An 887523-nucleotide genomic window follows, 5' to 3' on the forward strand; every position below is an offset into this window, starting at 1 on the left:
GCCAACGCCGCCAACTACGACGCACTCGTGTTGCCCGGTGGCGTCGTCAACGCCGACCACCTGCGGATGGACACCGACGCGGTGGCGTTCACGAAGGCGTTCTTCAGCCAGCACAAGCCCGTCGGCGTCATCTGCCACGGCGCCTGGATCCTGGCCGATGCCGACGTTCTCGGCGGCCGCACGATCACCTCCTACCCGAGCCTGCGTGCCGATCTGCGCAACGCCGGCGCCACCTGGGTGGACGAAGAGGTCGTGGTGGACCAGGGGATGGTCTCCAGCCGGACGCCGGACGACCTGCCCGCGTTCAACGACAAGCTGGTCGAGGAGATCGGCGAGGGCCAGCACTCCGGCCAGACGCCCTAAGGGCTCGCGAACAGGCCCAGGCTCCCCACTGACCCTTCCGGGAGCCTGGGCCGCTTCGTGTGCAGACGCCTCTCAGGCAGGGCGCACGTGCTCGACGTCGCCGGCGTGCACCACTCGCTCGCCCTCCGGCGTGCGGACCCGCAGGGCGCCGTCGGCCGCCAGGCCGGTGGCTTCGCCGTCGTGGATCCCTCCCCCGGGCAGCGTGACCCGCACGTGCGTGCCCAGCGTGAGGCAGACCGGTGCCACCACCGCCGCCGGATCGGCACCGGCCTGCCAGGACTCGATCAGCGCGGCGAGGTGGTGGTGAATGGTGCGCGCCAGGTCGGGGGCGCTCGCGCGCACGCCGAGCTCCTCGGCCGCGCCGGCCCAGGGCACCGGAAGCCCGCCCGTGACGAGGTTGGCGCCGATGCCGACCACCACCCCGGACCGGTCCGGGGTCACCTCGCTGAGCACCCCGGCCACCTTGCGCAGGCAGCCCCACTCCGCGAGCACCTCGGGCCCGCCGTAGTGCACGACGTCGTTCGGCCACTTCAGCCCGCACGCCACCTCGTGCGGGGGTGCTGCGCCGTCGGGCTGGAGCTCGTGCAGGGCCTGCACGACGGCGACCCCCGCCAGCAGCGGCACCCACCCCCACCGCTCGGCCGGCAGCGACGGGCGCAGCAGCACCGAGAACGTCAGCGCCGGGTGGGAGTCGGTGGTCCAGGTACGCCCGGCCCGGCCCCGCCCGGCGAGCTGACGGGTGGCGAGCAGGACCGACAGGTCCGGCCACGCGTCCGGGTCGGCGCTCGCGCGCGCCATCAGCTCCGAACTGGTCGACCCGACTTCCTCGACGATCTCCCACCGCGGCTGTGAGCTCATGGCGCCAGCCTGCCACTTCGAGCCGTCGGCGCCCACCTCCCCGGGGTCGAAGAATTGACCCATTCTCCCTCGAAGGGCCGAATATTTGACCCTTGCTCGCTCAAGGGTCAAATACTCGGCCCGCGGGTGATCGCGCTCCGGCGGAGTTGTCGATGTCCCACAAATCCGACGCCGGCACGCGCGCCGCCACCGTCACCCCCTTGGCGACCAGGCACAACTACAGTGCAGGGTGTGAGCACTTCCGAAACCCCCGCCGACACCTCCACCACGGCCGGCAAGCTCGCGGACCTGGACAGCCGCCGGGCCGCTGGGCCCGAAAAGCTGGCCGAGATCGCCGTCGAGAAGCAGGGCGCCCGAGGCAAGAAGTCCGCCCGCGAGCGCATCGACGCGCTGCTGGACGAGGGCAGCTTCACCGAGCTGGACGCCTTCGCCACGCACCGTTCGGTGAACTTCGGCCTCGACGCCAAGAAGATCTCCGGTGACGGCGTCGTCACCGGCTACGGCACGATCGACGGCCGGCAGGTGTGCATCTACTCCCAGGACTTCACCGTCTTCGGTGGCTCGCTCGGGGAGGTGCACGGGCAGAAGATCACCAAGGTGATGGACCTGGCGATGCGCACCGGGGTGCCGCTGATCGGCATCAGCGACGGCGGCGGGGCGCGCATCCAGGAAGGTGTCGCGGCGCTGACCCAGTTCGCGGAGATCTTCCGGCGCAATGTGGCTGCCTCCGGGGTGATCCCGCAGATCTCCCTCATCCTCGGGCCCAGCGCCGGTGGGGCCGTGTACTCCCCCGCGCTCACCGACTTCATCATCATGGCCGACCAGACCTCGAACATGTTCATCACCGGCCCGGACGTGATCCGCTCCGTGACCGGCGAGGACGTCGGCTTCGAGGCGCTCGGCGGGGGGCGCACCCACAACGAGCGTTCGGGGGTGGCGCACTACCTGGCCGCGGACGAGGACGACGCCTTCGACTACGCCAAGGCGTTGCTGCACTACCTGCCCACCAACAACCTCACCGACCCCGAGACCTTCGACGCCCCGGCCGACCTCGAGCCCACCGAGGCCGACGAGGCGCTCGACTCCCTCGTCCCGGACTCGGACAACCAGCCCTACGACATCCACACCGTGATCGAGACCGTCCTCGACGACGGTGAGTTCCTCGAGGTGCAGGCGCTGTTCGCCAAGAACGTGGTGGTCGGGTTCGGGCACGTCGAGGGTCACCCGGTGGGCGTGGTGGCCAACCAGCCGCTCGCGATGGCCGGCACGCTGGACATCGCCGCCGCCGAGAAGGCCGCCCGCTTCGTGCGCACCTGCGACGCCTTCAACATTCCCGTGCTGACGTTCGTGGACGTCCCCGGCTTCCTGCCCGGCACCGACCAGGAGTGGAACGGGATCATCCGCCGCGGAGCCAAGCTGATCTACGCCTACGCCGAGGCCACCGTGCCGCTGATCACCGTCATCACCCGCAAGGCCTACGGCGGGGCCTACATCGTGATGGCCTCCAAGCAGCTCGGGGCCGACCTGAACCTCGCCTGGCCGACCGCACAGATCGCCGTCATGGGCGCCGGCGGAGCCGTGAACATCCTGCAGCGGCGCACGCTGAAGGAGGTCGCGGACAGCGGCGGCGACGTCGAGGCCGAGCGCACGCGCCTGGTCGACGAGTACACCGAGGCCATCGTCAACCCGTGGGACGCCGCCCAGCGCGGCTACGTCGACGCCGTCATCCGCCCGGCGCAGACGCGCGAGCAGATCGTCAAGGGCCTGCGGGCCCTGCGCACCAAGCGCGCGTCGCTGCCGGTCAAGAAGCACGGGAACATCCCGCTGTGACCGGCCAGAACGGCACGAGCAACGGCAACGGTCACTACGCCGGGATCGGGGAGATCCCCTCGGACATGGTGCGGGTCATCAAGGGCGCCCCGGACGAGGCGGAGCTGGCGGCGCTGGTGGCCGGGATCGTCGCGGCCCGGGCGGCCGCTGCGCACGAGGAGATCGACGACGGCGCCCGCACGGCCGTGTGGACCGACCGCGCCCACCAGCTCGGCCACCCCGCCCGCCCCGGGCGGGGTTCGTGGCGCTGGAGCGCCATCCCCCGCTGACCCCCTCACCCGCTCGGCGTCGGCAGCTCGCGCACGTCCGCTTCGCTGCATCCTCGACTTCCTCGCCCGGCCGCGAGTTGCCCCGAATTGTCGGTTCCAGTCGGGCGCTGGCGACAGTTCGGGGCAACGCGGGAACCGGCGACGGTCAGCGCGACGGCCCTGAGAACATCTCCCCGAACCCGAGCCCGGCGAGGTGCTCGCGGGACATCGCCAGCGACTCGAACGGGTCCCTGCCGTAGGTGGCGTCCTGTTCGATCAGCAGGTGGGCGGCGCCGGCGGCGATGCCGGCATACACGACGGCGGCCCAGTCCAGCGTGCCCTGACCCACCTCGGCGAACTGCACGGGTTGGTTCAGGTGCTGCTGGACCGCCGAACGGTCACCGGCCGCGAGCGCCTCGAAGGCCTCGGCCGCGGGCAGACCCACCCGGAAGTCCTTCAGGTGCACCAGGTCGACCGCACCGGCGAAGCGCTGGAGCGTACGGACCGGGTCGTGCCCGCCGCGCTGGACCCAGTGGACATCGAGTTCGAGCCACATCGCGGGCGCCTCGGTGCGGATCGTCTCCAGCACCTCCCGCCCGCCCAGGTGCGCGAACTCGAGATGGTGGTTGTGGTAGGACAGGCGGATCCCGTCGTCGGCCAGGCGCCGGGCCATCGCCTCGGCGTCGCGGCAGAACTGCACCAGCGCCTGCTCGTCCCGGAGGGCGGCCAGCGGCAGCATCCCGATGCGGATGCGCTCGGTGCCCAGCCGGCGCGCCGTGTCGCGGAGGTGCTCATAGTCCTCGAGCAGGGAGGGGTTGGCACCGCCGCCCGCCTCCATCGTCCCCGACAGCGCCGCGTAGCCGAGGCCGAGCTCATCACGCGCTCGCTCGAAGACCGCCACGTTCTCCGCGGTGAGCGGGACCTGGGAGACCTCGATGTTCGCCAGCCCGATCCCGGCCAGCCGCTCGAGCACCGGCGCCAGCCCGAGTGATTCCACCTGCTCGCGCACGGTCATGAGCTGGACACCGATGCGGGCGGTCTGTGCGGTCATCGGGCCAGTCTGGTCCGCGATCGCAGCCGCAGGAAGCAGTTGCCCTCGGTTGCCGAGGGTGCCCGCCCCCGATCGATCGCTTCCCCTGACCGGGCCGACACGAATGCGTGCCTCGCCGCAGCATGCTGCCGCAGCATGACGCAGCCGTGTCGCTCCGGTCAGGCGCGCCCGGTCATTGCGCTGGGAGTGCGCCGCCCCGGCCGGGTACCGTGCCCGTCATGACCGACCCAGCAGGTTGGCGCGCCCGCACGCGCACCGACGAGATCGCCGATTCCTACGTCCGCACCCTGACCGGGCTCAGCCCGATGTTCGCCACCGAGGCCGGTTTGCCCGGCCGCGAGGACAGCCTCGACGACTTCTCCCCGGCGGGGCACGCCGCGTTCACCGACGCCGCGCGCGCCACCCTGGCCGCCCTGGACGCGATCGAGCCGGCCGACGACGTGGACCGGGTGACCCAGCACGCGATGCGCGAACGGCTCGGGCTGGAGATCGAGCTGGCCGAGGCCGGTGAGCACCTCGCCGACCTGAACGTCATCGCCTCCCCGCTGCAGAGCATCCGGGAGATCTTCGACCTCATGCCCACCGACTCCTCCGACGACTGGCGCACGATCGCCGCCCGGATGCGGGCGGTACCGGCCGCCGTCGAGGGGTACGTGCAGTCCCTGCACGAGGGTGCCGCCCAGGGCCGGATGGCCGCGATCCGGCAGGTGGAGGCCGGGATCACCGAGGCCGAGGGCCTCGCCGGGGACGACAGCTTCTGGCAGCAGCTCGCCGACGACGCCGCCGTCGGCGGCAGGATCCCGCCCGAGGACGTCCAGGTGGCCCTGCACGAGGGCGCACTCGCGGCCCGGGCCGGCTACGCCGGGCTCGCGCACGCGCTGCGCGAGCTGGCGCCGCTGGCACCGGTGGAGGACGCCGTCGGGCGCGAGCGGTACGAGCGCTTCTCGCGCACCTTCGTCGGAGCGGCGGTGGACCTGGACGAGACCTACGAGTGGGGGCTGTCCGAGCTGGAGTCGATCGTGGCCGAGCAGCAGGTGCTGGCCGAGAGGATCAGCGGGCCCGGTGCCACCATCGAGCAGGCGATGGCCGAGCTCGACGCCGATCCCGCCCGCACCCTGCACGGCACCGACGCCCTGCGCGAGTGGATGCAGGCCACCGCCGACGAGGCCGTCGCAGCGCTGGCCGGCACGCAGTTCGACATCCCCGACCCGGTGCGCACCATCGAGTGCTGCATCGCCCCCACCGAGAGCGGCGGGATCTACTACACCCCGCCCAGCAGCGACTTCTCCCGCCCCGGGCGGATGTGGTGGTCGGTGCCGCCGGGCGTGACCGAGTTCGCCACCTGGCGGGAGAAGACCACCGTCTACCACGAGGGCGTGCCCGGTCATCACCTGCAGGTCGGGCAAACCATCCACCGCGCCGCCACCCTCAACGACTGGCGCCGGATGGCCTGCTGGGTCAGCGGTCACGGGGAGGGATGGGCGCTCTACGCCGAACGGCTCATGCAGGACCTCGGCTTCCTGGACGACCCGGCCGATGCGATCGGGATGCTGGACGGGCAGCGGCTGCGCGCCGCCCGGGTGGTCATCGACATCGGCGTGCACCTGGGCAAGCCGTGCCCCGAGAAGTGGGGCGGCGGGACCTGGGACGCCGAGAAGGCCTGGCCGTTCCTGGACGCCAACGTCAACATGCCTGAGGGCTTCAAGCGATTCGAGCTCAACCGCTACCTCGGCTGGCCCGGGCAGGCCCCCTCCTACAAGGTCGGCCAGCGGCTGTGGGAACAGCTGCGCGAGGAGACCCGCGCACGGGAGGGCGCGGAGTTCGACCTGGCGCGCTTCCACCGCCGCGCCCTGGACGTGGGGTCGGTCGGACTCGACACGCTGCGGATGGCGCTGCTGGGCTGAGGACCACCCGCCCGCTCCACCCGAGCCCCGACGGCGTAGGGTCAGGCCTTGTGAGCGCACCCACCCTGATTCTCGCCTCGGCCTCCCCTGCCCGGGCGGCGCTGCTCCGCGCCGCCGGCGTCGAGCCCGAGATCCGCCCGGCGGACGTGGACGAGGAGGCGCTGCTGGCCCACGCCACCACCTCGGCCGGCCTGGCGGCCCTGCCCGTACCGGAGGCGGTGGCGCTGCTGGCGCGGGCGAAGGCCGAGGCCGTGGCGAGCCGGCCGGCGACCACGGCCCGGGCGACCGGGCCCGAGGGCGAGGGCCACGACGGCGAGGCGCCCTCCGCCGTCGTGATCGGTTGTGACTCGCTGCTCGAACTCGACGGCACGGCCTACGGCAAGCCCCGCGAACCGGCGGTCGCACGTGAGCGCTGGCAGCGCATGCGCGGACGCTCCGGAACGCTGCACACCGGGCACCACCTGATCTATGGCGAGGAGCGTGCCCATGCGGTCTCGAGCACGGTGGTGCACTTCGCCGATCTGACCGACGCCGAGATCGACGCCTACCTCGCCACGGGCGAGCCGCTGGTGGTCGCCGGCGCGTTCACACTCGACGGGTTCGGCGGCGCGTTCGTCACCGGCGTCGAGGGCGATCCGCATGGGGTGGTGGGCCTGAGCCTGCCCTTGGTGCGGGTGCTGCTGGCGGATCTGGGGCTGGCATGGACCGGCTTCTGGAGCGCGCGCCCATGACGAGCCGATGACCAATCCCGGAACCAGCCTTTGTACACCTCGAACTACTCGCGAGGACACACGCGCCGCCAACACCCACCGAAGTTGTGGGAATCCTACAACTGGCACCCGGAGCCCTTGACTCCTGGAACAGACTTGCGCCACACCCGCCGCGCAGTTGGGTCACATCAACCGGCGGGTACTAGCGTGGGCTGACGCCCATCGCGTCGCTGATCGCTGGTGCCCGACGCGATCACCAGTCCTGGCCCGGAACGAGGAGAGTGCATGTCGACGAGCGCAGCGCCGGAAGCATCGACAACCAGATGCGGCAAAGTGCTCATCGCCAACCGTGGCGAGATCGCCGTCCGGGTCGCCCGGGCCTGCCGTGACGCCGGCCTGGCCTCGGTCGGCGTCTACGCCGACTCCGACCGCGACGCCCAGCACGTCCAGCTGGTCGACGAGGCATTCGCCCTGCACGGGTCCCGTGCCGCCGAGACCTACCTCGACGTCAACAAGATCCTCGACGTGGCCCGCCGCTCCGGCGCCGACTCCATCCACCCCGGCTACGGGTTCCTCTCCGAGAACGCCGACTTCGCGCGCGCCGTCATCAGCGCCGGGCTGACCTGGATCGGGCCCCCGCCGGACGCGATCGACGCCCTCGGGGACAAGGTCAGCGCCCGCCACATCGCCCAGCGCGCCGGTGCGCCGCTCGTGGCCGGCACCCCGGACCCGGTGGCCGATGCGAGCGAGGTGCACGCCTTCGCCGCCGAGCACGGGCTGCCGATCGCGATCAAGGCGGCCTTCGGCGGCGGCGGGCGCGGGCTGAAGGTGGCCCGCACCGCCGAGGAGATCGACGCGATGTTCGAATCCGCGGTGCGCGAGGCCACCGCGGCGTTCGGGCGCGGGGAGTGCTTCGTGGAGCGCTTCCTCGACCGCCCGCGGCACGTGGAGACCCAGTGCCTGGCCGACAACCACGGCACCGTGGTGGTGGTCTCCACCCGGGACTGCACCCTGCAGCGCCGCCACCAGAAGCTGGTGGAGGAGGCACCCGCTCCCTTCCTCACCCCCCAGCAGGACGCGCAGCTGCGGGAGGCCTCGATCGCCATCCTCACCGAGGCCGGCTACCGCGGCGCCGGCACCTGCGAGTTCCTCATCGGCACCGACGGCACGATCTCCTTCCTCGAGGTCAACACCCGCCTGCAGGTCGAGCACTGCGTCAGCGAGGAGATCGCCGGAATCGACCTGGTGCGCGAGCAGTTCCGCATCGCCGACGGCGAGGAGCTGGGCTACACCGAGGTCACCACCCGCGGGCACTCCTTCGAGTTCCGCATCAACGGCGAGGACCCGTTCGGAAACTTCCTGCCCTCCCCCGGCACGGTCAACACGTTGCGCTGGCCCTCGGGGCCTGGGGTGCGGGTCGACTCCGGCATCGTGGCCGGTGACACGATCTCCGGCGCCTTCGACTCGATGCTGGCCAAGGTCATCGTCACCGGCGCCACCCGCACCGAGGCGCTGCAGCGGGCGCGCCGAGCGATCGGCGAGACCGAGGTGACCGGCATCCCCACGGTGCTGCCCTTCTTCCGCGCCGTGCTTGCCGACGCCGAGTTCGCCGCCGACCGGCTGGAGGACTTCGGCGTCTACACCACCTGGATCGAGAACGAGTTCGCCTCCCGTCTGGCCGCCCAGGCCCAGGCACCGGCCTCCGGCGCAGGCCCCGCACCTGCCTCCCCGGCCGAGCCCGAGGGCGAGGTGGAGCGGGTCGTCGTCGAGGTCGGCGGCAAGCGCCTGGAGGTCGTGCTGCCCGCCGGGCTCAGCATCGGCGGCGCGGGTAAGGCAGGCAAGGCGCGCCGCCCCGCCCGTCGCTCCAACGGGCGGTCCGCAGCCGCCGCGGTCGGCGGGAACTCCCTCGCCTCCCCGATGCAGGGCACCATCGTGAAGGTGGCCGTGGCCGACGGCGAGCTCGTGGCCGAAGGGGACCTGGTGGTCGTGCTCGAGGCGATGAAGATGGAGCAGCCGCTCGTGGCCCACCGCGCCGGCCGGGTGCACGGCCTGAGCGCCGCCGTCGGTCAGACGGTGAGCTCGGGCACGGTGATCTGCCAGATCGACGTCATGCCGGAGTCCGGGGACTGAGCCTGCGGCGGTCGTGGGCCCGGCACGTAGGCTGACGACGTGACCCACCCGCGCCCCCACCCCAGCCGCCCGGCCGACTGGCGCCCGGAGGGCCCGTGGGAGAGCTGGGTGGACTGCGGGTGCGGCGCGCGGCACTGGGGACGCGCCGGGGCCGCCGGCCTGCTGATCCTGGACCCTGGTGAGGGCAGCGGGAACGCAGGGGACGCCGTCGGGCGGGTGCTGCTGCAGCACCGGGCGAACTGGACGCACCACGGGGGCACCTGGGGCGTGCCCGGTGGCGCGCTGCGCCCGGACGAGACACCGTGGGCCGGCGCCGTGCGCGAGGCCCGCGAGGAGGCCGGTATCGAGCCGGACTCGCTGACGCTGCTCGCCACCCGGGTGCTGACCCACCCGGACTGGAGCTACACCACCGCACTGGCGCGGGCCACCGGGCCCCTCACGCCCCGTCCCACCGACGCCGAGAGCGCCGAGATCGCCTGGGCGGCGATGACCGAGGTGACCGAGCGGCCGCTGCTGCCCGCCTTCGCCGAGGCCTGGCCCGAGCTGAGCGGGATGCTCACCCGCCGCCCCGCACTCGTGGTCGATGCGGCGAACGTGGTCGGATCGCGCCCGGACGGGTGGTGGAAGGACCGCGCGGGCGCGGCCTCACGCCTGCTGGCGCGGCTAGAGGCCCTGGCCCACGACGGCGTCCCCGCCCCGGTGCTGGGCCTGCCCGGAGACCTGTGGTGGCCCGAGATCGTCCTGGTCACCGAGGGTGCGGCGCGCGGGGCCGGGCCCGGGCAACGGGTGCGGGTGGTGGCCGCGAGCGGGGAGGGCGACGACGAGATCGTCGCCCAGGTGCGAGCCCTACGCGAGGCCGGAGCCGATCCGGTGGTGGTGGCCACGGCCGACCGCGGGCTGATCGCCCGCGTGAGCGCGCTCGGGGCCGGGCACACCGGACCGCGCAGCGTGTAGCAGCGCTCGGACGTGGGCCCTCAGGCGGGGCGTGCTCGGTAGGCTGGCCCCATGACACGCACCGCCTGGGGAATCGGACTGGCCACCATCACCGACGACGACCAGACGCTCGACGTCTGGTACCCGAAGCCGGGGCTCGGTGACGAACCGGCGCAGAGCAGCGGACCCTACGGTGTTCCCGCCGATCTGGCCTCGCTGGCCACGATCGACCGGGCCCGCGGCACGCGGCAGGTGGTCGAGCACCGCAGCATCGACCTCGATACCGCACCGGCGGACGCCGCCGACGCGTACCTGCGCCTGCACCTGCTCTCCCACCGGCTCGTCCAGCCGAACTCGATCAACCTCGACGGGCTGTTCGGGGTGCTCTCGAACGTGGTGTGGACCTCCGCCGGGCCCTGCTCGGTGGCCGACTTCGAGAAGACCCGGCTGGCGCTGCGGGTGGCCCACAAGGGCGCGCCGATCACCGTCTACGGCGTGGACAAGTTCCCCCGGATGGTCGACTACGTCGTCCCCACCGGGGTCCGGATCGCCGACGCCGACCGGGTCCGGCTCGGCGCCCACCTGGCCTCCGGAACCACCGTGATGCACGAGGGCTTCGTGAACTTCAACGCCGGGACGCTGGGGGCCTCCATGGTGGAGGGGCGCATCTCCCAGGGGGTCGTGGTCGGGGATGGCTCCGACATCGGCGGTGGCGCCTCGATCATGGGCACCCTCTCCGGCGGCGGCACCCACCGGATCGCGATCGGAGCCCGCTGCCTGCTGGGCGCGAACGCGGGGCTGGGGATCTCCCTGGGCGACGACTGCGTCGTCGAGGCGGGCCTGTATCTGACGGCGGGCACGAAGGTGACGCTGGCGGGGTCCGGGGATGTGGTCGCGGCACGCGACCTCTCGGGCACCCCGAACCTGCTGTTCCGCCGCAACTCGACCACCGGCGCGGTGGAGGCGATCGAACGCAGCGGCGCGGGGATCGCGCTGAACACCGCGCTCCATGCCCAGTAGCTCACGGAGGCGGCGAGCGGCAGGGCGCACGGTCGCGCTGCTCGCCGCGCTGGGCCTGGTGGTCGCCGGTGGCGTGATCGTCCTGGACCGCGTGAGCGACGCGCCGCCCACCGTGCAGCGCTGCCTGGCCTCCGACGGCGACCGCGCCGCCGCGCTGGATCCGGAGCAGTCGGACAATGCGGCGATCATCGCCGCGATCACGGCCGAGCGCTCGCTGCCGGCGCGGGCGCTGACGATCGCGCTGGCCACGGCCATGCAGGAGTCACGCATCCGCAACCTCGACTACGGCGATCGCGACTCCCTGGGCATGTTCCAGCAGCGCCCCTCCCAGGGCTGGGGCACCGAGGAGCAGGTGCAGGACCCGTACTACGCCACCGGCGCCTTCTACGACGGGCTCGTCCAGGTGGCCGGCTACCAGGACATGGAGATCACCGTGGCGGCCCAGGAGGTCCAGCGCTCGGGGTTCCCCGACGCCTACGCCCAGCACGAGACCATGGCGCGGCTGTTCGCCTCGGCGCTGACCGGCTACACCGAGGGCGGGGTGATCTGCCGGCTCTCGCCGGCCAGTCCGGTGGAGCAGGCCGAGCTCGGCCAGGTGCTTCCGGCGCGGATGGCGGTGGACCTGCCCTCGCTCACGGCGGAGCGGACCGAGCACGACGGCGCAGCTCACCTCCTGGTGGACGCCTCACCCCTGGGCAGTCAGACCGAGCGGCTGGGCTGGACGGTGGCGGCGTGGGCGGTGATGACGGCCGAGGCCACCGGCGCCTCGGAGGTGGCGGTGGCGGGGCAGCACTGGGTGCGCGCCGACGGGACCGACGCCGAGTGGAGGCCGGTGCCGGAGGGGCACCCGGCGGCGGATGACCCGGCCGGGACGGTGCGGGTGAGCTGAGGGGGCTCTGAGGAGGCAGCGCCGCCCTGGGGCGCGGGTTTGACCGGCCGTTCTGCGGATCAGGAGCCGAGGGGGTGCCAACCGGCGAAGCCGGGAAGGGGAACGTTCGCCAGCACGGCCGCGGCGATCGCTGCCATGATGAAGGCCCAGCCACCGCGCAGGCGCCTGTCCTGCTCCAGACCTGCCGGGGCCGGTTCGCGCCCGGTAGCGGCGCGGCGCCCGCCGTGCCACAACGGCCCGGGCTCGGTCAGTAGGAACACCATCCACAGCAGCGGTATCGCCGAGGCGAGCCAGAACCAGGCCCACCGGGTGGCGAACCTGGGTTGGGGTCCGGTGGCCAGCGCGATCAGCAGGCCCGCGGCGAGGAACAGTCCCGGCACGGCCACCCAGCCGCCGAACACGTGGGCCAGGTAGCCGTTGGTGTCCACCTGACCGCGCATCGGCGCCACCTCGGTGACCTCGACCCCGGCGGCGCGGGCGCGTTCGGCCAGGCCGGCCGCCTCGTCGAGATCCGGCTGATCGGGGGCGGTGGCGCGCCCGGCGTCGGCCTGCCGATACTCGTACTGCGTGGCGAAATCCAGCAGTCCCGTATCCCAGCGCACGGTGAAGCGGCCCTGGATGGCGCCGTCCCCGGGTGTGGGGCGTTCGATCTGCATCGCCGTGACACGGCCCGCGTCCAGATCATCCTGCAGCCGGGCCATCGAGCTCGGGACCGGGCGGGTGACCTCGTTGCTCAGGAGCAACGCCATCAGGATCAGCAGCACGATCCGTATCGCCACACCGGCGCGCGAGGAGTCGCCCGCCGGCGCCGTGCGCGCGTCGAGCACCTGTGATCCCGCGCCCCCGACCATCGGTCCACGGTAACGCCGGTGCGCCGTCGACGACCAGCGATCTGGGGATCTGGAGGCCCGAAAATCAGGGTCGATCGCGAGAAGGGGTCAATTCTTCGGCCCCTGGAGGGGCCGGTGGCGGCGAGTGGCGGCGAGTGGCGGCGGCGAGAGCCGGTGGCGGCGGGGCCGTGACCCCGCCGCGCCTCAGCGCTCGCTGATCGGGGTGTAGTCCCGCGCGGTGTAGCCGGTGTAGACCTGGCGCGGACGGCCGATCTTGGTGGTCGGGTCGTTCATCATCTCGCGCCACTGGGCGATCCAGCCCGGCGCGCGCCCGACGGCGAACAGCGGGGTGAACATGTTCGTCGGGAAGCCCATCGCCTTGTAGATCAGCCCGGTGTAGAAGTCCACGTTCGGGTAGAGCTTGCGCTGGATGAAGTAGTCGTCCGAGAGGGCGATCTCCTCCAGACGCATCGCGATCTCGAGCTGCTCGTCGCTCTTGCCGAGCTTCTTCAGCACCGTGTCGGCCACGCCCTTGACGATCGCCGCGCGCGGGTCGTAGTTCTTGTACACCCGGTGGCCGAAGCCCATCAGGCGGACGCCCTTCTCCTTGTTCTTCACGCGGGTCATGAACGTGTCGACGTCGTCGTCGCTGGCCTGGATCTCGTTCAGCATCGCCAGCACGGCCTCGTTCGCGCCGCCGTGCAGCGGGCCCGAGAGCGCGCCGATGCCGGCCGAGACGCTCGCGTACAGGTTCGCGTGCGCCGAGCCGACGATCCGCACCGTGGAGGTGGAGCAGTTCTGCTCGTGGTCGGCGTGCAGGATCAGCAGCAGGTTCAGCGCCTTGACCAGCTCGGGGTCGGTCTCGTAGTCATCGCCGGTGGCGAAGCACATCCGCAGGAAGTCCTGCACGTAGTCGAGGGAGTGGTCCGGGCCGATCATCTCCTCACCGCGGGAGCGGCGGAAGGCGTAGGCCGCGATCGTCGGCATCTTCGCCAGCAGCAGCACGGTGGCCAGCTCGACGGCCTCGGCGTCGAAGGGGTCGGCGCTCTCGGGGTAGTAGCCCGGCAGCGCCGAGACCGCGGAGGAGAGCACCGCCATCGGGTGCGCACCCTGCGGGAACGCGCCGATGAGGGCCGTGAAGTTGTCGTGCAGGTGGGTGTGCCGCTCGATCCGCTCACTGAAGGCGGAGAGCTCGTCGGCGCTGGGGAGCTCACCCTTGATGAGCAGATAGGCGACCTCGAGGAAGGAGGACTGCTCCGCGAGCTGCTCGATCGGGTAGCCGCGGTAGCGCAGGATGCCGGCGTCACCATCGATGTAGGTGATCTTCGACTCGCAGTTCGCGGTGTTCATGAACCCCGAGTCGAGCGTGACGAGGCCGGTCTCCTTGAGCAGGTTGGAGATGTGGACGCCGTCGTTGCCCTCCACTGCCGGAACGCGCGCGAACTCCAGTTCGTGGTCGTCCACACGGAACGTGGCGGGGGTCAGAGTGGCGTCGGACATGAGTGTCCCTTCCTAGCGTCAAGAAGATCGTGGCGTTCGGGCTCCCAATCGAGTCCGATAGCAGAGATTCCCCCCACAACGTACCTGCGGATCACGGCGTTCGGGAAATCCTCGGAGGTTTCTCTCGTCACAGGCTCAGCCGGCTCACAGCCTGCTCGATCTGCGCGTCCGGCGCCGTCAGCGCCACCCGCAGGTGTTCGCCGCTCGCGGCGCCGTAGAACACACCCGGGCCCGCCAGGATGCCCCGGTCGGCGAAATCGCCGAGCATCGACCAGCAGTCGCCGGCGCCCTCCTGGCGCACCCACAGGTACAACCCCGCCTCGGAGTGGTCCACCACGTACCCGGCCCCGGTCAGGGCTGTCAGCAGAGCCTCCCGACGGCGCAGGTACCGCTCCCGCTGGGCCTGCACGTGCGAGGGGTCACCCAGGGCAGCGATGGTGGCGGCCTGCACCGGCGCCGGCACCATCATCCCCATGTGCCGCCGCAGCTGCAGCACAGCGTCGACGAGGCGGGCATCCCCGGCGGCGAAGGCCGCCCGGTAGCCGGCCAGGTTGGACTGCTTCGAGAGCGAGTACACCACCAGCAGGCCCGTGTGGTCGCCGCCGCTGACGTCCCGCTGCAGCAGGCACGGAACTCCCGACCCCACCCACGGCTGCGTCCACGGCAGCTCGGCGTAGCACTCGTCCGAGGCGACGACGGCGCCCAGCTCCCGGGCGGCCGTGACCACCTGCCGCAGGTGCTCGGCGGGGAGCACGGCCCCGGTCGGGTTGGAGGGCGAGTTGACCCAGACCAGACGCACGGCAGGGTTGCCCGCCCAGGCTTCGGCGTCGTCGGCCACCAGCACCTGCGCGCCGGCCAGGCGCGCCCCGACGGCGTAGGTCGGGTAGGCCACCGAGGGCACCACCACGATGTCCTCGGCGCCCAGGCCCAGGAGCGAGGGCAACGTCGCCACCAGCTCCTTCGAGCCCACGGTCGGCAGCACGCCGTCCGGATCGAGGTTCGGCACACCCCGGCGGGCGGCGAACCACGCGGCCACGGCCTCCCGCAGCGCCGGGGTGCCGTGCGCCGTCGGGTAGCCGGGGGCGTCAGCGGCCGCGGCCAGCGCCTCGCGCACCACCGCCGGGGTCGGGTCGACCGGGGTCCCGATGGACAGGTCCACCAGGCCGTCCGGGTGCTCGCGAGCACGTTCGCGGTAGGGAACCACCGCGTCCCACGGGTACGCCTCCGTCAGTTGGACGAAGCCCACGAGGCCTACTCGGCCTGCGGCGGCAGGGCGCTGATGATCGGGTGGTCCTTGGGGATCAGGCCGAGCTTGGCGGCGCCACCGGGCGAGCCGATGTCGTCGAAGAAGTCGACGTTCGCCTTGTAGTACTCGGCCCACTGCTCGGGCACGTCGTCCTCGTAGTAGATCGCCTCGACGGGGCAGACCGGCTCGCAGGCACCGCAGTCCACGCACTCGTCGGGGTGGATGTACAGGGACCGTTCACCCTCGTAGATGCAGTCCACAGGGCACTCGTCGATGCAGGCCTTGTCCTTGACATCCACGCATGGCTGCGCGATCACGTACGTCACGAGCGTCTTCCTTCCGTCACGGGGGCGCTGGCCGCACCAGAGGTGAGACCAGGCGGTGAGCACCGCGGTGCGTATGCGGGCACCGTCGTGCTCTGTGCCTAGTATCCAGCATGTACCCGGTGCCTAGCGATCTGGGGGCCGGTCCGCTCCGAGGAATGAGACACATCGATGCCCGAACGTCCCCCCGAGCCCGGCGGCTGGCGCTCCTGGCGGCCGGGTGAGCGCGTGGTGGTGCGCTTCCGCCTGCCCGAGGGTGGCCTGACCGATGCGCTCGGGGAGGTGGTTCGGGTCGGTCCGGGCGGGCTGGCGATCCGCACCCGCCGGGGCGTGGTGGACGTCCCCGCCGAGGCGGTGATGCTCGCCAAGCGGGTCCCGCCGCCCCCGCCGCGGCGCCGCTGACACGCTCGGTCCCGACCGCTACTCCTCGTCGGAGTCCTCATCGTCGTCGTCGGGCTCGTCCCGTGGCTCCTCCCCGCAGACGACGCGGTTCCACGGCGAGTAGGTCCAGCTGTAGGAGTCGTCCTCGACCATGTCGCCCCCGCGGGTGACGGTCCGGCTGACGCTCACGCTGAAGCCCTGCTGCCCCCCGGGCTCGGGGTGGCACTGGGGGTCGGGGTTGTACAGCGTCTGCGGCTCGGTGAAGTTGTACCGGCCGCTGACGTCGATGTTCACGTCGAAGACGTCAGTGCCCCACATCGTCACCACGACCTCGGAGTCGGTGACGTAGGCCTGGATGAGCACCCCGTAGCCCGTGTTGTTCTCGAACACCATGTCGATGCTCGGGTCGAAGACGGTCGCCTCGCGGCCCTCCGGATAGCGGGAGAACCAGCGCGAGTGCGGCTGGTGGGTGATGTCGGTGAGACCCGACTCGTAGGCGGCGTTGAACGTGGTGGTGGACACCTGCGAGAGGCCGCCACCGATGGCATCGCTGTGGAAGCCGTTGACCACCACGCCCGAGACCGTGTAGCCGTTCGCGGTGCTGATCGGGCGGAGTGCGTCGAGCAGCGAGAACTGCTCGTCGGGCAGCAGCAGCGTGCCGTTGATGTGGGAGGTGCCCGCGACCAGGTTCTCGGTACGGACCGGATCAAAGGGATAGGGAGTGCGGTAGGTGCCGATCACCTCGGTCACCCCGAGCTCCTCGGCGTCCTCGGTGGAGAACTCCGGCTCGGTCTGGGCCAGCTCGACGGCGGCGGTGCGCTCGTCCGCCTCACTCGCCACCGCAGCATCGGTCACCGCGGCGGCCAGCTCGGCCGGGTCCAGGCCGGTGCCGGTGACGGCGGGCACGATGGTGGGTTCGCCGTCGGAGAGCACGATCCGGGCGTCCCGCGGGCTCTCCCCCACCGAGTCCAGGCGCTCGGTGATGAGGTTCGCGAGGGGTTCGCCGTCGAGCACCAGCTCGAGCGCGCCGTCCTCGGCCTGCACCGAGGCGGCGGCGACGAGCTCGTCCGGGCTGAGCTCGGTGCTCTCCTCGTTCACCTCGACCGTGACCGGGCCGGAGAGCATGGGCTCGACCTGGGTGGTCATGGCCGTCTCGACGACGTCCTCGTCGATGGTCGGTGGGAGCTCGGTGGCGGGCAGCTCGATGGGCTCCTCGGTGCGCAACCAGTGCTCGGCGACGGTCTCGGCAGCGGCGTCGATGTCGACCCCGGCACCCACGACGGGCTCGGTGATCACCGGCTCACCGTCGTCGAAGGCGATGGCGCCCTCCACCGGCGGCTCGTCCAGGTTCTCGGCCAGGCCGTTGAGCGCGGAGGTGAGCTCGTCCTGCTCGACGTCGAGGATCGGGTCCTGCTCGCCGAGACCGAAGAGGTGCCCGAACACCCGGCGCGGGTGAAGGCTGAAGCCGGTGACGGAGTCGACCGTGGCGGCCGCGTCGAGTCTCAGCCCGGCGCCGGCCGGGTCGATCTCGGCGGTGACCTCGCCGAAGCTCACGTCCACCGGGGCCTGGGTCTGCTCCGACAGGCTCTCGGTCAGGACCCGCTCGGCCTCCTCCCCCGGCAGGCCGGAAAGGTTGACGCCTGCGACGGTGGTCTCGCCCGGGACACGGTCGCCGAGGAACCAGGCACCGGCCACGTATCCGCCCGCGAGCAGCACCAGGGCCGCGGCGGCGATGAGCACGGCACGGCGCCCGCGGTGTCGCTTCTTCTTCGTGGGTGTCACGGCGCTCTCGTCGGGGGTGGGGTCAGGCTGCGCGTCGAGCACGATCGTCTCGCGCTCGTCATCGGGGTGGTCCGGAGCAGCGGCCTGGTCCTGCGCCTCGGCCTGGTCCGGGGCCTCGGGCTGCTGCGCGCGGCTCGGCTCGGAACCGTCGGCCTCGCCGGCTCCCGACGTCTCTTCGTCCCGCACGTTCACGTCCTCCTGCTCGCCCCCGCCGTCACCGGCCGCCCGCCGCAGTCTATCGGCGCGGACCGCACAAACCCTGTGACCGAGCCCACCCGCGCGATCACAAAGTGATCACGCCTCACTCGATCGTGAGCATCCGGCTCAGCCGGTGCACCAGCGCGCCGGTACGGCCGGGGTTGACCCCGGAGGCGAGCACCTCCCCGACGACGACCTCGTGCGAGCCGGCCGGCTGCGTCCACGAGGTCTCGGCCTCCACCCAGGCGACGGCGTCGTCGAGGATCGCCGCACCGCTGCGCTCCCCGCGCCGGAAGCCGACCCGATCGAGCTGGTTGCGGGTGGGCCGGCCCGGACTGGCCAGCCAGTCCGCCTGGGCCCTGCCCGAGCTGCTCATCACGCTGATCGCCCATCGTGGGGCCGATTCGAGCGCCTCCCGGAACCGGGAGTCCTGGTGGACGCAGCACAGGATCGTCGGCGGATCCAGCGAGACCGAGACCACCGAGGTGGCGGTGATGGCGATGTCGTGGCGGTCCCGTACGGCGAGCACGCACACGCCGGCGGCCAGCTGCGCCATCGCGGTACGGAACTGCTCGGCGTCAGTGCCCGTCACGGAACCACCTCCGTGGCAGCAGCGCGGGCACCGCGGTCACCACCACGGACCCGACCAGCCAGATCGTGCCGATCGGCTCGTCGGTGACGATCACATCGCCGCCGGGGCCCAGGTAGGTCAGCGCCAGCACGGTGGCGACGACGGCGACGGCGTGGACGAGCACCCCGAGACGGTCGGCGAAGGCCCGGCTCAGGGTGCCGGAGCAGATGATCGCGAGCAGGCTCAGCATCACCCCGAAGGGCGGTTCCCAGCGGTGGAAGGCGGTGGCGGCGGCCGCCATCACCACGCCCAGGAGACCGGTGAAGGCCCGCATGAGCAGCACATACCAGCCGGGCACGTGCTCGTGCTCTCCCGCGCCGTCATCGGGCTCGTCGGTGACGATCGCCGGTACCTCGGCCGCCGCGAGCGCGCCGCGCAGCGAGGTCGGGCTGCCCCACCCTGGCGCCACCGCCAGCCCCACCTCGGCCTGCAGCGGCTGCAGTACCTCGTTGCTCAGCGCGAACCAGCCGACCGCGCTGCCCCGATCGGCCGGGGAGCCGACCGGTCCGCCGTCGATCTCGGAGACCAGGCCCACGTCCTGGACCTGGCTGCGGTGGGCGCGCATCGCAGCGGCGACCCGGTCGGTGACCTCGGAGGTGTCGACCACCAGATCCACCTGCGCGTCGGGCCGCACGATGCTCGCCAGTTCGGCGTCGGGGTCGGCGACCGCGAGCGAGCGTCCCAGACCGGTCATCCGCGGGCGTGCCGGGCTGCGGGACAGCCAGGCCGCGGCGGCGCGGGCGGAGGACTCCGCACGGACCACCCAGGCGACCACGGGCACGCGCCACGGTTCCAGGCCGGCGCACGGGTCGTCGTCGGCGATCGGCTCCAGGTCCTCCTCGAGGGCCAGCTCGACGGCGCGGGCCACGATCTCGTGCATGCGCACGTGGTCGGGGTGGCCGTAGCCGCCGCCGGGCTCGTCCGAGAGCACGAGATGCGGGCGCATCCGGCGCATGTGCGCGGCCAGCAGCCGTGCGGCGATCTCGCGGTCCTGCTTGGTGAGGGCGTCCCGGCCGGCGCCCGGGTCGGCGACCGCCCGGACGTGGGAGTCGCCCTCCCACTGCATACCGGAATCGGTGTACCGCTCACGACGGCGCCCGGTCAGCCCCGGGAGGGCGTCCAGGAAGGTGTGGCCCGCCACCCCGAGCGCCGCGAGCGCTCCGGCCAGCTCGCCCTCGCGCACCTGCGCCAGCGCGGGCCCATCACCCTCCAGGTGGGCGATGTCGCCGGGAATCACCTCACCGCGCTCACCCCGGTTGGCGGTGACGACGTGCACCTCGGCGCCGCGTGCGAGCCACGCCAGGATGCCGCCGCCGGTGATCGTCTCGTCGTCCGGGTGGGCGAACCCCGCCAGCACGCGGAGGCGGTCGGGTTCGGGGTCAGCAGTCACAGCATCATCCTCCCCCACGTCGCAGATCGTGCAGAACCGAGCCCGATGGGCCGAATATTTGACCCTTTCGCGGCTCGGGGATCAAAGATTCGGCCCATGGAGGGGCCGGTCGGCGCTACCGGTGCTACCGGTACTACCGGCGCTCAGACCTTGCGCCGCGCGGCCTTCGTGCGCTCGTTCTGGTCCAGGATCACCTTGCGGATGCGCACCGACTCCGGCGTGACCTCCACGCACTCGTCGTCGCGGGCGAACTCCAGCGACTCCTCGAGCGTGAGGGTGCGCGGCGGGGTGAGGTTCTCGAAGGACTCCGAGGTGGCCGAGCGGATGTTGTTGAGCTTCTTCTCCTTGGTGATGTTGACGTCCATGTCATCACCGCGGGAGTTCTCGCCGACGATCTGCCCTTCGTACACCTCGGAGGTGGGCTGGATGAAGAAGCTGCCGCGCTCCTGCAGGTTCAGCATCGCGAACGGGGTGGCGGCCCCGGCCCGGTCGGAGACCAGCGATCCGGAGGTGCGGAACTCGATCGGCCCGGCCCAGGGCTCGTAGCCCTCGGAGATGGTGTGGGCGATCCCAGTGCCGCGGGTGTCGGTGAGGAAGCGGGTGCGGAACCCGATCAGGCCGCGGGCGGGGACCAGGAACTCCATCCGGATCCAGCCGGTGCCGTGGTTGGTCATGGTCTCCATGCGCCCCTTGCGGGCGGCGAGGAGCTGGGTGACGGCGCCGAGGTACTCCTCCGGCACGTCGATCGTCATCCGCTCGACCGGCTCGCACAGCTTGCCGTCGATCTCCTTGGTGACCACCTGCGGCTTGCCGACGGTCAGCTCGAAGCCCTCGCGGCGCATCTGCTCGACCAGGATCGCCAGGGCCAGCTCACCGCGGCCCTGCACCTCCCAGGCGTCCGGCCGGTCGGTGGGCAGCACCTTGAGCGAGACGTTACCGATGAGCTCGCGGTCGAGCCGGTCCTTGACCTGCCGGGCCGTGACCTTCGCGCCCTTGACGCGGCCGGCCAGCGGGGAGGTGTTGATCCCGATCGTCATCGAGATCGCCGGGTCGTCCACGGTGATCAGCGGCAACGGCCGCGGGTTCTCGGGGTCGGTGAGGGTCTCACCGATGGTGATCTCCTCGATACCGGCCACCGCGACGATGTCGCCGGCGCCGGCGGACTCGGCCGGCACCCGGTTCAGCGCCTGGGTGCGCAGCAGCTCGCTGATGCGCACGTTCTTCATGGTGCCGTCCCTGCGGGCCCAGGCGACGGTCTGGCCCTTACGGATCGTCCCGCCGCGGATGCGCAGCAGCGCGAGACGGCCCAGGAACGGGGAGGCGTCGAGGTTGGTCACGTGCGCCTGCAGCGGAGCATCGGCGTCGTAGGTCGGCGCCGGGATCTTCTCCAGGATGGTCTGGAACAGCGGCTCCAGGTCCTCCGAGTCGGGCAGCTCGCCGTCGGCGGGCTGGTTCACGCTGGCCCGGCCGGCCTTGGCCGAGGCGTACACGACCGGAACGTCCAGGATGGCGTCCAGGTCGAGGTCGGGGACGTCGTCGGCCATGTCGGAGGCCAGGGAGAGCAGCAGGTCCTGGGACTCCGAGACCACCTCGCTGATCCGCGAGTCGGGCCGGTCGACCTTGTTCACGACCAGGATCACCGGCAGGTGCGCCGCGAGCGCCTTGCGCAGCACGAACCGGGTCTGGGGCAGCGGCCCCTCGGAGGAGTCCACCAGCAGCACGACACCGTCGACCATCGACAGTCCGCGCTCGACCTCGCCGCCGAAGTCGGCGTGGCCGGGGGTGTCGATCACGTTGATGATGATCTCGGGGTGACCGTTCGACGCGGCCGAGGGCCCGGAGTAGGCGATCGCGGTGTTCTTGGCGAGGATCGTGATCCCCTTCTCCCGCTCCAGATCGCCGGAGTCCATCGCGCGTTCATCGACGTGATCGTGGTCGCCGAAGGCACCGGACTGCCAGAGCATGGCGTCGACCAGGGTGGTCTTACCGTGGTCGACGTGGGCGACGATGGCCACGTTGCGCAGATCGGTGCGGGAAGCGAGGGTGGGCACACTCATACGTCGTTCACTCTCAGGTGTGGGAAGTGCGCCAGATCGCAGACCGGGTGCAGGCGCGCGCGCCCGGCCGGGCGCTGCCACCCAGTCTACTGGCACGGGGAGGACCAGCCGGGACACCGGCTCTCGCCGGTGCCCGGCGCACCGCCGGAGTGGTCAGCCGAGACCGTCGCCGTGCCGCCCGTGCCCGCCATGCCGCCCGTGTTCCGCCTGCTCCTGCGCCGCGAGCTCGGCAGCCGCCTCGGCCAGCAGCTGGTCACGACGCTCGCGCCGCACCTTCTGCTCCGCCGGGTCCGGCACCGGCACGGCCGCGATGAGCCGCTGCGTGTAGGGGTCCTGCGGGTCGTGCACGATCTGTGACGTGGGCCCGATCTCGGCGAGCCTGCCGTGGTGCATCACCGCGATGCGGTCGGCGAGCATCTCCACCACGGCCAGGTCGTGGCTGATGAACAGGCAGGCGAAACCGTGCTCGCGCTGCAGCTCGGAGAACAGCTCGAGCACGTTCGCCTGCACCGAGACGTCCAGGGCCGAGGTCGGCTCGTCGGCCACCAGGATCGCCGGTTCCAGGCTCAGCGCACGCGCGATACCCACGCGCTGGCGCTGACCACCGGAGAGCTCGTGCGGGTAGCGGTTGCGCATCGAGCGCGGCAGCTCCACCTGATCGAGGAGCACGTCGATCTTCTTGGTGAGCTCGGGGCCCTTGATCCCGGTGTGCAGGTAGAGCGGCTCCCCGATCGACTCCCCGATGGGCAGCCGAGGGTTCAACGACGAACCCGGGTCCTGGAAGACGATGCCCACGCGCTTGCGCAGCGCGCGCAGGTCCTTCGGGGTGATCCCGACCATGTCTCGGTCGTCGATCCGCAGGCTGCCGCCGGTCACGGGCAGCAGCCCCACCACGGCGCGCCCGATCGTGGTCTTGCCCGAGCCCGACTCCCCCACCAGGCCGACCACCTCGCCGGCACCGATGGTGAGGCTGACGCCGTCCACCGCGCGGAACGCCGGCGTACGCCCGCGCTTGGGGTATTCGATGATGATGTCCTCGGCGACCATGACCGGTTCGCCGGTCAGTCCGGCCGGCTGCTGCCCGGCCTCGACGCCGGGCGCACGCTGCTCCCGGACCTCGGCCTCGCGCGCGACGCCCAGGTGCGGGACCGCGCCGAGCAGCTGCTTGGTGTACTCGTGGCGGGGCCGGCCGAAGATCTCCTCGGCGGTCCCGCTCTCGACCACCTCTCCACGGCGCATCACGATGATCTTGTCGGCCATGTCGGCCACCACGCCCATGTCGTGGGTGATGAGCACGATGCCGGAGTCGATGCGGTTGCGCAGGTCGCGCATCAGCTTGAGGATCTCCGCCTGTACGGTCACGTCGAGAGCCGTGGTGGGCTCATCGGCGATCAGCAGCTTCGGATCACACGCCAGCGACTGGGCGATCATCGCGCGCTGGCGCTGACCACCGGAGAGCTGGTGGGGGTAGGAGTTGAACCGGGTGGCCGGGTCGGGCATCTCCACCAGGGTGAGCAGCTCGATCGCGCGCTCCTTGGCGGCGCTGGGGCCCATGTCGAAGTGGGTGCGCAGCGTCTCCACGATCTGGAAACCGATCGGGTACACCGGGTTCAGCGCCGTCATCGGCTCCTGGAAGATGACCGCCATCTCGTTGCCGCGGATCCGGCGCATCGGTGCCCCGGTCAGGCCGATCAGCTCGGTCTCGCCGAGCTTGGCGCTGCCGGTGGCGCGGCCGTTGGCCGGCAGCAGGCCGAGCAGCGACATCGAGGACTGCGACTTCCCGGATCCGGACTCACCGACGATCGCGAGCACCTCACCGGGGTGGACGTCGTAGGAGACGCCGGTGGCCGCGGGGAACCACTCCCCCTCGACGAAGAAGTCGACGCTGAGGTCGCGCACCCTGAGGATCGGCTCGGCGGTGGCCACGGGCTGCTCCGGGGCTGTCTGCGTGCTCACGCGGCAGGCTCCTTCCGATGGTGCTGGTCATGCCGGCCGTGTCGGCCGGCAGGACGGGCGAATGAGACCATGTGGCGATGGGAGCCACGCTCACGTTCCGGTCCCCCGTCGGGCGGCCACTGACGATCGCGATCGGCGGTGCGGGGGTGCTGCTGGTCGGGTACGCGGCGGTGGTCGACGGCCCCGTCGCGCTCTGGCAGGCGGGCCCGACGGCGGCCCTGGTCCTCGCGCTCGTCTGGGCGCTGTTCTGGGCTCCGCAGGTCCAGGTGGCCGACGGCGGCATCACCGTGGTCAACATCCTGCGCACCGCGCACGTGCCCTGGCCGGAGTTCACCGAAGCCGAGACCCGCTGGTCGCTGCAGATCAAGGCCGCCGACCTGGCCGTGACCGCCTGGGCGGTGCCCGCCAGTAGCGGCACCGGGACGCGGCTGACGGCCCGTCGTCGTCGGGCCGCTGAGGAGCCGCTGGTCGCCGGCCGCGGCGCCACCGGACCCACCGGGCACGGAGCCGAGGCCGCGGCCCTGGCGATCGCCGACCGCCACCGCGCACTGACCGAGGCCGGTCACCTCGCCGGCGCACGCCGTGGCGTGCTGCCGGCGACGATCCGCTGGAACCACCCGCAGGTCGTCCTGCTCCCGGCGACGGCGGCCCTCGCCCTGGCCTCCTGGCTCACCTGAGCGGATCGCCTCACGCGCGATCACGCGCATGTCCACGGTCCTGATCACGGCGGTGCCCACTGCGCTGATCACGGGGCGATCGCCGAGCTGCTCTGGTGCTCGCGCCGGGCGGCCCTGGCCATCGCACGCGCCGAGGGCAACCGCTTCTGGCGCGGGTCGAAGGCGTCCCGCAGGCCGTCACCGATGAAGTTGATGCACAGGGCGATGGTGATGATGAACAGGCCCGGCCACCAGAACAGCCACGGGCGGGTGCTGAACGAGCTCTGGTACTCGCTGATCATCCGGCCCAGGGAGATGGTGGGCTCCTGGATCCCGAAGCCCAGGTAGCTCAGCGCGGTCTCGAGCAGGATCGCGGCACTCATCAGCAGCGTCACGGTCACGATCACCACACCCATCGCGTTGGGCAGGATGTGCTTGAAGATGATCCGCGAGTTGCTGGCGCCGGCCACCCGCGCGGCGTCGACGAACTCGCGCTCGCGCAGCGTCAGGAACTCCCCGCGCACGAGGCGGGCCAGGGTGGTCCAGGTGATCAGACCCAGAACCAGGGCCAGCGGCACGGCGCTGGGCGATCCGACCAGCTTGCCCAGCACGGCGCCGATCACCAGCAGCGGCATGGTGATGAACAGATCGGTGATGCGCATCAGCAGCGTGTCGGTGAAGCCTCGGAAGAAGCCGGAGAGTGCGCCGACCAGCACGCCGACCGCCGTGGCGACGCCTCCGACGATCACCATGATCACCAGCGAGGTCTGCACCCCCTTCATGGTCCGGGCGAAGATGTCGCGGCCGATGGTGTCCTGCCCGAACGGGTGGTTGCCGATCGCGAACCCGGCCTCGCTCCACGGCATGGAGAGTGTGGGTGCGCCGCCCGGGTTCTCCACCGCCATGGTCTCGACCGGGTTGTACTGCCACCAGCCGCCGAGATACCAGCCGAAGACCGGGAAACCGATGGACGTCAACCCCAGCAGAGCCACCAGCAACAGCACCACGAGGGCCACGATGGCGCCGCGGTGGTGGAAGAAGCGCTCGCGGACGATCCTGCCCTGGGACTTGCCCTCGACGGCCTTCAGCTCGATGGCGTTCTCGGCCTGCTCGGCGGGTTCAGGTTGGGTACTCATGCGTTCACCCGGATCCGTGGGTCGAGGACGGCGTAGATGAGGTCGGCGACGATGTTCGCCACGATGGCGAGGGCCGCCACGATGACCAGGTAAGCCATCACCGGTTCGATGTCGTTCTCGTCGAGGTGGCGTAGGAACATCTGCCCCATCCCGGGCCGGTTGAAGATGTTCTCCGTGATGATGGCGCCCCCGATGAGCGTGATGATGTCGATGGGGACGATCGTGGCCATCGGGATGAGGGAGTTGCGGAACCCGTGCCGCATCACCACCGTGCGCTCGGTGAGGCCCTTCGCGCGGGCGGTGCGGATGTAGTCCTGGTTCATCACCTCCAGCATGCTGCCGCGGGCGTAGCGGGTGTAGCCGGCGAAGGAGAGCAGCATCAGGGAGATCGTCGGCAGCAGCAGGTGGGTGTACTGGTCCAAGGTGGTCACCCAGAAGTCACCCTCGAGGTTCGGGGTGCGATCACCGATGGTGGCGATCGGGCGCCCCCGGATGATGTTGGAGGCGGTGTAGTTGTCCCAGACCTGCATCACCCGGTCGATGAAGATGAGCGCCGCCACGGGCACCGCCGTCAGGGCACCCGTGCGGGCTGAGATCCGCCAGTCCGGGCCGCGGAAGAGCCACCCGACGGCCGCGCCGACGAGCGCAGCCACCACGGCCAGTCCCAGCACGGTCGCCCAGTTCAGCACGCCCCAGGCACCCAGGTAGTAGAACCCGAACTGCATCGGGTACCACAGCGCGATGCCCAGCACGGCGACCGTCAGCGCCGTGTAGAGGGCGCGACGGTTGCGCAGCCCGGTGGAAAGGGTGGTCACGCCGAGCGCGATCGCGAGCGAGCTGATGGTCAGCAGCACCGGGCCGATGTTCGGCTGACTCCACCAGTCGGTGAGCTGGATGTAGAGCAGCACCGCGAGCGTCACGCCGGCGGCGCCGCCGGCGACCGTGAGTCTGCGCCGCAGGCTGCCCCCGAAGGCCAGCGACCACAGCAGCCCCATGACCGCGGCGATCACGATCATCACCGGGATGGCGATCAGCGGGTCGCGCAGGAAGTCGTTGTAGCCGATGGCCCCCCACTGCTTGAGCAGCACCGCGATCCAGAAGGAGGGCAGCGAGTACAGCAGGAAGGACAGGAAGGTGATGAGGTAGTCGAAGCTGGTGTACTGACGCAGTGCGGAGATGATACCGACGGCGATCCCGAGGAAGATCGCCAGGAAGGTGGCGGCGGTGACCAGCTGGATCGTGGAGACGATCGCGGAGGCGAGGATGTCGATGACGTCTCGCCCGGTGGTCCACGCGGTGCCCATGTCTCCGGTGACGAAGGCGCCGAGCCACCACAGGTAGCGCAGCAGCACCGGCTCGTCGAGGTTGAGCAGCTCGATGCGCTGCTCGATCTGCAGTTCCTTGTTCGGGTCCGTGCTCAGCCGCAGGTTCTCCAGCGGGTCGATGGTGATGTCGACCAGCACGTACATCAGCAGCGAGGACACGAGCAGGATGCCGATGCCGATCAGCACACGGCGCACGATGAAAGTCAGCATGAAGGAACCTCGTCAGGCGGCCCGGGGTCGGCCCTGGTCCGGGGAGTCTACGCCGACTCACCGCCAGTGATGGTCGCCCGCCGGGCGTGGCGGGTGGTGCGGGCAGACCTGGGGGTGCCGGCCGGAGCCGGCACCCCCAGGTCTCACGTCAGTGACGCGATCAGGACTCGTCGTCCTCCGCTGCCTCGTCACCCGTCAGGTCCGTCTCCCACTCCCAGAAGTTCCAGAAGATGGTCGGGGAGATGGAGATCGGGTCCACACCCTGCAGGCGGGCGTTGAAGCCGTGCACGCCCGGGTGCTGGTAGATGGTCACGCCGAACCCGTCCTCGACCAGGATCGACTCGACCTCGGCCAGGATCTCGGCCTGCCGCGCCTCGTCGGTGGTGACGGCGAGCTCGTCGTACAGCTCGTCCACCCGCGGGTCGGAGAAGTCACCGAAGTTGTTCCCGCCGCCGTCCTCGAAGTTGGCACGGGACTCGCTCACCGCGGTGGAGGTGGACTGCCACCCGAACATCGAGGCGTCGTAACCGCTCGGGTCGGACAGCAGCGAACCCCAGTCGGCGCTGGACTGGTCATTGATCTCGAACAGACCATCCTGCTGCACCGACTCGGTGAGCAGGGCGAGCTGCTCCTGACGACGGACGTTGTCCGCCGCGGTCATGATGCGCACCTCGACCGGGGTCTCGACCCCGGCGTCCTCGAGGAGCTGGGCAGCGCCCTCGCGGTCGAGCTCGAGCGGGTACAGCTCGTCCATCGCGTTCGCCTCGACGACCTGGTCGTAGTTCGGCGAGCCGGGGATCTGGGTGTAGGAGGAACGGACCGACGCCTCGGGGTTGAGCGGCGAGATGATCCGATCGACGATGTCCTGACGCGGGATGAGCTTCAGGAACGCCTGGCGCACGGCCAGGGCCGTCTCCTCGTCACCGTCGTAGGTGGCCGGGTCGAACGGGCCGCCGTTGGTGAACATCAGGTCGACGTGCTCGTAGGTGCCGCCCTCGCCGGTGAGCACCTCGAAGTCGTCGCCGAGTGCTTCCAGCGCCTGCAGCGTGTCGGCACTGGCCTGCGGGGAGATGAGGTCGAGCTCACCGTTCTCCAGCGCCTGCACCTGGGCCATCGGGTCCTCGCTGTAACGCACGGTGAGGGTCTCGATCTGCGCCTGGTGGTCGCCGGCGTAGTTCTCGTTGGCCTCGAGCGTGACGTACTGGTCACGGACGAAGTCGGTCATGATGTACGCACCACTGGACAGGTACAGGGACTCGTCGTCCGGCAGGGTGTCACCGAAGGCGAAGCCGTTGTTCCAGAAGTCGGAGATCGGGGCGAGCGCCTCGGCGTCCTCGTTCGTGACGGCCTCGACCAGGGCGTCCTTGGCCTCCTGCGCGTCCTCGATCTCGAGGGCGTGCATGGCTACCACGTGCGCCGGCACACCGACACCGATGTTGGACTCCCAGTCCGCGAAAGGCTCGGAGTAGACCATGGTGATGGTCTTGCCGTCCTCGGAGATCGTCGGCGTCTCCTCGATCAGCCCGATCGTGCCGGAGGTGAAGTTGAAGAAGACGTTGTTCTCGATCTCCTCCTGCGGGACCTCGTCACCGGCGTTCTCGGAGTCCTCCGGGTACAGCCAGACGACGTTGCCCTCCTCGTCGAAGGACTGCACGAACTCGGCGGTGTTCAGGTGGCCACTCAGGGCGGCCCAGCTCAGGAGCATGTCGGCGGCGTCGACCGGCGTGCCGTCGGACCAGGAGGCCTCGTCAGCGAAGGTGTACTCGACGGTGAGCGGGTCCTCGCTGGTCACCTCGTAGGAGGCGAAGGACTCGTCCGGGACCAGGTTGAGGTCGCCGTCGTAGTAGTTCACACCCGAGTTCATCAAGTACAGGATGTTCGCGTTAGCGGTGGCGTTACCCGTCGCACTGTCAGCGTTGTACTCGTAGAAACCCTGGTTCCAGCCGACCGTGACAGCGGTTCCGGTGTCGAGGCCGTCGTCTGAGGACGAGGTGTCGGGGGTCTCGCACGCACTCAGCACGAGTGCGCTTGCTGCCAACGTGGCAGCGACGGCGGTGATGCGCCTGATCTTCACAGTTCCTCCTTTGGATGGCGGGGAGCCCCCCGCCCCGGACCGGGGTCCGGAACGACCTGGTGGGTCGGACGGGCGAACGTTCGCCATGGACACGGGAACTGTACACACGCGTCAGTGCGCGACAGCCCTCCCCTGACAATCTTGTATCCGCATCGTTACCTAACGGACACACGTCTGTCCATAGCGCCCATTTGACCCGGCCATTGCCCTCGGTCAGCCCGCCTCGCTCGCAACGCATTCCTGAGCGCGGTGCCGGGGCCGTCCCAGTCGTTGACACGTCGCGGCAGAACGTCCGCGCTGGTCAGCGAGACAACGAGGACTGGGTCTCATATGGTGAAATCCAATTCTACTGAATGAGACGGCATTTGCAGCGCGTCTTCCGTCCACCTTCCTCCCGTGATCTTCCGTGCACCGCAGCAATACGTACCTGTGCTGCACAACAACGACCACGGGCGCCGTTCTCGGCGAGGTCGACGCCCGGATTCCCCGGCGCCGCGGAACGGGTGGGCCGACCGGAGACGCTGCGTGCCGGCAAGGACGGCGGCGGCAACAGGCGCCAGGCCCCGGGGAGGCGATATCTTGATGTCGAGCAATCAGCACCGCACTCCACGACGGGACCCTTGAATGTCGACCATCATCTACACCCACACCGACGAGGCACCGCTGCTGGCGACCTACTCGTTCAAGCCGATCATCGAGGCCTACGCCGCCACCGCCGGTGTCGACGTCGAGACGCGCGACATCTCCCTCTCCGGCCGGATCATCGCCGCCTTCAACGACGTCCTGCCTGCCGAGCAGCAGATGGGTGACGCGCTGGCCGAGCTCGGCGAGCTGGCGAAGACGCCCGAGGCCAACATCATCAAGCTGCCCAACATCAGCGCCTCCGTGCCCCAGCTCAAGGCGGCGATCGCCGAGCTGCAGCAGCAGGGCTTCGACCTGCCGGACTACCCGGACGAGCCGAAGACCGAGCAGGAGAAGGACACCCGCGCGCGCTACGACAAGGTCAAGGGCAGCGCCGTGAACCCGGTGCTGCGCGAGGGCAACTCCGACCGCCGGGCACCGATGGCCGTCAAGGAGTACGTGCGCCGCAACCCCCACCGCATGGGCGAGTGGAGTGCGGACTCGAAGACGAACGTCGCGACGATGGGCGCCGACGACTTCCGCTCCAACGAGCAGTCCGTGGTGATCGAGCGCGAGGACACCCTCACCATCCGTCACGTCGCAGCCGACGGCACCGAGCGCACCCTGAAGCAGTCGGTGCCCGTGCTCGCCGGTGAGGTCGTCGACGCCACCGTGATGCGCGCCGAGGCGCTCGACGCCTTCCTCGCCGCGCAGATCCACCGCGCCAAGGACGAAGGTGTGCTGTTCTCCCTGCACCTGAAGGCCACGATGATGAAGGTCTCCGACCCGATCATCTTCGGCCACGCCGTCCGTGCCTTCCTGCCCGAGGTCTTCGCCACCCACGGCGAGCAGCTGCAGGCCGCCGGCCTGAGCCCCAACGACGGGCTCGGCGCCATCCTCTCCGGCCTCGACGCGCTCGAGGCGAGCGTGGCGCAGGAGGTGCGGGCCGCCGTCGAGCAGGGCCTGGCTGCCGGCCCCGCGCTGGCGATGGTCAACTCGCACAAGGGGATCAGCAACCTGCACGTGCCCAGCGATGTGATCGTGGACGCCTCGATGCCGGCCATGATCCGCACCTCCGGGCACATGTGGAACGCCGACGACGCCGAGCAGGACACCCTCGCGGTGATCCCTGACTCCTCCTACGCCGGCGTCTACCAGGCCGTGATCGAGGACTGCCGCGCGAACGGCGCCTTCGACCCCACCACCATGGGTTCAGTGCCCAACGTCGGCCTGATGGCGCAGAAGGCCGAGGAGTACGGCAGCCACGACAAGACCTTCGAGATCGACACCGCCGGCCGCGTGGAGGTCGTCAACGCCGCCGGCGAGGTACTGCTCAGCCACGAGGTCTCCCCCGGTGACATCTGGCGCGCCTGCCAGACCAAGGACGTGCCGATCCGCGACTGGGTCAAGCTCGCCGTCACGCGCGCCCGCGCCACCGGCGACCCGGCCGTGTTCTGGCTGGACGAGACCCGCGCGCACGATCGCAACCTCATCGCCAAGGTCAAGGAGTACCTCGGCGATCACGAGCTGGACGGTCTGCAGATCGAGATCATGTCCCCGGTCGAGGCCACCCGGTTCTCGCTCGAGCGCATCCGCCGCGGCGAGAACACCATCTCGGTGACCGGGAACGTGCTCCGCGACTACCTGACCGACCTGTTCCCGATCCTGGAGCTGGGCACCAGCGCCAAGATGCTCTCGGTGGTGCCGCTGATCAACGGCGGTGGCCTGTTCGAGACGGGCGCCGGCGGCTCCGCTCCCAAGCACGTGCAGCAGCTCGTGGCCGAGAACCACCTGCGCTGGGACAGCCTGGGCGAGTTCCTGGCCCTGGCCGAGAGCTTCGAGCACCTGGGTACCTCCACCGGCAACGCCCGGGCCAAGGCACTGGCCGACACGCTCTCGCGCGCGACGGCGACGTTCCTGAACGAGAACAAGTCCCCCAGCCGCAAGGTCGGCGAGATCGACAACCGCGGCAGCCACTTCTACCTCGCCCTGTACTGGGCGCAGGAGCTGGCCGGCCAGAGCGAGGATGCCGAGCTCGCCGCCGGGTTCGCCGAGATCGCGCAGTCGTTGCAGGACAACGAGGAGGCCATCACCGCGGAGCTGCTCGCCGTGCAGGGCGCCGCGGCCGAGATCGGTGGCTACTACCGCCCCGATGACGCCATGGCGTCCGCGGTGATGCGTCCCTCGGAGACGCTGAACCGGATCGTGGCGACGCTGGCCGACAGGGTCTGAGCAGACCGTCCCGCACGCAGACCCCCGTCGATCGCTGCGATCGACGGGGGTCTGCGCATGTTCGGAGAGCGGCTACTCCTGCTCCGGTGCCGCCTCGGTGTCGCCGGAGCAGTCCTCGGCTTCGCCGGCCACCGCACCACGGCGCCGGCCGGCCAGGACAGCTGCACCGAGGGCGGTGGCCGCCAGGGCGCCGGCTCCGAGCGGGAGCATCGAGCTACCGGTGTTCGCCAGCCCGCCACCCGAACCACCGGTGGAGCCGGTCGAGCCCGGATCGGTCGGGGTCACCGTCCCCGTGCCGGTGGTCGCTGTGGGTGTCGGCGTCGAACCGGAGCCGTCATCGGTCGGCGACGGCGACGGCTCCGGCTCATAGACGAAGGTCACCGTGATCGGCACTTCGGCAATGGTGCCGGTGGCGTTGTCCGGGATCTCCGGATCCAGGTATCCGGACAGTGCCAGCGGCTCAGCCTCGTAGGACTGCCCGATCTCACCCTCGATGATCACCGGGTCGGCGATCGGCTCGCCCTCGGTGTCCAGGTGCTCGACCGTGACGGGCTCGGCCGTGGCGAGGCTCGCGAAGACGATCCGGTGCTCACTGCCCGGAGCAATGTCAGCATCCACCGCCAATTCCAACGGGCTGGTGGCGACCACCTGTACGGAGTCGTCCGCGTTCACGAGCGTGCCGGGTGCGTCCATGTCGAAGGAGACGCTCAGGGTGCCGCCGGACTTCGTGGGTTGTGAGACCACGATCTCGGTGCGGAAGGCGCCGGCTGCGGCCCTACCTCCGGTCGCGTGCGGCGCACGCCGGTGGGCCACCGCGCAGGGCCCGCTCACCGTGTAGCCGGCGAACGTGCCCTCGGCGAAGAAGTGCCCCATCCGGGTTCCGTCGGAGGCCTCGATCAGGTGCGCGGCCGGGTCCGCCAGCAGGACCGTCACGGTCGGCTCGGCCGCTTCGGCCACGATCGTGCCGGCCTCGGCGAGGGGGAGGACCTGGTACGCGTACCAGTCATCGTCGCCGGTGTGCTCCCGCTCGATGCGGACGTAGGCGCGGCTCACCTCCTCATCGGTGCCGCCGGTGTCGGATCCGTCGTTGATGGTCTGCCAGCTGCCGGTGCGGGTCTCGGCCCGGACCTGCCAGGCGGGAACCTCCTCTGCCCCCACGGGCGCAAGCGCCACGACGCCGGCATGGTTGGCCACGTGCACGGCAGAGGCCGGCCGGGGGGACTCCTCGAGCGTGACGTCCTCGCCATCGACCTGCACGGCGGGGACCTCCCCCACGGGGAAGGACCGGTTCTCGGCGATCGTGCGCGCCCCGGTGCCGGAGCTGTCGGTGATGCCCGAGCCCACACAGACGACCCGGTCGGGCAGGTAGAACCAGGACTTGTTCGCGCGCAGATTGTCCGAGAAGTTCTGCAGGTCCATGGCCGTCGTCCCGAGCTCGCCGGCGAGCGTGAGACCACCGGCGTAGGCATTCTGCGCGCGCGGGATGCCCGTGCCGTCCCCCAGGCCGGACTCGCGCTCCTCACCGGTGACCGTGGTGCCGGGCAGCGCGTACGGATCCACGGTGGGCCAGAAGTCGGCGGAGTACTGGGCGGAGTCCTCGCGGTGGTAGAGGAACATCATCCCGTCGCCCTGGTACCAGCCGAGGTTGTTCTCGCGGTTGCCCCACTCGTAGCGGCCGATCCTGGACGAGGACGTGTTCACGACGGCGGCCCAGTCACCCCGGTGGTGGACGATCCGCTCCTGGTGGTAGGTGTTCGTCGTCCCGGTGCGCGGACCGGCGGCTGTCACGTCATCGTTCTCGGCGACGGCCAGGCTGCGCGCGGTCGCGGCGAGCGTCTGGGTGTTGGTGGCCAGCGGCTGGTCCTCGGTCCGCTCCAGCCAGCCCTTGACCATGGCCTGGTAGCGGGTGGCGTCCGCCTCCGGGGCGGAGTCGGCCAGGACGAGCACCGCCGAGGCGATCGCGAATCCGGAGTGGAAGTCCTGGCCCTGCTGGCGCGAGACGGCGCGGCCACGGGTGGTGTCCATGGTGCGTACGTCCCACTGGAAGGGGGCGAAGGTGAGGTCGATCGACTCGAACAGGTTGTTGACGTCCGGATCGGTCACCGCCCACTCGCTGCCGGCGAGCAGGGCCAGCACCTCCGCCACTCCGGTGATCGCCACACCGCCATAGGTGCCGGAGTAGGGCAGGTAGCCGTGCTGGACGAAGGAACCGTCGTCGTAGAAGCCGTCGCCGGAGGTGACCCGGCCGAACACGCTGTTCGCGCCGTCTCCGGCGACATCGGAGAGCGCGTCCCGCCCCAGGATGACGTCGTCGACATCCTCGTCGATCAGGCCGCGCATGATGCACGAGAGCGCCTTGTCCACGCGGTTCGCGCCCGTCTCCTTCAGGGTGGGGTAGTCCCGCCGGACGTTGGGATCGGGCGCGTGGAACCGGATCGCGGCGATGAGCAAGTCCACCGCCTCCGCGGGAGCGTCGTCACCCAGCAGGATCAGCGTGTCGGCCAGCTGGCGCGGGAGCCCGATCTCCCAGAACCACCAGTTGCCCGGCCGGCCTCGGTCGGCGCGGTACTGCCCGGAGAGGAACCAGAGCGCTCCCTGCAGGTCCGAGCGGAGGTCGGGATCCTGGTAGTACTCGCTCCCGGCCGACGCCCACGCGGTGGCCAGCATCGTGATCCGGTTCGCCGTCACCCCCATGTTGCCGACCTCCGCCGTGTTCGAGGCGGCGCCGATCCGCAGGTCCGGCCAGAGGCCCGTGCGCCCGGTAGTCCGGACGAAGGTGTCGACGAGCTCACTGACCTCGGCATCGATGCTCGCCCGCTTCTCGGCCAGCTCCGGATGGGTGGCGGCGACCTCACCGCCGGTGAGGAACTCCCGCCGTCGATCGACCAGTCCGTCGAAGGGCTCGGCCGCGAGCGCCGCCGAGCCGGTGCCGATCGTCCCAGCTGCAGCCAGCGCCGCTGCCGTGCCGACCAGGAAAGTCCGACGCGATGCCGTGAGATTCATTTTCATGGCTCCGTTACCTAGGTGAAAATTGCTCACTCGCACCGTAATGGAACAGCCACCGCTGGGCAAGCGCCTTCCGGACGGCCGGACGTCGAACACCCCGTCCGAGGGCAGCGGCGGATCCGGCAGCACCGCCACGGCCTCGACCTCGACGAGCTGGGCGTCGCAGCCGAGCACGGTGACGCCCATCAGTGTGGACGGGACGTCACGGTCGCCGAACGCGGCCCGGACGACGTTCCACACCCGGACCAGGTCGGCCTGGTCCGAGGAGGCCACGAGCACCCGATGGGAGACGACGTCGGTCAGATCCGCGCCGAGGTCCGCCAGGGCCTGTCGCAGGTTCGCGACGACGGCGTGAGCCTGGGCTTCGTAGTTGCCGGGCGCGATAATGAAGCCATCCGGGTCGAGCGGGCAGGCGCGCCCGCCTGCGATCAGGCCTGGGAAAGTCCCCGCTCGGTCAGCACGTCACCGAGGATCCGCACCGCCTTCGGCCCGACTCCGTGCATGGCCAGCAGCTCGGTCTCGGAGAGCGCGGCCACCTGCTCCATGGTCGTGATCCCCGCGGCGGCGAGCGCCCGGGTGGCCGGCTTGCCGATGGCGGGCAGGTCGGTCGCGGCCGTCCCCGCCACAGCGGCGTCGTACCGCTCACGCAGGTCCGGTGGGGCGCAGTGCCGCCACGCCTGGGCCACCAGGCCGTTGAGCGCCTGTCCATCCACATCCGCGAGCGGCAGGAGCACCCCGGTCACGAAGGGGCCACGACTGACCGCCTCACTCCCGGGCCGGCCGGCTACCACCTCGCGGACCACCTCGGGGGGTAGCCGCAGTTCGGCCTCGTCCTTCACGACGCGGGCGAAGGTCGTCCCGCGCACGGTGAAGGCGGGTGCTCCGTCGCCGGTCTGCTCCTCCGCCTCGGGCAGGTCCAGCGCTGCTCGACGCAGGCGAGCCGGGGTTGTCATGTCGTCGATCGTAGACACTCGCGGATCACTGCGGAACGTGCAGGCCCCGGTCGATGAGCCAGGCCAGGAAGGTCTCGGCGTCGACCACCGCCTTGTCGTACTCGCGCGCCTTACGCGCCTTCCCCGACTGGGTGCCCGCCTCGGCCGTGACCAGGACGTCCGTGCGCGTCTTGGTCACCGACGGCACGGGACGCAGACCACCCCGGATCGCGAGCGCCTCCATCTCCTCGCGGCCCAGCGGGCGCCCCGACGGCGTGAGCACCTCTCCGGTGAAGCAGACCCGAGCTCCCTCCACCAGCGCCAACCCGGGATCGGGCCGGGTACGAGCCCTCGCCTCGAAGCCCTCGGCCAAGCGCGTGCCGAGCACGGCGTCGACCGCGCCGACCCGGCGGATCAGGTCATCGGTCACCGGCACACGCGAGAGCGCTCGCTCCACCTGGGCCGCCATCGTCTCGCGCAGGGGACCGGACATCTCCGGCGTCGGGGAGGCGCCGGCGTGCGGTGCCCGCCCGAGCAGCGCGGCAGCCACCGGCACACCGGCGCGCAGCAGCTCGGTGAGGGCAGGCAGGTGCACGATCTCGGGGGTGGGCACGTCGTCCTGACTCAGCAGGTAGGCCTGGGCCACGAGGTCGGGCGAGGGCTCGCCGAAGGCGTCCCCCGCCTCGGGCGTCATCTGCATCGCCCGGAACGAGCGCAGCGCCCGGCGCGCGCGATCCAGCGCGCTCACAGCCTCGCCGCCGGCCGCCGGCGCGGGCACGTCGACGCCGAGCGGGAGCACGCACGCCGTCCCCAGGCGCTTGAGCTCAAAGTCGAGGAGCGCCACGGTCTCATCGATCCGGGGCCCGACCGGGATACATCCCTCCAGCAACGGGGCGAGGATCGCCCACGCCTCGGTGAGGGTCGGCGCGAGGGCGACGTCCGCCGTCGTGATGCCGTACTGCGCGCGTGCCTGGGCGAGGTCACGCTGCGGGTTGACCAGGGTGCTGACCGCGGTGCCGTCCTCGAAGGCCATGGCGATCTCCACCGGGCGGGGCCGGGACATCCGGCCCTCCTCCCCCACGGTGAGGATCCCGATCCCGCAGTACCGGGCGTGGGTGGCGCAGGCGCTCGCGGGCCGCAGGAAGCGGGCGATGCGGCGATCGGTGCGCAGGTCCTTGGCCAGCACCGGTCGGTGCAGCACCAGGCCCGCCATCGAGGTGCACCTGCTGAGGGCCACATAGACCTGGCCGTGGGAGAAGACGCCACCGGAGAGGTCGACCACCATGCGGTCGAGGGTCTGGCCCTGGCTCTTGTGGATGGTGATCGCCCAGGCGAGCCGGAACGGCAGCTGGGTGAAGGTGCCGATCAGTTCGTGGCGCATCGCGCCGTGCTCGATCACCGGCCGGGTGGAGTCCCAGGTGTGGTCGCTCACGCGCGCCGACTCACCGCTGGTGAAGGTCACGGTGACGGCGTACCCGTGGGCCTCGACCTCGACCGCGTCGATGCGGCCGAGGGTGCCGTTGACCCAGCGGTTGGCCGGGTCGTTCGTGAGCATCATCACCTGGGCGCCGACCTTGAACCGCAGGATCTCGTCCGCGGGCGGGTCCAGCAGCGAGAGGTCCCCGTAGCGCGCGGCGTGGCTGACATGCTCGGGGGTCTCGAGGCGGTCGAGTCGCTGACGGTTGCGCGCGGCGACCAGTCGGTTCGTCGGTGCCAGGGTGAGCCAGAACTCGTCCTCGGGGGGTTCGAAGGAGGCGTCGGTGCGGGCGTTGAGCGCGTCCAGCGCCTGCCCGACGAGGACGCCCTCGCGGATGGCGTTGAGGGTGGCGGTGAGCTGGTCGTCGCCGAGCTGACGGAACACCGTGGTCAGCGCCAGGGTCGGGAACAGGTCGGCGTCGAAGGAGTCGGCGGAGAAGAAGTAGGGCGTCTCGTACCGGGTGGCGAAGTGGTCGGCCTCTGCTGCGGTGACCACCGGAGGCAGCTGGTACAGGTCACCGACGAGCACCAGCTGGACCCCGCCGAAGGGCTCCCCCGGGCGGGGCCCGAACCTGGTCAGCGCCGCGGCGAGCATGTCGAAGGTATCGGCGCGGATCATCGAGGCCTCGTCGACCACGAGGGTGTCCAGCCCGGCGAGGGTCGCGGCGAAGCGGCCCGGCCGGTAGGAGCCCTCGCGCACGTCGGCCAGCGAGGTGGTGGGCGTGAGCCCGAGCAGTCGGTGGATGGTGTAGCCGCGTACGTTCAGTGCGGCGATCCCGGTGGGGGCCGCCACCACCACCCGCCGCGCGGTGGTGCCCAGGAAGTGGCGGACCAGGGTGGACTTCCCGGTGCCGGCCTTACCGGTGAGGAAGAGGTTCTGCCCGCCCTCGAGCATCTCCAGGGCGCGGGTGAACTCCTCGGTGAGGACGAGCCCGGACCGGCTCACCGCTCGTACCGGAGCGCGAGCGAGACGGCCACCACATCACCCTCGCCGACGCCCTCGGCTCGCTGGACCGCCACCTTCACCGGGAGCAGGTAGCGGCCTTGCCTCGGGAACAGCGCCGTGGTGAAGGTGGTCGCGCCGATGGTCGCCTCGACGGCCACCTGCCCCCAGTACTCCAGGCCCTGGGCGGCGGCCTTGATGTCCGCGGAGAGGTCGGGGTCGATATCGACGAACAGGAACGGGGCCGGGCCACGCCATGCGATGATCTCGCCCTCGAAGTCCCAGTCCATGGAGGCCGATTCTAGGACCTCAGCGCGCTCCGGCTCCCGGCGCCCGGAGCACGAGCACGGAGTCCTCGATGTCGATCTTCCGGCCCTCGCGCACCACCGAGCGGGGGCGCTGCTCGGCGACGAGGACCTCGAACCCGTCCGGGACGGCGGGCAGCAGATCGGCGGCGAGGAACATCGCCTTCGCGTGGGCCTCGCTCTGCGGCATGTGCGTGCCCGTCGGCGCGTGCCCCACCACGAGCAGGTGCCCACCGGCGGCCACGGCGCCGGCCAGGCGCCCCACGACGGCGACCATTCCGCCGTCGGGTGGGTGCAGGTAGTGGGTGGTCACCAGATCGAACTGAGCGCCGGTGGCCTCGAACGTGCGGGCGTCCGTCTGCCAGAAGTCCACGCGCTCGGCCACCCCTGCGTCCTCCGCGTGCTGAGCCGCGCGAGCCAGGCCGTTGGCGGAGAAGTCCGCACCGGTGACCTGCCAGCCCTGCTGGGCGAGCCAGATGACATCGCCGCCCTCCCCGCACCCGACATCGAGCGCCGTACCGGGGGCCAGGCCGGCGGCGACGTCCACGAGCTGCGGGTTCGCGCTGCCGCTCCAGTGTGAGCCGTGACCGGCATAGCGCTCCTCCCAGGCCGGCGGCTCGAAGTAGGAGTCGATGTCGGTGGACTCGTGCTGGGCGTGCTGGGACGAGGAGGTCATACCGACATCCTGGTTCTCGGAGACGTTCATGGCAACCAGCTTTGCCGTTTCGGCAACAACTTCAGCCAGCGCGGCACCTCGGCGCAGTAGACCCGGTAGGCGGACCCGAACTGCTTCTCCAACGCCCGCTCCTCGGTGCGGATCTGCGTCCGGTCGATCACCAGGACGAAGAGTGCGAGCGGGATCGTCGCCGGCCACGAGCCGCGGCGGAGCGCGTGAGCCACCAGCAGGCCGGCCATGCCCAGGTACATCGGGTTGCGCGTGAGCGCGTTCGGGCCGGAGGTGACCAGGGTGCTGGTGGCCGCGGGGTCCAGCGGGCTGATCGTGGTGCGGTGGGAGCGGAAGTTCAGGGCCGCCGTCATCGGTAGCGCGATCGAGCCCAGGGCGAGGACCGCCGACGCCACCCGCCGCGGCCGTGACGGCGACGCCGGCCGGCGCGAGAGCAGCCGCTGCAGCCCGGCCGCGGCGGCAAGGATGACGGGCGGAGGCAGGTGCGGGCCGGACGGGCGGCGGTCCTGGGATGTCATGGGCCGACTGTAGGCATCCCCCGCCCGGCCGGCAGTCTCAGTTCAGATCGGTTCCGGTCTCGCGCACGCCCAGCGCCCACACCGCCTCGGCGGCCTCGTCGTCGAGCGCGAGCGCCGTCGGGCGCTCCACCTGCGGCCGGCCGCGCATGGCGCGGAAGCCGTCCGGGCCCAGATACGTCACCGGGGCGTGGCCGGTGACGGCGGCGGCCAGGACCGGCCGGGCGCCGTCGGCGGCGGATTGGGCGAAGAGCGAGCAGACGGCACTGACCGCCCGGTCGAGCAGGGGGACGCCGGTGGCGTTCTGCAGATTGGTGAAGGCCCAGCCGGGGTGGGCGAGCTGGACGACGGCGTCACTGCCTGCGGCCTGCAGCCGCGGCTGCAGCGCCCGGCCCCAGAGCATGTCGCACAGCTTCGACTGCGCATAGGCGGCGGCGATCGTCCAGCGGCGGTGGCGGAAGTGCGGGTCGGCGCCGTCGAGGTGGCCGGAGCGGTGGGCATTCGAGGCCACCACGACGATGCGCTCACGCGCCCGGGGCGCGAGCAGGTTGGTGAGGGCGAACGGGCCGAGGAAGTTGGTGGCCAGCATGAGCTCGAAACCCTCAGCGCTCTCCCGGCGCCGTGAGGTGACGGCGCCGGCGTTGTTCACCAGCACGTCGATCGGCTCATCGATGGTGTCGGCGAAGGCATGGACCGAGCGGAGGTCGGCCAGATCGAGGCGCCCCCCGACCGCGTCCGCCCCGGATTCGCGGAGCTCGGCCAGCAACTCCTCCCCGCGGCCGGCGTGCCGGGCGGGAACGATGACTCGCGCACCGGCGCGGGCCGCGGCCCGGGCGACCTCACGCCCGACGCCGTTGGTGGCGCCGGTGATCAGCCAGGTCCGGCCGCTCTGGTGGCCGGCGCCGGGTCGATCGGGGGCAGCATCGGTAGCCATGCTGCGACTGTAACCACGCCTGGGCCAGGGCGTGGGCCCGCGCGCGTGTGCTCCGGCTAACCGATCTGATACACCATGCCCCGGTGCTCCGCGGCAAGGTCGGTGACGAAACGCTGAGCGCGGCGAAGGTACTCGCGGGCGTACTCGAGATCTCCGGCTCGTCGCAGTCCTGGTGCGATCCGATCGACGCAGGCGCTCACCTGGGACTCGTCGATGCCGGCCAGGTCTCGAGCGATGGCCGGGATCTCCTCGGGCGAGAGTGTCCGGATCCACGGGTCCCACCCCTCGGCGTGCATCCTCACCTCGCCCTCGAACATCCGGTGCGCCGGCCTGGCCGCTCCGTCTGGCGCGGTGAGGCTCTGCAGCAGCGGCCAGGCCTTGTCGAGGTAGAGCATGTCTCGCGGAGGAACTCGCGGCTGCCCGGTGACCGGGCTCTCCGCGGCGCCCGGCACCAGCCCCCAGGCGTCGGCGAGGGGGTCATCGGAGAGAATGCACAGAGGGTCTGCGAATGCCCGCTCGGTCATGTCGTCGTCGAATGCGTAGGCGTAGTACCTGATTCCCATGGGGCAACGATGTCGCGATCGCCCTCCGGAGGCGGAGCGGCACCTCGCCCCTGTGGACAGCCCTGCATCGGGAGCGCACGTCACGACTCATCGCGACGGTCGACGCGGCCCGCCCAGCACGCCGGCGAGCGCCACGGCCGCCCGGTTCCCCGAGACCAGCGCGCCCTGGATCGACCCGGTGTCGCGGTGGTCGCCGGCCACGAACAGCCGCTCGCCGATGCGCTGGGGGCGGCGGGCCACCAGCGGCGGCGGCAGTTCCGGCAGCGTGTGCGGCACGACATGGTGGGCAACGACGTCCCAGCTCCGGGTGGAGGTCCGGTAGAGGCGCGCGAGATCGGCCCGGACCGCGGCCTCGTCCGCCTGCCCGTCGGGCCGGTCCAGCAGCGTGGTGGCCTCGATCAGGTGCTGACCCGCCGGCGCGTAGGACGGTGCGGCGTTGCTGATGACGGCGGTGTGCCAGATCGGTCCGGCGGGGCCGCCTCCGCGGCGTGAGGCGTCGAGCATCAGGAACGAGCTGTCCGTGGGCACCTCGGAGGTGCGCCACCACCAGGTCGTCAGCCCGTGCGTCGTCGGAGTGGGTTTGTCAACGAGCGCCAGGTCCTGCGGGCCGACCGCGACGATGGCTGCCCGGGCACGCAGCCAGCCCGAATCGGTGGTGACCTCCACGCCGTCGGCACTCTCACGGACCTGGCGCACCGGGTCGGCGAGGCGGACCGGGGAGCGCAGGGCGGCGGCCAGCTGCTCCGGGAGGGCCTGCATCCCCTCCCGCGGCAGGCCGGGGGTGGCGAGAGCGAACGAGCGCATCAGCAGCTTGACGTAGTTCGCCGACGCCCCGCCGCTGGAGTCGGCGAGGACGCCGGCGAGGAAGGTGTCCAGCACGTCCCGGCGCAACCGCCCCGTCAGTCCGGCCCGGTCGAAGGAGGCGGTCAGGGTCTCGTCCTGGGCGGCACGGGAGGCGGTGGTGGCGCGCAGGAGGGTCGGGCCGAGCCATCGGGTCAGGGCGGCGAGGTCCCCGAGCGGCAGGTGCGGGCTACGCAGCGTCTCCAGCGCGTGTTGGGGGTGGCGCATCGGGTGCGCCAGCGTGGTCGTGTTCTCGCCGTCGCGGACCACGACGCCGGTACCGAATCGCTGCAGGCCCAGCGCCGCCGTGTCGATCCACCGGCGCACCGCGGGGTAGGCAGGGTTGAGCAGCTGGAAGCCGTGGTCACAGCGGAAGCCGTCGATCACGTCGGTGCGCACCCTCCCGCCGACGGCGTCACCCGCCTCGAGCACGGTGACGGCGAGCCCTTCGCGTTGCAGACTGCGGGCGGCCTGCAGACCCGCGAGACCTGCTCCGACGACGATGACGTCGGCGTCCATGCGTCTCCCTCCGCTGGCGGCCCGGTCAGTCTACGGCGGCAGGGAGCCGGGAGGCGGGGTGCCCTACAGTGGTGGCGTGCTCCGGCGACTGCTTGCCCGCGTCTTCTGGTTGCTCAGCCGATGGCGGCTGGACTCCCTGCCCAGGCCCGATCGGCCGAGTCTGCTGATCGGTGCGCCGCACACCTCCAACTGGGACTTCGCGTTCATGCTCGCGATCGCCTGGCGGCTGGGCATCCCGATCCGATGGCTGGGCAAGGCAAGCCTGTTCCGCGGGTGGAAAGGGCCGATCATGCGGGCGCTCGGCGGGATTCCGGTGGACCGTTCCGACCCGAGCCGGGTGGTGGCCGAGGTGGTGCAGCGCCTCACCTCGGGCGAGGTGTTCAGTCTCGTCGTCACGCCCGACGGCACCCGCAAGGGGCAGACCCATTGGAAGTCGGGCTTCTACCGGATCGCCCGCGAGACCGGCATGCCGGTCACCCTCGGTTTCATGGATCGCACCACGATGACCTCAGGCCTCGGCGAGACGTTCCACCTCACCGGTGACGTCTCCGCCGATATGGACCGCATCCGTGCCTTCTACGCCGACAAGTCGGGCTTCCACCCGCAGCATCGCGTGGAGCCGCGGCTGCGGGAGGAGAGCCAGGAGTACTGAGGAAGTGAACGGTCTGCGCTGTCCCCCGGGGCCCGGGGCACCGGATGGGCTGACGGTGCCGGAGGCAGAAGTGGTCGAGCAGTTCTCCCGGTCCTCCGGTCCGGGCGGCCAGGGCGTGAACACGACTGATTCGCGGGTTCAGCTCAGCGTGGACCTCTCGACCACGAGCGCCCTGGACGAGACGCAGCGCGCGCGGGTGCTGGCGCATCTGGCGCCTCGGCTGACCGGGACGGTGCTGACGATCGACGCCTCCGAGTACCGGTCACAGCACCGCAACCGCGCCGCCGCCCGGGAGCGGCTGGCGGCGGTGCTGCGCGAGGCGGTGACGCCACCGGTGGTACGCCGGCCCACCCGACGCACGCGTGGTTCCCAGCGCCGTCGGCTGGAGGCGAAGCGGCAGCGCGGGCAGACCAAGCAGACCCGGCGCCGGCCCGGGATGGAGTAGACCGCGCCCTCCGTGACCGGCGCGACACGGCTGGGGGGACTCCGCGGCGCCATGGCCCCGCACTCCACGTATCCGTGTCGATCCGGTCAGCGGGTCGGCTGCTCGCGCTCGATAGGCGGCCGGCCCCGACTATTCCGGTCCGGATCGATCGGGCACAGCTCCTGGTGCCAGCCGGGCGGCAGCGCCCACGCCGGTGGTGCGGCGGCCGTGAGCATCGCAGGATGGAGCGATGGCTGAGAAGACGGTGGAGCGGAGTGAGGACGGGCGATGGATCGTCGTCGGGGGGCGGCGGTGGCGTGCCGAGGATCCGGCGTTGGACCCGGGGGTGGCCGGGCAGCTGCGCTCCCATCTCGGACGTGCACGGTCGGCGGTGCGCACAGCCACCGACGACGAGACTCGACGTTCAGCGCGTGACCGGGTCCAGCTCGCCAAGGAAGGGCTCGGTGAGCGCGGTACCGCCTGGTGGGAGCTGCCCGCGGCCGACCGGGCCCGGCGCGCGAGCGAGCGCCTCTCACGGCTCGACGAGCTCGCGCCGTCGATCAGCCCCGATCCGGAACCGCCGTCTCAGGCAGGCCGAACCGGCTGAACAGTCGCGCGTCGAAGAAGGCGACGACGTGGCTGATCCCCGTCGGGGCGAGGGTGAGCACCTGCAGATTGAACGCCCGGTGCACGCCGTCCTCATCGGGCATGTAGAGGCCGAAGGCCGGCTGACCATTGGCCGCAGTGGGCACGAGGAGATGGTCGCCGGGGCCCTCTGCAGGGCTTTGCGCATCGACCATCCGACCGATGACCTCGGCCCCGCGGAACCACGAGGGGAACGGTGGCATCTCGTAGACAGCGTCCTCGGTCAGCACGGCCACGAGCCCGGGGATGTCGTGGGCGTGCATGGCCGACACGAAGCGGTCCAGCAGGTCACGCTCCCTCCCCGGGCTCAGCTCCTGGACATCGGTCTCGGTGGGCCGGGCGTGAGCGATCTGGGACCGCGCACGCTGGAGCAGACTGTTGACCGCGGCCGGTGTCGTCTCGAGCATCGCGGCCACGTCGGCGGCGCTGAAAGCCAGGACATCGCGCAGCACGAGGACCGCGCGTTGGCGCGGCGCCAGGTGCTGCAGGGCGGCGATGAACGCCAACCTCACACTGTGGCGGCGGGTGACCGTGGCGAGCGGGTCCGCGGCGGCGCCGAGGTGGCCGCCGAGGAGGGTGTCCGGAATCGGCTCCATCCAGGGCAGCTCGGGCCACTCGGCCAGGTGCGCGGCCGGGTCCGCACAGGGGCCGCCCAACCCGGCCGGTAGGGCTCGGCGGCCGCGGTTCTCCAGTGCGCGCAGGCAGGAGTTGGTCGCGATCCGGTACAGCCAGGTCCTGATCGAGGAGCGGCCTTCGAAGGTGCCGTATCCGCGCCAGGCGCGCAGGAATGTCTCCTGGACGGCGTCCTCGGCGTCGTGGATCGATGCCAGCATCCGATAGCAGTGAGCCAGCAGCTCTGGACGGTACGGCCTGATCCGACCGTTGAAGTCGTCAACCCCCAGCGTCATGACAGCGTCACACTCCTCGAGGTCGCCGCACGGGAGGTGCGGAGCAGGACGGCGGCGCACAGCGCCCCTACGGCAGCCAGCGCGGCGAGGACGACGAGGGCGGCTGCGAGCCCTCCGGTCAGCTCCGACGCCGACGGCGCCCCCGTGCTCGCGCGCGTCGCGACGCCGATCACGATGGCCGAGGCAAGCCCTGCCCCCATCGTGGTCCCCACCGCGAAGCCGGTCTCCGCGAGCCCTGCCGCCACGCCCGAATCGTGCTCGGCCACACCCGTCAGTGCCGCGATCTGGCCGGCGACGAACGCGGCCCCCATGCCCGCACCGAACACGACCAGCCCCGCGAGTAGATCCTCGACGAGGGTGCCGTCGACGGACAGCCGACTCAGCAACAGGCAGGCGGTCATCAACAGGATCATTCCCCACGAGGCGACGAGTCGGAACCCTGTCCGCGTGACCAGATGCTGTCCGGCGACCACCCCGAGGACCGAGGTGACGGTCATGATCGCCATCGCCAGGCCGAAGTGCAGTGCCGAGAAGCCCAGCACCTGCTGGGCGTACAGCGTCACCACGATCAGCAGCCCGTCGACCGCAATGCCGGCGATGACGATGACCAGGTTGCCTCCGACGAGGGTGCGCGAGCTGAAGATCCGCATGGGCACCAACGGTGCCGAACTGCGTAGTTCGATGACGACGAACAGTGCTGCGGCCACCGACGCCCCGGCGCAGAGCATCAGCGCGAAAGGGCTGATCCCGTGCGCTGTGATGTGGAACAGGGCCAGGAGGGCCAGCACCAGGGCGGCGGTTGCCGCGAGCGCTCCCGGCACGTCGAGCCGCTGTGTGCTGCGCGTGCTCTCAGGCAGCAGGACCGGGCACAGCGCCACCACGATCAGGCACACGGGGACGTTGCTGAAGAAGATCCAGGCCCAACCCGCCCAGTCGGTGAGCACACCTCCCAGCAGCAGCCCGACGGTAGCCCCGGCCCCTCCGAGGCCGCCCCAGATTCCCAGGGCCTTGTTGCGGTCCGGGCCGTCCGGAAAGACCTGCATCAGGACCGACATCCCTGCGGGCGTCATCACCGCCGCACCCACGCCTTGAGCCACCCGCGCGGCGATCAGCACCTCCGGCGACGGGGAGAAGCCGCATGCCAACGAGGCGGCAGCGAACACTCCCACGGCGATCGTGAACATGCGTCGGCGGCCCAGGTGGTCGGCCAACCGCCCGCCCAGGAGCAGCAGTCCACCGATCGCCACCCCGTAGGCGGTGATCACCCACTGAACCTCCGCGGGCGCAAACCCCAGGTCGATCGCGATGACGGGTAACGCCGCATACACGCTCGTGGAGTCCAGTACGCCCATGAACATCGCCATGCACACCACAGCCAGGACCCACCACCGACGCGGCGTCGCGGCAGATTGATACTCGGTCGTCATCGTCGTCCTTCTCCGGCCATCGCCGTAGCGGGCCATCCGTGCCGTCAGGTCTTCTCCTTGGGGTAGATACCTGGCGACGCGGATAGTCATCGCTCGGGACCGACGCAGCGGTGGTGAGAGGGAGCGTCGCGATCGGTGCACGCTGCGCGGATCGACCGATGGATCCGCGCGATGTCAGCCGTCACGCCGATGCGGTCATGTGCTGCTCGTTCTCAGGAAGGACGTCGGCGGGATCAGTGTCGCCGATGCGAACGTCGGAGAACACCATGGGGAGGCCCTGGGCGGTCAGCAGGTTCTGCGCGTCCATGAGCTGGGCGTGCACGTGCGGCTCGCTGCTGTTGCCGGAGTTTCCGCACCGACCGATGACCTGACCCGCTCGCACGCGCTCGCCCGGTCCCACCGTGAGCGAGCCTTGCTGGAGGTGCGCGACCAAGGCATGCACGCCGTCGTCGCCGCGGATCGTGACGTGGTTGCCGACGATCCACCCCGGCCCTCCGATCTCGCGCAGCATGCCCTCGAGCATCATGTAGACCAGCGTCAGGTAGTTCGACCGTGCCCGGTGATCGCGACGCCACCCGGATGCGACGACAACCTCGCCGTCGATCATCGCCCGCACGGGCTCGCCGAACGCGGGGTATGCCTGCGAAGCGCGGAACGCCTCGCCCCCGAACGCCGGGCGCGCACGGCCGTCATCCGGATCTGCGACGAGATCGATGGCGTACGCCTGCCCGTAACCGCGCACCCCGTGGCTCGGGACCTTCGATGCCGGACTGTTCACGGCAGCCCAGCGACCGACCACGGGCGCACGGACAGCACGCGCCTCGCGACCGGCCGCCTCGTGTCCCGGAGCCAGGAATGTGCCAAGGGCGGCCAGCACCAGGCCGATCGCAAATCCGGCGAGCGTGATCGCCCAGACCGTCACCTGCAAAGAACGCAGTTCCTCAGGAAGGGCCTGGCCGAACACCGCGAGCAGGAGCAGGATCAGCATCGAAGGAAACAGGATCAGCAGACGCCGGGAGTACAGCGCCTTCATGAGCCTCATCGCTGCGCCGCCATCACGACCGCGAGGACCGGAACGACGCGTGCCGCCGGCACCTCGTAGCTGCCGCGCCCGGACTGCCTGACCCAGCCCGCGCTCACGAGCTGACGGAGGTGGTGATGCAGCTGCCCCGTCGTGCCCAGCCCCTCGAGCGCGGCGAGTTCGGCGGTCGCGTGCGTTCCGTTCAGGATGTGACGGGTGAGTTCGAGGCGCACCGGATGCGCAAGCGCGCTCAGCGCTGAGGCCGAGTCCGACCAGTCGGTCTCGAGCAACCCTGCCGACGACGCGCCTTGCTGCCACTCCGCCGCGCCGTCGGGCAGGGCCACCGAGCCGACGAGCATGACGGCACCCGGAGCTCGACCCGGATCGGACGCGATGCGTTCTCGGAGTCCGGCCAGCGCCCAGAAGACGTCCGGATCAGTCGATGATGCCGGCGCGGGTGGGGACGTCCGCTCGAGGTCGGCCACACGCGCTTCGAGTGCCGCGAGCGCCGTCCGCAAATCTGAGATCTCATCAGCCACAGGCACGAAAGTACGCTAGCTCGTACTTACGCACAAGAGGTGAGTCGAGATGAGGCGTTACGGCGAGGGCGTCTGATTGAGAGCGAAGATCAGAATGGGGATGTCGAGCGCCACATGGATCACGAAGGCCCAGAAGAACCCCCTGGTCTCCTGCATGGACTTCGCCAGGACGAACCCCAGGAAGGCCGACATGGTCGCACCGACGACGCCGTTGGGTGCAATACCTCCGTAGTGGTAGGCGCCGAAGACCACGGAGCCCATGAGCAGCCCGTACGTCCGTGAGCTGGTGTCGTTCTCACCCATGGTGACGAATGGCAGTCGGAAGATCGTCTCCTCAGTGAAGGCGTTCATCGCCGCGAGTGGAAGCACCAGGGCGAGGTGGGCCCAGCGGAACGTGAACCCGCCGGGGAGGAACTGGAAGAACGTGACCGTCGCGACGATCGCGACCATCATGAGACCCAAGAACCAGCCGTCCGACTCCCATCGCCCTCCGCCAGGCTGCGCGAAGAATGGACGCATCGCACCGGTGCGGTGGAGGTTGAGGTAGCGGAGTCGGACCTTTCCCGCGAACACAAACGTCACGAGCAGGGCCAGCCCTACCACCGGCAAGGCACTGAGTTGGTAGTTCAGCATCCGGTTCGCGTACTCGCTCTCGAGTGGGCTGAAGCCGAACAAGGGCGCGTCGATAACCAGACCCAGCAGGCCCGCGATCACGACGATGACGACGGAGAAGACGCCGAGCTTCACGAACCGCTTCACCTGGTTGCCACCATCGCGCGCTTCCTCCGGCACGCTCACCCCGCTCGCGAACATCGCACGATCGTACTAATATTAGTACGTGAGTACAAGAGATGGTTCAGCGCCCGCACCACGCAGCACCCTCGGCGGACACGCACGACAGACACAGATCGAGCGCGCAGCCGCCGAAGTGCTGTCCGAGGTCGGCTACGCGGCGGCGTCTGTGGGTCGCATCGCGCAACGGGCGGGGGTCAGCAAAGGGGTCATCACCTATCACTTCGCCAGCAAGGACGAGATCTTGCGCCGGGTGGCTCTGACTCTGTTCGAGGACTGCGCCCGGCACATCGCGACCAGCGTGTCCGACGAGATGTCCCCCGTGGCACGTCTGCTCGCGCAACTCCGCGCCGAGCTGGAGTTCTTCTCCTCGAGGCGCATCGAGTTCCGCGCGATGGTCGAGGTCATGTCCAACCATCGCGAGCACGGCTTCATCCATGCGTTCGAGAACATCTCGACGCAAGAAGCCGCAACGCTCGCCGACCTGCTCCGCCAAGGCCAAGCCGAGGGGCAGTTCCGAGCCTTCGACGCCACCGAGATGGCCTACCTGATCGAGGCCGCCAAGAATGGGGCGCTCGACCGGTGGGCGTCCGACGAGACATTGGACCTCGCCCCCATGACTGCGACGATGCTCGACTTCATCGAGCACGCCGTGCGCGCCTGAACGTCCGCGTCTCGATCAGCGTTCGAGCGGGACGGGGAGCCGCCTCTTCGGGCGCGCAGCAAGACCGAGCGTACTGGCGAAGGAATCCGGATCCCTCTCGGCGTCATCGCAGTCGGAACCAGGCCTGGCAGTACGGCATCGACCCCTACGGCCTTCTACTGCCGCTGACCCGTGACGTCGGGACTCGCGACATCCGCGCCCAATGAGGAAGTCACTTTCTCGGCACGACGCTCCACGCATCGGTGACGACGACGTGGTCATCTTCGACGTAAGCCCGCGCTACCGCTTGGCCGATGCCGCGACCTGCACCCGTGACGATCACGACAGCACGCCGGTCGGCGGGCACAACGTCATGCTTCGTCAGGAGGCACCTCGCTTCCCGGTGCGATCACGTCGACTCCGGCAGACCTCGCCGCCTCACCGAGTCGGCGGTCATATGTGAGGATCGCTTCAACGTCGAGACGCATTGCCGCTTCAAGGTGCAACGCGTCCAGAGTACGCAGCTTTGGCATCGGCAGGAACCCCGCGGACCGATACGTGGCCCTGTCAAGTGCCGCGAGCGACACGCCATCGAGGATCGCACTGACCTTCGCCTGATCCCGCCCTTCCCTCACTGCCATGCGACGCAGCTCAGTCTCGAGCAGATCACTCGAGACGAGCCTGGAAGGCGTCTGGTCGAGCCAGTCCGCCAGCGCCCGGGTTTCGGGTTGTGCGACCAGGAGCGCTCCGAGTGCAGAGGTGTCCGCGTAGACGAGCGGAACGTCCGTCACGTCCGATCCTCGCGCAACTCATCGAGGATCCGGATCATCGGGCGGTCATCCTCGGACGGCTGCGGTGTCAGCGCCGCCCAGCCACCGACGCGCTTGGCTGGCCGGGCGATGGGCAACGTGGGTGCCGGGGCATCGAGAGGGATGATGCGGCCGACGGCGACTCCGCCGTTGGTCAGCACGAAAGAACGACCCTCGCCGACCGCGCGAAGCACGCGCCCGGACTCGTTCCGCAACTCGCGCTGAGACAGGCTCTCGACCTGCGGCTCACCCATGCTCACGCAGTGAGCGTAGCACCCGCGCTACACATTGAAGCGGAACTCCACGACATCGCCGTCGGCCATCACGTAGTCCTTGCCCTCGATCCGCACCCGGCCGCGGGACTTGGCCTCGGCCATGGTGCCGGCGGCGACCAGGTCGTCGAAGGAGACGACCTCGGCCTTGATGAATCCTCGCTCGAAGTCGGTGTGGATCACGCCGGCGGCCTGCGGAGCGGTCCACCCCTTCCCGATCGTCCAGGCGCGGGATTCCTTCGGGCCGGCGGTCAGATAGGTCTGCAGGCCGAGGGTGTCGAACCCGACCCGGGCGAGCTGCTCCAGCCCGGGCTCGTCCTGCCCGCTCTCGGCGAGCATCTCGGCAGCCTCGTCGGGCTCCAGCTCGACGAGCTCGGCCTCGAACTTCGCGTCGAGGAAGATCGCGCGTGCCGGGGCCACCAGCTCGCGCAGCTCGGCCTGCATGGCCTCGTCGGCGAGGCCGTCGTCGTCGGTGTTGAAGACGTAGATGAACGGCTTGGCGGTCATCAGCCCGAACTGCTTGATGATCCCGGCGTCCAGGCTGGCTCCGCCGGCGGAGATCGTGGTCCCGGCCTCCAGCAGCGCGATGGCGTCCTTGGCGGTGTCGAGCACGGCCTGCTCGGTCTTCTTGCCCCGCACCTCCTTCTCGAGCCGGGGCAGCGCCTTCTCCAGGGTCTGCAGATCGGCCAGGATCAGCTCGGTGTTGATCGTCTCGATGTCGTCCTTGGGCGAGATCTTGCCGTCCACGTGCACCACGTCGGGGTCGGCGAAGGCACGGGTGACCTGGCAGATCGCGTCCGCCTCGCGGATGTTGGCGAGGAACTGGTTGCCGAGCCCCTCCCCCTCGCTCGCCCCGCGCACGATGCCGGCGATGTCGACGAAGGAGACCGTCGCCGGGACGATCTTCTCGCTGGAGAAGAGCCCGGCGAGCGTCCCCAGGCGCTCGTCCGGCAGCGGCACCACACCCACGTTCGGCTCGATCGTCGCGAACGGGTAGTTCGCGGCGAGCACGGTCGCGCGGGTGAGCGCGTTGAACAGGGTGGACTTGCCGACGTTGGGCAGGCCAGCGATACCGATAGTGAGAGCCACGGGAAACCAGTCTACGGCCGCCCGGAGGTGCTCAGGCCTGCGCCATCACCTGCTGCATGATCTCCGGGGTCCGGCGGTCGAACCAGCGGCCGCCCACGCGCACGCCGAGCACGGCCACGGCAAGCCCTCCGGCGACGCCCACCACGAGCGCGACCCATCCGAATGCCGGGCTGATCGCCAGCGTCATTACCCCGAGCACGAGCACCGGCAGGGAGAGTGTGAACGAGGCCAGCATGCCGACCATCTGCGCCACCAAGGTGGCCATCGCCGCACCCTGCGGCTGCTTGAGCGGGCTCTCGCCCGGCTTCGGCACGGGGTAGATGAGCCGGGCCGAGGCCACACTGGAGACCCCGAGCGTCACCCCCAGCGCTCCGTAGCTCACCCCGAGCACCATCGGTGCGAGGTCCCACCGGCCGGTGACGACGAAGGTCGCGACGGCGAAGACGGTCACCACCAGCACACCTGGCACGCCGATCGCGAGTGCCCGTCCGGCCCGGTCCGCCCGGCCGGAGACGCCGGTGGCCACGTGCAGGGCGAAGGCGCTGCTGTCGTAGGCGATGTCGGCCGAGATGGCGTACCCGAGGATCCATGCGGTCAGGGGCGCGAGGATCAGCAGGATCTCCCCGAACCCGCCGCTGCCGCCCGCCACTGCCAGGATCACCGGCAACAGCGGCACGATCGCCAGCGAGGCCGAGTAGCGCGGATCGCGCAGCCAGTAGGTCAGCGCCCGTGCCGCCACCGCTCCGGTCGGGGTCGCGGGGAGCCGGCCCAGCCAGCCCATGCCCTTGCCCTTGCCCCCGGCGCCGGCAGTAGGAGGGGTCACCAGCGCCCGAGCGAGACCCCGGTCCCACACCAGCACCATCGCAAGCAGGCTGAGGAGGGCGATCGCCAGGCGCACGCCCGCCACGCCCCAGTGCCCCGCCTCGACCGCCGGGGCGATGCCCCACGGCGCACCGAAAGGCGTCCAGCCCACCACCGCAGCGACGTCGGTGACGAGCGAACGCACCTGATCGCCACTGGCGGCACCACCGGCGAGCCTGCTGGTGGACCAGCTGATGACCGGGCCGATCATGACGATCGGCACCAGCGCAGCGACGGCGAGCACCTCACGGGAGCGGCGGGAGTCCAGCAACGGGGCGAGCGCCGTCGTCAGGGCTCGTGCCCCGACCACGCACAGCGCGACGGCGAGCAGGCCACCGATGAGCGCGACGGGGATGAGCGCAGGCGTGCGCCACCAGGCGAAGGCGAGCCCGATGGCCACCAGCACGGTGGCGGCCGCGGGGATCGAGGTGAAGCCGGCGGCAGCGAGGCCGGCGATGAGCCGGCGCCTGGGTATGCCGAAGGACACGAATCGCTGGGGATCGAGCGTCGCGTCGGTGCCGAAGGCGAAGATCGGCACCACCCACCAGGCCACCACAGCGAGGGCGCCGGCGATCAGGACCACCTGCCCGGTGAGGTAGGGGTCCACTCCCCCGCCGGCGACGGCGCCGGTCACCGCCATCCCGATCACGAACAGCGCGTACAGGATCGCGAAGAGGTAGCCGATCGTCTGCCACACGCTCCGGCGGAACGTGTTCGCCAGCAGGGTCAGTCGGAGGCGGACGAAGTGCGCAACCACGCCAGTCCCTCCGTCTGCTGCCGACCGCCGACGAGTTCGACGAACCGGTCCTCCAGCGAACCCCCGGCGCGGACCTCGTCCACGGTGCCGGTGGCACGGATCTGCCCGTTGGCGATCACGGCGACGTGGCTGCACATCCGCTGCACCAGGTCCATCACGTGGGAGGAGACGATCACGGTGGCGCCCGAGTGCACGTAGTCGGCCAGGAGGTCGCGGATGTTCGCGGCCGAGACCGGGTCGACCGCCTCGAACGGCTCGTCCAGCACCAGCACGCGCGGGGCGTGGATGAGTGCGCAGCCGAGGGCGATCTTCTTGGTCATCCCGGCGGAGTAGTCCACCACGAAGGTGTCCTTGTCGGCGGTCAGGTCCATGGCGCGCAGCAGGTCGTCCGCGCGCTCGGCGACGGTCTCGCGGTCCATTCCGCGCAGCAGACCGGAGTAGGTGAGGAGCTGGACTCCGGTGAGGCGGTCGAACAGCCGCACGCCGTCGGGCAGCACACCGAGCTGGGCCTTGCCCCGGTCGGGATCGCTCCAGAAGTCCGCGCCGTTGATCGCCACGGTCCCGGCATCGGGCCGCAGCAGACCGGTGGCCATCGACAGCGTGGTGGTCTTCCCGGCCCCGTTCGGGCCGACGAAGCCGTAGAAGGAGCCGCGGGGCACGTCCAGATCGATCCCGGCCACGGCGTTCTTCTGGCCGAAGCGCTTCCAGAGCCCGCGGATCGACAGGGCTGCCGACGGGTCGGGTGGCGCGGAGGGTGAGCCGGGCGGGTCGGCGTCGGGCACCGGTACGGGTGCGACGCCACCACCCTGCGGTGGGTGCGATGCAGGAGTCTCGGACATGGCAACCAAGGTACGGGTAGGCGGCGACATCGTGATCCATCGCGAGGGGGAGATCTGCCCTCGCCGGGTGCTAGTCGTCGCCGTCGAAGAGTCCGCCGTCGAGAAGCCAGTGATAGCGCAGCCGCAGCGCCCGTTCGCTGCTCGCCACCAGCCCGGCCACCACCAGACCGACGTTGAGCACGGCCGGCAGCTGGATCGGCGAGACGAAGGACCCGATCCGCTCGGCCACGATCGGGATGTGCGAGACCTGCTCGATCACCTGCGGCACACCCAGGACCAGCGAGACCAGCAACACCGTGATGGAGACGGCTCCGATCGCCCGGCTCAGCGCCGGGCGCCTACGCTCGAGCCGGGCACGGCGGCCCTCCGCGGAGGCCGGGTCGGGAACCAGCTGCCGCTCCGGACCGTTGTCGGGCACGTAGTGGCACCTGCGCAGCCCGTACCCGCTGGTCACCACCTCGATCTCGCCGCCGGGCACGCGGAAGAGCGCGGGGAGCTTCGAGCCAGCCCGGTGGGAGCCGTCCCGGTACAGCTGCGCCAGGATCTCACCGTTGGAGTCACCCCACAGCCGTACGTCGACCGACCACCGGTGCGTCCGGCCGTCGTCCTCGGGCAGGTCGAGATGGAGCAGCGCCCGGGACAGCGGCTGCCACCACCGGTAGCGCTGCAACGGATGACCATCACCGGGTTTGACCCTGCGCGCCGCACGGCGACGCCTCCAGCCTGAGAACACGACGGCCACGGTAGCCAGCCGGGCCGCCGGTGCGGATCGGCCGGACGGATGAGACCTGGGGCCACCCCTCCACCTGAGGGTGGTGGCCGGCCCACTCGCCGGGGCAGCGGCGCGCCCGCGGCGGCGATGTCGGTGCCGCGTGGGAACGTGAGGTCATGGACTTCACGCAGCTGATTCTCGGACTGGTCGTCGGGCTCGTGCTCGGCACCGTCGTCGGTGCCGTGCTGATGCGTGCGGTACGCGGCTCGAGCGAGGGCGCCGCGCAGGCGCAGGGGACCGAGGAGATCGCCGACCTGACCCAGCGGCTGCGCTCGGCCGAGGAGGAGGCGGCGCAGGTGCCGGTGCTGACCGAGCGGCTCGCGGCCGCACGCGAGTCCCACGAGCGCGAGCTGCGTGCCGCCGAGCGCGCCGCCGATGAGCGTGCCGACCTCGAACGTGCCGGCTTCGAGCGGGCGCTGGAGTCCGAGCGCACCCGTGCTCGGGAGCGGGTGGAGGAACTGCGTGCGGACAGCAAGCGGATGGCGGACGAGTTCGAGGCGCTCTCGGCGAAGGTGCTCTCCCAGACGCAGGAGTCCTTCCTGAAGCAGGCCGAGGAACGCTTCGCACGCGCCCAGCAGGCCTCCGACGCCGAGCTCTCCAAGCGCGAGGAGGCCGTCAAGTCGCTGGTGGAGCCGCTCAGTCGCACGCTCACCGAGGTCAAGTCGGGGATGGACGAGGCCGAGAAGGCGCGGCTGCACGCGCACTCCACCCTGGCCGAGCAGGTCAAGCAGATGCGCTCGGATTCCGAGCACCTGCGCCAGGAGACGAACCAGCTGGTCACCGCGTTGCGGGCGCCGCAGGTGCGGGGCCGGTGGGGTGAGCTGCAGCTACGCCGGGTCGTCGAGGCGGCCGGGATGCTCGAGCATGTCGACTTCGTCGAGCAGCAGACCCTCACCACCGACGGCGGCGCCCTGCGGCCGGACCTGGTGGTCACCCTCCCCGGCGAGAAGCGCGTGATCGTGGACGCCAAGGTGGCGTTCAACGGGTACCTGGAGGCGATGGAGGCGCGCGAGGACTCGGTGCGCACCTCCCGGCTGCAGGCGCACGCCCGGCACGTGCGCGATCACGTGGACTCCCTCGGCGCCAAGGCCTACTGGGAGCACCTGGAGCACACACCCGAGTTCGTCGTCATGTTCATGCCGGCGGAGTCGTTCCTGCAGGCGGCACTCGAGCAGGACCCGACCATCATGGAGCGCGCATTCGAGAAGAACGTGGTGCTCGCCACCCCCGCCACCCTCGTGGCACTGCTGCGCACCGTGGCCTATACGTGGCGACAGGAGCTGCTCGCCCACGAGGCGCAGCAGGTCTTCCAGGTGGGGCGCGAGCTGCACAAGCGGCTGGGCACCATGGGCAAGCACCTGACCACGCTGGGCAAGCGCCTGAACTCCTCGGTCGAGGCGTTCAACGCCTTCAACCGCTCGCTCGACGCCAATGTGATCACCCAGGCGCGTCGGTTCAGCGCCCTGCAGGGCCTGGACCCTGCGATGGAGTCACACCCGCCGTTGGAGGTGCTGGCCACCACGGCCCAGAAGCCGGACGCCTACGAGGACGAGGCGGTGCGGGATGGGCGCAGCGCGACCGCGCCCCTGCCGCTCGAGGCGCTGACAGTGAGCACCGACCACGAGCTCGAGACGCTCGTCACTGACGCCCAGCGAGACGCGGCGAAGGCCGGCCGGAGCACCCGGGCTACAGGAACGGACCGGGCAGCCAACGACGACTGACGCACGAACTCGTGCGCTCAGCCCGGTTCAGCCGACCGAGACGTCCAGGGAGCGCCTCGACCCGCGAGCAGGTTGCCCGGCCGGGGCGCCGGCCTTCTTCAGGTCGGCGCGCAGCTCGCGCGGCAGCGAGAACATCAGGTCCTCGGTCGCGGTACGCACCTCGTCGATGTCGCCGAAGCCCCACTCCTCGAGCCTGCTGATCACGTCGCGCACGAGGATCTCCGGCACCGAGGCGCCCGAGCTCAGCCCGACACTGCGCGCACCCTCGAACCACGCCGGATCGAGATCCTCGGCCGTGTCCACCCGGTAGGAGGAGCGGGCGCCCGCCTCGAGCGCCACCTCCACCAGCCGCACCGAGTTGGAGGAGTTGGCCGACCCCACCACGATCATCACATCGGCGTCCGGCGCGATCTTCTTCACGGCGACCTGACGGTTCTGGGTGGCGTAGCAGATGTCGTCGCTGGGCGGGTCCTGCAGCGAGGGGAACTTCTCCCGCAGCCGGCGCACGGTCTCCATCGTCTCGTCCACCGACAGGGTGGTCTGGGACAGCCAGACGACGCGCTCGGGGTCACGCACGGTGACCTGGTCGACGGCGTCGGGCCCGTCCACGAGCTGGATGTGCTCGGGGGCCTCCCCCGCCGTCCCCTCGACCTCCTCGTGACCGTCGTGACCGATGAGCAGGATGTCGTAGTCACCCTTGGCGAAGCGCACCGCTTCCTTGTGCACCTTGGTCACCAACGGGCAGGTCGCGTCGATGGTGTCCAGGTTGCGCTCGGCCGCCTGGGCGTGGACCGCCGGGGAGACGCCGTGGGCGGAGAAGATCACGCGGGCGCCCTCGGGCACCTCATCGGTCTCCTCGACGAAGATCGCACCCCGCTTGGAGAGCGTCTCCACGACGAACTTGTTGTGCACGATCTCCTTGCGCACGTAGATCGGGGCGCCATAGTGGTCCAGCGCCTGCTCGACCGCTTCGACAGCCCGATCGACCCCCGCGCAGTAGCCGCGGGGGGCAGCGAGAAGGATGCGCTTAGCAGAAGTCGTCACACATCGAGTCTACGTGTCAGGTCCAGGTCCCGGTCGGCGCAGCCGTGTGGGATCAACCACCCGAAGCGCAGCCCGCCCCTACCCCGCGGACCGGTGGTCGCGCCCCCGGCGGTAGGCCAGCCGGCGCAGCAGACTCTCGGCCGGACCCCGCCAGCCGCGCCGTTCCCACAGGTACGCCAGTGCCGCGAGCGCCGCCCACCCTGCGATCGCCACGGCGGCCACACCCGCGCTGTTCAGCTCGGCCCCCAGTCCCAGACCCCAGGCGCTGAGCAGCGGAGCGAAGATCACCGACTGCCCGAGATAGCTCGACAGCGAACGCTTCCCGACCGCCCTGATCGCCACCAGCGGTGCGCTCGTGGACGCGGAGGCACGCAGCCGTTCGGCCAGGAGGGTGAGCAGCGCGACGTAGCCGAGCCCGCCGAAGAGGCCCGTCAGGGTCTGGGTCAGCATGAAGATCCACGACTGGTGCGCTCCCAGCTCGATGACACCGACGTGGGTGAGGGCGTTCGGGATCCCGCCCAGCACGCCGACGCTCACACCGATCGCGGCCGTACGCCGCAGGAGCCGCCCGTGCCGGCGGGGGTGCTCCAGGATCTGGCGGCGCGCAGCCCAGAAGGCCAGCAGCATCATCACCGGCACCACCAGACCGAAGATGCCCTGCCCGAGCGCGATCACCGGCCAGGTCGCCAACCGCAGCAGGACGGAGGTCAGGTAGTTCTCCTCCCCGCTCAGGGCCGCCGGGTCGGCGAACCCGGACTTCTCGAATGCGGGATCGGCCGGGATGTGGGGCAGCGAGAGCAGCCCCAGCGCCGTGACCAGCGCCAGCAGGCTCGTCAGCACGGCCGCCCAGATGAGCAGGGTCCGGTCCAGGCGCCGGAAGAAGATCGCCACGATGAGCAGGCCGACCAGACCATAGGCGCCGACGATGTCGCCGAACCACAGCAGCGCCGCGTGGACCGCACCGAAGACGACCATCCACCAGTGCCGTCGGCGCAGAATCGCTCGCGCGGCGGCGTCGGTGACGCCGGCCTCCACCTGCCGCCGGTACAGCTGCACGATGCCGTACCCGAACAGGAAGGCGAACAACGGGTAGATCCGGTAGTCGACGCCGACGATCAGCGCGAACTGCACGACGCGGTCGACCGTGGACCCTTCCGTCGGATGGGCCGACGTCATCGCCGAACCGTGACCGTAGAGGAGCCAAGGCGTGTTGGCCAGGGCGATGAGCAGCAGCATCAGGCCGCGCGCCAGGTCCGGTGCGAGGGCTCGCTCGGTTCCGGTCACAGGTCCGCGGGCCGCAGTGGCGATCGACTCGGTCATGCCTGCAGCGTGCCAACCGGGCGGCCGCGCGCACATCCGCCGTCAGGAGGATCTGCCGGCGAGACCTCGATGTCGGCGGGATGGGGCAGGCTAGAGCGATGCAGTCAGCTGAGCCGCCCTCTGGCGCCGCCCCCGTCGGCGATCTGCCCGCCCGGGCACTGGACACCACCGCCGAACAACCCTGGCCGGTCCGGCTGCTCTCGGCGAAGATCGCCGACTACGTCAACAAGATGGCTCCGGTGTGGGTGGAGGGGCAGCTCGTCCAGGTCAACGCCCACAACGCCTCCGCCAGCGCCTACCTGACGCTGCGCGACACCGACGTCGACATGTCGCTGAATGTGACGATGCTCAAGCGCCTGCTGCTCGCGGCCGGAACCGCGATCGAGGAGGGATCGCACGTGGTCGTGCGCGCCAAGCCGTCCTTCTGGACCAAACGCGGCACGCTCAGCCTGCGCGCCACCGACATCCGCGCGATCGGTCTCGGCGAGCTGTTGGCCCGCATCGAGCACCTCAAGCGGATCCTGGCCGCCGAAGGGCTGTTCGACACCGAACGCAAGCGACCGCTGCCGTTCCTGCCCACGCGGGTGGGGCTGATCTGCGGGCGCGACGCCAAGGCCAAGCACGACGTCCTCGTGAACGCCTCCGCCCGCTGGCCGCAGGTGCAGTTCGAGGTGCGGGAGGTGGCGGTGCAGGGTCCAAGCAGCGTCGGCGAGGTGAGCCGGGCCATCGCCCAGCTCGACGCGAATCCCGAGGTCGACGTCATCGTGGTGGCACGTGGTGGTGGTTCGGTCGAGGACCTGCTGCCCTTCTCGAACGAGACGATGGTGCGGGCGGCCGCCGCCTGCCGCACCCCACTGGTGGCCGCGATCGGGCATGAGACGGACTGCCCGCTCCTGGACCTGGTCGCGGACTATCGCGCCTCCACACCCACCGACGCGGCCAGGCGCATCGTGCCCGACATGGCCACCGAGCTCACCCGGATCACCCAGACCCGCGCCCGGATGGCAGGTGCACTGCGCCAGCGGCTCGCGCTCGAGTCCGACCGCCTGACGGCGCTGCGCTCGCGACCTGTCCTCGCTCAGCCACTGGTGCTCGTGACCAGCAGAGCCGACCACGTCCACCAGTGGCGCACCCGGAGCCGGGTGGCCTTCGCCGCGCGGCTGGACCGCGCGGGCGGGGAGGTGTCCAACCTCCGGACGGCGTTGCGCACCCTCTCCCCCGACGCCACCCTCCGGCGGGGGTACGCGGTGCTGCGCCATCAGGAGGGGACGGTCGTGCGCGATCCGGCGGAGGTCGCCGTCGGAGAGGACCTGCGGGCGCTGGTCGCGGGCGGGGAGTTGAGCGTGTCGGTGCGTGGGACCGGCGCCACTCGGGAGAACCGGACGTGATTGGATGTGCCCCGTGACTGCAAGGAACGACGTGCACGACCTCAGCTATGAGCAGGCGCGCGACGAGCTGGTCGAGGTCGTCGCGCAGCTGGAGAGCGGTGCGGCCTCACTCGAGGAGTCGCTGGACCTGTGGGAACGCGGCGAGGCCCTCGCCGACCGGTGCCAGAGCTGGCTCGACGCCGCCGGCGAGCAGATCCGGGCGGTCAGCGAGTCCGACGATGACGGCGAGGCTTCCGAGACCGCTCCCGCAGGGCCCGACGAGCCGGCCGAGCAGGACGAGGAGGACTGACATGGCGCACGCGCTGGTGATCGGCGAGGCCCTGGTGGACGTGGTCCGTACCGCCGACGGCACGGTGACCGAGCATCCGGGTGGATCGCCGGCGAACGTGGCACTGGGCCTGGCGCGGCTGGGACGCCACACGGAGCTGGCCACCTGGCTCGGGCCCGACGCCCGCGGAGAGCTGGTCGCCTCGCACCTGCGCGCCAGCGGCGTGCACCTGGTGCCGGGATCGGAACGCGCCGAGCGGACTCCGACCGCGATGGCCACCCTCGCCCAGGACGGCAGCGCCACCTACGAATTCGATCTCGCCTGGCGCGTGCCCGAGGTCGCCCTCGATGACACGGTCGCGGTGCTGCACACCGGCTCGATCGCCGGGACGCTGGAGCCGGGCGGGTCCGCCGTCGCCGAGATCGCCGCCGCGGCCCGCGAGCACGCGACCATCAGCTACGACCCGAACGCCCGGCCCACGATCATGGGCAGCGCCGAGGTGGCCCGGCCGGTGATCGAACGCCTGGTCACCCTGGCGGACATCGTCAAGGTCTCCGATGAGGACATCGCCTGGCTCTACCCGGGCGCCGACGATCTCGAGATCATCCAGCAGTGGGTGCGCTCGGGGCCCTCGGTCGTCGTGCTCACCCGGGGAGGCGCCGGCTCGGTGGGCGTCAGACTCACCGGCGGGATCGTCGAGGTGCCCGCCCCGAGCACCACGGTGGTCGACACCGTCGGCGCCGGCGACTCCTACATGGCCGGCCTGCTCGACGGGCTGTGGAGCGCGGGGATGCTCGGCGCCGGACGCCGGGACGCCCTGCGCCTCATCGACGAGGAGACGCTGCGTCGGGCCATGACCCATGCTGCCCGCATCGCCGCCATCGTGGTCTCCCGTGCCGGCGCCAACCCACCCACCACCGCCGAGCTGAAGGAGCACGCGTGAGCACCCGCCCGACCACACCTGCCGAAGCATTCGCCGCGCTCACCGAGGGCAACCAGCGATTCGTCGCCGGTGAGATGGCTCATCCCAGCCAGGACGCCCAGCGACGTGCCGAGCTGTCCAGCTCCCAGCACCCGTTCGCGGTGTTGTTCGGGTGCTCGGACTCGCGGCTCTCGGCCGAGATCATCTTCGATCGCGGCCTCGGGGATCTGTTCGTGGTGCGTACCGCCGGTCACGTCGTCGACACCACCGTGATCGGGTCGATCGAGTACGGGGTGGAGCTCGCCGGCGCCCCCCTGGTGGTGGTGCTCGGGCACGACAGCTGCGGCGCCATCGCCGCGGCGCATCAGGCCCTCACGACCGGCGCACTTCCCGGCAACTTCGTGCGCGCCGTCGTCGACCGGGTCATCCCGAGCCTGGTCACCGGAGCCGGCAGCGCCGAGGGAGCCCCGGCACTGGCCCACGAGGCCGGTTCGGTCCGGCTCCCCGCGCCGGAGGACCTCCAGACCGAGCACGTCCGCGCCACCGTGCGCATGCTGCACTCCTACTCGGCCACCCTCGCCGACGCCGTCGCCGAGGGCCGGTGCGCGATCGTCGGCATGGAGTACGCCCTCGGGGAGGGCACCGCCCGGGTGGTGGAGGTGCTCGGCGAGATCTGAGGCGCCGGCTTCAGTCGCGGAAGGTCTCGATCTGCGCACCGAGCTCGATCAGCCGCTCCTGCAGCTGCTCGTAGCCGCGGGCGATGATGTCCACGTTGCGCAGCACCGAGGTGCCCTTGGCAGCGAGCATGGCGAGCAGGATCACGACGGCGGGGCGCAGCGCCGGAGGGCAGCTCACCTCGGCCCCCGACCACCGGGTCGGGCCGGTCACGTCCAGCCGGTGCGGGTCCAGCAGCCGCACATCCGCTCCCAGCCGGGTCAGGTCGGTGAGATGGATCGCCCGGTTGTCATAGACCCAGTCGTGGATGAGCGTGGTGCCCGAGGCGGCGGCCGCGATCACTGCGAAGAACGGCAGATTGTCGATGTTCAGCCCGGGGAAGGGCATCGGGTGGATCTTGTCGATCGGTGCCCGTAGCTCGCTCGGATAGACGGTGACGTCGACGAGCCGCGTACGCCCGTTCGCCGCGGCGTACTCCTCGGATCGGGTGTAGCGCAGGCCCATCTCCGCCAGCGTCGCCAGTTCGATCTCCATGAACTCGATCGGCACGCGCGCCACGGTGATCTCGGAGTCGGTCACGATGCCGGCGGTGAGCAGGCTCATGGCCTCGACCGGGTCCTCCCCGGGGGCGTACTCCACGTCGCGGTCGATGTCGCGCACCCCGTGCACCTGCAGGGTGGTGGTGCCGATGCCGTCGACGCGCACGCCGAGGAGCTCGAGGTAGAAGCACAGGTCCTGGACCATGTAGTTCGGGCTCGCGTTGCGGATGGTCGTCACTCCCGGGTGCCGGGCCGCCGCCATCAGCGCGTTCTCGGTGACGGTGTCACCACGCTCGGTCAGTACGACCGTCGGACCGGGGGCGCGCTCGGTGCTGACGGTGGCCTCGTAGTTCCCGGCGGTGGCGACGACCTCGAGGCCGAACGGCCGCAGCGCGATCATGTGCGGCTCCACGGTGCGGGTCCCGAGGTCGCACCCTCCGGCGTAGGGGAGCTCGAAGGCCTGCTGGCGGCCCAGCAGCGGGCCGAGGAACATGATGATGCTGCGGGTGCGCCGAGCCGCATCGGCATCGATCGCGCCCAGGTGCAGCTCCGCGGGAGGGACGATCTCCAGATCCTTGCCGTCGGCCGACCACGTCGCCCGGACCCCGATCGAGCGCAGCACGTCGACGATCCGGTCCACCTCCACGATCCGGGCCACACCGCGCAGCGTCGTGCGCCCGCGGTTGAGCAGCGAGGCGCAGAGCAGAGCGACCGCGCCGTTCTTGGACGACTTCACCGTGATCGTGCCGGCGAGGCGTTGCCCCCCGGTCACCCGCAGGTGTGCGGCACGCGGGATGCCGATGGAGAGCAGATCGGCGTCGAGTGCGGCGTTGATCCGCGCGAGCAGCTCGACCGATAGGTTCTGACTGCCCTGCTCGATGCGGGCGATGGCGCTCTGGCTGGTCCCCAGACGCTCGGCGAGCTGGGCCTGGGTCAGGCCGCGGTTCTGCCGGGCACCCCGGATCAGGGTCCCGATCTCCGTGAGTGAGGTCTGCGTATCGTCGATCACCGTCATGACAGCGAGAATATCTCGGATCTGAGATATTCGCGGCCCGGTGTGGCGACCATCACGGAACCTTCACGGCCCTTTCACCCACCCCCAGCATAGGTCGACCCGCCCCGGCCGCAAGCCGGGGCGGGTCGACGCAGGGCGGGGGACGTCGTCGCCGGCTGCTCAGGCCCCTTCGAGCATCTCGGTGACCAGCGCGGCCACGGGCGAGCGCTCGGACCGGGTGAGCGTCACGTGCGCGAACAGCGGGTGACCCTTGAGCGACTCGATCACCGCGGCGACACCGTCGTGGCGGCCGACGCGCAGGTTGTCACGCTGGGCGACATCGTGGGTGAGCACCACCCGCGAGCTCTGCCCGATCCGCGACAGCACCGTCAGCAGCACGTTGCGCTCCAGGGACTGTGCCTCGTCCACGATCACGAAGGCGTCGTGCAACGAGCGCCCGCGGATGTGGGTCAGTGGCAGCACCTCGAGCATCCCGCGGTCCATCACCTCCTCCACCACATCGGCGGAGACGACCGCGCCCAGGGTGTCGAACACCGCCTGGGCCCACGGGTTCATCTTCTCCGACTCGTTCCCCGGCAGGTAGCCCAGATCCTGCCCACCCACGGCGTACAGCGGCCGGAACACCATCACCTTGCGGTGCTCCCGGCGTTCCAGCACGGCCTCCAGCCCGGCACTGAGGGCGAGCGCGGACTTCCCCGTTCCCGCTCGCCCACCCAGGGAGACGATGCCGATGTCGGGATCGAGCAGCAGGTCGATCGCGATCCGCTGCTCGGCGCTGCGCCCGTGCATCCCGAAGACGTCCCGGTCCCCACGGACCAGCCGCACCTGCTTGTCCGGGGTGATCCGGCCCAGCGCCGAGCCCCGCGGGGAGTGCAGGACCAAGCCGGTGTGGCAGGGCAGGTCCCGCAAGGGCTCCGAGGCGACCACGTCGGCCACTGCCACCGTCTCCTCGGTGAAGAGCCGGCCCATCTCCTCCTCGGTGAACGAGCCCTCGGCCATTCCGCGGAACCCGGAGTCGACCGCGAGCTGGGCGCGGTACTCCTCGGCACGCATCCCGACGGCGGAGGCCTTGACCCGCATCGGCAGGTCCTTGGAGACCACCACCACCGAGGCTCCTTCGGCCCGCAGGTTCGCCGCCACCGAGAGGATCCGGGTGTCGTTGTCGCCCAGGCGCATGCCCGAGGGCAGGATCGCCGGATCGGAGTGGTTGAGCTCGACCCGGATCGTCCCGCCGAGCTCACCGGCCGGCACGGGGCGGTCGAGGTAACCGTGGGTCTGCCGCAGATCGTCGAGCAGGCGCAGGGCACTGCGGGCGAAGTACCCGAGCTCGGGGTGGTGGCGTTTTCCCTCCAGCTCGGTGACCACGACGATCGGCAGGACCACATCATGCTCGGCGAACCGGTGGATCGCGCGGGGGTCCGACAACAGCACGGAGGTGTCGAGCACATAGGTGATGCGCTCGCCGTCGGGCGAGGAACCGGTGACCGGCAGCGGCGCGGCCTGTCCCTCACCACCCTCCGGCACATCGGGGACCGGGGTGTCGAACGTGAGGGACTCTCGGCTCACGGCTAGCTCCTCCAGCAGGACCTGCCCTGGCGCTCCCGCGACCAGGACCGGATCGGGGTGAGAGCGGCAGGCCCCACATGAGCGCAGGCGGCCGGTGGCTGCACCTGCAAACTCGTCTGCGTCATGGGCTGGCCTTCCGGCGAACGACCGGATGTCGTCCGGTAGGCACAACCTACGACGGCGACCGGTCACCGTCAGCCATAGGCGCGCCGTGTCGGGGCATCAGAGGCAAGAGTTCATACGCCGGTCACGTCGCCCTCACTGCCGGCGCATTCCCGGACTACCGGCCCATCCGGCGTTCCCGGCCGGCGTAGGCACGCAGCGCCCGCAGGAAGTCGACGCGCCGGAAGTCGGGCCAGAACGCCTCACAGAAGTAGAACTCGCTCTGCTCGCTCTGCCACAGCAGGAAGCCACCGAGCCGCTGCTCACCGGAGGTGCGGATCACCAGATCCGGGTCGGGCTGGCCCTTGGTGTAGAGGTGACCGGTGATCGCCTCGGGGGTGATCGCCTCGTCCAGGTCCGCCAGCCCACGGCCGGACTCGAGCAGCTCGGTGATGAGGGAACGCACCGCACCGGCGATCTCGTCCCGGCCGCCGTAGCCGACCGCGATGTTGACGTGCAGACCCTCGACGTCTCCGGTGAGAGCCTCCGCCGCCCGTAGCCGCTGCGCGATCTCCTCGGGCAGCAGATCGAGCTCGCCCACCAGCTGCAGTCGCCACCGTCGCGTGGCTGCGAGCCCGGCCACGGTGCAGGCGATGATCTCGAGCAGATCGGTCACCTCGCGCTCCTCCCGGCGGAGGTTCTTCGTGGAGAGCATCCACAAGGTGACCACGGGGATCTCGACGTCCTCGCACCATCGCAGCAGGTCGGCGATCCGATCGGCGCCCGCCTGATGCCCCTGAGCCGCCTCGAGGCCCGCCGAACGCGCCCAGCGCCGGTTCCCGTCGAGCATGACACCCACGTGGTGCGGCAACCGCGCGCCGTCGAGGGCACGCGTGAGACGGCGCTCGTAGAGGCCGTACAGAAAGGACGGTGGACGCATCGGGTGGTGACCTCCTTCGCAGCACAGCATTGCGGGTGCGGGGGCGCCCGACCAACTCCATCGCTCGCTCACACCGTACCTTCACAGGTCCTCCCGCCTACCTACGCTGACGTAACCTACGATGGCGTAGGAAGCGGGTCCGCCCGCTGCGCCCGCCAGATCAGGAGCACCCATGAGCCCTACCCGAGAGCCCCTCGCGGGCATCCCGCCGGAGATCGCGGTCAAGCCCCGACTGCGCGGATGGATCCACAGCGTCATGGCCCCGATCTCGCTGGTGGTGGCACTGATCCTCGTGCTCGGTTCGACCACCACGACGGCGGCCCTGACCACCGCCGTCTTCGGTCTGACGACCGTGGTGCTGTTCGGTACGAGTGCGATCTATCACCGCGGCACCTGGTCACCGGGCACCTTCGCGGTGCTGCGACGCCTGGACCACTCCAACATCTTCCTGGTCATCGCCGGGACGTACACGCCGCTGGCGGCGCTGCTGCTGCCGGCAGCCACCGCCAGGGTCCTGCTGATCGTCGTCTGGTCCGGCGCCCTGGTGGGCCTGCTGGCACGGATGTTCTGGATGAGCGCCCCGCGCTGGTTCTACGTTCCCGTGTACATCGCGCTCGGCTGGGTGGCGCTCTGGTTCCTGCCGCAGTTCTGGGGCGAGGGCAGCCCGGCCGTGGCGATCCTGGTCATGGTGGGCGGGCTCGGCTACACCCTCGGCGCGCTCGCCTACGGCCTCAAGCGACCCAACCCGGTGCCGGGCTGGTTCGGCTTCCACGAGATCTTCCACACGGGCACCGTGATCGGATACGGCGCTCACGCGGTGGCCATCGCGATCGCCGCCTCGATCCTGTGACCCCGGGCTAGGGTGGGGCGGACCTAACCGAGAGGATCCTGGCCCATGGCCCGCGACTTCAGCGCACCCGTTGCCGACCTGCTCCGCGTGGACGACGACTTCGACCTCACCTCCTTCGACCGGCGGGGCACACCCGGGTGGGAGCACGGCAAGAAGGCGGCCGAGAAAGCCCTCGCCGCGCGGGGCGAGCGACTCTCCGAGCTGCAGGAGCGGCTGTTCGCGGAAGGGCGCGCGGGCGGCACGCGATCGGTGCTGCTGGTGCTGCAGGGCCTGGACACCGCCGGTAAGGGCGGGATCGTGCGCCACGTGATCGGGATGGTCGACCCGCAGGGCGTGGACCTGGCCTCCTTCGGCGTGCCCACCGCGCAGGAGCAGAAGCACCACCACCTCTGGCGGGTGCGCCGGGCGTTGCCGCGCCCGGGGCAGATCGGGGTCTTCGACCGTTCGCACTACGAGCAGGTGCTGGTGGTCAAGGTCGAGGAGCTGGAGCCGCCCGAGCTGCAGGAGAAGCGCTACGCCGAGCTCATCCGTTTCGACCGCCTCACGGCGGCCGCGGACACACTCGTGATCAAGGTGGCCCTGATGGTCTCCCACGAGGAGCAGGGCGAGCGCCTGCTCGAGCGCTTGGACCGCCCCGACAAGCACTGGAAGTACAACCCCGCCGATCTGCACACGCGGCAGAAGTGGGACCAGTACCAGGCGGCCTACCAGGAGATGTTCGAGCGCACCTCCATCGACGAGGCTCCCTGGCACGTGGTCCCCGCCGACCGGAAGTGGTACGCCCGTCTCGCGGTCACCCAGCTGCTGGTCGACGCGCTGGAGTCGATGGACCTGACCTGGCCCGAGGCCGACTTCGACGTCGATGCGCAGCGGACCCTGCTGGCGGAGACCGCCCGGTCCCGCGCCAAGGACGAGCCGCCGGCCGCCAAGAAGTCGGCCAAGAAACCGGCCGCTAAGAAGTCGGCCAAGAAGTCGAAGAAGCCCGCGAAGAAGTAGCGGGGGGCGGAACGGAACTGACGGCCCTGAGCGCCTCCGTGCCAGATGTGGCGCGGAGGCGCTCAGGGCTGTCTGTTCAGTCCCGCCGCGGCACCACCGTGTACCGCCGGTGCGCCAGGCTCGGCACCTGCTCACGGACGTCGCGGACCAGCGCCGGGTCCAGCTCGGCGTGGACGATGGCCGCGGTGCTCGCATCCTCGGTGCCGGCCAGGAGCCGGCCCGTGGGGTCGATCACCTGCGTGCGTCCGCTGCGGCCGTCCCCGCCCTGACTGGCCAGGACGAGGTAGGCCGTGTTCTCGATCGCCCGCGCGCGCACCAGCACGTCGAGCTGGTCCGCCTTCCCCGGGCCGTCCGCCCACGCCGCCCCGACCACGAACACCTCGGCGCCGGCATCGGCGAGCACCCGGAAGGTCTCGGGAAAGCGCAGGTCGTAACAGGTCGCCAGGCCCACCCGCAGGTCGCCCACCTCGATCACGACCGCATGCCCGGACGGGCCGGCATCGAGCACCTCCGACTCCCGGACCCCGAACGCGTCGAAGAGGTGCACCTTCTCGTACCGGGCGCAGGGTGCGCCGTCGGGGCCGACGGCGAAGGCGACGTTGACGCACCGGCCTGCCTGGCCGGAGGGCTCCATCGTGCCGGCCACCACCGTGACCCGCTCCTGCGCAGCCACCGCGGCGATGCCCTGGTGGAAGGCGCCCGACCGGTCCTCACCCAGGCCCGGGTGCAGCCGCGGCGCCCAGCCCGAGGCGTACTCGGGCAGCACCACCAGCTGCGCTCCCGCCCGCGCGGCCGAGCGAATCTGATCGACGGCGAGACGCAGGTTCTCGGCACGGTCCTGAGTCGCGTTGAGCTGGACGGCGGCGACGGTCACGCTCACGACGGACCGCGCTCGCGTGGGGGCTGGGCCGGGGGCGCGTCGTCGGTGGGACCGGCCTGCTGCGCCTCGTCCTCGCTGGCCCTGCCATCCTCCGCGTGCCGGTCCGCCTCGGCCTGCTCGGCCGCCCGGGCCTGGATGCGGCGCATGTGCACGGTGAAGGACCGGGCGATCAGGATGATGACGACGGCGAGGATCAGCAGTACCCAGAAGGCTCCGACGCCGGGGCTGACCATCGTGGGGTCGAATCCGTTCGCGAGCGGCGAGGCGGCCATCATCGCAACCCGTCGAACAGATCGTCCTCGGGCGGGGACGTCGCCACCCGGGAGTGCACGAGTTCGTACTCCTCGATCGGCCAGACCTCACGCTCGAGATCGCGGGGGACGGCGAAGAAGAAGCCGTCCGGGTCGATCTGCGTCGCATGCGCGAGCAGGGCCCGGTCCCGGCGATCGAAGTAGTCGGCGCAGTGGATCCGGGTGGTGACCTTCTCGGCGCGGTCATCCCTGTCCCAGCGGTCCATCCACTCCGCGAACGGGGACTCCAGCCCCTGCGCGAGCATCGCCTCGTGCACGGCATGGATCCGCTCCCGGGAGAAGCCGTGGTCGTAGTAGAGCTTGGAGACCTCCCACGGCTGCCCGGCCTCTGGGAAGCGGTCCGCGTCGGCGGCGGCCTCGAACGCGGCCATCGACACCTCATGGGTGCGGATGTGGTCCGGGTGCGGGTAGCCGCCCTGCTCGTTGTAGGTGGTCATCACGTGAGGGCGGAACTCGCGCACCACCCGCACCAGCGCCTCCGCCGACTCCTCGAGCGGCACCAGCGCGAAGCATCCCTCCGGCAGGGCCGGCAGCGGATCGCCCTCGGGCAGGCCCGAGTCGACGAAGCCCAGCCAGAGCTGACGCACGCCGAGCGCCTCGGCGGCGGCGGCCATCTCCCGGCGCCGGTAGCCGATCATGTCGCGCTGCACCTCGGGGTCGTCCTGCAGGCGAGGGTTGAGCACGTCTCCCCGCTCTCCCCCGGTGCAGGTCACCACGAGGACCTCCACCCCCTCATGGGCGTAGCGGGCCATGGTGGCGGCACCCTTGCTCGACTCGTCGTCCGGGTGAGCGTGGACGGCCATCAGCCGCAAGTTCTCGCCAGGCACAGCTGGATCCTCCGGGGAGCGATGGTGGACAATGGGGGTGCCTCGCCGTGGACCGGCGAGTCACGATGCTCCCTAGTCTAAGGACGTCCGCGTGGTTCCAGCACCGCCTCGGTCAGGAGCCGATGTGCGCCCAGGCGACCGCGACCCCGAGGACGTCGCCGCCCTGATGGCCCGGCGCTACGGCCGCAGCGCCGAGGGGGACACCCGTCGGCGACGCCGGACCTGGGTGGTGGCGGCCGTGTGCGCCGTCCTGGGTCTGTCGGCGCTGGCCATGGTCACGGTCGGCCTGCTCGAGCCCACGGTGAGCTCCCAGGACGTCGGGTTCGAGGTGCTCGACGCCGAGACGGTCCGGGTGACCTTCGATGTCACCCGACCCGCCGGCCGGGAGGCTCAGTGCACCCTGGAGGCGTTGCACACCGGGTTCGGGCAGGTGGGCCTGCTGGAGGTGCCCGTGCCGGTCTCGCAGGGCCACACCGACCGGATGACGGTCGAGATCGCCACCACCGAGCTGGCCACGACGGGCATTGTCCGGGAGTGCCGGCTGCTCGACTGACGCGCCCGGCGCGGAGCGCTGATCGCGCGTGCAGGCACCGGAGCCGCTATGATGACTGTTTCCCGCCGCCCCGGTGCGGCCGCACAAGGCAAGCCAGCCCGGGGGCCGGAACTCCCGCACACCCACATCGAGGTGTGATGCGGTCGAGCGCCGGCCAACGCAGATCGTAGGAGGAAACCGTGTCCGATACCACGTGGCTGACCAAGGACGCATTCGACCGTCTTCAGGCGGAGTACGACCACCTGATCAGTGTCGGGCGGGCCGAGATCGCCGACCGCATCGAGTCCGCGCGCGAGGAGGGCGACCTCAAGGAGAACGGGGGCTACCACGCCGCCCGCGAGGAGCAGGCCAAGCAGGAGGCAAGGATCCGTCAGCTCGACGACCTGCTGCGCACCGCCGAGGTCGGCGAATCACCCGCCGACGACGGCGTGGTCGAGCCCGGCATGGTCGTGACGGCCAAGGTGGCCGGCGAGGAGATGCAGTTCCTGCTCGGCTCCCGCGAGGTCGCGGGCGACACCGACCTGGACGTCTACTCCTCGAACTCCCCCCTGGGCAGCGCCATCGTCGGCAAGAAGGTCGGCGAGAAGGCGTCCTACGAGGCCCCCAACGGCAAGACGATCACGGTCGAGGTCGTCAACGCGACGCCCTTCTCCGGCTGAGGTCGACCCGCACGAACGCCGGTGCCCGCCCGATCATCCGATCGGGCGGGCACCGTCATGTGTGGAGGCGGAGACCGCGGCGGCTCACCCGCGCTCCGGCTCGGGCTTGGCCCCTCTCGACCCGGGCCGCCGCCGGATACGGCGCCGTCTCGGTATGACGGGCACCGGCTCGGGGCGCCCGGCGAGATGGCTCACCACGGTGTTCCCGACCGCGATCACCGGTACGGCGAACAGCGCCCCGACCACGCCACCGATGATCGTGCCGGTGGCCACCGCCAGCAGCACCGCGACCGGGTGGAGCTTGAGCGCCCTGCTCATCAGGATCGGCTGCAGCAGATTCGACTCCGCCTGCTGCACGAGCAACACCACGCCGAGCATCGCCAGCGCGATCAGCGGCCCCTGGTCCACGAGTGCGACCGCGACCGCGATCGATCCGGTGACGACCGCACCGACGATCGGGATGAACGCCCCGACGAACACCAGCACCCCGAGCGGCAACGCCAGCGGCACACCGAGGATCCAGGCGCCGAGCCCGATGCCGACGCCGTCGATGAAGGCCACCATCAGCTGGGTCCGGGCGTAGACGCTGAGGCTGACCCAGCCGCGCTGCCCGGCGCCGTCGACCCGGTCCCAGGTGGCGCGGGGGAAGAGCTGCACCACCCAGTTCCACACGAGCCGCCCCTCCTTCAGGAAGAAGAAGAGGCAGAAGATCGCGATCAGTGCGCCGGCGACGACATGCCCCACCGAGGTGCCGACCGAGAGCGCACCGCTGAAGATCTGCTGCGCGTTCGCCTCCAGCTGGTCCTGGATCTGGGTGATGTAGCTGTTCAGGTCGGCGGTGGACAGTTGCAACGGACCCGTGTTCAGCCAGTCGATGAACTCCTGGATCCCTTGCCAGGCCGTCTCGGCCAGGTCGCGGATGCCGGAGACGATGGAGGCGCCGGCGAGGGTCAGCAGGCCCCCGACCGCGGCGATCGCCACGATCATGGTGCCCACGGTCGCCAGGGTCCGCGGCACCCGCCGGCGATCCAGCCAGTTCACCACCGGGGCGAGCAGCGAGGAGACCAGGACGGCGACCAGCACCGGCACGACCACCGTCTTGATCTGCACCAGCCCGAGCACGACGATCGCGATCGCGAGCACGATGAGCAGGAAGCGCCAGGACCACGCCGCTGCCGCCCGGACCGGCCTGGTGACCGGGGACTCCCGCTCCTCACCCTGCCGGGCACGCTCCTCGTCCGCCACGTCTGGCCCCTTCCTGGTCACAGGGCACAGCGTAGGCACGTGCGCAGGCCGATGCACTGCCGCACCGCGTGTAGCGTGAGTTTCGACCGCGAGACAGCGACCGGCGAGGCCGATGCGAGGAGCCGTTCCCCCCGATGACCCAGCACCTGCCGACCGGACTGGTCGAGGCCGAACCGGATTTCAACGCATGGAGCTTCTGGTCCACGGCGAGCGAGGAGAAGCAGCACGCCCAGCGTGAACGCCTCACCGCCCTGGCCGACGGCGGAGCCGACCTTGCCGAGGGGTGCGTGGTCTCGGAGTGGGCAGCCTGCTTCCCGGACGCGCTCACGCTCGGGCCGCGCTCCTATCTCGCGGCGTTCAGCTACGTCACCGGTGACGTCCACATCGGGGCGAACTCGACGGTCAACGCCTACGCCGTGGTCCGTGGCACCGTCCGCATCGGCGACGGTGTCCGGATCGGTGCCCACACCTCGCTGCTCGGTTTCGACCACACCTTCGCACCCGACCGGCCCGTCCACGAGCAGCCGCTGACCAGCGCCGGCATCACGATCGGCGACGACGTCTACGTCGGCTCCCACGTGAGCGTCGTGGACGGCGTCACGATCGGGGCGCACAGCGTGATCGGCGCCGGATCAGTGGTCACCAAGGACGTCCCGGAGTGGTCGATCATGGTCGGCAACCCGGCCCGGCGCATCCGGGACCGGCGCGGCCCTGGTGCGCCGGCCGGGCCGGGCGGGCCGGCGGACTCCCTCGCCCGGTTCGCCGACCGGGCCCGGGCGGAGGCGCCCGCACTCCTCGCCCGCTACTGGGACGAGGACGCCGGATCCTTCTCGGACACCCCGGGCGCCACGGCGACCGTGCGGGCCCTGTGCGACGCCGTCGAGGTGGCTGACCTGCTCGGACTGGGCACCCCCGACCAGCTCGACCGTGACCGGATCGTCCACGAGCTCACCGCGTCACAGGACCCGGCCACCGGCCTCATCCCCCAGCTCGGCGGCACGGTCGAGGCGACCGGCGCCGATCTCGGCGGCGGAGCCGTGCGCTACCACCTCCTGTGCGCCGGGTACGCCCTCGATCTCCTCGGCGCGCGGCTGACCCATCCGATCCGGATCGTCGACGACCTGCGCGGCGACGCGATGATCGCGGCGCTCGAACGGCAACCGTGGGACGAGAACGCCTGGGGCGCCGGCGACTGGGTGGACTCCGTGGGCACCGCGCTGCTGTGGAACCGGGACTGGTTCGGGCTCACCGGGCCGCTGAGTACGCTGATCGGCTGGCTGCACCTGAACGTCGACCCGCGCTCGGGGACGTGGGGTTCGCCCCGCCCCGGCGATGGGCTACGCCAGCCGGTGAACGGGTTCTACCGCCTCACCCGTGGCACGTTCGCGCAGTTCGGGCTGCCGCTGCCTGCGCCCGAGGCGACGATCGACACCGTCCTAGCCCACGCCCGCGACGACCGGCGCTTCGGCCCCGGGCGCGCGACCGCCTGCGATGTGCTCGACATCGCCCACCCGCTCTGGCTCGCCGGCCACCAGAGTGCGCACCGCCGCAGTGAGGTGCGCGCCTGGGCAACCGCACAGGTTCACCGGCTGATCGAGGCGTGGCACCCGCACGCCGGATTCGGCTTCGCCCAGCGGCCCGACGGCCGCGGTCAGGCGACGCCGAGCCTGCAGGGGAGCGAGATGTGGCTGGCGATCAGCTGGTACCTGGCCGACCTCCTGGGTGGCGCCGGCAGTCTCGGCTTCGAACCGCGCGGCGTCCACCGGCCCTGGGCGCGCTGACCCGGGAACGCGACCACCCGCCCGACCACGGACGAGCCCCCGGCACCTCACGGTTCCGGGGGCTCGTTCGATACGCAGCGACGTCGTGGGTCAGGAGGCGCCGAGGATGTCGACGACGAAGACGAGTGTGTCGTCGCCGCCGATCCCGGCCTGCGGCACACCATTCGGCCCGTAGCCCTCGTGCGGCGGGATGGAGACCAGCACACGGGACCCGATGGGCTGGCCGACGAGGCTGTTGTCCCAGCCGGCGATGACGGTGCCGACGCCGATCGGGAACTGGATGGAGGACCCCCGGTCGTAGGAGTTGTCGAACATCGACCCGCCCCAGACCTGGCCGAAATAGTTCACGTCGATCGTCTGGCCCGCCTCGACGAGCGGACCCTCGCCGGCGCTGAGGACCTCGATCTCGAGCTCGGCCGGAGCCGCGCTCTCGGGGAAGGTCAGGACGGGCTTGTCCCCGAAGGAACCGGAAGCGGTGGGAAGCGTGGCCATCAGATGGATCCAATCAGTGGATGGGTGCCGGACATGCCGAACGGCACGTGCGGCGGGTCTCGAGGCACAAGACCCGCTCCACGTGCCGTCCGGCCGGGGTGCGGGAGTCGATCAGTCGCCGCCGCGCAGGATGGCGAGCAGGCGCAGGAACTCGACGTACAGCCAGATCAGCGTGACGGTGATGCCGAACGCGGCCGCCCAGGCGAACTTGCGCGGGGCGCCGTTGCGCACGCCCTTGGCGATCATGTCGAAGTCCATGATGAGACTCATCGCGGCCAGGATGATCGCGATGGGGCCGATCAGCAGACCGAACGGGATACCCAGGACGGGCACCTCCATGCCACGCAGGCCCCAGGCCGGGACGAAGTCGCTGAAGAACAGCATCGCCCCGAGGTTGACCAGGCAGAACGCCGCGTAGCTGATCACACCGATCATCAGGATCTTGGTGAACTTCGGCGTCACCCGCACCTTGCCGGACTTGAACAGTGCGAGCGTCACACCGAAGGTCACGAAGGTCGCGAGCACCGCCTGGGCGACGATGCCGCCGAACTGGGCCTCGAACACCTTGGAGAGGATGCCGAGGAAGGCTCCTTCGAGAACCGCGTAGGTCAGGATCAGAGCCGGGCTGGGCTCCTTCTTGAACGCGTTCACCAGGCCGAGGATCAGCCCGCCGACGAGGCCGACGATCATCACCGGCATCGCCAGCGCCGGCGGCACCAGCATCCAGGCCGCCGCGGCGGCGAGCACGACCACGCCGACGACGCCCGCAGTCTTCATGATCACGTCGTCGTAGGTGAGCCGGCCGGTCTCGCGCGAGCTCGCATCGGGTGCGTAGTAGGACTGCTCCACACCGGCGAACTGCTGGTCGTAGCTGGTCGGGGTGGCCGTGGTGGCGTACCCGCTGGACTGGGAGCCCTGGGGCACACCGCCGTACGGGCTCACCGCCGCGGGCTTGCTCTTGCCGAACAGCGAGCTGTTCGACAGGTACGGGTTGCTCATCTCGCCTCCTGATCGCGACATCCGGGCGGCGCGCGTGCGCCGCTGCGCCGGTGTGGTCCCATCCTACGTGCCCGCCACTGCCGAGCAGCGGGGGCACCGGGACCCTCTGCCTGTCTCAACGCACGTACAGCGGTTGCTGTTCCCACCGGATGGCACCGGGGCCCGCACTCACCCGGAAGGATGAGACCTCCCCCTCTCGGACGAAGCCGCGCCCCCGGGAAGATCAGCCCCTGGCCGGTCCCCACGGCACCCGTGCGCGGCCTACGGTGGCATCGTCACCCACACGAGAGCGAGGCAGAGCCCCCATGATCGAGGCACGAGGCCTGACCAAGAGGTACGGCGCCAAGACCGCCGTCGACGACATCTCCTTCACCGTCGAGCCCGGCCAGGTCACCGGCTTCCTCGGCCCGAACGGCGCCGGCAAGTCCACCACGATGCGCATGATCGTGGGACTGGACCGGCCCAGCGCGGGCGAGGTGACGGTGAACGGCAAGCCCTATGCCCAGCACAAGGCACCGCTGCGCGAGGTCGGCGCCCTGCTGGAGGCCAAGGCGGTGCACACCGGCCGCAGCGCCGAGAACCACCTGCGCGCCCTCGCCGCCACGCACGGGGTCGGTCGCAAGCGGGTCGAGGAGGTCGTCGAGATGACCGGCCTCGGGGCCGTCGCCCGCAAGCGAGCAGGAGGCTTCTCGCTCGGCATGGGCCAGCGGCTCGGGATCGCCTCGGCGATGCTCGGCGATCCCCGCACCCTCATCCTGGACGAGCCCGTCAACGGCCTCGACCCCGACGGCGTGCGCTGGGTGCGCACGATGGTGCGCTACCTGGCCGACGAGGGCCGCACCGTCTTCCTCTCCTCACACCTGATGAGCGAGATGGCCATCACCGCCGACCGGCTCATCGTCATCGGCCGCGGAAAGATCGTCGCCACCGGGGACGTGCAGGACGTCATCGACTCCGCCACCAAGTCCACCGTGCGCGTACGCACCCCCCGCGCGAGCGACCTGGCGGCTCGGCTGCAGTCCGATGGCGTCACCGTGACCTCCGTGGAGCCCTCGCTCCTCGACGTCGACGGTCTCACCGCCCCGCAGATCGGCGACGCCGCCCTAGCCGCCGGCATCGTGCTGCACGAGCTCACCCCGCAGAGCGCCTCGCTGGAGGACGCCTTCATGACCCTGACGGCCGGCGACGTCGAGTACACCTCGGGCGCCGTGCCCGAGCACCAGACCACCGACACCACCTCCGTCTCCGAAGGAGCGAACCGATGACCGCCGCAGCAGCCACCGAGGCCAGGACCGCCCGTCACGGCGATGCGCTGGCAGGTGCCCACGTGAGCTTCGGGCGCGTGCTGCGCTCGGAGTGGATCAAGTTCACGAGCCTGCGCTCGACCGCATGGACCATGTCCATCACCGTCCTGGTGATGGTCGGCTTCGCGCTGCTCTCGGTGTGGGGCATCACCCAGATCCTCTCCAACCCGGAGATGGCTGCCGGTCCCGGTGGCGAGCCGCTCGTCCCCGGGGAGAACGAGAGCGCCTTCATGGCCACGATGATCGCCAGCAGCTACGTGATGGCGCAGATCGTGGTGGCGGTCTGGGGGGTGCTCGTGGTCTCCGGTGAGTACAGCACCGGTCAGATCCGTTCGACCCTCGCCGCCGTGCCCAAGCGCCTGCCGGTGCTCGCCGCCAAGGGCGTCCTCGTGGCGCTGACCTCGTTCGTGGTCGGCACCCTGGGCACGGTGCTGTCGGTGCTCGCAGTGACCCCGATGCTGAACTCGAACGACCTCGCGCTCGACCTCGGCGACTCCGAGACGCTGCGCATCCTTCTCGGGGCCCCGCTGTACCTGGCGGCCATCGCCCTGCTCGCGCTCGGCTTCGGCTCCCTGCTGCGCCACTCCGCCGGTGGGATCGCCTCGGTCCTCGGGCTGCTCATCGTGCTCCCCGCACTGTCGGCCATCCCGCTCGACTGGGTGGGCGACATCGCGCCGTACTTCCCCGGCGCCGCGGGCGAGCGCATCGTCGCCGAGAACAACCCCGACGCCGTGCTCGGCCCCTGGCAGGGCTTCGGAGTCCTGGGGATCTACGTGGCCGTCATCCTGGCGGCCGCCGCAGTGCTGTTGCGTCGGAGGGACGCCTGAGCACTGCCGGAGGGCCGACGCCGGCGGGTCTCCACCCGCCGGCGTCCGGCCTGCCCGGTCTGACCGGCATGTCCGATCGGGGCGACCAGGGCCTGATGCTCGAGGACCACCTCCGGCGCGGACCGGTCCGCCGCTACTTCGCCGCCCATCCGGTCGCGATGGACGTGGTCGTCGTCGTGATCTTCCTGCTGCCGCACGCCATCCTGCGTGCCGTCATCGAGCCGCGGCTGGCGCCCTACCTCGCACTCGCCGCGGCCGCCGTCGTGCTCCTGTGGCGGCGGCGCCGGCCACGATCCGTGTTCGTCGCTCTCACCGCGCTCATCGGCGTCCACATCGCCGTCGCGGGGGACACCGGCGGGATCGAGGTGGCGCTGGCGTTCTCGCTGTACACGCTCGTCACCGCTCGCGGCCCCAGGACCGGCTGGCTCGCCCTGGCCGTCGCGACCCTCGCCAGCTCGACGGCGCTGCTGCTGTGGGGTGACCCGATCGGGGATGCGGTCACCGCTGCCGGCGATACCCCGCTGCTCGAGCGCGCCCCCTCCATCGCCGGAGCCCTCGTCGGCATCCTTCTCACGCTCCTGGTAGCCCTCGCCATCGGCGTCAGTGTCCGCAGCCGCCGCGATCAGCTGCAGCGTCTCATCGACCAGGCCAACCAGTACCGGCTGGAGCGGGACCAGCGAGTGCAGCTCGCGACGGCCACCGAACGCGCCCGCATCGCACGGGAGATGCACGACGTCGTCGCACACAGCCTCTCGGTGATGGTGGCCCTGGCCGACGGCGCACGCGCCAGTGCGGTCAAGGCGCCCGAACGCAGTGCCGACGCCCTGACCGAGCTCTCCCGGACGGGCCGTTCCGCGCTCGGCGACATGCGGCGCATCCTCGGGGTGCTGCGGGAGGAGGACGCGCGAGCCGCGATGCAGCCGCAGCCCGCCGCACCCGCGCTGGAGGATCTGGTGGCGCAGTTCCGTGCGGCCGGGCTGGACGTCTCCGTCAGCCACACCGGCCCGCCGCTGCCGGGCGACGCCGCCCTACAGCTGACCGTCTACCGCATCGTGCAGGAAGGGCTGACGAACGTGCTGCGCTACGCCCCCCGCGCACGCCGGATCACCGTGGCCGTCGCACGCGCTCACGCCGAGGTGACCATCACGATGCGCAACAGTCGCCCGGACTCCCCTGCCGAACGCCGTCCGGGCCACGGACAGGGTCTGATCGGCATGCGCGAACGGGCCGCCACCTACGGCGGTACCGTCACCGCAGGGCCGGACGAGACCGGTGGCTGGCGCACCCAGGCCACCCTCGTCCTGGATGAGGCCGAGCCGGAGAGCCGGCGCGGCACGAGCAGCGCTGCCGGAACGGACAGGACGGGTGGGTCATGATCTCGGTGCTCCTGGTCGACGACCAGTCGCTGTTGCGGATGGGCTTCTCGATGGTGCTCGACGCCGAGGACGACCTGACCGTCGTCGGTGAGGCCGCCGACGGCGCCACCGGTGCGCGGATGGCCCGCGAACTCCGGCCGGACGTGGTCCTGATGGACGTCCGGATGCCCGGCACGAACGGGATCGAGGCGACCGAGCGGATCGTCGCCGACCGGCCCGAGACCAGGGTGATCATCCTCACCACCTTCGACCTGGACGAGTACGCCTTCGCCGGGCTGCGTGCCGGGGCGAGCGGGTTCCTCCTCAAGGACACCGACCCGGAGGAGCTCGTGGCCGCCATCCGGACCGTGCACGCCGGTGATGCGGTGGTCTCGCCCAGGATCACGCGGAGGATGCTCGAGATGTTCGCGACCTCACTACCCTCCGAGCCTGCGCCGGTGGACTCCCAGCACGCCGCTCCGGGCCGGCCGGGTGGGCTCACCGAGCGCGAGCACGAAGTGCTCCTGGCGATCGCCGAGGGCCTGTCCAACGGTGAGATCGCCACGCGGCTGTACGTCTCGGAGGCGACAGTGAAGACTCATGTGGGTAAAGTGCTTGCGAAACTCGGGTTGCGGGATCGTGTGCAGGCTGTCGTCTACGCCTATGAGAACGGTGTGATCCGCCCCGCATGAACAGCGCGTGCAGGAAAGGGCATTGATGGGTGAGCAGGTCCGCCAGGGGCCGGTCGGCGTCCGCGAGGCAGGGCCGGAGGATGCCGAGTTCCTCGTGGACATGCTCCTCGCTGCCATCAACTGGACCGGCGAGGACCGCTACACGCGGAAGCAGATCCTCAAGGACAAGTCCACCTCCGGCTACGTCGCCGGATGGCAGCGCGACGGTGACCTCGGGGTGATCGCCGTGGATCTGGCCGGACCGAACGGTCTGCAGATCCCGATCGGCGCCGCCTGGGTGCGCCGGTTCCCGGCGCGCAACCCCGGTTTCGGTTTCGTCGCCGAGGACGTCCCGGAGCTGTCGATGGCCGTCATCAGCCACCACCGGGGCCGCGGGATCGGCTCCGGCCTGCTCCGCGCCCTCGCCACCCGGCTGCAGACCGCCGGGATCCCCCGGATCAGCCTGAGCGTCGAGCACGGCAACCGGGCCAGGGCGCTGTACGAACGACTCGGATTCACCACCTTCGCCGAGGGCGAGACCGCCACGACGATGGTGGCCGACGTCGCGTCCCTGACTCAGTCGGTGCGTTCGTAGACCACCTCACGCTCCTCCACGCGGACCACGAACCTGCCCACCACCTGCCGCGTGCTCGTGACGGCATAGACCACCTGCGCGTCCGGCTCCTCCGCGGCCTCGGGTGAGGGCGGCAGCACCACCTGGACGAGGTCGACGCGGTCCGCGTCGGCGACCACCGACCGCAACACCTCGAGCTCGGTGCGATCGGTGCTGCTACCCCCGGAGAGGTCGGCCAGCGCCGCCCAGCGCTCCTCCTCGAGCAGCTGCAGGAAACGGCGCACCGCGCCGGTGGGTGAGGACAGCCCGGCCCCGGAGTCGACCACGGCCCGGCCGTCCTCCTCCTGCCAGGGCGCGAGCATCGTCAGCGTGCCGCCATCCCACACGGCGAGGTAGTCGGCGCTGGTGACACGCGTGGGCGAGTCCGGCCGGTTGACCTCGGTGTCCACCCGCACCCGTGCCACCGGATCGCCCTGGTAGGCACCGACGATCTCGGCGCTGCGCACCTCCACCTGCACCTGCCGCGCCTCCTCCTGTGCCGACCATGCGTGGGCCAGGGCTGCCGCGACCGCCGTCGGCTGCTCCCCCAGGTCGAGGGCCTCGGCCAGCTCGGTGGCAGCGATCGCCGGGGCGGCGCCGCCGGAGACGATCTGCGTGGCCGCGGCATCGGTCCCGAACGCGCGCGCCACCTCCGTCAGCAGATCCACCACGTCCTCGGTGACGGCACCGGTGGAGGTGGTGGCCCCGCCCGGAGCATCCACCGGGTGCACCGGATCCGGGGCGCACGCCGCCATCGCCGCGAGCGAGGCCGTGAGCACGACGGCGGTGCACGCGCGCCGCCAGGTCGGCAGGGGTGGTGGCATCGACGGCTCCTCAGATCGGCGGACGGTCCTTCGCCTCCCAACGTATCCAACCTCGGCGCCGTAGGATCGCAGGGCGCACCATGGCCACGGCGCACCGTCGGGGAGGAGGACCACATGCGCGACCTCGACCCGCCGTCGATCCCTGGCTTCCGGCCGCTGCGCGCCCTGGGTCACGGTGGCTTCTCCGACGTCTACCTGTACGAGCAGCAGATGCCCCGGCGTCAGGTGGCCATCAAGGTGTTGCGTACCGAGTCCCTCACCCCGGCTGTACGAGCCCGGTTCGCCACCGAGGCGCATCTGATGGCGCGCCTGTCCGGTCACACCGGGATCGCCGACATCCTGGCTGCCGATGTGGACGAGGCCGGCGAGCCGTACCTGGTGATGGAGCACTGCCCCGGCGGCAGCCTGGGCGACGTCTACCGCACCCGGTCCATGTCCGTGGCGGAGGTGCTGCGCCTCGGCGTCCGCCTGGCGTGCGCGCTGGAGTCAGCCCACCGACAGGGCATCGTGCACCGCGACGTCAAACCGGCGAACATCCTGCTCACCGAGTACGGCGTGGCCGTCCTCGCGGACTTCGGGATCTCCACCGTCGACGACGCCTTCCCCGGTTCCGCGAGCACGCGACTCGAGCTGGACCTGCAGGAGGAGGCGAGCTCCGCCGTCGGGATGAGCCTGCCCTGGGCGGCGCCGGAGGCGCTGGCCCGGCCGCCGGTCTCCGACGCGCGGTCGGACCAGTACGGGCTGGCGGCCACGCTCTACTCGCTGCTGGAGAGCCGTTCCCCGCACGAGGTCCCCGGCGGCCCCAACGGATCGGCGCACCTGACGGGGCGCATCCGCAGCGGCTTCATCGCGGCGATGGCCCGCACGGACGTGCCGGAATCGCTGCAGACCGTGCTCCGTGCCGCCATGTCCTACGACCCGGGCGCTCGCTACGAGTCCTGTCTCGCGCTGGCGCTCGCCCTACAGCAGGTGCAGCGCGAGATCGGTGAGAGCGTCACCGCGCTGGAGGTGCCGCTGAGCGCCGGTCCGCTGCCGGGACGTGCCGATCCGATGCCGACCATCGTTCCCGGCCACGACCCCGCCCGGGAAGCGGCCCGCTCCGACGGCGGCCCGAGTGGTCCGGGCGGTCCGGGCGGTCCGGGCGGTCCGGCCCCGTGGCCCACCGCGGAGCCGGGCGAGAGCACCTGGGTCCCGGCCGAGCATCCCGCGGGGACCGCTGCCGCCCCGGGGGGTGTCTCGTCCCAACAGGTCACGAACGCCGGCGCCCCGGCCGGTGCGGCGCCGGTCACCGCCATGGCGCCCCCGGTCATGCCGGCGGTCGCACCCGCGGCCCGGACCGCGGGGCGCGTCGCCCTCATCGCCGCCGTCACCTTCGTGGTGCTGGCGTTCGTCGCGGGCGGCAGCATGCTGGTCGACTGGATCTCCATGCCTCACTTCACCGGGCGCGCCGTCGACAACGCCGAGGTGAGCCGGACGGCGGCGGGCGCCTACGAGGTGAGCGTTCCCGAGGGCCTGGAGGCACCCGAGCAACTCGAGAGCCGCATCCTGGAGAGCCCGGTGGACGCCGCGGAACCGGCGCTCGAGGGGGCCGACGAGGCCGTCGTCTCGGTGGACACCGCCCGCTGGACCCCGGGCGGCACGGTCGTGCTGAACCCGCGCGAGGGCGAGACGGCAGGCACGCTCCAGCGCATGGACGCCGAGACGTTGCGCGGTGCGCTGGCCCTGGGCCCGGACGAGGAGATCTCCGCCGGCTCGGTGGTCCTCGCCGCCGCGCCCGCCGCCTACTTCGTGAACGTCACTCCCGAGCTGGGCGTGAGCGCCAGCGAATCCACCCTGGTCCTGGTCTCGATCGTGGAGTGAGCGGCCAGGGCGCGCACGTGCCCCCACAGGGACTCGAACCCTGACTGTGCCGATTTTAAGTCGGCTGCCTCTGCCGATTGGGCTATGGGGGCGGGGCCGTGACGATCCTATGCCGTTCCGGCGCCCACCCCAGGGAGCACTACTTGCGGGCCCCGGCGCTCGCCTTCTTGGCCTCGGGCTTCTTGCTGGTGGCCGCGCTGATGAAGGACTCCCGCGGGCTCTGCAGCGACCCGAGCGCGACCATCTCGCGCCGGAACAGCAGTGCGGTGGTCCAGTCCAGCAGGATGCGGGCCTTCCGGTTGAAGCTCGGCATCGCCCACATGTGATACGTGCGGTGCATGAACCAGGCGATCGGGCCGCGCAGCTTCAGGCCCTGGATGTTCGCGACACCCTTGTACAGCCCCATGGAGGCGACGGTGCCGACGTTCTTGTGGGCGTAGTCCTGCACCTCCTCGCCGGAGAGGTGACGCACGATGTTGTCACCGAGGTGGCGGGCCTGGCGGACGGCGTGCTGCGCGGTCGGACCGCAGGTCGCGCCCGGCTCGTCGGCGGTGAGGTCGGGGACGGCGGCGCAGTCGCCGGCCGCCCAGGCACCGTCGATGAGCTCACCGTCGTCGTCGCAGACCTGCAGCGTCGGGTGCGTCTGCACCCGGCCCATCGAGTCCAGCGGGAGGTCGCTGTCGGCGAGCACCGGGTTTGCCTTCACCCCGGCCGTCCAGACGAGGGTGTCGGAGTAGAACTCGTCGTCGTCGGAGCAGACGATCTTGCCGTCCTCGGCCGAGTTGAGGAAGGTGTTGAGCTTGACCTCGATCCCGCGGGCGCGCAGCTGCTCGAGCGCGTAACCACCGAGTTCGTCGCCGACCTCGGGCAGGATCCGGTGCATCGCCTCGATCAGGACGAAGCGCAGGTCCTCCTGTTGGATGGAGTCGAAGTCCTTGCAGGCGGCGCGGGCCATGTCCTCGACCTCGGCGATCGCCTCGATCCCGGCGAAACCACCGCCGACGAAGGTGAAGGTAAGCATCCGCTTGCGCATCTCGGGGTCCCAGGTGGAGGCGGCCTGGTCCATCCGGCCGAGCACCTGGTTGCGCAGCGCGATCGCTTCCTCGATCTGCTTGAACCCGATGCCGTTCTCGGCCAGCCCGGGGATGGGGAGCACGCGGGCCACCGACCCCAGGCCCACGACGACGTGGTCGTAGGAGACCTCGTAGGTCTCGCCCTCGGCGGGGGTGATGGTGGCCCGGCGCTCGGCGTGGTTCAACCCGGTGACCCGCCCGGAGAGCACCGTGCAGCCCTTCAGCAGCCGCCGGTGGGGGGCGACGACGTGGCGCGGCTCGATCGATCCGGCCGCCGCCTCGGGCAGGAACGGCTGATAGGTCATGTAGGAGCGGGGGTCGACCACCACGATGGCCACCTCGCGCCGACCCATCCGCTTGCGGATCTGCATCGCGGTGTAGAGCCCGACGTAGCCGCCGCCCAGGATGAGGATGCGCGGGACCTTGCGGGTCTTCGACGCAGAGTGTGTGGCCGCCATTTCGCTCATCTCTTCAGTCTAGGACCGACCGGGCGTCCTCGCGTTGTGGGCTTGAACACCGCCTCATCCCGCCCGTCGGCAGCGCGCCAGGACGTCGTCGAGCATGGGTTCGGTCAGCCGCCCGGTGAACGTGTTCTGCTGGGAGACGTGGTAGCTGCCGACGACGGCGATGCCTCGCCCGCCCGGTTCGTTCACCTGCGCCTCACTGGCATGCCCGAAGCGTGGCAGCGGGCGTGGCACGTCCCATCCGAGCCGGCGCAGGGAGGCGAAGGTGGCCTGCCACCCGATGGCCCCCAGCGTGAGGATCGCCGTCAGGTGGGGTGTGAGGAGCTCGACCTCCCGGTCGAGCCACGGGGCACAGGCGCTCTTCTCCTCGGGCGTGGGGGCGTTGTCCGGGGGCGCGCACCGGACCGCTGCGGCGATACGCGCGCCGGTGAGCGACTGGCCGTCCGCCGCATCGATGCTCTCCGGCCGGGAGGCGTAGCCGGCGCGGTGCAGCGCGGCGAAGATCCAGTCCCCGGAGCGGTCACCGGTGAAGACCCGGCCGGTGCGGTTGGCCCCGTGGGCGGCCGGAGCCAGCCCCACGATGAGCAGGGCCGCCTGCTCGTCGCCGAAACCCGGGGCGGGGCGACCCCAGTACGGTTCGCCGGCGAACGCCCGACGGCGCGTGGTCGCCACCTGTTCCCGCCAGGTCACCAGCCGTGGGCACGCCCGGCACAGGCTGGACCGGGCGTCGAGCAGCGGCAGCGAGCGCGCGGACGCGGCGAGGCGGGCGACGTCCTCGGGGGTGCGGGCGCGGGTGGTGCGCGGACAGGCCGGGTCACCGGGCCAGCCGGTACCCGGCGGGACCGGGGACGCAAAGAGCTCTCCGGTGCGCGGGTGCGGGTGGGGGTGCGTCATGGGGTCACCGGTGTCCTCAGGCGTCGGTCACGTCCGCGACGGTGGCCTGCAGGTGCGTGAGGAGGTCCGCGGCGTCGAGGGTGAGGCCGATGCCGTGCCCGCCCCCGCCGATCGAGATGCGCCCGGAGAGGCGCTCGTCGGCGATCACCGGCCACGCGCGGGTGGCACCGAATGGAGTGATCGTGCCGCGCTCGTAGCCGGTGACCTCCTTGGCCGTGGCGGCATCGGGCATCGAGAGGCGGTTCGCGCCCAGCAGGGAGCGCAGCCGCGGCCACGAGATCGAGCGAGTGCCGGGGACGAGGACGAACAGGTAGTCGTCCTCGCCCCGGCGCACCACCATCGTCTTGACGAGGCGGTCCGGTTCGAGTCCGCGCGCGGCGGCGGCCTCCTCGAGGGAGGAGACCGGCCCGTGCCGGGTGATCTCGTGCGCGAGCCCGGCGGCCGCGACGGCCTCGAGCGCGGGCGTGGATGTGTCGGCCATTCCCCGATCATCGCATCCGGTACCGCCCGGCCCGGTGGGCACGGAGCAGGTCAGGGGCCGGCCCGCGCCAGGGCACGGTCGAGGGCCACCCGGACCGTGCCGGCACCGACGCCGTGCTCGCGCGCACAACGCACCAGCTCCTCGGCCTGCGCCAGCACCGCGGGCGGGACCGGGATCGGGACCGCATCCTCGGCCACCCGGGTCCCCCCGCCGCGCCGGGAGACGAGGTGGCCCGAGTCCTCCAGCTCCCGGTACGCGCGGGCCACCGTGCCGGCCGCGACGCCCAGATCGGCGGCGAGCTGACGGATCGGCGGCAGGCGGGCGCCGGCGGGCAGCGCGCCGGAGTGCACCAGGGCGAGCAGCTGACGACGCAGCTGGGCGTACGGCGGGGTGGGGTCGCCGTCGTCGATACGTACCTGCACCGGTCACCGCTCCGATCGCGCCGGCGCAGGCCGGGGCGAGAGCGCGGTGACGAGGAGCGACACGGCGGCCGCCGCCGCGAGCGCACCCGCTGCGAGCATCGCGGCCAGGGCTGCCCTGGAGGTCCACGGCTCGTCGGCCGCGAGCGCGGCGGGCAGCAGACCGAACATCATCAGGCCCGCCGCGGTCGCGGCCACGGCGAGGGAGACCACGACGAGCGTGGCCGCCACCGCACTGGCGCGGGTGGCGTCGTCGGCAGCCTGGTCCGGCGCCTCGAGCGCGCCCCGGGGGCGGGAGACCACCAGCCGGATGTTCACCACCACCAGGATCAGCAGGATCACGAACGCCACGGCGAGCGGAGTGGTGTAGAACGTGCCCGGCCACGGCGTCCGGGTACCGGAGCAGCCAGGCCCGCAGGAGTAGCTCAGGGAGCGGCCGTCCGGGCCGGCGGCCAGGGTGGTGATCACGGTCGCGGCCACCAGCAGGCCGAGACCCAGCCCCAGGAGCTGGGCACCGCGCCGGGGCAGATACCGCCGCACGTCCCGCACCTCCAGGCCGGCGCCACCGTCCCGCAGCGCCGAGCGGGTCACCATCTCGGCGGCGAGACCACCGATCACCCACACGATCGCCACCACGGCCGGCGCGAGTGCGAGCCCCTGGCCGTGCACGCCCAGCGCGGAGACGTCCACCACCATGCGGACGGCCAGGACGGCGGCGGCCACGCGGGCGAGGGTGATCACCTGCCGCACCCGGCGGACACCGTCGTGGCCGGAGCGGGGCGACGTGCCACGACTGAACACCACCACCACCACGATCAGCGATGCCGCGGCGACGAGCACGAATGCCAGGAAAGCCCAGATGGCTCCGGACATCACAGCCTCCTTCTTGTACCGTTGATGTGGCACAAGAATCCACCGCCAGGCATCTTGTGTCAAGTAGGCAGCACAAGATCGACGGCCATTGTCGGTGCCCGGTGGTGGACTGCGGTCCAGGGAGGTGAAGCGCCGATGACGTCATGGCTGGACGGTCCGCTGCTCGGTTTCGACACCGAGACCACGGGCGTGAACCCGTTCCGCGACCGGATCGTCAGCGCCGCCCTGATCGGCCGTGGGCCACGGGGCACGGCCCGGCGCGTCTGGCTGCTCCGGCCCGGCATCCCGATCCCGGAGGAGGCGGCGGCCATCCACGGGATCACCACCGCCCATGCGGCCCGGCACGGGATGGCACCGCGGGAGGCGCTCGCCCAGATCGGCGACGAACTCCTGGCCGCCTTTCGCCGGCGCACCCCGGTGGTGGCCTACAACGCCGCCTTCGACCTGACGATCCTCGAACGCGAGCTGGAGCGGCACGGCCTGCCCACCCTGACCGACGAGCTCGGCGGACCACTGGTCCCGGTGCTGGACCCGCTGCTGCTCGACCGCGGGCTGGAGTCCGGCCGGGCCGGGCACCGCGCGCTGATGAACCTGTGCGGGTACTACGGAGTCCAGGAGAACGGCCGCCTGCACACCGCGGACGTCGACGCCGCCGCCACCCTGGACATCCTCGCCGCGCAGGTTCGCGCCCACCCCGAGCTCACGCATCGGTCGCCGGCCACCCTGCACCAGTGGCAGGCCGGCCAGCACCGCCGGTGGGCGAGCGCCGAGGGCGAGCGCCGGCGTGGCTCCGGCCGGCCCGGCCCGGCACCCGGGTGGCCGCTGCACACGTGCGAGGTCGCCACCGGCGGGGCATCCGACACCTCGCAGCTGCCTGCCTGAGATCGGAATCTCCAGCGCCTCCCGGCGTTGCACCTGGTGGGCAGATCCGATCCCACGTCCGTCTCGAGGAGAGACCATGTCCGCGCTCGCGCGCATCCTGCGATTCACCCGCTCCCTGACCCCCTACTACGTCGGCATCATGCTCGCCGCCATGGTGGTCACCGGGGCGGGGCTCGCCGTGCCGTTCATCACCGGCCGTGCCACCGACGTGATCGTCGACGCCATCGAACGGTCCGGCGCCGGCGACGACGTCCTCGCCGCGACCATCCGCACCGTGGTGCTGCTCGCACTGGCGCTGCTGCTGGCCGAGCTCGTGGACACCGTGGCGAGCAATATCGGCGGCTACTGGGGCGACGTGATGAGCGCGAAGATGCGCACGATCCTGTCCACCCGGTACTTCGAGAAGCTGCTCTCGCTCCCCCAGCGCTACTTCGACAACGAGCTCACCGGCACCATCGTGGCCCGGCTGAACCGGTCGATCGCCGAGATCACGAACTTCATGAAGTCGTTCTCGAACATGTTCGTCACGCTGATCATGACGACCATCGCCGTGTTGATCATCAGCGCGTGGCACTACTGGCCGCTCGCCCTCCTGCTCCTGCTCGCCTACCCTCTCTACCTCTGGCTGACCGCGATGACCTCCACGCGGTGGCAGCGGCTCGAAGGACGCAAGAACGAGCACGTGGACGTCGCCTCCGGTCGCTTCACCGAGGTGGTCGGGCAGATCCGCGTCGTGAAGTCCTTCGGCCGCGAGCGCAGCGAGCAGCACGAGTTCACCCGGCACTTCGATCGCACCGTCGATCTCACCGGCGAGCAGTCGCGGCACTGGCACAGGATGGACGTGATCCGCCGGGCCGCGCTGAACGTCATCTTCTTCGGGCTGTACACGATCATCTTCGTGCGCACCGTCCAGGGGCACTTCTCGCCGGGCGACATGGTGATGCTGGTGCAGCTGATGGCGATGGCCCGCCAGCCCGTGACGAGCCTGAGCTACGTGGTCGACACCGCCCAGCGGGCGATCGCGGGCTCCCGGTCCTACTTCGAGGTGATGAACCTGGAGGCCTCGGCCATCGAACCCGCGGGACGTCACCCGCACGAGGCAGCGGCCGGGAAGGGCGCCGATGGTGCGCTCGTGCGCTTCACCGACGTGCGCTTCGGCTACGACGACGACGCCGACGTCCTCAAGGACATCTCCTTCGAGATCGCCCGGGGCGAGCGAGTGGCGCTGGTGGGCGAGTCCGGTGGGGGCAAGAGCACCCTGATCAACCTCCTCCTGGGTCTGTACGCGATGCGGGACGGGTCGATCGAGGTGGCGGGCGCCGGTCGGGATCTCGGGTCACTTCGGGCGAACATCGGCGTCGTCTTCCAGGACGCCTCCCTGTTCTCCGGCACGATCGCGGAGAACATCGCCTACGGCCGCCCGGAGGCCACGCGGGAGGAGGTCGAGGCGGTGGCCCGGCGCGCCGCCGTCGAGGAGTTCGTCCGCAGGCTCCCCCACGGCTACGACACGGTGATCGGCGAGCGCGGGATGAAGCTCTCCGGCGGTCAGAAGCAACGCATCGCCGTGGCCCGGGCCATGCTCAAGGATGCCCCGATCCTGGTGCTGGACGAGGCGACCTCGGCGCTGGACACGAAGTCGGAACGGCTCGTTCAGGCCGGTCTGGAGCGGCTGATGGCCGATCGCACCTCGCTGATCATCGCTCACCGGCTCTCCACGATCGCCGAGGTGGATCGCATCATCACCCTGCGGGAGGGACGTATCGACGAGATCGGCACCCCGGACGAGCTGGCCGCCTCCGGTGGGATCTACGCCGAGCTGCTGGCGTTGCAGAATGCCTCGACAGCGTCGGCTCGCAAGCGCCTCAAGTCCTACGACGTGGTCGGCTGAGCCCCGCCGTCGGACCGAGGTTCCAGGCACCGACACACGGCGGAACGTCGGTCCGCGCCGGGGAGATCACTCCACACCCGGACCGTGTGTCCCTGCGGCTCAGCGACCGCCGTAGTTCGGCGCCTCGGCCACCATCTGCACGTCGTGCGGGTGGGACTCCTTCAGCCCGGCGGAGGTGATCCGCACGAACTTCCCGCGCGCCTGGAGCTCGGGCACGGTGCGCGCGCCGACGTAGAACATCGACTGACCGAGGCCGCCGGTGAGCTGGTGAGCGACCTGGGCGAGCGGGCCACGGTAGGGGACCTGCCCCTCGATCCCCTCGGTGATGATGTCCTCATCGGAGACATCGCCCTGGAAATAGCGGTCCTTGGAGTAGGAGCGGCGGTCACCGCGTGACTGCATCGCCCCCAGGGAGGCCATCCCGCGGTAACGCTTGAACTGCTTGCCGTTGACGTAGACCAGATCACCCGGGGACTCGTCACACCCGGCGAGCAGTCCGCCGAGCATCACCGAACTCGCCCCCGCCACGAGCGCCTTGGCGATATCGCCGGAGTACTGCAGGCCACCGTCGCCGATCACCGGCACCCCGGCCGGCCCGCACGCCAGCGAGGCCTGGTGGATCGCCGTCACCTGCGGCACGCCGACGCCGGCGACCACGCGGGTGGTGCAGATCGATCCCGGGCCCACCCCGACCTTGACGGCGTCCACGCCGGCGTCCACCAGCGCCTGCGCGCCCTCGCGGGTGGCGACGTTGCCGCCGATCACCTGCACGTGGGCGCATCCGGGGTCGCTCTTGAGCCGGCGCACCATGTCCAGCATGAGACGGGCATGACCGTTCGCGGTGTCGACCACGAGCACGTCGACGCCGGCCTCCACGAGCGCCGTCGCCCGCTCCCAGGCGTCCCCGAAGAAGCCGACGGCGGCCCCCACCCGCAACCGGCCCTCCTCGTCCTTGGTGGCGAGCGGGTACTGCTCGGACTTCACGAAGTCCTTGACCGTGATCAAGCCCTGCAGGCGGCCGGCGTCGTCGACGAGGGGGAGCTTCTCGACCTTGTGCTTGCCGAGCAGCGCCGCCGCATCCTCGGTGGAGATCCCCACGTGCCCGGTCACGAGCGGCATCGGGGTCATGATCTCGCGTACGAGTGCACTCTCGAAGGCGTGGAGCGGCACGAACCGGATGTCCCGGTTGGTGATGATGCCCAGCAGCACCCCGGCCTCGTCCACCACCGGCATCCCGGAGACGCGGTACGTTGCGCAGAGTCTGTCCATCTCGGCCAGCGTGGCGTCCGGCGCGATCGTCAACGGGTTGGTCACCATGCCCGACTCGGACCGCTTGACCAGGTCGACCTGACCGGCCTGATCGGCGATCGGCAGGTTGCGGTGCAGGATGCCGAGCCCGCCCTGGCGCGCCATCGCGATCGCCATCCTCGACTCGGTCACGGTGTCCATCGCGGCCGAGACGAGCGGGATCGCGAGCTCGATCTCTCGTGTGAGGTGGGTCGCGGTGTCGGCCTCGCTCGGGATGACGTCGGTCTCCCCCGGGAGCAGGAGCACGTCGTCATAGGTGAGCCCGACGAACCCGAACGGGTCCTGGGAGGGGGCGGTGGGCTGCATGGCGGGCGGCTCAGTCACGTGGCGATCATAACCGCGTGCCTCTCACCTGCGATCAGCGGCGGGCACCCGCAGCGTCCGGCACCGGGCGCTCGCTGAGCAGGTCGGCGATCTCGTGCACAGCGCCGGCCAGCGTGCGGGCGCGAGGCAGGTCGGCGAACTCCTGCGGTACGCCCGTGAGCGAGATCACGAACGCCGTCCGCCCGGACTCACGCATGGTCTGCACCACCGCGCTGGCGTCGTGCGGGTTCCCCAGCAGCACCGCGAGCCGGACGTGAGCTGCCGCGGAGCCGGCTGAGTCGGCGTCGCGCCTGCGCCGGGCCGGCCGCAGGACGCGGGCCTGGACGCCGTGCACGGCCAGCTCGGTGGCGAGGACGTGCGCATCGAGATGGTGGTCGTGATCGGCATGGATGATCACCGGCGCGTCGGCGCCGGAGTCAGGTGCGACCGACCGCAACGCCGCCAGCAGCGCAGCTCCGAGCACCGACACCGGGTCCCGGCCGGGCTGATCCCCGTGATCGCGAGCCTCCAGCAGGTCCAGTGCCGGGCGCACGAGATTCTGCCAGACACTCAGTCCTTCGCTCTGCCGCACCGCACGAGCGATCATCCGGTGGAGCCGCTGCTCGTCGGCCTCCACCGCCGCAGCAGCCATCGAGAGCGGGTCGAGGACCTCGTCTGCGTGGCCGGCAGTGAGCTCGGGGACCGCGTCACTGTCGGGGTCGAGCCCGCGAGCGACGCGGGCGGCGTCGGCAGGTGCGACGCCGTCGCGAGTCAGCCGGCGCATCGCCTCGAGCCGGTCGACGTCCTCGGCACTGTACCGGCGGTGACGCCCCGCGGTCCGCATCGACGGCCCGAGGCCGTACCGGCGCTCCCACGTGCGCAGGGTCGAGGCTGCGACGCCCAGGCGTTCGGCCACCGCGGCCACCGTGAGTCGTACCGTCACGCGCTCGTCGGGACCGGACTGCGCCTCAGGCACGCCGTCTCCTCTCGTCCCGTAGCTGATCGACAGGTCGACACTACGCCGGAGGGTGGTGCCGAACAACCTGAACGAGGATCCCGCACAACTGTCGCAGCGATCGCGAACAAGTACCTTGAACAACTTCTGCATCACTTGTAGGTTGGGCACCAGGTCGCGCACTGACGCTGGGGATGAGCGTCAGCGACAGCAGGGCCGGTGCCCCATCAACCGATACGGCACCACAGGATGAACGGAAGGGTCAGACCATGGCGGAACTCTCAAGGCTTCCCGGGCCGATCATGGACGTGTGGGAGTGGCAGTATCAGGGCGCTTGCCGCGAGACCGGTGACGAGCAGTTCTTCCACCCCGATGGTGAGCGCGGAGCCTCGCGGCGCCGCCGGGACGCGAACGCCAAGGCAGTGTGCGCCCAGTGCCCGGTCATCGAGCAGTGCCGTGAGCATGCGCTGAGCGTGCGCGAGCCCTACGGGGTGTGGGGCGGGCTGTCCGAGGACGAGCGCAGCGCCATCCTCGCCCAGCGTGCACCAGCAGCGAGCTGAGGCACGATGCGCGGCGCCTGCCGCCGCGCACGCATGACGAAGGCCCCGGTCCATGTCGGACCGGGGCCTTCGCGCTGTCGTCAGTCGATCACTTCGAGACGACGGCCAGCACGTCGCGGGCGCTGAGGATCAGGTACTCCTCGCCGGAGTACTTGACCTCGGTGCCGCCGTACTTGCTGTAGATGACGACGTCACCTACGGCCACGTCCAGCGGGACGCGGTTGCCGTTGTCGTCGACGCGGCCCGGGCCGATGGCCAGAACCTCGCCCTCCTGGGGCTTCTCCTTGGCGGAGTCCGGGATGACGAGCCCGGACGCGGTGGTCTGCTCGGCCTCGAGCGTCTTGACGACGATCCGGTCCTCGAGCGGCTTGATGGAGACCGACACTGCGGACCTCCCCTTCGCATGAGTGGTGAACAATGACAAGGGTCTCCCCCGGCCTCGGTGCCGTCCGCCGTCGCGGGGGTCGGGCATGCACCACAGCACGTGGGTGACGCCCCTCCACGAGGAAGGGGCCTCAGGGAACAATCTAGGCACCGATTAGCACTCGGTCAAGGCGAGTGCTAAACGTGTCGGTCCGCGGTCGGGCCGGGTTCGCCGGCGGCACCCGCTCCCCGCTGCCCGGCCCACCACCGGCGCAGCTGCGCGGGCGGGGTGAGAACGTCCGGTTCCGTGAGCACGAGGCGGAAGTAGTCGTGCAGCACCTCGGCCGCATCGATCACGTCCGGCTCGTAGAGCGCCTGAAGCTGCACCCCGTCCCACAGTGCGACCAGCGTCGCCGCAGCGACGTCGATCTCGATCCCGGGGCGCAGCAGATCCGCGGTGGCGAGAGCGGCGAGCTCCTCGGCGTACTGGCCACGCAGGACCGCGAAGCGTCCGCCGAAGTACTCCCGGGCGGGGTGGTCGGCAGTGGCGGACTCGGCCGTGAGCACCCCGTACAGCCTCACCAGGTGCGGCACGTCCTCGTTCGCGATCGCCTGGCCGACCACGCGGTCGGGGAAGGAGTGGCGGTGATCGCCGACGAAGCGCACCGAGTCACGGTGGCGCATCGTGGCCCAGAGCAGCTCAACCTTGGAGGAGTAGAAGTGCAACAGACTGGACGGGCTCAGATCGGCTCGCGCGGCGATCTGCCGGATGGTCGCGCCCCGGTAGCCACGTTCGGAGAAGACCGCGACCGCCGCATCCACGATCCGGCGGCGGCGCTGAGCCGACTTGCGGTACTCCCCGCGAGGCCCGCGCGCCCCGGCGGGATCGAGCGGGGAGGTGGGCGCAGGGGCATCGGTGTCGTTGCTGGTCATCGTCCCGGCAGGCTACCCGACCAATCTCGAACGGTCGATCGAGTTTGTGTTACGGTGCGATGTCCGGACGTCGACGGCGGACCGGATCGCGGGTGCTCGGCACCTGCGTGGCCCCGATCCAAGCGCCCATGGAGGAGCACGTGACCTTCCCCTCGCACACGTCCTATGACCCGGTCGCCGGCACCCTGGCGCCGGCCCGTTCCTGGCTGCGCAGTGACGCCGGCCGGATCGATCTCGCCGGGGACTGGCAGTTCCGCCTCTCCCCCGGTGTTCCCGGGACCCCGGGCGGTCACGGCGTCCTGGGCGAGGAGTCCCCGACGGCGTTCGCCCGCCCGGACTACGACGCCGGCGCCTGGGACACCCTGGCCGTGCCCTCCCACTGGGTGCTGGCCGAGGACTTCCGGTACGGCACGCCGATCTACACCAACGTGCAGTACCCCTTCCCGGTCGATCCGCCGTTCGTCCCGGACGAGAACCCCACCGGGGACTACCGCCGCACCGTCGAGGTGCCCGAGAGCTGGCTCGCCGGGGGGCACGTGCTGCTGCGCTTCGACGGCGTGGAGTCCCACGCGCGGGTCTGGGTCAACGGCGTCGAGATCGCCACCTTCACCGGCAGCCGGCTCGCGCACGAGCTCAACGTCACCGAGCACCTGCACCCCGGCACGAACACGATCGCCGTCCGCGTGGTGCAGTGGTCGGCCGCCAGCTACCTGGAGGACCAGGACCAGTGGTGGCTGCCGGGGATCTTCCGGGACGTCACCCTCCTGCACCGCCCGGTCGGCGGTATCGAGGACGTCTGGTTGCACGCCGACTACGACCCGGCCACGGGTGAGGGCACCCTGACGGCCGATCTGAGCGCCGCCGCCGACGCCTTCCCGGTCCGGCTCCAGGTGCCCGAGCTGGGCGTCGACCAGACCTGGCAGGATGCTGCCGCGGTGGCGCCGGTCCCGGTGGGAGCGGTGGCACCGTGGTCCCCGGAGTCACCGACGCTGTACGAGGCGACCGTCTCCGGCGCCGCTGAGTCGATCACGGTACGCACGGGCTTCCGCCGCGTGCAGATCGACGGCGACCGCTTCCTCGTCAACGGCCGGCAGGTCACGTTCTCCGGCGTCAACCGCCACGAGATCCACCCCGACAAGGGCCGCGTCTTCGACGAGGAGTTCGCCCGCGAGGACCTGGCACTGATGAAGCGGCACAACGTCAACGCCATCCGCACCAGCCACTACCCGCCGCACCCGCGGCTGCTCGACCTCGCCGACGAGATGGGCTTCTGGGTCATCTGCGAGTGCGACCTCGAGACGCACGGCTTCGAGGCCGGAGGCTGGGTGGACAACCCCAGCGACGATCCCCGGTGGCGCGAGGCCTACCTCGACCGGATCCAGCGCACGGTCGAGCGCGACAAGAACCACCCCTCGATCATCCTGTGGTCGCTGGGCAACGAGGCGGGCACCGGCACCAACCTGGCCGCGATGGCGCAGTGGGTCCACGGCCGCGACGCGACCCGGCCCGTGCACTACGAGGGTGACTACGCAGGGGCCTACACCGATGTGTACTCGCGCATGTACGCCACCGTGCCCGAGACCGAGTCGATCGCCCGCGACGACGACACCAGCCTGCTCGCCCGCGGGGTCACCGCCGGCGACAGCGCCCGCCAGCGCACCAAGCCGTTCCTGCAGTGCGAGTACGCCCACGCGATGGGCAACGGCCCCGGCGCCCTGGATCAGTACCGTGAGCTGGTCGACCGCTACCCGCGCCTGCACGGCGGCTTCATCTGGGAGTGGCGCGATCACGGTATCCGCACGAAGGCTGAGAACGGCACCGAATACTTCGGCTACGGGGGTGACTTCGGCGAGGTCGTCCACGACGGCAACTTCGTGATGGACGGCATGGTGCTCTCCGACTCCACGCCCTCTCCGGGCCTGCTGGAGTTCGCCGCCGTCGAGCAGCCGGTCCAGCTGACCCCCACCGGCGACGGGTCCGCGGTGGTCCGCAACCGCCGCTTCGTGGCCGACACCTCGGACCTGCTCGTGCGCTGGAGCGTCGAGCACGACGGTCACCCGGTGGCCGAGGGAGAGACCCCGCTGGCGGACGAGGACGGAACCCCGATCCCGGCCGGCGGCACGGGCGGACTGCACCTGTTCTCCGAGCTCCCGACGGCGCAGCCCGGCGTCGAGGTCACCGTCACCGTGGCCGTGGTGCTGGCCGAGGCCACGGACTGGGCACCGGCCGGTCACGCGGTGGCACGGGCGCAGTGGCAGGCCGACCGGCCGGCCACCTTCGGTGCCGCACCCGTGCACCCGGCCGCGAGGGCCGCGCTGGCGGACTCGCCGGCCGTGCTGGAGGGCCCCGGCCTGACCACGCTCGCCGGGGCGCTCGTGCGTGGTCCCGAGGTGGAGCTGTGGCGCGCGCCGACCGACAACGACCACGGCAGCAACTCCCACGACGGCGACCGCACCGATCCGGCGGACCGCTCCACCGGGGAGCGCACCCCGCCGATCGCCGACCGGTGGCGGGAGGCCGGGATCGACCGGCTGGTGCGTCGGGTGGTCGCGGTGACCGCCGATCCGACCTCGCACACGATCACCCGTCGCGTCTCGGCTGCCCAGAGCCGGGCAGCTGTCGACGTGAGCGAACGGTGGTCGGCGGTGCGCGGCGAGGACGGTGTCGTCGAGGCGGTGCTCGAGGTGAGCATGACCCCGAACACCGGCTGGCACGAGGTCTGGCCGCGGCTCGGGCTGCATCTGGAGCTGCCGACCGAGGTCGACGGTGCCGCCTGGTTCGGCACTGGACCGCACGACTCCTATCCGGACACGGCCACCTCGGTGCGGCTGGGGCGGTTCAGCGCCGGGATCGAGGACCTCACGGTCGACTACGCCCGTCCGCAGGAGTCGGGCCACCGCGCGGGTCTGCGTGAGCTGGTCCTGCGCCGGGGCGGGGCGGACTGGCTGCAGATCAGCGCCGATCCGGATCCGCTGGGGCGCCGGCCCGGGTTCACGCTCAGCCGCCACAGCGCGCACGAGCTCACTTCGGCCGGGCACCCGCACGAGCTGCCCACCCCGACGGCGCACCACCTCTACCTGGACGCCGCCCAGCACGGCCTGGGCTCGCGCGCATGCGGGCCCGACGTCTGGCCGACGGCCATGCTGCGCCCCGAGGCCCGCACGCTGCGACTGCGGTTCCGGGCCCTCTGAGGAATCCCGCGCGATCCCCCGCCGATCATGGATGGGCGGGGGATCGCGCGGCTCAGCCCAGGCGCTCGCGCAGCCAGCGCACCTGCCGGTGCCACTGGTGGAAGGCCCCGCCCTCGTGGCCGTTGAAGCCGTACACCTCGATCTGCTTGTCCGCGCCGGGGACGGCATTGAACGCTGCGAACACCGTGGACGGCAGGACGACCTCGTCCATGAGCGCCACCGAGAACAGCGCCGGCGCCTGGATCCGCCGGGCCAGCACGGCACCGTCGACGTAGGACAGCGTCCGCAGGACTGACTCGGCCTGGTCGCGGTGGACCGAGAGGTAGCGCGTGATCTCGGTGAACGGCGGGTTCGGGGTGCGGGTGACGGCGCGCGGGAAGTCGCACAGGAACGGCACGTCCGGCATCGCGGCCCGCACCTGCGGCGACAGCGCCGCGGCGGCGATGGCGATGCCGCCGCCCTGGCTGCCGCCGGTGACGGCGATCCGTTCGGGGTCGACGAACGGGAGCCGGGCGACATGGTCGAGCAGCCGGACGGCGTCGGTGTAGACGCGACGGTAGTAGTAGCTCTCGGGCGAACTGATGCCCTGCGTCATGAATCCCGGGGTGGCGGGACCGGAGCCGTGCGGATCGGGGGTGCCGCCGCCGGTGCCCCAGGCGCTCCCCTGCCCGCGGGTGTCCATCAGCACGTGCACGTACCCGGCTGCCGCCCAGGCGAGCTTCTCTCCGGCCAGGCCGCGGCCACCGCCGTAGCCGACGAATTCCACGACCACCGGTCGCGGACGATCTCCCCGGGGCCGGGTGATCCAGCCGCGCACCGGGTCCCCGGCGAAGCCGGGGAAGACCAGGTCCTCGACGACGAGCTCGGTGAGCGGTTCGTCGACCGGCGTCAGGCGTGCCGGCTCCTCGTGGCGGCGCGCAACCGCCAGGGTGCGGGACCAGAACTCGTCCAGGTCGGCCGGCTCCGGCAGATCGGGCGCGTAGGCGCGGAGGTCGTCGAGGGGCATATCGGTGTAACTGAGGGCCATGAGGGCATCCTTCCATCAGTCATCGGATGTCTGGTGCGAGGCGCTGTTGACTTTTTGTTCCTTATCAACACAAAATAGTCGCGCCGATCGAGCACGCACGCCGTGCACGTCGGCGATCCGGTGGGGTGAACAGACGACCCCGCCTGGCACCGACAACGCTGTCCGGAAAGGGAACCCACATGAGTGCACGTCACCGTCGATCACGGCGAGGAATGCGAACAGCCGCAACGATGCTGGCCGGCGCTGTCGCCGTCACCGGGATCGCGGCCTGCTCGCCCGAGGAGGGGGCGAGCACGAGCGGTGAGCCGGTCGAGGTCGAGTTCTGGGGCTGGGTCCCTGGACTCGAGGAGCTCGTCGCAGAATGGAACGGGGACAACCCGGACATCCAGGTCACCTTCCATCGGATGACTGGCGATGACGGTCAGAAGGTCGAAGCCGCCGTGGACGCCGGGGCCGGACCGGACCTGGTGCAGTTGAGCACCCACAACCTGCCGGACTACGTCATCGCAGAACGCGTGCAGGACATCACCGACTACGTGGCCGAGGACGAGAGCAACTACACACCGGCGTCGTGGGCGTCGGTCAGCTTCGACGGGCGCGTCTTCGGGGTGCCTCAGGGCATCGGGCCCGCGGCCACGATGTACCGGCACGACATCTTCGCCGAGCACGGCATCGAGTTCCCCGGCACCTGGGAGGAGTACCTCGATGCAGCACGCGCGCTGCGGGAAGCCGACGATGACCTCTACCTCGCCAATCTCTCGCCCTCGGAGATGGGCCAGTGGGTCCAGGAGATCCAGCAGGCCGAGAGCAGCTGGTACGGCATCACCGACGACGCCTGGACGGTCGGCGTGGATGACGAGGGCAGCCGGCTCGTGGCGGAGCGGTGGCAGACGCTGATCGACGAGGACCTGGTGACCACCGAGCCGATGTGGACCCCGGAGTACTGGTCGCTGGTCAACGACGGCACCATCGCCTCCATCACCTATGCCGCCTGGTTCCCCAGCATCCTCGCGGAGAACGCCTCCGGCCTGGCCGGGCAGTGGTCGGTCGCGCCCATGCCCACCAACACCGGCTCGAACAACGGCGGTGACTCCGGAGGTGCAGCGGTGGTCGTCCTCGCGAACGCCGAAGCACCCGAGGCTGCGGCCGAGTTCGCCAGCTGGCTGAACGGCTCCGACGACACGCAGGAGGCACTCATCACCGAGGGCGGCCTGTTCCCCTCCACCGAGAACGGGCTGTCCTCGCCCGCACTGCTCCAGGAGAACGAGTTCTACGACGACCAGGTGATCAACGAGGTCTTCATCGAGGCCGCCGAGAACACCCCGGCGACGTGGGTGGAGGGACCGAACTTCGGGTTCATCCAGACCACGATCCTGGACGAGTTCGCGGAGGTGGTCAACGGTGAGCAGACCTTCATCGAGGCCCTGGAGATCACCCAGGAGGCCGCTGTCGCCGACCTCGAGAACCGCGGCCTCGAGGTCACCTCGCCATGAGCACGGCCACCGTCGGAGGTTCACGGCGCCGTCGTCACGGCGCCGTGAGCCCCTGGGCCCCGTACCTCTTCGTCGCCCCGTTCGTGCTGCTGTTCGTGCTCTTCCTGGTCGCGCCGATCGCGGTGGCGGTCGTGAACAGCCTGTTCTCACGCCAATCCAGCGGGCTCGGCTTCAGCGGTTCGAGCATCGAGTTCGTGGGCCTGACGAACTTCGCGCGGGCCTTCGCGGACCGCGACTTCATCGAAGGCTTCCCCCGCGTGCTGCTCTACGGCGCGGTCCAGGTCCCGGTGATGATGGCCGTCGCCGCCACCATCGCGCTGCTCTTCGACACGGCGTTGGTGAAGGCACGGCGATTCTTCCAGTTCGCCGTCTTCCTGCCCTACGCCGTTCCGAGCGTCATCGCGGCCCTGCTGTGGGGCTTCCTCTATCAGCCCTCGGTCAGCCCGATCCTGCAGTTCTTCGAGTCGATCGGCATCACACTCAGCCCGCTCGCCTCCACCGTGGTGCTGTGGTCGATCGCCAATGTGGCGCTGTGGTCGCTGATCGGGATCAACATGATCATCCTGTTCTCGGCGCTCCAGTCGGTGCCGCGGGAGATGTACGAGGCCGCCCGTATCGATGGCGCCGGAGAGGTGCGCACCGCGTTGCAGATCAAGCTCCCGATGATCGCCCCTGCGCTGCTGCTGACCACGCTCTCCTCGATCATCGGGACCCTCCAGCTGTTCAACGAGCCACAGGTGCTGCAGACGATCACCTCGAACATCCCCAGCGACTACACCCCCAACATGGCGATCTACGCCACCTCCACCTTGGGCAAGGACCCCCACCTGGCCTCAGCGATGGCAGTCATCCTCGGCCTGGCCACGCTCGTGGTCTCACTGCTGGTGCTCGCCGCGAACAAGCGCACGACGAATCGAGCCAACCATGGTCTCTAGCCCCGTGTCCCTGCGCGAGCCCGCGCCCTCAGCCCCGGTCGCCCCCAGACCCCGGCGGCGCACTGCCTTCGTCCACGGCGACCGCGTCTCACGAGGGTGGATGATCGTGGCCACGGTGATCATGGCGATCGCTGCGATCTACTTCCTGGCGCCGGTCGCGTGGCTGGTGATCGCATCGACGAAGTCCACCGGGGATCTCTTCTCCACCCCGGGCTTCGCGTTCGCGGAGTTCAACCTGTTCGAGAACCTCTACGACCTCAGCACCTATCAGGGCGGGATCTTCTGGCGGTGGGGCCTCAACTCGATCATCTACTCGGTGATCGGCTCAGCCCTGACCACGATGGTCTGCGCGATCACCGGCTACGCGCTGGCCGTCTACCGCTTCCGCGGCAGGTCCGCGCTCATCTCGGTGGTGCTGGCCAGCCTGCTGGTCCCCGGCACCGTCATCGCCCAGCCGACCTACGTCCTGCTCGTCACGCTCGGACTCGACAACACCTACGCCGGGCTGCTGCTGCCGGCGCTCGTCTATCCCTTCGGCGTGCTGCTGTGCTTCATCTTCGCGCAGTCCTCGGTACCGATGGAACTGGTCGAGGCGGCCCGCCTGGACGGTGCCGGTGAGTTGCGCATCTTCGTGGCGATCGGCCTCCGCCTGCTCGCCTCCGGCCTCGTCACGGTCCTGCTGTTCGCCTTCCTCGGTAGCTGGAACAGCTACATCCTGCCGCTGCTCGTCCTCACCGACTCCGAACTGATGCCGCTCACGGTGGGGCTGACCGGATGGAACCAGGCCTCGATCACGATCCCCGGGCTGCAGATCCTCACCGTCGTCGGGTCACTCGTCTCGATCATCCCGATCGCGATCGTCTTCCTCTCGCTGCAGCGGTTCTGGAAGGCGGGACTCACCGCCGGGAGCGTGCGAGGCTGACGACCATGACTGCACGGTTGCGCTATCGCTCCCCGGCTACGCGGTGGCTGGAATGCCTCCCGCTCGGCAACGGCACCCTGGGCGCCATGCTCGACGGGGGCACCGCCTCCACCCGGATCCGGCTGAACGACGAGACCGCCTGGTCCGGATCCCCGGCGAGCGAAGCCTCCGGCGGCCTGCTGGACGCCGAGAGCGCCGCCGCCTGCCTGCGGGCGGCGAGGAGCGCCGTCGAGGAAGCAGACCCCATCGGGGCCGCCCGCGCACTCCTGCCCACCCAGGCGCGGTACTCCCAGACCTTCCTCCCCTTGGCGACGGCGGAGCTCATCCGCGAGATCCCCACCGCCGGCTACCAGCGCGAGCTCGACCTGCGCACCGCCCGGCATCGCACGAGCGGAACCGTGGCGGAAACCGGAGCGGAGAGGTCGGTGGAGGGTGGGGCCGTGGTGGAGACCACCTTCGTCTCAGCACCCCATGGGGTCCTCGTGCACCGGATCCAGGGAACGGCCCTGACCGGGCTGGAGCTGCAGACGCCGCACCAGGTGCTGGAGCATTCCTGCGACGCCGACGGCGGCGAGCTGTTGCTCCGGCTCCCCCGGGACGTGTCCCCGACGCACGAGCCGGATGCCGTCCCGGTCACCTGGGCCGACGGCCCGGGCGACTCGCTCGAGGGCGCCGTCGTGGTGGGGGTGCGACGAGAGGGTGCGACCACCCTGCTGGTGATGGCGACCGAGACGACGTACGCGGGTCTGGGCCGCCCCCCGCACGGCTCGGCGCGCGACGCCGTGGAGGTGGCCAGGCGCCGTGTGCAGGCAGCGCTCGGGCTCGGCTGGGACGCCCTCGCCCGGGCGCACGCCGAGGACTACGAACCGCGGTTCGCGCGCGCCCGGATCACACTCGGCACACCGCACCAGCACGCCGAGGTGGCACACCTGAGCCCACCTGAGCGGGTGCACCGGGCGGAGCAGACGCCCTCCGCCGTGGCCGCCGACCCCGGGCTGCTCACGTTGATGTTCGACCTGGGCCGCTATCTGCTGCTCTCCTCCTCCCGGCCCGGGTCGCTGCCGCCGACGCTGCAAGGAATCTGGAACGAGCAGATGCAGCCACCGTGGAGCTCGAACTACACCCTCAACATCAACGCCGAGATGAACATGTGGGCGGCCCACACCACTCGACTTGAGGAGTGCGCCGAGCCACTGCTCGACTTCGTCGAGGCACTGGCCGAGGCCGGACAGGACACCGCCGCGCGGCTCTACGCCGCACGCGGCTGGGTCGCGCACCACAACAGTGACGCGTGGCTGTTCACCTCCCCGGTCGGAGGCGGGCACGGCGACGTACGCTGGTCCGCCTGGCCGATGGCTGCCCCCTGGCTGGTACGGCACGTCCTCGATGCCGTCGAGTTCGGCGGTATCGACGAGGCCACTGTGCACCGGATGTGGCCTGCCGTGCGCGGCGCGGCAGCCTTCCTCCTCGACCACGTCCGTCACCGTGAGAACGGGGAGTGGACCAGCGCACCGGCCTCCTCACCCGAGAACGCCTACCGGACACCCTCAGGCGAGGAGGCCGCCCTCGACACCACCACGGCCATGGATCTGAGCCTGACACATGCGGCGTACACGACCGCCGTCGAGGTCGCGCGTCACCTGGGCATCGAGGATGAGGTGGTGCACGAGTGCCGTGAGCGGCTGCCGCTGTTGCCCTCCGAACCGGCGGTGGGCGCGGACGGCACCCTCGTCGAGTGGGCCCGCGAGCGCACCTCGACCGATCCACATCATCGGCACGTGAGCCACCTGTTCGGCCTGTACCCCGGTCACGGCCGGTTCTCGGCGCAGGCGAAAGAAGCCGCGGCCCGCACGCTGGCAGCCCGGGGTGATGAATCGTCGGGCTGGTCGTTGGTGTGGAAGGGGCTGCTCTGGGCCCGGCTGGGTCGAGGGGACCGGGTGGAGGCGCATCTGAACCTGCTGCTACGCGATGCCGAATCGCTCTCCGGCGCCTTCGCCGGCGGCGTCTACCCGAACCTCTTCGCAGCCCACCCGCCATTCCAGATCGACGCGAACCTCGGGTTCCCCGCGCTTCTCGCCGAGGCCGTGCTGCACAGTCACGACGGCATCCACCTGCTGCCGGCGCTGCCACCGGCGCTGCCCACGGGGCGAGCGGAGGGGCTGCTGGCCCGGCCCGGGATCGTGGTGGACCTGGCGTGGGCGGGGGGCCTGCTCACGACGGCGCACCTACGTTCGCGCTCCGGTCCCGCTCCGGTGCGGGTGCACTGGGCAGGTCGGGCACTGGATCGGGTGGTGACGCCGGAAGGCATCGAGCTGCAGGCATCCGACTTCGGCGATGACGGGCGACCGTAGGCTGTGGCCGTGGAGACCTCGACACCGCGAGGGTCGAGCTGGCCGGCGGTCCCGGACACCGAACGCCGGGTGCTGCTCGAGCTGCTCGTCCACGGCGCCCTGCCCCGCGTGCGGATCGCCGAGCGTCTGGGCATGTCCCGCACGAGTCTGTCCCGGATCACCCGCACCCTCCTCGATGCCCAGCTCATCGCGGAAGGGTCCTCGGTGCCACTGGGTGGTCGCGGGCGGCCGGCCGAATCGCTCCACCTGCGCCACGACGCCGCCCACTTCGCCGGGATCAAGCTGACAGCCGAGACGATGTACCTGGTGCTCACGGACCTGCGCGCGCAGCCCGTGGCCGAAGTGGAGCGAGCGTTGCACTCGCGTGCCGTTCCGGACGTCGTCGCCCTGATCGCCGACTCGATCACGGAGGCCGCGGCGCGTGGGACCGGACGTGCCCGCAGCACCGGCAGTTCCGGCAGTTCCGGTGTCGTTGATGTCGTCGGCGTCGGTATCGCGGTGGCCGGAGACATCCGACCCTCCGCCGAAGGCCTTCTGCTGCGCCACTCGAACTTCCTCGGATGGGACGCCGTCCCGCTGGGGCAGCTGGTCAGCGCGGCGACGGGCCTGCCGGCGACGGTGGTCAACGATGTGCACGCCCTGGCCGGGGCGCACCACTGGTTCGGCAGTGACGCCAGCCACCGGTCGCTGGTGGTGTTCGGCGTCGGCGCCGGCATCGGTTCGGGTGTGGTGATCGACGGTGTCCTGCACCCGGGCGCGCACGGTCGCGCCGGCCGGGTCGGACACACCCGGATCGGCGGCAAGGGCCGGCGATGTGAGAACGGCCATCTCGACTGCGTGCACAGCTTCGTGACGATCCCGGCCACCGAGCACAACGCCGGCGTGGCACCGGGCGAGCACGCCCTCGCGCTCGCCCGGGCGAGGCGCGGTGAGGAACGCGCACTGCGCGCCTTTCAGGCCGCCGCCCGTGCGCTCGGGGCGGTCGTGGCCGACGCCGTCAACGCCTTCGACCCCGAGGCGGTGGCGATCATGGGCGAGGGTGTGGACATGCTGGATGTCGCACCGGAACACGCACATGCTGCGATGTCGGAGTTCCTCGAGCAGGGCGATCCCGACGATGTACCGGTGCAGCGCCCGCCGTTCACGTTCGGCCTGTACGCGCGCGGTGCGGCAGTGGCAGCGATGCGCGAGCTGCTCAGCAGTTGAGCAGCTCGCGCGTGCCGCTCACACCCTCAGCGCCGTCTTGAACTGCGCCCGGGTGCGCCCGATCGTCTCCAGCAGCACTGCCTCGTCCTGACGGGCGCGGATGCCGGTGTGACCGGTGTAGAGGTCCTGCCGGGCGTAGGCCAGGTTCACCGCCGCCTTCTGGAAGGACGTCATCGCGGCCGCCGCCTGGGGGCCACCGCGGGCCGCCCAGGCCTTCGCCTGGCGGCGCCCCGCCATCGAGGTCAGCATCGTGACCTCCTGCGGCACCAGCCAGCCCGAGGGCACGTACTCGCTCAGCCGCGCCCCCAGCAGCTGCGTCTCCTTCTTGCGCAGCCAGACCAGGATGATCGCCCAGATCACCAGCGGCACCCAGTTCAGGAACAGGAACATCGCGGCCAGGCCGCCCAGTGACCCGGTGTAGCTGGCGGCACCGTTCCACGCCCCGTGCAGCAGGACCGCGCCCAGGTAGCCGAGCGGCATGAGCCACAGCCACGCGTGCTTGCTGCGCTGACGTGAGGCCAGGCCGAGCGCCACCCCGATGCAGGCGGTGTAGATGAGGTGACCGAAGGGCGAGGCGAGCCCGCGCATGATGAACGTGAACGCCATCCCGTCACCGGCACCACCGAGGTACTGGATGTTCTCCACGAACGCGAACGCCGCGGCGATCACCGAGGCGAAGACGATCCCGTCCACGGGGCCGTTGAACTGACGCCGCCGGACCAGGAAGATCAGCAGCACCCCCAGGCCCTTCCAGAACTCCTCGACCACCGGGGCCCCGAAGACGGCCGGCATCACCGCCTCGGGCATCGACGGCGACACGAGGTTGCCGAGGGCGAGGCCGAACGGCAGGTTAAGCAGGCTGGAGAGCCAGACCGCCACCCCACCGCCCCAGACGAAGGCCGCAGCGAGCAGGAGACGCGGCTCGGGCTCCCACCGGTCCACCCAGAGCACCGCGGCGCCGACGATGGCCAGCGGCACCAGCGAGAACAGCGCCGCGACGACGATGTTGCCCACGCCCATACCGAGGGCCATCAGGCCCACGATCGACAGCACGCCGAGCGCCCCAACGGCCAGCAGCAGGATCTCGAACACCACCCGGCGGCGCGGGTGCCTCGGCGGCGCCGTCACCCACGGGTGCTGCGCCGAGGGCGCGTACTGCTCCGACGGCGGCGTGACGGCAACCGGGGCAGGTGCATAACCCGGGTGGCCGCCGTACTGGGTGCGACCCTGCTGTCCGCCGTACTGCGGGTGCGCAGCGCCACCGTAGGCGGCCTGGTACTGCGGTGCGCCCGGCTGACCGTGGTGCGGCTGGGGGGCCTGCCCGTACGCGGCCTGCTGCGGCGGGGAGCCCTGCTGCGGCGGCGCGTACGGCTGGCTCGGCCGCTGCTGCTCGGGCAGGGGACGGTTCGGCGGTTGATAGCTCACAGCGCGAACGCTAGCCGGTCCGGCGACGATGAGCGAGAAGCGGTGGTGGGCCGATCTCCCCGTGCCCATGACAGGATCACAGGGTGGACCGCCGCACTCTCGCCCAACTGCTCTCTCCCGAGGGCTGGGCACTGCTCGCCCAGCTCCCGCCCTACGACGAGAGTCAGGCTCTCCGGCTCGCGGAGGGGCTGCGCGCACGCGGCCTCGACCCCGATCTCGTGGCGGGCGCGCTGACGCAGAGCCGGCTGCGCACCCGCGCCCGCACGAAGTTCGGTGAGTTCGCCGCCGAGATGCTCTTCACCGAGAGCGGCCTCGAGCAGGCCACGCGATTGAGCGTGGCCGCCCGGCACGCCCGCCGGTACTCCGCCGCGGGCGTGCGCCACGTGGCCGACCTGGGGTGTGGGCTCGGCGCCGACGCCATGGCCATGGCCGCCCTGGGCCTGCAGGTACTCGCGGTCGAGCTGGACGAGGAGACCGCGACCCTGGCGACCGTCAACCTGCGCGCCTTCGAGCAGGCCCAGGTGCGGCTCGCGGACGCCACCACCCTCGACCTGGCCGCGGAGGGCGTCGATGGCGTCTTCGCCGATCCGGCCCGGCGGACGCGCTCCGGCGCCCGGGTCTTCGATCCGCGCTCCTACTCCCCCGATCTGGACACCCTGCTCGCGCTGCGGGAGCAGGTGCCCAACCTCGGCCTGAAGGTCGGGCCGGGCGTGCCCTACACGGCGCTCCCCTCCGAGACGCACGCCCAGTGGGTCAGCGTCGACGGCAGCGTCGTTGAGGCAGGGCTGTGGTTTGGCGACCTCGCTCACGAGGGCTCCGGCCGCAGCGCCCTGGTGCTCCAGGGCGACCAGGCCCACACGATCACGGGCCCGGGCGATGCGGACGCCCGCCCGGTGCAGGCGGCCGCCGCCGACCTGGGCACGTTCCTGTACGAGCCGGACGGCGCGGTCATCCGCGCCGGGCTGGTGGCCCAGCTGGCCGAGCAGCTGGACGGGGCCCTGGTGGACGAGTCGATCGCGTACATCACCACCGCCGGTGCTCGCGAGACCCCCTTCGCCACGGGATACCGGGTGCTGGACTCCTTCGACTTCGGCCTGAAGCGACTCCGGGCCTACCTGCGCACGCGGGAGGTGGGGCGGCTGACAATCAAGAAGCGAGGCACCGCCGTCGTGCCGGATCAGTTGCGCCAGCAGCTCGCACTGAACGGGCCGGAGGAGGCCACGATCGTGCTGACCCGGCTGCGGGGCAAGCAGAGCGTGATCGTGGTCGAGCCGCTGCGGGCCTGACCGGCGCGTGGCACCGGCGGGCCGGTGCGGTGCAAGGATGGGCGGGTGACGATCGAGTTCTCCCCCTCCACGCGGTCGACCCTCGGGATCGAATGGGAGCTGGCCCTGGTGGACAGCGACACCGGCGACCTGCGCCAGGTGGCCCAGACGGTGCTCGACGCGGTCGCCCCCGCTGATGGCTCCCAGCACCCGACCATCCGGCAGGAGTTGCTGCTGAACACGGTCGAGATCGTCTCCGGGGTGTGCCGTTCGGTGCCGGAGGCGATGGCGGACCTGCAGCGTTCGACCGCCCTCGTGCGCGAGATCACCGATCCGCTCCGGGTGGAGCTGGCGTGCGCGGGTACCCACCCGTTCGGGCACTGGGGGAACCAGCGCGTCACCGACAAGGAGCGCTATGCCACGCTGATCGACCGGACCCAGTGGTGGGGCCGCCAGATGCTCATCTACGGGGTGCACGTGCACGTGGGGATCGAGTCACGGGACAAGGTGCTGCCGATCCTGGGGGCGCTGCTGACCTACTACCCGCACCTGCTCTCGCTCTCGGCGTCCTCGCCGTTCTGGGACGGACGCGACACCGGCTACGCCTCCAACCGCGCGCTGCTCTTCCAGCAGCTGCCGACGGCGGGGCTGCCGTTCACCTCGATCACCACCTGGGCGGACCTGGAGCGCTACGTCGACGACATGCTGCTCACCGGGGTGATCGACGAGTTCGACGAGGTGCGCTGGGATCTGCGGCCGTCCCCGAAGTTCGGGACCCTGGAGATGCGGATCTGTGACGGCATCTCGAACGCACTGGAGCTCGCGGCGGTGGCGGCGCTGACGCACTGCCTGGTGGAGAAGTTCTCCCGGATGATCGACGCCGGCGAGGAGCTGCCGCGGATCTCACCGTGGTTCCTGGCCGAGAACAAGTGGCGCTCGGCGCGCTACGGGATGGAGGCGATCATCATCCTGGACGAGGCCGGCAACGAGGAGCTCGTCACCGATTCGCTGCAGGCCGTGCTGGCCGACCTCGCGCCGATCGCCGCGGACCTGGGGTGTGCCGCCGCACTGGACGGGGTGCGCGAGATCATCCGCACCGGCGGATCCGCGGCGCGCCAGCGCGTGGTGGCGGCCGGGGGCGCGCCGGGCGACCTGGCGCGGGTGGTGGGGCACCTGGTGGACGAGTTCCACGCCGGGCGGCCGATCGATCCGCGCTGAGGCCGTGCGGGCAGGCTTCAGGGGGACGCCTCGCCGTCAGGGCTCGCCGCGCCGCGATGAGCGCGAGCCCGACAACGGGCCGAATATTTGACCCTATCGGCCTTCAGGGGTCGAACTTTCGTCCCCTGCAGGACCGGACGAAGGCTGCCAGACGAGGCCGTGACCGGATCGACACCGATGCGTGGAGTGCGGGGCCATGCTGCAGCAGACTGACGCATCCGTGTCGATCCCGTCACGGTGATCGGCGGAAAGACGACCTCGCGTCGTCAACGGTCAGGCTTGAACTGCTGGCGTCATCGCTCAGGACCGACCACGCTGGAGCTGGGCGGCGCGTCTGGAGCCGCGGATGACGAGGACCAACAGCACCGCGATGGCGACGATCCCGAGGCCTGGCCCGACGAGCAAGCGGTCCCTGCCCGTGATGAAGTACAGCATCGTGAGTGCCAGTCCGAACGGCACGATCGTTGCGCCGAGAACCTTCTCCAGCGCGGTCCACAGGTTCGACAAGACCAGGGCTGCGAGGACTGCCAGGAGCGGGAGCCACGCGATTGGCGTGAAGGAGAACAACCCGATGATCAACAGCCCGGTCGTGACCGTCGGCGGAACCCAGCGCCCACCGAACTGCTCCCGCCAGCGGTCGAGTGTGTCGGTACCGGGACCGCTCGACACCGCCGCATGTCGCTCCGCCAGCGCCGCCTCGGCCACCTGCCCCGGCGATCCCAGCTCGGACAGGATGCGATTCGCATCTGCCTCACCCGGCTCCCCCGGCACCTCGGCGAGCGCGGCATCGATGTGCTCACGCACCCCGTCGAGCACCCCGGCCCGCTCCACCGGCTCCAGCGCCGCGAGCAGCCGCGCGAGATCGTCCTGATAGCGGGCCAGCCGCTGGGTTGCCTCGGTCATTCGTCGTCCCCCAAGTTGGAATCGACGGCGTCCCGAAACGGTGACCAGGCGCGGATGAACACCTCGAGCGCCTGCTCACCCTCCCCGGTGAGCGCGTAGTACCGGCGCGGCGGCCCGGACGTCGACTCCTGCCAGTGGGTCTCCACCAGCCCCGACTTCCGCAGTCTCGCCAGCAACGGGTACAGCGTACCCTCACCGCTCATCAGCACGCCGTCCGCGCTGAGCCGGCGGGCAATGTCCCGGCCGTAGGAGGCACCCGCGCGCAGGGACGCGAGCACGCAGTACTCCACGGCGGCGCCGGCAGGTACCGAGCGGCTCCGCACCCCCTGGGAGCCCGCATCGGAATCCAGTTTCGGCATTGGAATCCGCGTGTGGAGCGTCAGAACCGGATTCCAATGCCGAAGGTGGATTCCCATGACTGGCGAGTCGATCTCAGTCCTGCCCGGTCCCCTCGTCGCGGGAGCCCCTCAGCAGGCAGTCGCCGCCAGTCCCTCGACCTCGATCGGCAGACTCCCCGGCGCTTCCGCCTCTCCCGTCAGCACAGCGGCCACGGCGTCCATCGCCCCGGCCGTGCGACCGAACGCGGCGATCTGCACGGGGGCGTCGCTACCGGCCAGTAGCCACGGCGCGTCCAGGTCCACGGCCACGTCCGCCCTCCCCGACGGCGTCGCTGCGGTGATCAGCCGGAGGTCGGTGTCCGCGGGCTGCTCCAACGGCACCACCTCCAGGCCGGCGCGCTCCGCCGCAGCGGCGAAACCCTCCCAGTCGTCCGCAGATCCGCCGCGCACGTGGATGCGCGGCCCGGCCAGCGCTCCCGAGCACTCCCCCTGAACGAGGGTCACGGCCGCGGCGCTCAGGTCCGCGGAGGCCTCGGCGCCGGCGTCGGACTGATCGATCTCGACGGCACCGGCCTCCTCGGCCGATTGCTCCTGCCACTGCATGAGCGCGATCACCCGGCCCGCTGCTTCGTCCACCCGCTCGCGGTCCAACGTCCCGTCCTCGAGTGCACTGACAATCCCGTGGTGTGCCTCGGCCACGTCGGTCGGGCCGAGCAACAGGTCCGCGCCGGCCGCGAGCGCCTCGACGGCGATCTCCTCGGCGGTGCGGGTCTGCGTCAGCGCTCCCATGTCGAGGCCATCGGTGATCGCCACCCCGGTGAAGCCCAGCTCCTCGCGCAGCACTCGGTAGGCCTCCGGTGACAGCGACGCCGGCACGCCCGGATCCCACGCCTCGACCGAGATGTGACCCATCATCACCGTCGGGGCACCGGCGTCGATCCCGGCCTGGAACGGCATCAGGTCCCGCTCGGCCAGCGCCTCGGCGGAGGCGGACTGCACCGGCAGGTCCTCGTGCGAGTCCACGGTGAGCGCCCCGTGGCCCGGGAAGTGCTTGAGGCTGGACACCACGGCGCCGTCGGTGAAGCCGTCCACGGCGGCGACCACGGCACGAGCTGCGCGGTCGGCGTCCCCGGCCGGAGCCCGATCCCGGATCACCGGGTCCGCTGCCCCGATCGTCACGTCCGCGACCGGCGCGAAGTCGTAGTTGACCCCGCTGGCCCGCAGCTCGGTCGCCATCGCCTCGGCGGCCGCGGCCACCACCTCGGGATCGTCGGCTGCGCCCGCAGCCATGAACGGCGGGAACGAGGTCCAGTCCCCCGTGTCCGCCGACAACCGCTGCACCAGGCCGCCTTCGTTGTCCACCGACACGATGGCGGGCCAGTCCCGCCCCGACTGCGCCTGCGCCTCCTGCACCGCCTCGGCGGTCGCGGCCACCTGCTCGGTCGAGGCGACGTTGTTCCCGAACACCACGAGCCCACCGAGGTGGTACTCGCTCAGCCTGGCTGCGGCGTCCGCCGGGTCCGTTCCCGGGAAGCGGGCGAGAATCACCTGTCCGGCGACCTCCCCCGGACTCATCCCGGCGGCGACCTCGGTTGCCGCGGCCACGTCGTCCTCGGTCGGGCCCCAGGCGAGCGACTCGGAGGTCGGCGACGGGGAGTCGCTGGGCTCCGGCGTCGGCTCCTCGGTAGGCGAGGCGGACGGGGACGGCGAACCCGAGGGCGCCGCCTCCTGCCCCGTGGGCGAGGTGCAACCCGCCAGTGCGAGTGCACCGGCGGTCGCCAGAGCGGCCAGGCGCGCGGAGGTGGGGAGCCTCATGTAGTCGCCAGCACCTGGGTCAGGGGCATCTGGGAGTCGATGGTGATGTCCAGCTCCGAGGGCGGCAGCCCCGCTGCCACCACGGCGGAACCGAGCGCGGCGATCATCGCGCCGTTGTCGGTGCAGTACCGGATCGGCGGAATCCGCACGTCGATCCCGGCCTCACCGAAGCGCTCCGTGGCGAGCGCGCGCAGCCGGCTGTTCGCCGAGAACCCGCCCCCGATCACCACGCAGCGCACCGAGCGTGCCTCGCACGCGGCCAGGGTCTTGGTGACCAGGACGTCGGCGACGGCCTCGGAGAAGGAAGCTGCGACGTCGGCCGCGGGTACCTCCTCGCCGCGGTCGGTGAAGCCCTCCACCACCCGGGCCACGGCGGTCTTGAGCCCGGAGAAGGAGAAATCGAAGGCGTGGGCGGCCATGTCCTTGGGGCGGGAGAGCCCGCGCGGGAAGGCGAAGGCGGCCGGATCGCCCTGCTGGGCGAGCTTGTCCACGTGCGGCCCGCCCGGGTAGGGCAGGCCGAGCAGGCGGCCGACCTTGTCGAAGGCCTCCCCCGCGGCGTCGTCGAGGGTCTGGCCCAGCTCGACGACGTCGGTGGCGATGTCGCGTACGTGCAGCAGGCTGGAGTGCCCGCCGGAGACCACCAGTCCCAGGAACTCCTCCGGGAAGGGGCCGTCCACCAGCGCGTCGACCGCGACGTGACCGAGGATGTGGTTGACCCCGTACAACGGCACCCCGAGCGCGAGGGCGAGCGACTTGGCCGCCGCCACGCCCACGGTGAGCGATCCGACGAGCCCGGGCCCGGAAGTGACCGCCACCGCGTCGATGTCACCCAGGCTCACGCCGGCCTTCCCGACGGCGGAGCTCAGGGTCGGCCCGAAGGCCTCCAGGTGCGCACGGCTCGCGACCTCGGGCACGATCCCACCGAACCGTGAGTGCTCGTCCATCGAGGAGGCCGTGACGTCGGTGAGGAGCTCGGTCCCGCGGACCAGGGCGATGCCGGTCTCGTCGCAGGAGGTCTCGATGCCGAGCACGAGGGGCGCGTCGTGGTGCACTGATGCCATGAGCGCCAAGCCTACGCCCGCGTGGGGGCGGCGTCGGCGCTAGTCGAGCCCGGTGGCCACCGGCCGTGCTTCGTCGGCCGACCACTGCGACCAGGACCCGGGGTACAGGCGGGCCTCGATGCCGACGGCGGCCAGCGCCGCCACCTCGTGTGCGGCGGTCACGCCCGATCCGCAGTACACCACCACGTCCTCGGCGTCCCGGGCACCGAGCGACTCGAACCGGCGGCGCAGCTCATCGCTGGTGCGGAACTGCTGGCGCTCGTCGAGGTTGTCGGCCGTGGGGGCGCTGACGGCGCCGGGGATGTGACCGGCGCGGGGGTCGACCGGTTCCACCTCACCGGCGTAGCGCTCCTGCGCACGGGCGTCGAGCAGCACCCCGCGTGCGGGGGTGGCGGCGGCCTCGTCGGCGTCGGCGACCGGCATGTGATCGGGCGAGAGCGTGATCGTGCCCGGGGCCACCTGCACCTCCCCGTCCTCCATGATGCCGCCGTTCTCGCTCCAGGCGCGCAGGCCACCGTCGAGGATGCGCACATCCGGCACGCCCGCCCAGCGCAGCAGCCACCAGGCCCGGGCTGCTGACATCCCACCGGAGTCGTCGTAGACCACGACCGGATCGCCGTCATCCAGACCCCACCGCTCGGCGGCGGCCTGCAGCGTCTCCAGGCTCGGCAGCGGGTGGCGTCCGTCATCGCTGCCGGCGGCGGACGCGAGATCGTGGTCGAGGTCGACGAACTGCGCGCCGGGCACGTGCCCGGCCAGGTAGAAGCGCCGCCCGTCCGGCTCGGCGAGCGACCACCGCACGTCCAGCACCGTCAACGGCACGCTGGAGGAGATCAGCTCGGCCAGCTCGTCGGCGGAGATCAGCACCCTGCGGCGCAACGGGTCTGCCTCGGTCATCGCTTGCGTCTCCTCGACTGGCTCGACGATCTCCGCGCCCACGGGGCCGGGACTCCTGCTCGCTCTCAACCGTAACCGCATGACCACCGCGTCCGCCCCCTCGGGCTGGTAGTACCCGCGCCGCACGCCCAGCGCCTCGAACCCGAACGAGACGTACAGCGCCTGCGCCCCGGCGTCGGTGGCACGCACCTCCAGCAGCACGCTCTCGGATCCGGCCGAGCGAGCCCGGCCGATCAGTTCGGCCAGCATCCGCCCGGCGTGCCCGCGGCGGCGGTGCGCCGGGTCGACGCCCACGGTCATCACCGAGGCGTCCACGCCGAGGGCGATGCCGGCGTACCCCACCAGGTGCGAGCCGGTCACGGCCGCCACGTAGGCGCGATCCGGCAGCGCGAGCTCGTCCTCGTAGACCTCCCGGCTCCAGCTCGCCGGTCCGAACAGCACCGGTTCGAGTGCCATCACGGCCGGCAGATCCGAGCGCAGCAGCGGCCGCAAGTCCGCCGAGCCTGCGGCCGCAGTCACCGGCCGGTGGGCTGTCCGGCGGCCACGTGCACGTCCGGCCGGCGCAGGTAGAGGGCGTCGGTGGGCTGGGCCACACCGGCCTCGGCGCGCTGCAGTGCCAGGCGCCCCAACCATGCAGGATCCACGACGGCGGCCCCCGCCCGCGCGGGGTCGCTCACCTGGGCGGCCAGCTCGTCCGGATACAAAGCCAGTCCCCGGCCCACCACGCTACCTGCGCGCACCAGGTCCTCATGGTCGGCGGCCACCTGCGCGGCTGCGGCGACGCCCGGCCCGGCCACGATGTGCACCCCCGCGGACTCCTCGCGCCGGTACCGGCCCCAGTACACCTCGCGGCGGCGCGCATCGGTGGTCACGAGCACCTCCGCACCCCCGGCGGCGTCCTCCAGCGCCGCGGCCGCGATCGCGTCCAGGGAGCTGACACCATGCACCGGCACCTCGCGCGCCTGGGCGAACAGGCGCGCCGTCACCAGTCCCACCCGCAGTCCGGTGAAGGGCGCGGGCCCGGTGCCCACGGCGATCGCACTCACGTCGGAGGCCTCGAGACCACACGACTGCAGGCATCCCACGATCAGCGGGGTGAGGTTCTCCACGTGCCGGCGCGGGTCGTCGCTGCGGGCGGCAGCAAGAATGCGCCCCGCGCTCAGCACCGCCACCGCGGCCCCGTCAGAGGTGTCCAGGCACAGCAGGAGGGAGTTGGGGGTCACGTCCCTACCCTACGACCGCGCCCGGCAACTCGACCCCGTTCCAGCGGGCGCCGACCGGGCGCAGCACCACCCGCCGGGGCTGATCGGCGGCGGCGGCCTGCCCCAGCTCGACGCCCGCGCCCTCGACCCCGCGCGGACGCACCAGGTCGATTTCGAGCCGGTCCTGCGCGAGCCCTTCGACCAGCCCGGCGCCCCACTCGACCACGGTGACCGACTCGGCCATCGAGGAGTCCAGGTCGAGCGCGTCGACCTCGGCGATGGAGGCGAGCCGATAGGCGTCCACGTGGATCAGACCTGGCCCGTCCCCGGTGGGCGCGTGCTCGCGGGCGATGATGAAGGTCGGTGAGGCGACGCGCCCGCGCACGCCGAGACCCTCGCCGATCCCCTGGGTCAGGGTGGTCTTGCCCGCGCCGAGGTCGCCGGTGAGGATCACCAGGTCACCCGCGCGCAGCACCCGTGCCAGGCGACGGCCGAGCTCCCGGGTGGCGGCCGCATCGGTCAGCTGCCTCGCCGTGGCCCCCGCCTCGGCCTGCTTCCCGCTCGCCCGTGCGCTGCCCGTCATCTGCTCATGCTCCTGTCCCTCGGTAGACCCGCGGCACCCGGGGCCCGATCTGCGTGACGATCTCGTAGCTGATCCCCCCGACGGCGTCCGCCCAGTCCTGCGCGGTCGGCTCGCCCTGGGAGCCGCTACCGAACAGCACGGCCTTCTCGCCCGCGGCCACCGGCAGGTCACCCACGTCCAGCACGAACTGATCCATGCACACCCGCCCGGCGATACGCACCTGCCGTCCGGCGACCTGCACCGGTGCGGCGTTGCTCGCCCGCCGCGGGATGCCGTCGGCATAACCCAGCGGCACGGTGGCGAGGGTGGTCAGGGCGGAGGTGACGTAGGTGTGGCCGTAGGAGACGCCCTGCCCGGCCTCGGCCCCCTTGACCACGTGCAGATCCGCCTCCACCCGCATCGCCGGGGTGAGTCCGACCTGGGGCGAGGGGTGTGTCTGCGGCATCGGGGAGAGTCCGTAGACGGCGATCCCGGGCCGCACGAGGTCGTAGTGCGCCTGCGGCACCGCGATGGTGCCTGCCGAGTTCGCCAGATGGCGCACCTCCACCCGGGCACCGGCGGCCTCGGCACGCCGCACGGCCTCGTCGAAGACAGCGATCTGGTCGCTGACACCGGGCTGACCGTCCTCGTCGGCGCGGGCGAGGTGGGACCAGACGCCTACCAGCCGGACGAGACCCTCGGCCTCCAGCCGGAGCGACTCGTGCAGCATCTCGGTCCAGGTGTCCAGGAACGACCCGCCGCGGCCGAGCCCGGTGTCGACCTTGAGGTGCAGCCGGGCGGTGGTGCCGGTGACGCGGGCGGCCGCGGCGATCTCGGCGAGCGCCCAGGGCGCCGGGGCGGAGATGTCGATGCCGGCTCGCAGGACGTCGGCCAGCGGAGCACCGGGGCCGTACAGCCAGGTCAGCACCGGGGCCGTGATCCCGGCAGCGCGCAGCGCCAGGGCTTCGGGCAGCTGCGCGGCTCCGAGCCAGTCGGCGCCTCCGCGCAGCGCCGCGCGTGCCGCCGGCACCAGCCCGTGGCCATAGGCGTCACCCTTGACGACGGCCATCAGTTGCGCGGTCGGCGCACACTCGCGCAGCCGGCCGACGTTCGCCGCGATCGCGTCCAGGTCGACGACGGCGCGTCCCGGGTAGTAGGTCACGGCTCCAGTCTGCCACCGCAGCGTAGCCGCCATGCGCGCTCGCGGGGGCGTCCTCCCGCTCACCGGAGCAGCTGCGCCACCGTTGCCGGCAGGGCCGCCACGAGGTCCGACGGCACGATCGGCCCGCCGGGGTTGGCGTGGTGGGCGGCCAGTCCGTGCACGAGTGCGGCGGCCGCGGCGACCTCGGCGGCCGGCGCCCGCGCTGTGGCCAGCAGCGCGCCGGCGACCCCGGCGAGGACATCACCGGTGCCGGCCGTGGCCAGCCAGGGCGGGCCGTCCGCCTGCGTCAGGAGAGCGCCGTCGGGGTCGGCGATCACGGTGATCGCTCCCTTGAGCAGCACCGTCGCACCGGTGGTCTCGGCCGCGATCCGTGCCCACCGCGCCGGTTCGGCCTCCACCTGAGCCCGGTCCACCTCGTGGCCTCGCCCGCCCAGCAGCTCGGCGAGCTCGCCGGCGTGCGGGGTGAGCACACTGCGCCGCCGCCGGTTGACCTGCGGGTCGGTGGGCAGCGCGGCGAGCGCCCCGGCGTCCCAGACGATCCCCGGTAGCGGCGCATGCGAGCGGGCGGCAGCCTCGTCGGCCTGCGCCACCAGGTGCAGCGCCCGCTCCCGGTCGGCGGCATCGCTCATTCCCGGGCCGAGCACCAGGGCCTGCACGCGCCCGGCGCCGGTGACGACCTCGGGGTAATGATCGAGCACCCGGTCGGCAACCGCGGGCTCGTCGACCAGGTAGCGGACCATCCCGCAGCCGGTACGCAGCGCCGCGCCCACGGTGAGCACCGCCGCACCCGGATAGCGAGCGGATCCCGCGACGACGCCGAGCACGCCGCGGGTGTACTTGTGGTCGCCGACGCCCGGGACCGGCCACAGCCGGGCGACGTCGGCGGGCTCGAGGCGGCGCACGAGCGGTTCCTGGCCTGCGAAGGCGGCACCCAGATCGAGGTCGAGCACCTCGACCCGGCCGGCGAGCCCGGCGGCCGGGGGCAGCAGTAGCCCAGCCTTCATGGCCCCCATGGTCAGCGTGCGGTCGGCGCGTAGCACCGGCCCGTCGACCGGCCCGCCCTCGGCGCCCGTCCCGCTGGGGGTGTCGACGGCCAGCACCCGGACCGCCCGTTCCTGGCGCAGGCCCGCCAACCGATCCACGACGGCGGCGCTCGCCCCCCGCAACCCTCCTCGCGCCCCGATGCCGGCCATCGCATCGACCCAGACCTGGGCGAGGGCGGCCTCGCGGAGCCAGGCGTCGCCGTCGGAGGTCAGCAGCCGGACGCCGCGGCACCGGGCGTACTGCGCCCCCTCGAGGTGGACGTCCTCCCGCACGAGCAGCGCATCGACGCCGATGCCGCGCTCGGCGAGCAGCCCGGCGGCGTAGAGGCCGTCGCCGCCGTTGTTCCCGCCGCCGACGAGCACGAACACCCGGGCGCGATGGCGCGGCAGGTGGGCCAGCTCGGACCGGACGGCCGCGGCGACGCCCTGGGCGGCCCAGCGCATCAGCGGACGGCCCTCCGCCAGAGCCGGTGCCTCGGCGGCGCGGACGGCGTCGGCTCCGTAGCCGCAGATCATGGGTTCCCCTCCGCGATCGCGACCGCCGACGCGATCCCGGCGTCGTGCGAGATCGACAGATGCCACGAGGCCACGCCACGTGCCTGCGCGGCGGCGAACACGGTGCCGCGCAGGTCGACCACCGGTGCGCCTCCGGGTACCCGGTGCACGGTCGCATCCTGCCAGCTCATGCCCCCCGGGGCGCCGAGCGCCTTCGCAATGGCCTCCTTGGCCGCGAACCGTGCGGCGAGCGAGGCCGGAGGCAGCTCGCGCTCGTCCGGGGTGAACAAGCGCTCGCGCAGCCCGGGTGCGCGCTCGAGGGTGGCGAGGAAGCGCTCCACGTCCACCACGTCGATCCCGACACCCACGATCACGCGATCACGTCTCCATCCGCTACTCGACCGTGACCGACTTGGCGAGGTTGCGCGGCTGGTCCACGTCCAGGCCCTTCGCAGTCGCGAGGGCGGCGGCAAAGATCTGCAGCGGGACCACGGTCACCAGCGGCGCGAGCAGCGTCGGGGTCTGCGGCACGCGGAAGACGACGTCGGCGAACGGCTCGACGGCGTCGTCCCCCTCCTCGGCGATCACCAGGGTGCGGGCACCGCGGGCCCGGATCTCCTGGATGTTGGAGATGACCTTGGCGTGCAGCGCATCCCGCCCGCGTGGGGAGGGCGCGATGACGAAGACAGGCTGCCCCTCCTCGACGAGCGCGATCGGGCCGTGCTTGAGCTCGCCGGCCGCGAACCCCTCGGCGTGGATATAGGCGAGCTCCTTGAGCTTGAGTGCACCTTCGAGCGCGACCGGGAAGCCGACGTGGCGTCCGAGGAACAGCACGGTGGGTTCGTCGGCGAGCTCACGGGCGACCCGCGTGACGTGGTCCTCGGTGTCGACCACCTGCTGGATGCGCTCAGGCATCAGCCGCAGCTGCTCGAGGTCCTCGGCGATCTCGTCGGGGAACTTGTTGCCTCGCAGCTGCGCGAGATAGAGGCCGAGCAGGTAGCAGGAGGTGATCTGGGCGAGGAACGCCTTCGTCGACGCGACGGCGACCTCGGGACCGGCGTGGGTGTAGAGGACCGCGTCGGACTCGCGCGCGATGGTCGAGCCGTGGGTGTTGACGATGGCGAGCACCTTGGCACCCTGCTCGCGGGCGTGACGCACGGCCATGATCGTGTCCATCGTCTCCCCCGACTGGGAGACCGCCACGACGAGCGTCTTCTCGCTGACCACGGGGTCGCGGTATCTGAACTCGTGCGCCAGCTCGACCTCCACCGGGATGCGGCACCAGTGCTCGATCGCGTACTTGGCCACGTGCCCGGCGTAGGCGGCCGTGCCGCAGGCGACCACGACGATCTTGTCCACCGAGCGCATCACGGTCTCGGAGATGCGCATCTCGTCCAGGATCAGCTCGCCGGTCTCGCCGATACGGCCGAGGAGGGTGTCGGCCACGGCCTGGGGCTGGTCGTGGATCTCCTTGTTCATGAAGGTCGCGAACCCGCCCTTGACGGCCGCGTCGGCCGACCAGTCGACGGTGAAGCGGCGCGGCTGGACGACCGTGCCGTCGGCCGCGGTGACGACCACGTTTTCGGCGGTGATCGTGACGATCTCGTCCTGGCCCATCTCCATGGCCTCGCGAGTGGAGGCGATGAAGGCGGACACGTCACTGCCCAGGAAGTTCTCCCCCTCGCCCAGGCCGATCACCAGCGGCGAGTTACGCCGTGCACCGACGACGGTGCCCGGCTGGTCGGCGTGCACGGCGAGCAGGGTGAACGCACCCTCGAGCCGTTCGACGACCTGGCGCATGGCGGCGGTCAGGTCGGCCGTCTGCGCGTAGGCCCGGCCGAGCAGGTGGGCGACGACCTCGGTGTCGGTCTCGGAGAGGAAGGTCACGCCGTCGCCCGCCAGCTCGCTCTTGAGGGAGTGGAAGTTCTCGATGATCCCGTTGTGGATGACGGCGAGGCGCCCGTCGGCGCCGAGGTGGGGGTGGGCGTTGACGTCGGTGGGGGCGCCGTGGGTGGCCCAGCGGGTGTGGCCGATCGCGGCGGTGCCCTCCGGCAGCGGATGCGCCTCGAGCTCACCGACGAGGTTGGTCAGCTTCCCGGCCTTCTTGGCCGAGGCGAGACCGGCCGGGGCGGCGATCGCGATGCCGGCCGAGTCGTACCCCCGGTACTCGAGCCTGCCCAGGCCCTCCATGACGACGTCGAGCGGGCGGCTGCTCGCAGCCGCGGGCCCGACGTATCCGACGATTCCGCACATGGGCCCAGCGTAACGGCGAGTACACGGCAGGACGGCAGGAGTGGAAGAGTAGGAACGTGACTGCATCCGACCTCGCTCGGACCGGCGCACCGGTGAGCCCCTACGTGGAGTTCGACCGCAGCGCCTGGAGCCGGCTGTCCTCGTCCACACCGCTACCGCTGACCGCTGACGACGTCGAACACCTCCGTGGCCTGGGCGACCCGATCGACCTGGCCGAGGTGGACACCGCCTACCGCCCGCTCTCCCGGCTGCTGACGCTTTACGTGGCGGCCTCGCAACGGCTGCGGGCGACGACGTCGACATTCCTGGGTGAGCGCACCAGCCGCACCCCGTTCGTGATCGGGATCGCCGGCTCGGTCGCCGTCGGGAAATCCACGGCGGCACGCGTACTGCAGGAGCTGCTGCGCCGCTGGCCGGAGACGCCGAGAGTGGAGCTGGTGACCACCGACGGCTTCCTCTACCCCAACGCCGAGCTCGAACGCCGGGGCCTGATGCAGCGCAAGGGTTTCCCGGAGTCCTACGACCGCCGGGCGCTCATCGACTTCCTCATCCAGGTCAAGGCAGGGGCCGATCGGGTCAGCGCCCCGGTCTACTCCCACCTCACCTACGACATCGTCCCCGGCGGATCGGTGGAGGTCCGCGCGCCGGAGGTCCTCATCGTCGAGGGACTGAACGTCCTGGCTCCGGCACGGGTGACGGCCCAGGGCGAGACCTCGCTCGCGGTCAGCGACTTCTTCGACTTCTCGATCTACATCGACGCCGCGACCGCGGACATCCGCCGATGGTACGTCGAGCGGTTCCTGGATCTGCGCCGGACGGCCTTCGCGGACGAACGGTCCTACTTCCATCGGTACGCCGACCTCGACGACGCCCAGGCCCGCGAGCGTGCCGCCCAGATCTGGCGGTCGATCAACGAACCGAACCTGCTCGAGAACGTGCTGCCCACGCGGGGTCGGGCGACGCTGGTGCTGACCAAGGATGGCGACCACCGGTTGAGCCGGTTCGGCCTACGGAAGATCTGACCGGTGCCTCCCACCGGCGAGACCGTGCGGGTCGAGACCCGCAGCGGCACGGTGCGCGGACAGGCGCGCCCCGCGTCGCTCGCGTTCCGGGGCATCCCCTATGCGGCGGCGCCCGTGGGCGCGCTCCGGTTCGCGGCGCCCGCGCCCCATCCCGGGTGGGACGGCGTGCGGGACGCTCGCACCAACGGGCCGACACCGTCCCTGGGCCCGGTGGGTGAGGGCTACTCGATCCCGGAGCCGGTGGTGGCCGGGGAGGAGATCCTCAACCTCAATGTCTTCACCCCGGGCACCGACGCCCGGTTGCCGGTGTACGTGTGGGTGCACGGCGGTAGCTACGTCGGCGGGTCGCCCGGTGGTCCCTGGTTCGACGGTGCCTCCTTCAACGCCTCGGGCGTGGTCGTGGTCGCGATCACCTACCGGCTCGGGTTCGAGGGCTACGGGGACATCCCCGGGGCGCCGTCGAACCGGGCACTGCGCGACATGATCGCGGCGCTGGAGTGGGTCCAGGAGAACATCGCGCGGTTCGGCGGCGACCCGCGGCAGGTGACGCTCGGCGGCCAGAGCGCCGGCGGTGGCGCGGTCCTGGCCCTGCTCGCCGCGCCGGCTGCTGCGGGTCTGTTCCGCGCCGCGGTCTGCCACTCGGGCCCGCTGCCCGACATCGACGTCGCCACGGCCGCGCGGGTCGGACGCGAGCTCGCGTCGGCCTGCGGGGTCGAGCACAGCGTCCACGGCTGGCGCGAGGTCCCACGGCCGGCCATCGTCGCGGCCGAACGCGCGACCGGCGCGGCTGATCTCGTCTCGGCGCTCACCAATCTGCACCGCATGCTGGCCGGGGTGGAGCCGGTCACGACCTTCGGGCCGGTCCTCGACGGCGATCTCCTCCCCACCAGCGGGGCGGAGCTGCTCGAGTGCGACCCGTCCGTTCCGCTGCTGCTCGGGACGACCAGCCATGAGTTCAACCTGGTGACCGCACCGATCGAGCGGTACCTGGCTCGCGGAGTCGGCGGCGCCGTGCTGATGGGCATGGGGCTGGCGCCGAGGCTCGCCCGTGCCTATCCACGTGCCTTCCCGCAGTGGAGCCCGGCCGAGCTCCTCGGCCAGGCCGTGACCGGCCGGGTCTTCCGCATCCCCGCGGTCCGGGTGGCGATGGCCCGGGAAGCGCAGGCCCGGGGCCGCACCTGGATGTGGGACTTCCGGTGGCGCTCGCCGGTCTCCGGGCGAGCCGTGCACTGCGTCGACCTGCCGTTCGCGTGGGGACGGCTGGAGGCCGAGCGGGTGAGGAGGATCGCCGGCCCACACCCGCCTGACGAGCTGGCCAGGGAGATGCACGCGGCGCTGGTGGCCTTCATCGCCGGCGCTCATGCCCCCTGGCCCGCGTTCGGTCTCGACGCACCGGTGGGCCAGGTCTGGGACTCCCCCTCCTGGACCGCACGGGACCCCTACCGGTTCGAACGCATCGCCGCCGAGGTGGTTGGCTACGCCGGACCCGCGACGGAGCGCAGTACGACGGCGTGAGGGCGTCCTGTCGCCAATGGCGCACCAGCCGTTCCGGGCGCGCCTCCCTCTCAGGGCCGGGAGTGCAGCGCTCCGGTGTCCCCCGACTCCTTCTTCTGCTCGTACTCCAGCACCTGGGCCACCGGGTCGACTCCCCGACGGCGCAGCACCAGCCGGACCACGCCGTCGACGGCGAATCCCAGCACCACACCGAGCGCCACCCCGGCGACGACCCCGAGGATCGGGTTCGCGTGCAGCGCCGCCCCGGCACCGGCGCCCAGAGCGATCGAATAGCCCGCCCACATCACGGCCGCCACACCCGCAATCGGCACGAAGCGGCGATAGGGGTAGCCCACCGCACCGGCCGTCATGTTGACTGCCACTCGTCCGATCGGCACATAGCGCGCCGCCAGGATGAAGACGGCGCCGCGCCGAGCGAGGGCATGCTCGGCCCAGGCCAGGGTCTTCGCACCGCGCCTGGTCCGGAAGATCCGGAACCGGTGGATCGGGAGTTTGGTCCCGATCAGGTAGGCGATGTTGTCCCCTACGAAGGCACCAGCGGCCGCGACCAGCCCGATCAGCCACAGGCTCGGCGCCTCGTGCGAGATCGACAGACTCGTGAGCGCAATGACCACCGACTCGCTCGGGATGGGCGGGAAGAAGCCGTCCACGATGCAGCAGACCAGCAGGACGAGCAGGACCCACGGCGACGCCGCCATCTCCAGGACGGGACCTTCTACAGCTTCTAGCACCGGTGCTCCTCGGGTGTGTATGCGCTCCGACCACCGTACGCAACGCTCGGGCCGCAGGCATCAGGGTCTCCCCCGAATCATCCCTGACGATGTCCCTGACGACGTCCGACCGTGGTCGGATGTGTGCGGCCGCAGCGGCCGGACATCAGAGCACCGCCACCACGCAACAAGGGCCACCCCGTGGTGGGGTGGCCCTTGTTGGAATGGGTGTCCGGCGGTGTCCTACTCTCCCACGACCTCGCGGTCGCAGTACCATCGGCGCTGAGGGGCTTAGCTTCCGGGTTCGGAATGGGACCGGGCGTTTCCCGCCTCGCTATAGCCGCCGTAACTCTATGGAGATGACATGGCACCGCCCGACTCACCCCGCCGAATGGGGGGTGGTGGGGGTGGCGGTCTCTCGGGAACCGCACAGTGGACGCATACACGCAGTGATTATGTATTGTGGTAAGTCATCGGCGTATTAGTACCGGTCAGCTTCACACCTTTCGGTGCTTCCACGTCCGGCCTATCAACCCAGTAGTCTAGCTGGGAGCCTCTCACACCTCGAGGGTGTATGGAAATCTCATCTTGAAGCAGGCTTCCCACTTAGATGCTTTCAGCGGTTATCCCTTCCCAACGTAGCTAACCAGCCGTGCTCCTGGCGGAACAACTGGCACACCAGAGGTTAGTCCGTCCCGGTCCTCTCGTACTAGGGACAGCCCTTCTCAAATTTCCAACGCGCGCAGCGGATAGGGACCGAACTGTCTCACGACGTTCTGAACCCAGCTCGCGTACCGCTTTAATGGGCGAACAGCCCAACCCTTGGGACCTACTCCAGCCCCAGGATGCGACGAGCCGACATCGAGGTGCCAAACCATGCCGTCGATATGGACTCTTGGGCAGGATCAGCCTGTTATCCCCGGGGTACCTTTTATCCGTTGAGCGACGGCGCTTCCACGAGCCACCGTCGGGTCACTAGTTCCGACTTTCGTCCCTGCTCGACATGTACGTCTCACAGTCAAGCTCCCTTGTGTACTTACACTCGCCACCTGATTGCCAACCAGGCTGAGGGAACCTTTGAGCGCCTCCGTTACTTTTTAGGAGGCAACCGCCCCAGTTAAACTACCCACCAGGCACTGTCCCTGATCCGGCTTACGGACCGAGGTTAGATGTCCAGAACGACCAGAGTGGTATTTCAACGTTGACTCCACGAACGCTGGCGCGTCCGCTTCATAGTCTCCCACCTATCCTACACAAGCCGTACCGAACACCAATACCAAGCTATAGTAAAGGTCCCGGGGTCTTTCCGTCCTGCTGCGCGTAACGAGCATCTTTACTCGTAGTGCAATTTCGCCGAGTTCGCGGTTGAGACAGCGGAGAAGTCGTTACGCCATTCGTGCAGGTCGGAACTTACCCGACAAGGAATTTCGCTACCTTAGGATGGTTATAGTTACCACCGCCGTTTACTGGGGCTTAAATTCTGAGCTTCGCCACCGAAGTGACTAACCCGTCCTCTTAACCTTCCAGCACTGGGCAGGCGTCAGTCCGTATACATCGTCTTGCGACTTCGCACGGACCTGTGTTTTTGATAAACAGTCGCTTCTCCCTGGTCTCTGCGGCCTTCCACGCTCACCACCGCTAGGGTGGATCACGCATCCGGCCCCCCTTCTCCCGAAGTTACGGGGGCATTTTGCCGAGTTCCTTAACCACGATTCTCTCGATCGCCTTAGTATTCTCTACCTGACCACCTGAGTCGGTTTAGGGTACGGGCGGCTAGAACCTCGCGCCGAGGTTTTTCTAGGCAGCATAGGATCACCCAATCATCCAGCATACGCTGTCACCATCAGCTCTCAGGCACATGAGGTACGGATTTACCTATACCTCGCCCTACAGCCTTGGACGTGCCAAGCCATAAGACACGCTGGGCTACCTTCCTGCGTCACCCCTGTTACTACGCTTACCTACTACCGGTTCGGGTCGCGCGCTCGGCTCACCCGTCCCCCGAAGGGGATCAGATGAGCGTTGGGCGCTTAGCATCACCGGGCTCGGTATGGGCGGTTCTTCGCCGGTACGGGAATATCAACCCGTTGTCCATCGACTACGCCTGTCGGCCTCGCCTTAGGTCCCGACTTACCCAGGGCGGATTAACCTGGCCCTGGAACCCTTGGTCATTCGGCGGACGGGTTTCTCACCCGTCATTCGCTACTCATGCCTGCATTCTCACTCGTGTGGCGTCCACGGCTGGATCACTCCGCCGCTTCACCCCCCACACGACGCTCCCCTACCCATCCACGCACCTGGACCCACCCGCAAGGGGTAAGCCAAGTCAATGCATGAATGCCACAGCTTCGGCGGTATGCTTGAGCCCCGCTACATTGTCGGCGCAGAATCACTTGACCAGTGAGCTATTACGCACTCTTTCAAGGGTGGCTGCTTCTAAGCCAACCTCCTGGTTGTCTGTGCAACTCCACATCCTTTCCCACTTAGCATACGCTTAGGGGCCTTAGCTGGTGGTCTGGGCTGTTTCCCTCTCGACTACGAAGCTTATCCCCCGCAGTCTCACTGCCACGCTCTCACTTACCGGCATTCGGAGTTTGGTTGACGTCAGTAACCTGGTGAGGCCCATCAGCCATCCAGTAGCTCTACCTCCGGTAAGAAACACGTGACGCTGCACCTAAATGCATTTCGGGGAGAACCAGCTATCACGAAGTTTGATTGGCCTTTCACCCCTATCCACAGCTCATCCCCCCAGTTTTCAACCTAGGTGGGTTCGGTCCTCCACGCGGTCTTACCCGCGCTTCAACCTGGCCATGGATAGATCACTTCGCTTCGGGTCTAGAGCACGCGACTCAATCGCCCTATTCGGACTCGCTTTCGCTACGGCTTCCCCACACGGGTTAACCTTGCCACGTACCACTAACTCGCAGGCTCATTCTTCAAAAGGCACGCTGTCACCCCTGCTAGGGAGGCTCCAACGGATTGTAAGCATTCGGTTTCAGGTACTATTTCACTCCCCTCCCGGGGTACTTTTCACCTTTCCCTCACGGTACTTGTCCGCTATCGGTCACCAGGTAGTATTTAGGCTTACCAAGTGGTCTTGGCAGATTCACACGGGATTTCTCGGGCCCCGTGCTACTTGGGATACTCATCAAGAGGTCACGCGATTTCGTCTACGGGAGTAACACCCTCTATGCTTGGCCTTTCAATGCCATTCGACTATCACGCGACTTTCTGACTCTTTGCCGACCCGGCAGGATCGACCGATGAGTCCCGCAACCCCATGAGTGCAACGCCTGCCGGCTATCACACACCCATGGTTTGGCCTCATCCGATTTCGCTCGCCACTACTCTCGGAATATCTTTTCCTGTGGGTACTGAGATGTTTCACTTCCCCACGTTCCCTCCACACACCCTATGTGTTCAGGTGCAGGTAACCGGGCATGACCCCGGCTGGGTTTCCCCATTCGGAAATCCTCGGATCGAAGTTCGTTTGCCAACTCCCCGAGGCTTATCGCAGGCTACTACGTCCTTCTTCGGCTCCTGGTGCCAAGGCATCCACCGAATGCTCTTAAAAACTTGCCACAAAAATCAAAGATGCTCGCGTCCACTGTGCAGTTCTCAAGCTACCGACACTCACCCACCCGCAGCACCAGCATTACGCCAGCACCCGAGAAGACGGTGCACAACCAACCAACAAACCCCAAAAAGCGAGCTCATTGCCTGGGACACCCAACAGTGTGTTTGCCCCACCCACCAGCGCCCATCAAGGCACCGGTGAAGCGAAGAGCAGTGATCGATGTTCCACCCAAATGCAAAGCACCACCCCCGGAACACTCGCCCGAGGCGTGGCACGCCACCACTCGCGCCCCCAAAAGGACACACGCAGCAGCGAGCTTCACTATGTGAAACTCCTTAGAAAGGAGGTGATCCAGCCGCACCTTCCGGTACGGCTACCTTGTTACGACTTCGTCCCAATCGCCAATCCCACCTTCGACGGCTCCCCCCACAAGGGTTGGGCCACCGGCTTCGGGTGTTACCGACTTTCATGACGTGACGGGCGGTGTGTACAAGGCCCGAGAACGTATTCACCGCAGCGTTGCTGATCTGCGATTACTAGCGACTCCGACTTCATGGGGTCGAGTTGCAGACCCCAATCCGAACTGAGACCGGCTTTATGGGATTCGCTCCACCTCGCGGTATCGCAGCCCTTTGTACCGGCCATTGTAGCATGCGTGAAGCCCAAGACATAAGGGGCATGATGATTTGACGTCATCCCCACCTTCCTCCGAGTTGACCCCGGCAGTCTCCTATGAGTCCCCACCATCACGTGCTGGCAACATAGGACGAGGGTTGCGCTCGTTGCGGGACTTAACCCAACATCTCACGACACGAGCTGACGACAACCATGCACCACCTGTACACCAGTGTCCAAAGAGACCCACATCTCTGCGGGCTTCTGGTGTATGTCAAGCCTTGGTAAGGTTCTTCGCGTTGCATCGAATTAATCCGCATGCTCCGCCGCTTGTGCGGGCCCCCGTCAATTCCTTTGAGTTTTAGCCTTGCGGCCGTACTCCCCAGGCGGGGCACTTAATGCGTTAGCTGCGGCGCAGAATCCGTGGAATGGACCCCACACCTAGTGCCCAACGTTTACGGCATGGACTACCAGGGTATCTAATCCTGTTCGCTCCCCATGCTTTCGCTCCTCAGCGTCAGTAGTGGCCCAGAGACCTGCCTTCGCCATCGGTGTTCCTCCTGATATCTGCGCATTCCACCGCTACACCAGGAATTCCAGTCTCCCCTACCACACTCTAGTCTGCCCGTACCCACTGCAGGCGCGGAGTTGAGCCCCGCGTTTTCACAGCAGACGCGACAAACCGCCTACGAGCTCTTTACGCCCAATAATTCCGGACAACGCTTGCGCCCTACGTATTACCGCGGCTGCTGGCACGTAGTTAGCCGGCGCTTCTTCTGCAGGTACCGTCAGCCGAAGCCTTCTTCCCTACTGAAAGAGGTTTACAACCCGAAGGCCGTCATCCCTCACGCGGCGTCGCTGCATCAGGCTTTCGCCCATTGTGCAATATTCCCCACTGCTGCCTCCCGTAGGAGTCTGGGCCGTGTCTCAGTCCCAGTGTGGCCGGTCACCCTCTCAGGCCGGCTACCCGTCACCGCCTTGGTAGGCCATCACCCCACCAACAAGCTGATAGGCCGCGAGCCCATCCCTCTCCAAAATTCTTTCCAGATACCCTCATGCGAGGAGACCTGAATATCCAGTATTAGACGCCGTTTCCAGCGCTTATCCCGGAGAAAGGGGCAGGTTACTCACGTGTTACTCACCCGTTCGCCACTAATCCACGGTGCAAGCACCGCTTCATCGTTCGACTTGCATGTGTTAAGCACGCCGCCAGCGTTCGTCCTGAGCCAGGATCAAACTCTCCGTAAAAGATTCCATCAACACCCCGACCACGAAGGCCAGAGCATCAACAAACCATACGAAACAAAAATCCCGGCAGATGCACACCCCAACGAGGCAGGGCACACATCAACCAATAAAAAACTGGCATCAATCACTATCAAACACACTGTTGAGTTCTCAAACAACGAACGCGCACCGCCACGATCCCCACGGGGACCCTGATCGGGACTTGTCGCCGACCCCGGCTCTTCAGCAGTGGGAACGACCGGAGGTCCATCCTACCGCATCCGGACCGTCCTACGCACATGGCGGAGGGCCGTCTTTCCGAGGGCTGCTCCGGCGGGATCGGCCACCTTGTCGGTGTCCGTTCCTCCCTGCTCCGGGGCAACGAGTAGATACATTACGCACGCCGCGGGGCCCGGTCAAATCCCGGCCGAGGCGGGGCCGGGGCCGGCTCGGCCGGCCCCGGCAGCGCCCTGCCACGAGCGACAATCGTTGCGCTGGTGCCGATTCGGACGGGTCCGAGGTCGCCGGCGCCGGGCCGCGAAGGCGGTATCGGGGCGCTCCGAGCGATGAGATCGAGGCGGGATGTGCTTCAGCACACACGGGCAGCTCGTCCCGGCACGCGTTGCTCGCCAGACGACGATGCCCGGGACGTCACGGGTGGACGTCTCGGGCATCGGGCGCAGGGCGAGAGCGGGTCAGTCGAGTCCGAGCCGGTCACGGACCACGTCACTCAACATCCCGGCCTCCTGCTCGGCCTGCTCGAGGGTCGCCGCTTCGACCATGACCCGCACCAGCGGCTCGGTGCCCGAGGACCGCAGCAGGACCCGCCCGTGCTCGCCCAGTCGTTCTTCCGCAGCCTCAACGGCCTGATTGACCACCAGGTCCTCGCGCACCCTCGCCTTGTCCACCCCGGGAACGTTCTGGAGGACCTGCGGCAAACGGGTCATCACCCCGGCCAGGTCCGCCAGCGGCCGACCGGTCTGGGCCACCCGCGCAGCCAGATGGAGGGAGGACAGGACGCCGTCGCCGGTCGTGGCGTGCTCGGCCAGGATGATGTGGCCCGACTGCTCCCCCCCGAGCCCGTATCCGCCGGCATGCATCCGTTCGAGGACGTACCGGTCCCCGACAGCGGTCTGCTCGACCGCGATGCCCGCCTCACGCATGGCAAGGAGCAGACCGAGATTGCTCATGACGGTCACCACGAGCGTGCTCGAGGGGAGAGTGCCGGCCTCGTTCATGGCGACGGCGAGGATGCCCATGATCTGATCACCGTCGACGATCGCCCCGGTGTGGTCGACAGCCAGGCACCGGTCGGCGTCACCGTCGAAGGCCACCCCGAAGTCCGCCTCGGAGGCGACCGTGACCGCCTGCAGCTGCTCGGGGTGCGTCGATCCGCACTTCTCGTTGATGTTGCGACCATCGGGCGAGGCGTTGATGACCACCACATCGGCGCCCGCCGCGCGTAATGCTTCCGGGCCCACCACGCTGGCGGCTCCGTTCGCGCAGTCCACGGCGATCCGCAGCCCGGTGAGGTCGGCGTCGATGCTGCCCAGCAGGTGTTCGATATAGGTCTCACGGGCCGACCCGTGATCGGTGGTGACGCGGCCGACGTCGGCCCCGGTGGGCAGGTCCCACTCCTCGTGCAGGCGGGCCTGGATCTCATCCTCGACCTCATCGGGGAGCTTACGCCCCCCACGCGCGAAGAACTTGATCCCGTTGTCGGGCATCGCGTTGTGCGAGGCCGAGATCATGACGGCGAGATCGACCTGATCGGCGTGGGTCAGATGAGCCACCGCCGGAGTCGGCAGGACGCCGAGATCCTCGACGTCGACCCCGGCGCTCGCCAGCCCGGCGATGACCGCGGAGGAGAGGAACTGCCCGGAGATGCGCGGGTCCCTCCCCACGATCGCCCGGGGGCGATGGCCCTGGCGGCGCTCGGTGACCACATGGGCTGCCGTGGCCCCCAGCTGCAGCGCCAGTAGCGCCGTCACCTCGCGGTTGGCGAGTCCTCGGACCCCATCGGTCCCGAACAGTCGAGCCACGCGCTCGTCCTTTCCCTGCGTCGCCCCGGCCGGAGCCGGGCTGGATACACGGAAGGCCCCGGACGACGTCGAGTCGTCCGAGGCCACTACCGCGAGCGCGTCAGCGCTTGGAGTACTGCGGAGCCTTACGAGCCTTCTTGAGACCGGCCTTCTTGCGCTCGGTCACGCGTGCGTCGCGGGTGAGGAAGCCGGCGCGCTTGAGGGAAGCGCGGTTGGAGTCCTCGTCGATCCCGTTCAGCGCCCGGGCGATCGCCAGGCGCAGCGCGCCGGCCTGGCCGGAGGGGCCACCGCCGTCGATACGCGCCACGACGTCGAAGCGCCCCTCGAGGTCGAGCAGCGTGAACGGGGAGTTCACGAGCTGCTGGTGCAACTTGTTCGGGAAGTAGTCCTCGAGCGTGCGCCCGTTGACCTTCCAGGTTCCGGTGCCCGGCACGAGGCGGACACGGGCGACGGCTTCCTTGCGGCGGCCGAGTGCCTGGCCGGGTGCGGTCAGCGAGCTGCCACCACCGGTGGTCGGGGCGGTGCTCTCAGAGGTGTACGAGCTCGGGGCGTCGCCCTCGAACTCCTGGGTCTCGGCGGTCGTCTGGGACACGGTTCTCCTCGTTCAGTGCGTCAGTGGCGCGGACGTCGCGTTACTGCGCGACCTGGGTGATCTCGAAGGTCTTCGGCTGCTGCGCACCGTGCGGGTGCTCGGCCCCGCGGTAGACCTTGAGCTTGCGCAGCTGGGCACGGCCCAGGCGCGTCTTGGGGATCATGCCCCGGATCGCCTTCTCCACAGCCCGCTCGGGGTTCTTCTCGAGGAGCTCGGCGTAGTTGGTCGCCTTGAGCCCGCCCGGGTAGCCCGAGTGGCGGTAGGCGATCTTCTTGTCCCGCTTCGCACCCGTGAGCGCGATCTTGTCGGCGTTCACGACGACGACGAAGTCACCGCCGTCCACGTGCGGCGCGAAGGTGGGCTTGTGCTTGCCGCGCAGCAGTGCGGCAGCGTGGCTCGCCAGTCGCCCGAGCACCACGTCGGTAGCGTCGATGACGTACCAGGAGCGCTCGGTGTCGCCGGGCTTGGGGGTGTACGTACGCACGGTCGTAGCCTTCATTTCTCTGCTGGTCTGCCGGGATCGCCCGCCGCGGCGCTACACGCTCGCGGACCAGGCGGTTCCCTCTGGTCACTTCTACGGTGGTGAGCGTCCTGAAGGTCCCGGAACGGTGAGTGGGAGCACCGACCAGCGTGCATGGACGCACAACGACTCATCAGAGTACTGTGCCGCGGCCGAGCCGGTCAAAGCGGAGCCGAGGGATCTGCGTCACGTCGGCGGCGACGCCGGCAGGGACCGGACTGCACGCGCCGTCCGGGCACGCGTCGCCAGCTGGGTCGGCGGAGGGTAGCCGACCTCCTCGAGCACGAGTCCGCGCGCTGGAGCCACCCCTGCCGCCGGGTTCCGCTGCCCCGAACGCAGCACCTGCGCCGGCCAGTCCACAGGGCGGCGGCCCTCGCCCACCGCCAGGCCGGCTCCGACCAGGGCACGCACCATCGAGTGGCAGAACGCGTCGGCGCGTACGTGCGCGACCACGAGCCCGTCATCATCACGGACCCACCGCAGCTCGGTCAGCGTCCGGATGGTCGTGGCACCGGGGCGCGGCTTGCAGTAGGCCGCGAAGTCGTGCTCACCGAGCAGCAACTGGGCGGCGAGGTCCATCGCGGCGACGTCGAGCGGGCGCCGGTGCCAGGTCACCCACGTCCGCGTCAACGGGTCACGCGCCTCCCCGGAGTCGGCGATGCGGTAGGTGTAACGACGCCAGGTCGCGGAGAAGCGGGCATCGAAGCCGAGGGGCGCCTCCGCGGCCGCGCTCACGTGCACGTCCTCCGGCAGCACCGCGCCCAGGCGTCGTGTCAGCGCCTGTGCCGGCGTGCGCTCGCTACGTCCGGGCGCCGCGAGCCAGGCGTCGAGGGGCACATCCACATGGGCGACCTGGCCGCGGGCGTGCACGCCCGCGTCGGTGCGGCCCGCCACCGTCACGCGGACCCGGTCCAGCCGCAGGACGCGAGCCAGGCCGGCGCTCAGCTCACCCTCGACGGTGCGCCGTCCGGGCTGGGCCGCCCACCCGGAGAACCCCGTGCCGTCGTAGGCGAGGTCGAGCCGCACCCGGACCAGGCCCGGGGGTACCGCATCACGGTCGGCAGGCGCGGCAGGATCGGTGGGCACGGGCACCCCGACAGTTCACCACACCGCGTACAGTCGAGGCGTGCACGAGTCTCCCGCCACCCTCGCCGTCGACTGCGGCGGTGGTGGCATCAAGGCCTCGGTCCTGGACGCCGCGGGCACCATGCACGCCCAGCCCGTCCGGACCGCGACGCCCTACCCGCTCCCGCCGCAGCGGCTGCTGCAGGTGATCGCGGACCTCGCCGATCAGCTGCCCCCGGCGGGCCGCGTGACCGTCGGGATGCCCGGGATGATCCGGCACGGGGTGGTGATCGCGACCCCGCACTACGTCACGCGGGCGGGCCCGCGCACACGCCAACTGCCGGAACTGGTCCAGGCGTGGGCGGGCTTCGACATGCGGGCCGCCGTCTCCGACCGCCTCGGGCTACCCGCCATCGTGCTCAACGACGCCGAGGTCCACGGCGCGGGCGTCATCGCCGGTGCGGGCCTGGAGCTGATGCTCACCTTCGGCACCGGCCTGGGCAACGCCCTCTTCGACGGCGGCACCCTCGCCCCGCACCAGGAACTCTCCCAGGGTCCGGTGCGCTGGGGCCTGAGCTACGACGAATACGTCGGTGAGCACGAGCGCCTCCGGCTCGGCGATGCCATGTGGTCACGACGCATCCGCCGGGTGGTGGAGGTGCTGCGCCCGGTCTACCTCTGGGACCGGCTCTACATCGGGGGCGGCAACTCGCGTCGTCTCGCGCCCGCGGTGCTGGACCGGCTCGACGACGACGTCGTGGTCGTGCCCAACAGTGCCGGCATCATCGGCGGCGTGCGGGTCTGGTCCCTGCGGACCTGAGGGCCCCACCCGGGTCCGGCAAAACCGGTGGCCCGCTCCCCGTACAGCGGGGGCCCCGGTTTGGTTCAATGAGATCCGGCACGCGGGCGAGGAGACGCTGGATGGCGGCTGGCGCGGACGAGGAGGCAGATCCGATCCTGCTGCGCGCGCAGGCCCGGGCCCAGCGCAAGTCGCTCGGTCGACTGTCGGTGCTGCTGCGCCGGAGTGTGCGGCTGGTCTGGGCCTCCAGCCCCCGCCTGTTCCTCGGGCTGCTGGTGCTCCAGGTGGCCGCTGCGGTGGCGCTGGCCGGCCAGGTGCTGGTGGTGCAGGCGGTGCTCACCGCCGTCCTCGCCCTGGAGCAGGAGTCGGGTCTCACGCCCGCCCTGTGGATCCCCGTGGCCGGCCTGGCCGGTCTCACGGCCGCAACGGCCATCATCGGTGCCGTGCAGGGCCACATGCAGCGGATGCTGGGGGAACTGGTCGCGCGGGCGATGTGGGACCAGGTGCTCGGCGTCGCCACCGGGGTGGATCTGGCGAGCTTCGAGTCGCCGGGCTTCTTCAACCGGCTGCAGCGGGTGCAGTCGAACGCCCTCTCCCGTCCCTATCAGGTCACCCAGGGGCTGATCGCCATGGGAGGCGCTCTCGCCGCCAGCGTCGGCGTCGGTGCGGCGCTCGCGACGATCAGCCCGCTGCTCCTGCCCTTGCTGGTGATCGGCGGCCTGCCCGTGCTGCTGGCCAGCCGGCGCGAGAGCAGGCTGGAGTTCGACTTCTCGGTGCGGCAGACACCGTCGTTGCGGATGCGTCAGTACCTCACGCTGCTGCAGACCGGCCGGGACGAGGCCAAGGAGGTGCGGGCGTTCGGGCTCACGAACTGGCTGCACACGCGTTTCGCGGCGGTCTACGACGGGTACCTCGAGCACCTCGGCCAGCACCTGCGCCGCCGCGCGAGGCTGTCGATCCTGGGCAACCTGGCCAGTGCGGTGGTGCTGGTGCTCACGCTCGGCGTCCTCGTCTGGATGATCGTCCGGGGGCAGGTCGACGTCGCCGGCGCCGGCGCCGCGATCGTCGCGATCCGCGTGCTGGCCACTCAGGTGCAGACGCTGTTCGCGGGTGTCCAGCGCATCTTCGAGTCCGGTCTCTTCCTCGACGACCTGCAGGGGTTCCTGCAGCTCGCCCGGCCTGCGAGCGAGGCGGCACCCCGGCCCCCGGCTCCCGCGGCTTTCGCCGTCGTCCAGGCCGACCGCGTGAGGTTCACCTACCCGGGCTCGCAGGAGCCGGCGGTACGCGAGGCCTCGGTGGAGCTGCGCGCCGGTGAGGTGGTGGCCATCGTCGGCGAGAACGGCTCCGGCAAGACGACGCTGGCGAAGCTCGTCGCCGGACTGTACGAACCGGACGACGGCGCGATCCGGTGGGACGGGACCGACATCCGCACCTGGTCGCCGGCCAGCGTGCACAGCAGGATCGCGGTGATCTTCCAGGATTTCGTCCGCTACGCCCTCAGTGCCGAGGACAACGTCGCGGCCGGCGACGTGTCCGGTCCTGCGCACGAGGGGAAGGTGCGCGCGGCTGCAGGAGCCGCCGGTGCGGCCGAGGCGATCGAAGCGTTGCCGCAGGGTTATCGGACGCCGTTGTCGCGACTGTTCGCCGGGGGCCATGACCTCTCCGGCGGCCAGTGGCAACGGGTCGCCATCGCCCGCGGGTACTACCGGGACGCACCGCTGGTGATCCTCGACGAACCCTCCGCCGCTCTCGACCCCCGCGCCGAGGCCCAGCTCTTCGCCAACCTGCGCAGCACGCTCGAGGGCCGGACCGCGATGTTCATCTCCCACCGGTTCTCCACCGTGCGCACCGCCGACCGGATCTACGTGATGGCGGCGGGATCAGTGGTCGAGCACGGCACGCACGAGGAGCTGATGAGGGCCGAGGGTCACTACGCCGAGCTGTTCCGGATCCAGGCAGCCGCCTACCTCCCCACCGAGCCCCCGGGCGGATGACCCAGGCCCTACGGCCTCAGGAGAGCTCGAGCCGGAGGATCCGGTCGTCGTCCGGACCGGCCTCTCCCCGGCCGTCGGTGTTCGAGGTGAGAACCCAGAGCCCGCCGTCGGGGGCGGTGACCACCGTGCGGAGCCGCCCGACATCCAGGAAGGCCTGTGGCTCGCCCGTCTCCCCGTCCGGCCCGAGCGGGACGTGCCAGAGCCGTTGGCCCCGCAGGCCGGCGAGCCAGACGCCGGTGTCGGTCACCGCGATCCCCGACGGCGACGCCTCCTCGGTCGGCCAGGTCACCACGGGATCGATGTACCCGGCCTCGTCCGCCCAGCCCTCGATGTGCGGCCATCCGTAGTTGCCCCCCGGCTCGATGAGATTCAGCTCGTCGAACTCACTGGTGCCGAACTCGGAGGCGTACATGCGGCCGTCGCTGGTCCAGCCGAGGCCCTGCACATTGCGATGACCGTAGCTCCAGACCTCATTCCCGAACGGGTTGCCCGGCGCCGGCTCTCCCGTCGTCGTCACCCGCAGGATCTTCCCGGCCAGGCTGTCGGTGTCCTGCGGGAGGTCGACCTGCCGGGCATCGCCCGTGGTCACGTACAGGTACCCGTCAGGCCCGAAGGCCAGCCGTCCACCGTTGTGATTGGGATCGGACGGGATGCCGTCCAGGATCACCTGGGGGTCGGTCAGCGCGTCCCCGTCCAGGTCGAATCGGACCACGCGGTTGTCCGAGGCGGTGGTGAAGTACAGGTACACGCCATCGTCGGGGCCGAGGGCGAGGCCCAGCAGGCCGTCCTCGTTCTCGTGCTGGACCTCCGGGACGCTTCCGTCCGGGCCGCCGGCGTCGAGGCGCGTGGCACCGTCGTCGTCGATACGGACCACGTGTGCGCTGTCGCGCAGGGTCACGAGCGCGGCGCCGTCGGGCAGGAACGCGAGGTCCCAGGGTGCCTCCAGCCCGGTCGCGATGGTCTCCGCCACGGTGACCTCCATGGTCCCGGAACCACTCTCTGCCGGTGTACCCCCGGTCGCCGTCGGCGCCGGACCGCCCCGGGGCTGCTCGTCCGCGGACGGATCGGTGCATCCCGCGACCGCCACCGCAACCGCCACCAGGACTGTGAAGACGTGGGGCGCGCGCGCCGTGCATACCGTCATGGGAGTCTCCCGCCTGTGCCGGCCGATGGGCTCGGTGCACCTCGACATCGTCCCACCATGTCGCCGTCACCGGCAGGGATATCGGCACCGCATCCGAGCCCGCGGCTCCGGGCCCGACAGTATGCTCGGCTCATGTGTGGGGTAGCCGGGATCCGGCACTTCTCCGCGGAGCCGGTCCCACCCGCCCGGCTGCTGATGATGGCCGACGCGCTCCGGCACCGCGGGCCCGATGACGCCGGTGTCTGGCACGAGGGGCCGGTCGGGTTCGCCCATCGGCGGCTGTCGGTGATCGATCTCGCCGGTTCACCCCAGCCGATGCACAGTGCGGACGGTCGGTGGACGATCGTCTTCAACGGCGAGATCTTCAACTACCGCGCGCTGCGACGTGGGCTGCGCTACCCCTTCCGGACCGAGGGCGATACCGAGACGATCGTCGCCGGGATCGCCGAGGAGGGACTCCCCTTCGTCGACCGGCTGGTGGGACAGTTCGCCTTCGCGCTCCATGACCACCGCGGCGGGGTCGTGCACCTCGTGCGGGACCGGCTCGGAGTGCTCCCTCTCTACTACCACCTGGATCGGGAGCGCCTCGTCTTCGGCTCGGAGATCAAGGCCGTGATCGCTGGGCTGCCCGAGTCCCCGGCAGTCGATGCCGCCGGCCTGGACGCCTATCTCACCGCGCTGTCCGTGCCGGCGCCGCACACCCTCTTCACCGGCGTCTCCAAGCTCCCCGCCGGGCACCGCGCCGAGATCGACGCCACCGGTGAGATGCACCTGGTGCGCTACTGGTCGGTGCCCGAGCCGGACGCCATCGACCTCTGGAGCCCTGACGCGGTGGTCGAGGCCGTCGCCGAGGCCGTGACCGAGGCGGTCCGCGCCAGCCTGGTCGCCGACGTGCCGGTCGGCGCCTACCTCAGCGGTGGAGTCGACTCGAGCCTGATCGCCGCGACCGCCGCAGCGTTGGACCCGGGCCGGGAGCTGCACACGTTCGCCGCCGGGTTCTCCGGCACCGACGACGACGAGCTGCCCTGGGCGCGACGTGTCAGCGAGCTCCTCGGAACCCGCCACCACGAGGTCCTCGTCGACGCCGAGGACTTCGAGCAACTGTGGCCGAGACTGACCTGGCACCGCGACGCCCCGGTCTCCCAGCCGGCCGACATCGCCGTCTTCCGGCTCGCCCAGGCCGCACGCGAGGAGGTGACGGTGGTGCTCTCCGGCGAAGGCGGCGACGAGTTGTTCGCCGGATACCCCAAGCATCGCGCTGCGCGCGCCGCCGCGATGCTCGCCACGGCTCCCGCCGGTCTGCGCGCCGGTCTCGGCAGCCTGGTCGAGGGGCACCTGCCCCGGCGAGCCGCCCGGCACCGTACGGCGGTGCGTGTCCTCTCCGAGCCGACGGCGACCCAGCAGCGCCGCGCATGGTTCGCCCCGTTCACCACGACGGAACGCCGGCGGCTGCTCCAGGGCCTGCCGCAACGCGCGCCCCGAGACGCCGGCGCCGGCGGCACCGACCCGCTGCGCGCGATGCTGCTCGACGACCTGGACTCGTGGCTGCCCGACAACCTGCTCGAGCGCGGGGACAGGATGTCGATGGCCGCCTCGCTCGAGCTGAGGCCGCCGCTGCTGGATCATCGGCTGGTCGAACTGGCGTTCCGGCTGCCATCGCAGTACAAGGTGCGCCGGGGGACGACCAAGTGGGCGCTGAAGGAGGTGGCCCGCAGGGCCCTGCCCGATTCGGTCGTCGACCGCAGGAAGGTGGGGTTCCGTGTCCCCCTCGATGCGTGGTTCCGGAAGGATCTTCGTGACAGCGTGCGGGCCCGCCTCACCGACTCCGGTTCCTTCGTCGCCGAGACCTTCGACCGCGCAGCCGTGCGCGCACTCCTCGAGCGCCACGAGAGCGGACGGTTCAACGAGGAGGCACGCATCTTCGCGCTGCTCTCCCTGGAGGTCTGGCACGAGACGTTCTTCAGGCAACCCGCCGGTGACCGGATCCGCTAGGTCTCAGACGCTGCGGGAGCTGACGTCGCGCTCCCATCGCGGCGCCGTCCCGATCCGTGCGCGCACCCGGGCGAGGCAGATCAACGTGAGGTAGACACCGACGTCCACCAGGCGCGCCGGGTGACGGCGCACCAGGTCGAGCATGTCGTGGAGCTGGGCCCGCTGGCCGGCCGAGATCGGTCCGGCACCGTGCGCGGGTGCGTCGGTGTGCTGCGAGCGGTAGCTCCGACGCAGGATGCGCGTCAGGTCGGCCACTGTGCGGGGCCCGTGCACGATCACCGGATCGGTGGCGACGATCACCACCTCCCGCTCGGTGAACAGGCCGTCGACGAAGAGGTCGTCCGAGACGATCTCCGGGAACTCCCCGAAGCGGGCCCTGCCCTCGCGGGAGAGGCCGTAGCACCCCGCCCCCCACAGCGCGCCCGCGATCGAGGGCAGTCGCTCCCGGACGGCGTACCACCGCCGCACGGACCACCGCGAGCGCGCGACGTCGAAGCGATGCGGTGGGCGCCCGGCGATCGCCCCCGCGGACAGTGCGCGCATGGTCGCCACGGCGGCCCGCCCCGTCAGTTCGACGTCGGCGTCGAGGTAGAGACGCGGCCCGGGTAGAGCGAGACGATCCCCCGCTCGCAGGGCGGCGGTCTTCGACGGCTTCGCCAGTTCGTGGACCCGGACTCCGAAAGCACGCGCGACGTCGGCCGTGGCGTCCGTGCACCCGTTGCACACGACGACCACGTCGAGCAGCCCGTTCCGGACCACCTCGTCGAGGTGCTGCAGCGTGCGGGCAAGGACGGCTTCCTCCTGGTGCGCCGCGATCACCACGGTGCCGAGCGGGGCACTCATCGCGGGCCGCCGGGCAGGGCCGCGCGTGCGGCGGGTGAGAGCAACGCCCGCAGGGCCGCCCGGTTCCGGGGCCGGTGGCAGCGGAGCACGTTGGACAGCACCGCGACGGCGGTGAATGCGGCGGCGGCGGCCCGGCCGTGCCACTTGCCGAAGTAGCGGGTGCGGTTCACCTCCTGCAGGGCGTGCAGGGCATCAGAGGTCCCAGATCCACCGCCGCGGTGACTGACGACCGCCTCCGGCAGGAACCGGATACTCGCTCCCGCCGTACGCAGCCGCCGGCAGTAGTCCGTCTCCTCGGAATAGAGGAAGAACCGGTCGGCGTCCCACGGCCCCACCCTCGCCACGACGGCGGTGGGCACGAGCATCACCGCCCCCGTGGCCCAGTCGACGGTGCCCGGTCGCTCGTAGGCGGCCCGGGTGCGCACCATCTCGCTGAGTGCCCGGGGGCGGGACGGCCACCGGTCACCGAGGAGAGCCTCACCCAGCGAGCCGAGGATGGTCGGCTCCCGGCGCAGGGAGTACTGAATCCGGCCGTCCTCGTCCTCGATGGCCGGGACCACCGCATCCCGCCCACCTGTGGCCATGGCCAAGGACTCGAGCGCACCGGGACCCAGCCGCAGATCCGGGTTGAGGAAGACGATCCACCTCGAGGCCGGTGCGGCCGCCAGGCCACGGTTGATGCCGCCGGCGTAGCCCAGGTTGGCTCCGGCCTCGATGAGCTCGGCCTCCGGACGGCCGGCGAGGATCGGTCGCAGGTCATCGTCGGGGTCGTTGTTGACGACGACGGCGCGCCACGAGAGGGTCCCGGCAGCAGCCGGCACCGTGGCCAGCAGAGCGTCGAGGTCCGAGGCGCTCCGGTAGGAGACGATCACGAGCACGCAGTCGATCACCGCTGCCCTCCTCGCCCACTCCGCGTCGCCGTCCGCCCGTAGTGGCGTGGGCGCGTCGCCATCCACGCGGCCCGCAGCCGCCGGCGCAGTTGCGCCATGAGCGGCGTCGTGACGAACGTGTCACCCGGGGTGGCGAGTTGCAGCGGGCGCGCAACGCTGGTGCCGTCGAGGCGCCAGAGCGCTCCGGTGGCTCCGATCAGGACACACATCACCCCGACGAAGGTGGCGAAGGAGAACGAGTCGAAGGTCGCGCTGGCCACGACGGCGGCAGGCATCGTGACCGCCAGGGTGTGGCCGAGATGCCGGGTCTCCTGGTCACGCCCACGCAGGCGAATGCTGCGGCCGAGCAGGTACGGAAGGACGAAGAACACCAGGAAGCCGGCGACGCCGATCACGCCGCCGGCGATGAGGAACATGTAGACCTGATTGTCCAGGAGCAAGAACTCCTCGGGAGTGACCATCCCGGCTCCCCATCCGAGGAGCGGCCGATCGCGCCACAGTTCCAGCACCGTCGCCGTCCGCTCGATCCGGGCGAGGACGCTCGGATCGTTCTCCGCGTTCGTGAACAGGCCCCTGATCGTGCCGAGCACCCCGCGGTTCAGCACGTGGAACGCCCCGGTGGCCAGCACCCCGATCACCGCGGCGTTGTATCGCTGCCGCCAGGGCCAGATGATCGCCATCAGCACCATCACCACGAAGACCGTCACGATCGCCGAGCGGGAGATGGACAGGGGGATGCCGAGAGCGATCAGGCCCACGGCGGACCAGCGCCACATGCGGGAGTGTCCGGGCGGGGAGAACAGCGCGTAGTGCATCGCGACCGGCAGGACCAGCGCGAGCACGACGCCGAACTCGATGTAGTGGTTCGCCGTACCCGCGACCCGGGGAAAGTCGCCATCTCCGCGCGCGCCGACGTGGATGAGCTCGTAGTTCTGCACCAGCCCCGGAATACTGATGGCGCGGGTCAGATCGAGCTCGGCGAAGAACTGCAGCGCACCGACCAGGGACATCGCACAGGCGAAGACCACCAGCAGCCGCAGGAGTCGATCCAGGTCGCCGCGCGTGCGGATACCGTCCGCGACCGCCAGGGTGACACCGCACAGGGCCGCCATGAGAATCAGCCAGCGGTCGGCGGCGCTCGCCTGGGCCGCCGTCGGGAGGCGATCGAAGCCCACCACGTGCCCGACCAGCTGGACGGCGAGGAAGACACCGACGGCCCAGCGGATCGGCTGCCGTCCTGCCGGAAGGTGATGCGGGCGGATCGCCGAGACGACCCACAGGAACGCCAGCAGTATCCCGATCGCCACGGACGGTCGCCCCACCGCACCCATCCCGCCGATGACGAGGCGCGCGGGGATGAGGAACTGCAGCGCGAGGAAGAGGGCGAGGAGCCCCAGCGTGGTGATCGTGCCACCACGGATCAGCACCGGCACCCACTCCTCGCGCGCCCGCAGCAGCGGGGCCGGGATCCGCAACAGGATCGGTTGCCACCGCGGGGACCCCGGCGCCTCCACGCGCCGGTCAGGACCTGCCATCACCCGCTGACGTCAGTAGCCGGGATGCGGACGCAGCCTGGTCCACCGCGCGGACGACCTCATCCTCGGGCGTCCCGGCGCCTGCCGCTTCCCGTGGTGCGGCCCGCCGCTCGCGTCGTCTGCCGATCCCACGCCTGATGAGCCCCACCATGTCGTCGAAGAGGATCGCGATGAGGACGGAGACGGCGGCGCCGAGCATGGCGACAATCGCCATGTTGCGCATCTTCCCGTCAGCGACCACGGCCGTCACCGACGGCGCCTGCAGGATCTGCACACCCACCTGAGCATCGGCAGGGATGCCGACAGCCCCCTGCCGCTGCGCCAGCTCCTCGCTTGCCAGGTCCAGGACGGCTTTGCCCGTGGCCAGCCCCATCTGGGGGGTCTCTCCCACCACGGAGAAGTCCACGATCGTGGTGCGTGAGCGCGGATCGACCACGTACTGCGAGTTCAGGCCGAGGGACTCGATATGGGCCCGGCTGGCCGGGTTGTCGAGCACGATCGCGAGCACGGTGGCCGTGTCCTCCAGCCCCCCGTAGGGGTTGGCGATCTCCGACTCGACGATTCCCGGCACCAGGATCCCCGTCGCGGTCACCTCGTACTGCGGTCTGACGCTGTCACCGACCGTGACAGTCGCGTAGCCGGTCAACGCAAGCAGTGGCAGCAGGATGTACCAGCGCCGCAGCGCCGCGACCGTGATCCGCCAGACATCCATCGAGGACTCTCCCTCCGGGCAGCGCCATCGCACGCCTAGAAGCCGAGATTACCCGCGGGAGCAGCGCCAGGCAGGCTTCTCACGAAAACTTCGCAATATCTCCGCGCCGTGCTGCAGTCGCGAGCATACTCATCACCATGACAGGGCTCCGTCTCGTCCTCGCGGGAGCCGCCATCGGGAACGGCAACCGTGGCGTCGAGGCACTCGGCCGATCGGTCATCGACGCCGTCGAACGGGACAGTCCGCACACGCTCCTCAGCGTCCTCGACGACGGCTGGGGGGTGCGGCGTGACGGTCGTCGACCGGAGCTGCTCGAGTACGTCGGAGTGCGGCTGTCCCGGCGCTGGCACCGACCGGAGAGCTGGGCGCAGATCCGCCTCGCCCAGGCCCTTCGGCCTCGCATCAACCCTGTGGCGCGGCGGTTCGCCAGAGCCGACGCCATCCTCGACCTGAGCGCCGGCGACAGTTTCACCGACCTCTACGGTCCCGCTCGCCTGGCGATGGTCTGCGCACCGAAGGATGCTGCGCTGCGCGCCGGCCGCCCGCTCGTGCTGCTACCGCAGACCTATGGCCCCTTCAAGACCGCAGCGGGTCGACGCCGTGCGGAGCGCATCGTCCGATCCGCTGCCTTGGCCTACGCACGCGACCCGTGGAGTCACGACCGCCTGCTCGAACTTGCCGGTCGGGATGGGGACGATACCCGGTTGCGTAGCGGCGTGGACGTCGCTTTCGCCTTGGAACCGCGCCTCCCGCGCGCGGAGATCACCGAGCGGATCGAGCAGGTGGGGAGTGAGGGGCCGCTCGCCGGGGTCAACGTCAGCGGTCTGCTGGTCGGCGCAGCGGGGCACGCTCGCTTCGGGCTCGCCGGCGACTACCTCGAGACGATGGTCGCCGTGGTTCGTGGCCTGATCTCGGCGGGAGCCCACGTGCTCCTCGTCCCGCACGTCCACGTGCCGGGCGGGCGGGACGAGAGCGACGTGGCCGCGCTCAGGCTGGTGCTGGAACACCTCAGCGAGCGTGAACGGGTTCGCACCACTCTCCTTCCGCCGCAGCTCGACGCAGCCGAGCTGAAGTGGAGCATCGCCCGGTGCGACTGGTTCGTCGGCAGCCGGATGCACGCCACCATCGCCGCGCTCTCGACGCTGACACCGGCTGCCGCGTACGTCTACAGCGACAAGACCCGGGGCGTCTTCGACACGTGCGGCGTGGGCGATGAGGTGGTCGACGCCCGGCGCACGGCAGGGCGCGATGCGGCGGACCGGATGATCGGCTCCTTCGAGCGCCGGGCAGTGACGAGAACAGTTCTCGAGGACCGCGCGCCCCAGGTTGTCGAGCGGTCACGCGCGCAGCTGCGCGAGGTCCTCGACACGGTCCGCCGATGGCGTGAGAGCCCGCACCGGGCGGTGTCGGCGGGATGAAGGACAGGTCACTCTCGACGATCGGCGCGGTGGTCGATGCCCACCTGTGCACGGGCTGCGGGGTCTGTGCCTATCTTCGCCCCGACGAGCTGGCCATGGCGGACGTCCCCCGCGTGGGCCGGCGCCCCCTGCCCATCGCCGCCGTCACCGGCGGCGCCGGCGGCGCCGGCGGCAACCCTGTCACCGCCTGCCCCGGGCGTCGGCTCGAGCATCCCGCCGGAGCGCTCGACGGCGCCCCCTACGGCGGTGAGTGGGGGCCGGTGCTCGCGCTGTACGAGTGCTGGTCCACCGACCCTGACCTGCGCCATCGGGGTTCCTCCGGGGGCGTCGTCAGCGCCCTGTCCGCCCACGGCGTGACCTCGGGCTCCGCCGTCGGAGTGCTGCAGATCCAGGCCGCCAAGGACGACCCGCTGCAGAACGAGACGGTCCTCAACCGCACCTACGAGCAGATCGTCGGAGCCGCCGGCTCCCGGTACTCCCCCGCGAGCCCGTGCGAGCGGCTCGACCTCGTGGAGGAGGCCGAGGGGCCGTGCATCGTGGTCGGGAAGCCCTGTGACATCGCCGCGGTCCGTACCGCCGGCGAGCTCCGGCCCGCACTCGCCGAACGGCTGGCGCTGACGATCGGCATCTTCTGCGCCGGGACACCCTCCACCGCGGCCACCGGCCAGGTGATCCGCAGTCTCGGTGTGGATCCGGCCGAGGTGAGCAGGCTCGACTACCGGGGTGAGGGCTGGCCCGGACGGTTCCGCGTGGTGACCGCCGGTGGCGACTCGGCCTCGACCACCTACGAGAAGTCCTGGGGCGCACTCACCAAGCACCGACAGTGGCGCTGTCTGATCTGCCCCGATCACACGGGTGAGTTCGCCGATCTGGGAATCGGCGACCCCTGGTACCGCAAGCTCCAGGAGGGCGAGTCCGGTCGATCCTTGGTCATCGTCCGGACCGAACGTGGCCGGGCGGCGCTCGCAACTGCACTGGCAGATGGCGTCGTGGCGGGGCATGAGCTCCCGCTCGAGCGGCTACGGGAGTCACAACCCGGCCTGGAGTCCACCCGGGGGGCGGTCTGGGGACGGCTGCTGACCATGCGTCTGCTCGGTCTGCCGGCCCCCACCTATCGCGGTATGCCTGCGTTCCGGCTGTGGTGGAAGCTCTCGCTCAGGGACAAGGTGACCTCGACCGGTGGCACCTGGCGGCGCGTCCGGGCACGTCGGCTCCGGCGCCCGGAGGTAGGAGCCCAGGAGGCCCAGGAGGCCCGGGAGGGCCGCCGATGAGCCATCGCGCCGACGTCGTCATGATCACCTACCGCAGCGCGGGGTACCTGCACCTGAGCCTGCCTCGCCTGCTGGAGACGCTGGGTGAGCACGACCGCGTCTGGCTGTGGCACAACGGTGACGACGAGGCCACGATCGAGGCGCTCCGGCCGTTCGTGGCGGACGCTCGAGTTCACCGTTACCACCACAGTCGCGAGAACGTGAAGCTCCGCGAGCCGACATCGTGGCTGTGGCGTGACTCCTCGGCACGGTTCGTGTCCAAGGTGGATGACGACTGCCTCGTCGCTCCGGGCTGGCTGGACACCTTCACCGAGGCGCACGACGCGAACCCGCAGTTCGGGGTGATCGGGAGCTGGCGCCATCCGCCCGAGGACTTCCGACCGGAGCTGGCCGCGCGCAAGATCGAGACATTCGCGGGCGGGCATCGGCTGATGCGCAACCTCTGGGTCCAGGGCAGCGGGTACCTGATGCCCCGAGCCCTGGTGGATCGCCACGGGACGATCGGCCCCGAGGAAACCTTCACCGACTACTGCATCCGGACCGCGCGAACTGGTTCCGTGAACGGCTTCTACTACCCGTTCGTGCCCGAGGATCACATGGATGATCCGCGCTCGCCGCACACGCTGATCCGGACCGATGCCGACCTCTCCGCACGGATGCCGTTGTCCGCCGCTGCGAACGGGGTCTCGACGGTAACCGAGTGGACGGAGCAGCTGCGCCGGAGCGCTGCCATCCTTCAGACAGCCTCCCTCGACCCGCGCAGCTACGCGGGCTGGCGTGCCAAGGTCCGGGCGGGGCGCCGCCGTCTCGCGCTCCTGCGGGGGCGCCCAGCCCGTTGGTGACCTACCGGGCCGGCTCTCCGGTGTCGGCCCAGACGTTGGACGAGTCCCAGTCGCTGTTCTGGAGATTGCCGGCCACCCCGAACTTGAAGTCGCGGCCGAACTGGTTGTCGCTGTACGTCGCGCTGTCGACCTCACCCCGGCCGCCACCGTTGATCGTGTAGTTCCCGCCGTTCATCAAGTTCCCGGTGACCAGCAGATTCGAGATCCGGTCGCTCCCGGAGAGCGAGCCGATCTGGATCGCCGAGTTCATCGGATCGTCCGTCGAGGCCACATAGGCCTGCAGGTTGTTGCCGCGGATCGTGACGTCGTCGCCGCTGCGGATCTGGATCGCGTCGTGGTGACCGCCCTGCTGACGCTGCAGGTCATGGATGTAGGAGTCCTCGATCGTGACACCGTCCGCCTGGATCCGGATGCCGTCCTCCGCCGAGTGGATGTCCGCGTGACGGACGGTTCCGCTACCGCTCATGAGGATCCCGATGCCGGTGCTCCCCAGGTTGTCCAGCTCGACGTGCTCGATCAACGTGCCCGTCACGCCACTGCTGACATCGATGGGGTAGCCGCCACCACCACCCTGGACCAGGGTGTTCCGGATGGTCACGTCATCGGCCTCGACGGTGATCGTGCCCCGGACGTGGAGTCCGTCGATGACGGTGCCGTCCTCGGTGATCGTCAGGCTGTCGGAGGAGGTCAGGCTCACCCCGCTCGGGACGCCGGTGCTGCTCTCGTCCGGGAACTCGGATGACGGCTCGGGGCTCGGCTCCGGACTCGGCTCAGGGCTCGGCTCCGGCGTCGGCTCGGGGCTCGGCTCGGGGCTCGGCTCAGGGCTCGGCTCGGGTGTTCCGGGCACGGGGGCTCCCGGTGTCTCGAACGGCTCGCCGTCCACGGTCGAGTTCACGACGTCCGCCGGCTTGCGCTCGGAGAACATGAAGTCGTTGCGGCACCCATGAAGCGCCACTCCCTCGGCGTAGTAGTTGCCGAAGACCACGCCGTTGGTGCGAGTGCGCATGCAGTGCACGTCGGTGTCGAGGATTCGCGTGCCCTCGGCGCCGGGGAAGACCCTGATGCTGTGGTATCCGGTGTAGGCGACGACCGAGTTCTTGATCGTCACGTCGTCGGCCTGCACATTGATGGCACCGCGGACGTACATGGCGTCGACGACAGTTCCCGGTTCGGTGATCGTGATCGTGCCGGAACGCTCCTCAAGATCCGCGACCGCTGCCTCGGTCGGACCGCCGCTGTCACCGGCATCGGTGGAACCGGCAGCCCAACTACCCGCCTCTCGCACCTGGGCCACCGCGGCCGACGGCGCGACGGAGGCCACGGCGGCGACCAGGCCGAGGGAGAGGACGGAGAGGATGGCGGGCGCTCGCCGCCACCTTCTGGGCTGAACAGAGCCGGTTCTGCGAAGTCTGCGCAGGTCATTCTCACGGTTGGCCACTGGCTGGTACTCCTTGGGGTTCAGGGCGATCTCATCACGCAACCGCCTCGGACGTTGTCTGTGCTACTGCGCTGTGTCACCCACACACTGGGGCAACCGCTGTAGCGCAGTCGGGTCCCGGCCCCCAAGAACGACTCCGGCCCAGGACACAGGCAGTACGTCCGGTGACCCGACATGTGCGACCCGGCGAGGGCCGCTTTATTACGAGACCGTAACAGTATGCGTGTCGACTGGCTATTGTCGTCGATCTCTGTATGTGCCCACGGTCACCCATCGGCATGCACCGACACGAACGTGCGTGAGTCACGCAACAAGAGGTGCTCACCGATGGCGGGTGGTCAGGGCCCCAATCGTTGTTCACGGCCTTGATGCTCCGCGATCAGCGCGCGGGCGTCGCGGTCAGCGCGTCGAAGACCCGCACATAGTTCCGCGCCTGGAGTGCCCATGCCAGCTCGGTCTCGATCCGAGCGCGTCCGATGCGACCCATCCGCGCACGGCGAGCCGGATCATCGAGCAGCTCGGCGATCGCGCGCGCGCTCTCGGCCGGGTCCTCCCCCGACACGTAGACAGCTGCACCCGCGGCGCATCGCCTGGTCTCGCGCAGGTCGGTCGCCACCACGGCGACCTCGTGGGCCATGTACTCCAGGGTCTTGTTCATCGTCGATCGGTGGTTGAACTCGTTCTGCGGGTCCGGTGTGACACCGACGTCCGCACTGGAGAGCCACCGCCCGAGCTCCTCGTGGTCCACACGACCGGTGAAGGTCACCCAGCGGTCGAGACCGAGTCGTGAACACTCACCACGCAGACCCTCGAGGCTGTCACCGAAGCCGAGAAGGGCGAACCGGGTATCCAGACGGCCGAGCTGGTGGACGTACGCGTCGATCGCCGCGAGCAATGCTCCGACGCCATCCTGAGGGCCCATGATCCCGACATAGCACACAAGATGATCCGAGGTACCGCGCAGCTCAGGATGGTCCTCGCCCCGACGCATCCGCCCGGCGTCCGGCGTGCTCATCACGACGGCGGTGCGGCGGCGCGGGACCCCACCTCGTGCCTCGGCCACCTCACGGTAGGCAGGGTTGGGCGAGATCACCCGGTCGGCGACGCGATAGGTGCGGCGCTCGAGCCAGAGCAGCGCCCGGTACAGCGGGCCGCGCCTGCCGAAGCGCGCCTCGAACACCTCCGGGCACAGGTCGTGCTGATCGAAGACGAACCTACGGCCCCGCACCTTCCACAGCGCGCCCAGGAGCCAGTACGTGTCGGGCGGGTTGCATGCCTGCAGCACGTCGAAGGGCGCCTCCCGGTTCACCCGCAGGCTCAGGCGCGCGGCCTGCAGCCAGCAGATGACGAACTCCCGCGCGTACGAGAGTGGTCCGCGGGCGCCGACCGGTGCCTGATACGAGTGCACCGCGACACCGTCGATCTCGTGCCGGTCGGCCTCGCCCGGCTCCTCCTTGGGGCAGATCACGCTCACCCGATAACCGGCGTCGAGCAGCGCCGAGCACTCGTTGCGTACCCGACGGTCGAGTCGCAGCGGCAGGTTCTGGATGATGATCACGACGTGCGCCGGTCGCGAGGTGCGGGCGCGGCGGCGCCGGCGAAGCGCGCCGGGCATCAGACCGGCGTCCCGGCTCGCTTCCGCACCACGAACTGGGCGATGTTCTCGATACTGTCCAGATTCGCGGGGACCGTCTCCTGGTCCGCCACCGCCACCCCGAGGTCGTCCTCCAGGAACTCCACCAGCTCGAGGACCCCGGTGGAATCGACCACTCCGGACGACAGGAGCGACTGGGTGTCTTCCGGCATCCGGGCGGTATCGCCGAACAGGAAGTTCGTCACGATGAATTCTCGGATCTGGTTCCGCACTGCGTCTTCCATCGTGTCCTCACTCGCAGAAAAGACTCCCAAGCCGAACACGGTCACGGTATCCTATTCATGCGCAGTTCATCCCGAGAATTCGCGGAATTTCCGGCTCTGACGAAGGAGTGCAGGTGACCCAGCAATCCGCGAACGTCGGTGAGTATCTCCTGCAGCCTGCGCACGCGGACGAGGTCGCCGTCATCGATCGAACGGGAGCGCACACCTATGCACACCTGCACGAGACGGTCCGGGTGCTGGCCCGGCGCCTCACGACATGGAACCTCGAGGCGGGTGCACGGATCGGCCTGCTGAGCAGGAACTCGATGTTCTGGGCCGCCGCCTACCTCGCCATTCTGCGTTCAGGGCACGTCGTCGTGCCCCTTGCGACGACTCTGACACCTCAGGATGTGCTGCTCAAGGCGCAGTTCGTCGGCTGCGAGGCCTTCCTCGTCGACTCGACCCTGACGCGGCGCTTCGCCTCGGTCCTCTCGTCCGCGCGACGTGTCGCCGACGAGACGGCGACGACCGATCCACAGCCGGGCGGACCGGACGTGATCCGTCCCGTCGACCCCGATGACGACGCGGTACTCGCCTTCACGTCCGGCACGACGTCGCGACCGCGCGCGGTGCGGGTGAGCCACCGGAACATCCAGGTGAACACCGATTCGATCGTCCGGTATCTGGATCTGCACGCCCGCGACCGCATGCTCGTCGTCCTGCCGTTCTCCTACTGTTACGGCGCGTCGTTGCTCCACACTCACCTGCGCACCGGAGCCAGCCTCTCGATCTGCGACACCTTCGCCTTCCCGGAGACGGTGGTCGAGGCGATCCGACGCGACCGGTGCACCGGCATCGCCGGCGTCCCCTCCACCTATCAGCTGCTCCTGCGCGCCAGCTCCTTCGCGACCACCAGCCTGCCCACCTTGCGCACCATGCAGCAGGCAGGCGGACGATTGCCGCAGCCGCAGATCGACCGCCTCGCTGCCGCGCACCCCGGCGCGCGATTCTTCGTGATGTACGGCGCCACCGAGGCAACCTCACGCATGTCCTATCTTCCCCCCGAGCTGCGATGGGAGCGTCGGGGCTCGATCGGGCGAGGACTCCCCGACGTCTCGCTGACCGTCATCGACGCCGCAGGCCATCGGGTCCGGCCCGGCGTCGTGGGCGAGATCTTCGCGCACGGTGCGAGCATCACCAAGGGCTACTGGAACGATCCCGCCGGTACAGCCGCGAAGTTCGTCGACGGCGGGCTGCGGACCGGCGACCTGGCCGAGGTCGACGACGACGGCTACATCTATATCGTCGACCGGCAGGATGACTTCATCAAGTCGTGGGGCTACCGCGTGTCCAGCCACGAGATCGAGGACACGGTGGTCGCCATCCCCGGGGTCAGCAGCGCCGCAGCGGTCGGGCGAGCCGACGACGACGCCGGCGAGGCGATCGTCGTGTTCTACGCGAGCCCGCCGGACGCCGCGATCACTCCGGAGGACGTCCTCGCCCACTGCCGCGAGCGCCTGGCGCGGCATCTGGTGCCACACGAGGTACGACACCTTCCCGAGCTCCCGCTCAACCAGAACGGGAAGGTCCTGAAATCGGAGCTGAAATCGTTGGCCGCCGGTTCGTGAACCCCGATCGAGGGAGCTGTCCGTGCACGGGCCCGACCTGATGACTGTCCTCGGCATCGGCACCGATCTCGTGGCCGTCGCACGGTTCGACCGGCTGATCGAGCGCGGCGGGCGCCGGTTCCTCGAGCGCTGGTTCGCCGAGGACGAGGTGGAGTACTGCCTCGCTCGCAGCGCACCGGCGCCACACGCCGCGGCACGATTCGCGGCGAAGGAGGCGGTGTTCAAATCGCTGCGCATCCCCGGCGCCGGGCCTCCACGATGGCGTGAGATCGAGGTGACCCGGACCGCTGCGGGACTGCCAGGGGTGCGAGTGCACGGATCCATCCGGGACCTGGCCGAGCAGGCTGGAGTCGTGACCGTGCACCTGTCACTCTCCCACGACCGAACCTACGCGACGGCTACTGCGGTAGCTCTGACCATGGCTGCGGCAGCAACCGTCACTCCCCCGCGCCGTGACGACCAGTGATCTGATTCACCTCGCGGAAGAAGTCGCTGCGCTGCATCAGGTCCTCGCGCGAGCCGATCGCCGAGACGCGGCCATCGACCATCACGACGATCCGGTCGCACACCGACAGGGTCGACAGCCGGTGGGCGATCAGGATGATCATGGTGTGCTGTTTGATCAGCCGGAGCGACTCCTGCACGAGTTCCTCGGAGCGGACGTCCAGCGCACTGGTCGGCTCGTCCAGCACGAGGACCTCCGGGTCTCCGGCCAACGCCCGTGCGAGACAGATCCGCTGGCGCTGCCCGCCGGAGACCGCACTGGCGCGTTGCCCGATGATCGTGTCGTAGCCCGAGGGCCAGGACATGACGTCATCGTGGATGTGCGCACGCCTCGCGGCTGCCACCACCTGGTCGTCGTCGATCCACTCGCGATAGAAACGGATGTTCTCCCGGACGGTGCCCCAGACGACCTGCGAGGTCTGGGGAACGTAGGCGACCTTCGCCTGCCACTGTGACCGGCTGATCTCCCGGACGTCGCGGCCGTTCACCCGCACGGCCCCCGAGTCGGGATCGCGCAATCGCAGCAGGAGCTGGACGATCGAGGACTTGCCCGCGCCGGAGGGGCCGACCACGCCGATCGCCTCTCCCCGGCCGAGTTCGAAGCTGACGTCGTGCAGGACCTCCTGCCCGGCCCGATAGGCGAAGGTGACGTGCGAGAGCGCCAGGCTCTGGATGCCGTCGAGGCTGTCGGGTCCGTCCTGCTGCGGACTGAGCCGATACCGCTCGAGCGCATCGACGATCTGGTTCATGAACGGCAGCCGCTCATCGATCCCGGTCAGCGAGAACTGGATCTGTTGAGCGTAGGTCAGTGCACGGATGAGCATCAGGATGACAGCAGCGAGTGCTGCGAGATGAGCCATGCCCGAGATCGAGATGGCGATCAGCGCAATCACCAGGAGCAGCAACGCGACGCTGTGGTACAGGGCGGGGACGACGACAGCCAGGAAGCGCGTCCGTGCGTGGGGCCGGCGGACCTCCTCGACCTGATCGCGGAAACCGGACCGGTAGGTCTCGGTCGCGCCGAAGACCTCGGTCTCCTCGGCGATCAGGACGACTTCCTGGACGGTGTTCGTGAACTCCATCTCCTCGGTGCTCAGTTGCTTGGCGTGTCTGCGCAGCTTGCGCGACAACGGGCGGAGCGCGACGAACAGGATGAACGCCGAGGCCATGAGAGCGGCGGCCGCGACAAAGCTCTGCAGGAATGCGGCCACGACCATGGTGAGGAACATGATCGTCGCCGTCACCGCAAGAGCCAGGTTGATCACCGCTTGGGCCGCATTGGTGACGTTGCGCGTCATCAGCATCTGGAAAGCGCCGTCGCGCTCGCTCGCCTTCACCGACCAGGTGCTCGCCGTGAACGACTGGAAGAGCTGATTGCGCAGGTCGGCCAGGACTTTCGAACTCATCTGGGCCGGCACGTACGCGAGCCCGACCTGCAGGCCGGCACGAAGGAGCGCCATCGCGACGGCGATGGCGAACGCAGCAGTGCGCGAGGTCTCCAGGGACAGGCTCCCGAACTGCTGGGTGATCGTCTGATCACCGACCGCGAGCGCCGCAGCCATCGCGGCGATGGCGGCGAGCAACCCGGCCTCGACGAGTCCCGTCACCACCGCCAGCGCGACCAGCAGGGCTATCCGGGTCCGAGATGCCTGGAAGAACGGGGAGAGCCGCCGCCAGGACCGGCGGACACGGAAGAGCGCGCGGATCGGGCCCGGGCGCGACCGGCCCTCACCCGCACCGGCGTCATTCACGGTGCGTGGTCGCTGTCGTCCCGCGTGCGCGGCCCGGGTCGGTGTCGTACCGGTCGATGAACACCTGGATATCGTCGGTCATCATGAACTCCATCGCCTCGATGAGCCGTTCCTCGCTCCAGTCCCACCACTTGATCCGCAACAGCGCCTCGATCTGAGCGGGGGGGAATCTGAAGCCGGCCACCCGGGCCGGGTTGCCTGCGACGATGGCGTAGGGCGGAACGTTCTGGCGGACGACGCTCCCTGCTCCCACCACGACCCCGTCGCCGAGCGTGACGCCCGAGAGGATCACGCTCTCGTGCCCGATCCAGGCGTCGTTGCCGATCGCCACATCGCCGTGTGTGACCGATGTGCGGTCGGCGAGGTACCCGAACGAGTCACTGAAGGGTGGGTAGGCCGGAAAGCGGTAGGTGGACACATAGTCCACGCGGTGCTCACCCCCGAGGAGCACTCTGGTGCCGTAGGCCAAGGAACAGAACTGACCGATCCGCAGCATGCAACCGGGCGTTCGTGACGACACGACGAGATGCCCCCACGTGTAGCGTCCGATGTCGTACTCGCGCAGATCAGACCGCTGATCCAGCCTGCTCGGCGGCGGCAGGGCGCCGGGGCGGCGCCGTTCCAGACGCCGTCGAAGCCTTCCGGCACCGGCTCGGAGCACACGTCCTGCACTCACCGTGGTACCGATCGCGAGCCACGACAGTCGATGGTGGTCGCGGCCGGACATCGCCGGTTGACGCTGTGGTCCACAGTTCTCCTCACGCCCGTGGTGAGACCAGGGGCCATGAAGGCACCTGAGACCCCCAGGCTAGCCGAGCACACGAATCCCGTCCCGAGTTCGGCCACAGTGGTTCGGGCGCACGGCCCACCGTCGCCACCAGGACAGCCGCGAGCGACGCTAGAATCGTGCATGCCCGCTCACGGCCCAGCAGGGAGCCCGACCGCTGCTGAACGCGCCGTGCGGCGCGTCCTCGCCCGGTACGGCTTCGCCGACTCCTCCGTGGAACGCGTGGAGCCGTTAACTCGACGGCTCAAGAACGAGAACTACCGCGTGCGCGCCGGCGACGCCGACTGGGTCGTCAAGTGCCATTCGTCCACGCCGGACCTGCAGCGCCTCGAGCTCGCCCAGACGTTGGAGAGGCGGCTCGCCGACGTCGGGTTCCCGGTGGCCCCGATCCAACAGTCCGACAGCGGTCACACTCTCGTCCAGGAGGGCGGCGCACACTACTCGCTGCACGCCTGGGTCGATGGTCGGCAGACCACGATCGCAGAGCGGGATCGGGTGATCGCACGCCACCCGGGCTTCGTGCCCGGAATCGCCACCGCGCTCGGCACGATGCATGCCGTCGCCGGCACTCTCCCTCGCCCTCCCGGCGAACCACCCGCGGCAAGAGCCGACGACCTGCTGACGGGACCCGCCCGCGCCTCCCGGCGGCTACGACGCCTTCGGCCACGCCCCCCGCTGCTCTCGGCGATGCACATGGTGCGCCTCAAGCCGGGAAAGTCGACCTTCGACCGATGGATCATCGGGAACCTCCCCGGCGTTGCCAGGTCGGCCGACCGGCTCGCCGCCCAGTCCCTGCGCACCTCGCCTGAGCCCATCGCGATCCACAACGACATCAACTGGGAGAACCTCATCTTCGATGAGGACTTCACCCTCCGGGCCCTGCTCGACTTCGACAATGCGATGTATGCACCGCCCGTCATCGAGGTCGGTGCGGCCGCCGTGGTACTCGTGGGAACGCAGCGCAGTCGAGTGGATGCATTCCTCGCGGCATACGAGGACGCCTCACACCGTCGCACGGACCGGGACGCCGTCGAGCTCGCGATGAGGGTGAAGTGCGCCCAATCCATCCTGAACTCGGTCGGTAGCCACCTCGCCGGTCGCGTCGGTGACCCGGACCTGCTGGCGTCGTGGTGTTCCCATCTCCTCGACTCACTACGCGAGCTGGAGCGGTGGTGAGCCGGAGCGCGCCACCGGGGGCGGGTTCACGGCTCACACCTCCGGGACGTCCCCGGCCAGGACGGGTTCCAGATGCAGGTACTCGGTGGCCCGGCGCTTCTGCTCGATGTCGCGGAACACCCGGTCGACCTGTGTCACCGTGAGACCGGCGGCACGGGCGATCTCCTCCTGCGGCACGTCGTTGTTCTTCCCGTACAGGCACAGGTCCATCTGCTCGTGCGGGAGCGAGAAGTAGAACTCCTCCTGCGACTGGGGCAGCGAGTAGGTGTCGGTGGTGGAGGGACGCATCCTGATCTCCTCCGGCACCCCCAGGTGTGCGGCGAGGGCGTAGACCTGGCTCTTGTACAGGTGCGCGATCGGCTTGACGTCCGCAGCCCCGTCGCCCAGCTTGACGAAGAAACCCTGGTCGTACTCCAGCCGGTTCGGTGTGCCCGCCACCGCGTAGTTCAGCCGGTCGGCGTGGTAGTACTCCAGCATCTTGCGCACCCGCTGCTTGAAGTTGGTCGCGGCGACGATCCCCAGATAGGCCTCCCGCGTCAACCGGTACTGCTGCTGCCGGCCGTCGGGGTCGAGCACCACGACCGAGTAGAGCCGGTAGCTGTCGGAGTCCACGACCGAGGGCAGTACGATCTTCGATCGGTAACCGGGCCCGTACTCCGGGCAGACGAGCCGGATGGCCTCGTCCCGGCGGGCATAGGCCCCGACGGCGTCCAAGGTCGCCGAGATCTCCTCGACCACCGAATCGACCCCGAAGGCATCGGACAGACTCGTGCTGATCCTGAGGGTCTCGGGCGAGGACTCCCGCTCGGGCATGTGGATACCGAACACCCGTTCCGGGCCGAGGCCGCGGCACGCGAGCGCGGCGACCACGCTGGAGTCGATGCCGCCCGAGAGCGCGACGACCAGGCCCTTTCTCCGGGTCCGCGCGAGGTAGGCGGTGAGGCGCTCACCGATGGCGGTGGCCGCCGCTTCGAGGTCGAGGTCGAGGGACTCCCGGCCGAAGGACTGCGTCATCTTCTGTCTCCTACCCGTGCACCAGATCGGTCACTGTCATGGGGGCCGCCGGCGCCCGATCCTGATCCGACGAGGCGTCGCCGGCGATGAAGTGTCGGTGGATGAGCTGGGTCGAGAGCACGGCGAGGATCCGCATGTTGTCGGTGTTACTCATCCGCACTCCCCCTGTCCGGCGGCACTTGCCGACCAGCGCGGCGACGGCCCGCGGCTCGAAGACACCCGCGGCCGCGACCGCGTCGCCGGAGGTGACCTGGTCGACCCATGGCTGCCCCCTGCCCGCGAAGAAGCTGGCGGCGTCCGGTGCGCGGTAGGGCTGCTTGGGCCGGGAGAGGATCCGTTCCGGGACCAGGTCCCGGAACGCCGTCTTGAGGATGTGCTTCTCGCTGAGCCCGAGCAGCTTGTGGCGGGCCGGCAGGCGGTTGGCGAGGTCGACCACGTCCGGGTCGAGGAAGGGGAAACGGCCTTCGACCGAATGCGCCATCAGCATCCGGTCGCCCTGCGCCGCGAGGATGTAGCCCGACAGCAGCGTGGACATCTCCAGCCATTGCGCGCGGCTGAGCGGGTCCCACTCCCGGTGACCGGAGGGCATACGCGCGAGGAGCGGTCCGGAGACGTCGGCATCCCAGTCGGGGTGCGGGACGGTCATCCGCAATAGTGCCGCGCTGGTGTCCCATCGTGTCCGGTGGGACATGGCCGGGTCGGCGGTATCGAGGTGACGCCCGAAGAACTCCCGCGCGAAGGCCGGTACCTGACCCGGTGAGCGGGTCAGCCACGGGTACAGCAGCTCCAGACCGCGCGCCCGGACGGTCGAGGCCGGGTTCCTCGCCACGAACTCCCGCAGACGTGCCTCGCGAAAGAGGTCGTAGCCGGCGAAGACCTCGTCCGCACCTTCGCCGGTGACCACGACCTTGTACCCGTGGTCCTGAGCGAGGCCGGAGAGCAGGAACATCGGCGCGGGCGCGGAGCGGAGCACCGGCATCTCGGCATGGCGCACCACCTCAGGGAAGACCGCGCCGATATCCTCGGCACGGACGGTCACCTCGTGGTGCTCGGTGCCGAGGTGGTGCGCCATCGTGGCCTGGAAGGGCCCCTCGTCGAAATCTTCGTCGGCGAACCGGAGCGAGAAGGTCTGCAGCGGCGCCTCGGTGTAGGCCGCGATCACCGCCGCGGTGATCGCGGAGTCGAGCCCACCGGACAGGTACGCGCCCACCGGGACGTCGCTGCGCAGGAACCGCAGCCGGACCGCCGCGATGACGCGTTCGCGCACGTCGGCGGCGTTGCGCTCGAGGTCCTGCGGTTCCTCGCCGCCCCGAGGCGGGAACTCGGGCTGCCAGTACGGCACCGTCCGGTGGCTCCGCTCGTCCACGAAGGCGACGTGCCCTGGCGGGAGCTGTTCGATCCCCGAGAACACCGTGCGGGGGGCGACCGGGCTCCAGAACGTCATCGTCTCGGCCAACCCGAGACGATCGAAGGCCCGGGGCACGCGGGGATCGGCGAAGAGCGCCTTCACCTCGGAGGCGAACAGCAGCCGGCCTCCCACCCGCGTCAGGTACAGCGGCCTCACTCCGAGACGATCCCTGGACAGGATCAGGCGCCGCCGGTCCCGTTCCCAGATCGCGAGCGCCCACTGGCCGTTGAACCGGGGGAAGCACCCCTCCCGCCACTGCTCCCACGCGTGCAGGATCACCTCGGTGTCGCTGCTGGTCCTGAACCGGTGGCCGAGAGCGAGCAGCTCGCGGCGCAGCTCGATGTAGTTGAAGATCTCACCGTTGAAGGTGACCCAGACCGAGCCGTCGCCGTTTCCCATCGGCTGCGCGCCGCCGCCGACGTCGATGATCGCCAGTCGCGCGTGACCCAGGCCCACGTGGTGGTCGCGGTAGATGCCACTGCCGTCCGGGCCCCGATGGGGCAGCCGGGAGAGCATCCGGGTGAGGAGCGCGAGATCCGGGGCACTGTCGAAGGAGAGCTCCCCGACGATGCCGCACATCAGGCCCGGCCGGGGAGCGCCTGCAGGAGCGACTCGACCGACTCGCGACGACCGAGATCGGCCGGGTTCATCACCTCGTCCGGGAGCGTCACACCACAGCCGTCCTCGATGGCCACCGCGATCTCGATCGCCTCGAGCTGGCTCGCCCCGGGCCCGAGCGGGAGCGAGAGCTCGGACAGGATGCGGCGTCGTCGAGCGGTCATCCGATCTGCTCCATCCCAGCGTCGTGGCGGGCACAGTCTAGTGAGGGAAAGAATGACACAACCCCGCGAGGCCGGCACGGAGTTCGTCACCATTCCTCCTGTCCGGCCGGAGTCGATGCGCTACATTCCGCAAAGAGGTCCGGTGCGGTGCCCACCGTCGAGGAACGGGAGTCGTTGATGAGACTGCGAGCGCAGGACGTGAGCTGGCGGGAGATCGACGGCGAGATGGTGCTCCTCGACCTGCGCACGTCGACATACCTCACCGCCAACCGCGTCGGCACCCTACTGCTGCGGCTGCTCTCGGAGCACGAACGCACGGTCGACGAACTCGCCGACGCGCTGGTGACCGAGTTCGAGATCCCGCGATCGAGAGCGCAGGCGGACGTCGAGGCGTTCATCGCCGATCTTCGCACCCGGAAGCTGCTCGCGGGAGTCGACCCGGCGGACGATCCCACGTGATCCCCGTCCGCGAGCTCACCGCCGCCACCGCAGCGGCCCTGTGCGCCTGCGCGGTGGAGGTCTGCCTGCGCACCCTTCCACTGCCACGCACCGCGCGGATCTTCGGGGTGTCGCTGCGGACCACCGGCGGGAGCACGGTGGCCCCACGACAGGCGGTGCTGGGCCGGCGCGGGCGCCTGCAGGCGCGCGCCGTGCAACGGGTGATGCGTCACTGGCCGTTCGACGACACCTGCCTGCGGCACGCCCTCGTCGCGGGCCATCGGCTGCGGCGCTTCGGGCCCGAGCTGGTCATCGGCGTGACGAAGGTGGACGGAGCCGTCCGGGCGCACGCCTGGTTGGAGTTCGACTCCGGCATCTACGATCCGCTCGGCGCGGCTCCGGCCTATCACCCGCTCACCTCCAGCCCGCCGGAGGGGTGATGGCGCTCGCGTCGCTGTACGGGCTGGTGGTCGACAGCGAGATCGACCTGAAGCTGGAGCAGCGCCCCGCCGACGCAGCTCCCGACATCCGGATCCGGATGGTCGCACCGATGGCGGCCACACGGGAGCGTCCGGCCGGGCGCACGCTCCTGCACCGGCAGACCGAGGACGAGGACCTCTTCACCGCCGTGCGCACCCGGGAGGGCTACCTCGTCCGCTTCTACCGGACCTGCGACTTCTCGATCGACGCGGACCTGCGCATCGTCGAGGCACGCCTGGTCCACGGCGCCGACCCGGACACCGTCGGGGTGCTGATCTGCGGCACACTGCTCTCGTTCATGCTCGCCATGCGCGGCGAACCCGTGCTGCACGCCAGCGCGGTGGAGATCGACGGCGTGGCAGTGGCCTTCGTGGGCAGCTCCGGGATGGGCAAGTCGACCATGGCCACCGTGATGTGCGCACACGGCGGGCGGCTGATCACCGACGACGTGCTCCGCCTCGATCTCGGTCCCGAGTCCGGTCCGGCCCGCCCGCGCTGCTTTCTGGGCGGCGCCTCGCTCCGGCTGCGCAAGGCCGCCGGCGATCTCTCCACGCTCTTCGGATCCCCACCGGCACATCGCACCACCGGCGACGGCCGGGCGGCGCTCTCGATGGCCCCCTCGACGGCGGAGGGGCTCCCGCTCGAGGCGATCGTGATCCCGGTACCGAACCACGACCCCGCCCTCGCGGGACCGGAGCTTCTCCGGCTCAGCCGCACTCAGGCGCTGCTCGCCCTCCTGCAGTTCCCCCGGATCGTCGGCTGGGAGGACGCCACCGTCCTCGACCGCCAGCTACAGGACATGGGGGCGATCGCCGCTACCGTGCCGCTCCACGTCGCCCGGGTCCCCTGGGGCCCTCCCTTCTCGCCCACCCTGGCCGCGGAACTGATGGCCGCACTGGCTCAGCCGCGGCCTGCGACCGGTCCGACCCCGGCCCCACCCCCGCCTGGTGCAGCCAGGCCATCTGCGCCAGGAAGAAGCTCGCCGGATGCGGTCGGGGGCTGAGCCACTCGGCCCGCAACCGCTCCTCGTCCACGAAGTCCGGATCGAACCCACCGGGCTGGAACTCACGGGCGAACGCGCGCTCCCGCTCCCCCCACCGGGAGGAGTTGAAGGCCGCCTTGCTCCGCCGGGCGAGCACCTCATCCGGCAGCAGATCCGAGCCGAGGCGGCGGAACAGGCTGGTGCGTCCGCGGAACCCCCAGGCACCACCCTCCCGGGCGAGTGCCCCGACGACGGGCGCCTCGGCGAGCGGATGGCGCATCCGGAGGCCGTACTCGGCAGCGCTCACCACCGCGTTGTCCAGTCCGAGCCTCGTCGCTCGCTGATCGAAGTCCGCCCAACACGAGGCGTCCCAGCGCAACGGGCCCCGGAGCGCCGCCTCGTCCGCGGCGAGAATCTCCCGGGCCGCCGGCCGTAGCCACGGCAGCAGGTCGGGGTCGGCCCAGCGGCGACGGACCTGGCGACGCAGGAGAGCACCCGGCGCCAGCGACATGGCCGCTGCTCGGACGAGCGCGCCGCTCGGACGTCTCCGGCCCCCGTGGACCAGTAGATGGAGGGGGGTGATCCGGCGGCCCTCCACGAAGATGTCCCCGCCCTCGCCGGTGAGGATCGTGCCCGGATCGAGCTGTTCGAAGAACAGCGGTTGCGTGTGCACCGCCTCGGGCCACACCAGACCGCGCCGGCGGAGGTGACGCGTGGCCAGGTCGCCCAGCGTCGAACGCTGATCGGTCACCGGCAGGACGATGCGCTCGGTCAGGCCGAGGTGGCCGAGGACGAGCGCCTGCCACGAGCTCTCGTCGGCACGCTCGTCGCCGGGGTACACGGCGGTCACCGGGATCGGGAGCGGCGCGCCGACGAGCCGGGCCGCCCGCGTCGCCAGGGCCAGCACCAGCGAGGAATCACGTCCGCCGGAGAAGAGCACGTAGCAGGGCCCGGCCCCGAGTGCCCCGGCGACAGCCTGCTCCAGGGCCGCGCGGGTACTGAGCCGGCCGTCAGCGCGGCGCACCTCACGCGAGGGTGGCATCGCACCCAGCGGAGCCGCGACCGCACGCTCGCGGGCGGTCAGGCGCTGGTAGGACATCCCCGCCTCACCCACGTGCGTTCGCCCGCTCATGCCCGCACGGGCACCAGCGCGCCGCGTGCCGGACAACGGCACGCGGCGCGCAGTGGGTGATCAGCTGAACTCACCCGGTGCCGGCAGGGTGATCCTCCAGAGCCGGATCTCATCCGACCAGTCCTGCAGGTTCGCCCCGCCCAGAGTCATCTCGCGCACGCTACCCACTTCGGTGAGCGTGGGAGCCTCATATTTTCCCATGCGTCCTCTACCCTTCATGCTCGTGGTTCGGGCCACGCCTCCTGGGCGGACGCCCAAGCGGTGAGTTCGACACTAGGAGCAACGGGGTTCTCGCACCCGGGTGATCCAGGGGTGAAAAAACCGGCTCGTCCGCCCTCACCCCGGGGTGAGGGCGCCGGTTCAGCACCCCGGACCGGCCGCCGCCTCGACCCGCGCGAGGTAGAGCTCGAGCGCACGGTCATCGGCCAGGACTCGGTCGCCGGGCACTGGGGGCCTCCGGACCAGCACGTGCCGGACGACGCTGCGAGACGAGCCGGCGGCGGTCCGGGCCGCCCCCGGTGCTACCGCCCGGGCGACGAGGCGGGCCAGTCCCGGCTCCTGTCGCGCCCGATCGACGGGGGCGAGGCGCCCGACACCGGCAGTGAGCGCCCGGAACGCCCAGGACATGGGCAGGGTGCGTCCCATCTCCTCCGGGAGGTCGCCGCCGAGCGTGTCGCGGGCGCGGAGCAGCACGAGGCAGACGTGCGGCGCCACCTTCCAGGCACGGGCCCGTCGTCCGACCTCGCCCCAGTCGGTGACGCGTGCCGCCATCCGTTGCGCGTCCACCAGGTAGAGCAGCCGATTGGCGCCGGTCAACGCGGCGTGCAGGCAGACGTGGATGAAGCCGTCCTCCGGGTCGAGCGTCCACCCGGTGGAGAAGCCGAGACGGATCGGCACCCGCCGGGCGAGCAGCTGCTCGGTGGGCACGGCGAGCGTCCGGCGACGTTCGGCCATGTTGATCATGGACCAGTGCAGATCCACGAGCACGCCAGACGGGCTCCGCCAGTGCATCTCACCCGGCGCCTGAGGATTGCGCAGCATGTCGTCGAAGTCGGCAACCGTCCATCCCGCCTCCCGCAACCGCGTGCTGACCGTCCGCAGATCGCCGGCGGCGACGAGCAGGTCGAGATCCTTGTAGCTGCGCAGGCCCACGACGGGGTGGGCGAGCTCGGACAGGACCGGACCCTTGAACACCGCCCAGGGGACGCCGTCGAGCAGGTCACCGACGTGCCCCAGCAACGTGGTGACGTGCAGATGCATCGCCGCCGCCCGGTCCCGGTCCGGCCGGAGCAGGTGCCCGAGCGCGGGTTGGCTGTCGCGGAGGAGGACGTGGGCCAGGGGTGCCAGCCGGTGGAACCGCACGGCGCCGAGGAACTCCTCCGGATCGGCGGCGACCTCGCGCGCGAGGGCGGGGGTCTCGCCCCGGGCGATCGAGACGAGGCTGTGGGAGATCGCGTGCTGCTGCCTGCTCGCGGTACCGCTCCACATCGCAGCTGCTCCTCCGCTCCCGCCACGCCGGCCGGCGCTGTGCGGGTCAGACTAGGTCATGGCCCGGCTGACCGGTGGGGCAACGGTGTGCGGAAGTTCGGTACGCGGCCGCCGCTCCGGCGCTATCCTGCCGACCAGGGCACCGCTCATCCCCAGGGAAGGGGGAGGCTGTGAAAGGCATCATCCTCGCGGGTGGGTCGGGCACGCGTCTGCACCCCCTCACGATCGGGGTGTCCAAGCAGCTGCTCCCGGTCTACGACAAGCCGATGGTCTACTACCCGCTCTCGACGCTCATGCTCGCCGGCATCCGGGACATCCTGGTCATCACCACCCCGCACGAGGCCGCGAGCTTCGAGCGGCTGCTCGGCGACGGATCGCAGTTCGGCATCTCCCTGACCTTCGCCCACCAGCCCTCACCGGACGGGCTCGCGCAGGCCTTCGTGATCGGCGCCGATTTCATCGGCGCGGACCGGGTCGCGCTCATCCTGGGTGACAACCTGCTGTACGGTCCCGGCCTCGGTACCCGCCTCTCCCGCTTCACCGACATCGACGGCGCGGCTGTCTTCGCGTACTGGGTCAGCGATCCGCGCTCCTACGGCGTGGTCGGCTTCGACGCCGACGGCCACGCGACTTCGCTCGAGGAGAAGCCGGCCGAGCCCGCGAGCAACTACGCGGTCCCCGGTCTGTACTTCTACGACAACGACGTCCTCGAGCTCGCCCGGCAGGCCCGGCCCAGCGCCCGTGGGGAGTACGAGATCACCGACATCAATCGCGCCTACCTCGAGCGGGACCGCTTGCAGGTGCACGTGCTGCCGCGGGGCACCGCCTGGCTCGACACCGGGACCTTCGACCAGATGACCGATGCCGGGGACTACGTCCGCACGATGGAGCGTCGCACCGGTCTGAAGATCGGCGCCCCGGAGGAGGTGGCGTGGCGCAAGGGCTTCCTGACCGACGACGAGCTGCGGGCCCGGGCAGCGGGGCTGCGGCGCTCCGGCTACGGCTCCTACCTGCTCGAACTGCTCGAGCGGGAGGGCCGGTGATGCGGCTGCTGGTGACCGGGGGGGCCGGCTTCGTCGGGGCGAACTTCGTCCGTCACGTGATCGAGCACTCCGACCACGAGGTCGCGGTGCTCGATGCCCTGACCTACGCCGGCCACCGCGCCTCGCTGGCGGGCCTGCCCGCGGATCGCGTGCGCTTCGTGCACGGTGACGTCGCGGACGCTCGCCTCGTCGACGGCCTCGTCGGTGACTGCGACGCCGTGGTGCACTTCGCCGCCGAGTCCCACAACGACCGTTCCCTGCGGGATCCGAGGATCTTCCTGCACTCGAACGTGGTCGGCACGTTCACCCTGCTGGAAGCGGTCCGGCGCCACAACACGCGCTTGCATCACATCTCGACCGACGAGGTCTACGGCGACCTCGAGCTCGACTCGCCGGAGCGGTTCACGGAGACCACCGCCTACAACCCCTCCTCCCCCTACTCCTCCACCAAGGCCGGGAGCGACATGCTGGTGCGCGCGTGGTGCCGGTCCTTCGGCGTCCGGGCCACCATCTCAAACTGCTCGAACAACTACGGGCCGTACCAGCATGTGGAGAAGTTCATCCCCCGGCAGATCACGAATGTGCTCCGCGGCCTCCGGCCCAAGCTCTACGGCGGAGGCCGGAACGTGCGGGACTGGATCCACGTCGAGGACCACTCCTCGGCGGTGCTCGCGATCCTCGAGACGGGCCGGCCCGGCCAGACCTACCTGATCGGCGCGGACGGGGAGTGCTCCAACCGCGAGGTCGTCGAACTGGTGCTGGCCCTGATGGGGCGCCCTGCCCAGGCCTACGACCAGGTGGCCGACCGGCCCGGCCACGACCAGCGGTACGCGATAGACGCGACCAAGTTGCGCACGGAGCTGGGGTGGCGACCCCGCTTCGGCGATTTCGAGCGAGGCCTGGCGTCGACGATCGACTGGTACCGCACGCACGAGGCGTGGTGGGCGCCGTCCAAGGAGGACACCGAGGCCTTCTACGCCAAGCACGGACAGTGATGGACCTGGACAAGGAGCTGGGCCTGTCCACCACCCCGATCGAGGGGTTGCTGCTGGTCGAGCTACCGGTGCGGGCGGACAGCCGGGGCTGGTTCAAGGAGAACTGGCAGCGGGAGAAGATGCTCGCCCTCGGCTTGCCGGACTTCGGTCCGGTGCAGCACAACGTCTCCTTCAACGACCGTGCCGGCACCACCCGCGGCATCCACGCCGAACCGTGGGACAAGTGGGTCTCGGTCGCGAGCGGCCGCGTCTTCGGCGCCTGGGTCGACCTGCGCGAGGGCCCGGGGCTGGGCCGGCTCGTCACCGCCGAGCTGGATCCGTCCCGCGCCGTCTTCGTCCCCCGTGGCGTGGGCAACGCCTTCCAGACCCTCGAGGCGGGGACGGCCTACACCTACCTGGTCAACGGCCACTGGCGGGCGGAGGCCACCTACACCGTCCTCGACCTCGCCGATGCCACCGTCGGGATCCGCTGGCCGATCCCGCTCTCGCGAGCCGAGATCTCGGACAAGGACCGTCACCACCCTCCGCTCGCGCGGGTCACGCCCCTCCCGGCGCGCAGGACTCTGGTGCTCGGCGCCGACGGTCAGATCGGCCGCGCCCTGCGGAGCCGGTGGGGCGAGGTCCCCTCGGTCGAGTACACGACTCGCTCCCAGCTGGACCTCACCGACACCGGGCTCGCCGGCGCCCGCCCGTGGCAGGACTGTGGAGTCCTGGTCAACGCCGCCGCCTTCACCGGTGTCGATGCGGCAGAGACGCACGAAGGGCGCCGAGCCGCGTGGGAGGCGAATGCCACCGCCGTCGGCCGCCTCGCCCGCATCGCCACCGACCACCGCCTCACCCTCGTGCACCTGTCCAGCGACTACGTCTACGACGGAACTGCGCCGCCGTACCTGGAGGATGCGCCGGTGAGCCCGATGGGTGTGTACGGGCAGACCAAGGCCGCCGGCGAGCTCGCCGCCGCCACGACACCGCGGCACTACATCATCCGGACCTCCTGGGTCCTCGGAGACGGCCACAACTTCGTGCGCACCATGCAGCGTCTCGCTGCCGCCGGCGTCGATCCGCGGGTGGTGGGTGACCAGTGGGGCCGGCTCACCCTCGCCGATGACATCGCCGCGGCCATCACGCACCTGATGACCACCGGCGCCCCGTTCGGCACCTACAACGTCACCGGATCCGGCCAGGTGCGCTCCTGGGCCGAGATCGCCCAGGCGGTGTTCCGCCTCAGCGGGCACGACCCGGCACGAGTCACCGAGGTGACGACGTCGCAGTACCTCGCCGATGCGCCCCAGCCGACCGCTCCGCGCCCCACCAGCAGCGTGCTCGACCTCACCAAGATCACCGCGAGCGGCTTCCGGCCCACCGACACCGATGCCGCGCTCGTGCGCTATCTCGCCCCCAACGTCCACCAGTGAGGTCAGTACGCTCCCCTACCCCCGAGGACTGCTCGGACGGTCCGCCACAGGATGGTCAGATCCATCATCACGCTCCAGTTGTCGACATACCGCAGATCCAGCCGCAGCGACTGGGCCCACGACAGATCCGACCGGCCGCTGACCTGCCACAGGCCGGTCAGCCCGGGCTTGACCCGCAGCCGCTGGATGGCGTCGTGATCGTAGGTGGCGACCTCCTCACCGAGCGGGGGGCGCGGGCCGACCAGCGACATGTCCCCGCGGACCACGTTCCACAGCTGGGGCAGCTCATCGATGGACATCCGCCGGAGCAGCCTGCCCACCGGTGTGACCCGGGGGTCCTCGCGCATCTTGAACAGGACCGCGTTGCCCTCGCTCGACGCCAGCAGCGCGGCCCGGGCCCTGTCGGCGTCCACATGCATCGTGCGCAGCTTGATCATGGTGAAGGGCGCTCCGTCCAAGCCGGTGCGCGTCTGCCGGTAGAACGCCGGCCCCGGTGAGGAGGCCCGTACGAGCACCGCGCTGATGGCCAGTACCGGCAGCGCCATGACGAACAGCACCACGCCGAGGGTGCGGTCGAGGACCGATTTCGCGGCCCGCCTGGGCCGGCCAGCCCCGATGTCGACGGTGAGGAGCGGAGTTCCGCCGACCGAGTGGAGCCTGACGCGCTCACGTACGACGTCGTCCATGTGCGGGGCGACGACCAGCTCGATGTGGTGGCGCTCGAGCTGCCAGCAGAGTCTGCGCAGCTCGACGGCGCTGACGGTGCCCGCCGCGACGACGACCGTCGAGATGCCGTGCTCGACCACGATGTCGGTCACCCGCTCAAGGGTGCCCAGCACCGGCGCGCCTCGCCAGTCGCCGTCCCGCGCAGGGGCCGCCGGCAGACTGGCCCCGATGATCTCGAAGCCGAGCTCCGGATCCGAACGGAAGAGGTCGACGAGCGGGTCCAGCTGCCCAGGAGCCCCGACGAGCAGAGTCCGCCGGAGCGAGTGCCCGCGACGACGGCGACGCCTGAGCAGCGCCAGTTGCACCCGCCGGCTCAGGACGACAGCAGCCAGGGTGCCGGCGATGGCGGCCACCAGTGGCACCGGCGGTACCTCGACCGACCCCAGGAAGGCGAGACCGATCAGCAATGAGGCCCATGCCCATCCTGCCCGGAGGACGCCGCGATAGCGGTCGCTACCCATCATCGCGCGGCGGCTGTCATATCCGTGGACCATTGCGATCGCGGCCGCGAACACGAGACCGGCGCCGGTCGGGCCACCGATCAGCAGTCCCACCGATGCCACGGAGGACCGCATCGCGATCGCGATCATGAGGGCTGCGATCATGGCGTCGCCGATGGGCAGTGCCCACCGGTACGCGTGACTCCAGGTGCGTTCTGGCTCGATCGTCGAACGAGCGCCGGTCCTCAGTTCAGCCAGTGAGATCGGGACGGTAGGCCCGGGGGAAAGCACCGACCCGCGAGACGAACGATGCACGCCGACCTTGATCACCTGGTCAAGCGACACACCGTCTCACCTCCCTCGCTCGCACCTGGAGTCACGCCCGGCGTTCAGGGGAACGAGGTCCGAGCGGCTCACTGACACTCAAGCAGGTGGGCCCGCCGCTGGCACGGGTGAAGACGAGGTGAACGCGCGGTATGAGGCGCACGCCGTCCAGGGTGATGGAGGGCGACGCCAGGGTGAGGTGAGCCGCTCGTGCCGGGAGCGCGCTAGCGGGAGACGATCACCGTCAGGGAGTGGATCAGGCGGGCGAGGATCTCGGGCTGATCGACCGAGACGATATGGCCGGCACGTGGCACGCGGACCAGCCGCGCGAGTGGTGCCGCCGCTGCGAAACGGCGTTCGTCGAACCGGAAGTGGTCCCATCCGCCGTTGACCAGCCAGACCGGGACCTCCAGCCGCGCGAGATCGGCCAGGGGGCGCACGTCCCGCATCGCGCGAAGCGCCGGCACCATGGCGTCCAGCGCCACACCGCCGGCCGAGACCTCCCGCGCACCCTCCTCCCCGAGGACGAGGCGCGCCATCACCCGGTGCAGCGCCAGACCGCGGTCCGGCAGCCGCGCGATGACAGCGGCGAGCGCCTGGTAGCCGGCCAAGGGCAGCCCGCGGGGCTCAGCACTGCACGAGGCGGCCACGACGCCCAGCACCGGCATCCGGGTGCGGGCGGCCCACCGGAGCGCGAGATACCCCCCGAGCGACAACCCGGCCAGCACGATCGGGCCGCCGGCATCGGAGGCCGCACGGTCGAGCACCCGGTCGCATCCGTCGAGGGTGAAGGGGGTGTCGATCAGGGCGCCATGGCCGGGCAGGTCGGCCGAGATCACCGGGATGTCCCGCTCGCGCAAGCGGCGCTCGACGCCGTCCCACATGCTGCGCGAACTCCGGATCCCGTGCACGAGCACCACCGTCGCAGCCACATCAGGACTGTACCGGTCCGGCACAGCGAAGGGCCCGGCCGGGAGGTCATCCCGGCCGGGCCCTTCGGGAGGCGGCGCAGACCGGTCAGGTCCGCAGCCACCTCGCGATCCTCACGAGGAGGACATCTTTCACTTGGAGTCGGTGGACTCCTCCGCGGTCTCGTCGGACCCCTCGGCCTGAGCCGTGGTGTCCTCGTCGTCGCTGCTCGCGGCGTCCTCGACCTGGTCGTCGCTGCTCGCGGTGGTCTCCGCAGCGGCCTCGTCGGCCGCAGCGTCCTCCTTGACCGCGCGCTTGGTGGCGCCCTCGGCCTCGGCGACCGTGGCCTGCTTGGGGCTCAGCGGCTCCATCACGAGCTCGATGACGGCCATGGGTGCGTTGTCACCCTTGCGAGGGGCGATCTTCGTGATGCGGGTGTAGCCACCCTCCCGCTCGGCCATCGCCGGCGCGATGTCCGCGAACAGGACGTGCACGACGTCCTTGCGGGACAGCACGGCGTGCACCTGGCGACGGGCGTGCAGGTCACCGCGCTTGGCCTTCGTGATCAGCCGCTCGGCAAGCGGGCGCAGGCGCTTCGCGCGGGCTTCCGTGGTGCGGATGCTCTGGTGCTCGAACAGGGACTGGGCCATGTTCGCCAGCATCAGCCGCTCGTGCGCCGGTCCGCCACCGAGGCGAGGACCCTTCGTGGGCTTGGGCATAATGTTTCCTCAGTTCTTCTTGATGGGGCCGGCTGCTCAGTTGTAGGCGTCGAAGTCGTCGCCGTCGTCGTAAGCGCTGGCCACGAGCGTCGGATCGAAGTCGGCGGGGCTGTCCTTGAGGGACAGGCCGAGTCCGACCAGCTTCTCCTTGACCTCGGTGATCGACTTCGCGCCGAAGTTGCGGATGTCGAGGAGGTCCGCCTCACTGCGGGCGACCAGCTCGCCGACGGTGTGGATCCCCTCACGCTTGAGGCAGTTGTAGGAGCGGATCGTCAGGTCGAGCTGCTCGATCGGCAGGGCGAGGTCCTCGGCCAGTGCCGAGTCCGTCGGCGACGGGCCGATCTCGATGCCCTCGGCCTCGACGTTGAGCTCGCGGGCCAGCCCGAAGAGCTCGACCAGCGTCTTGCCGGCGGAGGCGAGCGCGTCCCGCGGTGCCATGGACCGCTTGGTCTCGACGTCGACGATCAGCCGGTCGAAGTCGGTGCGCTGCTCCACACGGGTTGCCTCGACCTTGTAGGTCACCTTGAGGACCGGCGAGTAGATCGAGTCCACCGGGATGCGGCCGATCTCGGCGTCGAACGGCTTGTTCTGGGCCGCCGAGACATATCCGCGACCCCGCTCCACGGTCAGCTCGATCTCCACCTTGCCCTTGGCGTTGACGGTGGCGATGTGCAGCTCGGGGTTGTGGACCTCGACCCCCGCAGGCGGGGTGATGTCGGCCGCGGTGATCGTCCCGGGGCCCTGCTTGCGCAGGTACATCACGACCGGCTCGTCGTTCTCGGAGGAGACCACGATGTTCTTGATGTTCAGGATGATCTCGGTGACATCCTCCTTGACCCCGGGGATCGTGGAGAACTCGTGCAGCACACCGTCGATGCGGATGCTGGTCACGGCGGCGCCGGGGATCGAGGAGAGCAGCGTGCGGCGCATGCTGTTGCCGAGCGTGTAGCCGAAGCCCGGCTCGAGCGGTTCGATGACGAAGCGCGAGCGGTACTCGTCGACGACGTCCTCGGTCAGGGTGGGGCGCTGTGCAATGAGCACGGTGTGTGTCCTTTCGGCGGACGTCCGCTATATGACGTCGCGGGTTTCCCCTCACCCATCCGTCCGGGAGAGAGGGTCCTGCTGTGCTGGTGCGCTGGCTCGGCGAGCCGCCGCAAGCGGGTCAGACGCGGCGGCGCTTCGGCGGGCGGCAACCGTTGTGCGCCTGCGGGGTGACGTCCTGGATCGAGCCCACCTCGAGTCCGGTCGCCTGCAGCGACCGGATGGCGGTCTCGCGGCCGGAACCCGGACCCTTGACGAACACGTCGACCTTCTTCATGCCGTGTTCCTGCGCCTTGCGGGCCGCGGCCTCGGCGGCGAGCTGAGCGGCGAAGGGGGTCGACTTGCGCGACCCCTTGAAGCCGACCTGGCCGGAGGAGGCCCAGGAGATCACGGCGCCGGAGGGGTCGGTGATCGAGACGATGGTGTTGTTGAACGTGGACTTGATGTAGGCGTTGCCCTGGGAGACGTTCTTCTTCTCCTTGCGGCGCGGCTTGCGCGCGGCGGTCGCCTGGCGAGTCTTGGGAGGCATGTGCGTTCTCTTTCTTCGTGAGGTCGTCGGTCCGGCCGGGCCGGCGGTGTCGGGCAGCCCGGGAGCGGACTACTAGCGACCGGCCTTCTTCTTGCCGGCGACGGTCCGCTTGGGACCCTTACGAGTGCGTGCGTTGGTCTTCGTGCGCTGGCCGTGCACGGGCAGGCCGCGACGGTGACGCAGGCCCTGGTAGGCCCCGATCTCGACCTTGCGGCGGATGTCCGCGGCGATCTCACGCCGCAGGTCACCCTCCAGCTGGTAGGTCGCCTCGAGGTAGTCACGCAGGGCGACGACGTCGTTGTCGCCCAGATCCTTCACACGCAGGTCCGGGCTGAGCCCGGTCGCCTTCAAGGTCTCGGCCGCGCGCGTGCGCCCGACGCCGAAGATGTAGGTGAGTGCCACCTCGAGCCGCTTGTCGCGGGGGAGGTCGACACCGACGAGTCGTGCCATTCGTTCTCACTCCTGTGAGTCGCGGAGGTCGTTCGCACCATCACCCCGGGCTACCCCGGGCCCCGGCCTCCGACCGGGGGTGGACCCGCCGGGTTCGGCGGGCGACGATGCGCTTGTGGAGTGCGTCACCGGGAGGTGACGCGGTCGGGCTCTCAGCCCTGGCGCTGCTTGTGGCGCAGGTTCGTGCAGATCACGCGCACGGTCCCGCTACGACGGATGACCTTGCAGTTGTCGCAGATCTTCTTGACGCTCGGCTTGACCTTCATGATGGGTTCCTTTGCCGGGCGCGACTCACCGGACCCGTCAGGGCCGCGGCGCCGGGACCGGCGTGCTCGGAGGGTGGATTACTTGTAGCGGTAGACGATGCGGCCGCGGGTCAGGTCATACGGGCTCAGCTCGACCACCACCCTGTCCTCGGGGAGGATCCGGATGTAGTGCTGTCGCATCTTGCCCGAGATGTGAGCGAGAACCTTGTGACCGTTGCTGAGCTCCACGCGAAACATCGCGTTCGGCAGAGCCTCGACCACACTGCCCTCGATCTCGATGACACCGTCCTTCTTACCCATGTCCTCCACTATCTGCAGTGCTGTTCTGACACCGGCCGCACTCCTCGCGACCTCCGCGGCACCCCACGGTCGATCCGCCCCCAGGACGAGTCGAGCGATGTGTCGCGGACGTCACGGCAGAGCACGCCCAACGAGCGATCCTACTCCATCACGGCCGGAATGAGTAACCGCGGACTGACCCGAACAGTGCGGTCCCGCTCACATCGGCTCAGGAGTGCTAGCGCTCCCGCCGTCGGGATCGCGGCCCTGATCCGCCGCCAGCAGCCCGGACGTCCGCGCTCGAAGGACGGCGGCCTCCCTCGTGTGGACGCCGAGCTTGCTGTAGATCGCTCTCAGATGGGACTTGACCGTGTTGGAGGAGACGTAGAGGCGCTGAGCAATCCTCGAGAGCGTCTGCCCCGTCGCGAGCGCCTCGAGTACCTTGATCTCCTGCGCGCTCAGTGGCACCCGCTCCAGCGGCGGCGGGAACAGGTCCTCGCCGGAGGCGACACCGCAGCGACGCAAGTAGGCGGTCAACCGACTCGAGCTCTCGGCGATGAGCAGCAGGTCGGCGCTGGGAACCGCGCGGAAGGGCCGGATGAGATCGTGCATCTCGCCCACGGCAGCCGCGAGATGCAACGAGGTCGCCGCGGCGGAGTCCTGGCCGGTCCGCAGCTGGGCACAGCAGCGCACGAGCAGGAGGTCCAGCGCCCGCCGCGGGTGGCTCGCGATCCAGTGCTCACAGTCCGCGGCATGGTGCAGCGCCCGATCGAAGTCGCCGGCGTAGAAGGCTAGGCGTGCGAGCACCGGATCCACACCGGCCACCGAGGCAGGCGGGTGCGCGACCAGCTCCAGCCCGTGCTCCAGGTCGCCGTTCAGGACCAGCACGTCGGCCCAGACGGCGTAGACGACCGTGGCCGCCAGGCTCGGCTCGGCCCGGTCGGCCATGGCCTCCCACTGCGCCTCCAGCATGGCCACCAGGTCGGGACCGGACCGACCCTCCCGGGTGGCGATCCGCAGGAGGTCGGCGAGCACCAGCAGCTCGGCCTCGTCGCTGTCGGCCGGGTCGAGGAGGTCGTCGAGCTCGTCGGTGGGCCATCGCACGTCCACGCCACCGTCGAGGTCGAGCACACAGCCCGCGAGCGCGCGCAGGGCCGGCTCCCGGGGCGCGATCGTCGCGATCGTCCCGATCTCCGCGGCGGCCTGCAGCGCGCGGCCGGCCTCGCGCCGCTTCCCGAGCATCGCCAGTGCGAGTGCGCGGTGTACGAGACCGTGCCGCCGCTCCTGCGGCAGCGCCGCCCGCTCGGCCACCTGCACCGCTGTCTGTGCGGCGCGCTCGGCGCCGATGGGATCCACGCGGGCCAGGCGGTGCACGGCGTACTGAGTCAACAGCTGGGGCAGCCGCAACGCCTGCGCGCGGGGCAGACCCAGCTCGAGGCCCTGCCAGGATGGATCGCGGGCGCGGCTCGACTCACGCAGCAGGGCGAGTTCTGCCCTACTCTCGGCCACCTCCGGCGGGAGGATGTCGAGCGCGGCGCGGACCAGTACGGGTCGCGCGCTCAGCTCGCTCCAGTGGTCGGTCAGCAGTGCCTCGACATGACCGGCGTCGCCCGCGCGGCTGGCGTGATGCAGCGCCGAGGCGAGGTCCCCGTCACGTTCGCGCAGGTGGGCCGCGGCCTGGTGTGCCGCTCGGGCGGCCGCGGGGTGCAGGTCGGCGAAAAGGCCGGCGGCTGCCAGACGTACGGTGTCCGGGACACCACCCGAGGGGCCGATCAGTCCGGCGTCGGCCAGCGCCTCGATCACCGCGTGCGGTGAGGTCCAGGACTCGAAGAGGGCCTGGGCGATGCCAGGATCCAGGGTCTCGGTGAGCGAGGCTCGCATCACCATGTCCAGCAACCGGCGCGGTTCCTTCTCCTCGTGCAGAGCCTCCAGGTAGGGAAGGATCGACTGCGGATCGCCCCGCCGGTCGAGGAGGCCATGGCGCAGGGCCATACGCACGAGCACCGGCCACCCCCCGAGATCCCGGGCCAGGGTCTCGGCGCTCTCCGGATCGAGGGGCGAATGCAGGCCCCGGGCGAGCTCGGCCACGGCCGGGCCACCGAGCGCAAGGTCACGGGCACGCAAGGAGACGCCGTCCAGATCGGTCTCGGCCAGCGCCTCGACCGGTCGGGCCACCCGCGAGAGCACGGTCAGCCGGAGAGTGCCAGCCACGCGCAGGATCTCGACCAGTTCCCGATCGACCGTGGTATCGGTGACGTGGTGGAAGTCGTCCACGACCAGGTGCACCGAGCCACCCGGTCCCACGACCAGCCCATCGAGAGCTGCACCGTCCGGTGGGACAGCCTGCCCACCCTCGCTGGCGCCGGGCAGGCCGAGACCGTGGCGCAGCAGGCTCCAGAACTGTCCGCGGGTCGACCCGGCGGGGACGGTGATCCAGGCGACGGCCTCTCCCTGCGCGGCCGACCGCCTCAGCCAGCTCGCCATCGTCGTGGTCTTACCCCAGCCGGGTGGAGCCCGCAGGACCACCATCGGCGCGCCGCCTGAGAGAGCCTGCGCGAGCGCCGTCGGGACGACGACGACGCCGGGTGTGCGTGGAAGCATCGGCCCCGGTCGGATCGGGGCAGCCATCAGGAACCGACCCGCTGCGTTCCCACGTGCCGTAGCTGGTCCCCTCCGCCTGGCCACGCCGGCAGCATCGCCGCGTTCACGGCGCCGTCCCCCGGCGCAGGGCGAGCAGCGCCTCACCCCTGTTGCTCGCCCCCAGCTTCTTGTACACGGCGCGTAGGTGGGTCTTGACGGTGTTGACCGAGAGGCCGAGCTCGTGGGCGATCCCCACGGCCCCGGAATGCTCCGCGAGGGCCCCGAGCACCTGGGCCTCGCGGAAGGTCAACCCGTCGACCACGGCGGATGGAGGCGCGCTGGTGGCCGTGCGCGACCCGGGCCACAGCGCGAGCTCGTCGGGATCACCGGCAGCAAGCGCCAGGAACGCCGCCCGGCCCATCAACAGGAAGGGACGCCGCTGCCCCGTCTCCCGTGCGAGTCCAACCGCGGCGCTGAACGCCTCGGCCGCCCGGCTGGTCTGCCGGATGGCGTGGTGAGCTGCGGCGAGCAGCACGTAGCACTCCATGGTGTAGCGCTGCGTGAGCGCGCCCGAGCGCAACGCTTCGGCCCCCTGCCGGATCACCTCGTCGTAGGCGTGCTCGTCGAGCGCGATCTTCATGTGGCTGACGCAGATCAGCTCCGGGGGCTCGACCCGGGCGGCCACCTGCTGCGCCACATCCGAGATGCCGACGCGCAACAACGCTTCCACCAACGCCTCGGTGAGGAACACCTCCGCACGGGAGCCGCGGCGCAGGTACCTCACGGCCGCTCGGAGCTCGTTCGTGACCGAGACGATCTGATCCCGTGCGCCCACCAGGACCGCATGGTGCGCGCGTACGAAGATGGTCAACGCCCACAGTTCGTCCCGATGCCGGCGCTCCGGCAGGTCCGCGACCCGCTCCGCCGCGTCCTCGCTCGCCTCGTCCACGCTGGCCAGCGCCCGGGCCACCGCGGCAGTCTCAGCGACGACCCCGTCGTCCTGGACGTCGTCACTGTCGAGCTCGGCCAACCATCGCCGCGCGGTGGAGACCTCGCCCAGCACCGCGTGCACGAGCGCCAGACCGGTCGCCCCCAACCGGGCGGCATGCGCGTTGGAGTGATCGAGCAGGGCGACCGCGCGGGCCTGCGAGAAGGCGTACAGTGCGACGTCGAGGTCACCTTGCAGCGTGCTCGCCACGCCCCATTCCAGCAGGACCAGCTGCACGGTCGACTCGTCGCGACCCTCCCGACCAGGACCGAGGAGACCGGCGTGCTGCCAGAGCACCTCGGCGTGCAACGTGGGCGAGTCCACGGTACGGCGCCAACTATGGCGCTGGTCGGGGACAACGTCAGCGTCCAGGTGCTCCACCGCCACCCGCAGGCGAGCGTTCTCCGCCACCAGCGGCGCAGGGAACATCCGTGCCACTCGCCCGAGCAACAGCGGCTCCTCCATAAGCAAGCGGTCCCAGTCCTGCTCGAGCACGTCGAGCGCCCGCTCCCACTCCCCTGCCCTCGCCGCGTGTTCGAGCACCTGCGCCGGCACCTGTCGGCGCTCGGCGTGGCGCATCAACGCATGATGGACCTCGACCTCCAGCTGCGGGTGGTGCTCGCGGACCATCCGCCTCAGCGCCGACCGGATTGCCGGTGCGTAGGAGTAGCGCGGTCCCGCCACTGTGCCCCGCTCGGTGATCAGGCCGGCCATCAGGACGTTGCGCAGTAGTCGGGCGATGTTGCCCTCGGTGACGATCTCGCGCGCGATGTCCAGGTCGAAGTCGTCCGGGATCGCGGTGCGGAGCAGGAAGGCGCGGACCTTCTCGAAGCGCAGGTCGCGCACCATCGTGGCCACGTAGTGCTCGACGGTGTCCCGGTCGATCGTCACCGGGCCACCGTTGCCGTTGGAGCGCACCAAGCCGGCTCGGACGGCGGAGGGCCAGCCTCCGAGTTCCACTGCCACCTGCTGTGCCTCATCCTTGGTGATGTGGGCTCCGAGTCGCTGGGCCAGTCGGAAGACCCCGTCCCCCGTGAGCCGAAGGTCATCCGGGCCGATCACCACAGCATCGACCGACAGCGTTCCGGTCGTCTCGAGCGGGCGCAACGTGCGCCCGGCGACGACGAGGAAGAAGCGCTCGTTGTGCTTGAGTAGGTCGACGAGCTCGTCGTCGATCTCCGCCGGTTCGTGGTGCAGTCCTGCCTCGTGCATATCGTCGATGACCAGCAGCAAGGGCTCGGCGCAGGTGCGGAGCAACTGGGAGACACCGGTGTGCGCGTGCGTGGAGGACTCGAGCAATCCGGCCCCCACCAGGACGGCTGCGAGCTCATCCCAGAAGCCGGCACCGTCGTTGCTCGCGGTGGTCAGAGCAGCGTAGACGGTCCGCGGCCGGTCGGCGCTGGTGTCGAACCATCGCAGCAGGGCACTGGTCTTGCCGTACCCCCGCGGGCCCCGGATGACCGTCAGAGGATACTGTGAGGCCAGACGCTCCAGAACGCCGGCAGGGACCTCAGCATCCTGCGGGAGTCGCGGGACACCGCGAGGACGTTGCGGTCTTGGCAGCGCCATCGTCCTCACCTCCCGGGCTCATGGAGTGACGCTAGCACCAGGCGCCCACATGCACGTGCGGATGAGGGCCGCTCACTCGAGCGGCGCCACCGCCACGCCTCGCCGGCCCAGGGCCCGCGCACCCCCGTCGCGTGCGGTCAGCACCCAGAGCCCGTCCGCATGCACTGCCACGGTGTGCTCGACGTGAGCGGCACGGGACCGGTCGACGGTGACGACCGTCCACTCGTCCTCCAGCACCTCGGTCTCCGCCTCGCCCCGGGCGATCATCGGCTCGACGGCCAGGCACAGGCCCGGTCTGATCTTCGGCCCGCGCTGGGTCGACCGGTAGTTGAGGACGTCCGGTGGCTGGTGCATGGCGCGCCCGATGCCGTGCCCGACGTAGTCGCGCACGATCCCGTAGGAGGCACCGGAGGCTGTGATCGCGTCCTCGATGGCGTCACCGACGACGCCCAGCCGGCCTCCGCCCGCCAGCGCCGCGATGCCGTCCCACATCGCCGACTCGGTCACGGCGATCAGGTCGGCGTCGGCTGCATCTGCGGCGCCGGCCACGGCGGTGAAGGCGGCGTCGCCGTGCCATCCCTCGACGACGGCGCCGGCGTCGACGGAGACCACGTCACCGTCCTGCAGGACCCGGTCACCGGGGATGCCGTGAACGACCTCGTCGTTGACCGAGACGCACAGGACGCCGGGGAACCCGTGGTAACCCAGGAAGTTCGAGCGCGCCCCGGCGTCGGCGAGGACTTCGCGCGCGATGGCATCGAGGTCCCGCGTGCGCACCCCCGGGCTGATGGAGGCCCGCACGGCGTCGTGCACGTCGGCGACCACGAGCCCGGCTCGGCGCATCCGGCGGATCTGGTCCGCCGTCTTCAGTTCGATCGAGGGCCGCCCGAACACGGTGCTCAGGCGAGCGCGGCCGTGAGGCGCTCGGTGACCTCGTCGACCGGGCCCATGCCGTCGACCTGCACGAGCAGACCGCGCTCGGCGTAGACGTCCACGAGCGGCGCCGTCTGCTCGGCGTAGACCTCGAGACGCCGGCGGATGACCGACTCGGTGTCGTCGGCGCGACCCTGCTCGCGTGCACGGTTGAGCAGGCGCTGCACCACCTCGTCGGTGTCGGCGGTCAGCTCGATCACGTGGGTCAGGCCACGGCCGGCCAGCATGCTGTCCAGTTCGCTCACCTGTGCCGCGGTGCGCGGGTACCCGTCCAGCAGGAAACCGTCGACGGCGTCCGGTTCCGCGAGCCGGCCGGCGACCATCTTGTTGGTCACCTCGTCCGGGACGTACTCGCCGGCGTCCATGTACTTCTGCGCGAGCTGGCCCAGCTCGGTCCTGTCGGCGACGTTGCGGCGGAAGATGTCCCCGGTCGAGATCGCCGGAACCCCGAGGTGCTCCGCCAGGCGCGCCGCCTGGGTGCCCTTGCCGGCTCCGGGCGGGCCGAGCAGGACCAGCCGGGTGTTCGTCATCGCAGGAACCCTTCGTAGTGCCGTTGCTGGAGCTGGGAGTCGATCTGCTTGACCGTCTCGAGCCCCACGCTCACGAGGATGAGCAGCGAGGTGCCACCGAACGGGATCGTCGTGCTGATTCCCATCAGCTTGAACGCGATCGTCGGGATCAGCGCGACGATGGCCAGGTAGATGGCGCCCGCCGTCGTGATCCGGGTGATCACGTACTGCAGGTACTCGGCCGTGGGCCGGCCGGCCCGGATCCCGGGGATGAAGCCGCCGTAGCGCTTCATGTTGTCGGCCACGTCATCCGGGTTGAACGTGATCGAGGTGTAGAAGAAGGCGAAGAAGACGATCAGCACCACGTAGACCGCGATGTAGATGTTCTGGCCGGGATCGGCGAGGTTGCTCGCCACCCACTGCACCCACGGGGTCGTCTGGTCCTCGACGAACTGCGCAGCCAGCACCGGCAGCGCCATCAGCGAGGAGGCAAAGATGACCGGGATGACGCCGGACATGTTGATCTTGATCGGGATGTAGGTGCTCGAGCCGCCGTACATGCGCCGGCCCACCATGCGCTTGGCGTACTGCACCGGGATCCGGCGCTGGGACTGCTCGACGAACACGATCAGGCCGATCACCAGCAGCGAGATGACGACGAAGATCGCCAGCTTGATCAGGCCGTCCTCGGCGAGCTGGATCTGGCGGAACGCCGACGGGAAGCTCGAGGCGATCGAGGTGAAGATGAGCAGCGACATCCCGTTGCCGACGCCGCGCTCGGTGATCAGCTCACCGAGCCACATGATCAGGCCCGTACCCGCGGTCATCGTCAGGATCATCAACAGGATCGTCACGACCGAGTCATCCACCAGGATGTCCAGGGTGCAGCCCTGATAGAGGTTGCCCGACCGCGCCACGGTGATGATGGTGGTCGCCTGCAGGATTGCCAGACCGATGGTCAGGTAGCGCGTGTACTGGGTGAGCACCGCCGTGCCCGACTGCCCCTCCTTGTGCAACGCCTCGAAGCGAGGGATGACCACGCGCAGCAACTGCACGATGATGCTGGCAGTGATGTAGGGCATCACCCCGAGGGCGAAGACCGACAGCTGCAGCAGCGCGCCGCCACTGAACAGGTTGACCAGCCCGAGAACACTGCCGTCCGTCCCCGGCTCGGTACAGGCCCGGACGTTGGTGTAGTCGATCCCCGGAGTCGGAACGAACGAGCCGAGCCGGAAGATGGCCATGATCCCGAGCGTGAAGAGCAGCTTCCGCCGCAGATCCGGCGTTCGGAACGCGCGGACGAATGCGCTGAGCAATGGTCCTCCTGGGAGGGATCAGAGGGTTCTCGAGGCCGACGCCACCAGCCCCGGCGAACAAATGACAGGTACCGACTGCCTACCGTACGGCATCGGCGCCGCGGATCGGTCCGGCAGACGCCAGGCCATGGACACGACCATGGCGTCAGACGAGGACGGCGGCGCGGGAGCATTCCCACGCCGCCGTCCTCGAAGAGTTCATGCAGGCCTCAGGCGAGCTCGACGCTGCCTCCAGCAGCGACCAGCTTGTCCTTGGCGGACGCCGAGACGGCGCTGATCCCGGTGATGTCGAGCTTGACGCTCACCTCACCGGTGCCGAGCACCTTCACCGGACGGCCGCCGCGGACGGCGCCCTTCGCGACGAGGTCCTCGACCGTGACCGCCCCACCCTCGGGATAGAGAGTACTGAGCTTGTCCAGGTTCACCACCTGGTACTCGATCCGGAACGGGTTCTTGAAGCCGCGCAGCTTCGGCAACCGCATGTGCAGCGGCGTCTGGCCACCTTCGAACGCGGCGGGCACCTGGTAGCGGGCCTTCGTGCCCTTGGTGCCTCGTCCGGCCGTCTTACCCTTCGAACCCTCACCGCGACCTACACGGGTCTTGGCGGTGTGCGAGCCCGGTGCCGGGCGCAGGTGGTGGACCTTCAGGGGCGCGTGCCCGGCGGCGTTGTCGCCGGATGCCCCGCTCTTCTTCTCGGCCATGTCAGTCAACCTCCTCGACAGTGACAAGGTGCGCCACTGTGGTGACCATGCCGCGGACCTCGGGACGGTCCTCCTTCACCACGGTGTCGCCGATCCGCTTGAGACCGAGCGAGCGCAGCGTGTCACGCTGGTTCTGCTTGCCGCCGATGACGGACTTCTTCTGGGTCACCTTGAGCTGCGTCATGAGGCCACCTCGGTGCTTTCCTTGTCGGCGCCGCTGGCGGCCCGGCCGGCGGCCTGCGCGCGCAGCAGCGCGTGCGGCACGACCTCGTCGAGCGGCAGGCCTCGCCGGGCCGCCACTGCTTCGGGCTGCTCGAGGGCCTTGAGGCCGGCGATGGTGGCGTGGACGATGTTGATCGCGTTCGCCGAGCCGAGCGACTTGCTCAGCACATCGTGGATGCCGGCGCAGTCCAGGACCGCACGCACCGGGCCTCCGGCGATGACTCCCGTACCCGGGGAGGCCGGACGCAGGAGTACGACACCCGCGGCCTCCTCACCCTGCACCGTGTGCGGGATCGTCTTCTGGATCATCGGGACCTTGAAGAAGTTCTTCTTCGCCTCCTCGACACCCTTGGCGATCGCCGCCGGCACCTCCTTGGCCTTGCCGTAGCCGACGCCGACGGTTCCGTCGCCGTCCCCCACCACGACCAGGGCCGTGAAGGAGAACCGGCGACCGCCCTTGACGACCTTGGAGACGCGGTTGATCGTCACCACGCGCTCGACGAAGGTGTTGCGGTCGTCGCCGCGGCGGTTGTCGCCCCCGCCGCGACGATTGTCACGACGGTCGTTGGTGCGCTCGCCGCCGCCGGCGCCGGCGGACGTACCGGTCCTGCTGCGCTGAGGAGCAGCCATCATGCGATCCTTTGCTCGTTGGTGTGCTGAGGGACGGTCACAGGGACAGCCCTCCCTCGCGGGCGCCGTCGGCCACTGCCGCGACTCGCCCGTGATACTTGTTGCCGCCGCGGTCGAACACCGCCGAGGAGAAACCGGCGGCCTTGGCGCGGCTCGCGACCAGCTCACCGACGCGGCGCGCCTTGGCGGTCTTGTCGCCGGAGTCGGCCCGCAGGTCCGCCTCGAGCGAGGAGGCCGACGCCACGGTCACACCCGCGCTGTCGTCGACCAGCTGCGCCACGATGTGGCGTGCCGAGCGGTTGACGACCAGGCGCGGACGCTGGGTGGTGCCGGTGATGCGCTTGCGCACCCGGAGGTGACGACGGGCCCGTGCGGTCCGCTTGCCCTTGCCCTTGATGGACACAGCCATGGCTACTTACCAGCCTTTCCGACCTTGCGGCGGACCTGCTCGCCCGCGTACCGCACGCCCTTGCCCTTGTACGGCTCGGGCTTGCGGATCTTCCTGATGTTCGCCGCTACCTCACCGACCACCTGCTTGTCGATCCCGGAGACCGAGAACTTGGTGGGCGACTCGACGGCGAACGTGATGCCTTCCGGCGGGGTCACGGTGACGGGGTGGGAGAACCCGAGAGCGAACTCCAGGTCCGAGCCCTTGGCCTGCACACGGAACCCGGTGCCGACGATCTCGAGCTTCTTCTCATACCCCTCGGTGACGCCCTGCACGCAGTTGGCGATGAGCGTCCGGGTCAGCCCGTGCAACGAGCGCGACTCGCGCTCCTCGTCCGGGCGGGTGACGACGATCCCGCCGTCATCGTCCCGGGAGACGGTGATCGGAGCGGGGACGTGGTGCGACAGCGTGCCCTTGGGTCCCTTGACCGTGACGGCCTGGCCGTCGATGGCCACGTCCACCCCTTGGGGCACGGCGACGGGGATCTTGCCGATGCGAGACATACTTGTGGCTCCTCCCTCGATCACCAGACGTAGGCGAGGACTTCCCCACCTACGCCCTTCTTGGCTGCCTGCTTGTCCGTCAGCAGACCTGACGAGGTAGACAGAATCGCCACCCCGAGTCCGCCGAGCACCCTGGGCAGGTTGGTCGACTTCGCGTACACCCGCAGCCCCGGCTTGGAGACCCGGCGCACGCCCGCGAGCGAACGCTCACGGTTCGGGCCGAACTTCAGCTGGAGCGAGAGGGTCTTACCCACCTCGGCATCCTCGACGGTCCAGCCACTGATGTAGCCCTCCGCCTGCAGGATCTCCGCGATGTGGGACTTGAGCTTGGAGTACGGCATGGAAACCGTCTCGTGGAACGCCGAGTTCGCGTTGCGCAACCGCGTCAACATGTCGGCGATGGGGTCAGTCATTGTCATCGGGCTGATGCCCTTCCTCGTCGCGGTTTCCTAGTCGGACCTTCGACGTAGTCGATTTACCAGCTGCTCTTGGTCACGCCGGGGAGCTGGCCGGCGAGTGCCATGTCACGCAGGCACACACGGCACAGGCCGAACTTGCGGTACACCGAGTGCGGGCGTCCGCACTTCTGGCACCGGGTGTAGGAACGCACCGCGAACTTGGGCTTGCGGTTGGCCTTCTGGATCAGAGCGGTCTTGGCCACGTCAGTCCTCCTTGAACGGGAAGCCGAGGCGTCGCAGCAGCGAGCGGCCCTCGTCGTCGGTGGTCGCCGTGGTCACGACCGTGATGTCCATACCGCGCACGCGGTCGATCTTGTCCTGGTCGATCTCGTGGAACATCGACTGCTCCGTCAGACCGAAGGTGTAGTTGCCGTTGCCGTCGAAGTGCTTCGAGGACAGCCCGCGGAAGTCGCGGATGCGCGGCAGCGCCAGCGTCAGCAGACGGTCGAGGAACTCCCACATGCGGTCCCCGCGCAGCGTCACGTGCGTACCGATCGGCTGACCCTCGCGCAGCTTGAACTGCGCGATCGACTTGCGGGCCTTGGTCACGCTCGGCTTCTGCCCGGTGATCAGGGTCAGGTCCCGCACCGCGCCCTCGATCAGCTTCGAGTCGCGCGCCGCGTCACCGACACCCATGTTGACGACCACCTTCGTGAGGCCGCCGACCTGGTGCACGTTCGCGTGGTTGAACTCCTCGCGCAGGCCCGGGAGGATCTCCTCGCGGTACTTCGCCTTCAGCCGCGGCAGGGTGGCGACACCCTCGGCGGCTGCCTCGTTGGTCACGGTGCTCATGAGATGTCCTTACCGGAGCGCTTGGCCACGCGCACCCGCTGCGTGCGGGTGCGGCCCTCGCGCTCGACGTCCTCGCTGCGGTAGCCGACGCGGGTGCCCTTCTTGGTCTCCGGGTCGACCAGCATCACGTTGCTGATGTGGATCGGGGCCTCGATGGTCTCGATGCCGCCCGTCTTGGAGCCGCGCTGGCTCTGGGAGACCTTCGAGTGACGCTGCACCCGCTGCACTCCCTCGACCACCACGCGGCTGGTCTCCGGCTGCACCTCGAGCACGCGGCCCTGCTGGCCCTTGTCGCGGCCTGCGAGGACGACGACGAGGTCGCCCTTCTTGATCTTTGCCATGGTCTACAACACCTCCGGGGCGAGCGAGACGATGCGCATGAACCGCTTGTCGCGCAGCTCGCGGCCCACCGGGCCGAAGATGCGCGTCCCGCGGGGCTCACCATCGTTCTTGAGAATCACCGCGGCGTTCTCGTCGAAGCGGATGTACGAGCCGTCCGGACGACGACGCTGCTTGCGCGTGCGCACGACGACCGCCTTCACGACGTCGCCCTTCTTCACGTTGCCGCCGGGGATCGCATCCTTGACGGTGGCGACGATGGTGTCGCCGATGCCGGCGTAGCGACGCCCGGAACCGCCGAGCACACGGATGCAGAGGATCTCCTTCGCACCCGTGTTGTCGGCGACCTTGAGTCGCGACTCCTGCTGGATCATTCGATCTACTCCTGTCGTCGTGCCGGTTCTCGCCCGGGGCGAGCCTGGCCGAACGGATGATGGTCGTCATCCGGGCCCGTCGTGTGGACGGCCCCGGCGGTGGTCACTTGGCCTTGTCGAGGATCTCGACGACGCGCCAGCGCTTGGTGGCCGACAGCGGTCGGGTCTCCATGATCTCGACGAGGTCTCCCACGCCGACCGAGTTGTCCTCGTCGTGCGCCTTGACCTTGTTCGTGCGCTTCATGACCTTGCCGTACAGCGCGTGCTTCACGCGGTCCTCGACCTCGACCACGACGGTCTTGTCCATCTTGTCGCTGACCACGTAGCCACGGCGCGTCTTACGGTACTTGCGCTCGGGCGCCTCGGTGATGTTCTCGCTCATCGTCTTCGCCTCGTTCACTTCGCGTCCGCGGTGGGCGCGGTGCGGATACCCAGCTCGCGCTCACGCAGGATCGTGTAGATGCGGGCGATGTCGCGCCGCACGGTCTTCAGTCGTCCGTGGTCCTCGAGCTGACCGGTGGCCGAGGAGAACCGCAGGTTGAACAACTCCTGCTTGGCCTTCTTCAGCTCCGCGGACAGCCGCTCGGTGTCCATGCCGTCCAGGTCGGCCGGCGTCAGATCCTTCGACCCGATAGCCATCAGACGTCACCACCCTCGCGACGCACGAAACGCGTCTTCATCGGAAGCTTGTGCTGCGCGCGACGCAGTGCCTCGCGGGCAAGCTCTTCATTGACCCCGGCCAGCTCGAACATGATCCGGCCGGGCTTGACGTTGGCCACCCACCACTCGGGTGACCCCTTGCCGGAACCCATACGGGTCTCAGCCGGCTTCTTGGTCAGCGGACGGTCCGGGAAGATGTTGATCCAGACCTTGCCGCCACGCTTGATGTGCCGGGTCATCGCGATACGCGCGGCCTCGATCTGCCGGTTGGTGACGTAGGCGGGCTCGAGAGCCTGGATGCCGTAGTCGCCGAAGGAGATCGTCGTGCCGCCCTTGGCGTTGCCGGAGCGCTTGGGGTGGTGCTGCTTACGGTGCTTGGTGCGCCGGGGGATGAGCATGGCTCAGGCCTCCGTCTCGGAACCGGAACCGCTGGGCGCGGCGCCGGAGGTGGTTGCGGAAGAGTCGTTGGCGGGAGCAGCGGAGCCGCTCGGGCCGCCCTGCGCCCCACCGCGTGCGTCGGGACGACGGCCACGGCCGCCGCGCTCGCCACGGTCGCCGCGCCCACGCGCGCCACCCCGGGGACCCGAGGAGGTCGCCTGCTCGCGCGCGAACTCGCGCTCGGTCTGGTCGCCCTTGTAGATCCACACCTTCACGCCGATACGACCGAAGGTGGTGCGGGCCTCGAAGAAGCCGTAGTCGACGTACGCACGCAGGGTGTGCAGCGGCACGCGCCCCTCGCGGTAGAACTCGCTCCGGCTCATCTCGGCGCCACCGAGGCGACCCGAGCACTGCACCCGGATGCCCTTGGCACCGGCGCGCTGCGCGGACTGCATGCCCTTGCGCATCGCACGGCGGAAGGAGACGCGCGAGGCCAGCTGCTCGGCGATGCCCTGAGCGACGAGCTGGGCGTCGATCTCCGGGTTCTTGACCTCGAGGATGTTCAACTGGACCTGCTTGCCGGTGAGCTTCTCGAGCTCACCACGAAGCCGGTCGGCCTCCGCGCCGCGGCGGCCGATCACGATGCCGGGACGCGCGGTGTGCAGGTCGACGCGGACGCGGTCACGCGTGCGCTCGATCTCCACCTTGGCGATGCCGGCCCGCTCCAGACCGGTCGCCATCAGCTTCCGGATCTGCACGTCCTCGCGGACGTAGTCGCGGTAGCGCTGCCCCTTCTTGGTGGAGTCAGCGAACCAGCGGGAACGGTGATCGGTGGTGATGCCGAGCCGGAACCCGGTGGGGTTGACCTTCTGGCCCATCAGCGAGCCCCTCCCTTGGTCTGTCGCTCGGCCACGATCACGGTGATGTGGCTGGTGCGCTTGAGGATCCGGTTCGCCCGACCCTGCGCGCGGGGGCGGAACCGCTTGAGCGTCGGACCTTCGTCCACGTACGCCTCGGCGATCACCAGATCGTCGCTGTTGAACGGATGAGAGGCCTGGTCCGCCTTCACTCGGGCGTTGGCCACCGCGCTCTCGACTACCTTGCGAACGGTCTCTGCCGCCGCCTGCGGGGCATACGTGAGTACCGCCACGGCCTCATCGGCCTGCTTACCGCGGATGATGTCCACGACTCGCCTGGCCTTCTGGGGCGTGACGCGCACAAATCGCGCCTGCGCCTTGGCTTCCATCGATGTCCTGCCTTCTCAGACTCAGAGTTTCTGGGTGACCCGCGTGTCAGCGACGACGCGCTTTGCGGTCGTCCTTCTCGTGCCCGCGGAACGTACGGGTCGGGGCGAACTCCCCGAGCTTGTGGCCGACCATCGACTCGGTGACGAACACCGGGACGTGCTTGCGACCGTCGTGCACCGCGAAGGTGTGGCCCAGGAAGTCCGGCGTGATGACGGACCGACGTGACCAGGTCTTGATGACGTTCTTGGTGCCCTTCTCGTTCTGGCCATCCACCTTCTTCTGCAGGTGACCGTCTACGAAGGGGCCCTTCTTCAGACTGCGAGGCATCTCGTCGTCTTCTCCCTATCAGCGCTTCTTGCCGGTGCGGCGGCGGCGCACGATGAGCTTGTCGCTCGGCTTGTTCGGACGGCGGGTACGACCCTCGGTCTGGCCCCAGGGGCTCACCGGGTGACGGCCACCTGAGGTCTTGCCCTCACCACCACCGTGCGGGTGGTCGACCGGGTTCATGGCGACACCACGCACGTGGGGGCGCTTGCCCTTCCACCGCATCCGGCCAGCCTTGCCCCAGTTGATGTTCGACTGCTCGGCGTTGCCGACCTCACCGATCGAGGCGCGGCAGCGCAGGTCGACGTTGCGGATCTCACCGGACGGCATCCGCAGCTGTGCGTACGGTCCGTCCTTGGCCACGAGCTGCACGGAGGCACCGGCCGAGCGGGCGATCTTCGCACCGCCACCGGGCTTGAGCTCGACGGCGTGGATCACGGTACCGACCGGGATGTTGCGCATCGGCAGGTTGTTGCCCGGCTTGATGTCCGCACCCGCGCCGTTCTCGATCCGGTCACCCTGCTTGAGCCGCACCGGCGCCAGGATGTAGCGCTTCTCGCCGTCGGCGTAGTGCAGCAGCGCGATGCGCGCGGTCCGGTTCGGGTCGTACTCGATGTGCGCGACCTTGGCCGGCACGCCGTCCTTGTCGTGGCGGCGGAAGTCGATCACCCGGTAGGCGCGCTTGTGGCCGCCACCGATGTGCCGGGCGGTGATCCGGCCCGAGCTGTTGCGCCCACCGCTCTTGGTGAGCGGACGGACCAGCGACTTCTCCGGCGTCGTGCGGGTGACCTCGACGAAGTCGGCGACGGACGAGCCACGGCGGCCCGGCGTCGTCGGCTTGTACTTACGGATTCCCATGAGTTTCGATCCTCAATCTGTGCTAGGCGGGGCCGGCTCAGCCGACCTGCCCGCCGAAGATGTCGATGGTGCCCTCGCGAAGGGTGACGATGGCGCGCTTGGTGTCCTTGCGCTTGCCGAGCCCGAACCGGGTGCGGCGCGTCTTGCCCTTGCGATTGATCGTGTTGACCGAGTCAACCTTCACGTCGAAGATCTGCTCGATCGCGATCTTGATCTCGGTCTTGTTCGAGCGCGGGTCCACCACGAAGGTGTACTTGCCCTCGTCGAGCAGGTTGTAGCTCTTCTCGGACACCACCGGGGCGATGACGACGTCGCGGGGGTCCTTGGTGAGTGCGGTCACTTCTGCTCCTCCTCGGACTCACGTGCACCGGCAGGCGACAGGAATGCCTCGAGCGCAGCGGACGTGAAGACCACGTCGTCGCTGACCAGCACGTCATAGGTGTTGAGCTGATCGGGGTGGATCAGATGCGCGGTCGGCACGTTGCGCAGGCTCAACCAGCTGAGCTCGTCGGCCCGGTCGAGCACCACGAGCACGTGCCGCGAGAGTGCGGCCTTGGCCAGGACGGCGGTTGCTGTGGCCGTCGAGGGCGACTGGTCGGCCACGAACGACTCGACCACGTGCACGCGGTCGGCGCGGGCCCGGTCCGAGAGCGCACCGCGCAGCGCGGCGGCCTTCATCTTCTTGGGCGTGCGCTGGCTGTAGTCGCGCGGCACCGGGCCGTGGACCGTGCCACCGCCGGCGAACTGCGGCGCCCGGATCGAACCCTGACGGGCGCGACCGGTGCCCTTCTGCTTGTACGGCTTCTTGCCTCCGCCTCGCACCTCACCGCGGGTCTTCGCCTTGTGGGTGCCCTGACGGGCAGCGGCCAGCTGGGCGACGACGACCTGGTGGATCAACGGGACGTTGGTCTGCACGCCGAAGACCTCGGCGGGCAGCTCGACGGTGCCGGTCTTCTTGCCGGCGGCGTCGAGGACGTCCACGGTGGTGGCGGTATCAGTAGCGGTGCTCATGAGTTCAGGCCCCCTTCGCGGCGGTACGAACCACGACCAGGCCGCCCTTGGGCCCGGGAACGGCGCCGGAGACGAGCAGCAGGCCCTTCTCCGCGTCGACCGCGTGGATGGTGAGGTTCTGGGTGGTCTGTCGGGCGTTGCCCATCCGACCGGCCATGCGCAAGCCCTTGAAGACACGCGACGGCGTCGCGGCGCCACCGATCGAGCCCGGCTTGCGGTGGTTGCGGTGAGCACCGTGCGAGGCGCCCACGCCGGAGAAGCCGTGACGCTTCATGACGCCGGCGGTGCCCTTGCCCTTGGTGGTGCCGACCACGTCGACCTGGGAGCCGGCCTCGAAGGTCTGGGCCGTCAGCTCCTGTCCGAGCTCGTACTCGCCGGCGTCGGCGGTGCGGATCTCGGCGACGTGACGGCGCGGCGTCACGCCCGCCTTGGAGAAGTGGCCCTTGAGGGGCTGGGTGACCTTGCGCGGGTCGATGTGGCCGAAGCCGAGCTGCACGGCGGAGTAACCGTCGGCGTCGACCGTGCGGATCTGGGTCACCACGTTGGTGCCCACGCGGACCACGGAGACCGGGACGAGACGACCGTTGTCGTCCCACACCTGGGTCATGCCGAGCTTGGTCCCGAGCACGGCCTTGACGACCCGCTCGGACTGCTGGGGAAGTGAAGTCATGGCGGGGTCCTCAGAGCTTGATCTCGATGTTGACGTCCGCCGGGAGGTCGAGGCGCATGAGCGAGTCGACCGCCTTCGGCGTCGGGTCCACGATGTCGATCAGCCGCTTGTGCGTCCGCATCTCGAAATGCTCACGGCTGTCCTTGTACTTGTGCGGAGAACGGATGACGCAGAACACGTTCTTCTCGGTTGGCAGCGGCACCGGGCCCACGACCGTTGCACCAGCGCGAGTCACCGTGTCGACGATCTTGCGCGCCGAGTTGTCGATGACCTCGTGGTCGTAGGACTTGAGCCGGATGCGGATCTTCTGTCCCGCCATGGCGTCGTCTGACTCTCTCTCTTCGTACCGCAACTGACCGACCCCCGCGCTCGGGCGTGTCGCACTTTCCGACACATCCCTCCCGCGAGCACCCATACCGGGGCGCCGGTCGGAAGATGACTTGTGTGGTTCTCCGCCTCGCCACGTGGGCCAGTCGGGATCGAACCGAACAGGATGGCTGCTCATTCGCAAAGCCGGTGCTGATCGCATTTCATGCCGGCACTGGGCCGGCCTGCACGCGTCCACACCTCTGCACGAGGCAACCTGACTATTCTGCCACACGGAGGACTCAGAACCCAAGTCCGCGCCTGGTGGCCTGGCCCACAGCTCCCGCGATGGGCAGGAGAGGGGCCCGCCGGCTGAGCCGACGGGCCCCTCGATGCCGGGATCAGTCCCGGCGGGTGATCACTTGAGGATCTTGGTCACACGACCTGAGCCGACGGTCCGGCCACCCTCGCGGATGGCGAAGCCGAGGCCCTCCTCCATGGCGATCGGCTGGATCAGCTCGACCGTCATCTCGGTGTTGTCGCCCGGCATGACCATCTCGGTGCCCTCGGGCAGCTCGATGACGCCGGTGACGTCGGTGGTGCGGAAGTAGAACTGCGGACGGTAGTTCGAGTAGAACGGGTTGTGACGACCGCCCTCGTCCTTGGCCAGGATGTAGACCTGAGCCTCGAAGTTGGTGTGCGGCGTGATCGAACCCGGCTTGGCCACGACCTGGCCACGCTCGACGTCCTCGCGCTTGGTACCGCGCAGCAGCAGCCCGACGTTCTCGCCGGCATCGGCGGTGTCGAGAAGCTTGCGGAACATCTCGATGCCGGTGACGGTGGTCTTCTGCGCGTCACGGATACCGAGGATCTCCACCTCCTCGTTCACCTTGAGCTGGCCACGCTCCACACGGCCGGTGACGACAGTGCCGCGCCCGGTGATCGTGAAGACGTCCTCGACAGGCATGAGGAAGGGCTTGTCGATGTCGCGCACCGGGTCCGGCACGTTCTCGTCGACGGCCTCCATGAGCTCCTCGACGGACTTGACCCACTCCGGGTCGCCCTCGAGCGCCTTCAGCGCGGAGACGCGCACGACCGGCAGGTCGTCACCCGGGAACTCCTGGCTGGAGAGGAGCTCACGGACCTCCATCTCGACGAGCTCGAGGATCTCCTCGTCGTCGACCATGTCGGACTTGTTGAGTGCGACCAGCAGGTACGGCACGCCGACCTGACGGGCGAGCAGCACGTGCTCACGCGTCTGGGCCATCGGGCCGTCGGTGGCGGCGACGACGAGGATCGCCCCGTCCATCTGGGCCGCACCGGTGATCATGTTCTTGATGTAGTCAGCGTGACCGGGAGCGTCGACGTGCGCGTAGTGGCGCTTGTCGGTCTGGTACTCCTGGTGGGAGACATTGATCGTGATCCCGCGCTGCTTCTCCTCCGGCGCGTTGTCGATCATGTCGAACGCGGCCGCCGTGTTGACGTCCGGGTACTTGTCCGCCAGCACCTTCGAGATGGCCGCGGTCAGCGTCGTCTTACCGTGGTCGACGTGACCGATCGTGCCGATGTTGACGTGCGGCTTGGTCCGCTCGAACTTGGCCTTCGCCACTGGTGTTCCTCCTGGAACTCGGGTAGTTGTACGCAGCGTGGGGGTTCCCAGAGCTGGTGCGTCCTACGGGTCGGGTTGTGATGGGTGATGCGGGTTCGACCTGTGGGACTTACTCGCCCCGGGTCTTCTTGATGATCTCCTCGGAGACGTTCCGAGGCACTTCGGCGTAGTTGCTGAACTGCATCGAGTACACCGCGCGACCCTGGGTCCGGGACCGCAGGTCGCCGATGTATCCGAACATCTCGGACAACGGCACCAAGGCGCGAACCACCTTAACGCCACTGGCGTCCTCCATCGACTGGATCTGCCCACGCCGGGAGTTCAGATCGCCGATCACGTCGCCCATGTACTCCTCGGGCGTACGCACCTCGACGTCCATGACCGGCTCGAGCAGCACCGGGTCGGCGCGCTTGACGCCTTCCTTGAATGCCATCGAACCGGCGATCTTGAATGCCATCTCCGAGGAGTCGACGTCGTGATAGGCGCCGTCGAGGAGGATGGCCTTGACGCCGACCACCGGGTAGCCGGCGAGGATGCCGGTGCCCATGGCGTCCTGGACGCCGTGGTCGACGCTCGGGATGTACTCACGCGGGATCCGGCCACCGGTGACCTTGTTCTCGAACTCGTACATCTCGCCCTCGGCGGACTCGAGCGGTTCGAACGTGATCTGGACCTTCGCGAACTGGCCCGAGCCACCCGTCTGCTTCTTGTGGGTGTAGTCGAACTTCTCGACGCTGCGCCGGATCGTCTCGCGGTAGGCCACCTGCGGCTTGCCGACGTTGGCCTCGACCTTGAACTCCCGCTTCATGCGGTCGACCAGGATGTCGAGGTGGAGCTCGCCCATCCCGCCGATCTCGGTCTGGCCGGTCTCCTCGTTCAGGTTGACCGTGAAGGTGGGGTCCTCGGCGGAGAGCTTCTGGATCGCCGTCGAGAGCTTGTCCTGGTCGCCCTTGGTCTTGGGCTCGATGGCCACGAAGATCACCGGCTCCGGGAACGACATCGACTCCAGGATCACCGGGGCGTCCTGCGCGGTGAGCGTGTCCCCGGTGGTGGTGTCCTTGAGGCCGATGACCGCGTAGATGTGCCCGGCGTGGAGCTCCTCGACCGGGTTCTCCTTGTTCGCGTGCATCTGGAACAGCTTGCCGACGCGCTCCTTCTTCCCCTTCGTGGAGTTGAGGACCTGCGTGCCGGGCGTGCACGTCCCGGAGTAGACGCGGATGAAGGTCAGCTGGCCGAAGAACGGGTGGGCCGCGACCTTGAAGGCGAGCGCGGAGAACGGCTCGTCCTCGGAGGGCTTGCGGATCAGCTCCGTCTCCTCGTCGTTCGGGGCGTGCCCGATCATCGGGGGGACGTCCACCGGCGAGGGCAGGTAGGAGATGACCGCGTCCAGCATCGGCTGCACACCACGGTTCTTGAACGCCGAGCCGCAGAAGACCGGGTAGGCCTGCGAGGTGATCGTCATCTCGCGGATGCCGGCCATCAGCTCCTCGTTGGTGATCTCCTCACCCTCGAGGTACTTCTCCGTGAGCGCCTCGGAGGACTCGGCGACCTGCTCGATGAGCTTGGTGCGGTACTCCTCGGCCTTCTCCTGGAGGTCCTCGGGGATCTCCTGCGTCTCGTAGGCGGCGCCCATGGTCACATCACCCTTGGCGTCACCGGGCCAGACCAGCGCCTTCATCCAGATCAGGTCGACGACACCGACGAAGTCGCTCTCGGAGCCGATCGGCAGCTGCATGACCAGCGGGGTCGCGCCGAGGCGGCTGACGATGGTGTCGACCGTGTAGTAGAAGTCGGCACCCAGCTTGTCCATCTTGTTGACGAAGCAGATGCGCGGGACGTCGTACTTGTCCGCCTGACGCCACACCGTCTCCGACTGGGGCTCGACGCCCTCCTTGCCATCGAACACGGCGACCGCGCCGTCGAGGACGCGCAGCGAGCGCTCCACCTCGACGGTGAAGTCCACGTGGCCGGGGGTGTCGATGATGTTGATCTGGTTCTCGTTCCAGAAGCAGGTCACCGCGGCTGAGGTGATCGTGATGCCGCGTTCCTTCTCCTGGTCCATCCAGTCGGTCGTCGACGCACCGTCGTGGGTCTCACCGATCTTGTAGTTGACCCCGGTGTAGAACAGGATCCGCTCGGTGGTGGTGGTCTTGCCGGCATCGATGTGCGCCATGATGCCGATGTTGCGGACCTTCTTCAGGTCGGTCAGCACGTCCTGTGCCACAGTTGCTCTCTTCTCGTCGGTGCGAGCGCGGTCAAGCGGTCAGCCGAGGGCGCACGGTCGTGACCGTGCGCCGCAGGGCTCACCAGCGGTAGTGCGCGAACGCCTTGTTGGACTCAGCCATCTTGTGCGTGTCCTCGCGACGCTTCACAGCGGCGCCGAGACCGTTGGACGCGTCCAGGATCTCGTTCATCAGGCGTTCGGTCATCGTCTTCTCGCGACGGGCGCGGGCGTAGTCGACGAGCCAGCGCAGCGCGAGCGTGGTCTGGCGGGAGGTACGGACCTCGACGGGCACCTGGTAGGTGGCACCACCCACACGCCGCGAGCGGACCTCGAGCGAGGGGCGGACGTTGTCCAGCGCCCGCTTGAGCACCACGGTCGGCTCGGTCTGGGTCTTCTCCCGCACGCCTTCGAGGGCGCCGTAGACGATGCGCTCGGCGGTGGACTTCTTGCCGTCCAGGAGCACGCGGTTGACGAGCTGGGTGACGGTGGTCGACCCGTGGACGGGGTCGACGGCGAGCGGCCGCTTCGGGGCCGGGCCCTTACGAGGCATTACTTCTTCTCCTTCTTCGCGCCGTAGCGGCTCCGGGCCTGCTGGCGGCCGCGGACACCCTGGGTGTCGAGGGCGCCACGAACGATCTTGTAACGCACGCCGGGCAGGTCCTTCACACGACCGCCGCGGACCAGCACGATGGAGTGCTCCTGCAGGTTGTGGCCGACGCCCGGGATGTAGGCGGTGACCTCGATCCCGCTGGAGAGCTTCACACGTGCCACCTTGCGCAGAGCCGAGTTCGGCTTCTTCGGGGTGGTCGTGTACACGCGGGTGCACACACCACGGCGCTGCGGGCTTCCCTTGAGGGCCGGCGTGGCGTTCTTGCCGGCCTTGGCGCTGCGACCCTTACGGACCAGCTGCTGAATGGTGGGCACTACATCTCCGTCTCGAACGTTGCTGACTGCTCTGGTGATCGCCGGTGCGACCTCGGCGACCCGGCGGGGTGCCGGATGAACCACCCCGGGAAGGCCCCCGCGTTCGGGCGTGTCGCTCCTGTCATGTCCACGGCACGACCCGGCCACATCTGATCTCGGGGGTCGTGCTCGCGTCCACGGAAAGGTGATCCACAGCGCCCTCGACGTCCCGGTCCCCTTCGCAGGAGCCGCGAGACCGCCGGAGCGCGCACGCGAGGGCCCGCCAGAGCGGGCACTGCCGACCAGAGTACTCCGAGCGCAGCAAAAGCGTCAAAGCCTCGGGGCCCGGATGTGGTACGGAACACGGGATGAGAGCCCTGGGAGTGCTATGCCAGCTCCTCGAGCAGCCCGACGGCGTCCGCCGGGCGGCGCAGCAGCAGCACCGGAGGTGCGTCCGCAGCTGCGTGCCAGGCCCGCATCCGCTCGCGCTTGCGGCGCCAGGACCGGAAGTGCCATCGGATGATCGAGTGGCGCGGGGACAGTGCCCGCCCCAGGGTCTCCCGGTTGCCGTTGCACGTGAGCTCGCCGGTGCGGACCCGACGGGCGGTGCGGCGCAGCAGCCTCGCCAGCGACACCAGCCGGGGATAGTCGAGCGCCACCACCACGTCCACGCGCTCGAGGGCGAGCGCGCACTGGCGCCCGTACACGGAGTCGAACACGTAGCGGTCGGCCTCGAGGCGGGGAACGATCCGCCGGTCCAGCTCCTCGGGCGCGACCTGTCCCCATCCGGGGTCCCAGCCGAGCTCGTCGACGAGCGTCAGCGGCAGGTCGAGACGCTCGGCGAGGGCAGCCGCGAGGGTGGACTTGCCCGAGCCGGTCGTTCCGTAGCAGAGCACCCGCCGCGCCGTGCGCACATCCTGCGCCGTCCCCTGACTCACAGTCGAGGACTGTACCCGCCGGGCGGGGGCGGCCGGGCATGCCGATGGCCCGGCGCCCCCTGGGGGCACCGGACCATCGGTGAGGACCTGCTCAGCCGCCGATCAGCGGAAGTCCGCCTCGAAGCCACGGCCGAGGTCGAGCTCCTCGAGCGCGATCGCCTCGCCACCGTCGGAGACGGGGCCGTAGTCGATCTCGTCGTAGCCGAAGCTCGGGTAGATCTCCGCCTTCGCTGCCTCGGTGGGCTCCACCCGGATGTTGCGGTAGCGGGGCAGGCCCGTACCGGCCGGGATGAGCTTACCGAGGATGACGTTCTCCTTCAGACCCAGCAGCGAGTCCGAGCGGCCACTCATCGCGGCCTCGGTCAGCACCTTGGTGGTCTCCTGGAACGAGGCGGCGGACAGCCACGACTCGGTCGCCAGGGAGGCCTTGGTGATGCCCATGAGCTCGGGGCGGCCCGAGGCGGGCTGGCCGCCCTCGGAGACCGTCCGACGGTTCTCGTCCTCGAACCGGCCGCGCTCGGCGAGCTCGCCCGGCAGCAGGTTCGACTCGCCCGAGTCCAGCACGGTCACGCGGCGCAGCATCTGCCGCACGATGACCTCGATGTGCTTGTCGTGGATGTCCACACCCTGGCTGCGGTAGGTCTCCTGCACCTCGTCCACCAGGTGCTTCTGCACCGCACGGGGCCCGAGGATGCGCAGCACCTTCTTCGGGTCCACGGCACCGGCGACCAGCTGCTGGCCGACACCCACCCGGTCGCCGTCGTGCACGTGCAGACGTGCCCGCTTGGTGACCTGGTAGACGAAGTCCTCGCTGCCGTCGTCAGGGGTGACGACGATCCGGCGCGAACGGTCGGTGTCCTCGATGCTGACACGCCCGGCGACCTCGGCGATCGGAGCCTCACCCTTGGGGGTGCGGGCCTCGAAGAGCTCGGCCACACGCGGCAGACCCTGGGTGATGTCCTCGGCACTGGCCACACCACCGGTGTGGAAGGTCCGCATCGTCAGCTGCGTACCCGGCTCGCCGATCGACTGCGCGGCGATGATGCCGACAGCCTCGCCGATGTCCACCAGCAGGCCGGTGGCCAGGGAGCGGCCGTAGCACTTGGCGCAGGTGCCCACCCGGGACTCGCAGGTCAGGACCGAACGCACCTTGAGCTGCTCGACACCGGCAGCCAGGAGCTCGGAGATCAGCACGTCGCCGACGTCCTGACCGCCCTCGCCGAGGACCGTGCCGTCGGGTCCGGCCACGGGCCCGGCGAGGGTACGTCCGTAGACGCTGGTCTCGACGGTGTCCGCACGGCGGACCTCCCCGGTCGTGGACGTCTCCATGATCGGCAGGGTGAGGCCACGCTCGGTGCCGCAGTCCTCCTCACGGATGATGACGTCCTGGGAGACGTCCACCAGACGACGCGTCAGGTACCCGGAGTCGGCCGTCCGCAGCGCGGTGTCGGCCAGCCCCTTACGCGCACCGTGCGAGGCGATGAAGTACTCCAGCACCGACAAGCCCTCGCGGTAGTTGGACTTGATCGGGCGCGGGATGATCTCGCCCTTGGGGTTGGCGACCAGACCGCGCATACCGGCGATCTGACGGACCTGCATCCAGTTACCGCGCGCTCCGGAGGTCACCATGCGGTTGACCGTGTTCGAGGCGGAGAAGTTCTCCCGCATCGCGGTCGCCACCTCGTCGGTGGCCTGGTTCCAGATCTCCACCAGCTCCTGACGACGTTCGTCGTCGGTGAGCAGACCACGGTCGAACTGGCCCTGGACCTTGGCCGCCTTCTCCTCGTAGCGGGCGATGATCTCGGCCTTGGCCTCGGGCGCCTCGACGTCGGAGATGGCGATCGTCAGCCCGGACCGGGTGGCCCAGTAGTAGCCGGCATCCTTGAGGGCGTCGAGGCTCGCGGCCACGACCGCCTTCGGGTAGCGCTCGGCCAGATCGTTGACGATGGCGGAGATCGACTTCTTGTCGGCCACCTCGTTGAAGTACGGGTAGTCGACCGGGAGCGCCTCGTTGAACAGCACGCGGCCCAGGGTGGTGCTCACCAGCGCCGGCTGCCCGGGCTCCCAACCCTCGGGAGCCTCCCAGCCCTCGGAGGACACGACGCCCTCGAGCCGGATGGTGATGTGGGCGTTGAGGTCCAGTGAACCCGCGTCGAACGCCATCATCGCCTCGGCGACGGTGGTGAACGAGCGTCCGGTACCGATCGGCTCCCCCTCCTTCTCGGAGGTCAGGTGGAACAGCCCGATGATCATGTCCTGCGAGGGCATGGTGACCGGACGGCCGTCGGAGGGCTTGAGGATGTTGTTCGAGGACAGCATCAGGATGCGTGCCTCGGCCTGCGCCTCCGCGGACAGCGGCAGGTGCACGGCCATCTGGTCACCGTCGAAGTCGGCGTTGAAGGCGCCACACACCAGCGGGTGCAGGTGGACGGCCTTACCCTCGACCAGCTGCGGCTCGAAGGCCTGGATGCCCAGGCGGTGCAGGGTGGGGGCACGGTTGAGCAACACCGGGTGCTCGGTGATGACCTCTTCGAGGACATCCCAGACCACCGAGCGCGCGCGCTCGACCATCCGCTTGGCGGACTTGATGTTCTGCGCGTGGTTGAGATCCACGAGCCGCTTCATCACGAACGGCTTGAAGAGCTCGAGCGCCATCTGCTTGGGCAGCCCGCACTGGTGCAGCTTCAGCTGCGGCCCGACCACGATGACGCTACGACCGGAGTAGTCGACGCGCTTACCGAGCAGGTTCTGGCGGAAACGCCCCTGCTTGCCCTTGAGCATGTCGGAGATCGACTTCAGCGGCCGGTTGCCCGGTCCGGTGACCGGACGCCCACGGCGACCGTTGTCGAACAGCGAGTCCACGGCCTCCTGGAGCATCCGCTTCTCGTTGTTGACGATGATCTCCGGCGCACCCAGGTCCAGCAGCCGCTTGAGGCGGTTGTTGCGGTTGATGACGCGACGGTAGAGGTCGTTGAGGTCGCTGGTGGCGAACCGGCCACCGTCGAGCTGGACCATGGGTCGCAGGTCCGGCGGGATGACCGGGACGCAGTCCAGCACCATCCCCTGCGGGGAGTTGGTGGTGGTCAGGAACGCGTTGACGACCTTGAGCCGCTTCAGCGCACGGGTCTTGCGCTGGCCCTTGCCGGAACGGATGGTCTCGCGCAGCGACTCGGCCTCGGCCTTCAGGTCGAAGGACTGCAGACGCTTCTGGATCGCGCCGGCACCCATCGCGCCCTCGAAGTAGTTGCCGTAGCGGTCCTGGAGCTGGCGGTAGAGCAGCTCATCGCCCTCGAGGTCGGAGACCTTGAGGTTCTTGAACCGGTCCCACACCTGCTCGAGCCGATCGAGATCGGCGTCGGCGCGCTTGCGCAGCTGCGCCATCTCGCGCTCAGCGGAGTCCTTCACCTTGCGGCGGGCGTCCGCCTTGGCGCCCTCGGCCTCGAGCTCGGCCAGATCCGCCTCGAGGCGCTCGGCCCGCTTGGCGATGGTGAGGTCGCGCTTCTTGGCGATCTCGTCCTTCTCCAGGTCGATCTCGTTCTGCAGGCTCGGCAGATCCTCGTGGCGTCCGTCCACGTCCACCCACGTGATCATGTAGGCGGCGAAGTAGATGACCTTCTCGAGGTCCTTCGGGGCCAGGTCGAGCAGGTAGCCGAGGCGGGAGGGCACACCCTTGAAGTACCAGATGTGGGTCACCGGGGCGGCGAGCTCGATGTGCCCCATCCGCTCACGGCGGACCTTCGAACGGGTGACCTCCACGCCGCAGCGCTCGCAGATGATGCCCTTGAAGCGGACGCGCTTGTACTTCCCGCAGTAGCACTCCCAGTCCCGGGTGGGGCCGAAGATCTTCTCGCAGAAGAGGCCGTCCTTCTCGGGCTTGAGGGTGCGGTAGTTGATGGTCTCGGGCTTCTTGACCTCGCCGTGCGACCAGGCGCGGACCTCGTCCGCGGTCGCGAGACCGATACGCAGCTCGTCGAAGACGTTGACGTCGAGCAATTTTCCTACTTCCTTCGGTGGATCACCGTGTGGAACCAATCAGGTCGAGGCCGCGTCCGGTGCGCGGGCCGAGGGGCCCTCGCACCGGACGCGCCGCTCAGATCTCTTCGACGCTGCTCGCGTCGGGACGGCGGGACAGGTCGATACCGAGCTCTTCAGCGGCGCGGTAGACCTCCTCGTCGGTGTCGCGCATCTCGATGGAGGTGCCGTCGGAGTTGAGCACCTCCACGTTCAGGCACAGCGACTGCATCTCCTTGATCAGCACCTTGAACGACTCCGGGATACCCGGCTCAGGGATGTTCTCGCCCTTGACGATCGCCTCGTAGACCTTGACGCGGCCCGGGACGTCGTCGGACTTGATCGTGAGCAGCTCCTGCAGCGCATAGGCGGCGCCATAGGCCTCAAGCGCCCAGACCTCCATCTCACCGAAACGCTGACCACCGAACTGCGCCTTACCACCGAGCGGCTGCTGGGTGATCATCGAGTACGGTCCGGTCGAGCGGGCGTGGATCTTGTCGTCGACCAGGTGGTGCAGCTTCAGGATGTACATGTAGCCGACGGCGATCGGGGCCGGGAACGGCTCGCCGGAACGCCCGTCGAACAGGTGGGCCTTTCCGGTGGAGTCGATCAGGCGGTCCCCGTCACGGGTCTCCCGGGTGCACTCCAGCAGGCCCTGGAGCTCGTCCTCGTGCAGACCGTCGAACACCGGGGAGGCGACCGGGGTACCCGGCTCCCCCACGCGTGCGTCGTCACGCAGGTGACTCGCCCAGGCGGGCATCTGCCCGTTCTTCGCCTGCTCGATGCCGACGTCCCAGCCCTGCTTGGCGACCCACCCGAGGTGGGTCTCCAGGACCTGGCCGACGTTCATCCGGCCCGGGACACCGAGCGGGTTCAGGATGATGTCCACGGGCGTGCCGTCCTCGAGGAACGGCATGTCCTCGATCGGCAGGATCTTGGAGATGACGCCCTTGTTGCCGTGACGGCCGGCGAGCTTGTCGCCGTCGGTGATCTTGCGCCGCTGGGCGATGTAGACCCGCACCAGCTGGTTCACGCCGGGGGGCAGCTCGTCGCCGTCCTCGCGGTTGAACTCACGCACGGCGATCACCGTGCCGGACTCGCCGTGGGGCACCTTCAGCGAGGTGTCGCGCACCTCCCGCGCCTTCTCGCCGAAGATCGCGCGCAGCAGCCGCTCCTCCGGGGTCAGCTCGGTCTCACCCTTCGGGGTGACCTTGCCGACCAGGACGTCGCCGGCCCCGACCTCGGCACCGATGCGGATGATGCCCCGCTCGTCGAGGTCGGCCAGCACGTCGTCGGAGACGTTGGGGATGTCGCGGGTGATCTCCTCCGGGCCGAGCTTGGTGTCGCGGGCGTCGACCTCGTGCTCCTCGATGTGGATCGAGGAGAGGACGTCGTCCTGCACCAGCCGCTGGGAGAGGATGATGGCGTCCTCGAAGTTGTGCCCTTCCCAGGACATGAACGCCACCAGCAGGTTCCGTCCGAGAGCCAGCTCGCCCTCGTCGGTGGCCGGACCATCCGCGAGCACGGAGCCCTCGGAGATCTTGGCACCCTCCTCCACGAGCACGCGCTGGTTGTAGCAGGTGCCCTGGTTGGAGCGGCGGAACTTGGCCACCCGGTAGGTCATCGTCGTGCCGTCGTCGTTGGCCACGACCACCGCATCGGCCGAGACCTCGGTCACCACGCCGGCCTTGCTGGCCACGATCACGTCACCGGCGTCGACCGCGGCACGACGCTCCATGCCGGTGCCCACGAGCGGGGCCTCGGAACGGACCAGCGGCACGGCCTGGCGCTGCATGTTGGCGCCCATCAGCGCACGGTTGGCGTCGTCGTGCTCGAGGAACGGGATCATCGCGGTCGCGACCGAGACCATCTGCCGGGCGGAGACATCCATGTAGTCGATGTCGTTCACCGGCATGTCGATCGCCTCGCCACCACGAAGCCGCACCAGGGCGGTCTCCTCGGCGAAGCGCCCGTCCTCGGCGATCGGTGCGTTGGCCTGCGCGATGACGTAGCGGTCCTCGTCGTCGGCGGTCAGGTAGTCCACCTGATCGGTGACCTTGCCCTTGACCACCTTGCGGTAGGGCGTCTCGACGAAACCGAACGGGTTGATACGCGCGTAGGTGGCCAGCGAGCCGATCAGACCGATGTTCGGCCCTTCCGGGGTCTCGATCGGGCACATACGTCCGTAGTGCGAGGGGTGGACGTCGCGGACCTCCATGCCGGCGCGGTCACGGGAGAGACCACCCGGGCCCAGCGCGGACAGACGCCGCTTGTGCGTCAGGCCGGCCAGCGGGTTGTTCTGGTCCATGAACTGCGAGAGCTGGCTGGTGCCGAAGAACTCCTTGATGGAGGCCACGACCGGACGGATGTTGATCAGCGTCTGCGGCGTGATCGCCTCGACGTCCTGAGTGGTCATCCGCTCACGCACCACGCGCTCCATCCGGGACAGCCCGGTGCGCACCTGGTTCTGGATCAGCTCACCGACCGCGCGGATGCGACGGTTGCCGAAGTGGTCGATGTCGTCCGTCTCGACGCGCACCTCGATCGGCTCGCCGTGGCGCACGCCCGGCAGCTCGTCCTCGCCCTTGTGCAGCGCCGCCAGGTACTTGATCGTGGCGGTCACGTCGGTGAGGGAGAGCACCGAGTTCTCCAGCGGCGCATCCACGCCCAGCTTCTTGTCGATCTTGTACCGACCGACCTTGGCCAGGTCGTAGCGCTTGCCGTTGAAGTAGAAGTTGTCTAGCAGCGCCGTTCCGGCCTCGACGGTCGGCGGCTCGCCCGGGCGGATCTTGCGGTAGATGTCCAGCAGCGCCTCGTCCTGGGTGTGCACGGAGTCCTTCTCGAGGGTCTCCAGCACGGTCGGGTAGTCGGCGAACTCCTCGCGGATCTCGGACTCGGTCATGCCCAGGGCCTTGAGGAACACCGTGACGGACTGCTTGCGCTTGCGGTCCACGCGCACACCGACGGCGTCGCGCTTGTCGATCTCGAACTCGAGCCAAGCGCCGCGCGAGGGGATGACCTTCGCGGTGAAGATGTCCTTGTCCGAGGTCTTGTCCGGGGTCTGGTCGAAGTACACGCCCGGCGAGCGCACCAGCTGGGAGACGACGACCCGCTCGGTGCCGTTGATGATGAACGTCCCGCGGTCGGTCATGAGCGGGAACTCACCCATGAACACCGTCTGGGACTTGATCTCACCGGTGGTGTAGTTGACGAACTCCGCCGTCACGAACAGCGGCGCGGAGTAGGTGAAGTCCTTCTCCTTGCACTCCTCGGCCGTGTACTTCGGCGGCTCGAAGCGGTGATCACGGAAGGAGAGCGACATCGTCGACCCGAAGTCCTCGATCGGGGAGATCTCGGTGAAGATCTCCTCCAGACCGGAGGTGGTCGTGACGTCGTTGTTGCCTGAGGAGACCGCGGCTTCGACCCGCGCCTGCCACCGCTCGTTGCCGAGCAGCCAGTCGAAGCTGTCGGTCTGGAGACCGAGCAGATCCGGTGCCTGGAGCGGCTCGTGGATCCTGGCGAAGGAGACCCGGCGAGAGGCAGTACGTTGGGCGATAGCTTCAGCGGTCGGAGCAGAAGGGGTGCGCGAGGCAGCCAAGAGGGGTCCTTCCCTACGAATTGTGTGCACACACGCTCACGCCCGCCCACGCGCACCGCTGTCAGGCCCCTCGTGCGATACCTGGCCGGGTGACCGGTTCGGCGACGTCCGAGGTGCTTGAGAGGTGGGCTGAGGCAGACGACAGCGCAAAGCGACAGCATACCCGCGCATGGGGGCACTGTCCAGTCTCGGTCAGAACGGGGCCGAGGTCCCGGACGGCGAGAAGGCCCGCACCATCGGTGCGGGCCTCCTCGCCTGTGGCATGTCAGCCACGCGATCGGCGGGTGGGCCGGGGATCCGGACAGTGCCGGTACCGGCCACCCGCGCGGATCACTTGAGGGTGACGGTGGCGCCGGCGCCCTCGAGCGCCTCCTTGGCCTTGTCCGCGGCCTCCTTGTCGACACCCTCCAGGACCGGCTTGGGGGCGCCGTCGACGAGGTCCTTGGCCTCCTTCAGCCCAAGGCTGGTGAGACCACGCACCTCCTTGATGACCTGGATCTTCTTGTCGCCGACGCTCTCGAGGACGACGTCGAACTCGGTCTGCTCCTCCTCGGCAGCGGCCTCGCCGCCGCCGGCGGGGGCGCCACCGGCCACGGCCACGGCGGCCGGGGCAGCGGCGGTGACCTCGAAGGTCTCCTCGAACTGCTTCACGAACTCAGAGAGCTCGATGAGGGTCAGTTCCTTGAAAGCGTCGATGAGCTCGTCGGTGCTGAGCTTCGCCATGATCGGCGTTCCTTCCTGTTGTGCCTGCTTGCGCGAGACGCGAGAAGCAGCGTTGGGTGGTGGTGTGAGACCAGCCGTCAGGCTGCGGTCTCGTTCGCCTGCTTCTCACGCAGGGCTTCGATGGTGCGCACTGCCTTGGAGGAGGGCGCGTTGAAGAGGAACGCCGCCTGGTGCAGCTTCGCCTTCATGGCGCCCGCAGCCTTGGCCAGGAGCACCTCGCGGGACTCGAGGTCCGCGAGCTTGGTCATGTCCTCGGCGCTCAGGGCGCGCCCGTCGAGGACACCACCCTTGACGACGAGGTTCGGGTTCGCCTTGGCGAAGTCACGCAGCCCTTTCGCCGCCTCGACCGGGTCGCCCTCGACGAAGGCGATGGCGGTCGGTCCGGAGAGCTGGCCGTCGAACGCGTCGACGCCGGCCTCCTTGGCGGCAATGTTGGTGAGCGTGTTCTTCACCACGGCGTAGCTGGTGGTACTGCCGAGCGCCGTGCGCAGCTCCTGGAGCTGAGCGACGGTGAGCCCGCGGTACTCGGTGAGCACCGCCGCCGAGGACTGGCGGAACTTCTCCGTCAGCTCGGCGACTGCTGCCGCCTTGTCAGGCCGTGCCATGAGCCCTCCCTTCCGTGATGGTCCGCTGTCGTCCGCCGCACATGACGAAGGCCCCGCGCAGGATGCACGGGGCCTGAGCTTGCCACCACGCCCGGGGGCGCAGATCCAATCTGCAGAACACGTTCACCTGCGCTGGCTCCGCTGCTGCGGAATTCTCCCCGTCTGGTGACGGGCGACCGGCGGTCTGAGGCAACGGCAAGCATAGCCACCCCAGGCCGGAGACTCCAAATCGGCCGGCCGTGACCCGCGCCACAGCGCAGGGTCCGGCGCACCATCGCCAGGGAGTACATGGCCGGGCGGACAGCCGAGGGCCCGGCCTGCCGAGGCAGACCGGGCCCGTCGGGCTCAGGCGCGGCGTCTCAGACGGCGGCCTCGGTGAGGTTGCGGGTCTTGCTCGCGTCCAGCGGGATGCCCGGGCCCATCGTGGTGCTGAGCACGGCCTTGCTGATGTAGCGGCCCTTGGACGAGGACGGCTTGAGGCGCATGACCTCCTCGAGCACGGACGCGTAGTTCTCGACCAGCTGGGTCTCGCTGAACGAGGCCTTGCCGACGATGAACTGCAGGTTGGCGTGCTTGTCGACGCGGAAGTCGACCTTGCCGCCCTTGATGTCGGTGACGGCCTTGGTCACGTCCATCGTCACGGTGCCGGTCTTCGGGTTCGGCATCAGGCCACGAGGGCCGAGCACGCGGCCGAGACGGCCGACCTTGCCCATGAGGTCCGGCGTGGCGACCGCGGCGTCGAAGTCGGTGTAGCCCCCGGCGACCTTCTCGATCAGCTCGTCGCCGCCGACCTCGTCCGCACCGGCCGCGATGGCCTGCTCGGCACGATCACCGGTGGCGAAGACGATGACGCGGGCTGTCTTGCCCGTGCCGTGGGGCAGGTTGACGGTGCCGCGCACCATCTGATCGGCCTTGCGGGGGTCGACGCCGAGCCGGAAGACGACCTCGACCGTCTCATCGAACTTCGAGCTCGCGGCCTTCTTGGCGAGCTGGATCGCCTCGAGCGGCGGGTAGAGCTCGTCGCGGTCGACCAGCTCGGCGGCCTTGCGGTAGGTCTTGCTGCGCGCAGTCATCTGCTTCTCCTTCGTCTCAGCAGTCGTGGTACGGGCCCGCGCGGGCCCTCCCACTGGCCCGGTGGCGGGGTGCCACCGGGGTCGTTCGCGGTGCCCGACCTCAGTCGGAGACCGTGATGCCCATCGAGCGGGCGGTCCCGGCGATGATCTTCGAGGCGGCCTCGAGATCGCGGGCGTTCAGGTCGGTCATCTTGGTCTCGGCGATCTCGCGGACCTGCGCCTGGCTGAGGGAGGCCACCTTGGCGGTGTGCGGGGTCGCGGACCCCTTGGCCACTCCCGCGGCCTTCTTGATCAGCTCGGCGGCCGGCGGCGTCTTGGTGATGAAGGTGAACGAACGGTCCTCGTAGACCGTGATCTCCACCGGGATCACGTTGCCGCGCTGGGACTCCGTCGCGGCGTTGTACGCCTTGCAGAACTCCATGATGTTGACGCCGTGCTGACCGAGCGCCGGACCGATCGGCGGAGCCGGGTTGGCAGCTCCGGCCTGGATCTGGAGCTTGATGAGGCCGGAGACCTTCTTCTTGGGGGGCATGCGCTTCTCTCTCTCGTGATGGGCCGACGCCGTGGGCGATGACCCGGTTGCAGGATGGTGCGGATCAGATCTTGGCGACCTGGTTGTCAGATCTTGGCGACCTGGTTGAACGACAGCTCGACGGGGGTCTCGCGGCCGAAGATGGAGACCAGCACCTTGAGCTTCTGGCTCTCGGCGTTGATCTCGGAGATCGTCGCGGGCAGGGTGTCGAACGGTCCGTCGGTGACGGTGACGGACTCGCCCACCGTGAAGTCCACCTGCACGGCCGGGGAGGCCGACTTGCCGCCTGCGGGCTGGGCCGAGGGGGCCTTCGACTCGATCGTGCTCGCCAGCATGGACATGACCTCGTCCAGACTCAGCGGGACCGGGGAGTGGGTGTGGCCGACGAAACCGGTCACACCGGGCGTGTGGCGCACCGCGCCCCACGACTCGTCGGTCAGGTCCATGCGCACGAGGACGTAGCTCGGGATCCGGACCCGCCGCACGACCTTGCGGACGGAGTTCTTGATCTCGACGACCTCTTCCATCGGCACCTCGACGCCGAAGATGTAGTCCTCCATGTTGAGGGACTGGATCCGGGACTCGAGGTTGGCCTTCACCCTGTTCTCGTAGCCGGCGTAGGAGTGGATGACGTACCACTCCCCCGGCAGCGAGCGCAGTTCGTCGCGGAAGGCCTCGACCGGGTCCTCCTCCACGGCCTCGGGCTCGACGGCGTCGTCGGTGGCGGTGTCGGTGGTCGCGTCCTCTGCTCCCCCGTCACCGGTTGCGGCGTCGTCGCCGTCGGTGAGCTCGACCGGGTTCTCCTCGGTCACCTCACCGGTGGGCTGAGTCTCTTCAGACACGTCCTGACCTGCTTCCATGGTTCGTTGATCGTTCACCGCTGCCTCAGCCCCGTCCGGGGCCCGCCGACCCTCAGCCGCCGAACGCCCAGAGCACCAGCCGGCCGAAGCCGAAGTCCAGCACTCCGACGTAGATCATCATCACGATGAGGAAGACGATGACGACACCGATGTAGGTGAACAACTCGTTCCTGGTCGGGGTGACGACCTTGCGCAGCTCCTGCACGACCTGCCGGACGAACCGCGCGATCCGGGCGAAGACGTTCGGCTGGACCTGGCGTGCGGCCTCGGCGTCCTTGCGGGACGTCGTCGCCCGCCCCTTGCTCTGCTGCGGTGCTCGGACCGAGCGCGCCGTCCGGCCGGCGGCCGCCGTCGCGGGCTCACTGGGCTCGCTGCCGTCCGCCTCGTCCTCGGAGGCGGCGGCCGACGTCGCATCGGCGCTCGGCTGCTGGATGTCGTCGCCGGTCTCCTCGCCCCTCGCGGCGGAGTCGCGCTCGTCCCGTGGGTCGTCGCCGCGACCGATGTCGTCGGGCTCGCCCGAATCGGCGTGGGGAGGAGTGCTCACGAAAGATGTCCTTGGATAGGCCGGTCGATCAGGTGCTCGAGATGGACGAGGAAGCAGGGCAGGAGGGACTCGAACCCACAACCGCCGGTTTTGGAGACCGGTGCGCTACCAATTGCGCCACTGCCCTTCGGGTCGCAGCCGCCGTCGCGGGATCGCGATCGAGGCGCGAACCAGCGTGGCGGACGTCAACCACCGGAACGAGTGTACCCGGCCGGACGCACCGGGTCGAACTGCTCGCACATGATCCGGGCCACGACCGTGGATACTGGGCCCGTGCGCACCCGACGGCCCCGGATCCGGATGAGTGTGCGCACGCGGGTACTCGCGGCCCTGACGCTGCTCTCGGCGATGGCGCTGACCGCCGCCGGTGTCAGCGCCTACTCTCTGGAACGTGAGCGCAGCGTCGCCCGGCTCGACGACTCCCTGCAGCGCTCGGGCGAGGAGATCGAGACCCTGGCCGCGATCGGCGTCGATCCCGAGACCGGCGAGCCCTTCGCCTCGGTCTCCGCCGTGCTGCGCACCGCGCTGAGCCGGGTGGTGCCGGCGCCGAACGAGGCCCTCGCCGGCCTGATCGACGGCGAGATCACCCACGTCCCCGAGGTGGCGACGTCGTTCCGCATCGAACAGGACCCCGAGCTCGTCGCCGAGCTCGCTCCGACCACCGGCTGGCAGGAGCCCGAGCTGTTCACGGTCGAGACGTCGCTGCGGACCTACCGCGTGCTGGCCCTACCGGTGCGCACCGACCCCCCGGGCGAGGAGGGCGCGATGGTGCTCGCCTTCGACATCGACGCCGAGTACCAGACGCTCAACGACACGTTCCGGACCTACGCACTGGTCGCCGTCGCCTCCCTCGCCTGGACCACGATCATCGCCTGGTTCGTGGTGGGCCAGCTGCTGGCGCCCATCAAGGTGCTGCGCTCGACCGCCGACGAGGTCGGCTCCTCGGACGACCTCAGCCGCCGCATCCCGGTCTCCGGCAACGACGATCTCGCCCTCCTCAGCGAGACGTTCAACCGCATGCTCGCCCGGCTGGAGCAGGCCTTCGCCTCCCAGCGCCAGCTCCTCGACGACGCTGGCCACGAGCTGCGGACGCCGCTGACGATCGTGCGCGGCCACCTCGAGCTGATGGAACCCACCGATGCCGAGGAGGTCACCAGCACCCGGGCGCTCGCCCTCGACGAGCTGGACCGGATGAACATGCTGGTCGAGGACCTGATGACGCTGGCACGCTCGCGCCGTCCCGACTTCGTGACCCTGGCCGAGGTCGACATCGCCCTGCTCACCGACGACGTGCTGGTCAAGGCCTCGCCACTGGGGGAACGCCGCTGGGTGATGGATGCGCTGGCCGAGGTGCAGGTGCCCGCGGACGGGCGGCGGCTCACCCAGGCTCTGCTGCAGCTGGCGTCCAATGCCGTCAAGTTCTCCGACGAGGGGTCCACGATCGGCATCGGTTCCGCCTCCGAGGAGTCGGAGGTCCGCCTCTGGGTCCGGGACGAGGGCTCCGGGATCCCGGCTGAGGACCAGGCGCGGATCTTCGACCGGTTCGAACGGCTCGACCTGACGGCGGACGGCAGCGGCCTGGGCCTGCCCATCGTGGCCTCGATCGCCCAGGCGCACGGCGGCCGGGTCACGCTCGAGTCCGCACCCGGCCAGGGGTCGACGTTCGTCATCCACATCCCCCGCCCCGCGACCGAGGGTCCGGGCAGCCGCGAGATCAGCGACGAAAGCAGGTAACGCACACGTGAGCCAGATCCTGATCGCCGAGGACGAGGAGCGGATCGCCTCGTTCGTGGCCAAAGGCCTGCGTTCGGCAGGCTACGTCCCCACCACGGTCTCCACCGGCGAGCGGGCCATCGACCTGGCGAGCACGGGCGAGTTCGATCTGCTCGTGCTCGACCTGGGACTGCCGGACCGGGACGGTTTCGACGTGCTGCGCACGGTCCGCTCGCTCGGGGTGAGCATCCCGGTGATCATCCTCACCGCACGCTCCTCGGTGACCGACACCGTTGCAGGCCTCGAAGGTGGCGCCGACGACTACATGGCCAAGCCGTTCCGGTTCGAGGAGCTACTGGCGCGCGTCCGCCTTCGCCTGCGCACCGAGAACGGCGGCGGGGAGTCGACCGTGCTCAGCCACGGCGGGCTCTCGCTCGATCTGCGCACACGCAAGGCCCACGTGGACGGCCGCGACGTGGAACTCTCGGCGCGCGAGTTCACACTGGCCGAGACCTTCCTGCGCAGCCCCGGCCAGGTGCTCAGCAGGACACAGCTGCTCTCGCGGGTCTGGGGGTACGACTTCGATCCTGGCTCGAACGTGGTCGACGTGTACGTGCGCTATCTGCGTAAGAAGCTCGGCGCCGCCCGCTTCGAGACCGTCCGAGGCATGGGCTACCGGCTCAGCTGACGCCGCAGGCTGCCGGCAGGGCGATGTGTCCGGACAGCCGACAGCCGGTCCTACCAGGCAGGGGCCTGGTCGGACCGGCAGCGTCACCGATGCGTGATCAGTCGCCGGAGTCGGCCGACGGAGCGCTCTGAGCGGACTCCGGGCTCTGCGCCGACTGCGGGCTCGGGGCCGACGCCGGGCTGGCCGGCGACTGCGGGCTCGGGGCGGAGGCCGGGCTGGCCGGCGACTGCGGGCTCGGCGCCGACCGCGGGCTCGGGGCGGAGGCCGGGCTGGCCGGCGACTGCGGGCTCGGCGCCGACCGCGGGCTCGGGGCGGAGGCCGGGCTGGCCGGCGACTGCGGGCTCGGCGCCGACCGCGGGCTCTGCGCCGACGCCGGACTGGCCGGCGTCTGCGGATCGGCGGGGCTCACCGGCGAGGCCGAGCTGACGGCCGTCGTGGCCGAGGCCGCCGTCACGGCGGTCACCGAGCTCGGGGTGGAGGTCGCCGCGGGGTTGACCACCATCTCCTGGCCACCGGCGCGCGGCAGGGAGCCTGCCTGCGAGCCGGCGACCTCGATGGCCGAGCCGTCGTAGTTGTCGTCGGAGTCCGCCATGGCGGTCACGGCACCACCGGCCACCGCGACGACGCCGAGGGCTCCGGTCACGATCCAGGCATTTCGAGTCTTCATGATGTCTCCTCAAGTGGTGTCCCCTGCGCGGGGACCGGCGTGCTGTCAGGTCTGAGATTTCCGTAGCGCGATGAGAGGGCCAGGAGTGAGCGATGAGAGCCTTCTCATCAGTCGTCACCGCTGCCGGCCGAGGGCGCGCTCCCGGCCGACTCCGGCGAGTCGGGGCTCACGGGCGAGTCGGGACTGACCGGCGAGGCCAGCGGCACACGCTCGGGCGAGGCCGCGGACGGCGGTGAGTCCGCCGTCTCGGGGGGTGCGGTGCTTGAGGACGAACCCGACGAACCCTGCGACGGGGGCTGCACCCGCGTGCTCGGCTCGGCCGGGGAGTCGGCCGTGGCCGCCGTCGCCGTCACCGCGGTGACGGCGGAGTCCGCCTGCGCGCTGCCCGGGTCCGGGTTCTTGTCCGTCGTGGCGGGTGGGGTCTGGTCCGGGACAGAGATGACCACCGCACCGCTCGCGTGCTCGGTCGGAGGCGTCGGGCTCGCCGCGGAGACGGCTGCCACCACGCCCAGGGCTCCCAGCGCCCCGGTCACCATCCATGCGCCACCGTTGCGACTCATCGGATCCTCCTTGCCTCGTCCTGTGCACGTCGCAGCCATGTCTGTGCCGCTCGCAGCCGTGGTTCCCGCTGGTGCGGTGCCGCCCCGGCCACCAGGGAGAGCACCACCGCAGCGGCCCGGGCCGCGAGCGAGGGGGCGTCGACGGTGCGGGCGAAGCCCTCGAACCAGTCCTCGGTCAGCTCGGGCACATGGTGATAGATCCCCGGAGCGAGTGCGGGCAGCACACTCATGTGCCCGAGCAGGGTGGCGAGGTCGTCCTCGCGAGCACCCGGCCCGAGGGAGTCCAGGTCGATGGCTCCCCGCACCCGCCCGCCGGCGGTGAAGACGTTCGCCTCGTAGAAATCGCCGTGGGTCGCCACCATCGTCGGCGCCGGGCGTCCGGCCAGCAGGGTGACGATGCCACCCTCCAGCGCCGAGATCTCCTCGGCACGTGCGGGCAGCGCGGCGCGAGCCGCCTCCGCGTGGAAATCGGCCCGGTCCACCCATGAGGGCCGGCGCGGCAGGTCGAGGACCTCCGCCGGCAGCGTGTCCAGCCAGGCCGAGACCTGCTCTGCGGCCGGCAGCAGGTCCGGGCGCCGGACGGACTCGGCGATCGCCGTCGCCAGCGGTACCCCGGACATCTGCGACAGAGCGATCACGCCGGTATCGGTGACCCCGAGCACCCGCGGGGCGTCAACCGCTGCACGGGCGAGCACCTCGTGGCGCCTCACCAGCCGGTGCGCCCGGGCCGGCGGCAGCACCTTGAGGAAGGCGGTCCGATCGGCGCACGAGGCGCGCAGCACCGCGCGCCGGGTGGGCCGGTAGCCCAGCATCCGGACCTGCGCGGGCCCTCCCTGGCCGACGCCGGCCTGGTGCAGCCAGGAACCGACCGCCACCGGGTCGGTGGCCAAGCGCAGACCGGGCAGGGCGGGGTCGTCGGTGCGACGCCACACGCGCACGTGCCGGTCACCGTCCTGGAGGGTCGCCACGCCGTCGGCCTCGGGGACCGCTGCGGTGCTGGCCACCAACGTCTCCCGCACGAGGGCGCCGGCGTGCGCGTAGCCGACGGTGTAGACCACGCTGACGCCGAGGCCGGGACGGTGGTGGATGGCCTCGACCTCCACCTCGAGACCGTCCACCTCGTCCGGCCCGAGCGCGGCGCGGACCAGCTCGGGGGCCTCGGGCCCCGAGAGCAGGGCCAGATCCTCGGGCACACATATGGTCATGGTGATAGTCGACGCGGGCCGGATGGCGCGAGCGTGAGAATACGATGAGAGAACTCTCATACAGTGGCGGTGTGGCACGCGACCTGCGCACCCTCCCGAAGGCCCACCTGCACCTGCACTTCACTGGATCGATGCGCCCGAGCACCCTGGTCGAGCTCGCCGACGAGGCCGGTGTGCGCATCCCGGAGACGTTGCGCGAGACCGTCGCGGCTCCCGATGCGCTGCGCCTGCCCGCGAATGAGCGCGGCTGGTTCCGGTTCCAGCGCATGTACGACGCATCGCGCGCCGTCGTGCGTTCGGAGGCAGCGATGCGCCGGCTCGTGCGGGAGGCCGTGCAGGACGACGCCGCCGAGGGCTCGCGCCGGTTGGAGATCCAGGTGGATCCGACCTCCTACGCTCCCCACGTCGGCGGTATCACCCCGGCGCTGGAGATCGTCACCGATGCGGCCCGGCAGGCGAGCGCCGAGACCGGGGTCGAGGTCGCCGTCATCGTGGCCGCCTCACGCACCCGGCACCCGTTGGACGCTCGCACCCTCGCCCGGCTGGCGGTCCGGCACGCCGGGGACGGGCCCGGGGAGGTGATCGGTTTCGGGCTCAGCAACGACGAGCGGCGCGGGGTGACCTCGGAGTTCGGCGCCGCGTTCCGCATCGCTGCTCGCGCCGGGCTCGTGCTCGCACCACACGGGGGCGAGCTCCTGGGCCCGGACCACATCTCGCAGGTGGTCGCGCACCTGCACCCGGACCGGCTCGGGCACGGCGTCCGGGCCGCCGAGGACCCCGCACTGCTGGAGCGGATCGTCGCGGAGGGCATCGCGCTCGAGATCTGCCCGGCCTCGAACGTCTCGCTCGGCGTGTTCGCCGACGCCGAGCAGGTCCCGCTGCGTCGTCTGCTGGCTGCCGGCGCCGACGTCGCGCTCGGCGCCGACGATCCACTGCTCTTCGGCTCGCGCCTGCTGGAGCAGTACCGGACGGCCCGGCAGGTGCACGGACTCGACGATCGTGAGATCGCCGAGCTGGCGCGCGGGTCCATCCGCGCCTCGCGCGCGAGCCCCACCTCGCGACGGCAGATGCTGGCCGACGTGGACTCCTGGCTGGCCGGCTCCGGACCGCCCGCGGGTGAGGGAGCGCTACAGCCGGGCTGACACCAGCACCGGTTCGGGTACCAGGTCCACGCCGAACGTGGTCCGCACCCCTTCGCGCACCTCCCGCGCCAGCGCGAGCAGATCCGACGCCCTCGCGCCGCCGCGGTTGGTCAGGGCGAGGACGTGCTTGGTCGACAGCGCAGCCGGGCCCGGCGATCCGTGGCCCTTGCCGAATCCCGAGCGCGCGATCAGCCAGGCGGCACTGGTCTTGACCTGCTCCCCCACCGGGAACCGGGGGGCGTCCTGGGGCAACCGCTGCGCCTGCTCGGCCGTCATCACGGGGTTGGTGAAGAACGAGCCGGCGCTCCAGGTGTCGTGGTCCCGCGCGTCCAGCACCATCCCCTTGCCGCGGCGTAGCTCCAGGACGGCGTCCCGCACCTCCGCCGAGGCCGCCCGCTCGCCCAGGGCGACCCCGAGGGTGGTGGCGAGCTCGGGGTAGGCGATCGGCGCGCTGGTGTCGGCCAGGACGAACTGGAAGCTCACCTCGAGCACCACGAATCGCGGACTCGGCAGCCAGGCGCGGCCGGTGCCGTCGTCGGAGAAGGAGTCCTTCAGCAGCGAGGAGCGGTAGCCGAAGCCCAGCTCGGAGCGCGCCAGCGTGCGGATCCGGCCGGTGCCCCGGTCCCAGGTGCGCACGGACGAGATCACCTCGGCCACCTCCTGGCCGTAGGCACCGACATTCTGCACAGGCGTGGCTCCGGTGGAGCCGGGGATCCCCGCGAGCGCCTCGACCCCACGCCAGCCCTCGGCCACGGCGCGCAGCACCACGTCCTCCCACGGCTGACCGGCGGGCACCCGGATCGCGGCGCCGCCGCAGGCGTCCTGGCTCTCCACCGCGATCCCCCGGCGTCCGTCGCGCACCACCACGCCGGGGAAGCCGTCGTCGGCGGCGAGGACGTTGGACCCACCACCGAGCACGAGCACGGGCTCGCCCGCGGCGTCGGCCGCGGCGACGGTGGCGATGATCTCGTCCTCACTGGCCGCCTCGACGAACCTGTGCACCGGGCCACCGACGCGCAGCGTGGTCAGCTCCGCGAGCCGGACGGCGCTCGAGGCGGACAGGTCGGTCATGGGCGACCACTCTACGGGTCGGCTCTGCGTCCGGCCGGTCGGAGAGGTCATGCCTCGGCCCGCCCGCCGGCGCGGGAGTCCTCGGTCCGCGGCGCAGCGCTCGCGGGCGGCAGCTCACGGGCAGCGGGGATCGCCAGCAGCCCGGCCACGAGCGGGACCATGATCACCAGCAGCGCGTGCCGGGTGCCCACGATCTCGCCGAGGAGGCCGAGCACCCCGGGACCCACGAGGAATGCGGCATACCCGATGGTCGAGACCACCGCCAGCCGCGCCGCCGCCTTGGCCGGATCGTCGGAGGCTGCGCTCATCCCGACCGGGAAGCCGAGGGCCGCGCCCATGCCCCACAGCGCGCCCCCGGCCATCGCCACCGGCATCACGGGCACGAGGGTGAAGATGGCGAGGCCGGCGATGGCCATCGCCGTACACAGCCGCAGCACGACGACCCGTCCGAACCGGTTGAGCAGGGCGGTGCCGAGGAACCGCATCGCGGTCATACCCAGCAGGAAGATCGCCAGACCGATGGCACCGACCTCGTTCGGCGCGTCGAAGCCGTCCACGACGGCGAGCGCGAGCCAGTCGTTGGCGGCACCCTCGGTCAGCGCGGCCGCGAGCACGACCAGACCCACCAGCAGCGTCCGGCGCTCGAACCAGACGCCGGTGAAGGACGCGCGTGCTCCTCGGACCTCCTCGTCGGGCTCGCCGCCGTTCTCGCCGGCGGCGAGGTCGTCGGCGGTGAGGAAGCCGCGGGTGCACAGCAGGACGAGGGTGAGCGCGACGGCGACGACCGTGACCACGTGCAGCGGCACCCCCACCCCGGCGCGGATCACCAGCGCGCCGACGCCGGCGCCCAGCACGGTGCCGATCGAGAACCCGCCATGGAACCAGGGCATGATCGCGCGCTCCAGCCCGCGTTCGACCATCGTTCCCGCGTAGTTCATCGACACGTCCCAGCCGCCGACGCCCATGAACGTCACGAAGAGCCCGGCCACGAGCAGCCACACGGTCCCGGCATGCACGCCCGCGGCCACCACGGTCAGCCCGACGGCCGCCACGACGGCGGTGAGCGCCACGGTCCGTCGAGCCCCGAGGCCGTCGATCACCCGGCCGGTCACGGGCATCGAGAGCAACGACCCGAGCGAGCCGACGAGGATGATCATGCCGAGCTGGCCCTCGCTCAGCCCGAGCTCGTCCCTGACGGTCGGGATCCGGGAGAGCCAGTTCGCCAGCGTGAAGCCGTTGAGGGCGAAGGTCGCCATCACCAGTGCTGCACCGCGGCGCGCCCGCTGCGTGGTGTTCGTGGAGGACATCGGAACTCTCTGGGTGTGGGATCCGCGGCGATCGGAGCCCACCGCGATGCCGGTGGTACGGCGCCTAGGCTATGGTGCGGCCGACCGTGATCACCGGTCAAACGATGAGGAGCACACGCAGCGAATGAGCACCCGCGCCACCCTCACCGACGTCGCGCGCAGGGCCGGCGTGTCCCTCTCGACGGCGTCCCTCGCCTTCTCCGGTGCGGGCCCCATCGCCGAGGCCACCCGGGCACGGGTGCGCCGCGCCGCCGCGGAACTCGGGTACGCCGGGCCGAACCCGGTGGCCGCCTCGCTGCGACGGGGCCGCAGCCGCGTGGTCGGGGTGCTGGTGGGGCGGGACGTGCGGATCAACTTCCGTGACCCGGTGGCCGTGCAGACCCTGGCCGGGGTGGCCAGCGCCCTCGGGGACGCGGCGCGCGGGATGCTGCTGGTCCCCGCGGCCGATGACGAGCTCGCGGGTGGTCAGCACCTGATCCGGCACGGATCGATGGACTCGGCGGTCGTGCTGCACGCGATCGGCCGCGACGCAGCACGCATTCTGCGTGAGCGGGAGGTGCCCATGGTGTGGGTGGACCGCACCGGGCCGGGTGCGGTGTCGGTGCGGGTGCAGGACCGGGCGGGGATGTCGCTGCTCGGCCGGCATCTGGCCGGGCTCGGGCATCGCCGGGTGGCCGTGGCCACGATGCCGTGGACGGTCGACCGGATGACCGGCCCGGTCGACCTCGCCGGGACCAGGCCGCACGCCCGCTACGTCGCCGATCGCCTCGCCGGGCTACGGGACGCCGGGATCGACCCGGTCGCCGGGGAGTCCACGGCGCGCTCGCTGGTGGAGGAGGGGATCCGTGCCGGGCACGCCCTGCTGGATCTGTCCCCCCGCCCCACGGCATTGGTCGGCTTCAGCGATCTGATCGCCGCCGGACTGCTGCTGGCGGCGCAGGAGCAGGGGCTGCGTGTGCCCCAGGACGTCTCGGTGGCGGGCTTCGACGGCGTGGACCTGCCCTGGCTCGGGGACCACCGGTTGACCTCGGTGGTCCAGCCGGCGCGGGAGAAGGGCGAGCACGCCGCCCGGGCGGCCATCATGCTCGCCGACGGCACCCGGCCCGACCCGGTCTCGCTCGGCTGCAGCCTGCGGGTGGGCACGACCACGGGTCCGGTGCCCGGCTGAGGTCCGCCGCCGGTCAATCGCGGCTGACGCCTCAGGCGCTGGGCGGGTGGAGACGGACGTGTGCCTGGCTCTTGCCGAGCACGCTCGTCCCGCCGACGCTGACCAGGAGATCGACCCTGGCCGTGCCGGCGGCCGTGTCGACAGCGCCGATGACGGCACCGATCTCGAGCGTGACCTCGCCGGGATCGGGGACCGGCACCGGTCGGGTGAAGCGCACGCCGTAGGAGAGGAGATCGGCCGGGTCCTCGAGCCAGTCGGTCAGGGCGGCGCAGGCCAGGCCCATGGTGAGCATGCCGTGCGCGATGACGCCCGGCAGGCCCACCTCGGTGGCGAAGCGGTCGTTGTAGTGGATCGGGTTGAAGTCACCGCTGGCTCCGGCGTAGCGCACCAGCCGGTCCCGGTTCACGGCGCGGGCCACGCGGAAGAGTTCGGTGCCCTGCTCGACGGCGGCGGTGAGGCTCGTCATGAGTCCTCCCCACGCACGGCAAGGGTCGAGGTGACCTCGCACACCGGCTCCCCTGCGCCGTCGGAGATGGCGGTGCGGGTGGTGACCATGGCGATCCCGGCACGTTCGGTGATCGAGTCCACGTGCACGGCTGTGTGCAGCAGGTCACCGGCCACGATCGGTCGCCGGTGGGTGAACCCCTCGTTCGCATGCACCACGCGGGAGAAGTCGATCGCGGCGTCCGGATCCTCGATGTACTCGGCCTCGGCGCGTTGGGCGACGATGACCGCGAACGTGCCCGGGGCGACGACGTCGCCGTAGCCGAGCGCCTGCGCGGCCACCGGGTCGGTGTGCACGGCCGAACCGGCACCGACGGCTGCGGCGAACTCGGCGATCTTGGCCCGGGACGCGACGTAGGGCGGGGTTCCGGTGAACACCCGCCCTACGAAGTCTGCGTTGACTGCACTCATCGACGGATGAGTCAGCGCGTCTCGCGGTGGTTGGTCTTGGCGTTGCAGCGGGAGCAGTACTTCGCCAGTTCGAGCCGGTCGGGGTTGTTCCGACGGTTCTTCTTGGTGATGTAGTTGCGCTCCTTGCACACCTCGCACGCGAGGGTGATCTTGGGGCGGACATCCGCGGACTTGGTTGCCATTGCTCTTCCTTACGATGTGCCGACCCGGGCCCGGGCCGCTGGCGGAGCTTGTTGAGTAGCGGGAGCGGGGATCGAACCCGCGACCTCACGATTATGAGTCGTGCGCTCTGACCGTCTGAGCTATCCCGCCGCGTCCTGCCGGCTCGCGCGGCACGGACCGCGCGGCCGGGCACGACCAGAGCCCCGAAAGGGAATCGAACCCTTGACCTTCTCCTTACCATGGAGACGCTCTGCCGACTGAGCTATCGGGGCAGCGGGAACGAGAGTACATGCTGTGCGGCCCTCGGGGGAAATCCGGGGGGCAGATGTGGCGGGGGCCACGTCGGGGCGCCTGCGGGGAGCCGTGCAGCCGGGCTCGCCCGGCGCCGTCCGGCGGGAGGCGGGCGGGTCCCGGAACCACGAAGGGCGCCTCCATCATGGAGACGCCCTGTCGATTGGTGGCGGGTGCAGGATTCGAACCTGCGAAGCATTCCGCGGCTGATTTACAGTCAGCTCCCTTTGGCCGCTCGGGCAACCCGCCGTATGGTCGGTGGACCGGGTGAAACACTACCAACTTCGCCGGCAGTTCGTGACCATCGGCCCGCGCAGCGTGGCCAGTCCCACATGAAGGAGAGCAACCGTGGCGAGCGACTCCTCGTTCGACGTCGTCAGCAAGGTCGACCGGCAGGAGGTGGACAACGCGCTGAACCAGGCCGGGAAGGAGGTCTCCCAGCGGTACGACTTCAAGGGTGTGGGCGCCTCGATCGCCTGGAGCGGCGACTCGATCGTGATGACGGCGAACACCGCCGAGCGGGTGCTCGCGATCCTCGACGTCTTCCAGTCGAAGTTGATCCGCCGCGGGGTCTCCCTCAAGGCCATCGACACCGGCGAGGACGAGCCGCAGCCCTCGGGTAAGGAGTACCGGCTCGCCGGCACCCTCAAGGAGGGCCTCTCGAGCGAGAACGCGAAGAAGATCACCAAGCTGATCCGTGACGAGGGACCCAAGGGGGTCAAGACCCAGATCAGTGGGGACGAGGTGCGGGTCAGCTCGAAGAAGCGGGACGACCTGCAGGTGGTCATCTCGATGCTCAAGGACGCCGACATCGACGCGGCGCTGCAGTTCGTCAACTACCGCTGAGGACCGACGAGCCGAGCGTCTCCGCACAGCCTGGCCCAGTGGGGCACACCCAGGCCCCAACTGAGCAGAACTAGGCCGAGCTAGGCGGAGCCAGGCATAGCCGGGCCGTGGCGAGCGGAGCGTGGACGTGCCTGTGGCCCCGCTGAGCGTTGCTCGGCGGGGTTCGGGGTGGGGTACTCAGAAGGGTGGGGGGTCGAGGCCGGGGTCGTCCGGCCGGTTCTTCGGTGGGTCGGCGCGGCGCCCGCGATCGGCGGGGTTGATCAGGTGTTGGTCTTTCGGGTGGGCCGGGCCGGTCCCGGTGGGCGGCGCGCCCGCACGGATGCGGTGGCGATGATGGTGCGTGGCGTGGGGGTTGTCCGGGGGCCGCGCCTGGGGATGGGACGGGGAACGTGCCGCGCCCGTCGACGAGTAGCAGCTCCCCGCTGGGGGAGGTCCACAGGTAGGTCCCGGGTGTGATCATGACGTAGGACCAGGCCCCGTGCGTCTTCGCCCTGTGGTGCCGGCGGCACAGCGGCGCGAGGTTGCACCCACAGGTAGGGCCACCCTGCTCGAAGGGGAGGATGTGGTCGAGGTCGCACGCCCGGGCGCGGCGGGTGCAGGAAGGGAACACACACTGCGGGTCGCGTGTGGTGACCTGGTGACGAAGGCGGCCCGCGATCTCATAGCTCTCGGTCGGGTAGTGACCGGACAGGTCCACCACCGGGCGCACCAGCACCCTCGTGCCGGGCGTGGCGCACCATGACCTGATCTGCTCGGCCGAGACCGGCGAGCGGGTGTTCTCACACCGCCCCACCACCCCCGAGCCTGGCCGGCCATCACACGAGGGGTCGAGGGCGTCAGCGCTCAGATGCAGGATCAGCTCGATCCGACGCCCGGGATCGGTGGACGGCTGCGTGGGAGGCGGTTCGGCGCTGTCTTGATCACCCGCCGCCCTCTCGACCGGTGGGATCGCCAGCATGAGCTCCCGGCGGGCGATCTCACCGACCGCCCGGGCCCGGCGGGCATCCAGACTCTCGGCGGACCCGAACGCCCGCAGCTGGGCCGCCGTCGCGGACACCGCCGCATCCAGATCGAGCGCATCAGCCAGATCCAGGACCCCGTCCACCTCGACCGTGCCGCCCGCACCGACCACCTCCGGGCCGCCGGGCTCGTCCAACACGATGTCGAAGTGGCGGCCCTCATCCGCCTCCCGCCGCCGGGCCTCGGCCGCCTCGGGATCGAACCGATCCAACGCCGCAGCGACCGCGCGCTGCACCTGAGCCCCTGAACAGGACCCGATCACCGGCGCCAGCTGCGCATCGACCCAGGCAGCACCCTCAGCAGACAGGACCCTGGTGGAGCGGGCCACCTCCCGTGCCCGCCACAACCGCACCTGCCCGCACACCACCCGCTCCCACAGCCGGGTCAGGCGGAACGCGAGCTCAGTGACCTCACCGACGTAGCCGCGCGCAGCATCGGGCGACATGCTCAACGATGTGGCCAGCTCGCAGAACTCCAGATCCGCCACCCACGGCGCACCCGGGCCCGCCAGGCGCATCGGAGCCTCCAACCCCGCCAGCACCGCCCGCTCGATCGGCTCGTCAGCCTCGATCACCTGTGAAGCACCCATGTCGGTCACGGTGTGCTCAGTGATCCATGCGACCACCAGCCGCGCCGCCTCCACCTCCCACGCCGACGCCGACGCGCGGGCGTGACGCAACGACGACAACACACCCCGCCGCGGATCCACCACGGAACCAGAAGGAGGTGTCGTCGTCATGGATCCCACTCAACCATCGACCACTGACATCGCCCCCTGACCAGGCACGATGCGTGAGCGCTCAGCGCTGCCAGCCGCCGCGGGCCATCTCCTCCAGCCGCGAGACGCGCTCACTCATCGGCGGGTGAGTGGCGAACAACCTTGAGACCGCGCCGGCCTTGAAGGGATTGGCGATCATCAGGTGGGAGACGTCGGCGAGGTCGCCGTCGGGCCGCAACGGTCGTGCGGCCGTGCCGCTCTCCAGCTTGCGCAACGCCGAGGCCAGGGCGAGCGGGTCCTGGGAGAGGGAGGCGCCGTCGGCGTCCGCATCGAACTCCCGGGTCCGGGAGATGGCCATCTGGATCACCATCGCCGCGAACGGCGCCAGCAGCGCCATCGCGAGCATCCCGATCATCCCCAGCGGTCCGTTGTCACGCCCCCGCCCCCCGAAGAACAGCAGGAACTGCGCCACCGAGGTGATCACCCCGGCCATGGCGGCGGCGACGGAGGAGGTGAGGATGTCGCGGTTGTAGACGTGTGAGAGCTCGTGGGCCAGCACGCCCCGCAGCTCGCGCTCGTCCAGCAGCCGCAGGATCCCGACCGTGCAGCAGACCGCTGCGTTGCGGGGGTTGCGGCCTGTGGCGAAGGCATTGGGAGCCTCCGTGGGCGAGATGTACAGGCGCGGCATGGGCTGGCGGGCCTGGGTCGCCAGCTCCCGCACGATCGCGTACATCGCCGGCGCCTCGGCCTCACTGACCGGGCGGGCCCGCATCGCGCGGATGGCGATCTTGTCCGAGCGCCAGTAGGAGACGAACGTGGAGACCACGCCGATCCCTGCGAACAGCCAGATCCATGACGCGCTGCCGGTGCCGCCGGCGACCAGCGCGCCGATCCCGAGCACCACCGCCCAGAGGACGCCGAACAGTGCCGCCGTCTTCACACCGTTCGCCCACGTGCGAGTCACTGGCCGTTCCCTCCTGCTCCGTATGCCCTGGGAGCGGCGGGGTCACGCGCGGGCGGACACTCCTCGCGAGATCTCGGTCATGTCCTCGCGCGGGACCACCTTGACGCGTTCCCGTCCGTGCTCCTCACCCAGGGAACGCTCGTAGGCGTCGAGTAGTTCCCAGCCCTCCCAGGTGGTGTACGCCACGCCTGCCTCGTCGAGGCGGTCGATGACCGCCTGCGGGTCTCTCTGGGTGGCGGGGGTGAGCGTGCCGTCCTCGAGACCGCTGGTCACGTCCTCGACGAGGTGCCGGATGGTCTCCGCCGCATCGGACTTCGTGTGACCGATCAGCCCGACCGGGCCACGCTTGATCCAGCCCGTGGTGTACAGGCCGGGGATGTGCTCACCATCGGCACCCAGCACCCGGCCGCCTTCGTTGGGGATGACACCGGCGACGTCGTCGAACGGTACGTCCGGCAGCGGGGAGCCGAAGTAGCCCACCGCCCGGTAGACGGCCTGGACGTCGAAGTCGGTGAACTCACCGGTGCCACGCACATTGCCGTCCCCGGTGAGTTCGGTGCGTTCGGTGCGCAGACCGATCACCTTGCCGTCGGCGCCCAGCACCTCGTGCGGCTTGTGCAGGAAGTGCAGGTGGATCCGCCGCGAGGCGGTCAGTTCGCTCGGGTCGCGCAGCGTCCAGTCGGTGAGCGTCTTCACGACCTGCTTGGTCTGGTTGGAGGAGCGGATCGCCTCCTCCGACCCCTCGTCGAAGTCGAAGTCCTCGGGATAGACCACGATGTCCACGTCCGGCACGTGGCCGAGCTCGCGCAACTCCAGCGGGGTGAACTTCACCTGGGCCGGCCCACGGCGGCCGAAGACGTGCACATCGGTGACCGGGCTCTTCGCCAGGCCCTCGACGACGTTCTCCGGGATCTCGGTCGGCATCAGGTCCTCGACGTGCTTGGCGAGGATGCGCGCCACGTCCAGGGCGACGTTGCCGACCCCCAGGACTGCGATGTGCTGCGCCTCCAGCGGCCAGGTGCGCGGCACGTCGGGGTGGCCGTCGAACCAGGAGACGAAGTCGGCGGCACCGTAGCTGCCGTCGAGGTCGATGCCGGGGATGTTGAGGTCCGCGTCCCGGATGGCACCGGTGGAGAAGATGACCGCGTCGTAGTACTCGCGCACGTCCTCCAGGGTGAGGTCCGACCCGAAGTCCACGTTGCCGATCAGGCGGATGTCCCCGCGCTGCAGCACCTTGTACAACGCGGTGATGATGCCCTTGATCCGCGGGTGGTCGGGCGCCACGCCGTACCTGACCAGGCCGTAGGGCGCCGGCAGCCGCTCGAACAGGTCGATCTCGACGTCCAGGTCGGACTTGGACAGGATGTCGGCGGCGTAGATGCCGGCGGGGCCGGCCCCGACGATGGCAACGCGGAGGGTGGTAGGCACGGGGTGGGATGCCTCTTTCGGATCGGTCGAGGGCACCGTGGGGTACCGGGGACGGGTGAAGAGCTGCCCCCAGTCTAAGGGTCACCTCACCGGACGCCTCCGCCGAGGACGGCGTCTCACACTGCGGGCGAGAGCGAGCGGTACGTTGGGCGCGTGCCGACCCCCGAACGCCCGCTCACCGATGCCGGAGCGCTCGATCCACGCGGGCTCGCCGCCGGCATCGCCGGATACGCGTGGTGGGGCCTGCTGCCGCTGTACTTCCCACTGCTCGCGCCCGCGAGTCCGCTGGAGATCACGGCCCATCGGATCGTCTGGTCGCTGCTCGCGTGCCTGGCACTGCTCGCGCTGCTGGGCCGTCTGCGCCAGTTCACCTCGCTCGTGCGCGATCGCCGGCTGACGGCGCGACTGGCGCTGGCGGCGACGCTGCTCTGCGTGAACTGGGTGGTGTTCGTGCTGGCGGTGGTCACCGGGCATGTGGTCGACGGCGCGCTGGGGTACTACATCAACCCGCTGATCACGGTCGTGCTGGCCGTGCTCGTGCTCGGAGAGCGGCTGCGACCACCCCAGTGGGTGGCCGTCGGCTTCGGTGCCGCAGGCGTGCTGGTGATCGCGATCGGCTACGGCTCGTTCCCGTGGATCTCGCTGGTCCTCGCCCTCAGCTTCGGTGGCTACGGTCTGGTCAAGAAGCAGGTGGGCGCCCGGGTGCCGGCCCTGCCCGGCCTGGCAGTGGAGACGATGGTCCTGACCCCCGTCGCCCTCATCTTCCTGGTGGTGCTGGCCGTCATGGGCGTGGGAACGTTCGGGCAGCCCGGTGCCGGTGGCCTTCCTGCGCCCGGTCTGGCCGCGCTGCTGGTCGCCGCCGGGGTCGTCACGTCGGTCCCGCTCGTCCTGTTCGCCACGGCCGCCCGCCGGTTGCCGCTGGCGATGGTGGGGCTGTTGCAGTACCTCACCCCGACGATGCAGTTCCTCACCGGGGTGCTGCTCTACCGCGAGGAGATGGATGCCGGCCGCTGGGCGGGCTTCGCCCTCGTCTGGATGGCTCTGGTGGCCCTGACCTGGGACGGGCTGCGTGCGGCACGATTCGGCCGCCGCCGCCGTGATCCGCGCATAGAATCGGCCCCGGACCGACCCGAGAGCTCGGAGGCATAATGACCGGCGTGCTGTTCGTCTGTGTCAAGAACGGTGGCAAGTCACAGTTGGCGGCGGCACTGATGCGAGCCCGGGCGGGCGATCGGCTGGCTGTCTACTCGGCCGGCACCGCCCCCGGGAAGGCCCTCAATCAGGAGTCCGTCGATGCGCTGGCGGAGGTGGGCGCCACCGTCGAGGGTGAGTACCCCAAGGCCGTGGTCCCGTCGCTGCTGGACGAGGTCGACCGGGTGGTACTCCTCGGCTCGGAGGTCGAGCTCGAACCTGGTACAGCACCGGTGGAGCGCTGGGAGACCGACGAGCCCTCGGAGCGCGGGGTCACCGGGATGGAACGGATGCGGCTGATCCGCGACGACATCGCCGCCCGGGTCGACCGCCTGGCCGCAGAGCTGGGCTGACCCGCCCGCCGCCGGATCCTGCCCGGTCTCAGGCCATCCGGTCCACGAGCATGCCCGCGAACACCTCGAGGGCCTCACGTTCCGGCGACTCGGGCAGCGGCCCGAGTTCGGCGATCGCCTTGTCGGACCACTCCCGCGCCATGGCACGCGCCTCGTCGAGGACGTCGTGGCCTCGCAGCCGGCGCAGCAGATCGGCCAGCGCCTCGTCCGAGCTCAGGTCGCCGTCGTCCAGATCGGACAGCAGGGCCTGGCCCGCCTCGTCCAGGGTTCCCGCGGCAGCCCGGGCCCGGAGCAGCAGCACCGGCATCGTCGCCACACCCTCGCGCAGGTCCGTCCCCGGCGTCTTGCCGGTGGTGGCGGAGTCCGAGACCAGGTCGATGACGTCGTCGGCGAGCTGGAAGGCCACACCGACCTTCTCGCCGTAGCGCACCGCCGCATCCTGGATCTCCCGGTCCGCTCCGGAGAGCATCGTCCCGTAGCAGGCCGAGGCGGCGATCAGGGATCCGGTCTTGTCCGCGAGCACCCGCAGGTAGTGATCGATCGGGTCCTCCCCCTCGCGCGGGCCGAGGGTCTCGTGCAACTGCCCCATCACCAGCCGCTCGAAGGCGTCCGCCTGGACCCGTACCGCGCGTGGACCGAGCTCGGAGACCAGCTGGGAGGCACGGGCGAAGAGCAGGTCCCCGGTGAGGATCGCCACCGAGTTGCCCCACACCTCGTGAGCGCTGGGCGCGCCCCGGCGCAGCGGCGCCGAGTCCATCACGTCGTCGTGGTAGAGCGTAGCCAGGTGCGTCAGCTCGGTCGCCACCGCGGCCTGGCGCACCTGCTCGTTGACGCCGCTGCCGAACTGGCTGGTCAGGAGGACCAGCACGGGCCGGATGCGCTTGCCGCCCGCGGCCAGGAGATGGCGGGAGGTCTCGTCCACGATCGGCTCGGCGTGGCTGGTCGCCTCGCGCAGACGGCGCTCGACCTCGTCCAGCTCGTGGCTCATGCGCGACTCCAGGCCGGAGTCACCCATGGCAGGTACGGATGTGGTCACAGCATGAACTTAGTCGCTTCGGCCGCGAGGGACAGAATCGGCGTGGGCAGCACACCCAGCACCACGGTCGCGACGGCGCACACCGCCACCGCGATGGCGGTCGTGCCCTCCGTCCGCACCACGGTGGCTCCTGCCGTCCCGGCCGGCTCGGTGAAGAACATCAGCACGATCAGGCGGACGTAGAAGAACGCGGCGGCGGCGCTGGCGAGCACGGCGACGACCACCAGCGGCCATCCCCCACCCTCGACAGCAGCGGCGAACACGGTGAACTTGCCGACGAAGCCCGCCGTCAGCGGGATCCCGGCGAAGGAGAGCAGGAACAGGGTGAAGCAGGTGGCGATCACCGGGTGGCGCCGTCCCAGGCCCGCCCACTGGTCCAGCCGCGTGGCCTCCGCCGTCACGTTGCCCTCGGCGTCCCGTTCACGCACGAGGGTGACCAGACCGAAGGCGCCCACGGTGGCCAGGCCGTAGACCAGCAGGTAGAACATCACCGAGCTGATGCCGGAGGTGGTGAGGGCGATCACGCCCAGCAGCACGAAGCCGGCGTGGGCCACCGAGGAGTAGGCCAGCATCCGCTTGATGTCGGTCTGCACGATCGCCAGGACCGTGCCGACGACCATGGTCAGGATCGCCACGCCCCACAGCATCGGGCTCAGATCCCAGGTCAGGCCCGGCACCACGGTGTACATGAACCGCACCAGCGCCGCGAAGGCCGCGATCTTCGTGCAGGCCGCCATGAACCCGGTGATCGAGGTGGGCGATCCCTGGTAAACGTCGGGCACCCAGGAGTGGAACGGGACCGCACCCACCTTGAAGAGCAGTCCGACGAGCACCAGCACCACCCCGGCGAGCAGGATCGCGTCCATGCCCACCATCATCGGGACCGCCGAGGCGACGTCCGCGTACCGCACGGAGCCCGAGTACCCGTACAGCAGCGCCAGGCCCATCAGGAAGAAGGCTGAGGAGAAGGCGCCGAGCAGGAAGTACTTCAGCGAGGCCTCCTGCGAGAGCAGCCGACGCCGCCTGGCCAGGCCCGCCAGCAGGTACAGCGGCAGCGAGAGCACCTCGAGGGCGATGAACAGCGTCAGCAGGTCCGAGGCCGCGGGGAAGACCAGCATGCCGCCCACCGAGAAGAGCACCAGCGGGAACACCTCGGTCTGGACCAGCCCGAGGCGACGCGCCTGGGCCTCGTAGGCCGATCCCGGGGTGCCGGCGGCGACCGGCGTGAAGCCGTCCTCCCCGCCGGCGCGGTCGGCGATGACCAGCATGCCCACGAAGGCGCACAGCAGCACCACGCCCTGCGCCAGCAGCGCCGGTGCGTCCTCGACGATCGCGCCACCCACCAGCTCGGCCGGACCCTGGGACTGCACGATGGTCCAGCGCCAGGCCACCGTCACCAGGGCGGCACCGAGTGCCACGACGGCGAGGATCACCTGCACGGTGCGGCGCACCGCATCCTTGACGAACGCCTCGATCAGCACCCCGAGCACGGCGGCCCCGAGCACGATGAGGATCGGAGCCAGGGCGGCCCAGTCGATCGACGGTGGGACGAAGGAGGTCATGAGGCGCTCCCGAGGATCGCGGCGAACTGGTCAGCGGCTGGAGTGAGCACGTCGAGCACCGGCGCGGGGAAGAAGCCCAGCGCCAGCATCGCGACGACGAGCGGCACCATCGTCCACCGTTCCCGGCCGTCGAGATCGGGCAGGTTCGACCGGTCGGTGGCGACCGGTCCGGTGAAGATCCGCTGGTAGGCGAGCAGGATGTACAGGGCGGAGAGCACCACGCCGATCACGGCGAAGACACCCGCCGCCGGTGAGGCCTCGAAGCTGCCCAGCAGCACCAGGTACTCGGGGACGAACCCGCTCAGGCCCGGCAGGGCGAGCGTCGCCAGCCCGGAGATCAGGAACACCCCGGCGAGCACCGGCACCACCCGCTGCATCCCGGAGTAGGCGCTCAGCTGTTGCGACCCGCCGCGCTGGGCGAGGAACCCGGCCGCCAGGAAGAGCGCGGCGGTCGAGACACCGTGGGCGACCATGTAGATCATCGAGCCGACCATGGCCGTCTGGGTGCCGACGAAGATTCCGAGCACGATCAGGCCGAAGTGGGAGACGGAGGTGAAGGCGATCAGGCGCATCACGTCCTTCTGCCCGATCGCCACGATCCCGCCGTAGATGATCGAGATGATCGCCAGCACCACCAGGTAGGGCGCGACGTTCGCGATCGCCTCGGGGAACAGCGGCAGGCAGATCGCGATCATCGCGAAGGTGCCGACCTTGTCCAGGACACCGACCAGCAGCGCCGAAGTACCCGGCGGGGCCTGCTCGGCGGCATCGGGCAACCAGGTGTGCACCGGCACCATCGGCGCCTTGATCGCGAAGGCGACCAGGAAGCTGATCAGCACCCAGAGCTGCGCGGTGTAGTTGCCCTCGAGGGCACCGGCCAGGTTGTCGAGCAGCAGTGCCTGCTCCCCGCCCCCGGTCTGGGCGAGCAGGTAGATCACCCCGGCCAGCATCACCAGGCCGCCGGCGAGGGAGTAGAGCAGGAACTTCATCGCCGCGGGCCGGCGGTTCGCACCGCCGAACACGCCGATCATGAAGTAGACGGGGATCAGCATGGCCTCGAAGACCACGTAGAAGGCGAACAGGTCCCGTACGGCGAAGATCGCGATCATCATCGCCTCGAGCGCGAGCACCAGGGCCACATACCCCGCCCGACGGCGGTCCAGCGCCCGGGTGTCCGGCTCACCGTCGGCTGCGGTAGCCCCGCCGCCCGGCAGCACCACCTCGTTCCAGGCCGCGGCGAGCACGATCGGGACGAGCGCCACGGACAGCAGGATCATCACCAGCCCGAGACCGTTGATCCCGACGGCCCAGGACGCCCCGATGGCGGGGATCCAGGAGTAGGTCTCGGTCAACTGGTAGCCGCCGCCGGCATCGAAGCCGGGGACCATCGCCACGGCGGCGGCGAGCACGAGCACGCTCACCACCAGGCCGAGCGGGCGGGCGATCTTCTGCACACCAGGGACGAGCCAGATGACGGCGGCCGCGACCAGCGGCAGCGCCACGAGCAGGGAGAGCCAGGGCAGACCGGCAAGGGTGGAAGTCATGGATCCTCCGACTCAAACTCGCGTGGCGAGGACGACGACAACGGCGAGCACGACACCGACGACCATGATCGAGGCATAGCTGCGGACGAATCCCGTCTGCAGCCGGCGCCACCGGTTCCCGAGCCCGACGGCCCCGGTCCCCAGTCCGCGCGCGGCGCCGTCGACCACCGAGGTGTCGGCGTCGGTGAGCACCTCGGTCATCCGGGCGCCCGGGGTGGCAAAGACGGTCTCGTTCACCGTGTCCTGGTACAGGTCGGCGCGGGCGGCGCGGGTCAGGACCGACCCTCGTGGCGGCGCCACGGGCACCGCGGCGGCACCGTACTGGCGCCAGGCGAGGAACGCCCCCAGCAGCACCAGGGCGATGGTGGCGGCGATCAGCAGCGGGATCGGTAGCACCGGTTCGTGGTGCTCGACGTGGCCGGTGACCGGCTCGAGCCAGTGGGTGAAGGTGTCACCGATCGCGAGCAGTCCGCCAAGGGCCACCGACCCGACGGCGAGGATGATCATCGGCACGGTCATCAGTGCCGGCGACTCGTGCGGGTGCTGGACCGGGTCCTCGGTGACGTTGCCGCCGGCCGTGTCCGTGCCGTCGTTCCAGCGGGCCTTGCCGTGGAACGTCATGAAGAACAGGCGGGACATGTAGAACGCCGTGATCCCGGCGCCGAGCAGGGCGATCGGACCGAACACCCACGGCTGCCAGCCGTCGCCGACGAAGGCGGCCTCGATGATCTTGTCCTTGGACCAGAAGCCGGAGAATGGCGGGATGCCCAGGATCGCGAGCCATCCGGCTCCGAAGGTGATCCAGGTGATCTGCATCGACCGGCGCAGCGCGCCGAACTTGCGCATGTTCACCTCATCGCCCATACCGTGCATCACCGACCCGGCCCCGAGGAACATCCCGGCCTTGAAGAACCCGTGCGTGAGCAGGTGGAAGATCGCGAAGGCGTAGCCGATCGGCCCGAGGCCCGCGGCCAGGACCATGTACCCGATCTGGCTCATCGTGGAGGCGGCGAGGGTCTTCTTGATGTCGTCCTTCGCGCACCCGACGATCGCACCGAACAGGAGCGTGACGGCGCCGATGATGGCCGCGACGAGCTGCGCCGTCGGGGCTCCCTCGAAGACCGGGGCCGACCGGACGATCAGGTAGACGCCGGCGGTGACCATGGTGGCCGCGTGGATCAGCGCCGAGACCGGCGTCGGGCCGGCCATGGCGTCCCCGAGCCAGGCCTGGAGCGGGAACTGGGCCGACTTGCCGCACGCGGCGAGCACGAGCATCAGCCCGGTCGCCGTCAGGACGCCCTCGTTGGTGCCGGCGGCGGCGGCGAAGACGCCCTCGAAGTCCACGGCGCCGATCGAGGCGAACATCAGCATCATCGCGACGAGCAGACCCATGTCCCCGACGCGGTTCATCACGAACGCCTTCTTGGCGGCGACCGCGTACTCGGTGCGGTGGTTCCAGAAGCCGATGAGCAGGTAGGAGGCCAGGCCCACGCCCTCCCAGCCGACGAAGAGCAGCGCGTAGGAGTCGGCCAGGACCAGCACGAGCATCGCTGCCACGAACAGGTTCAGGTAGGCGAAGAACCGCCGGCGGGAGTCGTCGTGGGCCATGTAGGCGACCGAGTAGATGTGGATGAGCGCACCGACGAAGGTGATCAGCAGCACGAACGTCATCGAGAGCGGGTCGACCAGCAGGCCCGCGTCCACGCTCAGGTCACCGGCGGGGATCCACGAGAACAGGTGGATGCTGTGGATCCGGTCCTCGCCGGGTTGCCCGAGCAGCTCGAGCAGGATCCCGATCCCGAGCAGCGCGGCGGCACCGGCGGCGACGACGCCGAGCCAGTGCCCCCAGGCGTCGGTGCGCCGGCCGCCGACCAGGAGCACGGCAGCACTGACGAGCGGGATGGCGACCAGCAGCCAGGCCAGACTTGTCAAGGGCATCGCAGAAGTGGCGTCCATGACCTCAATCAATTCTTCAGCAGGTTGGCGTCATCGAGCGACGCCGACCCGCGGGTTCGGTGGATGGACACGATGATCGCCAGGCCGATCACGACCTCCGCCGCGGCCACCACCATCACGAAGAAGGCGATCACCTGCCCCTGCAGGTCACCGTGCATCCGGGCGAAGGTGACCAGCGTCAGGTTCGCGGCGTTGAGCATCAGCTCCACGCCCATGAACGCCACGAGGGCGTTGCGGCGCACGAGCACGGCGACGGCACCGATCGAGAACAGGATCCCGGACAGGACCAGGTAGTGCACCAACGTCATCGCTCGTCCCCCTCCTCAGGCCGGTCGGTGGCCGGCTCCGGCGGCTCACGGTGTGCTTCGTCCCCGGTGTCGGTCACGGGGGCCCCGGAGGCGATCATGGCCACCCGCCCGGTCTGGGTTGCGGCCTCCTCGTCACGCTGAACCTGACCGCGCACGCGCAGCACCGTCGTGACCGAGGCGTCGAGGGTCTCGCCGGTGGCCGACAGCGCCGGCATGTCCGCGGAGTTCGTGCGGGCGTAGACGCCGGGTCCGGGTGCGGAGGTGACGGCAGTGGCGGAGCCGGTGCGCTTGAAGGTGGCGAGCTTCTTCTCCACCGTCTCACGCTGGCCGGTGCGCGGTCCGAGGCGCCGGCGGTGGCTGAGCACGAGTGCACCGAGAGCCGCGGTGATCAGCAGGGCGGCCGTGAGCTCGAAGGCGAAGACGTACTGGCCGAAGATCAGCCGCGCCACCCCGACCGGGTTGGTGTCGGCGTTGGCGGCGGTCTGCCCCACGGCCGGCCCGAACTCGGGGCGGGTGAGTACGGCGACCATCAGCACGAGCAGCCCCAGTCCTCCGACGACGGCGATCCACCGCTGCCCGGCGAGGGTCTCGGTGAGGGACTCGGTCGAGTCGACACCGATCAGCATCAGCACGAACAGGAACAGCATCATCACCGCGCCGGTGTAGACCACGACCTGTACCACCCCGAGGAACGGTGCCTCCAGCGCGATGTAGAGGACGGCCAGACCCACCATCACGCCCGCGATGCTGACGGCGATGTGCACCGGGCGGCGTGCGAACAGCAGGGAGAGCGCGCCGAGGACCATCAGCGGAGCCAGCACCCAGAACAGGACCGCCTCGCCGGTGGAGATCACGAGCTGCTCGGTCATCGCTGGCCTCCCTGCGAGCTACGCGTGGTGGCCACCGAGTCCAGGCTAGGGTCCTCGGGCCGGTGCTCGCGGACCCAGTCCACCTGCGTCTCGGTGGGGCCGGTGACCGAGCCCATGTAGTAGTCGCCGTCGGTGGTGCCCTCGACCATCGGGTGGGGAGCGGAGAGCATGCCCGAGCGCAGCGGCGCGAGGAGCTGGTCCTTGTCGAAGATCATCCCCTCGCGGGTGGTGTCGGCCAGCTCGTACTCGTTGGTCATCGTCAGCGCCCGGGTGGGGCAGGCCTCGATGCAGAGCCCGCAGAAGATACAGCGCAGGTAGTTGATCTGATAGACCTTGCCGTACCGCTCCCCCGGTGAGTACTGCGCGCCGGGGGCGTTGTTGCCACCCTCGACGTAGATCGCATCCGCCGGGCAGGCCCAGGCGCACAGCTCGCACCCGATGCACTTCTCCAGCCCGTCCGGGTGCCGGTTGAGCTGGTGTCGCCCGTGGTAGCGGGGCGCGGTGGGCTTCTTCTCGAACGGGTACTGCTCGGTGACCACCGGCCGGAACAGCGAGGCCATCGTCACGCCGAACCCGGCGACCGGGGCGAAGAACTCCTCGATGGCGTTCTTGTCCTGATCGCCGTCGACGTCGAAGTCGTTCATGTCGTGGGTCGCGCCCATCGCCGTCTTGGTGGTACGCGGCTCGGGGCTGCGCCCACGCTTCTTGGAGTCAGCCATCGGTGTTCTCCTTGTCGGTGGCGGGACCGGCGTCGGCCGGCGCGGTCACCTTCGCCCGCCGGGGCGAGGGAGGCAGGGTCTGGCCGGGCAGCGGCGGCACGGGATATCCGCCGGCGAAGGCGTCGAAGGGCTTCTCCTCCTCCGGCGGGTCCACCGCCTCCCGTTTGCGTTCGGGGATGAGCATCAGCACGACGGCGAACAGCACCAGTGCTCCGGCCAGAGCGAACAACAAGGTCTGCAGGCTGATGTCGGTGAACTGACGCAGACCCTGGATCGCGGCCACGCCGACCACCCAGGCGAGCGCCACGGGGATGAGGATCTTCCAGCCCAGGTTCATGAACTGGTCGTAGCGGAAGCGCAGCAGGGTCGCGCGCAGCCACACGAAGAAGAACATGAAGCCCCAGAGCTTGATGAGGAACCACAGCAGTGGCCACCAGCCCTCGTTGAACATGCCGTCGTTGATGGACGAGAGGGGCCACGGCGCACGCCAGCCGCCCATGAAGAGCGTGGTCGCGATCGCCGACACGTTCAGCATGTTGATGTACTCGGCGAGGAAGAACCAGGCGAACTTCATCGAGGAGTACTCGGTGGTGTATCCCGCAACCAGTTCGCCCTCGGCCTCGGGCAGGTCGAACGGGAGCCGGTTGACCTCCCCGGTCATCGAGATCAGGTAGATCACGAACGCCGGGGCGAGCGCGACCGACCACCACAACTGGGTCTGCGAGTTCACGATCTCGGAGGTGGACATCGACCCAGCGACGATCAGCACGCTGACCAGGGACAGGCTCATCGCCAGCTCGTAGGAGATGACCTGCGCCGTCGATCGCACCGACCCGAGCAGCGGGTACGTCGATCCCGAGGCCCAACCGCCGAGCACGATGCCGTAGACGCCAAGGCCGGCGATGCCGAGGAAGTAGAGCACCGACACCGGCAGGTCAGTGAGCTGCAGCGGCGTGACGATATCGGTGAACGGGATCTGCACCGCGGGGCCGAACGGGATGATCGCGAAGATCATGAACGCACAGAACACCGAGATCAACGGGGCGACCTGGTAGATGAGCTTGTCCGCACCCTTGACGTTGATGTCCTCCTTGAGGAGCAGCTTCAGGGCGTCCGGGATCGACTGCACCAGACCGAAGGGACCGCGCACGTTCGGACCCAGGCGCTGCTGGAAGCGCCCGATGATCCGCCGCTCGAACCACAGCGCGAAGAGCACCGAGAGCAGCAGGAAGACCAGGATCGCCGCAGCCTTGATGAACACCAGGCCGATCGTGTCGGCCGAGAAGTCCGCACCACCCGCCGATGCGAGCACGGGAACGACCGATGGGCTCATCGCTGTACCTCCGAGGTGGTGGCGGACAGGTCGACGACGCCCGCCGCGCCCGTCCCGAGCATGCGGTGGACCGAAGATCCTGGGGAGTGCTGCGGCAACCAGACCACCCGGTCGGGCATCGCCAGGATCGAGACGGGCAGCTCGATCGACCCGGCCGGACCGCTCACGCGCAGTGTCTGGCCCTCGAGCACCCCGACCTCGGCCGCGGTCGCGGCCGAGACATGGGCCACCGCCCGGCGCTGGGTGCCGGCCAGGTGCGGCTCGCCGTCCTGCCCGCGCCCGGAGTCCAGCTGCAGGCGCCAGGTGGCCAGCAGCGCCGTCCCCGGCGCGGTACCCGCCGGGGTGCCCGGCGCGGCGTCGACGTCCGGTGCCGGCGCACGCTCGCCGTCCCAGCCGCTGAACTCGGCCAGCTCGGCCCAGAGGCCGTCCAGGTGGCGCGCACCGAGGTCGGAGCCGGCCGCGGCCGCGATCATGTCGAGCACCCGGGCATCGCTGAGGGCGTGATCGTCGAAGACCGCCTCGAACGGGCGTGGCCGCCCCTCCCACGTGAGGAAGGTGCCCGTCTTGTGCGCCGGCGGCGCCACCGGCAGGACCACGTCCGCGTAGCCGGTGACGGCGGAGCGCCGCACCTCCAGCTGGACCACCGTGCCCACGGCCGCCAGGGCGGCCTCGGCGAGCCGGGGGTCGGGCAGGTCGTCGAGCTCGATCCCGCCGACCAGCAGCGCGCCCAGGTCGCCGTCGCGGGCGGCCTGCAGGATCGCTGTCAGATCGCGTCCGGCCCGCTCGGGCAGCCGCTCCACGCCCCACGCCGCGGCCACGTCCACCCGTGCCTGGGGGTCGGCGACCGGCCGGCCGCCGGGCAGCATGCCGGGCAGCAGGCCCACCTCGACGGCGCCGCGGTCACCCGCACGCCGGGGGACCCAGGCGAGGCGGGCGCCGCTGGCTGCGGCGAGGCGCTGCAGCGCGGTGAACCCGCCGGGGACACCGCCGAGGCGTTCGCCAGCCAGGATCACGCCACCGCGCAGCCGGTCCGCCAGGTCGCCCAGGTCGATCCCCGCGGCCTCGGTGGCGCCGTCGGCCAGCGCGCCCAGGACGGCGGCCTCGCCGCCGGGAGCGGTCTGGAGCAGGTCCGCGCGCAGCTTCGTCGAGCCTCGGGAGGCCAGCGGCGCGATCGTGCTCACCCGCACCGTTCCCGCGAGGACGCCCTTGCGCAGCCGCAGGAAGATCGTGCCGGCCTCCTCCTCGGGCTCGAGCCCGACGAGCAGGACCTCACCGGCGCGCTCGAGGTCGCGGAAGGTCACATCCATCGCCGACCCGGCGACCCGGTGGCCGAGGAAGTCGGCCTCCTCCGCCGAGTGCGCGCGGGCGCGGAAGTCGACGTCATTGGTGGCGAGCACGACGCGGGCGAACTTCGACCACGCGTAGGCGTCCTCGACCGTCAGCCGCCCACCGGGCAGCACCCCGACCCGGCCGGCCGCGGCCGCGAGCTCACGCGCCGCCACGTGCACGGCCTCCGACCAGCTGGTCGGCACGAGCTCACCGGTCTCCTCGTCCCGCACGAGCGGGTGGGTCAGCCGGTCCGGCGCGCTCTGCCAGGGGTGGGCGAAGCGGTCCTTGTCGGTGATCCACTCCTCGTTGACCACCGGGTCGTCGCCGGCCAGCCGGCGCAGCACCACCCCGCGGCGGTGATCGATGCGGATCGCACTGCCGCAGGCGTCGTGCTCGGCCACCGACGGGGTGGAGACCAGGTCGAACGGGCGCGAGCGGAACCGGTACGAGGCGGAGGTGAGTGCGCCGACCGGGCAGATCTGGATGGTGTTGCCGGAGAAGTAGGACGCGAACGGTCGTCCGGAGGTGTCCAGGGCGGCTGCCCCGAGCGTCGGGGTGCTCTCCCCCGTGCCCGCGGCCAGGGCGGGCTCCCCGCCGGGTCCGACGGTCTCGTGGTCGGGAGCCTCCACGCCACCGGCGAAGCCGAGGATCGCCTCGTCGAAGCGGCCGATCTGCTGGGCCGGGAGGCCATGGTCGTCGCTGCTGCCCGGGGTCCCGCCGCCGCGGCCCTGCAGATCGATGAAGGGGTCACCGGCGATCTCGTCGGAGAAGCGGGTGCACCGCTGGCACAGGATGCACCGGTCGCGATCGAGGAGGATCTGGGTAGAGATCTTGATCGGCTTCGGGAACGTGCGCTTGACGCCGGTGAAGCGCGAGGTGCCGCTGCCGTTGGACAGTGCCTGGTTCTGCAGCGGGCACTCCCCGCCCTTGTCGCAGACCGGGCAGTCCAGCGGGTGGTTGATGAGCAGGAACTCGATCTGGCCCCGCTGGGCCTTCTCGGCCACCTCCGAGGAGTGCTGGGTGCTCACCTGCATCCCCGGCATCACCTCCAGCGTGCAGGAGGTCTGCGGCTTGGGCATCGGGCGGACGTTGCCCTCCCGATCCGGGGCCGCGACCTCGACCAGGCACTGGCGGCAGGCGCCGGCGGGCTTGAGCAGCGGGTGGTCGCAGAACCGGGGGATCTGGACGCCGATCTGCTCGGCGGCGCGGATCACCAGCGTGCCCTTGGGGACGCTGACCTCGACGCCGTCGATGGTCAGGGTGACGTCGTCGGGCTTGGCGACGGCGTCGCTGGACGTGCTCGTCGTGGCGGTCATGAGGTGACTCCGGTGAACGCGGCGTTGGCTTCGTAGGGGAACAGCTCCCAGGCGGGGGTGTGCAGGCCCTGCTCGAACTCGTCCCGGAAGTACTTGATGGCGCTCTTGACGGGCGTGGCGGCCGCATCGCCCAGCGCACAGAACGACCGGCCCTCGATGTTCCCGGCCACGTCGAGCAGCAGCTCGATGTCGGACTCGGTGCCTTCGCCTGCCTCCAGTCGCTGCAGGATCTGCTTGAGCCAGAAGGTGCCCTCCCGGCAGGGGGTGCACTTCCCGCACGACTCGTGCTGGTAGAAGTCGATCCAGCGGGTGACGCAGCGCACCACCGAGGTCGTCTCGTCGAAGACCTGCAGGGCACGGGTGGCCAGCATCGAGCCGGCCGCCCCCACCGATTCGTAGTCGAGGACGACGTCGAGGTGCTCGGCCGTCAGGATCGGCGTGGAGGAACCACCCGGCGTCCAGAACTTCAGCTCGTGCCCGTCCCGGATCCCGCCGGCCATGTCCAGCAGCTCGCGGAAGGTGATACCCAGCGGCGCCTCGTACTGCCCCGGACGGGTCACGTGGCCGGAGAGGGAGAACAGCCCGTGGCCCTTGGACTTCTCGGTGCCCATCGAGGCGAACCAGTCGGCCCCGTGACGCACGATGCCGGGGACCGAGGCGATGCTCTCGACGTTGTTGACCACCGTGGGCCGGGCGTACAGGCCCGCGACGGCGGGGAACGGCGGCTTGAGCCGGGGCTGGCCGCGACGGCCCTCGAGGGAGTCCAGCAGCGCGGTCTCCTCACCACAGATGTAGGCGCCGGCGCCCGCGTGGATCGTCACCTCGAGGTCGTAACCGGTGCCCAGGATGTCCGAGCCCAGGTAGCCGGCCGCCTTGGCCTCGCGCACGGCGGCGAGCAGCCGGCGGTAGACGTGCACGACCTCCCCGCGCAGGTAGATGAAGGCGTGGTGGCACCCGATGGCGAAGGAGGTGATCGCCACCCCCTCGATCAGGGCGTGCGGGTTGGCCAGCATCAGCGGGATGTCCTTGCAGGTGCCCGGCTCGGACTCGTCGGCGTTGACCACGAGGTAGCGCGGGCCGCCGTCGGGCTGGGGCAGGAAGGACCACTTCAGGCCGGTCGGGAAGCCGGCACCGCCACGGCCGCGCAGACCGGAGTCCTTGACCATGGTGATCAGGTCGGCCGGATCGGTCTGCAACGCGGTGCGGAGCCCGTCGTAGCCGCGGCGGTCGACGTAGGTGTCCAGCTTCCACGACTGCGGGACATCCCACAGGTCGCTCAGGATCGGGGCCAGGGTGCTCACGAGTTCGTGCCCTCCTCGTCGGTGCTCTTGACCGGATCGGCGTCGGCGTCCCCGGGCGTGCGCGGCTCGCGCTCGGCGCTCGAGCCCTCGTCGCCGACGGGGTCGTGGCCCAGGGCGGCGGCCTCGGCCGCTACCTGCGGACCGGCGGCCTCCTCGGCCTCGTCGGTGCCGGGTGCACGCCAGTTGTTCCGGCGGGCGAGCTCGAGACCGACCAGGGTCGCCGACCCGGCGCCGAGGCCCTCGTCGGCGTGGCCGTCCTCGAAGCCGGCCAGCACACGGGAGACCTCCTTGAAGGTGGCCACCCGGTCCGCGCCGCGGGTCGGGGTGACCGGCTCGCCGGCCAGCAGCTTGCCCACCGTCTCCGCCGCCGAGGTCGGGGTCTGGTTGTCGAAGAACTCCCAGTTGATGACCATCACGGGGGCGTAGTCACAGGCGGCGTTGCACTCCACCCGCTCCAGCGTGATCGTGCCGTCCTCGGTGGTCTCGTCGTGCCCGATCCCCAGCGTGGCCGAGAGGTGGTCGAAGATCGCGTCCCCGCCCATCACGGCGCACAGCGTGTTCGTGCACACGCCGACGGTGTAGGTGCCGTTGGGGTGGCGCTTGTACTGGCTGTAGAACGTCGCGACGGCCGAGACCGATGCCCGGGACAAGCCCAGCACATCGGCGCAGAAGCCGATCCCGGCCGGGCTGACGTAGCCGTCCTCGGACTGGACGAGGTGCAGCAGCGGCAGCAACGCCGAGCGGGGCTGGGGGTAGCGCCCCAGGATCTCCTGGGCGTCGCGGCCGAGGCGGTCGGCGACGTCGGCGGGATAGCTGGTCATGGATGTGGCCATCAGCGGTCCACCCCTCCCATCACCGGGTCGATGGACGCGACGGCGACCACCACGTCGGCGATCGTGCCGCCCTCGCACATCATCCCGAGGGTCTGCAGGTTGTTGAACGACGGGTCCCGGAAGTGCGCCCGGTAGGGGCGCGTCCCGCCGTCGGAGACGAGGTGGACCCCGAGGACGCCCTTGGGGTGCTCGATCTGCTGGTACACCTGCCCCGCGGGCACGCGGAAGCCTTCGGTGACGAGCTTGAAGTGGTGGATGAGCGCCTCCATCGAGGTGCCCATGATCGTGCGGATGTGGTCCAGGGAGTTGCCCTGTCCATCGCTGCCGACCGAGAGCTGCGCCGGCCACGCGATGCGCTTGTCGGCCACCATCACCGGGTGCTTGCCCTTGCGGTCCTGGGCCTCGAGCCGGGCGATGACCTGCTGGACGATCTTCAGCGACTCGCGCATCTCCTTGAACCGCAGCACCACGCGGGCGTAGGAGTCGGCGTCGGTGTGCGTGGGCACCTCGAAGTCGTAGGTCTCGTAGCCGCAGTACGGCTGGGACTTGCGCAGGTCGAACGGCAACCCCGCCGAGCGCAGGATGGGTCCGGCGGCGCCGAGCGCCATCGCTCCCGCCAGCGGCAGGTAGCCCACTCCCTGCAGGCGTCCCAGGAAGATCGGGTTCTTCAGGGTGAGCTTCTCCAGCTGCCCGATCCGGTCGCGGATCTGCGGGATGTACTCGCGCACCATCTGGGTGGCGCCGGGCGGCAGGTCCACGGCCACGCCTCCGGGCCGGATGTAGGCGTGGTTCATCCGCAGGCCGGTGATCGACTCGAAGATCCGCAGGATGTCCTCGCGCGCGGTGAACGCGATCGTCATCATCGTGGTCGCACCGAGCTCGTTGCCGCCGGTGCCCAGCGCGATCAGGTGGGAGGAGATCCGGTTGAGCTCCATCATCAGCACGCGGATCAGGCTGGCGCGCTCGGGGACGTCATCGGTGATGTCGAGCAGCTTCTCCACCGCCAGGCAGTACCCGACCTCCTGGAACAGCGGCGCCACGTAGTCCATGCGGGTGCAGTACGTGACCCCCTGCGTCCAGGTCCGGTACTCCATGTTCTTCTCGATGCCGGTGTGCAGGAAGCCGATCCCGCCGCGCGCCTCGGTGACCGTCTCGCCCTCGATCTCGAGGACGATCCGCAGCACGCCGTGGGTCGAGGGGTGCTGGGGTCCCATGTTGACGACGATGCGCTCGTCCGGGTTCGCCATCGCGTCGGCGCTGATCTCGTCCCAGTCGCCGCCGGTGGCGGTGTACTCGCGGGCGCCGCCGGTGTCGCCGATGGGGCCGGTGGCCCTGGGACTGGAGGTGGAAGAGGTGGTGGACATCAGTTGTACGACCTCCGGTTGTCCGGGGAGGGCACCGTGGCGCCCTTGTACTCGACCGGGATGCCGCCGAGCGGGTAGTCCTTGCGCTGGGGGTGCCCGGGCCAGTCGTCGGGCATCTGGATCCGCGCGAGGGACGGGTGGCCGTCGAACACGAGGCCGAAGAAGTCCCAGGCCTCCCGCTCGTGCCAGTCGTTGGCGGGGTAGACGTCGATGATCGTGGGGATGTGCGGATCGGCGTCCGCCACTGCGACCTCGAGGCGGATCGCACGGTTGTGGGTGATCGAGAACAGCGGATACACGGCGTGGAGCTCGCGCATCTCGTCCTTCGGGTAGTGCACGCCCGAGACGCCCAGGCAGAGCTCGAACCGCAGGTCCTGGTCGTCGCGCAGCGCGCGGGCCACCACCGGCAGGTGCTCACGGCGCACGAAGAGGGTGCACTCCTGGCGGAAGACGACCACCTTCTCGATCGCGTCGTCGTAGGCCACCCCGGCCTCCTCGAGCACCTCGGCGAGGATGTCGACCACCTCGTCGAAGTAGCCGCCGTAGGGCCGCTGGCTCGGGCCGGGCAGGGCCACCACCCGGCGCAGACCGCCGTAGCCGGAGGTGTCCCCGGTGCCGCGCACCCCGAACATGCCCTCGCGGACCTCGACGACGTCGAGCGGCGCCCGGCCGGCGGTCTCGCTCACCTGCTCCAGGTGCTGGGAGCCGGCCTCCTGCGCCTCCTGGGAGGGCGGGGTGACGTGCTTGTCCTGCTCATCGCTCACGCCACATCCTCCTTGCCTGAGCGCTGCGGTGCCTCGCTCCGGTGCAGCTCGTTCCTCGCCGCCCCTCCACGGGGGCTCCTCGCGCTCACGCCAACAGCCCCTTCATCTGGTGCGTCGGCGTCGCCTCGAGCGCCGCCGCCTCCACCGCACGCCGGACCTCGGCACGGTTGGCGCCCAGCGGCTCCTGCTTGACCACCTGCTCGTGCAGCTCCAGGATCGCGTTGATCAGCATCTCCGGGCGCGGCGGGCAGCCCGGCAGGTAGATGTCGACCGGCAGCACGTGGTCGACGCCCTGCACGATGGCGTAGTTGTTGAACATGCCACCGGAGGAGGCGCACACGCCCATGGAGATGACCCACTTCGGGTCCGACATCTGGTCATAGACCGACCGGATCACCGGTGCCATCTTGTGGCTCAGCCGGCCCGAGACGATCATCAGGTCCGCCTGGCGCGGGGAGGCGCGGAAGACCTCCATCCCCCACCGGGAGATGTCGAAGCGGGACGTACCTGCCGCCATCATCTCGATGGCGCAGCACGCCAGGCCCATGGTGACCGGCCACATCGATGACGACCGCACCCACCCGACCAGATCCTCGACCTTGCCGAGCATGAAGCCGGCAGGCAGCTTGTCCTCGAGTCCCATTGCAGCTCCTTCCTAGTCCCAGTCCAGCCCGCCACGGCGCCACTCGTACACGAATGGCACGGTGATGAGCAGGAGGAACGCGATCATGGCGATCAGCCCGAACGTCGCGAGCTCGGTGAACGCCACCGCCCACGGGTAGAGGAAGACCACTTCGATGTCGAAGATGATGAAGGTCATCGCGACGATGTAGTACTTCACCGGGAAGCGCCCGGTCGCGGCGTGCGGGGACGGCTGGATCCCGCACTCATAGGCGTCGACCTTGATCCTGTTGTAGCGCTTCGGGCCGATCACCATGCTGGAGAGGAGCCCGCCGAGGCCCAACACGAGCGCGAGCAGGCCCATGACCAGCAGCGGAACGTACGGGTTCGTCATGCGTTCATCCTCCAGGTGTCCGACGGCGTCCGAGGTGCCCGGTCAGTCATGCCGCGGGCACCACCTTCGTCAGCGCCGTGATCACTCGATCGGTCACGTCCCCGCCCTTGGTGTCGTAGCAGTCGGAGAGCAGTTTCAGCACGATCTTCATCAGCGTCGGGCGCGGCAGCCCGTACTTCGTGCACAGCCGCATCACCCGGGGGTTCTCGATGATCGTCACGAAGGCCCGTCCCAGCGTGAAGTAGCCGCCGAGGTCCTCCCGCATCCGGTCCGCGTAGGTCGCGAGGGTGCGCTCGCGGGCCTCGTCGCTCGTACGGGCGAACGCCTGGGCGATCACATCCGCCGCCACGCGGCCGGCCTGCAGCCCGTAGGCGATGCCCTCCCCGTTGAACGGCGAGACCATGCCCCCGGAGTCGCCCACCAGCATGAGGCCGCGGGTGTACAGCGGCTGCCGGTTGAAGGCCATCGGCAGCGCCGCGCCACGGACCGGGCCCACCTGGTTCTCGGGGGTGAACTCCCACTCGGGCGGGGCGTTGCGCATCCACGCGGCCAGCAGCGAGCGGTAGTCGAGCTGGGTGGCCCTGGCCGTCGAGCTGACGGACCCGAGCCCGACGTTGGCCAGGCCGTTCCCGAGCGCGAAGATCCAGCCGTAGCCGGGCAGCAGCTGGGACCTGCCGGGCTCTCCGTCCCACAGCTCGAGGTGGGACTCCATCCACTCGTCGTCGTGGCGGGGGGTGCGGAAGTAGGTCCGCACCGCGACCCCCATCGGCCGGTCGTCCTTCTTGGCCAGGCCCAGTGCCGTCGCCATCCGGGCGGAGACGCCGTCGGCGCCGAGGACCACCGGGGCGCGGAACGTGAGCGGATCGGCGTCCACCCGGCGTCCCCGTGCGTCCACCACCTTGGCCTGCACGCCGATCACCCGGCCGGTGCGCTCGTCCAGGAGCGGACCGGTGACGTTGACGCCCTCCAGCAGCTTGGCCCCGGAACTGCGCGCGTGGAAGGCGAGCGTGGAGTCGAGGTCGGTGCGAGCCTTCGCCAGCCCGTAGCTCGGGTAGCGCTCGATCTCCGGCCAGGGCAGGTGGATCGTGTGGCCGCCGCCGATCACGCGCAACCCGCGGTTGCGGATCCAGCCGTCCTCGGCGCGCATCGGTACGCCCATGCGCACCAGTTCGGCCACCGCTCGGGGCGTGAGGCCGTCGCCGCAGATCTTGTCCCGCGGGAAGGTTGCCTTCTCGAGCAGCAGCACCTCGAGGCCGGCCGAGGCGAGGTAGTGCGCGCTGGCCGCGCCGGCGGGGCCGGCGCCCACGACGATCACGTCGGCGTCGTCGGCTGTGGTGCGCACGCTCTCCCACCCTGCATCTCGTCGTTGAATCCTGATGCCCTTCGGCTCTGCGCTTGCACGCGGCCAGGACGGAGCCCCGAACCTGCGTCCGCGGGTCGGTTCTCGGTGCCTAGGCTACCCCGAGCCGAGCGTGGGCTGAGACCACGCTCGGCCTGACTTTGGCCCGAATTCTCGCGGATTTTTTGCGACGCGTCAGTGTCGTAATTCACCGACGGGCGACGGCGTGGATCCTCCGAGACGCGAGGACGCCCAGGCCGCCACGGCACTCATGCGCGACCACGACGGCGTCCGGCTCACGGGCGGCGTGCCCGGTGGAGCGCGACGATGCCGCCGCTGAGGTTGCGATAGCCGACACCGCGCCAGCCGGCCTCGTGCAGCAGGCCGGCGAGGCCGCGCTGGTCGGGCCAGTCGGCGATGGACTCCGAGAGGTAGGAGTAGGCATCGGTGTTCGAGCTCACCACCGACGCCACCCGCGGCAGGACATGGTCCCGATAGGTCCCGTACACCCCGCGCCAGAGCGGGTTCGGCGGCGTCGAGAACTCGCAGATCACCACGCGCCCCCCGGGCCTGGTGACCCGGAGCATCTCGGTGAGGGCCGTCGTCGTGTCGACCACGTTGCGCAACCCGAAGGAGATCGTGACCGCATCGAAGACCTCGTCGGCGAATGGCAGCGCGGTGGCATCCCCGACGACGAAGTTCAGGTCGGGACGCCGGCGCTTGCCGACGGCGACCATGCCGGCCGAGAAGTCGCACGGCACCACCTCGATGCCCGCGTCGGCGTACGCCTCGCTCGAGGTCCCCGTGCCGGCCGCCAGGTCGAGCACCCGCTCCCCCGGCACGGCGCCGACCGCCTCGCGGGTGCGGCGGCGCCACAGCCGGTCCATCCCCATCGACAGCACGTCGTTGGTGAGGTCGTAGGCGGGGGCGACGCCGTCGAACATGCCCGCGACCTCGCGCGGATCCTTGGCCAGGCTGGCTCGTGACATACCCCCATCATCGCGCACCCCCGCGCGTGACCAGCATCACGAGCCCGGGCGGGCCCGGCCCCGCGCGCGCGGAATAGGCTGGAAAGCGATGACCGACGCCGCCGTGGACCCCTGGCCACCGACCCTGCTCGCCCGCACCATCAGCGTGCCGGCGCAGGCGATCGGCGACCTGTTCGACCTGCTCCCCTCCGCCGAGCCGGCGGACGCGCTCGCCTGGGTGCGCCGCGGCGAGGGGATCGTCGGATGGGGTGAGGCGCTACGGATCGAGACCTCGGGGGCCGATCGGTTCGCCGAGGCCGACCGCCGCTGGCGCGAGCTCGCCGGGCACATGGTCGTGCGCGACGAGGTCCGACAGCCGGGGACCGGACCGGTGGCATTCGGCTCCTTCGCCTTCTCCGCCGGATCCGAGGCCGGTGGCGTGCTCGTGGTGCCGCGGGTGGTGGCGGGACGCCGCGGCTGCCACGCCTGGCTGACCACCATCACCTCCGCCTCGGAGCTGCAGCCCCCGCCCAACCCGACGGCGCTGCGCACCTCCCGGCAGGAGCCGCTGCCGCGGCCGTCGGTCACCTACACCGACGGCGCACTCGACCCCGGCACCTGGGGCGAAGCGGTGCGCGAGGTCGTGGAGCTGATCCGCTCCGGTGACGTGGCCAAGGTCGTGATGGCGCGCGACGTCACCGCCCGGCTCGACGGCCCGCTGGATGTGCGGCGGCTGCTGGCCACGCTCGGCTCGGACTACCCGATGTGCTGGACGTTCGCCGTCGACTCGCTGGTGGGCGCCACCCCGGAACTGCTGGTGCGGCGCGAGCGCGGGCTGATCTCCTCGCGGGTGCTGGCCGGCACGATCCAGCGCACCGGTGACGACGAGGCCGACCTCGCCCGTGCCGCGTCGCTGGCGCGATCGTCCAAGGATCTCGAGGAGCACGAGTTCGCGGTCGACTCGCTGACGCGATCGCTGGAGCCCTACGCGGCCTCCACCAACGCCCCGGACGCGCCATTCGTCCTGCACCTGCCGAACGTCATGCACCTGGCCAGCGACGTCACCGCGGTGCTGGACGAGCCCCACGGTGAGATGTCCTCGCTGCAGGTGGCCGCCGCGCTGCACCCGACGGCGGCGGTGTGCGGGACACCCACCGAGACCGCCGCCGAGGTCATCGGCCGCCACGAGCGGATGGACCGCGCCCGCTACGCCGGCCCGGTCGGCTGGCTCGGCGCGGACGGTGACGGCGAGTGGGGAATCGCCCTGCGCTCGGCCGAGGTCGCCCCGGACGGCCGGTCGCTGCGGCTGTTCGCCGGGTGCGGGATCGTCGCCGCCTCCGATCCGGAGGCCGAGATCGCCGAGTCCGAGGCGAAGCTCGAACCCATGCGCACCGCACTCGGCGACTGACCCCTCCGCGCCCTCAGGTCGATCAGGCCGCGACGTCCTCGCGCGCCGCGAGCGTGGTCTCGACGGTCCGGGACTCGCCCTCGCGCACCACGGTGAGGGTGACCGTCTCACCTGAGCCGTAGGTGCGCACATAGCCGGTGAGCGAGCTCGCGCCGCCGACCGCGTCGTCGTCGATCTGGACGATGACGTCGCCCGGGCGCAGTCCCGCCTCGGCCGCCGGCGTGCCCTCGAGGACCTCCTCGATCGCGGCACCGGCGCGGGTGACCCCGTCCGCCGTCACCGTCTCGTCGGAGAGAGCGACGCCGAGGTAGGCGTGCTCGGCGGTGCCGTCGGCGATGAGCTGGTCGGCGATGTCGGCGGCCAGGTCCACCGGGATCGAGAACCCGAGGCCGATGCTGCCGCTGGAGCTGCCGTCGGTGGCGATCGAGGACGTGATGCCGATGACGTGACCCGAGGAGTCGAACAACGGACCGCCGGAGTTACCGGGGTTGATGGCCGCGTCGACCTGGATCGCATTCGTCACCACCGGCTCGCGCGACCTCTGGTCCATGGCGGTCACGGGCCGGTCCAGCGCCGAGACGATTCCCGTGGTGACGGTGGAGTCCAGTCCCAGCGGGTTGCCCACGGCCATCACGTCCTGGCCGACGACGAGATCGTCGGAGGTCCCCAGTGTCGCCTGCGCGAGATCGTCCGGCGCGTCCTGCAGTGCCAGCACGGCCAGATCCGTGGCCGGATCGGTGCCGACGATCTCGGCCTCGTACATCCGCCCGTCCGTGAGGGTCACGGCCAGCTGCTCGGCACCCTCGACGACGTGGTTGTTGGTCAGTACGTAGCCGGCTCCGGCGTCGATGATCACGCCTGATCCTGCCCCCTGGCCCGCCTGCGAACGGGCCGCGATCGAGACCACGCTGGGGCGGACGGCGTCGGCCACGGCCTGCCAGTCCGCACTGCCGTCGGAGGCGGACTCGACGGTGGTCCCCGAGGACGAGACCTGCGTCACGTCCGAGCCGGACTGCTGGGTCCCGTGCAGCACGGCGGCCGTCCCGCCGCTGGCGAGGACGGCGGCGAGCGCCGCGGAGGTCGCGACCATCACCCAGGGGCGCTGGCGCTTGCCGCGTGGGGCCTGCGGCTGCTCGGGCCCTGCGGACGGGGCCGGCGCGTGGCCGGGGTGCTGCCAGGCGTACGGGTGGGGGCCGGCGAACTGCGGCTGCTGGTTCCGCCACCCCTCCGGCTGCTGCTGGGCCTGCTGGGGGTACTGACCGTACTGCGCGGCCGGGGCCGGCTGCTGCACAGGGTCATGCGGCCGGGCCGGTGCCTGGAACGGGTTCTGCGGGGCCTGCCCCTGGTCGGGGTGCTGCCGGTCGTCAGGCTGGTGGGGGTGCTGCTCGTTCATGGTTCCTCCTCGCGGGGTGATGAGTCCATGAGAACTCGTGCACCTGCCGCGTGGCTGAACTGCACCTGGGAAGTGTCTGAGAACGTTCAGCCGAGCGCCGACCGGGCCGCCGTCCGGAGGCGCTCGGTCAGCTGCTGGTGACGCTCCCGGGCGGTCGCGCCGTCGAGCCGGACTTCGACCACGCTGCGTCCGGTCACCGGGGCGGCAAGGATCTCGCGCAGGTGCGCGAGATCGTCGGCCTGCTGGTGGCTCGCGCCGAAGCCGGCCGCGAGGGCGGCCACGTCGAGACCCTGTGGGGTGCCGAAGATCCGGTCGAAGGTCTCGGCCCGCTCCCCGTGCTCGAGTGTGGCGAAGATGGATCCGCCGTCGTCGTTGACCACGATCACCTGCAGATCCGGCTCGCGTTCGAGCGGGCCGCAGGCGAGGCCTCCGACGTCGTGCTGGAAGGTGAGATCGCCGACGAGCACGCGGACCGACCGACCGGTGGCCAGGGCGATCCCGGCACCGGTCGAGACCGTGCCGTCGATCCCGGCGAGGCCGCGGTTGGCGACGACGAGCGAGCCGGCGGCAGCCGGGGAATCGGGCCCGCTCGCGCACACGAGATCGGCGTCGCGCACCGCCATCGAGGCGCCCAGCAGCACCGTGCCCCCGGCGCCGAGCACGGCGCCTGCCACCGCCGGGCCGTCGAGGGGGCGCGGGCGGCCGAGCGCGTCGGCGACGCCCCGGGCCGCCTCCGACCAGCGCGCCGCCCACTGCTGCTCCGGCCCCTGCGGTCGCCCGGTCACCGTGATGGCGTCCGCGATGGTCCCGGCGGTCCCGGCGACGTCGGTCCAGTCCGCGCCCCGGGTCAGCACCACGACCTCGACGTCGTCCCGGGCAAGCAGCCGGCTCACCGGACGGCTCAAGGTGGGCCGCCCGAGCACCACCACCCGCTCGATCTCCTCGCCCAGCACGTCCAGCACCACCCGGCCGGCGAGGATCGCCGTCGGTAGGCGGGTCAGTCCGGAGGAGGGCTCGGCCAGGACGGGCCAGGCCCATGCGCCCACAACCTCCGGCCCGGCCACGTGTGCGGCGCCGTCGCCGGCCACCACGACCGTGCGGGGCCCGCGCGCGAGATCGACGGGCGTGCCGGCGCCCGGGGTGCTCACCTGCACCGGCTCCGGCGGTGCGCCGGGCGACCAGCCCTCGGCCGGGACCAGCGGGTCGCGGAAGGCGACGTTGAGGTGGGCGGGCCCGGGGGCGCGGGTGCGCGCCCCGGTGGCGGCCGTCACCGCGCGGGTGATCGTCGAGGAGATCCCGCGCACGGGGGCGTCGTCGGCGGCGGGCAGCTCGGCGAAGAAGCGGACGGCCCCACCGAAGAGCCTGGTCTGGTCGGTGGTCTGGTTGGCGCCGACGCCACGCAGCTCGTGGGGCCGATCGGCGGTGATCGCGAGCAGCGGCAGGCCCGAGTGGGAGGCCTCCAGCATCGCCGGGTGCAGGTTGGCCGCGGCCGTACCGGAGGTCGTGACCACCGCGGCCGGGCGCACCCGGGCGATGCCGAGCGCGAGGAAGGCTGCCGAGCGTTCGTCGACGCGCACGTGCAGGCGCAGCCAGCCGGCGCGCTCGGCCGCGTGCAGGGCGTAGGCCAGCGGGGCGCTGCGCGACCCCGGGGCCAGGACCACATCGGCCACCCCGTGCGCCACCAGTGCCGTGACCAGCGCACGGGCGCGAGCGGTGGCGGCGGTCATGACGGCGATCCTGCCACGCGCTCGGCCCGGTCCTGCCAGCGCCGGCTCAGGTCGGCGGGCGCGGTGACCGCAGCGAGACGCTGCGCGGAGGGCTCCACCCGGCGCACGGGCAGCTCGCCGTCGACCGGAAGCAGCGGGTGGTCGGTGACGTCGTCGTCGAAGAGGTGCACCGTGGCCAGCCCGCAGGCGTAGGGCAGCGTGGGCAGGGCGGCTGCGAGCGCCACCCCGGCGGCGATCCCCACCGAGGTCTCCAGCGCCGAGGAGACCACCACGGGCAGCCCGATCTGCTCGGCGATGCGCAGCGACGCCCGGACGCCGCCGAGCGGCTGGACCTTGAGGACCACGACGTCGGCCGCCTCCAGCCGCGTGACCTCGTAGGGGTCCTCGGCACGCCGGATCGACTCGTCGGCGGCGATGGGTATGTGACCGAGGCGCCGCAGGGCCGCGAGGTCGGCCACGGCGGCACAGGGCTGCTCGGCGTACTCCAGCCCGCCCGCGGCCCGGTCGAGGATCGGCAGGCGGCGGCGCGCCTCGTCCAGGTCCCAGGCGGCGTTGGCGTCGATGCGGATCCTGCCGTCCGGGCCGAGGGCGTCGCGGACCGCCTCCAGGCGGGCCTGCTCGTCCGCCAGGTCCTGTCCGGGCTCGGCCACCTTGACCTTGGCGGTCCGGCAGCCCCCGCTCGCGAGGACGATCGCATGGGCGCGTTCGGGGGTGGTGGCCGGGACGGTGACGTTCACCGGGACGGTGCTGCGGACGGCGTCGGGGAAGGGCAGGTCGGCGGCCTCGCGGGCCGCGGCCCACCACGCGCGGGACTCGGCGATGTGGTACTCCCAGAACGGGGAGAACTCGCCCCACCCTGCCTCGCCCTCGAGCAGCATCCCGTCGCGGCGGTCCAGGCCGCGGAAGCGGGTCCGCAGGCCGATCGAGTAGCAGGTACGCCTCACGCTCCCACCCTAGAGCGCCGTGGCAGAGACCGCGTGCGCCCAGGAGGCAACCTTCGGGCGCGGACCGAGGGTCCGGGCTGGGTCGATCCCGGGAGCCTCGGTCCACCGGCGCCTCAGCGGGTGCTGCACTCGGCCTGCGCCAGGGCCTTCGCGAGCAGGTCCCGGGCGAGCACCACCGGATCGCGGCCCTCGCTGAGTGCGCTGACGGCGGCGCCGTCGATGATCGCCACGGCGAGGGCGGCGGGCAGGCCGAGCGGCCCGACGATCCTGGACATCGCGGCATCCACCCGTGGGCGGCCCCGGGCGTACGCCGCGGCGACCTCCGGGCTGTGCCCGGCTCCCGCGAGGTGCTCGTAGTGGCCGCGCACCTGGTCCGCCGGTGGCAGCAGCGCCTCGACCGCCGCCTCGATCCGGGCCGCATCGCCGGTGGCCTCGCGCGCGGCGACTTCCTCGGCCTGCTCGGCCCACCGGCGCGCCACCTCCGCCCCGGCCGCCGCCGCCAGCTCGCCCCGGGAGGCGAAGTAGTAGGTCGTGGCCGACAGCGAGCACCCGGCATGCGCGGCGACGGCGCGATGGGTCAGGCCGGCCGGGCCTTCCTGCCGCAGCAGGTCGGCTGCTGCCTGCACGACGCTCGCGCGCCGCCGTCGCCCCTTGTCGTGCACGGTCAGTCCTCGTCCGCCGGAGCGTGCAACGCCGCAGCGGGCCCGGCGCCGGCCCCTCCGGTGTGCCCACCACCGGCGAGGTTGAGGCCCACCACCCCCGCGACGATCAGCACGAGGGAGACGATCTTCATCGCGTTGACACCTTCGGCGAGCCAGATCATGCCGATGATCGCGGTCAGGCTGGCCCCGATCCCGACCCAGACGGCGTAGGCCGTGCCGACCGGGAGCGTGCGCAGCGCGTACGCCAGACCGGCCATGCTCGCGGCGAGGGTGAGGAAGAAGATCACCGAGGGCCACAACCGCGTGAACCCCTCGGAGGCCTTCAGGCTCGTCGCCCACGCCGTCTCCAGCATGCCCGAGACGATCAGCACCACCCATGCCATGACATCCTCCAAGAAAATAGTACTTTCGTACCAGTTTCTCACAGGTCGAGCAGTGGGTACGGCTCGCTACAGTCGAGCCGTGAGCGAGAACCCACCCCTGCCCGCCCCGGTCTCCGAGTTGTTCGACCCCCGGCGCTGGCGCGACATCGACGGCGTCGACTTCACCGACATCACCTATCACCGGGGGGTCGACCGCTCGCCCGACGGCGGAGCCACCGATCTCCCGGTCGTGCGGATCGCCTTCGACCGCCCGCTGGTCCGCAACGCCTTCCGCCCCCACACCGTGGACGAGCTCTTCCGCGCGCTCGACCACGCCCGGATGAGTCCCGACGTCGCCGCCGTGCTGCTGACCGGCAACGGCCCGAGCCCCAAGGACGGCGGGTGGGCGTTCTGCTCCGGGGGCGATCAGCGCATCCGCGGCCGGGACGGGTACCGCTACGAGGGCGAGACGGCCGGGCAGGTGGACCCGGCGCGGGCGGGCCGCCTGCACATCCTGGAGGTGCAGCGACTGATGCGCACCATGCCCAAGCCGGTGATCGCCGTCGTCCCGGGGTGGGCCGCCGGAGGGGGCCACAGCCTGCACGTGGTGGCCGACCTGACGATCGCCTCGGCCGAGCACGCGAAGTTCATGCAGACCGACGCCAACGTCGGCTCCTTCGACGCCGGCTACGGCTCGGCGCTGCTGGCACGGCAGGTCGGGGACAAGCGGGCGCGGGAGATCTTCTTCCTGGCGCGGGAGTACTCCGCGGAGCAGGCCGAGCGGTGGGGCGCGATCAACGAGGCCGTCCCGCATGCGGAGCTGGAGGAGCGGGCGCTGGAGTACGCGCGGATCATCGCCACCAAGTCCCCGCAGGCGCTCCGGATGCTGAAGTTCGCCTTCAACCTCGCCGACGACGGGATGGCGGGCCAGCAGGTCTTCGCCGGGGAGGCGACCCGGATGGGCTACATGACCGACGAAGCGGTCGAGGGACGCGACGCGTTCCTGGCCAAGCGCGACCCGGACTGGTCGGCGTTCCCGTACTACTACTGACCTACTCCCGAACTGCAGCATCGGCGCGGAACCGTGCCGGCGCCACTCCGCGCACGCGCTTGAAGGCGGCACTGAACGTGAACGCATTCGCATAGCCGACCCGGCCGGCGATCGCTGCCAACGTCAGATCGGTGCCGGTCAGCAGATCGGCCGCAAGCACGAGGCGCCAACGCGTCAGGTATGCCAGCGGCGGCTCTCCCACCCGGGCGGCGAACCGGCGGGCGAAGGCCGCTCGTGACAGGGCGCACTCGCCGGCCAGTGCCGCCACGGTCCACGGCTGCTCGGGTCGCTCGTGGATCAGTCCCAGCGCCCGTGAGATCACCGGGTCCTGCTGGGCGGCCGGCCAGCCCTCCATGAGCTCACCGGCGTACGCGAAGCGCAGGGCGTGCACGAGCACCAGGTCGAGCAGTCGATCGAGGACGGCCACCTGGCCGGGCGCCTCGGTCACCAGCTCCTCCTCGAGCACCTCGATCACGGGCGAGCGCAGACCCGACAGCACGAGCACCTCCGGCAGGTGCGACAGCACGTGCGCACCGACCGAGGTCTCCTGCGCGTAGGTGCCGATGAGCATGGTGGTCGCCTCCGGGTCGGTGGTGTTTCCCCAGGTACGCACCCCCAGGTGCATCGATTCCTCGAGAAGCTGCCCGGTGGAGTCGACGCACACCTGACCGGGCAGGATCCGGATGCCGACAGGAGTGGATGCCGCGTCCGCCACGACATACGGCCGCGGTCCGCGGATCAGGACGACGTCCTCGGCCACCACCTGGCGCTGCTCGCCGACCGAGGTGACCACCGCCGAGCCGTGGACCACCACGATGACCGACAGGGCCGCCTGGTCCTCCACACCGATCGACCACCGCCCGCCGAACATCGCCTTGAGCAGGAAGGCACGCTGTGCGCGTGGGCCGTCGAGCAGGGCGGCCACCACATCCATGAGCGAGACGCTCGCATATGCCCACGCGGGCGTCAACCATTCCAGAGTCGCGTAGGAGTCGACATGCTGGTCGACATGAGCACATCCCTCCGGATCCCACGTGGCTGAGCTGCACCTGCTGGGCGCCCGGCTCCTCACAGGGCTGCTCGGCGGCCTCTATCTCGGGTTCGCGGTGGCCGTCCTGCCCGGGTTGGCACGTCTCGACGACGAGACGTACGTCAAGGCGTTCAACCACATCAACGCGGTGATCGTGAACCCGCTGTTCATGGTGGTGTTCCTCGGCTCGCCCGCCCTCGCGGCCACGCTCCCGCTCTGGGACCGGTCGCCCTCGGTCATCGCCGCGGCGGGGCTCTCGCTCGCCGCGCTGATCAGCACTCTCGTCCGCAACGTCCCGCTCAACAACGAGCTCGCCGCCGGGTGCCCCCGGGAGTCGTTCGAGTCACGATGGACGCGGTGGCACCACCTGCGGACGTGCGCGATGGTCGCCTCGGCAGCCATGCTCGCCTGGTGACAACCAGGCGAGCATCGTCGCGTGAGAGCGTCGAACCGCCCGAGCGCGCGAGACGGCCCGGGTCAGCCGATGACGTACCCCGCCACGACGCGCACCACGGTCCCGGCGGCGATGGCGAAGCCGGTCAGCAGCGCCAGCACCGCGAGCAGGGAGAGCGTGGCGGGCAGCAGCGAGTCGCGCACCGGGTGCGGCGGCGTGGGCTCGGTGGACAGAGGGACGGTACCGGCACTGTGGGCATCGATCGTGGTCATGGATCGATCCTCGCCGCCGGCCCCGCCCCGGCACATCGGCCCCGGGGATCGACCTCAGCCCCCGCGCGTCCACCCGGCGGCCGGGCCCGCGTCATCCCTGGGGCGGAGACTCAGCGGCGGGAGTCCCGCCACGCGAGCGCCGCGCGCACCTCGTCGAGGTCGTAGTCCGGCCCGCTGGTCCCGATGGTGAACAGCGTCGCTCCGGCGTCGACGAACGCCTCCGCCTGGTCCACCCCGGGCCAGCTGGTCGAGCGCTCGATCACGGCCGGGTCGCGGCCCACGTCGGCGCAGTGCCGCTCGAGCACCCCCGACTTGTGGGTGAAGGTCTCCAGGTCACCGAAGCCGTGCCAGATGTTCGCGTGCTCGGCCACCAGTCGTAGCGTCTTGCGCTCGCCGCCCCCACCGATCAGCAGCGGCAGGTCGCCCACCGGCGGCGGCGTCACCTGCTGCAACCGGCCGACGATCCGCGGCAGGTACTCCTTCAGCAGCGCCAGCCGGGTTCCGGGGGTACCGAACTCGTAGCCGTACTCGTCGTAGTCGCGCTCGTTCCAGCCGGCGCCCACGCCGAGGATGAGGCGCCCGTCGCTGATGTGGTCCACGGTCCGGGCCATATCGGCGAGCAGGTCGGGGTTGCGGTACCCCCCGCCGGTGACCAGGGCGCCGATCTGCACCCGCTCGGTCTGCTCGGCCCAGGCGCCGAGCATGGTCCAGCACTCGTAGTGATAGCCCTCCGGGTCACCGGTGAGCGGGAAGAAGTGGTCCCAGTTGAACACCACGTCCACCCCGGCCTCCTCCGAGCGCATCACCGCCTCGCGCATCAGGCGGTACTCCCCCGCGTGCTGGGGCTGGAGCTGGACGCCGATCCGTACCTCACCCATGGGTCCTCCTCAGGACACGCTGACGCCGGCGCCCGAGGTGGGCACCAGCTCGATCCAGGTGTTGCCGGGCGCGAGCAGGATCTCCTCGCCCTCGCCGGTGGTGAGCACGACCGGGTCGGTGGCGCTCTCCTTGCTCCAGGTGCCCTCGAGGACCTGCCCGCCGGTGGCCACCACCGCCTCACCACCGCCGGTCATGATCGTCTCGGGCACGTTCGCACCCGAGGGGTCCACGTAGGAGGTGGTGGTCACCTCCACCCGCAGCGCCACCACGTTCACCGCACTGATCCGTCCGGTGTCCTCGGTGGTCGCCGGGGCGCCGTCCTCGCTGCGCAGCCAGGCCTGGCCGTCCCAGTCCCACGACGGCGTGGCCCGGGGGAAGGAGATGGTCAGCGCCTCCGCCGGGCTCCCGTCGGTGACGGCCGTCGCATCCTCGCCCCGGTGGGCGAAGGCGAGCTGCTCGGGCGGCGGGTCGGAGTGGGCGCCGTCGGCCTGGTCCACGAACAGTGACGGGGTGCCGTAGAGGTTGTGCGGAGCGAACCGTGCGCTGCTGCGGGTGAACCCGCCGTGCCCGAGGTCGTGGGTGAGCACCTGCAGACCCGCCTCCCGGGCGGCGCCGATGAACGGCGCCTGGCCACCGGAGGCCACGAGCAGACCGCCGTAGGGGGCCGACATCGCGGCGTCCATGGGGCGCACCGAGCGCACCGGGCCCACCTGCACCGGCAGGTCGGAGTGGTAGACGGCGTTGAAGCGGGTGATCCCGCCCTCGACCATCTCCTCCCAGACCACGTCCGCGGCCTGCAGACCGGTCTGCGGGCGCGCCGCCTCCGAGTTCTCGATCTTGATCGCCAGGGCGGGGCGGTCCGCGGCGTCCTCGCCCAGCGGTTCACCGGTGAGCGGCCACGTCGGCGCGACCTCGGGCTCCGGGGGGTGCTGCTTGTCGGCATCGGCCGGGGCGGTGGTCTCCGGCGTGGTGGTCGGGCTGGGCGTACCGGCCGGCTCGCCCGGGCTGGTGCAGGCGGCCAGCGTCAGCATCAGGGCTGCCGTTGCCGCGGCCGAGGAGCCGATCCGGCCCCGGCCCGCGCGGGTGAGAAGGCTCAGGTGAGGCACGGATCCACTGTAGACGCTGAGCCCGGCCGGGCCGCGGCACGCGCCCTCGTAGGCTGTCGGGGTGTCCGAACCTGTCAGCGCCCTGCTCCCCCGGCTGACCCGGGCCCTCGACGGCGACGCCCCCGTCCTGCTCGGTCCCGCGGCGCAGGCCGTGGGCGACCAGGTGCGCGGGCTGCCCGGGACCGCCCTGGTGCTGTCCACCTCCGGCTCCACCGGCAACCCGCGGGCCGTGGCGCTGGGCGCCGAAGCCCTGCGGGCGAGCGCACGCGCCACCCACCGACGACTGCGCGGGCCGGGCCAGTGGCTGCTCACGCTGCCCGCCGACCACGTGGCGGGCGTCCAGGTGCTGGTGCGCTCGATCCTCGCCGGCACCGCCCCGGAGCTGACCGAGTCGGGCCCGTTCCGCCCCGCGGACCTGGCCGCCGCCATCGGCCGGATGCGCACCGACGTCCCTCGTTATGTCTCCCTCGTGCCCACCCAGCTGGTGCGCGTGCTCCAGGCCGACGACGGCGGAGCGTGCGTGGCCGCGCTGGGCACCTGCGCGGCAGTGCTGGTGGGCGGGGCCGCCACGCCGCCGGATCTGCTGGACCGGGCGCGCGCGGCCGGGATCGCCGTCGTGACGACCTACGGGATGACCGAGACCTGCGGCGGCTGCGTCTACGACGGGCTGCCGCTGGAGGGTGTCCAGGTGCGCACGAGCGGGCCCTCGGGGCGGATCGAGATCGCCGGGCCGGTGCTGGCCACGGCCTATCTCTCCCCCGACGGGTCGGCGCCGGAGGAGCCGGCACCGGACGGCGGCTCGGAGCTGGTCGAGCAGGAGGGCCGACGGTGGCTGCGCACCACCGACTCCGGCCGCCTCGAGCAGGGCCGGCTGAGCGTGCTGGGCAGGCTCGATGACGTCCTCGTCACCGGTGGGCTGAACGTGCATCCGGCGGAGGTGGAGCGTCGCCTGGCCGCCGCCGGCTTCGGCGAGTGCGTCGTGGTCGGGGTGCCGGACGAGACGTGGGGTCAGCGCGTGACGGCCGTGGTGGCCGGGCCGGCGACCCTGGCGCAGGTGCGCGACGCCGTCGGGGGTGGGCCCCTGGCCCCGCAGGCCGTGGTGAGTGTGCCCGATCTGCCCCGCCGTGGCCCCGGCAAACCCGACCGGCGGGCCGCCACCGCCCTGGCGACCCTCGCGGTGGCCGAGGGCAGCGCCGAGGTGCACCGGCCCCGCGGCTGATCCACCTGACCGGAGCGACACGGCTGCGTCGGTCTGCGGCAACCGGCTGTCCCACCTCGCGCCACCGTGTCTGGCCGGTCATCCGCCGACTATCCTGCTGCGAGCCCCCTGCCCTGATCGGAGTCCCATGCCCACCCTGCGCGACTGGGTGGGCGGCGCACGCCCGCGTACGCTGCCCGCTGCCCTCGCCCCCGTGCTCGCCGGGACCGGCGCCGCCGCCTACGACAACGCCGCCTCCCCGGTCCGGGCACTGCTCGCCGCGGGGGTGGCCCTCGCCCTGCAAGTGGCCGTCAACTTCGCCAACGACTACTCCGACGGCGTCCGGGGCACCGACGACGTCCGGGTCGGCCCGGTGCGGCTCACCGCCTCGGGTGCGGTGGCCCCGGGAACCGTCAAGCGGGCCGCCTATGCCGCCTTCGCGGTGGCGGGCGTGCTCGGGGTGGTGCTGTGCGCCGTCGCCGGCACCTGGTGGCTGATCGCGGTGGGAGCCCTGTGTGTGCTCGCCGGCTGGTTCTACACCGGCGGGAAGAACCCCTACGGCTACCGCGGCCTCGGCGAGGTGGCGGTGTTCGTCTTCTTCGGGCTGGTGGCCACCCTCGGCACCACCTACACCCAAGCCGGTCGCCTCACGGTTCCGGCGGTGCTGGCCGCCTGTGCCATCGGTGCCCTGGCGTGCGCGCTGCTGATGGTCAACAACATCCGGGACATCCCCACCGACACCGTGGCCGGCAAGCGCACGCTGGCGGTACGGCTGGGCGATCGGCGCGCACGGGTGGCCTACACCGGGCTGCTCGTGGCCGCGCTGGTCTGCGCCGTGGCCATCGGCGGGTGGGCGCCGTGGGCGCTGCTGCTCACCGGCTTCGCGATCCCCGTGCTGCAGCTGGCCGGGCAGGTGCTCGGCGGCGCGAGCGGCCGGGAGCTGATCGTGGTGCTGGGCCGCACCGGGCTGCTGGAGCTAGCGCTCGGGGTCGGCCTGGCCGTGGTGCTCACGATCTGAGCTCTCGCTCGCGGGATCACCGCGCTGCCGGTCGACGTCCTCGTCCTCGGCGTCGGCATCGGCCCGCAGGCCCCGCCCGAACCGGCTCTCCTTGCCCGCCGCCCGCCGCTGCAGCCACAGCGCCGAGGCCTGCCGGAACCGGTCCAGCAGCACGTAGGAGAGCGCGGCGCCGAGAAGCACCGCCGCCGCGACCAGCAGCACGCCCCGCATCCCGGCCAGGTAGAGCCCCGCCCCGGCGATGCCGATGAGGAGCAGCCGCAGGGCGCTGTAGACGATCACGGGCATGCACACAGCGTAGGCTGTCTGCGATGAGGATCGTGATCGGGCTGGGCCTGCTGGCGCTCGCGGTGTACTGCGTGATCGACTGCGTCGGCGGCGAGAAGCGGCGCCGCCTGGGCCTTCCCACGTGGCTGTGGGTGCTGGTGATCATCGCGCTTCCCGGGCTGGGGCCGCTGCTGTGGCTGCTGCTCTCCCGCACCTACGGCGGTGGCGCCTCGTCCCCGCGACGCCCGGCTCGGCCGGTGGCTCCCGACGACGATCCGGCCTTCCTGGCCGACCTCGACCGGCACAGCCGGCCCGGGACCGGCGAGGCGGCTCCCGAGGACCCGCCCTCCGGCGAGGAGCAGGGCACGGAAACGGGCACGGAGCAGGGCTCCGAGGACGACGACGGCCACACCCGCTGAGACCCTCGGCGGCCCCGGGTGTCAGAGGCCCGAGTAGGAGTGGCGTCCGTTGAAGAAGATGTTGACGATGTAGAAGTTCGCCAGCAGCGCCACGAACCCGACGAGGGCGAAGTAGGCGAACTTGTTCGCGGCCCAGCCGGTGGTCACCCGTGCGTGCAGGTAGGCGGCGTAGATCACCCAGATGACGAAGGTCCAGGTCTCCTTCGGGTCCCACCCCCACGGGCGGCCCCAGGCGTGCTCGGCCCAGATCGCCCCGGCCACGAGCGTGAACGTCCAGGCCACGAAGCCGACGGCGTTGAGCCGGTAGGCGATCCGCTCCAGATCGACCGAGGCGGGCAGTGCCTCGACCACCCGGCTGAGCGGGCTCACGCGGGTGGGTGCCTGCGCGGTGGCGACGCCGCCCACAGGAGCATCGGCCGCGGCCGGGACGCCACCGGACGCCTCCGGCTCCGGCGATCGGGGCCCGCCCTCACCGCGCCCCTTGACCAGCTGCAGGATCGAGAGCAGCGCGCTGACCCCGAACAGGCCGGTGGCGAGGGTGGCCACCGAGACGTGGATGACCAGCCAGTAGCTGTCCAGGGCCGGTTGGACGCCGTCGGCCTCGACGTAGAGCACCGCGGTGGCCAGGCCGAGGGCGAGCAGCGAGAGCAGCGTGACGCCGACGCCGATGTAGCGGATGTCGCGGCGCTGCTGGATGACGAGGAAGATCGCCGTCAGGAAGAAGGTGAACATCAGCGTGAACTCGTACATGTTCGCCCACGGCACCCGGCCGGCGGCCAGACCGCGCAGCAGTGTGCCGGCGGCCAGCACGAGCACGGCCAGCCACGTCAGGGCCATGCCGATGCCGGCGGCACGCCGGCGCCGGTCCTTGGCCGCGCCCGTCCCCAGGGCGGAGACGTCGACGGCGAAGGCCACCATCGCGACGGTGTAGCAGGCCATCGCGCCGTAGACGAGCAGCGTGCTCACGGTGCCCAGATCGGTGTTCACGGGTTCTCCTTCGTCTCCTGGCCGAGTGGGCTGAGCACCCGGTCCAGCTCGCGGCGCAGCCCGGGATCGTCCCCACGGGCCAGAGCAGCCGCCGTCACCACTGTAGTCCCGGCCGGCCCGGGGGCGATGCGCGCCCAGATCCGCCGGCGGGGCAGGAAGAGCGAGGCCGTCAGGCTCACGAAGGCCAGGCCGGCGAACACGCCCATCGAGATGATCGAGGGGTCGTAGCGTACGTCCAGCGCCGCGAACCGGGGCAGGTCCTCGAAGGTGATCGTGCCCAGACCATCGGGCAGTTCGAGGGTCTCCCCCGGCCGCAGCACCAGCCGGACCGGGACCTCCTCGCCGCCGGAACCCTCCTCGAGCACCGGCTCCATGTTCGTGGTGTCGAGGGTAAACAGGTTCTGCGGCACCCCGTCGTCCAGGCCGAGGTCTCCGGTGAACAGGTTGAGCACCAGCACCGGGTCCAGGGCCTCGGGGTAGGCCGAGTCGATCGGGACGCCGCCCTCGGTCTCGACCACGGTGGGCAGCAGCACTCCGCTGAAGCCGTACTGCTGGCGGCCCCCGTTCGCGTCCGGCACCATGATCACCCCGTTCGAGGTGTAGTTCAGATCGCCCGAGGGCAGGAACATCGTCGGTCCCTCGAAGGCCACCTCGCCGTCGGCGTCGGTGACGCTCACCTGCGGGGCGTACCCGTTGCCCGAGAGGTAGACGCGGGTGGAGTCGGTCTCCAGCGGGTGGTTCAGCCGGATGTCCTGCTCGCGCTGTGCGCCGTCGGGGGTCATCAGGGTGACCGAGGCGGTGAAGTCGCGCGGTTGCGCGTCGTCGGTGAACACGGAGGAGAACTCCTCCAGCCGGAGCCGGAACGGCTCCACCGAGTCCGCGTCGAACCATGCGCCGGTGTCGAAGGAGTCGTAGTCGAGCGGGGCGTTGACGAAGGTGCTGTCCTCGACCACCACGATCTGGCCGCGATAGTGCACCAGCTGGCCCCAGGCCGTCACCACCAGCAGCCCGACCAGGGCCAGGTGGAAGAGCAGGTTGCCCGTCTCCCGGCCCCGCCCGCGTTCGGCCGAGACGGTGCGCACGTCCACCTGGCTGCCGGACGCCGTCGCGCGCTCCTCGGTGCCGGTGCGGCGCGCGTAGCGCCGGCCGAGCGCCGCCATCAGCGCCTGCTCGGCCTCCTCCGGGCGCAGGCTTGTGCGCAGCTCCGAGCGCACCTCGAACCGGGAGAAGCGCCGCGGTACCCGGGTGGGCTCGGCGCGCAGGCTGCGGGCGTGGGCGAGGGTGCGCGGGATGATGCAGCCGATGAGGGAGGCGAACAGCAGCAGGTAGACCGCCGAGAACCACGGCGAGGAGTAGACGTCGAACAGGTGCAGCGAGTCCAGCACCTCGGCGGTCTGGGGCGAGTCGCGGTAGTACTGGATGACCGCGTTCGGATCCACCGAACGCTGCGGGAAGAACGCCCCCGGCAGTGCGACCGCGGCGAGCAGCAGCAGCAGCATGAGCGCCACCCGCATACTCGTCAGCTGCCGCCAGGTCCAACGCAACCAGCCGCGCGCGCCCAGGCGCGGGCCCACCGGCTCCCGCGTGGTCTCGGTCTCGGCCGGGCCGGCGTCGGCCCGCAGCCCCTCCGGGCGGTAGCCGCTCACACCAGCACCTCGAAGTCAGCGACCCAGCCCTGCAACCAGGCCGCCAGCTCGCTCCACAGTCCCGTCACCATCGCCAGACCCAGCAGGATGAGCAGGCCGCCCCCGATCCGCATGACGGCAAGCCGGTGGCGCCGCAGCCACGCCACCATCCGCTCCGAGGACCGCAGCCCGAGCGCGACCAGCACGAACGGCAGCCCCAGGCCCAGGCAGTACACCAGCACCAGGACCAGTGCGCGGCCGGGGTCGGCCCCACCGATCGCCAGCGTCTGCACGGCCGCGAGCGTGGGGCCGATGCACGGCGCCCACCCGATGCCGAAGACCACGCCGAGCAGCGGCGCCCCCCAGACCCCTGCGCGCGGGGACAGGTGCAGCCGTCGCTCGCGCTGCAGGAACGGCACCGCGCCGAGGAAAGCCAGTCCCATCAGCACCACCAGCACGCCCAGGCCGCGCAACAGCTCGTCCTGCCAGCGCACCAGGGCCAGGCCGACCCCGGCCAGCGCCATCGTGGTGGCCGCGAACACGGCGGTGAACCCGGCCACGAAGCCGAGCACGCCGATCACCAGCCGGGTGCGCGCGCGGCGCGAGACAGGTGCGCCCGCCGCGGGGCTGCCGCCCTGCTCCACGCCGACCATGCCGCCGACGTAGCCGAGATAGCCGGGTACGAGGGGCAGCACGCAGGGAGAGGCAAAGGAGATGAAGCCGGCCAGCAGCGCCACCGGGGCCGCCGCGAGCAGCGGTCCGGAGAAGACGGTCTCGGCGAAGGTGGCGCCGAGTTGCTCCCACCAGGTCACGGCGCCTCGGCCAGGACGTCGTCGATCAGCCCGCTCAAGGTGCTCGCCTCGACCCGGCCGACCACGCGGGCCGCCACCCGGCCCTGCTGATCGAGCACGACCGTGCTGGGCATCGCCTGCAGTGGCACCACGCCCTGCATGGCGGCGACCCCCTCGGCGTCGCTGTCGTCGAGGCTGGGGTAGGGCACCTCGAAGCGCCGCTCGAACGCCAGCGCCGTGGCCGGTGCGTTGGTGTGGTTGACCCCGAGCAGGTGCACGCCCTGGCCGGAGTAGTCCTCGTGCACCTGAGCCAGGTCCGGCGCCTCGGCACGGCAGGGCGGGCACTCGGCGTACCAGAAGTTGAGCACGACGACGTCGCCCCGCCAGTCGGCCAGGTCCACCGCCTCCTCGGTGTAGGTGACGCCGGCGAGGTCGACCACCTCACCACGCTCGGCCACCGGCCAGGTCTGGACGCTGCCGTCGCCGGAGACGTAGCCGGTACCCACCTCCGAGTCGGCGGTGGTCGTCGCGTCGCTGCTGCAGCCGGCCAGGGCCGTACCCGTCAGGCCGGCCGCAGCCAGCGCGGCGGTGAGCACGCGGCGCCGGGAGGGCGACTGGGTCACGGGAGCACCGCCGTCGAGGGGTCCGGGAGCAGGTCCCGGCACGGCTCGGTGTAGTCGACGGTGATCAGCGTGCCGTCGTCGAAGGTCAGGGACGTGACCGAGGCCAGGGTGGTCCTGCGGCGGCGCGGGTCGTGCAACATGCTGCGGCCCTCGAGGTGGCGCCGCATCGTCCAGATCGGCAGCTGGTGGGAGACCAGGACCGCTTCGTGGCCCTCGGCACGCGCCCGGGCGTCCCGGATCGCCGCGGTCATCCGCTCGATCACCTCGGTGTAGGGCTCACCCCAGGAGGGCCGCCACGGGTTGTGCAGCCGCAGCATCCGGCCCGGTCGGAGCAGATGGCGCGGGTCCTTCGCCACGGACGTGCCCTCGAAGTAGTTGCCCGCCTCGATGACCCGGTCGTCGGTCCCCAGCGGCAGGCCGAAGGCCGCGGCGATCGGGGTCGCGGTCTCCTGCGCCCGCTGCAGCGGTGAGGCGGTCACGTCGATCACGTCGGAGCCCTGGTCCCGCAACGTCGCCGCCACTCGGTCGGCCATCTGCCGGCCACGCTCGGACAAGGGGTAGCCCTCCAGGCGTCCGTACAGCACGCGATCGGGGTTGTAGACCTCGCCGTGCCGGATCAGATGGACCGTGGTGTAGACCATGACCCCAGTGTCGCAAATCCCGACGGCGTCCCTCGCCCCGGTCCCGGCCCACCCGCGTGAGGCCGGTCACCCCGCCCGGTGGGCCCGCCGGTCATCGCTGCCGGAGTCGATCTCCTGCACGACCAGGGCGAACGCCTCCCCGACCGCCTCGAGCTGCTCCGGCGTGAGCACGTCCACCAGGCGCCGTCGCACCGACTCCACATGCCAGGGGGCGGCCGTCCGCAACCGGTCGAAGCCTTTCTCGGTGAGCACACAGTCGACCCCGCGCCCGTCGTCGGGGGCGCTGCGGCGTTCGACGAGGCCGGCCGCTTCCATCCGGCGGACGGTGTGTGTCAGCCTCGAACGGGAGGAGACCACGTCATGGGCGAGGCGGGACATCCGCATCGTCCGATCCTCGCTCTCACTGAGGCGGACCATGACCTCGTACTCGTTCATCGACAGGTCGGCGGCGTCCTCGAGATCCCGGCCGAGCGCGTCGAAGAGCGACCACATCCCTGCGAGCACCGAGCGCCAGTGACGCTGCTGCTCGACGTCCAGCCACCGCGGCTCTGCCATGTCGTCCCTCTCACACCCTTGTTCAGCACCGACCTCTTGACACCAGGATAGTTGTAGCGCACAGTAATTGTTACAACTTTCAATCATTCGATCTCAACCCGAGGAGACGCCTCCATGAGCACCATCCCCGCCGGCACCTACGCCATCGACACCGTCCACAGCGAGGTCGGCTTCGTCGTCCGCCACTCCGGCATCTCCAAGGTGCGCGGTCGGTTCACCGAGTTCTCCGGCAGCATCACGATCGCCGAGAACTTCGCCGACTCCTCCGCGCAGGTCACCATCCAGTCCGGCTCGGTGCACACCGGCAACGAGCAGCGCGACGGTCACCTGACCAGCCCGGACTTCTGGGACGCCGCCGCCAACCCGGAGTGGACCTTCGTCTCCACCTCGGTCGAGGGAAGTGGCGACGAGTTCACCCTGCACGGTGACCTCACGGTCAACGGCGTCACCAAGCCGGTGGCACTCGCGGTCGAGCTCGAGGGCGCCCTGGCCGACGCCGAGGGCGAGGAAAAGGTCGGCTTCTCCGCGCAGACCTCGATCTCCCGCAAGGACTACGGCCTGACCTGGAACGTCGCCCTCGAGGGCGGCGGGCTGCTGGTGGGCGACAAGGTCACCATCTCCATCGAGGTGCAGGCGGCCAAGCAGGCCGTCGCCGCCCAGGCCTGACCCGGGCCGTCCCGAGAAACGAGGCTGGGCCGTCCGCGATGCGGGCGGCCCAGTGTCATGTCAGGGCCTGGCATGATCAGCCCAGCGCCGACTCCAGGCGGGCCGGATCGATCCGGAAGTACCCCACCTGGGCACCGTCGACGACGACGACGGGCACCACCTCCCCGTACTGCGCCCTCAGCTGCGCATCGGTGTCGATGTCGACCTCCGCCCAGCCCACGCCCCGGCGTTCGCTGATCACCCGCACCACCCTTCTCGCGTCCTCGCAGAGATGGCAGCCGGCCCGGGAGTAGAGAATCACGCGTGCATCCACGCCCCCAGGGTACGCACGCGAAAGGCCGGACCGGCTCCGTGCAGGAGCTGCGATCCGGCCGTGCGCTCGCGCGCCTACTTCTTGTTGCGGCGCTGGTGACGCGTCCTGCGGAGCAGCTTGCGGTGCTTCTTCTTCGCCATCCGCTTACGACGCTTCTTGATGACTGAACCCACGGGACCTCACTACGACTCAGGTGTTCACGCAAGCACTCCGGGAGAGTCCCGGTGCCCGCGTCGGACAGAACATCGCTACATCTTACCTGCCCGCGAGGGCGATGCCCGCCGGACGGCGGGACGGGACGTCAGTGCCCCGACGCCGTCCGCGGGTCGTTCCACTCGCCGAGGCTGCCGGAGAGCATCTCCTCGGCAGCCGCCTGCGGGACGCGATAGGACTTACCGACCCGGATAGCCGGCAGCTCGCCGGAGTGCACCATGCGGTAGACCGTCATCCGGGAGACCCTGGCCATCTCGGCCACCTCGGCAACCGTGAGGAAGCGCGGTGCACCGTCATCGGCCATCGTCTCTCCCTCAATCGGTCCGGTCGGCGCCGGCGGCGCGTCCACCGCCGCTCGCCGGACGCCGGTGTGCTCTCAGTCGAGCATCTTAGGGGTAAAGGAGCCGGAACGGGAACCGCTCGGGGCCAACTGGGCGATCACTCCGCCGTGAGCGGGTCCAGGCCGCGCCACGGGAAGGCGGCCCGGCGGGTGGCGGCGATCGCCTGATCGACCGGATCGGCAGGGTCGTATCCCTCGGTCCAGCGGCGGAAGCCGGCCGCACCGCCGTCGGACATCGTGCCCGGGCCCTCGCCGTCCACGAGGACGAGCACACGCTCGACCCATGCGGGAGGGAGCTCGGTGGCAGCCGGTATCGGCACACCCGCGCTGACGGCGAGCAGGTGGGCCCAGGACCGGGGAACCGTCCAGAGCACGTCGTATCCCCCACCACCGGTGGCCAGCCAGCGCCCGTCGGTGTGCGCGACCGCCCATTCCTCGATCATCACCGCGGCCGCACGCTGGGCGTCGATCGTGATGTCGAGCCCGGTGAGCGGATCCCGGCGGTGGGTGTCGCACCCGTGCTGGCTCACGATCACCTGCGGGGCGAACTGACCCACGACCGGTCCGGCGACGGCCTCGATCCCCCGCAACCATGCCTCGTCCCCGGTACCCTCGGGCAGCGCCAGGTTGACTGCCGAGCCCCGTGCGTGCGGACCGCCGACGTCCTGGGCGAACCCGGTGCCCGGGAACAACGTCTGCCCGCTCTGGTGGATCGAGATCGTCACCACGCGCGGGTCGTCCCAGAAGGCACGTTCGACGCCGTCACCGTGGTGGGCGTCGATGTCGAGGTAGAGGACCCGCTCGCACCCGGCGTCCAGCAACCAGGAGATCGCCACCGCGGCGTCGTTGTAGATGCAGAAGCCCCCGGCACGTCCGGGCATCGCATGATGCATCCCCCCGGCGATGCTCACGGCCCTCGCCGGCGTCTCCTGCCACACGGCGCGCGCACCGGTGAGGGTCGCACCCACGATGCGCGCGGCGGCCTCGTGCATCCCGGCGAAGATCGGGTCATCGGTGGTGCCCAGTCCCCGGGAGCGGTCCGGCACCCCTGCCGAGGCCGCCCGCACCGCGGCGATGTAGGCACGCTCGTGCACCCGCGCCAGCTCCTCGTCCGAGGCCGGCCTGGCTTCGACCACCTCGACGCCAGGGGCCTGCAGCAGCCCGAGCTCGGACATCAGCTCGACGGTCAGGCGCAGCCGGACGGGAGCCATCGGGTGCCCGGGCCCGAAATCGTAGGAGAGCAGCTCCTCGCTCCAGGGCAGCGTGACGGGGCAGGGCATACCTCACGTTAGCGCGCCGGAGGCGCGCGCCACTGCGGGTGGGCGGCGACGTGGCACAGTAGGCACGTCCCGACCGCAGGCACCCAGGAGAGACGTGGCACGCGTGCGCACCCCTAGCCCCGGCGACGACGCCGGCGTGCTCACCCGGGTGAGGGAGCGGGTCGACGCCGTCGCCAGGCACTCCCCGGCTCGCCTGACCCTGATGGTGTTCGCTTCGGTGATCGGGCTCGTCACCACCCTGCTCTCGCTGCCCCTCGCCACCAGCGACGGCGACCGCGCCCCCTTTGTGGACGCCCTCTTCACCGCCACCTCCGCGGTGTGCGTCACCGGCCTCGTCACTGTCGACACCGCCACCTACTGGTCCCCGTTCGGGCAGGCGGTCATCCTGATCGGCATCCAGATCGGCGGACTCGGCGTGATGACGCTCGCCTCGATCCTCGGCCTGGCCGTCTCCCGCCGGATCGGTCTGACGCAGAAGCTGCTGGCCGCGGCCGAGACCAAGACCACCCGCCTGGGGGAGGTCGGCTCACTGCTGCGGGTGGTGCTGGTGACGATCGCGGTGATCGAGACCGCGCTGTGGATCGTGCTCTTCCCGAAGTTCCTGCTGATCGGGTACTCGTTCGGCGAGGCGCTGTGGCACAGCCTGTTCCAGGCCGTCTCGATCTTCAACAACGCCGGCTTCATCATCGAGGAAGGCGGCCTGGGCCAGTACGCCGGGGACTGGTGGATGGTGCTGCCGATCATCATCGGTGGCTTCATCGGGGCACTCGGCTTTCCGGCGATCCTCTCGGTCGCTCGCAGCTGGCGCCGGCCCGGCCGCTGGTCGCTGCATGCGAAGCTGACCGTGGCGACCAGCGCCCTGCTGTGGGCAGCAGGAGCCCTGCTGATCGGTGCGCTGGAGTGGGGCAACCCGCGCTCCTTCGGCCCGCTGCCCGTCGCCGACAAGATCCTGAACGCGATGCTCGCGGGAATGACGCCCCGATCCTCCGGCTTCTCCACGGTCGACATCGCCTCGATGACCGAGAGCACCTGGCTGGTCCAGGACGCGCTGATGTTCGTCGGGGGCGGCAGCGCCTCCACTGCCGGCGGGATCAAGGTGACCACCTTCGCCGTCATGGTGCTGGCGATCCTGGCAGAGGCGCGAGGCGACCCGGACATCGAGGCGTTCGGACGGCGCATCGCCCCGACCGTGCTACGTCTGGCCGTGGCGGTGGCGTTCGTCGGCGCAAGCCTGGTGGGCGCCGGGACGCTGGCGCTGCTGGTACTGACCGACCTGCACCTGGACGTCATCCTGTTCGAGGTGATCTCGGCCTTCGCCACGTGCGGCCTGAGTACCGGGATCACCGCCAACCTTCCCGACTCCGCGAAGTACGTGCTGAGCGCCCTGATGTTCACCGGGCGGTTGGGCACGATGACCATGGCGGCGGCGCTGGCCGTCCGGGACCGCCGCCGCGTGATCCGACTCCCCGAGGAGAGGCCGACCATTGGATAAGAAGTTCTCGCGTGGGAACGCTCCGCAGGTGGACCAGGGGGCGGACGCCAGCGTGCTGGTGATCGGCCTGGGCCGCTTCGGCGGTTCGCTCGCCGCCACCCTCGACGAGCTCGGACGCGACGTGCTCGCCGTCGAACGCGACCCGGCCCTGATCCGGGACTGGACCGGACGCATCCCGCTGGTGGAGGCGGACGCCTCCAATCCCGTCGCCCTCGAGCAGCTCGGGGTCCAGGACTTCCCCATCGCGGTGGTCGGGGTGGGGACCTCGCTGGAGGCGAGCGTGCTCATCACGGGCAACCTCGTCGACCTCGGCACGCCCTTGATCTGGGCGAAGGCCATCTCCGCCGAGCACGGGCGGATCCTGCAGCGCATCGGCGCCCACCACGTGGTCTATCCCGAGCACGACGCCGGCGCGCGGGTGGCGCACCTGGTCTCGGGGCGGATGCTCGACTTCATCGAGCTGGAGGACGGCTTCACGATCGTCAAGATGCGCCCGCCGAAGGAGACGCACGGGTTCACCGTGGGCGAGACGGAGATCAAGAGCAAGTACGGCGTGACGGTGATCGGGGTGAAGCAGCCCGGTCAACCGTTCGAGTACGCCTCGGCGGAGACCCGTATCGATGCCGGGGACACCCTGATCCTCTCCGGCGACACCGCCCTGCTCGAGAAGTTCGCGGCGCGGCCCTAGCGACCCGTCGCGACGCCGAGGGCCGGCGGGCTCTCAGTCGCCCAGCTCGCGGCCCATCTCGATCGAGCGCAGCCGGACGGTCTCGGCGGCAGCGATCACGGCGGCGCGCACGCCCCGCTCGTCGAGCTCACGGATGGCCGCCACGGTCGTCCCGGCCGGTGAGCTGACCCGTTCGCGCAGCACGACCGGGTGCTCGCCGGTCTGCTGGGCCATCGCCCCGGCCCCGGCGACGGTCTGCACCGCGAGCTCGCGGGCGAGGTCGCGGCTGAGACCCCCGAGCACGCCGGCCTCGGCGAGGGCATCGATGAGATAGAAGACGTAGGCAGGACCCGAACCGGAGATCGCGGTGACGGCGTCCTGGTAGGTCTCCTGCACGCGGTGGACCGCACCGGTCCCGGCCAGCAGCCGGGCGACCTGGTCCAGGTGCTCGTCGGTGGCGTGCTCGCCGGCGCTCAGCACGCTGACGCCGGCGCCGATCGTGGCCGGGGTGTTGGGCATCACCCGCACCACCGCGGTGCCGGCGGGCAGGCGGGAGCCGAGGTACGCCGTCGAGATACCGGCAGCGACGCTCACCACCACCGCGCCGGGCTGGAGTGCGGGGGCGATCTCGGCGGCGACGTCACCGATGTCCTTGGGCTTGACGGCGAGGATCACCACATCCGCGCCGGCGACGGCGTCACGGTTGCCGTCGGCCGCCTGCACCCCGAGAGCCTCGGCACGGGCACGGGCGTGCTCGGGCCGGCCGTCAGCCACGCGAACGCCGCCGGCGTCCACGGTCGGCAGCATCGAGGTCAGGATCGCCTCCCCCATCACACCGATGCCGATGAGGGTGATGCGTTCTGCCATGGCGGGCTCCCGTCGCTCGTGCTCGGTCAACAACGTCTCCTCACAGAGGGTAGGCGCGATAGAAGGCGCTCGCGGTCTCCACATCGGGCGTCTCGGCGACGAGGACGACCGTGGCGTTGGTCCAGGCCACGCGGGCGCCGTCGCCGGCCTCGGTGATGACGTATCGGCCGGCGGGCTCACCCTCGACCTCCACCTCACCGGACTCGACCGGCTCGACGCCCTCGGTCAGCGCTGCCAGCGTCTCCTCGGCCTCCTCGGGGTCCTCCCACTGGCCGACGCGGACGCCGACGGCGTCCTCGGGTCCGGTGTAGGTCAGCCGCCAGCTCTCGAGGGCGTTCACCCCGAGCGGCTCAGGGTCGGACTCCTGCGCGGTGACGGCGAAATCCTCGGCCCCGTGCACGACGTCGGGCAGGGCCGCGAGCAGCGCGGTGGAGGCGTCCCGCTCGATGGGCTCGGGCGCAGCGGAGCCTGTCTCCGTGCCCGCCTGGGTGGCCGGTGAGGGCGAGGGCTCGTCCCCACCGAACAGGACCGGGCGAAGGAGCAGGCCGAGCACGACGAGCAACACGACCACCGCGGCCACGAGCACCGGCAGCAGCCAGCGTGGCCGCCGGCGGCGTGGCCTGATGGTCCCCGTAGCCCCGCCGGCCTCGTGCGGCCGGCCGACCTGCGTGCTCGACATCTCGTGGCTCCCACCCGCTCGTGCTGCGCCCGGCCCGGGCATGTGCCCGGTCACTGTACGCGGCTGAGCGCTCCGGCACACCGGCCGGCGCGCGGACGATCGCCGTGGCGTGCCCGCACCGGCGGTCGCTGTCGGAGGGGGCGGCTACGGTGTGCGGGACGGACCGAGAGGGGCAACGGATGAAGGCACGAACCACGTTTGCGTGCTCGGGCTGCGGCGCCGAGTACACGAAGTGGTACGGCCGCTGCCAGCGATGCGGCGCCTACGCCACCATCGAGGAGAGCAGCTCGGCCGCCGCGAGCGCCGGCCTGCGATCCACCCGGACCACGCGTGCGCCGGCGCGGCCGGCGCGCCGCGTGCACGAGATCGAGGCGGACTCGCGCCAGGAGCGCACGTCCACCGGTCTGCGCGAGCTCGACCGGGTGCTGGGCGGCGGACTGGTGCCCGGTCAGGTGGTGCTGCTCGCCGGTGAGCCCGGGGCCGGCAAGTCCACGCTGCTGCTCACTGCCGCCGATGCGGTGGCCTCGGCCACCGGTCGCCCGGTCCTCTACGTCTCCGGCGAGGAGTCGGTCCAGCAGCTGGCCGCACGCGCCCACCGGATCGAGGCGACCAGCGAGCACCTGCTGCTCGCCGACAGCAACGAGCTGGGTGAGGCGCTCGGTCACCTGGAGGCGGTGGAGGGCGATCCGGCGCTGTTCATCGTCGACTCGGTGCAGGCCATCGCCTCCGCCGAGGTGGACGGCCGCGCCGGCGGAGTGGCCCAGGTCATGGAGGTCGCCTCCACGATCACCCGGCTGGCGAAGTCGCGGAACCTGCCCGTGTTCCTGGTGGGTCAGGTGACCAAGGAGTCCACGCTCGCCGGCCCCCGCGCGCTCGAGCACATCGCCGACACCACGCTCTCGCTGGAGGGCGAGAAGCAGACGCCGCTGCGGTTGCTGCGGACCATCAAGAACCGCTTCGGTCCCGCCGATGAGGTCGCCTGCTTCGAGCAGACCGACGGCGGGATCGTCGAGGTGCCCGATCCCAGCAGCCTGTTCCGCAGCCTCCGGGCCGCGCCGGTACCGGGCACGTGCCTGAGCGTGACGGTCGAGGGCCGGCGACCGATGATCGCCGAGATGCAGGCGCTGGTCTCACCCAGCACCACACCCAACCCGCGGCGCGGGGTGAGCGGGCTCGACACCTCCCGGGTCTCCATGCTGATCGCCATCACCGAGCGGCTCGGTGGGGTGCGCCTGGGCGACAAGGACGTCTTCGCCGCGACGGTCGGCGGGATGCGCTCGAGTGACCCGGCGACGGACCTGGCCGTCTGCCTCGCGATCGCCTCCGCCGCGCACGAGCTCGTCCTGCCACTGGACGTCGCGGCGATCGGTGAGGTCTCACTCTCCGGAGATATCCGCCGGGTGGGCATGATGGCGCAGCGCCTGGCCGAGGCGGGCCGGCTCGGGTACCGGCGGGTGCTCGTACCGGCGGGTACCGCGAGCACGCTGGGACCGACACCCGCCGGGGTGGAGCTGATGGAGGTCGCGGCGATCCAGGACGCACTGCGGCGTCTGGAAGGCCTGCAGCCCGCCGCGCGCGTCGCGCAGCCGACTACCATGAGCCAAGAGCCGGATCGGCTCACCTCGATCGATCCCGTCGAGGCGTGAGTGCCGCCGCCGCACATCAGAAAGGCCACCGGGTGCCCGCTTCCACACTTCCACCGCTCCTGCGGGAGACGCTGCGCGCCGTCGCACCGGGGACCGAGCTGCGCGACGGTCTCGAGCGCATCCTGCGGGGCCGGACCGGTGCGTTGATCGTGCTCGGCTACGACGAGACGGTCGCGCAGATCTGCTCGGGTGGGTTCGAGCTGGACGTCCCGTTCTCCTCCACCCGGCTGCGCGAGCTCGCCAAGATGGACGGGGCGATCGTGGTCGACCACCGCGCCGGGCGGATCCTGCGCGCCGCCGTGCAGATGCTCCCCGACGCCTCCATCGAGACCACCGAGTCCGGCACCCGGCACCGCACGGCCGAGCGGACGGCGAAGCAGACAGGGTTCCCGGTGATCTCGGTGAGCCAGTCGATGCGCATCGTCGCCCTGTACGTGGGCGGGCAGCGGTACGTGCTGGAGGACTCCGACATCATCCTTTCCCGGGCGAACCAGGCACTGGCGACGCTGGAGCGGTACAAGTCCCGGCTCGACGAGGTCAGCGGGACGTTGTCGGCGCTGGAGATCGAGGACCTCGTCACGGTCCGCGACGTCGCCGCGGTGGTGCAGCGCCTGGAGATGGTGCGGCGCATCTCGGCGGAGATCTCCGACTACGTGGTCGAGCTCGGCACGAACGGCCGGCTGCTCTCGCTGCAGTTCGACGAGATGATCGGTGGCGTGGGGCCCGACCTCGAGCTGGTGGTGCGCGACTACCTCGACACGCGCAGCGCTCGTTCGCTGGAGGATGTGCTCGAGGCGCTCGGCAATCTGGACTCGACCCAGCTCATCGACCTCACCCAGCTCGCGCGCATCCTCGGCCTCGGCGGGCGCCAGGGCGAATCACTGGACTCCGCCCTCTCCCCCCGCGGCTATCGGATGCTGCACCGGATCCCGCGCCTGCCGATGAGCGTCGTCAACGACCTGGTCGGCCACTTCGGGTCGCTGCAGAAGATGCTGGCCGCCACCACCGACGATCTCGAGGTGGTCGACTCGGTCGGGGCCCAGCGAGCGCGGGCCGTGCGCGAGGGCCTGTCCCGGCAGGCCGAGTCCTCGCTGCTCGAACGCTTCGCCTGAACGGTCCGCGCACCGAGGGCGGTCAACGGGTCAACGCAGCGTGAGCGCCTGCTCCTGGGCCACGAGCGTCTCCCCGACGTCGAGCGCGGCCTCGACGACGTAGGTTCCGGCCTCGGCGACGGCGGAGTCGCCGGGGCAGTCCTGCGCACTGCGGCGTCCGCTCCAGACGAGCGTGGCCTCCTCCTGCGCTCCGGTATCGAGCAGGACGGGCGTCTCTCCGGGCCCGGCCGGGCACTGCACACTGCTCCAGACCTGATCCTCACCCGAGGTGACGGTCAGGGTGAGGTCCTCGTGACCGACGTCGAGCAGACACGGCACCTGACCGCGGTTGGTGACGGTGACCGCCGCCGTGACATCCGAGCCGGCCGCCGGGCTCGTCGAGTCGAGTGCGAGCGCAAGCTCGACCGCCTCGGCACGGCAGGCGACAGGGTTGGCGAGCGCCTCCTCGTCCGGTGGGGCATCGGTCGTCGCGGAGAGGGTGGGCTCTTCCGGAGATGGGCTCGGGTCCTCCGCTCCGGCCGCTCCGCCGAAGCGGTCCATGAGGGCGCGGACGCCAAGGGTGCCGGCGAAGGCGAGCCCCGCGATGAGCACCAGCACGACGACTCCCACCACCATGCGCCGCCGGCGGTAGATGGCGCGGTCGGCCGCGCTCGTCCGGGCAGGTGGGCGCTTCATCGACGATGCTGCGCGCGCGGAGCTGCCCGTGGGCCGACCGGTCCGGGCCGGACGGGCGCCGGCGGCGCGTGACCCGCTGGCGGCGCTGCGTCCGCCTCCGGGCGCGCCGGCGGGACCGCCGCGGCGGTCGCTGCGCGGACGGCGCGCAGAGTCACGGGGGTTCTGCTTCGGCACGCCCCGACGGTATCCCGGGACGGCGAGATGCTGATGGAGCCACGGCGAGCGCCGGGCAGACTACCGGCGCTCTCCCCGGCAGGCTAGGGGTGGGGAGGAGACGACGGGCTGGGGCGCGATCGGCGAGCCGCTTCGTTCTCGCGGCGGCGCTCGTCCTGGGACCGCGTGTCCTCCTGGACCGTCCGCTCGGTCACCAGCCACTGCGGCGGGTCCGCGCGGAGCGCGTCGATCTCGGCCGTGGTGAGCGCACCCTCGATGCCCGCGCGGACGAGACCGGAGATCGAGATGCCGAGGCGACCGGCCACGACGGGGCGCGGGTGCGGGCCGTTCCGGCGCAGATCGGCCAGCCAGTCCGGGGGGTTGCGTTCGAGCTGTTCCAGTTCCGGGCGGGTGAACTGACCCTCCTGGAACTCCTGCGGCGTGGCCGGAAGGTACACGCCGAGCTTCTTCGCGGCGGTGATCGCCTTCATGCGTTGTTGATCGGCTCCCATGAGAGCAGTATGCCGGTCGCTAGGCTGGCGGCGTGACCTCTCCCGCCTTCCGCCTCGGCTACGTACCCGGGGTGACCCCGGCGAAATGGGCCACGATCTGGCGCGAGCGGCACCGCACCGGGCTCGAACTCGTCCCCCTCGACGTCCTCGACGCCGAACGGGCCGTCCGGGAGGGAGAGGTCGCCGCTGCGCTGCTACGCCCGCCGGTGGACCGGGAGGTGCTGAGCGCGATCGTGCTCTACGAGGAGGCGAGCGTGGTGGTCGTCCCGGCGGACCACGTGGTCGCTGCTCTCGAGCGCGACGAACCGGTCCAGCCCGCCGATCTGTCCGAGGAGCCGGTGTTCCATCCCATCGAGGACATCCTCGGGGTGCCACCCGGCCGGGTGCTCGAGTACCGGCCACCCACGATCGCCGAGGCGATCCCCCTGGTCGCGGCGGGCACCGGGGTGCTGGTGGTGCCGCAGTCCCTGGCCCGCCTGCACCATCGGCGCGATCTCACCTACCGCTTCCTCGCCGAGGGCCCGCTCGCCCCGGTCGCGCTGTGCTGGCCGACCGAGCGCACCACCGACGAGGTGGAGGACCTCATCGGGGTCGTGCGGGGCCGGACCGTGAACTCCTCCCGTGGGCGGACCCAGCAGCCGACACCATCGAGTCCGCGACCACGCGCCGGCGGGGGCAAGGCGGGACCTGCGCGCACCCACACCCGGCGCTCACCGCGCAAGGGCCGCCCAGGGGGCGGTGGTCAGCGCCGCGGCCGCGGCTGACGCGACACGACCGGCCCGCCGTGAGACGGTGGTGAGAGCGCACTCAGACGCGGCATCCACCGCCGCGCCCCGCGACGAGCCGGGAGGACTCATGACTGCGATCACACGACGCACCACCGCCGCACTGGTGGCCGCCGGCGCGGCCCTGGCGCTCTCCGCCTGCGTGGGTCACGGCCCAGGCAACGACGGCGATGAAGACCTGGCCCCCGGTGGTGAGCCGCGGGTCACCGAGACCGGAGAGGGCGGTGCGGGTCAGGACCAGGCTGACATGGTCACCCTGGAGGAGGGCTGGATGGCCGCCACCCTGGAGACGACCAGCGCGGCCTATGGGACGTTGTCGAACGGGTCCGACGAGCCGGTGACGATCACCGCGGCCACGAGCTCGGTCGCCTCGGAAGTGCAACTGCACGAGATGGCGCCCGAGGGCGAGGACGGCATGCAGGTGGCCGAGGACGGATTCACGCTCCCTGCCGGCGGGGAGGTCGTGCTCGAGCCCGGCGCAGAGCACCTGATGATGCTCGGTCTGATCCAGCCGCTAGAGCCGGGCGCCGAAGCCACGATCGAGCTCACCACGGCGGACGGCAGAACGACCTCGGTCACGGTCGTCGCCCAGGACGTCCCCGCCAACCAGGGCGGTCGGGCCGACGGCGACGACGACGACACCCAAGCGGGCGAGGACTGAGCGGCTACGAGCCGACTGGACCGATCAGCCCGAGTTCACCCACGCAACGCCTACGCTGTGGGCGATGACTGCCGCCCCGGATCCGACCGTTCTGCGCAGTGCCGTCCTGGGCTGGTACGAGGAGAATGCCCGCGACCTGCCGTGGCGCAGTCCCGCAGCGACACCATGGGCAGTGCTGGTCAGCGAGATCATGCTGCAGCAGACTCCCGTGGCGCGCGTGGAGCCCGCCTGGCGGGCCTGGCTGCACCGCTGGCCCACCCCGGCTGACCTCGCGCGGGCCACCCCGGCCGAGGTGCTCCGCGCCTGGGACCGGCTCGGATATCCGCGCCGGGCACTGCGGCTGCGGGAGGCGGCGCGCGCCCTCGTCGCCGAGCACGGCGGCGCTGTGCCCTCCGATGAGGAGTCGCTGCGCGGGCTGCCCGGCATCGGTGCCTACACCGCAGCAGCGGTCAGCGCCTTCGCCTACCGGCAGCGCGCGGTCGTACTCGACACCAACGTCCGCCGGGTCCTCGGCCGTGTGGTCGACGGGATCGCCCTTCCGCCGCCCTCACAGCGACGCACCGAGTCCGTGACAGCACAGTCCCTGCTCCCGGAGGATCCGGAGACCTCCGCGCGCTGGAACGTGGCGGTGATGGAGCTCGGCGCCCTGGTGTGCACGGCGCGCGCGCCGCGCTGCGAGCAGTGCCCGGTGGCCTCCGCCTGCCGCTGGCGGGCCGCCGGCATGCCCGAGGATGCGTTCGCGGCGACCCGGCGACGGCAGGCCTGGCACGGCACCGACCGGCAGGCTCGCGGCACGGTGCTGGCCGCCCTGCGCGAGCAGGAGGTGCTGCGCCCGGACCAGGTGAACGACCTGTGGCCCGACCGCGCGCAGTTGAACCGGGTGCTCAGCGGGCTGCGCCACGACTCGCTGATCGCGGCCGAGACCGACCTCGACGGCGTCGTGACGGGCTACCGGCTGCCACAGGCGTGACGGGCCTTAGGCTTCCGGCATGTCCTCCGATCCCGGCACGCTGCCCCCCGATGTCGCCATCGCACGGGCCCTGCGGGCCCACACCCGCACGCTGGTGGCGATGTGCGCCCTGGTGCTGGTGCTCACGCTGATCGGTGCGGGCGCCCTGAGCATGGCCGGTGGCGGCGCCGACGACCCACGCGTCCAGGCGGGTCTCACCCTGCTCGGCTCCGGTCAGCTGGTCGCGCTCCTCGCGGCAGCGGTCGCGGGCGCGGGCTGGCTCACCGTGGTCAGATCGGTGGGCGCGCCCGGGAGCGACGTGAGCGTGCGCGCGGTGGCCGCAGGCGTCCCGCGCGCGCAGGTCGAGGCGACCGGCCGCCGTCTGGCATGGGCGATGCGGTCTGCGGTTGCCGTCGCGGTGCTCGGAGTGTGCGCCTGGGCGGTCTTCGCCGTCGACGCCGTGGTCGGCGCGGCCGTCGGCGCCGTCCTGGTCGTGCAGGTGGCGCTCGTCATCGCGTTGGTGCGCCACCACCTGCTCCTGCACCCGCGCCGTCCTTGAGAGTCAGTCCTGAGAGCTGACCCTGAGAGTCGGCCCTGGGATCAGGCGCCGGCAGCGGCGCGGACCTGGTCCACGCTGAAGGCTCCCGGACCGAAGCCCTCCCGGGCTGCCCGCCCCGCGAGCTCGACGAGCGCGGCATTGACCGGGGTCGCCACCGCGTGCGCACGGCCGAGCGCAACGATCTCGCCGTTCAGGTAGTCCACCTCGATCGATCCGGTTCCCCGTTGCAGCGACTGCCAGCTGGAGCCGCCCCCGCGCTGATGGCCGGGGATCTCGCCGAGCCGTGAGCGCGGCTGGGTCTTCTCCTCCTCCGGCGTGGCGAAGCCGATCCCGGCGGCGGCCAGCGCCTGCTCGCCCTCGCTCCGCGCCTGCGCGGCCAGGTCTCGCGCGTCCTCGCCCTGGAGCGAGCCGACCAGAGCCTCGACGGCGTTCGCCAGGTTGCCGAGCAGCTTGGCGTACTTCCAGCGCATGACGTCCTCGCGCACCGGCGCGAGGAACCCGCTCGCCTGCAGATCGGCGGACACCTGGTGGTCCGTCTCATCGGCGCCCTCGGGCCACCGCCCCAGATGCAGGACGCCGCGGTAGGGCTCACCCTCGGCGGCCACGACACCCGGCTGCAGGTGGGTGGCCGGCAGCCACACGCACACACCGTGCACGCGGGTGAAGACGCGCGCGGCGGCGGGCTCGTTCGCCACGCCGTTCTGGGCACACAGCAGCGGCAACCGTTCGGCGGCCGTTCCGCCCGTGACGAGCGGGACCTGCGCCCATGCGTCCACGGCGGCGCTGGTGTCCTGCCCCTTGACGGCCAGGACCAGGACGTCGTCCTCCCGCAACCCGTCCTCGGCGGCGACCAGCTCCTGCGGGCCGGTCACCACGGGCGGGCGGACGGTGCTGGTGCCCTCCGGCGTGAGCAGCGTCAGTCCGTCGGAGGCCATCACCCGGGCGTGCTCCCCGCGCGCGACGAGCACCACCTCGTGCCCGTCCGCGCACAACTGTCCGCCGATCGTGCCGCCGACGGCACCTGCCCCGATCACCACATAGCGCATGCCGCCAGCATCCCACCGCTGCCGCCCGCGGGGTACCTCAACCGGCGGTGAGTGCCCAGAGCACGATCAGCACGATGACGACGACGAGCACGGCCCACCACGAGCCCCCGCCTGCCGCGGGACGCCGACGGTCACGGCTGGAGTATCCGCCCGTGGACCACGTGCGACGACGCGAGCTCGACCGCGAGACCCGCCCGAAGGAGGAGGACGACCCGCGCGAGCGGCGCGCCGACCCGAAGGATCGGCCACTGGAACGCCGGCCGAAGGAGCCGCCACCCGAGCGGCGTCCGATGCTGCCCATTCGTTTGCCCATGCGCTGAACCTAGCCCTGGGTGGGCGCGCCGGACACCCGTGCGGGCGGACGCGGGAGGGGAGAACTCCCCTGCCTCAGACCAGCCGGCGCAGCATCCGCGTGTTGCCGAGCGTGTTCGGCTTCACCCGCGCGAGGTCGAGGAACTCGGCGATCCCGTCGTCGCGGGAGAGCAGCATCTCCTGATAGACCTGCTGATCGACGACATCGCCGTCGATCTCGGCGAAACCGTGCCTGGCGAAGAAGTCCACCTCGAAGGTCAGGCAGAAGACCCGCGCGAGGCCGAATTCACGGGCACGCTCGAGCAGCGCCTCGACCAGGGCGTGGCCCACCCCGTGGCCGCGCACGTCCGGCCGCACGGCCAGGGTGCGTACCTCCCCCAGGTCCTCCCACATCACGTGCAGTGCCCCGCATCCGACGACGGCGTCCGCTCTGGTCGCCACGAGGAACTCCTGGACCGACTCGTAGTAGCCGACCATGTCCTTGGCGAGCAGGATCCGCTCGTCGGCGTAGGGCTCCACCAGTGCGCGGATCGCGCTGACATCGGCCGGCCGGGCCGGCCGGATCTCGATCGATGTGTCGGTCATGGGTCCATCATCTCCCGTTCGCGGCTCTGCCCTCGCCCCGGCGCTAGGACCTGCCTGGGCCACGCAGCCGGTCCAACAACGCCCGCGCGGTCGTCTCGTCGATGATCAGGTCGGTGGCCACCCGGGCGCGCAGCGCACCCAGGAGGGCGGGCACCTTGGCCTCCCCGACCGCCACGCACACCCGGCGGCCGAGGTGGCGAAGGTCTCCCGGCGAGGGTCCGGTGGCACGGGCGTTGATCGCCACGTCACGGTAGCTGCCGTCCTCGCGGAGGAACACGGTGCACACGTCGCCCACCACCCGGTCCGTCTTGAGCTGGGCCATGTCGGCCTCTTCCAGGTAGCCGGCGTTGTACACGTGCGAGGGCACGTCGGACTCGACGGCTCCCACCCCGAACAGCGCGATGTCGACGCGGCGCTGCACGTCCAGCACCCGTCGCACGCTGCGCTCGCGCCACATCGCGGCCTTGGTCTCGGCGAAGTCGAAGAAGGCGGGCACCGGGAACAGGTAGGGCGTGGCGTCGAAGGCGGCGGCGAAGCCGGCGATCAGGTCACCGGCGTAGGTGACGCCGCCGGCCAGGGTGCTCGCCGCACCGTTGAGCTGGACCACCGCACTGCCGCGCACCGGCGTCGGGGTCAGGTGCCGGGCGATCGCCGTGACGGTCGTCCCCCAGGCGACGCCGAGGACCATCTGCGGCGTGGCCCAGTCCGCGAGCAGCCGCGCGGCGACCATCGCCACCTGCTCCAGCCGGTGCACCTCGCTGGCGTGCTCACGCACGGGGACCACGTGCGTCTTGATCCCGAAGGTCGCCGAGAGCCGATGGCCGAGGTTCATCCCACTGCCGCTGGGCTGGCGCACGGAGATCCGGACCACGCCCTCCTCCCGGGCGGCCTTGATCAACCGGGACACGGTCGAGCGCGAGACCCCGAGGGTCTTGGCGATGACCTCCATGGTCTGATCCTGCAGGTAGTACATCGTCGCTGCCCGGTAGGCGTCGTCCTCACGCACTCTCACCCTCCGCCGTCCGTGGTGCACATCTGTGCACGATGGTTGCGCACTCGTGCGCGGACGGCAACCATGGCGGCGAGAGGGGGCGTCGCCAACGGCGCACACCCCTCCCTCACGACTCGAAGGGGAGAGGACACGTGCCCATCAGGCTCCGACGACGGAACCGAACGAGCAGTTGTCACGCCCCGAGCCGTGAGCGCGGCTCTGGGGGCTGATCCCGCCGCGTCCACCTCCTGAAGAGAAAGTGAGACAGGTCGTGAACTTTTCCGCGATCTTCGTCCCGGAGCTGTTCGGCACCATGATGCTGACGCTGCTGGGCTGCGGTGTCGTAGCGAACGCGTCACTGCCGGGCACCAAGGGCAACGGCGGCGGGTTCCTGATGGTCAACTTCGGCTGGGGCCTGGCCGTCTTCGCCGGTGTCTTCGTCGCCATCTCCAGTGGTGCCCACATCAACCCGGCCGTGACGATCGGGCTCATCGCCAACGGTGCCGAGGAGTTCGCCGATGGGGTCCCGGTCTCGGCGGCCAACACCCTCATCTACATCCTCGCGCAGATGGTCGGTGCCCTCCTCGGTGCCGTCTTCTGCTGGCTGGCCTACAAGACCCACTTCGATGCCGACTCCGACGGCGCCACCAAGCTCGGCGTCTTCTCCACCGGCCCAGCGATCCGCTCCTATGGCTGGAACGTGGTGACCGAGGTGATCGGCACGTTCGTACTCGTGTTCGTGGTGATCTCGTTCGGCTTCGCCGGCGAGCCGGCCACCGCGATCGGCTCCCCGCTCGCCGTCGGACTGCTCGTGGTCGGCATCGGCGCCAGCCTCGGCGGGCCCACCGGCTACGCCATCAACCCCGCCCGTGACCTCGGGCCCCGTATCGCCCACGCGCTGCTGCCGATCAAGGGCAAGGGCTCCAGCGACTGGAGCTATGCCTGGGTGCCGGTGGTCGGCCCCCTCATCGGCGGCATCATCGGCGGTCTCGCCGCCGCGGCGATCTTCGTCTGACCCCCAGGTGTGGCGGGTGAGACCGCCGCACCGTCTCGCACGGTCCGCTGCTGCGGACACACCACCACCGAAGGAGAATCATGGCGGACTACGTCCTCGCCATCGACCAGGGCACCACGAGCACCCGGGCGATCGTCTTCAACCACGCGGGTGAGATCGTCGACAGCGGTCAGCTCGAGCACGAGCAGATCTTCCCGAAGGCGGGCTGGGTCGAGCACGACCCGATGGAGATCTGGCGCAACACCCGCGAGGTCGTGGGCCTGGCGCTCACCCGTGCGAACATCACCTCCACCGACCTCGCCGCCGTCGGTATCACCAACCAGCGCGAGACCGCGGTGGTCTGGGACAAGAACACCGGCGAGCCGGTCTACAACGCGATCGTCTGGCAGGACACCCGCACCCAGAAGATCGCCGACGAGCTCGCCGGTGACGAGGGCGCCGAACGGTACAAGTCGATCTGCGGTCTCCCGCTCGCCACCTACTTCTCCGGGCCGAAGGTCAAGTGGATCCTCGACAACGTCGAGGGGGCCCGGGCCAAGGCCGAGGCGGGCGATCTGCTCTTCGGCAACACCGACACCTGGTTGCTGTGGAACATGACTGGGGGCACCGACGGCGGCAAGCACATCACCGACGTCACCAACGCCTCCCGCACCATGCTCATGGATCTGACCACCCTCGACTGGCACGAAGGCATCGCCTCGGACATGGGCATCCCGCTGTCGATGCTGCCCGAGATCAAGTCCTCCTCGGAGATCTACGGCGAGGGCAGGCCCAAGGGGATGATCCCCGGGATCCCGATCGCCGGGATCCTTGGCGACCAGCAGGCGGCCACGTTCGGGCAGGCGTGCTTCGAGATCGGCCAGGCCAAGAACACCTACGGCACCGGCAACTTCATGCTGATCAACACCGGGGAGGAGATCGTCCCCTCGGAGAACGGCCTGCTGACCACGGTCGCCTACAAGCTGGGCGAGGCCAAGCCGATCTACGCGCTCGAGGGGTCGATCGCCGTCACCGGCTCGCTCATCCAGTGGCTGCGGGACAACCTGGGCATGATCTCCTCCGCCCCGCAGGTGGAGGACCTGGCCAAGACGGTCGAGGACAACGGTGGCGCGTACTTCGTCCCCGCGTTCTCCGGCCTGTTCGCCCCGTACTGGCGCGGCGACGCCCGCGGGGTGCTGGTGGGCCTGACCCGGTTCGTCAACAAGGGCCACATCGCGCGCGCCGCTCTGGAAGCGACCGCCTTCCAGACCCGCGAGGTGCTCGATGCCATGAACGCCGACTCCGGTGTCGATCTCACCGAGCTCAAGGTCGACGGCGGCATGATCGCCAACGAGACCCTGATGCAGTTCCAGGCCGACATCCTCGGCGTGCCGGTGGTCCGCCCGAAGGTGGCCGAGACGACGGCGCTCGGTGCCGCGTACGCGGCGGGGATCGCCGTCGGGTTCTGGTCCGGTGAGCAGGACGTCATCGACAACTGGGCCGAGGACAAGCGCTGGGAGCCGGCGATGGACGCCGACGAGCGCGAGCGCCAGTACCGGTTGTGGAAGAAGGCTGTGACCAAGTCCTTCGACTGGGTCGACGACGACAGCGAGTGAGCTTCGCCCCTGCCACGGCGGCCCGTCCCCGACTCGGGGGCGGGCCGCCGTCATGTGCGGTGGGCAGGCCCGGTGACCGGATCGACACGGCTGCGTCGGTCTGCGGCACGATGGCCCGGCAGACCGACGCAGTCGTGTCGATCCCGTCAGGAGCTTCGTCGCAGAGCCGGGAGGTGGCCGCAGCAACCGGTTTCTCCCTAGGATGGGCTCGCACAGCACTCCGACCACCCCGGGCAGGACATCCGTGAGCAGCGACGGCGTCACCACCATCGCTGAGGTGGCCCGCCACGCCGGGGTCTCCCGGGCGACGGTCTCCCGGGTGATGAACGGGCGCGCCAGCGTCGATCCGGCACTGGCGGAGCGGGTGCGGCAGGTGGCCACCCGCCTGAACTACTCCCCCAGCCGGGTGGCGCGCAGCCTCTCGCTGGGCCGCACGCAGACGATCGGGCTGCTCGTGCCCGACCTGGGCAACCCCATGTTTCAGCAGGTGCTCCGTGGTGCGAACCAGGCAGCCCGACGCTCCGGCTACCGGATCCTGGTGGCCGACAGCATCGAGGAACCGCAGCGCGAGGCCGAGCTCGCGATCGAGGCGCGGCGGCGCTGCGACGCGCTCATCCTGTGCTCGCCCCGGATGCCCGAGACCGAGCTGATCAGCGTGCTGCAGGCCACCCGCCCGGTGGTGCTGGTCAACCGGGAGCTGGCCGCGTCGGCCGTGCCCACGCTCACCGTCGACTACGTGCACGGCATCCGCGCGGCGGCCCAGCACCTGCTCGATCTCGGCCACCGCCGCCTCCTCTATCTCGCCGGCCCGGCCCAGAGCGCCTCCAACGCCGCCCGGGTGGGCGGGCTGCGGGACTTCCAGCGCGAGCATCCGGAGGCCGCCATCGAGTTCCTGGCGTGCGGATCGATGATCGAGGACGGCCACCGAGCGGGCCGAGCAGTCCTCGAGTCGGGCGCGAGCGCCGTGCTCGCCTTCAACGACCTCGTCGCCTTCGGCCTGCTCGGTGCGCTGGACGAGGCCGGGGCGGACGTGCCCGGGGACCTGTCGGTGGTCGGCTTCGACGACATCGACTTCGCACGCTACGCGCGCCCCTCCCTCACGACGATGCACGTGCCGCAGGCCGAGCTCGGCCACCGGGCCTGGGAGCACCTGCACGATCTTCTCGAGCCGGGCGAGGGCAGCACACCGCCGACGCAGTACTACCGCCCCACGCTGATCGCGCGCGGCAGCACCGGCGCACCACCATGAGCGCGGTCCTGTCCGCCCTTGCGACGATGGCAGTGATCGCCTTCGCCGGCTGGGTGCTGGCGACCTTCCGGGTCCTCGGACCCGGCGCCCAGCAGGTCCTGGCGCGGCTGGTCTTCGCGCTGGCGACGCCGTCGCTACTGATCACCACGATCGGTGAGGCGAACCTGTCCCTGCTGCTCACGCGCACCGCGGCCACCACGGTCGTGAGCACGATGACAGTGGCCACGCTCGCAGCTGTGCTCTTCGGCGCGGTCCTGCGCCGTGGCCGCGGGCAGGCCACCGTGGCCACGCTGGCCGCCAGCTACGTCAACGCCGGCAACATCGGGATCCCGGTGGCCATCTATGTGCTCTCCGACGCCCTGGCCGTGGTGCCCACGATGCTGATGCAGTTGCTCGTGCTCGCCCCGGTGGCCTACGCCGTGCTGGACACCGCCGGCGCGCGGCGCCGCGAACTCGTGCTGCGTCCGTTGCGCAGCCCGCTCACGGTCGGGGCGCTGATCGGTCTGACCCTCGCCATCGTGCCGTGGACGCCACCCGATGTGGTGCTCGAGCCGCTGCGGCTGGTCGGCAGCATCGCGGCCCCACTGGCGCTGCTCACGCTCGGGATGTCCTTCGCCCCCGTGCGCCGCGGCGACACCCCGACGGCATCCTCGACCCCGCCCCCCGGCCCGGCGCCAGGTCACTGGTTGGACGTGGGGATCGTGGCCGTGCTGCGCGGCCTGATCCATCCGGCGCTGACCCTCGGCGTGGCCCTCGCCCTCGGTGTGGGAGGCCCGGCCCTGCTGGCCGTCGTCCTGATGGCCGCTCTCCCGACGGCGCAGAACGTGCTGGTCTACGCCCTGCAGTTTGACCGTGGGCTCCGGATCGCGCGGGACTCGCAGGTGATCACCACGGCGGTCTCGATCCCGCTGCTGGTCGGCGTGGTGGCGCTGCTGGCCTGAGGGCGGTGCGGTGGCTCAGCCGGACTCCGCCGAGCCGGCAGGAGCGACTATCGGTGGTCACGCCAGGAGTGCGCGGGGGCGTAGCCCAGCACGCGTCGAGCCTTCTCGATGGAGAGCATGGTGGTGTGCTCCCCGAGCTCGCCACGGATCGGCACGTCCGGGAACACCTCGGCCACCAGGTCCGCGTTGGTACGGGTCATCACGGTGTCCGGGGAGGCGATGATGAACCGGTCGAAGCCCGGGGTGTCGTACTCCAGGGCCTTGAGGACCGCCTGGGCGCCATCGCGGGCATCGATGTAGGACCACAAGTTCCACTTGCGGGTGCGCGCATCGTCGTCGAAAGGGAACTGCTCGTAGTCCTGCGGATACATCACGTTGGAGAAGCGCAGCGCAATGATGCTGAGCTCGGGGTCCCACCGGGTGAGCTCGACCGCCATCGTCTCCTCGAGGTGCTTGACCAGCGAGTACGTCGACTCCGGCCGCCCCGGGTACTCCTCGTCCACCGGGATATAGGGCGGAGGGGTGTCGAACGGAAGACCGAGAACCGTCTCACTGGAGGCCGTGACGACTTTCCGGATCCCCAGACGACGGGCCGCGGTGAGCACGTGATACGTCGAGAGCATGTTGTTGCGGAAGGTGGCGACATCGCTACTCAACCCAGGCGCCGGGATAGCCGCGAGGTGGACCACCGCGTCGACACCATCGGACTGGTCATCGATGTGCGCCAGCGCATCGATGACCTGGCCGTAGTCGGTCAGGTCGACGCGGGTGAAGCCCGCCGCTCGTTCCCCGAGTGCGTCCAGCGCTCGGACGGTGTGCCCGGCCTCGCGCAGATGGTTGACGACGACGCGGCCCAGCTTTCCTGAACTTCCTGTCACGGCGATTCGCATGTCTCGAGCCTGCGTGCTCACTCCCCGCACGGCAAATCGGCCGCCGCCTTGCGTGAACCAGCCGCACAGGCTGGGCCTCCTCAGGCGCCGAAGGTCATCTCCCGCGCCTGCGCGTAGCGGCCGGGCAGGGTGTCATCGCGCTCGTCAGGGACCGCGAAGTCCTTCGCACCGGACAGGCCCCACTCCGGCGGGGAGTCCGCACCGGAGAGAGCCCACGCGGCCTGGCGGGCGGCGCCGTCGGCCACGTACTCCCCCGGCTGCGGCACGGTGACCGGGATGCCCAGCACGGCGGGGGCGATTTGGCGCACCGCCTTCGACTGAGCGGCGCCACCGATCAGGAGCACCCGCTCCACGGGCACCCCACGGGCCTGCAGCGCGGCGAGCCCGTCGGCCAACGAGCACAGCACCCCCTCGACGGCGGCCCTCGCCAGGTGCGCGGGCGTCGTGTTGCCCAGGCGCACCCCGTGCAGGGCGCCGCTGGCGTCCGGCTTGTTCGGGGTGCGCTCCCCCTCGAGGTAGGGCACGAAGGTGAGTCCGTCCGCCCCCGCCGGGGCGGACAGGGCCAGCTCGGCGAACTGGTGGTGGTCGACCCCGAGGAGCCGGCCGACCGCGTCGAAGACCCGGCTGCCGTTGAGGGTGCAGGCCAGCGGCAGGTATCGACCGGTGGCGTCGGCGAAGCCGGCCACCAGTCCCTCGGGATCGGCGACGGGCGCCTCGCTGACGGCGCTGACCACGCCGGAGGTCCCGATGGAGATCGCGACGTCCCCGGGGCGCATCCCCAGCCCGAGGGCGGCGCCGGCATTGTCACCGGCGCCGGCGCCCAGGACGAAGGTGTCGCTTCGCCGGGCCACCGCCCCCGGCTCGACCACGGCCGGCACCCCGATGCGGCGGCCGAAGGCCCGCTCGAGCAGCTCCAGGTCGTAGCCGCCGCCGGCGGCGTCGAAGTAGCCGGTCCCGGAGGCGTCCGAGCGGTCGGTGGTGAGCCGCTCGAGCCCGGCCGGACCGCTGCCCGGCCCGTCGCCGGCCAGCCGCCAGGTGAGCCAGTCGTGCGGGAGGGCCACGGCGGCCACCCGCGCGGCGTTGTCCGGCTCGTGCTCGGCGAGCCAGCGCAGCTTGGTGATCGTGAACGAGGCCACCGGCACGATGCCGACGCGCTCGGCCCAGGCCTGGGCTCCGGCGTCGGGGTCACCATCGCCGAGCTCGTCGATGAGGTCCAGGGCCGCCTGGGCACTGCGGGTGTCGTTCCACAGCAGCGCCGGGCGGACCACCTCTCCGGTCTCGTCGAGCGCGACCATGCCGTGCTGCTGACCGCCCACGGCCACGGCCTCGACGTCGTCGAGGCCCCCGGCGGCCGACGCCGCCACCTGCAGCGCCTCCCACCAGGCGGCCGGATCGACCTCGGTGCCCTCCGGATGGGGCGCCGAACCGAAGCGCTTGAGCGCACCGGTCCCGGCGTCCCGGATCACCACCTTGCAGGACTGGGTGGAGGAATCGATCCCCGCGACGAGGCGACCCGTGAGGGAGGAGGCGGACGGCTGCTCAGGCGTCGTCGCTGTCATCATGGCCCTAGTTCACCCGATCAGGTGGCGCAGGGCCAACTGGTTCAGGCGGACGAAGCCGGCGTTGCGCTCACCGGAGGCGTCGGCGTCGAAGTCCTCGAAGGCGGTGCGGTCGGCGAGCAGGTCGGTCAACGACTCGCCGGCGCCGAGTGTCGGCTCGGACAGCTCGAGCACCCCGGCAGCCTCGAGTGCGGCCTGCACCTCGGGGTCGGCTCGATAGGCCCTGGCCTTCTCCGCCAACAGGAGATAGGTCTCCATGTTCGCGGCTGCCGAGTCCCACACACCCTCGAAGCCCTCAGTGCGGGAGGGCTTGTAGTCGAAGTGGCGCGGGCCGTCGTAAGTGGGGCCACCACCCGGGAAACCGTTCTCGAGCAGGTCGACGGTGAAGAACGCCGAGAGCAGGTCGCCGTGACCGAAGACCAGGTCCTGGTCGTACTTGATGGACCGCTGGCCGTTGAGGTCGATGTGGAAGAGCTTGCCCGCCCACAGCGCCTGCGCGATGCCGTGGGTGAAGTTCAGGCCGGCCATCTGCTCGTGCCCGGTCTCGGGGTTGAGGCCGACGATGTCGCCGTGCTCGAGCTCGGCGATGAAGCCGAGGGCGTGGCCGACCGTGGGCAGCAGGATGTCCCCGCGCGGCTCGTTCGGCTTCGGCTCCAGGGCGATCGTGAGGTCGTACCCCTGGGACTTGATGTAGGCGGCGACGGTGTCCACACCCTCGCGGTAGCGGTCCAGGGCGGCGTTGACGTCCTTGACGCCGTCGTACTCGCTGCCCTCGCGCCCGCCCCACATCACGAAGGTGGAGGCACCCATCGAGGCGGCCAGGTCGACGTTGCGCAGCACCTTGCGCAGACCGAAGCGCCGCACGGAGCGGTCGTTCGCGGTGAAGCCGCCGTCCTTGAAGACTGGGTGGGAGAAGAGGTTGGTGGTGACCATCTCGATGGTCAGCCCGGCGGCGTCGGCGGCCTTCTTGAAGTCGGCGAAGCCCTTCTCACGGGTGGCGTCGTCGGCACCGAAGGGGACGACGTCGTCGTCGTGGAAGGTCACGCCCCAGGCGCCGGCCTCGGCGAGGTGGGGCAGGTACTCGGTCGGGTCCAGGGCGGGGCGGGTGGCCTGGCCGAACTGGTCCTGGGCCGCCCAGCCGACGGTCCACAGACCGAAGGAGAACTTGTCGTCGGGAAGGGGTGTGCGCACCATCGCGGGGCTCCTCGTCACAGCGGATCACGGGTTTGTTGTATGGCACAACTTATCCCGCGCTCTCGGATAGGGTCAACACCCATGGAGGCCGACACCACTGCGAGCGCCGCCCGGCAGCAGAGCCTGCGCGAGCACAATCTCGCCTTGGTGGCCCGCACCGTGCTGCGGGCCGGCACGCCCCCCTCGCGCGCTGCGGTGGCCGCCGGCACGGGCCTGAATCGCGCGACCGTCTCCCGGCTGGTCGCCGAACTGGTGGCCGGCGGCCTGGTCGCGGAGGAAGCGCCGGTCTCGGCGGGAGCCGGCCGCCCGGCCACGCCGTTGCGACCGGCCAGCGGGACGGTCGCCGGCCTGGGCCTGGAGGTGAACGTGGACTTCGTCGGGGCGAGGCTGGTGGATCTGGCGGGCGAGGTGGTGGCCGAGCAGATCGAGACCGGTGACCGCCGCGGCGCCGATCCCGCCGCCACGCTCTCCCGCCTGGCCCACCTGGCCCGGGCCGTGATCGCACAGGCGCCGCGAGTGCGGATCGCCGGAGCCGGGGTGGCGCTGCCCGGTCTGGTGCGCCACGACCACCTGCTGACCGCCCCGAACCTGGGGTGGCAGGAACTCAGGCCGCGTGCGCTGGTCCTCGAGGCCGCGCCGGAGCTCGGCCATCTTCCGATGGTGCTGGGCAACGAGGCCCGGTTCGCCGCGCTCGCCGAGCTGGCCGCCGGACCCGACGAGTCCTTCCTCTACGTCTCCGGTGAAGTGGGGATCGGTGCGGCCATCATCAAGGGCGGCACCTTCTTCACCGGCCTGCACGGTTTCAGTGGCGAGCTGGGCCACGTGAGCGTGGAGCCGTCCGGGCCCCGTTGCCGGTGTGGTGCGCGCGGCTGCCTGGAGACCTTCGCCGGCACGCAGGCCATGGGCTCGGCGGCCGGGCTCCCTCCCGGGGCGACGCCGGCGGATCTCGCCTCACGGCTCGCCGCGGGCGATGTGGATGCTCGCGCGGCAACCCACCGAGCCGCCGTCGCGCTCGGCATCGCGCTCGCCTCGTTCGTGAACCTGGTGGACGTCGGCCAGATCGTGCTCGGCAACGAGCTCGGCACGCTCACCGAGCACCTACGGCCGGACGTCGAGGCCGAGCTGGCAGGCCGGGTCCTGGCTGCGAGATGGGCGCCACCGACTGTGCGGGCGGCCACGGCGGCGACACATCCGGCCCTGACCGGCGCCGCACGCGCGGCGCTCGAGCCGGTGATCGCCGACCCGAGTGCGTGGATCGCCCAGGGCTGACGCGCCGACGGGCCGAGCACTCAGTCCGCGAGGGGTAGCGGGAAGGCGTCGTAGTACATCCGCACCCGGCGCTCACCCGAGGAGGCCTCCGGGTCGCTCTCGCGGCGTTGTTTCGCACGCCCGATGTGCTCCTCCAGCACCTCCTGGACCGCCTCGTTCATGGTGGCGAGCTCGTCGGCGGTGAGGGAGGCGGTCGTGGCCTGCTGCAGACTCGCCTGTACCCAGGGCTGCGGTGCATCGACGTCCTCGGACCAGGTCCGCAGTGCCAGCATCCGCTGTTCGAGCAGCCCGGCCAGCACCGTCCCGGCGAGGGAGCGCAGCACCGGGTCCTCCCGCGCCTGCGTGTCCGGGATGCTGAAGGAGGAGGCCTGCCACCATCGCTCCCGGCCGGTGCCGCGCTCGGCGTCCTCCTCCACCAGGCCGTGCCGGGCGAGCTGGCGCAGGTGGTAGCTCGTCTGGGCGCTGCTCTCGCCGAACCGGTCGGCCAGCTGGGTGGCGGTGGCCGCGCCGACGTCGGTCAGATGAGCGAACATCCGGATGCGCAGCGGATGGGCGAACGCCTTCATCGCGGCATGGTCCAACGGCGCCTCCCGTCGGGGCTCGGACATGGCGACCCACTCTCCCTCTAGACATGCAGACTTTTCTCTGCAAAACTTTCTCTGCAGACATTCCTCTGCAACCAGAGTACCGGGAGAGACACCATGAACCCCCTGATCCACGCCGAGACACCCGGATCGACCCACCGCTGGTCCTCCCTGGACCCGCAGCGACCCAGCCGACCGGAAGCGCCCTGGGCTCCCCAGCGACTGCCGCGGCGGGGCCTTGCCCGACGTCGGGGCCGGAGCCGTCTGGGAGACTGACGCGCATGAGCGAATCGGCCCGCGGCCCTGCCGCCGACCGCACCTGGTGCGACGAGGCGATCCGGCGGGTGCAGGCCGATGCCCAGCGCTCCGCCGACACCCACCTGCACCAGCTGCCGCTACCTGCGGACTGGGGCATCGACGTCTATCTCAAGGACGAGTCGGTACATCCGACGGGGAGCCTCAAGCACCGGCTCGCGCGCTCGCTGTTCCTCTACGCGCTGGCGAACGGATGGCTGCGCGAGGGCACCACCGTCATCGAGGCGACCAGTGGCAACACCGCGGTCTCGGAGGCCTACTTCGCGCGGATGCTCGGGCTGGAGTACATCGCGGTGATGCCGCGCACCACCTCGACCACCAAGATCGCCCGGATCGAGTCCTACGGCGGCCACTGCCACTTCGTGGACTCCTCCTCCGACGTCTATGCCGAGGCCGAGCGGCTCGCCGAGGACACCGGCGGCCGCTATCTGGACCAGTTCACCTACGCCGAGCGCGCCACGGACTGGCGCGGGAACAACAACATCGCCGAGTCGATCTTCGAGCAGATGAGCGCCGAGCGGCACCCGGTGCCCACGTGGATCGTCGCGGCCGCGGGCACGGGCGGGACCTCCTCGACGATCGGGCGCTACCTGCGCTACCGCCGGTACCCGACCGCGCTGGCCGTGGTCGACCCCGAGAACTCCGCCTACTACCCCGGCTGGGCGCAGGGGGTCTCGGACTACGCCACCGGTATGCCCTCCCGGATCGAGGGGATCGGGCGGCCACGCACCGAACCGAGCTTCGTACCCTCGGTCATCGACACCATGCTCGCCGTGCCCGACGCCGCCAGCGTCGCCGCCATGCAGCACCTGGACGAGCGGTTCGGGCGGCGCGCGGGCGCCTCCACCGGCACCTGCCTGTGGGGGGTGTGGACCCTCGCCGAGCAGATGCGCGATGCGGGGCAGACCGGCAGCATCGTCAGTCTGCTGTGCGACTCCGGCGAGATGTACGCGTCCACCTACTACGACTCCGCCTGGCTGGCCGAGCAGGGGATGGATCCCTCCCCGTACCGGGCACGGCTGGAGCAATTCCTCGACGGCGGCGCGCTGGGCTGACGTGCGGGCGCCTCGTGAACCGAGACGACGCCCTGGAGCACCACCGTGCCGTAGTCGGCACACCGGCACTGTGGCCCGTCACTCGCGTACGCCTGCGGAACGACTGCCGCCCGGTACGCCTCCTCAGCGCTGGTGAGAGCGCTTACCATGTGCCCATGGCCTCGGTGACGCTCAGTGATGTGGCCCGCGAGGCGGGCGTCTCCCTGGCGACGGCGTCGCGCGCCATCAACGGCAGTGCCAACCGCACCGTGCGGCCCGAGCTGCAGCAACGCGTGCTCGCCACCGCCGCCCGGCTCGGCTACTCCCCCGACGCGAACGCCCAGGCGATGGCACGCGGACGCACCTCCACGCTCGGTCTCATCGTGCACGACATCGCCGACCCGTACTTCTCCTCGATCGCCGCCGGCGTGACGACAGCCGCGGAGGCCGCGGGCCTGATGGTCACGCTCGCCAGCACCGGACACCGGCCGGAGAAGGAGCTGGCGTTCGTCGACGTGCTGCAGAGTCAGCGGGCCCGGGCGATCGTGATCGCCGGTGGCCGTCAGGACGACCAGGAGGTCAACGAGCGGCTGCGCGCCGCCCTGTCCACCTACCGGTCCCGCGGTGGCACCGTCGCGGCGATCGGGCAGTCGATCCTGGACGTGCACACGGTGGCCATCCACAACGTCGGCGGGGCGGGCGACCTGGCGCGGGCACTGCACGGACGTGGGTACCGCGACTTCGCCGTGCTCACCGGCCCCGGACCGCACCTGACCGCCCGGGAGCGCACCGAAGGATTCACGACGGCGCTGGCCGAGCTCGGCACGAACGTCCGGGCAGACCGTGTGGTCGCCTCGGAGTTCACCCGCGACGGCGGCTACCGGGCGATGACGGATCTGATCGCCCGGGTGGGCCGCGAGGGTCTTGCCGCCTGCGCGGTCTTCGCCGTCAACGACGTGATGGCGATGGGGGCCATGGCCGCCGCGCGGGAGGCCGGTCTGCGCGTGGGTGAGAGCGTGGGGATCGCCGGGTTCGACGACATCGTCACCCTGCGGGACATCACGCCCGGGTTGAGTACGGTCGCGGTCCCGCTGGTGGACGCGGGCGTGCGTGCCACGCGAATGGCCCTGGACTCCGACGGCGAGATCGTCGTGGAGCAGCTGGACGCCACGGTCGTTCTGCGGGACTCGACCCCAGGCCCGTGACCCGACGCCCTCGAGGGCGATGCTTGACCGTGCCGAAGCAGAACCGTATGCTGCGGAAAGCGCATTCCGCCCTGGCTGGTCCACGGGCGAGACCGCCCCGCACCCCCGATCCTTCAGGAGCACCCATGAGCACCCGCACTCTGCGCATCGCGATGAACGGCATCACCGGCCGGATGGGCTACCGCCAGCACCTTCTCCGCTCGATCCTGCCGATCCGCGACCAGGGCGGGATCACCCTCGCCGACGGCACCAAGGTGCAGGTGGAGCCGATCCTGGTGGGCCGCCGCGAGAATGCCCTCGCCGAGATCGCCGCCGAGCACGGCATCGCCGAGTACACCACCGACCTGGACGCCATCGTCACCGACGAGCGCACCGACATCGTCTTCGACGCCTCGATGACCAGCCTGCGCCCGGCCACCCTGACCAAGGCGATGAAGGCCGGCAAGCACATCTTCACCGAGAAGCCCACCGCCGAGACCCTGGAGGAGGCCATCGAGCTGGCCCGCCTGCAGGCCGAGACCGGCGTCACCGCCGGCGTCGTCCACGACAAGCTGTACCTGCCGGGACTGGTCAAGCTGCGCCGTCTGGTGGACGAGGGCTTCTTCGGCCGCATCCTCTCCCTGCGCGGGGAGTTCGGCTACTGGGTGTTCGAGGGTGAGCACCAGGCGGCCCAGCGCCCGAGCTGGAACTACCGCAAGGAGGACGGCGGCGGCATGACCACCGACATGTTCTGCCACTGGAACTACGTGCTCGAGGGCATCCTCGGCTCGGTCAAGTCGGTCACCGCGAAGACCATCACCCACATCCCCACCCGATGGGACGAGAAGGGCGCCGAGTACGCCGCCACCGCCGACGACGCCGCCTACGGCATCTTCGAGGTCGCCGGCCCCGACGGCGAGGACATCATCGCCCAGATCAACTCCTCCTGGGCGGTCCGCGTCTACCGCGACGAGCTGGTCGAGTTCCAGATCGACGGCACCCACGGTTCGGCCGTCGCGGGTCTGAACAAGTGCGTCGCCCAGCAGCGCGGCCACACCCCCAAGCCCGTCTGGAACCCCGACCTGCCGGTCACCGAGTCTTTCCGCGACCAGTGGATGGAGGTGCCCGCCAACGGTGACCTCGACAACGGCTTCAAGGCCCAGTGGGAGGAGTTCCTGCGCGATGTGCTCGCCGGCCGCGAGCACCGCTACGACCTCCTCTCGGCCGCGCGCGGCGTGCAGCTGGCCGAGGCGGGACTGGCCTCCTCCGCCGAGGGCAAGCGCATCGCGCTCGACCCGATCACGCTGTGACCGCCACCCACGACGGCGGAGCCTCCGTGACCGATCTGTCCCGCCTCTCCCTCAACACGGCCACCACCAAGGCCCTGACCCTCGCCCAGGCGGTCGACGTGGCCGCCGGGGCCGGGCTGGGCGCCGTCGGCCTCTGGCGGGATCGGGTGGCCGAGGCGGGCCTGGAGAACGCCGCGAGGATCGTGGCCGACGCCGGTCTGCGGGTCTCCTCGCTGTGCCGGGGCGGCTTCCTGACGGCAGCCGAGCCGTCCGGCCAGTCGGACGCCCTCGAGGACAACCGTGCCGCGATCGTCGAGGCCGCCACGCTCGGCACGTCCGAGCTGATCATGGTGGTCGGCGGGCTCCCGGCGGCCACCACACCCGGTGGGCCCGCCGAGCCCCACGGCGACAAGGACATCGTCGCGGCCCGCGCCCGGGTGGCGCACCGGATCGGCGAACTTGCGCCGTTCGCAGCCCAGCACGGGGTGCGCCTGGTGCTGGAGCCGTTGCACCCGATCTTCGCCGCCGACCGCGCGGTGCTGTCCACCCTCGGGCAGTGCCTGGACCTGGCCGCCGAGTTCCCGCCCGAGCAGGTCGGCGTGGTCGTCGACACCTATCACGTGTGGTGGGACCCGACGCTGCGTGAGCAGATCGCGCGTGCCGGCCGCGAGGACCGGATCGCCTCCTATCAGGTGTGCGACTGGATCCTGCCGCTGGCGGTCGACCCGCTGCTCTCACGAGGGTTCATGGGTGATGGCTACATCGACTTCCCCACCATCACCCGGTGGGTGAGCGAGGCCGGCTACGCCGGTGACGTCGAGGTGGAGATCTTCAATCAGGAGATCTGGGACGCGCCCGGTGCTCAGACGGTGGCGACCATGGCCGAACGCTACGCCACGCTGGTCCAGCCCTACCTGTGACCGGGCCCGGCTCCGAGTGGCGAGTGCTCTCATCCTGCCTAGGATGAGAGGACGGGACGTTGCCGGGGACATGCACAGACCCCGGGCAACGCCCCATCGCAGACACAACAAGGAGGCGACGATGACGGACGCAACTGGTAGCACCGGGCCGATCACCGAGGTTCGCGAGGGCATGACGGTCTTCGATTCCGGCGGTGAGAAGGTCGGCACCGTCCGTGACATCCAGATGGGCGACCCGGGTGCGACCACCTCCGCAGGACAGGAGAACGACCGCGGCAACAGCCTGGTCGGGAACGTGGCCGACGCGCTGCGGATCGACTCCCTTCCCGAGGCTGCCCGCGAGCGCCTCATGCGCGTGGGGTTCGTGCGTGTGGACTCCAGTGGCCTCTTCCACCGGGACCGCTACGCCGCCAGCGACGAGATCGGCGCGGTGAAGGACGATGCCGTGCACCTCACGGTCGCCGGCGACCATCTCCTGCACTGACCCCGGCCTGGGCGCACCGGCGGTGCGCCCAGGACACTCGTCAGTACGACCGACACCGCGTAGGCCCGTCGTGGCCTGCGCGGTGTCGTGCGTGCGTGCGGCACCGGGTGAGCGCCGGTGAAGGAGCCGGTGGAGGAGTTCACCCTCGAGATCGGCGAGGGCTTGAACGTCTCGCCCGGGTCCGCCCGAGCCGCGGGCGCCGCGCCCCGGCGACGGCGCAGCTCTCCCTGGCCCTGGGTCGCTGCGGCACTCGCGCTCGCCGTGTCCGGTGTGGCGATCTCCCCCGGCGGTGAGCGCCCGGATCCTCGCCCGCCCCAGACAGCGTGGACCCATCCGTCGACGCCGGGTCGCGCACCAGGCGCTTGGACGCTCGAGGGGGCCCCGGTGGTCGCGAGCTCGACCGGCGTCGCCGCGTTCGAGCCCACGACCGGTGCCGAGCTCTGGTCGGTGCCGCTGGACGATCCGGCGTGCACCGCTGCCGCAGAACAGCTGACCTGCGTGCACGGCCAGGGCGAGGGCGCGATGATGGCGACGATCAGCGCCTCCGGAACACTCCACGAGGAGCCACTCCCCGGAGCCGATATCGCGATGGCGTACGACGGCGATCTCCTCGTCGGTGGCCTCGAACCCGAACGCCCGTGGCTGGGCCGGTTCACCGCGGAGCAGCCGCGCCGGGAGATCTGGCGCGTGCGCGCCGAGCGCCCCTCCGATGCGATGCGCTGGCAGGGAATGACACTGAGCCAGGGGGTGGCGACCGTCCACTCGGGGCGCGACGCCGACGGCTGGGCCCGGTTCGGGATGGCCGCCGAGGTCGAGACCGGCGAGATGACGACGGCCATCGTGCTCGCCCCCGGAGGCAGCTCCGGGTTCGGCGCCGGGCCACCGCTGGGAGCCGATCCGGACATGCTGCTCCCGCTCGCCGGCCCGGGTCTCGATGTCCCCGGCCGGCCGGAGGCGGTGGTCAACCGGCGCGGGGTCTTCACCGAAGCCGACGGTGATCCGTTGCTGGAGGTCAACGGCTTCTCGCTGGCCGCCTATGGCGACGACATCGTCGCCTTCACCGCCGACCCCGGCGCACCGCCCGAGCACCGGGAGGTGCGGATCGAACGCCTCGACGTGCGCACCGGTGAGTCGCTGTGGGCGATCCCGCTCGATCTGGTGGCGACCTGCCCATGCGCCCGGAGCGCGGACACGTTAGTGCTCACCGACCTGGTCGAGCGCGAGGATCCCCCGGAGTTCACCAGCCCGGTGCGGGTTCGGGCACTGCTCGGCGTCGACCCCGAGGCAGGGCTGCTCCGCTGGCGCCTGCCGGTGACCGGACCGCCCGACGCCTTCACCGCCGATGTGGGCCGGTTGTACGTCCTGGCCGAGGGCACCCTGACGGCCTACGCGACACGTTGACTCCGGGTGAGAATGGGATGATGGTGAGCGGTCGGACCGACGAGTTCACCCTCGATGGCGAGGGGCCACCCGGCACGGCGGCGCCCGGCGAGCCCCGACGACGCGGGCCGGCTCGGACCGCAGGCTCACCCTGGCCATGGGTCGCCGCGGCGATGGCTCTGCTCGCGGCCGGGGTGGTGGTCTCCCCCGGCGGGGAGCGCCCGGCGGCCGGTCCGCCGCCGGCGGCGTGGACGCGTGAGGTGCCCGCCGGCCGTGCCCCGTCGGTCTGGGTGAGCGGTGAGCGCACCCTCGTGGCGTCCGCGACCTCGGTCTCCGGCCTCGAGGCAGCCACCGGGGAGGACCTCTGGTCGGTCCCGCTGGACGATCCAGCCTGCACCGAGCAGGCCGGGCAGCTGACCTGCGTGCACGGCGAGGGCGAGGACGCCGTGATCGCCACCGTCACCGCCGAGGGCGACGTCAGCGAGCGCCCCTTCCCGGGCGCGAGCGTGGCCCACGCCGCCGGCGACGCCCTGCTGGTGGCCGGGCTGACCGAGTCGGGCGTGCCGTTCGTGGACCGCTACGAGGAAGGCGTGGCACAGCGCACCTGGCGCACGGCACTGGACCAGCCGTTCGGTGAGCACCCCTTCGGTCGGGCCACCGTGAGCCAGGGCGTCGCGACGTTCTACCGGACGCTGAGCGACCCCTACCCGTTCCTCGCGGTCGAGGTCGCGACCGGTGAGCAACAGCCGACCGTCATCCTGACCCCGCGGGGCCGGATGGTGGGGATGAACGACGGTGTCGAGTCGGGCGACCTGCAGATCGTGCCGGTGCCGGGGCCGGGGCTGGACCTGCCCGATCACCCCGACGCGGTCGTCACCACCTCCGGGGTCACGACTCCCGGGGGCGAGATGGAGTACGCCAGCGTCTCCGGCACCATCGTCGCGGCGCTCGGCCAGGACGTGCTGGAGTGGGGCTTCGCCCCGCCGGACGCCCCCTACGATCCGGCGTCGCCGCCCACCGGCCTCCCGGGCACGTTGGCCAGGGTCGACGTGTTCGGCCGAGGGCGGTCGTGGAGCACGCCGACCGACGGGATCCTGGGGTGCCCGTGCGCCGTCAGCGAGAACACTGCAGCCTTGCTCACCAGTCGCTGGGTCCAGGATTCCGACCAGCCCGACCTCGAGCCGTATGCGATCCACGGCTTCGACCTGGGCGACGGTTCGACCCGCTGGTCGATACCGCTCACCACCGCACCCGACGGCGTCGCCGCCGGGCCCGACCACCTCTACGTCCTCAGCGAGGGCACCCTGACCGCCTACGTCGATCGCTGACGGCTGGGTGATGATGGGGTGATGGGAGCACGCGGCACCGAGGAGTTCACCCTCGGTGCGCCGCGCGCCGGGACGACACCCCCGCACCGGCCCACCGGCCGGGCGCGGGCCTGGCCGGTGCTGCCCTGGGTGGCATGCGCGCTCGCGCTCATCGTGGCCGCCGTCGCCGTGGCTCCCGCACCCCCGCCCGGGGTCAGCCCGTGGGGGTACCTGCCGCACCTGCGGGAGCGGCCAGAGCTCGCCTGGCAGCTGGAGAGCACCGAGGTGACCGGGGCCTGGGCGTTCGGTGGGGTGCTCGCCGTCGCCGATCTGAGCGGGGTCGCCGGGATGGACGCCAGGTCGGGTCGGGAACGCTGGCGGCTCGATGCCCGGGCCCCGCGATGCACCTCCGACGGCACCCTGCTGACCTGCCTGACCCGGCGTGAGGACGCCGTGCTCGTCGTCGACCCCGACAGCGGGGCGACCAACCGGTGGGACGTGCCGGACGCCGTGGCCGCCATCGCGTACGAGGACGGCGTCGTCGCCGTCACCACCTCCGGCCTCACCCGGATCGATGCCGACGGGCGCGCTCTGTGGACGCAACCCCGCACCCTCGGCGCCCCGGTGGCCGAGGGACCCGCGGTCATCGATGGCTGGTTGTTCGTCAGCGTCCTCGGTCCGGTCGGAGGCCTGGTACCCCTCGACGTCGAGACCGGTGAGCCGGGCGACCTGGAGGTCGTCGGGCGGTCGGTCTCCCGCGTCCGCGAGGGGCTGTGGACCTCCTCGGCCGATGGGACGATCCGGCTGTTCGCGCGCGATCAGCAGCAGCACCAGGTCGGTGACCCGCGGGACTACGTCGCCACCGTGAGCGACCCCGCCCTGCTCGCGGAGCCGCTCCCCCGCACGCAGTCGCAGTGGTCCCCCCTGGCCCTGCTGCCGGGAGTCGCGCTCGGGAGCGTCGACGGCACCAGGGTCGCCGCGCTGGACACCAGCACCGGGCACGAGCTCTGGCGCCGGGAGCTCGTGATGGGCTGGATCGAGACGCCGTTGGTGGACGAGGAGACGATGGTCACCACCGTGCTCGACCCGGCGACGGGGAGTCGATCCACCGTGCAGGCGATCGACGCCCGGACCGGAGCGGACCGGTGGCGGCTGGAACGCCCCGGCCACATCCGCACGATGATCGGCGGCAACCGGCACCTGTACCTGCTCGACGCCTTCGGCGTCACCGCGTGGGAGCTGAGCCGCTGATGCGCACCGACGAGTTCGAGCCGGCGCCGCCGCCACGAGAACTCCCACCCCGACGGCGACCCCGGACCTGGTCGGGCCCGTGGCCCTGGGCGATGGTCGCCGTCGTGCTCGTGGTGGGCGCGGTCCTGACCGCGCCCCGGCCCGGGCCGGTGGTCGACCCGTGGGGGCGGGTGCCGGACCTCGCGAGCACGCCCGAGCTCATGTGGGAGATCGAGCAGTCCGACATCGACGACCTGTGGCTCTTCGACGGGGTGATCGCCTTCGTCGCCCGTGGTGACGTCGTCGGGCTCGACATCGGGACCGGTGAGCGGCGGTGGGAGGTGAGCGCCACGATCCCCCGGTGCACCTCGACCGGCACCTCGCTGGTGTGTGCCACGGACGGCACCACCGTGCTGGAGATCGACCCCCGCAGCGGCCGCGTGGACGAGCACCGCATCGACGGGGTGGTGGCCGCCACCCGACACGAGGGCGATCTGATCGCCGTGACCGAGACGGCGATGATCCGCCTGGACGACGAGGGCGAGGTCCGATGGCGGGTGCCCGAGGGCGGTATGGAGCCGAGCCTGTGGTTCGCAGGGCCGGCCGTGGTGGGAGGGCAGGTGGTGGCGATCCGCTCCGACCTCTACGAGCGGCCCGACGCCCCGGCCGCTGTCGATCCGGAGACCGGCGACACCCTCGGCGGCCCCGGTGGCTACCCACTCCCCCTGCGGGACGGCGTGTGGACGTTCGGCAGAGGCAGCCCCTCCACGCACTACCTGCTGCGCGGAGAGCCGGCCCCCCTGGTGAGCGCACTCCCTGTCGTCGCCACCGACGCGCCGCAGCAGCTGTCCGCGAGCGAGTTCACCACGGGCACGGACCTCCCGTTCGCACTGGTCGACGACGTCCGGGTCGACACCCTGACCGGCGGCGGTGAGGGCGGCACAGCCGCCACGGACGTGAGCACCGGGGAGACGCTCTGGCAGACGGATCAACTCGGCGGACTGGGCCAGAACACGCTGATCGACAACCGCACGGTGGCCTATCTGTCCTCCACCGAGGACGAGTACGTGTACACCGCCCGCGACGTGCGCACCGGCCGGGAGCACTGGAGCATCGCCGGTCAGCTCACCGTCGACACCGACGGTGAGCATCTCCTCGGCAGGACCTCCACCAGCGTGACGGCGTGGGAGCTCGGATGAGCAAGAACGACGAGTTCACCATCTCCGGTGAGGGCGCGGCACACGCCGGCACCGAACCACCACGACGGCGACCCCGGGCCGGGTCGGGCCCGTGGCCCTGGGCGTTGCTCGCCGTCGTGCTGCTGGTGGGCGCTGTGCTGACCTCGCCCGGCGGGGAGCGACCGGTGGCGGAGGCCTGGTCGGTGGCGGTCGAGGACGCGGCCGCGGCCGGTGTCTGGGTCCTCGGCTCAGAGGTGGTCGCCACGGTCGAGGGGGACGAGGTCGTCGCTCGCGGCACCGGCGACGGGCACGAGCAGTGGCGGATCTCCGTGCGCGAGCCCCACTGCTCCGCCGACGGCGACCGGCTGGCGTGCGTCGCCTCCGGCCCGCCCTCGCGGTCCACGCCCGGAGCGATCACGCTCGTCGACGCCGCCGGGCAGACGACGGTGATGCAGCTCGAGGGAGCACACCTGGCGGTGCCCCTGGGCGAGGACGTCGTGGTGGCGGGCGGGTCCGGCGCCGACGAGCGCTGGCTGGCCCGGATCGACCCCGACGGCGCCGAGGTCTGGCGCACCGTGGTCGAGGAGGCGTCCTCGAACCGTTCGGTGCCGCTGACCTTCGCCGAGCTCACGCTCACGCCACGGCAGATCGTCTGGCGCTACGGCCCGGACGAGTTCGCACCGCCCGATCCGGGCATGGTGGACCCGGCCACCGGCGAACGGCTCCCGACCCTCAGCGCCGCGCCCTACACCTCGAGCCTGCCGCTGGAGTTCGAACGCACGCTCATCCACCTCGCGGCTGACTCCCGTGCCCCCGACGGCGAGATCGCCGTGATGACCGGTGGCGTCGCCGAGGGCGCCGAGGGCGACTGGCTGTGGCGCTGGGACGTCGACGAGATGCCGCTGGCGGTCTCGGAGTCCCACGTGAGGACCATGGTGAACGCCGACCTCGCCGCGTCATTCGCGGGCGGGCCGCTCGGATACGCGGCGCTGCGCACACGCACCCTGCAGGAGGGCCGGATCGAGGAGTCGACGACGTCCTACCGATCGATCGGCTGCCCCTGCGCGTGGGCGGGCGGGACGCTGGTGGCTCACGGCTACGCGGTGGCCGACCGCGAGGCACTGGCGCAGGGCCCGTACCGGCTCGATGTGCTGATGATCGAGGGCACCGAGGTGGTGGCCAGCTTTCCGCGCCAGACCCTCATGCCGGCCGACCAGGGCGCCCGGCCGGCCGGCCTCGCCACCGACGGCTCGACGGTGTTCCTGCGCCAGGACGGGCGGCTGCTGGCGCTGGACACCCCCTGAGTTCGGGCCGTCACAGCGTCGTCATACCGCCGTCCACCCGGAACTCCGCCCCGGTGGCGAACGCGCCGTCCTCGCTCGCCAGGAAGACCATGATGCCCTCGACGTCGCGTGCTGTCCCGGCCCGGCCGAGGGGGATGCGGCCGACGATGGCCGCCCGGGCGTCCGGGTCGTCGGAGATGGTCGTGACCAGTGGGGTCTCGGTGTATCCGGGCACGACGACGTTGACCCGGATCCCGTCGCTCGCATAGGCCGCCGCGGCGGCGCGGGCGAGCCCGTGACCACCGGCCTTGGACGAGCTGTAGGCGCTGAAGTCCTGACCCTCGCCGTTGAGCGCCGTCGGGCTGCCGGTCACGATGATCGAACCACCACCGCAGACCTGCAGGGAACGGACAGCGTGCTTGAGCGTGAGGAAGGTGCCGGTGAGATTGACCTCGATCGTCCGGCGCCAGACCTCAAGGTCCAGATCGCCCACCTTTGCGTCCTGACCGAAGAGCTGGACTCCGGCATTGGCGACCACGACATCCGGACGCCAGCCGGCCTCCGCGAGTTCGGCGAAACCTCGCTCGACACTGGCCTCGTCCGCGATGTCGACCGTCAGCGGCCGTCCGTGGGGGCCGGTGCCCGCCGCCTCGACGGCACCCTCGTGGTCGCGGTCAGCGTAGACCACCCGCGCGCCCTCGGCGAGGAACCGGTCGGCGACCGCTCGGCCGATACCCGCTGCCGCACCGGTGACCAGCGCCGTCCGGCCCACCAATCGTCCCTGGTTCATGACCGCACCCTTCGTCCGGCTCAGTGGACGTTGCCGTCCTCACGGTAGGCCTTCCACACGTTCTCGAAGAAGTCGTCCCCCGTGGGCAGGGGACGGACCGGCCGCCACCGGAACACGGGCAGCCCGGCCGGGTCGGCGCCCTCCCGGGCGAGGATCTCGGAGAAGGCCGGCTCCGCCGTCGGGATCTCGGAGGGGGCGCAGGCGCCGGAGGCATCGCCGGCCGGGGCGACCCACGCGGTCTCCTGCACCTCGTGGGCCAGGGCTCCGCCGTCGAGGGTGAACCGGAACAGCTCCGGCAGGTCGAGCTCGGCCTCGGCGTTCTCCCCGTAACCCACCAGCGGCAGCTGTCCCTGCGGATCGGTGTAGAGCACCGAACCACGGGACTTGCCGCCGTGACCGACGTAGTCGGCCATCGCGGACAGGTAGATGTAGGCGGTGGTGAGGATGTCGCGCACCAGGAAGGTGCGGTTCATCGAGCGCCGCGAGGTCTGGTCGGCGCTGATGAGATCCGAGTACGTACTGAGCCATTCGTGCACCTGCACGAGCGCCTCCTGGATCGACTCCGGCGAGCGGACCGGCCCGGCCTTGGCGCTCATCAGTTCCTGCACCTGGGTCAGCAGATCGCCGGTGTTGTCGGGGGCACCACCGGCCCGGCGGGCGGCCGCGGTCTCGGCGAGCGCGATCGCCCCGGCGACCACGGGCTCAGCGGCGCCGGCGAAGGCGTCCGGGTCCACCGGGTCGTCGGTGCGGCGGGCGGCGATGAACTGCGCCGCCCGGGTCGCCCCCACCTGGCCGCTGTTGAGCGCGGCGCCGCCGGGGCGGTAGACCCCGTGCGCACCGCCGGCCTCCCCCACCGGGAAGAAACCCGTGATGTTGGACTGCCACCACGCGTCCACCAGCAGACCGCCATTGTTGTGCTGGGCGCACACGTCCACCTCGAGCATCTCCTGCTCGAGATCCACGTAGGGGTTCTTGTCCAGGTAGAACTGGTAGGCGGGCTCGTTCATGTGCCGCAGCCGTTCGATCGGGGTACCGAAGAGCACCCCGGCCTTCTCCAGGTACTCCAGCGCCTCCGGCTCGAGCTCGGCGTGGTCGAAGGTCTCCCGCACCGGGTTGGAGCGGAAGTCCAGGAACACCCGGCGCCCCCGCAGCACCGTCTCGCGGTAGACGAGCAGGTCGATGAGACTGGAGCCGTCCCGGGCCTTGCGGATGTCGAAGGGCCACTGGTAGCCCTTGAGAAAGACCAGGGTGAGCATCCGGCCGTAATCGGGAATCGCCTCGGTGAGGAACTCGCGCTCGTCGCCCCCGTCGGCGTCGGTGGAGACGAACCGCGGGACCACCTGCATGTAGGTGCCCGAGACGTTCCAGCGGGGCTTCGTCGAGGCCAGGCCGAACTGCCACTCGGTGAGGTTCTTGCCGTGCACTCCCGCGCGGTAGGCGGCCCCGGAGGCCCCCCACTGCCCGTTCGGGAACACCCGGGTGGCGTAGATGCCGGCCGGGCCACCGGTGGCATAGACGACGTTCGTGCAGCGCACCAGCAGGAAGGGTGAGCGTTCGCCGTCGTGCGGGACGTCGGTGCGCAGCAGCAGGATGCCTCGTACAGCACTGCTCCTGCCCTCGTGATCTACCACCAGATCGACCACACGGCAGTCGTCGTAGATCGGGGTGCCGTTGCGGGCGACCTTCTTCTCCAGCTGCTCGACCATCGAGCGGGAGGTGTACGGGCCCACGCTGGTGCCGCGGCGGCGGGGATCGTGGTCGGTCTTGTAGCCGACGAACTCCCCGTACCGGCTCTGCGGGAAGGGCACGCCGAGGTCGCACAGCCGCAGGAACCCTCGGGCCGAGAGCGCCGCCTCGGCGAGGGCGTTGTCACCATCCATGGCGCCGCCGGAGAAGAGGGTCTGGGCCATCTCGTCCACCGAGTCGGCCTCGGCACCGGACAGGCTCAGCTTGTAATAGGTCTGCTTGTCCGAGCCGGCGTTGCGGCTGGCGCCGGCGCCGACCTTGTCGGTGACCATGACGATGTCGTCGGTGCCGAGCTCCCAGAGCCGGTCGGCGGCACAGAACCCGGCCGAGCCGGTGCCCACCACCACCGTGTTCGCGGTGATGACGGGGATGTCGGTGCCGGCGATGGTGTGGAGCTCGGCCCCGGGGACGTCGGTGGTGGCGGTCATCATGTGGTCCTTCGTGGTGCTGGTGAGGGGCGGGCCGGGGGCATCACAGGCGGGGGATGTGCATCCCGCCGTCGACGTTGATGACCTCACCGGTGGAGTAGGGCATCCGCCCCGCCGAGAGCTGGACGACGGCGCCCGCGACGTCCGACGCCGCACCCCACCTCGGCATGGGGGCCAGACCGTCCGCGAACTGTGCGTCGTACTTCTCCTTGACACCGGCGGTCATGTCCGTGGCGATCACGCCGGGCCGGACCTCGTAGACCACGATGCCTTCGGGGGCCAGACGGGCAGCGAAGAGCTGGGTGGCCATGCCGACGCCGGCCTTGGAGATGCAGTACTCACCGCGGTTGGTGGAGACGAAGGTGGCCGAGACCGAGGAGACGTTGACGATCGTGCCGACGACACCGTCCTCCGGGCCGTGCGCGCGCTCGTCACGTCCGGCGAGCATGGCGTTGGCCACCCGCTGGGTGAGGAAGTACGGACCACGCAGGTTGATGCCGAGCACCCGGTCGAAGCTCTCGGGCTCGGCCTCGAGGATGTCGGCGCGCACCGAGGGCGCGACGCCGGCGTTGTTGACGAGCAGATCGATCCGGCCCCACTGCTCGAGGGCGGCGGTGACGTAGCGCTCGTGGGACTCGGTCTCGGCCACCGACCCCTGGACGTAGATGACCTCGCCGCGCTCGCGCAGCTCGGCCATCAGCTCCTCCGGCTCCGGCCGGGTGGCCAGGATGGCGACGGCGTAGCCCTCCTCGAGCAGGGCGTGGGTGATGCCGAGGCCGATGCCTCGGTTCCCTCCGGTGACGAGAGCGACCTTGGGCACGACGAACTCCTGAGGATCGGGGACGGACCCCTTCATCATGCCTGACCGGCGCCGCTGCGGCAAGCGCTTTCCGTCGGGTCGGGCCCCTCGAACGTCAGTGGGCCGCGAGTACCGGCTCCTGCTGGGGGCTCTCGTGCCCGAGGGAAGGGCGTCGCCGTCGGCGGCGACGCACCGCGACCAGCAGGACCAGCGCCGCCAGGAGGGCGAGCGGCGCCCACGGGACCGCCCAGACCTGCCCGCTCGCGCTCGCCGAGGCAGGGTCCTCGGCATAGACGGCACCCTCCGGCGGGACCGGGTCGGCGGTGACCTCGATGTCGAGCGGGCCCAGGGCAGGCACGTCGGTCAGCAGCGCGGTGCCGCGGTAGGTCTCCCCCGGCAGCATCACGTAGGCATCCGGGCCTTGCGTGCCCTGCTGGGCCATCCCGAACGGTCCCGCCATGTCGACGGCGGTGCTCGCCCCCAGCCGGACGTTGCCGGTGTTGCGGACGGTGAAGTCGACCTCGAGGCCACCCACCGGGAGCACGCCCAGGTCCGGACGGTACCGGGCCGAGACGTCTTCGACGCTGACCTGGGGCTGAACGGGGCCGGCGACGCGGACGTACACCCGCGCACCCACACGCCGTTCGAGCGCCATCTGGCCGTCCTCGGCTGGGGTGGTCAGGGAGGCGACGATGCCGGCCGCATGATCCCCGGGTTCGGCATCGGCCGGGACGGTCAGGCTGAACGGGACGTCCACGCGCGAGCGCGCCGGGACGGTGATCTCGTCGGTGATGTCGATCCACGTGCCCGCGCCGGTGGAGGTCTCCGCGCCGGGGAGGACGTCCATGCCTCCGGTGCCGGTGGTGAAGGCGTCCTGGGAGTAGACCTGCAGGACGAGGTCGTCCTGACTGAAGTTGGAGACGCTGACGAGGTCCTCGACCCGCGCACCCTCGTCGAGGGCGAACTCGAAGACCGGCCGGTCCGCGCTCGGACCGTCGGGCCCCGAGGGTGCGATGCCCCAGGACGTGCGCTCCTCCTCCGCGTCGGTCTGTGCTGCGGCGGGCGAGGCGACCAGCGCCATCAGCAGGCCCAGGAGGAGAACCGACAGGCGCACCGGGGCGCCGGCGAGGGGGGCGGGGAGGGACAGGGTGCGCATCAGCCGGCGCTCCTTCTGCTCGGTGGTGTCGATCGGGAGGGGGAGACCGGGGCCCGAGGCATCGATAGCCTCGGGCCCCGGTCTCGGTCGGACCTACATGGCGGTGAAGGTGATCAACGCCGTGTACGCACCCGGTTGGGTGTCGGTCGGGGCCCGGAGGTCGAGATCCGCACCGAGCTGCGTGGTCCCGACACCCGAGCCCGACGGCGCCAGCGCCAGGGTCTGCGAGATCGCCAGACCGCCACCGTCCTCACCGCCCGGAGCGACGGCGGGGCCGTCCACCACGCCGCCGGCGGCGGGCTGGGTGAGCACCGTGGGCTCCCAGCCCAGAGCCGATCCCGTGAAGGAGTCCCCGGAGGCCGCGGTGAAGTCGGTCACCTGGGCCGAGACCGACCAGCCCGGCGCTCCCGCACGAGTGTCGGTGACCGTCACCGGCCGCAGCTCACCCGAGGTGACCCAGGCCAGCGCGTCGCTGGTGAGCTCGAATGTCGGCAGCTCCACCACCCGGTCCTGCGGATCGACGCTGAGCACGAGCGCACCGCCGGCTTCCTCCAGCGTGGCAACGATCGTCTGCGTCGCGTCGCTGGAGCCGGTCGGCTGCTCCAACAGCTCCTCGACCACAGTGATCACCGCCGTCACCGGACCGAACTCGGTCTGGCCCGTCACCGTCACCGTTCCCACATCGGCGGTGCTGACCTGACCCCAGCTGACCGGAGCCTGGGAGATCTCCTCGGTACCGGTGTCCAGCACCGGCACCGACCCCGGAAGCTCGGCCGACTCACCCTGGACCGCGGTGAGCTGAACACGATCCTGGCGGACGTGGCTCGCCGTCGACTTGTTGTAGACGTCGATGGAGGCGTTGGGCTGGGAGGTGTTCTCCATACCCGGCACCGGGGTGAACATCGACTGCCAGCGCGAAGGCTCCCAGGTGAGCACGCCCTCGCCCCGGTTGTCCGGGATGTCGTTGGCGATCTGGAAGACACGCTGGATGAAGTCGGCCTGCCCCTGCACCGTGCGGGGGTAGGTAGCGTTCGGCATCGGCTCGCCGCCGCCGCCGGAGGCGGGATAGGACGTCTCCGCGATATCCATCTTGTAGCCCGGATGCGCGGCCACGACGGCGTTGAGCGCGCTCTCGTAGTAGTCGATCGTGCCGTGCCACTCCGGGTAGTAGGAGTGCGCCAGCACGTCCACGTCCTGGCCCTGGGCGTTGAGCCGTGGAAGCAGCTGGTCCCAGAACTCCATCGTCTTGTCGTCGGAGTCCTTGCCGATGATGACGTGGATCTCGACCTCGATGTCCTCGCCGTTGTCGGCGGAGACGTCCCGGACGGCGGAGATACCGCTGCCCACCAGCTCACTGAAGCGCTCCCACTGCTGCAGGTAGAGCTCGCGCTCGGCCGGGTCCTCGGAGTTCCAGTAGTCCCACAACAGGCCGCCACCGGGCTGGGACTGGTAGACGTCGCTCTGGTCGACCCAGTACGCCGGGGCCGTCCCACCGATGTGCTCGTTCTCCGAGCCCCACATGAAGCCGTTGATGATCTCGTTGCCCACTGCGACCTTGTCGGGCACGGTTCCCTGGGCGATCAGTTCCTGCAGATGGTCGTAGGTGTAGTCGTACATCGCCGCCTTGAGCTCGTCGAACTCGAGCTCGGCCCAGGCGAGCGGCTTGGGCTGCTTGCTCGGGTCCGACCAGGAGTCGGAGTAGTGGTAGTCGATGCCCAGGCCCATGTCCCGTTCGCCCTTGACCCACTGCGCGACCTCGAGGGTGCGCTCGGGACCCTGGCGACCGTGGGAGACGGGATTGCCCGACCACTCGCTGCGTGGCTCGTTCCAGACCCGTAGCCGCACGTAGTCCATGCCACGGTCCTGCACGACGTCGAGCAGGTGAGGGCCGGCGCCGCGGTCCTCCTCCAACGGGTTGACCCAGAACTCACGACCCGAGGCGACGTCGTCGTCCACCCAGGACATGTCGGCCCCGAGCACGATCTCCTCACGCAGGTAGTTGTAGGCACGAAGCTCGCGTACGCCCACCTCGGCCCCCGGGGAGGCGTCGGTGAAGTGCACCCGCACGTACTCCACGCCGGGCTCGGTCAGCAGCGCCGTGGCTCCGGCCGAGGCCTCGGTGTTCTCGCTCGAGTCCTGGACGGTGGTCCACTGCGCACCATCGGTCGAGACCTGGATCTCGAACTGGTGGACAGCGGTCGGATCGGCGAACAGCACCTCGATCTTGCGCACGTTGTCGTACGCGCCTCCGAGGTCGAGGGCGAGCCACTGGCCGGTGACCGCACCATCGGCGGACCAGACCGTCGACTCGTCCTGGTCGATCGCCAGGGCGGCATCGTCCGATGCAGTGCTGGCCGTGGCGCTCACCCAGTCCTTCTCGGCGAGATTGGACTCGATCGGATCGATCACCGCCTCTCCATGAAGAGCATGTGCCGGCGACGCGAGTGCGCCGCCGTGGGCCGCAAGTAACCCTGCGACCGTCAAGCCGACGACGCACGCGCCGCCGGTCCGCTTCTTTCGTTCCACTTTCCTCACTCCATTCACGCCCGCGTCGATGCAGGCGTTCGCTCGATAGGCAGATAGGATTGTTGAACACCATCCGGAATGGTGACGGCGTCCATGCCGTCACCTCCACCATATACGGAGCACTGGATGAGCGGTCAATATCATTCTCACGGATCGGGATGAGCAATCAATGCACTTATGAGTGACCCACCCGAAACCCATAAGAAGTGATTGAATGCGCACCTTCGGAAGCAAATAGGACGCATGCGATCCGCGGCCCTTGTCTGACTATTCGCTCCACCATTCATACGTTTCGCGCGGGCCATTCGGGTACAGCGACTACTGCAATTCGGCGCTCCGACTCTCGGCACCGGAAACTCTCGGAGGCCACAGCGGCTCGGCCGTCCCGTCGACTTCGCGGCGACTGCTGCGTTCGGACAGGAAATAGGAAGCGGCTGCGCGAAGGATAGCGATCTCCTCGCGCAGCCGCCGATTCTCCTCTTCCAGTCTCACCCTGGGCTGACCCTGCGACGTCGATCCAGGCCGGGCGTCCTGGACATACCACCGCCGCAGCGACTCGTGGCCGACTCCGAACTCGCGAGCCACTGCGGCGACGGCCGCAGTACGAGATCGGTACGCGGGCATGGCTTCCTGCAGTCGGCGCACCGCCTCCGCGCGAACATCTGAGTCAAACTTCTTCGGCATGACGAGCATCCTCGACAGTTCTCAGCTCTTGAATACGGACGCCTGCGCGGACCCAGCCTTCGAGCCCGCGGAGGGCGCCGGACGCGAGCGACTCCGCACTACCGCAGCCGACCGCCCCCTCCCGTCCCAGGCGGGGCCGGGTCGGTGAGGGCGGCCGTCACTTGATCGCTCCGGTGATTCCTTCGGCGAAGCTGCGCTGCAGGATGAGGAACAGGACCATCGTGGGCAGCGAGGTCAACAGCACGGCCAGCATCAGCACGCCGTAGTCGGTGACGTATCCGGCGGTCAGGTTGGAGACCAGCATGGGCATGGTCTGATATGCCTCGTTGATGAGGATGACCTTCGGCCAGAGGAAGTTGTTCCACGCCGTCATGAAGATCACGACCGCTGCGGCCGCATAGGTGGCGCGCATGGTGGGAATGAAGATCCTCAGGAAGATCTCGACCTCGCGCAGCCCGTCGATGCGCGCCGCCTCGACGATCTCGTGCGGGAAGGACCGCGCCGACTGCCGGAACAGCAGGATCACGAATGGTACCGAGATCGCGGGCAGGATGACCGCGATATTGGTGCTCGTCAGGCCGAACTCGGCAAACAGTTGGAAGAGCGGGATCATCGTCGCTGCGAAGGGGATCATCATCGCCAGCAGCAGGATCACCATCAGGCGGTCCTTGTTGCGGGAATGGAACACCTCGAAGCCGTAGCCCGCGATGGAGCAGACCAGCAGCGCGAGCACCGTGGTCCCCACGGCGTTGACGGTCGAGTTCCACATCGCCGCGCCCAGGCCCTGGGCGATGACGAGCTCGTTGAAGTTCTCGATCAGGTGAGCGCCGGGAAGAAGCTTTGAGCCCAGCACCTCCTGGCTGGTGTTGCTGGAGGAGACCACCATGAAATACAGCGGGAAGATGGAGAACAACGCGAAGACGGTCAGGAATGCGGTGCGCGGGACGTTGCGCCAGGTCTGCTTAGTCACGCTTGTCACCAACCTTGATCTGGATCGCGGCGAGAACGGCGACGATCACGAGGATGACGTAGGAGATGGCAGCTGCGTACCCGAAGTTCGGGTTTCCGACGAAAGAGATCTCGTAGAGATAGTGCGAGATGCTCATCGAACTGTTCGCCGGGCCGCCCGCGGTGAGGTTGTAGGACTCATCGAACAGCTGCAGCGTACCGTTCGTCGACATGATCGCCGTGAGCAGGATCATCGGCTTGAGCTGGGGCAAGGTGACGTACCACAGCGTCTTGGCGGCGTTCGCGCCGTCGACCTTGGCTGCCTCGATGCTGGAACGGTCGATGTTCTGCAGGCCCGCGAGGTAGAAGACCATGTTGTACCCGGTCCACCGCCACAGCAGGCCCAGGATGATGACGAACTGCGCCGTGGTGGTCTGCCCGAGCCAGTTCACCGGCGAGTCGATGACCGAGATCCCGAGCAGGACATCGTTGACCAGCCCGTCGGTGGCGAACATCGTGCGGAAGACCATCGCATAGGAGACCAGCGAGACGGCGCAGGGCAGGAAGATCGCCGTACGCCACATCGCCCGGAAGCGAAGCCTGGGGTTATTGAGGATGTTGGCCAGGATCAGGGCGAGTACGAGCATGATCGGCACCTGGATGACCAGGTAGAGCATCGTGGTGCCCAGCGTCATCCAGAACGTCTGGTCGGACAGCATCCGCTCGTAGTTGAACCACAACGGCTCTGCGAAGGAGAGGTTCGCGCCACGACCGACCTGCAGCGAGAGCAGCAGCGCCTGGAACATCGGCCAGAAGTTCATGATGAAGATCAGGGCCGCAGCGGGTATCAGGAAGAACCACCCGATGAGGGACCGGCGGCCGCCCAGGCTCGAGAACCTGCCGGCAGACGGAGAGGTACCACCGGACGGTGGTGGTGCGCTACGCGGGGCGACGGTCGTGGAGACCGGCGCGGTGGGCATTGTCATGGCGGGGGCCGCTTTCGTCGGGCGACGGGAGGGCCGGCTTCGATGCCGGCCCTCCCCCTGCACTGTCGGGTTGAGTCGTCGCGAACGCTTACTGCATCGCGAACTCGACGGTGGACTGTGCTTCAGCCAGCGCCTCGTCCCGGTCGGCACCGTTCAAGATGGTGGTGATGGCCGCGCTGACGGCGTCACGACCTTCATAGAAGTAGGCACCGGTGTTGATGCTCGGCACCTGCGTGCCGTACTCCACCACGAGCTGGAAGACGGGCTGGCCGTCGAAGTACTCGAGCGGCTCGGCATAGGCCTCGGACTCACCGGCGGGCTGCCAGTTCGCGACCGCACCCGAGGAGGCGAGGATGGAGTCGTAGAACTCGGTCGATCCGGCGAAGGTGGCTCCCAGGAAGTCCGCCGCGAGCTCGGAGTTCGCATTGGCGCTGATCGCCCACGAGGAGCCGCCGTTGGCGGAGTACTGCGTCGCACCGGGCATCCCCTCCATCCGGGGCAGGTTGGTGACCTGCCAGAGACCGGCCTGGTCCTCAGCGGTCTGGATCGATCCGATGATCCAGATGCCCTGCATCGTCGCGACAACGTTGGAGTTCACGAAGCTGCCGACGTACTCGTCCCACGAGTTGACCTCGAGGAGGATCCCGGACTCCACGAGCCGGGTGTAGATGTCCACGGCAGCGCTCACCGCTTCGTTGTCGACGATGGTCGGGTTGCCCTCGGCGTCGAACAGGCTCGCGCCCGTACTCTGCAGCATGATCGTCAGCAGGTCGGCAGAACCGGCCGTGCCGGACAGCATCGGCTTACCGGTCTGCTCGAGGATGTCCTCACCGTTGGCGATGAACTCATCCCACGTGATGTCGGTGAAGTCCTCGACGGTGTAGCCCGCCTCCTCCAGCACATCCGTGCGCAGCGCGGTGACGGCCGTTCCGTTGTCGAAGGGGACCCCGTAGTTGACCCCTTCGTGCGTCGAGTACGCCAGGACCGCTTCCGGGAACTCGCTGAAGTCGACCGCATCGCCGGGCATCTCGCTGAAGATCTCCGGGTAGTTGATCACGTTCTTCTGGAACGCGTTGTTCTGCATGAGGAAGATGTCCGGCAGCTCGTCCAGCTCACCGGATTGCGCCAGCGTCGTCAGCTTCGTCTGCAGGTCCTCCCACGGTGTCTCGATGATCTCGAGCTCGAAGTCGGGGTTGTCCTCCTGGTAGACCCGCTCGGCCTCCTCCATGGCGTAGACGTTGAAGGCGGGGTCCCACGCCCACACCGTCAGAGTGTTCTCGTCGCCACCGGCGCCGTCGCCGCCCGCCGACTCGTCCCCCCCGCCACACGCAGTCAGTGCCAGCGTCACCGCGGCCACCCCTGCGACGGTTGCAAATGTTGTCTTTCTGCGCATCGATACACGTCCTTCGTTGGCCGTATCGCACCGAGGGTCGCCTCGGCGCCTCTCCCGGAAGGCGGTTGCCCCCACGTCTGGTCCACCACTGCCGGCGCTGACGTCGGTGCCAGGCCTGCCCGTGAGCCGACACGATCGGCGGACGCTGCTACGAGCCCGTCGATGCCGTGCTGATCATGCTCACGTCCGGCGCCACGTCGGCGACGCACCGGATGTGTCGGCGATGGGGATCGCTCGTCGTCGGACGGGGTAGCCTCAACGCCACGTACATGTTGACGTCAACATAGCAGGGTGCCGGGAGCCGCCGTCAACGGTGCGGCATCACGCTCCGGTAACGATTCAAACCGGGTAGCCTCATCCCGCGCGCAGACGCGCTCCCCTCGCCCAGGAGGCACGATGACGACCACCAGGAGTGCCGGCCGTGCTCGCAACGGGCCGTCCATCGACGATGTCGCCCGGTTGGCGGGTTTCTCCGCTCAGACGGTGTCACGGGTCGCGCACAACTCGGCGCGAGTGCGACCCGCCACCCGTGAACGGGTGCTGGCGGCGATGCAGGAGCTCGGCTACGCACCCAACGAGGCCGCCCGCGCGCTACGCAGTGGAGCGTTCCGCTCCATCGGCCTGATCGCGCGGGACTTCGCTCGCACCGGCGAAGCGTTGACCACGCAATCGATCGTGGAGGCCGCCGAGGAAGAGGACTATTCGGTCACCCTGCTGGCCGTCCGGCCAGGCGAGGCCGAGGGCTGGCAGCGCGCCGTGCACCGCCTGTCCCGCCAGGCGGTCGACGGCCTGATCATCATCTGCGCGGAGGAGACCACCCCGGAGGCGTTCCGGCTGCCCGACGGCCTACCCGTCTCGGTCTCCGACTCGCGATTCATCGGCCACTACCCGGACGTCGGGGTCGACGAGGCCGGTGGTGCGCGGGACGCCGTCGAGCATCTTCTGGGACTCGGGCATCGGACGGTGCACCACATTGCCGGCCCGCCGGGATCGGTGCCCGCGAGCACCCGCCTGCACGCGTGGCGGGCCACGCTGCTCAGCCATGGCCTCACGCCGCCACCGGCGCCGCAGGGCGACTGGACCGCCGCCTCGGGATACCACGCCGGCCGGGGCCTGCTGGAGGACGAGAGTGTCACCGCGGTGTTCGCAGCCAACGACGAGATGGCGATGGGGCTGCTCGGCGCCGCCAGGGAGGCGGGCCGGCAGGTGCCCGACGACTTGTCCGTGGTGGGATTCGACGCGATCTCGCTGAGCGCGTACAGCATGCCGCCGTTGACGACCGTGCACCAGGACTTCCACCGCTCCGGGCAGGAGCTCGTCAGCCTCGTGCTGAGGCAGTTGCGTGAGCCGGGCAGCGTGCCACTCGATACTCGGGTCAGCCTTCCGGCGACGTTGCTGATCCGCGGGACGACAGGCCCGCCGCCCCGGTGAGGTGGCGTGGTCGGCTCACCTGCAGCCGAGCGGCGTGCGGGTGACTCAGATCTATCGGGTGGCCGACCCGGAAGGACCAGGAGCGTGCGCAGCAGCGGGCGATGCCGGCAGTCCGGCGCCGTCGAGCTGGTCCTCCAGGCTGAAGATCTCCGGCAACAGCTCGAACCCTTCGTCGGGGTTGCCCGGGTCGACGAAGAACCTCTCCATGCCCGCTTGCCACCGCGTGTTGACGGCGGTACGAGCCATCGCGGCCTGCGCGGCCTCGTAGTCGTCGGCCTCGAAGTGGCCCACCAGCAGACCGTCCGGGGCCAGATAGAGCTGGTAGTTGCGCCAGCCCGAGTCCCGCAGGGCCTCCAGCATCTCCGGCCAGACGGCGGCGTGCGCCTCGGCGTACTCGTCCAGCCGGTCGGGCCGGACCCGGTTGATGAAGCAGTAGCGGGGCATGGCGGTCCTAAAGCGTCGTGGCGGTCAGGTCGACACCGAGGGCGAGCTCGTCCACCGGGACGGCGCGGGCCTCGGCGAGTGAGACGTTACCGGCGATGCCGGTAGTCACCGCCCGCACCCCGTCGAGCACACCGGAGGCCCGGCCGAGCGGGTCGTCCTGCGTGCCCGGCTCGAAGATGTCCCGCAGCAGGATCGCATCCCCGCCGCCGTGGCCGCCGATGCCCTCGGGAATCGGCACCTCGCGCGCGGCCTCCCAATGGCGCTGGACGACGAGCCGCTCCCCCTTCGGCCGGACCTGGTCATCCTCGACCCCGTCCGGGGCGGCGGAGGGATCGACCACCGAGGCCTTGGCGACGAACCCGCGCTCGATCACCTCGAGCTCGGCCCGCCCCTCGGACCCGTTGACAGTCACCCGGTAGCCCTCCCAGGGGGCGTGCGCGTTGAGGGAGTAGGTCAGGAACGCCCCCGAGGTGTAATCCACGGTCAGTCCGAGGTTGTCCTCGATCGTGATGCCCGGGGCGAAGACGTCCTGGTCACGGACGTAGCCGTCGTGGACCTCGGCGTCGAGATACATCGCCTTCAGCTTCGGGTCCGCCGCGAGGTCGATCGACCACGGGTCGCCGGCGGCCGCGTCACGCCCCTTGGCCGGTCGCCGGCCCGCGGCGGCTGCACCTGCGCCGTCGGGCCCGTAGAACTTCAGGCCACCGGTGGCGTACACCCGTACGGGGGCTGCCCCGACCCACCAGTTCACGAGGTCGAAGTGATGGCTGGACTTGTGCACGAGCAGGCCGCCGGAGTTGGCCTTGTCGCGGTGCCAGCGGCGGAAATAGTCCGCTCCGTGCACCGTGTCGAGGGCCCACTCGAAGTGCACCGAGAGCACCCGGCCGATCTCGCCGTCGGCGATGATGCGGCGCAGCTCGGAGTTACGCGGGGCGTACCGGTAGTTGAACGTCATGACCAGGTCACGTCCGGTCTCCCGCATCGCCTGGGTGATGGTGCGCACCCCCTCAGCCGTCGTCGTCAACGGCTTCTCCACGACGACGTCCGCGCCGGCGCGCATGGCGCGCGAGACCAGGTCGGCGTGGGCATGATCGGGGCTGGTGACCACGACCCGGTCGACCTGCTGCTCGGCGATCATCCGCTCCAGGTCCGCCGGCTCATAGCGCGGGACATCCAGCGCGAGACCGGTGGCGTAGTGATCCGCGCGGGCCGGATTCGGCTCGCACAAGGCCACCACCTCACCCGCGTGGGCGTAGTCCTGGGTGAGGGCGTTGAGGTACATCCCGGCCCGGGAGCCGGTACCGGCGACGGCGTAGCGGCGGCGGTTGGTCATCGTGGACTTCTCCAGTGGTCGTCGATCGCGGGCGGCAGCGCGCCGCAGAGTTCAGGATAGCCGAGGAACCGGTTTCTCAGCAGGCCGGTGACCGAGGGGACACGAATACGTGGTCCGCGGCACCGGGCTGCCGCAGAACCACGCAGCGGTGTCGGTCCGGTCAGAAGTCCGGGCGGGCGCGGCGCGAGGCCACACCGACGATGGCGAAGGTGAGCAGCCCCGGGGCCAGGATCACCAGGAGCGCGTACATCCACGTGATGGTGACGCACAGCCCGACGGCGGTGAGCACCAGCACCGAGCCGACCGGGTCGGCCAGCGCGAGCCGGGCCCCTGCGGGCACGGCCGCCCGCCAGCTGCCCGGTTGCAGGCCGCGAAGCTCGATCGCGCGCACCAGCACCAGCACCAGCGTCGCCAGCCCGGCGATCGAGACGATGCGGATGACCTCGGCGCCGGGCAGGGCGGTGAACCGGGCGATGTCGAGATTGAGCACCAGGGCCGAGGCCAGGAGCAGCGCACCGGCGGCGAGGAGCCAGGAACCTCGCACCTGACGCGCGAAGTCGGCCAGCAGCTCTCGCACGGTGTCCGAGCGTCCCTCGAGGTGGCGGCGCAGATGCGTGACCCCTGCAGCCAGGGCGGCCGGCACGGTCAGCACGGGCAGGCACAGCACCAGGACCACCACGGCGGTCGACATCACCTCCGCGAACAGCGGCAACGCCGGCGGTCGCGGCGCCGACTCGTCCCAGCCGCTGCCCGTCCTCGACCGCGCGGGCGCGCTCACCCCTTCAGACCCTGGGTCGCCACGCCGTCGATGAGGTAGCGCTGGAACACGAAGAAGAAGATCATCACCGGGATCAGCGCCAGCACGGCCATCGCCACCTGGGCGCCGTAGTCGGAGGTGGTGGTCTGGTCCACGAACAACCGCAGCGCAACCGGCAGCGTGTACAGGTCCGGTCGCTTCAGGTAGAGCAGCGGCCCGAGGAAGTCGTTCCAGGAGGCGATGAAGGTGAAGATCGCCGCGGTGATCATCGCCGGCCGCAGCAGCGGAAGGATGATCGAACCGAACACCCGCACGTGGCCGGCGCCGTCGATCCTCGCCGCCTCGTCCAGCTCGCGCGGGATGCCCCGCAGGAACTGGATCATCAAGAACACGAAGAAGGCCTCGGTGGCCAGGAACTTCGGGATCAGCAGCGCGCCGAAGTTGTTGATCAGCCCCAGGTTCTGGAACAGGATGTACTGCGGGATGATCGTGACGTGGAACGGCAGCAGCATGGTGGCCACCATCAGCGCGAACCACACCTTCTTGCCGCGGTACTGGATGCGGGCGAAGGCATAGGCCGCCACCGCGGAGGAGGCCACCACGCCCACCACCGAGAAGACCGCGATGACCAGCGAGTTCACGAAGAACGTCCAGAAGGAGATCCCCGCGATCCCCGACAGTGCCGTGGCGAAGTTGTCCAGTGACCCGTTCTCCGGGATGAGGGTCACGTTGCCGATGATCTCGCTCGAGGGCTTGAGCGAACTCATGAACATCCAGGCCGCGGGGTAGAGCACGATCGCACTGACGGCGAGCATGCCGAGGTGGTAGACCACGCTACCGAGCCGGCTGCGCCGCTTGGCGTCCTTGCGTAGCCGGTGGCTGTCGTCACGGGAGGGCATCACCGTCTGCAGCGGCGCTCCGTCTGCCGCCGAGCCGCCCGGGAGCTGGGTGGTGGTCATCGCGAGTCTCCCTGGTAGTGCACCCACGCCTTGGAACTGCGGAACAGCAGGATCGTGATGAGCCCGACGGCGATCACGAGCAACCAGGCCATGGCCGAGGCGTAGCCCATCCGGAAGTCACCGAAGCCGCGGATGTAGAGATAGAGGGTGTAGAAGAGGGTGGATCCGGCCGGACCGCCGGTGCCGCCGGAGATGATGAACGCCGAGGCGAACACCTGGAACGAGCCGATGGTCTCCATCAGCAGGTTGAAGAAGATCACCGGGCTCAGCATCGGCAGCGTGATGTTGCGGAACTTGCGGATGCGGCCGGCGCCGTCCACCTCCGCTGCCTCGTACAGCTCGGTGGGGACCTGCTTGAGCCCTGCCAGGAAGATCACCATCGGACCGCCGAAGGCCCAGACGGCGAGCAGGATGAACATCGGCATCGTCATGTTCTGGTTGCCGACCCAGCCGCCGAGCTCGATGCCGAAGATCTGCAGGCTCCGGTCGACCACGCCGTCGTCGATGAACATGGCCTTCCACACGATCGCGATCGAGACCGATGCGGCGACGAGCGAGGGCGCATAGAACGCGGAACGGTAGAAGCCCAGACCCCGCCGGCGGGCGTTGAGAAGCATCGCCACCGCGAGCGCGGCTGCCAGCTTGATCGGGGTGCCGAGCAGCACGTAGAGCGTGGTGACCTTGATCGACTGGATGAACTGGGGGTCGGCAAACAGCCGCTGGTAGTTCTCCAGGCCGGTGAACTCGGGCGCCCCGAACAGGTCGTAGTCGGTGAACGACAGGTACAGCGACGCGATCATCGGCCCGAACGTCAGCGCGAAGAAGCCGGCCAGCCACGGCGCCATGAAGGCGTAGCCGGCCAGGGACTCGCGAAGGCGGGCCCGCCGGAGCGAGGGACGCTCTTCCACGGCGGCAGCGGAGGTGGTCGTGGTGGTGCTCACATCAATCCTCTCGGGTGCGGGTCGCCCCGCCCGGGGGCGGGGCGACCTCGAGCCGGGTCACATCAGCGGGCGCGGCTCAGCCCAGGGAGATCTCTGCCTCGGAGAACCACTGCGAAGCGAACTCCTCGACCGTGATGTTGCCGTAGCCGAGCTCCTCGGCGAGCCGCAGCCACTCCGCCTCGATCGAGCCGAAGCCCTGGGGCAGCACCGGGGTCGACTCGGTGATCTCGTCGGCCCACTCCTCCTCGTACCCGATCACCTGTGCATCGACGCCTTCGACGTCGAGCTGCGAGCGTGCGGTCTCGGTGGCGGGCACCCCGCGGGAGGTACCGAAGATCGCGCCCACCTCGGCGTCATTGGTGATGAAGTCGATGAAGGCGGCAGCCGCCTCCGGGTTCTCGGTGTTCGCGCCCGCCGAGAGCAGCATGGAGGGCTTGAAGAACTGGTTCCGATCGCCACTGGAGCCCACCGGCAGCGGCAGCATCTCGATGGTCTCGGCGCCCGAGTCGGCGAGGTAGCCGGCGAGGAAGTTGTCCCAGGAGAACTCGGTGGCAGCCTCGTTCGCGGTGAACCCGCCGAGCGGCTCGAGCTGGGTGGCGCGTTCGGCCGGGAGCATCTGATCGGCCTCGCGCAACGGCTGCACGAGGTTCAGCCAGTCGATGACATCCTGCTCACTGAAGGCGATCTCCCCGTCCTCGGTGAAGACCTCCTGGCCCTCCTGCACCAGGTGCTGCACGAACAGCCACAGCACGCCGGTGAAGTCACCGGTCCCGTAGAGCGTGGGATCCTCGCTCGCGCCGGCATCGGCGGCCTCAGCAGCCCAGTCCACGTACTCCTGCCAGGTCTGGTCCGCGCTCGGCGGCTCCATGCCCAGGGACTCCACGATCGCCGGGTTATAGAAGAGCGCGAGCGTGTTCGTGCTCTGCGGGATACCGAACTGCTCGCCACCGATCTGGCCCGAGGCGAGCAGCGAGTCCGGCATCTCGCTCATGTCGAGCTCGCCACCGACGTAGGGGGTCAGGTCGAGCAACTGACCACGCGAGCCGAACTCGCTGATGTAGCTCAGGTCCATCTGCAGCACGTCCGGCAACGACTGACCGGCCGCCTCGGTGGCCCGGGCGGTCCAGTAGTCCTCCCACGCCTGGAAGGCAGGCTGGACGGTGATGTTCGGGTACTCCTCCTCGAAGAGGTCGATCGCCTGCTCGTAGCGCTCGGCGCGGTCGTCGTTGCCCCACCAGGTGACCGTGAGGCTGATCTGCTCGTCCGGGTCGACGGTGCCACCGCTACCGGGCTCTCCGCCGTCGTCCGCTCCGCCGGAGCACGCCGCAAGGACGAGCGATCCTGCAGCTGCGACGGCGGCCACGGACGACAGTCGCTTCGTCTTGCTGAGTCTTGCTGAGTTCATCGAGGAGCCTCTCTGCTCGATCTTTGGGGGCCGCGGCTGTTCCGCCTATGGAAGACGACCCCGTCGTGAATCGTTACAAACGATCGCACACCAACTCGAGCTCTGCAAGCCTCTGGAAAGCGCCGTCCAGCTGTTCTCATCACGATTCGGTCACGTACGGAGGCGTTCGAATCGTTGTACTACCTGCAGACGCCGCCGGCGTGCACAGCACAGCGCCGGCCGAGGTGTGTCCACCTCGGCCGGCGCCGTCGTTGCAGGAGAGCCTCAGGGCATCGGCATCTGGGCGACGATCTCGCCTGTCGGTTCATCCGATCCTCCGACCGGCTCCACGGTGATCGCCATCGCGTCCGTGCTCAGAGCGGAGGCGTCCATCATCATCGTCGCCCCGCCGTCGTGCGCCGTGAAGACACCGGCACTAGAGGGCTCCCCGCCGACCAGCGTCCAGGCCTGGAACTGGTGGCCGGCATCGACGGCCGGGAGATCACGGAAGGAGACCGCGGCGGCGCCGTGGGAGCGGGAGATGAACAGGGCCACCCGCGGATCGCCGGATCCGCCGGCCGTCACCACCTCCAGGTCCCCGGAGTGCAGGATCTGCAGCAGCTCGGCGTCGGTGGTGGTCTCGATCGGCGCGACCTGGCGGGGCGGGGCGGTCTGCGGCCGGACTCCCCAGCCGAGGGCGACCACGGCCACCAGACAGGCCGCCGCCGCAACCAGGCGCCAGCGCCGGGCCGATTCGCGCCGGGCACGACGGCGACGGGCCGCCGCCTGCAGGTCGTCGGGCTCGGCGGCAGGCTCGGGCGTGGGCTCCGGCGCCACCGGGGGGAGGGGGCGGATCCGCTCGATACCCGCGAGCACCTGCTCGCGCAGCTCGGGGGGAGGCTCGACGGCACTGACGGGGGTGAGGTACTCGGCCGCCTCGCGCAGGGAGTCGACCTCGTCACGGCACACTGCGCAGTCGGCGAGGTGCTCCTCGAAGGCGGCGCGCTCGTCCTCGTCCACCGCATCGAGCACGTAGGCGCCGGTCAGCGCGTGGATGGATGCGTCGTCCGTCATCGTTCCTCCCCTCCGAAAAAGTCTCGTAGTCGTATCAGCCCGTCCCGTAGCCGGGTCTTCGCGGTCCCGAGCGGGATGTTGAGGATGCCCGCCACCTCGACGTGGGTGTACCCGCCGAAGTAGGCGAACTCGATCGCTTCACGTTGAGTCGCGGTCAGGGTGCGCAGGGCCCGCCGCACCCGGTCCGCCTCGAACCGGTCCACGACCACCTCGGAGACGTCGACGCTCTGCCTGGCCTCCCGTGCCTCGTAGAGCACGTGCCGGTTCTGTGCCGCCTGTGCGGAGCGGACCCGGTCGACCGCCCGGCGGTGGGCGATCGTGGTCATCCACCCCTGCACCGACCCCTTGCCCGGCTCATAACGCGCGGCCTGCTCCCAGTACTGGAGGTAGCAGTCCTGGGTGACCTCGGCGGCCTGCGAGGGATCCCTCACCACTCGCAGCACCACCCCGTACACCCGTGAGGACGTCGCGTCGTACAGCTCGGCGAAAGCCTGCGAGTCCCCCCGCGAGCTGCGGTGGAGCAACTCGGCGAGGTGATCGCCACCGGCCGAACCGGCGGTGCCGGAGGAGCTGGACTCCTCCGGCACCGGGTTGTTCGCTCTGATCATGTCGGTTCTATCCGAACGTCAGCGCCGGACTCACTCCGACGGCATCAGGACGCCGTCGATGATGTAGACGGTCGCGTTGGCGGTCTGCACGTTACCGCAGACGACCGAGGCGCCATCGGCACCGACGGTGAACTCCTCACCGGAGCCCTCGACGGTCAGCTCGGCCCCGTTGAGGGTCTCGAACGTACCGGCCAGGTCCTCAGGGGTGAGGGTCTCGGGCACCACGTGGTAGGTCAGGACCTCGGTCAGCAGGCCGCTCGGGTCGTCCTGGACGGCCTGGACGGTCTCCTCCGGCAGCGCCTCGAACGCGGCGTTGGCCGGGGCGAAGACGGTGATGCCCTCGGCGCTGTTCAGGGTGTCGCCCAGCTCGGCGAGGCCGACCAGCTCGACCAGCGTGGACAGCTCGGGGTTGTTGCTGGCGGCCGTGGCCACCGGGTCCTGGGCCATACCGTCGAAGCTGCCGGGGCCGTCCTCGGGGATGTCGGCACAGGCCGGTCCGAACTGAGCGCCCATCGCGCCCATGTCCTCGGACATCTCGTCATCGGTGGGCTCTTCGGCCATCTCGTCCTCGGTCATCTCTTCCGAGGTGGTGGGCTCGTCAGCGGCGGGAGCGTCGGCCGTCTCGTCGGCCTCGCCTCCCGAGCAGGCGGCCAGGGTGAGCGCGGCGGCCAGGGTGAGGGCCGGTGCATAGGTGCGGATCTTCACGGTCATACTCCTTGTGTCGGTCGACTGGAGGATCCAGCCGTCAGCGGTTGATCTGACATCTGGTATTCGGTGCGGGCGCCCGGGCGGATTGGTCGATCCACCCGAGCGCGCATTCGATTTCGGCGGCTACTCGACCATGAACGCGATCGAGTGCCATCCGCGGGCGCCGTCGGGAATGGGATCGGTGCGCTCGGCCACCTGGGTGGCTCCCGTCCCGTCCGTGGCACGCACCTGCACGTCGTGACGACCGGACCCGGTGCTGTCCCAGTCGAAGCGCCAGTGCCGCCACAGATCCACACCGGCGTCCGCGGCGAGCTCGGCCTGTTGCCACTGCCCGTCGTCGATGCGTACCTCGACGGCCTCGATGCCGCGCTGCTGCGCCCAGGCGACGCCGGCCATCGTCACGGTGCCGGCGGAGACCCGCTCGAGCGGGCCCGGCACGTCGATCCGGGTCTGGGTGAGCACCGGAGCGTCGGTGGCCCAGTCGCGTTCGGTCCAGTAGGCGACGTCACGCTCGTAGGTGGACAGGTCCATGCGGGTGATCCACTTGGCCGCCGAGACGAAGCCGAACAGGCCGGGCACGATCAGCCGGGCGGGGAACCCACGCTCGACCGGGAGCTGCTCGCCGTTGAGGCCGACGACGAGCATCGCGTCGCGGCCGTCCGTGGCCTCCTCGAGCGGGATGCTCATCGTCAGGCCGTCCGCGCTCTCGGTGAAGATCTGGTTGGCCTCGGGCTGCACGCCGACCCGGTCGAAGAGGTCCAGCAGCGGCACACCGAGCCACCGCCCGGTGCTGACGTAGGGCCCGCCGACAGGATTGGACACGCACGTCAGGGTGATCCAGCGCTCGACCAGGGGCATGTCCAGGATGTCCTGGTAGCTCAGCGTGAGGGGCTCATCGACGAGCCCCCCGATCGGCAACGACCAGGTGCCGACGTCGATCCGGGGGGTGCTCAGGGCGATGTCGACGCGGTAGAAGTCAGGGGAGGCCGTGCGGAACGGAGTGATGCCGGGGACGTCCAGCTCCACGCCGTCAGGTAGGGGTTGCGCCGGATCGCTCGGCTCCGGGAGCGCGCGATCACGACCGATCGCGTCGTCACCGCGCAGGCCCGAGAGCAGGACACCGCCACCGACGCCGGCCGCGGCCAGCGCCGCCGGGCCACCGATCAGCACTCCGCGCCGCGTCGGCACGAACCGGCCGGCACGCACGCGAGGACTGTCCAGCGGGGACACCGGTGCAGCGGTCTGAGCGATCTGATCGGGCTGAGTGGGCTGAGTGGGCTGATCTGACTGAGCGCTCGGCGCGCCAAGCACCCCTGCGCGCACCCACAGCATCCCGGCCACCGCGACCAGACCGGTCGCCACCGCCGGTAGCACCGCGAACAACTCCGGCGTGCGGCTCAGCGCTGCCGCGGCCGCGATCGCTGCCAGCGCCACCAGGCCTGCCACAGCGACCCACCGACGGTGGTAGGCCAGCGTGCCCAGAACCGCCGTGATCAGCACCAGCACCACCGCCATCCCCGCCAGCAGCACCGGCTTGTCGGCGTTGCCGAAGGTCTGGACGGCGAACTCCTTGACCGGCGTCGGTGCGGCGTCGATGGCGACGCTCCCTACCGCCAGCAGCGGCGAGGCCGCCGGGGTGGTCAGGGCAGCGACAGTGTGGCCCACTCCCAGCCCTGCCGCGGCTGCTACGACGCCGGTGAGCGCGCGCAACCAGGCAGGTGGGGTGGGCCGGGCGGATCGTCGACCGCGGGTGCGTTCCATGGGAACGGTTCGTAGCGGCGCCCCGGGCGGATGGGTGCGGGGGCTGTTATGTTGCCAGCGGAAGGGGGAGGGGCCATGACCGAGGATGCTGCGATCACCGGCGAGCTGGAACGCCTGCGCGAACAGGTCACGAGGCTGGAGACCATGGCGCTGCGCGCCTGGTGTGCTGTCACGGCGTCGCTGGTGTGCGCCGGTGTGCTCCTTCCGCTCGGCACCGAGGTCCGTGCCGTTGGTGACTCCGGCGAGGAGGAGACCCGGTACCTGGTCCTGACCACCGGGTTCATCTTCCTGGAGGCCGCACGCACCGGGGAGGGCGGCGACGTGGCGCTGGCAGCGCTGATGGCGGTCGGCTTCCTCGGCCTGCTGCTCGTGGCCCTCGGCTGCCTCGCCGGCCTTGTCCTCATGGCACAGCGCTCAGCCTCCCAGCGCGCGGCCACCACATTCCGGGTGTTGATGTGGCTCGGACTGATCGGAGCGGGCGTGACCGTGATCTTCAGCGGGCTGTTCGTGTCCGCCGAGACGGCGGCCGGCGCCGGCCCGGGCGGGCTGGTCCTGCTGGCCGGGATGGTCGCGTTCGCTCTCCTGCTCCGGCCCGGCGCACGGGCGCTCTGGCAGCACGGCCGGTGACCGGCCGGCACCGGGCACACACGGCTCAGAGCCCGATCTCGCGGCTCCCGACGGCGGCCCACGCCTCGCGTTCGCGGGGGTCCGGTGCGTAACGCCGTAGTTCCAAGCCGCGGGCGCCGACCTCGCGCAGGGCGCTCAGGTCGCCGGTGAGGACCCCGGCCGCCCGTGCCTGCACCAGCACGTTCCCCAGCGCCGTCCCCTCCTCGGGGCCGGCGACGACCGGGAGACCGGTGGCGTCGGCGGTGGCCTGGCACAGCAGCGTGTTCTGCGACCCACCGCCGACCACGTGGATGACGTCGATGTCCTTGCCGCAGAGACGCCGGGCGTCGTCGATCGCCCGGCGGTAGGCCACCGCGAGGGAGTCGATGACGCAGCGCGCCACCTGGGCGGGCGTCTGTGGCACCGGCTGCCCGGCGGACTCCGCGTGGGCGGCGAGCCGCGCCGGCATGTCCCCCGGTGGCAGGAAGTCGGGGTGGTCGACGTCGACGATCGTCCGGCGCGGCTCCTCCTCGGCGGCTGCCTGCAGCAGCGGCCCGATCGGCACACCCTGACCGCGCTCGTCCCAGAGGCGCTGCGACTCCGAGAGCACCCACAGGCCCATCACGTTGCGCAGGTACCGGACGGTGGCGTCCACCCCGCGCTCATTGGTGAAGTTTCCCTGCCGGCTGGCCTCGGTGAGGACGGGCTCGTCGAGCTCGACCCCCACCAGGGACCAGGTCCCGGAGGAGATGTAGGCGAAATCGGTGCCGGCCGCGGGTACCGATGCCACCGCGGAGGCGGTGTCGTGCGAACCGACGGCGTACACCGGCACCGGCCCCAGGCCGGTGCGGCGCTGGATGTCCTCGCTCAGTACGGCGATCCGGTGGCCCGGCTGGACCACCGGCGGGAACAGCCCGGCCGGGATACCGAGCCGGCCCATCAGGTCCGCCGACCACTGGCCGGTGCGCTGATCCAGCAGCGCGGTGCTGGAGGCGTTCGTGTACTCGCTCACCCGGGCGCCGGTGAGCCAGTAGGCGAGCAGATCCGGCAGCAGCAGCGCCTGGTCGGCACGAGCCCACAGCAGGCCCCGCTGTTCGGCGGCCAGCTGGTAGATCGTGTTGAAGGGCAGATGCTGCATCCCGGAGACGGCGTAGAGATCCGCCGGCGGGACGCTCGCGTGAACCTCGTCGATCACCGCCTCGGTGCGCGCGTCGCGATAGGCGACCGGCTCGGCGAGCAGGCGACCCTCCGCGTCCAGCAGGCCGTAGTCGACCGCCCAGGTGTCGATGCCGATGCCGGTGAGTGGCCCGGCCTCGCCGGCCGCCCGAACCCCCTCCAGGATGTGGGCGAACAGGGCGCTGAGATCCCAGCGCAAGGTTCCGCCGTCGTCGGGCGCGGCAGCGTTGGGGAACCTGGCCACCTCCCGCAACCGGACGCCGTCGGCGCCCACCTCCGCGCGGATCACCCGCCCGGAGGTGGCGCCCAGATCGACCGCCGCGAAGGCTGCTGGGACGGACATCAGCGCAGGAACGCGGCCGCCACCCCGGAGTCGACCGGGATGTGCAGACCGGTGGTCTGGCTGAGGTCGCCGCCGGTGAGGGCGAGGACCGCGGCGGCCACGTGCTCGGGCAGCACTTCACGCTTGAGCAGGGTGCGCTGGGCGTAGTACTGGCCCAGCTCCTCCTCCTTGACGCCGTACACCGCGGCCCGCTTGGCGCCCCAGCCGCCGGCGAAGATGCCGGAGCCGCGGACCACGCCGTCGGGGTTGATGCCGTTGACCCGCACGCCGTGCTCGCCCAGCTCGGCCGCGAGCAGCCGCACCTGGTGGGCCTGATCGGCCTTGGTGGCCGAGTAGGCGATGTTGTTCGGGCCGGCGAACAGGGAGTTCTTGGAAGCGATGTAGACGATGTCGCCGCCGAGCTTCTGGGCGATCAGCGCCCGGGCTGCCTCGCGGGCCACCAGGAAGGAGCCGCGCGCCATCACATCGTGCTGGAGGTCCCAGTCCTTGGTGGTGGTCTCCAGCAGCGGCTTGGAGATCGACAGACCGGCGTTGTTGACCACCAGGTCCACACCACCGAAAGCCAGGGCCGCGGCGTCAATGAGCGCACCGACCTGGTTCTCGTCGGTCACGTCGCAGGCCACCGCGGCCGCCACGTCGGGGCCACCGAGCTCGTCCGCGACCTCCTGGGCGGCCTCGAGGTTGAGGTCGGCAATGACCACGCAGGCCCCCTCGGCGGCCAGGCGGGTGGCGATGGCCTTACCGATGCCGGAGGCGGCACCGGTGACCAGGGCCACGCGGGTGGCGAGGGCCTTCGGCTTCGGCATCCGCTGGAGCTTGGCCTCCTCCAGCGCCCAGTACTCGATGCGGAACTTCTCGGACTCCTCGATCGGGGCGTAGGTGGACAAGGACTCGGCCCCGCGCATCACGTTGATGGCGTTGACGTAGAACTCGCCGGCCACGCGCGCGGTCTGCTTGTTCTTGCCGAAGGAGAACATCCCGACGCCGGGCACGAGCACGATGGCCGGATCGGCCCCGCGCATGGCGGGCGAGTCAGCCGTGGCGTGCCGGTCGTAGTACGCGGCATAGTCGGCGCGGTAGGCCTCGTGCAGCTCCTCCAGCCGTGCCACCACGTCCGCGACGGGAGCGTCGGCCGGCAGGTCCACCACCAGCGGCTTGACCTTGGTACGCAGGAAGTGGTCCGGGCAAGAGGTGCCGAGCTCGGCCAGTGGGGCGAGCCTCTCGCTGGCGAGGAAGTCCAGGACCACGCCCGAGTCGGTGAAGTGGCCGATCTGCGGGGCGTCCGTGCTGGCGATTCCCCGGATGGTCGGGGCGAGGGCGGCCGCCTTGGCGCGGCGTTCGACCTCGGGCAGGGCCTCGTAGCCGGGGCGGACCGCGCCGAACGGGTCAGCCTTGCCGTTCGCTGCGATGTAGGCCTCGGCGGCCCGGATGATCTCCAGCGAGTGGGACTCGGCCTCCTCGGAGGTCTGGCCCCAGGCAGTGATGCCGTGGCCGCCGAGGATGCAGCCGATGGCCTGCGGGTTCGCCCTCTTGATCTCCGCGATGTCCAGGCCGAGCTGGAACCCGGGGCGGCGCCACGGCACCCACACCACCTTCTCGCCGAAAATGGTCGAGGTGAGGGCTTCGCCGTCGGCGGCGGTGGCGATCGCGATGCCGGAGTCGGGGTGCAGGTGGTCCACGTGCGGGGCGTCCACCAGACCGTGCATGGCGGTGTCGATACTCGGCGCAGCACCGCCCTTGCCGTGCAGGCAGTAGTCGAACGCCGCGACCATCTCGTCCTCGCGCTCGAGGCCCGGGTAGACGTCGACGAGGGAGCGCAGCCGGTCCAGGCGGAGCACCGCCAGGCCGGACTCCTTCAGCGTGCCGAGGTCACCGCCGGAGCCCTTCACCCAGCACAGCTCGATCTGTTCGCCGGTGACCGGGTCGGTCTCGGAGGCCTTGGCGGAGGTGTTGCCGCCGGCGTAGTTGGTGTTCCTCGGGTCGGCGCCGAGGCGGTTGGAACGCGTGATCAGGTCGGTCACTGCCTGGTTGGTCATGGCGTCAGCTCTCGTTCGGGGGCGTCGGGTCTGGTGGTGGGCGCTCAGGCGCCCCAGCCGGCCTGCTGCCCACCGACGCGCTCGGCGGCGATGGACTCCAGATAGCCGGAGGCGGCGAAGGCGGCGTAGGGGTCCTCGTCGAGGCCCTGGTCCGCACGCACCTGAGCCAGGAGCGGGCGCACGTCGGTGTTGTAGGCATCCATGAGGATCCCGTTCGCGCCGAGCACATCGCCGGCGGTCTGCGCCTCGCGCAGGGCCTGCCGGTCCACGAGCAGCGCCTTGGCGGTGGCCTCCTGCACGTTCATCACCGAGCGGATCTGGCCGGGGATCTTCGGCTCGATGTTGTGGCACTGGTCGAGCATGAAGTTCACGCCGGACTCGGCCTTCAGCGCGTCGTTGGCGACGATCTCGTTCATGATCCGGAAGAGCTGGAACGGGTCCGCAGCGCCCACGATCAGGTCGTCGTCGGCGTAGTTGCGGGAGTTGAAGTCGAACGCACCGAGCTTCCCGAGCCTGATGAGCTGGGCCACGATGAACTCGATGTTCGTGCCCGGTGCGTGGTGCCCGGTGTCCAGCACGACGGCGGCCTGGTCACCCAGGGCGAGGCAGTGCACCAGCGAGGTGCCCCAGTCGGGGATGTCCATCGTGTAGAAGTACGGCTCGAAGAACTTGTACTCGATCAGCAGCCGGTGGCTGGGGTCGAGGGCGGCGTAGATCTCCTGCAGCGACTCCGCGAGGCGGTCCTGGCGGCCACGGATGTCGTCCTGGCCGGCGTAGTTGGTGCCATCCGGCAGCCACAGCTTCAGATCGGTGGAGCCGGTCGCGTGCATCACCTCGATGCACTGCTTGTGGTGATCGATCGCCTTGCGGCGCACCGCCGGGTCGGCGTGGGTGAGCGAGCCCAGCTTGTAGACGTCCTCCTGGAAGAGGTTGGAGTTGATCGCCCCGATCGTCACGCCGAGCTCGCCGGCGTGGGCGGCGAGCGCCTCGTAGTCGTCGACGAGGTCCCACGGGATGTGCAGCGAGACGCGCGGGGCGGCGCCGGTGTACCGGTGCACCTGGGCGACGTCGGCGATCTTCTCGAACGGGTCACGCGGCACGCCGGGGGTGGAGAACACCTTGAAGCGGGTGCCGGAGTTGCCGAACGCCCACGACGGGAGCTCGATGGTCTGGGCGGCGAGGTCTGCGCGGATCTGCGCAGTGTCGGCCGGGAGGGTCATGGGGTGCACTCCAAGTTCGATGACGACGATGTCCGGGACGGCCTGAAACGATTCATAACTTCGGCCTAGGTTAGTGAGGTGGCAGCCAGGACGTCAAGGGGAGTCGCCGCCGCTCCGCCTCGGCCACGACACTGGCGCACGAGCGCGCTGAATCGTTACACTCGACGTTTCCGGGCACCGTTGCCGCACCACCGTGGGCGCCGAGCACCCGGTCCGACCCGGTGCGCAGACGAGGAGCAGGTCATGGCCAGACCCCGCGGCGGCCCCCGACGCCCCAGCGTCACCGATGTGGCGCGGGAGGCAGGGGTCTCGGTTGGCACCGTCTCCAACGTGCTCAACCGGCCGGACACGGTCTCCCCCGGCACCCGCGAGAAGGTCGAGGCGGCGATCGAGTCCCTGCACTTCGTCCGCAACGCCTCGGCCCGCCAGCTCCGCAGCGGGGAGATCACCACCGTGGGCGCCGTCGTGCTCGACATCGCCAACCCGTTTTTCACCGAGATGGCGCGCGGCATCGAGGACAGGCTCGCCCAGGATGATCACACCCTGATGCTGTGCAGCTCGGACGAGGACCCGCATCGGGAGGCCAGGTTCCTGCGGCTGTTCGAGGAGCGCGGCGTGCGCGGGGTGCTCGCCACGCCGTCCAACGGCAGCCTGGACGCGCTGCTGTCGCTGCGCGAACGCGGGACCGATGTGGTCCTGCTCGACCACACCTCGCCGGTGCCCGACATCGGCTCGGTGGCCGTGGACGACGTCGGCGGCGCCTCGCTCGCGATGAACCACCTGCTCGATCTGGGCCACACCCGGCTGGCGTTCGTGAACGGTCCGCTGACCCTGCGCCAGTGCGTCGACCGGCGCGACGGCGTCATCCAGACCCTGACTGCCCGGGGCCTGGACCCGGCGGAGGCGCTGGTCGAGGTGAACCTGGACGCCCTCAACCCCAACGCCGCCGATGCCGCTGTGCACCGGTTGCTGGCCTCCGCCGGGCCGAGACCGACAGCGATGTTCTGCGCCAACGACGTCACCGCCCTCGGCGCGCTCCGGGCGCTGCGGGATGGCGGTATCTCCATCCCCGAGGACATGGCGGTGGTCGGCTACGACGACGTCATCTTCGCCTCGATGCTCACCACCCCGCTGACATCCGTGCGCCAGCCGATGCATACCCTCGGCTGGACCGCTGCGGACATGCTGCTGCGGGGGCCCGACGCGGAGCAGCCGCGGCAGGTGGAGTTCGCACCGGAGCTCGTCGTACGCGCCTCGAGCGGGAGCGGCGCACCGGCCCGCGCCTGAAGATCAGGCCACGGGCGGCCCGGCCAAGCGGTCCAGCAGCACCGGCCCGACCTGCAGATCCGTCTCGAGGACCACGCGGCAGCGGGCCCCGGGCACGTCCACCGGGCCGCGCCGCTGATCGCGCATGTCCACGATCGTCTGCCCGCGCCCGGGGCCGTCACCGGCGTCGACGACCACCGGCACCCGTGGCGCTCGTGTGGCCTGGACCGTACCGACCAGCAGCGCGGCGGCGAGCGGGTCGTGCAGGGCGCAGGCGCGGTATCCGTAGACCTGCAGGTAGCGGTCCAGGTAGGCCTCGAGCGTCTCCCCCACGGCCCGCGCGATCGCCTCCGGCGCCTCCAGCAGCCGGCGCCGCCCGAGCTCGTCGAGCGTGTGCTCCATCGTCACGTCCAGCGGGACCAGCGTCACGTCCCAGTCCGCGCTCAGCACGGCGGCCGCCGCCTCGGGGTCGTTCGCGATGTTCGCCTCCGCCACCGCGGTCACGTTCCCCGGCTCCAGTGCGGCGCCACCCATCACGACGACGTCACGCACCATGGCGGGCAGCCCGGGCTCACGCTCGAGCGCCAGGGCGAGGTTGGTCAGCGGGCCGATGGCCAGGATCCGCAGCTCGCCGGGGTGCGCGCGCGCCAGGTCCAGCAACAGCTCGACCGCGTCCCGCGGGTCCGGGCTCGCAGTGGCGGGCTCGAGGTCCACTCCGCCGATCCCGTTCTCGCCATGGACCTCGGGGGCACCGCCGCCGAAGGTGCCACGGAGGGGGTCGGTGGCACCGACGCTGACGGGAATGTCCTCCCGGCCGGCGAGGGCGAGGAGCGCGAGTGTGTTGTCGGCGGCCACGGTGGCGGAGGTGTTCCCGCTGACCGTGCCGATCCCCACCACATCGGCCTCGGGCGAGGCCAGCAGATAGGCGAGGGCGAGGGCATCGTCGATCCCGGTGTCGCAGTCGACGTAGAGCGGTGCAGCATCAGTCATTCCCCCAGTCTGCCATTCGTCAAGGCCACCCCTGCGGACGGCAATGGCCGGGCATGCCTCCTCGGCGTGCGGCTGTCCGCCCCGTCGGCGGTGGCACGCGCCGGTTCCGGCCGCCACGGCGGGTCTGCGTACGATGAGCGGCGGAGGAGAGGAGCACCGATGGCGCGGATCGTCGACGTCGCCCGCGAGGCGGGCGTGTCCCCGCCACCGTGTCCCGGGTGCTCAACGGCAAGGACGTCAACCCGGAGCTGGCCGCACGGGTGTGCGCACCGCCGTCGAGAACCCGTTCTTCACCTCGGTGGCGCCGGTCGCCGAGGACGTGCTGGGGCACGCCGGATACTCGGCGGTGCTGTGCAACACCGACGACGACCCCACCAAGGAGGCCCGCTACCTGAGCGTGGCCGAGCACGAGAACATGGCCGGCGTGCTCATCGCACCGGCGCGCGGTAAGCCGGAGCTGGGCCCGCTGCTCGAGCGCGGGCGGGCGGTGGTCGCGCTGGACCGGCGGGTGGGGCAGCCGGTCGACCATGTGATGTTCGACAACGTCGCGCTCGGGGACCGCACCACCGGAGCTGCTCGTGCACGCCAACTTCCGGGTCAACGGCGGCTACGCGGCGCTGGTCCACCTGCTCGGGCTGGTGGATCCGCCGCAGGCGATCGTGGCCACCAACAATCTGGTGGGCGTCGGGGCGTTGCGCGCACTGGCCGAGCGGCCGGCGGAGGCGGGCGCCCCGCTGGGGGTGGCCGTCATCGGCGACCTGCCATTCGCGACCTCCAGCACCACCGGGGTGCATCTGCCCGCGCTGCTGCACGGGCCGCACCCTTGGAATCCGTTTCGGTCATCAGAGTCCGGTTCTGCACGTACGGAACCGGACTCCGATGACCAACGTGGATTCCGACAAGGTCCGCGAGCGCTCAGCGTGTGCGGGCGGGCACCCCGTGCTCGATCGGCAGCAGCCGGCGCAGCTGGGTGACGTGGCCCGGTTCGAGCTCGTCCACCGAGGAGACGCCCAGCAGCTTCATCGTGCGCTCGACCTCGGACCCGAGGATCTCGATCATCCGGTCCACCCCCTGGCGCCCGCCGGCCATCAGTCCGTACAGGTAGGCGCGGCCGACGAGCGTGAAGTCCGCACCGAGGGCGAGGGAGGCGACGATGTCGGCCCCGCTCATGATGCCGGTGTCGAGGATGATCTCGAGCTGATCGCCGAGCTCGGCGGAGATCTCGGGAAGCATGTGGAAGGGGATCGGCGCGCGGTCGAGCTGGCGTCCACCATGGTTGGAGAGCACGATCCCGTCGACCCCGAGCTCGGCCACCCGGCGCGCGTCCGCCAGGGTCTGCACGCCCTTGACGACGACCTTGCCCGGCCACTGCTCACTGACCCAGCGCAGATCGTCGAAGTCGACCGTCGGATCGAACATCGAGTTCAACAGCTCGGCCACCGTGCCGGACCAGCGGTCGAGCGAGGCGAACGCGAGCGGTTCGGTGGTGAGGAAGTCGATCCACCACGCCGGGCGCGGGATGGCGTTGATCACGGTTGCCGGGGTGAGCGAGGGCGGGATCGTCATCCCATTGCGCTTGTCCCGCAGCCGCGCTCCCGCGACCGGCACGTCCACGGTGACCAGCAAGGTGTCGTAGTTGGCGTCGGCGGCGCGGTTGACCAGCGCCATCGACCGGTCCCGGTCCTTCCACATGTACAGCTGGAACCAATTGCGCCCGGTCGGGTTCGCGGCGGCGACGTCCTCGATGGACGCGGTGCCCATGGTCGACAGCGAGAACGGGATGCCTGCCTCGGCCGCAGCGCCGGCGCCGGCGAGCTCGCCCTCGGTCTGCATCATCCGCGTGAAGCCGGTGGGAGCGATGCCGAAGGGTAGTGCGGAGCGCCCGCCCAGCACGTTCACGGAGGTGTCCACGTGGGAGACGTCGCGCAGGATCGAGGGGTGGAACTCGATGTCCTCGAAGGCCTGGCGGGCCCGGGCGAGCGAGAGCTCCTGCTCCGCGGCGCCCTCGGTGTAGTCGAAGGCGGCCTTCGGGGTGCGCCGCTGGGCGATATGGCGCAGATCGTGGATCGTCAGCGCACTCTCGAGCCGCCGCTTGCGGCCATCGAGCTCCGGGCGCTTGAACTGCATCAACGGCGCGAGATCGCGCACTTTGGGTACTCGACGCTGAACCATGGCTCAATACTCCCGCACTCCGGTTGCGGCTGACGCCACCCCGGTCTCGAATGGAACGATTCAGTGAGTCTTCCGACGGCGTCCGGGACTGTCAAGCAGACCGGTGCGGGACAATCGTGCGGTGTCCTCCTCCGACGCCTCGCTCTTCCCGCTGCCCGAGGGCGCCCGGCACTACCCGCGGCGCGTGGTGCTGCTCACGGGCCCGTCCGGATCGGGCAAGACCTCCCTGGTGCGCCGGCTTGGTCTGCCCATGGTCGCCCTCGACGACTTCTACTACGACATCGACGCCCCGCACCTGCCGCAGCGATTCGGCAGCGTCGACTGGGACGCCCCGCAGAGCTGGAACGCCGACGCCGCCCAGTCAGCGCTGATCACGCTCTGCCGCGACGGCGAGGCCCAGGTCCCGATCTACGACATCCCCACGTCCCGGCGTACCGGCAACGCCACCGTCGTGGCCGAGGAGTCCCGGATCGTCCTCGCCGAGGGAATCTTCGCGGGCGAGCTGGTGCCCGGCCTGCGCGCCGAAGGCGTGCTCGCCGACGCGATCTGCCTGGTCCGCCCCCGCCTGCAGACCTTCTGGTTCCGGCTGCTGCGCGATCTGGCCGAGGCCCGCAAGCCGCCCTCGACGCTGGTGCGTCGAGGGTTGGCCCACCTGCGCAGCGAGCCGGCGAAGATCCGGGCGTGGTCGGCGCAGGGGTGCCGTCCGCTCAGCGTCGGGCGCGCCGAGGCCGAGCTGCGGGCGCTGCTGCGCTACAGCTAGCCACGCGCACCCGCCGACCCGACGCGCTCCTCCTACCCTGTCACCACCCGGTCGGAGGCCGTGTGCTGTGCGAAGGCATCGGCCACCGTGTTCCGACGGCGCAGCAACCCGTGGTCCGACTCGACCAGGTCCCACAGGCCCATGCTGAGCAAGGACGCCTCCCGGGGGGTGCCGGCGTGCCGGTAGGTCCACTCGTACATGTCGAACAGCGGCCACCAGGTGTAGGCGACCACCGGCATCCCCTCGGCGCGCAGGCGCTGCAGCAGCGCGACCGAGTCGTCCAGCCACGCCACCCTCTCCGCTTCCGACGCCGTCACGCACGTCTCGGTCAGAGCCACCGGAGCGCCGTACCGCGAGGCGTAGCTGCGCAGCACCTCCTCCAGGCCGACGACCCCGTCGTCGCGCGTGGGCTGCGGCTCGACGAAACCGCCCGTCGGCCACGGCCCTGCCTGCACGAGTGTCGTGGAGTGCTTGGGGTAGTAGTTGACGCCCATCACGTCCGGTAGCGCCGGGGCCGCCCGGAGACGGTCGAGAAGGTCCTCGGGGAAGCCGTGCCTGAGCAGGTGCTCGGTCAGCGGGTGCGCAGCGTCCACCCGTCCCGTCACCAGATCCTCGACGACGTAGACCTGCTCGCGCAGCAGCCGCACCTTGTCCGCGTGCTCGCCGTCGACGTCGCCGACGAACCGGGTGGTGGCGTCCACGTGCCAGAAGGCCGCCCGCTCACCCAGCGCCTCGGCGATGCCGTGCTGGGAACGGGAGAAGCCATCGGCGAGCGCTGCGACCATCCGGATGAGCCCCTCCTCCCCGCGCAGATACGGCGGCCAGTACGCCAGCTCGCCACAGAACCGCGCGTGGATCATCGGCTCGTTCACGGGTGTGTAGTCGGTGACGGTATCGGCGTACCGCTCGGCCACTGCCACCGCGTACTCGGCGACGCGCTGCGGGTAGTCGGGGTGAGCGAACTCGCCCTCGAGCCACTCGGGGGTGCCGTAGTGGAGCAGGTCGACGATCGGGCGGATGCCGAGCTCGGCGAAACGCGCCATCACCGGGTCCAGCCAGGACCAGTCCCACTGCCCCGGTGCCGGGTTGATCCGGTACCACGGGACACCCCAGCGCATGAACTCGGCCCCCACCTCGGCGGCGAGGCCCAGGTCGGCGTGCCAGTGCTCGTAGTGCTCCGTGAGCTCGTACTCGTCCAGGGCCCTCTCCCCCGGGCGGGTCTGCGGCACGAACGTGTCCTCGACGCCGACGCCGAAGTGCAGTCGGCCGTCCTGATACCAGGTCATGTGATCCTCACAGTGGTTGGGAAGTCGCGCGCGGGGCGCGCTGGTCGTCGTGTCCACCAGCCGGCGAGCGGCGGGCCGACGGGGCGGGGCCTCACCCCTTCATCCCGGTCATGGCCACGCCCTCGATGAACCGGCGCTGCACGAGCAGGTAGAGCACGACGAGGGGGACGATCGCCACCAGCGAGCCGGCCATCATCACCCCGTAGGGGGCCACACCCGTCGCGGACCCGGTCAGCAGGGCGAGCCCCGCCGTCAACGGACGCACACTGGAGTCGCTGGTCATGATCAGCGGCCACAACAGGTCGTTCCAGTTGTTGACGAAGTGGAACAGCGCCATCGTCAGCAGGGCCGGTTTGGCGTTGGGCAGGATGATCGACCAGAACACCCGCAGCTCACTGGCCCCGTCGATCCGGGCTGCGGAGTCGAGATCCCGCGGAAGAGTGATGAAGAACTGCCGCAGCAGGAAGATCCCGGCCACATCGGCCGCGCGCGGGATCACCAGCCCGGCGTAGGTGTTGACCCACCCGATCTCGGAGATCAGCTCGTACAGGGGAACCAGGAGCGCCTGGAAGGGCACCATCATCACGGCGATCAGCACCGTGAATATGGCATAGCGCCCCTTGAAGTCGATGCGCGCCAGGGCATAAGCGGCCAGTGAGTTGAACACCAGCGACAGGCCGGTCACCGCCGCCGCGAAGACGAACGAGTTCCAGGACTGGGAGAACACCGGAATCCGGGCGATCAACCCGTCGAAGTTCTCGAGCGTGAAGCGGGACGGGATGAAGTTGGGCGGCCACGAGAGCACCTCCGACTCCGGGGAGAAGGCGGAGAGCACCACCACGACCACCGGGAAAGAGGTGAGGGCGGCGAACACCAGCAGCCCGGCGACCACACCGGACTGGGTGAGCGCGCGCGCGGTGCCGGCGCTGGCGCGGCGGCGAGGGCTACGGCGCGAGGCCGGGCCCACAGGGGCGGGGGACGCCGTCGTGGTCTGGTTCATGCTCACTCCAGGTCCTGCTCACGCTTGGCCCCGATGCGGAGCTGAATGAGGCCGAGGGCGAGGGTGATCACCAGCAACACGTAGGAGACAGCCGAGGCGAAGCCCATCCGGAAGTCCCGGAAGCCATCGGTGTAGATGCGGTAGACGATCGTCTCGGTGGCCCGGTCCGGACCGCCCTGGGTCATGATGTAGATCTGGTCGAAGGCCTGGAACGCGCCGATGATCGCGAACACGATCACGAACGTCATCGTGGCGCGCAGACCGGGCATGGTGACGGCGCGGAACTGCCGCCAGGCGCCCGCACCATCGAGGATGGCTGCCTCGTACAGGTAGCGCGGGATCCCCTGCAGGCCGGCGAGGAAGATGACCATGAAGTAACCGAAGTTCTTCCAGATCGCCACCGCCGTGACCGCCGGCAGCGCCCACGTGGTCGAGGCGAAGATGTCGCCCATCTGGATCCCGATCGTGCCGAGCCAGTACGGGATGAGCCCGAGATTCGGGTCGAGCAGGAACGCCCACGCCAGTGACGCCACCGCCATCGAGATGACGAACGGCAGGAAGATGATCGTGCGGAAGAAGCTGCGCAGCGGCACGTCCTTGCGGTTCAGCAGCAGCGCGGCCCCGAGCCCGACCGCGATCACCAGCGGCCCGTACATGAGGGCGTAGAGCATCGTGTTCCAGATCGCCCGAAGCGTGTTCGGGTCCGTGAAGACGGTGACGTAGTTCTCCAGCCCGATCCAGGATTCCTGGCCGAACCCCGAGGCGTCGGTGAAGGACAGCCGCAGCGCCGACAGCGCCGGGACGAACACGAAGGCGATGATGACAGCCAGGGCCGGGGCAAGGAACGCCGTCGCCCGCAACGCCCGGCCACGATCGTGGCGGGCGATCTGGCCGGAGCGGTCCGGTGGCGGGCCACCGAGGCGCTTCGGCGCCCGGTAGGCCGGTTGCACAGTGGTCATGAGATCTCCAAGAACTCCGGTGGTGCCGGGCAGGGCCCGGCACCACCAGCGGGATGCGTCACTCGAACCGGGAGAGGATGTCGGCGACCGACTCCGCCGTCTCGGTGGTCGCCGGCGCCAGGTCGCCGCCCTGGGTGACGGTGGTGTTGAGCGTGGACAGCTCGGCGTTGACGTCCGTCAGCCCGCCCGGGACCCCGTAGAGCCGGATGTAGGAGTTCTCCGTGTGGTCGATCATCGTGCCGACGAACGGGGTGTCACCGATCTGCTCAGCGGTGATGTCGGTGCGGTTGGGCGGGTAGTAGGACTCCTGCGCCCACAGCACCTGGGAGTCGTGGGCGTTGTAGTAGCGCAGGAACGCCTCCGCGCCGGCCGCGGTCTGCTCGTCGGCCTGGGAGGTGAGCCACCAGTAGTTGGCCGCTGCCTGGGTGGCCACACCCTCGGGGCCGGCCGGCATCTCGAAGACGTCGATGTCCAGGCCCACACTCTCGGCTCCGGTGATGATCCACGGGCCGATGACGGTCATCGCGGCCTTACCGGCCTTGAACAGGTCGACCGCCTCCGGGAGAGTGATGTTCGTCGGGCCCCAGTTGCCCTCGTAGGCGTCCTGCCACCACTGCAGGGTCTCGATGTTCTGCGGGGTGTCGAGTGTGACCTCACCGTCGCTGTAGACGGCGCCGCCACCGGCCTCGAGGAAGGTCGGCAGGAAGGTGCCGTCGGCGTCGGGCAGGGCCAGGCCGTAGATCTCCGGTTCGCCGTCACCGTTCTCGTCCACGGTGAGCTCCTCGGCGAGGTCGATCCACTCCTCCCACGTGGTGGGTACGTCCTCCTCGGTGATGCCCGCCTCGGCGAACATCTCGGTGTTGTACCAGACCGAGAACGGACCGTACGCCATCGGGACGGCGTACTGGGCGCCATCGAAGGTCACGTAGTCGACCACGTGCGGGTAGTAGGTCTCGGTCTCGTTCTCGGCGTTCTCGTAGAAGGAGTCCATCGGCACGAAGACACCCTGGTTGGCGTAGCCCTCCCCCTCGGCGGCCGGCTGGACCACCAGGTCGGGGCCGTTGCCGGCGGAGACGGCCGGCAGGAGCTTGTCGGTGATGACGTTCCAGGGGTTGACCTCCACCGAGATCTCGAACTCGTCCTGGGAGGCGTTGAACTCCTCGGCGAGCTGGTTGACCACGTCGCCGTCGGCCTCGGTGAAGCCGTGCCAGACGCTGACGGTGGTGGTCTCGCCACCGCCACCGGAGTCACCCGTGTCGGTGCCTGAGGAGCAGGCGGCGAGAGTGAGGGCGGCCGCGGTGCCGGCGGCGAGCAGGATGCTGCGTCGGTGCAGTCTCGAAGGGGACATCGTCGTTCTCCTTGTCGGTAGTACATCGGTGTATGAAGGGAGCCGATGCGAGGGAAGTGGGAGGGGGAGGCGTGTGCCTGCTAGGGGGCGGCGACGGCGGGAATCGCCGACGCTACCGGCCGCGTCATCGCGTGGAAACCCTTCGTCAGGTCGTTAGTACATCGGTGTACTACGGGAGATTACGCAGGAGATGCGCGGTGGTCAACCCCGCTCAGGTCACCGATCCATCACGATCCGAACCGCTACCGGGTGGATTCGCGGAGCACCAACGTCGCCGGCACCTCGATCGACCACCGTTCGGTCCCCGATTCAGCCGTCCCGTTCCCAGCAGCAGCCTCGGCGCCGTGGATGCTCCGCAACCTCCGCACGATCATGCCGACCGCCAGTTCCGCCAGCTGGGCGCGATCGACGTCGACCGTGCTCAGGGCGGGAACGCTGTACTGGGCGTCGTCGATGTTGTCGAAGCCCATCACCTGCACGTCCTCCGGCACCCGTCGCCCGCTGCGGAGCACCTCGGTCAGGGCACCGAGAGCGAGGGTGTCGTTGAAACCGAACACCGCATCGAAGCGGACACCGCGCGTGCTCAGATCCCGGATGGCAGCGGCGCCGGCCGCCTTGCTCCAGCCGTCGGTGGCCTGGATGAGCCGGTCGTCGACGTCGATCCCGTGGCGCTCCAGCGACTCGAGGTAGCCACGAGTGCGCTCACCCTCGGCTCCCACCTCAGCGCCGCGATCGGCGCCCAGGGCGACGATCCTTCGTGCTCCGCGCGAGATGAGGTGGTCGACCACGAGCTCCGCCCCGCGCGCGTTCGCCATGTACACCTGATCGACGTCGTCCGTGATGCGATGGTCCCCGAGCACCACCACGGGAAACCCCGGCGGCGCCGAGTCGGAGACCACGTCGCCGTGTCCGACCGGAGCCACGATCGCGCCGTCCACCAGGTGGGTGTGCGATCCCACCAGGTGTTCCACGGCCACATGCTCGGAGGGCTCGACCTGCTCGATGATCACCTTGAGACCGGCTTTCGCGGCCTCGCGGATGACATCGTCAGCGAGCTCGGCGAAATAGTGGTGCCGAAGCTCCGGCAGTGCGAGGCCGATCAGGCCCGTCCGGTTGGTCCGGAGCTTGCGCGCCGTGACGTTGAGCCGGTACCCCAGCTCGGCCATGGCAGCCTCCACCTGCGCCCGCGTCTCGGGCCGGATGTAGGGGTAGGTGTTGTTGACGACGTTCGAGACCGTCTTCACCGACACCCCGGCGAGTTTGGCGACGTCGCGCATTGTGGCGGGCATGGGGCTCCCTTCGCGCCTGAGCCGATCGTAGATCCTCCCAGGCACTCCGTTCGCCCACCACGCATACCGTCACCACGACCACCCGGGGGGTCAGAAGGGGTCGGTGGGTCAGGCCCCCGCGGTCATCCGGTAGTACATCTGGTTCCACCGCAGCTCACGCTGGAAGGCCCGCACCGTCGTCGAGGCGTCGATGAGCGCCAGCTCGGTGCGGGAGATCTCGGCGAAGTCCTCGAACACCTCGGTGCCCACCTGCGTGGTCAGCACCGTGTGGTGCGCGCCCCCGGCGGTCAGCCAGGCCCGCGCGGAGGTGGTGAAGTCCGGGCGCGGCACCCAGACCGCACGCGCCACCGGCAGGTTCGGCAGCTCGGCGTCGGGGCCCACGATGTCCACCTCGTTGGCCACCAGCCGGAACCGCTCGCGCATGTCGCTCAGCGCCACCACCAGTCCCTCGCCGATGTCGGTGTCGAACACCAGCCGCACCGGGTCCTCCCGGTCGCCGATACCGAGCGGGTGAATCTCCAGCCGCGGCTTGGACGTGGTCAGCGACGGGCAGATCTCGAGCATGTGCGCCCCGAGAATCTTCTCCTGGCCCGGGGTCAGCTCGTAGGTGTAGTCCTCCATCAGCGAGGCACCACCGGGCAGGCCGTGGCCCATCACCTTGGCCAGGCGCACCAGGATCGCGGTCTTCCAGTCGCCCTCGGCACCGAAGCCGTAGCCGGCCGCCATCAACCGCTGCACGGCCAGCCCCGGCAACTGCCGGAGCCCGCCCAGGTCCTCGAAGTTCGTCGTGAACGCCGCGAAGCCCCCGGACTCCAGGAACGAGCGCATCCCGGCCTCCTGCCGGGCGCCGTAGCGCAGGGACTCGTGCCGCTCGCCCCCGGGCCGGAGCTCGTCGGCCACGTCGTAGGCGTCCAGGTACTCCTCGATCAACGAATCGACCACGGAGTCCTCGACCGCGTCCACCACTGCGACCAGGTCGTTCACGCCCCAGGTGTTCACCGAGACGCCGAACCGCAGCTCGGCCTCGGTCTTGTCGCCCTCGGTCACGGCCACATTGCGCATGTTGTCGCCGAAGCGGGCGAGCTTCATCCCGCTCAGGGCGGCCCACCCGACGGCGGCCCTCGCCCAGGTGCCGACCTGCGCCTGCACGTCGGGCGTGCTGGCGTGGCCCACCACGATCTTGCGCGCCACCCCGAGGCGGGTGGCGATGTAGCCGAACTCCCGGTCGCCGTGGGCGGCCTGGTTCAGGTTCATGAAGTCCATGTCGATGTCCGACCACGGCAGCTCCATCCCGGCCTGCGTGTGCAGGTGCAGCAGCGGGGTGCGCAGCGCGTCCAGGCCGGTGATCCACATCTTCGCCGGGGAGAAGGTGTGCATCCAGGTGATCACGCCGACGCAGTTGTCGTCAGCATTAGCCTCCAGCGCCGCCCGGCGGATGGACGCGGTGTCCTTGAGCACCGGCTTCCACACGATCCGCACCGGCACCTCGGAGGACTCCTCCAGATGGCGGGCCACCTCCTGGGACTGCTCGGCCACCTGCTGCAAGGTCTCGTCGCCGTAGAGGTCCTGGCTACCGGTGAGGAACCAGATCTCGCGGCCTGCGAAGGGGTTGTCCATGGGTCAGTCCTTCCCGCCCTCGGCGCGCTGGCCGTAGACGTTCTGGTAGCGATCGAAGAGGGAGTCGATGTGCTCGGCGGCGATGGGCTGCACCCCGCCGAGCTGCTGGGCGATGTGGACGGTGCGGGCGACGTCCTCGCACATCACGGCCGCCTTGACGGCGTCCTTGGCGTCGGTGCCGATGGTGAAGGGCCCGTGGTTGGCCATCAGCACCGCCTTGGAGCGGCTGGTGCGCAGCGTCTCCACGATGCCCTGACCGATGGAGTCGTCGCCGATCAGCGCGAACGGGCCGACCGGGATCTCCCCGCCGAACTCATCACCCATCATCGTGATCACGCACGGGATGGGCTCGTTCCGGGCGGCCCACGCGGTGGCGTAGGTGGAGTGGGTATGCACCACGCCGCCCACCTCGGCCATGTGCCGGTAGACGTAGGCGTGCGCGGCGGTGTCGGAGGAGGGCGTGAGGTGGTCGGGGGTGCCGTCGTCGATCTTGGTGCCGTCCAGGGTGCAGACCACCATCGACTCCGGCGTCAGGTCGTCGTAGGAGACACCGGACGGCTTGATGACGAACAGCTCCACCTCGGAGGAACGCACGCGCTCGGAGACATTGCCGGCAGTCCAGATGACCAGCTCGTAGCGCACGAGCTCGGCGTGCAGCCGGGCCACGCGCTCGCGAGTCGCGGCCACCTCGGCCTGGACGGCCGCGGGCATGTCGGCGAGGACAGGTGTGCTCTCACTCATGCGAGCTCCTCCGGAACGGTCAGGGCCGGTGCGGCGGTCTCGGCGGCGTTGCTCGCCTCCCAGGCCTGGCGGCGGATGGTCTTGAGCCGCTTCATCACGTCGTTCTCGCCGCGGCCGAAGTAGTCGTGCAGGCGGGTGTACTCGGTGAAGAGCGCGTCGTAGGCAGCGGTGGCCTCGGGGTCCGGCTGGTAGGCGCCCACCACGCGGTGGCCCATCGAGGCAGCAGCGGTACGCACGTCCGGGTAGGCGCCCGCGGCCACGGCCGCGTGGATGGCCGATCCCACCGCAGGACCCTGCTCGGAGGTGATGGTGCTCAGCGGCAGGCCGGTCACATCGGCATACATCTGCATCAGGAAGCGGTTCTTCAGCAGCCCGCCGGCCACGACGAGCTCGTTGATCGCCACCCCGGAGGAGGTGAACGCGTCGATGATGGTGCGGGTGCCGAAGGCCGTCGACTCCAGTAGCGCCCGGTAGATGTCCTCGGGGCGGGTGGCCAGCGTCTGGCCGAGGATCAGGCCGGAGAGCTCGGTGTCCACCAGCACCGACCGGTTGCCTCCGTGCCAGTCCAGTGCCACCAGCCCGTGGCCGCCGATGGGCTGCTTCTCGGCGAGCTCGGTGAGGTAGGCATGGGTGGAGATTCCCCGGCGCTGCGCCTCGGCCGTGTACTCGGCGGGCACCCCGGTGGAGACGAACCAGCCGAAGATGTCCCCGACGCCGCTCTGCCCGGCCTCGTAGCCGTAGGTGCCGGAGATGACGCCGCCGTCGACCACCCCGCACATGCCGGGCACCTCGTGCAGCTCGTCGCTGGTGACCACATGGCAGGTGGAGGTGCCCATGATCAGGGTGAGCTGGCCGCCGTCGACGGCGTTCGCGGCCGGCAGGGTGACGTGGGCGTCCACGTTCCCCGCAGCCACGGCGATGCCCTCCGGCAACCCCGTCCAGGCGGCCGCCTCGGCCGTGAGGCGCCCGACGGCGTCCCCCAGCTGGGCGATCGGAGCCTCCAGCTTGTCGCGCACGAACCCGCCGAAATCGGGGTTGAGCGCGGTCAGGAAGTCCTCGCCCGGGTGGGCGCCGTCCTGATGGATGCCCTTGTATCCGACGGTGCAGGCATTGCGCGCGTAGGAGCCGCCGAGCTGCCAGACGATCCAGTCCGCAGCCTCGACCCAGTGGTCCATGGCGTCGTAGATCTCACGGTCCTCCTCGAGCAGCTGCAGCCCCTTGGCGAACTGCCACTCGGAGGAGATGAGGCCGCCGTAGCGCGGCAGCCAGGCCTCGCCCCGCTCACGGGCTACGGCGTTGATGCGGTCGGCATGCGACTGCGCCGCGTGGTGCTTCCACAGCTTGACGTAGGCGTGCGGACGATCGGCGAACTGCTCCAGCTCGCACAGCGGCGTCCCGTCCGCGCCCACCGGGATCATCGTGCAGGCGGTGAAGTCGGTGGCGATGCCGATGACTTGGCCCGGGTCGATGCCGGCCTCATGCACGGCGCGCGGCACGGCCTCGCGCAGGACGTCGACATAGTCCGCGGGAACCTGCAGCGCCCACTCGGGGGGCAGGTCGGCGTTCGTCGCGGAGGCGGTGAGGGTGCGGTCCATCACGGCGTGGCCGTAGGCGTGCTCGGCACTGCCGAGCTCGGCGCCGTCACGGGTGCGGACGACGACCGCCCGGCCGGAGAGCGTGCCGAAGTCCACACCGATGGTGTAGGTGTCCTGCTCAGTCATGGCGATCCTCGGGTCGGCGGTGAGTCCCACGTCGATGTTAGCGCTCACAACTGAGGGGCGCCAGCCCTGGCGCCACCATCGTGGGCTCAGCCCGCGACGGTGCGGGCCGGCCCCGTGCTCGCGCGGACCCGGAGTTCGGGTGCCACCCGCGCAGGCGCCACCGCCTCCCCCCGCATCGCCCGGATGAGGACGTCCATCGCCTCGCGCCCGAGGGCCGAGAAGTCCTGGCGCACGGTGGTCAGCGGCGGGATGAAGTGGTCGGCGCCCTCGACGTCGTCGTAACCCACCACCGAGACCTCCTGCGGCACCCGCACGCCGGCATCGGCGAAGGCGTGCAGGACCCCCAGTGCGGTCTGGTCATTGGCCGCGAAGACGGCCTCGGGCAGATCCCCCACCAGCGCCCGGGCGGCGGCGTAGCCGGTGGCAGCGGTCCAGTCACCGGGGATGTCCGGTCGGGCCCGCACACCGGCGGCAGCGAGCTCGTCGTGCCAGGCAGCCCGCCGGGAGATGGCATCGAACCACTCCGGCGGGCCGGTGATGTGCACCAGATCCCGGTGCCCGAGCTCGAGCAGGTGGCGCGCGAGCAGCCGGGCACCGCCGGCCTGGTCCACCGAGAGGATGGGCGGATCGCCCTCGGCGGCACCCATCGCCGCCAGCAGCAGCACGGGGACGTGCGCGGAGGCGGCCCGGGCCGCCCCGGCGAACCGCTCGTCCGGGGCGATCACCACGATGCCCTCGACCGACTGATCCATGAAGGAGCCGAAGATCGCCGTCATCGCCTCGGCCGTGGGATCGGTCGCGGTGGCGACGCTGACGAAGTACCCCGCGCCACGCGCGGACTGCTCGAGCACCGCAAGCGTGGTGGCGGGGCCGAAGTGCAACGAGCCACTCGTGACGATGCCGATCGTGGCCGAGCGGCGGGTGACCAGCGCGCGGGCGGCGCTGTTGCGGCGATACCCCAGCTCGGCGATCGCGGCCAGCACCCGCTCGCGGGTCTGTGGGCGCACGTTGGGATGATCGTTGAGCACGCGCGAGACCGTCTGGTGGGAGACCCCGGCCACGCGAGCGACGTCACTCATGCCCGGTCGCTGCACTCTCACGCCGACCCCCACCTGCTCTCCTGACTCACTGTGGAGGGAGCCTAGTGCCGGCCCGCCTCCGTCCCCGCGCAGACCCTACGCGGCCGTGGTGAGGGCTGCGCGCACGGGAGCGGGATCGGGGTTGGTGAAGGCCTCGCCGTCGATCACGACGGTGGGCACGGTCTCGTTGCCGCTGTTGACGGACCGGACGTAGGCGGCCGCCTCGGGATCGGCCCAGATGTTGACCCAGATCGCCTCCGAGCGTGCCTGTCCGAGCCGGCGGCGAAGCCCGGAGCAGTAGGGGCAGCCGGGCCGCCAGTAGATGACCACCCGGCGGGCCGGATCGGCCCGGGTGAGCTCGGTGGCGACCGCGTGCGTGGTGCCGGCACCGCGGCCGGGGTAGGTCCACCAGCCGTAGACGGCGACCAAGGTCACCACGGGGATCATCAGCCACCAGGAGATGTCGGCCACGATGAACCCGGCCATCGTGGCCATCAGGAGGACGAGGGCGAGCCACAGGATCCGCGAGCGCATGCCTTCAGCATCCCCGCCGGTGACCCTCGGCGTCATCCCCCGCGTGGGGGATCCGCGGTCGGTGACCGGATCGACACGGATACGTCGGGCGCAGGGCTGCTAGCCCCTCGGCCCGACGTAGCCGTGTCGGTCCGGTGAGGAGTCAGGCGGCGGCGAGGTAGGCGTCGATCTGGTTGATCGCCAGCGTGGCGCCTTCCTCCACGCCCATGTCGAGGACCTGCTGCAGCGCCTCGGCCGAGGCGTAGGTGCTGGTGTAGACGGCGCGCGTGCCGCCGTCGGTCGCGGCGAAGCGGTAGACGTTCTCCGAGACGGGAGCGGTGTCGACGGGGTTGAGGTCGGCGTCGGCGAAGCCGTCCCGGAACGTGAACGAGTGCGGCTCGTCGACCTCGTCGATCTCCCACCAGCCGCCGAACTTCTCCCCGTCCGGCCCGGTCATGTAGTAGGTCACTCGCGCACCGGGGGTGAGGGAGTGGTCCACGAACGTCGCCGGGTGCGTCGGCGGGCCCCACACCTGCTCGAGCTTGCGCGGGTCGGCGTAGATGCCCCAGACCTGCTCGGGCGGCGCCGCGAAGTCGGCGGTGATGGTGATGGTGCGGCTGTCCATGTCCTTCTGGACGTCGGTGACAGGCATGTCAGTGCTCCTTGGTGGGATCGGCGCTGAGATCGGGGGTGGTGCCGGTCCGGTGGTCGGTGGCGAGCAGCTCGTCCATCCGGGAGATGCGGCCGCGCCAGATCTGCTCGATCTCGGAGAGCATGGAACCGACGGAGCGGACCGCGTCGATGTCGCCGGTCGCGAGCGCCTCGCGACCGACACGGCGCTTGCTGAGGAGGCCGGCTCGCTCGAGCACGGCCACGTGCTTCTGAACCGCGGCGAAGCTCATGTCGTACTTGTGAGCCAGCGCCGAGACCGAGTGCTCCCCGGCCAGCACGCGACGCACGATGTCGCGGCGGGTCCGGTCGGCCAGCGCATGGAAGAGGGCATCTGCCCTGTCCTCGTCCGCACTCCCGGTCATGAGTACAACCTACAACCATTCAGTTGTAGGTTTCAAGAGGGTCGGCCCCGCTTTCTCGCGATCGGCACCGCCACCACGCACGAACGCCGGGAGCAGGACTTCCTGCTCCCGGCGTCCGGGTGTTCACTGCGGGGCGCCTGCCCGCCGCGACCTGGTCGGATCACGACGGCGGATCACCCCGCACGATCAGCGGGGCGAGCCCGGGCTGGTGGCACGGCGGGGGCCGCGACGACGGCGCGGGGCACCGGCCCCACGCTCGCCCTCGTTGCGACGGGCTCCGCCGTCGGCCCCACCGCGCGCGGGGCGGGAGCCGGCGTCGGATCCGCTACGTGCGGGGCGAGGGCCGCCGTCGGCCGCCGTGCGCGAGAGGCGAGGCGCACCCTCGGAGGTGTGGCGCAGCTGGCCCGTAGCCGGCTGCCCCGAGCGGGACTGGCCCGAACGCGACTGCTCGGACCGGGACTGGCCCGAACGGGCGCCCGCACCGGAGCGCTGCTGACCGGAGGCCCCGCCGCCGGAGCGGCCCCGGCCGCGTCCGCGGCCACCACCCTGGCCCTGACCCTTGCCGGGAGCCGACGGCGCAGGCTTGCGCGCCGCGGCGTCGGGCGCCTGCTCCGGGGTCACCCGGGGCGCCACCTCGCCGACCAGACCGGCCACAACGGCCGCCTCCGGCCGGCTGGGCTGGGCGGTGATCTTGGCTGCCCGCAGCAGCTGGCGGACGTCATTGCGCTGCTCGGGCAGCATGATCGTCACCACGGCGCCGCCGGAGCCGGCGCGGGCGGTGCGCCCGGAGCGGTGCAGGTAGGCCTTGTGCTCGGCCGGAGGGTCCACGTGGGCGACGAGGTCGATGTCGTCGACGTGGATGCCACGAGCGGCGATGTCGGTGGCCACGAGCACCTTCACGGCGCCGGTGGAGAACGCGTCCAGGTTCCGCTCCCGGGCGTTCTGGGAGAGGTTGCCGTGCAGGTCCACCGCGGGGATGCCGCTCGAGGTCAACTGCCGGGCGAGCTTGCGCGCCTGGTGCTTGGTGCGCGTGAAGAACAACCGGCGGGTGAGGCCCGAGGCGAGCTGCTCGACGAGGTCACGCTTGGCGCCCGCGTCCGAGACCTCCAGGATGTGGTGGGTCATCGCCGTCACCGGCGAGGAGGAGGGGTCCACCGAGTGCGTGAGCGGGTTGGTCAGGTAGCGCTTGACGAGGATGTCCACGCCGTTGTCGAGAGTGGCCGAGAACAGCATCCGCTGACCACCGCGGGGAGTGGCGTCCAGGATCCGCTTCACGGCGGGCAGGAAGCCGAGGTCGGCCATGTGGTCGGCCTCGTCCAGCACGGTGATCTCGACGGCGTCCAGGCGCAGGTGCCCCTGGCCCTTGAGGTCTTCGAGGCGGCCCGGGCAGGCGATCAGGATGTCGACGCCGCGGCGCAGCGCCTCGACCTGCTTGCCCTGGCCCACGCCGCCGAAGATGACGGTGTGGCGCAGGCCGGCGGCCTCAGCGAGCGGTGCGATGGTCTCCGCGATCTGCGAGGCGAGCTCGCGGGTCGGGGCGAGCACGAGTCCGCGCGGGGCGCCCGAGGCGGGGCGGCGACCCTCGCTCAGGCGCGCCACCAGCGGCAGCGCGAAGGCCAGGGTCTTGCCCGAGCCGGTGCGGCCGCGTCCGAGCACGTCGCGCCCGGCGAGGGTGTCGCGCAAGGTGGCGGACTGGATCGGGAAAGGCTCGGTGATGCCGCGGTCGGTGAGGGTGCGCACGAGCGCATTCGGCACACCGAGGGCAGCGAAGGACAGGGTTTCAGGCACAGCAGAACAACTCTCTGAGGTAGGGGTTCACCGCAGAGACCGTCACTGGTGCTGCTCAGCATCCAGGTGAGCGCACACGAAACCGCGATGTCGGGCACGCACGTTCCGCGCCCTGCGAGCATTCTCCACTGCCGGTGCCCGATCCGGCGACTTTGGTGTGGTTCGTCACATCTCGCGCGCGTCGGAGGTGGCGGGCTCGCGGGTCATCTCGACCGTGGTGCGCAGCGTGGTCTCGCGCACCAGCACGATCGCAACGAGAGTGAGCACGGAGGCCGCTCCGGCGATGGCGAACAGCAGGCCGAACGAGTCGCCATAGGCATCGTGGAAGAGGGCCTGCACCGGTGCCGGCAGGCTGGAGACGTCGAGGCTGCCCTGACTCACCCCCGTCGCGGAGGGGTCGATGCCCATCGCCCGTGCGCCGTCGGCGATCCGCGAGGAGACCTGGCCGGCGAGCACGGCACCGAGGATCGAGACCCCGATGGTCCCGCCGACCGAACGGAAGAAGGCGATCGTGGCCGAGGAGGCGCCGATGTCCTTGACGTCGACGGTGTTCTGGACCGCGAGCACGATGTTCTGGATCAGCCCGCCGACACCCACACCGGAGATGGCCATGAACACGGCCACCACCCAGTAGGGCGTGGTGTGGTCCAGCACCAGCCCGAGGCCACCGAGCCCGACCACCAGCATCCCGGCGGCCACGAGCATCACGGGCCGCCAGCGGCCGGTCCGGGTGACGATCTGACCGCTGGCCACGCCGGCGAGCATCTGGGCGATGATCAGCGGGATCGTCATCAGCCCGGCAGTGGTCGGCGAATGGCCGCCGGCGAGCTGGAAGTACTGGGTCGCGAACACGCCAGTGCCGAACATCGCGACCCCGACCGCGATACTGGCGACGACCATCAGGATCGTGGTGCGGTTGCGCATCACACGCAGGGGGATGATCGGCTGCGGCACCCGCAGCTCGACCAGCACCAGCACGACGGCGGCCAGCAGCGCACCGCCGAGGTACGCAGCGCTCTGCCAGGACAACCACGCGAAGTCGTTGCCCGCGAAGGTCACCCACAGCATCGGCAGGCCGGCCGCGACCGCCACCAGCAGCGCACCGGCGACGTCGATGCGCACCCGCTCCGGCCGGTCTGCGCGGGGCAGGGTCAGCGTGGCCTGCAGCATCACGATCGCGACGATCGCCAGCGGCAGGCAGACGAAGAAGCACCAGCGCCAGTGCAGGTGCTCGGTGATGACTCCGCCGAGCAGCGGGCCCGAGACCGTCGCCACGGCCATCACTGCGCCCATGTAGCCGAAGTAGCGGCCGCGCTGGCGGGGCGGGATGATCGTGCCGAGCACGGCCTGCACCAGCGCCGTCAGGCCACCCATGGCCAGGCCCTGCACCCCGCGGAAGGCCATCATCGCGGGGATCGTCTGGGCGGCGCCGGCGCCGAGGGAACCGATCACGAAGAGCACGATCGCCGTCTGGACGAGCACCTTCTTGTCGAAGAGGTCGGCCAGCTTGCCCCAGATCGGGGTGGTGATCGCCATCGCCAGCAGGGCCGAGGTGATGACCCAGGTGTACTGCCGCTGGGTACCGCCCAGGTCGGCCATGATCGTCGGCAGCGCGGTGGAGACGATCGTGGTGGAGATCATCGCCGTGAACAGGGCGGCAAGCAGTCCCGTCAGGACCTTGAGGATTTCCTCGTGGGTGTAGGCGGGCCTACCTGTCTGCTCAGCGATGGTGCCGGTCACGACGCCGCTCCCTCTTGTCTCGGATGACCCCATCCTAGACAATGGTTGCGCTAGGCAACTATCGCTGCGGCGTGTGAGGCTCCTCACCGCCCCCCGCGCCCTCGGGGCGCAGGTCCTCGTTCAGCCGGCCGAGCAGCCGCGCGAGCTCGCCGAGGTCCGCCGGTGACCAGCGCGCCAACCGCGCGGAGAACACCGCCCGACGGCGCCGCCTCGCCTCCCGCAGCGACTCCGCCCCCGACGGCGTCAGCCGCAGCAGGCGGGCCCGGGCGTCCTGCGGGTCGACGGTGCGCTCGAGCAGTCCGAGCCCTTCCAGCTCGGTGATGACGCGCGAGAGCCTCGACTTGTGCAGGGCCAGGCGCTCGGTGAGCTCCTGGGCTCGCACGCCGCTGCCGGGTTCGCCATCGGTACCGGGGGCCTGCAGATCGTCGATCGTGGCCAGCACCGTGTAGCCGGAGGCGTCGAGCTGGGGGTGGACCTGGGAGGCGAGGCTGCGCGAGGTGTAGCGGGCGCGGCGCCAGAAAGCGGTGACCTGCGCCTCCGCGGCGGCCAGCTCGGCACTTCCTGCCGCCGGATGGGACTCGGGCGTGGACATGCCAGGCAGACTATCCGCCGTCGGCGCCTGCGCTGGGCGCCTGCCCAGTAGGCTCATGGCTCGTGACGATCCTTCTGACCGGTGACTCCATCACCGACTGCGGCCGCGACCGGACCGACCCGACGAGCCTCGGCGAGGGCTATGCGGCCCTCATCGCCGCCGACACCCCCGAGCAGCGGGTGATCAACACCGGGATCGGCGGCAACCGGGTGGTCGACCTGCAGCAGCGGTGGGAGGAGGACGTGCTCGCCCACTCCCCCGACGTCGTCTCGATCATGATCGGGATCAACGACACCTGGCGCCGTTACGACTCCGACGACCCCACCACCACCGAGGCCTACGAGTCCGGCTACCGCGATCTGCTCGCGCGCACCAGGGCCGCCGGGATCGGGCGGATCATCCTCGTCGAGCCGTTCCTGCTGCCGGTGAACGAGGGTCAATGGGCCTGGCGGGAGGACCTCGACCCGAAGATCGTCGCGGTGCGTCGCCTCGCGGCCGAGTTCGGCGCCGAGTACCTCGCCACCGACGGTCCGCTCTCCCAGACGGCGTCGCGCACCTCGCCCGAATTCCTCGCCCACGACGGCGTCCACCCCACCCCCACCGGGCACCGCTTCCTCGCCGATCTGTGGCTGGACAACTACCGCCGCTGACCAGCCCGCCATCTCCTACAGTGTTCTCATGCCCGGCCACTGTCATTGCGGCGCCGATGCACCGGCGCGGCGGCGCGCTACCACCGAACGCCGGGCACCCTGATGGACGTTCTCGTCCAGCTCGAGCAGCGCCTCGACTCGCTCGCACCCGCCGAACGCAAGCTCGCCCGAGCCATTCTCGCGGACCCCGAGATAGTGGTGACATCCACGATTGCCGAACTCGCGCAACGCTGCGCCACCTCGCAGGCCACCGTCGTGCGCTTCTGCCGCGCGGCGGGCTTCGAGGGATACAAGACCTTCCGTCTGGCCCTCGCCTCCGCCCGCAGCCGGGAGGCCGGCGCTCTCAGTTACCTGCGCGTCTCCGACGCCGAGATCGCAGCCGACGACGACGTCCCCTCCTTGGTCGCGAAGGTCGCCTACCAGCAGATGCGAGCCATCGAGGAGACGGCCCAGCAGCTCGACGCAGCCGCCCTCGACGAGGTGGCCCGGGCCCTGTCGACGGCCGAGCGCGTCGAGATCTACGGAGGCGGCTCCAGCGCGCTCGCCGCGGCAGACCTGCACCAGAAGCTCACTCGCCTCGACATCGCGTCGAACTGCTTCGCCGATCCGCATCTGGCGCTGACAGCGGCGGGGCTGGCGAACGAGGCACGCGCGGCCGTGGCCTTCTCCCACAGTGGCCGCACGCAGGAGACGGTCGCGTTCCTGGCGGCAGCCCGCCGCAGCGGCGGCACCACCGTGGCCGTCACCAACGCGCCGTCCGCCCCGGTGGCGCGAGCGGCACAGATCCTCCTGCTCACCCATGCGCGCGAGCCCGAGCGGCGGTCGGGCGCGATCGCGAGCCGGATGGCTCAGCTCGCCGTCGTCGACTACCTCGTGGTGCGGATGCTGCAGGCCGATGTCGAGCATCTGGCTGGCCCGCTGCATCGCACGCGTGAGGCCGTTCGGGCACTCCAGGTCGATTCGTAACAAATCTTCCATTACTTCTCGAGTACCGGTACTTTCTGCTCAGGCTGGGTGCCGGTTCCGACCCGGTCGACCTCAGACAGTGCTGTCGTCAGCCGAGCCGGGAGAACCCATGACTCACAGATACCGATCCGTCGCACTCACCCTGGTGGGAGCGCTCGGACTCGCCACCCTCGGGGTAGGGGCGGTCCAGGCAGGCCCTCCGGCCACCCTGATCGTGCACTACGCGGGGCCCGAGGAGGCGATGATCGAGGGCGCGCCGCTCGAGGGCACCGCCTCGGTCACCGAGACCGGATCCGACGAGTTCGGGCAGTGGGCCGAACTCACCTTCCCGAGCGCCGCCGACGACAGTGCGCTCGGATTCCGGGTGGCAGGGGATTCCGGCTACGCCGATGACATCCGCTACGTCTGGGCCGACGGCGATCGCGCTGAGGCCTGGATCATCGACGGCGACCCCCGCGCCTACGCGCAGCCGCAACGGGTGCCGGACGATCAGCTGCGCGTCGAGGACCGCCGCGCCTACGTCGACGTCGAGGTCCTCGCCGACCTGCTCGGCGTGGGCCTCACCCCCGGGCGCAACGGCTACCAGTTCGACGGCTACGCCACCGACAGCCTCGACATCCTCACCCTCACCCGCGGCCGGGACTACCACGAGATCGCGATCGACATCGACCGGTTCGCCTCGAACGCCACCGGCCGGATGCTGACGAACTACACCAACCTGGTGTTCCAGGACATCGACGGCGTCCGCGATGGGGAGGACTACTTCCTCTCGCTCGCCTCGGTGGAACGGCTGCTGCAGGTCGGCACCCACATCGACAACTCCGGCACCTACCTGCTCGACACCCTGGACGTCGCTCACGACAGCCTCGGCACTGCGGACCCCGAGGACCTCGGCTTCAGCGCGGACGGGCTCGCCGATCTGGACCGCTTCGCGCAGCAGCAGATCGCGGCCGACTGGCCGGGCCTAGCGGTCGTGGTGACCAAGGACGGTCAGACCGTCCTGGAACGGGCCTGGGGAGATGCTCTGGTCTCCTCGACTTCGACCGACTCCGACGGCGACCTCATCGGGGCCGAACCCCTCCCCGAGGCCGACCGGATCCCGGCCACGACCGACACCCTCTGGGACCTGGCATCGAACACCAAGATGTACGCCACCAACTACGCGATCCAGCGGCTGGTCAGTGACGGCGATCTCGACCTGGACGCCACCATCGCCAGCTTCCCCGGCTGGGAGAACTTCACCGACGCCAACTCGGAGTACACCGGGAAGTGGACCGTCGGCGGCGAGGGCGGAATCGACGACGTGTACACCGGCAAGGAGACCATCCGGTTACGGGACCTGCTCAACCACCGAGCCGGCCTCATCCCCGATCCCGAGTACCCGAACCTCTCCTCGGCCGGCGACCTCTGGTACCAGACCGACGACCCGGACGACCGCACCGGGATCATCGACGCCATCAGCCGCTCGCCGCTGATGTACGCCCCGCGCACCACCTTCGCCTATTCGGACGTCGACTACATGATCCTCGGACTGCTCGTGGAGCAGGTCACGGGTCAGCGGCTCGACGTCTACCTGGAGGAGAACTTCTACGGCCCGCTCGGCCTCGAGAACACGACGTTCAACCCGCTGGAGCACGGAATCGATCCCTCCCACGTGGCGGCGACCGAGCTCAACGGCAACACCCGGGACGGGAACGTCTCCTTCGGCGAGTTCGACAGCGGCGATCCGGTCCCCATGCGCGAGTACACCCTCCAGGGTGAGGTCCACGACGAGAAGGCCTGGTACTCCATGGCCGGCGTGGCGGGACATGCGGGACTGTTCTCCACCACCTCGGACATGGCGGTCCTCACCCAGCTGATGCTGAACCAGGGCGTGTACGGCGGGCAGGAGTACTTCGACGCCGACGTCGTCGAGGAGTTCCTCGCGCCGACGCCCGGGAATGGCAGCTACGGGCTGGGGTGGCGGCTGCACACCGACGGCGGTCAGGGCTACTACTACTTCAACTGGGGCCCGAGCCGGTACACCTACGGCCACCAGGGCTGGACCGGCACCCTGACCGTGATCGACCCGGTGCACCAGATGACGATCACCATCCTGACGAACATGCGCCACGCGCCCGTCGTCGATCCTCCCAACGGGTTCGCGACCGGCAGCATGCCGCTGGCCAATCTCGTTCCCGTCTCGGCCTACGTCTACCGTGCGCTGGCAGGCGTCGGCGACGACTACACGGTGGCGACCTCGCTCGAGAACGTGGCCGGCGTCGAGGTGCCGTTCGGCACCTCGGAGGCCGAGGCGCTGGCCGCCCTGGCGCCTGAGACCACCCTCACCGATTCCGACGGCGTGACGCACGAGGTGCCGGTGACGTGGACCCTCGCGGGCTACAGCGGGCAGACTCCCGGACCCGTTCAGGCACGCGGCACCACCGAACTGCCCGCGACCGTGCTGCAGGACGGCACCGACCCGATCGAACTGGAGATCACCAGCACCGTCACGGTGCTGGCCGCATCGCCGGGGGATCCCGATCCCACGACCGATCCGGGCGGGCCGACCGATCCCGGCACCGACCCGGGCGAGCCCACGGACCCGGGCACGGACGCACCGGATCCGACCGATCCCAGCGGGTCCAGCGATGCGGGGCCGCCCTCCGGCGAGGATCTGCCGCAGACCGGCGCCTCGGGCACCAGCATGCTGATCGGTGCGGCCGCCGTAGCACTGCTGGCCGGAGCACTCCTGCTGACGCTGCGCAGGCTGCGCCACCAGCGCTGACCGGCACACGCAGAAGGCCGGCCACCCTCGGAGGGTGGCCGGCCTTCTGGCTGGGGCTGCACCGTCGGGAATCAGACCCCGACGACGGTTGCCCGCCTGCTACTCGTCGCTGCCCGCGGGAAGCTCCGCCGTGGCTCCGGCACCGACCGCCAGCGGCTCCTTCTCGGTCTCCTTGTCCACCCCCGTGAAGGTGAACTCGCCGAGCAGGCCCTCGCCGATCGCGTCGACCATGATCTTCTGGCCGGATCGGAGCTCACCGTAGAGGATGCGCTCGGAGAGCTGGTCCTCGATCTCGCGCTGGATCGCACGGCGCAGCGGCCGGGCACCGAGCACCGGGTCGTACCCGCGCTCGGCGAGCAGATCCTTGGCGGCCATCGTGAGCTCGATGTCCATGTCCTTGTCCGCGAGCCGGCCGGAGAGCTGAGCCACCATGAGATCGACGATCTGGTAGATCTCCTCCTGCGAGAGCTGGGGGAACACGATCGTGTCATCGACACGGTTGAGGAACTCGGGGCGGAAGTGCTGCTTGAGCTCCTCGTTGACCTTGGTCTTCATCCGGTCGTAGCTCGTCGAGAGGTCCCCACCGGCCTGGAAGCCGGTGATCAGACCCTTGGCGATGTCCCGGGTACCGAGGTTGGTGGTCATGATGATCACGGTGTTCTTGAAGTCGATCACCCGGCCCTGGGAGTCGGTCAGGCGACCGTCCTCCAGGATCTGCAGCAGCGAGTTGAAGATGTCCGCGTGGGCCTTCTCCACCTCGTCGAAGAGCACCACCGAGAACGGCCGGCGCCGCACCTTCTCGGTGAGCTGGCCACCCTCTTCGTAGCCGACGTATCCGGGCGGGGACCCGAACATCCGAGAGACGGTGTGCTTCTCGGAGTACTCGCTCATGTCGAGCTGGATGAGCGCGTCCTCGTCGCCGAAGAGGAACTCGGCGAGCGCCTTGGCGAGCTCGGTCTTCCCGACGCCGGTGGGTCCGGCGAAGATGAACGACCCACCCGGGCGCTTGGGGTCCTTCAGACCCGCACGGGTACGACGGATCGCCTGCGAGAGCGCCTTGACGGCCGCGTCCTGGCCGACGATCCGCTTGTGCAGCTCGTCCTCCATACGCAGCAGCCGCGAGGACTCCTCCTCGGTGAGCTTGAACACCGGGATACCGGTGGAGGCGGCGAGCACCTCCGCGATCAGCTCCTCGTCCACCTCGGCGACGTTGTCCATGTCGCCGGCCTTCCAGGCCTTTTCCTTGTCCAGCCGCGTGCTGGAGAGGTTCTTCTCCTCGTCCCGCAGGCGGGCGGCCTTCTCGAAGTCCTGGTCGTCGATCGCGGACTCCTTGGCGCGGCGGGTCTCGGCGATCTGCTCGTCGAGCTCGCGCAGCTCCGGCGGAGCGGTCATTCGGCGGATCCGCAGGCGCGCACCGGCCTCGTCGATCAGATCGATCGCCTTGTCCGGCAGGAACCGGTCGTTGACGTAGCGGTCGGCGAGGTTCGCGGCGGCCACCAGCGCGGCATCGGTGATCGTCACCCGGTGGTGCGCCTCGTAGCGGTCCCGCAGACCCTTGAGGATCTCGATCGCGTGCGCCAGGGTCGGCTCGGGCACCTGGATCGGCTGGAACCGGCGCTCGAGCGCGGCGTCCTTCTCGATGTGCTTGCGGTACTCCTCGAGCGTGGTGGCACCGATCGTCTGCAGCTCACCACGGGCCAGCATCGGCTTGAGGATGCTGGCGGCGTCGATCGCCCCCTCAGCGGCACCGGCCCCGACGAGGGTGTGGATCTCGTCGATGAACAGGATGATGTCGCCGCGGGTGCGGATCTCCTTGAGCACCTTCTTCAGGCGCTCCTCGAAGTCACCGCGGTACCGGGAGCCGGCCACCAGCGCGCCGAGGTCGAGTGTGTAGAGCTGCTTGTCCTTCAAGGTCTCGGGCACGTCCCCGCGCACGATGTCCTGAGCCAGCCCCTCCACCACGGCGGTCTTGCCGACGCCGGGCTCACCGATCAGCACCGGGTTGTTCTTGGTGCGGCGCGAGAGCACCTGCATGACCCGCTCGATCTGCAGCGTCCGCCCGATCACCGGGTCGAGCTTGGACTCGCGGGCGGCCTGGGTGAGGTTGCGGCCGAACTGGTCGAGCACGGCCGAGCCGGAGGGGGTCCCCTCGGCGGGACCGCCGGAGGAGACGGTCTCCTTGCCCTGGTAGCCGTTGAGCAGCTGGATGACCTGCTGGCGCACGCGGTTCAGGTCGGCCCCGAGCTTGGTCAGCACCTGGGCCGCGACACCCTCACCCTCGCGGATGAGGCCGAGCAGGATGTGCTCGGTGCCGATGTAGTTGTGGCCGAGCTGCAGAGCCTCGCGCAGCGAGAGCTCCAGCACCTTCTTGGCGCGCGGGGTGAACGGGATGTGCCCGTTCGGCGCCTGCTGGCCCTCGCCGATGATCTCCTGCACCTGTTGGCGCACGGCCTCCAGGGAGATGTCGAGGGATTCGAGGGCCTTGGCTGCGACCCCCTCGCCCTCGTGGATCAGACCGAGCAGGATGTGCTCGGTGCCGATGTAGTTGTGGTTGAGCATCCGTGCCTCTTCTTGGGCAAGGACGACGACCCGACGGGCTCGGTCGGTAAATCTCTCGAACATCTCGCGTGCTCCTCACTGGCCTCGGACCGCAGGTGACGGTCGTGGCGGCGGTGTGTCATCCAGGCTAACCGCGCGAGGACGGCGAACATGCCCCTGTTCGCCAGCGGCGGAGAGCGCGCGAGAATGGGCCGATGACCGATCTCACCCTGCGCGGCGGGTCGGGCGCTCGAATCGACGCCGAGATCGAGGTCCGGCGCTCGCGCTTCCTGTGCCGGCTGGTGCGGGTGGGTGAGGAGTCCCAGGCGCGTGCGGTCGTCGATCAGGCCCGCACCGAGCACCACGGCGCAGGCCACCACTGCTCCGCCTTCGCGCTCGGGCCTTCCGGCCCGCAGCAGGTGCGCAGGTCCCACGACGACGGCGAACCCTCCGGTACCGCCGGCTCACCCATGCTCGAGGTACTCACGGGCGCCGGGCTCATCGACTGCGTGGCCGTGGTCACCCGGTACTTCGGTGGGGTGCTGCTCGGAGCGGGTGGCCTCGTGCGTGCCTACTCCGATGCCGTCACCGCCGCGCTCGAGCGGGCGCGGCGCGACCAGGCCCTGGTGGCGCGGGTACGCCGCGAGCGCGCGTTCGTGGACCTCCCTCACGACCGGGCCGGCCGCATCGAGGCCGAGTTGCGCCAGCACGGAGTGATCGTGCTGGGCACCGACTACGGCGAGCGCGCGCGGCTACGCCTGGCCGCCGCCCCCGAGCAGGTCGAGCAGCTACGGGAGCGACTGGCGGCGGCCACCGCGGGCAGCGGCGAGCTGGTGCTTCACGGGCAGGAGTGGATCGACGTCGAGATCGGGGCGCACCACCTAGACTGACCGGGCCATGGCTTCCGACGTCGGTAGCACCTCGTCCGCCACCACCGGAGCCTGATGTCCCCCTCGTCCCCGCGCCCGGATAGCCCCGCACCGGCCTCGCCGGTGCTCACCGGCCGCCGTCTCACCCTCGCGCTCGCCGCGATGGCCCTGGGCGGCTTCACGATCGGGACCACCGAGTTCGCCAGCATGGGCCTGCTGCCGCAGATCGCGGCCGGTCTGGGCGTCTCGGTCCCCGAGGCCGGCCGGCTGATCTCCGCCTACGCCCTGGGCGTGGTGGCCGGCGCCCCGCTGATCGTCGTGGCGGCGGCACGGATGGGCCGTACGCAGCTGCTCGTGCTGCTGGCGGCCCTGATCGCGGTCGGGAACGTGCTCTCCGCCGTGGCTCCCACCTACGCCACGATGCTCGCTGCCCGGTTCCTGGCCGGGCTGCCGCACGGCGCCTTCTTCGGCGTGGCGGCCCTGGTCGCCGCTGCCCTGGCCGGCCCGGCGTGGCGCGCGCGTGCTGTCTCGATGGTGATGCTGGGGCTGACGGTCGCCACCATGGTCGGTGTGCCGCTGGCCACGGTGCTCGGGCAGGCGGTGGGGTGGCGTTCGACCTACGGCCTGGTGGTGCTGACGGCGCTGGCGACGGTCGTGGCGGTGTGGCGCTTCGTCCCCGTCCTGCCCCGTTCGGCTGCCCCGGCGTCGGCCCGCAGCGAGTTGCGCGCCTTCCGGTACCCGCAGGTGTGGTTCGCCCTCGGGATCGGGGCGATCGGCTTCGGCGGGATGTTCGCCGTGTACAGCTATATCGGCGAGATCGTGCCGGAGGTCTTCTCCCTGACCGCCGCGGCGGTGCCGATCGCACTCCTGGTCTTCGGCATCGGCATGACCCTCGGCAACCTGCTGGGCGGCCGGCTGGCCGACCGGTCGGTGATGGGCACCGTGGTCGCCGGGTTGGTCGGGATGGCGGTGCTGCTGGCCCTCTTCGCGCTCACCGCACCGGTGCTGACGGCCGGCCTGCCCGTGCTCGGCATGCTCGGTCTGTTCGGGATCGCGACCATCTCCCAGTTCCTCGGTCCCTCGCTGCAGACCCGGCTGCTGGACGCCTCCCCGGACGCGCCCTCGCTCGCGGCGGCGCTGCACCACTCGGCGCTCAATATCGGCAATGCGACCGGTGCGTGGATCGGTGGCGTGGTGATCGCCGCCGGGCTGGGGTATCTCGCGCCGGCGTGGGCGGGGGTCGCCCTCGCGCTCGCCGGGCTCGTGATCGCCGGCGCCGCCGTGCTGGTGGAGGCCCGGGACCGCGAGCGCGCGCTGATGTGAGCCGGCCGTCGGCGGTATCGCCGCTGGGTCAGACGAGGGCGGCGAACTCCGCGTGGGCGTCGGGGTCGAGCAGCACGAAGCGCACGAGCTCCACCCGGCTGCCGCTGCCGCGCACCGCCTCCACCGCGATCCGGGCGACGTCCCGCATCGCCCATCCGTAGACGCCGCCGCTGACCGCCGGGAAGGCCACCGACGACGCCCCGATCTCCTCGGCCACCCGCAGGCTCTCGGTGAAGCACGAGGCCAGTAGCGCCGGGTCCTTCTGACCGGCGTGGGCGTTGGGCCCGACTGCGTGGATCACCCACCGGGCCGCGAGCTCACCGGCCCCGGTGGCCACCGCCTGCCCCACGCCGAGCCCGTCCGGCAGTGCGGCGCCGCGCAGCGCCCGGCACTCGGCCAGCAGGCCCGGGCCCGCCGCGCGGTGGATCGCGCCGTCCACACCGCCCCCACCGAGCAGGCTGGAGTTGGCCGCATTCACGACGGCGTCCACCTCCTGGGTGGTCAGGTCGCCGATGATCGCCTCGAGTCTCATGGCACCACCGTCTCAGCGCCGGGCCGGTCGTGCACGGGCGACGGGAGCGCAGGGGCCGGTCTGCCCTACGCCTCCACGAGCACCGTCACCGGCCCGTCATTGACCAGGTCCACCGCCATGTCGGCACCGAACACCCCGGTCGCCACCGTGATCCCCCGCTCCCGTAGGGCCTCGACCACCGCGGCCACCAGCGGCTCGGCCACCGGTCCGGGAGCGGCCGCCGTCCACGAGGGGCGGCGTCCCTTCTTCGTGGCGCCGTAGAGCGTGAACTGGCTGACCACGAGCACCTCGGCGCCGGCCTCGCTGACCGAGGTCTCCTCCCGCAGGATCCGCAGCTCGGCGATCTTGCGGGCGACGGTCCGTGCCTGTTCCGCGGTGTCCTCGCGGGCCACGCCCACCAGCGCGCAGATCCCGGCACCGATGGCGCCGACCACCTGCCCGTCCACCGTGACCGAGGCCCTGGTGACGCGCTGCAGCACCGCTCTCATGCGCCGGCCATAACCGGTGCGTCCAGTCCGAAGGCGGCGAGGACCTCCCCCACCGGGGCGCCGTGGCCGAGCACGGTCACCTGCGCCCACGACCCACCCGGCTCGATCCCCAGAGCGCGCAGAGCCGCGCCGAGCACCACCGGGCGCGGGCGGGCGGCGCCGTCGGAGATCTTGAACGCCAGTGACCGGCCGTCCGGCAGCGCCCCGGCGTGCACGCCGTCGGCCCCGCCCTTGAGGATCAGCCCCGGCACCGCACGCATGGCCTCGGTGTCCTCCCGCCCGGTGCCGGCCACGAGGTGTGGGTGGGCGCGCATCGCGGCGGCCACCCGATGCTCGTGGGTGCCCGGCTCGGCCACGGCGAGCCGGGCGAAGGCACGGGCGAGGCCGCGCACCGTCGTCGAGGGCTGCGGCGCCCCGCACCCGTCGACCGCGACGTGGTCCGGCGCTGCCCCGGTCAGTTCGGCGATCACCGCAAGCAGGTGACGCTGCAGCGGGTGGCCGGGCTCGTGATAGCCCGCCACCGGCCAGCCCGCAGCCACACAAGTGGCCACCATCGCGGCATGCTTGCCGGAGCAGTTCTGCGCGATCGGCTCGGGGCCGTGGCCGGCCACCTGCCATGCCAGCGCGGCCGAGCGTTCCAGCGGCAGGTCGGGGGTGTTCGCGAGCACCGCGGCGTCCAGTCCGACCGTGGCCAGGATCGCGGCGGCGACCTCCCGGTGCCGCGGCTCACCGTTGTGGGAGGCACACGCCAGCGCGAGCTGTTCGTCGGTCAGGGCCACCCCGGCCCGGAGCATGCCCAGCGCCTGCAGCGGCTTGAGGCTGGAGCGGGGGTAGATCTGCTGATCCGGCTCGCCCAGGCGGAGCGCGTCGTGGCCGGCCGCGTCGAGTGCGAGCAGGTGCCCGGTGTGCACGGACTCGACCATCGTCCCGCGCACCACCCAGGCCAGCACCTCACCCGGTGCCGGGGCCTGCAGCCTCACCACGGACTGGAGCCGCCACGGCGGTAGTCGCGCACCGCCGGGCGCACATCGGCCAGGTACACCCCGGCCATCACGCCGGCGATGATGCTGAACAGCAGTCCGGTGAAGGCGCCCACCACGGCGAGCAGGGAGAGCAGGGCCGCTCCCCCGGACATCGCGATCCAGAACATCTTCGTGCGCTTGTCCGCGCTCTCGAACGCCGGCGCGGGCCGCACGGCGGCGTCGGCCAGCGCCCACACGGCGAGCGCCAGGGCCGAGAAGGCGAGCGCGAGGAACAGATAGCTCTGGACGAGGAGGTGCACAGCCGAAGCCTACGCGAGTGCACCCACCCGGCGGGCGAAGGCGTCGACGTCCTCGGCGCGGGTGTCCCACGAGCACATCCAGCGCACCTCCACCCGGTCCCGGGTCTCGCCCAGGCCCCAGTCGTAGAACACCGCCTCCTCCCGCAGTGCGGCGGCCAGGGTGCGCGGCACGGTCGCGAACACCACGTTCGCCTCGGTGGGCTGAGTCGGGTTCACCCCGGCGACGGCGGAGCACCCCTGCCGCAGCCGCCTCGCCATCGCGTTGGCATGGGAGGCATTGCGGCGCCACAGCGGATCAGCGCCAGCACCCCCGTCCAGCAACGCGAGCAGCTGGGCTGCGGTGTAACGCTGCTTCGAGGCCAGCTGCATGCTCGCCTTGCGCACCATCTCCACCCCGGTCACCGCGCGGGGGTCGAGCACGATCACCGCCTCGGCGAGTGCTGCTCCGTTCTTGGTGCCCCCGAAGGAGAGCACGTCCACGCCGCAGTCGGTGGTGAGCTCGCGCAGGCTCAGCCCCAGCGCGGCAGCCGCATTGGCCAGGCGGGCGCCGTCCATGTGCACCGCCATCCCGGCCGCGTGGGCCGCCTCGGTCACGGCGCGGACCTGAGCGGGGGTGTAGACCGTGCCGAGCTCGGTGGCCTGGGTGAGCGAGACCGCCAGCGGCTGCGCCCGGTGCACGTCACCGAGGTCGGCGGCGTAGCGCTCGATCGCCGCCGGGGTCAGCCGAGCACCCGGGGCAGGCACGGGAAGCACCTTGATGCCGCTGACCCGTTCGGGGGCACCGTTCTCGTCGGTGTGCAGGTGGGCGTGCTCGGTAGCGATCACCGCACCCCAGCGCGGCAGCATCGCGGTGAGCGCGACGACGTTGGCGCCGGTGCCGGTGAGCACCGGGTAGGCCTGCGCACCCTCGCCGAAGGTGCGGCGCACCGCCTGGGCGAGGGACGCCGTCGTGGGATCGGCGCCGTAGGCGGGCGCAGGGCCGCTCCCCACGGCCGCGAGCGCCTCGAGCACCTCGGGGTGCATCGCGGCGTAGTTGTCGGAGGCGAGCTGGATCATCGGGTGAGCCTAGGGGGGCCGGGCTGGTCGTCCCCGCCGTCCGGCGCGATATCCGCGAGCGCACGGCGCGCCTGCTCGGCGGACATGCCGGTCATCTCGAGCAGGTCCACCACCAGCGAGCGCATCAGGACCACGAGAGTCTGGGCGTGCCAGCCGGTGAAGGTCTGGGGGTCGAGCTGCGCGGCCACCGCGAGCAGGCGGTTGCGCAGGCCCGCCGGGTCCGAGCCCGAGCCCAGGGAGAAGGCCAGATCGGCGGCCGAGCGGGAGAGTGTGCTCAGCAGATCCACGAGCCGCTCCTGCTCGATCATCCCCTGGGCGGTGGTCCACGCCCGGCGGGCGATCACGCGGGTGTTGCGCATCGCCCGGTCACACAGGGTCGCGGCCCGCTGCAGCCGCAGCAGGTCGGCGTCGTGGCGCAGCCGGCTGGGGGTGAACCGGGTGGCGGCGAGGGAGTCGCGCACCAGGGCGCTCCACTCGTCGATCACCCCCTGGGAGCCGCGCGCCCGGGTCAGGGCGTCGTCGACGGTGTCCTCATCAGCGGTGCGGATCCCGCGGGCGACGTCGGCCAGCGTCCGGGAGATCTCGGTCAGGCCCGAGGAGGCGAGGTTGCGGGCGCGGCGGCGCACGTCGACCGGCAGCAGGGAGGCCACCAGCAGGGCGAGGGCGCCGCCGATGAGCGCGTCCAGCCACCGGCCCACGCCGTCACCGCCGAGGGTGGGGGGCAGGGCCACCACCACCACGGCCTGCACCCCGGCCTGCATGGCCAGCATCGCTGCGCCGTCGACGAGGCGGGCAACGGCGACGGCGGCGGCGAGCACCACCGCGATCTGCACCGGGCCGGAACCGATCACGGCTCCCACCAGCTCGCCGGCGGCCACCCCGAGCGTCACCCCGAGTGCCAGTTCGGCGACCTTGCGGGGCCGGCGATCGGCACTGAAGCCGAGGCAGACCCAGGCGGCGATCGCCGCGAACACCGGGATCTCGTGGCCCACCACCCAGTGGGCGATCCCGTAGGCGACCCCCGCCGCGAGGGCACCGGTGAGGATCGGCCAGGCGTCCCCGCGCAGGCGCCGGCCGCCGCGCCGCAGCCGGCCGGAGAGCGCTGCCCGCGCAGCCCGGAGGTCGCCGCGCCGCGAGCCGGCAGCGCTCATGCGCTCAGAGGGTCCGGCGCCGCAGGCTCGGGCCGGTGGCAGGCTCCGGCCTGCCGGTGCCCTGACCCTCAGGGCTCACCACGATCTCCTGGGCAGCGGCCACCCCGCCCGCGGTCAGTTCGGCCGTGGGATCGATGGAACGCTTGATGACCGCGAGGGCAATCGGGCCGAGCTCGTGGTGGCGCACCACGGTGGTGACGCGGCCGACGACCCGCTCACCCAGGTGGACCTCCTCGCCTGCCTCGGGCAGGGTGTGCTCACTGCCGTCGAGATGCAGCATCACCAGCCGCCGGGGCGGGCGCCCGAGGTTGAAGACCCGGGCGATCGTCTCCTGGCCGCGGTAGCAGCCCTTGTTCAGATGCACGGCGGTGCGCAGCCAGTCCAACTCGTGCGGGATGGTGCGCTCGTCCACCTCGCGGCCCAGCCGCGGTCGCCAGGCGGCCACCCGCAGGGCCTCCCATGCCCAGGCGCCGGCCAGGCGGGCACCGGCGGCCTCGGCGGAGACGACCACCTGGTCCACGGCCTCGCGCCGGACCAGGTGAAGGCGGGGGTGCCAGTCGTTGCCGGGGTGCTCCTCATCGGCGGGTCCGTAGCGGGTGGAGCCGGGTGCGGTCACGGGCCAGGCGTCGGTCCAGCCGAGGGAGCGCTCGGGTGCGAGGGCGACCTCGACGGGGACGAGTGCGCCCAGGTCAGGGCCCTCGGCGCTGGTCCCGAGCACGACGACATCGCTGCGCAGCTCCACCTCGACCCGGAGCATGAAGCGCATGGAATCGAGGAAGTCGGCCAGCGGCTGGGCCCACGCGGTCTCGGTGACCAGCCAGGCGGTCTGCCCGTCGTCGGCGACGGCGGCCGCGTGCTCGATGCGGCCGTTCGGGTCCAGCAGCAGCAGCTCGGTGCCGGCACCGGGGGCCAGGTCGATCAGCTGCGAGGAGAGGGTGTTGAGCCAGGAGAGGCGGTCCGGGCCGGTCACGGTGACCACCCCGAGGTGGGACAGGTCGACCACCCCGATCCCGCGCTCGAGGGCACGCTGCTCGAGCACGGGGTTGCCGTAGTGGGCGGCCACGCCGGCGTCGGGGCCGGACGCGGCCACTGCTCCGGGTCGGTTGCTCAGGCTCATGTTCTCCTCAATGACTCCACCGGCGCGGGCATTCCCGGACGGAACCGACGCTGTGGAAGGACTCTGTGCCGGATGTGGCACGGCGTCTCTCCTGCACGTCAGTGGTGATCCTCAGTCCTGGCGCTGCAGCCTGCCGGAGGCATAGGACTGCATCTCCTGGCCGAAGGCGGCCAGGTCGGTGGCCCACATCAGCTCGGAGTTGACCAGGCCGTACATCCGACGAGCGGCCGTGATCTCCGCGGCCGAGGCGGTGCGGGCGATCAGATCGGTGACCAGCGTGATCCGCGGGCCCTGCACGGCGCCGAGATAGACGCTGGCGTGCCCGGTCGGCTCGCTGATCAGCACCTCGAGTTCGCTGCGCGGCGGGCCCTGGCCGTCCGCCGGAGCGTTCTCCTGCGGCGGGACGCGCCAGAAGCCGGACTCGGTGGCCCAGACCTCGCCGGCCTGCATCGCGGCCACGTCGATCTCCCCCTCGAGCGAGGTGGGCGGGTTCTCCAGCAGCCAGGTGGTGGCGGAGTAGGCGAGGTAGGGGCCGCCGTCGGAGGTGAAGCTGACCTCCATCAGGATCGGGCGCTCCTCGATCCCGGGATAGGCGAGGAAGCCCGGGCCGCGCCACGTGCCCGCGAGCCAGGCGATCGGGTAGGTCTCCGGGGCCAGGCCCTCGGGGATGGCGAAACTCATGGTTGCGATGCTACCGGCGAGGCGGCCGGGTCGGTCAGGGCTCAGCCCAGCATGACCCGACCGAGCACATAGACAGGCACCCCGGCCACCGCCACCGGCAGCATCGCGGCGGCCAGCGCCGCCGTCGGGCGCCCGGAGGCCGGGAACTGACCGAAGAGCGCGTGCACGGAGGCGATGAGCACCCCGGAGGAGAGCCCGATCAGCCCGCCGGGCACGAGGCCGACGTCGGCGATGGCGGAGCCGGCGAGCAGGCCCGCGGCGGCCGAGATCAGGATCGTCACCCCGGACCCGAGCCAGCCGGGGATCGGCAGGGCGGTACAGGCCGAGCCGGCGGTGATCGTGACCGCACCGACGAGCAACAGCGCCGTGGCCACCTCCCCGGTGCCGACCGCCAGCCATCCGGCGGCGGAGGAGACCACGACGGCGCCCGTCACCACGCCCGAGACCGATTCCACCAGCCGCGGCCGGCCGTCGCGGCGGACCAGCTCGTGCACGAAGGCGGCGACCACGCCCAGCCCGGCTGCCACCGCGACGTAGAGCAGGTCGTCCCAGACCAGCAGGGCGCTGAGCGAGGCCGCCGCGGTGAGCAGCAGCACCACCGTGGCCCCGCGGGGCGCGGGCAGCCCCAGGAGCCGTGGCCAGCCGATCGAGAAGAGCGCCACCAGCCCGGCGATCGTGCCGATGAGCAGTCCGCGCTCGCCGAAGGCGGTGATGCCGATACCGGCAGCCACCGCGGCCGTGACGACCGCACGGAAGGTCCCGCTGATCATGCCTCGCTCCACCTCACGACTGTGATCGTGTCACATCATCGTGGTGGCACCGCTCGCCACCGCCGCCTGTGCCGCACCGTGGCACTCCCTGCCGCACCGGGCAGAGCCCGACCTGCAATAGAGTTGGCCCGATGATTCGGGAGGAGGACCAGTGGTCGACCTTCTTCTGCTGACCCAGGAGGCCGGTGGATCCGCACGGGTGCTGCCGGCCCTCACCCTGCTCAGCCATCGGGTGCGCGTGGTGCCCAACGAGCCCGCCGCCCTGCTCGAGGCACCCGAGTCCGAGGTGGTGCTGATCGACGCCCGCCACGACCTGGCCAGGGCGCGCGCGACCTGCCAGCTGATGCGCTCGACCGGGATGGAGGTCCCGGTGGTGCTCGTTCTCGGCGAGGGTGGGCTGTCGGTGGTCCGGCCCGACTGGGGCGCCCACGACATCGTGCTCGCCGCTGCCGGCCCGGCCGAGGTGGACGCCAGGCTGCGCCTCGTCGTCGGCCGTAGTCAGCTCGCCGCCGGGGACGACGACCCCGAGCAGATCGAGGCCGGTGACCTGACGATCGACGCCGGTGGGTACACCGCCCGGCTGCGCGGGCAGGCCCTCGACCTGACGTTCAAGGAGTTCGAGCTCCTCAAGTACCTGAGCCAGCACCCCGGCCGGGTCTTCACCCGGGCCCAGCTGCTGCAGGAGGTGTGGGGCTACGACTACTTCGGGGGTACCCGCACGGTCGACGTCCACGTGCGGCGGCTGCGGGCCAAACTCGGTCCCGAGCACGACCAGATGATCGGGACCGTGCGCAACGTGGGGTACCGCTTCGACCTGCCGCGGCACGCACCGGGGGCCGAGGTGCCCGCGCGCGACGAGGCGTGAGCGGCCCCTCTCGTTGCCACCGTGCGAGCCCCCGCAAGGCTGTGCGAGACTTGATCGTGACGCCGGGTCGCACTAGCCCCGGGCTCCAACATCAGCCGCTTCGAGCGGCCTTCGCGCCGTCAGGCGCTGGGCGGCCCGGCGTCCTCTTAGACCAGCCGCGCGGCGGGCACACCTGCGCGCCCGGTCGTTCGCTTGGATGCTCTAGCCTGAGTCGCGTTGTCCGTCCGGATCCATACGTGGTGCGACCCTGGGAGCCCTGGTGCGCTTTCGCCTGACCCCCCGCGACGACGCGTTCTTCGAGTTGCTGGCCGCCCAGGCCGCTCACCTGGTGACGGGGGCCGACCTGCTCGCCCAGCTCATCGGCGACGACGGCCCCGACCGGGAGCGCTTCGCCACACAGTTGCGTGCGGCCGAGCACGAGGCCGACGGCGCCGCCCACGAGGTGCTGCGGCGGTTGAACCAGACCTTCGTCACCCCCTTCGACCGGGACGACATCTACGGCCTCGCCTCGGCGCTGGACGACTGCATGGACGCGATGGAGGAGGCCGGCGACCTGGTCGTGCTGTACCAGCTGCGCGAGCTCCCACCGGCCGTGTCGACCCAGGTCACGGTGCTGCACCGGTCCGCAGAGCTGACGGCGGCGGTGATGCCGAGGCTGCGCACGATGGGCGAGCACGTGCGTTCGTACTGGATCGAGATCAACCGGCTGGAGAACGAGGCCGACCGCGCCTACCGTGAGCTGCTCGCGCAGCTGTTCCAGGGCTCGCGCTTCCAGGAGAGCCCGGCGGCGGTGATCGAGCTCATCAAGCTCAAGGATGTGATCGACGCCTTGGAGGAGGCTGCCGACGCCTTCGAGCGGGTGGCCAACCAGGTCGAGACCCTCTACCTGAAGGAATCCTGATCCGGTGGAGCTCGCCCTCGTCCTGCTGGTGGTCGCGATCGCGCTGGTCTTCGGCTACACGAACGGCTTCCATGACGCGGCCAACTCGATCGCCACCTCGGTCTCCACCCGGGCGCTGACACCGCACGTGGCACTGGTGCTGGCCGCCGTCATGAACTTCGTCGGAGCCCTGCTGGGCACCGGGGTGGCGGAGACGATCGGCTCGGGCATCATCGATACACCCCTGGGCACCTACGGTCTCGTGGTCGTCCTCGCCGGGCTCCTGGGCGCGATCTCGTGGAACGTGCTCACCTGGTGGCTCGGGCTGCCGACCTCCTCCTCCCACGCGCTCATCGGTGGTCTGACCGGTGCCGGTATCGCCTCGGCGGCCACCGTGCACTGGACCGTCATCTGGGAGCTGGTGGTGATTCCCATGCTCGCCTCTCCGCTGGTCGGCTTCGTGCTCGCCTTTGCGGTGATGATCGGCCTGCTGTGGGTGGTCCGCAACGCCGCACCGGGGCGCATCACCCGGCGGTTCCGGCTGCTGCAGACCGTCTCGGCGGCGGCGATGGCGCTCGGCCACGGCCTGCAGGATGCGCAGAAGACCATGGGGGTGATCGTGCTCGCGCTGGTAGCCGGTGGGCTGCAGACCGGCTTCGAGATCCCGCTGTGGGTCAAGCTGACGTCGGCACTCGCGCTCGCGCTGGGCACCTACGCGGGCGGCTGGCGGATCGTGCGCACCCTCGGCCGCCGGGTGATCGAGCTGGACCCGGCCCGCGGGTTCGTGGCCGAGTCCGTGGCGGCGGGCGTGCTGTACACCACCGCGCTGGCGTTGCAGGCCCCGATCTCGACGACGCACACCATCACCTCGGCGATCATGGGCGTGGGTGCCACGCGCCGGCTCTCGGCGGTGCGGTGGGGTGTGGCCCGGCGGATCCTGATGGCATGGGTGCTCACCATCCCCGGCGCCGCGCTGGTCGCTGCCGGTGCGTATCTGCTGCTCTCCCTGCTGACCTGAGTGGTCGCGGGAGATGGGCAGTTCGACCCACTACCGGCGACCCCGCGCACCGGCGGGTTCCTCTAGAGTTGGCGGGAGACCACCGGGGGCCACCGCACCCGATCTGTGACGACTTGGGAGAGTCCATGAACACCCGAACCCTGACCCGCTCTGCGCTTGCTCTCGTCGGAGTCGCCGGCATGACCGTCTCGATGAGCGCCTGCGGCATGCTCGGCGGCTCGGTGGCCTCGGCCGAGGTGGGCGAGTGCACCAACATCGAGGACCTGCAGAGCCAGGAGATCACCGAGATCAACACGGTGGACTGCACCGAGGAGCACGACGCGCAGTTCTTCCATAAGTTCGACATGGACGGCGACGGCGGGTTCCCCGGGGACGAGGCCATCTCGACCGCCGCCGAAGAGGGCTGCCTCGGAGAGTTCGAGTCATTCGTCGGCTCCGCCTACGAGGAGTCGACGCTCTTCGTGAACTACATCGCTCCCAGCGAGCAGAGCTGGGACGAGGCTGACGACCGCGAGATCCTCTGCGTGCTCTACCTGGACGACGGCTCCACCGCCACCGAGTCCTGGGAAGGCTCGGGGGTCTGAGCCCTCCCGCACCACGACGACGGGCCGCACGCGATCGCGTGCGGCCCGTCGTCGTTCGGTCCCCGTGGTGCCGTGTCCCCGCCCGGGGAGGGCTCAGCCGAACCGGCCGGAGATGTAGTCCTCGGTGGCCTTGACCGAGGGCGAGGAGAACATCGTGGTGGTGTCGTCCATCTCGATGAGGTGGCCGGGCTTGCCGGTGCCCTCGATGTTGAAGAAGCCGGTGCGGTCGGAGACGCGCGCCGCCTGCTGCATGTTGTGCGTCACGATGACGATCGTGTAGTCGTTCTTCAGCTCGTGGATCAGGTCCTCGATCGCGAGTGTGGAGATCGGGTCCAGCGCCGAGCATGGCTCGTCCATCAGCAGCACGTCCGGCTGCACCGCGATCGCCCGGGCGATGCACAGGCGCTGCTGCTGACCACCGGAGAGGGAGGAGCCGGGCCGGTCGAGCCGGTCCTTGACCTCCTTCCAGAGATTCGCGCTCGTCAGCGCCCGCTCGACTAGGTCAGCGGCGTCGGGCCGGGAGATCCGGCGATTGTTGAGCTTGACGCCGGCCAGCACGTTGTCCGCGATCGACATCGTCGGGAACGGGTTCGGGCGCTGGAAGACCATACCGATCTGCCGGCGCACCTCCACCGGGTCCACGTTCGGGGCGTACAGGTCCTTGCCGTCCATCACGGCCTTGCCCTGGACGTAGGCCCCGGGAATGACCTCGTGCATCCGGTTCAGCGTCCGCAGGAAGGTGGACTTGCCGCAGCCGGAGGGTCCGATCAACGCGGTGACCGAGCGGGCCTCGATCGTCATGTCGACACCCTCGACGGCGAGGAAGCTGCCGTAGTAGACGTTCAGGTCGCTGACATCGATGCGCTTAGACACGGGCAGTCCTTCCGGAGGGAGCCGCGGTGGTGGGGCGGCGGGAGTAGCAGGCAGAGGGAGCGGGGCAACCGCGGCCAGGGTCGACTGTCATCATCGTCCACCCTTGGGGGAGAAGAACTTGCTCACCAGGCGTCCGACGAGGTTGAGCGCCATGACGATCAGCAGCAGCGTGAGCGCGGCGGCCCAGGCCCGGTCGGCCGCCGGGCCGCCCTGCGCGTACTGCCGGAACACGTAGACCGGCAGGGTCTCGATCCGGCCGTCGAACGCGTCCCAGTTCATGGCCTGCGTGGTGCCGACGGTAACAAGGAGCGGGGCCGTCTCACCGATCACGCGCGCGGTGGCGATCATCACGCCGGAGGTGATGCCGGCCACGGCGGTGCGCAGCACCACCTTGACGATGGTCAGCCACTTCGGCACCCCGAGGGCGTAGGAGGCCTCGCGTAGCTCGTTCGGCACCAGCTTGAGCATCTCCTCGGCACTGCGGATCACGTACGGGGTCATCAGTACCGCCAGGGCGATGCCACCGATGAGTGCCGACTTGTAGGCCGGGCCGAAGATCACCAGGAAGAGCGTGTAGGCGAACAACCCGGCCACGATGGAGGGGATACCGGTCATCACGTCGACCAACAGCGTGATGCCGCGCTTGATCGGGCCGCTGCCGTACTCGACGAGATAGATGGCCGTGAAGATTCCCAGCGGCACCGAGATCAGGCCGGCGATCCCGGTGACGTAGATGGTGCCGACGATCGCGTGCGCGACACCGCCCTCCACCATGGAGCCGAAGATCCCGACCATGTCGGTGGTGAGGAACTCCCAGCTGAACCGCCCAGCGCCGTCACCGACGACCTTGACCAGGAGCGAGATCAGCGGGATGAGCGCGAGCAGAAAGGCAAAGGTCACCAGGGTCGTGGCGAGCCGGTCGGTCGCCCACCGGCGCCCCTCGATGACCGTCGAGACCGCGGTGATGGCGACGGCGTAGACGATCGCGCCGACGAAGAAGAGCGGCGCGATGTCCAGCGAGCCCAGGGCGAGCAGGAGCGCGGCGGTCAGGGCGACCGAGCCGGCGAGGACGACATAGGGGGCCCAGCCCGGGAGCCGCCGGTGCGTGCGGGTGGGGACGGGAGGAGCGGCGACGGACATCAGTTGGCTCCCGAGAACTCGGCGCGGCGATTGATGATCCAGCGGGCGAGCAGGTTCACCCCGAAGGTCAGTGCGAACAGGATGAGGCCGGAGGCGATCAGCGCATCGACGGCGATCCCGCTGGACTCGGGGAAATGCAGCGCGATGTTGGCCGCGATCGTGTTGTGCTGGCCTGCCTCAAGCAGGTTGAGGTTGATGGAGTACCCGGGCGAGAGGATCAGCAGGATGGCCATCGTCTCCCCCAGTGCCCGTCCCAGACCCAGCATCGAGGCGGAGATGATGCCTGAGCGCCCGAACGGCAGCACCGCCTGGCGGATCATCTCCCACCGGGTCGAGCCCAGCGCCAGGGAGGCCTCCTCGTGCAGGCGCGGCGTCTGCAGGAACACCTCGCGGATGGTGGCGGTGATGATCGGCACGATCATGATCGCCAGCACCAGCCCACCGGTGGTGATGTTGCGTGCCGGCGGGGTGTAGTCCGCGAACAGCGGGATGAAGCCGAGGGTGTTGGTCAGCCAGGTGAACACCGGGTCCAGCAGCGGCATCAGCCAGCTCGACCCCCACAGGCCGACGATCACCGAGGGGATCGCCGCGAGCAGGTCGATCATGTAGCCCAGCAGCTGGGCCAGGCGCCGGGGCGCGTAGTGGGAGATGAACAGGGCGATCCCGATGCTCAGCGGCACCGCGACCACCAGGGCGATCACCGAGGCCAGGACGGTCCCGAAGATCAGCGGGGCGACCCACTCCCACAGGTTTCCCCCGATGAAGTTGACCTCCTCGAACGCCGAGGCGTTCGCCACCAGCGCGGGCCAGGCCCGGTAGAGCAGGAAGATCGCGACGGCGGCCAGGGTCACCAGGATCATCACACCGCTGGTGGTGGAGATGCCCTTGAAGATGACGTTGCCGAGCCGCCCCGGCGCGCGCTTGTCCGCGGGCCTGGTCTGATCCTGCGGGGGCGTGGTGGTTGCCACAGTTCCTCCGTCGTCTGCGGGTGGGAGCGTGCTTCAGGCGGGTCGGCTGATGGTGGGAACCATCGCCGACCCGCCCGGAGCAGAGTACTGCTGGATCAGCCGGCGGAGATCGTCTCGAGCGCCGCCGTCACGCGCTCACGCAGGCTGTCCGAGATCGGGGCGGACCCGGCGACGTCGGGCTGGGCGGCGCGCTCCTGGCCCTCCTCGCTGGCGACGTAGTTGAGGTAGCCCTGAACGAGGGAGGCGTGCTCCTCGTTGTCGTAGCTGCCGCAGGCCAGGGAGTAGGAGATCAGCACGATCGGGTAGGCGCCCGACTCCTGCGTGTCGCGGGCCAGGTCGATCGTCAGGATCGTGTCGCTCGCGTCAGCGGCCGGCTCGGAGACGTCGACCACAGTCGCGGCGGCCTCCGGGGAGAACGGCACGAACTCCTCGCCCACGCCGACGGCCACGCTGCCCAGCTCACCCACGCGGGAGGCGTCGACGTAGCCGATGGTGCCCTCGGCACCCTCGACCACGCCGAGCACGCCGGAGGTCTGCGCACCGGACTGGGTGCCCTCGACCGGCCACAGACCGGACGGGTCGTAGGTCCAGGTGTCGGGGGCCGCAGCAGCGAGGTACTCGGTGAAGTTCTCGGTGGTGCCCGAGTCGTCCGAGCGGTTGACCGGCACGATGTCCAGGTCGGGGAGCTCGAGGTCGGGGTTGGCCTCGACGATCGCCGGGTCGTTCCAGTTGGTGATCTCACCGGCGAAGATGCCGGCGATGGTGTCCGGTCCAAGGTTGATGTTGGTGTCGTTCAGCTCGGGGATGTTGTAGATCACGGCGATCGGGCTGATGTACAGCGGCGCCTCGATCACGGTGCCCCCGCAACGCTCCTGCGCCGCAGCGAGCTCGTCGCCGTCCAGCGCGGCGTCGGAGCCGGCGAACTGCACGGTGCCGTTGATGAACTGCTCGCGGCCCGTGCCCGAACCGGTCGGGTCGTAGGTGACCGTGGCGCCCGGGTTGGCCTCCATGAAGCCGGCGAGCCAGCCCTGCACGGCGTTCTCCTGCGAGCTTGCACCCGAGCCGGCGATCGTGCCGGAGAGCTCGCTGGTGTCCTCGCCACCACCGTTGTCGGAGCCACCGGTGCTCTCGTCGGCGGAGGAGTCGCTGCCACAGGCAGCGAGCGTGAGCGCAAGAGCGCTGATCGCGGTGATGCCGGCCATACGGCGGCCAGTTGCAAGCTTCACGTTCAATCCCGTTCTGTCGATGTCTGGGGGATGCGGTCCGCGCACGGACTGGCGCAACCGGACCTGACGCTAGGGACTCAGAGTGACGGCACGTCCGGGATCGGGTGAACACCAGGTGAACGAGCGCCGACAGTGCCGTAATGCTCGCCACACCCGGGCTCCGACCGGCAGCCGCACAGTAAGCAGGGCCGTCGGAGGGCCGTCAGGAGGGTGGTCGGCAGGTCTCCACCGCGACCACCCGGGCACGCCGGTGCTCGCGTCGGGCCATGTGCACCACGAGGATCTCCCCCGTGCGCAGGTAGGGGTTCTCGCGTGGCAGGGACCTGCTCACCCGGTGCGGGCTGCGCGAGTCCACCGCCTCCAGCACGAACGGCAGCACGGGCCGGTGCGTGCAGACCGCGGTGGCCTCGCGCGGGCTGCCGAGCAGGTCATTGACCAGCGAGCGCGCGCCGGCGGGCCGGTCCCGCGCGGCCGTCTCCGTGAGCTGGGGCGCGGAGACGATCGCGGTGTCGCAGGCGTCCGAGTACGGCGTCATCGTGGCCCGGCAGCGCAACCATGGCGAGGAGATCACCTCGTGCACGCCGTAGGCGGCGAGCACCGGGACGAGCGCCTTCGCCTGCGCCTGCCCCACCGGCGTGAGCGGGCGGGTCTCCTCACCGCCCGGCCAGGCTGAGCGCTTACGGGCCCGGCCGTGGCGCACCAGCAGCAGCGTCCACGTCCGCAGCAGCCCGTCCTCCCAAAGATCGATCAGGGCACCAAGGGGTTCGACGTCCTCGGACCGGGTGAGCAGCTTCTTCGCCTTCCGTGCCTCCACCCAGCGCACCTCGTCCACCTCGTGCTTGGGCGCCGGCTTGATCGGCGGGCGGGCATTGATCGCGGCCACGTCCACGCCGTCGACGTCGGCCGGCGTCGCGGCCCAGTAGTGGCACACCTTCAGCTGCCCGCCCGCCAGGCGGTAGCGCACGGTCGGCAGCGGGGCGCCGAGCACGACCGGGACGCCGGTCTCCTCCTGCACCTCCCGCACCGCGCACATCGGCAGGGGCTCGGCCGGGGAGTCGAGCTTGCCCTTCGGCCAGGACCAGTCGTCGTAGCGGGGCCGGTGGATGAGCATCACGTCCAGACGCCGGCCCACGACGCGCCAGACCAGCGCTCCGGCGGCGTGGACCACCTGGCGGGAGGAGGCCACGGATCAGCTGTCCGCGCTGCGCCGGCGGTGGACGGACATGAGGTGCTCCTGCAGATCCATCAACGGGCGGCCGCTGCGATCGAGGTGGTGCCGGGTCCACACCGGCTCACCGTCCTCGGCCGTGCTCAGGTGCCACGACGCCGTGGTGTCGGCCACCGAGATGTCGATGAGCCCCACCAGGTCGGCCACGTGCTCGGGATCGGCCACCCGGAACAGCACCTCCACGCGTCGGTCCAGGTTGCGATGCATCAGGTCGGCGGATCCGAGGTAGACCTCCGGCTCCCCAGCGTTCGCGAAGGCATACACCCGCGAGTGCTCCAGGAACCGGCCCAGGATCGAACGGACCCGGATGTTCTCGCTCAGCCCCGGCACGCCCGCCTTGATCGCGCAGATGCCGCGCACCACCACATCCACCTGCACCCCGGCCTGAGAAGCCCGGTAGAGCGCGTCGAGGGTCTGCTCGTCGACCACGGAGTTCACCTTGAACTTCACCCAGGCGGGCTTGCCGGCCTGCGCGCTGGCGATCTCCTTCTCGATCCGCTCCACCAGACCGCGCCGGATCCCGCGCGGGGCCACCAGCAGCCGGTGGAAGCGGCTCTTCGGGGCGTAGCCGGAGAGCTGGTTGAACAGCCGGGTCAGGTCCTGGCCCACCTCGGAGTCGCAGGTCAGCACGCCGTGGTCCTCGTAGAGGCGGGCGGTCTTGGGGTGGTAGTTGCCGGTGCCGACGTGGCAGTACCGCCGCAGCCCCTCCGCCTCCTGGCGCACCACCAGCGAGAGCTTGCAGTGGGTCTTCAGGCCCACGATGCCGTAGACCACGTGCACACCCGCCTGCTCGAGCTTGCGCGCCCAGGAGATGTTCGCCTCCTCGTCGAAGCGGGCCTTGATCTCCACGATCGCGAGGACCTGCTTGCCGGCCTCGGCCGCGTCGATGAGCGAGTCCACGATCGGGGAGTCCCCGGAGGTGCGGTACAGCGTCTGCTTGATCGCCAGCACGTTCGGGTCCGCGGCCGCCTGGGCGATGAACTGCTGCACGCTGGTGGAGAAGGAGTCGTAGGGGTGGTGCAGCAGGATGTCGCGGCCGCGGATCGCCTGGAAGATGTCGGTCGGGCTGGCGCTCTCCACCTCCGCCAGACCGCGCGGGGTGATGGCCACGTGCTTGGGGTAGTGCAGCTCGGGCCGGTCGAGGTCGGCCACGAGGTTGAGCCCGGTGAGGTCCAGCGGCATCGGCAGCTCGTAGACGTCCGCCTCGGAGATGTCGAGCTCGCGGATGAGCATCTCCCGCAGCCGGGGGGTGAACCCCGTCGCCAGCTCCAGCCGGACCGGCGGTCCGAACCGGCGGCGCAGCAGTTCCTTCTCCAGCGCCTGCAGCAGGTTCTCCGCGTCGTCCTCCTCCACCTCGAGGTCCTCGTTGCGGGTCACCCGGAAGACGTGGTGCTCGACCACCTCCATCCCGGGGAAGAGGTAGTACAGGAACGAGGAGATCACGTCCTCGATCGGCACGAAGGAGCGGTAGCCGTCGTCGTCGGGGGCGTCCTCCGGGCGGTGCGGGCGGCCGCGGGCGTCCACGGCGATGAACCGCGGCAGCAGCGGGGGCACCTTGACCCGGGCGAAGTGCTCCTTGCCGGTGGTTGGGTTGCGGACCACCACGGCCAGGTTCAGGGAGAGGCCGGAGATGTAGGGGAAGGGGTGCGCGGGGTCGACCGCGAGCGGGGTCAGCACCGGGAAGATCATCTTCCGGAAGTACTTGTGCAGCCGGTCCCGCTCGCTCTCGTGCAGGTGGTCGAAGTGGACCAGGGTGATGCCCTCGGCCGCGAGCGCCGGCTGGACCTGCTCGGCGAACACGGCCGCGTGCCGGTCGGTGAGCTCGTGCGCCTTGGCCGAGATCAGGTCGAGCACCTGCCGCGGCAGCAGCCCCGAGGCCGCCTGCACCGCCATGCCGGTGGCGATCCGGCGCTTGAGGCCGGCCACCCGCACCATGAAGAACTCATCGAGGTTGGAGGCGAAGATCGCCAGGAACCGCACGCGCTCCAGCAGCGGCAGGCTGGTGTCCTCGGCCAGTTCGAGCACCCGCTCGTTGAACTGCAGCCAGCTGACCTCCCGGTCGGCGAACCGGTCGGGAGGGAGCTCGGCCGGTATCTCGCCGGCCTGGTCCGGCTCCGCGCCGTCCTGGTCGGTCCCGGCCACCAACGCCCCCGTCGTGCCCGGCCGGCCCGCTGCCATGGAGCCGTCGACGGCCCGCGCGATCACCGAGGGCGAGAGCCCCGACATCCTCGCGGTGGCCCCCGGCCGGAAGAATGACTGCCCGGCGGGCCGGGCCCCGCCCGTCGCCTGCACCGGTCCGACATGCTCGCTCATGGGACGTATCGTGTCACCTGGCCGGGCCCGCTGGGAACCGGAACCCGGGCGGTCGACCCGACCCGTCCCTCACCGTGCGTACTGCACGTCGGCGCGCTCGCGAGTGAACCCGGCGCGGCGATAGGTGCGGATCGCCGGCGCATTCTCCCCCTCGACGTACAGCTCGATCCGCACAAGATCGCGGGCCGCGAACGCCGTCATCGCATGCGCGGTCAGCACTGTGCCCACCCCGCGCCCCTGGGCCTGAGGATCCACGCCGAGGGCGTAGATCTCCCCCACCCGTTCACCGTCATTTCCCTCGATCTTCACCCACATGCTGCCCAGCAGCCGGCCGGTCGCGACGTCCTCGGCGAGGAAGAGCACATCCGGGTCGAACCAGGGCTGCGCCATGCGCTGCTCCAGGTCGGCACGCGTGAGCCGGCCCTGCTCGGGGTGATCGGCGAAGGCGCGGGCGTTCAGGGACACCCACGCGTCCTCGTCCCGGCCCACCTCGAAGGGCCGCACCCGTACGCCGGGATCCGCGGCGGGCTCGGGTGCCGAGCGCGGCGGGGGCGCGGTCATCACCCACAGGTCACGCACCCGGCGCATCCCGCGCGAGTCGGCGAGCGCCTGGGCCGCCGGCAGGTCCCCGTGCGCCCACACCCGTCGCTCACCCGTCAGCGCCGCGTCCAGCAGCGCGCCACCGAGGCCGCGGCGGCGCTGCTGCGGCGCGACCACGAGCTCGATGGAGTCACCGTCCACCTGCGCGTAGGCGCCGGTTCCCGACGGCGAGGCCACCAGCAGGTGCCGGGCGCCCCTGCCGTGGTCCTGCTCGGGCAGGTCCAGGTTGAGCAGGGTCTGCTCGGAGAGCGCCTCGACCCCGTCCGCCTGCTCGGCCTCCTCGGCGAGGGCGCGCACGGCCCGGGCCTGCGCCGGGGTGAGGGACGCCGTCGGGGAGGGCGCGTGCGTCATCAGTCCAGCTTCCCGGCGCGGCACAGCGTGGCGGCCTGCTCGAGATCCTCGGCCGTCTCCAGCAGCGAGCCGGCACGGCGCGTGAGCTCGGAGGCCCGGGCGTCGTCGGAGAGTTCGAGCCAGTCGGCGTCCATGGCCGAGCCGGCGGCCAGCACGCGCAGGAATGCTCCGGCGCGGTCTAGCGCGACGGCCAGGTCCCCGCGGAAGATGCCGTGGAGGACCGCATCGGCGACCGCCTTGATCTCCTCCGGTCCGATGGGCCCGGCGACGCCGGCGATCACGCCGGCCACCTCGGCCCGGTGGACGCCGAGGTGGTAGCGCTCGGCGATGGTGCGCGGATCGCGGCGCGTCCACTCGCGCAGCACGTACAGCCGCCACAGCGCTCCGGGGAGGGTGTCGGCCGGGCTGCGCGACCACAGCTGTGCGAGCAGGTCCAAGCCCTCGGTGTCCACCAGCTCGACCAGCCGGCGCACCATGGCGGCGTCGGCCTCGGGGCTGCCCGCCTGATCGGGTGAGCGGGCGCCGTGCACCAGCGCCGCGGCGGTGGTGTGCGCCAGCTCGTTGCGCTCGGCCGGGTCGGGCTCACCCGGGATGGCCTCGGCGACCTCGGCTGTGAGCATCGCGGGACGGCGGAAGCTGGGCCTCGTCACTGCCACTCCTCTGGCTCGGGGTCGGCGTCAGCCGAAGTTCTGGGCCTCACCACGATACGTCGCCACCGTGGAGATCACCCGATCGGCACGGACCAGGTGCACGTGATCGAACCGTTCCATCAGCTCGCCCGCCTTCGCGTGACGCATCCACACCCGCGCACCGACGGCCGGACCACTGCGGCCGGGCGGGTAACGCAGCGGCGTCTGCACCTCGCCGGCCCCCTCGGAGGCGAGCAGCCGCGAGCCGTCCACCGAGCGGGGCAGCCGGTCGGCGCCGGGCGGACCGGAGGCGACGTAGCCGCCTCCGGCGACGGTGGCGATCCGCGGCGCCGGGCGGCGCACCACGTCCAGGCCGAAGAAGGCCGCCGGGCGCGGGGCGAAGGAGTCGTAGCGGTCGAAGAGCGTGGGGCACAGCAATCCGGACCCGGCTGTCAGCTCGGTGATGGTCGGGTCACTCGCCGTCTGCTGCAGCGACCCGGTACCACCGCCGTTGACCAGGACGTCGCGGCCGAGGTGGTCCTCCAGCGCGGCGACCACCGCCGGGCGGCGGCGGGCGAGATCGTGCAAGGACAGTCCCTTCATCACCGCCACCAGCGGGCTGCGCAGGCCGGAGGCCATGCGGTCGGGGCCGTCGGGGACGCCGGCCACCTGCGCCTCGTAGAACATCACGCCCCGCACCCGGAGCCGGCCGGTGCGCTCGATGGCCCGGGCCAGGCGCACCACCTCCTCGGGGCGGCGCAGACCGGACCGGCGCACGCCCAGGTGCGCCGTCAGCGGCCCCAGACCCAGCCGGAGGGAGGCGTCGACGTCGATGCAGACCTGGATGGGCGGGCCGTCGGTGACGCCGGAGCGCATGAACGCCCGCTCCAGCAGGGCGACGTGGGAGACGTCGTCGACCATCACGGTGATCACGCGCCGGGCGCGTGGGTCGGCCGCCAGCCGCGCCAGCCCGCCACGATCCACGCTCGGGTAGCCGACCAGCACGTCCGCGACCCCATGCTCGGCGAGCCACAGCGCCTCGGCCACCGAGTAGGCCATCACCGAGGTGAAGCCCGCCGCCAGCGCCCGGTCCAGGAGCGTGCGCACCCGCACCGACTTGGAGGCGAGCCGGAGCGGCAGGCCACCGGCGCGCGCGAGCAGATCGGCGGCATTGGCGTCGAAGGCGTCCAGGTCGACAACCGCGACGGGCCCGGCCACACCCCGCAACGCCCGCCCCCAGGGTGCCGGCCGCCGACCCTGCTCACGGATCTGTTGCCGGCCTTGCTGTCGGACCTGCGCTGACGTGCCCCCCGGCGCAGCACCCTCCCGTGTCGTCCTCACGACGTCATTGTCCCTCATCGGCCGCGGGTCCACGATGCGGACGTTCCAGGGGTCACGCCGTGGGGTAGCCGGGTGCGAACTAGCGTCATCGACATGGTCCGGCACCTGGCTCGCGACCCAGACCCCGCACCCGACAGGCCCGCCGAGGAGCACTCTCATGACCGGCCACACCACCGCGTCAGCCACATCTGCGGCTGACGCCCCGACTACGCAGCAGCGCGGTGAGGCCGCCCCGCGCCCGGCCCGGCCGAAGCGACCGAACGGGCAGTGGAAGGTCGACGGCACCGAGCCGCTCAACCACAACGAGGCCTTCAAACAGGAGGACAATGGGCTCAACGTGCGCGAGCGGATCGAGCAGGTCTACTCCAAGGAGGGCTTCGACTCGATCTCAGGCGATGACCTGCACGGCCGGTTCCGCTGGTGGGGCCTGTACACCCAGCGCAAGCCCGGTATCGACGGCGGCCGCACCGCCACGTTGGAGCCGCACGAGCTCGAGGACCGCTACTTCATGCTGCGGGTACGCATCGACGGCGGCGCGCTCACCACCACCCAGCTGCGGGTGATCGCCGGGATCTCCACCGAGTTCGCTCGGGGCTCGGCCGACATCACCGACCGGCAGAACATCCAGCTGCACTGGGTCGAGGTCGAGGACGTGCCGGAGATCTGGCGCCGGCTCGAGGCGGTGGGCCTGGGCACCACCGAGGCGTGCGGAGACGTCCCGCGGGTGGTGCTCGGCAGCCCGGTGGCGGGCATCGCCGCCGACGAGATCCTCGACCCGGGCCCGGTGATCGAGGAGATCAACCGCCGCTACCTGGGCGTGCCGGAGCTGGCGAACCTGCCCCGCAAGTTCAAGACGGCGCTGACCGGTCATCCCAGCCAGGACGTGGTGCACGAGATCAACGACGTCGCCTTCGTCGGCCTGGTCCACCCCGAGCTGGGGCCCGGTTTCGACGTCTGGGTCGGCGGCGGGTTGTCCGCGAACCCGCGCCTGGGCGAGCGCCTCGGGGCCTTCGCCACCGCCGAGCAGGCACCGGACGTGTGGCATGGGGTCGCGCAGATCTTCCGCGACTACGGCTACCGCCGGCTGCGGAACAAGGCCCGCCTGAAGTTCCTGCTGGCGGACTGGGGGCCGGAGAAGTTCCGACAGGTGCTGCAGGAGGAGTACCTGGGCTACGAACTGCCCGACGGCCCACCTGCCCCGCAGCCACGCACGCCCGGCGACCACGTCGGCGTGCACGCCCAGAAGGACGGCCGCTTCTACGTCGGGGCCGCCCCGTACGTGGGGCGGGTCAGCGGCGAGGCCCTCGCGGACGTGGCGGACCTGGCGGAGTCGGCGGGCTCGGAGCGGATCCGGCTCACGCCCCACCAGAAGTTGCTGGTGCTGGACGTGCCGGAGACCGCCGTCGAGCGGGTCACCGAGGGCCTGCGGGCCCTGGGCCTGGAGACCGACCCGAGCCCTTTCCGGCGCAGCACCATCGCCTGCACGGGGATCGAGTACTGCAAGCTGGCGATCGTCGAGACCAAGCAGACGGCCACTGAGACCATCGACGAGCTGGAGCGGCGCCTGGCGGACGTGCCGGACCTGCGGCCGCTGACGATGCACCTCAACGGGTGCCCGAACTCGTGCGCCCGGATCCAGACCGCCGACATCGGCCTCAAGGGCCAGCTCGTGATGGACGACGACGGCGAGCAGGTATCCGGCTTCCAGGTGCACCTCGGCGGTGGCCTGGCCTCCGAGACGCGGGACGAGGCCGGCCTGGGGCGGACCGTGCGCGGGTTGAAGGTGACCGCGCAGGATCTGCCGGACTACGTGGATCGGGTGACGCGGCGCTACCTGAGCGAGACGAGCCCGGAGGCGGAGGAAGGCTCCTCAGCCGACCGCGAGTCCTTCGCCTCGTGGGCCCACCGCGCGGACGAGGAGGCCCTCAAGTGAGCGTGGGCGAGGCGAGCCCGCTGGCCACGCTCCGGCACGCGGCGCAGGAACGCCGGCAGGCGCGCGCGGCCTCGCGTGCCGCCCATCAGGAGCGACGATCAGCCGCCCGGCCGAAACGGTCGGCGACCGAGCTGCAGGAGGTGGTGGCCCGTGGCCAGGCGCTGCTGGGCGGGAGCGGGATCGGTGAGACCGACGAGGCGAGCCCGGCGCAGGTGGCCGCCTGGGCCGCGCAGGAGTTCGGGGTGCACCTGGCGGTGGCGTGCTCGATGGCCGATGCGACGCTGCCGCACCTGATCTCCCGGCACGCGCCGTGGGTGGACGTGCTCTTCCTGGAGACCGGCTACCACTTCGCCGAGACCCGCGGCACGCGGGACCGGGTGGAGCTGGAGATGGACGTCACCGTGGTGGACGTCCTGCCCGAGCTCACCGTGGCCGAGCAGGACGCCGCGCACGGCACGGACCTGTTCGCCCGCGATCCCGCCGCCTGCTGCGCGATGCGCAAGGTCGAGCCCCTGCACCGCACCCTCGGCGGCTACGAGGCGTGGGTGACCGGGGTGCGACGCCAGGAGGCGCCCACCCGGGCGCAGACGCCGCTGGTGACGTGGGACGAGAAGAACGGTCTGGTCAAGATCAACCCGGTGGCCGCCTGGACCGACGCCGACCTCACCGGTTACGCCGAGGAGCACGGCGTAATCCTCAACCCGCTCCTGGGTGAGGGGTACCCCTCGATCGGGTGCGCACCGTGCACGGCGCGCGTGGCCCCCGGAGCCGACCCCCGATCCGGCCGCTGGGCCGGGCTCGACAAGACGGAATGCGGACTGCACACATGAGCATCGACGTGACGACTGCCCCGACCGCGGGAGCCGGCCTGGCGAGCACCGACTCGCCCGGCAGCTACCGGCTCACCCGCGCCGAGGCGCTGGAGAGCGAGAGCATCCACCTGATCCGGGAGGTGGTGGCCGAGTTCGAGCGGCCGGTGCTGCTCTTCTCCGGCGGCAAGGACTCGGTGGTGATGCTGCACCTGGCGGCCAAGGCGTTCTGGCCGGCGAAGGTGCCCTTCGGGGTGCTGCACGTGGACACCGGGCACAACTTCCCCGAGGTGCTGGCCTACCGCGACCGCACCGTGGAACGGCTGGGGGTGCACTTGCACGTCGCGAGCGTGCAGGACTACGTCGACGACGGCCGGCTGCGCGAGCGCCCCGACGGCACCCGCAACCCGCTGCAGACCCTCCCGCTGCTGGACGCGATCACCGGCCACAAGTTCGACGCCGTCTTCGGCGGCGGGCGCCGGGACGAGGAGAAGGCGCGAGCCAAGGAGCGGGTGATCTCCCTGCGCGATGAGTTCGGGCAGTGGGATCCGCGCAACCAGCGCCCGGAGCTGTGGAACCTCTACAACGGCCGGCACCGGCCCGGTGAGCACGTGCGCGCCTTCCCGCTGTCGAACTGGACCGAGCTGGACGTGTGGAGCTACATCGAGGCCGAGGGCATCGACCTGCCGCACCTGTACTACGCCCACGAGCGGGAGGTCTTCGACCGCGACGGGATGCTGCTGGCGGTGGGCGAGCACGCCCGCCCCCGCACCGACGCCGAGCTGGCGAGCGTCCGCACCGAGCAGGTGCGCTACCGCACCATCGGCGACATGAGCTGCACCGGGGCGGTGCTCTCCGGCGCGGCTGACCCGGCCGCCGTCGTGGCCGAGGTGGCCGCCACCCGCATCACCGAACGCGGCGCCACCCGCGCCGACGACAGGCTCTCCGAGGCCGCCATGGAGGACCGCAAGAAGGAGGGCTACTTCTGATGAGCACACTCACCGAGGCCGCGGCGCTCGATCCGACCGCCGCCGACCCCAGCGCCATCGATCCCACCGCCCCCGGCACGCTGCTGCGCCTGGCCACCGCCGGGTCCGTCGATGACGGCAAGTCCACCCTCGTGGGCCGGCTGCTGTACGACTCCAAGTCCGTGCTCGCCGACCAGTGGGACGCGATCGAACGCGTCTCGGCCGGCCGCGGCCAGGAGTCGGCGGACCTGGCGCTGCTCACGGACGGCCTGCGCGCCGAGCGCGAGCAGGGCATCACCATCGACGTGGCCTACCGCTATTTCGCCACCCGGACCCGTTCGTTCATCCTGGCCGACTGCCCCGGGCACGTGCAGTACACCCGCAACACCGTGACCGGGGCCTCGACCGCGGACGCGGTGGTGCTGCTGGTGGACGCCCGCCACGGTCTGCTCGAGCAGACCCGGCGCCACCTCGCCGTGGTGGGGTTGCTGCGGGTGCCGCACGTGGTGGTCGCGGTGAACAAGATCGACCTGGTCGGTTACTCCCGCGAACGCTTCGTCGAGCTGGCCGAGAAGATCCGGGCATCCGCCGCCTCCCTCGGGATTCCGCACGTGCACCCGATCCCGGTCTCGGCGCTGATCGGCGACAACGTGGTCACCCGCGCGGAGCAGTCGATGCCCTGGTACGAGGGCCCGAGCCTGCTGGAATTGCTGGAGGCGCTGCCGGTCGCCGACGCCCCCACCACCGAGGCGTTCCGGATGCCGGTGCAGTCCGTGCTGCGCCCGCAGGGTGCTGCGGTCTCGCCCGAGTACAGCGAGTACCGGGGCTACGCGGGGCAGGTCGCCGCCGGCGTCGTGCGCGTCGGCGATCCGGTGGTGATCCTGCCCGGCGGCCGGCACACCACCGTCGAGGGCATCGACACCCCGGGAGGGGAGCTGGCGGAGGCGTTCGCACCGCAGTCGGTGGCGATCCGGCTCAGCGACGAGATCGACGTCGCCCGCGGGGACCTCATCGCCGCGGCCGCCGACGCACCACGGCCGGTCAAGGAGCTGACCGGTACCGTCAGCTGGCTCAGCGACCAGCCGCTGCGGCCTGGCGCCCGGGTGCTGCTCAAGCACACCACCCGTACCGTGCGGGCGATCGTCACCGAGGTGCTCGGGCGGCTCGACCTCAACAGCGGCGCGACGAGCCCGGCCGAGGCGCTCGAGCTCAATGACATCGGCACGGTCCGGGTGCGGTTGGCCGAACCCGTCGTGGCCGAGGACTACGCCACCTCCCGGCGCACGGGTGCGTTCCTGCTGATCGACGCCCACGACGGCAACACCCTCGCGGCGGGGATGGCCGGCACTCCCTGAACAGAACTGACGTCCCTCAGCACACCTGTGCCAGATGCGGCACGGCATCGCTGAGGGGCGTCGGTTGTGTTCGCGGCACAATGAGCCGATGACGGCGCACACCTGGCGCAACTGGGCCGGCACGGCCACCGCCCGGCCCAGCCATGTCGCCCGGCCCCGCGACGAGGGCGAGGTGGCCGACCTGGTGCGGGGCGCCGTCGAGGCCGGTCGCACCGTGCGGGCGGTCGGCGCCGGGCACTCCTTCACCCCGGCCGCCGCCACTGAGGGCACGCTGGTGCACCTGGACGCCCTGGACCACCTGGAGTCCCTCGGCCCTCCGGCGGCGGACGGCTCCCGCCTGGTGACCGTGGGCGCCGGGATCCGCCTGCACGCGCTGTGCCGGAGGCTCGCCGCCCACGGACTCGCGCTGGAGAACATGGGCGACATCGATCGCCAGTCCCTCGCCGGGGCGATCTCCACCGGCACCCACGGCACCGGCGCCCGCCTCGGCGGGCTGGCCACCCAGGTGCACGGACTGCGCGTGGTCACCGCCGACGCCCGCATCCACGCCGTCCACCCCGGGGCCGGCGACGGCGGAGCCTCCCTGTTCGAGCTGGCCCGCCTCGGCCTGGGCACAGCCGGGATCCTGACGGCGATCACGCTGCGCTGCGTGCCCGCGTTCACGCTCACCGCCACCGAGGCCCCGAGGCCGTGGCGCGAGGCCCTCGCCTCCCTCGAGGACCCGGCCACTGCCGACCACGTCGAGTTCTACTGGTTCCCCGGCACCGCCGTAGCCCTGACGAAGACGAACACCCGCGACGGTGCCGCTCCCCCACTGGCCCCCGCGCGCCGGCTGCTGGAGGACGAGCTGCTGGCCAATGGGGTCTTCGAGGTGACCAACCGGATCGCCACCGCCGTGCCGGCCCTGACGCCGCGCCTCAACCGCCTTGCCGCCCGCGCGCTCGGTGCCCGGACCTACACCGCCCCCTCCCACGAGGTCTTCGTCTCCCCGCGCCGGGTGCGCTTCGCCGAGATGGAATACGCCCTGCCCGTCGAGGCCCTGCCCGAGGCGCTCGGTGAGGTGGACGCCTGGCTGCGCCGCAGCCGCGAGAACGTGCCGTTCCCGATCGAGGTGCGCGTCGCCGCCGCCGATCAGGTCTGGCTCTCGACGGCGTACGGCCGGGCCACCGGATACGTGGCGGTGCACCAGTACCACCGCCTGCCCTACGCCCGGTACTTCCGGGCGATCGAGGCCATCATGCGCCGCTATGACGGTCGACCGCACTGGGGGAAGCTGCACCGCCGTCGGGCCGATGACCTGGCCCACAACTACCCTCGGTGGGCCGATGCCCTGGCCGTGCGCGAGCGCCACGACCCGGCCGGGGTGTTCGCGAACGCCTACACCGACCGGGTGCTCGGGGCGCGGGTGGGTGGCATCCGGGGCAGGTAGCATCGCTACGTCGTAGACGTCACGTCGATGGGAGCCCCGGTGCGACGCATCGTGTCCGCGGAGCTGAACGTGACCGCGGCGATCGGTACCACGCAGATCGCGCTGCAGGTCGCGCTCGCGCGCGTGCCCGGGCTGGTGGTGGAGGAGTCGCTGGAGATCCTTCAGGACGGCCGGGCGCTCGAGCCGGAGGAGATCGCGACCGGCCGGGGCGAGCGCATGCACGTGCTCACGCTCGAGCGGACGGCGAGCGAGGCCGGGAACGTGAGCGTGACCTACCGGGGCAGCGCGCAGACGCAGGCGGGCGCCGACGGGGAGCGGACGAGCCCCGCGGATCTGATGGCCTACCGGCGGCCCAGCCGCTACGCCCAGTCGGATGAGCTGTTCGTGACCGCCCGCCGCGAGCTCGGCGGACGCCACGGTCTGGAGTTGGTCCACGCCGTCGGCGACTGGGTGGCCGCCCGGGTGCGCTACGTGCCCGGATCGAGCCGGGTGACCGATGGTGCCGTCGCGACACTGCTGCAGGGGCAGGGCGTGTGCCGGGACTATGCCCACCTGGTGGTGGCGTTGTTGCGGGCTCTCGACGTCCCGGCCCGGCTCGCCGCGGTCTACGCGCCGGGCCTGCGTCCGATGGATTTCCACGCCGTCGCCGAGGCGTGGGTGCAGGGGGCCTGGTACACCGTCGATGCCACCCGGATGGCGCCGCGGGCCTCATTGGTGCGGATCGCCACCGGCCGCGACGCCGCCGACACCGCTTTCCTGTCCGCCTACGGCGCCGGCATCCGGATGGGCCACCAGGCGGTCACCGCCGTGGTCGAGGGCGACCTTCCGACCGAGGATCCGACGGCTGCGGTGCAGATGCCGTGACCGAGCCGGTCGCCCGGGAGACGACACAGGAGAAGTGGGCCCGCCGCTTCGCCGTGCCCGTCCTGGTGGCCGCACTCGCGGCGGTACCCGCGCTGTTCCTGACGCTGCTACCGCAGCCCTGGACGACCGTGGGCCTGGTGGTCAATGTCCTCTCCGGGGCGGTCCTCACGGCCGAGACCGTCGTGCTCTTCGCGGTCTCGGCGGACAAGCGCGCCTGGCTGCGCACGCACTGGTGGCTGGTGCTGGTGACCGCGCTGGTGCTGGTCAGCGTGGTGCTCGCACTGGGGCCGCTGCAGATTCTGCGGCTGGTGCGGGTGGTGGCAGCACTACGGGTGCTCGGCGTCGGCAGGATCCTCAAGTCCGGGCGGGTGCTGGTCAACCGGATCGAGGGAGTGCAACCGGTCCTGCCGCGCGGTATCGCGGCGGGTCTGGTGCTGATCTTCTCCACCGTGGTGCTCGTGGATCCCGACTCCCCCAGCCGGCAGCTGCTGTCCGACGTGCTGCCCTCAGACGCCGCCGTGGTGGTGGCGGTGATCGGCGGACTCGCCCTGGCCGCGGCCACCTGGCTGGTGCTGCGCGGGAGCCGCGAACAGCAGGAGGACCGGCCCGGCGTGGACGAGGAGGCGAGCAGCGGACAGCGCGATGACTGACACACCGGGCGCGGGCCCCACGTCCCGCGCTGGCGTAGGCTGGGCGCCGCCGCTGCACGCGGCGCGGGCCTCTAGCTCAACTGGCAGAGCAACGGACTTTTAATCCGTGGGTTGTGGGTTCGAGCCCCACGGGGCCTACTGCCGGGGTTGCGGTGCGTGATCGGTGGACCGGGCCGGCTCGTCCAGCTCCTTGAACGCGGCGAGCCCCCCGGCGGCGAACATCGCCGATCCGATGAGGAACGACCAGTTCGCGAGCGCCTCGGCGGACGGCGCCAGACCGGCACCGCTGCCGAGCAGGAACAGCGCGCTCCCGAGCAGGTTCGCCGCCGCGGAGACCGTGCCGATGTCACGGGAGGGCCAGGACTCGCGCAGGTACAGGTAGCTGGAGATGACGAATCCCACCGACCCCGCGGTGTTGAGCGCTGCCACGAGGGTGCCGAGCTGGGTGGTGAGGGTCTCGATCACCATTCCCGCCTGGAACAGCACCGCGGCGGCCGCCCCCTGCACCATCGAGGCCCTCCCGGCGACCGTGGCCCAGAACTGCTCGAGGCCGCGAGGCTCGACGGCGCCCCACGCCTCCCGGACCGCGAACGCGGCGCCGACGCTGAAGATCGTGGCGCCGATGAGGTTGCCGGTCCGCACCCACAGCGCGTCGGCACCCGGTCCGGCGATCGCGCCGAAGGCGGCGGCGATGAAGAGCACCGCACCGGCGGTGAAGCTGACCGCCATCCAGAAGGAGGCGTCACGGGTGCTCAGGGAGCGGGCCGGCGATCGCGCCCGCCGGGACCAGCGCTCGCTGAACTCCAGCGTGCGCCCTTCCACCTCCGCTACGGCGTGCACCACGATCCCGTGGACGCGCGTCAGCTCCCGGTGCTCGAGCTCGAGGACGTCAGTGGGGCGTTGCATCACTCCATCATGGAACAGGTGATCCACGGCCGGGGCGCTCACCTCCCGGTCTCGGATGACACAGTAGGCGTAGGAGATCGGACGACGGAGGTTGAGGATGCGGATGCGTGTGCTGGTGCTGGTCTGGGGCGGGCTGGTGCTCGCGTGGGCGGGCGCGGCCGTCTTCGGGTGGGGCAACGCCGAGACCGGCTCCGCCGAACCGCTGCTGCAGATCCGCGGGGTCGGCGATCTCGTGCCCCAGGACCTGCAGGCCCAGGTCAGCCCCGAGTACTACCTCGGCGAGGGGCACCTGCTCGTGCTCATCGCCGTCTCTGCCCTGAGTGTGCTGCTGCCGCTGCGTGCCAAGGCGCTGCGCGTGGTGGCAGGACTGGCGTACCTGGGCGCCGGGGGCTACCTCGGCTACACCGCCTGGTCGGGCAATCCCCCGGCCGAGGTCGGCACCGAGGTGGGCTACGGCGTGGCCGCGGCACTCGTGCTCGCCGGCATCCTGTTCTTCGCCGACCGGCGCGGTGCCGTCGGGGTGGTGGCGGGCCTGGCCGCACTCGCCGGTGCCGTCTGGAACACCCATGCGGTGGTGCAGGTCGCCCTGCCGGACCGGCCCGGGCTCGGGGCCATCTGCCTCACGATCGGGTTCGTGCTGGTCGCTGCGGGGGCCTTCGCCACCCTCGGCGAGCGGCGGGCCGGACGCAACCGACGGCGCTGACGCGATCCTTGCCATATCTGGCACGGTGAGTTCCTGGAGCGTCAGTTCGGTTCGGTCTGCCAGGGCGCACGCCGGTGCTGCCTGCGGGCGAGGATGGCGGCGAGCTCCTGCTGGGTGTGGTCCCAATCCACCCAGACCTGGGTGTAGCTCAACCGGGTCACGCGGTATCCCATGCGCTGCGCCAGCAGGTCTCGTCGCCGATCGTTCTCGTAGTCCGCGGCGAGACTGTGGTGCTGCCTGCCGTCGACCTCGATGATCCAGGACTGCCCGACGAGCATGTCCACGTGACCGACCCCCGGGATGCGCGCCTGCTGCCGGAAGTCGACGCCGCGGCCGCGAAGCCACCGGGCGACCCTTGTCTCGGACCCGGACTGGCTGGTCCGGTGGATCGTCCCGATCTTCCGGCGTCTGGTCTCGTGGAGGTCGCCCAGGATCTCCGGTAGCTCGGAGGGGCGCAGCAGGCGGCGGTCCAGAGCTGACTCCAGCAGTATCGCCGCGTGCTCGGCACTCAAGCATCGCGCCGCATGCCTCAGCGACAGGTGTAGGCCGGCGATCGGCTCGCGATCCGGCCAGGCGTCGATGCAGGGCAGGTGGGTGACGAAGCCCCGCAACGTCCGCCCCCGCCGGGTGTAGGCGTGGGGCTCGGCTGCCCACGGCACCCAGAGGCCGTGCAGGCGAGCTGCGGAGACGCACGTGAGCCGGCCGCCCGCCGCGAGCGCAGCGACCGCACCGGCATCGGCCGCTGCGGTCGCATACCACCCGCGGGCCACGCGGCGCAGGTCCCCGCGGCCGCAGAGCGCGCGGATCTGCTTCGGGCCCAGCCCTCGTGCCCGCAGGTCGTCTCGGGAGTAGATGCCGTGGTCTCGCTGGGACATGCGGCCACGGTGGACCGGATCACGTGGCCGCGCAGAGACGCCGAGGTGGGACTGTGGACAGACCGACATCGGCCGGCACGGCCCGAACTGACGGCTCTGGAGCACGCCGTGACGATAGTGGCGCGGGTGCGCCGTGGCGCGTCAGTTGCGACCCGGTCAGGAGTTGGGGTCGCGGAACTTCGCCATCGGGTCCGGGTCACCGAGCTTGTTGATGCCGAGCCGGCTGGCGTCGCTCACGTCGCCCTGTCCGCTGGTCAGGTGCGTGGTCTCGCCGACCACGTTCTCGCGCGCCCGCGCCAACCGGTTGCGCTGTTCGCGCAGCAGGCTGAGCAGCCGTGCGGACATCACCAGGGCCCCGATGATGACGACGGCCACCATGGCCGCCACCATCTGACCCGTCGTGATCGCGCCGAAGACCATGGCGAGCACGAGGGCCGCGAGCACCGCCCCCTCGATCAGGGCGAAACCGATGAGGAACCGCGTGATCGCTCCGCTCTTGCCGGACTGACCTGGCTGGTAGCTCATGGGGGCATTCTTCCACGCGCGCCCGGCGCGCGCGAGGCTACGCTCGGGTTCCATGAGCACCGCAGCCTCCCGCCCGGCGCCCGCGGCGGCGCGCCTGCGCCATGTGCTCAACTGGCTCAACCTGGCCACTCCCCTGGGCCTGGCCCTCGCTCGCGCCGGTGGTGCCCGGCGGCGGCCCGGCCCGATGCTACTGACGCTCGCGGAGGGCTACCGCTGGCCCTTCCCGACCGGCGGAGCATTCACGGTCGGCGATGTGGTGATCACCCGCACCACGGTCGCACACCTGCAGCGGCGCCACCCGCGCGTGCTGCGGCACGAGGAGATCCACAGCCGCCAGTGGGCCTACTGCCTCGGCCTGCCGTTCCTGCCGCTGTACGGACTGGCGATGGGCTGGTCCTGGCTGCGCACCGGCGACCGCGCTGCTCGGTGCTTCTTCGAGCGGCAGGCCGGGCTGGCCGACGGCGGCTACCGGGACGTGCCGCTGCGGGCACGGCGACCCTGACCGCGGGTTCGGGCCCGCGGTCAGGGTCACCGGCACCCCGTCCCCCGGTCCGGTGGCTCCGCTACCTCTCCATGAGGCGGGACCGGGCCGGGTGATACCTACCGGGGCGGTGAACCCCAGAGCTGGTCGGGCGGGTCCTCCGCCCGGGTGATCCGGAGCACCGCCTCACCTCGTGCGGACGGCGCCAGGTGCAGTCGGAGCCGCGTCAGTCGCTCCCCCCAGACCTCGCTCATCAGCGGATCCTCGAGCGGCATGTCCTCCAGGTCGGCCCCGGTGACGTCCCCCGACCACGCGAGCCTGACCGGGTTCGCGCCCTCGAGCGGGACGATGTCGGCGCGGGTTCCGGTCAGCGTCACCTCACCGGCGAGCATGAGGTGCAGGGCGCTGGGCCGCTCCGGCATCGCGGCGAACTCCCACCGGTCGGTCAGCAGCACCTCGGATCGCTCCCACCTCGCCTCCCGGTGCCAGTGCCGGAGCAGCGGGACGTCGTGGACGCGCGCGAGGTCGAGGCCGATCGTGGCCTGCTGCTCGTCGAATGTCATCTCGAGCGCGCGGGCATCCCGACCGGCCTCCTGCTGGTGGCCGGCCACGACCGGGACGTTGTGCCACTGGCTCTGCATGGCCCAGAACTCGTACCGCTGCGGACCGAACATCCCGGCCCGGTAAGTCAGGCGACCCGGATCGACCAGGACGGGGACGCCGTCGGAGGCCACGATGACCGAGCCGACGTCCTGGTGGTTGTGGCCTTCGCCGTTGTGGCCGCCCTTGAGCACGAGGGTGAGCCCCCGGGCCGAACCGGCCTGCTCACGCACGAGTCCGAGCTGCAGGTCCGGCAGCCAGACCTGCGCCGGCAGTGGCGGCTCGGCGATCACCCGATCTGCCTCGATGGGCGCATCCAGCGCGCCGATCACGCGGGCCAGGTTCATCGGCCAGTCGGCCGAGATGCCGACGGCGGACCCCCGGCTCCGCGCGTACCGTTCCGCATCGTCGTCCCCCACCCGGCGCGCCCAGCGCTCCAGCACGTGCCAGGGCACGTTGGTCTGGGGCTGGGCGGAGGAGTCGGCCACGTTCACGTGCCAGGGGCCCCCGAGGTGCATGCGGTGCGGGAAGGCGACGGTGGCGCCGATGACGGGCAGGCCGGCCGCCGTCAGTGCGCCCGCGGTGACACGCTCGAGCAGGTCCAGCGCCTCCAGCGCCCGGCCGACGCCCTCCCACCAGTAGCCGTACCCCTCGTCCACGGAGCCATCGGCCGGGATGGTCCGCAGGTACCGGTCCAGCCCGACGACGGCCTTGGCCACCACCGCGCTGCGGCGTTCGGACGGCACCATCAGCTGGACCGCGGCGGCGATCACGTTGCCGCAGATCCACGGGCACCAGTTGTTCATGTCCTCGCCGAACCAGGGCCAGTCCTGGTCTAGGAACGGATGGAGCACCCGGGCGCCCGCCTCCGCGCGCATCCGCACCCGCAGCCCCGGGTAGTGCTCGTCGAGGGCCGGGCCGAGCAGGCGGTCGACCCAGGCCAGCTGGGCGGCGATCTCCCCGGCGCCGAGGTCGAGCCAGGGGTCGATGGGCGGCACGACGGTTCCGGTGCGCGCCGGGGCGGGATCGTGCGCCACCCAGCACCAGGATGTCTGCTCGCACAGCAGCAGCACCCCGTCGGCCACCTCGTCCAGCAGTGGCACCAGCCGGTCCGGCGGCGCGGCGGCGGCGCGGACGGCGGCACGGGTGAGCCGGGCCTGGCGGCCACGGACCCGGTCCTCGTGACTGGACCGGTCGCCGTCGCGGGTGAAGCGGGCGTAGTGGGAGGCCTGCGGGGAGGGCCAGGGCTCGGCCTGCTCCTCTTCGGCGAGGCCGATCAGCTGGTCGAGATCGGGGCCCGGCTCCCACCGGGCGGGCGCCGGCAGCGCGTCTGCGAGGAGACCGGCCAGCGACGAAGGCGCAGCCCTGTCACCCCAGTGGGTGAGCAGCGGTCCGGGAGAGGTCACCGGGTCAGCGAATCGCGTCCGCGCAGGGGCGTCAAACCGGTGGCCGGCACCCGCACCGATACCGGCCGCACGCTCATCGAGATCGCAGTGCCGTGCGGATCAACGGGATCTGCAGCGGCAGCCTGGCCACCGACACCGCGGCCGGCACCCACGCCGAGCCTCCGCGGCGGCGGGCGCGCCGCACCATGTCCAGGCTCATCTGCATGTTCGCCGGCCACACGGCCAGCAGCAACGCGGCACTGGCGATACCGGCCGCCGCTCTGGTGCGTGGGTGGAGCAGACCGGCGGCGCAGACCAGCTCGGCGACGCCCGAGGCCACGACGAGCTGCCGGTCCCAGCGGCGCAGGGGCCCGGGGATGATCGGCTCGAAGGTGGCCGGGCGCACGAGGTGCAGGACGCCGGAGGCGGCAAAGGGTCCGATGAGCATGAGGTCACGAGGCACGCCCTCAGACTCGCACGGGCCAGCGGCCGGCGCCGCCCGACTCCCTGTGACGCCGCAACGGTGCCTCCACGCCCGGGGCCAGCTCCTACAGCCCTTGCCAGTCCGGCTTGGTCTCGTACGTCTCCCGGTAGTAGTCGGCCAGCTGCAACCGGGCCGCCGCCGCGGGATCGACCAGCACGGACACGTGCGGGTGGTGCTGCAGCACGGATGCGGGCCACATCGCCGAGACCGGCCCCTCGACCATCTGGTGGATCGCCTCGGCCTTGTGCCGGCCGGTGGCCACCAGCACGAGGTGACGCGCCGCCTGGATGGTGGCCAGCCCCTGGGTGAGGCAGTGCGTGGGCACCTTCTCGATGTCGTCGTCGAAGAAGCGGGCGTTGTCCACCCGGGTCTGCCGGGTCAGGGTCTTGATCCGGGTGCGCGAGGCCAGCGAGGATCCCGGCTCGTTGAACGCGATATGGCCGTCGGTGCCGATCCCGAGAATCTGCAGGTCCACGCCACCAGCAGCCTCGATCGCCGCGTCGTAGTCGGCACACGCCTGCGGGATGTCCGCCGCCAGACCGTCCGGGCCCTGCACGGCCCCCTCGGCGAAGTCCACCCGGCCCACCAGCTCGGTCTCGATCACGTTCCGGTAGCGCTGCGGATGGTCGGCAGGAAGACCCACGTACTCGTCCAGCAGAAAGGCCTTCGCCCGGGCGAAGCTGACCTCGCCACGCTCGTGACGGCGGACCAGCTCGTCGTAGACGGCCAGCGGTGAGGACCCGGTCGCCAGGCCGAGCACGGCATCGGGCTTGCGCTGCAGCAGCGCAACGATCGCGTCGGCGACGATGCGCGCACTCTCGGTGGGGCCGGGTTGAATGATCAGTTCCATGAGGTCAGTCTCACAGAACCGTCGGGGTCGTGTGGCTCCTGCCTCAGTCCTTCCGGCGGCCGGCCACACCCATGAACACACCGAGCAGGATGATCGCCGCGACGACCGAGATCGCGAGCCGGATCCAATCGATCCCGCTGGTCTCGTCCACGCCGAGCAGCCCCGCCAGGACGTAGCCGATCAGTGCCCCGGCGATACCCACGAGGATCGTCCAGAGCACACCGATCGGCTGCTTGCCCGGCTTGAGGAACCGTGCCAGCACACCGATGACGGCACCGAAGACGATCAGACCGATGACCTCACCCATGATGTCCATCCGTTCTCTCACCCGCTTCGCGGCGGTGCGCACCCGTGTGCGTGGCGACAGACTCCCACGGCACCTGACCCGCCGTCCGCGGAACGCGTCCTTGACCTTCTCACCGTGACAACCCGTTGACTCAGCAGCGAGGAGGCACACCATGACCCACCCACCACCCACGGAGTTCGAACGCGCCCTCGCCGCTCGCGACGCGTCCAGCCGTCTGCGCGCGGCGATGCTCGCCGGGACCTATCCGGCCCCGGAGCAGGTCGACCCCCTGATCGCGCGGTGCGCGCTCGAGTCCGACTTCTTCGTCCGCGACATGCTCACCTGGGCCCTGACTCGCCACCCCGAGCACCTCACCGTGCCGCGGCTGGTCGCCCGGCTCACCGACGCCGGCGCCCAGGCGCGCAGCCAGGCGCTGCACACCCTCTCCAAGATCGGGGCGTCACGGGCGTGGCCGGCCGTGCGCCGGCTGCTCGACGACCCGGTCGACGAGGTCGCGCGCAGCGCCTGGCGAGCGGCCGCCGTGCTGGCGCCCGCGCTCGAGCGACCGGAGACGCTCGCGCTGCTGGCCGGGCGGCTCGGGCGCGGGACCCTCGAGACGCAGCAGAGCCTGAGCCGAGCGCTGATCACCCTCGCCGGCTCCGACGAGCACACCCTGTCCGAAGCGCTCCGGGCGGCGCCGGATACCCCACAGGCTCGCGAACACGCCGCCGCCACCGAGCAGCTGCGCGCCGATCCGGATTCGGGATTCGCTCTCGCGCACGCAAAGAAGGTGCGGGCCCTGGCATCATCGCCGGATGCTGATCGGTGAGGTCGCCCGCCGCTCGGGCGTCAGTGCCCGGATGCTCCGGCACTACGACGCCCTCGGCCTGGTGCGGCCGACCGGACGTTCGGCGGCCGGGTACCGGGAGTACTCCGGCGAAGATGTGCGGCGCATCCTGCAGGTGGAGGCGATGCGCTCCCTCGGGCTCTCGCTGCGTCAGGTCGAGCACGCGCTGGCGCACCCCGGAGCAGCGCCCTCGGACCTGATCGGTGAGCTGATCGAGCAGGCGGAGGGCCGCCTGGTGCGCGAGCAGGAACTGCTCGCCCGGTTGCGAGCCGTCCAGCACGGGCGCCCGGCCGAGTGGGAGGACGCACTGCGCCTGACCGCCCTGCTCGGTGCACTGACCTCCCACAGCCCTCACCGGCGGCAGCGGGCCGCACTGGCCGACGGCGGCACACCGGCCACGCTCGCCGGCGCACTGCTCACCGAGACCGAGCTCAACACCGCAGGAGCGATGCGCTGGGCGCTGGCCCGGTCCGGCCCGCACGCGCACGCCCACCTCGCACCGGGCCTGGAATCCCTCGACGTCGAGGTGCGGCGGCGGGCGGTGCGGGCGCTCGCCGCCCTACCCGGGGAGACCGCCACACCGCTGCTGGTGCGCGCCCTGACCGACCCCGACCTCACCGCCCGTGGCCAGGCCGCGCTCGCCCTGGGCCCGCGCGGTGACCGCGCCGCGATTCCCGTGCTCCTCACGCTCGTGCGGGACGGTCCGAACGACGTCGAGGCAGCCGAGGCCCTCGGCCTGCTCGCACGCGACGGCGCGGCGCAGCAGATCGTCGCCGGGCTGCGGGAGGCCGCCCACGGCGCGGGTGCCGGCACGCGCCGCCGCATCGCCCAGGCCCTCGCCGAGCTCCCCCCGACCGAGGCCGCCGAGTTGCTGGAGGACCTGGCCCGCGACGACGACCGCTCCGTCTCACTGACCGCCGCCGCCGTGCTCGCCCGGCACGAACGGAACTGACGTGCCTGGAGCGGTCCGCGCCATAGGTGGCACGGACTGCGCCCGGCACGTCAGTTCGGTTCGGGTCGCTTCTTAGGAGCCGAGATCCAGACGGCGGCGCTCACCGCCAGCGTCCCGGCCACCTCGCCCCAGGTGGGCACCTGACGCAGGAGCAGTACGCCGATCACCGCCGCCGATACCGGCAGCAGCGCGTTCAGGAGGGCGAAGGTGGCGGTGCCGAGCCGCTTCAGGGTGACCTGGTCGAGGCTGTAGGGGATGACCGTGGACAGCAGCCCGACCCCCAGCAGCAGCAGGGCGATCGGCCAGGTCATGGCCGTGAGGGTGCCGCCGGCGAGAAACGGGCCATAGAGCAGGGAGGCGACCGTCAGGCCCACCGCCAGCGAGGCGACACCGCTGCGCTGAGTGACGATCCGGCCACCGATCACCATGTATCCGGCCCACAGCACCCCGGCGCCCAGGGCGGCGGCCAAGCCCAGGGCGAGCTCCGCCGTCGGTTGCTGCCCGTTCCAGTCGAGGCCCACGAGCGAGATCGCCAGCACCCCGGCGGCGGCCAGGACCACGGCGAGGCGGTGGCGGGTGCCGCGCCCGCCGGCGGCGGCCACCACGACCGGCCCGGCGAACTCCAGTGCGACCGCCGCACCGAGGGGCAGATGGTCGATTGCGATGTAGAACAGGATGTTCATCCCCAGCAGCACCAGCCCGAACACGGCCGTCTGCGCGAAGGTCCGGCGCGTCCAGCTCCACCGCCACGGCCGCACCAGCACCAGCAGCACCAGCGCCCCGACGGCGCCCCTCGCCCAGGCCACCGACGGCGCCGGGATCGTGGCGTACAGGCCCACGGCGAGCGCCGCGCCGAGGTACTGACTCACACCGGCGGTCAGGAACAGCGCCGGGGCGGGGACGCGATCGAGCGGGGCCTTCACCACGTCACGGTCACCGCCAGGGCCCGGTGGTCCGAGACCGGCAGACGCCGGGCCCGCACCTGGCTCACCTCGGCTCCCCGGACCAGGACGTGGTCGAGCTGACGGCGCGGCGTGGCCGCCGGGAACGTGAGAGCGGCCGGCAGGTGATAGCCACGGGCGATGGGTCGCGTGGCCCACGGGTCGAGGTTCAGGTCCCCGCAGACCAGGGCCGGTTCGGACGCCGCAAGGCCGTCGATGCTGCGCAGCAGCCGTCCGAGCTGCACGGCGGCCATCGGGGCGAGCAGCGAGAGGTGGGTCGAGCACACCACCACCGGCCCGGCCGGGGTCTGCAGCACCGCGACCAGGGCCGCCCGGGGCTCGTCCTCCCACCGGGCGATCCGGCCCGCGCGCCAGGACGGCAGCGGCACCCGGATGCGGGGGTAGCGCAGCACGAACCAGGCGAGGACCGGGTGGCGGGAGACCAGGGCCACCCCGTAGGCGGGACCGGGGTGGCCACCCGATCGCGCCGGGATCTGCCGGGCTCTCGAGCGGACATCGCCGGTGAGCGTGGCCGCGTACCGCACGTGCGCCAGGCCCAGGGAGTCGGCCACCAGCCGGGCCTGGTCCTGCCCGCCGCTACGCGGTTGGCCGCGGTCCACCTCCTGCAGTGCCACCACGTCGGTCTCGATCCCGGCCACGGCGGAGGCGAGACCTGCTGCGTCGGTGGGCTGCGCCGTCCTTCCGTCCAACCCCCGCTGGAGGTTGAGAGTGAGGACCCGCAGGCTCACGCCCGGTCGGTCTCGTCGGCGGTGTCGAAGGTGAGCGAGACGGAGTTCATGCAGAAACGGTCGCCGGTCGGGGTCTGCGGGGCATCGTCGAAGACGTGGCCCAGGTGCGAGCCGCAGCGCGCGCACCGCACCTCGGTGCGGACCATGCCGTGGCTACGGTCCTCGATCAGCTCCACGGCGTCGGAGTCCTGCGGGGCGTAGAAGCTCGGCCATCCGCAGTGGGAGTCGAACTTGGTGGTGGAACGGAAGAGCTCGTTGCCGCACGCCCGGCAGCGGTAGATGCCCTCGCGGTTCTCATCCAGCAGCGCGCCGGTGCCGGCCCGCTCGGTTCCCGCCTGGCGCAGCACCGCGAACTCCATCGGGTTCAGCTCGGCACGCCACTCGTCCTCGGACTTGCTCACCTCGTACATGGTCCTCATCCTCCCACCGGCGGCTGCCGGTTCGCAGGGCGCTCGCCCGGTCCGGTCCCGCGCGTATCCCTGATGGTCAACAACCGGATCGGTCCAGGATTCCCGGGATGGGGAGGCCGCCCCCGGTCACGAGGCAGAATGGACCGGGTAGCCGCTGCGACCCCTTGGAGAGTGCCTCACCCATGCGTGTGCTCATCACGAACGACGACGGAATCACCTCACCAGGGCTGGCGATCCTGGCCCACGTGGCCGCCGATGCCGGCCATGAGGTGCTCGTGGCGGCCCCGAACAAGGAGTACTCGGGGTTCTCCGCGGGCCTGCAGGGGGAGCAGGAGGAGTCCGGCAACCTCCGGCAGAGCCCCGGCCGCCCGCCCGGGCTGCGCGAGGACATCGAGGCGGTGGGCGTGCACGGCAGCCCCGCGCTGATCGCGATCGTCGCCGGCATGGGTGGACTCGGGCCGCGACCGGACCTGGTGCTCTCGGGGATCAACCTCGGCCCCAACGTGGGCCCGGCCATCCTGCACTCGGGCACCGTGGGCGCGGCCCTGGCCTCGGCCGCCCAGGGGATCGCCGCGGTGGCGTTCTCGATCACCGGCCGCGAGATCGTCCACCCCGAGACGGCCACCGCCGTGGTCTCCGAGGCCTTCGGCTGGGTCACCAGCCACCCGCAGGACGGCCGCGTCCTCAACATCAACATCCCGGACGTACCCCGGGCCGAGCTGCGGGGTCTGCGGACCGCCCAGCCGGCGCGTTTCACCCTGGAGGAGGGTGAGCGCGAGCGCCAGGTCACCAACCTGCTCTTCCGCCCGTTCTCCAGCGAGGACGTCACCTTCGACCCGGACTCCGACGCCGGCCTGCTGGCCCAGGGCTGGGCGACCGCCACCCTGCTGCGCTCCCACGTCCACGACGAGAGCGCCGCGACGATGCCCGGCTTCGACACGCAGGAGGTCATCCGATGACATGGTTGGTCACCGGCGGAGCCGGGTACATCGGCGCGCACGTGGTGCGCGCGTTCACCGAGGCCGGCATCCCCGCGGTGGTGGTGGACGACCTCTCCAGCGGGATCGAGTCGTTCGTGCCCGAGGGCGTCCCGTGGGAGCGGGCCTCCATCCTCGACACCGAGCGCCTCACCCAGGTGCTGCGCGAGCACGAGTGCGCCGGCGTGGTCCACGTGGCCGGATTCAAGTACGCCGGGGTGAGTGTGCAGCGGCCGCTGCACACCTACACCCAGAACGTCACCGGCACGGTGAGCGTGCTCGAGGCCATGGCGGCCGCCGAGGTGGGCTCGATCGTGTTCTCCTCCTCCGCCGCCACCTACGGCACCCCGTCGGTGGACCTGGTGACCGAGGAGACACCGACCACACCGGAGTCCCCCTACGGGGAGTCCAAGCTCATCGGTGAGTGGCTGCTCGCCGACCAGGCGCGGGCGACCGGGTTGCGGCACACCTCGCTGCGGTACTTCAACGTGGTCGGCTCCGGCTCACCCGACCTGCGCGACGTCTCACCGCACAACTTGTTCCCGCTGGTGATGGACGCGCTGGTCGAGGGCCGCACCCCGAAGATCATGGGCACCGACTACGACACCCCCGACGGCACCTGCGTGCGCGACTACATCCACGTCAGCGATCTCGCCGAGGCCCACGTGAACGCCGCCAGGTCGCTGGCCGTCGGCAATCCGGTGCTGCCGGTGTACAACCTCGGCAGCGGCGACGGGGTGTCCGTGCGCCAGATCATGGACACCATCGCCGCCGTGACCGGGATCGACTTCCAGCCCGAGCTGGTGGATCGCCGCCCGGGTGACCCGGCGCGGATCGTCGCCTCCGGGGAGGCAGCGGCGCGCGACCTCGGGTGGCGGATGACGCACACCCTGGAGGAGATGGTCGCGAGCGCCTGGGACGCACGGCAGCGGGCGGGCGCCTGAGCCGGCCGGCCGCGCAACTTAAAGTGGAGCGTGAGGCGGTCAGGCCCAGCCGAGCTCGTGCAGGCGCTGGTCGTCGATGCCGAAGTGGTGGGCGATCTCGTGGATCACGGTGACCGCCACCTCCTCGGCCACCTCGTCGACCGACTCGCAGAACCGCAGTGTCGGGTTGCGGTAGATGGTGATCCGGTCCGGCAGCGAGCCGGCCGCCCACCACTCCCCCCGCTCGGTCAGCGGGGTGCCCTCGTACAGCCCGAGCAGGTCCGGGTCCTCGGACTCCGGCGGCGGCTCATCCTCCACCAGCACCACCACGTTGTCGATGTGCCGTGCGAGATCGGGCGGGACCATGTCGAGGCCCTCGCCCACGGCGGCCTCGAAGTCCTCGCGCGACATCTCGATCACTGCGGCAGTGTCTCATCCGGCCGTGCGAACCCCGGTCGCCAGCCCCCCCCCGACGGCGCCCGGAACGAGCGTGCGCCACGTCACCTTCGGCCGTTTTGCTCCGACGGCCCGACGTGTCATATGCTTTCCGAGGTTCTGGGGCGTCGGACGGCGTCACGGGCAACCGGGCCCCCATCGTCTAGCGGCCTAGGACCCCGCCCTTTCACGGCGGTAGCACGGGTTCGAATCCCGTTGGGGGTACACAATTTCATAGCAAGACACGCGAGGCCCCGTAGCTCAGTTGGTTAGAGCGCCGCCCTGTCACGGCGGAGGCCGCCGGTTCAAGTCCGGTCGGGGTCGCGGTTCAATCGCCCGGTCACCACCATGGCCGGGCGATTGTGTCAAGGCTCTGTAGCTCAGTTGGTAGAGCGTTCGACTGAAAATCGAAAGGTCACCGGATCGACGCCGGTCGGAGCCACCGAAGATCACTCAGCCCCGCCCGGCATCGCCGGAGCGGGGCTGAGTCGTCCGCAGCAGCGAGGGCCGGCCGGCGGTGCACTCCATGCCTCATCAACGCCCCTCACCGCGCGCCACCGCCGTTCATCCGTAGACTGCGTGTTGCCGAAGCGCGACCGGCGCGGTTGAGTAGAGACGTGAGCGCCAGGCGCATCGCGTGCAGGCACCAAGCAAGCGAGAGGTGAGAAACGGTGAGTGAGAGCAGGACGACCTCAAGGACGGCGGAGGAGCCGTCCATCGGTTCCCTCGTCGGGAAACTCTCGGAGACCCTCTCCCGACTGATCCGCGACGAGCTCCAGCTCGCCCAGGCGCAGATCGCCGAGAAGGGCAAGGCGATCGGCATGGGCGCGGGCCTGCTCGCCGGCGCCGGGGTGTTCGCGCTGTTCGGTCTCGGCTGGCTGCTGTTCACGGTCTACTTCGCCCTGGCCGGCACGTCCCTGCCCGAGTGGGCGGCCGCGCTGATCGTCGCCGGTGGGGTGCTGCTCATCGCGGCGATCCTGGGGCTCGCCGGGAAGTCGCTGATCTCGAAGGCGCCGGGTGTCGAGGCCAAGGAGAACGTGATCAAGGACGTCGAGGCGATCAAGCAGGGAGTCGGCAAGTGAGCGGCGAGAGCGAGCGCAAGCGCAGCGCGGCACAGATCGAGGCCGACCTGGCCGCTACCCGTGAGGAGCTGACCCGGACGGTGGACGAGCTCTCGGAGCGAGTCGACCCGCGCCGTCAGGTCAAGGAGGCCACCGAGAAGGCCCGCACCGAGGTGTCCTCGTTCGTGGCCGGCCTCAAGGCCGGGGATCCGAAGGCGATCGGCATCGCCGGTGCCGCTGCGGCCACCGTCCTCGCGATCGTAGGGTTGTCGGTCCGGCGACACCGGACGTGATCCATCCCACGGCGTGAGATGGATCTCCTCGCACAGCGGCGCGGATAGACCTCGCCGGTTGGCTCATGGGTCCATCCCCGCGATACGCTCACGTCACGACATATGACCATTCCCGGCGTCACTACGTCTCGTACGGTGTGGCGCTGGCACCAACGGTGGAGGGGGTCACGCCATGGGGCGCGGCCGTCAGAAGGCAAAGCAGACGAAAGTCGCTCGGAAGCTGAAGTACTACAGCCCCGAGACCGACTACAACGCGCTCGAGCGCGAACTGGCTTCGTCGACGCAGACCGACCTCGCGGACCGGTATGACATACCGCCCGCCGAGGACGAGGACGACTGGCAGTCGCCACCTACCCGCTGAGCGGTGCCGTGGCGGCGCTCAGCCGGTGCGGTACTCCCCCAGTAGCCGCACGCCGCCGCCTTGCACGCCCTTGGTGCCACTGACGATCTCGGTGTCGTCCGCGGCAGCGACGTCTTCGGCCGGGCGTACCCGGCCGAGGACCCACGCCGGTACGTTCCGGTCGGCGCACAGGGCGATCGCGGCGTCCACTCCCTCGGCAGGGACCACGGCCACCATCCCGATGCCCAGGTTCAGCGTGTTCTGCAAATCTGACCACGGCACAGAACCGAGCCGGCGCACGAGATCGAATACCGGCGGGACCACCCAGGAGGACCGGTCCACGTCGGCGACCAGGCCCGCGGGCAGCACCCGGGCCAGGTTGGCGGCCAGCCCGCCACCGGTGACATGCGTGAACGCATGCACCCCGACGCGCTCCGCGCGGGCCAGCGCCAGGCAGTCCGCGGCGTAGACCCGCGTCGGCTCCAGCAGCTCGGCACCCAGGGTGCGGCCGAGTTCGGGGACGTCGCGGTCCAGTTCCCAGCCGGCCACGGCGATCACGCGCCGCACCAGGGAGTACCCGTTGGAGTGCAGCCCGCTCGAGCCCATCGCCACGAGCACGTCACCGGCCTGCACCCGCTCCGGCCCGAGAACGGCGTCGGCTTCGACCACACCGGTCGCGGCGCCGGCCACGTCGTACTCCTCCGGCTCCAGCAGACCGGGGTGCTCGGCCGTCTCCCCGCCCACGAGGGCAGTCCCGGCCACCGAGCACGCGGCGGCGATACCGCGCACGACGTCGGCGATACGTTCGGGCACCACCGACCCGCACGCGATGTAGTCGGTCATGAACAGCGGCTCGGCACCGACCACCACGATGTCGTCGACGACCATGCCGACGAGATCGAAGCCGATGGTGTCGTGGATGTCCATCGCCTGCGCCAGTGCGACCTTCGTGCCGACACCGTCGGTGGAGGTGGCCAGCAGCGGCTGCCGGTAGCGGGTGAGGGCACTCGCGTCGTAGAGCCCGGCGAAGCCACCGACCCCGCCGAGCACCTGCGGGCCGTGCGTGGCGCGCACGGCATCCTTCATCAGTTCGACCGCTCTGTCCCCGGCCTCGGTGTCGACGCCGGCGGAGGCGTAGGTGATCGGCTGGTTCATGGGTGCACCAGCGCTCCCGAGCCGCCGGCCGACACCGAGAGGCTGCGCAGCCCGTCCTCGGGCGCTCCGAGCGGGAGCTCGTCCTGGTCACCGAGCTGGGTCGCGGCCTCACGCTGCTCGACGGGTACCGGGTACTCGCCGGTGAAGCAGGCGGCGCACAGCTGGCTCGCGGGCTGCTCGGTCGCGGTGATCATCCCCTCGGTGGAGATGTAACCGAGCGAATCCGCGCCCAGGCCCTGGCCGATCTCGTCGGCGGTGAGGCCGTTCGCGATGAGCTCGGCCCGGGTGGCGAAGTCGATGCCGTAGAAGCAGGGCCACTTCACCGGCGGCGAGGAGATCCGCACGTGCACCTCGGCCGCACCGGCCTCGCGCAACATCCTGATCAGGGCGCGCTGGGTGTTGCCGCGCACGATCGAGTCGTCCACCACCACCAGCCGCTTACCGCGGATGACCTCACGCAGCGGGTTGAGCTTGAGCCGGATGCCGAGCTGACGGATGGTCTGGCTGGGTTGGATGAAGGTGCGCCCGACGTAGGCGTTCTTCGTCAGACCCTGAGCGAAGGGGATGCCGGACTCGGTCGCATAGCCGATCGCGGCCGGGGTTCCCGACTCGGGCACGGGGATCACCAGGTCGGCTTCGGCCGGGTGCTCCCGGGCCAGAGCCCTGCCCATCTCGACCCTCGCCGCGTTCACCGAGCGTCCGGCGATCGTGGTGTCGGGCCGCGCCAGGTAGACGTACTCGAACACGCACCCCTTCGGCTGCGCCTCGGCGAACCGGGTGGTCCGCAAACCGTCCTCGTCGATCGTGATGAGCTCACCGGGCTCGATCTCCCGCACGAACGCCGCCCCGACGATGTCCAGGGCCGCCGTCTCGGAGGCGACCACCCAGCCACGCTCGAGCCGGCCCAGCACCAGCGGCCGGATGCCCTGCGGGTCCCGGGCGGCGTAGAGGGTGTTCTCACTCATGAAAGCCAGGGAGAAAGCGCCACGCACCCGCGGCAGCACCTCCAGCGCCGTCTCCGTGAGGCTGTGGTCCGGGTCGCCCGACAGGAGCGCGGTCAGCACCGTGGTGTCGGAGGCGCAGTCGTCGAGGGCGCGATCGCGCACCATCGTGCCGTAGCGCTCGCGCACCAGCTCGATCAGCTCACCGGTGTTGGTCAGGTTGCCGTTGTGACCGAGCGCCAACGTGCCCGAGGACGTCGGCCCGAGCGTGGGCTGGGCGTTCTCCCAGGTGCTGGCACCGGTGGTGGAGTACCGCGCATGGCCGAGCGCGATGTGGCCGGTCAGCGAGCGCAGCGCCATGTCGTCGAAGACCTGGGAGACCAGGCCCATGTCCTTGTAGACCAGGATCTGCTCACCATTGCTGGTGGCGATGCCGGCCGACTCCTGCCCGCGGTGCTGGAGTGCGTACAGCCCGAAATAGGTGAGCTTCGCCACCTCCTCGCCGGGGGCCCAGACTCCGAAGACCCCGCAGGCGTCCTGCGGGCCCTTCTCGCCGGGGAGGAGCTCATGAGTGAGACGACCATCTCCACGTACCACGGCTCCATGGTCCCACACCGCGAGCGTGCGTCCAGCGCGCACGCGTACGTCCCCCGGATCGACGGCGTGGCACCGCTCACGCCAGCGAGAACCTCACCCGCCGGGACTCGACGTCGACCTCGGACACGCGCACCCGGACCAGCTCGCCCAGCGGGAGGCCCGCGCCGGTGACCTCGGCACGCACGGCCGGCTCGGTGAGCACGACCGTGCCGCGCTGGACCTGCGCCCCGGCGGAACCCTCGGGACCGTCGGAAGCTGCGCCGTCGGAGGCGTCGCCGTCGGGGGCATCCACCGCCACGATCACGCCCTCGAAGACCTGCCCGACGCGGCCCTGCAGCAGCACCGCCTCGACGGCGTTCACGCAGGCACGCTCGTAGGCGGACGAGCGCTGGGCCGCCCGCCCCATCACCCCAGGCAGGTCCGGGAGCGCCTCGCGCACCCACTCGGGCACCACAGTGCCGGCGCTCGCCGCGAGGCAGATCTCGAGACCGTACCGGTCCACGAGGCGCCGAAGCGGCGCGGTGACGTGTGCGTACTCCGCAGCGATCGCCGAGTGCGGGGACGGCGGTGGTGTGCCGGTCTCGGCGTCGCCGGTGCTGTCGAAGGTGACATACCCCGCACCGCGGAAGAGGCTGGTGGCTTCCTGCAGGAACGCCGCGTGCGCGGGCACCGCGGAGTCGAGCCCGGAGAGCACCTCACCGTAGGGCCGGCCCTGCGGCCACTCGATACCCAGGCCGCGAGCCGCCCGGCGCACCCGTGCCACATCCTCCGGGTCGGCCGGCGGGAGCGTCCGCAGGATCCCCACGCCGGCGGTGCGCATGAGACCAGCCGCGGCGATCCCGGTGAGCAGCGAGATCTGCGCGTTCCACTCCTCAACGTCGAGCTGCGCGCGCTGGACGAGCCGGTACCCACCCTCGGTAGCCACCACCTCCTGCTCGCGGATCGCCAGCGACGCCCCACCCCGGGCACGTTCCTGCGCGAGCCGCAACTGCCCGATCTCACGCAGGAGCACCAGCACCTGGTCCAGTTCGTCGGCCGGGGCGCCGCCCGCCGAGGCGATCCGGCGATCGGCCTCCCGGTAGTCCAGCTGCGCGCGGCTGCGCACCTGCGCCCGGTGCACCTGCGCCTCGACCAGCGCGCCGTCGCCGTCGAGCCGGATCTGCCAGACGCACGCGGGCCGCCTCCGGCCGGCCAGCAGGCTCGCGGCCTCCTCGGAGAGCACCTGCGGGTGGAGCGCGATCGAGCCGTCCGGACCGTAGAAGGTGACACCGCGGTCTGCGAGCTCGGCGTCCAGGGCGCCGCCGGGCCGCACGAAGGACGCAGGATCGGCGATCGCGTACTGCACGAGGTACCCATGCTCGGCGCGGGACAGATGCATCGCCTGGTCGAGATCGCGCGCACCGGGCGGGTCGATCGTCAGGAACGGCACGTCGGTCAGGTCGAGGCCGGCGTCGCTACCCTCAGCCGCTGCCCGCTCGGCTTCGGCGATCGCCGCCTCGCTGAAGGGTCCGGGCACGCGCTGCTCCGTGCGGATGCGCTGCAGCAGCGGATGGACGGCGTGCTCGGCGGCTGCGGAGAGCCGGACCCGGCGTCGCTGCGCCGGTATGGTCATCGGGCCCGCCGGTCGAGGAGCAGCGCGGTGAGGCAGGCGAGCAGAATCCCGACCGGCGCCAGGGTCAGGGCCACCACCACGAACAGGCCACCGTGGCCCAGGTACTGCGTGGAGTCGGCGAAGGGCGTCACGATGGCGGCGAGGACCACACCGATCAGCCCGCCCAGCACGGCGAAGTTGCGATAGCGCGGTGCACGCCGCACCCGCGAGCGGTCGAGGGACTCCACGATCCGGCGCTCCTCGCCGGTCTCGCCGCCGGCGGCGCGGACTGGATCGTCGTCCTCGACCGCGTCCTCGACCTCGGCGCCCGGCTCCTCGTCACCGATCTCACCGAAGCCGGCGACCTGGGTGCTGGTGTCGTCAGCGCTGGACTCGCCGGGGCCGGTCTGTTCGGGTCCGGCCTCGTCAGGAGCGGTCTGTTCGGAATCCTGGTGCTCAAGGCCGTGGCTCTCAGGGCCGGGCTCAGCGACGCCGTCACGCTCATGCGGCTCGTGGGTGCTCACCGGACCACTCTAGGACGAGCGCCGGCCGCGGTCGGCTCCTGCTCGACGTCCAGCCACGGCCCGCCGGCGTGCACCGCCGTCAGCCCGCATGAGGCCACAACGGCAGCAGCTCACCGAGATCGGCGCGCGAGCCCGAGGCGGAGACGGCGCCGGTGGCGCGGGCCTCCTCCCAGGTCAGGTCTCCGGTGGCGAGGGCGAGGAACGTCCGGGGATCGGTCTCGACGACGTTCGGCGGGGTGCCACGGGTGTGCCGCAACCCCTCGACCACCTGCACGACGCCCGCCGGCGGTACCCGGACCTCGACCGAGTGCCCGGGAGCCCGGTCACCGAGAGTCTGCAGCGCGTAGCGCACGGCCAGCGTCAGCACGGCACGGTCGGCACGGTCGGCGTCAGCGGCACGCCACCGGCTCACCGCGGCCTCACCGTCGGTCGGATCGATGCGTCGTCGGGCCACGGACGCCGATGCTACCGGGGCCGCTCCCGGCGCAGCAGACTTCGCTCTCGGAGAACGGTGGGACTCCACCCCCACAAACCGGCCGAAGTGTTGTAGGCTCAAACATGGTTGCAGTGAATCGCACGTCGGACGCCCCAGCCTTGCAAGGCTCGGGGCGTTTTTCTTCACCAAGAAGAGTTGACGCCGGCACCGTGGCTGATTCGGACCCGACAGTCGGGTTCGAACTCTGAATGATGGAGAAACGCATGACCGTAGGCACCGTGAAGTGGTTCAACTCTGAGAAGGGGTTCGGCTTCATCGCCCCCGAGGACGGGTCCGCCGATGTGTTCGCGCACTACTCGGCCATCCAGGCTGACGGCTACCGCTCGCTCGAGGACAACCAGCGCGTCGAGTTCGAGGTGACCCAGGGCCCGAAGGGCCCCCAGGCGTCGAACATCCGCCCGCTCTGAAACTAGCGCAGGACGCTCCCCAGCGGAGCTCACTGCACGACCCGGCCGCCGTTGGTACGTCCGACGGCGGCCGGTCGTCGTTTCCGGCCCGGATCTCGCTGACCCGGTCAATACTTCTCACCACCATCACCGGGTGCCAGCACACCCCATCACCATGCGAAAGGGGTGTGCGATGACCGCCACCGCCGAACGCCCACGCGACGCCTACGTCAGCCAGTTCAGTGCGCTGACCAAGCAGGTCCGCGAGAGCGGCCTGCTCCGCCGCCGTTACGACTACTACTGGCCTCGCCTGATCGGCGCCGCCCTGGCGCTGGCGGCGATCATCGCCGCGATCGTCCTCATCGGCAGCAGCTGGTGGCTGCTGGCGCTGGCCGCCGTGATGGGCGCTGTGATGACGCAGATCGCCTTCCTCGGCCACGACGCCGCCCACAAGCAGATCTTCACCTCCGGCAAGTGGAACGACTGGACCGCGCTCGTCCTGGCCAACCTGTTCGTCGGCCTCAGCCACGGCTGGTGGCAGGGCAAGCACTCCAAGCACCACGCCAATCCCAACAAGCGTGGCTCGGACCCGGACATCGACCTGCCCTACGTGACCTTCACCCCCGAGCAGGCCGACGAACGCCGCCGGCACCCGGCCATCGACTGGTTCCTCAAGCGCCAGGGGTGGTTCTTCTTCCCCATGCTGCTGCTGGAGGGCCTGGACCTGCACGTGACGAGCACCAAGAGAGTGCTCGGGCGCGCGCCGCTGAAGCGCCGCACGGTGGAGATCGTCTTCCTGGCGATCCGGCTCATCGCCTTCCCGGTCTTCCTGTTCCTGGTGCTCTCCCCCGGGATCGCCGGAGCATTCCTCGGCGTCCAGCTCGCCGTCTTCGGCGTCTACATGGGCGCCTCGTTCGCACCCAACCACGTCGGTATGCCCGTGATGCCCAAGGACATGCGCCTGGACTTCCTGCGCCGTCAGGTGCTGATGAGCCGCAACATCACCGGCGGCCGCTGGGTGGACACCGCGATGGGCGGGCTGAACTTCCAGGTGGAGCACCACCTGTTCCCGAACATGCCCCGCCCGCACCTGCGCACGGTCGCACCACTGGTGCGTCAGTTCTGTGCCGAGCACAAGGTCGACTACACCCAGACGAACCTGTTCCGCTCCTACGGCATCGTCGTGCGCCACCTCAACGACGTCGGTCTCGGCGTCCGCGACACCTTCACCTGCCCGCTGGTGGCGGCGTACCGCTGAGCAGGAGGCCCCACCCGCGCGGTGGCGGCCACGCTCACCCGGCTGACATACAGATGCCCCGGACCCTGTGAGGGCCCGGGGCATCTGTATGTCAGGGATCAGCCCCGCGCGGCCGCCCTGCGCCGCATGATCATCACCACGCCGCCTGTCATGGCAAGGCCGAGGGCGATGAGCACGAGCGTCCACATCCCGCTCGCTCCCGTCTCGGCCAGATCGCCGTCGGAGCCATCGGACCCGCCGGCACCATCGGAGCCATCAGTGCCATCGGACCCATCGGAGCCGTCGTCACCGGCACCCGCCTGCGAAGCCACCTGCACCTCGAGCACCAGTTCGGTGCCATTGACCGGATCGGTGACCACGAGGTCGACGACACTGACGTCGTCGCCCCCGGCGGCCTGACGGTCGCCCTGACCACCGGCGACGCCGAACACCTCGGGCACGGTGACCCGCACCTCGGCGCTGCCGACGAGGTCGGTCCCGTCCACCGGGGTCGCGTCGAGGGCCGCCGGCTCGGTCGTGACGCCGCCGAGCGAAGTCTCCAGTGCCTCCGGCACCGGCTCGCCCGTGGAGAAGACGAACGAGGCGACGTCGACGGCGATCTCCTCGCCCGGCCTGTAGACGGCCGCCGGGTCCGAGACCCAGGTGGCCGCCACGGCGCGCTGGCCGTAGTCGGGAGAGACCGTCCCGACCTCGTCGAAGTAGTCCACCATCGCCGCCAGGTCCACCTGACCGGAGTCGGCGGTCGAGGCACCCTCGGTGAACACACTGAACCCGTCCCCACCCGCGGCGAGGAAGGAGTTCGTCACGATCGTGTACACGCCGTCGGGGTCGATCGGCATGCCGTCGAGGCTCATGCCCACGATCCGCTCCCCGAGCGGGGCGCTCGGGTCGTAGACGTAGCTGAATCCTGCCGAGACGCCCAGGTGGAGCTTGGTCTCGGCGTCACCGTCCAGGCGCCACTGCTGCTCGAGCAGCTCGGCGATCTGAGCACCGGTCAGGTCCATCGTGACCAGCGTGTTGGCGAACGGCTGCACACCGGCGGCCTCCGCGTAGGTGACCACCCCGGCACCCTCGTCGCCGTCGGCGTCGTAGCGCAGGTCGTCGCGCAGCCCACCCGGGTTCATGAACGCGATCTGCGTGCCCGGGTTGGTCCGCTGCGCGGCCCAGAGCTGCACGTCGGAGACGAAGTTGCCGAGAGTCGACTCACCGGCCCGGTTGGAGCCCGGCTCGCCCGAGGTCCCGACGGCGCGGTTGAGATCCGCCGTCACCTCGCCGAGCGGGACACTTCCGAGCTCCTCGGCCACGTCCACCGCGTCGTCCACGACATCCTGCACGTCCGGGTCACCGGCGCAGAACTCCTCGCGCTCGATGCCCTCGTCGGCGTCGCCGACCACCGGCACCAGGTCCACGTTCTGCGCCTGGCTCGCCACGACCTCACCGGTGGTGGGGTCCACCGTCAGCTCGAGCTGGCCGAGCAGCTCGCCGTACTGGCGGGCCTGGGTGACCCACATGCCGTCGACGTCGTGGGTGTAGGTCTGGTGGGTGTGGCCCGAGAGGATCGCGTCGATCTCCTCGTGCGCGCCGGCCACCAGGTCACCGAACGGCGAGCCGTCGGCGCTGGAGAGCTCGCCGCCCGGTGCGCCCTCGTGGGCGAGGACGACGATCACATCGGCCTCACCGTTGGACTCGTCACCGTCGGAGAGCTGCTCGGCGTAGCGGTTGGCCGCCTCGCCCATGTCGGTGAACGTCAGGCCCTCGATGCCGGCCGGGGAGACCAGCGTGGGCATGTTCTCGGTGAGGACGCCGATGAAGCCGACGGAGACGCCACCGGTCTCGGTGATCCAGTACGGGTCGAAGGCCGGCTCGCCGGTCTCGTCCACGATGTTCGCCCCGAGTAGCGGGAAGTCCGACGCCGGGATGACCCGGTCGGTCACGTCGTCCTGACCGCGGTCGAACTCGTGGTTGCCCAGGGCGGAGACGTCCAGGCCCATCATGTTCAGCACATCGATGGTGGGCTGGTCGTCCTGGATGAACGAGGTGAACGTCGAGGCACCGATGTTGTCACCGGCGGAGACGAACAGCGTGTTCTCGTTCTCGGCCCGGTAGGAGTCCACCGCGCACGCGAGCACGGCGGCACCCGCCGACTGCCCATTGGCCTCGATGCGGCCGTGGAAGTCGTTGATCGAGAGGATCTGCAGGTCCACCAGGGTGTCGGTGACGTCCGGCACGTCGATCCCGACCAGGATCGGGTCGTGGTCGGAGGCCCGGAACTGGGTCCCCGGCTGGACGTGCTCACTGGCGAAGTAGTTGTAGCGCGAATACTCCGCGAGCACCGACTCGGGCGAGTTGATGCTCCAGATGTCGGCACCGGTGACCCGCTCGGCGGCGGTGTCGTTGGCGTAGATGTGGTCGAGCGAGCCGACCTTGCCGTCGAAGACGTAGGTGGTCTCACCGTTGTTGAGGTTGGTGTACCCGGCGTCCTCGATGGCCAGGGCCGGCAGTTCGGCGCTGTAAGAGTTGAAGTCACCGGTCAGGAAGATGTCCTCGACACCGGCCTCGTCGGCCACGTCCTCAGCGAACGCGGTCAGGGCCTCGGCCTGGTCGACCCGGTCGCCCTCGAAGCAGCCCTGCGGCAGATCCCCGCAGTCGCCACCCTTGGACTTGAAGTGGTTGGTCACGGCCACGAAGGAGTAGTCCGTCCCGACCGCGGTGAACGCCTGCGCGAGCGGCTCGCGGGCGTTGTCGAACGCCGGGTCGTCGACGAGCACGACCGAGTCCCCGGCGAGCTCCACCGTGGCGGGGTTGTAGATGAAGGCGTTGCGAATGACGTCCTGGTCCGCGAGCGACGGCAGCTCGGACGGCGAGGTCGCATAGGCCCAGCGGTCCGCTCCGGCGTCGGCGTTGAGCGCCTCGACGAGCGCGGCGAGCGAGGCATCGCGATCGTCACCGAACTTCACCGAGTTCTCGATCTCCTCGAGGGAGACGACATCGGCGTCGAGGCCGTTGATCGCCTCGACGATCTTGGCCTGCTGGCGCTCGAGGTTCTCGACGTTCCACGCGCCGCGGGGGCCGTCGTCGGGCTGGCAGCGGTTGACCGTGAGGGGGTTGCCCTCGCGGTCGTCGTAGGAGCCACAGCCGGGCACGTCCTCACCGAGGGTGGTGAAGTAGTTGAGTACGTTGAAGGTGGCGAGCACCAGGTCGCCGCCGACGTCGGCCGGGGTGGCGTTCGCGGCCTGAGTATTACCACCGGCGAAGGTCACCAGGTCATCGGCGGTGCCGGTGACCGGCTCGGTGGGCTGGAAGTTCCACTGGTAGCGGTGATCGACGATCACCGGCTCGTGGAACTCCACCGCCACGCCGGTGCGCAGGTCCGGGTTCCCGGTCAGGTACGGGACCTCCTCGTTGTCCTCCGTTCGAGCCGACCGCCCGTCGTCCAGGGTGACGGCGCGGGCCGCGTTGTCGGCGACCGCAGCGTCGTACTCGGCGGTTCCCGGAGCGGCGACGTCAGTCTCCTGCACGAGCGGACCGTTGAGGCCGAGCCCGACGGTGCCGAAAGCAGTCCGGCCCCAGCCGCCGAGCCCATAGGTGTCTGAGACGACGTAGTCGGCCACGGGAGCGACGAGCATGCCCTCGAGGGTCTCGCGCTCGGCGTCGGTGGCCGGCATGGTGAAGTCCTCGATCGGCAGGACCGGGTCGGTCTCGGTCTCGAGGATCTCCAGCCCCCCGCTCCCGACCGTGATCTGGGTGCTGGCACCGTATTCCAGACCGGCCTGCGGGTCCGGGTCGTACTCGCCGACCGCTCCCTGCACCCGGACGTAGTCACCGATCGCGACCTGACCGGCCGTGCTGGGGGAGTAGACGAAGATGGCCTCGGACGCTGTGATGCTCGCCGGGTCGACCGCGCCGCCGGTGCCGGGGGTCTGAATGTAGTAGCCGTTGAAGTTGCCCTCGGGGTAGGCAGCGGTGGCAGGGTAGGCCGCGGTGACCACGCCGCTGGTGGTGACCGTCTGGCCGACGAGCTCGCTCTCGACACCCGTGCCCTGGATCTGCGCGATGCTGTGGGTGTCCTCGGCCGGGACCTCGGGATCTGGGTCCGGATCCGGGTCCGGATCGGGGTCCCCGCCGTCGGAGCCGTTGACGGCCCCGAAGGTCTCCTCCAGCGGCCCGGTCCAGGTGCCGTCGATGCGCTGCAGCGACAGGCCGATCGGTGTGCTGTTGGACTGCTCGACACCGATGTCGGTGCTCGTCATCCCCTCCGCAGCACCGCCCGCGGCGGTCAGCACTCCCTCGTAGGAGAGGAACTCCACGACGGTGCCCTCGGCGTCGATCAGGGCGATCCCGTCTTCCTCGCCGTTCTGGATCCCGTTGGACGGGTACTCGGCCACGAGCACGCCGGCAACGCCGTCACCCTCGTTCACGGTGCCCTCGAGCGTGCGGGCGTCGTAGACCTGCGAATTGCTGCCGTTGTAGAGCTCGAGGCTCCACCCGGTCAGGTCGGTGCCGACGGGCGCCTGGATCTCGATCGCCTCACCTTCGTCGGTGCCGGCGTTGTCGTAGTGCAGCTCGCTGATGAAGATGTCGCCGGTGCTGATCAGGCGGGGCGCCGGGCCGGGAACGGCCGAGACGGCCGCGGCCGGGGCGGCGATACCGAGGCCGAGCACGGCCGCGGATGTCACCGCCACCAGCGGTCGGGTCAGACGGGGGGATACGGGCATGGGACTTCCTTCGAGTCTCGGGGGCTCTCGAAACGTAACCGGCACCACCCACACCCGGGCACCCCGAAAGCGGTCCGGGAGGAAGAATTCCCCAGACCGTCACCTGCTCGTCATCCAGGGCGCAGGCACCCTCCGCTCAGCTGCGCGTGACCGACGCCCTCGACTCGCTGTCCGCCTCCGCCGCGGCCCGCACCGCAGCGGCGATCGCGCCGTGCAGATGCTGGTGGAACACGCTCGGCACGATGTAGGTGGCGTTGAGCTCCTCCGGGGTGACCACCTCGGCCAGGGCCGTCGCCGCGGCCAGCAGCATCTCGTCGGTGATCCGGGTGGAGCGCCCGTCCAGCAGCCCGCGGAACACCCCCGGGAAGGCGAGCACGTTGTTGATCTGGTTGGCGAAATCGCTGCGCCCGGTCGCCACCACCGCCGCGTGACGGGTCGCGATCGCCGGGTCGATCTCCGGCAGCGGGTTCGCCATCGCGAACACGATCGAGCGCTCGGCCATCCCGGCCACATCGGCCTCGGTGAGCAGATTGGGCGCGGAGACGCCGATGAACACGTCGGCGCCGACGATCGCGTCGCGCAGCGTGCCCGGGTACTGCTCCCCCTCGGTGGCCTCGGCGATCCACCGCAACGACGCGTCGAGGCCCTCCCGGCCCGGGTGGATGACGCCGTCGATGTCACAGGCCACCACGTGCTTGGCCCCGGCGGCCAGCATCAGCCGCAGGATCGCCGACCCGGCCGCTCCGGCGCCGGACTGGACGATGCGCACGTCCTCGATGCGCTTGCCCACCACCTTGAGGGCGTTCTGCAGCGCTGCCAGTGCCACGATCGCCGTCCCGTGCTGATCGTCGTGGAAGACCGGGATGTCGAGCTCCTCGCGCAGCCGCGCCTCGATCTCGAAGCACCGGGGCGCCGAGATGTCCTCGAGGTTGATGCCGGCGAAGACCGGCGCGATGATCTTCACGGTCCGGACGATCTCGTCCACGTCCTGGGTGTCCAGGCAGATCGGAAAGGCGTCGATCCCCGAGAACCGCTTGAACAGCGCCGCCTTGCCCTCCATCACCGGCAGGGCCGCCGTCGGGCCGATGTTCCCCAGCCCGAGCACCGCCGAACCGTCGGTGACCACGGCCACGGTGTTGCGCTTGATGGTCAGGCGCACCGCGTCCTCCGGGTGCGCGGCCAGCTGCTGGCTCACCCGACCCACCCCGGGGGTGTAGATCAACGACAGATCATCACGGTGGCGGATCTGCATCTTCGGCTGGATCTCGATCTTGCCACCCAGGTGGGCAAGGAAGGTCCGGTCCGAGACCCGACCGATGGTGACGCCGTCGATGTCACCCAAGGCGTCCACGATGTGTTTGGCGTCGTCCTCGCCACCCGTGGCGCAGGTGACGTCCACCTGCAGGCGGTCCACGCCCGAGGCCGAGACGTCGACCGCCGTGACCACACCGCCGGCACGCTCGACCGTGGTGGTGATCGTGCTCACCGCCGAGGGCTGCGCGGGCATCTCCAGCCGGACCGTGATCGAGTAGCTGACGCTGGGGGTAGTCATCGTGGCTGTGAACCTTCCGTCGGGCGGTACGCATCGTTGCGCACCTGGTGCTCGCATGTCGCGGTCTGCTGGCATTCTGCCGCACGGACGCACCCGCCGCCGGGGGCACACGCGTGATAAACCTGAGCCCGTGCCGTCCGCCTCCGACTCGCCCCCCGAGGAACACGATTCCCGACGGCGCTGGTCCGCCTTCGCGGTCTGCCTCGCCGCAGGCTTCCTGACACTGCTCGACGTCTCCATCGTCAACGTCGCGCTGCCCTCGATCGAGGGAGCGCTCGAGGCGGACCCGGCCGAGGTGCAGTGGATCGTCGCGGGCTACACCCTCGCGTTCGGCCTGGTGCTGGTGCCCGCCGGCCGCCTGGGCGACCTGTTCGGGCGACGCCGGATGTTCCTGATCGGGGTCACGCTGTTCGCGCTGACCTCGGCGCTGTGCGGGGCCGCACCCAGCGCGGAGCTCCTGGCGGTCGGCCGCGTGCTGCAGGGGGTGGCGGCCGGCACGCTCAACCCGCAGGTGATCGCGCTCATCCAGGAGCTGTTCCGGGGCCCCGAGCGCGGCCGCGCCTTCGGGATGTTCGGAGCCACCGTCGGCATCTCCACCGCGATCGGCCCACTGCTCGGCGGCGCGCTGATCGCGCTGTTCGGCGCCGAGCAGGGCTGGCGGGCCGTCTTCTGGGTCAACGTCCCGGTCGGCGTCGTGGTGCTGGTGCTGGCATGGCGGCTGCTGCCGCGGGTCGAGCCCACCGACCGCAGAGTCGGGATCGACGTCGTCGGGCTGGGGCTGCTGGGAGTGACGGTGCTGGCCTTCATGCTCCCGTTCCTGGAGTCCTCCGAGGGCGGCGGCCCCGCAGAGGCTCCCTGGTGGCTGCTCGCCGTGAGCCTCGCCGCCGGTGCCGCCTTCCTGTGGTGGGAGCGCCGCTACGAACGCGCGGGCGGACATCCCGTCATCACCCGCGCCCTGCTGCGCACGCCGTCCTACACCCGTGGCGCGACCATCGGCATGCTCTACTTCGGCGGTTTCACCGGCATCTTCCTGCTCGCCACGCTCTACCTGCAATCGGGGCTGGAGCTGGCGGCCTGGCAGGCCGGGCTGGTGCTCACCCCGTTCGCACTCGCCGGCGCCGTCTCGAGCTGGCTCGGTGGCCGCTGGGTCGCCCGAGCCGGGCGCCGCCTGGTCACCGGAGGCATCACGCTGATGATCGCGGGGGTGATCGCCGCCGACGTCCTCGTGGTCCTCATCGACGGGCCCCAGGTGGCCTGGTGGCTGGCCGGGGTCCTGATGGTCTCGGGGTTCGGCAACGGCATCGTCATCTCGCCCAACCAGGCGCTCGCACTCGCCGACGTGCCCGTGGACCAGGCGGGAGTGGCCGGGGGTGCGCTGCAGACCGGCCAGCGAGTGGGCACCTCGGTGGGGGTGGCGGCGTCGGGGTCGCTGTTCTTCATCACCCTGGCCGCCTCCGGCGACTACGGCGAAGCCATGTCCGTCGGCCTGCGGGTGGTCATCGGCGTGCTGCTGCTCGCGCTCGTGGTCGCCGTCGTGGACGGTCGGCGACGACGCAGCGATGAGGTCACGACGTAGGGGGACCGAGAACCGTGGCCCACGAGCCGAACGCGACGAATCCGGCCGCCCGCGCCAGCTCCAGGGAGCGCCCGTTCGCGGGATCGGCGCGGTACTGCGGGACCACGCCCCGGTGCAGCAGCTGCCGGCAGGTGGCCGCCACCAGCCGAAGGCCATGCCCCCGGCGGCGGGCGTCGGGCACCGTGAGCACGCCGATGTCGGCGATGTCCTCGGTCTGCAGATAGCTGCTGGTCACCGCCACGAGCCGGTCGCCCTCGAAGGCGCCGAGCACGAGCCAGTCGTCGAGATCGACCTCGGCCTCCTCCTGCTCGTCCTCGGGGACGCCGGCGAGCAGTTCCTCGAACCCCGCCCGGTCCTGCTCACCGAGCACGCGCACCTGCGCCGGCTCCGGCGGCGGGGCCGAACTCAGCGCGCTCGCACGTTCCGGCGCCAGGTAGTGCACCAGGCCGGGATCGTCCACGCTCAGGGGTGAGTCCGCGATCAGGGCCTGCACGTCCGCCGCCGAGGCGCCCGCCGCGGGGCCCAGCAGCGCCAGCTGCGGCCCGGTCAGGGCGAGGCGCAGCCTGCTCCGCTCCTCCAGCAGCACCCCGTCGGTGTGCTCGGGCGTCCGTTCCACGATCAGCACGTCGGGGCCGCGGTGGTGCACCCTCCCCGCGAAGGTGTCGTCCCAGTGCGAGGAGACCACCGCCTCAGCCGACACGGATCCCCCAGGCGCCGGTGAAGACGTCCCCGGGTGCGAGCTCGAGCAGACCGTCACCGGAGTGGAACGCATCGGCCGGGCAGGTCATCGGCTCCACCGCGAGCGAGGCGCGGCGCCCCTCCTGCTCACTCACGCCGTCGGCGCTGTAGAGGAGCACGAACGGCCACGCCTGGTCCTGCCACAGGTCCACCCGGAGGCCGTCGGCGCGGTCGAGCACCGTGTGCGCGTTGCCCTCGTCGTCGCGGTCGAGATCGGTGTAGAGCACGAACTGGTGATCGCCGATGCGCCGGCCGCTGCGGAAGTCGTGCTCGGGATGCTCGGCGAGGGGCGCGCGCTCGGTCAGGATGCTGCGGTCCCCGGTGAGCACGGTCCGGGCGCCCAGCGTCAGCTCGGCCTCGTCGACCAACGTGCCCGGCTCGCCCGCGTGCAGGTACGGGTGGGTGCCGGCGCCGAACGGAGCCACACCCATCCCGGTGTTGCGCACCGTCAGGGTCGACGTCAGGCCGGACTCGCCCAGCTCCCAGCGCACGTTCATCGTCAGCGACCAGGGGTACCCGGCCCGGGCCGGCAGCACCGCACCGAGCTCGATCCAGTCCTGCTCGGCACGGTCGACCACCTGGAACGGCAGCCAGCGAGCGAGCCCGTGGATGGCGTTGTCGGCGTCCGGGTCGTCCACCGGCAGCAGGTGCTCGGCACCGTCGTAGCTGTAGCGAGCGCCGGAGATCCGGTTGGGCCAGGGCACCAGCCACTGGCCGCGGGCACTCACGCACACCGTCTCCGCCGGGTACCCGGCCACGATCTCGGCTCCGCCCACGGCGTACTCGCGCAGCCCTCCCCCGGTCTCGACCACCACGGCGGTCTGGTCGCCGTGGCGCAGCAGGTACTCACCGGTTCCGGGCAGGGCGGGGATGGTCACGATCTCTCCTCGTTGTCGGGTCGCGAACAGCTCAGGCGAAGTACTCGCGCAGGGTGCCCTCATGGGCCTCGCGCAGCTCGGACACGGTGAACGTGAGGCCCTCGCCCAGGGTGAGATCGCCGTCGTGGGTGGTGCCCAACCGCAACACCGGCACCCCGTGGGCCTCGGCGAGGCGCAGCAGGTCCTGCTCGCGGCCCTCGTTGACCGCCATCAGGGCGCGCGCACCGGACTCGGCGAACAGCGCCGTGGTCAGGTCGATGCCGTCACGGCCGGTGAGCTCGGCCAGGTCCAGCCCGGCGCCCACGCCGTAGCGCAGCACCGCGTCGGTCAGGCTCTGCATCAGACCGCCGGAGGACAGGTCGTGGGCGGCGTGCGCCAGACCGCCCGCGGCGGCGTCCACGAGCACCCGGGCGAGGGCGCGCTCGGCGTCGAGGTCGACTGCCGGGGGCCGCCCGCCGAGGTGGTCGTGGATGACGCCGGCCCACACCGAGCCGGAGAGCTCGGTGCGCGTGGTCCCCAGCAGGTAGACCTCACGCCCCGCCTGCGACCAGCCCGACGGCGTGGCGTGCGCGACATCATCCAGCACGCCCAGCACACCCACCACCGGGGTGGGATTGATCGAGGCGTCGATGTGGCCCTGGCCGACCTCTCCGGCCAGGGTGGAGTTGTACAGCGAGACGTTGCCGCCGGTCACCGGCACACCCAGCTCCTGGCAGGCGTCGGCGAGGCCGGTGATGGCCTGCACCAGCTGCCACATCGCGTCCGGGTCCTCCGGGGAGCCGAAGTTGAGGCAGTCGGTGACCGCCGCCGGCCGTGCGCCCACGGTGGCGACGTTGCGGTAGGCCTCCGCGAGCGCCTGCTGGGCCCCGGTGTAGGGGTCGAGCTTGGTGTAGCGGCCGTTGGCGTCGGTGGCGATCGCGACCCCGAGACCGCTGGCCTCGTCCACGCGGATCACGCCCGCGTCGTCGGGCTGGGCCATCGCGGTGTTGCCCTGCACGTACCGGTCGTACTGGTCGGTGACCCAGGACTTGGAGGCCAGGTTCGGCGAGGTGAGCAGCCGCAGCGCCTGCTCACGCACCTCCTCGAGGGAGACCGGGCGCGGGAGGTTGGCCGCGTCGTCGGCGTTGAGGACGTCCTGCCAGGCCGGCGTGGCGTAGGGGCGGTCGTAGACCGGGCCCTCGTGCGCCACGGTCTTGGGGTCCACGTCCACGATCCGCTGTCCGTGGTGGTCGATGGTCAGCCGGCCGGTGCCGGTGACCTCGCCGATCACGGCGGTCTCGACGTCCCAGCGGGAGGTGATGGCGAGGAACTGCTCGAGCTTGTCCGGCGCGACCACCGCCATCATGCGTTCCTGGGACTCGCTCATCAGGATCTCGCCGGCCGTCAGCGTGGGATCGCGCAGCAGCACCTTCTCCAGGTCCACGTGCATGCCACCGTCGCCGTTGGAGGCGAGCTCGCTGGTGGCGCAGGAGATGCCGGCTGCGCCGAGGTCCTGGATGCCCTCGACCACGCGGGCGGCGAACAGCTCCAGGCAGCACTCGATGAGCACCTTCTCCATGAAGGGGTCGCCCACCTGCACGCTCGGGCGCTTGGAGGGCTTGTCCTCATCGAAGGTCTCGCTGGCGAGGATCGAGGCGCCGCCGATACCATCCCCACCGGTGCGGGCTCCGAACAGCACCACCTTGTTGCCGGCCCCCTCGGCGTTGGCCAGGTGGATGTCCTCGTGGCGCATCACCCCCACGCAGAGGGCGTTGACGAGCGGGTTGCGCTGATAGGAGGCGTCGAACTCGGTCTCCCCGCCGATGTTCGGCAGGCCGAGGGAGTTGCCGTAGCCGCCGACGCCGGAGACCACCCCGTGCACCACGCGCTGGGTGTCCGGGTGATCGATGGCGCCGAAGCGCAGCTGGTCCATCACCGCCACCGGGCGTGCACCCATCGAGATGATGTCGCGCACGATCCCACCCACACCGGTGGCCGCACCCTGGTAGGGCTCGACGAAGCTGGGGTGGTTGTGCGACTCCACCTTGAAGGTGACCGCCCAGCCGTCGCCGATGTCGACCACGCCGGCGTTCTGCCCGATCCCGACCAGCAGGTGCTCGCGCATCGCCTCGGTGGTTTTGTCCCCGAACTGGCTCAGGTGCTTCTTGGAGGACTTGTAGGAGCAGTGCTCGGACCACATCACCGAGTACATGGCCAGCTCGGCCGCGGTGGGGCGCCGGCCGAGGATGTCGACGATGCGCGCGTACTCCTCGCCCTTGAGCCCGAGCTCGGCGTAAGGGAGTTCGGCATCCGGGGTGGCGGCGGCGTTGGAGACCGTATCGGGGGTACCGGCGGCAGCGGTGGTCATCTCGATCCTCACGCGAGGCGGGCGGCGCCGGCAGGCAGGCTCATGCGGCGCTCGGGAAGCGCTCCAACTCTACTGGTCCGGCCGGCGTGATCGCCCCATCGCACCGGAGCACGGGGGAGGGCGTAGCGTGCTGCCCGTAGTCGTCCCCCGACCTCGGCGCCCGACCGCTGCGAGGCACTCATGCGCACCACCTGCGAACGCCCCTGGCACCGCGAGCCGGCGCCCGTGCTGGTGCTGCCGGAGCCGCGGTGAGGCTGCGGCTCGGGGCGCTGGTCGCCCTCGGTGGTGCGCTGGGCACGCTCGCCCGGTTCGGGCTCGCCGAGGCGCTGCCCACCCCCGACGGCGTCCCGTGGGCCACCCTGGTGGTGAACCTGGCGGGCTCGTTCCTGCTGGGCGTACTGCTGGAGGCACTGGACCGAGCCGGGGAGGAGACCAGTCGTGGCCGGGCCCTCCGGCTCGGGCTCGGGACGGGCCTGCTGGGCGGGTTCACCACATTCTCCAGCCTGGCGCTGGAGGTCGAGCGACTACTCGCCGGCGGCGAGCTCGCCGTGGCGGGCGGATACGTCCTCGCGAGCCTGGCGCTGGGGCTGGTCGCCGCCATGGCGGGGATCGCCGTCGGACGTGGGCGCTCGCCCGAGCGGCCGGGCGGGCGGGCCCGGTGACGGCGCTGCTGATCACCCTCGCCGGAGGCCTCGGGGCAGCCCTGCGGTTCTGGGCGGACGGGGCGATCCGGGCGCGGTGGCAGCCGGCGCTGCCGGTGGCGACGCTGACGATCAACACCGCGGGGTCGTTGCTCCTCGGTGTGCTGGTGGGGCTGCTGGGTGCCGGCGCGCTGGGCCCGGACACGGTGGCGGTGCTCGGGGTCGGCCTGTGCGGTGGGTTCACCACCTTCTCCACCGCGATGGTGGAGGTGGCCCGGATGTGGCGGGACGGCCATCGACGGCGCTGCCTAGCCACCCTCGCGCTGATGACGGTGGCCAGCACGGTGGCCGCGGCCGCCGGCATGGCGGCCGCCACCGCCCTGGCCACCTGAGGGACCCGCGGTTTGCCACGATTCAATGCGGCCGGGTAGCGTCAAGGAGCGGCGCGATGAGCACGACGAGAGTGTTCCGCGGCCCAGCGCGAGGAGGATCGTCGTGGCGACTGTCACGATTCAAGACGTCGCCCGGAAGGCCGGCGTCTCTGCCGCGACGGTGTCGAACTACTTCAACTGGCCCGATCGGCTCTCGGACCGGATGCGTGAACACGTCCGCATCGCCGTCGACGAGCTCGGGTTCGTACCGAACATGCCGGCTCGCCAGCTGCGGCTCTCCCGCAGCAGCACCATCGGGATCTCGGTGATCAACGCCTCCAATCCGTTCTTCGCCGACATCGTCTCGTCGGTGGAGAAGGCTGCGGCGGCGCGCGGGCTGAACGTCATGGTGGGCAGCACCCACGAGTCGGCGCGGCAGCAGGACTCCTACCTGCAGATGTTCGAGCAGTTCCGCTTCGACGGGATCCTCCTCAGCCCCTTCGACGGCAGCCTCGAGAGCGCCCACCGGATCGCCGCACGGGGCACGCCGGTGGTCATCGTGGACCAGCAGGACGAGACCGGCACGCTCTCCTCGGCCGCGACCGACCACCTCGCCGGCGGCCGGTTGGCCGCCCAACACCTGCTCGACGTCGGCTGCCGCCGGATCCTGTTCACCTCGGGACCACCGGGGGTGCGGCAGGTCGCCGACCGGCTGCGGGGTGCCCGCGAGGTGGTCGAGGCGCGCCCCGAGATCGAGATCGCCGTGCTCGGCGGCCCCGATCTGAACCTGGACCAGGGCCGCGCCGCCGGCCGCCGTATCGCGGCCATGGCACCGGGTAGGCGCCCCGACGGGGTCTTCGCCGGTAACGACGTGGCGGCGATCGGCATCGTCCAGGGTCTGCTCGGCGCGGGCCTCGAGGTGCCGGGGGACGTGGCCGTGGTGGGCTACGACGACATCTCCTTCGCGGAGACCTCCGCGGTGCCGCTGACGTCGGTGCGCCAGCTCAGCCGGGACATCGGCTCCGCCGCCGCGAGCCTGCTGCTGAACGAGCTCGACGATCCGCAACGGCCCAAGGAGCAGCTGGTCTTCCGACCCGAGCTGATCGCGCGGGCGAGCACGGCCCGGACCTGAGCGCCAGATCCTGGGCGCGTGCAGGGCATGATGGGGACGATATCCCTTGTCGAGGAGGACCCATGAGCCGCAGCACCGGTGACCCGAACCTGCCCATCGAGACGTTGCGCGAGGCGCTCACCGTGCGGCGCGTCTTCGGCGAGGCCTACACCGTGGGCGAGACCACCGTGATCCCGGTGGCGCGGGTGATCGGCGGCTCCGGAATGGGCTACGGGTCCGGCAGCGGACGCGAAGCCGCGTCCGAGAGCCCGAACGCGGAGGGCTCCGGCGGGGGCGGCGGCGTCGGGATCTGCGCCTGGCCCTCGGGCGCCTACGTGATCCGCGACGGCGACGTCACCTGGAAGCCGGCGTTCGATCTGAACCTGGCCGTGATGGGCGGGCAGGTGCTCGGCGCGGTGGTGGCCAGTTCGATCGCGTGCGCGCTGCGCGCGAAGTTCCGGCGGCGGATGTTCTGAAGCGGCTCAGACGAGGCCGCCGAGAGTGGCGGTGAGCCGCTCCCCCATCAGCCGGTAACCATCGGGACCGGGGTGGAGCTTGTCCTCGAACCGGTCCGCCTCCGTGACGCTGATGATGTCCAGTCCGTCGACCAGCACGATCTGCGCGCCGTGCTCGTTCAGCGCTCCCACCACCTCACCGATCGCCTCGCGCATCTGCACCAGGCTCAGCCCACCGGCACTGGGCGTGGTCTCCCGCGGCGGACTGCCGATCGGGGTCATCACCACCAGCCGGGCCTGCGGGTGCGCGCCCCGGACGCGCTCGACGAAGCCGGAGACCTGCGGCGCGAACGTGCGATCGCTGAAGGTCGCCCCACCGTGGATGTTGATTCCCAGGCACAGCGAGATCACCTCGGCAGGGGTCTGGGCGATCGCGTGCTCGGCGATCGGGTCGAGGTGGCACTGCCCGCCGAACCCCAGGCAGGTCAGGTCCCAGCCGAGGCGCTGGGACACGATCGCCGGCCAGGTCTCGCTCGGCCCAGCTGCCGCGGTGCACTGGGTGATCGAGCTGCCGTAGGCCGTCCACCGCAGCCGCGGTGCGAGCGGGCGCAATACCTGCGCCCCGTACACGCCCAACCCCCCGACGGCGGAGCGCCCCATCTGCGGCAACCACACCACGACGTCGTGCTCACCCGCGGGCAGGTCGATCTCGAGCACCTGCTGGCCCAGAGCGACGGCCACCCGCGCGTGCAGCTCGCCGTCGACGGTGACGTCCAGCGGCCACGAGGACTCGCACTCGTCGAAGAGGACCGGCAGCGTCAGCCGCGCGGCGTCGGTGCGCAGCTCGGCCCGCACGCCGGCGGCCATGCGCGCGGGGAACAGCAATGGCTCCGCGTGGGCGCGGTCGGCCCGCTCCGGTGGGAGGCGCCAGGGGCGCCACCACCCACCGTCCGGCAGCCAGCCGACGGCGCCGCGCCAGTGCGGCGATGAGACGGAGGGTTCCAGCATCTGGGCATCGTCGCTCACGGCAGCGAGCCTAGCGCTGCCCTCCCGCTGCCTGGAACGCGAGGATCCGCTCGATCGCCTCCGTCACTGCCGCCTGGCCCGCCGCGAACGACAGGCGCACGTAGCGGCCCCCGCCGGCCGGATCGAAGTCGATGCCGGGCACCACCGCTACGCCCGAATCCTCCAGCAATGCCCGCGCCCAGGCGCCGGCGTCGGCGAAGTGACCCAGGGAGCCGGCGAGATCGGCGTAGAGGTAGAAGGCGCCGTCGGCAGGGGCGGTCGGCCCCCACCCGAGGGTGCCGACCGCATCCAGCAGGGTGGTGCGGGTCCGGGCGAGGGCAGCCACGCGAGCGTCGGCGGCCGCGTAGGAGGACTCGCTGAACGCCTCGACCGCGGCGTGGGCGGCCGGCGCGGGCGGGCAGAGTGCCACGTTGCCGGCGAGGGCATCGACGCCGCCGCCCAGGTCCGCGGGGACGAGTGCCCAGCCGATACGCCACCCCGTCATGCCCCAGTACTTGGAGAAGGAGGAGACGATCACGCCGGTGCGCGAGGTCTCCCAGGCACAGACACCGCGCGGGTCGGCCGCCCCCGGATCGGGGTAGGTGATGCCGTGGTAGATCTCGTCGCTGATCAGGCGCACGTCGTGGGCATCGCACCATGCGGTGAGGGCGGCGAGCTCGGCGCGGGTGAGCATGGTGCCGGTCGGGTTGGCCGGCGAGGCCACCACGAGGCCCGCGATCGGACCCCGGGCCGCCGCAGCGTCCAGAAGATCGGGGGTGGGCTGGAAGCGCTCGCCGGGCCCGCACGGGATATCCACCACCTCGCAGCCGAGTGCTGTGAGGATGTTGCGATAGGCGGGATAGCCGGGGCTCGCGAGCGCCACTCGGTCGCCAGGATCGAAGGCGGCAAGAAACGCCAGTACGAACGCGCCCGAGGAGCCGGTGGTGACCGCCACCTCCTCCGCGGCGACCTCCAGGCCGTACCAGCGGCGGTAGTGGCCAGCGATCGCCTCCCGGAGCGGCCGCGGCCCCAGCGCCGAGGTGTAGCCGAGGTCGTTGCCCTGGTGGAGCGCAGCGGCGCGCGCCGCGACGTCGGGCGGGGCACCGCCGGCGGGCTCCCCCGCGCACAGCGAGATCACGTCCCGCCCGGCCGTGCGCAGCTGGGCCACCCGGTCGAGGATGGACATCACCTCGAAGGGCGGGACGGCGGCGCGGCGGGCGACCTTCATGGTGGGCAGGCTATCGGGGCTCACGCCGCCGGGTTGGGCTCGGAACTGTCGCGCGCCTGCCTGGCCGAGGCGACGTCATCGACGATCGTGGTGATGTGCCGCATGCTCGTGAGCAGCGAGCCGTAGACCGGCCACAGGTCACCCGGGGGGAGGCCGTCCTGGCCGGAGAATCGTTCGGCGAGCGCATCGAGACGGTCACCGATGGGATCGACCTCGGCGTCCGGATCCTCGACGGCGCGGCCCGCGTCGTGGACGATCGCGGCCCACTCGGTGCGGAAGTCGTCGTCCCACTGGCTCTCGGAGTACGTCGATTCGCGCACCGTCCGTGCCAGGTGGCGCAGGTGGGAGATACCCTCACCGACGCGGCCGAGGATCTCCTCGTAGCCGACCTCCTCGCCCTCGCCCCAGCGCGGCTGCGGCTCACGCCGCCGGCGCGAGGTGGGCACGTAGCGCCGCGGATTGACCCGCTGACTCTCCCGGGCGAAGCGCACCGTCTGCCACGCCGTCTCCAGCTCCGAATCCATCGAGACCGTCTCGGCCACCCACTGGTCGGCCCGATCGGTGTCCCAGGAGTCGCGCAGTTCATCGGCCATCTGCGCCAGCATCGCGCCCATCCGCTCGTTGATGCTGTCCACGTGGCGAGCCGCCTGCTGATCCCGCAGCGGCGGCACCACCAGGAGGTTCACCGCGATCCCGATCGCGACGCCGAGCCCGACCTCGAGCAGCCGGTCCTCCAGCAGCGGTCGCTGTTCACCGAAACCGCTGCCAAGCACGAAGATGGCGGTGGTGGCGATCGCGACGCCTTCGTCCTTGAGCCAGGACACCCTCGAACCGATCAGCCCTACCAGAATCGCGAGGGCGAAGGTCCAGATGCTCACCCCGAGCAGCGCCCCCACCAGGAAGGACAGTCCCACACCGACGGACGTGGCCACGGTCGTCTGCACCCCGCGGGCCAGGGACCGGTAGACGGTCGCGTGCACGGCAAGCATCGCCGTCCACGGCGCCAGGAACGGCAACTCAGAGTCGAGGAGACTGAGCGATACCCACCACGCTGCGGTGGCAGCGATGACGGACTTGAGGATCTGGAGCAGGTCGGTCGCGACCCCGGGCGAGGCGAGGAGGGTTGCGATCCGGCGCGGCCACGATCGGCGGCGCCGCAGGTCGGCAGGAGGATTCTCGGGCATCTACCCCAGCGTATGACCAGCGCCGCCGTCGTGGCATCCGACGTGTGCGAGATGACTCCGGCTGCGGCCTACGCCCCCGGAGTGGGCTGGCTCCCCTCCCGGGCCTGCCGGGCAGAGGCGACGTCATCGACCACGACCGTGATGTGACGGACGTTCGTCACCAGCGAACCGTAAACCGGCCACAGCTCGCCGGGGGGCAGCCTGCGCTCAGCCGAGAATCGTCGCGCGAGCGCATCGAGCCGGCCGGCGACCGGCTCCACGACGGCATCGGGGTCCGCGATCACCCGTCCCGCGTCGCGCACGATGGCCGCCCACTCGTGGCGGAAATCGTCGTCCCATTGGCTTTCGGCATAGGTCGATTCCCGGACGGTCTGGGCCAACTGACGCAGATGGGAGATGCCCTCACCGACGCGACCGAGGATCTCCTCATAGCCGACCTCCTCGGCCCGTGTGCTGCGCCGACGCTCGGAGCGGCCATGGCGGTGCGCCCACGGGACATGCGCACGGGGGTTGGCGCGTGCGCTCTCGCGGGCATAGCGGATCGTGCCCCAGGCGGTGGCCAGCTCGCGATCCATCGCGGCGGTCTCTGCGACCCACTCGTCAGCACGGTCGGTGTCCCAGGACTGCTCCAGCTCCTCCCCCATCTCCACCAGGACCAGCCCCATCCGACGATTGATGCTGTCCACGTGCCGCGCAGCCTGACGGTCACGCAGCGGAGGCACGAGCAGGATGTTGACCAGCACGCCGACCCCGACCCCGACACCCACCTCGAGGAGTCGGTCATCCAGCAGCGGTGCCTGATCGTCGAAGCCGTTGCTGAGCACGAAGATCGCGGTCGTGGCGATCGCCACGCCCTCCGCACGCAGCCAGTTGAGCCGTGACCCGGCCATGCCCACGAACACCGCGAGCGCGAACGCCCACAGACTGACTCCGTCGAACAGCGTGCCGATGAGGAACGCCACCCCCACCCCGAGACTGGTCGCGACAGCGGTCTGGACACCTCGAGTCAACGTCCGGTAAACCGTCGCATGCACAGCGAGCAAAGCCGTCCACGGTGCGAGGAACGGCATCTGGGAGTCGAGCACGATCGCAGAAAGCCACCAGGCCAGCGTGGCTGCGATCGTGCACTTGAGGATCTGCAGCAGATCCGTCACGAACGCGGCCGTCCGCACGCGCGCGACGATGCGATGGAGCAACGATAGGCCGACAGCAACGGCGGCGGTGGGTTGGTGGGCCATCTGACCACACTATGGCTGGCGATTCCCCACGGCACCCCGCGCACCCGGGGCGGCTACTACGCCGTCGGTCGGGCGCCGTCGTAGGCCAGGAAGCGGCGCTGTGTCAGCGCCAGCACGGTGATCACGACCAGGCACAGCACTCCGCCGACGACGGCCGCCCACCCCTCGCCGAACCACGAGGCCTCGGCACCCACCATCAGGTCGCCGAGGCGCGGCCCGCCGGCGACGACCACCACGAACACCCCCTGCAGTCGTCCGCGCATGGCATCCGGGGTGGCGGCCTGCAGGATCGTCTGGCGGAAGATCGAGGAGATGGAATCGGCCGCGCCGGCCACCGCGAGCAGCACGAATGCGGCCACCAGCGCCCACACGACCACGTCGTCCGGGGAGGTGCGGCCAACGAGCAGGAGCACCACCCCGAAGCCGATGACGGCAAGGGCGAAGACGGCGATGGCCGCGACGATCACCTTTCCCTGCGCTCGCACCCCGGCGAGGCCACCGGAGAGAGTGCTCGCCAGCACCGCCCCGACGGCGATCGCGGCCGTCAGCATCCCGGTCGTGGTTTCGCCGCCACCGATGAGCACCACCCCGACGGCGGGGAAGAGCACCCGGGGCATGGCCAGGATCATCGCACTCAGGTCGAGCAGGAAGGTCATCCGCAGATTCGGCCGGGTGCCGAGGTAGCGCAGCCCCTCGAAGACGGAACGCCAACCGACGACTCGAGGCTTCGCCGCGACGTTCTCGCCCTCCCCTGCCGGCTCCGGCGGGATGTCGGGCAGTCGCCACAGCGCATACAGCGAGGCTGTGAACAGCAACAGGTCGAGGGTGTAGGCGACGCCAAACCCCTGCCAGGCCACCAGCACTGCCCCCAGCAGCGGCCCGAGGGTGAGGGCGACGTTCCAGGCGAGAGTCTGCAGCGCATTGGCCGCGGCGAGCTGAGTGATCGGCACCAGGCGCGGGATGATCGCCGATCTCGCCGGGTTGTTGACGGCGCTCGCGGCCGACTGGAGGGCGACCAGCACGTAGAGCAGCCACACCGACTCCAGCGACAGCCACGCCTGCAGGGCGAGCAGCCCGGTCACGACGAACAGCACCGTGGAGGCGCTCAGCGCCACCCGGCGGCGGTCGAACTGGTCCACCAGGGCCCCGCCGTACAAGCCGAGCACCACCAGCGGGACCAACGCGAAGATCCCGAGGATGCCGACCGCGAGGGTGGAGGCGGTGATCGCGTATACCTGCAGGCCCACGGCCACCGTGGTCAGCTGGGTGCCGAGATTGGAGATCCCCAGCCCCCACCACAGTCGCCGGAAGGCACCGATGCGCAGCGGCGCGGTATCGGCGAGCAGGCGGGGCACGAGCCACGAGCCTACGCCTGACGGTCAGGTGCGCTCACTCCACCCGCCAGCAGCCCTGGAGGTGATCGTCGACCATCCCCGCCGACTGCATCAGCGCGTACATCGTGGTCGGTCCGACGAATCGGAAGCCGCGCCTGCGCAGTGCCTTGCTCATCGCGGTCGACTCCGGCGTGAGGGCGGGGACGTCGTTGAAGGTGCGTGGCCGTGCACGTGCGGCCGGGGCGAAGGACCACATGAGAGCGTCGAGCTCGCCCTCGGCCATCGCCTGGACGAGCCGCGCGTTCTCGATGGTCGCGGTGATCTTCGCTCGGTTGCGGATGATTCCGGCATCGCCCATGAGGCGCTCGACATCGTCGTCGCAGAACTGCGCCACCTCCGCGGGGACGAAGCCGGCGAACACCTCCCGGAACCGCGGCCGCTTGCGCAGGATCGTGATCCAGGACAGGCCCGCCTGAAATCCCTCCAGCGCCATCTTCTCGAACAGGGCCCGGTCCCCGTGCAGCGGGAAGCCCCATTCCTGGTCGTGATACCGCTCGTAGTCGGCGTCCGAACCGACCCAGCCGCAGCGGGTGCGCCCGTCGGTTCCGGTGATGAGGGTGTCCATGGGCTCAGCGTAGGGAGGAGCACTGGAGAAGCACTGTCAGAACAGCGACGCCTGCACCGGCCGCGGGTCGACGTGGGCCACGGCCGGCATCGCCGGGTCTCCGACGGCGTCCGGATCCGTCCGCAACGTCCACCTCGCACCACCTTCGGCCTCGTCGCGGACGAACCCGTGGCGACGGCGCAGCCTACACACCCGCTCGGCAAGCCAGTCGCGATACTCGCTGCTGGTGTAGGAGCCGCGCCCGAAGAGCGCCCGGTACTTAGGCACCAGCTGCGGGTACTCCCGGCCGAGCCAGGCCAGGAACCACTCGCGCGCGCCCGGGCGCAGGTGCAGCGGCCCGGCGGTCACCCACGCGCCACCGGCCTCGCGAATGGCCCCGAACAGGTCGTCGAGATGCTGCTCGGAGTCGGTGAGCCACGGCAGGATCGGCATCGCCATCACGGTCGGGCGCAGGCCGGCGTCGGCCACCGCGCGGATGAGTCCGAGCCGGGCCTGTGGGGTGGGCGTGCCGGGCTCGACCCGCTGCTGCAGTTCGGGATCGGTGAACGCCAGCGAGATGCCGACGCCGATGTCGACGTGCTCGGCGGCCGCTTGCAACGCCGGGAGGTCGCGGCGCAACAGCGGGCCCTTGGTGAGGATGGAGAACGGGGTGCGGGACGCCGTCAGGGCCTCGATGATGCCCGGCATCAGCCGGTAGCGGCCCTCGGCACGCATGTACGGGTCGGAGTTGGTGCCCAGCGCGACGTGCTCACGCTTCCAGGACGGCCTGGCGAGTTCGGCGCGCAGCACCTCAGCCACATTGGTCTTGACGACGATCTGGGTGTCGAAGTCGGCGCCGGAGTCCAGGTCCAGGTACTCGTGCGTCTTGCGCGAGAAGCAATAGGAGCACTGGTGGAGACACCCACGCGTGGGGTTGATCGTCCACGCGAACGGCATGTTCGATCCGCCGGGGACCTTGTTCAGGGCGCTCTTGCACAGCACCTCGTGGAAGGTGACGCCCGCGAACTCCGGCGTGGTGACGCTGCGGATCAGCCCGCGCAGTGGCAGCAGCGCTCCGGCATCGGTGGCTTGCTGGGCATCCCATCGCATGGCACCAGTCGAACATACATTCGACGACGATGGCGAGCGCCGACACGCGCAGCGCATCTGCGCCGCCTGCCCGGGGAACTGCCACCGGCCACATCCGCCGGCCCATGACCGGCCGATGGGCCCGAAACTCGGGGTGAACCGCGCGAAGGGGTCAAAGATTCGACCCCTGGGTGCGGGCGGCTACGCCGAGCGGCGCGCCTCCTCGGCCTCCATCTGGGCGACCCACTCGCGCTTCATCGTGCGCCACTGGTCGTCGTTGGTCCCGCGCTTCCAGTAGCCCGAAGCCGAGAGGTCGGCCTTGTCCACGCCGCACTCGAAGCGCAGGAAGGACCGCAGCTGCTTGACCACGTCCGCGTCGCCGTGGACGAAAGCGTGGACCCGGCCGGCGGGGCGGTCGAGCCCGCGTACCGCCGCCACCAGCGCCTCCCCCGGCTGCGATCCCTCGCTGGCCGAGCGGTGGATCCAGGTGACCTCCGCACGGGCGACTGTCAGCACCGGCTGCTCCTCGGCCGGGTCGGCGACCTCGACGAAGGCGTGGACCACCGCACCCTCGGGCATGGCCTCCAGCGTGGCGGCGATCGCCGGCAGTGCACTCTCGTCCCCCACCAGCAGGTGCCAGTCGGCGCCCGGGTCGGGTGCGTACCCGCGCCCCGGGCCGAAGAGCTGCACCTGATCACCCGGTTGCGCGGTAGCGGCCCAGGGCCCGGCGATGCCCTCGTCGCCGTGCACGACGAAGTCAATCGTGGCGTGCCCGGTCTCGGGGTCCCAGGCGCGGATCGTGTAGGTGCGCATCACCGGCCAGTCCTCGGCCGGGATCCGCTCCTTGACCTCCTCCAGGTCGAAGGGTTCGACGACGCTGGTTCCGGGGCGGGGCAGCAGCACCTTGACGTAGGTGTCGGTGTATCCCTCCGGGTCCACCTCCAGCGCGCCGCCGCCCGGTGCGCTGAGCACCAGCCGCACCATGTGCGGGGTGACCCGCTCGTTGCTGACGACCTCGGCGCGCTGCGCCACTCCCTTGGGCACGGGTGCCCTCCTCATCCATCGGCTCGGCGCACCTCGCTCCGGCGCACCGTTCTAAGGTAAGGCTAACCATCTGTGTGCGCAGTGGCCAGTGACGTGGGCGATGCCACACTCGAACCGTGGAGATCTCCGACGGGGTGCTGGTGCTCACCTCACGCACGATGCACACCACCAGTACCGTCCTGTACGAGGGTGGCGACGCCGTCGTGGTGGATCCGGCGTGGCACGCCGACGAGCTCTCGGCCCTGGCCGACCTGCTGGCGGCCCGGGGCCTGGCGGTGAGGCTCGGCTGGGCGACACACGCCCATCACGACCACGTCCTGTGGCACCCGCGGCTGGGGCGTGCCCCACGGCTCGCCAGCCCGGCCGCCGCCCGCGAGGCCGATACCCGTCGAACCGAGATCCGCACCGCGCTCGATCTGCCGGCCGAGCTGCTGGCCCTGGCAGGCCTCCTCGAGCCCCACGACGGCGGCCGGCTCCCCTGGCGGGGACCGCGCGCCGAGATCCTCGTCCACGACGCCCACGCCGCCGGGCACAGCGCCCTATGGCTGCCGGGGCCGCGGGTGCTGATCGCCGGTGACATGCTCTCCGACGTCGAGATCCCGCTGCTGGAGACCAGCACCCCGGAGCAGTACCGTGCCGGCCTGGACCTGCTCGCCCCGTACGTGGAGCAGGCGGAGGCCCTCATCCCCGGGCACGGCACCCTCGCCCGGGCGGGCACGGCCGACTCCCCGGTGAGCAGGCTCGCCGCGGACCGCCGCTACCTGAACCGAGCCGGTGGGGATGATCCGCGGCTGCGCGCGGCGCCGGACTGGCTGCACGAGGCCCACGCGCAGAACCTGCGCCGGCTGCCGTGACCGCAGCGACACGGCAGCGCCGGTCTGCGGCGGCAGTGCCCCGCAGGCCGGCACAGCCGTGTCGGTTCGGTCAGCCGGGCGATGGGGCCAGCCGGCCTCAGCGCTTCTTCTGGCTCTTCTCGCTCACCGGTTCCTGGCCCGCCGCCCGGCGGCGCCGGTAGTACTCGCGCGCCTCACGCTGACGCTGACCCTCGACGCCGGAGCCGATCACCGCACCGACGTGCTTGTCGGTGTACCCGAAGGCCTCCACGAGCGAGCCCGCGTGGGCTCGCAGCCGAGGCAGCAGGCGGTTGATGTAGGAAGTGACCGTGCGGGCCCGCTGGCCGGAGATGCGCCCGTTGATCAGGTACCAGGCCAGGTTCTTCTCGATCGTCACCAGCCCGAACAGATCCCGCAGCCAGGTCATGACCTTGCGGGTCTGGTCGTCACGGATGCCGCCGAGCGCCTCCGTGAAGGCTTCCCACTGCAGCAGCTCGGCGTGAGCCCGGGCCGCCTCGATGAGATCGTGCTGGTGGGAGTTGAACAGCGCCTGCTGCACGTCCGCCGGCGCACCCTTGCCGGCCCGGAGCGCCAGCGCGATCTCCTCGACCATCGACTCCACCCGGTCCTCGAGCAGCTCCCGCTGGGCCTCGGGGTCACGGATCTCGCCGGCGGAGCGGGCCCGCGAGCCGCCGTCCTGGATCGACTGCGCGGCGCGTCGCAGCGGCGTGCGGTGCAGTGTCATGTCCACGGCGCGGTCGGCCACCCACCGCACGGCACCGGCCACGTCCATGGTGGCCATCTCGCGGCCGTAGTCGGTGAGCAGGCGCTTGCCCACGAGCTGCAGCAGGACATGGTTGTCGCCCTCGAAGGTGGCATAGACGTCCATGTCCTGGCGCCAGGTCACGAACTTGTTCTCGGCCATGTACCCGGTCCCGCCGCAGGCCTCACGGGCCTGCTGGATCGTCTCCAGCGCGAGCCAGGTGCTCATCGGCTTGGACGCCGCAGCGAGGGTCTCCAGGTCCTGCCGGTCCTCGTCGGAGTCGTGCTCACCGGAGAAGACCTCGTCGAAGCGCTGCCCGAGCTGGTTGTGCATGAACTGGGCGGCGTAGGTGCGCGCGATGAGCGGCAGCAGCCGGCGCTGGTGCTGCTGATAGTCGAGCAGCACCGTCTCCACGTCCTCGTCGGCGCCGGTGAACTGCCGGCGCTCGTTGCCGTAGCGCACGGCCGTGGCCAGGGCCATCTTGGCGACCACCACTGCGGCACCACCGAGGGACACCCGCCCCTGGACGAGGGTGCCGAGCATGGTGAAGAAGCGCCGCCCGGGGCTGTCGATGGGGGAACTGTAGGTCCCGTCAGCAGCGACGTCGCCATAGCGGTTGAGCAGGTTCTCGCGCGGGATGCGCACGTGGTCGAAGTGCAGGCGGCCGTTGTCGACCCCGTTCAGACCGCCCTTGAGACCGTCGTCCTCCCCGCCGATGCCGGGCAGGAACTCCCCGGCGGCACCGTCCGGCCCGGTCTCGCGGATGGGCACGTAGAACGCGTGCACGCCGTGGTTGACGCCACCGGTGATCAGCTGCGCGAACACCACGGCGGCGAGCCCGTGGTCGGCCGCATTGCCGATGTAGTCCTTCCACGCCCCGCGGAACGGGGTGTGGATCTCGAACTCCTCGGTCTGCGGGTCGTACGTGGCGGTGGTGCCGATCGCGGCCACATCGGAGCCGTGACCGGTCTCGGTCATGGCGAATCCGCCCGGCACGCTCAGGTCCATCGCACCCGGCAGCAGGCGGTCATGGTGCTTCTCGGTGCCCAGGTGCAGGATCGCCGCACCGAAGAGGCCCCACTGCACGCCGGCCTTGATCTGCAGCGAGGGATCGGCCACGACGAGCTCCTCGAAGCCGGCGAGGTTGCCGCCCGGGTCGTCATGCCCGCCGAGCCGCTCGGGAAAGGCCCGGTTGACGACGTCGAGCTCGACCAGGTAGCGCGCCTGTTCGAGCACCCGGTCCCGGTGCTCGCGCACGCTCAGGTTCTCCTGCCGGCGTAGCCGCTCATCGAGCATCAGGTCCCGCACCTGCCGGCGGTAGGTGCCCCACCGCCCGTCGAGCAGGTCGGCCACGACGCGGGTGTCGAGGGTCAGGTCGGACGCCGCGGTGCGGTCCGCTGTGGTGCTCATGAGTGCTCCCGGGAGGATGAGGTCGGGTGGAGGAAGGCTCCGGCGCCACGCCAGAGCCAGTCGGTCACCAGGTCGGCCAGGGTGTCGGCCGACGGGCGATCGTCGGAGGTGTCGGCAGTGCCGGTCGGGTTGTCGCCGAGCCACCTGTCTCCCACGCCCCGGACGAATCCGACGACGCCGACGGCCCATGCGGAGGCGAGGCGGGGATCTGACCCGGCGGCGGCGAGCACGTCGCGCAGCGGGATCTCCACCGAGGCCGAGATGGTGGCCTGGAACAGCGACAACTCAGCGAGCTGGGCGCCACCGCTGCCGGCCGCGCCGTCCCCGGTCCTCGTGATGAAGCGGTAGACGTGGGGGGACCGGGCGATCATCGAGGCGTACACGCCGACCATCGCGCGCAGCCGCTCACGCGGCTCGGAGTCGGCATGGGCAGCGGCGTCGAAGGCCTCGGCCATCTCCTCCAGGACGAGTTCGCCCACCGCACTCTGCAGCCCCGCCTTGTCGGCGAAGTAGCGGTAGACGATCGACTTCGAGGTCTCCATGGCGGCGGCGAGCTCGTCCATCGACAGGTCGGGGCCGGAGTGGTGCACGGCGCGGCGGGCGGCGCGCGCCAGCACGCGCCGGCGCTCGGCCCGATGGGCATCCCACCGGCGGGACCGCCCGTCCGTTCCCTCGTCGGCCGAGTCGCGCCCGGGCCCCGGATCTGCTGTGACGCTGTTCACGTACTCAGAGTATCAGGTACCATGAGTTCTAGACACCTTCCCTGCTGCTGGGAGGCCCGGATCGGGGAAGGATCGAGTCACCGCTCCTGGCATCCACCTACGACCGCGAGGATCACCCATGGCACCGAAGCCCGACCAGAGCAACCCACCCACGGCAGCCGGCACCCGCGCCGCCGTCATCGGCTCCAACCGGATCCCGTTCGGCAAGGCGGGCGGCGCCTACCGCTCGGCCTCGAACCTGGACATGCTCACGGCCGCGCTCAGCGGACTCGTGGCCCGTTACGGCCTGCAGGACGAGCGCCTCGGCGACGTCTCCGCCGGCGCCGTGCTCAAGCACTCCCGCGACTTCAACCTCACCCGCGAGGCCGTCCTCGGCTCCGGGCTCGATGCGCACACCCCCGCCTTCGACGTCCAGCGCGCCTGCGGCACCAGCGTGGAGACGGTCGTGTCGATCGCCAACAAGATCGCCCTGGGCCAGGTCGCCTCCGGTGTCGCCGGCGGCGTGGACACCACCTCCGACGCCCCGATCGTGGTCACCGACCGGCTGCGCAAGACGCTGCTCCAGCTCAGCCGCGCCAAGACGCTCCAGCAGCGCCTCGGCCTCATGGCGCGGTTGCGCCCGGCCGATCTGGCGCCGGTGGCCCCGAACGTGAACGAGCCCCGCACCGGCCTCTCGATGGGTGAGCACCAGGCGATCACCACCCGCCGCTGGGGCATCACCCGCGAGGCGCAGGACGAGATCGCGCTCGCCTCCCACCGCAACCTCGCGGCCGCCTACGAGAACGGCCTCTTCGACGACCTCGTCACCCCCTACCGCGGCCTCGTGCGCGATGAGTCGCTGCGGGCCGACACCACCGCGGAGAAGCTCGCGAAGCTCAAGCCGGTCTTCGGCAAGGACTCCCCGGACGCCTCGATCACCGCCGGCAACGCCACCCCCCTGTCCGACGGCGCAGCCGCGGTCCTGCTGGGCACCGACGCGTGGGCCGCCGAGCGCGGCCTGCCGGTGCTGGCGCACGTGGTGGACGCCGAGTCGGCCGCCGTGGACTTCGCCCGGGGTGAGGAGGGCCTGCTGATGGCCGGCGCCTATGCCGTGCCCCGGCTGCTGGCCCGCCACGACCTGAGCCTCGCCGACTTCGACTTCGTCGAGATCCACGAGGCCTTCGCCTCGACCGTCCTGACGACGATGGCCGCCTGGGCCGACGAGGAGTTCATGGCCACCAAGGTCGGGCTGCCCGCCCTGGGTGAGCTGGACCGGTCCCGCCTGAACGTGGCGGGCTCCTCGCTCGCCGCCGGCCACCCGTTCGCCGCCACCGGCGCGCGGATCGTGGGCACCCTGGCCGCCCTGCTGCACCAGAAGAAGCTGAACGACGACGGCGCCGGCTCCTCCGCCCCCGTGCGCGGGCTGATCTCGGTCTGCGCAGCCGGCGGGCAGGCCGTCGCGATGATCCTGGAGGCCTGATGAACGACACGTACCTGGACCTGGTCAACTCCGGAGCCACCAAGCAGGTGGCGAAGAAGCTCGGCCTGCCGAGGCCGGCGCGGCTGCGGCGCACCGACACAGACCCTGCCTCGGTCGACAGCCCGCTGCTGCCCGGGGACGACGTGTTGCTGCTCGGCACCGGCCCGGAGGCGGACGCGGTGGCCGAGGCCCTCCTGGCCTGGGATCTGGACGTGCACCGCACTCTCCCCCAGGGCAGCATCGGGGCGGTCGTGCTCGTGCTCACCGGCCTGGAGCACCCCGAGCAGATGAGCTCCGCCGCCCTCGGCCTCGGCGGCGCCCTGCGCTCGCTGGCCCCCAGCGGCCGCGTCGTGACCCTCTCCCGGCCCGCCGAGGGCGCCGAGCCGCAGGTCGCGGCGGCCCGCCACGGCGTCGACGGCTTCCTGCGCTCGGTCGCCAAGGAGTTGCGCGCGGGCGCCACCGGTAACGGGATCGTGGTCTCCGACGGCGTGGCCGTGGACGCGCCGAGCGTCACCGGAGCGCTGCGCTTCCTGCTCTCGGCCCGGTCGGCCTTCGTCTCCGGCCAGTTCGTGCATGTCACCACCCCCGACGGCGCAGCCCCCGCGGACTGGACGCGTCCGCTGGAGGGGAGGGTCGCCGTCGTGACGGGGGCCGCCCGCGGGATCGGGTCCTCGATCGCCCGGGTGCTCGCACGGGACGGCGCGCAGGTGATCGGGGTGGACGTACCGGCCGCCGGCGAGCAGCTCGCGCGGGTGATGAACGAGGTGCGCGGGACCGCGCTGCAGCTGGACATCACCGGCGAGAACGCTGCTGCACGCCTGATCGAGCTGGCCCGCGCCCGGTACGGCCGGATCGATGCCGTGGTGCACAACGCCGGCATCCTGCGCGACAAGCTGCTGGCCAATATGACCCCGGAGAAGTGGGACGCGGTGGTCGCGGTCAATATCGCCGCCCAGTTGCGGATGAACGACGCACTGCTGACCGCGGCAGCGTCGTCGGACCTGGCCCCGGACGGCCTCCGGCTGGTCTCCCTGGCCTCGACGTCGGGGATCGCCGGCAACCGCGGACAGACCAACTACGGCTACACCAAGGCGGCGGTGATCGGGATGACCCGGTCGCTGGCCCCGCGGCTGGCCGAGCAGGGCGGGACGGCGAATGCCGTCGCCCCCGGGTTCATCGAGACCGAGATGACGGCGAAGATCCCCCCGGTGCCGCGCCAGATCGCCCGCCGCGCGAACTCCCTGCAGCAGGGTGGGCTACCGGTGGACGTAGCCGAGGCCATCGCCTTCCTGCTCTCCCCGCAGGCCGGCGGGATCAACGGTGACGTGCTGCGGGTGTGCGGACAGAACCTGGTGGGCCAGTGACCGCGCCCGGCGCGGAGAAGATCCTGCCCGAGGTGCCCGGCCTGGGCGGGCTGTACGCGAGCGCGCTGGCGCGGTCGGCCCGGCTGATGGTACGGGCCGGGCGCGGGTCCTCCTCGCTGCCGCAGGTGAGTTACCGCGTCGACGGCGTCCGGCCCGACCTCGAGCAGCTGACCGCCTACCAGCACCTGCTCGGCGAAGCGGCCGGGGACGTGCTGCCCGCCGGTTTCGTGCACGTCACCGGCTTCGGACTGGCCATGGCGGTGATGGCGCGCGCGGACTTCCCGCTACCGCTGCTGGGCATGGTGCACGTGGCCAACCAGGTCCACCAGCACGAGCCGGTGCACGCCACCGACGAGGTGTCCGTGCGCGCCTGGGCCGAGCGGCTGCGGGCCCACCGCTCCGGCACCCAGGTGGACCTCGTCGTCGAGGTGACGAGGGCGCAGGACGTCGATCCGGTGTGGACCGGTCGCTCGACGTATCTCGCCAAGGGGCAGCGCCTGCCCGGGCTCGCACTGCTGGAGACCACCGAGGAACGCGACGATCCGTGGGCGCACGGGTACGGCGAGCCCGCCGTCCGCTGGCGCCTGCCGAAGGACACCGGACGCCGGTATGCGCAGGTCTCCGGGGACCGCAACCCGATCCACCTCAGCGCGCTGGCGGCGAAGGCGTTCGGCTTCCCCCGCGCGATCGCGCACGGGATGGATACCGCGGCGCGCGCGCTCGCAGCGGTGGACTCCTCCCGGGTGAGCCGGGCGGAGTCGTTCACCTGGGACGTCAGCTTCGGCAAGCCGGTGCTGCTGCCCTCGACCGTCGCGGTGTCCATGCGGCACGAGGGAGCGGCCGTGCGCTATGCGGGCTGGAACCAGCGCTCCGGCAAGGAACACTTCCGCGGCGCCGTGACCCCGTTGGCCTGAGGACCGCGAGCCGCACTGTGCGGTGGATCGCAGGCACCCGGTGACCGGGATCCACCGCACATTCGGCGCCACTCCTCAGGTGCTGCGCGCTCCGAGGTAGGGCTCCAGCGGGTCGGCGCGATCGAGCCACGGCAGCAGGCCCGCCGCGGTCTCCTCTGAGGTGAGCACGGCCCGCTCGAAGGCAGCGAGGACCTCCTCGCGCCCCGGCCCGGCACCCACGACCAGCCAGCGGGTACTGCACTCCTGCTGCCCCCACTCGTCGGCGACCCCGACCGAGATCTGCCGGCCACCGCCGTAGAGCCCGCACACCGAGTCCGGCCGGTTCGGCACCCAGAACCGGCCCCAGATCACCCGTGGCCCGTTCGCCACCGCATCGATCTGGGCCAGCAACCGCCCCGGGTGCAGCGCCACCGGGGTGTGCAGGTCGAGCGTCCAGACGTCGGAGGCATCGCTCTGCCAGCCGTGCTCGTCCACCCGGGCGGCCGCCGCGCCGACGCCCGGACTGGCGCTGGTGGCGTGCAGGTGCGCCTCGGCATGGGCGAGGTCGTGCCGCATCCCCAACGCCCCGGTGAGCCAGTCGGCGTGGATGTCGGCCACCAGGTCACTGCCGTGCCGGCGCAGGGCATCGGCAAGATCGCGGCCGCGGCCCCGGGCACCGCCGTCGAGGACCACCAGATCGGCCGGTGGGAGCTGGCCGAGGACCACCTCGGCCACGGCACGGTCGTCCTCCGGGGCGAGCGCGATACCCCGCTCCCCGGCCTCCTCCTCGCCGAGCAGCGCGCCCGGCAGCACCTCGGCAGCGATGCAGCAGATCCCCGCCGCCACCACACCCGGCGCATCCTCGGCCGCGAGCGCCCCCGTCAGACCGGCCGTGGCGGGCAACAGCTCGGCACCCGGCGGCAGCGCGAGCAGCACTCCCGTGACCCCGGGCTCGCGCACCAGGCGGGCGACGGTCGGGCCGGCATCCTCACGGACCGCGCACGAAGGACACACGTGCTCGAGCTCCACCCACTCGTCCTCGACCACGTCCTGGCCCCGTAGCACCCGGCGCCGCAACCGGGACGTGCCCTGGTCGATGGTGATGTCGTGCACCAGCGCCGGCACATCCGGGCGGTCGGCCAGCGCGCTCAGCAACGCGATCTCGCGATCGACCGGGTCGATGGTGGCGAGGACGGCAACGGGACGGACCGGCTCGGACATGGCACTCCTCCGGGATGGACATAAGTGAGAATGATTCCTATTATGAACATCATGTCCGCTCACTGCCAACTCACCGGAGCCGCACCGCGGTTCGGCAACACGATCTCCCATTCCCACCGGCGCACCTCGCGCCGGTTCAACCCGAACATCCAGAAGCGCACCTACTGGGTCCCCTCACTCGGGCGGCGGGTCACGCTGCGCCTGAGCGCCCGCGCGATCAAGACGATCGACACCATCGGGATCGAGTCGGCCATCGCGCGCATCCGACGCCGAGGGGAGAAGGTCTGATGGCCAAGAAGTCCAGCGAGGTACGGCCCAAGGTCGTGATCGAGTCCACCGCCGGGACCGGCCACCGCTACATCACCGAGAAGAACCGGCGCAACGATCCCGACCGGCTCGTACTGAAGAAGTACGACCCGAAGATCCGCCGCCACGTCGATTTCAAGGAGACCCGCTGATGGCCAAGACCTCGAAGGTCGCCCGCAACGAGCAACGCAAGCAGACGGTGGCACGCTACGCCGCCGTGCGCGCCGAGCTGAAGAAGGCCTCGGTGGACCCTCACCGCAGCGCCGACGAGCGCGAGGCCGCGATGCGCGCCCTGCACAGGCTGCCGCGCGATGCCAGCCCGACCCGCGTGCGCAACCGCGACGTGGCCGACGGCCGCCCCCGCGGGCACCTGCGCAGGTTCGGCCTCTCGCGGGTGCGGCTGCGTGAGATGGCACTGCGCGGAGAGCTGCCCGGCGTCACCAAGTCCAGCTGGTAGTGACCGGCCCCCTCGAAGGAGAACCATGAAGGTACGCGCATCCCTGCGTTCGCTGAAGAATCAGCCCGGCTCGATCGTGGTCCGCCGTCGTGGCAAGACCTACGTGATCAACAAGAAGAACCCGCGCCTGAAGGCCCGTCAGGGCTGAGGCGCGGCACGGGGGCCGTCCGGCGCCTCGACCCCGATGTCCTCGAACCAGAGGTCGGGCCGGGCGGCGATGAAGTCGCGCATCAGCGCGAGGCACTCGTGATCCTCGAGCACAACCACCTCGACGCCGAGCCGCTCGAGATCGCCGTGGCCGCCGGTGAAGGTGGTCGCCTCCCCCACCACCAGGCGGGAGATGCCGAACTGGCGGATCAGCCCGGTGCAGTACCAGCACGGCGAGAGCGTGGTGACCATGGTGGTCCCGCGGTAGCTTCGCTGCCGGCCGGCCGCGCGGAAGGCGTCGGTCTCGGCGTGAGCCGAGGGGTCGCCGTCCTGCACGCGACGGTTGCGGCCGCGGCCCAGCACCTCGCCGTCAGGGCCCATGAGTGCTGCGCCGATCGGCACCCCGCCCTCGGCCAGACCCGTGCGGGCCTCCGCGACCGCGATCGCCAGCCATGCCCGTGCCGACTCGTGGTCGAGGCTCTGCCCGCTGCCGTCCTGCTCGCTCATGGTCGACTCCCTCCCACCCCGCACGCTACCGGCGACGACGGCGGGGCCGGCACCGTCCGCAGACAGTACCGGCCCCGCCGGGTCGTGTGGACCTCAGTCGCAGACCAGGCCGCTCTCGAGCGCCTCGAGGTTCTCCTGCATCGTGGTGAGGTAATCACCCTCGGCCGGTGCACTCTCGAGCGGATCGAGCACGGCCGCCTCCACGCCCGCCTCCTCGGCGAGCGCCAGGGTCACGTCGGGAGCGGTGATCGTCTCGAAGTACAACGTGGTGACGCCGGCGTCCTCCACCAGCGCCGCGACCTCCCGCATCCGGGCCGGCGAGGCCTCGACCTCGGGATCGATACCCGAGATGCCCTCCTGGCGCAGTCCGTACCTGTCGGCGAGATAGCCGAACGCCTCGTGGGAGGTGATGAGCATGGCGCCCTCGCACCCGGAGAGACCGTCCGCGTAGGCGGCGTCCAGCGTCTCCAGCTCAGCGGTCAGCTCCTCGGCGCGCTCGGTGTACTCCTGCGCGCGGTCGGGGTCGGCCTCACCAAGCTCGGCGGCCACGGCATCGGCCACTGGCGCCAGCAGGGTGGGATCGAGCCAGAAGTGGGGGTCCTCGGAGCGCAGGTCCGCCTCCACCCCGGTCGCCTCCCAGGTGTCGATGACGCGCTGCGGGGGTTGGGTCGCGATGGCGTCGTCCACCGCCGCCTGCAGGCCGGGGGTGTAGACGACCACGTCGGCCTCTCCGAGCTCGACCACCTGGGAGGGGGCGAGCTCGAGGCTGTGGGGGTCGGCGCCGGGCGGGGTCAGGCTCTCGACCGGCACCTCAGCGCCGCCGACCCGCTCGGCCACGAACTGCAGCGGGTAGAACGCCGTCATGACGCTCACGCCGTCCTGCGCCTCCGGCTCAGTGGAGCAGGCGGTCAGCGCCAGCGGGAGCACGGCCAGGCCGGCGACGGCGGCCCGCAGGTGGCGGGCCGTCCGTCGCCGGCCGGAGTGAGCGAGCCGGGTCATTCGTCCTCGTGGTCGTGGTCGCCGTGCTCGTGCTCGTGGTCGTGGTCGTGACCCTCGGACTCGTGGTCGTGACCCTCGTGGTCCTCACCCTCGGACTCGTGGTCGTGACCCTCGTGGTCCTCGTGCTCCTCGGACTCCTCGGCACCATCGTCCTCGCCGTGGGCGTGCGGGACATCCCCGGACGCGGTGGCGATCTCATTCGGCGTCACCTCGAGGGTGGCGCTGTTCCAGATCTCTCCGGTCTCGATGTCGACGGCGTGGATCTCGTTCGTGGCCGGGTCGCTCACGTAAGCGGTGCCCTCGAGCACGCGGATCGCCGGGCGGGGCTGCTGCCAGTCCATCGGCTCCTCCCACGCATCCATGACCTCGATCGAGCGGATGAGCTCACCGCTCTCGTCGTCGATCACATGCAGGGCACCGTCGGTGCCCAGCACCAGCGCCTCACCGTCATCGCCACGGGCGAGGGAGCGGAAGGTGTAGGAGGCCGGCAGGTCGACGAGCTGGAGCTCGCCGCTGTCGGTGTCGATCAGGGAGATGCGCGTAGGACGCTCGAGCTCGGCGTCGGGGTCGGACTTGTAGTCGCCCAGCACGATCTCGGAGTCCTCGGAACCGGCCTGGTTGCCGATGCGGCCGTACTCGTCGGGGCTGTCGATCTTGGTGAGCTCACCATCGGTGTAGAGCACCACCCCGTCCTCGCACCCGATCACCACGGCCTCGTCGGCCGCGGTGGCCTCGCCGTGCACGCCCGGGCAGGCATCGGTGGCGGCGATCTCCTCGCCGTCGGCATCGAGCACCCGGACCCCGGAGCGCTCCTCCTCGGTGCCGTCGGTCACCAGCAGGCTGCCGTCGCTCAGCTCGACGGCCACGCCGTGGTGGGGCGCAGGAAGGGTCAGCTGACGGGCATCGTCGCTCACGCCCTCGGCGATCGCGGCGGAGTCCACGATCGCGATGGCGCCGGTGCCGTCGTCGAAGAGCGCGGTGCGCCCCTCGTGCACGACCGCGTGACCGGGCTTGTCGGCCTCGTAGACGACGTCGGTCAGGACCGGCTCGGAGGTGTAGTAGTGCGCATGGTCACCGTGCGGCTCGGCCCACGTCCCGGCGTCGAGCACCTGGAAGCCGCCGGTGGTGGAGACCATCACGTGCCGGTTGTCACCGGCCGGGTTGACGCGGGTGAAGCCGTCCAGCGGGATGTCGGAGACCACCTCGAGGCTGGTCGCGTCGAGAACCTGCAGGCCGCCGTCATAGGTGATCACCAGGCGCGGGGAGACCGTGGCCTGCTCGGTGGGCGCGGCGGCCGTCTCCTCGGCTGTCGGCTCCTCCGACGTCGAGGCCGAGGGGGTGGACTCAGCGGGCTCGGTGCCGCTCGAGCAGGCGGCGAGAGCCAGCGGCAGCACACCGAGGAGCGCCAGGTAGCGGGCGCGGGGGCGGGTCGTGGAAGTCATTCGAGGTCGAGCCGCGCCGGTGGCGGCTCACTCCTTTCCGTGAGGCGTACGACCGGGAATCTACCAGTAATCAGAATCGTTCTCATCACGGTGAGACGTGAGTGTGGCACGGAGCACACTGCGCGCCGTCAGGGGCTCGGTGCCACCTGCTGCACCACCCCGGCCCGGATCAGCTCCCGCAGGCTGCGCGCGGGCGGCTCGACGTGGAAGCGCAGCCCGCCACCGGGCTGGCCGAACCACGCCGGCGCGATCTCGGCCTGCACCTCGACCGGGCGGGTCGCCATGAAGGTCTGGACCTGCGCTCCCGGGCCGCGGGCCGAGGCCGGGAGCGAACGCTGCTCCCAGGGCGTACCGCCCACGAAGAAGTACAGACCGTCGAGAGTGCCGATCCGGTCGTAGGGCACCCCGGCGGCGAGGTTGGTGAGGATCCCACCGGGCCCGGCCGCCGCGACTCGCCGGTGCAGCTCGGCCAGGCCCGGACCGGCGCTGCTGACCCGCTCGGCTAGCTCGGCCTGGTGCACCGGCACGGGGGCGGGCATCGGGGCGGTCAGGTACTGCCACACCGCATCACAGGCGGCGCGTTCGCTGTAGAACTCCCCGATCAGGGCGTGCTGACCGTAGTCGCTCACCTGCAGGCCGTAGTGGCGAGCGCCGTAACGGACCACCTCCACCGTGCCCTCGAGGGGCAGGTGCGGTGCTCCGGTCTCGTCCCGCCCGCGCACGTCCTCGCTCTCCCCGGGCAGCACCACTGCCGTGCGCGGCACTCCCCGGGCGTCCAGACCCTGGCGGAGCTGGGTGACCGCCTCACCGCTGACCTCGTCCTCGGCCAGCCATGGCGGGCGGTGCTCGCGATCTCGCGGGTAGCGGCGCAGATCAGCGGCCCACCGTCGCTCGTCCGGCACCGGCTCCTGCGCCGGAGTGTCCAGCATCGAGGGCGTGGCGGAGTTCCAGTACGGACGGCGATCGTAGTTGGCCACGACCTCCACCCGGCCCTCGCGGCGGGCGAGGATCACCAGGGACAACCATGCCCCGGCGCCGGGCCGAGCCGTCTGCGCACGGAGATCCCGTAGGGCGGGCGCCACCGCGCTGGGCACGTCGATCCAGCGCGCCCCCTGGGCGCCGCTCGCATAGGCCCGGCCGGAGTGCTCCGGCCCCGCCTGTGACCACTCGAGGTGGACGACCTCGGCGCCGGCGATGTCGCTGCCGGCGTCAGCGGCGTCGAAGAGCATCGAGACGACCTGCTCGATGAGCGGGTGGCCGGCGAGATCGTCCATCCCCGCGATTATGCCGCCTGCCCGGCGCCCGGGACGGCCGAGGGCTCACGCACACGCCCGCGGCGCCGTGGAAGACTGGGATCCGTGAACGATCAGACCCAGACACCGGTCCTCCCCGGCTGGCGGCACCTGTACTCGGGCAAGGTGCGCGATCTGTACGAGCCCGACGGCGCCGATGGCCACCCCGCCGGCGACGTCCTCCTCGTCGTCGCCAGCGACCGGATCAGCGCCTACGACCACGTGCTCCCCACCCCGATCCCGGACAAGGGCGCGGTGCTGACAGCGCTGAGCCTGTGGTGGTTCGAGCAGCTCGAACCTCTGGTCGCCAACCACGTGGTCTCCCTGGACGTGCCCGACGCCGTCCGCGGCCGCGCGATGATCTGTCGGCGCCTGCAGATGTACCCGGTCGAATGCGTGGCCAGGGGCTACCTCACCGGCTCCGGACTGGCCGAGTACCGCCAGGGCGGCGCGGTGTGCGGCGTCAGCCTGCCCGAGGGCCTGACCGACGGCGCCCGTCTCCCCGAGCCGATCTTCACGCCGGCGACCAAGGCCGACCTCGGAGAGCACGACGAGAACGTCACCTTCGAGGAGATCGCCGCCCGGATCGGGGCGGAGGCGGCCACCCGGCTGCGGGCGATCACCCTGGAGGTGTACGCCCTCGCCGAACGGATCGCCGGGGAGCGGGGCGTGATCCTCGCCGATACCAAGCTCGAGCTCGGCACCGACGCCGCAGGCACGCTGATGCTCGGCGACGAGGTCCTCACGCCCGACTCCTCCCGGTACTGGCCGGCCGACCTGTGGCAGCCCGGCCGTGCGCAGCCGAGTTTCGACAAGCAGTTCGTCCGTGACTGGCTGACCTCGCCCGAGTCCGGCTGGGACCGCTCCGCCGACGCTCCCCCGCCCCCGCTGCCCGAGGAGGTCGTCGCGCGCACCCGCGACCGCTACCTCGAGGCCTACGAACGCCTCACCGGCTCGCCACTGCGCCCCTGAGCGAACGTCGCGACCCGGCCGTGGCACCGCGATCGGCCGGTAGGATCGCGGTGTCCCGGACACGCCCCATCCAGCCCGAACCAGGAGTTGTGCACTGATGGCACGCATCGTCGTGGAGGTCATGCCGAAGCCGGAGATCCTCGACCCCCAGGGCAAGGCCGTCGCCGGCGCCCTCCCCCGCTTGGGGTTCACCGGCTTCGCCGGTGTCCGTCAGGGCAAGCGGTTCGAGCTCGAGGTCGAGGGCGATCCGAGCGAGGAGGTGCTCGAGCAGGCGCGCAAGGCCGCCTCCGAGGTGCTGTCCAACCCGGTGATCGAGGATGTCGTGGCCGTGCACTGGGTGCGGGAGTCCTGATGGCCCGCATCGGTGTGGTCACCTTCCCGGGGAGCCTGGACGACCGGGACGCCGCTCGCGCGGTCCGTCTCGCCGGCGCCGACCCGGTGCGCCTGTGGCACGCCGACGACTCCCTCGCCGGCGTGGACGCGGTGGTGCTGCCCGGCGGCTTCTCCTACGGCGACTACCTGCGCGCCGGGGCCATCTCCTCGTTCGCCCCCATCATGGTCAGCGTGATCGACGCGGCGAACGCCGGCGTCCCGGTGCTCGGCATCTGCAACGGCTTCCAGATCCTCTGCGAGGCCCACCTGCTCGCCGGCGCGATGGTGAAGAACACGCGGCTGACCTTCCTCTGCACCGACCAGGTGCTGCGGGTGGAGAACGCGCAGACCGCGTGGTCGAACGAGTTCGAGCAGGGGCAGGAGATCCTCATCCCCCTGAAGAACCAGGACGGGCAGTTCCTGGCCGATGAGCGCACCCTGGACGAGCTCGAGGGTGAGGGTCGCGTGGTCTTCCGCTACGTGGGCAACCCCAACGGGTCCCGCCGTGACATTGCCGGCATCACCAACGCCCGCGGCAACGTCGTGGGACTCATGCCGCACCCCGAGCACGCCGTCGAGGAGGGCTTCGGGCCCGGCACCGACGGCCTGGGCTTCTTCCGGTCCGCCCTGACGGCGCTGCTCGCCTCCGCCTGATGGCGACCGTGGCCGAGGCGCACCTTCCCCAGGGCCCGCTGGACTCGGGACTCCCCAGCGTGCAGATGTGGACCGACGGAGCCTGCAAGGGCAACCCCGGCCCGGGCGGCTGGGGAGCCTGGATGCGCTCGGGTTCGCACGAGCGCGAGCTGTTCGGCGGCGAGGAGACCACCACCAACAACCGGATGGAGCTGACCGCCGTCATCGAGGGCCTCAAGGCCCTGACGACGTCCTGCGAGGTCACCCTGCACGTGGACTCCTCCTACGTGATGAACGGGATGAAGTCGTGGCTGCCCGGCTGGAAGCGGAACGGGTGGAAGACGGCGGCGAAGAAGCCGGTCAAGAACGAGGACCTGTGGCGCGCCCTCGATGAGCAGGTCGCCCGCCACTCGGTGCAGTGGGTGTGGGTGAAGGGCCACTCCGGCGACCCGGGCAATGAGCGGGCCGATGAGCTCGCCAACCGTGGCGTGCCCGCGCGATGAGGTCGCGGGGCGAGCAGCACGCGGGGTCAGCGCCGTCACTGGCAAGTGCCGCCGTCGTGCTCGCCGGCCTGACCGTGGCAGCGGTGGGGCTGTACTTCATGGCCCCGATCGTGGCACCGGCCTTCTTCGCCTTCACGCTGTTCGTCTCGGCGCGCCCGCTGCAGCGGCTGCTCGAACGTGCGGGGGCACCGAGGATCGTCGCGGCCGTGCTGGTACTCCTCGGACTCTACGTCGTGCTCACCGCACTCGTGCTGGCCACGATCTGGTCCCTCACCCAGGCAGCCCTCGAGCTGCCCCGCTACACCGGCGACCTCCGCTCGATCTATCTCGACTCCCTGCTCTGGCTGGAGCGGATGGGCGTCGACAACGCCGCGCTGGCCCAGTATGCGAACTCGATCGACCTCAACCGGGTGGCGGACCTGCTCGGTGCGGTGGTGCAGGGGACGACCTCGGCCGGCGGGCAGGCGCTGATCATCCTGGTGGTGATGTTCTTCCTGGCCATCGACTCCACCTCGGTGCGCTCGCGCTGGCGGCTGCTCGCCGGTAGCCGGCCCGATCTGGCTGCCGCGCTGCGGGCGTTCTTCGCGGGCGTGCGCAAGTACTGGGTGGTGAGCACCGTTTTCGGTCTCATCGTCGCCGTGCTCGACGTGATCGCGCTGTGGATCATCGGGGTACCGCTGGCGCTGGTGTGGGGCGTGCTGGCATTCGTCACCAACTACATCCCGAACGTCGGCTTCGTGATCGGCCTCATCCCGCCGGCGCTGATCGCGCTGCTCGAGGGTGGTCCCGCCGACATGGTCGCGGTGATCGTCGCCTACACGGTGCTCAACTTCAGCATCCAGACCATCGTCCAGCCGAAGGTGGTCGGGGACGCCGTGGGCCTGAGCCCCGCGGTCTCGTTCCTGTCCCTGACCTTCTGGACGCTGGTGGTCGGCCCGCTCGGTGCCATCCTCGCGGTACCGCTGACGCTGGCGGCCAAGTCCGCGCTGGTGGACGCTCATCCTGAGGCCCGCTGGATCAACGCCTTCCTGGTGACCGACTCCCAGGCGGAGCGGGCGCTCAAGCGCGCCTCCGGCTTTCCCATGACCAGGGCTGTCCGACCGAAGGCGAAGAATTCCGCTTGAGGTGAGCCCCCGCCGTCGGCCATCGTGGCGACGGATCTCACGACGAAAGGCACCTGCATGACGCTGCGCTGGAGCACCCTCGACGCCGGATCGGTCACCGCCTGGTCGGAGCTGACCAACCTGCTCGCACGGGTGGACGGCACGGAGGAGTTCTACGAGCCCGAGGACCTGGCCGAGGAGCTGACCGAGCACGGCTTCACCCCCGCGCAGGACTCGCTGGCGGTCTGGGACGAGGACCGGCTCGTCGGCTACGCCCAGGTGCGGGCCGGGCTCTCGCTCACCCACGCGGAGGGGTGGGCCCGGGTCTCCCTCGGTGGCGGTGTGCACCCGGACTACCGCGGCCGCGGGATCGCCACCGAGATGTTCGACCGGATGGAACCGCGCGGCATCACGCTGGCTCGCGAACGTCACCCGGGCGCGCCGATCCAGCTGCGCTCCGGCGGCGGCCTGGAGAGCGACCCGGTCCGCCCGCTGCTGGCCGAGCGCGGGTACGAGCCGGTGCGGTACTACATGGCGATGAAGCGGGCACTGCCAGGACCCCCGCTGGCGCCCGTGGACGAGCGTGTGGAGACCTTCACCGCCGAGATGCTCGAGGCCACGCGACTGGCGCACAACGACGCCTTCGCCAGCCACTGGGGTAGCGGCCCGCTCACCGAGGAGGCCGGCGCGGAGCTCGTCCGGGGGCGGGCGTTCCGGCCGGAGTTCTCCCGTGTGGTGGTCTCCGGTGGTGAGGTGCTGGCCTACGCGATGACGCAGCAATGGGTCGACCGCGAGCTGTACGTGGCGCTGGTGGGCACCCGCCAGTCCGCCCGCGGGCGCGGCCTCGCCCGCGCGGTGCTGAACGCGGCGCTGGTCGCGGCCAGCGAGTCCGGGCGCTACGACGAGGCCGAGCTGGAGGTCGACTCCATCAATCCGCAGGGTGCCGGGGCGCTGTACGCCTCGGTCGGATTCGAGCCGGCGCGCACGACCGCGGTCTTCGCCCGGATGGCCTGAGTCAGCGGATCACGAGCCCAGGCCCGCCGCGATGTCGGTGCGGTGCTGGGCGCCGTCTAGGCGGATCCGCTCCACTCCGGCGTAGGCGGTCGCACGTGCCGCGTCCAGATCGGCTCCCTGGCCGACCACGGACAGCACCCGGCCACCCGCGGCCACGAGGGCGCCGGCGTCGTCGGTGGCCGTGCCGGCGTGGAGCACGTGCACGCCGGGCAGCTCCTCGGCCGCCTCGACGCCGGTGATGACGTCCCCGCGGCGCACCTCGCCCGGGTACCCGGCCGCGGCCAGCACCACGGTGACGGCGGCGCCGGCGCTCCAGCGCAGCTCCGGCAGCTGGTCGAGCGAGCCGGTGGCCGCCGCGTGCAGAGCCGTGGCGAGGGAGGACTCCAGCCGGGCGAGCACCACCTGGGTCTCGGGGTCGCCGAACCGGGCGTTGAACTCGATCACCCGCAGCCCACGGGAGGTCAGTGCCAGGCCGCAGTAGAGCAGGCCCACGAAGGGGGTGCCGCGGCGGGCCAGCTCGCGCACCGTGGGCAGCGCCACCCGCTCGACCACCTCGGAGACCAGGTCCTCGGGTGCCCACGGCAGCGGCGAGTAGGCGCCCATCCCGCCGGTGTTCGGGCCGGCGTCACCGTCGGCGAGGCGCTTGAAGTCCTGCGCGGGGGCGAGCGGGACCACACGTTCGCCGTCGGCCAGGCAGAACAGCGAGATCTCGGGGCCGTCGAGGAACTCCTCGATGACCACGCTCGCACGACGATCGCGGTTCACGCACGCGGCGGCATGGTCGAGCGCCACCTGCCGGTCCTCGGTGACCACGACGCCCTTGCCGGCCGCGAGACCATCATCCTTGACCACGTACGGCGGACCGAACGCGTCCAGAGCTGCGGTGACCTCGTCCATCGCGCGGCACACATGCGCCATCGCGGTCGGGACGCCCGCCGCGGCCATGATCTCCTTCGCGAAAGCCTTCGATCCCTCGAGCGTGGCCGCGTCGCCGTCCGGCCCGAACACGGCGATACCGGCGGCACGGACGGCGTCCGCCACCCCGGCCACCAGGGGGGCCTCGGGGCCGATCACCACGAGGTCGGCCGCCACCTCCCGGGCGAGGGCCGCGACGGCGTCCGGGGAGTTCGCGTCGACGCTCACGTTCGTCGCGATCCCGGCCGTGCCTGGGTTGCCCGGCGCCACGATCAGGGAGGTCGTCGCCGGGTCGGCGGCGAGGCTTCGGGCGAGGGCGTGCTCACGGGCACCGGAACCGATCAGCAGGATCTTCACGGTGACCGACCCTACCGGCACCGCGCACGTGCATCGCCCGGTCCCGGAGCTTCGGGGAACCGGGACCGAGCGATGGCCGGTGCAGCCCTCCGTTCCATCCGGACAGCCACGAGCCATTCGGAACGGTCGTCCATCCGGATTGGTCCCGGCACGGGCCACGCGCGATCCGGTGCCGGACGAGCCTCGCCACACATGACGACGCCCCGGCACCGACCGCATGTGGACGATACCGGGGCGCCGGCCGAAGGTGTCAGCTGCCGGAGTCCGACCGCTCCTTGCGGCGCGGGAAGAGCCTCCTGCGCACCGAGGCGGGGGGGTCGACGATGCCCTGCTCGATGAAGGTCGCCGACACGTGGCTGGTCAGCTCGTCCCGGGCGAGGCGCCGCTCGGCGCGCAGCAGCGCCGACCGGTGCACGCGGAACTGCTTCACCAGCGCCACGCACATCAGGATCATGATGACGCTGAACGGTAGGGCGATGGAGATGGCCACGTTCCGTAGCGCCGTCAGCGCCGCCGAGCCGCCGGCGAGCAGCAGCGCGGCCGCCACCAGTCCCTCGAGGCTCGCCCACAGGATCCGACTCCACTTCGGCGGGTTGGGATCACCGCCGGAGGCCAGCATGTCGACCACCAGCGAACCGGAGTCAGAGGAGGTGACGAAGAAGATGATCACCAGCAGGATCGCCAGGCCCACGAGGAACATACCGACGCCACCGCCGGGTTCACCGACCAGGCCGTCGAGCAGGATGAACAGCGAGCCGGTGTCGTCGACGACGTTCTCGCCGTTCTCCTGCGTGACCAGGCCACCCTCGCCGAAGAGCTCACGGAACAGGCCGGTGCCGCCGAAGACGGTGAACCACAGGAACGAGAAGGCGGTGGGCAGCACGAGCACGCCGACGACGAACTCGCGCACGGTCCGGCCCTTGGAGATGCGCGCGATGAACACGCCGACGAAGGGCGCCCAGGAGACCCACCAGCCCCAGTAGAACGCCGTCCACCAGCCCTGCCATTCCACGCCGGCCTCCCCGGCGAAGGCGGTGGTGCGGAAGGCGTTGACCAGGAATTCCTGGAAGTAGGTGCCGGTCGCCTCGATGTACTCGCGCAGCAGGAACATGGTGGGTCCCACGATCAGCACGAAGACCATCAGGGCGATGGCCATCACCATGTTCGCGTTCGAGAGGTACTTGATCCCCTTCTTGACGCCGGTGACGACCGAGATCAGCGCCGCGAGGGTGATCAGGCCGATCAGGACCACGCTGATGAGGTTCGTCGGCTCAGCGATGATCTCGAGATAGCTGAGCCCGGAGGCGACCTGGGAGACGCCCAGGCCGAGCGAGGTCGCGACGCCGAAGACGGTGCCGACGACGGCGATCACGTCGACCAGGTGGCCGATCCAGCCGTTGGTGCGCTTGCCCAGGAGCGACTCCAGCGACCAGCGGATCGAGATCGGGCGCTTGCGCACGTGCACGGCGTAGGCGATAGCCAGGCCGACCACCACGTAGATGGCCCACGGGTGCAGGCCCCAGTGCAGGAAGGTCGTGACGAGGGAGTCCTCGGCGCCCGCCTCGTTCATCGCGGCGATCCCGGAGGCGCGGTTGGGGATACCGGCGAAGTGGTGCAACGGCTCGGCCGCGCCCCAGAACATCAGCCCGATCCCCATCCCGGCGGCGAACAGCATCGCCAGCCACGGGCCCAGCTTGAACTCGGCAGGCTCCTCGTCGTCACCGAGGACGATGTCGCCGTAGTGGCTCACACCCACCCAGACGGCGAAGAACACGAAGCCGGTGACGAGCAGGATGTAGTACCAGCCGAATCCGGACACGATCGCGGAGCTGACCTCGCCGATCGCCCCGCCGAAACCCTCGCCGCCGATCATCGCGGCGACGACGAACGCGACGATGAGGATCAATGAGGGCCAGAACACCCGGGGTTCAATGGAGGAGTGCCACTTCGCCGTGGTGGCCCGCCCCTCCCCGGGCGGCGCCTCTGTCTCGGACTTCGACGTAGCCATCGTCTCCCTCTCCTCGGTTCCGTATGCGGGCACCGGGACGCCTCACGCTCCCGACAAACACCCCACCGTAGCGGACGGTCTGGGACGTTCGGGGTCAGGACTTGACCTGGACCACACTCAGGGGAGAGAAGAGCGCAACGATCCGAGCGCTCAGTCGAGCAGGTCGTGGCGCACGATGGTGGCCTCGCGGTCCGGCCCCACGCCGATCGAGGAGATCCGCGTGCCGGACATCTCCTCGAGCGCGAGCACGTAGCGCTGGGCGTTCACCGGCAGATCCTCGAAGGTGCGGCAGCCGGAGATGTCCTCCCACCAGCCGTCGAAGTACTCGTACAGGGGTGTGGCGTGGTGGAAGGCCGTCTGGTCCACCGGCATCTCCTCGTGCCGCACGCCGTCGACGTCGTAGGCCACGCACACGGGGACCTTCTCCCACCCGGTGAGGACGTCCAGCTTGGTCAGGACCAGGTCGGTGAGTCCGTTGACGCGGCCGGCGTAGCGGGCCACGACGGCGTCGTACCATCCGCATCGCCGGGGCCGACCCGTGGTGACGCCGAACTCCCCTCCCGCCTTGCGCAGCGACTCGCCGTCGTCGTCGAGCAGCTCGGTCGGGAAGGGGCCCTCTCCCACGCGCGTGGTGTAGGCCTTGATCACGCCTACCACCCGGTCGATCCGGGTGGGGCCGATGCCCGAGCCGGTGGCGGCGCCACCGGCGGTGGCGGAGGAGGAGGTCACGAACGGATAGGTGCCGTGGTCGACGTCGAGCATGGTGGCCTGGCCGGCCTCGTACACGACGGTCTTACCGGCGTCGAGCGCCTGGTTGAGCACCAGGGAGGTGTCGGCCACCATCGGACGCACGCGGTCGGCGAAGGAGAGCAGCTCGTCGGTGACGGCGTCGATGTCGGAGGCACGGCGGTTGTAGATCTTGACCAGAATCTGGTTCTTCTGCTCCAGCGCGCCCTCGACCTTCTCGCGCAGGATGCGGGGGTCGAACAGGTCGGAGATCCGGATTCCCACGCGGCTCATCTTGTCCGCGTAGGTCGGTCCGATGCCTCGCCCGGTGGTACCGATCTGCCGCTTTCCCAGGAACCGCTCGGTGACCTTGTCGAGCGTGCGGTTGTAGCTGGGGATCACGTGCGCACTTGAGGAGATCAGCAGCTTGGAGACGTCCACGCCGCGGGCGGTCAAGCCGTCGAGCTCGTCGAACAGGACCTCCAGGTCCACCACCACGCCGTTGCCGATCACGGGGGTGCACCCCTCGGAGAGGATGCCGGAGGGCAGGAGGTGGAGGGCGTACTTCTCGTCGCCGACGACGACCGTGTGGCCGGCGTTGTTCCCGCCGTTGAACTTGACCACGTAGTCGACGCGGGAGCCGAGCTGGTCGGTCGCCTTCCCCTTGCCTTCGTCGCCCCACTGGGCACCGAGGACCACCACCGCTGGCATGCGTTTCCTTCCGGTCGTCGAGGCCTGCTCAGGCCCAGTGCAGCCTACCGGTGATCACAGCGAGCGTGCCGCGGGATCGGAGTCGTCCGCGAAGGAGCGGCACCGCCCGGCCTCCTCCACCTCGCCGATCGTCTCCGCGGCGTCCGCGAGTGCCAGCAGAGCCATGAGGAAGCCCTGGTTGGGGACGTGGCCGGCCGGGATCGGCCCCGCCCCGCGCCACCCGGCGCGGCGCAACGCGTCCAGCCCGCGGTGGTAGCCGGTGCGGGCGAAGGCGTAGGCGGCGACCGGGTCGTCCCCGGCCAGGCTCTCGCGGGCGAGCATCGCCCAGGCGTAGCTGGCGGCGGGGTAGCGGGCGGCGACCTCGCGCAGCGTCGCACCGTCCCCGATCGCGCTGCGCGCGGCCATGTCCGGGTGATCGTCGGGCAGGTAGGTCGGCTCGGGTCCCAGCAGATTGGTGTGCATGGCCGCAGTCTCGCACCTGGCACCCTCCGGTGCACCGGTCCGCTCCGGCGGCGTCGCCCGGACCTGCGCATCGCTCCAGGTCACAACTGGTGGCAGCGGGCCGCACAGCCCTTCTGGGACCGCGCGTCATCGTCTACGGTTGTCCTGTCTGAAGGGCCCGCCCCCGTGCCTGCCGCAGTTCATGACCACAGGAGACCACGTGCCCGACGAAGCCAGCCACGCCGAGCCGACAGTGCAGTCCGACCTGCCCGAGCCGCCCGAGGCGGGCACCGGCGTGGTGCAGACGCTGATGGAAGGCGAGTACACCAGGATGGTGCTCTCGGGCGAGATCGATGTCTCGATGTCCACCGAGCTCGGCGAGGCGGTCGCCGAGGCCGAGCGGGCCGGCCTCCCGGTCCACGTGGACGTGCGTCACGTGGTGTTCATGGACTCGGCCGGGGTGGCGCTGCTGGCACGCCTCGCCAGCCACACGCCCGGGCGGCCGGTGCTCATCCGCCCGCCCGATGTCGTCAGGTTCCTGCTGGAGGCCACCCACATCGGTGACCTGGTGGACGTCGTCGAGCACGACCCGCAGCGCTAGACCGCTCCTCGCTTCGTTCTGCACGGTGGCCGGAAATGACGGTGACCGGTGTGGGTGGTCGTCTCTACAGTTGAATCGCCATGACGACCACCGCCCCTCCGGCTCCCTCACGGAGCACCAGGCCATCGCGCCCGACCGTGCCGACCGACCCTGCGCGCCGGGTGGACTGGCGGCGCCTGCGCCGCCCCGCGACCGTGCTGGCGTTGCTGATCAGCATGGTCTCGGCCGTGGCGCAGACCCTCGGTACGGTCGTGGCCGGCCGGCTCGCGGAAGATCCGGTGACGCGTGGGGTGATGCTGCTGGCCCTGTGCGTGCTGGGGGCGGCCCTGCTCGACACCGTCGGCCGCGTGATCTGGTCGACAGTGGTGGACCGGGCCGAGGGACGGCTGCGCGGTGACCTGCTGACCGCGGCGCTGCACCAGCCGCTCGCCACCCTGTCCGAGCAGGCGGTCGGCGAGATCCTCGACCGGGTCGATGACGACACCCACGACGTCGGGACGCTCGCGCGCCTGCAGGGCTGGGGCATCCTGCGCACCGCCTTCGTGGTGGTCCCGATGTGGCTGGTGGCGGGGCTGACGTGGTGGCCGGCGTTCGCGCTGTTCCCGGTCATGGCTCTCATCACCGCCGTGGTGGTGCGCCCGCTGCTCGCACCGATCGCCGAGCGCAAGGTGATCGAGGAGATGGCCTGGACCGACCATGCAGCGGTCCTCGAGGAGGGCATCGCCGGTCGCGACGACCTGCGCACCAGCCTCGGTCAGGCCTACGTGGTGCGCCGTCTCGCCCAGCTCTCCGCCGCTGTGCACGAGAAGTTCTCGCGGGTCATCGTCCTCGAGTCCCGGCTGATCCGCCGTTCCGGACTGCTGCTGCACAGCCTGCTGGCTGCGATCGCCGTGACCGGCGTCGCCCTGTCGGTCGGCGGCGACATGTCGGTGGCGCAACTGGTGACCCTCTTCCTCGTCACCGCGCAGTTCGTCGGCCTCGTCTCTCAGATGGCCGAACAGCTCCCCGACCTGCAGGCGGGCCTCGGTGCGCTCGTGCGCATTCGGCAGATGTTCGCCTCCCCGCCCGAGCCCGACGGCGGACGCCCCGTCGGAGAGGGCATGCTCGCCGTGGATGTGCGGGCCCTCGACTTCGCCTACCCGGAGGGCAGCTTCGCCCTGCGCGAGGTGACGCTACGCGTGCCGGCCGGGGAGACGATGGCGCTGGTGGGGCGGACGGGCTCGGGCAAGTCCACGCTCGCAGCGCTGCTGTCCCGGGCCGTGGAGCCCCCGCCCGGAGCGGTCTTCCTAGGCGAGGAGGACGTCGCCGGACTCGATCTGCAGCAGCTGCGGGCCGCCGTCGGCGTGGTCAGTCAGCGCACCGACATCTTGGCCGGCACATTGGCGCAGAACATCACTCTGTTCCGCGACCTGCCGCGAGCGCGCGTGGAGGCCGCCGTCACCGAGCTGGGGCTCGGCGATTGGGTGGCCGGGCTCCCCCAGGGCTTGGACACGATGCTGGGCGCCACCGGCACGACGCTCTCGGCCGGAGAGGAACAGCTGGTCGCCTTCGCACGGCTGCTCGTGCGCGATGTCCGGGTGGTCGTCCTGGACGAGGCGACCGCACGGATGGATCCGCGCACCGAGCGACGCGTGGTCGCCGCCTCGGACCGGCTGCTGCGGGGGCGCACCGGGATCCTCATCGCTCACCGGCTGAGCACCACCGAGCGCGCCGACACCGTGGCCGTGCTCGACCACGGGCAGGTCGTCCAGCACGGACCGCGGTCCGCGCTCGCCCGGCAGCCCGGGCCCTTCCGGGACCTGCTCGAGGCCGGTGACGGGTCCGACGTCGAATCCCCGGACGAGCACGCTGGCGGCGCCGAGGGGAGGACACCCGAAGCTGTCACGGGCACCGAGGGCACTGAGAGCACTGAGGGCCCAGGCGAGACCGCTCGGCTCGGTCACCGCCGCCGGACCGGCCCGGCACCCGAGCGCCCCCAGGCAGGGACGGGTCCGAGCCTGGCCCGGGGTGTCCTGAGCGCGCTGATGGCACGCAAGGCGTGGGGTGTGGGCGGGGCGGTCGGGTTCCTCGTCTCGGCCCTGCTCGGGGCGCACGGCGCGGTCACAGGGTTCTGGTGGGGCCGTCTCGTGGAGTCCGTCCGGGACGGCGAGCCCGTCGGCTGGCTGCTCGGGGCGCTCGTGGCCGGCTTGTTCCTCGCACCGATCCTGTTCGCCGATGCGATCTGGCGCTACCCGCGCTGGTGGGTCGAGGTGCTCCTGCGGACCCGGATGTCGGTGCTGCGTGGTCAGACGATGCAGCACCGCCTGGCCCGTACCCCGCCTGGGGAGGTGGTGGCGCGCAGCATGGACGCCGACCGCTACGCCCGGTACGCCGATCGCTGGGTCGACTTCGTCAACGGCCTGGTCATCGCCGCCGTGACGGCGCTGTTCGCCGGGACGTGGCTGGCGGGCGCGGTACTCCTGGCGGTGATGGTGCTTTCGGCCCTGGCCTCCAGCGTCGGCCGTCCGGTGGCGGGCCGATCCGCCGCCGCCGCTTCACAGGCGCGGGCGTGGTTCGGCCGGGCGCTGGTCTCGGCGCTGGAGTCCGCCCGCACGATCAAGCTGGCCGGGGCCACACCGGCCGTGCACGCCCACCTCAGCGGCGTCGACTCCGAACGGGTCCACAAGGCGGTCCGGGAGCACCGGGTGCAGGCCGTTCTGGACGGTGTCCCGGTGGTCCTCGTTCAGGCGGGGGTGGTCACCGCATGGGCCGGGGTGCTCTGGAACTGGTGGGGCCTGGCCACGGCGCTGCTCGTGGCGAATGCCGTCGCGGGCTTCGACTGGTTCGGGCGCGTCGCCGGAGCGGTCGTGACGGAGGCTCCCGGAACGAGGGCGTGGCAGACGGCCACCAGCGCGTTCGCCGGCGGCAGGGATCTCATGCGCCTGCCGGCGGGCGTGGACCTGCTCACCGGAGCGGCACCGCCCGCCCCAGGCCCCACGCCAGCACAGCGACTGCAGCGGCTGCAGCTCGAGCACTTGACCGCGATCCACGACGACGGCACCATCGGCGTCTCCGGCGTGGACCTCGAGGTCGGGGCGGGTGAGCTGGTGCTGCTCGTGGGCCAGGTCGGCTCCGGCAAGTCGAGCCTGCTCGGTGCCCTGGCGGGGCTGGTCTCCCACGAGGGCACCATCCGCTGGAACGGCCGCGACATCGACGACCCCGAGACGTTCCTGCGGCCAGGCCAGGTCGCCCATGTGGCGCAGGTGCCGCGGGTCCTCTCGGGCACCTTCGCGGACAACATCCGACTGGGGCACGAACGCGACCTGGACCGGCCGGTCGCCGATGCCCGCCTCGGGCAGGACGTGCACGAGGCCGGCGGGGTGGAGTCGCTGGTGGGCCACCGCGGCGTGCGGCTCTCCGGCGGTCAGGTCCAGCGCTTGGCGCTGGCGCGGGCACTGGCCACCGAGACCGACCTGCTGCTGGCCGACGACGTGTCCAGTGCGCTGGACGCGCGCACCGAGCTCGAGCTGTGGGCGGCGCTGCGCGAGCGCGCCACCACCGTGATCGGGGCCACCTCCAAGCGCGCCGCGCTGGCGCTGGCCGACCGGGTGGTGGTGCTGCGCGAGGGTGAGGTGGCCGCCGTCGGGCCATGGCGAGAGCTACGGAGGGAGTGGGGCCACCTGGCCGGCTGAATCCGGCTCGCTCCCATGGCCGCGGCCGCCCCGCCGCTCCCTAGGAATCCACTTCTGTCATCGGAATCCGCTTCCGTGGCTCCAGAAACGGATTCCCATGACCGAAGTGGATTCCCACGAGCCACCGCACACGAGATCCCTCGCCGATCTCGTCGACGAGGGATCTCAGGTGCGGGAAGGTCCCGCGAATTCCTACGCTTGGTGACGGCTGGGTCAGACCATCTTCTGGCCCGCGGAGCGCAGCCACTGGCAGGCCTCCGCGATCCGCTGAGCCATGCCGGCCTCGGCGGCCTTGCCCCAGGCGCGGGGGTCGTAGGCCTTCTTGTTGCCGACCTCGTCGTCCACCTTGAGCACACCGTCGTAGTTGCGGAAGATGTGGTCGACCACGGGGCGGGTGAAGGCGTACTGGGTGTCGGTGTCGATGTTCATCTTGATCACACCGTTGTCCACCGCGAGCGCAACCTCCTCGGCGGTGGAGCCGGAGCCACCGTGGAAGACGAGGTCGAACGGCTTGTCCTTGCCGACCTCGGCGCCGACGGCCTGCTGGATCTCACCGAGGATCTCCGGGCGCAGCTTGACCGCGCCGGGCTTGTAGACGCCGTGCACGTTGCCGAAGGTCAGCGCCGTCAGGTAGCGGCCCTTCTCCCCGGTGCCGAGCGCGCGCACCGTGGCCAGGCCGTCCTCGACGGTCGTGTAGAGCTTGTCGTTGATCTCGTGGGAGACGCCGTCCTCCTCGCCACCGACCACACCGACCTCGATCTCGAGGATCGTGCGTGCGGCGTTCGACAGCTCGAGCAGCTCCTGGGCGATCTGGAGGTTCTCCTCCAGCGGCACGGCAGAGCCGTCCCACATGTGCGACTGGAAGGAGGGCAGGCCACCGTTCTTCACCTGCTCGGCCTCGTGCGCGAGCAGCGGACGCACCCAGCTGTCCAGGTTCTCCTTGGCGCAGTGGTCGGTGTGCAGGGCGATGGTCACCGGGTAGTTCTTCGCGACCTCGGCGGCGTACGCGGCCAGGCCCAACGAGCCGGCGACGCGGTCCTTGATGGTCGAGCCGGAGGCGTACTCGGAACCGCCGACCGAGACCTGGATGATGCCGTCGCTCTCGGCCTCGGCGAAGCCGCGCAGCGCGGCGGTGAGGGTCTGGGAGGAGGTCACGTTGACCGCCGGGTAGGCGAAAGAACGCTCCTTCGCCCGGTCGATCATCTCCTGGTAAACCTCAGGGGTCGCAATACCCATGAATCTCTCCTGTGCCTGGGATCAGTGATGTCGCGCCCAGTGTCCCACGAAGTCCCGAAACCGGGCGCAGGATCGCCCCGGCCGCCTCAGCCCTGAGCGGTCAGCAGCTGTTCGGTCGCCAGGTCGCGGTACAGGCCGTCCTGCGCCATCAGGTCGGTGTGCCGGCCCACGGCGCGCACCTGACCGGCGTCCAGGACGACGATCTGGTCGGCGCTGGTGACCGTGGACAACCGGTGCGCGACCACGATCACATTGGTGCGCGCGGCCGCTTCAAGCATCACCTGCCGCAGCGCGGCCTCGTTGGCGGCGTCGAGCTGGGACGTGGCCTCGTCGAGCAGCAGCACGCGCGGGCGGCGCAGCAACGCTCGGGCGATCGCCACCCGTTGCCGCTCCCCTCCGGAGAGGGTCACCCCGCGCGGCCCGACGGCGGAGTCCAGCCCGTCCGGGAGGCGCGCCACCAGCTCGCTCAAGCGGGCCTGCGCGACGACGGTCTCGATCTCCTCCTCAGTGGCGTCGGGGGCAGCGAGAGTGAGGTTGCTGCGCAACGTTCCACTCAGGACCGGGGCGTCCTGTTCGACGTAGCCGATCATCGATCGCAACTCACGCAGCGACCAGTCCTCGACCGCGACACCATCGATGCGGACCTGCCCGGCCGTGGCCGGGTAGAAACCCTCGATCAGTGAGAAGATGGTCGTTTTGCCTGCCCCGGAGGGGCCGACCAGGGCCGTCAGCCCGGTGCCGGCCGCGGTGAAGGTGATGCCGCGGTGCACCGGGGCGAGCCCGGCCTCGTACCGGAACTCGACGCCGTCGAGCTCGACCCGGGCGGGGGCCGGACCGTCCGACGCGGGAGCAGCGGAGCCGGCGCCGCGGGCGGTGCCCCCGTCGAGGTCCTCACGATCGAGATGGTCCACCTGCTCCACCCGGGCGACGGCGGCCAGGCCCGTCTGTAGCTGGGACAGCGCCGCCACGAGCGAGCCGATCGGGCCCATGAGGTAGAAGAGCATCAGCAGGAAACCGATGAGCGAGCCGATCGTCATCGCTCCGTCGGCCACGCGCGCCCCGCCGAGACCGAGCACCACCAGGAAGGCGATGTTGACCGGGAGGAAGGCGAGCACACCCGCGAGCGCCTCCCAGACCGCCACGGTGACACCCTTGTCCCTGGCCTCGACGGCCGCCCGGTCGAGCGCGGCGATCTCACGGTCCTCGGCCCCGGAGGCCTTGATGGTGCGGAAGGCGCCGAGCGCACGCTCCAGGATGGCACCCATGTCTCCCAGGGCGGTCTGGGACTCCCGCGTCGCGGCGCCGATCCGGGGCATCACCACCAGCATCACGAGCGTGACCACCGCGGCCATGGTGAGGGTGACGGCGAAGAGCACCAGGTCGATCCAGGCCATCAGCGCCAGCCCGCCGAGGAGCATGAAGACCGCGGTGAGACCGCCGATCACCGTGGTGGAGGCCACGGTGCGCAGCAGATTCGTGTCGGAGGTCAGGCGGGAGACGAGATCGCCGGACTTGAGCCGGTCCACCTCGGGGACGGTGAGGTGGACGAGCTGGCTCACCAGCCGGCGGCGCACGGTGAGGATGATGTTCTGACCCGTGCGCTGCATCAGGTAGGGGCCGAAGGCCTCGAGCACGGCGCCGGCCAGGACGGCTCCGCTGAGGATCCAGAGCAGGGTCGCGAGCGGGTCACCCGCCCCGAGCGCCTCGATGATCGACATCGCGATCAGTGGCTGGACGAGGCCGACGATGCCGCCGAGGAAGGTCAGCACGCCGCCGATGAGCAGCAGGCGCAGGTGGGCGCGGGCGTAGAACCACAGCCGGCGGATCGAGGCCGGGGCGTCGGTGGCGACCGGCTCCGGAACGTCGGCGGCGGGGCTACGCGGGTCGATGCCGGGGTCGATGGCTGCGTCGCCGCCGGTCTCGGCCCCGGGTGCGGGTGATGACGAGGACACGGGTCCCTCCTGGAGGATGTCGGTGGCTCGAATGTAGACCGCCGCTGCCCCACCGTCATCGCCCGTGAGGAGGACCTCGCGCGCGGTCGCTCACCCTCCCGCGCCGCCGCAAGGCAGAGGTGCGCACGGGGCGGTCCTGCGCCGTCGGTAGGGTCTGACCGGAGAAGGACGGAACAGGGTGGGCAGATGAGGATCTCGGCGAGGGCGGACTACGCGGTCCGGGCTGCTGCGGAGCTGGCGGCCGGCGCGGACGAACCCATGACGGCCCAGGCCCTGGCGCGGGCCGCGGCGGTGCCGCATCGCTTCCTCGAGAGCATCCTGACCGATCTGCGGCGCGAGGGAGTGATCGTCAGCCGCCGTGGTGCCGGTGGCGGCCACCAGCTCGCACGGCCGGCGGCGAGCGTGACGATCGCGGACGTGATCCGTGCCGTGGAGGGGCCCCTGGTGTTCGTCCGCGACGAACGACCGGGCGACATCGCCTACGGAGGGGCAGCGGCCGCGCTGCCCGAGGTCTGGGTGGCGCTGCGGGCGAACGTCCGCGCGGTCCTGGAGCGGGTGAGCCTCGCCGACCTCGCAGCCGGCCGCGTGCCCGCGTCCGTGCGGCGCCTCACCGAGGACGAGGACGCCTGGCGCGCCCCGTGAGGACACCCGCTCGGATCGGCCGATGACCACGATGCGGACCTGTCACATTCCCGGGTAATCCGACCGTTTCAGTCGGATATGTTCGGCGAGTTCGTCGCCGACCCGAGGAGTTCTCATGATCACGCTGGTGCTACTCGCCCTGGTGGGGCTCGGCGCCCAGCTCGTCGACGGCAGCCTCGGCATGGGGCACGGCATCACCTCCACCACGCTGCTGCTGGCCATCGGCGTCCAGCCGGCGGCCGCCTCGGCCACCGTGCACCTGGCCCAGATCGGCACCACCTTCGCCTCCGGGCTGGCCCACCACCGGTTCGGGAACGTGAGCTGGCCGGTGGTGCGCAGGCTGGCACTGCCGGGTGCGATCGGGGCATTCCTGGGGGCGACCGTGCTGGTCCGGCTACCGGTGGCGACCGCCGCTGCGCTGATGGCCACCCTGCTGCTCGGCCTGGGTTGCTTCGTCCTGGTGCGGTTCTCGGTCGGCGGGTTACGCGCCGACCGGATCGGCCGCCCCCTGCGGCGCCGATTCCTGGCCCCGCTGGGCCTGGTGGCCGGGCTGGTCAGCGCCGTCGGTGGCGGCGGCTGGGGGCCCGTGGGCACTCCCGCCCTCCTCGCCACCGGGCGGCTGGAGCCACGGCAGGTGGTCGGATCGATCTCGACCAGCGAGTTCGTGGTGGCCGTGGCGGCCAGCGCTGGCTTCCTGCTCGGGATCGGCACCGCCGGCGTCGACCTGCGCTGGGCTCTGGCACTGCTGGCCGGCGGAGTGGTGGCGGCGCCGCTGGCCGCCTGGCTGGTGCGCCTGGTCCCGGCCCGGGTGCTCGGCATCGCCGCCGGCTGCCTGATCGTGCTCACCAACCTGCACTCCCTCACCGGCGTGCTACCCGAGGGCGCCCGCTGGCTCACCTACGCCACCGGCGCCCTCATCTGTGTGGCGGCAGCCTCGACGGCGATCCTCGCCCACCGGCGGGTCGCCGCCGAGGCGAGCTCCCCGGCACCACTGGTGGGCCAGGGGGCCGAGCGCTGAGAGCTACGGTCCACTCGTGGCGGCGTGCTGGGCCACCCACGCGTGCATGGCGATCGCGGCCGCCGCACCGGCGTTGATCGAGCGCGTCGAACCGAACTGGCTGATGTGCAGAACGCTCTCGCTGGCCTGCTGCGCCTCGGCACTCAGCCCCGCCGACTCCTCCCCGAAGAGCAACACGCACGCGGCCGGCAACGCCCGTCCCTCGATCGGGACCGAGCCGGGCACGTTGTCGATGCCGATCAGCGGCAGGCCGGCCTCGGTGCACCAGCGGGCGAAGGAGGCGATGTCCTCCCAGTGCTGCACGTGCAGGTAGCGGTCGGTGACCATGGCACCGCGCCGGTTCCACCGCCGTCGGCCGATGATGTGCACCCGGGCCACGTTGAAGGCGTTGGCGGTGCGCACCACCGACCCGATGTTGAAGTCCCGTCCCCAGTTCTCGATGGCCACATGCAACGGGTGACGGCGGGTGTCCAGATCGGTGACGATCGCCTTGACGCGCCAATACCGGTAGCGGTCGGCGACGTTGCGGCGGTCCCCGTGGGCCAGCAGCTCGGGGTCGAGGTGGGCCCCGGTCGGCCACGCCTCGCGCCCACCCGGCCATGGGCCGACCCCCACCTCGTGCTCCATGGCGACCAGTATCCCGCCCGGGGCGGCCTTCCTCGCGCCTCGAGCCCCTCCAGCCCTCCAAGGGCCGAATATTTGACCCCTTCTGTGGGTTGACCCCGAACTTCGGGCCCTGGGAGCGGTCTCGGCGCGGTCAATCGCGAAGACGGGCCACGTCACCGGGACCATACTGGAGCGAAGGCGCCGATTTCAGCACTGCCCGGAGGAGACGAGATGCCCCAGATCGCCAACTGGCTCACCGATATGGACGGCGTGCTCGTGCACGAGGAGGAGGCGCTGCCCGGCGCCGCTGACTTCGTAGCGGCGCTGCGCGAGCGGGAGATTCCGTTCCAGATCCTCACGAACAACTCGATCTACACCCCGCGTGATCTTGCCGCCCGGCTGCACAGCTCCGGTATCGAGGTCGAGGAGACCTCGATCTGGACCTCCGCGCTGGCCACCGCCACCTTCCTCGCCGACCAGGTCGACCGCGGCAGCGCCTTCGTGATCGGCGAGGCAGGCCTGACGACGGCGCTGTACGAGAAGGGCTACACCCTCACCAGTTCCGACCCGGACTACGTCGTGCTCGGGGAGACGCGCACCTACTCCTTCTCCGCGATCACCAAGGCCATCCGGTTCGTGGCCGGCGGCGCGCGGTTCATCGCCACCAACCCCGACGTCACCGGCCCCTCGTCCGAGGGTCCGCTCCCGGCCACCGGTGCGGTGGCAGCCATGATCACCGCCGCCACCGGCCGCAAGCCCTACTTCGTCGGCAAGCCCAACCCCGTGATGATCCGCACCGCGTTGAACCGGATCGACGCCCATTCCGAGCAGACCGCGATGGTCGGCGACCGGATGGACACCGACGTCGTCGCCGGTATGGAGGCCGGCCTGCGCACCTTCCTCGTGCTCAGCGGCTCGACGAAGGCCGAGCAGGTGGAGGACTACCCCTACCGCCCCTCCGAGGTGGTCGACGGCATCGGCGATCTCCTCGGGATGCTCGACGACTGATCCCGGACGCCCGCGGTCGCCCGACCGGGCGCACGAGAAGGCCGGGCTCGCGATGCGAACCCGGCCTTCGCCGTCGTGGTGGCCTCAGCGATGCGGCGGCTGGTGGCCCTGCTGGCCGTACCCGCTCGGCGGCGGCTGATAGCCCTGCAGGCTACCCGGCTGCACCGGGGAGTCGGTGGGCAGCGGGGCCGGTGCGGGCTGCTGCTGGGAGTAGACGCCGGTGTGGCCGGCCTGGTCCTGGAAGGAGACCCTCGGCGCCGTGCGCACCGCCGGATCGGTGACCTCGAAGTACTCGGCCCGGGAGAAGTGGAACATCTTGGCGATGATGTTCGGGGGGAAGGTCTCGACCTTGGTGTTGAGCGAGCGTACGTTGGCGTTGTAGAAGCGCCGTCCCGCGGCGATCCGGTCCTCGGTGTTGGTCAGCTCGGCCTGCAGCTGCGTGAAGCTCTCCACCGAGCGCAGCTGCGGGTAGGCCTCGGCGACGGCGAAAAGCCGGCTGATCGCACCGGAGAGAGCGTCTTCCTGCGCGGCCTGCTGCGCGGGGGTCGAGCCCGGCTGCGCGGCCTGGGCGCGGGCCCGGGTCACCTCGTCGAAGACCGCCCGCTCGTGCGCGGCGTAGCCCTTGACGGTCTCGATCAGGTTCGGGAGCAGGTCGTAGCGGCGGTGCAGCTCGACGTCGATCTGGCGCCATGCCTCCTGCACCAGGTTGCGCAGCTTGACGAAGCCGTTGTACGTGGCCACCGCCCAGATGACGACGATCAGCACGAGCGCCAGAACGATCAGCCCGAGAACGATGCCGACCTCCATGGTGCTCACCTCCATCTCCGGTGTCTCCGAGGGGCGGGATCCCCAGCGGCGGGGCGGAGCGCGCCCCCTTCTGCCTGAGACCCTACTGCGGTCCGAGGCCCAGGTCAGCAGCCGAGAGCACCCACAGGTAGGGCAGATCTGCCCGTTCGACCGCCTCCCGGGCGCCGGTGTCCCGGTCCACCACCGAGGCCACCGCCATCACCTCGGCGCCGGCGTTGCGGCAGGCCTCGACCGCCGTCAGGGCACTGCCACCGGTGGTGGAGGTGTCCTCCAGGACCACCACGCGTTTCCCGGCGACGTCAGGGCCTTCGACCTGCCGCTTCATCCCGTGCCCCTTGGCCTCCTTGCGCACGAGGAAGGCGTCGAGATCCAGGCCGCGGCTGGCCGCCGCGTGCTGGACGGCGCAGACCACCGGGTCCGCCCCGAGCGTCAGGCCGCCGACGGCATCGATCTCGCCCGGACCAAAGCCGGACTCCTCCAGCCGGTCCAGCAGCAGGTGGCCGATCAGCGGGGCGGCCTCGTGGTGCAGGGTGACGCGGCGCATGTCGACGTAGTAGTCGGCCTCCTTCCCGCTGCTCAGGACCACCCGGCCGTGCACGACGGCGTGGGTGCTGACGAGCTCGGCGAGTCGCCGGGCGGGGGTGCTGGCTGGGGCGGCGTTGTTGGTGGTCACGGCCGCCAGGGTAGCGCCGGGCGGTGACGAGGCGGTCCGCCCGGCCGCGTTACGGTGTCCGGCGTGCGCATCGCGAGCTGGAACGTGAACTCCGTCCGGGCCCGGGTCGATCGCGTCGTCTCCTGGCTGGAACGCCACGACGTCGACGTGCTGCTGCTGCAGGAGACCAAGGTCAAGGACGAGGCGTTCCCCGTCCTGCCGTTCGAGGCGGCCGGCTACGAGGTGGCCCACCACGGCGTGAACCAGTGGAACGGCGTCGGGATCTGCTCCCGGGTGGGCCTGGCCGAGGTGCAGCGCTCGTTCGAGGGCCAGCCGGAGTGGAAGGAGCAGGTGGAGGCCCGGGCCATCGGGGCCACCTGCGCCGGCATCCGGCTGTGGAGCGTGTACGTACCCAACGGGCGCACCCTGCTCGACCCGCACTACCCGTACAAGCTCGCGTGGCTGGCGGCACTGCGGGACGCCGCTGCCGACTGGGCCGCCGACGGCACGCCGGTCGGCCTCCTGGGTGACTGGAACGTCGCCCCCATGGACTCCGACGTGTGGGACATCTCCCTGTTCGAGGGCGCCACGCACGTCTCGCCCGCCGAGCGGGCGGCGTTCGCCGCCTTCCAGGACGTCGGCTACCGGGAGATCACGCGTGAGCACGTGCCTCAGGCCTACACCTACTGGGACTACCAGCGGCTGCGCTTCCCCAGGAACGAGGGGATGCGCATCGACTTCGCCCTGACCTCGCCTGCACTGGCCGACCGGGTGCGCGCGGTCAGGATCGACCGGGACGAGCGGAAGGGCAAGGGTGCCTCCGACCACGTCCCGGTCGTGCTCGAGGTGGAGTGACCGCCTAGCAGACAACGGCAGCGTTTGTCCCGAGCAGCGATCGCCCGTGGGGCCGATTCTTTGACCGTTTCTCGCTGAGAGGATCAGGAGAATCGGCCCCTGGGTGGGGCTGGAGCCCCGGCCCTACCGCTCGACCTCGCTCAGGCGCCCATCTCCTTGCCGGTCTCCACCAGCGTCTTGAGCCCGGACAGGCACCACGGCCAGCCGCCGCCGCCCTGGGCGGGCTCGCCACCGCCGGCCACCTCGGCCGCGTACTCCGGGGCCGCCGTCAGGTCGTGGGTGAGCGTGACCTGGGTCAGGCCCGAGGGGTACTCCACCAGCTCCCACGTCAGGCGCGTGGGCGCACTCTGGGGGTGCCAGGCCGGTGACCAGTCGAGCACCAGGCGAGTCGGCTCGTCGGCTTCGACGACCGTCCCGGTGACGGCGACCTCCCCCATCCCCATCTGCTTCATCTCCTCGGTGGTCAGGTTGCGATAGGCCCCGCCGGGCCGGAGGTCGTACTCCGACTCCCCGCCGTAACCCCACCGGGTGGTGTACTCGGACTCGGTGATCGCCTTCCAGATGGTGGCGGCCGGGGCGTGGATGTAGATGCTGTAGATCTGGATCAGGCTCTCGCTCATGACTCGTCCTTGGGTTCGGTGGGCTCGCTGGGTTCGCTCAGCAGCTCCTGCTGGGCGCGTTCGAGGGTTTCCTTCATCCCGAGCAGGACCGAGGCGATCGCCGCCCGCTCGGTGTACTTGCCGATCCATCGCTGATGGATCTGCTGGATGGGCACGGGGTTGAGGTAGTGGTGCTTGGCCCGGCCGTGCTTGCGCGTGAGCACCAGGCCCGCGTGCTCGAGCTGCCGCAGGTGCTTGGACACCCCGAACCGGGTCATCTCGGTGTGCTCGTTGATCGCCGCCTCCAGCTCCCCCAGGGAGCGGCCGTCCCGCTCGAAGAGCAGGTCGAGCAGACGACGGCGGACGGGGTCCGCCAGCGCCTTGAAGACGGGGTCGTCGTCGAGCATGGAAAGAATTTAGGTGACCAAATGGTCACATGTCAAGATCGGGCCCGATCCCGGCTATCGTCGTGGCCATGACGCACCCCGGTGACCAGCCACCGGCGCCGGGCACACCGCCCCAGCCGGACCCCCAGTCGTGGGCCGCGCCGACCACCTGGGGCGCTCCGTCGGGTTCATCAGGCCCGCCGGAGGTCCCGGTCCCCGCGCCGCCCCCGACGACGGCGGCCGGGCCGCCCGGCCGGAGCATGTACGGCTCGCGGCCCGCTGCGCCCGCCACCGACCAGGACTCGTACGGCCAGTTCACCTTCCCGGTCATGCAGCGCGCCCGGCTCGAACCGGCTGCCGTGGCCTCCGTGGCGACCGCGGTGCTGGGCCCGGTGGCCATCGTCCTGGGTGCACTCGCCCACCGGCGGATCCGCCGCAACCGGCGTCGCAGCCCTGCCCTGGCCTGGACGGGCATCGGCCTCGGCGCCCTGGTCACGCTGGCATGGGTGCTCACCGTCGTGGTCCTGGCCGGCAACGGCACGATCGACCGGCTCACCGAACGACCGCAGGCCGGCGATGTGGAGTCGGCCCGCACCGTGGGCGCCTCGAACGTGGCGGTGGGCAACTGCGTCGAGTTCCTGCCCCCCGGCGAGCAGGTGGGGGAGGTCCGCCTCGTGCCGTGCGACCAGGCCCACATCGCCCAGGCAATCTCCAGCCACGAGCTCGACGGCGTCTTCCCCGGGGCGCAGGCCGTCGCCGACCAGGCGCTCGCCGCGTGCGAGCCGGACGTGAGCGCCCTGGAGAGCACCGGCACTCCCGTCACCACCTGGTACCTGGCGCCGACCCCGCAGGCCTGGGAGCAGGGCTCCACCAGTGTGGTGTGCCTGGCCCGTGGCAGCACCGGGCCGTTCGAGGGCGACCTGCTCGCAGGATGAGCGACCACGGCCACGAGTCGGACGGCGACCGGCCCCTCTCGGAGGGCCTGCCGCCGCCGCAGGGCAGGCACGCCGGCTCGTGGGCGGGACCCCGTCGGCGAGCCGGGTCGGCGGACGTGGGCCCCACCCACCGCCAGCGACGATCCACGGGTACCGTCCCGGCGGTCGTCGCCGTGCTCAGCGGCCTCGCCTTGCTCGCCACGGTCCTCGTCCTGGGCCTGCGCCACCTCTCCCCCGCAGACCCCGCCCCGACGACGGCCGGCGCTCCACCGTCCACCCCGGCACCGGAGCCGGCGGCGACCCCGGCCGCCGCCACGGGGCCGGCCGAGGAGAGCGACACCGTCTCCGAGACCGATCTCACCGTCGGGCTCTGCCTCGAGGACTACGAGCTCGGCGCCGAGGAGATCACCCGGGTGGAGTGCTCCGCACCCCACCGGTTCGAGGTCTTCGCCCAGGAGCGGCTCAGCGACGAGGAGTACCCCGGCGAGGAGGACGTGATGGCCCGCGGCGAGGAGTTCTGCCGCGACGCCCTCCTCACCGGTCTGCCCGATGAGGTGGACATGGCCTCCATCGTCTACCGCACCATCTCACCCTCGCCGGCGACCTGGGAGGCGGGCGAGCGCACGCTGACCTGCATCGTGGGGGCGGACTCGGGGCACCGGCTGAGCGGCAGCTTCACCGACGACCTGGGCGTGACGATCACGCCGACGCGCTGAGGCAGGCCGCGACAGTAGCGGCGGGCCGAGCCCGACTTCTAGAGTCAGCAGCATGAGCGCACCGTGGGACCCCAATCAGCAGCCCGGCCCACCCCCGGGCCCCGGGGCGCAGCAGCAGCCCGGGCATGGAGCGCAGCCCGGTTACGGACAGCCCGGGCACGGTCACCCCGGGTACGGTCCGCAATCCGGATACGGGCAGCAACCCCAGCAACCGGCTCCCTCCTACGGTCAGCAGCCGGGCTACTACGGTCAGCCGGCGCAGGCAGGCTACGGCCCGCCGGGCTACGGCGCCCCGTACGGCCAGCAGTTCGGCGCTCCCCCGCCGAAGAACCGTGCGCCGCTAATCGTCGGGATCGTCGTGCTCGTCCTGGTGGTCGCCGTCGGCGGCTTCCTCGCGCTACGCCTGCTCACCGGCGAGGAGGAGCAACCCACCGCAGGGCAGACGGCGGCACCCATCGACGGCCCCGAGGAGATCGAGGACCTCGACCTGCTGCCCGGGCACTGCCTGGAGTCGCTGGAGTACCTCTATCCCGGCGACAACCTGCTGCAGGCACTGCCGTGCCAGGACCCGCACGGTCTGGAGGTCTACGCCGAAGAGCTGGTCGAGGAGGCCGACTACCCGGACTTCCCGGGTGAGGACGTCTTCGGCACCGCAGCGGACGAGTTCTGCCTCGCCGGGATCGACACGGCGCTACCGGCGGGCCTGGACACCACCAACATCGGCTACCACTCCCTCTACCCCTCGCAGGAGACCTGGGACGCCGGGGATCGCAAGTTCACCTGCCTGATCGTGGCCGACGACGGCTACACGTTCACCGGCAGCGTCGTCGCCGGCGACGACGTCACGATCTCCTGACACTCCCGGCCCCGACGCACGAGCGCCGGGGCCGGTGTCGGGAGCGCGGCGGCTCGTCAGGACGCCGTCAGCACCAGGCCCTGGTCGGTCAGCGAGGCCGGGCGGTCCACCGTGACGGAGCCGCCGTCGAGGATCTCCCCCGCCAGCAGCATTCGTGCGAGCCGGTCGCCGATCTCACGCTGGACCAGCCGCCGCAGCGGCCGCGCCCCGTAGGCCGGGTCGTACCCCTCCAGCGCCAGCCACTCCCGGGCGGCGGGGGTGACCTCCAGACCGAGGCGCCGGTCGGCCAGGCGCTCGGCCATCCGCTCCAGCTGCAGGTCCACGATGCTCCCGAGCTCGTCCAGGCTGAGCGCGTCGAAGACGACGATCTCGTCGAGCCGGTTGAGGAACTCCGGCTTGAACGAGGCCCGCACGGCGGCCAGCACCTGCTCGCGCTTGGCCTCGCTCCCGAGCGAGGCGTCCACGAGGAACTGGGAACCGAGGTTCGACGTCAGCACCAGAATCGTGTTGCGGAAGTCCACGGTCCGGCCCTGACCGTCGGTGAGCCGGCCGTCGTCGAGTACCTGCAGCAGCACGTCGAAGACCTCCGGGTGCGCCTTCTCCACCTCGTCGAGCAGGACCACCGAGTACGGACGCCGGCGCACGGCCTCGGTCAGCTGGCCGCCTGCTTCGTAGCCGACATAGCCGGGAGGAGCCCCGACCAGCCGCGCCACCGAGTGCTTCTCGCCGTACTCGCTCATGTCGATGCGCACGATCGCGCGCTCATCGTCGAAGAGGAAGTCGGCCAGGGACTTCGCCAGCTCGGTCTTGCCGACGCCGGTGGGCCCGAGGAACAGGAAGGATCCAGTGGGCCGGTCCGGGTCGGAGATCCCGGCACGGGAACGGCGCACGGCATCGGAGACTGCCCGCACGGCGTCGCGCTGGCCGATCAGGCGCTCGCCGAGCACGTCCTCCATGTGCAGCAACTTCTGCGTCTCCCCCTCAAGCAACCGGCCGGTGGGGATACCGGTCCACGCGCCCACCACCTCGGCGATCTCCTCGACGCCGACATGGTCGGCGATCATCGGCACCGTCGCGCTCGTGGCCGCGTCACGCTCGGCGGCCTCTGCCTCGGCGATCTGCTGCTCGACGGCGGGAATCTCTCCGTAGAGCAGGCGCGAGGCCCGCTCGAGGTCGCCCTCGCGCTGGGCACGTTCGGCATCGGTGCGCATCGCGTCGAGCTGGGCCTTGAGGTCACCCACCCGGTTGTGGCCGGCCTTCTCCGACTCCCAGCGCGCGTTCAACCCTGCGAGCTCCTCGGAGCGGTCGGCCAGGTCGGCGCGCAACTTCTCCAGCCGCTCACGGGAGGCCTCGTCGGCTGAGTCCGAGAGGTAGGACTCCTCCATCTTCAGCCGGTCCACGGCGCGCCGTAGCTCGTCGATCTCCACCGGGGAGGAGTCCAGCTCCATCCGCAGCCGGGAGGCTGCCTCGTCGATCAGGTCGATCGCCTTGTCCGGCAGCTGGCGGCCGGGGATGTAGCGGTCGGACAGCTGCGCGGCGGCCACGAGCGCACCGTCGGCGATGGTCACCTGGTGGTGGGCCTCGTACTTGGGTGCGATACCCCGCAGGATGGCCACGGTGTCCTCCACCGAGGGCTCGCCGACGAAGACCTGCTGGAACCGGCGCTCCAGCGCCGGATCGGTCTCCACGTGCTCGCGGAACTCATCCAGCGTGGTGGCCCCGACCATGCGCAGCTCCCCGCGCGCCAGCATCGGCTTGAGCATGTTGCCGGCGTCCATCGAACCCTCGGAGGCGCCCGCCCCGACGACGGTGTGCAGCTCGTCGATGAAGGTGACGACCTCGCCGTCGGAGCTCTTGATCTCGTCCAGCACGGCCTTGAGGCGCTCCTCGAACTCGCCCCGGTACTTCGCCCCGGCCACCATCGCGGCCAGGTCGAGGGAGATCAGTCGCTTGTCCCGCAGCGAGTCGGGCACGTCGCCGTCGACGATGCGCTGGGCCAGCCCCTCCACCACGGCGGTCTTGCCGACACCGGGCTCGCCGATCAGCACCGGGTTGTTCTTCGTGCGACGCGAGAGCACCTGCACCACCCGGCGGATCTCGGAGTCGCGCCCGATGATCGGGTCGATCCTGCCCTCGCGTGCGGCGGCAGTGAGGTCCACGCCGTACTTCTCCAGCGCCTGGAACGTCCCCTCCGGGTCGGCGGAGGTGACCCGCCCGCTCCCGCGCACCTGGGGCAGCGCGGCGAGCAGCTGATCGCGCGAGGCCCCCGCCCCGCGCAGCGCCTCACCGACGGCACCGGCGTCCTTGGCGAGGCCGAGCAGGAGGTGCTCGGTGGAGACGTACTCGTCACCCAAAGCCTTGGACTCGTCGCCGGCGGCGTCGGTCACCGTCAGCATGGCGCGCGACATGCGAGGCTGGCTCACCGAGGAGCCGGCCGCGGCGGGCATGGCCGCCAGGATGCCCTGGGTCTGCTGACCCAGATGGCCCAGGTCGGCGCCGACGGCACCGAGCAGCGCGACGGCGACCCCGTCCGTCTGCTGCAGCAGGGCACCCAGTAGATGCGCCGGTTCGAGCTGGGCATGACCGGCGCTCGTGGCTGCTCGGACGGCGGCCGAGACCGCTTCCTGGGACTTGGTGGTGAGCTTGGTGTCCATCGACCCTCCGTGTGCTGTCCGTGTCTGCTCTCGACAACCATGCCAGAGTTGAGTCTATTCCACTCAACCCCCTGGCACAGTGACGTGCGATTCTCGCTGCAGCCAGCGCAAGCCTGGGTCACACTGGGCTCGAGGCATCCGACCGGAGGCCGCAAGCGGCGAGACGAGGAGGAGATCCGCATGCCGGGTTTCGACGAGCTGAAGAGGAAGGCGCAGCACGCGCTGGGCGACGAGCAGAAGACCGACGACGCCCTGAACCGCGCCGCACGCTTCGTCAACGACAAGACCGGCGGCAAGCACGCCGACAAGGTCGAGAAGGGCCGCGAGTTCCTCGACGACAAGGTCGGCGAGGAGCAGGGCGGCCGCGAGTCCTCCACGTTGGAGGACCCTCCCCCCGCCGAGCAGCCCGGGTCAGGCGACCACCGGCGATGAGCCCGTCCCCCGCAGGCTCGCTGCCGGGCAGGCCTGCCGGCCCTGCGGGCCGCCGGTCCCGGCGATGAGTGAGCCCGGAGGCCACGCCGGCAGCGCCGAGTGCCTCTTCTGCCGGATCGCCGCGGGCACCGATCCGGCACGCCTCGTGCTCACCACCGAGCACGTGGTCGCCTTCCTCGACGTCCGCCCGGTGTTCGCGGGCCACACGCTGCTGGTTCCGCGCGAGCACGTGCCCACGCTGGTGGACCTGCCCGCCCGCCTGTCGGCTGAGTTCTGGGAGACCGGCCGGCGGCTCGCGGCGGCACTGCCCCGGGGGCTCGGCGCCGAAGGCACCTTCGTGGCGATCAACAACGTGGTGAGCCAGTCCGTCCCGCACCTGCACCTGCACGTGGTCCCCCGCACGAAGGGCGACGGGCTGCGCGGCTTCTTCTGGCCCCGCACCCGCTACGCCGATGAGGCGGAGGCGGAGCGGACGGCCGAGCGCATCCGCGCCGCGTTGGCCGAGGAGCGGTCTGCACCCTGACGGGCCGGCAGGTGGCAGACTCGATCGGGTGAAGCACCTCCTGCGCGCCCTCGTCCTGCTGCTGTGCATGGCCGGACTGGCCGGCTGCTTCCGGGTGGACGGGGCACTCACCCTCGCCCCGGACGGGGCGAGCGTCTCGGGCGAGGTGACGGTCGCCGTCGCCCGGCAGTGGGCGCAGGACAACGGCGAGGACCTGGAGGCCATCGTGGCCGGGATCGAGTCCGATCTGGCGGCCAACCCCGATCAGGGGGTCAGCGGAGAGCGGTTCGAGACCGAGGACCACCTCGGGATCACTCTCTCGCTGGCCGATACCCCGGTGGAGCGGCTCGAGGCAGCCACGAGCGGGGCGCTGCGCATCTCCGGCGACGATCAGGAGTTCACGGTGGTCGCCGACCTGGCCGGCCTGGCCGAGGCCGAGGGCAGCGAGGGGTGGTCGGCCGACCTGGCGCTCACCTTTCCTGAGGGGGTCACCCGCCACGACGGCGACCTCGAGGGTTCGACGGTGACGTGGCAGCTCGATGCCGATGACCCCGCCCTGCGCGCCACCGGCCCGACCCCGGGAGCGAGCACGCCGTTCCCCTGGATCCCCGTCTCGGCGGGACTGATCCTGCTGGGAGGGGTGGGGTTCGCGCTGATGTCGTGGCGACAGCGCCGCTCGCGGACCTGAGTCGCTCTGCTCACCGGCCACCAGTCCTACCTCTGAACTTCCCCGGGAGGCACTCCGCGACGCCTAGTTCGCGCACCCGCCCGCCGCATCTGTCACTCTGAGCCCATGACACATCACCGCCCTGAACGCGCCGCTCGCGAGGCGGCCGACAACCCCTGGTTCGAACGCGTCGCCCGGGCCGGTTTCGTCGCCTCCGGACTGGTTCACCTGATGGTGGGCGCCCTGGCCGTGCGCATCGCGCTCGGCGGCGGTGGCGAGGCCGACAGCAGCGGCGCGCTGCAGGCGCTGGGCTCGGCCCCCGGCGGGGCGATCCTGTTGTGGATCTGCACGATCGGCTTCCTGGCGCTGGCGTTGTTCCAGTTCCTGACGGCGGCCGTCGGTGGCGGTGGCGCCGGCGACAAGGTCAAGGCCGCGGGCAAGGGGGTGCTCTACGGGGCGCTGGGCGTCTCGGCCCTGCAGTACGCCACCGGTTCGGGCGGTTCGGGCGGTCAGAGCAGCACGAGCATGACCGGCCGGCTGATGCAGCTGCCCTTCGGGCCGATCCTGGTGGCGGTGGTGGGGGCGGTCGTGATCGGTGTCGGGATCTACCACGTGCACAAGGGGTGGACCCGCGGCTTCCTCAAGGACCTACGCGCCTCTGGTCACGGCACTCTCGGGCGGGGCATCACCGGGGCCGGCCGCGCCGGCTATATCGCCAAGGGCATCGCGCTGATCATCGTCGGCGGACTGTTCGGCGTCGCAGCCTGGCAGTCGGATCCGGACGAGGCCACCGGCCTGGACGGCGCCCTGAAGACGCTCGCCGAGCAGCCGTTCGGCACGGCACTGCTGCTGGCAGTCGCGATCGGGCTGATCCTCTACGGCGTCTACAGCTTCGCCCGCGCTCGTTACGCGCGGATGGACTGACGCCCGAGCAGCTTCACCACACCGGCGGGCGCCGGTCAGCCCAGGGCAGTGCCTCCTCGAGCGCGGCCGCCAGCGAGAGCAGCCGCTCCTCGCCACCCAACCCCGCTCCCAGGGCGACCCCGAACGGGACCTGGGGGCCGCCGTCGGAGCCCTCGGCCGCGGCCTGGTGCAGCGGCAGTGACATCGCCGGCCAGCCGAGGATGTTCCAGGTGCTGGTCCAGGGCGTGTAGGCGCACTGCGCCCAGAAGTCGCCCTCGGGATCGGCGTCGTCGCGGATGGAGCCGATCGGCGCGGGCGGCTGCGCGAGGGTGGGCATGCAGATCACGTCGAGCTCGGACCAGGCCGCGGCGGTCTTGCGGGTCAGCCGCTGCCCGGCGCTGATCGCGTTCGCGTACGCCAGCCCACTCACGCCCCGGCCGCGCTCACGCATCCAGCGCGTCAGCGGCACCAGCACCCCCTCGGCCCCCTCCGGCACGGGAGCACTGGCCGCCATCACCGACCAGACGTCCAGGAACGGCAGCCACTCCTCGGCCTCGAACGGGACCGGCGCCTCGGTGACGTGGTGGCCGAGCGCCTCCAGCGCCCGGGCAGTCTTCTCGACGGCGGCTCTCGCCTCCGGATGGACCGGCGCGCCAGGCGTGATCAGTGGCGTGGTCAGGACGCCCACCCGGAGGCCCTGCTCCCGGCGGTCGCAGGCGTCGAGGAAGGTGGTCTGCGGGCCGGGCAGCAGCGCGGAGTCGCCCGGCCACGGGCGGCTGAGCACGTCCAGCGCCAGGGCAGTGTCGCGCACGTCCCGGGTGAGCACGCCCTGGGTCGCCAGCGCCGGACCGTCCACCCCGTGCGGGCCGTTGGAGACGCGACCACGGCTGGCCTTGAGGCCCACGAGGCCGCAGGTGCTGGCGGGGATGCGGATCGAGCCGCCGCCGTCGCTGCCGTGCGCGATCGGCACAATGCCTGCCGCCACGGCCGCGGCGGCACCACCGGAGGAGCCACCCGCTGAGCGGGTCAGGTCCCAGGGGGTGCGCGCCGGCGGTGCGATGTCGGGCTCGGTGTAGCAGGGCAGCCCGATCTCGGGGGTGTTGGTCTTGCCCACCATCACGCTGCCGGCCTCGCGGAACCTCGTCACGACGCCGTCGTCGACCTGTGGGACGAAACCCTCCAGGGCCGCGCTGCCGGCACGCATCGGCACCCCGGCCACCATGGTGAGGTCCTTGATGGGCAGCGGGACGCCCAGCAGGGGGCGGGTAGCGGCCAGCTGCTCGGGCGAGGACTCCTCGAGCAGGCAGGTTGCGTCGTCGGCCTGGGCCCGGGCGAGTTCGGGGCTGCGAGTCACGAAGGCGCCGATCCGCTCGCTCAGGGCATCGGCGCGCGCTTCGGTGTGGGCGAGCACCTCGGATGGCGAGGTCCGGCGGTCCCGGATCGCGGCGGCGAGTTCACGGGCGGTCAGATCGTGCAGGTCGGCCATGGCACGAGCCTATGCGCCGACCTACCTTCCTGGTACGGACCGCGACTGGGCGATCGGTCGTTGCCGGGAACCTGGGTCGGTCGCGGAGACCGCGGCCCGACTACCCGCGAGCGCAGAACCTGCACTCCGCCTCCCGACCTGTTGACGCGCTCGCGAAGCCCACCTACGCTGAGTGGATTCCAAAGTGGATCCAGAAAGGGATACAAAAGCGATGAGGCTTCGGCACTCGATCATGGTCGGCATTCTCGACCGCTACGCAGACCGCTTCACGGAGTTCCAGCCGGCGGTGCCGCTGGAGCGCCGGATGCAGCAGGCGGCAGCGTTACCCGGCGCCCAGGGCGTGGAGCTGGTCTACCCCGCCGACTTGGGGGACATCGAACGGGCGCGAGAGCTCGTCGCGACCTCCGGGCTCGAGGTCTCCGCCGTCAACCTCAACATCAAGAGCGACCCCCGCTGGCGCTACGGCTCGTTCACCAACCCGGACGCCGACACCCGTCGCGAAGCCGTGCAGTGGCTGACCTCCGCGATGGACCTCGCTGCCGAGCTGGGCGCGTCCATGGTGACGGTGTGCCCGTTGATGGACGGATGGGACTACAGCTTCCAGGTGGACTATGCCAAGCAGTGGTCCTGGCTCATCGAGGGTCTGCGGGCCGGCGCCTCCCACCGCGAGGATGTGCGCGTCAGCATCGAGTACAAGGCGTTCGAGTCCCGCACGCGGATCGTGGTGCCGGACATCGGCACCACCCTCCACCTGTGCGACAGGATCGGGCTCGACAACGTCGGGGTGACCATGGACGTCGGCCATGCGCTGATCGCCCAGGAGACACCCGCGATGAGCGCCGCCATGGCACACGATGCCGGCCGGCTGTTCTACGTCCACTTCAACGACAACAACCGGGGATGGGACTGGGACATCGTGCCCGGCGCGGTGAACCTGTGGGAGATGGTCGAGACCCTGTTCTATCTCGACAAGATGGGCTGGGACGGCTGGCTGGCCTACGACGTCTTCACCAAGCACGGCGACCCCGCCGAGGCCTTCGACGCCACCCTGCGATCCATGGATGCTCTCGAGAAGCTCGTCGAGCGCCTGGGTCGCGACACCTTGCAGGACCTCATCGACAACGCCGACCCGGCGCAGGCGACCGCTCACCTCATCACGGCACTGGTGGACTGATGCGACTGGGGATGGGTAGCTACGCCTTCCGCTGGCAGCTGGGCATCAACTCGGCCGATCCGGCACCGCTCAGCGCGCTGGAGGCCGTACTCGAGGAGACCGCGACGCTGGGCTGTGAGGTGCTCCAACTCGCCGACATCGAGGCCGTCGACACCGCCACCGAAGCCGACCTGGTCGGGCTGCGCGCGAGCGCCGACGCCCTGGGCGTGCGGCTGCAATCCGGCTCCAGCGGCGCCACGGTCCCGCGCCTACGGGATCAGCTGCGCATCGCCCAAGCGCTCGGCTGCGACCTCGTGCGGGTGGTGATGCACGGTCCGGACGTGCCCGACGAGGACTCGGCCGTGGCCGCCTTGGCCGCCTGCGCACCGGACTTCGAGGAGGCCGGCATCGTGCTCGCGATCGAGAACCACTTCCTGACGCCCAGCCGACGCATGGTCGAGGCCCTCCACCGGATCGACTCACCCGCGGTCGGAGTCACGCTCGACGTCGCGAACTCGATCGTGTGCCATGAATGGCCGCGCGAGACGATCACGGCGCTCGCACCCTACGCACGGTGCGTGCATCTCAAGGACTACCGGATCGAGCCAGGCGCCAACGGCGTCGGCGCCTCGATCCTCGGGACCCCGCTGGGCGAGGGGGCCACGGACATCGCAGGCGTGCTGGACGCCGTCGCCGAGAACTCCCCGCACGGCAATGACGACCACCTGACGGTCGTGCTGGAGCAGTGGTCACCGTGGGAAGGCACGCACGAGGCCACCGTCGCCACCGAGACGCACTGGCGCCGGCGGTCCGCACAGGCCGCGTCCGCCGATCCGCGCCTGGCCCCGCGGGAGGTGGTCGCTCGTGGCTGAGCCGATCGACACCTCGGTGACCGAGCGCTGCTACCTGCAGTTGCGCGAGGAGATCCTCCGCGGCCGCTATACGCCCGGCGAGCGGCTGACGAGCGTCCGGCTGGCGACCGACCTCGGCATCTCACGCACACCGGTGCGCACGGCCCTGCAACGGCTGAAAGCCGACGGCCTGGTCGACATGGAGGACAACCGTGCCGCCTGGGTGCGCCCGCTCACGGTCGACGCCGTCGAGCAGGCCTACGAGATCGCCATGGCCCTCGAGGGCATGCTCGTGCGCAAGCTCGCCGCCCACGTCAGCCCGGAACAGGGAGACGCACTCGACCGAGCCATCGCTCGCATGGAGAGCGCAGCGCAGACCGGAGACCAGCAGGAATGGGTGGCCGGAGACGAGGAGTTCCATCACCTCCTGCGCACCCTCGGGGGCAACCCCCTCCTCGACTCGATGCTGGAGCGGGTCGAGACCGTGATTCATCGCGTGAGGTTCCTGTCGCTGAACATCCGCCCTGAGGGCGCGATCATCTCCGCGCGGGAGCACCGCGCGATGCACGAGGCGCTCGTCGCCGGCGACGGGGAGGCCGCGCGCTCGGTCCACGAAGCACATCTCGAGCGCGTCCGCGCCGAGAACATCGCCTTTCTCAACGCCAGCTTCGGCTTCATGAACGTGCCGACGCCGACGTCCAGCTCACCCAGCTAGTCACCTCACCCCGGACACCCTCGACGAGGAGGAGCCCCATGACCACCCTCACCGCACCGATCCCGAGCCACACTCTCGGTGACCACATCCACGTGGCCCGTGACGCCGTCGTCGACATCGCGCTCGATGCCGTTCTCGACGACGCCCTCGCACCAGGCACGAACCCGTTCGACCTGGACGTGAGCGTCACGCTCACCGGCCCGGACGCCGTCGTGATCACCGTGCCGGCGTTCTACGACGAGGTACTCGGGCTGCGCGCTCGCGTGAGTTTCCCTCAGACCGGCACCTGGCACGTCACCACGCATGGCTCGGAAGGGGTACTCCTGAGCGCACCAGTACTGGAGGCCGACGTCTCCTCCGAACGCGCCGGGCACGGCGCGCTCGGCATCGACCCCGAGTTCGGCCGGCATTTCCGATGGGCCGATGGCGCGAGCTTCTTCTTCCTCGGGTACGAGGCGGACTGGTTGCTCATGGTCGACCAGGACGACCCGGAGCTGACCCGGGTGCGGGAGGTCGTCGAATCGATCGCCGGCGCGGGGTTCACGGCCGTCACCGTCAACGCCTACGCCCACTCCTTCCGGCAGTACGTGGCGGAGGACCTCGAGACGGACCCGCGATGGGTGGTGCCGAGCATCGCGCCCTGGCCCGGCGGCAACGACACCCCCGACTACGGCCGGCTCGACCCCTCGTTCTTCGCACACATGGATCGCGCGATCAGTCTGCTGCACGATCAGGGCCTCGCCACCCACCTGATGGTGCACGTCTACAACAAGGACGTGAACTGGCCTGAGCCCGGCACGCCGGAGGACGAGCGCTACTGGCGGCAGATCATCGCCCGGTACCAAGCATTCGGCTCGATCATCTGGGACGTCGCCAAGGAGACCTACCACCGTCCGGCCGAGTACATCTGGACGCGCCTGGCCCTGTTCCGACAGCTCGACGGCTATCAGCGCCTCGTGACGGCGCACGACACCAACCCCCCGCCCCGGGTGGACTGGGGCCGGCAGTTCGTCCGCTTCGAGAACGAGCTGATCGACGCTCTGACGGACGTCACCGCCGACCAGATCCTGCAGGACATCCACGCCGATGCGGTCGAGCATCACCGCCGCTGGGCCAAGCCCTACATCAACATCGAGTTCGGTTACGAGTCCGGCATCGACGATCTCCCGTCCGACCACCCCGACCATGACCAGTCCTGGCAGGAGGTCACGCGCCGCATGTGGCACATCGTGCTCGGCGGGGCCTACCCGAACTACTACTACCGGAACACCGCCTGGAGTCTGTTCATCCCGTTCCCGGAGCCTCCCGGCTACCGCGGCGCCCGCGTGCTCGCCGACTTCTGGGGAGGGGTCGACCATCGGCGGCTGATCCCGCTCGCAGGAGTTGCGCGGGCGCAGGTTCCCGTCATGGTGCGCGGGGAGATCGGCCGCGAGTACGTGGCCATGACCGACACCGCGGCCGAGATCGACATCGACATCCGTTCCGACACAGGCGCGCTGAGCGCGACCTGGCTCGACCCCCTCACCGGCGAGCGCCAGCAGATCGGGCCGCTCGCCAGCGGCACGCACACCCTGACGCCCCCGTCGGGCTGGACGCTCACCGTGCTTCACGTGAACTGAGCCGCGCCACACCCCACCAGACCCACACATCAAAGGAGATACAGATGGATCGCAGGATGTTCTTGAAGGCCACGGCCGGGCTCGGCGCCGGGGCAACGCTGGGGGCCGGGCTCGCCGCGTGCGGTAGCAACTCGGGAGGGTCCGGGTCGCTGACCATGTCCCAGTACGGCAGTTCGAGCCGCCTCGATCTGCTCGAGCAGGTCTTCGCGCTCTACGCCGAGGCGAACCCGGATCGCAGCATCGGTCTCGACGCTGCGAGCGTGGACAACTACATCGACCGGCTCGCCACACAGGTCAGCGGCGGGAACGCCCCCGACATCATGGCCATCTTCCACGCGGACATCGCCACCTTCGCTCGCCAGGACGCACTGCTGACCCTTGACGACTACCTCGGCTCGGGACTGGACGTCTCCGCATTCACTGACGGCATCGTCGACCTCGGCCGCATCGACGGATCGGTGAGCGCCCTGAGCTACGGCGACAACGCGCACGGCGTGATCTACGACGTCGATCGCCTGGAGAGCCTGGGCATGCAGCTGCCCGAACCGGGCTACACCTGGGAGGACCTGCTCACGTTCAGTGCCGACATCTCACGAGCCGTCGACGGCGACTTCTACGGGACCGAGGACCGCTCCACCCAGCTGGATCAAGGATTCAAGGTGTGGCTGCTACAGCGGGGCAAGTACGCGTTCACGGCGGACGGCCAGCTCGGTTTCGAGCGCGGAGACCTCGAGGACTGGATCTCCTACTGGGAGATGCTGCGCGAGGAGGGTGCCGCACCACCCTCGGACATCACGGCCGAGGCCGGCACATTCGAGACTTCGGCGCTGATCCGTGGGTACGCCATCAACCACCAGACCTACGCCAACGCGATGAACTCGATGCAGTCGCTCACCGAGAGCCGCCTCGCGTTGACCACGCTCCCGATCGATCCGGATGGCCAGGGCAGCGGGCACTTCCTCCGCGGCTCGAACTGGGTCTCGGTGTTCTCCGAGACCGGCGATCCGGACACGGCCGTCGACTTCCTCAACTTCATCTTCAACGACCTCGCGGCTGTGGAGGTACTGGGGGCGGAATTCGGCGCTCCGCCGAACCGTGCACTGCGCGACGAACTCGAGTACACCGAGCCCGAACAGAACTTCATCGACTACATCAACCTCCTCACCGACGAGCTGGCCGACGAGGCAATCAGCCTGGACCAGGAGTTCCCGACCGCCTGGACCGACGTGAACACCGCCTTCAGTGCCGCCACAGAGAGCGTGATGTTCGGTGACGCGAGCGTCGACGAAGCAGTCGACAAGTTCTTCGAAGACGCTGAGCGAGCACTCGAGTCATGACCTCGCTGCTGTCACGCCGGACGGCCGGCGCCGGGCCCGGGGCCGGGGAGGAGCCCCCGGTCCGGCGCCGCCGGAACGCGATGCACGCCTCGGAGGGCCGCTGGGGGTACCTGTTCCTGACGCCGTGGTTCATCGGCCTCGCGATCCTCACCGCGGGCCCGATGCTCGTCTCGCTCTATTACTCCTTCACCGACTTCTCGTTGCTCTCGAGTGCCAACTGGGTGGGCCTCGACAACTACGAGCGCATGTTCACCGAGGACGACCGGTTCCTCTCGTCGGTCGCCGTGACGCTGACGTACGTCTTCGTCTCGGTCCCGCTCCAGCTGGCCTTCGCCCTCATGGTGGCAGTCCTGCTCAACCGTGCCATGCGCGGGGTCAGCGCCTATCGCGCTCTGTACTACCTGCCCAGTCTGCTCGGGGGAAGTGTGGCCGTTGCGGTCCTCTGGCGGCAGGTCTTCGGCCGTGAAGGCGTGGTCAACGTGGTCCTGCGCGGCCTGGGGTGGGAGAACCCACCGACCTGGATCGCCGACCCGGACTTCGCTCTCTGGACCCTGATCCTGCTTCGGGTCTGGGAGTTCGGCTCCCCGATGGTGATCTTCCTCGCCGGGCTACGGCAGGTGCCCGCCGAGTACTACGAAGCTGCCCACGTCGACGGCGCCTCAGCACTACAGCGCTTCTTCAAGATCACGCTGCCCATCATCACGCCTGTCATCTTCCTGAACGCGATTCTTCAGCTCATCGGCGCGTTCCAGGCGTTCAATTCGGCGTTCATCGTCAGCGGTGGCACAGGCGGGCCGTCGGATTCCACACTCTTCTACACGCTGTACATCTACATCGAGGGCTTCACCAGTTTCCGGATGGGCTATGCGTCTGCACTCGCCTGGGTGCTCCTGGGGATCATCGCGCTCTTCACGGCGATCAACTTCGCACTCAGCAGGTTCTGGGTGCACTACGAAGACGGAGGTCGATGATGTCTACGCTCACCGCACCCGGGCCGCCCGGCCCGGCGACCGACGGTCGAGAGTCGCCTCGGACCGGCCGCGGCAGCGCTACGCGATGGATCCGCCGGATCCCGCTCCATCTGCTCGTGGCCCTCGGCGCCATCGCCATGGTGTATCCGGTGGTGTGGATGGCTGCCAGCTCGTTGAAGCCGGACTCGGAGATCTTCTCCGGAAGCGCCAGCCTGCTTCCCGAGGTGTTCCGGTGGGAGAACTACGCGGAGGGATGGAACGGGTTACGCGAACCCTTCGAGACCTTCTACCTCAATTCGTTCATCATCAGCGCCTTCGCGGTGGTGGGAAACCTGCTGACATGCTCGATGGCCGCCTATGCGTTCGCACGCCTGAGGTTTCGCATGCGCGCGATCTGGTTCGCGGTGATGCTCGGCACCATCATGCTCCCTTATCACGCGACGCTGATCCCGCAGTACACCCTGTTCTACGAGTTGGGGTGGGTGAATTCCTTCCTCCCGCTGACGGTACCGAAATTCCTGGCCACGGATGCGTTCTTCATCTTTCTCTTCGTGCAGTTCATTCGAGGCATTCCCAAGGAACTGGACCAGGCCGCGCAGATCGACGGCGCGGGGCCGCTGCGGATCTACACCACCATCATCTTTCCGCTGCTTCGTCCTGCTCTGGTGACGGGTGCCATCTTCACCATCATCTGGACGTACAACGACTTCTTCTCGCAGCTGATCTATATCTCCGACACGGCCCTGTACACGGTTCCGTTGGCTCTGCGCATGTTCCTGGACACCACGGGCGAGTCCGCGTGGGGGCCGATGCTTGCGATGAGCACGCTGTCACTGCTGCCGCTGGTCCTCATGTTCGTGCTCTTCCAGCGTCAGATCGTGGAGGGCATCTCCACCACCGGGCTCAAGGGCTGACGATGCGACTCGACGGTCTCCTGGATGGCCTCGCCCGGGTGGTGGAGACGATGTGGCTGAGCGCTCTGTGGATGATCAGCGCCCTTCCCGTGATCACCGCACCGGCAGGCACGTCGGCGCTCGTGGAGGTCGCGCGGATGCGGCAGGACGGCGAGCTGCACGGCTCCGTCAGCCGAGCCTTCGTCCGCTGCGGGCTCGCCCGGATCCGCACATCCACCGTGGTGCTGGGGCTCTGGTTGCTGGCCGTTGCTGTGCTGGCCGTCAACTTCTCGGTCGTCTCCCAGCTCGGCGCCGCGCGCGTTCCGATCCTGCTGGGGCTCCTCGGCGTGGCGGTGGCGCTCGCGCTGTTCGGAGCAGTGCTGCCCGCTGCCGTCGCGACCGTCGGCGCGAGGGAGCCGGAGGGCCACGCCTCGGTCGTGCGCCTACGGCTGACGGTCCGGACGGCGGCGGCAGCGGTCGCCGCATCCCCGCTCAGTGCCGCGAACGTGGTGCTCGCGGGTGTGGTCGGCACAGTGCTGGTGCTCGCAGTGCCCGTGACGATCCTCCTCGTGCCCGGCGTGCTGGCCCACGTGAGCGCCATGGGGTGGCGGCGATGCACCGAACGCATGGCCGTGCTCCTGTGGCGACGGACGACACACATCCCCGCCTGAGCGCACGCGGGACATGCGACGCCCTCACCCGCGCGGCGACCCCGAGACAAGATCGTTGAGCGAGCGGAGCACGGGGGCCTCGGTGAGTTCGCGAGCTCGCTCGGCGGGCACGCCGTGGACCCTGACCTCGTAGGTCCGGCCCGGCAGCAACGTGAGCATCATCCGATCGGCCTCGGCCGCCGGAGCGAGCCGGTCGGCGAACACGCAGAGATCCTTGACCACGGATCGCGCCCGCACGGTGAGCACCACCTCGGCTCCCTCCACGGCGACCTCGGTGTGCAGGGCCGGTGGCGTGAGCCGGAGCTCCTTGTCCACGGCGAAGAAGTGGGTGGTCTCGACCCCGGACGGCGTGGACAGGTGCAACAGCTCGCCGGCCGGGTCGCCGGGACGGGCCACCCGCTCATCGATCGGTGCCCGCGCGGCACTCAGCCGGTCGACCGGAAGCCGCAGCGTCTGCGTGGCCAGGACGTTCCCGTCGAAGTCGAGGCGGGCGATGCTCACCTCCTCGCGCCAGGTATCGCCCCCGTCATTGACTGCCACCACCTCGAGGGCGCCCGCGGCGCTGCTGGTGGTGAGCAGGCGCGGTGCGAAGGCGTCACGCATCGCGTACCAGAGCGGCTTCTTCCGGCCGTAGCCGTCGACCGCGGCCCACGAGGTGACGGGCCAGCAGTCGTTCAGCTGCCAGATCACGACGCCGGTGTTGTAGGGCCGCAAGGACCGGTAGTGCTCGATGGCGTACCGGATGGCGTGAGCCTGGTTGAGCTGCATGGCGTAGTGCCAGTCGACCATGTCGTGGGGCACCGGCAGGTGCGGCTCCAGACCTCGGGCGAGCTTGCCGTTCCCGTCCTCCGCCTTCTGGTGATGGAGCATCCCGACCGACTCGGGAGTCAGGGGATCATCGGAGATCGACCGCGTGATCGTCGACCACGTCGGCGGGCCCTGCCACCCGAACTCGGAGACGAAACGTGGTGCGGCATCGGCGTAATGACGCCACTCCTTCTTGTTCCACACGCCCCACTCGTGGGTGCAGCCGCGGGTGGGGTCGTTCGGGTGGGCATCGCCGCCGGAGTACGGACTGCCCGGCCAGTAGGGCCGGGTGGGGTCGACGTCGGCGACGATCTCGGGGAGGTCGTGGAGGTAGTAGCCCTCACCCCACGGCCGGCCATCGAGCACGTCCTGCCAGCCCCAGTCGTGCCAGCCCCAGATGTTCTCGTTGTTGCCGTTCCACAGCACCAGGCTCGGGTGCGGCATGAGGCGCTCGACGTTGTCACGCGCTTCGGCGCGCACCTGACCGCGCAGTGGTTCGTCCTCCGGATAGGCGGCGCAGGCGAACAGGAAGTCCTGCCAGACGAGCAGCCCGCGCTCGTCACACGCCTCGTAGAACTCCCGGCTCTCGTACACGCCACCGCCCCACACCCGCAGCAGGTTCAGGTTCGCCTCGACCGCCTGATCGAGGCGCTCGGCGAGCCGGGCCTGATCGACCCGCGGCAGGAAGCAGTCGTCGGGGATCCAGTTCGCCCCACGCACCGGGATCACCACACCGTTGATCTCGAAGGCGAACTCGGAGCCGCGCTCGTCCTCCTCGGTGAGCAGGCGCAGGCTACGGAAGCCCACCCGGGCAGACCACCGGTCGACGGCGCGCCCCTCTACCTCGAGGCTCACCTCGAGGTCGTACAACGCCTGGCCGCCGAGATCGCGCGGCCACCACAGGTCCGGGTCGGGCACGTCCAGCACGAGCCGGCAGCTCGCCGATGTCACCTCCTGCACCGCGGTGACACCGGCGACGGAGGCAACGACGCGAGCGTCGCCGTCGGCGGCATAGCTGTCGACGTCGACATCGACGATCACGCGCCCGCTCGAGCCTTCGAGAGTCGTTTGCGGACGCACCGAAGCCAGACGACCGGCCACACGGCGTACCAGCCGCACCTGGCGCCAGAGCCCAGCGGTGACGAGCGTCGGCCCCCAGTCCCACCCGAAGTTGCTGGCGTTCTTGCGGATGAAGTTGAAGGGCGCCGGGTAGGCGTTCGGCATCGGGGGCGTCCGGTCCCGGTACGCCTCGGCGTACCGCCAGGCCGAATGCAGCTGGACGGCGATCTCATTGCGACCGGGCCGGAGCGCACCGGCCAGGGGCACCGCGTAGCGGCGGTGCATGTTCTGCGTCTGCGCGACCTCGATGTCGTTGACCCGGACGGTGGCGATCGTGTCCACGCCGTCGAGCTCAAGCGCCACCTCCGCACCGGGCACGAGCGCGCCCTCGGAGGTGAACCACTCCGGGGGAATCTGCACATCCCGGCGCAGGACCCACTCGACCCGACCGATCCAGTCGCTGCGGATCTCGTTCCGGTCCAGGTACGGATCCGGGATCAGCCGCTCGGCCAGCAGATCCAGGTGGACGGTCCCCGGCACCGACGCAGTGATCGGCATCGCCTCACGCACATGGGGCGGCACGTGCGCCCACCCGGGATCGGCGAGGTCCAGAGTCCAGTCCTCGAGCGGCCAGCAGGCGGGTTCAATGCTCTCCATCCGGGTCACTTTACCGGTACAACGCTAGGTCGTCTCCCCCACCTGCAGGGTTGGGAGGGACAGGTCGCGCCCTTCGGCCAGGAATCCGGGGCCCGGTGGTGTGCGGGTAGCGGCCATCAACGCCTCGGCCGCCCCGATCCCCAGCGCCGCGACATCCCGTCTGATCAGCGTGGGCGCGGGAGTGAGATAGGGGGTCAGGCCGGAGCCGTCCCAGGAGACCACGGCCACGTCCTCCGGCACGGCCCGCCCCGAACGCCGAGCGGCGGCGAGTCCGCCGAGCATGAGCGGATCGCTGTCATAGACGAGCGCGGTCACCCCGCTCTCGAGCAGTGGTCCGGTCATCGCCTCGCTCTCGGCCATCGTCATCGCGCCCTCGAGCACGTGCACGGTCAGCCCCCGCGTGGCTGCCCGGGCGGCGAACGCCTCCGACCGAGCTCTGGAGTAGTAGAAGTCCGGGCTCGTCGCCACCCGCCCGAGACACCGGTGACCGCGATCGCCGAGATGGTCCACGATCTGTTCGGCCACACTCGAGACGTCCGCCGCCAACGTGGCGAACTGCGTCCCCGGGCCGCCCAGCGCGACGCTGGGTAGCCCGAGGCCCGCCAGGAGCTCGGCCCGCGGATCCTCGGCGGCGACGTCAGTCACCAGCACGGCGTCCACCGAGCGCCGGCGAGCGAAGGACGCGTAGATCTCCTCTTCGATGGCCACCGACTCGGCCACATTGAGAGTCAGCGCCAGGCCGTTCGACGTCAGGTGTGAGCCCATCGCGGCGATCAGCTGCATGTAGAAGGTGTCGGCCGAGACGTGGTGAGCGGGGCGCCGAATGACCAGACCCACGGCCCCCGCGCCGGCACCCGCGAGCCGGCGCGCCGTGCTGTCGGGCTCCCATCCCAGTGCCGCTGCGGCCTCGCGGACCCGGCCTCGCGTCTGCGCAGAGATGCCGGGACGGTCGTTCATCGTCATCGAGACCGTCATCTTCGACACCCCGGCTGCGGCAGCGACATCGGCGATCGTCACGCGGCTGGATTGCCCCTTCGGCATGAAGGGGATCCTAGGCCAGATCGCGCGGCCGGCAGCGCGCGCCCGCCGCGCCCGTCAGCGCTGCCACTCCTCCCGCGGCGGTGGAGCACCGGGCGAGAGGCGGCGCCGAGAGCGCCGCACGTACCACCAGATGCCCCCCGCCACCGTCATACCCAGTCCGACCATGCCCAGTCCGATGGCGAGGAACACGCCGAAGATCGTGCCGAACAGACCGGCGAAGAATCCGGGCATGTCATGGCCCTGCGCCACCACGATCGAGGCCGAGGCAGACGCCGACGGATCGGCGAGCGCTGGCGCCGCCACCGTGTACTCGCCCGCCGCGCCGGCCCGGAAGGTGTAGACATCCTCGGCCGTGACACCGTCGCGGGTGGAGGTGCTCGCGGGCCCGGGAATCCGGGGCACCTCCGCACCCGCCGGGTCGGTGACCGTGACGTCCCCGGCGAGCTCGGCCTCGGACCCGGTCGGCGCTGCGAGGTAGACCACGTAGGTGGTGTCCGCCGCCAGCTCCACGCTCACGCTGCCCGGCACCTCGGTGCCCCCGACGGCGTCCGGACCGGGAGCGCCGTCGGCGGCCACGACACCGAGCGGGACCACCGAGAGGAACAGCCGGACCACCAGCACAGCCACCGCCACGGTCACCAGCAGCGCGAAGGCCCCGGCGAAGGTGAGGATCTTCGGGCCGGTGGTGGAGGTCTTCACAGGCAGCGCGGGATAGGCCATGGGCCCACGCTAGCTCGCGGTGCACGCGGCGCCATGGGCAGGCCTGCCCTGCGAGTGAGGCCACAGCAGCCTTGATAGCGTTCCATCATCTGGACAACCCAGGAGGATCACCAAGGATGAAGGCCCTGTACAAGGCCGGCCCCCACCCCGGGCTGGAGCTCGTCGACCGACCCGAACCGCAGCCCGGGCCCGGGGAGGTGAAGGTCCGCGTGCACACCACCGGAATCTGCGGCACCGACCTGCACATCCTCGACTGGGACCCCTGGGCCTCCTCGATGGTGGGCGCTCCGCTGATCCCGGGGCACGAGTTCTACGGCGAGGTGGTCGCCGTCGGGGAGATGGTCGGTGACATCGGGATCGGTGAGCTGGTCTCCGGCGAGGGCCACATCGTGTGCGGCATGTGCCGCAACTGCCGCGCGGGCCGGCGGCAGCTGTGCATCCGGACGATCTCGGTCGGTGTGCAGCGCGACGGCGCGTTCGCCGAGTACGTGGTGATCCCGCAGGAGAACATCTGGTCCCACACCCGCGAGGGCAGTCAGGACGTCAGCCCGGAGCTCGGCGCGATCTTCGACCCCTTCGGCAATGCCGTGCACACGGCGCTGAAGTTCGGTGTGGTCGGCGAGGATGTGCTGATCACCGGCGCCGGCCCGATCGGGCTGATGGCCGCGGCGGTGGTGCGCCACGCCGGTGCCCGCTACGTGGCCATCACCGACGTCTCCCCCGAGCGGCTCGCCCTCGCCGAGCGGATGGGCGTGGACCTGGCGCTGAACGTGGCCACCACCCCGGTGAACCGGGCGGAGGAGCTGCTGCACCTGCGAGAGGGCTTCGACGTCGGGCTGGAGATGTCCGGCCACGCCAGCGCGCTGCCGGAGATGATCACGGTGATGAACCACGGCGGCAAGATCGCCATCCTGGGTCTGCCGAGCGAGCCGATCGACATGGACTGGTCGCTCGTGGTGACCCAGATGCTCACGTTGCAGGGCATCTACGGCCGCGAGATGTTCGAGACCTGGAACGCGATGAGCGCGATGCTGCAGACCTCCGAGTGGCTGCTCGACGCCGTCACCTCGGTGGTCACCGACCGGCTGCCCGCCTCGCGCTGGCAGGAGGGCTTCGCCGCCGCGCAGGCGGCGCGGAGCGGCAAGGTCGTGCTGGACTGGACGAAGTTGTGAGGAGCATCGATGTACACGATCGCTGAGTGCCTGCGCGCCGAGCTTGACGAGCTGCGCTCGGCCGGGCTCTACAAGCACGAGCGGGCCATCGCCTCGCCGCAGTCCGCGCACGTGCTGACCTCCCCTCCCGACGGCGGCCCCTCCGGCACGTCCGCGAGTGCACCCGCCGAGGTGCTGAACTTCTGTGCCAACAACTACCTCGGCCTGGCCGGCCACCCGGACATCGTCGCCGCCGCCCACCGGGCGCTGGACGAGCGCGGTTTCGGGATGGCCTCGGTCCGCTTCATCTGCGGTACCCAGGATCAGCACCTGGAGCTGGAGCGCCGGGTGGCAGCGTTCCTCGGCGCGGAGGCCTCGATCCTGTTCGGCTCCTGCTTCGACGCCAACGGCGGCGTGTTCGAGACGCTGCTCAGCGCCGAGGACGCCGTCATCTCCGACGAGCTCAACCACGCCTCCATCATCGACGGCATCCGGCTGTGCAAGGCGAGCCGGTTCCGGTACGCCAACCGGGACATGGCCGACCTGCGCACCCAGCTCGTCCGGGCAACCGAAGGCGGGGCGCGCCGGATCCTGGTGGTCACCGACGGGGTGTTCTCCATGGACGGCTACCTGGCACCGCTGGCCGAGATCTGCGACCTGGCGGAGGAGTTCGGGGCGCTGGTGATGGTGGACGACTCCCACGCCGTCGGGTTCATGGGGCCCACGGGCGCGGGCACACCGGAGCACGCCGGGGTCGGCGACAGGGTCGACCTGACCACCGGGACCTTCGGCAAAGCCCTGGGCGGCGCCTCCGGCGGCTACGTGGCCGGGCGGGCCGAGATCGTGGAGCTGCTGCGCCAGCGGGCCCGGCCGTACCTGTTCTCCAACTCCCTGGCTCCGCCAATCGTGGCCGCGACGCTGACCGCGCTGGCCCTCGTGGCCGACTCGGCCGATCTGCGCAAGCAGCTGCAGGCGAACGCCGCGCTGTTCCGGGAGCGGATGAGCGCGGAGGGCTTCGAGCTGCTGCCCGGTCAGCACGCCATCGTCCCGGTGATGTTCGGCGATGCCGCCCTGGCCGCCCGGATCGCCGATGCGATGCTCGAACGCGGGGTCTACGTGACCGCGTTCAGCTACCCGGTGGTCCCGCGCGGGAAGGCCCGGATCCGGGTGCAGCTCTCGGCGGCGCACTCTAGCGCGGACGTCGAGGCCTGCGTGGCGGCGTTCGTGGCTGCCCGGGAGGCCGTACCGAACTGACGCGCTCCAGCGGTGCCGTGCCACATTCGGCACGGTGGCGCTGGAACCCGTCACTTGTGAATCGGCCAGGATGACGTCGCGGTGGTCGCCGCCGGTCCCATCGTTGGTCCCTGCGTGACCGCAACGACACGGCTGCGTCGGTCTGCGGCACCATGCTGCCGCAGATCACGCCGGTGTGTCGGCGCGGTCAGGAACCCGCGGGTTACGAGGACGCAGGCACCGCGACACCGCGGCTGCGACCGTTCCAGGCTTAGGCTGATCGAGGCCCCATCGACCCACACCCCCTGCGAGGACCGCACGTGAGACACGACCCGTACCGCTGGCTCGAGGACGTCGAGGGCACCGAGGCACTCGACTGGGTCCGCGCCCGCAACGCCGCGCAGGCCGCCACCCTGGCCGCGACGCCGGAGTTCACCGCCACCCGGGACCGGATCCGTTCCATCCTCGACTCGGACGAGAAGATCCCGGGCCTGTCCAAGGTGGGCGAGCACTACTACAACTTCTGGCGGGACGCCGATCACGAGCGGGGCCTCTGGCGCCGCACCACGCTGGAGTCCTACCGCAGCGCTTCCCCGCAGTGGGAGATCGTCCTCGACATCGACGCCCTGAACGAGGCCGAGGATGCGAACTGGGTCTGGCACGGCGCCTCGGTGCTGCGCACCGGCCCGGATGCCTACCGGCTGGCCATCGTGGACCTCTCCCGCGGCGGCGCCGACGCCGATGTCTCCCGCGAGTTCGACCTGCAGACCAAACAGTTCGTCGAGGGCGGTTTCCACCGTCCCGAGTCCAAGGGCGGCACCTCCTGGATCGACTCCGACACCCTGTTCGTGTTCACCGACACCGGCGAGGGGTCGATGACCACCTCCGGCTATCCCCGCATCGCCCGCCGGTGGCGCCGCGGCACCCCGCTGGAGCGGGCGGAGATCGTCTACGAGGGCGAGGCCGAGGACCTCTACATCGCCGCGATGCACGACTCCACACCCGCGTTCGAGCGGGACCTGGTCTCGCGCGCCATCGCCTTCTACGAGCACGAGCTGTACCTGCTCGAGGAGGGCACCCTCACCCGGATCGACGTCCCCCGCTCGGCGAACCCGGGCCTGCACCGGGAGTGGCTCACCATCGAGCTGCGCGAGGACTGGACCGTCACCGACACCGACGAGGCCGGGCGCGCGATCACCCAGACCTACCCGGGCGGCTCCCTGCTCGCCCTCGGCCTGGAGACCTTCCTCGCCGGCTCGCGTGACTTCCACGTGCTCTACGAACCGACCCCGAGCACGTCCCTGGCGGACTTCGCCTGGACCAGGAGCCACCTGGTGCTCAACATCCTGGACGACGTCAAGAACCGCCTCGTCGTCCTCACCCCCGACGGCGGACGCTTCCGGGAGTCGGAGTTCGTGGGCGCCCCGCAGGTGGGCACCGTGGACGTCTCCCCGGTCGACCCGCGCGAGTCGGACGCCGTCTGGCTCTCCGCCACCGATTTCCTCACCCCGACGACGCTCTCGATCGCCGAGATCGGTGCCGAGCCCGAGCCGCTGAAAGCGATGCCGCAGTTCTTCGACCCGGCCGGTCTGGCGATGGAGCAGCACTTCGCCACCTCCGACGACGGCACGCAGGTCCCGTACTTCCTCGTGCGCCCCGAAGGCCTGACCCTGGACGGGTCCAACCCGACCCTGCTCTACGGCTACGGCGGCTTCGAGATCTCCCTGACCCCCACCTACTCCGGCGGGATGGGCAGTGCCTGGCTGGAGCGCGGCGGGGTGTACGTGCTCGCCAACATCCGTGGTGGCGGCGAGTACGGGCCCGCCTGGCACCAGGCCGCCCTGAAGGACAAGCGCCACAAGGCCTACGAGGACATGGCCGCCGTCGCGAAGGATCTCATCGCCCGGGGGGTCACCTCGCCGGAGCACCTCGGCGTGCAGGGCGGGTCCAACGGCGGGTTGCTCACCGGGAACATGCTCACGCAGTATCCGCAGCTGTTCGGCGCCGTGGTGATCCAGGTGCCGCTGCTGGACATGCAGCGCTACTCCCACCTGCTCGCCGGCGCCTCCTGGATGGCCGAGTACGGCGACCCGGACGACCCGCAGCAGTGGGAGTTCATCCGCACCTTCTCGCCGTACCACCTGTTCGACCCCGAGGCCGAGTACCCGCCGGTGCTGCTGACCACCTCCACCCGCGACGACCGGGTCCATCCCGGCCACGCGCGCAAGATGGCGGCTCAGATGCTCGCGGCCGGCAAGGACGTCACCTACTACGAGAACATCGAGGGCGGGCACGGCGGGGCGGCGACCAATGCCCAGGCAGCGCACATGAGCGCCCTCGCCTACCGGTTCCTGGCTGAGCGCCTGGGACTGGGCTGAGGCGCCTCAGGAGGATCGCAGGGCCGAGGGCCACGGCCCCAGCTCGGGCAGTGGCACCTCCCGGTCCCCCTGCAGCGCCGTCGGCGGCTCAGCCACCTCCCGGCCGGCGAGCCAGGCCGTCAGCTGCACCAGGGACCCGGTGATGAGCAGCGGCTTCTTCGGCACCCGCACGAGCGGGCCGATCGCGAAGTTCGAGCCGGTCACCGTGTAGCTGAACTCCTCGTCCGGGGCATCGAGCGCGATCTCGGCGTTCTCGGGCAGGCGCACCGAGAGGAAATCGACCAGGTGCTCGGTCAGCTCACGGGACCAGGCATCCTCCGGGCGGGCACCGCAGTCCAGGTCGACCAGGTGCACGCGCGTCTCGCGCCACCAGGCCAGCGCCACGTCGACCACGGTCCCCTGCCGGAAGGTGACGGGCTCGTACCAGATCAGGTCGTCGGCGTCGGGGCGGCTGGCGTGGTGCCGCGCCCGCAGGGTGCGCAGTGCTGCCAGGTGCTCGGCATGGCTGAACCCGGATCGGCTCTCGACGGCGCGATCGAGCTCGGCGCGGCCGCCCGCCAGGAAGGGCACCTGTTGCCCGCGGGCGGCCTGCTCGATCTGCACGGCGAGCGCCTCGCCGACCACCTCGACGTGGGCAAGGACGTGGCTGCGGGTCCACCCCGGCAGCGGGACCGGCTGGCGCAGGCCCTCCTCCTCGAGGCCCACCACGGCCTCGATCATCGTGTCCAAGCCGGTCTCCGCCTCCTCGACGGCGCGCAGATGATCGGTGGTCGGGTCGGTCGGCGTCATGGCCACACCAGTCCCCTGCGCCAGGTCCCCTCGAGGGCGTAGCGCAGGCGGATCTGTCCGCCACCGGGCCGGGCGGCCCAGAACTCCACAGTCGTGGCCGCGATCGCATAGCACCGCCAGGTGGGCGGCACCCGGCCGGGCTCCCGCTCGACGGCGTCCCTCGCCTCCGCGTAGGCGCGGTCATAGGTCTCCATGCTCTCGAGCGGCTCGCTCTGCACACCGGTCATCGTCGCGGCGCGCGCGCCCGGGTGGCGCTCGAGGAAGTCGGCCGCCGCGGCTTCGTCGCCGAGATCGCGCACCGGCCCGCCGATCCGCACCTGCCGGCCGATCGGCGCCCAGAACGCCGTCAGGGCGGCGAGCGGGTTCGCGGCCACCGCCTCGGCCTTCGGGCTACGCGCATCGGTGGCGATCACCCAGTCGCCGTCAGTGAGGTCCTTGAGGATGACGGTCCGGGCGCCGACCTCTCCGCCCGGGGTCGCCGTCGCGAGATTCAGGGCGTGCGGCAGGGGCAGCCCGCGATCGGCTGCGAGCTGCAGCCAGTCGGTGAAGAGCTCGGCCGGGTTCTCGGGGGCGGCATCGGGATCGAATGCCACGAGCGCGTCGCGGTCGAGGGCGGGCAACTCACTCAACCAGGTCCGCAGGCTCATCCCCCGATCATGACCGCCGGGGAGCACCGGCGCCAACCCTGCGCAGCCGTGCGGCGCGCAGAGCCGGCGACGACGAACCAGCCGGGTCAGTCCCCGCCGGGCCCCACGGCGCCGAAGTCCTCAGCGGCGATCAACGGTGCCAGCACCTGGCGCACCTCGCCGCGGGCGAAGTACCGGTGCAGGGCGTCATGCCCGAGCACATTCCCGACGGCGCCCATCACCATCCCCTGGTCCAGGGACAGGTACCGTTCGGCCACCGTACCGTCGGTGGCCACCGCGTCGTAGAAGCCGCCCGGCCCGTAGGCGCCGAGGTCGGTGGCCATCGCGTCGAGGTTCTCCAGGGCTGCCTGCGGCGCGTAGTACATCCCGAGGAAGGCGGCGTGGGGCGTCATCACGCCGGTGCCGTACTCGGGGTCCGGGTTGGCGGCCTCACGGCAGTCGCCGTAGCCGATGTCGGCGTCGGTCTTCTCCACGTCGGAGGTGTAGCCGTCGGACTGGATGCCGGCCAGGTCCACGCCGTACTCGCGGTACCCGGCGAACGGGTCGGAGGAGGGGGAGAAGCCCCAGTACCCGTAGGCCTCCTCACCGTGGCGGATCTGCGTCTCGACGGCGGCGGGGTGGTTCATCGCCCACGAGTCGGCTCCCCAGCGCGCCTCGGGGACGATCATGTCCGGCATCAGCTCCTCGAACATCGCGCCGCCCCAGGTGGGCACGAAGCGCATCTCGTCGTAGCCATAGGTGCCCTGGAAGACCTCCACGCCCTGGTGGGTCACGGTCTCGCCCACAGGCTCCTGCTCCTGCCAGGACCAGTCGCAGCCGCCCGGCATGGTGCGGTAGAGCGAGTAGTAGCCCTCCGCAGGGATCTGCCCCTGCGCGATCCCGACATACACCGCGATCCGCGTCTCGGAGTTCAGCACGTCGTAGTGGTGGCAGGTGTAGTACAGGTCCTCACCACCTGGCTCACCGTAGTTCGCCGGCTCGGCGCACTGCTCAGCGGGCGGTTGCTCGGTCCAGAAGCCCCCACGGTTCCAGCCGGGCAGGTCACCGCCGCGGGCGTCGGGGTTGTAGAAGTAGCTGAAGTCCATCTCGTCCAGGAGGGTCTGCGCCTGCTCACGCAGCGCCGGCTCGGCGTGGCGGACGATCATGAAGGCGGCGGCGAGCCAGCCGTTGTCGACGGTGGAGACGAAGTGGTCGATCTGCTCGCCGGAGTCGAACTCGTCCAGCAGGTCGCCGCTCGCTTCGTCGTACCAGTTGAAATAGAGGCCGCTGGCCTCGTGGTTCTCCATCGACGCGAGGGTCTCGAGGGTGAGGGACATCCGCTCGCGCGCGTCGGCACGCGAGATCAGTCCGAGATCGCGGGCGACCACCGTGCTCCACAGGTAGGAGCCGATGTTGGTCGGGGAGGTGTACCCGGAACGGCTTGCCGGCGAGAGGTCGCCCTCGATGTTGTCGGCCGGCAGCCCCGTGGATGGAGCGGTCATCGCATCCATCGAGGCCCACGTGTCCGCCGCCCACTGGCGCACCTGGGCGCGGTCGGAGCGATCCAGCTGTGCCCAGGGAGGCTGGCCGCCGGTGGTGCGCCAGTCGTTCCCGGCACCGTTGTCCCTGTCGGCCACTGAGCCTGGGGCACCCGGGTCGAACTGCCCACCTGGGCCGGGAGGTGCTGCCGCTGCTGCCAGCGGGGTCAGCGCGAGCGCCGCCCCGGCCAGCACGGCTGTCAGTCGTGCGCGCATGCCGTCGATCCCTTCGTCGCGAACGTGTCCATGCACGAGGCGCGTCGAGTTCACCCTGCCGTCCGCCACGTTGCGGCGGGCCGGCGGCGAGCATCGCACCGGAAAGGGTGCTGCGCCGTCGCGCTCCCGACTGTATGCGCATACATCGGGTGCGGCAAGGGCGGGGAGCCAGCGGCGCCCGGACCGCTGCAGCACGGCCCGGGCACCGCAGCGGGGTCAGTCGCGCTCGGCGAGGACCCCGGTGTTCTGCGACGTCTTGATCGTTGCGACCACGAACTCGAGCCCGATCCGCACGCCGATGAGGAACAGCACCGGCGGGATCCAACCGAACAGGATCGCGAGCACGCCGAGGATGGCGCCGCCGCCGTCGTTGCGGCCGTAGGGGTCTGCCATGCTGCTCAGCGCACCGGCGCCGAAGCCGCTGATGATCGCTCCGAGGTACCAGAGGATCGCGATGACGATGGCGATGATGAAGATGACCTTGGCGAAGGTCAGCGTCACGTACTTCGAGAACGAGAAGTCGAAGAACGCGCTGAAGAAGCCGTTCCCGCTCCCCCCGCCGCTGCCACCGGCCTGCGGGTAACCGGGGCCGTACCCGGCCGCGGGCTGACCGCCGTATCCGGGCATCGGCTGCCCGGGTGGTGCGTAGCCCGGCCCGCCGGGCTGCTGCCCGGCGTCCCCGTAGCCCGGCTGCTGCCCGGCGTCACCGTAACCCTGCTGCTGCCCGGGGTCGGAGTAGGCCGGCTGCTGCGAGGCACCCCCGTAGGACGGCGTGGCCGCGGGCGGTTGCTGGGACGCGGAGCCGTACGAGGGCGGCTGCTGCGAGGACGACCCGTAGGACGGCGTCCCGGCCGGAGGCGGCTGCTGCTGCCCGTAGGCGGGGTTCGGCTCGTTCTGGCCCGGCGGGGGCGGGGTGTAGGACATGGGGACCTCCAGGAGTGGGAGCGATACCCCACGACCCTAGCCATGCCCACTGACGTTGGACACTCCTGCGCGGCGAACCCCGGCGACCCTCAGCGCTGCGGACGCCAGAGCACCATTGCGTTCGACTGCACCCGGCGCAACCGGGTGCCGAGCGGGACGGCGACGACGTCGCCGGCGGCGTCGGCGGTGAACACCCGGCGGTTCAGGCCAGCTCGATCGCGCAGCCGCGCGTTGTCCACCTCGAGGCGTTCGTTCTCGGCCGCGAGCTCGAGGATGCGCTTGATGCCCGCGAGGTTGATGCCCTCCTCCTGGGAGAGCCGCTGCACCTCGCGCAGCACGTCCACGTCGCGCTGGGAGTAGCGCCGGCCCTGCCCACGGGCGCGCCGGGGTACCACCAGGCCGAGCCGGTCGTACTGGCGCAGCGTCTGGGGGTGCATCCCGGCACGCTCGGCGGCTATCGAGATCAGGAAGATCGGTGCGTCGTAGCCGGCCATCAGGCTCACCCCTTCGCGGCTGCAGCCAGGTGCGCGCGGGGGTCCGTGCCGTCGGAGGCAGCTGCGAAGGCCTCGAGCGCCTCGGCGGCGTCCTTGCTGAGGTTGCGGGGCACGGCCACCTCGACCGTGACGATCAGGTCGCCGTCGCCGTTCTTGCCCGGCACCCCACGACCCTTGGCACGCAACCGGGAACCCGACTGCGTGCCGGCCGGGACCTTGAGCCGCACCTGTTCCCCGGAGAGTGTGGGCACCGCGATCGTGGCGCCGTTGACCGCCTCGGGGAAGGTGATCGGCACGGTGATGGTGAGGTTCTTGCCTTTCATGGCGAACACTGGGTGCGGCTCCACGTGGACGGTGACGATCAGGTCGCCGGCAGGCCCGCCGCTGGGCGAGGGCTGCCCCTTGCCGGCCAACCGGATCTTCTGCCCGTCCCGCACACCGGCGGGAATACGGACGGTCATCGACCGGCTGCGCTCGAGCGTGAGGGAGACGGTCGCGCCCTCGACGGCGGAACGGAAGGGCAACGAGGCCGAGGTGGTGATGTCCCCGCCCTTGGCCGGGGCGCTGCGCTGGAACCCGGCAGACCCGGTGGGCCCGGTACCGGGCATGCCCCCGCCGAACAGGCCGCCGAGGATGTCCTCGAAGCCGCCGCCGGGCATCCCGCCACCGGGCGAGCTGTAGCGCACGCGGGAGCCGCCTCCGGCGCCGGTGAACATGCCGCCGAAGAGATCCTCGAACCCGGCAGCCCCGGCCGCCCCGGCGCCGCCCGGGCCGGAGGCGAACCGGGGCCCGCCTCCGGCCATGGCGCGCAGTCCGTCGTACTGCTTGCGCTGCTCAGGGTCGGAGAGCACCCCGTAGGCCTCGCCGATCTCCTTGAACTTCTGCTCCGCCTGGGCGTCCCCCGGGTTCTGGTCGGGGTGCCAGGTGCGGGCCAGCTTGCGGTAGGCCTTCTTGATCGCGGCGGCGTCGGCGTCCTTGGGTACACCCAGCGTCGCGTAGAAGTCCTTCTCCAGCCAGTCCTGCCCCGTCATGTCGCCACACCTCCTTCGATCCTCGTGCCATCCACCGGTGCCGGCCCTGGGTACCTGCGCGCGGTCACTGCGGGCCGGTCACCGCGACCCGGGCCGGCCGCACCACACGCTCACCCACCCGGTATCCGGGCTGGAGCACCTGGCTGACCGTCTCGGACTCGGCCTCCTCGCTGGTGGAGTGCATGAGCGCCTCGTGCACGTTCGGGTCGAAGTCCTCCCCGGTCGCGCCGAACCGCTCCACCTCGAACCGGGTGGTCAGCGTCGCCTCGAGCTTCTCCACCACGGACGCGAGCGGGCCCTCGAGTCCGCCGTGCTGGCGAGCCGCGTCGACGTCGTCGAGCACCGGGATCAGCGCCTCCACGACCGACTCGACGCCACGCCCCTTCTCCGCCTGCGCCTCCACCCGGGACCGCTTGACGAACTGGTTGAAGCGCTGGTCGAGGTTGTACAGGTCGGCCTTGGCGCGCGCGAGCTGATCCTGCAGATCGGCGGCCTGAGCCTGTGCGGCTGCCACCGGATCGTCGGCGCCCGTCTCGGTGGCGGAGCCGGCGGCGGAGTTCCCGCCCAGGGGCTCGGAGGCTGCGCCGTCGGGGTCCTGCACGGCTGCGGTGGCCGCAGCGTCGGCTGCGGCCACCTCCTCCGGGGTGCGCAGCTCGCCCGTGATCGGGTCCAGCCGGCGCTTGTCGCGCACGACCGGCTGCTCCTCCGGGTTGGGCGTGCCTGACTGGTCAGGTCGCTGGTCGGGCTCGGTCACTTCTTCTCATCCTCGTCCACGATCTCGGCGTCGACGATGTCCTCGTCCTCGGTGGTGTCCTGAGCGGACTCTCCGGCGGGGGTGCCGTCGGCACTCTCGGAGGCGCCGCCCTCGGCGGACTGCTGGGCGTAGAGCGCCTCGCCGATCTTCTGGCTGGACTCACCGAGCTTGGTCTGCGCGGCCTTGATCGCCTCGATGTCCTCACCCTCCAGGGCGGACTTGAGGGCGTCGACATCGGCCCGGACCACCGAGGAGACGTCCTCGGGGAGCTTCTCGGAGTTGTCGTTGAGCAGCTTCTCGGTGGAGTAGGCGAACTGCTCGGCCGAGTTGCGGGTGTCGGCCTCCTCGCGCCGCTTGGCGTCCTCCGCGGCGTGCGCCTCGGCCTCCTGGACCATCCGGTTGATCTCCTCCTCGGAGAGCGCGGAGCCGCCGGTGATCGTCATCGACTGCTCCTGACCGGTGCCACGGTCCTTGGCGTTGACGTGCACGATGCCGTTGGCGTCGATGTCGAAGGTGACCTCGACCTGCGGCATCCCGCGCGGGGCCGGAGCGATCCCGGTGAGCTCGAAGGTACCCAGCGGCTTGTTGTCGCGGGCGAACTCACGCTCACCCTGGAACACCTGGATCAGCACGCTCGGCTGGTTGTCCTCAGCGGTGGAGAACACCTCGGACTTCTTGGTCGGGATGGCAGTGTTGCGCTCGATCAGCTTGGTCATCACGCCACCCTTGGTCTCGATACCGAGGGAGAGCGGGGTGACGTCGATGAGCAGCACGTCCGTGCGCTCACCCTGGAGCACACCGGCCTGCAGCGCGGCACCGACGGCGACGACCTCGTCCGGGTTGACTCCCTTGTTGGGGTCCTTGCCGCCGGTGAGCTCCTTAACGACCTCGGTCACGGCGGGCATCCGGGTGGAGCCACCCACGAGCACGACGTGGTCGATCTCGGAGATGGAGATCCCGGCGTCCTTGATGACGTTGTGGAACGGGGTCTTGGTGCGGTCCAGCAGGTCCGAGGTCATCTGCTCGAACTGCGCGCGGGTAAGGCGCTCGTCGAGGTGGATCGGGCCGTTCTCGCTCATGGACAGGTACTGCAGCGAGATGTTGGTGGAGGTCGCGCTGGAGAGCTCCTTCTTGGCCTGCTCGGCGGCCTCGCGCAGACGCTGCACGGCGATCTTGTCCTTGGAAAGATCGACCCCGTTGTTGTTCTTGACCTGCTTGACCAGCCAGTCGACGACGCGCTGGTCCCAGTCGTCACCACCAAGGCGGTTGTCACCGTTGGTGGCGCGCACCTGGATCGTGGAGAAGTCGTCCTCGTCCTTGCCGACCTCGAGCAGGGAGACGTCGAAGGTTCCGCCACCGAGGTCGAAGACCAGGATGAGCTCGTCCTCCTTGCCCTTCTCCAGCCCGTAGGCCAGGGCGGCGGCGGTGGGCTCGTTGATGATGCGGGAGACGTTCAGTCCTGCGACCTGACCGGCGTCCTTGGTGGCCTGGCGCTCGGCGTCGTTGAAGTAGGCCGGGACGGTGATGACCGCATCGGTGACAGGCTCACCGAGGTAGGACTCGGCGTCCTTCTTCAGCTTGCCGAGGATGCGCGCGGAGATCTCCTGGGCCGAGTAGGACTTGTCGTCGATCTCGGTCTTCCAGTCGGTGCCCATGTGGCGCTTGACGGAGGTGATGGTGCGATCGACGTTGGTGACCGCCTGCCGCTTGGCGACCTCACCGACGAGGACTTCACCGGTCTTGGAGAAGGCCACCACCGACGGCGTCGTACGGGCGCCCTCAGCGTTGGCGATGACGGTGGGCTCGCCACCTTCGAGGACGGTCACCACGGAGTTGGTGGTGCCGAGGTCGATACCGACGGCTCGTGCCATGGTCTGCTGCTCCTTCCGCTCCGGGGATGCCGGAGGCGAGTGGTTGAGTCTTCCGCACTCAAGTGTGCGGCGGACCGATCCGAAGATCAAATCGAGAGCACTGAACTTGAGTCTCTATGGCTCAACTACGTGCGCGGGCAGACTATTCCCGACGGCGTGCGCACCCGCGGTCCACCTCAGCGATCGCGGAGAAGGTCGGCAATCATCCGGTGGCCCTCGAGCTCGAACGTCTCGTCGCCGACCCGATAGGCCCAGCACGCGGTCCCGATCGCGGCGCGTACCTGCTGGCGCCACCAGGCTTCCGGATCGCGAGGATCGGTGCCGTACCCGTCGAAGAAGGCGCGCTCAGCCCCCGGGACCTTCACGAACTCGCGGACCGCCAGGCGCTCCAGGTCCTCCGCGGCCGGGCGCATGGCCGCGCGCCCGAAATCGATCACCCGCAGCACCCCGTCGTCCCACAGCCAGTTCCTCCCCTGCCAATCGCCGTGGGTGGGCACACAGGTCACGGCCACCGGGCCCCATTGGGCGACCATCGCGCGCAATCGCGCGTGCGCCTCCGGGTCGATCCGGTGGGCACCGTCGAGCCATGCCTCGGCCTTGGCATTCATCCGCACCTCGTAGTCGGCATCGGCGAGGCTCGCCTGGCCGTGGAAGTGCCGCAGGAGCTCTCCGGCCTGCGTGTAGACGTCGAGCCGCGCCTCGACCGGCGAGCCCTCGACGAGCTCACCGGGGAGGTAGTCGGTCACCAGCACCTTCGCCGAGTCATCGGCATACAGCAGCCGGGCGGCACGACCCTCGGCCACCCAGGGCCGGGTCCACCGGCAGTGCGCACGGATCTCGCGGACGATGTGGTGGTCGGATGGCCCGCCAGCCTTGATCACCAGGCGACGATCGCCGGACCGCGCCCGCAGGACCGTCGTCGCCACCAACCCCCAGCTCATGTCCGCCTCGATGGTCAAGCCGGGCAACCACCGCTCCAGGCACTCCCGCTGCACCGCCGTCAATCCACTGAGATCCGACCCTTGTCCGTGAGGCACCATTCGATGTTGCCACGCGAGAGTGCTTGACGGTACGCCCTCGTCGTGTCACTGTATTACGTACCTAATACAGCATTACGGAAGAGGCCCCGATGGAGTTCGACACCAGCTCCCCGATCTGGGGCCAGCTCGTGGCCGAGTTCTCGCGACGGATCGTCACCGGCACGTGGCCGGCTGGGAGCCGGATCTCCGGTGTGCGCGAGCTCGCCGGTGACCTCGGCGTGAACCCGAACACCGTGCAACGGGCGCTGGCGGAACTGGAGCGGCGGGACCTGTGCCGGTCCGAACGCACCGCCGGCCGGTTCGTCACCACCGAGGAACACCACATCGACGCCCTGCGCGCCGAGCTCGCACAAGACGCCGCCGACGACTTCGTCCGCCGAACCCGCGGTCTAGGGATGTCCGCGGCCCAGGCTCGGCGCCTGATCGAGGAGAGATGGAATGACCACCACGACCACCCGGCCGGAGCGTGAACCGGCCATGACCGACAACGACACCCTCGTCAGCGTCCGGGAGCTGACCGTGCGCTACGGCGCCCGGACCGCCGTGGACCACCTGGATCTCACCCTGCCCGGCGGACAGATCGTCGGCCTGCTCGGCGAGAACGGCTGCGGCAAGTCGACGCTGCTGAAGACTCTCGCCGGCGTCTACGCCGATCACAGCGGGGAGGTCCGCATCGCCGGTCACCCGCTGGGGCCGCAGACGAAGGCGCTCGTCTCCTATCTACCCGACCGCAGCGCTCTCCCGGAGCGCTACCGGGTGAACTACCTGCTGGACCTGTTCGGAGACTTCTTCACTGACTTCGACCGGGCCAGGGCAGCCGAGCTCATCGCCTCGTTCGGACTCGAGCCCTCCATGCGCCTCAAGGAGATGTCCAAGGGCATGCGGGAGAAGGTGCACGTGGCACTGACGATGGGCCGCCGCGCCCGGGTCTACCTGCTCGACGAGCCGATCTCCGGCGTCGATCCCTCGGCGCGGGAAGGGATCCTCGAGGCGATCCTGCGCACCCTCGAGCCGGACTCGCTCCTCCTCGTGGCCACCCATCTGGTTCACGACCTCGAGACCTCGCTGGACTCGGTGGTGATGATGCGCCGCGGTGGCGTGCTGCTCACCGGTCATGTCGACGATCTCCGGGCCGAGCACGGCGCCAGCCTGGAGCAGATCTTCCGAAAGGTGTACCGCTCATGATCACCCTGCTCAAGCATGAGTTCATCCAGACACGCGGCCTGCTCGGGGTGGCTGCCGGCGCTGCCGCGCTGCTCGCCCTGCTGGGCTCGCTGCTCGCCGCCACCGGCTGGCCGGTGCTGGGTCAGCTCGGGCTCGTGATGGCTCTGATGGCCATCGTCGCGCTCGTCCCCCTCACCCAGATCCTCCTGGCCGTGCGCTACTGGCAGTCGAGCCACGGGCGCGGCGGCTATCTCACCCAGACCCTGCCCGTGCCCGGGCCACAAATCTACTGGGCGAAGATGCTCTGGGCCTGGGCCGCCTCGCTGCTCGGGGCACTCCTGAGCATCGGGTTGGCACTCGCTGCCTCGCCGCTGGTCGCGATCGGGACCGGGGATCAGTTCCGCATCCTGACGACGCTGCAGCAGGGGTGGACGTTGCTCACCGACATGGCCCCGGTGTGGGGCGTGGTGGCCGCCGTCGCGACCTTCGTGGCGATGATCCTGATCTGGCCGGCGCAGTACTTCTTCGCGGCCACGATCGGTAGTCAGGCCCCGCTGAACCGCTGGGGCGCGGGCGGCCCGGTCCTGGTCTACATCGCCGTCTACCTCGGCGTGCAGATCATCACCTTCGTCTCCTTCGCCGCGGTCCCGCTCGCCGTCGGGGCGCAGGAAGGCCGGCTGGCCATGGTCCCCTTCAACCTCTTCGCCGAGATGGCCTCCGGGCCCTCCCCCGCCGATGTGATGCCGCTCGGCTTCATCCCGGGGCTGCTGGTGGCGACCCTGATCTGCATCATGTGGAGCGTGCACTCGTGGAAGCGGCGGGTGTCGCTGGTGTGAAGAAGGTCGAGCCGAACCGGACTTCGCGCGCCCCGCCACTCGCTGGCGGTATCACTTCTGATACCATCGCTCTATGGCTATGACCCTGCGTCTCTCCGAGGCCGAGACCGAGGCGCTGCGGCGGCGGGCAGCCCACGAGTCGCGTTCGATGCAGGACGTAGCTCGGCAGGCGCTGCGCGAGTACGTGGAGAACCACAGCCGTGCCGATCTACTCGACCGCGTCCTCGACGAGGAGCTACCGCGATATGCCGAGGCGCTGGAGCGGCTCGGTCAGTGATCTTCCTGACCGTTCCCGAGCTCCTTCATGTCGCCGAGCGGGCGCTGGGGGCTGCGGCGCCGGTCCGTGATCTCGGGATGGTGCAGGCGGCCGCGGCGAGGCCGCAGGCCACCGCTTTCGGCGAGGACGCCTACCCCTCGCTCGAGGAGAAGGCCGCAGCACTGCTGCACTCGCTCGCACGCAATCGCGCCCTCATCGACGGCAACAAGCGGCTGGCACTGGCGGGGACCCTCGCCTTCCTCGGCGTCAACGGGCGGCGGCTGACGCTGACACATGACGAGGCCTACGAATTCGTCATGCGGATCTCGGCCGGCGACCTGGAGGAGATCGCCGATATCGCCGAGCGAATTAGCTCGGGCAGCGGCCCGCGGTGACCCCTTCCTAGCGATCACCGCCTGCGCTCTTGACCAGGTGCGCGTGCGCGTACTCGCACACCAGCGCGTGCCGGTAGACCAGCTGCGGGACGTCGACGTTGGTGTCCATCCACAGGCTCAACCCACCCATCTTCCAGTGGCGGTAGGTGTCGTCCTTGGTGAGCACCGCCAGGATCTCCAGGAACGAGTCGTCGAAGCGGAGCGAGTGGATCGCCCGCCGGAACTCCTCCAGGCTCAGGGCGATGCAGAACGGGATGTTCATCAGGCACAGGGCGGTCTGGATGTCCAGGCGCAGCAGCCGCGGGTGCCGGCGCTCCGGGTCCAGCGGCGGAACGTCCAGCTCGGAGAAGTCCAACCGCTCCGGAGCCTCCACCTGCACCCCTTCCAGCGCGATGAGCACGTCGTAGACGTTGATGTCGTGCTCGACCACCGCGTTCTCGCCCAGGCCGGCCAACGTCGTCGGGCGCAGCGTCACGGGCTCGATGTCGGCCGGGGTGTTGCGGATGATGAAGTTCACCAGGTTCGTCTCGACGACGAAGTGGCGGATCAGGAGCTCCACGGCGTCGGGGGCGACGAACCGGCGCAGGAACCACAGGCACAGCGCGTCCATCGTCTTCAGCGACATCCAGCGCATCGGCAGCACCCGCTTGATCAGCGAGATCGCGGTGACCAGGATCCGGGAGAAGAAGCGGGCGTACGGGAACAGCCAGCGGCGGGAGAGCCGGCGCTGGTCGTTGATGATCATCCGTACCAGGGAGCGCTCGAGCGGGATCGAGGGGTCGGCGTGGATCGCCTCCCACATGCTGGGGTCGGACTTGACGAACTCCGGCGACATCTCAGACCTGGTCCAGCTCGGTCAGCTGCATGACGTAGAGCCGGGCCACCACCCGAGCGCAGGAGACGATCTCGTCGGCCGCGGCGGCGTCGATCCGGTCCGAGCTCAGAATCGCGTCGAGGGTGCCGGTGTGCTCGGCGTCGGCCTCCTGGTGGTAGGTCATGAAGTGCACCTGGTTGTCCGCCAGACCGAGCACGTCCTGGAACCGTCGTGCCCAGCCGGCGGCCTTCTGCGCGCCGAGGCCTTCGATGATGAACATCGCCCCGAGGCACCCGACGGGGTTGGGCCGGCTCGCCTGGTGGAACATGTAGCCCGAGAGCGCCTGGGAGCCGATGTTCTTGCGACCGGCGCGCAGCTGCTCGAGCGAGCCGCCGACGGCGACGTAGTCCCGCTCGAGCAACAGGTGGTCGCGGTGCTCCTCCAGTGCGTGGGAGATCGCGGCCGAGCGCAGGTCGAAGTGGTCCATGTCGAAGTTCGAGGCCGCCCGCGCGATCCACAGCGAGCCGTCGACCACCTGCTGGCGGAGGTTGTGCAGCAGGGCCTGGTAGTCGGCCACGGTCACCCCACCCTCGGCGAGCGCTCGCAGGATCGGCACCTGGGCCAGGCGCTCCTCGAACTCGGTCCAGACGTCGGCCAGCCGGGCAGCCAGGGTGTCGGTGCTCGGCTCCGGGGGGCGGTACCCCTCGACGGTGGTGCTCATCCGGTGCTCCTTCGTGGTTCGACGACGGTCAGGTGGACGAACCCGAACGAGAACCGTCCGGACTCGGGAACGGCGAGCAGGATGGTCTCCCCCAGTGCGAAGCGGCCGGTACGCCACGCCTCCTCGAGGGCGATGAAGATGCTCGCGGCGCCGGTGTTGCCGCAGGTCTCGAGGTTGGAGAACCAGCGGCTCTGGTCCAGCCCCGGCACGCGCGCGCTCAGGGCGTCGAAGACCAGGTCGCGGAAGACATTGGTGCTGTAGTGGCAGAGCACGTGGTCGAGCTTGCGCAGGTCGACCAGGCCCCGATCCACCAGCTCCTCGAACTGGGCGAGGCCGGCCGCTGCGAGCTGATCGAGGACCTTGGTCTCCTGCCGGATCTGCAGCAGGCCGGCCTTCTCGGCGGAGGCGACGTCGGCGTAGTCCTGCCAGGTGTTGCCCGCGATCGCGGTCGGGCCCTCCAGCCCGGCCCGCATGCAGACCTCGTGCTCGTGCGCGAGGGAGACCTGCCGCACCCAGTCCACCCGCAACGAGGGCCGGTCCGGGCGGGGCTGGAACTCTACGATCGCCGCGCCGGCGCCGTCGGAGAGCATCCACCGCAGGAAGTGAGCGTCAAGGTGGTCGGTGACACCGTCGAACCGCCGCTGGTGCAGCCAGCGGCTGGCCAGCTCCGAGCCCACGACGGCGGCCCGTGGGTGGTCCCCGAGCCTGACCTTGCTCACGGCCGCGTCGAGCGCGGCGATGCTGGAAGCGCACACGCCGGACGCCGTCAGGACCTGCATGGGGCCACCGCCGAGGCGACCGTGAACCATCGAGGCGAAGCCGGGGACCAACAGGTCGCCCTGGGTGGTGGCGCAGGCCAGCATGCCCAGGTCGGCGGCCGAGATCCCGCGGTCCGCGAGCGCACCCCGGATCGCATGCGCGGCGAGCTCCTCGTTCAGCTCGGTGGTGCGACCCTCGGTGTCCATCGCGTAGTAGCGCTGCCGGATGCCGTTGGCCTGCTGGATGCGCGCGCGGATGCGGTCGGTGCGCGCGTCGAGTCCCCCGAGGCGGCTGGCGACCTGGTCGTTGGAGACCGGCTCGCCCGGCAGGTACCGTCCGAGCCCGGTGAGGTAGGCAGTCGCTGGCATGGGCTCATTCAGCCACAGCCGGGCCCGTCTGCGCTACGCACGATCGTGGGGTTGTGGATGACGCCGGCACCGGGTCTCACGCGCACCGGCCTCACACCGCGCCCTCGGCGAGCAGCCCGTCGAGCTTCTCGTAGCCCTCGTTGATGCCGACCTCCATACCGCTGGCGAGCATCCCCTGCTGGGCCGCCATCGATTCCACGATGGACTTCGCCACCGTCCGGCACCGGCCGCCCTCGAGCGCCTCGAAGGTCATGATCTCCAGCGCCACGGCCTCCCGCATCTCCTCGAAGCCGAAGGTCTGCACGATCTTCTCACCCGGGATCGCGTCGTGGAAGCAGCCGAAGAAGTGGGCCACCACCTGCCCGTCCTGCAGGGCGTGGTACCGGTAGCTGCCACCGGTGCGGCAGTCCCAGGTCACGATGTCCATCTCGATCGAGCGCGGGCCCAGCCAGCGCTTGACCAGCTCGGGCTCGGCCCAGGCGCGGTAGACCCGCTCCGGCGGGGCGTCGAACTCGCGGGTGATGGTGATGACCGGGATGTCCGGGTCGGCCTCGATCGTGGCTTCCTTGCTCATGATGCTGCTCCTTCGTTGTTCTCGGGGCTGCTGGTCGCGGCACCCTCGTCTTCCTCCGCCATCTCCGCCAGCACGACATCGAGCCGGGAGAACCGCTCCTCGGCCTCGCGCCGGTACCGCTCGATCCACGCCGTCATGAGGCTGAGCACCTCTGCCTCCAGGTGCACCGGCCGCTTCTGAGCATCGCGCCGCCGGCTCACGAGCCCGGCGTCCTGAAGCACGCGGATGTGCTTGGACACCGCCTGCAGGCTCATGTCGTACGGCTCGGCCAGATCGCCGACCGTGGCATCACCCTGGGCGAGCCTCGCCACCAGGTCACGACGCGTCCGGTCGGCAAGTGCCTGGAACACCCGGGAGAGCTGGTCAGCCATACCTGGATCGACTCCTCAACTGATTGGTTGATGACTGGGAACGTAGCGCCTCGCGACCCCCCTGGTCAACCGTCTGGTTGACAACCGTCCAGCACCTGTCGTCCCACCTGCTGAACAACCGTTGAGCACTCCCGCGAGGGTGCGCCATCATCACGCGAGCGGCGAGTGCACGCCGACCCATCTGAGGAGCCGGCATGTCGACCGCCACACCTTCCCGCGCCACGCGCATCGTCCTGGCGGCAGCAGCGCTGCTGCTCGCCACCGTCGCCGGCGTGGTCAGCGCCCCACCCGCATCGGCCGCCATCGCGGACGGCCCCTGGTCCGGCACCGGGGCCCAGGGCACGTTCACGGTCAGCGACCCGCAGGGCACCTGGGCCCAGCCCCAGCTGTCCTACGCGATCAACCCGGCCGGCCAGCAGCGTTCGTGGACTCTCGAATCCGTCGCGACCGACTCGGGCACGCTCACCGTGGACTACGCCTGGGCGGGCTTTCACTCCTGGTACGCAGTCACCGCGCGCCTGACCGCGTTCGTCTATCCCGCTGACGGCGGGCCCACCGAGACCGCACTGGTCGACGTAGGCCCCACCAACTGCTGCAGCGCGCCCTCCGGCGGATTCACCTACACCGGTAGCACCACCTTCGAACTCGCCGCGGGTGACACCTTCGGGCTGCGGATGAGCGGCTCCAACGGCGACTCGGACAACCGCCTGCAGGGGACGCTGACTCTCCAAGTGCCTGTCGCGCCGCAGTCCATCAGCATCGCCGACATCGAGGACACGCGCATCGACGCCGACCCGGTCGCCGTCGATGCCAGCGCCACCTCGGGACTCCCGGTGGCCCTGGCGACCCTGACCCCCGAGACCTGCACCGTCGAGGGCGGGACGGTCGGCCTGCTCGAGATCGGCACCTGCACGATCGAGGGCACTCAAGCGGGTGACACGACGTGGTTGCCGGCGCAGCCGGTGACCACCTCGTTCGAGGTCCTTCCGATACCTCTCGAGCAGAGCCTGGCCCTGACCCCGCTGCCCGACACCCAGCTCGACGCCGGCCCGCTGACCGTCGAGGCCACCAGCACCTCCGAGCTGCCCATCACGCTCACCACCCTCACCCCCGAGACCTGCACCCTCGACGGCGACCAGGCCACCCTGCTGACCACCGGCACCTGCACCATCGAAGCCACTCAGGACGGCGACCGCTTCTGGGCGCCCGCCGAGCCGGTCACCACCTCCTTCGAGGTCCTCGCCCTCGCGCAGACCCTCACCCTGACCCCGCTGCCCGACACCCAGCTCGACGCCGGCCCAGTGACGATCGAGGCCACCAGCACCTCCGAGCTCCCCGTCACCCTCACCACCCTCACCCCCGAGACCTGCACCCTCGACGGCGACCAGGCCACCCTGCTGACCACCGGCACCTGCACCATCGAAGCCACTCAGGACGGGTCGGCCACCTACCTGCCCGCCGAGCCGGTCAGCATCGGTTTCGAGGTCCTCCCGGTGCCCACCGAGGAGCCGACGGCGCCCGAACCGGCCACCGAACCGGCCACCGACCCGGCACCCGAGGCCACGCCCGCCGGCCCCCCGCCGACGCTCGAGGAGGAGGCGCTGGCACAGACGGGCCCGGCCACGGGTGCGCTGACGGCGTCCGCGGCCGCACTCGCACTGGTCGGGCTCGCGGTGCTCGCCCTGCGTCGCCGGGCGTTGCTGAGCTGAGACGGCCGAGGCGGGTGCGCGCCGTCGGGATCGGAGCCCTGGCCACGGCGCTCGCCGTGGTGCCGGTCCGGTTCGCCGCGCCGGCGGTCCCGGCACCAGCCCTGCTGGTCGCACTGGTCGCCGCGGCGCTCGTGCCGCTGACCGCCCTCGCGGTGGTCCGGCGCCGGACGAACCGGGGTCATCACCTTCCCGGCGACGAGGTCACCCTGCTCCGGGCCGGGCTAGTGGGAGCCTGCGCAGGGCAGGCGGGGCTGGTCCTCCTCGGCGAGCTGTCACCGCAGATCTGGCCCCTGTTCGTGCTCGCGCTGGTGGCCTGGTTGCTGGACGGTCTGGACGGGATCGTCGCCCGCCGCACCGGGACCGCCTCGGAGGCCGGGGGCCGCTTCGACGTCGAGATCGACGCCGTGCTGCTGCTCGCGCTCTCGGCGGTGGTCGCCACCGTGGTCGGCTGGTGGGTGCTCGGCATCGGAATGCTGCGCTACCTGTGGGTGCTCACCCTGCTCGCCGCTCCGCGGCTGGACCGCCCGCTTGCGCCCCGGCCCTCGCGGCGGCGCATCGCCGGGCTACAGGGCGGGGTACTCGTCGCCTCGCTCGCACCGTCCGTTCCCGACGGCGTGGTCTGGCCGGCCTGCGCCCTCGCCCTCGCGCTGCTCTGCTTCTCCTTCGCCCGCGACGGGGTGCACGCGCAACGGACCCAGCCCAGCTGATCTCAGCGGTTGCGAGCCCACTGCGCCGCGCGCATGCTCACAGAGTAGGCATCACCCGGGAGGAGGTCCGGTGAGCAGCCCTCCGGGAGGATCGATGAGCACCATGATCGCCGGCGTGGAGATCAGCAAACCCGACAAGGAGCTGTTCCCCGCCACCGATGACCCCGCGGTCACCAAGGCCGACCTGGCCGGCTATTACGCCGAGGTGGCCCAGACGATGCTGCCGCACCTGCGGGGCCGGCCCATCAGCATGCAGCGATTCCCCGACGGCATCGACGACGGCTCGTTCTTCGAGAAGAAGGTGCCCGGCCATTTCCCTGACTTCGTCGCCGCCGTCGAGGTCGACACCGCCGACGGGCCGCAACGCCAGGTCACGATCGCCGACGCCCGCACCCTGGTCTACCTCGCCAATCAGGCATGCGTGACACCGCACGTGTGGCTGAGTACCGCCGACCGCCTCGACCGGCCCGATCGGCTCGTCGTCGACCTCGATCCCACGGTCCCCGGCTTGGATGCCGTCCGCCGAGCCACCCGGATGGTGGGCGACCTGTGCGACGAGCTCGGCCTGACCACCTTCTTGACCACCACCGGCTCGCGCGGGTACCACGTGGTGGTGCCGCTGCGCCCCGACGCCGGATTCGACCAGGTCCGCGAGTTCGCCCGCACCGCGGCCGAGGTGCTCGTCGGCCGCGATCCGGACCTGCTCACGCTCGAGGCACGCAAGGACAACCGCGGGGACCGGGTACTGGTCGACATTCAACGCAACGGCTACGCCCAGACGGCGGTGCCTCCCTACGCCGTGCGCGCCCGCCCCGGCGCCCCGGTGGCCGTGCCGATCCGGTGGGACGAGCTCTCCCGCGTCGACCCGGGCCGCTACACCATCCGATCCCTGCCCCGGCGCCTGGCCCAGACCGAGGATCCGTGGTCCGGGATCGATCGTCACCGGCAGTCCCTGGACCGAGCGGCCGAGAAGCTCGCGCGGCTGACCGGCTGAGCCGGACAGGCGGTCGCTCACTTCGCCTCGAGGTCGGCGTTGGTGCGCCCGCTCAGCACCGACTCGTTCTGGGTCGAGGTGGGCCGGCGACGGCGGTCGGCGCCGTGATCGTCGACCTTGACCAGCATCCAGTTCGCCTCGTCCCCGCCCATCGTCGTGTGGGTGAGCGCGAACGCGCCGGTGAGCTTGTCCCCGTGCAGATCGACCTTGAGGTGGCCGCGCTCCAGCGCCTCGTCCGCCTCGACCGGCTCACCGTCGGACTCGGTGAGGTTCTCGTACGTGCCGGTGTCCCAGACGATGACCGTGCCGGCCCCGTAGCCCTCCTCGATCCGCCCCTCGTAGTCGGCGTAGTCGAGCGGGTGGTCCTCGGTGCGGTGGGCGAGCCGCTTGTCGGAGGGATCGACCGACGGACCTTTCGGCACCGCCCACGAGACCAGCACGCCGTCGATCTCCAGGCGTAGGTCGAAGTGCAGGGAGGAGGCGTCGTGGCGCTGGGTCACGAATCTGGGCGCGGCCCCGGACCCGGAGCCCGACCTCCCGGCCGGTTCGTCGGTGCGCGAGCCCCGGCGCTTGCGGTCGTAGTCGTCCAGACGTCGATCAGCCATGAGAACCCCCTCACCCAGCGTCTCACCGCACCCGCGTCCTCGCTCACCGGCCTCGCCCGATCGCCACCCGCCTGCCCTGGACGTTACGTTGACGTATGACTTCCGCCGAGCACGTCATCTGGTGGCACGTGTATCCCCTGGGGTTCGTGGGGGCCGACACCACCGGAGCGGACCGCACGCCCGCCACGCGGTTGCCGGACCTGATCGGCTGGCTGGACCACCTGCTCGAGCTCGGCGCCAACGGCCTCGCGCTCGGTCCGGTCTTCGACTCCTCCACGCACGGCTACGACACCATCGACTATTTCCGTGTCGATCCCCGCCTGGGCACCGAGGACGACTTGGTCGCGCTCATCGATGCCGCCCACGCCCGGGGCATCGACGTCATGCTCGACGGCGTCTTCAACCACGTGGGTCCGGACTTCCCCGCCCTGCGCACGGCGCGGCAGAACCCGGCCTCGCCCGAGGCGCGGCTGTTCGAGCAGGACCCCGACGGCGCCCTGGTGGCCTTCGAGGGTCACGGCGGGCTCATCACCCTCAACCACGGCGCGACAGAGGTGGCCGACCTGGTGACCGAGGTGATGACCTACTGGTGCGAGCGCGGCGTGGACGCGTGGCGCCTGGATGCCGCCTACACCGTCCCGATCGACTTCTGGAGCCGGGTGCTTCCGGCCGTCCGCGAGCGCCACCCGCAGGTGTACGTGATGGGCGAGGTGATCCACGGTGACTACGCCGCCTTCGTGCAGGCGGGCGGGATGGACGCCGTCACCCAGTACGAGCTGTGGCAGGGGATCTGGCATGCGATCGCCGACCACAACCTGCACGAGCTCGATCATGCGCTCGGACGCCACAACGGCTTCCTCGAGACCTTCGTGCCGTACACCTTCGTCGGCAACCACGACGTCACCCGCATCGCCAGCCAGGTCGGGGACGAGCACCTCGACCACGCGCTGGCGCTGCTGCTCACACTGGGCGGGACGCCGTCGATCTACTACGGCGACGAGTTCGGCCTGCGCGCGGTGAAGGAGGAGCGCGCCGGTGGCGACGACGCGATCCGGCCGGCGTTCGGCTCACCCGGCGCCGATCCCATCCAGGTGCCCGGGGCCCGGCCCGAGGTGCTGGCCCTGCACCAGGAGCTGATCGGCCTACGCCGGCGCCATGCCTGGCTGCACACCGCGCGGAGCCGGACGGTCGCCGTCGGCAATGACTCGATCACGGTGGAGGTGACCGGCACCGAGGCTGACGGGGAGCAGTCCCTGATCGTGTGCCTGAACATCGGCGACGACGACGTGCGCACGCCGGCGGCGCAGTTCCTGGCCGGGCGCCGGGCCGGCCTCGACGGTGGCGAGCTCGTCGTCGGGCCGCACGGCTGGGCGGTGGCCGGGCCGGCTCAGGACTCCTCGCCCTCGGGCGGGTAGGTGACCGACCCGTCCTCGTGCGCGCGCGGCGGGGCGCCCCACTCCCCCCACCGGTGCACCCGGGCGGCCCCCGGCCCCATGATGTGGTGCACGGTCCATCCCCGCGCCGTCAGCGCCGTCGAGATCAGCAGCCGGTGACACCGCCACGGCGGCACCTCGGCGCACATCAGGGCGGTCGGCTGCTCGCTCGCGAGCCCGGTCAGGCGCTCCACGCCGCGTGCGAACGCGGACGAGAGCGTGTGATCGGCGTAGTTCCGGAAGCTGGTGTTCTGCCACGCGCCGTTGACCTCGGCGGGCACGTCCTGCCGGCGCCGCCGACCGCCGAGGTCCTCCAGATGGACATAGCCGACCCCGGCCTCCTCGAGCCATCCGGGCATGACGTCGCGCGAGAACTGTGGACTGCGCCGCGAGCCCGGGTGGGCGCGCACATCGGCGATCAGTGCGATGCCGTGCTCGGCGAGCAGGTCCCGCACCTCATCCTCGGTACGGGTCCCGTGCCCGATCGTCCAGATCGACTCGGCGGCCGCCACCGGCTCACCCCGTGGAGGCGATGACGCGGGTCATCAGCGCGTCGAAGGCACGGTCGGGCAGCACCCGCCGCATGGTCATCAACGGTCTGGCGCCGAAGCCGACCGCGTAGCGGGTCCGGGGCCGCCGCGCCGTGGCGGCACGGCCGATCACCCGGGCGACGACCTCCGGGGAGGAGTCGCGGCCCTCGCCGCTGGTGAGCATGCCGGCCATCGTGGCTGCCTGCGCGGCGTACGGTCCGGTGCCGGAGGTGCGGACCAGGCCCTCGGCGGCGATCGGCCCCCACTCGGTGCGGATGCCACCGGGCTGGATCACCACCACGTCCACGCCGAACGGACGCAGCTCCAGGCGCAGGCAGTCACTGAGTGCCTCCAACGCGAACTTGGTGGCGTGGTACCAGCCTCCCAGCGGGGTGTGGATCCGGCCTCCCATCGACGAGACGTTGATGACGCGCCCCGTGCGCTGCTCACGCATCGGCGCGGACACGAGTTGGGCCAGCCGCATGGCGCCGAAGACGTTCACCTCGAACTGGCGGCGTGCCTCGGAGATCGCCACATCCTCGATCGCCCCGTAGGAGCCGTAGCCCGCGTTGTTGACCAGCACGTCGATGCGCCCGGCCTGCTCGAGGATCCGCTCGACGACGGCGCTCGAGGAGGCCTCGTTGGTGACGTCCAGGTCGAGGGTGCGGATGCCCGCGGCCGCCAGCGGTTGCATCCGCTCGGAGCGCCGCGCCGCCGCATAGGTCGTGAAGCCGAGCCCGGCGAGGCGCCGCGCGGTCGCCTCCCCGATCCCGGACGAGGCCCCGGTGACCAGGGCGACCTTCTCGGACATGCACGCTCCTCCAGTTGACCGACCCCCATCCCATCATGCCGCCGTGACTGGCGCCGCCCGCCACCGCTCGGGCAGGCTGAGACCTCCCCGAGGACGAGGAGCATGCGTGCGCCATCATGACCGGACCGTCGACGCCTTCGTCGAGAGCGTCCGCCACCGGGAGGACGTCCTCGGCGTCGTGGTCACCGGATCGGTCGCCCACGGCACCGAGCGGCCGGACTCCGATGTCGACGTCCAGCTGGTGCTCACCGACGAGGCCTTCGCACGCGCCTGGCAGGAGAACCGCCTCAGCTACGTGGTGCGGGACGTCGCCACCTACGAGGGCGGGTACGTCGACATCAAGGTGGCCGGCCCCGAGTTCCTGCGCCGCGCCGCCGCGGTCGCCGACGATCCGATGCGCCGCTCGATGCTGGGGGCGCGCGTGGCCTGGTCCCGGCTCGAGGACCTGGCCGCGCTGGTCGCCGCGATCCCGGTGCTGCCGGAGGGCGTCTGGGAGGACCGGATGGCCTCCTTCATCGCCCAGGTGCGCCTGCACGGCGGGTACTTCCTCGCCCAGGCCGAGAAGCTCGGCAACACCCACCTGCTCCACCACGCCGCGGCGCACACGGTCTCGGCCGGTGGCCGGGCGCTGCTCGCCCACAACCGGATCCTGTTCCAGGGGCACAAGTACCTCGATGGGGCACTTGCCTCCGCCGAGCGCGTGCCCGCAGGCTATGCCCGGGCGGCGGCTGACCTGCTGGAACGGCCCGGCACGGCGACCGGCGCGGCCTACACCTCGCTGCTGGAGTCCTTCCACGCGTGGCCGCTGCCCCGGGAGCAGACCCTGTCCACGTTCGTGCGCGACAACGAGCTCGGCTGGTACTCCGGGGCGATCCCGCCGGAGTACCGCTGAGCCTCCCGGGCAGCCTCAGCGGTTGCGCCGCCGGATCGCCGCGGTCAGGCCGGTGGCGAAGGCGCACCATGCGGCGTACGGCGCCAGCGCGATGCCGAGCCGGCGGTCGGCCCGGCTCGAGCGCACGGCCAGGTCGGTGGCCGACGCCGTCAGCGCGGCCGCTCCGATCGTCGCGAGACCTGGCCGCCGGGCGGCGAAGAACAGCCCGCTCCAGCCGGCGTTGAGGGCGAGGTTCAGCCACAGCGCCCGCTCGTACTCGCGTGCGAGCCGGCGCTCACCGCGCGCGTGATGGGAGACCTGGGTGGCCGATCCGGCCGCGGCCAGGGCGCCGTACAGACCGGTCCAGACCACGCCGAACACCCAGCCGGGCGGCTGCCACGTCGGGGTGTCGAGCGTGCGGTACCACCGCGAGCGGGTGTTGGTCAGCGCCCCGCCCACGACGGCGCACGCCGCCACCGCGGCGAAGGTGCGGCCCCACGTCCGCACCGCCCGCCCGGGATCGGGCTCGGTGCCCTCCAGCGCTCGCCGGATCGCCTCGCGGTAGCCGGTGCGCCCGCCGGGCGGCGGGCCCACCAGGTCGACGATGTCGTCCTCGGAGCAGATCACCTCGTGCACGAGCGAGCCGACGAGCGGTTTGGCGACCCCGGCGTCGACCGGGGTGACCAGCCCCACCCAGTGGCTGGCCAGCCGCGGCGTGAGCACCGGCACCGACTGCACCACCCGCGGGCGCAGGCCGGCGACGTCGGCGAATCCCTGCATCATCTGCCGGTAGGTGAGGACATCGGGCCCGCCGACGTCGAAGGTGCGGTTGACCTCGTCCGGCAGGTCGGCAGCGGCGATCAGGTAGTGGAGCACGTCATCGATACCGATGGGCTGGATCTTGTTCTCGACCCATCGCGGGGCCACCATCGCCGGCAACCGGCTGGACAGGTAGCGCAGCATCTCGAAGCTCGCCGAGCCCACGCCGAGCACGGTGGCGGCCTGGAGCACCGCCGTCGGGACGCCGGAGTCGAGCAGGATCTGGCCGACCTCGACCCGGGAGGCGAGGTGGGTGGAGAGCTCACCCGGCGGGTGCAGGCCGGAGAGGTAGACCAGGCGGCCGACGCTCTCCTCCTTGGCTACGCGGGCGAACCCGGAGGCCATCTCGCGGTCGCGGGCGACGAAGTCGCCCTTGCCGTCCATGGAGTGCAGCAGGTAGTAGGCCACGTCCACGCCGTCCAGCGCCTCGTGCAGGTCGGCCTCGGTGGTCGCATCGCCCTCGACCACCTCGAGCCGGGAGCGCCACTGGGCGGGCAGTCGATCGGCGGAGCGGGTCAGGACCCGGATCGTGTGGCCGGCCTCCAGCAGGCGGGGCACGAGCAGGCCACCGATGTTGCCGGTGGCCCCGGTGACGAGGATGCGATGAGTCATGGCTAGATCAACCTTTCCAGCAACGGCGGCAGCAGCAGGAGCATCCCGCTGGACCAGATGATGTGGATCACGGCGGCACCGAGCACGCCACCGGTGGCACGTCGGTAGAGGGAGCAGACCAGGCCGAGCACCGCGGCCGCGAAGACCAGCAGCGAGACACCCGAGCCCACGGTCGTCAAGGCGTACAGCGCCGTGGAGAGCCAGACGGCGTAGCGATCGGGAATGGCCTGGAACAGCGCCCCCCGGAAGAAGAGTTCCTCGGCGAATCCACTCACCACGGTGATGACCAGGACCACCGGCAGGAACCCGTAGCGGGCATGATCCAGCAGGTTCTGCACCGGTGTGGCCAGAGCCGGCACCTGGGCCACGAGGAGTGCGCCGGCACAGAAGACGGCGAGGAGGGCCAGCCCGATGCCCACCGGGCGCCAGAGCGCGAACGAGCGGACGCCGTCGGGGTCCTCGGGACGCCAGCGCAGCCGCCCGGAGGTCAGGGCTCCGATCACCCAGACGGCGGCCAGCGCGAGTGCGCCCACATAGAAGAGCGGGTCGCCGGGGGTCAGCGCCAGCGACCACCACAGCAGCACCGTGCCACAGGCCACCGTGATCGCGACCACCAGCCGCCGGCGCAGCGTCGTCGGCTCAGCAAGGATCATCCGGGGGCGAGCGCTGCGGTGGGGGTCATGGTTCCTCCTCGGCTCCCATCCTCACCCACATCTGGCACGTCAACAACTGGCGGGCTGGGAACCTTCCGTGCCGCATGTGGCACGGATGTCCTGGAGCACGTCAGTTCGGTGCGACCCCCAGCTCGGTGAGCAGCGTGCGGATACGGCTGCGGATCTCGTCCCGGATCGGCCGTACCGCCTCGATCCCCTGCCCGGCCGGGTCCGCGAGCTGCCAGTCCTCGTACCGGGTGCCGGGAAAGATCGGGCAGGCATCCCCGCAGCCCATCGTGATCACCACATCGGAGGACTGCACGGCGCCGGCGGTGAGGACCTTGGGCTGCTCGGCGGCGATGTCGATGCCGACCTCGGCCATGGCCTCGACCGCGACCGGGTTGATCCGGTCGGCCGGCTGCGACCCGGCCGAGCGGACCTCGACGGCGCCGCCGCCGAGCTCGCGCAGGAACCCGGCGGCCATCTGGGAGCGGCCCGCGTTGTGTACGCACACGAAGAGGACACTGGGCTTGGCGGTCATCGGCGGTTCTCCTGGGTGTGGGTGGGCTGAGCAAGCGACGTGCCGTCGGGAATCGTCAGGTCGGGGACGAGGGTCGCGAGCAGCTCGCGGACGCGGGAGTCGATCTCGGTCTGGATCGCGGCCACGCCAGCCGCCGAGGCGAGCGCGGGGTCGCCCACCTGCCAGTCCTCGTAGCGCACGCCGGGGATCACCGGGCAGACATCCCCGCAGCCCATGGTGACGACCACGTCAGCGGCGCGGACGGCATCGTCGGTGAGCGGTTTCGGGAAGGCGTCCTGCCCGCTGCCCAGGGCTGCGAGCGCCTCGCGCACCCCCGCGTGGATCTCCGGCGCCGGGGTCGAGCCGGCTGATCGGACGGTCACCCGGTCTCCGGCGTAGTGCCGGACGAGGGCGGCGGCGAGCTGGGATCGGCCGGCATTGGCCACGCAGACGAAGAGCACCTGCGGCGCCGTGGCAGCGCGGTCCCGGGTCAGATCCGCCAGGCGTTGCCGGGCGAAGCGCTCGGTGAGCGGGACCAGGTGGGCGCTGATCGTGGCGGTCCGCGCGAGCCCGGTGTAGGACTCCCGGACGATCGTGCGCACCAGGCTGGCTTCGACGCCGTCGCACTGGCCCGCCAGCGCGGTGGCGAGGTGCTCAAGGGCGAGATCGACATCGGAGAGCCCGGTCAGATGGGGCGACTCGGTCCGGGCGGCGAGCGCCGCCGGGGCGAAGGAGTCAAGCAGTGCCGTGACGGCGCTGCGGTAGCCGGGAGTGATCGAGTACCAGACCCACGTGCGCCGGCGTTCGCTGACGAGCACACCGACCTCCCGCAGCACCTTGAGGTGATGGGAGACGGTGGGCTGGGACAGGTCGGTGAGCGCCGTGAGGTCACAGACGCACGCCTGGCCGCCGGGGGCGGCGGAGATGAAGGAGAGCATCCGCAACCGGAGCGGGTCGGCGAGGGCCTTGAGAGCAGCGCCGATCTGGTCGGCGACGCCGGGGTCGATCGCACGGGCCTCGAGGGCCGGGGTGCAGTCGGGATCGGCGGACAGGGGCTGGAGCGCGGCGGTGGTCACGAGCGGATCTCCTCGGAGGTGGCCGGATGGGGGCTGCGAGCGTCGTGGCCCCACCAGCGGCGGCCCACCCACAGCGAGACGTAGACGAGGCCCACGAGCACGGGGACCTCGATGAGCGGGCCGACCACACCGGCGAGCGCCTGACCGGAGGTGGCCCCGAACGTCCCGATCGCCACCGCGATCGCGAGCTCGAAGTTGTTGCCGGCCGCGGTGAACGCGAGCGTGGCGGAGCGCTCGTACCCCAGGCCCAGGGCCTTGCCGGCGGCGATGCCCAGACCCCACATGAGCGCGAAGTAGACGAGCAGCGGCAGGGCGATGCGGACGACGTCCCAAGGGTTGGAGGTGACCGCCTCGCCCTGGAGAGCGAACAGCAGGACGATGGTGAACAGCAGACCGTACAGCGCCCACGGGCCGATGCGCGGGACGAAGCGCTCCTCGTACCAGTCGCGCCCACGGGCGCGTTCGCCGATGAGGCGCGAGAGGAAGCCGGCCAGGAGCGGTATCCCGAGGAACACGAGGACGTTGATCGCGATCTTCCCCATGGAGACGTCCAGGGCAGCCCCCTCGAGGCCGAGCCAGTCAGGCAGGACGGCGAGGTAGAAGTAGCCCAGCAGACTGAAGGCGAACACCTGGAAGACGGAGTTGAGGGCCACCAGCACCGCGGCGGCCTCGCGGTCCCCACAGGCGAGGTCGTTCCAGATCACCACCATGGCGATGCACCGGGCCAGGCCGACAATGATCAGTCCGGTGCGGTACTCGGGCAGGTCGGCGAGGAAGATCCACGCGAGCGCGAACATCAGCAGTGGGCCGAGCAGCCAGTTCAGGGCGAGGGAGGCCAGCAGCAACCGCCGGTCCCCGGTGATGGCTGCGACCCTGTCGTAGCGGACCTTGGCCAGCACCGGGTACATCATCACCAGCAGACCGAGCGCGATCGGCAGGGAGATGCCGCCGATCTCGAGACGCGTGAGCAGGCCACCGAGGGCGGGGACGAAGCGGCCGAGCACCAAACCCGCGACCATGGCGAGGCCGATCCAGAGCGGGAGACCGCGGTCGAGGGCGGAGAGCCGTACCGGCGCCTGCTGTAGTGACATGGCTCAATATTGATCTGCGTCAATGCAGCGTGTCAACCGGCACCCGCTCGGCGAAGCGTCAGGGCGCGAGCAGCCGCTCGAGCACCTCGGTCAGGGCCGGAGCCGACCCGGCATCGCCGAACCCGTCGCCGATCTCCCGCAGCGCCCATTCGTCCATGGTCCGCACCACCGCCACGACCAGGGCGAGCTGGAGGTCGGCCGGCTGATCGCTGCGGACCGCACCCACCTGCCGCCCGGCATGCAGCACGTCCGCCACCCAGGCGGAGATATCAGCGACCACCCCCTCCTGCGCACCCCCGGCCGGGGTGGCGTAGAAGATCCGGCCCAGCAGCAGCGCATCGGGGTGGGCCAGGAGGTCACGCTCCAGCCGGCTCAGGAACCGCTCGACCCGGCACCAGAACTCCTCCGAGAACGTCTCCGGAGCAGGGATCGCCACACCCGATCGCACCTGCGCGGCCAGGTCGCCGATCACGAGATTCACCAGGTCCGCCCGGGTGTCGAACACGTGGTAGAAGCTGCTCTTGCTCATCCCGCAGGCACGGATGATGCGGTTCAGCGAGGCACCCTCGATGCCGGCACGCGCGAACTCCTCGGCTGCCGCCTGCACCAGGGCGCCCCGGCGAGCGGGGTCGAGGCGGTCCAGTGCGGTCGGCATACCGGGGAGCGTACCGGCGATGGGTGTGTGGACCGCCCGGTCCACGCGGTGCTAGGCTCCGAGTGGACCAGTCGGTCCAGTCCGTCGGAAGGAGCCGCCATGGGATGGGACGAGATACCGCTGCGGCAGCAGCTGGCGGCTGCCTCGGCGGATGCCACACCGACTCTCATCGTCGGCGCGGGCATCGCCGGCACCACGCTCGCGCAGCTGCTGCGTCGCGCCGGCCGGCACCCGGTGCTGATCGAGCGATCGAGCGGACGCCACCCTGGCTACATGCTCGCACTCATGCCGATGGCCGACGCCGCCATCGACGAGCTCGGCGTCCGCGAGGCCTACCGCGCCCGCAGCGTGGCCACGAACCGCTACCGGGTGCGCTCCCGGACCGGCGCCGTGCTGCGCACCGACCCGATCGCCGAGATCCTCAGCCGCTACGGCGACTACCGCGGAATCAGCCGCGGCGACCTGCTCAACGTCCTCACCACCGGCCACGCCCCGGTCACCTCCGGCACCACCGTCACCGCGTTGCGCGAGGATCCCGGTGGGGTGCGCCTCACCCTCCGCCAGGGCGAGCGGGAGATCGAGGCGAGCTTCGCCGTCGTGGTCCTCGCCGACGGGCTCGGCTCGACCACCCGTGATCTGCTCACCACCGCCACCACCAGGGTGGACACGGGCTGGGGCGGCTGGGTGGTGTGGGCGCCTGCTGACGAGGCCACCGACCTCGGCGAGGAGCTGTGGGGCACCGACTTCATCCTCGGCACCTATCCGGTGGCCGGGGCGGTCGGGGTGTTCCTCGGCGGTGACCGGGCGGACACCGGCGCCGGGCGGGAGGGCTTCGTGGCCCGTGTCCGCCGTCAGGTGCCCTCCCCCGGGCCGCGGGCCGAGGCGGCCCTCGAGGCGGTGCTGGCCGATCCCGACCCCTACTTCTGGCCCCTCACCGATGTGCGCGCCAACCGCTGGGCCACCGGGCGCACCGTGCTGCTCGGCGACGCCGCGGCCGGCTTCCTGCCCACGGCCGGCATCGGGGCGGGCATGGCGATGGAGTCGGCCTGGGTCCTGGCGCGCCTGCTGCGCGACCCCCACCCCACCGGCAGCGCCGACGGCGGCCCCTCCGTACCCGGCCTGCTCACCTCGTTCGAGGCTCGCCAGCGGCCCCGGGTGGAGGCTGCGCAGGACAACTCCCGCCGGCTGGCCCATCTGATGTTCCGCCGCAGCCGCGCCTGGGCCGCGGTCCGGGACCTGGTGGCGCGGCGGGTGAGCGTGGCACGTGCCCTGGGCCCGATCCGCGAACTCCTGGACGACCTGCCGTCTGTCGACTGACCCACTCCCGAACGCTGAGAGGGAACGCCGCGGCTCGGGCCCCTGTCGCAGGCCGCCCCTGTGCTTCACGCGGCCCGGCTACGAAGCCGCAACGAGTCGATCACGTCACGGCCACGGTTCGGCCTCGATCGGGACACGCCCGCCCGCGCCGGGCATCGCAGCGCTAACGTCGCCCTCATGAGACGTATCCAGGGTGTGATCGCAGCGGCCGCTCTCGCGATGCTCGCCGCCTGCTCGTCCGGTATGAGCACCAGCGACAGCGCCGGACCGGGGTCCGACCAGCCCGAGATGGCCGATGGCGGCGGCTCCATGGCCGACGCGCCCGGCCGCGATACCGGGACCACGGTCGAGCAACGGCAGGTCATCACCACCGCCCACGCCACGGTCGTGGTCGACGACCCCGAGCAGGGGGCGAGCGACGTGGCCGGCCTGGCGACCGCCGTCGGGGGCTATGTGGAGAACAGGTCGGTCTACCGGGGCGAACCGGACGCGCGGGACCAGCCGAGCGCCGACCTGACCGTCCGCGTCCCCTCGGATGACCTCGAGGGTGTGCTCGCCGACCTCGCCGAGCTCGGCGAACTGCGTGACGTCTCCCAGAGCAGCGACGACGTCACCGCCACCCTGGTGGACCTCGACGCCCGCATCAGCGCCCTGGAGACCTCCACCGCCCGGCTCGAGGAGATCATGGCCACGGCCGAGACCTCCTCGGACCTGCTGGAGGCCGAGGCCGCGCTCAGCGAGCGGCAGGCGGAGCTCGAATCGCTGCTCTCCCAGCGCGAGCAGCTCGCCGACCTGGTGGCGATGTCCACCCTGCACGTGCAGCTGACCAGCGCACCCGCGCCGGAGGTCAGCGCCGACGGGTTCCTCGGCGGCCTGCAGACCGGCTGGCGCTCGCTGGTGTCTTTCGTCGACACGGTGGTGGTGACCTTCGGGGTGCTGCTGCCCTGGCTGGTGCTGCTGACGATCCCGGTGGCGGCGATCGTGGTCGCGCACAAGCGCCGGCGCGGTCGCGAGCAGACGCCCCCGGCCGGCCCTCCCGCTGCCGAGGTCAGCGAGCCCGTGAGCTGAGGCTCACACTCCCGGGTCGTGGCCCACGCGCAGCCAGACGTGCCGCGGCACCTGGTCGACGATCCCGTAGAGCAGGTTGGCATAGGCGTCGATGAGGTCCTCGCGCTGACGGCCGCCGATCGAGAGCAGGATGTCCTGCCCCTCGATCGAGATGGTCCGCCCCAGGGCGTCGGGCTGCATCAGCCGTTCCATCATCCGTGGGTGGATCACGTCGAAGGCGTACTGCCCCGGTGGCGCCTTCACCCGCCACGCCTCGTTGAACGCCTGCGACTCGAACTCGATGTCCTGGCCGCCGAAGAACTTGGCGATCGAGTCCCCGACGCTCTCCGGGCTGAGCTGCAGCCACGGCAGCGCGGCGGGCAGGTGCAACGCGATCACGTGGAAGTGATGGGTGGAGCGGTTCTTCCCCGAACCGGTGGTGTACTGGTACGCCATCGAGACCACGTGGCGGCCGTGGAAGTCCCCGCTGAGGACGTTGGTGGCCCGGCGCGAGCTCCCGCGCCCGAACGGCTCGCTGCGCCAGCGCGAGACCAGGTGCGGAGAGCTCCGGGTGTAGCGCCAACCGCGGGCCGCGGCCCACCGGGCGAGGTACTCACGGCGCTTCTTGGCCTTCTGGTGGCCCACCACCAGCAGGACCACGACGAGGGCCGGGATCAGGATCCACATCAGCATCGGCAGGATCGCCACTGCACTCGAGTCCACGCTCAGGCCCTTCCCTCGACGACGCCAGCGAGACTAGCAACATCGCGGGTTCCGACGAGGCACGGTCCATGGGCACTCCTGCCCCGCGCCTCACAGCGGGCGCAGGTAGAGCAGCATCCGGTCGTCGGTCCCGACCTCGAGGTTGGTGAACCCGTGCCGCTCGTAGAAGCGGCGGGTGTCGGTGTCGATCTCGTCGACGCCGATGTGTATCTCGCCCGCGCCCCGCTCGCGCACCTGAGCCACGGCCGCGGTCAGCAGCGCCGTCCCGATCCCCCGGTCACGCAGCCAGGGCACCACATACAACTCCTCCAGCTGCGCGAGCGGCCCCTCGAAGTACGGGCTCGGACGCAGCGTCAGGAAGGCGAAGCCGGTGGGCCGGGACTGTTCACCGGCGAGCAGCACCAGGACATCGGCGCGGGCGAGGAGCACGCCGAACCGCTGCGCGAACGTGGCCGCCGGGGGTGTCGGTGCCTCGAACTCGCGGTTGAAGTCGAACAGCAACCGGCCGACGACCTCGGCGTCGTCGGGGCCGGCCAGCCGGACAGCAGTGTCGCTCACCGGCCCAGGATAGGACCCCAGGACAGCACCTCAGGCGCCGGGCGGCCCGACCCACAGCAGCACCCGGAAAACCCCGGCGGTCACGATCATCGCGACCAGCGCGAAGCGCACCGGACGGCGCAGCACCGCCGCCAGCACCCGCTCCACCAGCGAGCGCCCGCTCCCCGGCCCGCGCAGCCGCCACTGCCCGCCGGCCAGCTCCCGCCGGCGCACCCAGCGCTCGAACGGGATCGTCACGAACGGCGGGATCGCGCTGGCCAGGCCCAGCAGGATCGTGCGCGGCCGCCACCGCTGGTCGATCCCGACCACCACGGTCACCACGCAGTAGAGCAGGAACACGAAACCGTGGATCGGGCCGGCGATCGTCACCCCGAGATCGGTCGTACCCGTCAGGTACTTCAGGGCCATGCCGATCAGCAGCAACGCCCAGGTGACGGCCTCGGCATCGGCGAGGAGTCGGTGCAGGCGTCCGGGACCGAGTGCGCTCATGGCCCCATTGTCCCTGGCGGGCGCCGACCGATCGCACGCGTGAAGGAACGGTGCAGTGCGCGGCGATCGCGTGAAGGGCCCGCGCAGGTCTATGTCACGGCGCCCCGGCCCGGTCTCGCGCCTGCCAGGCTCGCCCCGTGAGCAGCGAACCGCGCGGCGCGGAGGCCGCCCTCCCCGCCCTGTCGACGGCGGAGCACACCCGCCTGCGCAGGGCGACCTCCGCCGTCGGGCAGCTGGTCCGCTTCACCTGGCTGGAGGTGCAGTGCTGTCTGTTCCCCCTGGCGATCTTCGCCGGCCTCACCGCCAGTGCCGTGGTGGAGCTTCCGATCCCGCGCTACGACGCGCTGCTGATCTACGCGGTGGGCGTGACCGCGCTGTTCTGGGTGCTGCGGCTGGAGACCGGTCGGGAGGTCGCGGTGATCGGCGCCTTCCACCTGATCGGCCTGGCGCTCGAGATCTTCAAGGTGCACGTCGGGTCGTGGTCCTACCCCGACGACGGGGTGCTCCGCGTCGGGGGCGTCCCGCTGTACTCGGGATTCATGTACGCGGCGGTCGGGTCCTACCTGTGCCAGGCGTTCCGGCGCTTCGACCTGCGGGTCAGCCACTTCCCGGTGCTACCGACGACCCTCCTGGCAGCGGCGGCGTACGCGAACTTCTACACCCAGCACTGGCTGCCGGATGCGAGATGGCTGGTCGCGGCGGGATTCGTCGCGGTGCTGTGGCGCTCCCGGGTGGCATTCACGGTGGGGCGGTCGCGGTACCGGATGCCGCTCAGCCTGAGCTTCGTGCTGATCGGCTTCTTCCTGTGGGTGGCCGAGAACGCCGGCACCTTCCTCGGGGCGTGGCGGTACCCGGGCCAGCTCGAGATCTGGGAGATGGTGCATACCGGCAAGTGGGGCTCGTGGGCGCTGCTGGTGTCCTTGAGCTTCGTGCTGGTGGCGGCGGTGAAGATGCGGGAGGGCCGGTTCTACGGCGAGCCGGGGGCCACCCCGGCGGTGCGGGCCGACTGACGCACCGCAGCGCGCGGAGACGCCCTCAGGCGGCACTGACCTCGATCAGGGTGTTCCACGGGTCCTCGAACCGCAGCGTCGCGCCGTCGTGACGACCGCGCAGGCCGGCGCTGCGCAGACGATCGCCGAGGGCGGTGACCTCGTCCGCCGTGGGCAGCTCGATACTCACCCGGCCCAGCCCCAGCGAGGCGGCGCGCGGGCCGGCGCCGGCCGAGTTCCAGGTGTTCATCCCGATGTGGTGGTGGTAGCCGCCGGCCGCGACGAACAGCGCCTGACTGCCGAACGTGGCCATCACGTCGAACCCGAGCGTGTCCACGTAGAACTCCCGCGCAGTCGCGATGTCGCCGACCTGGAGGTGCACATGCCCCACCATGGCATCGGGCGCAGCGCCCGGTGGCGGGGCGGCGGAGGTCAGGTGCTCGCGCAGGAAGGTGTTCGGTTCCAGCGGCAGGCTTGCCATCCGGACGCCGCCGCCCGGGGTGCGCGCCCACCGCTCGCGCGGGCGGTCGAGGTAGAGCTCGACGCCGTTGCCCTCGGGATCGTCGAAGTAGAAGGCCTCGGAGACGAGGTGGTCGGCCGCGCCGGTGAAGCTCGCCGGAGCGAAACGCGCCACACCGGCCAGCGCTCGCGCCAGGGCCGGGCCGCTGTCGAACAGGATGGCGGTGTGGAACAGCCCGGCGTCGCCCCGGGAGAAACCGGGAAGGTCCCGCTCGGCCCGCAGGCGCACGATCGGTGTGGATCCGCGGCCGAGCACCGCGGCAGGACCGGTGTGCTCGAGCACGTCCAGACCGATCCCGGTGGCGTAGTACGCGATCATCGCGTCCAGGTCGCGGACCAGCAGCTCCACCACGCCCATGGCGGTGTCCTGCGCGAGTCGATCGGCCATTCCTGCTCCTTCATAGTTTATACTTCAACTATCTCACATCGCCCACTCCGCGACAACCCCCGCCGCACTCGCCCCGTGACCGGAGCGACACGGCTCCGTCACTCTGCGGCAGCATGGCTCCGCACTCCACGCATCCGTGTCTGTCCGGTCAGCCCACCTGATAGTTCACGTTCCCCTGTATTATTTTCCCATGGCGACCCTCACCCACACCGACGCCGTCGCCCGGCTGGGCCACGCGCTCTCCGACCGCACCCGCACGCAGATCCTGCTCGCGCTGCGGGAGGCCCCCGCCTGCCCCTCCGACCTGGCCACCGCGATCGGGGTCTCCCGGCAGGTGATGTCCAACCAGCTCACCTGCCTGCGCGGCTGCGGCCTGGTGGACTCCGCCCGGGAGGGCCGGCGCACGTGGTATCGCCTGGCCGATCCGTCACTCCGCTCCGCCCTGGGCGGGCTCCTCGACCTCACCCTCGCGGTCGATCCGGACTGCTGCGGCCCGGAGTGCGCCTGCTTATGACCTCCCTGCCTCTCGGGCCCCGCCCCCTCAGGCCCCGCCCCCTCGACCCCGCCCGCCGGGCCACGCTGCACCGTCGCATCCGCTGGATCGTGACCGCCACGATCGTCTACAACATCATCGAGGCGGTCATCGCGATCACCGCAGGCCGGATCGCCTCCTCCGCCGCGCTGGTGGGATTCGGCCTCGACTCCACGATCGAGGTCCTCTCCGCCGCCGCCGTGGCCTGGCAGTTCCGCGCCCCGGACCCCCGCAGCCGGGAGAAGATCGCCCTGCGTCTCATCGCCTTCTCCTTCTTCGGCCTGGCGCTGTTCGTGAGCGTCGATGCGATCCGCACCCTGCTCGGCGCGGCCGAGCCGGAGCACTCGGGCGTCGGGATCGCGCTGGCCGCCGTGAGTCTGGCGATCATGCCGGTGCTGTCCTGGCTCGAACGCCGCACCGGCCGCGAGCTCGGCTCCCCCTCCGCCGTCGCCGACTCCAAGCAGACGCTGCTGTGCACCTACCTCTCGGCCGTGCTGCTGATCGGTCTGCTGCTCAACTCCCTGCTCGGCTGGACCTGGGCCGATCCTCTCGCTGCCCTGGTCATCGCAGGCCTCGCGGCGAAGGAGGGGGTCAGCGCCTGGCGTGGCGATGCCTGCTGCCACGTTCCCGCGAGCGCCCTGGCCGAGGACGAGCCGTGCTGCACCGACGACTGCTGCACCCAGTAGCCCGCCCCGGCATCCGGCAGACTGGTCCGCGATGACTCTCGACGCAGACCTCGCCGTCCTCGGCCTCGGCGCTGCCGGCAGCTCCGCCCTCTGGCGCAGCGCCACCCGCGGCGCCGACGTGATCGGCTTCGAGCAGCACACCCCCGGCCATGCCCACGGCTCCTCCCACGGGCACAGTCGGCTGTTCCGCACCGCCTTGGTGGAGGGGCCCCAGTACGTCGCGCTCGCCCGGCACGCCCAGCGTCTCTGGCGCGAGCTCGAACGGGCCGACGGCACCGAGCTGCTCACCCTCTGCGGCGGACTGTTCCTCGGCCCGGCCGACGGCCGGATCCTGCCGCCCATCCTGGAGACCATCGCCGCCCACGACCTGCCGCACGAGACCCTCACCACCGCACAGGTCCGCTCCGCCTACCCCCAGCACGCCATCGAGGAGGACACCGTCGGGGTGCTCGACCCGGGCACCGGGGTGCTGCGCGCGGAGGCGGGCATCCGCGCGGCGGTGCGGGCCGCCGTCGGGCAGGGCGCCCGGGTGCGCACCGGCGAGCAGGTGCTGGCCGTGACCCCGGGCGAGCGCGGGGTCGAGGTGCGCAGCACCGGACCCGAGGGCGAACGCACGTGGCGGTTCGGCCGGGTGATCATGGCCACCGGTGCCTGGACGGCCGGGCTGCTGCCCGAGCTCACCGTCCCGATGCGGGTGCGGCGCACCTTGCTCACCTGGTTCCGGGCGCCCGAGCCCGAGCAGTTCGGGCCCGAGCGGTTCGGGGTGTTCCTGCACGAGGCCGACGGCTACCTCGCCTGGGGCGCCCCCGCCCTGGAAGGGCACGGGGTGAAGGTGGGCCTGCACGATCTGCCGGCCCCCGCCGTCGCCGATCCGAGCCACAACCCGCTCGAGGTGGACCCGGCCGAATGGGCGGAGGTGGCCCGCTGGGTCTCGCGCCGGCTGCCCGGCCTGGACGCCACCGACGTGCGCGCCGAGGGGTGCATGTACACCCACACCCCGGACGAGGCCTTCAGCATCGGCACCCCGCGCGCCTACCCCGGCGTCGTGCTCGCCGCCGCCTGCTCCGGGCACGGTTTCAAGCACGCGACGGCGGTGGGCGACGCGGCCGCAGCCCTCGCCCTGGACGAGGAGCCGGCGGTCGACCTCACGCCCTTCTCCCCCGATCGCTTCGGCTGACTCAGAGCACGACGGCGGCCCCCGGCTCGATCCGCAGCCTCACCTCGTGCCCGGGTTCGGGCGTGTGCTCTCCCGCCACGGCGGTCACCTCGCCCCAGCCGGGGACCTGCACCCGGGCGGTGGTCCGGCCGCGGGCGAAACCGGTGGCCACGACGCGGCCGGCCGGGCCGCCCCCGGCCGGATCCACCACGAGCGCCCCCGGGCCGAGGCCCAGGGTGCGTCCCTCGTGCTCGACCACCACGAAGCCCAGGAAGCCCGCGACGGCGGCGTCGGCCGGGGCCGCCCACAGCTCGGCCGGGGTGCCCGCCTGGACGAGGCGCCCCTCGCGCATCACGGCGACCCGGTCGGCCACGGCGAAGGCTTCGTCGTGGTCGTGGGTGACGTACATGGCCGTCGTCGAGGTCTCGGTGAGGATCCGTCGCAGCTCCCCGGACAGGCTCTCGCGCAGCTCGCGGTCGAGTGCCGAGAGCGGCTCGTCCAGCAGCAACAGCGCCGGACGCGGCGCCAGCGCCCGGGCCAGCGCGACCCGCTGCTGCTCCCCGCCGGAGAGCGAGGCCACCGCGCGGTCGCCGAAACCGCTCAGCCCCACCAGAGCCAGCAGCTCGGCCACCCGCGCGGCCCGCTCCGCCCGCGCGATCCCCGCCATCCGCAGCCCGAAGTCCACATTGCCCGCGACGTCGCGGTGCGGGAACAGCTGCCCGTCCTGGAACATCAACCCGAATCCGCGCCGGTGCACCGGGGTGCCGCTCACGTCGGCTCCGTCCCAGCGCACCTCGCCGGTGGTCAGCGGCTCCAGCCCGGCCACCGCCCGTAGCAGCGAGGACTTGCCGCACCCGGACGGCCCGAGCACCGCGACCACCTGGCCGGCCGGCACATGCAGGTCGACGCCGGCGACCGCCGTCGTGGCTCCGTAGGTGACCGTGGCCGCGCGCACGCTCAGCCCGCCCGGGCCCTCGCCCACCCCTCGCTCAGAACTCACCCGATCGCTCCCCTCGCAGTCGTTCCGCCAACCCCATCACCGAGGCGGTCAGCAGCGCCAGCACCACCGACGCCGCGAGCGCCATCCCGTAGTTTTCCGCACCGGGCCGGCCGATCAGGCGGAAGATCACCACCGGCAGGGTGGGCCGGTCCGGGCGGGACAGGAACGCCGTCGCCCCGAACTCCCCGAGCGAGACCGCGAAGGCGAACCCGATCGCCAAGCCCACCGAGCGCACCAGGAACGGCACCTCGACGGCGGCCAGCACCCGGGCCGGCGAGGCGCCGAGCATCGCGGCCACCTCCCGCAGCCGCGGGTCGATCGCCCGCAGCACCGGCAGCACGGTGCGCACCACCAGCGGCATCGCCACGATCGCCTGCGCGATCGGGATGAGGACCGGGGAGGAGCGCAGGTCCAGCGGCGGCGCGTCCAGGGTGATGAGGAACCCGAACCCGACGGTCACTGCGGACACTCCCAGGGGGAGCATGACGAGGGAATCCATCCACCCGATCGCCCGGCGGGCGGCCGGGCGCCGGGGGCGGCGGGAGAGCACCAGGGCCACGAGCACCCCCATCACCACGGCCAGCACCGTGGCGTCGACGGCGATGCGCAGCGAGTTGGCCGTCGCCTCCCACACGGTGACCGTGAGGGCGTTGTCACCACCGGTACTGCCCAGCGCCACGTAGTTGCCCAGGCCCCAGCCCGACGGCGTGCGCAGCGACCTGATCAGCAGGGTCGCCAGGGGCAGCAGCACCAGCACACCCACCACGACGGCGGTCACGGCCGTCGCCGGCAGGTCCGGCCCCGGCCGGCGGTGCTGCCACAGCCGCAGCGGGGCCGGGGTGGTCGTGACCGGCTGCAACCGCAGGGCCCGTTCGCGGCGGGTGCGGGTGCGGGCGAACAGCGCCAGCGAACCGGCCACCACGATCAGCTGCATCACCGAGAGCACAGCGGCGGCGCGCAGGTCCAGGAACTGGGTGGTCTGGATCCAGATCTCGGTCTCGATGGTGCCGAACTGGATGCCCCCGAGCACCAGCACGACGCCGAAGGCGGTGGCGCAGAACAGGAACACCACCGATGCCGCCGAGGCGATCGCCGGTGTCAGGGCCGGCAGGGTCACGCTGAGGAAGGCCCGGGCCGGCGAGGCACCCAGGGCGCGGGCGGCCTGCTCGGTGCGCGGATCGAGTCGCTCCCACATGCCGCCGACGGTGCGCACCACCACCGCGTAGTTGAAGAAGACCAGCGCCAGGATGATCGCCGTGAACGTGCCGTCGAGGCCGAGGAAGCCGAGGGGGCCCGAGTCGGCGAGCAGCGTGCGGAAGGCCACGCCCACGACGACGGTGGGCAGCACGAACGGGACCGTCACCACCGCGCGCACGAGCCGCTGACCCCGGAAGGTGCAGCGATAGAGCACGTAGGCCGCGGGGATGCCGAGCAGAACCGATCCCGCGGTCCCGAGCAGCGCCTGGGTGAGGGTGAGGCGGACGATGCGCCAGGTCCGGGGACGGGAGAAGACCTCCGCGAACCCGCCCAGGTCGAGCCCGCCGCCGGTGACGAAGCCGCGGGTGATCAGCGAGACGACCGGGTAGGCGAAGAAGACGCCCAGGAAGGCCAGCGGGAGGCCGGCGGCCAGGCCCCAGATCCACCAGCGCGCAACCCTCACCCGATGACCGCTGCCGTCCACGCCTCGATCCACTCGTCACGGTGGGCGTCGATCTCCTCGGGAGCGACCTCGTGCGGATCCTCGGCCAGGGGCGCGAACTGCGTCCAGGCCTCGGGCAGCTCCACCTGGTCATCGACGGGATAGACGTACATCTGCTCCGGGATGTCGGCCTGCACCGGCTCCGAGAGCAGGAAGTCGATGAACGCCTGCCCGCCCTCGGGGTTGGCGGCACCGGCGATGACCCCGGCGTACTCGACCTGCCGGAAGCAGGTCTCGAGCAGCGCACCGGTGGGCGCCTCGCCCTCGGCGGTGTCCTCGCTCACCTCGAACGCCGGCGAGGTCGAGTAGGACAGCACGATCGGGCGGTCACCTTCCCCGGTGGAGCCGGAGAAGTCCACCGAGTAGGCATCCGACCAGCCGTCGACCACCTTCAGACCGTTGTCGGCCAGCTCCTCCCAGTACTCGAGCCAGCCCTCCTCGCCGAACGCCCCGACGGTGGCGAGCAGGAAGGCCAGGCCGGGGGAGGACGTCGCCGGGTTGGTGACCACCAGCAGATCGGCGTACTGCTCCTCGAGCAGGTCCTCGAAGTTCTCCGGCTCGGGGATGCCCGCCTCGGCGAACCAGTCGTGGTCGACGTTGAGGCAGACGTCGCCGATGTCGATGGGGGTCAGCGCCTCGGAGCCCTCGACCAGGTACTGCTCGGCGCTCGCCGGCAGCGCCGGCGAGGTGTGGTCAGCGAAGACCTCGGATCCGATCGCACGGCCGGCGAAGGAGTTGTCCACGCCGTAGGCGACGTCCCCGAGCGGGGAGTCGGCGGTGAGGATCAGCTGGTTGACGAGCGCGCCGCCGTCACCGGGGGCACTGAGCTCGACGGTGTAGCCGCTCTCGGCCTCGAAGTCGGCGAGGAGCTCGTCGGAGAGGCTGAAGGAGTCATGGGTGACCACCTGCACCACGCCACCCGCCTGGGCTCCCTCCTCCGACTCCGTCTCGGATCCGCCGGCGCCGATCACCGAGCAGCCCGTCAGTGCGGCGATCCCCGTGACGGTGGCCAGCGCCCTGAGCGCGGTGGTCGTCGGTGTCGCGGCACGCCGGCCGATGCGGTCGTTCATGTGTCCTCCTCGGATCAAAGGAGGGGTGAGAGAGATGCTCGACTTCCTTCGCCGGTGCTAACCGGAGCAGGTTCGAGGGTCTGCGGTGATCCGCACTCTCAGCGCCACGCGGCGCTCCCCTGTCGTGGCGCTCACGCTACACCGCTGGACGGGCCCGGCCGCGACGGCGGGGATAGGGTGACACAGAGCACCCGATCTCAGGAGACGAAGATGAACGTCCAGAAGCTGGTCACCACGGCCGCTGCCGTCGCCGCCGGGCTGGCCGCGAACAAGTTGCTCGGCGCCTCGTGGAAGAAGATCACCGGCCACGAGCCCCCCGACAACAACCCCGAGGCCGACGAGATCAGCATCGGTGAGCTCGTCGTCTTCGCGGCTGTCAGCGGCGCGCTGATCGCGTTCGCCCGGACTTTCGCCGCACGCGGCACCGCGAAGTGGCTGGGTTCGTCGCAGCTGTCCAAGGACTGAGGACTGCTCCGCTAGGAGTCCTCGCGTGATTGCGCCCGGTCCAGATCCTCGGTGAACTCGTCGGCCATGAGCAGATCCGACCTGATCTTCCCGGTCCGGTAGCCGGCTCGCGCCACCATGTGCGCGGCCACCGGCGCCGTGATGAGCTGGAAGACGACGACCAGGACCACCTTCCAGGTGACCTCGCTCGAGCCCAGACCGACGGCAAGGCCGGTCATCAGCAGGATGAGACCGAGTACCTGAGGCTTGGTGGCGGCGTGCATCCGCGAGAGAAGGTCGGGAAACCGGACGATGCCGATCGCGGCCACCAACGTCAGCGAGCATCCGCCGATCATGCAGATCGACGTGATCACCTGGGCGAGGGTCATGGCGCCCTCCGCTCATCTGCCTCGTCCTGGGCATCGGTGCCCCCGGTCAGCTGGGCACGCTCGCGGGCCTCGACCTCCGCGACCTCGGCAGGGGTGAGGATCCGCCGCTCGTCCTCCGGCTCGACGGCAGCGAAACGGGCCAGGGTCACCGACCCGACGAAGCCGACCAGCGCGAAGACCGTCAGCACCAGCACCACGTCCTCCCGGCCGTACCAGATCGCGACGAGCGAGAGACAGGCGACGAGCACGGCCACCAGGACGTCCAGGGCGATCACCCGGTCGAGCATGCTCGGCCCTCGCTCCACCCGGATCACCACCAGCACCGCGGCCACGGTGAGCAGCACGCCACAGATCCCCACCACGATCGGGCTCATCGGTTCGCCTCCTTCGTCGCCGAGCGCTTCCAGGGCCGCGGCGCGATCCCGGCAATAGCGATATCGGCATCGGTCGCCAGCGCATGCATCACCCGGCGCTCCTGGGAGAGGACGCTGGCGCGGGCCCTCTCCAGCGCGCCCGGCTGCGACACGTCCAGCACGTGCAGGTAGAGCATTCCGGTCAGGCGGTGCGCCTCCACGACCAGGGTGCCCGGGACGAGAGAGGTCAGCTCCGCGGTCAGGGTGAGGACCAGATCGGACTCCGAACGCAGTTGCACCCGGATCACGGCCCCGCGCGGGTTCTGTCGCACCCGCAGCACCCGCACGGCCACCGCGATCGACGCGCGCACGATGTCAGCGAGCAGGCGCACGAGCAGAGCCACCGTCCCGATCACTGACCATCGGCCTGCGAAACCGACCTTCGGCATCGGGAAGATCACCAACAACAGCGCGCTGACGACCAGGCCGGAGAGCACGTTCGCCGGTGTCACACCGCCCCACAGCAGCACCCAGACGATCGTCATCCAGACGGCCATCGGCCACTGGCTGAGCCTCTCCCACTTCCCGGACGCGCTCATCGCTCGCCCCCACTGCCCGACGTGGCACCTTCAGCGGCATCGGAGTCCTGGGAGTCAGAGGACTCCCCCTCACCGCGGTCCCCGGTCACCAGCACGGCATCGATGTAGAGGGTCCGGGCGCGTAGGTCGCGTGCCGCCGCGTCGGTGTAGGCGTACAGCGGGCCGCCGACGAAGGCCAGCAGCACGCCCACCGACACCAGGGCAGCCGCCGGGCCGACCATGGCGCGCGGAGAGGTCGTCACCGGCAGCTCCTGCGGGGCCTCCTGCCAGAACGCCTTGTTCCAGGCCTTCACCACGGCGTAGAGCGTGAGCAACGAAGTACAGAGCCCGACGACGACCCCCGCCACCGCCAGCGCGCTGCCATCGGCGAGGCCCGCCTGGAGGAGACCGGCCTTGCCGAGGAAGCCGGACATCGGCGGGATGCCGGCAAGGTTCATCGACGCGACGAAGAAGAGGATGCCGAGCACCGGCGCAACCTTCGCGAGGGATCCGAGGCGCTCCAGGGAGGTGCTCCCGCCGCGGCGCTCGATCAGGCCCGCGATGAGGAACAAGGCGGTCTGGACGGTGATGTGGTGCGCGACGTAGAAGATCGCGGCGGACAACCCTGGCCCGCTGGCCAGTGAGATCCCGAAGATCATGTAGCCGATGTGGCTGACCAGCGTGAACGAGAGCAGGCGTTTGATGTCGTCCTGCGCCACGGCGCCGGCGATGCCCACCACCATCGTCAGCACCGCGGCCACCATCAGCACCTGGTCGAGGGCACCATCGACGAACAGGAGGGTCTGGGTGCGGATGATGGCGTAGACCCCGACCTTGGTGAGCAGGCCGGCGAACACCGCGGTCACCGGCGCGGGAGCGGTCGGGTAGGAGTCGGGCAGCCAGGCCGAGAGCGGGAAGAGCGCGGCCTTGATCGCGAACGCCACCACCAGCATGATCTGCAGGACCGTCTGGAGCCCGGGGTCGACGTCCCGGAGCCGCTCGGAGAGCTGGGCGAGGTTGAGGGTACCCACCGCGGCGTAGATCAACGCGATGGCGACGAGGAAGATGATCGAGGACAGCAGCGAGACGACGACGTAGATCGCACCGGCGCGAATCCGCTCGGCCGTCCCCCCGAGGGTGAGCAGCACGAAGCTGGCCGCGAGCAGCACCTCGAAGCCGACGTAAAGATTGAACAGGTCACCGGAGAGGAAGGCCGTGGCCACACCGGCCGCCAGCACCAGGTAGGTGGGGTGATAGATCGCCACAGGGGCGCCGCGCTGCCCATCCGCGAGGCCCTGGGCGAGGGAGTACGCCAGCACGCCGAGCAGTACGACCGCCGAGACGACGAGCATCAGCGCCGAGAGCCGGTCTGCCACCAAGCCGATCCCGACCGGCACCGCCCATCCGCCGACGTTCATGACCTGCGGGCCTTGGGTGTGGGTGACGAAGATCAGCGCCACCGAGACCACCAGCACCGCCGTGATCGCGCTGACGGAGATGATGCCCTGGGCGCGGTTGTGCCGGGCGACCGCCAGGGCGAGCCCGGCCGCGACCATCGGGATCACGACCGGCAGTGCGACGAGCCAGCTCATGGGCGCTCACCTCGATCGGTGCCCGCCGGACCGCCGTCGTCGGAGCGACCGGGCCCGCCCAGTCCGCCGGAGCCGGAGGTGTCCCGCTGCTCCTCGGTCTCGTCGCGAGCCTCGGCCGCCTCGGTGGCGAGGTCGGTCCCGACGTCGTCAGCGCGCGAGTCGAGCTCGGCGCGTGCCGCTCGCTGGGCCACGCGCCGGTCCTCCAGGTCGTCCTGGACCTCGTCGTGCCCGTGCAGCTGCCAGGACCGGTAGGCCATGGCGAGCACGAACGCCGTCAGGGCGAGGTTGATCACGATGGCGGTCAGCACCATGAACTGCGTCAGCGGGTCGCTCATGCGCTCGGGCTCGGTGGTACCGATCAGGGGCGGTCCACCGGCGGCGCCACCGGCGATGAGGAACAGCACGTTGACGCCGTTGCTGATCAGCGTCACGCCGATGACCACGCGGGAGAGGCTGCGTTCGAGCACCAGGTACACACCGGTGCCCACCAGTACCCCGACCACGACGACAAGCGCGAGGGAGGGAGTCATGTCGATGCTCACGCACGGCCTCCTTCGCTCGGGACGGGATCGGCGTCGTCGGTGGTGGCGCGGGGCGAGTCGTGTGCGATGTCCGGCTGGACGGCCCCGGAGGCCTCACCCTGACGGTCGATCTCGGATCCGAGGGATCGCAGCACATCCAGCATCAGGCCCACCACCAGCAGGAAGACGCCGATGTCGAAGAACAGGGAGGTCACCAGATGCAGTTCGCCGAGGATCCCCAGATCGAGGTCGATCGCCACCGACTGCAGGACCGTGCCGCCGAAGAACAGCGGAACGGCCCCCACCCCGGCGGACAGGAACAGTCCCGACCCCAGCAGCAGCCCGGGCAGGATCGGGGCGGCCTCGCCGAGCTCGTACCGGCCCCCGGCGAGGTAGCGCACCGTGAGCGCGACGCCGACGACCAGACCGGCCACGAAGCCGCCACCGGGGGCGTTGTGACCGGAGAGCAGGAGGAAGACCGCGAAGAGCAGCATGGTGTGGAAGAGCAACCGGGTCGCCACCTCGAGGATGACCGACCGGCGGGCGAGTGGGATCGCGGCCCCCGCAGGCAGCCAGGTGCGCGAGCGCTGCCCGGGGTCACCGTTCACGCGAGCGGTGGGCAGGCTCGGACGGCGGTCACGGATGCGATCCACCTGGCCGGAGCGGGCACGGACGAAGACCAGCGAGGCCACACCGGTGGCAGCGGCGAGCAGCACGGCGATCTCGCCCATGGTGTCCCACGCGCGGGTGTCGACCAGGGCGACATTGACGATGTTGCGTCCGTAGCCGTACTCGTACACCTCGTCCGGGAACAGCACGGAGACCGGATCCACCGTGCGAACGTTCGGGATGATGAGCGCCAGCGCCATCGTCATGATCGCTACACCCGCGGCGAGTACCGCGCGCCACCAGCGGCTGCGTTTGAGGGGCCGGTTGGAGAAGTAGGCGGGCAGACGTCGCAGCACCAGGATGAACACCACCAGCGCGATCGTCTCCACCAGCGCCTGCGTCAGCGCCAGGTCCGGCGCCCCGTGCAGCGCGAACAAGACCACCACCCCGTACCCGGTGATCCCCATCAGCACGACGGCCTTGAGGCGGCGCCGGGCGCGAGCGGTCAGGATCGCACCGAGCACGATGACCCCGGCCAGCAAGGCCTGGGCGGGAACGTCGAACGCTCGGACCGGGCCGATACCGGCGCCGGACCCGATCAGCGCGATCGAGACGGCACCGACAGTGACAAGCAGGATCGTGCCCAGGTAGACCGGTAGGGAACCACGCTGAGTGTAGGAGGTGACGGCCACGGCGCCCCGGTCCAGGCGACGCATCATGGTCCGGTAGAGCCGGTCGGAGTCGGGAGCCAGGGACACGGCCCCCTGGAGTCGCTCCACCGGGTGGCGCGCCGCGAACAGGCCGGCACCGGCGGCGATCACGACAATCGTGAGCAGCAGCGCCGGCCCGATCCCTCCCCAGAGCGTGAGGTGCCCCGGCTCCCCGGCCGGGTAGGTGCCGGCGTAGCGCTCGAACAGCCGCTCCCCGAGGCCGGGCACCAACCCGGTGGCGAGCCCCAGGACGGCCAGCACCACGCCGGGCACGAACAGTCCGGGCGCCTCGCGGTCGAGCCTGGTCTCCTCCACCCCGGGCTTGCGCGCGAAGGCGCCCCACAGGAAACGCATGCCGTAGGCGAAGGTCAGGACGGACCCGGCCACGACGACGGCGAGCACGGCGATCTCGTGCGCTCCGACGTCGTGGGTGAGTGCTTCGAGCACGGCCTCCTTGCCGACGTAGCCGGCGAACGGCGGCAACCCGACCATCGAGAAGGTGGCGAGGAAACCGGGCACGGCCGCCCAGCGCAGGTTGCGACCGAGGCCGGAGAGGTGGCGCAGGTCGCGCGTGCCGGCGGCGGCGTCGATGACACCGACGGTGAGGAACAGGGCGGCCTTGAACATCGCGTGCGCGCCGATGAGGGCCAGGCCGGCGAGTGCGACCGCCTGGTGGGGCTGCCCGACGAGCAGGATGAGGAAGCCGAGCTGGCTGACCGTGCCGAAGGCGAGCAGCAGCTTGAGGTCGTGCTGCTTGAGGGAGCGGTAGCCGCCGATGAGCATCGTGACCGAGCCGCTGACCAGGATGATCCAGCGCCAGGCGTCCAGCTCGGCGAACCCGGGGGCCAGGCGCGCGACGAGATAGACGCCGGCCTTGACCATGGCGGCGGCGTGCAGGTACGCGCTGACCGGGGTGGGGGCAGCCATCGCGCCGGGCAGCCAGAAGTGGAACGGCACCAGCGCGGACTTGCTCAGTGCCCCGACGAGGATGCACACGATCGCCACGGCGACGGCGGTGCCCGCGGGAGGCGCGCCGACGAGCTCGGACAGGGAGAACGAGCCGCCGGGCACGGCCCCGAGCACGAGGAAGCCGGCGAGCATCGCCAGACCCCCGAAGGTCGTCACCACGATCGCCTGCATCCCGGCGCGGCGGGAGCCCTTGCGGGTGAAGTAGTGCCCGATGAGGAGGTAGGAGAAGACCGTGGTCAGCTCCCAGAAGGTGTACAGCGCCAGGGTGTTGTCGGTGGTCACCAGGCCCAGCATCGAACCGGCGAAGGCGAGAAAGATCCCGGAGAAACGCCCCAGGAACTTCGCCCCGGAGGCGAAGTACCAGGCGCAGTAGACCAGCGCCAGGGCGCCGATGCCGCCGACGAGCAACACCATCAGCCAGGCCAGGCCGTCGAGCCGGAACGTCAGGTGCATGTTCAGCGAGCCCACCCACGCCACGCTCTGCAGCGGTACCTCACCGGCGAGCACATCGCCGAGGCGGATCAGCGCCCAGATCGCCGCGGACCCGGGCACCAGCGCCAGCGGTAGGAAGGCCCGCCGGCCGAAGCGGGAGACCAACGCCGGGGCAGCGAGAGCCGCCACGAGGTGCAGGGCGATCAGCTGCAGCACGTCGGCTCCCGGTCAGTCGGCGTGGTCAGGGCGGGTGGTGCTCGGGTGTGCGGTTGTGAAGGTGTTGGACACGTGGGTATTCGGGTGCGCGGCATCGCCGGCCCGAACGCCGGAGTGGACAACGCGGTTCCAGTATCTTATCAACTGTGGCCGGGCGACCCGCCCGGGCCGGTCACAGCCGCACGAGGAACTGGTCGTCGTCGGTGACCTCACCGTCGGTGGCGGCCTGCAGCGCACGTGCTCCCGCCTCGATCCGAGCACGAGCGTCCTCACGCTGGTCCAGTACCACCTGTCCCACCCTGCCCTGCTGCAGTGCCACCGGATCGGCCGGGTACCACCGCAGCGCGTACGTCAGGGTCCCGCCGGCGGCCCAGTCCAGGCCGGCGAGCACCAGCGGGACCGCCGCCTCGGCCTCCACCGAGACGCCGATGGATCCGCCGTCGGGATAGTGGTAGACGGCGCCGTAGGCCTCGGTGACCTGCGGCTGGGCGAGGGTGTGGGCATCGAAGGCGTCCGCCTCGGCGTGCAGCCACGCCCGCTCGGCCTCGTCCAGCTCCCGCACGCCGTCGACCCCTGCTCGCCGAACGCTGAGTTGTTCGGCGTTCGAGGCGCGATCCGCCGAGGAACTCGGCGTTCGTGGCCGGTCGGGTTCGGCGAGGAGGCGCACCCCTGGCAGGGCGGGAGTCAGCACGTGCACCAGCGCGTCCGGGTGCAACCACACCGGCGCGTGCACGACCAGGTCCACCCCCGCCGTCGGGCCGGGCTCGAGCACGTATCCGGTGGAGGTGCGCACCACGCCGGCCAGGCGGCGGCCCATCGCGCACAGCACGTCGACGGCGGCCCGCTCCATCCCCTCCACGCTCCCCTGCGCGAATGCCGCCAGCAGGCCGCCGACGGCCTGCAGCTCCTCCGGCACGGGTCCGCCGCGCTCGGCCGGGCAGGTCAGGAGATAGGCGTGCTCGGCCCAGACCGGCAACGCCAGCTCGGACCGGTCGGCGGCCGTGAGCAGGAACGGTCCGGCGAGGTAGGTCTCCTCCTCGAGCTCGAGCACCTCGCGGGTGACCCAGTGCGCCTGCGGGTAGCGCGAGAGGGCGAGCGCCTCCACCTCCTCGGCCGTGACGTCGTCGGGAAGGGCCAGCACGTGACGGCTGAGGGCCGCGGGGAGGTCGAGCGGTGCTGCGCCCGGGTCGGCAGCGCCGGTCATGGCGACCTAGCCCTCCACCCGGGTGCGATGGAAGCCCTGGTGGGAGCGGGACGCCGTCGGGCCCCGTTGGCCCTGATAGCGCGAGCCCTGCGCACCGGAGCCGTAGGGGTGCTCGGCCGGGCTGGTGAGTCGGAAGTAGCAGAGCTGGCCGATCTTCATCCCCGGCCACAAGGTGATCGGCAGGGTGGCCACGTTCGACAGCTCCAGCGTGACGTGCCCGGAGAAGCCGGGGTCGATGAACCCCGCGGTGGAGTGGGTGAGCAGGCCGAGCCGGCCGAGGCTGGACTTGCCCTCCAGGCGCGCGGCGATGTCGTCGGGCAGGGTGATGAGCTCGTAGGTGGAGCCGAGCACGAACTCGCCGGGATGCAGCACGAAGGGCTCGTCCGGGTCGACCTCCACCAGGCGGGTCAGATCCGGCTGGTCGGCCGCCGGGTCGATCACCGGGTACTTGTGGTTGTCGAAGAGCCGGAAGTAGCGGTCCAGCCGGACGTCCACGCTGGAGGGCTGGATCATGGCGGCGTCGAACGGGTCCAGGCCCACGCGGCCGGAGGTCAGCTCGGCCCGGATGTCGCGGTCGGAGAGCAGCACGCTGGCCACGGTAGCCGAGACGAGCCACCGGTGTGCCCCGCCATCCACGAGATTGGGTATGCTGGTCCGACGCAGCAGCCCAAGGGGGCCGCTCGTGCGGGTGTAGTTCAATGGTAGAACTTCAGCTTCCCAAGCTGATAGCGCGGGTTCGATTCCCGTCACCCGCTCCCGTTGGAGATGGCCGCCTCGACCTCGTCGAGGCGGCCATCTCCGCGTGCAGGGTCTATCCGGCGGCATTCACCAGCCACCGGATGCCGAACGGGTCGATCAGCATCCCGAACACGTCGCCCCATGGGGCGGGCACGAACGGCTCCACCACGGTGCCCCCGGCACTGAGCCCGTCGAAGTAGCCACGCATCTCCTCGACGTCGTCGCCGCTGAGGGAGATGTGCACGTTGGTGCCCACCTGGTACTCCATCTGGGCGGGGACGTCGGCGGCCATCAGCGTCATGCCGCCGGGGGTCTGCAGCATCGAGTGCATCACCTGCTCGGACTCGGCCGGATCCTCGTTCATGCCGAACTCCCCGAACGTGCTGACGGTGGGGGTGCCGCCGAGGACGGAGGCGTAGAACTCCATCGCCTCGCGCGCCTGGCCGCGGAAGTTGAGATACGGGTTGAGTACGGTCATCACAGGGCCTTCCTCCTGGGGATGGCCTCTGATCGTCCCACCGCCCGCCGGTTCGCGCGGCGGAACCGGCCCACCGACAGAGAAGGCACCGATGCCCCGCACCCTCGCTCCCGGCCAGCGTTGCCGGATCCACACCCTCGACGTCGCCACCGGAAGCACGCGGCTCGTGCACGAGTCCAGCGACGTCCTCTACGAGGCGCCGAACTGGAGCGGCACCGACCTGATCGTCAACGGCGACGGGTTGCTCTTCCGCCTACCCGCCGACGGGTCGGGCGAGCCCCGACCAATCGACCTCCCCGGCCTGCCGCCGCTGAACAACGACCACCTGCTCGACCCCGACGGCGTGCACGTAGTCCTCTCCGCCGACGACGGTCACGTCTACCGCGCCCCGCTGGCCGGTGGCGAGGCCGTGCGGATCACCGCCGATGACGGCATGCTGCATTTCCTGCACGGCGTCAGCCCCGACGGCGCGACGCTCGCCTATGTCGGAGTGGTCACCGAGCCCGGCGGCAGCTGGCGGGCACCGAACCTGTTCACGATTCCCGCCGCGGGCGGGGCGAGCAACCAGCTCACCGACGACGACCACCCCGACGACGGGGCCGAGTTCTCCCCGGACGGCACCTGGCTCTACTTCAACACCGAGCGCCCGATCGACGGTCCGGCGCGTGCGGCCGGGCATGCCCAGCTCGCGCGGATGCGGCCCGATGGTTCGGCCGCGGAGCAGCTCACCCACGACGAGCGGGTGAACTGGTTCCCCCACCCCTCCCCCGACGGCGCCCGGCTGGCCTATGTCTCCTTCCCACCCGGGACCGTGGGGCACCCGGCCGACCGGGACGTCATCCTGCGCACGTGCGGGCCGCGCGGGGAGGATGTGCGCGACCTGGTCCGGCTCATCGGCGGGCAGGGGACGATGAATGTGCCGAGCTGGTCGGCCGACAGCCGGCGGATCGCGTTCGTGGACTACCCGGTCTGAGCCCTTGTGGTGTGGATCCGGTGCACCACGTGAACCGGATCCACACCACAAACGAGCGGCGACCCGCGGACCCCGCCGAACGTCTACTGCGAACGCTTGTCCGTCGGCAGCCGGCGCCGCTGCCAGGAGCCGAGGATGTGCTCGCGCATGGCTGCGCGGGCACCCTCGCGATCACCGGCGTCGATCGCATCCACGACGGCTTGGTGCTCGGCGAGGGTCAGTTCGAACGCACGCGTCGGATCCTGCCCCAGATAGCGGTCGCTGTGCACGGCGTGCAGGATCAGCGCCCGGGCGATGTTGGCGGCCAGGGCGTTGTCGGCGAGATCCATGACGGCGAGGTGGAACTCCACGTCCGCCTCTCGGAACACGCTGGACTCATCGACCGCACCCGCCATGCGGTCCATGCGCTCGCGGAGCACCAGGCGGGCACGGTCGTCCACCGACGCGGCAGCGTCGCCGGCCATCTCCGCCTCGAGCGCACCACGCACCACGCTGAGATCGTCCAGGATCCCGAGCGTGCGGTCGTTCTCGATCATCGTGGAGAGGACGAGCGGGTCGAGCACGTTCCAGCTGGTGATCGGTTGAACGTGCGTGCCGCGCCCCTGGGCGACGGTGATCATGCCCTTCTCCTGCAGCCGCTTCATCGTCTCGCGGATCACCGTCCGGCTGACCCCGAATTCGCTGGTGAGCTCGGCCTCGGTCGGCAGCACCTGCCCCGCGGCGTACTCCCCCGTGACGATCGCCTGGACGAACTCCCGGAGCACCGTGGCACCGATGCGCTCGATGGGACGTCTGGCTCGCGCGGGCGCCGTCGGCTCTGAGTGGGGCATGGGGCCAATCTATTGATCGGATGCGCGCACGCACAGCCGGACACGCCAAACAGCAGACATATGATGTATGGTGTTCGGAACGATCTCACCTCGAGGATGATATGAAGATCACCGGCTATCGCACCCTGAGTACGACCCACCACTGGGGAAGGCCCGTTGGCGACGTCAACGGCTACATCGCCTCCGGCGTGACCGACGTGCCACTCGTGATCCTCGAGACCGACGAAGGTGTCGAGGGCGTCGCGACCGGGTCCCACCACGATCTCGACCGGCTCTTCCCGGCGCTCGAGGGCAAGGACCCGCGCGCAGTCACCACGCTGTACGACGCGATGCTCGCCCGGGTGTTCAAGTCCTCGCACGGCGGGGCGACGTTCGGGGGCATCGGAACCCTGGACACCGCGCTGTGGGATCTCAAGGCCAAGCTGGCCGGCGAGCCGTTGTGGCGTCTGCTGGGGGGCGGAGACCGATTCGTGCATGGCTACGCCTCCGGCCTGGACGCCGCCCTCACCGACGACGAGCTCGTCACCCTCTACGTCGCGTTCGCCGAGCGCGGCTACACCGCTGCCAAGCTGAAGGGCGGGCGCTGCCTCGCCGACGATCTGCGTCGCTTCGCATTGGTCACCGAGACGCTCGGCGCCACGGGCACCACGCCCGCCCTCATGCTCGATGCCAACGAGTCCTGGAACGTCAAGCAGGCGGTGCGGTACGTGAGCGCGCTCGAGGAGCACGTCGACCTCACCTGGGTGGAGGAGCCGCTGCGCCGGTGGGACACCGCGGGACACGCCCGGCTGAGCCCGGCCATCAAGGCCGCCGTGGCCACTGGGGAGAACCTCACCGGGCTCGAGTGGTATCGCCCCCTGCTCGACGGCGGAGGCGCCGATATCGTTCAGGCCGGTGCGATCTGGGGGATCACCCACATGCTGCGGGTGGCGATGGCCGCTCACAGCCGCGACCTGCCGTTCAGCCCCGTGGGCCTGACGGCCAACTTCGCCGTCGCAGCCGTCGCAGCCGCCGTCCCGAACCATCTCTCGTCCGAGGTGCAGGATCTCGGGGTACCGCTCGGCCTGACCGTGGACCAGCAGCTGATCGATGGCGGCATCGTGCTCGGCGAGCTGCCCGGCGCCGGCGTCGCGGTCGACGAGACGGCGATCCGCGCGGCGCGCACGGCCGAGGGATGGCAGGAGCCGGCCGGGCCGCACATGCGTCCGCATCGCAGCGGCCTGCGCATGGTCGAATCCGGCGGCTGGGGGAAATGATGCAGATCCGCCCTGGCCTGCACCGGATCGTGGCCCCGCTCGGCGAGCGGTTCGTCGCCTTCTACCTGCTCACCGGCACCCGTGGCACGCTCCTGCTCGACACGGGGGTGGAGGAGTCGGTCTCGGGCACGCTCAAGCCCTACCTGGGTGAGATCGGCCTGGACCCGGCCGAGATCCGCTGGGCCATCAGCTCACACTGCGACTTCGACCACACCGGCGGCAACGGCGCCCTGCGCGATCTGGCCCCGCACGTCCAGCTGCTCGCGGGCCACGACGACGTGCCCATGACCGAGGATCTCGAGCTGCTCATCCGTGGCCGCTACGGCGAGTTCGCCGACGCCGACGGTTTCGACGACCCACCCGAGGCCACCGCCGAGATCCGCCGCAGCACTCGTCTCGTCCCGGTGGACCGGGCGCTGGCGGGCGGTGAGCTGATCGACCTCGGCGACCGCCGGATCGAGGTGCTGCACGCACCCGGCCACTCCCCCGGCCACCTGGCGCTCTGGGACGCGAGCAACCGCGCCCTGCTCATCTCCGACGCCGTCCTCGGTGAGAGCGTTCTGACAGCCGACGGTGAGCCGATCTTCCCACCCACCTACCGCGACGCCGTCGCCTACACCGACACGATCGAACGCCTTCGCAGCTACGACGCCGATCTCCTGCTGACCGCGCACTACCCGGTGTACGAGGGGGCGGAGGTCGCCGGGTTCCTGGACCGCTCGGCTGCCTACGTCAGACGCATCGACGAGGTGATCGCCGGTGAATTGCGCGGCGGTGAGGAACTGACCTCGCTCGAGCTCATCCGTCGATGTGCACCTCAGCTGGGCACCTGGTCCGATGCGGCCGCGGAGTACCTGATCTTCCCGATGACCGGCAACCTGGAGCGACTCACGGCCGCCGGCACCGTGCGCGAGGGCACCCGGGCGGGCCGCCGGACCTGGCAGTGGATCGCATGAGGGTGCGTCTGGGAGCGATCGGCGCCGGCTGGTGGGCCACGAGCAACCACTTCCCGATCTTCGCCGCGCGCGAGGACGTCGAGCTGGTGGGGGTCTGCGGCAAGGGCCCGAGCCTGACCCGCGCGCAGGAGGAGTTCGGCTTCGGGTTCGCCACCGAGGATGCCGACGAGCTCCTCGCTGCGGACATCGACGCCGTGGTCATCTCCACCCCGCACGATCTGCACCACCGGTTCGCAGCGGCGGCGCTCGATCGCGGCCTGCACGTGCTGTGCGAGAAGCCGATGACGCTCGACGCTGCCCAGGCGTGGGATCTGGCCGCCCACGCCGAGCGCTCCGGCACCGTGTTCCTGGTGCCCTACGGCTGGAACTACAAACCGTTCACCGCAGCAGCGAAGCGCATCCTCGATGACGGTGGAGTCGGGGAGATCCAGTACGTGCTGTGCCACATGGCCTCGCCCACCCGTGGCCTGTTCGGCTCCGACCCCACGCACATGCTGCAGCGATGGAGCTCGCAGACGGCACCCGACCCCAGCACATGGGCCGATCCGGCTCACGGCGGCGGCTACGCGCACGGCCAGATCACCCACTCCTCGGCACTGCTGTCCTGGCTCACGGGCCTGCGCGCCACCACGGTGGCGGGCCGGGTGAGTGGCCCGGAGGCCGCCGTCGACCTGTTCGACGCCGCGGTGGTGCAGTTCGAGGGCGGCGCGCTGGGCACCGTCTCGGGGGCCGCCACCCTGGCCGACGGCGACAGGTACCAGCTCGACATCCGACTGTTCGGCACCGAGGGCGTGCTGATGATCGACGTGGAGCGCGAGCGGGTCGCCCTCAGCCGCTACGACGGCCGTCGCGAGGACGTCGACATCAGCCCGGGTGAGGGCGACTACGAGTGCCTCGTGCCGCCCGCGCGCTTCATCGACCTGATCACCGGCGCCAGCACCGAGAACAACTCCGACGCCCGGGTGGCCGCTCGATCGGTCGAGCTGATCGAGGCGCTGCTGCGCTCAGCCGCCGCCGGCGGCGTCGAGACGCCTGTCCACCGAGACTCCCGGAGGAACACATGACCGACGCCGGACCCCGCGGAGTCCTCGACGGCTACCGCGTCATCGACTGCTCCATCGCCATGGCCGGGCCGTTCGCCGCGCAGCGCCTCGGCGACCTCGGCGCCGATGTCGTCAAGGTGGAGCCGACCTCTGGCGAGTGGCAGCGGGCCGCGGCTGCCGGGGGCGCGACGGGCAACGAGATCAACGTGTCCTTCCTGAGCCTGAACCGGAACAAGCGGTCCCTGGCGATCGATCTGAAGTCCGAGGACGGGCGCCAGATCGTGCACGAGCTCGTCGCCGGCGCCGACGTCTTCCTGCAGAACTACCGCCCCGGCGTGGCCGCCCGGCTCGGCCTCGACTACGACACCCTGGCCGCGATCAACCCGGCCCTGGTCTACGTGTCCATCTCCGGCTACGGCGAGGACGGGCCCTACCGGGACCGCCCGGGCCAGGACCTCATCCTGCAGGCCATGAGCGGGGCGATGCTCTCCGCCGGGCGCGACGGCGAGCCGCCCGCGCCGGCCGGGCAGTACCTGGCCGATGCCGTCACCGCCTCGACCGCGTTCGAGGGCGTGCTCGCCGCGCTGCTGCACCGCGAACGCACGGGCGAGGGCCAGCTGGTCACCGTCAACATGCTCGACGCCCTCACCACGCTGCAGATGCAGGAGCTGAGCGTGTACACCGTCGGAGGAGTGCCCCAGCAGCGGGGCACCGAGCCCCACGCGCACGTCTACATCCGAGCGCCGTACGGGATCTTCGAGACGGCGGACGGATTCCTGGCGCTCGCGTTCGCGGACCTCGACGCGCTCGGGGCGGTGCTGGCGGAGCCGCGACTGGCGGGGCTCGACGCCGAGACCCACGGCTGGACCCACCGGGACGAGCTGCACGCGATCGTCGCGGCGCACCTGCGCCGGCAGAACACCCAGCACTGGCTGGACGTGCTGCTTCCCGCCGGGATGTGGGTGGGGCCGGTGTACGGCTACGAGCAGCTGGTGCAGGACCCGCAGATCCAGCACAACCAGACGTTCGTCGAGTACGACCATCCGACCGAGGGCCGGGTGAAGACCCCCGGCTTCCCCTACCGGATGACGAAGACGCCCCCGCGGATCGATCGGGGTGCGCCACGGGTCGGCGAGCACACGCGGGAGATCCTGAACGAGCTCGGCGTCGATCCTGATCGCACCGAACGCCTCGTCGGTGACGGCGTGGTGGCCGAGCCCGTCAGCGCCCCGGTATGACCGACTACGTCGGGCTCACCTGGGACCATCCACGCGGCCGGAACGCTCTGGAGGCGGCCGCCGCTCGGAGGTCCGGACCGGGCAGCTCGACCGGACTGGGCGGTGGCGACACGCTGCGCTGGGAGGCTCAGCCGCTGGAGGGGTTCGAGTCCGCCTCGATCACCGATCTCGCCGCGCGCTACGACGTGCTCGTGCTCGACCACCCGCACCTCGGCGACGCCCTGGCCGCGGACTGCCTGCATCCGATCGACACGCTCCTGTCGACCGAGCAGGTGCGCCGCCTGGAGCAGGGCGCCGTGGGAGCCAGCGTGCGCTCCTACCTGCTCGGCTCGCACCTGTGGGCCCTCCCGCTCGACGCCGCCACGCAGGTGAGCGCGCGACGCCCGCACGCGCTCGCCGAGCCACCCGCGACGTGGCAGGAGGCGGTCGGGCTCGCCGGCGGCGGACGGCTCGCGATGAGCCTGGCCGGTCCGCACGCCTTCCTGACCCTGTGCTCGATCACCGTCTCCCTCGGCGGCGAGATCTCACCCTCCTCCTTCGACCGCACGGCGGCCGGGCAGGCGCTGGAGATCCTGACGGCCCTGTCCGCGAACGTGCCGGCCGGGAGCGAGCGGCTGAACCCGATCGGGCTGCTGGAGCGGATGCGCACCATGGGCGACATCGACTACATCCCGCTCGTCTACGGCTACGTCACCTACGCCGCCGACCTCGCGTTCGGACCACCGCCCCGGGGTAGGTGCATCGGGTCCACGATCGGCGGCACCGGAATCGCCCTGACCCGGCGTAGCACTCCCTCGCCCGCGCTGGTGGAGCACCTGAGCTGGCTCCTCGCCGAGGAGACCCAGCGCACCTTCATCCCCGCCCATGACGGTCAGCCCAGCGCCCGCGCCTCCTGGGCCGACCCGGAGGTCGATGCCGCCGCCCACGGGTTCTACTCGGCCACCCGCCAGACGATGGAGGCGGCGTGGGTCCGGCCACGGTTCGCCGGCTACGTCCCCGTCCAGAGTGAGTCCGCACGGATCGTCCGCTCCGCCGTCCTCGATGGGCGGCCTGCCGGCCACGCTCTCGACGAGCTGCAGGAACTGTTCACCGACCGACCGGAGACCTCATGACCCTCACGTCCGGCACCGAGCTCATCGCGGTCGACGTCCATGACCACGTCGCCACGATCCGGCTGAACCGGCCCGCCAAGCTCAACGCCGTCACCCAGGAGATGAGCGCCGACCTGGTCCGGATCATCCACACGATCAACGAGGACCCTGCGATCCGGGCGCTCGTCTACACCGGTACCGGCCGCGCCTTCTGCGCCGGTAGCGACATCACCACCCTGGACGAGTACGCCACGCCGTGGCAGTTCCGCAACCGCCACGACTACTGCGACGCGCTGCGCGCGTGCCGCAAGCCGATCATCGCCGCCGTCAACGGCTACGCCTTCGGCGGCGGCCTCGAGGCCGCACTCACCTGCGACATCCGCATCGCGGCTGAGTCCGCGACCTTCGCCGCGCCCGAGGTCACGCTCGGATGGATCGGCGGCGGGGGCATGTCGCCGCTGCTCGCCGCCTCGGTAGGTCCGGGCAACGCGGCGCTGATGCTGATGACCGGCGACCGGATCGACGCCTCCCAGGCGCTCGCGTGGGGCATGGTCAGCCAGGTGCTGCCCGCCGACCGGCTGCTGGAGCGCGCCCAGGAACTCGCCGCGATGATCGCCGCTCGCCCCCCGATCGCCGTCGAGACGGCGAAGGCGAACCTGCGGGCGGCGCAGAACATGCCGCTCGATCAGGCCATCGGCTATGAGCGCGAGCTGCAGGCGATCACCTTCGCCACCGACGACGCCAGGGAGGGCCGTGCGGCGTTCGCCGAGAAGCGCACCGGCGTCTTCCACGGCCGCTGACACGAGGAGAGACACCGATGACGACCTGGATCCCCCCGGTCACCGACATCCTGCCGCAGGACCACGCCGAGGCCGTGCTGGTCGGGCGCGCCTGGCTGCCCCACGCCCCGGGACCGGCCGTCGTGGCCGTCCGCGCCGGTGAGCTGCTCGACCTCTCGGCCACCTTCCCCACGATGCGCGACCTCACCGAGCAGCCCGACCCGGGTGCGGCCGCCGCCGCAGCGACCGGCCCGTCGATCGGACCGCTCGAGAGCGTCTGGGCCAACACGAACCCGGACCACCGCGACGAGCGGCATCCCTGGCTGCTCTCACCGATCGACCTGCAGGTCATCAAGGCGGCGGGCGTGACGTTCCCGGTCTCGATGCTCGAACGGATCATCGAGGAGCGCGCCCGGGGCGAGGCGGCGACCGCGCAGCACATCCGCGGCACCATCCTGGAGGCGATCGGCGGCGACATCGCCGATCTGGTTCCCGGCTCCGACGCCGCCGCCCGGCTCAAGGAGGTGCTGCTCGAGGCGGGCCTGTGGAGCCAGTACCTCGAGGTCGGCATCGGCCCGGATGCCGAGATCTTCACCAAGGCACCGGTCCTCGCCTCCGTCGGGCCCGGTGCGGACGTGGGCGTGCTCGCCGAGTCGGAGTGGAACAACCCCGAGCCTGAGGTGGTCCTGGCCGTCTCGTCCACGGGCGCGATCGTCGGCGCCACGCTCGGCAACGACGTGAACCTGCGCGACATCGAGGGCCGCTCCGCTCTGCTGCTGGGCCGGGCCAAGGACAACAACGCCTCCGCCTCCCTCGGCCCGTTCCTGCGCCTGTTCGATGCGACCTTCACCCTCGACGACGTGCGCCACGAGACCGTCTCGCTCACCGTCACCGGTGCGGACGACTTCCGGATGGAGGCCACCTCGGACATGGCGCGCATCAGCCGCGACCCCGCCGACCTGGTCCATCAGGCCACCGGGGACCATCACGCCTATCCCGACGGCTTCGTGCTCTACCTCGGCACCATGTTCGCCCCCACCGCCGATCGCGGTGTGGCGGGCCACGGTTTCACCCACCACCCTGGAGACGTCGTCCGGATCGCCTCCCCGGGGCTGGGCGCGCTCGTCAACCGCGTCCAGCACTGCGAGTCCCTGCCCCCGTGGGAGTTCGGGATCGGGGCCCTCATCTCCACCCTCGCCCAGCGAGACCTGATCGGAAGGATGACTCGATGACCACCCTGTCGACGACCGACCCACGCACCGGCACCAGCACGCCGACCCTGCTCGAGCACACCGGTCCCGAGCGGCTGGTCGAGATCACCAGCCGTGCGCGGGACGCCTTCGGCGACCTGCGCACCCGGAGCCGCACCTGGCGAGCCGGGCTGCTGCGGGCGCTCGCCGACGGTGTCGAGGAGGACCGGGAGGCGCTCGTGAGCACGGCGATGAGCGAGACGGGCCTGCCCGAACCGCGGCTGAACGGCGAACTCTCCCGCTCGGTCTACCAGCTGCGCCTGTTCGCCGACGTCGTCACCGACGGCGGGTACCTCGAGGCGATCATCGACCACGCCGGGCAGACCCCGCTAGGCCCCGGCCCCGACGTGCGCCGCATGCTCATCCCCCTCGGCCCGGTCGCCGTCTTCGGGGCCAGCAACTTCCCCTTCGCCTTCTCCGTGCTCGGCGGCGACACCGCCTCGGCCCTGGCGGCGGGAGGCTCGGTGGTCATCAAGGCCCACAGCTCCCACCTGCTGACGTCCCAGCAGTCCTACGACAGTCTCGCCCGGGCGGCTGCGGCCTACGGGGCACCGGAGGGCACGATCGGCATCGTCTACGGTCAGCAGGCCGGCGCCGACCTGGTCCGCGACCCCCGCATCACCGCCGTCGGTTTCACCGGGTCGTTGTCGACGGGCACGATCCTGCAGTCCCTGATCGACGAGCGCCCCACCCCGATCCCCTTCTTCGGTGAGCTCTCCAGCCTCAACCCGCTGGTGCTCACCACCGGCGCCCTGGCCGAGCGGGGTGAGGAGATCGCCGAGGGCCTGTACACCTCCTTCACCGGCTCGGCCGGGCAGCTGTGCACCAAACCCGGCGTCGCGCTCGTGCCCGAGGGGGAGGCCGGGGACGCGCTCGTCGCCGGTCTGGTCGCACGCGGCGAGGCCGCCGGGCCGCAGACGCTGCTGAACTCCCGCATCCACGACAGCTTCGGTGAGATCCGCACCCGGCTCATCGAGGACGGGCGCGCACGCAGCCTGCTGGCACCCCGGGCCGGTGAGCAGGGCTTCGCGCTCACCCCGGCCGTGCTCGAGATCGACGCCGACGACGTCACCCCCGCCGTCGCCGAGGAGGCCTTCGGCCCCCTGATCGTGGTGGTCCGCTATCGCGACCTGGCGCAGGTCCGTTCGACCCTGACGGCTGTGCCCGACTCGCTGACGGCGACGATCCACTCGGGGGCCGGTGAGGAGAGCGAGCGGCAGGCCCTGACCGAGGCCGTGCGGGACGTCGTCGGGCGGATCGTCTACGACGGCTACCCGACCGGGGTGCGGGTGTGCTGGGCGATGCACCACGGCGGCCCGTGGCCGGCCACGAACACCCAGCACACCTCCGTGGGCGCCACCGCCGTGCGCCGTTTCCTGCGCCCGCTCGCCTGGCAGGATGCGCCCCAGCACGTGTTGCCGACAGAATTGCGCGATGGCCCGGTCGACATCCCCCGCCGGGTCGACGGCGTGCTGCAGCCGGCCGGGGACTGAGGTGTGCGGTGGATCGCAGGCACCACATGACCGCGATCCACCGCACGGCCGGGCCCATGGACCCGGCGATCAGTCCTCGCGGAGGAACAGCTCCACCACCGGCACCGCGACATCGGGCCGCACGGCCGGCAGCTGCAGCGTGACCGTCCCCGCCGGCTGCTCGCCGGGGGTGATGTGCTCGAGCTGGTGGTTGGCGTCGGTGCGCCCGCCGCCGGCCACGCGCACCTGAAGCTGGGACCCGTCGTGCAGGAACCGCGCGAACTGGACCGAGCCGGGCAGGTCGCGCAGGTGCACGTGCTTGAGCGGCCAGTGCAGCAGGTGCACGTAGAGGCGATCCTCCCGCCGGGTGAGCGCCGTCCCGGGGGCCGGGGTCGCCACGACCGGTCCGGCACCGATGATCGCCTGGCGGTGCAGGCGCATCCAGGACGCCAGCTGCTGCAACGAGGCGGTGTCGTGCGGGGTCATGGCGCCACGGCCGTCGGGACCGATGTTGAGCAGGAGGTTCCCGTTCTTGGACACGATGTCGATCAGGGTGCGGATCAGCAGGTCCGGCGTCTTGAGGTTGCGGTTCTCCCGGTCATAGCCCCACGCCCCGTTCATGGTGTGGCAGGCCTCCCAGGTCTGCCACGCGCCGTCCTCGGTCATCATCGGGGCGTCCGGCAGGTACTGCTCCGGGGTGATCAGATCGCCCGGGATGCCCAGCCGGTCGTTGACCACGGCCCCGGGCTGCAGCTCCCGGGTCATCGCGAGCAGACCGGCCGAGTCCCAGTCCTGCGGGCCCTTGCCGGCCCAGCCATCCTGCTCCCAGGGGTAGGTGAAGTCGTAGAAGACATAGTCGATCGGCCCGTACCCGGTCAGCAGCTCGCGCACCTGCCCGTGCAGGAACTGCCGGTAGCGCTCCATGTCGCGTCCGGCGTTCAGCTCGGCGGCGTCCGGGCGGTCCCGCAGCGGATGCTGGAAGTCGATGGTGAAGTCCGGGTGGTGCCAATCGATCAGGGAGTAGTAGATCCCTACCCGTAGTCCTACGCGGCGGCATGCTTCGACGGTCTCGGCCACCAGATCTCGACCGAAGAACGCGCTCGAGCTGTAGTCGCTGAGGCCGGTCTCATACAGCGCGAAGCCGTCGTGATGCTTGGCGGTGAGCACGAGGTAGCCCATACCCGCGTCCTTGGCCGCGCGGGCCAGGGTGTCGGCGTCGAACAGGTCGGGGTCGAAGTACCGGGCGAGGCGCTCGTACTCGGCCGGATCGATGCGCTCGTTGGTCATCACCCACTCGTGCCGGGCCAGGGTGGAGTAGACGCCGAAGTGGACGAACATCCCGAACCGGTCGTGGGTGAACCACGCCGGCACCGCGCCCGCCATCAGAACAGGCTCGTCTTCGCCACGCGCCGAGCCAGCCAGTTGGCCAGCACGAGCATGATGACGGCGATCACCGACTTGAACAGCCCGATCGCCGCGGCGTAGGAGTACTGCGGGATCGAGGAGGCGAAGGCGACGTTGTAGGAGTAGGTGTCGATCACCTCGGAGACGTTGAGGTTCAGCGGCGTCTGCATCAGCAGCACCTTCTCGAAGCCGACCGAGAGCATCGAACCCATGTTGAGGATCAGCAGCGTCACCATCACCGGCAGGATGCCGGGCAGATCGATGTGCCAGATCCGACGCACGATCGAGGCGCCGTCCACCTTGGCCGCCTCGTGCAGCTGCGGATCGATACCCGCCAGCGCGGCCAGGTAGATGATCGCCGAGTAACCCAGCGTCTGCCAGGCACCGGACCAGACGTAGGTGTGCCGGAACAGCTCCGCGCTCAGGAAGTCGGTCGGCGTGCCGCCCATCCCGACGATGACCTGGTTGACGATGCCCCCGCTCGGGGAGAACAGCATGATGATGATGCCCACGACCACGACGGTGGAGATGAAGTACGGCGCGTAGGTGATCAGCTGCACGCTGCGCTTGAACTTCATGTTGCGCACCACGTTCAGCAGCAGCGCGAGGATGATCGGAAGAGGGAAGAGGGCGATCAACTCGTAGAAGTTCAGGACGAGCGAGTTCCTGATGACCGTCCCGAACTGGAACGAGTTCACGAACTGCTCGACGTACTTCAGCCCTGCCCACGGGCTGCCACTGATGCCCAGAGCCACACTGAAGTCCCTGAACGCCATCTGCAGGCCGTACAGCGGGGCCCACATGAAGAGGATGGCGTAGATGAACGGAGGCAACAGCAGCACATACAGGCGCCAGGAGCGCTTGAGGCGCAGCCCGAGCGGGTACTGGTGCTTCTTCGCCGGAGGCCGGCTTGCCGGGGCAGGTGCCGAGGACCGCGAGGCGCGCGGTGCGGCAGTGGTCGGTGTCGTCATCGTTCAGGCTCCCTGGCTCACTTGAGCGAACCGATCAGCGCACCCTTGGTGAAGTGCTTCTGGACGAACGGGTAGGCGATCAGGGGCGGGATCATCGCGACCACGATCAGGGCGTACTTGAGCTTGTCGAAGAGCTCCTTGCGCCGGATCAGCTCGGAGACGTCACCGCCGATCATGGACGGATCCACCTGGCTCTGCGTCAGGATGTCCCGCAGCACCAGCTGCAGCGGGAACAACGTGTCGTCGGAGAGGTAGAGCAGCGCGTTGAACCAGCCGTTCCACTGGGTGATCGCGTAGAACAGGATGTTCACTGCGATGATCGGCTTGCTCAGCGGAATAGCCATCTTGAAGAAGAACCGGAAGTCGGTGGCGCCATCGACCTGCGCCGCCTCGAGCATCTCCTTCGGGATGTTCATCCGGTAGAACGTCATCGTGATGATCATGTTGAAGACGTTGAGGACACCGGGCAGCACCACGGCCCAGATCGAGTTCATCAACCCCAGCGCGTTCACGATCATGTAGGTCGGGATGATGCCCGCGCTGAACAGGAACGGGATGAGGAAGAAGAACATCAGGATGCGCCGGAACGGCAGATCGTCCCTCGAGAGCACGTAGCCGGCCAGCAGGGTCAGGAACGTGCCGATGGCCGAGCCGAGGACGGTGTAGAGCACCGAGTTGAGGAAGCCCCGCACCAACCGTGGGGAGCCGAGCACCTCGGCGTAGGCGTCGAAGTTCAGCCCGACCGGCAGGAACCAGACGTCCCCGCGCGTGAGCGCGTCGGCGCTGGACACCGACGCACTCAGCACGAAGACCAACGGATAGAGCACCGACAGGGTGAAGATCGCCAGCAGCACGTACGTACTGACCATGAAGGCGGCATCACCACCGGTGTACTTCATCCGGCGAGCGCGGAGCATGGGCAGACTCACCCCTGACGCGCGTCGAAGACTTGCTGGTGCAGGTCGATGTACTCCGGCAGGCCCATGGAGTCGAACGCGGACACGTAGGACTCCCATGCTGCGTCATCGTTGATGTCGAGCTCACCGATGGCGAAGTTCGCCATGTGCTGGCGCACGTGGCTCTCGATCGAGGCAGCGATGTCGGCACGCCGTGACGCCTGCGACTCGTCGAAGATCAGTGCCGGGAGGAAGAACTCCTGCGGCTGCTGATAGGGCTCGTACTCGGTGGTGGCTTCGTACAGCGCCACCTCCATGTCGGGCTTGTCCGGGTCGGAGAGCTGCCCCAACCGGAAGTCGTTGGAGTTGTACGCCGGGGCGAGACCGCCGAGGCTGGTTCCCGACTCCGGTGGCCAGGTCACCCGGTCCCAGATGGCCTGCTTGCCGTTGATGCCGAGGTCTCCTTCTTCGGCGTAGTTCCAGTTGTCCGTGTTGCCGGACGCTGCGCGCAGCGAGCCCTCGAGCGTGAACATGTAGTCGAACCACTGCACGAGCACCTCGGGGTTCTCGCAGTTGCGCGTGATGACGAACGGGCGACTGCGGTCGGTCTCCCAGTTCCAGTTCGCGTACCGCACGCCGCTGGGGCCCTCGAGCGGCGGCACCGAGACATACTCGCGCCACAGAGCATCCGGCTCGTCGGAGATGTCGGCGAAGAATCCGGGGTAGTAGCTGCGCACGAAGCCCAGCCGGCCCTGGTTGCCTGCCTGCAGCAGCTCATCGCTCGTCGTCGTGAACGTCTGGCGGTCCAGCGTCCCATCGTCGGCGAGGGTGCGCAGGTAGCGCAGGCCCTCGCGCCACTCGTCCTTGTCGGCGACGAACTCCACCTGGCCCTCGTTCAGGCGGAGCCATCCGCCACCATCACCCTCCGAACCCGGGTTGTACAGGAACGAGTTCATGATGAAGTTGTCGATGAAGTCGTTCGGGCCACCGCCCGAGAACGGGATCATCTGGCCGGTGCCGGAGGGGTCCTGCTCCTTGAACAGCCGGAGCACCTCGCGCAGGTCCTCGGTGGTCTGCGGCATCTCGGCCCCCACCGCCTCGAGGTACCGGGCGTTGATGTACGCGCGCGAGGGGCTGACGCGGCAGTGATAGCAGTCGTTCGGAGCGGCCATCTGGTACTTGTGGCCGTCCGTCGCCGTGATCGCCGCGCCCCAGTCCGGGTAGTCGGTCATCATCTGACGCATCGCCGGGGCGTAGGTCTCGATGAGGTCCTCCAGGGGGAGGAACACACCCTGGCTCCCGTACAGCGAGACCTGGTCGTTGGTGAACGGCACCGTCAGGTAGGCGTCCGGCATGTCACCCGCGGTCATCTGGGCGTTCACGCGCGTGAGGTCGGCGTCCTCGTTGAGGACGACCTCGTAGTTCACCTTGACGCCGGTCTGTTCCTCCATCCACTGGGTGAACTCGTTGGTGTTCCAGTCCCCGACGTCGTTCGGGTTGAGCCGGACGCCGATCGTGAAGGTCGCGTCGCCGGTGTAGAACGGCTCGCGCACGTAGGCCCGGGGACCGACGTAGCCGTCCGGGTAGAGGATGCCGTCGGTGATCTCCTCACCCAGCTGCACCTGCTCGACGCCGTCGACGCCGCTGGCCTCGATCTCCTCCGGCGTCTCCGCCTCCGGGTCGCTGCCGCACGCGGCGAGGACACCGGTCGTGGCGAGCGCACCGGCGCCCGCTGTGCCGTAGCGAAGCAGTGAGCGACGGTCGAGGTCGCGCTCCAGGGGGTTGAACGTGGTCATGCTCTTACCTCTCTTCGTTGAGACTTACGCTGGGGAGGGGGTGGTCGTCAGCGATAGGCCGACGACGTTCTCGATCGAGTCGGGTTCGGCCATCGACTCGAACGAGCTGTCACTGATGCGGACATCGGCGATGGGACTGTGGTCGAAACCCGCCAGGTGCAGAGCGCGCCTGGCCCGGCCGACCCGGACATTGCTGATCCGGATGTGGCGCACGGTCGGGGTCCGCAGACCGGCCAGGCCTTCGCCGCGCAGGAAGTTGCAACTGAGGAACTCGCGCTGGAGATGGGACGCGTCGACGTCGTCGACGTAGACGTTCTCGACGTAGCCGCCGCGGGCGGCATTGGTCTTGATGTAGAGCCCGTACCAGAGGTCGGGGCCCCCGATCGTGCACCGGCGCACGTACACGTCGTGCACACCGGAGGTCAGTTCGCTGCCGATGGTGAACGCTCCGTACTTCATCACCATCGTGCAGTCCTCGATGACGACGTTGCGGCACGGCCGGTCCACGCGCTCGGCGTCCTCCTCCCGGCCTGCCTTGATGGCGATGGCGTCGTCACCGACGTCGAAACGGCAGCGCCGGATGACCACGTCGGTGCAGGACTCGGGGTCCACGCCGTCGTTGTTGGGGCCGTGGGTCTCGATCTGCACGTCCTCGACGAGCACGCCGGTGCACAGCACCGGATGGATCTCCCACATCGGGGAGCGGACGATCCGCACCCCCTGCACCCGGACCCGCTCGCACCGGTAGAACTCGATGAAGTTGGGCCGGAAGTTCCGCGCCGGGGCCATGACGCGCCCCTCCGGTGGCACACCCTCGCGGACCAGCGCGACGAGGTACTTCCAGTCGCTCTCCTGCTCCACGATCCCGGGGAGCCAGCCGAACTCCTCCAGGCCGCACCACGGCCACCAGTGCTCGTTGTCGGCACCGCCGTCCAGGGTGCCGGTACCGGTGATGGCGACGTTCTCGGCGTCGTGGGCGGTGATGAGCGGGGAGTACCCCATCATCTCCACCCCCTGCCACCGGGTCAGGACCGGGGGGAGGTAGCGCTCGGGCTCGGCGATGAACTCCACCGTGGCCCCCGCGGCCACATGCAGGTCGATGTTGCTGTACAGCCTGATCGGGCCGGTGCGGTAGGTGCCGGCGCCGAGCACCACCCGGCCACCGCCCGAGCGCCGGACGTCGTCGATCGCGGCGGTGATCGCCGCGGAGCAGTCGCTCCTGCCATCGCCGACTGCGCCGTGGTCCTCCACGCGCACCTCGTGGTCGGGAAACGTCGGCGGCTGGACTCGCCGGACGATGGCGTCGGCACGGTGCCAGCCCGGGCCATCGTCCTGCCATTCGTCGAGTTGCATCATTGCCTTTCGTTCCCACGTCCTCGTGCGATCAGACTCTCCGAAGGTACTATGTATGACCCTTCTGGTCAAGATCGTACCTATGACGTATGTAAGTTGATTCGATTCATCACCGGACGAGCGACGCCGCCGGCTCCGGGCGATGGATCCCGCCGGGGCGGTAGCTCAGCGAGCGACTGATTCCCAGCAGATCGGCCAGATACCAGACGATGGCCAGCCACATCTCCGTCCCGCGCAACCCCGGGGTCTCGGCCAGTGGGTCGCGGCCGGTCCCGGACTCCGCCGCGAAGGCGAACCCTTCGCCGGGGCGCCAGTGGCTCAGCGCGTCTGTCAGCAGCCGGGCCGCTACCCGCCGGATCTCGTCCTGGCGGTATCCGCCCGTCCGGCCCGCGAGCCACAACGGGTGCGCGACGTCCAGCACATTGCACGCGTTCTGACGATCGGGCGCGAAGTAGCGGGCGTCATCGGCGTGGGCGAGCACCGTGTCGACGACGCGCTCGGGATGCGGCAAGGGCAGCCCGAACTGGGCGAACGACCCTCGCGACGTGCGGTAGAAGCCGTTCACGGTCTCCAGCCGGCCCGAGCGCGGGTCGTCCGTCCCCCACATCCCTGTCCTCGGGTCGACACGGGTGTGCAACCAGCCGAACAGCCCGGCCGCGGTGGCGGCACTGTGCGGGGAACCGGCGCGGGTGTTCCACAGCAGGGCCGTGCCGAGCATGTCGGCGACGTTGCTGCTGCGCCACGGACTACCGCGCCACGGTAGCGAGTCCAGGAGTTCGACGAGGCCGTCGGCGCCGAGCCGGTCCACCGCGTGGATCGGATGCGCGACGCTCGATCCGAGCACGTCCAGGGCGTAGCCCACGCACAGCACGTGATAGTGGGCGTCGTCGACGCTGAGATCCGTCACCGTCGGTCCGGGCCGCCCGGAGGCGTCGAGTTCGGCGATCATACCCGAGATCGGGTCCTGCAGCCCGCGCAGCCACGCGATGTGCTCCTCGCGCGTCAGCTGCGGCGGAACCTGGCCGGTCAGGTAGGCCGCCACCTCCACGGCGTCGCAGTGCGCCCGCACCGACGGCGCGCTGCCCGGTGCGTCGACATACCGACCCAGACCCGCGTCCCACGATCTCGCCAGGACCCTCTCCGCCTGCTCCCGCACCATCCGGTCGAAGCCTCGTACCTGCTCGGCGAGCACGGGCTCGGCGGCCGCGGCGTGTGATGCCTCACGCGGAGCGAGCTCGGGCACCCGCCACTTGCGCACCGTCGCCGGGTTCCCGGCCACGATCGCCCCGGCCGGTACGTCCTTGGTCACGATCGAGCCGGCGCCGACGACGGCCCGGTCACCGATCGTGATCCCATCGAGGACCATTACGTGCGAACCGATCCAGACGTCGTCACCGATCGTGATGCCGCGTTGGGAAGTCGGCTGCTTGAAGACCGGCAGGTCCGGGTCGGTGATCGTGTGGTTGAAGGCCAGCATGGAGGTGTGGGCGCCGATGCGCACCGAGTGGCCGAGCCGGATGTTGCCGCGGATCACGCAGAACGGGTTGATGGTGCAGTTCGGGCCGGTCTGCAGGGTGCCGGTGAGATAGGCGTGCCCGGAGATGTAGGAACTGCGCCCCAGCGTCAGGGTCTCCACCTGGATGGCGGCCAACGGGGAGAGGAAACAGCGCTCACCGATCGAGGAGTCCGGCCGCAGGCGCAGGAACTCCTTCTGCTGGGCAAGCTGCTCGGCCTGCTGCTCGGCACTGGCCTCCACCCAGAAGAACCAGGACGAATAGTCGTAGTGGTCGCGGTCGAAGGGATTGGTCTCGGTTCCGGTCTCGATGCCGGTCTCGGTCTCGCTCATCGCGCACTCCTGATCGGGTTCTCGTACAGCCAGTCGAAGGTGTCCTCGCGTTCGGCCATGGACACACTGCGGCCGGTGAACTCCTGGTCGGCGGCGACCGCGCCGAGGATCACGTACGCGCCGCCGCCGGGGGCGAAGGTGTGCCGGCCGGCCTCGTAGCGGAAGGCGTGCACGTCCACCGGCGGGTTCCACGAGACCGTCACCGCCGAGGTCAGCACCGGCGCCAGCCCGCCCCGGTCGTCGGCGTGGGTATTGGTCTCCAGGTCGGGCACCTGCAGCCAGGTGGGGCTCGGGTCCTTGAAGTAGCCGACCAGCAGGTGCCCTTCCTGCGCCAGCGAGAACTCCACGCTCGCCTCGCCACCGAGCGCCGCCGACTTGGTGAACCGGACCCCGCGCAGGCCGGCGAGCTCCTCGGCGAGGGCGACCACCGGCTCGTCGACATCGTCGAAGAGTGCGTTCCCCTCGACGACTTCGAACGGCTGACCACCGGCATGGACGGTCAGGTCGATCGCGCGGAACGGCCCCGGCAGCGTAGGCCGCTCCGCCACGGCCGGCGGCAGCTCACCGCGGGCGAGGATCTCGACATTGGCCCGCAGGTTGGCCAGTTCGGCCTCGTACTCGGGAAGGCACTGCTGCCAGTGCCCGTACGCCTTGCCGTTCGGGAACGGGATCTTGCGCTGCGGCGTCTGCATGCTGTTGGCGTACCAGTAGGTTCCGGCCGTCAGGTCGGCGAGGCGGCGGTACACCTCCACGCTCGCCTCGACCAGCGGGACGGCCTTCTGCAACCGGGAGGCGAGGGCACGGTGGTCACCCTCGAAGGTGGCCCTGGCGTGCAGGATCTCGACGGCGGACCGCACCCTCAGGTCGTAGAAGTCGGCGATGAGCGCGATGGCTTGCGCGTCCCCGGCGAGCCGGTCGTACTCACCCGCCTCGCTCCGCACCGCCTCGCGGCCCGCCTGCACGGCGGCCACCGCACGCGCCGAGAAGCGCACCCCGTCCTCGACGACGTCCAGCGGAGTCTCCCCCACGTGCGCCGTACCGGCCACCTCGTTCGCGACGTAGTCCTCCAGCCGCTCCCCCGCCGGCGCATGGGAGAGCCACAGGTCGTCGTACGCGCGGTGCCGGGCGGGGTTGGTGAGCTGGCTCAACGTCATGCCGAGGCTGAGCGTCTGACGGTTGCCCTCGGTGATCCCGAGCCGGCGCACCAGCCGCGGTGCGACCTGGCCCATCGCCTCGAGCGTCTCGAGCGCCGCCGCTCCGGCCTGCTCGGAGCCGAACTGCTCTGCGAGCCGGCCGGTCCAGTACTGTCGCTCCGCGTCGGCGTCCCGGTCCGCCTTCCAGGCGTAGCGGTGCCAGGCCTCGAACCAGATCCAGTCCCGGTCGAGCTGGCGCAATCTCGGCTCTGCCTTGTCCGGTGAGAGCGGCCACTCCCAGTAGAACAGCGGGTACAGGTGCAGCCCATTGCTGTCGAGCCGGTGCCGGATGGCGCGGACGCTGCGCTGGATGAAGGTGACAGCGCCGTACCGGAACGGTTCGAGGTCGGCGAGGATGTGGATGTTGACCACGTGCGCCCCGCCGAGCGAGGCGAGGTAGCGGTGCGTGCGCTGCCACTTCCCGCGCGGATTCCAGGTGGTCAGGGACTCGCCGTTGTACTTGGCCTCGGTGTGAAGTGCCGGGTACCGGCCCGCGGAGGCCTCGATCACCGGCTTGGGGTCCAGCGAGTGGGCACGCAGCAGGATCGGTGGCGGCTGCTGGGTGCCTGCGGCGGCCACGCCGTCCTCGACAGCGGGCAGGATCGTCTCGGTGAACCACTCGGTGCCGTAGAGGTCGCCCTGCAGCACCTCGCCCAGGCAGACGTAGAGCCCGATCTGCGGGAAGTCGCGTACGAAGTCGGTCAGCACGGCGCGGGTGTACGCCGACGTGAGCTCGGTGGGGCGGGGCTGATGCAGCGGGATGTCGTGATGACGGGCGAAGGGCAGCGGGATGTGGATGTTGTAGAACATCAGGAACAGCTGGATCCCGCGGCGGCCCGCCTCGGCCACCATCCACGCCAGCGTCTCCCGGTTGAGCGCCAGCTGCTCGGGCGTGACCTCGAGCGCCTCCGGGAACTCCTCGGTCTGGACGAACGAGGCGAACGGATGCCCGCTCCACAGGTAGATGACATTGGCGCGCTGGCTGAGCAGCGTCTCGAACATCTCCAGCCAGAGGTCGCGGTCGTAGAACCAGCTGAAGCGATCCGGGGTGATCGGGTACTCGTACACCTGCCGCGGAGGTTCCACCTCGGTGAGCTGGAGCCCGATCGCAGGCCCGCGCAGCGCCAGATCAGGGGTCTGGCCGGTCTCGACATCCCAGGGGATCCCACCCTCGTCCGCGACCAGCCGAGCCAGCTCCTGACAGCCGTAGAGCACGCCGACGTCGTCGGCGCCGGTCACCACGAGGACGCGGCCGGGCAGCATGCTCAGGTAGAAACCGTTCGGGCCCGGTGCGCCGGTGTTGTACAGCAGCCATTCCTGCTGCTCGAGCGCCGTGATCGCGGGCGCTGCGCGCTGGCCGACGACGATGCTCACCTCGCCGGCCTCCGGCCGCCGGGCCACCGCGCCGAGCGGGCGGGTGCGTACGGCGACACCGGCCTCGGCCAGGGCTGTGCCGAGCATCTCGATCCCGTGCCGTGCGGCCGGGCCGCCGTCGGCGGCCGGGCTGATCACGACGGTGTGCTGCGCTGAGCCGGACACAAAGAACTCCCGTAGTTCTGCTCGTTTGCCTCGCCTGTCGGGGCGAGATGCTCGAAGGTAGCACCGTGCGATACCAGATACAATGTCTTGCGATCGGAGCCCGCCGCCTGATAGAGATGGGGCCATGACCCCACCAGCGGAGGTGGCGGACCCGGCCCCTCGACCGGCACTCGCCCTCGAACAGCCCGTCTCCCGCGGCGATCGCGTCCGGGACGTGATCCAGGCCGCGATCCTCGACGCGCGCCTTCCCCAGGGCACACCATTGGTCGAGCGCGAGCTCTCGGCCATGCTCGGCGTCTCGAAGACGCCGATCCGGGAGGCGCTGAAACAGTTGCAGTCCAGCGGTCTGGTCGTCTCCACGGCCTACCAGGGAATGCGCGTGCGGGTGCTCGACGTCGCGATCGTGCGCGAGGTGACCGATGCCCGGCTCGCCGTCGAGCCACAGGCGCTACGGCTGGCCGTCGCCGCCCGAGGCGTGGCCCACTGCACGGAAGCGCGCGAACTTCTCGCTCGCACCGAGGCACTGGTGAGCGCCAACGACACGGCTGAGCTCAGCGTGGCCAACCGGGCGTTCCACCGGTGCCTCTACGCGGCCTGCGGGAACGACCTGCTGATCGACTTCCTCGACAAGCTGCAGGCGCTGAGCAGTTTCATCGCCACGGCCGGCTGGCACGTGCAGGCGACCTACGACCAGGAGCTCGCCGAGCACTCCCGTCTGCTGGAGGCGTTCGAGCGTGCCGACGCCGAGGAGACCGCCCTTCTCCTTCGCCGGCACATCTCCGACGCGGCGCAGGGAACACTGCACGCGCTCGAGAGCGAGTCGGCCACATGAGCACGATCGCCGACCTCCGGCTGACGCCGCTCAACATCTCCCGGACCACCGGGTTCGTGTGCGGGCACGTCATCGTCGAGATCGACACCGACGACGGCCTCCTCGGCGTCGGTGAGATGTCCGACCTCCAGCATCTTCCCCGCTTCCACCCCGACATCGACGACCTGACCTCGACACTCCGGGCGATGCTGCTCGGCGCCGACATCTGGGACGCGAACCAGCTGACCGGACTGCTCGCCGAGGCCTTCCCGCCAGCCGGAGCGCTCTACGACAAGGGCGCGGTGATCCGCTGCGGAGTCGACCTCGCGCTCTGGGATCTGCGCGGCAAGGCCACCGGCCGCAGCGTGACCTCGCTGCTCGGCGGGGCGGTGCGCCCGTCCCTCCCGGTCGCCTACCCGATCTTCCGCCAGCGCAGCGAGGCCGACGTCGAGGCGAACCTCGAGCTCGTGGCCGCCCGGCTGGACGCCGGCTTCTCGATGTTCCGGGTGTACGTGGGTGGAGACCTCGGCCTCGACGAGGAATTCCTGCGGCGCCTGCGGGAACGGTTCGAGCAGGCGATCCAGATCAAATCCCTCGACTTCTCCAACCTCCTCGACGCACCAGCGGCCACCCGCTTCATCGAGCGCACCCGCGACGTCGACTACGCGCTCGTCGAGGCTCCCGCCCACGAGGGTGACGTCACCGGCCTGGCCGAGGTGCGCCGTCGGACCCTGATCCCGGTGAGCGAGCACGTCTACGACGCCCGTTCCGCCCTCCGGCTCGTGGCCGAACGCGCGGTGGACGTGTTCAACGTCGGGCTGTTCGCCCTCGGCGGCATCACCCCCGCCCAGCAGGTCATCGCCATCGCCGACGCGGCCCGTCTCGACACCCTGATCGGCACCACCCAGGAGCTCTCGATCGGGACGGCCGCCGCCGCGCACCTGGGCGTGGCGACCGTGAGCGCCCGGGTGGCAGCCGATCCGGTCGGCCCGCTACTCTACGACGGCGACGTCGTCACCGAACCGGTGACCTATCGCCAGGGCCACCTCGCCCCACCCCCGGGCCCCGGCCTGGGCATGAGCCTCGACGCCCGGCAGCTGCAGCAGGCAGCAGGACCGCTGCGGTGGGAGGCCGGATCCGGTTCCGTGATCGATCGCGTGGGGGCGCAGACATGAGCACCGCACGATTCGCGGGCGCGCGGGTGCTGATCACCGGCGGCTCGCGCAACATCGGACGCGCCATCACCGAGAGGTTCGCCGCCGAGGGCGCGCACGTCGCCATCAATACCCTCGACGAGCAGGAGGCGGAGGAGCTCGCCTCCTCCCTGCGCACGCAGGAGCGGCACGCCATCACCGTCCCGGCGGACGTCTCCGACCCCGCCGCCGTGGAGGACATGCTGGCACGGGTCCACGACGGGCTCGGCGGGATCGATGTGCTGATCAACAATGCCGCCGTCCCGATGCTGGGGCGGGTGCCGTTCTTCGACCTCACCCTGTCCGAATGGGATCGCCAGTTCGCCGTCGGCGCGCGAGGCACCTACCTGTGCACCCGCGGGGTGGCCGAGCGAATGGGCTCCGGCGGCAGCATCATCAATATCTCCTCGATCGGGGCGACCAAGGCGCACCGGGAGGCGGTCGCCTACGACGCGACCAAAGGTGCGATCGAGTCGTTCACGCGTGCCGCAGCGCTGGAGCTGGCGCCGCACGGCATCCGTGTCAACGCCATCGCCCCGGGCGCGATCTCGAACGCGCGCTACCAGGGCGAGGACCCCGCGGTCCAGCAGGCCGAGGTGACGCCCATCCCGCTCGGGCGGGCGGGCACCGGCGGCGAGGTGGCCGCCCTCGCCGCGTTCCTGGCCTCGGCGGAGGCCGCGTACATCACCGGCCAGGTCATCACCATCGACGGCGGCCTCAGCGTGCAGGCCCGCCAGGCCACCTCCGAGGTCGTGCTGGTCTCCGAACGGGAAGGTTCTGCATGAGGGTCGACCTCGAGGGGGTGACCGCGGTCCTGGTCACCGGCTACCGCGATGGCACCGCACAGGTGGATCGCGCCGCCGTGACTGCGCTCGCCACCCGGGTCAGCGACGGTGGCGTCCCGGTCCTGACCGCCCTCGGCAACACCGCCGAGGTCCACCAGCTCCAGGGACCGGAACGGCGAGAGGTGCTGGAGGCCGTGGCCGAGGCCGGGCACCCCGGGACGATGCTCGCCGGTGTCGCGGGTCCGATGTCCGGAATGCTCCGGGAGATCGAGCTCGCCCATGCGCTGGGATATCACGCGGCGATGGTCCACGAGCCGGCCGACCCGTTCGGCGACGGTACCGGCCTGGTCCGGTTCTATACCGAGCTCGCACAATGGTCGGCACTGCCGCTCGTGCTGTACGTACGCAGCACCCGGCTCTCCGGCACCCAGCTGCGGACCCTCGCCGGTCACGAGCGCGTCGTCGGCGTGAAGTACGCCCGGCCCGACCTGCACACGCTCGGCTCCCTCCTGCGGTCGGGGGCGGGGGCGATGTGCACGTGGATCAACGGTCTCGCCGAGTCCCACGCCCTCGCCTTCGCCGGCATCGGCGTGACCTCCTTCACCTCCGGCATCGCCAACGCCAGGCCCGAGATCGCCATGGCGCTCCACCTAGGCGTGACCAGTGGGGATCTGCGAGCGGTCCGTCGCCTGGTCGAGGAGTACATCGGCGAGGTCGAGGCCCTGCGCGCCGAGCGAGCCGGCCGCCACAACGTCTCGGTCATCAAGGAACTGCTGCGATGGGAGGGCCTGGACACGGGAGGCGTGCGCGCGCCGCACGAAGAGCTGGACGAGGGCGCACGCACTCGGCTGATCAGCGTGCGGGGATACCGCCCTACTCTGGAGGCCGTCGTGCTCGGATCGTCCTCGAGGGAGACCCCATGACCGCACCCGCCGCAGCCTTCCTGCTCGATCCCGGTGCCCTGGACGCCGTGTTCGGGCCCGCCGAACACGCCCGCCTGGACGAACTGCTCGACATGGGCCAGGACGTCCACGCCACGGCGGACTCCTTGCTCGGCTCCCCGCGGCTGGAGCAGATCGAGGTGCTCATCGCCGGCTGGGGCACGCCTCGCCTGCGCCGGGAGCTGTTGGACCGCATGCCGGCGCTGAAGCTGGTGCTCTACTCCGCCGGGTCGATCCGCCACCTGGTGACCGAGGACTTCTGGCAGCGAGGTATCGGCCTCGTCTCGGCCGCTGACGCGAACAACGACCCCGTGGCGGAGTACGTCGTGGCACACACCGTCCTCGCTCTCAAGGGCGAGCACCGCGCGATGGCCCATCTGCGCGCGACCGGCACACTGCTGCCCGACCACACCGGCCTCGGAATCGACCGACGACGGATCGGCCTGGTCGGCTTCGGCTCCATCGCACGCAAGGTCGTCGACCGGTTGAGCCGGTTCGAGCACCACATCGGGGTCTGGGACCCTTACCTGGACCACGCCGACGGGGTCCACCGCTACGAGACGCTCACCGAGTTGTTCGCGGAGAGCGACGTCGTGAGCATCCACGCACCCTGGATCGCCGGGGAGAACGACCGGATGATCGACGCCCAGGCGCTGGCCGCCCTGCCCCACGGCGCCACGCTCATCAACACCGCTCGGGGAGCCTTGGTGGACGAGGAAGCGCTCATCGCCCTCCTTCGTGAGCGACCCGACCTGTACGCCGTGCTCGACGTGACGTGGCCCGAACCGCCACCGAGCGGAAGCCCGCTCTACGACCTCGGCAATGTCACGCTCACCGGCCACATCGCGGGCAGCATCGGTACCGAGCGCCAGGCTCTGGGCCGGCTCGTGCTCGGCGAGCTGCAGCGGTGGCTCGACGGGCAGGAGCTCCAGCACCAGGTCACCGAGGACCGCGCTCGGCTACGCGCCTGACAACGGAGCCTCCACCAGCCCACCGCACCGACGAAGGAGTCAGATGTCCACCGACCGGATCGAGGTGTTCGTCCACCCGAACGGCTCACGTTACGCCGACGGTTCGCAGGGGTACCCGGTGGGTTCGCTCGTCACGGCGATGACCCTGGTCCGTTCGCGCCGCGCGCCCGGGCAGCGCGCCGTGGTGTGGATCGCCGGAGGCCGCTATCCCCACCACGAGACGCTCCGGCTGGGTCCGGCCGACTCGTTCACCTCCTTCGTCGCTCTCGACCACGCCGACCCACCCGTCTTCGACGGCTCGGCCGCGGTCACGGGCTGGCGATCGATCACCGTCGATGGGCGCGACCTGCTCGCCGCCCCTGCACCCGCCGAGGGCGGTCGGGCGCTGTACGTGGACGGGCAGCGGCGGGCCCGGCCGCGACTTCCGCGCTCCGGCCGGCTCCGGATGGCCGGTGCCGGCGACCTGGACCCCGCCGCGCACGGCGTCGGGACGATGTTCGACGGCGGGGACACCTTCACCTTCACCGAGGGAGACGTTCCCGAGCTGTCCGAGCCCGAGCGGGTCGAGGTGGTGGTCCCGCACTACTGGGTGCAGGAGCGGCTGCCGATCGGCAGCATCGATCACCGGACGCGCACCGTCACCAGTCCCTACCGCAGCCTGTTCGCCCTCCGTGAGGACAGCGCGAAGACGTTCGCGACCTACTACCTCGACAACGTGGTGGAGGCGCTGGGCGAGGTGGGTGGTGAGTGGTACCTCGACACCACCGGCGCCGTCAGCGGGTTGGGCTCCTCCCACGTGCTGTATGCGCCCGCGGAGCGCGAGAGCGCCACCTCACTGCACGCGAGGCTGCCGGTGATCGACACCTTCGTGGCCATCGAGGGTGAGGCCGATGAGCCGGTCCGGGAGATCAGATTCGAGCACGTCGCCTTCGCCTACGCCGACTTCGCCACCGCCCCGGCCGCCGTGCCCCCGTTCGGGGTACGGGAGGACCCGCTGCTTCCGCCGGGTGAGTACGGCAGCGACATCCAGGCCGCCGCCCAGGTGCCCGCCGCCGTGCGGCTGCGGCACGCCCACGCCTGCGCCGTGGTCGGCGGGAGCATCAGCCACGTCGGCGGCTACGGTGTGGAGCTCGGTGAGGGCACTCGCGGGGCACTGCTCTCCGGGATCGACCTGTCCGACCTGGGCGCCGGTGGTGTACGCGCCGGTGGGAGCGCCGATGCCGGTTCACCGGGCTTCGTCAGCCACAACGAGATCAGCGACTGCACGATCCGCTCCGGTGGTCGGGTGTACCCGGGATGCGTCGGCATCCTGGTCCAGCACGGCGCCCACCACGTGATCGCGCACAACGAGATCTCGGACATGCTCTACACCGCCATCTCGGTGGGCTGGGTCTGGGACTATCACGCCAGCGCCTCGGTCGGGAACATCATCGAGGGCAACCACCTGCACCATCTCGGCCAAGGCGAACTCAACGACATGGGCGGCATCTACCTGCTGGGCATCGCCCCCGGCACGGTGATCCGCCACAACCACATCCATGACGTGCAGTGCCGCAACTACGGCGGATGGGGCATCTACCTGGACGAGGCCTCCTCCCACGTGGTGGTCGAGGGCAACACGGTGCACGACACCTCCAGCCAGTGCATGCACCTGCACTACGGCCGCGAGAACATCGTCCGCGACAACCTCTTCGCCTTCGGTGGCGAGGGACAGATCGCCGTCACCCGGCCGGAGGAACAGACCGGGATGACGGTGATGAACAACATCATCCTCGGGCGCGGCAGACCGGCCTTCGGTGGGCACCACCAGCGCCCCGACGACGTCCGCGACTTCAACGTCCGCAGCGATCTCAACCTCATCTGGGACTACGAGGCGGCGCCGGGCGCCGTCGTCGCCGCGAACGGACGGGTCGAGGTCTCCGACGGGAACCGCCGCTGGTCGCTCGTGCACGCCGCCGACGAGGAGTGGCTCGCCGCCGGACACGACACCCACTCGCGCGTGGCCGACCCGCTGCTACGGGACCCGCTCGCCGGTGACTTCACGCCGCTGCCGGGCTCCCCGGTGCCCGGGTCGGGCGCCGGAACTGCCCCCGACGCCGGCCCGCGCCCCGCCGCGGCGCGTCGTCATCCGCTGGTTCAGCCCACGCTGCCCGACCCGAGCCCGCCGACGCGGGCACGGTCGGTCTTCTAGCCCGCCCGTCAGCCCCGCAGCTCCAGGTACCGCTCGACCAGGGCCTTCGTCGACGCGTCCTGACTCGCCAGCGCCTCGGCGTCCCCCGCCACCGCCGGAGCGAGCTCAGTGGCGAGCTGCTTGCCCAGCTCCACGCCCCACTGGTCGAAGGAGTCGATGCCCCAGACCACGCCCTGCACGAAGGTGATGTGCTCGTAGAGCGCGATCAGTTGCCCGAGCACCGACGGCGTCAGGGCGGGGGCGAGGATGGACGTCGTCGGGCGGTTGCCCTCGAACACCCGGGCCGGCACGATCGCCTCGGCGGTGCCCTCGGCCCGCACCTCCTCGGCACTCTTGCCGAACGCGAGCGCCTTGGTCTGGGCGAAGAAGTTGGCCATGAAGAGGGCGTGCACGTCCGTGCCCCCGTCGCTGAGCGGGTGCGCCGGAGCCGCGACGCCGATGAAGTCGGCCGGGATCAGCCGGGTGCCCTGATGGATCAGCTGGTAGAAGGCGTGCTGGCCGTTGGTGCCCGGCTCGCCCCAGAAGATCTCCCCGGTGTCGGTGGTGACCGGCGTGCCGTCCCAGTGCACGCTCTTGCCGTTGGACTCCATGGTCAGCTGCTGCAGGTAGGCCGGGAAGCGGTGCAGGTGCTGGGAGTAGGGCAGGACGGCGTGGCTCTCCGCGCCCAGGAAGTTGACGTACCAGACGTTCAGCAGCCCCATCAGCACCGGTACGTTCTGCGCCGGCTCCGCGGTGCGGAAGTGCTCGTCCATGGTGTGCAGCCCGGCGAGGAACTCGGCGAAACGCTCCGGGCCGATCGCGATCGCGAGGGAAGTGCCGATCGCCGACCCCACCGAGTACCGGCCACCCACCCAGTCCCAGAACCCGAAGGCGTTGTCCGGGTCGATCCCGAAGGCGGCCACCTTGTCCAGCGCGGTGGAGACGGCCACGAAGTGCGCAGAGACCGCCGCCGCACGGGCGTCCTCGACATCCTCGATCGCCCCGGCCGAGATCAGCCCCTGCCACAGCCATTCCCGCGCCAGCCGGGCGTTGGTGAGGGTCTCGAGCGTGCCGAAGGTCTTCGAGGCGACGATGAACAGCGTCGTCTCCGGGTCGAGGCCGGCCGTGGTCTCGGCCACGTCGGTGGGGTCGATGTTGGAGACGAAGCGCACCTCCAGCCCCTCGGCGACATACGGTCGTAGCGCCTCGTAGGCCATGACCGGGCCGAGGTCGGAGCCGCCGATGCCGATGTTGACCACGGTGCGCACCGGCTTACCGGTCACGCCCGTCCACTCGCCGCTGCGAACCTGCTCGGCGAATGCGTACACCTTGGCCAGCACCTCGTGCACGGCGGCATCGACGTCCTGACCGTCGACCACCAGCGGCGGCTGCGCGCCGGCGGGGCGACGCAGCGCGGTGTGCAGCACGGCGCGGTCCTCGGTGACGTTGATGTGGTCGCCGCGGAACATGGCCTCGATGAGCTCGGGCAGGCGCACATCGCGCGCGAGCCCCAGCAGCAGGTCCCTGGTCTCATCCGTGACCAGGTTCTTCGACAGGTCCACGTGCAGATCGCCGGCCTCGTGGGTGAACCGCTCCGCCCGCGTCGGGTCCCCGGCGAACCATCCCCGCAGGTCCGGTTCGAGCACACGGCAGTGGGCCATGAGGGCACCCCAGGTCGTGGTGCGGGTGACGTCGATCGGCGCGTGGGGCACGGTTCTCTCCTGAGGCGGCGCTGGCGGTGACGTCTCTCACCGTAGACCGCCCGGGCCGGCGGGACCACCACGCTGCTCCCTCTCCCACCTCGCGGTCGCGCGTCGGTAGGCTGAGGCCATGGACAGCCTCGCGTTCCGGGCCCGGATGAGAGAGATCCAGGCCGAGCTCTCGGACATGGATCCGGCCGATCCTCAGACCCTGGAGCGTGCCCGCGAGCTCACCGAGGAGCTGGACGTGCTCGCGGCCGAGCAGCGCGAGCGCGCCAACCAGCTCGCCGCCCGCGCGTTCGAGCAGCAGGTCGCGGTCGGTGGTGTGGACGCCCCGCTGGGCAAGGTCGAGGACGCAGTCGACCGCGTGACGGACCCCGGCCCCGACCGCGAGCGCCGATGACGCTGTCCGCCGCGGCTGTCCGCGCCCGGCTCGCTGCCCCGGATCTGCCCGAAGCCCTCCCGCTGCTCGGCTTCGCCCCGGAGGACGCGGACGCCACCATGGCGCTGCGGGCGAGGGCGCTCACCGACGACGCCGCGATCGAGCGCATCTGCGCCTACGCCGACGAGCTGCACCGCCGCCTGGGCGATGTCACGCGGACGATCGAGGGCGAGGTCTGGCAGCGCCAGGACGACGGCACGGCGGCCGACGGCCCGCTCGCCATCCTCACCTTCCTCGTCACGCTGCCCGAGATCCGGGCCTTCCATCGTGCCCGCGGCATCCCCGAGGCCATCTCCTGGCGCTCGCTGGCGGACCTCGGCCAGCAGGTGGCCGTGCACCGCCTCGCGATCGGGGAGTTCGGGCTGCACACGCAGAACTGGGTCACCAATGCCTGGGTGGGCGGCCTGTACTGGCTGGGCCGGCTGCAGTTCACCCTCGAGCGCACCGACGGCCAGATCCTCGCCTCCGCGCACATCCCACGCACCGGCCCGCTGGACCCTGCCGCCGTGGACGCCTCCTTCGCCCGGGTGGCGCCGTTCTTCGCCCGCCACTTCCCCGAGCACCCGATCGCCGGACTGCACTGCCACAGCTGGCTGCTTGACCCGCAGCTGGCCCAGGTCCTGCCCGCGCACTCGAACATCGCGGCGTTCGGGCGCCGCTGGCGCCTCACCGGTCACGCCGATCCCGGCACGGCGGACGTGCTGTTCTTCGTCTTCGCCCGGCGCGGTCAGGTCGACCTCGACACCCTGCCGCGCACCTCGAGCCTGCAACGTGGGGTGCTCGAGCACCTCCAGGCCGGCGGCACGTGGCAGACCTGCACCGGGACCCTCCCGTTGCCCGACGGCGCACCCGACCCGGCCGCGGGCGCCACCTCTCCCGTGGTCACCGAGCTCACCGGTCCCGGCGCCGAGGCGCCGGAATCGCTCGTCCGGGAGTTCCACCGCGTCTACGACGTGCCGGTGGGATCTGCGCCCTCGCTCGACTCCGGGCGCGTGCCGATGCGGATGGCACTGATCGCCGAGGAGTTCGCCGAGCTCGTCCGCTCGGTCCACGGCCGTGAGGCCGAGGCGGTCATGGTCGAGGCCTACGAGCGCGCGGCGGGCATGGACGGCGGCGCACGGGACGCCGTCGGGGCGGCCGATGCGCTCGGGGACCTGGTTTACGTGCTCTACGGGATGGCACTGGAGTGCGGCATCCCGCTGACGGAGGTGCTGGCCGAGATCCAGGCCTCGAACCTGTCCAAGCTCGGGGCGGACGGCCGGCCCGTCCTGCGCGCGGACGGCAAGGTGCTCAAGGGGCCGGGCTACCGGCGCCCGGACATCGCCGCGGTGCTCGGCCGGCGCAGCGCGCCGGACTGACTCAGGCCAGGGAGAGGAAGAGCTTCTCGAGCTCTGCCTCGGTGAGCTCGTCCTCGGACTGCGCTGCGCCGTCGGGATCGCGCAGGCACTCCTTCATCGCGGTGGAGACCACGGCGAACCCTGCCCGGTCCAGGGCCGTGGAGACGGCGGCCAGCTGGGTGACCACGGCCCGGCAGGAGCCGTCCTGCTCGACCGCCGTGATCACCCCGTCGAGCTGGCCGCGCGCGCGGCGCAGCCGGTTCAGGATGCGGCGCCGGGCTTCGGGATCGGTGGTCACCATCAGCGGCCGAACAGCCGGCTGAAGACGCCGCGCCGGGGCGCCGGCGGTGCGGGATCGTGGCCGGGGCACTGCTGCCCCGCCGGTACCGACGCCATCACGTCGTCGACGTGCTGGCCGCAGCCGGCCCAGGTCGTCTTGCCGCAGGTCTCACAGGTCACGGGACGGCACACGGACACTCCTCTCGACGGAACGCGGAGAACATACCCCCCGGGGTATCTAAGGTAGCAGGGGCAGCACCGTCGCACCGGCCCACCAGGTGGCGGCACCGAGCACCAGGACGAAGCTCACCAGCCACAGCACCCGGGGTATGCGCGTCAGCGCCGCCAGTACCGCCGGATCGCTGCCACGGCTACGATCCCGGGCGACCGAGCCGACGTGACGCCACGCGCCGACGAGCAGGACCGCCCCGACGGCGAGCACCGCCAGACCCTGCCAGAGTGGCCCGGCCGCCCACCACAGCAGCCCGAGCGCTGCGAGCACCAGCACCATGACCAGCGCCGTCAGGAACGAGCGCACCCGCACCAGGGTGGCCACGAGAACCAGGAGAGCCACGGTCAACACGACCGGGGCCCAGCCGCGCGCCGCCGCCACGATGATCGCCGCTCCCACCACCGCCGGCGCCGGGTAGCCGGCCCAGGTGGTGGCCACCCGCCCGGGCCCGCGGGCGCGGCCGTGGGTGATCGCGTGCCCGGACGCGTCCATCCGCAGCACGAAGCCGGCGAACCGGCGCCCGCACAGGATGCCGACGACCGCGTGCCCCAGTTCGTGCACGAGCGTCACCACCAGCCGGGCGGCACGCCAGGCCGGTCCCAGCACCACCACGGCCGCGACCAACCCCAGCAGCACGAGCAGCTCGCGGGCCGAGGGCGCGAGCGCGGGACCGGGCAGCACCCGGTCGACGACCTCGCTCCACACGTCCATCCGGCGAGCCTAGGAGATCGCCGCTGACCGGGCCGACACGGATACGTGGAGTGCGGGGCCATGCTGCCGCGCACCGACGCAGCCGTGTCGATCCGGTCACCGGGCGGCGGTGCGCAGCGCGGGAGACCGGCGGTCATCCCCTGGCGCCCCAGCGTTGGGCAGCCGTTCACCCGGTGTTCGCGGCGCCTCGACAGGATGACCGGTGGTCCCCTACCCGAAGGAGCACCTGTGCGCCGCACGCTCTCCCTCGCCGCCCTCGCCGCCCTCGTGGGCACCGCGACCACCGGCACCCTGCTCGCCGGCCCCGCTGACGCCGCCGACACCGATGTGGTCATCAACGAGGTGCAGTCCAACAGCGCCGACGACTCCCCCGACTTCGTCGAGCTCACCAACACCGGGGACGACCCCGTCGACATCTCCGGCTGGATCATCCGCGACGACGACGATGACCACACCTTCGCCATCGACGCGGGCACCGTGCTCGAGCCGGGCGACTTCGCGGTGTTCGAGACCAACGAGATCGACGACGGCTTCGGGCTGGGCTCCAACGACATGGCCCGGCTGTTCACTGCCGACGGCGTCACCCTGGTCGACTCCTACGCCTGGACCGACCACGCCTTCAGCGAGGGGCGGGTGCCCGACGGCACGGGCGAGTTCACCGACACCGAGCCCACCCCCGGGGCCGCGAACGTGGAGCGGGACGCGCCGCAGTCGTACGACGCCGAGGAGAGCGTCGCCGTCAACGAGGTCATGTCCGATGACCCCGACGGCGGTGAGGACTGGGTGGAGCTGATCAACCACGGCGACGCCGAGGTTGACCTCTCCGGATGGATCCTGCGCGACGACGACGACCTGAGCGCCCTGCCGATCGCCGCGGGAACCACGCTCGAGCCCGGCGAGTTCCTGGTGATCGAGACGGGCGTCACCGACGACGGTTTCGGCCTGGGCAAGAACGACATGATCCGGCTCTACCTCGCCGACGGCCTGGGCCTGGTGGACTCCTACGCCTGGACCGAGCACGCGTTCACCGAGGGGCGCGTGCCCGACGGCACCGGCCCCTTCGTCGACGCCACCGCCACGCGCGGATCGGCCAACGTCGCCCGTGACTCCGCCAACCCGATCGTCATCAACGAGGTCGAGTCCAACGGCGGGATCGGGGACTGGGTGGAGCTGGCGAACACCGACACCGAGCAGTCGCTCGACCTGACCGGCTGGACGATCATCGACAACGACCCCACCCACGAGCCGGTCGAGCTCTCCGGTGAGATCGAGTCCGGTGGGTACCTGGCAGTCATGACCGAGCCGAACTTCGGCCTCGGCAACCCGGACAGCGTCACCCTGCGCGACGCCGAGGGCACCGTGGTCGACTCGGTGAGCTGGCAGGACCACGCGCCGATCACCCTCGGCCGCTGCCCCGACATGACCGGCGCGTTCGCCGACACCTCCGAGGCCACCTTCGAGCTGGCCAACGCCTGCGAGGAGATCACCGCGCCGGAGATCGACGCCGAGCCGTGGCCGTTCGCCGACGAGATCACCGACGCCGTCGCCGCCGGCACCTTCGGTGAGGACATGTCGGGCGTCGACATCGCCACCGACGGCACGGTGTACGCCGTCAACAACGGCACCTCCGAGCTGGTCACCATGGCCCTCGACGGTGATCAGTACGTGGTCACCGCCGCCCAGGTGGTGACCTACCCCGACGGCGGAGGCGAGCCGGACACCGAGGGCGTCACCGTGACCGCGGACGGGCAGATCTTCGTCTCCACCGAGCGCGACAACGCTGCCGGGGGCACCAGCCGGCCGTCGGTGCTGCGCGTGGACACCGAGACCGGCACCGCCACGCACGAGTGGAACCTCGCCGAGATCACCGGCCCGCTCAGCGCCAACGGCGGCCTCGAGGGGATCGAATGGATCTCCGACGCCGACGCCACCGCGCTCGGGGTCCGCGACGCCGAGGGCGGCGAGTACGACCCCGCCGCGTTCGGTGAGCACTTCGGCGGCATCTTCGCCGTGGCGGTGGAGTCCACCGGTGACATCCACCTGGTCGTCCTCGAGGGCGACGGCACGTCCACCCACCTGCAGTCCGTCGCCCCGAGCGAGGCCATGCCCGCGGCGATGGGCCTGGACTGGCGGGCCGGCGCCAACGAGCTGTGGGTGCTGTGCGACGAGGCGTGCGACAACCGCACGTCGGTGCTCGCCTTCGACGGCGGCGAGCTCACCCGCTCGGCCACCTACCACGCCCCGACCGGGATGAACCCGGACTACACCAACGAGGGCATCGCCTTCGCCTGGTGCGACGTGAACGCGGCCGCGGACCCGGGGGTGCTGTGGATCTCCGACACCGCGCACGACGGCGTCTCCCTGCGGGCGGCAGCGGGCGAGGAGTGCGTCGAGCCGGTGGACCCCGACCCCACTGACCCAACTGACCCTGACCCCACCGACCCCACGCCGACCCCGGACGAGGACCTCACCGAGGACACGCGTGGCAGCGTCACCGCCCCGGCGACGGCGGAGCCCGGGGAGCGGATCGAGGTCACCGTGGCGGGCAGCGAGGGTGAGCAGGTGCACGTCTGGCTGCACTCCGAGCCGGTGCTGCTGGCCACGGCAACCATGGCCGAGAACGGGACGGTCGCCGTCACCATCCCGGCGGACGCCGATCTCGGCGACCACCAGGTGGTGGTCCAGGCCGCCGACGGCACCCTGATCGGGTGGGCACCGCTGGAGCTCGTGGCCGGCGAGGCCGCGGACGACGAGGCGCCGCAGGGCGAGGGCTCCCTCGCCGAGACGGGCTCCGCCGTCGGGCCGGCGCTGGCGGTCGGTGGCCTCGGCACCGCCCTGCTCGGACTGATGCTCGTGGCCACCCGGCGTCGCCTCCTCGGCTGAGGCAGCGCACCAGCCGGAAGGGGCCGCACCCGCACGGGTGCGGCCCTTCCGCGCTCCACGGTCCTGCCCGCGCATGGGGCCCGCTGCCCATGTCCCGGGCAGCACCCCGCCGCTAGGGTCACCGGTATGACCACCACCTACCCGCAGCTGACCGTGCGTCAGAAGCTGAGTCTGATGACCAACCGCTTCGAGATCCGCGAGGGCGGGAAGGATGGGCGCATCCTCGCGATCGCCCAGCAGAAGCGACTCGCGATGAGGGAGCAGGTGACCTTCTACGCCGACGAGGAGCGCACCCGGCCGCTGTTCGGATTCAAGGCGCAGCAGGTGATGGACCTCGGCGCCACGTACGACATCGTCGACGGGTCCGGGCAGCAGATCGGGTGGTTCCGCAAGGACTTCGGCAAGAGCCTGTTCAACACCACCTTCCACATCGGCGTCCCCGCCCAGGGCCTGGAGGGGTCGGGCCACGAACGCAACGCTTTCGTGGCCTTCGCACGCCGCTTCCTCGACATCGGCTGGCCGGTGCACTTCGACTACACCGCGGCCCATGGGGCCCCCATCCTGGCGATCGAACGCGCCTGGCTACTCCGGGACGTCTACGACGTGAGGCTGCCGGAGGCGCCGAACGGCGCCCGGATGGACTGGCGCGTGGCCGCCGCGATCGCGGTCGGCATGGACGTGCTGCTCGCTCGCTGACCCCGACGACTAGGCCGAGGAGGGGCCGGGCCCTGTGGACGGGCCGGGCTGTTGTCGGCCCCAGGGGGCAGGATGGGCATCGATGACATCGACAGCCGAGATCCTCGCCCGCACGATCCGTTCCGTCGCCGGTCCGGAGGCGGCCCCGCGCCCGGACCAGGAGCGCGCGGTGGTCGAGCTCGTCGACCACGGCCGCCGGGTGCTGGTGGTCCAGGCCACCGGCTGGGGCAAGTCGGCGGTCTACTGGGGTGCGACGGCGGCGCTGCGCGAGCGTGGTTCGGGCCCGACACTCGTGGTCTCGCCACTGCTGGCGCTGATGCGCGACCAGATCGCCGCTGCCGAGCGCGCCGGTCTGCGGGCGGCCACCATCAACTCGACCAATATCGAGGAGTGGGACGGGGTGCTGGCGGCGCTCACTGCCGGGGAGATCGACGTGCTGCTCATCTCCCCCGAGCGGCTGTCCAACCCCCGCTTCGCCGAGCGGCTGCCACAGCTGCTGGCGAGCACCGGCATGCTCGTGATCGACGAGGCGCACTGCGTCTCGGACTGGGGCTTCGACTTCCGCCCCGACTACCAGCGCCTCACCCGCACGCTGCTCCAGCTCTCCCCGGGTACCCCCGTGCTGGCCACCACCGCGACGGCGAACACCCGCGTGACCGAGGACGTCGCCACCCAGCTGGGTGAGCAGACCGTGACGCTGCGCGGGTCCCTCGCGCGCGCCTCGCTGCGGCTCGCCGTGGTGCCGGGCCTGAGCCCGCTGGAACGCTACGCCTGGGTGGCCGAGGCCCTCCGGCAGCTGCCCGGCTCCGGGATCGTCTACGCGCTCACGGTCGCCGAGGCCGAGCGGGTCACCGGGTTCCTGCGGGCCCAGGGGCTCGACGTGGCGGCCTACACCGGGCAGACGGAGAACCGGACCGAGCTGGAGGACCGGCTGCGCGACAACCAGGTCAAGGCGCTCGTGGCGACCTCCGCACTGGGCATGGGCTACGACAAGCCCGATCTGGCCTTCTGCGTACACCTGGGCTCCCCGGCGTCCCCGGTGGCGTACTACCAACAGGTCGGGCGGGCCGGACGTGCGCTCGACGACGCCCTCGCGGTGCTGGTGCCCTCGGACGCAGACGAACGCATCTGGGAGTACTTCGCCACCGCCGGCATCCCGGACCCCGACCAGGTCGAGCAGGTGCTCACCGTGCTCGCCCGCGAGGGCGGGACCGACGAGGACGGCCGGCCGGTGGCGGTCTCGGAGTCGGCGATCTCCACGGGCACCGGGATCCGGCCCGGCCGGCTGGCCACCCAGCTGAAGATCCTCGCCGTCGACGGCGCGGTCGAACGGGTGCGCGGCGGGTGGGCCGGCACCGGCCAAGGCTGGCACTTCGACGAGCAGAAGTGGTCGGCGCTGAAGACGGTCCGGGCGGACGAGGCGGATCTGATGCGCCGCTACGCCCACGGCGAGGGCTGTCTGATGCAGTTCCTGCAGCAGGCACTCGATGACCCCGACCCGCGCCCGTGCGGGCGCTGCTCGGTCTGCGACGGACGCCTCCCTCCCCCCGGTGCACGACCGAGCGAGGAGCAGGTGACCGCGGCACGGCAGCACTTCCGCGGCCTGGACAGCAGGGTCGAGCCCCGCAAGCTCTGGCCCTCCCGCCTCGAGGGCGTACGCGGGAAGATCGGGCCGGTGATCGGTGAGGGGCGGGCGATCGCCTTCGCCGACGATCCCGCCTGGGGCGAGACGCTAGCCCGGCTGTGGGACGCCGACAACGAGGCGCCACCGGAGATCCTGGAGGCCGCCGTCGCCACCTTGCGCCGGTGGGCGCCACACTGGCAGCGCCCGACGGCGGTGGTCCCCATGCCCTCGCGGCGCTACCCGCGACTGGTCGGATCGGTGGCCGAACATCTGGCACAGGTGGGCCGGCTGCCGTTGGTGCACGCGCTCGAGGTCACCGGCCCTCCCCCCTCGCAGGAGGCCGCGTCCGGCGTCCGGGTGTCCGAGCTGCTCGAGCGCACCAGGGTCGTCGAGGGCGTCGAGCTGGCCGGCCCGGTGCTGCTCGTGGACGACACGATCCGGTCGCGCTGGACAGTCACGGTCGCCGCAGATCTGCTGGCCCGGGCCGGCGGCGGGCCGGTGCTGCCGTTCGCGATCCACCAGCTGCCCTGATCCCCAGGGACCAGCTGGCGAGACGAACACATTGAACATATGGACAAGTACTGCCTCGATGCGGTTGGGTAGCGCACGGCAGTAGTAGTCCAGAGATGGCGCGATGGCGCCGCAGAGCCTCGGGGGAGGACGCGATGCAGCGCGCACCGCATGGAATCAAGGGTGGTCCGACAACCAGGCGGTGGCGTACGCGTGCGAGCGCGATGCTCGCACTCGTCGCGCTGGTCGCCTCCGCGCTGGCCACGACGGCCCCGTGGGCCGCAGCCCCGGCGTCCGCGGCTCCCGGCGACCCGTTCGACCCGGCCGACCCGCTGGTGTTCGTCGGGCAGAACCAGCCCACCGGGCTCTTCCGGGCGGTGACCAACGCCGCCGGTGAGGTCGAATTCGAAGACGAGGGTCCACCGTCACCGGTCACCTACAACGCTCTCGCCTACAACACGGCGGACAACTACCTGTACGCGATCGTCAACGCCGGGAACGCCACGTACCCGCAGGGCTCGCTCGTGCAGATCGGAGAGGCGGGCACGCTCACCCGGGTGGGTACGGAGACGTTCCAGAACTCGCTGGTGGGCGCCTTCGGTGACGACGGCCTGATGTACTCCACCTTCGGTGCACAGGATGAGATCCAGGTGATCGACACCAGCACCGGAACGCTGGCCCAGACCCTCTCCCTGTCCCAGCCGATGTACACCACGACGGTCGGCGGCCCGGACTTCGCCCTCCTGGACGGCTACCTGTGGTCCGCCGGCTCGGGGGGAATCACCCGCACCGACCCCAGCACCGGCACGGTCGACTACTTCCCCGGCGTCATCGACGAGTCGCTGGCGATCGCCGGCGCGGCCTGGACCTTCGGGAACGGCAACCTGGGCTTCTCCTTCAACTCCAGCGGCACCGTGGTCCAGATCGCCGTGGAGAGCCCCGGTTCCGCCGACCCGACCTTCACCGAGATCAGCCGGGGCCCCGGCCCGTCGAGCACCAACAACGACGGCGCCGCCTCCCCCGGCCAGCCGACCGACCTCAGCATCGTCAAGGAGGGCCCGGAGGCTCTCGTCGCCGGCAGCACGATCGAGTACACGCTCACCGTGACCAACAACGGCCCGGGCAACAGCTCCGGCTTCACCGTCAGTGACACGATCCCCGCGACGCTGACCAACGCCTCCACCCCCGACGTGGACAACTGCGACGTCGACGGCTCCACCTTCACCTGCCGTGGTGGCCGCACGCTCGCCGGCGAGTCCGTGGAGTTCACGATCGTCGCCGACGTCCCGGCCGACCTGGCACCCGACGCCGAGCTCGCCAACACCGCGACCGTGGTGCCCAACGAGGAGGACCCGACCCCGGGCAACAACACCAGCACCTCGACCGGTGAGGCTGCCTCGATCGATCTCGTCAAGGAGGTCGCCGAGATCGAGGACGTCAACGACAACGGCCTCACCGACGCCGGCGATGTGATCACCTACGAGTTCACGGTTACCAACACCGGGCTCGTGGAGCTCACCGACATCGCGGTCGACGACCCGCTGCTGACCGAACCCGCCGAGTGCCCGGTCACCACCCTGGCTCCGGGCGAGGACACGGTCTGCGACGCCACCTACACGATCACCGAGGACGACGAAGCCGGCACCAGCGTCGACAACACCGCCACTGCGGGCGGCACCACTCCGGACGACCAGACCGTCACGAGCGAGCCCTCGACCACGAGCACCGAGCTCGAGGCGCCGGCCCCGGCGCTGACGCTGGTCAAGTCCGCGACGCCGACCGACCTGGACCAGTTCGACCCCGGTCAGGAGATCACCTACTCCTTCCTCGTCACCAACACCGGCAACGTCACCGTCGAGGACATCGCCATCGACGAGGGTGAGTTCTCCGGGTCCGGCCCGCTTGCGGACCCGGTCTGCGAGGAGACCATGCTCGCCCCGGAGGGCGAGACCCTGTGCACGACGGTCTACACCCTCACCGAGGAGGACATCCTCGAGGGCGGGGTCAGCAACACCGCCACCGCCACCGGTACCCCACCGGGCGAGCCGCCGGTGGAGTCCCCGCCGTCGGAGTTCGAACTGCCCGCTCCGGCGCAGCCGTCGCTGACGGTGGTCAAGTCCGCCACCCCGGAGATCGTCGACGCCGAGGGTGACGTCATCACCTACTCGTTCCTGGTGACCAACACCGGCAACCTGACGCTGAGCGATGTCGGTATCGCCGAGCAGGAGTTCAGCGGCACGGGCGACCTGTCCGCGATCGAGTGCCCGGACACGACGCTGGCGCCCCAGGGCACCACGACCTGCGTCGCCACCTACGAGGTCACCCAGGCCGACATCGACTCCGGCGACATCGACAACACCGCCACCGCCGAGGGCACCCCGCCCGGAGCCGAGGAGCCCATCAGCTCCGAGCCCTCCAGTGCGAACGTCTTCGCCGACCGGACCCCCGGGCTCGCCCTCGTCAAGTCGGTGGATCCGGCGGACGCCGAGACCTATGTGGCGGACCAGGAGATCACCTACTCCTTCCTCGTCACCAACACCGGCAACGTCACCCTCGAGAACGTCGACGTGACCGACACCGAGTTCTCCGGCACCGGCGAGCTCGGCGAGATCACCTGCACCGACGGCGCCGGCCAGAGCTTCGCACCCGAGGACACCTTCACCTGTGAGGCCACCTACACCCTCACCCAGGAGGACATCGACGCCGGCGAGATCACCAACACCGCGATCTCCTCGGGCAACGCGCCGGGCGACGACTTCCCGGTCGAGTCCGACCCCTCCACGGTGGAGCTGGACCTGCCGGCCCAGCCGGCACTGACGGTCGTCAAGACCGCTTCACCGGAAGTCGTCAGTGCCGAGGGTGAGGAGATCACCTACTCCTTCCTCGTCACCAACACCGGCAACGTCACGCTCACCGACGTCGAGGTGATCGAGGGCGAGTTCTCCGGCACCGGTGACCTCGGCGAGATCACCTGCCCCGACGGCGCGGGCGAGAGCCTTGCGCCCGAGGACACCTTCACCTGTGAGGCGACCTACCTCGTCACCCAGGCAGACGTGGACGCCGGGGAGATCACCAACACGGCCACCGCAGGGGGCACCCCGCCCGGCAGCGATGAGCCGATCGAGTCGGACCCGTCCACCTCGACGGTGGCGGTCGAGCAGACACCGGCGCTCTCCATGGTGAAGTCGGCCTCCCCCTCGGACGTCGACTCCTACGAGGTCGACCAGGCGATCACCTACTCCTTCCTCGTCACCAACACCGGCAACGTCACCCTCACCGACGTCGAGGTGGTCGAGCTGGAGTTCACCGGGACCGGGGATCTCAGCGAGATCACCTGCCCCGACGGCGCCGGGGCAAGCCTCGCGCCGGAGGACACCTTCACCTGTGAGGCGACCTACGTCGTCACCCAGGCGGATGTGGACGCCGGTGGGATCGCCAACCTCGCAGGCTCGACGGGCACCCCGCCCGCGGGCGACCCCGTCGACTCACCTCCGTCGCTGGTCGAGCTGCCGATCCCGGCGGAGCCGGGCCTGTCGGTCGAGAAGTCGGCCGCGCCCGAGAGTGTCGGCGCCGAGGGCGAGGAGATCACCTACTCGTTCCTGGTCACCAACACCGGCAATGTCACCCTGAGCGATGTCAGCATCACCGAGCAGGAGTTCAGCGGCACCGGTGACCTCTCCGCCATCGAGTGCCCGGCGGCGACCCTCGCCCCCGAGGCGACGACGACCTGTTCGGCCACCTACGTGGTGACCCAGGCCGACGTCGACGCGGGCGAGATCACCAACACCGCCACCGCGGGCGGTACCCCGCCCGGGTCCGAGGAGCCGGTCGGCTCGGAGCCGTCCACCTCGACAGTCGGCGTCGACCAGACGCCGGAGCTCGCACTCACCAAGACCTCGGACGCCGATGACCTCGAGTCGCTCGCGGCCGGTGAGGAGATCACCTACACCTTCCTGGTGACCAACACCGGGAACGTGACGATGACCGATGTCGAGGTCGTCGAGGGCGAGTTCACCGGGACCGGTGACCTCGGCGAGGTCACCTGCCCGGACGGCGCCGGGGCGAGCCTGGCACCGGGTGAGACCTTCGAGTGCACGGCCTCGTACACCCTGACCCAGGAGGACGTCGACACCGGCTCGGTGGAGAACACCGCCACCGCCACCGGCTTCCCGCCGGGCTCGGAGGAGCCGATCGAGTCGCCGCCGTCGACCGTGACGATCCCCCCGGTGGCTGAGCCGGGCCTGACGGTGGTCAAGTCCTCCGACACGGTCAGCGTTCAGCAGGCCGGTCACGTGATCACCTATTCGTTCCTGGTGACCAACGTCGGCAACGTGACGATCTCCGACGTCACCGTCGAGGAGGGCGACTTCACGGGCGCCGGCGAGCTCGAGCCGGTCACCTGCCCGGCGGCGGCGGCTTCGCTCGCCCCCGGGGACGAGGTCACCTGCACCACCACCTACGAGGTGGTCGAGGCCGACCTCGACGGCGGTCAGATCAGCAACACCGCGACCGCCGGTGGTCTCACGCCGGGCGGTGACCCGGTCACCTCCGCGGAGTCGACCACCACCACCGAGACCGCGGACCAGCTGCCGGCCACCGGCTCCTCGATCCTCCCGATCGTGGCGATCGCGCTGCTGCTGGTCGGCGGGGGCGTCGCCCTCGCGGTGGTCCGACGCCGCAGCACCCGCTGAGCCCCGCTCCCGGTCCGCACCCACGGTGCGGGCCGGGAGCAGCACAGCATGAACGACGCCGCCCGCACCATCGCTCGATGGTGCGGGCGGCGTCGTCGTCTCAGGCGCTGCGTACCCGCGGTCGCCAGTGGCGGGGCTCAAGCACCGGCGGCTCCTGGCCGGCCAGCCCGGCGCGTTCGCGGCAGTGGGCGATGGCCTCCTCGAGCAGATCCCGCAGCCGCTCGTCGGTGTCGGGAACGCACGCCTCGGCGATCCCGCGCGTCGAGGTCTCCATGATGGCCACACCCGAGGACGTGCGGGCCCCGGAGCGAGGCAGGCGTCGTGTGAAGGAGGCCGCCCACCGGCGCAGCCCATCGTACTGAGCCAGGCATGCGCGGGCCCGGGCCACGACGGCTGGGTCGGCAGCGGTGGCATACCCGCCGAAAACTCCGATGGTGCGCCCGATGCCCACGACGAGCGCCCGCTGCCGCGACTCGGCGGCCACCGGGAGCGCGTGCACCGCGGCGATCAGTGCGAGCTCGTCCTGCAGCCCGGGGCCCAGGTCGCGCAACCCGATCACACCGGGGGTGAGCCTGGCCAGCCGCGGCCGGGCGGAATCGCTGCTGAGGTCGTTGACCAGCCGCGCCAGGTGCGCGAGGGACTCGTCCGTGCAGGACGGCGCATCGCTCCAGGGCTCGCCGGCGAGATAGGAGGCGAGCTCCATGAAGCAGGCGCCCCGGCGGGGGTTGCGATGGCGACCCCGCGCGAGCATCGGCATGGACGACGAGACCGAACCAGTGGCGGGCATCCCGGCCACCTCCTCAAGGCAGACGACTCACGCCCCTAGTATCCGCCGGTCCGGCGCTGGACGCCAGAGGAGGCGGGCCACCGGTGCGCGCAGCCCTCGACCGCGTCCCACATCCGGTCCGGAGGTCTCAGTCGCGCGTGGGCTCCTCGTCCCAGCGATCGCCCCACGCAGCCTTGCGCGCGGCGCGGAAGGCCTGCTTGTCCCGTCTGGTCACCGTCCTGACCTGCTCCTGCCCGTCGGACTCGCACAGCTGCAGGCGCACATGCCCCGATCGCACCTGCGGGTGCCGCAGCACGCGTGCCGGCGGACGTTCCACCGGCAGCCGGGTCGCGGCCACGTAGGCGAACTTCTCGTCCTCGAAACCCCTCGAGCCGCCCTTGGCCTGCCGGTGCGCCGAGGTGCGCTCGAGTCGTGCTGCCGCATGGCACCAGTCCCCCGGCCGCAACGGGCACGGCTCCTCGTGCGGGCAGGGAGCCGCGATCTGCAGCCCCGCCGCGAGCAGTCGCTCACGCACCCGCATCAGCCGGGCGTACCCCGCCGGTGTCCCCGGCTCGACCACCACGACCGTGTCGGCCCAGCTCACCAGGCGATCCACGACGGCGTCCTGCCCCTGCTGCGCCATCTCACCGAGGACGTACCCCGCCAGTGCCAGCCGGCGGTCCGCCGCCGGTGCAGCATCAGGGTCAGCAGAGCCAGCAGGATCAGCACCGTCGGTCGTGTCGGTAGGCCTCGCCGGGGCATCGAGCCGGCCGACCCGGCTGTGCACGCGAACGGGCGCGTGCGCGAGCATCCCGGCCGCCAGCTCCAGCGCCTCGGAGGCGTAGTCCGTCAGCGTGAGCGAGGTGAGCGTGTCGAAGGTGTCCAGGGCCGCCCAGCTCATCGCGCCGGTTCCGGCTCCGAGATCGCTCGCGGCGAGCGGCCGCAGGCTCGGCACGGCGGCGGCCACCTCGGCCAGGGCAGCACGGGAGGCCGCGAAGGTGGCAGGCATCCGCGTCAGCACATAGGCAGCCGCCCGGAGCCGGGAGGTCATGATCGGGGCGGGCGCAGGGCGATCGGCGAGGTACCGGTCACTGAGGGCACGGGACGCGCGGTCGAGCTCTGCTGCCGGGTGCTGCGACAACACGGCCTGCCGGGCAGTCACGAGCGCGGTGGGGAGGGCGTGCACCCGGCCAGTATGACTGCCTCCCTGGGCCCACTGCGCGCGGAGGAGGAGCCCGCTACGTCGGCCCAGGGTCGAGTCAAGTCCCCACCAAATCGCCGCTCGGCGGACACGTGCGATCTTTGCCCGCGCCTTACACTGTGGTGACTGGTGAACGAACGAGAGGTGGAGCACCGTGGCCGACCTCCTCGCTTCCTACCGCGCCGCCGGCCCCGGTCACGACGAGATGCTGCAGTCGGCCGGTGCGGCACGAGCCGCCTGGGACCAGATGGCCGATCTCGCCCAGGTCCAGAGCTGGGAGGATCTGGCGCTGCGCCGCGAGGAGGTCACCCTGCTGCTCGAGGACCACGGCGTGCGCTACGGCGCCGGCCACCAGCTCGCGGACGGACGATCCGACGACGGAACCGACGAGCCCCTGGACGCGCCCTGGCGGCTCGACGCGCTCCCGCTGATCCTGGACGAGATCGAGTGGGCCCGACTCGAGGCCGGGTTGCGGCAGCGCGCCGCCCTCCTCGATGCGATCCTGACCGATCTCTACGGCGAACGCCGCCTCCTCGCCGACGCCACCCTCCCCTCCGAGCTGGCGCTCGCCCATCCGGGATTCCTGCGCGCGGCGGAAGGCGTCGCGATCCCCGGCCCCCACCAGCTCTTCCTGTACGCGGCCGACCTGGCACGCAACGCGGACGGCTCCTGGGTGACGCTCTCGGACCGGACCCAGGCACCCTCGGGCCTGGGTTTCGCGATGGAGGACCGTCGCGTCGTCTCCCAGGTCCTGGCGGGCTCCTACCGCCAGGCACGCATCCGCCGGATGGGCCCGTTCTTCCACGCCATGCGCACCGCCCTGCAGGAGGTCGCACGCGTGGGCTCCGGAGATGCTCCGCGTGTGGCCCTGCTGACCCCCGGCCCCTATTCCGAGACGGCGTTCGACCAGGGCTACCTCGCCACGATGCTGGGGCTGCCGCTGGTCGAGGGCGAGGACCTGGTGGTGCAGGAGGGGCGGCTCTGGATGCGCGCGCTGGGCGGCCTCGAGCCGGTCGACGTGCTGCTGCGCCGGGTGGACGCGGAGTTCTGCGACCCACTGGACCTACGGGGTGACTCCGTCCTCGGTGTCCCGGGCCTCGTGCAGGCGGCCCGCAGCGGGGCTGTCACGGTGGTGAACCCGTTCGGAGCCGGAGTGCTGGAGAACCCAGCCCTGATGACCTACCTGCCACGCCTGGCCCGTCAGGTGCTGGGCGAGGAGCTCATGCTGGGGTCGACCGCCACCTATTGGTGCGGCGAGCGCAGCATGTGCTCCCACGTGATCGCGAACCTCGACCGGTTGGTGATCCGCGAGACCGCCCCCGGAGGCTACCTCCGCGACGGCTGGGAGCTGACGGTGGCCGAGCGGACCGATCTGGCCACGATGATCTCGGCCGATCCGCACCGCTGGGTGGGCCAGGAGCCCGTGGCCGCCTCCACCACTCCCACGATCGGCGCCGACGCGCTGCAGGCGCGCCCGACGACGCTGCGCACCTTCGCGCTCGCCCGCCCCTCCGGCTATCAGGTGCTCTCGGGCGGTCTCGCGCGGGTCGAACTCGACGAGCCCACCCGGTCCGCACAGCCGGAGCCCTCCTCGCCACCCCTGCGGATGGCCGGCTCGGCGGCCAAGGACGTCTGGATCCTCTCCGCCGAGGCTCAGCCCGTACAGGATCCATGGCTCGCCGACGACGGCACGCCGTACCGCCCGGCGGTCCCGGCGATCAGCCCGGGTGCCGCCGAGGACCTGTTCTGGTTCGGCCGCTACGCCGAGCGTGCCGAGGCCACGGTCCGCCTCGTCCGTGCCGTGACCGACCGGTGGGAGGACTACCACCTCACACCCGCCAGTGCGGGCGGACGATGCCTGGCCGTGCTCACCGCCGCCCTGGCCCAGGTGACGGCGGAGGGCTCGCTCGAGGACGTGCTGCTGGCCGAACGCCGCCCGGGCACCGTGGGCTTCGCCGTCGCGCGCGCAGTGCGTGCCGCCTCCGGGGTGCGCGATCAGCTCTCCGGTGACATCTGGATCGCGCTCTCGGCCGCCGAGCGCGCCCTCGCCGGGGCTCGTACTGCTCGCACCCGGCCGGGCGGGACGGCCGATCTCGACGGCGTCCTGACCCGCACGCTCGAGGCGTTGCTCGCGGTTGCCGGGATCGGCGCCGAGGGCATGGTGCGTGACGTCGGGTGGTCGCTGATGGACATCGGACGCCGGCTGGAGCGAGCCCAGCACCTCGTGCAGGTGCTGGCCGCCACCGCGACCAGCCGCCACGACCGGGCGGTGGACTCGATGGTCCTGGAATCAGTTCTGATCGCGCACGAGTCGATCATCACCTACCGGCGACGCTCGCAGTCGACCGACCGGCTGGACGCCTTCCTGGAACTCCTCCTGCTCGACCACCGCAACCCGCGCTCGCTCGCCTACCAGCTCTCGACCCTGCGCTCCGATTTCGACGCCCTCCCCACCGCAGCGGCCAACGCCCAGGTGCGTGACCAGCTGCTGGCCGACCTCGACGACCTGCTGGCCGAGCAGGAGGTCTCCCGTCTCGCCGCCACGGACGAGGCCGGTCAGCACCGCCCGCTCGCCGAGCTGCTGCAGTCCCTCGACTGGCGGCTGCGCGACCTCGGCGAGGAGATCGCCCGCATCCACTTCGCTCACCCGGTGCCGATCCAGTGGCAGGACGCCGCCGGCACCTGGGTGCCCCGCCGCGAGGAGATGCAGCCGTGAGCCGCGACGCCATCAGCGGCCACGACGCCGAGGACGGCACGCCGTCGGAGGCCATCCGCCACTACCGGCTCACCCACGAGACCACCTACACCTATCCGGCGGCGGTGACCTCCTCCTACGGTCGCGCCACCCTGCTGCCACGCCCGGGCGGCGGGCAGCAGGTCCACAGCAGCGGGTTGCAGATCGAGCCCGAGCCCGACGTCGTGACCGAGCATCGCGATTTCGCCGGCAACCGCTCAGGGTTCTTCCACGTCACCACCGAGCACGAGGTGCTGCGCGTGGTCAGTCATGCGGTGATCACCACCGGCCGCCGTCGCACCGATGTCACCCGCCTGCCGCGCGCGGCCTGGGAGGAGGTGGCCCACCAGGTCCGCACCATCCGCAGCGGAGCGCCGGGCACCGCCCGGGACAACCCCGCGACGGCGGTCGCGATCGCGGACGCCAGGCTCCCCTCGCCGATGGTGGACACCGACGAGAGCGTCCGGCGGTACGCAGTCGGCTCCTTCACCCCGGGGCGGCCGCTGATCGAGGTGATCCTCGACCTCACCCACCGCATCAACACCGATTTCACCTACGCACCGGGCTCGACCTCGGTCACCTCCCGGCTGCACGAGGTGCTGGCCGGCCGCAAGGGCGTGTGCCAGGACTTCGCGCACCTATTGATCGGCTGCTTCCGGTCGATGGGGCTGGCAGCCCGCTATGTCTCCGGCTACATCGAGACACGCCCCCCGCCCGGGCAGCCGAAACTCAGGGGCGTGGACGCCTCGCACGCCTGGGCCGCCGTCTGGCTGCCCGGTGGCGGCTGGGTCCAGGTGGACCCCACCAACGACCAGGTGGTCGACAGCCGCTACGTGACCATCGGCTGGGGCCGCGACTACCGCGACGTCGCCCCGCTGCGCGGCATCGTCTTCACCGAGGGGTCGGGCTCACGGCTGGACGTGGGCGTGGACCTGTGGCCGCTGGCGGGCGGGGAGGTCGCCGACGCGGTGGCAGAGGTGGACCACCTCACCGCATCATGGAACGAGAGCACGATCACGCAGGAACGACGAGGGAGCGCACACTGATGGCGATCGCGACCAACACCCGGGTGGAGCGGGCCGAGCTGGAGGAGTTCCTGCGGCCGCGGCACCGCGCCATCGTGATGACACTGCGATCCGACGGCGGGCCCCAGCTCTCCCCGGTCTCGTGCGGACTGGACGAGCAGGGCCGTCTCGTGGTCTCGACCTACCCGGACCGGGCGAAGGCGAACAACGTCCGCGCCCGGGAGACGGTGGCCGCGTGCGTCCTCTCCGACGACTGGGACGGTCCGTGGGTGCAGGTCGAGGGCTCCGGGGAGATCATCGATCTGCCGGACTCGGTCGAACCGCTGGTGGACTACTACCGGGCGGTGGCGGGCGAGCACCCGGACTGGGAGGAGTACCGGGAGGCGATGGTGCGGCAGGGCAAGTCGCTGCTGCGGCTGACCATCACCCGGTGGGGGCCGATCGCCACCGGCGGCTTCCCGGCGCGCCTCGCCTGAGATCCTGGCGGGCCGACAAGCCCGCAGGTTCCCCGGGACCGCTCAGTCGCGGGCGGTCAGCACCACCGGGCCATCGGGGGTGATGGCCACAGTGTGCTCGGAGTGCGCTCCGCGGGAGCCGTCCGCCGAACGCAGCGTCCACCCGTCCGCATCGGTGTAGAGCTCGTCGGTGCCCATCATGAACCAGGGCTCGATCGCGATCACCAGACCGGGGCGCAGCGGCAGTCCACGCCCGGCGCGACCGGTGTTGGCGATGTGCGGCGGCCCGTGCATCTCCCGGCCCACACCGTGCCCGCCGAAGTCGGTGTTCACGGGGTACCCGTAACTCCGGGCGACCTCCCCGATTGCCGCCGAGATGTCGCCGATCCGGTGCTTGACGGTGGCCACCTCGATCGCTGCGTCGAGGGCCTCCTCGGTGGCCCTGATGATGCGCAGGTCCTCCTCGCGCGGTGTCCCCACGACGAAGCTGCGCGCCGAGTCGCTGACCCAGCCGTTGATGCTGACGGCGAAGTCCACGGTGACCAGGTCGCCGTCCTTGAGCCGGTAGTCGTTGGGCAGCCCGTGCAGGACGGCGTCGTTGACCGAGGTGCACAGCACCTTGCCGAAGGGGCTCGCGCCGAAGGACGGGTGGTAGTCGATGTAGCAGGACGTCGCCCCAGCCTCCCTGATCATCCGGTGCGCCAGGGCGTCCAGCTCGTTGAGCGAGACGCCGACGTCGGCCGCGTCCGCGAGCGCGTTCAGCACCCGGCCCACGAACGCACCGGCAGGACGCATCGCCTCGATCTCGGCGGGAGTCTTCAACTCGATCACCCGCCCACCCTAGCCGCCACCCGGCTTCGCGCCGGATCCGGTGTCCACACGCCTGTGCACGCACCCTGTGGACAACCTCCCATGGGGAGCACGCCCCGCCCCGTCGCGGGCTGTGGGTCTCGCGCGCACCCCAACACCGCGTGAACCCGCGGCCGATTGCGCCGCGTCCGGCGCTGTTGGCATGACGCGGAACGCTCGGCGCCGCGGGGACCCGGTTCATGTGATGTTCACCCGGCACGACGCCGTCCACAGCGCCGACCTGCGACGATGCCGTGCGTGCACACACCTGTGCACAGCACGTGTGGATAACCGTGGGCGCCTCGGCCACCTCAGCGCAGGTGTGGCACTACCATCGCTGCCATGCCCGCCCGTTCCCACCTCGTGGTGGCCGCAGCCGTCGTGGACGACCTCGACCGTCCGACGATGCTCCTCGCGGCACGTCGCAGCGCCCCGAAGTCGCTGGCCGGCCGATGGGAGTTCGCCGGCGGCAAGGTGGAGGAGGGCGAGGACGAGGTGACGGCCCTGCGCCGCGAGCTCCGGGAGGAGTTGGGCGTGGCCGTCGAGGTCGGTGCTGCCGTGCCCGGGCCTGAGCACGGCGGCTGGCCGATCCTCCACGGGCACACCATGCGGATCTGGTTCGCCCGCATCACCGCCGGTACGCCCGAGCCGCTGGCCGATCACGACGATCTGCGATGGCTCCCGATGGCGGACCTGCTCGCCGTGGACTGGCTCGAGCCGGACCTGCCCGTCGTCCACGCGGTCAGGGCCGCAGCATCGACCGGCCCGGTGGCGTGACTTTCCGACTGATTCGCGCCGCGTGTCACGAAATGGGATGATGGGCCGGTGCCCAAGATCATCGGCTCCACGCTCGCCGAGCACCGGGAGCACGTGCGCTCCCAGCTCTTCGATGCCCTCTCGCGCCTGATGAGCGAGGCCGGCTTCGACTCGGTGAGCCTGGCCGATATCGCCGCAGCAGCCGGGGTGGGCCGGACGTCGGTGTACAACCACTTCCCGGACAAGGAGTCGCTGCTCCTGAGCTTCATCGAGCACGAGACCTCCAAGTACGTGGCCGACCTGCGCGCCTCGCTACAGGACGTCGACGACCCGGAGCAGCAGCTACGGGTGTACGTGCGCGAGCAGATCGATCTCAAGACCATCTATCACGTCACCCCCGGACCGGACCTGCGCTCGGTGGTCTCCGGCAGTACGGCGGCCCGCCTGCGCGAGCACGTCGGGCAGGTGACCGACCTGCTGGCGGGCATTCTGCGCGGGGGTATCGCAGCGGGCCGGCTCCCCGATCAGGACGTCGACGCCGTCGTCCCGCTGATCAACTCCTGCCTGTCCGGACGCACGTTCCCCGACGGTGGACCCGAGCGCGCTCGCGCCGTCGAAGCGACCGAGCGATTCGTGCTGCGCGCCGTGGGCATGCGTGAGGGCGCGCTCGCTCCGTCCTGACCCCACCTGCACGGTCGGACGGCACGGTCCGTCGGCACGATCCACCCGTACGGCTCACCCGCAGGCGTCAGGCCCTCAGCCGGGAGCGCACCTCACCAAGTCGCTGCGCCAGCGCCATGATCGCCTCGCTCCCGTCCGGCTGCTGGCCCGCGTCGACGGCGCCCACCACCGGCACCCGGGTGGCACCGGCGGCCACGCACTCCTGGATGGCCTCGGCCAGCTCGTCGTGGCCGGCCCCCACCGGCACGGTGAGGAAGGTCGTCACGTCGAGATCTCCGGTGCGGCCGCTCGCCCGGTGGGCGGCACGAGCCTGCTCGGCGCCCTCGGCGTAGTCGCGGATCAGGATGACGCCGTCTCCGTACTCCCCTGCCAGCTGGAGTGTCTTCGGCCCTTCCGCCCCGATCAGCAGCGGCGGCGGCTGCCGCGGCGGCCACCGCAGCTGGACGTCGGACAAGGTGACGTAGGTGCCGTCCACGGTGACGGACTCCCCCGCCAGGAGCGCCCGCAGGGCGGTGATGTGTTCGCGCAGCAACGTCAGCGGCGAGCGCACGCGCGCTCCCGCCTGGCCCATCCAGGGCAGGATGCCGTGCCCGAAGCCCGGGAGCAGCCGCCCCGGATACAGGCGATCGAGGGTGGCCACCTCCATCGCGGTGAGGGCCACGTTGCGCAACGGTACCGGCAGCAGTCCGATCCCCACGCGCACCCTGCTCGTGGAGGCGAGCAGCGCCGCCGCTGCACCGACTCCCGACTCGGCGAAGCAGTCCTCCCATAGCCACACCTCGTCCAGGCCGGCGTCCTCGGCGGCGCGGGCGGCGGCGATGAATCGCTCCGGCGGTTGGTCCGGCGGCACGATGAGTCCGATGTCAACCATGGAGGCACCGTAGCGCCCCGTCCTGTTATTTTCGAGAGGATCGTATTGCGCTATTCTCCTTCCACCCTTGCAGGTGAGGCTTACCTCACCTAGAGTGCTGACAGATCGTCACGACAATCTGTCATCAACCGAAGGGGTGCCATGTCACTCGTCGCCGCTGCCGCCCCGGTGAGCACGCTGCTCCGCGAGGCCACCGCGCAGGCCCACGAACGCGCCGAGAACACTGGCTTCGTCCAGCACCTGATGTCGGGGCGGCTCACCGTCGAGGCATTCACCGCACTCGTGGCCCAGCACCACGCCATCTACCTCTCCCTCGAAGCGCTCGGCGCCAGGGTCCGCGACCTGCCGGGCGCTGACCGACTCGTGCGGCCCGAGCTGCTCCGCTCACCCGCCCTGGCCCGCGATCTCGCGCACCTGAGCGCCGATCGCGCCGCGCCTCCGGCGACGGCCGCCACGCGCGCCTACGTCGCCCGGCTGGACGAACTGCACGACCTGCCCGGCTACGCCGCGCATGCCTACACCCGGTACCTCGGCGACCTCTCGGGCGGTCAGATCGTGAAGACGATGATGCAACGCCACTACGGCCTCGGCGAGCAAGGGCTGAGCTTCTACACCTTCGAGCAGATCGAGAAGATCCCGCCGTACAAGAGTGGCTATCGCGCTGCGCTCGATGCCCTCGACCTGGACGAGCAGGAACGGGCCCGGCTCGTCGAGGAGGCGCGCGCCGCGTTCGCCTTCAACGAGGCCGTCTTCACCGACCTCGGCGAGCTCTACCCGCCCGCGCACTGAGCGCGAGGTGGCTCACCCGAACAGCGGTAGCTCCAGCTCGGCCGGCCCGCCGGCCACCACCCGCACCGGAATCCCCCAGTCCTGCTGTGCGAGGTGGCACGCCGGGTACTCCACGGCCGGGTCGGCGTCGCAGGCGGCGGCTCTCGCGCTCACGTGCAGCACACCCTCCCCCTCGGTCAGGTGCAGGGACCTTGCCAGGCCCGTGTCCTCACCGTGACCCCAGGCCAGCAGCGAGGGTGGGGTCGCCGAGACGGTGACCTGCGTCGCCGGGCCGTACCGGTCGTCCAGCGTGGTCCCCGGCGCCGGCGTGAACAACACCCGCAGCTCCACCTGCGCCCCGACCTCGGTGACCGGTCGTTGCACGCGGTGAGCTGCGCCGTCGTGGGTGAGGGCCTGCCCGAGCGGGACGGCGGTGAGCCGGTGCGCGGCGGATTCGACCACCAGCAGCCGCCCACCGGCCACGAGCGCGTCGGAGGGCTCGGCCAGGCCGGTGGCGAGGGTGGTGACCTCACGCGTGAGGGGGTCGTAGCGGCGCAGCGCCCCGTTGTAGGTGTCGGCGATCGCCACCGAGCCGTCCGGCAGCACACCGACGCCGAGCGGATGCTGCAGGAGCGGTTCGGAACCGGCCCCTCCAGCCCTGCCATCTCGGTGGCCGAACTCGAACAGCCCCTGCCCGACGGCGGTGCTCACCTCCCCGTCGAAGCCACCGGTGAGGTGCACCAGTCGCAGCGCCGAGGTCTCCGCGTCGGCGAGCCAGACCTGGCCGGGCTCGCCCACGGCCAGCCCGGAGGGCTGGGCGAACCATGCCTGCGGGAGCTCGCCGTCCACGAGACCCTCGTTCATCGTGCCGGCCACGTGCCGGATGTGGCCCTGGTCGCCATCGAACTCCCAGAGGGTGTGGGTACCGGCCATCGCCACGAGGAACCCACCCATCCGCGGAACCCACGCCACATCCCACGGGGAGGAGAGGTTCTGGCCGAGCGGCCCGGGCGCCTCCGGGTCCTGGTTGTCCGGCGCCCCCACCCGGTAGGGCCGGCCGGAACCGGCCACGGTGCGCACCGACCCGTCGTCCAGGCGCACCCCGCGCAGCAGGTGGTTGACGGTGTCGGCGACCAGCACGTCGTAGCCGAGCTCCAGCTCCGGCGGCACCAGGCACAGGCCATTCGGCTCGTTGAACGAGGCCTCCTCCGGCCCGCCGTCGGCGGCGCCACGCTCACCGGAGCCGATCCGGCGCACCAGGGTCTCGCCGTCAGGGGCCAGCTCGGCGAGGCTGTGGTGGCCGGCGTCGGCCACGAACAGGTGGCCGTTCGTCAGCTCGATCGCCTTGGCCGGGAAGCGCAGCGTGGTCGACGGCGGCTCCGGCGGCACGTACGGCCCCTCACCCCGGTGCAGGGTGCCCTTCGCCTCGTGATCGCGGATCAGCTCGGAGATCAGGGCCGCCAGGCCCGGCGCGTGACCCTCCCCGGCGAGCTGGGTCACCACATACCCCTCGGGGTCGATCACCACGAGCGTGGGCCAGGCGCGGGCGGTGTACGCCGTCCAGGTGATCATCTCGGCGTCGTCGAGCACCGGGTGGGCCACGCCATAGCGCTCCACCGCGGCGGCGAGCGCCTCCGGGTCGGCCTCGTGGGTGAACTTCGGCGAGTGCACCCCGACGATCACGAGCTCGTCGGCGAACCGCTCCTCCAGCTCGCGCAGCTCGTCGAGCACGTGCAGGCAGTTGATGCAGCAGAACGTCCAGAAGTCGAGCAGCACGATCTTCCCGCGCAGGTCGGCGAGGGAGAGGTCGCGGCCGCCGGTGTTCAGCCAGCCACGGCCGACCAGCTCGGAGGCGCGGACACGGGGCAGACGAGGGGAAGGATCGGTCACCGAGGCAGCGTACGCGGGCGTCATGGCGCCCGCGTAGCGGGATTTTCAGGCGCCGACGGTGCTACCACCGTCGGTTCCGAACCCGGCGCAGCACCAGCACCGCCGAATCGCTGCGCGGCGGGGGCACGAACGCCGCGGCCGGTACGTGCGGCCCCACCTCGGCGGTGAACCCGCGCGGGGGTGCGGCGGCGAAGCGGCGCACCATCCACCGTGGCAGCACCAGATCGGCGCGCACGAGCGAGGAGCGGGGGCCGGTGAGGCGGCGCACCAGCGCGGCACCGATCGCATAGGGCGGATTCGCCACCACCCGGAACGGCCGCCGCGGCAGCGGCACCTCCAGCAGGTCCGCCTGCACCACCGCGACGGCCTCGGCCGAACCGAGTGCCGCCGTCAGGCCCTGGGCGCGTCCGGGATGCAGCTCGACGGCGATCACCCGCCTGGCCACCGCCGCGAGCTGCCGGGTCAGCGCGCCCGATCCGACGCCGAGATCGAGCACCAGGTCGCTCTCCCGCAGACCGGCGCCGCGGACGATGCGTTCAGCCCAGGAGCCCGTCAGCCGGTGCGAGCCCCAGCGTCGCTGCCCGCGCTCGGCGGACACGACGCACCATCACCATGTAGCAACCCATGGCTGCGACAGTAGGCAGCGGCCGGACCGGTACGCCACGGTTTTTCGCACGGCTGCACCCGGTGGGCCGGATATCGTGGCGCCCATGTCACGCTCGGGCAAGGCAGCGATCGGCACCCTCCTCCTCCTGGTGGTGCTCGTCGGCGGTGCCTACGCGCTGGACCGCTGGGCCGCCGGCCAGGCCGAGGAGCGGATCGAGACCGAGGCGGCCACCGCCTTCCCGGACGCGGACGGGCTCGACGCCTCCATCGAGGGCGCGCTCTTCCTGCCGCAGATGATCACCGGATCGCTGGAGACCGTCCGCCTGACCGCGGACTTCATCCAGTACGAAGGTACCGAGTTCACCGATGTGACGGTCACGGCCGCCGGGGTCGGGATCGAGGCGCCGCGCACCGTGACCGACCTGACCATGACGGCCACCCTGCCTCCCGGGACGGTCCAGACCCTGGTGCAACAGAGCGGCCGGGTACCCGACGGCGTCACGATCGACGTCGCCGACGGCGCACTGCTGGCCACGGCGACGGTCCTGGGGGTCCCGCTCGAGGCGACACTGACGCCCGTGGTGGAGTCCGGGGAGCTGCGCCTGGAACCCGACACCTTCACCCTCGGCGGCCTAGAGGTCGATGCCGGTGCGGTCCCGGGCGACCTGCTCGGCGATCTGGCGGGGATCGACGTCCCGCTCGATGCCCTCCCGGAGGCGCTGGCCCTGGAGTCGGTGGAGACCACCGGCAGCGACGTGCTCGTCCGGGTGACCGGCACCGACGTCGCCTTCGATGATCTCGGCTGACCCCGTGGTAGGACTGCCGAATGGCCGCCCGCTTCGAAGAGCTCGACTTCCAGCAGACCCCCGTCGGTGAGATCAGCCTGCGGCGGCGTTACGACCTGACCGCGCAGACCGACGTCTACGAGGTGCGGCTCGGCGAGGAGTACCTGATGTCGAGCCTGTTCACGGTGGCCGAGCGGGCGCTGGCCACGCTCGGCCTGGACCTGCTCGACCGCGGCGATGCCCGGGTGCTGGTGGGTGGGCTCGGGCTCGGCTACACCGCGCACACGGCGCTGGCCGACCCGCGGGTGGCGGAGCTGACAGTGATGGACGTGGCCGAGCCGGTCCTGGACTGGCATCGCCGCGGTCTGCTGCCCGAGACCGCCGGGCTGGCCGAGGACCCTCGCTGCCACCTGGTGCTGCGTGACTTCTTCCAGCTCGTCGCAGCCGAACCTGAGACCACCTACGACGCGATCCTGCTCGATGTGGACCACACGCCCGGGCACGTGCTGCACCCCAGCCATGCCGCCTTCTACACCCCGGCCGGCCTGCGCTCGATGCGCCGCCACCTCGCCCCGGACGGCGTGTTCGCCCTGTGGTCGGACGACCCGCCCGACGCCGGGTTCGAGGACGTGCTGAGGCAGGTATTCGACCGGACCTCGGCCGAGGTGGTCACCTTCGCCAACCCGCTCACGGGCGGGGAGTCGGCCAACACGGTCTACCTGGCCCGTTGAGGGGCCCCGGTCGCCGACTGACCCACCCGCCGACCAGCGGCGATGTCGACTACCCCAGGACCTCGGGCACCTGGGGCTCGCCCTCCCCGCGCACATGCTGGGCCAGGAATCCGGCGACCACCTGGTACCAGACCTTCGCGTGCTGCGGGGTGAGGACCCAGTGGTTCTCGTCCGGGAAGTACAGGAACCGGTGCACCGTGGAGCCGTCCTCAGCGGCCGGCAGCCCGGAGGAGCTGAGCAGGTCGTACCAGAGCCGCAGCCCCTCACCGATCGGCACCCGGTAGTCCTTGTCCCCGTGGATGACCAGGACCGGGGTGCGGATGTCGGCCACCGCCCGGTGCGGGGAGTTGCGCTCGGCCATCTCCGGGGTCATCTCCCGGGTCCAATAGAACGCGGCGTCGGTGGTGCCTCCGAAGGCGTCCAGGCCCCACAGGCTGGCGTGGGTGACGATCGCGTCGAACCGGTCGGTGTGGCCGGCCACCCAGTTGGCCATGTAGCCACCGAAGGAGCCGCCCATCGCGGCCGTGCGGGTCCCGTCGATCTCCGGCAGCTCCACCGCGGCATCGGTGGCGGCCATCAGGTCGGTGAACGGGGCCTGCCCCCACGCGCCCCAGCCGCGCTGGATGAAGTCCTGCCCGTACCCGGTGCTCAGTGCCGGATCGGGCAGCAGCACCGCATACCCCTGCGCCACCAGGATCCACGGGCACCAGCGCCAACTCCACGCGTTCCAGGAGCCGAGCGGCCCGCCGTGGATCCACAGCAACAGCGGAGCGGGCTCGTCCGCACTCGCCCCCTCCGGCAGTGCCAGCCAGGAGCGCACTCGCGTGCCGTCCTCGGCCTCGGTCTCTACCTCGCGCAGCGTCCCCGGAAGCACCGGCCGCGGCACCGGTCCACGCAGCGGCTGGACCCGCTGCGCCGCCTCCCCCGTCAGATCGATCCGCACCACCTCGGACGGGAACTCGTAGGAGGAACGCAACGCATAGGCGGCCGAACCGTCCGGTGCGGCCACCACCCCGGTGTAGGCGGCGTCGTCGTCGGTCAGACGGGTCAGGCCCCCCGCCAGGGTGAGGTGGAAGACGGGCGAGCGGCCGTCGTCGTCGGTGGCCATCAGCAGCCCGGAGGAGTCCGGCAGCCATACCGGCTGCCCGGGCCAGCGGTCCCAGTCCGCGGCGAGGCGGCGCGGCGACGACCCGTCGATCCCGCACACCCACAGGGTCACCTCCGGCGCCTGCTCCGGGGTGGTGATGCTCTCGCGCAGATAGGCGACGAGTCGGCCGTCGGGACTGATCCGGGGGCCGTCGAGGTCGGCCTCGAGATCGTCCACGAGCACCGACCGCTCACCCGTGGCGACATCGATGCGCACCAGCTGCGAGCGCAGGGCACCCCGGCCGGTCGGCACGCTCCAGGAGCTCACGACGGCGGAGCCGTCGGCGGCCAGATCGGCGCCCGCCTCGATGAGGTGCTTGCCGGCGTCCGGGGTCAGGTCGCGCAGCTCGGCCTCGTCATCGGCGCCGCCGAGCTCGGCGGTGAAGTAGCGGGGTGCGGCCGGCCCGAGGTCGTGGTCCCAGAACCGCACCGGGTAGTCGCGGTGCAGGATGGCCGCGACCTTCTGCTCGGAGCGCGCATCCCAGATGGCCTGCTCGGACTCCTCGTCGGCCGCCGAGGGCATCGCATCGGCCGTGACCACCACGGCATCGGCGGAGCGGGCCGCGTGCACCCCGGAGATGCCACCCGGCCGGGTCGCCACCTGCCGGGCCTCGCCGCCGGCCGCCGGCAGCAGCCACAGCGCGGGCTTGGCCTTGTCGTCCCCGGTCTCCTCAGTGGGCCGCTTGGCCACGAACAGCAGGTCGCCGTCCGCGGTGAATGCCGCTCCCCCTTCCCCGGTGAGGCCACGGGTCAGGCGTCGCGCGGCGTGGCCGCCCGAGGGGTCGACCTCCCACAGGGACGTCAGGTACGTGGTGGCGTCGGCGTTGAGCGAGGAGACGCCCACGACGAGGGAGCTGCCGTCCGGTGAGAGCGTCAGTGAGCTCACGCGCGGCAGCGCGACATAGGAGTCGAGGTCGTGGAACGGGGTGGCCGGAGGGTTCGCCTCGGAGTCGGCGGTGTCGTGGGTGCTCACGGGACGTTCGTACCACGCCGGGGGCGACAGTGGCGAGACGATTCCCGCCCGCAGCCGGCGGTGCGGCACAGGTTCAGTAGGGTGGCGCGCAGTCATCGACCAAGGAGCACCAGTTGACTGTGCCGCCCTTCCGCACCTGGTTCCCGGACGCCCCGTTCGATGCCACCCACGGCTACGACCTCGAGGCACTGCTGGCGGTGCGCCCGCCGGCCGAGCCCGCGGGCTTCGACGCGTACTGGCGCCGGCTCTACGCCCAGGGTCGGCGCGTGGACCCGCAACCGTGGATGACACCGGACCCGATGACGGCCCGCCATCACGATGTGCACCACCTCGACCTGACCACCCTCGACGGCCTCCGGCTGGGGGGCTGGGTGGCGCTGCCACACCGGCCGGCACGCGTGGGCGTGGTCATCAGTCACGGATACGGCGGACGCTCCGAGCCCGACCTGGCCGCACTGCCCGCCGATGCCGCAGCGGTGTTCCCGGTGGCCCGTGGGTTGCCGACGATGAGCCTGATGCCGCAGGTGCTCCGCCCCGAGCACGGGCACGTCCTCGAGGGGATCGAGTCGATCGAGACCTATGTGCTGCGCGGCTGCGCGGCGGACGTGTGGTCCGCCGCCACGGCGTTGCATCAAGTGCTCGAGTCCGAGGTGCCGCTGGTGTTCGTCGGCGGCAGCTTCGGCGGGGGCCAGGGTGCCCTCGCCCTCCCCTGGGACCGGCGGTTCGTCGCGGCTGCTCTGCAGGTGCCCAGCTTCGGGCAGTACGACCTGCGGATGGCGCAGCGTTGCACCGGCAGCGGGGCGCTGGTCACCGAGTACGTGAGCACTCATCCGCGGGCCCGGGAGGTGCTGCGCTACTTCGACGCCGCCACCGCCGCGCTGCGGCTGCGGATCCCCACCCTGATGGCGTGCGCGCTGTGGGACCCGGCGGTCCCCCCGGCCGGGCAGTTCGCGGTGCACAACGCGGCGCGGGCGGCCACCGGCGCTGACGCGCGCCTGCAGGTGCTCAGCGCCGGCCACGCCGAGTACCCCTCCCAGGTGCAGGAAGAGGCCGTGTGGCTGCGGGGCGTACGGGAGCTGATCGCGGCCAGCGGGTAACTGACCCGGGCGGGACGACGGGGTGAATCCCGCCATGTGGTCGCCGGCCGGTTCGCCCATGTCCGAGCCTGCGGCACGCGCGTACAGTGATCGGCGACCAACCCGACCGCCAGCTGCGCAGCCACGCCCCTGACCGGCCGGACGATTCCTGCAGAGGCGGCGCTCGCCGCGGAAGGAAGCTGATCCATGTCGCAGACGCCACGCTCCCGGGCACCCGGGGTGGTCGCGATCGTCCTGGGGGTCCTGCTCGCAGCCCTCATGGTCTATCCCTGGCCACAGCACACCGAGACCCCGATCATCGGCGGGGTGATCCCGGCGCCGCTGTTCTTCTGGATCCTGTGGACCGCGCTGTTCGTCGGCTACGTCGCCTGGATCGTCTACCGGTGGGACCCCTACGCCGCCGTCGCGCGCCGCGCCGAGGCACTGGCCGCTCCGAGCCAGGCCACCCAGACCCAGGCCGCTCCGACCGAGGCGAAGGAGGAGCGCTGATGTCCGCCACCACCATGTGGATCGCCCTCGGGGTCTTCGCCGGCCTGCTGGTCTTCCTGGGCTATCTCGGCCACCGCGGCACGCAGAACACCCTCGAGGACTTCGTGCTCGGCAGCCGCAAGTTGAGCAACATCCCGGCGTTCTTCACCGTCACCGCCACGCTGTTCAGCGCCTTCAGCTACTTCGGCATCACCGGCCAGTTCTACACCAGCGGCATCGGCGCCTGGATCCAGGTGGCCACCACGGCCGCCGTCGGGCCGATCCTGTACTTCGCCGGCACCCGCATCTGGGTGGTGGCCCGCAAGTACGGCATCGTCAACGTCACCGAGTACCTCACCGACAGGTACCGCTCCCGCTCGGTCGGCCTGGTGGCCGGGCTGATCATGATCGCCGCGCTCGTGCCCTACATGGGCGCCCAGTTCCGCGGCAGCGGCCTGACCCTGGAGGCGGTGACCAGCGGTGGGATCCCCTACTGGGCGGGGGCGGTCTTCCTGGCCGTGGTCGTCACGCTGTACGTGATGAGCGGCGGGTTCCGCTCGGTGGTGTGGACCGACGTGATCCAGGGCGGGATGATGTACGTGCTGCTCGCGATCGCGGCGATCATCCTCGTCGCCACCCACACCGACGGCCTGGGCAATCTGCTCGACATGGTCGAGGACCAGGGCCAGGGCGCCCTGCTGTCCAACCCTGGCGCCGACGGACTGTTCGGGCTGCCGTACCTGATCTCGGTGCTGGTCATCTTCGCGGCGGCGCACTTCACGATGCCGCAGCTGCAGCAGCGGTGGATGGCCGCCCGGAGCCACTCCACCCTGAAGTTCATGGCGATCTCGCTGCCGGTGGGCACCGCGATCATCTACTTCTGCCTGTTCTACATCGCGATGGTCGGCGTGGTCACCCGGCCCGGCGACCCGGCGCCCGAGGCGATCTACCCGGCGATGATCATGGAGGTCCTCCCGCAGTGGCTGCTGCTGGTGGCGATCCTGGCCATCATCGCCGCCACGGGCTCCACCGCGAACTCGATCGTGCTGACGCTGAGCTCGATCGTGGCGAAGGAGTACGTCAACCCGATCGCCGCCAGGCGGCGCGGGACCGCACTGAGCCCCGAGCGGGAGAACAAGGCCCTGACCACGACGGCGCGGATCCTGCTGCCGATCCTGGTGGCCGGCGGTCTGCTGGTCGCCTTCTTCGGGCCCAGCAGCATCATCGGGATCATCGTCTCCATCACCTGGCCGGCGGTCTTCCTCATCTTCCCGACGCTGCTGGCGGGCCTGTACTGGCGCCGCGCCACCGCCCCGGCGGCCGTGCTCTCGATGCTCCTCTCGGAGCTGATCTTCCTCAGCCTGAACCAGGGGTGGCTGCCGATCTCCCTCGGCGGGTGGCACCCGGCGATCCCGGCCGCCATCGTGGGCGTGATCGTGCTGATCGGTGGCAGCCTGCTCACGCGGCCGCCGTCGAAGGAGCACGTGGATCGCCACTTCGATCTCTTCGAGACCGACCCCGCGAAGGTCTGATGAGTCAGCGCGTCGCCGTCATCACCGGCGGCTCGGCCGGGATCGGCCGGGCCGTCGGCGAGCGGCTGCACAGCTCCGGCTACCGGATCGTGAGCCTGGCACGCCAGGCCGCCGACGGCGCAGGCTGGGTGCCGGAGGTCCAGCACGAGGTGGATGTGGCCGAGGCCGGTGCCATGGCCGACGTCGCCGCGCGGGTGGTGGCCGAGGAGGGCCAGGTGGACGCCCTCGTCACCTGCGCGGGAACCGTCACCCGGGGCACGCTGGAGGGAACGGGTCCGGAGCAGGCGGAGCGGCAGATCGCCGTCAACCTGCTCGGGACCATGAACGCGTGCCGGGCCTTCACGCCCGCCCTGCGCGAGGCCCAGGGCGCGATCGTCACGCTGAGCTCCTCGATCGCGGTCAACCCGCAGGCCTCGGTGAGCGCCTACGCCGCCGCCAAGGGCGGGGTGGAGTCCTTCTCCCGGGCGCTGGCGCTCGAGCTGGCGCCGCTGCGGGTGAACGTGGTGCGCCCCTCGCTGGTGGACACCGGCATCTGGGTCAGCGGCGGACTGGACCGCGGCGCCTACGAGACCCTGATCGCGACCCGCGGGGCGGAGTACCCCCTCGGCCGGGTGGGCCGGCCGGAGGACGTCGCGGCCGCCGTCGCCTTCCTGCTCTCCGAGGACGCCGCCTGGATCACCGGCGCCGTCCTACCCGTGGACGGGGGCGCCGACCTGATCGGTCGCTGACCCACATTGGAATCGCCTGTGGGCGGGGCAGCGACCTCAGGCGGAGGCGACCGCCGTGCTGTACAGCCCCCGCGCGACGGCGAGCTTCTTGCCGTCACCATTGGTGACCACGGCGTCGGCCACGCCGAGCGAGCGCCCCTTCCGCACCACGGTGCCCACCGCCAGCAACCGGTCGGTGGGCCGGGCCGGGCGCAGGTAGTCCACCCGCAGGTCGATCGTCGGCAGCCCCACGCCCAGCTCGGTCACCAGCGCGAAGTCGCCCGCCACATCGAGCAGCGTGGCGAGGATGCCGCCGTGCACGTAACTGCCGTCGACGTCCGCGGTCAGCTCGCCACGGCACTGCAGGGCGATCTCCACCTCCCCGGGTGCGGCGCGCACGAGCTCCAGGCCCAGCCAGCGGTGGTAGGCGGGGGTGGTGAGCAGCCGCTCCACGGTCGCGCTGTCCACCAGGGTCGTCTCACTCACGTCGTCTCCTCGGTCTCGATCCGTTCGCGTGCCAGCCGGGTCAACCGGGCGTAGTCGATCTTCCCGGTCCCGCCCAGCGGCAGCTCCTCGACGAACCACACCCGCCGCGGATGCGCGTGCGCCGCGCCGTGGGTGAGTGCGTACTGCTTCACCTCGTCCTCGCTCAAGCCCCCGGCCACGACGAACGCCGCCGGCACCTGGCCCTTGCGCGCGTGCGGGATCGGTACGACGGCGGCCTGCCCCACCCCGGGCATGGTGCGCAGCAACTTCTCCACCTCCAGCGGGTACACGTTCTCCCCGCCCACGTTCATCATGTCGTCCGCGCGGCCCAGCACCCGCAGGTAGCCGTCGGCATCTGCCGCGGCGAGGTCGCCCGTGCGCAGCCACCCGTCGGTCATCCGCTGCGCCGTCACCTCCGGCAGCCGGTGGTAGCCGGCGGTCACGCCGGGGTTGCGCACCCACAGCTCCCCCACCTGACCCACGGGCAGGTCGGTCGCCTGGGCGAGTTGCGCCGTCGGGAGATCGGGGTCGAGCACGCGCACCTCGCAGCCAGGCAGCGGCAGTCCGGCCCGGCCGTAGCGAGGGTTCTCGGTGCGCGGGTTCATCAGCACCTGCGGGCCGCCCTCGGTGAGCCCGTAGGCCTCGATCACCGGCACCCCGAGCCCGGCGGCGAATCGCTGCCCGAGCGCGTCCGAGAGCGGGGCCGAGCCGCAGATCACGAACCGCAGCGAGGACAGGTCGTGCTCGGTGTGCTGGTCGCTGGCGAGCAGCATCTCGTAGGTGGCCGGCACCCCGGTGGTGTAGGTGCAGCGGTGCTCGGCCACCTCGGCGGGGATGCCGGCGGGGTCGGGCCGGCGGCCGATCACGATGGTGCCGCCCACCAGCAGCAGCGGCTTGACCACGCAGATCATCGCGTTCTTGTGGTAGAGCGGGGCGGTGATCAGGCCGCGGTCGTCGCCGGCGAGCTCCCACACCCGCGCCACCGTGCTCGCGTTCCAGATCTGGCCGGCGTGGGTGAGCAGGCACCCCTTCGGATTGCCGGTGGATCCGGAGGTGTAGGGCTGCAGGCAGATGTCGCCGGGCCGCACGGGCTCGGGTCCGCCGGCCCCCGACGGCGCAGCCTGCGTCCCGTCAGCTCCTCGCCAGCCGCCGTCGGCCGCCAGCAGCACGGGCACCTCGGCGGGGGCCGCGAGCTCGGCGGCGCGCTCGGCCAGCGGATCGTGCGTGAGCAGCACGCGTGGCTCGGCGTCGGCCATCACGTGCTCGAGCGAGGCGCGCCCGGCGCGGGTGTTCAGCGGCACGGCCACCGCACCGATCCAGACGGTGGCGAGCAGGGCCTCGACGAACCGGTGGTCGTTGCCGAACAGCAGCGCCACCCGGTCGCCCGGGCCGGCCCCGAGGCCGCGCAGGGCCGCCGCGGTGGTGCGGACCGCCGTCGTGAGATCGCCGTAGGTGATCGTCTGCGAACCCTGCAGGATCGCGGGCCGGCCCGGGTGGTCGGCGGCACCGGCGAGGAGGGCGACGGCGAGATTGTCGGCGAGGTGGGTATCGCCGACCGGCGTCTCGCCCTGCGTCACAGGGTGATCACGACCTTGCCGATCACGGCCCGGTCCTCCAGCAGCTGCTCGGCCTCGCGGATCTGGTCCAGGCCGAAGGTACGGTCGATGACCGGCTCGAGGTCACCGGAGGCCACCATCGCCAGCAGTGCCTCGAGGTCCTCCCGGCGCCAGCCGTTGCTGCCGCGGATGTCGAGCTCGCGCACCCACACGTAGGGCTGGAACTGGGTGACCTCGTAACCGCTGGTGGCACCGCAGGTGACCACCCGCCCGCCGACCTTGGTGGCGCGGATGGAGGACTGCCAGGTGGCGGCGCCGGTGTTGTCGACCATCAGGTCCACGCCCTGCTTGCCGGTGGCCTTCCAGATCTGGGCGCCCCAGTCCTCGGCGCTGGAGTCGATGACGACATCGGCGCCGAGCTCGGTGAGCCGGTCACGCTTCTCGGCCGAGCTGGCGCAGGCGATCACGGTGGCTCCGACGGCCTTGGCGATGAGCACGGCGCCGGTACCGAGCCCGCCGGCGGCGCCGAGGATCGCGACGGTCTCACCGGCCTGCAGCCCGCCGCGAGTGATCAGCTGGCGGCGGGCGGTGCCGTAGGCAATGGGCAGGGAAGCGGCGCGCACGTAATCCACGCCGTCGGGCAGGGGGATGATGTTGGTGGCCGGGACGGCGGCGTACTCGGCCAGCCCGCCCTGCATGTCCTCACCGAGCGCCTTACCGTCGACCAGCGGGTCGATGAGGATGCGCTGGCCGACCTCGAGGTCGGTGACCTCGGAACCGAGCGCCGCGATCTCCCCGGCGATGTCACCGCCGGAGATGTGCGGCAGCGGCAGATGCTGGCCGGCCACGCCCTTGCGCACGAAGACGTCGAGGTGGTTCAGCGAGCAGGCCCGCACCCGGACGAGTACATCGGCTGGGCCGACCTCGGGGACCGGGTGCTCGCCGACGACCCGCCCCTCGGGTCCGCCGCGCTCGACGATCAGCGCCGCGCGCATGGTGGTACCGGCGGTGGTCGCCTCGGGCATCGGTGTTCCTCCTCGTTCCGGTGGCGCTGCGCGGACCGGAAGGCGCTGCGCGGTGTCCGGCTTCACCTTCTCACGGCCGGCGCGGCGCGTCAGATCCGGCGGCCCGTGACGGGAGAGACACGGCTGCGCCGGTCTGCGGCACCATCGCGCCGCAGTCCACGCATCCGTGTCCCGCCGGTCAGCGCAGTCGTAGGGTGGCGCCCATGACTGCGATCGATCACCTCGTCTACGCCGGCCCCGACCTGCAGGCCCTGGTGGCACAGGTCACCGAGCTGACCAGGGTCGCACCGGTCGACGGCGGCCGGCACGAGGGCCGCGGCACCGCCAATGCCCTGCTGGGGCTGGGTGAGGGCCGCTATCTCGAGCTGCTGGGTCCCGATCCGGAGCAGGGCGAGCCCGACCGGCCCCGCCCGCTGCGGGTGGACGAGGTCAGCGCCCCCACGATGGTGGGGTGGGCCGTGAACCTCGGCGGGAGCGGGCGCGACATCGAGGCGCTGGTGACCTCGGCCCGAGCGGACGGGTACGACCCCGGGGTGGTGGCACCGATGAGCCGGCGCACCGCCGACGGCGAGCTGCTGGCCTGGCAGCTGACCCCGCCCGAGGGCGGTCTGGGCGGCGCGATCCCGTTCCTCATCGACTGGGGCCAGACCCCGCACCCCTCGGTCGACCTGCCCTCGGTGGAGCTGACGGCGCTGCACCTGGAACATCCCGAGCCGGAGACGGTCCGGGCTGCGCTGACCGCCGTGGATTCCGTCGGACTGGTGCAGGTCGGAGCGGGTCAGCGGCTGCGGATCCGGGCGGAGCTGCGCACCCTCCGCGGAGTGGTGACCCTCGGCTGAGGAACCGCCGCGTGGGAATCCACGTCCGTCTTTCGAATCCGCCTCTGCCGAGCAGAAACCGGATTCGATCGACAGAAGTGGATTCCCTTGTCCGCGGAACATCGCAGGTGCCGCGGGAGTTGAGCGTGGGAGAACCCCGATGCAGGAGGCACCATGACTGAGACCGGCACGATCACCCAGACCCCGGGCGCCGAGACCGCCGTGCTGGCGGGCGGCTGTTTCTGGGGCATGGAGGACCTGATCCGCGCCCAGCCCGGCGTGCTAGGCACCCGGGTCGGCTACACCGGCGGCACCAACGACCACGCCACCTACCGCAACCACCCCGGGCACGCCGAGGCGGTCGAGATCGTCTTCGACCCGGAGCAGACCAGCTACCGGGATGTGCTGGCGTTCTTCTTCCAGATCCACGACCCGAGCACGCTGAACCGGCAGGGCAACGACATCGGCTCCAGCTACCGGTCGGCGATCTTCCCGCTCACCCCCGAGCAGGAGCAGACGGCGCTCGAGACGATCGCCGATGTCGACGCCTCCGGGCTGTGGCCGGGACCGGCGGTGACCACGATCGAACCGGCCGGCCCGTTCTGGGAGGCCGAGCCCGAGCACCAGGACTATCTGCAGCGCTACCCGAACGGCTACACCTGCCACTTCCCGCGCCCGGGATGGGTGCTGCCGCGCCGGAACCGCTGACCGGTCAGCCGGGCCGGGAGTCCCTGGCCATCTTCGCCATCATGTCGTTGTAGGCCTCGAGCTCGGCGTCCTCGTCGCGGTCCGCCTTGCGATCCACCCGCTTCGCCTCGCGGGTGTCGCTGCGGGCCCACTGCACGGCGACGCCGATCGCGAGCGCCAGTGAGGGCACCTCGCCGATCCCCCAGGTGATCTCGCCGCCGGTCTCCTGGTCGGCGAGGGCGTCCACGCCCCAGGGCAACCCGAGGGCGCCGAAGTAGTCGGCCGCCAGCAGGGTGTCCATCGAGATGATCGCGATGCCGAAGAAGGCGTGGAAGGCCATGGTGGCGAACAGCACCACCAGCCGGAGCGGGTAGATCGGGCGCCTGGGACCCGGGTCGATCCCGATGAGCACGTTGACGAAGACGTACCCGGCGAGGCTGAAGTGCAGCACCATGAGAATGTGGCCGATGTGGGTGGTCAGTGCCCCCTCGAACAGCGGCGTGAAGTAGAACAGGATCATCGAGCCGGCGAAGTTCAGGGCCGCGATCACCGGGTGGGAGGCCAGTCGCGCCCAGCGGGAGTGGACGATCGCGAGCAGCCACTCGCGCGGGCCGCGGCTGCCGTCGGTGCGGGCGGGCAGGGCCCGGACCGCCAGGGTGACCGGCGCCCCGAGCACGAACAGGATCGGCAGCACCATCACCAGCGTCATGTGCTGGAGCATGTGCGCGCTGAACAGGATGCGCCCGTAGACCGCCGGCCCGCCGCAGGTGATCCAGGCGAAACCGGCCACGCCCACCAGCCAGACCACGGTGCGCCCGAGCGGCCAGCGGTCACCGCGGCGCCGTAGCCGCAACACCCAGGTGATGTAGACGATGGCCATCACCGCGGCGAGGTAGGCGTACAGCAGGTCCGGCACCCCCTGGGTGAACCATCGCTCGAACGTCGGCTCCGGCGGCACCGGCTGCTGGGAGAGCTCCTCGGCCGGGCTGAGGTTCTCCTGCGCCTCCTGCGGCACGGGCGGCCCGGTGTCGGCCAGGGCTACTGCCACGCCCATGACGGCGCCCATCACCAGGATCTCCACCGCGGCGAGGCGCCAGAACGCCCCGGGCGCTCCGCCGTCGGGCCGCGGTGCCAGGGTGCGGATGGTGCGCACCCGGTGCACCAGCCCGATGGCCCCGAGGCCGCAGAAGATCAGGATCTTGACGGCGAGCAGCGCGCCGTAGTTGCCGAGGAACCCCTCCCAGCCTCCGAGCCGCAGCCACGCGTTGGCGGCACCGGAGACGCCGACGCCGACGAAACACCACAGGGCGACGGCCGAGTAGCGGGTGGCGGCGGCGGACAGGTCCCGGCCGAGCCTCGAGGCTGTCACGCACAGCACCACCAGTCCGCCCACCCAGACGGCGGCGAAGAGCAGGTGGCCGAACAGCCCGGACATGCCCAGCTCGTGGTAGGCGCTGCCGGAGGCGTGCCCGGAGGTGGCGAGGGGGATCAGCACGGCGATGGCGAGGACGGCCGCGATCACGGCGCTCCCGTAGCCGGCCACGGCCACGCAGGCGATCGAGGCGACTACCGCGAGCACGGCGGCGACCAGGGCCGCCCGGCCGGTGGAGATCTCGGTGAGGTAGAAGGCGAGCTCGTCACCGAACCCGGCACCGCCGATCGGGCGCCCGGCGACGGTCGCATAACCGAGGACCAGATCGATCACCATGCAGGAGGCCCACACCGGGCCGGCGATCATCACCGCGCGCGCGGCGACCGGCCAGGCCTGCCCGGCGCCGCGCTCGCGCCCGGTCCGCTCGTGCTGGCGCCCCGCCCGTGGGCCCGCCTGCGCCCTGGCGTGATCAGGCGGCGGGCTGAGCACGAACAGCAGCAGCACCAGGCCACCGAGGGTGACCGAGGCCCCGAGCTGCCACAGCACGGTGACCACCGGCCGGGCCCACCGCACCAGCGGGCCGGCGTCGGCCAGCTCGGTCGGGCCGGCCGCCCCGGAGAAGGTCAGGCCCAGGAGCGCGGCGAGCATCGCCGTCGGGGCGAGGGCCCAGACGGCCCAACCCACGTGGCGCACGGGAGGCGGAGGCACACCGGCAGCCTACGCGGCGTCCGGGCGGGCAGGGCCGGCCAGGCTGGCAGGGCGGGCAGGCCGGCCAGGCTGGCAGGGCGGGCAGGCTGGCCAGGCTGGCAGGGCGGGCTCGGGTGAGCACAGGCGAGCACAGGCGCGCTCCGGCGATGGGCAGTCCTGCCCGCGGGCGGCCGGGGCCGGTGTCAGCGACGGCTGGCATAATCGGCCGCGACCGCACTCCTCGTCACAGAGCCGGAGCTCATGTCCAGTCCCGTTGCCCCCCATCTGGCGCCGTCGACGGCGACGATCTCCTACGACGACGTCCAACGGGCGAGCGAGCGGCTAGCCCAGGTGGCGCGGGTCTTCGACCAGCGCATCGTGGGCCAGCACGGCCTGCGCACCGCCCTGGTCAGTTGCATGCTCGCCGGCGGGCACGTGCTGCTCGAGTCCGTGCCGGGACTGGCGAAGACGACGGCAGCGCAGACCCTCGCGGACTCGGTCTCGGGCACCTTCCACCGGATCCAGTGCACGCCGGACCTGATGCCCAACGACATCGTCGGCACCCAGATCTACAACTACGCCACCGGTGAGTTCTCCACCCAGCTCGGCCCCGTGCACGCGAACATGGTACTGCTGGACGAGATCAACCGCTCCTCCGCCAAGACCCAGTCGGCGATGCTGGAGGCGATGCAGGAGAAGCAGACCTCCATCGGCGGGGAGATCTTCAAGTTGCCGAAGCCGTTCATGGTGATGGCCACCCAGAACCCCATCGAGGAGGAGGGCACCTACGTCCTGCCCGAGGCGCAGATGGACCGGTTCCTGATGAAGGAGGTGCTCACCTATCCCGCTCCGGACGAGGAGGTGGACATCCTGGAGATGATCCAGTCCGGCCGGATGAGTGCTCCCCTGACGGCGCAGCCCGTGTCCATCCAGGATGTGGAGTTCCTGCAGGGCCTCGTCGAGCAGGTGTACGTGGACACCTCGATCAAGCAGTACATCGTGGCGATCATCAACACCACCCGCGGCGGCGGCCCACGGCCGTTGCCGAACCTCAACCAGCACGTGCGGGTGGGCGCGAGCCCTCGTGGTGGGATCGCGCTGATGCGCATCGCCCAGGCGCTCGCCCTGCAGGCGGGCCGCACCTACGTCGTCCCCGACGACGTCAAGGCACTGCGGCACTCGGTGCTGCGCCACCGGATCGTGCGCACCTACGACGCGCTCGCGAACAATGTGGCACCGGAGTCGCTGATCGACGCCGTCTTCGCCGCCGTGCCCAGTCCGTGAGCTGCCGATGAGCTGCCGATGACGCGCCGACGCACTGCCCTGACCCGCCCGTGATCCACCCGCCACGACGCCCCGCCTGAGGGCCGGCGCCCCACCGATCAAGGAGAGCCCCGCGTGGTCTCGACGTCCCGCCTGGCGAAGGTCCGAGCCCGTCTCGACCTGCCCACGGTGCGGCGCGCCTCCGGGCTGCTGGAGGGCCGCCACCGTTCGATCTACTCCGGTCACGGCCAGGACTTCGACGAGATGGCCGAGTACCACATGGGCGATGACGTCTCCGACATCGACTGGAAGGCGAGTGCCTCCTACGGGGAGCCGGTGATCCGCCGGTTCGTGCGCGATTCCAACCTGGCGATGGTGCTGGCGGTCGACACCGGCCGGAACATGGCCGCCACCGCCCCCGACGGCGGCAGCAAGGCCGAGATCGCCACCTTCGCCGCCGAGATCGTCTGCTACCTGGCCCGCGGGCGCGGGGACACCGTGGCACTGGTGGCCGGGGATGCCGAGCGCATCGTCCAGATCCCCGCCCGCGGGGGCACCGAGCACATGGAGATGCTGCTGCGCCGGGCGGAGGCGATGCTCACCCTCGACGCCGGGCCGAGCGACCTCAACCGGCTCATGGACCGGGTGCTGACCTGGTTCAACCGGCGCTCGCTGGTGGTGCTCATCACCGACGAGGCCCGCCCGCGCCCCGAGCACGAACTCGGGCTGAAGCGCCTGCGCACCCGTCACGAGGTGATGGTCATCCAGGTGGCCGACGCACTGCCCACCACCTTCGGGGACCGGCCCATCGACGACGTCGACGAGCCCCTCGACATCCCCGAGTACATGCGCTCGCACAGGACGCTGGCCGAGGAGGCCCGCACAGCGGTCGAACGTCGCCGCGCCGACGTGGCCGCGATGCTGCGCCGCCAGGGCGTCGAGGGCGTCACGGCCGACAGCGAGGAGACGCTCATCGACGCCCTGATCGATCTGCTGAGGAGGCAGCGCCGTGTCCGCCGGTGAGATCGTGGCCGGCGATCTCGTGAGCGGGGTCATCGCGGCCGCCCCGATCAACGACCCGGTCGCCCCGGCCGCCTACTCGACCTGGGTGTGGATCGTGGGTCTGGTGCTGCTGGCCCTCATCGGTGTCTGGTACTGGTTCGTCTTCTACCGCACGCGCAAGCGCCCCTACGAGGAGGACGAGGGCGGGCGCGACCGCTACGCCGACCTGCGCACGACGATGCTCGGCCAGGTCGACGCCGCCGAGGCGCGCTACCGCGAGGGCGAGTCCGACCTGCGCACCCTGCACCTGGACCTCAACCACATCCTCCGGGAGTTCGCGAACGGGCGGATGCGCATGGACACCTCCTCGCTCACCGTCCGCGAGATCGCCCGGCTGGAGGGCACCGACCGGCTCGTGGCCCTGCTCAGCGAGTACGAGGAGCCGGCGTTCGCGATCGACTCCGACGCCGAGGCGCTGGCCGCCACCGACAGCGCGAGGGCGGTGGTGCGCCAGTGGTGACGAGCGTGCTGATGCACCCGTGGGCGATCTGGGTGGTGCTGGCGGTCGTGGTGGCGGCGCTGGTGCTGGGCTGGTTCGCCCGCGCGGCCAAGCTCGAGCGGCAGCGCGTGGCGTGGGTGGCCAACTCCGGCTATCTGACCTCGCTGCCCTCGTTCCGGTCCCGGATCTCCCGGTACCGCGTGCTGCTGGGCGCTTTGGTGGTGGTGCTGTTCGGGGCCTCGATCGCGGCAGGCTTCCTGGTCTCGCGCCCGGTCGACCGGGAGATCCGCTCGGACGAGCTCGCCACCCGTGACATCGTGCTGTGCCTGGACGTGTCCGGCTCGATGGTCGAGTACGACACCGAGATCGTGCAGCGGTTCCTGGAGCTGCTGCCGAGCTTCCAGGGGGAGCGGATCGCGCTGTCGATCTTCAACTCCACCTCCCGTACCGTCTTCCCGCTCACCGACGACTACGCCCTGGTCGAGGAGCAGCTGACCGAGGCAGCCGAGGCGCTCGACTTCGACGTGGACTCCCTGGAGGACTTCTCCTACGACGCCGAGGCACTGGACCGGCTGTTGGAGTTCCTGGCCGGGACCGAGGGGCTGGGGCAGGACGCCTCCTCGCTGGTGGGGGACGGCCTGGCCACCTGTGCGCTCGCCTTCGACCTGGAGGACGAGGAACGGTCGCGCTCGATCATCCTCGCCACCGACAACGAGGTGTTCGGGGAGGCGCTGTACAGCCTGCCGGAGGCGGCCGACCTGGTCGCCGAACGCGACATCACCCTGCACGGCTTCTACGCGGGGGCGGTGACGGCCGACTCGGCAGCACAGGAGAAGGAGTACCGGGACGCCGTCGAGGCCCACGGGGGGCTCTTCTACGCCAGTGACGACCCGGACGCCGTCGCCGGCATCGTGGACGAGATCTCGGCGCAGCAGGCGGCCGAGCTGGATGCGGACTCGGACGTGATCATCACCGATCGGCCCGAGACCTACTTCGCGTGGCTGATGGGGCTGCTGGCCCTCTACCTCCTCGCCGCCTGGAGGTTGCGCTCATGACTCTGCGGATGATGTGGCCGCTGTGGCTGACGCTGCTGGTGTTCGCCCCGCTGCTGGCGCTGGCGGTGTGGAGGATCCGCACCTCCCACGGGCAGCGCCGCCGCGACTGGTGGCGCCGCGGCGCGATCGTGACGACCGCGCTGGTGATCGCCCTCACCCCGAGCATCCCACGGACCCTGGAGGAGTCGCTGATCACGAACGTCGAGATGTACTTCGTGGTGGACCGCACCGGATCCATGGCCGCCGAGGACTACGACGGCGAGCAGGCGCGCCTGGTCGGGGTCCAGCAGGACATGGTCGCCCTCACCCAGGCGATGCCGGCCGCCCGCTACAGCATTCTTGCGTTCGACTCCCAGACGACCTCCCAGCTGCCGCTGACGACGGACTCGCGTGCCGTGCGCTCGTGGGCGGACACGGTCTCGCAGGAGATCACGAACTTCTCCGCCGGCTCGGCGATCGACCGGCCGCTGGCGGCGCTGACGCAGACGCTGACCGCGGCCGCCGAGCGCAACCCGGAGAACGTCCGGCTGGTCTTCCTGTTCTCCGACGGCGAGAACACCGACGGGTCCGGGTCCGAGGCGGGCGAGGGGTTCGACTCCTTCGCCGAGCTGGAGCCGCTCGTGGACGGCGGCGCGGTCCTCGGCTACGGCACGCCCGACGGCGGCACCATGCGCTCCTATGACGGCTCCTCCGACACCGGCTTCGGCACCGACGCGCCCTTCATCACCGACGAGACCGGGCAACCGGCTGTCTCCCGGATCGACGAGACGACCCTGCGCACCGTCGCCGACCAGCTCGGGGTCTCCTACACCCACCGCATCACCCCCGACTCGGTGGAGCCCCTGGTGGAGGGCGTCGACGTCGAGCAGATCGCTGCGGACGGGCGCCGCGACCTGACCACCTACGAGGATGTGTACTGGCCGTTCGCGATCCTGCTGGCCCTGCTGCTGGCATGGGAGGCCTGGGCCCTGGCCCGGGAGGTGCCGAAGTCAGGTCGCAAGCACCCTCGCGACGATGACGACGACGAGCACACCGGCGGACGAGCAGACGTAGTAGCGGTGCCGGTCGGCACCGGGAACGGAGGCCGATGATGGCGATGGACCTGCTTCCTCCGCCCGGTGAGTTCCGCACCACCGAGGAGATTCGCGACGCCCGCTTCCACGAACAGCTCGCACGCCGCCGCAAGCGGATGCTGCTGTGGTCGGCACCGGTGGTGGTGATCGCGCTCCTGGCCGCCATCAAGCTGCTCAGCGCCACGCTGATCAACGTGGCGGGCACCAGCGCCTACGACAACGCCGGCTACGTCACGGCCTCCGAGCGGTTCTCCTCCCTGGAGCTGTTCAACGTGGTGGAGCCGTGGAAGGCCCACTTCAACCAGGGCACCGCGATCTACGCCGGCGGTGACTTCTTCAACGCGACCCTCCAGCTGGAGGTCGCCCTCGGGCTCGTCCCCCAGGCGCCGCAGGACGAGCCGCGCGGCGAGGACGAGTGCAAGGTCCGCACGAACTACTCCCTCGCCCTCGAAGGGCTGGGGGACGAGGCCTCGATCGCCTCCGACTTCGCCACCGCGAGCAACTACTACGACCAGGCGCAGACTATGCTCTCCGACTGCGGTGAATCCGGCGGCAGCGGCGGCGAGGAGGCCCAGGAAGCCGAGGAGCGCCAGCAGGAGTCGCAGGAGCAGAGCCAGCAGGACCAGCAGCAACAGGAGCAGGAGCAGCAGGAGGGCGAGGAAGGCGAGGAAGGCGACCCGAGCGAATCGCCCAGCGACGGTGAATCGGGTGAGTCCGAATCGCCCAGCGACGGCGAGTCCGGCGAGTCCGAGTCCCCCACCGGCGGCGAGTCCGAATCCCCCAGCGAGGGAGAGTCCGGCGGGGAGAGCCCGTCGCCGACGGAGTCACTGGACCCGCGCCAGGAGGAGCTGCAGAGCCGCAACCAGGAGGCGCAGGAGTCGCGTGAGGCGTCGGAGCAGGCCTCCGGCGGCGGGAACGGGTCCGGCCAGAACTGGTAGGCACCGCCGGCGATATTGGAGTTGCGGCGCCGCATAGAGTCATGGCCGTGGACTACGTCTTCGACACCCTGGACCTGCAGGACGACTCCCCCGCCGCCGTCGCCCGGCGCGAGGCCTGGTTCGGCGCCGTCGCCCGAGCCTTCCACGAGGGGCGCCCGGGCAACGAGCACATCCAGCACTGGCTGGCCTCCGCCCGGGCCGACGCCGCGGTGTGCCGGGGCGCCTGGCTGCCCGAGGGCGCCTTCGGTGCCGGTCCGGAACCGGTGGCGACCTACGTCAGCTTCGACAAGACCCTCAACGCCGGCCACGAGTTGCTCGACGTGCGGATGGTCAGCGATGTCAGCGCCAGCCCGGCCCACCGCCGTCGGGGTCTGGTGCGGACCATGCTGGAGGCGGACCTCGCGGACGCCGCAGCTCACGGTGCCGCACTGGCAGCGCTGACGGCGTCGGAGGCGACGATCTACGGGCGCTGGGGCTTCGGCCCCGCGACCTTCGCACGCAGCGTCGAGCTCGACACCGGCCCGCGGTTCGGCCTGCGCACGCGCGACCTGCCCGGCCGGATGGAGTTCGTCGACGCCCGCGACGCCTGGCCGCACCTCAGCAGCGTGTTCGAGCGTTTCCACCGAAGCCGGCGCGGATCGATCGCGCGCCCCGGCTTCTACCGCGACCTGCACACCGGCGCCTTCGACTACACCGAGGGCGGACCGTCGAAGAAGCTCCGGGCGGCGGTCCACCTGGACGAAAGCGAGCAGGTCGACGGATTCGTCCTCTACCGCTTCGACGGCGAGGACCGGGACAAGCCCACCGTCCGGGTGAGCGAGATGCTCGCCCTCGAGCCCGGGGTGCAGCTGGCCCTGTGGGACTTCCTCGCCCACATCGACCTCTCCACCCGGGTGGTGTGGCGCATGGCCGATCCGCTCGACCCGCTCCCGTGGGCCCTGACCGATATCAACGCCCTCAAGGTCACCGGCGAGAGCGAGTTCATCTGGCTGCGGGTGCTCGACGTGGTCCGCGTGCTCCAGGCCCGCCCGTGGACGGCGGAGGGTCGCCTCGTGCTGTCCGTCGAGGACCCGCAGGGTCACGCCGGGGGGACGTTCGCGATCGAGTCCCGCGCCGGGCGCGCCACCGTCACCCCGACGCAGGAGACGGCCGAGGTCACGGTGACGGCGGAGACCCTCGCCACCCTGTGCCTGGGCACCGCCCCGGTGACCATGCTCGCGGCGGCCGGGCGCGTGGCCGGGGCAGCGGACGCCGTCGGGCGCCTCGCCGCGATGGCGGACCTGCCCGACCGGCCGTACACGACGACCTTCTTCTAGGAAGGACCCCCGCGGGTGGTGAGGACTCCCCATTCCGTCCACCTCGCCGGCGCCCTATCTTGAGCGCGAGACGAGGAGGACGCCATGGGGATGACCGTGCCCGGCGAGCTGGACTACGTGCTCGACCTGCTCGGCTACGAATGGCCGAACCTCGACGAGGACGCGATCCGGGAGGCTGCCGTGCTGATGCGCGGCCTGCGCGATGACCTGCAGGGCACGCTCGACGACCTGGACAACACCATCAACGTCGAGCTGGCCGAGGCCTTCACCTCCAAGACGGCGACGGCCTACATCCAGGGGTGGACCGAGAACCGCACCCAGAACATGGACCAGATGCTCGACCTGATGCCCACGGTGGCGGACGGGATCGACATCTTCGCCGACGCCGTGCTCGCCCTCAAGGTGAAGGTGATCGCCGAGCTGACGATCACCGCGGCACAGATCGCCGCGGCGGCGGCGACCGCCGTGGTGACCCTCGGCGCGAGCGTGGCAGCCAACGCAGCGATCATCGCCGCCCGCAAGAAGGCGCTGGACATCGCCACCGACATCGCGATGGACCAGCTCCTCGGCCAGATCGTGGCCATGGTCATCGAGCCGCTCACCGACACCGCCGCCGGCCTGGCCGAGGCCGTGGTGGCCGCACCGATCACCTCCTCCGGGAGCGAGACGGCCTCCTTCGACGCGAGCTACGACATGCTGGAGCGCCTGGCCCAGGCCATCGACGACTGCGGCGCCGACCAGGAGGAACTGGTCGACGCCTTCATCTCGCAGGTCATGGGCCTGCCGATCTTCGCGTCCTGAGGAGACCCCCATGTCCGCACTCACGCGCAACGCCCAGGAGATCCTCGAGGCGATCGAGGACGGCTTCACGCGCATCAAGCGCGCCCTGCGGGATCGTCAGCGCGATCAGGCGCAGAAGATCCGCGACGACAACGACCGCGTCAACCAGGCCGACGGCGAGCTGGCCGACACCGTCCGCAAGACCGACCTTCCCGAGACCGGCCCGCCCGGCTCCTACGGCTACGACGCCGACGGCAACCGGCTGCCGTACGCCAACGACCGCCCCAGGTACGACGACGGACAGGTCGAGACGGTCTGGCAGGACACTCACGACAACCAGGTCGCCGACGCGCAGAACGGGGCCCTGCTGGATGAGAACGGCCGGCCGCTGGACCCGCCGGGTGAGAACCAGGTGTGGGTCCAGCGCACCGACGACAGCTGGGACCTGGTGACCTGGGAGTCCGGGCAGAATCGGCGCGGCGTCTGGGACATGGGGCACCGCCCCGACTCCAAGTACAGCGAACTGCGGGACCGCTACCTCAACGGCGAGATCAGCAAGGACGATTTCCTCGCCGAGTACCGCGATCCCGACAACTACTTCGCCGAGGATCCCGGGCGCAACCAGTCGCACATGGACGAATAGGTGCTGTGGAAGGATGAGACGAAGCGTGAGCACACGATCGAGAGGTGGGACGTGGCCGATCCGATTCTGAGCGCGAAACGCGCGACCCTCGAGTCGTTCCTCGCCGACTACGACCCGGCGTCCACCCCGGCGTTCGCCAGCGCGAGCACCGGGCAGACGGTGCTCTTCGGTGCGCTCGCCAACAAGGACCCCGGTGCGCGGGCCGCCATCGCGAACCGGCTGCTCGACGACGGCGCCGACCCGGCGGTGGTCTCCCGCACGGGCGTCAGCCTGCTGCACGTGCTGCTGGGCCAGCGCGCGCACGATCCGGCACTCGAGGGGCCGTTGCTGCGGCGCCTGCTGGAGGGCGGTGCACCGATCAATGCGGTCGAGAGCCGCGACGGCGCCGCGCTGGCGATGCTGCTGCGCCTGAGCTCCCTCTCCGACGAGGACCGGCTGCCCATGTACGAGGCGTTCTTCGCACGCCCCGACCTCGACCTCGACGCGCGCGCCTCGCAGGCGCACACGATCCGCGAGCTCATCGAGCAGGCCGCCGAGAACCGGCCCATCCCCCACCGCCTGATGCGTGAGCACGAGGCACGGCAAGGAGCCTGACATGACTGACACACCCGCCGGGTCACCCTCGGCGCCGGCCGAGTACCCCCAGTTCATCCCGCAGGCGGGCGCCTGCCTCGCCACCACCCACGTGCTCAGCGGCGCGGGTGTGGTGCGGTGGATGCTGCGCAAGCCCTCCCAGGCCGGCGCCGACAACGGCTGGCGCATCATGAGCCACATCGACACCAGCGAGTACCTCTCCGACCCCTCCAGCTGGACGATCACGGACTTCAACCGGGTCTGCGCGATCGAGCCCGCGCTCATCGGGATCTGGGACCTGGAGGTCGGCTCCGACCTGCAGCTCGTGCGGGACGAGCGCGGCCTCACGATCGTGGACACTCCGACGGGGCGCGTCGTCCCGCCGGAGAACCTGTACGTCCCGCCGCAGCACCGCGCCTGACCCAGGCTCCCCGCCCGGACATAGGTTCCCGGTGCGGACACGGGCGGGAACCGGACTCGATACCCGGAACCTGTGTCGACACGGCCGGCGCGCTCCCCGATCAGAGGATTCGTGCCCGGCGAACCCGCGGGACGCCGGCGCGACGGAGCTTGTCCGCCAGCGGCGCGCGGTGCCAGGCGGCATGCCAGTCCCAGCGGACGAGCGCGCGCAGGTGCTCCCGCAGCTCGTCCTCGCGCCGCTTCTCCTCGATCAGGCTCTCCGCCGTGCGCGCTCCACGGTACTTGCGGTCACCGTCCGCCTCCCCGCCGATCCCCTGCTCCTCCCACAGATAGTCCAGGTACGCCGTCCGCCCGGACGGCAGTGCGATCGTCACCTGCTTGGCGGGGGCCTGGAAGCCGAGCGCGTCGATCGCCACGTCGCTGAGGGTCTCCAGCGCCGACTCGCTCCTCGTGCTGACCCGGCCGAGCATCCGGGCAGCGGAGCGGGAGCCGCGATAGGGCATGCCAGCCGCGCTACCTTATCGACGATCGCTAATAACGACTATCGGTAAGGAACTGCTATGGAGACCGCCCGCCGCACTATCGGCCGTGGGGACCGGATCGCTCTCATCGTCGTGGCCGTCGGCGCAACGCTGATCGGCGCCGCAACGTTGGCCGGCCTCATCGTCCAAGCGGTGACGATCGGCACCTCGGCCAGCCTGCAGATCGACGGCTTCGCACTCGGCAACGCCACCTCACCGGAGTTCCTCACGCCGTTCGCCGCCGTGACCGACGCGCGCTACGAGTCCGTCACCCTCACCCTCGCCGACCCACCCGCGCTGGTGCGCTGGCTGCACTGGGCCACCGCACTCTGCTCCGGGCTGATCACCATCGGGGTGGCCGGGTCCGTGGCGTGGCTCGCCTGGCGCACCGTCACGGGCCGCCCCTTCGTCCGTTCGGCCACCGCCGCGGTGCTGGCCACTGCGATCATCGTGCTTGCCGCGGGCCTGATCGGCGACGTCCTGCACGGCATCACCCGGGCCGAGGTGATCGACCTCCTCGGGGCGGGGTCGACGGCGGGGGATGCCGGCGAGGGACCGTACGAAGGCTTCGTCACCGTGATCTTCGAGAGTACCCTCGCCTCGTTCGGCTGGGGGCTGGGCCTGGCCGTCGTCGCGCAGATCCTGCAGATCGGTGAGCGCATGCAGAAGGACACGGAGGGGCTGATATGACGCCGCGCCGCGCCGGGGAGGTCGAACCGGCACTGATCCACTGCCGGCTGGACGAGCTCCTGGCCGAGCGCGGCATGACGCTCACCCAGCTCTCCCAGGAGGTCGGGGTGAGCCTGGTGAATCTCTCGGTGCTCAAGAACGACCGGGCGAAGGCGATCAGGTACACCACACTGGCAGCGATCTGCGACGCCCTCGGCTGCGACGTCGGCGACCTGCTGGTGCGCGCGTAGCGCTACCGACCGACGTTCCCGGCCCCGACCATGGCAGCACCCTGCCTCGATGCCTCCCGCCTCGGTCCGTGCGGGGAGCCTGGGTCGGCGATGAGCCGGCTACCCCCAGACCAGGCCCTGGCTCGGCTCCTCCATCACCCGGGCCACATCGTGCAGCACCCGGGAGGCGAGCTCGCCGTCCACAAGCCGGTGATCCACCGACAGCGCGAGCTGGGTCACCCAGCGCGGCTTGATCTTGCCCTTGTGCACCCACGGGCGCTGGTCGATCGCACCGAGCGCGAGGATCGCCGACTCCCCCGGGTTCAGGATCGGGGTGCCGGTGTCGATCCCGAAGATGCCGACGTTCGTGACCGTCACGGTGCCGTCGGACATCTCGGCCGGCTGCGTCTTGCCCGCCCGCGCGGTGGCGGTCAGGTTCGCGATCTCCACCGCCAGCTCGTGCAGCGAGAGCCGGTGCGCATCCTTGATGTTGGGCACGATCAGCCCCCGCGGGGTCGCCGCGGCGATCCCGAGATTGATGTAGTGCTTGTAGACGATCTCCTGCGTCGCGTCGTCCCACGCGGCGCTGATCATCGGGTGCTGGCGGATCGCCAGCACCAGCGCCTTCGCGGCGATCAGCAGCGGGGTCACGCGCACGTCACCGAAGTCGCGATCGCCCTTGAGCCGCTCCACCAGGTGCATCGTCTTGGTCACGTCGACGGTGACGAAGACCGTCACGTGCGGCGCCGTGAACGCCGAGGCCACCATCGCCTCGGCGGTACGGGCCCGGACGCTGCGCACCGGCACCCGGGTCTGGCGGCCGTCATCGGAGACGACACCGCCGTCCAGCCAGGGCCGGTCGTCGTCGCGGTGCTTGACGTAGTGCTCGGGAGCCGAACGTTCTGCCGCGGAGAGCACGTCCGCGCGGGTGATGATGCCCCCGGGTCCGGTGCCCGGGACCCGGGCCAGGTCCAGCCCGAGGTCCTTGGCGAGCTTGCGCACGGGTGGCTTGGCCATGATCTGGGCCGACCGGTTCGAGGACGCCGACGGCGCAGCCTGAGCAGGTGCAGGTCTCGCCTGGGAAGCCGGGGAGGGCTGCGCAGCAGCGGGTCGGGCAGGCGGCGCGGCCTGAGCGGGCGCCGCGGGAGCGGGCGCAGCGCTCTCGGGCTCCCGAGTGCCACCGGCAGCGGCCTTGCGCGGGCGGCGCGTGGGCGAGGCCGCCTTGGTGCCGTATCCCACCAGCACCCCACCGCTGGTCTCCTCCTCGTCCCCGGAGGCCTGCGCCTGGGGTGAGGCAGACGCCTCGGAGGCCCCGCCGTCGGGGGCTTCTCCGCCCGGGTCGAGGTCGAAGGTGATGATCGGCGTCCCGACCTCGACGGTGTCACCCACCTCGGCGAGCAGCTCGGTGACCACCCCGGCATGCGGGCTGGGCAGTTCGACCAGGCTCTTCGCCGTCTCGATCTCGACGATGGTCTGGTTCACCGTCACGGTGTCACCGACGGCCACCTGCCAGGCGACGATATCGGCCTCGGTGAGACCTTCACCGACGTCGGGAAGGCGGAACTGCACGAGCTTGGGCATGGTCTGGTCTCGTCTCCTCGATCGACGGGCGCCGGATCAGTGTTGCATCACGGTGTCGACGGCGTGCAGCACCCGGTCCAGGTTCGGAAGATACTCCTCCTCCAGCTTCGCCACGGGATAGGGCGTGTGGAAGCCGCCCACCCGCAGCACCGGCGCCTCGAGGTGGTAGAAGCACTCCTCGCTGATCCGGGCGGCGATCTCGGCACCCGCGCCGAGGAAGGTGGCAGCCTCGTGCACCACGACCAGTCGCCCGGTCCGGCGCACCGAGTCCGCCACCGCCGCGAAGTCGATCGGCGAGATCGAGCGCAGGTCGATCACCTCGATGCTGGTGCCCTCGGACTCGGCGGCGGCCGCGGCGCGGAGCGCGGTGGTCACCGAGGGGCCGTAGGCGGCGAGCGTGACATCGGTGCCCGGGCGGGCCACCGTGGCGCGCACGTCGCCGGGCGCACCGGGACCGCCGACCAGCTCATCGGCCGCGGTGAGGTCCACCTCGGCCTTGTCCCAGTAGCGGGCCTTCGGCTCGAAGAACATCACCGGATCGGGGCAGGCGATGGCCTGCTGGATCATCACGAACGCGTCGGCCGGCGTGGCCGGGGTGATCACCCGCAGCCCGGCGGTGTGCGCGAACAGCGCCTCGGGTGACTCCGAGTGGTGCTCGACCGCTCCGATGCCGCCGCCGTAGGGCACCCGGATGACCACCGGCACCTGCGACTTGCCGCGGGAGCGGTAGTGCATCTTGGCCAGCTGGGTGGTGATCTGGTCGTAGGCGGGGAAGATGAACCCGTCGAACTGGATCTCGCACACCGGCCGGTACCCGGCCAGCGCCAGCCCGATCGCGGTGCCGACGATGCCGGACTCGGCGAGCGGGGTGTCGACCACCCGGTCGGAGCCGAAGTCCTTCTGCAGTCCGTCGGTGACCCGGAAGACGCCACCGAGGGGCCCGATGTCCTCACCCATCAGCATCACCTTCGGATCGCGCTCCATCGCGCGGCGCAGGCCGAGGTTGATCGCCTTGCCGAGGGTGAGGCGCTGGGTCCCGCCTTGTTGGCCCTGATCGCCCTGCCGGTCCTGGTCGCTGACGGCCCGCTCGCTCATGAGGCCACCTCCTCGAACCCGGCGAGGTACTCGGTGAGCCAGGTCCGCTCGCGGGTGATCTGGGACTGCTCGGTGGCGTAGACGTCGTCGAAGATCCGCTCGACCGGTGGCGCGGCGATGGTGTGGCAGTACTCGCGGATCTCGGCCCCGAACTGCTCGGCCTCCGCCTCGAGGCCGGCGAAGAACTCCGACGGCGACCCCTCCCGCTCCAGCAGCAGGCGCATCCGGTCGAGGGGGTCACGACGGCGCCATGTCTCCTCCTCCGCCCGGCTTCGGTAGCGCGTGGGGTCATCGGAGGTGGTGTGCGCACCCATCCGGTAGGTCACCGCCTCGATGAACGTGGGGCCACCGCCCGCCTTGGCGCGTTCGAGCGCCTCGGACGTGACGGCGTGGCAGGCGAGCACGTCGTTGCCGTCCACCCGGACCGAGGGCACACCGAAGCCCCGGCCGCGGTGGTAGAGCGGTACCCGGCTCTGCCGCTGCGTGGGCTCGGAGATCGCCCACTGGTTGTTCTGGCAGAAGAAGACCACCGGCGCGTCGTTGACCGAGGCGAAGGTCAGGGCTTCGCTGACATCACCCTGGGCGGTGGCGCCGTCACCGAAGTAGGCCACCGCGGCGCGGTCACGTCCGGGATCGCCCGTACCGACGTCGCCGTCGCGCTGGATGCCCATGGCGTAGCCGGTGGCGTGCAGCGCGTGGGAGCCGATGACCAGGGTGTAGAGGTGGCAGTTGTGGGCATTCGGGTCCCAGCCACCGTGGTCCTCGCCGCGGAAGATGTGCAGCGTGGAGCGCAGATCCACCCCACGGGTCCAGATCACCCCGAGCTCGCGGTAGGAGGGGAAGGCGTAGTCGCGCGAGGACATCGCCCTGCCGGAGCCGATCTGGGCGGCTTCCTGCCCCAGCGAGGGGGGCCACAGGCCCAGCTCGCCGTGGCGCTGCAGGGACGTGGCCTCGCTGTCGAAGCGGCGCACCAGGTACATGTCCCGGTACAGGCCTTCGAGCGCTGCTCGGTCCAGGTGGTCGACCCGGGGCGAGTAGCTCTCGTGGTGCACACGCTCACCGGTGGGGGTGAGCAGCTGGATGAGATCGTCATCCGTCTCTCCGACCGGGGTGGTGACCCCGTCTACGTCGGGTGTGAACACAGGCACGCTCCTTCGTGTGGGTAGCCGTCCTCGCGCAACTTACGCCAGCGTAGGCTACGCAACCGTAGGTTACAACGAGAGCGATCACACGAAGCTGCCGGCCCCGGAGTTGTAGGAAACCTCCAACGAACGCTCCCCCACCCGGCGCACCCGTGCGAATCCACTTCTGTCATAGAAATCCACTTTCGGGCGACCAGAACTGGATTCGGATGACAGAAGTGGATTCGAACGCAGCGAACTGCGGGTACAGGCGTGGGACGCGTCAGGCCTCGGAGCCGAGGGTGCGGACCTGCTCGAACAGGTCGACCTCCCCCACCTGTCCGCCCTTGAGCAACAGCTCCAGGCCGTCCACCGCCGGATCCGGCGCATGGGCGCGCAGCAGAACCACGTTCCCGGACGGGTTCGCAGCGATCGAGAGCGACTCCACCCCCAGCAGCGTGGTCACCCGGCTGGAGGTGTCCCCACCGCACACGACCACCCGCCCGACGCCGGCCCTCACCGCTGCCTCGACCACATCCGCCGCCGCACGCGCCAGGGCGGGCAGGATCTCGTCCGGCGTGAGCCCGGCGGTGTCGGCGTCGTCGGAGCTCAGCGCCACGCTCCGCCCCGCGGCGAGCGCGGCCAGCGCCTGCTCCCTGACCCCCGCGGCAAGCACCGGCGCGGTCATCCACCCAGCGCGGGCGGCGGCGTCGATCTGCCTGCGCGTCTGTGCGGAGCGACTGCCCGAGACGGCGAGCACCGGGCCGCGGGCGGGCGTGGCCGCCGGCACCGGACCGGCATCCCCCGGCTCGGCCGACGCGAGCGCGTGGGAGAGGCCACCGGAGCCGATGGCGAACCCGCCCAGGTCCAGCACTGCCCGCCCGAGCAGCTGCAGGTGTTCCTCCCCGAGGGCGTCGAGCACCAGGGCGGCCGCGTCGGAGGACCGGATCAGCTGGGTCACCTGATCCGCTGAGGTGTAGGCCGGGAACGCCAACCCCGCGACAGCCAGGTCGGTCTGGCGCCCCAGGTGCACGGCGAGGTCGGACTCGTCCATCGGCGTCACGGGGTGGCTGGACATCGTCGGCTGCCGGTCGAGCCGATACACGGTCTCACCCTCCCGGGCGAAGTGGTGCCCGAAGGCGGTGTAGCGCCCGAAGTCGGGCTGGGCGAACAGCAGCGGTACGGTCTGATCGCCCCTCAGCGCGCGACCGATCTCCAGCGCCCGGCCCAGGCTCCCCACCTGCGGGGAGGAGTCCGCCGTCGAGCAGGCCTTGTACTGCAGCACCTGTGGCTCCAGGGCGGCGAGCGCGCTGAGCACCGGGCGGACCTCGGCCTCGAGCCGGCCGGTGGGTATCGACCGGGCGATCCCGGCGATCCCGACGGCGTCGCAGCCCCTGGCGGCCTCGGCGAGCGCCGCAGGCCCGGGCAGGTGCGTGAACAGCCGCCCGGCCCATCCCTGCCGGGCCACCTGCAGCAGCACGTCCACGCTGCCGGTGAAGTCGTCGCCGTAGAAGGCCAGCCGGGGCGACGTGCCCTGGCCCCGAGGAGACCGACGCTGGGGTGGCGGCGCCTCAGACACGGACCGGCCCGAAGCGGTCGACCGCCCGTCGCAGGGCTTCGGAGGTGCGGAGGGCATCCTCGACGGTCTCACCCGCGGCGGCGGATGCCCAGGCCTGGCGCATGCTGTCCACCCCCGCCCGGACGCCGTCGGGGTGGCCGTGGATCCCGCCCCCGGCGAGCACGAGCAGATCGGTGCTGCCCACGGCCTCGTGCGTGGCGTGGGCGAGCCCGCCCCACTGCCCGGAGGAGAGCACCGGCACCGTCGGCGTGGTGCCCAGCAACGGCTCCTGGACGGCGGAGATCGCCGCGAGCACCTCGGCGTCGGACTCGTAGAACTTGTTGGAGATGCCGTTGGTATGCAGATGGTCGGTCCCGCTCAGCCGCGCCAGCTTCTGCCACGCGCGGAACGCGATCCCGACCTGCTCGGAGCGGCTGATGGCCCCGAAGCCCGCCCGGTGGCCGTGGATGGGCAGCTGGGAGCGGCGGCGGATGTACTCCAGCCCGGCCAATCCGACGTTGTTGAGGCAGACCATGATGCAGGTGCCACCGGCCTCGAGCACCATGTCGTGATTGCGTTCGAGCTGGTCGATGTCATCGGTGATGTTGAAGGCGTACATCGGCTTCACACCGGTGCGCTCGGCGTGCCGGTTCAGCACCGGCATCACCGCCGCAATCCGTTCGGCCAGCGGGGCGTGCGGGCCGTTGCCCTGCAGCTCGTCGTCCTTGATGAAGTCGATCCCGCCGTCGGCGAGGTCACCCACCAGCTCGGCGAGCTCGGCGGGGGTGAGGCCGATGCTCGGCTTGACGATCGTGCCCAGCATCGCCCCCTCGGGGCGCGACATCAGCCGGCGCGTGCCCTCGACGCCGAACTGCGGGCCGGGGTAGCGCTCGGCGAAGGCCGGCGGCAGGTCGAGATCGACCAGCTTGATCGCGCCGAGTTCCTTGATCTCGAACAGGTTCCCGGCCACCGCGGCCATGAGGTTGGGCAGCGAGGGGCCGAAGTTGCTCAGCGGGAAGCGGATCCGCAGGCGCGCCCGCCGCCGGTCGGATGGGTCGCCCACCGTGCCGGGCAGGGCCGAGGCCCCGGTCAGTGGCAGCTCCTCGAGGCCGTCGACCTGGGCGGCGAAACGTGCCCGCACCGAGTCCGACTCCCGCTCCACCCGCACGAAGGTGCCGGTGGACTGCTCCCCGGCGAGCACCTCGGCCGCACGTTCGAGCGGCATGGAGGTCTCGACGATATAGGTCGCCACCACATAGTCGGCGGCCATCACCACACCACCGGCAACCACACGGACATCTCCGACGGCCCGCGGTTGCTCCAGGCGTAGTACGGCACCAGCCGCACGCTCGCCCGGCGCAGCGGGGCGTCGTCGACGTCGCCGTACAGGCCCTCGGTCGCCGGCGGGAGGATGGCGGCCTCGGTCTCCAGCGCCGTCACCTGCTCCGACCCGATCGTCATCTGCACCGGCTGCGGCTGCGCATCGCGCGGCAGTGCGACCTGCTCCAGCCGGGCGCCGTCGGGAAGCTCGTGGCTCTCCAGGCAGTACACGACCGGTCCGCGCTGCACGGCCACCTGGTTGGTGATCTCCTCGGCGAGGCGGTGCCCGCGCACGATCCGCACCGGCATCGGCAGGTCCAGGGTGATCTCGTCGCCGGCCTGCCACTCGCGCTCGATGCGGGTGTAGCTGGAAGGTTCGCTCACCTCGACCGCGCTCCCGTTGACGGCGACCCGCGCCCCGCGCGACCAGCCGGGGATGCGCAGGTGGACCGGCAGGCTGCCGGCGGCCTCGGTGACGGTGAAGGTGATCGCGCCGTCCCACGGATACTGCGAGCTCTCCGTCAGCACCACGTGACCGCTCGCGGACTCACCGCGCACCTGCGACCCGCCGTACTGGTGCACGTACAGCCCGTCCGGGCCGACCGAGGCGATGCGCTCGTGCATCTCCGACAAGGTCCGGGCGATGTTGGGCGGGCAGCAGAAGCAGCTGAGGTAGGGCTGGCGCAGCCGCTCGTCCGAAGGCGGCGGCTCCGGCGTGGGGCGCAGGGCGGTGTCCCCGGCGCGGCGCAGCGGGAACGGCAGCTCGCGCACCTGCCGCAGCGGGTTGGTGTAGAAGTAGCTCGCGCCGTCCAGGCCGATGCTGGCCAGCAGGGCGTTGTAGGAGATGGTCTCGATGACGTCGGCATAGCGCGCCCGCGGGGCCAGCGCCAGCATCCGCTCGGACCAGAAGATCATGCCGATGTGCGCGCACGACTCGTTGTGCGCCGTCGTGTTCGGCAGCTGGTAGGGCCGGCCATAGGCCTGGTGGACGCGGCTGATCTCCTTCTGCCAGGGGAAGCCGTCCGGGGAGGCGCCGTCGTAGAGGGCACCGCAGCCACCGGTGAGGTAGAGCTTGGTCTCGACCACATCGGTCCAGAGGCGCTCGAGCACCCCCTGCAGGCCGGCGTCGCCGGTCTCGGCGACCAGATCGCTCAGGCCGGCGTAGAGGTAGTTGGCGCGTACGGCGTGGCCGGTGACGACGGTCTGCTCGCGCACGGGGATGCGGTCCTGGTTGTCGTCGCCGCCCTCCTCGAACTCGTCGCGGACGCGCAGGAACGCCTCGGCCAGGCGCAGGTAGCGCTCGTTCCCGGTGGCCCGGTACAGGTCGATGACGGCCATGTAGTGGGAGGGGCAGATCGCCGACTTCGCCAGCTCGGTCGGCTTGTCGGTGGCGAGCATCTCGAGGAAGCCGGCCGCCTTCTCGGCCACGTCGAGCAGGGTCGCCGAACCCGTGACGGCGTGATGGCGCACGGCCACGGTGATGAGGTGACCGAGGTTGTAGGTCTCGAAGTTGAACCGGTCCGCGAGCGCCTGCACCTGCTCCTGCTTGCGCTCGGCGATCGCCGTCGGGGTGTGCAGGTAGCCGTCCTCGCGCTGCACCGAGGCGATGAGGGCGGCAAGGTCCTCGATCCGGGCCGCGAGCTCGTCGTCCCAGGCGAGCTCGAGCTGCACGACGGCGGACTCGAGCCACTTGTAGGTGTCACCGTCCATGAACGGCGGGCCCTGGTGCTCCCCCTCCTCCAGTCCGGCCGCGATGCGGAAGTTGCGCACGCCGGGGCTGACGGCGGGGTCGCGCAGCATGTCCTCCATGCTGGGCACCGTCACCTCGCGGGTCCGGCGTGCGACATCGGCCCAGAATCCGGAGCGCCAGCGTGCACCCTCGGCACCGAGCGGGGTCCAGGGCGCATGGGCGCGGGTCTGGGATGGGGCCGTCATTGGCTGTCCTTTCGCGTCTTCACTGGTGGCGACTCTGGCGACATGCTAACCTGAGACTGCAACTTCTCGCAATCGTGAATCCTTATGCATGGTAAAACGGTTGCTCTGGCTTTCCCGCCGTCTCAAAGGAGAAGATCGGACCATGACCTCCACCACCCCCGCCACGCGCGTCGCGTTCCTGCACACCGGCGCCGTCGTCATCCCGCCCGTCATGGAACTGGTCGGCGAGCAGCTGCCCGGCCTGAGCACAGTCAACTACCTCGATGACCGGATCGTGGCCGACCTCGCCGATCCGGCGCACCAGGAGTCGGTGGCCGAGCGCCTGGCCGATCTGGCCGCGGCCGCGAAGTCCGCCGGCGCCGACGTGGTGATGTTCACCTGCTCCTCGATCTCCCACCTGGCCGCTCCGACGGCGGAGAAGGCCGGGATCCCGGTGCTGCGCATCGACGAGGCGATGGCCGACGAGGCCGTGGCCGCGGCTGGACGGGTCACGGTGCTGGCCACCCTCCCGACGACGCTCGAGCCCACCCTGGGGCTGCTGCGCGAGCGCGCCGAGCTGGCCGGCACCACACCGGAGTTCGTCAGCGAGGTGGTCCCGGGGGCGTTCGAGGCCGTCGCGGGCGGGGACCGCGCCGCGCATGACCGGCTCGTGGCCGAGGCGATCGAGCGGCACGCACCGACCAGCGACGTCGTGGTGCTCGCGCAGGCGTCGATGGCCTCAGCCGCCGAGGCGGCTCGGGTCGAGGTGCCGGTGATGACGAGCCTGCGGCCGGGCATCGCCCGCCTCGCCGAGCGCGTGCAGGCCGGCTGAGGTCACCTTCGACCACTACCGGTGTGGATCCGGTGCATGAGGTGCACCGGAATCACACCACAAGCCGCTGTTCCTCACGTTCGGAGCTGAGCATGAGCGAGATCCCCGTCGTCCCCTACGTCATCGACCACCACCGGCGCGAACCGTCCGCCGCCGACCTGTCCTTCCTGCTGGACGCCCCGGCGGGCCGGGACGGCTTCGTCCGCGTCCAGGACGGTCATCTCGTCCGGCCCGACGGGCAGCGTCTGCGCATCTGGGGGGTGAACCTCACCGGCTGGACCAGCGGCTCCACACTGCTGCCGCCCAAGGAGGAGGCGCCGCTCTGGGCCGGCACGCTGGCCCGGTTCGGCATCAACTGCGTGCGCTTCCACTTCCTCGACCTGCCCGTCTGCGACCCCGCCGACCGCCGGCCGAGCGGACTGATCGACCCCGGGCCCGATCACACCCAGTCCTTCGACCCCGACCAGCTCGACCGGCTCGACTTCTTCGTCGCCGAGCTCAAGCAGCGCGGCATCTACACCAATCTCAACCTCAACGTCGGCCGCACCTACAAGCCTGGTGACGAGGTCCCCGACGGTGAGGCGGTGCGGATCTGGAAGGGCATGACGTTCGTCGGCGAACGCCTGATCGAGCTCCAGAAGAACTACGCACGCGATCTGCTCACCCACCACAACCCCTACACCGGCACCGAGTACCGCCACGAGCCGGCCGTCGCGATCGTGGAGATCGTCAACGAGAACTCCCTCTACGAGTTCTGGATGCGCAACTGGCTGCGCGGTGAGCGCACCCCCGGCAGCCCGGACATCCAGCTCGACTTCCCGCCCTACTACGCCGAACGCCTCGACGGGCTGTACCAGGCGTGGCTGGCCGAGCACCGCACCGAGGCCGAGATCGTCGAGCTGCGCGCGCTCGCCGGTGTCGGTGAGGACGAGCCGGTCCCGCGGCTGCGCGCCGAGCAGTTCGCCGAGGCGCCCACCCCGCTGTTCCACGCCGAGGGAGAGTTCTACGGCGCCGTCGAGCGCGGCTTCTTCCTGGACGTCAAGCGCTACCTCACCGACGACCTCGGGGTGGAGTCGCTGATCGTCGGCTGCGCCGATCACACCTACTGGATCCCGAACCAGCCGATCGTGCAGAGCACCTCCCAGCTCGACATCGTCGACGGCCACGTCTACTGGCAGCACCCGGCGATCTGGGGTGCACGCAACACCCCGATGGTGGAGGACCCGCTCAACTCCACCATCGTCAAGCTCAGCCGCTCCCCGGTGGCTGGGAAGCCGTTCACGGTGAGCGAGGTCAACCACCCGAATCCGAACGAGCACGCGGCCGAGATGATCCCGATCCTCGCCGCCTACGCCGCGTTCCAGGACTGGGACGGCATCTTCTTCTACACCTTCGAACCGAAGCTGCAGGGGCAGCACAGCGGGACCGTCGCCGACCACTTCGATCTCACGCTGGACCCGGTGAAGATGCCCCAGCTGGCCGCGGGCGCGCTGATCTTCTCCCGCCCGGACGTCCGGCCCGCTCGCGAGACCCTCACCCGCTCCTACTCCACCGAGCAGGTGCTGGAGAGCATCCGGCTGCCCGAATCCGCCCGGCCGTACTTCACGCCCGGCTTCCCCGTCTCGACGGCGCTGCGTCACGGGGTGCGCATCTCCTCCTTCGACGGCGCCCCCACGGCCGCCTTCGACCCGGACCAGCCCGGGCCCTATCTCGCCGACACCGGTGAGCTCGGCTGGTACGCCGACGACCGTGGCGGCTTGGTGACGATCGACACCGACCGCACCCAGGCTCTCGTCGGGCACGTGCGCGCCCACGGGCGCAGCACCTCCCACCTGAGCGCCGAGGTCGCCAACGACTTCTGCGCCCTGACGCTGAGCTCGCTCGACGGCGAGCCGATCCCGCGCAGCGAGACCCTGCTGCTCACCGCCGGCGCGCGCATCGAGAACACCGGCACCCGGTGGAACGCCCGCCGCACCCTGTGGGAGACCTGGGGTGAGGCGCCCACGCTCATCGAGCCGGTCACCGGCTGGCTGGTGCTGACCGACCTGCAGGGCGTCATCGACATCCAGATCACCCCACTGGACGGCTCCGACCGCCCGATCGGCGACCCGCTGCACGGCCGGCGGCTGGAGATCGGCTGGGAGATCCCCCTCGGCGATCCCCCGACGACGCAGTACCTCCTCCATCTGGTCCGCTCGGCCGAGCAGGCCACCCGCCTCGCCGAGGGCGGCCGACGCTCGGAGTTCTTCGGCTGAGCCACCTGTCCGCACCCAGGAGAAAGCTGACCCCACCGTGAGCACCGCCCCGGCCGACGACGGCCTGACCCTCTGGTACACCCAGCCCGCCCGCACCTGGCAGGAGTCCTCGCTGCTGGGCAACGGCCACCTCGGAGCAGCCCTGTGGGGAGGGATCGAGCGGGAGGTGATCGACCTCAACGAGGACACCCTCTGGACCGGCGAACCCGGCTACGAGCCCAACCCGGCGGCACCGACCGCCCTGCCCGAGGTCCGCCGGTTGCTGCTGGCGGGCAAGTACGCCGAGGCCCAGGAGCTCGCGGCGGACTCCCTCGGCGGCATCGGCGGGACCGCCCTCTACATGCCGCTCGGGCAGCTCGTCCTCGACCTCCCCGCCGGTGAGGTCAGCGGCTATCGCCGCGAGCTCGACCTGACCACGGCGACGGCGCAGGTCACCTTCCGCTCCGACGGAGTCACCTACCGCCGGGAGACCTTCGTCTCCCACCCCGACCGCGCCCTGGTGGTGCGCCTGAGCGCGGATCGGCCCGGCGCGATCTCGTTCACCGCCTCGCTGACGAGCCTGGTGCGGCACCAGACCACCGCCGACGGCGAGAGTCTGCGGATGGCCGGGCGGGCGCCGATGCGGGCCTTCGACTACTCCGGGCGCACGCGCGAGCCCGAGTACGACGAGGAGCCCGATCCCCGGGGGATGCGGTGGGAGGCCCGCCTCGCAGCGGTCGCCGAGGGCGGCAGCGCGACGATCAGCGAGAAAGGCGACGCCGTCCTCTCCGAGGGGTGCGACGCCGTCACCCTGATCCTCACCGCACGCACCAGCTACAACGGTCCGGCGGTCAGCCCCAGCCGGGACGGCCAGGACGAGAAGGCGCTGGCCGAAGCAGACCTACGGGCCGCCGTCGGGAAGGGGTACGAGGCGCTGCGCACCGCGCACGTGGCCGACCACCAGGAGCTGTTCAGGCGGGTAAGCCTGGACCTGGGCCGCAGCGACGCCGACGCGCTGCCGACCGACGAGCGCGTGGCGGCCTACGTCGCCGGGAGCGCGAACGACCCGGGCCTGGCGGCGCTGTACTTCCAGTTCGGGCGGTACATCCTCATCGCCACGAGCCGGCCGGGCAGCCAGCCGGCGAACCTGCAGGGGGTCTGGAACCCCTCGATCAACCCGGCGTGGGGGTCGAACTGGACGATCAACTGCAACGCCCAGATGAACTACTGGCCGGCCGAGGCCGCGAACCTGGCCGAGTGCCACGAGCCGCTGCTGGAGCTGACGCGCGAACTGAGTGAGAACGGGGCGCGGGTGGCGCGCGACCACTACTCCGCCCGGGGCTGGGTCTCGCACCAGGGCACCGACCTCTGGCGCTACGCGCAGCCGGTGGGCAGCAACCCGCAGTGGTCGAACTTCGTGGCCAGCAACGCCTGGCTGAGCCAGCACCTCTGGGAGCACTATGCCTTCTCCGGCGATCTCGAGGACCTGCGCCGGGCGTGGCCGACGATCCGTGATGCCGCGAGCTTCCACCTGGACATGCTGGTCGAGGAACCGGAGCATGGCTGGCTGGTGACCGCCCCGGACATCAACTTCGAGAACATCTGGGTGGCACCGGATGGCACCACGGGCTCGCTGGCAATGGGCACCACGCCGACGATGCAGATGGTGCGCGAGCTGTTCACGCATGTGCTCGCTGCCTCGCGACTGCTCGGCGAGGCAGGCGAGCTGGCCGCGGAGATCGAGGCGGCGCTGCCACGGCTGGCGCCGATGCAGATCAGCCCCGCCACCGGGCAGCTGCAGGAATACCTGGAGGACTGGGGGCGGACGATGAAGGCGGAGGTGCTCTCCAGCTGGGGCGCGGTGGCCAGCGCGCAGATCCACCCGCGGCGCACGCCGGAGCTGGCGGCGGGCCTGCGGCGGATCTTCGACACCGAGCGCTGGTGGGAGGAGAAGAAGGACCCGCTGAAGGGCCCGTGCCTGGGGAGCTGGGAGGGCGGCTTCCAGGCGATGGCCTACGCCCGGCTCGGTGACGGCGATGCGGCGCTGCGGGTGTTCGACCTGCATCTGCAGAAGGCGGTCCAGCCCAACCTCGGCTCGAAGTTCATCGGGCACTCCCCGACGAACCCGATGTTCCAGATCGACGGCAACCTCGGCCAGACCAGTGCCGTGAACGAGATGCTGCTGCAGAGCCACGTGCACGACGGCGTGTACGAGCTCGACCTGCTGCCGGCACTACCGGGCCAGTGGGCCGACGGCGAGGTGCGCGGACTGCGCGGGCGCGGCGGGTTCGAGGTGGACCTGCGCTGGCGTGGCGGGGCGCTCGAGTCCGCGACTATCCGGGCGGTCACCGGCACGACCACGCGGGTCCGCTACCGCGAGCGCACGCTGGACGTGACCCTGGCCCCCGGCGAGCAGATCCGTCTCAGCCAGGACCTGGCGCTTGTGGTGTGATTCCGGTGCACCTGGTGCATCGGAATCACACCACAGTCCGTCGCGTCAGTGCTCCCAGAGTGTGGCGAGCGGCAGCGCCCAGAGCCGGCCACCGAAGGGAACGGCACGAGTCCCCGTGTACAGGACCACCCCGGCGACGAACCGCTGACCCACCTTGTCGCGGAGAAGCTCCAGACCACGGAAGTCACCCGCGCCGACCGTCGCCGCAGACTTCACCTCGACCCCGACCACCTCGCGGCGACGATCCTCAAGCACGATGTCGACCTCACGACCGTGGTTGTCGCGGTAGTGGGACAGTGAGTAGGACTTCTGCGACCACGCGCGTTGCTTCACGAGTTCTCCGACCACGAAGCCCTCGACGAATCCACCAGTGAGCGTCGACGACACCTCGCGCTCGAGACCCTCGACGTCGACTCCGGCGAGATGGGCCGCAAGGCCGGTGTCGCTCAGATACACCTTCGGGGCCCGCACCGCACGAGCTGCCCTGTTGTTCGACCAGCCCGGGACGACGCGGATCAGGTAGACGGACTGCATCGCCCGGAGGTAGGCGGGAACGGAACGCTCCGGTATGTCGACCTCTCGCGCGACTCTCGCTGCGACGAACTCGCTGCCATTGCGTGCAGCCAGAACATCGAGCAGCGGGCCGAGGCGATCCACGTATGAGATCCCGGAGACATCGGTGGTGTCCTTCGAGAGCACGCGATCGGCGTAGTTTTCCATCCATCGGCCGCGGGCACGGGCGGGCGCCTCGCGTAGTTCCGGGAATGAGGGGGCAGTCGCAATCTCCAGGTAGTCGCGCCGAGTGTACGCAGGGCGATCCGCAGGCACCTCGGTCGGCAATCTCCAGGCGTACGCTGCGAAGTCCTCGACCCGCCCTGCCACCTCACCCCGGCTGAGGCCCTCGAGCGGAATGGTCTGCGCGCGTCCCGCCAACGATTCCTGCGCGCCCCGCAGCGACAGCAGGTCGGCTGAACCCGTCACGATGAAGCGGCCTGGTCGCCGATCCTGGTCGACTGCTGCCTTCAACGAGGTGAGCAGCGCGGGGACACGCTGGATCTCGTCGATGGCGAGCAAACCGTCCGGATACTGCATCGCGAACCCATCAGGATCGCGCTCAGCGGCGGCGCGATCGACGGCGAGATCCAGGTTGATCGTGCGCGCGTTGCGGCCCGAGATGAGTTGTTGCATCAGGGTGCTCTTGCCTACCTGGCGGGCGCCACTGATCACCGTGACCGGCGTGTCCGCGAGGGTCTCCGCCACGAGATCGCTCGCGTTTCGACGGATGAGATCGGGCGTCATAGGTCCCAGGCTAGACCTCGTTCTGCGGATTCGCCAGGCTAACGTTGCGGATCCGCCGGGCTTTTGTTGCGGATTCGCCACCCTCCCGTTGCGGATCTGCCGCGCCCCGCTCTCGCCGGGCGGGCCACGCTCAGGCCACCACCCGCCGGTGCTGTCCGTGCCCGAGGATCTCCGGCTCCGCGCCCGGCAGCTCCAGCACACCCTCGGTCCCCACCGGCACGGTCACCTCGACCGTCAGCTCACCGCCGGCGAGCTCCCATCGGATCGCGGCCTCGCCGTACGGCGTCAGGTGCCGCGCCGAGGCGTGGGTCAACCCGCCGCCGGGCCGCGGGGCGAACCGGATCCGGCGATACCCGGGCTCCGCGGGCGCCAGCCCCGCCACCACCCGGTGCAGCCAGTCGGCCACCGCGCCGAGCGCGTAGTGGTTGAAGGAGGTCATCTTGCCCGGGTTCACGGTGCCATCGGGCAGCATCGAGTCCCACCGCTCCCACACCGTGGTCGCGCCCTGCTCCACCTGATACAGCCAGCTGGGGCACTCGCGCTCCTGCAACAGCCCGTAGGCGGTCTCCAGCTCCCCGGCCGAGGTCAGCGCATCGGTCACCAGCGGCGTGCCGACGAACCCGGTCGCGATCCGGTGCCCGGCCTCACGCACCAGCTCGGCCAGCCGCCGTCCGGCAACCTCCCGCTGGGCGGGGGTGAGCAGGTCGAACTCCAGCCCGAGCGCGTAAGCGGTGACGGCGTCGCTGGTCATCCGTCCGTCGGGCAGCACGTAGGCGGCACGGAAGGCCTCGGCGACGGCGTCCGCGAGCGCCCGGTAGCGCGCCGCGTCCTCCGTCTTGCCCAACCGCTCGGCCGTCTGGGCCATCAACCGCGAGGACCGCGCGAAGTACGCGGTCGCCACCAGGTACCGGTCGGTGCGCGCATCGGCCGGGTCGTCCGGCGGTGCCGCCGGATCGAGCCAGTCGCCGAGCTGGAAGCCCTCGTCCCACAGGTGGTCGTCCCCGGCGAGCCGGTCCACCAGATCCACCCACCGGGTCGCGCTGCCGTACTGGGTCTCGAGCACCCCGGCGTCACCGAAGCGCTGATACAAGGTCCACGGCAGCATGGTCGCCACATCACCCCAGGCGGCGCCAGGGCGGATCGGGGTCCACATCCGGTGCGCCGGGATCACCGGCACGTACCAGGGCACGGTGCCATCGGGCAGCTGATCGGCCTCGACGTCGCGCAGCCAGCCGGCAAGCATCCCGGAGACGTCGAACAGGAACGAGGCGGTCGGCCCGAACACCTGGATATCCCCGGTCCACCCGGCACGCTCGTCCCGCTGCGGGCAGTCGGTGGGCACGTCGACGAAGTTGGAGCGCATCCCCCAGACGATGTTCTCGTGCAGCTTGCTCACCAGCTCGTCGGAGCACGCGAACCAGCCGGTGCGCTCGACGTCGGTGTGCAGCACCCGGGCCGCCAAAGCGCCGGCGGCCACATCGGCATCGAGATCGCCCGGCCAGCCGTCCACCTCCACGTACCGGAACCCGTGGAAGGTGAACCGCGGCTCCCACTCCTCCGTCTCGCGCCCGGCCAGGGTGTAGTGATCGGTGGAGCGCGCCGAACGCAGCGGCCGGGTGTACAGCTCCCCCTCCTGCAGCACCTCGGCGGTGCGCAGCCGCACTGTGGTCCCCGCCGGACCGCTCACCCGGAGGCGCACGCGGCCGGCGAGGTTCTGACCGAAGTCGAGGATGCGGTTCCCGGCCGGCGAGGTGAGCACCTCAACCGGCCGGACTTCTTCGGTGCATCGGACCGGCGGCGCCGTCGGGGCCACCAGCGTGGCGGGGTCGCGGTAGCGCACGGCCACCTGCTCCCAGGCGCCGTCGTCGAACCCGGGAGCGGACCAGCCGGCCTGCTCCAGCCGGGCGTCGTAGTCCTCGCCGTCGTAGATGCCCGAGCGCAGGATCGGACTCGGCGCGGTGCGCCAACTGCGGTCGGTGGCGATGGTCTCGGTGCGCCCGTCGGTGTAGGTCACCTCGAGCTGGCCGAGGAAGGACAGATCCTCACCGAAGACGTTCCGGAACCCCTCGTACCAGCCGATCCGCCCGCGGTACCAGCCGTCCGCCAGCCAGGCCCCGACGGCGTTGCCTCCCGGGCGTAGCAGCTCGGTGACGTCGTAGGTGTAGTACCGCAGCCGGGTGGTGTAGGAGGTCCAGCCCGGGGCAAGGGTGTCGGTGCCCACGCGGGTGCCGTTGATCTCGGCCTCGTAGAGCCCGTGGGCGCTGGCGTAGAGCCGGGCACTGGCGATCTCGCCGTCGAGGTCGAACTCCCGGCGCACCAGCGAGGGGCGGCGGGAGTCGGAGTCGCGGTGCTCGAGCGAGCGAGCCCCGACGGGCCGGGCCCGCCAGTCCTGTGGCGTGAGCAATCCCGCCTCGAGCGTGCTGGGCTCGGAGGGCTCCGACCAGGTGCCGTCCTCACCGCACACCTGCACCCGGACGGTGGCGCTCTCCCGGGATGTCAGCGGTTCCCCCGGCCACGGCACCAGGATCTGCTCGGCGGAGGCGACCTCGGTGACCTGCTCGGCCCCGCCGCGCTCGATCAGCAGGCGGTAGGCGCGCTGCTGCCACCCCGGGTCCGCATGCCGCAGCGTCCACGAGAGGCGCGGCCGCGCCTCGCCGATGCCCAGCGGCTGGCGGTGATGCTCGATCATGGGGGCGTCGGCGATGACGCTCATAGGAACCACCTTTGCTTCGAAACGTTTCAGTCCTACTGTAGTTGACGCTAGATTGGTGGTGAAACGATGTACTGCACGTTTCACCCACCGATCGAGGCCAGGATCCGTCCCGCACCGGGACACCGACGAGGAGGTCGCTGATGGCGCAGCGGACAGCGCACGTGCACGAGCCCTACGAGATCGAGCTCACCGGGCCCCGGACCCCGATCCGGGCCGATCAGGTCCCGCTCCGGGCCGAGTTCACGCACGAGTCCGGCCAGGCCATGACCGTGCTGGGCTTCTGGGACGGCGAGCGCCGCTACCTCGCCCGCCTCGCTCCCCCGCTCGCGGGAACCTGGACATGGCGCACCACCAGCGCCGCACCCGAGCTGGACGCCCGGACCGGCGAGTTCACCGCCGAACCGGCGCCTTCCACCGGCACCCACGGGATCGTCCGCGTCGCCGAGCGCTTCCACTTCGCGCACGCCGACGGCACCCCGTTCCGCCCGGTCGGAGCCACGGTCTACAACTGGATCCACCAGGACGAGGAGCTGCGCAGCCAGACGGTGGACTCCCTCTCCGAGGCGGGCCTGAACAAGCTCCGGTTCATGGTCTTCCCGCAGGCCGGTGGCTACGTCGAGCACTTTCCCGAGCTGATGCCGTTCGAGAAGACCGCGGACGGCTGGGACGTGGGCCGCCCGGTGATCGAGTTCTTCCGCCGCCTGGACTCCCTCGTCGCCGACCTCGGCGCCCACGGCATCGAGGCCGACGTGCTCATCTTCGACGCCTACGACCGCGGCGTGTTCGGCCTCAACGACCTCACCGAGGACCAGGACGCCGCCTACCTGCGCTACCTGGTGGCCCGGCTCGGCGCCTACCCCAACGTGTGGTGGTCGCTGTGCAACGAGTTCGACCAGATGACCGACCGTCCCACCGAGCGCTGGACGCGCGCCGGTGAGCTGCTCGCCGAGATCGACGCCCACGAGCACCTGCGCTCGATCCACAACTGGGTCGAGCTCTACGACTACAACCAGCCCTGGGTCACCCACGCCTCCATCCAGAACGGGTTCGCCACCGAGACGTTCGGCCGCGCGAGCCTGTACCGCGACGTCTACCGCAAGCCGGTCGTGCTGGACGAGATCAAGTACGAGGGCGACACCGAACGCTGGGGACGCCTGAGCGCCGAGGAACTGGTGGACCGGTTCTGGATCACCACCAGCTCGGGCTGCTACGCCTCCCACGGGGAGAGCTTCGTCACCGAGTCCGCCAGCCTGCACATCGTCGAGGGCGGCCGGCTGCGCGGGCGGAGCCCGGCCCGGCTGGGCTTCCTGCGGCAGGTGCTCGATGGGCTGAAGGTCCCCGGCCTGGACCCGATCGACAAGTGGGACGACCCGGCCTGCGTGGTGGGCAGGCCCCGCGAGCAGTACCTGGTCTACCTCGGCCGCGAGGCTCCCGCCGAGTGGACGTTCCGTCTCCCGCAGGGCCACGACGGCGACCGGCTCGAGGTCGGCGACGCCTTCGAGATCCAGATCATCGACACCTGGAACATGACCATCGCGACCGCCCCCGAGCAGTTCGTGCTCACCGACGTCCAGCGCAACGACGCCTACGCCACCGGCAACAACCCGCTGGCCCTCCCCGCGGGCGAGGCCATCGCGCTGCTGATCACCCGCGCATGAGCACCGAACGCTACTGGGAGTCCCACGCCCCGGGCGAGGGCCGCCGTCGCCCCCGGGCCGAGGCGGCCACGGACGTCCGCACCCTCTCCCTGAACGGCACCTGGCGGTTCCGGCTGTGCCCGACGGCGGCCGGTACCGGAGCCGCGTTCCTCGCCGCGGACTTCGACGACACCGCCTGGGACGAGATCCGCGTGCCCTCGCACTGGGTGCTGGAGGACGTGACCCCGCTGGCGGGCGGGGAGCCGCGCTCGCTGCGCGGTAGCGCCGAGGGGCCGCTGTACACGAACACCGCGTTCCCGATCCCGATCGACCCGCCACGGGTGCCCACCGAGAACCCGACCGGGGACTACCGGCTGGTCTTCGACGCCCCGGCGGACTGGGGCACCTCGATCCTGCGGCTGCGCGGCGCGGACTCCTGCGCGAAGGTGTGGCTGAACGGCGTCGAGCTGGGCTGGTCCACCGGCAGCCGGCTGCCGGTGGAGTACGACGCCCCGGTGCGCCCGGGCCGCAACGTGCTGTGCGTGCGGGTGCACCGCTGGTCGGCCGGCACCTACCTGGAGGACCAGGACATGTGGTGGCTGCCCGGGATCTTCCGGGACGTCGACATGATCGAGCGGCCCACCGCCGCGATCGAGGACCATCACGTCCACGCCGACTACGACCACCGCACCGGTCTGGGCACGCTCCGGGTGGACGCCGAGGTGGCCGACGGGTCACCGGCCCGCGTGCGCATCCCCGAGCTCGGGATCGACATCGACGCCGGGGAAGAGATCACCGCCGAGGTCACCCCGTGGAGCGCCGACCACCCGCGGCTGTACCGCGGCACCCTCACGACGGCGGAGGAGACCATCGAGCTGGCGATCGGTTTCCGCCGGGTCGAGATCTCGGGCGGCGTGCTGCTCGCCAACGGCACACCGTTGCGCTTCCACGGCGTGAACCGGCACGAGCACGACCCGGTGACCGGCCGCACCCAGGACCGGGCCACGATGATCCGCGACATCGAGATGATGAAGCAGGCCAACATCGACGCCGTCCGCACCAGCCACTACCCCCCGCACCCGGACTTCCTGAGCCTGTGCGACGAGTACGGGCTCTGGGTGGTCGAGGAGTGCGACCTGGAGACCCACGGCTTCATCTACGCCGGCTGGGAGAAGAACCCGCCCGACGATCCTGCCTGGTTCCCCGCGCTGCAGGACCGGATCGAGCGGATGGTCGAGCCGGACAAGAACCACCCGAGCGTGGTGATCTGGTCGATGGCGAACGAGAGCTGGACCGGCGCCGGCTTCGACCTGCTCGAGCAGTGGATCCGCGAGCGTGACCCCTCCCGGCCCGTGCTCTACGAACGCGACCCCTCGTACCGCAACTCCGACTTCTACTCCTGCATGTACCCCGAGCTGGACGCCCTGGAGGCGATCGGACGGCGGGAGGAGACCCGGCCCGAGAACGTCACCGACGCCGAGGATGCCCGCCGCCGCACCCTGCCCTTCCTGCTGGTGGAGTACGCCCACGCCATGGGCAACGGCCCCGGTTCGCTGCAGGACTACCAGCGCATCCTGGAGAGCTCGGACCGCTTCTGCGGCGGCTTCGTCTGGGAGTGGATCGACCACGGTTTCGATGCCCGCACCACCGACGGCACACCCTTCACCCTGCACGGCGGGGCGGTCGACTTCCGGCCCACCGGCGGGCGCTTCTGCCTGGACGGTCTCGTCTTCGCCGACCGCACCCCCAGCCCGGGCCTGACCGAGCTGGCGAAGGCGTATGCGCCGGTGCGGATCGCGATCGGGGACGCGATCGCGGTGACCAACCGCCGCCACACCACCGACACCAGCGACCTGCAGTGGAGCTGGGAGGCGCTCGTGGACGGCCGGAAGGTCGCCGAGGGCGCCCTCGAGATCCCGCCGGTCCCCGCCGGGGGCAGCGGTGAGGTGCCCCTGCCCGCACTGACCCTGCCCGGCGACGGCGAAGCCCACCTGACCGTCGAGGCACGCCTCGCGCAGGACACCCCCTGGGCCCCGGCGGGCCACGTGGTGGCCTGGAGCCAGCACCAGCTGCGCCCGGCTCCCGCCCTCGCACGCCCCGCGGGCGGTGAGGACGCTGCGACAGCGCAGCGGACGCCGTCGGGACTCGTGCTCGGCCCGGCCACCTTCGATGCCGACACCGGGCGCCTGGTGCGCCTGGGCGACCTGGAGCTGGAGGGGCCGTGGCTGGACGTGCACCGCGCCCCCACCGAGAACGACCGGGGCCAGGGCGGCCGCAACGACCTCTCGGCGGCGTGGGCCGCCGTCGGGATGGACCGGATGCTGGACCGGACGCTGGAGGTACGGGCCGATGGCGACCGGGTGCGCGTCACCGGCCGGGTGGCCGCCGCCACCCATCCGCACGCGCTGGAGTACGCGCTGGACTGGCACCTGCAGGAGGACCTGCTGTGGCTGGACGTGCACGTGGACTTCACCGGCCCCTGGGAGAAGACCCCGCTGAAGGGGTTGGAGATCGTGCTGCCCCGGCTGGGACTGCTGTTCGGCCTGCCCCGGGAGTACGCGCGGGCGGACTGGTTCGGGCGCGGCCCCGGGGAGACCTATGCCGACTCCTTCGCCGGCTCCCGTCTCGGCCGCTGGTCGGCCGCGATCGACGACCTGCAGACCCCGTACCCGGTACCACAGGAGAACGGCAACCACGTGCACACCCGGGAGCTGACCCTGTCCGGACCCGGGCTGGCGGACCTGCGCGCGGTGGGTGACCCGGTGTTCGACTTCACTGCGCGGCGCTGGACGTCCAAGGACCTGCAGGTGGCGCGCTTCCCGCACGAGCTGCGCGACTCCGGGCGGGTGTGGCTCAACGTGGACCACGGGCAGCTGGGCGTCGGCTCGGCCTCGGTGGGGACCAGGCTTCCGGACCGGTACCGGCTTCCGCGGACCAGCACGTCCTGGCGGATCGGGCTCGGTCTGGGCTGAGCCGCGGTGGCATCGGATGCATAATCATGCATGGTTGATTCTGTAGTTACCATCGGCTACGCTCACTCCGAGTCACACAGCAGGCCGCGCCGAGACGCGGCCCCCGTCAAGGAGGACGCATGAACATCCGCACCCGGCGCCGTACCGTCGCCGTCGCCAGCACCCTGCTCGTCTCGTCGCTGACCCTCGCCGCCTGCTCCGGCGGCGACGACAGCGGCTCCGGATCCGACGGCGGGTCCGACAACGGCTCCGACGCCGGCACCAGCATCGGGACCGACGCCGACAGCTTCGAGGTCCTGACCGCCAACGAGAACCCCACCCTGCGTGAGCAGCTGGACGCCCTCGCGGCGAACCAGTGCTCGGCCGAGAACGAGGCGCTCCCGCTGGAGCACCGCACCATCGCCCAGGGCGACACGGTGCAGCAGATCACCTTGCTTGCCAGCCAGGGCGCACTGCCCTCGCACTTCATCGCCGGCACCGACCAGGTCCGGCCCACCGGTGACCTCGGCGGCGGTGACCTCGTGCTCGACTACGAGGAGGCGTTCACCGAGGCCGGTGTGTGGGAGAACATCCTGCCGGCCGCCTCCTCGACCGTGGAGTCGGTCTACGGCCAGATGGTCTCGCTGCCGTACCAGTACAACCTCGAGGGCTTCTGGTACAACAAGGAGATCCTCGCCGAGCTCGGGCTCGAGGAGCCGCAGAGCTATGACGAGCTGGTCGACGCGGCGGATGCTGCGGCCGAGGCCGGCTACATCCCGATCGCCCAGTCCGGTGCGGACGGATGGCCGCTGACCCGCCTCATGGGCCTGTACATCTTCCGCAACGTCGGCCCCGAGGCCATGGCGGCCGTGCGCGACGGCGAGGCCAGCCTGACCGACCCCGAGTACGTGGCCGGCGCCCAGGCGCTGCAGGACCTGGCCCTGAACGGCGCACTCGGTGACGGCTTCATCTCCCGCACCGGCGACCAGGCCACCGCGGCCCTGCTGAGCGGGCAGGCCCTGATGAAGTACGACGGCACCTGGCTGCTCAGCGCTGTCAACGACGCCGAGCGCAACGAGGTCGGCGAGGACAACATCGGCTTCATGCCCTTCCCGGACGTCTCAGGCGGCCAGGGCTCGGCCGACCAGTACCCCGCCAACGCCGGCGCCGCGATGGCCATCAATCCCGAGACCTACGGTCCCCTGACGGCCGACTGGTTCGCCTGCATCGCCGAGAACTACGGCGAGCAGGCCCTCAACGAGGCCGGCGTGCTTTCCGGCTTCGCGATCAACGGCGAGGTCGGCGACATCCCGCCGGCCACCGCCGACATCCAGGAGCGGATCTCCTCCATCGACGAGACCGTGCTGTGGTTCGAGGCGCTGCTCGACTCCGAGAGCAACTCGCTGGCCTCCACGAACGTCTCCCTGCTCACCAACGGGGACATGACCGCCGAGGAGTACATGAGCCAGCTGCAGGAAAGCATCGACTCCAACCGCTGACGCGAGCTCGCCGGCCCCGCCCCCGGGTGGGGCCGGCGAGGTCTGCACGAAAGGATCACGCGATGTCGCGCGTCTTCGGGGACAGAAAGACCATCCTCATCCTGCTCCTGCCCACCCTCACGATCTACGTGATGCTCAAGGTCATCCCGGTCGCCTGGTCGCTGGGACTGTCCTTCTTCCAGGGCAACACCCTGCGCGGGTTCGAGTTCGTCGGGATCGAGAACTTCCAGACGTTCCTCTCCGATGACGCCGCACTGAACTCGGTGTGGGTCAGCGTCTTCTTCGCGGTGGTCGTCACCGCCGCCCAGGTCACCTTCGGGTACCTGCTCGCCCTGCTGTACGTGTTCGTGCTGCGCAAGGGCTCGGCGTTCGTGCGCACCGCGGTCTTCTTCCCGATGGTGCTGCCGACGGTGGCGGTGTCGCTGCTGTTCAAGAGCCTCATCGCCGTCGGGGAGAACCAGGGCCCGGTCAACGATGCGATCAACGCCTTCGGCGGCGAGAGCGTGGAGTTCCTCGCCTCGACCTCCGGCACCATGACGATCGCGATCGTGATGACGCTGTGGAGTTCGATGGGCTTCTACGCGGTGCTGCTGTACACCGGTCTGCTCGACATCCCCGAGGAGGTGGTGGAGTCCGCGCGGATGGACGGCGCCACCGGCCCGCGACTCGTGGGCTACATCATCATCCCGCTGTCGCTGCCGATCCTGCTCTCCTCGATCATCTTCAGCCTCAACGCCACCCTCAAGGTGTTCGACAGCCTGCTCGCCCTGAACAACGGCGGGCCGGGCACCACGACGGCGCCGCTGACCCTGTACATGTACCGGACCGCCTTCGAGTACGCCGAGTACGGCTACGGCAGCACCATCGCCCTAGCCCTGACGCTGCTGTGCCTGGTGTTCACGCTCGTCGTGTTCCGGCCCTCGAGCAAGCGCGTGGAGGACTGAGATGACCACCGCACCTGTTGCCGCCCCGTCCCGGCTCTCCGGCCCCCGGCCCCGGCCGAAGCCGATGCACCGCCGCGCTCGCCTGATGGCGCGCCGCTTGCCCGTCTGGCTCCTGGTCGCCGTCCTGCTGCTGGTGATGCTCTACCCGCAGTTCTGGATGATCATGGGGTCGTTCAAGACCCAGACGGAGTTCTTCGCGAACCCCACCTGGGCACTGCCCGAGCAGTTCAACCTCGACAACTACATCGATGCCTTCACCCGCGGCAACGTCGGCATCAACTACCGCAACTCGATCCTGGTAACGCTGCCCTCGGTGGCCCTGATCGTGCTGGCGGGGCTCTCCGCCGGGTACGCCCTGGAGATCATGATCTTCAAGGGCCGCCGCCAGATCCTGCTGTTCGTGATGGGCGGGATCATGGTGCCCGGGCAGATGATCCTGGTGCCGCTGTTCACCGTGTACTTCCAGCTCGGCATCACCGACAGCCTGCTGCCGATGATCCTGACCTACACCGCGATGGGCATCCCGCTGACGACGTTCCTGATGGCGGCCTACTTCCGGGCCATCCCGAGGGAGATCTTCGAGGCGGCCACGGTGGACGGTTGCGGGCCGTTGCGTTCGTTCTTCGTGATCGCGATCCCGTTGATGAAGAACTCGATGCTGACGATCGGCCTCATCCAGTTCTTCAGCGTCTTCAACGATCTCCTCATCGCGCTGACGTTCACCACCCGGCCTGATCTGGCGACCATCCAGGTCGGTCTGCTGAGCCTGTCCGACCAGTACGGCTCCACCCAGTACGGGGCGCTGTTCGCCGCCATCAGCATCAACATCATCGTGCTGCTGATCGTGTTCGTCTTCCTCAACAAGAAGATCATGGCCGGTCTGGCGGCCGGATCGGTGAAGGGCTGAGACCCTCATGCCTTCGCTGCCCGACGGCGTCCGTCACCTCGCGCCGCAGCACCGGCATCCGGAGCTGCTCGTGGGGCCGACGTTCGAGGCCGGCGACTGGCGCAGCCTCGGTGTGGACTGCCCGTTCGTCTTCCGCGCCGGCGGGCGGCTGGGGATGACCGTGGTCGGGTGGGACGGGCGCGGCTACCAGTCGGGGCTCGCCTGGTCCGACGGCGAACGCTGGACCGAGCCGGACCTGATCTTCGGCCGGGTGCCGGGATCGGCGCACCGCCGCCACAACGCGGCCATCACCTCGCTGGCGCGGGACACCGAACTGCTCGGCCAGGGCGCGTTGGTCCGGATCGACGGTTGGTACTACGGGACCTATCACGCCTACCCGGACGCCGGCTATGAGGCGGGCTCGGCGGTGATCGGGTTCGTGCGCTCGCGCGACCTGGTCACCTGGGAGGAGACCGGCGGGTTGCTGCGCCCCGAGGACGGGGCGGCGTGGGAGCGGGGCGGGCTGTACAAGTCGTGGCTGATGCGTCACGAGGGTCGCTGGTGGCTGTTCTACAACGCCAAGGACAAGGCCGAGGGCGCCTGGGTCGAGCAGACCGGCGCCGCGATCTCCGATGATCTGGTCACCTGGGAGCGGGTCAGCTCGGAGCCGTTGCTGCCGGTCGGCCCGCCGGGGTCCTTCGACGAGCGCTTCGCCTCCGACCCGTGCGTGCTGCAGGCCCCGGACGGCACCTGGGTGATGTTCTACTTCGGCCTCGCGCCGCGCCGCGGTGCAGTCGACCTGGTGGCCACCTCCCCCGATCTGCTGACCTGGACGCGCGACCCGGAGCCGCTGCTGAAGCCGGGGCCGGCGGGATCGGTGGATGACCTCCACGCCCACAAGCCCTCGGTGATCCGCGACGGCGACCGGTTGTTGCACTTCTACTGCGCCGTGCGCCGGCTGAACGAGCCGGTCACTGTCGGTGAGCACGCCACCGGTGAGCATCGCGGTATCGGCCTGGCGTGGTCGGAGGTGCCGCGATGAGCATCGATCGGGAGGCCGTGGTGCGCCGTCACCACGTCCGCTACGCGGGCCCGTGCCCGGAGGCCCCGGTCTCGGTGGGTAACGGCGAGTTCGCCGTCACGGTCGACCACACCGGCCTGCAGACCTTCGCCGACCGGTACGAACGCAACGCCGCCCGCGCCCGCAAGGAAGCGGCCACTCCACTGGGCCTGCAGGCGCAGTGGGGCTACCACTGGTCGCCCAACCCCCGCGGGTACACCCTGGCCGACACGATGGAGACCTTCGAGAGCCCGCGCGGGCCCGTGCAGTACCCGACGGCGTACGACTTCCGCGAGTCGCGCGAGGAGTCCGAGGCCGCCGGGCGCGGGGCCGGGTATCACTTCTGGACCAACCCCCAGCGGCTGCACCTGGCGCAGATCGGGCTGCAGCTGGACGGGCAGCTGCCGGAGTGGGAGGAGGTCCAGGGGATCGGCCAGGAGCTGGATCTGTGGACCGGGATCGTCGCCAGCCGGTTCCGGATGGACGGGCACGAGGTACGCGTCCGGACGGCGGTCGACCCCGAACGGGACTGCCTCGCCTTCGAGGTGGATGCCGCTCCCGAGCTGGGCGGGCGTCTGTCGGTGCGCGTCGCCTTCCCCTACGTGGAGGAGAGCTTCGAGGCGCCGCCGGTGTGGGACCGCCCCGAGGCGCACCGCACCGAGTACACCCGCGACGGCGTAGCGCACCGCTGGCAGCGCACCGTGGACGAGGCGCGCTATCAGGTCCGTGCCGCGGGCACGTTCTCGGTGAGCGGTGACCAGCACGAGTGGGTGCTGACGCCGAGCGAGGCGGTGCTGCGCGGCGCGGTGGAATTCGCTCCGGAGCTGCCCGCCGACCCGATCTCCTCCCCCGGTGAGGTGCTGGCACGCTCGGCCGCCGGCTGGGAGGACTTCTGGCTCCGCGGCGCGGCCGTGGACCTGTCGGTCAGCACGGCCGAGGGTGCGCACGAGCTGGAGCGGCGGATCGTGCTCTCGCAGTACCAGACGCGGGTGCACTGTTCGGGCTCCACGCCACCGCAGGAGACGGGCCTGGTGTGCAACAGCTGGGGCGGCACCTTCCACCTGGAGATGCACTGGTGGCACGCCGCCCACTTCCCGGCCTGGGGCCGGCCCGAGCTGCTGGAGCGCAGCCTGGCCTGGTACGAGTCGATCCTGCCGGTGGCGCAGGCGGGCGCGGCGGCGCAGGGGTACGCAGGCGCGCGCTGGCCCAAGCACGTCGGACCGGAGGGGATCGAGAGCCCGAACGAGATCGGGCCGCTGCTGATCTGGCAGCAACCGCACGTGATCAGCTACGCGGAACTGTTGCGCAGCGGCGCCGCGGACGGGGCGCCCGTGCGGCAGCGGTACCGGCGGCTGGTGGACGAGACGGCGGAGTTCCTCGCCTCGTTCGCCCTCGCCGGTGAGCGCGGGACGTTTCACCTGCCACCGCCGCTGATGCCCGCGCAGGAGGTCTACGGCGCCGAGAACACCTGGGACCCGCTGTTCGAGGTCGCTTACGTGCGCTGGGCGCTGCTGACGGCGCTGGCCTGGCGCCGCGCGGACGGGCGGGAGGAACCGGAGCTGTGGGCGCGGGTGGCCGACGGGCTGCGCCCGGTGGTCAGCGACGATGGTCACTACGACGCCGTCCAGCGTCCGCCCCGCACCGTCTACACCGACCACCCGGCGATGCTCGGGGCCCTGGGGGTGGTGCCCGACACCGGCGCGATCGACCACGAGGCGATGCTGCGCACCCTGGAGCGGGCGTGCGAGCAGTGGAACTGGCGCAGTGCCTGGGGCTGGGATTTCCCGATGATCGCCATGTGCGCCACCCGGTTGGGCCGGGCGGACGTCGCGCTGGCCGCGCTGCTGCGCACCGAGGACAAGAACACCCACCTGCCCAACGGGCACAACCGCCAGGTGCCGCACCGGATGCCGTTGTACCTGCCCGGCAACGGCGGGCTGCTGATGGCCACGGCCCTGCTGTTCGGGGGCTGGGTGGACCCCGACGGCGTCCATCGCCGGGTCGAGCTGCCGTCAGGCTGGTCGGTGGTCGCCGAGGGGTTCCCGCCGCGGCCGTGACACGGAGCCAAGCCTGGCTGGCCGGGAGTTCGGGGCTCCACTCCTCTCGATCTCAGCCCACCAAAACGTGGCTTCCACGACGTGACAGCCGGTATGGGAGTCCGTTTGGCGGAGTCCGGTCCCCGGTCAGCCGCTGCTCGTCGCCTCAGTGAAGCGTCCCATCGGCGGCTGAGACGCCGCTACCGAGCCGAGAAAGCCCAGAGAGCCGGAGATCGAGTCGGCCGTCTCGATGACCTTCCCGGCCAGCTCGGCTTCGCGCTCGGCAAGGTTGATCGCCGTCAGCGGACCCGAGATGGAGACGGCCGCGACGATCTGCTGGGACCGATCGCGGATCGGCGCGGCGATGCAGGAGCGCCCGAACGCTAGTTCTTCGTGCTCGGTTGCGTAACCCCGACCCCGAATCGTGCGTAGCTCCTCGGTCAGTGCGTCGAGCGTGGTGATCGTCCTTGGCGTGCAGGCGGCGTAGCTGGTGCCGAGAAGGGCCCTGACGTCGTCCTCGTCCTGGTCGCTGAGCAGGCACTTGCCGAGGCCGGTGGCGTGCAGGTACCCGGTGCGGCCGGCCATGTCGTAGTTCTTCGGGGCCGCAGCTCCCTCGAAGTGACACACGTAGAACAGTTCCGCCCCCTCCTGGAGCGCGACGTTCACCCCCAGGCCCGTCTGTGCCGCCACGTTCTGCGCGACCTGCCGGGCGGCGGTGTAGATCGGTGAGCTGTTCAGTGCCAGCGCACCCAGCGCGACGGCTCGGTGCCCCACGCGGTATAACCCGGAGCGAGCATCGCGCTCCAGGAAACCCAGGGCATCGAGGGCGCCGACAAGGCGCGAGACGGTCGACTGACCCAGGCCCGAGAACGCGACGAGCTCGGAGATCCGGTGCTCGGGCGCCTGGTCGGTGAACGCCTCCAGCAGCAGCAGCGCACGCTCGACGCTCTGCGTCCCCATGGACTCCTTGGACGACTCTCGCGGCATCTCTTTCCCCTTCATCACGTGGTCGAAGTATACGGGCCTCACCCATCTACCGGACATCATCGCCGATCCGTGGGTACGTCATCCAATCGATTCCCATCATATGCATACAATGTGCGCGTAGTGGGTTATAGTCGCTCACGGGTGGATCACCCATAGCGGCCCCGTTCGGGGTGAGCTGGTACTGACAAGGGAGTGAGTGATGGGTTCCAGGTTGACGAAGCAGCGGGTGGCAGCGGCAGGTTTGGCTCTAGGGTTGCTCGCCCTCACCGCATGCTCCGGGTCGTCGACGGGGGGTGGATCCTCGACCGGCGAGTCCGACGAGGTGACGATCACCGTGGGCAACCAGCCCGACGACAACCAGCCCGAACAGCTCGAGCTCTTCAACGCACAGCTCGAGGCGTTCCGGGAGTTGCACCCGAACATCACGATCGAGGCCGAGATCACCAAGTTTGATCCGCAGACGTTCAACGCCCAGCTCAGCGGAGGCACCTTGCCGACGACGATGACAGTGCCCTTCACGCACGTAGGGTCACTCATCGAGCAGGGTGCCGCACTCGACCTCACGGACCACATCGACGACGACGAGATATTCAGTTCCCTCAACCCGGCCCTGAACACGATCTCGCAGGACACCGAGGGCAGTCGCTACGGCATCACGGTCCAGGCCTACACCTTCGGCCTGATCTACAACCGGGACCTCTATGAGCAGGTTGGGCTCGACCCGGACTCTCCCCCGACCACCTGGGACGGGGTTCGCGAGAACGCCCGACTGATCTCTGACGAGCTCGGCGCGACCGGCTTCACCATCGCGACCACGGGCAACACCGGTGGGTGGACGCTGACCGCGATGTCCTACTCCAACGGAGACACGATCCAAGAGCTCGACGGTGACCAGGCCACCGCCACCATCGCCAGCCCGGGAGTGGAGACCAGCCTGCAGTTCCTGCGCGATCTGCGGTGGGAGGACGAGTCCTTCGGCTCGAATGTGCTCCTAGAGACGGCGGACCTGAACACCGCCTTCGCGGCCGGCGACATCGGGCAGTACGCGGGCGGTGCCGATGTCTACCGGAACCTGGTGACGACGTTCGAGGCCGACCCCGAGAGCATCGGCATCGGCCCGTTGCCGCAGAGTCCGGACGGACTGGGCACACTCGGCGGCGGATCGGTGAGCATCGTCAACCCGACCGCGACCGAGGCGGAGGCCGCGGCCGCTCTGGAGTGGGTCAAGTACTCCTACCTGCAGAAGTACAGCGACGAGGACGCCGCGGTTGCCGACGCCGAGGCAGCCATCGCCTCCGGTGTCCCCGTCGGGCTTCCCCAGGTGCCGCTCTTCGACGAGGCCGGCAACGAGCAGTACCTGTCCTGGATCGAGGACAGCATCAACGTCAACCGGGACAACTACACGGTCTATCTCGACAGCATCAGTGCCCTCCCGGTGGTGGCTGAGCCCGCCGTGGCCGCCGGGTCGACCTATGGACTCCTGTCGACCGTCGTGCAGGATGTGCTGACCGACCCCGACGTCCAGGCAGCGGAGGCGCTGGCGGCAGCCGAGTCGGAAGGACAGGCATTGATCGACGCCGAGTCCTGATCACTCGACTGCCCCGTCCACCGCCACCAGAACCCGGTGGGCTGGGTACGTCGACCCGACGTACCCAACCCACCGATCCGGAGTCGCCGTATGTCCAGCCTGACACGCACGCCTGGTCGCACCAGAGGGCCGATCGCGCGCGTCACCTCATGGTGGCGCAATGGCGGTCCGGCGGCTCTGCTGTTCCTGCTCCCGCTGCTGATCTGTTTCGGCTACTTCGCATGGTGGCCCATCATCCAGGGGCTCCTGCTCTCGTTCCAGGACACCAACTTGGTGCTGGAGTCGACCTGGGTGGGTCTGGTGAACGTCGAGCGCGTCCTGGCCGATCCTCGCCTGGGTACCGCTGTGGAGAACACGACCCGGTTCGCGTTGCTGTCGATCCTCATCGGCTTCCCGCTACCCGTCCTGCTCGCGGTAGCGATCAGCGAGCTGCGCCGAGCCAGAGCCCTGGCCGGCATCCTGGCCTACACGCCGGTCATCATCCCACCGGTCGTCAGCGTGCTGCTCTGGAAGATCTTCTACGACCCGTCCTCGACCGGCCTGTTCAACGATGTGTTGTCCCGCGTGGGGTTGGGCCCGGTCGAATGGCTCCAGACCACCACCACCGTGATCCCCGCCATCGTCGTCCAGGCAACCTGGTCCAGCATCGGCACCGCGACGATCATCTATCTCGCCGCCCTCACCAGCGTCCGTGCTGATCTCTACGAGGCCGCTGAGCTCGATGGCGCGCGCATTTTTCGGCGCTTCTGGCACATCACCCTGCCACAACTGCGCCCCGTCATGCTGTTGCTGCTTCTCCTTCAACTCATCGGGGTCTTCCAGATCTTCACCGAGCCCTTCGTCATGACGGGGGGCGGACCGGCGAATGCGTCGCTGACCGTGCTCATGCTCATCTTCAACTACGCGTTCATCGACGGCGACTACGGCAAGGCTGCAGCGCTCAGCCTCATGCTCGCGGTTGTGCTCTCCGCCTTGTCAGCCGTCTACCTCGCCGCCACTCGCCGATGGAGCCAACACTCATGAGCCTGCTCACGCGCGCCAACCGGGTCATGCCCCGCCGATCCCTGCGGCACAAGGGCCACGAGGCGGAGCGCAGCATCATCTCGCCCCTGGATCGCCGCCGCCCCGCGACGCGGGCGGGCCTCGGCGTCATGTCGACGCTGCTTCTCAGCTCGCTGCTGCTGGTCGCGGGCGGGCCGCTGCTCTGGTTGGCGAAGAGTGCATTCTCGACCACCCAGGACATCATCGCCGATCCCTTCACATGGTGGCCCAGCGGCATCCAGTGGACCAATCTCGCCGACGCCTGGTCGCGCGCAAACTTCGACACGTACTTCCTCAACACGGTGTGGATCGCCGTCGGGAGCTGGGCGTTCAGTCTGATCGTGGCGGTCTGCGGTGGGTACAGCCTGTCGGTGCTCCGACCGAGCTATGGCAAGTACGTCAACGTAGGTGTGCTCGCCACCTTGTTCATCCCCGGCGTCATCTCCTTGGTCCCGCTCTACATCACCGTGCTGGACCTTCCGCTAGTGCACATCAACCTGCTGAACACCTATTGGGCCGTGTGGTTGCCTGCGGCCGCCAGCGCGTTCAACGTGCTGCTGGTGACGCGATTCTTCGACGGCCTGCCCAGAGACATCTTCGACGCGGCCAAGATCGACGGTGCGGGGGCGTTCGGCGTGTTCTGGCTCATCGTGATCCCGCTGTCCCAACCGATCATCGCCACCGTGTCGCTGCTGTCGATCATGGCGGCGTGGAAGGAGTTCCTGTGGCCCTTCCTGGTACTCCCCTCACGGGATCTCCAACCGCTGTCCGTGGGCCTGTACCGGGCGGTCGAGGTTTTCCCGCTCAACCTCCAGATCGCCGGGATGTTCATCTCGGTGATCGTGCCGTTGATCGTGTTCATGCTGTTCCAACGTCAGTTCCTCAAGGGTGTCGGCCAGAGCGGTGCCCTCAAGGGCTAGGTGCACGCAACATCGCTGCCGTTGCTCACTGGCAGTGCCCTGCGAGGATCGCGCGAGCCACTCGCGTAGGGCAAACGCGTGGAGCCGGGGCTGTCCGATACTGGGCGCGTGTCATCGGCACTGAGCGCGATGCTCTGCAGGTAGAACGCAGCCGGTGGTCCGCCACCAGCCGGAAGAAGGGCGAGCCCCACGGGTCGAGCGTGACCACATCGCAGAGGAACAGGTCCGCGCACTCGCTTGCATGGCGTGCCGTGACCCAGGACGACGTCGCCCATCACAGAGCCCGTGGGCTCCAGAACACGCGTGGCAATGATGGTCCCGGCAGCGACGACGGGTACTGGATCAGGCAGAAGCGGTTGGTGCGTCGCCATGGAGTCGCGCTGGAAACTCAGGTCGACCTGAGATCAAGACGGAAGAGGCCGAGCAGTGAAGATGGGTGAGGCCGCCCGGAGCATCGTCGTCGACGGCGCACGTCATCGGCTGCACGCACGACCTCCTCATCCGATATCAGGACCGTACGAGGTACGCCTCGGCCAGCCCGCGGCCCGGTCGAGGAACCGACCGCGTCAAGAGCCTCACTGCCGGCACCAGCTAGGGCGCTCGCCCCAGCCTCGGAGCTGGCAACCGTTCTTTGAGGTGGTACTCATGTCGACAGCATCGCGACGGTCGCCTCGTCGACCTCGACGCCGAGACCTGGCCCGTACGGGACCTGGAGCGTGCCGTCGGTGGGTGGTTCCTCGAGAAACGGCGCGCGGACGAGGTCGCGTGAACGGCGCGCCACAGCTGGCGAGTATTCCATCGCCACCAAGTTCGGGTGGGCCGCGCACAGGTGCAGCGCCGCGGCGTAGGCGAGGCCGGTCGCCATCGAGTGGTGAGGGGCGAACCCGACGTGGCTGGCCTCCATCACCCGGGCGATCGCGTCCAGCTCCGAGATGCCGCATCGACCGACATCCGGCTGCGCGATTCCCAGTGCCTCGACCCGTGCCCAGTTCGAGAAGTCGAACCGGCTGCGCATCGCCTCACCCGCCGCCACCGTGATACCGCTCGCACCGACCATCGCATGGCCACGATGGTCCTCGGGTGCTGTGGGGGCCTCGAGGAACCAGGCGCCACGGGCTGCGAGCTCGCGGCCCAGCAGCACTGCTTGCGCACGATCGTGGCGCCAGTGTGCGTCAACAGCCAGGCGGACCGAGGTCGCCGCCGACCCCAGGGCCGAGGCGACCTGGTCATACGCGTCGATGGTGGCCGGGACGTCGTCGACCAGGTGCAGCTTGAGTCTGCTGAGTCCGGACTCGACCGCGGCGGCAGCAGCCTCGGGCCTGGCGTCGCCGGCGGGCAGGTCCGTGAGGTAGACGGGCACCTCGTTGCGGGTGGCGCCCCCAAGCAGCCGGTGCACCGGCACCCCGAGCAGCTTGCCTTCCAGGTCCCACAGCGCCAGGTCGACGGCGGCGACGGCATCGGCATGGTGGCCCTCGCGATGACCTCGCTCCCGCATGACGCTCTGCAGCAGCGCGGTCATCGGGCGGACACCACTGACCTCCTGTCCGACGATCAGCGGGCCCAGCAGATGGGTGATGACAGCTGCCGGCGCCTCGGGGACGACGGGGCTCAGGCACTCCCCCCACGCCACGACGCCGTCGGCGACCACGCGAACCAGCAACGTCTCATCCGTGGCCGGGTAGACCGATCGCGTGCTGCTGCGGCGGTACCGCGGACCCGCCGGGTCGACGGTGGTGCCGGCGCGCGGGAGGCGCAGCACGTACGGGGTGACGGACTCGATCTCCGTCATGACACTCCTCCGGCCCAGCAGGGCGTGGGGGCGGCGCCCACCCCGACCTCGGCCGCATGGATGCGGCCGGCTCGTTCGTCGTCGGCCTCGACGCCCACACTGGCGGTGCTGATGTAGCAGTACCCACCATGCAGCGCGACCGAAGTCGGCCTCGCCGTACCCACGTCGACCTCCAGCAGCACCCGCCCGTCGGGTGAGATCCGCTGGACCAGCGCGGCGTCCCACAGCGCGACCCAGACGCACCCACTCTCGTCGACGGCGATGCCATCAGGGTTGCCCTGCTCGAAGCGGAACACCTGACGCCGGTGCCGGAGCGCTCCGCCGATCACGTCGAAGACCTCCAGCGCTCGACCCGGCAACGTGTCGACGTAGTACATCAGCCGCCCATCGGGTGTGAAGCTGATTCCGTTGGAGACAGTCACCCCGGTCAGCACGGTCTGCACCGAACCGTCGGTGGTCACATGATAGAGCGCCGCTTCCGGCAGTCGGGCATGTGACTGGCTCCCCACCCAGAACGACCCGTCCGGCGCGCACACGCCGTCGTTCAGCAGGCACCGGTCGTCAGCCAGCACATCGGGCAGCACCGTGCTCACCGAACCGTCGGCCGCCACTGCGAGGACGTCGCGCCCCGCCGCCACCAGGAAGCCGCCTGCGCTCGCGGGTGCTACGCAGCCCACTGCGGGGGCCACCGGCAGGCGCGTGGCTGGGCCCGTAGTCATCCCATCAGGGTGAGCCGAGAACATCGCCCCGTCGCGCATGTCAACCCACAGCAGGCGGTTCGACCGCCCATCGAGACGCAGCGACTCGCCTTGCCGGTAGGCAGCGGTCGTGACGGGCTCTGCTGCTATCCGACGAACCACGACCAGCCTTTCGAGAGACACCACATTGTACGGATCGGATCCATACTATGATTGTTTGAGCCTGATGATAGCTCAGAAGCCTCATGAAATGGAGATACATGTCAACGCACCCCCCGATCAGTGGCTTGGTACCCGTGCTGGCGACACCGTTCACCGACGACGGTGGGCTGGATCTCGACAGCCTTGAGCGGTTGATCGAGTTCCAGCTGGCATCCAGCGCTGACGGTCTCGCGATCTTCGGTATGGCTTCGGAGGCCTTCAGCCTCTCGGACGACGAGCGCCATCAGATTCTGCGCACGACTGTGGCGACCGCGCATGACATCCCCGTCGTGGCCGGCGTCTCTGCGACCGGCCTGAGCGCCGCCGTCGATCAGGTCCGCGTGGCCGCGGACGGTGGTGCGGCCGGCGTCATGGTGCTGCCGCCCCACCTCGTCAAGCCACAACCCGCCCACCTGATCGACTTCTACGGCGGTGTGGGCGAGGAGGCGCAGCGCCTGGACATCGACGTCATGGTGCAGGACGCTCCGGGCGCCACTGGTGTGCAACAGTCCGTGGCGCTGCTCGGCGAGCTCGCTCGGCTACCGGGCGTGGCCAGCATCAAGGTCGAGGCCCCACCCACCGTGCCGAAGATCCATGGCGTCGTGGCCGAGGTCGCGGACACCCAGGTCGTCGTCCTCGGAGGGCAGAACGCCCAGTTCGTCCTGGACGAGTACGCCTGCGGCGCCCAGGGCACGATGCCGGCCGCGGAGTTCACCGACGTGTTGCGGGAGATCCTGGACAGGTGGGACGAGGGGGCCCGCAAAGAAGCGCGCGCGCTCTTCGCTCGACTGCTGCCGCTCATCGTCTGGGGATTGCAGGCTGGTCCGGCGTGGGCGGTCCACAAGGAAGTGATGCACCACCGCGGCATCATCAGCAGTGCCCGTGTCAGGATGCCCGCGCACACACTGGAGCCCTATCAACGTGAGCTGCTCGACGAGATCGTCGAGCAGCTCGACCTGGAGGTCAGACGCGCATGACCGAACGCCGCAGGGTGGTCCTGATCGGCACCCGTTCCACCATCGGGCGCGCGATCACTGCGGCGTACCGATCGCTGGGGTCGCCGATCGTCGGGATCGACATCGTCGAGGACGACAACGACCGGCTGAGCCATGTCATCTGCGCCGACATGTCCGATCCCGCAGCAGCACTGGCAGCCATCGCCGAGGCGGACGCACACCTGGGTGGGGTCGACACCTTGATCACGGCGGCTGCCTTTCAGGCCAGGGCGAAGATGCATCTGACCACTCCGGAGCATTGGCAGGCCGTTTTCGGGGGCGCCGTCGATACCACCGTCAACGCACTGCGCGAGACGCTGCCGCGACTGGGAACGGGCGGTAGCGTCGTCGTGATCAGCAGTGTGAACGCCGTGCTCGCTCATCCGGGGCTACCCGCCTATGCCGCGGCCAAGGGCGCGCTGAACGCCCTCGTCCGGCAGGTCGCGCTCGACTACGGAAACCGTGGGATCCGCATCAACTCCGTTGCGCCCGCCCTCGTGGACGGCAACCACGACCCCCTGCGCCAGCGCGGCTATCCGCTGGGACGAACAGTGACCTCCGATGAGGTCGCCGCCGCCGTCACCTTCCTTGCCTCGGACGCTGCGTCCGGTATCACCGGAGTCTCCCTACCTGTTGACGCCGGCCTCAGCGTCGTCTCACCCACCGTGTTCCTTCGGCCTGACCTGCTCGACCGGCTCGAGGCCGACGGGTAGTCGTACAGGCGCGTGTCGTACGGCACCCAGAGGTCGGTGGTCTTGCCCGCAGGTCCGGTTTCAGGAGATGGCTGAGCCAGATCAAGTAGAGCTCGACGTCGTCATCATCGGTGGCGGCCCGACCGGGCTGTCCGCCGCCCTCACGCTCGCTCGGGCCAAGCCGCCGCCACATTGGCGAATGCCCGGATCGCCACGCAGGGCGCGTGCGCCTATGCGGTGATGACGCCTGCCACGCGCGCCGCCTCATGACGGCTGCAGGGATCAGCGATCAGGCTCGGCTGCCGCGGCTGGTGTCTGTGACAGACCCGCCCAACCCGTCAGGGCGGCGTCAGCAGTACGTAACACGACCCTCACGTGGCGTTGCGACGCACGATATGGACAGGCCGCCCATATTGTGCAATTGTACTTCGCGACAAACTGTTCGCATCGTCATGGGAGTCGGTCAACGTGGATCGTTCGGAGTCGAGAGGCCCCAGTCGCCGCAGTGTGCTGGTCGGAGGGGGAGGGCTGATCGGATCGGTCCTGCTGGTTCGTGGGCAGGGACGCGCGCACGCGGCGCCACAGCATCCGCAGGAACCGCTCCCGGACGCCCTGCGTCGACTCGACAAGCCCGGTTTGGTGGTCTCAGAGGCAGGCGGTATCGAGGGCAACGGCTACCGCATCCGCTTCCACAAAGCGGTGTGGGACGGCGGCCACACGATCCTGCGTGACATCGAGATCGCAGACGATGGTGGGTGGAGGCCGGTGAACGACCCGACCCGACGCTTCGATGAGCAGTGGGTGATCCTTCGTTCGGACGAGCCCGTGCCGCTGGACTACTACGCTACGGCTGACCCACTTTGGGTCGGCTTCGATTCGGTCGAAATTCTCGACTCCGCATCGGCAAGACTTGTCGCGAGTGCGGGTGAGGAGTTCGAGTTCAGCGTCGTGTGGACGCTGACGGGCTCGGATCCGATCGCGCAGGTCGAACTCATCGCCGGCCGGCGTGCGCAGCATGTGATCGGGTATCAGGCGACCGATATTCGCGACCGGCAGGACATCAACGAGGTGCTCTGCGGTTCTCGTCAGCACGCGCGAGTGATCACGACCGCCGAGTCGCTCGGCGCGTGGGAACTCTTCGCTCCCATGTCATTGCGGGAAGCCGGGAACGAACGACCGCTCACCTGGGGTGTCTTCGCGCCCGCACACGATCTCGCCTTCGAGCACGAGCGCCACAACCAGCGATGGAACCAAGCCTTCGGGATGAGTTTGCGAAATGACGATCGGGGGGTCCAGCCGGTCATGTACGCGCCGCAGGCCGGTGAGCGTGCGGAGCTCGATCCTGGCGATGCGATCAGCACGATGTTCGGGGTCGTGGCCCGCTCCGAACCGCTCACCCGAACCTTCGAGTACCTCGCGCGGGAGCAGTACGGATTGACGGACTATCGGGAGAACGTCTTCGATACGAGTCTCACGCAGACCGCCTTCAACATCATCGACCTGATCCAGACGAGCGAGCCCTCGACCGAGGCGGGTGGGTTCGTGGCGTCGCCGAGTGGTTGGTGGGATCGAGCCAAGTCCTTCGTCGACCCGGAGTTCGACAACACCACCAAGACCACGACGGCCGGCGCGCTGCTCGGCGCGGCCCTCCTGACCCGGGACCACAGCCTCTACGCCGACCGGGCGAGACCGATGATGGAGTTTCACGTCTCTCGCGAAGACCACGCGTGGAGCCCCATCCCGGGAACGATGACCACCGGTTCGCGGTCCTACACCGAGATCGGGCATGTACCACGTGGATTGAGTGCCGTCGCGGCGATGTGGCACCAGACACGCGGGACCGCTCCGGGTCTGTACGCGCTCGCACTACGCGAGGCGAATGACCTCGACGCAACGGGAGCCACACCCATGACGAACCCGCTCATGGCGTGGAAGCTCACCGGTGACCGGGCGCACCTGGCTCGCCTTCGAGCCGAAGCGCGTCGGTACGTACGGCAGTGGATGCCCGAGCCGTACTCCACCAACGAGCCCGACAATGTCTTCCAGTACTACTACAGCAAAGCATGGACGGAGATCCTTCTCGCCTATGAGGAGACCGGCGATCGCGAGCTGCTCGAGGCCGCGCACGTCGAAGCGCGGCGATTCGTCACGCAGACCCAGGTGCGCCCGGTCCCGTCGGGTGATGTCACGGTGCCGACCGACGACATCATCCTCAATCAGTTCAATCGCTGGGACGGGGGGCGGGGAGTCTACGACTACCCGCGAACCGAGGTGGAGGACGACGACGTTCCCGCCTGGGTCGTGGCGACATCGGGCCTGACCTTCGAGCAGTTGAGCACCTACAAGATCGACGGCCCGCACCCGGGAGGTGGGTTCAGTCTGATCCCGATGTGGGCGCCGTATCTGCTGCGACTGGCGTCCTTGTGCGATGACGACCTGCTCCGGGATGTCGCTCACAATCTGGTCGTCGGGCGGTGGACGAACTATCCCGGCTACTACAACCGTCAACACATCGCGACTCACATGAAGCCCGACTTCCCCCACGAAGGGCCCAGTGGGATCTCAGCCGTCTACTACAACCACATCCCGGCACAACTCGCTCTTACTCTCCACTACCTGTTCGAGGAGGTGCGGCATCGTTCCCGTGGCGAGATCGACTTTCCCGGCCAGTTCGAATCGAACTACGTGTTCTTCCGCTTCAACACGTACGGGCACGAGCCGGGAGTGGTCTACGGAGATACGGGGGTATGGCCGGTCCTTGAGCCCGGCACCGTGACTTTGGACAATGCACAGATCAACTGGGTGGGCGGGCAATCGTCCGACGCATATCACCTCGTCCTGCTCAATGAGAGTCAGTCGGAGGAGGAGGTCACAGTCCGCTTCGGGGGGCGCCTCGAAGGTACGCGCGTGGGGCGCGGTGTTCTCCGTCCGAGGCGAGGAAGGATTCGCGCTGACGGGGCGAAGTCGTCGCGCCCGGTTGTCATCCGTAACGACAGTCTGACGGTCGATCTCACGGCCCGGGGGATGGCCGTCATCACGCTCGAGGATGTCTCGGACGGGCTCATCCACTACGCCCCCGAACGAGTCGACTACCGCGGTCGGATGGGGTACCACTTCGACGAGGAGAACGAGCGCGGAGTGGTGCGCGCCATGCTGATACCGCGGCCCGACTTCAGCGGTTACGACGCCTACGTGCAGATCGCGACGACGTCGGTCGCTGAATTGGACTATCGAATCGGTGAAGGTGAAAGTCACAGGGTCGTTCCTGCGAACTATCCGAACGAGTGGACAGTTTTCGTGGAGCCGATGGCGGAGACCTTCGAGTTCAACATCGAGGTGGACGGTGGTCTCGTCTACGACGAGCCCGTGTCATTGCGGTTGTCGAGCAGGATCACCGGAGCGGTCCCGGACGATACCCTTGCAGAAGGCGAGGCGACGGGGCCCGCGAGTACGACGGCAGGCGATGACGTCGACGTGACCGTGCGGGTACGCACGGCCTCGGAGCCGATCTCACCCCTGCGCGTCGATCTCGACCTTCCCTCGGGATGGTCCCGCACCGATGGCGACGAGTCGAATACACCGGCTGCCGGGGACGAAGCGACGTGGGTGTGCGGCGTCTCCATTCCCGCCGATGGTGCCCCGGGTCCGTACGAGATCCCGGTTCGAGTTCTGGGGGATGAGGTGTCGTTGGATCTTGAACCATGGCGGGTCGAGGTACTTCCTTCGGTCCTTCTGACTGCTATCGCAGCATCACCCATGATCCTGGAACGCCCGGGCGATCCGGTCGAGATGCGGTGTTCGGTGCTCAACCTCTCGCCCGTCGATCGCTCCGTCCGCGTCGCGATCCAGCTACCCGTCGGTTGGTCGGCGATGCAGGTCGAGCACGACGTGGAGGTCCCCGCACGTCAGGAGTTCGAACTTGTCGTCCCGCTGACCTCGCCGCTCGGCGCCGAGCCTGGATCGCGTCACCAGATCGTGGCACGGCTCTCCGACGGCTCCTCTCGCAGCGTGACGGTGAACGTGCCCTCGCAGGAGACGATCGTGGACAACGAAGACCCCTGGCCCCGCTACCGCGAGACGGGGTACTGGAACACCACGGGATTCACCGGGAGCTTCAGCGGCACCAGCCGGTGGAGCGCTTCCGGTCGCCTCGGCGGCACCGCCCGGTGGGCGCCGCAGATTCGCGAAGCGGGGCGCTACCAGGTTGCGCTCTGGTACCCCTCGAACGAGGAGACCACCACTGCAGCGACCTACGTGATCCGTCACGCAGAGGGCGAAGAAGTTCTAGCGGTGAATCAGCAGGAGAACGCCCGGGCGTGGAACGTGATCGGTGAGTTCAATTTCGCGCAGGGCGACGACGGATGGGTAGAGCTGCGAGTCGAGAGCGAGGGGTACCACCGCGCGGACGCCGTCCGATTCGTCCCGCTGGCCCACGAACCTGGCGGAGCGAAGTCACTTCGCTTCGCGGCGACCCTTCCTGGCGAACCGAGTGCAGGTGAGATCCTGGTCTCCGGCGGCTCTGCGGGATTCACCGGCGAGGTGAACCTCGACGTCCCAGCCGGTTGGACGGTTGATCCAGGTCTACTGGAAGTCGAGGTGGCTGCGGACGGGGAGCGCGCTTACGAGGTTCGCGTGACGCCTCCAGCCGGCCTGACCTCGGCGGTTGCGCAGGAAGTGCGGGTCCGGGAGGCGCCCGACGTCAGGGCCGCCGTCCACGTCGGCGACCTGCCGTTCGAGCCGCTCGGGCCCGGTGACCCTCGCTACGAGGAGACGGGAAGTTGGTCCAACAGCGGCCTGGCCGACCACGACGGTGGACCCTCCCGTTACGCGGGAGGCACCACTATGGCCGCTGCTCGTTGGCTCCCGGACCTGGCCGAGGCCGCCACCTACGACGTGATCGTCTGGTGGCCCGGGCCCGGGTCATCGACGAATCGAGCCGTCTACGAACTTCAGACGGAGGCAGGTCTGGTCACCTTGACCCGAGATCAGGGCGTGGACGACGGAAGGTGGGTCTCTCTCGGGCTGTTCGAGCTGGGCCGGCAGGGCGCCGGGCTCACACTGACCGCCCAGCACCCAGGTCACCATCGTGCGGCGTCCGCACGCTTTGTCAGGGTCGTCCCGCTCTAGGTGTACCCGGCCATGAGGTTGGTGGCAGCGGGCGTGTCGAGATGGACGACGAGACCCCCTCGGTGGACTGCGGGTGTCGTGAGTCCGCAGCACCAGGAGGTTCGTGAGTACCACCGTAGTGCTAGAACCACGTTCCAGGGTCGGCTGCTGTCGCTCGGCCCGGTGCGCTACCTTCGCCCGGGCCCGACGCCCCTACAACAACGCCCGCGCCGTCCTCGCATCGGTGATCAACGTCGTGACCCATCCCCCCGCGAGCGCCCCACGCACCGGCTCCACCTTCCGCTCCCCACCGGCGATCCCGATCCGCCGCGGGATCCGCCGGAAGTCCTCGACCGGCACCGAGATCGTCCGCGCGTCCACGTCGCCCTCGATCGCCGACCCGTCCACCCGGAACACCCGGTGGCAGATGTCCCCCACCGCGCCGTCGGCCAGCAAGGTCTCACGATCGGCCGCATCGAAAGCGTTCCCGCTCTCGGCCAGCAGGTCACTCGGGTCGATGCTGCCGATGCCCACCACCGCGGCCGTCAGCTCGCGCCACCGCTCCATCACCGCCTGCAGTCCGGGCTCACGCAGCAGACTGTCCCGGGTCCCGCGATCGGCCACCACGCCCGGCGCCTGCACGTAGTACGCCTGCCCGCCCAGCATCCGCGCCAGCTCACTCGCCAGCCGCTGGGCCTGGGTCTGCACCTCGGGCACCCCGATCCCACCGAGCAGCTGGACCACCTCGCTCACCGTCGGCGTCACCGACGGACGCATCCGGTCCAGCGTCGCGAGCAGCGTCTGGCTCCAGGAAGCGATGCCCACCCGGTCGGCCCCGGAGAAGGCCGTCTCCAGGTACGCCGCCCCCGCTCCCCCGATGGCCGCGATCTGCTCGGCCTCGTCGGCGTCGTCCTCGACATCCACGATCACCGCCTCGGCCAGCCCGAACGCGCGCTCCAGCTCGGCCTCGAGCTCGGTGTGCAGACCCGGCGCGATGCTGACCGTCGTGCGCACCACCCCCAGCTGCGTCGCGCGCTTGAGCAGCCGCGAGACCTTCGCCTGCGAGAGCCCGAGCGCCTCGGCGATCTGCGCCTGGCGCACGCCTTGCTCGTGGTACATCACCGCCACCTTCGTCAGCTGCCGTAGCTGGACGTCGATCGGCGGACCGTATCGTGAGGGCATCGCTGCTCCTTCCCCAAGTGGCTTGCAAGTCTATTCGTAGTTGAATGAATTGCGCCAGCATCTGCCGCACCATTAGGCTCGCACCGTTCTCACCACGAAGGAGTGTCGACGATGATCGTCGGAGTGACCGGCAGCTCGGGCAAGCTCGGCAGCGCCACCGTGACCCACCTGCGCGAGCACGGGAACGAAGTCATCGGCTTCGACCGATCGGGCGCCCCCGGCCCCGGCTTCACCCAGGTCGACCTCGGCGACTACGGCCAGACTCTCGACGCGCTGCTCGGCGTCACCGCCCGCCACGGCGGCCTCGACGCGCTCGTCCACCTCGCCGCCATCCCGGTCAACGGCATCGTCCCCGACGCCGCCACCTTCGACGCCAATGTCGGCGCCACCTTCCACACCCTCTTCGCCGCGCACCGCGCCGGCATCCGCACCGTCGTCTTCGCCTCCAGCATCACCGCGATGGGCTTCCCCTTCGACGAGTCACCACCTTCACTCCCGGTGGACGAAACCTTCACCCGCGCGCACAACACCTACGGCCTCGGCAAGGTGGCCGAGGAGGCGATCGCGGCCCAGCTCACCGGCTGGGGCGAGGGCACCTCGCTCACCGCCCTGCGCTTCACCAACGTGGTCGCCCCCGATGAGTACGCCACCTTCGAACGCGCCGGCGAGCCTGGCTACCGGCGCGACCTGCTCGGCTCCTGGGTCGACTCCCGCGACGGCGCCCTCGCCGTCCGGCTGGCCCTCGAAGCCGCCACGCCGGGCTTCCGCGTCTACAACGTCGCCCACCCCGAGTCCGGCACGCAGGCGCCCTCGCGTAAGGTTGCCGAGCGCTGGTTCCCCGGCACCCCGGTGGCCGAGGACCTCGGTGAGTACGAGTCGCTGATGTCCGTGCGCAAGATCCAGCGCGAGCTCGGCTTCGCTCCCCAGCACGACTGGCGCTGAGTACCCTCGAGCACGTGGAGGACAGGGCGTGAGCAGGGTCGGCATCCGTGATGTCGCCCTTCATGCCGACGTCGCGACCGGCACCGTCTCGAACTACCTCAACCACCCCGAACGCGTCTCGCCCGAGACGGCGCGCCGTATCGCCGCCGCGATCGAGATCCTCGGCTTCGTGCCCAGCCAGGCCGGCCGGCAGTTGCGCTCGGGGACCAGCCGGCTGATCGGCTACCTCGCCCCCGACATCTCCAATCCCTACTTCACCGAGATCGCCGAGAGCGTCGAACGCGGCGCCGCCACCCGCAACGTCTCGGTGCTCTTCGCCGACTCCCACCGCAGCCGCGCCCGCGAGGACGCCTACCTCTCCGTCTTCGAGGAGCACCGCGTGCTCGGCCTGTTCGTCTCCTCGCACGAGCCGATCGAGGACAGGCTGGCGCAGGTGCGCCGGCGCGGGACGCCGTCGGTCCTCGTGGGCCAGCAGGCCCTCCACCCCGACCAGCCCTCGGTCTCCGTCGACGACGTCTCCGGCGGCCGGCAGGCCGCCGCCCACCTCATCGATCGCCGACGGCGCAGACTCGCCTTCGTCGGGGGCCCGCTCACCATCGCCCAGGTCGCCTCCCGCCTGACCGGGGCGAGCGCCGCCGTCAGCGGTGGCGGTGCCGGGCTGGAGATCATCGACACCGCCGACCGCACCGTCGAGGCCGGGCGGCGGGTGGGTGCCCAGCTGCTCGACCGCGCCGCCGGCGCCCGCCCGGACGGGATCCTCGCCGTCAACGACCTGGTCGCACTCGGCCTCATGCAGACGCTCGTGCACGGGGGCGTGCGGGTGCCCGAGGACGTCGCGATCGTTGGCTACGACGACAACGAGTTCGCCGAGGCCTCCCTCATCCCGCTCACCAGCGTCCGCGGCCGGCACGAGGAGTTCGGGAGAAGCATGATCGACCTGCTGTTCGAGGCGATCGCCGGAGAGTTCTCCGGGCAGGTGCACCGCACGTTCGAGCCGACGCTCGTGGTCCGCGCGAGCACGGCGGCGGGTGCCGGGACGTCGGGGCGCTCGGGTGACTGAGGCATCGGGGCATTCGGCAGGCGATGCCGGGACCAGTGTGGTCCCCTGTGTTCATGAGAATCACGAGCATCCTCCGAGCAGCCCAGGGCGCGCTCCGATCGGAGAAGGGGCGCCGGACCGGTCGCTCCGTCACCGACAAGGTCGCCGGGCAGGCGCGCAAGGTGGCCGGCGACAAGCACGCCTCGAAGATCGACTCGGCGCAGCAGGCCGCGCACGACTACATCGACAAGCAGGGCGGCCGCGGCACGGGCGAGCCCGGGTCCGGGCCCCCTCCGCGCGGCTGAGCACCACGCCTCACTCGAGCGTCTGCGCCACCCAGCACGACGCGCCCAGGACCTTCGTGACCGTCCCGCTGGGCGTCGTCACGCGCACCTCCTGCGCCACCGGGTGCAGGTTCGCCAGCAGCACCCTCGTCCGTACGCCGTCCGTGCTGCCAACCGCCCAGAGCAGCCCGTCGGGGCTGTCACCGCTGAGCAGCTGCGTCGTCGGGCCGCCGGCAAGACCGAGCAGCGCCTCGATGGCCTCCGCCACGGGGTACGGCGTGCCGTCGGCAGCCACCACCCCACGCGGGCCCCACTGTTCGAAGTAGCTGATCGAGGCGACGCCCGGCACCGCGAGCGCCGCGGCGCTGGCGATCGTCCAGGCCGCGAGCTCGGGAGCGTGCTGGCGCGCGTCGGTGGCGTCGGCGAGCGCCGGGCCGTAGCCCTCGGCCAGGTCCGTGCGGGTGGGTGAGGCGTGGTCATGGTCGGCGACGGCGTTGAACGGAGGGCGCAGGGTGACCGGGCCGATGTGCACGCCCGATCCAGCGGCGAGCGTCACCATCCGTCGCGCGAGGATCCGCTGCATCGCCACCGACTCCACCAGCTGCGGGGTGCCCAGGTCGTGGAAGAGCGGTGACATCGCCGCCGCCAGCCCGTCCAGGTCGCCAGGGAGCCGGTCCAGCCCGCGGTTGAGCTCGGTGAAGTGCGACCGGGCGCCGCCGACCACCGGCAGGTCCAGGCCGGCGGCCTCCAGTTCCCCCAGCAGGAGCGCGATGGTGGCCACATCCGAGACATGCCGCGGCGACCCGCCCGCGTAGGCACCCACCCGCAGCACAGTCTGCCCGACCAGGCCGGCGACGGCGGAGCGCACCTTCTCGGGGTGGTGCGGGTCCAGCACGAGCCGTACGTCCAGCGGGTGCCCGCTCCCGACGGCGCGCTCGAAGGCCGCCCGCCAGGTCGCCGTCCGTAGGTCGAGCTCGACCAGCAACGGCACGTCCGGCGCCAGGCCCGTCGACGCGGGAGCCGGGCCCGGTGCCGTGGCCGCGCCGAGCCCGAACTGCGGGAGAGGCCCGCCGGGGGTGAGGTCGATGACGGGCGGACCCTGCGCCGTCGTGGGCGGTGCCGGCGGGAGGCCGGCGGCTGGCCTCACGCTGAGCGTGAGGCGGTGCCGGATACGTTCCCCCGCACCGACCCGGTAGGGGAAGGGCAGGGAGAGGGGGCGGTTGTAGGTCTTGAAGGAGGCATCGGTCCAGTTGCGCTGGTCCTCCATCTCGAACACATCGCCGTCGAGCTCCAGTTGCGCCCGCAGCCCGCCCTGGTCCCAGGCCAGGCCGGCGATGTCGCGTGCGGGCTGATGGGGTGCGGGATCGTCGGGGAACGTGGTGGGCGAGCGGGCGGCGTCGGGGTGGCGAACGGTGAGCGGTGTGCCGGCCAGGGCCGGCGGGTGGAGCACGATCAGCCCGGCGCGGTTGGTCCACAGCTCCTCGGCGGGCTCCAGCTCCACGGTGGCGGTGAGCCGGTCGCCGTCGATCTCGGCGTGCAGGGTGCCGGTGATCTGTGGCTCGGTGGCCTGGAGGCGGACCGTGACCGAGGCGTCGGTCATGTCCACCGAGGTCACCGACCACGGCACGCTCACCCAGTCGGCCACCCGGACGATCGCGCGGATACCGCGCAGCAGCACCTGCCCGTCCACGGAGATCTCGGCGAGCTCACCGTCGCGGATGAGCAGTGCCCACCGCCCGCTCGCGAACGAGCGGGTCGGTGGCCACCACGCAGACGGCGACGCGGGCCCGCCCGCCATCAGCGCTCGATGGCGTCGAGGTGGAGCATGCGCGCGAGGTTCTTGTCGAGCTCGTCGTCGCGGAAGATCTTCTTCCAGTCCTCCTTGATGATCGACTCGCGGCCGTAGTCCATGGCGATCAGGCACGCGTCACTGAACGGGTTGTCCCCGCGCAGGCCGTTCGCGAGCGCCACCTGGGTGTGGCCGTAGAGGATGCTGCGCGCGGCGGCCTCGGGCACGCCCATGGTGTGCACGGCCTCCTGCAGTGCCTCGTTCAGCAGCTCGCCGATCATGCAGGCGACGGTCTCCACCAGGGTCGGCTCGAGCTGGGCGAGCTGCTTGACGGTGACCCAGTGCACGTCGACCACGGGGGCGTAGATGGCACGAACGGTGGTCTCCACCAGGGTCTTGACGGCGTCGTCCTCGGACTCGACGGCGGCGATCGCGTCCTGCGGGGCGGCGATGCCCCCGAAGGTGTCGGCCCACTCCTCGGGGGTCTGGCGCTGCAGGAAGACCGAGGGGTGGCAGGGGTGGGCGACGGCCTGGATGACGTCCTCGCGGGTGGCGAGCAGGCCGGCGTAGGCGGCGGCCGGGTCGAGCGTGAGCACCACGGCGCCGGCGCGCATCTGCGGCACCAGGTCGGCGGTGACCGAGGCGAGGGCCAGGTCGGGCACGGCGAGGACCACGATGTCGGCATCCTGGACCGCTGTCACGGCGTCCGTGAGCTCGCGGCCGGCCTCGAGGGTGCGCGCGCGCCCGCCCTCGGAGTTCTCCACGTACTTCACAGCATGGTCGGTGCGCACGAGGTTGTTGGAGACGCGCATCCCCATCTTCCCGCCGGCGCCGATGACGGCGATCGTGTACGTGTTCTCACTCATGTGGTGCTCCTCAGATAGTCGACGGCGGTCCGGGTCCATTCCCGTTCCGTGGCGATGGTGGTCTCGGGGTCGTCCTGCCAGGGCAGCCAGTGCTCGACGACCTCGTTGATGCCCCGCTCGCGCGGGCGGACGGTGCGCAGCAGGTGCGGGTAGTCGTGCAGGCCCGCGCCCATCGGCGCGCCGCTGTAGGTGAAGCCCACCCAGCCGGGCTGGCGGGCGAAGGCGTAGTCCTTCGCGTGCACCGCGCGGGTGAGATCGGCGGCCTGCTCCACGCAGATCTGCGGATTCTCCAACCGGGCGACGACGTTGCCCGGGTCCAGGCACAGGCCCAGGTTCTCGCTGCCCACGCCCTCGACCAGGGCGAGCAGGTCGGTGGTGGGCAGCTGCTCGTAGGTCTCCAGGGCGAGGGTGACGCCGGCGGCCTCGACGGCGGGCATCGTCTCGGTCAGCCACTGGTGGGCCTGCTCCAGGGTGGGGCGGGAGTCCGGCCCGTAGATCATGCTCCGGATGAGGGTGGCGTCGAAGACGGCGGCGATCTCGAGGAAGCGGGTCAGGTGCTCCGGCTCGATGCCCTTGGTGCCGAGCTCGATCACCAGGTCCAGGTCCTTGGCGGCCGCGGCGGCATCGGCGAGCTCGGCGTTGTCCATGTCTTCCAGCGGTGCGTAATCGCAGATCTGGTGCAGCCCCACGCCGAGGTCACGGGTGGCCTGGAAGGACTCCGTGAGCGTCATCGGCCGCGGGTTGCGGTCGGAGAGCTGCCAGAAGAAGGCATAGGTGCCGAGTCCGATCATGAGCCCATTTTGGCGAACCGGTTGACCAATTGCAAGAGCACGGGGCGTCGTGCCGGTAGCCTCGTGCCCATGCCAGCCAGCGACCGTTCCGCCGAGATCACGGCGTCCCTGGGCTCACTCCCGGGCACCACGCCGGTCTCGGAGGTGGCGCGGTTGCTGCTGGACCTGTTCACCGGCGGCTCGTTCGAGCCCGGCACCCGCCTGCCCGCCGAGCGCCAGCTCGCCACCACCCTCGGCGTGGGGCGCTCCGCGGTGCGCGAGGCGCTGGCCGCGCTGGAGATCCTCGGTATCGTGCACGTGCGGCCGGGTTCGGGCACCTACCTGCGCGGCACCGCCAGCACGCTGCTCCCGCGGACCTTGCGGTGGGGGCTGCTGATCGGCGAGAAGAGCACCGCCGAGCTGCTCGAGCTGCGCTCGGGGCTGGAGACGCAGGTGGCCGAGCTCGCAGCGAACCGCGCCGGCGAGGAGGACCTGGCAGAGCTACGTGGCTCGCTGGACCGGATGCGCGAGCGCACCGGCGATCTGGCAGCGTTCGCGCGCGCCGACCACGACTTCCACGACCACCTCGCCGCCGCCTCGAAGAACGAGACGATCGTCGATCTGCTGCACGTGGTGCGCTCGCTGCTGCAGGTCTACGCCGACCGGGCCGTGCACGACGAGGCGTCGGCCCTGCTGGCCCTGAGCGAGCACGAGTCCGTGCTGGCGGCGATCACGGCGCAGGACGGCGGCGCTGCGGCTGCGGCGATGGCGGTGCACATGGCCACGGCGAACCGGCGCCTCGCCGAGGACCCGGGGGCGGGAGACCACCTGGACTCGCCGCCCCCGGGTGCGACAATGACTCCATGAGCTTCCTCATCAAGGTCCTCATCAACGGCATCGCCCTGTGGCTCACCTCGCTGTGGATCACGGGCGTCGACTTCCGCACCGACGGCACCACGCTGAACACCGTGATCGTGATCGCCGCGGTCGCGCTGCTGTTCACAATCGTCAACGCGATCGTCAAACCGCTGGTGAAGTTGGTCTCGATCCTCTTCTACATCCTCACCCTGGGGCTGTTCTTCCTGGTGGTGAACGCGTTGATGCTGTTGCTGACCAGCTGGCTGACCGGGTTCACCGACTACGGGCTCACCGTCGACGGCTTCTGGACGGCGGTGCTCGCCGGCCTGATCATCACGATCATCGCGGTCATCCTGACGCTGGTGCTGCCGGACGGGCGCAAGAAGGAGAGCCGCTGAGCTCGATCGCGGTCCGGCTCAGGACTCCGAGCGCATCGACTCCACCCAGGCGTCGAGGTTCTGCTGCACCTCCTCGTCGGTGCGCGGCGTCGTGCGCGTCATGAGGGTCCAGCGCACGCCGTACGGGTCCTGGATGGAGGCGAAGCGGTCCCCGGTGACGGCGAAGTCGTCGGCCTTCTCGCGCACCCGGGCACCGTGCTGCTCGGCGAGCGCCAGCGTGGCGTCGACGTCGGGCACGTAGATCGCGAGGCTGAAGGCGGCATTGTCGCTGGTGGGGTCGTTGGCGACCGCACCGAAGACCGCGTTCGGGTCCATGACCGTCATGCGCCCCGTGCCGAGGTCGAGTTCGCAGTGCCACACGCCACCGTCGGGACCCTCCATCCTGGTGACGACGTGGGCACCGAACACGGTGGCGTAGAACTCGATCGCCTCACGTGCGGGCGAGACGACGAGGAGCGGTGACAGAGTGCTGTAGCCGGCAGGGCGATAAGAAGTATCCATGGCTCCAGCATCCAGAGGATCTGTTCGATGACGCTTGGACATCCGCGACAACCTCCCCTCGGCCCGGAACCAACCGCGCGGGACGGTGCGGTGCTGTGGCCGGCTGCCGGCCAGGAGGTGTTCAGCAGCCAACGCCTCGCCCTTCCCGAATCGCTCGAGATCGTGGCCTCGCACTACTGGTCGGTGGCCTGGCGCCGCCCCACGACCGTCCCCTTCCGCCAGCAGGTGCTCGGCCACCCGGTCACCCACCTCACGGTCGAGGCCGCGGACGGCGGGCGACTTCACGGTATGCAACTGCCCGGCGCGCTCGTGCACGGTCTCGTCACCAGGGTCTTCACCATCGACCTCCCGGTGGCCGGCCGGGTTGCCGGCCTGGCCTTTCTGCCCGGGGGGATGGCTGCTCTGCTCGACGTCGATGTCCGCGACCTCAACAACCGCGTAGTCCCCGCCGAGGCGATCTTCGGAGAGTCCGTCGGCGACCTCGCCGCCCACGTGCTCGCCGAGCCCGACGACGGCGCCCGCCGCGACCTCTTCGCCGACGCTCTCGCCGAGCGTCTGGGTCCGCAGCGGGAACGGATCGCCCACGATTCCGGCTACCGCCTCACGCGTGAGGCGATCGCGTTGATGCGTTCCCGGCAACAGGTGACCCTCGCCCCGGTCGCCGAACAGTTGCACGTCTCCGGACGCACCCTGCAGCGCCTGTTCAGCCGGTACGTGGGCGCCTCACCCCTGTGGGTGCTGCGCCGGTACCGGCTCCAGGACGCCGTCGCTGCGCTCGATGCGGGCCGAGCTGGAAGCCTCGCGGAGCTGGCGGCCGCACTCGGGTTCGTCGATCACGGCCACTTCACGCGAGCATTCACCGCCGTCGTCGGCGTACCGCCGTCGCAGTACCGCCCCGCTCATGCAGGGGGTACGGAGCGAGCGTGAGTGGTCCTGGCCGGGAAGCCGGTAGCCGCTCACTCATCCCGCCTGATCTGGTAATAGATCGTCTCCGTCGTCACCTCCCCCGTGGCCAGCACCTCGGCCGACTGCGCGCGCCAGCTCTCGATCGCCGGATCGGCACTGGCATCGATGAGCACGCCGGTGCGCGCGAAGGCCGGCAGGTCGTGAGACTCCCCGATGTGGTTGACCTCGCCGTCGGCCGCCAGCGGGGAGCCGGAGAGCGAGCGGATGACGTTCACGCGGTTGCCGGCCACCGGGTTGGGCTCGTTCGCGAGATTCCCGACCACGTCCTCCTCGTGCTCGACATGCAGCACCGCCACCCCCTCGGGGGTGGGCAGCTGGCCGACCGGTCCGCCGAACGTCACGGCGGAGCGGATGTCGAAATCGGCGCGCACGGCCGGGTCGTTGGCCATGTTCATCACGATCATCCCGCCCTGGGAGTGACCGGTCAGCAGCACCGGCTCGTCCGGTTGCGCCCCCGCGGCCCGCAGCGCCTCGACGACGCCGTTCTGCGAGGCCGCCTCCTGCCCGGTGTAGAGGCGCAGGTTGGAGTTCCAGTCGAGCGGGTTGGGATTGCGGATCGCACCGGCCAGCCGGTCACCTGCCTGCTGCAGCACCGGCCCCGCCAGCGCGGGTGCACCGGGCAGCACGCCCGGCACCAGCCGCGGCGCCGGGGCGTTCCGGGCCAGCGGTGCGAGCCCGGCCAGCGGGGTCATGGCCAGCCCCACCCCGAGTGCCCGCGGGACGAAGGGCACCGTCGCCGGCCGCGGATCGTCCCAGGAGGTCTCGGTGCCGGGCACGTAGACCTGCCAGGAGGCGTTGCCCTCCGTATCGGTGACCCGGTCGAGGCGCACCGTCCCCTCCGGGAGGGCGTCGGAGATCCGCGGGACGCCGAGCCCGACCGCCATGTCGGCGGTCCCCGCCGCCGCCCTGGTCACCGGCACCCGCAGCCGGCCATTCACCACCTGTGGCGTGGGATAGACCCGCTGGATGGCCACCCCGGTTCCGGTGCCCAGCAGCAGCCCGGTGGTCCAGCTCAGCCCGGAGGCCAGCAGCACCGACCTGTTGACGTCCTCGAACCCGGGAACGACCCAGTCCAGCAGGGGTCCGCCGGTCGCGGTCCAGCTCATCTCCTGCAGGAAGTAGCCCATCCCCGCTCCGGTCGGCGTCAGCTGCCCACGCTCGGCCGCCAGGCCCATGTTCCCCGCCGCGATCGCTGCCAGCCGTGGCAGCGCCCAGGGCAGCACGTCCAGCCCGAGCAGCCAGGGCACCGGCCGGGCCGCACCGGTCAGCGAGCGCGGCAGCGTGAAGGCCGAGCCCTGGCGGACCTCGCCCTCGGCCCGCTCGTACTCCTGCCGGGCCAGCTCCAGGGCCTCGGCCAGGTCACCGGCCTCACGTGCCGCGGTCAGCAGGCTGCCCTTCGCGAAGCCGCACTGGGTCTGCGCATCCGCCCCGGTGCCGGCGGCCAGCGCCGTGGTGGCACGCACGGCATCCTGCGCGCTGCGCACCAGACCGTAGATCTCGTGCAGCCGGTCCTCGACCGCGCGGGACTTCGCCGTCAGGGCCACCAGCTCGCCGGTGTCGGTGTCGATCGCCGTGCCGGAGACCACCAGCTGCTGAGCCGCCACTCGCCGCCAGTAGCCGTCCCGGGTGCCGTCCGGGACCTGGTCGATCCCACTCATACCGGAACCGGCGCGCCGGTCAGCAGCGCCTGACGGACGTGGTCGAGCGCGAGTTCGTGCCCCCGGGCGGAGGCCGTGGCGGCGTCGAGGACGTCCGCGGCGGACTCGATAGCACGCGCCAGGTCCCGCACCCGGCGGGTGTACTCCCGGGCCGCCGGCGAGCGCCAGTGATCGGGTTCGAGCGCCGCTGCGGCGGCGCTGACGTCGCGCGCCTGCGCGGCCGCGGTGGCCAGCGTCAGGGACGGGGTCAGGGTGGCGGGTGCATAGGGCAGGATCAGGGGCGATCGCACGGCTGGGTTCATGGGCTCCTCCACGTCTCGCCCCGACGCTAGGCAGGCCCTGCCCTCCCCGGACGTGCCCTGCGGTGGGGCTGTGGACGGAGGTGCACCGGCCCGGCTCGCCCCCCGGCGGCGCTCCTCGGCACAATGGCAGGCATGGGATACCGGATCAGCGTGGTGTGCACGGGCAACATCTGCCGCTCGCCGATGGGCGAGGCCGTCCTGGAAGACGCCTTCGCGGCGGCCGGACTGGCCGATGGCGTCGAGGTGGTCTCCGCCGGCACGGGGGCCTGGCACCTCGGCGATGATGCTGACGAGCGGACCCTCGCGGTGCTGGAGGCCCACGGTCACCGGTTCGAGGGGCACGTCGCCAGCCAGTTCTCGGCCGACGACTTCGCCGACCTCGATCTCGTCCTGGCCCTCGACCGCGGCCACGAACGGGACCTGCGCCGCCTCGCCCCGGACGAGAGCGCGCGCGCCAAGATCCGGCTGCTGCGCAGCTTCGACCCCGACGCACCGCACGGCGCCGAGGTCGCCGACCCCTACTACGGCGAACAGCAGGACTTCGAGACGGTCTACGCGCAGGTGAGCTCCGCCGTCGAGGGCCTCGTCCGGTACGTACGCGAGACACGGGAGCGGTGATGGAGACCTTCCGCAAGACCGACTTCCCGCAGCCGGAGGCCGCCCTCGCCGAGGCGGACGGGTTGCGATGGCTCGCAGCCGCCGACGGCGGAGCCCGGATCGCCGAGGTCCGTCACGCCGAGCCCGGGGTGCTCGAGCTCGAGCGGGTCGCCGACGGCCGCGGCTCACCGGCCCACGCGCGCGAGTTCGGGGCGGCGCTGGCGCGCACGCACGCCGCCGGGGCGCCCGCCTTCGGGTATGTGCCGGGTGAGACCACCGGCTTCATGGCGGGTGCACCGATGCCGGGCAGCAGCACTACCGAGAGCTGGGGCGAGTTCTACGCCGAGGCGCGGGTGCTGCCGTTCCTGCGCCGCGCGCAGGCGAGCGGAGCGTTCGGCGAGCGGGACGTGGAGGTGATCTCCGCCGTCGCCGAGCGGTTGGCGGCCGGGGAGCTCGACCACCCGCAGCCGGCACTGGTGGAGGGGGTGGCGCGGCTGCACGGGGATCTGTGGAGCGGGAACGTGCTGTGGTCGCCCGGCGGCGTCGTGCTGATCGACGCCACCGCGCACGGCGGGCACGCCGAGACCGACCTGGCGATGCTGGACCTGTTCGGCGCCCCGCACCTGGAGGAGATCCTCGCCGGCTATCAGGAGGTCTCGGCGCTGGCGGAGGGCTGGCGGGGCCGGGTCGCGCTGCATCAGCTCAACCCGCTGCTGGTGCACACGGTGCTGTTCGGCGGCGGGTACGCCCAGGCCGCAGTGTCGGCGGCCGGGCGTTACGTGTGAATCCATGTGAATCGGGCGATACCATCGGCCCATGGCTGGTGATGGAGGCGCCCTGATCCCCGAGCAGCGGCGCGAGCGGCTCCTCGGCCTGCTGGAGCGGGAGATCGTGCTCTCGGTCCGCCAGCTCACCGACCTCCTGGGCGTCTCCCACATGACGGTCCGGCGCGACATCGCGACCCTGGAGGCCGAGGGGCGCGCCGTCTCCGTCGCCGGTGGGGTGCGCGCAGCCGGCCGGGTGCGCGCCGAGCCCAGCTACGCCGTCAAGGCCGTCACGGACGTGGGCCTCAAGGCGGCCATCGCTCGTCAGGCCGCTGCTCACCTGCGGCCGGGGGCCACGCTCTTCCTGGACGCCGGCACGACCGTCGGTGCCCTGGTGCCGCACCTGCTGGAGGTCGGCGACCTGACGGTCGTGACGAACGACTTCACCACGCTGGCGCGTCTGATGGACACCGAGATCGCGCTCGTGCACGTCGGCGGGCGGGTGGAGTCACGCAACCGCTCCAGCGTCGGGCGGCTGGCCGCCGCCACCCTGGGCTCGCTCAACGTCGACGTCGCCTTCCTCAGCGCGAGCTCGTGGGACGGCGCCCGCGGGGTGACCACGCCCTCGGAGTCCAAGATCGAGCTCAAGCAGACCGCGCTGCGGGTCACCTCCGCGGCCGTCCTGCTCGCCGACACCACCAAGTACGGCACCTTCAGCGTGCACCGCGTGGCCGCGCTGGAGGACTTCGACGAGGTCATCACCGACGACGGCCTCGACGACTCGATCCGGCAGGACCTGGCGGAGCGCGGCGTGCGCCTGACGACGGCGGCCGCCGAGCCGGCAGAGTCGGTTCCCTCCGGTCGGTCCGCTCAGCCCGTCGAGGCGGCCCAGGGCGTGCCGTAGCGGGCGGCGAGCCCGAGCAGGCGGTGCTCCTCGAGCACCCGGCCGCGACCGCCGAGCAGCATCGTCACCCGCGCCGCCTCCTCGATCTCGACCGCGCCGGCGATCGCCTCCGCGAACGTGCCGCCGGCCACGACCGGCCCGTGGTTGGCGAGCAGCACGGCCCGCACCGGCTGGCTGAGGGCCTCGATCGCCTCCGCCTGCGCGCGGTCGCCCGGGTCGGCGTAGGGCACCAGCGGCACCTGCCCGAGCTTCATCGGCAGGTACGGGGTGTAGGGCGGCAGTGCGGTGCGCGCATCCCACGGTTCCAGGCAGGAGGCGGCCACGGCGTGGACGCTGTGAGTGTGCACCACCACGGCCGTGGCGCCATCGCGCCGGTACATGGCGCGGTGCAGCCACACCTCCTTGGAGGGCTTCGGGCCGCGGAGATGGCGCCCGTCGAGGTCGACCACGGACAGCGCGCTGGCCTCGAGCTCGTCCAGCGGGATCCCGCTCGGGGAGAGCAGGATCCTCTCCCCGTCCCTGGCGCTGAGGTTGCCGGAGGTGCCGGGCGAGAGGCCCGCGGCCACCAGCCGCCGGCCCGCCTCGACCAAGGACGGTGCGTCAGTCATCGAGCACCTCCCAGGCCCGCGTGAGGAAGTCCGGACCGCCGAAGTTCCCGGACTTCAGGGCCAGGGCGAAGGTGCGCGGTTCGTCCCCAGCGCTGTGCACCTCGGCGCGCGACCAGCACACCCCGGCTGCGATCGGCGGGCCGATCTCCAGCACCTCCACCCCCAGCGCGGCGGCGACGCTGCCCGAGGTCTCCCCGCCGCCGATCACCAGCCGGCGGACGCCGTGGTCGGCGAGGGCGGCGGCGAGATGGCCGAAGAACTGCTCGAACCACTGGGCTTGGGCAGGATCGGCGTCGCCGCGGGGCCGGGCGGCATGCACCACCACCGGGGTGGGGCCGGCGAGCTCGAGGCAGCGCTGCGCCGTCGCGGTCGCCGCCTGCTCGGCGGGGGCGGTGGAGTACTCGATCGGCAGGACCGGTTGCCCGGCGGCCTCGGCGGCGCGCAGCTGCTCCCGGCTGGCCTCGGACTGACTTCCCACGAGACTCACCGACGGGCCGTCCGCACTCACAGCCACCCCCGACGGCGGCCCGGTCACCGGCCAGGCCGTCACCAGCCCGGCGGCCCCCGTGGTCAGCGTCAGATCCGCCGTGGCCTCGTGCACGCGTTCGAGATCGGCCTCCTCGACGGCGTCCATCACGATCGCTCGGGCGCCCGCCTCGGCCTGCTGCTCCAGGGCTGCCCGGGCGTCGCGGCGGACCTCGTCCAGGCCGACCCAGCCGACGGCGTGGCCGGTGGGATCGTCCAGCTGCGGCGCGAGCAGGAGGCGGACGTCGCTCTCGCGCATCGGGTTCAGGGGATGGTCGCGCATCGCGGTCTCGGCCAGCGGGGTGCCGTGCACGCGCAGGATCGCGCCCTCGACGGTGCGGCCGGTGGCCGGGAACGAGGGGACGACCACCGTCCACGGCGCGCCGGTCTCGGCGAGCATCGCCTCCAGCACCGGGCCGATGTTGCCCTGGGGCGTGGAGTCGAAGGTGGAGCAGTACTTGAACATGAACCGCTCCGCGCCGATCCGCCGCAGCGCACGGACGGCCGCGACGCTGCGCGTCACCGCCTCCTGCACGAGCGCCGACCGGATCGGCAGCGCCACCACGACGACGTCCGCCGCGCGCAGGTCACCGCGCGTCACGTCCGCGGGGACCCCGAGGCAGACCACGGCCCGCCGGCCGCGGCTCGCGGCGGCGATCGCCAGGTCGGTGGCACCGGTGAGGTCGTCGGCGACGACGCCGACGCGGGAGCGAGTCGTCATGTGACGAGACGATACAGCAGTTGACGATTGTGTTAACTCACGGCTATTTTCGTTCTAATCTTCACAACCTTCTGATCGACGCAACGAGGCGAGGAACGTATGGCCGATCCATCCGCACCGATCCGGGTAGCCGTGAGCGGCGCCGCCGGCGGGTTCGCGGGCACGCTGCTCCCCCACCTCGAGGAGCAGGCCGACCTCGAGGTGACCGTCCTCCTCGACCGGGACGTGGACGCCGCCCGGCGGCTCGCCGAACGCCATGGCGGCCCGCAGGTGCTCGCCGACCCGGCCGAGTTGGACCCGGGCCGCTACGACGTGCTCGTCGAGGCCACCGGTCACACCGCCACGGGCCACCGCAGCGCGGCGAGCGCCATCGCCGCCGGGCGCAGCGTGGTGATGGTGACCAAGGAGACGATGGCGACGACGGGCCCGGCACTCACGCGGGCCGCGGCCGAGGCGGGCGTGCGACTGCTCAGCGCGGACGGCGACCAACCGGCGAACCTCGCCGCCCTGCTCGCCTGGGCACACGCTCGTGGCCTGCGGGTCGTCGCGGCCGGGAAGGCCGCCGAGTACGACGTGGTGCTGCACCCCGACGGATCCGTCGGCCACGACGCGGCCAGGGTGCCCGACCCCGGCCTGGCGCAGGCGTGGGGCCGCGGCGAGCGCACGGTCGCCGATGTGCTCGCCGCCCGCGCCGACGCCCTGCGCGGCCTTCCACTGCGCAGCGCCGCCGATGTGTGCGAGATGGTGCTGGCCTCGCACCTGACCGGCCTGCCTACCGACACCCCCGCCCTGCACTACCCGGCAGTGCGCCCGCACGAGCTCGCCGACGTCTACGCCGCCACCGAGGAGGGCGGGATCCGCACCGCTGCGCCCGTGCTCGACGTGGCCACCATGCTGCGCCGCGAGGACGAACCCAGTATCGCCGGCGGCGTCTTCGTGATCGCGCGAGTCCCGGACGCATCGACCGCGCAGGTGCTCGCCGGCAAGGGGCACGTGGTCAGCCGCGACGGGCGCTACCTGGCGGTGATCTGGCCGCATCACCTGATGGGTCTGGAGACGGTGGCCACCATCCGGGCCGCCGCGGGTCGCGAGCAGGAGGGTCACCATGCGCCCCGCGAGCGCACGGGCCTCCCGCTCGCGGCGATGTACGGGGTGGCCGGTCACGACCTCAGCGCCGGCAGCCGGTTCGAGGTACGCGGTCACCACCACGAGATCGAGGGCCTCCAGGGGCGCATCAGCACCGGCCCGCATGAGGACCTGGCGCCCTTCTACCTGCTCGACGGCGCCGAGCTGCGCCACGATCTGCCGGCCGGCGAACCGGTCCGGCTCGGGAACATCCGCGGCATCGACCCGGACCTGCTGGCCGCCGCAACGAAGGGAGAAGGCCGATGACGCATCCCATCCGACGACGAGACCTGCTGCTGGCGGGGCTCGGTGGTGCGCTGGCCGCACCGGCCCTGGCCGGGTGCGCCGGTTTCACCGGCACCGCCTCGCGTGGCGAGGGCATCCGGTTCTGGAACCTGTTCTCCGGTGGGGACGGGGTGCTGCTGGACGGAATCGTGCAGGACATCGAGGAGGAGATCGGCCCGGTGCGCTCCACCGTGCTGGAGTGGGGTCAGCCCTACTACACCAAACTCGCCATGGCCTCCAAGGGCGGGCGGGGCCCGGACCTGGCGATCCTGCACCTCTCCCGCCTGCCCGGATATGCGCCCGGCGGGCTGCTCGAGCCGTTCGACCTCGACCTGCTCGCCGAGCTCGGCATCCGGCCCGAGGACTTCGACCCGGGACTGTGGTCGCGCGGGGCGGTCGGCGAGGACCAACTGGCCATCCCGATGGACACCCACCCGTTCATCACCTTCTACGACCGTGAGCTGGCCGACGCCGCTGGGCTGCTCACCAGCGAGGGAGTCCTCCGGGAGTTCTCCTCTGCCGAGGACTTCCTCGACGGGCTCGACGAGCTCGGCGAGACCAGCGGCATGACGCCGCTGACATTCGGCCACATCAACCACGACTCCCAGGCGTGGCGGATCTTCTGGTCCCTGTTCGCCCAGACCGGTGCCGAGTTCGAGCTGAGCGAGAGCGGCGCGGAGATCGACATCGACGGCGTGGAGCAGGTGATGGAGCTCCTCGGCGCGATGTTCGACGACGGCCGCGCCGAGCCCAACCTGCAGACCAATGCGGCGAAGTCGGAGTTCACCAACGGCCGCGCGGCGATGACCTTCTCCGGCGAGTGGGAGCTGGCCACCTTCCGCGACGTGGTCCCCAACCTCGGGGCCTCACCGTTCCCGACGATCCTGGGAGAACCGGCCGGCGCCTCGGACTCGCACGCCTTCGTGCTGCCGACCCAGCTCGCAGCCGACCCGGTCCTGCGCCGCCAGGCGCACGAGTTCGTCGCAGCCTTCCTGCAGGGGAGCCTGGACTGGGCCCAGGCCGGCCACATCCCCGCCTACCGGCCGGTCACCGAGACCGAGGCCTACGCCGAGCTGGACCCCCAGCGCGACTACGTCAGTGCCGGTGAGATCGCGGCGCTCGATCCGCAGGCCTGGTTCACCGGCTCCGGCTCGGAGTTCCAGCGCCAGGCCGGCTTCTCGATTCAGAACGCGATCCTCGGACAGGATCCGGCGCAAGCAGCGCAGGATCTCGTCGCCTACGTCGAGGAGAAGGCGGCAGAACCCGACCCGACGAGAGGAACGACGTCGTGACACGCCTTGAGAGCACCACCGGTGCACCCGCCGCGACGCCGGGCACCGCGACAGGCCGCTCGGGTCGCGCGCGCGACCGGCGCGCATGGTCCGGTGCGTGGTTCGTGGTCCCCTTCGGGATCTTCTTCGTGCTGTTCCTGGTCTGGCCGATCGTCTACGGCTTCTGGCTCAGCCTCACCGACGCCTCCCTGGTGGCGAGCGAGGCACCGGGCTTCGTCGGGTTCTCCAACTACGCGAACGCGCTCTCGGACGCGGAGATGTGGCGCTCGCTGTGGCACACGATCGCGTTCACGGCCATCAGCACCGTTCCGCTGGTGCTGCTGGCCCTGGTGATGGCGATCGCCGTGTACACCGGCATCCGCGGTCAGTGGCTGTGGCGGTTCGCGTTCTTCGCGCCCTACCTGCTGCCGGTGGCCACCGTGGCGATGGTCTGGACCTGGTTGCTCGAGGAGAACCTGGGGCTGGTCAACCAGACCCTGGCCTCACTCGGCATCGCCGGGCCCGGGTGGCTCTCGGAGGAGACCCCCGCGATGGCCTCGGTGGTGATCGCCACGGTCTGGTGGACGGTGGGGTTCAACTTCCTGCTCTACCTGTCCTCGCTGCAGAGCATCCCGACGCACCTGTACGAGGCGGCCGCGATCGACGGAGCCGGGCCGATGCGCCGGATCTGGAGCATCATGATCCCGCAGCTACGCGGCATCACCAGCGTCGTGCTGGTGCTGCAGCTGCTCTCCTCGCTGAAGGTCTTCGACCAGATCTACCTGATGACCAAGGGCGGGCCGGACGGGGCGACCCGGTCCCTGCTGCTCTACGTCTACGACACCGGCTTCACCGGATACCGCCTGGGCTACAGCGCGGCCATCTCCTACATCTTCCTCGCGATGATCGTGATCGTCTCCATCGCCCAGGCCCGCATCGCGAGCCGGAAGGGACAGCAGTCGTGACCGCCTCCCCCGTCACCGAGACCACCCGCGTTCCGCAGCCGCGCCAGGTGCCCCGGCGGTTCCGGCTGAGCACGCCGCACGAGCGACTCGTGCTCGGCAGCTCCTGGGGCCCCCGGATCATCACCTGGGTCCTCCTGCTCACCCTCGCCGGCACCTGGCTGATCCCGCTGGCCTGGGCGGTGAACACCTCGCTGAAGACCGAGGCCGACGCCGGCGCCCTGCCGCTCTCGTGGCTGCCACCGAACGGCTTCACCCTCGACGCCTATGCGGACGTGCTCGCAGCGGGCAACGTCCAGACCTGGTTCGTCAACAGCATCATCGTGGCAGTGATGGTCACGGTGCTGACGATGGTGATCTCCTCGCTGGCCGCCTACGCCTTCGCCCGGGTCCCCTTCCGTGGCCGGCGCACGATGTTCGCCCTCACCGTCGCCTCGATCATGGTCCCGCCGCAGATCCTGGTGGTGCCGCTGTTCCAGCAGATGGTGGACTGGCGCCTGGTGGACACCTACTGGTCGATCGCGCTGCCGCAGGTGATCGCGCCGATCATGGTCTTCATCCTGAAGAAGTTCTTCGACGGCATCCCCGGCGAGCTGGAGGACGCGGCGCGGATCGACGGCGCCGGCCGGCTGCGGGTCTTCCGCTCCATCGTGCTGCCGCTCTCCCGGCCGATCCTGGCCGCCGTCTCGATCTTCGTGTTCATCAACGCGTGGAACAACTTCCTGTGGCCGTTCATCGTCACCAGTGAGCCGGAGCTGATGACGCTGCCGGTCGGGCTGCCCAACGTGCTCAGCGCCTACGGGGAGGTCTACTCCCAGGAGATGGCCGTGGCCACGCTCGCCGGCCTGCCGCTGGTCATCGTGTTCATGCTGTTCCAGCGCCAGATCGTGCAGTCGGTGGCCACCACCGGCCTCGGCGGACAGTGACCGCACCCACCCAGCTCAGCCCCACCCAGACCCACCCCCGGCCGGAGGAGACCTCATGACCAGCACCGCCCGCGTCGTCGTCGACGAGGAGTACTCGATCGCCGAGATCGACCCCCGCATCTACGGATCGTTCGTGGAGCACATGGGCCGATGCGTCTACGACGGGCTCTACTCCCCCGACCACCCCACGGCCGATGCCGACGGCTTCCGCGGCGACGTCGCGGACGTGGTGCGCGAGCTCGGCCCGACGATCCTGCGCTACCCGGGCGGGAACTTCGTCTCCGGCTACGACTGGGAGGACGGCGTCGGGCCGCGCGAAGACCGCCCGGAGCGGCTCGACCTCGCCTGGCGCAGCTTCGAGAGCAACCAGGTGGGCACGGACGAGTTCCTGCGCTGGTGCGGCCGGGTCGGGATCGAGCCGATGATGGCCGTGAACCTGGGCTCGCGCGGGATCCGCGAAGCGGTCGACCTGCTCGAGTACTGCAACGGGCGGGGTGGCACGCCCGCCTCCGACCTGCGCCGTCGGAACGGGCAGGCCGACCCCTACGGGGTGCGGACCTGGTGCCTGGGCAACGAGATGGACGGCCCGTGGCAGATCGGGCACAAGAGTGCCGAGGACTACGGCAAGCTCGCCGCGCAGACCGCCGTCGCGATGAAGCGGGCCGACCCGGGCATCGAGCTGGTCGCGTGCGGCACGTCGAAGCCGGTGATGCCGACCTTCGCCACCTGGGAGGCGCAGATGCTCGAGCACTGCTACCGCCACGTGGACTACGTCTCGATGCACATGTACGTCGACCCCGACCTCTACCCCGACACCGCCAGCCTGCTCGCCGCCGGGGTCGAGATCGACGACTACATCGCCGCCGTGACCGCCAGCGTCGACTACGCGCGCGCCGCCGGCCGGCACTCGAAGCCGATGCCGCTCTCCTTCGACGAGTGGAACGTCTGGTACAACTCCCGTCCGCGCGATCTCGGGGACTGGCCGCACGCGCCCCGGTTGATCGAGGACACCTACACCCTGGCCGATGCCCTGGTGCTCGGCTCGTTCCTCACCTCGATCCTGCGCGCCTCGGACCGGGTGCGGATGGCGTGCCTGGCCCAGCTGGTGAACGTGATCGCACCGATCCGCACCGAGCCCGGGGGCGGGCAGGTGTGGCGCCAGCCCACCTTCTACCCGTTCGCCCTGACGGCGCGCTACGGGCGCGGGACCGCCCTGCGGCCGGCGGTCACCTGCCCGCGGCTGAGCACCGCCGCCCACGACGACGTCCCCCAGCTCGACGTGGCCGCCACCAGGTCCGAGGACGAGATGGTCGTGTTCGTGGTGAACCGGTCGCTGGCGGAGGCGGCGAGCCTGGAGCTGGACGTGCGGGTGCGCGGACACCGCCCGGGGCGGGTCGAGCACACCGTGCTCGCCGGGCCCGACCCCGCCGCGGTGAACGGACCGGACGCACCGGACGCCGTCGTGCCGGTGGTGCGTGACGCCGTCGCGCTGCGCCCGGGCGAGGCCAGCGTCGAGCTGCCGCCGGCATCGTGGTCGATGCTGCGGCTGCTTCCCTGAGCAGCGGCGGGCGCGAAGATCTCACTCTCGCGTGTACGTCCACGCAGTCAGTGTTCGACGGCCCCGGCCCGAGGGTTAGTCACTCTTCTACATCTGCCTGCCGAGGCGACTCCCCGGATCAGCCCCTACCGCACGAGCCGCGGCTGGGGCCCGTGCCCCAGGCCGCCTCGCACTCCTCACATTCGCTCAACTTGTGGAAGCACCGCGACTACTGTCGAAGGCATTGCCACACGGTAGACTCTTCTTATGGAGATGCGCGGGGTGGTCGACATCTCCGAGTGGATCGCCGTTGATGAGGAGCCGGGCGGCGCGGAGGTAAAAACGTGGCTCGCACCCCGAACGGGGGATGATGAACGCTGGCTCTTCAAGCCAGTAAGGCGCGGCGACAAGGCCGTGAAAGGCGGCGGTGAGCCTGAAGTTTTCCTACAGGGGAACCCATGGGCGGAATCCATAGCTTACAGACTGGGGATTGCACTGGGCGTCCCCATGGCCCAGGCGGAACTCGCTAGGTGGGGCATCTTAGAGGGGAGCATATCTCGCGACGTCAGCCCTGAGGGCTGGAGCCTGCATAGCGGTTCGGTGAGACTCGCAGAGGTCGCTCCCGAGTACGTGCCGCGCACCTCGAAAGACAAACGGCCCGACCGAGTTGGACACAGCCTTCCTCGAATTTTCGAGGCGCTGCACGGGGTAGCAGGACCTCTTGGCAGTCCGTACGAAGACTGGCCCGCGATTGACGTCTTCGCAGCTTTCCTGCTACTTGACGCACTGATCGCGAATCAGGATCGACATGAGGAAAATTGGGCAGTTCTCGACGGACCGGACGGAGAACTACACCTCTCGCCCGCGTTCGACCATGGCAGCTCACTCGGGGCTGGGATGGACGACATCGCGCGCAGGCGCATCCTCGACACTGACCGAGTCACAAGGTGGTGTGAGCGAGGTCGCGCTCTGAAGATCGAACGTGCCGAAGGCCGTGTGCGTAGACTCGTCGAACTCGCCAGTGACGCGTTCGACATGTGTCACCCGTCGAACCGGCGGTACTGGAGCGCACGGCTGACAAGTCTCGATCTCGGACATGTTGACGAGGTGATCGCGACGACGCCGCGCATGTCAGAGGTTGCGCGTACGCTCGCGGGAGCGGTACTGAGGGTCAACAGGGAGAGGTTGCTGCAATGTCTAGCCAGGTCCTAGAGCAGCATCCGCAGCGACAGTCCGCGCCGAGGCCGGTTGAACGGCTCGTAGTGACGCGCCGAAGCGGCCAAGGGCGCTACGCCTCCTTGGGCTTCTTGGAGGCCCGCGGCGAGACGTACGAGTTCAGTTACCTGCGCTCAGCCGTGTCCAATCCTGAGTTCGTACCGCTTCCAGGCTTCTCGGATCCCCAACGACGCTACCGTGAATCCTACCTTTTTCCGCTCTTTGCGGAGCGGATGATGAGCCCGCGAAGGCCAGACCGACCCAGCTACTTACGGAAATTGGCGCTAGATCCTGATGCAGACGCCATGGAGATCCTGGCCCGTTCAGGCGGACGACGCAACGGCGACACCATCGAACTCTTCCGCGCGCCTTACCAAGACGATGACGGCCGCGTCCGTTCGGACTTTCTTGTCCACGGGATTAGACACATGTCGCCGGGCGCATCGGAAGAGGTCGCGCGTTTGCAACGCGGCGAAAAGTTGTTGCTGCAAACGGAGCCCGAGAATGTGTACAGCCCTCACGCGATTGTCGTCGTGAGCAGCCGGAGCGTTAAGTTGGGATACGTGCCTGATCCTCTGGCTGGATTCGTAAGCAACCTCTGTGAGATCAGTGCGCCCTGTGCGGAAGTTCAGGTCGCCAATGGCGTCCATGTAGTGCCACACATGCGATTGCTCATTTCCGTGACAGCCGAAACTCCTCGCGGCTACCGGCCCCTGAGTGGTCCGGAATGGGAAACAGTATCTTGATCCGTCGGCAAGCGACTAGTCTGGATGCGACCGTTCGCCTGACTAGACCGAAGCACCAAGGTGCCTGAGGCTCCCGCACCGCCCGCGCGCCAGGGCCTGCCAGATTCTGGGATGATGACCTACATGGAGCGCGTCCCCTTCGCCGAGTTGCCCGATATCGCCCTCGGCCCGTTGGACGGCCGCTACCGACGGGTGGTGGCCCCCCTGGTGGACCACCTCTCCGAGGCGGCGCTGAACCGGGCCCGGTTGCAGGTGGAGGTGGAGTGGCTGATCCACCTCACCACCACCCACGTGCTGCCCGGGGCACCCGACCTGAGCGAGCGCGAGATCGCCTACCTGCGCGAGGTCGTCGCCACGTTCGGGGCGGCGGAGATCGCCGAGCTCGGCGAGATCGAGGCCGAGACCCTGCACGACGTCAAGGCGATCGAGTACTTCCTCAAGCGCCGCCTCGCCGCGGCGCCGGACTCCCTCGGCGAGGACACGGTGCTCCCCCGCGTCAGCGAGATCGTGCACATCTTCTGCACCAGCGAGGACATCAACAATCTGTCCTACGCGCTGACGGTGCGCGACGCCGTCGAGCAGGTGTGGCTGCCCGCCGCCCGCACGGTGACCGACGCCGTCGCCGACCTCGCCCGTGAGCACGCGGCCGTTCCCATGCTCGCCCGCACCCACGGCCAGTCCGCCACCCCGGTGACCCTGGGCAAGGAGCTGGCGGTGCTCGCCCACCGGCTGCGCCGGCAGATCCGCCGCATCGAGGGCGGCGAGTACCTGGGCAAGATCAACGGCGCGACCGGCACCTACGGCGCCCACAGCGTCTCCGTGCCCGGTGCGGACTGGCAGGAGGTGGCCCGCACGTTCGTCGAGCACCTCGGGCTCACCTGGAACCCGCTCACCACCCAGATCGAGAGCCACGACTGGCAGGCGGAGATCTACGCCGACGTCGCGCGGTTCAACCGCATCCTGCACAACCTCGCCACCGACGTGTGGACCTACATCTCCCTCGGCTACTTCCGCCAGCGGCTCTCCGCGCAGGGCTCCACCGGGTCCTCGACCATGCCGCACAAGGTGAACCCGATCCGGTTCGAGAACGCCGAGGCGAACCTGGAGATCTCCTGCTCGCTGCTGGACACGCTCTCGGCCACGCTGGTCACCTCCCGCCTGCAACGCGACCTCACCGACTCCACCACCCAGCGCAACATCGGCGTCGCCTTCGGGCACTCGCTGCTCGCTCTGGACAACGTGCGCCGCGGGCTCGCCGGCCTGGACGTCGACGCCGCCACCATGGCTGCCGACCTCGACGCGAACTGGGAGGTGCTCGGCGAGGCGGTGCAGTCGGCGATGCGCGCCGCCGGGATCGCCGGGGCCCAGGGGATGGCCGACCCGTACGAGCGGCTCAAGGAGCTCACCCGCGGCCGGCGCGTGGACGGGCCCGCCATGCGGGAGTTCATCGCCGGGCTCGGCCTGCCCGATGACGTCGAGGCCCGTCTGCTCGCGCTGGGACCGGCCGACTACGTCGGGCTGGCCCCCGAGCTCGTCGCGCATCTGGACTGAGCGGCCCGCTTCCCGCCGACCGCAGAGGCCGGCGTGCCCGGGCCGCGGCCGAATGCCGACAGAAAGTGCGCCGTGGACCGCCGCCTCCTCCCCTCCCTCGTCGCAGCGAACCTCGTCCTCGCCATCATGTACGCGGCGGTGGCGGGCGTACTCGTGCCGGCTCAGATCGCCCGGGCCGAGCCGGAGAACAAGGAGGCCGTGCTCGCCGTCATCATGACGGCGTCCTCCCTGCTCACCGTGCTGATGCGGCCCGTGCTCGGGGTGGCCACGGACCGCACCCGGAGCCGCTGGGGGCCGCGGTCCCCGTGGCTCGCCGGCGGGGCCGCCGGTGCTGCGATCGCCCTGGTGCTCCTCGGCCAGGCGAGCACGGCGGTGACCATCGGCCTCGGCTGGCTGATCGTCCAGCCGGCGCTGAACGCGATCGAGGCCCCGCTGGACGCCGTGCTCGCCGACCGCGTGCCGGCCGGCGAGCGACCACGGGTGTCGGCGTTCTTCGGTGCTGGCGCGGCCATCGGCCTCGCCGTCGGAGCCGGGGGCGCCGGTCTGCTGGTCGGATTCGACGGCATCCACGCGGCGCTGGCCGTGCTGCTGCTCGTCACCATGGTCGCCTTCGTGCTGCTGAACCCGGGACGCATCACCCGGCCGCGTGGCGCCTCCCTCCCCCTCCGGCTCGCCTGGCGCTCCCGCGCGCTCCGGATCGTCTTCGGTGGCCGGTTCGCGCTCGTCCTCGGTCAGCAGCTCGTGCTCGGCTACCTGCTCTACCTCGTCATGGATCGCACCGGCGCGCAGGTGGAGGAGGCGGGCCGGCTGGTCACGGTGCTCACCGGTGCCCACATCCTCGCCATCGTGGCCGGGGCGATGATCGCCTCGCGAGTGGTGGGGCCGCGGCGGGTCCCCTGGGTGCTGGTCGCCACCGGGCTGATCGCCCTCGGACTGGTGATCGCGCTCGTGTGGCCGGGGCTCGGCGGACTGATCGGCTACGCCGTCGTGGCGGGGGCGGGGCGCGGGCTGTACCTGAGCGCGGACCTGGCGCTCATGCTCGACCTGCTCCCCTCGCCGGCGGACGCCGGCCGTGATCTGGGCGTGCTGGGCCTGGCGACGATCCTGCCGCAGGTGCTCGCGCCCGCCCTCGCCGGGGCTGTCCTCGTCCTCACCGGCGGGCACTACTCGTGGCTGTTCATCCTGGCGCTGTTGGCGGTGACACTCTCCGGAGTCATCATGGCGCGGCTGCTGCGCTTCCGGCGCACGCAATAGAGCAGGTGCCCCGGCCTCGCCGGGGCACCCGCTCCTCACCGCATCGACCGTGGCACGGTCACTGGGACGCGTCGTAGGCCGCCTGGTAGATCTCCACGTAGCGGTCACTGCCGTTGGCCACCAGCTCGTCCTGGAAGGCCTGCCACGCGGCGTCGTCGTCGATGTCTCGCACACCGGTGACGAACTCGGCGCTGGCCTGCAGCACCAGGGACTCCACGTTGGTCTGGACGGTCGAGAGCTCGCTCGCATCCTCCTCCGGGACCCACAGGTTCCAGTACGGGAAGGCCTCCTCGGGGCTGTTCTCCGCATAGGGCTGGGTGGCCTCGAAGAGCCGGCGCTCGTAGCCGGACAGGTCGTAGATGTCCTCCGGGACCACCTGGGACTGCCGGAACTCCTGGCTGCCGTAGTACTGCGCGAGCGGGCCCCAGGCGGAGTTGGTGTTCTCACTGGCCTCGGCCCCGCTCAGGCGGTGGCGCACGTACAGCGGGTCCAGCTCCTCGTTCAGCGCGACGTCACCCTCCTGGGCGTAGTCCCAGGCCACGCCCTCCTCGCCCCACTCGGCGCGCAGGTGGTTGTCGTAGTCGATCATCCAGTCCACGATCTCCACGAGCGTGGCCGCCTCCTCGTCGGTGGCGTTGTTGGTGACGACGAAGGTCGCACCGGCCGAGGACGAGCTGATCTGCGACGCGGGCGAGCCATTCGGACCCGTCAGCGGGGGCAGGGCGTCGTAGTCGGCGTCGCGCCCGTCCTCCTGGCCCACGGTGACGAAGACGCCCGGGTGGCCGACGCTCGCGGCACCGAGGATCGGGTCACCGGCGACGTCGCCGAGGGCGAGCAGCGCATCCTGGTTCTGGGTGAAGGCGGCCTCGTCGATCAGGCCCTCCTCGAACAGCGAGTTCACGTAGGTCAGCCCCTCGCGCCATCCCTCGCGGGTGGGCTGCAGCGTCACCTCGTCGCCCTGCAGCGCCAGCGAGCCCGGGTCGGACCCGCTCGTGCTGGAGGTGGCCATGTAGACGAAGGGGTTCATCAGGAACGGCAGCACCGAGTTCGCCCCCGGCGAGCCGGACAGCGGCACCTCGTCGGCCTCGCCGTTCCCGTTGGGGTCCTGCTCCTTGAATGCGGTCAGCACCTCCCGCAGCTCCTCCGGCGTGCCCGGCTGCTCCATCCCGACGGCGTCCAGCCAGGCCGTGTTCATCCACAGCTTCGAGGGGTAGGTGCAGTGGAAGCAGTCGTTCCACTGCGGCAGACCCCACACGTTCCCGTCCGGCGCGGTCGCCAGGGCCTCCCACTCGGGGGTGTCGGCCCAAGCGGCCTGCAGGTTCGGTGCGTTCTCCTCGAGCAGGTCGTTCAGCGGCCGGATCAGGCCCTGGTCGCCGAACTTGATGAGCTCGGCCTGGGTGAACTGGTCCACCCACGGGATCAGCAGGAAGGCGTCCGGGTAGTCGCCACTGGCCAGGGTGATCTGGCGCGATTCCGCGGCCGCCGCGGCGTCCCACGTGGTGGTCTCGAACTGCAGGTCGACGCCGAACTCCTCCTCCAGCAGCAGCGTGAAGGAGCTCGTGTTGAGGTCGCGGTCGGGGCCCTGCTGGCTGTAGATGGTCAGGACGCCGTCGTCGGTGGGCTCCTCCTCCCCGCCCGGGGCGCAGGCGCTGATCCCCAGCGCCAGGCCACCGGCGGCGAGAACAGCCGCGGCTCTGCGGTGCGTGCGTGTCATGTCGTGCCTCTCTTCGTCGTGAGGGAGTGCCACCGTCCTCGGTGGCGGGGGGGTTGAGGAGGTCAGCCCTTGACCGCACCCAGGAGCAGGCCCCGGGTGAAGTAGCGGGCGACGAACGGATAGATGAGCATCATCGGAACCGTGGAGACCACGATGAGCGAGTACTTCAGCAGGCTCGCCAGCTGTTGTCGTTCGATCGCGGCCGTGACGTCGGCTCCGGCGTCGGTGTTGAGGATGAGGATGTTGCGCAACACCAGCTGGAGCGGATAGAGACTGTCGTCGCGCAGGTAGATGAGCGCATCGAAGTAGGAGTTCCACTGCACGATCGCGTACATCAGCGCAATCACCGCCAGCATCGGGGCGGACAGCGGCAGCACCACCTTCCACAGGATGCGCAGGTCGCTGGCGCCGTCGATCTCCCCCGCCTCGCGCAGCTCGTCCGGGATGGCGGTGCGGAAGTAGGTGATGGCCAGGATCGCCGGCCACACCGCCACCGCCTTGGGGATGAGCAGAGCCCAGCGGGTGTCGAGCATGCCCAGGTTCTGCACCACGAGGTAGGTCGGGATCAGCCCGCCCGCGAAGAGCATCGTGAACACCACCGCGGCGGTGAGCACCTTCCTGCCCACGAAGTCGGCGCGCGAGAGCGGGTAGGCGAGCATGACGGTGAGCGTCACGCTGATCGCGGTGCCGGCGATCGTGTAGAAGAACGAGTTCGCGAAGCCGGTCAGGATCGTCGGGTTGGTCAGGACCACCTCGTAGCCGCGCAGCGTGAAGTCGACCGGCCACAGGAACACCCGCCCGGCCGAGACCGCCTCGGGGCTGCTGAAGGAGCTGACCACGATGTACCACAGCGGCAGCAGCACCACGAGCAGGAAGGTCGTCAGCAGGATGTAGACGCCCACCAGGAACACCCGGTCGACCGGGGATTCGCGCACCCGCCGGCGGCGCCCGGGGCGGTCCGGACGGCTGGTGCGGCTGGTGCGGCTCGGCTTCGTCACGGCGGCGCTCACCACAGCCCCTTTCCTGTCACGCGCTTGGCGACGATGTTCACGCCCACCAGCAGCACGAGGTTGATCACGGAGTTGAACAGGCCGATCGCGGTGGCCAGGCTGAAGTCGGCGTTCTGGATGCCGATCTTGTAGGTGTAGGTGGCGATGATCTCCGACTGCGAGAGGTTGAGCGGGTTCTGCAGCAGGAACGCCTTCTCGAAGCCGACCGCCATGATGGAACCGACCGAGAGGATCAGGACCACCACGATGGTCGGGGTGATGCTCGGCAGGTCGACGTGCCAGATCTTCTGCAGCCGGTTCGCGCCGTCCACCTTCGCAGCCTCGTACAGGCCCGGGTCCACGCCCGCGAGCGCCGCGAGGTAGATGACGGCGGAGTAGCCGGCGGTCTGCCACACCTCGCTCCACACGTACACGTGCCGGAAGAAGTCCGGCTGGGCCAGGTAGTCCGTGGCCGGTAGGCCGAAGAATCCGGTGAGCTCGCTGGCCAGGCCGATCCTCGGGGAGAGGATGAGGATCGCCATCGAGACCACGATCACGGTGGAGATGAAGTACGGGGCATAGGTGACCATCTGCACGGTCTTCTTGAAGAACCGGGCACGGATCTCGTTCAGCGCGAGCGCCAGGATGATCGGGATCGGGAAGCTGGCGATCAGCGCGTACAGGCTGAGCAGGAAGGTGTTGCTGACCACCGTGGTGAACATCGGGTTGTCGAAGAACCGCTGGAAGTACTCCAGCCCGGCCCACGGCGAACCCCAGATGCCCTGGACCACGTTGTAGTCCTTGAACGCGATGATGGCGTTGGCCATCGGGACGTACTGGAAGATCAGGAAGTACAGCAGCGGGGGGATGACGAGCAGGTAGAGCTGCCAGTGCCGGCGGATCGACCGGCGTAGCCGGCCCCGGCGGCCCCCGGCCCAGCGGCGCGCCGGCGGCGGCATGGCGACACCTCGCGTCGCGACCGGCGGCGGCGCCGCGCCGGCCGTGCCCAGACCGGTATGCACCACTGGGTGACTCCTCTCGATGTGAACCGAGGGCGTGGCGCCTGCCGCTCAGGGCGCAGTTTGCGAACCATGACCTCGTCGTCCGGTGAATCGTTTCTCTGATGCTAGCCAGGCGCCGAACCGGAACGCAACCCACCGAGATCAAATCGAGACCTTGCGCCGAATAATCAGTCAATCTCAGGCTTGCCAGGCTCCCACTCCCACCGGCTATGGTGGTGCTCCTCGCATTAAAACGATTCTCCCGAGGTGACAGTGTCGTCCACGTTCACGTTCGTGCAGCCGCCCCCTGAGCCGGCCACGGATCCCCGCGTCCACCAGCTCGCGTTCGCCGGCGCCGCCGCCGAGTGGGTCGAGGCGCTGCCCCTCGGCGACGGCCGCCTCGGGGCAATGGTCTTCGGCGGCGCCACCGAGGAGCTGATCTGGCTCAGCGAGGGCAGCGTGTGGTCCGGTCCGCCGGAGCGGCACCCCTCCCACCCGGTGACGGCGGAGGTCGCCCGGGAGGCGATCCGCACCTCCCGGGCCGCGCTCGCTGCCGGCGACCCGGTCGGCGCCGAGCGTGCCCTGCTCGCCCTCCAGCACTCCTGGCCCCAGGCGTTCCAGCCGCTGGCGCGGTTGCGCCGCACCGTGGCCGCCGCCGCAGCGGAGCCCGCCCCCCAGGATCAGGTGTTGCCCGAGCACGATCACGCCGACACCGCCGAGGTGCACACCCGCGGCTTGGACCTGCGCTCGGCGACAGCCTGGACCCGCGCCGGTTCCGGGGCCGCCACCCTCGAGCAACGCGCGTTCGTGAGCGCTCCCCGCAACGTCATGGTCCTGCAGGTCAGCGGCACGGCGGACGACTCGGCCCAGCCCGTCACCTTCACCCTCGACTCGCCGCTGCGGCTGGAGCGCAGCGGCGCCGAAGGCGAGGAGGCATGGGTGGTGCTGCGCGCCCCCGACGACGTCGCCCCCGCGGTCCAGCGTGACCCGCACCCGGTCCGGTGGTCCGACGAACCCCGCGGGGTCCAGGCCGCCGTGGCGCTGCGGGCGGTCGGCGGCGAGGTCCGCACCCGCGCCACCGGGTCCGGGATCGTGGTGGAGGTCAGCGGCGAGGCCACCCTGCTGCTGGCGGTACGCACCACCTTCGTCCAACTCGGCGCCGACCCCACCGGCGATCTCGCCGAGGCGCTGGCCGGCGCTCGCGCCGCGTGCCGCGAGGCCGCCCGTGCCGGGGTCGAGGCGGTCCAGGCCGAGCACGTCCACGCTCACCGCGCCCTGTATGACCGGGCCGAGCTGACGCTCGGACGAGGCGGCGAGGATGCGGCCCTGCCGGCCCTGCCGGCGATCGACACGGCGATCGACACCGACGCCCTGCTCGCCGCCGCCCAGGACGGCGAGAGCGCCCGCGCCGGCGCCGCACCGGAACTGACCGCCCTGCTGTTCCAGTACGGGCGCTACCTGCTGATCAGCAGCTCCCGACCAGGCGGCACCCCGGCGAACCTGCAGGGCGTGTGGAACCAGCGGATGCAACCGCCGTGGAGCTCGACCTTCACGATGAACATCAACACCGAGATGAACTACTGGCTCGCCGAGACCACGAGCCTGCCGGAGTGCGCCGAGCCGCTGTTCGACCTGGTCGAGGCCCTGGCCGAGCGGGGCCGTGAACCGGCCGATCGCATCTACGGCTCCTCTGGCTGGGTGGCCCACCACGCCAGCGACATCTGGGCGTTCGCCGACCCGATGGGCGATGGCACACATGATCCGGCCTGGGCATTCTGGCCGTTCGCGGGCGTCTGGCTCACCTCCCACCTGACCGACCGGCTCGCCTTCCACCACGACGACGCCCTCGCCCGGCGCTTCTGGCCCACCCTGCGGGGCGCGGCCCGGTTCGTGCTCGACTGGCTCGAGCCCCGCCCGGACGGCACCCTCGGCACCAGCCCCTCGACGTCGCCCGAGAACCGGTACGTGGTCGACGGCGAAGCCTCCTCCTCCGTGGCCACCGACGCCACCATGGACCTGGAGCTGGCGCGCCAGCTGTTGCGCTCCCTGCTGCGTATCGCCGAGCAGTACGGGCTGACCGACGAGGCGCTCCTGCACGAAGCCGCCGAGGCGCTGCCGCGGATCGCCCCGATCGGCACCGACTCGGCCGGGCTGCTGCGCGAGTGGGCGCAGGTGGAGGAGATGGTCGATCCCCGGCACCGCCACATCGCCCACCTCGTCGGGGTGCACCCGAGCGACGTCCCGCCGGCACCCGGGCAGGCCGCGGCCGCGAGCCGCAGCCTGGACGCCCGCGGCGACGAGGGCACCGGATGGTCGCTGGCGTGGAAGATGGCCATGCGCGCCCGCCTCCACCAGGCCGACGGCGTGGGCCGGCTACTCGACCTGTTCATGCGCCGCGCCGTGGACGTCACGCCCAAGCCCGGCGGCGGGCGGTGGCGCGGAGGCCTGTACCGCAACCTGTTCTCCGCCCACCCGCCGTTCCAGATCGACGGCAACTTCGGCATCGTCGCCGCACTCGCCGAGACCCTGCTGCACTCCCACGCCGGTGGCCTCGACCTGCTCCCCGCCCTACCGGCGGACCTGCCCGACGGCGCCGTGCGCGGCCTACGCGCCCGCACCGGGATCGCCGTCGACCTGCGCTGGTCCGGCGGCACCCTCCGGACAGCAACGCTTCGTTCCGACCACCACACCACGCAGACGGTGACGGTGCGCTACCGCTCGACCGCCCAGGATCTCCAGCTCCACCCGGGCCAGACGGTGCACCTGACCACCGAGGAGACCCGCTCATGACCGCATCCCCCACCATCGACCCGCTCGAGGGCTACCTCGTGCTCGACTTCAGCCAGTTCCTCGCCGGACCGGTGGCCGCCCTGCGGCTCGCCGACCTGGGCGCCCGGGTGGTCAAGATCGAGCGCCCCGGCACCGGCGACATCGGCCGCGGTCTGGCCTTCGCCGGCGCCCGCGCCGGCAGCGACACCGTCTCCTTCCATGCGATGAACCGCGGGAAGGAGAGCCTGGCCGCGGACCTGAAGAACCCTGAGGACCTGGCGATCGTGCGCCGGCTCGTGGAACAGGCCGACGTCGTCGTGGAGAACTTCCGCCCCGGGGTGATGGAACGCCTCGGCCTGGACTACGAGAGCGTCCGGGCCACCAACCCGGGGGTGGTCTACGGCTCGATCACCGGCTACGGGGAGGAGGGGCCTTGGCGCGACCGGCCCGGTCAGGACCTGCTCGCGCAGTCGATCGCCGGCCTGCCCTGGCTGCAGGCCGACCCCGAGCCCAGCCCGATGGGCATCGCCATCGCCGACCACCTCGCCTCCTGCCACCTGGCGCACGGCATCACCGCGCTGCTGCTGCGGCGCGCCCGCACCGGCATCGGCGGGCACGTGCGGACCTCCCTGCTGGAGGCGATGGTCGACCTGCAGTTCGAGATGCTCTCGGTGCGCCTGACCGAACCGGGGGCGCTGACCCAGCCCGTCCGCGGCCCGCACAGTGCGCACAGCTATCTGCCCGCTCCCTACGGGGTCTACCCGACGGCGGACGGTTACCTCTCGATCGCGATGAACCCCGTCCCCCGGATCGGTGAGCTGCTGGAGCTGCGGGAGCTGGTGGCGATGACCGACCCGCAGACCTGGTGGGAGCAGCGCTCGCGGATCGAGACCCTGATCGCGGACCGGCTGCGCACCGATACCACCGAGACCTGGCTGAGGATCCTGGACGAGGCCGACATCTGGTGCGCGCCGCTGCACACGGTCGACGAGCTGGTCGAGCACGAGGGCTTCCGCCGGATCGACATGGTCCAGACCCTGCAACGCTCCGAGGCCGACGGCACCCGCACCGAGGTCACCACCACCCGGATGCCGCTGCGTATCGACGGGGTGCGCCCGCGCTCCGCCAGTGCCGCTCCCTCCCTCGGCGCGGACAGCGAGCGCCTGCGGGACGAGCTCGCCCCCCACGCCGAGCAGGCCGCGGAGCGCGCGTCATGACCCTCACGCTGCGGGGGATGACGTGGGACCACGAACGCGGCCTGAACAGTGTGGTCGCAGCATCGGCCGCTTATCGTTCGCGTGCCTACGCAGATGCCGGCCACGACGTCGAGGTGGTCTGGGAGAAGCGCTCGCTGCAGGCCTTCGCCGACCAGGGCCTGGAGTCGATGGCGTCCGAGTTCGACCTGCTCGTCATCGATCACCCCCACATCCCCCACGCCGCCCATGCCGGCCTGCTCGCCCCGCTTCCCGACGGCGAAGGCCCGGCCGCCTTCGTCGGCCGCAGCTACCAGAGCTACCGGTGGCAGGGAGCCCAGTACGGGATGGCGATCGACGCCGCGGCGCAGGTGGCCGCCTACCGGCCGGACCTGCTGACCGAGCCGCCGCGCACGTGGGATGAGGTGCTTGAGCTGGCGGGCGAGGGCGTGGTGCTGTGGCCGTGCAAGCCCATCGACGCCTTCGCCTCCACGTTCACCCTCACCTCCGCACTGCAGGGTGAGGACGCCGGGCAGCACGGCCGCTTCGGTGAGCCGGACGCCTTCGCCGAGGCGTGGCGGACGCTGGGCCGGCTGCGCGATCTGGTTCCGCAGGAGTGCCTGGCCGAGAACCCGATCCAGGTCTGCGAGCGGCTCGCCGGCAGCGACCGCTGGTGCTACGCGCCGCTGTTGTACGGCTACAGCAACTACGCCCGGCCGGGGTTCCGCGAGCATCGGCTGGCCTGGACCGACATCCCGGAGATCGACGGCGAGCCGCGCGGGTCGATGCTGGGCGGGGCCGGCCTGTCGGTCTCGGCGCGCTCGAGCCACCTCGCCGAGGCGGTGGCGTTCGCGACCTGGGCCGGCACCGGTGAGGTGCAGCGCGGCGTCTACGCCCACGCCGGCGGGCAACCGGGGCACGTGGCCGCCTGGGAGGACCAGGAGCTGAACGCGCTGACCGCCGGATTCTTCACCGGCACCCGCCGCACGCTGGAGCTGGCGAGCCTGCGCCCGCAGCATCCCGGGTACATGGACGTGCAGAACGCCGCGAGCGCGCGGGTGCACCGGGCGCTGGTCAAGCGGGAGGGGCCCGCCGGTCTGCTGGCGGACCTGGACGAGATGGTCGCGACGCTGGGAGCACAGCATGCAGGTGGCTGACAGGTATCTGGAGGACTTCGCCGTCGGGGAGGTGCGCCGCACGCTCGGGCGCACGGTGACCGAGGCGGACGTGGTCCTGCACGCCGGCCAGTCCGGTGACTTCTTCCCCCACCACATGGACGAACGGTGGTGCGTGGAGGAGGCCGGCCTGGGCGGGCGCATCGCGCACGGCACGCTGATCATCGCGATCGCCGTCGGGATGACCGCCGGGGACGTGAACCCCCAGGCGATGAGCTACGGCTACGACCGGATCCGCTTCATCAAGCCGGTGCTGATCGGCGACACCATCACGGTCACCGCGGAGATCACCGAGGTGACCGATCATCCACGCCGGCCCGAGCTGGGCAGGGTGGACGAGCGGGTGACCGTGACCAACCAGCGGGGCGATACCGTGCTGTCGTTGGTGCACCTGTACGTCGTGACGAAGCGAGGCTCTGAGCAGTGATCGACGCCCACCTGCATGTCTGGGACCACGCCCGCTCCCCCTACGCCTGGCTCGCCGGGGCCCCGGAGGTGTTGCAGCGCAACCACCTCATCGACGAGGCGCGCGGCGCGCTGGCGCCCTGGGGCGCCGATCGGGCGGTGCTGGTGCAGGCCGACGAGACACTCGCCGAGACCGACTACCTGCTCGAGCTGGTGGCCGCCGACCCGCTGGTGGTGGGCGCCGTCGTCTACCTGCCGCTGGCGGACCCGGACACAGTCGCCGAGCAGCTGGAAGCCGGCCGCGCGGGCGTGGTCGGCGTGCGCAACCTCACCCACGACCGGCCCGACCCGGACTGGATCCTCGGCGCCGAGCAGCGCCGCAGCCTGCAGCTGATCGAGGAGGCCGGACTGCCTCTGGACTACGTGGCGACGCTGCCGCGCCACCGCGAGAACCTGCTCACCCTGGCCCAGGAGCATCCGGGTCTGACGTTCGTGCTGGATCATCTCGGCACACCGCCAGCCGAGCAGGGCGAGGCCTGGCAGCAGTGGCAGGACCAGCTCGCGAGCCTGGCCGCCCGGCCGAACGTCGTCGCGAAGGTCTCCGGGATCTACGGCGCCGACGGGCCTGTCGCACCGGAGCACATGCGTGCGGTGCTCGCCACGGCACTGGCGACGTTCGGCGCCGACCGGCTGCTGGTGGGCAGCGACTGGCCGGTGTGCACCGCGTTCGGCGGGGCCGAGGCCACGTTGCGGGTGCTGCTGGCCGAGGTCGACCGCCTGCCCGAGGGGCAGCGCCACGCGCTGCGGGAGAGGACGGCGGCGCGCGTCTACGGTCTCGACCGGTGAACGTCCCCGCCACCGAGAACGTCCCACGGCCGGAGCACGTGCCGGACCCGGCCTACCTGGCCGGGCCACCGGCACGGGCGCTGCCGATCGTCGTCATCGGGGCAGGCGGGATCGCCCGGGACGCCCACCTGCCCGCCTACCGCAAGGCACGGATGCCGGTGGCCGCCGTCGTGGATCTGGACGCGGGCCGTGCCCGCGATCTGGCGGCGGATTACGACATCCCGGCCACCTATGAGCGGCTGGAGGACGCCGTCGCCGAGCACGGCAGCGACGCCGTCTACGACGTGGCCGTGATGCCGGATGCGTTCGAGTCGATCCTGACGGCCCTGCCCGACGGCGCGGCGGTGCAGCTGCAGAAGCCGCTCGGCTACACCTATGCCGAGGCGAGCGCGCTGGTGACGCTCTGCGAGCGCAAGCAGCTGCGGGCCGCCGTCAACACCCAGCTGCGGTTCGCCCCGCACGTGGCGACCGCCCGCCGGCTGATCGCGGACGGCGCGATCGGGGAGCTGATCGATCTCGAGGCGCTCGTGCGGGTGGAGACGCCGTGGGAGCTGTTCCCGAGCGTGTTCGCGCTCGAGCGCATGGAGATGCCGATGCACTCGGTGCACTACGTGGACCTGGTGCGCTCCTTCGTCGGTGATCCGAGCGGGGTGAGCGCGGTGACCCTGCCCCACCCGCACAAGGAGCTGGCCAGCACCCGCAGTGCGTACCTGCTGCACTACGCCGACCGGCCGCTGCGCGTGACGATCAGCACCAACCACGACCATGCCTACGGCCCCGCGCACCAGGAGGCGGCCGTACTCTGGCACGGCACCGAGGGGGCGATCCGCACCGAGTTGGGGCTGCTGCTGGACTACCCGCGCGGCGGGCCCGACCTGCTCGAGATCACCGACGGCGGCGACTGGCGCGAGATCGAGGTCGAGGGGTCCTGGTTCCCGGACGCGTTCATCGGCTCGATGGGGGCCCTGCAGCGCTACGCGACCGGCGAATCCGCCACCCTGCCGACGTCGGCGGGTGATGTGCTGCGGACGATGGCCGTGCTGGAGGCCGCGCACGAGGCCGGCCGCTCCGGGGGGCACCCGCTGCCCGGGATGCTTCCCGGCCCCCAGGGGCCGAGTATTTGACCCGGACTCGGGTTCGACCCTGAATTCCAGGCCCCTCCATCGGCGCTTGGGTCGGTCGTCGCCCGGCCCAGCCATCGGGTGTGGCCTCAGGTACCGCCGACCGCCGCCGTGGACGCCCGCCGCACCAGCTCCGGCGCCGGGTCGTCCACCACCCGGCTGATCGGCCCGGTCGCGTCGCCGCTCAGCAGCAGCTCCACCGCCGTCGACCCCAGCGCCCCCATCGGCAGCCGCACCGTGGTCAGCGCCGGTGAGCAGGTGATGGCGGGCCAGATGTCGTGAATCGCGACTACCGAGAGCTCCTCCGGTACCCGGATCCCCATCTGGGCCGCCTCGGTGAGTGCCCCGATCCCGGCGTTGACGTTGCCGACCACCAGCGCGGTGGGCCGGGGCTCCCGCCCGAGCAGCAGCCGGACGGCGTCCCGCGCCGAACGATAGGTGTAACCCAGTGTCGTGAGGTGCTCCCGGGCGAGCGTCAGACCCGCCTCGGCGAGCTCCTTCTCCACCCCTTCCTGACGGCGGCTGCTGGTGTCGGAGGCAGGGACGCCGCCGACGTAACCGATCGTCCGGTGCCCGAGCTCGAGCAGGTGGCGCGTGGCGAGCGCCCCGGCGGCGACGTCGTCGAGGCCGATGGTGCGCACCCCCTCGACCGGCCCGGAGTTGATCATCACGGTGTGCTCGGGGTGGGTCAGGGCCCGGGCCACCAGTTCGGTGGGGGCGCTGTCATCCTTCTGCAACAGCACACCGTCCACCAGCCGCTCGTTGAGCAGCCGGTTGAAGCCCTCGCTGCCCGGTTGCATCCGCGGGCTGGAGGCGAGCAGCACCGAGTAGGAGTGGTCCAGCGCCCGGGTCTCCACGCCGTTGACCAGGTCGGTGAAGGTCGCGTTCGTCACGTCCGGGACCACGAGGGCGAGCAGGTGGGAGCGGGCCCGGCGCAGCGACCGGCCGGCCGAGTTCGGCGCGTAGCGCAACAGCCGCGCCGACTCCACCACGCGATCACGGGTCTCGGGCCGGATGCGGATGGTGGGATCGGAGTTGAGCACGCGCGAGACCACCGAGACCGACACCCCGGCGTGAGCGGCCACATCGCGCAACGTCACCATGCTCCGATCGTAGTGGCGACCGGACGGGCCCGCACAAACGATTCACCACCGTCTCCGGCCCGAACCTGCGCCACGAGGAAAAAGACGGCACCGATGTCGGCGGAGAAGCCTAAGCTGATCTCTCGTGCACGACTTCCCGCCGGACGTGGCGCCCTACCCCACCCGCCCCGAGGCCACCGCCTCGGTCCGCGGCGCGTTCCCGGACACCCGCAGCCCCGCCCGGTTCCTGTTCTGGCTGCTCGGCAAGCAGGCCTACGCCATGGTGGGCATGTTCGTCACCGGCATGCTGGTCTTCCTGCCCGGAGCGGCGGGACCGTACTTCGTGGGCCGCGCCGTCGACGAGGGCATCACCGCCGGTTCCTGGGACGGGCTGCTGACCTGGTCGATGATCCTGCTCGGGATCATCGCCGTCGGGGCCTCGGTCGGGGTGCTGATGCACACCTACGCCGTGCACGGCTGGTTGCACGCGCTCTACCGCACCACCAAGCTCGTCACCCGCAAGACCACCCAGATGGGCCACGTGCTTCCGCAGCGGTTGCCGACCGGGGAGATCCTCTCGGTCTCCTCCTCCGACTCCGACAAGTACGGCGCCCTCAGCGAGGTGGTGGGCCGTGCCGCAGCCGCCCTGTTCGCCTACTTCGTGGTCGTCGCCCTGGTGCTGAGCACCTCGGTTCCGCTGGGGCTGCTGACCCTGGCCGCCGGCCCGGTGCTGGTGTTCGTGGCGACCCCGCTGCTGCGACCGCTGCACCGGCGCCAGGCCACCGAGCGCAGCCGCTCCTCCGAGCTGACCTCCCTGGCCACCGACATCGTCGCGGGGCTGCGGATCCTGCGCGGCATCGGCGGGGAGCGCACCTTCGGGCGCAACTACGCCCGCCAGTCCCAGCTGGTGCGCAAAGCCGGGGTGGCCGCCGGGATCTGGCAGGGCGCCGTCGAGGCGGTGGGCACCCTGTTCTCCGGGCTCTTCCTGGTCATGCTCACCTGGTTCGGCACCCGGCTGGTCGCCCGCGGGGAGCTGCAGGTGGGCGAGCTGATCAGTTTCTTCGGCTACGCGGTGTTCATGGTCGTGCCGATCTACACGTTCTTCGAGCTGGTCCAGAAGTGGGTGCAGTCCCTGGTCTCGGCGCGCAAGACCATCGCCCTGCTGGAGCAGCAGCCGCCCTGGGAGGAGCCCGAGACCACCGCGACGCTGCCCGCCCACGCGCCGATCCACGACGAGGCCACGGGCTTCACCGCGCACCCGGGCGAGCTGACGGTCGTGGTCTCGGACCTCCCGGACGACAGCGCCGCCCTGGCCGACCGGCTCGGGCGGTACCTGCCCACCGAGGCCGAACCGGTCAGCGCCGAGCTCGAGGAGGGCGTCAAGGGCCGGCGGGCGAAGCAGACCCGCGCCGAACGGCTCGCCGCCCGGCGCGCGCAGGCCGAACGGGACGCCGCCCGCGCACGACGGCGGTGGGGCGTCACGGTCGGGGGCGTCGACCTCTCCCAGGCTCGCCTGAGCGAGGTCCGCGAGCGCATCCTGGTCTCCGATACTGCGGCGATGGTCTTCGGCGGCACCCTGCAGCAGGCGCTCGACCCACACGGCCGGCTCACGCGGGCGCAGGCGGAGCAGGCGATGCTGGTCGCCTCCGCCGAGGACGTCTACGACGCCCTGCCCGGCGGCTGGCAAGGACACCTGGACGAGCGAGGGCGGGGCCTGTCCGGCGGGCAGCGGCAGCGGCTGGTGCTGGCCCGCGCGGTGGCGGCCGATCCGGAGGTGCTGGTGCTGGTGGAGCCGACCTCCGCCGTCGACGCCCACACCGAGGCCCGGATCGCCGAGCGCCTCAGCGCCCACCGGCGGGAGCGGACCACGATCATCACCTCCGTATCGCCGCTGCTGCTGCACCACGCCGACCGGGTGGTGCTGCTGGCCGGGGGCACCGTGGCGGCCGAGGGCACCCATGCCGGGCTGCTGGCGTCCAGCGCCGCCTACCGCCGGGTGGTGGTGCGCAGCATGGAGGACGAGCCGGAGCCACTGGGGGACGCCGAGGCCCCCGAGGCTCCTGACGCCCCCGGTACCGCAGAGGCCCCGAGCCATCACGAGCACGTCCCCGACGGCGCCCACGGCACCGGACCGCTGCACCTGGGCAGCCCCGGTCATCCCGACACCCAGGCCATCATCCGTGAGGGCACGCAGGAGGTGCGCGATGTCTGAGCACGACCACGGCACCGGCGCCGGCACCGACCCCGCGGCCGCCCTGCCCGGATCGGCGCAGACCTGGGCCGAGTCGAGCCCGGGTCCGGCGGTGCCCGACGAGCTGCGCCCGCCCCGCACCGGCCCCGTCCGCGAGCGCCTGGCAGCCTGGCGACGCCGGCACCTGCTGCGCGAACGCCGCGCCCACGAGACGTTTGAGAGCTCGCGCCACCCTGAACGCGGGCTGCCGGTGGCCACCGGGCCTGTCGTCTGGGCGTTCCTCAAGGAGCTGCTCGCCGGGCGCCGCCGGATCCTCATCGGCCTGTTGGTGCTGCACGCCCTCGCCGCGGTGGCGGGGCTGGTGGTGCCGCAGATCCTGCGGCGCCTGGTCGACAACGCTGCTGCCGGCACCACGGCGATGGCCACCCTCAACTCCCTAGCTCTGGCGGTGGCCGGGGTGGTGGTGGTGCAGGCCACGCTGACCTTCGCCGCGCGGGCGATCTCGGCTGTCTTCGGCCAGGACCTGCTCGCCGCCGCCCGCGAGTACGTGGTCCACACGGTGCTGCGACTGCCGCTGAGCACCGTGGAGGGCGCCAGCACGGGCGACCTGGTCACGCGGGTGACCCGCGATGTGGGCACGATGAGCGAGAGTGTGCGCTGGGGACTGCCCCAGGCGGTGGTGGCACTGGTGACGGTGATCCTCACCCTCGGCGCGATGGTCTACAACTCCCCGCTGCTGTCCCTGCCCTTGCTGCTGTCGGTGCCAGCGCTGGCCTTCGCGGTCACCCGCTACCTCAAGCGCGCCCCGGCCGGCTACATCACCGAGGGCAAGACCTACTCCGACATCAACTCCACGCTCACCGAGACCGTCGAGGGCGCACGCACTGTGGAGGCCTTCGGACTCGGGGACCGGCGCCGCGCGCTGGGCGACGAGGACATCGAGGTCTCGGCGCAGGCCGAGCGGTACACGATGAGCCTGCGGAACCTGCTGTTCATCGTGATCGACTTCGCCTACAACTCCCCGCTGGTGTGGACGTTGCTGCTCGGCGGAGTCGGCTACGCGAACGGCTGGGTGAGCCTGGGGCAGCTGACCGCCGCGATCCTCTACATCCAGGCCGTCGTCGAACCGCTCGACCGGCTGATCGCCAACGTCGACCGGCTGCAGGTAGGCGTGGCCTCGACCACCCGTCTGCTCGGGATCGCCGCGGTCCCGCAGGACCGCGAGCCGGGCGAGGCCGTCCCCGAGGGCATCACCCTGACCGGCACCGACCTTCGGTTCGCCTACCGCGAGGGCCACGACGTCCTGCACGGGGTGGACATGGACCTGCAGCCCGGCGAACGGCTCGCGATCGTCGGCCCGAGCGGGTCCGGCAAGTCCACTCTCGGGCGGCTGCTGGCGGGTATCAACGGCCCCCGCACCGGCTCGGTCACGGTGGGCGGCGTGGAGCTGCTGGAGCTGCCGCTGGACCGGTTGCGTACCGAAGTCGCGTTGGTCACCCAGGAGCACCACGTCTTCGTGGGATCAGTGCGGGACAACGTCACCCTGGCACGGGAGGACTCCGACGACGACGCCGTGGCTGAGGCGCTGGGCGCCACCGGTGCCTGGGAGTGGGTCCAGCGGCTGCCGGAGGGCCTGGACACGCTGGTGGGCTCGGGGAAGGTCCGGCTCACCCCCGCCCAGGCGCAGCAGATCGCCCTGGCCCGGTTGGTGGTGGCCGATCCGCACACGCTGGTGCTGGACGAGGCCACCAGCCTGATCGACCCCCGCACCGCCCGCACGCTCGAGGGATCGATGTCGGCGCTGATGGAGGGCCGGGCGGTGGTGGCGATCGCGCACCGGCTGCACACCGCGCACGACGCCGACCGGATCGCGGTGGTGATCGATGGCCGGATCGCCGAACTCGGCAGTCACGAGGAGCTGATGGCTGCCGACGGGGCGTATGCGTCCTTGTGGCGGGCCTGGACGTCCTGACGCCGAGCACTCCATGCTCCTGAAGAGGGCGGGCATGATCGATTCGTGATCGAGTCGCCCTCTTTGCTTGTTTTGATCGATATGGCGTGATTGCATTCATGGTCGTAGATCAAGGCAGAGCAAAGGAGCCCCATGCACTCGATGCCGAGCGCACCTGCACCGATCCCCGGTGCCGCGCCCGCCGCCCCCGCACTGCGGAGGCGAACCGCCGGTCTGGTGATCGGCGCCCTCGTCGGTTCGGCGCTGATCGCAGCACCCGCTGCCGCAGCGCCGTTCGACCCGGTGACCGCAGCCGCGTACCTCGGTGCCGACAGCGCCGAGGACACCTCGCTACCGGAGACCGTCTCGGACGGCAGCACCGACCACGAGGTCACCTGGGACATCGGCGCGGACACCTTCGCGCTGCCGTACAGCACCGTCGAGGTCAGCGGCACGGCCGACGGCGAGCCCGTGACCGCCGTCGTGGAGGTCGTCCCCCCGGCCGAGTACCCGCTGACGTACTTCGTCGACGCCGGCCACGCCGGCGACTCGCAGAACCAGTGGTGGTCGGCCGACAGCGTCGACTCCCCCGCCCACACCGCCGTGGAAACCCTGAGCACGCTGCGCAACGAGGTGCCGGACCAGCGCTTCGCCGACGACGCGACCTGGGGCTACACCTACGACCTGCCCACCGACTACAAGCTCACCGTGCCCGGCGGCGACCCCGCGGCCGGCACCGACCTGTCGACCTTCGGCAAGTACGAGATCGGCGCCCGCACCAACAGCGACCACATCGACTACCGCCTCGACCTGGACCCGGGCACCTACACGCTGACCAGCGGCTTCTACGAGTTCTACGCCGCCGGGCAGTCCAGGAACCGCCAGATCGACCCGACCCTGAGCTACCAGCTCGACGGCGCGGACGAGTCCCAGACCCTCGGCCGCGTGGCGGTGAGCACAGCCGCCAACAGCCCCGAGCCGATCCAGGACACCAGCGCCTTCACGATCCCCGACGGCGCCACGGAGGTCTCCCTGACCTACCAGCAGACCGGTGGCGAAGCCCCGGTGCTGAGCTGGTTCGCCATCGCCGAGGGCGACGCCGAGGATGTCATCGAGGGCGCCGTCGACGCCGTGCCCGAGTACGTCGACGTGGCCATCGACGCCGCCGACATCGCGGCCGACAACGTCAACGGCCTCACCTTCAAGGGCTTCGGCACCCTGACGGCCAACAGCACCAGTGCCGTGCTGCTGGACTACAAGGCCGAGCACCCCGAGGCCTACGCCGAGATGATCCGGATCCTGTTCGCCGGTGAGCACCCGATCATGAACCACGTCAAGATCGAGATGGGCAACGACCGCAACAACTCCACCGGCTCCGACGTGGCCACCATGCGCACCGAGGACGAGCCGGCGAACGTCACCCGCCACCCGGGCTTCCAGCTGGCTGCCGACGCCCTCGCGGTCAACCCCGACCTGCAGGTCTCCATCCTCCGCTGGAACGCACCGGCCTGGGTGGACGGCAACGACGACATCTACACCTGGTACAAGAACACGATCCTGGCGGCCTACCGCGAGTACGGCTACATGGTCGACTACGTCAACCCGGGCGTGAACGAGCACCAGGCCGACCTGGCGTGGACCGAGGAGTACGCCGAGCGCCTCGCCACCGACACCACCGGCTACGTCAGCGACGACCCCACCCTGGCGGGGTTCCGCGACGGCGAGGCCGACCTGTTCCACCAGATCCAGACCGTGATCTCCGACGAGGTCGGCATCGGCACGTTCGGAGACGAGATCATCGCCGACGCCGACCTGCGCGAGGCGGTGGGCGCGGCGGCGTACCACTACAACACCAACGACGACGGCAACGGCAACTTCACCCGCCTCGCCGAGGAGTTCGACATGCAGGTGTGGAACAGCGAGGCCCAGGCCACGTTCTCCAACACCGCCTTCCGCCCGAACAACAACACCGCGGACCCGACCGTGCCCGGCACCGGGATCGGCGGGGCGTACAGCTCGCTGGAGATGGCCAACACCATCGTCAAGGGCTTCGTGAACTCGCGCCGGACCCACTTCATCTACCAGCCGGCGATCGGCTCGTTCTACGAGGGCGGGCAGTACTCCTTCAAGGAGCTCGTCAGCGCCCGCGATCCGTGGTCGGGGTGGATGCACTACGACGCAGGCCTGGCCGTGCTGCAGCACTTCTCCAACTTCGCCGTGACCGGCTGGGAGAACGCCGACAACACCGCTGGTATCTGGCGGGCCATGCCGGAGGCCAGCGCGTCCGGAGCCACCGGCACCAACCCGGTGGTCGGGCGCAATGGTGACCCGAACTACCTCACCCTCGCCGCTCCGGACGGCTCCGACTTCTCCACCGTCATCGTCAACGACTCCGAGGAGACCCTCACCTACCGCCTCAGCCCGGAGGGCTTCGGCCTCGACGGCGCACCGCTGGCGGTGTGGGAGACCCGCGCCGCCGAGGACGGCGAGGCCTTCAACGCGAACTACAAGGAGCGTCGGGCGGACGCCACGTCCGACGGCGGAGCCTACGTCGTCGAGGTGGCACCCTTCTCCATGACCACGGTGACGTCCCTGGACGTGACCGGTGACGAGGGCTGGACCGACCCGCTGCCCGTCGAGGGGGAGCGCACCGTGCTGGGTGAGGGCTCCGAGGACGGCGTGCTGTGGGCCGACGACTTCGACTACACCGACCGCACCGTCCCGCAGCTGACCGCCGAGGGCCAGGTCGGCACCGGGACCGACCCGTTCGTGGAGGCCCGCGGCGGCGAGACCGGCGCGATCCCGCTCTACACCTGGGACCGCAACGGCGCCTTCGAGGCCTACCTGGACGGCGAGGAGTGGGTGCTGCGCCAGCAGCTCGACCGCGAGGCGACCGGAGTGGGTGGCGCCTGGAACGGTGGTGACCCGATCACCGCGATCGGTGACCGCCGGTGGACCAACTACCGCGCCACGGTCGACGTGCGCTTCGAGCGGGAGACGACCGAGGGCAACTACGCCGCCGTCGGCGCCCGTTCCAGCGGCGGCGACAACTCCCAGAGCCTGGGGACCACGCCGTACGTGCTGCGGCTGGACCGTGACGGTGACTGGCAGTTCCTGCGGATGGGCTCGGTGGCCGATTCCGGTTCCGTCGGGTCCGCCGAGGATGTCGGCGAGGCCTGGCACGAGCTGTCCCTGCAGGTGGCCGGCGATCAGATCACCGGCTGGATCAACGGCGAGCAGGTGCTCGACTGGACCGACCCGGCGCCCATCCGCTCCGGGTGGGTCGATCTGGCCAGCGGCTTCCACCACACCCAGTTCGACAACCTGTCCATCGAGCCGGTCGACTCCTACCTGCCCTACTACGGGGAGTACCTGGACGACCTGGAGATGACCGACCTGAGCGACCCGCCGGGCACGCAGCTGGTCTACTCCGGCAGCTGGGACCACGCCGTGACGGCGAGCATGTACGAGTACCAGCGCACCACCTCGCGCACCTCCGAGCCGGGCGCCACGGTGGCGTACACCTTCACCGGGTCCGGACTGGACGTGCTGGGCCAGAACAACGGATCGGCGCGGTTCGAGGTGCGGGTGGACGGTGAGCTCGTCGAGGCCGCCGCCGGCACGCAGGCCAGCGGTCAGTTCGAGCAGATGTACTCGCTTCGGGGACTGCCTCACGAGGAGCACACGGTCAGCCTGGAGCTCGTCTCCGGGTCGTTGACCGTCGACGCGGTCGCGGTGCACACCGAGACCCCGGCCGAGCCCGCGAGCACGCAAGGTCTGGCCGAGCTGCTCACGCGCGCCGAGCAGATCGAGCGGTCGGACGACTTCACCGACGCCGGCTGGGAGGCGCTGCAGCACGCGATCTCCTCCGCGCAGGCCGCGGTGTCCGACCCGGCCGGATACGGTCTGGGAGCCGAGGGCGCCGCCCAGCTCGCTGACCGGCTGCGGGCCGCGCAGGCCCCCCTGTGGGACCAGATCGACTCGGTCGAGGACGTACGGGTGGCCACGCTCGTGGGCATCCAGCCCGAGCTGCCGGAGACGGTGACGGTCACGCTCACCGATGAGAGCACGCGGGAGATCACCGTCGAGTGGCCCGCCGAGGTCGACGTCTCCCAGGCATGGGATGGCGTCACGGTGAACGGTCAGTACGGCGGAGCGAGCATTCCCGCCACGGTCGAGGTGATTCCCTCGGGCGTGGTGGCCTTCGCCGACATCAACGGCACCGAGGCCTCGCTCGGATCCACCTCGCCGTCGTGGGAGGTCATCGCTGACGCGGCGGGCGATCTGATCAATGAGACCCCCGACCAGCCGTTCGACGGCGACTGGGGTCACGCGGGCCAGAACGCCGGCGGCTCGGCCGAGGTCAGCTTCAAGGCGCCGGTGGACGGCGTCCACAGCAAGCTGACCACCACCGGCATGTACACCTCGAACGCCGAGGGCTCGCAGCTGTCGTACACATTCACCCTGCCTGCGGGTGAGTACGAACTCGCGGCCGGGAGCCACTCCTGGTGGGCGGACAACGCCCGCACCGCGGACGTCGTGCTCAGCTACGACGGCGAGGAGCAGGTGGTCGACTCGGTGACCCTGGACTCCGGCTCCCCGAGTGCGCTGCTGGAGTACGACGTCGAGCTGGAGGCCGACGGTCCCGTGACGCTGACGCTGCGCAACACCAGCAGCCAGTCCCCGATGCTGAGCTGGGTGGGTGTGGCCGAGGCCGAGCCTGCGCTGACCGGCATCGAGGTCACGAGCGCTCCCGACCAGGTGGAGTACGCCCAGGGCGAGGAGCTCGACCTGACCGGGCTCGAGGTCACCGCCTCTTACTCCGACGGCGTGGAGACGGTGCTGGACAACGACGCGCTGGCGATCACCGGGTACGACTCGCAGACCCTCGGCGTGCAGGAGATCGGCGTGCTCTACACCGAGACCGCGCCGCCGCTGCACACCCGGGCGGTCGGCGACGTCGCCTCCACCACGTTCGAGGTGACCGTGGTCGAGCAGTCCGACGGTTCGGACGGCGGTAGTGATGGCGGATCGGACGGCGGGGCCGATGGTTCCGACGGCGCAGCTGACGGTGGTTCGGACGGCTCCGACGCCGGCTCCGACGGCGCAGCTGACGGTGGTTCGGACGGTTCCGACGCCGGCTCCGACAGCGGGGCCGATGGTTCTGACGCCGGTTCCGACGGCGGCACTGACGGCTCCGACGCCGGCTCCGATGATTCGGTCGGCTCCGATGCAGACTCCGACAGCGATCCGTCCGACGACCAGACCGACGACCAAGCCGGCGAAGGCGAGCTGCCCGTCAGCGGCGCCGCCGTGGGTGGCCTCATCGCTCTGGCCCTGGCCCTGCTGGTCGCCGGCGCACTGCTCATCGTGCGGCGTCACCGCAGCATCGCCTGATCCCGACTCGGCCCGGGTCCTGATCTGGACCCGGGCCGAGTCCGGCCTGCCTCTCCCCTGCCTTCCCTGTGCCCTGCTCCGGGGCACCCCGCGGCCCAGCGCCGCACCCGACCCCAGAAAGTCCCCCATGAACGCTCTCGCGACCACCAGGCCATCCCGCCGCCGCACCGCCCGTCGCGCCCTCGGCGCCGGGACCCTGCTCGCCCTCGTCGCCACCCTGTGGACCGGGTCCGCCCAGGCCCAGGGCGCACCCGAGATCGCCGCCGAGCCGGCGATCCCTGCCCCGGACGGTTCGGTCTGGACCGACGTCGACGGAAACCCGATCAAGGCCCACGGCGGTTCCGTGGTCGAGGTGGACGAGGAGGTCGTCGGGCTCGACATCACCGGTGACGGCACCCTCGATCAGCAGGTCTACCTCTGGTACGGCGAGGACAAGACGAACGCGACCCGGCCGGTCGACGGTGTCCGCGGGTACTGGTCGACCGACCTCGTCTCCTGGCACGACATGGGCCTGGTGCTCCCCAGCCACCAGCACTTCACGCTGCAGGTCAACGACGAGGGCACCGCCGTCGAGGTCGACCCGGAGCGGGTCGAGGAGATCAAGGCGACGGCGAACCTCACCGCGCCGACGCCCGAGATCTCCCAGGAGGACATCGACGACGCCCGTGCGTTCATCGAGCCCTATGTCACCGCCTGGGCCGACGAGGACGCCGGGATCGCGGCGGAGTACGACGAGGAGAACCTCGCGAACGCCAGTTACCGCCTCAACGGCAACATCAACATCATGGAACGCCCCAAGATGCTCTACAACGAGCTCACCGGGAAGTTCGTCATCATCTACCACGCCGACGGTCCGCTCGCGAGCAGCCCCGACCTGATCGACTGGGTGCGCGACGGCGGCCGGCGGGAGAATCAGGACATCGGCTCGAGGTACTCGCGCGCCGAGGTCGGCTTCGCCACCTCCGACACCCCGTGGGGTCCCTTCACCCTGGTGAACACCACCAAGATGAACTGGGCCGAGGATGTGCCGAACGCCGGCCGCGAGGGCGACTCACGGGACATGACCGTCTTCCAGGACGCGGGCGAGCGTACGGTCGATCCCGCTGCCGACGACGCCTACGTCGTCTACTCCTCCGAGATGAACAAGTGGATGTACGTCTCCCGGCTGAACGCCGAGTACACCGGACCCCTGGCCGAGGGCAGTGACGCGGAGCTCGGTGAGGACTTCAGCAACCGGGTACTTCCCGACTTCAGCCGCGAGGCCTCCAGCGTGCTGAAGTACGACGGCTACTACTACATGATCACCTCCGGTACCGACGGCTGGGCCTCGACTCCGGTGGTGGCCTACCGGTCTCCGTCGATGATCACCGACACCGAGGCCGTCGTCGGGAACAACAACGGCCACCCCACCAGCGGCCAATGGGAACGCATCGAGATCGCCAACCCCTGCGTGGGCCTGGCCTCCCGGGACGACGTCGGGACGGCGAGCCCGGCGCGCTGCTTCGACTCCCAGCCCACCTTCGCCATCGCCGTCGACCAGGAGGCGGGACAGTTCATCTACATGGGCGACCGGTGGATCACCGAGTCCAACGGCTCGGCCGGCGAGCGGTCCCGCTACGTGTGGGCGCCGATCCAGGTGGACACCGAGGCCCGTTCGGTCACGGTGGAGAACGTCGGGTCGTTCGACCCGCGGAACGAGAGCCTGTACTACCCACTGGAGCCCGCTGAGCCGCTGGTGTTCCGGGTCGAGCCCGGCGACGGGAGCGACTTCGACCCCACCTTCGACGTGAGCGCCGGCGACCGGAGCTTCTCCGATGTCACCGCCGACTGGGATCTGGCCGGTGCGGACTTCTTGACCCCGGGCACCTACCGGATCTCCGGTCACGTGAGCGGCAAGGGCGGGACCGCCGACCTCGACGAACGCTACGTGGAGGCGGCCGTCGTGGTCGGGGACGTGATGGACGCGTGCCGGCTGCCCGGCACCACCGTCTCAGCCTCGTTCCACCAGACCGACTGGGGCACGTTCCCCGCCGCGAACGCGTGCGACGGCGACGAGTCGACCTCCTGGTCGACCTGGGCGTCCAACTCGGGTCACCCCAGCGAGGCGACGTTCACGAGCGAGTTCGCGCGTCCGCTGCTGGTGGGCGAGGTGGGCCTGACCAACGTCGAGGGCGCCCCGAGCGGGGTCACCGTGGAGTACCGCGACGCCGTGACGGGCGAGTGGTCCGCCACCAGCGCCGCTACCGTGGCGCCGGCCGAGAACGGCGAGCAGACCTCGATCGAGTTCGAGCCGGTGACAGCCACCGGGATCCGGCTCGTGATCGACACCCCGGGCTCCTACCTGAAGATCTCCGAGGTGATGATTCCGGCAGCCCAACCGCTCTCCGACGACGCCACCCTGCGTGAGCTCACGCTCGACGGCCTCGCGGTCGAGGGGTTCGACCCCGACGTCTCCTCCTACGAGGTGCTCGTGCAGGGATCGGCCTATCCGACCCTCGCCGCGACCGCGGCCGCATCGGCGTCGGTGACGATCACCCAGCCGGCGCAGGCCGACGGCGTGGGCTCGGTGGCCGTCGTCGCCGAGGACGGGACCGAGTCGATCTACACCGTGGAGGTGGCGCGCCAGGCGGTGGTCGAGGACGTCACGCTCGACGGGGCAGCTCGTGCCGGTGCCGAGACGGCAGCGCAGGTGACGGTGGACCCGGCCGACGCAGCCCTCGGCTACCAGTGGTACCTGGACGAGGAGCCCCTCGACGGTGCCACCGCGGCGACCTACACCCCGGCTCCGGACGAGGCCGGCGGTGCATTGAGCGTCGAGGTCTCCGCCACGGCCGCCGGTTTCGTCGATGCGCTCACCCTCCGGTCGGAGTCGGTGGTCATCGAGGCCGCGGAGACGGACGAGGATCCGGGCACCGACCCGGGCACGGACCCGAGCCCCACCGATCCCGGCGAGGACACCCAGAGCGGGGACGACCCGATCGAGGACGACGTCGCCGACGGCGCCACCGGCGACAGTGACAGCGAGGACGAGCTGGCAACGACGGGGGCAACCGTAGGCGCTATCGCCGTCCTGGCACTCGCGCTGTTGCTCGCCGGCGCACTGCTGATCGTGCGACGTCACCGCAGCATCGGCTGAGCTGCGACGGGACACCATCGACGGGTATACCGCCAACCAGCGCTCCCTACGCACTGGATGGCGGTATACCCGTCGTTGTGGTGTCAGAGGTGGTCGAGCCGACGCAGTAGCGGCCCCCGGTCCAGAGCAGTGGTTCAGGAGACGCCGGAGAGCACGTGGGTGACCTTCATGCGTGGGTTCGGTGAGGCGAGAGTTGGCGGAACGCACCCTTGAGGCCCACGACGAGAGCGAGCATGACGGCTGCCGCCGCCAGCGCGGCACTCGTCGTGGCGAGCGGCTCGTCCTGCTGAGCGAGACCGAGCACTGAGAAATTCACGCCGAGATGCACGATGACCGCGGGAATCATCCGTTGCCACAGACTGCCGATGAAGATCGACGTGATGGTGAGGCTCATGAGCGTTGCGGTGACCGCGAACACGAGGACTGGGAGAGGGCCGAGCGACCAGTATCCGAGATGAGTGGAGCCGAAGAGAAACCCCGCGACAGCCGACACGACCGAGGGACGGGCAAACCTCTCGCCGGCTCGCTGCACAAGACCCCGCCACCCGACTTCCTCGCACAGGACCCCGATCGTCTGCAGGCCCAGAAACACACCGACCGGCACCACAAGATCGCTCGGGGGCCATGTGGGCGTGCGTCCCGACACGAGCATCAAGCATCCGGCGAAAGCAAGCACAGCCAGCCCCGCGATCGAGGCGGCACCGAGAACGCGACGCGCGGTCGCGCGAGGCCACCAGCTGCCCAGCCACGCCGGACGAATGAGGACGATCGCGCATGCGAGCGCGGGCGCGAACATCACGAGCGACACGACGTCGTAGGGAACACCGAGCGCACTCTGTGCCCACGGAGCGATCGCCGCGGACGCTACCAGGAGCACCGACCACGTGGTGAGCAACAGGACCGGACGCTGACGGGGGCCCGCCGGTGGGGCGGTGGTCTCGACGGGCACGAGGTACAGGCTAGCGCGGCGGCAGTCGCAGTCCTTCCCATCCCGCTGCATGCCAGGGCCGGCGCCGTGGTGACGCGCTCCACGCCATCCCTTGATGGGCCCCGAGTGGACTCTCATCGGACGCACTGCCGGGCGGGGCCGGGTCTGTGCCACATCTGGCACGCTCCGCGTTCTGCTTGTCAGTGGCGATTCAGAGGTGATCGAGCCGACGCAGCAGCGCCCCCTCGCGCAGCGCCCAGGGGCAGATCTCGATCCGCTCGACCTCCAACGCACGCAGCGTCTCCACCGCCACCACCGCTCCGGCGACGATCTGGTAGGTCCGCTCCGGGGTGACGCCCGGCAGCTCCATCCGCTGCTCCGCGGGAATCTTCGCCAGCCGCGGTACCCAGTCCTCGAGCTGGCTGGTGCTCATCTGCCAGCGCTCATCCGGCCCGTAGCCGTTGACCGACATGCCGGCGAGCCGGGCCAGCGATCGGAAGGTCTTCGATGTGGCCACCACATGATCGGGCGCCGAACGGGCGCTCACCCGCGCCACCAGCGGCTTGAGCTGGCTGCGGATGGCCGAGCGCAGTGCCTTGAGCTCCTTCTTCTTCGGCGGGTCGCTCTCCAGGTACGCCCGGGTGAGGCGCCCGGCTCCGAGCGGGACCGACTCCGAGACGTCGGGAATCTCGTCGATCCCCGCCGCCACCTCGAGCGAGCCGCCGCCGATATCGAGCACGAGGAGCTGGCCGGCGCCCCAGCCATACCAGCGCCGGGCGGCGAGAAAGGTCAGCTCGGCCTCCTCGGCTCCGGAGAGCACCTGCAGGTCACCGTCGAGGCGGGAGCGGATCTCTGCCAGGATCTCCTCACCGTTGGTCGCCTCCCGGATCGCGGAGGTCACGATCACGAGCGTCTCGTCCACCGCGTGGGTGCGGGTGACCTCCATCAGCCCGTCCACGGCCTCGAGCAGTGCCGCCTTACCCTCGCCGACGATCTCCCCCTCGTCGGAGAGGTAGCGCATCAGCCGCATCGAGACCCGCTCGTCCACCTCCGGGATCGGCCGGGCGCCACGGACGACGTCGAAGACGAGCAGGTGGATGGTGTTCGAGCCGATGTCGAGGACGCCCAGTCGCATTCCGCCATCGTAGGAGGCCCGGCGCCCGCGGCGGCCCACATGCGGACGGGTCCCACCCCGATCGAGGTGGGACCCGTCCGCGCGCACGTGATCAGCCGAGGTCGGCTGCGCCGGCCTGCTCGGCCTCCGCCCGCGCCTCGCCCTGGCGCTCGGCGACCCGCTCCTGCAACGCCTGATCACGCGACTGCGCCGGCCCGGCCGACCGACCCGAGCGCTCCATCAGCGACACCGCCGCCTCCTCGGCGCTCTCCCCTACGACGCCCCCGCGAGCCATCACACCGTCGCCGATGACGGCGGCCGGGTCGTTCTCGGCCACCCGCAACCGGCCGTTGATGATCACGTCGTCGACGTAGACCCCGCCGGTGTTGCCCTCCGCGACGACGTTGCCACCCACGTAGGAGCCGCCTTCGCACGGGAAACCCGGACCATCGGCACCGATCTGCACCGTCCCGGCGTTGTCGCGCAGCACCGCCACGCCCTGCACGCTGGCCTGGCACAGCAGCGACCCCGCCGAGGCGGTCTGCACCCGCACATCACCATCGACAAAGCTGGCGTAGACGTCGGTGTAACGCGAATCGCGCGAGTTCACCGACCCGGTGATCTGCGACTGATCCACGAACACCTCACCACCCCGCGCCACCAGATCCGCGCCCAGGTCACTCTCGAGCACCAGCGCGAAGGTGTAGTCGGAGGAGTTCTCCCGCACCAGCACCCGCTCGCTGACCTCGCTGCGCTCGATCAACCCGCCGAAGGCATCCACCAGCCGCACCTCACCGGCCACCGAGGAGTCGGTCAGCTCCACATAGGCATCCGCCGCGCCCACCACCCGGCCCTCGAAGGTCGCCTCGGAAGCGATCAGATCCGCACCCTGGGCCACCCGCACATCACCGGCGACCGTGGTCCCCGACAGCAGACAGGTCTGGCCCGAGGGGACCACCAGATCACCCGGCACGGTCACCGCACCGCCTTCACCCACACACCGCGTGGTCAGCGCCGCACTGGCCGGCATCGCCGTCAGCATCGTCGTCGACGCCAGGGCAACCGCACCCAGCGCACCAGCAAGAATCCGCTTCATCGTCTCTCCTCGTGTGGAACGTCGTCGGTCCAAGGACTGGTCGCTCACCTCGGTCAGGTCGACCTAACCAAAGATGTGGTCCATCCCACAAGGGTCACGGAACTCTCACGCGATCCCGTTCATGCACCGGATGCGCCGCGCTCCGCTCGCCGCCCCCGCACCACAGCCAGAACCACCAGAGCGATGAACACCCCCGCTCCACCCAGCCCCACCAGCACCGGCCCGGCCGGCAGACCCAGGATCTCGCGCATCCGGACCACGTGTGCGACCTCGCGGTGGTCGCCTGCCTCCGGGGCCGGCGCGAAGGTGAAGTCCGAGACGATCTGCTCCCCGGGATCGGTGAAGCGCTGGTCGAACACAGTGAGGTAGGCGCCCTCGGTCGCCAGCCAGGAAAGGGTCTCGTCGCCCGCCTCCTGCTCGAGCGGCCCCGCATACCGGCGCTCTCCCGTGGCGTCGTCCCAGGTGGGGTCGGTGCGCTGCACCTGCTGGTCGGTCACCACATAGGTGCGCACGAACTGCTCCTGGGTGGCCGCGGCCGAGATGCGCATCGGGTAGAGCAGCGCCATCGAGTCGAACGTCAGGTGCAGCGGCTGGATCTCGCCGTCCAGCGCCTGCGAGTCCGGGTCGATACGCACCGCCACGTAGAACCACCCCTCGGACACGTAGGGAAGCAGGGCCTCGGCGACGGCGTCACCCATGACGTAGTCGTGCGCGTCCAGCCACTCGGAGAGCCCGTCCGCATCGCTGGCCGAGAGCACACTCACCTCGAGCGGACCCAGCGTCACGGAGCTCATGACGTCGACCGTCGACCCCGCCGCCGACGCCTCGTCAGCAGAGGCGCCACCGGCGCCGCTCTCCGGCCACCAGCGGTAGTCCACCTCCACCCGGGGGGCGATCATCTGCTCGAGGCGTGCGAAGACCGCCGGATCGGCGAGCTCGACCTCCGCGGGCGAGGGCGTGGGGATCAGCAGGGCCCCCTCCGGTGCCTGGGAGAGCATGTCCAGCTGGAGGACGATCTGCTCGGTCTCGCCGTCCCACGCGACGACCGCCTCCTCCCGGCCGACAGCGATGTCGTAACCCTCCTCGGCCACGGCCGCGCCGCAGCCGCAGGCCTCGGCGGGCTCGGGCACGAGCACCAGCCCGGACGTGAGGCCGAGCGCGAGGCCGGCCGTGGCGACGGTCCGACGAATGAGAGAGCTGCCGCGAGTGCGGGGGCCCCGGAGCGTCGTCATACGTTTTACGGTAGGGCAGCGATCGGCGCGAAACCGGGCTCGATGCCATATCGAGACCTTGCCCGAGGCGATCGTGACCATTCCGTTGTCCGCCCTGCACAGGACCTGCACAGCGAGCCCCGCGTCGTGACAGACGATACCCACCGGGGGTACCATGAGGCGTGACCAAGCGGCGATGCAGGGGAGCACTCCGATGACCGAGCAGACCATGGCGCCCGACGCCCCCGTCGAGGCGACCTCCCACGGGTACACCCCGGAGAAGGAGGCCTACCTCAAGCGACTGCGGCGGGTGGAGGGCCAGGTGCGAGGGATCGCCCGAATGGTCGAGAGCGATACCTACTGCATCGACGTGCTCACGCAGATCTCCGCCGTCACGAAGGCCTTGCAGGCCGTCGCCCTCGGGCTGCTCGACGATCACCTCGCGCACTGCGTGGTCGACGCGGCCCGGCGTTCTCCCGAGGAGGGCGCGGAGAAGGTCGAGGAAGCCAGCGCCGCCATCGCCCGGCTCGTCCGTTCCTGAAATCGAGAGGATCCCCATGACCACCACCACGATCGAGGTCACCGGCATGACGTGCGGCAACTGCGTCGCCCACGTCACCGAGGAACTCCAGGAGATCGACGGCGTCACCGACGTCAGCGTCGACCTCCGGGCCGGCACCCCCTCGCCGGTGACCCTCACCTCCAGCACCTCGCTCGAGGAGGCCGCCATCCGGGCCGCCGTCGACGAGGCCGGCTACGAGGTCACCGCCATCCGCTGACCTCCACCACACATGCAGGCGCCCGGTGCGATGGTCGCACCGGGCGCCCGTGGGTGAGGCCGGCCGTCAGGCCGACTCGACCTGCGGCGTCGTCGCGGCGTCGCTGGTCTGCACCTCGATCTTGCGCGGCTTGGCGCGCTCGGCCACGGGGATCCGCAACGTCAGCACACCGTGCGCGTAGTTCGCGCTGATCGCCTCGGCGTCCAGACCCTCGCCGAGGGTGAGCTGGCGCCGGTAGGAGCCCGAGGGGCGCTCCTGGGCGAGCCATTTGCCGCCGTCGGGCTGGGCGACGGTGCGCTCGGCCTGCACGGTGAGCACATTGCCGTCGACGTCGAGATCGATCGAGTCGGGCGCGACGCCCGGCAGATCGATGTCGACGACGAACTCGTCCCCGGCGCGGTACAGATCCATCGGCATCCACCGCGGGCCGCGGCCGGAGAGGCGGTCGAAGTCGCGGAAGGGATCGAACATCAGGTTCATCGCAGTCCTCCTGTGGTCGGTGGCCTGTGGGGCCAAGGGCACTCGGCGGGAGATCCGCCGTACACCCCGTCCAACGGCGACGGCGGCCCTCCTGTTCCCAGAGTTGAGTCGCCTTCGCTCAAGGTGAACATCGAGGCGAACACCAAGGCGTCCACGACCGGACCGACACGGCTCCGTCAGTCTGCGGCACCGTCGCCCCGCAGACTGACGCTCCCGTGTCGATCCGGGCAGCGCACCGGCGGCACCACCTCCGGTAACCGCTATCCAGGCGGCGTCCCGCCTGGCAGAATCACCCTCCATGGCTTCAGAGCAGATCCAGACGGTCCAGATCCAGACCTTCAACGACAACGGCGCCTGGTGCTGGTTCCAGGACGAGCGCTCCCTGATCGATCCCGTCGCACAGACGATGCTGATCGGCTCCGTCGCCGCATCCGAGGGGCCGGGCGGCCAGAACCGCTCCGGCAACATCGAGCTGGCCGTGGTGGACCTGAGCACCGGTGCCTCCGAGATCGTGGTGCTGCACGCCAACCTCGAGGCGGACGACCACAACGATCCGGCGCTGTGGATCCGCCCGGACGGCCGCTACCTGGCGATGTACACCAAGCACAAGACTGACAACTTCCAGCGCTGGCGCATCTCCACCCGCCCGCACGATGCCACCGAATGGGGCCCGGAGCGCACCTTCGACTGGACCGAGCTGACCGAGGGCCGCGGCGCCACCTACTCCAACCTGCACTACCTCGCCGAGGAGGGCCGCCTGTACGCCTTCGCCCGGGCGGTCAACGACGACCCCTCGATCCTCATCAGCGACGACCACGGCGAGACCTTCCGCTACGGCGGCAAGCTGCTGACCCGCCCGAAGATCGGCTACGTCAACGGCTACACGCGCTACGCCTCCAACGGCATCGACCGCATCGACCTCATCACCACCGACCACCACCCGCGCGACTACGACAACTCGATCTACCACGGCTACATCGCCGCCGGCGCCCTGCACGACTCGGCCGGCACGGTCATGGACGCCGAGGTCCTCTCCCCCGCGGCGCCCTCGCAGGTGGAGCTGACCACGCTGCTGGCCACCGGCACCACGCTGACCGACTCGCCGCTGACCCACGCCTGGACCACCGACATCCGGCAGGGCCGGGGCACCCAGGCGGGCCACCTGGCGGCCGTGCTCACCGCCCGCGCCCACGATCAGCCGGAGAACAGCAACTACGCCGACCACCGCTTCGTCTACGCCCGTCACGACGGCGCAGCCTGGCGGGTCCGCGAGCTCGCCCCCGCCGGGGCGAACCTGCTCCCACACGAGCAGGACTACACCGGCCTGGTCTCGATCGATCCCTACGACCTGGACTCGCTGTACCTGTCCGCCCCGGTCGACCCGCGTGACGGCGCCGCCCTGGCACACCACGAGATCTTCCACGGACGCACCACCGACGGCGGAGCCACCTGGTCCTGGACGCCCGTCACCGAGGACTCGGGCGCCGACAACCTGCGCCCGATCGTGGTCCCCGGCGATCCCACCACCCTCGCCGTCACCTGGTTCCGTGGCTCGATGACGGCGTCGCAGCACTACGACTGCGCGGTGGTCGGCTTCCTCACGACTCGACCTTGACGTCGCCGGCCAGCAGCTCGTCGGTCTCGGCGAACTCGCGGTCGATGTTGTCGTTGCGCAGGTAGGTCACCTTGCTCACCACCACCGCGACCAGCAGGCAGCCGAGGAATCCGGGCAGGAGCTCGTAGATACCGGTGCCCAGGAAGCCCCAGGTGAACACGATGACGGCGCCGGTGGCCATCCCGGCCAGCGCACCCCAGTGGGTGAGGTTGCGCCAGAACAGGCTCAACAGCACGATCGGACCGAACGCGGAGCCGAACCCGGCCCAGGCGAAGGAGACCAGGCCCAGGATCGTGTCGTTGGGGACCAGCGCCATCAACGCCGCCACGACCGCGACCAGGAGCACGCACGCACGGCCCAGCACCGTCAGGTGCCTCGGCGAGGGGGCATCCCGGCGGACCACCTTGTACAGATCCTCGACCAGCGCGGAGGAGCACACCACCAGCTGACTCGAGATGGTGCTCATGATCGCTGCGAGCACCGCCGCGAGGACGAAACCGGCCACGAGGGGGTGCAGCAGCAGCTGGGCCATCACCAGCACGACCGTCTCGGGATTGTCGAGGCTGTTCCCGGTCTGCTCGAAGTAGGCCACACCCACCAGGCCGCAGACCACGGCACCGATCATCGACAGCGCCATCCAGGTCATCCCGATGCGCCGGGCCGAGGTGGCCGCCTGCGGGCTCGGCAGGGCCATGAAACGCACGATGATGTGCGGCTGGCCGAAGTAGCCCAGACCCCAGGCGAGGGAGGAGATGATCCCGATGAGCACGCCGCCGGTCACGGCGGCGCCGCCGAAGACCTGGAGATGATCGGGTCCGGCCGCGGCGAGCGCCGGTCCCATCTCGGCGAAACCGCCCAGGCTGACGATGGCCAGCGCCGGGACCACCAGCAGTGCCGTCATCATCATCAGGCCCTGCGCCACGTCGGTCAGCGACGCACCGAGGAACCCGCCGAACAGGGTGTAGCTCAAGGTGACCGCAGCCACCAGCGCGAGGCCGAGGTGGTAGTTGGACCCGAAAGAGCTCTCGAAGAACACCCCGCCGGCCACCATGCCGGAGTTGATGTAGAGGGTGAAGAACACCAGGATGATCAGGCTCGAGACGATGCGCAGCAGCCGGGAGGAGTCCTTGAGGCGGTTCTCCAGGAAGCTGGGGATCGTGATCGAGTTGTTCGAGACCTCGGTGTAGGCGCGCAGCCGCGGTGCCACGAACTTCCAGTTCAGGTAGGCGCCGATCGTCAGACCCACCGCGATCCAGGCATCGATGAGGCCGGAGACGTAGATCGCCCCCGGCAATCCCATCACCAGCCAGCCCGACATGTCGGAGGCGCCGGCGCTGAGCGCCGCCGCCCAGGGCGGCAGGTTGCGCCCGGCGAGCATGTAGTCCTCGTGGTCCTTGGTGTTGCGGGCCGCGAAGACGCCGATCGCGATCATGCCGGCGAAATAGAGGGCCAGTGCGATGTACAGATACGTCTGATCGGACATCGTCGTCCTTTCATGGGGTTGTAGCTGAGACTACGCGGGCTGCGTGGTCACCGTCGGGATGTCGTAGCGCCGGATGGTGCCGAACCGGTGAGCGGTGATCGAGACCGCCTGCTCCTTCAGGAAGGTCAGCAGCTCGATCCGGCCTGCGGAGACCACCTCGTGGGTGTACAGCGCCACGGCCGGCGATCCCTGGGTGAGCGAGGCCAGCTCGACGGCGGAGCCACCGATCAGGCGGATCCTCCCGCCCGTCTCGGCCAGGTCACGTGCGTGCGCGGCCCAGGCTGCGCCGTCGGCGATCCGGAGGTCGGCCACCTGGGCGACGTAGTCCGCCACCGGCGGTGGCAGGGGCGCGGCCGCGCTGACGGTGACCGGCGCACCCGAGCGCGCGCCAGCGGCCACCACCCGCAGGAGCTCGACGTGCCGCTCACTCTCGAAGCGCACGGTGACCGGCTCCGGGTGGTAGCGAAAGGCGTTCTGTTCACTGGCGAGCCCGGTCGCGTCGCGCACGATGCCGAACTCGCCGGCCCAGGCCGCCTCGTCGGTGGTGAGGGCCCCCGCCAGCCAGTCACGATCGGCGGCCGGCAGATCCGCGGCGGCATCCAGGGCCCGGCGGCTGATGGCGTCGGATGCCCCGGAGACCGACACGGGGGCGTCGGTCCAGGCGCCGAAACCGGTGAGGTAGTTCGGCCCGCCGGCCTTGGTGCCCGCCCCGACCGAGGCCTTCTTCCAGCCGCCGAAGGGCTGGCGCTGCACGATCGCGCCGGTGATGCCGCGGTTGACGTAGACGTTGCCGGCCTGCACCTGGGCCAGCCAGGTCTCGATCTCGGCCGGGTCGAGCGAGTGCAGCCCGCTGGTGAGTCCGTACTCGATCCGGTTCACGAGGTCGATGGCCTCGGGGAGCGAGGCCGCCGTCATGACGCCCAGGACGGGGCCGAAGTACTCGGTGAGATGGAAGGGCGAGCCCGCCCGGACGCCCTCGCGGACCCCGGGGCGCCACAGCGCACCGGCGTCGTCGAGGCGCTGCGGCTCCACCAGCCACCGCTCCCCCGGCTCGAGGGTGGTGAGCGCGTGCAGGAGCTTGCCCTCCGCGGGCCCGATCAGCGGGCCGACCTGGGTCTGCTCCTGCCACGGCTGGCCCACCGGCATCGAGGTGACGGCGTCGAGGAGCTGGCGCCGGAAACGCTCGGAGGTCGCCACGCTGCCCACCAGGATCACCAGCGAGGCGGCCGAGCACTTCTGGCCCGCGTGCCCGAAGGCCGAGGCCGCCACGTCCCGTGCGGCCAGGTCGAGGTCGGCGCTGGGGGTGACGATGAGGGCGTTCTTCCCACTGGTCTCGGCGAGCAGCGGCAGGTCGGGCCGGATCGCGCGGAACCGCTCGGCGGTCTCGTACCCCCCGGTGAGGATCACCCGGTCGACCCCCTCGTGGCCGATCAGCCGGGACCCCAGGTCGCCCTCGGAGAGCTGCACGTGGCGCAGCACCTCCCGCGGCACCCCGGCCTCCCACAGTGCCTCGACCATGACCGCACCGCTGCGCCGGGCCTGGGGGGCGGGCTTGATGATCACGGCGGACCCGGCCGCGAGCGCCGCCAGGGTGGAGCCGGCAGGGATGGCCACCGGGAAGTTCCACGGCGGCGTGACCACCGTCAGGCGATCGGGCACGAAGGTGGCGCCCTCCACCGCGTCCAGCTCGCGGCCGCGCTCGGCGTAGTAGTGGGCGAAATCGATGGCCTCGCTCACCTCGGGGTCGCCCTGGGCGAGCACCTTGCCGCACTCCGAGCCCATCACCTCGAGCAGATCGGCGCGGCGGGCCTCGAGCACGTCACCGGCGCGGTGGAGGATCTCGGCCCGCCGCTCCGCTCCGAGCGCGCGCCAGGCCTCGCCGGCCTCGATGGCCCCGTCGATCACCTGCTGCAGCTGATCGGGGGTCTCGATCTGCGACCCCTCGACCGTGTCTGTGCCGAGCGTGCTGCACGGCATCCGGGCGCGGATCGCCTCGCCCCAGGCGCGGTTGGCCGCGATCGCGGGATCGGTGTCGGGAGTATTGACGAAACGGCGCGGGGAGTCGTGGCTGGGGGCCACGGGCTGGGAGCGGTCCTGGTTCCGGTGGGGCTGCGGCACCTCGGTGGGGATGGTGGCGATGGAGTCGAGGAAGCGCTGCTTCTCCCGCTCGAACAGATCCGGTGTGTCCAGATCGAAGACGGCGGACATGAAGTTCTCGGGCGAGGCGCCCTCCTCGAGGCGTCGCACGAGGTAGGCGATCGCCACATCGAACTCGCGCGGGTGCACCACCGGGGTGTAGAGCAGCAGCTGCCCGACGTCCGCGCGCACGGCGGCCGCCTGGGCGGTGGCCATGCCGAGCAGCATCTCCAGCTCCAGGCCGTCGGTGACGCCGCGCCGCTGGGCCAGCAACCACGCCAGGGCGATGTCGAAGAGGTTGTGGCCCGCGAGACCGACGTGCACGGCACCGATGTGATCGGGCCGCAGGGCGTAGTCGAGCACAGCCTTGTAGGAGGAGTCGGTCTCCTGCTTGCTGCCCCAGGTGGCCAGCGGCCAGCCGTGGCTCTCGGCGTCCACGCGCTCCATCGGCAGGTTGGCGCCCTTGACCACGCGCACCTTGATCGGGGCACCACCGCGGGCTACGCGCTCAGCGGCCCAGGTCTGCAGGCGCATCATCAGACCCAGCGCGTCCGGTAGGTACGCCTGGAGCACGATGCCGGCCTCGAGGTCGCACAGGTCCTCGGTGTCCAGCAGGGTGGTGAACACCGCCTCGGTGAGGTCGAGGTCCTTGTACTCCTCCATGTCGAGGTTGATGAACGTCCCACCCGCGTCCCGGGCCTGCCGGAAGAGGGGCAGCAGCGAGTCCACGGCGTGGGTGACGGCGTCGTCGAAGGACCAGGGGCTGTGCGGGGCCACGGTCGAGGAGACCTTGATCGAGACGTAGTCGACGTCCGGGCGGGCGAGTAGCCGGGCGGTCCCCGCCACCCGGCGCCGGGCCTCCTCGTCCCCGAGGATCGCCTCACCGAGCAGGTTGATGTTGAGGCGGACCCCGTGCTCCTTGCCTGCGAGGGTGGCGATGGCCCGACCGAGCCTGCGGTCACCGGCGTCGACGATGAGGTGGCGCACCATCCGGCGCAGCACCGCGCGAGCAGCCGGCACCACCACCCCCGGGGCCACGCGGCCGGCAAGACCCCCGGCGCGGATCGCCGCGCGCAGGTGCCAGGGCAACAGGCGCGGGGTGAGCGGCACCAGGCCGCGTAGCGCCCGGGCGGCCACGCGGTTGTCCTCCGGCCGGATGACGTCGTCGACGAAACCCAGGGTGAACGCCAGGCCGTTCTCGTCCCGCAGGATCGTGGCCAGGCGCTGAGCCGCCGGGTCGACCGGATGGTCGGTACTGTTCGCCAGCCACCGCCGCACCAGGGCGATGGCATCCTGCGCCAGGGCGTCATCGATCGCCGCCGCCGGCTCCGTCGGCCTCGTCGGCTCCACCGTCTCGCCCACCGGTCCTCCTCCGCTCTGTCGATCGACTCAGTGTGGTGGTGAGGGACCTGTGAATAAAAGTGATAGTTTCCGAACTTGTCTGTTCGATTTCATCGAAACGACGGGGCATATGACCATGTGGGACTCCGGCCGGCTGCGGTTGCTGCGTGAGCTACAACTGCGCGGCACGGTCACGGCCGTGGCCCAGACGCTGAACTTCAGCGTCTCGACCGTCTCACACCAGCTCGCCCGGTTGGAGCGCGAGGTCGGCGAGAAGCTGCTGGAGCCGGACGGCCGGCGGGTCCGGCTGACGGCGCAGGGCCGGGTGATCGCCGAGCACGCTGCGCGGATGATGGACGCCGAGGAGGCGGCTCGGGGCGCCCTGGAGGCATTGGAGCCCGGTCCGGAGACCGTCCGGGTGGCGTCCTTGGAGACCGCAGCCCGCGCCCTGCTGCCGCGGGCGCTCGACGCGCTGGCGGTCTCCCGACCCCAGCTGCGGGTCGAGGTGGCCGTGGTGCCGCCGGAGGTGGGCCTGTTCGAGCTGGAGGCGCGCCACTTCGACCTGACGATCGCCGAGGAGTACCCGGGTTCGACCCGACGGCTGCGCCCGGGCCTGGACCGGGTGAGCCTCGGCACGGACCCGGTGCGCCTGTGCGCGGATGCCGCCACCACGGCAACCCGATTGGAGGACATGGCGGATCAGCCCTGGGTGATGGAGCCGCCGGGCGCGATCGTGCGCGACTGGGGGATCCAGCAGTGCCGGGCCGCGGGGATCGAACCGGATGTGCGCTACGAGGCCACCGACCTCACGGTGCACATCCGGCTGATCGCCGCAGGCCACGCTGTCGGGATCCTGCCCGATCTGGTGTGGGCCGGCTACTCGGCCGAACTGGCGCTGATCGACCTTCCCGGCAACCCGCACCGCGAGCTGTTCACCTCCGCCCGCCCGGGATCACGGGAGCGACCCGCGGTGCAGGCCGTGCACGACGCGCTGGCCCGGGCGCTGCGCTCACCGGCGGCCCACCCGGCCTCGCGCCGGTAGCCGCGAGGGTCAGCCCTTCACGGCTCCGGCGGTCAGGCCCTGCACGATCCACTTGCTGGCGAGTGCGAACATCACCATGGTCGGCAGGATCGTCAGCACGGCGGCAGCCGACATCGATCCCCAGTCGATGTTGAAGGTGGAGATGAAGCCGTTCAGCGCCGCCGGGATCGTCCGGTTCGACTCCGCGTGCATCAGCACCACGGACAGGAACAGCTCGTTCCAGGAGTTCACGAAGTTGAAGATGAACGCCGCGATGATCCCTGGTGTCATCACCGGCACGATCACCCGGAACAGCGCTCCCAGCCGGGAGCACCCGTCGATCATCGCCGCCTCTTCCAGCGCATCGGGCACGTTCTGGAAGAAGCCGCGCAGCATGATCGTGGAGAACGGGATGCTGATGGCGATGTAGACCAGCACCAGTCCGAACTTGCGGTCCACCAGCCCCAGCTCGGACATCATCGAGTACAGCGGCCCGAGCGCGATGAACGCCGGGATCATCTGGGTCAGGAGGAAGGCGATCAGCACTGCACCTCGGGTGCGGAAGTGGAACCGGGCCAGCACGTAGGCGCTGAGCAGGGCGATCAGCGTGGCCGTCACGCCGGCGGTCGTCGCGACCACGGCGGAGTTCGCCATGAACACCCCGAAGTTGCTCTGCTCGAACAGGCCACGGTAGTTCTCGACCGAGAGTTCCCCCGGCCAGTACTCCAGCGGGAAGCGACTGATCGTTCCCGGCGCCTTGAGCGAGGTGATGGCGATCCAGTACAGCGGGAACAGCGTGATCAGGAGCCAGGCTCCCAGACCGACCACACGCACGATCGCGCCGAGGGTGACACGCCGTGGTGCCTCCCGGTCGGCCACGGGCTCGGTGGGCGCGGGGGTGAGGGTCGCCGTCGTGCTCATTGGTTGTCCGCCTTCCGGATGGCGAGCAGGTAGAAGGCGCAGAACACCAGCAGGAAGCCCACCACGCACAGGCCGATGGCACTGGCCAGGCCGTAGTTGCCCTGCTGGGTGTAGTTGATCATCCAGGTGGTGACGATGTGCGTGCGGTTGGCCGGCCCGCCCCCGGTCATGGCGTAGATGATGTCGGGGAAGTTGAAGATCCAGATGATCCGCAGCAGCACCGTGAGCAACAGGGTCATCGAGATGGTCGGGATGATGATCGAGAACAACGTCCTCGCCTTCCCGGCGCCGTCGAGGCTGGCCGCCTCGAGCATCTCCTCCGGCACCGACTGCAGCGCCGCGAGGATCATGATCGCGAAGAACGTCACCCCGTACCAGATGTTCGCCACGATCACCGCGGCCATCGCCAGGGTCGGGTCGGCGAGCCACGGGATCGGCGCGTCGATCAGCCCGACCTTGCCGAGCAGGTCGTTCACCACCCCGAACTCGGCGTTGAACATCCACCGGAACAGCATCCCGATGAGGAACCCCGAGACAGCCCAGGGGAAGAACACCAGCGCCTGGTACACGCCGCGGAACCGGAACCGCTTGCGCAGGGCGAGCGCGAGCGCGAACCCGATCAAGAGCTGCGGTACCAGCGAACCGACCACCCACAGCACCGAGTTGCGCACGACGGTGGGGAAGACCGGATCGCTGAAGATGGTGGCGAAGTTGTCGAACCCGATGAACGGCGTCGAGGTGAGGTCCCACAGGTTCCAGTCCCGGAAGGCCATCGTGGCCCCGCGCAGCATCGGGTAGTACGTGAACCACCCGACGAAGACGATCGCCGGGGCCAGGAACGCCAGGATCGTCAGGCCGTGACGAGCCCGGAACGCCGGCCGGCGGCGGCTGCCCGGCGTCCCGCCGCCCGTGGGGGCGGGACGCCGGGTGGAGGTGGTGGTCACCTCAGTCACTCCGCGGCGTACTTCTCGGTCCAGAACTCATCCCAGGAGGTCAGCAGCTCCTCCTGCGTCATGTCCCCGAGGAGCACGCTCTGGATCTCCTGGTCGGACTTCTGGATCCACTCGGTCCACCAGCTCACGTCCCGCGGCTGGGTGACGTTGACATAGGTGTCCGGGTTCTCGGTCATGGTCACGTAGCTGGTCCACGGACCCTCGGAGTAGAACGGGTCGTCCGAGGCGGACGCGATCGGCGGCACGAGGCTGTTCGCCTGCGCGAACTCCGTGCCCGGCTCCTCGGAGGCGAGGTACTGCACGAGTGCCACCGCCTCGTCGCGGTGCTCGCTGAACTCCGTCACACCCCATCCGGCCACGGCCAGCGGTTGTGCCGCCCGGCCCGTGGGCCCGACCAGCAGCGGCGCGGTGCCCCACTGGTCCTCGGAGAGGGTGTCCGAGCCCTGGATGGTGGCGATCACCTCGGGGTCCTGCAGCAGGAAGGCGGTCGAGCCGTTGTTGAAGCCCTCCACCATCTCCGGGTATCCCCAGGAGACGGCGGACGGCGGGGAGGCCTCCTCGAAGAGCGCGAAGTAGGTCTCCAGTGCATCCTCGGCCTCCGGGGCGGCGAAGATCGTCGATCCGTCCTCCATCAGGAAGGCGTTCTCGGTGTCGAGACCGTCGATCACGTACGCCTCGATCGCGGCGACGACGTTGCTGTTGGCGTTCTGACCACCGCGGAAGGCGTATCCGTAGGTGTTGCTGGAGGGATCCTGGATCGCCGAGGCCTGCTCCAGCAGGTCCTCCCAGCTGGACGGCGGCCCGTCGAACCCGGCCTCCTCCACCAGGTCGGTGCGGTAGAAGAGCGAGAGCCCGTAGAAGCCGTAGGGAAGGAAGTAGCTCTCGCCGTCCCCCTCGGCCACGGCGCGGGCGTTGTCGGTGAGGGCGTCCCATCCGTCCCAGGACTCCAGGTCACCGCTCATGTCGTAGAGCCAGCCGTTGTTGGCGAACGGACCGACGGTGATGTCGCGGACCTCCAGCACGTCCACACCGGAGCCGGACTGCAGCATCTGCTGGATGGTCTGATCCGCCTGCTCGGTCGGGGGCGAGACCAACTCGACCTCGACCCCGGGGTTCTCGGCCTCGAAATCGTCGAGCAGGCCACGGATCAACGTGGTGCGATCCGGGTTGGTCAGGGACTCCACCATCTGGAGGGTCACGGTGCCGTCGGAGGCTCCGGCATCACCGGAGTCACCCGAGCACGCCGCCAGGGCGATCATCGACAGGCCGGCCGTCGCGGCGGCTGCGGAACGCAGGTGTCTCATGTGTTCTCTCCTTTGAGGGGGACGGGTCGGGAGACGATGGTGCGTGACCAACGGAGCGGGTTCGCCCAGGCGAGGCGGCCAGTCCGCTGGCTTCGAGCACGAGCGGGATGGCCCGCTCGATGAACTGGTGGAAGTCGGACTCCTCGGTGTACAGGTGCGCCGAGAGGCGCAGGTAGGGCCGGGAGTCGAAGGTGGTGAACGCGGCCTCCACGCCGGCGCGCTGGAACAGCACGTCACGCAGCCGGTCTGCGGCTTCGCGGCGGTCGGCGAGGGTGTCCGGCATCCGCACCAGACGCATCGACGGCACCTGCGCGGCGCTGACGACCACCGGATCGGAGTCGAGGTAGGGCGCGATGGCCTCGCCGATGATCGTGGCGCCGTGGTCGACGAGCTCGGTCATCGTCTCGCGAGCAGCCGACCAGCCGTACTCCTGCTCGATCCAGGAGATCGCGAGGGGCGCGGCGAGGTAGCTGGTGGCATCGATCGTGCCCTGGGTGTCGAAGCGTGCCGGGAACGGCTCCTCGGCAGCCCAGGAGTCGATGAGGGGCCAGAGGTCGTCGCGATCGGCAGCGGTGCTCACGAGCACGGCAGCGCCTCGAGGGGCGCACGGCCACTTGTGGAGGTTGCCGAACCACCAGTCCGGCTCACCGCACTGGGCCGGGGCATCGATCAGCCCGGGTGCGTGGGCACCATCGACGAGCACGCGAACGCCGGAGCGGCGGGCCTGCGCCGTGATCTGCTCCACCGGGAAGCGACGGGCAGTGGGGGAGGTGATCTGGTCGACCACGATCAGCCGCGTGCGGGGGGTGGTGGACGCGGCGAACCGGGTGAGCACCTCCTCGTCCGAGGCGAGCAGCGGGATGGAGACGGTCCGCACGTGCGCCCCGAAGCGCCGGGCGAGCCGGCGGGCACCCATCGTGATCGCGCCGTAGCCGTGGTCGGTCACCAGAATCTCGTCACCGGCCGCCAGGCGCAGGCCGTTGTAGACGACCGTCGCGGCGGCGGAGGCGTTGGGGACGAAGACCATGTCCTCGGCGCGAGCGCCGATGAACGGGGCGATCTCCTGGCGTGCCTGGGCCACCAGCGCGGGAATCTGCGGGAACCAGCCGACCGGGTTGCGATCGGCATGGGCCCGGAGCTCGTCCTGGCGGCGCACGACCTCGATGGGGACGGCACCGAACGAGCCATGGTTGAGGTGCACGACCTCGGGGTCGAGCGGCCAGGCGTCCCGTGCCCGGTCGTACCCGCGCAGGCTCACGGCGGCCACGGAGCCTCGACCGACCGTCTGTTGCATCGCGCCTCTCCACTCTCTGCACCCATGTTGTTCGATGACTTATCGACAATCTTGGCTGCTGGCGCACTATGAGACCACCTTTCGCGCTACTTGTCGAACAACTCAAGACGCTCTAGCGTGGTCCAGACCACGAAGGGGCGAGAATGCGAGCACTGGAGACAGCACTGGACGGGCTGCGTGCCCTCATTGCCGGAGGCGACCTGCAACCGCGGGATCGGCTTCCGAGCGAATCGGAGCTGTGCGAACGATTCGGGGTCTCGCGCGGTTCCTTGCGCGAAGCGATCCGCATGCTCTCGGCACTGGGCGTCCTGGACACCCGGCACGGTTCCGGCACCTACGTCGGTGATCTGCGCGCGGCGCCGATCCTGGAGAACCTCTCGCTCACGGTGGGGCTCCTGCCCCTGGACTCCTTGCTGGAGCTGACCGAGTTGCGGCGCGCCCTGGAGTCACACGCAGCATCACTGGCCGCGGCGCGCATCGGCGATGCCGATCTGGACGCACTCGACGTCCTGCTCGCCGAGCTCGAGGTGACCACCGACGATACCGACCAGTCCCGGCTCGATCACGAGTTCCACATGCGCATCGTCGAGGTCGGGGCCAACACCGCCTTCGCGGCGATGGTCGCCGTGCTCCGTTCCCGCTCCCGCGCCTATCACCTGTTCAGCACGGACGACGGGGCCGCGGTCAAGCAGCTCTCCGACGCCGGGCATCGCGCCATCTGGCACGCCCTGCGGTCCAGGGATCCCATGGCCGCGGCCGCGGCTGCCGCCGCCCACGTCACCCAGACCGAGACGTGGTTGCGCAAGCACCGCCCGCCGGCCGTCGTCGCCGGTCCGTGAAGGCAGGGGCGACTGCGGGCTGAGCGATCTGACGGGCGAGGCCAGGTGAGACTAGTGCCATGGACACCGCCCCGGCCTCCTCCGCCCCGCCCCCCAGCCAGCGCGCGCGCTCGCGGCGGCTCACCGCTGAGATCTGGATCGTGCTCGGACTGAGCCTGGGACAGTCGGCCGTGTACGCCGTGGTCTCGATCATCGCCGCCCTGACCCGCGGCCCGCTCAGCGAGCAGACGACGGCACTGAACACCTCCCAGTCCCCGCGCCCCTACCTCGACCTGACCTACCAGGTCCTCTCCGTGGCGTTCGCCCTCGTTCCGGTGGCGCTGGTGCTGTACCTGCTCAGCGATTCCGGGCGCAGTGCGTTCCGCCGGATCGGCCTGGACCTGCGACGGCCGGTCACCGACCTGCGCTGGGGCGTCGCTCTGGGCGCCCTCATCGGGATCCCGGGCCTGGGGCTGTACCTCGCCGGTCGCGCGCTCGGCATCACGGTCGCGGTGCAGGCCTCGGGGCTCGACCCGTACTGGTGGACGATCCCGGTGCTGATCCTGGCCGCGCTGAAGAACGCACTGCTGGAGGAGGTGATCGTGGTCGGCTACCTGATCGAGCGCCTCGGCGAGAAGCGCTGGGGCGTGCCCGCGATCATCGCGACCTCCGCCCTCCTGCGCGGCGCTTACCACCTCTACCAGGGGTGGGGCCCGTTCGCGGCGAACGTGATCATGGGCGTGATCTTCGCGCTGTTCTACCTCTCCCGGTTCGGCCGACGGCGGGTCATGCCCCTCGTGGTGGCGCACACCCTGCTGGACGTGGCCGCCTTCGTGGGCTACCAGTACCTTCCCGCCGAGTGGCTGGAGGCGCTGGGCGTCAGGACCTGAGCGCGCGCCGGCTCCTCACCGCGAGCGTGAGCAGGCCGGCCGCGACCAGCAGCAGGGCCAGTGCGGACGGGGCGACCCACGCGGCGCCGGTCTCGGGCAGCTCCGCGGGCGGGTCTGCGGCGGGGGTGGGCTCGGGTGCGGGCGCGGGCTGTGTGGGCTCGGGCTCGGCAGCCACGGCCGTGATCTCGATCGGCTGGGATCCGATGACGACGCCCTCGCGGACGAGCTCGAGGGTGTGCTCCCCGGCGCTGGTCCCGGCAGGGATGGTGACCTGCACCTCCAGCACGCCATTGACGATGGTCGCCTGACCAAGGGTCGCCGGGGTCGAGTTGAGCACGATCTCGTAGTCCCCGTCGGGCAGGTCGGTGCCGGTCAGCGCGATCTCGGTGCCGGCTTCGGCGCTCGCGGGTGCGGCGAACTCGCTGGAGTGCACATGCACGACGAGCTCGACGGTCGCCGTCGCCGGGTCGGGACGGCTGGCGTCGGCCACGGTGATGCTCACCCGGTGCTCACCGGCCGCCGTCGGGGTGCCGCTGAGGACTCCGCCCTCCAGCTGCAGGCCCTCGGGCAGGCCCCCGGCGGTGAACTCGTGCGGTTCACTGCCGCCGGTCACCGTCAGGGTGTGCTCGTAGGGGTGGCCCTGGATCGCCTCCGGTAGCGAGCCGATCGCGAGTTCGGGCGCCAGGACGGTGATGGTGACGGTGGCGGGCTCGCTGGCCCCGCCGGGCCCGGTGGCGGTGTAGGTGAAGGAGTCGGTGCCCACGACGTCGGCGTCCGGGGTGTACACCAGGTCCATTCCGTCGGCGGTCGCCTGCCCGAACGACGGCGGTGTCTCCACGCTCAGGCCGGTCGCACCGTCGACCTCCGGCGTCACTCGCACGGGGCTGCCGTACTCGGTCTCCACGCCGGCATCGTCAGCGATGGCGGGGCCGGGCATGAGGTAGGCAATCGTGATCGACCCCTCACCGGCATTGGTGCCTGCCGAACCGGGTACCACGCTGACGCGCTCATCGTCGGCCAGGAACCCTGAACCACCACCCCCGGCGCCGCGGTCGTCTATCGATCCGAGCCCAGAGTTGAGACCGTAGTCGGTCGTCCCGCCTGCGCCGCCGGCGTAGCCGGACCCGCCACCACCGCCTGCCCACCCGCCGGCGCCCCCTGCGCTGAGCGTGATGGTCTCTCCTGTGCTTCGGGGTGGGCCGTCCTGACCAGGGTGGCCGCCGTCACGAACGTCGCCGTATCCCTCGGCTTCCGGGTCCGGCTGACCGCCGGCTTCGGTGGCGCCACCACCGGGAGCGTGGGAGTCGAAGAGCGCGCTGGGTGTCCCAGGGTCCCCCGGGCCCACTCCCGGCGTTGTGGCGACACCGCCGTCACCACCGGCGACGCACCCGTGGTCGGGGTCGACATCGACGTGGACATGTTCCCGCCCCGCACCGCCGCCTCCGCCGACCACGGCAAGCAGGTCGCCGCCGTAGCTGAGCGCGGTGCCCCCGCCGCCTCGCTCGTCAACTCCATCGCCCGGGCTGCCTGCACCCACGCCGCCGATCGTGTATCCCACCGTTGACCCGGCAAGATCGTCATCCAGCCTCAGCGTCACCGCCCCACCGGCGCCCCCGTGGCGCGATTCCTCCGACCCGAAGAAGCACTCGCCGCCCGCCGCGCCACGAAGCGTGACCGTAACCTGCGTGGCCAGGCCGGGCACCTCCCACGAGCCAGGACCCTCGTCCGCCACCTCGACGGTGTGATGGACCGGATCCACGGCCGCCACCGCGAGCCCCGCAGGTCCCACCGCCCCCAGCAACGCCATCCCCAGCACGCTCGTCACACCCAGCCCCCTACCCACACCACGACTACGCACGAACCCGCTCCACCGCCTCGACTCCCGGACCCGACGACCGTAGGGCGCCGCTTTACACCCGCGCAACGCTCCCGGGTGGCCGATCCAGGCCCCTGGCCGGAAGTGGCCAGGAGCCCGCCATCGGGCTCGTGCACGACCCGCGGCCGTCGTCTGCGTCCGTCCACCCGGTCCGGCGCCCGGGTGAGCACCGTCACAGCACCGCCCCCACCCGTGGAAATGGCCGGGGCGTGGCCACCTCGCTCGCCTACGATCGGGGTCATGGCCGCCGAGACCCCGCACACCCCGGAGCCGCCGCGCGGTCCGGTGCGGACCGTCTCCCTGCTCGACCTGCCGGTCGCCCGGGTGCGCCGGCCGGTCGACCTGGCGCTGATGCTGGTCACCCTGGCCACGGTGGTCGCCGTGCTCGCGCTGTCGGTCTATGCCTACCGCACCGCCACAGGCGTGACGGCGGACGTCCGGTCGGTCTTCTCCGAGGTCATCCGCAACATCCTGCTGGTCCCGGTGAACGCCATCGAGGGCTTCCTGACGCTCATCCTGCCGATCCTGGTGATCGTCGATCAGCTGCGCCGCCGCCAGCCGCGCAACATCCTCGATGCGATCGGCGCCGCCGCCGCGGCGGTGCTGGTGACGGCGGGGGTCTCCTGGCTGCTGAGCACCTACGCGCCCATCGAGGTGCTGCGGGCGTTGCGCATCCTCTCCGACGAGGGCTGGATGATGACGGTCACGCCGATGGTGGCGGGCCTGGCGGCGTTCCTGACCGCGATCGGCACCCGCTCGCGGCGCCGGCTGGTGGCGATCTCGTGGAACCTGCTCTGGATCGTGCTCGTGGTCTCGGTGATCGCCGGCGAGGCCACGCTCGTCGGGGCGATCGTCTCGGTGCTGATGGGTCGCGCCGTCGGGCTGGGCATGCGCTACGCCTCGGGCGTGCGCTCCGAGCGCGCCCACGGTCAGGTGCTGGTGGACGGCGTACGGCGCGCGGGGGTGGACGCCGTCAGCGTGATCCGGATCGGTGACTACACCGACGTCAGCCGGATGCCACGCGAGACCGTCACCGTCTCCAGCCCCATCGGGTACGTGCCCGACCGCACGCAGAGCCCAGGCGTCTCGTCCACGGCGAGCGAGACCACGACGTCGGAGCCGGCCCCTGTGGAGGCCGGCGTGCTCCCGCCGGCCGCACCCGCCGAGACCGCCCAGGTGCACCGCCCGCACCACCACGCCACCGGGCATGTGCAGGACTCGGCCACGGTGGCCACCGAACGTGAGGGCGCGAACCGGGTCTACGCCGTCACCGATGCCGACGGGGTGCGCTGGGACGCCGTCGTGCTCGATGCGGACCGGCAGGTGATCGGCTGGCTGAACGCCGTGGTCTCGACGCTGGCCCGCCGTGGCCTGGACCGCCGGGCGACGGTCTCCCTGCGCCAGGCCGCCGAGCGGGCCTCCCTGATGTACTACGCGGCTGCGGCGGCGGATGTGAACTGCCCGCGACTGCACGGGATCGCCGAGGCGGGCGACTCGGTGCTGCTGCTCGGTGAGCACGTCCCGGGCGCCTACCAGCTCAGCGACCTGCCGGCCGGGGAGATCACCGACGAGGTGATGCTGGGCGCGTGGGAGCAGATCAGCCGGGCGCACCGCGCGGGCCTGGCCCACCGCAACATCAGCGCCGACACCGTGCACGTGGTCACCGAGGGGCAGGACCGCGATCAGGTCTGGTTCAACGGCTGGGAGGAGGGCGAGATCGCCTCGAGCTCCCTGGCCCGCCGGGTCGACCTGATGCAGCTGCTCACCCTGTTCGCGCTGCGGGTGGGCGCCCGGCGTGCCGTGGCGGCCGCCTCCCGCGTGCTCTCGATCACCCAGCTCGCCGAGATCGCCCCCCTCCTGCAGCCCATCGCCCTTCCCGCCCAGACGCGGGCCGAGGCCCGGGGCCGCAAGGAGCAGATGGCCGAGCTGCGTGCGCACCTGGTCGAGCTCATCCCGACCGCCGAGTCGGTCCAGCCGATCCAGATCGCCCGGTTCACGGCACGGACCGCGATCACCCTCACGATCGCCGTCGTGGCGGGGTGGGTGGTCCTGACCACGCTGAACTTCCGCCAGCTGGCCGACGTGGTGGCCGATGCCAACCCGGCGTGGATGGTCGTGGCCTTCGGCTTCGGCCTGCTCACCTACCTCGGCTCGGCGATGGGGCTGGTGGCCCTCTCGCCCACAGCCCTGGGGCTGTGGCGGACCATCCTGGTGCAGGTCGCGGCCTCGGTCGTCACCCTGGTCGCCCCGGCCGGCGTGGGTCCGGCGGCCCTGAACCTGCGGTTCATGCAGCGCCGCGGCCTGGAGACCCCGATGGCCCTGGCCACGGTCGCATTGCTGCAGCTCTCCCAGTTCGTCACCACGGTGCTGCTGCTGCTGGCGATCGCCCTGCTCACCGGCAGCTCCAGCGCCCTGCAGCAGCTGCCCTCCGGCGCCGTGCTCGTGGTGATCGGGGCCCTCCTGGTGATCGGCGGCGCCGTCTTCGCGATCGGCCGGCTGCGGCGCTGGGTGATCGCCAAGACCAAGCCGACGCTGCAGCAGGTCTGGCCGCGGGTGGTGTGGGTCATCGGTCAGCCCCACCGGTTGCTGCTGGTGATCGGCGGCAACCTGGTTATGACGCTCGGCTTCCTCGCGGCGTTCGGCGCCTCCCTGGCCGCCTTCGGCCAGTCGCTGCCGCTGACGTCGCTCGCGATCGTGTTCCTCACCGGCACGGCGGTCGGCTCCGCCATCCCCACCCCGGGCGGGATCGGGACCGTCGAGCTCGCGCTCTCCACCGGCCTGACGACGGCGGGGATCGCCGCCGCGGCCGCCGCCTCCGCCGCCGTGTTGTTCCGGGTGCTGACGTTCTGGATCCGGGTGCCGCTCGGCTGGTGGGCGCTGCGGCACATGCAACGGCGGGAGCTTCTCTGACCGGTAGGGTGGGAGGCAACGATCGGCAAACCCGGACACCCGATGTCGAAGGCGGTGAAGGATGGCGGTGAGGTTCCGCTACGCCTTGGGGACCGACCTCGGCACCGTCCGCACCAACAACGAGGACTCTGCCCTCGCCAGCGACCGGTTGCTCGTCCTGGCCGACGGCATGGGCGGTCACGCGGCCGGCGAGGTGGCCTCGGCCGTGGCCCTGCGGGTGTTCGGCGAGTTGGTCGGCGATGACGGCGCCCGGCCGGCCGACGGCACGGTGGACGAGGCGATCGTGCAGGCGGGCCGGCGCACTCGCCGCGCGCTGCACGCGATGTCGGAAGCCGATCCGCAGCTGGAGTCGATGGGGACCACGCTGATCGCGGTGGCCTGCGAGGGCGACCAGGTGACGGTCGGCCACATCGGCGACTCCCGGCTGTACGCGCTGCGCGAGGACGCCCTCTACCAGGTGACCACCGACCACACGCACGTGCAGCGCCTCATCGACACCGGCCAGCTCACCCCCGAGCGCGCCCGGACTCACCCGTACCGGTCGATGCTGCTGAAGTCGCTCGACGACCAGCCGGCCGGCGCCGATCTCGACGTCATCGACTGCGAGCTCCACCCCGGGGACCGGCTGCTGCTGTGCTCGGATGGGCTGTCGGACTACCTCTCCCCGGAGGACATCGGCAGCCTGCTCTCGACAGCCGACCTGGACGAGGCGATGCATCGGCTCATCGATGCCGCGCTCGCGGTCGGCACCCGCGACAACGTCACCGTGGTCGTGGCCGACCTCACCGACGACGACGCCACCTCCCGGGGCGCCTCCCCCGCCGCGGTCGTGGGAGCCGCGAGCGAGCCGATCGACCTGTCCACCGACGCGGCGGCGGCGCTGCGCTCCAGCCTTCCCGACCTGCCGCTGGACTCCACCGCACCGATGGCCGGGGTGACCCGGACACTGTCGGGCGAGCCGGGCGAGCCCGACGAAACGGACGAGGTGCACGGCCTGGACGACCCGGCCGACCTGGACGACCTGAACGACCCGGCCGAGCCGGACTCCTCCGACCGACCGGAGGGGGCCGCCGTCGGTGAGGAACCGGGCGAGGGGCAGGATCAGCGCCCCCTGGCAGAGCACCCGAGCACACCGGGCGAGGCCGCCGTGCCCACCGGGGTGACGCCCTCACGCCTGCCGGCGGCCCTGGCGGCACTGGCCGTCCTGGCGATCGCCGTCGCCCTGTGGATCATCCTCGGCTGAGCGCCCTGCGCTCCTTCAGGTCTGCCTCACCCTCCCGCGCCTGACCGCGGGTGAACACGCGCGCGGTCTCGCTCGAGAGCGCCAGCAGCACCAGGATCTCCACCGAGGTGCCCAGCAGCTGGCTCGTCAGCGCCGCCTCGGGGGCACCGATGATCCACAACACGGCGTAGGTGAGGACACCGAAGGCGCCGAGCAGGAGCGTCGCGGTGCGGGCCCAGTTCGCCCGGCGATAGACGAAGAACGCGAGCACCAGATACGCAAGCAGGTAGGCCATCAGGCAGACGCGCACCGCCACCACGACGGAATCGATCGTCACGCCGATCTGCGTCAGCGGCGTCACCACCGGCAGGTCGATCAGTTGCGCCGGTGTCAGCTGCGCCAGCCACGCGAGCCCGACGATGCCGGTCACCACCCGCAGCAGCATCATCAGCATGCCGAACGCCACGGTCAGCGGGATGGCCCGGCGCTGGTGGTTGTCCGCGTCGTCGGCTTCGACCTCCTCGACGATATCGGGCGAGGGCGGTGGCGTGGCGCGCAGGTCCACGATCGGCAGGTCGCCGTCGGTGCGGATCTCGTCACCGCCGCCGTTGCGGTGGTGGTAGCCGGTGGAGAAGTTGAGCAGGTGCTTGACGGCGATGCCCTGGTTCCCGGCACCGGGCGCCGTGAGCGTGCCGAGGATGTGGTCGCGCTCGGCGTCGATGTCGGCGTCGATGCGGTGGGTCACCTGCAGGGTGAAGTGGGACAGGCCCACGGCGGTGTCGTAGGTGCCGGCGGCGAGCCAGTCCACCTTCTTGCCACCCGGCAACCGCCACCCGGCGGGGCAGGGCCAGAACCGCACGTGGTGGCGCTTGGCGGGGTTTCCCTCGACCTCCTGCTGATAGGTGAAATTCTGACGCCGCCCGAACAGGAACAGCGGACTGACCGGCGCGTCCGGGTAGCTGCGGCGCAGCAGCGTGGAGACGATCATCCGGCGGGAGGACTCGAGGTTGACCTCGTCGGCGCGGTGCCATCCCGCGCGGAGCATCGCGGTGTGGATCTGTTCCTCGGTGCCGCGCAGGCCCAGGTTTACCGGGTCGCCGAGCAGGCCCTCACGGGTGCGGGAGCGCCCGATGAAGTAGTTGGGCACGTAGACCAGCGTCAGCAACCGGTGCAGCCGCGGCAGCAGCAGGTAGGTGACGATCACCCAGAACGGCACGAAAGCCCACAGGTGCCGCCATCCGGCGGTGAGCAACTGGTGGACGAGCAGGAACGCGAGCCATCCGGAGGCGACCGTACCGACCACGAAGAACACGTGATCGGCGAACCTCACCGGGTTCTCGTGGACGACCTCGACGGCCGCGTGCGCCCGCTCGCTGAGCGTCCGTGGCATGCTGCCAGGATACTCGCGTGTGCGGCCCGCGCCGGCTATCCCCTCGACCGCCGAACGGAGGTCCGGTGGCTCACCCCCAGATGTTCGCCGACGGCGACCCCTACCTCGCCCACGTCCGGCAAATCTGCCTGGCCTTCCCCCAGGCCGAGGAGCGGATCTCCCACGGCCGGCCCACGTTCCGCGCGAACAAGATCTTCGCCGTCTACGGTGGCGGCACGAAGGGCAGTGTGGACGAACGGCTGCGATACGACCATGCGATCCTGCTCCTACCCGACCCCGCGGAGCGAGAGGCCCTGGTGCAGGACCCGCGCGCCTTCGTCCCGGCCTACTACGGCCCGTCCGGCTGGTTCGGCTGGGATCTCGCGCACGCACGCACGCCCGCCGACCAGGTGGACTGGACCGAGGTGTTCGAACTCGTCGACTCCTCCTACCGTGAGGTGGCCACGACCACGCTGAGAGTCCTGCTGGACGAGGCGGACCTCTCACCACCTGCGCCCCGTGCGGCAGGATGAGCGGTGGGCGCCGCACCGGCGTCGCCCCACCGACACCCGCCGAACCGCAGGGATGAGATGGCCGACCAGGGCGTGAGCACCGACGAGGGCGACGTGACGGCGTCGGACCCGCAATGGCTCAACGATGCCGAGCGCGACGCCTGGCTGGCCCTGGCCGGGCTGCTGCTACGCCTGCCCGGCACCCTGGACACCCAGCTCGAGCGGGACGCCGGCCTGAGCTTCTTCGAGTACATGGTGCTCGGGATGCTCGCCGAGCAGCAAGGCGGTGAGCTGCAGATGAAGAAGCTCGCCGTGCTGACCAACGGGTCGCTCTCACGCCTGTCGCATGTGGTGCAGCGGCTGGAACGGCAAGGCCTGGTCCGGCGCATCCCGTGCCCACAGGACCGCCGTGCGCGGCACGCCGTGCTCACCGATGAGGGCCAGGCGCACGTCCAGGCCGCCGCGCCGGGTCACGTCGGGCACGCCCGCGCACTCGTCGTCGACGCCGTGGACTCCGCCGATCTCGAGGCCTTCGGCCGGGTAGCCGCCACCATCCTGGACCGGGTCGACGCCTGGCAACGGGGCTGACGTTCGCCCAGACCTCACCGTCAGTGCGAGCCCTCGGCCGCGACGCAGAACACGTTCTGTTGCGGGTCGGCGAGGATCACCCACCGGAAGTCGCCCATCGCGTGCTCACCGACGAGCCCGGCGCCGGCGGTCCGCAACCGCGTGACCTCGGCGTCCAGATCGGGCGCCAGCAGATCGAGATGGGTCCGGCCCTTGCCCGGCGTGGGGTCGTCGACCTTCTGGAACGCCATCCGGTGGCTCGGCGAGTCGACGACGTAGAACCAGCCGCCGTTCTCCTCGACGACCGAGCCCCCGAGCTGCTCGGCCCACCAGAGGGCCAGGGGCCCGGGGTCGGTGCTGTCGACAGTGACCATTCCCAGTCTGAGTGTCATGCGTGTCAGGCTACGACCAGGCACTGACAACCGCCCCACTCACCGCCGCCCGGGCTCCCGGGCCAGGAAGGACCACTCCCACGATGACCACACTCGAGGTCGAGCTCTCCGTGCAGGACCCCGCCGGTGTGACCACCGCCGCCCACCTGCACCCGGACCGGATCGAGTTGTGCGCCGCGCTCGATCTGGGCGGACTCACCCCGTCCGCCGCTCTCATCGACGCGGCCGTGGCGGCCCGCGAGGCCGGCGGACCCGAGGTGCACGTGCTGATCCGGCCGCGGGCCGGTCACTTCCACTACAGCAAGGCCGAGCTCGACGTCATCCTCGCGGACTGCCGGGACGCCGTCGCGCGGGGAGCGGACGGCGTGGTGGTGGGGGCCGCCACCGCGGACGGGCAGCAGCTGGACCTGCGGGCGATCGAGGCGATGGTCGCCGCGGCGGGCGGCCGGCAGGTCACCGTGCACCGGGTGCTGGACACGGTGGCCGACCCAGTGGCCTCAGCCGGGGAGCTGCGGGGGCTGGGCGTCACGCGCCTGCTCACCTCGGGAGGGGCGGCCACTGCCGTCGAGGCGCTCGAGGTGCTGCGCGCCATGGTCGAGGTGTGCGGGCAGGAGATCGCCGTGATGGCAGGGTCCGGCGTGCGGGCGGAGACGGTGCCCGACATCGCCGCGACCGGCGTGCGGGCGGTCCACGCCTCGGCCGGCACGCGCCAGGCGCCGGCCGGGGCCTCACTCGCCCTGGGCAGCACCGACGACGGGTCCTATGCCACCACCGACGTCGATCTCGCGCGGCGGTTCATCGCCGCCGCGCGGGCCCTGACGTCGGCGGACGCGCACCGGTGACCCCTTCCAGGCCCAGCAGCACCCGTTTGGCGTCGAGGCCGCCGCGGTAGCCACCCAGCGTCCCGTCGCTGCGCAGCACCCGGTGGCAGGGGACCAGCACCGGCACCGGATTGGTCGCGCACGCCGTCCCCACCGCACGCACGGCGCGTTCGGAGCCGACGGTCCGGGCAACCTGCGTGTAGCTGGCGGTGTGTCCGAACTCGATCGTGGGCAGCGCGAGCAGGACCTGGCGGCGGAAGCCGGAGGCCAGGGCGAGATCGATCGGGACGTCGAACCGCCGTCGGGAGCCGGCGAAGTACTCCTCGAGCTGGCGTGCGGCCGCGTCCAGACGGGCGGGGGCGGCGAGCACGCGCGGACTGAGGCGTGCGGCGAGATCGGCGAGGACGGCGTCGAAACCCTCCTGCGCGAACGCCACCCGCACCACCCCGGCCGGCGTGGCGGCCAGCAACAGCTCCCCGACGGCGGAGCTCACCGTCCGGTAGGCCACATCCAGCCGGCCCTCGGCCTCGGCCGCGCCGGCGAGACGGGCATGCAGGTCGTGCAGGTGGGAGACGTCGTCGGGGGACGAGAGCGCCTCGGTGAGCGAGAAGGACGCGGGGTTGCTCATGGGGTTGCCTCCAGGTAGCGACGGCGCAGGGCGGCGATACCGTCGGCGGCGGCGCGCCTCGCGGCTGCCGGGCTGCCGCCGAGCACGGCCGCCACCTCGGCGTGCGGCAGGCCGGCGATGTGGTGGTGGACGACGGCGGCCTGCTGCTTCGGCGGCAGGAGGGCGATGGCCTCCCACAGATCCCGTTCCCAGCCGCCAGGCCGGCCGTGCGGGCTGGGCTGTTCGGGCAGGGGGTCGATGGGGACGGTGCGCCCGCGGGAGCGGTGGGTGTCGATCGCCTTGCGCCGGGCGATGGTGACCAACCAGGCCTGGACGTTAGCGCCGTCCGGGAGGTCGGGGTAGGCGCGCAGGGCGGCCAGGAAGGTCTCGGACCAGGCGTCGTCGGCGTGGTCGGGGCCGGCCACGGCGCGGCAGACCCGCAGCACGGTGGCGCCGTGCTCGGCGACGACGGACTCGAACGGTCTCACACGGGGTAGACGCGTGGGGCGGGTGTGATGTGAGGTGCGGATCTCACGAGGTCTCCCCGCCACCGATCACCGCGGTCTGCTCGACCGGCTCGAGCTCGGTGCCGTCCGGTCGGACGATGCTCCGGCCGGCGAGCGGGTCGGCCAGGCGGACGGTCTCGACTGCGGTGAGGAGGTCGTCGGAGCAGCCCTTGCCGATGAGGCGGGTGCCGGTGGGATCGACCCGTTGGCCCTGCAGCTCGACGGTGTCCTCGGTCTCGATCACCTGCACGCCGTACGGGTCGTGGCAGTTGGAGGACCCGACCTGGTAACGGACCAGGAGGTCCCGCTCGTTCACCACCGCGACCGCCTCCACGGGGGTTGGCGCCACGACCGGGAATCCGATCGCCAGGGCGTAGATGGCCGCGAGCGCCGCGATGACGGTGAGGGCGCCGAAGGTGGACAGCATGGCGGCCCGCAGCCGGGTGCGCCGCTCCTCCGGCAGTCCTCCCTCGCGTGCCATAGGAGCATCATCGCGCAGATGGCCACCGATGGCTCCCCCCGAGCCGCTCCTGGGTCCCTCCAGGGGTCGAATATTTGACCCTTCCAGGTAGACGGGATCAAATATTCGACCCCTGGGGTCAGATCAGCAGGTAACCCGCGCCGCCGATGGTCAGCACGATCACCGCTCGCTCGAAGAGCGCCTGGTTCATCCGTGCGGCGAGCCAGCGGCCCACGAACGCGCCGAGGACCACGGTGGGGACGAGAACGAGGTCCATCGCCAGGGTCGGCACGGTGATGAGGCCGATACCGATCGAGAACGGCAGCTTGACGAGGTTCACGACGGCGAAGAACCAGGCGGCCGTGCCGAGGAAGGTCCTCATCGAGAACTTCGAGGCGAGAAAGTACATCGACATCACCGGCCCCGCGGCGTTGGCGACCATCGTGGTGAACCCGCCGAGGGTGCCGTAGATGCCGGACTGGACCCGCTGGGCAGCTCTGCCCGGGGCCGGGGGCACCACTGCCGACCCACCGGCCGGCTCCCCGGCCGACCCACGTGCGGCCGACTCACGCGCCGCACGCGCATCGCGACGCCGCTCGGAGTGGCGCCGCCAGATCGTGATGGCGATGACGAGCAGCAGGATCACGCCGATCACGCGCCGGACCTCGGCGTCATCGGCAAGTGCGAGGAAGACTGCTCCGAGAGCGAGGCCCGCGAGCACGGTGGGTACGAGTCGGCGCAGCACCGCCCAGTCGGCGTGCTTGCGGTAGGTCCAGATCGCGAAGGCGTCGGCCACGATGAGCAGCAACAGGAGCGCCCCGGTGGACTCACGCGCGGGGAGCAGCGCCGCGAAGATCGCGATCGAGATCGTGTTGGCGCCGGGTAACGCCGTCTTGGAGATCCCGACCAGGACGGCGGAAACACCGAGCAGGATCCACGCGAGGGCGGTCAGTTCTGGCACGGACGCCACCGTACTGGCGTCACCGCCGCGGCCGAGGCTCCATCCGCCCACTGGGCCCCGGGGCTCGGAGCGAGACGGGCGGGTGCAGCAGCACGCGGCCTGGACTCGGCGTCACCCCGTCTCAGGCCATGCCTCGTCGTCCTCGAAACCCGTCAGCACCGCCGCCGCTGCCTCCCGGAGCTGGGCGCTCAGCACCGTCAGGTCGCTACGCTCCGGCGCCCTGGTGTAGACGTGCCCGGTCGGAGTCCACCACGTGGTGATCCCGCTGCGGGGGTCGCGCTCGACCCGGAAGGCACGCTCGGTCTTGCCCTGGTGATGGCGCCGGCAGAGCACTTGCAGGTTGGTCTCGACCGTCTGCGCCCAGGCCTCGATCGCGGGGACGAACGGCACGATGTGGTCGATCTGGCCGCGCCACGCGGGCACCAGGCATCCCGGGAACCGGCACGTCTGGTCGCGCTCGAGCACGGCATCGCGCAGATGCTGGGACGGAGCGTAGGAGTCGCACGCGAGCAGACCGAGCTCGGTGGCCACGATCGTGCACGGATCGGGGCCGTCGCGCTCACGGCGGTGGACCCAGGCCACCACGTGCTGGGCGTTGGTGCCGTCGGGGACGCCACGAGGCAGGGCGGGAGGCAGTACGGCGTTCATCGGGTCCCACCGGGCGCGGACTCGCCGGGCTTCCTCGTGGGCCGCCTCGTCGGGGGCGGCCTCGTCGTGGACGGCCTCGCCATCGGCCGTTTCGCCGTGGACCGGCTCGCCCACGGCCCGCAGTGCCGACCCGGTGAAGCCGCGGTGCTCGAGGGTCGCGTCCGCGGCGAGCCTGCGCACCGCCGCCGCGCTGATCGGCCCGTAGCCGTGCAGCACGGCAGGGCTCTCATCGTCTCCGGCCAGGACCGACTCCGTCACCGTGATGCGGATGGCCGGCCGCCGCCCGTGTCTGGTGGGCAGCGCGTCACCGCCGGGTGTGTGCCCGCTGGTCAGGATCTCCCGGAACAACTCGGCGAAGGCGTCGGCCCGCCGCTGATCGAGGGTGCGCGGGTCACCGGCGGCGCAGTCGGCAGCGAGCCCGTCGACCACGCTGTAGGCCATCGCCGCAGACTCCGCGGAGAGCAACGCACTGACCCATTCCATCTGATGCGGCGCGGGTTCTCGCACCACCCGCCGCCGGCTCCACTCCTTCTCGCGCACACGCTCGGCCCCCGCAGGATCGACGGCGAGCACTGCGGCCTCGAGCTCTCGGCGGAACTGCGGGGCGGTGTGATGTTCGCCGTACGCCACGCCGTGCTGCTGCACTGCCCGTGCCTCACGCAGCGCGAGATCGCAGGTGGCCTCGGTGATGAGCTCCGCCTTGCGCGGGGTCAGGACTCCCCGCCTGAGCGCGTCCCACACCTCCGGCGCCTCGACGAGTCCCTCGGCCCGTCCGACCAGAGCCTCTGAGCCATAACCCGTCGTGGCGAGGCGGGCGGCCAGCTCGTCCACCGTCCGCGCCGCGCCCGCCGATCCCCGGCGTCGTTCCATCAGCTCGACGACGAACTCCGCCTGCAGCGCCGCCACGTGATTGACCAGCCGATCGCCGGCAGCGATCATCTCCACCAGCAGGGCCTCATCCGGGGTGGCGGGGCCGTCGCACTCCTGCTCGAGCAGCGCGAGCAGATCCACATCCGGCTCCGCCTCGGCGACGACGGTCGCGGTGTGTGAGGCCCACGCATCGAAGGACCCCGACGGCGTCGACCGGTCGGCCCTGAGGGCCTCGGCGAACCGTGCGCCCAGCGGCAGCGCGCCGGTGGGTGCACCACCTCGTCCGGCCCATTCCGTGGCCATCGCGCTCACCTCCGCCGCTCGTGTCGTCTGATGTTCAGTAGATCAGCGACCTCTGACATCGAACCTCGGTGCGCACCCAGAACCTGTTGACATTGACGCGACGTCAACGCCCAGACTCGTGGTCGAGCCAAGGAGGAGCACCCATGACCGACACGACCGAGTGGTCGATGCACGAGATCACCCGCGCGGCCGGCACCACCAGCCGCACGCTGCGTCACTACGACGAGATCGGTCTGCTCCCGCCGGCCCGGATCGGTACCAACGGCTACCGGTACTACGACGCCGACGGGCTCGTGCGACTGCAGCGCATCCTGCTGCTGCGCGAGCTCGGGCTCTCCCTGGCCGCCATCGCCGACGTCCTCGCCGGCGACCAGAGCGAGGCCGAGGCCCTACGCACCCATCTGGACCTGCTCGAGATCGAGCGCGGCCGGCTGGAGCGCAGGATCACCTCGGTCCGCACCACACTCACCACGAGAGAAGGAGGTGGACCTCTCATGGCCACCGAGATGTTCGACGGCTTCGACCACACCCGGTACGAGCAGGAGGTGACCGAGCGCTGGGGTCGCGATGCCTGGCAGCGCAGCGACACCTGGTGGCGCTCGCTCACCACAGACCGCAAGGCCGAGTTCCAGGCCGAGCAACAGCGGATCGCCGCCGGACTCGTCGCCGCGTACAAGGCCGGAACGGACGCCGGCTCCGCGGACGTCGCCGAGCTCTGCCGGCGCCATCACGACTGGCTGGCCCAGTCCGTAGGCACCGTCAGCAAGGAGTACTACCTCGGCCTGGCTGACATGTACGTGGCCGACCAGCGATTCGCCACGAACTACGGCGGGCCCGACGGCGCCCGGTATGTCCGGGAGGCGATGCGTGCCTATGCCGACACCGCGACTTTCGTCCGATAGGCCGCCGGGCGCACCCGGACCCACCGATCAGCGAATCGTCCAGCCCAAGCGCCGGATCGTCCCTTCCCGCCGCCCTCACCGACTTCCTAGCATCGAAGCACCCACCCTGCGGCGCCTGACGTGCGCGCCCAGGAGCATGACCCGACCTCCAGCGCCGAAGGACCTTCCCCGATGCCCGATCAGCCCACCACCGCCCGCCCGATTCAGAACGACACCGTCATCGATCTGTCCGGGGCGTGGCAGTGCCGCCTCGACCACGAGGGCGTTGGCGAACTCGAGCAGTGGTTCCGCCGCGATCTGCCGGGCGAGTCCACCACCCTCACGCTCCCTGGCTCGATCCAGCACCAGGGCCTCGGCGATCCCGTCACGCTGGACACCCCCTGGACCGGCGGCATCGTCGACCGCTCCTACTTCACCGACGACGCCTACGCTCCCTACCGCGAGCCGGGCAACATCGCCGTCCCGTTCTGGCTGCAGCCACAGGTCTACTACCAGGGCGCCGCCTGGTTCCAGCGCGAGATCCACGTCCCCGAGGCCTGGCAGGGCCGGCGCATCGAGCTCGGCCTGGAGCGCGTGCACTGGGAGTCCACGGTCTGGGTGGACACCCACCGAATCGGATCCGAACGTAGCCTGACAACGGCGCACCGTTTCGATCTCGGGGCACTCACCCCGGGCACGCATCGCCTCACGATCCGCGTGGACAACCGCGCCGTGGTCGACGTCGGCCCGAACGCCCACAGTGTCTCCGACCACACCCAGGGCAACTGGAACGGCGTCGTCGGCGCCCTGACCCTGACTGCCCAGCCCGAGGTGAGGATCAGCCAGGTCCGGGTCTTCCCCGAGCTGGCCACCCGCTCCGCCGTGGTCAAGGTCGACATCTCCGGTGGCACCCGCAGTACGGGAAGCGGACGCGTCGAGGTCACCGCTCGCCCTTACAACGTCCCGGCGCACACCACCGGCACGCACGACGTCGAACCGGTCACCGCCCTGTTCCAGGCCGAGCACGGCCGCGACCTCGGCGAACGTGGCCTGACCGCCAGCGGAGCCCACGTGGACGTGAGCCTCCCCCTTGGCGAGGACGCGCGCGCCTGGGACGAGTTCGACCCCACGCTGTACGAGGTCACGGTCACCCTGATTACCGACCTTCACGGCGCCGAGCACCGCGACACCGTCACCACCACCTTCGGGCTGCGCGAGATCGGCACCGATGGCACGCAGGTCACGATCAACGGGCGCCCGACCTTCGTCCGCGGCACACTCGAGTCCTGCGTCTTCCCGCTGACCGGCTACCCTCCCACCGACGTCGATTCCTGGCGCGAGATCATCGCCACCGTGAAGGCTCACGGGCTCAACCTGCTGCGGTTCCACTCCTGGTGTCCGCCCGAGGCGGCCTTCGTGGCCGCCGACGAGGCTGGACTCTACCTCCAGGTCGAGGGTCCGATCTGGGCCAATCAGGGTGCCGCGATCGGCGAGGGCAGGCCGGTCGACGCCTTCCTCGACGAGGAGACCCGGCGCATCCTACGCGCCTACGGCAACCACCCGTCGTTCGTGATGATGGCGCACGGCAACGAACCCGGGGGGCGCGATGTGGAGCACCTCACTGCATGGGTCGCCGGCTGGCGCGCCCACGACCCACGTCGCCTCTACACCACCGGCGCCGGTTGGCCCGCCGCCCGTGAGAACGACTTCGACAACATCCCCCACCCCCGCGCCCATCGATGGGACGAGGGACTCGAGTCGCGCCTCAACGGCCACCCGCCGGAGACCGAGTCCGACTACGCCGAGTGGGTGCGCGATCGCCCGGTCGTCAGCCACGAGATCGGGCAGTGGTGCGTCTACCCGGACTTCTCCGAGGTCGAGCGCTACACGGGGCTGATGCAGCCGAAGAACTTCGGCATCTTCGCCGACTTCCTGCGTGAGGCCGGCATGGCCGACCAGGCGGAGGAGTTCCTTCGCGCCTCCGGCAAGCTCCAGACCCTCTGCTACAAGGAGGACATCGAGGCGGCGCTACGCACGGACGGGTTCGGTGGCTTCCACCTGCTGGGCCTATCGGACTTCCCCGGCCAGGGCACCGCACTGGTGGGCGTGGTCAACCCGTTCTGGGAGTCCAAGGGCTACTGCACTCCGGAGGAGTTCGCCCGCTTCTGCGGACCCACCGTGCCACTGGCCCGGCTTCCCCGCCGGATCTGGGCGGCCGACGAGCAGATCACCTTCGAGGTGCAGGTGGCCCACTTCGGGCCGGCTCCCCTGCAGGCGCAGGTGCGCTGGAGCCTACGAGCCGACGACGGCGCGGCCTTGAAGGACGGTGTGGTCGCCGAGCAGGAACTCGCTGTGGGCAACGGCACCCGGCTGGGGCCGGTGGTGGTACCGCCGGCTGACCTGGCCGAGGCTGCGCGGGTCACGTTGGTGGTCACCATCGAGGACGACTCCGGCGCCGTGTACGAGAACGACTGGGACCTGTGGCTCTACCCACAGATCCAGGCCCAGCCCTCCGGGGCGGTGTGCACCTCTGACGTGCAGCAGGCGATCGAGCGCGCCACGGCCGGCGAGAGTGTGCTGCTCGAACTGAGCCCGGAGAGCATCGGCAACGACATCGCCCTCGGGTTCACGCCGGTGTTCTGGAACACGGCCTGGACCAAGGGGCAGGCACCGCACACGCTCGGTATCACCCACGATCCGGAGCACCCGGTGTTCGCAGGATTCCCCAGCGAGGGCCACACCTCCTGGCAGTGGTGGGAGCCGTTGCACGGGGCTCGCGCCATGCTGCTCGACGGGCTGCCGCAGACGATGCGCCCCCTCGTGCAGCCGATCGACACCTGGTTCGAGGCGCGCCGGCTGGGCTGCCTGATCGAGGCCCGGCTCGGCGAAGGGAGGATCGTGGTCAGCTCGCTCAACCTCGACCCGGGCGCCGACCGGCTCGCCGCGCGGCAGCTGCGGGCCAGCCTGCTCGCCTACATGGCCGGCCCGGCCTTCGCGCCCGCCGAGACCATCGACGCCGGCCAGCTCCGCAGTCTGCTGCGCTGACCGGCGCCGATGCTCCGGCTGGGTGCGCCTCAGCCCTTGACCGACCCGGAGGTCAGGCCACGGACGAAGAAGCGCTGCAGCAGGAAGAACACCAGGATCGGCAGGGCCATCGAGAAGAACGCCCCGGCAGAGAGGAGCTCCTCGCCCTGACCCTGCGTCCCGAGCAGCTGCTGCAGTTGCACGATGACCGTGGCGTTCGAGGGAGCCAGGAACAGCTTGGCGATGAGCAGGTCGTTCCACACCCACAGGAACTGCAGGGTGGCGAACGCGGCGATCGCGGGCATCGCCATCGGGGCGACCAGCAGCCAGAACGTCTGGTAGTGGCTGGCGCCGTCGATCTTGGCCGACTCCACCACCGAGTACGGCAGCGTCGACATGTAGTTGCGCAGCGTGTAGACGCACAGCGGCATCCCGAATCCGGTGTGCAGCAGCCAGGTGGCCACGAACTCCCCGGAGATCCCGATGCCGTTGGGCCCGAGCAGGTTCAGCATCGGCTGGAACGCCACCTGGATCGGCACCACCATCACGCCGACGATGATCACGAACAGCGTCTCCTTGAACCGGAAGTTCAGGAAGGTGAACGCGTAGGCCGCGAAGGCGGCGAACATGATCGGCAGGATCGTGGCGGGCACCGCCACCACCACGGTGTTGAGGAAGCCCACGCCCATGTCGGCGGCGCCGGTGAAGACACCGACGTAGTTGTCCCCCGTCCAGCCCTGACCGAACGGGTCGAGGAAGACCGTCCACCAGCCGCTGGTGACGATGTCGTCGCGGCTGCGCAGGGAGTTGATGAGCAGGCCGACGGTCGGGATCGACCAGATGATCGCCAGCACGACCGTCACGATGATCGAGGTCCAGCTGCGGCGCCGGCCGTCCTTCATGTAGGAGGGCTGCCGCTTCGGCTTCGGCTTGGGCGTGGCCGGTACGGGTGCCGTGGCGGTCATCGGGCCCCCTCCTTCCGGTAGTGCCGGACCTGGTAGATCAGGATCGGCGTCACGAGCAGCAGCAGCACCACCACGATCGCCGAGGCCCGCCCGGCCCGCTGGAACGTGAACAGCTCCTGGAAGAACTGCACCGCGATCACGTTGGTGCTGGCCTGGCCGTTGGTGAGCACGTAGATGATGTCGAAGACCTTCAGGACCAGAATCGTCACCGTGATGAAGACGGTGATCATCGTGCCCTTGATCTGGGGGATGATCACCTGGAAGAAGACCTGGGGCTCACTGGCGCCGTCCATCCGGGCCGCCTCCAACGTCTCCTCCGGCACGCCCTTGATGCCACCGGAGAGCAGGATCATCGCGAATCCGGCCTGCATCCAGATGAGGATCACCATCATCAGGAACGAGTTCAGCCGCAGCGTGTCCAGCCGGATCCAGTTCTGTGCCTCCCCGCCCAGGGAGGTCACGATGGAGTTCAGCAGGCCGATGTCCGGGTTCGGCGAATAGATCTGGATGGCCCAGATGGTCGAGGCAGCCACGAACGAGATCGCCATCGGCAGGAAGATGAAGCTCTTGGCCACCTTCTCGCCCTGCGCCGAGAGCCGGTCCGCGAACAGCGCCACCACCAGGCCGACCACCACGGTCAGCGCCGGCACCACGATGAGCCACAGCGCGTTGTTGGTCAGCGAGAGCCAGAACTCTCCGCTGCCGAAGATCGCGACGTAGTTGTCGAAGCCGACGTAGGCGGTGCTGTCCTGGTTGGCGAAGCTGTAGTTGATCGTCTGCAGCGTCGGGTAGACGAGCACGAGCCCCAGCAGGAAGAACGAGGGGAACACGAAGACGTACGGGATCACGCCCTCGGAGAATCGCTGCGGCAGGCCCTCGATGAAGACGTTCACGAAGAAGAACAGCAGCGCCGCTCCCCCGACCCCGGCCAGCATGCCGATCACGGCCATCAGCAACCGGTTGTCGAAGAACCATTCCGGGTAGTACGCGAGCGCCAGGAACACGTTCGCCGCGAACCAGGCGATCACCACCGCCCCGAGCAGGCCACCGACGATCCGCACCGGCCGGGCGCCACCGACCTTGCGAGGCCGGGACTGCTGCTCCGGTTCAGCGGCGGTGGCGGTGGCGGTCACGAGTCCTCCTCGCTCGTGGGCCAGCTCTCCTCGATAGCCGTCGTGACCTCTTCGGCCGAAGCCCCGTTGACCCAGTCGAGCATCCCGGTCCAGAACGTCCCGCCGCCGACGGCATTGGGCATCAGGTCCGAACCGTCGAAGCGGAAGACATCGGCGTCGGCGACGATCTCGGCGGTGCGCCGGGTGAGGTCGTCCGGATACTGGCTGATGTCGAAGGTCGAGTGCGGGGACAGCCACCCACCGGACTGCGCCCACGGGCCGCCGAAGGAGTCGGAGGTGAGGAACTGCATCAGCGCGATCGAGTCCGGGTCGTTGCCGTTCATCAACGCCGCCAGGTCACCGCCGCCGAGGATCGGCTGGTCGGTGTAGTCCCCGGAACCCGAGCGCGGGAAGACGAACAGCCCGACCTCGGAATCGAGGTTCTCCTGCACCTCCTCCGGCATGAACCCGGTGATGAAGTTGCCCTGCCGCTCCATCAGGCACTCCGCCGGGTCCTCGAATGCAGGCAGGATGGCAGCGCTGAAGGGCACCGCGAGCACGTTCGAGGGTCCACCGAGGACGTTGCCGTCCTCGAAGAGCAACTCGCCGTAGGCCTCGAAGGCCTCGATCACGCGCGGGTCGTTGAAGGGGATCTCGTGGGAGGTCCACTGGTCGTACACGTCCGGGCCGTGCAGGCGGAGCATGTACTCCTCGATCCAGTCGGTGCCTACCCAGCCGGTGGCCTGGTCCGACTCCCAGCCCATGCACCAGGGGGCGATACCGTCCGCGCGAATCTCCTCCGCGACCTGCGCCAGGTCCTCCAGCGTCTCCGGCTCGGTGTCGTACCCGCCGGACTCGTACGGCTCGAGCGGGTACCAGACCAGCGACTTCACGGCCATCCGCATCGGGGCGCCGTACACGCGGCCGTCGTCGTCGGTGGCCGCATCCAGGAAGCCCGGGACGAGCGTCTCCTCGAGGGAGGCCATGTCGAGGTAGAGGTCCACCGGCTGCACGTTGCCGGCGCCGGCCTGCTCCATCAGCCCACCGGGCTGAGGGAAGATCGCGACATCCGGCGCCTGACCGGAGCTGGTCCGCGCCCGGATCGTGTTGGTGAAGTCCTGGTCGGAGGTGTACTGCACGTCGATCCCGGTGCGCTCCTCGAACTCCACCAGGGACTCGTTGAACGCCTCGGCCTCGGCCCCACCGAAGGCTCCGAGGACCGTCACCACCCCGTCGCTGTCGGTCAGGTTGTTGTCGGGCCCGACTGCGTCGCCGCTGCCGCCACCCGGCTGCTGCAGGCAGCCGGCGAGGAGCAGCGCTCCGGTCGCAGCCAGGCTCGTCGCCGCAACCCTGCGGCGCACGCTCTGCGTCATCTGCAGACTCCTTCGTCCAGTCCCGAGGGCCGTCGTGACCCATCTGACTCGCAGGCTAGCGCTCCGACCGCCGTCGGGCAGGCCGAATGCGCGGTGGTGGCCACCCGTTGCCGAATCGCAACCTGATCGTGGATCTGATGTTCACGCTCACATCGGAGCGGACCGCACACGAACGAACGGGCGACGGCGGAAGGTGAGTTCCGCCGTCGCCCGTTCGGGTGGCCTGCAGGCGCCCGCGGGCGCCGTGGGATCAGAGGTTGAGCATGTGCCCGGAGATACCGTGCACGGCCTCCTTGATCGCCTCGCCCAGCGTCGGGTGGGCGAAGACGTTGCGGGAGACCTCGTCGGCGGTGAGATCCCAGCGCTGGGCCAGGTTGAGCACCGGCAGCAGCTCGGTGACGTCCGGGCCGATCATGTGCGCGCCGATGATCTCGTTGTACTTCGCGTCCGCGATCACCTTGACGAAGCCCACCGCCTCGCCCAGGCCCATCGCCTTGCCGTTGGCGGTGAAGGGGAACTTCGCGACCTTGACGTCGTAGCCCTTCTCCTTCGCCTGGTCCTCGGTGTAGCCGAAGGAGGCGATCTGCGGCTGGCAGTAGGTCGCGCGCGGGATGAAGTCGAACTCGATCTCCTGCGTCTCGGCGCCGGCGATGGTCTCGGCGGCCACCACGCCCATCGCCTCGGCGGTGTGGGCAAGCATGAGCTTGCCGGTCACGTCACCGATGGCGAAGACGTTCTCCACGTTGGTGCGACCGCGGGAGTCGACGGCGATCGCGCCGCGCTCGGTGGTCTCGATACCGAGGTCCTCCAGGCCATAGCCCTCCATCCGCGGGGCGAACCCGATCGCGGAGAGCAACTTGTCGGCCTCGAGCACCTGGGACTCGCCGTCCTTGGGACTCACGGTCACCTTCACCCCGGAGCCGGTGTCCTCCACCGACTCCACCTTGGTGGAGGTCATGACCTTCACGCCAAGCTTCTTGTAGTGCTTGCCGAGTTCCTTGGAGATCTCGGGGTCCTCCAGCGGCACGAGCCGGTCGAGGAACTCCACGATGGTCACGTCCACGCCGAAGTTGGCCATCACGTAGGCGAACTCCACGCCGATGGCGCCGGAGCCGGCGATGATGATCTTGTCGGGGAGGTTCTCGTCGAGGATCTGCTCCTCGTAGGTGACGACGTTCTTGCTCACCTCCACGCCGGGCAGCATCTTCGTGACGGCGCCGGTGGCGATGATCAGGTGGTCGAACGTCAGCTCGCTGGTGGAGCCGTCCTCCGCGGCTACCGACATCGACGTGCTCGAGGTGATCGTGCCCCACCCGTCGACCTCGGTGATCTTGTTCTTCTTCATCAGGAAGTGCACGCCCTTGACGATGCCCGCCGAGACCTGCCGGCTGCGGGCGTGCGTGGGGCCGTAGGACATGGAGGCATCGCCGGTGATGCCGAACTTGTCCTTCTCATGGGTCAGCGTGTGCGCGAGCTCGGCGTTGCGCAGCAGAGCCTTGGACGGGATGCAGCCCACGTTCAGGCAGACACCGCCCCAGTACTTCCGCTCCACCACGGCCACGTTGAGACCCTCTTGAGCCGCGCGGATCGCGGCGATGTACCCACCGGGGCCTGCTCCGAGAACAACGACGTCATAGTGTGAAGTCACGTCTCCGACTGTACTGGCGCAGCGCTGGTGGTGCGATCCCCGGCCGGTGAGCCCTGCATCACACCGGGCCGCAGGGACGGATGTGAGGGCCGCGCCCGAGGCGCACGAGCCCCGGCGCACGCATGACAGACTGCTCCTGCGGGGGCTCTCAGCGCGTCCCACGGGTGGGATACCGTGTGAAGTGCAGCCCCTGAACGCGTCAAGTACGAGTCAACCCCTGCTTCGTTCTCCTGGAGGTGCCATGGTCGCAATGGAACGCGTGGACTGGACCGACCCCGACCTGCAACGGCTCGTGGCCGACCAGGAGCAGGAGATCGACGCCCGCTACGACGACGGCGACCACGACAACCACCTCGACGCCGAGACCGTCACCGTGGCGGTGCTCGCACGCGACGAGGACACCAAGGAAGCCATCGCGTGCGGCGTCCTGCGCGATCCGGCCCCCAGCTTCGAGGCGGGCACCGGTGAGCTGAACCGCATGTATGTCCACCCCGACCACCGCCGCCGGGGCATCGGCAAGGAGATCCTGCGAGCCCTGGAGGCTGCCGCGAAGGATCGCGAGCTCGGTCAGCTCGTCCTCGAGACGGGCATCCAGCAGCCGGAGGCGATCGGGCTGTACACCTCCGAGGGGTACCGGATCATCGACAACTACCCGCCGTACGAGGACGACCTCGACTCGCGGTGCTTCGCGAAGGCCATCGGCGAGGAGGGCTGAGACCTCACTCAGGGCTGCTCGGGCTGCTCGGGCTGGTCAGCGCTGAGCGCGGTAGGCCCACTGATGGGCCGCCGCGCCGAGCCAGATCAGCAGCCCGAGCAGGACCACCACGGCGAACGGAGCCAGGTCCGCGAGGACGAGCACGAGCGCCCCGACGGCGGACCAACCCAGGATCGCGCCCGCCACCCGCAGCGCGGGGCTCCACACGTAGGAACGCGCGAGCATGACGACCATCGGGCCGAGCGTGACCACGTGGAGCACCCCGCCGCCCAGGGCGGCGGCCAGATGCAGGGCGCCGGCCCCCGTCGTGGACAGCACGGGGGCGAGCACGCTCAACGCCAGGTGCGCCACGCCCGCTGCCCCCGGCACGACGACGGCCACCGCGGCGAGCGGTCCGGCCCACCCCGCGCCGCGTGTCACCTCCCGGTAGGCGGCCGCGAGGACGGCCAACGCGCCGGCTGCGATCAGGGTCATCCCCCCGGCGACCAGACTCGCCACCGGGTGGTCCAGGAAGTAGTCACGGGCGTCGGCAGAGCCCGGCAGCGGCATCGCCATGCCCGCCGCGCCACTACGCGCCAGTGCCGCACCCAGCTCGGCAACCACCAGCACGGCGGTCGCCACCACCGCCGCTCCGCCGGTGCGCGCTCCCATGGCCACACGGTAGGTGCTCGGCACGGCGAGCGCCGCGTCAGCCTGCAGCGAGAAGGTCCGCCACCTGCGCCACGAACTGACGGATGGGCTCGAGGTCGGTGAGGCGAGCGACCACGATGGCATCGTCCACCTCCACATACTCGTGCACGAGAACGTTCCGGAAGCCCACGGCCCGGCGCATCGACGACGCCAGGTCCACCTCCAGGACGCCATGCACGCCGAGTAGCCTCATGGCGTCCCCGTTGTCCGCAGGCGGGCCCCAACCGGATGCAGCGCAGACGTGCTGCGCCACGTCCACGCACGACTCGATCATCGTGACGAACGAGTACTTGACGCCAGGCATCCACATGGCGTCTTCACGGCGGGACTGCTCAGCCGAGGCTTCACGGTGCAGGACGTGCACGTCGTCGGTGATCCGGCGCAACAGGCGCTGGAGCCGGAGCGGATCAACCACGACGTACGCTCTCGAGGAAATCGCGGTGCGCGCGCTCGAACCGTGGGCGTTCGTCGAAATAGATCTTGCGGGTGGTCGCCTCCCACGCGACCCGTTCGGAGGCGTCCTGCTCGAACAGGAGAGTGCCCGAGGCCGCCACTCTCCCGGCGAGCTCGAGCGGCGCGGTGTCCAGGACGAGCAGGTCGACTCCCGGTTCGAGGAGGACGTCGGACGCCACCAGATCGCTGCGACCGAACAGTGCGGCGAGGTCGACATCCGAACGCTGCCTCGCACGTCCCGTCGCGCGGCTGCCGTGCAGGTAGCAGAAGCGGGCGCCGGCAGCGCGAAGCGCCGCTATCGCACGCTCGATCACCGGCCCGTCCTCATCCATGAGGGTCATCATCCCAGTCTCGTGCGGACACGGCCAGAGCGGGCTACTCGAGATGGCCGCGGAGTACTGCGACCGCGCGTTCGACATCCTCAGCCGTGGTGTGCACATGGAAGGAGAACCGCACTCTCCCGGCCCTCCCGGCCGTGACGATGCCGGCATCAGTGAGCGCTGCCCTCCCTCGCTCGCTCACCGGGAGGGACACGATGGCCGAAGCGGTCTCCCCCAGCCCCAGCCCGGTGGTGAACCGGTTCGCGAGACCCACGGCGTGCGCGTGCAGCGCTGCCGGCCCGATCTCGGTCAGCAGCTCCAACGCCGGCTCAGCCCCCACCCAGACCGGCCACGCCGGGGAGACGTCGAAACGGCGCGCCGAGCTCGCCAGCCGCAGCGGGCCGCCGTAGATCGACGACCACCGGTCCTCGCCCGCGTACCACCCGGCCTGCGAGGCGACCACGGCGTCGAGCAGGTCCTCCCGCACGCTCAGGTAGCCGGTGCCGCGGGGGGCGAGGAGCCACTTGTACCCGGCGCACACGGTGAACGCGACGCCGTCGAGGTCCGTCGGGAGCCAGCCGGCGGACTGGGTGAGGTCGAGCAGGATCTCGGTGCCGTGGGCCCGGCACGCGGCCCGCAGCGCGGAGAGGTCGAGCACTGCCCCGTCCGCGGACTGCACCATCGAGACGGCGACGAGCGCTGTCTGGGGGCCCACCGCCGTGGGGAGGTGCGCCAGCGGTACCTCCCGCACCCGCACGCCCCGCCCCTGCTGGGCGAAGAAGGGGAACGTCACCGAGGTGAATTCGCCCTCGGCCACGAGGACCTCGGCCCCATTCGGGACCCACGCGGCGACCGGGGCGACCATCGCCGATGCCTGGCTCCCGACCGCCACGGCAGATGGGTCGAGGCCGACGAGCGCGGCGTAGAGGTCCCGGCACCGGGCCACCACGGCGTCCAGGTCCTGCGGCTGCACCCGGCCGGCGGCCCACGCGTCCAGGTGGGCCGTCATCGCCTCGCGGGTGCCGCGGCTGGGCAGTCCCATCGAGGCCGCGTTGAGGTAGATGCCGTCGGGGACGAACTGTTCGGCCCAGGGCCAGTGGTTCATGCGGCCATGCTACGAGCGCGCTCCGGCCCCACCCTCCGTTCGCCACCCTGGTTCAGGTCGGCGGCACCCAGCCCTCCTCCGGACGGATCGCGCGCAACACCCGTGCGGAGATCTCCCGCAGCTGCCGGCGCTGGGCCTTCGTCAGCGGGTCGAGCACCAGGCGGCGCACGGCGGTTTCGTGCCCGGGGGTCGCCGCCTCGACCTTTGCCAGTCCTTGATCGGTGAGCGTGGCCAGGGTGTAGCGCCCGTCGGAGGGGTCGGGTGCCCGACGCAGCCACTCCTTGGCCTCGAGACGAGTCGCGGCGCGGGAGAGACGCGAGAGGGAACTGTTCGCATAGCCGGCCAGCACGCTCATCCGCAGCGTCGCCTCCGGTGCGCGGGCGAGCGCATAGAGGACTCCGTACTCGAAGTGGGTGAGCCCGGCGTCCTGCTGCAGTTGCTCGTCGAGAGCAGCCGGCAACCACTCCAGCACGGTCGCCAGCGCCGCCCAGGTCTGCAGGTCCTCACCGGTGAGCTCAGGCGGGGAGCCGGGTGTCGTCATAGGGTAAGCCTATCGCCGGATTGACTTGCTCAGTCACGTCATCCATGCTGAACGTCGCTTGACTGAGCAAGTCATCGTGGATGGCTGGACAACGAGAAGCACGGGGACCATGGATCTGGAACTGGTAGGCAGGCGCGCGTTCATCAGCGGTTCGACGCAGGGCATCGGCGCAGCGATCGCCGAGGTGCTGCTGATCGAGGGGGCCTCGGTGGTCATCAACGGCCGCTCCCAGGAGCGGGTGGACGCTCGCGTCGAGTCGCTGCGTAGCGCTCACCCGGGTAGCGACGTCATGGGCATCGCGGCCGATCTCGAGGACGCCGGCCAGACGCAGACGCTGCTCGATCGCCTGGGGCCTGTCGACATCCTCGTCAACAACGCCGGGGTGTTCGAGATGACGGAGTTCTCGGCCATCTCCGACGAGGAGTGGCAGCGCTACCTGCAGACCAACCTCATGTCCGGCGTCCGGCTCTCCCGTCACCTCCTGCCCGGCATGCTCGAGCGCGACTGGGGCCGCATCCTGTTCATCGCGAGCGAGTCCGGGGTGGACGTCCCGCCCGGGATGATCCACTACGGGGTCACCAAGGCGGCAGTGCTGGCGCTGGGCAACGGACTGGCCAAACTCACCCGCGGCACGCAGGTCACGGTGAACACGATCCTGGGCGGGCCCACCTACTCCGACGGCGTCGCCCAGGCGATCGAGAAGATCGCCCGCGCCCAGGGCGCCGCGCCGGGCGACCTCAAGGCGGCGATCGCCGCGCAGAACCGGACCTCACTGCTGGAGCGCTTCCTCGAGCCCGCCGAGATCGCGAGCCTCGCCGCCTACCTCGTGAGCCCGGTGGCGTCCGCCACCAACGGCGCCGCGCTACGCGCCGACGGGGGAACGCTCACGACCACTCTGTGAGGTCGGGCGGTGGGTGTTCAGAGGCCGGACTTCTCCCGCACCTGCCGCTTGATCCGGCCGAGCATGCTGCCCATCCCCCGCAGCCGTAGCGGCGTGATCGCGCGGGAGAGGCCGAGCCGATCGGAGACATCGTCGGGCACCGCGAGCACCTGGGCAGCGGTGAGCCCGTCCAGGCCCTCGTGCAGGATGCCCGCGAACCCCCGCGTGGTGGGGGCCTCGGCCGGGGCCGAGAAATACAGGCGCACGACGGCGTCCGCCGCCGCGCCGCTGTCGTCACCGATCACCTCGGTCACCAGGAAGATCGGCGACTGGCACTCCGGCACCGGCTCCAGCAACTCGGGGTGCTCGGCATAGCGCTCGGGCAGGTCGGGCAGACCTTCACTGAACTCCAGCAGCAGCTGCAGCCGGTCGGGCTCGCCGAGGGCGTTGAAATCCTCGACGATCGCCGCGAGCGCCTGCGGCAGCGGGACTGGGGTGGCGCTCGCCGTCATCGAGCAGCAACCCCGCTGGGGACCTCACCGGGCTGCTCACCCTGCGCGATGGGCACGCGCACTGCGTTGCCCCACTCGGTCCACGATCCGTCGTAGTTGCGCACATCGTCGAACCCGAGCAGGTGCGAGAGCACGAACCAGGTGTGGCTGGAGCGCTCCCCGATCCGGCAGTAGGCGATCACCGGCTCGGCCGGGCTCAGCCCCTTCTCCTGCCGGTAGATCTCCTCCAGCTCGGAGCGGGACTTGAAGGTGCCGTCCTCGTTCGCGGCCCGCGCCCACGGCACCGACTGGGCGCCGGGGATGTGCCCGCCGCGCAGGCTGCCCTCGTCGGGATAGTCCGGCATGTGCGTGCGCTCGCCGGTGTACTCCGGAAGTGAGCGCACGTCCACGAGCTGACCGCCGAGGAAGGAGAGCACGTCCTCCTTGAAGGCGCGCACCTGCGAGTCGTCCCGCTCGATCACCGGGTACTGCGTGGGCGCCGGGCTCGGGACGTCGGTGGTGAAGTCGCGACCCTCGGCCACCCACAGAGCGCGGCCGCCGTCGAGCAGGCGCACGTCGGGGTGTCCGAACAGCGTGAACACCCACAGCGCGTAGGCCGCCCACCAGTTGTTCTTGTCCCCGTAGATGACCACCGTCGTGTCGCGGCTGATGCCCTTGGCCGCCATCAGCGCGGCGAATCCCTCACCGTCGACGTAGTCGCGCGTGACCGGGTCGTTGAGCTCGGTGTGCCAGTCGATCTTCACCGCACCGGGGATGTGCCCGGTCTCGTACAGCAGCACGTCCTCGTCGGACTCGACCACCACGAGGTCCTCGCTGCCGAGGTGGGCAGCGAGCCAATCGGTGCTGACCAGGCGCTCCGGGCGCGCGTAGGCGGTGAACTTCTCGGCATCGTCATAGGGCAAAGGCATGAACGTTCCTCCTGGCAGATGTTGCTCGGGGGCGGACGGGCACTTCCTCGATCCTCTCACCGGGCGCGCGCGGGCTCCAAGGCAGCGGGGCGGGTCCGCATGGTGGTCACCTGCCGGCCGGAGCAGGATGGGTTCATGATCAGCGAGACCGACCGTCAGCACCTGCGCCGATGCCTCGAGCTCGCCCGCACCGCCCTGGCGGCCGGCGACGAACCGTTCGGCTCGGTGCTCGTGGCAGCGGACGGGCGCGAGCTGTTCGCCGATCACAACCACGTCGCCGTCGGCGACCACACTCAGCACCCGGAGCTGGCGATCGCACGATGGGCCGCCCAGCACCTGGATCCGGACGCGCGGGCGCGAGCCACGGTCTACACCTCCGGAGAGCACTGCCCGATGTGCGCCGCCGCGCACGGCTGGGTCGGCCTGGGTCGGATCGTCTACGCCAGCAGCTCCGCCCAGCTGACCGCCTGGCACGCCGAGTGGGCTCTGCCCTCCGGGCCGGTACGGCCGTTGGCGATCACGGACGTGGTCCCGGACGCCGTCGTGGATGGGCCTGATCCCCGCCTGGCTCCGCAGGTGCGGGAACTGCACCGGCGCCTGCACGGACGGGCCGGGCCAACGTAGAAGTCCCGGTCCGTCGATCGCAGGCTCGGTCTGTGGCCTCACGCCATGTCGATGAAGCGCTCGGCCTTGGCGGCCGGCCCCATCACGATCACCGTGTCGTTCCAGTCGAGCACCGTCTGCTCGGTGGCGTGGACCCACCCTCCCCCGCGCTTGCGCACGGCGGTGACATTGAGGTTGTGCTTGGAGCGCAGGTCGATCGCCCCGATCGTCGACCCCACCCACGAGGGCGGCACGGCGGCCGTGACCATCGCGAAGCCGCCGCCGATGTCCTGGTAATCGGCGATCGAGCCTCGCAGCAGGTGCGCCACCCGCCGCCCCATCTCCGACTCCGGGTAGACCACCTGGTGCACCCCGAGCTGATCGAGGATCTGACCGTGCGGCTCGGTGATCGCCTTCGCCCACACGGTCGGGATCCCGAAGCGCACGAACCACGAGGCCGTCAGGATCGAGGCCTCCAGGTCGTTGCCGATCCCCACCACCGCGTGCGTGAAGTCGGGCACCGCCAGCTGCTCGAGCACCTCCCGCTTGGTGGAGTCGGCGCGCACGACGTGCGTGAGCCCACCGCTGAGGGACTGCACGATCTCGGCGTCGGTGTCGATGCCCAGCACATCCACCCCGGCCTGGGCGAGCTCGATCGCGAGCGCGCTCCCGAAGCGGCCGAGCCCGGCCACCACCACCGAGTCCGACGGGCTCAACGACGTGCGGGACTTGCCCCCTGCCATGTCAACCAATGATCGGCCTCTCCTTGGGAAGTTCGAACATGAGCTTGCGCTCGCGGAGCGCCAGTGCCGAGCCGACGGTGATCGGGCCCAACCGCCCCACGAACATGATGACCACCAGCAGCAGGTGCGCCCCCGGCGGCAGGTCGGCGGTGATCCCGGTGGACAGACCCACCGTCGCGAACGCCGAGATCACCTCGAACAGCACCTGGTCGAGCGAGAACGGGGTGACGATCAGCAGCACCCAGGTGCCGCCTGCCACCAGCGCGACGGCCAGCAGCGCCACCGTGATCGCCTCCCGGTGCACCGCCCGGGAGAGCCGGCGGCCGAAGATGTTCACCGCCGTCTCCCCGCGCAGCTCGGTGACGATGAGGAAGAACAGCACCAGGAAGGTGGTCACCTTCACCCCGCCGGCGGTACCGGCCGGCCCGCCGCCGATGAACATCAGCAGGTCCTGGGTGAACAGGGACTGCGTGCTCATCGCCGCGGTGTCGATCGCGTTGAAGCCTGCCGTACGGGTCATCACCGAGGCGACGAAGCCGAGCAGCAGCTTCTCCGCCACCGTGTACTCGCCCAGGGTCCCGGGATTGCTCCACTCCAACGCCGTCAGCGTGATCCAGCCGAGCAGCAACAACGAGACGGTGCCGAGCACCACCAGCTTGGTGTGCATGCTCCACCGCGGCCAGCGGATGTGCTTGCGCAGCTCGAACAGCACCGGGAAGCCTAACCCGCCGATGATCACCGCGACACAGACCGGTACCAGGACCCACGGATCCCTCGAGTAGCCCATCAGGCTGTCGGAGTCGAGAGCGAAGCCGGCGTTGTTGAACGCCGAGACGGCGGTGAACACGCCCTTCCAGAGGGCCTGCGGCAGCGGGACCTGATAGCTGACCACGTAGCGGGTGACGAGGATGGCCGCGACCAGCGCTTCCACCGCGAAGCTCACCTTCGCCACACCGACCACGATGCTGCGCACGTCTCCGATGCCCACCGCTCGCACGGAGGCGCTTGCCACCAGCCGCGAGCGCAGCCCGAGCCTGCGCGCCATCACGATCGCGATCAGCGAGGCCGCGGTCATGATGCCCAGGCCGCCGATCTGGATCAGGACGGCGATCACCGCCTGCCCGAAACCGCTCCAGTAGGTGGCGGTGTCCACGACGATCAGTCCGGTCACGCAGACGGCGGAGGTCGCCGTGAACAGTGCCTCCTCCCAGGTGGGAGGTGCCCCGGCAGATGCGGTGACCGCGATCGGCAGCCGCAGCAGCAGGGTGCCCACGGCAATGGCCGCGACGAACGCCAGGGCGAGAACCTTCGCCGGGTGCTGAGGGCCGGCGCTCCGGCGGCGGGCCGAGCGCGGACGTGCCCGACCGGAGAGTGCCACGGCTGAAATCTAGACCTGTGCGACGGCGTTTCCAACGGCCGTGCCGGTGAGGTGGCTCACGCTCGGGCCGTCGGGCGACTGCGCGGCCGGCGCTAACCATCCCTGTAGACTGTGGATCGATGTCAGCCCCCACCCGTGTCTCGTCGGCGGCGTTCACGCCGATCGTGCGGGTTCTGCCGCCTCTGGGGACGAATGGGCACATCTCCACCTGGGGAGCCGAGCTCGCCGGGACCGCGCCCCCCGCCGTCGCTGACTGAGCTTCGGCCCGATATCGTCCCCCCATGGCGTGGACGACGTGACCTCGGACCGACCTGGCCCTTCACCGACCGGACCGAGGTGTTGACTTGCTTCTCACGTGCGTCGCGATCGCGGCCGGCACCTGTGCCGCCGCTCCCTTCCTGACCCGCGCCGTCGGCCGTCGGGCCGGCTGGATCCTGGCGCTCCCGCTGCTGGTCGCAGCCGCCCTGATCGTGGGCACGTCCGACCTGGGCACTCCCGTCGCCCAGGAGATCCCCTGGATCCCGCAGCTGGGCGTGGACCTGGCCCTGCGCCTGGACGGACTCTCGCTCGCGTTCGCGCTACTGGTGCTGGTGATCGGCGCAGCCGTGCTGTTCTACTCCGCGCGCTACCTCGGCGACAAGAGTAAGCACCACTCGTTCTACGGGTGGATGACGGCCTTCGCGGCCGCGATGCTGGTGCTGGTCCTCTCCGACAACCTGGTGCTGCTGTTCGTGGCCTGGGAGGGCACGACGCTGTGCTCGTTCTTCCTCATCGGTCGCTCCGGGCCGGCCGGGCGGGAACCGGCGATCCGGACGTTGCTGGTGACCGCCTCGGGTGGGCTGAGCCTGCTGGCCGCCGTCGCCGTGATGGCCGTCGGCACCGGCACCACCCGGATCAGCGAGGTCCTCACCTCCACCGCGTGGCAGGAGGGGGGCTTCACCACCGCCGTCGCGGTCCTGCTCGCTGTCGCCGCCTTCACCAAGTCGGCCCAGTTCCCTTTCCAGTCGTGGCTGCCGGAATCCATGGTGGCGATCACCCCGGTCTCGGCCTACCTGCACGCTGCCGCCATGGTCAAGGCCGGCATCTACCTGCTGCTGCGCTTCTCCCCGGCGCTGGCCGAGGTGCCGATCTGGACGATCCTGCTCGTCACCAGCGGCCTGATCACCGCGCTGCTCGGTGCGGCGGCGGCTCTGCGGCGGCACGACCTCAAGGAACTCCTGGCCTACTCCACCATCAGCCAGCTGGGACTGCTGGTGACGATGATCGGCGTCGGCACCCCCGATGCGCTGAAGGCAGCGGTGGTGCACACCCTGGCGCACGCGCTGTTCAAGTCGGCGCTGTTCATGTACATCGGGGTCATCGACAAGCAGGCGGGCACGCGGGACATCCGTGAGCTCGCCTCCCTGCGCCTGCGGATGCCGGTGACCGTCGTCGCCATCGGCCTGGCGGCCGCATCGATGGCGGGGGTTCCCCTGCTCCTGGGCTTCATCAGCAAGGAGTCGATGTTCACCGCCTTCGTCGAGGCGCCAGGGGTGTGGGTGCCGCTTCTCGCCACGGCGGGCGCCGCCGTCGCCTCGGTGCTGACGTTCGCCTACTCGGGCCGGATCGTGCTCGGTGCGTTCTCGGGCCGCACCGGAGAGGTCGTGCGCGAGGCCTCCACCCCCTTCTGGATCGCGCCGGCGCTCGCGGCCGCGGCCGGCCTCGTGCTCGGCGTGGTTCCCGCAGTGCTAGACCCGCTCGTCTCCAGCGCCGCCACGGCCGTCGTGGGATCGCAGGTCGAGACCCATCTGGCGATCTGGCACGGTGTGAACCTCCCGCTGGGCATCTCGGTGGCGATCCTGACCCTGGGGACCGTCCTGGTCCTCACCCGCGCCAGGGTCGAACGCTTCACCGCACCCCTGGCCATCCCCATCTCCGCCCCCGCGATCGTCGACGCGATCCGCGCCGGCATCATCCGGACCGGGACCGTCGTCGGCTCCTGGACCGGGAGCACCTCGCCCCGGCGCCATCTGATCATCCCCGTCGTGTGCGTGACGCTGATCGCCGCCGTCGCGTCGACCCGCATCGACTCGCTGCCCCCCGTGGTCGGCAACCCGACCCGGGTCGAGGACTGGGCCCTGGTCGCTCTCGTCGCGGTCGGCGTGGTGGCCACCCTGCGTGCCCGCACCCGGATCTCGGCGATCGTGGTGATCGGGGTGGTCGGCTTCGCGATGACGCTGTGGTTCTTCGTCCTCGGCGCCCCCGACGTGGCGCTGACGCAGTTGCTCGTGGAGATCCTCACGGTCACGGTGATGGTGCTGCTGCTGCGCCGCCTGCCGGACAGGTTCGCCACCCCGTCGGCGCGCGGGCGGCTGCCGAAGGTGCTGATCGCCCTCGGGGCAGGCGGCGCGACCACGCTGGGGGTGTGGGCGCTGACCGGCCGCCGAGAGATGTCCGAGGCGGCGACCTACTATCTCGGTCAGGCCGAGGAGGCCACCGGCGGGGCGAACATCGTCAACACCATCCTGGTGGACTTCCGTGCCCTGGACACCCTCGGCGAACTGACGGTGCTGGGCGTGGCCGGGGTCGCCATCGCCGCCCTGCTGACCTCCAGGCGGGCGGCACCGACCCGGTCGGCGAAGCTCGCGAAGGACTCACCACTGGCCGATGCCCGCGACAACGCGGTCTTCGCCGGGACCGCCGCCAAGGTGCTCGCGCCGCTGGTGGTGCTGGTCTCCCTGATGCTGTTGCTGCGAGGCCACCAGGAGCCCGGCGGCGGCTTCATCGCCGCGCTCGTCGGTGGCGCCGGGTTCGCGCTGCTCTACCTGGCTGCACCCTCCGACGTCGCCGCCCGGATCCGCTGGCCCTACCTCACCCTGATCGGACTCGGTGTGGTAGTCGGGACCGGGACGGGGTTGCTCGGCTACATCGACGGGTCCTTCCTGACCCCGCTGCACCCCGAGGTGCTCGGCATCAAACTGACCACCGCCCTGGTCTTCGACATCGGCGTCTACCTCGCCGTGGTCGGGATCGTGCTCACCGCCTTCAACCTCCTCGGCCGGCAGCACCGGATCGTCCACCGCGATCGTGAGGACGCCGAGCAGCCCGCCGACCCGAGCGCGAGGGAGACCCGATGACCATCGCCATCACCGCAGGGCTGCTCGTGGCCGGAGCGGTCTACCTGTTCATGCAGCGCGAGATGCTGCGCATCGTGCTGGGTTTCATCCTGCTCAGCCATGCGGTCAACCTCGTGATCATCGCCGCCGGTGGCACATCCCGCCGCGACGCCCCCTTCGGCGCCCCGGAGGACGTCTCCACCGTGGCCGACCCGCTCCCCCAGGCCTTCGTCCTGACGGCGATCGTGATCGCCTTCGCGATCACGATCCTGATGCTGGTCCTCTCGGTGACCGGGCGTGAGGACGGCGACTCCACCGAACCCACCCACGACGACCAGGAACCGCCCGCCGGTGAGGGCCGCGGCCGGGCGGGCCGGGGCGACCCCGAATCCGGCGTCGAAGCCGGAGCAGGTGCGGGCGCCGAGAGCGACCAGGATCGGACGGTCACCTCATGATCTCCTCCCTCCTCCCCCTGCTGGTCGCCGTCCCGCTGCTGACGGCGGGTGCGCTGGTCGCCGTCGGGAACCGGCCGCGCCTGCACAAACTGACCATGCTGACCGTGCTCGTGGCCTCGCTCGCTGCCTCCATCGCGATGGTGGCCACCTTCGCCGACGGCGGGGCGCTCGCCCACGGGGTGGCCAACTGGCCCTTCGGCGTGGCCATCCCCTTTGTGGCGGACATGTTCAGCGCGCTGATGCTGACGGTGACCGGACTGCTGACCGTGACCTGCACGGCCTTCGCGATCGCCTCCCGGCGCGCCGAGTCGCCCTACTTCGCCCCGCTGGTGATGGTGCTCATCGCGGGGATCAACGGGGCACTGCTCACGGCGGACCTGTTCAACCTGTTCGTCTTCATCGAGGTCATGCTGCTGCCCTCGTACGGTCTGTTCATCCTCGCCGCCCCCGGGAAGGCCCCCCTGCGCCAGATCGCCGGTGCGCGGCTGTACGTGACCTTGAACCTGCTGACGTCGACGATCTTCCTCGCCGGGGTCGGCTTCGTCTACGGCACTGCCGGGACGGTCAACCTCGGCGAGCTCTCCGCGGCTGCCGCGGAGGACTCGAGCGTGGCCATCGCGACCGCGATCTGCATCTTCGCGCTCGGGATCAAGGCCTCGGTGGTACCCGTGCACGGCTGGCTCGCATGCGCCTACCCCAGCACCTCCCCCGCGATCACCGCGCTGTTCTCGGGGCTGCACACCAAGGTGGCGATCTACGCCATCTACCGGATCTACGCGGTCGTCTTCGACGGTGACGCGCAGTGGTTGTGGATCGGGGTGGCGATCTGCGCCGCCACCATGGTCATCGGCGTCCTCGGCGCCGTCGGCGAGAACAACACCCGCTCGATCCTGGCGTTCCACATGGTCAGTCAGATCGGCTACATCCTCCTGGGCGTGGCCCTGTTCACCCAGGCCGGGCTGACCGCCGGGATCTTCTACCTGTTGCACCACATGATCGTGAAAGCCTCGCTGTTCCTGTCCACCGGCGCCATCGAGGTGCGGTACGGCACCGGCAATCTCGGCCAGGTGGGCGGAATCGGCCGCCGTGAACCGGTGATCGCGGTCGCCTTCTTCGTGGCAGCCCTCTCGCTCGCCGGGATCCCCCCGTTCTCCGGATTCGTCGCCAAGCTCTCGCTGATCCTCGCGGCGCTCGACGACGGCCAGATCGTGGCGGTGGTCGTGATGCTGGTGGTCAGCATCGTGACCCTGCTGTCGATGCTCAAGATCTGGTCCGGGGTGTTCTGGGGCAAGCCCACCGAGGCCGACGACAACGACGAGGCCGACGACGGCCCCCGCGGTGCGGGCGCGAGCACGCAGACCGCCGTCCGGCCTCGTATCGGCGTCGCGCTCGCGGCCCCCGCCGTCGCCCTGGCAGCGCTCACGCTGACCCTGGGGATCGGAGCCGAGGTGCTGATGTCGCTGTCGGCGACCGCCGCGGAAGGCCTGATGGACACGACCAGCTACGTCGAGGCGGTGAGGGGCTCATGACCTGGTTGACCTGGCCCGGGCGGCTGCTCGTCTTCGCACTCTGGTTCGCGAAGGAGGTCATCGTCTGCAACCTGACCGTCCTGCGTGACAACGTCACGCCCGGGCAGAACTCCACACCCGGGATCGTGCGGCTGCCCACCCGGTGCCGCACCGACGGCGAGGTGACACTGCTCGGCGCGCTGATCACGCTCACGCCCGGCACCCTGACCCTGGGCACCAACGTCGTCGGCTCGGGCACGCGGGTGCTCTTCGTGCACGGGATGTACAACTCGGGCGCCGAGGACCTGCGCTCGGACCTGGAGGAGATGGAGTCCCGCATGCTCCACGCGGTCCGCAGGCGGGGTGATGGACGATGATCGGCGTCGACATCGCCATCGCCATCATCGTGCTGGCCTGCCTGACCACCACCTACCGCATGGTCAAGGGCCCGACGGACGCCGACCGCGCGATCGCCTCGGACCTGCTGATGTTCGGCATCGTCGGGCTGGTGGCCCTGTTCGGTGTGCGGACCGCGAGCGCGTACACCTTCGACATCGTCCTCGTCGGGGCGCTGGTGGGCTTCCTCAGCGCGCTCGCACTGGGTCGTGCGCTCACGAGAGGGAAGAGATGACCACCGTACTGTCCGTGATCGGCAACATCGCCATCGTCCTGGGTGCGCTGGTGCTGGCCTCCGCCGCGCTGGGGATCCTGCGCTTCCCCGACGCCTACACCCGCGCCTCGGCGGTCGGCACGGCCGGCGGCGTGGGCATCGTGCTGGTGGTGACGGGATCGCTGCTGCTGCAACCGACGATCCCCGACCTGATCAAGGTGATCGTGATCGTCCTGCTGCAGCTCGGCACGTCGGCGATCGGCAGCATGGCCCTGGCTCGGGCCGCCTTCCTGGTCGGCTCCCCGCTGAAGCGGATGACGTTCGACGAGCTCTCGGACACCTCGGGACCGAACCGGCGCGCCTGACCCACCGGCCGGGACGGGTCGCGAGGGAGCGATGGACGAGCAGATCAGGATCGAGCAGACGGTCGTGGACCGGCTGTACGTACGCCTGGACGCCCTGCGCGGCGGGGTCGAGGAGGAGCTGAGCAGAGTCCGCCGTGAGCCGGCGAGCCGCCCGGGTGACCTCCTCGACCGCGACGCCAGGGTCGCACGACTGCAGGATCGGCTGACGAGTCTGGCCAGCGCCGAGGAGTCGTTGTGCTTCGGCCGGCTGGACCGCCGGGACGGCACGACCACCTACGTCGGCCGGATCGGCCTGCGATCGGCCGAGCTGGACACGCTCCTGGTCGACTGGCGCGCACCGGCGGCGGCGGACTTCTACCGGGCCACACCGGCTGGGCGTACCGACGTGGTCCGCCGGCGTCACCTACGCACCCGCGCCCGCCGGGTGGTCAGCATCAACGACGAGCTGCTCGACACCACCGTCGAGGCCGAGGGCTCGGGCCTGGTCGGCGAGGGCGCCCTGATCGAGGCGCTGACCGCCGAGCGCAGCGGTCGCATGAACGACATCGTCGCCACCCTGCAGGCCGAGCAGGACCGCATCATCCGCTCCCCTGCCGAGGGCACGCTGGTGGTGCAGGGCGGGCCGGGCACCGGGAAGACGGCGGTGGCGCTGCACCGCACCGCCTACCTGCTCTACGGCCACCCGAGGCTCGCCGAGCGGGGCGTGCTGGTGCTGGGGCCGACCTCGGCCTTCCTGGACTACATCGCTGACGTGCTGCCCTCGCTCGGCGAGAACCAGGCGGTGCTGGCCACCGTCGACGGGTTGGTCCCGGGCCTGCTCGCGGACAGGTCGGAGCCGATCGCGGCGGCGGCGGTGAAGGCCCTGCCGGTGATGGCCGACGTCGTCGGCGCGGCCGTGCGTGCCCGCCAGGGATCAGGCCATGACGTCCGGCTGGTCTACCAGGGCGACGAGTACGTGCTCACCGCGAGGACCATCGGCGCCGCCGTCGAGCGGGCACGGCGGACCGGATATCCGCACAACGTCGCCCGGCGCACGTTCCGCAGCGAGGTCCTCGATCATCTCCTGACGCAGGTGCTGGCCCGCGAGCGGCAGCTCTACGACGACGCCGATCGCGGTTTCGAGGCGGAGATCGCCGGCGTGGATGCGGCGCTGCGGCGCTCACCGGACCAGTTGCCGGCCGCGATGGCGGGGGCGGGGACCGAGGTGACCGGTCTGGCGGCCCGGCACGAGGCGCCGCGGGTGCGGCGTGAGCTCGCCGCCGACCCGCACGTGGCCGCGGCGCTCGAGGCGCTCTGGCCGACCCTCGATCCGCAGACCCTCGTGACCGAGCTGCTGACCGGCGGCGCCCGGCTGGCCGAGGCCGGCGCCGGCCTGCTCGACGACGATCACCGCCGGGCGCTGCTGCGCGCGCCGCGACCGGGCTGGTCCAGTGGCGACATCCCGCTGCTGGACGAGGCGGCGGAGCTGCTGGGGGAGGACGAGTCGGCCGGACTCGAGCAGCAGCGGCGCCGGCGTGGCGCCGATCTGCGCCACGCCCGGCAGGTGATCGCTGCCGCCGAGGGGGCGGGCGGCGGTGTCAGCGCCGAGGAGCTGGCCGACCGTTTCGCCGAGCGGGACACGCGCCCGCTGGCCGAACGGGCCGCCGACGATCGCTCCTGGGCGTACGGGCATGTGATCGTGGACGAGGCGCAGGAGCTGACCGCCATGCAGTGGCGAATGGTGTTGCGGCGGGTGCCGAGCGGCTCGATGACCGTGGTCGGTGACGTGCACCAGACCGTGTCCGTGGCGGGGACCACCTCCTGGGAGGCTCTCGCGCGTACGCAGCCGTCGCGGCGGTGGGTGCGGGAGGAACTGACGATCAGCTACCGCACCCCGGGGGCGCTGATGACCGCGGCCGACGCCGTCCTGCACGCGCTCGACCCTGCGGCGAGCCCACCGCGCTGCGCCCGGGCGGACGGCGCGCAGCCGTGGCTGAGATCCTCCCGCGGCGACCTCACCGGCGCGCTGACCGACGCTGTCGTGGCGGAGCGACGGGCCGTGGGCGCGGGCACGCTCGCGGTGATCGCCCCCGGGGAGCGGCTGGCGGAGATCGCGATGGCGGTGACCATCGCCCTGCCCGGCGCCTCGTTCGGGCCGGACCTGGACCTCGCGGCGCCGTGCGTGGTGATCACGCCGGCCCAGGCGAAAGGGCTGGAGTTCGATGCCGTGGTGGTGGCCGACCCGGGCACGATCCTCTCCGGGCCCCGTGGCCTCAACGCCCTGTATGTAGCGATGACCCGGCCCACCCGTCGCCTCGGGGTGCTCTGCGACGGACCGGTCCCGGCGGTCCTGGCAGGGCTTGCGACCGACCGGGGCTAGCTGACATCACAGCCAGCTCAGCACCCGCAGCTGCGCCGGCGGACCAGGGCCGGTGCCAGGATGCTCTGCTGCGGCTCCCCCGGCTGGAGGAGGAGGTCGAGGGCACGCCCGACCATCTCCTGCGTCGGCTGGGTGACGGTGGTCAGCGGCGGCCACGCATAGGCGGAGGCGATCGACCCGTCGAAGGCCACCACCGCGACGTCCTCCGGGACACGCGCGCCCGCCTCGTGCAGGGCCAGCAGTGCCCCCAGCCCCTGCTCGTCGGACCCGGCGAGCAGCGCCGTCGGGGGCTGGTCGAGCGCCAGGAGCCGGCGGGCGCCACGGTAACCGCCCTCCCGCGAGTACTCCGCCTCGACCGCCGGACCCTCGCCCAGCCCGGCCGCGCGCAGGGCATCCGACCAACCACGACGGCGATCCTCGCCCGGGGCCGCGCCGATGAAGGCGACCGACCGGTGCCCGTGGCCGAGCAGGTGCTCCACGGCCGTACGGGCACCGCCGAAGCGGTCCACCCCGACGCTGGCCACGCCGTCGGGGGCGGTGGCCTCGTTGATCAGGACCGTGGGCACCCCGGTGGCCCTCACCGCGGCGGTGCTGGCCTCGTCCATCGACTGGGCGATGAGCAGGCCGTCGACCTGACGTTCGGCGAGCTGCTCCACGGCGGTGGTCAGGTCACGGGCGGAGTTGGTGCGCACCAGCAGGGCCAGGCCACGGGCGGCCGCCGCGCGCTCGGTCTCGTCGGTGAGCTGACCGAAGTACGGGTTGCTCATCGTGGCCACGACGAGCCCGATCTGCCCGGTGCTGCCCAGCCGCAGCGCCCGCGCGGTGGCGTTGGGCCGGTAGCCGAGCTCGCGCACGGCGGCGAGCACGCGATCGCGCGTGGCCGGCGCCACGTTCTTCGGACCCCCGTTGAGCGTGTAGCTCACGACGGCGGTGCTCACCCCCGCGCGGGCGGCCACCTCCGCGCGGGTCACCCGGCCCGTCGGGCTCATCGAGGACTCACCGGTGGCTGCTCGCCCGGCTCACTGGGGCGCGTCACCGAGATCGTCGATGCGCAGGCGCTCGCCACCCCGCCGCGCGGACTCATGGGCCACGATCCCGGGCAGCGTGTAGCGGGCGGCGACCCAGGCGTTGACCGGCGGCAGCGCCTGGTTGTTCACGGCGGTGACGAAGTCGTGCACCAGCAGCTGGTGACTGCCCATGTGCCCGTTGCCCATCCCCACCAGCTCGGGCGGCAGGTCGGAGGTGTCGTGCACCGGGGCGTGGCCGGAGACGAAGGAGTCGTGCAGGCGCGGGTCGACCGCCGCGAGGCGCTCGGCCTCCGCGGCGTCGATGTCCGCGTGGCCGGGACGCACCAGGTCCGAGACGTCCTTCAGCTCACCCGAGCGCTCGTGCCAGACGGTCGCGGCGGCGCTCTGCTCGAGGATCCCCTCGGTGCCGTAGAAGGTGAATCGTGACTCCGGCACGCCCTCGGCCAGGCCCACGCGGCGGAACTCGTTGGTGCGCAGACTGCCGCCGTCGGCGGTCTCGAAGAACGCCGTGGCGTTGGAGAAGTCGTTGTCGAACATGCTCACGGAACGGTCGAAGACGCCGTCGCCACGGCGGTCGGGCACCCCGATCGCACTGACGCTGACGGCGTGGGTGCCCCAGGCGCCCAGCACCCCGCCCAGGGCGTGGGTGGGGTACATCAGCGGCGGGTAGCTGGCGGTGCGCTTCCAGTCGGCGCCGCCGCTGTACTGGTAGGCGGCGTAGAAGCCGTGGTCCATGTCGTGCACGTAGTCGCCCTCGGCGTAGAAGACCTGCCCGAACGCGCCCTCGGCGAACTTCTGCCGCGCCAGCACCGTGGTGGGGTTGTACTGGCTGGTCTCCCCCATCATGTAGGTCAGGCCGGTCTCCTTGACCGTCTCGACGATCTCCGCAATTTCGTCGCTCGTGAAGGCCATCGGCACGGCCGAGTAGACGTGCTTGCCGGCGCGCAGCGCCTTGACCACGAGGGGGCCGTGCGTCCACCGCTGGGTGAAGATCGCGACGGCGTCCACATCGCTGGCGAGCATCGCGCCGGCGTCATCGACCACGCCGGCCAGACCGAGGTCGGCGTGCAACGCGGCGGCGCGCTCGGCGAGCAGGTCGGTGGCGGTGACCCGGGAGACACCCGGGTGGGCCTGGAAGAGCTTGGCGAAGCTGCCGGCGAACTGTCCGGCGCCGATGAATCCGAGCGAGAACGTCATGGGATGGATCTCCTTCGAGCGTGGGGTCGACTCCAATCTACTCGAGTAACTTCGTCGGTCAAGGCCCGATCGGCGATCAGGATCCTGGTGCAGCGGGACACGGCCCGGCGGCCGTGGTTGACTGCCAGCACCCGACGGGCGAAGGAGCCCTCATGAGCACCAGCTCGACCGAGACGAATCTCAGCCACGAGCGCGCCCGGTTCCTGCATCCCGGCATGCTCGTGCCGTTCGTGCTGCTGGTGGCGTGCTTCGCCGCCTGGGGCACGGCGGCGAACATGACCGACACGCTCGTGTCCACGTTCACCGCCGTCTTCGACGACATGTCGACCGTGCAGGCCACGCTGGTGCAGTCGGCGTACTACGGCGCCTACTTCCTCCTGGCGCTGCCCGCGGCGTTCGTGAACCAGCGCTTCAACTACAAGGTGGGGGTGCTGCTCGGGCTCGGCCTGGCGGCCTCCGGCGGCTTCCTGTTCCTGCCCGCCGCACAGGCGCAGACGTTCGGCTTCTTCCTCGCCGCCATCTTCGCGCTCGCCGCGGGGCTGTCGATCCTGGAGACCTCCGCCAACCCGTACGTGATGAGCATGGGCCCCGAGTCCAACGCGACCCGGCGGCTGAACTTCGCGCAGGCCTTCAACCCGGTCGGCACCAACACCGGCGTGCTGCTGGCGGCATTGCTGATCGCGCCGAACCTGAGCACCCTCACCGCCGAGGAGCGCGACGAGCTGCCACCCGTCGAACGGGAGGCGCTGCTGACCACGGAGCTCGATGCCGTGATGACCCCCTACGTCGGCCTCGCGGTGGTCCTGCTGCTGATCTGGGTGGGGATCGCCGTCACGCGCGTGCCCGGGCTGAAGGTGGGGTCCAGCGGCGAGGTGGACCCGCGGGGCTCCTCCTCCCGGGTGAAGCGGCTGGTCACCAACACGCACTACTCCTTCGGCGTGGTCGCGCAGTTCTTCAACGTGGCCGCCCAGACCTGCATCTGGACGTTCACCATCACCTACGCCCGCGACCAGATCGAGGCCAGCCCGACGGCGGCCAACTGGTGGTTGCAGGCGAGCCTGCTGGTGTTCCTGGTGGCACGGTTCACGATGGTGGCACTCATGGGCAGGATCGACTCCCGGGTGCTGATGCTGACGATGACCTCCCTCGGCGTGGTGCTGTGCGTGGTCGCGGTGGCCTTCCCCGGGATGGTGGGGCTGGTGGCGGTGGTGTCGCTCTCGGCGTGCCTGTCGCTGTTGTTCCCGACGATCTACGGGATCGCGCTGGAAGGGCTGGGGGGCGATACCAAGTTCGGCGCCGCCGGTCTGGTGATGGCGATCGTCGGCGGGGCGACGGTGCCGCTGCTGCAGGGCCAGCTGGTCGACTCGGTCGGCTCGGCGTTCTCCTACGTGGTGCCGGCGGGTTGCTTCGTGGTGATCGTGGCCTATGCGATCTTCACGCTGCGGGCGAAGCGACCGATCCGGGAGACGGGCTGAGCGTATATACTGGCGCCATATACACCCAGGAGGTCGCATGCGGAGCACGGTGTTCAGAAACAACCGGACGCAGGCCGTCCGCCTGCCGAAGGCTGCTGCACTTCCGGAGGACGTCCGCGAGGTGAATGTGCGCGTGATCGGGCGCAGCCGCGTGATCGAGCCCGTGGGGTCCAGTTGGGACGAGTGGTTCGAGCACGGCCTGCGCACGAGCGCCGACTTCCTCGCCGACCGCGACCAGGGCACTGCAGAGGAGCGGCCCGGGTTGTGAGCACGCTCTACCTGCTCGACACCAACGTGCTCGTCGCCCTCCTGCGTGGCCAGGCTGAGCGTGCGCACCCCCGGCTGCGTGCCGCCGAGGGCCGGATCGCCGTCTCCACGATCAGCGAGATGCAGCTGGAGTACGGCGTCGAGCGTTCACAGGAGCCGCTGCGGAATCGGCAAGCGGTTGACGAACTGCTCTCGCTCGTCGAGATCCTGGAGTTCGACACGATCGCGGCCATGCACGCCGGACGGATCCGTGCGGTCCTGGCGTCTGCCGGGGCTCCGATCGGTCCGTTCGACAGCCTGCTGGCCGGACATGCGCGCTCACTCGGGCTGGTGCTCGTCACGAACAACACCCGGGAGTTCACTCGCGTGCCCGGCCTGGAGGTCGAGGACTGGCTGGCCTGACTCAGTCCGTCGGCATCCGTTTCTGCGGGTGCAGCGTCTCGTGCCGGGCCAGCATGGCGACGAACTCGGTGATCTTGCGTTCGCGGGTCTCGGCCCGTTTCACGTTCTCGATCCGGTAGATCAGCGCGAAGCGGTTCTGCGAGGTGAGCACCTCGAACATCGCCTGGGCGTCCGGGTTCGCCGCGATCGCGGCCGTCAGATCCTCCGGCACGACGGCGCTCGCCGGGCCGGCGTAGGCCGCCTCCCAGCGGCCGTCCGCCTTGGCCTCCTCGACGGCGGCGCGGCCGGCGGGAAGCATCTTCCCCTCGGCCTCGAGGCGTGCCACACGCTCGACATTCTTGGCCGACCAGCGGCTGCGCGGGCGACGCGGGGTGTAGCGCTGGAGCGAGGTGGCTGCGTCGCGGGACTTCGCCTGCCCGTCGATCCAGCCGACGCACAACGCCTCCAGCACCGCGCTCTCGTAGGCCACCGTGGTGACGTTGCCGCCCTTCTTGCCCAGCACCAGCCAGACGCCGGGCGAGGCGGCGTGATTCGCGATCAGCCACTCCCGCCACGTGGCGGGATCGGGGAGCAGGAGCTCGGGCAGCGGCGGGGCGGGCATAGCCGGAGCCTAGCCAGTGGCACCGACATCGACGAGGCTGTCCTGCCGCGGCCGCCGTGCTCGTGCCCTCAGTCCCGGCGGACCCGCCCGTCGGCGAGGAGCCGGGTGACGGACTCCTCGATAGCGGCGAACGTCGAGTAGCGCGGCGTGTGCCCGAGCAGCCGCACCGCCTTCTCGATCGAGTGCGAGGGGGAGCGCCCGATGTGGTCGAGCGTGGCGCGAGCGTCGTCGGGGTCCTGGGCGACCGACCACTGATCGAGTGGTTGGAACTTCACCCGCGGCTCCTGCCCGAACCACCGGTACATGTGCTCGGCGTAGCCGCGCAGGTTCACCGCCTGAGGCGAGACGGCGTTGAAGGCCTCCCCCACCGCGGCGCCCCACCCGGCGATCGCGCGCTCGAAGATCTGCGCGACGTCGTCGGCGTGGACGTGGTGGACCGTCTCGAGCCCGAGGTTGGGCAGCACCAGCTCCTCGCCGCGAGCTATGCGGGAGAAGATCTCCGGGTCGAAGTGCCCGGCAGGGTTGAGCGGCACCCATCCGGGGCCGCAGATGTGGCCGGGCCGGATCACCGTGGCCGGTAGGCCCGTGCGGCGTGCCTCGTCGAGCAGGTAGGTCTCGATGGCCGCCTTCTGGACGCCGTAGGTCCCGTACGGGTTGAGCGGATGGTCCTCGGTGGCGGGGACGGTGGCGTTGTGCCCGTAGACCCAGATGGTGCCGCAGTGCAGGAGGTGCTGGACGCGGCCACGCAGGGCCTCGACCAGCTCGCGGGCACTGTCGAGGGTGAAGCAGATCAGGTCCACCACCACATCCGGCTCCAGCGCCGCGATCGCGCCACCGAAGGCGCCGTCCCGCTCGGCGACGTCGCGGTCCAGGACCACCTGCTCGACGCGCTCCCAGGCGGCGTGGGGCGTGTAGGGGGTGGCCTTGCCGCGGCTGACGCTGATCACCTCGTGGCCGGCGTCGACCAGACGGGGCACGAGGTAGGTGCCGACGTGGCCGCTTCCTCCGATGACGACGACGCGAGCCATGGCTTCCTCCGGGTCCGAGCGGGTGTGCTGGTTCCTCGCCACGCTACAGCGACCATGCGCACCCGGCACAGGCTCGCGCTCCCGCCGCCTACACGCCATGATCGGCCCATGCTCATCTGTGCCACCTGCGCGGTGGAGTACGACGAACCGGTCCCGGCGGTATGCCCCATCTGCGCCGACGAGCGCCAGTACGTCCCGGCCGACGGGCAGAGATGGACCACGGTGGCCGAGCTGCGCGCAGCCGGCACGACGCTGACCTGGACCGAGACCGAACCGGACGTGCACGGCCTCAGCACCCGGGACGCCGTCGGGATCGGGCAGACCGCGCAACTGGTCCGTGCCCCCGGCGGTTCCCTGCTGTGGGACCCGCCGGGCTATCTGGATGACGACGGCGTCGCCCGGGTACGCGAGCACGGTCCGGTCCTGGCGGTGGCCGCCAGCCACCCGCACATGTTCGGCGTCCAGGTGGAGTGGGCCCGTGAGCTGGACGCCGAGGTGCTGGTGTGCGAGTCCGATGCCGGATGGCTCGGTCGTTCCAGTGACCGGGTCCGGTTCTGGTCGGGCACCCGCGAGGTGGCGCCGGGTCTGACCTTGCACCAGGTGGGCGGGCACTTCCCCGGGAGCACGGTGGTCCACTGGGGCGCCGGGGCCGGTGGGCGGGGACTGCTGCTGACCGGGGACACGATCTTCCCCAACCCGGACCGGGCCTCGGTGGGGTTCCTGCGCAGCTACCCGAACAAGATCCCGCTCTCGGCGGCGGTGGTGGAACGGATCGCGGCCCAGCTCGCCTCGCTGACCTTCGACCGGATCGTCGGGAACTTCGGCAACGCGATCGACTCCGACGGGCAGGAGGTGTTGCGAAGATCAGCTGAGCGGCACATCGCCTGGGTGCGTGGCGACTTCGACCGCCTGACCTGAGAGGTACCCTCGCGGTCGTTACGCCGTCGGGCGCTCGGGCCGATCGACCTGGGGGCGCGACGGCAGGGCGCCCGCGATCCGTTGCTCGAGCGCGCCGGTGGTCGCTTCGGGAAGGGCGATGAGCCCCTCCAGTTCACGGGTGGCGCGGCGGTAGGCGGACTGGCGTTCGGCCTGGGTGGCGCCGGTGTCGTCAGCGAGCGCCAGCAGCTGCTTGGCCCGGTTCAACGATGCCCGCTCGGTCTCGGAGAAGTCGGACGTGCGTCGGCGCCGCGCCTCACGTTCGGCGATGTCGAAGGCGAGCTGGTAGTCGCGGACCGCGTCGCGGTAGCGCGAGAGCGCGTCCGGGTCGCGCAGTTCCTCGGTGTCGTCCGGCCGCAGGCCATCAGCGTTGCGTTTGGCGCGGTGGAAGTCGGCGGTGACCTGTTCGCGCATGTCGGTCATGACGGGGTAGTCGATCAGCTTGGCGACGTCGAGCTCATAGGCGAGCCAGCGGCGGTTCACCTCGTCGTGGTCGGCCAGGACGCGTTCGATCTCGCGGGTGCGCACCTGCGCGGGTGCCGCCGGCTGATCCGGCGCATGGGGTGGAGTGGCCGCGCTGTGCTGTGCGCCGTACTTCAGCCGGTACATCTCCAGCTTGTCCCGGCGGCGGCGCTCGTCCCACTTCTGGACGCCCTTGAACCAGCCGCCCGTGATCCCGGCGAGCGGGAACACCAGCCACCAGTAGCCGCCGACGAACTGCCAGAAGTCCTCCACCTGAACAGGATAGTGAGCCGACCCCCTCTTCCTGCTCCTGGCGAGCACGAGGCAGGATGGACCGATGAGCATTCCCCCGCCGCCGGAATCAGCGCCCGTGCGCGTCGCCGTCATCGGCTGCGGCGCCCGAGCCTCGCTCGCGCGGCACGTCGACCCGGTCGGCCGTGCCACTGCTCTCGTCGATCCCGATACCGAAGCGCGCGCCCGCACGGCTGAGTTCCTGCCCGGCGAACCCGTGCAGTACGCCACCGTCGCCGACCTCCTCGAGGCCCCCGGCGCCGTCACAGCGGCCCTGGTCCTGACCCCCGACGACACCCACGCCGAGGTCACCATCCCGCTGCTGGAGGCCGGGATCGCCGTGTTCTGCGAGAAACCGCTCGCGATCACGACGGCGGACGCCGACCGGATCCTGGCCGTGGCCACCCGCACCGGGACACCCCTGTACGTGGGCCACAACATGCGACACATGAGCGTGGTGCGGCTGATGCGCGAGATCATCGACCGGGGCGAGATCGGCGAGGTCAAGGCCGTCTGGTGCCGCCATTTCGTGGGCCACGGCGGCGACTACTACTTCAAGGACTGGCACGCCGAGCGCGCCCGCAGCACCGGCCTGCTGCTGCAGAAGGGTGCTCATGACATCGACGTCATCCACCATCTGGCCGGCGGCTACAGCACCCGCGTCACCGGGATGGGCGGCCTGACCCTCTACGACCAGGTCACCGACCGCCGCGACAACTCCGATCGCCGGATGGCGGACTGGTTCTCCCTCGAGAACTGGCCGCCACTCAGCCAGCGCGAGCTGCACCCCGTCATCGACGTCGAGGACCTGTCGATGGTCCAGATGCAGCTCGACAACGGCGTCCACGCCTCGTATCAGCAGTGTCACTACACCCCCGACTACTGGCGCAACTACACCGTGATCGGCACCGAGGGCCGGCTGGAGAACTTCGGCGACGGCGAGGGCGGCGTGGTGCGGGTGTGGAACCGACGCTCGGGCTACCGGCCCGACGGTGACGCCGAGTACCCGATCACCGGCGACGAGGGCGGGCACGGCGACGCCGACGCGCGCACCGTGGCGGAGTTCCTCGCCATGGTGACCGACGGCGCACCCACCCTCACCTCCCCGCTGGCGGCGCGCCACGCCGTCGCCACTGCCGTGGCGGCCACCGAGTCGCTGCGGGCCGGCTCCGCTCCGCGGGAGGTCCCGGCACCGGACCTCGACCGAAGGACGACCTCATGACCCCTCCCGCTCCCGCGCTGCGCGTGGGTCTCTTCGGCGCCGGCGGGATCGCGGGCGTGCACGCCCCCGCCTGGCGAAGCCTCGGTGCCGAGCTGCTCGTGCACTCCACCCGCGGGGCGCCGGACCTGGTCGCCCGCTTCGGCGGCACGGTCACCGACAGCCTGGAGGAGCTGCTCGACCGGGTCGACGTGGTCGACGTCGTCACCCCGACCGCCACCCATGCCGACCTCGCCCTCGCCGCGATCGCCGCCGGTAAGCACGTGGTCTGCGAGAAGCCGCTTGCCCTCACCTCCCACGACGCCACCGTGATGGTCGAGGCCGCCGAGCAGGCAGGCGTGCGGCTGTTCCCGGCGCACGTGGTGCGCTACTTCCCCGCCTACGCCGCGGCCCACGCCGCCGTGGCGGCAGGCCGGATCGGACCGCCGGCCGTCAGCCGCTTCCGGCGGGTCAGCGCCGCTCCGGCGCAGGACTGGTTCTTCGACGTCCCGCGCTCCGGGGGCATCGTCATGGACCAGATGATCCATGACCTGGACCAGGCCACCTGGCTCTCGGGCCCGGTCACCGAGGTGTTCGCCCAGTCCGTCACGCGCACCGCCGACAGCGCCCGGACCGCGAGCGCCACCGTCACCCTCACCCACGCCTCCGGCGCGATCAGCCATTGCTTCGGCGTGTGGGGCCACCCGCACCTGCCGTTCTCCTCCTCCTTCGAGCTGGCCGGGCGGGACGGTCTGCTCCGGCACGACTCGGCCCGCGAGGACGGCGTGCGGTTGCACCTGCCGCCGACCCCCGGAGGCGGCTACCTGCCACCGGCGGACGTGGCCACCAGCCCCTACACCACCCAGATCGTCGACTTCGCCCGGGCCATCCGGGAGGGTTCACCGGCACAGGTGGGCGGACCGGACGGGATCGCCGCCGTACGCCTGGCCGAGGCCGCCAACGAATCCATCCGGACCGGCGCGGTGGTCGCGCTTGCCGGATCGGACGCGGACGCTCCGGCCACCGGCCGACCCACCACCGAGGAGGCCCGCCGATGACGCTGACCGTCGCGATCCTGTCCTTCGCCCACCCGCACGTCCACGGTTACGCCGCCTACCTGAGGGCGCAGCCCGGGATCCGCGTGATCGGGACCGACACCGGCGCTCCGGACCCGGGCACCCGGCGCGGCGCCGAGCTCGCCGCCGACCTCGGTCTGGAGTACCTCCCGGACGTGGCGAGCGTGCTGGCGCAGGCCCCGGACGCCGTCGTGATCTGTGCGGAGAACACCGCCCACCGCGAGCTGACGGAGCAGGCGCTGGCGGCGGGGGCGCACGTGCTGTGCGAGAAGCCGCTGGCCACCAGTGACGAGGACGCCGCGGCGATGGTGGCCGCCGCGGAGGCCGCGGGCCGGATCCTGATGACCGCCTACCCGGTGCGGTTCGCGCCGGTGGTCGAGGACCTGCTCGCGCGGGTCCGTGCCGGCCAGCTCGGGCAGATCATGTCGGTGCACGGCACCAACAACGGCAAGATGCCGCGGCCACAGGAGCGCTCCTGGTTCACCGACCCGGAGCGCTCGGGGGGTGGGGCGATGATGGACCACGTGGTGCACGTGGCCGACCTGCTCGACGCACTACTGGGCGAGCCGGCCGAACGGGTGCACGCGGTGACCAACCAGATCCTGCACCCGGACGCCGGGGTCGAGACCGGGGGCGTGGTCTCGGCGTGCTACCCCGGTGGCGTGATCGCGCAGATCGACTGCTCGTGGTCGGTCCCGGACTCGGCACCGACCTGGGGCGGGCTGACGCTCGAGGTGCAGGGCACCGAGGGGTCGATGCGGATCGACCCGTTCGCCGGCCATGTGGGCGGCTACGACTCCGACGGCTCGATCTGGCAGGCCTACAGCACCGACCTCGACGCCCGGCTGATCACCGCCTTCCTCGAGGCGGTCCGCACCGGGACCGCCCCGCAACCGGACGGCCGCGTCGGTGCGCGCACCCTCGCGCTCGTGACGGCGGCGCAGCGGTCGGTGGCCTCGGGGCAGGTGGAACAGGTGCGCGCCGTCGGGTGACGGGAGCGATCGGATGACACCTGTCACACGGAGCTCGTGACAGCACCCCCTCGCGGTGGACACCTCCGCGGCGCCACCGTGGGGGTATGAGCACATCACCGGCCGTCGAGCTCGACGGCATCGTCAAGGAGTTCCGGTCCGCCGCAGGGCCCGTCCGTGCGGTCGACGGGATCGACCTGACCATCCGGACCGGCGAGATCGTCGCCTTCCTCGGACCGAACGGCGCCGGCAAGACCACCACGCTCGACATGGTGCTCGGCCTGACCGACCCCACCGCGGGCACGGTGACGGTGGCCGGTCAGCAGCCCCGCCGCGCCGTGGCCACCGGCCGGGTCTCGGCCGTGCTGCAGACCGGGGGGCTGCTGCGTGACCTCACCGTGGCCGAGACCATCCGGCTGATCGCCTCCACCTACGCCGACCACGCCGGAGTCGGCAGCGTGCTCGAGCGCGCGGGCCTGACCGACATCGCCGGCCGGAAGGTGTCCAAGTGCTCCGGCGGGGAGCAGCAGCGGCTGCGCTTCGCCCTCGCGCTGCTGCCCGACCCGGACCTGCTGATCCTCGACGAGCCCACCGCCGGGATGGATGTGACCGCCCGGCGCGAGTTCTGGCGCACGATGCACGCCGAGGCGGCGAACGGGCGCACGGTCGTCTTCGCCACCCACTACCTGGAGGAGGCCGACGCCTTCGCACAGCGGATCGTGATGGTGGCAGGCGGGCGCGTCGTGGCCGACGGCACCACGGAGGAGATCCGTGCCCGCGCCACCGGACGGCGGGTCTCGGCCGCGTTCGGCGACCCGTCCGGTGCCCTGGCTCGCCTGCGCGACCTCGAGCTCGTCACCTCCGGCGAGCACGACGGCGAACGCGTGCACCTGCACGCCACCAACTCCGACGCCCTGGCCCGCACCGTGCTCGACCTGGGCGGCACCGACCTGCTCGTCACCTCCGGCTCGCTCGACGACGCCTTCACCACTCTCACCCAAGGAGCCACCCGATGAACACCACCTACCTGCGCATCGAGCTCGCCCGCGTGAGCCGGGACCTGGTCAGCATGTTCTTCATCGCGGTGATGCCGGCGTTCTTCTTCATCGTCTTCGGCGCCTCAATGGACTACGGCGCCTACCCGATCGGCAACGGCAACGTCTCCATGCACACGATGATCTCGATGGCGGCCTTCGGGGCCGTGACGGCGACCACTGGCGTAGGCGGGATGGCCGCCGTCGAGCGGATGCAGGGGTGGGGTCGCCAGCTCGGCCTGACGCCGATGTCGGATGCGCGCTACGTCACGGTGAAGACGACCGTGGCCTTCACGATCTCGCTGATCCCGATCGGCCTGGTGTACGTGATCGGCGCGTTCACCGGCTCCAGCGCACCCGGGTGGGTGTGGGCCGCGAGCGCCGCGATCGTGATGCTGGGGGCGGCGGTCTTCTCGCTGTACGGCCTCATCGTGGGCCTGCTGTTCCGCAGCGAGGCGGCGGTGGGGGCGGCCAGTGGCGCCCTGGTGATCCTGGCATTCCTCGGCAACATCTTCTTCCCCCTGAGCGGCGCGATGCTGACGATCGCGAAGTTCACCCCGCTGTACGGGATCATCGGCCTCGCCCGCTTCCCGCTCACCGACGGCGCCCTGGTGGCCACGGACGGCGTCGGCGGGTCGGACCCGCTGTGGGTGCTGCTGGCCAATTCCGTGGCCTGGACACTGATCTTCGCCGTCGGGGCGGTGCTGCTGGTGCGGCGCGGCCGCTCCCGTCAGTAACGCAGGGCGCGAGACAATGACTCCCACCATGACGACGCCCAGTGAGGTCCCGACCACCGGTACGGCCGAGGCGAGCAGCGGCCCGGGCGACGCGCTCGAGGAGCCGGCCCTGCCGCCCGCACCCTGGCTGCGGTTCAGCTGGCTGCTCGCCACCCCGTGGCTGGCCTTCCTCGCCTTCCCGGTGGCCGGGATCCTGCAGTCCCCGCTGACAGGTCTGGCCGCGGCGATCCCGCTGACGGCGATCGTGGCCTTCGCGGGCCTGTACGTCTACGCCTTCATCGTCAACGCGCGCACCCTGGGTCAGGACGGTCACGCCGCCGTGCTGCTGGGGATTCTCGGAGTGCTGACCGTGCCGGTGTTCGTGGCCGTGGGGGTGGATGCCTTCGGGATGTTCACGTTCCTGGCCACCTATGCGATCTTCAGCCAGCCGCTGCGGCGCGCGGTGCAGTTCGTGGCGGTGCTGCTGCTGGCGATGGCGGTGGTGCTGATCAGCACCGACCATCTGGACCGGTGGTTCTACCTGATGATCACCGCCGGCACGGCGGCCTTCGTCGGCATGATCCGGTGGATCGACGGCCGTCAGCAGCAACGCGATGAGCTGGAGAACCAGCTCGTCCTGACCGCCGAGCGGGAGCGGGTGGCACGGGACGTCCACGACGTGCTCGGGCACAGCCTCACGGTGGTGACCGTCAAGGCCGAGCTCGCCGAGCGACTGGTCGATGCCGATCCGGAGGCTGCCAAGGCGGAGATCGCCGCGATCCGATCCCTCACGCGGGAGGCACTGGGCGAGGTGCGCGCGACGGTGAGCGGACTCCGGGTCGCGAGGCTCGCGGACGAGCTGGAGTCCGCCCGCGCCGCGCTCATCGACGCCGGCATCACTGCCGTGGTCCCGGCCGACCCCGCCGTGGTCGACCCCCGGCACCGCATCGTGCTCGCCTGGGTGCTGCGCGAGGCGGTCACGAACGTGGTGCGCCACGCCCGTGCCACCCGCTGCGAGGTCACCCTGGCCTCGGCATCGATGCAGGTGATCGACGACGGCGTGGGGCCGGGGGCGGCCACCGAGTCCGGCGGGTTGCGGGGTGCGCGGGAGCGGGTGCGAGCCGCGGGTGGCACGCTGACGGTCAGCCCCGGCGAGGCCGGGGGAACCCGGGTGGAGGTGCACTGGTGAGCATCCGCGTACTGCTGGCCGATGACCAGGCGCTGGTGAGAGGGGCCCTCGCCGCCCTGCTCCGGCTCGAGGACGATCTCGACGTCGTGGCCGAGGTGGGCACCGGGGACGCGGTACTTGCCGCGGCCCGCGAGCACGAGGCGCAGGTCTGCCTGCTCGATATCGAGATGCCGGGGAAGGACGGGATCGCGGTGGCCGCCCAGCTGCGTGCCGAGCTGCCGGAGGTCCGCTCGCTGATGGTCACCACGTTCGGCCGGCCCGGCTATCTGCGGCGCGCCCTCGAGGCCGGTGCCGCGGGGTTCGTGGTCAAGGACACCCCCGCCACCGAACTGGCTGATGCGATCCGCGCAGTCCATGCCGGAAGGCGAGTGGTCGATCCGACCCTCGCCACCGAGTCGCTGACCGGGGGCCCGAACCCCTTGACCGAGCGGGAGGCCCAGGTGCTGCGTGCCTGCCTGGACGGCGAGCCGATCGCCACGATCGCGGGGCGGGTGCACCTGAGCCAGGGCACCGTGCGCAACTACATCTCCTCCGCCATCGGGAAGGTGGGCGCCTCGAACCGGGTGGAGGCGGCGCGCACCGCCGACCGGTATGGGTGGCTGTAGGCCGGGAGCGGGACGCAACTGACGGCCTGCACGGCATCCGTGCCCCATCTGGCACGGAGTCGCTGGGGCCCGTCAGTTGCGGTCGGCGGCTGCGTTCTCAGACGCCGGCGCCGGTGCGCGGTTCGCGGTACTTGCCCTTGAGGTGCACCGGCTCCGGGCTCGCGCCGGCCTTCTTCGCGCTGCGGTTGCGGTAGATGAGGTTGAGCACCTCCACGCCGATCGCGAAGGCGATCGGCCCGTAGATCATCCCCTTGCTGACGTGCACATCGAAGCCCTCGGCGAGCAGCGTGGCGCCGATGAGCACCAGGAAGGCCAGGCACAGCATCTTCACGGTCGGGTGGCGGTCGACGAAGTCACCGATCGACTTGGCCAGGAACATCATCAGCACGATCGCCACCACCACTGCGGTGATCATCACCCACAGCTGGTCGACCATGCCGACGGCGGTGATCACCGAGTCGAGCGAGAACACCATGTCGATGAGGACGATCTGCAGGATCACCCGACCGAAGGTGGTGGCAGCCTGGGAGGCCGTGCCTTCCTGCGCGCCCTCGGCGCCCTCGAGCTTGTGGTGGATCTCGGTGACGGCCTTGTAGATCAGGAACGCACCGCCGGCGATCAGGATCAGGTCGCGGCCCGAGAAGGCCAGCGCCTCGATCCCACCGATCGTGAACCACGGATCGGTCAGGCCCACGATCCAGGAGGCGAAGAACAGCAGGATCACCCGCATCACCAGCGCGAGCGCCAGGCCGATGACGCGCGCCCGCTGGCGCTGCTCGGCCGGGAGCCGGTTGGCGAGGATGGAGATGAAGACGACGTTGTCGACGCCGAGCACGAGCTCGAGTGCGAGCAGCGTGGCGAGGGCGATCCAGACGTCCGGGCTGGCGAGTGATTCCACGAGCCAGAGAGTAGCCCTATCGACGGCCCCGCGGTGGCGGTGTGCGGCGCGGCGAGTGCTTTCACCGCGCGCCACCGGCTCGGTACTACTACGTTGAGTGCTGCCCGGGCGAGATCCGCCCCGGGCCAGTTACTGCAGGAGGCAACACCATGGGAATTCTCGGCTATCTGATCGTCGGGCTCATCTGCGGCGCCCTGGCCAAGGCGATCCTGAAGGACCGTGCCGTCGGTGGCTGGCTCGCCAGCCTCGTGATCGGCGTGGTCGGAGCGATCGTCGGCGGTTTCCTCGGCTCCGCCCTTCTCGGTGAGGGCATCGAGGACTTCTTCAGCATCCAGACCTGGCTGCTGGCCCTCGCCGGCTCCATCCTCGTCCTGGTGATCTACACCGCCGTCACCGGACGCCGCAAGCGCACCTGATCTCGCGACCTGGGGCCCGTCCGGAGGGGCGGGCCCCAGGTGCGGGCCAGGATGGGTCCGCACCCACACCACCGAACGGGAGCACCGACCAGGAGCACCGCATGACCGAGGCGAATGTTCGACATCCCCGCATCAGACAGACGGTGATCGACGCGAGCGATGTGCGTGCGTTGGCCGAGTTCTATCGCCGTCTACTCAGCTTGGAGTACCGGCCCGGCGACGATGCCGACGCCGCTGGTCACCAGCCGGACTGGCTCGTCCTGCGCGATCCGAGCGGAGGCCCGCACCTCGCGTTCCAGCACGTGGCTGACCTCCCTCGCCCGGTGTGGCCCGATGGCCGGCCGCCACAGATGATGCACCTGGACACGAGCGTGCCCGGTGCTGAAGCGCTCGAGCAGCAACGGCAACGGGCCCTGGCGCTGGGGGCGACACTCCTCCTCGACCGGTCCGACGACGAGGACGAACCCCTGTACGTGTTCGCCGATCCGGCCGGCCATCCGTTCTGCATCTTCGTCAGTACCGACTGACCGACCCACCGCCGGCGCAGTGGGCCCCTACCACTCGGCGAGGCTGCCGTCCGCGTGGTTCCACGTCGGTGTGGTCCACTCGTGGCCGCGGGCGGCGGCCTTGCGCACCTCCGCCTCGTCGATCTCCACGCCCAGGCCGGGGCCGGTGAGGCGGTCGATGTGGCCGTCGCGTACCTCGAACGGGCTCGTGTCGACCAGGTAGTCGAGCAGGTCCCAGCCCTCGTTGTAGTGGATGCCCAGGCTCGACTCCTGGATCACCGTGTTCGCCGAGACGAGGTCGACCTGCAGGCAGGAGGCCAGGGCGATCGGCCCGAGCGGGCAGTGCGGCGCCAGGCCCACGCCGTAGGTCTCGGCCATCGTGGCGATCCTGCGGGTCTCGGAGATCCCGCCGGCGTGGGAGATGTCCGGCTGTGCCACCGCGATCCCGGACTCCAGCAGCGCCTTGAAGTCCCAGCGGGAGAAGGCCCGCTCCCCGGTGGCGATCGGGACCGAGCTGCGCGCCACCAGTGCCGGCAGGTGCTGGGCGGAGAGCTCGGGCACCACCGGCTCCTCCACCCACATGGGCAAGAGCTCGGCCAGCAGCGGCAGCAGCCGGTGGGCCATCGCCGGGGAGACGCGGCCGTGGAAGTCCAGGGCGAAGTCGCCGTCGGGCCCCAGCGTCTCGCGGGCGGCACGCGCCCGCTCGATCACGCCCGCCGTGGCGGCCGGGGAGTCGATGTGGCGCAGCGCGGCCGAGGCATTCATCTTCACCGCGGTGAAGCCCTGGTCCAGCCGGGCCTGGATGTGCTCACGTACGCCGGCCGGATCATCCCCGCCCACCCACGAATAGGTGCGCACCCGGTCCCGGACAGCACCACCGAGCAGCTCGTGCACCGGCACGCCGAGCCGCTTGCCCGCAATGTCCCACAGGGCCTGGTCGTAGCCGGCGATCGCACTGTTGAGGACCGGCCCGTGGCGGTAGAAGGCCGACCGGGTCAGTCGCTGCCAGATGTCCTCGATGCGACGCGAGTCGCTGCCCATGACCTGCGGCGCCATCTCGTGCACGGCCGCCTCGACCGTGGCCGCGCGGCCCTCGAGCACGGGCTCGCCCCAGCCGACGACGCCGTCGGAGGTCTCGACCCGCAGGAACAGCCAGCGCGGGGGGACCCGGAAGGTCTCGATCTTGGTGATGGTCGTCATGGTGGCTCCCTCGCTCCGTCCGTCAGCCGGAACCTATCAGACAGGTTGGCGGGTCGGTGCCGGTGATACGTTGCGCTGCGTGCCCACGCCGTTCGACGACGTCGTCTCCCGCCTCGAGGCGATCGTGCTCGCACATCCCGCGGGCGAGCGGCTCCCGGCGGAGAAGCAGCTCGCGGACGATCTCGGCGTCTCCCGGTTGACGGTCCGGGAGGCGTTGCGCGCGCTCGGGGCCCGCGGCCTGGTCGAGGTGAGCCAGGGGCGGCGAGCCGTCGTGCGCGACCCCACCAGCGCGGTGCTGGCCGGCTACTTCTCGGTCTCGGTCCGGCGCGAGCCCCGGGGTCTGGCCGAGCTGCTGGAGATCCGCCGCTCGCTGGAGGGACTCAGTGCCGCCGATGCCGCCCGGCACGCGACCCAGCCGGGGCTGGTCGAGCTCGACGAGGCGATCGCGCGGATGGCCGGCGCGGCACGCGCGCTCGACTCCGCGCGGGAGGGACCCTCGCCCGAGTCGGTGCAGGCCTACGTGACGGCGGACGTCTCCTTCCACGGCACGCTCGCCCACGTCAGCGGAAACAGACTCCTGAGCCAGCTGCTGGAAGGGCTCTCGGACGCCCTCGGCCACGCTTTCACCGAGTCGATCCGCGGGCACGTCGCCCGGGGCGGGACGCACCACGACGTGGTCGAGCAGCACCGCGGCGTCGTCGAGGCGGTCCGCCGCGGTGACCCGGTGGGCGCCGCCACGGCGATGGAGCGCCACCTGGCCGAGACCGCCGAGGACCTGCGGGCCGCCGTCGACGGCTGAGCAGGGTCGTCTCGATCGCCTTGACCACCTCGGTCTCCCTCCTGGCCGCACGACGCCCGGGTCTACGCTCGCACTCGTGTCCCCGCCCGCCGTGCCCCGCATTCATGGCCTGCTCACCGCCTCCGACGGTCAGCACCTCCAGTGGGAGGAGTCCGGCCATCCCGACGGCGTCCCCGCCCTCTACCTGCACGGCGGCCCGGGCGGTGGGCTCGGTCAGGGCGGGTACGTCTCCAGGTTCGATCCGGACCGGTACCGCGTCATCGGGCTCGACCAGCGCGGTTGCGGGCGCTCGCTGCCGCTCGCTCACGACCCCTCCCACGACCTCGTTGCCAACACCACCCCGCGACTGATCGCCGACCTCGAGGAGCTGCGCACGCACCTCGGGATCGACGCCTGGGTGCTGAACGGCGTGTCCTGGGGCAGCACCCTGGCGATCGCCTACGCCCAGGCGCACCCGGAGCGGGTGCTCGGCATGGTCCTGTTCGCCGTCACGACGACGTCCCGCACCGAGGTGGCCTGGCTCACCGAGGGGGTCGGGATGATCTTCCCGGAGGAGTGGGAGCGCTACGCAACCTTCGCCGAGACGCACGACCCGGCCTACCGCCGTCGGGAGTCCCGCCTGGTGGAGGCCTACGCGCGGCTCCTGCGTGACCCGGCCACCCGGGAGGAGGCCTCGCAGGCGTGGGCCCGGTGGGAGGACGTGCACGTCTCGATCGGAGCGGGTGGGTTCGCGCCGGACCCGCGCTGGCGGGATGCGGACTTCCGGCACGCGTTCACCGTGCTGACCAGCCACTACTGGGCCCACGACGGGTTCTGCGACCCTCCCCTGCTCGCCCGGGTCGAGCGCATCGCCCACATCCGGGCCGTCCTGATCCACGGGCGACGTGACATCAGCGGTCCGGTGCGCACGGCGTGGGAGCTGCACCGGCGGTGGCCCGCGAGCCGGCTGGTGATCGACGAGGGCGACGGCCACGGCGGCGACGGTATGGCAGCGGCGTGGACCGGCGCGAACGACGAGCTGGCGCGGATCCTCAGGGCAGCGAACCGTCGTAGTGGGGCCACAGGACGATGACCCGGATCGCGTGGTTGGAGCTGTCGAACCTCGCATAGCCGTGCGGTGGGGGATCGCCGTCCAGGACCCGGTCGACGTCCGGTGCGAGCCGGTCGAAACCACGCACCCGGGCGAAGGCGCGCAGTCGCTCCAGGGCGTGCCGCTGCGGTTCGCGCACCGCCAGCAGCCGCCGGCTCGGAGCGGTCGGGCGGTCGGGGTCGATCTGGTTCACCAGCAGGCGCACGGGCGTGTCGTACCCGATCACACCATCTCCTTCCGGGGGTGGTGCCGACGTCGTCGGCACGGCAGGAAGTTCCCGCGGCGCGCTCGTGCGCGCCGCGGGAACTGTGGCGGGAGGGTTACCGACCGGCGTTCAGCCGGCGGCGGAGGATGAGCAGGACCGTGCCGCCCGCGAGCGTGAGCGCGCCGAGCACTGCGAGGATCACCGTGGCCGGGCTCGTCCCGGTGTCGGCCAGGTCGCCGTCACCACCCACGTCGTCACCAGCACCCGCTGACCCGTCATCGGTCGGGTCCGGATCGGTGGGGTCCGGATCCGTGGGATCGGGGTCCGTGGGGTCCGGGTCCGTGGGGTCCGGATCCGTCGGATCGGGGTCCGTGGGATCGGGGTCCGTGGGATCGGTGGGGTCGACCACCTCGAGGACGATCTCCGCCTCGGCCGAGGACTCACCGTTCTCGGCGCGGATGGTGAGCGTGCCCGACGCTGTCTCCGGCAGCGTGAGCAGGGCCAGACCGGCCCCGTCCGCTCCGGTGGTCAGCGTCGCCAGCTCCTCGCCGTCGACGAGCAGCCGGTACTCGGTGTCCGGCTCGCCACCGGTGAGCCCGATGCTGATCTCATCCCCGGCGTCGGCCTTGCCGGGCGCCGTGATGGCGATCGGCATGTCGATGGTGCACTGCTGCGCCTGGTCGAGCACCGCCCGGATCTCGGTGAGAACCGGCGCCTCCCCGGCGGCGACGAGCTCGAGCTGGAGTGCTCGCACCGCCGCTTCCACGGTCGCGTCGTCGCCGTCGGTGCGGGCACTCTCCAGGTCGGCCAGGGCCGCCCCGAGTGTTTCGCGGACCTCGGTCGAGAGCTCCTCCCACTCCGGCGTCGCCATGAGCTCGCGCACGATCTCGAGCTCACCGAGCAACGCGTCGTCGGTGTCGCTGGTGTACGGGCGATCGGTCATGCACACCTGCTCGGCGTTGAGGAAGCGGGTCAGGAAGGTGTGCGCGGCGATCTGGGCCGTGCGCTCCTCCCGGAGCCCGTAGTTGCTCTCGGAGTTGTCGAGGTAGGTGCGCCCGTCCTCGAACCGGTCCTGCAGGTCGATCGCGTCCTGCAGGTGACGTTCGGCCCAGACGGCGGGCGGGGTGCTGACGTCCCCACCGACGCCGTAGGTCGCGGCGATCACGTCGCCCTGGGCGAAGTAGAGCGGGAAGGTGCTGCCCCAGTCGTTGCCGTCGGGGTAGTAGATCGAGGACTCACCGGGCACATAGATGGTGCCACCCGGCGCCTGCCACGGCGGGGAGTCGAACTGCTGGTCGACGAAAGCCTCGTAGGTCAGGTCGATGTTGTGGAAGAAGCCCTCCGCCGGCCGCTGGCCGGCCAACTGCTGGGTGAGGGCGGAGTTGACGTTCTGGTCGAAGGCGAGCATGTAGATCGGGTGCATGAGGTTGTGGTTCTCGACCGTGCCGTCGGACTCGACATTCGAGCCGGTCAGCAGCTCATCCAGGGCGCGGCCGTTGATGACCTCGTCGCTCTCGACGTCCTCCGGGGTCGCCCATGCGGCCAGGGCGAGGTCGATGGCGTCCGACCGCCATTCCTGGCTGTTGGCCGCGCCCGGCATCATCGTGGCGGCCAGGCCCGAGAGCGAGCTGCGCCAGGCGTTCTCCTCGGACTTGGTGTCACCCGGGATCACGATGGTGCCCTCGGCGTTGCGGTAGTACTCGGGGGCGACCATCTGGTCCGCCTCCATGGCGACCATGTTGGTCACGCAGGCCTGCTGGGCCGGGCTGAAGTCGTCCCAGAGGAGCCAGGCGGCGAAGCCGTTGTAGTAGGCCCACAGCGATGCCTGCCACCGGTCCGCCTCCGGTCCCCATCCGGCGGAGTTGTTCGACCGGTGCTCGACGGCGGCGGAGGAGACCATCCGCACGATGCGCTCGCGGACCTCGGCCTCGCTGACGCCGGTGTCCTCGGGGTCGTAGCCGCCGGTGGCGACCAGGATCGACATGTTGACCGCGGCCATCGACACACCGCGCAGTGCGTACTCAGGCGCTCCCACCCGGCGCGAGAGCGGGATGTAGTCACCGGGCTCGGAGGCGAACTCCTCGTCCCAGAAGGTGGTCGTGATGTAGCGGTTGGCGTTCTGCGCGGCTTCCAGGCTCAGCTGGGTGAGCTCATCGTCCGGGATCGCTCGATCCAGCACGGCCGCGTCTGGGGTCGCCACCGGCAGCGCGGCACCGTCACCGGCCTCGCACGCCGCCCAGGGCTCCTGCCTGGGGGAGGACGTGAGCGACATGCTCCCGATGGATCCGCGGTAGAAGAAGCCGTCACCGAAGTCGTTGCCGTTGCCGAGGCGCATCGGCATGTTGCCGCTGCTGATCAGCGGGATACCGATCTCGTCGGTGACGGTGACGTCGGCGCCGCCGCTGATCTCGGTGGTCACCGACCCCGGTGTGTAGGTGACGGTGATGTCATAGCTCGTGCCGGGCTGTGCGATCACGTCGGTGGGGAACTGCGCCCACTGGCTCTGGCCCACCACCCGGGCCCAGAAGCGGAACTCGCCGTTGGGCATGATGTAGAGGGCCCAGCCCTGGTTGTTGCTCGAACGGCTGGTCGCGACCGCCTGGTGGGAGCCGGTGCGCGTGCCGGGGACCACATCGGTCAGCTCGAGGATCCACTCGCCGTTGCCCGGCTCGAGGTTGCGCTCGTACGGGAGGCGGATCTCGGAGTTGTCGGCCGCGGTGAACTGGGCGCTGCCGTCGGCGAAGGTGACACCGGGCAGCACCTCACCGTCGCGGTCCTCGACCGAGTCGCTCGCGTCGCCGTCGAGCTCCCAGGTGGAGCTGAAGACGTCGCCTTCGTCGGCCACCGCCGGGGAGACGGCCAGGAGGCCGAGCGCGAGGGCGGTGGTCACGGTGCCGGCGAGCATCCGCCGGGCGTGCCTGGCCGGGCGCGATCGTCGTGGTGGGTGGGACGAGGACATGGGCAGGTCTCCTCAGTGCGGGGGATGGAAGCGAACAAAGCATGTGTAACAGGGATCACATGACATATGCAAGGTCAATTCATAAAGGATCTTTCGTTTGAGTAGGATGCGTGGGTGACTGCCGGCAAGAACGCGACCACGGTCGAGAGCACGCGCGGGACTGCGCGCCTCCGGGTGCTGAACACCCGGCGCGTGCTCACCGCGATGCGGCAACTACGCGAACCGGTGCGCATCTCCGAGCTGGCGGAGACGACCTCGCTGACCCGGCCGACGGTCTCGAACATCGTGGCGACCCTGGAGGCTCGCGGGTGGCTCGATCGGCACGAACCCGCCGGTACGGCGGGCCGGCCGGCGATCCGGTTCGCCGTGGCGCTCGACCGCTTCGCCGTCATCGGTGCGGACGCCGGAGCCCACCGCGCCGTCGTCGAGGTCGCCTCCCTGGACGGGACGCGCAAGGCACGCCTGCAGCACCGACGCCCCATCCAGCTCGGCGAGGACATGCTCAGCGTTCTCGGCACGCTGGTGAGCGATGCCCTGGTCGAGACCGGACTGACCCGGGCCGCCGTGCTGGCCGCCACCGTGGCGAGCCCTGGCATCGTCGAGGAGTCCTCCGGCGGTATCGAGCTGCGCCCCGGGCTCGGGGCCTGGACGGCCGCGGAGGTGGTCGGGGCACTGGCGACCTCGGTGAGCGGTCACGTCGCCGTCGAGAACGACGCCAACCTGGCGGCGCGTGCGATGCGGACCGTGCCCGATATGCCCGAGGACTTCCTGAGCCTGCAATGGGGCCAGCGCCTGGGCGCCGGCCTGGTGCTGGACGGGCAGATCTACCGCGGACGGCACGGCGCGGCAGGCGAGCTCGGAGCCCTGTTGGTCCGCGACCCCGCCACCGGGCGCCGGTGCCACCTCGAGCAGGTGGTCCGCTCGGATCGGCTCCCGCTCCACGGCGAGCTCCCCGAGCTGAGCACCGAGGAGCTGATCAGCAGGGCCGACGCAGGTGACGCCGTCGCGCTGAGCGCCCTGGCCCAGGGGATCGACCCGCTCGCCGCCGCGGTGGCTCCGCTCTGCGTGGGACTCGAACTGCGCACGGTCGCGATCTCGGGCGGGATCGCCCGCTCCGGCCCGGCGCTGGTCACCGTGTTGCAGGAACGGTTGGCGGAGCACGGCGCGACCGGTGTCGAGTGTCGCCTCTCGGCCTTCCAGGAGGACACGGTGCTCCGCGGCGCGGTGCAGACCGCCGTCGACAGCGGCTGGGAGACCCTGATGGAGGCGTGCGACTCCGACGCCGACTGAGGAGGGCGAACAGCACACCGACCCGCAGCCCTCGTACGATCGAGGCCATGCCCTCCCTGCGACGCCGTCGCTACTCGCTGTTCGCGCTCATCCTGATCGTCGGGATCGGGTTGTCCTCCTGGGTGACGCGCACCCCGGCGATCCGGGACGCGGTGGAGGCCTCGACAGCACAGATGGGGCTGATCCTGTTCGGCCTCAGCGTCGGCTCGATGGCGGGTGTCCTCAGTGCGGGCCGGTTCGTCCGCCGCTGGGGGACCCGGCCGGTGATCGCGATCGGGACGGTCTGCGTGATCGCCGGCACGGCGCTGGTCGGTCTGGGCGCCCTGTGGTCAGCGGCACCGGTCGTCTTCGCCGGCCTGCTGGTCTTCGGGATCGGTGGCGGTCTCGGGGAGATCGGCCTGAACATCTCCGGCGCCGACCTCGAACGGCTGATCGGCCGCCCGGTGCTGCCGATCCTGCACGGGAGCTTCAGCCTCGGCACGGTGATCGGCGCGCTCGCCGGCATCGGCCTGACGGCGATCGACTTCTCCCCCGCCTGGCACCTGCTGCTCGCCGCGACGCTCATGATCGGGCTCACGGTGTGGGCGCTCCCGGGGGTGATCGCCGGTACCGGGAAGGAGCCTGCGCTCGCCTCCGGGGCGGGGGCCGCGACGGCGCCGGCTCGCCCGAGCGTGTGGCGGGACCGTCGGCTGCTCCTCATCGGTGTCGTCGTCCTCGCGATGGCGTTCGCCGAAGGGTCGGCCAACGACTGGCTGCCGCTGCTCATGGTCGACGGCCACGACGTCTCCGCCACGGCGGGCTCGCTCGTCTTCGCCGGGTTCGCCGCCGCGATGACCGTCGGGCGCTTCCTCGGCGGGCCCGTGGTGGAGCGGTTCGGCCGGCCGGTGGTGCTGCGGCTGAGCGCCGTGTGCGCGATCGCGGGAATCGCCGTCGTGGTCTTCTCCCCCAGCGCACTCTTCGCGGGCGTGGCCGTGGTGCTGTGGGGGCTGGGCGCCTCGCTCGGGTTTCCGGTGGCGATCTCGGCCGCCGGGGACGATCCCGATCGTGCCTCCGAGCGGGTCAGCGCGGTGGCCACGTGCGGATACCTCGCGTTCCTGGTGGGCCCACCGTTGCTCGGTTTCGTCGGCGAGGAGGTGGGGCTGCGCCTGGCGATGATGATCGTGGTCGCATTGCTGGTGGCAGCGGCGTTCACCGCCGGTGCCGCCCGCCGGGTGCATCAGCCGCTGCCATCGGTAGGCGCACGCAACTGACGCCGCTGGGAACTTCCGTGCCATATCCGCCACGATCTGCCCCTCCGCCGTCGCGAGCGTGCGCGCTTCGGCGTAGCGTCGAGGCATGAAGGTTGCCGAACAGCTCGTCAGTCAGCTCCAGGCCGCGGGAGTACGCCGCATCTACGGGATCGTCGGGGACAGCCTGAATCCCGTGGTCGACGCCGTGCGCCGCACCGGCGGGTCCGCCGAGGGCGGGATCGACTGGATCCACGTGCGGCACGAGGAATCCGCCGCATTCGCTGCGGCCGCCGATGCCCAGCTCACCGGCGAGCTCGCCGTGTGCGCCGGTTCCTGCGGCCCCGGGAACCTGCACCTGATCAACGGCCTCTACGACGCCAACCGCACCGGCGCACCGGTGCTCGCGATCGCCAGTCACATCCCTAGCACCGAGATCGGTCAGGGCTTCTTCCAGGAGACCCACCCGGACCGGATCTTCACCGAGTGCTCGGTCTACTCCGAGCTGGTCAGCACCACCGACCAGGCGCCCCGGGTGGTGCACTCGGCCATGTCGCACGCCCTCGCCCGCGGAGGGGTCGCCGTCGTGACCCTGCCCGGTGACGTGGCCGACGAGGAGGCCACGGCGGCCACGCCCCCGTTCACCCGGGTCTCCCCCGGCGTCCTGACGCCGGACCCCGCCTGCCTGCAGGCGCTCGCCGAGGCGATCGACAAGGCGAAGAACGTCGCGCTGTTCGTCGGCTACGGCGCCATGGGTGCCCACGAGCTGGTGGTGGACCTGGCGGAGAAGATCAAGGCGCCGGTCGGCCACTCGCTGCGCGGCAAGGACCTCATCCAGTACGACAACCCCTACGACGTCGGGATGACCGGCTTGCTCGGCTACGGTGCCGCGGCCGCCGGGCTGGAGGATGCCGACCTCATCGTCCTGCTGGGCACCGACTTCCCCTACGAGCAGTTCCTCCCGGACACGCCCACCGCGCAGGTGGACACCGATGCCGCGATCATCGGCCGGCGCACCGCCGTGCAGTACCCCGTACACGGGGATGTCGCCGCCACGATCGAGGCGCTGCTGCCGCAGATCAAGACCAAGCGCAGCCGCCGCTTCCTGGACAAGATGCTCGACAAGCACGACCGGCTGATGAACAAGTCGGTGGGGGCGTACACCAAGGATGTCGAGCACCTGCGCCCGATCCACCCCGAGTACGCCGCCTCGGTGCTCGACCAGGTGGCTGCCGCGGATGCGATCGTCACGGCGGACACCGGGATGGGGAACGTGTGGACGGCACGGTACCTGAACCCGAACGGGAAGCGCCGGCTGATCGGCTCCTTCAAGCACGGCTCGATGGCGAACGCGATGCCGCAGGCGCTCGGCGCCCAGCTCGCCTACCCGGGCCGTCAGGTGATCTCGGTGTCCGGTGACGGCGGGCTCTCGATGCTGCTGGGCGACCTGCTCACCGCGGTGATGTACGACCTGCCGATCACGGTGGTGGTGTTCAACAACTCCAGCCTCGGCATGGTCAAGCTGGAGATGCTCGTGGACAAGCTGCCCGATCACGGGGTGGATGTGCCCGCCACCGACTACGCGGCGATCGGGGCGGCCATGGGTCTGCAGACCCAGCGGGTGGCGGATCCGGTGGAGCTGCGTAGCGCATTCGAGACCGCGCTGGCGCACCGGGGGCCCTCGCTGGTGGACGTGGTGACCGACCCGAACGCCCTGTCCATCCCGCCCAAGATCACGCGCGGTCAGGTGTTCGGGTTCGCGACGGCGCTGAGCAAGATCGTGTTGAACGGCGGCGCCGGGGAGGCGGTCTCGATGGCGCGCTCGAACCTGCGGAACGTGCCGCGCGGGTAGGCTCGCACGGGTAGCTGGGACGACCCCGGCGCGCTCCGTGTCCTAATCGTGATACTTCCGGCTGTTGTGCATCTGTGCAAGACACCGCTAGACATGGTCTGGGTGTGGTGACTCGGCCGCCCCATGACCCGGGGGTCCCATGTCTGCCAGTCCTGCGGCGTCGCGCACCAGCGCCTCGCTCACGCGCCTCGTCTCCTGCGCCGTCGTAGCGTTCCTCGTCCTGGTGGGGGTGGTCGCGGTGGCGGCGCCCGCGCAGGCGGCCACGCCAGTGGCGTATGGCGATACCTATGGCTCGCCGATGGACGTGCCGATCACCGTCCCGGCCCCGGGTGTGATGAGCAATGACGTCGCAGCCGCCGGCTATGAGGTGCTCGTGGTGGAGACGAGCGTGGGCATTGGGAACACCCTCGAAGTCAGTCCTACTGGATCCCTCACCTTCACCACCCGCCCGGGATTCGCCGGTGAGAGCTCGTTCGACTACTGTCTCGCCTCCGGTGGGACGTGCGTCTCGAACACGGCGACGGCGTTTCTCTACGTCGGACAGCCCTACCTCTACTCGAAGGCCTACCAGGCGCTCGAAGGTCAGACGCTGACCGTCCCCGCGTCCGAGGGCCTCCTCGTCGACGCCGGCAACATCGACGATGAGACGCTGCGGGTCCTTCGTTCGTCCGGGGGCACTGTGACCGTGGCACCGGACGGCTCGTTCAGTTTCGCGCCCAGCGCCGGATTCACCGGTCGGGCGTTCTTCGAGTACTGCCTGGCCAGGGACGGATCCTGCATCAGTGCTGGGGCACAGGCCTCGATCGCCGTCTACCCAACCCTGAGCGGCCAATCCTTCTCGGTAGCGCAGGATTCCTCCTACGGCGGCACGCTCTATCCCGCCCCGTCCGGTGGTGTCAGCTACGTCGGTCTCGTCACCGCCGACCCCGCGAACGGCGACCTGGAGGTGGCCAACAGCGGCACCTTCACCTACACCCCCGACGCCGGCTACACCGGGCCGGACTCCTTCTCCTACTGCCTGAGCATCGACGGCGCCGCCTGCATCAGCGGCACCTCCGCCGTGACGGCCTCGGTCACGGTGACCCCGAACGACATCGTCACCACCACCACCCTCACCGGCGAAACCTCGCTGCGCTTCGGCGAGTCGCTGGCGCTGACCGCCACGGTCGACCCAACTCCTGGCGGCGGGATCGTCGCCTTCTCCGAGGGCGGGGCGGTCTGCGCGGACCAGCCCGTCAGCGGGGGCACCGCCTCCTGCACGATCGCCCAGCCGACCGTCGGCAGCCACTCCTACTCGGCTCAGTACAGCGGATCCGGACTGTACCTCCCCTCCAGCGACAACCTCGAGGTCACGGTGAGCAAGGCGCAGTCCGCCCTCGCCTACACCGGACCGAACACAGCGACGGTCGGGGAGCCGTTGGAGCTCGCGATGCTCCTGACCAGCCCGACGCTCGATCTCAACGGAGAGAACGTCTCGCTCTCCTTCGACGGACAGAACTGCTCCGGCGCGGTCGATGACGACAGCTCCTTCTCGTGCACCGTCACGCCGAGCTCTGCCGGGCCGGTCGAACTGGCCCTCACCTACGGCGGGTCGCCCACGGTCGAGGCCGCCACCGAGATCGGCGACATCCAGGTCGCCCGGCAGACCAGCACCACCACGCTGACCGTCGACGACGACACGCCCGTGTGGGGTGAGGCGGTCATGTTCACCGCCGCCGTGCCCGGCAGCGCCACCGGAACCGTGGCGTTCTCCACGGAATACGGCCCGCTGACCGGCTGCGGCTCGGTCGTCGTCAGCAACGGCGCCGCCAACTGCTCGACCGCCTTCGACGTCGGTGACCACGAGGTCACCGCCACCTACTCCGGTGACGCCACCTTCGACGGCTCCTCGGACACGATCGCGATCGAGGCGCTGCGCCGCCTCACCACCCTCGCGTACACCGGCCCGCAGTCGGGCACGGTCGGCGAGGAGTTCACGGCGACGGCGCTGCTCACCCAGGGCGATGCCCCGCTCCCCGGTATCGACGTCGCGTTCACCCTGGCCGGCAGCGGCTCCGCGGACTGCATCGCGGCCACCGACGAGGACGGGATCGCCAGCTGCGAGCTGACGGTGCCGGCCGCTGGGCCGATCGCGCTCGAGATCACGCAGGCGGGCACCGCGCTCTACCAGCCGAACTCGATCACCGAGCAGCTGCAGGTCGGCGCCGCCGCCACGACCACCACTCTCACCGGTACCGAGCAGGTCGTCGTCGGGGGCACGGCAAGCCTCACCGCGACCGTGAGCCCGACCGACGGCGACGGCACCGTGACCCTCACCGCGGGTGAGGACACCATCGATGGTTGCGAGGAGATCGCGCTGACCGACGTCGAGGGTGTCTGGACGGCCGAGTGCACCACGGCCACCCTGCCCGTCGGTGAGAACGAGATCGTGGCCACCTACAGCGGCACGCCGGACTACCTCGCATCCTCCGACACCACGACGGTCGAGGTGCTCCGCGCCCCCGCCACCCTCACCTACACCGGCGATGTCACCGGCGTGGTCGGGCAGCCGCTGGTGGTCTCCGCCGACCTCGACGTCGACTTCGCCGGCTCTCCGACGGCCCTCGACGGTGTCGAGCTCACGTTCACTTTCGACGGGGAGACGTGCGTGGGGACCGCCGACGCCGACGGTGTCGCCGAGTGCACGTTCATCCCGACGGCGGCCCAGACCTCTCTCGTCTCCGTCTCCTTCGCGGGGACGACCGACATCACCCCGGCGCAGACCTCCGAGCCGGTGACCATCGCGGCCGCCCCCACCACCACCGAGATCAGCGGCCCGGAGGCAGGCGAGTTCACCGAGCCGCTGACCTTCACCGCTCAGGTCGCACCGACCGACGGCGCCGGCACCGTGACCTTCACTGCCGGTGGGGACGTGATCGAGGGGTGCGAGGAGCTGGCGCTCACCGACGTCGAGGGCACCTGGACGACCGAGTGCACCACGTCGGTCCTGCCGGTCGGCGAGACCACGGTCACCGTCTCCTACACCGGGACGGCCGACTACGAGACCTCCGAGGACTCCACGGTCGTCACCGTGGCACCGGCACCGACCGCTCTCTCGCTCGAGGCACCCGAGACGGTCATCGTCGGCGAGGAGGTCGCGGTCACCGCCACGCTGACCAACGATGTCGACGGATCCGCACTGGCCGACGCGCCGCTGACCTTCACCTGGGCCGGCGAGGAGTGCCTCGCCACCACCGGCGCCGAGGGCATCGCCACCTGCGGCTTCGACGCCGCGACCGTCGCCCAGTCCGGTGACGTGCAGGTCACCTACGCCGGGAGCGAGGACTTCGAACCCGGCTCGGCCTCCGCCGTCGTCGACGTGCAGCCCGCTGCGACCGAGACGACTCTCACCGCGACGCCGTCGGGCGCGTTCCCCGCCCCGGCGACCCTGGTGGCCACGGTCAGCCCGACCGACGGCGCCGGCACCGTCACCTTCACCGCCGGCGGCGAGCCGATCGCCGAGTGCGCCGAGGTGACGCTCACCGAGACCGACGAGGGTTGGATCGCGACCTGCGCGGCTGCCCCGGCCGGCGCCGGGCCGCAGGAGTACGGCGCCGAGTTCTCGGGTACCGCTGACTACCTGCCCTCCACGGGAACTGCCACCGCCGATCTGGACAAGGCCCCCACAGTGCTCGCGGGCCTCGGCCCGGACGAGGCGATCGCCGGGGAGCCGGTGACGGTCAGCGCGCTGCTGTCGCTGCCCGAGGCCACGACTGCGGCCGGCGAGCGCAGCCGGTTCGCCATCGCGCCGATCTCCTCCGAGGTCATCGGCGCCGACGCGGACGTCACCGGCCTGGAGGTCGTCTTCGCCGTCGGGGAGGCCACGTGCACCGCGACCACCGATGACGACGGCCTCGCCGAGTGCGAGCTGACCGTCGCCGAGGCGGGCGAGGCCGAGCTGGTGGCGACGTTCGCCGGGACCGACGATCTCGCCGCCTCCTCCGCCACGGTCACGCTCACCGTGGACGAGGCCCCCGCCGAGGCTCCGGACGGCGCCGAGGACGAGGACCTGCCGAGCACCGGCGCCGGATTCTCGGCCGCGGCCCTGGCGGCGGGCGTGCTGGTCCTCCTGGGCGCCGTCCTCATGGTGGCGCGCACCCGCCGCGCCTGAGACGCTCGACCGGCGCCCCGGTGACGATCAGGCCGTGATCGTCACCGGGGTGCCGAGCGGTAGACCGATCTGCTCGACCAGGGCCACGATCTGCTCGTTCGGCAGCCGGATGCATCCGGAGCTGACGTCCTGACCGACGAGCTCGGGCTCGTCGGTGCCATGGATGCCGATCACGGCATCGCCGCCGTAGAACTCGGTGAACACCGTGGAGAAGCCGGACAGGCCGTAGGCGTACGGCCCGTAGAGCCCCTCCGGGTCCGGCGGGGCCAGGAGCTCCTTGATGTAGTAGTTCCCGCCCGGCGTCGGGCGATCGGTCCGCCCGACACCGACGTCGGTGCGCAGCACCTCGCTGCCCCGCTCGGTCACCACCAGCTCGTGGTCGCTCAGGAACACCTCGACGGCGAAGGAGTGCCGGCTCAGGCGCACATCACGCGCGCGCACCCAGCCGGTGGTGCCGTTCGGCCGGATGGGCAGCTGTACGTGCACCCACGCCCGGCCGGTCTCCAGCGCCAGCAGCACCAGCTCACCGGAGATCTCCTCGGCGCGCTCGAGCACGCGCTCCTGGTCGACGTCGGCGTCCCGGTCGTCCAGATCGCCGGGCTGGGCGAAGACGGGCAGTGAGGCCACCACCGACGTCGCCACGGTGGTGGTGTACTCATCCGTCGGCCGCTCGCTGGGCTCGGGCTCGGTGGGCTCCGCGCTCGGCTGCTCGGTCGGTGAGGCCGATCGGGTGGATGCCTCGGGGCTCGGCTCGGCGTCCGGCTCGGCGGTGCACCCGGCGAGCACGGCAGCGGCGCCGCCGAGCAGCACCGCCCGGCGGCTGGCGAGCATTCCTGCGTGGGTCCTCACGCGGCTCATCGTAGGTCGGGGCACCGGGGGCCGGTACCCGGCGAGCATGTGGGGATCCCGACGCACATCCATGTGTGACGAATCACCGTCGGCGCTCATGTAGTCACCAAGGGCGGTTTCCACCGTCCTGATCCAATCGACGAGGAGCAGACCACGATGCGCAGATGGACCTACGCCCTGGGGGTTCCGACCCTCGTGGGCGCGTGCCTCATCGCGACGCCGGTCGTCAGCACGGCGGCGACCCTACCGGTGACGAGCACAGCCGACGACGCCGGTGACTCCGGTTCCCTCCGTGGCGCCGTCCTGGCCGCCGAGGCCAACGACGAGGCCGACACGATCGAGCTCGAGGCCGGGGAGACCTACGTGCTCGACATCGCCGGTGCCTCCGAGGACGACGGCGAGACCGGCGACCTGGACATCAGCACATCGATCACGATCGAGGGCAACGGCGCGACGATCGACGCCTCCGCCCTCGGCGACCGGGCCTTCCACGTCCTCTCCGGCGGCGAGCTGACGCTGGTCGACGTCACGGTCACCGGCGGCACCGCCGACGACGAGCCGTCGGGCGAGGGCGGCGGATCCGGTGGTGCGGTGCTCAACGCCGGCACCCTGACCGTCTCCGGCTCCACCTTCACCGGCAACAGTGCCGGTCGTGCCGGTGGTGCCGTCGAGGCCTCCGCGGGCAGCACCACCACCCTCAGCGACACCGACATGACCGACAACACCGCGGGCGAGGCCCCGGGTAACGGCGGCGCCTTCCACCTCACCGGTGCGGGCACCGTGGAGGTCACCGGCGGCACCGTCTCCGGCAACACCGCCACCGCCGAGGGCGGCGGTCTGTGGAACTCCGCAGCCGGCACCATGACCCTCACCGACGTCACCATCACCGGCAACACCGCCTCGGGCGCCGAGGCCACCCAGGGTGGCGGCGGCCTCTTCCAGGACGCCGGCGAGGGCACACTCACCGTCATCGGCGGCTCGATCACCGGCAACACGGCCGATGGCGAGGCCGGCTCCGGCGGCGGCATCCTCAACGATCAGGGCACCGTGGTCGTCGAGGGGACCACGATCAGCGACAACACCTCCCTGCGCGCCGGCGGCGGCATCGAGGCGAACGTGGGCAGCACCGCGCTGACCGACGTCACGCTGTCCGACAACTCCACCGGCGCTGCGCCGGGCAACGGCGGCGGCCTGCACATCACCGGCGCCGGCGAGGCCACGATCAGCGGCTCCACCGTCACCGGGAACACCGCAGCCCTCGAGGGCGGCGGTCTGTGGAACGGGTCCGGCACGATGACCGTGACCGACTCCGACATCAGCGGCAACACCGCCTCCGGCGCGGCTGCCGACGACGGCGGCGGCGGCCTGTTCAACAACGGCGGCACGCTCACCGTCTCGGGCAGCACCGTCTCCGGCAACACCGCCGACGGCGAGGCCGGCTCCGAGGGTGGCATCCTCACCCTGGGCGGGACCCTCGAGGTCACCGACACCTCGGTGGAGGAGAACAGCGCCACCCGCGCCGGTGGCGGCATCGAGGCCACCGAGGGCTCGGCCACCACCATCACCGGGGCGACGCTGTGGCAGAACAGCACGGGCAGCGCACCGGGGAACGGCGGCGCCTTCCACCTCACGGGTGAGGGCACCGTCGACGTCACCGACACGATGGTCGCCGACAACACCGCGGCGAACGAGGGCGGCGGGCTGTGGAACTCCGCGGCCGGCACCATGACCGTCACCGCGAGCACCATCAGCGGCAACGTCGCCTCGGGTGCCGAGGCGGACGCCGGCGGCGGCGGCCTCTACAACGACGGCGGCAGCCTCACGGTCGACTCCTCGACCGTGGAGGCCAACTCCGCCGACGGTGAGGCCGGCTCCGGCGGTGGGCTCCTGAACGTCGCCGGTTCGCTCACCATCACCGGCAGTGACGTGGTCGGAAACGACTCCGTGCGCGCCGGTGGCGGCATCGAGGCCGCGGGCGAAGGTTCCGAGACCGACATCTCCGACACCCTCCTGCAGAGCAACTCCACCGGTGCCTCCCCGGGCAACGGCGGCGGGCTTCACCTCACCGGCCCCGGCTCGGTGACCGTGGACACCTCCACCGTCTCCGAGAACAGCGCCGCCAACCAGGGCGGCGGCCTGTGGAACTCCGCCGCCGGCACCATGACCGTCACGCGGACCACGCTCTCGGGCAACAGCACCGACGGCGTCGGTGGCGGGCTCTACAACGACGGCGGCACCATGGCGGTCGAGGCCTCGACCGTCAGCGGCAACACCGCTGCCGACGGCGGTGGCGGCATCGCCGTCGCCGAGGCGACCGACCCGGCCGATGTCACGCTCGTGCACGTCACGGTCGCGGCCAACGACACCGGTGCGCTCGGCTCGCTCACGCTGGCCAACAGCGTGCTCGCCGGCAACGAGGGCGCGGACGCCGACGGCGAGATCGTCTCCGAGGGCGGCAACGTCGTCGGGACGGGCGTGGCCGCCGACGGTGAGGGTGACGTGCAGACCGACGACCCGGGTCTGGGTGAGCTCGCCGACAACGGCGGTCCCACGCTGACCCACCTGCCTGCCGCCGGCAGCCCGGTGATCGACGCCGGACTGGACGGAGCCGGTGAACTCACCACCGACCAGCGCGGGAGCGAGCGCCCGGTGGGCGACGCACCGGACGCCGGTGCGGTCGAGGTCGGCGCCGAGCCCGATGAGGACGACGAGGACGAGGACGACCGAGCCGGGAACGACGACGGTTCCGGCCCGGCCGCGCCGGCTCGCCCGGTCGTGGAGCAGCCGACCTACACCGGCTGATCCCAGGGGGTAGGACTCCGGGCGTGGTGGTTGGCGGATCGACCACCACGCCCGGACTTGTGTCCGCAGCGAGGGAGGAGCAATCGTCGAGGACTGCAGTATTGTCGACGGCATGGATCCCGGCGCGTCCGAGCGTGAGCTGCTCGCGCGGTTCCGGGATCTCGACCCGGACGCCTGGGAGACGGTGTACCGGCGCTCCTACCCCCGGTTGCGCGACTTCGCCCGGCGCCGGTTGCCCGCGGGCATGGACGCCGACGACGCTGTGAGCGAGTGCCTGGCGCGCGCGGTGCACCGGGTCGCCGACCTGACCGACCGCGGCCTGCGCGTCGAGGCCTGGCTCTTCGGCATCCTGCGGCTGGTGGTGCTCGAGCACCAGCGCAGCGCGGGCCGTCATCGCCGCGAGCACCCCGCGACCGCCGAGGCCTCCGCACACCCTGCCGAGCACGGTCCCCTGACCGAGCTGCTCGAACGTGAGCTCCAGGGATCGGTGCGCGAGGCCTTCTCCCGGCTGCGGCCCGACGACCAGGAGATCCTCTGGCTGCGCCTGGTCGCGGACCTGTCCGCCGCGGAGGTCGGCAGCGTCATCGGTCGAGCCGAGGGCGCCGTCCGGCAGGCACAGTCCAGAGCCCTGGAACGACTACGACACCAGCTGAAGGAGGTGCACCCGTGAGCGATCATCGTCAGGATCCCGCCGGTGAGCCTCTGAGCGACGCCGAGCTGGAGGCCGCACTGCGTGCCTCCCTCGCGCCCGAGCCCGTGGAGCCACCCCAGGCCCAGCTCGATGCCCTGCGCGCCCAGCTCGGCACGGCACGCACCTCCCAGCGGCCTGCCCAGGCGCCGGCCTCCCCCATCCGTCCCCGCCGCGCCCGCGCACCGCGCGCCCGCTGGCTGCTGGCCGCCGCGGCGGTCCTGCTGCTGGTGGTGGGCGGGCTCGTCGGTGCCGGGATCACCTCCGCCGGCCAGGAGGAGGACCTGCTCGCCCGGGGCACACCCGAGTTCGAGGCCACTCTCTCCGAGGGTGACCTGGCGGTCCAGCTCGAGGGCGACGCCGCTCCGGAGGGACGTATCGTCACGCTGCGTTCGGACTCCCTCCCGGTGCTGCCCACCGGCGAGTATTACGAGCTCTGGTTCGTCACCGATGGCACCGACGAGCCCACGCGGATCTCCGCCGGGACCTTCCATCCGGACACCGAGGGCCGCACCCTCGTCGTGCTGCACGCTGCGGTCGACCCGAACCTGGTCGGCACCCTCGAGATCACGCGTGAACCCGGCGACGGCGATCCCGCACCCTCGGGTGACGTGGTGCTCCGGGGGGCACTCGACCTGCTGTGAGGGCTAGCCGGCTCACCCCACGGCTGCGAGCGCATCCCGCACCTCACCGGCGTGCTGCTCGGCAAGGTCGACGATCCTGTCCTCGGCGGCGCTGGCCGCGGTCAGCGCCGGCGGGGTCCGCGGCGAGCCGAGCACGTGTGGGATCGCCGCGATCGTCTCCGCGAGCATCGACCCGAGGGTGGCCTCGGGTGCGCGGCCGAGCACCCGCACCGCCTTGGCGCAGCTGTAGGGCCGGTGGAACAGGAACGGGTTGGCGATCCCTGCCTGCGCGAGCGCGGCACCGGGCACCGACACCGCGCGTAACGGCACCCCGAGCAGCTCGGCGATCGCCGCGTAGTAGTGCCACTGGGTCGTGATCTGCGCGCCGACGGCGTTGAAGACCTCCCCGTCGGCGGCCGGGTTGTCCACCGTGGCCAGCACCCACGCGGCCACGTCGGCGGCGTGGACCGGCGTGGTCACCCCGCGGCCGCCGTCGATCATGGCGATCGGCAGCCCGGCGCGAAGCCGGGCGACGACGTGCTCGGTGCGGCCCCACAGGCCTGCAGTGCCGTATCCACGGCCGAGCATGTGGCTGGGACGGACCACCACCGCCCGTGAGCCCAGGCCCTCGAGCACGATCTGTTCGGCTGCCACCTTCCCGCGCGCATAGTCCGAGACCGGCGCGCAGGGCCGGTCCTCGCCGACCGGCGCCGCGCCCACATCGGCGCCGTAGACGTCGACCGTGCTGATCATCACCACCCGCCGGGTGCCGTCGAAGAGCTCGACCAGCTGCTGGGCGTGCTCCGCGGTGAAGCAGATGGCGTCCACCACCACGTCCGGACCGAACGCATCCAGCTCGTCCCGGTGCCGACGGAGATCGTGGCGATCGGCCTGGAGTGAGGAGAGCCGTTCGCTCTGCACAGTCGTGGCCGGTGCGCGCCGGCCCCGGGTGAGGATCATGACCTGATCACCACGGTCGAGGAAGGCTTGCGTGACCCGGGAACCGAAGGCTCCCGTGCCGCCGAGGACGAGTGTGCGCATCGGTGCTCCCGTTCGTCGTGGTCGGACGCTCACCCGCCATCGTGCCCGACGCGGACACAGCGTGCTCCACGTCGACCACGAGGCCGCACACAGTGGTAAGTTCGGCGCGTCGAACATTTGAGTTCTCACCACCAGGAGTGACAGCGATGCGCGCGCCCACCCCCCGCACCGACGCTCAGGCGGCCGGCTCGGCCACCCCGCGCCGCCCCCGCACGAGCGGTCTACGCCTGCTCGGGCCGGCATTCGTGGCCGCAGTGGCCTATGTCGACCCCGGGAACGTCGCCGCGAACGTCTCCGCGGGCTCGCAGTTCGGCTTCCTGCTGATCTGGGTGCTGGTAGCGGCGAACGCGATGGCCGTGATCGTGCAGTACCTCTCGGCCAAGGTCGGCATCGTCACGGGGAAGTCGCTGCCCGAGCTCGTGGGCGAACGACTCGGCCGCCGGGCGCGCCTGGCCTACTGGAGTCAGGCGGAGCTGATCGCCGTGGCGACCGATCTCGCCGAGGTGATCGGTGGCGCCATTGCTCTCAACCTGCTCTTCGGGGTGCCGCTGGTGGTCGGCGGTGCGATCACCGGCGTGATCTCCATGGCGCTGCTTGTGCTGCAGCAGCGGCGCCGGCAGCGCCACTTCGAGTTCGTCATCACCGCGATGCTGATCATCCTCACGGTCGGGTTCACCGCCGGGCTGTTCGTTGCACCCCCCGACTGGGGAGCGGCCGCCACCGGGCTGGTTCCCGGGCTGGCCGGACCGGACTCGGTGCTGCTGGCGGCTTCGATGCTCGGGGCCACGGTGATGCCGCACGTGATCTACCTGCACTCCTCCCTCGCCCGCGACCGGCACGGGCGCGGCCACGACCAGCCCACGATCACGCGTCTGCTCCGCGCCACCCGGTGGGACGTCGTCGGCGCTCTGGTCCTGGCCGGAGGCGTGAACATCAGCATGCTGCTGCTCGCGGCCAGCACGCTCCAGGGGCAAGCGGTCGAGGACTCCATCGAGGGTGCCCATGCGGCCATCGCAGGCGCGCTGGGGCCCGTGGTGGCGACGTTGTTCGCCGTCGGTCTGCTCGCCTCCGGCCTGGCGTCGACGTCGGTGGGCGCCTACGCGGGCGCGGAGATCATGCAGGGTCTGCTGCGGGTGCGAGTCCCGCTGATGCTGCGGCGCGTGGTCACCCTGCTGCCCGCGCTGATCCTGCTCAGCACCGACCTGTCCCCCACCCTGATGCTCGTCCTCAGCCAGGTGGTGCTCAGCTTCGGCATCCCGTTCGCGCTCATCCCCCTGGTGCAGCTCACCCGCAGCACCGAGCTCATGGGCCCGCGTCGCAACGGCCCGGTGCTCCAGGTGGCCGCGGTCGTCATCGTCGCGGCGATCGTGACGCTCAACGTGGCGCTGCTGGTGCTGACGTTCTGGCCGCGGTGACCCACACCGCGTCGGTGGCCGAACGCCCCAACGTCAGGGGGGCTGCGCCGTCGGGCAGGACCACCTCGAGCGCCTCCGAATAGGGGGCGCCGGCGCGGATCTCCAGCTCGGAGCCCACGCCGAGGCCGCGCTCGGCGAAGTGCTGCAGCAGCGCGGGATCGTCGTCGGAGATGCGCTCCACCCGCACCCGGGCACCGGGCTCGACCGTCGAGAGCACGACGGCGTCCGGTAGCTCGATCTGCCCGTCCGGGGTGGGGATGGGGTCGCCGTGGGGGTCGCGGGTCGGGTGCCCGAGGTGGTGGTCGATCCGGTCGACCATGAAGTCCGAGACGGCGTGCTCGAGGGTCTCGGCCTCATCGTGGACCTGGTCCCAGGTGTAGCCCAGCACCTGCACGAGGAAGGACTCGATGAGGCGGTGGCGGCGCACCATCGCCAGGGCGTGGAGGCGGCCGGCGTCGGTGAGGGTGATCGCGCCGTAGGGGGCGTGCTCCACCAGGCCCTGCTCGGCGAGTTTGCGGACCGCGTCGGAGACGGTGGACAGGCGCACACCCGCGCGCGCGGCGATCTGGGAGGGGCTCGCCTCCTCGCCGGTCCACTCCTGCAGCGCCCAGATCACCTTGAGGTAGTTCTGCGCACTCGCCGAGAGCTGGGAGACCGACATGCCAGCACGGTAACAAACATCAGTGTTCGGCTTGGTTGAACTCTCGCCGGCCGCACTACCCCGTGACCGGAGAGACACGGCTGCGTCGGTCTGCGGCAGCATGACGCCGCACCTCACGCATCCGTGTCGCTGCCGTCAGCGAGGCCCGGCACAGCAGAAGGGCCGGCCGACCTTGCGGTCGACCGGCCCTTCAAGGGTTGATCAGGCGATCACTCGCTGACCGAGCCCACGAGGTCCGGGTACTCCTCCAGCCAGGCGCTCACGCCGGCGGCCGGGTCGTCCGGGTTCTCGACCGTCACCAGGTTCTCGAGCTCACCGTACTGCGTGTCATCGAGGCTGATGGTGCCGACGAAGTCAGCCACCTCGGGGAACTCGTCGGAGAAACCGCTGGTGGCGAGGAAGTGCAGGCCCTCGGTCTCGCCCATCGCGCCCTCCGGGTCCTCCAGGTCACGCACGTTGTACTCGGCGTTGGCCCAGAACGGACGCCACAGGGTGACGACGATCTCCTCCTCGGCGGCGATCGCACTCTCGAGCTCGGCGAGCATCGCGGAGGTGGAAGAGGTCACGAGCTCGAAGCCCGCCTCGTCCAGACCGTAGGTCGGGAAGGCGGAGTCCTGCGTGACGCCGGTCAGACCCGCGCCCGGCTCGATGCCGACCACGCGATTGTCGAGCTCATCGGCGTAGTCCGGCAGCTCGTCGATCGAGGTGATCTCGCTGTACTCGGGCACCGCCATGGTCAGCACCGCGCCCTCGTAGTAGGTGCCGATGTCCTCGATGTTGTCGCCGTACTCGTCCATGTACTGCGCGTGCGTGACGTCGGGCCACGCGGACGGGTAGATGTCGACGTCACCCTCGGAGAGGGCGGTGTAGAGGATCCCCGCCTCGGTGAACTCCTCGTGCTCGACCGTGTACCCGGCCTCCTCGAGCTTGTTCTCCAGCAGGTAGGCGGTGCTCAGACCGTCGGTCCACGACGGGATGTAGCCCATCGTGATGGTGCCCATGTCACCATCGCTGCCGGTGTCGTCGCCATCGGTCGTCTCCGAGTCGCCGGAGTCGGTGCCGCAGGCGGCCAGCGTGAGCCCGAGGGCTCCGGCGGCGAACAGGGCGGTCGCCTGGCGGCGACGGTTCATACGGGGGGACTTCATGTGAACTCCTTCTCTCCAGAGGTGTCTGGTTCGAACGGTGGTCAGTGGGCGCCGGCAGTTGCGGGCTCGTGGCCCGCCTCCGCCTGTGCGTTCTGTGCTGCCGCCTTACGGCGCTTGCGGACCAGTGCGCTGATCGAGCCGCCCGTGGGCTGTCCGATCGCACCGGTCAGCCGGTCGAGGAAGATGGCGAGGAAGACGATGGCGAGGCCGGCCTCGGCACCGGTGGCGACGTCCACCGTCGAGAGGGCGCTGGCGACGACCTTGCCCAGGCCCGGCGCCCCGACGAGGCCGGCGAGCACGGCCATCGACAGCCCGAGCATGATCACCTGGTTGACGCCGGCCATGATCGTGGGCAGGCCGAGGGGGAGCTGGATGCCGCGCAGGATCTGCCGCGAGGTACCGCCGAAGGCCTCGCCGGCCTCGACCGTCTCGTGGTCGACCTGGCGGATCCCGAGCTCGGTCAGCCGGACCCCGGGCGCCATCGCGAAGATGATCGTGGCGACCACACCGGGCGGGTAGCCGATGCTGAAGAACAGCACCACCGGCACCAGGTAGGCCAGGGCAGGCATGGTCTGCATGAAGTCGAGGATCGGGCGCACGACGGCGCTGACGGTGTCATTCTTCGCCGCCAAGATTCCGACCGGGATCGCGATGACCGTCGCCACGAGTGTGGCCACGAGCACCATCGAGAGCGTCTGCATCGCCGGCTCCCACAGCTCCATGCTGATCACCAGGAGCATGCTGATGAGAACGAAGACGGCGAACTGGATCGAGCGGAACCAGGCTGCCAGCAGGAGGAACAGGGCGGTCATCACCAGGGCAGGCGGGACGAGCAGGAGCTCGGTCAGGCTCTCGGCCATCCAGCCGAAGCCCTCCTGGATCGCGTCCAGCAGCCAGGGCAGGTTCGCCTTGATCCAGTCGACAGCGCCCTCGGCTGCTTCACCGATCGGGATGCGGGGAAGAAAGCTCATCGCGGGCCTCCGGTGGTCGTCTCGACGTCGGGCTCGCTGCCGATTGCGCTCTCGGGCTCGCCGCCTGCCGGCTCGGGGTCGCTGGGAGCGGGCGTGTCGGTGTCCGTGCTGACAGGTCCGGCGAGGGCGCTCAGCAGCGTCACCCGGGGGATCACGCCGATGAGCGCACCCTTGTCATTGATGACGGCGAGCGGACTGCGGCTCTCGGCGGCGTCACCGAACAGGTCGGCCAGCGGGGCATCCGGGCTCACGGTGACGACCGTGCGGGACAGGCGCGGCAGACTGTCACTGCCCTGGCGCACCGCCTCGGCCACGTCGTCCTCCCAGACCACACCGGCAACCTTGCGGTCGCGGCCGACCACGAGCAGGGAACCGGTCTGGTGCTCGCGCATCAGCTTGTGCGCCGCGCGCGGGCCGGACTCGGTGCCGATCACGGCCACCGGGCGTTCCATCACGGCACCGGCGGTGAGCACCCGGGTGCGGTCGACATCCGCGACGAACTGGGAGACATAGTCGGTGGCGGGCTCGTTGAGGATCTGCTCGGCGGTGCCGATCTGCACGATCTTCCCGTCGCGCATCATGGCGATGCGATCGCCGAGGCGCATGGCCTCGTTCAGGTCGTGGGTGATGAACAGGATCGTCTTCCCGAGGTCGGCCTGCAGCTCGAGCAGCTGGTCCTGCATCTCCTTGCGGATCAGCGGGTCGAGGGCGCTGAATGCCTCGTCCATCAGCATGATCTCCGTGCCGGCAGCGAGCGCGCGGGCCAGGCCCACGCGCTGACGCATCCCGCCGGAGAGCTCCGAGGGCAGGTGACCGCCCCATCCGTCCAGGCCGACCATCCCGAGCGCCTCGTTCGCCGCCTTCTCGCGATCGGAGCGCGAGACGCCCCTGAGCTCGAGCGCGTAGGCGGCGTTCTCGCCGACCGTGCGGTGGGGAAGCAGAGCGAAGTGCTGGAACACCATGCTGACCTTGTTGCGCCGCAGGGCGCGCAGGCCGGCTGGGGAGAGGTGGGTGACGTCGTCGCCGTCCACGAGCAGCGTGCCCGCCGTGGGCTCCAGCAGCCCGTTGACGTTACGGATCAGCGTGGACTTGCCTGAACCGGACAGCCCCATGACGACGAAGATCTCACCGGGCTTCACCTCGAAGGTGGCATCGATGACCGCCGCCGTCAGCCCTTCCTTCATGAGCTGTTCACGGGTCGCGCCCTCGCGCAGCATGCGCACTCCGCGCTGCGGACGACGGCCGAAGATCTTCGTCAGACCTGTTGCCTCGATGGCCGGCACAGTACCCCCGGGTCGGGTTAGATGGATGGTTCACGGTGCGGACGATCATCCGCGTGGTGAAGATGCGGCAAGCACACGATCGGATACCCTCTCGGCTCGCTGCGACTCTCCACCATTGCATGACTCTTCGGCGCTATGCACATTCATACGGTCACGGCGTTGTAACGATCAGGGTCTGGTGGCACAGGCCTGTCACGGCCCCACCGAGGGCGCGCCGATGGCATCCGGGGTGCCGCCATCCGTCTCGTACAAGCGTTCAATGAACTGCTTGGCCGGCGCCTACGGCCGGATCGAACCGGTGCGATTCCAACGAATACCACCAGAGGAGTCGGAGCCCGGTGTCGCTGACGCCCGGCCCGGAGGGCGCCGGTTGAACGCAGGGCGACGGCGCGGTACTCGCCCCAGCTACCGCCACGATCCGGTCAAGACTCGGTGTGGTCCTCCCCACGTCGTCCGTGGGCGCAGTCAGCAGCCCGTTGCTCTCGGTGGCAAGCCCAGGAACCGCACAGATCCTGCCAGTGCTCGCGCACGAGTTGCGGCCGCGGATAGTCCAGCTCTGCGCTCACACCTGCCCCAGGGTGAGCACGGTGACGGAGTGGGGCGGCAGCAGCCAGCCGCCGCCGTCCGCCTCGACCTGGCCGTGGTCGCGGACGGTGACGGCGTCCGGCCGCCCGAGGTCGTTGACGGTGTCCACACCGTCCAGGTCGCCTCCCAGGCAGTGCACCTGCGCACGGCGAGGCCCCTCGGTGCTGCCATCGATCACCGGGTGCACCCGGATCGACTCGTCCCGGTGCCGGTTGATCACGGCCAGGCGCACCGATCCATCCTCGGCCCGGGTGGCGCAGGCATCCACGTACGGCACGGTCATCGGCACCGACAGTTGCTCGCCGCGACCGCTGCGCTGATCGCCTTGGCGCACGTGGGCCGAGCGCGCAGGCCCCTCCACCGCGCACGGCAGCACCGTGCGGCCGAGGTGGTGCCGGTACATGTCCCACACGTGATAGATCGCTGACCGGAACGCCCCACCGGGCCGGGAGACCACGAGACCGTTGGCGTTGACGAGGTTGACGGGGTTCGCCATCGCCACCGGTGCCGGCGAACCGGCCGTGCGGTGAATGGCATGGAAGACCCCGGCACAGAAGACGGCGTCACCGATGGTGCGCGGGCTCCACCGGTTCACGCGCATCCGGCCCGGCCACTCCTCGACCGGCTCGAGCTCGCGTGGTGCTGTCCCGCCGTCCGCACCGGCCTCGGGCGCAGGCCATGACGCCGGTTCCAGGTGGCGCATCGTCCACTCGTCCAGCGCGAGTGCCGGCGGGCGGTCCAGGCCGGCCTCGGTGGCCAGATCGGTCACCAGCTGGGAGTAGGTGGAGATCTCTTGCTCGAAGTAGAGCGACTGGGCCACCATGGCGTCGTAGTCGTCGCCGGCCCACAGGTGGTTGCTGGCTCCGTACAGGTGTAGCGAGACGTAATCGAGGTAGCGGCCGGCGCGGGTCAGCAGCGGCCGGGTCCACGCCTCCTGATTCCACGGGATCCCGACGCCGATCAACCGGATATCCGGATCGACCGCCCGCATGAAGCGGGCGTGCTCCAGTGCGTCCGCGGCGTGCTGCTCGGGTGTGCGGTGGCCCATCTGCCACGGTCCGTACACCTCGTTGCCCACGCCCCAGTACCGGACGTTCCAGGGTTCGTCGCGACCGTTCGCGGCCCGGCGACGGGTCAGGGTGGTGTCCTGCCGCGCGTTCGTGTACTCGACCCACCGCACCGCCTCGTCGACGTCGCGGGCGGAGTGCGCGAGATAGGCGAGGGCACCCACCTGCTCGCACCAGGCAAGGAACTCGTCGGTGCCGAAGCGGTTGGTCTCCACGTCACCCCAGGCCAGTTCCAGCCGGGTGGGCCGCTGGTCCCGCGGGCCGATACCGTCCTCCCAGTGGTAGGCCGAGGTGAAGTTGCCGCCCGGCCAGCGGATGACTCCCGGATCGAGGTCGCTGACGAGCCTCATCACGTCCGAGCGCACACCCTGGAGCAGGCCGGGCTCGCTGACGGCGAGCTCGGAGCCTTCGTCGAGGACGCCGCCGTCGATGTTCCCGAAGAAGGCGGACTCCAGGAAATGACCGTAGATGTTGTCATCGACCCGGCCCAGGGATCGCCTCGAGTCGATGGCGACCACGGCCTCGCGGGCCGGGGCGGACGGACGCTGGTCAGACATGGTGGGGCTCCGTTCGGGTCATTGTTTGACTGCTCCGGCGATGGAGTCGACGAACTTGCGTTGCAAAGCGATGAAGACGGCCATGACCGGGAGCAACGAGATCACGGCGGCAGCAGCCAGACCGGACCAGTCGGTGGAGTATTCGCCGATGAAGGCGCTCATGCCGACTGCCAGGGTGCGCAGCGCCGGTTCGGAGAGGGTGAACACCAGGGGCAGGAGGTAGACGTTCCACGCGAACAGGAAGTTCAGGATGATCACGGTGGCGGTGATGGGCCAGGCCAGGGGGAGCATCACCTGGAAGAAGGTCCGGAAGTGGCCGGCGCCGTCCAGGCGGGCGCATTCCTCGAGCTCCTTGGGCAGGCCGCTGAAGTACCCGGCGTACAGCAACGTCGCGGCCACCTGCCCGCCGGCGCCCAGGCCAAGGATCACGCCGAGATGGGTGTTGAGCAGCCCGATCTGGTCGGTGAGCTGGACCACCGGGATGATGGTGTAGCCCTCGGGCAGGAAGAAGGTGATCAGGAAGATCGCGATCAGCAGCTTCTTGCCGACGAACTGGTACCTGCCCAGCACATACCCGGCGAGCGCACTGCGCACCACGATCAGCAGCACCGTCCCGCCGGTGATGATCACCGAGTTCAGGAAGTACCGGTCGAACCCGACCACGGTCCAGGCGCGGGAGTAGTTCTCCCACACGGGGGTCTCGGGGATCAGGCCCAGCCCGGAGCCGAAGATCTCCGGCTGGGTCTTCAACGAGGCCGAGACCAGCCAGATGAAGGGATAGATCCAGATCAGCGCGGCGATGAGCAGGCCGAGGAAGATGAGCAGGCTCCCCGGTCGCGTCAGCTGCGCCCGGAGCCCGTCGGGGCGGATCGCACCGCGACCGGGGGCCGGCAGGCGCCGGCCACCTGTGGTGCGCTCGCGCGTCGGGGCGCTCACTTCATGCCTCCCGTCGCCCGGCGTGCCCACCGCACGCCGACGGCCTGGGCGACGGCCAGACCCATGGTCAGCACCCCGAACAGCACAGCAGCGGCTGAGGCGTACCCCAGCTGAGGCACAGTGGCGCCGAAGGCGGTGCGGAAGATGAAGATCTCGATCACCTCGGAGGAGAAGGCGGGGCCACCGCCGGTCATCGTGTACATCAGGTCGAACACGTTCAGCGCACCGACGGTGTCGATGAGGGTGATGATCACCAGGAACGGGATCAGCAGCGGCAGCGTGATCGAGCGGAACTCCTGCCAGGGCCGGGCACCGTCGAGCATCGCTGCCTCGTGGACCTCGTCCGGGATGGTCTGCAGCGCGGCCAGCCAGTAGATCATCGTGATCCCCAGCCACTTCCACACCCATACCGCCACACCGGCGTACAAGGAGGTGCCGGACTCGGCGACGAAGTTGGCCGGGGAGTCGAGCAACCCCAGCCCGACCATCGCCACACTGATCGGTCCGCTCCCGTCCAGCAACAGCGTGAACACCACGCCGATGATCGCGCCGGTGGTGACCACCGGCAGGAAGAACAGCGTGCGCAGCAACCCCTTGAACGGGGTCCGCTTCCGGTTCAGCAGGATCGCCAGGAACAACGCCAGACCGACTCGCAACGGAACGGCAAGGGCCAGGAAGACCAGGGAGTTGCGGAAGGAGTTCCAGAACAGGTCATCACCGACGAGGCGCTCGAAGTTCTCGATTCCGATGAACGTGCCCGCATCGGCAAATCCAGGCCAGTCCAGGAACGCGAACCACCAGGAGGCCACCAAGGGGTAGACGGTGTACGCCCCGTACCCGACCAGCGTGGGCAGCAGGAACAGGTAGATCCACCAGTCCTTGCGCAGTCGACGCCACAGCCCGCCCTGCCGTGGCGCCTTCCCTGCCGAGGCGGCCAGATCGCGGCTCTTGTCGAGCGTCGCAGTCATCGTGCGTCGTAGTCGGCGAGTTCGTAGTCGGACTCGGGGTCCCAGTTGCCGAAGGCCCAGGCGTCCAGGCTGACCTCGTCGCCGTCCTCCTGCACATCGGCGATGGCGCGCTCACGCTCGGCACTGATCTCGTCCTTGTACCGTGCGAGACCATCCTCGATGTCGACGTCCTCTCCCGCGAGCATCGATTGCAGCAGGTCGCCGACATGCGGACGGATGTCGCGCATCGCGGCCTGGACCCGCCACACGCCGGGGCTGCCCACCTCGGGGCTGGGCGCAATGCGCACGTCCTCGGCGAAGTTGGCCACGGCCTGAGCGTAGGCGGGATGCACGTCGGCGTCCTCGACCACCTCGAGCAACGCAGGCGGCTGGTCCATCGCGGCAGCGAGCTCGGCCTGGAACTCCGGCGTGGCCATCTGCAGGATGAGCTCGGAGGCAGCCTGAGGCTCCCGCGCATCCGCGGACAGCCAGAAGACGCCGCCCGGCGGGGCGCTGTAGACGGGGTTGCGGGTGGTCTCCGGGCCGGGGATGCGCCAGCAGCCCATGCCCCGTTCGACGGCGTCCGGCTCGTCGACCATCAGGCCGCCGATGAACCAGGGACCCCAGGGGTAGATGGCCCCCTCCCCGGCGGCCCAGCGGGCGCGCGCGTCGCGCGGTCCCATCGACGGCGAGGCGGGGTGGATGACGCCATCGGTCTGGAGCGCTCGGAGGAACTCGATCGCCTGGATGAAGGCGTCGGAGTCCTGCACGTACTCGCCGGTCCTCCAGTCGATCTCGCCGGGCGCGCCGGCGGTCTGGGCGAGCCGGATGGCGAGCGCGTTCAGGTAGGCGGGCTCCTGGCCCGGCACGAAGATGCCGTGCGCGTCGGTGTTCTGGGAGACGCGCCGGGCCAGGGCACGCAGCTCGTCCCACGTGGCCGGCTCCTCCTCGGGATCGATGCCCGCCTCCTCGAGCAGCGCCGAGTTGTACCAGGGGGTGGCATCGTGCCACCGGCTGGAGAAGAGGGGCACGGAGTAGACGGCGCCGTCGAAGCGCTGCCGGCCGTCGTAGAGCTGGTCACCGAGCTCGCTGCCCTCGATGTCGACGTAGTCGCTGATCGGCTGGAACCATCCCTCGCTGACCAACGCAGCCGGGGCGGCGTCCAGCCCGGCCAGGGAGTGCACGTCGGGGAGCTGATTGCTCCGGCGCGCCACCTGCAGCGCCTGCCCGAGATCCGGACCCTCCAACTGCCGTCGCTCGACCGTGATGTCCGGATGGTCGCTCATGTACGGGGCGAAGAGCGCCTCATCGAAGGTGGTCGTCAGCGGACGGAACTGGTCCCACCACTGCACCGTGCCGTCGCCACCACCGCTCGGCTGCTCCTGCGAGCTCTGGCCACCACCGGTACAGCTCGCCAGTGCGCCGGCGAGCAGGCCCGCGCCCGATCCTGCGATGAGGCTCCGCCGACTGACGGATGCCCGCGGACGCCACTGCTGCCCAGTGCTGCGAGTCAAGCGCTTACTGCTCATCAGGACACTCCCTTGTCGTCCCTGCAGGTGGCTCCGTCACGCTGGCGGGCCGACCTGATCAGCGGGTGATGTTTGCGCAAACTTAACACAGCACGGACGACGGTCAAGGGCCAGTTTCCGTTGCCGCTGCACCAGATCTGAGCCCAAGGAGCCGCATCTGGTGCCTCAACGCGCGATGAGATACGTTTGCGCAAACATTAGGAGGCCCGATGACCGACCGCTCGAACATCCTCTTCGTGATGACCGACCAACACCGCGTGGACACGCTCGGTTGCTACGGCAATCGGCACGGCACCTCACCGCATCTGGACGCCCTCGCGGCATCCGGCACGACCTTCGATGCCTGCTACACGCCGTCAGCGATCTGCACCCCGGCGCGAGCGAGCCTGCTCACCGGTGTCCTGCCCTATCGGCATCAGCTGCTCGCCAACTACGAACGCAACGTCGGCTACGCCGAGGAGCTCTCGGACGAGTTCACCCCGTTCTCGCAGCGCCTGCGGGCCGCCGGCTACAACGTGGGGCTGGAAGGGAAGTGGCATGTCGGGCGGCAGCGGGGGCCCGGCGAGTTCGGCTTCGACGGGTCGCACTACCCCGGGTGGCACAATCCGATCGCCCACCCGGAGTACCGGGAGTGGCTGGCGGCCCGAGGGCTGCCCGAGCCGCGGATCACGGACGAGGTGCGTGGCACCTTCCCCAACGGTGAGCCGGGCAACCTGCTCGCCGGGGTTCTGCACCAGCCGGCCGAGGCCACCTTCGAGCACTTCCTCACCGACCGGACCATCGAACGGCTGGAACAGTATGCCGAGAAGCGGCACCGGGACGGCACGCCCTTCTACCTGGCGACCCACTTCTTCGGCCCGCATCTGCCCTACCTGCTCCCGGCGCAGTATCTGGATCTCTACGACCCGGCGCTGGTGGAGCTGCCCGCCTCGGTCGCGGAGACGTTCGAGGGCAAGCCCCCGGTGCAGCGCAGGTACTCCGAGCACTGGACGCACGACACTCTCGACGACGGCACCCGCCGCTGGCTCGTGGCCGCCTACTGGGGGTACGTGCGGTTGATCGACGAGCAGGTGGGCCGCCTCGTCGAGGCACTGCACCGCCTGGACCTGTGGGACAGCACGGCGGTCGCCTTCACCGCTGACCACGGTGAGTTCACCGGCGCACACCGGCTGCACGACAAGGGGCCGGCGATGTACGAGGACATCTACCGGATCCCAGGACTGCTCCGGTTACCCGACTCCGCGGGTGGCCGGCGATCGGAGGCGTTCACCAGTCTGATCGACTACACCGCCACGATCCTCGACCTCGCCGGGCTCGAGCCGGACGCGCACGCCGATGGCCGCAGCCTCCTCCCGCTCGCACACGGGCAGGAGCCGGCCGACTGGCGCCAGGACATCACCGCCGAGTTCCATGGCCACCACTTCCCCTACCCGCAGCGCATGCTCCGGACCCGCCGCCACAAGCTGGTCGTGAATCCCGAGAGCGTCAACGAGCTCTACGATCTGGAGGCGGATCCGGACGAGATGCACAACCGCTACCAGGACGAGGCGCTGGCCGACGTCCGCGCCGAGCTGCTCCACCGCCTCTACGAACATCTGCGGGAGGGCGGGGACAATTTCCACCACTGGATGACGTCGATGTACGACGTCGGCGGCAAGAGCTACGACACCTCGCTCAGCGATTTCGAAGGCGTCCAGCACCAGTAGTGGCGCGCGGGCGGACCGCCGGCACGCAGGTCGGGGCAGAATGGTCCGGCAAGCCGCCCGATGCACCGAGAGGAGCGAGCCATGGCCCGACGCCCCGGCACCGGCGCCACCAAGGGCGCGTCGATGGCCGACGTCGCCCGGCTCGCCCGCGTCTCCGGCCAGACCGTCTCACGGGTCGCCAACGGCAACGCCCGGGTGACGCCCGAGACGCGCGAGAAGGTCGAGGCGGCGATGCAGCAGCTGGGCTACCGCGCGAACGCGGCTGCGCGGGCACTGGCCACCGGGAAGTTCCGCACCATCGGCGTGGTGACGTTCAACCTCACCGCGGTCGGGAACATCCGCATCGTCGACGCCGTCATCGCCGAGGCACAGGAGCAGGGGTACTCCGTCAGCCTCGCCGTCGTGGAGACTCCCACCGAACAGGGAGTACGGGCCGCGGTCCGCGGCCTGACCGACCGCGCCGTCGACGGCATCATCGTCATCGAGGCACGGGTGCTGGACACGCCCAACCTGCAGCTGCCGGAGGAGGTGCCGGTGGTCGTGGCCGACAGCGGCGCGACCCGGACCCACCCGAGCTTCGGGATGGATGAGGCTGCCGGCGCCCGGGCTGCCGTCGAGCATCTGCTCGACCTGGGCCATCGCACGGTGCACCACGTCTCCGGGCCCACGGGATCGCACCCGGGTGCACGGCGCCGCAACGCCTGGCGCACGACGTTGCGGCGGGCCGGCCGCACCGTCCCCGCCCCGCTGATCGGGGACTGGTCGCCGCAATCGGGCTATGACGCCGGGTCCGAACTGCTCACGCGCGAGGGAGTGACCGCGATCTTCGCAGCCAACGACCAGATGGCCGCCGGGATTCTGCACGCGGCGCACGAGCGCGGGCGCCGGGTGCCGGACCAGCTCAGCGTCATCGGCTACGACGACAGCGATGTGACCCCCTTCCTGACCCCTCCGCTCACGACCGTCAACCAGGATCTGGAGGAGGTGGGCCGCCGCTGCCTGGGCCTGCTGCTGAGCGTGGTGAACGGCTCCTCCGACGCCCCCGGACCGCGCGAGAAGCTCGTCCGACCGCGCCTCGTGGTGCGCTCCTCGACGGCGCCACCCCCTCGCTGAGGGAGCACCGAGCGTTGGGTTCTTGACCCGTCTCGATGTTTGCGCAAACATGGCTGAGGGGTCCGACGCTGTCGCCGGACCCGCCCTGCCCCGTCTCGATGCCGAACGCCGGAGGAACCCCGCCATGAGCCGCCCGAGCATCCTCCTCATCTGCACCGATCAGCAGCGCTATGACGCCCTCGGAGCCGCCGGGAACCCGCACATCGTGACCCCGAATCTCGATCGCCTCGCCGCCCAGGGCGCGCGGTTCTCGAACTGCTACGTCCAGGCCACGGTCTGCGCCCCCTCCCGCGCCAGCCTGATGACGAGCCGCTACGTGCACAACCACGGCGTATGGGCCAACGGCGTGGACGTCAGCCCCGATGAGCAGTTCTTCACCCGCACCCTCGCCGATGCCGGCTACGACTGCGGTCTGGCAGGCAAGCTGCACCTGGGCTCCGCCTTCGGCGGCCGGATCGAGCCACGGATCGACGACGGCTTCCGCATCTTCCGCTGGGCCCACGACCCGTACCTGCCCTCCCCGGGCAACGAGTACCACCACTGGCTCCGGCGGCACTTCCCCGGGCTGCTCGAGGAGACCATGGCCCAGGGGCGCCAGGCGATCGACCGGTTGCCGCGGGAGGCGCACTACAGCCACTGGGTGGGTGAGGAGACGATCGAGTTCCTCACCAGCACCCGCGATCGGAGCGCGCCGTTCTGCTTCATCGCCAACTTCTTCGACCCCCACCACGGGTTCGGCGCTCCGCCGGAGTATCGCGACCGCTACGACGCCGGGGCCCTGCCCGCGCCGGTCACCTCGGATCTGAGCACCAAGCCGGCCATCTACTCCGACGCCTCACGCGAGTCCTACGCCGGCGCCCTCCCGGGCTTCACCGACTACACCGCCGAGCAGATCCAGGAGATCAAGGCGCACTACTACGCCATGGTCTCGCTCGTCGACGATGAGGTCGGCCGGATCCTCGATGCCCTCGCGCAGGAGGGACTGGAGGAGGAGACCATCGTCCTGTTCACCAGCGACCACGGCGAGATGCTGGGCGACCACCAGATGCTCCTGAAGGGGCCGATGATGTTCGACTGCGCGGTCCGGGTGCCACTCATCGTGCGCTGGCCGGGCCACGTTCCGGCCGGCGCCGTGCACGAGGAGCTGGTGGAGTGGATCGACCTCGCGCCCACGCTGGTTGCTGCGGCGCAGGCTGAGGAGATGCCCCGCGCGCAGGGTCGTGACCTCGCGCCGTTGTGGTCCGGTGAGCACTGGCCCGACCGGGACTGGGTGCTCTCGGAGTACCGCAACAGCGGTTCGGCCTACGACCCTGCGGTGCACACCACGATGCTGCGCACCCACGACTGGAAGCTGGTGGTCCACCACGGCGCGACGGCCTCGACCCGCGATCGCGATGGTGAGCTCTACGACATGGCCTCCGATCCCGACGAGCAGGTCAACCTCTGGCACGACGACGCCTTCCGGGCCCGCCGGCTCGAGATGCAGAGCGACCTGCTCGACGTGCTGGTGGCGACCGAGGACCGGTCGCAGCCGCGGATCGCCGCATTTTGACGAGGCCACGAGCCCCGGGAGGCCACGCCGTCAGGTCAGCACCACCAGCTCACGGGTGGACCGGGTCATCGCGACGTAGCGGTCCACCGCGCCGGTGATCCCGTCACCGAACTCCTCCGGTCGCACGAGCACCACCAGGTCGAACTCCAGACCCTTGGCGAGCTGCGGCGTCAGCGACTGCACCCGGTCGGTGCCCGGGAAGTCCGGGTGCCCGATCACACAGGCCGTACCGGGGTGCTCGGCCGGCCACTCCTCGACGATCGCCTCCAGCTCCGCGACCGATCCGCGCCGCACCGGTACGCCGCCGGCCCGGATCGAGGTGGGCACGTTCGCGTCCGGCAGCGCGGCGCGGATCACCGGTTCGGCCTCGGCCATCACCTCCGACGGCGTGCGGTAGTTCGTGGACAGGCTCGCCACGCGGGTGCGCGTGAGACCGATACGTTCCAACCGCTGCTGCCAGGACTCCGGGAAACCCTGGCGCGCCTGCGCCCGGTCACCCACGATCGTCAGGCTCGCCGAGGGGCATCGGGCGAGAACCATCTGCCACTCGGCGTCGGTGAGCTCCTGCGCCTCGTCCACCACCACATGGGCGAACGGTCCGGCAAGCCGGTCCCGGACCTCCCGCGGGAGCGCCGAGTCGTCCACCAGCGCCTCCTGCAGGTCCTCGTGCCGGAGCATGCTCATCACGCCGAGCTCGGAGTCGTCGTGCTCCATCAGGTGGTCGATGACCTCCCCGATGGCGGCACGTTCACTCGCGACGGCGGTCGCCCGCTCCCGTTCCCGGCGCACCAGATCCGCGTCCCCCAGCAGGCGGCGGGCCACGTCGAGCAGTGGCAGGTCGGCGGTGGTCCAGGCGCGGGGGTCACTGCGTTGGAGGAGCCGGATCTCCTCGCGGTCCAGCCACGGGGCGCAGAGTTTCAGGAACGCCGGCACCGTCCACAGGTCCCCGACGACGTCCGTCGCGGCCAGCCTCGGCCACGCGTTCCCGAGGGCGTCGGTGAGGGCGGTGCTGCGGGTGAGGTTGCGCCGGATCACCTCGGGGGAGGCCTCCTCGTCGCCGGTGAGCTTGTCGGCGACGATCTCGACCAGGGCGTCCCAGATGTCGGTGAGCGCCTCGTTGTGGGGCACGCTCGGGTCGACGGCGCGAAAGGCCTCGGCCCAGTCCTCGGGCGTGAGCACGATCGTCGCCCAGGGCAGCGTGACGCGGGTCTCCTCGGTGGGCGGCTCCTCGTAGAACCGGATGCCGGTGCGGATGCCGCGCACCATCGCGGCGGTGGACTTCAGCCGGGCGACCTCGGGATCGGTCTCGGGTGCGGCAGTGGCGCCCTCCGGCTGGAGGTCCGCCAGGGTGCAGGTGGCCACCCCGTCCTCCCCGAGGCTGGGCAGGACGTCGGAGACGTAGTGGAGATAGGGCCGGTGCGGGCCGACCACGAGCACCCCACCGCGACCCTCGCCGAGCTGCGGGTCCGAGTAGGTGAGATAGGCGGCCCGGTGCAGGGCGACCACGGTCTTCCCGGTGCCCGGTCCGCCGTCGACGATCAACGCACCGCTGCCCGGCGCCCGGATGATCGCGTCCTGGTCGGCGGCGATGGTGCCGAGCACGTCCCGCATCCGGTCCGACCGGGACGCGCCGAGGCTGGCGATGAATGCCGACTGGTCGTCCATCGCCGCGCTCTGCTGCTCACCATCGCTGCGGTAGACCTCGTCCCAGTAGTCGACGATGCGGCCCTGGCTCCAGCGATAACGCCGCCGGCTGGACAGACCCATCGGATCGCCGTGGGTGGCGCCGAAGAACGGTTCAGCGGCCGGGGAGCGCCAGTCCACCAGCAACCGGTGGCCGGCGTGATCGGTCAGGCCGAGCCGGCCGACATAGGTGCTCTCGCCGTCGGCGGAGACCATCCGGCCCAGCACGAGATCGAGCCCGAACCGGCGCAGGGTGCGGATGCGCGTGGTGAGCCGGCGGATCTCGGCGTCGCGCTCGAGCGCGGCCTGGCCGGACCGGCCGGGATCCCTCCTGGTCCTGGTGAGCCGGTCGGTGAGGGCGGAGATCTGGGACTGGAGCGCGGCGGCGACGTCGGCCAGATGCGCCGCATCGTCGGCGATCAGGGCCGAGTCGGACTTGGCGTGGAGGTGGCCGGGCAGCGCGAACGGGGCCGGGGGCGAGATATCGGCAGCGGTGGCGGTGGGCATGGTGAGGCTCCGGGGAGGTGGACGGGCCGGTCGGGGCGAGGGACGCCGTCGCCGGGACGAAGCGACGATTGTGAGTCACGACGGGGGCCTTGCCGCAAGGCCCCACCTGCGCTATACCTTGGAAAGGGCAAGGGGGCGCGCAGCCCCCGGTGTCGGCCCGATCAGGGCTCGGCGATCTCCACATCGGCCTCCCGCCGCTCATCGGCGGCGCCCCTGACCTGGCCGGACTCATGGTCGACCTCGAGGGCCTGGACCGAGCCGAAGACGGCGTCGGCGGCCGGGACCACCTCGACCGACCAGCCCAGGGCGTTCAGCTGCGAGGTCACCTCGGCAGGGGGTTGTCGCTCGGTCACCAGCACGGTGCCGTCGAGGATGAAGCGCGGCGCCGCCACCGCCTCCTCGAGGGACTGCCCGTGCAGCGCCCACCGGGTGATGACGGTGGCGAGGATGTTCGGGATCTGGCGGCCTCCGGGCGAACCGATGCCCAGGACCGGCCGGCCCTCGGCGTCGAGCACGACGGTCGGCAACGACCAGCTGACCGATCGCCGGCCCGCCTCGGGCGTGTTGGCGGTGCTGGAGATCGCCTCGAATCTGCTGAGCTGGTTGTTGAGGAAGAACCCAGCGACCATGTCACCCGAGCCCCAGAAGTTGGTCAGGGTGTTCGTCATCGAGACCATCAGGCCGTCGGAGTCGACGACCGTGAGGTGGGTGGTGTTGCCGGCCGTCACACCCTGCGGTGGCGCGGGCTCGCGCATCGCCGACGACGGTGCCGAGATGACTTGTGCGGCGCGGTCGGCATTGGCGCCGGGGTCCGTCAGCTCCTCGACGGGGACCTCCACGAAGGCCGGGTCACCCATCACGGTGTTCGCCGTCTCCTCCGCCACCAGCCACGCCCGGGACAGCGTCTCGACGTAGTCCGCCGACGACGGCGAGACCTCCCCGGCCCCACCGGACTCGGCGACCTGGAGCATCTGCACCAGGGCGGCGCCCGGAAGTGCGGGCGCCGCGGAGACGACCTCGTAGTCACCGACCTGGCCCGAGACCGGGTCGGACCGGACGGTCTCGTATCCGGCGAGGGCTGCGGCGTCGATCCCCTCGACCCGGGCGAGCTCGCCGGCGAGCGCGCCCTCGTAGAACGCTCTTGACCCGTCCGCGGCGATCGCACGCAGGGTGGTGGCCAGATCCTCCTGCACCAGCCTCTCGCCCGCCTCCAGGAGAGCCCCGCCCGGGGCGAACTGGCCGAGGGAGCCGACGGCGCCGGGACCGTAGTCGCTGCGCATCCGCAAGGCCAGGAAGTCCGAGACCTCGAAGCCGTCCTCGGCGAGGGCGACCGCCGGGTCGAGCAGGTCCTCCCACGCCACCTCGCCATGCTGCTCGTGCAGCTCGGCCATTCCGGCCACGAAGCCCGGGATACCGGTACCGCTGGCCGGGACCCGCCCGTCGCTACCCACTTCCTCGCGGTAGTCATACGATTCGGGCCGGCCGCCGGTGGGCGCGACGATCGCGGATCCACCGCCACCGATGCCGGAGGCGAACGGTTCCACCACGCTCACCGCGAAGGCGGTGGCGATCGCGGCATCCACCGCGGTGCCGCCCTGCTCGAGGATCCGCATCCCGGCATCGACGGCCCTCGGGTGGGCGGCGCTGACGCCGTGCTCGGCCAGGGCCGGTGGCGGCGGCTCCGGATCCTCGGTGGTCGGCTCCGGTGAGGGCTCCGCCGTCGGGCCCGGCGGCGCCGAGGATGCGGTGGGGCTCTCCTGCGGGGTTTCATCGGGGGCGGTGCAGCCGGCCAGCACGAGTGCCAGCGCGGCCGGGGCGGCGGTCAGGGCGCGGGTGGCGCGTCGCATGATCCTCCTACGGCGTGCGGGAGCGGTGGCGGAACGGGTGATGCATGAGCGCCTCGAACGGTCCGCGCTCGAAGCGGGATCGCCACAGGGTGGCGAGCAGGATGGAAACGGCGAGGATGGCGCCGGTGATGGCCAGGCCGGCCCACGCCGTCGTCGGACCCGGCCGGATCACGGTGGCCAGCAGGATCAGGTGCAGCACGTAGACCGTCAGCGAGAGCTGACCGAGAGCGATGAGCGGGCGTAACCATCGAGCGCGCGGTGCCAGCAACAGCATCGCGCCGAGCACGGCAGTGGCCAGGCCGGTGCCCGAGATCAGCCACAGTGGCATCTGCGAGTGAGCGACGGCCGAGACCAGCCGGTCGAACCCGACCTGCTGCTCGTCGGGCTGTCCGGTGAGCGCCACGAGCAGCCGGGATCCGAGCACGGCGAGCGCGGCGGCGCCGAGACCGGCCACGACCAGCCGCCTCTGCACCGCCGGCGAGGCGAGGTCGCACCGGCCGAGCCAGAGCCCGCACAGGAACGGGGCGAGCCAGGTGATCACCGGGTAGGGTCCGCTGAGCAGGATGGCGGTCAGGATCGCGACCGGCCCGGCGGTGATCGGGGCAAGTGCCAGGTCGAACGGCTCGGTCGGTTGTTGCGCGAGGATCCAGAGGATCGGTCCGACCACGGTGATGGCCGATGCTGCGCCGATCAGCGCCCACCGGGGCAGCCGGACCGCGCCGAGAGCCAGCGCGAAGAGCACGGCATAGGTCGGCAGGATGACGCTGACGTCGTGACTCAGCGGCTGCAGCGCGAGCCCGATGACGATCAGCACGCCTGCTCGCCACGCCAGGCTGCCGGCGACCCGCCCGGTACCGGTGCGGCTGACGAGCAGGCCGATGCCCACCCCGGCCAGCAGGACGAACAGCAACGACGCCCGGCCGTGCGCGGCGCGGATGACCAGATCGGCCGGTCCGGAATCATCCCGCGGGCCGACGTTGACCGCCACCATCCCGGCGATCGCGACGGCGCGCGCCAGATCGACTCCCAGGAGCCTGCCTCCCGCCCTCCCAGGCTGGTGCGCGGGCTCTGTGGCCGGGACCGGGGTGCTGGACTCGGGCGCCGACCCAGCTCTCGTCATCCGCCCTCGGCCGAGTCCGAGTCGCGGCGACCCGGATCCTCGAGCGCGGCGTCCATGCCTGTGATGCTAAGCCACCCACCTGGGCTCTGCCGGGTGATGCTGCCCGCCGGGACCCCCGGCACGGGGGCGGTCAGGGCAGGACACATAGGATCGCCGTCATGCGAGCAGTGCGGATCCATGGCAAGCAGGACATGCGACTCGAGGACGTCCCGGCGCCCGAGCCCGGGCCGGGGCAGGTCGCCATCCGTCCCACCTACGTGGGGATCTGCGGGTCCGACCTGCACTACTTCTCCGACGGCGCGGCCGGCATCTTCCGGATCGTCGATCCGCTGATCCCCGGGCACGAGATGTCCGGGACGATCGAGTCCGACCCCTCGGGACGGTACGAACCCGGCACGCCGGTGACCGTCCACCCCTCGACGTGGGGGCCGCCGTCGGACGGGCCACGGCACACGTGGGCCGGGGGCTCGTTCCTGGGAAGCGCCTCCACCTCCCCGCACACCCACGGGGCGATGGCAGAACGACTGATCGTGACCGTCGACCAGGTACGCCCCCTGCCCGCCGGCCTCTCGCTGCGCACCGCGGCGCTGGTCGAGCCGCTTGCCGTCGCCCTGCATGCGCTGTCGGTGGCGCCGGTGCACGGGCGCCGGGTGCTGGTCTCGGGCTCGGGCCCGATCGGGCTGCTCACCGCCGCGGCCGCCCTGGCGCAGGGCGCGGCGGAGGTGTGGTGCGCGGACGTGCGCTCGGGCCCGCTCGAGCGGGCCACGACGCTCGGGGCGAGCGAGGTGGTCGACGTCTCACAGGCGGGGTTGCCCGAATCGGCCTTCGACGTCGTCTTCGAGTGCGCCGGGCTGCCGCAGACCGTGCACCCCCTGCTGCAGGCGTGCCGGCGGGGCGGGACGCTCGTGCAGGTCGGCAACGTCCCGAACTCCGACCGGCCAGTGAACCTGGCACCGATCGTGTCGAAGGAGATCACGCTGCGCGGGGTGTTCCGCTACGACGCCGAGATCGATGAGGCGATCACGATGCTCGCCGGTAACCCGCAGATCGAGGCGGTCATCACGCACGAGCTCGCCCTCGAGGACGTTCAGGACGCCTTCGCGGTGGCGGCGGATTCGCAGGCCTCGGGGAAGGTGATCGTGCGCGTCGGCTGACGGCGCGCACCGGAGGTCAGGAGGTCTCATGCGTCGCACGATCGCGGTGACGGGCGACGCCTCGCCCGAGGAGGTCTGGAGCCGCTACGTCCATCCCGGCCGGTGGCCCGAGTGGGCCGGCCACATCCGCTCGGTCACCTGCGATGACGAGATTCTGCGCGTGGGCTCGCGCGGGGCGGTCCACGGCCCGCTGGGACTGCGCGCCGACTTCACGGTGACCGAGGTGGACAGCGCCGCGTGGGAGTGGGCGTGGCGGGTGCGCTGTGGACCGATCCGGCTCCGGCTCGCTCACGGCGTACAGCCCGGGTGCGGGGGGAACGCCGGCTCCCGGACATGGCTGACGATCGACGGCGCTGCGCCGGTGGTGCTCGGGTACGCGCTACCGGCCGCATGGGCGCTACGCCGGCTGGTCGCGCTGCGGTGAGACTCGCTGGTGCGCGCCGGGATGTCTAGCCGGCTTGACGCGAGTCCACGGCAAGGCGAGGTTGGCCTCGCAGGGCGAGATCGGTGTGCTGGCCGAAGCCCACAGGGACACAGGACATGCGATACGTCACCGTCGGTGACGAGAGCAGCACGCCAATCGAGCTTGCACGACGAAGACCAGGGTTCGGGTCAGCCTGTCGTGCTGATCCATGGGTATCCGCTGAACGGCGACAGCTGGGAGAAACAGACACGAGAACTTCTCGCGGCGGGTTACCGGGTGATCACGGACCACCGCCGAGGCTTCGGGGCAGTCCTCGAAGGTCGGCCGGATATGACTACGACACCTTCACGGCGGAGATCGACTGGATCGTGAACTCGGTCCCGACGTCCCCCGCGCCATAGACATGGCCGTCGGTCGTGGCGAAGGCCGCGCCGAGGCGCTCGGGGTCCGCCGCAGCGAGTTCCGGGATATACCCGGCAAGTTCGCCCGTTGTCGTCGGTGCCACCTCCGCGAGCGCCTGCTCCAGGTAGTCGGGGATCATCGACTGCACGTCAGGCTCCTCGCTCGGTCAGCACACATCACGGCTGCAATCCCACACGGTGTGGTGAGCACACGGTCAAGCCAGACCGCGCATCCCCCTCCCCGGCTGCCAGCCCGGGCCGGCGGGCTCGTCCGAAGCGCCCGACGGCGTTGCCGGGCATCAGTGGGCCATGTCGACGAACCGTGCGTAGTGCCCCTGGAACGCCACCACGATCGTGTCGGTGGGCCCGTTGCGGTGCTTGGCCACGATCACGTCGGCCTCGCCGGCACGGGGCGACTCCTTCTCGTACATGTCGTCGCGATGGAGCAGGATGACCATATCGGCGTCCTGCTCGATGCTGTTGTGGACAGCGATACCGTTCGCCACGAAGTTGTGGTTGCCCGCCACTGTGGCGTCATAGACCTCCTCCACGCCGTCCGGGGTGATGGACACCACCGAATCCCAGAGAAGGTCATTGACGGCCATCACCTCCAGCTCCTGGCTCTCCAGGAGGGTCGCCACCCTCCCGAGCCGCGCGCGCGATGGGGAACGCCTCCACATCGTCGAGCCGCAGAACTGTGTGCCCATGGCCGCGGCGAACTCACGATGAGTCATCGCACGCTCCGCCAGCACGTCCCGAACGTCGGTCCACACCTCTCGGGGCACTGTGTCGACGTTGGTGTTGGCTTGTACATCGCGGATGATTGCGAGGAGCCTCTCGGCCTGCTGCCCACGGGAACCGTGCACGCCGATCTCTTGGAGGAAGCGCCGCTGATCGTCCACCCCTGAGAGGTCGACGCTGTAGTTCGGGCGATACGCACCCTTGACGGTCGCGCGAACGCGCGTGGAGATCCCGAACCTGAGCAGGAGTCGGCTCAATCCGTCAGCCAAGCGGCGCGAGGTCGTGGCGTAGTAGATGCGGCCAGATCGTGCGCCCTTCGTGATGGTGACCGAACCGTCCGTGCTCCACAGGTGCCGGATGAACAAGGCAATCTGGGCCTTGGGCAGGTGGAAGACGGGATCGGGGATGAACTTCTCGTGACTGCGGCGACCGAACAGCGAGAACTCGTCCAGCCAGGAAGCAATGGGGTTTCTCCTGCCGTGAGTCAACCGGTACGGCGCGGGCAGCCGGAGCGTGGTGCACCGGGCAGCCGGGTAGTCGTCGCGCTGGGCCGTGATCCCGAACGCTTCGGCTGCCGTGGTCACTGCCGTCAGGTTGTCCGGATCGACGGAGGCGTACCGGATCGGCTGGCGCGGCACGAACGAGCCGTCACCGAGGAGGTGGGCGAGCATGATGACCTTCCGGTCATCCCACTCCATCGATTCGCTCGGCGCAGGCACGTGGCGTGGCACACCGATCCTCGAGCCTTCCTCCAGCTCTCCCAATGGCGTCCATCCCGAGTACGTGAGAAACGGATGGTTCGCAGTCGCACGGATCTCCTTGCCGGAGGCCAACCGCAACCGGTACACCTGCTTCGTCCCCGTGCTGAAGACGTGCGTGAGGTGACGGCGAACGTACTTGAGACGATCGTCCAGCGCCCATACCGGGACGTCCGTCGCACCCTGACGGAAGAGTTCACCCATCGTGACCTCGGCACCGGTGTCGGCGCGCAGCACTGTGGTCTCGGCCGTCAGGCAGCCGGACTCACGAAGGTCGCTCACCTGTGGCTTCTTGTCCGTGCGCTGTTCCGAGCCACGGTTCAGCTGCGAGATCGCGATCACCGGAACCTCGAGCTCCTTCGCGAGGAGCTTGATCGCGCGGGAGAACTCCGAGACCTCCTGCTGGCGGGACTCGACCCGCTTGCCCGAGCTCATCAGCTGCAGGTAGTCGATGATGACGAGCTTGAGATCGTTGCGCTGCTTCAGGCGGCGGCACTTGGCCCGGATCTCCATCAGCGACATGTTCGGGCTGTCGTCGATGTAGAGCGGTGCCTCGGACACCTTGCCCATCGTGCGGGCCAGCCGCGTCCAGTCCTCGTCGCGCATATTGCCCTTGCGCATATTCTGCAGCGGCACCTGCGACTCGGCCGAGAGCATACGCATGGTGATCTCGTTGCGGCTCATCTCCAGCGAGAAGATGACCGACGTCAGCCCGTTCTTGATCGAGGCTGCCCGGGCGATGTCCAGTCCCAGGGTACTTTTCCCCATCGCCGGCCTGGCCGCCACGACGATCATCTGCCCCGGGTGCAAGCCGTTCGTCAAGGCGTCCAGATCCGCGAACCCCGTGGGCACGCCGATCATCCCCTCCCCACGATGGGAGGCGGCGTCGATCTCCTCCATGGTGGAGTTGATGACGTCCTTCAGCGGCACGTAGTCCTCGGAGGTGCGCCGCTCGGTGACGGCGTAGATCTCCGCCTGTGCGGTGTTGACCAGATCGTCCACGTCGCCGCCGTCGGTGGCGTAACCGAGCTGGACGATCCGCGTTCCGGCATCGACCAGACGGCGCAGCACCGCCTGCTCGCGCACGATCCGCGCGTAGTAGCCGGCGTTCGCCGCCGTCGGCACCGACGACAGCAGCGTGTGCAGATAGGGCGCCCCACCGATCCGGCTGAGCTCACCGCGCTTGGTCAGCTCGGCCGCGATCGTGACGGCGTCCGCCGGCTCCCCCCGCCCGTACAGGTCGAGGATGGCGTCGTAGATGGCCTCGTGCGCCGGCCGGTAGAAGTCGTTGCCCCGCAACACCTCGACCACATCGGCGATGGCGTCCTTGGACAGCAGCATCCCGCCGATCACCGACTGCTCGGCCGCGACGTCCTGCGGTGGGGTGCGATCGAAGCTCTCCGGCGCCTCGGTGATCTCGGAGACGCTCATCGCCGCACCATCCTCTGCTCCACCAACACCGGTTCCTCCCTCGCCACGACCACGTCACCCAGGCCTATCAGGGACCACCGACACGGCACCGGGCGACGGTACGCACTCGCCCACACCGTGGCAAGCGGCTGCTCATGCGCCCTGGGGACGAAGACGTCCTAGGCTGTGCACGGCCTGTGGAGGACAGTGCTCGTGGTTGTGCACAGGTCGGCAGCGGCCATGTGGACAACCGTTCAGACCCCAGTGATTGCCGTGGTCCTGGCGCCCACCGCCTGTGGACAGAAGAAAGTCGGAGGATCCGTGGACGACACGCCGGACGCACAGGCGCGACCCGCCGGGCGCGTACTCGATCGCCGCATCCTTGACCTCGCGCTGCCCGCCCTCGGCGCCCTCGTGGCCGAGCCGCTGTTCGTCCTGATCGACTCCGCCGTCGTGGGCCATCTCGGAACCTCTCAGCTCGCGGGCCTCACCCTCGCCTCGACCCTGCTCATGACCACCGTGGCGCTGTTCATCTTCCTCGCCTACGCCACCACGGGCGCGGTGGCCCGGCGCCTCGGCGCCGGGGACGAGAAGGGGGCCCTCGCCGTCGGGATGGACGGCATCTGGCTGGCGCTCGGACTGGGCGCACTGCTGCTGATCGCCGGCTACGCCGCCGCGGATCCGGTGGTCCGCGCGATGGGCGCGTCGGCGGAGGTCGCACCCCATGCCCTGGCGTACCTGCGCAGCAGCCTCCCCGGCATCCCCGGGATGCTCGTGGTGCTCGCCGCCACCGGCGCGTTGCGGGGTCTGCAGGACACCCGCACGCCGCTGCGGGTCGCCGTCACCGGCGCCATCGCGAACGCCGCCGGCTCGGTGCTCCTCGTCTACGGCGCCGGGATGGGGATCGCCGGGTCGGGCCTGGCGACGGCGGTGGTCCAGATCGGCATGGGTGTGTGGCTGATCCGGGTGGTCGTGCGGGCGGCACGGGCCCGAGGGGTCTCGCTGCGGCCGGCGCCCGGCGGGATCCTCGCGAACGCGCGGGCGGGGCTGCCGCTGCTCATCCGCACCCTCACGCTGCGGGTGGCGATCCTGCTCACCGTCGCCACCGCCACGTCGTTGGGCAGCGTGCCACTCGCGGCGCACCAGATCGTCAACTCGGTGTGGGGGCTGGCCGCGTTCGCGCTGGACGCCCTCGCCATCGCGGCACAGGCGCTGGTCGGCCACGGACTCGGGGCGCGCCGGCCGGAGGAGGTCCGGGCCGTCGTCCGGCGGTGCCTGCAGTGGGGCACGCTCGCCGGGGTCGGGATCGGTGTGGTGATCGCGGGCCTCGGCGGGTTCCTCACCCCGCTGTTCACCTCCGACCCGGCGGTGCAGCACGCCGCGCACCTGGGACTGATCGTCATCGGAGTCCTGATGCCGGTGGCCGCCTGGCCGTTCGTCCTCGACGGGGTGCTGATGGGCGCCGGCGACGGCGTCTATCTCGCCGTCGCCGGAGCGATCGCGCTCGTCGTCTATCTGCCGCTGCTCTGGGCGGTCGCGAGATGGGCGCCCGAGGGCGCGCTGGGTCTGGTCTGGCTGTGGATCGCCTTCGCCGGCGGCTTCCTGGGCGCGCGAGCGCTCACGACATGGCTGCGCTCACGCGGTAGCCGGTGGATGGTGCTCGGAGTCTGAACGCATCTGACGGGCCTGGGATCAGCCGCGCCATATCTGGCACGGACCTCGCGTGGGCCGTCAGTTGGTGACGGCCCACCCCCGGACGCACGACGGCCCGGCCACCCTGGGGTGACCGGGCCGTGCGTCGGCGGAACGTCAGGCGCCGGGGACCACGTTCAGGTCCACGGTGGCCGAGACGTCGGCGTGCAGGCGCACCTGCACCTGGTGGCTGCCGAGGCTCTTGATCGGCTGACCGATCTCGATGGTGCGACGGTCGACCTGCTGACCACCCGAGGCCTTGATGGCATCGGCGATGTCAGCGGTGGTGACCGAACCGAACAGACGGCCGTTCGGGCCGGCGTTGACCTGCACCACGAACGTCTTGGCCTGCAGGGAGTCCCGCACCGCGCGAGCATCCTCGATCGAGGCGATCGCACGCTTGCGGCGAGCCGCGGTGATCTGGTCGATCTGCTTCTGCCCACCCTTGGTCCACGGAGTGGCCAGGTTGCGCGGGAGCAGGAAGTTACGGGCGTACCCGTCCTTGACGTCGACGATGTCGCCGGCAGTGCCGAGGCCGGTGACCTCGTGGGTGAGAATGAGCTTTGCCATGGCTGTTCCTCCCGGCCTCAGCGAGCAGAGCTCGAGTAGGGGAGCAGGGCCATCTCACGGGCGTTCTTGACGGCCCGTGCGATCTGACGCTGCTCCTGGACGGAGACACCGGTCACTCGGCGGGCGCGGATCTTCCCGCGGTCCGAGATGAACTTCCGCAGCAGCGCGGTGTCCTTGTAGTCGATGGGCCCCTCGAGCTTGACGGTCTTGAGGGGATTGGCCTTCTTCTTCACGACAGGCTTGCGGTTGTCGCGCTTCGCCATTGTTCTGTGCTCCTTGAATACTCGCGCCGCTCACGCGGGCGCGCAGTGGTGATGGTCTAGAAGGGAGGCTCGTCGCCGAAGCTCGAGCCACCCGTTGCCCACGGGTCCTCGGACTGGCCACGCGAGGGCTGTCCCCCGCCGTAGCCGCCCTGGCCACCCTGGTCTCCGCCGTAACCGCCGCCGGCGTTCCCGCCGCCGCCGAAGCCGCCACCACCGCCGCCACCACCGCGCTGGGCGCGGGTGACCTTGGCCGTGGCGTACCGCAGCGAGGGGCCGACCTCGTCGACCTGCATCTCGACGACGGTGCGCTTCTCACCCTCCCGGGTCTCGAAGGAGCGCTGGACGAGACGGCCCTGAGCGACGACGCGCATGCCCTTGGTGAGGGACTCCGCGACGTTCTCGGCCGCTTCACGCCAGATCGAGCACCGCATGAACAGCGTCTCGGCGTCCTTCCACTCGTTCGACTGACGGTCGAACGTGCGGGGGGTGGACGCGATCGTGAAGTTGGCTACGGCTGCACCCGACGGGGTGAACCGGAGCTCCGGGTCGGCCGTGAGGTTGCCGATCACGGTGATGACGGTCTCGCCTGCCATGACGCTCCTTTACGGGAGAACGCGCTCAGCGCGTCTCGGGTCGGATGAGCTTGGTGCGGAGAATGGACTCGCTGAGGCCGAGCTGGCGATCGAGCTCCTGGGCGAGCTCCGGCGTCGCGTGCATGTCCACGACGGCGTAGATGCCCTCGGGATTCTTCGCGATCTCGAATGCCAGGCGGCGCTTGCCCCAGATGTCGACGTTGTCGACGGTCCCACCACCACTGGTGATGACGTTGAGGAACTTCTCGAGCGACGCGGGAACCGTGCGCTCGTCGATCGCCGGGTCGAGAATCACCATCAGTTCGTAGTGACGCATGCTTGAACCCACCTCCTTCGGACTAGGCGGTCACGGTCCTTCCGTGACAGGAGGGTGATGCGTGCTCTCGTGCCCGCTCGCCGGACGGGTGCCCGGCATGACGGTGCACGAGATTCCCCACCAGCCTACCGGACCGGCGCGACATCCCGGGCGTGATCTCCGCGACGCCGCCGAGTGACGCATCTGCGGCAGAGCGAGCGACCGTCAGCAGTGGCTCCGACTGACCGCGGGGCGAGGGACCTACCGGCGGCAACGGGTCAGACTGCGGGCGGCGTGTCGGACGGCCCTATCCCCCGCCGGACCCGCCTGACCCACCGTCGGACCCGCCGTCCGAACCCTCGCCCGAACCTCCGTCGCTGCCACCGTCGGGATCCTCCGACGGTTCCTCGGTCGGCGTCGGGGAGGGCGACGGCGTCGGACTCGGGGTGGGCTCCTCGGTCGGTGTCGGCGTCGGGGTCGGAGTAGGCGTCGGCGTCGGCTCCTCGGTGGGCTCCTCGGTCGGCTCCTCGGTGGTCTCCTCCTCCGTCGGCTCCTCGGTAGGCTCCGGCGAGGGCTCGCGCTGCGGCGGGTTCGCCGGCGGCACGTACACCCGCTCGGGCGCGGACCGCTCCGGGAACTCCTCCACGGCGAGGCCCTCGACGGCGGAACTCATGTACTGCGTCCAGATGTCGGTGGGGTAGCTCCCACCGGAGATCGGCGCCACGCCGCCCCAGCCATCCACCATGGAGACCTCTTCGCCGTCGGCCCCGATCTGGTACATCGCCACCGAGGTGGTGATCTGCGGCACGAAGCCCACGAACCACGCCGATCGGTAGTCGTTGGAGCTACCGGTCTTGCCGGCCGCCGGCCGGCCGATCTGCGACGCCGTCTCACCCGTGCCGCTCTGGACCACCTGCTGCATCGCGAAGGTGGCGTCGGCGACCACCTGGGCCTCGACCACCCGCTCCCCCTCGGCGCCACCGGTGTAGACGACGTCCCCGTCGCGGTTGGTCACCGACCCCACGATGAACCGCTCGTGGTGCACGCCGCCGGAGGCGATGGTCGAGTACGCCTCGGCCATGTCCGCCGGGTGCGGAGAGGCGGTGCCGAGCACGTTGACCAGGTTGCCCTCCAGGCCGGAGGTGTCTTCGGGCAGGCCGAGCCGGTGCGCGACGTCGACCAGGTTGTCCGGGCCGTACTCGTTGTTGAGCTGGACGTAGGCGGTGTTGACCGAGTTCTCCGTGGCCGTCACCAGGTCGATCGAGCCGCGGTTGATCCGGTCGAAGTTGTTGACCTCGAACCCCTCGATCTCCATCGGGGCGTAGCTGGGGTAGCGCTGCTCGAGCGTGGCGCCGTTCTCGAGCGCCGCGATCAGTGCGAACGGCTTGAACGTGGAGCCTCCCTGGGCCACATCCTGTGTGGCGGCGTTGCGCTGGCGCTCCACGAAGTCGGGCCCGCCGTAGAGCGCGAGGATCCCGCCGGTGCTGTTGTCGATCGAGGTCAGCGCCACCCGCACGCCGTCGGGAGTGTCCTCGGGCAGGTTCTCGGCGGCCTCCACGGCCTGGGCCTGGAGATCGGCGTCGATGGTGGACGCGATCTGCAGACCGCCGCCGTCGATCTCGTCCTCGGTGAAGCCGGCGGCGATCAGCTCCTCGCGGATCATCGCCAGCAGGTACCCGTTCGGCCCGCCGTAGGTGTCGGTGCGGGTGGGCTCGGCGACCTCGGGGAACTCCTGGGAGTCCGCCTCGGCCTGGGTGAGCACGTCGTTCTCGACCATGAACGACAGCGTCCGCTCCCAGCGCGCCTGCGCCTGGTCGGGGGCCACGGCCGGGTCCCAGTTGCCCGGCGAGGGGATGATGCCGGCCAGCAGCGCCGACTCCGAGACCGTCAGCTCCGAGGCCGGGTGGCCGAAGTACTCCTGCGCGGCACGCTCGATCCCGTACGCCCCGCGGCCGAAGTAGATGGTGTTCATGTAGGCGCCGAGGATCTCGTCCTTGCTCTGCTGCTGGTCGATCTTCAGCGCCAGGATGGCCTCCCGGAACTTGTCGACGTAGCCGGAGGTCTGGCCGGTGTAGTACCGCTCGACGTACTGCATCGTCAGGGTGGAGCCACCCTGGGTGTCGTTGCCGCGCAGGTTGTTCCACAACGCGCGCGCGATCGCCACCGGATCGACGCCGACGTTGGAGTAGAAGCGGCGATCCTCGGAGGCCACGATCGCTGCACCGACGTGCTCGGGCACCTGTGCCGGGTCGACGATCTCGCGATCGACCTCTGCGAACGAGCCCATGCTCGTCTCACCGTCGGCGTAGGTGATGTCCGAGCCCTCGGCGAGGGCGAAGTCGTCCGGATCGGGCACCTCGACCATGGCGTAGGCGATGCCGAACAGGACCGCCCCCACGAGCACCAGGCTGCCCGCCGCGCCGAGCAGGAAGCGCCAGCCCGGCAGCCAGCGCATCACGGGGCCCTTGCCCCGGCGCGGGTAGTTCCAGAACCGCTTCCTGCCCCCGCCGCGCGCGCTCGCGGCGGTGCCGGCGGCTGCCGACGCCGGCCGCTTGCCCGACGGCGCACCCGACCCTCCCGAGCCCGAGCGCCCCGCGGAGGTGCTCAGCCCGGAGTCACGTACGCTGCGCCGCTTCGGCGCACTGTCACCCTCGCGGCCGGAGGAGTCCGATGATCCGCGACCTGTACCTCGTCCTTGTGCCACTGGGGGCCTTCCTGGTCGTCCTGGCCCGCACGGGGTCCGCCGCGCGTGCGCACTCTCCCCAGTATGCGTTCCACTCCTGGACCCCGCCGCCGCTCTTCACGTGCCTTCCACACAATCCGCGCCCCGCTGGTGAGCGTGCTCACACCGCGCCCGACGGCGGCCGCTGCCACAACGAGCCCACCTCGCCCTACCATAGGTACCAGACATACCTATCGGTTTGTCACCTCGCGCTAGTCATCCCGGCACCGCCGTCGACGGCCGGTGCCGCCACGTCAAGGAGAGAACATTGAGCAGCATCCGCGTAGCGATCGCGGGGGTCGGCAACTGCGCCGCCTCCCTCGTCCAGGGCGTGCACTTCTACGCTGACGCCGACCCCGCCGGCTCCGTCCCCGGCCTCATGCACGTGCAGTTCGGCCCCTATCACGTCCGCGACATCGAGTTCGTCGCCGCATTCGACGTCGATGCGAAGAAGGTCGGCTTCGACCTGTCCGAGGCGATCGGCTCGAGCGAGAACAACACCATCACGATCGCCGACGTCCCGCCGCTGGGGGTCTCGGTCCAGCGCGGCCCGACCCTGGACGGGCTCGGGAAGTACTACCTGGAGACGATCGAGGAGTCACCGGCCGCCTCGGTCGATGTGGCCGCGGCACTGCGCGAGTCGCAGGCGGACGTGCTCATCTGCTACCTCCCCGTGGGTTCGGAGGAGGCGGCCAAGCACTACGCCCAGGCCGCGCTGGATGCCGGCGTCGCGTTCGTCAACGCGCTGCCGGTGTTCATCGCCAGCGACCCGGTGTGGGCGCAGAAGTTCACCGACGCCGGGGTGCCGATCGTGGGCGACGACATCAAGTCCCAGGTCGGGGCGACCATCACCCACCGGGTGCTGGCGCGACTGTTCCAGGAGCGGGGTGTGGTGCTGGACCGGACCTACCAGCTCAACGTCGGCGGCAACATGGACTTCAAGAACATGCTCGAGCGGGACCGCCTGGAGTCGAAGAAGGTGTCCAAGACCCGGGCCGTGACCTCCAACGTGGACCACGATCTCGGCGCCCGCAACGTCCACATCGGCCCCTCCGACTACGTGCAGTGGCTCGACGACCGCAAGTGGGCCTACGTGCGCCTCGAGGGGCGCGCGTTCGGCGAGGTGCCCCTCAACCTGGAGTACAAGCTCGAGGTGTGGGACTCACCCAACTCGGCCGGCATCATCATCGACGCCCTGCGCGCGGCCAAGATCGCCCAGGACCGTGGGCTCGGGGGTCCGGTGCTGGCAGCCTCGGGCTACTTCATGAAGTCCCCGCCCGAGCAGTACGAGGATCAGGCCGGCCGGGTGAAGGTCGAGGAGTTCATCGCGGGCTGAGCGACCGATCGCTCGCCGGCCCGCGATGGTCCGGCGAGCGATCCGGGGCGCCGGCTCCCGGAACTCCCGGCCGGGGCCACGCGTTGAGCACGCTGGACCTGCCTGAAGGAGAGTGCGATGAAGTGCCCCACCGATGGCGCCACACTCGTGATGAGCGAACGCAGTGGCGTCGAGATCGACTACTGCCCCGACTGCCGCGGCGTCTGGCTGGACCGCGGCGAGCTCGACAAGATCATCGACCGGGCGGGTCCGGACCCGCTCGGGCAGACCACGCCCCCGCCTCCCCCGGCGGCGAGGTACGAGCCGGCTCCCGTCGACGAGGGTCGCTACGGCAGCCCGTTCGACGACGGCCCCGTCCCGGGACCGCCACCGCCCCCGGCGCCGATGCCGGGGTACGGACACCCGGGCGGCCGCGGCTATCACCCCGACGACCGCCGCGACCCGCGCTACCGTCGCAAGCGCAAGGACAGCTGGCTCGAGGACCTGTTCGACTTCGACTGAGGCGTCCACGATGAGGGCGGCCACGCACCACCGTCGAGGCCTGCCTTACGGTGGGGGCAGCGACGAAAGGGAGCACAGGTGCTGGCCTACGAGTACGGCAGCGACGGCCGATTGGCGTTGCGCGAGAAGGACGTCCCGAGAGCGGCCGAGGGCGAGGTGACCATCGACGTGGTCGCCGCCGGCATCTGCGGCACCGACCTGAAGATCGCCCGCGGGCAGCACCGGCTGTTCCCGCCCGGCACGGTGCGCGTGCCCGGCCATGAATCGGTGGGCCGGGTGCGCGAGAACCGCTCCGGGCGCAGCGACCTGGAGCCCGGCACGCCGGTGGCCATCGCCCCCAATATCGCGTGCGGGCAGTGCCCCCCGTGCCGCAAGGGCCTGGGGCCGCTGTGCGAGGACTACACCTCCGTGGGGCTGACCTTCGACGGCGGTTTCGCCGAGGTCGTGCGGGTCACCGCCCGGGGTGTCGCGGGCGGGAACGTGCTGCCGCTCCCGCCGGGGCTGGACCTGATCACCGCGGCGATGATCGAACCGGTCGCGGCCGTGGTGCGCGGCCTGCGCCCGCTGCGACTGACGAGCGAGGACACCGTGCTGGTGTGCGGCGCCGGCCCGATCGGGCTGACCGCGGTGGTGCTGGCCAAGCAGGCGGGCGTGCGCCGCATCATCGTCAGCCAGACCTCGGCCGCCCGCCGTGAGCTGGCACGCCACTACGGTGCCGACGAGACCATCGACCCACGCGCGGTGGACCTGGTCGAGACGGTGTTCGAGCTCACCGACGGCATCGGTGCCGAGGTGGTCATCGCCGCCACCCCGGTGCACCAGGTGTTCACCGACGCCGTCCGGGCCGCCGCCAAGGGCGGCAGGGTGAACTTCTTCGCCGGCCTCCCCTCCGGCAAGGGTGAGGTCACCGTGGATGCGAACCTCATCCACTACCGCGAGCTGCTGGTCACCGGCTCGACGGCGAACACCGCCGCCGACTGCGCCGAGGCGATGGAGATCGTCGCGAGGGCACCGGAGGCGTTCGCCGAGCTGATCACCCACCGGGTGCCGCTGCGCGAGGCTGACCGGGCGTTCGAGCTGGCCAAGGCCGGCGAGGCGCTGAAGGTGCTGCTCGAACCTCAGGCCTGATCGGCCGTCGCGGGTGGCTCCTTGCCCGAGCGATCCCGGCCGCGGCGGGGCCAGAACGCCCAGGTGACCAGCGCCGTCGCCGTGACGGTGAGGCCGCCCAGCACGAACGGGTGGCCGAACCACACGACGACGGAGGCCAGGTAGGGCACGGACGCCAGCACCAGCCGCACCCGCTCGACCGTGTAGGGGGCCGGGTCCGGGTCCTCGTTCGCGTCGCCCTGCATGGTGAAGGTGACCGACTCGCCGTCGGTCTCCAGGATCTCCAGCACCCGGTGCGTGACCGGGAGGGCGCCCGGGCGGTCGACGGTGACCACGTCGCCGGGCTCGATCTCGGTGGCGGGGATCTCCTGGACCACGGCGACCGATCCGGCCGGGATGGTCGGGGCCATCGAGCCGGTCGAGAACATGATCAGCGTGATGTTCATGACCACGGCCAGGACGACGGCGAGGATGCACAGGCCGCCCCCGACGGCGAGGGCGGTGAGGGCGGCGTCGCCGAGGCGGGCGAGGGTCGGGCGTGGGCGGGTCATGTCCAATAGCAATCACCGATGAGGCCACCGACCACTGTCACGATCTGACCATTGAGCCAGGCACTCTGCCACGAGCCCGACACCACGCGCACCTGGAACGTGCGTGTGGTCTGAGCCAGGGCCGCGGAGACCTGACGTTCTCGCGTACTGCTGGTCAGGGTTCCGTTGCTTGCGACACTTCCGTCGGATCTCAGGACTCGCCACTCATAGCTGAAACTGCTGGGAGCGGGTTCCGGGGCGAGCCATGTAAAGGTTGAGGTGCCGCTCAGTACGCCGATCGTGCAGGTGCCCGCCCGAGGTGAAGCAAGCGTCGCCGCCATCACCGACGCCCGCGCGACCTCGGCGTCCGTCCAGGCCGCCGTCGTCGGCTCAGGCCCCCCGGCCGCCACGGCCGCGAGCACCAGCACACCAGCCGCCGCGAGCGCCGCCCGCACCCGCCTCCCGCCCGTCATCGCAGCCTCCGCCGGGCCACGACCGCGATCGCCGCCCCGAGCAACACCGCACCGAGAGCCAGCACGGCCGGCCACAGCAGTGAGGCGCCCGTGGTCGGAAGGCCCACCTCGCCGTCGGTGGAGATCTCATCACCGGCCCCCTCGGCGAGCAGGCGTAGCGTAGTCGAGGCCGGAGCGGTGGCCTCCTCCGAGAGCTGGACGCTCACGCGGTACCAGATCGCCTCGGCGGCGGCCTGCGTGGCGATCTCCAGCGAGGACCCGCCGGTCACCGGTACCCGGTCGAGCACCGCGCGGCCACAACCGCTCGCCTCGGCCTCGCAGGCGGCGACCGAGACGGTGAACCCGCCCTCGGCCTGGACGGCCACCAGCGAGAGGTCGATACTCCCCTCGGGTTCGTTCGCGGACACCTGCACGTCCCACGGCACGGACTCGCCCGGCTCCATCGACCTCATCGCCGCGCGGTCCTGCACCGAGACCAGGCGGAGCACGTCACCGACGATCTCCTCGCGCTCGGGCCCGGCAGCGGCCGAGGCCGCCGAGCCCGCGGCCACCAGCAGCACGCCGGCGGTCAGCACCGCGCACACGGCGCGTGCCATCGGTGCGGCCCGGGCCGGGCACGGACGAGGGATCAGGTCCACGGGCTACTCCGACGTCGCCAGGAACTGCCAGGTGGCGATGAGCGTCTGCCCCTGGGCGTCGGTCGAGGCTCCGGCGATCATGCTCATCCGCACACAGAAGGACACCGTGCTCCCCGCCGCCGCCGTCAGTGGCCGCGCGTTCGGCAGCACCGCCGTGGCCAGCGCGGTCTCGTTCGGCACGATCACCGGGGCGGAGGTGTTGGTGAACAGCGCGGCGTTGCACGACGATCCGCTAGGGATCAGCCGTACGGCGTATCGCATCGCGTTCTGCAGCGCGGCCGGTCCCGCGATCGTCGGGGTCTGCATGGTCACCGAACCCCCGACGGTCGAGGATGCCGTGGTCCGGACGCCGAAGCTCGTGTACCCGGCCGTTCCGGGCGAGAAGGCGGGGACCGCCGGCGAGAAGGCGAGCGTGGCCGCGGAGCCGCTGGTGGGATGTTCGGAGAACGCACCCCCGTTCACCGACCCCACCACACCGAAGGTGCTGGCGGTGACCGTGGTGGTGGCGTACTCGCTGTCGTTCCACGCCGCCAGGGTCACCGCACTGCCGAGGCCGAGCACCAGCCCGCCGGCGAGCAGCGCACGCAGCCGGAGCAGCCGCGTGCGCCGCGGGCCCGAACCCCTCACCCGGGCGTGCCGTGGTTCGTGCCGCGTGCGCCCCACGTCACTCAGAGGTCGCGGTGTACTGCCACACGGCGGTGGTGTCGCCACCCTGCTCCAGGTCCTCGCCCGCGGTGACGACGGTGCACAGCAGCACGGCCTCGCCGGGCTCCGTGGTCGGGTCGCCGATGGTCAGCGGCACGGTCTCGCCGGCGACGGCCGGGTCGTCGGTGAGGGTGTCACCGGAGCCGAGGAGGGTGCCCTCGGTCGCGGTCTCGTCGCAGGTGGCGTCCACGGCGATGGCGTAGATCTCGTAGCTGAGGTTCTCCGAGTTCGTGCCCGTGCCATCGGTGGAGTCGAGGGTGACCAGGTCGAGCGTGGCCGGGCTGGTGGTCTCGGCCGCCAGGCGCACCCAGAACGGGGCGTAGACCACGTCCTCGGGCGCCAGGTTGTCGAACGGCGCGGTGAACGTGAGCTCGGCGGCGCCGCCGGCGGACTCGTGATCGGTGTAGCCCTCCGTGGCGCCCGTCGTCGAGCCCTGCAGGTCGAACTGCCCGGCGGTGAACAGGCCGGAGGCGAACTCGCTGTCGTTCCAGGCGGCGAGCGTGACGGCGGCGCCGACGCCCAGGACGAGCCCTCCGGCGAGAACGGCGCGGACCTTGCGGCTGCGGGTGGAGCGGTGGACCTCGGTCATGGTGTCTTCCCCTCGTGGTGACATATGCGGCGTCGACACGCGCCCAGCGCCCGGCCGTACCCCGTTGTTGAACAGCAGAGTAGGCCGGGTTGAACGGACGATCAAGGTGGGGCGGGCCACACACGACAACGGCGCCCGCCCCTCGAAGGGGGCGGGCGCCGTCGTGCACGGGCTGCTCGTCAGCCCGGTTCAGCTCGCTCTCAGCTCACCGAGGCCCCGCGCAGGGCGTGCACGGCCTCGCGCACCCGACGGCCCAGATCGGCGTCCACCTGGTCCCAGTAGGCGAAGGCACGCTCGCGGATGTCCTCCGAGCGGACCTCGCCCACGTGCCCGGCGATGTTGCCCACGAGCCGCTCGCGGGCGGCGTCGTCGAGGACCTCGCGCACGAGCGTGCCGGCCTGGACGAAGTCGTCGTCCTCGGCGTGCAGGTTCTGCGCCGCCCGCTGCATCTCGCCGTCGGACTCCCAGTTGCCCTCACCGGCCGCGGCCGGGTCAGCGGCGGGCCCGCCGAAGCTGTTCGGCGCGTACACCGGGGTGTCGGCCGGGCGGAAGTCGTGCCGCATGGCGCCGTCCTTGGAGTAGGAGTGCACCGGCGACTTCGGGGCGTTTACCGGCAGCTCGGCGTGGTTGGTCCCCACCCGGTAGCGGTGCGCGTCGGCGTAGGAGAAGATCCGCGCGAGCAGCATCTTGTCCGGGCTGGCCGCGATGCCCGGCACGAAGTTCGAGGGCGCGAACGCCGCCTGCTCGATCTGCGCGTGGAAGTTCTCCGGGTTCTTGTTCAGCGTCATCGTGCCGACCTCGATCAGCGGGTAGTCGCCCTTGGGCCACACCTTGGTCAGGTCGAACGGGTTGAACCGGTAGGTCTTGGCGTCCTCGTACGGCATCACCTGCACCTTGAGCGTCCAGGAGGGGAAGTCGCCGGACTCGATCGCGTTGTACAGGTCGCGCCGGTGGTGGTCGGCGTCCTGACCGGCGAGCTCGTCCGCCTCGGCAGCGCTGAGGAACTCGTTCCCCTGGTTGGTCTCGAAGTGGTACTTCACCCAGAAGCGCTCACCTTGAGCGTTGATCCACTGGTAGGTGTGGGAGCCGAAGCCGTCCATGTGGCGCCAGGTGGCGGGGATGCCGCGGTCGCCCATCAGCCAGGTCACCTGGTGGGCGCTCTCCGGGGAGAGACTCCAGAAGTCCCACTGCATGTCGTGGTCGCGCAGCGCCGAGCCGGGCAGGCGCTTCTGGGAGCGGATGAAGTCAGGGAACTTGATCCCGTCCCGGATGAAGAAGACCGGGGTGTTGTTGCCGACCAGGTCGTAGTTGCCCTCGCTGGTGTAGAACTTCACCGCGAATCCGCGCGGGTCGCGCCAGGTGTCGGGACTGCCCTGCTCCCCGGCCACGGTGGAGAAGCGGATCAGCATGTCGGTCTCCGCGCCCGGCTGGAACAGCGCCGCCCGGGTGTACTTCGACACGTCGCCGGTGGTGACGAAGGTGCCGAAGGCGCCGCCGCCCTTGGCGTGGACCACGCGCTCGGGGACGCGCTCGCGGTTGAACTGCGCGAGCTTCTCCACCACGTAGTGGTCGTGCAGCGCGATCGGGCCGGTGTTGCCGACGGTGAGCGAGTGCTCGTCACTCGCCACCGGGGTGCCGGTGTTGGTCGTGGTCACATCGGTCATACGGGACTCCTGGTGGGATCGGGGACGGGTTGTCCGGGAATGTCGAGGGGTGGGTACCGGCCGGCCTCGTGCCCGCCGGCCACCTGGCTGCTCTCGCAGGAGGCGCAGATGCCCTGGAAGAGCACGTCCGCCGTCAGGACGCGCATGCCGGTGCCGGGCGCGGGGGTCAGGCACGGCGCGTGCCCGACGATGCAGGGCACGTCCTCCACCGCGCCGCACCGGATGCACATCACGTGGTGGTGGTTGTCGCCGATCCGGGTCTCATAGCGCGCCGGGGAACCGGGGGTCTCGAGCTTGCGCAGCAGCTCCCACTCGGTCAGGTCGGCGAGCACCTGGTACACCGAGGGTGCAGTGAGGTCGGGCAGTGCGGTGCGCGCCTCGTGCAGGATCGCCTCCGCACTGGCGTGCGGCAGCCGGTGCGCGGCCTCGAGCACGGCGAGCCGCTGGCGTGTGACCCGCCGGCCCATGGCGCGCAGGGCGGCACTCCAGGCGTCGCGGCTCATCGGTGCGGTCATCGCCCCGACCCTAGCACGCTATTACGATCGATTCGCAATAAGGCTGACCTTGCCTGCCACGGCTGAGGAGCGGCAGGCGATAGATTGCGCAGCGATGAGCGTCCTGACCGACCTGCGCACCGTCGCGGTCCACCGCGGCTTCCGCCGCCTGTTCACGGTGCGCCTGGTCTCCCAGAGCGGGGACGGGATGTTCCAGGCCGGCCTGGCCACGCTGTTCTTCTTCTCCCCGGAGAATCTCGCGACGGCCGAGGCGGTGGCAGCGGCCTTCGCGGTGCTGCTGCTGCCGTTCACGATCGTCGGTCCGTTCGCCGGACCGCTGCTGGACCGCTGGCGACGGCGGCAGGTGCTCGCCGTCGGCAACGCCGCGCGGGTCGTGCTGGCACTGGCCCTGGCCGTGCTGATGGTCACCGACGGCGTGTCCGTGGCCGTCTACGTCCTCGCCCTGGTCACGCTCGGGGTGAACCGGTTCCTGCTCGCCGCACTCTCGGCCGCCCTGCCCCGCGTGGTGCCGCGCGAGCAGCTGCTCATCGCCAACACCCTCAGCCCCACCCTCGGCGCGGTCGCCGCGGTACTCGGGGCCGGCGTCGGGTTCCTGCTGGGACTGCTGGTGCCGGACGGGCCGGGCAAGGACGGACTCGTGCTGACCCTCGCCGCCGTCGTCTTCGGCCTCGCCTCGCTGCTGGCGCTGCGGCTCGGCAAGGATCAGCTCGGCCCCGACCTGGGCGCACGGCTGCGCGGCGCGGGCCAGGCGTGGGCGGACATCCGCGCCACTGCCGCGGACCTGGTGGCCGGGGCGCGCTATCTGGTGGCGCGGCGCACCCCGGGGGCGGCCCTGGGCGTGATGGCCACCCACCGGTTCCTCTACGGCGTGAACTTCATCGCGCTGATCCTCATCTCCCGCAATCTGCTGGCCGACCCGGCCGACCCGGCTGCGGGGCTGGCGATGTTCGGGCTGCTCTCGGGCATCTCCTTCGCCGGGAACGGACTGGCGATCGTGCTGACGCCGCTGGCCCACGAGCGGGTCTCCCCGTCGACCTGGGTGGTCATCTGCCTCGGGCTGGGGGCACTGAGCCAGGTACTGATGGCCACGGCACCGACGTTCGCGGTCATCGCCCCGGCGGCGGTGCTGATGGGCCTGGCGGTGCAGGGAGCCAAGATCGCCGTCGACACCATCGTGCAGCGCGATACCGCCGACGGCTACCGGGGTCGCGCCTTCTCCCTCTACGACACCCTCTACAACGGGGCCTTCGCCGGGGCCGCGGCGGTGGCGGCCGCGGTGCTACCCGACACCGGCTGGTCCCGGGCGGTGTTCCTCGCTCTCGCGGTCCTCTATCTGGTGCTCGGGGCGGGCTACCGCTCCGCCGTCAGGGCCCTGCGGGACGAGCCCCGCCCGGTGTCCGCCGGCTGAAGCGAACACCTCGGCTGGTGCGCGCCGCCGGCGGACGCGTGCTACGAATCGACCGCGTTCAGGCCTGCCGGTTCTCCCACCAGGTGAGCAGCTCGGTCGTGGCCTGCTCCCGCGACATCGGGCCTTGCTCCATCCGCAGCGCCAGGAGGTGCTGATAGGCGGCACCGACCTCACGGCCGGGCCCGATCCCGAGGATCTCCATGATGGCGTTGCCGTCGAGGTCGGGCCGGATCCGGCCCAGCTCCTCCTGTTCGGCGAGCGCCGCGATCCGGTTCTCGAGATCGTCATAGGCGTGGGACAGCCGCGCGGCCTTGCGCCTGTTCCGGGTCGTGCAGTCGGCGCGGGTGAGCCGGTGCAGCCGCTCGAGCTGGTCCCCGGCATCGGTGACGTAGCGCCGCACCGCCGAGTCGGTCCAGGAGGCCTCGCCGTAGCCATGGAACCGCAGGTGCAGGGCCACGAGCTTGGAGACCGCCTGCGTGGTCGCCTTGTCGAAGCGCAGCGCCTTCATCCGCTTGGTGGTCATCTTCGCTCCGACCACTTCGTGGTGGTGGAAGCTCACGCCACCGCCCGGTTCCATCCGGCGGGTGGCCGGCTTGCCGATGTCATGCATCACAGCCGCCAGCCGCAGCACGAGGTCGGGCCCGGGCACGGCACCGTCCGGGCCGGTCTCGAGATCCATCGCCTGGTCGAGCACGGTCAGCGTGTGCTCGTAGACGTCCTTGTGGCGGTGGTGCTCGTCGATGGTCAGCTGCAGCGCGGGCAGCTCGGGCAGCACATGGTCGGCGAGACCGGTGTAGACCATCAGCTCCAACCCGCGCCGGGGGGCCGGGGCGAGGAAGAGCTTGACGAGCTCGGCCTGCACGCGCTCGGCGGAGACGATGTCGAGGCGGCCGGCCATCGCCGTCATCGCGGCCAGCACCCCGGGGTGGACGTCCATGGCGAGCTGGGCGGCGAAGCGCACGGCGCGCATCATCCGCAGCGGGTCGTCGTCGAAGGACTGCTCGGGCGCAGCGGGGGTCCGCAGGATCCGTTCGGCCAGGTCGCTGAGCCCGCCGAATGGGTCGACGAAGACCAGCTCGGGCAGGCGCAGCGCCATGGCGTTGACGGTGAAGTCACGGCGGGACAGGTCGCCGTCGAGGGTGTCGCCGTAGACCACCTCGGGCTTGCGGGAGGTGGCGTCGTAGGCCTCGGTGCGGTAGGTCGTCACCTCGACGACGACGTCCCCCCGGCGTGCCCCGATGGTCCCGAACTCCTTGCCCATGTCCCAGTGCGCGTCACCCCAGCGCGCCAGGATCTGCTCGGTCTCGTCCGGGCGGGCGCTGGTGGCGAAGTCGAGATCGGCGCTCACCCGCCCCAGGAAGGCGTCCCGCACGGGCCCGCCGACGAGGGCGAGCTCATGCCCGGCGTCGGCGAAGGTGCGACCGAGCTCGATCGCCTGCGGGGAGTGCTCGGCGATCACCTCGAGGGCGGTACGCAACAGCTCGACGGGCTCGGCGTTCTCGGCGGGTCGGTCGGAGGTCGGCACAGCCGTCCAGCCTGCCACGTTTCCGGGCAGGTCTCGCACCGAATCCGCCGCCGCCCAGCGGATCGGGAGCGCTGCGGGCGCGGCCCGGGGCACGGCGGCACACCGGGGATTCACGCCGTCGGCGGCCTCGCGCGAGTGGGGGTCCACCCGGCCCGGCATGACGCACCTACGCGTGGCCTTGATTACAGTGTTGTTATGTCCGCCGCGATCCCGACCCCTGGCCCGCGGGTGCCCAGGCCCCCGCAGCCGGTGCGGTGGCGGCGCCCGCAGGCCTCCGGGCTGCCCGTGGTCGACGAGACCTCGGCGGGCGGCCTGGTGGTCGCCGTCCGCGGCGGACAGGCGTTCACGGCCATCATCGCCAGGCGCAACCGGGCGGGCCGGCTGGAGTGGTGCCTGCCGAAGGGGCACCTGGAGGGGGTGGAGACCGCCGAGCAGGCCGCCGTCCGGGAGATCGCGGAGGAGACCGGCATCGAAGGACAGGTGCTGCGCCACCTGGCGACCATCGACTACTGGTTCGCCGGCCACGACCGGCGCGTGCACAAGGTCGTCCACCACTACCTGCTCGAGGCGCTGCGCGGGGAGCTGACGATCGAGAACGACCCCGATCACGAAGCCGAGGACGTCGCGTGGGTGGGGCTGACCGAGGTCGCCTCCCGGCTGGCGTATCCGAACGAGCGGCGGGTCGTCGCCACGGCGCGCGCGATCCTCGAGGGTCGCGCGTGACGGGCCGCTGGTGATCCGGGCCCGATCCGAGGAGCCCATGGACGAGCCTGACCGCACGCACCAGGTGCGCGCTCGCCTCCTCGCGCGCTGGTGCGCGCTCACGCTCGTGCTGGTGGTGCTGGGCGCCGGCCTGGTGGCACCGGGCGGGACGCTCGGCACCGTCCCCGCGGCCGCAGCGCCGGTGCCCGGGGAGGTCACCTTGGAGCTCACCGAGATCTCCCCGGCGGTGACCCGTCCGGGCGACGACATCGAGATCACCGGCACCCTCGCCAACGGCACCGACGAGCCCCTCACCGCACCCCGCATCCAGTTGGTGCTGCAGTTGCACGTGCCCGCCACCCGCGGGGCCTTGGACTCCTGGCTGGCCGACGAGAACTCCTTCAACGCCCAGGTCTTCGCCGTCGAGTATCTTCCCGACGACGTCCCCGCTGACGCGAGCGTCCCCTTCAGCATCGTCGTCCCCGCAGACCGCAGCCCCTTCGGAGCGGGCTCGGCGTGGGGCCCGCGGGGGATCGAGGTGCGGGCCGTCTCCCAGGGGCAGGCACTGGCCGGGGAGCGCTCGGCGCTGCTGTGGTACCCCGACGAGCCGCAGCTCAGCGCCCCGACCGAGCTGTCCGTGCTGGCCCCGCTGACCCCGACGCCCCAGGAGTGGAGCGCATCGGTGGACCAGGGCGTCCCGGTGCTCGAGGAGTCCGCGCCGCGGCTGGCGCAGGTGCTGGAGCAGATGCCGGACGACGTCGCGTGGGCACTCGACGCTGCCCTGCTCGAGTCCGTCCCGGCCGACGTCCCCGTCTCCGATGCCGGCGAGCAGGAGGAGACCGGGGACACGGCCCCGGACGAGATGACGCCGAGCACGACCGAGGACGGCACCGCGGACCCGGACACCACCACCGGCGAAGAGGCCACGACCGAGGAGTCCCCGGACGCACCGACCGGCGACGCTGACGAGACCGAGGGAACCGAGGACACCGAGGGCGGGGACGGCACCGAGGACCCGACCGACACCGGCGAGACCAGCGAGACCGAGGACAGCGAGGAGCCGGTCACCGCCTCGTCCGTGCTCGAGGGCCTGATCGACGGCGCGGCCGAGCGCGACCTCATCGCCCTCGGCTATGCCGACGCCGATCAGTCGGTGCTCCAGGGCAGCGCGGGCGGTTCCCTGTTGCGCGCAGGCGACGAGCGGGCCCGGGCCCTGCTCGCCGAGCACGGGGTGCTGCCGCTGGAGGACGTGACCTGGCCCGCGAGCGCCGACGCGTCCTCCGTGGCCGCACTCGCCGCCGTCGACACCCGCGCCGTGGTCCTGCCCGCGCAGGCCCTGCCACCGCTGGACCAACTGAGCTACACGCCCTCGGGGCGCACCCGGATCGAGACGGCCGCCGGGCCACTGGAGGCGCTGCTGTGGGACGAGGGGCTCTCGGCGGTGCTGACGGCGGACGCGAGCGCTCTGCAGGTCCGTCAGACGCTGCTCGCCCAGACCGCCGTCATCGCCCGCGAGCGACCGGCGGACGCTCGTGGCCTGCTGGCCGCACTCCCGCGCGACCTGGGCGCCGACAGCGAGGAGCTGGCAGCCGCGACGAGTGCCCTCACCTCCCTCGAGCAGGCGCCCTGGGTGGAGACGACCAACCTGCGCAGCCTGCTGGGGCGTACCGACACCGGGGAGGTCCGGGAGGTGCTCAGCCCGAGCCCGACGAGCGGTTCGCCCCTCTCCGCCGGGACCGTGGCCGACCTCGACCGGGCCTGGTCGAACCTCGACGCCTTCTCGCAGGTCACCGATGAGCCTGCGCAGTTCCGCGATGACCTCGCCCCGCAGATCCTGACCGGCCTGTCCTCCGCGCTCACCCGCGCACCCCAGACCCGGTCCACCGTGGTCTCGACCGCGCTCGAGGCCTCGGCCGATCTCACCACCCAGATCAGGGTGGAACCAGGCAGCGAGGTGTTGCTCGTCGCCGCCTCCGGCGAGATCCCGATCACGATCGAGAGCGGGCTCGCCGTCGGTGCCACCGTCGCCGTCCGGCTGGTGCCGCAGGATCCGCGACTACGCGCTGAGGAGACCGTGCTCACCCAGATCCCGCCCGGGGGTGCCACCACCGCCCGGCTGCCCGTGACCGCCGTCGCCAACGGCAACGTCGATGTCTCGGTGGAGATCCTCACCGCTCCCCAGGGCGAGGTCCTGACCGAGGCGGACCCGTTCCGGGTCCGGGTGCGCGCCGACTGGGAGAACACCGGAACGGCCATCATCGCCGGGGTGCTGCTGCTGGGCCTGGCGTTCGGGATCGCCCGCACGATCCGCAAGGGTCAGCGGCGGTACGAGCCCGCGGCCCGCAGCGACGGGAGCGCCTGATGGCCGGTAGCTCGGGCCTGGCCGGCTCGGCCGCCCTGATGTTCTCCGGGACCCTGGTCTCCCGGGTGCTGGGGGTGCTGCGCAACGCGCTGCTGGTGGCCGCCATCGGCGTCACCGGCAGCGGAGCGGCGAACGCGTTCTCGGTAGCCAACAAGCTGCCGAACATCATCTTCATGCTGCTCGCCGGCGGCATCCTGAACGCCGTCCTGGTGCCGCAGATCGTGCGGGCGATGCGCAAGGACGACGGCGGCGCCGAGTACGTCAACCGGTTGCTCACCCTGGCCGCGACCGTCATGGGGCTGATCACCCTGGCGCTGACGGCCGCCTCCGGCGCCCTGATCACCATCTACGCCGCCGACCTGCGCGACGAGCCCTGGATGCCGGTGGCCGTGGCGTTCGCGATGTGGTGCATCCCGCAGTTGTTCTTCTACGGGCTGTACACCCTGCTCGGTCAACTGCTGAACGCACGCAGCAACTTCGGGCCCTACATGTGGGCGCCCGTTCTCAACAACGTCATCTCGATCGCGGGGCTGGTCGCCTACCTGGTGGTCTTCGGCGGGTTCGCGACCGATCCGGCCGGCGTGGGTGAGTGGGATGCCGGGCGCATCGCCCTGCTCGCCGGTCCGTGGACCGTCGGCGTGATGGCACAGGCGTTCATCCTGGTGGTGCCGCTCCACCGCAGCGGCTTCCGCTACCGGCCCCGGTGGGGGCTGCGCAACACCGGCCTGCGCTCGGCGGGCCGGGTGGCGCTGTGGGCATTCGCGGCGCTCGCCGCCGGCCAGGTGGGGTACCTCGCGATCTCCAACGTCGCCGCCGCTGCCGGGGCCCGCGCCGGCGCCGTGGCCGTCCCCGAGAGCGTGGCCGGCAACGCCGCCTATGACAACGCCTTCCTGATCTTCATGTTGCCGCAGTCGCTCATCACGGTCTCCCTGGTTACCGCGATGTTCACCCGGCTCAGCGAGCACGCCGCCTCGGGGCGGGCCTTCGCCGTGCGCGACGATCTCTCCCGGGGGCTGCGCACACTGGCGGTGTTCACCGTCTTCGCCGCGGCCGCCTTCATGGTGCTGGCGATCCCGCTGACCCAGGTGGTGATGTTCGGGCAGGCCGAGTTCGCCTCCTATCGGGCGGTGGCCCACGTGCTGGTCGCCATGCTGGTGGGCCTGCCGGCGATCGCGATCTGGACGATGGCGCAACGGGTGTACTTCGCCTACGAGGACGCCCGCTCGCTCTTCCTGATCCAGGTACCGATGGCGGTGCTGCAGATCGTGGGCAGCCTGATCAGCTTCCTGGTGCTCGAGGTGCAGTGGTGGGTGGTCGGTGCCGGAGCCGCGACAGCGCTCTCGAACGTGTTCGGTGCGCTCGTGGCCTACCTCGCGCTCCGGCGGAAGTTGCCCAACCTCGACGGCGCACGGGTGTTGCGCACGCACCTGCGGGTGGTCCTTGCCGTGGTGCCCCCGACGCTTCTCGGGTGGGGCGGACTGCACCTGTGGGGGGCCCAGACCTCCTTCGCCGGGGCCGTGGTGCGGGTGCTGGTGCTCGGTGGCGCGATGGCGCTGGTGTACCTGGTGCTGCTGAGGCGGCTACGCGTCGACGAGCTGGACCAGCTCACCGACCGGGTGGCGGTCATGCTGGCGCCACTGACGCGCCGGCTGGCTCCGCTGACCTCACGGCTCCGCACGCCTCGACCGTTGCGTACGATATGGACCACGATCGTCGGTGAACGCACGGGGACAGGAGGGGTGGCGGTGGCCCAGGGCACCAGCACGTCCCTCGAGCCCGGGACCACGCTCGCGGACCGGTACGTGCTCGAGGCCAGCGGCCCGGCCGAGCTGCCCGGAGCGACCGCGTGGACGGGCCACGACGAGATCCTGCAGCGGCCGGTCCAGATCACCGTGCTGCAGGGCGACCAGCGCGACGAGGCGATGGATGCCGCGCGCCGCGCCGCACTCATCTCCGATCCGCGGCTGCGGCGGATCGTGCGCGTGGGCACCCACGACGAGGCTGCCTTCGTGGTGAGCGAACCGGCCGGTGGCGAGTCGCTCGCCGCACTGGTGCGCGAGGGACGGCGGCTGCCCGCGGCCCAGGCCCGTGCACTGGTGGGGGAGGCGGCCACGGCGCTCGAGCTCTCCCGCAAGCGCGGTGTGCATCACCTCTACCTGCGCCCGGGTGCCCTGCACATCGGAGCCGACGGCGCCGTGCAGCTCAGTGGGCTGGCGGTCGATGCCGCGCAGGCCGGGATCGTCCCCACCGATACCCGCGGTGCGGCGCGCACCGACGCCGTCGATCTGGTCGCCTTGCTCTACGCCGCCCTGACCGGCTGCTGGCCCGGCGACCCGGACCGATCGGGGGGCCTGCCCGCGGCTCCCCGCTCCGGCGACGAGCCGTTGCCCCCACGCGAGCTCGCCGACGACGTCCCCCACGATCTGGACACCCTGTGCGCGGTCACCTTCGGACCGCACGAGGACGGACCCTTCACCGCCGGCGAGCTCGTACGTGAGCTCGCGCCCTGGGACGAGCCGGCCGCCGTGACGCCGATCCCTGCCGCGACACCGGCCGCGCCGGCCTCCGCGGGGCCGGCGGCCGAGACCGGCGGCGCCGCGGACGATGCGGACGCTACGGCCGACGAGGACGAGGCGGCGGCTGCGGACGAGGCGGCTACGGACGAGCCCGACGAGGGCGAGAACGCCCCGGAACAGCCTGCGGATCCCAGCACCTGGACACCGCCGGCGCCCCCGGCCCAGCTCCAGCCCATGGCCTTCTCCCACGTGGTCGGAGACAGTTCCGCCGAGACCCCGGCCGGCTATCACGCCCGGCACGCGCCCACGGCCACTCACGCCGCCGGTGGCGGGCACGCACCGGGCCCCCGTCGGCCGGTGCCGCCGGCCCTGGGCTGGGACACCCCCGGCGACCGGGCTCCCGAACAGCCCCGGCCCTCCGCCTCCACGCCGTCCGTGCTCGACACCCTGGGCGCCTCGCTCAGCGCCGTCGGAGCCGCCGTGCGACGGCGGTTCACCCGCCGCGGCGAGGACGGGTCCGGGGAGGAGGAGCGTTTCAACCCGACGCCGTTCGTGATCCTCGCGATGGTCGCCGCCGTGGTGGTGGCACTGGTGCTGGCGATCGGCTCGCTCCGCCAGGCCGCCACGTCCTTCGACCCGGACGAGTACACCCGCGAGCCGATTGCCCCAACCACCCCTGCGGAGCCGACCGGCGATCCCGAGGAGGAACCCGCCGAGGAGTCCCCGGAGCCGACCACCGAACCGCCCGCGTCCGCCGAGATCGCCGGGGCGCAGTCGCTCGATCCCTCCACCGGGGTCGGCGACAACGAGGATCTCGCACGCTTCGCCGTCGACGGCGACCCGGAGACCACCTGGCAGTCGTTGCGCTACGACAACCCGAGCTATGGCATGAAGGAGGGCCTGGGCTTCGCCGTTGTGCTCGAGGAAGCGTCCACGGTGACCTCGGTGACCGTGGACGTGCAGGGCTCGGGGGGCCTGCTCCAGGTGCGCGCCACCAGCGCGGACGACCCGTCCGGTGGTGAGGTGCTCGCCGAGGGCGAGATGGGTTCCGACGTCACCTACACCCTGTCCGAGCCGACCGAGCTGGACACCGTCGTGCTGTGGTTCCCCGAGCTCCCCGTGGCCGACTCCGACGGACGCAACCGGATCGAGCTGGCCGAGATCGTCGTCGACTGAGGCTGCCGGCCTACCGGGAACATCGGCCCCGCAGGCATGGTTGAGCCAGGCAGTGACCCCACCAGAAGGAAATTCATGAGCAGCGAGAACGCCCGCGGTGTCCACGACGTCGTCATCATCGGCTCCGGCCCCTCCGGCTACACCGCCGCCGTGTACGCCGCCCGGGCGGGCCTGGCCCCGATCGTCTTCGCCGGGGCGATCACGGCCGGTGGCGCCCTGATGAACACCACCGAGGTCGAGAACTTCCCCGGATTCCCCGAGGCCGTCATGGGCCCGGACCTGATGGAGAAGATGCGCCAGCAGGCCGAGCGGTTCGGCGCCGACATCCGCTACGAGGACGTCGCCTCGGTGCAACTGGACGGCCCGGTGAAGACCATCGTGACCGACGACGACGAGGTGCTGCAGGCCCGCGCGGTCATCCTCTCGACCGGCTCGGCCTACAAGGAGCTGGGCATCCCCGAGGAGAAGCAGTTCTCCGGCCGCGGCGTCAGCTGGTGCGCCACCTGCGACGGGTTCTTCTTCCGCGACCAGGACATCCTCGTGGTCGGCGGCGGCGACTCGGCGATGGAAGAGGCCCTCTTCCTCACCCGGTTCGGGCGGACCGTGACCATCGTGCACCGCCGGGACGAGCTGCGCGCCTCCAAGATCATGGCCGACCGTGCCCTGGCGGAGGAGAAGATCAGCTTCGCCTGGAACAGCGAGGTCGCGGCGATCCACGGCGACCAGAAGGTCAGCGGCGTGACCCTGCGCGACACCGTCACCGGTGAGCTGCGGGAGATGGGTGCCACCGCCGTCTTCGTGGCCATCGGGCACCTGCCGCGCACCGAGCTCGTCACCGGCCAGGTGACCCTCAACGACGAGGGCTACATCGACGTCGAGCACCCCAGCACCCGCACCAACATCCCGGGCGTCTTCGCCGCCGGAGACGTCGTGGACCACCACTACCGCCAGGCGATCACCGCCGCCGGCACCGGCTGCTCGGCCGCCCTGGACGCCGAGCGCTACCTCGCCGCGCTCGACGCCGCGCCCGCCGCCCCCGAGGCCGCGGACGAGGCGGCCACCCTGCTGACCTGATCACACCCGAACCCGAGGAGAACGCATGGCCGCCATCAAGACCACCAGCGACGACAACTTCACCGCCGACGTCCTGGGTGCCGACAAGCCGGTCCTCGTCGACTTCTGGGCCGATTGGTGCGGCCCCTGCCGTCAGTTCGCTCCCATCCTGGAGGAGATCGCCACAGAGAACGCCGACAAGATCTCGGTCTACAAGCTCGACGTCGACGCCAACCCGCAGACGACCGCCGCCTACAACGTGGTCTCCATCCCGACGATCAACGTCTACTCCGGCGGCGAGCTGGTCAAGTCCGTGGTCGGCTCCCGCCCGAAGAAGGCGTTCCTGGCCGAGATCGAGGAGTTCCTCGGCTGACCCGCGTGCGACGCGCGTCACTGACACGAGCCCTGCGCCTCGTGGGAGACTCGACGGGCGTGCCCGAGCGGCGGGTGCCACGAGGAATGGAGGTCCGATGAACGACTCGCCCCAGCATTCCCCCGAACCTGCCGCCGCCGCGCCCGCACAGGGCACCCGGCTCGACCCGTGGTTGCGCCACTACGCCGCTCGCACCCATGGCATGAAGGCCTCGGAGATCCGGGCGCTGTTCGCCGTCGCAAACCGCCCCGAGGTGGTCTCCCTGGCCGGCGGGATGCCGTTCCTGGCCGGCCTGCCGCTGGAGACCATCTCCCAGGTGACGGCGAAGCTCCTCGCCGAGCGCGGGGCCGTGGCCCTGCAGTACGGATCCGGGCAGGGCGAGGAGTCCTTCCGTGAGCAGATCCTCGAGGTCATGCGCCCCGAGCACGTGCGCGCCCACGCCGACGACGTGATCGTCACCACCGGGTCCCAGCAGGCGCTCGATCTCGTGACCCGCATCTTCGTCGACCCCGGTGACGTCATCGTGGCCGAGGCGCCGAGCTATGTCGGGGCCCTGGGCGTGTTCCGCTCCTACCAGGCCGACGTCGTCCACGTGCCGATGGACGCCGACGGGCTCGTCCCCGAGGCGCTGGAGACCACGCTCACCGAGCTCGCTGCCCAGGGGCGGACGGTGAAGCTGCTCTATACGGTGCCGAACTTCCACAACCCCGGTGGCGTCACGCTCAGCGCCGAGCGCCGGCCGAAGGTGGTCGAGATCGCCCGGCGCTTCGGGGTCCTGATCCTCGAGGACAACCCGTACGGCCTGCTCGGTTTCGACACCGATCCGCTGCCGGCGCTGCACAGCTACGACCCCGACGGCGTGATCTACCTCGGGTCGTTCTCCAAGACGTTCGCCCCGGGATACCGGGTGGGCTGGGCCGTGGCCCCCCACGCCGTCCGGGAACGCCTCGTGCTCGCGGCCGAATCGGCCATCCTGTGCCCGTCGATGATGAGCCAGATGTCGATCTCGACCTACCTGGCCACCTGCGACTGGCGCGGGCAGGTCAAGGAGTTCCGCGAGGTCTACCGCGAGCGGCGCGACGCCATGGTCGGCGCGCTCGCCGAGCACCTGCCGATGGCGAGCTGGACCACTCCGGCGGGCGGCTTCTACACCTGGGTGCGCCTCCCGGAGGGCCTGGACGCCCAGGACATGCTCCCCCGCGCCGTCACCGAGCTCGTCGCCTACGTCCCCGGGACGGCCTTCTACGCCGACGACCAGGGCAAGGAGTTCATGCGCCTGTCCTACTGCTACCCGACGCCGGAGCGCATCCGCGAGGGCGTACGCCGCCTCGCCGGCGTGGTCACCAATGAGCTCGAGCTCGTACAGATGTTCGGAACCTCCGGCACGTCCGCGGGCCGTGGTGTGCATGCACCCGGCCCGGACCAGAACTGAGGAGCACCAGGTGAGCGAGCACAGCGCCGACCCCCTCGACGTCTTCATCCTGGCCGGGGGCCTGTCCCACGAACGCGAGGTCTCCGTGCGGTCCGGGCGGAGGGTGGCCGAGGCCCTGCGCGCCGCCGGCGCCTCGGCCACCGTGCACGATCTCGACGCCGGCCTGCTGGAGCACCTCCAGCAGGCCCGTCCGGACGTCGTCTGGCCGCTCCTGCACGGCAGCACCGGAGAGGACGGCGCCGTCCGTGACCTGCTGTCGCTGGCGGACGTGGCGTTCGTCGGCTCGGATTCGGCGGGTGCGCGCAGTACGTGGTTCAAGCCGGTGGCCAAGTCCCTGATGGAGCGGGCCGGCGCTCGCACTCCCGCCTCGGTGACCCTGCCGCAGAGCCTGTTCCGCCAGGTCGGCGCGGCAGCGGTGCTGGGCCGCGTGCTGGAGCGGCTGCCGCTCCCGCTGGTGGTGAAGCCGGCGGCAGGCGGCTCCGCCCTCGGCGTCACGGTGGTCACGGAGGCGGCGGAACTGCCGCAGGCGATGGTGCACTGCTTCTCCTACGGGGAGACCGCACTGATCGAACAGGCCATCCAGGGCCGCGAGCTCGCGGTCTCGGTGATCGACACCGGCGACGGACCGCGGGCACTTCCCGCGGTCGAGATCGTCACCGACGGCCCCTACGACTACGACGCCCGCTACAACGCCGGCCGTACCGAGTATTTCGCCCCCGCACGGCTGACACCGGAGCAGCTCGACGCCGCGCACCGGCTGGCCGTGCTCGCGCACCAGCAGCTCGGCCTGGCGCAGCTCTCGCGTACCGACCTGATCGTCGACGACGCGGGCACGCCCTGGTTCCTGGAGTCGAACGTCGCCCCCGGGATGACCGAGACCAGCCTGTTCCCGCAGGCCGTCCACGCCGCCGGGCTCTCGACTGACGCGCTGTACCTGGACCTGGCCCGGGAGGGCGCGCGGGGCTGACCCGGCTTCTCTCAGCTGTTGCTGCTGCCCTCGTCCTCGCGCAGGATGCCCGGGTCGCCGGGGTCGATGACGCCGAGGATGCGGTTGAGGTCCTGCACGCTGGCGAACTCGATGCTGACGTGGCCCTTGCGCTGCCCCAGGTTGACCTTCACCTTGGTGTCGAACCGGTCCGAGAGCCGGGAGGCGAGTTCGCCGAGCGCCGCCGAGTGGGCTCCGGCGCGCGGCCGACGGCGCAGCTCGGGCTGCATCGGGTCCTCACCGAGGGTGACGATCTCCTCGGTTGCCCGCACACTCAGACCCTCGGCCACGATGCGCTGGGCCAGACGTTCCATCGCTGCGCCGTCGGGCAGGCCCAGCAGGGCGCGCGCGTGGCCGGCGCTGAGCACGCCGGCCGCCACCCGCCGCTGCACGAGCGGGGGGAGCTTGAGCAGGCGCAGGGTGTTGCTGATCTGCGGCCTCGAGCGGGCGATGCGGGTGGCGAGCTCGTCATGCGTGCAGTCGAAGTCCTCCAGCAGCTGCTGGTAGGCGGCGGCCTCCTCCAGCGGGTTGAGCTGCACCCGGTGGAGGTTCTCCAGCAGCGCGTCCCGGAGCATGTCGTCCTGGGCGGTGTCCCGGATGATCGCCGGCACGGTCGTCTGCCCGGCCATCCGGGAGGCGCGCCAGCGGCGCTCTCCCATGATGAGCTCATAGGTACTGGCGCCCTCGGCGTCGGTGCCCGAGGGGCGGACCACCACCGGCTGGAGGACCCCGACCTCGCGGATCGAGCTGGCGAGCTCGTTCAGATCGTCGTCGTCGAAGACCTGGCGGGGCTGCAGCGCGTTGGGGGAGATCGAATCGATCGGGACCTCGGCGAATCGGGCGCCCGGTACGGCTACGAGCCCGTCCGGGTCCGGCGCCTGGTCATGGGTGGCGGTGTCGGTGCCGGTGGATCGACGGTCCGATTCTCCGGTCACGGCGGCGCCCGGAGCAGGCCGCGCGGTCGACGCCACATCCTCGAGGGCACCGGCGTCGTCGTCGGAGGGGGTGCTCGGGGCGGAGGTGCCATTGCGGGACGGCGCGCTGGTAGCAGTGCCGGCGTTGCCGGCCTCCTGCGCCTCGAGATCGGCCAGCATGCGCTCACTCGCGCTCGCCGGCGCGTCCCCGTCGGCGGTCGCCTCGTCCTCGCTCGTGGGTGGGGCGGGCTTGTGCTGCTCGGGGAAGAAGACATCGACCGGACGCTGGGCCCCTGAGGCCCCGGTCGGGATGAGGGCGCCCAGTCCGCGCCCCAGGCCACGGCGTCGCTCCGTCATCCTTGGTCTCCTTCATCGGGCGCCCCGGTGGGCGCGGCTGCGTGGGCGTACGCATCGAGGGGCTGCAGGCCGCGCTGGGCGATCTCGCGAGCCGCTTCGAGGTAGGCGAGCGCTCCCGTCGACCCACCGTCGTAGGTCAGCACTGTCTGACCATAGGACGGCGCCTCCGAGATCCGCACCGAACGCGGGATCGCGGTGCGCAGGGTCTGCTCCGGGAAGTGCTCCCGCACCTCCTCGGCGACCTGCTGGGCAAGGTTGGTCCGGCCGTCGTACATCGTCAGCAGGATGGTCGAGACGTGCAGCGCCGGATTGAGATGAGCGCGGATGAGATTGATGTTGTTGAGCAGCTGGCTGAGTCCCTCCAGCGCGTAGTACTCACACTGGATCGGGATGATGACCTCACGCGCGGTCACGAAGGCATTGACCGTGAGCAGGCCCAGGCTGGGCGGGCAGTCGACGAAGACGTAGTCGATGCGTGGTTCACCACGGCGTGACCGCCCCCTGAGGTAGGAGGCCAGGGCATTGCGCAGACGGTTCTCCCGGGCCACGAGCGACACGAGCTCGATCTCGGCGCCCGAGAGGTCGATGGTCGCAGGAGCGCAGAAGAGCCCAGGGATGGCCTCGGACTCCTGGACGACCTCCTCCAGGGGCGTGTCGTTGATGAGCACGTCATAGGTCGACGGCGTCCCGCTGTGGTGTTCGATACCCAGCGCCGTGGAAGCATTCCCCTGCGGGTCGTTGTCGATCACGAGCACACGCAGGCCCGCCTGCGCCAACGCCGCCGCGAGATTGACGGACGACGTGGTCTTTCCCACGCCACCCTTCTGGTTCGCCACCGTGAACACCCTCGTCTGGAGTGGGGGTGGGAACTTCTGACCGGTGAGCTCGATGCGGCGCCGTGCGTCCTGGGCCAGTTGCGCGGCGAGTGGCGTGGTGTCATCCATGACCGGGATCGCGTCGATCAAGGCGAGGCGGTGCTCGTCGTCCGGGGAGAGCGGCTTGGTCACATCGCCGAAAGGCCGCGATCCAGTGTCGACGTCGTCCTGATCCACGTTTGTGTTCCTCCGATGATGGGTGCGCTCTCCAAGAGTAGACGTCCATGGCGCTCGTGACCTACGCCCGGTGGCCATCGAACCGCAGAAGCGGGCGGCCGCCCGACGTTATCCACAACCCCCTGTGGAGAACGGCGGCACCAGTGTGGACATTCGCGACAGCTTGTGGACCTGGGCGAGTAGCCTGTGGATAACTCTGCAACCCGGACTCGTCGATCCGTTGCGCATGGCAGTGCGACCCTGCCGAAACCCTGCTATTGCAACGCTTGGCGGCAGTCTTCTCGAGCGTTGGACACTATCCACACCCCGATAATCGCCCGGTGGATAACAGCCGCCACCGCGTCACCCCCTCCCCGGTGGCCGGGGTCGAAAGGGCATCGGGCCGCTCGCTATCCACAGATGATCGCGGTTTCACGTGGAACAGAGGAGTCGAGGCTCACTACACAGAAGTGGATGCTCACGCCGACGCACGGGTGGGCGGCCAGAACGCTGCATGATCCTACCCGGCCTCTGCGTGCACCTGACTAGCCCGCGCCCCTGGGCCCGAGCCATACACCGCCAACACGTCTGCCGCGGGAGCTAGCGCCCACGTGCCAAAGCTTGCCTCGCGCGTTCCACGTGGAACAGGTCGTCCGCATCAACGGCGTTATGGACGTAGCCGACTGCCTTCGTCGGAGCCGAGCCAGGGGGCTGCGCCCATTGCAAGGTATCGGCAGCCGGCGGCGCGGTGCACAGGAGAAAGGGCGCGCAGATTGACCCCGCGGAGAGGCGCTGCCGACTTGGCTGCATCGCGCGCACACAGTAGCTAGCCGCATGCCACCTCAAAATCCGGGGACGACGTGCCACCGTCGCGGCGTAGAGGAGGGATCGCAGCGGCCGCGGGTACACGCCGGATGCTTGCAGCCTGTTTCACGTGGAACGGCGTGTACACGGCAGTGGCGGGGTCGCGCGCGGGGTAGCGTGCGCGGTGCGCGGGGTAGCCTGCGCGGTGCGCGGGGTAGCCTGCGCGGCGCGCGGGGTAGCCTGCGCGGCGCGCGAGCTGCGGTTGCACGCATCCGCGGGGAATGTCGGCCCCGCACCGCCGTCGATCCACAGGACCACTGCTGGCCTCCGCGGGGCTCACGTGAACGCCTGCGTATCCGACCTTGCACGGCCGCGAGCGTGTCACGGCGCCTGGTTTCACGTGGAACCCGCTCCCGACGCGAGTCGGGAGGGACGCCGAGCGAGCGTATCGTGGGCCGCCCTCTTCTACGGTCGAGCAGGCGAGTCATCGGGCCAGCTCCGGTCGATGACCCATCGCGCCACAGACCCATTGCCGACCGGATCGTTGTCAGGGCAGTGCCTTCGTCGATGACCTTGCTCTACCATCGAGCAAGGTCACGCCGCCTCGTTTCACGTGGAACCGCTCCCCAGCCCGAGACGGAGCTGAGGCGAGCGCGGTGCGTCGAGTTCTAGCCGACGAAATGCGGCTAAGCGCGCACCTTCCCAGGTTGCTCGAGCCGGCCGCCGCATCATCCACAAGCCCCATCAACCACAAGCCCGATCTCACGTGCGTTGACGCGACTTCAGCATTCGACGTCCCATCCGTGACGGCGTCAGCGGGCATATCGACAAGTTTCACGTGGAACCGCTGCGGACCCGTTTCACGTGAAACTTCGCGCCGTGCGACTAGGTGCGCCGTTGAGCGTCCGCTTCGTGCGCAGCCCGCGCGGCGCACTGCACACGGAGCATACGGGGCAGTGGGGGCCGGCCGCCACACACACGCGTTGCTCGTGCCGACGCCTGTCGTTTGCATGGACATGTGCGTGCCTCGTCCGTCCGTCACCGCTGCCGCCACGTTTCACGTGGAACACGGCATTCGGCTCCGCTGGGCGCCAGCCCGCTTCTGCTCGCCGCGCGCCTGCGATGCGGTCGCATCAGACGTCGTTACTGACTGATGTACGCCCGTATTGGGCGTCGGTCGGGGCGGAACTGCGAACACGGCGATAACCCACTCTTCGACATCGCCTCTTCCACGCGCTGGACCACCGACCGGCTGCCAACGGCGGCGCCCATGACGACCGTCGCCACGCACAGCGCGTTTCACGTGAAACCCATCTGCGAACAGCGCACAACTCTTCCCAGTGGCCGCCACCAGAACGGCCAGCCAATCACCATCGCATGCCCGCTCGAGCGAGGCGCGCCGTACTGGCTTGCCCTGAACGAATCCTCGTCGCGGCAGCGCCAACGCTTCCGACTTGATAGCTGAAGCACTCCGGCCGTCACGCGAAGCCAACTTGGTAACAGCGGTACGCGCCACAACCGCGACCGTTTCACGTGGAACCAGCTGGCCGTTCGCGCCCAACGTTCGGCGCGCTCAGCGACTCTCGCACTGATGCGCGCACGCACTCGGAGCCGCATCTCTGTCCACGTTCCACGTGAGACGCATCCATGTTCGCAGACGACCTGCCTTCGCAGCCGTGGCCTCCGCTCGACAATCGAGGTCATTCGCGCACCTCACGAAAGCGGTACGGCAGCGCCCGACTGATCGTTGGAAGGTCCAGGTGCTGCGACCGTCTCGCCCGCCGCTGCCCGCCAGCTGCTTGAGATGCACGCGCGTCACCACCGCTTCATCCCGGTGGCTTCAGTGCGCACGACGAGCGATCGCTGCTGCACGAACGACTCGGTGGACGCGTGTCCAGAACCGTTTCACGTGGAACATCGCTACGCGGTCAGCGCCGCCCGCGGCTGGTCGCCGCCGCACCCCCTGTAGGACCATCGAAGGCCGTTCACCCAACAGACTAGGACGCAGATCCTTTGCCATCCTTCCAGCACCTCGCGCGTGCATCGAGCACCGGAACGCCGTCGGCGCCAATCAGGGTTGTCGGCCGTCACGAACCAGCGCAGGTGCGGTGGTCGGTGGGTGGGATTCGGATGATCGGACTGCAGTGAGAACGCCAGTGCGTGCAACACCGCGCTCGGTAGGACCAGTGCCTTCTCGCGCGACCGGCCGCATCGAAGGCCACCGCTCTCGTGCCGCCGGCGGGATGACCTCCGAGTGGACGCGTCTCACCCCACCCGAGCCCAGTTCAACCCCGCAACTGTCGTCCGTGCGCGGTCTGGGTGACAGGCGGCGGTGGTTTCACGTGGAACGCCGGCTCACTTCGCTCGCGCGGCTGCCGACCGTGCACGGTCAGATCGCGCTCCCTGAGCTTCCCTCTCCAGGACCGACGCCACGCATGGTGAATTGTCAGATGGCGGGCGCGCCCGCCAAGGTGGCGGCCCACCCAGCAGCCGCGACGCCGTGCGACATGCTCCCCAGCCCCCAGCCAGCAGCGCGGAGAGGGAACGATGCAGCGCCGGGTAGCAGCGACATACGGCGCAGGGGCAAGCGCCCGCCACGCCGCAGCAGCCGCGCATGGGGCGTCAGCTCATGTCGCCGCGCGCACCTCGTGGTTGAGTCATCGCTCGGTCACGTACACCTCGAGATGCGCGTCGTCACACCGGCTCAAGGCGTTCCACGTGAAACATCGAGAGCGAAATTGTTGACGAACGGCACCGGCTCGAACATACGTACTAAGCGTTCACGCGGGACGCCTCGACCACTCGCGTGATCTCACCATCTCCCAGCAGGTCCACCTCGTGCACCACCACCCGACTCACGCCCAGCCGTGCGAACACTCGATCCGCCTTCTGGACCTCGTCGTCGGCACGGCGACCCTTCTGGGCCAGAAGCGAGCCGCCGGGAGCCACCAACGGCATGGTCATCCGGGCCAGCTTGTCCAGCGCTGCCACAGCGCGCGCAGTCACCGCCGTCACCTCGAGCTGACCGTGGAGCTCCTCCGCACGGCAGTGGTGAAGCCGGACGTTGTCCAGGTCCAGTTCGTCGCGAACCTCGCCCAGCCAGGCGACCCGTCTCTCCATCGGCTCGATCAGATGGACCTCGAGCTCCGGACGCATCGCCGCCAGCACGATGCCAGGCAACCCTGCGCCGCTCCCGACGTCGGCCAGCGAACCCTCCGAGGGCAGGAACCGCGCGACCGCCGCGGAGTTCAGCACATGCCGTGTCCAAAGGCGCGGAAGTTCACGCGGGCCGATCAGCCCACGGAGCTCACCCTGGTCGGCAAGCATCTCCGCGAACCTGGCCACCACCCCCCACGCCAGGCCGAGCACCTGGCGGCTTCGTTCGTCATCGACGACGACGGGATCGGTCTGCTCCTCGGTCACCCTTGGCTCACGACCCGGCGCGGACCACGACGTGACGCTGGGGCTCGGTCCCCTCGGAATCGCTGATCAGGCCGGCACCCGCCACCACGTCGTGAACGATCTTGCGTTCGAAGGGATTCATGGCGCCGAGCGCCACGTCCTCACCGGTCGAGCGTGCCTTCTCGATCGCCTCCGTGGCCAGGCCGGTGAGCACCTCCTTGCGGCGCTGACGGTACCCGGCCACGTCGAGCATCAACCGGCTCCGGTTTCCCGTCCTGGTCTGGACCGCCAGCCGCGTGAGCTCCTGCAGCGCCTCGAGCACCTCGCCCTTCTCGCCCACGAGAGGCTCCAGGCTCGCGCCCTCCTCCTCGGCGACAATCGCCAACGCGGGCCGGTCATGATCGACATCGATGTCGATGTCGCCGTCGAGGTCCGCGATGTCCAGCAGTTCCTCGAGATAGTCAGCGGCGATCTCCCCCTCCTCCTCGAGGACCACCCGGCTCTGATTCTCCGGCGTCACCGATGTCTCGCTCATATGTTCAGCCTCTCTCGTCGGAGCCACGGGGCTCACCGCTCAGTTCTCGTTGGTCTCCGCCGACTCCGGACCACCGGTGTTCGGCTTGCGCTTCGACCTCGGCGTATTGCGCTTGGGTTGCTGGCGCTGCCGCCGCTCCTGCGCCTCCGCCTCGGTTTCGATCTGCGGGACGTCGTCCTCGGCGTCCTCCAAGGAACGGCCTCGCCGCTTGGCCCGCTTCGCCTTGCGCTCAAGGTACTTCTTCTCCGCCTCGGAGCCCGGTGCGGGCGAGTTGCGGATCACGAAGAACTGCTGGCCCATGGTCCACAGGTTCGAGGTGGACCAGTAGATCAGCACACCGATCGGGAAGTTCACGCCCACGAAGATGAAGATCAGCGGGAAGATGTACATCAGCATCCGCTGCTGGCGCGCCATCGGGTTGTCGAGCGCCGAGGCGGGCATGTTCTTCATGGTGAGCTGGCGCTGCGTGAACAGCGTGGTCGCGCTCATCAGCAGGATCAGCACTGCCGTGACCACCCGCACCGACCACGTCGCGCCATCGTCCATGAACGTGGACGACAGTGACGCACCGAAGATCTCCGACGCCTCCGCCTGCTGCGCGAGCGCCTGCGTCAGCGGACCGATGCTGTCCGACCGCTCGTAGTTCCCGGTGGCGAGGGTCGAGAGCGAGATCAGTACCCGGTAGAGCGAGAAGAAGATCGGCATCTGCGCCAGGATCGGCAGACACGAGGCGAACGGTGAGGTGCCCGCCTCCCGATAGATCGCCATCATTTCCTGCTGCATCGCCTGGCGTGAGGCCGGGTCGGTCTTGCCTTTGTACTTCTTCTGCAGCTTCTGGATCTCGGGCTGCACCATCTGCATACCCCGCGACGCCTTGATCTGGCGCACGAACAGCGGAATGAGCAGGATCCGGATCACCACCACGAGCGCGACGATCGACAGCAGCCACGTCCAGCCACCGGCCGGGTCCAGGCCGATGAAGGTGAGCACGTCGTGGGCACGCACCATGATCCAGGCCACGGCGATCATGAGTGGCCACAGCACAGTGTCGAAGAAGTCCATGAACTCCGGGGTCTCTCCTGGTCAGATCCGCGGACGCGGTTTCTGGATGGGCACGTCTGGTGTCGAGGGTACGGCCTCGGGGTTGGCGGGACGAACGCCGGTGCTCTCGCGCGGGCCAGGACGCCAGTGCCCGTGGTCTGGAACGAGGTCTACTCCACCCCGGCTCCACGGGTTGCATCGCAACACTCGCCAGGCACCGAGCACGAGACCCTTGAGCGGGCCGTGCCGCTGCAGCGAACCGATCGCGTAGGCCGAGCAGCTCGGGTAGTAGCGGCAGGTGGGAGCGAACCAGGGCGAGACGATCAGCTGGTACGCCCTCACCATCCCCGTCAGGATGGTCGTGACCGGATGCCGTGAGCCCTCTCCAGCGGTCATCGGAGCTTCTGCCTGCGACGAGCTCCGCTCAGTGCTCTCAGCAGATCCGCACGCAACGTCTCGTAGTTCGATCCGTGGGCACGGGGCAATGCACGGACCACCACACAACTACCGTCCGGCAGCTCGGGAAGGGCCTCCTTCATCACCGCACGCAGGCGCCGCTTGACGAGGTTGCGCTCGACCGCGCCCCCCACCGCCTTGGACACGACAAAACCCACCCGGGCCGGTGCGGTCCGGGTGGATCCTGGGGTGTAGTGCACGACCACGCGAGGCGAACTGCTTCGCGAGCCGGCGCGGATCGTCGCGCCGAACTCGCCCGCCGCACGCATCCGGTGCCGCGCGGCAAGCACGGCAGCCCGACTCAGGCAGTCAGAGCGGAGCGGCCCTTGCGACGGCGCGCCGCCACGATCGCGCGCCCTGCGCGAGTACGCATACGCAGTCGGAAGCCGTGCACCTTGGCTCGGCGCCGGTTGTTCGGCTGGAAAGTCCGCTTGCTCACGGGAAGACTCCAAAGATGTCGGGAAGAGTGCGACCACCTCGGTGGCGCCAGACGCTGGTGAACCGCGAGCCAGGGATTACCTCCCCGCGACCCGGTT

The 887523-nt window shown here is 70.7% G+C and carries 816 protein-coding genes, 10 tRNA genes, 3 rRNA genes and 1 riboswitch (1 of these 830 running past the window's edge); of the genes, 350 read left to right on the top strand and 479 right to left on the bottom strand.

The features are described from left to right. On the top strand, nt 1-363 hold the 3' portion of the coding sequence (locus LQF12_RS12240; protein WP_231053210.1) for a type 1 glutamine amidotransferase domain-containing protein. Its footprint begins 186 nt before the window's first position; 363 of the gene's 549 nt are visible here — the last part of the coding sequence; the start codon falls outside the window, past its left edge; the stop codon is at nt 361-363. A 72-nt stretch (nt 364-435) separates the two neighbouring features. Here LQF12_RS12240 and LQF12_RS12245 read toward each other — a convergent pair whose 3' ends face one another. After that, nucleotides 436-1221: a biotin--[acetyl-CoA-carboxylase] ligase gene (locus tag LQF12_RS12245; protein WP_231053211.1), complete on the bottom strand. Its 786-nt coding sequence runs from the start codon at nt 1219-1221 to the stop codon at nt 436-438. A 231-nt stretch (nt 1222-1452) separates the two neighbouring features. Between LQF12_RS12245 and LQF12_RS12250 the strand changes: the two genes are divergently transcribed. Together LQF12_RS12250 and LQF12_RS12255 are read left to right on the top strand one after the other, a co-directional pair. Then, on the top strand, nt 1453-3051 hold the full coding sequence (locus LQF12_RS12250) for an acyl-CoA carboxylase subunit beta (RefSeq protein WP_231053212.1): 1599 nt from the start codon (nt 1453-1455) through the stop codon (nt 3049-3051). Next, a complete protein-coding gene (locus tag LQF12_RS12255) occupies nt 3048-3320 on the top strand; it encodes an acyl-CoA carboxylase subunit epsilon (RefSeq protein ID WP_231053213.1) in 273 nt (90 codons plus the stop codon). Before LQF12_RS12250 ends, LQF12_RS12255 begins: the two co-directional genes overlap by 4 nt. Before the next feature lie 145 nt (nt 3321-3465). On the opposite strand, the gene LQF12_RS12260 is transcribed toward LQF12_RS12255, so the two are convergent. Next, nucleotides 3466-4350 (bottom strand): sugar phosphate isomerase/epimerase family protein, encoded by an 885-nt coding sequence (locus LQF12_RS12260; protein WP_231053214.1) that lies wholly within the window; start codon nt 4348-4350, stop codon nt 3466-3468. Nucleotides 4351-4568: 218 nt separating this feature from the next. On the opposite strand from LQF12_RS12260, the gene LQF12_RS12265 reads away from it, so the two are divergent. The 6 genes from LQF12_RS12265 to LQF12_RS12290 all read left to right on the top strand — a co-directional run bounded on the left by LQF12_RS12265 (nt 4569) and on the right by LQF12_RS12290 (nt 11936). After that, nucleotides 4569-6254 (top strand): DUF885 domain-containing protein, encoded by a 1686-nt coding sequence (locus LQF12_RS12265; RefSeq protein WP_231053215.1) that lies wholly within the window; start codon nt 4569-4571, stop codon nt 6252-6254. 50 nt (nt 6255-6304) lie between these two features. After that, on the top strand, nt 6305-6985 hold the full coding sequence (locus LQF12_RS12270; RefSeq protein WP_231053216.1) for a Maf family protein: 681 nt from the start codon (nt 6305-6307) through the stop codon (nt 6983-6985). Between the two features lie 264 nt (nt 6986-7249). Next, nucleotides 7250-9094 (top strand): acetyl/propionyl/methylcrotonyl-CoA carboxylase subunit alpha, encoded by a 1845-nt coding sequence (locus tag LQF12_RS12275; protein WP_231053217.1) that lies wholly within the window; start codon nt 7250-7252, stop codon nt 9092-9094. A 39-nt stretch (nt 9095-9133) separates the two neighbouring features. Then, nucleotides 9134-10048: an NUDIX domain-containing protein gene (locus tag LQF12_RS12280; protein WP_231053218.1), complete on the top strand. Its 915-nt coding sequence runs from the start codon at nt 9134-9136 to the stop codon at nt 10046-10048. 51 nt (nt 10049-10099) lie between these two features. Continuing rightward, nucleotides 10100-11047 carry a 2,3,4,5-tetrahydropyridine-2,6-dicarboxylate N-succinyltransferase gene (gene dapD, locus LQF12_RS12285; RefSeq protein WP_231053219.1) on the top strand — a complete coding sequence of 316 codons (948 nt, stop codon included), beginning with the start codon at nt 10100-10102 and terminating at the stop codon, nt 11045-11047. Then, nucleotides 11037-11936, top strand: a complete 900-nt coding sequence (locus tag LQF12_RS12290; protein ID WP_231053220.1) for a hypothetical protein — start codon at nt 11037-11039, stop codon at nt 11934-11936. Before dapD ends, LQF12_RS12290 begins: the two co-directional genes overlap by 11 nt. 59 nt (nt 11937-11995) lie before the next feature. Here LQF12_RS12290 and LQF12_RS12295 read toward each other — a convergent pair whose 3' ends face one another. From LQF12_RS12295 to fdxA, 4 genes are all read right to left on the bottom strand, one after another. Next, a complete protein-coding gene (locus tag LQF12_RS12295) occupies nt 11996-12787 on the bottom strand; it encodes a hypothetical protein (RefSeq protein WP_231053221.1) in 792 nt (263 codons plus the stop codon). A gap of 183 nt (nt 12788-12970) precedes the next feature. Beyond that, nucleotides 12971-14266, bottom strand: a complete 1296-nt coding sequence (locus tag LQF12_RS12300; RefSeq protein WP_231053222.1) for a citrate synthase — start codon at nt 14264-14266, stop codon at nt 12971-12973. Between the two features lie 127 nt (nt 14267-14393). Beyond that, nucleotides 14394-15512, bottom strand: a complete 1119-nt coding sequence (gene dapC / locus LQF12_RS12305) for a succinyldiaminopimelate transaminase (RefSeq protein WP_231053223.1) — start codon at nt 15510-15512, stop codon at nt 14394-14396. A 5-nt stretch (nt 15513-15517) separates the two neighbouring features. Beyond that, nucleotides 15518-15838, bottom strand: a complete 321-nt coding sequence (fdxA, locus tag LQF12_RS12310) for a ferredoxin (RefSeq protein ID WP_159619995.1) — start codon at nt 15836-15838, stop codon at nt 15518-15520. A 168-nt stretch (nt 15839-16006) separates the two neighbouring features. Here fdxA and LQF12_RS12315 point away from each other — a divergent pair, with 168 nt between their 5' ends. After that, a complete protein-coding gene (locus LQF12_RS12315; RefSeq protein ID WP_231053224.1) occupies nt 16007-16237 on the top strand; it encodes a putative acetyltransferase in 231 nt (76 codons plus the stop codon). Between the two features lie 18 nt (nt 16238-16255). Here LQF12_RS12315 and LQF12_RS12320 read toward each other — a convergent pair whose 3' ends face one another. From LQF12_RS12320 to LQF12_RS12340, 5 genes are all read right to left on the bottom strand, one after another. After that, a complete protein-coding gene (locus LQF12_RS12320) occupies nt 16256-18184 on the bottom strand; it encodes a VanW family protein (protein ID WP_231053225.1) in 1929 nt (642 codons plus the stop codon). Between the two features lie 115 nt (nt 18185-18299). Beyond that, a complete protein-coding gene (locus LQF12_RS12325) occupies nt 18300-18788 on the bottom strand; it encodes a flavin reductase family protein (protein WP_290370692.1) in 489 nt (162 codons plus the stop codon). Continuing rightward, nucleotides 18775-20217, bottom strand: a complete 1443-nt coding sequence (locus LQF12_RS12330) for a PIG-L family deacetylase (RefSeq protein ID WP_231053226.1) — start codon at nt 20215-20217, stop codon at nt 18775-18777. The genes LQF12_RS12325 and LQF12_RS12330 overlap by 14 nt, the downstream gene beginning before the upstream one ends. A 143-nt stretch (nt 20218-20360) precedes the next feature. Next, nucleotides 20361-22274, bottom strand: a complete 1914-nt coding sequence (gene typA, locus LQF12_RS12335) for a translational GTPase TypA (protein WP_231053227.1) — start codon at nt 22272-22274, stop codon at nt 20361-20363. A 153-nt stretch (nt 22275-22427) separates the two neighbouring features. After that, nucleotides 22428-24230: an ABC transporter ATP-binding protein gene (locus LQF12_RS12340; protein ID WP_231053228.1), complete on the bottom strand. Its 1803-nt coding sequence runs from the start codon at nt 24228-24230 to the stop codon at nt 22428-22430. Nucleotides 24231-24307: 77 nt separating this feature from the next. Here LQF12_RS12340 and LQF12_RS12345 point away from each other — a divergent pair, with 77 nt between their 5' ends. After that, nucleotides 24308-24907, top strand: a complete 600-nt coding sequence (locus LQF12_RS12345) for a PH domain-containing protein (RefSeq protein ID WP_231053229.1) — start codon at nt 24308-24310, stop codon at nt 24905-24907. A gap of 68 nt (nt 24908-24975) precedes the next feature. Here the strand turns inward: LQF12_RS12345 and LQF12_RS12350 are convergent, their stop codons facing one another. From LQF12_RS12350 to LQF12_RS12360, 3 genes are all read right to left on the bottom strand, one after another. Then, a complete protein-coding gene (locus tag LQF12_RS12350) occupies nt 24976-26022 on the bottom strand; it encodes an ABC transporter permease (RefSeq protein ID WP_231053230.1) in 1047 nt (348 codons plus the stop codon). Continuing rightward, nucleotides 26019-27557, bottom strand: a complete 1539-nt coding sequence (locus LQF12_RS12355; RefSeq protein WP_231053231.1) for an ABC transporter permease — start codon at nt 27555-27557, stop codon at nt 26019-26021. Before LQF12_RS12355 ends, LQF12_RS12350 begins: the two co-directional genes overlap by 4 nt. Before the next feature lie 160 nt (nt 27558-27717). After that, the gene (locus tag LQF12_RS12360) at nt 27718-29631 is read right to left on the bottom strand and encodes an ABC transporter family substrate-binding protein (protein WP_231053232.1); all 1914 of its coding nucleotides are present in this window, start codon (nt 29629-29631) and stop codon (nt 27718-27720) included. 624 nt (nt 29632-30255) lie between these two features. Between LQF12_RS12360 and LQF12_RS12365 the strand changes: the two genes are divergently transcribed. Beyond that, nucleotides 30256-32484, top strand: coding sequence for an NADP-dependent isocitrate dehydrogenase (locus LQF12_RS12365; protein WP_231053233.1), 2229 nt, complete (start codon nt 30256-30258; stop codon nt 32482-32484). Between the two features lie 72 nt (nt 32485-32556). On the opposite strand, the gene LQF12_RS12370 is transcribed toward LQF12_RS12365, so the two are convergent. From LQF12_RS12370 to LQF12_RS12415, 9 genes are all read right to left on the bottom strand, one after another. Further along, the gene (locus LQF12_RS12370) at nt 32557-35922 is read right to left on the bottom strand and encodes a polysaccharide lyase family 8 super-sandwich domain-containing protein (RefSeq protein ID WP_354004708.1); all 3366 of its coding nucleotides are present in this window, start codon (nt 35920-35922) and stop codon (nt 32557-32559) included. Then, on the bottom strand, nt 35919-36443 hold the full coding sequence (locus LQF12_RS12375; RefSeq protein WP_231053234.1) for a helix-hairpin-helix domain-containing protein: 525 nt from the start codon (nt 36441-36443) through the stop codon (nt 35919-35921). Before LQF12_RS12375 ends, LQF12_RS12370 begins: the two co-directional genes overlap by 4 nt. A 25-nt stretch (nt 36444-36468) precedes the next feature. Beyond that, nucleotides 36469-38844, bottom strand: a complete 2376-nt coding sequence (locus LQF12_RS16445; protein ID WP_290370693.1) for an AAA family ATPase — start codon at nt 38842-38844, stop codon at nt 36469-36471. After that, nucleotides 38841-39131 carry a DUF1905 domain-containing protein gene (locus LQF12_RS12390; protein WP_231053235.1) on the bottom strand — a complete coding sequence of 97 codons (291 nt, stop codon included), beginning with the start codon at nt 39129-39131 and terminating at the stop codon, nt 38841-38843. The genes LQF12_RS16445 and LQF12_RS12390 overlap by 4 nt, the downstream gene beginning before the upstream one ends. Nucleotides 39132-39150: 19 nt before the next feature. Beyond that, the gene (locus LQF12_RS12395) at nt 39151-39822 is read right to left on the bottom strand and encodes a class I SAM-dependent methyltransferase (protein ID WP_231053236.1); all 672 of its coding nucleotides are present in this window, start codon (nt 39820-39822) and stop codon (nt 39151-39153) included. A 26-nt stretch (nt 39823-39848) separates the two neighbouring features. After that, on the bottom strand, nt 39849-40349 hold the full coding sequence (locus tag LQF12_RS12400) for a methyltransferase family protein (RefSeq protein WP_231053237.1): 501 nt from the start codon (nt 40347-40349) through the stop codon (nt 39849-39851). 37 nt (nt 40350-40386) lie between these two features. After that, a complete protein-coding gene (locus LQF12_RS12405) occupies nt 40387-41280 on the bottom strand; it encodes an SDR family NAD(P)-dependent oxidoreductase (RefSeq protein WP_231053238.1) in 894 nt (297 codons plus the stop codon). 56 nt (nt 41281-41336) lie between these two features. Then, nucleotides 41337-41843 carry a DUF1877 family protein gene (locus LQF12_RS12410; RefSeq protein ID WP_231053239.1) on the bottom strand — a complete coding sequence of 169 codons (507 nt, stop codon included), beginning with the start codon at nt 41841-41843 and terminating at the stop codon, nt 41337-41339. Between the two features lie 87 nt (nt 41844-41930). Further along, nucleotides 41931-43202 (bottom strand): flavin monoamine oxidase family protein, encoded by a 1272-nt coding sequence (locus LQF12_RS12415; RefSeq protein ID WP_231053240.1) that lies wholly within the window; start codon nt 43200-43202, stop codon nt 41931-41933. A 76-nt stretch (nt 43203-43278) separates the two neighbouring features. Between LQF12_RS12415 and LQF12_RS12420 the strand changes: the two genes are divergently transcribed. From LQF12_RS12420 to LQF12_RS12430, 3 genes are all read left to right on the top strand, one after another. Beyond that, nucleotides 43279-43854, top strand: coding sequence for a 1-acyl-sn-glycerol-3-phosphate acyltransferase (locus LQF12_RS12420; protein WP_231053241.1), 576 nt, complete (start codon nt 43279-43281; stop codon nt 43852-43854). Between the two features lie 55 nt (nt 43855-43909). Next, the gene (gene arfB / locus LQF12_RS12425) at nt 43910-44299 is read left to right on the top strand and encodes an alternative ribosome rescue aminoacyl-tRNA hydrolase ArfB (protein ID WP_435531189.1); all 390 of its coding nucleotides are present in this window, start codon (nt 43910-43912) and stop codon (nt 44297-44299) included. A gap of 229 nt (nt 44300-44528) precedes the next feature. Next, on the top strand, nt 44529-44885 hold the full coding sequence (locus LQF12_RS12430) for a biopolymer transporter Tol (protein ID WP_231053243.1): 357 nt from the start codon (nt 44529-44531) through the stop codon (nt 44883-44885). On the opposite strand, the gene LQF12_RS12435 is transcribed toward LQF12_RS12430, so the two are convergent. From LQF12_RS12435 to LQF12_RS12455, 5 genes are all read right to left on the bottom strand, one after another. Continuing rightward, nucleotides 44839-45831 carry a sigma-70 family RNA polymerase sigma factor gene (locus LQF12_RS12435; protein WP_290370695.1) on the bottom strand — a complete coding sequence of 331 codons (993 nt, stop codon included), beginning with the start codon at nt 45829-45831 and terminating at the stop codon, nt 44839-44841. The genes LQF12_RS12430 and LQF12_RS12435 overlap by 47 nt on opposite strands. After that, on the bottom strand, nt 45828-47258 hold the full coding sequence (locus LQF12_RS12440) for an MFS transporter (RefSeq protein ID WP_231053245.1): 1431 nt from the start codon (nt 47256-47258) through the stop codon (nt 45828-45830). The genes LQF12_RS12435 and LQF12_RS12440 overlap by 4 nt, the downstream gene beginning before the upstream one ends. Before the next feature lie 181 nt (nt 47259-47439). Next, complete coding sequence (locus tag LQF12_RS12445) at nt 47440-48291, bottom strand: M23 family metallopeptidase (RefSeq protein WP_231053246.1); 852 nt, start codon at nt 48289-48291, stop codon at nt 47440-47442. Between the two features lie 5 nt (nt 48292-48296). Next, nucleotides 48297-48818 carry an ArsR/SmtB family transcription factor gene (locus LQF12_RS12450; protein WP_231053247.1) on the bottom strand — a complete coding sequence of 174 codons (522 nt, stop codon included), beginning with the start codon at nt 48816-48818 and terminating at the stop codon, nt 48297-48299. 57 nt (nt 48819-48875) lie between these two features. After that, the gene (locus LQF12_RS12455; protein WP_231053248.1) at nt 48876-49631 is read right to left on the bottom strand and encodes a CPBP family intramembrane glutamic endopeptidase; all 756 of its coding nucleotides are present in this window, start codon (nt 49629-49631) and stop codon (nt 48876-48878) included. 25 nt (nt 49632-49656) lie between these two features. Between LQF12_RS12455 and LQF12_RS12460 the strand changes: the two genes are divergently transcribed. Further along, nucleotides 49657-50274 (top strand): TetR/AcrR family transcriptional regulator, encoded by a 618-nt coding sequence (locus tag LQF12_RS12460; protein ID WP_231053249.1) that lies wholly within the window; start codon nt 49657-49659, stop codon nt 50272-50274. Between the two features lie 350 nt (nt 50275-50624). On the opposite strand, the gene LQF12_RS12465 is transcribed toward LQF12_RS12460, so the two are convergent. The 6 genes from LQF12_RS12465 to LQF12_RS12490 form a co-directional block, all read right to left on the bottom strand. Beyond that, nucleotides 50625-51044, bottom strand: coding sequence for a type II toxin-antitoxin system VapC family toxin (locus tag LQF12_RS12465; RefSeq protein ID WP_231053250.1), 420 nt, complete (start codon nt 51042-51044; stop codon nt 50625-50627). Further along, nucleotides 51041-51316 carry a type II toxin-antitoxin system Phd/YefM family antitoxin gene (locus LQF12_RS12470; RefSeq protein ID WP_231055601.1) on the bottom strand — a complete coding sequence of 92 codons (276 nt, stop codon included), beginning with the start codon at nt 51314-51316 and terminating at the stop codon, nt 51041-51043. Before LQF12_RS12470 ends, LQF12_RS12465 begins: the two co-directional genes overlap by 4 nt. A gap of 27 nt (nt 51317-51343) precedes the next feature. Beyond that, nucleotides 51344-52423: a redox-regulated ATPase YchF gene (gene ychF, locus LQF12_RS12475; protein ID WP_231053251.1), complete on the bottom strand. Its 1080-nt coding sequence runs from the start codon at nt 52421-52423 to the stop codon at nt 51344-51346. A gap of 31 nt (nt 52424-52454) precedes the next feature. Beyond that, complete coding sequence (locus LQF12_RS12480) at nt 52455-54041, bottom strand: hypothetical protein (protein WP_231053252.1); 1587 nt, start codon at nt 54039-54041, stop codon at nt 52455-52457. Further along, nucleotides 54011-54880 carry an ABC transporter ATP-binding protein gene (locus tag LQF12_RS12485; protein WP_231053253.1) on the bottom strand — a complete coding sequence of 290 codons (870 nt, stop codon included), beginning with the start codon at nt 54878-54880 and terminating at the stop codon, nt 54011-54013. Before LQF12_RS12485 ends, LQF12_RS12480 begins: the two co-directional genes overlap by 31 nt. A 70-nt stretch (nt 54881-54950) precedes the next feature. After that, nucleotides 54951-55550 (bottom strand): hypothetical protein, encoded by a 600-nt coding sequence (locus tag LQF12_RS12490; RefSeq protein ID WP_354004673.1) that lies wholly within the window; start codon nt 55548-55550, stop codon nt 54951-54953. A 218-nt stretch (nt 55551-55768) separates the two neighbouring features. On the opposite strand from LQF12_RS12490, the gene LQF12_RS12495 reads away from it, so the two are divergent. Continuing rightward, nucleotides 55769-57373: a DNA recombination protein RmuC gene (locus tag LQF12_RS12495; protein ID WP_231053255.1), complete on the top strand. Its 1605-nt coding sequence runs from the start codon at nt 55769-55771 to the stop codon at nt 57371-57373. Nucleotides 57374-57400: 27 nt separating this feature from the next. On the opposite strand, the gene LQF12_RS12500 is transcribed toward LQF12_RS12495, so the two are convergent. Then, the gene (locus tag LQF12_RS12500) at nt 57401-58417 is read right to left on the bottom strand and encodes a 4-hydroxy-3-methylbut-2-enyl diphosphate reductase (protein WP_231053256.1); all 1017 of its coding nucleotides are present in this window, start codon (nt 58415-58417) and stop codon (nt 57401-57403) included. 78 nt (nt 58418-58495) lie between these two features. Further along, on the bottom strand, nt 58496-59737 hold the full coding sequence (locus LQF12_RS12505) for a DUF418 domain-containing protein (RefSeq protein WP_231053257.1): 1242 nt from the start codon (nt 59735-59737) through the stop codon (nt 58496-58498). Nucleotides 59738-59835: 98 nt separating this feature from the next. On the opposite strand from LQF12_RS12505, the gene xseA reads away from it, so the two are divergent. Genes xseA through LQF12_RS12525 form a run of 4 tightly spaced genes read left to right on the top strand, consistent with a single transcriptional unit; the run spans nt 59836 to nt 62992 of the window. Continuing rightward, nucleotides 59836-61125 (top strand): exodeoxyribonuclease VII large subunit, encoded by a 1290-nt coding sequence (xseA, locus tag LQF12_RS12510; protein ID WP_231053258.1) that lies wholly within the window; start codon nt 59836-59838, stop codon nt 61123-61125. 4 nt (nt 61126-61129) lie between these two features. Next, entirely contained in the window at nt 61130-61414 is a 285-nt protein-coding gene (locus LQF12_RS12515) for an exodeoxyribonuclease VII small subunit (protein ID WP_231053259.1), read from the top strand. A 1-nt stretch (nt 61415) separates the two neighbouring features. Next, nucleotides 61416-62336: a carbohydrate kinase family protein gene (locus LQF12_RS12520; protein ID WP_231053260.1), complete on the top strand. Its 921-nt coding sequence runs from the start codon at nt 61416-61418 to the stop codon at nt 62334-62336. Next, the gene (locus tag LQF12_RS12525; RefSeq protein WP_231053261.1) at nt 62333-62992 is read left to right on the top strand and encodes a carbonic anhydrase; all 660 of its coding nucleotides are present in this window, start codon (nt 62333-62335) and stop codon (nt 62990-62992) included. Before LQF12_RS12520 ends, LQF12_RS12525 begins: the two co-directional genes overlap by 4 nt. Before the next feature lie 10 nt (nt 62993-63002). Here LQF12_RS12525 and LQF12_RS12530 read toward each other — a convergent pair whose 3' ends face one another. From LQF12_RS12530 to LQF12_RS12540, 3 genes are all read right to left on the bottom strand, one after another. Beyond that, a complete protein-coding gene (locus LQF12_RS12530) occupies nt 63003-64544 on the bottom strand; it encodes a UDP-N-acetylglucosamine 1-carboxyvinyltransferase (RefSeq protein ID WP_231053262.1) in 1542 nt (513 codons plus the stop codon). A 159-nt stretch (nt 64545-64703) separates the two neighbouring features. Further along, the gene (gene phoH2 / locus LQF12_RS12535; protein ID WP_231055602.1) at nt 64704-66035 is read right to left on the bottom strand and encodes an RNA 5'-3' helicase PhoH2; all 1332 of its coding nucleotides are present in this window, start codon (nt 66033-66035) and stop codon (nt 64704-64706) included. Nucleotides 66036-66390: 355 nt separating this feature from the next. After that, a complete protein-coding gene (locus LQF12_RS12540) occupies nt 66391-67152 on the bottom strand; it encodes an isoprenyl transferase (protein ID WP_231053263.1) in 762 nt (253 codons plus the stop codon). A 172-nt stretch (nt 67153-67324) separates the two neighbouring features. Between LQF12_RS12540 and trhA the strand changes: the two genes are divergently transcribed. Both trhA and LQF12_RS12550 read left to right on the top strand, forming a co-directional pair. Further along, nucleotides 67325-68002, top strand: a complete 678-nt coding sequence (trhA, locus tag LQF12_RS12545) for a PAQR family membrane homeostasis protein TrhA (protein ID WP_231053264.1) — start codon at nt 67325-67327, stop codon at nt 68000-68002. Nucleotides 68003-68047: 45 nt separating this feature from the next. Further along, nucleotides 68048-68998, top strand: coding sequence for a PPK2 family polyphosphate kinase (locus LQF12_RS12550; protein ID WP_231053265.1), 951 nt, complete (start codon nt 68048-68050; stop codon nt 68996-68998). Nucleotides 68999-69074: 76 nt separating this feature from the next. Here the strand turns inward: LQF12_RS12550 and LQF12_RS12555 are convergent, their stop codons facing one another. From LQF12_RS12555 to mca, 3 genes are read right to left on the bottom strand one after another with little or no spacing between them, the layout of a single operon-like run. Continuing rightward, nucleotides 69075-69878 carry a nitrilase-related carbon-nitrogen hydrolase gene (locus LQF12_RS12555; protein ID WP_231053266.1) on the bottom strand — a complete coding sequence of 268 codons (804 nt, stop codon included), beginning with the start codon at nt 69876-69878 and terminating at the stop codon, nt 69075-69077. Continuing rightward, complete coding sequence (locus tag LQF12_RS12560) at nt 69875-70153, bottom strand: hypothetical protein (protein ID WP_231053267.1); 279 nt, start codon at nt 70151-70153, stop codon at nt 69875-69877. Before LQF12_RS12560 ends, LQF12_RS12555 begins: the two co-directional genes overlap by 4 nt. Then, nucleotides 70150-70992: a mycothiol conjugate amidase Mca gene (gene mca / locus LQF12_RS12565; protein ID WP_231055603.1), complete on the bottom strand. Its 843-nt coding sequence runs from the start codon at nt 70990-70992 to the stop codon at nt 70150-70152. Before mca ends, LQF12_RS12560 begins: the two co-directional genes overlap by 4 nt. 148 nt (nt 70993-71140) lie before the next feature. Here mca and LQF12_RS12570 point away from each other — a divergent pair, with 148 nt between their 5' ends. Then, nucleotides 71141-71569 (top strand): DUF4307 domain-containing protein, encoded by a 429-nt coding sequence (locus LQF12_RS12570; protein ID WP_231053268.1) that lies wholly within the window; start codon nt 71141-71143, stop codon nt 71567-71569. Between the two features lie 179 nt (nt 71570-71748). Continuing rightward, on the top strand, nt 71749-72228 hold the full coding sequence (gene greA / locus LQF12_RS12575; protein WP_231053269.1) for a transcription elongation factor GreA: 480 nt from the start codon (nt 71749-71751) through the stop codon (nt 72226-72228). 84 nt (nt 72229-72312) lie between these two features. Here greA and LQF12_RS12580 read toward each other — a convergent pair whose 3' ends face one another. After that, complete coding sequence (locus tag LQF12_RS12580; RefSeq protein WP_231053270.1) at nt 72313-73494, bottom strand: AI-2E family transporter; 1182 nt, start codon at nt 73492-73494, stop codon at nt 72313-72315. A gap of 113 nt (nt 73495-73607) precedes the next feature. Here LQF12_RS12580 and LQF12_RS16450 point away from each other — a divergent pair, with 113 nt between their 5' ends. After that, nucleotides 73608-75254, top strand: a complete 1647-nt coding sequence (locus LQF12_RS16450) for an acyltransferase (protein ID WP_290370696.1) — start codon at nt 73608-73610, stop codon at nt 75252-75254. Between the two features lie 90 nt (nt 75255-75344). On the opposite strand, the gene LQF12_RS12595 is transcribed toward LQF12_RS16450, so the two are convergent. Both LQF12_RS12595 and LQF12_RS12600 read right to left on the bottom strand, forming a co-directional pair. After that, nucleotides 75345-75746 (bottom strand): FKBP-type peptidyl-prolyl cis-trans isomerase, encoded by a 402-nt coding sequence (locus tag LQF12_RS12595; protein WP_231053271.1) that lies wholly within the window; start codon nt 75744-75746, stop codon nt 75345-75347. A 111-nt stretch (nt 75747-75857) separates the two neighbouring features. Then, a complete protein-coding gene (locus LQF12_RS12600; protein ID WP_231053272.1) occupies nt 75858-76745 on the bottom strand; it encodes a Bax inhibitor-1/YccA family protein in 888 nt (295 codons plus the stop codon). A gap of 305 nt (nt 76746-77050) precedes the next feature. On the opposite strand from LQF12_RS12600, the gene LQF12_RS12605 reads away from it, so the two are divergent. From LQF12_RS12605 to LQF12_RS12625, 5 genes are all read left to right on the top strand, one after another. Continuing rightward, nucleotides 77051-78010: an ABC transporter ATP-binding protein gene (locus tag LQF12_RS12605; RefSeq protein WP_231053273.1), complete on the top strand. Its 960-nt coding sequence runs from the start codon at nt 77051-77053 to the stop codon at nt 78008-78010. Continuing rightward, nucleotides 78007-78876 (top strand): ABC transporter permease, encoded by an 870-nt coding sequence (locus LQF12_RS12610; protein ID WP_231053274.1) that lies wholly within the window; start codon nt 78007-78009, stop codon nt 78874-78876. Before LQF12_RS12605 ends, LQF12_RS12610 begins: the two co-directional genes overlap by 4 nt. Before the next feature lie 68 nt (nt 78877-78944). Further along, on the top strand, nt 78945-80252 hold the full coding sequence (locus tag LQF12_RS12615; RefSeq protein ID WP_231053275.1) for a sensor histidine kinase: 1308 nt from the start codon (nt 78945-78947) through the stop codon (nt 80250-80252). Continuing rightward, complete coding sequence (locus LQF12_RS12620; RefSeq protein WP_231053276.1) at nt 80249-80923, top strand: response regulator; 675 nt, start codon at nt 80249-80251, stop codon at nt 80921-80923. Before LQF12_RS12615 ends, LQF12_RS12620 begins: the two co-directional genes overlap by 4 nt. 25 nt (nt 80924-80948) lie before the next feature. Then, entirely contained in the window at nt 80949-81497 is a 549-nt protein-coding gene (locus LQF12_RS12625) for a GNAT family N-acetyltransferase (RefSeq protein ID WP_231053277.1), read from the top strand. Here the strand turns inward: LQF12_RS12625 and LQF12_RS12630 are convergent. Continuing rightward, complete coding sequence (locus LQF12_RS12630) at nt 81479-82339, bottom strand: hypothetical protein (protein WP_231053278.1); 861 nt, start codon at nt 82337-82339, stop codon at nt 81479-81481. The genes LQF12_RS12625 and LQF12_RS12630 overlap by 19 nt on opposite strands. Nucleotides 82340-82453: 114 nt before the next feature. On the opposite strand from LQF12_RS12630, the gene LQF12_RS12635 reads away from it, so the two are divergent. Next, entirely contained in the window at nt 82454-84199 is a 1746-nt protein-coding gene (locus tag LQF12_RS12635; RefSeq protein WP_231053279.1) for a serine/threonine-protein kinase, read from the top strand. An 18-nt stretch (nt 84200-84217) separates the two neighbouring features. Here LQF12_RS12635 and LQF12_RS12640 read toward each other — a convergent pair. The 6 genes from LQF12_RS12640 to LQF12_RS12665 all read right to left on the bottom strand — a co-directional run bounded on the left by LQF12_RS12640 (nt 84218) and on the right by LQF12_RS12665 (nt 88403). After that, nucleotides 84218-84291: transfer RNA gene (locus LQF12_RS12640), tRNA-Leu, on the bottom strand. Nucleotides 84292-84338: 47 nt separating this feature from the next. Continuing rightward, nucleotides 84339-85739 (bottom strand): NAD(P)/FAD-dependent oxidoreductase, encoded by a 1401-nt coding sequence (locus LQF12_RS12645; RefSeq protein ID WP_231053280.1) that lies wholly within the window; start codon nt 85737-85739, stop codon nt 84339-84341. A gap of 54 nt (nt 85740-85793) precedes the next feature. After that, nucleotides 85794-86630, bottom strand: coding sequence for a uracil-DNA glycosylase (locus LQF12_RS12650; RefSeq protein WP_231053281.1), 837 nt, complete (start codon nt 86628-86630; stop codon nt 85794-85796). 16 nt (nt 86631-86646) lie between these two features. Further along, nucleotides 86647-87111: an aminoacyl-tRNA deacylase gene (locus LQF12_RS12655; protein ID WP_231053282.1), complete on the bottom strand. Its 465-nt coding sequence runs from the start codon at nt 87109-87111 to the stop codon at nt 86647-86649. A gap of 50 nt (nt 87112-87161) precedes the next feature. Further along, on the bottom strand, nt 87162-87533 hold the full coding sequence (locus LQF12_RS12660) for a GntR family transcriptional regulator (RefSeq protein ID WP_231053283.1): 372 nt from the start codon (nt 87531-87533) through the stop codon (nt 87162-87164). A 3-nt stretch (nt 87534-87536) separates the two neighbouring features. Next, entirely contained in the window at nt 87537-88403 is an 867-nt protein-coding gene (locus LQF12_RS12665; RefSeq protein WP_231053284.1) for a hypothetical protein, read from the bottom strand. 135 nt (nt 88404-88538) lie between these two features. Between LQF12_RS12665 and LQF12_RS12670 the strand changes: the two genes are divergently transcribed. Together LQF12_RS12670 and LQF12_RS12675 are read left to right on the top strand one after the other, a co-directional pair. Beyond that, a complete protein-coding gene (locus tag LQF12_RS12670; RefSeq protein ID WP_231053285.1) occupies nt 88539-89285 on the top strand; it encodes an exonuclease domain-containing protein in 747 nt (248 codons plus the stop codon). A gap of 76 nt (nt 89286-89361) precedes the next feature. Continuing rightward, entirely contained in the window at nt 89362-91173 is a 1812-nt protein-coding gene (locus LQF12_RS12675; protein WP_231053286.1) for an ABC transporter ATP-binding protein, read from the top strand. Nucleotides 91174-91272: 99 nt separating this feature from the next. On the opposite strand, the gene guaB is transcribed toward LQF12_RS12675, so the two are convergent. Next, complete coding sequence (guaB, locus tag LQF12_RS12680) at nt 91273-92787, bottom strand: IMP dehydrogenase (RefSeq protein WP_231055604.1); 1515 nt, start codon at nt 92785-92787, stop codon at nt 91273-91275. A 52-nt stretch (nt 92788-92839) separates the two neighbouring features. Further along, a complete protein-coding gene (locus LQF12_RS12685) occupies nt 92840-93760 on the bottom strand; it encodes a MerR family transcriptional regulator (RefSeq protein WP_231053287.1) in 921 nt (306 codons plus the stop codon). A 248-nt stretch (nt 93761-94008) separates the two neighbouring features. Here LQF12_RS12685 and LQF12_RS12690 point away from each other — a divergent pair, with 248 nt between their 5' ends. Beyond that, nucleotides 94009-94299, top strand: coding sequence for a WhiB family transcriptional regulator (locus tag LQF12_RS12690; RefSeq protein ID WP_231053288.1), 291 nt, complete (start codon nt 94009-94011; stop codon nt 94297-94299). Between the two features lie 88 nt (nt 94300-94387). On the opposite strand, the gene groES is transcribed toward LQF12_RS12690, so the two are convergent. Beyond that, the gene (groES, locus tag LQF12_RS12695) at nt 94388-94684 is read right to left on the bottom strand and encodes a co-chaperone GroES (RefSeq protein WP_231053289.1); all 297 of its coding nucleotides are present in this window, start codon (nt 94682-94684) and stop codon (nt 94388-94390) included. A 176-nt stretch (nt 94685-94860) separates the two neighbouring features. Further along, nucleotides 94861-95595: a TetR/AcrR family transcriptional regulator gene (locus LQF12_RS12700; protein ID WP_231053290.1), complete on the bottom strand. Its 735-nt coding sequence runs from the start codon at nt 95593-95595 to the stop codon at nt 94861-94863. Between the two features lie 128 nt (nt 95596-95723). Between LQF12_RS12700 and LQF12_RS12705 the strand changes: the two genes are divergently transcribed. Beyond that, complete coding sequence (locus LQF12_RS12705) at nt 95724-98786, top strand: glycoside hydrolase family 2 TIM barrel-domain containing protein (protein ID WP_435531241.1); 3063 nt, start codon at nt 95724-95726, stop codon at nt 98784-98786. 52 nt (nt 98787-98838) lie between these two features. Here the strand turns inward: LQF12_RS12705 and LQF12_RS12710 are convergent, their stop codons facing one another. Then, on the bottom strand, nt 98839-99813 hold the full coding sequence (locus tag LQF12_RS12710) for an acetylxylan esterase (RefSeq protein WP_231053292.1): 975 nt from the start codon (nt 99811-99813) through the stop codon (nt 98839-98841). 212 nt (nt 99814-100025) lie between these two features. Here LQF12_RS12710 and LQF12_RS12715 point away from each other — a divergent pair, with 212 nt between their 5' ends. The 5 genes from LQF12_RS12715 to LQF12_RS12735 all read left to right on the top strand — a co-directional run bounded on the left by LQF12_RS12715 (nt 100026) and on the right by LQF12_RS12735 (nt 106720). After that, the gene (locus LQF12_RS12715; protein WP_231053293.1) at nt 100026-101306 is read left to right on the top strand and encodes an ABC transporter substrate-binding protein; all 1281 of its coding nucleotides are present in this window, start codon (nt 100026-100028) and stop codon (nt 101304-101306) included. Continuing rightward, complete coding sequence (locus tag LQF12_RS12720) at nt 101303-102241, top strand: carbohydrate ABC transporter permease (RefSeq protein WP_231053294.1); 939 nt, start codon at nt 101303-101305, stop codon at nt 102239-102241. Before LQF12_RS12715 ends, LQF12_RS12720 begins: the two co-directional genes overlap by 4 nt. Nucleotides 102242-102341: 100 nt before the next feature. After that, a complete protein-coding gene (locus tag LQF12_RS12725; RefSeq protein ID WP_231053295.1) occupies nt 102342-103163 on the top strand; it encodes a carbohydrate ABC transporter permease in 822 nt (273 codons plus the stop codon). A gap of 5 nt (nt 103164-103168) precedes the next feature. Beyond that, on the top strand, nt 103169-105514 hold the full coding sequence (locus LQF12_RS12730; protein ID WP_231053296.1) for a glycosyl hydrolase family 95 catalytic domain-containing protein: 2346 nt from the start codon (nt 103169-103171) through the stop codon (nt 105512-105514). Between the two features lie 9 nt (nt 105515-105523). Further along, entirely contained in the window at nt 105524-106720 is a 1197-nt protein-coding gene (locus LQF12_RS12735) for an ROK family transcriptional regulator (protein ID WP_231053297.1), read from the top strand. Nucleotides 106721-106738: 18 nt separating this feature from the next. Here the strand turns inward: LQF12_RS12735 and LQF12_RS12740 are convergent, their stop codons facing one another. Continuing rightward, nucleotides 106739-108145, bottom strand: coding sequence for a PrsW family intramembrane metalloprotease (locus LQF12_RS12740; protein WP_231053298.1), 1407 nt, complete (start codon nt 108143-108145; stop codon nt 106739-106741). An 83-nt stretch (nt 108146-108228) separates the two neighbouring features. Between LQF12_RS12740 and LQF12_RS12745 the strand changes: the two genes are divergently transcribed. Together LQF12_RS12745 and LQF12_RS12750 are read left to right on the top strand one after the other, a co-directional pair. Next, on the top strand, nt 108229-109431 hold the full coding sequence (locus LQF12_RS12745) for a class I SAM-dependent methyltransferase (RefSeq protein ID WP_231053299.1): 1203 nt from the start codon (nt 108229-108231) through the stop codon (nt 109429-109431). 45 nt (nt 109432-109476) lie between these two features. Continuing rightward, complete coding sequence (locus LQF12_RS12750; RefSeq protein ID WP_231053300.1) at nt 109477-110628, top strand: glutamate--cysteine ligase; 1152 nt, start codon at nt 109477-109479, stop codon at nt 110626-110628. Between the two features lie 300 nt (nt 110629-110928). On the opposite strand, the gene LQF12_RS12755 is transcribed toward LQF12_RS12750, so the two are convergent. From LQF12_RS12755 to glmS, 11 genes are all read right to left on the bottom strand, one after another. Next, complete coding sequence (locus LQF12_RS12755; protein WP_231053301.1) at nt 110929-111531, bottom strand: HAAS signaling domain-containing protein; 603 nt, start codon at nt 111529-111531, stop codon at nt 110929-110931. Further along, nucleotides 111528-111890 (bottom strand): PadR family transcriptional regulator, encoded by a 363-nt coding sequence (locus tag LQF12_RS12760; protein WP_231053302.1) that lies wholly within the window; start codon nt 111888-111890, stop codon nt 111528-111530. The genes LQF12_RS12755 and LQF12_RS12760 overlap by 4 nt, the downstream gene beginning before the upstream one ends. A gap of 108 nt (nt 111891-111998) precedes the next feature. Next, nucleotides 111999-113684 (bottom strand): glycoside hydrolase family 3 N-terminal domain-containing protein, encoded by a 1686-nt coding sequence (locus LQF12_RS12765; protein ID WP_231053303.1) that lies wholly within the window; start codon nt 113682-113684, stop codon nt 111999-112001. Beyond that, nucleotides 113681-114745: a tRNA (adenosine(37)-N6)-threonylcarbamoyltransferase complex transferase subunit TsaD gene (gene tsaD / locus LQF12_RS12770; protein ID WP_231053304.1), complete on the bottom strand. Its 1065-nt coding sequence runs from the start codon at nt 114743-114745 to the stop codon at nt 113681-113683. Before tsaD ends, LQF12_RS12765 begins: the two co-directional genes overlap by 4 nt. A gap of 39 nt (nt 114746-114784) precedes the next feature. Further along, nucleotides 114785-116161 carry a ribosomal protein S18-alanine N-acetyltransferase gene (gene rimI / locus LQF12_RS16500; protein ID WP_354004675.1) on the bottom strand — a complete coding sequence of 459 codons (1377 nt, stop codon included), beginning with the start codon at nt 116159-116161 and terminating at the stop codon, nt 114785-114787. Further along, nucleotides 116158-116865, bottom strand: a complete 708-nt coding sequence (gene tsaB / locus LQF12_RS12785) for a tRNA (adenosine(37)-N6)-threonylcarbamoyltransferase complex dimerization subunit type 1 TsaB (protein ID WP_231053305.1) — start codon at nt 116863-116865, stop codon at nt 116158-116160. Before tsaB ends, rimI begins: the two co-directional genes overlap by 4 nt. Nucleotides 116866-116869: 4 nt before the next feature. Continuing rightward, a complete protein-coding gene (tsaE, locus tag LQF12_RS12790; protein WP_231053306.1) occupies nt 116870-117427 on the bottom strand; it encodes a tRNA (adenosine(37)-N6)-threonylcarbamoyltransferase complex ATPase subunit type 1 TsaE in 558 nt (185 codons plus the stop codon). 4 nt (nt 117428-117431) lie between these two features. Then, nucleotides 117432-118601: an alanine racemase gene (alr, locus tag LQF12_RS12795; protein ID WP_435531190.1), complete on the bottom strand. Its 1170-nt coding sequence runs from the start codon at nt 118599-118601 to the stop codon at nt 117432-117434. 26 nt (nt 118602-118627) lie between these two features. Continuing rightward, the gene (locus LQF12_RS12800) at nt 118628-120127 is read right to left on the bottom strand and encodes an NAD(P)H-hydrate dehydratase (RefSeq protein ID WP_231053308.1); all 1500 of its coding nucleotides are present in this window, start codon (nt 120125-120127) and stop codon (nt 118628-118630) included. Continuing rightward, nucleotides 120124-120480 (bottom strand): holo-ACP synthase, encoded by a 357-nt coding sequence (locus LQF12_RS12805; protein WP_231053309.1) that lies wholly within the window; start codon nt 120478-120480, stop codon nt 120124-120126. Before LQF12_RS12805 ends, LQF12_RS12800 begins: the two co-directional genes overlap by 4 nt. Before the next feature lie 19 nt (nt 120481-120499). After that, nucleotides 120500-122359, bottom strand: coding sequence for a glutamine--fructose-6-phosphate transaminase (isomerizing) (gene glmS, locus LQF12_RS12810; protein WP_231053310.1), 1860 nt, complete (start codon nt 122357-122359; stop codon nt 120500-120502). 56 nt (nt 122360-122415) lie between these two features. On the opposite strand from glmS, the gene coaA reads away from it, so the two are divergent. Both coaA and LQF12_RS12820 read left to right on the top strand, forming a co-directional pair. After that, entirely contained in the window at nt 122416-123381 is a 966-nt protein-coding gene (gene coaA, locus LQF12_RS12815) for a type I pantothenate kinase (RefSeq protein WP_231053311.1), read from the top strand. Between the two features lie 3 nt (nt 123382-123384). After that, nucleotides 123385-124896: a carboxylesterase/lipase family protein gene (locus LQF12_RS12820; RefSeq protein WP_231053312.1), complete on the top strand. Its 1512-nt coding sequence runs from the start codon at nt 123385-123387 to the stop codon at nt 124894-124896. A 50-nt stretch (nt 124897-124946) separates the two neighbouring features. Here LQF12_RS12820 and LQF12_RS12825 read toward each other — a convergent pair whose 3' ends face one another. The 8 genes from LQF12_RS12825 to truA all read right to left on the bottom strand — a co-directional run bounded on the left by LQF12_RS12825 (nt 124947) and on the right by truA (nt 135271). Next, nucleotides 124947-125594: a DedA family protein gene (locus LQF12_RS12825; RefSeq protein WP_231053313.1), complete on the bottom strand. Its 648-nt coding sequence runs from the start codon at nt 125592-125594 to the stop codon at nt 124947-124949. A 242-nt stretch (nt 125595-125836) separates the two neighbouring features. Then, nucleotides 125837-125954 (bottom strand): 5S ribosomal RNA (gene rrf, locus LQF12_RS12830). Nucleotides 125955-126067: 113 nt separating this feature from the next. Further along, nucleotides 126068-129188: ribosomal RNA gene (locus LQF12_RS12835) — 23S ribosomal RNA — on the bottom strand. Between the two features lie 334 nt (nt 129189-129522). After that, nucleotides 129523-131046: ribosomal RNA gene (locus tag LQF12_RS12840) — 16S ribosomal RNA — on the bottom strand. The 16S, 23S and 5S rRNA genes sit together here, the layout of an rRNA operon. Before the next feature lie 674 nt (nt 131047-131720). After that, a complete protein-coding gene (gene glmM, locus LQF12_RS12845; RefSeq protein WP_231053314.1) occupies nt 131721-133067 on the bottom strand; it encodes a phosphoglucosamine mutase in 1347 nt (448 codons plus the stop codon). A gap of 100 nt (nt 133068-133167) precedes the next feature. Continuing rightward, nucleotides 133168-133659 carry a 30S ribosomal protein S9 gene (gene rpsI, locus LQF12_RS12850; protein WP_290370697.1) on the bottom strand — a complete coding sequence of 164 codons (492 nt, stop codon included), beginning with the start codon at nt 133657-133659 and terminating at the stop codon, nt 133168-133170. A 40-nt stretch (nt 133660-133699) separates the two neighbouring features. Then, nucleotides 133700-134143: a 50S ribosomal protein L13 gene (rplM, locus tag LQF12_RS12855; protein ID WP_231053315.1), complete on the bottom strand. Its 444-nt coding sequence runs from the start codon at nt 134141-134143 to the stop codon at nt 133700-133702. A 222-nt stretch (nt 134144-134365) separates the two neighbouring features. Beyond that, nucleotides 134366-135271 (bottom strand): tRNA pseudouridine(38-40) synthase TruA, encoded by a 906-nt coding sequence (gene truA, locus LQF12_RS12860; RefSeq protein ID WP_435531191.1) that lies wholly within the window; start codon nt 135269-135271, stop codon nt 134366-134368. Nucleotides 135272-135305: 34 nt separating this feature from the next. On the opposite strand from truA, the gene LQF12_RS12865 reads away from it, so the two are divergent. Both LQF12_RS12865 and LQF12_RS12870 read left to right on the top strand, forming a co-directional pair. Then, nucleotides 135306-136064 carry an ROK family protein gene (locus LQF12_RS12865; protein WP_231053317.1) on the top strand — a complete coding sequence of 253 codons (759 nt, stop codon included), beginning with the start codon at nt 135306-135308 and terminating at the stop codon, nt 136062-136064. Nucleotides 136065-136165: 101 nt separating this feature from the next. After that, complete coding sequence (locus LQF12_RS12870; RefSeq protein ID WP_231053318.1) at nt 136166-138037, top strand: ABC transporter ATP-binding protein; 1872 nt, start codon at nt 136166-136168, stop codon at nt 138035-138037. Between the two features lie 16 nt (nt 138038-138053). Here the strand turns inward: LQF12_RS12870 and LQF12_RS12875 are convergent, their stop codons facing one another. Further along, nucleotides 138054-139007: a PQQ-dependent sugar dehydrogenase gene (locus LQF12_RS12875; RefSeq protein WP_231053319.1), complete on the bottom strand. Its 954-nt coding sequence runs from the start codon at nt 139005-139007 to the stop codon at nt 138054-138056. Between the two features lie 306 nt (nt 139008-139313). On the opposite strand from LQF12_RS12875, the gene asnB (LQF12_RS12880) reads away from it, so the two are divergent. Beyond that, complete coding sequence (gene asnB, locus LQF12_RS12880; protein WP_231053320.1) at nt 139314-141173, top strand: asparagine synthase (glutamine-hydrolyzing); 1860 nt, start codon at nt 139314-139316, stop codon at nt 141171-141173. 3 nt (nt 141174-141176) lie between these two features. On the opposite strand, the gene LQF12_RS12885 is transcribed toward asnB (LQF12_RS12880), so the two are convergent. The 4 genes from LQF12_RS12885 to LQF12_RS12900 are packed head-to-tail and all read right to left on the bottom strand — an operon-like array spanning nt 141177 to nt 145153. Continuing rightward, nucleotides 141177-142016 carry a glycosyltransferase gene (locus LQF12_RS12885; RefSeq protein WP_231053321.1) on the bottom strand — a complete coding sequence of 280 codons (840 nt, stop codon included), beginning with the start codon at nt 142014-142016 and terminating at the stop codon, nt 141177-141179. Continuing rightward, nucleotides 142013-142906, bottom strand: a complete 894-nt coding sequence (locus LQF12_RS12890) for a glycosyltransferase family 2 protein (RefSeq protein WP_231053322.1) — start codon at nt 142904-142906, stop codon at nt 142013-142015. Before LQF12_RS12890 ends, LQF12_RS12885 begins: the two co-directional genes overlap by 4 nt. Beyond that, nucleotides 142903-144441 (bottom strand): O-antigen ligase family protein, encoded by a 1539-nt coding sequence (locus LQF12_RS12895; protein WP_231053323.1) that lies wholly within the window; start codon nt 144439-144441, stop codon nt 142903-142905. The genes LQF12_RS12890 and LQF12_RS12895 overlap by 4 nt, the downstream gene beginning before the upstream one ends. Beyond that, nucleotides 144428-145153, bottom strand: a complete 726-nt coding sequence (locus tag LQF12_RS12900; protein ID WP_231053324.1) for a YveK family protein — start codon at nt 145151-145153, stop codon at nt 144428-144430. The genes LQF12_RS12895 and LQF12_RS12900 overlap by 14 nt, the downstream gene beginning before the upstream one ends. Nucleotides 145154-145290: 137 nt before the next feature. Between LQF12_RS12900 and LQF12_RS12905 the strand changes: the two genes are divergently transcribed. The 3 genes from LQF12_RS12905 to LQF12_RS12915 are packed head-to-tail and all read left to right on the top strand — an operon-like array spanning nt 145291 to nt 148684. After that, nucleotides 145291-146571, top strand: coding sequence for a polysaccharide pyruvyl transferase family protein (locus LQF12_RS12905; protein WP_231053325.1), 1281 nt, complete (start codon nt 145291-145293; stop codon nt 146569-146571). Then, nucleotides 146568-147842 carry a Coenzyme F420 hydrogenase/dehydrogenase, beta subunit C-terminal domain gene (locus LQF12_RS12910; protein ID WP_231053326.1) on the top strand — a complete coding sequence of 425 codons (1275 nt, stop codon included), beginning with the start codon at nt 146568-146570 and terminating at the stop codon, nt 147840-147842. Before LQF12_RS12905 ends, LQF12_RS12910 begins: the two co-directional genes overlap by 4 nt. Next, the gene (locus LQF12_RS12915; RefSeq protein WP_231053327.1) at nt 147839-148684 is read left to right on the top strand and encodes a glycosyltransferase; all 846 of its coding nucleotides are present in this window, start codon (nt 147839-147841) and stop codon (nt 148682-148684) included. Before LQF12_RS12910 ends, LQF12_RS12915 begins: the two co-directional genes overlap by 4 nt. A 1-nt stretch (nt 148685) precedes the next feature. Here LQF12_RS12915 and LQF12_RS12920 read toward each other — a convergent pair whose 3' ends face one another. The 3 genes from LQF12_RS12920 to LQF12_RS12930 all read right to left on the bottom strand — a co-directional run bounded on the left by LQF12_RS12920 (nt 148686) and on the right by LQF12_RS12930 (nt 151961). Then, a complete protein-coding gene (locus LQF12_RS12920; protein WP_231053328.1) occupies nt 148686-150005 on the bottom strand; it encodes a right-handed parallel beta-helix repeat-containing protein in 1320 nt (439 codons plus the stop codon). Nucleotides 150006-150501: 496 nt separating this feature from the next. Further along, nucleotides 150502-151737, bottom strand: a complete 1236-nt coding sequence (locus LQF12_RS12925; RefSeq protein WP_231053329.1) for a glycosyltransferase family 4 protein — start codon at nt 151735-151737, stop codon at nt 150502-150504. Further along, a complete protein-coding gene (locus tag LQF12_RS12930; RefSeq protein ID WP_231053330.1) occupies nt 151737-151961 on the bottom strand; it encodes an acyl carrier protein in 225 nt (74 codons plus the stop codon). The genes LQF12_RS12925 and LQF12_RS12930 overlap by 1 nt, the downstream gene beginning before the upstream one ends. A 152-nt stretch (nt 151962-152113) precedes the next feature. On the opposite strand from LQF12_RS12930, the gene LQF12_RS12935 reads away from it, so the two are divergent. Then, a complete protein-coding gene (locus LQF12_RS12935) occupies nt 152114-153607 on the top strand; it encodes a class I adenylate-forming enzyme family protein (RefSeq protein WP_231053331.1) in 1494 nt (497 codons plus the stop codon). Nucleotides 153608-153629: 22 nt separating this feature from the next. Then, nucleotides 153630-154073, top strand: a complete 444-nt coding sequence (acpS, locus tag LQF12_RS12940; protein WP_231053332.1) for a holo-ACP synthase — start codon at nt 153630-153632, stop codon at nt 154071-154073. Here the strand turns inward: acpS and LQF12_RS12945 are convergent. Both LQF12_RS12945 and LQF12_RS16460 read right to left on the bottom strand, forming a co-directional pair. Further along, a complete protein-coding gene (locus tag LQF12_RS12945) occupies nt 154045-155862 on the bottom strand; it encodes an ABC transporter ATP-binding protein (RefSeq protein ID WP_231053333.1) in 1818 nt (605 codons plus the stop codon). The two genes, acpS and LQF12_RS12945, sit on opposite strands and share 29 nt — an antisense overlap. Then, nucleotides 155855-156289, bottom strand: coding sequence for a DapH/DapD/GlmU-related protein (locus tag LQF12_RS16460; protein WP_290370698.1), 435 nt, complete (start codon nt 156287-156289; stop codon nt 155855-155857). The genes LQF12_RS12945 and LQF12_RS16460 overlap by 8 nt, the downstream gene beginning before the upstream one ends. 483 nt (nt 156290-156772) lie before the next feature. Here LQF12_RS16460 and LQF12_RS12955 point away from each other — a divergent pair, with 483 nt between their 5' ends. Continuing rightward, the gene (locus tag LQF12_RS12955; protein WP_231053334.1) at nt 156773-157825 is read left to right on the top strand and encodes a phosphotransferase; all 1053 of its coding nucleotides are present in this window, start codon (nt 156773-156775) and stop codon (nt 157823-157825) included. A 33-nt stretch (nt 157826-157858) separates the two neighbouring features. Here LQF12_RS12955 and nadE read toward each other — a convergent pair whose 3' ends face one another. From nadE to LQF12_RS12970, 3 genes are read right to left on the bottom strand one after another with little or no spacing between them, the layout of a single operon-like run. After that, complete coding sequence (gene nadE, locus LQF12_RS12960; protein WP_231053335.1) at nt 157859-158839, bottom strand: NAD(+) synthase; 981 nt, start codon at nt 158837-158839, stop codon at nt 157859-157861. Between the two features lie 10 nt (nt 158840-158849). Beyond that, nucleotides 158850-160826 (bottom strand): asparagine synthase (glutamine-hydrolyzing), encoded by a 1977-nt coding sequence (gene asnB / locus LQF12_RS12965; RefSeq protein ID WP_231053336.1) that lies wholly within the window; start codon nt 160824-160826, stop codon nt 158850-158852. Next, complete coding sequence (locus LQF12_RS12970) at nt 160826-161029, bottom strand: hypothetical protein (protein ID WP_231053337.1); 204 nt, start codon at nt 161027-161029, stop codon at nt 160826-160828. The genes asnB (LQF12_RS12965) and LQF12_RS12970 overlap by 1 nt, the downstream gene beginning before the upstream one ends. 177 nt (nt 161030-161206) lie before the next feature. On the opposite strand from LQF12_RS12970, the gene LQF12_RS12975 reads away from it, so the two are divergent. Both LQF12_RS12975 and LQF12_RS12980 read left to right on the top strand, forming a co-directional pair. Beyond that, the gene (locus tag LQF12_RS12975) at nt 161207-161488 is read left to right on the top strand and encodes a PqqD family protein (RefSeq protein ID WP_231053338.1); all 282 of its coding nucleotides are present in this window, start codon (nt 161207-161209) and stop codon (nt 161486-161488) included. Next, nucleotides 161485-161907 carry a lasso peptide biosynthesis B2 protein gene (locus tag LQF12_RS12980; protein ID WP_231053339.1) on the top strand — a complete coding sequence of 141 codons (423 nt, stop codon included), beginning with the start codon at nt 161485-161487 and terminating at the stop codon, nt 161905-161907. Before LQF12_RS12975 ends, LQF12_RS12980 begins: the two co-directional genes overlap by 4 nt. Before the next feature lie 855 nt (nt 161908-162762). Here the strand turns inward: LQF12_RS12980 and LQF12_RS12985 are convergent. From LQF12_RS12985 to LQF12_RS12990, 3 genes are all read right to left on the bottom strand, one after another. Next, the gene (locus LQF12_RS12985) at nt 162763-164061 is read right to left on the bottom strand and encodes an asparagine synthase-related protein (protein ID WP_231053340.1); all 1299 of its coding nucleotides are present in this window, start codon (nt 164059-164061) and stop codon (nt 162763-162765) included. Between the two features lie 60 nt (nt 164062-164121). Further along, the gene (locus LQF12_RS16505; protein WP_354004709.1) at nt 164122-164280 is read right to left on the bottom strand and encodes a lasso RiPP family leader peptide-containing protein; all 159 of its coding nucleotides are present in this window, start codon (nt 164278-164280) and stop codon (nt 164122-164124) included. A gap of 141 nt (nt 164281-164421) precedes the next feature. Next, nucleotides 164422-165549: a nucleotidyltransferase family protein gene (locus LQF12_RS12990; RefSeq protein ID WP_231053341.1), complete on the bottom strand. Its 1128-nt coding sequence runs from the start codon at nt 165547-165549 to the stop codon at nt 164422-164424. Between the two features lie 170 nt (nt 165550-165719). On the opposite strand from LQF12_RS12990, the gene rfbA reads away from it, so the two are divergent. Genes rfbA through LQF12_RS13005 form a run of 3 tightly spaced genes read left to right on the top strand, consistent with a single transcriptional unit; the run spans nt 165720 to nt 169002 of the window. Beyond that, entirely contained in the window at nt 165720-166592 is an 873-nt protein-coding gene (gene rfbA / locus LQF12_RS12995) for a glucose-1-phosphate thymidylyltransferase RfbA (protein WP_231053342.1), read from the top strand. After that, nucleotides 166589-167587: a dTDP-glucose 4,6-dehydratase gene (gene rfbB / locus LQF12_RS13000; protein ID WP_231053343.1), complete on the top strand. Its 999-nt coding sequence runs from the start codon at nt 166589-166591 to the stop codon at nt 167585-167587. Before rfbA ends, rfbB begins: the two co-directional genes overlap by 4 nt. Then, nucleotides 167587-169002, top strand: coding sequence for a sugar nucleotide-binding protein (locus tag LQF12_RS13005; RefSeq protein WP_231053344.1), 1416 nt, complete (start codon nt 167587-167589; stop codon nt 169000-169002). The genes rfbB and LQF12_RS13005 overlap by 1 nt, the downstream gene beginning before the upstream one ends. Before the next feature lie 2 nt (nt 169003-169004). Here the strand turns inward: LQF12_RS13005 and LQF12_RS13010 are convergent, their stop codons facing one another. The 48 genes from LQF12_RS13010 to LQF12_RS13245 all read right to left on the bottom strand — a co-directional run bounded on the left by LQF12_RS13010 (nt 169005) and on the right by LQF12_RS13245 (nt 210248). Then, nucleotides 169005-170333, bottom strand: a complete 1329-nt coding sequence (locus LQF12_RS13010; RefSeq protein ID WP_231053345.1) for a sugar transferase — start codon at nt 170331-170333, stop codon at nt 169005-169007. Between the two features lie 383 nt (nt 170334-170716). Beyond that, nucleotides 170717-171424 carry an alpha/beta fold hydrolase gene (locus LQF12_RS13015; protein WP_231053346.1) on the bottom strand — a complete coding sequence of 236 codons (708 nt, stop codon included), beginning with the start codon at nt 171422-171424 and terminating at the stop codon, nt 170717-170719. A gap of 129 nt (nt 171425-171553) precedes the next feature. Beyond that, nucleotides 171554-172120: a 50S ribosomal protein L17 gene (rplQ, locus tag LQF12_RS13020; RefSeq protein WP_231053347.1), complete on the bottom strand. Its 567-nt coding sequence runs from the start codon at nt 172118-172120 to the stop codon at nt 171554-171556. Between the two features lie 36 nt (nt 172121-172156). Beyond that, nucleotides 172157-173161 carry a DNA-directed RNA polymerase subunit alpha gene (locus LQF12_RS13025; protein WP_231053348.1) on the bottom strand — a complete coding sequence of 335 codons (1005 nt, stop codon included), beginning with the start codon at nt 173159-173161 and terminating at the stop codon, nt 172157-172159. Between the two features lie 121 nt (nt 173162-173282). Beyond that, nucleotides 173283-173690, bottom strand: coding sequence for a 30S ribosomal protein S11 (gene rpsK / locus LQF12_RS13030; RefSeq protein WP_231053349.1), 408 nt, complete (start codon nt 173688-173690; stop codon nt 173283-173285). Between the two features lie 72 nt (nt 173691-173762). Further along, entirely contained in the window at nt 173763-174140 is a 378-nt protein-coding gene (gene rpsM, locus LQF12_RS13035) for a 30S ribosomal protein S13 (RefSeq protein ID WP_231053350.1), read from the bottom strand. Nucleotides 174141-174292: 152 nt separating this feature from the next. Then, complete coding sequence (gene rpmJ / locus LQF12_RS13040; protein ID WP_159622945.1) at nt 174293-174406, bottom strand: 50S ribosomal protein L36; 114 nt, start codon at nt 174404-174406, stop codon at nt 174293-174295. Nucleotides 174407-174484: 78 nt separating this feature from the next. Beyond that, the gene (gene infA / locus LQF12_RS13045; RefSeq protein ID WP_231053351.1) at nt 174485-174706 is read right to left on the bottom strand and encodes a translation initiation factor IF-1; all 222 of its coding nucleotides are present in this window, start codon (nt 174704-174706) and stop codon (nt 174485-174487) included. 198 nt (nt 174707-174904) lie between these two features. After that, nucleotides 174905-177313, bottom strand: coding sequence for a LuxR C-terminal-related transcriptional regulator (locus tag LQF12_RS13050; protein WP_231053352.1), 2409 nt, complete (start codon nt 177311-177313; stop codon nt 174905-174907). Between the two features lie 76 nt (nt 177314-177389). Next, nucleotides 177390-179822, bottom strand: a complete 2433-nt coding sequence (locus tag LQF12_RS13055; protein ID WP_231053353.1) for a LuxR C-terminal-related transcriptional regulator — start codon at nt 179820-179822, stop codon at nt 177390-177392. Between the two features lie 72 nt (nt 179823-179894). Then, the gene (gene map / locus LQF12_RS13060; protein ID WP_231053354.1) at nt 179895-180716 is read right to left on the bottom strand and encodes a type I methionyl aminopeptidase; all 822 of its coding nucleotides are present in this window, start codon (nt 180714-180716) and stop codon (nt 179895-179897) included. Nucleotides 180717-180721: 5 nt separating this feature from the next. After that, nucleotides 180722-181285, bottom strand: coding sequence for an adenylate kinase (locus LQF12_RS13065; protein WP_231053355.1), 564 nt, complete (start codon nt 181283-181285; stop codon nt 180722-180724). Further along, nucleotides 181282-182580, bottom strand: coding sequence for a preprotein translocase subunit SecY (secY, locus tag LQF12_RS13070; protein ID WP_231053356.1), 1299 nt, complete (start codon nt 182578-182580; stop codon nt 181282-181284). The genes LQF12_RS13065 and secY overlap by 4 nt, the downstream gene beginning before the upstream one ends. Before the next feature lie 209 nt (nt 182581-182789). Then, nucleotides 182790-183281 (bottom strand): 50S ribosomal protein L15, encoded by a 492-nt coding sequence (rplO, locus tag LQF12_RS13075; protein ID WP_231053357.1) that lies wholly within the window; start codon nt 183279-183281, stop codon nt 182790-182792. Nucleotide 183282: 1 nt separating this feature from the next. After that, nucleotides 183283-183465, bottom strand: coding sequence for a 50S ribosomal protein L30 (gene rpmD, locus LQF12_RS13080; protein ID WP_231053358.1), 183 nt, complete (start codon nt 183463-183465; stop codon nt 183283-183285). Continuing rightward, nucleotides 183462-184133 (bottom strand): 30S ribosomal protein S5, encoded by a 672-nt coding sequence (gene rpsE, locus LQF12_RS13085; RefSeq protein ID WP_231055607.1) that lies wholly within the window; start codon nt 184131-184133, stop codon nt 183462-183464. The genes rpmD and rpsE overlap by 4 nt, the downstream gene beginning before the upstream one ends. A gap of 37 nt (nt 184134-184170) precedes the next feature. After that, nucleotides 184171-184542, bottom strand: a complete 372-nt coding sequence (gene rplR / locus LQF12_RS13090) for a 50S ribosomal protein L18 (protein ID WP_231053359.1) — start codon at nt 184540-184542, stop codon at nt 184171-184173. Nucleotides 184543-184544: 2 nt separating this feature from the next. Next, nucleotides 184545-185084 (bottom strand): 50S ribosomal protein L6, encoded by a 540-nt coding sequence (gene rplF, locus LQF12_RS13095; RefSeq protein ID WP_231053360.1) that lies wholly within the window; start codon nt 185082-185084, stop codon nt 184545-184547. A gap of 20 nt (nt 185085-185104) precedes the next feature. Next, a complete protein-coding gene (gene rpsH, locus LQF12_RS13100) occupies nt 185105-185503 on the bottom strand; it encodes a 30S ribosomal protein S8 (protein ID WP_159622926.1) in 399 nt (132 codons plus the stop codon). A gap of 56 nt (nt 185504-185559) precedes the next feature. Then, nucleotides 185560-185745, bottom strand: coding sequence for a type Z 30S ribosomal protein S14 (locus LQF12_RS13105; protein ID WP_231053361.1), 186 nt, complete (start codon nt 185743-185745; stop codon nt 185560-185562). Nucleotide 185746: 1 nt separating this feature from the next. Then, the gene (rplE, locus tag LQF12_RS13110) at nt 185747-186334 is read right to left on the bottom strand and encodes a 50S ribosomal protein L5 (RefSeq protein WP_231053362.1); all 588 of its coding nucleotides are present in this window, start codon (nt 186332-186334) and stop codon (nt 185747-185749) included. Further along, nucleotides 186331-186675 carry a 50S ribosomal protein L24 gene (gene rplX / locus LQF12_RS13115; RefSeq protein WP_231053363.1) on the bottom strand — a complete coding sequence of 115 codons (345 nt, stop codon included), beginning with the start codon at nt 186673-186675 and terminating at the stop codon, nt 186331-186333. Before rplX ends, rplE begins: the two co-directional genes overlap by 4 nt. 3 nt (nt 186676-186678) lie before the next feature. Continuing rightward, entirely contained in the window at nt 186679-187047 is a 369-nt protein-coding gene (gene rplN / locus LQF12_RS13120; RefSeq protein ID WP_159622922.1) for a 50S ribosomal protein L14, read from the bottom strand. Nucleotides 187048-187150: 103 nt separating this feature from the next. Next, the gene (gene rpsQ / locus LQF12_RS13125; RefSeq protein ID WP_231053364.1) at nt 187151-187429 is read right to left on the bottom strand and encodes a 30S ribosomal protein S17; all 279 of its coding nucleotides are present in this window, start codon (nt 187427-187429) and stop codon (nt 187151-187153) included. A 14-nt stretch (nt 187430-187443) separates the two neighbouring features. Beyond that, nucleotides 187444-187686 (bottom strand): 50S ribosomal protein L29, encoded by a 243-nt coding sequence (gene rpmC, locus LQF12_RS13130; protein ID WP_159622920.1) that lies wholly within the window; start codon nt 187684-187686, stop codon nt 187444-187446. Next, a complete protein-coding gene (rplP, locus tag LQF12_RS13135; RefSeq protein WP_231053365.1) occupies nt 187686-188105 on the bottom strand; it encodes a 50S ribosomal protein L16 in 420 nt (139 codons plus the stop codon). The genes rpmC and rplP overlap by 1 nt, the downstream gene beginning before the upstream one ends. Before the next feature lie 3 nt (nt 188106-188108). Beyond that, entirely contained in the window at nt 188109-188963 is an 855-nt protein-coding gene (gene rpsC, locus LQF12_RS13140) for a 30S ribosomal protein S3 (RefSeq protein WP_231053366.1), read from the bottom strand. Then, a complete protein-coding gene (gene rplV / locus LQF12_RS13145; protein WP_231053367.1) occupies nt 188963-189331 on the bottom strand; it encodes a 50S ribosomal protein L22 in 369 nt (122 codons plus the stop codon). The genes rpsC and rplV overlap by 1 nt, the downstream gene beginning before the upstream one ends. Nucleotides 189332-189377: 46 nt before the next feature. Further along, the gene (rpsS, locus tag LQF12_RS13150) at nt 189378-189659 is read right to left on the bottom strand and encodes a 30S ribosomal protein S19 (RefSeq protein WP_159622916.1); all 282 of its coding nucleotides are present in this window, start codon (nt 189657-189659) and stop codon (nt 189378-189380) included. Nucleotides 189660-189677: 18 nt separating this feature from the next. Then, the gene (gene rplB, locus LQF12_RS13155) at nt 189678-190514 is read right to left on the bottom strand and encodes a 50S ribosomal protein L2 (RefSeq protein ID WP_231053368.1); all 837 of its coding nucleotides are present in this window, start codon (nt 190512-190514) and stop codon (nt 189678-189680) included. A gap of 37 nt (nt 190515-190551) precedes the next feature. Next, nucleotides 190552-190854, bottom strand: coding sequence for a 50S ribosomal protein L23 (gene rplW / locus LQF12_RS13160; protein ID WP_231053369.1), 303 nt, complete (start codon nt 190852-190854; stop codon nt 190552-190554). Further along, on the bottom strand, nt 190851-191525 hold the full coding sequence (gene rplD, locus LQF12_RS13165) for a 50S ribosomal protein L4 (protein ID WP_231053370.1): 675 nt from the start codon (nt 191523-191525) through the stop codon (nt 190851-190853). The genes rplW and rplD overlap by 4 nt, the downstream gene beginning before the upstream one ends. A 4-nt stretch (nt 191526-191529) precedes the next feature. Next, nucleotides 191530-192195: a 50S ribosomal protein L3 gene (gene rplC, locus LQF12_RS13170; RefSeq protein ID WP_231053371.1), complete on the bottom strand. Its 666-nt coding sequence runs from the start codon at nt 192193-192195 to the stop codon at nt 191530-191532. Between the two features lie 10 nt (nt 192196-192205). Further along, nucleotides 192206-192514 carry a 30S ribosomal protein S10 gene (rpsJ, locus tag LQF12_RS13175; RefSeq protein ID WP_068249654.1) on the bottom strand — a complete coding sequence of 103 codons (309 nt, stop codon included), beginning with the start codon at nt 192512-192514 and terminating at the stop codon, nt 192206-192208. Nucleotides 192515-192919: 405 nt separating this feature from the next. Beyond that, nucleotides 192920-194110: an elongation factor Tu gene (gene tuf, locus LQF12_RS13180; RefSeq protein ID WP_231053372.1), complete on the bottom strand. Its 1191-nt coding sequence runs from the start codon at nt 194108-194110 to the stop codon at nt 192920-192922. Between the two features lie 109 nt (nt 194111-194219). Continuing rightward, nucleotides 194220-196334 carry an elongation factor G gene (gene fusA / locus LQF12_RS13185; protein ID WP_231053373.1) on the bottom strand — a complete coding sequence of 705 codons (2115 nt, stop codon included), beginning with the start codon at nt 196332-196334 and terminating at the stop codon, nt 194220-194222. A gap of 79 nt (nt 196335-196413) precedes the next feature. Continuing rightward, entirely contained in the window at nt 196414-196884 is a 471-nt protein-coding gene (gene rpsG, locus LQF12_RS13190) for a 30S ribosomal protein S7 (protein WP_231053374.1), read from the bottom strand. Next, a complete protein-coding gene (rpsL, locus tag LQF12_RS13195; RefSeq protein WP_159622908.1) occupies nt 196884-197258 on the bottom strand; it encodes a 30S ribosomal protein S12 in 375 nt (124 codons plus the stop codon). Before rpsL ends, rpsG begins: the two co-directional genes overlap by 1 nt. A 365-nt stretch (nt 197259-197623) precedes the next feature. Further along, nucleotides 197624-198175: a P-loop NTPase family protein gene (locus LQF12_RS13200; RefSeq protein WP_231053375.1), complete on the bottom strand. Its 552-nt coding sequence runs from the start codon at nt 198173-198175 to the stop codon at nt 197624-197626. 102 nt (nt 198176-198277) lie between these two features. After that, nucleotides 198278-202168, bottom strand: a complete 3891-nt coding sequence (locus tag LQF12_RS13205; RefSeq protein WP_231053376.1) for a DNA-directed RNA polymerase subunit beta' — start codon at nt 202166-202168, stop codon at nt 198278-198280. A gap of 97 nt (nt 202169-202265) precedes the next feature. After that, nucleotides 202266-205784 carry a DNA-directed RNA polymerase subunit beta gene (rpoB, locus tag LQF12_RS13210; RefSeq protein ID WP_231053377.1) on the bottom strand — a complete coding sequence of 1173 codons (3519 nt, stop codon included), beginning with the start codon at nt 205782-205784 and terminating at the stop codon, nt 202266-202268. 330 nt (nt 205785-206114) lie between these two features. Further along, nucleotides 206115-206507 carry a 50S ribosomal protein L7/L12 gene (rplL, locus tag LQF12_RS13215; RefSeq protein WP_231053378.1) on the bottom strand — a complete coding sequence of 131 codons (393 nt, stop codon included), beginning with the start codon at nt 206505-206507 and terminating at the stop codon, nt 206115-206117. A 77-nt stretch (nt 206508-206584) separates the two neighbouring features. Continuing rightward, nucleotides 206585-207112 carry a 50S ribosomal protein L10 gene (gene rplJ, locus LQF12_RS13220; protein ID WP_231053379.1) on the bottom strand — a complete coding sequence of 176 codons (528 nt, stop codon included), beginning with the start codon at nt 207110-207112 and terminating at the stop codon, nt 206585-206587. Between the two features lie 359 nt (nt 207113-207471). Then, nucleotides 207472-208185 (bottom strand): 50S ribosomal protein L1, encoded by a 714-nt coding sequence (gene rplA / locus LQF12_RS13225; protein WP_231053380.1) that lies wholly within the window; start codon nt 208183-208185, stop codon nt 207472-207474. 100 nt (nt 208186-208285) lie between these two features. Continuing rightward, nucleotides 208286-208717, bottom strand: coding sequence for a 50S ribosomal protein L11 (gene rplK, locus LQF12_RS13230; protein WP_231053381.1), 432 nt, complete (start codon nt 208715-208717; stop codon nt 208286-208288). An 86-nt stretch (nt 208718-208803) separates the two neighbouring features. Next, nucleotides 208804-209577, bottom strand: coding sequence for a transcription termination/antitermination protein NusG (gene nusG, locus LQF12_RS13235; protein WP_435531242.1), 774 nt, complete (start codon nt 209575-209577; stop codon nt 208804-208806). A gap of 52 nt (nt 209578-209629) precedes the next feature. After that, the gene (gene secE, locus LQF12_RS16510) at nt 209630-210121 is read right to left on the bottom strand and encodes a preprotein translocase subunit SecE (RefSeq protein ID WP_354004676.1); all 492 of its coding nucleotides are present in this window, start codon (nt 210119-210121) and stop codon (nt 209630-209632) included. Nucleotides 210122-210175: 54 nt separating this feature from the next. Continuing rightward, nucleotides 210176-210248, bottom strand: a tRNA-Trp gene (locus LQF12_RS13245). Between the two features lie 146 nt (nt 210249-210394). Here LQF12_RS13245 and LQF12_RS13250 point away from each other — a divergent pair. Beyond that, nucleotides 210395-211855, top strand: coding sequence for a sensor histidine kinase (locus tag LQF12_RS13250; protein ID WP_231053383.1), 1461 nt, complete (start codon nt 210395-210397; stop codon nt 211853-211855). Nucleotides 211856-211862: 7 nt separating this feature from the next. Then, complete coding sequence (locus tag LQF12_RS13255; RefSeq protein ID WP_231053384.1) at nt 211863-212522, top strand: response regulator transcription factor; 660 nt, start codon at nt 211863-211865, stop codon at nt 212520-212522. 97 nt (nt 212523-212619) lie between these two features. On the opposite strand, the gene LQF12_RS13260 is transcribed toward LQF12_RS13255, so the two are convergent. The 3 genes from LQF12_RS13260 to LQF12_RS13270 all read right to left on the bottom strand — a co-directional run bounded on the left by LQF12_RS13260 (nt 212620) and on the right by LQF12_RS13270 (nt 214954). Beyond that, the gene (locus LQF12_RS13260; protein WP_231053385.1) at nt 212620-213189 is read right to left on the bottom strand and encodes a hypothetical protein; all 570 of its coding nucleotides are present in this window, start codon (nt 213187-213189) and stop codon (nt 212620-212622) included. Nucleotides 213190-213296: 107 nt separating this feature from the next. After that, the gene (locus LQF12_RS13265) at nt 213297-213749 is read right to left on the bottom strand and encodes a hypothetical protein (protein WP_231053386.1); all 453 of its coding nucleotides are present in this window, start codon (nt 213747-213749) and stop codon (nt 213297-213299) included. Beyond that, nucleotides 213746-214954: a phosphotransferase gene (locus tag LQF12_RS13270; RefSeq protein ID WP_231053387.1), complete on the bottom strand. Its 1209-nt coding sequence runs from the start codon at nt 214952-214954 to the stop codon at nt 213746-213748. Before LQF12_RS13270 ends, LQF12_RS13265 begins: the two co-directional genes overlap by 4 nt. A gap of 44 nt (nt 214955-214998) precedes the next feature. Between LQF12_RS13270 and LQF12_RS13275 the strand changes: the two genes are divergently transcribed. Continuing rightward, a complete protein-coding gene (locus tag LQF12_RS13275) occupies nt 214999-216096 on the top strand; it encodes an adenosine deaminase (RefSeq protein WP_231053388.1) in 1098 nt (365 codons plus the stop codon). Here the strand turns inward: LQF12_RS13275 and LQF12_RS13280 are convergent. Both LQF12_RS13280 and LQF12_RS13285 read right to left on the bottom strand, forming a co-directional pair. After that, nucleotides 216082-217167: a UDP-N-acetylmuramate dehydrogenase gene (locus LQF12_RS13280; protein ID WP_231053389.1), complete on the bottom strand. Its 1086-nt coding sequence runs from the start codon at nt 217165-217167 to the stop codon at nt 216082-216084. The genes LQF12_RS13275 and LQF12_RS13280 overlap by 15 nt on opposite strands. Nucleotides 217168-217214: 47 nt before the next feature. Continuing rightward, entirely contained in the window at nt 217215-218474 is a 1260-nt protein-coding gene (locus LQF12_RS13285) for an MFS transporter (RefSeq protein ID WP_231053390.1), read from the bottom strand. A gap of 124 nt (nt 218475-218598) precedes the next feature. Here LQF12_RS13285 and LQF12_RS13290 point away from each other — a divergent pair, with 124 nt between their 5' ends. Further along, a complete protein-coding gene (locus tag LQF12_RS13290) occupies nt 218599-219642 on the top strand; it encodes a LacI family DNA-binding transcriptional regulator (RefSeq protein ID WP_231053391.1) in 1044 nt (347 codons plus the stop codon). A gap of 31 nt (nt 219643-219673) precedes the next feature. Here the strand turns inward: LQF12_RS13290 and LQF12_RS13295 are convergent, their stop codons facing one another. The 6 genes from LQF12_RS13295 to LQF12_RS13320 form a co-directional block, all read right to left on the bottom strand. Next, nucleotides 219674-220108 (bottom strand): MaoC/PaaZ C-terminal domain-containing protein, encoded by a 435-nt coding sequence (locus tag LQF12_RS13295; RefSeq protein ID WP_231053392.1) that lies wholly within the window; start codon nt 220106-220108, stop codon nt 219674-219676. Next, entirely contained in the window at nt 220105-220557 is a 453-nt protein-coding gene (locus LQF12_RS13300) for an FAS1-like dehydratase domain-containing protein (RefSeq protein ID WP_231053393.1), read from the bottom strand. The genes LQF12_RS13295 and LQF12_RS13300 overlap by 4 nt, the downstream gene beginning before the upstream one ends. Before the next feature lie 11 nt (nt 220558-220568). Then, nucleotides 220569-220739 carry a 50S ribosomal protein L33 gene (gene rpmG / locus LQF12_RS13305; RefSeq protein ID WP_231053394.1) on the bottom strand — a complete coding sequence of 57 codons (171 nt, stop codon included), beginning with the start codon at nt 220737-220739 and terminating at the stop codon, nt 220569-220571. A gap of 56 nt (nt 220740-220795) precedes the next feature. Then, nucleotides 220796-220869: transfer RNA gene (locus tag LQF12_RS13310), tRNA-Met, on the bottom strand. Between the two features lie 49 nt (nt 220870-220918). Continuing rightward, a tRNA-Thr gene (locus LQF12_RS13315) sits at nt 220919-220991 on the bottom strand. 183 nt (nt 220992-221174) lie between these two features. Next, nucleotides 221175-221259: transfer RNA gene (locus tag LQF12_RS13320), tRNA-Tyr, on the bottom strand. Between the two features lie 99 nt (nt 221260-221358). Here LQF12_RS13320 and LQF12_RS13325 point away from each other — a divergent pair. Then, nucleotides 221359-221856, top strand: a complete 498-nt coding sequence (locus tag LQF12_RS13325; RefSeq protein ID WP_231053395.1) for a YajQ family cyclic di-GMP-binding protein — start codon at nt 221359-221361, stop codon at nt 221854-221856. A gap of 70 nt (nt 221857-221926) precedes the next feature. Here the strand turns inward: LQF12_RS13325 and LQF12_RS13330 are convergent, their stop codons facing one another. The 3 genes from LQF12_RS13330 to LQF12_RS13340 form a co-directional block, all read right to left on the bottom strand. Next, entirely contained in the window at nt 221927-223615 is a 1689-nt protein-coding gene (locus tag LQF12_RS13330) for an HNH endonuclease signature motif containing protein (protein ID WP_231053396.1), read from the bottom strand. Nucleotides 223616-223676: 61 nt separating this feature from the next. Further along, entirely contained in the window at nt 223677-224558 is an 882-nt protein-coding gene (gene htpX, locus LQF12_RS13335) for a zinc metalloprotease HtpX (protein ID WP_231053397.1), read from the bottom strand. 42 nt (nt 224559-224600) lie between these two features. Further along, nucleotides 224601-225986: an FAD-dependent oxidoreductase gene (locus LQF12_RS13340; protein ID WP_231053398.1), complete on the bottom strand. Its 1386-nt coding sequence runs from the start codon at nt 225984-225986 to the stop codon at nt 224601-224603. A 153-nt stretch (nt 225987-226139) separates the two neighbouring features. On the opposite strand from LQF12_RS13340, the gene rarD reads away from it, so the two are divergent. Then, nucleotides 226140-227135, top strand: a complete 996-nt coding sequence (gene rarD, locus LQF12_RS13345; protein WP_231053399.1) for an EamA family transporter RarD — start codon at nt 226140-226142, stop codon at nt 227133-227135. Next, nucleotides 227135-227530 carry an arsenate-mycothiol transferase ArsC gene (locus LQF12_RS13350; RefSeq protein ID WP_231053400.1) on the top strand — a complete coding sequence of 132 codons (396 nt, stop codon included), beginning with the start codon at nt 227135-227137 and terminating at the stop codon, nt 227528-227530. The genes rarD and LQF12_RS13350 overlap by 1 nt, the downstream gene beginning before the upstream one ends. Before the next feature lie 28 nt (nt 227531-227558). Here LQF12_RS13350 and LQF12_RS13355 read toward each other — a convergent pair whose 3' ends face one another. The 17 genes from LQF12_RS13355 to LQF12_RS13435 all read right to left on the bottom strand — a co-directional run bounded on the left by LQF12_RS13355 (nt 227559) and on the right by LQF12_RS13435 (nt 247107). Beyond that, nucleotides 227559-228545, bottom strand: coding sequence for a polyprenyl synthetase family protein (locus LQF12_RS13355; protein WP_354004710.1), 987 nt, complete (start codon nt 228543-228545; stop codon nt 227559-227561). Nucleotides 228546-228562: 17 nt separating this feature from the next. Then, nucleotides 228563-230128, bottom strand: a complete 1566-nt coding sequence (gene nuoN / locus LQF12_RS13360; protein WP_231053402.1) for an NADH-quinone oxidoreductase subunit NuoN — start codon at nt 230126-230128, stop codon at nt 228563-228565. Continuing rightward, a complete protein-coding gene (locus tag LQF12_RS13365; RefSeq protein ID WP_231053403.1) occupies nt 230125-231672 on the bottom strand; it encodes an NADH-quinone oxidoreductase subunit M in 1548 nt (515 codons plus the stop codon). The genes nuoN and LQF12_RS13365 overlap by 4 nt, the downstream gene beginning before the upstream one ends. Before the next feature lie 12 nt (nt 231673-231684). Beyond that, nucleotides 231685-233610, bottom strand: coding sequence for an NADH-quinone oxidoreductase subunit L (gene nuoL, locus LQF12_RS13370; RefSeq protein ID WP_231053404.1), 1926 nt, complete (start codon nt 233608-233610; stop codon nt 231685-231687). A 26-nt stretch (nt 233611-233636) separates the two neighbouring features. Further along, nucleotides 233637-233936 (bottom strand): NADH-quinone oxidoreductase subunit NuoK, encoded by a 300-nt coding sequence (nuoK, locus tag LQF12_RS13375; protein ID WP_231053405.1) that lies wholly within the window; start codon nt 233934-233936, stop codon nt 233637-233639. Beyond that, entirely contained in the window at nt 233933-234805 is an 873-nt protein-coding gene (locus tag LQF12_RS13380; RefSeq protein ID WP_231053406.1) for an NADH-quinone oxidoreductase subunit J, read from the bottom strand. Before LQF12_RS13380 ends, nuoK begins: the two co-directional genes overlap by 4 nt. Continuing rightward, nucleotides 234802-235449: an NADH-quinone oxidoreductase subunit NuoI gene (gene nuoI / locus LQF12_RS13385; protein ID WP_231055609.1), complete on the bottom strand. Its 648-nt coding sequence runs from the start codon at nt 235447-235449 to the stop codon at nt 234802-234804. The genes LQF12_RS13380 and nuoI overlap by 4 nt, the downstream gene beginning before the upstream one ends. Before the next feature lie 67 nt (nt 235450-235516). Next, complete coding sequence (nuoH, locus tag LQF12_RS13390) at nt 235517-236857, bottom strand: NADH-quinone oxidoreductase subunit NuoH (protein WP_231053407.1); 1341 nt, start codon at nt 236855-236857, stop codon at nt 235517-235519. Further along, nucleotides 236854-239502: an NADH-quinone oxidoreductase subunit G gene (locus tag LQF12_RS13395; RefSeq protein ID WP_231053408.1), complete on the bottom strand. Its 2649-nt coding sequence runs from the start codon at nt 239500-239502 to the stop codon at nt 236854-236856. Before LQF12_RS13395 ends, nuoH begins: the two co-directional genes overlap by 4 nt. Continuing rightward, on the bottom strand, nt 239499-240803 hold the full coding sequence (gene nuoF / locus LQF12_RS13400; RefSeq protein ID WP_231053409.1) for an NADH-quinone oxidoreductase subunit NuoF: 1305 nt from the start codon (nt 240801-240803) through the stop codon (nt 239499-239501). The genes LQF12_RS13395 and nuoF overlap by 4 nt, the downstream gene beginning before the upstream one ends. Then, entirely contained in the window at nt 240800-241636 is an 837-nt protein-coding gene (nuoE, locus tag LQF12_RS13405; protein ID WP_231053410.1) for an NADH-quinone oxidoreductase subunit NuoE, read from the bottom strand. The genes nuoF and nuoE overlap by 4 nt, the downstream gene beginning before the upstream one ends. Next, nucleotides 241636-243000, bottom strand: coding sequence for an NADH-quinone oxidoreductase subunit D (locus LQF12_RS13410; protein WP_231053411.1), 1365 nt, complete (start codon nt 242998-243000; stop codon nt 241636-241638). Before LQF12_RS13410 ends, nuoE begins: the two co-directional genes overlap by 1 nt. Next, nucleotides 243000-243764, bottom strand: coding sequence for an NADH-quinone oxidoreductase subunit C (locus LQF12_RS13415; protein ID WP_290370700.1), 765 nt, complete (start codon nt 243762-243764; stop codon nt 243000-243002). Before LQF12_RS13415 ends, LQF12_RS13410 begins: the two co-directional genes overlap by 1 nt. A gap of 85 nt (nt 243765-243849) precedes the next feature. Beyond that, nucleotides 243850-244407, bottom strand: coding sequence for a NuoB/complex I 20 kDa subunit family protein (locus LQF12_RS13420; protein WP_231053412.1), 558 nt, complete (start codon nt 244405-244407; stop codon nt 243850-243852). A 12-nt stretch (nt 244408-244419) separates the two neighbouring features. Continuing rightward, nucleotides 244420-244779: an NADH-quinone oxidoreductase subunit A gene (locus LQF12_RS13425; RefSeq protein WP_231053413.1), complete on the bottom strand. Its 360-nt coding sequence runs from the start codon at nt 244777-244779 to the stop codon at nt 244420-244422. Between the two features lie 46 nt (nt 244780-244825). After that, nucleotides 244826-246121: a geranylgeranyl reductase family protein gene (locus LQF12_RS13430; RefSeq protein WP_231053414.1), complete on the bottom strand. Its 1296-nt coding sequence runs from the start codon at nt 246119-246121 to the stop codon at nt 244826-244828. A 293-nt stretch (nt 246122-246414) separates the two neighbouring features. Beyond that, the gene (locus LQF12_RS13435) at nt 246415-247107 is read right to left on the bottom strand and encodes a demethylmenaquinone methyltransferase (protein ID WP_231053415.1); all 693 of its coding nucleotides are present in this window, start codon (nt 247105-247107) and stop codon (nt 246415-246417) included. Nucleotides 247108-247195: 88 nt separating this feature from the next. Between LQF12_RS13435 and LQF12_RS13440 the strand changes: the two genes are divergently transcribed. Continuing rightward, nucleotides 247196-248494 (top strand): isochorismate synthase, encoded by a 1299-nt coding sequence (locus LQF12_RS13440; protein ID WP_231053416.1) that lies wholly within the window; start codon nt 247196-247198, stop codon nt 248492-248494. A gap of 22 nt (nt 248495-248516) precedes the next feature. Here the strand turns inward: LQF12_RS13440 and LQF12_RS13445 are convergent, their stop codons facing one another. The 5 genes from LQF12_RS13445 to LQF12_RS13465 form a co-directional block, all read right to left on the bottom strand. Beyond that, on the bottom strand, nt 248517-249887 hold the full coding sequence (locus LQF12_RS13445) for a S1C family serine protease (protein WP_231053417.1): 1371 nt from the start codon (nt 249885-249887) through the stop codon (nt 248517-248519). Between the two features lie 86 nt (nt 249888-249973). Beyond that, nucleotides 249974-251614: a 2-succinyl-5-enolpyruvyl-6-hydroxy-3-cyclohexene-1-carboxylic-acid synthase gene (gene menD / locus LQF12_RS13450; protein WP_231053418.1), complete on the bottom strand. Its 1641-nt coding sequence runs from the start codon at nt 251612-251614 to the stop codon at nt 249974-249976. Next, nucleotides 251611-252558 carry an o-succinylbenzoate synthase gene (locus tag LQF12_RS13455; protein ID WP_231053419.1) on the bottom strand — a complete coding sequence of 316 codons (948 nt, stop codon included), beginning with the start codon at nt 252556-252558 and terminating at the stop codon, nt 251611-251613. Before LQF12_RS13455 ends, menD begins: the two co-directional genes overlap by 4 nt. Nucleotides 252559-252671: 113 nt before the next feature. Continuing rightward, nucleotides 252672-253220, bottom strand: coding sequence for a TetR/AcrR family transcriptional regulator (locus LQF12_RS13460; RefSeq protein ID WP_231053420.1), 549 nt, complete (start codon nt 253218-253220; stop codon nt 252672-252674). Nucleotides 253221-253222: 2 nt separating this feature from the next. Beyond that, the gene (locus LQF12_RS13465) at nt 253223-253603 is read right to left on the bottom strand and encodes a DMT family transporter (RefSeq protein WP_231053421.1); all 381 of its coding nucleotides are present in this window, start codon (nt 253601-253603) and stop codon (nt 253223-253225) included. Nucleotides 253604-253682: 79 nt separating this feature from the next. Between LQF12_RS13465 and LQF12_RS13470 the strand changes: the two genes are divergently transcribed. Then, entirely contained in the window at nt 253683-254633 is a 951-nt protein-coding gene (locus LQF12_RS13470) for a 1,4-dihydroxy-2-naphthoyl-CoA synthase (RefSeq protein WP_231053422.1), read from the top strand. A 1-nt stretch (nt 254634) separates the two neighbouring features. On the opposite strand, the gene LQF12_RS13475 is transcribed toward LQF12_RS13470, so the two are convergent. Continuing rightward, the gene (locus LQF12_RS13475) at nt 254635-255567 is read right to left on the bottom strand and encodes an AraC family transcriptional regulator (RefSeq protein WP_231053423.1); all 933 of its coding nucleotides are present in this window, start codon (nt 255565-255567) and stop codon (nt 254635-254637) included. Between the two features lie 100 nt (nt 255568-255667). Between LQF12_RS13475 and LQF12_RS13480 the strand changes: the two genes are divergently transcribed. Continuing rightward, complete coding sequence (locus LQF12_RS13480) at nt 255668-256078, top strand: anthrone oxygenase family protein (RefSeq protein WP_231053424.1); 411 nt, start codon at nt 255668-255670, stop codon at nt 256076-256078. A gap of 62 nt (nt 256079-256140) precedes the next feature. Here LQF12_RS13480 and LQF12_RS13485 read toward each other — a convergent pair whose 3' ends face one another. The 3 genes from LQF12_RS13485 to LQF12_RS13495 all read right to left on the bottom strand — a co-directional run bounded on the left by LQF12_RS13485 (nt 256141) and on the right by LQF12_RS13495 (nt 258314). Continuing rightward, entirely contained in the window at nt 256141-256329 is a 189-nt protein-coding gene (locus LQF12_RS13485; RefSeq protein WP_231053425.1) for a hypothetical protein, read from the bottom strand. 110 nt (nt 256330-256439) lie between these two features. Next, complete coding sequence (locus LQF12_RS13490) at nt 256440-257207, bottom strand: LLM class F420-dependent oxidoreductase (protein WP_231053426.1); 768 nt, start codon at nt 257205-257207, stop codon at nt 256440-256442. Nucleotides 257208-257216: 9 nt separating this feature from the next. Further along, nucleotides 257217-258314, bottom strand: a complete 1098-nt coding sequence (locus LQF12_RS13495) for a DUF3048 domain-containing protein (protein ID WP_231053427.1) — start codon at nt 258312-258314, stop codon at nt 257217-257219. Nucleotides 258315-258375: 61 nt separating this feature from the next. Between LQF12_RS13495 and LQF12_RS13500 the strand changes: the two genes are divergently transcribed. Both LQF12_RS13500 and LQF12_RS13505 read left to right on the top strand, forming a co-directional pair. Next, nucleotides 258376-259533, top strand: coding sequence for an AMP-binding protein (locus LQF12_RS13500; protein WP_231053428.1), 1158 nt, complete (start codon nt 258376-258378; stop codon nt 259531-259533). Nucleotides 259534-259660: 127 nt separating this feature from the next. Then, on the top strand, nt 259661-260530 hold the full coding sequence (locus tag LQF12_RS13505; RefSeq protein WP_231053429.1) for a 1,4-dihydroxy-2-naphthoate polyprenyltransferase: 870 nt from the start codon (nt 259661-259663) through the stop codon (nt 260528-260530). Here LQF12_RS13505 and LQF12_RS13510 read toward each other — a convergent pair. Next, nucleotides 260489-260815, bottom strand: coding sequence for a DUF4229 domain-containing protein (locus tag LQF12_RS13510; RefSeq protein ID WP_231053430.1), 327 nt, complete (start codon nt 260813-260815; stop codon nt 260489-260491). The two genes, LQF12_RS13505 and LQF12_RS13510, sit on opposite strands and share 42 nt — an antisense overlap. Before the next feature lie 23 nt (nt 260816-260838). Here LQF12_RS13510 and LQF12_RS13515 point away from each other — a divergent pair, with 23 nt between their 5' ends. Continuing rightward, the gene (locus LQF12_RS13515) at nt 260839-261213 is read left to right on the top strand and encodes a PLDc N-terminal domain-containing protein (RefSeq protein ID WP_231053431.1); all 375 of its coding nucleotides are present in this window, start codon (nt 260839-260841) and stop codon (nt 261211-261213) included. Nucleotides 261214-261234: 21 nt separating this feature from the next. On the opposite strand, the gene ccsB is transcribed toward LQF12_RS13515, so the two are convergent. The 6 genes from ccsB to LQF12_RS13545 form a co-directional block, all read right to left on the bottom strand. Then, entirely contained in the window at nt 261235-262200 is a 966-nt protein-coding gene (gene ccsB / locus LQF12_RS13520; RefSeq protein WP_231053432.1) for a c-type cytochrome biogenesis protein CcsB, read from the bottom strand. Continuing rightward, nucleotides 262197-263846, bottom strand: a complete 1650-nt coding sequence (gene resB, locus LQF12_RS13525; RefSeq protein ID WP_231053433.1) for a cytochrome c biogenesis protein ResB — start codon at nt 263844-263846, stop codon at nt 262197-262199. Before resB ends, ccsB begins: the two co-directional genes overlap by 4 nt. Next, the gene (locus LQF12_RS13530) at nt 263843-264637 is read right to left on the bottom strand and encodes a cytochrome c biogenesis CcdA family protein (RefSeq protein ID WP_231053434.1); all 795 of its coding nucleotides are present in this window, start codon (nt 264635-264637) and stop codon (nt 263843-263845) included. Before LQF12_RS13530 ends, resB begins: the two co-directional genes overlap by 4 nt. Then, on the bottom strand, nt 264634-265239 hold the full coding sequence (locus LQF12_RS13535; RefSeq protein ID WP_231053435.1) for a TlpA family protein disulfide reductase: 606 nt from the start codon (nt 265237-265239) through the stop codon (nt 264634-264636). The genes LQF12_RS13530 and LQF12_RS13535 overlap by 4 nt, the downstream gene beginning before the upstream one ends. Continuing rightward, on the bottom strand, nt 265236-265880 hold the full coding sequence (locus tag LQF12_RS13540) for a histidine phosphatase family protein (protein WP_231053436.1): 645 nt from the start codon (nt 265878-265880) through the stop codon (nt 265236-265238). The genes LQF12_RS13535 and LQF12_RS13540 overlap by 4 nt, the downstream gene beginning before the upstream one ends. Before the next feature lie 66 nt (nt 265881-265946). Then, nucleotides 265947-266435 (bottom strand): MarR family winged helix-turn-helix transcriptional regulator, encoded by a 489-nt coding sequence (locus LQF12_RS13545; RefSeq protein ID WP_231053437.1) that lies wholly within the window; start codon nt 266433-266435, stop codon nt 265947-265949. Between the two features lie 114 nt (nt 266436-266549). Here LQF12_RS13545 and LQF12_RS13550 point away from each other — a divergent pair, with 114 nt between their 5' ends. Next, nucleotides 266550-267101, top strand: coding sequence for a YceI family protein (locus LQF12_RS13550; RefSeq protein ID WP_231053438.1), 552 nt, complete (start codon nt 266550-266552; stop codon nt 267099-267101). Between the two features lie 76 nt (nt 267102-267177). Here LQF12_RS13550 and LQF12_RS13555 read toward each other — a convergent pair whose 3' ends face one another. From LQF12_RS13555 to LQF12_RS13570, 4 genes are all read right to left on the bottom strand, one after another. Then, a complete protein-coding gene (locus tag LQF12_RS13555) occupies nt 267178-267414 on the bottom strand; it encodes a glutaredoxin family protein (protein ID WP_231053439.1) in 237 nt (78 codons plus the stop codon). A gap of 74 nt (nt 267415-267488) precedes the next feature. After that, nucleotides 267489-267587: a 30S ribosomal protein bS22 gene (locus tag LQF12_RS13560; RefSeq protein ID WP_012085056.1), complete on the bottom strand. Its 99-nt coding sequence runs from the start codon at nt 267585-267587 to the stop codon at nt 267489-267491. Between the two features lie 128 nt (nt 267588-267715). Continuing rightward, nucleotides 267716-267931, bottom strand: coding sequence for a helix-turn-helix domain-containing protein (locus tag LQF12_RS13565; protein WP_231053440.1), 216 nt, complete (start codon nt 267929-267931; stop codon nt 267716-267718). A 134-nt stretch (nt 267932-268065) separates the two neighbouring features. Then, nucleotides 268066-269247, bottom strand: coding sequence for an acetoin utilization protein AcuC (locus tag LQF12_RS13570; protein WP_231053441.1), 1182 nt, complete (start codon nt 269245-269247; stop codon nt 268066-268068). Nucleotides 269248-269341: 94 nt separating this feature from the next. On the opposite strand from LQF12_RS13570, the gene LQF12_RS13575 reads away from it, so the two are divergent. Next, the gene (locus LQF12_RS13575; protein ID WP_231053442.1) at nt 269342-270739 is read left to right on the top strand and encodes a TrkH family potassium uptake protein; all 1398 of its coding nucleotides are present in this window, start codon (nt 269342-269344) and stop codon (nt 270737-270739) included. Further along, entirely contained in the window at nt 270732-271427 is a 696-nt protein-coding gene (locus tag LQF12_RS13580) for a potassium channel family protein (RefSeq protein ID WP_231053443.1), read from the top strand. The genes LQF12_RS13575 and LQF12_RS13580 overlap by 8 nt, the downstream gene beginning before the upstream one ends. Nucleotides 271428-271460: 33 nt before the next feature. On the opposite strand, the gene proC is transcribed toward LQF12_RS13580, so the two are convergent. Together proC and LQF12_RS13590 are read right to left on the bottom strand one after the other, a co-directional pair. Next, nucleotides 271461-272273: a pyrroline-5-carboxylate reductase gene (gene proC, locus LQF12_RS13585; RefSeq protein ID WP_231053444.1), complete on the bottom strand. Its 813-nt coding sequence runs from the start codon at nt 272271-272273 to the stop codon at nt 271461-271463. Between the two features lie 40 nt (nt 272274-272313). Further along, nucleotides 272314-272952 (bottom strand): hypothetical protein, encoded by a 639-nt coding sequence (locus LQF12_RS13590; protein ID WP_231053445.1) that lies wholly within the window; start codon nt 272950-272952, stop codon nt 272314-272316. A gap of 179 nt (nt 272953-273131) precedes the next feature. On the opposite strand from LQF12_RS13590, the gene radA reads away from it, so the two are divergent. Further along, nucleotides 273132-274598: a DNA repair protein RadA gene (gene radA, locus LQF12_RS13595; protein WP_231053446.1), complete on the top strand. Its 1467-nt coding sequence runs from the start codon at nt 273132-273134 to the stop codon at nt 274596-274598. 32 nt (nt 274599-274630) lie between these two features. Continuing rightward, nucleotides 274631-275710 (top strand): DNA integrity scanning diadenylate cyclase DisA, encoded by a 1080-nt coding sequence (gene disA / locus LQF12_RS13600; protein ID WP_231053447.1) that lies wholly within the window; start codon nt 274631-274633, stop codon nt 275708-275710. 30 nt (nt 275711-275740) lie between these two features. On the opposite strand, the gene LQF12_RS13605 is transcribed toward disA, so the two are convergent. Beyond that, nucleotides 275741-276385, bottom strand: a complete 645-nt coding sequence (locus LQF12_RS13605; protein ID WP_231053448.1) for a hypothetical protein — start codon at nt 276383-276385, stop codon at nt 275741-275743. A gap of 257 nt (nt 276386-276642) precedes the next feature. Then, nucleotides 276643-277050 (bottom strand): DUF5997 family protein, encoded by a 408-nt coding sequence (locus tag LQF12_RS13610; protein ID WP_231053449.1) that lies wholly within the window; start codon nt 277048-277050, stop codon nt 276643-276645. A 32-nt stretch (nt 277051-277082) separates the two neighbouring features. Here LQF12_RS13610 and LQF12_RS13615 point away from each other — a divergent pair, with 32 nt between their 5' ends. The 4 genes from LQF12_RS13615 (at nt 277083) to LQF12_RS13630 (ending at nt 280004) form a co-directional block, all read left to right on the top strand. After that, on the top strand, nt 277083-277814 hold the full coding sequence (locus LQF12_RS13615; protein ID WP_231053450.1) for a LysR substrate-binding domain-containing protein: 732 nt from the start codon (nt 277083-277085) through the stop codon (nt 277812-277814). A 91-nt stretch (nt 277815-277905) separates the two neighbouring features. After that, a complete protein-coding gene (locus LQF12_RS13620; protein ID WP_231053451.1) occupies nt 277906-278496 on the top strand; it encodes a copper chaperone PCu(A)C in 591 nt (196 codons plus the stop codon). Between the two features lie 64 nt (nt 278497-278560). Continuing rightward, entirely contained in the window at nt 278561-279466 is a 906-nt protein-coding gene (locus LQF12_RS13625) for an HhH-GPD family protein (RefSeq protein WP_231053452.1), read from the top strand. A 19-nt stretch (nt 279467-279485) separates the two neighbouring features. After that, complete coding sequence (locus LQF12_RS13630) at nt 279486-280004, top strand: hypothetical protein (protein ID WP_231053453.1); 519 nt, start codon at nt 279486-279488, stop codon at nt 280002-280004. A 41-nt stretch (nt 280005-280045) separates the two neighbouring features. Here LQF12_RS13630 and LQF12_RS13635 read toward each other — a convergent pair whose 3' ends face one another. The 4 genes from LQF12_RS13635 to LQF12_RS13650 all read right to left on the bottom strand — a co-directional run bounded on the left by LQF12_RS13635 (nt 280046) and on the right by LQF12_RS13650 (nt 282959). After that, nucleotides 280046-281050 (bottom strand): ketopantoate reductase family protein, encoded by a 1005-nt coding sequence (locus LQF12_RS13635; protein WP_231053454.1) that lies wholly within the window; start codon nt 281048-281050, stop codon nt 280046-280048. A 37-nt stretch (nt 281051-281087) separates the two neighbouring features. Beyond that, nucleotides 281088-281363 (bottom strand): hypothetical protein, encoded by a 276-nt coding sequence (locus LQF12_RS13640; protein WP_231053455.1) that lies wholly within the window; start codon nt 281361-281363, stop codon nt 281088-281090. Nucleotides 281364-281437: 74 nt separating this feature from the next. After that, nucleotides 281438-281947 (bottom strand): amino-acid N-acetyltransferase, encoded by a 510-nt coding sequence (locus tag LQF12_RS13645; RefSeq protein WP_231053456.1) that lies wholly within the window; start codon nt 281945-281947, stop codon nt 281438-281440. A 43-nt stretch (nt 281948-281990) separates the two neighbouring features. Continuing rightward, nucleotides 281991-282959: a sugar-binding transcriptional regulator gene (locus LQF12_RS13650; protein WP_231053457.1), complete on the bottom strand. Its 969-nt coding sequence runs from the start codon at nt 282957-282959 to the stop codon at nt 281991-281993. 250 nt (nt 282960-283209) lie between these two features. Between LQF12_RS13650 and LQF12_RS13655 the strand changes: the two genes are divergently transcribed. From LQF12_RS13655 to LQF12_RS13670, 4 genes are all read left to right on the top strand, one after another. Next, a complete protein-coding gene (locus LQF12_RS13655; protein ID WP_231055611.1) occupies nt 283210-283953 on the top strand; it encodes an MIP/aquaporin family protein in 744 nt (247 codons plus the stop codon). Between the two features lie 80 nt (nt 283954-284033). Further along, a complete protein-coding gene (glpK, locus tag LQF12_RS13660) occupies nt 284034-285548 on the top strand; it encodes a glycerol kinase GlpK (protein WP_231053458.1) in 1515 nt (504 codons plus the stop codon). 244 nt (nt 285549-285792) lie between these two features. Beyond that, on the top strand, nt 285793-286797 hold the full coding sequence (locus LQF12_RS13665; RefSeq protein ID WP_231053459.1) for a LacI family DNA-binding transcriptional regulator: 1005 nt from the start codon (nt 285793-285795) through the stop codon (nt 286795-286797). Then, nucleotides 286794-287738, top strand: coding sequence for an AEC family transporter (locus LQF12_RS13670; protein ID WP_231053460.1), 945 nt, complete (start codon nt 286794-286796; stop codon nt 287736-287738). Before LQF12_RS13665 ends, LQF12_RS13670 begins: the two co-directional genes overlap by 4 nt. A 47-nt stretch (nt 287739-287785) precedes the next feature. Here LQF12_RS13670 and LQF12_RS13675 read toward each other — a convergent pair whose 3' ends face one another. From LQF12_RS13675 to xylA, 3 genes are all read right to left on the bottom strand, one after another. Beyond that, complete coding sequence (locus LQF12_RS13675; RefSeq protein ID WP_231053461.1) at nt 287786-288628, bottom strand: NAD-dependent epimerase/dehydratase family protein; 843 nt, start codon at nt 288626-288628, stop codon at nt 287786-287788. Between the two features lie 80 nt (nt 288629-288708). Beyond that, a complete protein-coding gene (gene xylB / locus LQF12_RS13680) occupies nt 288709-290190 on the bottom strand; it encodes a xylulokinase (protein ID WP_231053462.1) in 1482 nt (493 codons plus the stop codon). A 9-nt stretch (nt 290191-290199) separates the two neighbouring features. After that, nucleotides 290200-291381, bottom strand: coding sequence for a xylose isomerase (gene xylA / locus LQF12_RS13685; RefSeq protein WP_231053463.1), 1182 nt, complete (start codon nt 291379-291381; stop codon nt 290200-290202). An 81-nt stretch (nt 291382-291462) separates the two neighbouring features. Here xylA and LQF12_RS13690 point away from each other — a divergent pair, with 81 nt between their 5' ends. Beyond that, on the top strand, nt 291463-292650 hold the full coding sequence (locus LQF12_RS13690) for an ROK family protein (protein WP_231053464.1): 1188 nt from the start codon (nt 291463-291465) through the stop codon (nt 292648-292650). A 20-nt stretch (nt 292651-292670) separates the two neighbouring features. Here LQF12_RS13690 and LQF12_RS13695 read toward each other — a convergent pair whose 3' ends face one another. Then, nucleotides 292671-293258, bottom strand: coding sequence for an ArsR/SmtB family transcription factor (locus tag LQF12_RS13695; RefSeq protein WP_231053465.1), 588 nt, complete (start codon nt 293256-293258; stop codon nt 292671-292673). Nucleotides 293259-293515: 257 nt separating this feature from the next. Between LQF12_RS13695 and LQF12_RS13700 the strand changes: the two genes are divergently transcribed. The 10 genes from LQF12_RS13700 (at nt 293516) to LQF12_RS13745 (ending at nt 304859) form a co-directional block, all read left to right on the top strand. Continuing rightward, nucleotides 293516-294604, top strand: a complete 1089-nt coding sequence (locus LQF12_RS13700) for a PLP-dependent cysteine synthase family protein (RefSeq protein ID WP_231053466.1) — start codon at nt 293516-293518, stop codon at nt 294602-294604. A 155-nt stretch (nt 294605-294759) separates the two neighbouring features. After that, on the top strand, nt 294760-295788 hold the full coding sequence (locus tag LQF12_RS13705; RefSeq protein ID WP_231053467.1) for a LacI family DNA-binding transcriptional regulator: 1029 nt from the start codon (nt 294760-294762) through the stop codon (nt 295786-295788). 125 nt (nt 295789-295913) lie between these two features. After that, nucleotides 295914-297077 carry a Gfo/Idh/MocA family protein gene (locus tag LQF12_RS13710; protein WP_231053468.1) on the top strand — a complete coding sequence of 388 codons (1164 nt, stop codon included), beginning with the start codon at nt 295914-295916 and terminating at the stop codon, nt 297075-297077. Continuing rightward, on the top strand, nt 297074-297976 hold the full coding sequence (locus tag LQF12_RS13715; protein ID WP_435531192.1) for a sugar phosphate isomerase/epimerase family protein: 903 nt from the start codon (nt 297074-297076) through the stop codon (nt 297974-297976). The genes LQF12_RS13710 and LQF12_RS13715 overlap by 4 nt, the downstream gene beginning before the upstream one ends. A 121-nt stretch (nt 297977-298097) precedes the next feature. Continuing rightward, on the top strand, nt 298098-298460 hold the full coding sequence (locus tag LQF12_RS13720) for a hypothetical protein (protein WP_231053469.1): 363 nt from the start codon (nt 298098-298100) through the stop codon (nt 298458-298460). A 117-nt stretch (nt 298461-298577) separates the two neighbouring features. Next, nucleotides 298578-299861: a hypothetical protein gene (locus LQF12_RS13725; RefSeq protein ID WP_231053470.1), complete on the top strand. Its 1284-nt coding sequence runs from the start codon at nt 298578-298580 to the stop codon at nt 299859-299861. A gap of 17 nt (nt 299862-299878) precedes the next feature. After that, nucleotides 299879-301168, top strand: a complete 1290-nt coding sequence (locus tag LQF12_RS13730) for a hypothetical protein (RefSeq protein ID WP_231053471.1) — start codon at nt 299879-299881, stop codon at nt 301166-301168. A 21-nt stretch (nt 301169-301189) separates the two neighbouring features. Continuing rightward, nucleotides 301190-302398, top strand: coding sequence for an outer membrane protein assembly factor BamB family protein (locus LQF12_RS13735; RefSeq protein ID WP_231053472.1), 1209 nt, complete (start codon nt 301190-301192; stop codon nt 302396-302398). Further along, nucleotides 302398-303576 carry an outer membrane protein assembly factor BamB family protein gene (locus tag LQF12_RS13740; RefSeq protein ID WP_231053473.1) on the top strand — a complete coding sequence of 393 codons (1179 nt, stop codon included), beginning with the start codon at nt 302398-302400 and terminating at the stop codon, nt 303574-303576. Before LQF12_RS13735 ends, LQF12_RS13740 begins: the two co-directional genes overlap by 1 nt. Then, nucleotides 303573-304859, top strand: coding sequence for a PQQ-like beta-propeller repeat protein (locus LQF12_RS13745; protein ID WP_231053474.1), 1287 nt, complete (start codon nt 303573-303575; stop codon nt 304857-304859). Before LQF12_RS13740 ends, LQF12_RS13745 begins: the two co-directional genes overlap by 4 nt. Nucleotides 304860-304869: 10 nt before the next feature. On the opposite strand, the gene LQF12_RS13750 is transcribed toward LQF12_RS13745, so the two are convergent. The 9 genes from LQF12_RS13750 to LQF12_RS13790 form a co-directional block, all read right to left on the bottom strand. Further along, the gene (locus LQF12_RS13750; RefSeq protein WP_231053475.1) at nt 304870-305628 is read right to left on the bottom strand and encodes an SDR family NAD(P)-dependent oxidoreductase; all 759 of its coding nucleotides are present in this window, start codon (nt 305626-305628) and stop codon (nt 304870-304872) included. A 20-nt stretch (nt 305629-305648) separates the two neighbouring features. After that, nucleotides 305649-307802: an FAD-dependent oxidoreductase gene (locus tag LQF12_RS13755; RefSeq protein WP_231053476.1), complete on the bottom strand. Its 2154-nt coding sequence runs from the start codon at nt 307800-307802 to the stop codon at nt 305649-305651. 43 nt (nt 307803-307845) lie between these two features. Further along, nucleotides 307846-308622, bottom strand: coding sequence for a 3-ketoacyl-ACP reductase (locus tag LQF12_RS13760; protein WP_231053477.1), 777 nt, complete (start codon nt 308620-308622; stop codon nt 307846-307848). Nucleotides 308623-308716: 94 nt separating this feature from the next. Further along, on the bottom strand, nt 308717-309757 hold the full coding sequence (locus LQF12_RS13765) for a DUF916 domain-containing protein (RefSeq protein ID WP_231053478.1): 1041 nt from the start codon (nt 309755-309757) through the stop codon (nt 308717-308719). A 93-nt stretch (nt 309758-309850) separates the two neighbouring features. Continuing rightward, complete coding sequence (locus LQF12_RS13770) at nt 309851-312166, bottom strand: glycosyl hydrolase 53 family protein (protein WP_231053479.1); 2316 nt, start codon at nt 312164-312166, stop codon at nt 309851-309853. A 435-nt stretch (nt 312167-312601) separates the two neighbouring features. Continuing rightward, the gene (locus LQF12_RS13775) at nt 312602-312967 is read right to left on the bottom strand and encodes a transposase (RefSeq protein WP_231053480.1); all 366 of its coding nucleotides are present in this window, start codon (nt 312965-312967) and stop codon (nt 312602-312604) included. Between the two features lie 157 nt (nt 312968-313124). Beyond that, on the bottom strand, nt 313125-313937 hold the full coding sequence (locus LQF12_RS13780) for a carbohydrate ABC transporter permease (RefSeq protein ID WP_231053481.1): 813 nt from the start codon (nt 313935-313937) through the stop codon (nt 313125-313127). Continuing rightward, on the bottom strand, nt 313930-314901 hold the full coding sequence (locus tag LQF12_RS13785) for a carbohydrate ABC transporter permease (RefSeq protein WP_231053482.1): 972 nt from the start codon (nt 314899-314901) through the stop codon (nt 313930-313932). Before LQF12_RS13785 ends, LQF12_RS13780 begins: the two co-directional genes overlap by 8 nt. 88 nt (nt 314902-314989) lie before the next feature. Continuing rightward, complete coding sequence (locus LQF12_RS13790; protein ID WP_231053483.1) at nt 314990-316294, bottom strand: ABC transporter substrate-binding protein; 1305 nt, start codon at nt 316292-316294, stop codon at nt 314990-314992. Nucleotides 316295-316690: 396 nt separating this feature from the next. Here LQF12_RS13790 and LQF12_RS13795 point away from each other — a divergent pair, with 396 nt between their 5' ends. Then, nucleotides 316691-317725, top strand: coding sequence for a LacI family DNA-binding transcriptional regulator (locus tag LQF12_RS13795; RefSeq protein ID WP_231053484.1), 1035 nt, complete (start codon nt 316691-316693; stop codon nt 317723-317725). A 51-nt stretch (nt 317726-317776) separates the two neighbouring features. On the opposite strand, the gene LQF12_RS13800 is transcribed toward LQF12_RS13795, so the two are convergent. The 10 genes from LQF12_RS13800 to LQF12_RS13845 form a co-directional block, all read right to left on the bottom strand. Further along, the gene (locus LQF12_RS13800; protein WP_231053485.1) at nt 317777-318169 is read right to left on the bottom strand and encodes an L-rhamnose mutarotase; all 393 of its coding nucleotides are present in this window, start codon (nt 318167-318169) and stop codon (nt 317777-317779) included. Nucleotides 318170-318176: 7 nt separating this feature from the next. Continuing rightward, nucleotides 318177-319502 (bottom strand): Gfo/Idh/MocA family protein, encoded by a 1326-nt coding sequence (locus LQF12_RS13805; RefSeq protein WP_231053486.1) that lies wholly within the window; start codon nt 319500-319502, stop codon nt 318177-318179. A 160-nt stretch (nt 319503-319662) separates the two neighbouring features. Then, on the bottom strand, nt 319663-320280 hold the full coding sequence (locus tag LQF12_RS13810; protein ID WP_231053487.1) for a hypothetical protein: 618 nt from the start codon (nt 320278-320280) through the stop codon (nt 319663-319665). Continuing rightward, on the bottom strand, nt 320277-321218 hold the full coding sequence (locus tag LQF12_RS13815) for a carbohydrate ABC transporter permease (protein ID WP_435531193.1): 942 nt from the start codon (nt 321216-321218) through the stop codon (nt 320277-320279). The genes LQF12_RS13810 and LQF12_RS13815 overlap by 4 nt, the downstream gene beginning before the upstream one ends. Next, complete coding sequence (locus LQF12_RS13820) at nt 321215-322063, bottom strand: carbohydrate ABC transporter permease (RefSeq protein ID WP_231055614.1); 849 nt, start codon at nt 322061-322063, stop codon at nt 321215-321217. Before LQF12_RS13820 ends, LQF12_RS13815 begins: the two co-directional genes overlap by 4 nt. A 172-nt stretch (nt 322064-322235) precedes the next feature. Then, nucleotides 322236-323564: an ABC transporter substrate-binding protein gene (locus tag LQF12_RS13825; RefSeq protein WP_231053488.1), complete on the bottom strand. Its 1329-nt coding sequence runs from the start codon at nt 323562-323564 to the stop codon at nt 322236-322238. A gap of 264 nt (nt 323565-323828) precedes the next feature. After that, nucleotides 323829-324617, bottom strand: coding sequence for an anti-sigma factor (locus LQF12_RS13830; RefSeq protein WP_231053489.1), 789 nt, complete (start codon nt 324615-324617; stop codon nt 323829-323831). Next, nucleotides 324614-325225, bottom strand: a complete 612-nt coding sequence (sigK, locus tag LQF12_RS13835; protein WP_231053490.1) for an ECF RNA polymerase sigma factor SigK — start codon at nt 325223-325225, stop codon at nt 324614-324616. Before sigK ends, LQF12_RS13830 begins: the two co-directional genes overlap by 4 nt. 30 nt (nt 325226-325255) lie before the next feature. Beyond that, complete coding sequence (locus tag LQF12_RS13840) at nt 325256-325936, bottom strand: fasciclin domain-containing protein (RefSeq protein WP_231053491.1); 681 nt, start codon at nt 325934-325936, stop codon at nt 325256-325258. 120 nt (nt 325937-326056) lie between these two features. After that, nucleotides 326057-327694 carry a molybdopterin-dependent oxidoreductase gene (locus LQF12_RS13845; RefSeq protein WP_231053492.1) on the bottom strand — a complete coding sequence of 546 codons (1638 nt, stop codon included), beginning with the start codon at nt 327692-327694 and terminating at the stop codon, nt 326057-326059. 75 nt (nt 327695-327769) lie between these two features. On the opposite strand from LQF12_RS13845, the gene LQF12_RS13850 reads away from it, so the two are divergent. After that, entirely contained in the window at nt 327770-328321 is a 552-nt protein-coding gene (locus LQF12_RS13850; RefSeq protein ID WP_231053493.1) for a hypothetical protein, read from the top strand. 25 nt (nt 328322-328346) lie between these two features. On the opposite strand, the gene LQF12_RS13855 is transcribed toward LQF12_RS13850, so the two are convergent. From LQF12_RS13855 to rhaI, 3 genes are read right to left on the bottom strand one after another with little or no spacing between them, the layout of a single operon-like run. After that, nucleotides 328347-329819, bottom strand: coding sequence for a rhamnulokinase (locus LQF12_RS13855; protein WP_231053494.1), 1473 nt, complete (start codon nt 329817-329819; stop codon nt 328347-328349). Beyond that, a complete protein-coding gene (locus LQF12_RS13860) occupies nt 329819-331855 on the bottom strand; it encodes a bifunctional aldolase/short-chain dehydrogenase (protein ID WP_231053495.1) in 2037 nt (678 codons plus the stop codon). Before LQF12_RS13860 ends, LQF12_RS13855 begins: the two co-directional genes overlap by 1 nt. A 44-nt stretch (nt 331856-331899) precedes the next feature. Beyond that, on the bottom strand, nt 331900-333075 hold the full coding sequence (rhaI, locus tag LQF12_RS13865) for an L-rhamnose isomerase (protein WP_231053496.1): 1176 nt from the start codon (nt 333073-333075) through the stop codon (nt 331900-331902). Nucleotides 333076-333318: 243 nt separating this feature from the next. On the opposite strand from rhaI, the gene LQF12_RS13870 reads away from it, so the two are divergent. Further along, nucleotides 333319-334362, top strand: a complete 1044-nt coding sequence (locus tag LQF12_RS13870) for a LacI family DNA-binding transcriptional regulator (protein WP_231053497.1) — start codon at nt 333319-333321, stop codon at nt 334360-334362. Between the two features lie 3 nt (nt 334363-334365). Here LQF12_RS13870 and LQF12_RS13875 read toward each other — a convergent pair whose 3' ends face one another. Continuing rightward, nucleotides 334366-335331: a nucleoside hydrolase gene (locus tag LQF12_RS13875; RefSeq protein ID WP_231053498.1), complete on the bottom strand. Its 966-nt coding sequence runs from the start codon at nt 335329-335331 to the stop codon at nt 334366-334368. A gap of 133 nt (nt 335332-335464) precedes the next feature. On the opposite strand from LQF12_RS13875, the gene LQF12_RS16515 reads away from it, so the two are divergent. Next, nucleotides 335465-336214 carry a type 1 periplasmic-binding domain-containing protein gene (locus LQF12_RS16515; RefSeq protein WP_354004677.1) on the top strand — a complete coding sequence of 250 codons (750 nt, stop codon included), beginning with the start codon at nt 335465-335467 and terminating at the stop codon, nt 336212-336214. A 32-nt stretch (nt 336215-336246) separates the two neighbouring features. Here the strand turns inward: LQF12_RS16515 and LQF12_RS13880 are convergent, their stop codons facing one another. Further along, complete coding sequence (locus tag LQF12_RS13880; protein WP_231053499.1) at nt 336247-337503, bottom strand: alpha-hydroxy acid oxidase; 1257 nt, start codon at nt 337501-337503, stop codon at nt 336247-336249. Nucleotides 337504-337624: 121 nt separating this feature from the next. On the opposite strand from LQF12_RS13880, the gene LQF12_RS13885 reads away from it, so the two are divergent. Next, nucleotides 337625-338263, top strand: coding sequence for a uridine kinase family protein (locus tag LQF12_RS13885; RefSeq protein ID WP_231053500.1), 639 nt, complete (start codon nt 337625-337627; stop codon nt 338261-338263). A gap of 32 nt (nt 338264-338295) precedes the next feature. Here LQF12_RS13885 and LQF12_RS13890 read toward each other — a convergent pair whose 3' ends face one another. From LQF12_RS13890 to LQF12_RS13960, 15 genes are all read right to left on the bottom strand, one after another. Then, nucleotides 338296-339549, bottom strand: a complete 1254-nt coding sequence (locus LQF12_RS13890; protein WP_231053501.1) for a family 1 glycosylhydrolase — start codon at nt 339547-339549, stop codon at nt 338296-338298. Nucleotides 339550-339640: 91 nt separating this feature from the next. Continuing rightward, nucleotides 339641-340549 (bottom strand): carbohydrate ABC transporter permease, encoded by a 909-nt coding sequence (locus LQF12_RS13895; protein WP_231053502.1) that lies wholly within the window; start codon nt 340547-340549, stop codon nt 339641-339643. 2 nt (nt 340550-340551) lie between these two features. Then, nucleotides 340552-341508, bottom strand: coding sequence for a carbohydrate ABC transporter permease (locus LQF12_RS13900; RefSeq protein ID WP_231053503.1), 957 nt, complete (start codon nt 341506-341508; stop codon nt 340552-340554). A gap of 58 nt (nt 341509-341566) precedes the next feature. After that, the gene (locus tag LQF12_RS13905) at nt 341567-342856 is read right to left on the bottom strand and encodes an extracellular solute-binding protein (protein ID WP_231053504.1); all 1290 of its coding nucleotides are present in this window, start codon (nt 342854-342856) and stop codon (nt 341567-341569) included. Between the two features lie 242 nt (nt 342857-343098). Continuing rightward, nucleotides 343099-344145 carry a LacI family DNA-binding transcriptional regulator gene (locus tag LQF12_RS13910; RefSeq protein ID WP_231053505.1) on the bottom strand — a complete coding sequence of 349 codons (1047 nt, stop codon included), beginning with the start codon at nt 344143-344145 and terminating at the stop codon, nt 343099-343101. A 108-nt stretch (nt 344146-344253) separates the two neighbouring features. Next, entirely contained in the window at nt 344254-345762 is a 1509-nt protein-coding gene (araA, locus tag LQF12_RS13915) for an L-arabinose isomerase (protein WP_231053506.1), read from the bottom strand. 3 nt (nt 345763-345765) lie between these two features. Continuing rightward, a complete protein-coding gene (locus LQF12_RS13920) occupies nt 345766-346503 on the bottom strand; it encodes an L-ribulose-5-phosphate 4-epimerase (RefSeq protein ID WP_435531194.1) in 738 nt (245 codons plus the stop codon). Then, a complete protein-coding gene (gene araB, locus LQF12_RS13925; protein WP_231053507.1) occupies nt 346500-348224 on the bottom strand; it encodes a ribulokinase in 1725 nt (574 codons plus the stop codon). Before araB ends, LQF12_RS13920 begins: the two co-directional genes overlap by 4 nt. An 86-nt stretch (nt 348225-348310) precedes the next feature. After that, nucleotides 348311-349303: a LacI family DNA-binding transcriptional regulator gene (locus tag LQF12_RS13930; protein WP_231053508.1), complete on the bottom strand. Its 993-nt coding sequence runs from the start codon at nt 349301-349303 to the stop codon at nt 348311-348313. A 96-nt stretch (nt 349304-349399) separates the two neighbouring features. Then, complete coding sequence (locus tag LQF12_RS13935) at nt 349400-349837, bottom strand: glutaredoxin domain-containing protein (protein WP_231053509.1); 438 nt, start codon at nt 349835-349837, stop codon at nt 349400-349402. A 142-nt stretch (nt 349838-349979) separates the two neighbouring features. Next, complete coding sequence (locus tag LQF12_RS13940; protein ID WP_231053510.1) at nt 349980-350468, bottom strand: SRPBCC family protein; 489 nt, start codon at nt 350466-350468, stop codon at nt 349980-349982. A 1-nt stretch (nt 350469) separates the two neighbouring features. After that, a complete protein-coding gene (locus LQF12_RS13945; RefSeq protein ID WP_231053511.1) occupies nt 350470-350850 on the bottom strand; it encodes an ArsR/SmtB family transcription factor in 381 nt (126 codons plus the stop codon). Nucleotides 350851-351036: 186 nt separating this feature from the next. Beyond that, a complete protein-coding gene (locus LQF12_RS13950; RefSeq protein WP_231053512.1) occupies nt 351037-352638 on the bottom strand; it encodes a DEAD/DEAH box helicase in 1602 nt (533 codons plus the stop codon). A 165-nt stretch (nt 352639-352803) separates the two neighbouring features. Next, the gene (locus LQF12_RS13955) at nt 352804-354378 is read right to left on the bottom strand and encodes an MFS transporter (protein WP_231053513.1); all 1575 of its coding nucleotides are present in this window, start codon (nt 354376-354378) and stop codon (nt 352804-352806) included. Between the two features lie 58 nt (nt 354379-354436). Next, on the bottom strand, nt 354437-354970 hold the full coding sequence (locus LQF12_RS13960; RefSeq protein ID WP_231053514.1) for a MarR family winged helix-turn-helix transcriptional regulator: 534 nt from the start codon (nt 354968-354970) through the stop codon (nt 354437-354439). A 62-nt stretch (nt 354971-355032) separates the two neighbouring features. On the opposite strand from LQF12_RS13960, the gene LQF12_RS13965 reads away from it, so the two are divergent. From LQF12_RS13965 to pbp4b, 3 genes are all read left to right on the top strand, one after another. Continuing rightward, nucleotides 355033-355620 carry an SGNH/GDSL hydrolase family protein gene (locus LQF12_RS13965; RefSeq protein ID WP_231053515.1) on the top strand — a complete coding sequence of 196 codons (588 nt, stop codon included), beginning with the start codon at nt 355033-355035 and terminating at the stop codon, nt 355618-355620. A 102-nt stretch (nt 355621-355722) separates the two neighbouring features. Next, nucleotides 355723-356586, top strand: a complete 864-nt coding sequence (locus tag LQF12_RS13970; RefSeq protein WP_231053516.1) for a MurR/RpiR family transcriptional regulator — start codon at nt 355723-355725, stop codon at nt 356584-356586. A gap of 109 nt (nt 356587-356695) precedes the next feature. Beyond that, nucleotides 356696-359353 (top strand): penicillin binding protein PBP4B, encoded by a 2658-nt coding sequence (gene pbp4b / locus LQF12_RS13975; protein WP_231053517.1) that lies wholly within the window; start codon nt 356696-356698, stop codon nt 359351-359353. Nucleotides 359354-359452: 99 nt separating this feature from the next. Here pbp4b and LQF12_RS13980 read toward each other — a convergent pair whose 3' ends face one another. Continuing rightward, entirely contained in the window at nt 359453-361975 is a 2523-nt protein-coding gene (locus LQF12_RS13980; protein WP_231053518.1) for an ATP-dependent Clp protease ATP-binding subunit, read from the bottom strand. Nucleotides 361976-362106: 131 nt separating this feature from the next. Between LQF12_RS13980 and LQF12_RS13985 the strand changes: the two genes are divergently transcribed. Together LQF12_RS13985 and LQF12_RS13990 are read left to right on the top strand one after the other, a co-directional pair. Beyond that, entirely contained in the window at nt 362107-362781 is a 675-nt protein-coding gene (locus LQF12_RS13985; RefSeq protein WP_231053519.1) for an IMPACT family protein, read from the top strand. 54 nt (nt 362782-362835) lie between these two features. Further along, nucleotides 362836-364083, top strand: coding sequence for an MFS transporter (locus LQF12_RS13990; protein ID WP_231053520.1), 1248 nt, complete (start codon nt 362836-362838; stop codon nt 364081-364083). A 28-nt stretch (nt 364084-364111) separates the two neighbouring features. On the opposite strand, the gene LQF12_RS13995 is transcribed toward LQF12_RS13990, so the two are convergent. From LQF12_RS13995 to LQF12_RS14035, 9 genes are all read right to left on the bottom strand, one after another. Further along, nucleotides 364112-364615 (bottom strand): O-acetyl-ADP-ribose deacetylase, encoded by a 504-nt coding sequence (locus tag LQF12_RS13995; protein WP_231053521.1) that lies wholly within the window; start codon nt 364613-364615, stop codon nt 364112-364114. Between the two features lie 65 nt (nt 364616-364680). Further along, nucleotides 364681-365103: a D-aminoacyl-tRNA deacylase gene (dtd, locus tag LQF12_RS14000; protein ID WP_231053522.1), complete on the bottom strand. Its 423-nt coding sequence runs from the start codon at nt 365101-365103 to the stop codon at nt 364681-364683. Beyond that, the gene (locus tag LQF12_RS14005; protein ID WP_354004678.1) at nt 365100-366083 is read right to left on the bottom strand and encodes an asparaginase; all 984 of its coding nucleotides are present in this window, start codon (nt 366081-366083) and stop codon (nt 365100-365102) included. The genes dtd and LQF12_RS14005 overlap by 4 nt, the downstream gene beginning before the upstream one ends. Further along, a complete protein-coding gene (locus LQF12_RS14010) occupies nt 366080-366385 on the bottom strand; it encodes a DUF2516 family protein (RefSeq protein WP_231053523.1) in 306 nt (101 codons plus the stop codon). Before LQF12_RS14010 ends, LQF12_RS14005 begins: the two co-directional genes overlap by 4 nt. 9 nt (nt 366386-366394) lie before the next feature. Further along, the gene (locus LQF12_RS14015) at nt 366395-367441 is read right to left on the bottom strand and encodes a threonine aldolase family protein (RefSeq protein WP_231053524.1); all 1047 of its coding nucleotides are present in this window, start codon (nt 367439-367441) and stop codon (nt 366395-366397) included. After that, nucleotides 367438-368592, bottom strand: coding sequence for an FUSC family protein (locus LQF12_RS14020; protein WP_231053525.1), 1155 nt, complete (start codon nt 368590-368592; stop codon nt 367438-367440). The genes LQF12_RS14015 and LQF12_RS14020 overlap by 4 nt, the downstream gene beginning before the upstream one ends. Nucleotides 368593-368596: 4 nt before the next feature. Continuing rightward, nucleotides 368597-369709 carry a CAF17-like 4Fe-4S cluster assembly/insertion protein YgfZ gene (ygfZ, locus tag LQF12_RS14025; protein ID WP_231053526.1) on the bottom strand — a complete coding sequence of 371 codons (1113 nt, stop codon included), beginning with the start codon at nt 369707-369709 and terminating at the stop codon, nt 368597-368599. A gap of 111 nt (nt 369710-369820) precedes the next feature. Beyond that, nucleotides 369821-370390, bottom strand: a complete 570-nt coding sequence (locus LQF12_RS14030) for a heme-binding beta-barrel domain-containing protein (RefSeq protein ID WP_231053527.1) — start codon at nt 370388-370390, stop codon at nt 369821-369823. Nucleotides 370391-370431: 41 nt separating this feature from the next. Continuing rightward, nucleotides 370432-371160 carry a hypothetical protein gene (locus LQF12_RS14035; protein WP_231053528.1) on the bottom strand — a complete coding sequence of 243 codons (729 nt, stop codon included), beginning with the start codon at nt 371158-371160 and terminating at the stop codon, nt 370432-370434. 151 nt (nt 371161-371311) lie between these two features. Here LQF12_RS14035 and LQF12_RS14040 point away from each other — a divergent pair, with 151 nt between their 5' ends. The 4 genes from LQF12_RS14040 to LQF12_RS14055 all read left to right on the top strand — a co-directional run bounded on the left by LQF12_RS14040 (nt 371312) and on the right by LQF12_RS14055 (nt 374507). Beyond that, a complete protein-coding gene (locus tag LQF12_RS14040) occupies nt 371312-372025 on the top strand; it encodes a winged helix-turn-helix transcriptional regulator (protein ID WP_231053529.1) in 714 nt (237 codons plus the stop codon). Nucleotides 372026-372284: 259 nt separating this feature from the next. Continuing rightward, nucleotides 372285-372926 (top strand): DUF47 domain-containing protein, encoded by a 642-nt coding sequence (locus tag LQF12_RS14045; protein ID WP_231053530.1) that lies wholly within the window; start codon nt 372285-372287, stop codon nt 372924-372926. A gap of 4 nt (nt 372927-372930) precedes the next feature. Then, the gene (locus LQF12_RS14050; RefSeq protein ID WP_231053531.1) at nt 372931-373923 is read left to right on the top strand and encodes an inorganic phosphate transporter; all 993 of its coding nucleotides are present in this window, start codon (nt 372931-372933) and stop codon (nt 373921-373923) included. Between the two features lie 125 nt (nt 373924-374048). Then, on the top strand, nt 374049-374507 hold the full coding sequence (locus LQF12_RS14055) for a septum formation family protein (protein WP_231053532.1): 459 nt from the start codon (nt 374049-374051) through the stop codon (nt 374505-374507). 93 nt (nt 374508-374600) lie between these two features. Here the strand turns inward: LQF12_RS14055 and pstB are convergent, their stop codons facing one another. The 9 genes from pstB to LQF12_RS14100 all read right to left on the bottom strand — a co-directional run bounded on the left by pstB (nt 374601) and on the right by LQF12_RS14100 (nt 385176). After that, nucleotides 374601-375380: a phosphate ABC transporter ATP-binding protein PstB gene (pstB, locus tag LQF12_RS14060; RefSeq protein WP_231053533.1), complete on the bottom strand. Its 780-nt coding sequence runs from the start codon at nt 375378-375380 to the stop codon at nt 374601-374603. Nucleotides 375381-375470: 90 nt separating this feature from the next. Then, nucleotides 375471-376520 (bottom strand): phosphate ABC transporter permease PstA, encoded by a 1050-nt coding sequence (pstA, locus tag LQF12_RS14065; RefSeq protein ID WP_231053534.1) that lies wholly within the window; start codon nt 376518-376520, stop codon nt 375471-375473. Further along, a complete protein-coding gene (pstC, locus tag LQF12_RS14070; RefSeq protein ID WP_231053535.1) occupies nt 376520-377488 on the bottom strand; it encodes a phosphate ABC transporter permease subunit PstC in 969 nt (322 codons plus the stop codon). The genes pstA and pstC overlap by 1 nt, the downstream gene beginning before the upstream one ends. A 95-nt stretch (nt 377489-377583) precedes the next feature. Continuing rightward, nucleotides 377584-378714 carry a phosphate ABC transporter substrate-binding protein PstS gene (pstS, locus tag LQF12_RS14075; protein WP_231053536.1) on the bottom strand — a complete coding sequence of 377 codons (1131 nt, stop codon included), beginning with the start codon at nt 378712-378714 and terminating at the stop codon, nt 377584-377586. Between the two features lie 202 nt (nt 378715-378916). Continuing rightward, nucleotides 378917-379900, bottom strand: a complete 984-nt coding sequence (locus tag LQF12_RS14080) for an NUDIX hydrolase (protein WP_231053537.1) — start codon at nt 379898-379900, stop codon at nt 378917-378919. A gap of 3 nt (nt 379901-379903) precedes the next feature. Then, nucleotides 379904-382168 carry an RNA degradosome polyphosphate kinase gene (locus tag LQF12_RS14085; protein ID WP_435531243.1) on the bottom strand — a complete coding sequence of 755 codons (2265 nt, stop codon included), beginning with the start codon at nt 382166-382168 and terminating at the stop codon, nt 379904-379906. Between the two features lie 156 nt (nt 382169-382324). Then, the gene (gene mshD, locus LQF12_RS14090; protein ID WP_231053539.1) at nt 382325-383206 is read right to left on the bottom strand and encodes a mycothiol synthase; all 882 of its coding nucleotides are present in this window, start codon (nt 383204-383206) and stop codon (nt 382325-382327) included. After that, nucleotides 383206-383856, bottom strand: a complete 651-nt coding sequence (locus LQF12_RS14095; RefSeq protein WP_354004679.1) for a hypothetical protein — start codon at nt 383854-383856, stop codon at nt 383206-383208. Before LQF12_RS14095 ends, mshD begins: the two co-directional genes overlap by 1 nt. Before the next feature lie 27 nt (nt 383857-383883). After that, complete coding sequence (locus tag LQF12_RS14100) at nt 383884-385176, bottom strand: alanine racemase (RefSeq protein WP_354004680.1); 1293 nt, start codon at nt 385174-385176, stop codon at nt 383884-383886. A 157-nt stretch (nt 385177-385333) separates the two neighbouring features. Here LQF12_RS14100 and LQF12_RS14105 point away from each other — a divergent pair, with 157 nt between their 5' ends. The 8 genes from LQF12_RS14105 (at nt 385334) to LQF12_RS14140 (ending at nt 393322) form a co-directional block, all read left to right on the top strand. Continuing rightward, the gene (locus tag LQF12_RS14105) at nt 385334-387109 is read left to right on the top strand and encodes a nitrite/sulfite reductase (RefSeq protein ID WP_231053540.1); all 1776 of its coding nucleotides are present in this window, start codon (nt 385334-385336) and stop codon (nt 387107-387109) included. A gap of 131 nt (nt 387110-387240) precedes the next feature. Continuing rightward, entirely contained in the window at nt 387241-387939 is a 699-nt protein-coding gene (locus LQF12_RS14110) for a phosphoadenylyl-sulfate reductase (RefSeq protein ID WP_435531244.1), read from the top strand. Continuing rightward, nucleotides 387936-388907, top strand: coding sequence for a sulfate adenylyltransferase subunit CysD (gene cysD / locus LQF12_RS14115; RefSeq protein WP_231053541.1), 972 nt, complete (start codon nt 387936-387938; stop codon nt 388905-388907). Before LQF12_RS14110 ends, cysD begins: the two co-directional genes overlap by 4 nt. Continuing rightward, nucleotides 388907-390241 (top strand): sulfate adenylyltransferase subunit 1, encoded by a 1335-nt coding sequence (locus LQF12_RS14120; protein WP_231053542.1) that lies wholly within the window; start codon nt 388907-388909, stop codon nt 390239-390241. The genes cysD and LQF12_RS14120 overlap by 1 nt, the downstream gene beginning before the upstream one ends. Before the next feature lie 88 nt (nt 390242-390329). Next, entirely contained in the window at nt 390330-391670 is a 1341-nt protein-coding gene (locus LQF12_RS14125) for a D-arabinono-1,4-lactone oxidase (protein WP_231053543.1), read from the top strand. Between the two features lie 39 nt (nt 391671-391709). Then, the gene (locus tag LQF12_RS14130; protein ID WP_231053544.1) at nt 391710-392534 is read left to right on the top strand and encodes a transglutaminase-like domain-containing protein; all 825 of its coding nucleotides are present in this window, start codon (nt 391710-391712) and stop codon (nt 392532-392534) included. Then, entirely contained in the window at nt 392531-393184 is a 654-nt protein-coding gene (locus LQF12_RS14135) for a hypothetical protein (RefSeq protein ID WP_231053545.1), read from the top strand. Before LQF12_RS14130 ends, LQF12_RS14135 begins: the two co-directional genes overlap by 4 nt. Nucleotides 393185-393249: 65 nt before the next feature. Beyond that, a tRNA-Lys gene (locus tag LQF12_RS14140) sits at nt 393250-393322 on the top strand. On the opposite strand, the gene LQF12_RS14145 is transcribed toward LQF12_RS14140, so the two are convergent. Continuing rightward, complete coding sequence (locus LQF12_RS14145) at nt 393320-394090, bottom strand: YrhK family protein (RefSeq protein ID WP_231053546.1); 771 nt, start codon at nt 394088-394090, stop codon at nt 393320-393322. The genes LQF12_RS14140 and LQF12_RS14145 overlap by 3 nt on opposite strands. A gap of 103 nt (nt 394091-394193) precedes the next feature. Between LQF12_RS14145 and LQF12_RS14150 the strand changes: the two genes are divergently transcribed. Continuing rightward, nucleotides 394194-394793, top strand: a complete 600-nt coding sequence (locus LQF12_RS14150; protein ID WP_231053547.1) for a hypothetical protein — start codon at nt 394194-394196, stop codon at nt 394791-394793. 41 nt (nt 394794-394834) lie between these two features. Here the strand turns inward: LQF12_RS14150 and LQF12_RS14155 are convergent, their stop codons facing one another. Next, complete coding sequence (locus LQF12_RS14155) at nt 394835-395668, bottom strand: type IV toxin-antitoxin system AbiEi family antitoxin domain-containing protein (protein WP_231053548.1); 834 nt, start codon at nt 395666-395668, stop codon at nt 394835-394837. 156 nt (nt 395669-395824) lie between these two features. Then, nucleotides 395825-396193: a hypothetical protein gene (locus LQF12_RS14160; protein ID WP_231053549.1), complete on the bottom strand. Its 369-nt coding sequence runs from the start codon at nt 396191-396193 to the stop codon at nt 395825-395827. A 52-nt stretch (nt 396194-396245) separates the two neighbouring features. Here LQF12_RS14160 and LQF12_RS14165 point away from each other — a divergent pair, with 52 nt between their 5' ends. Continuing rightward, entirely contained in the window at nt 396246-396695 is a 450-nt protein-coding gene (locus tag LQF12_RS14165) for a hypothetical protein (protein WP_231053550.1), read from the top strand. Nucleotides 396696-396793: 98 nt separating this feature from the next. Here LQF12_RS14165 and LQF12_RS14170 read toward each other — a convergent pair whose 3' ends face one another. The 4 genes from LQF12_RS14170 to LQF12_RS14185 all read right to left on the bottom strand — a co-directional run bounded on the left by LQF12_RS14170 (nt 396794) and on the right by LQF12_RS14185 (nt 400300). Beyond that, the gene (locus LQF12_RS14170; protein WP_231053551.1) at nt 396794-398680 is read right to left on the bottom strand and encodes a heparinase II/III domain-containing protein; all 1887 of its coding nucleotides are present in this window, start codon (nt 398678-398680) and stop codon (nt 396794-396796) included. Between the two features lie 73 nt (nt 398681-398753). Further along, on the bottom strand, nt 398754-399107 hold the full coding sequence (locus LQF12_RS14175) for a DoxX family protein (protein WP_231055620.1): 354 nt from the start codon (nt 399105-399107) through the stop codon (nt 398754-398756). Between the two features lie 100 nt (nt 399108-399207). Beyond that, nucleotides 399208-399993: a glucosamine-6-phosphate deaminase gene (nagB, locus tag LQF12_RS14180; protein ID WP_231053552.1), complete on the bottom strand. Its 786-nt coding sequence runs from the start codon at nt 399991-399993 to the stop codon at nt 399208-399210. A 43-nt stretch (nt 399994-400036) separates the two neighbouring features. After that, nucleotides 400037-400300 (bottom strand): GlsB/YeaQ/YmgE family stress response membrane protein, encoded by a 264-nt coding sequence (locus LQF12_RS14185; protein ID WP_231053553.1) that lies wholly within the window; start codon nt 400298-400300, stop codon nt 400037-400039. 151 nt (nt 400301-400451) lie between these two features. Here LQF12_RS14185 and LQF12_RS14190 point away from each other — a divergent pair, with 151 nt between their 5' ends. Together LQF12_RS14190 and LQF12_RS14195 are read left to right on the top strand one after the other, a co-directional pair. Then, entirely contained in the window at nt 400452-401108 is a 657-nt protein-coding gene (locus tag LQF12_RS14190) for a HEAT repeat domain-containing protein (RefSeq protein ID WP_231053554.1), read from the top strand. Continuing rightward, the gene (locus LQF12_RS14195; protein ID WP_231053555.1) at nt 401095-402078 is read left to right on the top strand and encodes a HEAT repeat domain-containing protein; all 984 of its coding nucleotides are present in this window, start codon (nt 401095-401097) and stop codon (nt 402076-402078) included. The genes LQF12_RS14190 and LQF12_RS14195 overlap by 14 nt, the downstream gene beginning before the upstream one ends. A gap of 50 nt (nt 402079-402128) precedes the next feature. Here LQF12_RS14195 and LQF12_RS14200 read toward each other — a convergent pair whose 3' ends face one another. Genes LQF12_RS14200 through msrB form a run of 3 tightly spaced genes read right to left on the bottom strand, consistent with a single transcriptional unit; the run spans nt 402129 to nt 404178 of the window. Beyond that, the gene (locus tag LQF12_RS14200; RefSeq protein WP_231053556.1) at nt 402129-403001 is read right to left on the bottom strand and encodes an EamA family transporter; all 873 of its coding nucleotides are present in this window, start codon (nt 402999-403001) and stop codon (nt 402129-402131) included. Beyond that, nucleotides 402998-403768, bottom strand: a complete 771-nt coding sequence (locus LQF12_RS14205; protein WP_231053557.1) for an endonuclease/exonuclease/phosphatase family protein — start codon at nt 403766-403768, stop codon at nt 402998-403000. Before LQF12_RS14205 ends, LQF12_RS14200 begins: the two co-directional genes overlap by 4 nt. Then, the gene (gene msrB, locus LQF12_RS14210; protein ID WP_231053558.1) at nt 403765-404178 is read right to left on the bottom strand and encodes a peptide-methionine (R)-S-oxide reductase MsrB; all 414 of its coding nucleotides are present in this window, start codon (nt 404176-404178) and stop codon (nt 403765-403767) included. The genes LQF12_RS14205 and msrB overlap by 4 nt, the downstream gene beginning before the upstream one ends. 182 nt (nt 404179-404360) lie before the next feature. Here msrB and surE point away from each other — a divergent pair, with 182 nt between their 5' ends. Together surE and galE are read left to right on the top strand one after the other, a co-directional pair. Beyond that, nucleotides 404361-405137: a 5'/3'-nucleotidase SurE gene (surE, locus tag LQF12_RS14215; RefSeq protein ID WP_231053559.1), complete on the top strand. Its 777-nt coding sequence runs from the start codon at nt 404361-404363 to the stop codon at nt 405135-405137. Beyond that, nucleotides 405134-406099: a UDP-glucose 4-epimerase GalE gene (gene galE / locus LQF12_RS14220; RefSeq protein WP_231053560.1), complete on the top strand. Its 966-nt coding sequence runs from the start codon at nt 405134-405136 to the stop codon at nt 406097-406099. Before surE ends, galE begins: the two co-directional genes overlap by 4 nt. Nucleotides 406100-406138: 39 nt before the next feature. Here the strand turns inward: galE and LQF12_RS14225 are convergent, their stop codons facing one another. After that, nucleotides 406139-406489 carry a metallopeptidase family protein gene (locus LQF12_RS14225; protein WP_231055621.1) on the bottom strand — a complete coding sequence of 117 codons (351 nt, stop codon included), beginning with the start codon at nt 406487-406489 and terminating at the stop codon, nt 406139-406141. A gap of 176 nt (nt 406490-406665) precedes the next feature. On the opposite strand from LQF12_RS14225, the gene LQF12_RS14230 reads away from it, so the two are divergent. The 6 genes from LQF12_RS14230 to LQF12_RS14255 all read left to right on the top strand — a co-directional run bounded on the left by LQF12_RS14230 (nt 406666) and on the right by LQF12_RS14255 (nt 408228). After that, nucleotides 406666-406738, top strand: a tRNA-Glu gene (locus tag LQF12_RS14230). Between the two features lie 25 nt (nt 406739-406763). Beyond that, nucleotides 406764-406837: transfer RNA gene (locus LQF12_RS14235), tRNA-Asp, on the top strand. 45 nt (nt 406838-406882) lie between these two features. Continuing rightward, nucleotides 406883-406955, top strand: a tRNA-Phe gene (locus LQF12_RS14240). Nucleotides 406956-407184: 229 nt separating this feature from the next. After that, the gene (locus LQF12_RS14245) at nt 407185-407595 is read left to right on the top strand and encodes a phage holin family protein (protein WP_231053561.1); all 411 of its coding nucleotides are present in this window, start codon (nt 407185-407187) and stop codon (nt 407593-407595) included. Further along, nucleotides 407592-407867, top strand: coding sequence for a DUF3618 domain-containing protein (locus tag LQF12_RS14250; RefSeq protein WP_231053562.1), 276 nt, complete (start codon nt 407592-407594; stop codon nt 407865-407867). Before LQF12_RS14245 ends, LQF12_RS14250 begins: the two co-directional genes overlap by 4 nt. Nucleotides 407868-408039: 172 nt before the next feature. Next, nucleotides 408040-408228 carry a DUF3073 domain-containing protein gene (locus LQF12_RS14255; protein WP_231053563.1) on the top strand — a complete coding sequence of 63 codons (189 nt, stop codon included), beginning with the start codon at nt 408040-408042 and terminating at the stop codon, nt 408226-408228. Nucleotides 408229-408246: 18 nt separating this feature from the next. Here LQF12_RS14255 and purM read toward each other — a convergent pair whose 3' ends face one another. The 5 genes from purM to LQF12_RS14280 all read right to left on the bottom strand — a co-directional run bounded on the left by purM (nt 408247) and on the right by LQF12_RS14280 (nt 413469). Next, on the bottom strand, nt 408247-409362 hold the full coding sequence (gene purM, locus LQF12_RS14260; RefSeq protein WP_231053564.1) for a phosphoribosylformylglycinamidine cyclo-ligase: 1116 nt from the start codon (nt 409360-409362) through the stop codon (nt 408247-408249). Then, complete coding sequence (gene purF, locus LQF12_RS14265) at nt 409359-410900, bottom strand: amidophosphoribosyltransferase (RefSeq protein ID WP_231055622.1); 1542 nt, start codon at nt 410898-410900, stop codon at nt 409359-409361. Before purF ends, purM begins: the two co-directional genes overlap by 4 nt. Nucleotides 410901-410976: 76 nt before the next feature. Beyond that, on the bottom strand, nt 410977-412512 hold the full coding sequence (locus LQF12_RS14270; RefSeq protein ID WP_231053565.1) for an RNB domain-containing ribonuclease: 1536 nt from the start codon (nt 412510-412512) through the stop codon (nt 410977-410979). Continuing rightward, a complete protein-coding gene (locus LQF12_RS14275) occupies nt 412509-413015 on the bottom strand; it encodes a hypothetical protein (RefSeq protein WP_231053566.1) in 507 nt (168 codons plus the stop codon). The genes LQF12_RS14270 and LQF12_RS14275 overlap by 4 nt, the downstream gene beginning before the upstream one ends. 79 nt (nt 413016-413094) lie before the next feature. Next, nucleotides 413095-413469, bottom strand: coding sequence for a sterol carrier family protein (locus LQF12_RS14280; RefSeq protein WP_231053567.1), 375 nt, complete (start codon nt 413467-413469; stop codon nt 413095-413097). Between the two features lie 245 nt (nt 413470-413714). Between LQF12_RS14280 and LQF12_RS14285 the strand changes: the two genes are divergently transcribed. Together LQF12_RS14285 and LQF12_RS14290 are read left to right on the top strand one after the other, a co-directional pair. Beyond that, nucleotides 413715-413918 carry a cold-shock protein gene (locus LQF12_RS14285; RefSeq protein ID WP_089773186.1) on the top strand — a complete coding sequence of 68 codons (204 nt, stop codon included), beginning with the start codon at nt 413715-413717 and terminating at the stop codon, nt 413916-413918. A 172-nt stretch (nt 413919-414090) separates the two neighbouring features. Further along, on the top strand, nt 414091-415155 hold the full coding sequence (locus LQF12_RS14290) for a fatty acid desaturase family protein (protein WP_231053568.1): 1065 nt from the start codon (nt 414091-414093) through the stop codon (nt 415153-415155). 98 nt (nt 415156-415253) lie between these two features. Here the strand turns inward: LQF12_RS14290 and LQF12_RS14295 are convergent, their stop codons facing one another. Together LQF12_RS14295 and LQF12_RS14300 are read right to left on the bottom strand one after the other, a co-directional pair. Next, nucleotides 415254-419870, bottom strand: a complete 4617-nt coding sequence (locus tag LQF12_RS14295; protein WP_231053569.1) for an ExeM/NucH family extracellular endonuclease — start codon at nt 419868-419870, stop codon at nt 415254-415256. Nucleotides 419871-420006: 136 nt separating this feature from the next. After that, nucleotides 420007-421422: an NAD-dependent malic enzyme gene (locus LQF12_RS14300; protein ID WP_231053570.1), complete on the bottom strand. Its 1416-nt coding sequence runs from the start codon at nt 421420-421422 to the stop codon at nt 420007-420009. 130 nt (nt 421423-421552) lie between these two features. Here LQF12_RS14300 and LQF12_RS14305 point away from each other — a divergent pair, with 130 nt between their 5' ends. Then, entirely contained in the window at nt 421553-422998 is a 1446-nt protein-coding gene (locus LQF12_RS14305; protein WP_231053571.1) for an MFS transporter, read from the top strand. On the opposite strand, the gene LQF12_RS14310 is transcribed toward LQF12_RS14305, so the two are convergent. Genes LQF12_RS14310 through purL form a run of 3 tightly spaced genes read right to left on the bottom strand, consistent with a single transcriptional unit; the run spans nt 422988 to nt 426961 of the window. Next, a complete protein-coding gene (locus tag LQF12_RS14310; RefSeq protein ID WP_231053572.1) occupies nt 422988-423683 on the bottom strand; it encodes a GNAT family N-acetyltransferase in 696 nt (231 codons plus the stop codon). The genes LQF12_RS14305 and LQF12_RS14310 overlap by 11 nt on opposite strands. A gap of 4 nt (nt 423684-423687) precedes the next feature. After that, nucleotides 423688-424614 carry an aldose 1-epimerase family protein gene (locus LQF12_RS14315; RefSeq protein ID WP_231053573.1) on the bottom strand — a complete coding sequence of 309 codons (927 nt, stop codon included), beginning with the start codon at nt 424612-424614 and terminating at the stop codon, nt 423688-423690. Nucleotides 424615-424645: 31 nt separating this feature from the next. Further along, nucleotides 424646-426961 (bottom strand): phosphoribosylformylglycinamidine synthase subunit PurL, encoded by a 2316-nt coding sequence (gene purL / locus LQF12_RS14320; RefSeq protein ID WP_231053574.1) that lies wholly within the window; start codon nt 426959-426961, stop codon nt 424646-424648. A 248-nt stretch (nt 426962-427209) separates the two neighbouring features. On the opposite strand from purL, the gene LQF12_RS14325 reads away from it, so the two are divergent. The 4 genes from LQF12_RS14325 to LQF12_RS14340 all read left to right on the top strand — a co-directional run bounded on the left by LQF12_RS14325 (nt 427210) and on the right by LQF12_RS14340 (nt 429560). Continuing rightward, nucleotides 427210-427623, top strand: a complete 414-nt coding sequence (locus tag LQF12_RS14325; protein ID WP_231053575.1) for a fluoride efflux transporter FluC — start codon at nt 427210-427212, stop codon at nt 427621-427623. Next, nucleotides 427620-427994 carry a fluoride efflux transporter FluC gene (locus tag LQF12_RS14330; RefSeq protein ID WP_231053576.1) on the top strand — a complete coding sequence of 125 codons (375 nt, stop codon included), beginning with the start codon at nt 427620-427622 and terminating at the stop codon, nt 427992-427994. The genes LQF12_RS14325 and LQF12_RS14330 overlap by 4 nt, the downstream gene beginning before the upstream one ends. Nucleotides 427995-428097: 103 nt before the next feature. After that, nucleotides 428098-429105, top strand: a complete 1008-nt coding sequence (locus tag LQF12_RS14335) for a LacI family DNA-binding transcriptional regulator (RefSeq protein ID WP_231053577.1) — start codon at nt 428098-428100, stop codon at nt 429103-429105. A 62-nt stretch (nt 429106-429167) separates the two neighbouring features. Beyond that, complete coding sequence (locus tag LQF12_RS14340) at nt 429168-429560, top strand: spore germination protein GerW family protein (protein WP_231053578.1); 393 nt, start codon at nt 429168-429170, stop codon at nt 429558-429560. A 6-nt stretch (nt 429561-429566) separates the two neighbouring features. Here LQF12_RS14340 and LQF12_RS14345 read toward each other — a convergent pair whose 3' ends face one another. The 8 genes from LQF12_RS14345 to LQF12_RS14380 form a co-directional block, all read right to left on the bottom strand. Further along, nucleotides 429567-430565 carry a GDSL-type esterase/lipase family protein gene (locus LQF12_RS14345; RefSeq protein WP_231053579.1) on the bottom strand — a complete coding sequence of 333 codons (999 nt, stop codon included), beginning with the start codon at nt 430563-430565 and terminating at the stop codon, nt 429567-429569. A gap of 10 nt (nt 430566-430575) precedes the next feature. Further along, nucleotides 430576-431772, bottom strand: coding sequence for an aminotransferase class I/II-fold pyridoxal phosphate-dependent enzyme (locus LQF12_RS14350; RefSeq protein WP_231053580.1), 1197 nt, complete (start codon nt 431770-431772; stop codon nt 430576-430578). A gap of 20 nt (nt 431773-431792) precedes the next feature. Then, nucleotides 431793-432956, bottom strand: a complete 1164-nt coding sequence (locus tag LQF12_RS14355) for an FUSC family protein (RefSeq protein ID WP_231053581.1) — start codon at nt 432954-432956, stop codon at nt 431793-431795. Between the two features lie 68 nt (nt 432957-433024). Beyond that, complete coding sequence (locus LQF12_RS14360; protein WP_231053582.1) at nt 433025-434194, bottom strand: FUSC family protein; 1170 nt, start codon at nt 434192-434194, stop codon at nt 433025-433027. Nucleotides 434195-434250: 56 nt separating this feature from the next. Further along, nucleotides 434251-435549, bottom strand: a complete 1299-nt coding sequence (locus tag LQF12_RS14365; RefSeq protein WP_231053583.1) for an MFS transporter — start codon at nt 435547-435549, stop codon at nt 434251-434253. A gap of 34 nt (nt 435550-435583) precedes the next feature. Beyond that, entirely contained in the window at nt 435584-436153 is a 570-nt protein-coding gene (locus LQF12_RS14370) for a DNA-3-methyladenine glycosylase I (RefSeq protein WP_231053584.1), read from the bottom strand. 36 nt (nt 436154-436189) lie between these two features. Next, entirely contained in the window at nt 436190-437242 is a 1053-nt protein-coding gene (locus LQF12_RS14375) for an Rv2578c family radical SAM protein (RefSeq protein ID WP_231053585.1), read from the bottom strand. Between the two features lie 180 nt (nt 437243-437422). Next, nucleotides 437423-438265, bottom strand: coding sequence for a siderophore-interacting protein (locus tag LQF12_RS14380; RefSeq protein ID WP_231053586.1), 843 nt, complete (start codon nt 438263-438265; stop codon nt 437423-437425). Between the two features lie 116 nt (nt 438266-438381). On the opposite strand from LQF12_RS14380, the gene LQF12_RS14385 reads away from it, so the two are divergent. Beyond that, a complete protein-coding gene (locus LQF12_RS14385) occupies nt 438382-439119 on the top strand; it encodes an MBL fold metallo-hydrolase (RefSeq protein ID WP_231053587.1) in 738 nt (245 codons plus the stop codon). A gap of 97 nt (nt 439120-439216) precedes the next feature. Here the strand turns inward: LQF12_RS14385 and LQF12_RS14390 are convergent, their stop codons facing one another. Together LQF12_RS14390 and LQF12_RS14395 are read right to left on the bottom strand one after the other, a co-directional pair. Continuing rightward, on the bottom strand, nt 439217-441271 hold the full coding sequence (locus LQF12_RS14390) for an acyl-CoA dehydrogenase family protein (RefSeq protein WP_231053588.1): 2055 nt from the start codon (nt 441269-441271) through the stop codon (nt 439217-439219). Continuing rightward, a complete protein-coding gene (locus LQF12_RS14395; RefSeq protein WP_231053589.1) occupies nt 441268-441993 on the bottom strand; it encodes a TetR/AcrR family transcriptional regulator in 726 nt (241 codons plus the stop codon). Before LQF12_RS14395 ends, LQF12_RS14390 begins: the two co-directional genes overlap by 4 nt. Nucleotides 441994-442111: 118 nt before the next feature. Here LQF12_RS14395 and LQF12_RS14400 point away from each other — a divergent pair, with 118 nt between their 5' ends. The 3 genes from LQF12_RS14400 to LQF12_RS14410 are packed head-to-tail and all read left to right on the top strand — an operon-like array spanning nt 442112 to nt 445730. Continuing rightward, nucleotides 442112-443452: an acetyl-CoA C-acetyltransferase gene (locus LQF12_RS14400; protein WP_231053590.1), complete on the top strand. Its 1341-nt coding sequence runs from the start codon at nt 442112-442114 to the stop codon at nt 443450-443452. Then, nucleotides 443452-444816 (top strand): 3-oxoacyl-ACP reductase, encoded by a 1365-nt coding sequence (locus LQF12_RS14405; protein WP_231053591.1) that lies wholly within the window; start codon nt 443452-443454, stop codon nt 444814-444816. Before LQF12_RS14400 ends, LQF12_RS14405 begins: the two co-directional genes overlap by 1 nt. Beyond that, a complete protein-coding gene (locus tag LQF12_RS14410) occupies nt 444813-445730 on the top strand; it encodes a MaoC/PaaZ C-terminal domain-containing protein (RefSeq protein ID WP_231053592.1) in 918 nt (305 codons plus the stop codon). Before LQF12_RS14405 ends, LQF12_RS14410 begins: the two co-directional genes overlap by 4 nt. 75 nt (nt 445731-445805) lie before the next feature. Here LQF12_RS14410 and LQF12_RS14415 read toward each other — a convergent pair whose 3' ends face one another. After that, nucleotides 445806-446930: a CobW family GTP-binding protein gene (locus tag LQF12_RS14415; RefSeq protein WP_231053593.1), complete on the bottom strand. Its 1125-nt coding sequence runs from the start codon at nt 446928-446930 to the stop codon at nt 445806-445808. 51 nt (nt 446931-446981) lie between these two features. Between LQF12_RS14415 and rpmB the strand changes: the two genes are divergently transcribed. The 4 genes from rpmB to ykgO are packed head-to-tail and all read left to right on the top strand — an operon-like array spanning nt 446982 to nt 447841. Continuing rightward, nucleotides 446982-447218 (top strand): 50S ribosomal protein L28, encoded by a 237-nt coding sequence (gene rpmB / locus LQF12_RS14420; RefSeq protein ID WP_231053594.1) that lies wholly within the window; start codon nt 446982-446984, stop codon nt 447216-447218. Next, nucleotides 447218-447388: a 50S ribosomal protein L33 gene (gene rpmG / locus LQF12_RS14425; protein ID WP_231053595.1), complete on the top strand. Its 171-nt coding sequence runs from the start codon at nt 447218-447220 to the stop codon at nt 447386-447388. The genes rpmB and rpmG (LQF12_RS14425) overlap by 1 nt, the downstream gene beginning before the upstream one ends. Further along, on the top strand, nt 447388-447693 hold the full coding sequence (gene rpsN / locus LQF12_RS14430; RefSeq protein ID WP_231053596.1) for a 30S ribosomal protein S14: 306 nt from the start codon (nt 447388-447390) through the stop codon (nt 447691-447693). Before rpmG (LQF12_RS14425) ends, rpsN begins: the two co-directional genes overlap by 1 nt. Before the next feature lie 25 nt (nt 447694-447718). Continuing rightward, complete coding sequence (ykgO, locus tag LQF12_RS14435) at nt 447719-447841, top strand: type B 50S ribosomal protein L36 (protein ID WP_089773214.1); 123 nt, start codon at nt 447719-447721, stop codon at nt 447839-447841. On the opposite strand, the gene LQF12_RS14440 is transcribed toward ykgO, so the two are convergent. The 4 genes from LQF12_RS14440 to LQF12_RS14455 form a co-directional block, all read right to left on the bottom strand. Then, the gene (locus LQF12_RS14440) at nt 447832-448347 is read right to left on the bottom strand and encodes a nucleoside deaminase (protein WP_231053597.1); all 516 of its coding nucleotides are present in this window, start codon (nt 448345-448347) and stop codon (nt 447832-447834) included. The genes ykgO and LQF12_RS14440 overlap by 10 nt on opposite strands. 93 nt (nt 448348-448440) lie before the next feature. Further along, a complete protein-coding gene (locus LQF12_RS14445; protein ID WP_231053598.1) occupies nt 448441-449346 on the bottom strand; it encodes a metal ABC transporter substrate-binding protein in 906 nt (301 codons plus the stop codon). After that, nucleotides 449343-450788 (bottom strand): zinc metallochaperone AztD, encoded by a 1446-nt coding sequence (gene aztD, locus LQF12_RS14450; protein ID WP_231053599.1) that lies wholly within the window; start codon nt 450786-450788, stop codon nt 449343-449345. Before aztD ends, LQF12_RS14445 begins: the two co-directional genes overlap by 4 nt. Before the next feature lie 128 nt (nt 450789-450916). Then, nucleotides 450917-452062, bottom strand: a complete 1146-nt coding sequence (locus LQF12_RS14455; RefSeq protein ID WP_231053600.1) for a TNT domain-containing protein — start codon at nt 452060-452062, stop codon at nt 450917-450919. A gap of 75 nt (nt 452063-452137) precedes the next feature. Between LQF12_RS14455 and LQF12_RS14460 the strand changes: the two genes are divergently transcribed. The 6 genes from LQF12_RS14460 to LQF12_RS14485 all read left to right on the top strand — a co-directional run bounded on the left by LQF12_RS14460 (nt 452138) and on the right by LQF12_RS14485 (nt 456677). Then, nucleotides 452138-453052 carry a phosphoribosylaminoimidazolesuccinocarboxamide synthase gene (locus LQF12_RS14460; protein ID WP_435531245.1) on the top strand — a complete coding sequence of 305 codons (915 nt, stop codon included), beginning with the start codon at nt 452138-452140 and terminating at the stop codon, nt 453050-453052. Nucleotides 453053-453149: 97 nt separating this feature from the next. Beyond that, the gene (gene purS, locus LQF12_RS14465) at nt 453150-453404 is read left to right on the top strand and encodes a phosphoribosylformylglycinamidine synthase subunit PurS (RefSeq protein ID WP_231053602.1); all 255 of its coding nucleotides are present in this window, start codon (nt 453150-453152) and stop codon (nt 453402-453404) included. Beyond that, nucleotides 453404-454078, top strand: coding sequence for a phosphoribosylformylglycinamidine synthase subunit PurQ (gene purQ / locus LQF12_RS14470; RefSeq protein WP_231053603.1), 675 nt, complete (start codon nt 453404-453406; stop codon nt 454076-454078). Before purS ends, purQ begins: the two co-directional genes overlap by 1 nt. Beyond that, a complete protein-coding gene (gene rnhA / locus LQF12_RS14475; RefSeq protein ID WP_231053604.1) occupies nt 454078-454560 on the top strand; it encodes a ribonuclease HI in 483 nt (160 codons plus the stop codon). The genes purQ and rnhA overlap by 1 nt, the downstream gene beginning before the upstream one ends. Beyond that, on the top strand, nt 454557-455684 hold the full coding sequence (locus LQF12_RS14480) for an AI-2E family transporter (protein ID WP_231053605.1): 1128 nt from the start codon (nt 454557-454559) through the stop codon (nt 455682-455684). The genes rnhA and LQF12_RS14480 overlap by 4 nt, the downstream gene beginning before the upstream one ends. 57 nt (nt 455685-455741) lie before the next feature. Next, nucleotides 455742-456677 (top strand): GNAT family N-acetyltransferase, encoded by a 936-nt coding sequence (locus LQF12_RS14485; protein WP_231053606.1) that lies wholly within the window; start codon nt 455742-455744, stop codon nt 456675-456677. 9 nt (nt 456678-456686) lie between these two features. Here the strand turns inward: LQF12_RS14485 and purD are convergent, their stop codons facing one another. The 4 genes from purD to LQF12_RS14505 all read right to left on the bottom strand — a co-directional run bounded on the left by purD (nt 456687) and on the right by LQF12_RS14505 (nt 461856). Continuing rightward, nucleotides 456687-457949, bottom strand: a complete 1263-nt coding sequence (gene purD, locus LQF12_RS14490) for a phosphoribosylamine--glycine ligase (RefSeq protein WP_231053607.1) — start codon at nt 457947-457949, stop codon at nt 456687-456689. Between the two features lie 250 nt (nt 457950-458199). After that, the gene (locus LQF12_RS14495) at nt 458200-459957 is read right to left on the bottom strand and encodes a BCCT family transporter (protein WP_231053608.1); all 1758 of its coding nucleotides are present in this window, start codon (nt 459955-459957) and stop codon (nt 458200-458202) included. A gap of 150 nt (nt 459958-460107) precedes the next feature. Beyond that, entirely contained in the window at nt 460108-461394 is a 1287-nt protein-coding gene (locus LQF12_RS14500) for an adenylosuccinate synthase (protein WP_231053609.1), read from the bottom strand. A 54-nt stretch (nt 461395-461448) separates the two neighbouring features. Next, nucleotides 461449-461856, bottom strand: a complete 408-nt coding sequence (locus LQF12_RS14505; RefSeq protein WP_231053610.1) for a DUF3151 domain-containing protein — start codon at nt 461854-461856, stop codon at nt 461449-461451. Between the two features lie 199 nt (nt 461857-462055). Here LQF12_RS14505 and LQF12_RS14510 point away from each other — a divergent pair, with 199 nt between their 5' ends. Together LQF12_RS14510 and LQF12_RS14515 are read left to right on the top strand one after the other, a co-directional pair. After that, the gene (locus LQF12_RS14510; protein WP_231053611.1) at nt 462056-462436 is read left to right on the top strand and encodes an STAS domain-containing protein; all 381 of its coding nucleotides are present in this window, start codon (nt 462056-462058) and stop codon (nt 462434-462436) included. Between the two features lie 80 nt (nt 462437-462516). Beyond that, nucleotides 462517-466107, top strand: coding sequence for an ATP-binding cassette domain-containing protein (locus LQF12_RS14515; RefSeq protein WP_231053612.1), 3591 nt, complete (start codon nt 462517-462519; stop codon nt 466105-466107). 213 nt (nt 466108-466320) lie between these two features. Here the strand turns inward: LQF12_RS14515 and fbaA are convergent, their stop codons facing one another. Continuing rightward, the gene (gene fbaA, locus LQF12_RS14520) at nt 466321-467343 is read right to left on the bottom strand and encodes a class II fructose-bisphosphate aldolase (RefSeq protein ID WP_231053613.1); all 1023 of its coding nucleotides are present in this window, start codon (nt 467341-467343) and stop codon (nt 466321-466323) included. 86 nt (nt 467344-467429) lie between these two features. Beyond that, nucleotides 467430-469295 carry an ABC transporter ATP-binding protein gene (locus LQF12_RS14525; RefSeq protein WP_231053614.1) on the bottom strand — a complete coding sequence of 622 codons (1866 nt, stop codon included), beginning with the start codon at nt 469293-469295 and terminating at the stop codon, nt 467430-467432. A gap of 186 nt (nt 469296-469481) precedes the next feature. Between LQF12_RS14525 and LQF12_RS14530 the strand changes: the two genes are divergently transcribed. Further along, the gene (locus LQF12_RS14530; RefSeq protein ID WP_231053615.1) at nt 469482-469937 is read left to right on the top strand and encodes an RrF2 family transcriptional regulator; all 456 of its coding nucleotides are present in this window, start codon (nt 469482-469484) and stop codon (nt 469935-469937) included. Between the two features lie 115 nt (nt 469938-470052). Beyond that, a complete protein-coding gene (locus LQF12_RS14535; RefSeq protein WP_231053616.1) occupies nt 470053-470955 on the top strand; it encodes a sulfite exporter TauE/SafE family protein in 903 nt (300 codons plus the stop codon). Nucleotides 470956-470958: 3 nt separating this feature from the next. Here the strand turns inward: LQF12_RS14535 and LQF12_RS14540 are convergent, their stop codons facing one another. After that, a complete protein-coding gene (locus LQF12_RS14540) occupies nt 470959-471582 on the bottom strand; it encodes a TrmH family RNA methyltransferase (protein WP_231053617.1) in 624 nt (207 codons plus the stop codon). Between the two features lie 210 nt (nt 471583-471792). Between LQF12_RS14540 and LQF12_RS14545 the strand changes: the two genes are divergently transcribed. Further along, nucleotides 471793-472569, top strand: a complete 777-nt coding sequence (locus LQF12_RS14545; protein ID WP_231053618.1) for an HAD-IIA family hydrolase — start codon at nt 471793-471795, stop codon at nt 472567-472569. 84 nt (nt 472570-472653) lie between these two features. Here LQF12_RS14545 and LQF12_RS14550 read toward each other — a convergent pair whose 3' ends face one another. Then, nucleotides 472654-473376 (bottom strand): LemA family protein, encoded by a 723-nt coding sequence (locus tag LQF12_RS14550; RefSeq protein ID WP_435531246.1) that lies wholly within the window; start codon nt 473374-473376, stop codon nt 472654-472656. An 82-nt stretch (nt 473377-473458) separates the two neighbouring features. Next, entirely contained in the window at nt 473459-474049 is a 591-nt protein-coding gene (pyrE, locus tag LQF12_RS14555; RefSeq protein WP_231053620.1) for an orotate phosphoribosyltransferase, read from the bottom strand. A 63-nt stretch (nt 474050-474112) separates the two neighbouring features. On the opposite strand from pyrE, the gene LQF12_RS14560 reads away from it, so the two are divergent. After that, complete coding sequence (locus LQF12_RS14560; protein ID WP_231053621.1) at nt 474113-474883, top strand: exodeoxyribonuclease III; 771 nt, start codon at nt 474113-474115, stop codon at nt 474881-474883. A gap of 140 nt (nt 474884-475023) precedes the next feature. On the opposite strand, the gene LQF12_RS14565 is transcribed toward LQF12_RS14560, so the two are convergent. From LQF12_RS14565 to LQF12_RS14575, 3 genes are read right to left on the bottom strand one after another with little or no spacing between them, the layout of a single operon-like run. Next, nucleotides 475024-475503: an SRPBCC domain-containing protein gene (locus LQF12_RS14565; RefSeq protein WP_231053622.1), complete on the bottom strand. Its 480-nt coding sequence runs from the start codon at nt 475501-475503 to the stop codon at nt 475024-475026. After that, nucleotides 475500-475889, bottom strand: a complete 390-nt coding sequence (locus tag LQF12_RS14570) for an ArsR/SmtB family transcription factor (protein WP_231053623.1) — start codon at nt 475887-475889, stop codon at nt 475500-475502. The genes LQF12_RS14565 and LQF12_RS14570 overlap by 4 nt, the downstream gene beginning before the upstream one ends. 25 nt (nt 475890-475914) lie before the next feature. Next, nucleotides 475915-476199 carry a hypothetical protein gene (locus LQF12_RS14575; RefSeq protein WP_231053624.1) on the bottom strand — a complete coding sequence of 95 codons (285 nt, stop codon included), beginning with the start codon at nt 476197-476199 and terminating at the stop codon, nt 475915-475917. Here LQF12_RS14575 and LQF12_RS14580 point away from each other — a divergent pair. From LQF12_RS14580 to LQF12_RS14590, 3 genes are read left to right on the top strand one after another with little or no spacing between them, the layout of a single operon-like run. Beyond that, nucleotides 476198-476803, top strand: a complete 606-nt coding sequence (locus tag LQF12_RS14580) for a DUF4190 domain-containing protein (protein WP_231053625.1) — start codon at nt 476198-476200, stop codon at nt 476801-476803. The genes LQF12_RS14575 and LQF12_RS14580 overlap by 2 nt on opposite strands. After that, nucleotides 476800-477519 carry a septum formation family protein gene (locus LQF12_RS14585; protein ID WP_231053626.1) on the top strand — a complete coding sequence of 240 codons (720 nt, stop codon included), beginning with the start codon at nt 476800-476802 and terminating at the stop codon, nt 477517-477519. The genes LQF12_RS14580 and LQF12_RS14585 overlap by 4 nt, the downstream gene beginning before the upstream one ends. 52 nt (nt 477520-477571) lie before the next feature. Beyond that, the gene (locus LQF12_RS14590; RefSeq protein ID WP_231053627.1) at nt 477572-478375 is read left to right on the top strand and encodes a septum formation family protein; all 804 of its coding nucleotides are present in this window, start codon (nt 477572-477574) and stop codon (nt 478373-478375) included. Between the two features lie 56 nt (nt 478376-478431). Here the strand turns inward: LQF12_RS14590 and clpB are convergent, their stop codons facing one another. Continuing rightward, the gene (gene clpB / locus LQF12_RS14595) at nt 478432-481029 is read right to left on the bottom strand and encodes an ATP-dependent chaperone ClpB (RefSeq protein ID WP_231053628.1); all 2598 of its coding nucleotides are present in this window, start codon (nt 481027-481029) and stop codon (nt 478432-478434) included. A 180-nt stretch (nt 481030-481209) separates the two neighbouring features. Between clpB and LQF12_RS14600 the strand changes: the two genes are divergently transcribed. The 4 genes from LQF12_RS14600 to LQF12_RS14615 all read left to right on the top strand — a co-directional run bounded on the left by LQF12_RS14600 (nt 481210) and on the right by LQF12_RS14615 (nt 483554). Then, the gene (locus tag LQF12_RS14600) at nt 481210-481461 is read left to right on the top strand and encodes an antitoxin (protein ID WP_231053629.1); all 252 of its coding nucleotides are present in this window, start codon (nt 481210-481212) and stop codon (nt 481459-481461) included. Nucleotides 481462-481525: 64 nt separating this feature from the next. Continuing rightward, on the top strand, nt 481526-481984 hold the full coding sequence (locus tag LQF12_RS14605) for an HIT family protein (RefSeq protein ID WP_231053630.1): 459 nt from the start codon (nt 481526-481528) through the stop codon (nt 481982-481984). 28 nt (nt 481985-482012) lie between these two features. Then, nucleotides 482013-482651, top strand: coding sequence for an LppM family (lipo)protein (locus tag LQF12_RS14610; protein ID WP_231053631.1), 639 nt, complete (start codon nt 482013-482015; stop codon nt 482649-482651). Between the two features lie 105 nt (nt 482652-482756). Continuing rightward, the gene (locus LQF12_RS14615) at nt 482757-483554 is read left to right on the top strand and encodes a DUF1206 domain-containing protein (RefSeq protein WP_231053632.1); all 798 of its coding nucleotides are present in this window, start codon (nt 482757-482759) and stop codon (nt 483552-483554) included. A 13-nt stretch (nt 483555-483567) separates the two neighbouring features. Here LQF12_RS14615 and LQF12_RS14620 read toward each other — a convergent pair whose 3' ends face one another. Then, on the bottom strand, nt 483568-485019 hold the full coding sequence (locus tag LQF12_RS14620) for an amidase (RefSeq protein WP_231053633.1): 1452 nt from the start codon (nt 485017-485019) through the stop codon (nt 483568-483570). Nucleotides 485020-485230: 211 nt separating this feature from the next. On the opposite strand from LQF12_RS14620, the gene LQF12_RS14625 reads away from it, so the two are divergent. From LQF12_RS14625 to LQF12_RS14660, 8 genes are read left to right on the top strand one after another with little or no spacing between them, the layout of a single operon-like run. Further along, nucleotides 485231-486193, top strand: coding sequence for a sugar phosphate isomerase/epimerase family protein (locus tag LQF12_RS14625; protein ID WP_231053634.1), 963 nt, complete (start codon nt 485231-485233; stop codon nt 486191-486193). Further along, a complete protein-coding gene (locus tag LQF12_RS14630) occupies nt 486193-487044 on the top strand; it encodes a sugar phosphate isomerase/epimerase family protein (protein WP_231053635.1) in 852 nt (283 codons plus the stop codon). Before LQF12_RS14625 ends, LQF12_RS14630 begins: the two co-directional genes overlap by 1 nt. Next, nucleotides 487037-487738, top strand: coding sequence for a GntR family transcriptional regulator (locus tag LQF12_RS14635; RefSeq protein WP_231053636.1), 702 nt, complete (start codon nt 487037-487039; stop codon nt 487736-487738). The genes LQF12_RS14630 and LQF12_RS14635 overlap by 8 nt, the downstream gene beginning before the upstream one ends. Nucleotides 487739-487776: 38 nt before the next feature. Beyond that, nucleotides 487777-489357 (top strand): apiosidase-like domain-containing protein, encoded by a 1581-nt coding sequence (locus LQF12_RS14640; RefSeq protein WP_231053637.1) that lies wholly within the window; start codon nt 487777-487779, stop codon nt 489355-489357. Between the two features lie 44 nt (nt 489358-489401). Further along, nucleotides 489402-490694, top strand: coding sequence for an ABC transporter substrate-binding protein (locus LQF12_RS14645; protein WP_231053638.1), 1293 nt, complete (start codon nt 489402-489404; stop codon nt 490692-490694). Beyond that, complete coding sequence (locus LQF12_RS14650; RefSeq protein ID WP_435531195.1) at nt 490691-491665, top strand: carbohydrate ABC transporter permease; 975 nt, start codon at nt 490691-490693, stop codon at nt 491663-491665. Before LQF12_RS14645 ends, LQF12_RS14650 begins: the two co-directional genes overlap by 4 nt. Beyond that, nucleotides 491665-492579: a carbohydrate ABC transporter permease gene (locus LQF12_RS14655; RefSeq protein WP_231053639.1), complete on the top strand. Its 915-nt coding sequence runs from the start codon at nt 491665-491667 to the stop codon at nt 492577-492579. Before LQF12_RS14650 ends, LQF12_RS14655 begins: the two co-directional genes overlap by 1 nt. A 2-nt stretch (nt 492580-492581) precedes the next feature. Next, nucleotides 492582-493229: a hypothetical protein gene (locus LQF12_RS14660; RefSeq protein WP_231053640.1), complete on the top strand. Its 648-nt coding sequence runs from the start codon at nt 492582-492584 to the stop codon at nt 493227-493229. Between the two features lie 24 nt (nt 493230-493253). Here LQF12_RS14660 and LQF12_RS14665 read toward each other — a convergent pair whose 3' ends face one another. The 3 genes from LQF12_RS14665 to LQF12_RS14675 are packed head-to-tail and all read right to left on the bottom strand — an operon-like array spanning nt 493254 to nt 497513. Next, complete coding sequence (locus LQF12_RS14665) at nt 493254-495752, bottom strand: glycoside hydrolase family 2 protein (protein ID WP_231053641.1); 2499 nt, start codon at nt 495750-495752, stop codon at nt 493254-493256. A 24-nt stretch (nt 495753-495776) separates the two neighbouring features. Then, entirely contained in the window at nt 495777-496793 is a 1017-nt protein-coding gene (locus tag LQF12_RS14670; protein ID WP_231053642.1) for a LacI family DNA-binding transcriptional regulator, read from the bottom strand. Nucleotides 496794-496847: 54 nt separating this feature from the next. Further along, a complete protein-coding gene (locus LQF12_RS14675; protein ID WP_231053643.1) occupies nt 496848-497513 on the bottom strand; it encodes a hypothetical protein in 666 nt (221 codons plus the stop codon). Between the two features lie 116 nt (nt 497514-497629). Here LQF12_RS14675 and tdh point away from each other — a divergent pair, with 116 nt between their 5' ends. The 3 genes from tdh (at nt 497630) to LQF12_RS14690 (ending at nt 502275) form a co-directional block, all read left to right on the top strand. Continuing rightward, the gene (gene tdh, locus LQF12_RS14680) at nt 497630-498685 is read left to right on the top strand and encodes an L-threonine 3-dehydrogenase (protein ID WP_231053644.1); all 1056 of its coding nucleotides are present in this window, start codon (nt 497630-497632) and stop codon (nt 498683-498685) included. A 9-nt stretch (nt 498686-498694) separates the two neighbouring features. Beyond that, on the top strand, nt 498695-499918 hold the full coding sequence (locus LQF12_RS14685; RefSeq protein ID WP_231053645.1) for a glycine C-acetyltransferase: 1224 nt from the start codon (nt 498695-498697) through the stop codon (nt 499916-499918). 299 nt (nt 499919-500217) lie between these two features. Beyond that, complete coding sequence (locus LQF12_RS14690) at nt 500218-502275, top strand: prolyl oligopeptidase family serine peptidase (RefSeq protein ID WP_231053646.1); 2058 nt, start codon at nt 500218-500220, stop codon at nt 502273-502275. A gap of 6 nt (nt 502276-502281) precedes the next feature. Here the strand turns inward: LQF12_RS14690 and LQF12_RS14695 are convergent, their stop codons facing one another. From LQF12_RS14695 to LQF12_RS14735, 9 genes are all read right to left on the bottom strand, one after another. Next, entirely contained in the window at nt 502282-503064 is a 783-nt protein-coding gene (locus LQF12_RS14695) for a maleylpyruvate isomerase family mycothiol-dependent enzyme (RefSeq protein ID WP_231053647.1), read from the bottom strand. Continuing rightward, complete coding sequence (locus tag LQF12_RS14700) at nt 503061-503711, bottom strand: pyridoxine/pyridoxamine 5'-phosphate oxidase (RefSeq protein ID WP_231053648.1); 651 nt, start codon at nt 503709-503711, stop codon at nt 503061-503063. The genes LQF12_RS14695 and LQF12_RS14700 overlap by 4 nt, the downstream gene beginning before the upstream one ends. 86 nt (nt 503712-503797) lie before the next feature. Beyond that, nucleotides 503798-505444, bottom strand: coding sequence for a glucoamylase family protein (locus LQF12_RS14705; protein WP_231053649.1), 1647 nt, complete (start codon nt 505442-505444; stop codon nt 503798-503800). 216 nt (nt 505445-505660) lie between these two features. Then, on the bottom strand, nt 505661-506368 hold the full coding sequence (locus LQF12_RS14710; protein WP_231053650.1) for a DUF4282 domain-containing protein: 708 nt from the start codon (nt 506366-506368) through the stop codon (nt 505661-505663). A gap of 89 nt (nt 506369-506457) precedes the next feature. Then, entirely contained in the window at nt 506458-506862 is a 405-nt protein-coding gene (locus LQF12_RS14715) for a heat shock protein transcriptional repressor HspR (protein ID WP_231053651.1), read from the bottom strand. Between the two features lie 5 nt (nt 506863-506867). Next, the gene (locus LQF12_RS14720; RefSeq protein WP_231053652.1) at nt 506868-507893 is read right to left on the bottom strand and encodes a DnaJ C-terminal domain-containing protein; all 1026 of its coding nucleotides are present in this window, start codon (nt 507891-507893) and stop codon (nt 506868-506870) included. Nucleotides 507894-507957: 64 nt separating this feature from the next. Next, nucleotides 507958-508647 (bottom strand): nucleotide exchange factor GrpE, encoded by a 690-nt coding sequence (locus tag LQF12_RS14725; RefSeq protein WP_231053653.1) that lies wholly within the window; start codon nt 508645-508647, stop codon nt 507958-507960. Next, nucleotides 508644-510518, bottom strand: coding sequence for a molecular chaperone DnaK (gene dnaK / locus LQF12_RS14730; RefSeq protein ID WP_231053654.1), 1875 nt, complete (start codon nt 510516-510518; stop codon nt 508644-508646). Before dnaK ends, LQF12_RS14725 begins: the two co-directional genes overlap by 4 nt. A 176-nt stretch (nt 510519-510694) precedes the next feature. Beyond that, on the bottom strand, nt 510695-511513 hold the full coding sequence (locus tag LQF12_RS14735) for a phosphotransferase (RefSeq protein ID WP_231055624.1): 819 nt from the start codon (nt 511511-511513) through the stop codon (nt 510695-510697). Between the two features lie 134 nt (nt 511514-511647). Here LQF12_RS14735 and LQF12_RS14740 point away from each other — a divergent pair, with 134 nt between their 5' ends. The 5 genes from LQF12_RS14740 (at nt 511648) to LQF12_RS14760 (ending at nt 514209) form a co-directional block, all read left to right on the top strand. Beyond that, a complete protein-coding gene (locus tag LQF12_RS14740; RefSeq protein ID WP_231053655.1) occupies nt 511648-512028 on the top strand; it encodes a GntR family transcriptional regulator in 381 nt (126 codons plus the stop codon). Further along, nucleotides 511997-512743, top strand: a complete 747-nt coding sequence (locus LQF12_RS14745) for an ABC transporter ATP-binding protein (protein ID WP_231053656.1) — start codon at nt 511997-511999, stop codon at nt 512741-512743. Before LQF12_RS14740 ends, LQF12_RS14745 begins: the two co-directional genes overlap by 32 nt. Beyond that, nucleotides 512740-513558, top strand: coding sequence for a hypothetical protein (locus tag LQF12_RS14750; protein WP_231053657.1), 819 nt, complete (start codon nt 512740-512742; stop codon nt 513556-513558). The genes LQF12_RS14745 and LQF12_RS14750 overlap by 4 nt, the downstream gene beginning before the upstream one ends. A gap of 73 nt (nt 513559-513631) precedes the next feature. Continuing rightward, on the top strand, nt 513632-513835 hold the full coding sequence (locus LQF12_RS14755) for a hypothetical protein (RefSeq protein ID WP_231053658.1): 204 nt from the start codon (nt 513632-513634) through the stop codon (nt 513833-513835). After that, complete coding sequence (locus LQF12_RS14760; RefSeq protein ID WP_231053659.1) at nt 513832-514209, top strand: type II toxin-antitoxin system death-on-curing family toxin; 378 nt, start codon at nt 513832-513834, stop codon at nt 514207-514209. The genes LQF12_RS14755 and LQF12_RS14760 overlap by 4 nt, the downstream gene beginning before the upstream one ends. A 7-nt stretch (nt 514210-514216) precedes the next feature. On the opposite strand, the gene LQF12_RS14765 is transcribed toward LQF12_RS14760, so the two are convergent. The 5 genes from LQF12_RS14765 to LQF12_RS14785 all read right to left on the bottom strand — a co-directional run bounded on the left by LQF12_RS14765 (nt 514217) and on the right by LQF12_RS14785 (nt 517816). Next, nucleotides 514217-515044: a DUF6999 family protein gene (locus tag LQF12_RS14765; RefSeq protein ID WP_231053660.1), complete on the bottom strand. Its 828-nt coding sequence runs from the start codon at nt 515042-515044 to the stop codon at nt 514217-514219. A 1-nt stretch (nt 515045) separates the two neighbouring features. Continuing rightward, nucleotides 515046-515744, bottom strand: coding sequence for an iron-containing redox enzyme family protein (locus tag LQF12_RS14770; RefSeq protein WP_231053661.1), 699 nt, complete (start codon nt 515742-515744; stop codon nt 515046-515048). Continuing rightward, on the bottom strand, nt 515741-516871 hold the full coding sequence (locus LQF12_RS14775; RefSeq protein ID WP_231053662.1) for a 3-oxoacyl-[acyl-carrier-protein] synthase III C-terminal domain-containing protein: 1131 nt from the start codon (nt 516869-516871) through the stop codon (nt 515741-515743). The genes LQF12_RS14770 and LQF12_RS14775 overlap by 4 nt, the downstream gene beginning before the upstream one ends. A 91-nt stretch (nt 516872-516962) precedes the next feature. Next, complete coding sequence (locus LQF12_RS14780; RefSeq protein ID WP_231053663.1) at nt 516963-517445, bottom strand: SRPBCC family protein; 483 nt, start codon at nt 517443-517445, stop codon at nt 516963-516965. Next, nucleotides 517442-517816 carry an ArsR/SmtB family transcription factor gene (locus tag LQF12_RS14785; RefSeq protein ID WP_231053664.1) on the bottom strand — a complete coding sequence of 125 codons (375 nt, stop codon included), beginning with the start codon at nt 517814-517816 and terminating at the stop codon, nt 517442-517444. Before LQF12_RS14785 ends, LQF12_RS14780 begins: the two co-directional genes overlap by 4 nt. Nucleotides 517817-518010: 194 nt before the next feature. Here LQF12_RS14785 and LQF12_RS14790 point away from each other — a divergent pair, with 194 nt between their 5' ends. From LQF12_RS14790 to ligD, 3 genes are all read left to right on the top strand, one after another. Further along, on the top strand, nt 518011-519525 hold the full coding sequence (locus LQF12_RS14790; RefSeq protein ID WP_231053665.1) for a hypothetical protein: 1515 nt from the start codon (nt 518011-518013) through the stop codon (nt 519523-519525). 14 nt (nt 519526-519539) lie between these two features. Then, nucleotides 519540-520232, top strand: coding sequence for a CDP-alcohol phosphatidyltransferase family protein (locus tag LQF12_RS14795; protein ID WP_231053666.1), 693 nt, complete (start codon nt 519540-519542; stop codon nt 520230-520232). A gap of 94 nt (nt 520233-520326) precedes the next feature. Next, on the top strand, nt 520327-521226 hold the full coding sequence (ligD, locus tag LQF12_RS14800) for a non-homologous end-joining DNA ligase (protein WP_231053667.1): 900 nt from the start codon (nt 520327-520329) through the stop codon (nt 521224-521226). Nucleotides 521227-521243: 17 nt separating this feature from the next. Here ligD and LQF12_RS14805 read toward each other — a convergent pair whose 3' ends face one another. Further along, nucleotides 521244-521831, bottom strand: coding sequence for a DNA polymerase ligase N-terminal domain-containing protein (locus LQF12_RS14805; protein ID WP_231053668.1), 588 nt, complete (start codon nt 521829-521831; stop codon nt 521244-521246). Between the two features lie 95 nt (nt 521832-521926). On the opposite strand from LQF12_RS14805, the gene LQF12_RS14810 reads away from it, so the two are divergent. After that, nucleotides 521927-523246, top strand: a complete 1320-nt coding sequence (locus LQF12_RS14810; RefSeq protein WP_231053669.1) for an alpha-amylase family glycosyl hydrolase — start codon at nt 521927-521929, stop codon at nt 523244-523246. On the opposite strand, the gene LQF12_RS14815 is transcribed toward LQF12_RS14810, so the two are convergent. Continuing rightward, the gene (locus tag LQF12_RS14815) at nt 523219-523776 is read right to left on the bottom strand and encodes a DUF488 domain-containing protein (protein WP_231053670.1); all 558 of its coding nucleotides are present in this window, start codon (nt 523774-523776) and stop codon (nt 523219-523221) included. The genes LQF12_RS14810 and LQF12_RS14815 overlap by 28 nt on opposite strands. A 4-nt stretch (nt 523777-523780) precedes the next feature. Further along, nucleotides 523781-524605, bottom strand: coding sequence for an oxidoreductase (locus LQF12_RS14820; RefSeq protein ID WP_231053671.1), 825 nt, complete (start codon nt 524603-524605; stop codon nt 523781-523783). Between the two features lie 106 nt (nt 524606-524711). Here LQF12_RS14820 and LQF12_RS14825 point away from each other — a divergent pair, with 106 nt between their 5' ends. Further along, nucleotides 524712-525497: a nucleotidyltransferase domain-containing protein gene (locus tag LQF12_RS14825; protein ID WP_231053672.1), complete on the top strand. Its 786-nt coding sequence runs from the start codon at nt 524712-524714 to the stop codon at nt 525495-525497. A 15-nt stretch (nt 525498-525512) separates the two neighbouring features. Here LQF12_RS14825 and LQF12_RS14830 read toward each other — a convergent pair whose 3' ends face one another. The 6 genes from LQF12_RS14830 to LQF12_RS14855 form a co-directional block, all read right to left on the bottom strand. Continuing rightward, nucleotides 525513-526907 carry a tryptophan-rich sensory protein gene (locus tag LQF12_RS14830; protein WP_231053673.1) on the bottom strand — a complete coding sequence of 465 codons (1395 nt, stop codon included), beginning with the start codon at nt 526905-526907 and terminating at the stop codon, nt 525513-525515. A 2-nt stretch (nt 526908-526909) separates the two neighbouring features. Further along, the gene (locus tag LQF12_RS14835; RefSeq protein WP_231053674.1) at nt 526910-527560 is read right to left on the bottom strand and encodes a CPBP family intramembrane glutamic endopeptidase; all 651 of its coding nucleotides are present in this window, start codon (nt 527558-527560) and stop codon (nt 526910-526912) included. Nucleotides 527561-527690: 130 nt separating this feature from the next. Next, nucleotides 527691-528101, bottom strand: a complete 411-nt coding sequence (locus LQF12_RS14840; protein WP_231053675.1) for an arsenate reductase ArsC — start codon at nt 528099-528101, stop codon at nt 527691-527693. After that, entirely contained in the window at nt 528098-529156 is a 1059-nt protein-coding gene (locus LQF12_RS14845; protein WP_435531196.1) for a metalloregulator ArsR/SmtB family transcription factor, read from the bottom strand. The genes LQF12_RS14840 and LQF12_RS14845 overlap by 4 nt, the downstream gene beginning before the upstream one ends. Further along, entirely contained in the window at nt 529153-530247 is a 1095-nt protein-coding gene (arsB, locus tag LQF12_RS14850) for an ACR3 family arsenite efflux transporter (protein ID WP_231053676.1), read from the bottom strand. The genes LQF12_RS14845 and arsB overlap by 4 nt, the downstream gene beginning before the upstream one ends. 58 nt (nt 530248-530305) lie before the next feature. Then, on the bottom strand, nt 530306-530902 hold the full coding sequence (locus LQF12_RS14855) for a TetR/AcrR family transcriptional regulator (protein WP_231053677.1): 597 nt from the start codon (nt 530900-530902) through the stop codon (nt 530306-530308). A gap of 99 nt (nt 530903-531001) precedes the next feature. Between LQF12_RS14855 and LQF12_RS14860 the strand changes: the two genes are divergently transcribed. Continuing rightward, on the top strand, nt 531002-532219 hold the full coding sequence (locus LQF12_RS14860; RefSeq protein WP_231053678.1) for an FAD-dependent oxidoreductase: 1218 nt from the start codon (nt 531002-531004) through the stop codon (nt 532217-532219). A 177-nt stretch (nt 532220-532396) separates the two neighbouring features. Continuing rightward, nucleotides 532397-533287, top strand: coding sequence for a DUF4349 domain-containing protein (locus tag LQF12_RS14865; protein WP_231053679.1), 891 nt, complete (start codon nt 532397-532399; stop codon nt 533285-533287). A gap of 3 nt (nt 533288-533290) precedes the next feature. Here the strand turns inward: LQF12_RS14865 and LQF12_RS14870 are convergent, their stop codons facing one another. From LQF12_RS14870 to LQF12_RS14880, 3 genes are all read right to left on the bottom strand, one after another. Then, nucleotides 533291-533989, bottom strand: coding sequence for a hypothetical protein (locus tag LQF12_RS14870; RefSeq protein WP_231053680.1), 699 nt, complete (start codon nt 533987-533989; stop codon nt 533291-533293). 90 nt (nt 533990-534079) lie between these two features. After that, nucleotides 534080-534547 (bottom strand): GNAT family N-acetyltransferase, encoded by a 468-nt coding sequence (locus LQF12_RS14875; protein WP_231053681.1) that lies wholly within the window; start codon nt 534545-534547, stop codon nt 534080-534082. Between the two features lie 30 nt (nt 534548-534577). Beyond that, a complete protein-coding gene (locus tag LQF12_RS14880; protein ID WP_231053682.1) occupies nt 534578-535036 on the bottom strand; it encodes a DUF3817 domain-containing protein in 459 nt (152 codons plus the stop codon). Nucleotides 535037-535173: 137 nt separating this feature from the next. On the opposite strand from LQF12_RS14880, the gene LQF12_RS14885 reads away from it, so the two are divergent. Beyond that, nucleotides 535174-536046, top strand: coding sequence for a DUF817 domain-containing protein (locus tag LQF12_RS14885; protein WP_231053683.1), 873 nt, complete (start codon nt 535174-535176; stop codon nt 536044-536046). Nucleotides 536047-536071: 25 nt separating this feature from the next. Here LQF12_RS14885 and LQF12_RS14890 read toward each other — a convergent pair whose 3' ends face one another. Further along, on the bottom strand, nt 536072-536932 hold the full coding sequence (locus LQF12_RS14890; RefSeq protein WP_231053684.1) for a VOC family protein: 861 nt from the start codon (nt 536930-536932) through the stop codon (nt 536072-536074). Nucleotides 536933-537122: 190 nt separating this feature from the next. On the opposite strand from LQF12_RS14890, the gene LQF12_RS14895 reads away from it, so the two are divergent. From LQF12_RS14895 to solA, 3 genes are read left to right on the top strand one after another with little or no spacing between them, the layout of a single operon-like run. Beyond that, a complete protein-coding gene (locus tag LQF12_RS14895; protein ID WP_231053685.1) occupies nt 537123-537446 on the top strand; it encodes an ArsR/SmtB family transcription factor in 324 nt (107 codons plus the stop codon). Then, on the top strand, nt 537443-538150 hold the full coding sequence (locus LQF12_RS14900) for a cation diffusion facilitator family transporter (RefSeq protein WP_231053686.1): 708 nt from the start codon (nt 537443-537445) through the stop codon (nt 538148-538150). The genes LQF12_RS14895 and LQF12_RS14900 overlap by 4 nt, the downstream gene beginning before the upstream one ends. 31 nt (nt 538151-538181) lie before the next feature. After that, nucleotides 538182-539327: an N-methyl-L-tryptophan oxidase gene (solA, locus tag LQF12_RS14905; protein WP_231053687.1), complete on the top strand. Its 1146-nt coding sequence runs from the start codon at nt 538182-538184 to the stop codon at nt 539325-539327. 1 nt (nt 539328) lies between these two features. Here the strand turns inward: solA and LQF12_RS14910 are convergent, their stop codons facing one another. Genes LQF12_RS14910 through LQF12_RS14920 form a run of 3 tightly spaced genes read right to left on the bottom strand, consistent with a single transcriptional unit; the run spans nt 539329 to nt 543075 of the window. Next, nucleotides 539329-540306: an ABC transporter ATP-binding protein gene (locus LQF12_RS14910; RefSeq protein WP_435531197.1), complete on the bottom strand. Its 978-nt coding sequence runs from the start codon at nt 540304-540306 to the stop codon at nt 539329-539331. Next, a complete protein-coding gene (locus tag LQF12_RS14915; RefSeq protein WP_231053688.1) occupies nt 540296-541966 on the bottom strand; it encodes an ABC transporter permease in 1671 nt (556 codons plus the stop codon). Before LQF12_RS14915 ends, LQF12_RS14910 begins: the two co-directional genes overlap by 11 nt. Further along, nucleotides 541963-543075 (bottom strand): thiamine ABC transporter substrate-binding protein, encoded by a 1113-nt coding sequence (locus LQF12_RS14920; protein ID WP_231053689.1) that lies wholly within the window; start codon nt 543073-543075, stop codon nt 541963-541965. The genes LQF12_RS14915 and LQF12_RS14920 overlap by 4 nt, the downstream gene beginning before the upstream one ends. 26 nt (nt 543076-543101) lie before the next feature. Next, nucleotides 543102-543206, bottom strand: a riboswitch (TPP riboswitch). A gap of 79 nt (nt 543207-543285) precedes the next feature. Here LQF12_RS14920 and LQF12_RS14925 point away from each other — a divergent pair. Beyond that, the gene (locus LQF12_RS14925) at nt 543286-543540 is read left to right on the top strand and encodes a DUF4235 domain-containing protein (protein WP_231053690.1); all 255 of its coding nucleotides are present in this window, start codon (nt 543286-543288) and stop codon (nt 543538-543540) included. Between the two features lie 11 nt (nt 543541-543551). Here LQF12_RS14925 and mnhG read toward each other — a convergent pair whose 3' ends face one another. The 8 genes from mnhG to dcd form a co-directional block, all read right to left on the bottom strand. Next, nucleotides 543552-543908 carry a monovalent cation/H(+) antiporter subunit G gene (mnhG, locus tag LQF12_RS14930; protein ID WP_231053691.1) on the bottom strand — a complete coding sequence of 119 codons (357 nt, stop codon included), beginning with the start codon at nt 543906-543908 and terminating at the stop codon, nt 543552-543554. After that, nucleotides 543905-544282, bottom strand: a complete 378-nt coding sequence (locus LQF12_RS14935) for an MrpF/PhaF family protein (protein WP_231053692.1) — start codon at nt 544280-544282, stop codon at nt 543905-543907. Before LQF12_RS14935 ends, mnhG begins: the two co-directional genes overlap by 4 nt. Next, the gene (locus LQF12_RS14940) at nt 544279-544860 is read right to left on the bottom strand and encodes a Na+/H+ antiporter subunit E (RefSeq protein WP_231053693.1); all 582 of its coding nucleotides are present in this window, start codon (nt 544858-544860) and stop codon (nt 544279-544281) included. The genes LQF12_RS14935 and LQF12_RS14940 overlap by 4 nt, the downstream gene beginning before the upstream one ends. Next, complete coding sequence (locus tag LQF12_RS14945) at nt 544857-546431, bottom strand: Na+/H+ antiporter subunit D (protein ID WP_231053694.1); 1575 nt, start codon at nt 546429-546431, stop codon at nt 544857-544859. Before LQF12_RS14945 ends, LQF12_RS14940 begins: the two co-directional genes overlap by 4 nt. Then, entirely contained in the window at nt 546428-546961 is a 534-nt protein-coding gene (locus LQF12_RS14950; RefSeq protein ID WP_231055627.1) for a Na(+)/H(+) antiporter subunit C, read from the bottom strand. Before LQF12_RS14950 ends, LQF12_RS14945 begins: the two co-directional genes overlap by 4 nt. 8 nt (nt 546962-546969) lie before the next feature. After that, nucleotides 546970-549888, bottom strand: coding sequence for a Na+/H+ antiporter subunit A (locus LQF12_RS14955; RefSeq protein ID WP_231053695.1), 2919 nt, complete (start codon nt 549886-549888; stop codon nt 546970-546972). A gap of 172 nt (nt 549889-550060) precedes the next feature. After that, the gene (locus LQF12_RS14960; protein WP_231053696.1) at nt 550061-551092 is read right to left on the bottom strand and encodes a hypothetical protein; all 1032 of its coding nucleotides are present in this window, start codon (nt 551090-551092) and stop codon (nt 550061-550063) included. A gap of 6 nt (nt 551093-551098) precedes the next feature. After that, on the bottom strand, nt 551099-551680 hold the full coding sequence (dcd, locus tag LQF12_RS14965; RefSeq protein WP_231053697.1) for a dCTP deaminase: 582 nt from the start codon (nt 551678-551680) through the stop codon (nt 551099-551101). Between the two features lie 96 nt (nt 551681-551776). On the opposite strand from dcd, the gene LQF12_RS14970 reads away from it, so the two are divergent. After that, nucleotides 551777-551847, top strand: a tRNA-Gly gene (locus tag LQF12_RS14970). A 56-nt stretch (nt 551848-551903) separates the two neighbouring features. Here the strand turns inward: LQF12_RS14970 and LQF12_RS14975 are convergent. After that, nucleotides 551904-552308, bottom strand: a complete 405-nt coding sequence (locus tag LQF12_RS14975) for a VOC family protein (protein WP_354004681.1) — start codon at nt 552306-552308, stop codon at nt 551904-551906. 91 nt (nt 552309-552399) lie between these two features. Here LQF12_RS14975 and LQF12_RS14980 point away from each other — a divergent pair, with 91 nt between their 5' ends. Then, entirely contained in the window at nt 552400-553281 is an 882-nt protein-coding gene (locus tag LQF12_RS14980; RefSeq protein ID WP_231053699.1) for a TolB family protein, read from the top strand. Nucleotides 553282-553364: 83 nt separating this feature from the next. Here the strand turns inward: LQF12_RS14980 and LQF12_RS14985 are convergent, their stop codons facing one another. After that, nucleotides 553365-554111 (bottom strand): FadR/GntR family transcriptional regulator, encoded by a 747-nt coding sequence (locus tag LQF12_RS14985; RefSeq protein WP_231053700.1) that lies wholly within the window; start codon nt 554109-554111, stop codon nt 553365-553367. A 101-nt stretch (nt 554112-554212) separates the two neighbouring features. Between LQF12_RS14985 and LQF12_RS14990 the strand changes: the two genes are divergently transcribed. The 8 genes from LQF12_RS14990 to LQF12_RS15025 are packed head-to-tail and all read left to right on the top strand — an operon-like array spanning nt 554213 to nt 563217. Beyond that, nucleotides 554213-555367: a mandelate racemase/muconate lactonizing enzyme family protein gene (locus tag LQF12_RS14990; protein WP_231053701.1), complete on the top strand. Its 1155-nt coding sequence runs from the start codon at nt 554213-554215 to the stop codon at nt 555365-555367. Then, complete coding sequence (locus LQF12_RS14995; RefSeq protein WP_231053702.1) at nt 555364-556323, top strand: MBL fold metallo-hydrolase; 960 nt, start codon at nt 555364-555366, stop codon at nt 556321-556323. The genes LQF12_RS14990 and LQF12_RS14995 overlap by 4 nt, the downstream gene beginning before the upstream one ends. Continuing rightward, on the top strand, nt 556320-557387 hold the full coding sequence (locus LQF12_RS15000) for a Gfo/Idh/MocA family protein (protein WP_231053703.1): 1068 nt from the start codon (nt 556320-556322) through the stop codon (nt 557385-557387). Before LQF12_RS14995 ends, LQF12_RS15000 begins: the two co-directional genes overlap by 4 nt. Further along, entirely contained in the window at nt 557384-558604 is a 1221-nt protein-coding gene (locus LQF12_RS15005) for a CaiB/BaiF CoA transferase family protein (RefSeq protein WP_231053704.1), read from the top strand. Before LQF12_RS15000 ends, LQF12_RS15005 begins: the two co-directional genes overlap by 4 nt. Beyond that, on the top strand, nt 558601-559716 hold the full coding sequence (locus LQF12_RS15010) for a hypothetical protein (RefSeq protein ID WP_231053705.1): 1116 nt from the start codon (nt 558601-558603) through the stop codon (nt 559714-559716). The genes LQF12_RS15005 and LQF12_RS15010 overlap by 4 nt, the downstream gene beginning before the upstream one ends. Beyond that, nucleotides 559713-560495: an enoyl-CoA hydratase/isomerase family protein gene (locus LQF12_RS15015; RefSeq protein WP_231053706.1), complete on the top strand. Its 783-nt coding sequence runs from the start codon at nt 559713-559715 to the stop codon at nt 560493-560495. The genes LQF12_RS15010 and LQF12_RS15015 overlap by 4 nt, the downstream gene beginning before the upstream one ends. Nucleotides 560496-560512: 17 nt before the next feature. After that, nucleotides 560513-561706, top strand: a complete 1194-nt coding sequence (locus LQF12_RS15020; RefSeq protein ID WP_231053707.1) for a fumarylacetoacetate hydrolase family protein — start codon at nt 560513-560515, stop codon at nt 561704-561706. Continuing rightward, nucleotides 561703-563217 (top strand): aldehyde dehydrogenase (NADP(+)), encoded by a 1515-nt coding sequence (locus LQF12_RS15025; protein WP_231053708.1) that lies wholly within the window; start codon nt 561703-561705, stop codon nt 563215-563217. Before LQF12_RS15020 ends, LQF12_RS15025 begins: the two co-directional genes overlap by 4 nt. A gap of 69 nt (nt 563218-563286) precedes the next feature. Here LQF12_RS15025 and LQF12_RS15030 read toward each other — a convergent pair whose 3' ends face one another. From LQF12_RS15030 to LQF12_RS15060, 7 genes are all read right to left on the bottom strand, one after another. Beyond that, entirely contained in the window at nt 563287-564579 is a 1293-nt protein-coding gene (locus LQF12_RS15030; protein ID WP_231053709.1) for an alpha-L-fucosidase, read from the bottom strand. Further along, nucleotides 564579-565571, bottom strand: coding sequence for an ABC transporter permease (locus LQF12_RS15035; protein WP_231053710.1), 993 nt, complete (start codon nt 565569-565571; stop codon nt 564579-564581). The genes LQF12_RS15030 and LQF12_RS15035 overlap by 1 nt, the downstream gene beginning before the upstream one ends. Nucleotides 565572-565588: 17 nt before the next feature. After that, the gene (locus LQF12_RS15040) at nt 565589-566488 is read right to left on the bottom strand and encodes a carbohydrate ABC transporter permease (protein WP_231053711.1); all 900 of its coding nucleotides are present in this window, start codon (nt 566486-566488) and stop codon (nt 565589-565591) included. Between the two features lie 8 nt (nt 566489-566496). Further along, on the bottom strand, nt 566497-568263 hold the full coding sequence (locus LQF12_RS15045; protein ID WP_231053712.1) for an extracellular solute-binding protein: 1767 nt from the start codon (nt 568261-568263) through the stop codon (nt 566497-566499). Nucleotides 568264-568287: 24 nt separating this feature from the next. After that, nucleotides 568288-569619, bottom strand: coding sequence for a glycoside hydrolase family 28 protein (locus tag LQF12_RS15050; RefSeq protein WP_231053713.1), 1332 nt, complete (start codon nt 569617-569619; stop codon nt 568288-568290). Nucleotides 569620-569725: 106 nt separating this feature from the next. After that, the gene (locus LQF12_RS16465) at nt 569726-571462 is read right to left on the bottom strand and encodes an acyltransferase (protein WP_290370704.1); all 1737 of its coding nucleotides are present in this window, start codon (nt 571460-571462) and stop codon (nt 569726-569728) included. After that, a complete protein-coding gene (locus LQF12_RS15060; protein WP_231053714.1) occupies nt 571459-574194 on the bottom strand; it encodes a beta-N-acetylhexosaminidase family protein in 2736 nt (911 codons plus the stop codon). The genes LQF12_RS16465 and LQF12_RS15060 overlap by 4 nt, the downstream gene beginning before the upstream one ends. 124 nt (nt 574195-574318) lie before the next feature. Between LQF12_RS15060 and LQF12_RS15065 the strand changes: the two genes are divergently transcribed. The 6 genes from LQF12_RS15065 to LQF12_RS15090 are packed head-to-tail and all read left to right on the top strand — an operon-like array spanning nt 574319 to nt 581086. Continuing rightward, nucleotides 574319-575026 (top strand): GntR family transcriptional regulator, encoded by a 708-nt coding sequence (locus LQF12_RS15065; protein WP_231053715.1) that lies wholly within the window; start codon nt 574319-574321, stop codon nt 575024-575026. Next, complete coding sequence (locus tag LQF12_RS15070) at nt 575023-576180, top strand: mandelate racemase/muconate lactonizing enzyme family protein (protein ID WP_231053716.1); 1158 nt, start codon at nt 575023-575025, stop codon at nt 576178-576180. The genes LQF12_RS15065 and LQF12_RS15070 overlap by 4 nt, the downstream gene beginning before the upstream one ends. Then, entirely contained in the window at nt 576177-576983 is an 807-nt protein-coding gene (locus LQF12_RS15075) for an SDR family NAD(P)-dependent oxidoreductase (protein WP_231053717.1), read from the top strand. The genes LQF12_RS15070 and LQF12_RS15075 overlap by 4 nt, the downstream gene beginning before the upstream one ends. After that, nucleotides 576980-577906: a dihydrodipicolinate synthase family protein gene (locus tag LQF12_RS15080; protein ID WP_231053718.1), complete on the top strand. Its 927-nt coding sequence runs from the start codon at nt 576980-576982 to the stop codon at nt 577904-577906. The genes LQF12_RS15075 and LQF12_RS15080 overlap by 4 nt, the downstream gene beginning before the upstream one ends. Beyond that, the gene (locus LQF12_RS15085; RefSeq protein WP_231053719.1) at nt 577903-578895 is read left to right on the top strand and encodes a hydroxyacid dehydrogenase; all 993 of its coding nucleotides are present in this window, start codon (nt 577903-577905) and stop codon (nt 578893-578895) included. Before LQF12_RS15080 ends, LQF12_RS15085 begins: the two co-directional genes overlap by 4 nt. A gap of 43 nt (nt 578896-578938) precedes the next feature. Further along, nucleotides 578939-581086, top strand: coding sequence for a right-handed parallel beta-helix repeat-containing protein (locus LQF12_RS15090; RefSeq protein ID WP_231053720.1), 2148 nt, complete (start codon nt 578939-578941; stop codon nt 581084-581086). 8 nt (nt 581087-581094) lie between these two features. On the opposite strand, the gene pgi is transcribed toward LQF12_RS15090, so the two are convergent. Then, nucleotides 581095-582777: a glucose-6-phosphate isomerase gene (pgi, locus tag LQF12_RS15095; RefSeq protein ID WP_290370705.1), complete on the bottom strand. Its 1683-nt coding sequence runs from the start codon at nt 582775-582777 to the stop codon at nt 581095-581097. A gap of 118 nt (nt 582778-582895) precedes the next feature. On the opposite strand from pgi, the gene LQF12_RS15100 reads away from it, so the two are divergent. After that, nucleotides 582896-583168 (top strand): hypothetical protein, encoded by a 273-nt coding sequence (locus tag LQF12_RS15100; protein ID WP_231053721.1) that lies wholly within the window; start codon nt 582896-582898, stop codon nt 583166-583168. Continuing rightward, a complete protein-coding gene (locus LQF12_RS15105) occupies nt 583165-584565 on the top strand; it encodes an acyltransferase domain-containing protein (protein ID WP_231053722.1) in 1401 nt (466 codons plus the stop codon). The genes LQF12_RS15100 and LQF12_RS15105 overlap by 4 nt, the downstream gene beginning before the upstream one ends. Before the next feature lies 1 nt (nt 584566). Here the strand turns inward: LQF12_RS15105 and LQF12_RS15110 are convergent, their stop codons facing one another. The 3 genes from LQF12_RS15110 to LQF12_RS15120 are packed head-to-tail and all read right to left on the bottom strand — an operon-like array spanning nt 584567 to nt 585766. After that, nucleotides 584567-584845, bottom strand: a complete 279-nt coding sequence (locus tag LQF12_RS15110; RefSeq protein WP_231053723.1) for a metal-sensitive transcriptional regulator — start codon at nt 584843-584845, stop codon at nt 584567-584569. Next, complete coding sequence (locus LQF12_RS15115) at nt 584845-585015, bottom strand: DUF8730 family Cys-rich protein (RefSeq protein ID WP_231053724.1); 171 nt, start codon at nt 585013-585015, stop codon at nt 584845-584847. Before LQF12_RS15115 ends, LQF12_RS15110 begins: the two co-directional genes overlap by 1 nt. A 46-nt stretch (nt 585016-585061) precedes the next feature. Next, nucleotides 585062-585766, bottom strand: a complete 705-nt coding sequence (locus tag LQF12_RS15120) for a M50 family metallopeptidase (RefSeq protein ID WP_231053725.1) — start codon at nt 585764-585766, stop codon at nt 585062-585064. Nucleotides 585767-585994: 228 nt separating this feature from the next. On the opposite strand from LQF12_RS15120, the gene LQF12_RS15125 reads away from it, so the two are divergent. The 4 genes from LQF12_RS15125 to LQF12_RS15140 all read left to right on the top strand — a co-directional run bounded on the left by LQF12_RS15125 (nt 585995) and on the right by LQF12_RS15140 (nt 596170). Further along, nucleotides 585995-588649 carry a lamin tail domain-containing protein gene (locus LQF12_RS15125; protein WP_231053726.1) on the top strand — a complete coding sequence of 885 codons (2655 nt, stop codon included), beginning with the start codon at nt 585995-585997 and terminating at the stop codon, nt 588647-588649. 126 nt (nt 588650-588775) lie between these two features. Then, nucleotides 588776-589345 (top strand): LURP-one-related/scramblase family protein, encoded by a 570-nt coding sequence (locus tag LQF12_RS15130; protein WP_231053727.1) that lies wholly within the window; start codon nt 588776-588778, stop codon nt 589343-589345. Nucleotides 589346-589427: 82 nt separating this feature from the next. Further along, a complete protein-coding gene (locus LQF12_RS15135) occupies nt 589428-591500 on the top strand; it encodes a RecQ family ATP-dependent DNA helicase (protein WP_231053728.1) in 2073 nt (690 codons plus the stop codon). Between the two features lie 203 nt (nt 591501-591703). Further along, complete coding sequence (locus LQF12_RS15140) at nt 591704-596170, top strand: DUF7507 domain-containing protein (RefSeq protein WP_231053729.1); 4467 nt, start codon at nt 591704-591706, stop codon at nt 596168-596170. Nucleotides 596171-596270: 100 nt separating this feature from the next. Here the strand turns inward: LQF12_RS15140 and LQF12_RS15145 are convergent, their stop codons facing one another. Together LQF12_RS15145 and LQF12_RS15150 are read right to left on the bottom strand one after the other, a co-directional pair. Next, nucleotides 596271-596957 (bottom strand): hypothetical protein, encoded by a 687-nt coding sequence (locus LQF12_RS15145; protein ID WP_231053730.1) that lies wholly within the window; start codon nt 596955-596957, stop codon nt 596271-596273. Nucleotides 596958-597084: 127 nt separating this feature from the next. Then, nucleotides 597085-598122, bottom strand: a complete 1038-nt coding sequence (locus LQF12_RS15150; protein WP_231053731.1) for a small ribosomal subunit Rsm22 family protein — start codon at nt 598120-598122, stop codon at nt 597085-597087. Nucleotides 598123-598291: 169 nt separating this feature from the next. On the opposite strand from LQF12_RS15150, the gene LQF12_RS15155 reads away from it, so the two are divergent. Genes LQF12_RS15155 through LQF12_RS15165 form a run of 3 tightly spaced genes read left to right on the top strand, consistent with a single transcriptional unit; the run spans nt 598292 to nt 602372 of the window. Beyond that, nucleotides 598292-600853 (top strand): circularly permuted type 2 ATP-grasp protein, encoded by a 2562-nt coding sequence (locus LQF12_RS15155; RefSeq protein WP_231053732.1) that lies wholly within the window; start codon nt 598292-598294, stop codon nt 600851-600853. Then, nucleotides 600850-601917, top strand: a complete 1068-nt coding sequence (locus LQF12_RS15160; protein WP_231053733.1) for a transglutaminase family protein — start codon at nt 600850-600852, stop codon at nt 601915-601917. Before LQF12_RS15155 ends, LQF12_RS15160 begins: the two co-directional genes overlap by 4 nt. Beyond that, nucleotides 601917-602372, top strand: a complete 456-nt coding sequence (locus tag LQF12_RS15165) for a PPOX class F420-dependent oxidoreductase (protein ID WP_231053734.1) — start codon at nt 601917-601919, stop codon at nt 602370-602372. The genes LQF12_RS15160 and LQF12_RS15165 overlap by 1 nt, the downstream gene beginning before the upstream one ends. 42 nt (nt 602373-602414) lie before the next feature. Here LQF12_RS15165 and map (LQF12_RS15170) read toward each other — a convergent pair whose 3' ends face one another. After that, complete coding sequence (gene map / locus LQF12_RS15170) at nt 602415-603182, bottom strand: type I methionyl aminopeptidase (protein WP_231053735.1); 768 nt, start codon at nt 603180-603182, stop codon at nt 602415-602417. Between the two features lie 360 nt (nt 603183-603542). Here map (LQF12_RS15170) and LQF12_RS15175 point away from each other — a divergent pair, with 360 nt between their 5' ends. Continuing rightward, nucleotides 603543-603977, top strand: coding sequence for a (deoxy)nucleoside triphosphate pyrophosphohydrolase (locus tag LQF12_RS15175; RefSeq protein WP_231053736.1), 435 nt, complete (start codon nt 603543-603545; stop codon nt 603975-603977). Between the two features lie 48 nt (nt 603978-604025). Continuing rightward, complete coding sequence (locus LQF12_RS15180) at nt 604026-604637, top strand: TetR/AcrR family transcriptional regulator (protein ID WP_231053737.1); 612 nt, start codon at nt 604026-604028, stop codon at nt 604635-604637. Nucleotides 604638-604704: 67 nt separating this feature from the next. On the opposite strand, the gene LQF12_RS15185 is transcribed toward LQF12_RS15180, so the two are convergent. Further along, nucleotides 604705-605508: an LLM class flavin-dependent oxidoreductase gene (locus tag LQF12_RS15185; RefSeq protein WP_231053738.1), complete on the bottom strand. Its 804-nt coding sequence runs from the start codon at nt 605506-605508 to the stop codon at nt 604705-604707. A gap of 141 nt (nt 605509-605649) precedes the next feature. On the opposite strand from LQF12_RS15185, the gene LQF12_RS15190 reads away from it, so the two are divergent. Further along, nucleotides 605650-606297: a biliverdin-producing heme oxygenase gene (locus LQF12_RS15190; RefSeq protein ID WP_231053739.1), complete on the top strand. Its 648-nt coding sequence runs from the start codon at nt 605650-605652 to the stop codon at nt 606295-606297. A gap of 12 nt (nt 606298-606309) precedes the next feature. On the opposite strand, the gene LQF12_RS15195 is transcribed toward LQF12_RS15190, so the two are convergent. Further along, nucleotides 606310-608190, bottom strand: a complete 1881-nt coding sequence (locus LQF12_RS15195) for an NHL domain-containing thioredoxin family protein (RefSeq protein WP_435531198.1) — start codon at nt 608188-608190, stop codon at nt 606310-606312. A gap of 37 nt (nt 608191-608227) precedes the next feature. Further along, nucleotides 608228-608764, bottom strand: coding sequence for an rRNA adenine N-6-methyltransferase family protein (locus tag LQF12_RS15200; RefSeq protein ID WP_231053741.1), 537 nt, complete (start codon nt 608762-608764; stop codon nt 608228-608230). 112 nt (nt 608765-608876) lie between these two features. Here LQF12_RS15200 and LQF12_RS15205 point away from each other — a divergent pair, with 112 nt between their 5' ends. Next, nucleotides 608877-609578, top strand: a complete 702-nt coding sequence (locus LQF12_RS15205) for an LmeA family phospholipid-binding protein (protein WP_231053742.1) — start codon at nt 608877-608879, stop codon at nt 609576-609578. A gap of 20 nt (nt 609579-609598) precedes the next feature. Then, nucleotides 609599-610288 (top strand): spermidine synthase, encoded by a 690-nt coding sequence (locus LQF12_RS15210; RefSeq protein ID WP_231053743.1) that lies wholly within the window; start codon nt 609599-609601, stop codon nt 610286-610288. Between the two features lie 49 nt (nt 610289-610337). On the opposite strand, the gene LQF12_RS15215 is transcribed toward LQF12_RS15210, so the two are convergent. Beyond that, nucleotides 610338-612407 (bottom strand): S9 family peptidase, encoded by a 2070-nt coding sequence (locus tag LQF12_RS15215; RefSeq protein WP_231053744.1) that lies wholly within the window; start codon nt 612405-612407, stop codon nt 610338-610340. Nucleotides 612408-612526: 119 nt separating this feature from the next. On the opposite strand from LQF12_RS15215, the gene LQF12_RS15220 reads away from it, so the two are divergent. The 4 genes from LQF12_RS15220 to LQF12_RS15235 all read left to right on the top strand — a co-directional run bounded on the left by LQF12_RS15220 (nt 612527) and on the right by LQF12_RS15235 (nt 616232). Next, nucleotides 612527-613504: an acetylxylan esterase gene (locus tag LQF12_RS15220; protein WP_231055629.1), complete on the top strand. Its 978-nt coding sequence runs from the start codon at nt 612527-612529 to the stop codon at nt 613502-613504. A 186-nt stretch (nt 613505-613690) separates the two neighbouring features. After that, the gene (locus LQF12_RS15225) at nt 613691-613993 is read left to right on the top strand and encodes a hypothetical protein (protein ID WP_231053745.1); all 303 of its coding nucleotides are present in this window, start codon (nt 613691-613693) and stop codon (nt 613991-613993) included. Further along, nucleotides 613993-615504, top strand: coding sequence for a sodium:solute symporter family protein (locus LQF12_RS15230; protein ID WP_231053746.1), 1512 nt, complete (start codon nt 613993-613995; stop codon nt 615502-615504). The genes LQF12_RS15225 and LQF12_RS15230 overlap by 1 nt, the downstream gene beginning before the upstream one ends. Continuing rightward, the gene (locus LQF12_RS15235; protein WP_231053747.1) at nt 615504-616232 is read left to right on the top strand and encodes an SDR family NAD(P)-dependent oxidoreductase; all 729 of its coding nucleotides are present in this window, start codon (nt 615504-615506) and stop codon (nt 616230-616232) included. Before LQF12_RS15230 ends, LQF12_RS15235 begins: the two co-directional genes overlap by 1 nt. Before the next feature lie 36 nt (nt 616233-616268). On the opposite strand, the gene LQF12_RS15240 is transcribed toward LQF12_RS15235, so the two are convergent. The 3 genes from LQF12_RS15240 to LQF12_RS15250 are packed head-to-tail and all read right to left on the bottom strand — an operon-like array spanning nt 616269 to nt 619278. Beyond that, nucleotides 616269-616697 (bottom strand): PaaI family thioesterase, encoded by a 429-nt coding sequence (locus LQF12_RS15240; protein ID WP_231053748.1) that lies wholly within the window; start codon nt 616695-616697, stop codon nt 616269-616271. Further along, entirely contained in the window at nt 616694-618274 is a 1581-nt protein-coding gene (locus LQF12_RS15245; RefSeq protein ID WP_231053749.1) for a class I adenylate-forming enzyme family protein, read from the bottom strand. The genes LQF12_RS15240 and LQF12_RS15245 overlap by 4 nt, the downstream gene beginning before the upstream one ends. Continuing rightward, a complete protein-coding gene (locus tag LQF12_RS15250; RefSeq protein ID WP_231053750.1) occupies nt 618271-619278 on the bottom strand; it encodes a zinc-binding dehydrogenase in 1008 nt (335 codons plus the stop codon). The genes LQF12_RS15245 and LQF12_RS15250 overlap by 4 nt, the downstream gene beginning before the upstream one ends. A gap of 203 nt (nt 619279-619481) precedes the next feature. Between LQF12_RS15250 and LQF12_RS15255 the strand changes: the two genes are divergently transcribed. Both LQF12_RS15255 and msrA read left to right on the top strand, forming a co-directional pair. Then, on the top strand, nt 619482-620117 hold the full coding sequence (locus tag LQF12_RS15255; RefSeq protein ID WP_231053751.1) for a VOC family protein: 636 nt from the start codon (nt 619482-619484) through the stop codon (nt 620115-620117). 153 nt (nt 620118-620270) lie between these two features. Continuing rightward, the gene (gene msrA / locus LQF12_RS15260) at nt 620271-620804 is read left to right on the top strand and encodes a peptide-methionine (S)-S-oxide reductase MsrA (RefSeq protein ID WP_231053752.1); all 534 of its coding nucleotides are present in this window, start codon (nt 620271-620273) and stop codon (nt 620802-620804) included. A gap of 4 nt (nt 620805-620808) precedes the next feature. Here the strand turns inward: msrA and LQF12_RS15265 are convergent, their stop codons facing one another. Beyond that, complete coding sequence (locus tag LQF12_RS15265) at nt 620809-622863, bottom strand: bifunctional copper resistance protein CopD/cytochrome c oxidase assembly protein (protein WP_231053753.1); 2055 nt, start codon at nt 622861-622863, stop codon at nt 620809-620811. 240 nt (nt 622864-623103) lie between these two features. Here LQF12_RS15265 and LQF12_RS15270 point away from each other — a divergent pair, with 240 nt between their 5' ends. The 11 genes from LQF12_RS15270 to LQF12_RS15320 all read left to right on the top strand — a co-directional run bounded on the left by LQF12_RS15270 (nt 623104) and on the right by LQF12_RS15320 (nt 632405). Further along, entirely contained in the window at nt 623104-624126 is a 1023-nt protein-coding gene (locus tag LQF12_RS15270) for an AAA family ATPase (RefSeq protein ID WP_231053754.1), read from the top strand. A 114-nt stretch (nt 624127-624240) separates the two neighbouring features. Next, nucleotides 624241-625128, top strand: a complete 888-nt coding sequence (locus LQF12_RS15275; RefSeq protein ID WP_231053755.1) for a DUF58 domain-containing protein — start codon at nt 624241-624243, stop codon at nt 625126-625128. Continuing rightward, nucleotides 625115-625627: a hypothetical protein gene (locus LQF12_RS15280; RefSeq protein ID WP_231053756.1), complete on the top strand. Its 513-nt coding sequence runs from the start codon at nt 625115-625117 to the stop codon at nt 625625-625627. The genes LQF12_RS15275 and LQF12_RS15280 overlap by 14 nt, the downstream gene beginning before the upstream one ends. Next, nucleotides 625624-626661 carry a vWA domain-containing protein gene (locus LQF12_RS15285; protein WP_231053757.1) on the top strand — a complete coding sequence of 346 codons (1038 nt, stop codon included), beginning with the start codon at nt 625624-625626 and terminating at the stop codon, nt 626659-626661. Before LQF12_RS15280 ends, LQF12_RS15285 begins: the two co-directional genes overlap by 4 nt. Beyond that, a complete protein-coding gene (locus tag LQF12_RS15290; RefSeq protein WP_231053758.1) occupies nt 626658-627752 on the top strand; it encodes a vWA domain-containing protein in 1095 nt (364 codons plus the stop codon). Before LQF12_RS15285 ends, LQF12_RS15290 begins: the two co-directional genes overlap by 4 nt. 5 nt (nt 627753-627757) lie before the next feature. Next, entirely contained in the window at nt 627758-628672 is a 915-nt protein-coding gene (locus LQF12_RS15295) for a hypothetical protein (RefSeq protein ID WP_231053759.1), read from the top strand. Between the two features lie 47 nt (nt 628673-628719). After that, the gene (locus LQF12_RS15300) at nt 628720-629988 is read left to right on the top strand and encodes a GNAT family N-acetyltransferase (RefSeq protein WP_231053760.1); all 1269 of its coding nucleotides are present in this window, start codon (nt 628720-628722) and stop codon (nt 629986-629988) included. Nucleotides 629989-630072: 84 nt separating this feature from the next. Then, nucleotides 630073-630789 (top strand): WXG100 family type VII secretion target, encoded by a 717-nt coding sequence (locus LQF12_RS15305; RefSeq protein WP_231053761.1) that lies wholly within the window; start codon nt 630073-630075, stop codon nt 630787-630789. A 10-nt stretch (nt 630790-630799) separates the two neighbouring features. After that, a complete protein-coding gene (locus LQF12_RS15310) occupies nt 630800-631411 on the top strand; it encodes a GH-E family nuclease (protein ID WP_231053762.1) in 612 nt (203 codons plus the stop codon). A gap of 51 nt (nt 631412-631462) precedes the next feature. After that, a complete protein-coding gene (locus LQF12_RS15315) occupies nt 631463-632005 on the top strand; it encodes a hypothetical protein (RefSeq protein ID WP_231053763.1) in 543 nt (180 codons plus the stop codon). Nucleotide 632006: 1 nt separating this feature from the next. After that, complete coding sequence (locus tag LQF12_RS15320; RefSeq protein ID WP_231053764.1) at nt 632007-632405, top strand: DUF2185 domain-containing protein; 399 nt, start codon at nt 632007-632009, stop codon at nt 632403-632405. 100 nt (nt 632406-632505) lie between these two features. Here LQF12_RS15320 and LQF12_RS15325 read toward each other — a convergent pair whose 3' ends face one another. Continuing rightward, nucleotides 632506-632907, bottom strand: a complete 402-nt coding sequence (locus LQF12_RS15325; protein WP_231053765.1) for a hypothetical protein — start codon at nt 632905-632907, stop codon at nt 632506-632508. A gap of 57 nt (nt 632908-632964) precedes the next feature. Here LQF12_RS15325 and LQF12_RS15330 point away from each other — a divergent pair, with 57 nt between their 5' ends. Together LQF12_RS15330 and LQF12_RS15335 are read left to right on the top strand one after the other, a co-directional pair. Then, complete coding sequence (locus tag LQF12_RS15330) at nt 632965-633615, top strand: hypothetical protein (protein ID WP_231053766.1); 651 nt, start codon at nt 632965-632967, stop codon at nt 633613-633615. Continuing rightward, nucleotides 633612-633845, top strand: coding sequence for a helix-turn-helix domain-containing protein (locus tag LQF12_RS15335; protein ID WP_231053767.1), 234 nt, complete (start codon nt 633612-633614; stop codon nt 633843-633845). Before LQF12_RS15330 ends, LQF12_RS15335 begins: the two co-directional genes overlap by 4 nt. Before the next feature lie 99 nt (nt 633846-633944). Here the strand turns inward: LQF12_RS15335 and LQF12_RS15340 are convergent, their stop codons facing one another. From LQF12_RS15340 to LQF12_RS15365, 6 genes are all read right to left on the bottom strand, one after another. Further along, a complete protein-coding gene (locus tag LQF12_RS15340) occupies nt 633945-635405 on the bottom strand; it encodes a dihydrolipoamide acetyltransferase family protein (RefSeq protein ID WP_231053768.1) in 1461 nt (486 codons plus the stop codon). Between the two features lie 36 nt (nt 635406-635441). Next, nucleotides 635442-636500 carry an alpha-ketoacid dehydrogenase subunit beta gene (locus LQF12_RS15345; RefSeq protein WP_231053769.1) on the bottom strand — a complete coding sequence of 353 codons (1059 nt, stop codon included), beginning with the start codon at nt 636498-636500 and terminating at the stop codon, nt 635442-635444. Further along, nucleotides 636497-637642: a pyruvate dehydrogenase (acetyl-transferring) E1 component subunit alpha gene (pdhA, locus tag LQF12_RS15350; protein WP_231053770.1), complete on the bottom strand. Its 1146-nt coding sequence runs from the start codon at nt 637640-637642 to the stop codon at nt 636497-636499. Before pdhA ends, LQF12_RS15345 begins: the two co-directional genes overlap by 4 nt. Nucleotides 637643-637904: 262 nt before the next feature. Beyond that, complete coding sequence (locus LQF12_RS15355) at nt 637905-639200, bottom strand: four-carbon acid sugar kinase family protein (protein WP_231053771.1); 1296 nt, start codon at nt 639198-639200, stop codon at nt 637905-637907. Beyond that, on the bottom strand, nt 639193-640449 hold the full coding sequence (locus tag LQF12_RS15360) for a RuBisCO large subunit C-terminal-like domain-containing protein (RefSeq protein WP_231053772.1): 1257 nt from the start codon (nt 640447-640449) through the stop codon (nt 639193-639195). Before LQF12_RS15360 ends, LQF12_RS15355 begins: the two co-directional genes overlap by 8 nt. After that, on the bottom strand, nt 640449-642434 hold the full coding sequence (locus LQF12_RS15365; RefSeq protein WP_231053773.1) for a glycoside hydrolase family 127 protein: 1986 nt from the start codon (nt 642432-642434) through the stop codon (nt 640449-640451). Before LQF12_RS15365 ends, LQF12_RS15360 begins: the two co-directional genes overlap by 1 nt. A gap of 142 nt (nt 642435-642576) precedes the next feature. Here LQF12_RS15365 and LQF12_RS15370 point away from each other — a divergent pair, with 142 nt between their 5' ends. From LQF12_RS15370 to LQF12_RS15380, 3 genes are all read left to right on the top strand, one after another. Continuing rightward, nucleotides 642577-643245, top strand: a complete 669-nt coding sequence (locus tag LQF12_RS15370; protein ID WP_231053774.1) for an aspartate/glutamate racemase family protein — start codon at nt 642577-642579, stop codon at nt 643243-643245. Between the two features lie 92 nt (nt 643246-643337). Beyond that, on the top strand, nt 643338-645500 hold the full coding sequence (locus LQF12_RS15375; RefSeq protein WP_231053775.1) for a hypothetical protein: 2163 nt from the start codon (nt 643338-643340) through the stop codon (nt 645498-645500). A 37-nt stretch (nt 645501-645537) separates the two neighbouring features. Next, nucleotides 645538-647931: a glycoside hydrolase family 95 protein gene (locus LQF12_RS15380; RefSeq protein ID WP_231053776.1), complete on the top strand. Its 2394-nt coding sequence runs from the start codon at nt 645538-645540 to the stop codon at nt 647929-647931. A 45-nt stretch (nt 647932-647976) separates the two neighbouring features. Here LQF12_RS15380 and LQF12_RS15385 read toward each other — a convergent pair whose 3' ends face one another. Beyond that, nucleotides 647977-649230: an ATP-binding protein gene (locus LQF12_RS15385; protein WP_231053777.1), complete on the bottom strand. Its 1254-nt coding sequence runs from the start codon at nt 649228-649230 to the stop codon at nt 647977-647979. Nucleotides 649231-649360: 130 nt separating this feature from the next. Beyond that, a complete protein-coding gene (locus tag LQF12_RS15390; protein WP_231053778.1) occupies nt 649361-651943 on the bottom strand; it encodes a glycoside hydrolase family 78 protein in 2583 nt (860 codons plus the stop codon). 140 nt (nt 651944-652083) lie between these two features. Here LQF12_RS15390 and LQF12_RS15395 point away from each other — a divergent pair, with 140 nt between their 5' ends. From LQF12_RS15395 to LQF12_RS15425, 7 genes are all read left to right on the top strand, one after another. Then, nucleotides 652084-653601, top strand: a complete 1518-nt coding sequence (locus LQF12_RS15395) for an apiosidase-like domain-containing protein (RefSeq protein ID WP_231053779.1) — start codon at nt 652084-652086, stop codon at nt 653599-653601. Further along, nucleotides 653598-656552, top strand: a complete 2955-nt coding sequence (locus tag LQF12_RS15400) for a glycoside hydrolase family 2 TIM barrel-domain containing protein (RefSeq protein WP_231053780.1) — start codon at nt 653598-653600, stop codon at nt 656550-656552. The genes LQF12_RS15395 and LQF12_RS15400 overlap by 4 nt, the downstream gene beginning before the upstream one ends. Nucleotides 656553-656671: 119 nt before the next feature. Then, complete coding sequence (locus tag LQF12_RS15405; protein ID WP_231053781.1) at nt 656672-658030, top strand: ABC transporter substrate-binding protein; 1359 nt, start codon at nt 656672-656674, stop codon at nt 658028-658030. Between the two features lie 62 nt (nt 658031-658092). Then, a complete protein-coding gene (locus tag LQF12_RS15410) occupies nt 658093-658974 on the top strand; it encodes a carbohydrate ABC transporter permease (protein ID WP_231053782.1) in 882 nt (293 codons plus the stop codon). A 1-nt stretch (nt 658975) separates the two neighbouring features. Beyond that, entirely contained in the window at nt 658976-659881 is a 906-nt protein-coding gene (locus LQF12_RS15415; RefSeq protein WP_231053783.1) for a carbohydrate ABC transporter permease, read from the top strand. Nucleotides 659882-659888: 7 nt separating this feature from the next. Continuing rightward, entirely contained in the window at nt 659889-660902 is a 1014-nt protein-coding gene (locus LQF12_RS15420) for a glycoside hydrolase family protein (protein ID WP_231053784.1), read from the top strand. Then, a complete protein-coding gene (locus LQF12_RS15425; RefSeq protein WP_231053785.1) occupies nt 660899-662977 on the top strand; it encodes a hypothetical protein in 2079 nt (692 codons plus the stop codon). Before LQF12_RS15420 ends, LQF12_RS15425 begins: the two co-directional genes overlap by 4 nt. A gap of 126 nt (nt 662978-663103) precedes the next feature. On the opposite strand, the gene LQF12_RS15430 is transcribed toward LQF12_RS15425, so the two are convergent. Further along, nucleotides 663104-663916 (bottom strand): IclR family transcriptional regulator, encoded by an 813-nt coding sequence (locus tag LQF12_RS15430; RefSeq protein WP_231053786.1) that lies wholly within the window; start codon nt 663914-663916, stop codon nt 663104-663106. Between the two features lie 226 nt (nt 663917-664142). Between LQF12_RS15430 and LQF12_RS15435 the strand changes: the two genes are divergently transcribed. From LQF12_RS15435 to LQF12_RS15445, 3 genes are read left to right on the top strand one after another with little or no spacing between them, the layout of a single operon-like run. Continuing rightward, the gene (locus LQF12_RS15435; RefSeq protein WP_231053787.1) at nt 664143-665531 is read left to right on the top strand and encodes an ABC transporter substrate-binding protein; all 1389 of its coding nucleotides are present in this window, start codon (nt 664143-664145) and stop codon (nt 665529-665531) included. Between the two features lie 36 nt (nt 665532-665567). Next, nucleotides 665568-666554 (top strand): carbohydrate ABC transporter permease, encoded by a 987-nt coding sequence (locus tag LQF12_RS15440; RefSeq protein ID WP_231053788.1) that lies wholly within the window; start codon nt 665568-665570, stop codon nt 666552-666554. Further along, nucleotides 666551-667492: a carbohydrate ABC transporter permease gene (locus LQF12_RS15445; protein WP_231053789.1), complete on the top strand. Its 942-nt coding sequence runs from the start codon at nt 666551-666553 to the stop codon at nt 667490-667492. The genes LQF12_RS15440 and LQF12_RS15445 overlap by 4 nt, the downstream gene beginning before the upstream one ends. Nucleotides 667493-668135: 643 nt before the next feature. Here LQF12_RS15445 and LQF12_RS15450 read toward each other — a convergent pair. Both LQF12_RS15450 and LQF12_RS15455 read right to left on the bottom strand, forming a co-directional pair. Then, nucleotides 668136-669281 (bottom strand): enolase C-terminal domain-like protein, encoded by a 1146-nt coding sequence (locus LQF12_RS15450; RefSeq protein WP_231053790.1) that lies wholly within the window; start codon nt 669279-669281, stop codon nt 668136-668138. Beyond that, on the bottom strand, nt 669278-670165 hold the full coding sequence (locus tag LQF12_RS15455) for an SMP-30/gluconolactonase/LRE family protein (RefSeq protein ID WP_354004682.1): 888 nt from the start codon (nt 670163-670165) through the stop codon (nt 669278-669280). The genes LQF12_RS15450 and LQF12_RS15455 overlap by 4 nt, the downstream gene beginning before the upstream one ends. A gap of 74 nt (nt 670166-670239) precedes the next feature. Between LQF12_RS15455 and LQF12_RS15460 the strand changes: the two genes are divergently transcribed. From LQF12_RS15460 to LQF12_RS15470, 3 genes are all read left to right on the top strand, one after another. After that, nucleotides 670240-671157: a dihydrodipicolinate synthase family protein gene (locus LQF12_RS15460; protein WP_231053791.1), complete on the top strand. Its 918-nt coding sequence runs from the start codon at nt 670240-670242 to the stop codon at nt 671155-671157. Continuing rightward, nucleotides 671154-671888, top strand: coding sequence for an SDR family NAD(P)-dependent oxidoreductase (locus tag LQF12_RS15465; protein WP_231053792.1), 735 nt, complete (start codon nt 671154-671156; stop codon nt 671886-671888). The genes LQF12_RS15460 and LQF12_RS15465 overlap by 4 nt, the downstream gene beginning before the upstream one ends. A 447-nt stretch (nt 671889-672335) precedes the next feature. After that, entirely contained in the window at nt 672336-676994 is a 4659-nt protein-coding gene (locus LQF12_RS15470; RefSeq protein ID WP_231053793.1) for a golvesin C-terminal-like domain-containing protein, read from the top strand. Nucleotides 676995-677186: 192 nt separating this feature from the next. Here LQF12_RS15470 and LQF12_RS15475 read toward each other — a convergent pair whose 3' ends face one another. After that, nucleotides 677187-678155 (bottom strand): sugar-binding transcriptional regulator, encoded by a 969-nt coding sequence (locus LQF12_RS15475; RefSeq protein WP_231053794.1) that lies wholly within the window; start codon nt 678153-678155, stop codon nt 677187-677189. Between the two features lie 111 nt (nt 678156-678266). Between LQF12_RS15475 and LQF12_RS15480 the strand changes: the two genes are divergently transcribed. The 3 genes from LQF12_RS15480 to LQF12_RS15490 are packed head-to-tail and all read left to right on the top strand — an operon-like array spanning nt 678267 to nt 680441. Beyond that, entirely contained in the window at nt 678267-679097 is an 831-nt protein-coding gene (locus LQF12_RS15480; protein ID WP_231053795.1) for an NAD-dependent epimerase/dehydratase family protein, read from the top strand. A 28-nt stretch (nt 679098-679125) separates the two neighbouring features. Beyond that, complete coding sequence (locus LQF12_RS15485) at nt 679126-680157, top strand: LacI family DNA-binding transcriptional regulator (protein ID WP_231053796.1); 1032 nt, start codon at nt 679126-679128, stop codon at nt 680155-680157. Nucleotides 680158-680210: 53 nt separating this feature from the next. Next, nucleotides 680211-680441: an antitoxin gene (locus LQF12_RS15490; protein WP_231053797.1), complete on the top strand. Its 231-nt coding sequence runs from the start codon at nt 680211-680213 to the stop codon at nt 680439-680441. 10 nt (nt 680442-680451) lie between these two features. On the opposite strand, the gene LQF12_RS15495 is transcribed toward LQF12_RS15490, so the two are convergent. Genes LQF12_RS15495 through LQF12_RS15505 form a run of 3 tightly spaced genes read right to left on the bottom strand, consistent with a single transcriptional unit; the run spans nt 680452 to nt 683866 of the window. Next, nucleotides 680452-682218, bottom strand: coding sequence for a D-apionate lactonase family protein (locus tag LQF12_RS15495; protein WP_231053798.1), 1767 nt, complete (start codon nt 682216-682218; stop codon nt 680452-680454). Next, nucleotides 682218-683075, bottom strand: a complete 858-nt coding sequence (locus LQF12_RS15500; RefSeq protein WP_231053799.1) for a phosphogluconate dehydrogenase C-terminal domain-containing protein — start codon at nt 683073-683075, stop codon at nt 682218-682220. Before LQF12_RS15500 ends, LQF12_RS15495 begins: the two co-directional genes overlap by 1 nt. Beyond that, on the bottom strand, nt 683072-683866 hold the full coding sequence (locus tag LQF12_RS15505; RefSeq protein WP_231053800.1) for a sugar phosphate isomerase/epimerase family protein: 795 nt from the start codon (nt 683864-683866) through the stop codon (nt 683072-683074). The genes LQF12_RS15500 and LQF12_RS15505 overlap by 4 nt, the downstream gene beginning before the upstream one ends. Before the next feature lie 69 nt (nt 683867-683935). Between LQF12_RS15505 and LQF12_RS15510 the strand changes: the two genes are divergently transcribed. Further along, entirely contained in the window at nt 683936-684712 is a 777-nt protein-coding gene (locus tag LQF12_RS15510) for a FadR/GntR family transcriptional regulator (RefSeq protein WP_231053801.1), read from the top strand. Beyond that, nucleotides 684709-685101, top strand: coding sequence for a phage holin family protein (locus LQF12_RS15515; RefSeq protein ID WP_231053802.1), 393 nt, complete (start codon nt 684709-684711; stop codon nt 685099-685101). The genes LQF12_RS15510 and LQF12_RS15515 overlap by 4 nt, the downstream gene beginning before the upstream one ends. An 18-nt stretch (nt 685102-685119) precedes the next feature. Here LQF12_RS15515 and LQF12_RS15520 read toward each other — a convergent pair whose 3' ends face one another. Then, nucleotides 685120-685602, bottom strand: a complete 483-nt coding sequence (locus LQF12_RS15520; protein ID WP_231053803.1) for a VOC family protein — start codon at nt 685600-685602, stop codon at nt 685120-685122. A 90-nt stretch (nt 685603-685692) separates the two neighbouring features. Between LQF12_RS15520 and LQF12_RS15525 the strand changes: the two genes are divergently transcribed. Further along, on the top strand, nt 685693-686529 hold the full coding sequence (locus tag LQF12_RS15525; protein ID WP_231053804.1) for an AraC family transcriptional regulator: 837 nt from the start codon (nt 685693-685695) through the stop codon (nt 686527-686529). A 29-nt stretch (nt 686530-686558) separates the two neighbouring features. On the opposite strand, the gene LQF12_RS15530 is transcribed toward LQF12_RS15525, so the two are convergent. Together LQF12_RS15530 and LQF12_RS15535 are read right to left on the bottom strand one after the other, a co-directional pair. Then, nucleotides 686559-688226 (bottom strand): hypothetical protein, encoded by a 1668-nt coding sequence (locus LQF12_RS15530; RefSeq protein ID WP_231053805.1) that lies wholly within the window; start codon nt 688224-688226, stop codon nt 686559-686561. Then, nucleotides 688223-688528: a hypothetical protein gene (locus LQF12_RS15535; protein WP_231053806.1), complete on the bottom strand. Its 306-nt coding sequence runs from the start codon at nt 688526-688528 to the stop codon at nt 688223-688225. The genes LQF12_RS15530 and LQF12_RS15535 overlap by 4 nt, the downstream gene beginning before the upstream one ends. 132 nt (nt 688529-688660) lie before the next feature. On the opposite strand from LQF12_RS15535, the gene LQF12_RS15540 reads away from it, so the two are divergent. Genes LQF12_RS15540 through LQF12_RS15550 form a run of 3 tightly spaced genes read left to right on the top strand, consistent with a single transcriptional unit; the run spans nt 688661 to nt 690793 of the window. Further along, nucleotides 688661-689146, top strand: a complete 486-nt coding sequence (locus LQF12_RS15540; protein ID WP_231053807.1) for a low molecular weight protein-tyrosine-phosphatase — start codon at nt 688661-688663, stop codon at nt 689144-689146. Continuing rightward, nucleotides 689146-689910 (top strand): fructosamine kinase family protein, encoded by a 765-nt coding sequence (locus tag LQF12_RS15545; RefSeq protein WP_231053808.1) that lies wholly within the window; start codon nt 689146-689148, stop codon nt 689908-689910. The genes LQF12_RS15540 and LQF12_RS15545 overlap by 1 nt, the downstream gene beginning before the upstream one ends. Nucleotides 689911-689941: 31 nt before the next feature. Beyond that, complete coding sequence (locus LQF12_RS15550; protein ID WP_231053809.1) at nt 689942-690793, top strand: DeoR/GlpR family DNA-binding transcription regulator; 852 nt, start codon at nt 689942-689944, stop codon at nt 690791-690793. Here LQF12_RS15550 and LQF12_RS15555 read toward each other — a convergent pair. Together LQF12_RS15555 and LQF12_RS15560 are read right to left on the bottom strand one after the other, a co-directional pair. Then, nucleotides 690760-691401, bottom strand: coding sequence for a class II aldolase/adducin family protein (locus LQF12_RS15555; RefSeq protein WP_231053810.1), 642 nt, complete (start codon nt 691399-691401; stop codon nt 690760-690762). The two genes, LQF12_RS15550 and LQF12_RS15555, sit on opposite strands and share 34 nt — an antisense overlap. Continuing rightward, nucleotides 691394-692647 (bottom strand): four-carbon acid sugar kinase family protein, encoded by a 1254-nt coding sequence (locus tag LQF12_RS15560; RefSeq protein ID WP_231053811.1) that lies wholly within the window; start codon nt 692645-692647, stop codon nt 691394-691396. Before LQF12_RS15560 ends, LQF12_RS15555 begins: the two co-directional genes overlap by 8 nt. Before the next feature lie 99 nt (nt 692648-692746). On the opposite strand from LQF12_RS15560, the gene LQF12_RS15565 reads away from it, so the two are divergent. From LQF12_RS15565 to LQF12_RS15600, 9 genes are all read left to right on the top strand, one after another. Beyond that, nucleotides 692747-694039, top strand: coding sequence for a homoserine dehydrogenase (locus LQF12_RS15565; protein WP_231053812.1), 1293 nt, complete (start codon nt 692747-692749; stop codon nt 694037-694039). Continuing rightward, on the top strand, nt 694036-695349 hold the full coding sequence (locus LQF12_RS15570; protein ID WP_231053813.1) for an extracellular solute-binding protein: 1314 nt from the start codon (nt 694036-694038) through the stop codon (nt 695347-695349). The genes LQF12_RS15565 and LQF12_RS15570 overlap by 4 nt, the downstream gene beginning before the upstream one ends. Further along, nucleotides 695346-696293 (top strand): carbohydrate ABC transporter permease, encoded by a 948-nt coding sequence (locus tag LQF12_RS15575; RefSeq protein WP_231053814.1) that lies wholly within the window; start codon nt 695346-695348, stop codon nt 696291-696293. The genes LQF12_RS15570 and LQF12_RS15575 overlap by 4 nt, the downstream gene beginning before the upstream one ends. Next, a complete protein-coding gene (locus tag LQF12_RS15580; RefSeq protein WP_354004683.1) occupies nt 696290-697216 on the top strand; it encodes a carbohydrate ABC transporter permease in 927 nt (308 codons plus the stop codon). Before LQF12_RS15575 ends, LQF12_RS15580 begins: the two co-directional genes overlap by 4 nt. Before the next feature lie 55 nt (nt 697217-697271). Then, a complete protein-coding gene (gene arfA / locus LQF12_RS15585) occupies nt 697272-698774 on the top strand; it encodes an arabinosylfuranosidase ArfA (RefSeq protein WP_231053815.1) in 1503 nt (500 codons plus the stop codon). A 246-nt stretch (nt 698775-699020) separates the two neighbouring features. Continuing rightward, entirely contained in the window at nt 699021-699965 is a 945-nt protein-coding gene (locus tag LQF12_RS15590) for a HipA domain-containing protein (RefSeq protein WP_231053816.1), read from the top strand. A gap of 308 nt (nt 699966-700273) precedes the next feature. Beyond that, the gene (locus tag LQF12_RS16520; protein WP_354004684.1) at nt 700274-700714 is read left to right on the top strand and encodes an HIRAN domain-containing protein; all 441 of its coding nucleotides are present in this window, start codon (nt 700274-700276) and stop codon (nt 700712-700714) included. Nucleotides 700715-700828: 114 nt separating this feature from the next. Further along, complete coding sequence (purB, locus tag LQF12_RS15595; protein WP_231055632.1) at nt 700829-702265, top strand: adenylosuccinate lyase; 1437 nt, start codon at nt 700829-700831, stop codon at nt 702263-702265. A 72-nt stretch (nt 702266-702337) separates the two neighbouring features. Continuing rightward, the gene (locus LQF12_RS15600; protein ID WP_231053817.1) at nt 702338-703519 is read left to right on the top strand and encodes an MFS transporter; all 1182 of its coding nucleotides are present in this window, start codon (nt 702338-702340) and stop codon (nt 703517-703519) included. A gap of 58 nt (nt 703520-703577) precedes the next feature. On the opposite strand, the gene LQF12_RS15605 is transcribed toward LQF12_RS15600, so the two are convergent. The 3 genes from LQF12_RS15605 to LQF12_RS15615 form a co-directional block, all read right to left on the bottom strand. Beyond that, entirely contained in the window at nt 703578-705233 is a 1656-nt protein-coding gene (locus LQF12_RS15605; protein WP_231053818.1) for a type 2 periplasmic-binding domain-containing protein, read from the bottom strand. 62 nt (nt 705234-705295) lie between these two features. Beyond that, nucleotides 705296-706243, bottom strand: a complete 948-nt coding sequence (locus LQF12_RS15610; RefSeq protein WP_231053819.1) for a carbohydrate ABC transporter permease — start codon at nt 706241-706243, stop codon at nt 705296-705298. Further along, nucleotides 706240-707247, bottom strand: coding sequence for an ABC transporter permease (locus LQF12_RS15615; RefSeq protein WP_231053820.1), 1008 nt, complete (start codon nt 707245-707247; stop codon nt 706240-706242). Before LQF12_RS15615 ends, LQF12_RS15610 begins: the two co-directional genes overlap by 4 nt. A gap of 243 nt (nt 707248-707490) precedes the next feature. Here LQF12_RS15615 and LQF12_RS15620 point away from each other — a divergent pair, with 243 nt between their 5' ends. Genes LQF12_RS15620 through LQF12_RS15645 form a run of 6 tightly spaced genes read left to right on the top strand, consistent with a single transcriptional unit; the run spans nt 707491 to nt 714735 of the window. Continuing rightward, on the top strand, nt 707491-710013 hold the full coding sequence (locus tag LQF12_RS15620) for a glycosyl hydrolase family 95 catalytic domain-containing protein (RefSeq protein WP_231053821.1): 2523 nt from the start codon (nt 707491-707493) through the stop codon (nt 710011-710013). After that, nucleotides 710010-711209, top strand: a complete 1200-nt coding sequence (locus tag LQF12_RS15625) for a CaiB/BaiF CoA transferase family protein (RefSeq protein WP_231053822.1) — start codon at nt 710010-710012, stop codon at nt 711207-711209. The genes LQF12_RS15620 and LQF12_RS15625 overlap by 4 nt, the downstream gene beginning before the upstream one ends. Next, complete coding sequence (locus LQF12_RS15630; protein WP_231053823.1) at nt 711206-712342, top strand: extracellular solute-binding protein; 1137 nt, start codon at nt 711206-711208, stop codon at nt 712340-712342. Before LQF12_RS15625 ends, LQF12_RS15630 begins: the two co-directional genes overlap by 4 nt. Further along, the gene (locus LQF12_RS15635) at nt 712329-712787 is read left to right on the top strand and encodes a MaoC family dehydratase (protein ID WP_435531199.1); all 459 of its coding nucleotides are present in this window, start codon (nt 712329-712331) and stop codon (nt 712785-712787) included. Before LQF12_RS15630 ends, LQF12_RS15635 begins: the two co-directional genes overlap by 14 nt. Beyond that, nucleotides 712784-713611 carry an amidohydrolase family protein gene (locus LQF12_RS15640; RefSeq protein WP_231053825.1) on the top strand — a complete coding sequence of 276 codons (828 nt, stop codon included), beginning with the start codon at nt 712784-712786 and terminating at the stop codon, nt 713609-713611. Before LQF12_RS15635 ends, LQF12_RS15640 begins: the two co-directional genes overlap by 4 nt. Then, complete coding sequence (locus LQF12_RS15645; RefSeq protein ID WP_231053826.1) at nt 713608-714735, top strand: Gfo/Idh/MocA family protein; 1128 nt, start codon at nt 713608-713610, stop codon at nt 714733-714735. The genes LQF12_RS15640 and LQF12_RS15645 overlap by 4 nt, the downstream gene beginning before the upstream one ends. 86 nt (nt 714736-714821) lie before the next feature. Here LQF12_RS15645 and LQF12_RS15650 read toward each other — a convergent pair whose 3' ends face one another. Then, nucleotides 714822-715835 (bottom strand): LacI family DNA-binding transcriptional regulator, encoded by a 1014-nt coding sequence (locus LQF12_RS15650; protein ID WP_231053827.1) that lies wholly within the window; start codon nt 715833-715835, stop codon nt 714822-714824. A 124-nt stretch (nt 715836-715959) separates the two neighbouring features. On the opposite strand from LQF12_RS15650, the gene LQF12_RS16470 reads away from it, so the two are divergent. From LQF12_RS16470 to LQF12_RS15675, 4 genes are all read left to right on the top strand, one after another. Beyond that, on the top strand, nt 715960-718026 hold the full coding sequence (locus tag LQF12_RS16470) for an ABC transporter ATP-binding protein (protein ID WP_290370706.1): 2067 nt from the start codon (nt 715960-715962) through the stop codon (nt 718024-718026). Then, entirely contained in the window at nt 718019-719977 is a 1959-nt protein-coding gene (locus tag LQF12_RS15665) for an ABC transporter ATP-binding protein (RefSeq protein ID WP_231053828.1), read from the top strand. Before LQF12_RS16470 ends, LQF12_RS15665 begins: the two co-directional genes overlap by 8 nt. A 132-nt stretch (nt 719978-720109) precedes the next feature. Beyond that, complete coding sequence (locus tag LQF12_RS15670) at nt 720110-725353, top strand: bacterial Ig-like domain-containing protein (RefSeq protein ID WP_231053829.1); 5244 nt, start codon at nt 720110-720112, stop codon at nt 725351-725353. Nucleotides 725354-725480: 127 nt separating this feature from the next. Further along, nucleotides 725481-728489 (top strand): discoidin domain-containing protein, encoded by a 3009-nt coding sequence (locus LQF12_RS15675; protein ID WP_231053830.1) that lies wholly within the window; start codon nt 725481-725483, stop codon nt 728487-728489. A 166-nt stretch (nt 728490-728655) separates the two neighbouring features. On the opposite strand, the gene LQF12_RS15680 is transcribed toward LQF12_RS15675, so the two are convergent. The 4 genes from LQF12_RS15680 to LQF12_RS15695 all read right to left on the bottom strand — a co-directional run bounded on the left by LQF12_RS15680 (nt 728656) and on the right by LQF12_RS15695 (nt 732859). Further along, nucleotides 728656-729438 (bottom strand): type II CAAX endopeptidase family protein, encoded by a 783-nt coding sequence (locus LQF12_RS15680; RefSeq protein ID WP_231053831.1) that lies wholly within the window; start codon nt 729436-729438, stop codon nt 728656-728658. Nucleotides 729439-729628: 190 nt separating this feature from the next. Further along, nucleotides 729629-730552, bottom strand: a complete 924-nt coding sequence (locus LQF12_RS15685; protein WP_231053832.1) for a Ppx/GppA family phosphatase — start codon at nt 730550-730552, stop codon at nt 729629-729631. Nucleotides 730553-730643: 91 nt separating this feature from the next. Beyond that, on the bottom strand, nt 730644-731627 hold the full coding sequence (locus LQF12_RS15690; protein WP_231053833.1) for a hypothetical protein: 984 nt from the start codon (nt 731625-731627) through the stop codon (nt 730644-730646). 119 nt (nt 731628-731746) lie between these two features. Then, the gene (locus LQF12_RS15695) at nt 731747-732859 is read right to left on the bottom strand and encodes a DUF2330 domain-containing protein (RefSeq protein WP_231053834.1); all 1113 of its coding nucleotides are present in this window, start codon (nt 732857-732859) and stop codon (nt 731747-731749) included. 193 nt (nt 732860-733052) lie between these two features. Here LQF12_RS15695 and LQF12_RS15700 point away from each other — a divergent pair, with 193 nt between their 5' ends. After that, nucleotides 733053-733379 (top strand): metal-sensitive transcriptional regulator, encoded by a 327-nt coding sequence (locus tag LQF12_RS15700; protein ID WP_231053835.1) that lies wholly within the window; start codon nt 733053-733055, stop codon nt 733377-733379. Between the two features lie 16 nt (nt 733380-733395). Further along, entirely contained in the window at nt 733396-733617 is a 222-nt protein-coding gene (locus LQF12_RS15705) for a heavy-metal-associated domain-containing protein (RefSeq protein ID WP_231053836.1), read from the top strand. A 66-nt stretch (nt 733618-733683) separates the two neighbouring features. Here the strand turns inward: LQF12_RS15705 and LQF12_RS15710 are convergent, their stop codons facing one another. Further along, on the bottom strand, nt 733684-734097 hold the full coding sequence (locus LQF12_RS15710) for an Hsp20/alpha crystallin family protein (RefSeq protein ID WP_231053837.1): 414 nt from the start codon (nt 734095-734097) through the stop codon (nt 733684-733686). 298 nt (nt 734098-734395) lie between these two features. Here LQF12_RS15710 and LQF12_RS15715 point away from each other — a divergent pair, with 298 nt between their 5' ends. Continuing rightward, nucleotides 734396-735712 (top strand): BNR-4 repeat-containing protein, encoded by a 1317-nt coding sequence (locus tag LQF12_RS15715; protein WP_231053838.1) that lies wholly within the window; start codon nt 734396-734398, stop codon nt 735710-735712. Here the strand turns inward: LQF12_RS15715 and putP are convergent. Then, nucleotides 735696-737195: a sodium/proline symporter PutP gene (gene putP / locus LQF12_RS15720; protein WP_231053839.1), complete on the bottom strand. Its 1500-nt coding sequence runs from the start codon at nt 737193-737195 to the stop codon at nt 735696-735698. The genes LQF12_RS15715 and putP overlap by 17 nt on opposite strands. A 30-nt stretch (nt 737196-737225) precedes the next feature. Beyond that, nucleotides 737226-740693: a bifunctional proline dehydrogenase/L-glutamate gamma-semialdehyde dehydrogenase gene (locus LQF12_RS15725; RefSeq protein ID WP_231053840.1), complete on the bottom strand. Its 3468-nt coding sequence runs from the start codon at nt 740691-740693 to the stop codon at nt 737226-737228. Nucleotides 740694-740802: 109 nt separating this feature from the next. Here LQF12_RS15725 and LQF12_RS15730 point away from each other — a divergent pair, with 109 nt between their 5' ends. After that, nucleotides 740803-741714 carry a LysR family transcriptional regulator gene (locus LQF12_RS15730; RefSeq protein WP_231053841.1) on the top strand — a complete coding sequence of 304 codons (912 nt, stop codon included), beginning with the start codon at nt 740803-740805 and terminating at the stop codon, nt 741712-741714. A 9-nt stretch (nt 741715-741723) separates the two neighbouring features. Here the strand turns inward: LQF12_RS15730 and LQF12_RS15735 are convergent, their stop codons facing one another. Genes LQF12_RS15735 through LQF12_RS15750 form a run of 4 tightly spaced genes read right to left on the bottom strand, consistent with a single transcriptional unit; the run spans nt 741724 to nt 746165 of the window. After that, the gene (locus LQF12_RS15735) at nt 741724-742614 is read right to left on the bottom strand and encodes a carbohydrate ABC transporter permease (protein WP_231053842.1); all 891 of its coding nucleotides are present in this window, start codon (nt 742612-742614) and stop codon (nt 741724-741726) included. After that, a complete protein-coding gene (locus LQF12_RS15740) occupies nt 742611-743567 on the bottom strand; it encodes a carbohydrate ABC transporter permease (RefSeq protein WP_231053843.1) in 957 nt (318 codons plus the stop codon). The genes LQF12_RS15735 and LQF12_RS15740 overlap by 4 nt, the downstream gene beginning before the upstream one ends. Then, nucleotides 743564-744871 (bottom strand): ABC transporter substrate-binding protein, encoded by a 1308-nt coding sequence (locus LQF12_RS15745; RefSeq protein ID WP_231053844.1) that lies wholly within the window; start codon nt 744869-744871, stop codon nt 743564-743566. Before LQF12_RS15745 ends, LQF12_RS15740 begins: the two co-directional genes overlap by 4 nt. Continuing rightward, a complete protein-coding gene (locus LQF12_RS15750) occupies nt 744798-746165 on the bottom strand; it encodes an aminotransferase class V-fold PLP-dependent enzyme (protein ID WP_231053845.1) in 1368 nt (455 codons plus the stop codon). The genes LQF12_RS15745 and LQF12_RS15750 overlap by 74 nt, the downstream gene beginning before the upstream one ends. Before the next feature lie 143 nt (nt 746166-746308). On the opposite strand from LQF12_RS15750, the gene LQF12_RS15755 reads away from it, so the two are divergent. Continuing rightward, on the top strand, nt 746309-747004 hold the full coding sequence (locus LQF12_RS15755; RefSeq protein ID WP_231053846.1) for a FadR/GntR family transcriptional regulator: 696 nt from the start codon (nt 746309-746311) through the stop codon (nt 747002-747004). A gap of 59 nt (nt 747005-747063) precedes the next feature. Continuing rightward, the gene (locus tag LQF12_RS15760; protein WP_231053847.1) at nt 747064-747873 is read left to right on the top strand and encodes a CPBP family intramembrane glutamic endopeptidase; all 810 of its coding nucleotides are present in this window, start codon (nt 747064-747066) and stop codon (nt 747871-747873) included. On the opposite strand, the gene LQF12_RS15765 is transcribed toward LQF12_RS15760, so the two are convergent. Beyond that, nucleotides 747863-749698 (bottom strand): Ig-like domain-containing protein, encoded by a 1836-nt coding sequence (locus LQF12_RS15765; protein ID WP_231053848.1) that lies wholly within the window; start codon nt 749696-749698, stop codon nt 747863-747865. The genes LQF12_RS15760 and LQF12_RS15765 overlap by 11 nt on opposite strands. A gap of 291 nt (nt 749699-749989) precedes the next feature. Here LQF12_RS15765 and LQF12_RS15770 point away from each other — a divergent pair, with 291 nt between their 5' ends. Both LQF12_RS15770 and LQF12_RS15775 read left to right on the top strand, forming a co-directional pair. Continuing rightward, nucleotides 749990-752659, top strand: coding sequence for a lysylphosphatidylglycerol synthase transmembrane domain-containing protein (locus LQF12_RS15770; protein WP_231053849.1), 2670 nt, complete (start codon nt 749990-749992; stop codon nt 752657-752659). A 61-nt stretch (nt 752660-752720) separates the two neighbouring features. Continuing rightward, complete coding sequence (locus tag LQF12_RS15775) at nt 752721-753902, top strand: PP2C family protein-serine/threonine phosphatase (RefSeq protein WP_231053850.1); 1182 nt, start codon at nt 752721-752723, stop codon at nt 753900-753902. Here the strand turns inward: LQF12_RS15775 and LQF12_RS15780 are convergent. Further along, the gene (locus LQF12_RS15780) at nt 753889-755271 is read right to left on the bottom strand and encodes an LssY C-terminal domain-containing protein (RefSeq protein WP_231053851.1); all 1383 of its coding nucleotides are present in this window, start codon (nt 755269-755271) and stop codon (nt 753889-753891) included. The two genes, LQF12_RS15775 and LQF12_RS15780, sit on opposite strands and share 14 nt — an antisense overlap. A 65-nt stretch (nt 755272-755336) precedes the next feature. Here LQF12_RS15780 and LQF12_RS15785 point away from each other — a divergent pair, with 65 nt between their 5' ends. Then, on the top strand, nt 755337-755783 hold the full coding sequence (locus LQF12_RS15785) for an MmcQ/YjbR family DNA-binding protein (RefSeq protein ID WP_231053852.1): 447 nt from the start codon (nt 755337-755339) through the stop codon (nt 755781-755783). Between the two features lie 57 nt (nt 755784-755840). Then, nucleotides 755841-756350 carry a MarR family winged helix-turn-helix transcriptional regulator gene (locus LQF12_RS15790; protein ID WP_231053853.1) on the top strand — a complete coding sequence of 170 codons (510 nt, stop codon included), beginning with the start codon at nt 755841-755843 and terminating at the stop codon, nt 756348-756350. A gap of 20 nt (nt 756351-756370) precedes the next feature. Here LQF12_RS15790 and LQF12_RS15795 read toward each other — a convergent pair whose 3' ends face one another. Next, nucleotides 756371-756721 carry a VOC family protein gene (locus LQF12_RS15795; protein ID WP_231053854.1) on the bottom strand — a complete coding sequence of 117 codons (351 nt, stop codon included), beginning with the start codon at nt 756719-756721 and terminating at the stop codon, nt 756371-756373. A gap of 83 nt (nt 756722-756804) precedes the next feature. Between LQF12_RS15795 and LQF12_RS15800 the strand changes: the two genes are divergently transcribed. Then, entirely contained in the window at nt 756805-757563 is a 759-nt protein-coding gene (locus LQF12_RS15800; RefSeq protein WP_231053855.1) for a copper homeostasis protein CutC, read from the top strand. On the opposite strand, the gene LQF12_RS15805 is transcribed toward LQF12_RS15800, so the two are convergent. From LQF12_RS15805 to LQF12_RS15825, 5 genes are all read right to left on the bottom strand, one after another. Continuing rightward, nucleotides 757517-758170 (bottom strand): methylated-DNA--[protein]-cysteine S-methyltransferase, encoded by a 654-nt coding sequence (locus tag LQF12_RS15805; protein ID WP_231053856.1) that lies wholly within the window; start codon nt 758168-758170, stop codon nt 757517-757519. The two genes, LQF12_RS15800 and LQF12_RS15805, sit on opposite strands and share 47 nt — an antisense overlap. After that, the gene (locus LQF12_RS15810; RefSeq protein WP_231053857.1) at nt 758167-758637 is read right to left on the bottom strand and encodes an RNA polymerase sigma factor; all 471 of its coding nucleotides are present in this window, start codon (nt 758635-758637) and stop codon (nt 758167-758169) included. The genes LQF12_RS15805 and LQF12_RS15810 overlap by 4 nt, the downstream gene beginning before the upstream one ends. A 43-nt stretch (nt 758638-758680) precedes the next feature. Then, the gene (locus LQF12_RS15815) at nt 758681-759136 is read right to left on the bottom strand and encodes a hypothetical protein (protein WP_231053858.1); all 456 of its coding nucleotides are present in this window, start codon (nt 759134-759136) and stop codon (nt 758681-758683) included. Between the two features lie 118 nt (nt 759137-759254). Then, on the bottom strand, nt 759255-760085 hold the full coding sequence (locus LQF12_RS15820) for a sulfite exporter TauE/SafE family protein (protein WP_231053859.1): 831 nt from the start codon (nt 760083-760085) through the stop codon (nt 759255-759257). A gap of 102 nt (nt 760086-760187) precedes the next feature. Next, on the bottom strand, nt 760188-761897 hold the full coding sequence (locus LQF12_RS15825; RefSeq protein WP_231053860.1) for an HNH endonuclease signature motif containing protein: 1710 nt from the start codon (nt 761895-761897) through the stop codon (nt 760188-760190). Nucleotides 761898-762040: 143 nt separating this feature from the next. On the opposite strand from LQF12_RS15825, the gene LQF12_RS15830 reads away from it, so the two are divergent. Further along, nucleotides 762041-762799, top strand: a complete 759-nt coding sequence (locus LQF12_RS15830) for a MerR family transcriptional regulator (protein ID WP_231053861.1) — start codon at nt 762041-762043, stop codon at nt 762797-762799. Between the two features lie 171 nt (nt 762800-762970). Continuing rightward, nucleotides 762971-765823 carry a DUF8487 domain-containing protein gene (locus tag LQF12_RS15835; protein WP_231053862.1) on the top strand — a complete coding sequence of 951 codons (2853 nt, stop codon included), beginning with the start codon at nt 762971-762973 and terminating at the stop codon, nt 765821-765823. Nucleotides 765824-765852: 29 nt separating this feature from the next. On the opposite strand, the gene LQF12_RS15840 is transcribed toward LQF12_RS15835, so the two are convergent. The 4 genes from LQF12_RS15840 to lpdA all read right to left on the bottom strand — a co-directional run bounded on the left by LQF12_RS15840 (nt 765853) and on the right by lpdA (nt 770900). Then, entirely contained in the window at nt 765853-766767 is a 915-nt protein-coding gene (locus LQF12_RS15840; RefSeq protein WP_354004685.1) for a carbohydrate ABC transporter permease, read from the bottom strand. Continuing rightward, the gene (locus LQF12_RS15845) at nt 766764-767900 is read right to left on the bottom strand and encodes a carbohydrate ABC transporter permease (protein ID WP_231053863.1); all 1137 of its coding nucleotides are present in this window, start codon (nt 767898-767900) and stop codon (nt 766764-766766) included. Before LQF12_RS15845 ends, LQF12_RS15840 begins: the two co-directional genes overlap by 4 nt. Then, nucleotides 767897-769252: an ABC transporter substrate-binding protein gene (locus tag LQF12_RS15850; RefSeq protein WP_231053864.1), complete on the bottom strand. Its 1356-nt coding sequence runs from the start codon at nt 769250-769252 to the stop codon at nt 767897-767899. The genes LQF12_RS15845 and LQF12_RS15850 overlap by 4 nt, the downstream gene beginning before the upstream one ends. A gap of 250 nt (nt 769253-769502) precedes the next feature. After that, nucleotides 769503-770900: a dihydrolipoyl dehydrogenase gene (lpdA, locus tag LQF12_RS15855; protein ID WP_231053865.1), complete on the bottom strand. Its 1398-nt coding sequence runs from the start codon at nt 770898-770900 to the stop codon at nt 769503-769505. 241 nt (nt 770901-771141) lie between these two features. On the opposite strand from lpdA, the gene LQF12_RS15860 reads away from it, so the two are divergent. Further along, nucleotides 771142-771615, top strand: a complete 474-nt coding sequence (locus tag LQF12_RS15860) for a GNAT family N-acetyltransferase (RefSeq protein WP_231053866.1) — start codon at nt 771142-771144, stop codon at nt 771613-771615. 36 nt (nt 771616-771651) lie between these two features. Here LQF12_RS15860 and LQF12_RS15865 read toward each other — a convergent pair whose 3' ends face one another. From LQF12_RS15865 to LQF12_RS15885, 5 genes are read right to left on the bottom strand one after another with little or no spacing between them, the layout of a single operon-like run. Further along, nucleotides 771652-772266: a hypothetical protein gene (locus LQF12_RS15865; protein WP_231053867.1), complete on the bottom strand. Its 615-nt coding sequence runs from the start codon at nt 772264-772266 to the stop codon at nt 771652-771654. 37 nt (nt 772267-772303) lie between these two features. Then, the gene (gene hepT / locus LQF12_RS15870) at nt 772304-772720 is read right to left on the bottom strand and encodes a type VII toxin-antitoxin system HepT family RNase toxin (RefSeq protein ID WP_231053868.1); all 417 of its coding nucleotides are present in this window, start codon (nt 772718-772720) and stop codon (nt 772304-772306) included. Beyond that, complete coding sequence (mntA, locus tag LQF12_RS15875; protein WP_231053869.1) at nt 772713-773102, bottom strand: type VII toxin-antitoxin system MntA family adenylyltransferase antitoxin; 390 nt, start codon at nt 773100-773102, stop codon at nt 772713-772715. The genes hepT and mntA overlap by 8 nt, the downstream gene beginning before the upstream one ends. A gap of 31 nt (nt 773103-773133) precedes the next feature. Then, complete coding sequence (locus LQF12_RS15880) at nt 773134-774183, bottom strand: aminotransferase class V-fold PLP-dependent enzyme (RefSeq protein WP_231053870.1); 1050 nt, start codon at nt 774181-774183, stop codon at nt 773134-773136. Between the two features lie 52 nt (nt 774184-774235). Further along, nucleotides 774236-774724, bottom strand: coding sequence for a MarR family winged helix-turn-helix transcriptional regulator (locus tag LQF12_RS15885; RefSeq protein WP_231053871.1), 489 nt, complete (start codon nt 774722-774724; stop codon nt 774236-774238). A 109-nt stretch (nt 774725-774833) separates the two neighbouring features. On the opposite strand from LQF12_RS15885, the gene LQF12_RS15890 reads away from it, so the two are divergent. Continuing rightward, nucleotides 774834-775625 carry an SDR family NAD(P)-dependent oxidoreductase gene (locus tag LQF12_RS15890; protein WP_231053872.1) on the top strand — a complete coding sequence of 264 codons (792 nt, stop codon included), beginning with the start codon at nt 774834-774836 and terminating at the stop codon, nt 775623-775625. A 17-nt stretch (nt 775626-775642) separates the two neighbouring features. Here LQF12_RS15890 and LQF12_RS15895 read toward each other — a convergent pair whose 3' ends face one another. Further along, the gene (locus tag LQF12_RS15895) at nt 775643-776116 is read right to left on the bottom strand and encodes a SufE family protein (protein ID WP_231053873.1); all 474 of its coding nucleotides are present in this window, start codon (nt 776114-776116) and stop codon (nt 775643-775645) included. Then, nucleotides 776113-777024: a sulfurtransferase gene (locus LQF12_RS15900; protein ID WP_231053874.1), complete on the bottom strand. Its 912-nt coding sequence runs from the start codon at nt 777022-777024 to the stop codon at nt 776113-776115. Before LQF12_RS15900 ends, LQF12_RS15895 begins: the two co-directional genes overlap by 4 nt. A 135-nt stretch (nt 777025-777159) precedes the next feature. On the opposite strand from LQF12_RS15900, the gene LQF12_RS15905 reads away from it, so the two are divergent. After that, complete coding sequence (locus LQF12_RS15905; protein WP_231053875.1) at nt 777160-777648, top strand: nucleoside deaminase; 489 nt, start codon at nt 777160-777162, stop codon at nt 777646-777648. Between the two features lie 38 nt (nt 777649-777686). On the opposite strand, the gene LQF12_RS15910 is transcribed toward LQF12_RS15905, so the two are convergent. After that, nucleotides 777687-778370 (bottom strand): potassium channel family protein, encoded by a 684-nt coding sequence (locus LQF12_RS15910; protein WP_231053876.1) that lies wholly within the window; start codon nt 778368-778370, stop codon nt 777687-777689. Between the two features lies 1 nt (nt 778371). Beyond that, the gene (locus LQF12_RS15915; RefSeq protein ID WP_231053877.1) at nt 778372-779748 is read right to left on the bottom strand and encodes a TrkH family potassium uptake protein; all 1377 of its coding nucleotides are present in this window, start codon (nt 779746-779748) and stop codon (nt 778372-778374) included. A 119-nt stretch (nt 779749-779867) separates the two neighbouring features. Here LQF12_RS15915 and LQF12_RS15920 point away from each other — a divergent pair, with 119 nt between their 5' ends. From LQF12_RS15920 to LQF12_RS15955, 8 genes are all read left to right on the top strand, one after another. Further along, nucleotides 779868-780005 (top strand): hypothetical protein, encoded by a 138-nt coding sequence (locus tag LQF12_RS15920; RefSeq protein ID WP_231053878.1) that lies wholly within the window; start codon nt 779868-779870, stop codon nt 780003-780005. A gap of 87 nt (nt 780006-780092) precedes the next feature. Beyond that, nucleotides 780093-782864, top strand: a complete 2772-nt coding sequence (locus LQF12_RS15925; protein ID WP_231053879.1) for a DUF4040 family protein — start codon at nt 780093-780095, stop codon at nt 782862-782864. Continuing rightward, complete coding sequence (locus LQF12_RS15930; protein WP_231053880.1) at nt 782861-783298, top strand: cation:proton antiporter subunit C; 438 nt, start codon at nt 782861-782863, stop codon at nt 783296-783298. Before LQF12_RS15925 ends, LQF12_RS15930 begins: the two co-directional genes overlap by 4 nt. Then, a complete protein-coding gene (locus LQF12_RS15935; protein WP_231053881.1) occupies nt 783295-784827 on the top strand; it encodes a monovalent cation/H+ antiporter subunit D family protein in 1533 nt (510 codons plus the stop codon). Before LQF12_RS15930 ends, LQF12_RS15935 begins: the two co-directional genes overlap by 4 nt. Beyond that, a complete protein-coding gene (locus tag LQF12_RS15940; RefSeq protein ID WP_231053882.1) occupies nt 784824-785183 on the top strand; it encodes a Na+/H+ antiporter subunit E in 360 nt (119 codons plus the stop codon). Before LQF12_RS15935 ends, LQF12_RS15940 begins: the two co-directional genes overlap by 4 nt. Continuing rightward, nucleotides 785180-785437 carry an MrpF/PhaF family protein gene (locus LQF12_RS15945; protein ID WP_231053883.1) on the top strand — a complete coding sequence of 86 codons (258 nt, stop codon included), beginning with the start codon at nt 785180-785182 and terminating at the stop codon, nt 785435-785437. Before LQF12_RS15940 ends, LQF12_RS15945 begins: the two co-directional genes overlap by 4 nt. Beyond that, the gene (locus tag LQF12_RS15950) at nt 785434-785781 is read left to right on the top strand and encodes a cation:proton antiporter (protein WP_231053884.1); all 348 of its coding nucleotides are present in this window, start codon (nt 785434-785436) and stop codon (nt 785779-785781) included. The genes LQF12_RS15945 and LQF12_RS15950 overlap by 4 nt, the downstream gene beginning before the upstream one ends. Before the next feature lie 31 nt (nt 785782-785812). Further along, nucleotides 785813-788140, top strand: coding sequence for a HelD family protein (locus LQF12_RS15955; protein ID WP_231053885.1), 2328 nt, complete (start codon nt 785813-785815; stop codon nt 788138-788140). A gap of 17 nt (nt 788141-788157) precedes the next feature. Here LQF12_RS15955 and LQF12_RS15960 read toward each other — a convergent pair whose 3' ends face one another. Both LQF12_RS15960 and LQF12_RS15965 read right to left on the bottom strand, forming a co-directional pair. Further along, nucleotides 788158-789129: a LacI family DNA-binding transcriptional regulator gene (locus LQF12_RS15960; RefSeq protein ID WP_231053886.1), complete on the bottom strand. Its 972-nt coding sequence runs from the start codon at nt 789127-789129 to the stop codon at nt 788158-788160. A gap of 30 nt (nt 789130-789159) precedes the next feature. Continuing rightward, nucleotides 789160-790365: a Gfo/Idh/MocA family protein gene (locus LQF12_RS15965; RefSeq protein ID WP_231053887.1), complete on the bottom strand. Its 1206-nt coding sequence runs from the start codon at nt 790363-790365 to the stop codon at nt 789160-789162. Between the two features lie 152 nt (nt 790366-790517). On the opposite strand from LQF12_RS15965, the gene fucP reads away from it, so the two are divergent. The 3 genes from fucP to LQF12_RS15980 are packed head-to-tail and all read left to right on the top strand — an operon-like array spanning nt 790518 to nt 792509. Beyond that, the gene (gene fucP, locus LQF12_RS15970; RefSeq protein WP_231053888.1) at nt 790518-791840 is read left to right on the top strand and encodes an L-fucose:H+ symporter permease; all 1323 of its coding nucleotides are present in this window, start codon (nt 790518-790520) and stop codon (nt 791838-791840) included. Between the two features lie 37 nt (nt 791841-791877). Continuing rightward, on the top strand, nt 791878-792108 hold the full coding sequence (gene vapB, locus LQF12_RS15975; RefSeq protein WP_231053889.1) for a type II toxin-antitoxin system VapB family antitoxin: 231 nt from the start codon (nt 791878-791880) through the stop codon (nt 792106-792108). Continuing rightward, a complete protein-coding gene (locus tag LQF12_RS15980) occupies nt 792105-792509 on the top strand; it encodes a type II toxin-antitoxin system VapC family toxin (protein ID WP_231053890.1) in 405 nt (134 codons plus the stop codon). The genes vapB and LQF12_RS15980 overlap by 4 nt, the downstream gene beginning before the upstream one ends. A 1-nt stretch (nt 792510) precedes the next feature. On the opposite strand, the gene LQF12_RS15985 is transcribed toward LQF12_RS15980, so the two are convergent. After that, nucleotides 792511-793110, bottom strand: coding sequence for a YdeI/OmpD-associated family protein (locus LQF12_RS15985; protein ID WP_231053891.1), 600 nt, complete (start codon nt 793108-793110; stop codon nt 792511-792513). Nucleotides 793111-793178: 68 nt separating this feature from the next. Beyond that, nucleotides 793179-794138, bottom strand: coding sequence for an NAD-dependent epimerase/dehydratase family protein (locus LQF12_RS15990; protein ID WP_231053892.1), 960 nt, complete (start codon nt 794136-794138; stop codon nt 793179-793181). 108 nt (nt 794139-794246) lie between these two features. Here LQF12_RS15990 and LQF12_RS15995 point away from each other — a divergent pair, with 108 nt between their 5' ends. Then, nucleotides 794247-795056 carry an MBL fold metallo-hydrolase gene (locus LQF12_RS15995; RefSeq protein WP_231053893.1) on the top strand — a complete coding sequence of 270 codons (810 nt, stop codon included), beginning with the start codon at nt 794247-794249 and terminating at the stop codon, nt 795054-795056. A gap of 18 nt (nt 795057-795074) precedes the next feature. Here the strand turns inward: LQF12_RS15995 and LQF12_RS16000 are convergent, their stop codons facing one another. Next, nucleotides 795075-795809: a hypothetical protein gene (locus LQF12_RS16000; RefSeq protein WP_231053894.1), complete on the bottom strand. Its 735-nt coding sequence runs from the start codon at nt 795807-795809 to the stop codon at nt 795075-795077. A gap of 64 nt (nt 795810-795873) precedes the next feature. Between LQF12_RS16000 and LQF12_RS16005 the strand changes: the two genes are divergently transcribed. From LQF12_RS16005 to LQF12_RS16035, 7 genes are all read left to right on the top strand, one after another. Then, on the top strand, nt 795874-797049 hold the full coding sequence (locus LQF12_RS16005; protein ID WP_231053895.1) for a Gfo/Idh/MocA family protein: 1176 nt from the start codon (nt 795874-795876) through the stop codon (nt 797047-797049). Next, nucleotides 797046-798083 (top strand): Gfo/Idh/MocA family protein, encoded by a 1038-nt coding sequence (locus tag LQF12_RS16010; protein WP_231053896.1) that lies wholly within the window; start codon nt 797046-797048, stop codon nt 798081-798083. Before LQF12_RS16005 ends, LQF12_RS16010 begins: the two co-directional genes overlap by 4 nt. Beyond that, complete coding sequence (locus LQF12_RS16015; RefSeq protein WP_231053897.1) at nt 798080-799093, top strand: Gfo/Idh/MocA family protein; 1014 nt, start codon at nt 798080-798082, stop codon at nt 799091-799093. Before LQF12_RS16010 ends, LQF12_RS16015 begins: the two co-directional genes overlap by 4 nt. A gap of 86 nt (nt 799094-799179) precedes the next feature. Next, nucleotides 799180-800088: an ABC transporter ATP-binding protein gene (locus LQF12_RS16020; protein ID WP_231053898.1), complete on the top strand. Its 909-nt coding sequence runs from the start codon at nt 799180-799182 to the stop codon at nt 800086-800088. After that, on the top strand, nt 800085-800843 hold the full coding sequence (locus LQF12_RS16025; RefSeq protein ID WP_231053899.1) for an ABC transporter permease: 759 nt from the start codon (nt 800085-800087) through the stop codon (nt 800841-800843). Before LQF12_RS16020 ends, LQF12_RS16025 begins: the two co-directional genes overlap by 4 nt. A 28-nt stretch (nt 800844-800871) precedes the next feature. Further along, nucleotides 800872-802011: a sensor histidine kinase gene (locus tag LQF12_RS16030; RefSeq protein ID WP_231053900.1), complete on the top strand. Its 1140-nt coding sequence runs from the start codon at nt 800872-800874 to the stop codon at nt 802009-802011. Further along, nucleotides 802008-802616, top strand: a complete 609-nt coding sequence (locus tag LQF12_RS16035; protein ID WP_231053901.1) for a response regulator transcription factor — start codon at nt 802008-802010, stop codon at nt 802614-802616. Before LQF12_RS16030 ends, LQF12_RS16035 begins: the two co-directional genes overlap by 4 nt. A 97-nt stretch (nt 802617-802713) precedes the next feature. Here LQF12_RS16035 and LQF12_RS16040 read toward each other — a convergent pair whose 3' ends face one another. Continuing rightward, nucleotides 802714-803514, bottom strand: a complete 801-nt coding sequence (locus LQF12_RS16040) for a TerC family protein (protein WP_231053902.1) — start codon at nt 803512-803514, stop codon at nt 802714-802716. 149 nt (nt 803515-803663) lie between these two features. On the opposite strand from LQF12_RS16040, the gene LQF12_RS16045 reads away from it, so the two are divergent. Further along, a complete protein-coding gene (locus tag LQF12_RS16045) occupies nt 803664-803930 on the top strand; it encodes a GlsB/YeaQ/YmgE family stress response membrane protein (protein ID WP_231053903.1) in 267 nt (88 codons plus the stop codon). A gap of 101 nt (nt 803931-804031) precedes the next feature. Beyond that, entirely contained in the window at nt 804032-804457 is a 426-nt protein-coding gene (locus LQF12_RS16050; protein ID WP_231053904.1) for a VOC family protein, read from the top strand. A gap of 27 nt (nt 804458-804484) precedes the next feature. Here LQF12_RS16050 and dgoD read toward each other — a convergent pair whose 3' ends face one another. After that, entirely contained in the window at nt 804485-805636 is a 1152-nt protein-coding gene (gene dgoD, locus LQF12_RS16055; RefSeq protein WP_231053905.1) for a galactonate dehydratase, read from the bottom strand. Nucleotides 805637-805715: 79 nt separating this feature from the next. Here dgoD and LQF12_RS16060 point away from each other — a divergent pair, with 79 nt between their 5' ends. Both LQF12_RS16060 and LQF12_RS16065 read left to right on the top strand, forming a co-directional pair. Beyond that, the gene (locus LQF12_RS16060; RefSeq protein ID WP_231053906.1) at nt 805716-806435 is read left to right on the top strand and encodes a FadR/GntR family transcriptional regulator; all 720 of its coding nucleotides are present in this window, start codon (nt 805716-805718) and stop codon (nt 806433-806435) included. A 76-nt stretch (nt 806436-806511) separates the two neighbouring features. Continuing rightward, entirely contained in the window at nt 806512-807507 is a 996-nt protein-coding gene (locus tag LQF12_RS16065) for an alpha/beta fold hydrolase (protein ID WP_231053907.1), read from the top strand. On the opposite strand, the gene LQF12_RS16070 is transcribed toward LQF12_RS16065, so the two are convergent. Next, nucleotides 807467-807751: a hypothetical protein gene (locus tag LQF12_RS16070; RefSeq protein ID WP_231053908.1), complete on the bottom strand. Its 285-nt coding sequence runs from the start codon at nt 807749-807751 to the stop codon at nt 807467-807469. The two genes, LQF12_RS16065 and LQF12_RS16070, sit on opposite strands and share 41 nt — an antisense overlap. 94 nt (nt 807752-807845) lie before the next feature. Continuing rightward, the gene (locus LQF12_RS16075; RefSeq protein WP_231053909.1) at nt 807846-810689 is read right to left on the bottom strand and encodes a hypothetical protein; all 2844 of its coding nucleotides are present in this window, start codon (nt 810687-810689) and stop codon (nt 807846-807848) included. 114 nt (nt 810690-810803) lie between these two features. On the opposite strand from LQF12_RS16075, the gene LQF12_RS16080 reads away from it, so the two are divergent. From LQF12_RS16080 to LQF12_RS16095, 4 genes are all read left to right on the top strand, one after another. Continuing rightward, complete coding sequence (locus LQF12_RS16080; RefSeq protein WP_231053910.1) at nt 810804-811979, top strand: ROK family transcriptional regulator; 1176 nt, start codon at nt 810804-810806, stop codon at nt 811977-811979. Then, the gene (locus tag LQF12_RS16085) at nt 811958-813229 is read left to right on the top strand and encodes an MFS transporter (RefSeq protein ID WP_354004686.1); all 1272 of its coding nucleotides are present in this window, start codon (nt 811958-811960) and stop codon (nt 813227-813229) included. Before LQF12_RS16080 ends, LQF12_RS16085 begins: the two co-directional genes overlap by 22 nt. 85 nt (nt 813230-813314) lie before the next feature. Beyond that, nucleotides 813315-815057, top strand: a complete 1743-nt coding sequence (locus tag LQF12_RS16090; protein WP_231053912.1) for a pyruvate dehydrogenase — start codon at nt 813315-813317, stop codon at nt 815055-815057. A 139-nt stretch (nt 815058-815196) separates the two neighbouring features. Further along, nucleotides 815197-819207 (top strand): Ig-like domain repeat protein, encoded by a 4011-nt coding sequence (locus tag LQF12_RS16095; RefSeq protein WP_231053913.1) that lies wholly within the window; start codon nt 815197-815199, stop codon nt 819205-819207. A 27-nt stretch (nt 819208-819234) separates the two neighbouring features. Here LQF12_RS16095 and LQF12_RS16100 read toward each other — a convergent pair whose 3' ends face one another. Beyond that, nucleotides 819235-820056, bottom strand: a complete 822-nt coding sequence (locus LQF12_RS16100) for a L,D-transpeptidase (RefSeq protein ID WP_231053914.1) — start codon at nt 820054-820056, stop codon at nt 819235-819237. Nucleotides 820057-820212: 156 nt separating this feature from the next. On the opposite strand from LQF12_RS16100, the gene LQF12_RS16105 reads away from it, so the two are divergent. The 3 genes from LQF12_RS16105 (at nt 820213) to LQF12_RS16115 (ending at nt 824190) form a co-directional block, all read left to right on the top strand. Then, nucleotides 820213-822858: a beta strand repeat-containing protein gene (locus LQF12_RS16105; protein ID WP_231053915.1), complete on the top strand. Its 2646-nt coding sequence runs from the start codon at nt 820213-820215 to the stop codon at nt 822856-822858. 112 nt (nt 822859-822970) lie between these two features. Beyond that, on the top strand, nt 822971-823528 hold the full coding sequence (locus LQF12_RS16110; protein ID WP_231053916.1) for an RNA polymerase sigma factor: 558 nt from the start codon (nt 822971-822973) through the stop codon (nt 823526-823528). Continuing rightward, nucleotides 823525-824190, top strand: coding sequence for an anti-sigma factor (locus tag LQF12_RS16115; protein ID WP_231053917.1), 666 nt, complete (start codon nt 823525-823527; stop codon nt 824188-824190). The genes LQF12_RS16110 and LQF12_RS16115 overlap by 4 nt, the downstream gene beginning before the upstream one ends. Before the next feature lie 12 nt (nt 824191-824202). Here LQF12_RS16115 and LQF12_RS16120 read toward each other — a convergent pair whose 3' ends face one another. Continuing rightward, nucleotides 824203-825210 (bottom strand): NAD-dependent epimerase/dehydratase family protein, encoded by a 1008-nt coding sequence (locus tag LQF12_RS16120; protein WP_231053918.1) that lies wholly within the window; start codon nt 825208-825210, stop codon nt 824203-824205. Nucleotides 825211-825356: 146 nt separating this feature from the next. Here LQF12_RS16120 and LQF12_RS16125 point away from each other — a divergent pair, with 146 nt between their 5' ends. Next, entirely contained in the window at nt 825357-826625 is a 1269-nt protein-coding gene (locus LQF12_RS16125; RefSeq protein ID WP_231053919.1) for an Nramp family divalent metal transporter, read from the top strand. On the opposite strand, the gene LQF12_RS16130 is transcribed toward LQF12_RS16125, so the two are convergent. From LQF12_RS16130 to LQF12_RS16165, 8 genes are all read right to left on the bottom strand, one after another. Continuing rightward, nucleotides 826585-827286, bottom strand: a complete 702-nt coding sequence (locus tag LQF12_RS16130; RefSeq protein WP_231053920.1) for a metal-dependent transcriptional regulator — start codon at nt 827284-827286, stop codon at nt 826585-826587. The two genes, LQF12_RS16125 and LQF12_RS16130, sit on opposite strands and share 41 nt — an antisense overlap. A 209-nt stretch (nt 827287-827495) precedes the next feature. Then, nucleotides 827496-828431 carry a glycine betaine ABC transporter substrate-binding protein gene (locus LQF12_RS16135; protein WP_231053921.1) on the bottom strand — a complete coding sequence of 312 codons (936 nt, stop codon included), beginning with the start codon at nt 828429-828431 and terminating at the stop codon, nt 827496-827498. Nucleotides 828432-828472: 41 nt separating this feature from the next. After that, entirely contained in the window at nt 828473-829402 is a 930-nt protein-coding gene (locus LQF12_RS16140) for an ABC transporter permease (protein ID WP_231053922.1), read from the bottom strand. Then, nucleotides 829399-830685 carry a quaternary amine ABC transporter ATP-binding protein gene (locus tag LQF12_RS16145; RefSeq protein ID WP_231053923.1) on the bottom strand — a complete coding sequence of 429 codons (1287 nt, stop codon included), beginning with the start codon at nt 830683-830685 and terminating at the stop codon, nt 829399-829401. Before LQF12_RS16145 ends, LQF12_RS16140 begins: the two co-directional genes overlap by 4 nt. 562 nt (nt 830686-831247) lie before the next feature. Further along, complete coding sequence (locus LQF12_RS16150) at nt 831248-832894, bottom strand: alpha-L-arabinofuranosidase family protein (protein WP_231053924.1); 1647 nt, start codon at nt 832892-832894, stop codon at nt 831248-831250. 18 nt (nt 832895-832912) lie between these two features. Continuing rightward, nucleotides 832913-833830, bottom strand: a complete 918-nt coding sequence (locus LQF12_RS16155; protein WP_231053925.1) for a carbohydrate ABC transporter permease — start codon at nt 833828-833830, stop codon at nt 832913-832915. Beyond that, the gene (locus LQF12_RS16160; protein ID WP_231053926.1) at nt 833827-834798 is read right to left on the bottom strand and encodes a carbohydrate ABC transporter permease; all 972 of its coding nucleotides are present in this window, start codon (nt 834796-834798) and stop codon (nt 833827-833829) included. The genes LQF12_RS16155 and LQF12_RS16160 overlap by 4 nt, the downstream gene beginning before the upstream one ends. Continuing rightward, nucleotides 834795-836306: an ABC transporter substrate-binding protein gene (locus LQF12_RS16165; RefSeq protein WP_231053927.1), complete on the bottom strand. Its 1512-nt coding sequence runs from the start codon at nt 836304-836306 to the stop codon at nt 834795-834797. The genes LQF12_RS16160 and LQF12_RS16165 overlap by 4 nt, the downstream gene beginning before the upstream one ends. A 209-nt stretch (nt 836307-836515) precedes the next feature. On the opposite strand from LQF12_RS16165, the gene LQF12_RS16170 reads away from it, so the two are divergent. From LQF12_RS16170 to LQF12_RS16180, 3 genes are all read left to right on the top strand, one after another. Continuing rightward, nucleotides 836516-838012, top strand: a complete 1497-nt coding sequence (locus LQF12_RS16170) for a sulfatase family protein (protein WP_231053928.1) — start codon at nt 836516-836518, stop codon at nt 838010-838012. A gap of 81 nt (nt 838013-838093) precedes the next feature. Next, nucleotides 838094-839125 carry a LacI family DNA-binding transcriptional regulator gene (locus LQF12_RS16175; protein ID WP_231053929.1) on the top strand — a complete coding sequence of 344 codons (1032 nt, stop codon included), beginning with the start codon at nt 838094-838096 and terminating at the stop codon, nt 839123-839125. Nucleotides 839126-839249: 124 nt separating this feature from the next. Further along, nucleotides 839250-840677, top strand: a complete 1428-nt coding sequence (locus tag LQF12_RS16180; RefSeq protein WP_231053930.1) for a sulfatase family protein — start codon at nt 839250-839252, stop codon at nt 840675-840677. A gap of 30 nt (nt 840678-840707) precedes the next feature. On the opposite strand, the gene helR is transcribed toward LQF12_RS16180, so the two are convergent. The 3 genes from helR to LQF12_RS16195 all read right to left on the bottom strand — a co-directional run bounded on the left by helR (nt 840708) and on the right by LQF12_RS16195 (nt 845834). Further along, the gene (gene helR, locus LQF12_RS16185; protein ID WP_231053931.1) at nt 840708-842867 is read right to left on the bottom strand and encodes an RNA polymerase recycling motor ATPase HelR; all 2160 of its coding nucleotides are present in this window, start codon (nt 842865-842867) and stop codon (nt 840708-840710) included. A gap of 161 nt (nt 842868-843028) precedes the next feature. Then, nucleotides 843029-844714 (bottom strand): gamma-glutamyltransferase family protein, encoded by a 1686-nt coding sequence (locus tag LQF12_RS16190; RefSeq protein ID WP_231053932.1) that lies wholly within the window; start codon nt 844712-844714, stop codon nt 843029-843031. A 7-nt stretch (nt 844715-844721) separates the two neighbouring features. Then, nucleotides 844722-845834, bottom strand: a complete 1113-nt coding sequence (locus tag LQF12_RS16195; protein ID WP_231053933.1) for a DUF418 domain-containing protein — start codon at nt 845832-845834, stop codon at nt 844722-844724. Nucleotides 845835-845992: 158 nt separating this feature from the next. Between LQF12_RS16195 and LQF12_RS16200 the strand changes: the two genes are divergently transcribed. From LQF12_RS16200 to LQF12_RS16210, 3 genes are read left to right on the top strand one after another with little or no spacing between them, the layout of a single operon-like run. Beyond that, entirely contained in the window at nt 845993-846988 is a 996-nt protein-coding gene (locus LQF12_RS16200; protein WP_231053934.1) for a zinc-binding dehydrogenase, read from the top strand. Nucleotides 846989-847016: 28 nt separating this feature from the next. Next, the gene (locus LQF12_RS16205; protein WP_231053935.1) at nt 847017-847412 is read left to right on the top strand and encodes an SRPBCC family protein; all 396 of its coding nucleotides are present in this window, start codon (nt 847017-847019) and stop codon (nt 847410-847412) included. A 21-nt stretch (nt 847413-847433) separates the two neighbouring features. Beyond that, nucleotides 847434-847784 (top strand): alpha/beta fold hydrolase, encoded by a 351-nt coding sequence (locus LQF12_RS16210; RefSeq protein ID WP_435531247.1) that lies wholly within the window; start codon nt 847434-847436, stop codon nt 847782-847784. On the opposite strand, the gene LQF12_RS16215 is transcribed toward LQF12_RS16210, so the two are convergent. Continuing rightward, complete coding sequence (locus LQF12_RS16215; protein ID WP_231055634.1) at nt 847747-847953, bottom strand: glutaminase; 207 nt, start codon at nt 847951-847953, stop codon at nt 847747-847749. The two genes, LQF12_RS16210 and LQF12_RS16215, sit on opposite strands and share 38 nt — an antisense overlap. Before the next feature lie 159 nt (nt 847954-848112). Then, on the bottom strand, nt 848113-850743 hold the full coding sequence (locus LQF12_RS16220) for a replicative DNA helicase (RefSeq protein WP_231053936.1): 2631 nt from the start codon (nt 850741-850743) through the stop codon (nt 848113-848115). A 300-nt stretch (nt 850744-851043) separates the two neighbouring features. Between LQF12_RS16220 and LQF12_RS16225 the strand changes: the two genes are divergently transcribed. Then, nucleotides 851044-852393 (top strand): MATE family efflux transporter, encoded by a 1350-nt coding sequence (locus LQF12_RS16225; RefSeq protein WP_231053937.1) that lies wholly within the window; start codon nt 851044-851046, stop codon nt 852391-852393. Between the two features lie 138 nt (nt 852394-852531). Here the strand turns inward: LQF12_RS16225 and rplI are convergent, their stop codons facing one another. The 5 genes from rplI to LQF12_RS16250 form a co-directional block, all read right to left on the bottom strand. After that, nucleotides 852532-852984, bottom strand: coding sequence for a 50S ribosomal protein L9 (gene rplI, locus LQF12_RS16230; protein WP_231053938.1), 453 nt, complete (start codon nt 852982-852984; stop codon nt 852532-852534). 17 nt (nt 852985-853001) lie between these two features. Further along, nucleotides 853002-853247, bottom strand: coding sequence for a 30S ribosomal protein S18 (gene rpsR / locus LQF12_RS16235; protein ID WP_231053939.1), 246 nt, complete (start codon nt 853245-853247; stop codon nt 853002-853004). Nucleotides 853248-853303: 56 nt separating this feature from the next. Then, nucleotides 853304-853840: a single-stranded DNA-binding protein gene (locus tag LQF12_RS16240; RefSeq protein ID WP_231053940.1), complete on the bottom strand. Its 537-nt coding sequence runs from the start codon at nt 853838-853840 to the stop codon at nt 853304-853306. A 25-nt stretch (nt 853841-853865) separates the two neighbouring features. Then, complete coding sequence (gene rpsF / locus LQF12_RS16245) at nt 853866-854156, bottom strand: 30S ribosomal protein S6 (protein ID WP_231053941.1); 291 nt, start codon at nt 854154-854156, stop codon at nt 853866-853868. 286 nt (nt 854157-854442) lie between these two features. Further along, nucleotides 854443-856590: a transglycosylase domain-containing protein gene (locus LQF12_RS16250; protein WP_231053942.1), complete on the bottom strand. Its 2148-nt coding sequence runs from the start codon at nt 856588-856590 to the stop codon at nt 854443-854445. Between the two features lie 535 nt (nt 856591-857125). On the opposite strand from LQF12_RS16250, the gene LQF12_RS16255 reads away from it, so the two are divergent. The 3 genes from LQF12_RS16255 (at nt 857126) to LQF12_RS16265 (ending at nt 859822) form a co-directional block, all read left to right on the top strand. Next, nucleotides 857126-858193, top strand: a complete 1068-nt coding sequence (locus tag LQF12_RS16255; protein ID WP_231053943.1) for an inositol-3-phosphate synthase — start codon at nt 857126-857128, stop codon at nt 858191-858193. A gap of 117 nt (nt 858194-858310) precedes the next feature. Then, nucleotides 858311-858694: a TFIIB-type zinc ribbon-containing protein gene (locus tag LQF12_RS16260; protein ID WP_231053944.1), complete on the top strand. Its 384-nt coding sequence runs from the start codon at nt 858311-858313 to the stop codon at nt 858692-858694. A gap of 78 nt (nt 858695-858772) precedes the next feature. Continuing rightward, the gene (locus tag LQF12_RS16265) at nt 858773-859822 is read left to right on the top strand and encodes a zinc-binding dehydrogenase (RefSeq protein ID WP_231053945.1); all 1050 of its coding nucleotides are present in this window, start codon (nt 858773-858775) and stop codon (nt 859820-859822) included. On the opposite strand, the gene LQF12_RS16270 is transcribed toward LQF12_RS16265, so the two are convergent. The 7 genes from LQF12_RS16270 to LQF12_RS16300 form a co-directional block, all read right to left on the bottom strand. After that, the gene (locus LQF12_RS16270; RefSeq protein WP_231053946.1) at nt 859813-860352 is read right to left on the bottom strand and encodes a signal peptidase I; all 540 of its coding nucleotides are present in this window, start codon (nt 860350-860352) and stop codon (nt 859813-859815) included. The two genes, LQF12_RS16265 and LQF12_RS16270, sit on opposite strands and share 10 nt — an antisense overlap. Beyond that, complete coding sequence (locus LQF12_RS16275; protein WP_231053947.1) at nt 860349-860804, bottom strand: hypothetical protein; 456 nt, start codon at nt 860802-860804, stop codon at nt 860349-860351. Before LQF12_RS16275 ends, LQF12_RS16270 begins: the two co-directional genes overlap by 4 nt. Next, nucleotides 860801-861442: a hypothetical protein gene (locus LQF12_RS16280; protein ID WP_231053948.1), complete on the bottom strand. Its 642-nt coding sequence runs from the start codon at nt 861440-861442 to the stop codon at nt 860801-860803. The genes LQF12_RS16275 and LQF12_RS16280 overlap by 4 nt, the downstream gene beginning before the upstream one ends. Nucleotides 861443-861445: 3 nt before the next feature. Next, nucleotides 861446-862069 (bottom strand): SipW-dependent-type signal peptide-containing protein, encoded by a 624-nt coding sequence (locus LQF12_RS16285; RefSeq protein WP_231053949.1) that lies wholly within the window; start codon nt 862067-862069, stop codon nt 861446-861448. A gap of 37 nt (nt 862070-862106) precedes the next feature. Then, nucleotides 862107-862736 carry a SipW-dependent-type signal peptide-containing protein gene (locus LQF12_RS16290; RefSeq protein WP_231053950.1) on the bottom strand — a complete coding sequence of 210 codons (630 nt, stop codon included), beginning with the start codon at nt 862734-862736 and terminating at the stop codon, nt 862107-862109. A gap of 200 nt (nt 862737-862936) precedes the next feature. Further along, a complete protein-coding gene (locus LQF12_RS16295) occupies nt 862937-864400 on the bottom strand; it encodes a catalase (protein WP_231053951.1) in 1464 nt (487 codons plus the stop codon). Continuing rightward, nucleotides 864397-864915 carry a Fur family transcriptional regulator gene (locus LQF12_RS16300; RefSeq protein WP_231053952.1) on the bottom strand — a complete coding sequence of 173 codons (519 nt, stop codon included), beginning with the start codon at nt 864913-864915 and terminating at the stop codon, nt 864397-864399. Before LQF12_RS16300 ends, LQF12_RS16295 begins: the two co-directional genes overlap by 4 nt. Nucleotides 864916-865009: 94 nt before the next feature. Between LQF12_RS16300 and LQF12_RS16305 the strand changes: the two genes are divergently transcribed. Then, on the top strand, nt 865010-866323 hold the full coding sequence (locus LQF12_RS16305) for an MFS transporter (RefSeq protein ID WP_231053953.1): 1314 nt from the start codon (nt 865010-865012) through the stop codon (nt 866321-866323). Between the two features lie 58 nt (nt 866324-866381). On the opposite strand, the gene LQF12_RS16310 is transcribed toward LQF12_RS16305, so the two are convergent. Further along, nucleotides 866382-868007 carry a CCA tRNA nucleotidyltransferase gene (locus LQF12_RS16310; protein ID WP_435531200.1) on the bottom strand — a complete coding sequence of 542 codons (1626 nt, stop codon included), beginning with the start codon at nt 868005-868007 and terminating at the stop codon, nt 866382-866384. 36 nt (nt 868008-868043) lie between these two features. Here LQF12_RS16310 and LQF12_RS16315 point away from each other — a divergent pair, with 36 nt between their 5' ends. The 7 genes from LQF12_RS16315 (at nt 868044) to LQF12_RS16345 (ending at nt 878429) form a co-directional block, all read left to right on the top strand. Beyond that, nucleotides 868044-868571: an NUDIX hydrolase gene (locus LQF12_RS16315; RefSeq protein ID WP_231053954.1), complete on the top strand. Its 528-nt coding sequence runs from the start codon at nt 868044-868046 to the stop codon at nt 868569-868571. 37 nt (nt 868572-868608) lie between these two features. Then, nucleotides 868609-870912, top strand: coding sequence for a DUF6049 family protein (locus tag LQF12_RS16320; RefSeq protein WP_231053955.1), 2304 nt, complete (start codon nt 868609-868611; stop codon nt 870910-870912). Beyond that, the gene (gene murJ, locus LQF12_RS16325) at nt 870912-874604 is read left to right on the top strand and encodes a murein biosynthesis integral membrane protein MurJ (protein WP_231053956.1); all 3693 of its coding nucleotides are present in this window, start codon (nt 870912-870914) and stop codon (nt 874602-874604) included. The genes LQF12_RS16320 and murJ overlap by 1 nt, the downstream gene beginning before the upstream one ends. A 75-nt stretch (nt 874605-874679) precedes the next feature. Beyond that, entirely contained in the window at nt 874680-875678 is a 999-nt protein-coding gene (gene trxB, locus LQF12_RS16330; protein ID WP_231053957.1) for a thioredoxin-disulfide reductase, read from the top strand. A 25-nt stretch (nt 875679-875703) separates the two neighbouring features. After that, nucleotides 875704-876030 carry a thioredoxin gene (trxA, locus tag LQF12_RS16335; RefSeq protein WP_290370708.1) on the top strand — a complete coding sequence of 109 codons (327 nt, stop codon included), beginning with the start codon at nt 875704-875706 and terminating at the stop codon, nt 876028-876030. A gap of 97 nt (nt 876031-876127) precedes the next feature. Next, a complete protein-coding gene (locus LQF12_RS16340; protein WP_231053958.1) occupies nt 876128-877462 on the top strand; it encodes an aminotransferase-like domain-containing protein in 1335 nt (444 codons plus the stop codon). Nucleotides 877463-877472: 10 nt separating this feature from the next. Next, nucleotides 877473-878429, top strand: coding sequence for a D-alanine--D-alanine ligase family protein (locus LQF12_RS16345; RefSeq protein ID WP_231053959.1), 957 nt, complete (start codon nt 877473-877475; stop codon nt 878427-878429). 11 nt (nt 878430-878440) lie between these two features. Here the strand turns inward: LQF12_RS16345 and LQF12_RS16350 are convergent, their stop codons facing one another. The 8 genes from LQF12_RS16350 to rpmH form a co-directional block, all read right to left on the bottom strand. Continuing rightward, complete coding sequence (locus tag LQF12_RS16350) at nt 878441-879718, bottom strand: ParB/RepB/Spo0J family partition protein (RefSeq protein ID WP_231053960.1); 1278 nt, start codon at nt 879716-879718, stop codon at nt 878441-878443. Then, nucleotides 879715-880662, bottom strand: coding sequence for a ParA family protein (locus LQF12_RS16355; protein ID WP_231055637.1), 948 nt, complete (start codon nt 880660-880662; stop codon nt 879715-879717). The genes LQF12_RS16350 and LQF12_RS16355 overlap by 4 nt, the downstream gene beginning before the upstream one ends. A gap of 3663 nt (nt 880663-884325) precedes the next feature. Beyond that, nucleotides 884326-884976, bottom strand: coding sequence for a 16S rRNA (guanine(527)-N(7))-methyltransferase RsmG (rsmG, locus tag LQF12_RS16360; protein WP_231053961.1), 651 nt, complete (start codon nt 884974-884976; stop codon nt 884326-884328). Between the two features lie 7 nt (nt 884977-884983). Beyond that, on the bottom strand, nt 884984-885490 hold the full coding sequence (locus tag LQF12_RS16365) for a Jag family protein (RefSeq protein ID WP_231053962.1): 507 nt from the start codon (nt 885488-885490) through the stop codon (nt 884984-884986). A gap of 39 nt (nt 885491-885529) precedes the next feature. After that, entirely contained in the window at nt 885530-886552 is a 1023-nt protein-coding gene (gene yidC, locus LQF12_RS16370) for a membrane protein insertase YidC (RefSeq protein ID WP_231053963.1), read from the bottom strand. A 21-nt stretch (nt 886553-886573) separates the two neighbouring features. Next, nucleotides 886574-886927 carry a membrane protein insertion efficiency factor YidD gene (gene yidD, locus LQF12_RS16375; protein ID WP_290370709.1) on the bottom strand — a complete coding sequence of 118 codons (354 nt, stop codon included), beginning with the start codon at nt 886925-886927 and terminating at the stop codon, nt 886574-886576. Beyond that, nucleotides 886924-887277 carry a ribonuclease P protein component gene (rnpA, locus tag LQF12_RS16380; protein ID WP_290370710.1) on the bottom strand — a complete coding sequence of 118 codons (354 nt, stop codon included), beginning with the start codon at nt 887275-887277 and terminating at the stop codon, nt 886924-886926. The genes yidD and rnpA overlap by 4 nt, the downstream gene beginning before the upstream one ends. Before the next feature lie 11 nt (nt 887278-887288). Continuing rightward, entirely contained in the window at nt 887289-887426 is a 138-nt protein-coding gene (gene rpmH, locus LQF12_RS16385; RefSeq protein WP_231053964.1) for a 50S ribosomal protein L34, read from the bottom strand. Nucleotides 887427-887523: the final 97 nt, after the last annotated feature.

Source organism: Ruania suaedae (assembly GCF_021049265.1).
Classification (GTDB): Bacteria; Actinomycetota; Actinomycetes; order Actinomycetales; family Beutenbergiaceae; genus Ruania; species Ruania suaedae.

Bases quoted from the DNA above. Each gene is read 5' to 3' on its own strand.
- LQF12_RS13055 (WP_231053353.1), bottom strand. From the start codon at position 179,822: ATGGCGCTGCCAAGACCGCAACGTCCTCGCGGTGTCCCGCGACTCCCG.
- LQF12_RS13610 (WP_231053449.1), bottom strand. From the start codon at position 277,050: ATGGGAGCCGATCAACAACGCATGAAGGCGATCACCGCCGCGAAGAAG.
- LQF12_RS14660 (WP_231053640.1), top strand. From the start codon at position 492,582: ATGCGACTCGACGGTCTCCTGGATGGCCTCGCCCGGGTGGTGGAGACG.
- LQF12_RS15255 (WP_231053751.1), top strand. From the start codon at position 619,482: ATGACTGCGATCGATCACCTCGTCTACGCCGGCCCCGACCTGCAGGCC.
- LQF12_RS12705 (WP_435531241.1), top strand. From the start codon at position 95,724: ATGGAGGAGCACGTGACCTTCCCCTCGCACACGTCCTATGACCCGGTC.
- LQF12_RS14810 (WP_231053669.1), top strand. From the start codon at position 521,927: ATGACTTCCGCCGAGCACGTCATCTGGTGGCACGTGTATCCCCTGGGG.
- LQF12_RS13900 (WP_231053503.1), bottom strand. From the start codon at position 341,508: ATGACCACTGTGCAACCGGCCTACCGGGCGCCGAAGCGCCTCGGTGGC.
- LQF12_RS12345 (WP_231053229.1), top strand. From the start codon at position 24,308: ATGGGAGCCACGCTCACGTTCCGGTCCCCCGTCGGGCGGCCACTGACG.
- LQF12_RS15415 (WP_231053783.1), top strand. From the start codon at position 658,976: ATGACCACCGCACCTGTTGCCGCCCCGTCCCGGCTCTCCGGCCCCCGG.
- LQF12_RS16010 (WP_231053896.1), top strand. From the start codon at position 797,046: ATGACCCCTCCCGCTCCCGCGCTGCGCGTGGGTCTCTTCGGCGCCGGC.
- LQF12_RS15045 (WP_231053712.1), bottom strand. From the start codon at position 568,263: ATGACCACGTTCAACCCCCTGGAGCGCGACCTCGACCGTCGCTCACTG.
- LQF12_RS15830 (WP_231053861.1), top strand. From the start codon at position 762,041: ATGACCGACACGACCGAGTGGTCGATGCACGAGATCACCCGCGCGGCC.
- LQF12_RS14710 (WP_231053650.1), bottom strand. From the start codon at position 506,368: ATGTCCTACACCCCGCCCCCGCCGGGCCAGAACGAGCCGAACCCCGCC.
- LQF12_RS13750 (WP_231053475.1), bottom strand. From the start codon at position 305,628: ATGAACCAGGGACGATTGGTGGGCCGGACGGCGCTGGTCACCGGTGCG.
- LQF12_RS13815 (WP_435531193.1), bottom strand. From the start codon at position 321,218: ATGACCACCACCCAGCTCCCGGGCGGCTCGGCGGCAGACGGAGCGCCG.
- LQF12_RS14355 (WP_231053581.1), bottom strand. From the start codon at position 432,956: ATGCCCGAGAATCCTCCTGCCGACCTGCGGCGCCGCCGATCGTGGCCG.
- LQF12_RS16305 (WP_231053953.1), top strand. From the start codon at position 865,010: ATGAGCGTCCTGACCGACCTGCGCACCGTCGCGGTCCACCGCGGCTTC.
- rplD (WP_231053370.1), bottom strand. From the start codon at position 191,525: ATGAGCACCGCTACTGATACCGCCACCACCGTGGACGTCCTCGACGCC.
- LQF12_RS15040 (WP_231053711.1), bottom strand. From the start codon at position 566,488: ATGCTCCGCGCTCGCCGGATGAAGTACACCGGTGGTGATGCCGCCTTC.
- LQF12_RS15815 (WP_231053858.1), bottom strand. From the start codon at position 759,136: ATGGCACGCGAGGGAGGACTGCCGGAGGAGCGGCGCACCCGGCTGCGG.
- LQF12_RS14020 (WP_231053525.1), bottom strand. From the start codon at position 368,592: ATGAGCGCTGCCGGCTCGCGGCGCGGCGACCTCCGGGCTGCGCGGGCA.
- nuoE (WP_231053410.1), bottom strand. From the start codon at position 241,636: ATGGCCACATCCATGACCAGCTATCCCGCCGACGTCGCCGACCGCCTC.
- LQF12_RS15865 (WP_231053867.1), bottom strand. From the start codon at position 772,266: ATGGGAGCGCGCACCGGCGGAGCGGCGGTGGTGGCGACCGCCGTGCTG.
- LQF12_RS13875 (WP_231053498.1), bottom strand. From the start codon at position 335,331: ATGACTGATGCTGCACCGCTCTACGTCGACTGCGACACCGGGATCGAC.
- LQF12_RS14615 (WP_231053632.1), top strand. From the start codon at position 482,757: ATGACACATCACCGCCCTGAACGCGCCGCTCGCGAGGCGGCCGACAAC.
- LQF12_RS15690 (WP_231053833.1), bottom strand. From the start codon at position 731,627: ATGAAGCGGATTCTTGCTGGTGCGCTGGGTGCGGTTGCCCTGGCGTCG.
- LQF12_RS13855 (WP_231053494.1), bottom strand. From the start codon at position 329,819: ATGTCCGTCCCAGCAGCCTTCGCGGCGGTCGATCTGGGCGCCACCTCC.
- LQF12_RS16200 (WP_231053934.1), top strand. From the start codon at position 845,993: ATGCGAGCAGTGCGGATCCATGGCAAGCAGGACATGCGACTCGAGGAC.
- LQF12_RS15480 (WP_231053795.1), top strand. From the start codon at position 678,267: ATGATCGTCGGAGTGACCGGCAGCTCGGGCAAGCTCGGCAGCGCCACC.
- LQF12_RS14030 (WP_231053527.1), bottom strand. From the start codon at position 370,390: ATGAGTTTCGCCATCCCCGAGGGCCTGGCCCCGGAGACCTACCCGATC.
- LQF12_RS15010 (WP_231053705.1), top strand. From the start codon at position 558,601: ATGACCGACTACGTCGGGCTCACCTGGGACCATCCACGCGGCCGGAAC.
- LQF12_RS14925 (WP_231053690.1), top strand. From the start codon at position 543,286: ATGAACGTCCAGAAGCTGGTCACCACGGCCGCTGCCGTCGCCGCCGGG.
- LQF12_RS16515 (WP_354004677.1), top strand. From the start codon at position 335,465: ATGAGCGGCGGAGGAGAGGAGCACCGATGGCGCGGATCGTCGACGTCG.
- LQF12_RS15530 (WP_231053805.1), bottom strand. From the start codon at position 688,226: ATGAGTGGGATCGACCAGGTCCCGGACGGCACCCGGGACGGCTACTGG.
- asnB (WP_231053336.1), bottom strand. From the start codon at position 160,826: ATGTGCGGCATCGTCGGGGAGCTCTCCTTCGACAGTGCCCCGGATCTC.
- LQF12_RS14590 (WP_231053627.1), top strand. From the start codon at position 477,572: ATGAGCGCACCGTGGGACCCCAATCAGCAGCCCGGCCCACCCCCGGGC.
- LQF12_RS15935 (WP_231053881.1), top strand. From the start codon at position 783,295: ATGATCTCCTCCCTCCTCCCCCTGCTGGTCGCCGTCCCGCTGCTGACG.
- purQ (WP_231053603.1), top strand. From the start codon at position 453,404: ATGGCCCGCATCGGTGTGGTCACCTTCCCGGGGAGCCTGGACGACCGG.
- LQF12_RS15630 (WP_231053823.1), top strand. From the start codon at position 711,206: ATGACCCTCACGCTGCGGGGGATGACGTGGGACCACGAACGCGGCCTG.
- LQF12_RS12765 (WP_231053303.1), bottom strand. From the start codon at position 113,684: ATGAGGCTCCCCACCTCCGCGCGCCTGGCCGCTCTGGCGACCGCCGGT.
- LQF12_RS15290 (WP_231053758.1), top strand. From the start codon at position 626,658: ATGACTCTGCGGATGATGTGGCCGCTGTGGCTGACGCTGCTGGTGTTC.
- LQF12_RS15065 (WP_231053715.1), top strand. From the start codon at position 574,319: ATGACCCCACCAGCGGAGGTGGCGGACCCGGCCCCTCGACCGGCACTC.
- LQF12_RS13745 (WP_231053474.1), top strand. From the start codon at position 303,573: ATGAGCAAGAACGACGAGTTCACCATCTCCGGTGAGGGCGCGGCACAC.
- LQF12_RS13820 (WP_231055614.1), bottom strand. From the start codon at position 322,063: ATGGCGCCGTGGCTGGCCGGCTTCTTCGCGCTGACGTTCGGGCCGATG.
- LQF12_RS15490 (WP_231053797.1), top strand. From the start codon at position 680,211: ATGAGAATCACGAGCATCCTCCGAGCAGCCCAGGGCGCGCTCCGATCG.
- rpsF (WP_231053941.1), bottom strand. From the start codon at position 854,156: ATGCGTCACTACGAACTGATGGTGATTCTCGACCCGGCGATCGACGAG.
- LQF12_RS14900 (WP_231053686.1), top strand. From the start codon at position 537,443: ATGACCTCCCTGCCTCTCGGGCCCCGCCCCCTCAGGCCCCGCCCCCTC.
- LQF12_RS16290 (WP_231053950.1), bottom strand. From the start codon at position 862,736: ATGACCGAGGTCCACCGCTCCACCCGCAGCCGCAAGGTCCGCGCCGTT.
- LQF12_RS13695 (WP_231053465.1), bottom strand. From the start codon at position 293,258: ATGTCCGAGCCCCGACGGGAGGCGCCGTTGGACCATGCCGCGATGAAG.
- rpsR (WP_231053939.1), bottom strand. From the start codon at position 853,247: ATGGCGAAGCGCGACAACCGCAAGCCTGTCGTGAAGAAGAAGGCCAAT.
- LQF12_RS14880 (WP_231053682.1), bottom strand. From the start codon at position 535,036: ATGAGCGCACTCGGTCCCGGACGCCTGCACCGACTCCTCGCCGATGCC.
- LQF12_RS15035 (WP_231053710.1), bottom strand. From the start codon at position 565,571: ATGACGACACCGACCACTGCCGCACCGCGCGCCTCGCGGTCCTCGGCA.
- LQF12_RS14540 (WP_231053617.1), bottom strand. From the start codon at position 471,582: ATGGAGCACGAGGTGGGGGTCGGCCCATGGCCGGGTGGGCGCGAGGCG.
- LQF12_RS12560 (WP_231053267.1), bottom strand. From the start codon at position 70,153: ATGATGGCCGCCTCGCCGCTCGCGAACGGATTCGACCCCACGATGGTC.
- LQF12_RS12390 (WP_231053235.1), bottom strand. From the start codon at position 39,131: ATGGACTGGGACTTCGAGGGCGAGATCATCGCATGGCGTGGCCCGGCC.
- LQF12_RS15770 (WP_231053849.1), top strand. From the start codon at position 749,990: ATGGCCGCCGAGACCCCGCACACCCCGGAGCCGCCGCGCGGTCCGGTG.
- LQF12_RS15005 (WP_231053704.1), top strand. From the start codon at position 557,384: ATGACCGACGCCGGACCCCGCGGAGTCCTCGACGGCTACCGCGTCATC.
- LQF12_RS12665 (WP_231053284.1), bottom strand. From the start codon at position 88,403: ATGTCCGGAGCCATCTGGGCTTTCCTGGCATTCGTGCTCGTCGCCGCG.
- LQF12_RS13005 (WP_231053344.1), top strand. From the start codon at position 167,587: ATGGACCTGGACAAGGAGCTGGGCCTGTCCACCACCCCGATCGAGGGG.
- LQF12_RS13850 (WP_231053493.1), top strand. From the start codon at position 327,770: ATGACCGAGGATGCTGCGATCACCGGCGAGCTGGAACGCCTGCGCGAA.
- LQF12_RS14630 (WP_231053635.1), top strand. From the start codon at position 486,193: ATGCGACTGGGGATGGGTAGCTACGCCTTCCGCTGGCAGCTGGGCATC.
- LQF12_RS16240 (WP_231053940.1), bottom strand. From the start codon at position 853,840: ATGGCAGGCGAGACCGTCATCACCGTGATCGGCAACCTCACGGCCGAC.
- LQF12_RS15880 (WP_231053870.1), bottom strand. From the start codon at position 774,183: ATGAACCACTGGCCCTGGGCCGAACAGTTCGTCCCCGACGGCATCTAC.
- LQF12_RS15535 (WP_231053806.1), bottom strand. From the start codon at position 688,528: ATGAACCCAGCCGTGCGATCGCCCCTGATCCTGCCCTATGCACCCGCC.
- LQF12_RS13785 (WP_231053482.1), bottom strand. From the start codon at position 314,901: ATGACAATGCCCACCGCGCCGGTCTCCACGACCGTCGCCCCGCGTAGC.
- LQF12_RS15230 (WP_231053746.1), top strand. From the start codon at position 613,993: ATGTCCGCCACCACCATGTGGATCGCCCTCGGGGTCTTCGCCGGCCTG.
- LQF12_RS13605 (WP_231053448.1), bottom strand. From the start codon at position 276,385: ATGAAGCGCCCACCTGCCCGGACGAGCGCGGCCGACCGCGCCATCTAC.
- LQF12_RS13010 (WP_231053345.1), bottom strand. From the start codon at position 170,333: ATGATCGCAGCCCTCATGATCGCGATCGCGATGCGGTCCTCCGTGGCA.
- pbp4b (WP_231053517.1), top strand. From the start codon at position 356,696: ATGACTCACAGATACCGATCCGTCGCACTCACCCTGGTGGGAGCGCTC.
- LQF12_RS14765 (WP_231053660.1), bottom strand. From the start codon at position 515,044: ATGTCGCCGGAGTTCGTCAAGTCCGACCCCAGCATGTGGGAGGCGATC.
- LQF12_RS15710 (WP_231053837.1), bottom strand. From the start codon at position 734,097: ATGAACCTGATGTTCGATCCCTTCCGCGACTTCGACCGCCTCTCCGGC.
- arsB (WP_231053676.1), bottom strand. From the start codon at position 530,247: ATGTCACTACAGCAGGCGCCGGTACGGCTCTCCGCCCTCGACCGCGGT.
- LQF12_RS14600 (WP_231053629.1), top strand. From the start codon at position 481,210: ATGCCGGGTTTCGACGAGCTGAAGAGGAAGGCGCAGCACGCGCTGGGC.
- rpsK (WP_231053349.1), bottom strand. From the start codon at position 173,690: ATGCCTCCCAAGACTCGCCAGGCGACCGCCGCGCGCAAGCCGCGCCGC.
- LQF12_RS15790 (WP_231053853.1), top strand. From the start codon at position 755,841: ATGGCCGACCAGGGCGTGAGCACCGACGAGGGCGACGTGACGGCGTCG.
- LQF12_RS13945 (WP_231053511.1), bottom strand. From the start codon at position 350,850: ATGACCGGGAGTGCGGACGAGGACAGGGCAGATGCCCTCTTCCATGCG.
- LQF12_RS12430 (WP_231053243.1), top strand. From the start codon at position 44,529: ATGGCTGAGAAGACGGTGGAGCGGAGTGAGGACGGGCGATGGATCGTC.
- LQF12_RS16300 (WP_231053952.1), bottom strand. From the start codon at position 864,915: ATGACCGCACCGATGAGCCGCGACGCCTGGAGTGCCGCCCTGCGCGCC.
- LQF12_RS12885 (WP_231053321.1), bottom strand. From the start codon at position 142,016: ATGAGTGCCCCGCTCGGCACCGTGGTGATCGCGGCGCACCAGGAGGAA.
- LQF12_RS14620 (WP_231053633.1), bottom strand. From the start codon at position 485,019: ATGGCCGACCTGCACGATCTGACCGCCCGTGAACTCGCCGCCGCGATC.
- rpsS (WP_159622916.1), bottom strand. From the start codon at position 189,659: ATGCCTCGCAGTCTGAAGAAGGGCCCCTTCGTAGACGGTCACCTGCAG.
- LQF12_RS14455 (WP_231053600.1), bottom strand. From the start codon at position 452,062: ATGGACGATCTCGCCGGCCACCCGCTCATCGAGCAGGTCGTCTCGATG.
- LQF12_RS12395 (WP_231053236.1), bottom strand. From the start codon at position 39,822: ATGACCTCCTCGTCCCAGCACGCCCAGCACGAGTCCACCGACATCGAC.
- LQF12_RS13690 (WP_231053464.1), top strand. From the start codon at position 291,463: ATGGAGGCCGACACCACTGCGAGCGCCGCCCGGCAGCAGAGCCTGCGC.
- LQF12_RS12975 (WP_231053338.1), top strand. From the start codon at position 161,207: ATGAGACTGCGAGCGCAGGACGTGAGCTGGCGGGAGATCGACGGCGAG.
- ykgO (WP_089773214.1), top strand. From the start codon at position 447,719: ATGAAGGTACGCGCATCCCTGCGTTCGCTGAAGAATCAGCCCGGCTCG.
- LQF12_RS14895 (WP_231053685.1), top strand. From the start codon at position 537,123: ATGGCGACCCTCACCCACACCGACGCCGTCGCCCGGCTGGGCCACGCG.
- LQF12_RS15070 (WP_231053716.1), top strand. From the start codon at position 575,023: ATGAGCACGATCGCCGACCTCCGGCTGACGCCGCTCAACATCTCCCGG.
- LQF12_RS16365 (WP_231053962.1), bottom strand. From the start codon at position 885,490: ATGAGCGAGACATCGGTGACGCCGGAGAATCAGAGCCGGGTGGTCCTC.
- rplF (WP_231053360.1), bottom strand. From the start codon at position 185,084: ATGTCTCGCATCGGCAAGATCCCCGTCGCCGTGCCCCAAGGGGTGGAC.
- LQF12_RS13490 (WP_231053426.1), bottom strand. From the start codon at position 257,207: ATGGGTGAGGTACGGATCGGCGTCCAGCTCCAGCCCCAGCACGCGGGG.
- LQF12_RS15695 (WP_231053834.1), bottom strand. From the start codon at position 732,859: ATGACGACGCTCCGGGGCCCCCGCACTCGCGGCAGCTCTCTCATTCGT.
- LQF12_RS15955 (WP_231053885.1), top strand. From the start codon at position 785,813: ATGGACGAGCAGATCAGGATCGAGCAGACGGTCGTGGACCGGCTGTAC.
- LQF12_RS14255 (WP_231053563.1), top strand. From the start codon at position 408,040: ATGGGGCGCGGCCGTCAGAAGGCAAAGCAGACGAAAGTCGCTCGGAAG.
- LQF12_RS14645 (WP_231053638.1), top strand. From the start codon at position 489,402: ATGGATCGCAGGATGTTCTTGAAGGCCACGGCCGGGCTCGGCGCCGGG.
- LQF12_RS12355 (WP_231053231.1), bottom strand. From the start codon at position 27,557: ATGCTGACTTTCATCGTGCGCCGTGTGCTGATCGGCATCGGCATCCTG.
- LQF12_RS13960 (WP_231053514.1), bottom strand. From the start codon at position 354,970: ATGTCCACGCCCGAGTCCCATCCGGCGGCAGGAAGTGCCGAGCTGGCC.
- LQF12_RS14975 (WP_354004681.1), bottom strand. From the start codon at position 552,308: ATGACCGTACTCAACCCGTATCTCAACTTCCGCGGCCAGGCGCGCGAG.
- LQF12_RS13290 (WP_231053391.1), top strand. From the start codon at position 218,599: ATGAGCACCCGCGCCACCCTCACCGACGTCGCGCGCAGGGCCGGCGTG.
- LQF12_RS14370 (WP_231053584.1), bottom strand. From the start codon at position 436,153: ATGGACACCCTCATCACCGGAACCGACGGGCGCACCCGCTGCGGCTGG.
- nagB (WP_231053552.1), bottom strand. From the start codon at position 399,993: ATGGAACTGATCATTCAACCCGGCCCCACCGAGAGTGCGCGCATCGTC.
- LQF12_RS15745 (WP_231053844.1), bottom strand. From the start codon at position 744,871: ATGAGACACCTGCGTTCCGCAGCCGCCGCGACGGCCGGCCTGTCGATG.
- LQF12_RS16110 (WP_231053916.1), top strand. From the start codon at position 822,971: ATGGATCCCGGCGCGTCCGAGCGTGAGCTGCTCGCGCGGTTCCGGGAT.
- LQF12_RS14145 (WP_231053546.1), bottom strand. From the start codon at position 394,090: ATGCAACGCCCCACTGACGTCCTCGAGCTCGAGCACCGGGAGCTGACG.
- radA (WP_231053446.1), top strand. From the start codon at position 273,132: ATGAAGGCACGAACCACGTTTGCGTGCTCGGGCTGCGGCGCCGAGTAC.
- LQF12_RS14480 (WP_231053605.1), top strand. From the start codon at position 454,557: ATGAGGTCGCGGGGCGAGCAGCACGCGGGGTCAGCGCCGTCACTGGCA.
- LQF12_RS13870 (WP_231053497.1), top strand. From the start codon at position 333,319: ATGGCCAGACCCCGCGGCGGCCCCCGACGCCCCAGCGTCACCGATGTG.
- LQF12_RS15205 (WP_231053742.1), top strand. From the start codon at position 608,877: ATGTCACGCTCGGGCAAGGCAGCGATCGGCACCCTCCTCCTCCTGGTG.
- LQF12_RS13710 (WP_231053468.1), top strand. From the start codon at position 295,914: ATGAGCACCCGCACTCTGCGCATCGCGATGAACGGCATCACCGGCCGG.
- LQF12_RS14295 (WP_231053569.1), bottom strand. From the start codon at position 419,870: ATGCCCGTATCCCCCCGTCTGACCCGACCGCTGGTGGCGGTGACATCC.
- LQF12_RS14390 (WP_231053588.1), bottom strand. From the start codon at position 441,271: ATGAGCACCACAGCGGACCGCACCGCGGCGTCCGACCTGACCCTCGAC.
- LQF12_RS14920 (WP_231053689.1), bottom strand. From the start codon at position 543,075: ATGAACGACCGCATCGGCCGGCGTGCCGCGACACCGACGACCACCGCG.
- LQF12_RS16275 (WP_231053947.1), bottom strand. From the start codon at position 860,804: ATGACGGGCGGGAGGCGGGTGCGGGCGGCGCTCGCGGCGGCTGGTGTG.
- LQF12_RS13970 (WP_231053516.1), top strand. From the start codon at position 355,723: ATGGACGTTCTCGTCCAGCTCGAGCAGCGCCTCGACTCGCTCGCACCC.
- LQF12_RS15850 (WP_231053864.1), bottom strand. From the start codon at position 769,252: ATGACGCAGAGCGTGCGCCGCAGGGTTGCGGCGACGAGCCTGGCTGCG.
- LQF12_RS14545 (WP_231053618.1), top strand. From the start codon at position 471,793: ATGCCCCAGATCGCCAACTGGCTCACCGATATGGACGGCGTGCTCGTG.
- rplP (WP_231053365.1), bottom strand. From the start codon at position 188,105: ATGCTCATCCCCCGGCGCACCAAGCACCGTAAGCAGCACCACCCCAAG.
- fbaA (WP_231053613.1), bottom strand. From the start codon at position 467,343: ATGGGTATTGCGACCCCTGAGGTTTACCAGGAGATGATCGACCGGGCG.
- LQF12_RS16135 (WP_231053921.1), bottom strand. From the start codon at position 828,431: ATGAAGTCCCCCCGTATGAACCGTCGCCGCCAGGCGACCGCCCTGTTC.
- LQF12_RS16505 (WP_354004709.1), bottom strand. From the start codon at position 164,280: ATGAAGGGTAGAGGACGCATGGGAAAATATGAGGCTCCCACGCTCACC.
- LQF12_RS15635 (WP_435531199.1), top strand. From the start codon at position 712,329: ATGCAGGTGGCTGACAGGTATCTGGAGGACTTCGCCGTCGGGGAGGTG.
- LQF12_RS13540 (WP_231053436.1), bottom strand. From the start codon at position 265,880: ATGGTCTACACCACGGTCCATCTGATCCGGCACGGCGAGGTCTACAAC.
- LQF12_RS16165 (WP_231053927.1), bottom strand. From the start codon at position 836,306: ATGAGCAGTAAGCGCTTGACTCGCAGCACTGGGCAGCAGTGGCGTCCG.
- LQF12_RS14530 (WP_231053615.1), top strand. From the start codon at position 469,482: ATGAGGATCTCGGCGAGGGCGGACTACGCGGTCCGGGCTGCTGCGGAG.
- LQF12_RS14670 (WP_231053642.1), bottom strand. From the start codon at position 496,793: ATGCCGAAGGGGCAATCCAGCCGCGTGACGATCGCCGATGTCGCTGCC.
- LQF12_RS15570 (WP_231053813.1), top strand. From the start codon at position 694,036: ATGACGCATCCCATCCGACGACGAGACCTGCTGCTGGCGGGGCTCGGT.
- LQF12_RS15345 (WP_231053769.1), bottom strand. From the start codon at position 636,500: ATGAGCGAGCGGGCCGTCAGCGACCAGGACCGGCAGGGCGATCAGGGC.
- tsaE (WP_231053306.1), bottom strand. From the start codon at position 117,427: ATGACGGGCAGCGCACGGGCGAGCGGGAAGCAGGCCGAGGCGGGGGCC.
- LQF12_RS12700 (WP_231053290.1), bottom strand. From the start codon at position 95,595: ATGACCAGCAACGACACCGATGCCCCTGCGCCCACCTCCCCGCTCGAT.
- LQF12_RS14940 (WP_231053693.1), bottom strand. From the start codon at position 544,860: ATGAGCGCGTCCGGGAAGTGGGAGAGGCTCAGCCAGTGGCCGATGGCC.
- typA (WP_231053227.1), bottom strand. From the start codon at position 22,274: ATGAGTGTGCCCACCCTCGCTTCCCGCACCGATCTGCGCAACGTGGCC.
- LQF12_RS14270 (WP_231053565.1), bottom strand. From the start codon at position 412,512: ATGACCATACCGGCGCAGCGACGCCGGGTCCGGCTCTCCGCAGCCGCC.
- LQF12_RS15080 (WP_231053718.1), top strand. From the start codon at position 576,980: ATGAGGGTCGACCTCGAGGGGGTGACCGCGGTCCTGGTCACCGGCTAC.
- LQF12_RS13730 (WP_231053471.1), top strand. From the start codon at position 299,879: ATGATGGTGAGCGGTCGGACCGACGAGTTCACCCTCGATGGCGAGGGG.
- LQF12_RS15965 (WP_231053887.1), bottom strand. From the start codon at position 790,365: ATGACGTTCTCGCTCGGATTCATCGGCGCCGGACAGTTCGCCGGCAGC.
- LQF12_RS14580 (WP_231053625.1), top strand. From the start codon at position 476,198: ATGCAGCGCGCCCGGCTCGAACCGGCTGCCGTGGCCTCCGTGGCGACC.
- LQF12_RS14740 (WP_231053655.1), top strand. From the start codon at position 511,648: ATGGAGTTCGACACCAGCTCCCCGATCTGGGGCCAGCTCGTGGCCGAG.
- LQF12_RS12755 (WP_231053301.1), bottom strand. From the start codon at position 111,531: ATGACCGAGGCAACCCAGCGGCTGGCCCGCTATCAGGACGATCTCGCG.
- LQF12_RS14160 (WP_231053549.1), bottom strand. From the start codon at position 396,193: ATGAGCTACCAGCCAGGTCAGTCCGGCAAGAGCGGAGCGATCACGCGG.
- LQF12_RS13630 (WP_231053453.1), top strand. From the start codon at position 279,486: ATGTCCTCCGATCCCGGCACGCTGCCCCCCGATGTCGCCATCGCACGG.
- LQF12_RS15475 (WP_231053794.1), bottom strand. From the start codon at position 678,155: ATGCCCTCACGATACGGTCCGCCGATCGACGTCCAGCTACGGCAGCTG.
- tsaD (WP_231053304.1), bottom strand. From the start codon at position 114,745: ATGGCATCAGTGCACCACGACGCGCCCCTCGTGCTCGGCATCGAGACC.
- LQF12_RS15780 (WP_231053851.1), bottom strand. From the start codon at position 755,271: ATGCCACGGACGCTCAGCGAGCGGGCGCACGCGGCCGTCGAGGTCGTC.
- surE (WP_231053559.1), top strand. From the start codon at position 404,361: ATGCGTGTGCTCATCACGAACGACGACGGAATCACCTCACCAGGGCTG.
- LQF12_RS14505 (WP_231053610.1), bottom strand. From the start codon at position 461,856: ATGCACACCAATCTGCTGGGACCCGAGCCGACCTACCTGCCCGACGAT.
- LQF12_RS15335 (WP_231053767.1), top strand. From the start codon at position 633,612: ATGACGCCGCGCCGCGCCGGGGAGGTCGAACCGGCACTGATCCACTGC.
- LQF12_RS15540 (WP_231053807.1), top strand. From the start codon at position 688,661: ATGGGATACCGGATCAGCGTGGTGTGCACGGGCAACATCTGCCGCTCG.
- LQF12_RS12600 (WP_231053272.1), bottom strand. From the start codon at position 76,745: ATGAGCAACCCGTACCTGTCGAACAGCTCGCTGTTCGGCAAGAGCAAG.
- LQF12_RS13295 (WP_231053392.1), bottom strand. From the start codon at position 220,108: ATGACGAGCCTCACCGCCGCCGTCGAGCAGGGCACCGAACTCTTCCGC.
- LQF12_RS14700 (WP_231053648.1), bottom strand. From the start codon at position 503,711: ATGAGCCTGCGGACCTGGTTGAGTGAGTTGCCCGCCCTCGACCGCGAC.
- LQF12_RS15560 (WP_231053811.1), bottom strand. From the start codon at position 692,647: ATGACGACTCGCTCCCGCGTCGGCGTCGTCGCCGACGACCTCACCGGT.
- LQF12_RS15120 (WP_231053725.1), bottom strand. From the start codon at position 585,766: ATGGACGTGTGGAGCGAGGTCGTCGACCGGGTGCTGCCCGGTCCCGCG.
- LQF12_RS12445 (WP_231053246.1), bottom strand. From the start codon at position 48,291: ATGAAGGCGCTGTACTCCCGGCGTCTGCTGATCCTGTTTCCTTCGATG.
- dapD (WP_231053219.1), top strand. From the start codon at position 10,100: ATGACACGCACCGCCTGGGGAATCGGACTGGCCACCATCACCGACGAC.
- LQF12_RS15110 (WP_231053723.1), bottom strand. From the start codon at position 584,845: ATGGTGACCACCGATCCCGAAGCCCGGCGCCGCATCCTGAACCGGCTG.
- LQF12_RS14805 (WP_231053668.1), bottom strand. From the start codon at position 521,831: ATGGCTGATCGACGTCTGGACGACTACGACCGCAAGCGCCGGGGCTCG.
- yidC (WP_231053963.1), bottom strand. From the start codon at position 886,552: ATGGACTTCTTCGACACTGTGCTGTGGCCACTCATGATCGCCGTGGCC.
- LQF12_RS12675 (WP_231053286.1), top strand. From the start codon at position 89,362: ATGTCCGCGCTCGCGCGCATCCTGCGATTCACCCGCTCCCTGACCCCC.
- LQF12_RS14195 (WP_231053555.1), top strand. From the start codon at position 401,095: ATGCTGATCGGTGAGGTCGCCCGCCGCTCGGGCGTCAGTGCCCGGATG.
- LQF12_RS16220 (WP_231053936.1), bottom strand. From the start codon at position 850,743: ATGAGCGTCTCCGAGATCACCGAGGCGCCGGAGAGCTTCGATCGCACC.
- LQF12_RS15795 (WP_231053854.1), bottom strand. From the start codon at position 756,721: ATGACACTCAGACTGGGAATGGTCACTGTCGACAGCACCGACCCCGGG.
- LQF12_RS14860 (WP_231053678.1), top strand. From the start codon at position 531,002: ATGGGATGGGACGAGATACCGCTGCGGCAGCAGCTGGCGGCTGCCTCG.
- LQF12_RS15905 (WP_231053875.1), top strand. From the start codon at position 777,160: ATGATCAGCGAGACCGACCGTCAGCACCTGCGCCGATGCCTCGAGCTC.
- LQF12_RS12610 (WP_231053274.1), top strand. From the start codon at position 78,007: ATGACCGCCGCAGCAGCCACCGAGGCCAGGACCGCCCGTCACGGCGAT.
- LQF12_RS15000 (WP_231053703.1), top strand. From the start codon at position 556,320: ATGAGGGTGCGTCTGGGAGCGATCGGCGCCGGCTGGTGGGCCACGAGC.
- LQF12_RS15900 (WP_231053874.1), bottom strand. From the start codon at position 777,024: ATGCCTTTGCCCTATGACGATGCCGAGAAGTTCACCGCCTACGCGCGC.
- LQF12_RS16215 (WP_231055634.1), bottom strand. From the start codon at position 847,953: ATGATCCCCGACTACCTGGAGCAGGCGCTCGCGGAGGTGGCACCGACG.
- LQF12_RS13365 (WP_231053403.1), bottom strand. From the start codon at position 231,672: ATGACTTCCACCCTTGCCGGTCTGCCCTGGCTCTCCCTGCTCGTGGCG.
- rpmB (WP_231053594.1), top strand. From the start codon at position 446,982: ATGTCCGCTCACTGCCAACTCACCGGAGCCGCACCGCGGTTCGGCAAC.
- LQF12_RS12970 (WP_231053337.1), bottom strand. From the start codon at position 161,029: ATGACCGCTCGACGACGCCGCATCCTGTCCGAGCTCTCGCTCCCGCTC.
- LQF12_RS15735 (WP_231053842.1), bottom strand. From the start codon at position 742,614: ATGAGCACGACGGCGACCCTCACCCCCGCGCCCACCGAGCCCGTGGCC.
- LQF12_RS12540 (WP_231053263.1), bottom strand. From the start codon at position 67,152: ATGCGTCCACCGTCCTTTCTGTACGGCCTCTACGAGCGCCGTCTCACG.
- LQF12_RS12515 (WP_231053259.1), top strand. From the start codon at position 61,130: ATGTGCCCCGTGACTGCAAGGAACGACGTGCACGACCTCAGCTATGAG.
- LQF12_RS13930 (WP_231053508.1), bottom strand. From the start codon at position 349,303: ATGAGTGACGTCGCTCGCGTGGCCGGGGTCTCCCACCAGACGGTCTCG.
- LQF12_RS15130 (WP_231053727.1), top strand. From the start codon at position 588,776: ATGACCACCACCTACCCGCAGCTGACCGTGCGTCAGAAGCTGAGTCTG.
- LQF12_RS15450 (WP_231053790.1), bottom strand. From the start codon at position 669,281: ATGACGGAGATCGAGTCCGTCACCCCGTACGTGCTGCGCCTCCCGCGC.
- LQF12_RS14695 (WP_231053647.1), bottom strand. From the start codon at position 503,064: ATGACGCCGACCGACCCGACCACCGATCATCTGCGCGCCGTCGAGGAG.
- mnhG (WP_231053691.1), bottom strand. From the start codon at position 543,908: ATGACCCTCGCCCAGGTGATCACGTCGATCTGCATGATCGGCGGATGC.
- mca (WP_231055603.1), bottom strand. From the start codon at position 70,992: ATGGCCGTCCACGCTCACCCGGACGACGAGTCGAGCAAGGGTGCCGCC.
- LQF12_RS14015 (WP_231053524.1), bottom strand. From the start codon at position 367,441: ATGATCCAGCTCGCCTCCGACAACTACGCCGCGATGCACCCCGAGGTG.
- LQF12_RS14300 (WP_231053570.1), bottom strand. From the start codon at position 421,422: ATGACTACCCCCAGCGTCAGCTACTCGATCACGGTCCGGCTGGAGATG.
- LQF12_RS15890 (WP_231053872.1), top strand. From the start codon at position 774,834: ATGGATCTGGAACTGGTAGGCAGGCGCGCGTTCATCAGCGGTTCGACG.
- trhA (WP_231053264.1), top strand. From the start codon at position 67,325: ATGAGCCCTACCCGAGAGCCCCTCGCGGGCATCCCGCCGGAGATCGCG.
- rplQ (WP_231053347.1), bottom strand. From the start codon at position 172,120: ATGCCCAAGCCCACGAAGGGTCCTCGCCTCGGTGGCGGACCGGCGCAC.
- LQF12_RS15100 (WP_231053721.1), top strand. From the start codon at position 582,896: ATGGACAGCCTCGCGTTCCGGGCCCGGATGAGAGAGATCCAGGCCGAG.
- dgoD (WP_231053905.1), bottom strand. From the start codon at position 805,636: ATGACGACCATCACCAAGATCGAGACCTTCCGGGTCCCCCCGCGCTGG.
- LQF12_RS14415 (WP_231053593.1), bottom strand. From the start codon at position 446,930: ATGTCCGAGCCGGTCCGTCCCGTTGCCGTCCTCGCCACCATCGACCCG.
- LQF12_RS15270 (WP_231053754.1), top strand. From the start codon at position 623,104: ATGTCCAGTCCCGTTGCCCCCCATCTGGCGCCGTCGACGGCGACGATC.
- LQF12_RS15555 (WP_231053810.1), bottom strand. From the start codon at position 691,401: ATGACTGACGCACCGTCCTTGGTCGAGGCGGGCCGGCGGCTGGTGGCC.
- LQF12_RS15145 (WP_231053730.1), bottom strand. From the start codon at position 596,957: ATGCCCGCCACTGGTTCGGTCTCGTCGTCCATGCCGATGCTCGCGCGG.
- LQF12_RS15515 (WP_231053802.1), top strand. From the start codon at position 684,709: ATGAGCTTCCTCATCAAGGTCCTCATCAACGGCATCGCCCTGTGGCTC.
- LQF12_RS15465 (WP_231053792.1), top strand. From the start codon at position 671,154: ATGACCGAACGCCGCAGGGTGGTCCTGATCGGCACCCGTTCCACCATC.
- tdh (WP_231053644.1), top strand. From the start codon at position 497,630: ATGAAGGCCCTGTACAAGGCCGGCCCCCACCCCGGGCTGGAGCTCGTC.
- LQF12_RS15665 (WP_231053828.1), top strand. From the start codon at position 718,019: ATGTCTGAGCACGACCACGGCACCGGCGCCGGCACCGACCCCGCGGCC.
- rplX (WP_231053363.1), bottom strand. From the start codon at position 186,675: ATGGCAAAGATCAAGAAGGGCGACCTCGTCGTCGTCCTCGCAGGCCGC.
- LQF12_RS12455 (WP_231053248.1), bottom strand. From the start codon at position 49,631: ATGTTCGCGAGCGGGGTGAGCGTGCCGGAGGAAGCGCGCGATGGTGGC.
- LQF12_RS14790 (WP_231053665.1), top strand. From the start codon at position 518,011: ATGTCGACCGCCACACCTTCCCGCGCCACGCGCATCGTCCTGGCGGCA.
- LQF12_RS15895 (WP_231053873.1), bottom strand. From the start codon at position 776,116: ATGACGGCGAGCGCCACCCCAGTCCCGCTGCCGCAGGCGCTCGCGGCG.
- LQF12_RS13705 (WP_231053467.1), top strand. From the start codon at position 294,760: ATGGCCTCGGTGACGCTCAGTGATGTGGCCCGCGAGGCGGGCGTCTCC.
- LQF12_RS16025 (WP_231053899.1), top strand. From the start codon at position 800,085: ATGAACACCACCTACCTGCGCATCGAGCTCGCCCGCGTGAGCCGGGAC.
- LQF12_RS13990 (WP_231053520.1), top strand. From the start codon at position 362,836: ATGTCCCCCTCGTCCCCGCGCCCGGATAGCCCCGCACCGGCCTCGCCG.
- LQF12_RS12265 (WP_231053215.1), top strand. From the start codon at position 4,569: ATGACCGACCCAGCAGGTTGGCGCGCCCGCACGCGCACCGACGAGATC.
- rplK (WP_231053381.1), bottom strand. From the start codon at position 208,717: ATGCCCCCCAAGAAGAAGGTCTCCGGCCTCATCAAGCTCCAGATCCAG.
- helR (WP_231053931.1), bottom strand. From the start codon at position 842,867: ATGCCCACCGCCACCGCTGCCGATATCTCGCCCCCGGCCCCGTTCGCG.
- LQF12_RS16320 (WP_231053955.1), top strand. From the start codon at position 868,609: ATGGACGAGCCTGACCGCACGCACCAGGTGCGCGCTCGCCTCCTCGCG.
- msrB (WP_231053558.1), bottom strand. From the start codon at position 404,178: ATGTACGAGGTGAGCAAGTCCGAGGACGAGTGGCGTGCCGAGCTGAAC.
- aztD (WP_231053599.1), bottom strand. From the start codon at position 450,788: ATGACTTCCACGACCCGCCCCCGCGCCCGCTACCTGGCGCTCCTCGGT.
- LQF12_RS13645 (WP_231053456.1), bottom strand. From the start codon at position 281,947: ATGACCGACACATCGATCGAGATCCGGCCGGCCCGGCCGGCCGATGTC.
- LQF12_RS16270 (WP_231053946.1), bottom strand. From the start codon at position 860,352: ATGACCCGCCCACGCCCGACCCTCGCCCGCCTCGGCGACGCCGCCCTC.
- LQF12_RS13505 (WP_231053429.1), top strand. From the start codon at position 259,661: ATGCCCACCCTGCGCGACTGGGTGGGCGGCGCACGCCCGCGTACGCTG.
- LQF12_RS12410 (WP_231053239.1), bottom strand. From the start codon at position 41,843: ATGGGAATCAGGTACTACGCCTACGCATTCGACGACGACATGACCGAG.
- purM (WP_231053564.1), bottom strand. From the start codon at position 409,362: ATGAACCAGCCGATCACCTACGCCTCCGCCGGCGTCGACACCGAGGCC.
- LQF12_RS15960 (WP_231053886.1), bottom strand. From the start codon at position 789,129: ATGAGCCCGACGGGCCGGGTGACCCGCGCGGAGGTGGCCGCCCGCGCG.
- LQF12_RS14990 (WP_231053701.1), top strand. From the start codon at position 554,213: ATGAAGATCACCGGCTATCGCACCCTGAGTACGACCCACCACTGGGGA.
- LQF12_RS15825 (WP_231053860.1), bottom strand. From the start codon at position 761,897: ATGGCCACGGAATGGGCCGGACGAGGTGGTGCACCCACCGGCGCGCTG.
- LQF12_RS13790 (WP_231053483.1), bottom strand. From the start codon at position 316,294: ATGCGCAGAAAGACAACATTTGCAACCGTCGCAGGGGTGGCCGCGGTG.
- LQF12_RS15405 (WP_231053781.1), top strand. From the start codon at position 656,672: ATGAACATCCGCACCCGGCGCCGTACCGTCGCCGTCGCCAGCACCCTG.
- LQF12_RS15250 (WP_231053750.1), bottom strand. From the start codon at position 619,278: ATGCCCGAGGCGACCACCGCCGGTACCACCATGCGCGCGGCGCTGATC.
- araA (WP_231053506.1), bottom strand. From the start codon at position 345,762: ATGGACAACCCCTTCGCAGGCCGCGAGATCTGGTTCCTCACCGGTAGC.
- glpK (WP_231053458.1), top strand. From the start codon at position 284,034: ATGGCGGACTACGTCCTCGCCATCGACCAGGGCACCACGAGCACCCGG.
- xylA (WP_231053463.1), bottom strand. From the start codon at position 291,381: ATGGTGCGCACACCCCTTCCCGACGACAAGTTCTCCTTCGGTCTGTGG.
- LQF12_RS12415 (WP_231053240.1), bottom strand. From the start codon at position 43,202: ATGGACGCCGACGTCATCGTCGTCGGAGCAGGTCTCGCGGGTCTGCAG.
- LQF12_RS12495 (WP_231053255.1), top strand. From the start codon at position 55,769: ATGGACTTCACGCAGCTGATTCTCGGACTGGTCGTCGGGCTCGTGCTC.
- LQF12_RS14650 (WP_435531195.1), top strand. From the start codon at position 490,691: ATGACCTCGCTGCTGTCACGCCGGACGGCCGGCGCCGGGCCCGGGGCC.
- dnaK (WP_231053654.1), bottom strand. From the start codon at position 510,518: ATGGCACGAGCCGTCGGTATCGACCTCGGCACCACCAACTCCGTGGTG.
- LQF12_RS14605 (WP_231053630.1), top strand. From the start codon at position 481,526: ATGAGTGAGCCCGGAGGCCACGCCGGCAGCGCCGAGTGCCTCTTCTGC.
- LQF12_RS15235 (WP_231053747.1), top strand. From the start codon at position 615,504: ATGAGTCAGCGCGTCGCCGTCATCACCGGCGGCTCGGCCGGGATCGGC.
- LQF12_RS16520 (WP_354004684.1), top strand. From the start codon at position 700,274: ATGGAGATCCTGGCCCGTTCAGGCGGACGACGCAACGGCGACACCATC.
- LQF12_RS13920 (WP_435531194.1), bottom strand. From the start codon at position 346,503: ATGAGTGAGAGCACACCTGTCCTCGCCGACATGCCCGCGGCCGTCCAG.
- LQF12_RS12275 (WP_231053217.1), top strand. From the start codon at position 7,250: ATGTCGACGAGCGCAGCGCCGGAAGCATCGACAACCAGATGCGGCAAA.
- LQF12_RS15685 (WP_231053832.1), bottom strand. From the start codon at position 730,552: ATGCGACTGGGCGTCCTCGACATCGGCTCGAACACCATCCACCTGCTC.
- purS (WP_231053602.1), top strand. From the start codon at position 453,150: ATGGCACGCATCGTCGTGGAGGTCATGCCGAAGCCGGAGATCCTCGAC.
- rplC (WP_231053371.1), bottom strand. From the start codon at position 192,195: ATGACTTCACTTCCCCAGCAGTCCGAGCGGGTCGTCAAGGCCGTGCTC.
- LQF12_RS16340 (WP_231053958.1), top strand. From the start codon at position 876,128: ATGAACGACTCGCCCCAGCATTCCCCCGAACCTGCCGCCGCCGCGCCC.
- LQF12_RS13050 (WP_231053352.1), bottom strand. From the start codon at position 177,313: ATGGCTGCCCCGATCCGACCGGGGCCGATGCTTCCACGCACACCCGGC.
- LQF12_RS15195 (WP_435531198.1), bottom strand. From the start codon at position 608,190: ATGACGCCCGCGTACGCTGCCTCGGTGACCGATCCTTCCCCTCGTCTG.
- LQF12_RS16260 (WP_231053944.1), top strand. From the start codon at position 858,311: ATGAAGTGCCCCACCGATGGCGCCACACTCGTGATGAGCGAACGCAGT.
- clpB (WP_231053628.1), bottom strand. From the start codon at position 481,029: ATGGACACCAAGCTCACCACCAAGTCCCAGGAAGCGGTCTCGGCCGCC.
- LQF12_RS12505 (WP_231053257.1), bottom strand. From the start codon at position 59,737: ATGACCGAGTCGATCGCCACTGCGGCCCGCGGACCTGTGACCGGAACC.
- LQF12_RS13620 (WP_231053451.1), top strand. From the start codon at position 277,906: ATGACTGCGATCACACGACGCACCACCGCCGCACTGGTGGCCGCCGGC.
- LQF12_RS16015 (WP_231053897.1), top strand. From the start codon at position 798,080: ATGACGCTGACCGTCGCGATCCTGTCCTTCGCCCACCCGCACGTCCAC.
- LQF12_RS12300 (WP_231053222.1), bottom strand. From the start codon at position 14,266: ATGTCCGACGCCACTCTGACCCCCGCCACGTTCCGTGTGGACGACCAC.
- LQF12_RS15885 (WP_231053871.1), bottom strand. From the start codon at position 774,724: ATGACGACACCCGGCTCCCCGCCTGAGCTCACCGGTGAGGACCTGCAG.
- LQF12_RS14705 (WP_231053649.1), bottom strand. From the start codon at position 505,444: ATGCGCGCACGACTGACAGCCGTGCTGGCCGGGGCGGCGCTCGCGCTG.
- LQF12_RS12470 (WP_231055601.1), bottom strand. From the start codon at position 51,316: ATGGGTGAGCCGCAGGTCGAGAGCCTGTCTCAGCGCGAGTTGCGGAAC.
- LQF12_RS16120 (WP_231053918.1), bottom strand. From the start codon at position 825,210: ATGCGCACACTCGTCCTCGGCGGCACGGGAGCCTTCGGTTCCCGGGTC.
- cysD (WP_231053541.1), top strand. From the start codon at position 387,936: ATGAGCATCGACGTGACGACTGCCCCGACCGCGGGAGCCGGCCTGGCG.
- LQF12_RS15940 (WP_231053882.1), top strand. From the start codon at position 784,824: ATGACCTGGTTGACCTGGCCCGGGCGGCTGCTCGTCTTCGCACTCTGG.
- LQF12_RS15030 (WP_231053709.1), bottom strand. From the start codon at position 564,579: ATGGCGGGCGCGGTGCCGGCGTGGTTCACCCACGACCGGTTCGGGATG.
- LQF12_RS13350 (WP_231053400.1), top strand. From the start codon at position 227,135: ATGACCGGCGTGCTGTTCGTCTGTGTCAAGAACGGTGGCAAGTCACAG.
- LQF12_RS13330 (WP_231053396.1), bottom strand. From the start codon at position 223,615: ATGACGACGACACCTCCTTCTGGTTCCGTGGTGGATCCGCGGCGGGGT.
- LQF12_RS16465 (WP_290370704.1), bottom strand. From the start codon at position 571,462: ATGAGCGAGACCGAGACCGGCATCGAGACCGGAACCGAGACCAATCCC.
- LQF12_RS15135 (WP_231053728.1), top strand. From the start codon at position 589,428: ATGACATCGACAGCCGAGATCCTCGCCCGCACGATCCGTTCCGTCGCC.
- LQF12_RS13830 (WP_231053489.1), bottom strand. From the start codon at position 324,617: ATGACGGACGACGCATCCATCCACGCGCTGACCGGCGCCTACGTGCTC.
- LQF12_RS14980 (WP_231053699.1), top strand. From the start codon at position 552,400: ATGCCCCGCACCCTCGCTCCCGGCCAGCGTTGCCGGATCCACACCCTC.
- LQF12_RS13280 (WP_231053389.1), bottom strand. From the start codon at position 217,167: ATGACCGACCTGTCCGCCTCGAGCGCCGTCCGGCTCGCGGAGCTGACC.
- LQF12_RS15670 (WP_231053829.1), top strand. From the start codon at position 720,110: ATGCACTCGATGCCGAGCGCACCTGCACCGATCCCCGGTGCCGCGCCC.
- LQF12_RS14770 (WP_231053661.1), bottom strand. From the start codon at position 515,744: ATGAGCACCACCGTCGAGGGGTACCGCCCCCCGGAGCCGAGCACCGAC.
- rplL (WP_231053378.1), bottom strand. From the start codon at position 206,507: ATGGCGAAGCTCAGCACCGACGAGCTCATCGACGCTTTCAAGGAACTG.
- LQF12_RS13285 (WP_231053390.1), bottom strand. From the start codon at position 218,474: ATGTCCTCCACGAACACCACGCAGCGGGCGCGCCGCGGTGCAGCACTG.
- LQF12_RS15050 (WP_231053713.1), bottom strand. From the start codon at position 569,619: ATGATGCAACTCGACGAATGGCAGGACGATGGCCCGGGCTGGCACCGT.
- LQF12_RS16450 (WP_290370696.1), top strand. From the start codon at position 73,608: ATGACCCAGCACCTGCCGACCGGACTGGTCGAGGCCGAACCGGATTTC.
- LQF12_RS13590 (WP_231053445.1), bottom strand. From the start codon at position 272,952: ATGTCGAGCACGCAGGTCGGCCGGCCGCACGAGGCCGGCGGGGCTACG.
- vapB (WP_231053889.1), top strand. From the start codon at position 791,878: ATGCGGAGCACGGTGTTCAGAAACAACCGGACGCAGGCCGTCCGCCTG.
- LQF12_RS14085 (WP_435531243.1), bottom strand. From the start codon at position 382,168: ATGTCGGGGCTCTCGCCCTCGGTGATCGCGCGGGCCGTCGACGGCTCC.
- LQF12_RS15805 (WP_231053856.1), bottom strand. From the start codon at position 758,170: ATGAGCAACCCCGCGTCCTTCTCGCTCACCGAGGCGCTCTCGTCCCCC.
- LQF12_RS12720 (WP_231053294.1), top strand. From the start codon at position 101,303: ATGAGCACGGCCACCGTCGGAGGTTCACGGCGCCGTCGTCACGGCGCC.
- LQF12_RS12315 (WP_231053224.1), top strand. From the start codon at position 16,007: ATGCCCGAACGTCCCCCCGAGCCCGGCGGCTGGCGCTCCTGGCGGCCG.
- LQF12_RS16180 (WP_231053930.1), top strand. From the start codon at position 839,250: ATGAGCCGCCCGAGCATCCTCCTCATCTGCACCGATCAGCAGCGCTAT.
- LQF12_RS13640 (WP_231053455.1), bottom strand. From the start codon at position 281,363: ATGGGCAAACGAATGGGCAGCATCGGACGCCGCTCGGGTGGCGGCTCC.
- LQF12_RS12925 (WP_231053329.1), bottom strand. From the start codon at position 151,737: ATGCCCGGCGCGCTTCGCCGGCGCCGCCGCGCCCGCACCTCGCGACCG.
- LQF12_RS12620 (WP_231053276.1), top strand. From the start codon at position 80,249: ATGATCTCGGTGCTCCTGGTCGACGACCAGTCGCTGTTGCGGATGGGC.
- LQF12_RS14985 (WP_231053700.1), bottom strand. From the start codon at position 554,111: ATGCCCCACTCAGAGCCGACGGCGCCCGCGCGAGCCAGACGTCCCATC.
- rpsE (WP_231055607.1), bottom strand. From the start codon at position 184,133: ATGGCTGCTCCTCAGCGCAGCAGGACCGGTACGTCCGCCGGCGCCGGC.
- rpsQ (WP_231053364.1), bottom strand. From the start codon at position 187,429: ATGAGCGAGAACATCACCGAGGCGCCCGAGCGCAAGTACCGTAAGACG.
- purL (WP_231053574.1), bottom strand. From the start codon at position 426,961: ATGACCACCGCTGCCGCCGGTACCCCCGATACGGTCTCCAACGCCGCC.
- LQF12_RS14285 (WP_089773186.1), top strand. From the start codon at position 413,715: ATGACCGTAGGCACCGTGAAGTGGTTCAACTCTGAGAAGGGGTTCGGC.
- LQF12_RS14340 (WP_231053578.1), top strand. From the start codon at position 429,168: ATGAGCCGCAGCACCGGTGACCCGAACCTGCCCATCGAGACGTTGCGC.
- LQF12_RS13380 (WP_231053406.1), bottom strand. From the start codon at position 234,805: ATGACCGAGCAGCTCGTGATCTCCACCGGCGAGGCGGTCCTGTTCTGG.
- LQF12_RS16355 (WP_231055637.1), bottom strand. From the start codon at position 880,662: ATGGATGACACCACGCCACTCGCCGCGCAACTGGCCCAGGACGCACGG.
- murJ (WP_231053956.1), top strand. From the start codon at position 870,912: ATGGCCGGTAGCTCGGGCCTGGCCGGCTCGGCCGCCCTGATGTTCTCC.
- LQF12_RS15995 (WP_231053893.1), top strand. From the start codon at position 794,247: ATGCTCATCTGTGCCACCTGCGCGGTGGAGTACGACGAACCGGTCCCG.
- LQF12_RS13475 (WP_231053423.1), bottom strand. From the start codon at position 255,567: ATGGATGTGGTGGCCGCCCTGCTCGACGGCCCACGCGCACAGCGTGCC.
- LQF12_RS16170 (WP_231053928.1), top strand. From the start codon at position 836,516: ATGACCGACCGCTCGAACATCCTCTTCGTGATGACCGACCAACACCGC.
- LQF12_RS13425 (WP_231053413.1), bottom strand. From the start codon at position 244,779: ATGACGAACCCGTACGTTCCGCTGCTGGTCATGGGCCTGCTCGCGCTC.
- LQF12_RS13765 (WP_231053478.1), bottom strand. From the start codon at position 309,757: ATGCGCACCCTGTCCCTCCCCGCCCCCCTCGCCGGCGCCCCGGTGCGC.
- LQF12_RS12650 (WP_231053281.1), bottom strand. From the start codon at position 86,630: ATGACGCACCCCCACCCGCACCCGCGCACCGGAGAGCTCTTTGCGTCC.
- LQF12_RS16020 (WP_231053898.1), top strand. From the start codon at position 799,180: ATGAGCACATCACCGGCCGTCGAGCTCGACGGCATCGTCAAGGAGTTC.
- LQF12_RS15860 (WP_231053866.1), top strand. From the start codon at position 771,142: ATGGTCGCAATGGAACGCGTGGACTGGACCGACCCCGACCTGCAACGG.
- LQF12_RS13545 (WP_231053437.1), bottom strand. From the start codon at position 266,435: ATGGCAGAGCCGCGGTGGCTGGACGTCGAGCAGCAGCGTCACTGGCGC.
- LQF12_RS12595 (WP_231053271.1), bottom strand. From the start codon at position 75,746: ATGGCCACGCTTCCCACCGCTTCCGGTTCCTTCGGGGACAAGCCCGTC.
- LQF12_RS16050 (WP_231053904.1), top strand. From the start codon at position 804,032: ATGACCGAGGCGAATGTTCGACATCCCCGCATCAGACAGACGGTGATC.
- putP (WP_231053839.1), bottom strand. From the start codon at position 737,195: ATGTCCGATCAGACGTATCTGTACATCGCACTGGCCCTCTATTTCGCC.
- LQF12_RS13995 (WP_231053521.1), bottom strand. From the start codon at position 364,615: ATGAGACTCGAGGCGATCATCGGCGACCTGACCACCCAGGAGGTGGAC.
- LQF12_RS13515 (WP_231053431.1), top strand. From the start codon at position 260,839: ATGAGGATCGTGATCGGGCTGGGCCTGCTGGCGCTCGCGGTGTACTGC.
- LQF12_RS12905 (WP_231053325.1), top strand. From the start codon at position 145,291: ATGACAGGGCTCCGTCTCGTCCTCGCGGGAGCCGCCATCGGGAACGGC.
- LQF12_RS14155 (WP_231053548.1), bottom strand. From the start codon at position 395,668: ATGTCCCAGCGAGACCACGGCATCTACTCCCGAGACGACCTGCGGGCA.
- LQF12_RS14405 (WP_231053591.1), top strand. From the start codon at position 443,452: ATGAACGACACGTACCTGGACCTGGTCAACTCCGGAGCCACCAAGCAG.
- LQF12_RS14685 (WP_231053645.1), top strand. From the start codon at position 498,695: ATGTACACGATCGCTGAGTGCCTGCGCGCCGAGCTTGACGAGCTGCGC.
- trxB (WP_231053957.1), top strand. From the start codon at position 874,680: ATGAGCAGCGAGAACGCCCGCGGTGTCCACGACGTCGTCATCATCGGC.
- LQF12_RS12400 (WP_231053237.1), bottom strand. From the start codon at position 40,349: ATGACATCCCAGGACCGCCGCCCGTCCGGCCCGCACCTGCCTCCGCCC.
- LQF12_RS16125 (WP_231053919.1), top strand. From the start codon at position 825,357: ATGCGCGCGCCCACCCCCCGCACCGACGCTCAGGCGGCCGGCTCGGCC.
- LQF12_RS14960 (WP_231053696.1), bottom strand. From the start codon at position 551,092: ATGACCGGCGCTGCCGACCCGGGCGCAGCACCGCTCGACCTCCCCGCG.
- menD (WP_231053418.1), bottom strand. From the start codon at position 251,614: ATGACCGCCGCCACCGCTCGCGCCCGTGCGCTGGTCACGGCACTGGTG.
- LQF12_RS14675 (WP_231053643.1), bottom strand. From the start codon at position 497,513: ATGGCCTATCCCGCGCTGCCTGTGAAGACCTCCACCACCGGCCCGAAG.
- LQF12_RS15460 (WP_231053791.1), top strand. From the start codon at position 670,240: ATGTCAACGCACCCCCCGATCAGTGGCTTGGTACCCGTGCTGGCGACA.
- LQF12_RS13800 (WP_231053485.1), bottom strand. From the start codon at position 318,169: ATGCCCCGCTACTGCTTCATCAACCGGGTCCGGCCCGACCGGCTGGAC.
- LQF12_RS13675 (WP_231053461.1), bottom strand. From the start codon at position 288,628: ATGCGAATCGCCGTGACAGGAAGTTCAGGAAAGCTGGGCCGCGTCGTC.
- LQF12_RS13940 (WP_231053510.1), bottom strand. From the start codon at position 350,468: ATGCCTGTCACCGACGTCCAGAAGGACATGGACAGCCGCACCATCACC.
- LQF12_RS14225 (WP_231055621.1), bottom strand. From the start codon at position 406,489: ATGTCGCGCGAGGACTTCGAGGCCGCCGTGGGCGAGGGCCTCGACATG.
- LQF12_RS14995 (WP_231053702.1), top strand. From the start codon at position 555,364: ATGATGCAGATCCGCCCTGGCCTGCACCGGATCGTGGCCCCGCTCGGC.
- LQF12_RS15360 (WP_231053772.1), bottom strand. From the start codon at position 640,449: ATGGCCGCCGACTATGTGGTGGCGACCTATATCGTCGAGACCTCCATG.
- LQF12_RS15340 (WP_231053768.1), bottom strand. From the start codon at position 635,405: ATGCCCAAGCTCGTGCAGTTCCGCCTTCCCGACGTCGGTGAAGGTCTC.
- LQF12_RS15165 (WP_231053734.1), top strand. From the start codon at position 601,917: ATGGCGATCGCGACCAACACCCGGGTGGAGCGGGCCGAGCTGGAGGAG.
- LQF12_RS15545 (WP_231053808.1), top strand. From the start codon at position 689,146: ATGGAGACCTTCCGCAAGACCGACTTCCCGCAGCCGGAGGCCGCCCTC.
- LQF12_RS16045 (WP_231053903.1), top strand. From the start codon at position 803,664: ATGGGAATTCTCGGCTATCTGATCGTCGGGCTCATCTGCGGCGCCCTG.
- LQF12_RS14120 (WP_231053542.1), top strand. From the start codon at position 388,907: ATGAGCACACTCACCGAGGCCGCGGCGCTCGATCCGACCGCCGCCGAC.
- LQF12_RS15325 (WP_231053765.1), bottom strand. From the start codon at position 632,907: ATGCCCTATCGCGGCTCCCGCTCCGCTGCCCGGATGCTCGGCCGGGTC.
- LQF12_RS14665 (WP_231053641.1), bottom strand. From the start codon at position 495,752: ATGGAGAGCATTGAACCCGCCTGCTGGCCGCTCGAGGACTGGACTCTG.
- LQF12_RS13755 (WP_231053476.1), bottom strand. From the start codon at position 307,802: ATGACCGCCACCACCGACGTCCCCGGGGCCGAGCTCCACACCATCGCC.
- LQF12_RS12635 (WP_231053279.1), top strand. From the start codon at position 82,454: ATGCGCGACCTCGACCCGCCGTCGATCCCTGGCTTCCGGCCGCTGCGC.
- LQF12_RS15190 (WP_231053739.1), top strand. From the start codon at position 605,650: ATGTCACTCGTCGCCGCTGCCGCCCCGGTGAGCACGCTGCTCCGCGAG.
- LQF12_RS12245 (WP_231053211.1), bottom strand. From the start codon at position 1,221: ATGAGCTCACAGCCGCGGTGGGAGATCGTCGAGGAAGTCGGGTCGACC.
- LQF12_RS15625 (WP_231053822.1), top strand. From the start codon at position 710,010: ATGACCGCATCCCCCACCATCGACCCGCTCGAGGGCTACCTCGTGCTC.
- LQF12_RS12725 (WP_231053295.1), top strand. From the start codon at position 102,342: ATGATCGTGGCCACGGTGATCATGGCGATCGCTGCGATCTACTTCCTG.
- nusG (WP_435531242.1), bottom strand. From the start codon at position 209,577: ATGGAAGCAGGTCAGGACGTGTCTGAAGAGACTCAGCCCACCGGTGAG.
- LQF12_RS16190 (WP_231053932.1), bottom strand. From the start codon at position 844,714: ATGCGACGCGCCACCCGCGCCCTGACCGCCGCCCCGGCCGCGCTGGCA.
- rpsG (WP_231053374.1), bottom strand. From the start codon at position 196,884: ATGCCTCGTAAGGGCCCGGCCCCGAAGCGGCCGCTCGCCGTCGACCCC.
- LQF12_RS15990 (WP_231053892.1), bottom strand. From the start codon at position 794,138: ATGGCTCGCGTCGTCGTCATCGGAGGAAGCGGCCACGTCGGCACCTAC.
- LQF12_RS15495 (WP_231053798.1), bottom strand. From the start codon at position 682,218: ATGGCGGGCGGGCCCGCGTCGCCGTCTGCGTGGTGGCCACCGACCCGC.
- LQF12_RS15105 (WP_231053722.1), top strand. From the start codon at position 583,165: ATGACGCTGTCCGCCGCGGCTGTCCGCGCCCGGCTCGCTGCCCCGGAT.
- pstA (WP_231053534.1), bottom strand. From the start codon at position 376,520: ATGTCCGTCGCCGCTCCTCCCGTCCCCACCCGCACGCACCGGCGGCTC.
- LQF12_RS13880 (WP_231053499.1), bottom strand. From the start codon at position 337,503: ATGGTTCAGCGTCGAGTACCCAAAGTGCGCGATCTCGCGCCGTTGATG.
- LQF12_RS14855 (WP_231053677.1), bottom strand. From the start codon at position 530,902: ATGCCGACCGCACTGGACCGCCTCGACCCCGCTCGCCGGGGCGCCCTG.
- LQF12_RS15420 (WP_231053784.1), top strand. From the start codon at position 659,889: ATGCCTTCGCTGCCCGACGGCGTCCGTCACCTCGCGCCGCAGCACCGG.
- rnhA (WP_231053604.1), top strand. From the start codon at position 454,078: ATGGCGACCGTGGCCGAGGCGCACCTTCCCCAGGGCCCGCTGGACTCG.
- LQF12_RS15910 (WP_231053876.1), bottom strand. From the start codon at position 778,370: ATGGCAGGGGGCAAGTCCCGCACGTCGTTGAGCCCGTCGGACTCGGTG.
- dtd (WP_231053522.1), bottom strand. From the start codon at position 365,103: ATGAGAGCGGTGCTGCAGCGCGTCACCAGGGCCTCGGTCACGGTGGAC.
- LQF12_RS16005 (WP_231053895.1), top strand. From the start codon at position 795,874: ATGAGCATTCCCCCGCCGCCGGAATCAGCGCCCGTGCGCGTCGCCGTC.
- LQF12_RS13445 (WP_231053417.1), bottom strand. From the start codon at position 249,887: ATGAACGAGCAGCACCCCCACCAGCCTGACGACCGGCAGCACCCCGAC.
- rplJ (WP_231053379.1), bottom strand. From the start codon at position 207,112: ATGGCACGGCCTGACAAGGCGGCAGCAGTCGCCGAGCTGACGGAGAAG.
- LQF12_RS15715 (WP_231053838.1), top strand. From the start codon at position 734,396: ATGGCTTCAGAGCAGATCCAGACGGTCCAGATCCAGACCTTCAACGAC.
- LQF12_RS13260 (WP_231053385.1), bottom strand. From the start codon at position 213,189: ATGAAGACTCGAAATGCCTGGATCGTGACCGGAGCCCTCGGCGTCGTC.
- LQF12_RS15675 (WP_231053830.1), top strand. From the start codon at position 725,481: ATGAACGCTCTCGCGACCACCAGGCCATCCCGCCGCCGCACCGCCCGT.
- LQF12_RS14745 (WP_231053656.1), top strand. From the start codon at position 511,997: ATGACCACCACGACCACCCGGCCGGAGCGTGAACCGGCCATGACCGAC.
- LQF12_RS15705 (WP_231053836.1), top strand. From the start codon at position 733,396: ATGACCACCACCACGATCGAGGTCACCGGCATGACGTGCGGCAACTGC.
- rpsM (WP_231053350.1), bottom strand. From the start codon at position 174,140: ATGGCACGACTCGTCGGTGTCGACCTCCCCCGCGACAAGCGGCTCGAG.
- asnB (WP_231053320.1), top strand. From the start codon at position 139,314: ATGTGTGGGGTAGCCGGGATCCGGCACTTCTCCGCGGAGCCGGTCCCA.
- LQF12_RS12895 (WP_231053323.1), bottom strand. From the start codon at position 144,441: ATGGCAGGTCCTGACCGGCGCGTGGAGGCGCCGGGGTCCCCGCGGTGG.
- LQF12_RS13700 (WP_231053466.1), top strand. From the start codon at position 293,516: ATGAGCGAATCGGCCCGCGGCCCTGCCGCCGACCGCACCTGGTGCGAC.
- LQF12_RS12435 (WP_290370695.1), bottom strand. From the start codon at position 45,831: ATGACGCTGGGGGTTGACGACTTCAACGGTCGGATCAGGCCGTACCGT.
- rpsN (WP_231053596.1), top strand. From the start codon at position 447,388: ATGGCCAAGACCTCGAAGGTCGCCCGCAACGAGCAACGCAAGCAGACG.
- LQF12_RS16095 (WP_231053913.1), top strand. From the start codon at position 815,197: ATGTCTGCCAGTCCTGCGGCGTCGCGCACCAGCGCCTCGCTCACGCGC.
- LQF12_RS12715 (WP_231053293.1), top strand. From the start codon at position 100,026: ATGCGAACAGCCGCAACGATGCTGGCCGGCGCTGTCGCCGTCACCGGG.
- LQF12_RS15410 (WP_231053782.1), top strand. From the start codon at position 658,093: ATGTCGCGCGTCTTCGGGGACAGAAAGACCATCCTCATCCTGCTCCTG.
- ygfZ (WP_231053526.1), bottom strand. From the start codon at position 369,709: ATGAGCCTGAGCAACCGACCCGGAGCAGTGGCCGCGTCCGGCCCCGAC.
- LQF12_RS14950 (WP_231055627.1), bottom strand. From the start codon at position 546,961: ATGACTCCCTCCCTCGCGCTTGTCGTCGTGGTCGGGGTACTGGTGGGC.
- LQF12_RS14175 (WP_231055620.1), bottom strand. From the start codon at position 399,107: ATGCTCATCGGACCCTTTGCCGCCTCCGGCGTCCTGCACCTCGTGCGC.
- LQF12_RS15760 (WP_231053847.1), top strand. From the start codon at position 747,064: ATGGACACCGCCCCGGCCTCCTCCGCCCCGCCCCCCAGCCAGCGCGCG.
- rpsC (WP_231053366.1), bottom strand. From the start codon at position 188,963: ATGGGCCAGAAGGTCAACCCCACCGGGTTCCGGCTCGGCATCACCACC.
- proC (WP_231053444.1), bottom strand. From the start codon at position 272,273: ATGGCAGAACGCATCACCCTCATCGGCATCGGTGTGATGGGGGAGGCG.
- LQF12_RS12730 (WP_231053296.1), top strand. From the start codon at position 103,169: ATGACTGCACGGTTGCGCTATCGCTCCCCGGCTACGCGGTGGCTGGAA.
- LQF12_RS13410 (WP_231053411.1), bottom strand. From the start codon at position 243,000: ATGTCCACCACCTCTTCCACCTCCAGTCCCAGGGCCACCGGCCCCATC.
- LQF12_RS13935 (WP_231053509.1), bottom strand. From the start codon at position 349,837: ATGCGCTCGCGGATCCTGTGGCTCGCCCTCGTCCTCCTGATGGCCACG.
- LQF12_RS13720 (WP_231053469.1), top strand. From the start codon at position 298,098: ATGACGGACGCAACTGGTAGCACCGGGCCGATCACCGAGGTTCGCGAG.
- LQF12_RS15505 (WP_231053800.1), bottom strand. From the start codon at position 683,866: ATGATCGGACTCGGCACCTATGCCTTCTTCTGGCAGCTCTCCGACCGC.
- xseA (WP_231053258.1), top strand. From the start codon at position 59,836: ATGCAGTCAGCTGAGCCGCCCTCTGGCGCCGCCCCCGTCGGCGATCTG.
- rplR (WP_231053359.1), bottom strand. From the start codon at position 184,542: ATGGCTGTGTCCATCAAGGGCAAGGGCAAGCGGACCGCACGGGCCCGT.
- LQF12_RS13465 (WP_231053421.1), bottom strand. From the start codon at position 253,603: ATGGCATGGGTGGTGCTGATCGTCTCGGGCATGCTGGAGACGGCGTGG.
- LQF12_RS13980 (WP_231053518.1), bottom strand. From the start codon at position 361,975: ATGTTCGAGAGATTTACCGACCGAGCCCGTCGGGTCGTCGTCCTTGCC.
- LQF12_RS13735 (WP_231053472.1), top strand. From the start codon at position 301,190: ATGGGAGCACGCGGCACCGAGGAGTTCACCCTCGGTGCGCCGCGCGCC.
- LQF12_RS16205 (WP_231053935.1), top strand. From the start codon at position 847,017: ATGCGTCGCACGATCGCGGTGACGGGCGACGCCTCGCCCGAGGAGGTC.
- LQF12_RS12350 (WP_231053230.1), bottom strand. From the start codon at position 26,022: ATGAGTACCCAACCTGAACCCGCCGAGCAGGCCGAGAACGCCATCGAG.
- arfA (WP_231053815.1), top strand. From the start codon at position 697,272: ATGACCAGCACCGCCCGCGTCGTCGTCGACGAGGAGTACTCGATCGCC.
- LQF12_RS14780 (WP_231053663.1), bottom strand. From the start codon at position 517,445: ATGAGCAAGGAAGCCACGATCGAGGCCGACCCGGACATCCCGGTCATC.
- LQF12_RS15430 (WP_231053786.1), bottom strand. From the start codon at position 663,916: ATGGGGACGCAGAGCGTCGAGCGTGCGCTGCTGCTGCTGGAGGCGTTC.
- LQF12_RS12485 (WP_231053253.1), bottom strand. From the start codon at position 54,880: ATGTCCGAGACTCCTGCATCGCACCCACCGCAGGGTGGTGGCGTCGCA.
- LQF12_RS14715 (WP_231053651.1), bottom strand. From the start codon at position 506,862: ATGGCCGGCTACGACGCACCGATCTTCCTGATCTCGATAGCCGCCGAG.
- LQF12_RS15730 (WP_231053841.1), top strand. From the start codon at position 740,803: ATGACCATGTGGGACTCCGGCCGGCTGCGGTTGCTGCGTGAGCTACAA.
- LQF12_RS13435 (WP_231053415.1), bottom strand. From the start codon at position 247,107: ATGTCACGAGCCAGCCTGGCCAAGGATCCGCGCGAGGTCGCGGGCATG.
- LQF12_RS14165 (WP_231053550.1), top strand. From the start codon at position 396,246: ATGAGCACCGCAGCCTCCCGCCCGGCGCCCGCGGCGGCGCGCCTGCGC.
- LQF12_RS14865 (WP_231053679.1), top strand. From the start codon at position 532,397: ATGAGACGTATCCAGGGTGTGATCGCAGCGGCCGCTCTCGCGATGCTC.
- LQF12_RS14640 (WP_231053637.1), top strand. From the start codon at position 487,777: ATGACCACCCTCACCGCACCGATCCCGAGCCACACTCTCGGTGACCAC.
- LQF12_RS15015 (WP_231053706.1), top strand. From the start codon at position 559,713: ATGACCCTCACGTCCGGCACCGAGCTCATCGCGGTCGACGTCCATGAC.
- LQF12_RS14035 (WP_231053528.1), bottom strand. From the start codon at position 371,160: ATGATCAGCGGGACCTTCCGTGCGGTCGTCACGGCCGCGGTGGCTGCC.
- rplB (WP_231053368.1), bottom strand. From the start codon at position 190,514: ATGGGAATCCGTAAGTACAAGCCGACGACGCCGGGCCGCCGTGGCTCG.
- araB (WP_231053507.1), bottom strand. From the start codon at position 348,224: ATGACTGAGCAGGACACCTACACCATCGGTGTGGACTTCGGCACGCTC.
- LQF12_RS15775 (WP_231053850.1), top strand. From the start codon at position 752,721: ATGGCGGTGAGGTTCCGCTACGCCTTGGGGACCGACCTCGGCACCGTC.
- LQF12_RS12690 (WP_231053288.1), top strand. From the start codon at position 94,009: ATGGCGGAACTCTCAAGGCTTCCCGGGCCGATCATGGACGTGTGGGAG.
- LQF12_RS16210 (WP_435531247.1), top strand. From the start codon at position 847,434: ATGTCTAGCCGGCTTGACGCGAGTCCACGGCAAGGCGAGGTTGGCCTC.
- LQF12_RS13845 (WP_231053492.1), bottom strand. From the start codon at position 327,694: ATGGAACGCACCCGCGGTCGACGATCCGCCCGGCCCACCCCACCTGCC.
- purB (WP_231055632.1), top strand. From the start codon at position 700,829: ATGACCTACATGGAGCGCGTCCCCTTCGCCGAGTTGCCCGATATCGCC.
- LQF12_RS15225 (WP_231053745.1), top strand. From the start codon at position 613,691: ATGTCGCAGACGCCACGCTCCCGGGCACCCGGGGTGGTCGCGATCGTC.
- LQF12_RS15590 (WP_231053816.1), top strand. From the start codon at position 699,021: ATGGAGATGCGCGGGGTGGTCGACATCTCCGAGTGGATCGCCGTTGAT.
- LQF12_RS13275 (WP_231053388.1), top strand. From the start codon at position 214,999: ATGAGAGAACTCTCATACAGTGGCGGTGTGGCACGCGACCTGCGCACC.
- LQF12_RS14575 (WP_231053624.1), bottom strand. From the start codon at position 476,199: ATGACCGGGAAGGTGAACTGGCCGTACGAGTCCTGGTCGGTGGCGGGC.
- LQF12_RS14655 (WP_231053639.1), top strand. From the start codon at position 491,665: ATGTCTACGCTCACCGCACCCGGGCCGCCCGGCCCGGCGACCGACGGT.
- LQF12_RS14360 (WP_231053582.1), bottom strand. From the start codon at position 434,194: ATGGCCCACCAACCCACCGCCGCCGTTGCTGTCGGCCTATCGTTGCTC.
- nuoL (WP_231053404.1), bottom strand. From the start codon at position 233,610: ATGCCCTTGACAAGTCTGGCCTGGCTGCTGGTCGCCATCCCGCTCGTC.
- LQF12_RS15520 (WP_231053803.1), bottom strand. From the start codon at position 685,602: ATGGATACTTCTTATCGCCCTGCCGGCTACAGCACTCTGTCACCGCTC.
- LQF12_RS15375 (WP_231053775.1), top strand. From the start codon at position 643,338: ATGAGCGAGATCCCCGTCGTCCCCTACGTCATCGACCACCACCGGCGC.
- LQF12_RS15840 (WP_354004685.1), bottom strand. From the start codon at position 766,767: ATGACCGCCACGGCACCCGTACCGGCCACGCCCAAGCCGAAGCCGAAG.
- LQF12_RS14565 (WP_231053622.1), bottom strand. From the start codon at position 475,503: ATGAGCGAGAGCCTGATCCAGATCTACAGCATCTACATCCACGCCCCG.
- LQF12_RS14375 (WP_231053585.1), bottom strand. From the start codon at position 437,242: ATGCGATGGGATGCCCAGCAAGCCACCGATGCCGGAGCGCTGCTGCCA.
- LQF12_RS15550 (WP_231053809.1), top strand. From the start codon at position 689,942: ATGGCTGGTGATGGAGGCGCCCTGATCCCCGAGCAGCGGCGCGAGCGG.
- LQF12_RS15395 (WP_231053779.1), top strand. From the start codon at position 652,084: ATGGCGCAGCGGACAGCGCACGTGCACGAGCCCTACGAGATCGAGCTC.
- LQF12_RS14890 (WP_231053684.1), bottom strand. From the start codon at position 536,932: ATGGCCGATCGACTCGCGCAGGACACCGCCATGGGCGTGGTGGAGCTG.
- LQF12_RS14775 (WP_231053662.1), bottom strand. From the start codon at position 516,871: ATGCCAGCGACTGCCTACCTCACCGGGCTCGGACGGTACCTGCCGGGC.
- LQF12_RS12260 (WP_231053214.1), bottom strand. From the start codon at position 4,350: ATGACCGCACAGACCGCCCGCATCGGTGTCCAGCTCATGACCGTGCGC.
- LQF12_RS13825 (WP_231053488.1), bottom strand. From the start codon at position 323,564: ATGAACTCAGCAAGACTCAGCAAGACGAAGCGACTGTCGTCCGTGGCC.
- LQF12_RS13270 (WP_231053387.1), bottom strand. From the start codon at position 214,954: ATGACCATATGTGTGCCCGAGGATCTGGCCCTGCTCTCGGGGCCCGAG.
- LQF12_RS14935 (WP_231053692.1), bottom strand. From the start codon at position 544,282: ATGAGCCCGATCGTGGTGGGGATCTGTGGCGTGCTGCTCACCGTGGCC.
- LQF12_RS14485 (WP_231053606.1), top strand. From the start codon at position 455,742: ATGACGCTGCGCTGGAGCACCCTCGACGCCGGATCGGTCACCGCCTGG.
- LQF12_RS13895 (WP_231053502.1), bottom strand. From the start codon at position 340,549: ATGAACCAGACCACGACGGCGTCCCCCGCCCCTGTGGGCCCGGCCTCG.
- LQF12_RS14105 (WP_231053540.1), top strand. From the start codon at position 385,334: ATGACCGGCCACACCACCGCGTCAGCCACATCTGCGGCTGACGCCCCG.
- LQF12_RS15020 (WP_231053707.1), top strand. From the start codon at position 560,513: ATGACGACCTGGATCCCCCCGGTCACCGACATCCTGCCGCAGGACCAC.
- trxA (WP_290370708.1), top strand. From the start codon at position 875,704: ATGGCCGCCATCAAGACCACCAGCGACGACAACTTCACCGCCGACGTC.
- LQF12_RS13670 (WP_231053460.1), top strand. From the start codon at position 286,794: ATGAGCGCGGTCCTGTCCGCCCTTGCGACGATGGCAGTGATCGCCTTC.
- LQF12_RS13355 (WP_354004710.1), bottom strand. From the start codon at position 228,545: ATGGGTGACTCCGGCCTGGAGTCGCGCATGAGCCACGAGCTGGACGAG.
- LQF12_RS15175 (WP_231053736.1), top strand. From the start codon at position 603,543: ATGCCCGCCCGTTCCCACCTCGTGGTGGCCGCAGCCGTCGTGGACGAC.
- LQF12_RS14585 (WP_231053626.1), top strand. From the start codon at position 476,800: ATGAGCGACCACGGCCACGAGTCGGACGGCGACCGGCCCCTCTCGGAG.
- LQF12_RS13485 (WP_231053425.1), bottom strand. From the start codon at position 256,329: ATGACCACGATCGATGCCCACAGTGCCGGTACCGTCCCTCTGTCCACC.
- msrA (WP_231053752.1), top strand. From the start codon at position 620,271: ATGACTGAGACCGGCACGATCACCCAGACCCCGGGCGCCGAGACCGCC.
- LQF12_RS14495 (WP_231053608.1), bottom strand. From the start codon at position 459,957: ATGGCTACGTCGAAGTCCGAGACAGAGGCGCCGCCCGGGGAGGGGCGG.
- LQF12_RS13985 (WP_231053519.1), top strand. From the start codon at position 362,107: ATGACCGATCTCACCCTGCGCGGCGGGTCGGGCGCTCGAATCGACGCC.
- LQF12_RS13625 (WP_231053452.1), top strand. From the start codon at position 278,561: ATGACTGCCGCCCCGGATCCGACCGTTCTGCGCAGTGCCGTCCTGGGC.
- LQF12_RS14750 (WP_231053657.1), top strand. From the start codon at position 512,740: ATGATCACCCTGCTCAAGCATGAGTTCATCCAGACACGCGGCCTGCTC.
- LQF12_RS16150 (WP_231053924.1), bottom strand. From the start codon at position 832,894: ATGTCTGACCAGCGTCCGTCCGCCCCGGCCCGCGAGGCCGTGGTCGCC.
- LQF12_RS13395 (WP_231053408.1), bottom strand. From the start codon at position 239,502: ATGACCGCCACGACGAGCACGTCCAGCGACGCCGTCGCCAAGCCCGAC.
- infA (WP_231053351.1), bottom strand. From the start codon at position 174,706: ATGGGTAAGAAGGACGGTGTCATCGAGATCGAGGGCAGTGTGGTCGAG.
- LQF12_RS16175 (WP_231053929.1), top strand. From the start codon at position 838,094: ATGGCCCGACGCCCCGGCACCGGCGCCACCAAGGGCGCGTCGATGGCC.
- LQF12_RS15025 (WP_231053708.1), top strand. From the start codon at position 561,703: ATGACCACCCTGTCGACGACCGACCCACGCACCGGCACCAGCACGCCG.
- LQF12_RS14500 (WP_231053609.1), bottom strand. From the start codon at position 461,394: ATGCCAGCGGTGGTGGTCCTCGGTGCCCAGTGGGGCGACGAAGGCAAG.
- LQF12_RS12295 (WP_231053221.1), bottom strand. From the start codon at position 12,787: ATGGTCGGGGGCGCGGGATCACAGGTGCTCGACGCGCGCACGGCGCCG.
- xylB (WP_231053462.1), bottom strand. From the start codon at position 290,190: ATGATGACAGCGACGACGCCTGAGCAGCCGTCCGCCTCCTCCCTCACG.
- LQF12_RS14400 (WP_231053590.1), top strand. From the start codon at position 442,112: ATGGCACCGAAGCCCGACCAGAGCAACCCACCCACGGCAGCCGGCACC.
- LQF12_RS12800 (WP_231053308.1), bottom strand. From the start codon at position 120,127: ATGATCTGCGGCTACGGAGCCGACGCCGTCCGCGCCGCCGAGGCACCG.
- LQF12_RS15085 (WP_231053719.1), top strand. From the start codon at position 577,903: ATGACCGCACCCGCCGCAGCCTTCCTGCTCGATCCCGGTGCCCTGGAC.
- LQF12_RS13510 (WP_231053430.1), bottom strand. From the start codon at position 260,815: ATGCCCGTGATCGTCTACAGCGCCCTGCGGCTGCTCCTCATCGGCATC.
- LQF12_RS15305 (WP_231053761.1), top strand. From the start codon at position 630,073: ATGGGGATGACCGTGCCCGGCGAGCTGGACTACGTGCTCGACCTGCTC.
- LQF12_RS13550 (WP_231053438.1), top strand. From the start codon at position 266,550: ATGAGCACCATCCCCGCCGGCACCTACGCCATCGACACCGTCCACAGC.
- LQF12_RS15650 (WP_231053827.1), bottom strand. From the start codon at position 715,835: ATGGTGACGTTGCGCGATGTGGCCGCTCACGCCGGGGTGTCGGTCTCG.
- mntA (WP_231053869.1), bottom strand. From the start codon at position 773,102: ATGATGACCCTCATGGATGAGGACGGGCCGGTGATCGAGCGTGCGATA.
- LQF12_RS14720 (WP_231053652.1), bottom strand. From the start codon at position 507,893: ATGACGGGGCAGGACTGGCTGGAGAAGGACTTCTACGCGACGCTGGGT.
- LQF12_RS16295 (WP_231053951.1), bottom strand. From the start codon at position 864,400: ATGACCGATGTGACCACGACCAACACCGGCACCCCGGTGGCGAGTGAC.
- LQF12_RS14830 (WP_231053673.1), bottom strand. From the start codon at position 526,907: ATGACTCATCGCATCCTCGTCACCGGGGCCACCGGCAACATCGGTGGC.
- mshD (WP_231053539.1), bottom strand. From the start codon at position 383,206: ATGACGCACGCGCCCTCCCCGACGGCGTCCCTCACCCCGGCGCAGGCC.
- LQF12_RS15400 (WP_231053780.1), top strand. From the start codon at position 653,598: ATGAGCACCGAACGCTACTGGGAGTCCCACGCCCCGGGCGAGGGCCGC.
- LQF12_RS15320 (WP_231053764.1), top strand. From the start codon at position 632,007: ATGACTGACACACCCGCCGGGTCACCCTCGGCGCCGGCCGAGTACCCC.
- nadE (WP_231053335.1), bottom strand. From the start codon at position 158,839: ATGACGCAGTCCTTCGGCCGGGAGTCCCTCGACCTCGACCTCGAAGCG.
- LQF12_RS14190 (WP_231053554.1), top strand. From the start codon at position 400,452: ATGACCCACCCACCACCCACGGAGTTCGAACGCGCCCTCGCCGCTCGC.
- LQF12_RS15425 (WP_231053785.1), top strand. From the start codon at position 660,899: ATGAGCATCGATCGGGAGGCCGTGGTGCGCCGTCACCACGTCCGCTAC.
- LQF12_RS12645 (WP_231053280.1), bottom strand. From the start codon at position 85,739: ATGAGCGAAATGGCGGCCACACACTCTGCGTCGAAGACCCGCAAGGTC.
- LQF12_RS12990 (WP_231053341.1), bottom strand. From the start codon at position 165,549: ATGTGGAGCGGTACCGCGAGCAGGCAGCAGCACGCGATCTCCCACAGC.
- LQF12_RS15435 (WP_231053787.1), top strand. From the start codon at position 664,143: ATGGGTTCCAGGTTGACGAAGCAGCGGGTGGCAGCGGCAGGTTTGGCT.
- LQF12_RS13905 (WP_231053504.1), bottom strand. From the start codon at position 342,856: ATGTCCCCTTCGAGACTGCACCGACGCAGCATCCTGCTCGCCGCCGGC.
- LQF12_RS13740 (WP_231053473.1), top strand. From the start codon at position 302,398: ATGCGCACCGACGAGTTCGAGCCGGCGCCGCCGCCACGAGAACTCCCA.
- LQF12_RS12760 (WP_231053302.1), bottom strand. From the start codon at position 111,890: ATGCCGAAACTGGATTCCGATGCGGGCTCCCAGGGGGTGCGGAGCCGC.
- LQF12_RS15210 (WP_231053743.1), top strand. From the start codon at position 609,599: ATGGCCGCCCGCTTCGAAGAGCTCGACTTCCAGCAGACCCCCGTCGGT.
- nuoN (WP_231053402.1), bottom strand. From the start codon at position 230,128: ATGACCTCCTTCGTCCCACCGTCGATCGACTGGGCCGCCCTGGCTCCG.
- LQF12_RS15700 (WP_231053835.1), top strand. From the start codon at position 733,053: ATGACCGAGCAGACCATGGCGCCCGACGCCCCCGTCGAGGCGACCTCC.
- LQF12_RS14550 (WP_435531246.1), bottom strand. From the start codon at position 473,376: ATGGAGGTCGGCATCGTTCTCGGGCTGATCGTTCTGGCGCTCGTGCTG.
- LQF12_RS15750 (WP_231053845.1), bottom strand. From the start codon at position 746,165: ATGCAACAGACGGTCGGTCGAGGCTCCGTGGCCGCCGTGAGCCTGCGC.
- rpmD (WP_231053358.1), bottom strand. From the start codon at position 183,465: ATGACGCAGCTCAAGGTGACCCAGAAGAAGTCCGTCATCGGCGGCAAG.
- LQF12_RS13635 (WP_231053454.1), bottom strand. From the start codon at position 281,050: ATGCGCTATGTGGTGATCGGGGCAGGTGCCGTCGGCGGCACGATCGGC.
- LQF12_RS12550 (WP_231053265.1), top strand. From the start codon at position 68,048: ATGGCCCGCGACTTCAGCGCACCCGTTGCCGACCTGCTCCGCGTGGAC.
- LQF12_RS14820 (WP_231053671.1), bottom strand. From the start codon at position 524,605: ATGTCCGAGAAGGTCGCCCTGGTCACCGGGGCCTCGTCCGGGATCGGG.
- LQF12_RS12655 (WP_231053282.1), bottom strand. From the start codon at position 87,111: ATGGCCGACACATCCACGCCCGCGCTCGAGGCCGTCGCGGCCGCCGGG.
- nuoI (WP_231055609.1), bottom strand. From the start codon at position 235,449: ATGAACGACTTCGACGTCGACGGCGATCAGGACAAGAACGCCATCGAG.
- rplI (WP_231053938.1), bottom strand. From the start codon at position 852,984: ATGGCAAAGCTCATTCTCACCCACGAGGTCACCGGCCTCGGCACTGCC.
- rpmG (WP_231053394.1), bottom strand. From the start codon at position 220,739: ATGGCAACCAAGTCCGCGGATGTCCGCCCCAAGATCACCCTCGCGTGC.
- LQF12_RS15565 (WP_231053812.1), top strand. From the start codon at position 692,747: ATGGCCGATCCATCCGCACCGATCCGGGTAGCCGTGAGCGGCGCCGCC.
- LQF12_RS13775 (WP_231053480.1), bottom strand. From the start codon at position 312,967: ATGCCGAAGAAGTTTGACTCAGATGTTCGCGCGGAGGCGGTGCGCCGA.
- LQF12_RS13890 (WP_231053501.1), bottom strand. From the start codon at position 339,549: ATGACCTGGTATCAGGACGGCCGACTGCACTTCGGCGTCGGCGTCGAG.
- rpmC (WP_159622920.1), bottom strand. From the start codon at position 187,686: ATGGCTATCGGGTCGAAGGATCTGACGCCGGCCGACCTGGACGGCATG.
- LQF12_RS12870 (WP_231053318.1), top strand. From the start codon at position 136,166: ATGGCGGCTGGCGCGGACGAGGAGGCAGATCCGATCCTGCTGCGCGCG.
- LQF12_RS15090 (WP_231053720.1), top strand. From the start codon at position 578,939: ATGTCCACCGACCGGATCGAGGTGTTCGTCCACCCGAACGGCTCACGT.
- solA (WP_231053687.1), top strand. From the start codon at position 538,182: ATGACTCTCGACGCAGACCTCGCCGTCCTCGGCCTCGGCGCTGCCGGC.
- LQF12_RS15510 (WP_231053801.1), top strand. From the start codon at position 683,936: ATGCCAGCCAGCGACCGTTCCGCCGAGATCACGGCGTCCCTGGGCTCA.
- rpsH (WP_159622926.1), bottom strand. From the start codon at position 185,503: ATGACAATGACTGACCCCATCGCCGACATGTTGACGCGGTTGCGCAAC.
- LQF12_RS12825 (WP_231053313.1), bottom strand. From the start codon at position 125,594: ATGGCGGCGTCGCCGTGGGTCCTGCTCGTCCTGCTGGTCTGCTGCATC.
- LQF12_RS15295 (WP_231053759.1), top strand. From the start codon at position 627,758: ATGGACCTGCTTCCTCCGCCCGGTGAGTTCCGCACCACCGAGGAGATT.
- LQF12_RS14535 (WP_231053616.1), top strand. From the start codon at position 470,053: ATGATCACGCTGGTGCTACTCGCCCTGGTGGGGCTCGGCGCCCAGCTC.
- LQF12_RS12630 (WP_231053278.1), bottom strand. From the start codon at position 82,339: ATGCCACCACCCCTGCCGACCTGGCGGCGCGCGTGCACCGCCGTCGTG.
- LQF12_RS12955 (WP_231053334.1), top strand. From the start codon at position 156,773: ATGCCCGCTCACGGCCCAGCAGGGAGCCCGACCGCTGCTGAACGCGCC.
- LQF12_RS13860 (WP_231053495.1), bottom strand. From the start codon at position 331,855: ATGACCAACCAGGCAGTGACCGACCTGATCACGCGTTCCAACCGCCTC.
- LQF12_RS12520 (WP_231053260.1), top strand. From the start codon at position 61,416: ATGGCGCACGCGCTGGTGATCGGCGAGGCCCTGGTGGACGTGGTCCGT.
- LQF12_RS16195 (WP_231053933.1), bottom strand. From the start codon at position 845,834: ATGACGAGAGCTGGGTCGGCGCCCGAGTCCAGCACCCCGGTCCCGGCC.
- LQF12_RS13265 (WP_231053386.1), bottom strand. From the start codon at position 213,749: ATGAGTCGCAACGGTGGCGCATGGATGGTGACCGGGGCGCTGGGAGCC.
- LQF12_RS12710 (WP_231053292.1), bottom strand. From the start codon at position 99,813: ATGGCCCTCAGTTACACCGATATGCCCCTCGACGACCTCCGCGCCTAC.
- guaB (WP_231055604.1), bottom strand. From the start codon at position 92,787: ATGCAGCCCACCGCCCCCTCCCAGGACCCGTTCGGGTTCGTCGGGCTC.
- LQF12_RS14440 (WP_231053597.1), bottom strand. From the start codon at position 448,347: ATGAGCGAGCAGGACGGCAGCGGGCAGAGCCTCGACCACGAGTCGGCA.
- LQF12_RS15075 (WP_231053717.1), top strand. From the start codon at position 576,177: ATGAGCACCGCACGATTCGCGGGCGCGCGGGTGCTGATCACCGGCGGC.
- LQF12_RS16075 (WP_231053909.1), bottom strand. From the start codon at position 810,689: ATGTCCTCGTCCCACCCACCACGACGATCGCGCCCGGCCAGGCACGCC.
- LQF12_RS12440 (WP_231053245.1), bottom strand. From the start codon at position 47,258: ATGACGACCGAGTATCAATCTGCCGCGACGCCGCGTCGGTGGTGGGTC.
- LQF12_RS16315 (WP_231053954.1), top strand. From the start codon at position 868,044: ATGTCCGCCGCGATCCCGACCCCTGGCCCGCGGGTGCCCAGGCCCCCG.
- LQF12_RS14840 (WP_231053675.1), bottom strand. From the start codon at position 528,101: ATGACCGCCAAGCCCAGTGTCCTCTTCGTGTGCGTACACAACGCGGGC.
- LQF12_RS14835 (WP_231053674.1), bottom strand. From the start codon at position 527,560: ATGATCCTTGCTGAGCCGACGACGCTGCGCCGGCGGCTGGTGGTCGCG.
- LQF12_RS12670 (WP_231053285.1), top strand. From the start codon at position 88,539: ATGACGTCATGGCTGGACGGTCCGCTGCTCGGTTTCGACACCGAGACC.
- LQF12_RS16310 (WP_435531200.1), bottom strand. From the start codon at position 868,007: ATGCCGGGCCGGGTGGACCCCCACTCGCGCGAGGCCGCCGACGGCGTG.
- LQF12_RS15835 (WP_231053862.1), top strand. From the start codon at position 762,971: ATGCCCGATCAGCCCACCACCGCCCGCCCGATTCAGAACGACACCGTC.
- LQF12_RS15985 (WP_231053891.1), bottom strand. From the start codon at position 793,110: ATGCCCGCCCCGCCGCTGCCCGAGCTCCTGCTCCCCGATCCCGCCACG.
- LQF12_RS13840 (WP_231053491.1), bottom strand. From the start codon at position 325,936: ATGACCGTGAAGATCCGCACCTATGCACCGGCCCTCACCCTGGCCGCC.
- LQF12_RS15755 (WP_231053846.1), top strand. From the start codon at position 746,309: ATGCGAGCACTGGAGACAGCACTGGACGGGCTGCGTGCCCTCATTGCC.
- rpmJ (WP_159622945.1), bottom strand. From the start codon at position 174,406: ATGAAGGTCAAGCCGAGCGTCAAGAAGATCTGCGACAACTGCAAGGTC.
- LQF12_RS12530 (WP_231053262.1), bottom strand. From the start codon at position 64,544: ATGACGGTGATCGACGATACGCAGACCTCACTCACGGAGATCGGGACC.
- LQF12_RS14945 (WP_231053694.1), bottom strand. From the start codon at position 546,431: ATGAGCTGGCTCGTCGCACTGCCGGTCGTGATCCCGATGGTCGCGGCC.
- LQF12_RS14445 (WP_231053598.1), bottom strand. From the start codon at position 449,346: ATGACCCGGCTCGCTCACTCCGGCCGGCGACGGACGGCCCGCCACCTG.
- sigK (WP_231053490.1), bottom strand. From the start codon at position 325,225: ATGATCAGAGCGAACAACCCGGTGCCGGAGGAGTCCAGCTCCTCCGGC.
- alr (WP_435531190.1), bottom strand. From the start codon at position 118,601: ATGGCGGCTACGCTGCGGTGGCAGACTGGAGCCGTGACCTACTACCCG.
- fucP (WP_231053888.1), top strand. From the start codon at position 790,518: ATGAGCACCAGCTCGACCGAGACGAATCTCAGCCACGAGCGCGCCCGG.
- LQF12_RS16030 (WP_231053900.1), top strand. From the start codon at position 800,872: ATGACGACGCCCAGTGAGGTCCCGACCACCGGTACGGCCGAGGCGAGC.
- ligD (WP_231053667.1), top strand. From the start codon at position 520,327: ATGAGCACCATGATCGCCGGCGTGGAGATCAGCAAACCCGACAAGGAG.
- LQF12_RS13805 (WP_231053486.1), bottom strand. From the start codon at position 319,502: ATGACCAACCGCCGCCGCTACGCCGTCGCCGGTACCGGCTCCCGGGCC.
- nuoK (WP_231053405.1), bottom strand. From the start codon at position 233,936: ATGACGTTGGTGCACTACCTGGTCCTGTCCGGGATCCTGTTCTCGATC.
- rhaI (WP_231053496.1), bottom strand. From the start codon at position 333,075: ATGACCCTCCCGGCCGACACTGCGCAGATCCGCGCAGACCTCGCCGCC.
- LQF12_RS13795 (WP_231053484.1), top strand. From the start codon at position 316,691: ATGACGACCACCAGGAGTGCCGGCCGTGCTCGCAACGGGCCGTCCATC.
- LQF12_RS14515 (WP_231053612.1), top strand. From the start codon at position 462,517: ATGACGACCACCGCCCCTCCGGCTCCCTCACGGAGCACCAGGCCATCG.
- LQF12_RS16140 (WP_231053922.1), bottom strand. From the start codon at position 829,402: ATGAGCTTTCTTCCCCGCATCCCGATCGGTGAAGCAGCCGAGGGCGCT.
- LQF12_RS13440 (WP_231053416.1), top strand. From the start codon at position 247,196: ATGACCGACGCCGCCGTGGACCCCTGGCCACCGACCCTGCTCGCCCGC.
- LQF12_RS12915 (WP_231053327.1), top strand. From the start codon at position 147,839: ATGAGCCATCGCGCCGACGTCGTCATGATCACCTACCGCAGCGCGGGG.
- glmS (WP_231053310.1), bottom strand. From the start codon at position 122,359: ATGTGCGGAATCGTCGGATACGTCGGGCCCGCGGCTGCGAGCAGCCGC.
- LQF12_RS15385 (WP_231053777.1), bottom strand. From the start codon at position 649,230: ATGACGCCCGATCTCATCCGTCGAAACGCGAGCGATCTCGTGGCGGAG.
- rplO (WP_231053357.1), bottom strand. From the start codon at position 183,281: ATGGCCGAGAAGAAGAGCGGGGCATCCGGCGACAACGCCGCCGGGCAC.
- LQF12_RS14150 (WP_231053547.1), top strand. From the start codon at position 394,194: ATGCGTGTGCTGGTGCTGGTCTGGGGCGGGCTGGTGCTCGCGTGGGCG.
- LQF12_RS13910 (WP_231053505.1), bottom strand. From the start codon at position 344,145: ATGCCCGCCACAATGCGCGACGTCGCCAAACTCGCCGGGGTGTCGGTG.
- LQF12_RS15605 (WP_231053818.1), bottom strand. From the start codon at position 705,233: ATGACACGCACGCACCGCAGAGCCGCGGCTGTTCTCGCCGCCGGTGGC.
- LQF12_RS12900 (WP_231053324.1), bottom strand. From the start codon at position 145,153: ATGGATGTCTGGCGGATCACGGTCGCGGCGCTGCGGCGCTGGTACATC.
- rplN (WP_159622922.1), bottom strand. From the start codon at position 187,047: ATGATCCAGCAGGAGTCGCGACTCAAGGTCGCCGACAACACGGGTGCG.
- LQF12_RS12290 (WP_231053220.1), top strand. From the start codon at position 11,037: ATGCCCAGTAGCTCACGGAGGCGGCGAGCGGCAGGGCGCACGGTCGCG.
- LQF12_RS12365 (WP_231053233.1), top strand. From the start codon at position 30,256: ATGTCGACCATCATCTACACCCACACCGACGAGGCACCGCTGCTGGCG.
- LQF12_RS15920 (WP_231053878.1), top strand. From the start codon at position 779,868: ATGTCAGCCCCCACCCGTGTCTCGTCGGCGGCGTTCACGCCGATCGTG.
- LQF12_RS14055 (WP_231053532.1), top strand. From the start codon at position 374,049: ATGAACACCCGAACCCTGACCCGCTCTGCGCTTGCTCTCGTCGGAGTC.
- LQF12_RS16130 (WP_231053920.1), bottom strand. From the start codon at position 827,286: ATGTCGGTCTCCCAGCTCTCGGCGAGTGCGCAGAACTACCTCAAGGTG.
- LQF12_RS12985 (WP_231053340.1), bottom strand. From the start codon at position 164,061: ATGAGCGGGCGAACGCACGTGGGTGAGGCGGGGATGTCCTACCAGCGC.
- LQF12_RS12910 (WP_231053326.1), top strand. From the start codon at position 146,568: ATGAAGGACAGGTCACTCTCGACGATCGGCGCGGTGGTCGATGCCCAC.
- LQF12_RS14785 (WP_231053664.1), bottom strand. From the start codon at position 517,816: ATGGCTGACCAGCTCTCCCGGGTGTTCCAGGCACTTGCCGACCGGACG.
- LQF12_RS15945 (WP_231053883.1), top strand. From the start codon at position 785,180: ATGATCGGCGTCGACATCGCCATCGCCATCATCGTGCTGGCCTGCCTG.
- LQF12_RS14350 (WP_231053580.1), bottom strand. From the start codon at position 431,772: ATGAAGGTCGCCCGCCGCGCCGCCGTCCCGCCCTTCGAGGTGATGTCC.
- LQF12_RS12615 (WP_231053275.1), top strand. From the start codon at position 78,945: ATGTCCGATCGGGGCGACCAGGGCCTGATGCTCGAGGACCACCTCCGG.
- LQF12_RS16250 (WP_231053942.1), bottom strand. From the start codon at position 856,590: ATGCGCTGGCTGCCGGGCTGGCGCTTCCTGCTCGGCGCGGCGGGCAGC.
- LQF12_RS14125 (WP_231053543.1), top strand. From the start codon at position 390,330: ATGACGGCGCACACCTGGCGCAACTGGGCCGGCACGGCCACCGCCCGG.
- LQF12_RS15370 (WP_231053774.1), top strand. From the start codon at position 642,577: ATGACCTCCACCACCCCCGCCACGCGCGTCGCGTTCCTGCACACCGGC.
- LQF12_RS15500 (WP_231053799.1), bottom strand. From the start codon at position 683,075: ATGAGTGAGAACACGTACACGATCGCCGTCATCGGCGCCGGCGGGAAG.
- LQF12_RS13300 (WP_231053393.1), bottom strand. From the start codon at position 220,557: ATGAGTGCAGTCAACGCAGACTTCGTAGGGCGGGTGTTCACCGGAACC.
- LQF12_RS16090 (WP_231053912.1), top strand. From the start codon at position 813,315: ATGAAGGTTGCCGAACAGCTCGTCAGTCAGCTCCAGGCCGCGGGAGTA.
- LQF12_RS12605 (WP_231053273.1), top strand. From the start codon at position 77,051: ATGATCGAGGCACGAGGCCTGACCAAGAGGTACGGCGCCAAGACCGCC.
- rplV (WP_231053367.1), bottom strand. From the start codon at position 189,331: ATGGAAGCCAAGGCGCAGGCGCGATTTGTGCGCGTCACGCCCCAGAAG.
- yidD (WP_290370709.1), bottom strand. From the start codon at position 886,927: ATGACCGCTGGAGAGGGCTCACGGCATCCGGTCACGACCATCCTGACG.
- rplA (WP_231053380.1), bottom strand. From the start codon at position 208,185: ATGACTGCGCGCAGCAAGACCTACCGCAAGGCCGCCGAGCTGGTCGAC.
- LQF12_RS15185 (WP_231053738.1), bottom strand. From the start codon at position 605,508: ATGGTTGACATCGGACTCATCGTGCCGCCGGACCAACCGCCGGAGCGA.
- LQF12_RS14290 (WP_231053568.1), top strand. From the start codon at position 414,091: ATGACCGCCACCGCCGAACGCCCACGCGACGCCTACGTCAGCCAGTTC.
- LQF12_RS15930 (WP_231053880.1), top strand. From the start codon at position 782,861: ATGACCATCGCCATCACCGCAGGGCTGCTCGTGGCCGGAGCGGTCTAC.
- LQF12_RS14755 (WP_231053658.1), top strand. From the start codon at position 513,632: ATGGCTATGACCCTGCGTCTCTCCGAGGCCGAGACCGAGGCGCTGCGG.
- LQF12_RS13565 (WP_231053440.1), bottom strand. From the start codon at position 267,931: ATGGCCGATGACGGTGCACCGCGCTTCCTCACGGTTGCCGAGGTGGCC.
- LQF12_RS13065 (WP_231053355.1), bottom strand. From the start codon at position 181,285: ATGACGAACACCCGGCTGGTCCTGCTCGGCCCGCCCGGAGCCGGCAAG.
- LQF12_RS12625 (WP_231053277.1), top strand. From the start codon at position 80,949: ATGGGTGAGCAGGTCCGCCAGGGGCCGGTCGGCGTCCGCGAGGCAGGG.
- nuoH (WP_231053407.1), bottom strand. From the start codon at position 236,857: ATGAGCCCATCGGTCGTTCCCGTGCTCGCATCGGCGGGTGGTGCGGAC.
- LQF12_RS15310 (WP_231053762.1), top strand. From the start codon at position 630,800: ATGTCCGCACTCACGCGCAACGCCCAGGAGATCCTCGAGGCGATCGAG.
- LQF12_RS15445 (WP_231053789.1), top strand. From the start codon at position 666,551: ATGAGCCTGCTCACGCGCGCCAACCGGGTCATGCCCCGCCGATCCCTG.
- LQF12_RS14185 (WP_231053553.1), bottom strand. From the start codon at position 400,300: ATGGGTGAGGTCATCGGTCTGATCGTCTTCGGTGCCGTCATCGGTGTG.
- LQF12_RS15390 (WP_231053778.1), bottom strand. From the start codon at position 651,943: ATGAGCGTCATCGCCGACGCCCCCATGATCGAGCATCACCGCCAGCCG.
- rpsJ (WP_068249654.1), bottom strand. From the start codon at position 192,514: ATGGCGGGACAGAAGATCCGCATCCGGCTCAAGTCCTACGACCACGAG.
- LQF12_RS16350 (WP_231053960.1), bottom strand. From the start codon at position 879,718: ATGACGGAGCGACGCCGTGGCCTGGGGCGCGGACTGGGCGCCCTCATC.
- LQF12_RS15330 (WP_231053766.1), top strand. From the start codon at position 632,965: ATGGAGACCGCCCGCCGCACTATCGGCCGTGGGGACCGGATCGCTCTC.
- LQF12_RS14570 (WP_231053623.1), bottom strand. From the start codon at position 475,889: ATGCTCGACGACGACCCCGTCTTCAAGGCGCTGGCGGACCCCGTCCGC.
- LQF12_RS16160 (WP_231053926.1), bottom strand. From the start codon at position 834,798: ATGACTGCGACGCTCGACAAGAGCCGCGATCTGGCCGCCTCGGCAGGG.
- LQF12_RS13420 (WP_231053412.1), bottom strand. From the start codon at position 244,407: ATGGGACTCGAGGACAAGCTGCCTGCCGGCTTCATGCTCGGCAAGGTC.
- rplE (WP_231053362.1), bottom strand. From the start codon at position 186,334: ATGAGCACCGTGACCAACGAGGCAGCCGCCGAGGGTGTCGCCACCCTG.
- LQF12_RS16105 (WP_231053915.1), top strand. From the start codon at position 820,213: ATGCGCAGATGGACCTACGCCCTGGGGGTTCCGACCCTCGTGGGCGCG.
- LQF12_RS15800 (WP_231053855.1), top strand. From the start codon at position 756,805: ATGACCACACTCGAGGTCGAGCTCTCCGTGCAGGACCCCGCCGGTGTG.
- galE (WP_231053560.1), top strand. From the start codon at position 405,134: ATGACATGGTTGGTCACCGGCGGAGCCGGGTACATCGGCGCGCACGTG.
- LQF12_RS12375 (WP_231053234.1), bottom strand. From the start codon at position 36,443: ATGACAACCCCGGCTCGCCTGCGTCGAGCAGCGCTGGACCTGCCCGAG.
- LQF12_RS13570 (WP_231053441.1), bottom strand. From the start codon at position 269,247: ATGCCCTGCCCCGTCACGCTGCCCTGGAGCGAGGAGCTGCTCTCCTAC.
- LQF12_RS15140 (WP_231053729.1), top strand. From the start codon at position 591,704: ATGCTCGCACTCGTCGCGCTGGTCGCCTCCGCGCTGGCCACGACGGCC.
- rpmG (WP_231053595.1), top strand. From the start codon at position 447,218: ATGGCCAAGAAGTCCAGCGAGGTACGGCCCAAGGTCGTGATCGAGTCC.
- LQF12_RS15950 (WP_231053884.1), top strand. From the start codon at position 785,434: ATGACCACCGTACTGTCCGTGATCGGCAACATCGCCATCGTCCTGGGT.
- LQF12_RS14625 (WP_231053634.1), top strand. From the start codon at position 485,231: ATGAGGCTTCGGCACTCGATCATGGTCGGCATTCTCGACCGCTACGCA.
- LQF12_RS15365 (WP_231053773.1), bottom strand. From the start codon at position 642,434: ATGACGGCCCCATCCCAGACCCGCGCCCATGCGCCCTGGACCCCGCTC.
- LQF12_RS12405 (WP_231053238.1), bottom strand. From the start codon at position 41,280: ATGGCTACCGATGCTGCCCCCGATCGACCCGGCGCCGGCCACCAGAGC.